Origin of the sequence: Microbacterium californiense (assembly GCF_047246625.1) — a bacterium.
In the GTDB taxonomy this organism is placed as follows: domain Bacteria; phylum Actinomycetota; class Actinomycetes; order Actinomycetales; family Microbacteriaceae; genus Microbacterium.
This window is the reverse complement of the sequence record NZ_JBFOKQ010000001.1, coordinates 1010729-1912081: the sequence shown is the minus strand read 5'-3', so window position 1 is coordinate 1912081 and position 901353 is coordinate 1010729. Positions and strand designations below refer to the sequence as shown.

At 70.1% G+C, this 901353-nt stretch carries 837 protein-coding genes, 10 tRNA genes and 3 pseudogenes (1 of these 850 running past the window's edge); 442 read left to right on the top strand and 408 right to left on the bottom strand.

What is annotated here, in order from left to right:
• Window positions 1–53 precede the first annotated feature (53 nt).
• Window positions 54–1565: an amino acid permease gene (locus AB3M82_RS09075; RefSeq protein ID WP_412957219.1), complete on the top strand. Its 1512-nt coding sequence runs from the start codon at window positions 54–56 to the stop codon at window positions 1563–1565.
• Window positions 1566–1663: 98 nt separating this feature from the next.
• Here the strand turns inward: AB3M82_RS09075 and AB3M82_RS09070 are convergent, their stop codons facing one another.
• Both AB3M82_RS09070 and coaBC read right to left on the bottom strand, forming a co-directional pair.
• Window positions 1664–3889 (bottom strand): ATP-dependent Clp protease ATP-binding subunit, encoded by a 2226-nt coding sequence (locus AB3M82_RS09070; protein WP_412957218.1) that lies wholly within the window; start codon window positions 3887–3889, stop codon window positions 1664–1666.
• A gap of 113 nt (window positions 3890–4002) precedes the next feature.
• Window positions 4003–5217: a bifunctional phosphopantothenoylcysteine decarboxylase/phosphopantothenate--cysteine ligase CoaBC gene (coaBC, locus tag AB3M82_RS09065; protein ID WP_412957217.1), complete on the bottom strand. Its 1215-nt coding sequence runs from the start codon at window positions 5215–5217 to the stop codon at window positions 4003–4005.
• Between the two features lie 190 nt (window positions 5218–5407).
• Between coaBC and AB3M82_RS09060 the strand changes: the two genes are divergently transcribed.
• Window positions 5408–6109: an NRDE family protein gene (locus AB3M82_RS09060; protein WP_412957215.1), complete on the top strand. Its 702-nt coding sequence runs from the start codon at window positions 5408–5410 to the stop codon at window positions 6107–6109.
• Window positions 6110–6128: 19 nt separating this feature from the next.
• Here the strand turns inward: AB3M82_RS09060 and AB3M82_RS09055 are convergent, their stop codons facing one another.
• On the bottom strand, window positions 6129–7106 hold the full coding sequence (locus AB3M82_RS09055) for a GlxA family transcriptional regulator (protein ID WP_412957214.1): 978 nt from the start codon (window positions 7104–7106) through the stop codon (window positions 6129–6131).
• A gap of 88 nt (window positions 7107–7194) precedes the next feature.
• Between AB3M82_RS09055 and AB3M82_RS09050 the strand changes: the two genes are divergently transcribed.
• Entirely contained in the window at window positions 7195–7356 is a 162-nt protein-coding gene (locus AB3M82_RS09050; protein WP_412957212.1) for a hypothetical protein, read from the top strand.
• 56 nt (window positions 7357–7412) lie between these two features.
• Complete coding sequence (locus AB3M82_RS09045) at window positions 7413–7994, top strand: hypothetical protein (RefSeq protein WP_412957211.1); 582 nt, start codon at window positions 7413–7415, stop codon at window positions 7992–7994.
• Between the two features lie 28 nt (window positions 7995–8022).
• On the opposite strand, the gene AB3M82_RS09040 is transcribed toward AB3M82_RS09045, so the two are convergent.
• Window positions 8023–9225: a glycosyltransferase gene (locus AB3M82_RS09040; protein ID WP_412958029.1), complete on the bottom strand. Its 1203-nt coding sequence runs from the start codon at window positions 9223–9225 to the stop codon at window positions 8023–8025.
• 5 nt (window positions 9226–9230) lie between these two features.
• The gene (locus AB3M82_RS09035) at window positions 9231–10445 is read right to left on the bottom strand and encodes a glycosyltransferase (protein ID WP_412957210.1); all 1215 of its coding nucleotides are present in this window, start codon (window positions 10443–10445) and stop codon (window positions 9231–9233) included.
• Between the two features lie 122 nt (window positions 10446–10567).
• Between AB3M82_RS09035 and AB3M82_RS09030 the strand changes: the two genes are divergently transcribed.
• Together AB3M82_RS09030 and AB3M82_RS09025 are read left to right on the top strand one after the other, a co-directional pair.
• Window positions 10568–11155: a hypothetical protein gene (locus AB3M82_RS09030; RefSeq protein WP_412957208.1), complete on the top strand. Its 588-nt coding sequence runs from the start codon at window positions 10568–10570 to the stop codon at window positions 11153–11155.
• Window positions 11156–11292: 137 nt separating this feature from the next.
• Window positions 11293–12591, top strand: a complete 1299-nt coding sequence (locus tag AB3M82_RS09025; RefSeq protein WP_412957207.1) for a glycoside hydrolase 5 family protein — start codon at window positions 11293–11295, stop codon at window positions 12589–12591.
• 194 nt (window positions 12592–12785) lie between these two features.
• On the opposite strand, the gene AB3M82_RS09020 is transcribed toward AB3M82_RS09025, so the two are convergent.
• The 10 genes from AB3M82_RS09020 to AB3M82_RS08975 form a co-directional block, all read right to left on the bottom strand.
• Window positions 12786–14147 (bottom strand): ABC transporter substrate-binding protein, encoded by a 1362-nt coding sequence (locus AB3M82_RS09020; protein WP_412957205.1) that lies wholly within the window; start codon window positions 14145–14147, stop codon window positions 12786–12788.
• 37 nt (window positions 14148–14184) lie between these two features.
• Window positions 14185–15150, bottom strand: coding sequence for a carbohydrate ABC transporter permease (locus AB3M82_RS09015; RefSeq protein WP_412957204.1), 966 nt, complete (start codon window positions 15148–15150; stop codon window positions 14185–14187).
• A complete protein-coding gene (locus AB3M82_RS09010) occupies window positions 15150–16133 on the bottom strand; it encodes a carbohydrate ABC transporter permease (RefSeq protein ID WP_412957203.1) in 984 nt (327 codons plus the stop codon). The genes AB3M82_RS09015 and AB3M82_RS09010 overlap by 1 nt, the downstream gene beginning before the upstream one ends.
• A 188-nt stretch (window positions 16134–16321) precedes the next feature.
• The gene (locus AB3M82_RS09005; protein ID WP_412957202.1) at window positions 16322–17953 is read right to left on the bottom strand and encodes a fucose isomerase; all 1632 of its coding nucleotides are present in this window, start codon (window positions 17951–17953) and stop codon (window positions 16322–16324) included.
• Entirely contained in the window at window positions 17950–19467 is a 1518-nt protein-coding gene (locus tag AB3M82_RS09000; RefSeq protein WP_412957200.1) for an FGGY-family carbohydrate kinase, read from the bottom strand. Before AB3M82_RS09000 ends, AB3M82_RS09005 begins: the two co-directional genes overlap by 4 nt.
• A gap of 188 nt (window positions 19468–19655) precedes the next feature.
• A complete protein-coding gene (locus tag AB3M82_RS08995) occupies window positions 19656–20639 on the bottom strand; it encodes a LacI family DNA-binding transcriptional regulator (protein ID WP_412957199.1) in 984 nt (327 codons plus the stop codon).
• Between the two features lie 169 nt (window positions 20640–20808).
• The gene (locus tag AB3M82_RS08990) at window positions 20809–21840 is read right to left on the bottom strand and encodes an ABC transporter permease (protein WP_412957197.1); all 1032 of its coding nucleotides are present in this window, start codon (window positions 21838–21840) and stop codon (window positions 20809–20811) included.
• Window positions 21837–23375 carry a sugar ABC transporter ATP-binding protein gene (locus tag AB3M82_RS08985; protein WP_412957195.1) on the bottom strand — a complete coding sequence of 513 codons (1539 nt, stop codon included), beginning with the start codon at window positions 23373–23375 and terminating at the stop codon, window positions 21837–21839. The genes AB3M82_RS08990 and AB3M82_RS08985 overlap by 4 nt, the downstream gene beginning before the upstream one ends.
• 28 nt (window positions 23376–23403) lie before the next feature.
• Window positions 23404–24405, bottom strand: coding sequence for a sugar ABC transporter substrate-binding protein (locus tag AB3M82_RS08980; protein ID WP_412957194.1), 1002 nt, complete (start codon window positions 24403–24405; stop codon window positions 23404–23406).
• A 43-nt stretch (window positions 24406–24448) separates the two neighbouring features.
• Window positions 24449–25306, bottom strand: coding sequence for an MBL fold metallo-hydrolase (locus AB3M82_RS08975; RefSeq protein ID WP_412957193.1), 858 nt, complete (start codon window positions 25304–25306; stop codon window positions 24449–24451).
• A gap of 198 nt (window positions 25307–25504) precedes the next feature.
• Here AB3M82_RS08975 and AB3M82_RS08970 point away from each other — a divergent pair, with 198 nt between their 5' ends.
• Window positions 25505–26695 (top strand): Fic family protein, encoded by a 1191-nt coding sequence (locus AB3M82_RS08970; RefSeq protein ID WP_412957191.1) that lies wholly within the window; start codon window positions 25505–25507, stop codon window positions 26693–26695.
• A 226-nt stretch (window positions 26696–26921) separates the two neighbouring features.
• On the opposite strand, the gene AB3M82_RS08965 is transcribed toward AB3M82_RS08970, so the two are convergent.
• The 4 genes from AB3M82_RS08965 to AB3M82_RS08950 all read right to left on the bottom strand — a co-directional run bounded on the left by AB3M82_RS08965 (window position 26922) and on the right by AB3M82_RS08950 (window position 30997).
• Entirely contained in the window at window positions 26922–27791 is an 870-nt protein-coding gene (locus AB3M82_RS08965) for a dihydrodipicolinate synthase family protein (RefSeq protein WP_412957190.1), read from the bottom strand.
• Window positions 27788–29443, bottom strand: coding sequence for a tripartite tricarboxylate transporter permease (locus tag AB3M82_RS08960; protein ID WP_412957189.1), 1656 nt, complete (start codon window positions 29441–29443; stop codon window positions 27788–27790). Before AB3M82_RS08960 ends, AB3M82_RS08965 begins: the two co-directional genes overlap by 4 nt.
• Window positions 29440–29967: a tripartite tricarboxylate transporter TctB family protein gene (locus AB3M82_RS08955; RefSeq protein WP_412957187.1), complete on the bottom strand. Its 528-nt coding sequence runs from the start codon at window positions 29965–29967 to the stop codon at window positions 29440–29442. Before AB3M82_RS08955 ends, AB3M82_RS08960 begins: the two co-directional genes overlap by 4 nt.
• A 61-nt stretch (window positions 29968–30028) precedes the next feature.
• Window positions 30029–30997 (bottom strand): tripartite tricarboxylate transporter substrate binding protein, encoded by a 969-nt coding sequence (locus AB3M82_RS08950; RefSeq protein WP_412957186.1) that lies wholly within the window; start codon window positions 30995–30997, stop codon window positions 30029–30031.
• A 159-nt stretch (window positions 30998–31156) separates the two neighbouring features.
• Between AB3M82_RS08950 and AB3M82_RS08945 the strand changes: the two genes are divergently transcribed.
• A complete protein-coding gene (locus tag AB3M82_RS08945; protein ID WP_412957184.1) occupies window positions 31157–32455 on the top strand; it encodes a cytochrome P450 in 1299 nt (432 codons plus the stop codon).
• A gap of 59 nt (window positions 32456–32514) precedes the next feature.
• Here AB3M82_RS08945 and AB3M82_RS08940 read toward each other — a convergent pair whose 3' ends face one another.
• The 5 genes from AB3M82_RS08940 to dnaK form a co-directional block, all read right to left on the bottom strand.
• On the bottom strand, window positions 32515–33180 hold the full coding sequence (locus tag AB3M82_RS08940; protein ID WP_412957183.1) for a GntR family transcriptional regulator: 666 nt from the start codon (window positions 33178–33180) through the stop codon (window positions 32515–32517).
• Window positions 33181–33265: 85 nt separating this feature from the next.
• Window positions 33266–33682, bottom strand: a complete 417-nt coding sequence (locus tag AB3M82_RS08935; protein WP_412957181.1) for a heat shock protein transcriptional repressor HspR — start codon at window positions 33680–33682, stop codon at window positions 33266–33268.
• A gap of 120 nt (window positions 33683–33802) precedes the next feature.
• A complete protein-coding gene (locus AB3M82_RS08930; RefSeq protein WP_412957180.1) occupies window positions 33803–34786 on the bottom strand; it encodes a DnaJ C-terminal domain-containing protein in 984 nt (327 codons plus the stop codon).
• 7 nt (window positions 34787–34793) lie between these two features.
• Window positions 34794–35474: a nucleotide exchange factor GrpE gene (locus AB3M82_RS08925; protein ID WP_412957178.1), complete on the bottom strand. Its 681-nt coding sequence runs from the start codon at window positions 35472–35474 to the stop codon at window positions 34794–34796.
• Between the two features lie 2 nt (window positions 35475–35476).
• The gene (gene dnaK / locus AB3M82_RS08920) at window positions 35477–37342 is read right to left on the bottom strand and encodes a molecular chaperone DnaK (RefSeq protein WP_412957177.1); all 1866 of its coding nucleotides are present in this window, start codon (window positions 37340–37342) and stop codon (window positions 35477–35479) included.
• Window positions 37343–37550: 208 nt separating this feature from the next.
• On the opposite strand from dnaK, the gene AB3M82_RS08915 reads away from it, so the two are divergent.
• Window positions 37551–38210 (top strand): hypothetical protein, encoded by a 660-nt coding sequence (locus AB3M82_RS08915; protein WP_412957175.1) that lies wholly within the window; start codon window positions 37551–37553, stop codon window positions 38208–38210.
• Between the two features lie 30 nt (window positions 38211–38240).
• On the opposite strand, the gene AB3M82_RS08910 is transcribed toward AB3M82_RS08915, so the two are convergent.
• The 5 genes from AB3M82_RS08910 to AB3M82_RS08890 all read right to left on the bottom strand — a co-directional run bounded on the left by AB3M82_RS08910 (window position 38241) and on the right by AB3M82_RS08890 (window position 44513).
• On the bottom strand, window positions 38241–38702 hold the full coding sequence (locus tag AB3M82_RS08910) for a DUF3817 domain-containing protein (protein WP_412957174.1): 462 nt from the start codon (window positions 38700–38702) through the stop codon (window positions 38241–38243).
• 206 nt (window positions 38703–38908) lie between these two features.
• Window positions 38909–39859, bottom strand: coding sequence for an agmatinase (speB, locus tag AB3M82_RS08905; protein WP_412957172.1), 951 nt, complete (start codon window positions 39857–39859; stop codon window positions 38909–38911).
• A 61-nt stretch (window positions 39860–39920) separates the two neighbouring features.
• On the bottom strand, window positions 39921–41513 hold the full coding sequence (locus tag AB3M82_RS08900; protein ID WP_412957170.1) for a thiamine pyrophosphate-binding protein: 1593 nt from the start codon (window positions 41511–41513) through the stop codon (window positions 39921–39923).
• A 10-nt stretch (window positions 41514–41523) separates the two neighbouring features.
• Window positions 41524–43194 carry an amidohydrolase gene (locus AB3M82_RS08895; RefSeq protein ID WP_412957168.1) on the bottom strand — a complete coding sequence of 557 codons (1671 nt, stop codon included), beginning with the start codon at window positions 43192–43194 and terminating at the stop codon, window positions 41524–41526.
• On the bottom strand, window positions 43191–44513 hold the full coding sequence (locus tag AB3M82_RS08890; RefSeq protein ID WP_412957166.1) for an MFS transporter: 1323 nt from the start codon (window positions 44511–44513) through the stop codon (window positions 43191–43193). Before AB3M82_RS08890 ends, AB3M82_RS08895 begins: the two co-directional genes overlap by 4 nt.
• A 217-nt stretch (window positions 44514–44730) precedes the next feature.
• On the opposite strand from AB3M82_RS08890, the gene AB3M82_RS08885 reads away from it, so the two are divergent.
• Together AB3M82_RS08885 and AB3M82_RS08880 are read left to right on the top strand one after the other, a co-directional pair.
• The gene (locus AB3M82_RS08885) at window positions 44731–45627 is read left to right on the top strand and encodes an Lrp/AsnC family transcriptional regulator (RefSeq protein ID WP_412957164.1); all 897 of its coding nucleotides are present in this window, start codon (window positions 44731–44733) and stop codon (window positions 45625–45627) included.
• Between the two features lie 150 nt (window positions 45628–45777).
• Window positions 45778–47184: an MFS transporter gene (locus tag AB3M82_RS08880; protein WP_412957162.1), complete on the top strand. Its 1407-nt coding sequence runs from the start codon at window positions 45778–45780 to the stop codon at window positions 47182–47184.
• Between the two features lie 149 nt (window positions 47185–47333).
• Here the strand turns inward: AB3M82_RS08880 and AB3M82_RS08875 are convergent, their stop codons facing one another.
• Entirely contained in the window at window positions 47334–47897 is a 564-nt protein-coding gene (locus AB3M82_RS08875) for a MarR family winged helix-turn-helix transcriptional regulator (protein WP_412957160.1), read from the bottom strand.
• 102 nt (window positions 47898–47999) lie between these two features.
• Between AB3M82_RS08875 and AB3M82_RS08870 the strand changes: the two genes are divergently transcribed.
• Window positions 48000–48692 (top strand): hypothetical protein, encoded by a 693-nt coding sequence (locus tag AB3M82_RS08870; RefSeq protein WP_412957158.1) that lies wholly within the window; start codon window positions 48000–48002, stop codon window positions 48690–48692.
• Window positions 48693–48765: 73 nt separating this feature from the next.
• Here AB3M82_RS08870 and AB3M82_RS08865 read toward each other — a convergent pair whose 3' ends face one another.
• Window positions 48766–49392 carry a hypothetical protein gene (locus tag AB3M82_RS08865; protein ID WP_412957156.1) on the bottom strand — a complete coding sequence of 209 codons (627 nt, stop codon included), beginning with the start codon at window positions 49390–49392 and terminating at the stop codon, window positions 48766–48768.
• Window position 49393: 1 nt separating this feature from the next.
• Complete coding sequence (gene dcd, locus AB3M82_RS08860; RefSeq protein WP_412957154.1) at window positions 49394–49999, bottom strand: dCTP deaminase; 606 nt, start codon at window positions 49997–49999, stop codon at window positions 49394–49396.
• A 153-nt stretch (window positions 50000–50152) separates the two neighbouring features.
• Here dcd and AB3M82_RS08855 point away from each other — a divergent pair, with 153 nt between their 5' ends.
• The 3 genes from AB3M82_RS08855 (at window position 50153) to AB3M82_RS08845 (ending at window position 51406) form a co-directional block, all read left to right on the top strand.
• Window positions 50153–50536 (top strand): hypothetical protein, encoded by a 384-nt coding sequence (locus AB3M82_RS08855; protein ID WP_412957151.1) that lies wholly within the window; start codon window positions 50153–50155, stop codon window positions 50534–50536.
• Window positions 50537–50789: 253 nt separating this feature from the next.
• Window positions 50790–51197, top strand: coding sequence for a hypothetical protein (locus AB3M82_RS08850; protein ID WP_412957149.1), 408 nt, complete (start codon window positions 50790–50792; stop codon window positions 51195–51197).
• Between the two features lie 135 nt (window positions 51198–51332).
• A tRNA-Gly gene (locus tag AB3M82_RS08845) sits at window positions 51333–51406 on the top strand.
• A 31-nt stretch (window positions 51407–51437) separates the two neighbouring features.
• Here the strand turns inward: AB3M82_RS08845 and AB3M82_RS08840 are convergent.
• On the bottom strand, window positions 51438–52958 hold the full coding sequence (locus AB3M82_RS08840) for an MFS transporter (RefSeq protein WP_412957147.1): 1521 nt from the start codon (window positions 52956–52958) through the stop codon (window positions 51438–51440).
• A 179-nt stretch (window positions 52959–53137) separates the two neighbouring features.
• Here AB3M82_RS08840 and AB3M82_RS08835 point away from each other — a divergent pair, with 179 nt between their 5' ends.
• Both AB3M82_RS08835 and AB3M82_RS08830 read left to right on the top strand, forming a co-directional pair.
• The gene (locus AB3M82_RS08835) at window positions 53138–54607 is read left to right on the top strand and encodes a S10 family peptidase (protein ID WP_412957144.1); all 1470 of its coding nucleotides are present in this window, start codon (window positions 53138–53140) and stop codon (window positions 54605–54607) included.
• Window positions 54604–55995, top strand: coding sequence for a S10 family serine carboxypeptidase-like protein (locus AB3M82_RS08830; RefSeq protein ID WP_412957142.1), 1392 nt, complete (start codon window positions 54604–54606; stop codon window positions 55993–55995). Before AB3M82_RS08835 ends, AB3M82_RS08830 begins: the two co-directional genes overlap by 4 nt.
• 25 nt (window positions 55996–56020) lie before the next feature.
• On the opposite strand, the gene AB3M82_RS08825 is transcribed toward AB3M82_RS08830, so the two are convergent.
• The 7 genes from AB3M82_RS08825 to AB3M82_RS08795 all read right to left on the bottom strand — a co-directional run bounded on the left by AB3M82_RS08825 (window position 56021) and on the right by AB3M82_RS08795 (window position 65747).
• Window positions 56021–57205, bottom strand: a complete 1185-nt coding sequence (locus tag AB3M82_RS08825; RefSeq protein WP_412957140.1) for a M20 metallopeptidase family protein — start codon at window positions 57203–57205, stop codon at window positions 56021–56023.
• Complete coding sequence (locus tag AB3M82_RS08820) at window positions 57202–58008, bottom strand: ABC transporter ATP-binding protein (RefSeq protein ID WP_412957139.1); 807 nt, start codon at window positions 58006–58008, stop codon at window positions 57202–57204. Before AB3M82_RS08820 ends, AB3M82_RS08825 begins: the two co-directional genes overlap by 4 nt.
• A complete protein-coding gene (locus tag AB3M82_RS08815) occupies window positions 58008–59945 on the bottom strand; it encodes a dipeptide/oligopeptide/nickel ABC transporter permease/ATP-binding protein (protein WP_412957137.1) in 1938 nt (645 codons plus the stop codon). The genes AB3M82_RS08820 and AB3M82_RS08815 overlap by 1 nt, the downstream gene beginning before the upstream one ends.
• Entirely contained in the window at window positions 59945–60958 is a 1014-nt protein-coding gene (locus AB3M82_RS08810; RefSeq protein ID WP_412957135.1) for an ABC transporter permease, read from the bottom strand. The genes AB3M82_RS08815 and AB3M82_RS08810 overlap by 1 nt, the downstream gene beginning before the upstream one ends.
• Window positions 60959–60965: 7 nt before the next feature.
• Entirely contained in the window at window positions 60966–62534 is a 1569-nt protein-coding gene (locus AB3M82_RS08805; RefSeq protein ID WP_412957134.1) for an ABC transporter substrate-binding protein, read from the bottom strand.
• A gap of 104 nt (window positions 62535–62638) precedes the next feature.
• Complete coding sequence (locus AB3M82_RS08800; RefSeq protein ID WP_412957131.1) at window positions 62639–64078, bottom strand: aldehyde dehydrogenase family protein; 1440 nt, start codon at window positions 64076–64078, stop codon at window positions 62639–62641.
• 1 nt (window position 64079) lies between these two features.
• Window positions 64080–65747 (bottom strand): thiamine pyrophosphate-dependent enzyme, encoded by a 1668-nt coding sequence (locus tag AB3M82_RS08795; protein ID WP_412957129.1) that lies wholly within the window; start codon window positions 65745–65747, stop codon window positions 64080–64082.
• A gap of 156 nt (window positions 65748–65903) precedes the next feature.
• On the opposite strand from AB3M82_RS08795, the gene AB3M82_RS08790 reads away from it, so the two are divergent.
• Window positions 65904–66632 carry a FadR/GntR family transcriptional regulator gene (locus AB3M82_RS08790; RefSeq protein ID WP_412957127.1) on the top strand — a complete coding sequence of 243 codons (729 nt, stop codon included), beginning with the start codon at window positions 65904–65906 and terminating at the stop codon, window positions 66630–66632.
• A 12-nt stretch (window positions 66633–66644) separates the two neighbouring features.
• Here the strand turns inward: AB3M82_RS08790 and AB3M82_RS08785 are convergent, their stop codons facing one another.
• From AB3M82_RS08785 to AB3M82_RS08765, 5 genes are read right to left on the bottom strand one after another with little or no spacing between them, the layout of a single operon-like run.
• Window positions 66645–67832, bottom strand: coding sequence for a M20 metallopeptidase family protein (locus AB3M82_RS08785; RefSeq protein ID WP_412957125.1), 1188 nt, complete (start codon window positions 67830–67832; stop codon window positions 66645–66647).
• A complete protein-coding gene (locus AB3M82_RS08780) occupies window positions 67829–69025 on the bottom strand; it encodes an amidohydrolase (RefSeq protein WP_412957124.1) in 1197 nt (398 codons plus the stop codon). Before AB3M82_RS08780 ends, AB3M82_RS08785 begins: the two co-directional genes overlap by 4 nt.
• Entirely contained in the window at window positions 69022–69537 is a 516-nt protein-coding gene (locus AB3M82_RS08775; RefSeq protein WP_412957123.1) for a hypothetical protein, read from the bottom strand. Before AB3M82_RS08775 ends, AB3M82_RS08780 begins: the two co-directional genes overlap by 4 nt.
• Window position 69538: 1 nt before the next feature.
• The gene (locus tag AB3M82_RS08770; RefSeq protein ID WP_412957122.1) at window positions 69539–70741 is read right to left on the bottom strand and encodes a Rieske 2Fe-2S domain-containing protein; all 1203 of its coding nucleotides are present in this window, start codon (window positions 70739–70741) and stop codon (window positions 69539–69541) included.
• Between the two features lie 22 nt (window positions 70742–70763).
• Window positions 70764–71732 (bottom strand): PDR/VanB family oxidoreductase, encoded by a 969-nt coding sequence (locus AB3M82_RS08765; RefSeq protein ID WP_412957121.1) that lies wholly within the window; start codon window positions 71730–71732, stop codon window positions 70764–70766.
• A 137-nt stretch (window positions 71733–71869) separates the two neighbouring features.
• Between AB3M82_RS08765 and hisC the strand changes: the two genes are divergently transcribed.
• Both hisC and AB3M82_RS08755 read left to right on the top strand, forming a co-directional pair.
• On the top strand, window positions 71870–72979 hold the full coding sequence (gene hisC, locus AB3M82_RS08760; RefSeq protein WP_412957120.1) for a histidinol-phosphate transaminase: 1110 nt from the start codon (window positions 71870–71872) through the stop codon (window positions 72977–72979).
• Between the two features lie 310 nt (window positions 72980–73289).
• A complete protein-coding gene (locus AB3M82_RS08755) occupies window positions 73290–74021 on the top strand; it encodes an alpha/beta fold hydrolase (protein WP_412957119.1) in 732 nt (243 codons plus the stop codon).
• Window positions 74022–74149: 128 nt separating this feature from the next.
• On the opposite strand, the gene AB3M82_RS08750 is transcribed toward AB3M82_RS08755, so the two are convergent.
• Window positions 74150–74983: a class I SAM-dependent methyltransferase gene (locus AB3M82_RS08750; RefSeq protein ID WP_412957118.1), complete on the bottom strand. Its 834-nt coding sequence runs from the start codon at window positions 74981–74983 to the stop codon at window positions 74150–74152.
• A gap of 92 nt (window positions 74984–75075) precedes the next feature.
• Here AB3M82_RS08750 and AB3M82_RS08745 point away from each other — a divergent pair, with 92 nt between their 5' ends.
• On the top strand, window positions 75076–75771 hold the full coding sequence (locus AB3M82_RS08745; RefSeq protein WP_412957117.1) for a winged helix-turn-helix transcriptional regulator: 696 nt from the start codon (window positions 75076–75078) through the stop codon (window positions 75769–75771).
• Here the strand turns inward: AB3M82_RS08745 and AB3M82_RS08740 are convergent.
• The 4 genes from AB3M82_RS08740 to AB3M82_RS08725 all read right to left on the bottom strand — a co-directional run bounded on the left by AB3M82_RS08740 (window position 75768) and on the right by AB3M82_RS08725 (window position 79351).
• The gene (locus AB3M82_RS08740; RefSeq protein WP_412957116.1) at window positions 75768–76568 is read right to left on the bottom strand and encodes a hypothetical protein; all 801 of its coding nucleotides are present in this window, start codon (window positions 76566–76568) and stop codon (window positions 75768–75770) included. The two genes, AB3M82_RS08745 and AB3M82_RS08740, sit on opposite strands and share 4 nt — an antisense overlap.
• 54 nt (window positions 76569–76622) lie before the next feature.
• Window positions 76623–77114, bottom strand: a complete 492-nt coding sequence (locus tag AB3M82_RS08735; protein WP_412957115.1) for a MarR family winged helix-turn-helix transcriptional regulator — start codon at window positions 77112–77114, stop codon at window positions 76623–76625.
• 64 nt (window positions 77115–77178) lie between these two features.
• Window positions 77179–77634, bottom strand: coding sequence for a MarR family winged helix-turn-helix transcriptional regulator (locus AB3M82_RS08730; RefSeq protein ID WP_412957114.1), 456 nt, complete (start codon window positions 77632–77634; stop codon window positions 77179–77181).
• A 1-nt stretch (window position 77635) separates the two neighbouring features.
• On the bottom strand, window positions 77636–79351 hold the full coding sequence (locus AB3M82_RS08725) for an MDR family MFS transporter (protein ID WP_412957113.1): 1716 nt from the start codon (window positions 79349–79351) through the stop codon (window positions 77636–77638).
• Between the two features lie 121 nt (window positions 79352–79472).
• On the opposite strand from AB3M82_RS08725, the gene AB3M82_RS08720 reads away from it, so the two are divergent.
• On the top strand, window positions 79473–79868 hold the full coding sequence (locus tag AB3M82_RS08720) for a hypothetical protein (protein ID WP_412957111.1): 396 nt from the start codon (window positions 79473–79475) through the stop codon (window positions 79866–79868).
• A 16-nt stretch (window positions 79869–79884) separates the two neighbouring features.
• Here AB3M82_RS08720 and AB3M82_RS08715 read toward each other — a convergent pair whose 3' ends face one another.
• Window positions 79885–80373, bottom strand: a complete 489-nt coding sequence (locus tag AB3M82_RS08715) for a pyridoxamine 5'-phosphate oxidase family protein (protein ID WP_412957110.1) — start codon at window positions 80371–80373, stop codon at window positions 79885–79887.
• A 244-nt stretch (window positions 80374–80617) separates the two neighbouring features.
• Between AB3M82_RS08715 and AB3M82_RS08710 the strand changes: the two genes are divergently transcribed.
• The 4 genes from AB3M82_RS08710 to AB3M82_RS08695 all read left to right on the top strand — a co-directional run bounded on the left by AB3M82_RS08710 (window position 80618) and on the right by AB3M82_RS08695 (window position 84422).
• The gene (locus AB3M82_RS08710; protein ID WP_412957108.1) at window positions 80618–81742 is read left to right on the top strand and encodes an AI-2E family transporter; all 1125 of its coding nucleotides are present in this window, start codon (window positions 80618–80620) and stop codon (window positions 81740–81742) included.
• A 117-nt stretch (window positions 81743–81859) separates the two neighbouring features.
• Window positions 81860–82918: a YihY/virulence factor BrkB family protein gene (locus AB3M82_RS08705; protein WP_412957106.1), complete on the top strand. Its 1059-nt coding sequence runs from the start codon at window positions 81860–81862 to the stop codon at window positions 82916–82918.
• Window positions 82919–82947: 29 nt separating this feature from the next.
• Entirely contained in the window at window positions 82948–83427 is a 480-nt protein-coding gene (locus AB3M82_RS08700) for a transporter substrate-binding domain-containing protein (RefSeq protein WP_412957105.1), read from the top strand.
• Window positions 83424–84422, top strand: a complete 999-nt coding sequence (locus AB3M82_RS08695; RefSeq protein WP_412957104.1) for a cation diffusion facilitator family transporter — start codon at window positions 83424–83426, stop codon at window positions 84420–84422. The genes AB3M82_RS08700 and AB3M82_RS08695 overlap by 4 nt, the downstream gene beginning before the upstream one ends.
• Window positions 84423–84541: 119 nt before the next feature.
• Here AB3M82_RS08695 and AB3M82_RS08690 read toward each other — a convergent pair whose 3' ends face one another.
• The 5 genes from AB3M82_RS08690 to AB3M82_RS08670 are packed head-to-tail and all read right to left on the bottom strand — an operon-like array spanning window position 84542 to window position 91335.
• The gene (locus tag AB3M82_RS08690) at window positions 84542–86143 is read right to left on the bottom strand and encodes a gamma-glutamyltransferase (protein ID WP_412957103.1); all 1602 of its coding nucleotides are present in this window, start codon (window positions 86141–86143) and stop codon (window positions 84542–84544) included.
• A 31-nt stretch (window positions 86144–86174) separates the two neighbouring features.
• Entirely contained in the window at window positions 86175–87875 is a 1701-nt protein-coding gene (locus AB3M82_RS08685) for a dipeptide ABC transporter ATP-binding protein (protein ID WP_412957102.1), read from the bottom strand.
• Entirely contained in the window at window positions 87872–88783 is a 912-nt protein-coding gene (locus AB3M82_RS08680; RefSeq protein WP_412957101.1) for an ABC transporter permease, read from the bottom strand. Before AB3M82_RS08680 ends, AB3M82_RS08685 begins: the two co-directional genes overlap by 4 nt.
• A 5-nt stretch (window positions 88784–88788) precedes the next feature.
• Entirely contained in the window at window positions 88789–89745 is a 957-nt protein-coding gene (locus AB3M82_RS08675) for an ABC transporter permease (protein ID WP_412957100.1), read from the bottom strand.
• 42 nt (window positions 89746–89787) lie between these two features.
• Window positions 89788–91335 carry an ABC transporter substrate-binding protein gene (locus AB3M82_RS08670; RefSeq protein WP_412957099.1) on the bottom strand — a complete coding sequence of 516 codons (1548 nt, stop codon included), beginning with the start codon at window positions 91333–91335 and terminating at the stop codon, window positions 89788–89790.
• Between the two features lie 388 nt (window positions 91336–91723).
• Here AB3M82_RS08670 and AB3M82_RS08665 point away from each other — a divergent pair, with 388 nt between their 5' ends.
• Window positions 91724–92797: a LacI family DNA-binding transcriptional regulator gene (locus tag AB3M82_RS08665; protein ID WP_412957098.1), complete on the top strand. Its 1074-nt coding sequence runs from the start codon at window positions 91724–91726 to the stop codon at window positions 92795–92797.
• Window positions 92798–92806: 9 nt separating this feature from the next.
• Here AB3M82_RS08665 and AB3M82_RS08660 read toward each other — a convergent pair whose 3' ends face one another.
• From AB3M82_RS08660 to AB3M82_RS08605, 12 genes are all read right to left on the bottom strand, one after another.
• Window positions 92807–94441, bottom strand: a complete 1635-nt coding sequence (locus tag AB3M82_RS08660) for a hydantoinase B/oxoprolinase family protein (RefSeq protein WP_412957097.1) — start codon at window positions 94439–94441, stop codon at window positions 92807–92809.
• Complete coding sequence (locus AB3M82_RS08655) at window positions 94438–96501, bottom strand: hydantoinase/oxoprolinase family protein (RefSeq protein ID WP_412957096.1); 2064 nt, start codon at window positions 96499–96501, stop codon at window positions 94438–94440. The genes AB3M82_RS08660 and AB3M82_RS08655 overlap by 4 nt, the downstream gene beginning before the upstream one ends.
• The gene (locus AB3M82_RS08650; RefSeq protein WP_412957095.1) at window positions 96498–97367 is read right to left on the bottom strand and encodes a PfkB family carbohydrate kinase; all 870 of its coding nucleotides are present in this window, start codon (window positions 97365–97367) and stop codon (window positions 96498–96500) included. Before AB3M82_RS08650 ends, AB3M82_RS08655 begins: the two co-directional genes overlap by 4 nt.
• A gap of 20 nt (window positions 97368–97387) precedes the next feature.
• Window positions 97388–98413 carry an SIS domain-containing protein gene (locus AB3M82_RS08645; RefSeq protein WP_412957094.1) on the bottom strand — a complete coding sequence of 342 codons (1026 nt, stop codon included), beginning with the start codon at window positions 98411–98413 and terminating at the stop codon, window positions 97388–97390.
• Between the two features lie 218 nt (window positions 98414–98631).
• Entirely contained in the window at window positions 98632–100161 is a 1530-nt protein-coding gene (locus AB3M82_RS08640) for an NCS1 family nucleobase:cation symporter-1 (RefSeq protein WP_412957092.1), read from the bottom strand.
• 95 nt (window positions 100162–100256) lie between these two features.
• Window positions 100257–101036 carry a FadR/GntR family transcriptional regulator gene (locus tag AB3M82_RS08635; protein WP_412957090.1) on the bottom strand — a complete coding sequence of 260 codons (780 nt, stop codon included), beginning with the start codon at window positions 101034–101036 and terminating at the stop codon, window positions 100257–100259.
• 42 nt (window positions 101037–101078) lie between these two features.
• A complete protein-coding gene (locus AB3M82_RS08630) occupies window positions 101079–102074 on the bottom strand; it encodes an ABC transporter substrate-binding protein (RefSeq protein ID WP_412957088.1) in 996 nt (331 codons plus the stop codon).
• A 44-nt stretch (window positions 102075–102118) separates the two neighbouring features.
• Window positions 102119–103144, bottom strand: coding sequence for an ABC transporter permease (locus AB3M82_RS08625; protein ID WP_412957085.1), 1026 nt, complete (start codon window positions 103142–103144; stop codon window positions 102119–102121).
• The gene (locus AB3M82_RS08620) at window positions 103141–103950 is read right to left on the bottom strand and encodes an ATP-binding cassette domain-containing protein (RefSeq protein WP_412957084.1); all 810 of its coding nucleotides are present in this window, start codon (window positions 103948–103950) and stop codon (window positions 103141–103143) included. Before AB3M82_RS08620 ends, AB3M82_RS08625 begins: the two co-directional genes overlap by 4 nt.
• Window positions 103947–104624 (bottom strand): isochorismatase family protein, encoded by a 678-nt coding sequence (locus AB3M82_RS08615; RefSeq protein ID WP_412957082.1) that lies wholly within the window; start codon window positions 104622–104624, stop codon window positions 103947–103949. Before AB3M82_RS08615 ends, AB3M82_RS08620 begins: the two co-directional genes overlap by 4 nt.
• A 188-nt stretch (window positions 104625–104812) precedes the next feature.
• Complete coding sequence (locus tag AB3M82_RS08610) at window positions 104813–105190, bottom strand: RidA family protein (RefSeq protein ID WP_101844460.1); 378 nt, start codon at window positions 105188–105190, stop codon at window positions 104813–104815.
• Between the two features lie 19 nt (window positions 105191–105209).
• Entirely contained in the window at window positions 105210–106586 is a 1377-nt protein-coding gene (locus tag AB3M82_RS08605; protein WP_412957080.1) for an amidohydrolase family protein, read from the bottom strand.
• Between the two features lie 95 nt (window positions 106587–106681).
• On the opposite strand from AB3M82_RS08605, the gene AB3M82_RS08600 reads away from it, so the two are divergent.
• Window positions 106682–107446 (top strand): SDR family NAD(P)-dependent oxidoreductase, encoded by a 765-nt coding sequence (locus AB3M82_RS08600; protein WP_412957077.1) that lies wholly within the window; start codon window positions 106682–106684, stop codon window positions 107444–107446.
• Here AB3M82_RS08600 and AB3M82_RS08595 read toward each other — a convergent pair.
• Window positions 107436–108269 carry an NAD-dependent epimerase/dehydratase family protein gene (locus AB3M82_RS08595; protein WP_412957074.1) on the bottom strand — a complete coding sequence of 278 codons (834 nt, stop codon included), beginning with the start codon at window positions 108267–108269 and terminating at the stop codon, window positions 107436–107438. The two genes, AB3M82_RS08600 and AB3M82_RS08595, sit on opposite strands and share 11 nt — an antisense overlap.
• On the bottom strand, window positions 108269–108934 hold the full coding sequence (locus AB3M82_RS08590; RefSeq protein ID WP_412957072.1) for an isochorismatase family protein: 666 nt from the start codon (window positions 108932–108934) through the stop codon (window positions 108269–108271). Before AB3M82_RS08590 ends, AB3M82_RS08595 begins: the two co-directional genes overlap by 1 nt.
• Before the next feature lie 100 nt (window positions 108935–109034).
• On the opposite strand from AB3M82_RS08590, the gene AB3M82_RS08585 reads away from it, so the two are divergent.
• A complete protein-coding gene (locus AB3M82_RS08585; protein ID WP_412957071.1) occupies window positions 109035–109847 on the top strand; it encodes an FCD domain-containing protein in 813 nt (270 codons plus the stop codon).
• 42 nt (window positions 109848–109889) lie between these two features.
• On the opposite strand, the gene AB3M82_RS08580 is transcribed toward AB3M82_RS08585, so the two are convergent.
• The 3 genes from AB3M82_RS08580 to AB3M82_RS08570 all read right to left on the bottom strand — a co-directional run bounded on the left by AB3M82_RS08580 (window position 109890) and on the right by AB3M82_RS08570 (window position 112992).
• Window positions 109890–111437, bottom strand: coding sequence for a glycosyltransferase (locus AB3M82_RS08580; RefSeq protein WP_412957069.1), 1548 nt, complete (start codon window positions 111435–111437; stop codon window positions 109890–109892).
• 120 nt (window positions 111438–111557) lie between these two features.
• Window positions 111558–112310, bottom strand: a complete 753-nt coding sequence (locus AB3M82_RS08575) for a sulfite exporter TauE/SafE family protein (RefSeq protein WP_412957068.1) — start codon at window positions 112308–112310, stop codon at window positions 111558–111560.
• A 7-nt stretch (window positions 112311–112317) separates the two neighbouring features.
• Window positions 112318–112992, bottom strand: a complete 675-nt coding sequence (locus tag AB3M82_RS08570) for a GntR family transcriptional regulator (RefSeq protein WP_412957065.1) — start codon at window positions 112990–112992, stop codon at window positions 112318–112320.
• 127 nt (window positions 112993–113119) lie between these two features.
• On the opposite strand from AB3M82_RS08570, the gene AB3M82_RS08565 reads away from it, so the two are divergent.
• The 3 genes from AB3M82_RS08565 to AB3M82_RS08555 are packed head-to-tail and all read left to right on the top strand — an operon-like array spanning window position 113120 to window position 115997.
• Entirely contained in the window at window positions 113120–114391 is a 1272-nt protein-coding gene (locus tag AB3M82_RS08565) for an MFS transporter (RefSeq protein WP_412957063.1), read from the top strand.
• Between the two features lie 16 nt (window positions 114392–114407).
• Window positions 114408–115103 (top strand): fumarylacetoacetate hydrolase family protein, encoded by a 696-nt coding sequence (locus tag AB3M82_RS08560; protein ID WP_412957061.1) that lies wholly within the window; start codon window positions 114408–114410, stop codon window positions 115101–115103.
• 12 nt (window positions 115104–115115) lie between these two features.
• Window positions 115116–115997, top strand: a complete 882-nt coding sequence (locus AB3M82_RS08555; protein WP_412957059.1) for a polysaccharide deacetylase family protein — start codon at window positions 115116–115118, stop codon at window positions 115995–115997.
• A 154-nt stretch (window positions 115998–116151) separates the two neighbouring features.
• On the opposite strand, the gene AB3M82_RS08550 is transcribed toward AB3M82_RS08555, so the two are convergent.
• The 4 genes from AB3M82_RS08550 to AB3M82_RS08535 all read right to left on the bottom strand — a co-directional run bounded on the left by AB3M82_RS08550 (window position 116152) and on the right by AB3M82_RS08535 (window position 121480).
• Window positions 116152–117750: an ATP-binding cassette domain-containing protein gene (locus AB3M82_RS08550; RefSeq protein WP_412957058.1), complete on the bottom strand. Its 1599-nt coding sequence runs from the start codon at window positions 117748–117750 to the stop codon at window positions 116152–116154.
• Window positions 117747–118619 carry an ABC transporter permease gene (locus AB3M82_RS08545; RefSeq protein WP_412957056.1) on the bottom strand — a complete coding sequence of 291 codons (873 nt, stop codon included), beginning with the start codon at window positions 118617–118619 and terminating at the stop codon, window positions 117747–117749. The genes AB3M82_RS08550 and AB3M82_RS08545 overlap by 4 nt, the downstream gene beginning before the upstream one ends.
• Window positions 118616–119698 (bottom strand): ABC transporter permease, encoded by a 1083-nt coding sequence (locus tag AB3M82_RS08540; protein WP_412957055.1) that lies wholly within the window; start codon window positions 119696–119698, stop codon window positions 118616–118618. Before AB3M82_RS08540 ends, AB3M82_RS08545 begins: the two co-directional genes overlap by 4 nt.
• A 150-nt stretch (window positions 119699–119848) precedes the next feature.
• Window positions 119849–121480 (bottom strand): ABC transporter substrate-binding protein, encoded by a 1632-nt coding sequence (locus tag AB3M82_RS08535; RefSeq protein ID WP_412957053.1) that lies wholly within the window; start codon window positions 121478–121480, stop codon window positions 119849–119851.
• Window positions 121481–121726: 246 nt separating this feature from the next.
• Between AB3M82_RS08535 and AB3M82_RS08530 the strand changes: the two genes are divergently transcribed.
• The 4 genes from AB3M82_RS08530 to AB3M82_RS08515 all read left to right on the top strand — a co-directional run bounded on the left by AB3M82_RS08530 (window position 121727) and on the right by AB3M82_RS08515 (window position 123409).
• Window positions 121727–122317, top strand: a complete 591-nt coding sequence (locus AB3M82_RS08530; RefSeq protein WP_412957052.1) for a dihydrofolate reductase family protein — start codon at window positions 121727–121729, stop codon at window positions 122315–122317.
• Between the two features lie 116 nt (window positions 122318–122433).
• The gene (locus tag AB3M82_RS08525) at window positions 122434–122736 is read left to right on the top strand and encodes a hypothetical protein (RefSeq protein WP_412957051.1); all 303 of its coding nucleotides are present in this window, start codon (window positions 122434–122436) and stop codon (window positions 122734–122736) included.
• A gap of 8 nt (window positions 122737–122744) precedes the next feature.
• Window positions 122745–123107, top strand: coding sequence for a hypothetical protein (locus tag AB3M82_RS08520; protein ID WP_412957050.1), 363 nt, complete (start codon window positions 122745–122747; stop codon window positions 123105–123107).
• Window positions 123104–123409: a hypothetical protein gene (locus AB3M82_RS08515; protein WP_412957049.1), complete on the top strand. Its 306-nt coding sequence runs from the start codon at window positions 123104–123106 to the stop codon at window positions 123407–123409. The genes AB3M82_RS08520 and AB3M82_RS08515 overlap by 4 nt, the downstream gene beginning before the upstream one ends.
• Window positions 123410–123523: 114 nt before the next feature.
• On the opposite strand, the gene AB3M82_RS08510 is transcribed toward AB3M82_RS08515, so the two are convergent.
• The 7 genes from AB3M82_RS08510 to AB3M82_RS08480 all read right to left on the bottom strand — a co-directional run bounded on the left by AB3M82_RS08510 (window position 123524) and on the right by AB3M82_RS08480 (window position 131815).
• The gene (locus AB3M82_RS08510) at window positions 123524–124426 is read right to left on the bottom strand and encodes an ROK family protein (RefSeq protein WP_412957048.1); all 903 of its coding nucleotides are present in this window, start codon (window positions 124424–124426) and stop codon (window positions 123524–123526) included.
• Window positions 124427–124517: 91 nt separating this feature from the next.
• On the bottom strand, window positions 124518–126008 hold the full coding sequence (locus AB3M82_RS08505) for a M81 family metallopeptidase (protein WP_412957047.1): 1491 nt from the start codon (window positions 126006–126008) through the stop codon (window positions 124518–124520).
• On the bottom strand, window positions 126005–126943 hold the full coding sequence (locus AB3M82_RS08500) for a carbohydrate ABC transporter permease (protein WP_412957045.1): 939 nt from the start codon (window positions 126941–126943) through the stop codon (window positions 126005–126007). The genes AB3M82_RS08505 and AB3M82_RS08500 overlap by 4 nt, the downstream gene beginning before the upstream one ends.
• A complete protein-coding gene (locus tag AB3M82_RS08495) occupies window positions 126933–127856 on the bottom strand; it encodes a carbohydrate ABC transporter permease (RefSeq protein ID WP_412957043.1) in 924 nt (307 codons plus the stop codon). The genes AB3M82_RS08500 and AB3M82_RS08495 overlap by 11 nt, the downstream gene beginning before the upstream one ends.
• Entirely contained in the window at window positions 127853–129130 is a 1278-nt protein-coding gene (locus AB3M82_RS08490) for an alpha-L-fucosidase (RefSeq protein ID WP_412957042.1), read from the bottom strand. The genes AB3M82_RS08495 and AB3M82_RS08490 overlap by 4 nt, the downstream gene beginning before the upstream one ends.
• Before the next feature lie 68 nt (window positions 129131–129198).
• Window positions 129199–130464 (bottom strand): ABC transporter substrate-binding protein, encoded by a 1266-nt coding sequence (locus AB3M82_RS08485; RefSeq protein ID WP_412957040.1) that lies wholly within the window; start codon window positions 130462–130464, stop codon window positions 129199–129201.
• A gap of 181 nt (window positions 130465–130645) precedes the next feature.
• Window positions 130646–131815 carry an ROK family protein gene (locus tag AB3M82_RS08480; protein ID WP_412957039.1) on the bottom strand — a complete coding sequence of 390 codons (1170 nt, stop codon included), beginning with the start codon at window positions 131813–131815 and terminating at the stop codon, window positions 130646–130648.
• A 185-nt stretch (window positions 131816–132000) separates the two neighbouring features.
• On the opposite strand from AB3M82_RS08480, the gene AB3M82_RS08475 reads away from it, so the two are divergent.
• The 5 genes from AB3M82_RS08475 to AB3M82_RS08455 all read left to right on the top strand — a co-directional run bounded on the left by AB3M82_RS08475 (window position 132001) and on the right by AB3M82_RS08455 (window position 135036).
• Complete coding sequence (locus AB3M82_RS08475; RefSeq protein ID WP_412957038.1) at window positions 132001–132534, top strand: DUF805 domain-containing protein; 534 nt, start codon at window positions 132001–132003, stop codon at window positions 132532–132534.
• Window positions 132535–132629: 95 nt separating this feature from the next.
• Window positions 132630–132998: a hypothetical protein gene (locus AB3M82_RS08470; RefSeq protein ID WP_412957037.1), complete on the top strand. Its 369-nt coding sequence runs from the start codon at window positions 132630–132632 to the stop codon at window positions 132996–132998.
• Between the two features lie 46 nt (window positions 132999–133044).
• A complete protein-coding gene (locus AB3M82_RS08465) occupies window positions 133045–133245 on the top strand; it encodes a hypothetical protein (protein ID WP_412957036.1) in 201 nt (66 codons plus the stop codon).
• Between the two features lie 135 nt (window positions 133246–133380).
• Complete coding sequence (locus tag AB3M82_RS08460; protein WP_412957035.1) at window positions 133381–134094, top strand: hypothetical protein; 714 nt, start codon at window positions 133381–133383, stop codon at window positions 134092–134094.
• Window positions 134095–134280: 186 nt separating this feature from the next.
• Entirely contained in the window at window positions 134281–135036 is a 756-nt protein-coding gene (locus AB3M82_RS08455; protein WP_412957033.1) for a GntR family transcriptional regulator, read from the top strand.
• A gap of 12 nt (window positions 135037–135048) precedes the next feature.
• Here AB3M82_RS08455 and AB3M82_RS08450 read toward each other — a convergent pair whose 3' ends face one another.
• The 3 genes from AB3M82_RS08450 to AB3M82_RS08440 all read right to left on the bottom strand — a co-directional run bounded on the left by AB3M82_RS08450 (window position 135049) and on the right by AB3M82_RS08440 (window position 138007).
• The gene (locus tag AB3M82_RS08450; protein ID WP_412957031.1) at window positions 135049–135672 is read right to left on the bottom strand and encodes a COG1361 family protein; all 624 of its coding nucleotides are present in this window, start codon (window positions 135670–135672) and stop codon (window positions 135049–135051) included.
• Window positions 135669–136463 carry a DUF7927 domain-containing protein gene (locus tag AB3M82_RS08445; RefSeq protein ID WP_412957029.1) on the bottom strand — a complete coding sequence of 265 codons (795 nt, stop codon included), beginning with the start codon at window positions 136461–136463 and terminating at the stop codon, window positions 135669–135671. The genes AB3M82_RS08450 and AB3M82_RS08445 overlap by 4 nt, the downstream gene beginning before the upstream one ends.
• Window positions 136464–136621: 158 nt before the next feature.
• Window positions 136622–138007, bottom strand: a complete 1386-nt coding sequence (locus AB3M82_RS08440; RefSeq protein ID WP_412957027.1) for a sigma-70 family RNA polymerase sigma factor — start codon at window positions 138005–138007, stop codon at window positions 136622–136624.
• A gap of 280 nt (window positions 138008–138287) precedes the next feature.
• Here AB3M82_RS08440 and AB3M82_RS08435 point away from each other — a divergent pair, with 280 nt between their 5' ends.
• Both AB3M82_RS08435 and AB3M82_RS08430 read left to right on the top strand, forming a co-directional pair.
• Complete coding sequence (locus AB3M82_RS08435; RefSeq protein WP_412957025.1) at window positions 138288–139655, top strand: APC family permease; 1368 nt, start codon at window positions 138288–138290, stop codon at window positions 139653–139655.
• Complete coding sequence (locus AB3M82_RS08430) at window positions 139642–139839, top strand: multidrug transporter (protein WP_412957024.1); 198 nt, start codon at window positions 139642–139644, stop codon at window positions 139837–139839. Before AB3M82_RS08435 ends, AB3M82_RS08430 begins: the two co-directional genes overlap by 14 nt.
• Window positions 139840–139845: 6 nt before the next feature.
• Here AB3M82_RS08430 and corA read toward each other — a convergent pair whose 3' ends face one another.
• Complete coding sequence (corA, locus tag AB3M82_RS08425; protein ID WP_412957023.1) at window positions 139846–140862, bottom strand: magnesium/cobalt transporter CorA; 1017 nt, start codon at window positions 140860–140862, stop codon at window positions 139846–139848.
• A 54-nt stretch (window positions 140863–140916) separates the two neighbouring features.
• Window positions 140917–142200 carry a serine hydrolase domain-containing protein gene (locus AB3M82_RS08420; RefSeq protein ID WP_412957021.1) on the bottom strand — a complete coding sequence of 428 codons (1284 nt, stop codon included), beginning with the start codon at window positions 142198–142200 and terminating at the stop codon, window positions 140917–140919.
• 98 nt (window positions 142201–142298) lie between these two features.
• On the opposite strand from AB3M82_RS08420, the gene AB3M82_RS08415 reads away from it, so the two are divergent.
• Entirely contained in the window at window positions 142299–142613 is a 315-nt protein-coding gene (locus AB3M82_RS08415) for a DUF2470 domain-containing protein (RefSeq protein ID WP_412957020.1), read from the top strand.
• A 77-nt stretch (window positions 142614–142690) separates the two neighbouring features.
• Complete coding sequence (locus tag AB3M82_RS08410) at window positions 142691–143338, top strand: biliverdin-producing heme oxygenase (protein ID WP_412957018.1); 648 nt, start codon at window positions 142691–142693, stop codon at window positions 143336–143338.
• A gap of 87 nt (window positions 143339–143425) precedes the next feature.
• Here the strand turns inward: AB3M82_RS08410 and AB3M82_RS08405 are convergent, their stop codons facing one another.
• Window positions 143426–144811 carry an ATP-dependent DNA helicase gene (locus AB3M82_RS08405; RefSeq protein WP_412957017.1) on the bottom strand — a complete coding sequence of 462 codons (1386 nt, stop codon included), beginning with the start codon at window positions 144809–144811 and terminating at the stop codon, window positions 143426–143428.
• A gap of 116 nt (window positions 144812–144927) precedes the next feature.
• Here AB3M82_RS08405 and AB3M82_RS08400 point away from each other — a divergent pair, with 116 nt between their 5' ends.
• Window positions 144928–145995, top strand: coding sequence for a hypothetical protein (locus tag AB3M82_RS08400; protein WP_412957016.1), 1068 nt, complete (start codon window positions 144928–144930; stop codon window positions 145993–145995).
• 1 nt (window position 145996) lies between these two features.
• On the opposite strand, the gene AB3M82_RS08395 is transcribed toward AB3M82_RS08400, so the two are convergent.
• From AB3M82_RS08395 to AB3M82_RS08310, 18 genes are all read right to left on the bottom strand, one after another.
• Window positions 145997–148021 carry a bifunctional copper resistance protein CopD/cytochrome c oxidase assembly protein gene (locus tag AB3M82_RS08395; protein WP_412957015.1) on the bottom strand — a complete coding sequence of 675 codons (2025 nt, stop codon included), beginning with the start codon at window positions 148019–148021 and terminating at the stop codon, window positions 145997–145999.
• Between the two features lie 101 nt (window positions 148022–148122).
• Window positions 148123–148410 carry an HU family DNA-binding protein gene (locus AB3M82_RS08390; RefSeq protein WP_412951830.1) on the bottom strand — a complete coding sequence of 96 codons (288 nt, stop codon included), beginning with the start codon at window positions 148408–148410 and terminating at the stop codon, window positions 148123–148125.
• Between the two features lie 328 nt (window positions 148411–148738).
• Window positions 148739–149560, bottom strand: coding sequence for a DUF559 domain-containing protein (locus tag AB3M82_RS08385; protein ID WP_412957013.1), 822 nt, complete (start codon window positions 149558–149560; stop codon window positions 148739–148741).
• 284 nt (window positions 149561–149844) lie between these two features.
• Complete coding sequence (gene rpsN / locus AB3M82_RS08380; protein WP_412957011.1) at window positions 149845–150150, bottom strand: 30S ribosomal protein S14; 306 nt, start codon at window positions 150148–150150, stop codon at window positions 149845–149847.
• A gap of 2 nt (window positions 150151–150152) precedes the next feature.
• Window positions 150153–150323 carry a 50S ribosomal protein L33 gene (rpmG, locus tag AB3M82_RS08375; protein ID WP_046014935.1) on the bottom strand — a complete coding sequence of 57 codons (171 nt, stop codon included), beginning with the start codon at window positions 150321–150323 and terminating at the stop codon, window positions 150153–150155.
• Complete coding sequence (gene rpmB, locus AB3M82_RS08370) at window positions 150323–150559, bottom strand: 50S ribosomal protein L28 (RefSeq protein ID WP_017203559.1); 237 nt, start codon at window positions 150557–150559, stop codon at window positions 150323–150325. The genes rpmG and rpmB overlap by 1 nt, the downstream gene beginning before the upstream one ends.
• Window positions 150560–150723: 164 nt before the next feature.
• Window positions 150724–151455: a DNA-3-methyladenine glycosylase gene (locus AB3M82_RS08365; protein WP_412957009.1), complete on the bottom strand. Its 732-nt coding sequence runs from the start codon at window positions 151453–151455 to the stop codon at window positions 150724–150726.
• Between the two features lies 1 nt (window position 151456).
• The gene (locus AB3M82_RS08360) at window positions 151457–152773 is read right to left on the bottom strand and encodes a hypothetical protein (protein WP_412957008.1); all 1317 of its coding nucleotides are present in this window, start codon (window positions 152771–152773) and stop codon (window positions 151457–151459) included.
• Between the two features lie 457 nt (window positions 152774–153230).
• Window positions 153231–154019, bottom strand: a complete 789-nt coding sequence (locus AB3M82_RS08355; protein ID WP_412957007.1) for a TIGR03943 family putative permease subunit — start codon at window positions 154017–154019, stop codon at window positions 153231–153233.
• Window positions 154012–155019 (bottom strand): permease, encoded by a 1008-nt coding sequence (locus tag AB3M82_RS08350; RefSeq protein ID WP_412958028.1) that lies wholly within the window; start codon window positions 155017–155019, stop codon window positions 154012–154014. Before AB3M82_RS08350 ends, AB3M82_RS08355 begins: the two co-directional genes overlap by 8 nt.
• 44 nt (window positions 155020–155063) lie before the next feature.
• Window positions 155064–155480 (bottom strand): Fur family transcriptional regulator, encoded by a 417-nt coding sequence (locus AB3M82_RS08345; protein WP_412957006.1) that lies wholly within the window; start codon window positions 155478–155480, stop codon window positions 155064–155066.
• Between the two features lie 66 nt (window positions 155481–155546).
• Window positions 155547–156407, bottom strand: a complete 861-nt coding sequence (locus AB3M82_RS08340; protein ID WP_412957003.1) for a metal ABC transporter permease — start codon at window positions 156405–156407, stop codon at window positions 155547–155549.
• Complete coding sequence (locus tag AB3M82_RS08335; RefSeq protein ID WP_412958027.1) at window positions 156404–157198, bottom strand: metal ABC transporter ATP-binding protein; 795 nt, start codon at window positions 157196–157198, stop codon at window positions 156404–156406. The genes AB3M82_RS08340 and AB3M82_RS08335 overlap by 4 nt, the downstream gene beginning before the upstream one ends.
• Window positions 157199–157308: 110 nt before the next feature.
• Window positions 157309–158319: a metal ABC transporter solute-binding protein, Zn/Mn family gene (locus tag AB3M82_RS08330; protein ID WP_412957001.1), complete on the bottom strand. Its 1011-nt coding sequence runs from the start codon at window positions 158317–158319 to the stop codon at window positions 157309–157311.
• 148 nt (window positions 158320–158467) lie between these two features.
• Window positions 158468–160159, bottom strand: a complete 1692-nt coding sequence (locus AB3M82_RS08325; protein WP_412956999.1) for a glycoside hydrolase family 13 protein — start codon at window positions 160157–160159, stop codon at window positions 158468–158470.
• Between the two features lie 110 nt (window positions 160160–160269).
• Window positions 160270–161148, bottom strand: coding sequence for a carbohydrate ABC transporter permease (locus tag AB3M82_RS08320; protein WP_412956997.1), 879 nt, complete (start codon window positions 161146–161148; stop codon window positions 160270–160272).
• Window positions 161148–162083, bottom strand: coding sequence for a carbohydrate ABC transporter permease (locus AB3M82_RS08315; protein WP_412956994.1), 936 nt, complete (start codon window positions 162081–162083; stop codon window positions 161148–161150). The genes AB3M82_RS08320 and AB3M82_RS08315 overlap by 1 nt, the downstream gene beginning before the upstream one ends.
• Window positions 162080–163405, bottom strand: a complete 1326-nt coding sequence (locus AB3M82_RS08310) for an ABC transporter substrate-binding protein (RefSeq protein ID WP_412956992.1) — start codon at window positions 163403–163405, stop codon at window positions 162080–162082. Before AB3M82_RS08310 ends, AB3M82_RS08315 begins: the two co-directional genes overlap by 4 nt.
• A 100-nt stretch (window positions 163406–163505) precedes the next feature.
• On the opposite strand from AB3M82_RS08310, the gene AB3M82_RS08305 reads away from it, so the two are divergent.
• A complete protein-coding gene (locus tag AB3M82_RS08305) occupies window positions 163506–164726 on the top strand; it encodes an ROK family protein (RefSeq protein ID WP_412956991.1) in 1221 nt (406 codons plus the stop codon).
• A gap of 284 nt (window positions 164727–165010) precedes the next feature.
• The gene (locus tag AB3M82_RS08300; RefSeq protein WP_412956989.1) at window positions 165011–165550 is read left to right on the top strand and encodes a 2'-5' RNA ligase family protein; all 540 of its coding nucleotides are present in this window, start codon (window positions 165011–165013) and stop codon (window positions 165548–165550) included.
• Between the two features lie 12 nt (window positions 165551–165562).
• Here AB3M82_RS08300 and AB3M82_RS08295 read toward each other — a convergent pair whose 3' ends face one another.
• From AB3M82_RS08295 to AB3M82_RS08280, 4 genes are read right to left on the bottom strand one after another with little or no spacing between them, the layout of a single operon-like run.
• Entirely contained in the window at window positions 165563–166915 is a 1353-nt protein-coding gene (locus AB3M82_RS08295) for a dihydrolipoamide acetyltransferase family protein (protein ID WP_412956987.1), read from the bottom strand.
• Between the two features lie 23 nt (window positions 166916–166938).
• Entirely contained in the window at window positions 166939–167904 is a 966-nt protein-coding gene (locus AB3M82_RS08290; RefSeq protein WP_412958026.1) for an alpha-ketoacid dehydrogenase subunit beta, read from the bottom strand.
• A gap of 11 nt (window positions 167905–167915) precedes the next feature.
• On the bottom strand, window positions 167916–169043 hold the full coding sequence (locus AB3M82_RS08285) for a thiamine pyrophosphate-dependent dehydrogenase E1 component subunit alpha (RefSeq protein WP_412956985.1): 1128 nt from the start codon (window positions 169041–169043) through the stop codon (window positions 167916–167918).
• 27 nt (window positions 169044–169070) lie between these two features.
• Window positions 169071–170153, bottom strand: a complete 1083-nt coding sequence (locus AB3M82_RS08280; protein ID WP_412956983.1) for a histidinol-phosphate transaminase — start codon at window positions 170151–170153, stop codon at window positions 169071–169073.
• 69 nt (window positions 170154–170222) lie between these two features.
• Between AB3M82_RS08280 and AB3M82_RS08275 the strand changes: the two genes are divergently transcribed.
• From AB3M82_RS08275 to AB3M82_RS08265, 3 genes are read left to right on the top strand one after another with little or no spacing between them, the layout of a single operon-like run.
• Window positions 170223–170429: a ribbon-helix-helix protein, CopG family gene (locus tag AB3M82_RS08275; protein ID WP_412956980.1), complete on the top strand. Its 207-nt coding sequence runs from the start codon at window positions 170223–170225 to the stop codon at window positions 170427–170429.
• On the top strand, window positions 170426–170791 hold the full coding sequence (locus AB3M82_RS08270; RefSeq protein ID WP_412956979.1) for a type II toxin-antitoxin system death-on-curing family toxin: 366 nt from the start codon (window positions 170426–170428) through the stop codon (window positions 170789–170791). The genes AB3M82_RS08275 and AB3M82_RS08270 overlap by 4 nt, the downstream gene beginning before the upstream one ends.
• Window positions 170792–170841: 50 nt before the next feature.
• Window positions 170842–171249 carry a phage holin family protein gene (locus tag AB3M82_RS08265; RefSeq protein ID WP_412956977.1) on the top strand — a complete coding sequence of 136 codons (408 nt, stop codon included), beginning with the start codon at window positions 170842–170844 and terminating at the stop codon, window positions 171247–171249.
• Window positions 171250–171259: 10 nt separating this feature from the next.
• Here AB3M82_RS08265 and AB3M82_RS08260 read toward each other — a convergent pair whose 3' ends face one another.
• A complete protein-coding gene (locus AB3M82_RS08260; RefSeq protein ID WP_412956974.1) occupies window positions 171260–172651 on the bottom strand; it encodes a hypothetical protein in 1392 nt (463 codons plus the stop codon).
• Window positions 172648–172911 (bottom strand): hypothetical protein, encoded by a 264-nt coding sequence (locus AB3M82_RS08255; protein ID WP_412956972.1) that lies wholly within the window; start codon window positions 172909–172911, stop codon window positions 172648–172650. The genes AB3M82_RS08260 and AB3M82_RS08255 overlap by 4 nt, the downstream gene beginning before the upstream one ends.
• Before the next feature lie 130 nt (window positions 172912–173041).
• Here AB3M82_RS08255 and AB3M82_RS08250 point away from each other — a divergent pair, with 130 nt between their 5' ends.
• Together AB3M82_RS08250 and purB are read left to right on the top strand one after the other, a co-directional pair.
• The gene (locus AB3M82_RS08250; RefSeq protein ID WP_489672249.1) at window positions 173042–173563 is read left to right on the top strand and encodes a low molecular weight protein-tyrosine-phosphatase; all 522 of its coding nucleotides are present in this window, start codon (window positions 173042–173044) and stop codon (window positions 173561–173563) included.
• Window positions 173564–173587: 24 nt separating this feature from the next.
• On the top strand, window positions 173588–174970 hold the full coding sequence (gene purB, locus AB3M82_RS08245) for an adenylosuccinate lyase (protein WP_412958024.1): 1383 nt from the start codon (window positions 173588–173590) through the stop codon (window positions 174968–174970).
• A gap of 88 nt (window positions 174971–175058) precedes the next feature.
• On the opposite strand, the gene AB3M82_RS08240 is transcribed toward purB, so the two are convergent.
• From AB3M82_RS08240 to AB3M82_RS08230, 3 genes are all read right to left on the bottom strand, one after another.
• The gene (locus AB3M82_RS08240; RefSeq protein ID WP_412958023.1) at window positions 175059–176423 is read right to left on the bottom strand and encodes an MFS transporter; all 1365 of its coding nucleotides are present in this window, start codon (window positions 176421–176423) and stop codon (window positions 175059–175061) included.
• A gap of 97 nt (window positions 176424–176520) precedes the next feature.
• Complete coding sequence (locus tag AB3M82_RS08235) at window positions 176521–176883, bottom strand: hypothetical protein (protein ID WP_412956970.1); 363 nt, start codon at window positions 176881–176883, stop codon at window positions 176521–176523.
• Window positions 176880–177512: an acyl-CoA synthetase gene (locus tag AB3M82_RS08230; RefSeq protein ID WP_412956968.1), complete on the bottom strand. Its 633-nt coding sequence runs from the start codon at window positions 177510–177512 to the stop codon at window positions 176880–176882. The genes AB3M82_RS08235 and AB3M82_RS08230 overlap by 4 nt, the downstream gene beginning before the upstream one ends.
• Window positions 177513–177876: 364 nt before the next feature.
• Here AB3M82_RS08230 and AB3M82_RS08225 point away from each other — a divergent pair, with 364 nt between their 5' ends.
• Window positions 177877–178707 carry a hypothetical protein gene (locus tag AB3M82_RS08225; RefSeq protein WP_412956966.1) on the top strand — a complete coding sequence of 277 codons (831 nt, stop codon included), beginning with the start codon at window positions 177877–177879 and terminating at the stop codon, window positions 178705–178707.
• A gap of 87 nt (window positions 178708–178794) precedes the next feature.
• Here the strand turns inward: AB3M82_RS08225 and AB3M82_RS08220 are convergent, their stop codons facing one another.
• Window positions 178795–179634 carry a sulfurtransferase gene (locus AB3M82_RS08220; protein ID WP_412956964.1) on the bottom strand — a complete coding sequence of 280 codons (840 nt, stop codon included), beginning with the start codon at window positions 179632–179634 and terminating at the stop codon, window positions 178795–178797.
• Window positions 179635–179757: 123 nt separating this feature from the next.
• On the opposite strand from AB3M82_RS08220, the gene AB3M82_RS08215 reads away from it, so the two are divergent.
• The 4 genes from AB3M82_RS08215 (at window position 179758) to AB3M82_RS08200 (ending at window position 182309) form a co-directional block, all read left to right on the top strand.
• The gene (locus AB3M82_RS08215; RefSeq protein ID WP_412956962.1) at window positions 179758–180645 is read left to right on the top strand and encodes a DMT family transporter; all 888 of its coding nucleotides are present in this window, start codon (window positions 179758–179760) and stop codon (window positions 180643–180645) included.
• A gap of 27 nt (window positions 180646–180672) precedes the next feature.
• Window positions 180673–181332, top strand: coding sequence for a GTP cyclohydrolase II (locus AB3M82_RS08210; protein WP_412956961.1), 660 nt, complete (start codon window positions 180673–180675; stop codon window positions 181330–181332).
• Window positions 181332–181811, top strand: coding sequence for a MarR family winged helix-turn-helix transcriptional regulator (locus AB3M82_RS08205; protein ID WP_412956959.1), 480 nt, complete (start codon window positions 181332–181334; stop codon window positions 181809–181811). The genes AB3M82_RS08210 and AB3M82_RS08205 overlap by 1 nt, the downstream gene beginning before the upstream one ends.
• A gap of 171 nt (window positions 181812–181982) precedes the next feature.
• Window positions 181983–182309: a helix-turn-helix domain-containing protein gene (locus AB3M82_RS08200; RefSeq protein WP_412956958.1), complete on the top strand. Its 327-nt coding sequence runs from the start codon at window positions 181983–181985 to the stop codon at window positions 182307–182309.
• Between the two features lie 29 nt (window positions 182310–182338).
• Here the strand turns inward: AB3M82_RS08200 and AB3M82_RS08195 are convergent, their stop codons facing one another.
• Together AB3M82_RS08195 and AB3M82_RS08190 are read right to left on the bottom strand one after the other, a co-directional pair.
• Window positions 182339–183004 carry a ClpP family protease gene (locus AB3M82_RS08195; RefSeq protein ID WP_412956956.1) on the bottom strand — a complete coding sequence of 222 codons (666 nt, stop codon included), beginning with the start codon at window positions 183002–183004 and terminating at the stop codon, window positions 182339–182341.
• The gene (locus AB3M82_RS08190; RefSeq protein ID WP_412956954.1) at window positions 183001–183615 is read right to left on the bottom strand and encodes a ClpP family protease; all 615 of its coding nucleotides are present in this window, start codon (window positions 183613–183615) and stop codon (window positions 183001–183003) included. The genes AB3M82_RS08195 and AB3M82_RS08190 overlap by 4 nt, the downstream gene beginning before the upstream one ends.
• 132 nt (window positions 183616–183747) lie before the next feature.
• Here AB3M82_RS08190 and AB3M82_RS08185 point away from each other — a divergent pair, with 132 nt between their 5' ends.
• Entirely contained in the window at window positions 183748–184215 is a 468-nt protein-coding gene (locus AB3M82_RS08185; RefSeq protein WP_412956953.1) for an acyl-CoA thioesterase, read from the top strand.
• Between the two features lie 38 nt (window positions 184216–184253).
• Here AB3M82_RS08185 and AB3M82_RS08180 read toward each other — a convergent pair whose 3' ends face one another.
• Window positions 184254–185501, bottom strand: a complete 1248-nt coding sequence (locus tag AB3M82_RS08180; protein ID WP_412956952.1) for a trans-sulfuration enzyme family protein — start codon at window positions 185499–185501, stop codon at window positions 184254–184256.
• A gap of 113 nt (window positions 185502–185614) precedes the next feature.
• Here AB3M82_RS08180 and AB3M82_RS08175 point away from each other — a divergent pair, with 113 nt between their 5' ends.
• A complete protein-coding gene (locus AB3M82_RS08175) occupies window positions 185615–186130 on the top strand; it encodes an Lrp/AsnC family transcriptional regulator (protein ID WP_412956950.1) in 516 nt (171 codons plus the stop codon).
• A 157-nt stretch (window positions 186131–186287) separates the two neighbouring features.
• On the opposite strand, the gene AB3M82_RS08170 is transcribed toward AB3M82_RS08175, so the two are convergent.
• Both AB3M82_RS08170 and AB3M82_RS08165 read right to left on the bottom strand, forming a co-directional pair.
• Window positions 186288–186689: a hypothetical protein gene (locus tag AB3M82_RS08170; RefSeq protein ID WP_412956949.1), complete on the bottom strand. Its 402-nt coding sequence runs from the start codon at window positions 186687–186689 to the stop codon at window positions 186288–186290.
• 135 nt (window positions 186690–186824) lie between these two features.
• Window positions 186825–188321 (bottom strand): MATE family efflux transporter, encoded by a 1497-nt coding sequence (locus AB3M82_RS08165; RefSeq protein ID WP_412956948.1) that lies wholly within the window; start codon window positions 188319–188321, stop codon window positions 186825–186827.
• A gap of 175 nt (window positions 188322–188496) precedes the next feature.
• Here AB3M82_RS08165 and AB3M82_RS08160 point away from each other — a divergent pair, with 175 nt between their 5' ends.
• Window positions 188497–189141, top strand: coding sequence for an IMPACT family protein (locus tag AB3M82_RS08160; protein WP_412956947.1), 645 nt, complete (start codon window positions 188497–188499; stop codon window positions 189139–189141).
• Between the two features lie 9 nt (window positions 189142–189150).
• On the opposite strand, the gene AB3M82_RS08155 is transcribed toward AB3M82_RS08160, so the two are convergent.
• Window positions 189151–190083, bottom strand: coding sequence for a DnaJ domain-containing protein (locus tag AB3M82_RS08155; protein WP_412956945.1), 933 nt, complete (start codon window positions 190081–190083; stop codon window positions 189151–189153).
• Window positions 190084–190207: 124 nt separating this feature from the next.
• Between AB3M82_RS08155 and AB3M82_RS08150 the strand changes: the two genes are divergently transcribed.
• The 8 genes from AB3M82_RS08150 (at window position 190208) to AB3M82_RS08115 (ending at window position 198284) form a co-directional block, all read left to right on the top strand.
• The gene (locus tag AB3M82_RS08150) at window positions 190208–191197 is read left to right on the top strand and encodes a LacI family DNA-binding transcriptional regulator (protein ID WP_412956944.1); all 990 of its coding nucleotides are present in this window, start codon (window positions 190208–190210) and stop codon (window positions 191195–191197) included.
• Window positions 191198–191246: 49 nt separating this feature from the next.
• Window positions 191247–192512 (top strand): extracellular solute-binding protein, encoded by a 1266-nt coding sequence (locus AB3M82_RS08145; RefSeq protein WP_412956941.1) that lies wholly within the window; start codon window positions 191247–191249, stop codon window positions 192510–192512.
• Window positions 192493–193413: a carbohydrate ABC transporter permease gene (locus AB3M82_RS08140; protein WP_412956940.1), complete on the top strand. Its 921-nt coding sequence runs from the start codon at window positions 192493–192495 to the stop codon at window positions 193411–193413. The genes AB3M82_RS08145 and AB3M82_RS08140 overlap by 20 nt, the downstream gene beginning before the upstream one ends.
• Window positions 193410–194252 (top strand): carbohydrate ABC transporter permease, encoded by an 843-nt coding sequence (locus AB3M82_RS08135; RefSeq protein WP_412956938.1) that lies wholly within the window; start codon window positions 193410–193412, stop codon window positions 194250–194252. Before AB3M82_RS08140 ends, AB3M82_RS08135 begins: the two co-directional genes overlap by 4 nt.
• A 32-nt stretch (window positions 194253–194284) precedes the next feature.
• Window positions 194285–195265 (top strand): glycoside hydrolase family 130 protein, encoded by a 981-nt coding sequence (locus tag AB3M82_RS08130; protein WP_412956936.1) that lies wholly within the window; start codon window positions 194285–194287, stop codon window positions 195263–195265.
• Between the two features lie 101 nt (window positions 195266–195366).
• A complete protein-coding gene (locus AB3M82_RS08125) occupies window positions 195367–195789 on the top strand; it encodes a Fur family transcriptional regulator (protein ID WP_412956935.1) in 423 nt (140 codons plus the stop codon).
• 72 nt (window positions 195790–195861) lie between these two features.
• Window positions 195862–197313, top strand: coding sequence for a catalase (locus tag AB3M82_RS08120; protein ID WP_412956933.1), 1452 nt, complete (start codon window positions 195862–195864; stop codon window positions 197311–197313).
• 161 nt (window positions 197314–197474) lie between these two features.
• Entirely contained in the window at window positions 197475–198284 is an 810-nt protein-coding gene (locus AB3M82_RS08115; RefSeq protein ID WP_412956931.1) for an alpha/beta fold hydrolase, read from the top strand.
• Window positions 198285–198408: 124 nt separating this feature from the next.
• On the opposite strand, the gene AB3M82_RS08110 is transcribed toward AB3M82_RS08115, so the two are convergent.
• From AB3M82_RS08110 to AB3M82_RS08060, 11 genes are all read right to left on the bottom strand, one after another.
• Window positions 198409–198654, bottom strand: coding sequence for a PLD nuclease N-terminal domain-containing protein (locus AB3M82_RS08110; protein ID WP_412956930.1), 246 nt, complete (start codon window positions 198652–198654; stop codon window positions 198409–198411).
• A gap of 113 nt (window positions 198655–198767) precedes the next feature.
• Window positions 198768–199319: a peptide-methionine (S)-S-oxide reductase MsrA gene (gene msrA / locus AB3M82_RS08105; RefSeq protein WP_412956929.1), complete on the bottom strand. Its 552-nt coding sequence runs from the start codon at window positions 199317–199319 to the stop codon at window positions 198768–198770.
• Complete coding sequence (msrB, locus tag AB3M82_RS08100) at window positions 199316–199792, bottom strand: peptide-methionine (R)-S-oxide reductase MsrB (protein WP_412956928.1); 477 nt, start codon at window positions 199790–199792, stop codon at window positions 199316–199318. The genes msrA and msrB overlap by 4 nt, the downstream gene beginning before the upstream one ends.
• 139 nt (window positions 199793–199931) lie before the next feature.
• Entirely contained in the window at window positions 199932–200852 is a 921-nt protein-coding gene (locus AB3M82_RS08095; RefSeq protein WP_412956927.1) for a DUF4862 family protein, read from the bottom strand.
• Window positions 200849–201535, bottom strand: coding sequence for an N-acetylmannosamine-6-phosphate 2-epimerase (locus AB3M82_RS08090; RefSeq protein ID WP_412956926.1), 687 nt, complete (start codon window positions 201533–201535; stop codon window positions 200849–200851). Before AB3M82_RS08090 ends, AB3M82_RS08095 begins: the two co-directional genes overlap by 4 nt.
• A complete protein-coding gene (locus AB3M82_RS08085; RefSeq protein ID WP_412956924.1) occupies window positions 201532–202470 on the bottom strand; it encodes an ROK family protein in 939 nt (312 codons plus the stop codon). Before AB3M82_RS08085 ends, AB3M82_RS08090 begins: the two co-directional genes overlap by 4 nt.
• Window positions 202470–203417 (bottom strand): dihydrodipicolinate synthase family protein, encoded by a 948-nt coding sequence (locus AB3M82_RS08080; RefSeq protein ID WP_412956922.1) that lies wholly within the window; start codon window positions 203415–203417, stop codon window positions 202470–202472. The genes AB3M82_RS08085 and AB3M82_RS08080 overlap by 1 nt, the downstream gene beginning before the upstream one ends.
• Window positions 203418–203436: 19 nt before the next feature.
• Entirely contained in the window at window positions 203437–204237 is an 801-nt protein-coding gene (locus AB3M82_RS08075; RefSeq protein WP_412956920.1) for an ABC transporter ATP-binding protein, read from the bottom strand.
• Window positions 204234–206282, bottom strand: a complete 2049-nt coding sequence (locus tag AB3M82_RS08070) for a dipeptide/oligopeptide/nickel ABC transporter permease/ATP-binding protein (protein WP_412956918.1) — start codon at window positions 206280–206282, stop codon at window positions 204234–204236. The genes AB3M82_RS08075 and AB3M82_RS08070 overlap by 4 nt, the downstream gene beginning before the upstream one ends.
• Window position 206283: 1 nt before the next feature.
• The gene (locus AB3M82_RS08065; protein ID WP_412956917.1) at window positions 206284–207240 is read right to left on the bottom strand and encodes an ABC transporter permease; all 957 of its coding nucleotides are present in this window, start codon (window positions 207238–207240) and stop codon (window positions 206284–206286) included.
• A gap of 69 nt (window positions 207241–207309) precedes the next feature.
• The gene (locus AB3M82_RS08060; protein ID WP_412956915.1) at window positions 207310–208908 is read right to left on the bottom strand and encodes an ABC transporter substrate-binding protein; all 1599 of its coding nucleotides are present in this window, start codon (window positions 208906–208908) and stop codon (window positions 207310–207312) included.
• 157 nt (window positions 208909–209065) lie between these two features.
• Here AB3M82_RS08060 and AB3M82_RS08055 point away from each other — a divergent pair, with 157 nt between their 5' ends.
• Both AB3M82_RS08055 and AB3M82_RS08050 read left to right on the top strand, forming a co-directional pair.
• Window positions 209066–209767, top strand: coding sequence for a FadR/GntR family transcriptional regulator (locus tag AB3M82_RS08055; protein WP_412956914.1), 702 nt, complete (start codon window positions 209066–209068; stop codon window positions 209765–209767).
• Between the two features lie 51 nt (window positions 209768–209818).
• Window positions 209819–210736, top strand: coding sequence for a DUF808 domain-containing protein (locus AB3M82_RS08050; protein WP_412956913.1), 918 nt, complete (start codon window positions 209819–209821; stop codon window positions 210734–210736).
• Between the two features lie 6 nt (window positions 210737–210742).
• On the opposite strand, the gene AB3M82_RS08045 is transcribed toward AB3M82_RS08050, so the two are convergent.
• Window positions 210743–211495 carry an SDR family oxidoreductase gene (locus AB3M82_RS08045; protein WP_412956912.1) on the bottom strand — a complete coding sequence of 251 codons (753 nt, stop codon included), beginning with the start codon at window positions 211493–211495 and terminating at the stop codon, window positions 210743–210745.
• 117 nt (window positions 211496–211612) lie between these two features.
• Between AB3M82_RS08045 and sigJ the strand changes: the two genes are divergently transcribed.
• The 3 genes from sigJ to pnuC all read left to right on the top strand — a co-directional run bounded on the left by sigJ (window position 211613) and on the right by pnuC (window position 213909).
• Window positions 211613–212539 carry an RNA polymerase sigma factor SigJ gene (gene sigJ, locus AB3M82_RS08040; RefSeq protein WP_412956910.1) on the top strand — a complete coding sequence of 309 codons (927 nt, stop codon included), beginning with the start codon at window positions 211613–211615 and terminating at the stop codon, window positions 212537–212539.
• 116 nt (window positions 212540–212655) lie between these two features.
• Window positions 212656–213174 carry a GNAT family N-acetyltransferase gene (locus AB3M82_RS08035; protein ID WP_412956909.1) on the top strand — a complete coding sequence of 173 codons (519 nt, stop codon included), beginning with the start codon at window positions 212656–212658 and terminating at the stop codon, window positions 213172–213174.
• 3 nt (window positions 213175–213177) lie between these two features.
• Window positions 213178–213909 carry a nicotinamide riboside transporter PnuC gene (pnuC, locus tag AB3M82_RS08030; RefSeq protein WP_412956908.1) on the top strand — a complete coding sequence of 244 codons (732 nt, stop codon included), beginning with the start codon at window positions 213178–213180 and terminating at the stop codon, window positions 213907–213909.
• A 24-nt stretch (window positions 213910–213933) separates the two neighbouring features.
• Here pnuC and AB3M82_RS08025 read toward each other — a convergent pair whose 3' ends face one another.
• From AB3M82_RS08025 to AB3M82_RS08005, 5 genes are all read right to left on the bottom strand, one after another.
• Entirely contained in the window at window positions 213934–215133 is a 1200-nt protein-coding gene (locus AB3M82_RS08025; RefSeq protein ID WP_412956906.1) for an MFS transporter, read from the bottom strand.
• Between the two features lie 30 nt (window positions 215134–215163).
• On the bottom strand, window positions 215164–215742 hold the full coding sequence (locus tag AB3M82_RS08020; protein ID WP_412956904.1) for a TetR/AcrR family transcriptional regulator: 579 nt from the start codon (window positions 215740–215742) through the stop codon (window positions 215164–215166).
• The gene (locus AB3M82_RS08015; RefSeq protein ID WP_412956903.1) at window positions 215732–216328 is read right to left on the bottom strand and encodes a sugar O-acetyltransferase; all 597 of its coding nucleotides are present in this window, start codon (window positions 216326–216328) and stop codon (window positions 215732–215734) included. The genes AB3M82_RS08020 and AB3M82_RS08015 overlap by 11 nt, the downstream gene beginning before the upstream one ends.
• A gap of 119 nt (window positions 216329–216447) precedes the next feature.
• Window positions 216448–216630: a hypothetical protein gene (locus tag AB3M82_RS08010; RefSeq protein ID WP_412956901.1), complete on the bottom strand. Its 183-nt coding sequence runs from the start codon at window positions 216628–216630 to the stop codon at window positions 216448–216450.
• 39 nt (window positions 216631–216669) lie between these two features.
• A complete protein-coding gene (locus AB3M82_RS08005) occupies window positions 216670–217026 on the bottom strand; it encodes a DUF4406 domain-containing protein (protein ID WP_412956900.1) in 357 nt (118 codons plus the stop codon).
• 55 nt (window positions 217027–217081) lie between these two features.
• On the opposite strand from AB3M82_RS08005, the gene AB3M82_RS08000 reads away from it, so the two are divergent.
• A complete protein-coding gene (locus AB3M82_RS08000; protein WP_412956898.1) occupies window positions 217082–217831 on the top strand; it encodes a DeoR/GlpR family DNA-binding transcription regulator in 750 nt (249 codons plus the stop codon).
• A 79-nt stretch (window positions 217832–217910) separates the two neighbouring features.
• Window positions 217911–218360 (top strand): carboxymuconolactone decarboxylase family protein, encoded by a 450-nt coding sequence (locus AB3M82_RS07995; protein WP_412956896.1) that lies wholly within the window; start codon window positions 217911–217913, stop codon window positions 218358–218360.
• A 112-nt stretch (window positions 218361–218472) separates the two neighbouring features.
• Here the strand turns inward: AB3M82_RS07995 and AB3M82_RS07990 are convergent, their stop codons facing one another.
• The 3 genes from AB3M82_RS07990 to AB3M82_RS07980 all read right to left on the bottom strand — a co-directional run bounded on the left by AB3M82_RS07990 (window position 218473) and on the right by AB3M82_RS07980 (window position 222094).
• On the bottom strand, window positions 218473–219963 hold the full coding sequence (locus tag AB3M82_RS07990; RefSeq protein ID WP_412956895.1) for a M20/M25/M40 family metallo-hydrolase: 1491 nt from the start codon (window positions 219961–219963) through the stop codon (window positions 218473–218475).
• Between the two features lie 87 nt (window positions 219964–220050).
• Window positions 220051–221223, bottom strand: a complete 1173-nt coding sequence (locus AB3M82_RS07985; RefSeq protein WP_412956894.1) for an exo-beta-N-acetylmuramidase NamZ family protein — start codon at window positions 221221–221223, stop codon at window positions 220051–220053.
• 4 nt (window positions 221224–221227) lie between these two features.
• Window positions 221228–222094 (bottom strand): MurR/RpiR family transcriptional regulator, encoded by an 867-nt coding sequence (locus tag AB3M82_RS07980; RefSeq protein ID WP_412956893.1) that lies wholly within the window; start codon window positions 222092–222094, stop codon window positions 221228–221230.
• Window positions 222095–222337: 243 nt separating this feature from the next.
• Here AB3M82_RS07980 and AB3M82_RS07975 point away from each other — a divergent pair, with 243 nt between their 5' ends.
• From AB3M82_RS07975 to AB3M82_RS07940, 8 genes are all read left to right on the top strand, one after another.
• Window positions 222338–223624, top strand: coding sequence for an ABC transporter substrate-binding protein (locus AB3M82_RS07975; protein ID WP_412956891.1), 1287 nt, complete (start codon window positions 222338–222340; stop codon window positions 223622–223624).
• Window positions 223625–223684: 60 nt separating this feature from the next.
• Window positions 223685–224647, top strand: coding sequence for a carbohydrate ABC transporter permease (locus AB3M82_RS07970; RefSeq protein ID WP_412956890.1), 963 nt, complete (start codon window positions 223685–223687; stop codon window positions 224645–224647).
• The gene (locus AB3M82_RS07965; protein WP_412956889.1) at window positions 224647–225567 is read left to right on the top strand and encodes a carbohydrate ABC transporter permease; all 921 of its coding nucleotides are present in this window, start codon (window positions 224647–224649) and stop codon (window positions 225565–225567) included. The genes AB3M82_RS07970 and AB3M82_RS07965 overlap by 1 nt, the downstream gene beginning before the upstream one ends.
• Window positions 225568–225574: 7 nt before the next feature.
• Window positions 225575–226552: a serine hydrolase domain-containing protein gene (locus AB3M82_RS07960; RefSeq protein ID WP_412956887.1), complete on the top strand. Its 978-nt coding sequence runs from the start codon at window positions 225575–225577 to the stop codon at window positions 226550–226552.
• A 132-nt stretch (window positions 226553–226684) separates the two neighbouring features.
• Window positions 226685–227362, top strand: a complete 678-nt coding sequence (locus AB3M82_RS07955; protein ID WP_412956885.1) for a response regulator transcription factor — start codon at window positions 226685–226687, stop codon at window positions 227360–227362.
• A complete protein-coding gene (locus tag AB3M82_RS07950; protein ID WP_412956883.1) occupies window positions 227355–228692 on the top strand; it encodes a sensor histidine kinase in 1338 nt (445 codons plus the stop codon). The genes AB3M82_RS07955 and AB3M82_RS07950 overlap by 8 nt, the downstream gene beginning before the upstream one ends.
• Before the next feature lie 174 nt (window positions 228693–228866).
• Window positions 228867–229670, top strand: a complete 804-nt coding sequence (locus AB3M82_RS07945; protein WP_412956882.1) for a hypothetical protein — start codon at window positions 228867–228869, stop codon at window positions 229668–229670.
• 85 nt (window positions 229671–229755) lie between these two features.
• On the top strand, window positions 229756–229983 hold the full coding sequence (locus tag AB3M82_RS07940; RefSeq protein WP_412956881.1) for an RNA-binding S4 domain-containing protein: 228 nt from the start codon (window positions 229756–229758) through the stop codon (window positions 229981–229983).
• 119 nt (window positions 229984–230102) lie between these two features.
• Here AB3M82_RS07940 and AB3M82_RS07935 read toward each other — a convergent pair whose 3' ends face one another.
• Complete coding sequence (locus AB3M82_RS07935) at window positions 230103–230657, bottom strand: dihydrofolate reductase family protein (protein ID WP_412956880.1); 555 nt, start codon at window positions 230655–230657, stop codon at window positions 230103–230105.
• Window positions 230658–230683: 26 nt separating this feature from the next.
• Here AB3M82_RS07935 and AB3M82_RS07930 point away from each other — a divergent pair, with 26 nt between their 5' ends.
• Window positions 230684–231289, top strand: a complete 606-nt coding sequence (locus tag AB3M82_RS07930) for a Fic family protein (protein WP_412956879.1) — start codon at window positions 230684–230686, stop codon at window positions 231287–231289.
• A gap of 31 nt (window positions 231290–231320) precedes the next feature.
• Here the strand turns inward: AB3M82_RS07930 and dnaB are convergent, their stop codons facing one another.
• A complete protein-coding gene (dnaB, locus tag AB3M82_RS07925; RefSeq protein WP_412956878.1) occupies window positions 231321–232694 on the bottom strand; it encodes a replicative DNA helicase in 1374 nt (457 codons plus the stop codon).
• A 540-nt stretch (window positions 232695–233234) separates the two neighbouring features.
• Between dnaB and AB3M82_RS07920 the strand changes: the two genes are divergently transcribed.
• Window positions 233235–234242, top strand: a complete 1008-nt coding sequence (locus AB3M82_RS07920; protein WP_412956875.1) for a hypothetical protein — start codon at window positions 233235–233237, stop codon at window positions 234240–234242.
• 106 nt (window positions 234243–234348) lie between these two features.
• Window positions 234349–236202 carry a chaplin family protein gene (locus AB3M82_RS07915; RefSeq protein WP_412956873.1) on the top strand — a complete coding sequence of 618 codons (1854 nt, stop codon included), beginning with the start codon at window positions 234349–234351 and terminating at the stop codon, window positions 236200–236202.
• A 209-nt stretch (window positions 236203–236411) separates the two neighbouring features.
• Here AB3M82_RS07915 and rplI read toward each other — a convergent pair whose 3' ends face one another.
• The 4 genes from rplI to rpsF are packed head-to-tail and all read right to left on the bottom strand — an operon-like array spanning window position 236412 to window position 238064.
• On the bottom strand, window positions 236412–236864 hold the full coding sequence (gene rplI / locus AB3M82_RS07910; protein ID WP_412956871.1) for a 50S ribosomal protein L9: 453 nt from the start codon (window positions 236862–236864) through the stop codon (window positions 236412–236414).
• An 11-nt stretch (window positions 236865–236875) separates the two neighbouring features.
• The gene (rpsR, locus tag AB3M82_RS07905) at window positions 236876–237130 is read right to left on the bottom strand and encodes a 30S ribosomal protein S18 (RefSeq protein WP_017203799.1); all 255 of its coding nucleotides are present in this window, start codon (window positions 237128–237130) and stop codon (window positions 236876–236878) included.
• A gap of 56 nt (window positions 237131–237186) precedes the next feature.
• The gene (locus tag AB3M82_RS07900) at window positions 237187–237690 is read right to left on the bottom strand and encodes a single-stranded DNA-binding protein (RefSeq protein ID WP_183151329.1); all 504 of its coding nucleotides are present in this window, start codon (window positions 237688–237690) and stop codon (window positions 237187–237189) included.
• A gap of 5 nt (window positions 237691–237695) precedes the next feature.
• Window positions 237696–238064: a 30S ribosomal protein S6 gene (gene rpsF, locus AB3M82_RS07895; RefSeq protein WP_412956869.1), complete on the bottom strand. Its 369-nt coding sequence runs from the start codon at window positions 238062–238064 to the stop codon at window positions 237696–237698.
• Window positions 238065–238331: 267 nt separating this feature from the next.
• On the opposite strand from rpsF, the gene AB3M82_RS07890 reads away from it, so the two are divergent.
• Window positions 238332–239096 carry a hypothetical protein gene (locus AB3M82_RS07890; RefSeq protein WP_412956867.1) on the top strand — a complete coding sequence of 255 codons (765 nt, stop codon included), beginning with the start codon at window positions 238332–238334 and terminating at the stop codon, window positions 239094–239096.
• A 93-nt stretch (window positions 239097–239189) separates the two neighbouring features.
• Here the strand turns inward: AB3M82_RS07890 and AB3M82_RS07885 are convergent, their stop codons facing one another.
• Genes AB3M82_RS07885 through AB3M82_RS07865 form a run of 5 tightly spaced genes read right to left on the bottom strand, consistent with a single transcriptional unit; the run spans window position 239190 to window position 244362 of the window.
• Window positions 239190–240023 carry an ABC transporter ATP-binding protein gene (locus tag AB3M82_RS07885; protein ID WP_412956866.1) on the bottom strand — a complete coding sequence of 278 codons (834 nt, stop codon included), beginning with the start codon at window positions 240021–240023 and terminating at the stop codon, window positions 239190–239192.
• The gene (locus AB3M82_RS07880; RefSeq protein WP_412956864.1) at window positions 240016–240804 is read right to left on the bottom strand and encodes an ABC transporter ATP-binding protein; all 789 of its coding nucleotides are present in this window, start codon (window positions 240802–240804) and stop codon (window positions 240016–240018) included. The genes AB3M82_RS07885 and AB3M82_RS07880 overlap by 8 nt, the downstream gene beginning before the upstream one ends.
• On the bottom strand, window positions 240801–241709 hold the full coding sequence (locus tag AB3M82_RS07875) for an ABC transporter permease (RefSeq protein ID WP_412956862.1): 909 nt from the start codon (window positions 241707–241709) through the stop codon (window positions 240801–240803). The genes AB3M82_RS07880 and AB3M82_RS07875 overlap by 4 nt, the downstream gene beginning before the upstream one ends.
• A complete protein-coding gene (locus AB3M82_RS07870; RefSeq protein WP_412956860.1) occupies window positions 241706–242767 on the bottom strand; it encodes an ABC transporter permease in 1062 nt (353 codons plus the stop codon). Before AB3M82_RS07870 ends, AB3M82_RS07875 begins: the two co-directional genes overlap by 4 nt.
• Before the next feature lie 11 nt (window positions 242768–242778).
• Entirely contained in the window at window positions 242779–244362 is a 1584-nt protein-coding gene (locus AB3M82_RS07865; RefSeq protein ID WP_412956858.1) for an ABC transporter substrate-binding protein, read from the bottom strand.
• A gap of 207 nt (window positions 244363–244569) precedes the next feature.
• Between AB3M82_RS07865 and AB3M82_RS07860 the strand changes: the two genes are divergently transcribed.
• Window positions 244570–245103 carry an Lrp/AsnC family transcriptional regulator gene (locus AB3M82_RS07860; protein WP_412956855.1) on the top strand — a complete coding sequence of 178 codons (534 nt, stop codon included), beginning with the start codon at window positions 244570–244572 and terminating at the stop codon, window positions 245101–245103.
• 3 nt (window positions 245104–245106) lie between these two features.
• Here the strand turns inward: AB3M82_RS07860 and AB3M82_RS07855 are convergent, their stop codons facing one another.
• Complete coding sequence (locus AB3M82_RS07855) at window positions 245107–245466, bottom strand: avidin-fold protein (RefSeq protein WP_412956853.1); 360 nt, start codon at window positions 245464–245466, stop codon at window positions 245107–245109.
• 110 nt (window positions 245467–245576) lie between these two features.
• Between AB3M82_RS07855 and AB3M82_RS07850 the strand changes: the two genes are divergently transcribed.
• On the top strand, window positions 245577–246674 hold the full coding sequence (locus tag AB3M82_RS07850) for a hypothetical protein (protein WP_412956852.1): 1098 nt from the start codon (window positions 245577–245579) through the stop codon (window positions 246672–246674).
• Window positions 246675–246918: 244 nt separating this feature from the next.
• On the opposite strand, the gene AB3M82_RS07845 is transcribed toward AB3M82_RS07850, so the two are convergent.
• Window positions 246919–248232 carry a glycosyltransferase gene (locus tag AB3M82_RS07845; protein ID WP_412956850.1) on the bottom strand — a complete coding sequence of 438 codons (1314 nt, stop codon included), beginning with the start codon at window positions 248230–248232 and terminating at the stop codon, window positions 246919–246921.
• Window positions 248233–248295: 63 nt separating this feature from the next.
• Between AB3M82_RS07845 and AB3M82_RS07840 the strand changes: the two genes are divergently transcribed.
• Complete coding sequence (locus AB3M82_RS07840; protein ID WP_412956849.1) at window positions 248296–248940, top strand: TetR/AcrR family transcriptional regulator; 645 nt, start codon at window positions 248296–248298, stop codon at window positions 248938–248940.
• Window positions 248941–249288: 348 nt separating this feature from the next.
• On the opposite strand, the gene AB3M82_RS07835 is transcribed toward AB3M82_RS07840, so the two are convergent.
• From AB3M82_RS07835 to AB3M82_RS07820, 4 genes are all read right to left on the bottom strand, one after another.
• Entirely contained in the window at window positions 249289–250614 is a 1326-nt protein-coding gene (locus AB3M82_RS07835) for a GAF domain-containing protein (RefSeq protein ID WP_412956847.1), read from the bottom strand.
• 83 nt (window positions 250615–250697) lie between these two features.
• The gene (locus AB3M82_RS07830; protein ID WP_412956846.1) at window positions 250698–252125 is read right to left on the bottom strand and encodes a CCA tRNA nucleotidyltransferase; all 1428 of its coding nucleotides are present in this window, start codon (window positions 252123–252125) and stop codon (window positions 250698–250700) included.
• A 220-nt stretch (window positions 252126–252345) separates the two neighbouring features.
• Window positions 252346–252639 carry a hypothetical protein gene (locus AB3M82_RS07825; RefSeq protein ID WP_412956844.1) on the bottom strand — a complete coding sequence of 98 codons (294 nt, stop codon included), beginning with the start codon at window positions 252637–252639 and terminating at the stop codon, window positions 252346–252348.
• Between the two features lie 9 nt (window positions 252640–252648).
• Entirely contained in the window at window positions 252649–253191 is a 543-nt protein-coding gene (locus tag AB3M82_RS07820) for a hypothetical protein (RefSeq protein WP_412956842.1), read from the bottom strand.
• A 196-nt stretch (window positions 253192–253387) separates the two neighbouring features.
• On the opposite strand from AB3M82_RS07820, the gene AB3M82_RS07815 reads away from it, so the two are divergent.
• Together AB3M82_RS07815 and AB3M82_RS07810 are read left to right on the top strand one after the other, a co-directional pair.
• The gene (locus AB3M82_RS07815; protein ID WP_412956841.1) at window positions 253388–255157 is read left to right on the top strand and encodes an alkaline phosphatase family protein; all 1770 of its coding nucleotides are present in this window, start codon (window positions 253388–253390) and stop codon (window positions 255155–255157) included.
• Between the two features lie 119 nt (window positions 255158–255276).
• A pseudogene (locus AB3M82_RS07810) lies at window positions 255277–255720 on the top strand (ASCH domain-containing protein); the annotation flags it as partial.
• Window positions 255721–255756: 36 nt separating this feature from the next.
• Here AB3M82_RS07810 and AB3M82_RS07805 read toward each other — a convergent pair.
• From AB3M82_RS07805 to AB3M82_RS07795, 3 genes are all read right to left on the bottom strand, one after another.
• On the bottom strand, window positions 255757–256815 hold the full coding sequence (locus tag AB3M82_RS07805) for an LLM class flavin-dependent oxidoreductase (RefSeq protein WP_412956838.1): 1059 nt from the start codon (window positions 256813–256815) through the stop codon (window positions 255757–255759).
• A 180-nt stretch (window positions 256816–256995) separates the two neighbouring features.
• A complete protein-coding gene (locus tag AB3M82_RS07800) occupies window positions 256996–257511 on the bottom strand; it encodes a DUF3592 domain-containing protein (RefSeq protein WP_412956836.1) in 516 nt (171 codons plus the stop codon).
• A 72-nt stretch (window positions 257512–257583) separates the two neighbouring features.
• The gene (locus tag AB3M82_RS07795; RefSeq protein WP_412956834.1) at window positions 257584–259089 is read right to left on the bottom strand and encodes a DUF7059 domain-containing protein; all 1506 of its coding nucleotides are present in this window, start codon (window positions 259087–259089) and stop codon (window positions 257584–257586) included.
• 99 nt (window positions 259090–259188) lie between these two features.
• Between AB3M82_RS07795 and AB3M82_RS07790 the strand changes: the two genes are divergently transcribed.
• The 4 genes from AB3M82_RS07790 (at window position 259189) to trxA (ending at window position 264459) form a co-directional block, all read left to right on the top strand.
• Entirely contained in the window at window positions 259189–261372 is a 2184-nt protein-coding gene (locus AB3M82_RS07790) for a DUF6049 family protein (RefSeq protein ID WP_412956833.1), read from the top strand.
• Entirely contained in the window at window positions 261365–262981 is a 1617-nt protein-coding gene (murJ, locus tag AB3M82_RS07785; RefSeq protein ID WP_412958022.1) for a murein biosynthesis integral membrane protein MurJ, read from the top strand. The genes AB3M82_RS07790 and murJ overlap by 8 nt, the downstream gene beginning before the upstream one ends.
• 113 nt (window positions 262982–263094) lie before the next feature.
• The gene (trxB, locus tag AB3M82_RS07780; protein WP_412956832.1) at window positions 263095–264069 is read left to right on the top strand and encodes a thioredoxin-disulfide reductase; all 975 of its coding nucleotides are present in this window, start codon (window positions 263095–263097) and stop codon (window positions 264067–264069) included.
• A 66-nt stretch (window positions 264070–264135) separates the two neighbouring features.
• Entirely contained in the window at window positions 264136–264459 is a 324-nt protein-coding gene (gene trxA / locus AB3M82_RS07775; RefSeq protein WP_412956831.1) for a thioredoxin, read from the top strand.
• A gap of 152 nt (window positions 264460–264611) precedes the next feature.
• On the opposite strand, the gene AB3M82_RS07770 is transcribed toward trxA, so the two are convergent.
• The 11 genes from AB3M82_RS07770 to rpmH form a co-directional block, all read right to left on the bottom strand.
• Complete coding sequence (locus AB3M82_RS07770; protein WP_412956829.1) at window positions 264612–265154, bottom strand: GrpB family protein; 543 nt, start codon at window positions 265152–265154, stop codon at window positions 264612–264614.
• A gap of 2 nt (window positions 265155–265156) precedes the next feature.
• A complete protein-coding gene (locus AB3M82_RS07765; protein WP_412956828.1) occupies window positions 265157–265492 on the bottom strand; it encodes a tryptophan synthase subunit alpha in 336 nt (111 codons plus the stop codon).
• Window positions 265493–265501: 9 nt separating this feature from the next.
• Window positions 265502–266950 (bottom strand): sugar porter family MFS transporter, encoded by a 1449-nt coding sequence (locus tag AB3M82_RS07760; RefSeq protein WP_412956827.1) that lies wholly within the window; start codon window positions 266948–266950, stop codon window positions 265502–265504.
• 148 nt (window positions 266951–267098) lie between these two features.
• Window positions 267099–268082 carry a ParB/RepB/Spo0J family partition protein gene (locus AB3M82_RS07755; protein WP_412956826.1) on the bottom strand — a complete coding sequence of 328 codons (984 nt, stop codon included), beginning with the start codon at window positions 268080–268082 and terminating at the stop codon, window positions 267099–267101.
• On the bottom strand, window positions 268082–268957 hold the full coding sequence (locus AB3M82_RS07750; RefSeq protein ID WP_412956825.1) for a ParA family protein: 876 nt from the start codon (window positions 268955–268957) through the stop codon (window positions 268082–268084). Before AB3M82_RS07750 ends, AB3M82_RS07755 begins: the two co-directional genes overlap by 1 nt.
• A gap of 2130 nt (window positions 268958–271087) precedes the next feature.
• Window positions 271088–271720, bottom strand: a complete 633-nt coding sequence (gene rsmG / locus AB3M82_RS07745) for a 16S rRNA (guanine(527)-N(7))-methyltransferase RsmG (RefSeq protein ID WP_412956824.1) — start codon at window positions 271718–271720, stop codon at window positions 271088–271090.
• Window positions 271721–271750: 30 nt separating this feature from the next.
• Window positions 271751–272242, bottom strand: coding sequence for a Jag family protein (locus AB3M82_RS07740; protein WP_412956823.1), 492 nt, complete (start codon window positions 272240–272242; stop codon window positions 271751–271753).
• Complete coding sequence (yidC, locus tag AB3M82_RS07735; protein WP_412956822.1) at window positions 272239–273309, bottom strand: membrane protein insertase YidC; 1071 nt, start codon at window positions 273307–273309, stop codon at window positions 272239–272241. Before yidC ends, AB3M82_RS07740 begins: the two co-directional genes overlap by 4 nt.
• Window positions 273310–273312: 3 nt before the next feature.
• Complete coding sequence (gene yidD, locus AB3M82_RS07730) at window positions 273313–273663, bottom strand: membrane protein insertion efficiency factor YidD (protein ID WP_412956820.1); 351 nt, start codon at window positions 273661–273663, stop codon at window positions 273313–273315.
• The gene (gene rnpA, locus AB3M82_RS07725; protein WP_412956819.1) at window positions 273660–274007 is read right to left on the bottom strand and encodes a ribonuclease P protein component; all 348 of its coding nucleotides are present in this window, start codon (window positions 274005–274007) and stop codon (window positions 273660–273662) included. Before rnpA ends, yidD begins: the two co-directional genes overlap by 4 nt.
• A 6-nt stretch (window positions 274008–274013) precedes the next feature.
• Window positions 274014–274151, bottom strand: a complete 138-nt coding sequence (rpmH, locus tag AB3M82_RS07720) for a 50S ribosomal protein L34 (RefSeq protein ID WP_005054680.1) — start codon at window positions 274149–274151, stop codon at window positions 274014–274016.
• Window positions 274152–274465: 314 nt separating this feature from the next.
• On the opposite strand from rpmH, the gene dnaA reads away from it, so the two are divergent.
• The 15 genes from dnaA to AB3M82_RS07645 all read left to right on the top strand — a co-directional run bounded on the left by dnaA (window position 274466) and on the right by AB3M82_RS07645 (window position 289611).
• Complete coding sequence (gene dnaA, locus AB3M82_RS07715; RefSeq protein ID WP_412956817.1) at window positions 274466–275857, top strand: chromosomal replication initiator protein DnaA; 1392 nt, start codon at window positions 274466–274468, stop codon at window positions 275855–275857.
• A 497-nt stretch (window positions 275858–276354) separates the two neighbouring features.
• The gene (gene dnaN, locus AB3M82_RS07710) at window positions 276355–277497 is read left to right on the top strand and encodes a DNA polymerase III subunit beta (RefSeq protein ID WP_412956815.1); all 1143 of its coding nucleotides are present in this window, start codon (window positions 276355–276357) and stop codon (window positions 277495–277497) included.
• Between the two features lie 156 nt (window positions 277498–277653).
• Entirely contained in the window at window positions 277654–278916 is a 1263-nt protein-coding gene (recF, locus tag AB3M82_RS07705; RefSeq protein ID WP_412956814.1) for a DNA replication/repair protein RecF, read from the top strand.
• Complete coding sequence (locus tag AB3M82_RS07700; protein WP_412956812.1) at window positions 278909–279418, top strand: DciA family protein; 510 nt, start codon at window positions 278909–278911, stop codon at window positions 279416–279418. The genes recF and AB3M82_RS07700 overlap by 8 nt, the downstream gene beginning before the upstream one ends.
• Window positions 279419–279536: 118 nt before the next feature.
• Window positions 279537–281624, top strand: a complete 2088-nt coding sequence (gene gyrB / locus AB3M82_RS07695) for a DNA topoisomerase (ATP-hydrolyzing) subunit B (RefSeq protein ID WP_412956810.1) — start codon at window positions 279537–279539, stop codon at window positions 281622–281624.
• Between the two features lie 59 nt (window positions 281625–281683).
• On the top strand, window positions 281684–284239 hold the full coding sequence (gyrA, locus tag AB3M82_RS07690) for a DNA gyrase subunit A (RefSeq protein WP_412956809.1): 2556 nt from the start codon (window positions 281684–281686) through the stop codon (window positions 284237–284239).
• Complete coding sequence (locus AB3M82_RS07685; RefSeq protein ID WP_412956807.1) at window positions 284236–284640, top strand: DUF3566 domain-containing protein; 405 nt, start codon at window positions 284236–284238, stop codon at window positions 284638–284640. The genes gyrA and AB3M82_RS07685 overlap by 4 nt, the downstream gene beginning before the upstream one ends.
• Before the next feature lie 177 nt (window positions 284641–284817).
• Window positions 284818–286086 carry a sensor histidine kinase gene (locus AB3M82_RS07680; RefSeq protein WP_412956806.1) on the top strand — a complete coding sequence of 423 codons (1269 nt, stop codon included), beginning with the start codon at window positions 284818–284820 and terminating at the stop codon, window positions 286084–286086.
• A complete protein-coding gene (locus tag AB3M82_RS07675; protein WP_412956803.1) occupies window positions 286074–286763 on the top strand; it encodes a LuxR C-terminal-related transcriptional regulator in 690 nt (229 codons plus the stop codon). Before AB3M82_RS07680 ends, AB3M82_RS07675 begins: the two co-directional genes overlap by 13 nt.
• Complete coding sequence (locus AB3M82_RS07670) at window positions 286760–287677, top strand: DUF4097 family beta strand repeat-containing protein (protein ID WP_412956801.1); 918 nt, start codon at window positions 286760–286762, stop codon at window positions 287675–287677. The genes AB3M82_RS07675 and AB3M82_RS07670 overlap by 4 nt, the downstream gene beginning before the upstream one ends.
• Window positions 287678–287762: 85 nt before the next feature.
• Window positions 287763–287836: transfer RNA gene (locus AB3M82_RS07665), tRNA-Ile, on the top strand.
• A gap of 26 nt (window positions 287837–287862) precedes the next feature.
• Window positions 287863–287935 (top strand) — tRNA-Ala (locus AB3M82_RS07660).
• Between the two features lie 238 nt (window positions 287936–288173).
• Window positions 288174–288644: an inner membrane protein YiaA gene (yiaA, locus tag AB3M82_RS07655; protein ID WP_412956800.1), complete on the top strand. Its 471-nt coding sequence runs from the start codon at window positions 288174–288176 to the stop codon at window positions 288642–288644.
• A gap of 112 nt (window positions 288645–288756) precedes the next feature.
• Window positions 288757–289092, top strand: a complete 336-nt coding sequence (locus AB3M82_RS07650; protein WP_412956799.1) for a sugar ABC transporter ATPase — start codon at window positions 288757–288759, stop codon at window positions 289090–289092.
• Between the two features lie 6 nt (window positions 289093–289098).
• The gene (locus AB3M82_RS07645; protein WP_412956797.1) at window positions 289099–289611 is read left to right on the top strand and encodes a metallophosphoesterase family protein; all 513 of its coding nucleotides are present in this window, start codon (window positions 289099–289101) and stop codon (window positions 289609–289611) included.
• Between the two features lie 3 nt (window positions 289612–289614).
• Here AB3M82_RS07645 and AB3M82_RS07640 read toward each other — a convergent pair whose 3' ends face one another.
• Both AB3M82_RS07640 and AB3M82_RS07635 read right to left on the bottom strand, forming a co-directional pair.
• Window positions 289615–290118, bottom strand: coding sequence for a DUF3253 domain-containing protein (locus AB3M82_RS07640; protein ID WP_412956796.1), 504 nt, complete (start codon window positions 290116–290118; stop codon window positions 289615–289617).
• Between the two features lie 162 nt (window positions 290119–290280).
• On the bottom strand, window positions 290281–291108 hold the full coding sequence (locus AB3M82_RS07635; protein ID WP_412956794.1) for a helix-turn-helix transcriptional regulator: 828 nt from the start codon (window positions 291106–291108) through the stop codon (window positions 290281–290283).
• A 76-nt stretch (window positions 291109–291184) separates the two neighbouring features.
• Between AB3M82_RS07635 and ilvD the strand changes: the two genes are divergently transcribed.
• Window positions 291185–293089 (top strand): dihydroxy-acid dehydratase, encoded by a 1905-nt coding sequence (gene ilvD, locus AB3M82_RS07630; protein WP_412956792.1) that lies wholly within the window; start codon window positions 291185–291187, stop codon window positions 293087–293089.
• A gap of 88 nt (window positions 293090–293177) precedes the next feature.
• Here the strand turns inward: ilvD and AB3M82_RS07625 are convergent, their stop codons facing one another.
• The 6 genes from AB3M82_RS07625 to AB3M82_RS07600 form a co-directional block, all read right to left on the bottom strand.
• Window positions 293178–293744, bottom strand: a complete 567-nt coding sequence (locus AB3M82_RS07625) for a hypothetical protein (protein ID WP_412956790.1) — start codon at window positions 293742–293744, stop codon at window positions 293178–293180.
• Between the two features lie 77 nt (window positions 293745–293821).
• Complete coding sequence (locus AB3M82_RS07620) at window positions 293822–294391, bottom strand: hypothetical protein (RefSeq protein ID WP_412956788.1); 570 nt, start codon at window positions 294389–294391, stop codon at window positions 293822–293824.
• A gap of 74 nt (window positions 294392–294465) precedes the next feature.
• The gene (locus tag AB3M82_RS07615) at window positions 294466–295470 is read right to left on the bottom strand and encodes an alpha/beta hydrolase (RefSeq protein ID WP_412958021.1); all 1005 of its coding nucleotides are present in this window, start codon (window positions 295468–295470) and stop codon (window positions 294466–294468) included.
• A gap of 5 nt (window positions 295471–295475) precedes the next feature.
• A complete protein-coding gene (locus tag AB3M82_RS07610; RefSeq protein WP_412956786.1) occupies window positions 295476–296459 on the bottom strand; it encodes a hypothetical protein in 984 nt (327 codons plus the stop codon).
• Window positions 296456–296827, bottom strand: a complete 372-nt coding sequence (locus tag AB3M82_RS07605; protein ID WP_412956785.1) for a DUF6507 family protein — start codon at window positions 296825–296827, stop codon at window positions 296456–296458. The genes AB3M82_RS07610 and AB3M82_RS07605 overlap by 4 nt, the downstream gene beginning before the upstream one ends.
• 92 nt (window positions 296828–296919) lie before the next feature.
• On the bottom strand, window positions 296920–297930 hold the full coding sequence (locus AB3M82_RS07600) for a LacI family DNA-binding transcriptional regulator (RefSeq protein ID WP_412956783.1): 1011 nt from the start codon (window positions 297928–297930) through the stop codon (window positions 296920–296922).
• 204 nt (window positions 297931–298134) lie between these two features.
• Here AB3M82_RS07600 and AB3M82_RS07595 point away from each other — a divergent pair, with 204 nt between their 5' ends.
• Window positions 298135–304155 carry a GH92 family glycosyl hydrolase gene (locus tag AB3M82_RS07595; protein ID WP_412956781.1) on the top strand — a complete coding sequence of 2007 codons (6021 nt, stop codon included), beginning with the start codon at window positions 298135–298137 and terminating at the stop codon, window positions 304153–304155.
• Between the two features lie 143 nt (window positions 304156–304298).
• On the opposite strand, the gene AB3M82_RS07590 is transcribed toward AB3M82_RS07595, so the two are convergent.
• From AB3M82_RS07590 to AB3M82_RS07580, 3 genes are all read right to left on the bottom strand, one after another.
• Window positions 304299–305417, bottom strand: coding sequence for a M24 family metallopeptidase (locus tag AB3M82_RS07590; protein WP_412956779.1), 1119 nt, complete (start codon window positions 305415–305417; stop codon window positions 304299–304301).
• A 26-nt stretch (window positions 305418–305443) separates the two neighbouring features.
• Window positions 305444–305896 (bottom strand): hypothetical protein, encoded by a 453-nt coding sequence (locus tag AB3M82_RS07585; protein WP_412956777.1) that lies wholly within the window; start codon window positions 305894–305896, stop codon window positions 305444–305446.
• A gap of 81 nt (window positions 305897–305977) precedes the next feature.
• On the bottom strand, window positions 305978–306472 hold the full coding sequence (locus AB3M82_RS07580; protein ID WP_412956776.1) for a GyrI-like domain-containing protein: 495 nt from the start codon (window positions 306470–306472) through the stop codon (window positions 305978–305980).
• Between the two features lie 67 nt (window positions 306473–306539).
• On the opposite strand from AB3M82_RS07580, the gene AB3M82_RS07575 reads away from it, so the two are divergent.
• On the top strand, window positions 306540–306962 hold the full coding sequence (locus AB3M82_RS07575) for an NUDIX hydrolase (RefSeq protein WP_412956775.1): 423 nt from the start codon (window positions 306540–306542) through the stop codon (window positions 306960–306962).
• A 9-nt stretch (window positions 306963–306971) separates the two neighbouring features.
• Here the strand turns inward: AB3M82_RS07575 and AB3M82_RS07570 are convergent, their stop codons facing one another.
• Complete coding sequence (locus AB3M82_RS07570) at window positions 306972–307400, bottom strand: aminoacyl-tRNA deacylase (protein WP_412958020.1); 429 nt, start codon at window positions 307398–307400, stop codon at window positions 306972–306974.
• 65 nt (window positions 307401–307465) lie between these two features.
• Complete coding sequence (locus AB3M82_RS07565) at window positions 307466–307960, bottom strand: DNA helicase (RefSeq protein ID WP_412956773.1); 495 nt, start codon at window positions 307958–307960, stop codon at window positions 307466–307468.
• Between the two features lie 146 nt (window positions 307961–308106).
• Here AB3M82_RS07565 and AB3M82_RS07560 point away from each other — a divergent pair, with 146 nt between their 5' ends.
• Both AB3M82_RS07560 and AB3M82_RS07555 read left to right on the top strand, forming a co-directional pair.
• Complete coding sequence (locus tag AB3M82_RS07560; RefSeq protein ID WP_412956771.1) at window positions 308107–308664, top strand: peptidylprolyl isomerase; 558 nt, start codon at window positions 308107–308109, stop codon at window positions 308662–308664.
• A 20-nt stretch (window positions 308665–308684) separates the two neighbouring features.
• Window positions 308685–309581, top strand: coding sequence for a rhomboid family intramembrane serine protease (locus AB3M82_RS07555; RefSeq protein WP_412956770.1), 897 nt, complete (start codon window positions 308685–308687; stop codon window positions 309579–309581).
• A gap of 173 nt (window positions 309582–309754) precedes the next feature.
• Here AB3M82_RS07555 and AB3M82_RS07550 read toward each other — a convergent pair whose 3' ends face one another.
• Window positions 309755–309994 carry a cell division protein CrgA gene (locus AB3M82_RS07550; RefSeq protein WP_412956769.1) on the bottom strand — a complete coding sequence of 80 codons (240 nt, stop codon included), beginning with the start codon at window positions 309992–309994 and terminating at the stop codon, window positions 309755–309757.
• A 101-nt stretch (window positions 309995–310095) separates the two neighbouring features.
• Between AB3M82_RS07550 and AB3M82_RS07545 the strand changes: the two genes are divergently transcribed.
• The 3 genes from AB3M82_RS07545 to AB3M82_RS07535 are packed head-to-tail and all read left to right on the top strand — an operon-like array spanning window position 310096 to window position 311691.
• Entirely contained in the window at window positions 310096–310890 is a 795-nt protein-coding gene (locus AB3M82_RS07545; RefSeq protein WP_412956767.1) for a class E sortase, read from the top strand.
• A gap of 19 nt (window positions 310891–310909) precedes the next feature.
• A complete protein-coding gene (locus AB3M82_RS07540; RefSeq protein WP_412956765.1) occupies window positions 310910–311065 on the top strand; it encodes a hypothetical protein in 156 nt (51 codons plus the stop codon).
• On the top strand, window positions 311062–311691 hold the full coding sequence (locus AB3M82_RS07535; RefSeq protein ID WP_412956763.1) for an anthranilate synthase component II: 630 nt from the start codon (window positions 311062–311064) through the stop codon (window positions 311689–311691). Before AB3M82_RS07540 ends, AB3M82_RS07535 begins: the two co-directional genes overlap by 4 nt.
• A gap of 27 nt (window positions 311692–311718) precedes the next feature.
• Here AB3M82_RS07535 and pknB read toward each other — a convergent pair whose 3' ends face one another.
• From pknB to AB3M82_RS07500, 7 genes are all read right to left on the bottom strand, one after another.
• Window positions 311719–313404, bottom strand: a complete 1686-nt coding sequence (pknB, locus tag AB3M82_RS07530; RefSeq protein WP_412956761.1) for a Stk1 family PASTA domain-containing Ser/Thr kinase — start codon at window positions 313402–313404, stop codon at window positions 311719–311721.
• A 57-nt stretch (window positions 313405–313461) separates the two neighbouring features.
• Window positions 313462–315195 (bottom strand): protein kinase domain-containing protein, encoded by a 1734-nt coding sequence (locus AB3M82_RS07525; RefSeq protein WP_412956759.1) that lies wholly within the window; start codon window positions 315193–315195, stop codon window positions 313462–313464.
• Window positions 315192–316646, bottom strand: a complete 1455-nt coding sequence (locus tag AB3M82_RS07520; protein WP_412956758.1) for a penicillin-binding transpeptidase domain-containing protein — start codon at window positions 316644–316646, stop codon at window positions 315192–315194. The genes AB3M82_RS07525 and AB3M82_RS07520 overlap by 4 nt, the downstream gene beginning before the upstream one ends.
• Complete coding sequence (locus AB3M82_RS07515; RefSeq protein ID WP_412956757.1) at window positions 316643–318028, bottom strand: FtsW/RodA/SpoVE family cell cycle protein; 1386 nt, start codon at window positions 318026–318028, stop codon at window positions 316643–316645. Before AB3M82_RS07515 ends, AB3M82_RS07520 begins: the two co-directional genes overlap by 4 nt.
• Complete coding sequence (locus AB3M82_RS07510) at window positions 318025–319320, bottom strand: PP2C family protein-serine/threonine phosphatase (RefSeq protein WP_412956756.1); 1296 nt, start codon at window positions 319318–319320, stop codon at window positions 318025–318027. Before AB3M82_RS07510 ends, AB3M82_RS07515 begins: the two co-directional genes overlap by 4 nt.
• A 7-nt stretch (window positions 319321–319327) precedes the next feature.
• Window positions 319328–319843, bottom strand: coding sequence for an FHA domain-containing protein FhaB/FipA (locus AB3M82_RS07505; RefSeq protein ID WP_412956755.1), 516 nt, complete (start codon window positions 319841–319843; stop codon window positions 319328–319330).
• A 76-nt stretch (window positions 319844–319919) separates the two neighbouring features.
• The gene (locus tag AB3M82_RS07500; RefSeq protein ID WP_412956753.1) at window positions 319920–320639 is read right to left on the bottom strand and encodes an FHA domain-containing protein; all 720 of its coding nucleotides are present in this window, start codon (window positions 320637–320639) and stop codon (window positions 319920–319922) included.
• A gap of 181 nt (window positions 320640–320820) precedes the next feature.
• On the opposite strand from AB3M82_RS07500, the gene AB3M82_RS07495 reads away from it, so the two are divergent.
• Window positions 320821–320903: transfer RNA gene (locus tag AB3M82_RS07495), tRNA-Leu, on the top strand.
• A 665-nt stretch (window positions 320904–321568) separates the two neighbouring features.
• Complete coding sequence (locus AB3M82_RS07490; protein WP_412956752.1) at window positions 321569–323140, top strand: GNAT family N-acetyltransferase; 1572 nt, start codon at window positions 321569–321571, stop codon at window positions 323138–323140.
• Window positions 323141–323191: 51 nt separating this feature from the next.
• On the opposite strand, the gene AB3M82_RS07485 is transcribed toward AB3M82_RS07490, so the two are convergent.
• The 4 genes from AB3M82_RS07485 to AB3M82_RS07470 form a co-directional block, all read right to left on the bottom strand.
• A complete protein-coding gene (locus AB3M82_RS07485; protein WP_412956751.1) occupies window positions 323192–324061 on the bottom strand; it encodes an alpha/beta fold hydrolase in 870 nt (289 codons plus the stop codon).
• Window positions 324062–324124: 63 nt separating this feature from the next.
• Window positions 324125–326503, bottom strand: a complete 2379-nt coding sequence (locus tag AB3M82_RS07480; RefSeq protein ID WP_412956750.1) for a glycoside hydrolase family 65 protein — start codon at window positions 326501–326503, stop codon at window positions 324125–324127.
• On the bottom strand, window positions 326503–327462 hold the full coding sequence (locus AB3M82_RS07475) for a TIGR03885 family FMN-dependent LLM class oxidoreductase (protein ID WP_412956747.1): 960 nt from the start codon (window positions 327460–327462) through the stop codon (window positions 326503–326505). The genes AB3M82_RS07480 and AB3M82_RS07475 overlap by 1 nt, the downstream gene beginning before the upstream one ends.
• 110 nt (window positions 327463–327572) lie before the next feature.
• The gene (locus tag AB3M82_RS07470; protein WP_412956746.1) at window positions 327573–328322 is read right to left on the bottom strand and encodes a hypothetical protein; all 750 of its coding nucleotides are present in this window, start codon (window positions 328320–328322) and stop codon (window positions 327573–327575) included.
• 188 nt (window positions 328323–328510) lie between these two features.
• Between AB3M82_RS07470 and AB3M82_RS07465 the strand changes: the two genes are divergently transcribed.
• The 5 genes from AB3M82_RS07465 to AB3M82_RS07445 all read left to right on the top strand — a co-directional run bounded on the left by AB3M82_RS07465 (window position 328511) and on the right by AB3M82_RS07445 (window position 334321).
• On the top strand, window positions 328511–329395 hold the full coding sequence (locus AB3M82_RS07465; RefSeq protein ID WP_412956744.1) for a LysR family transcriptional regulator: 885 nt from the start codon (window positions 328511–328513) through the stop codon (window positions 329393–329395).
• Window positions 329396–329563: 168 nt separating this feature from the next.
• Entirely contained in the window at window positions 329564–330856 is a 1293-nt protein-coding gene (locus AB3M82_RS07460; protein WP_412956742.1) for an MFS transporter, read from the top strand.
• Window positions 330853–332109: a M24 family metallopeptidase gene (locus AB3M82_RS07455; protein ID WP_412956741.1), complete on the top strand. Its 1257-nt coding sequence runs from the start codon at window positions 330853–330855 to the stop codon at window positions 332107–332109. Before AB3M82_RS07460 ends, AB3M82_RS07455 begins: the two co-directional genes overlap by 4 nt.
• 55 nt (window positions 332110–332164) lie before the next feature.
• Window positions 332165–333187: an ornithine cyclodeaminase gene (gene ocd, locus AB3M82_RS07450; RefSeq protein WP_412956739.1), complete on the top strand. Its 1023-nt coding sequence runs from the start codon at window positions 332165–332167 to the stop codon at window positions 333185–333187.
• A gap of 66 nt (window positions 333188–333253) precedes the next feature.
• Complete coding sequence (locus tag AB3M82_RS07445) at window positions 333254–334321, top strand: DNA glycosylase AlkZ-like family protein (RefSeq protein WP_412956737.1); 1068 nt, start codon at window positions 333254–333256, stop codon at window positions 334319–334321.
• Window positions 334322–334343: 22 nt separating this feature from the next.
• Here the strand turns inward: AB3M82_RS07445 and AB3M82_RS07440 are convergent, their stop codons facing one another.
• On the bottom strand, window positions 334344–334964 hold the full coding sequence (locus AB3M82_RS07440; RefSeq protein WP_412956735.1) for a cyclodeaminase/cyclohydrolase family protein: 621 nt from the start codon (window positions 334962–334964) through the stop codon (window positions 334344–334346).
• A gap of 100 nt (window positions 334965–335064) precedes the next feature.
• Between AB3M82_RS07440 and AB3M82_RS07435 the strand changes: the two genes are divergently transcribed.
• The 9 genes from AB3M82_RS07435 to AB3M82_RS07395 all read left to right on the top strand — a co-directional run bounded on the left by AB3M82_RS07435 (window position 335065) and on the right by AB3M82_RS07395 (window position 355059).
• Entirely contained in the window at window positions 335065–335367 is a 303-nt protein-coding gene (locus tag AB3M82_RS07435; protein WP_412956733.1) for a DUF7882 family protein, read from the top strand.
• An 86-nt stretch (window positions 335368–335453) separates the two neighbouring features.
• Window positions 335454–337259 carry a glycoside hydrolase family 15 protein gene (locus AB3M82_RS07430; protein ID WP_412956732.1) on the top strand — a complete coding sequence of 602 codons (1806 nt, stop codon included), beginning with the start codon at window positions 335454–335456 and terminating at the stop codon, window positions 337257–337259.
• A 64-nt stretch (window positions 337260–337323) separates the two neighbouring features.
• A complete protein-coding gene (locus tag AB3M82_RS07425) occupies window positions 337324–338220 on the top strand; it encodes an SDR family oxidoreductase (protein WP_412956731.1) in 897 nt (298 codons plus the stop codon).
• A 105-nt stretch (window positions 338221–338325) separates the two neighbouring features.
• Window positions 338326–339024: an aspartate/glutamate racemase family protein gene (locus AB3M82_RS07420; protein ID WP_412956730.1), complete on the top strand. Its 699-nt coding sequence runs from the start codon at window positions 338326–338328 to the stop codon at window positions 339022–339024.
• A 208-nt stretch (window positions 339025–339232) separates the two neighbouring features.
• Complete coding sequence (locus AB3M82_RS07415; protein WP_412956728.1) at window positions 339233–344806, top strand: fibronectin type III domain-containing protein; 5574 nt, start codon at window positions 339233–339235, stop codon at window positions 344804–344806.
• 105 nt (window positions 344807–344911) lie between these two features.
• Window positions 344912–345766 (top strand): cytochrome c oxidase assembly protein, encoded by an 855-nt coding sequence (locus AB3M82_RS07410; RefSeq protein WP_412956726.1) that lies wholly within the window; start codon window positions 344912–344914, stop codon window positions 345764–345766.
• A complete protein-coding gene (locus AB3M82_RS07405) occupies window positions 345763–346230 on the top strand; it encodes a DUF2243 domain-containing protein (RefSeq protein ID WP_412956725.1) in 468 nt (155 codons plus the stop codon). The genes AB3M82_RS07410 and AB3M82_RS07405 overlap by 4 nt, the downstream gene beginning before the upstream one ends.
• Before the next feature lie 240 nt (window positions 346231–346470).
• Window positions 346471–349917 carry an SdrD B-like domain-containing protein gene (locus tag AB3M82_RS07400; RefSeq protein ID WP_412956724.1) on the top strand — a complete coding sequence of 1149 codons (3447 nt, stop codon included), beginning with the start codon at window positions 346471–346473 and terminating at the stop codon, window positions 349915–349917.
• A gap of 96 nt (window positions 349918–350013) precedes the next feature.
• On the top strand, window positions 350014–355059 hold the full coding sequence (locus AB3M82_RS07395; protein ID WP_412956722.1) for a DUF7507 domain-containing protein: 5046 nt from the start codon (window positions 350014–350016) through the stop codon (window positions 355057–355059).
• A gap of 141 nt (window positions 355060–355200) precedes the next feature.
• Here the strand turns inward: AB3M82_RS07395 and aztD are convergent, their stop codons facing one another.
• Genes aztD through aztB form a run of 4 tightly spaced genes read right to left on the bottom strand, consistent with a single transcriptional unit; the run spans window position 355201 to window position 359468 of the window.
• Window positions 355201–356406, bottom strand: a complete 1206-nt coding sequence (aztD, locus tag AB3M82_RS07390; protein WP_412956721.1) for a zinc metallochaperone AztD — start codon at window positions 356404–356406, stop codon at window positions 355201–355203.
• A 28-nt stretch (window positions 356407–356434) separates the two neighbouring features.
• Window positions 356435–357358: a zinc ABC transporter substrate-binding protein AztC gene (aztC, locus tag AB3M82_RS07385; RefSeq protein WP_412956719.1), complete on the bottom strand. Its 924-nt coding sequence runs from the start codon at window positions 357356–357358 to the stop codon at window positions 356435–356437.
• The gene (locus AB3M82_RS07380) at window positions 357355–358590 is read right to left on the bottom strand and encodes an ABC transporter (protein WP_412956717.1); all 1236 of its coding nucleotides are present in this window, start codon (window positions 358588–358590) and stop codon (window positions 357355–357357) included. The genes aztC and AB3M82_RS07380 overlap by 4 nt, the downstream gene beginning before the upstream one ends.
• A gap of 20 nt (window positions 358591–358610) precedes the next feature.
• Complete coding sequence (aztB, locus tag AB3M82_RS07375; RefSeq protein WP_412956716.1) at window positions 358611–359468, bottom strand: zinc ABC transporter permease AztB; 858 nt, start codon at window positions 359466–359468, stop codon at window positions 358611–358613.
• A gap of 56 nt (window positions 359469–359524) precedes the next feature.
• On the opposite strand from aztB, the gene aztA reads away from it, so the two are divergent.
• Entirely contained in the window at window positions 359525–360184 is a 660-nt protein-coding gene (gene aztA, locus AB3M82_RS07370) for a zinc ABC transporter ATP-binding protein AztA (protein ID WP_412956715.1), read from the top strand.
• Window positions 360185–360224: 40 nt separating this feature from the next.
• Window positions 360225–361838 carry a LuxR C-terminal-related transcriptional regulator gene (locus AB3M82_RS07365; protein ID WP_412956713.1) on the top strand — a complete coding sequence of 538 codons (1614 nt, stop codon included), beginning with the start codon at window positions 360225–360227 and terminating at the stop codon, window positions 361836–361838.
• Here AB3M82_RS07365 and AB3M82_RS07360 read toward each other — a convergent pair.
• Together AB3M82_RS07360 and AB3M82_RS07355 are read right to left on the bottom strand one after the other, a co-directional pair.
• Complete coding sequence (locus AB3M82_RS07360) at window positions 361817–362401, bottom strand: hypothetical protein (protein WP_412956711.1); 585 nt, start codon at window positions 362399–362401, stop codon at window positions 361817–361819. The genes AB3M82_RS07365 and AB3M82_RS07360 overlap by 22 nt on opposite strands.
• 257 nt (window positions 362402–362658) lie before the next feature.
• Window positions 362659–363996, bottom strand: a complete 1338-nt coding sequence (locus tag AB3M82_RS07355) for a serine/threonine-protein kinase (RefSeq protein WP_412956709.1) — start codon at window positions 363994–363996, stop codon at window positions 362659–362661.
• Window positions 363997–364275: 279 nt separating this feature from the next.
• Between AB3M82_RS07355 and AB3M82_RS07350 the strand changes: the two genes are divergently transcribed.
• Both AB3M82_RS07350 and AB3M82_RS07345 read left to right on the top strand, forming a co-directional pair.
• Window positions 364276–364500, top strand: coding sequence for a hypothetical protein (locus AB3M82_RS07350; RefSeq protein WP_412956708.1), 225 nt, complete (start codon window positions 364276–364278; stop codon window positions 364498–364500).
• Window positions 364497–364772, top strand: a complete 276-nt coding sequence (locus AB3M82_RS07345; protein WP_412956707.1) for a hypothetical protein — start codon at window positions 364497–364499, stop codon at window positions 364770–364772. Before AB3M82_RS07350 ends, AB3M82_RS07345 begins: the two co-directional genes overlap by 4 nt.
• An 85-nt stretch (window positions 364773–364857) precedes the next feature.
• On the opposite strand, the gene AB3M82_RS07340 is transcribed toward AB3M82_RS07345, so the two are convergent.
• Window positions 364858–366039, bottom strand: coding sequence for an alcohol dehydrogenase catalytic domain-containing protein (locus AB3M82_RS07340; RefSeq protein WP_412956706.1), 1182 nt, complete (start codon window positions 366037–366039; stop codon window positions 364858–364860).
• A gap of 139 nt (window positions 366040–366178) precedes the next feature.
• Between AB3M82_RS07340 and AB3M82_RS07335 the strand changes: the two genes are divergently transcribed.
• Window positions 366179–367207, top strand: coding sequence for a zinc-binding alcohol dehydrogenase family protein (locus AB3M82_RS07335; RefSeq protein WP_412956704.1), 1029 nt, complete (start codon window positions 366179–366181; stop codon window positions 367205–367207).
• Window positions 367208–367281: 74 nt separating this feature from the next.
• On the opposite strand, the gene AB3M82_RS07330 is transcribed toward AB3M82_RS07335, so the two are convergent.
• Complete coding sequence (locus AB3M82_RS07330) at window positions 367282–367731, bottom strand: MarR family winged helix-turn-helix transcriptional regulator (protein WP_412956703.1); 450 nt, start codon at window positions 367729–367731, stop codon at window positions 367282–367284.
• Between the two features lie 113 nt (window positions 367732–367844).
• Here AB3M82_RS07330 and AB3M82_RS07325 point away from each other — a divergent pair, with 113 nt between their 5' ends.
• Entirely contained in the window at window positions 367845–369047 is a 1203-nt protein-coding gene (locus tag AB3M82_RS07325; protein ID WP_412956701.1) for an MFS transporter, read from the top strand.
• Between the two features lie 132 nt (window positions 369048–369179).
• On the opposite strand, the gene AB3M82_RS07320 is transcribed toward AB3M82_RS07325, so the two are convergent.
• A complete protein-coding gene (locus tag AB3M82_RS07320; RefSeq protein ID WP_412956700.1) occupies window positions 369180–369998 on the bottom strand; it encodes a shikimate 5-dehydrogenase in 819 nt (272 codons plus the stop codon).
• A 712-nt stretch (window positions 369999–370710) separates the two neighbouring features.
• Here AB3M82_RS07320 and AB3M82_RS07315 point away from each other — a divergent pair.
• The gene (locus AB3M82_RS07315; protein WP_017203899.1) at window positions 370711–370917 is read left to right on the top strand and encodes a cold-shock protein; all 207 of its coding nucleotides are present in this window, start codon (window positions 370711–370713) and stop codon (window positions 370915–370917) included.
• Between the two features lie 99 nt (window positions 370918–371016).
• Here AB3M82_RS07315 and AB3M82_RS07310 read toward each other — a convergent pair whose 3' ends face one another.
• From AB3M82_RS07310 to AB3M82_RS07300, 3 genes are all read right to left on the bottom strand, one after another.
• A complete protein-coding gene (locus AB3M82_RS07310) occupies window positions 371017–371682 on the bottom strand; it encodes an HAD hydrolase-like protein (protein WP_412956699.1) in 666 nt (221 codons plus the stop codon).
• A gap of 96 nt (window positions 371683–371778) precedes the next feature.
• A complete protein-coding gene (nucS, locus tag AB3M82_RS07305) occupies window positions 371779–372474 on the bottom strand; it encodes an endonuclease NucS (RefSeq protein ID WP_412956696.1) in 696 nt (231 codons plus the stop codon).
• Window positions 372475–372483: 9 nt separating this feature from the next.
• A complete protein-coding gene (locus AB3M82_RS07300; protein WP_412956694.1) occupies window positions 372484–373710 on the bottom strand; it encodes an MFS transporter in 1227 nt (408 codons plus the stop codon).
• 57 nt (window positions 373711–373767) lie between these two features.
• Here AB3M82_RS07300 and AB3M82_RS07295 point away from each other — a divergent pair, with 57 nt between their 5' ends.
• A complete protein-coding gene (locus AB3M82_RS07295) occupies window positions 373768–374832 on the top strand; it encodes a LacI family DNA-binding transcriptional regulator (RefSeq protein ID WP_412956692.1) in 1065 nt (354 codons plus the stop codon).
• A gap of 101 nt (window positions 374833–374933) precedes the next feature.
• On the opposite strand, the gene AB3M82_RS07290 is transcribed toward AB3M82_RS07295, so the two are convergent.
• Both AB3M82_RS07290 and AB3M82_RS07285 read right to left on the bottom strand, forming a co-directional pair.
• The gene (locus AB3M82_RS07290) at window positions 374934–375347 is read right to left on the bottom strand and encodes a hypothetical protein (RefSeq protein ID WP_412956691.1); all 414 of its coding nucleotides are present in this window, start codon (window positions 375345–375347) and stop codon (window positions 374934–374936) included.
• Window positions 375348–375496: 149 nt separating this feature from the next.
• Window positions 375497–376996, bottom strand: a complete 1500-nt coding sequence (locus tag AB3M82_RS07285) for a hypothetical protein (RefSeq protein WP_412956690.1) — start codon at window positions 376994–376996, stop codon at window positions 375497–375499.
• Window positions 376997–377301: 305 nt separating this feature from the next.
• Between AB3M82_RS07285 and AB3M82_RS07280 the strand changes: the two genes are divergently transcribed.
• The 6 genes and pseudogenes from AB3M82_RS07280 (at window position 377302) to mnhG (ending at window position 383764) form a co-directional block, all read left to right on the top strand.
• Entirely contained in the window at window positions 377302–380268 is a 2967-nt protein-coding gene (locus tag AB3M82_RS07280) for a Na+/H+ antiporter subunit A (protein WP_412956688.1), read from the top strand.
• Window positions 380268–380777 (top strand): annotated as a pseudogene (locus AB3M82_RS07275) (Na(+)/H(+) antiporter subunit C); the annotation flags it as partial. The gene AB3M82_RS07280 and the pseudogene AB3M82_RS07275, both read left to right, overlap by 1 nt.
• Window positions 380778–380986: 209 nt before the next feature.
• Window positions 380987–382540, top strand: a complete 1554-nt coding sequence (locus tag AB3M82_RS07270; RefSeq protein ID WP_412956685.1) for a Na+/H+ antiporter subunit D — start codon at window positions 380987–380989, stop codon at window positions 382538–382540.
• Entirely contained in the window at window positions 382537–383112 is a 576-nt protein-coding gene (locus tag AB3M82_RS07265; RefSeq protein WP_412956683.1) for a Na+/H+ antiporter subunit E, read from the top strand. The genes AB3M82_RS07270 and AB3M82_RS07265 overlap by 4 nt, the downstream gene beginning before the upstream one ends.
• Complete coding sequence (locus tag AB3M82_RS07260) at window positions 383109–383378, top strand: MrpF/PhaF family protein (protein ID WP_412956681.1); 270 nt, start codon at window positions 383109–383111, stop codon at window positions 383376–383378. Before AB3M82_RS07265 ends, AB3M82_RS07260 begins: the two co-directional genes overlap by 4 nt.
• A complete protein-coding gene (gene mnhG / locus AB3M82_RS07255; protein WP_412956680.1) occupies window positions 383375–383764 on the top strand; it encodes a monovalent cation/H(+) antiporter subunit G in 390 nt (129 codons plus the stop codon). The genes AB3M82_RS07260 and mnhG overlap by 4 nt, the downstream gene beginning before the upstream one ends.
• Window positions 383765–383886: 122 nt before the next feature.
• On the opposite strand, the gene AB3M82_RS07250 is transcribed toward mnhG, so the two are convergent.
• From AB3M82_RS07250 to argG, 6 genes are all read right to left on the bottom strand, one after another.
• On the bottom strand, window positions 383887–384648 hold the full coding sequence (locus AB3M82_RS07250; protein WP_412956679.1) for an alpha/beta fold hydrolase: 762 nt from the start codon (window positions 384646–384648) through the stop codon (window positions 383887–383889).
• A 92-nt stretch (window positions 384649–384740) separates the two neighbouring features.
• Window positions 384741–387386, bottom strand: coding sequence for a penicillin acylase family protein (locus tag AB3M82_RS07245; protein WP_412956678.1), 2646 nt, complete (start codon window positions 387384–387386; stop codon window positions 384741–384743).
• Window positions 387387–387548: 162 nt separating this feature from the next.
• Window positions 387549–389378 carry a YhgE/Pip family protein gene (locus AB3M82_RS07240; protein ID WP_412956677.1) on the bottom strand — a complete coding sequence of 610 codons (1830 nt, stop codon included), beginning with the start codon at window positions 389376–389378 and terminating at the stop codon, window positions 387549–387551.
• Entirely contained in the window at window positions 389375–390169 is a 795-nt protein-coding gene (locus tag AB3M82_RS07235) for a hypothetical protein (RefSeq protein WP_412956675.1), read from the bottom strand. Before AB3M82_RS07235 ends, AB3M82_RS07240 begins: the two co-directional genes overlap by 4 nt.
• On the bottom strand, window positions 390166–390792 hold the full coding sequence (locus AB3M82_RS07230) for a TetR/AcrR family transcriptional regulator (RefSeq protein WP_412956673.1): 627 nt from the start codon (window positions 390790–390792) through the stop codon (window positions 390166–390168). The genes AB3M82_RS07235 and AB3M82_RS07230 overlap by 4 nt, the downstream gene beginning before the upstream one ends.
• Before the next feature lie 142 nt (window positions 390793–390934).
• On the bottom strand, window positions 390935–392383 hold the full coding sequence (gene argG / locus AB3M82_RS07225; RefSeq protein WP_412956671.1) for an argininosuccinate synthase: 1449 nt from the start codon (window positions 392381–392383) through the stop codon (window positions 390935–390937).
• A gap of 136 nt (window positions 392384–392519) precedes the next feature.
• Between argG and AB3M82_RS07220 the strand changes: the two genes are divergently transcribed.
• Complete coding sequence (locus AB3M82_RS07220; protein WP_412956670.1) at window positions 392520–393227, top strand: ZIP family metal transporter; 708 nt, start codon at window positions 392520–392522, stop codon at window positions 393225–393227.
• Between the two features lie 3 nt (window positions 393228–393230).
• On the opposite strand, the gene AB3M82_RS07215 is transcribed toward AB3M82_RS07220, so the two are convergent.
• The 10 genes from AB3M82_RS07215 to AB3M82_RS07170 all read right to left on the bottom strand — a co-directional run bounded on the left by AB3M82_RS07215 (window position 393231) and on the right by AB3M82_RS07170 (window position 402389).
• Window positions 393231–393929, bottom strand: coding sequence for a phosphotransferase family protein (locus AB3M82_RS07215; RefSeq protein WP_412956669.1), 699 nt, complete (start codon window positions 393927–393929; stop codon window positions 393231–393233).
• Window positions 393930–393963: 34 nt separating this feature from the next.
• A complete protein-coding gene (locus AB3M82_RS07210; protein WP_412956668.1) occupies window positions 393964–395076 on the bottom strand; it encodes a hypothetical protein in 1113 nt (370 codons plus the stop codon).
• Window positions 395070–395861 carry a tetratricopeptide repeat protein gene (locus tag AB3M82_RS07205; RefSeq protein WP_412956667.1) on the bottom strand — a complete coding sequence of 264 codons (792 nt, stop codon included), beginning with the start codon at window positions 395859–395861 and terminating at the stop codon, window positions 395070–395072. The genes AB3M82_RS07210 and AB3M82_RS07205 overlap by 7 nt, the downstream gene beginning before the upstream one ends.
• Window positions 395858–396916, bottom strand: coding sequence for a vWA domain-containing protein (locus AB3M82_RS07200; protein WP_412956666.1), 1059 nt, complete (start codon window positions 396914–396916; stop codon window positions 395858–395860). Before AB3M82_RS07200 ends, AB3M82_RS07205 begins: the two co-directional genes overlap by 4 nt.
• Complete coding sequence (locus AB3M82_RS07195) at window positions 396913–397899, bottom strand: VWA domain-containing protein (protein WP_412956664.1); 987 nt, start codon at window positions 397897–397899, stop codon at window positions 396913–396915. The genes AB3M82_RS07200 and AB3M82_RS07195 overlap by 4 nt, the downstream gene beginning before the upstream one ends.
• Entirely contained in the window at window positions 397890–398378 is a 489-nt protein-coding gene (locus AB3M82_RS07190; protein WP_412956663.1) for a hypothetical protein, read from the bottom strand. The genes AB3M82_RS07195 and AB3M82_RS07190 overlap by 10 nt, the downstream gene beginning before the upstream one ends.
• Window positions 398365–399273 (bottom strand): DUF58 domain-containing protein, encoded by a 909-nt coding sequence (locus AB3M82_RS07185; protein WP_412956662.1) that lies wholly within the window; start codon window positions 399271–399273, stop codon window positions 398365–398367. Before AB3M82_RS07185 ends, AB3M82_RS07190 begins: the two co-directional genes overlap by 14 nt.
• Before the next feature lie 52 nt (window positions 399274–399325).
• Complete coding sequence (locus tag AB3M82_RS07180) at window positions 399326–400498, bottom strand: AAA family ATPase (RefSeq protein WP_412956661.1); 1173 nt, start codon at window positions 400496–400498, stop codon at window positions 399326–399328.
• A 123-nt stretch (window positions 400499–400621) separates the two neighbouring features.
• Complete coding sequence (locus tag AB3M82_RS07175) at window positions 400622–401350, bottom strand: Pr6Pr family membrane protein (protein WP_412956660.1); 729 nt, start codon at window positions 401348–401350, stop codon at window positions 400622–400624.
• A gap of 109 nt (window positions 401351–401459) precedes the next feature.
• Window positions 401460–402389 carry a DMT family transporter gene (locus AB3M82_RS07170; RefSeq protein WP_412956659.1) on the bottom strand — a complete coding sequence of 310 codons (930 nt, stop codon included), beginning with the start codon at window positions 402387–402389 and terminating at the stop codon, window positions 401460–401462.
• A 300-nt stretch (window positions 402390–402689) separates the two neighbouring features.
• On the opposite strand from AB3M82_RS07170, the gene AB3M82_RS07165 reads away from it, so the two are divergent.
• The 8 genes from AB3M82_RS07165 (at window position 402690) to AB3M82_RS07130 (ending at window position 410428) form a co-directional block, all read left to right on the top strand.
• The gene (locus tag AB3M82_RS07165) at window positions 402690–403976 is read left to right on the top strand and encodes an adenylosuccinate synthase (RefSeq protein ID WP_412956658.1); all 1287 of its coding nucleotides are present in this window, start codon (window positions 402690–402692) and stop codon (window positions 403974–403976) included.
• Between the two features lie 4 nt (window positions 403977–403980).
• Complete coding sequence (locus tag AB3M82_RS07160) at window positions 403981–405081, top strand: lactonase family protein (protein WP_412956656.1); 1101 nt, start codon at window positions 403981–403983, stop codon at window positions 405079–405081.
• Window positions 405082–405180: 99 nt separating this feature from the next.
• Window positions 405181–406614, top strand: a complete 1434-nt coding sequence (locus AB3M82_RS07155; RefSeq protein WP_412956655.1) for a dihydrolipoyl dehydrogenase family protein — start codon at window positions 405181–405183, stop codon at window positions 406612–406614.
• 192 nt (window positions 406615–406806) lie between these two features.
• Window positions 406807–407109: a DUF427 domain-containing protein gene (locus AB3M82_RS07150; protein ID WP_412956654.1), complete on the top strand. Its 303-nt coding sequence runs from the start codon at window positions 406807–406809 to the stop codon at window positions 407107–407109.
• A 53-nt stretch (window positions 407110–407162) separates the two neighbouring features.
• Window positions 407163–408029 (top strand): ABC transporter ATP-binding protein, encoded by an 867-nt coding sequence (locus tag AB3M82_RS07145; protein ID WP_412956653.1) that lies wholly within the window; start codon window positions 407163–407165, stop codon window positions 408027–408029.
• A gap of 1 nt (window position 408030) precedes the next feature.
• Window positions 408031–408714: an ABC transporter permease gene (locus AB3M82_RS07140; protein WP_412956651.1), complete on the top strand. Its 684-nt coding sequence runs from the start codon at window positions 408031–408033 to the stop codon at window positions 408712–408714.
• Window positions 408711–409445: an ABC transporter permease gene (locus AB3M82_RS07135; protein WP_412956650.1), complete on the top strand. Its 735-nt coding sequence runs from the start codon at window positions 408711–408713 to the stop codon at window positions 409443–409445. Before AB3M82_RS07140 ends, AB3M82_RS07135 begins: the two co-directional genes overlap by 4 nt.
• Before the next feature lie 59 nt (window positions 409446–409504).
• Complete coding sequence (locus AB3M82_RS07130; protein ID WP_412956649.1) at window positions 409505–410428, top strand: ABC transporter substrate-binding protein; 924 nt, start codon at window positions 409505–409507, stop codon at window positions 410426–410428.
• 82 nt (window positions 410429–410510) lie between these two features.
• On the opposite strand, the gene AB3M82_RS07125 is transcribed toward AB3M82_RS07130, so the two are convergent.
• Window positions 410511–411752 carry an AI-2E family transporter gene (locus AB3M82_RS07125; RefSeq protein ID WP_412956647.1) on the bottom strand — a complete coding sequence of 414 codons (1242 nt, stop codon included), beginning with the start codon at window positions 411750–411752 and terminating at the stop codon, window positions 410511–410513.
• A gap of 77 nt (window positions 411753–411829) precedes the next feature.
• Here AB3M82_RS07125 and AB3M82_RS07120 point away from each other — a divergent pair, with 77 nt between their 5' ends.
• A complete protein-coding gene (locus AB3M82_RS07120) occupies window positions 411830–412129 on the top strand; it encodes a chorismate mutase (RefSeq protein ID WP_412956645.1) in 300 nt (99 codons plus the stop codon).
• 363 nt (window positions 412130–412492) lie between these two features.
• Here the strand turns inward: AB3M82_RS07120 and AB3M82_RS07115 are convergent, their stop codons facing one another.
• From AB3M82_RS07115 to AB3M82_RS07100, 4 genes are all read right to left on the bottom strand, one after another.
• On the bottom strand, window positions 412493–414928 hold the full coding sequence (locus tag AB3M82_RS07115; protein ID WP_412956644.1) for a CHAT domain-containing protein: 2436 nt from the start codon (window positions 414926–414928) through the stop codon (window positions 412493–412495).
• A gap of 64 nt (window positions 414929–414992) precedes the next feature.
• Window positions 414993–416540, bottom strand: a complete 1548-nt coding sequence (locus tag AB3M82_RS07110) for a S8 family peptidase (protein ID WP_412956643.1) — start codon at window positions 416538–416540, stop codon at window positions 414993–414995.
• A gap of 47 nt (window positions 416541–416587) precedes the next feature.
• Window positions 416588–417043, bottom strand: a complete 456-nt coding sequence (locus AB3M82_RS07105) for a hypothetical protein (protein WP_412956642.1) — start codon at window positions 417041–417043, stop codon at window positions 416588–416590.
• Window positions 417040–417660 (bottom strand): RNA polymerase sigma factor, encoded by a 621-nt coding sequence (locus AB3M82_RS07100; RefSeq protein ID WP_412956639.1) that lies wholly within the window; start codon window positions 417658–417660, stop codon window positions 417040–417042. Before AB3M82_RS07100 ends, AB3M82_RS07105 begins: the two co-directional genes overlap by 4 nt.
• 119 nt (window positions 417661–417779) lie before the next feature.
• Here AB3M82_RS07100 and AB3M82_RS07095 point away from each other — a divergent pair, with 119 nt between their 5' ends.
• A complete protein-coding gene (locus AB3M82_RS07095) occupies window positions 417780–417998 on the top strand; it encodes an SCO4848 family membrane protein (RefSeq protein WP_412956636.1) in 219 nt (72 codons plus the stop codon).
• A gap of 136 nt (window positions 417999–418134) precedes the next feature.
• Here the strand turns inward: AB3M82_RS07095 and AB3M82_RS07090 are convergent, their stop codons facing one another.
• Entirely contained in the window at window positions 418135–419514 is a 1380-nt protein-coding gene (locus AB3M82_RS07090; protein ID WP_412956633.1) for an MFS transporter, read from the bottom strand.
• 74 nt (window positions 419515–419588) lie between these two features.
• Between AB3M82_RS07090 and AB3M82_RS07085 the strand changes: the two genes are divergently transcribed.
• Entirely contained in the window at window positions 419589–420170 is a 582-nt protein-coding gene (locus AB3M82_RS07085) for a helix-turn-helix domain-containing protein (protein ID WP_412956630.1), read from the top strand.
• A gap of 209 nt (window positions 420171–420379) precedes the next feature.
• Here the strand turns inward: AB3M82_RS07085 and AB3M82_RS07080 are convergent, their stop codons facing one another.
• From AB3M82_RS07080 to AB3M82_RS07065, 4 genes are all read right to left on the bottom strand, one after another.
• Entirely contained in the window at window positions 420380–421066 is a 687-nt protein-coding gene (locus AB3M82_RS07080) for a hypothetical protein (protein ID WP_412956628.1), read from the bottom strand.
• Window positions 421066–421968, bottom strand: a complete 903-nt coding sequence (locus AB3M82_RS07075; RefSeq protein ID WP_412956627.1) for an ABC transporter ATP-binding protein — start codon at window positions 421966–421968, stop codon at window positions 421066–421068. The genes AB3M82_RS07080 and AB3M82_RS07075 overlap by 1 nt, the downstream gene beginning before the upstream one ends.
• The gene (locus tag AB3M82_RS07070; RefSeq protein WP_412956626.1) at window positions 421965–422351 is read right to left on the bottom strand and encodes a GntR family transcriptional regulator; all 387 of its coding nucleotides are present in this window, start codon (window positions 422349–422351) and stop codon (window positions 421965–421967) included. The genes AB3M82_RS07075 and AB3M82_RS07070 overlap by 4 nt, the downstream gene beginning before the upstream one ends.
• Window positions 422352–422587: 236 nt before the next feature.
• Window positions 422588–423028 carry a hypothetical protein gene (locus AB3M82_RS07065; RefSeq protein WP_412956624.1) on the bottom strand — a complete coding sequence of 147 codons (441 nt, stop codon included), beginning with the start codon at window positions 423026–423028 and terminating at the stop codon, window positions 422588–422590.
• 169 nt (window positions 423029–423197) lie between these two features.
• Between AB3M82_RS07065 and AB3M82_RS07060 the strand changes: the two genes are divergently transcribed.
• Window positions 423198–424472, top strand: coding sequence for a type III PLP-dependent enzyme domain-containing protein (locus AB3M82_RS07060; RefSeq protein ID WP_412956623.1), 1275 nt, complete (start codon window positions 423198–423200; stop codon window positions 424470–424472).
• A gap of 6 nt (window positions 424473–424478) precedes the next feature.
• Here AB3M82_RS07060 and AB3M82_RS07055 read toward each other — a convergent pair whose 3' ends face one another.
• Both AB3M82_RS07055 and AB3M82_RS07050 read right to left on the bottom strand, forming a co-directional pair.
• Window positions 424479–425282, bottom strand: coding sequence for an ABC transporter permease subunit (locus tag AB3M82_RS07055; RefSeq protein ID WP_412956621.1), 804 nt, complete (start codon window positions 425280–425282; stop codon window positions 424479–424481).
• A complete protein-coding gene (locus tag AB3M82_RS07050) occupies window positions 425275–426264 on the bottom strand; it encodes an ABC transporter ATP-binding protein (protein ID WP_412956620.1) in 990 nt (329 codons plus the stop codon). The genes AB3M82_RS07055 and AB3M82_RS07050 overlap by 8 nt, the downstream gene beginning before the upstream one ends.
• A 145-nt stretch (window positions 426265–426409) precedes the next feature.
• Here AB3M82_RS07050 and AB3M82_RS07045 point away from each other — a divergent pair, with 145 nt between their 5' ends.
• The 5 genes from AB3M82_RS07045 to AB3M82_RS07025 all read left to right on the top strand — a co-directional run bounded on the left by AB3M82_RS07045 (window position 426410) and on the right by AB3M82_RS07025 (window position 432785).
• Complete coding sequence (locus AB3M82_RS07045) at window positions 426410–427579, top strand: class I SAM-dependent methyltransferase (protein WP_412956619.1); 1170 nt, start codon at window positions 426410–426412, stop codon at window positions 427577–427579.
• Window positions 427580–427986: 407 nt separating this feature from the next.
• On the top strand, window positions 427987–429303 hold the full coding sequence (locus AB3M82_RS07040; protein WP_412956618.1) for a quaternary amine ABC transporter ATP-binding protein: 1317 nt from the start codon (window positions 427987–427989) through the stop codon (window positions 429301–429303).
• Window positions 429303–430262 carry an ABC transporter permease gene (locus AB3M82_RS07035; protein WP_412956617.1) on the top strand — a complete coding sequence of 320 codons (960 nt, stop codon included), beginning with the start codon at window positions 429303–429305 and terminating at the stop codon, window positions 430260–430262. Before AB3M82_RS07040 ends, AB3M82_RS07035 begins: the two co-directional genes overlap by 1 nt.
• Window positions 430255–431178, top strand: coding sequence for a glycine betaine ABC transporter substrate-binding protein (locus AB3M82_RS07030; RefSeq protein ID WP_412956615.1), 924 nt, complete (start codon window positions 430255–430257; stop codon window positions 431176–431178). The genes AB3M82_RS07035 and AB3M82_RS07030 overlap by 8 nt, the downstream gene beginning before the upstream one ends.
• Window positions 431179–431324: 146 nt before the next feature.
• Window positions 431325–432785, top strand: coding sequence for a lipase maturation factor family protein (locus tag AB3M82_RS07025; RefSeq protein WP_412956613.1), 1461 nt, complete (start codon window positions 431325–431327; stop codon window positions 432783–432785).
• An 87-nt stretch (window positions 432786–432872) separates the two neighbouring features.
• On the opposite strand, the gene AB3M82_RS07020 is transcribed toward AB3M82_RS07025, so the two are convergent.
• Genes AB3M82_RS07020 through AB3M82_RS07005 form a run of 4 tightly spaced genes read right to left on the bottom strand, consistent with a single transcriptional unit; the run spans window position 432873 to window position 435121 of the window.
• On the bottom strand, window positions 432873–433640 hold the full coding sequence (locus AB3M82_RS07020; protein WP_412956611.1) for an ABC transporter permease: 768 nt from the start codon (window positions 433638–433640) through the stop codon (window positions 432873–432875).
• On the bottom strand, window positions 433637–434410 hold the full coding sequence (locus AB3M82_RS07015) for an ABC transporter ATP-binding protein (RefSeq protein WP_412956608.1): 774 nt from the start codon (window positions 434408–434410) through the stop codon (window positions 433637–433639). Before AB3M82_RS07015 ends, AB3M82_RS07020 begins: the two co-directional genes overlap by 4 nt.
• The gene (locus AB3M82_RS07010) at window positions 434407–434778 is read right to left on the bottom strand and encodes a DUF1048 domain-containing protein (protein WP_412956605.1); all 372 of its coding nucleotides are present in this window, start codon (window positions 434776–434778) and stop codon (window positions 434407–434409) included. The genes AB3M82_RS07015 and AB3M82_RS07010 overlap by 4 nt, the downstream gene beginning before the upstream one ends.
• A 1-nt stretch (window position 434779) precedes the next feature.
• Window positions 434780–435121, bottom strand: a complete 342-nt coding sequence (locus AB3M82_RS07005; protein ID WP_412956603.1) for a PadR family transcriptional regulator — start codon at window positions 435119–435121, stop codon at window positions 434780–434782.
• Between the two features lie 208 nt (window positions 435122–435329).
• Here AB3M82_RS07005 and AB3M82_RS07000 point away from each other — a divergent pair, with 208 nt between their 5' ends.
• Entirely contained in the window at window positions 435330–435785 is a 456-nt protein-coding gene (locus AB3M82_RS07000) for a cytochrome C5 (RefSeq protein WP_412956600.1), read from the top strand.
• Window positions 435786–436019: 234 nt separating this feature from the next.
• Window positions 436020–436310 carry a GIY-YIG nuclease family protein gene (locus tag AB3M82_RS06995; RefSeq protein WP_412956598.1) on the top strand — a complete coding sequence of 97 codons (291 nt, stop codon included), beginning with the start codon at window positions 436020–436022 and terminating at the stop codon, window positions 436308–436310.
• 104 nt (window positions 436311–436414) lie between these two features.
• On the opposite strand, the gene AB3M82_RS06990 is transcribed toward AB3M82_RS06995, so the two are convergent.
• Genes AB3M82_RS06990 through AB3M82_RS06975 form a run of 4 tightly spaced genes read right to left on the bottom strand, consistent with a single transcriptional unit; the run spans window position 436415 to window position 439742 of the window.
• Window positions 436415–437137: an SGNH/GDSL hydrolase family protein gene (locus AB3M82_RS06990; RefSeq protein WP_412956596.1), complete on the bottom strand. Its 723-nt coding sequence runs from the start codon at window positions 437135–437137 to the stop codon at window positions 436415–436417.
• Between the two features lie 21 nt (window positions 437138–437158).
• Window positions 437159–438001: an SDR family NAD(P)-dependent oxidoreductase gene (locus AB3M82_RS06985; protein ID WP_412956595.1), complete on the bottom strand. Its 843-nt coding sequence runs from the start codon at window positions 437999–438001 to the stop codon at window positions 437159–437161.
• A 26-nt stretch (window positions 438002–438027) separates the two neighbouring features.
• Window positions 438028–438876, bottom strand: a complete 849-nt coding sequence (locus AB3M82_RS06980; protein WP_412956594.1) for an SMP-30/gluconolactonase/LRE family protein — start codon at window positions 438874–438876, stop codon at window positions 438028–438030.
• A complete protein-coding gene (locus tag AB3M82_RS06975; protein WP_412956593.1) occupies window positions 438873–439742 on the bottom strand; it encodes a hypothetical protein in 870 nt (289 codons plus the stop codon). Before AB3M82_RS06975 ends, AB3M82_RS06980 begins: the two co-directional genes overlap by 4 nt.
• An 84-nt stretch (window positions 439743–439826) precedes the next feature.
• Here AB3M82_RS06975 and AB3M82_RS06970 point away from each other — a divergent pair, with 84 nt between their 5' ends.
• Window positions 439827–440411 (top strand): TetR/AcrR family transcriptional regulator, encoded by a 585-nt coding sequence (locus AB3M82_RS06970; protein ID WP_412956590.1) that lies wholly within the window; start codon window positions 439827–439829, stop codon window positions 440409–440411.
• Between the two features lie 10 nt (window positions 440412–440421).
• On the opposite strand, the gene AB3M82_RS06965 is transcribed toward AB3M82_RS06970, so the two are convergent.
• Together AB3M82_RS06965 and AB3M82_RS06960 are read right to left on the bottom strand one after the other, a co-directional pair.
• Window positions 440422–440781, bottom strand: coding sequence for a TraR/DksA family transcriptional regulator (locus AB3M82_RS06965; protein ID WP_412956588.1), 360 nt, complete (start codon window positions 440779–440781; stop codon window positions 440422–440424).
• 239 nt (window positions 440782–441020) lie between these two features.
• A complete protein-coding gene (locus AB3M82_RS06960; protein ID WP_412956586.1) occupies window positions 441021–443630 on the bottom strand; it encodes an MMPL family transporter in 2610 nt (869 codons plus the stop codon).
• A gap of 69 nt (window positions 443631–443699) precedes the next feature.
• On the opposite strand from AB3M82_RS06960, the gene AB3M82_RS06955 reads away from it, so the two are divergent.
• Window positions 443700–444281 (top strand): TetR/AcrR family transcriptional regulator, encoded by a 582-nt coding sequence (locus AB3M82_RS06955; RefSeq protein ID WP_412956583.1) that lies wholly within the window; start codon window positions 443700–443702, stop codon window positions 444279–444281.
• A 148-nt stretch (window positions 444282–444429) separates the two neighbouring features.
• Here the strand turns inward: AB3M82_RS06955 and AB3M82_RS06950 are convergent, their stop codons facing one another.
• From AB3M82_RS06950 to AB3M82_RS06940, 3 genes are all read right to left on the bottom strand, one after another.
• On the bottom strand, window positions 444430–444573 hold the full coding sequence (locus tag AB3M82_RS06950) for a hypothetical protein (protein WP_412956581.1): 144 nt from the start codon (window positions 444571–444573) through the stop codon (window positions 444430–444432).
• Window positions 444573–446900 carry a phosphoribosylformylglycinamidine synthase subunit PurL gene (gene purL / locus AB3M82_RS06945; RefSeq protein ID WP_412956580.1) on the bottom strand — a complete coding sequence of 776 codons (2328 nt, stop codon included), beginning with the start codon at window positions 446898–446900 and terminating at the stop codon, window positions 444573–444575. Before purL ends, AB3M82_RS06950 begins: the two co-directional genes overlap by 1 nt.
• A gap of 126 nt (window positions 446901–447026) precedes the next feature.
• Window positions 447027–447614: a biotin transporter BioY gene (locus tag AB3M82_RS06940; protein ID WP_412956578.1), complete on the bottom strand. Its 588-nt coding sequence runs from the start codon at window positions 447612–447614 to the stop codon at window positions 447027–447029.
• Window positions 447615–447669: 55 nt separating this feature from the next.
• Here AB3M82_RS06940 and AB3M82_RS06935 point away from each other — a divergent pair, with 55 nt between their 5' ends.
• Entirely contained in the window at window positions 447670–448263 is a 594-nt protein-coding gene (locus tag AB3M82_RS06935) for a TetR family transcriptional regulator (protein ID WP_412956577.1), read from the top strand.
• Window positions 448264–448458: 195 nt separating this feature from the next.
• Here the strand turns inward: AB3M82_RS06935 and AB3M82_RS06930 are convergent, their stop codons facing one another.
• A complete protein-coding gene (locus tag AB3M82_RS06930; RefSeq protein ID WP_412956576.1) occupies window positions 448459–450876 on the bottom strand; it encodes a M1 family metallopeptidase in 2418 nt (805 codons plus the stop codon).
• 283 nt (window positions 450877–451159) lie between these two features.
• Between AB3M82_RS06930 and AB3M82_RS06925 the strand changes: the two genes are divergently transcribed.
• Window positions 451160–451402 (top strand): hypothetical protein, encoded by a 243-nt coding sequence (locus AB3M82_RS06925; RefSeq protein WP_412956574.1) that lies wholly within the window; start codon window positions 451160–451162, stop codon window positions 451400–451402.
• Between the two features lie 25 nt (window positions 451403–451427).
• Here AB3M82_RS06925 and AB3M82_RS06920 read toward each other — a convergent pair whose 3' ends face one another.
• Window positions 451428–451805 (bottom strand): VOC family protein, encoded by a 378-nt coding sequence (locus AB3M82_RS06920; protein WP_412956573.1) that lies wholly within the window; start codon window positions 451803–451805, stop codon window positions 451428–451430.
• Window positions 451806–452087: 282 nt separating this feature from the next.
• On the bottom strand, window positions 452088–453080 hold the full coding sequence (locus AB3M82_RS06915) for an SDR family NAD(P)-dependent oxidoreductase (protein ID WP_412956571.1): 993 nt from the start codon (window positions 453078–453080) through the stop codon (window positions 452088–452090).
• A 94-nt stretch (window positions 453081–453174) separates the two neighbouring features.
• Between AB3M82_RS06915 and AB3M82_RS06910 the strand changes: the two genes are divergently transcribed.
• The 5 genes from AB3M82_RS06910 (at window position 453175) to AB3M82_RS06890 (ending at window position 455729) form a co-directional block, all read left to right on the top strand.
• Window positions 453175–453762, top strand: coding sequence for a TetR/AcrR family transcriptional regulator (locus tag AB3M82_RS06910; protein WP_412956569.1), 588 nt, complete (start codon window positions 453175–453177; stop codon window positions 453760–453762).
• A gap of 66 nt (window positions 453763–453828) precedes the next feature.
• Window positions 453829–454236: a VOC family protein gene (locus AB3M82_RS06905; RefSeq protein ID WP_412956568.1), complete on the top strand. Its 408-nt coding sequence runs from the start codon at window positions 453829–453831 to the stop codon at window positions 454234–454236.
• On the top strand, window positions 454233–454553 hold the full coding sequence (locus AB3M82_RS06900) for a winged helix-turn-helix transcriptional regulator (RefSeq protein ID WP_412956566.1): 321 nt from the start codon (window positions 454233–454235) through the stop codon (window positions 454551–454553). Before AB3M82_RS06905 ends, AB3M82_RS06900 begins: the two co-directional genes overlap by 4 nt.
• 124 nt (window positions 454554–454677) lie before the next feature.
• Window positions 454678–455127 carry a MarR family winged helix-turn-helix transcriptional regulator gene (locus AB3M82_RS06895; RefSeq protein ID WP_412956565.1) on the top strand — a complete coding sequence of 150 codons (450 nt, stop codon included), beginning with the start codon at window positions 454678–454680 and terminating at the stop codon, window positions 455125–455127.
• Window positions 455124–455729 carry a hypothetical protein gene (locus tag AB3M82_RS06890; protein ID WP_412956564.1) on the top strand — a complete coding sequence of 202 codons (606 nt, stop codon included), beginning with the start codon at window positions 455124–455126 and terminating at the stop codon, window positions 455727–455729. Before AB3M82_RS06895 ends, AB3M82_RS06890 begins: the two co-directional genes overlap by 4 nt.
• Window positions 455730–455734: 5 nt before the next feature.
• Here the strand turns inward: AB3M82_RS06890 and AB3M82_RS06885 are convergent, their stop codons facing one another.
• Entirely contained in the window at window positions 455735–456250 is a 516-nt protein-coding gene (locus AB3M82_RS06885; protein ID WP_412956562.1) for a DUF4188 domain-containing protein, read from the bottom strand.
• 82 nt (window positions 456251–456332) lie between these two features.
• Here AB3M82_RS06885 and AB3M82_RS06880 point away from each other — a divergent pair, with 82 nt between their 5' ends.
• Window positions 456333–456941 carry a MerR family transcriptional regulator gene (locus tag AB3M82_RS06880; protein WP_412956561.1) on the top strand — a complete coding sequence of 203 codons (609 nt, stop codon included), beginning with the start codon at window positions 456333–456335 and terminating at the stop codon, window positions 456939–456941.
• A 538-nt stretch (window positions 456942–457479) separates the two neighbouring features.
• Here the strand turns inward: AB3M82_RS06880 and AB3M82_RS06875 are convergent.
• Window positions 457480–458169, bottom strand: a complete 690-nt coding sequence (locus AB3M82_RS06875; protein WP_412956560.1) for a GmrSD restriction endonuclease domain-containing protein — start codon at window positions 458167–458169, stop codon at window positions 457480–457482.
• A 50-nt stretch (window positions 458170–458219) separates the two neighbouring features.
• Between AB3M82_RS06875 and AB3M82_RS06870 the strand changes: the two genes are divergently transcribed.
• The 12 genes from AB3M82_RS06870 (at window position 458220) to AB3M82_RS06815 (ending at window position 479693) form a co-directional block, all read left to right on the top strand.
• Window positions 458220–459389, top strand: a complete 1170-nt coding sequence (locus AB3M82_RS06870; protein WP_412956558.1) for a TRAFAC clade GTPase domain-containing protein — start codon at window positions 458220–458222, stop codon at window positions 459387–459389.
• Window positions 459386–459706: a hypothetical protein gene (locus AB3M82_RS06865; RefSeq protein WP_412956556.1), complete on the top strand. Its 321-nt coding sequence runs from the start codon at window positions 459386–459388 to the stop codon at window positions 459704–459706. Before AB3M82_RS06870 ends, AB3M82_RS06865 begins: the two co-directional genes overlap by 4 nt.
• Before the next feature lie 152 nt (window positions 459707–459858).
• Window positions 459859–462117 (top strand): 3'-5' exonuclease, encoded by a 2259-nt coding sequence (locus tag AB3M82_RS06860; RefSeq protein ID WP_412956554.1) that lies wholly within the window; start codon window positions 459859–459861, stop codon window positions 462115–462117.
• Window positions 462118–462166: 49 nt separating this feature from the next.
• Complete coding sequence (locus AB3M82_RS06855; protein WP_412956552.1) at window positions 462167–463273, top strand: DNA cytosine methyltransferase; 1107 nt, start codon at window positions 462167–462169, stop codon at window positions 463271–463273.
• Between the two features lie 55 nt (window positions 463274–463328).
• Window positions 463329–466532 carry a DISARM system SNF2-like helicase DrmD gene (gene drmD / locus AB3M82_RS06850; protein ID WP_412956550.1) on the top strand — a complete coding sequence of 1068 codons (3204 nt, stop codon included), beginning with the start codon at window positions 463329–463331 and terminating at the stop codon, window positions 466530–466532.
• Complete coding sequence (locus tag AB3M82_RS06845; protein ID WP_412956547.1) at window positions 466522–470535, top strand: Eco57I restriction-modification methylase domain-containing protein; 4014 nt, start codon at window positions 466522–466524, stop codon at window positions 470533–470535. The genes drmD and AB3M82_RS06845 overlap by 11 nt, the downstream gene beginning before the upstream one ends.
• The gene (gene drmA / locus AB3M82_RS06840; protein WP_412956545.1) at window positions 470535–474239 is read left to right on the top strand and encodes a DISARM system helicase DrmA; all 3705 of its coding nucleotides are present in this window, start codon (window positions 470535–470537) and stop codon (window positions 474237–474239) included. The genes AB3M82_RS06845 and drmA overlap by 1 nt, the downstream gene beginning before the upstream one ends.
• Entirely contained in the window at window positions 474236–476320 is a 2085-nt protein-coding gene (gene drmB / locus AB3M82_RS06835) for a DrmB family protein (protein ID WP_412956543.1), read from the top strand. The genes drmA and drmB overlap by 4 nt, the downstream gene beginning before the upstream one ends.
• Complete coding sequence (gene drmC / locus AB3M82_RS06830) at window positions 476320–477024, top strand: DISARM system phospholipase D-like protein DrmC (RefSeq protein ID WP_412956542.1); 705 nt, start codon at window positions 476320–476322, stop codon at window positions 477022–477024. The genes drmB and drmC overlap by 1 nt, the downstream gene beginning before the upstream one ends.
• A 7-nt stretch (window positions 477025–477031) precedes the next feature.
• Window positions 477032–477508 (top strand): very short patch repair endonuclease, encoded by a 477-nt coding sequence (locus tag AB3M82_RS06825; RefSeq protein ID WP_412956540.1) that lies wholly within the window; start codon window positions 477032–477034, stop codon window positions 477506–477508.
• A gap of 9 nt (window positions 477509–477517) precedes the next feature.
• Entirely contained in the window at window positions 477518–478405 is an 888-nt protein-coding gene (locus tag AB3M82_RS06820; RefSeq protein ID WP_412956538.1) for an HNH endonuclease, read from the top strand.
• Between the two features lie 172 nt (window positions 478406–478577).
• The gene (locus tag AB3M82_RS06815; RefSeq protein ID WP_412956536.1) at window positions 478578–479693 is read left to right on the top strand and encodes a hypothetical protein; all 1116 of its coding nucleotides are present in this window, start codon (window positions 478578–478580) and stop codon (window positions 479691–479693) included.
• A gap of 113 nt (window positions 479694–479806) precedes the next feature.
• Here the strand turns inward: AB3M82_RS06815 and AB3M82_RS06810 are convergent, their stop codons facing one another.
• Together AB3M82_RS06810 and AB3M82_RS06805 are read right to left on the bottom strand one after the other, a co-directional pair.
• Window positions 479807–480487, bottom strand: a complete 681-nt coding sequence (locus AB3M82_RS06810; RefSeq protein ID WP_412956534.1) for an SHOCT domain-containing protein — start codon at window positions 480485–480487, stop codon at window positions 479807–479809.
• A 46-nt stretch (window positions 480488–480533) separates the two neighbouring features.
• The gene (locus tag AB3M82_RS06805; protein WP_412956532.1) at window positions 480534–481160 is read right to left on the bottom strand and encodes an HNH endonuclease; all 627 of its coding nucleotides are present in this window, start codon (window positions 481158–481160) and stop codon (window positions 480534–480536) included.
• A gap of 206 nt (window positions 481161–481366) precedes the next feature.
• Between AB3M82_RS06805 and AB3M82_RS06800 the strand changes: the two genes are divergently transcribed.
• The 6 genes from AB3M82_RS06800 (at window position 481367) to AB3M82_RS06775 (ending at window position 485791) form a co-directional block, all read left to right on the top strand.
• Window positions 481367–482137, top strand: a complete 771-nt coding sequence (locus tag AB3M82_RS06800; protein ID WP_412956531.1) for a Rossmann-like and DUF2520 domain-containing protein — start codon at window positions 481367–481369, stop codon at window positions 482135–482137.
• Window positions 482134–482985, top strand: a complete 852-nt coding sequence (gene panC, locus AB3M82_RS06795; protein ID WP_412956529.1) for a pantoate--beta-alanine ligase — start codon at window positions 482134–482136, stop codon at window positions 482983–482985. Before AB3M82_RS06800 ends, panC begins: the two co-directional genes overlap by 4 nt.
• A complete protein-coding gene (gene panD / locus AB3M82_RS06790) occupies window positions 482985–483368 on the top strand; it encodes an aspartate 1-decarboxylase (RefSeq protein ID WP_412956528.1) in 384 nt (127 codons plus the stop codon). The genes panC and panD overlap by 1 nt, the downstream gene beginning before the upstream one ends.
• Window positions 483365–484246 carry a 3-methyl-2-oxobutanoate hydroxymethyltransferase gene (gene panB / locus AB3M82_RS06785; RefSeq protein WP_412956526.1) on the top strand — a complete coding sequence of 294 codons (882 nt, stop codon included), beginning with the start codon at window positions 483365–483367 and terminating at the stop codon, window positions 484244–484246. Before panD ends, panB begins: the two co-directional genes overlap by 4 nt.
• 163 nt (window positions 484247–484409) lie before the next feature.
• The gene (locus tag AB3M82_RS06780; protein WP_412956525.1) at window positions 484410–484934 is read left to right on the top strand and encodes a hypothetical protein; all 525 of its coding nucleotides are present in this window, start codon (window positions 484410–484412) and stop codon (window positions 484932–484934) included.
• 281 nt (window positions 484935–485215) lie between these two features.
• Window positions 485216–485791: a hypothetical protein gene (locus AB3M82_RS06775; RefSeq protein WP_412956523.1), complete on the top strand. Its 576-nt coding sequence runs from the start codon at window positions 485216–485218 to the stop codon at window positions 485789–485791.
• 278 nt (window positions 485792–486069) lie between these two features.
• On the opposite strand, the gene AB3M82_RS06770 is transcribed toward AB3M82_RS06775, so the two are convergent.
• The 8 genes from AB3M82_RS06770 to AB3M82_RS06735 all read right to left on the bottom strand — a co-directional run bounded on the left by AB3M82_RS06770 (window position 486070) and on the right by AB3M82_RS06735 (window position 493653).
• Window positions 486070–486978, bottom strand: a complete 909-nt coding sequence (locus AB3M82_RS06770) for a metallophosphoesterase (RefSeq protein WP_412956521.1) — start codon at window positions 486976–486978, stop codon at window positions 486070–486072.
• Window positions 486979–487045: 67 nt separating this feature from the next.
• Complete coding sequence (locus tag AB3M82_RS06765) at window positions 487046–488278, bottom strand: LacI family DNA-binding transcriptional regulator (RefSeq protein ID WP_412956518.1); 1233 nt, start codon at window positions 488276–488278, stop codon at window positions 487046–487048.
• Entirely contained in the window at window positions 488275–490131 is a 1857-nt protein-coding gene (locus AB3M82_RS06760) for an ABC transporter permease (RefSeq protein ID WP_412956516.1), read from the bottom strand. Before AB3M82_RS06760 ends, AB3M82_RS06765 begins: the two co-directional genes overlap by 4 nt.
• A 1-nt stretch (window position 490132) precedes the next feature.
• Complete coding sequence (locus tag AB3M82_RS06755; protein WP_412956514.1) at window positions 490133–491149, bottom strand: ABC transporter ATP-binding protein; 1017 nt, start codon at window positions 491147–491149, stop codon at window positions 490133–490135.
• Between the two features lie 45 nt (window positions 491150–491194).
• Window positions 491195–492274 (bottom strand): extracellular solute-binding protein, encoded by a 1080-nt coding sequence (locus AB3M82_RS06750; RefSeq protein WP_412956512.1) that lies wholly within the window; start codon window positions 492272–492274, stop codon window positions 491195–491197.
• 319 nt (window positions 492275–492593) lie between these two features.
• The gene (locus tag AB3M82_RS06745) at window positions 492594–492815 is read right to left on the bottom strand and encodes a helix-turn-helix domain-containing protein (RefSeq protein ID WP_412956511.1); all 222 of its coding nucleotides are present in this window, start codon (window positions 492813–492815) and stop codon (window positions 492594–492596) included.
• Window positions 492815–493303 carry a DUF2975 domain-containing protein gene (locus AB3M82_RS06740; RefSeq protein ID WP_412956509.1) on the bottom strand — a complete coding sequence of 163 codons (489 nt, stop codon included), beginning with the start codon at window positions 493301–493303 and terminating at the stop codon, window positions 492815–492817. Before AB3M82_RS06740 ends, AB3M82_RS06745 begins: the two co-directional genes overlap by 1 nt.
• 74 nt (window positions 493304–493377) lie before the next feature.
• Window positions 493378–493653, bottom strand: a complete 276-nt coding sequence (locus AB3M82_RS06735) for a glycine zipper domain-containing protein (protein ID WP_412956507.1) — start codon at window positions 493651–493653, stop codon at window positions 493378–493380.
• 168 nt (window positions 493654–493821) lie between these two features.
• On the opposite strand from AB3M82_RS06735, the gene AB3M82_RS06730 reads away from it, so the two are divergent.
• The 3 genes from AB3M82_RS06730 to AB3M82_RS06720 all read left to right on the top strand — a co-directional run bounded on the left by AB3M82_RS06730 (window position 493822) and on the right by AB3M82_RS06720 (window position 498387).
• Complete coding sequence (locus AB3M82_RS06730) at window positions 493822–494451, top strand: PadR family transcriptional regulator (RefSeq protein WP_412956505.1); 630 nt, start codon at window positions 493822–493824, stop codon at window positions 494449–494451.
• A gap of 75 nt (window positions 494452–494526) precedes the next feature.
• Complete coding sequence (locus tag AB3M82_RS06725) at window positions 494527–496227, top strand: ABC1 kinase family protein (protein WP_412956504.1); 1701 nt, start codon at window positions 494527–494529, stop codon at window positions 496225–496227.
• Between the two features lie 162 nt (window positions 496228–496389).
• Entirely contained in the window at window positions 496390–498387 is a 1998-nt protein-coding gene (locus AB3M82_RS06720) for a BCCT family transporter (protein WP_412956502.1), read from the top strand.
• A gap of 122 nt (window positions 498388–498509) precedes the next feature.
• Here the strand turns inward: AB3M82_RS06720 and AB3M82_RS06715 are convergent, their stop codons facing one another.
• On the bottom strand, window positions 498510–500078 hold the full coding sequence (locus AB3M82_RS06715; RefSeq protein WP_412956500.1) for an SDR family oxidoreductase: 1569 nt from the start codon (window positions 500076–500078) through the stop codon (window positions 498510–498512).
• A gap of 170 nt (window positions 500079–500248) precedes the next feature.
• Complete coding sequence (locus tag AB3M82_RS06710) at window positions 500249–505705, bottom strand: GH92 family glycosyl hydrolase (protein WP_412956499.1); 5457 nt, start codon at window positions 505703–505705, stop codon at window positions 500249–500251.
• A 256-nt stretch (window positions 505706–505961) separates the two neighbouring features.
• On the opposite strand from AB3M82_RS06710, the gene AB3M82_RS06705 reads away from it, so the two are divergent.
• On the top strand, window positions 505962–506225 hold the full coding sequence (locus AB3M82_RS06705; RefSeq protein WP_412956498.1) for a hypothetical protein: 264 nt from the start codon (window positions 505962–505964) through the stop codon (window positions 506223–506225).
• A gap of 50 nt (window positions 506226–506275) precedes the next feature.
• Complete coding sequence (locus AB3M82_RS06700; protein WP_412956497.1) at window positions 506276–506449, top strand: CsbD family protein; 174 nt, start codon at window positions 506276–506278, stop codon at window positions 506447–506449.
• Between the two features lie 59 nt (window positions 506450–506508).
• On the opposite strand, the gene AB3M82_RS06695 is transcribed toward AB3M82_RS06700, so the two are convergent.
• Both AB3M82_RS06695 and AB3M82_RS06690 read right to left on the bottom strand, forming a co-directional pair.
• Window positions 506509–507063 carry a MarR family winged helix-turn-helix transcriptional regulator gene (locus AB3M82_RS06695; protein ID WP_412956495.1) on the bottom strand — a complete coding sequence of 185 codons (555 nt, stop codon included), beginning with the start codon at window positions 507061–507063 and terminating at the stop codon, window positions 506509–506511.
• Window positions 507063–507302, bottom strand: coding sequence for a hypothetical protein (locus AB3M82_RS06690; protein ID WP_412956494.1), 240 nt, complete (start codon window positions 507300–507302; stop codon window positions 507063–507065). Before AB3M82_RS06690 ends, AB3M82_RS06695 begins: the two co-directional genes overlap by 1 nt.
• 136 nt (window positions 507303–507438) lie before the next feature.
• On the opposite strand from AB3M82_RS06690, the gene AB3M82_RS06685 reads away from it, so the two are divergent.
• Window positions 507439–507891 carry a MarR family winged helix-turn-helix transcriptional regulator gene (locus tag AB3M82_RS06685; RefSeq protein WP_412956492.1) on the top strand — a complete coding sequence of 151 codons (453 nt, stop codon included), beginning with the start codon at window positions 507439–507441 and terminating at the stop codon, window positions 507889–507891.
• Window positions 507892–507961: 70 nt separating this feature from the next.
• Window positions 507962–508345 carry a DUF7882 family protein gene (locus tag AB3M82_RS06680; protein WP_412956491.1) on the top strand — a complete coding sequence of 128 codons (384 nt, stop codon included), beginning with the start codon at window positions 507962–507964 and terminating at the stop codon, window positions 508343–508345.
• A gap of 137 nt (window positions 508346–508482) precedes the next feature.
• Here AB3M82_RS06680 and AB3M82_RS06675 read toward each other — a convergent pair whose 3' ends face one another.
• On the bottom strand, window positions 508483–509235 hold the full coding sequence (locus AB3M82_RS06675; protein ID WP_412956490.1) for an SDR family NAD(P)-dependent oxidoreductase: 753 nt from the start codon (window positions 509233–509235) through the stop codon (window positions 508483–508485).
• Between the two features lie 234 nt (window positions 509236–509469).
• On the opposite strand from AB3M82_RS06675, the gene AB3M82_RS06670 reads away from it, so the two are divergent.
• Complete coding sequence (locus tag AB3M82_RS06670; RefSeq protein WP_412956489.1) at window positions 509470–510114, top strand: DUF1345 domain-containing protein; 645 nt, start codon at window positions 509470–509472, stop codon at window positions 510112–510114.
• Here the strand turns inward: AB3M82_RS06670 and AB3M82_RS06665 are convergent.
• The 3 genes from AB3M82_RS06665 to AB3M82_RS06655 form a co-directional block, all read right to left on the bottom strand.
• Entirely contained in the window at window positions 510104–510613 is a 510-nt protein-coding gene (locus tag AB3M82_RS06665) for a hypothetical protein (RefSeq protein WP_412956487.1), read from the bottom strand. The genes AB3M82_RS06670 and AB3M82_RS06665 overlap by 11 nt on opposite strands.
• Before the next feature lie 118 nt (window positions 510614–510731).
• Window positions 510732–511958, bottom strand: coding sequence for an FAD-dependent oxidoreductase (locus tag AB3M82_RS06660; protein ID WP_412956486.1), 1227 nt, complete (start codon window positions 511956–511958; stop codon window positions 510732–510734).
• Window positions 511959–511980: 22 nt separating this feature from the next.
• On the bottom strand, window positions 511981–513477 hold the full coding sequence (locus tag AB3M82_RS06655; RefSeq protein ID WP_412956484.1) for an MFS transporter: 1497 nt from the start codon (window positions 513475–513477) through the stop codon (window positions 511981–511983).
• A 172-nt stretch (window positions 513478–513649) separates the two neighbouring features.
• On the opposite strand from AB3M82_RS06655, the gene AB3M82_RS06650 reads away from it, so the two are divergent.
• Genes AB3M82_RS06650 through AB3M82_RS06640 form a run of 3 tightly spaced genes read left to right on the top strand, consistent with a single transcriptional unit; the run spans window position 513650 to window position 515519 of the window.
• Complete coding sequence (locus tag AB3M82_RS06650) at window positions 513650–514336, top strand: hypothetical protein (RefSeq protein ID WP_412956482.1); 687 nt, start codon at window positions 513650–513652, stop codon at window positions 514334–514336.
• Window positions 514329–514889, top strand: coding sequence for a hypothetical protein (locus tag AB3M82_RS06645; RefSeq protein WP_412956481.1), 561 nt, complete (start codon window positions 514329–514331; stop codon window positions 514887–514889). The genes AB3M82_RS06650 and AB3M82_RS06645 overlap by 8 nt, the downstream gene beginning before the upstream one ends.
• 6 nt (window positions 514890–514895) lie before the next feature.
• Complete coding sequence (locus AB3M82_RS06640) at window positions 514896–515519, top strand: TetR/AcrR family transcriptional regulator (protein WP_412956478.1); 624 nt, start codon at window positions 514896–514898, stop codon at window positions 515517–515519.
• Between the two features lie 209 nt (window positions 515520–515728).
• Here AB3M82_RS06640 and AB3M82_RS06635 read toward each other — a convergent pair whose 3' ends face one another.
• Window positions 515729–517087, bottom strand: a complete 1359-nt coding sequence (locus AB3M82_RS06635; RefSeq protein WP_412956476.1) for a flavin monoamine oxidase family protein — start codon at window positions 517085–517087, stop codon at window positions 515729–515731.
• Between the two features lie 178 nt (window positions 517088–517265).
• Window positions 517266–517820, bottom strand: coding sequence for a TetR/AcrR family transcriptional regulator (locus AB3M82_RS06630; protein WP_412956474.1), 555 nt, complete (start codon window positions 517818–517820; stop codon window positions 517266–517268).
• Between the two features lie 273 nt (window positions 517821–518093).
• Between AB3M82_RS06630 and AB3M82_RS06625 the strand changes: the two genes are divergently transcribed.
• The 3 genes from AB3M82_RS06625 to AB3M82_RS06615 all read left to right on the top strand — a co-directional run bounded on the left by AB3M82_RS06625 (window position 518094) and on the right by AB3M82_RS06615 (window position 520949).
• On the top strand, window positions 518094–518501 hold the full coding sequence (locus tag AB3M82_RS06625) for an ArsR/SmtB family transcription factor (RefSeq protein ID WP_412956472.1): 408 nt from the start codon (window positions 518094–518096) through the stop codon (window positions 518499–518501).
• 2 nt (window positions 518502–518503) lie between these two features.
• On the top strand, window positions 518504–519481 hold the full coding sequence (locus AB3M82_RS06620; RefSeq protein ID WP_412956470.1) for an SRPBCC family protein: 978 nt from the start codon (window positions 518504–518506) through the stop codon (window positions 519479–519481).
• A gap of 112 nt (window positions 519482–519593) precedes the next feature.
• Window positions 519594–520949 (top strand): flavin monoamine oxidase family protein, encoded by a 1356-nt coding sequence (locus AB3M82_RS06615; protein WP_412956468.1) that lies wholly within the window; start codon window positions 519594–519596, stop codon window positions 520947–520949.
• On the opposite strand, the gene AB3M82_RS06610 is transcribed toward AB3M82_RS06615, so the two are convergent.
• From AB3M82_RS06610 to AB3M82_RS06600, 3 genes are all read right to left on the bottom strand, one after another.
• Window positions 520940–521629 (bottom strand): Pr6Pr family membrane protein, encoded by a 690-nt coding sequence (locus AB3M82_RS06610; protein ID WP_412956466.1) that lies wholly within the window; start codon window positions 521627–521629, stop codon window positions 520940–520942. The genes AB3M82_RS06615 and AB3M82_RS06610 overlap by 10 nt on opposite strands.
• Before the next feature lie 81 nt (window positions 521630–521710).
• Entirely contained in the window at window positions 521711–522457 is a 747-nt protein-coding gene (locus AB3M82_RS06605) for a ribonuclease H family protein (RefSeq protein ID WP_412956465.1), read from the bottom strand.
• A 205-nt stretch (window positions 522458–522662) separates the two neighbouring features.
• Window positions 522663–524285, bottom strand: a complete 1623-nt coding sequence (locus tag AB3M82_RS06600) for a beta-N-acetylhexosaminidase (protein WP_412956464.1) — start codon at window positions 524283–524285, stop codon at window positions 522663–522665.
• A gap of 173 nt (window positions 524286–524458) precedes the next feature.
• Here AB3M82_RS06600 and AB3M82_RS06595 point away from each other — a divergent pair, with 173 nt between their 5' ends.
• Genes AB3M82_RS06595 through AB3M82_RS06585 form a run of 3 tightly spaced genes read left to right on the top strand, consistent with a single transcriptional unit; the run spans window position 524459 to window position 527410 of the window.
• On the top strand, window positions 524459–525448 hold the full coding sequence (locus tag AB3M82_RS06595; RefSeq protein ID WP_412956462.1) for an acetylxylan esterase: 990 nt from the start codon (window positions 524459–524461) through the stop codon (window positions 525446–525448).
• Window positions 525445–526332, top strand: a complete 888-nt coding sequence (locus tag AB3M82_RS06590) for an acetylxylan esterase (protein ID WP_412956461.1) — start codon at window positions 525445–525447, stop codon at window positions 526330–526332. Before AB3M82_RS06595 ends, AB3M82_RS06590 begins: the two co-directional genes overlap by 4 nt.
• Window positions 526333–526336: 4 nt before the next feature.
• Window positions 526337–527410 (top strand): hypothetical protein, encoded by a 1074-nt coding sequence (locus AB3M82_RS06585; RefSeq protein ID WP_412956460.1) that lies wholly within the window; start codon window positions 526337–526339, stop codon window positions 527408–527410.
• Between the two features lie 6 nt (window positions 527411–527416).
• On the opposite strand, the gene AB3M82_RS06580 is transcribed toward AB3M82_RS06585, so the two are convergent.
• Window positions 527417–527812 (bottom strand): RidA family protein, encoded by a 396-nt coding sequence (locus AB3M82_RS06580; RefSeq protein ID WP_412956458.1) that lies wholly within the window; start codon window positions 527810–527812, stop codon window positions 527417–527419.
• 160 nt (window positions 527813–527972) lie between these two features.
• Between AB3M82_RS06580 and AB3M82_RS06575 the strand changes: the two genes are divergently transcribed.
• The 6 genes from AB3M82_RS06575 (at window position 527973) to AB3M82_RS06550 (ending at window position 535532) form a co-directional block, all read left to right on the top strand.
• A complete protein-coding gene (locus tag AB3M82_RS06575) occupies window positions 527973–529085 on the top strand; it encodes an ROK family transcriptional regulator (RefSeq protein WP_412956457.1) in 1113 nt (370 codons plus the stop codon).
• A gap of 360 nt (window positions 529086–529445) precedes the next feature.
• A complete protein-coding gene (locus AB3M82_RS06570) occupies window positions 529446–530723 on the top strand; it encodes an extracellular solute-binding protein (protein ID WP_412956455.1) in 1278 nt (425 codons plus the stop codon).
• Between the two features lie 58 nt (window positions 530724–530781).
• Entirely contained in the window at window positions 530782–531708 is a 927-nt protein-coding gene (locus AB3M82_RS06565; protein WP_412956453.1) for a carbohydrate ABC transporter permease, read from the top strand.
• Window positions 531705–532619 (top strand): carbohydrate ABC transporter permease, encoded by a 915-nt coding sequence (locus AB3M82_RS06560; protein WP_412956451.1) that lies wholly within the window; start codon window positions 531705–531707, stop codon window positions 532617–532619. Before AB3M82_RS06565 ends, AB3M82_RS06560 begins: the two co-directional genes overlap by 4 nt.
• On the top strand, window positions 532619–533593 hold the full coding sequence (locus AB3M82_RS06555; protein WP_412956449.1) for an ROK family protein: 975 nt from the start codon (window positions 532619–532621) through the stop codon (window positions 533591–533593). Before AB3M82_RS06560 ends, AB3M82_RS06555 begins: the two co-directional genes overlap by 1 nt.
• A gap of 103 nt (window positions 533594–533696) precedes the next feature.
• Entirely contained in the window at window positions 533697–535532 is a 1836-nt protein-coding gene (locus AB3M82_RS06550; RefSeq protein ID WP_412956447.1) for a family 20 glycosylhydrolase, read from the top strand.
• 75 nt (window positions 535533–535607) lie between these two features.
• On the opposite strand, the gene AB3M82_RS06545 is transcribed toward AB3M82_RS06550, so the two are convergent.
• Entirely contained in the window at window positions 535608–535865 is a 258-nt protein-coding gene (locus AB3M82_RS06545; RefSeq protein ID WP_412956446.1) for a hypothetical protein, read from the bottom strand.
• A 94-nt stretch (window positions 535866–535959) separates the two neighbouring features.
• Here AB3M82_RS06545 and AB3M82_RS06540 point away from each other — a divergent pair, with 94 nt between their 5' ends.
• Window positions 535960–537012: a mechanosensitive ion channel family protein gene (locus AB3M82_RS06540; RefSeq protein WP_412956444.1), complete on the top strand. Its 1053-nt coding sequence runs from the start codon at window positions 535960–535962 to the stop codon at window positions 537010–537012.
• A gap of 4 nt (window positions 537013–537016) precedes the next feature.
• Here the strand turns inward: AB3M82_RS06540 and AB3M82_RS06535 are convergent, their stop codons facing one another.
• The 3 genes from AB3M82_RS06535 to AB3M82_RS06525 all read right to left on the bottom strand — a co-directional run bounded on the left by AB3M82_RS06535 (window position 537017) and on the right by AB3M82_RS06525 (window position 538995).
• Complete coding sequence (locus AB3M82_RS06535) at window positions 537017–537334, bottom strand: hypothetical protein (protein WP_412956443.1); 318 nt, start codon at window positions 537332–537334, stop codon at window positions 537017–537019.
• Window positions 537309–538379: a M4 family metallopeptidase gene (locus AB3M82_RS06530; protein ID WP_412956441.1), complete on the bottom strand. Its 1071-nt coding sequence runs from the start codon at window positions 538377–538379 to the stop codon at window positions 537309–537311. The genes AB3M82_RS06535 and AB3M82_RS06530 overlap by 26 nt, the downstream gene beginning before the upstream one ends.
• A 142-nt stretch (window positions 538380–538521) precedes the next feature.
• The gene (locus AB3M82_RS06525; RefSeq protein WP_412956439.1) at window positions 538522–538995 is read right to left on the bottom strand and encodes a hypothetical protein; all 474 of its coding nucleotides are present in this window, start codon (window positions 538993–538995) and stop codon (window positions 538522–538524) included.
• Between the two features lie 98 nt (window positions 538996–539093).
• Here AB3M82_RS06525 and AB3M82_RS06520 point away from each other — a divergent pair, with 98 nt between their 5' ends.
• Entirely contained in the window at window positions 539094–540599 is a 1506-nt protein-coding gene (locus AB3M82_RS06520) for an SDR family NAD(P)-dependent oxidoreductase (protein WP_412956437.1), read from the top strand.
• 27 nt (window positions 540600–540626) lie between these two features.
• Here AB3M82_RS06520 and AB3M82_RS06515 read toward each other — a convergent pair whose 3' ends face one another.
• A complete protein-coding gene (locus AB3M82_RS06515; RefSeq protein ID WP_412956435.1) occupies window positions 540627–540965 on the bottom strand; it encodes a winged helix-turn-helix transcriptional regulator in 339 nt (112 codons plus the stop codon).
• Between the two features lie 79 nt (window positions 540966–541044).
• Between AB3M82_RS06515 and AB3M82_RS06510 the strand changes: the two genes are divergently transcribed.
• Complete coding sequence (locus tag AB3M82_RS06510) at window positions 541045–541698, top strand: FMN-dependent NADH-azoreductase (protein WP_412956434.1); 654 nt, start codon at window positions 541045–541047, stop codon at window positions 541696–541698.
• An 820-nt stretch (window positions 541699–542518) separates the two neighbouring features.
• Here the strand turns inward: AB3M82_RS06510 and AB3M82_RS06505 are convergent.
• The 5 genes from AB3M82_RS06505 to AB3M82_RS06485 are packed head-to-tail and all read right to left on the bottom strand — an operon-like array spanning window position 542519 to window position 547224.
• Window positions 542519–543694: an NAD(P)/FAD-dependent oxidoreductase gene (locus AB3M82_RS06505; protein WP_412956433.1), complete on the bottom strand. Its 1176-nt coding sequence runs from the start codon at window positions 543692–543694 to the stop codon at window positions 542519–542521.
• Window positions 543695–543704: 10 nt separating this feature from the next.
• A complete protein-coding gene (locus tag AB3M82_RS06500) occupies window positions 543705–544751 on the bottom strand; it encodes a Gfo/Idh/MocA family protein (protein WP_412956432.1) in 1047 nt (348 codons plus the stop codon).
• The gene (locus AB3M82_RS06495; protein WP_412956430.1) at window positions 544751–545521 is read right to left on the bottom strand and encodes an amino acid ABC transporter ATP-binding protein; all 771 of its coding nucleotides are present in this window, start codon (window positions 545519–545521) and stop codon (window positions 544751–544753) included. Before AB3M82_RS06495 ends, AB3M82_RS06500 begins: the two co-directional genes overlap by 1 nt.
• Entirely contained in the window at window positions 545518–546306 is a 789-nt protein-coding gene (locus tag AB3M82_RS06490; RefSeq protein ID WP_412956429.1) for an amino acid ABC transporter permease, read from the bottom strand. Before AB3M82_RS06490 ends, AB3M82_RS06495 begins: the two co-directional genes overlap by 4 nt.
• A gap of 57 nt (window positions 546307–546363) precedes the next feature.
• Entirely contained in the window at window positions 546364–547224 is an 861-nt protein-coding gene (locus AB3M82_RS06485; RefSeq protein WP_412956427.1) for an ABC transporter substrate-binding protein, read from the bottom strand.
• A gap of 166 nt (window positions 547225–547390) precedes the next feature.
• On the opposite strand from AB3M82_RS06485, the gene AB3M82_RS06480 reads away from it, so the two are divergent.
• On the top strand, window positions 547391–548488 hold the full coding sequence (locus AB3M82_RS06480) for a LacI family DNA-binding transcriptional regulator (protein ID WP_412956425.1): 1098 nt from the start codon (window positions 547391–547393) through the stop codon (window positions 548486–548488).
• 205 nt (window positions 548489–548693) lie between these two features.
• Here AB3M82_RS06480 and AB3M82_RS06475 read toward each other — a convergent pair whose 3' ends face one another.
• On the bottom strand, window positions 548694–549764 hold the full coding sequence (locus AB3M82_RS06475) for a sensor histidine kinase (RefSeq protein ID WP_412956422.1): 1071 nt from the start codon (window positions 549762–549764) through the stop codon (window positions 548694–548696).
• A 10-nt stretch (window positions 549765–549774) separates the two neighbouring features.
• Window positions 549775–550446: a response regulator transcription factor gene (locus AB3M82_RS06470; protein ID WP_412956420.1), complete on the bottom strand. Its 672-nt coding sequence runs from the start codon at window positions 550444–550446 to the stop codon at window positions 549775–549777.
• A gap of 87 nt (window positions 550447–550533) precedes the next feature.
• On the opposite strand from AB3M82_RS06470, the gene AB3M82_RS06465 reads away from it, so the two are divergent.
• Together AB3M82_RS06465 and AB3M82_RS06460 are read left to right on the top strand one after the other, a co-directional pair.
• Window positions 550534–551217 carry a M15 family metallopeptidase gene (locus AB3M82_RS06465; RefSeq protein ID WP_412956419.1) on the top strand — a complete coding sequence of 228 codons (684 nt, stop codon included), beginning with the start codon at window positions 550534–550536 and terminating at the stop codon, window positions 551215–551217.
• 38 nt (window positions 551218–551255) lie between these two features.
• Entirely contained in the window at window positions 551256–551645 is a 390-nt protein-coding gene (locus AB3M82_RS06460) for a VOC family protein (protein ID WP_412958019.1), read from the top strand.
• A 4-nt stretch (window positions 551646–551649) separates the two neighbouring features.
• Here the strand turns inward: AB3M82_RS06460 and AB3M82_RS06455 are convergent, their stop codons facing one another.
• Window positions 551650–554223, bottom strand: a complete 2574-nt coding sequence (locus tag AB3M82_RS06455) for a DEAD/DEAH box helicase (protein WP_412956417.1) — start codon at window positions 554221–554223, stop codon at window positions 551650–551652.
• A 43-nt stretch (window positions 554224–554266) separates the two neighbouring features.
• The gene (gene deoD / locus AB3M82_RS06450; RefSeq protein ID WP_412956416.1) at window positions 554267–554980 is read right to left on the bottom strand and encodes a purine-nucleoside phosphorylase; all 714 of its coding nucleotides are present in this window, start codon (window positions 554978–554980) and stop codon (window positions 554267–554269) included.
• A gap of 106 nt (window positions 554981–555086) precedes the next feature.
• On the opposite strand from deoD, the gene putP reads away from it, so the two are divergent.
• Entirely contained in the window at window positions 555087–556598 is a 1512-nt protein-coding gene (putP, locus tag AB3M82_RS06445) for a sodium/proline symporter PutP (protein WP_412956414.1), read from the top strand.
• A 102-nt stretch (window positions 556599–556700) separates the two neighbouring features.
• Here the strand turns inward: putP and AB3M82_RS06440 are convergent, their stop codons facing one another.
• Together AB3M82_RS06440 and AB3M82_RS06435 are read right to left on the bottom strand one after the other, a co-directional pair.
• A complete protein-coding gene (locus AB3M82_RS06440; RefSeq protein WP_412956412.1) occupies window positions 556701–557375 on the bottom strand; it encodes a DNA alkylation repair protein in 675 nt (224 codons plus the stop codon).
• 55 nt (window positions 557376–557430) lie between these two features.
• Complete coding sequence (locus tag AB3M82_RS06435; protein ID WP_412956410.1) at window positions 557431–558468, bottom strand: FUSC family protein; 1038 nt, start codon at window positions 558466–558468, stop codon at window positions 557431–557433.
• Window positions 558469–558531: 63 nt separating this feature from the next.
• Between AB3M82_RS06435 and AB3M82_RS06430 the strand changes: the two genes are divergently transcribed.
• The 10 genes from AB3M82_RS06430 (at window position 558532) to AB3M82_RS06385 (ending at window position 569195) form a co-directional block, all read left to right on the top strand.
• On the top strand, window positions 558532–559584 hold the full coding sequence (locus AB3M82_RS06430; RefSeq protein WP_412956409.1) for a DUF998 domain-containing protein: 1053 nt from the start codon (window positions 558532–558534) through the stop codon (window positions 559582–559584).
• A gap of 107 nt (window positions 559585–559691) precedes the next feature.
• The gene (locus AB3M82_RS06425; protein ID WP_412956407.1) at window positions 559692–560147 is read left to right on the top strand and encodes an SRPBCC family protein; all 456 of its coding nucleotides are present in this window, start codon (window positions 559692–559694) and stop codon (window positions 560145–560147) included.
• A gap of 160 nt (window positions 560148–560307) precedes the next feature.
• A complete protein-coding gene (locus AB3M82_RS06420; protein ID WP_412956406.1) occupies window positions 560308–560556 on the top strand; it encodes a hypothetical protein in 249 nt (82 codons plus the stop codon).
• 80 nt (window positions 560557–560636) lie between these two features.
• Entirely contained in the window at window positions 560637–563504 is a 2868-nt protein-coding gene (locus tag AB3M82_RS06415) for a helix-turn-helix transcriptional regulator (protein ID WP_412956403.1), read from the top strand.
• A gap of 386 nt (window positions 563505–563890) precedes the next feature.
• Window positions 563891–564094, top strand: coding sequence for a cold-shock protein (locus AB3M82_RS06410; RefSeq protein ID WP_412956401.1), 204 nt, complete (start codon window positions 563891–563893; stop codon window positions 564092–564094).
• Between the two features lie 187 nt (window positions 564095–564281).
• Complete coding sequence (locus AB3M82_RS06405) at window positions 564282–565307, top strand: iron-siderophore ABC transporter substrate-binding protein (RefSeq protein ID WP_412956399.1); 1026 nt, start codon at window positions 564282–564284, stop codon at window positions 565305–565307.
• 25 nt (window positions 565308–565332) lie between these two features.
• Entirely contained in the window at window positions 565333–566376 is a 1044-nt protein-coding gene (locus tag AB3M82_RS06400; protein WP_412956397.1) for a FecCD family ABC transporter permease, read from the top strand.
• The gene (locus tag AB3M82_RS06395) at window positions 566373–567455 is read left to right on the top strand and encodes a FecCD family ABC transporter permease (protein ID WP_412956395.1); all 1083 of its coding nucleotides are present in this window, start codon (window positions 566373–566375) and stop codon (window positions 567453–567455) included. Before AB3M82_RS06400 ends, AB3M82_RS06395 begins: the two co-directional genes overlap by 4 nt.
• Window positions 567452–568252: an ABC transporter ATP-binding protein gene (locus AB3M82_RS06390; RefSeq protein WP_412956393.1), complete on the top strand. Its 801-nt coding sequence runs from the start codon at window positions 567452–567454 to the stop codon at window positions 568250–568252. The genes AB3M82_RS06395 and AB3M82_RS06390 overlap by 4 nt, the downstream gene beginning before the upstream one ends.
• Window positions 568242–569195 carry a siderophore-interacting protein gene (locus AB3M82_RS06385; RefSeq protein ID WP_412956390.1) on the top strand — a complete coding sequence of 318 codons (954 nt, stop codon included), beginning with the start codon at window positions 568242–568244 and terminating at the stop codon, window positions 569193–569195. The genes AB3M82_RS06390 and AB3M82_RS06385 overlap by 11 nt, the downstream gene beginning before the upstream one ends.
• Before the next feature lie 97 nt (window positions 569196–569292).
• On the opposite strand, the gene AB3M82_RS06380 is transcribed toward AB3M82_RS06385, so the two are convergent.
• Window positions 569293–570135, bottom strand: a complete 843-nt coding sequence (locus tag AB3M82_RS06380) for an alpha/beta fold hydrolase (RefSeq protein WP_412956389.1) — start codon at window positions 570133–570135, stop codon at window positions 569293–569295.
• A gap of 95 nt (window positions 570136–570230) precedes the next feature.
• On the opposite strand from AB3M82_RS06380, the gene AB3M82_RS06375 reads away from it, so the two are divergent.
• Together AB3M82_RS06375 and AB3M82_RS06370 are read left to right on the top strand one after the other, a co-directional pair.
• Complete coding sequence (locus AB3M82_RS06375; RefSeq protein WP_412956388.1) at window positions 570231–570797, top strand: TetR/AcrR family transcriptional regulator; 567 nt, start codon at window positions 570231–570233, stop codon at window positions 570795–570797.
• Window positions 570798–570906: 109 nt separating this feature from the next.
• Window positions 570907–571728, top strand: a complete 822-nt coding sequence (locus AB3M82_RS06370; RefSeq protein WP_412956387.1) for a tryptophan-rich sensory protein — start codon at window positions 570907–570909, stop codon at window positions 571726–571728.
• Here the strand turns inward: AB3M82_RS06370 and AB3M82_RS06365 are convergent.
• From AB3M82_RS06365 to AB3M82_RS06335, 7 genes are all read right to left on the bottom strand, one after another.
• Window positions 571710–572381, bottom strand: coding sequence for a response regulator (locus AB3M82_RS06365; RefSeq protein ID WP_412956386.1), 672 nt, complete (start codon window positions 572379–572381; stop codon window positions 571710–571712). The two genes, AB3M82_RS06370 and AB3M82_RS06365, sit on opposite strands and share 19 nt — an antisense overlap.
• Complete coding sequence (locus AB3M82_RS06360; protein WP_412956384.1) at window positions 572378–574888, bottom strand: ATP-binding protein; 2511 nt, start codon at window positions 574886–574888, stop codon at window positions 572378–572380. The genes AB3M82_RS06365 and AB3M82_RS06360 overlap by 4 nt, the downstream gene beginning before the upstream one ends.
• A complete protein-coding gene (kdpC, locus tag AB3M82_RS06355) occupies window positions 574885–575487 on the bottom strand; it encodes a potassium-transporting ATPase subunit KdpC (protein ID WP_412956382.1) in 603 nt (200 codons plus the stop codon). The genes AB3M82_RS06360 and kdpC overlap by 4 nt, the downstream gene beginning before the upstream one ends.
• A gap of 110 nt (window positions 575488–575597) precedes the next feature.
• Window positions 575598–577703: a potassium-transporting ATPase subunit KdpB gene (kdpB, locus tag AB3M82_RS06350; RefSeq protein ID WP_412958018.1), complete on the bottom strand. Its 2106-nt coding sequence runs from the start codon at window positions 577701–577703 to the stop codon at window positions 575598–575600.
• Between the two features lie 124 nt (window positions 577704–577827).
• Window positions 577828–579507, bottom strand: coding sequence for a potassium-transporting ATPase subunit KdpA (kdpA, locus tag AB3M82_RS06345; RefSeq protein ID WP_412956380.1), 1680 nt, complete (start codon window positions 579505–579507; stop codon window positions 577828–577830).
• Window positions 579507–579596 carry a potassium-transporting ATPase subunit F gene (locus tag AB3M82_RS06340; protein WP_412956379.1) on the bottom strand — a complete coding sequence of 30 codons (90 nt, stop codon included), beginning with the start codon at window positions 579594–579596 and terminating at the stop codon, window positions 579507–579509. The genes kdpA and AB3M82_RS06340 overlap by 1 nt, the downstream gene beginning before the upstream one ends.
• 314 nt (window positions 579597–579910) lie before the next feature.
• Window positions 579911–582016: an APC family permease gene (locus AB3M82_RS06335; protein ID WP_412958017.1), complete on the bottom strand. Its 2106-nt coding sequence runs from the start codon at window positions 582014–582016 to the stop codon at window positions 579911–579913.
• Window positions 582017–582121: 105 nt separating this feature from the next.
• On the opposite strand from AB3M82_RS06335, the gene AB3M82_RS06330 reads away from it, so the two are divergent.
• On the top strand, window positions 582122–582820 hold the full coding sequence (locus AB3M82_RS06330) for a GTP pyrophosphokinase (RefSeq protein ID WP_412956378.1): 699 nt from the start codon (window positions 582122–582124) through the stop codon (window positions 582818–582820).
• Window positions 582821–582847: 27 nt separating this feature from the next.
• Here the strand turns inward: AB3M82_RS06330 and AB3M82_RS06325 are convergent, their stop codons facing one another.
• Entirely contained in the window at window positions 582848–584062 is a 1215-nt protein-coding gene (locus tag AB3M82_RS06325; protein WP_412956377.1) for an amidohydrolase, read from the bottom strand.
• A gap of 91 nt (window positions 584063–584153) precedes the next feature.
• Here AB3M82_RS06325 and AB3M82_RS06320 point away from each other — a divergent pair, with 91 nt between their 5' ends.
• The 3 genes from AB3M82_RS06320 to AB3M82_RS06310 all read left to right on the top strand — a co-directional run bounded on the left by AB3M82_RS06320 (window position 584154) and on the right by AB3M82_RS06310 (window position 588230).
• Window positions 584154–585650 (top strand): SulP family inorganic anion transporter, encoded by a 1497-nt coding sequence (locus AB3M82_RS06320; protein ID WP_412956376.1) that lies wholly within the window; start codon window positions 584154–584156, stop codon window positions 585648–585650.
• Window positions 585651–585822: 172 nt separating this feature from the next.
• Window positions 585823–586776, top strand: coding sequence for an ATP-grasp domain-containing protein (locus AB3M82_RS06315; RefSeq protein ID WP_412956374.1), 954 nt, complete (start codon window positions 585823–585825; stop codon window positions 586774–586776).
• An 86-nt stretch (window positions 586777–586862) separates the two neighbouring features.
• The gene (locus AB3M82_RS06310; protein ID WP_412956373.1) at window positions 586863–588230 is read left to right on the top strand and encodes an O-acetylhomoserine aminocarboxypropyltransferase/cysteine synthase family protein; all 1368 of its coding nucleotides are present in this window, start codon (window positions 586863–586865) and stop codon (window positions 588228–588230) included.
• A 108-nt stretch (window positions 588231–588338) separates the two neighbouring features.
• Here AB3M82_RS06310 and AB3M82_RS06305 read toward each other — a convergent pair whose 3' ends face one another.
• Complete coding sequence (locus tag AB3M82_RS06305) at window positions 588339–588797, bottom strand: acyl-CoA dehydrogenase family protein (RefSeq protein WP_412956372.1); 459 nt, start codon at window positions 588795–588797, stop codon at window positions 588339–588341.
• Between the two features lie 153 nt (window positions 588798–588950).
• Between AB3M82_RS06305 and AB3M82_RS06300 the strand changes: the two genes are divergently transcribed.
• Both AB3M82_RS06300 and AB3M82_RS06295 read left to right on the top strand, forming a co-directional pair.
• Window positions 588951–590990, top strand: coding sequence for an acyl-CoA dehydrogenase family protein (locus AB3M82_RS06300; protein WP_412956371.1), 2040 nt, complete (start codon window positions 588951–588953; stop codon window positions 590988–590990).
• Window positions 590987–592240: an NtaA/DmoA family FMN-dependent monooxygenase gene (locus AB3M82_RS06295; RefSeq protein ID WP_412956369.1), complete on the top strand. Its 1254-nt coding sequence runs from the start codon at window positions 590987–590989 to the stop codon at window positions 592238–592240. The genes AB3M82_RS06300 and AB3M82_RS06295 overlap by 4 nt, the downstream gene beginning before the upstream one ends.
• 67 nt (window positions 592241–592307) lie before the next feature.
• Here AB3M82_RS06295 and AB3M82_RS06290 read toward each other — a convergent pair whose 3' ends face one another.
• The 5 genes from AB3M82_RS06290 to soxR all read right to left on the bottom strand — a co-directional run bounded on the left by AB3M82_RS06290 (window position 592308) and on the right by soxR (window position 596678).
• Complete coding sequence (locus tag AB3M82_RS06290; RefSeq protein WP_412956368.1) at window positions 592308–593009, bottom strand: hypothetical protein; 702 nt, start codon at window positions 593007–593009, stop codon at window positions 592308–592310.
• A complete protein-coding gene (locus AB3M82_RS06285; protein ID WP_412956366.1) occupies window positions 593006–594274 on the bottom strand; it encodes an NtaA/DmoA family FMN-dependent monooxygenase in 1269 nt (422 codons plus the stop codon). Before AB3M82_RS06285 ends, AB3M82_RS06290 begins: the two co-directional genes overlap by 4 nt.
• Complete coding sequence (locus AB3M82_RS06280) at window positions 594271–595644, bottom strand: acyl-CoA dehydrogenase family protein (protein ID WP_412956364.1); 1374 nt, start codon at window positions 595642–595644, stop codon at window positions 594271–594273. The genes AB3M82_RS06285 and AB3M82_RS06280 overlap by 4 nt, the downstream gene beginning before the upstream one ends.
• Window positions 595645–595657: 13 nt before the next feature.
• Complete coding sequence (locus AB3M82_RS06275; RefSeq protein WP_412956362.1) at window positions 595658–596011, bottom strand: carboxymuconolactone decarboxylase family protein; 354 nt, start codon at window positions 596009–596011, stop codon at window positions 595658–595660.
• Window positions 596012–596168: 157 nt separating this feature from the next.
• Complete coding sequence (soxR, locus tag AB3M82_RS06270; RefSeq protein ID WP_412956360.1) at window positions 596169–596678, bottom strand: redox-sensitive transcriptional activator SoxR; 510 nt, start codon at window positions 596676–596678, stop codon at window positions 596169–596171.
• A 101-nt stretch (window positions 596679–596779) separates the two neighbouring features.
• Between soxR and fdxA the strand changes: the two genes are divergently transcribed.
• Window positions 596780–597106, top strand: a complete 327-nt coding sequence (gene fdxA, locus AB3M82_RS06265; RefSeq protein WP_412956359.1) for a ferredoxin — start codon at window positions 596780–596782, stop codon at window positions 597104–597106.
• Window positions 597103–597624: a flavin reductase family protein gene (locus AB3M82_RS06260; RefSeq protein ID WP_412956357.1), complete on the top strand. Its 522-nt coding sequence runs from the start codon at window positions 597103–597105 to the stop codon at window positions 597622–597624. The genes fdxA and AB3M82_RS06260 overlap by 4 nt, the downstream gene beginning before the upstream one ends.
• A gap of 112 nt (window positions 597625–597736) precedes the next feature.
• Here the strand turns inward: AB3M82_RS06260 and AB3M82_RS06255 are convergent, their stop codons facing one another.
• Both AB3M82_RS06255 and AB3M82_RS06250 read right to left on the bottom strand, forming a co-directional pair.
• The gene (locus AB3M82_RS06255) at window positions 597737–598735 is read right to left on the bottom strand and encodes a LacI family DNA-binding transcriptional regulator (RefSeq protein WP_412956355.1); all 999 of its coding nucleotides are present in this window, start codon (window positions 598733–598735) and stop codon (window positions 597737–597739) included.
• Between the two features lie 43 nt (window positions 598736–598778).
• On the bottom strand, window positions 598779–600440 hold the full coding sequence (locus AB3M82_RS06250) for a glycoside hydrolase family 13 protein (RefSeq protein WP_412956353.1): 1662 nt from the start codon (window positions 600438–600440) through the stop codon (window positions 598779–598781).
• An 88-nt stretch (window positions 600441–600528) separates the two neighbouring features.
• On the opposite strand from AB3M82_RS06250, the gene AB3M82_RS06245 reads away from it, so the two are divergent.
• A complete protein-coding gene (locus AB3M82_RS06245; protein WP_412956351.1) occupies window positions 600529–600960 on the top strand; it encodes a DUF1761 domain-containing protein in 432 nt (143 codons plus the stop codon).
• 167 nt (window positions 600961–601127) lie between these two features.
• Window positions 601128–602393, top strand: coding sequence for a hypothetical protein (locus AB3M82_RS06240; protein ID WP_412956349.1), 1266 nt, complete (start codon window positions 601128–601130; stop codon window positions 602391–602393).
• An 85-nt stretch (window positions 602394–602478) separates the two neighbouring features.
• On the opposite strand, the gene purQ is transcribed toward AB3M82_RS06240, so the two are convergent.
• The 3 genes from purQ to AB3M82_RS06225 form a co-directional block, all read right to left on the bottom strand.
• Window positions 602479–603186, bottom strand: coding sequence for a phosphoribosylformylglycinamidine synthase subunit PurQ (purQ, locus tag AB3M82_RS06235; protein WP_412956348.1), 708 nt, complete (start codon window positions 603184–603186; stop codon window positions 602479–602481).
• Window positions 603183–603431 carry a phosphoribosylformylglycinamidine synthase subunit PurS gene (purS, locus tag AB3M82_RS06230; protein ID WP_412956346.1) on the bottom strand — a complete coding sequence of 83 codons (249 nt, stop codon included), beginning with the start codon at window positions 603429–603431 and terminating at the stop codon, window positions 603183–603185. Before purS ends, purQ begins: the two co-directional genes overlap by 4 nt.
• 65 nt (window positions 603432–603496) lie before the next feature.
• Window positions 603497–604027, bottom strand: a complete 531-nt coding sequence (locus AB3M82_RS06225) for an adenine phosphoribosyltransferase (RefSeq protein WP_412956344.1) — start codon at window positions 604025–604027, stop codon at window positions 603497–603499.
• A gap of 229 nt (window positions 604028–604256) precedes the next feature.
• On the opposite strand from AB3M82_RS06225, the gene AB3M82_RS06220 reads away from it, so the two are divergent.
• The 6 genes from AB3M82_RS06220 (at window position 604257) to AB3M82_RS06195 (ending at window position 611056) form a co-directional block, all read left to right on the top strand.
• Window positions 604257–605564 (top strand): ABC transporter substrate-binding protein, encoded by a 1308-nt coding sequence (locus AB3M82_RS06220; RefSeq protein WP_412956343.1) that lies wholly within the window; start codon window positions 604257–604259, stop codon window positions 605562–605564.
• Between the two features lie 122 nt (window positions 605565–605686).
• Window positions 605687–606733 (top strand): carbohydrate ABC transporter permease, encoded by a 1047-nt coding sequence (locus AB3M82_RS06215; RefSeq protein ID WP_412956342.1) that lies wholly within the window; start codon window positions 605687–605689, stop codon window positions 606731–606733.
• The gene (locus AB3M82_RS06210) at window positions 606730–607620 is read left to right on the top strand and encodes a carbohydrate ABC transporter permease (RefSeq protein WP_412956341.1); all 891 of its coding nucleotides are present in this window, start codon (window positions 606730–606732) and stop codon (window positions 607618–607620) included. The genes AB3M82_RS06215 and AB3M82_RS06210 overlap by 4 nt, the downstream gene beginning before the upstream one ends.
• A 5-nt stretch (window positions 607621–607625) precedes the next feature.
• Window positions 607626–609056 carry a GH1 family beta-glucosidase gene (locus tag AB3M82_RS06205; protein WP_412956339.1) on the top strand — a complete coding sequence of 477 codons (1431 nt, stop codon included), beginning with the start codon at window positions 607626–607628 and terminating at the stop codon, window positions 609054–609056.
• A 55-nt stretch (window positions 609057–609111) separates the two neighbouring features.
• Window positions 609112–610107 carry a LacI family DNA-binding transcriptional regulator gene (locus AB3M82_RS06200; RefSeq protein ID WP_412956337.1) on the top strand — a complete coding sequence of 332 codons (996 nt, stop codon included), beginning with the start codon at window positions 609112–609114 and terminating at the stop codon, window positions 610105–610107.
• Window positions 610108–610384: 277 nt separating this feature from the next.
• Window positions 610385–611056, top strand: coding sequence for a TetR/AcrR family transcriptional regulator (locus AB3M82_RS06195; protein ID WP_412956335.1), 672 nt, complete (start codon window positions 610385–610387; stop codon window positions 611054–611056).
• 84 nt (window positions 611057–611140) lie between these two features.
• Here AB3M82_RS06195 and AB3M82_RS06190 read toward each other — a convergent pair whose 3' ends face one another.
• Together AB3M82_RS06190 and AB3M82_RS06185 are read right to left on the bottom strand one after the other, a co-directional pair.
• Complete coding sequence (locus AB3M82_RS06190; protein WP_412956334.1) at window positions 611141–612496, bottom strand: uracil-xanthine permease family protein; 1356 nt, start codon at window positions 612494–612496, stop codon at window positions 611141–611143.
• Window positions 612497–612774: 278 nt separating this feature from the next.
• Window positions 612775–613659, bottom strand: a complete 885-nt coding sequence (locus tag AB3M82_RS06185; protein WP_412956332.1) for a phosphoribosylaminoimidazolesuccinocarboxamide synthase — start codon at window positions 613657–613659, stop codon at window positions 612775–612777.
• Between the two features lie 88 nt (window positions 613660–613747).
• On the opposite strand from AB3M82_RS06185, the gene AB3M82_RS06180 reads away from it, so the two are divergent.
• The gene (locus AB3M82_RS06180) at window positions 613748–613963 is read left to right on the top strand and encodes a hypervirulence associated TUDOR domain-containing protein (RefSeq protein ID WP_412956331.1); all 216 of its coding nucleotides are present in this window, start codon (window positions 613748–613750) and stop codon (window positions 613961–613963) included.
• A 93-nt stretch (window positions 613964–614056) separates the two neighbouring features.
• On the opposite strand, the gene AB3M82_RS06175 is transcribed toward AB3M82_RS06180, so the two are convergent.
• A complete protein-coding gene (locus AB3M82_RS06175) occupies window positions 614057–614899 on the bottom strand; it encodes an Ltp family lipoprotein (protein WP_412956330.1) in 843 nt (280 codons plus the stop codon).
• A 223-nt stretch (window positions 614900–615122) separates the two neighbouring features.
• On the opposite strand from AB3M82_RS06175, the gene AB3M82_RS06170 reads away from it, so the two are divergent.
• From AB3M82_RS06170 to AB3M82_RS06140, 7 genes are all read left to right on the top strand, one after another.
• The gene (locus AB3M82_RS06170; RefSeq protein ID WP_412956329.1) at window positions 615123–616385 is read left to right on the top strand and encodes a sensor histidine kinase; all 1263 of its coding nucleotides are present in this window, start codon (window positions 615123–615125) and stop codon (window positions 616383–616385) included.
• A 22-nt stretch (window positions 616386–616407) separates the two neighbouring features.
• Window positions 616408–617091, top strand: coding sequence for a response regulator (locus AB3M82_RS06165; RefSeq protein ID WP_412956327.1), 684 nt, complete (start codon window positions 616408–616410; stop codon window positions 617089–617091).
• Window positions 617092–617188: 97 nt separating this feature from the next.
• Window positions 617189–617815, top strand: coding sequence for a PadR family transcriptional regulator (locus tag AB3M82_RS06160; protein WP_412958016.1), 627 nt, complete (start codon window positions 617189–617191; stop codon window positions 617813–617815).
• A complete protein-coding gene (locus AB3M82_RS06155; RefSeq protein ID WP_412956325.1) occupies window positions 617812–619329 on the top strand; it encodes a DHA2 family efflux MFS transporter permease subunit in 1518 nt (505 codons plus the stop codon). Before AB3M82_RS06160 ends, AB3M82_RS06155 begins: the two co-directional genes overlap by 4 nt.
• Before the next feature lie 200 nt (window positions 619330–619529).
• A complete protein-coding gene (locus AB3M82_RS06150; protein ID WP_412958015.1) occupies window positions 619530–621005 on the top strand; it encodes an amino acid ABC transporter substrate-binding protein/permease in 1476 nt (491 codons plus the stop codon).
• The gene (locus AB3M82_RS06145) at window positions 621002–621730 is read left to right on the top strand and encodes an amino acid ABC transporter ATP-binding protein (protein ID WP_412956323.1); all 729 of its coding nucleotides are present in this window, start codon (window positions 621002–621004) and stop codon (window positions 621728–621730) included. The genes AB3M82_RS06150 and AB3M82_RS06145 overlap by 4 nt, the downstream gene beginning before the upstream one ends.
• 86 nt (window positions 621731–621816) lie before the next feature.
• The gene (locus AB3M82_RS06140) at window positions 621817–622347 is read left to right on the top strand and encodes a GNAT family N-acetyltransferase (protein WP_412956321.1); all 531 of its coding nucleotides are present in this window, start codon (window positions 621817–621819) and stop codon (window positions 622345–622347) included.
• 112 nt (window positions 622348–622459) lie between these two features.
• On the opposite strand, the gene purD is transcribed toward AB3M82_RS06140, so the two are convergent.
• Both purD and AB3M82_RS06130 read right to left on the bottom strand, forming a co-directional pair.
• Complete coding sequence (gene purD / locus AB3M82_RS06135) at window positions 622460–623737, bottom strand: phosphoribosylamine--glycine ligase (RefSeq protein ID WP_412956320.1); 1278 nt, start codon at window positions 623735–623737, stop codon at window positions 622460–622462.
• A 186-nt stretch (window positions 623738–623923) separates the two neighbouring features.
• Window positions 623924–624607 (bottom strand): NUDIX hydrolase, encoded by a 684-nt coding sequence (locus AB3M82_RS06130; RefSeq protein WP_412956319.1) that lies wholly within the window; start codon window positions 624605–624607, stop codon window positions 623924–623926.
• 34 nt (window positions 624608–624641) lie between these two features.
• Here AB3M82_RS06130 and AB3M82_RS06125 point away from each other — a divergent pair, with 34 nt between their 5' ends.
• The gene (locus AB3M82_RS06125) at window positions 624642–625010 is read left to right on the top strand and encodes a sterol carrier family protein (protein WP_412956318.1); all 369 of its coding nucleotides are present in this window, start codon (window positions 624642–624644) and stop codon (window positions 625008–625010) included.
• Between the two features lie 35 nt (window positions 625011–625045).
• On the opposite strand, the gene AB3M82_RS06120 is transcribed toward AB3M82_RS06125, so the two are convergent.
• The 3 genes from AB3M82_RS06120 to AB3M82_RS06110 are packed head-to-tail and all read right to left on the bottom strand — an operon-like array spanning window position 625046 to window position 627989.
• Entirely contained in the window at window positions 625046–625819 is a 774-nt protein-coding gene (locus tag AB3M82_RS06120) for a heme ABC transporter ATP-binding protein (RefSeq protein ID WP_412956316.1), read from the bottom strand.
• Window positions 625816–626889, bottom strand: a complete 1074-nt coding sequence (locus AB3M82_RS06115) for a FecCD family ABC transporter permease (RefSeq protein ID WP_412956314.1) — start codon at window positions 626887–626889, stop codon at window positions 625816–625818. The genes AB3M82_RS06120 and AB3M82_RS06115 overlap by 4 nt, the downstream gene beginning before the upstream one ends.
• Window positions 626886–627989: a heme/hemin ABC transporter substrate-binding protein gene (locus tag AB3M82_RS06110; RefSeq protein WP_412956312.1), complete on the bottom strand. Its 1104-nt coding sequence runs from the start codon at window positions 627987–627989 to the stop codon at window positions 626886–626888. The genes AB3M82_RS06115 and AB3M82_RS06110 overlap by 4 nt, the downstream gene beginning before the upstream one ends.
• 159 nt (window positions 627990–628148) lie before the next feature.
• Between AB3M82_RS06110 and AB3M82_RS06105 the strand changes: the two genes are divergently transcribed.
• Together AB3M82_RS06105 and AB3M82_RS06100 are read left to right on the top strand one after the other, a co-directional pair.
• Window positions 628149–632012 carry an HtaA domain-containing protein gene (locus tag AB3M82_RS06105; RefSeq protein ID WP_412956310.1) on the top strand — a complete coding sequence of 1288 codons (3864 nt, stop codon included), beginning with the start codon at window positions 628149–628151 and terminating at the stop codon, window positions 632010–632012.
• Window positions 632013–632155: 143 nt separating this feature from the next.
• Window positions 632156–632470: a potassium transporter Trk gene (locus AB3M82_RS06100; protein WP_412956308.1), complete on the top strand. Its 315-nt coding sequence runs from the start codon at window positions 632156–632158 to the stop codon at window positions 632468–632470.
• 12 nt (window positions 632471–632482) lie between these two features.
• On the opposite strand, the gene AB3M82_RS06095 is transcribed toward AB3M82_RS06100, so the two are convergent.
• On the bottom strand, window positions 632483–633088 hold the full coding sequence (locus AB3M82_RS06095) for a zinc-binding alcohol dehydrogenase (protein ID WP_412956307.1): 606 nt from the start codon (window positions 633086–633088) through the stop codon (window positions 632483–632485).
• Between the two features lie 194 nt (window positions 633089–633282).
• Between AB3M82_RS06095 and AB3M82_RS06090 the strand changes: the two genes are divergently transcribed.
• From AB3M82_RS06090 to AB3M82_RS06075, 4 genes are all read left to right on the top strand, one after another.
• Window positions 633283–633516 carry a hypothetical protein gene (locus AB3M82_RS06090; protein ID WP_412956306.1) on the top strand — a complete coding sequence of 78 codons (234 nt, stop codon included), beginning with the start codon at window positions 633283–633285 and terminating at the stop codon, window positions 633514–633516.
• A gap of 79 nt (window positions 633517–633595) precedes the next feature.
• Window positions 633596–634711 (top strand): phosphoribosylformylglycinamidine cyclo-ligase, encoded by a 1116-nt coding sequence (gene purM / locus AB3M82_RS06085; RefSeq protein WP_412956305.1) that lies wholly within the window; start codon window positions 633596–633598, stop codon window positions 634709–634711.
• Between the two features lie 6 nt (window positions 634712–634717).
• The gene (gene purF / locus AB3M82_RS06080) at window positions 634718–636190 is read left to right on the top strand and encodes an amidophosphoribosyltransferase (protein WP_412956304.1); all 1473 of its coding nucleotides are present in this window, start codon (window positions 634718–634720) and stop codon (window positions 636188–636190) included.
• A 205-nt stretch (window positions 636191–636395) separates the two neighbouring features.
• Window positions 636396–637703, top strand: coding sequence for an MFS transporter (locus AB3M82_RS06075; protein WP_412956302.1), 1308 nt, complete (start codon window positions 636396–636398; stop codon window positions 637701–637703).
• 101 nt (window positions 637704–637804) lie between these two features.
• Here AB3M82_RS06075 and AB3M82_RS06070 read toward each other — a convergent pair whose 3' ends face one another.
• Window positions 637805–637990, bottom strand: a complete 186-nt coding sequence (locus AB3M82_RS06070; protein ID WP_412956299.1) for a DUF3073 domain-containing protein — start codon at window positions 637988–637990, stop codon at window positions 637805–637807.
• A 148-nt stretch (window positions 637991–638138) separates the two neighbouring features.
• Between AB3M82_RS06070 and AB3M82_RS06065 the strand changes: the two genes are divergently transcribed.
• A complete protein-coding gene (locus AB3M82_RS06065; protein ID WP_412956296.1) occupies window positions 638139–638690 on the top strand; it encodes a universal stress protein in 552 nt (183 codons plus the stop codon).
• A 117-nt stretch (window positions 638691–638807) separates the two neighbouring features.
• Here the strand turns inward: AB3M82_RS06065 and AB3M82_RS06060 are convergent, their stop codons facing one another.
• Window positions 638808–639428 carry a PadR family transcriptional regulator gene (locus tag AB3M82_RS06060; RefSeq protein WP_412956295.1) on the bottom strand — a complete coding sequence of 207 codons (621 nt, stop codon included), beginning with the start codon at window positions 639426–639428 and terminating at the stop codon, window positions 638808–638810.
• The gene (locus AB3M82_RS06055; RefSeq protein ID WP_412956294.1) at window positions 639425–640264 is read right to left on the bottom strand and encodes a DUF4097 family beta strand repeat-containing protein; all 840 of its coding nucleotides are present in this window, start codon (window positions 640262–640264) and stop codon (window positions 639425–639427) included. The genes AB3M82_RS06060 and AB3M82_RS06055 overlap by 4 nt, the downstream gene beginning before the upstream one ends.
• Window positions 640265–640430: 166 nt before the next feature.
• Here AB3M82_RS06055 and AB3M82_RS06050 point away from each other — a divergent pair, with 166 nt between their 5' ends.
• The 3 genes from AB3M82_RS06050 (at window position 640431) to AB3M82_RS06040 (ending at window position 642548) form a co-directional block, all read left to right on the top strand.
• Complete coding sequence (locus AB3M82_RS06050; RefSeq protein WP_412956292.1) at window positions 640431–641228, top strand: MerR family transcriptional regulator; 798 nt, start codon at window positions 640431–640433, stop codon at window positions 641226–641228.
• 134 nt (window positions 641229–641362) lie between these two features.
• Window positions 641363–641740 carry a hypothetical protein gene (locus AB3M82_RS06045; RefSeq protein WP_412956291.1) on the top strand — a complete coding sequence of 126 codons (378 nt, stop codon included), beginning with the start codon at window positions 641363–641365 and terminating at the stop codon, window positions 641738–641740.
• A 4-nt stretch (window positions 641741–641744) separates the two neighbouring features.
• The gene (locus tag AB3M82_RS06040) at window positions 641745–642548 is read left to right on the top strand and encodes a nitroreductase family protein (RefSeq protein ID WP_412956290.1); all 804 of its coding nucleotides are present in this window, start codon (window positions 641745–641747) and stop codon (window positions 642546–642548) included.
• A gap of 215 nt (window positions 642549–642763) precedes the next feature.
• Here AB3M82_RS06040 and AB3M82_RS06035 read toward each other — a convergent pair whose 3' ends face one another.
• On the bottom strand, window positions 642764–644290 hold the full coding sequence (locus AB3M82_RS06035) for an FAD-dependent oxidoreductase (RefSeq protein WP_412956288.1): 1527 nt from the start codon (window positions 644288–644290) through the stop codon (window positions 642764–642766).
• A gap of 85 nt (window positions 644291–644375) precedes the next feature.
• On the opposite strand from AB3M82_RS06035, the gene AB3M82_RS06030 reads away from it, so the two are divergent.
• The 4 genes from AB3M82_RS06030 (at window position 644376) to AB3M82_RS06015 (ending at window position 649057) form a co-directional block, all read left to right on the top strand.
• Window positions 644376–644753 carry a fluoride efflux transporter FluC gene (locus AB3M82_RS06030; RefSeq protein WP_412956287.1) on the top strand — a complete coding sequence of 126 codons (378 nt, stop codon included), beginning with the start codon at window positions 644376–644378 and terminating at the stop codon, window positions 644751–644753.
• Window positions 644750–645109, top strand: coding sequence for a fluoride efflux transporter FluC (locus tag AB3M82_RS06025; protein WP_412956286.1), 360 nt, complete (start codon window positions 644750–644752; stop codon window positions 645107–645109). The genes AB3M82_RS06030 and AB3M82_RS06025 overlap by 4 nt, the downstream gene beginning before the upstream one ends.
• A gap of 123 nt (window positions 645110–645232) precedes the next feature.
• Window positions 645233–645799 carry a TetR/AcrR family transcriptional regulator gene (locus AB3M82_RS06020; RefSeq protein ID WP_412956285.1) on the top strand — a complete coding sequence of 189 codons (567 nt, stop codon included), beginning with the start codon at window positions 645233–645235 and terminating at the stop codon, window positions 645797–645799.
• A gap of 21 nt (window positions 645800–645820) precedes the next feature.
• Window positions 645821–649057, top strand: a complete 3237-nt coding sequence (locus AB3M82_RS06015; protein ID WP_412956284.1) for an efflux RND transporter permease subunit — start codon at window positions 645821–645823, stop codon at window positions 649055–649057.
• Window positions 649058–649059: 2 nt separating this feature from the next.
• On the opposite strand, the gene AB3M82_RS06010 is transcribed toward AB3M82_RS06015, so the two are convergent.
• Complete coding sequence (locus tag AB3M82_RS06010) at window positions 649060–649956, bottom strand: aldose 1-epimerase family protein (RefSeq protein WP_412956282.1); 897 nt, start codon at window positions 649954–649956, stop codon at window positions 649060–649062.
• Between the two features lie 309 nt (window positions 649957–650265).
• On the opposite strand from AB3M82_RS06010, the gene AB3M82_RS06005 reads away from it, so the two are divergent.
• Window positions 650266–652455 (top strand): DEAD/DEAH box helicase, encoded by a 2190-nt coding sequence (locus AB3M82_RS06005; protein ID WP_412956280.1) that lies wholly within the window; start codon window positions 650266–650268, stop codon window positions 652453–652455.
• A gap of 86 nt (window positions 652456–652541) precedes the next feature.
• Here AB3M82_RS06005 and AB3M82_RS06000 read toward each other — a convergent pair whose 3' ends face one another.
• Both AB3M82_RS06000 and AB3M82_RS05995 read right to left on the bottom strand, forming a co-directional pair.
• Window positions 652542–653081 carry a YaeQ family protein gene (locus tag AB3M82_RS06000; protein ID WP_412958014.1) on the bottom strand — a complete coding sequence of 180 codons (540 nt, stop codon included), beginning with the start codon at window positions 653079–653081 and terminating at the stop codon, window positions 652542–652544.
• Between the two features lie 78 nt (window positions 653082–653159).
• A complete protein-coding gene (locus AB3M82_RS05995; protein ID WP_412956279.1) occupies window positions 653160–654272 on the bottom strand; it encodes an Rv2578c family radical SAM protein in 1113 nt (370 codons plus the stop codon).
• 75 nt (window positions 654273–654347) lie between these two features.
• Between AB3M82_RS05995 and AB3M82_RS05990 the strand changes: the two genes are divergently transcribed.
• The 10 genes from AB3M82_RS05990 to AB3M82_RS05945 all read left to right on the top strand — a co-directional run bounded on the left by AB3M82_RS05990 (window position 654348) and on the right by AB3M82_RS05945 (window position 664910).
• A complete protein-coding gene (locus AB3M82_RS05990) occupies window positions 654348–655280 on the top strand; it encodes a M15 family metallopeptidase (RefSeq protein ID WP_412956277.1) in 933 nt (310 codons plus the stop codon).
• A gap of 140 nt (window positions 655281–655420) precedes the next feature.
• Window positions 655421–656584: an acyl-CoA dehydrogenase family protein gene (locus tag AB3M82_RS05985; RefSeq protein WP_412956276.1), complete on the top strand. Its 1164-nt coding sequence runs from the start codon at window positions 655421–655423 to the stop codon at window positions 656582–656584.
• Between the two features lie 331 nt (window positions 656585–656915).
• Complete coding sequence (locus tag AB3M82_RS05980; RefSeq protein WP_412956275.1) at window positions 656916–657731, top strand: GntR family transcriptional regulator; 816 nt, start codon at window positions 656916–656918, stop codon at window positions 657729–657731.
• A 40-nt stretch (window positions 657732–657771) separates the two neighbouring features.
• A complete protein-coding gene (locus AB3M82_RS05975; protein WP_412956273.1) occupies window positions 657772–658791 on the top strand; it encodes an NAD(P)-dependent oxidoreductase in 1020 nt (339 codons plus the stop codon).
• Window positions 658779–660383: an FGGY family carbohydrate kinase gene (locus tag AB3M82_RS05970; protein ID WP_412956272.1), complete on the top strand. Its 1605-nt coding sequence runs from the start codon at window positions 658779–658781 to the stop codon at window positions 660381–660383. Before AB3M82_RS05975 ends, AB3M82_RS05970 begins: the two co-directional genes overlap by 13 nt.
• A 21-nt stretch (window positions 660384–660404) precedes the next feature.
• Window positions 660405–661295, top strand: coding sequence for a 3-hydroxy-5-phosphonooxypentane-2,4-dione thiolase (gene lsrF, locus AB3M82_RS05965; protein ID WP_412956271.1), 891 nt, complete (start codon window positions 660405–660407; stop codon window positions 661293–661295).
• Entirely contained in the window at window positions 661292–661666 is a 375-nt protein-coding gene (locus AB3M82_RS05960; protein WP_412956270.1) for a cupin domain-containing protein, read from the top strand. The genes lsrF and AB3M82_RS05960 overlap by 4 nt, the downstream gene beginning before the upstream one ends.
• A 43-nt stretch (window positions 661667–661709) precedes the next feature.
• A complete protein-coding gene (locus AB3M82_RS05955; protein ID WP_412956269.1) occupies window positions 661710–663035 on the top strand; it encodes an ABC transporter substrate-binding protein in 1326 nt (441 codons plus the stop codon).
• A gap of 32 nt (window positions 663036–663067) precedes the next feature.
• Window positions 663068–663973 (top strand): carbohydrate ABC transporter permease, encoded by a 906-nt coding sequence (locus AB3M82_RS05950; protein WP_412956267.1) that lies wholly within the window; start codon window positions 663068–663070, stop codon window positions 663971–663973.
• A gap of 1 nt (window position 663974) precedes the next feature.
• The gene (locus AB3M82_RS05945; RefSeq protein WP_412956266.1) at window positions 663975–664910 is read left to right on the top strand and encodes a carbohydrate ABC transporter permease; all 936 of its coding nucleotides are present in this window, start codon (window positions 663975–663977) and stop codon (window positions 664908–664910) included.
• A gap of 39 nt (window positions 664911–664949) precedes the next feature.
• Here AB3M82_RS05945 and AB3M82_RS05940 read toward each other — a convergent pair whose 3' ends face one another.
• The 5 genes from AB3M82_RS05940 to AB3M82_RS05920 all read right to left on the bottom strand — a co-directional run bounded on the left by AB3M82_RS05940 (window position 664950) and on the right by AB3M82_RS05920 (window position 669667).
• Window positions 664950–665561: an ECF transporter S component gene (locus tag AB3M82_RS05940; protein WP_412956265.1), complete on the bottom strand. Its 612-nt coding sequence runs from the start codon at window positions 665559–665561 to the stop codon at window positions 664950–664952.
• A complete protein-coding gene (locus tag AB3M82_RS05935) occupies window positions 665558–666433 on the bottom strand; it encodes a siderophore-interacting protein (protein WP_412956263.1) in 876 nt (291 codons plus the stop codon). Before AB3M82_RS05935 ends, AB3M82_RS05940 begins: the two co-directional genes overlap by 4 nt.
• A 25-nt stretch (window positions 666434–666458) precedes the next feature.
• Window positions 666459–667274 (bottom strand): energy-coupling factor transporter transmembrane component T family protein, encoded by an 816-nt coding sequence (locus tag AB3M82_RS05930; RefSeq protein ID WP_412956261.1) that lies wholly within the window; start codon window positions 667272–667274, stop codon window positions 666459–666461.
• Window positions 667271–668947 carry an ABC transporter ATP-binding protein gene (locus AB3M82_RS05925; RefSeq protein ID WP_412956259.1) on the bottom strand — a complete coding sequence of 559 codons (1677 nt, stop codon included), beginning with the start codon at window positions 668945–668947 and terminating at the stop codon, window positions 667271–667273. The genes AB3M82_RS05930 and AB3M82_RS05925 overlap by 4 nt, the downstream gene beginning before the upstream one ends.
• 174 nt (window positions 668948–669121) lie before the next feature.
• Window positions 669122–669667, bottom strand: a complete 546-nt coding sequence (locus AB3M82_RS05920) for an ECF transporter S component (RefSeq protein WP_412956258.1) — start codon at window positions 669665–669667, stop codon at window positions 669122–669124.
• 199 nt (window positions 669668–669866) lie between these two features.
• On the opposite strand from AB3M82_RS05920, the gene AB3M82_RS05915 reads away from it, so the two are divergent.
• The 6 genes from AB3M82_RS05915 to AB3M82_RS05890 all read left to right on the top strand — a co-directional run bounded on the left by AB3M82_RS05915 (window position 669867) and on the right by AB3M82_RS05890 (window position 676305).
• Window positions 669867–672149, top strand: a complete 2283-nt coding sequence (locus AB3M82_RS05915; protein WP_412956257.1) for a carbon starvation CstA family protein — start codon at window positions 669867–669869, stop codon at window positions 672147–672149.
• A gap of 11 nt (window positions 672150–672160) precedes the next feature.
• A complete protein-coding gene (locus tag AB3M82_RS05910) occupies window positions 672161–672397 on the top strand; it encodes a YbdD/YjiX family protein (RefSeq protein ID WP_412958013.1) in 237 nt (78 codons plus the stop codon).
• Between the two features lie 169 nt (window positions 672398–672566).
• Window positions 672567–673748, top strand: a complete 1182-nt coding sequence (locus tag AB3M82_RS05905; RefSeq protein ID WP_412956255.1) for a sensor histidine kinase — start codon at window positions 672567–672569, stop codon at window positions 673746–673748.
• A gap of 9 nt (window positions 673749–673757) precedes the next feature.
• The gene (locus tag AB3M82_RS05900) at window positions 673758–674480 is read left to right on the top strand and encodes a LytR/AlgR family response regulator transcription factor (protein WP_412956253.1); all 723 of its coding nucleotides are present in this window, start codon (window positions 673758–673760) and stop codon (window positions 674478–674480) included.
• Complete coding sequence (locus AB3M82_RS05895) at window positions 674477–674851, top strand: heavy metal transporter (protein WP_412956252.1); 375 nt, start codon at window positions 674477–674479, stop codon at window positions 674849–674851. The genes AB3M82_RS05900 and AB3M82_RS05895 overlap by 4 nt, the downstream gene beginning before the upstream one ends.
• On the top strand, window positions 674848–676305 hold the full coding sequence (locus AB3M82_RS05890; protein WP_412956251.1) for a sodium/solute symporter: 1458 nt from the start codon (window positions 674848–674850) through the stop codon (window positions 676303–676305). Before AB3M82_RS05895 ends, AB3M82_RS05890 begins: the two co-directional genes overlap by 4 nt.
• A 184-nt stretch (window positions 676306–676489) precedes the next feature.
• Here AB3M82_RS05890 and AB3M82_RS05885 read toward each other — a convergent pair whose 3' ends face one another.
• Together AB3M82_RS05885 and AB3M82_RS05880 are read right to left on the bottom strand one after the other, a co-directional pair.
• Complete coding sequence (locus tag AB3M82_RS05885; protein WP_412956248.1) at window positions 676490–677407, bottom strand: pirin family protein; 918 nt, start codon at window positions 677405–677407, stop codon at window positions 676490–676492.
• A complete protein-coding gene (locus AB3M82_RS05880; protein ID WP_412956246.1) occupies window positions 677407–677709 on the bottom strand; it encodes a GNAT family N-acetyltransferase in 303 nt (100 codons plus the stop codon). The genes AB3M82_RS05885 and AB3M82_RS05880 overlap by 1 nt, the downstream gene beginning before the upstream one ends.
• A 175-nt stretch (window positions 677710–677884) precedes the next feature.
• Between AB3M82_RS05880 and recQ the strand changes: the two genes are divergently transcribed.
• The 33 genes from recQ to AB3M82_RS05715 all read left to right on the top strand — a co-directional run bounded on the left by recQ (window position 677885) and on the right by AB3M82_RS05715 (window position 733137).
• Window positions 677885–679936: a DNA helicase RecQ gene (gene recQ, locus AB3M82_RS05875; protein WP_412956244.1), complete on the top strand. Its 2052-nt coding sequence runs from the start codon at window positions 677885–677887 to the stop codon at window positions 679934–679936.
• A gap of 311 nt (window positions 679937–680247) precedes the next feature.
• Window positions 680248–684537, top strand: a complete 4290-nt coding sequence (locus AB3M82_RS05870) for a choice-of-anchor G family protein (protein WP_412956243.1) — start codon at window positions 680248–680250, stop codon at window positions 684535–684537.
• A gap of 79 nt (window positions 684538–684616) precedes the next feature.
• On the top strand, window positions 684617–685420 hold the full coding sequence (locus AB3M82_RS05865; protein WP_412956241.1) for a DUF5819 family protein: 804 nt from the start codon (window positions 684617–684619) through the stop codon (window positions 685418–685420).
• The gene (locus tag AB3M82_RS05860; protein ID WP_412956239.1) at window positions 685417–686487 is read left to right on the top strand and encodes an HTTM domain-containing protein; all 1071 of its coding nucleotides are present in this window, start codon (window positions 685417–685419) and stop codon (window positions 686485–686487) included. Before AB3M82_RS05865 ends, AB3M82_RS05860 begins: the two co-directional genes overlap by 4 nt.
• Window positions 686488–686518: 31 nt before the next feature.
• Window positions 686519–688573, top strand: coding sequence for an acyl-CoA dehydrogenase family protein (locus tag AB3M82_RS05855; protein WP_412956237.1), 2055 nt, complete (start codon window positions 686519–686521; stop codon window positions 688571–688573).
• A 99-nt stretch (window positions 688574–688672) separates the two neighbouring features.
• Window positions 688673–689719 carry an NAD(P)-dependent alcohol dehydrogenase gene (locus AB3M82_RS05850; protein ID WP_412956235.1) on the top strand — a complete coding sequence of 349 codons (1047 nt, stop codon included), beginning with the start codon at window positions 688673–688675 and terminating at the stop codon, window positions 689717–689719.
• A gap of 135 nt (window positions 689720–689854) precedes the next feature.
• Complete coding sequence (locus tag AB3M82_RS05845) at window positions 689855–690424, top strand: DNA-3-methyladenine glycosylase I (RefSeq protein ID WP_412956233.1); 570 nt, start codon at window positions 689855–689857, stop codon at window positions 690422–690424.
• 100 nt (window positions 690425–690524) lie between these two features.
• The gene (locus AB3M82_RS05840; protein ID WP_412956232.1) at window positions 690525–691658 is read left to right on the top strand and encodes a serine/threonine-protein kinase; all 1134 of its coding nucleotides are present in this window, start codon (window positions 690525–690527) and stop codon (window positions 691656–691658) included.
• Entirely contained in the window at window positions 691658–697591 is a 5934-nt protein-coding gene (locus AB3M82_RS05835; RefSeq protein WP_412956230.1) for an Ig-like domain-containing protein, read from the top strand. The genes AB3M82_RS05840 and AB3M82_RS05835 overlap by 1 nt, the downstream gene beginning before the upstream one ends.
• 52 nt (window positions 697592–697643) lie before the next feature.
• Window positions 697644–698633: an AAA family ATPase gene (locus tag AB3M82_RS05830; protein WP_412956227.1), complete on the top strand. Its 990-nt coding sequence runs from the start codon at window positions 697644–697646 to the stop codon at window positions 698631–698633.
• On the top strand, window positions 698630–700000 hold the full coding sequence (locus AB3M82_RS05825; RefSeq protein WP_412956224.1) for a DUF58 domain-containing protein: 1371 nt from the start codon (window positions 698630–698632) through the stop codon (window positions 699998–700000). The genes AB3M82_RS05830 and AB3M82_RS05825 overlap by 4 nt, the downstream gene beginning before the upstream one ends.
• The gene (locus tag AB3M82_RS05820) at window positions 699997–702549 is read left to right on the top strand and encodes a transglutaminase TgpA family protein (RefSeq protein WP_412956223.1); all 2553 of its coding nucleotides are present in this window, start codon (window positions 699997–699999) and stop codon (window positions 702547–702549) included. The genes AB3M82_RS05825 and AB3M82_RS05820 overlap by 4 nt, the downstream gene beginning before the upstream one ends.
• Complete coding sequence (locus AB3M82_RS05815) at window positions 702546–704027, top strand: DUF5684 domain-containing protein (protein ID WP_412956221.1); 1482 nt, start codon at window positions 702546–702548, stop codon at window positions 704025–704027. Before AB3M82_RS05820 ends, AB3M82_RS05815 begins: the two co-directional genes overlap by 4 nt.
• Window positions 704024–704851, top strand: coding sequence for a PP2C family protein-serine/threonine phosphatase (locus AB3M82_RS05810; RefSeq protein ID WP_412956218.1), 828 nt, complete (start codon window positions 704024–704026; stop codon window positions 704849–704851). The genes AB3M82_RS05815 and AB3M82_RS05810 overlap by 4 nt, the downstream gene beginning before the upstream one ends.
• Complete coding sequence (locus AB3M82_RS05805; RefSeq protein WP_412956216.1) at window positions 704848–705747, top strand: hypothetical protein; 900 nt, start codon at window positions 704848–704850, stop codon at window positions 705745–705747. The genes AB3M82_RS05810 and AB3M82_RS05805 overlap by 4 nt, the downstream gene beginning before the upstream one ends.
• A gap of 173 nt (window positions 705748–705920) precedes the next feature.
• Window positions 705921–712007, top strand: coding sequence for an Ig-like domain-containing protein (locus tag AB3M82_RS05800; RefSeq protein WP_412956213.1), 6087 nt, complete (start codon window positions 705921–705923; stop codon window positions 712005–712007).
• 43 nt (window positions 712008–712050) lie between these two features.
• Window positions 712051–713022: an AAA family ATPase gene (locus tag AB3M82_RS05795; protein WP_412956211.1), complete on the top strand. Its 972-nt coding sequence runs from the start codon at window positions 712051–712053 to the stop codon at window positions 713020–713022.
• Window positions 713022–714284 carry a DUF58 domain-containing protein gene (locus tag AB3M82_RS05790; protein ID WP_412956209.1) on the top strand — a complete coding sequence of 421 codons (1263 nt, stop codon included), beginning with the start codon at window positions 713022–713024 and terminating at the stop codon, window positions 714282–714284. Before AB3M82_RS05795 ends, AB3M82_RS05790 begins: the two co-directional genes overlap by 1 nt.
• Window positions 714281–716683 (top strand): transglutaminase TgpA family protein, encoded by a 2403-nt coding sequence (locus tag AB3M82_RS05785; protein ID WP_412956206.1) that lies wholly within the window; start codon window positions 714281–714283, stop codon window positions 716681–716683. Before AB3M82_RS05790 ends, AB3M82_RS05785 begins: the two co-directional genes overlap by 4 nt.
• Entirely contained in the window at window positions 716680–717963 is a 1284-nt protein-coding gene (locus AB3M82_RS05780) for an RDD family protein (protein ID WP_412956204.1), read from the top strand. Before AB3M82_RS05785 ends, AB3M82_RS05780 begins: the two co-directional genes overlap by 4 nt.
• Window positions 717960–718775, top strand: a complete 816-nt coding sequence (locus AB3M82_RS05775; RefSeq protein ID WP_412956203.1) for a PP2C family protein-serine/threonine phosphatase — start codon at window positions 717960–717962, stop codon at window positions 718773–718775. Before AB3M82_RS05780 ends, AB3M82_RS05775 begins: the two co-directional genes overlap by 4 nt.
• Window positions 718775–720388 (top strand): FHA domain-containing protein, encoded by a 1614-nt coding sequence (locus AB3M82_RS05770; RefSeq protein WP_412956202.1) that lies wholly within the window; start codon window positions 718775–718777, stop codon window positions 720386–720388. The genes AB3M82_RS05775 and AB3M82_RS05770 overlap by 1 nt, the downstream gene beginning before the upstream one ends.
• The gene (locus tag AB3M82_RS05765; RefSeq protein ID WP_412956200.1) at window positions 720385–722016 is read left to right on the top strand and encodes a serine/threonine-protein kinase; all 1632 of its coding nucleotides are present in this window, start codon (window positions 720385–720387) and stop codon (window positions 722014–722016) included. Before AB3M82_RS05770 ends, AB3M82_RS05765 begins: the two co-directional genes overlap by 4 nt.
• The gene (locus AB3M82_RS05760) at window positions 722013–722738 is read left to right on the top strand and encodes a hypothetical protein (protein WP_412956199.1); all 726 of its coding nucleotides are present in this window, start codon (window positions 722013–722015) and stop codon (window positions 722736–722738) included. Before AB3M82_RS05765 ends, AB3M82_RS05760 begins: the two co-directional genes overlap by 4 nt.
• Complete coding sequence (locus AB3M82_RS05755; RefSeq protein WP_412956198.1) at window positions 722735–724102, top strand: RDD family protein; 1368 nt, start codon at window positions 722735–722737, stop codon at window positions 724100–724102. The genes AB3M82_RS05760 and AB3M82_RS05755 overlap by 4 nt, the downstream gene beginning before the upstream one ends.
• Window positions 724103–724166: 64 nt before the next feature.
• Window positions 724167–728678, top strand: coding sequence for a type VII secretion EssC family protein (locus AB3M82_RS05750; protein ID WP_412956196.1), 4512 nt, complete (start codon window positions 724167–724169; stop codon window positions 728676–728678).
• A gap of 119 nt (window positions 728679–728797) precedes the next feature.
• Entirely contained in the window at window positions 728798–729085 is a 288-nt protein-coding gene (locus AB3M82_RS05745) for a WXG100 family type VII secretion target (protein WP_028501988.1), read from the top strand.
• Between the two features lie 113 nt (window positions 729086–729198).
• Window positions 729199–729699, top strand: a complete 501-nt coding sequence (locus AB3M82_RS05740; RefSeq protein ID WP_412956195.1) for a hypothetical protein — start codon at window positions 729199–729201, stop codon at window positions 729697–729699.
• Window positions 729700–729806: 107 nt separating this feature from the next.
• The gene (locus tag AB3M82_RS05735) at window positions 729807–730136 is read left to right on the top strand and encodes a hypothetical protein (RefSeq protein WP_412956193.1); all 330 of its coding nucleotides are present in this window, start codon (window positions 729807–729809) and stop codon (window positions 730134–730136) included.
• Between the two features lie 11 nt (window positions 730137–730147).
• Window positions 730148–731464, top strand: coding sequence for a putative T7SS-secreted protein (locus tag AB3M82_RS05730; protein ID WP_412956191.1), 1317 nt, complete (start codon window positions 730148–730150; stop codon window positions 731462–731464).
• A 1-nt stretch (window position 731465) separates the two neighbouring features.
• Window positions 731466–732065, top strand: a complete 600-nt coding sequence (locus tag AB3M82_RS05725) for a hypothetical protein (RefSeq protein ID WP_412956190.1) — start codon at window positions 731466–731468, stop codon at window positions 732063–732065.
• Window positions 732066–732099: 34 nt separating this feature from the next.
• Window positions 732100–732783: a hypothetical protein gene (locus tag AB3M82_RS05720; protein WP_412956188.1), complete on the top strand. Its 684-nt coding sequence runs from the start codon at window positions 732100–732102 to the stop codon at window positions 732781–732783.
• A 66-nt stretch (window positions 732784–732849) separates the two neighbouring features.
• A complete protein-coding gene (locus AB3M82_RS05715; protein WP_028501988.1) occupies window positions 732850–733137 on the top strand; it encodes a WXG100 family type VII secretion target in 288 nt (95 codons plus the stop codon).
• 65 nt (window positions 733138–733202) lie between these two features.
• On the opposite strand, the gene AB3M82_RS05710 is transcribed toward AB3M82_RS05715, so the two are convergent.
• Window positions 733203–733673, bottom strand: coding sequence for a recombinase family protein (locus AB3M82_RS05710; protein ID WP_412956186.1), 471 nt, complete (start codon window positions 733671–733673; stop codon window positions 733203–733205).
• A gap of 61 nt (window positions 733674–733734) precedes the next feature.
• Complete coding sequence (locus AB3M82_RS05705) at window positions 733735–734745, bottom strand: helix-turn-helix transcriptional regulator (protein WP_412956184.1); 1011 nt, start codon at window positions 734743–734745, stop codon at window positions 733735–733737.
• A gap of 61 nt (window positions 734746–734806) precedes the next feature.
• On the opposite strand from AB3M82_RS05705, the gene AB3M82_RS05700 reads away from it, so the two are divergent.
• Together AB3M82_RS05700 and AB3M82_RS05695 are read left to right on the top strand one after the other, a co-directional pair.
• Complete coding sequence (locus AB3M82_RS05700; protein WP_412956182.1) at window positions 734807–735859, top strand: ATP-binding cassette domain-containing protein; 1053 nt, start codon at window positions 734807–734809, stop codon at window positions 735857–735859.
• Window positions 735856–736644, top strand: a complete 789-nt coding sequence (locus AB3M82_RS05695) for an ABC transporter permease (protein ID WP_412956181.1) — start codon at window positions 735856–735858, stop codon at window positions 736642–736644. The genes AB3M82_RS05700 and AB3M82_RS05695 overlap by 4 nt, the downstream gene beginning before the upstream one ends.
• Window positions 736645–736714: 70 nt before the next feature.
• Here the strand turns inward: AB3M82_RS05695 and AB3M82_RS05690 are convergent, their stop codons facing one another.
• Both AB3M82_RS05690 and AB3M82_RS05685 read right to left on the bottom strand, forming a co-directional pair.
• Window positions 736715–736939 carry a hypothetical protein gene (locus AB3M82_RS05690; RefSeq protein WP_412956180.1) on the bottom strand — a complete coding sequence of 75 codons (225 nt, stop codon included), beginning with the start codon at window positions 736937–736939 and terminating at the stop codon, window positions 736715–736717.
• A gap of 119 nt (window positions 736940–737058) precedes the next feature.
• Entirely contained in the window at window positions 737059–738048 is a 990-nt protein-coding gene (locus tag AB3M82_RS05685; RefSeq protein ID WP_412956179.1) for a malate dehydrogenase, read from the bottom strand.
• Window positions 738049–738091: 43 nt separating this feature from the next.
• Here AB3M82_RS05685 and ypfJ point away from each other — a divergent pair, with 43 nt between their 5' ends.
• The gene (gene ypfJ, locus AB3M82_RS05680; RefSeq protein WP_412956178.1) at window positions 738092–738982 is read left to right on the top strand and encodes a KPN_02809 family neutral zinc metallopeptidase; all 891 of its coding nucleotides are present in this window, start codon (window positions 738092–738094) and stop codon (window positions 738980–738982) included.
• Between the two features lie 70 nt (window positions 738983–739052).
• On the top strand, window positions 739053–740015 hold the full coding sequence (gene pip, locus AB3M82_RS05675; protein WP_412956177.1) for a prolyl aminopeptidase: 963 nt from the start codon (window positions 739053–739055) through the stop codon (window positions 740013–740015).
• 28 nt (window positions 740016–740043) lie between these two features.
• Here pip and AB3M82_RS05670 read toward each other — a convergent pair whose 3' ends face one another.
• From AB3M82_RS05670 to AB3M82_RS05660, 3 genes are all read right to left on the bottom strand, one after another.
• On the bottom strand, window positions 740044–741807 hold the full coding sequence (locus tag AB3M82_RS05670; RefSeq protein ID WP_412956176.1) for an aldehyde dehydrogenase family protein: 1764 nt from the start codon (window positions 741805–741807) through the stop codon (window positions 740044–740046).
• Window positions 741808–741876: 69 nt separating this feature from the next.
• Window positions 741877–743253, bottom strand: coding sequence for an MFS transporter (locus AB3M82_RS05665; RefSeq protein WP_412956175.1), 1377 nt, complete (start codon window positions 743251–743253; stop codon window positions 741877–741879).
• Window positions 743254–743365: 112 nt separating this feature from the next.
• Window positions 743366–743629, bottom strand: coding sequence for a glutaredoxin family protein (locus tag AB3M82_RS05660; protein WP_412956173.1), 264 nt, complete (start codon window positions 743627–743629; stop codon window positions 743366–743368).
• A gap of 79 nt (window positions 743630–743708) precedes the next feature.
• Here AB3M82_RS05660 and AB3M82_RS05655 point away from each other — a divergent pair, with 79 nt between their 5' ends.
• Window positions 743709–744101, top strand: coding sequence for an SIP domain-containing protein (locus AB3M82_RS05655; RefSeq protein WP_412956171.1), 393 nt, complete (start codon window positions 743709–743711; stop codon window positions 744099–744101).
• A 19-nt stretch (window positions 744102–744120) separates the two neighbouring features.
• Here AB3M82_RS05655 and AB3M82_RS05650 read toward each other — a convergent pair whose 3' ends face one another.
• Complete coding sequence (locus tag AB3M82_RS05650) at window positions 744121–744573, bottom strand: FAD synthase family protein (RefSeq protein WP_412956169.1); 453 nt, start codon at window positions 744571–744573, stop codon at window positions 744121–744123.
• Window positions 744574–744848: 275 nt separating this feature from the next.
• Here AB3M82_RS05650 and AB3M82_RS05645 point away from each other — a divergent pair, with 275 nt between their 5' ends.
• Window positions 744849–746021 (top strand): glycosyltransferase, encoded by a 1173-nt coding sequence (locus AB3M82_RS05645; RefSeq protein WP_412956168.1) that lies wholly within the window; start codon window positions 744849–744851, stop codon window positions 746019–746021.
• A 36-nt stretch (window positions 746022–746057) separates the two neighbouring features.
• Here the strand turns inward: AB3M82_RS05645 and AB3M82_RS05640 are convergent, their stop codons facing one another.
• Together AB3M82_RS05640 and pssD are read right to left on the bottom strand one after the other, a co-directional pair.
• The gene (locus tag AB3M82_RS05640) at window positions 746058–746639 is read right to left on the bottom strand and encodes a glycosyltransferase (protein WP_412956166.1); all 582 of its coding nucleotides are present in this window, start codon (window positions 746637–746639) and stop codon (window positions 746058–746060) included.
• Entirely contained in the window at window positions 746636–747115 is a 480-nt protein-coding gene (gene pssD, locus AB3M82_RS05635; protein WP_412956165.1) for a PssD/Cps14F family polysaccharide biosynthesis glycosyltransferase, read from the bottom strand. The genes AB3M82_RS05640 and pssD overlap by 4 nt, the downstream gene beginning before the upstream one ends.
• Before the next feature lie 283 nt (window positions 747116–747398).
• Between pssD and AB3M82_RS05630 the strand changes: the two genes are divergently transcribed.
• The 9 genes from AB3M82_RS05630 (at window position 747399) to AB3M82_RS05590 (ending at window position 760672) form a co-directional block, all read left to right on the top strand.
• Window positions 747399–748025 carry a CDP-alcohol phosphatidyltransferase family protein gene (locus AB3M82_RS05630; RefSeq protein WP_412956164.1) on the top strand — a complete coding sequence of 209 codons (627 nt, stop codon included), beginning with the start codon at window positions 747399–747401 and terminating at the stop codon, window positions 748023–748025.
• A complete protein-coding gene (locus AB3M82_RS05625; protein ID WP_412956162.1) occupies window positions 748022–748945 on the top strand; it encodes a glycosyltransferase family 2 protein in 924 nt (307 codons plus the stop codon). Before AB3M82_RS05630 ends, AB3M82_RS05625 begins: the two co-directional genes overlap by 4 nt.
• Window positions 748942–749538, top strand: coding sequence for a hypothetical protein (locus AB3M82_RS05620; RefSeq protein ID WP_412956160.1), 597 nt, complete (start codon window positions 748942–748944; stop codon window positions 749536–749538). Before AB3M82_RS05625 ends, AB3M82_RS05620 begins: the two co-directional genes overlap by 4 nt.
• Before the next feature lie 147 nt (window positions 749539–749685).
• A complete protein-coding gene (locus AB3M82_RS05615) occupies window positions 749686–753729 on the top strand; it encodes a fibrinogen-like YCDxxxxGGGW domain-containing protein (protein ID WP_412956158.1) in 4044 nt (1347 codons plus the stop codon).
• A complete protein-coding gene (locus AB3M82_RS05610) occupies window positions 753726–755024 on the top strand; it encodes an O-antigen ligase domain-containing protein (RefSeq protein WP_412956156.1) in 1299 nt (432 codons plus the stop codon). The genes AB3M82_RS05615 and AB3M82_RS05610 overlap by 4 nt, the downstream gene beginning before the upstream one ends.
• A complete protein-coding gene (locus tag AB3M82_RS05605) occupies window positions 755017–756504 on the top strand; it encodes a lipopolysaccharide biosynthesis protein (RefSeq protein ID WP_412956155.1) in 1488 nt (495 codons plus the stop codon). The genes AB3M82_RS05610 and AB3M82_RS05605 overlap by 8 nt, the downstream gene beginning before the upstream one ends.
• On the top strand, window positions 756497–757447 hold the full coding sequence (locus AB3M82_RS05600) for a beta-1,6-N-acetylglucosaminyltransferase (RefSeq protein WP_412956154.1): 951 nt from the start codon (window positions 756497–756499) through the stop codon (window positions 757445–757447). Before AB3M82_RS05605 ends, AB3M82_RS05600 begins: the two co-directional genes overlap by 8 nt.
• Before the next feature lie 45 nt (window positions 757448–757492).
• A complete protein-coding gene (locus tag AB3M82_RS05595; protein ID WP_412956153.1) occupies window positions 757493–758752 on the top strand; it encodes a YveK family protein in 1260 nt (419 codons plus the stop codon).
• A gap of 294 nt (window positions 758753–759046) precedes the next feature.
• On the top strand, window positions 759047–760672 hold the full coding sequence (locus AB3M82_RS05590) for a glycoside hydrolase family 26 protein (RefSeq protein ID WP_412956152.1): 1626 nt from the start codon (window positions 759047–759049) through the stop codon (window positions 760670–760672).
• Between the two features lie 59 nt (window positions 760673–760731).
• Here the strand turns inward: AB3M82_RS05590 and AB3M82_RS05585 are convergent, their stop codons facing one another.
• Window positions 760732–762255, bottom strand: coding sequence for a sugar transferase (locus AB3M82_RS05585; RefSeq protein ID WP_412956150.1), 1524 nt, complete (start codon window positions 762253–762255; stop codon window positions 760732–760734).
• Window positions 762256–762621: 366 nt separating this feature from the next.
• Here AB3M82_RS05585 and AB3M82_RS05580 point away from each other — a divergent pair, with 366 nt between their 5' ends.
• From AB3M82_RS05580 to AB3M82_RS05570, 3 genes are all read left to right on the top strand, one after another.
• Window positions 762622–763758 (top strand): low temperature requirement protein A, encoded by a 1137-nt coding sequence (locus AB3M82_RS05580; RefSeq protein ID WP_489672253.1) that lies wholly within the window; start codon window positions 762622–762624, stop codon window positions 763756–763758.
• A 151-nt stretch (window positions 763759–763909) separates the two neighbouring features.
• Window positions 763910–764188, top strand: coding sequence for a hypothetical protein (locus tag AB3M82_RS05575; protein WP_412956147.1), 279 nt, complete (start codon window positions 763910–763912; stop codon window positions 764186–764188).
• A 143-nt stretch (window positions 764189–764331) separates the two neighbouring features.
• Window positions 764332–765444, top strand: coding sequence for a fatty acid desaturase family protein (locus tag AB3M82_RS05570; RefSeq protein WP_412958012.1), 1113 nt, complete (start codon window positions 764332–764334; stop codon window positions 765442–765444).
• A gap of 70 nt (window positions 765445–765514) precedes the next feature.
• Here AB3M82_RS05570 and AB3M82_RS05565 read toward each other — a convergent pair whose 3' ends face one another.
• From AB3M82_RS05565 to AB3M82_RS05555, 3 genes are all read right to left on the bottom strand, one after another.
• Window positions 765515–766903 carry a coiled-coil domain-containing protein gene (locus AB3M82_RS05565; protein WP_412956146.1) on the bottom strand — a complete coding sequence of 463 codons (1389 nt, stop codon included), beginning with the start codon at window positions 766901–766903 and terminating at the stop codon, window positions 765515–765517.
• A gap of 164 nt (window positions 766904–767067) precedes the next feature.
• Window positions 767068–767592 carry a hypothetical protein gene (locus AB3M82_RS05560; RefSeq protein ID WP_412956144.1) on the bottom strand — a complete coding sequence of 175 codons (525 nt, stop codon included), beginning with the start codon at window positions 767590–767592 and terminating at the stop codon, window positions 767068–767070.
• 44 nt (window positions 767593–767636) lie between these two features.
• A complete protein-coding gene (locus AB3M82_RS05555; RefSeq protein WP_412956142.1) occupies window positions 767637–767942 on the bottom strand; it encodes a DUF7882 family protein in 306 nt (101 codons plus the stop codon).
• A 130-nt stretch (window positions 767943–768072) separates the two neighbouring features.
• Between AB3M82_RS05555 and AB3M82_RS05550 the strand changes: the two genes are divergently transcribed.
• From AB3M82_RS05550 to AB3M82_RS05540, 3 genes are all read left to right on the top strand, one after another.
• The gene (locus AB3M82_RS05550) at window positions 768073–768372 is read left to right on the top strand and encodes a hypothetical protein (RefSeq protein ID WP_412956140.1); all 300 of its coding nucleotides are present in this window, start codon (window positions 768073–768075) and stop codon (window positions 768370–768372) included.
• An 80-nt stretch (window positions 768373–768452) separates the two neighbouring features.
• A complete protein-coding gene (locus AB3M82_RS05545) occupies window positions 768453–769775 on the top strand; it encodes a peptidoglycan DD-metalloendopeptidase family protein (protein ID WP_412956137.1) in 1323 nt (440 codons plus the stop codon).
• An 86-nt stretch (window positions 769776–769861) separates the two neighbouring features.
• Complete coding sequence (locus AB3M82_RS05540) at window positions 769862–770149, top strand: helix-turn-helix domain-containing protein (protein WP_412956135.1); 288 nt, start codon at window positions 769862–769864, stop codon at window positions 770147–770149.
• A gap of 18 nt (window positions 770150–770167) precedes the next feature.
• On the opposite strand, the gene AB3M82_RS05535 is transcribed toward AB3M82_RS05540, so the two are convergent.
• Window positions 770168–770317 carry a hypothetical protein gene (locus AB3M82_RS05535; RefSeq protein WP_412956132.1) on the bottom strand — a complete coding sequence of 50 codons (150 nt, stop codon included), beginning with the start codon at window positions 770315–770317 and terminating at the stop codon, window positions 770168–770170.
• Between the two features lie 114 nt (window positions 770318–770431).
• Window positions 770432–770788 carry a hypothetical protein gene (locus AB3M82_RS05530; protein ID WP_412956130.1) on the bottom strand — a complete coding sequence of 119 codons (357 nt, stop codon included), beginning with the start codon at window positions 770786–770788 and terminating at the stop codon, window positions 770432–770434.
• Window positions 770789–770966: 178 nt separating this feature from the next.
• Between AB3M82_RS05530 and AB3M82_RS05525 the strand changes: the two genes are divergently transcribed.
• The 4 genes from AB3M82_RS05525 to AB3M82_RS05510 all read left to right on the top strand — a co-directional run bounded on the left by AB3M82_RS05525 (window position 770967) and on the right by AB3M82_RS05510 (window position 772731).
• Window positions 770967–771299, top strand: a complete 333-nt coding sequence (locus tag AB3M82_RS05525; RefSeq protein WP_412956128.1) for a DUF7882 family protein — start codon at window positions 770967–770969, stop codon at window positions 771297–771299.
• Window positions 771300–771604: 305 nt separating this feature from the next.
• Window positions 771605–771856, top strand: a complete 252-nt coding sequence (locus tag AB3M82_RS05520) for a hypothetical protein (RefSeq protein WP_412956127.1) — start codon at window positions 771605–771607, stop codon at window positions 771854–771856.
• Window positions 771853–772311, top strand: a complete 459-nt coding sequence (locus AB3M82_RS05515; RefSeq protein WP_412956126.1) for a BLUF domain-containing protein — start codon at window positions 771853–771855, stop codon at window positions 772309–772311. The genes AB3M82_RS05520 and AB3M82_RS05515 overlap by 4 nt, the downstream gene beginning before the upstream one ends.
• A gap of 81 nt (window positions 772312–772392) precedes the next feature.
• Window positions 772393–772731 (top strand): hypothetical protein, encoded by a 339-nt coding sequence (locus AB3M82_RS05510; protein WP_412956124.1) that lies wholly within the window; start codon window positions 772393–772395, stop codon window positions 772729–772731.
• A 102-nt stretch (window positions 772732–772833) separates the two neighbouring features.
• Here the strand turns inward: AB3M82_RS05510 and AB3M82_RS05505 are convergent.
• The 3 genes from AB3M82_RS05505 to AB3M82_RS05495 all read right to left on the bottom strand — a co-directional run bounded on the left by AB3M82_RS05505 (window position 772834) and on the right by AB3M82_RS05495 (window position 773151).
• Window positions 772834–772906: transfer RNA gene (locus AB3M82_RS05505), tRNA-Phe, on the bottom strand.
• Window positions 772907–772975: 69 nt separating this feature from the next.
• Window positions 772976–773049, bottom strand: a tRNA-Asp gene (locus AB3M82_RS05500).
• 29 nt (window positions 773050–773078) lie between these two features.
• A tRNA-Glu gene (locus tag AB3M82_RS05495) sits at window positions 773079–773151 on the bottom strand.
• Window positions 773152–773361: 210 nt separating this feature from the next.
• Here AB3M82_RS05495 and AB3M82_RS05490 point away from each other — a divergent pair.
• Window positions 773362–774720 (top strand): peptidoglycan DD-metalloendopeptidase family protein, encoded by a 1359-nt coding sequence (locus tag AB3M82_RS05490; RefSeq protein WP_412956123.1) that lies wholly within the window; start codon window positions 773362–773364, stop codon window positions 774718–774720.
• A gap of 73 nt (window positions 774721–774793) precedes the next feature.
• On the opposite strand, the gene ppa is transcribed toward AB3M82_RS05490, so the two are convergent.
• Both ppa and AB3M82_RS05480 read right to left on the bottom strand, forming a co-directional pair.
• Window positions 774794–775285, bottom strand: coding sequence for an inorganic diphosphatase (gene ppa / locus AB3M82_RS05485; protein WP_412956121.1), 492 nt, complete (start codon window positions 775283–775285; stop codon window positions 774794–774796).
• 83 nt (window positions 775286–775368) lie between these two features.
• Complete coding sequence (locus tag AB3M82_RS05480) at window positions 775369–776034, bottom strand: TMEM175 family protein (protein WP_412956120.1); 666 nt, start codon at window positions 776032–776034, stop codon at window positions 775369–775371.
• A 70-nt stretch (window positions 776035–776104) separates the two neighbouring features.
• Between AB3M82_RS05480 and tilS the strand changes: the two genes are divergently transcribed.
• The gene (tilS, locus tag AB3M82_RS05475) at window positions 776105–777094 is read left to right on the top strand and encodes a tRNA lysidine(34) synthetase TilS (RefSeq protein WP_412956118.1); all 990 of its coding nucleotides are present in this window, start codon (window positions 776105–776107) and stop codon (window positions 777092–777094) included.
• Between the two features lie 80 nt (window positions 777095–777174).
• Here the strand turns inward: tilS and AB3M82_RS05470 are convergent, their stop codons facing one another.
• Window positions 777175–777705 (bottom strand): DUF937 domain-containing protein, encoded by a 531-nt coding sequence (locus AB3M82_RS05470; protein ID WP_412956117.1) that lies wholly within the window; start codon window positions 777703–777705, stop codon window positions 777175–777177.
• Between the two features lie 99 nt (window positions 777706–777804).
• Between AB3M82_RS05470 and hpt the strand changes: the two genes are divergently transcribed.
• The 10 genes from hpt to AB3M82_RS05420 all read left to right on the top strand — a co-directional run bounded on the left by hpt (window position 777805) and on the right by AB3M82_RS05420 (window position 786468).
• Window positions 777805–778356, top strand: coding sequence for a hypoxanthine phosphoribosyltransferase (hpt, locus tag AB3M82_RS05465; RefSeq protein WP_412956115.1), 552 nt, complete (start codon window positions 777805–777807; stop codon window positions 778354–778356).
• Between the two features lie 96 nt (window positions 778357–778452).
• The gene (gene ftsH / locus AB3M82_RS05460) at window positions 778453–780453 is read left to right on the top strand and encodes an ATP-dependent zinc metalloprotease FtsH (protein WP_412956113.1); all 2001 of its coding nucleotides are present in this window, start codon (window positions 778453–778455) and stop codon (window positions 780451–780453) included.
• A 2-nt stretch (window positions 780454–780455) separates the two neighbouring features.
• Entirely contained in the window at window positions 780456–781067 is a 612-nt protein-coding gene (gene folE / locus AB3M82_RS05455) for a GTP cyclohydrolase I (RefSeq protein WP_412956111.1), read from the top strand.
• Complete coding sequence (gene folP, locus AB3M82_RS05450; protein WP_412956109.1) at window positions 781064–781876, top strand: dihydropteroate synthase; 813 nt, start codon at window positions 781064–781066, stop codon at window positions 781874–781876. The genes folE and folP overlap by 4 nt, the downstream gene beginning before the upstream one ends.
• A gap of 46 nt (window positions 781877–781922) precedes the next feature.
• On the top strand, window positions 781923–782318 hold the full coding sequence (gene folB / locus AB3M82_RS05445) for a dihydroneopterin aldolase (protein ID WP_412956108.1): 396 nt from the start codon (window positions 781923–781925) through the stop codon (window positions 782316–782318).
• Window positions 782315–782854, top strand: a complete 540-nt coding sequence (gene folK / locus AB3M82_RS05440; RefSeq protein WP_412956107.1) for a 2-amino-4-hydroxy-6-hydroxymethyldihydropteridine diphosphokinase — start codon at window positions 782315–782317, stop codon at window positions 782852–782854. The genes folB and folK overlap by 4 nt, the downstream gene beginning before the upstream one ends.
• Entirely contained in the window at window positions 782851–783333 is a 483-nt protein-coding gene (locus AB3M82_RS05435) for a DUF3180 family protein (protein WP_412956104.1), read from the top strand. Before folK ends, AB3M82_RS05435 begins: the two co-directional genes overlap by 4 nt.
• Window positions 783284–783865, top strand: a complete 582-nt coding sequence (locus tag AB3M82_RS05430; RefSeq protein ID WP_412956103.1) for a PH domain-containing protein — start codon at window positions 783284–783286, stop codon at window positions 783863–783865. Before AB3M82_RS05435 ends, AB3M82_RS05430 begins: the two co-directional genes overlap by 50 nt.
• Window positions 783862–785772 (top strand): PH domain-containing protein, encoded by a 1911-nt coding sequence (locus AB3M82_RS05425; RefSeq protein WP_412956101.1) that lies wholly within the window; start codon window positions 783862–783864, stop codon window positions 785770–785772. Before AB3M82_RS05430 ends, AB3M82_RS05425 begins: the two co-directional genes overlap by 4 nt.
• A 3-nt stretch (window positions 785773–785775) precedes the next feature.
• Window positions 785776–786468 carry a DUF2520 domain-containing protein gene (locus AB3M82_RS05420; protein ID WP_412956098.1) on the top strand — a complete coding sequence of 231 codons (693 nt, stop codon included), beginning with the start codon at window positions 785776–785778 and terminating at the stop codon, window positions 786466–786468.
• Window positions 786469–786490: 22 nt separating this feature from the next.
• Here AB3M82_RS05420 and AB3M82_RS05415 read toward each other — a convergent pair whose 3' ends face one another.
• Complete coding sequence (locus AB3M82_RS05415; RefSeq protein WP_412956096.1) at window positions 786491–788365, bottom strand: DUF2207 family protein; 1875 nt, start codon at window positions 788363–788365, stop codon at window positions 786491–786493.
• 79 nt (window positions 788366–788444) lie between these two features.
• Between AB3M82_RS05415 and lysS the strand changes: the two genes are divergently transcribed.
• Window positions 788445–789986: a lysine--tRNA ligase gene (gene lysS, locus AB3M82_RS05410; protein ID WP_412956095.1), complete on the top strand. Its 1542-nt coding sequence runs from the start codon at window positions 788445–788447 to the stop codon at window positions 789984–789986.
• Here lysS and AB3M82_RS05405 read toward each other — a convergent pair.
• Window positions 789979–791100: a DUF4192 family protein gene (locus AB3M82_RS05405; protein ID WP_412956094.1), complete on the bottom strand. Its 1122-nt coding sequence runs from the start codon at window positions 791098–791100 to the stop codon at window positions 789979–789981. The genes lysS and AB3M82_RS05405 overlap by 8 nt on opposite strands.
• Window positions 791101–791230: 130 nt before the next feature.
• Between AB3M82_RS05405 and AB3M82_RS05400 the strand changes: the two genes are divergently transcribed.
• From AB3M82_RS05400 to AB3M82_RS05390, 3 genes are all read left to right on the top strand, one after another.
• Entirely contained in the window at window positions 791231–791404 is a 174-nt protein-coding gene (locus tag AB3M82_RS05400) for a hypothetical protein (RefSeq protein WP_412956092.1), read from the top strand.
• A 99-nt stretch (window positions 791405–791503) separates the two neighbouring features.
• Window positions 791504–792964 carry a cardiolipin synthase gene (gene cls / locus AB3M82_RS05395; protein WP_412956090.1) on the top strand — a complete coding sequence of 487 codons (1461 nt, stop codon included), beginning with the start codon at window positions 791504–791506 and terminating at the stop codon, window positions 792962–792964.
• A 57-nt stretch (window positions 792965–793021) separates the two neighbouring features.
• The gene (locus AB3M82_RS05390) at window positions 793022–793756 is read left to right on the top strand and encodes a hypothetical protein (RefSeq protein ID WP_412956088.1); all 735 of its coding nucleotides are present in this window, start codon (window positions 793022–793024) and stop codon (window positions 793754–793756) included.
• Window positions 793757–793774: 18 nt separating this feature from the next.
• On the opposite strand, the gene AB3M82_RS05385 is transcribed toward AB3M82_RS05390, so the two are convergent.
• A complete protein-coding gene (locus AB3M82_RS05385; protein WP_412956085.1) occupies window positions 793775–794773 on the bottom strand; it encodes a diacylglycerol/lipid kinase family protein in 999 nt (332 codons plus the stop codon).
• A gap of 76 nt (window positions 794774–794849) precedes the next feature.
• On the opposite strand from AB3M82_RS05385, the gene serS reads away from it, so the two are divergent.
• The 28 genes and pseudogenes from serS to AB3M82_RS05245 all read left to right on the top strand — a co-directional run bounded on the left by serS (window position 794850) and on the right by AB3M82_RS05245 (window position 820525).
• On the top strand, window positions 794850–796154 hold the full coding sequence (gene serS, locus AB3M82_RS05380) for a serine--tRNA ligase (RefSeq protein WP_412956083.1): 1305 nt from the start codon (window positions 794850–794852) through the stop codon (window positions 796152–796154).
• Entirely contained in the window at window positions 796151–796972 is an 822-nt protein-coding gene (locus AB3M82_RS05375; protein WP_412956081.1) for an HAD family hydrolase, read from the top strand. The genes serS and AB3M82_RS05375 overlap by 4 nt, the downstream gene beginning before the upstream one ends.
• Before the next feature lie 42 nt (window positions 796973–797014).
• Window positions 797015–797099 (top strand) — tRNA-Ser (locus tag AB3M82_RS05370).
• A gap of 53 nt (window positions 797100–797152) precedes the next feature.
• Window positions 797153–798430 carry an LCP family protein gene (locus tag AB3M82_RS05365; protein ID WP_412956079.1) on the top strand — a complete coding sequence of 426 codons (1278 nt, stop codon included), beginning with the start codon at window positions 797153–797155 and terminating at the stop codon, window positions 798428–798430.
• An 83-nt stretch (window positions 798431–798513) separates the two neighbouring features.
• Window positions 798514–798602, top strand: a tRNA-Ser gene (locus tag AB3M82_RS05360).
• 132 nt (window positions 798603–798734) lie between these two features.
• Window positions 798735–799598 carry an AraC family transcriptional regulator gene (locus tag AB3M82_RS05355; RefSeq protein WP_412956077.1) on the top strand — a complete coding sequence of 288 codons (864 nt, stop codon included), beginning with the start codon at window positions 798735–798737 and terminating at the stop codon, window positions 799596–799598.
• A gap of 57 nt (window positions 799599–799655) precedes the next feature.
• Window positions 799656–800276, top strand: coding sequence for a GyrI-like domain-containing protein (locus AB3M82_RS05350; RefSeq protein WP_412956075.1), 621 nt, complete (start codon window positions 799656–799658; stop codon window positions 800274–800276).
• A 100-nt stretch (window positions 800277–800376) separates the two neighbouring features.
• Window positions 800377–800721, top strand: coding sequence for a DUF6507 family protein (locus AB3M82_RS05345; RefSeq protein WP_412956073.1), 345 nt, complete (start codon window positions 800377–800379; stop codon window positions 800719–800721).
• Between the two features lie 3 nt (window positions 800722–800724).
• A complete protein-coding gene (locus AB3M82_RS05340) occupies window positions 800725–802686 on the top strand; it encodes an alpha/beta hydrolase (protein WP_412956071.1) in 1962 nt (653 codons plus the stop codon).
• 137 nt (window positions 802687–802823) lie between these two features.
• The gene (locus AB3M82_RS05335; RefSeq protein WP_412956069.1) at window positions 802824–803333 is read left to right on the top strand and encodes a hypothetical protein; all 510 of its coding nucleotides are present in this window, start codon (window positions 802824–802826) and stop codon (window positions 803331–803333) included.
• A 316-nt stretch (window positions 803334–803649) separates the two neighbouring features.
• On the top strand, window positions 803650–803862 hold the full coding sequence (locus AB3M82_RS05330; RefSeq protein WP_412956067.1) for a hypothetical protein: 213 nt from the start codon (window positions 803650–803652) through the stop codon (window positions 803860–803862).
• Entirely contained in the window at window positions 803859–804599 is a 741-nt protein-coding gene (locus AB3M82_RS05325; protein ID WP_412956065.1) for a hypothetical protein, read from the top strand. Before AB3M82_RS05330 ends, AB3M82_RS05325 begins: the two co-directional genes overlap by 4 nt.
• A 181-nt stretch (window positions 804600–804780) precedes the next feature.
• Window positions 804781–805173, top strand: coding sequence for a hypothetical protein (locus tag AB3M82_RS05320; RefSeq protein ID WP_412956063.1), 393 nt, complete (start codon window positions 804781–804783; stop codon window positions 805171–805173).
• Between the two features lies 1 nt (window position 805174).
• Window positions 805175–805513: a hypothetical protein gene (locus tag AB3M82_RS05315; protein WP_412956061.1), complete on the top strand. Its 339-nt coding sequence runs from the start codon at window positions 805175–805177 to the stop codon at window positions 805511–805513.
• Window positions 805510–805809, top strand: coding sequence for a hypothetical protein (locus tag AB3M82_RS05310; protein WP_412956059.1), 300 nt, complete (start codon window positions 805510–805512; stop codon window positions 805807–805809). Before AB3M82_RS05315 ends, AB3M82_RS05310 begins: the two co-directional genes overlap by 4 nt.
• A 130-nt stretch (window positions 805810–805939) precedes the next feature.
• On the top strand, window positions 805940–806254 hold the full coding sequence (locus AB3M82_RS05305) for a hypothetical protein (RefSeq protein WP_412956057.1): 315 nt from the start codon (window positions 805940–805942) through the stop codon (window positions 806252–806254).
• Entirely contained in the window at window positions 806251–808461 is a 2211-nt protein-coding gene (gene glgX, locus AB3M82_RS05300) for a glycogen debranching protein GlgX (protein WP_412956055.1), read from the top strand. Before AB3M82_RS05305 ends, glgX begins: the two co-directional genes overlap by 4 nt.
• Window positions 808458–810806, top strand: a complete 2349-nt coding sequence (gene treY, locus AB3M82_RS05295; protein WP_412956053.1) for a malto-oligosyltrehalose synthase — start codon at window positions 808458–808460, stop codon at window positions 810804–810806. The genes glgX and treY overlap by 4 nt, the downstream gene beginning before the upstream one ends.
• A complete protein-coding gene (treZ, locus tag AB3M82_RS05290; protein ID WP_412956051.1) occupies window positions 810803–812566 on the top strand; it encodes a malto-oligosyltrehalose trehalohydrolase in 1764 nt (587 codons plus the stop codon). The genes treY and treZ overlap by 4 nt, the downstream gene beginning before the upstream one ends.
• A gap of 41 nt (window positions 812567–812607) precedes the next feature.
• The gene (locus AB3M82_RS05285) at window positions 812608–813915 is read left to right on the top strand and encodes a SufS family cysteine desulfurase (RefSeq protein ID WP_412956050.1); all 1308 of its coding nucleotides are present in this window, start codon (window positions 812608–812610) and stop codon (window positions 813913–813915) included.
• Entirely contained in the window at window positions 813912–814355 is a 444-nt protein-coding gene (gene sufU / locus AB3M82_RS05280; RefSeq protein ID WP_412956049.1) for a Fe-S cluster assembly sulfur transfer protein SufU, read from the top strand. The genes AB3M82_RS05285 and sufU overlap by 4 nt, the downstream gene beginning before the upstream one ends.
• 42 nt (window positions 814356–814397) lie before the next feature.
• Entirely contained in the window at window positions 814398–815333 is a 936-nt protein-coding gene (locus tag AB3M82_RS05275) for a GNAT family N-acetyltransferase (protein ID WP_412956047.1), read from the top strand.
• Window positions 815334–815384: 51 nt separating this feature from the next.
• A pseudogene (locus AB3M82_RS05270) lies at window positions 815385–816025 on the top strand (NADPH-dependent F420 reductase).
• Between the two features lie 154 nt (window positions 816026–816179).
• Window positions 816180–816788, top strand: coding sequence for a GntR family transcriptional regulator (locus AB3M82_RS05265; RefSeq protein ID WP_412956045.1), 609 nt, complete (start codon window positions 816180–816182; stop codon window positions 816786–816788).
• 97 nt (window positions 816789–816885) lie between these two features.
• Entirely contained in the window at window positions 816886–817095 is a 210-nt protein-coding gene (locus AB3M82_RS05260; protein ID WP_412956044.1) for a heavy-metal-associated domain-containing protein, read from the top strand.
• Window positions 817096–817150: 55 nt separating this feature from the next.
• Complete coding sequence (locus tag AB3M82_RS05255; RefSeq protein ID WP_412958011.1) at window positions 817151–819346, top strand: heavy metal translocating P-type ATPase; 2196 nt, start codon at window positions 817151–817153, stop codon at window positions 819344–819346.
• Window positions 819347–819440: 94 nt separating this feature from the next.
• On the top strand, window positions 819441–819665 hold the full coding sequence (locus AB3M82_RS05250; protein ID WP_412956042.1) for a hypothetical protein: 225 nt from the start codon (window positions 819441–819443) through the stop codon (window positions 819663–819665).
• Window positions 819662–820525: a hypothetical protein gene (locus AB3M82_RS05245; protein ID WP_412956041.1), complete on the top strand. Its 864-nt coding sequence runs from the start codon at window positions 819662–819664 to the stop codon at window positions 820523–820525. The genes AB3M82_RS05250 and AB3M82_RS05245 overlap by 4 nt, the downstream gene beginning before the upstream one ends.
• A 4-nt stretch (window positions 820526–820529) precedes the next feature.
• On the opposite strand, the gene AB3M82_RS05240 is transcribed toward AB3M82_RS05245, so the two are convergent.
• A complete protein-coding gene (locus AB3M82_RS05240) occupies window positions 820530–821369 on the bottom strand; it encodes an SDR family NAD(P)-dependent oxidoreductase (protein ID WP_412956040.1) in 840 nt (279 codons plus the stop codon).
• Between the two features lie 133 nt (window positions 821370–821502).
• On the opposite strand from AB3M82_RS05240, the gene AB3M82_RS05235 reads away from it, so the two are divergent.
• Together AB3M82_RS05235 and AB3M82_RS05230 are read left to right on the top strand one after the other, a co-directional pair.
• The gene (locus AB3M82_RS05235) at window positions 821503–822084 is read left to right on the top strand and encodes an asparagine synthase (protein ID WP_412956039.1); all 582 of its coding nucleotides are present in this window, start codon (window positions 821503–821505) and stop codon (window positions 822082–822084) included.
• A gap of 66 nt (window positions 822085–822150) precedes the next feature.
• Window positions 822151–822226, top strand: a tRNA-Arg gene (locus AB3M82_RS05230).
• Window positions 822227–822292: 66 nt separating this feature from the next.
• Here the strand turns inward: AB3M82_RS05230 and AB3M82_RS05225 are convergent.
• Window positions 822293–822607 carry a hypothetical protein gene (locus AB3M82_RS05225; protein WP_412956038.1) on the bottom strand — a complete coding sequence of 105 codons (315 nt, stop codon included), beginning with the start codon at window positions 822605–822607 and terminating at the stop codon, window positions 822293–822295.
• Between the two features lie 437 nt (window positions 822608–823044).
• Between AB3M82_RS05225 and AB3M82_RS05220 the strand changes: the two genes are divergently transcribed.
• The 5 genes from AB3M82_RS05220 to AB3M82_RS05200 all read left to right on the top strand — a co-directional run bounded on the left by AB3M82_RS05220 (window position 823045) and on the right by AB3M82_RS05200 (window position 827172).
• Window positions 823045–824241 carry an RHS repeat-associated core domain-containing protein gene (locus AB3M82_RS05220; protein WP_412956036.1) on the top strand — a complete coding sequence of 399 codons (1197 nt, stop codon included), beginning with the start codon at window positions 823045–823047 and terminating at the stop codon, window positions 824239–824241.
• A gap of 600 nt (window positions 824242–824841) precedes the next feature.
• Complete coding sequence (locus tag AB3M82_RS05215) at window positions 824842–825207, top strand: hypothetical protein (protein WP_412956034.1); 366 nt, start codon at window positions 824842–824844, stop codon at window positions 825205–825207.
• A 24-nt stretch (window positions 825208–825231) separates the two neighbouring features.
• Window positions 825232–825672: a hypothetical protein gene (locus AB3M82_RS05210; protein ID WP_412956033.1), complete on the top strand. Its 441-nt coding sequence runs from the start codon at window positions 825232–825234 to the stop codon at window positions 825670–825672.
• Window positions 825673–825752: 80 nt separating this feature from the next.
• Complete coding sequence (locus tag AB3M82_RS05205; protein ID WP_412956031.1) at window positions 825753–826022, top strand: hypothetical protein; 270 nt, start codon at window positions 825753–825755, stop codon at window positions 826020–826022.
• A gap of 451 nt (window positions 826023–826473) precedes the next feature.
• On the top strand, window positions 826474–827172 hold the full coding sequence (locus tag AB3M82_RS05200) for a hypothetical protein (RefSeq protein WP_412956029.1): 699 nt from the start codon (window positions 826474–826476) through the stop codon (window positions 827170–827172).
• On the opposite strand, the gene AB3M82_RS05195 is transcribed toward AB3M82_RS05200, so the two are convergent.
• Window positions 827169–828104 carry a LysR family transcriptional regulator gene (locus AB3M82_RS05195; protein WP_412956027.1) on the bottom strand — a complete coding sequence of 312 codons (936 nt, stop codon included), beginning with the start codon at window positions 828102–828104 and terminating at the stop codon, window positions 827169–827171. The genes AB3M82_RS05200 and AB3M82_RS05195 overlap by 4 nt on opposite strands.
• A gap of 77 nt (window positions 828105–828181) precedes the next feature.
• On the opposite strand from AB3M82_RS05195, the gene AB3M82_RS05190 reads away from it, so the two are divergent.
• Window positions 828182–829912 (top strand): L-aspartate oxidase, encoded by a 1731-nt coding sequence (locus AB3M82_RS05190; RefSeq protein ID WP_412956026.1) that lies wholly within the window; start codon window positions 828182–828184, stop codon window positions 829910–829912.
• A 107-nt stretch (window positions 829913–830019) separates the two neighbouring features.
• Here the strand turns inward: AB3M82_RS05190 and AB3M82_RS05185 are convergent, their stop codons facing one another.
• Window positions 830020–830367, bottom strand: coding sequence for a hypothetical protein (locus tag AB3M82_RS05185; RefSeq protein ID WP_412956024.1), 348 nt, complete (start codon window positions 830365–830367; stop codon window positions 830020–830022).
• A gap of 174 nt (window positions 830368–830541) precedes the next feature.
• Here AB3M82_RS05185 and AB3M82_RS05180 point away from each other — a divergent pair, with 174 nt between their 5' ends.
• The 3 genes from AB3M82_RS05180 to AB3M82_RS05170 all read left to right on the top strand — a co-directional run bounded on the left by AB3M82_RS05180 (window position 830542) and on the right by AB3M82_RS05170 (window position 833690).
• Window positions 830542–832044 carry an L-serine ammonia-lyase, iron-sulfur-dependent, subunit alpha gene (locus AB3M82_RS05180; protein ID WP_412956022.1) on the top strand — a complete coding sequence of 501 codons (1503 nt, stop codon included), beginning with the start codon at window positions 830542–830544 and terminating at the stop codon, window positions 832042–832044.
• A 120-nt stretch (window positions 832045–832164) separates the two neighbouring features.
• Window positions 832165–832959 (top strand): ABC transporter ATP-binding protein, encoded by a 795-nt coding sequence (locus tag AB3M82_RS05175; protein ID WP_412956021.1) that lies wholly within the window; start codon window positions 832165–832167, stop codon window positions 832957–832959.
• Window positions 832956–833690, top strand: coding sequence for an ABC transporter permease (locus AB3M82_RS05170; RefSeq protein ID WP_412956020.1), 735 nt, complete (start codon window positions 832956–832958; stop codon window positions 833688–833690). The genes AB3M82_RS05175 and AB3M82_RS05170 overlap by 4 nt, the downstream gene beginning before the upstream one ends.
• A gap of 48 nt (window positions 833691–833738) precedes the next feature.
• Here AB3M82_RS05170 and AB3M82_RS05165 read toward each other — a convergent pair whose 3' ends face one another.
• Both AB3M82_RS05165 and AB3M82_RS05160 read right to left on the bottom strand, forming a co-directional pair.
• Entirely contained in the window at window positions 833739–835355 is a 1617-nt protein-coding gene (locus AB3M82_RS05165) for an SPFH domain-containing protein (RefSeq protein WP_412956018.1), read from the bottom strand.
• 127 nt (window positions 835356–835482) lie between these two features.
• Window positions 835483–835917, bottom strand: coding sequence for a MarR family winged helix-turn-helix transcriptional regulator (locus AB3M82_RS05160; RefSeq protein WP_412956017.1), 435 nt, complete (start codon window positions 835915–835917; stop codon window positions 835483–835485).
• A 722-nt stretch (window positions 835918–836639) separates the two neighbouring features.
• Between AB3M82_RS05160 and AB3M82_RS05155 the strand changes: the two genes are divergently transcribed.
• The gene (locus AB3M82_RS05155) at window positions 836640–837002 is read left to right on the top strand and encodes a hypothetical protein (RefSeq protein ID WP_412956016.1); all 363 of its coding nucleotides are present in this window, start codon (window positions 836640–836642) and stop codon (window positions 837000–837002) included.
• A gap of 42 nt (window positions 837003–837044) precedes the next feature.
• Here AB3M82_RS05155 and AB3M82_RS05150 read toward each other — a convergent pair whose 3' ends face one another.
• Window positions 837045–837917, bottom strand: a complete 873-nt coding sequence (locus tag AB3M82_RS05150; RefSeq protein ID WP_412956015.1) for an HNH endonuclease — start codon at window positions 837915–837917, stop codon at window positions 837045–837047.
• A 336-nt stretch (window positions 837918–838253) separates the two neighbouring features.
• On the opposite strand from AB3M82_RS05150, the gene AB3M82_RS05145 reads away from it, so the two are divergent.
• From AB3M82_RS05145 to drt3b, 3 genes are all read left to right on the top strand, one after another.
• Window positions 838254–840692, top strand: coding sequence for a hypothetical protein (locus AB3M82_RS05145; RefSeq protein ID WP_412956014.1), 2439 nt, complete (start codon window positions 838254–838256; stop codon window positions 840690–840692).
• Between the two features lie 349 nt (window positions 840693–841041).
• Entirely contained in the window at window positions 841042–842385 is a 1344-nt protein-coding gene (gene drt3a / locus AB3M82_RS05140; RefSeq protein ID WP_412956012.1) for an antiviral reverse transcriptase Drt3a, read from the top strand.
• A gap of 34 nt (window positions 842386–842419) precedes the next feature.
• Window positions 842420–844426, top strand: a complete 2007-nt coding sequence (gene drt3b / locus AB3M82_RS05135) for an antiviral reverse transcriptase Drt3b (protein WP_412956011.1) — start codon at window positions 842420–842422, stop codon at window positions 844424–844426.
• Window positions 844427–844648: 222 nt separating this feature from the next.
• On the opposite strand, the gene AB3M82_RS05130 is transcribed toward drt3b, so the two are convergent.
• Window positions 844649–845023 carry a hypothetical protein gene (locus tag AB3M82_RS05130; RefSeq protein ID WP_412956010.1) on the bottom strand — a complete coding sequence of 125 codons (375 nt, stop codon included), beginning with the start codon at window positions 845021–845023 and terminating at the stop codon, window positions 844649–844651.
• A 413-nt stretch (window positions 845024–845436) separates the two neighbouring features.
• Here AB3M82_RS05130 and AB3M82_RS05125 point away from each other — a divergent pair, with 413 nt between their 5' ends.
• The 3 genes from AB3M82_RS05125 (at window position 845437) to AB3M82_RS05115 (ending at window position 847818) form a co-directional block, all read left to right on the top strand.
• Complete coding sequence (locus AB3M82_RS05125) at window positions 845437–846108, top strand: hypothetical protein (RefSeq protein ID WP_412956009.1); 672 nt, start codon at window positions 845437–845439, stop codon at window positions 846106–846108.
• 133 nt (window positions 846109–846241) lie between these two features.
• Window positions 846242–846853 (top strand): hypothetical protein, encoded by a 612-nt coding sequence (locus AB3M82_RS05120; protein ID WP_412956008.1) that lies wholly within the window; start codon window positions 846242–846244, stop codon window positions 846851–846853.
• A gap of 188 nt (window positions 846854–847041) precedes the next feature.
• Window positions 847042–847818: a DUF1883 domain-containing protein gene (locus AB3M82_RS05115; RefSeq protein ID WP_412956007.1), complete on the top strand. Its 777-nt coding sequence runs from the start codon at window positions 847042–847044 to the stop codon at window positions 847816–847818.
• 182 nt (window positions 847819–848000) lie between these two features.
• Here AB3M82_RS05115 and nhaA read toward each other — a convergent pair whose 3' ends face one another.
• Complete coding sequence (gene nhaA, locus AB3M82_RS05110) at window positions 848001–849290, bottom strand: Na+/H+ antiporter NhaA (RefSeq protein WP_412956006.1); 1290 nt, start codon at window positions 849288–849290, stop codon at window positions 848001–848003.
• Window positions 849291–849356: 66 nt separating this feature from the next.
• A complete protein-coding gene (locus AB3M82_RS05105; RefSeq protein ID WP_412956004.1) occupies window positions 849357–849530 on the bottom strand; it encodes a hypothetical protein in 174 nt (57 codons plus the stop codon).
• A gap of 137 nt (window positions 849531–849667) precedes the next feature.
• Between AB3M82_RS05105 and AB3M82_RS05100 the strand changes: the two genes are divergently transcribed.
• The 4 genes from AB3M82_RS05100 to AB3M82_RS05085 all read left to right on the top strand — a co-directional run bounded on the left by AB3M82_RS05100 (window position 849668) and on the right by AB3M82_RS05085 (window position 854689).
• Window positions 849668–851311, top strand: a complete 1644-nt coding sequence (locus AB3M82_RS05100) for a RecQ family ATP-dependent DNA helicase (protein ID WP_412956002.1) — start codon at window positions 849668–849670, stop codon at window positions 851309–851311.
• A gap of 104 nt (window positions 851312–851415) precedes the next feature.
• Window positions 851416–852099, top strand: a complete 684-nt coding sequence (locus tag AB3M82_RS05095) for a hypothetical protein (protein ID WP_412956000.1) — start codon at window positions 851416–851418, stop codon at window positions 852097–852099.
• Window positions 852100–852282: 183 nt separating this feature from the next.
• Window positions 852283–853305, top strand: a complete 1023-nt coding sequence (locus tag AB3M82_RS05090; RefSeq protein ID WP_412955998.1) for a TerC family protein — start codon at window positions 852283–852285, stop codon at window positions 853303–853305.
• Window positions 853306–853402: 97 nt separating this feature from the next.
• The gene (locus AB3M82_RS05085; RefSeq protein WP_412955996.1) at window positions 853403–854689 is read left to right on the top strand and encodes a hemolysin family protein; all 1287 of its coding nucleotides are present in this window, start codon (window positions 853403–853405) and stop codon (window positions 854687–854689) included.
• A 55-nt stretch (window positions 854690–854744) separates the two neighbouring features.
• Here the strand turns inward: AB3M82_RS05085 and AB3M82_RS05080 are convergent, their stop codons facing one another.
• The 5 genes from AB3M82_RS05080 to AB3M82_RS05060 all read right to left on the bottom strand — a co-directional run bounded on the left by AB3M82_RS05080 (window position 854745) and on the right by AB3M82_RS05060 (window position 859296).
• Window positions 854745–856172 carry a PepSY-associated TM helix domain-containing protein gene (locus tag AB3M82_RS05080; protein WP_412955995.1) on the bottom strand — a complete coding sequence of 476 codons (1428 nt, stop codon included), beginning with the start codon at window positions 856170–856172 and terminating at the stop codon, window positions 854745–854747.
• Window positions 856172–857416: a Dyp-type peroxidase gene (locus AB3M82_RS05075; RefSeq protein WP_412955994.1), complete on the bottom strand. Its 1245-nt coding sequence runs from the start codon at window positions 857414–857416 to the stop codon at window positions 856172–856174. The genes AB3M82_RS05080 and AB3M82_RS05075 overlap by 1 nt, the downstream gene beginning before the upstream one ends.
• A complete protein-coding gene (locus tag AB3M82_RS05070) occupies window positions 857416–857949 on the bottom strand; it encodes a copper chaperone PCu(A)C (protein ID WP_412955993.1) in 534 nt (177 codons plus the stop codon). Before AB3M82_RS05070 ends, AB3M82_RS05075 begins: the two co-directional genes overlap by 1 nt.
• 11 nt (window positions 857950–857960) lie before the next feature.
• Window positions 857961–858569, bottom strand: coding sequence for a copper resistance CopC family protein (locus AB3M82_RS05065; protein ID WP_412955992.1), 609 nt, complete (start codon window positions 858567–858569; stop codon window positions 857961–857963).
• A gap of 121 nt (window positions 858570–858690) precedes the next feature.
• On the bottom strand, window positions 858691–859296 hold the full coding sequence (locus AB3M82_RS05060; protein WP_412955991.1) for a hypothetical protein: 606 nt from the start codon (window positions 859294–859296) through the stop codon (window positions 858691–858693).
• Window positions 859297–859410: 114 nt separating this feature from the next.
• On the opposite strand from AB3M82_RS05060, the gene AB3M82_RS05055 reads away from it, so the two are divergent.
• A complete protein-coding gene (locus tag AB3M82_RS05055) occupies window positions 859411–859926 on the top strand; it encodes a DUF2231 domain-containing protein (RefSeq protein ID WP_412955990.1) in 516 nt (171 codons plus the stop codon).
• A 10-nt stretch (window positions 859927–859936) separates the two neighbouring features.
• Here the strand turns inward: AB3M82_RS05055 and AB3M82_RS05050 are convergent, their stop codons facing one another.
• Together AB3M82_RS05050 and AB3M82_RS05045 are read right to left on the bottom strand one after the other, a co-directional pair.
• Window positions 859937–860986 carry an SDR family oxidoreductase gene (locus tag AB3M82_RS05050; RefSeq protein WP_412955988.1) on the bottom strand — a complete coding sequence of 350 codons (1050 nt, stop codon included), beginning with the start codon at window positions 860984–860986 and terminating at the stop codon, window positions 859937–859939.
• Between the two features lie 4 nt (window positions 860987–860990).
• A complete protein-coding gene (locus AB3M82_RS05045) occupies window positions 860991–861872 on the bottom strand; it encodes a manganese catalase (protein WP_412955986.1) in 882 nt (293 codons plus the stop codon).
• A 147-nt stretch (window positions 861873–862019) separates the two neighbouring features.
• Between AB3M82_RS05045 and AB3M82_RS05040 the strand changes: the two genes are divergently transcribed.
• Window positions 862020–862463, top strand: a complete 444-nt coding sequence (locus AB3M82_RS05040) for an SRPBCC family protein (RefSeq protein ID WP_412955985.1) — start codon at window positions 862020–862022, stop codon at window positions 862461–862463.
• Between the two features lie 33 nt (window positions 862464–862496).
• On the opposite strand, the gene AB3M82_RS05035 is transcribed toward AB3M82_RS05040, so the two are convergent.
• Window positions 862497–863030 carry a small multidrug efflux protein gene (locus AB3M82_RS05035; protein WP_412955984.1) on the bottom strand — a complete coding sequence of 178 codons (534 nt, stop codon included), beginning with the start codon at window positions 863028–863030 and terminating at the stop codon, window positions 862497–862499.
• Between the two features lie 154 nt (window positions 863031–863184).
• On the opposite strand from AB3M82_RS05035, the gene AB3M82_RS05030 reads away from it, so the two are divergent.
• From AB3M82_RS05030 to AB3M82_RS05020, 3 genes are read left to right on the top strand one after another with little or no spacing between them, the layout of a single operon-like run.
• Window positions 863185–864357: a sensor histidine kinase gene (locus AB3M82_RS05030; RefSeq protein WP_412955983.1), complete on the top strand. Its 1173-nt coding sequence runs from the start codon at window positions 863185–863187 to the stop codon at window positions 864355–864357.
• Window positions 864354–864956 (top strand): response regulator, encoded by a 603-nt coding sequence (locus AB3M82_RS05025; RefSeq protein ID WP_412955982.1) that lies wholly within the window; start codon window positions 864354–864356, stop codon window positions 864954–864956. The genes AB3M82_RS05030 and AB3M82_RS05025 overlap by 4 nt, the downstream gene beginning before the upstream one ends.
• Window positions 864957–864972: 16 nt before the next feature.
• Window positions 864973–865380 (top strand): arsenate reductase ArsC, encoded by a 408-nt coding sequence (locus tag AB3M82_RS05020; protein WP_412955980.1) that lies wholly within the window; start codon window positions 864973–864975, stop codon window positions 865378–865380.
• Window positions 865381–865476: 96 nt separating this feature from the next.
• Here AB3M82_RS05020 and AB3M82_RS05015 read toward each other — a convergent pair whose 3' ends face one another.
• Window positions 865477–866127, bottom strand: coding sequence for a cation diffusion facilitator family transporter (locus AB3M82_RS05015; protein ID WP_412955978.1), 651 nt, complete (start codon window positions 866125–866127; stop codon window positions 865477–865479).
• Window positions 866127–866456, bottom strand: coding sequence for an ArsR/SmtB family transcription factor (locus tag AB3M82_RS05010; protein WP_412955977.1), 330 nt, complete (start codon window positions 866454–866456; stop codon window positions 866127–866129). The genes AB3M82_RS05015 and AB3M82_RS05010 overlap by 1 nt, the downstream gene beginning before the upstream one ends.
• A 193-nt stretch (window positions 866457–866649) precedes the next feature.
• Here AB3M82_RS05010 and thrC point away from each other — a divergent pair, with 193 nt between their 5' ends.
• Window positions 866650–868053, top strand: a complete 1404-nt coding sequence (gene thrC, locus AB3M82_RS05005; protein WP_412955976.1) for a threonine synthase — start codon at window positions 866650–866652, stop codon at window positions 868051–868053.
• A 12-nt stretch (window positions 868054–868065) separates the two neighbouring features.
• On the opposite strand, the gene AB3M82_RS05000 is transcribed toward thrC, so the two are convergent.
• From AB3M82_RS05000 to AB3M82_RS04980, 5 genes are all read right to left on the bottom strand, one after another.
• On the bottom strand, window positions 868066–868479 hold the full coding sequence (locus tag AB3M82_RS05000) for a VOC family protein (RefSeq protein ID WP_412955975.1): 414 nt from the start codon (window positions 868477–868479) through the stop codon (window positions 868066–868068).
• Window positions 868480–868578: 99 nt separating this feature from the next.
• Window positions 868579–868845 carry a glutaredoxin family protein gene (locus AB3M82_RS04995; protein ID WP_412955974.1) on the bottom strand — a complete coding sequence of 89 codons (267 nt, stop codon included), beginning with the start codon at window positions 868843–868845 and terminating at the stop codon, window positions 868579–868581.
• A 109-nt stretch (window positions 868846–868954) separates the two neighbouring features.
• On the bottom strand, window positions 868955–869353 hold the full coding sequence (locus AB3M82_RS04990) for a hypothetical protein (RefSeq protein ID WP_412955973.1): 399 nt from the start codon (window positions 869351–869353) through the stop codon (window positions 868955–868957).
• A gap of 2 nt (window positions 869354–869355) precedes the next feature.
• A complete protein-coding gene (locus AB3M82_RS04985) occupies window positions 869356–869589 on the bottom strand; it encodes a hypothetical protein (protein ID WP_412955972.1) in 234 nt (77 codons plus the stop codon).
• A gap of 122 nt (window positions 869590–869711) precedes the next feature.
• Window positions 869712–870722, bottom strand: coding sequence for an FUSC family protein (locus tag AB3M82_RS04980; protein ID WP_412955970.1), 1011 nt, complete (start codon window positions 870720–870722; stop codon window positions 869712–869714).
• Window positions 870723–870781: 59 nt separating this feature from the next.
• Between AB3M82_RS04980 and AB3M82_RS04975 the strand changes: the two genes are divergently transcribed.
• Both AB3M82_RS04975 and AB3M82_RS04970 read left to right on the top strand, forming a co-directional pair.
• Entirely contained in the window at window positions 870782–872122 is a 1341-nt protein-coding gene (locus AB3M82_RS04975) for a M20/M25/M40 family metallo-hydrolase (RefSeq protein WP_412955969.1), read from the top strand.
• A 49-nt stretch (window positions 872123–872171) separates the two neighbouring features.
• Window positions 872172–873635 carry an MFS transporter gene (locus tag AB3M82_RS04970; RefSeq protein WP_412955968.1) on the top strand — a complete coding sequence of 488 codons (1464 nt, stop codon included), beginning with the start codon at window positions 872172–872174 and terminating at the stop codon, window positions 873633–873635.
• A 23-nt stretch (window positions 873636–873658) separates the two neighbouring features.
• Here AB3M82_RS04970 and AB3M82_RS04965 read toward each other — a convergent pair whose 3' ends face one another.
• From AB3M82_RS04965 to AB3M82_RS04950, 4 genes are all read right to left on the bottom strand, one after another.
• Complete coding sequence (locus tag AB3M82_RS04965) at window positions 873659–873892, bottom strand: hypothetical protein (protein ID WP_412955966.1); 234 nt, start codon at window positions 873890–873892, stop codon at window positions 873659–873661.
• Between the two features lie 112 nt (window positions 873893–874004).
• The gene (locus AB3M82_RS04960; protein ID WP_412955964.1) at window positions 874005–875231 is read right to left on the bottom strand and encodes an RtcB family protein; all 1227 of its coding nucleotides are present in this window, start codon (window positions 875229–875231) and stop codon (window positions 874005–874007) included.
• An 18-nt stretch (window positions 875232–875249) separates the two neighbouring features.
• On the bottom strand, window positions 875250–875654 hold the full coding sequence (locus AB3M82_RS04955; RefSeq protein WP_412955963.1) for a VOC family protein: 405 nt from the start codon (window positions 875652–875654) through the stop codon (window positions 875250–875252).
• Window positions 875655–875686: 32 nt separating this feature from the next.
• A complete protein-coding gene (locus tag AB3M82_RS04950) occupies window positions 875687–876454 on the bottom strand; it encodes a siderophore-interacting protein (protein WP_412955961.1) in 768 nt (255 codons plus the stop codon).
• 100 nt (window positions 876455–876554) lie between these two features.
• Here AB3M82_RS04950 and AB3M82_RS04945 point away from each other — a divergent pair, with 100 nt between their 5' ends.
• Genes AB3M82_RS04945 through AB3M82_RS04930 form a run of 4 tightly spaced genes read left to right on the top strand, consistent with a single transcriptional unit; the run spans window position 876555 to window position 880368 of the window.
• Window positions 876555–877550 (top strand): siderophore ABC transporter substrate-binding protein, encoded by a 996-nt coding sequence (locus tag AB3M82_RS04945; protein WP_412955960.1) that lies wholly within the window; start codon window positions 876555–876557, stop codon window positions 877548–877550.
• Between the two features lie 52 nt (window positions 877551–877602).
• Window positions 877603–878586: an ABC transporter permease gene (locus AB3M82_RS04940; protein ID WP_412955958.1), complete on the top strand. Its 984-nt coding sequence runs from the start codon at window positions 877603–877605 to the stop codon at window positions 878584–878586.
• Window positions 878579–879616, top strand: a complete 1038-nt coding sequence (locus AB3M82_RS04935; RefSeq protein ID WP_412955956.1) for an iron chelate uptake ABC transporter family permease subunit — start codon at window positions 878579–878581, stop codon at window positions 879614–879616. The genes AB3M82_RS04940 and AB3M82_RS04935 overlap by 8 nt, the downstream gene beginning before the upstream one ends.
• Window positions 879613–880368 (top strand): iron ABC transporter ATP-binding protein, encoded by a 756-nt coding sequence (locus tag AB3M82_RS04930; protein ID WP_412955955.1) that lies wholly within the window; start codon window positions 879613–879615, stop codon window positions 880366–880368. The genes AB3M82_RS04935 and AB3M82_RS04930 overlap by 4 nt, the downstream gene beginning before the upstream one ends.
• A 6-nt stretch (window positions 880369–880374) precedes the next feature.
• Here AB3M82_RS04930 and AB3M82_RS04925 read toward each other — a convergent pair whose 3' ends face one another.
• From AB3M82_RS04925 to AB3M82_RS04915, 3 genes are read right to left on the bottom strand one after another with little or no spacing between them, the layout of a single operon-like run.
• Complete coding sequence (locus tag AB3M82_RS04925) at window positions 880375–880581, bottom strand: hypothetical protein (RefSeq protein ID WP_412955954.1); 207 nt, start codon at window positions 880579–880581, stop codon at window positions 880375–880377.
• A 22-nt stretch (window positions 880582–880603) separates the two neighbouring features.
• Window positions 880604–881563 carry a DNA-3-methyladenine glycosylase family protein gene (locus AB3M82_RS04920; protein ID WP_412955952.1) on the bottom strand — a complete coding sequence of 320 codons (960 nt, stop codon included), beginning with the start codon at window positions 881561–881563 and terminating at the stop codon, window positions 880604–880606.
• A gap of 45 nt (window positions 881564–881608) precedes the next feature.
• Window positions 881609–882310: a winged helix-turn-helix domain-containing protein gene (locus AB3M82_RS04915; protein WP_412955950.1), complete on the bottom strand. Its 702-nt coding sequence runs from the start codon at window positions 882308–882310 to the stop codon at window positions 881609–881611.
• Between the two features lie 325 nt (window positions 882311–882635).
• On the opposite strand from AB3M82_RS04915, the gene AB3M82_RS04910 reads away from it, so the two are divergent.
• The 3 genes from AB3M82_RS04910 (at window position 882636) to AB3M82_RS04900 (ending at window position 887358) form a co-directional block, all read left to right on the top strand.
• The gene (locus AB3M82_RS04910) at window positions 882636–882944 is read left to right on the top strand and encodes a GNAT family N-acetyltransferase (protein WP_412955948.1); all 309 of its coding nucleotides are present in this window, start codon (window positions 882636–882638) and stop codon (window positions 882942–882944) included.
• A gap of 145 nt (window positions 882945–883089) precedes the next feature.
• The gene (locus AB3M82_RS04905; protein ID WP_412955947.1) at window positions 883090–884259 is read left to right on the top strand and encodes an exonuclease SbcCD subunit D; all 1170 of its coding nucleotides are present in this window, start codon (window positions 883090–883092) and stop codon (window positions 884257–884259) included.
• Window positions 884260–887358 carry an AAA family ATPase gene (locus AB3M82_RS04900; RefSeq protein WP_412955945.1) on the top strand — a complete coding sequence of 1033 codons (3099 nt, stop codon included), beginning with the start codon at window positions 884260–884262 and terminating at the stop codon, window positions 887356–887358.
• 12 nt (window positions 887359–887370) lie between these two features.
• Here the strand turns inward: AB3M82_RS04900 and AB3M82_RS04895 are convergent, their stop codons facing one another.
• A complete protein-coding gene (locus AB3M82_RS04895; RefSeq protein ID WP_412955943.1) occupies window positions 887371–887928 on the bottom strand; it encodes a phosphorylase family protein in 558 nt (185 codons plus the stop codon).
• Between the two features lie 114 nt (window positions 887929–888042).
• On the opposite strand from AB3M82_RS04895, the gene nadE reads away from it, so the two are divergent.
• The 3 genes from nadE (at window position 888043) to AB3M82_RS04880 (ending at window position 893239) form a co-directional block, all read left to right on the top strand.
• Window positions 888043–888861 (top strand): NAD(+) synthase, encoded by an 819-nt coding sequence (nadE, locus tag AB3M82_RS04890; RefSeq protein WP_412955941.1) that lies wholly within the window; start codon window positions 888043–888045, stop codon window positions 888859–888861.
• A gap of 125 nt (window positions 888862–888986) precedes the next feature.
• Complete coding sequence (locus AB3M82_RS04885) at window positions 888987–892457, top strand: TM0106 family RecB-like putative nuclease (RefSeq protein ID WP_412955939.1); 3471 nt, start codon at window positions 888987–888989, stop codon at window positions 892455–892457.
• The gene (locus tag AB3M82_RS04880; protein WP_412955937.1) at window positions 892457–893239 is read left to right on the top strand and encodes a hypothetical protein; all 783 of its coding nucleotides are present in this window, start codon (window positions 892457–892459) and stop codon (window positions 893237–893239) included. Before AB3M82_RS04885 ends, AB3M82_RS04880 begins: the two co-directional genes overlap by 1 nt.
• A 53-nt stretch (window positions 893240–893292) precedes the next feature.
• Here AB3M82_RS04880 and upp read toward each other — a convergent pair whose 3' ends face one another.
• Entirely contained in the window at window positions 893293–893925 is a 633-nt protein-coding gene (upp, locus tag AB3M82_RS04875; protein WP_412955935.1) for a uracil phosphoribosyltransferase, read from the bottom strand.
• Between the two features lie 95 nt (window positions 893926–894020).
• On the opposite strand from upp, the gene AB3M82_RS04870 reads away from it, so the two are divergent.
• Complete coding sequence (locus tag AB3M82_RS04870) at window positions 894021–894476, top strand: nucleoside deaminase (RefSeq protein ID WP_412955933.1); 456 nt, start codon at window positions 894021–894023, stop codon at window positions 894474–894476.
• A gap of 25 nt (window positions 894477–894501) precedes the next feature.
• Here the strand turns inward: AB3M82_RS04870 and AB3M82_RS04865 are convergent, their stop codons facing one another.
• On the bottom strand, window positions 894502–895473 hold the full coding sequence (locus tag AB3M82_RS04865) for a cation diffusion facilitator family transporter (protein WP_412955931.1): 972 nt from the start codon (window positions 895471–895473) through the stop codon (window positions 894502–894504).
• Between the two features lie 60 nt (window positions 895474–895533).
• Here AB3M82_RS04865 and proC point away from each other — a divergent pair, with 60 nt between their 5' ends.
• The gene (proC, locus tag AB3M82_RS04860) at window positions 895534–896373 is read left to right on the top strand and encodes a pyrroline-5-carboxylate reductase (protein WP_412955929.1); all 840 of its coding nucleotides are present in this window, start codon (window positions 895534–895536) and stop codon (window positions 896371–896373) included.
• 126 nt (window positions 896374–896499) lie between these two features.
• On the opposite strand, the gene AB3M82_RS04855 is transcribed toward proC, so the two are convergent.
• Window positions 896500–897171 (bottom strand): potassium channel family protein, encoded by a 672-nt coding sequence (locus AB3M82_RS04855; protein ID WP_412955927.1) that lies wholly within the window; start codon window positions 897169–897171, stop codon window positions 896500–896502.
• Window positions 897164–898555, bottom strand: a complete 1392-nt coding sequence (locus tag AB3M82_RS04850) for a TrkH family potassium uptake protein (protein ID WP_412958010.1) — start codon at window positions 898553–898555, stop codon at window positions 897164–897166. The genes AB3M82_RS04855 and AB3M82_RS04850 overlap by 8 nt, the downstream gene beginning before the upstream one ends.
• Window positions 898556–898698: 143 nt before the next feature.
• On the opposite strand from AB3M82_RS04850, the gene AB3M82_RS04845 reads away from it, so the two are divergent.
• The gene (locus tag AB3M82_RS04845) at window positions 898699–899115 is read left to right on the top strand and encodes an ArsR/SmtB family transcription factor (RefSeq protein ID WP_412955925.1); all 417 of its coding nucleotides are present in this window, start codon (window positions 898699–898701) and stop codon (window positions 899113–899115) included.
• Between the two features lie 174 nt (window positions 899116–899289).
• Here the strand turns inward: AB3M82_RS04845 and AB3M82_RS04840 are convergent, their stop codons facing one another.
• Both AB3M82_RS04840 and AB3M82_RS04835 read right to left on the bottom strand, forming a co-directional pair.
• Window positions 899290–900117, bottom strand: coding sequence for an ABC transporter permease (locus AB3M82_RS04840; RefSeq protein ID WP_412955924.1), 828 nt, complete (start codon window positions 900115–900117; stop codon window positions 899290–899292).
• Complete coding sequence (locus AB3M82_RS04835) at window positions 900114–901010, bottom strand: ATP-binding cassette domain-containing protein (RefSeq protein WP_412955922.1); 897 nt, start codon at window positions 901008–901010, stop codon at window positions 900114–900116. Before AB3M82_RS04835 ends, AB3M82_RS04840 begins: the two co-directional genes overlap by 4 nt.
• Window positions 901011–901112: 102 nt before the next feature.
• Here AB3M82_RS04835 and AB3M82_RS04830 point away from each other — a divergent pair, with 102 nt between their 5' ends.
• A protein-coding gene (locus AB3M82_RS04830; protein ID WP_412955920.1) for a TetR/AcrR family transcriptional regulator crosses the window boundary here: on the top strand, window positions 901113–901353 show its 5' portion. It continues 692 nt past the right edge of the window; the window shows 241 of its 933 coding nt (coding positions 1–241); it begins with the start codon at window positions 901113–901115; the stop codon falls past the right edge of the window.

Below are 901353 nucleotides of genomic sequence, written 5' to 3'. Positions count from 1 at the left end.
CGTTTCGGTTTGTGAGGGGTGCGGCCGGACCCCCGCGATCTAAACTCGTCGGCATGGCCATTCAGCGCAGGGTGAAGTCCGTCGAGCAGTCGATGGCGGAGACGCACGACGAGAAGCGGTCGCTCAAACGCTCCCTCGGTGTCTGGGATCTCGCGGTCATGGGCGTCGCCGTCGCGGTCGGCGCCGGCATCTTCTCGGTCGGGGCCGAGGCATCCGCCCGCCATGCCGGGCCCGCCGTCATCATCTCGTTCCTCATCGCCGCCGTCGTGTGCGGTCTCGCGATCCTCTGCTACGCGGAGTTCGCCTCGTCGATCCCCGTCGCCGGGTCGGCCTACACCTTCACCTACTCGACGCTCGGCGAGTTCCTCGCCTGGATCATCGGGTGGGACCTCATCCTCGAGATGCTCATGGCCTCGGCCGTCATCGCGAAGTACTGGGGCGTCTACCTGGGCGACGCGGTGTCGCTGTTCGACCTCGAGATCCCGATGACGCTGCAGCTGGGGCCGCTCGCGTTCGACTGGGGCCCCGTCGTGATCGTCGCGATCTTCACGGTCCTGCTGGCCCTGGGCACGCGCCTGTCGAGCCGGGTGAACAGCGTGTTCACGGTCATCAAGGTCGCGATCGTGCTGTTCGTCATCGTGGTCGGCCTCTTCTTCGTCAACGGCGCCAACTACACGCCGTTCGTGCCGCCGGCGGAGCCGGGCGCCGCGTCGGAGAGCGCCTGGACCCAGTCGCTCTTCTCGTTCATGACCGGTGCCGACCCGTCGATCTACGGCGTCTTCGGCATCCTCAGCGGAGCCGCGCTCGTGTTCTTCGCCTTCATCGGCTTCGACGTCGTCGCCACGAGCGCCGAGGAGACGAAGGACCCGAAGCGCACCGTGCCCCGCGGCATCATGCTGGGCCTCGTCATCGTGACGGTGCTGTACGTGCTGGTCGCGATCGTCATCACCGGCATGGTCTCGTACACCGAGCTCGCCGAGCTGGAGGAGCCGTCGCTCTCGAGCGCCTTCGAGCTCGTCGGGGCGACGTGGGCGGCGCAGGTCATCGCGATCGGCAGCCTCGTCGGGCTCACGACGGTCGTCATGGTGCTGCTCATGGGCCTCGCGCGCGTCGTGTTCGCGATGAGCCGCGACGGGCTGCTCCCCCGCTCGCTGAGCGTCACGGACGCCAAGCGCGGCACGCCGATCCGCATCCAGCTCATCGTCGGCGTGGTGATCGCCCTGATCGCCGGCTTCACGAACGTGCAGGTGCTGGGCGACATGATCAACATCGGCACGCTGTCGGCGTTCGTGCTGGTCAGCATCGGCGTGCCCATCCTGCGCAAGACCCGTCCCGACCTGGAGCGGCCGTTCATGGTGCCGTTCTCGCCGTGGCTGCCGTGGATCTCGGCGCTCGCCTGCTTCTGGCTCATGCTGAACCTGAGCACCGAGACCTGGGTGCGGTTCGCGATCTGGCTCGCCGCCGGTCTCGTCATCTACTTCGCCTACTCGCGCCGGCACTCGCTCATCGGGCAGGGGCTCGAGAAGGATGCGCTCGGCGGGATCCGGGGAGAGCGGCTTCGGTAGGCCGGAGCACTGCGCGCCCTTCGTCTCGCTGTGCTCCTCGCTCAGGGACCGACGGGCGTCACCCCCCGGTCCCTGAGCACCGGATGCCGCGGACGACGTCAGTCGTCGAGCAGCTCGGCCTCGATCACGTCGTCCTCGTCGTCGGCATCCATCGCGCTCGGCCCGGTGGACGTGAGCGCGAGCCCGGAGCCGTCGGCCGCGACATCGACGCGCACCGTGTCGCCGTCGCGCACGCCGCCGGAGAGCAGCGCGGTCGCCAGCTTGTTCTGCACCTCGGTCTGGATGAGGCGCCGCAGCGGCCGCGCACCGAACACCGGGTCGTAGCCGCGCTCGGCGAGCCAGGCCCGCGCGTCCGGGGTGACGGCCAGCGTGAGCCGGCGGTCGCGGAGCCGGTCGTGCAGCTGGTCGACCGACAGCTCGACGATCTGCGCGAGGTCGTCCTGGCTGAGCGCCTGGAACATGACGATGTCGTCGAGCCGGTTCAGGAACTCCGGGCGGAACGCCTGGCGCACCAGGGTCATCACCTGCTCCCGCTTCTCGTCGGGCGAGAGCACGGGGTCGATGAGGATCGGCGAGCCGAGGTTCGACGTGAGGATCAGGATGACGTTCGAGAAGTCGACCGTCCGGCCCTGACCGTCGGTGAGGCGTCCGTCGTCGAGCACCTGCAGGAGGATGTCGAACACCTCGGGGTGGGCCTTCTCGACCTCGTCGAGCAGGATCACGCTGTACGGTCGCCGGCGCACGGCCTCGGTCAGCTGACCGCCCTGCTCGTACCCGACGTACCCGGGAGGGGCGCCGACGAGCCGCGACACCGAGTGCTTCTCGCCGTACTCCGACATGTCGATGCGCACCATGGCGTGCTCGTCGTCGAAGAGGAACTGCGCGAGCGCCTTCGCCAGCTCGGTCTTGCCGACACCGGTCGGACCGAGGAACAGGAACGATCCGGTCGGGCGACCGGGGTCGCTGATCCCCGCGCGCGAGCGGCGCACGGCATCCGACACGGCCTTCACCGCGTCCTTCTGGCCGATGAGCCGCTTGCCGAGCTCGGATTCGAGGTGCAGCAGCTTCTCGGTCTCGCCCTGCAGCAGACGGCCGACCGGGATGCCGGTCCAGGCCGCGATGACGGCGGCGATGTCCTCGTCGGTGACCTGCTCGTTGACCATGCGGCGCTGGTCGCCGGCACCCGAGCCGTCGGACTCCGAGCGCTCCGCCTCCATCAGCTGGCGCTCCAGCGCGGGGATCTCGGCGTAGAGCAGCCGAGACGCCTTCTCGAGGTTGCCCTCGCGCTGCGCGCGCTCGGCGTCGATGCGGGCCGCGTCGAGGCGGGTCTTCAGGTCGCCGACGCGGTTCAGCGAGGCGCGTTCGCGCTCCCACCGCTCCTGCAGCTCGCCGAGCTTCGCCTCCTCGGTCGCGAGGTCGGCGCGGAGCGCGGCGAGGCGCTCCTTCGACGCTGCGTCCTTCTCCTTCTTGAGGGCGAGCTCCTCGAGCTTCAGGCGGTCGACGTGCCGCCGCAGCTCGTCGATCTCGACCGGGGCCGAATCGATCTCCATGCGCAGCCGCGAGGCGGCCTCGTCGATCAGGTCGATGGCCTTGTCGGGCAGCTGCCGGGCGGGCAGATACCGGTTGGAGAGGGATGCCGCGGCGACGAGGGCGCCGTCGGAGATGGCGACCTTGTGGTGCGCCTCGTAGCGCTCCTTGAGGCCGCGGAGGATCGCGATGGTGTCTTCGACGGTGGGCTCGCCGACGTACACCTGCTGGAAGCGGCGTTCGAGCGCGGCATCCTTCTCGATGAACTCGCGGTACTCGTTGAGCGTGGTCGCACCGATCAGGTGCAGCTCGCCGCGGGCGAGCATCGGCTTGAGCATGTTGGAGGCCGCGACCGATCCCTCGCCGCCGCCCGCGCCCATGAGCACGTGCAGCTCGTCGATGAAGGTGATGATGCGCCCCTCGGACTCGGTGATCTCCGTGAGGACCTGCTTCAGACGTTCCTCGAACTGCCCGCGGTACATCGCCCCGGCGACGAGCGCGGAGATGTCGAGCGTGACCAGCTCCTTGTCCTTGAGCGACTCGGCGACGTCACCGGCGACGATGCGCTGCGCGAGGCCTTCGACGACGGCGGTCTTGCCGACGCCGGGCTCGCCGATCAGCACCGGGTTGTTCTTCGTGCGACGGGTGAGCACCTGGCTGACGCGGCGGATCTCGCTGTCGCGGCCGATCACGGGGTCGAGCTTGCCCTGACGGGCGCGGTCGGTCAGGTTGATGCCGAACTGCTCGAGGGCGGACTGCTGGTCTTCGTTCTGCGAACCGGTCTGTGGGGTCGTCATCTGTTCCTCCTGGGAGACTCCTTCTGGTCGGGGCCTGGTCGTGGTCACTCAAAGTTGAGCGGGCTTGACTCAAGTTTAGCAACAGCGTCGGGCTCTGACAACGCCTGCCCCCGTCAGCGGCTCGCGAGCACCGCATCCCACAGGGCGCGGGCGACCTGCCGCTTCGTGCCCGAGGCGGTGGCGATCACGGCCCCACCCCCGCCGATCACCTCGATCTCGTTGTCGGGCCGCTCGAAGCCGTGCTCGGCATCCGCCAGGTTCACCGCCAGCAGATCGACACCCTTGCGCTCGCGCTTGCCCCGCGCGCGCTCGCGCCGCTCCTCGGCATTCGTCAGCGTCTCGGCTGCGAACGCGACGATCGTCTGCCCGGCCGCCGCGCGCCCCTCCGCCCGCGCGGTCGCCAGCGCCGCCACGACGTCCTCGTTCTCGACGAGCTCGATCCGCCCGAGCCCGCCCTCCGCCTTGGTGAGCTTGTGGTCGGCCGCCTCGACCGGACGGTAGTCGGCGACCGCCGCCGCCATGATCACGACGTCGGCGTCGGCCGCGGCATCCTTCATCGCCGCCGAGAGCTCCCTGGCCGTGCCGACCGGCACCACGCGGACGGACGGTTGCTGCGCCGCAGCCAGCACCGCCGCATCGACGTGCGCGGCCACGAGCGTGACCGTGGCCCCGCGCGCGGCGGCCTCCGCGGCGAGCGCGACCCCCTGACGGCCGCTGGACCGATTGCCCAGGAAGCGGACCGGATCGATGGGCTCGCGCGTGCCGCCCGCCGAGATCGCCACCCGCAGACCATCGAGGTCGCCGGCCGAGAGCAGCGCCGTCGCGCGGACGAAGATCTCCTCGGGCTCGGCCATCCGCCCCGGTCCCGAATCGCCGCCCGCGAGCTCGCCCTCGGCGGGGCCGACCAGGTGCACGCCGCGACTCTGCAGCGTCGCGATGTTCGCCTGGGTCGCGGGATGCCGCCACATCTCGGTGTGCATCGCCGGCGCGATCAGCACCGGGGCCATCGTCGCGAGCAGCGTGGTGCCGAGCAGGTCGCCCGCCAGTCCCGCGGTCATGGCCGCGATGCTGTTCGCCGTCGCCGGGGCGACGATGACGAGGTCGGCGTTCTGGCCGAGGGCGACGTGCCGGACCTTTGCGACGTCCTCGTGCACGCTCGTCGTCACGGGGTGGCGGCTGATGGCCTCCCAGGTCGGCGTGCCGACGAAGCGCAGCGCATCCTCGGTGGGAACGACCGTCACCTCATGACCGGCCTTGGTGAGGAGGCGCACGAGGTGCACCGTCTTGTACGCGGCGATGCCGCCCGTGACTCCGACGACGATGTTCACGCCTCCGATTCTGCCCCAGCATCCCACCCGCCGGGGCGGTTCCCGCTCGGGCGTTCTGCCGGCGAGCCTGCCGACCCACGCGCCGAGGGGTCAAGACACGCCGCACGGCCCCCACCCCACCGGGCCTTTCATGACCCCTCGGCATCCTGGGCCGAGTCCAGGGCGCGCGGGCGGATCTAGACTCGGAAACGTGTGCACGGTCGTGATCGATGTCGAGGATGCCGGATCTGCGCGGCTCCTGGCCGTGCGCGACGAAGACCCCGATCGGGCCTGGGACGGCCTCGGTCCGTGGTGGCCGGAGCAGTATCCGGGAGTACTCGGCATCCGCGACCGCCGGGCGGGCGGCGCCTGGCTCGCGGTCGATCCGGAGAAGCGTCGCCTCGCGGTGCTGCTGAACCGGGCCGACCTGGGCGATCTGCCCGACTCGCGGGCGCAGACACGGGGCTCGCTCACCCTCGAGTCCGTGTCGGGCCGCTCCCCGGACGGACCGGTGCCGATGCACGGGTTCAACCTCCTCGAGGTCGGACCGGAGGGCGCGCGCGTGCTGTCGTGGGACGGCGACGCCCTGCGCGAGACGCCGATCCCCCGCGGCGTGCACATGATCGCGCACGACGATCTCGACGATCCGGCCACCCCGCGGATCGAGGCCTGGCTGGACCGCTTCCGCGCCCTCCGGGGAACGGATGCCGAGGGCGACTGGGCGTCGGAGTGGGTCGGGCTGCTGGGTGAGACCGCCGTGCTGCCCCCGGAGGACGACCGCGCGATCATCCGCGACAACCGCCCGCACGGCTACCCCACGCAGTCGCTGCTGTACGCCACGGCATCCGTCTCCCCGTCGGGCGTCGAGGTGCACGACCGCGCGCTTCCGTCGCCCGCGCGCTGGGGCGTCTGACCCCCGGAGCCGAACACCCTCAGGCGGCGGGAGCCGCGGACCCGGCCGGGGCGCACGAGAACCGGGAGCGGTACGCCGTGGGCGTCGTGCCGAGCACGCGAGCGAAGTTCTGCCGCAGCACGGCGGCAGAACCGAAGCCGCACTCGTCGGCGATGCGCTCGAGGGAGAGGTCGGTGCGCTCGAGGAGGCGCTGCGCGTGCAGGATGCGCTGTCGGGCGAGCCAGGCGGCGGGGGTCGCGCCGTACTCGGCCTTGAATCTGCGGGCGAAGGTGCGCGGCGACATGAGCGCGCGCGCCGCGAGCTGGTCGACGCCGAGGTCGTCGCGCAGGTGCTCGACGGCCCAGTCGGCGACCGCGGCGAGCGAGTCGCTGGGCACGACGGGGATCGGCCGGTCGATGAATTGCGCCTGGCCGCCGTCGCGCTGGGGCGGGACGACCATGCGTCGCGCGATGCGGTTCGTGAGCTCCGCGCCGATCTCCTGACGCAGCAGGTGCAGGCACGCGTCGATGCCGGCCGCGGTGCCGGCGCTGGTGATGATGCGCCCGTCCTGGACGAAGAGGACGTCGGGGTCGATGTCGACCTCGGGGTACATCGCCGCCATCTCGTCGGAGTACATCCAGTGGGTCGTCGCGCGGCGGCCGTCGAGCACCCCGGCGGCGCCGAGGATGAACGATCCGCTGCACACGCTCAGCACCCAGGCGCCCCGGGCCACGGCGTCGCGCGCCACGTCGATGAGAAGCGGGTCGATGCGGGACCAGTAGCCGCGCGGCACCGGGCAGAACACGACGAGGTCGGCCTCGTACGCGAACGCGAGGTCGTGATCGACGTTGAGGGAGAACCCCATCTTCGACATCACAACGCCGGGACGCGGCGCAACGACGCGGAAGTCGAAGTTCGGAACCCCGTCGTTCGACCGGTCGAGACCGAAGGCCTCGCAGGCCAGGCCGAACTCGAACGGAGCGAAGCCGTCCTGCACGATGCACGCGACCGTCTTCATGGGGACCTCCTCGGGTTGGCAGTAATCATACGATACAGGTCGAATCTGCCACTCGCGACCCGATCACTGCGAACGTAGCGTTTCTGCCATGATCATTCTCATCCTCCTCCTCGCCCTGGCCCTCTGGGGCCTCATCGCCACGATCGTCGAACTCCGCCGCGACGGGTACCGCCGCACTCCGACCGACTGGAGGCGCGTCGCCGAACGCGACCCCCTCACGGCCGCCGAGTCCGGCATCGCCTACCGCTGACGATCCGCGCCCGCGAGGCCACGCCCACGGCGTCCGGGACCACTACGCTCGGAGCCATGAGCGAGCCCCCGCAGCCTCCCGTTCCGCCGACCACCCCGCCCGAGCAGCCCGCGCCGCCGTCGCCGCACGCGGACCCGGCGCTGCCCGCCGCTCCGCAGCATCCGTCGAACGGCTCCTACCCGCCAGCCGCCGCCCCGTACCCCGCGAACGCCTCGTCTCCGCAGGCGGCACCGCAGGGCGCCTCGCATCCGGGCGCCGCCGCGTACGCCGCCCCCCAGCCGCCGTACGGGACGGCCCCGACCGCGTACGGCGCACCGGCCGACACCGCACCGTCGACCGCGAACCCCCTCGGGCGCCTGGCGTTCATCATCGCCCTCGCCAGCCTCGCCCTGCGCGTTCTGAGCACGGTGATCATGCCGTTCCTCGCGATCGGCAGCGGCTACACCCTCTATGGAGTCATGACGGCCGTGTTCAACCTGCTGGTGCTGGGCGCCGCCGCGGCCGCGCTGGTGCTGGGCTTCCTGGCGATCCGTCGTCGCGGTCCGCTCCTGCTCGCGGGCATCGCGATCGGCGTCGGCGGTTCGCAGGTCGTGCTGGTCGTCTTCGGCTGGCTCTCCTCGCTCTTCTTCTACCTCTGACCCGCGCCGACCGACAACCGGGCGGGGGTCAGCGGCGGACGAGCACGCGCTCGTAGACCTCGATCATGGCCGCGGTGCGCGAGGACTGGCGGAACGCCTCGGCGACCTCGGCCACCGGCGCGGGAGCGGTGCCGGCGAGGATGTCGGTTGCCGCGCGCCGCAGCGCCTCGGTGAGCGCCGCCACGCGACGCGGCTCGTCGGCGCCGGCATCCACCGCCCAGAGACCGCCCCGCAGCTCTGCCGCGATGTCGGGGTCGCTGATGACGGAGGGCGTGCCGAGCGTCGCGGCCTCGAAGGGGGTCATGCCCTGGGTCTCGAAGCCGATCGAGGTCTGCACGAGGGCATCGGCGGCGGCGATGCGCGCGAGCGTCTGCGGGTAGGTGAGGCGACCGGAGAAGCGGATGCCGTCGCGACCGGCGACCAGACGCTCGGCCGCGGCACGCTGCCCGCCCCCGCCGATGATCTCGAGCTCGGCGTCGATGTCGGCGGCGAGGAACGCCTCGAGGAACGGCAGCAGCCGCTTCTCGGGACTCATGCGCCCCAGCCACACGAACCGCGGGCGACCGGGTTCGCGCTCGGCGGGGGCCGCCGAGAGGGTCGCGTCGCGGACATCGTCGTCGATGCCGTTCCAGATGACGTCGACCGCGTCGAAGACCCCGTGCTGCTCGAGGCGGCGGGCGAAGTGGGTCGACGGCGCGGTGACGGCGGACGCCCCCGCGGCGAGACCGCGCAGGAAGGCCCAGCCGTCGCGCCCGGGCTCCGGGGTGCCGATCCCCCGCATCGCGAGCCGACGCCAGACGTTCAGTCCCGCGAGACCCAGGCGGTGCAGACGGGTGACGGCGGCGAGTCCGACGTCGACCCGGTTGTGCATCGTCTGGACGACGGGGATGCCGTGGCGCCGGGCGAAGCGATGCCCGATGAACGCCCCCCAGAAGTCGGCCTGCACGTGCACGAGGTCGACGGCGGGTCGACGCGTCATGGCGAGATCGAGGAAGCGGTCGGTGCGACGTCCCGGCCAGCTCATGGAGTACTCGCGGTCCACGGTGATCGGCGTGGACGGCAGGTCGACATGACCCGGATCGTGCGCTCGCTCGCGCCGTCCGTGCCGGCGAGGCGCAACGACCGTGACGGTGTGACCGGCCCGCTCGAGGAACTTCCGCTGCAGCCTCATCGAGACCTGCGCACCGCCGAGCGAGTCGAGGTGCTGATCGCCGAACAGGACGACGTGCATGGCCGTCACTCAGGCAGCGGTGCGTCGCGGTAGAGCGCCTCGAAGGTGTCGAGAGTGCGGTTGATGTCGTGGATCGCGACGCCGTCGAGCGAGGCCCGCTGCATCCGCTCGTACTCGGCCGGCTCCGCCGTCAGCACGTCGGCGAGGCGGGCGGCCAGGTCGTCGGCGTCGCCCGGTACGAACAGGTAGCCGTTCTCGCCGTGGTGCACGAGGTGCGGGAGGGCGACGGCATCCGCGGCGACGATCGGCAGCCCCGACGCCATGGCCTCCATCGTCGCGATCGACTGGAGTTCGGCGATCGACGCGATCACGAACAGGCTCGCCCGCGTGAGCAGCGCGCGCAGGTCTTCGTCGGCGATGCGGCCGTGGAACGTGACCCGGTCGGCGAGACCCAGCTGCGCGGCGAGGTTCTCGAGCTGCTTGCGCTGGTCGCCGCCGCCGACGATGTCGAAGGTGGTGTCGAGCGCCGGGTCGAGCTTGGTCATCGCGTGGAGGATGACGTCGACCTGCTTCTCGGCCGTGAGGCGGCCGACGAACACGATCCGGTTCTTCTCCCGCGGGCCGATCTCGGCCGTGTACTGGCTGCGGTCGATGCCGCAGCTCACGGGCACGACGCCGTGCACCGCGACGGTCCGCTCCAGGAAGTCGGCGGCACGACGGGTCGGCGTCGTGATCGCCCGGGTGAGGTCGAACGTGCGCTTCGCGTCGGCCCAGGCGAGCTTGAGCACGAGGTCGTCGATGAACTTCGGCATGGTGGTGTGGTCGAGGATGTTCTCGGCCATCACGTGGTTCGTCGCGATGACGGGGATGCCGCGCTGCTTCGCGATGCGCGCGAGACCGCGGCCGATCACGATGTGCGACTGGATGTGCACGACGTCGGGCTGCACCGCGTCGAGGACCTTGCGGGCGTAGTGCTTCGAACGCCAGGGCCACACGAACCGCAGCCAGTCGTGCGGCGCCCACCTCACCGAGGGCAGGCGGTGGAGCGTCATCGGCTCACCCTCGATGACCTCCGTGCGCGGGGCGGTGCGCCGGTAGGCCTGGTTGGGGGCGGAGACGTGCACGTCGTGACCCCGCTGCACGAGCCCGGCGGCGAGACGCTCGGCGAAGCGGGCGGCGCCGTTGATGTCGGGCGCGAACGTGTCGCAGCCGATCAGGATGCGCAGCGGTCGCTTCCCGGTGTCGGGTGCGCTCGTCGGGTCGGAGGAGGGAACAGACATGCTGCCTTACGGTTCGCGGCCAAAGGAGTGCCCCGGAGGGCGGAGGCAACTCTACCCGAGGGGCCTGCGCGCACGGCCGAGGCCCACCGCATCCTCTCGGCTCGACCCTCTACCGTGGAAGCATGCGACTGACAGCCGACGCCGACACCGCTCTCTGGATCCCGGTCACGGACTCCCTGGGCTGGAAGGGCCGACGCCACCGCAAGGCGGCGATCCGGATGCTGCTGGGCCAGGCGAACGCCGCGCTCGGCGCGACCGCGCGGCCGGGCTCGCGTCTGGGCGCGTGGGCGATGAGCCAGGCCGCGCCGATGCTCATGAAGCGCGCCGACGGCCGCGTGCTGGTGTGGACGTGGAAGGCGGAGCCCGAGCTCGTCGTCGCGATGGCCACCGTGCAGGAGCTCACGCGGGAGCTCCGCATCGCCCGCGCCTCGATGCCCATGGAGTACGACGACACGATGGCGTTCCCGACGCGGCTCGGCGCGGGCGAGAAGCTCGTCGTCGCGATGCCGTCGTCGCCGAGCGCACCGCCGTTCACGACCTACACGTGGGACACCGGCACGCACCTCATCACCCTCACGGCGATCGGCAACGACCGTGAGCGGTTCGGCACGCTGGAGGGAGCGCTGGACGATCTCGCGCGCAGCATCCGCATCGCCGACGACCTCACCGGCGGCGAATCCCCCGACGTGCTGCGGCTGCCGCCCGCCTGACGCCGGATCACGAGAGCCCGCGCGCGAACCGCCGCGAGGGGTCAAGACACGCCGCACGCCTCGCGCCTGGCACGGCGTGTCTTGACCCCTCGCGGGGTGGAGGTCGGCGAGGAGAACGCCGCGGCTAGGCTGGCGCGATGGACAACGACGCCCATGACTCCCCCGCTCCCCTGCGCTTCGGCGCGAACTACACCCCGCGCGCGCAGTGGATGCACGCGTGGCTGTCGCTCGACCTCGACGAGGTGCGCCGCGACATGGCCGCCCTCGCCGATCTCGGCCTCGACCACCTGCGCATCTTCCCGCTGTGGACGGTGCTGCAGCCGAACCGCACGCTGATCCGGCCGGAGGCGGTCGACGATGTCCGCGCGGTGGTGGACGTCGCGGCGGAGTTCGGTCTCGACGTGAGCGTCGACGTGATCCAGGGGCACCTGTCGAGCTTCGACTTCATCCCGTCGTGGCTGTTCACCTGGCACGACAAGAACATGTTCACGCACCCCGAGGCACTGAGCGGTCAGGCCGAGCTCGTCACCCGTCTGGGCGAGCGCCTGACGGATGCCGGCAACTTCCTCGGGTTCACGCTGGGCAACGAGACGAACCAGTTCTCGGCGCAGACGCATCCGTCTCCCTGGCCGGTGAGCGAGGCCGAGGCCGCGGGCTGGATCACCACGCTCCTCGACGCCGCGGCGGCCTCGGCCCCGGCGCAGCAGCACGTGCACAGCGAGTACGACGCCGCCTGGTACATGGACGGGCACGGTTTCACGCCGGCCCTCGCGGCGCGGCTCGGCGCCATGACGACCGTGCACTCGTGGATCTTCAACGGCACCGCCCAGCGCTACGGCGGGCGCTCCCCGGCATCCGATCGGCACGCCGAGTACATGATCGAGCTCGCCCGGGGATTCGCGACCGACCCGGACCGTGCGATCTGGCTGCAGGAGGTCGGCGCCCCGTCGAACTGCCTCGCCCCCGAGGAGACGCCGGACTTCCTCGAGGCGACGCTGCGATCGGTCGTCCGCACCGACCGCCTCTGGGGGGTGACCTGGTGGTGCTCGCACGACGTGAGCCGCGAGCTCGCCGACTTCCCCGAGCTGGAATACACGCTCGGCCTTGTCGATCAGTCCGGGACGCCCAAGCCCATCGGGCGCCGGTTCGCCGAGCTCATCCCGGAGCTGCGCGAGCGCCGACCGGCGCCGCCGCGCACGGTCGGCATCGTCGTGGAGGTCGACGAGGGCGATGTGCCGATCAGCCGCGGGGCGATGAGCCCGGGCGGCGCGATCTTCCAGGCCTGGGTGGACGCGTGCACCGCCGGAATCGACCCGGTGATCGTGACGTCGAAGGATGCCGACGACCCGGCTCTCCTCGCCCGACGCGGCATCACCGAGCTCGTGCGTCCCGCGGTGACACGCACCGACTACGCCTCGCAGAACACCGTCGTCTGAGCATCCCCTCCCGCGCCCCGCCCCGCGAACGGCCGCTCCCGTCGCACCGCCGGTCGGAAAGATCCGTCAGAGCGACCGGACGTGCGACGGGAGCGGGACGAGCCGGGGCGCTCCGGACGCCGCGGCCTGAACGCGACGCCCGGAGAACGACCCCGGCGGCCGCCCGGGAGGGGAGGCCGCCGGGGCGACGGGACTCAGCCGGCGGTGGCCTTCTCGTAGGCCCGCATGGCCGCCTGCTGCGCGTCGGCGAGCGCCTCTTCGGGGGTCTTGTCACCGAGCAGGGCGGCGGTGATGGCGTTGTTCAGCTCGTTCTGGATCTCCTGTCCGGCCGGCGAGGAGCCGAACGACTGGCCGTAGTCGACCACGTCGTAGTACGTCGCGATGACCTGGTCGAAGCCGGCGTTGCCGCTCTCGACCACGTACTCCTCGCGCAGACGCTGGTCGGCCTCGGGCGATCCGGTGAAGAGTCCGGTGTTGATGCCGCCGTCCTCCTTGCGGGTCTCGGCACGGGCGGCGCCCGCGGCATCCCAGGCCTCGTCCGAGGTGAGGTCGATCATCCAGGCGCAGGCGGCCGACGGGTTCTTCGCCCCGGCGGGGATCACGAAGGCGCTTCCCGAGGCGACCGAGAACGGCTCGCCGTCGGCGTCGCGGAAGGGCACCGCCTCGAGCTGCAGCTGGTCGACGTACGGCGAGAGCACGTTCGGATACCACTGGGCGTTCACCTGCGCGCCGACCTGCTTCGCGACGAACTGGTTGTTGTCGCCGAAGGTGTCGAACGCGTCGGAGAAGCTCTTGACCTGGGCGAACCCGCCCTGCGCGTCGGTGATCTGCTTCAGGAGCTCGACGCCCGCGATGTTGCTCGGGTCGTCGAGCGTCGGGGCACCGTCCTCGTCGTTGAGCTGCCCGCCCATGCCGAGGATCCACAGACCGCTCTGACCGGTCGCGACGGGGTCGAAGCCGAGGCGCGTGGGCACGCCGCCCGACTCCTGGTACATCTTCTCGATCGCGGCGAGCAGCACGTCGGGCTGCGACGTGTCGATCTCCTCGGCGGTCACGCCGGCCTCGTCGAGCACGGCCTTGTTCAGGATGATCGCCGGCGGCTGGTAGAACTGCGGAACGGCCCAGATCGCGTCCTCGTAGGTGATGTCGTCGACGACGGCCTCGTACCAGTGCTCGTCCGGGGTGACCTCGTGGGCGTCGAAGCACGCGTCGAGCGGCATGATGAGGTCCTGCGCGGCGTACGTGGTGACGTAGCGGCGGTCCATCTGCACCACGTCGGGCACGTCGCCCGACGCCAGACGCGTCGTGAACTTCTGCGCGTCGAAGGCGGTGGCGTCGAGGTCGATCTCGACCCCGTCGAGCTGCGCGGCGGCGTAGTCGAGGCGCGACGTGCCCACGTCGTCGGCGTTTTCGAAGCCCCACGCGGCGACGGTGCCCTCCGGCTCCGCCGTGAAGTCGGCGTCGGCGGCGGGCTCGTCGCCTCCCGACCCCATGCAGCCGGACAGGACGACGACGGATGCCGCGACCATCGCTGCGGCGGTGAGTGTTCTGCGCATGACTTGTGTTCCTCTCATCGACGGCGTCCCACGCCGTTCATCCCTTGCGACCCTGCGTCGCCACGCCCTCGATGAAGTACCGCTGCCCGAAGGCGAACAGGAGCAGCATCGGGAGGGTGACGAGAAGGGCCGCGACCATGACGTACTGGTAGTCGCCGTGCCCACCTGCGGTGGGGCTGTACTTGGTCATCGCGTACGCGATGCCGAGCGGCGCGGTGAAGTCCTCGGGGGATCCGGCGTTGAGGTAGATCAGCGCCGCCTGCAGGTTGTTCCAGCTCGCCTGGAACTCGAACAGGAACACGATCACGAACGACGGGATCGACAGCGGCATGGCGATGCGCCAGAACATCCCCCAGTAGCTCGCGCCGTCGAGGCGGGCGGCCTCGAAGAGGTCGCGCGGCAGCCCGAGGAAGAACTGCCGTTGCAGGAAGATGTAGAACGCCGACCCGAAGAGGTTCATGCCCCACAGCGGCACCCAGGTGCCCAGCATCCCCGTCTGCTTCCAGATCAGGTAGATCGGGATCATCGTGACCGCGCCGGGGAGCATCATGGTCGCGAGCACGAGCCCGAACAGGAGTCCGCGGCCGGGGAACCGGAAGTACGCGAAGCCGAAGGCGACCACCGAGCTCGAGATCGAGACCGCGGCGGCGGCGAGCAGCGCGATCGCGACGCTGTTCCACATCCAGCTCAGCAGCGGCAGCTCGTTCCACACCTCGACGTAGTTCTCGGGCGTGAAGGTGTGCGGGATCAGCGAGTTGTCGAAGACCTCGCCCCGGGGCTTGAGGCTCGCGGCGACCAGCCACACGAACGGGTACAGGAACAGGGCGGCGAAGGCGACCAGGAGGACCGTGCGCACGATGCGGCCGGGCAGGCTGCCGCGCATGGGCGAGCGCGGCGGGCGCTGACGGCGGCGGCCGGTCGGCGGGGCGACGATCGCGGCGGCGGTCTCGGACTCGCGCTCGGGCTCGGGCGCCTGCGGGAGGGCTCGGAAGGACGTCGACATCAGCGGTCCGCCTCGTAATACACGAACCGGTTGCCGAACTTCACCTGGATCGCGGTGATCGCCATGATGATGACGAAGAGCAGCCAGGCCATGGCCGCCGCGAATCCGAAGTCGAACTGCCGGAACGCCTGCTGGAAGAGATAGATGGCGTAGAACAGCGACGCCTCGGGCGAGGAGTTGCTCTGGTCGCGCCAGAAGAGCACGTACGCCTGGTCGAACACCTGGAACGCGGCGATCGACAGGACGATCACGTTGAAGAACATCGCGCCCGAGATCATCGGCAGCGTGATCGAGAAGAACCGGCGCAGGGGGCCTGCTCCGTCGAGCGAGGCCACCTCGTACAGCTCGGTGGGCACGTTCTTGAGCGCGGCGAGGAAGATCACCATGGTGCCCGCCACGGCCCACAGCGTCATCAGCACGATGCTGGGCTTGATCCAGACCGGGTCGACGAGCCACTGCGGACCCTGGATGCCGAAGAACCGGAGGAACTGGTTCACGGCGCCGTTGTTGCCGTTGAGCAGCAGGAAGAACATCGCCGCGGTGGCGACGGCGGGCGTCATCTTCGGCAGGTAGTACAGGGTGCGGAAGACGCCTGCGCCGCGGCGAACGCGGGCGAGGAGCATCGCGAGCACGAGGGCGACGATGATCTCCAGCGGCACCGCCATCACGGCGTAGAACAGCGTGTTGCCGAGCGAGGTGGCCACGCGGGGGTCCTCGAAGAGGTTCGCGTAGTTGGCGAGGCCGATCGGCTTCGCGCTGTTGGTGGCGAGGTTGTAGGAGCTGAACGAGATGATCAGGCTGTAGATCATGGCGCCCGCGGTGAAGATCGCGAATCCGACGATCCAGGGCGAGATGAACAGGTAGCCGGCGATGGCTTCGCGCCGGTTGTAGCTCACCTTGCCGCGCCGGGCGCGATCGAGCCGCTTCTCCGCATCCCGCTCGCGGCGGGATTCCCGCGCGCGCACAGAGTGACCCGTTGTCATGGGATGACTGTAGAAGCACTTCTCCCGCAGCGCCCAGGGGTTGCTTCTCCCGCGCACTTGTGATTCGGCTCCGAAGAATGTGAGTTCTGGCTCCGAACCAGGTGGGAACACCCTGGGTGCCCGGATGAGCGAGGCGCGGGCGCGAAGAAGGGGCGGATGCCGCAGCATCCGCCCCTTCTGTCCTGCCGTCAGATCGCGACGTCTCCGACGAGGTTCACCGCGATGCCCATGCCAGCGAGCATCGCGGCCTTGGCCACGAGCGCCCTGTCGGCGGTCTCGGCGTCGGGCGCGTAGACGAGCTGCGCGTGGTTGGCCTTGTGGCGCGCCATGAACTGGTCGCGCGAGATGCCGTGCAGCACGACGTGCGCGATCGGCCACTCCGGGTTCGTGGCGTCCTTGCGACGCTGGGTCTCCTCCTCCGGCAGCTCGATGACCGAGGCGCGGAAGACGTCGGCCTGCAGGATGCCGTCGGCGATGAAGACGCGCGAGAGCACGACCTCGCCGGGCTTCGAGACGCCGTTGATCGTGGCGCCGCCCGCGGGGAAGAACACGTGCCCCTGACGCCATCCCTCGGCGTTCTGCCATCCGCCCAGGTGCGAGGCCGGAACCGAGCCCGAGATCTCGTAGACCCACACGAACTGTCCGTCGTAGTCCTCGCCCCAGCGCACGTCATGAAGCGTGTTGTCGGGCACGAGGCCCATCGCGCGCCAGACGCGGTCGGTGACGAGCGCGTCGACCGCCACGCCCTCGTCGGCCTCGTTGAAGTGCGGGAACGCGCGGCCCTCGTGCAGCACGCGCGAGCCGTCGCGCGACGTGACCGGCGGGCGCTCGGTGGAGTTCAGGATGCCCTCGGCCAGGTCGGAGGCCGGCACCAGGTCCTTCAGACCCTGCTGGTACTGGATGCCGACCGCGTCGAGGCCGAAGTCGTCGGCGATGCGGAGCGCGGCGATGTACATCTTCAGCTGCCACTGCACCTGCTCGCGGGTGAGCTCGGTGGCGGCATCCTCGCCGTAGACGAAGGTCATGCCCGCGTCGGTCAGCCAGTCGTAGGCCGCGTTCGCCTCGTCCTCGGTGACGTTGAGCATCTCGGCGTACAGGGCCGATTGCGACAGGCGCTCCTTGTAGATGCCGGTCTGGTTCAGCAGCTCGTCGTCGAAGATGGCGTTGTACATGCCCATGCAGCCCTCGTCGAAGACGCCGATGATCGCCTTCTCGGCGAGCAGCTCGGCGGCGAGCGCCTCACCCAGCTGCTTCTCGGGGCTGTCGGGCAGCGGGGGCAGGGCGCGCACGTGCGAGGCGTCGTGCGTGATGGAGCCGGTCTCGGTCCACTCGCGGATGCCGTTGCGGAACCACTCGTCGGAGAAGTCGACCGACCAGATTGTCGCGTAGGGCTTGTTCATCTTCGTGAGGCCGGCGTTGAGGCCGAGCAGTCCGACGAGTCCGGGCCAGTCGCCCGCGAAGTTGGCGACCGTGAGGATCGGGCCCTCGTGCGTGCGCAGACCCGCGAGCACGTGGTGCGAGTACTGCCACACGGCCTCGGCCACGATGAGCGGCGCGTCGTTCGGGATGTTCTTGAAGACCTCGAGGCCCATGCGCTGGCTCGAGATGAAGCCGTGACCGGTCTCGGGGTCGACCTCGTTGGCGCGGACGACGGTCCAGCCGAGGTCGTTGAAGACGCCGGTGACGCCCGCTTCGAGCTCGACCTGGACGGGCCAGCCGGCGGTGTTCGCCGACTCGCGCAGGTCGCCCGAGGCGATCAGGTAGGCCGTCTGGGGCGCGGATGCCGGGCGGGACGCCGGGGTCGGCAGGGTGTAGCTCATGATTCCTCCGAAAGGGTGGTGGGGCGGGTGGCGCCGCGCTGGTCGGCGGCGAGTTCGTGGACGACGTCCGCCGTAGCCGAGTACAGGCGCACGTACCGGTCGAACAGCGTGTCGTACTGCGGGCGCAGGTCGGGGTTCGGGGTTATGGTCTGGGTCACCGGGTTCCAGTCGGTGATGAGCGGGGCCGCGCCCTCGCCGGCGATCGCGGTCGCGGCGAGGAACGCCGCGCCGTAGCTCGCGCCGATGGTCGTCGCCGGGACCTCCTGCACCAGGCCGGTCACATCCGACACGACCTGCAGCCACAGCTGCCCCTGGGTGCCGCCGCCGACCGCGACGATGCGGCGGATGTCGGCGCCCGCCTGACGCATCGTCGCGACGTTGTGCCGCACCCCGAGGGCCGTGGCTTCGAGGGCCGCGCGGTACAGGTCGCCCCGGGTGTGCTCCAGCGTGAGGCCGGCGATCACGCCGCGGGCATCGGGATCCTGGATCGGGGTGCGCTCCCCCGCGAAGTACGGCAGCACCAGCAGGCCGCGGGCGCCCGGGCCCGATGCCTCGGCCTCGGCGAGCAGCTGCGGGTAGTCGGCATCCGTGAGGTCCTTGAGCCAGGCCGTCAGCGCGCCCGACGTCGAGAGGCCGCCCGCGAGGTTGCGCGTGCCGGCGAAGGCGCCGGCCGTGGTCCACATCGACGGCGTGCGGAGCGTCTCCTCGCCGGTCGCGACGAGGAACATCGTGGTGCCGTACATCAGCATGAGGTCGCCGACCTCGTGCGCGCCGACGCTGACCGCCTCGGTCCACGCGTCGATCGTGCCGGTGATCACCGGAGTGCCCACGGGGATGCCGGTGAGCTCGGATGCCGCGGGGGTGACGTTCCCGGCGATGTCGCCCGCCCAGGCGAGGGCCGGCTGCTCGATCGGCGCGGCGTAGCGCTCCCAGAAGGGATCGTGCCAGCGCTCGCCCTCGATGTCGTACAGCGGCGAGACCTGGCTGGCCGACTGATGGTCGAGCACGTAGGCGCCGGTGAGCTTGCGGGCGAGCCAGGATGCGGGCATGAACAGGCGGCGGGCGCGCGCCCAGGCCCCGGGCTCCTCGTCGGCGACCCAGGCGATCTTCGGACCGCCCGCCTGCGAGGTGAGCACTGAGCCGCCGACCCGGGTGATCTCGTCGACGCCGAGCTCGGCCGTCAGCCGCTCGATCTGCGCCCCGGCGCGGGTGTCGACGCCGTAGAGGATCGCGGGGCGCACGGGCTGGTCGTCGTCGTCGGCGAGGAGCACGCACGGGCCCATGCCGCTCACGCCGACCGCGGCGACCTCGGCATCCGGCGTCGCGCCCAGCAGTTCGCGCGCGAGGGCGACGAACTCGTCCCACCAGATCGCGGCATCCATCTCCACCCAGCCCGTGCGTGGGCGCTGCACGTCGTGGGCGCGGGTGGCGGTGGCGAGGATCGTGCCGTCGTCCGAGACGAGCACGCCCTTGGTGCTCGACGTGCCGACGTCGACTCCGAGGGTGCAGCGCATGGTGTCCTCCTTGACGGTTCCGCCTTCGGAAAGGCTAACTGAAATCGATTTCAGACCGCAAGCGGCTGTGCGGGCCGCTGAGGTATCTCGCAGATCTGCACGATCTCGCATCCATTGCTCTGAGGCACTGCGAGATGGTGCAGATCTGCGAGGTCGCTGTGCTCCGCAGCGACGAGACGAAGGACGCCCTACCGACGGGCGCTCGCGTGCTGCACCTCGCCGCGCAGCACCACCGTGCGGGCGGGCTCGTCGGCGCCCGCGATGCGCTCGAGCAGCATGCGCGCGGCCGTGACCCCCATGTGCCGAGCAGGCAGACGCACCATCGTGACCGCGGTCGGCGAGAGCGTCGTGAACGGCAGCGAGCCGACCACCGAGACTCCGACCCGCGGCGGGGTGAGCCCGTGCTCCGTCAGCACCTGGATCGCGCCGACGCCGATGAGGTTGTTGCCCGCGACGACGGCATCCGGCGGTTCGGGCAGGGCCAGCAGCTCCTCCATCGCGGCGCGCGCCCCGTCGACCCGGAACGTCGCGAACCGCTGCAGCACGTCGACGTCCGTCTGGGTGCCGGCGTCTGCCAGGGCCGACCGCCAGCCCGCGGCCCGATCGGCGGCGGTGTCGATGTCCTCCGGGCCGCCGATGTACGCGATGCGCCGGTAGCCTGCGGCGATCAGCGACTCGGTCGCCGCGATTCCCGCCGCGCGGTTCGCCATCACGACCCCGTCGACGTCGTGACGCGTCGCCCGGTCGACCGCGACCACGGGACGCCCGGTCGACAGGATGCCGTCGAGGCTCGTCGCCTCGGACGCCGCAGCGATGATGACGCCCGCCATGTGCTCGGCGATGGCGATCTGCAGGTACGTCGCCTCTTTCGCGGTCTGCGAGTCGGAGTTGCACAGCACGACGGAGTAGCCCGCCTCGGACGCGACGTCCTCGACCCCGCGCGCCATCTCGGTGAAGTACGGGTTCTCGATGTCGGGGATCACGAGAGCGATGACCTCGGAGCTCTGCGTGCGCAGCGTGCGGGCGGTGCGGTTCGGGGTGAAGTTCAGCTCGGCGGCGGCCCGGCGCACGGCATCCGCCTTGGTCTGCGACACGCTGGTGCCGTTGAAGACCCGCGAGACGGTCGCCGGCGATACCCCCGCGCGCTGCGCCACATCGTAGATCGTCGTCATACCCGTCCCTGCTGCCCGACTGTCATCACTGTAGCCCGCGCCGCTCGCCGCTCCCGCGCTCCGCGCAACGCCGATCGGTGCGAAACGTCGGTCCCGCGGGGCGGATGACGAACGTTTCGCACCGATCGGCGCGGGCCTCAGACGACGGCGACAGCGGGTGGGATGGCGACTACCTTCGGGCGTATCTCCGCGCGATCGTCGACAGCGCCACGGCCAGCACCAGGATGCCGCCCTTGAAGATGTACTGCCAGAAGGTGGGCGTGCCCATCAGCGCCAGTCCGTTGAACCCGACGCTCACCACGAGCACGCCGATGAGCGTGCCGAGGATGTGGAACTCGCCGTCGCGGAGGGTCGCCGAGCCGAGGAAGACCGCGGCGAACGAGTCCATCAGGTATCCATCGGCCGCGCTGACGGTTCCGCTGCCCAGGATCGAGGCCAGCAGCACGCCGGTGAGGGCCGCGCAGACGCCGGCGATGACGAACGCGATGATCTTCGCCCTGTCGACACGGATGCCGGCGAGCCGCGCGGCCTTCGGGTTCGCCCCGACCGCCTGGATGCGCTGCCCGGTCGAGGTGCGGTTGAGCACCACCCAGAGCACGGCGACGACGATGAGCATGAACCAGATCGGATTCTGGATGCCGGCGAACCGCGCGAGCGTGATCCAGGTGAACTCCTCGGGGAGCTGGGTGATCGGCGACCCGGCGGTGTACCCGAATGCGAGGCCGGTGAGGATCGTCCCGACGCCGAGGGTCGCGACGACCGCGTTGACCCGCGCTTTCGTCACGAGCACCCCGTTGGCGGCGCCGATCCCTCCGCCGATCGCGACGGTCACGATGACCGCCAGGATGAGCGGCAGCCCCTGGTTCGCGATGAAGCCCGTGACCAGCACTCCGGCGAGGCTCGCCGCGTAGCCGACGCTGAGGTCGAACTCCCCCACCACGAGCACCATGGTGAGGCCGCACGCGATGATCGCGGTCAGCGCCGACTGGTTCACGATGCTCAGCAGGTTGTTCGGCGTGAAGAACGCGCCGTTGGGCACCGCGAACGCGAAGAACCCGATCATGAGGGCCATCGCGATGAGCGTGCCGTACTTCGACACGATGAGCAGCGCGGTGTTGCCCACCCGTCCGCGGGGCCGGATGGCATCCGAGCTCGCGGCGGCGATGCGTGCGCTCGGGTCCATGGTGGACGACGACTTCATTCCCGTTCCTCTCCGTCATGCCGCTCGAAGCTGAGCGACAGAATCCGGTCCTCGGTGATCTCCCGACCCCGGAGGGTTCCGGTGATGCGCCCCTCGGCCATCACGACCACGCGGTCGCACAGTGCGACCAGTTCTTCGTTGTCCGACGAGATCGCCAGCACGGCGGTTCCCGCCGCCGCGAGCTCGCGGATCACACGGTGCACTTCGGCCCGCGCGCCGACGTCGACGCCGCGCGAGGGCTCGTCGAGGATCAGCAGGCGCGGCGGCTCGACGAGCCAGCGGGCGATGGCCACCTTCTGCTGATTGCCGCCCGAGAGCGAGCCGACGGGGTCGCCGACATCGCGAGCCTTCACGGTGACCGCATCCGCCAGCGATCGCGCGCGCCGGCGTCCTTCGCGCAGGCGCAGCAGCGGCACCAGCCGCGAGCGCCGGAGCGTGTCGAGGGATGCCGCGTTGATGTTGAAGTCGATCGAGCGCTCGAGGAACAGCCCTTCGCTCCGACGCTCCTCCGGCACGAGTCCGACGCCGGCGCGCACGGCGTCGGCGGGTTCGCGGAACTCGACGGGTCGGCCGTCCAGCGAGATGACGCCCGCGGTGCGCTTGTGCGCGCCGTAGATGACGCCCGCCAGCTCCGTCCGCCCGGCTCCGACGAGGCCTCCGATGCCGAGGACTTCCCCGGCGTGCACGGTGAGCGAGACGCCGTGCACGCGCCTGCCGTCGCGGACGCCCTCCACCACGAGGACGGGGCCTCCGTGCGCAGCGGGCTCCCGTCCGCGAACAGCGATCTCCATCTCGCGTCCCACGATCGCCCGCACCAGCTCGGCCTTCTGCACCTTCTCGGCCACGCGCCGCTCGACGACCGCGCCGTCGCGGAAGACCGTGACGTCTTCGCACAGATCGCTCACCTCGTCGAGACGGTGGGAGACGAACACGACGGCCGTCCCCGATGCGGCGAGCTCGCGGATGATCGTGTGCAGGCGCCCTGCCTCCTCGGCGGAGAGCGACGCCGTCGGCTCGTCCATCGCGATCAGGCGGGCATCGCGCATCAGCGCACGTCCGATGAGCACCAGCCACTGGTCGGCGGGGCTGAGGTCGTCGACCGGCGTGTTGAGGCCGAAGTGCATGCCGAGCCGCTGTGCCACCGCCCGGGCACGGACCCGGGCGGGACGCCAGTCGATGATGCCGAGACGGGTCGGAGGCTTCTGACCGAGCATCATGTTCCGCAGCACGCTCCAGCCGGGGATCAGGCTCATCTCCTGGTGGATGAACGCCATGCCCAGGGCCGAGGCGTCGCTCGGCGTCTCGATGCGCTGCTCCTCGCCGTCGACGACGATCTCGCCGGTGTCGGGATGCTCGATACCCGCGAGGCACTTGATGAGCGTCGACTTGCCGGCGCCGTTGGCGCCGACGAGCCCGTGGACGACACCGCGGCGGATCTCGAACTCGACGTCGCGCAGGGCGTGCACGCCGCCGAAGGACTTGCTGATCCCGCGGACCTCGACCAGGACGCCCGAGACGTCGGGCGAGGCGCTCACCGCGTACTCCGAGGGGTGGCGGACCGCATCAGTCCAGCGCCTCGGGGTGCTCGGCGAGGAAGTCGTCGATCGTGTCGGCCGTCACGAGGATGCCGGGCACGTCGACCGTGCGGGAGGAGAAGTCGCCCGACTCGATGGCCGCGAGCGTCTCCTCGAACATCGTGCGTCCCTCGGCGCGGGCGTCCTCGAACACGGTCGCGGTCAGGTCGCCGTCCTGCACCGCCTTGATGGCCGTGCTGGATCCGTTGATGCCGTACGTGAGCACGTCGGTGCGGCCCTGCTGCTTGATCGACGAGATCGCGCCGAGAGTCGGATCCTCCCAGCATCCCCACACCGCCAGATTGCCGCTGCCCTCCGGGTTCGCGGCCAGCCAGGCGTTGGCATAGCGCGCACCGTCCTGCAGGAACCCGGGGATGTTCACCTCGTTCTTGGTGATCGTGACGTCCGGCGCCTGCTCGGCCATCATCTCGTCGAACAGCGCCTCCCGGTCGCGGCAGACCTGACCGGTGCGATAGGTCAGCGCGAGCACCTCGCCCTCCCCGTCGAGCGCGTCGATGAGCGCCTGTGTCGCGGGCTCGGCGAACGGGGCGCCGTCACCGGCCACCACGACGATCCCGTCGCCGGGGCCTCCGCCCCACGTCGCGACCGGAATCTCCGCCTGGGAGGCCGCGCTGAGCCCGGCTCCGAGGGACGTCGCCGGGAAGACGAGGTTGAACACCATGCCCGCGTCCTTGTTCACGAAGTTCTGGATGGCGGTGTTGGCCTGGTCAGCGTTGCCCGCGGCGTCGACGACCTCGACGGTCCAGCCGGCGGCCTCCGCCGCTTCGGTCGCGCCCTCGATCACGCGGGCGTTGTTGGCATCGGTGGCGCTGATGGTCACGATGCCCAGCAGCTTGCTGCCGCTGCCGCCGCCGCTGGACTGGGTGCTGCCCGCGTCGGGTGCCGCGCTCTCGGGAACGCTGCAGCCCGACAGTCCGACGACGGCGGCGCACACGACTGCTGCTGCGAGAACCACTCTGTTCTTCCACATGGGGTTGATCCTTCTTCTCGGGTGGTGATGGATGGTGCGGGGGTCAGCCGATGCGCGAGGCTTCGCCGGGAGCGAGGACGAGCTCGGCCACCGACAGCCGGTCGTCGTACAGCCGGGACGGATGCCGACGGAAGGTGTCGTACTCGTGCACGATGACGAGGCGGTCGGTGTCGCCGGCGGTACGAGCCATCTCGTCGATGATCTGCAGCCCGCGCCATCCGCTTCCTCCGCCGAAGCCGATATTCACGGGGACGCCGGAGCCGCCGATACCCTCGGCGTTCTCGTAGGAGTACAGCGCGTCCCCGGTGACGACCCAGTTGTCGTTGCCGTCCTCGACGACGACGTACTGCCCGCCCATGGTGTGGGTGTCGAGGGCGGTGCGGATGTGCAGGCCGGGGAAGAGGTTCTCGACCGGACCGTCGAGGAGCCGCAGTCGGCCCTCCTCCGCCATCTCCTCGAGCATGCTGACGTCTGCGGGATCCAGGGCGCCGATGATGGAGGCGTAGAGGTGCGCGTTGTCGAGAGCCCAGCGGGAGCTCTCCAGCTCGATGCGCTGCAGGTAGAACGTCGCGTTGGGGAAGTACCGCGCAGCGCCGGCGTGGTCGTAGTGCGCGTGGGTGAGGATGACCGTGTCGATCTCCTCCGGCGAGACGCCCACCTTCGCGAGCACGACCTCCGGCGGCTGGAAGTCCACGATGTCGTTCTCGTCGTTGTACGCGCGATTGGATCCGCGGTTGTCGTGTCCCACATCGATGAGGATCCGGTGCCCGTCGCCCTCGACGTACACGTACGAGTACGCGAACTTGCGCGTCGACCCGTCCCACGTCCCGTAGAAGATGCATCCGACCGGATGCTCCAGGCAGTGCGAGTACTCCAGCATCCACATGGAGTATGACGTCATCGTTCCCTCTCCTCTGCGGCCGACGATGGCCGCTGAGGCGACTGTAGGGACGCTGAGACACCAGGGTCAAAGCTGCGAACGCACGTTTGACGGGGTACCGAACGCAAGGGGGTCCGTAGGCTCGGAATGAGTCGCAGCCGATGCCACGCGGGGCTTTATTATCGTTTGTCCCCGGATCCAGGCCAGTAGTCTGAACGCATGACGGTGAGCGACGGAGCCTGGAAGGCGGTCTCCTACGAGGAGCGCCAGTGGCACCCCGCCGCCGACGTGCGGGACTCGTTCAGCCCCCATCTCGCGGCCCCCGGCCCCTACCGCGCATCGGTGCCGCCCCTCATCGCCGACCTGCCCGTCTCACTCGACCCGGAGACGCTGAGCCGCGCGCATGACGCGACGGCCGACCTCATCCGCCTCGACTCCGAACTCGGACGGGACGACAGCCCGCTCGGACCGCTGCTGCTGCGCGCCGAGTGCGCCGCGAGCTCCGCGATCGAACGCGTGACCGCCCCGGCGCTCGCGATCATGCTCGCCGATATCGAGGAGTCCCTCGAACCGCACGCGGTGCAGATCGTCGCCCATGTGAAGGCCGACGTGGCGGCTCTCGCCCGCGCCGGGTCGCTCGACGAGGATGCGATCGTGCACATCCAGCGCACCCTGATGGCGTCGAGCCGCCCCGACCGGCGCGGGCGATGGCGCAGCCAGCAGATCTGGATCGGCGGCGGCTCGCGCGGTCCGCAGCGCGCGTCTTTCGTGCCCCCGCACGAATCGCGGGTGCCGGCTCTCATGGCCGACCTGGTCGCGTTCATGAAACGCCGGGACCTGCCGCCCCTCCCCCAGATCGCCATCGCGCACGCGCAGTACGAGACCATCCACCCGTTCCTCGAGGTGAACGGACGCACGGGGCGCGCGGTGCTGCAGGCCATGCTGCGTCGCGCCGACATCACTCAGTCCGTGGTGCTGCCGATCTCCGCCGGCCTGCTGCAGGACACCGCCGGCTACTTCGACGCCCTGACGCGCTATCGCGCCGGCCACGTCACCGACATCGTCGAGATCATGTCACGGGCCGCGCACACCGCCGTCGCGACGTCGCGGGTGCTCATGGACGACATCCATGCGGTCCGCGACTCCTGGGCGCAGGAGGTCAGTGCCCGTCAGGGATCGGCGGCACGCCGGCTGCTCGAGCTCCTGTTGCGTCAGCCCGCGGTCACGTCTCGCCTCGCGGTCTCGTACCTGGGGGTCACCGCGCCCAACGCACTCCTCGCCATCGACCGGCTCGTGGACGACGGCATCCTGAGCCAGGTCGGCTCGGGGCGCCGCAACCGCACCTGGGCCGCGCACGATGTGCTGCACGCCCTCGATGCCCTCGCCGAGCGCGCACGACGCCAGCGGTAGCCGCCCCGAAGGCTGCTCGCGGACCTAGGCGGCACCCGGTCCGTCCCGACACGACGTCGGAGATCGGCCCCGACACGCCGACAGGAGCACGGATGCCGCGGCGTGCCGCCCCGCATCCCCGAAGTTATGCCGCCCCGCCCATCCGAAGTCCTGCCACTGCCCGGAGACGCCGGATGCCGCGGGGGCGCGCCCCGCGGCATCCGGCCCGTCGTGGTGACGGAGGGCGTCAGCGGTTCGCGGCCACCACCTGGGCCACGGCCTCGCGCTGCTCGGCGGTGGGCTCGGCGATCGCCATGCGGCAGTAGGCGTCGACCACGTTCAGCACCCGGTAGGCCTCCTTCATGCGGGCCATGTCGCCGCCGATGAGCGAGACGACGTCGTCGACCGCGGCCTGGGCGGCGGCGATCGCGTCGGCGTCGCCCGAGCGACCGGCGTCGGCCAGGGCACGGAAGGGCTTCGGCGTCACCGACGAGACGCCCGAGACCACGCCCTGCGCCCCGGCCTCGACCGCGGCGATGAGGTCGCGGTCGGCGCCCGTGTACAGATCGAAGTCGGCCGGCACGACGGCGCGGTAGGCGGAGATCTCGTCCAGCGACAGCTCGCTGAGCTTCGCGCCGACGATGTTCGGCAGCCCCGCGAGGCGCACGAGCAGCTCGGGCGACACCGTGTTGCCGCTGCGGGCCGGGTAGATGTAGACGTACAGGCGCCCGTCGCCGACGGCATCCGACACCGCCTGGTAATAGTCGAAGATCGCGTCTTCGGTCGACTTCAGGTAGTACGGGGTGAGGGCGGCGAACTCGGTGGCGCCGAGCTCCTTCGCGATGCCCACGAGGCGCACGGCCTCATAGGTGCTCGGCTGGCCCACGTGCACGATGACGCGCATCTTGTCGGCGAGCTCGTCGAGCGCCGCCGCCACCAGCTCGCGGAACTCGGCGACGTCGACCGCGGGGAACTCCCCCGTGGTGCCCAGGATGAACGCTCCCTCGTTGCCCGACGCACCCACGAACCGGAAGATCGCGCGCGATCCCTCCAGGTCGAGGCTGCCGTCACGGTGGAACGCAGTGGGGACGGCGGTCAGGATGTCGTAGCGGGTCACTTCTCGTTCTCCTTGCGGTTCTTGCGCGCCTTGCGGAGCGTACGGGGGGATGTGTCGACGTTGCGGACCGTCGACGTCAGCAGGTCGGGCGTCGCGGCGAGCTCGTCGTGCGCCTTCGCGATCTGCTCGCGGCTCTCGTCGTCGAGGATCGAGTCCTCCAGCGACGCCCTCTCGCCGCGCGGCTTGCGCGCCGCGCGGATCGCCGGCATCACGATCGACAGCACCGCGAGGGCGAGCAGGGCGATCGCGATGGGGCTGACGACCTCGAAGAACGGACGGGTCGGGAGGATCGCCAGCGTGCGGGCGAGGTTCTCCTCGGCGAGCGGACCCAGGAGGAGTCCGAGTACGACGGGACCGGCGGGCACCTGCATGCGCTTGAGCAGCACGCCGACCACACCGAAGACGAGCATCGTCACGACGGTCGACAGGCTGTTCGACGTCGCGTAGGTGCCGATGATGCAGAAGATGAGGATGCCGCTCCACAGGTACGGCTGCGGCACGTCGAGCAGCTTCACCATGCCCTTCATGCGGACGAGGCTGAGGACCAGCGACAGGATCGTGGCGATGAGCATGATGCCGACGATCGAGACGACGAGGTCGGGCCGGTTGGTGAAGAGCGTCGGGCCCGGCGTGATGCCCCAGATGATCATCGAGCCGATCATCACGGCCATGACGGAGTCGCCGGGGATGCCGAGGGCCATCGTCGTGGTGAGCGATCCGCCGAGCGTGGCGCTCGACGCCGTGTCGGAGGCCGCGACGCCCTCGATCGAGCCCTTGCCGAACATCTCGGGCTTCTTCGAGACCTTGCGCGCACGCTCCCAGCCGATGAGCCCGGCGATGTCGCCGCCCGCGGCCGGGATGAGACCGACGCCGAGGCCCACCGCCCCGCCGACGGCGGTCGCTCGACCCGACTGCTTCAGCTCCGCCCTGTTCGGCCACCAGCGGCCGAGGCTCGAGATCGGGCGCACATGCGACTTCCGGTGCGTGAGCAGCTGGTCGAACAGCTCGGCGATGCCGAAGAGGCCGATGATCACGGCGATGAAGTTCACGCCCTCGACGAGATCGAGCAGGCCGAAGGTGAAGCGCTGATCCGCGGTGGCGGCGTAGGTGCCGACACTGCCGAGCATGAGCCCGAAGAGTCCGGCGAGGATTCCCTTGAGCATCGACTTCGACGAGATGCCGATCATGATCGCGATGCCGAAGACGACGAGGGCGAACAGCTCGGGCGACTTGAAGTAGTCGCGGGCGAAGCTGGCGATCGGCACGGCGGCGACCGAGAACAGCACGAGCGAGGCCAGGATGCCGACGGCCGACACGATCGCCGAGATCGTGAGCGCGAGTCCGGCCCTGCCCTGCTTCGCCATCGGGTACCCGTCGAGGGTCGTGGCGATCGAGGCGGGTGTTCCCGGAGTGTTGATGAGGATGGACGGCACCCGGTCGCCGAAGTTCGCGGCGACGTAGATGGTGAGCAGCACCGCGAGGCCCTGCACGGGCTCGAGGGTCATCGTGAAACCGGCGGCGAGCGCGACGGCCATGGTCGCGGTGATGCCGGGGAAGGCTCCGACCATGAAGCCGAGCACGAGGCCGACGAGCATGTAGAGCAGGATCGAGACGTCGAGGAGCGAGTTCAGCCCCTCCATGAGCGCGTTCACAGGGGAATCCTCAGGAGCATCCCGAACACGACGTAGACGAACGCCGTGACGAGGGCGGAGTAGATGACGAGGCTCAGCCAGCGGCGGTGGCCGTAGAGCAGCATGAGGGCGGCCATCAGCAGGGCGCAGGCGACGGGGAAGACCTCGATGCGGTAGCCGAACAGGGTGACGGTGCCGAGCGACCAGACGGCGATGAAGACGCCGGTGATCGCGAGCGTGGCGATGACGCGGAGGTAGCCTCCGGGCTGGATGCGCTCGAGGTCTTCGCGGGTCGGGGCCGGCCGGGTGAGCGCGATGGCCAGGATCGCGATCGCGACGACGACGCCGGTGACGCCGATGACCATCGGCCAGAAGCGGGCGTCGATCTGCCCGGGGGCGGCTTCGCGCCGGAGCGGGATCTGCGTGGCGAGGAACAGGTAGCCGGCGGTGAACGCGAGGGCGACGACGCCGAACACGATCTCGAGGCGGCGCGAGGGGGCGGCGCCGTCGTAGGCGTCCTGCTCCGTGGTCTCGGGGGTGGACATGGTTCTCCTTCCCTGGCGGGAACGGCTGCGGGGCCGGGATGTCCCGGCCCCGCAGGTCCGATCAGCCCAGGAGGTCCTTGAAGAGGGCGAACTGGTCGTCGACGAAGGTGGTCCACTCGGCCGAGTCGCGGTACACGACCAGGTTCCCGGCATCCGCCTGGAACTTCTGGTAGCTGTCCGACTCGACGGCCTCCTTGACCGCGGCCTCGAGCGTCTCCTTGACGTCGTCCGGCAGGCCCTTCGGGGCGTAGATGCCGCCCCAGCCGCCGAACACGACGTCTTCGCCGATCGCCTCTTCGACCGTCTCGACGTCTTCGGCGTCGGGGTGGCGCTCGTCGTTCATGACGGCGAGGATGCGCACGGCCTCGCCCTGGGCGAGCGCTTCGCCGAGACCCGAGACGGCGGCGACGGTCTCACCGGATGCCGCAGCGGCGACGGCGGTCGCGCCGCCGTCGTAGGGCACGGGGGTGAACTCGGCGCCGGTCGCGTCGCCCAGTCCGACGGTCGCGGCCTCCCAGATGGAACCCGCGCCGGAGTTGGCGACCGTGACGGCGCCCGACTCGGCCTGGGTGACGAGGTCTTCGAGCGTCTCGATACCGCTGTTCGCACCGACCGTGATGACGCCCGGGGCGAGCATGATCTGGCCGAGGAGGTCGAAGTCCTCGGGGAGCACGTTCGCACCCTGGGTGGTGTTCAGCATCGCGATCTCCACGGGTGCGAAGCCGATGACGTAGCCGTCGGCGTCCTGCGAGCCGACGTACTCCATCGCGAGCGCACCGGCGGCGCCGGGCATGTTCTCGGGGATGACGCTGACGCCGAGGATCTTCTCGAGCTCGGTGGCGAGGGCACGCGACGACAGGTCGGATCCTCCGCCGGGGTTGGCCTGGATGATCAGGCGGATGTCCTTCTCGGGGAAGGCCGATGCGGCATCCTCGCCCTCCTCGACCTTGGTGCAGGCCGAGACGATGAGAGCGGTGGCTGTGAGGGCGGCGAGTGCGGCGGCCGCCCGGGTGATGCGCTTGCGGGGCATCTTTGCTCCTCTACGTGGGTCGACCGTGTTGTCGACATCGCGAGAATATCAGTGTTGACTGTTAACAGTCAACACTTCAGGGTCCGCATAGGCAGGCGATCGAGCCGCCGCAAGCCCCTGGCCGCATCCGCGCGCATGAGAGACGGTGGAGGCATGCTGATGCGATCGACCGTACCGAGCCCGTTGCACGATGACTCGATCGGCCTGCTCACCCGCGGGTACCGACTCGGCGAGCACCTCTGGCGCCGCACCGGGCCGGGCGCACGAGCCGTCGGAATGCGCCTCCTCGGTCGTCCCGCGCTTTTCGTCCGCGGGGCGGAGGGGGTCGCACTGTTCTACGACGGAGACCGCATCAAGCGGCACGGCGCCATGCCGGCGTTCGTGCAGGAGACCCTGTTCGGTCATGACTCCGTGCACAGCCTCGACGGCGGCCCGCACCGCCACCGCAAGGCCACCTTCATCGACGTGGCGTACGAGGACGAGCAGGTCGAGCGCCTGACGCCGCACCTCGAGCGGGAGTGGCAGGCCGAGCTCGACGCCTGGGTCTCGGGTGTCAGCACCCGCACCGCCTACGACGCCGCCGTGCTCGCCCTCGGACGCGCCGTCATGCGCTGGGCCGGCGTGCCCGGCACCGCGAAGGCGAAGAACCGGTGGTCCCGGCGGCTCGCGCAGATCGTCGACGGCTTCGGCGCCCCCTACTCCCCCGCGTTCCTCAGCGCGCAGGTGAACCGCTTCTGGTCCGACCGCCACGCTCAGGCCCTCATCGAGGCCGTGCGGCTCGGCGAGCTGCAGACCGTCGAGGGCACCGCGCTGCACGAGTGGGCCTGGCATCGCGACGAGGCCGGCGTGCTGCTGACCCCGCGCCTCGCCGGCGTCGAGCTGCAGAACGTGATGCGTCCGATGATCGCCGTGGCGCGGTTCGTGGCGTTCGCGGCGAAGCGGCTGCACGAGCATCCGGAGTGGCGGGCGCGCATCGCGACCGAGGCCGCCGAGCGGGGATCGCTCACGGGCGGACCGCTGGCGACGGCGTTCGCGCAGGAGATCCGCCGCACCTCGCCCTTCGTGCCGATGCTCCCCGCGTGGGCGACGCAGGACGTCGAGCTCGACGGCCAGCAGGTGAAGGCCGGCGACCGGGTGGTGCTCGACATCCTCGGAACCGACACGGACGCCGCATCGTGGGACCGCCCGGGCGACTTCCTGCCCGACCGGTTCGTCGGGGTCGACGACTACGAGGCGATCGAGGCGTTCGTGCCCCACGGGGGCGCCGATCCGCGCACGGGTCACCGCTGCCCGGGCGAGAAGCTCGCGATCGCCGGGCTCGCCGCGGCCGTCGCCGCCCTCAGCGATCGGCGCGTGACCGTGCTCGACGAGGGCCTCGACGTGAACCTCCGCCGGCTCCCGACGATGCCGACCTCCCGCGGCCGCGTGCGCGGCTGCCCCTTCCACCGCGCGCACTGACCCGCCCCGGCATCCGTTCCAGGGACGCGACCCCGTCGCGACCGGTCGGATGCCGCGGCTCAGGCGCGGCGGTCGGCTATCTCGCTCAGCATGCGGTCACGGGCGCCGTCGAGGTGCTCGTCGAGCACGGCCGCGGCGTCGGCGGGGTCGCCCTCGCGCATGACGCCCATCAGGCGCGCGTGGTCGGAGGCCGATTCGTGGAGGTCCTCGTCGTGATTGATCGTGACCTCGAGCAGCGCGGCGAAGGTGGGGAGGTACTGGCTCCACGCCCCCTCCAGCCGCGGGTGGTCGGCCAGCGCGTAGATCTGCGAGTGGAACTCGAGGTCGGCCGTGACGAAGGCCGCGTGGTCGCCGGCGTCGGCCGCGGCGTTCATGCGTTCGACGGCCGCAGCCATCGCCGCCCAGCGCGCGTCGTCGTCCACGCGCATGGCGCGCGAGAGGGCGAGCTGCTCGAGCGCGCCGCGCAGGCTGTAGAGCTGGTCGACGTCGTCGCGGGTGAGGCCGACGATGTAGACACCGCGCGGACGCTGCACCTCGATGAGGTTCTCGAAACTGAGCTGGGTGAGTGCATCGCGGATCGGTCCGCGGCTCACCTCGAACTCCTCGGCGAGAGCCTCCTCGGTGATGCGCGTGCCCGGCGCGAGGTCTCCGCGCACGATGCGCTGACGCAGCACGCGGGCCACCTGGGCTCCGAGGGATTCTCCGCGCTTGACGGTCTGTGTCACGGCGACCTCCTGTTAACAGTCAACAGGATACACACGCGGATGCTCTGCGCGTCGATGAGTGCGGGAGCGAATTGCGCGGGGCGGGTCAGGCGCGATCGTCGCGCGGGTTCCAGAGCACGAGCTCGGTCGACCGGCGGATGCGGCGACCCGAAGGAACCGGAATGACCCCGGCGGAGCCGGCGGCGAACACCCGGACGCCGGGGCGGCTCTCGCGTTCGGCTCGTAGCGCGTGCTCGAGCTCGGCGACGCGGCGCCGCAGCATCCGGTTCTCGTCCTCCAGGTCGAGGAGGCGGGCGATCGCCGGGAGGCTCATTCCCTCGGAGGAGAGCTGGGCGACCTCGCGCAGCTGCTCGATGTTGCGGTGCGAGTAGCGGCGCGAGCCGCCGCGCGTGCGTCCGGGCACCACGAGTCCGATGCGGTCGTACTGCCGCAGCGTCTGCGGGTGCATGCCGGCAAGTTCGGCGGCGACGGCGATCGCGAAGACCGGGGTGTCAGCATCCATGGCGCACCTCGCCGATTCCTGAGCGCCCTTCGTCTCGCTGCGCTCGCTCAGGAACCGGGATGAGACCGGCTCCTGAGCGCCCTTCGTCTCCCTGCGCTCGCTCAGGGAGCGGGGCGACGGTCATCGCCGGGCCTTCGCCATGAGGTCGGCGCGGGGGTTCTCGTTCGGCTCCAGCTCCTGGAACTTCTCGAGCGCCTCGCGCGCCGCGTCGTCGAGATGCGTGGGCACGGCCACCTGCAGCTCGGCGAGCAGATCGCCGGTGCCCTTCGCCGTGGCGACCCCGCGACCCTTGACCCGGAGCACCCGCCCGGAGGGGGTGCCCGGGGCGACGCGGAGCTTGACCACGTCGCCGCTCAGCGTCGGCACCTCGATCGTCGCGCCCAGCGTGGCCTCGGTGAAGGTCACGGGCACCACGACCCGCAGGTTCATGCCGTCGCGGGTGAAGACGGGGTGCGGGCGCACCGCGATCTGCACCACGATGTCGCCGCTCTCCCCGCCGTCCGGCGAGGGACGCCCCCGACCGCGCAGGCGGATCTTCTGCCCGTCGGCGACCCCGGCCGGGATCTTCACCTTGAACGGCTTGCCGTCGTCGCCCTGCAGGGTGATCGTCTCCCCCTGCACCGCGGTGGCGAAGTCGAGCGTCGTGCGGGCCGTGACGTCGGCGCCGCGCTGCGGTCCGCCGAAGCCCCGGAACCCGCCCGTCGACTGGCCGAAACGGCCGTTGCCGAAGCCGGCGCCCTGCCCCTGGTTGAACATCGCGAAGATGTCCTCGAAGTCCGCGGACTGCCCGCGGCCCCCCTGCCCGAAACGGCTGAAGACGTCTTCGAACCCGCCGGCGCCCGAGCCGCCCGCCGTGAAGCGGGCGCCCGAGCCCATGGCGCGGATCTCGTCGTACTCCTTGCGCTGCTCGGCGTCGGAGAGCACCGAGTAGGCCTCGCTGATCTCCTTGAAGCGCGCCTCTGCCGTGGCATCGCCGGCATTCGAGTCCGGGTGGTACTTCCGCGCGAGCTTGCGATACGCCTTCTTGAGGTCGGCGTCGCTGACGTCCTTCGCGACCCCGAGGGTCTTGTAGAAGTCCTTGTCGAACCAATCCTGGCTAGCCATCCATCACCTACTCTGCAGGGACGGCGACGACGACCTTCGCGGGACGCAGCTCGACCTCGCCGAGGCGGTAGCCCACCTCGACGACCTCGAGCACCGTGGTCTTGTCGACGCCGGGCGTCGGCTGCTGGAAGATCGCCTCGTGGCGCTGGGGGTCGAACTCCTCGCCCTTCTCGCCGTACGAGACGACGCCGAGCCGCTCCACGACCGCGCGCACCTTCTCGGCGATCACGGCGAACGGCGTGCCGTCGACGAGGTCGCCGTGCTGGCTGGCGCGGTCGAGGTCGTCGAGCACCGGGATGAGGCCCTTGACGGCTTCGCCCTTCGCCCGCTCGATCTCGACCTGGCGCTGCTCCTCGGTACGACGACGGTAGTTCGCGTACTCGGCCTGGAGGCGCTTGAGGTCGTTCAGCAGCGTCGACTCGAGGTCGGCGAGCACGGCGTCCTCCGCCGCGGCCTCACCGGTCTGGGCGGTGCCGAGGATGTCGTCCACCGTCAGCCCTTCGTCAGGCTCAGAGACCGAGTCGGCGGCGTCGACGGGCGACTCGTCCGATCCCTCGGCGGCGGCGGCCTCGCGGGAGTCCGGGTTCTGCGGCGCGGGGCCGGATGCCTGAGCATCCGACCCCTCACCGGCGACTCCGCCCGCTCCCTGAGTCTCGTCAGGCACGTTCTCGAAGTCCTTGTCAGCCATGATTACTTCTTGTCCTCCTCGTCATCGACGACCTCGGCGTCGATGACGTCCTCCTCGGACGAGCCGGCGTCACCCTGCGGGGCGTCGCCCTCGGGAGCGGCGCCGGATGCGGCATCCGCCTGCGACTGCGCGTAGATCGCCTCGCCCAGCTTCGTCTGCGACTCGTTGAGCTTGTCGAACGCGGTCTTGACCGCCTCGTCGTCCTCCCCGGCCAGAGCCGTCTTGAGGGCGTCGACGTCGGCCTGCACCGAGTCCTTGACGTCGGCGGGCAGCTTGTCCTCGTTGTCCTTGATCAGCTTGTCGATCGAGTAGGCGAGGGTCTCGGCCTGGTTGCGGACCTCGGCGGCCTCGCGGCGCTTCTTGTCCTCCGCCGCGTGCTCCTCCGCCTCGCGCACCATGCGCTCGATGTCGTCCTTCGACAGCGACGAGCCGCCGGTGATCGTCATCGACTGCTCCTTGCCCGTGCCCTTGTCCTTGGCGGACACGTGCACGATGCCGTTCGCGTCGATGTCGAACGTGACCTCGATCTGCGGGATGCCGCGGGGCGCCGGGGCGATGCCCGTGAGCTCGAACGTCCCCAGCGGCTTGTTGTCGCGGGTGAAGTCGCGCTCGCCCTGGAAGACCTGGATCGCGACGGACGGCTGGTTGTCGTCGGCCGTGGTGAAGGTCTCGCTGCGCTTGGTCGGGATGGCGGTGTTGCGCTCGATGAGCTTCGTCATCATGCCGCCCTTGGTCTCGATGCCGAGGCTCAGGGGGGTGACATCGATGAGAAGGACGTCCTTGCGCTCGCCCTTGAGGACACCGGCCTGCAGGGCGGCGCCGACGGCGACGACCTCGTCCGGGTTCACTCCCTTGTTGGCCTCCTTGCCGGTCTCGCGCTTGACGAGCTCGGCGACGGCGGGCATGCGGGTCGAGCCGCCGACCAGCACGATGTGGGCGATGTCGGCGACCTTGATGCCGGCTTCGCGGATGACGTCCTCGAAGGGCTTCTTGGTGCGGTCGAGCAGATCCTTCGTGAGGTCCTCGAACTTCGCGCGGGTGATGGTCTCGCTGAGCGAGACGGGGCCCGAGTCGGTGAGCGACAGGTACGGGAGGTTGATGGAGGTGCTGGTCGAGGACGACAGCTCCTTCTTCGCCTGCTCCGCGGCCTCCTTCAGACGCTGCAGGGCGATCTTGTCGCCCGAGACGTCGACGCCCGAGGTGTCCTTGAACTGCTTGATGAGGTAGTCGACGAGACGCTGGTCCCAGTCGTCGCCGCCGAGGCGGTTGTCACCGGCGGTCGCGCGCACCTGGATGGTCGAGAAGTCGTCGTCCTTGCCCACCTCGAGGAGGGAGACGTCGAAGGTTCCGCCACCGAGGTCGAAGACGAGGATGAGCTCGTCCTCCTTGCCCTTGTCGAGGCCGTAGGCCAGGGCCGCGGCCGTGGGCTCGTTGATGATGCGCAGGACGTTGAGGCCCGCGATCTCGCCGGCCTCCTTGGTGGCCTGGCGCTCGGCGTCGTTGAAGTACGCGGGCACGGTGATGACGGCATCCGTCACCGTGTCGCCGAGGTACGACTCGGCGTCGCGCTTGAGCTTCATGAGGATGCGCGCGGAGATCTCCTGCGGCGTCCACTTCTTGCCGTCGACGTCGAACGTCCAGTCGGTGCCGATGTGGCGCTTGACCGACGCGATGGTGCGGTCGACGTTGGTGACGGCCTGGCGCTTGGCGGTCTCGCCGACCAGCACCTCGCCGTCCTTGGTGAAGGCGACCACCGACGGGGTGGTGCGGAAGCCCTCGGCGTTGGCGATGACCTTCGGCTCGCCGCCCTCGAGGACGCTGACGACGGAGTTCGTCGTACCGAGGTCGATTCCTACAGCACGTGCCATGTTGTTCTCCCTTGTGTTGCGGACGTTGTTACGGTCTGAAAGCTGCGGCGCTCAGTAAACCTGAGTCGCGATGGCTCAAGTGTAACTCGCCCGCTTCCCGGAGTCAAACGAACTTGATATGAGTTGGCTCAACTTTGCACGAGGGATGCCGGTGGCTCGCCACGATCGTCCGGCCCGGCCGCCAACGTCGATGGATAGGCTGACCCGTATGCCCCTCGTCCGCGCCTCCCGCCTCGCCGCCGTCGCCCTTCTCACCGCGGCTCTGCTGCCGCTGAGCGGATGCCTGTACGCGCAGATCCCGGTCGAGACCCCCGCCGCCGACCGCCCGACCACCACCCCCGCGCCGAGCGACACCCCCGACGCCGTCGAGGAGCTGCCCGCCTCGCTCACCTTCGCCGACGGGCAGGACCTGCCCGTCACGGCCTACATCGAGTGGGGCGACGGACTGATCTCCGACGACGGCTGGGAGGTCGACGCTCCCGACGACGGCAACGGGAACTGGAGCTACATCACGCGCGACGGCACCTGCACCGCGCAGTTCTGGCAGGGAACGCTGGGCGACGTGGCCGTCGCGGGAGACGACAGCGCCACCTCCGACGCGATCATCGCGACCATCGTCGGCGCCACCCGCGAGGAGGTCGCGACGTACGGCACCGACGGGGAGCTCGGCTACCAGGCCGGCGGCGTCGGCGGAGTGGACGCCCGACAGGTATCGGGCGAGGACGGCGATCGCACGTGGATCATGACCGCCCGCGGCTTCAGCCGCCTCGGCGTCGGGCTCTACGTCATCGCCGACTGCACGGGTGCCGACGTCGAGGCGATCCTCGGCGAGATCACCGAGAAGAACGCGGTGGTCGTCACCCCCTAGGGCATCCGGGGTTGTGGAGGACGTCGGCCCTCACTTGCCTCCGGGCGGCCCCGCCAGCAGCAGGATGACGTAGAGGGCGACGATCGCCGCGACGAGCAGCACACCGAGCACCCACGGCCGCCGCAGGAACCAGCGCATCAGCCGGTCATACCCCCGGCGGTCCCGGGGATCGTCGGACGCCTCCAGCCGCCACTCGCCGCGGAGCCGGCCGGTGCGGTGCAGCCAGATCTCCGTCGGGATCGTCGCGTAGGGCACCACGGCGCTCGCCACCGCGAGCACGGCTACACCGGCATGCCAGCGCTGGTTGATCGCCACGAGCAGCGCGGTCGCGCCGTACGCCAGGAAGACGAACCCGTGGATGCCGCCGCCCACGGTCACGACCACGCCCGGGGCGCCGAGCGCACGGGCGACGATCGACCCGATCAGGAGCGTCCAGGTGATCGCCTCCGCGATCGCGAGGACTCGGAACAGGCGGTCGGGCACACGGAACACGGGACTCCTCGGGTGGGGTGTCCTTCCAGCGTATCCGCGCGCCCGCGCCGCTCGCGCCGGGGCGAGGGCCCACACATCGGGGGTCGACACGGCATGTGTCGGACGCTTCGGCCTGCGGCATCCGACAAGTGTCGACGCGTCCGCCGAACTCGACACCGGTCCCAGAGCGAGGAGCGCAGCGACGCCCTTCGTCTCGCTTCGCTCGCTCAGGAACCGCTGATGCGGGCGGCGAGCAGGGTCACGAGCTCGTACACGACGTGGCTCGCGGCGATGCCGGTCATCTGGGCGTGGTCGTAGGCGGGTGAGACCTCGACGACGTCGGCGCCGACGATGTCGCGGTCGCGCAGCGCGCGGAGGATGCGCAGGAGCTCCCGGCTGGTGAGCCCCCCGGCCTCCGGGGTGCCGGTGCCGGGGGCGTGCGCGGGGTCGAGCACGTCGATGTCGATCGAGACGTACAGCGGCCGGTCGCCGATGCGCTGCAGGATGCGCTCGATCGCGGCCTCCACGCCGTGCTCCTCGATGTACTCGCTCGAGACGATCGAGAAGCCGAGGCGGGCGTCGTCCTCCAGGTCCTGCTTCGAGTAGAGGGGGCCCCGGGTGCCGACGTGACAGCTCGCGGTGAGGTCGATCAGACCCTCCTCGCTCGCGCGGCGGAAGGGGGTGCCGTGCGTGATGGGGGCGCCGAAGTACGTGTCCCAGGTGTCGAGGTGGGCGTCGAAGTGCAGCACGGCGACGGGTCCGTGCTTGGCGGCGATCGCCCGCAGCAACGGAAGGGCGACCGTGTGGTCACCGCCGATCGTGACGATCTGCTGCACCTGCTCACCGAGCGCCGTGGCCGCGCGCTCGACCTCGGTCACGGCCGCGGTCAGGTCGAACGGGTTCACGGGGATGTCGCCGGCATCCACGACCTGCGCGGCGGCGAACGGCGAGACGTCCTGCGCGGGGTTGTACGGCCGCAGCAGGCGTGACGATTCGCGCACGTGCGAGGGGCCGAAGCGGGTGCCCGGCCGGTAGCTGACCCCGGAGTCGAACGGGATGCCGACGATCGCGATGTCCGCCCGGGGCACCTCGTCGATGCGCGGCAGGCGCGCGAAGGTCGCGATCCCGGAGTATCGGGGGTTCACGGAGGCGTCGACGGGTCCCACGTTGTCGGTCATGTGCGGTGTTCCTCTTCTTCTCGGTCCGAGCGGTGACACTCGGTCTGCGGGATGCGGCGGGTCAGGAGGGGATGTGCACGAGCTGCACTCCGCCCTCGGCGATCGCCTCGCGGATGCCGGACGCCACGGCATCCGCGCCGTCCACGCGCCGGGCGCCGGCGCCGAAGGCCCGTGCGAGCATCACCCAGTCGGGCTGCACGAGGTCGACCCCGATGGGCTGCATGCCCCGATCGACCTCGTTCTGGCGGATCTCGGCGTATCCGCCGTTGTCGACGCACACGATGGTGACGTCGAGGCGCTGCTCGATCGCCGTGGCGAGCTCGTTGACGCAGAACATGAGGGCTCCGTCGCCGATCACGGTGACGACGGGACGCTCGGTCTGCGCAACCCGGGCGCCGATGGCGGCGGGCAGTCCGTACCCGAGGGTCGCGTACGTCGGCGTGTACAGCAGGGAGTGCGGATGCCGCGCCCGCAGCACGTTCGCGAGCGCGAGGTACACGATCTGCGAGGAGTCCCCGGCGACGATCGCGTCGTCGGGCAGTCCCTCGGCGATCCGCTCGGCGAGCGCGACGGTCTCGGGGGCGGTGTCGCGGATCTCCTCCGCGACGGCCTCACGGACCGTGGTCAGATCGGGCGCCGGTCGCGCGTCGGCGGGCACCGCGCCGAGCAGCGCGTCCAGCGTCGCGGCCGCATCGCCCGCGAGCGCCACGTCGGCCGGGAGGTTCTTGTGCAGCTGCGCCGGCGAGATGTCGATCCGCACGACCGCTCCGCGGGCATCGAGGCGGGGCGCCCACAGTTCCGCCTCGCCGAGCTTGGAGCCGACGACGAGCAGCGCATCGGCGTCTTCGGCCACGGCCCTCGCCGCCGCCAGGCGCAGGTTCGAGCCGAGGGACAGCGGATGCCGCTCGTCGACGACGCCCTTGCCGTTCAGGGTCGTGAGCACCGGCGCGCCGAGGCGCTCGGCCAGCGCGGTGACCTCGGCCGCGGCATCCGTCGATCCGCCCCCGGCGACGATCACGGGGCGGCGCGCGGCGGTGAGCACGCGCGCCGCCTCGTCCACACCGGCCGGGTCTCCCGAGAGGGGGGCGAGCGCCGGCCGGGGACGCCGGTGCCCCTCGGGGACGCCGGCCGGAGCTTCGAGCACGTCGAGGGGGATCTCGATGTGAACGGGCCGCGGACGTCCGGTCCGGAAGAGGGCGAAGGCGTCGTGCACGGCGTCGACGGCCTCGGCGGCGCTGGAGACGCGGCGAGACCACTCGGCGATCGCGCCGACCATCGCGGTCGCGTCCTTCGTCTCGTGTAGGGTGCCGACGTCGGCGAACTCGGCGCCGCGGGGCACGCCGGGCGAGAGCACGAGCAGCGGCCGCGACTCGCAGAACGCCGTGCCGATCGCGCTCATGGCGTTCTGCAGCCCGGGTCCGGAGGTCGTGATGACGACGCCCGGCAGCCCGGTCTGCTGCGCCCAGCCGTCGGCGCCGTACCCCGAACCCTGCTCGTGACGGTTGGTCACGGCGCGGATGCCGAGGTCGGCGAGCGGCCGGTAGAGCTCGAGGTTGTGGGTGCCGGGGATGCCGAACACCGCGGTCACCCCGTAGGCGCGGATGGTCTCGAGCACCGCGCGCCCGGCGGTGTCGGCGTACTGCTCGTCGCTCATCGTCCGATCCTCACGCGGCCCGGTGGCGTCGTTCGCCGTCGACCCACGTCTCGCGCACGGCGATGGCCGAGATCTCCTCCGCCGGCACGGCGAGCGGATCGTCGGACAGCACCACGAAGTCGGCGTACTTGCCCTCCTCCAACGAGCCGAGGTCGGCCTCGCGCCCGAGCGAGACCGCGCCCTCGATGGTGTGCGCGCGGAGCGCGGCGAGCGCCGAGACGCGCAGGTCGTCGGGGCCGAGCCTGTGGCCGCGGCGGGTCACGCGGGTGACGGCGGTCTGGATCGCCTCGAGCGGGATCGGCTCGGCGACCGGGGCGTCCGATGAGATCGTGAACGGCACCCCGGCCCGTGCGAACTCGCCGAGCGGGTTGAAGCGCTCGCCCGGCGTGCCGATGGCCTCCTCCACGCCCTCGCCCCAGTTGAAGTAGTGCTGCGTCTGGTTCACGGGTCGGATGCCGGAGGCCGCCATCCGCGTGATCTGCTCGGGCGTGGGCAGGCCGCAGTGCTCGATGCGGTGCCGGGCGTCGGCATCCGGCCGGTCCGCGAGCGCGGCCTCGATCGCCGACACGACCATCTCGATCGCCGTCGGGGACTGCGCGTGCGTGGCCGTCTGCAGTCCGGCCGCGTGCGCCTTGCGGATCAGCTCGGCGTAGTCGGCGGGCTCGTGGTACAGCTGGCCCGTGCGACAGGGGTCGCCCACGTAGCCGTCGGGGAAGTACGCGGTCCAGCCGCCGAGCGTGCCGTCGGCGTAGAACTTGATGCCGGCGAAGCTCAGGTGCGCATTGCCGAACTGACCCACGAGTCCCATCTCGAGCGCCTCGTCGAGCAGGTGCGACAGCAGGTACATCGACACGCGCAGCTCGAGGCGTCCGGCCTCGGCCAGCCGCAGGTACATGTCGAACTCGCGGCGGGTGACCTGGCAGTCGCCGATCGAGGTGACGCCGCCGGCGAGGAACCGCCGGGTGGCAGCGTCCAGCTGCCGCAGGTGCTCCTCGGGCTCGTCGGCCAGGTGGAAGTTCGGTCCGTGGTGGCCGATCTTCACACCGTGCACGCCGGTGAGGATGTTGCAGGCGGCATCCGACAGCTCGCCCGTCAGCTCGCCGTCGGCATCGCGGAAGAACTCGCCGCCGTCGGGGTTCGGGGTGTCGCGGTCGACGCCGTTGATCCGCAGGGTGTGCGAGTTGACGACGCCGCCGTGGCCGGAGGCGTTCATCAGATACACCTCGCGGTCGTCGGCGACCTCGTCGAGCTCGAACCGGGTGGGGTGCCGCTTCTCGGCGAGGTTGCGCTGCTCGTACCCGTACCCGCGCACCGGCCGCCCCTCGGGGAGCCCGGCGGCGGCTTCGCGCAGCAGCGCGATGATCTCGGGGATGCTGCCCGCCTTCTCGGGACCGCAGTCGACCCAGGTCATCATCTGCCCGAACATCAGCGGGTGCGCGTGCGCGTCGACGAAGCCGGGCACGACGACCGCGTCGCCCAGGTCGACGGTCTCGGGCCGGAGGCCCACCCGCTCCGCCGCTGCCGCGCAGTCCTCGGCCGAGCCGAGGGCGACGATGCGGCCGCGATCGGTGAGCATCGCCGTGACGGTCGTGTCGTCGGCATCCGCGGTGTGGATGCGTCGGGCCATGACGAGGCGCGGGGCGGTCTGCGCGGAGCGGTCGAAGGGGGAGAGCTTTCTCATGGGAGCCTGTTCGCGGTGGTGTCGGTGCGGGCGGTGAAGGATGCAGTGACGGGCGCCTCGTCGGAGTGCTGCGGGGCGAGGCGGGTGCAGATGCCGGCGATGACGGCCATGCCGACGAACATCGCGATCACTGACCACACGCTGCCCGTCCAGGCGATGAGCTGGGTCGCGAACCAGGGCGAGAAGCCCGCCCAGATCGCGGCGCCGACACCGTACGAGAGGGCGATCGAGGTGTACCGCGCCTGCGGCCGGAACATCTGCGCGAGGATCGCGGCGATCGGGGCGTAGGTCGCGCTCATCGCGATGCGCACGAGCGAGGCGAAGAGGAAGATCAGCGGCTCGACGCGTCCGGGCATGAGCAGCAAGAACGGCGCGAACGTCAGCACGGAGGTGATGAGCCCGATGTACATGACGTTCTTGCGGCCCCACTTGTCGCCCAGCCAGGCGACGGGCAGCGTCACGAGGAACTCGATGAACGAGGCCAGCGTCATCGCGTCGAGGATCACCTGCTCGCTGATCGCGATCGGCTCGCCGGTCGCGTAGGCCGTGGCGAAGGTCGTCGCGAGGTAGTAGCCACCGGTGGAGATCGGGAGGATGCCGATGCCCAACAGGATCGGACGCCAGTTCACCCGCAGCGCGAAGGCGAGCGGCATGGACTGCTTGCGCCCCTCGATCTTCTTCTCGAAGACCGGCGACTCCTCGACGCGGTAGCGCACCCACAGGCCGACGGCGATCAGCACGATCGACAGCAGGAACGGGATGCGCCAGCCGCCGTCGATGATGAAGGTGTCACCGCCGCGCGACATGATCGCGAAGATGCCCGAGGCCAGCAGGGCGCCCGCCGGGTTGCCCAGCTGCGTGAACCCGCCGTAGAAGGTCTTGGACTTCTCGGGGGCGTGCTCGACGCTCATGAGCACGGCGCCGCCCCACTCGCCGCCGACCGCGAGGCCCTGGAGCGCGCGCAGGAGAATCAGGAGGATGGGGGCGACGATGCCGATGTTCTCGTAGGTGGGCAGGCAGCCCACCAGCACGGTGGCCACGCCCATGAGCAGCAGGGTGATCACGAGCGAGACGCGTCGTCCGAGCTTGTCGCCGATGTGCCCGAACAGGATGCCGCCGAGCGGACGCACGAGGAACGCGACCGCGAAGGTCGCGAAGGCGGACGCGGTCTCGGCCAGGGGGTCCTCGCTGGGGAAGAACAGCGGGCCGAACACGAGCGCCGCGGCGGTCGCGTAGACGTAGAAGTCGTACCACTCGATGGTGGTGCCGACGAAGGCGGCGATGCCGGCGCGCCGCGCTCTGCTGTGGGTGGAGGTCATGGCCCGCTCCTTTGCGGAAATGGTCGGATGCCGAGGATGCTACGACCGTTCAGAGGCGGGGATCAAGGCCAGAACTCCAGCCTGAACGCGCATTCACTGTCGATCTGCATTGTGTTGCGCGCAAAGCGCGCCTATCCCCGCGCCACAGTCGGCACTACGCTGGCGTTGTGTTCTCACCGCCGTGCGAACACCGGAAACTGACGGATCGGGGCGGATCGTGGACTTCGACGCCGAGCTCGTGCGTGCGCTGCAGGAGGACGGGCGTGCCAGCATCCGCTCGCTCGCGGCCCGGCTGGACCAGTCGCGCGCCGCGGTCGCCTCCCGGCTCAAGAGCTTGCTCGACGACCGCACCGTGCGCGTCGTGGCGGCCGTCGACCCGGTGTTCCTCGGGCAGCACGTGCTCGCGCACGTCTCGATCCGCACAGACGGCGCCGTCGAGGTCGTCGCCGAGCGTTTGCGCGACCTCGACGAGACCGTGCTCGTGTCGGCAGTCGGGGGCGCTCATGACCTCGTGACCGAGGTGCGGCTGGGGTCGATGGAGGAGCTGCATGCACTGCTCGCGCAGATCCGCGCGATCCGCGGCGTGCTCGACATCGACACGATCATCTACTCCACCGTGGTGAAGGGCTTCTTCGTCTCGGAGTACCACGGCGACGTCACCCTCGACGCGATCGACGAGGCGCTCATCGAGCAGCTGCAGGCCGACGGACGACAGAGCTTCCGCGCCCTCGGCGACGAGGTGCGCCTGTCGCCCTCGGCCGTGGCGACGCGGGTGCAGCGGCTGATCGACGGCGGCGTCATCAAGATCAGCGCGGTCGAGGCCCGCGGCCTCGCACACCGCCAGCTGTCGATGGGCGTCGGCATCAATCTGGGCGACGACGACGCCGCCGTCATCGAGGCGCTGCGCGTCGGCCGCGGAGTGGACTTCGCCGCGCGCACCCTCGGGCGCTTCGACGCGGTGGCCACGCTCGTCGAGCCGTCGGCCGGGGCGCTGTACGCCAGCCTCGAACGGCTGCGCGCCCTGCCCGGGGTGACCCGCATCGAATCGTGGCTGCACCTCGCGGTGCTCAAGGAGGACTACGCCCGCACCCTGCGCCCCCTGCGCACCGAGTGACCCCCTCCCCCGGTTCACCCCCACCCGGTTCCTGAGCGCCCTTCGTCTCGCTTCGCTCGCTCAGGAACCACGCAGCGGCGAGACGAAGGACGCCCCGACGAACGGCGCGCCGTCACCGACCGTTCACCGGCTGCGGCCAGACTTCGATCCATGAGCGAACCCGAACGTCGTCCTGCCGTGCCCGAGCCCGCAGCGACCGCGAACAGCGGCGCCGTCGCGGTCATCGGCCTGGATCTGCGGGGCGAGACGCCGGCGCCGAAGAAGCAGGTGTACTCGTGGGCGCTGTGGGACTGGGCGACCCAGCCGTTCAACACCGTCATCCTGACGTTCGTCTTCACGGCGCTGTACCTGGTGGGCGAGGGGTTCCTCCCCGCCGACGTCGCCGGCCTCCCCTCGACCGACCCGGCGCGCATCGCCGCCGACGCGGAACTCACCTCGGGGCTCGGCCTCGGATCGACGATCGCCGCCTTCGGCATCCTGCTGCTCGCGCCGGTGCTCGGCCAGCGGGCGGATGCCGCGGGACGCCAGAAGCTGTGGCTGGGGATCGGCACCGGCGCGCTCGTGCTCTGCATGCTCGGACTCTGGTTCCTCGAGCCGACGCCGAGCCTGTTCTGGCTGGGCGTGACGCTGATCTCGGCGGCGACGGTGTTCCAGGAGATCGCGGCCGTGAACTCGAACGCCATGCTGATCGGCATCGCGAACCCCAAGAACGTCGGCCGCATCTCGGGACTCGGCTGGGGCTTCGGCTACCTCGGCGGCATCATCGCGCTGGCGATCGTGGTCGCCCTCAACGCGGTCGAGTGGTTCGGGATGCCGACCGACAACGGCCTCGTCTACCGGCTGATCGCGGTCGGGTGCGCGGTGTGGGCGATCGTGTTCAGCATCCCCATCTTCCTCAACGTGCCGGAGCCGTCGCTGGGTCGCCCCGAGCGCAAGGTCGGGTTCTTCCGGTCGTACGTGCTGCTGGTGAAGGACGTCGTCGCCCTCTACCGCGACCCCGAGACCCGACCGACCTTCTGGTACCTGCTCTCCAGCGCCGTCTTCCGCGATGGGCTCGGCGGGGTCTTCGCCTTCGGCGCGATCATCGGCACCTCGGTGTTCGGCTTCGAGACGCAGGACATCATCGTCTTCGGCATCGCGGCCAACCTCATCGCGGGCGTCTCGACGATCGCCGCCGGACGCCTCGACGACCGCGTCGGTCCTAAGCGCATCATCCTCGCCTCGATCGGGTCGATGATCGTCGCCGGCATGGCTGTGTTCCTGCTGCGGGATGCCGGGGTCATGGTGTTCTGGATCGGAGGCCTGGTGCTCTGCGCCTTCGTCGGCCCGGCGCAGGCGGCGGCGCGGTCGTTCCTGGCGCGCGTGACGCCGGCCGGGCGCGAGGGCGAGATCTTCGGCCTCTACGCCACCACCGGTCGCGCGGCGAGCTGGATGGCCTCGGGCGCCTGGACCGTGCTGATCGCCCTGACGGCGCAGACCGCCTTCGGCATCCTGGGCATCATGATCGTGCTCCTCATCGGCTTCGTCCTGCTGCTGCCGGTGAAGTCCCCCCGCTGACCTCGCCCTTTCCCGGGCGCCCCAGAGAGGTGAGAAAACCCGGACCGACGGTCGTGCGGACGGCGTGTCACCCCGCGGCACTCCGTGGCGACGGCATCCGGTCTCCGTTTTCCGACAGCACCGACCGGCCGACGGGACGAGAGGCTTCCTCAGCGCTGCCAGTTGTCGGCGAGTTTGGTGAGCAGCCGGGCGAGCTCCGCCCGCTCCTCGTCGGTGAAGGCGGCGAGCGCGCCGCTGAGCAGCTGGCGCCGTTCGCCGCGGAACCCGCGGACGAGGGAGCGCCCCTCGTCGGTGAGCGCGATGCGCGTGCGCCGCGCGTCGTCGGGGTCGGCTTCGCGTCGCAGGTAGCCGTGGGCGACTCCCTGCTGCACGAGTCGTGAGGCGCGGGGCTGGTCGACCCCGATGGCGGCTCCGAGCTCGCTCACGCTGAGTGGGGCGGATGCCGCGGCGAGCGCTTCGAGCAGGCGCAGGCGCGCCGGTCCTCCGAGGCGTGCGGAGGGGTCCGCCATCCACGGCGGCATGCCGGGGTGTCCGTGCCGGTCGAACGGACCGCCGTGGGCGCCGTCGTGCCCGGCGCCGTGCGGACCGCCGTGCCAGCCGTGGGGGCCGCCGTGTCCGTGGCCGTGCGTCCCGCGCTCGCCGGAGCGCCGCCCGCGGAGCCGCGACAGCGCGAGAGCGATCATCTCGGCGGGGTCGTTCTGCTCAGCGCTCACATCCCCAGTTTACATGTGACTTGACATGTATCTGAGCGCATGTCAACATACATGTACATGCACTGTGACATACACGTGCTCCCTGACTACGAAGGAATACTCATGGACACCTCTGACAACACCACTTCCCGCCCCTTCGGCTACTGGCTGAAGGCCGTCGATCGCCTGATGGCCGCCGAGTTCGCCTCGGCGTTCGACGGCGACGTCAGCCGTCGCGACTGGCGTCTGCTCAACGTCGTCGACGGCACTGCGCCCGCCCGTCGCCCCCTCTCGCCGCACAAGCTCCACCGGCTCGTCGAGCGCGGGTGGGTCGCACCCGAGGGCGGCGGCTGGACGCTCACCGACGAGGGCCGCGCGGCGAAGGAGCGTCTCGGCGGCATCGCCGACGGCATCCGCACCCGCATCGCCGACGCCGTCTCCGACGACGACATGGCCACGACCCTCGCCTCCCTCGAGAAGATCGCCCGAACCTTGGGGTGGGACGAGGAGACGCCTCTCCCCCGCGGCCGACGCGGCTTCGGTCGGCACGGCCACGGCTTCGCCCGGCACGGTCACGGTTTCGCGCCGCACCACGATCACGACCGCCACGGCTTCGGTCCGCGGTTCCCGGGCCGTCCGGGATTCGGTCCGCACGCCGAGTGCCACCACCACGGGCACGGCGTCGACGGGCACGAGGAGCACGGCCACGGTCGTCACCACGGCGGCGGCCACGGGCCGCACCGCGTGGCCCGTATGGCACAGCACGCGTACGAGCGCGGCTTCGACGCCGGGTTCACGCGCGGCCGCGACGCCTGATCACACCGGCTTCATGAAGCGAAAGGACGGATGCTGCGGCATCCGTCCTTTCGTCGTCTCTCGGTGCTCCGACTCACGCCCCCGGATCGTCGAGCGTCGAGCCCCAGGGGGCGGCGCCGAAGATCGACCAGTCCAGCGTGGTGTTGGTCGCGAGGTAGATCCCCAGTGCGACCGCCCCCGCCAGCAGGATGAGGAGGAACGCGTAGATCGCGACGGTGAGGCCCCGGTACGAGCCCGACGAGGGCGTCTCGGGCGCCGCGAACGCGGGGTCCGGGTCGGGCGCGGGGCCGGTCTCGTCGGGTCCGGCCGTCGGCGCGGCGGACACTCCTGTCGACGCTGCACGTCGCGAGGTCGATCTCAGGGCGTCGGATGCCGGGGCGGCAGACCCCGTCACCGGTCCGTCGAACGAGGGAGGCGGGGGCACCACCGCATCACCCGTCGAGCCTTCGAACACGGGGGGCGGAGGGACGACGTCGTCGTCCTTCGGCGACGTCACGGGCGGGACGGATCCGGTCAGCGGGCCGTCGAAAGTCGGCGGCGGGGGCACGATGACGGCGGCCGGATCGTCGTCGAACGTCGGAGGCGGCGGGACCACGGCATCCGACGGCTGATCGTCGAGCGAGGGAGGCGGCGGGACGACGGCATCCTCCTCGCCGTCGCGGCTCTCCGGTGCGGACGGGGTGGTGCTGTCGTTGCTCATGTCAGCCTCCGAGGGCTCCGACATCGGTGACCCCGACGTCCGTACGGTGGAAGTTCTGGAACGAACGGGACGCCGTCGGCCCGCGCTGCCCCTGGTAGCGGTTGCCGTACGGGCCGGAGCCGTACGGGTTCTCGGCGGGCGAGGTCAGGCGGAAGAAGCAGAGCTGGCCGATCTTCATGCCCGGCCAGAGCTTGATCGGCAGCGTCGCGACGTTCGCGAGCTCGAGCGTCACGTGGCCCGTGAACCCCGGGTCGATGAAGCCCGCGGTGGAGTGCGTGATGAGGCCCAGGCGTCCGAGCGACGACTTGCCCTCGAGGCGGGCCGCGATGTCATCGGCCAGCGAGACCTGCTCGAACGTCGCACCGAGCGCGAACTCGCCCGGGTGCAGGATGAAGGGCTCGTCCGGCGCGACCTCGATGAGGCGCGTCAGCTCGGGCTGGTCGACCGACGGGTCGATGAACGGGTACTTGTGGTTGTCGAAGAGCCGGAAGTAGCGATCCAGGCGCACGTCGACGCTCGACGGCTGCACCATCGCCGGGTCATGCGGGGCGAGGCCGATACGGCCGGAAGCGAGTTCTACCTTGATGTCGCGATCGCTGAGAAGCACGGGAACAGCCTAGCCAGCCCGAAACGGGCGAAGGGAAATACCGGATGACCGCGACCGATTCGAGTATCTCCATCGTCTGGATAGACAGCGGGCTCAGCCCGAGCTCGCACCCCCCCGTTAATGATGACCGGAGAAGAAATGTCGATGATGACGATGAGCAACGAGAAGAAGACCAGGAAGAGCCGTGGAGCGGCGGTGCTGCTGGCGGGTCTGATGATCGCCGGCGGCGCGGTGGCCCTGCCGCAGGCGGCGAGCGCAGCCGAGACGTACAAGACCTGTGGCGGCGACGGGTACAGCTGTTCGACGACCGTCACGGCCAAGCAGACCACCATCAGCTTCAAGGTGGTCGACACGCGGCGGACGCCCAACGGGCAGAAGTACACGGTCAAGACCGGCAGCGGATCGACGATCTGCTCGGGCACCGTCACCGTCAACGGCGGCGGCAAGACGTGCTCGCTGTTCGGCTACAAGGGCAAGGTGACCGTCAGCGTGGCGAAGGGCTGGTCGACCGGCTCGCAGCTCAAGGTCTCGTACTGACCGCTCCCCCCGCGTCGGTCTGACGACCGAGGAACGCGCCTCCGGACCCCCTGCCGGAGGCGCGTTTCTCGTACGCGGGCGGTGTCGTCGAGTACCTGCAGGGCGGGGTTTCTCCGTATGCCGGAGGCCTCGAATGCCGGTGGCCGCGAGTGTGACGTCACAAAGCAGCCGCGCTCGACCGAATGGCTCCTCGGCGTCGTCTGACAGGCGGCGGACCGCACGGCCCGCCGTCTGACGAACGACAGGAGAAGAAATGACGCAATCCATGACGAGCGGAGCCGCTCGCGGCACGATGGCACGGCGGGGAGCCGCGCGGGGCCGATGGCAGGCGCTCGCGATCGCCGCGCTGATCGTCGCGGGCACCGTCGCCGTGCCCGCGGCGGCCGAGGCCTCCACCTCCCGCTCCTGCTGGAACAACAGCTGGCGCGGATCGTGCACCCTCTCGACGACCGTGAAGAACGAGGTCCGCTTCACGTACCGGGGGACGGGGCCGTGGGGCACCACCTTCCCCTACGCCGTGAAGACGACGAGCGGCCGCACCCTGTGCCAGGGGTACACGGCATCCGGCTCGACCCGGTACTGCTACGTCTCGTACTCGGGCCCCGTGACGATCTCGATCAGCATGGGCATGTTCAGCACGGGCTCGCTCACGAAGCACTGACCGACCGGCGCTCCGGCGGACTCGTCGCGCGGCCCGCGTGCCGCGCCTGTCCGTCGGAGCGCTTTGGCCATCCGAGGCGGGACGGGTAGGCTGGCGTCACCCTGTTCCGATCGGAGACGAGCGGATGCCGGGTGCGGGGCTGTAGTTCAATGGCAGAACTTCTGCTTCCCAAGCAGACAGCGCGGGTTCGATTCCCGTCAGCCCCTCCATACGGCGCTCGTCGTCACGGCGAGCGCCCCCTCACTCCCTCTTGCCCGGGTCTCCCTGCGCGCGGGCGGCCGCGACATCCGCCCCGGGCGTGACGCCCTTCTCCGCCTGCTCGACGAGCGACAGCGGATCGGCGATGTCCTCCAGCGACTTGCCCGCCGCGCTCACGCCGAACACCCCGCACACGACTCCGCCGAGGATCATGATCGCCGACCCGAGCACGTAGCCCCAGAAGAGCGGGCCGCGGTCGCCGGTCTCCGCGCTCTGCCCGATGAGCGAGCCGTAGAGCACAGGGGCGATCGCGCCGACGAGCTGACCGACCGAGAAGACGTACGAGATCACCTGGCTGCGCAGTTCGAGCGGGAAGATCTCGCTCACCGTCAGGTACGCCGCCGAGGCGCCGGCCGAGGCGAAGAAGAACGAGGCGCACCAGAACGCCGTGTGCGTGCCCGCGTTCAGCACGCCCGCGTTGAACAGGAAGGCGCTCACGAGCAGGATCGATCCCGCGAGCACGTAGGTGCCGAACAGCATCCGCCGCCGGCCCCACGTGTCGAAGAAGTGCCCGAGCACGAGCGCGCCGGCGAGGTTGCCGACCGCGAAGATGATGAAGTACTGCGACGCCGAGGCGGGCGGGGTGTCGTAGAAGTTCTCGAGCACCAGCGCGTAGGTGAAGAAGATCGCGTTGTAGAGGAACGACTGCGTCACCATCATCGTGATGCCCACCATCGTGCGGCGGGGGTAGGTGCGGAACAGCACCTTCGCGATGGTGAGGAAGGGCACGCGCCCGTACTCCTTGACCGTGATCGCCTTCGCCTCGTCGACCGGCGGGATGGTCTTCCCCTCCTGGCGGATGCGCTTCTCGATCCCGTCGACGTTGCGCTCGGCCTCGTCCTCGCGTCCGTGGGTCATCTGCCACCGCGGGCTCTCCGGGATGTGCCGGCGCAGCCAGATGATGAGGATGCCGAGCACCGGCCCGAGGAAGAAGCTCAGGCGCCAGCCGAGGTCCTCGGGGAGGATGTCGGTGTTCAGGAAGAACAGGTTCGCGACGGCGCCGAGGGCCGCGCCGCCCCAGTAGGTGCCGTTGATCGCGATGTCGACGCGGCCGCGGTACTTCGCGGGGATGATCTCGTCGATGGCGGAGTTGATGGCGGCGTACTCCCCGCCGATGCCGGCGCCGGCGACGAAGCGCCAGATATAGAAGAACCACGGCGCGAACGCGAGACCCGCCACGGCCGAGCCGATGAGGTAGACAGCGAGGGAGAGGATGAAGAGCTTCTTGCGGCCGAGGCGGTCGGTGAGACGGCCGAACACGAGGGCGCCGAACACCTGCCCGAGCAGGTAGCAGGTTCCGGCGAGGCCGACCTCGGCCGGACCCATCCCGAGGGTGGCGGCGTAGCCGTTCGCCGCGACGATCTGCACCTCGAGGCCGTCGAGGATCCAGGAGAACCCGAGCCCGACGACGATCATCCAGTGGAAACGCGACCACGGCAGCCGGTCCATCCGCGCGGGGACGAGGGACCGGACCTCTTTCACGGGGGTGTCGGATGCGGACACGAGGCCTCCTTCTCGCGGGCTCGTCATCGCCCGCCGCATCCGTCTTACTCCTGGGAATCGTTCGCCGCATCTGCTTGACCCGGGGATGGCGGCGGCCCTAGAGTCCGTCGTTCATGAGTGATCGGTTCCGGCGCTATTAAGGTATATTCATTGCATTCATTAGGCAGCGAAGGAGCACCGTGACCGAGCAGGAACCGCAGGGCGACACCGCCGATGCCGAGACCTTCACCTCACGACGTCACCGCATCACCGCGGGGGGCCGGACGTTCGACTACACCGCCGGAGCCGGCACGGTGATCGTCCGGGACGACGAGCACCAGCCGCTCGCGAGCGTGTTCTTCACCTCCTACGTCGCGGATCGCGAAGAGGGCTCCCCGCCGCGGCCGGTCACCTTCCTGTTCAACGGCGGACCGGGCTCCGCGAGTCTGTGGCTGAACATCGGCGGATTCGGCCCGCACCGCGCGCCGACGCGCACCCCGCGCGCGACCCCGCCGGCCCCGTACGAATCGGGCGACAACCCGCACACGCTCCTCACGGCATCCGACCTCGTCTTCATCGACGCCCCCGGCACCGGCTACTCCCGCCTGCTCGGCGACGCCACACCCGCGCAGCTCTGGGGCGTGGATCAGGACGTCGACGCCTTCGCGAAGGCGATCACGCGCTGGCTCACCCTCACCAACAGCTGGAACGCTCCTCGCTTCCTGTTCGGGGAGTCGTACGGCACGACACGCGCAGCCTCGCTCGTGCACCGGCTGCAGAACCAGGGTCTCGACTTCAACGGGGTCGTGCTGCTGTCGACGGTGCTCAACTGGGGCGAGAGCAACCTCGGCGGCCCGCGCGAGTACGTCAACCTGCTCCCCTCGTTCGCCGCCACCGCCTGGTACCACGGCCGGTCGCGCACCGGGCACGCCGAGCTCGAGCCGTTCCTCGCCGAGGCGCGGGAGTTCGCCCAGGGCCCCTTCGCCGAAGCGCTTCTGCGGGGCGACCTGCTCCCCGCCGCGACGGAGAACGTCGTCGCAGAGCGGATGAGCGCCCTCATCGGGCTCGATGCCGACTACCTGAAGAAGCACCACTTCCGGATCGGCATGGAGCAGTACCGCTACGCCCTGCTCGCCGACGAGGGCCGGGTGATCGGCCGGTTCGACACCCGCTTCACCGCCGAGCATCAGTACGTGGTCGGCAACGGCTCGCACGACCCCGCCACCGACGATGCGGCCACCGCCGGGGTGAACAGCGCGCATCTCTCCAGCTACCGCGCGCACCTGGTCGACGACATCGGGTACACGAGCGAGCTGCACTACCGCCACCTTCACAACATGCCCATCTCCCGAGCATGGGACTGGAAGCACAAAGCACCGGGGATCGACGCCCCGCAGCTCGTGCCGGACGTGTCGCTCGACCTGTCGGCCGCGGTGCGACGCAACCCGCACCTGAAGGTATTCGTGATGGGCGGCTATTACGACCTCGCGACGCCGTTCTTCGGCCCGGAGCTCGATGTGGCACAGCTGTACCTGGCGCCGTCGCTGCGGGAGAACATCCGCATGACCTTCTACGAGTCCGGCCACATGACGTTCGTGGACGAGGATGCCGTCGAGCGGATGAAGCGCGACCTCGACGACTTCTACCGCGACGCCACCGCACGTCGATGACGACTCGCGAGACCGTCGGCCGCATCGGCGGACTCGAGTACACGGCCCGTCTCGAGGAGCTTCCGCTCCGGCGCTCGGACGGCGCGGCTCAGGGCACGCTGTCGGCGTTCAGCTACACGGTCGACGCGCCGGACCGCCCCATCCTCTTCCTCACGAACGGCGGTCCGGGCGTCTCGTCGATCTATCTGCACCTCAGCGGAATCGGCCCCTGGCGCGCCCGCATCCCGCTCGATCCGGCCGGCCACGGCGCTCCGCCGTACGGCATCGAGGAGAGCCGATCGACTCTGCTCGACGTGGCCGACCTCGTCTTCCTCGACGCCCCGGGCACCGGCTTCGGTTCGGTCGTCGAGGATCGCGACCCGGGAGACTTCCGCTCGGTGGAGGCGGATGCCGATGCCATCGCCGCTGCGATCGGCGACTGGGTCGATCGTCACGGGCGTTGGGATGCGCGGAAGTTCTTCCTCGGCGAGAGCTACGGGACGATCCGCGCCGCCTTCCTCGCGACCTCGGCGCACCTCGCCGACACGGCGCCCCTCGACGGGCTCGTGCTGCTCGGGCAGGCCGTGAACATCCAGGAGACATTCGGCCGCCCGGGCAACATCGTGGGCGCTCTCGCGAACCTCCCCTACAAGGCGGCGACCGCCTGGTACCACGGCGCGGGCTCGCAGGAGCATCCGCGGGTCGAGGACGCGATCCGCGCCGCCCTCGACTTCGCGCGCGGCGACCTCGCTCTTGCGATGCTGCAGGGCGACGAGCTGGCGGAACCCGCACGCACCGCGGTGGCGCAGCGTCTGTCGAAAATGATCGGGCTGCCCGTCGAGAGCCTGGTCGCATCTCGGCTCTGGACCAGTCAGCAGGATTTCCGATCCGACCTGCTTCCCGGGCGTGTGCTGGGCGTCACCGACAGCCGGTACGCCGCACCCGCGGCCGACCGGCGGCTCGGCGAGCTGGAGTACGACCCCTCCGACGTGGCGCTCACGCCGCGGTACACCACCGCGCTCTCGCGGCTCCTCCAGGAGGTCTTCGCCGTCGCATCCGACCAGCCGTATCGTGTGACTGATCCGGATGCGGGCCGCGACTGGGAATGGGACGAGGCGGGCGTCGCGCTGTTCCCGACCTACGGTCAACCGTCCCCCTTCCGCACCTATCCCTACCCGGCGCGGCTCTCGCGATGGATGAAGCAGAATCCGCGCGGACGCCTGTTCATCGGCACCGGCGTGTACGACTCCCTCACGACCGTCGGCGCCGCCGACCACCTCCTGCGCCATTACGACCTGCCGCGCGAACGCACGGAGTCGCACTGGTACCGCGCCGGGCACATGATGTACAGCGACGCGGGTGTCGGGGAGACCCTCAACGACGACCTGCGCGCGTTCCTCGTGCGCTGACGTCCGCTTCGTCGCCGGGCGATGTTCAGCCCGCGAGCCTGCCCAGGGCGAAGCCGGCGAGCGCCGCCGCCTGGTCGGCGAGGACGGCGTCGTCGAAGACCACGGTCGGCGAGTGGTTGGGCGCCGCCGTGTCGAGGTCGACGTCCGTGGGCGTCGCGCGGAGGAACAGGAAGGCCCCCGGCACCTGCTCGAGCACGAAGGAGAAATCCTCCGAGCCCATCACGGGGTGCTCGGTCTCCCAGACGCGCTCCTCGCCGAACAGCTCGCGCAGGGTGCAGCGCACGTGCTCGACCGCGCCCGCGTCGTTCACCGTCGGCGCGCACAGCACCGTCACGTCGACCTCCGCCGTGCAGCCGTGGGCGACCGCGATCTCGCGAGCGATCGCCGGGATCTCGGTCTGCACCCGAGCACTCGTGTCGTGCGAGAGCACCCGCACCGAGGCCACGAGCGTCGCGGTGTCGGAGATGATGTTGCGGGCCGGTCCCCCCGCGTGCAGCTGTGTCACGCTGAGCACGACCGGATCGAAGACGTCGAAGCGCCGGGTCACGTAGGCCTGCAGCGCGGTGACGAGTTCCGCGGCGACCGGCACGGGGTCGCGGGTCAGATGCGGCGCCGAGGCGTGGCCGCCCGCTCCCCTGATCGTCACCTCGATCTCGATCGCCCCCGCCATGAGCGGGCCGGAACGCGTCGAGAACACACCGAACTCGCCGGGGACGACATGGATGCCGAACGCGGCCTCGGGCCGGGATCCGGTGACGTCGAGCAGCCCCTCCGCCAGCATCCTCGAGGCGCCGTCCCCCAGCTCCTCGCCCGGCTGGAACATGAGCAGCACGTCACCGTGCAGTTCCTGCCGGCGCGCGGAGAGCAGGTGCGCGGCGCCGACGAGGCCCGCGACGTGCAGGTCGTGACCGCACGCGTGCATCCGCTCCCCCGAGGCGGCGAAGTCGAGCCCCGTCTCCTCGCGGAGCGGGAGCGCATCCATGTCGGCGCGCAGCAGCACGGTCGGCCCGGGATGCTCCCCGCGCACGACGGCCGCGATCGAGCTCAGCCCCTCGCCGAGCACGGTCTCGAGGTTCAGAGGAGCCAGAGCGTCGAGGACCCTCTGCTGGGTGCGGGGAAGGTCGAGGCCGAGCTCCGGGTCGGCATGGATCTCGCGGCGTAGCGCGATGAGGTCCGGCAGGAGCGCCCGGGCGTCGTCGAGGAGGGTCATCGGGCTCCGATCGCCTGCAGCAGGTGGTCGGTGCCCGCATTCTGGATGCGCGGGATCGCCCCGACCAGGGCCTGCGTGTACGGATGCTGGGGGTTCGACACGACCTCGTCCGCCTCGCCCTGCTCGACGATGCGCCCCTTGCGCATCACGGCGGTGGTGTCGGCGAGGTAGCGCACCGCGGCGAGGTTGTGGGTGATGAACAGCACCGAGAGCTCGAGCTCCTGCTGCAGGTCGCGCACCAGGTTGAGCACCGCTCCCTGCACCGAGGCGTCGAGCGCCGAGGTGATCTCATCGGCGATGATGAGCCGCGGCTTCACCGCGAGGCAGCGGGCGATGGCGACCCGCTGGCGCATGCCGCCCGAGAGCTGCGAGGGGTACTGGTCGACCGTGCCGGGCTTGAGTCGCACGAGGTGCAGCAGCTCCTTGACGCCGTCCGCCCGCTGCCGCGCACCGCCCTCTCCGTGCAGGGCGAGCGCCTCGTCGAGGGTCGCGCCGATCGTCATGCGGGGGTTCAGCGACGAGTAGGGGTCCTGGAAGATCATCTGCACGTCGCGCGCCCGCGCCAGACGCTGTCGGCCCGTCGCGGGTCGCAGCTCCGTCCCGCCGAGGAGCAGGCGGCCGGAGGTCGCGGGCTGCAGGCCCGCGATCACCCGCGCGATCGTGGACTTGCCCGAGCCGGACTCCCCCACGAGCCCGACGATCCGCCCGTGCGGCACGGTGAGCGAGACGCCGTCGACGGCGTTGAAGGACGACTCCCCGTGCCCGAAGGTCACGACCAGGTCGTCGACGACGAGTTCGGCCATCAGCGCACCTCCTGCGCGGTCGGGGCACCGCTGAGCACGACCGGCTCCCCGAGGATCCCCTCGATGGGCACGCCGTCCTGCGGATGCCAGCAGGCGACGCGTCCGCCGTGACGGTGCTCCTCGGTGGGCGGGATCTCGGCGCGGCACCGCTCGGTCGCGAACGGGCATCGCGGCGCGAACGCGCAGCCGACGAGCGGGAGCGACAGGTCCGGGGGCTCGCCGGGGATCGTCGCCAAAGGCTGCGTGCGGTCGGTGTCGAGGTCGGGGAGGGACTCCGCCAGCGCCCGTGTGTACGGATGCGCGAGCTTCTCGGGTGTGGCGAGCAGCCGCACGTCGACGTCCTCCACGATGCGACCTGCGTACATCACGAGGATGCGCTGGCACAGCTCGGCGAGCACGGCGATGTCGTGCGAGACCACGATCGCCGCCGCCCCGGTCTCCTCGCACTCCTTCCGCAGGAGCGCGAGGACGCGCTGCTGGACCGTGACGTCGAGGGCTGTCGTGGGCTCGTCGGCGATGATGAGGCGCGGTCCGCCGATCTGCGACATCGCGATCAGCGCGCGCTGACGCATGCCCCCCGAGTACTCGTGCGGGAACTGGCGCGAGCGCCGCTCCGGCTCGTCTATCGCGACATCCCGCAGCGCATCCACGGCCTTGGCGTGCGCAGCCGCACGGCCGTCGCGCGCGTGGTACCGCGGGATCTCCGCGAGCTGCGTGCCGACCCGGAGCGCCGGGTTCAGCGCGGTCAGCGAGTCCTGGAAGACGACCCCGATCTTGGTGCCGAGCCGCTTCTTCACGACGGCAGGGGGCAGGTCGAGCATGTCGTCGCCGTCGAAGCGCAGCTGCTGCGCGGTGACGGCCGCTCCGGCCGCCGAGAGCTGCGCCACGGCCATGAGGGCGACGGACTTGCCGCTGCCGGACTCGCCGACCACGCCGATGATCTCGCCCGGTGCGACCGAGAAGCTGACGTCCTGCACGGGGCGCACCCAGCCGTTCGGGGAGGGGAACGACACCGAGAGCCCGTCCACGACCAGCAGCGCCCCGTCATCGGCCCGGCGCTCGCGGTCGTCGACCCGCGGCACGGGCCCGAGCCGGCGGCGCGACAGCACGCTGCCGCGGCCGTGGCTGCGCAGGTGGGCCGCCAGCGACTCGCCCAGCGTCCCGAACGCGACGCCCGCGAAGACGACGGCGACACCCGGTCCGACCACGGCGGTCGGGTTGGTGTAGACCTGGTCGAACGCCTCGCTCAGCATCCGTCCCCAGTCGTAGTCCGGCGGCTGCACGCCCACGCCCAGGAAGCTGAGGCTCGACAGGGCCAGCAGACCGCCGCCGATCGACAGGGTGACGTTGACGATGATCGGCTCGGCGATGTTCGGCAGCACGTAGCGCGTGAACTGGCGTCCTCGTGAGACGCCCATCATGCGCGCCGCCGCGAGGTACTCCGACCCGCCGACCCTCGAGGAGAGCGTCTGGGCGAGTCGCGCGAAGGACGGGACCATCGTGAGACCCAGCGCGATCACGGCGGAGTTCGAGCTCGGGCCGAGGAGGATCACCGTGAGCATCGCCACGAGCAGCACCGGGAAGGCGAGCCAGGTGCTGATGATCGAGCTGAACAGGCGCTGCACCCGCGGACCGAGCACCGACGGCAGCGCGCCGAGCAGCAGGCCGAAGACCAGGCCGATGAGCGTCGCCAGGAGGGCCATGCCGAGCGACAGACGGGCGGCGACGAGCGTGCGCAGCAGCAGATCGCGACCGAGCCCGTCGGTTCCGAGCGGGTGCGCGTCGGTCGGACCCTGCAGGAGCGCGGAGGTGTCGGTCTGCGCCGCCTGCGCGCCCCAGAGCTCGGGGCCGAGGAGCGCGAGGAGCACGAGCGCGAGCACCATCACGGCGCTGATGGCGCCCAGCGGGTTGCGCAGGAAGGCGAGGAACGAGCGCATCAGGTCGTCTCCAGGAGGGTCGTGCGCCGATCGAGGACCGACAGCACGATGTCGACCGCGAGGGTGATGACGAGGATGATCGCCGCGTACACCAGGGCGAGCCCCTGGACGATGCCGTAGTCCTTGGTGCCGATGGCCTCGACGAACGCGGAGCCGAGTCCCGGCCAGTTGAAGACCTTCTCCACGAGGACGCTCGACGCGACCATCGTCGAGAGCAGGGTGCCGCCGATCGTCAGCGTCGCGGTGAGCATGTTGGGCAGGGCGTGCCGGAAGTACACCCAGGAGGCCGGGATGCGCTTGGATCGCGCGGTGCGCACGTAGTCGTCCGACAGCGTGTTCAACGCCTCGACCCGGGCGATCCGCGACAGCGACGCCCAGGAGGCGACCGTCATGGCCAGCACCGGGAGGACGTAGGACGCGGGACCCGTGCGGCCGGCGACCGGGAACCAGTGCAGCGTCACGGCGAACACCACGACGAGCGCGACGCCGAGGAGGTACTCGGGAATCGCGGCGATGAGGCCGGTGATCCCCGTGAACGTCACCTCGACGCCGCGACGCCGATTGCCCTGCGTGAGGATCGCGATGCCGAGGCCGACCGGCACGGCCACGAGCAGCACGATGGCGAATGAGATCCCCGCGAGCTCCAGCGTCGCGGGCAGACGGTTCTGCACCAGCTCCGACACCGACCTCCCCGTGATCAGGGACGCGCCGAGATCTCCCTGGAACACACCGGTGAGGTAGTTCCAGAACTGCACGATCAGCGGATCGTTGAGCCCCAGCTGGTCCCGCCGCGCCTGGACCACGGCCTCGTCCGCCGTGGCGCCGAGGGCGGCCCGCACGGGGTCGCCGCCAGAGAGCCGGAGCACGAAGAACGCGACCGCGATGATCACGAACATCGCCACCAGCATGCGCACGGTGCGGCGGAGGAGGAATCTCAGCCAGGGGTTGCCGTGGCGGCGCTTCCGGAGGAAGACCGCCACGGTGTCCGTCCTGGCGGACGCGTGGTCCAGCATGCGGCTCCTAGCCTCGGAGGCTCGTCGGGATCAGCAGGCCGTTGGTGGTGACGTCGAACTCCACGCCCGCCCCGTACAGGGTGCTCGTGGACTCCGCGAACGGCATGACCTCGAGGTTACCGATGGCCGAGGCCTGCGCCGCCGTCCAGGCGTCGCAGCTCTCCTCGCCGGCCAGCTGCTGGGCCTGGGCGGTGAGGTCGAAGAACTCCTGGTTGGTGTTGTACGTCCAGTTGCCGCCGTCCGGGGGGAACGGGCCCGAGAGGATGCCGGCCCAGGTCGAGGGCAGCGTCGTCGAGATCGGGGCCCAGATGAGGTCCCAGTCCCCGCCCTGGAAGATCACGTCGGTGTAGGCCGACGAGGGGCTCGGCGTGACCTCGACGCCGATCTCGCCCAGCTGCTGCTGGATGAGCTCGATGCCGGCGACGACCGACTGCGCCTCGGTGGAGGGGTACACGAACGTGAGCGAGAGCTTCTCGCCGTCCTTCTCGCGGATGCCGTCGGCTCCGACCGTCCATCCGGCCTCGTCGAGCGACGCGCCCGCCTGGTCGGCGTCGAACGCGATGAGCGAGGTCGTCGCGTCCTCTCCCACGCACACCGCGGTGAAGGACGATACGAGCGTCGTCATCAGCTCGCCCCGACCGCCGGTCGATGCGGAGGCCACCTCGTCGCGATCGATGCCTCCCGCGATGCCCTCGCGGACGAGGAGGTCATGGGTCGGGCGCCCCTCGGCCTGGTTGAAGAACATCAGGCCGGGTCGCGCGGGGACGTCGATCGAGAACAGGTCGCCGCTCTCGAGGCGGTCGCGATCGGTGCCGCCGACCTCCGCCACGTTGACCTCCTGCGACAGGAGCATGTTCGCGCGCGTCGGCTCGGTGTCGACGACCTGCAGCTCGACGGTCTTCGGCAGACCCTCGGTCTCGCTCGTCACGTCACCGGGGCCCCAGGTGTAGTCGTCGCGCAGCGCGAGCGTGTAGCTCTGACCCGGCGAGGAGTCCTCGAGGGCGTAGAGCCCGGTGCCGACGGGTGCGGTGTCCAGGGATGCGGGGTCCTCGACTCCTGCGGCGCACACGACCGGCATCTGACCGATGTTGCTGAGCAGGAAGCTCTGCGGCTCGGCGCTCGTGAAGGTCACCGTGCGCGAGGCGTCGTCGGCCGCGACGGTGAGACCCTCGGCGGGGAAGTAGACGCCCGAATACGGCGACGCCGTCTCGGGGTCGGCGGCGTAGTCGAAGGAGGCCTTGACGTCGGACGCCGTCAGCTCGCTGTCGTCGGTACAGACGATGCCCTCCTTGAGCACGAACGACACCTCGGTCGTCGACTCGGTCCAGCTCTCGGCGAGCAGTCCCTCGGCGTCCTTGCCGTGGGCGAACGACATGAGCGTCTCGTACAGGTAGGCGGCGACCTCCTGTCCGGCCTGCGTGGCGTTGGTGATCGGATTGAGCGACCCGGGATCGGCGGCGATGGCGATCGTGGCGTCATCCACCGACTCTCCGGGGGACCCGTCCGCGCCGCCGGCGCAGCCGGTCAGAACGAGTGCCGTCACGCCGACGGCCGCGGCTACGATGCTGCGTCTCATGGGGGTGTCCTCTCTGACAGAACCCTCGGGCGGTTCCATCTAATTGAATGTTATGAATTGCTCTTTATGGGATCGTGTCGCCGGTGTTTCGAGATTGTTTCCGGTCACGAGAGGTCGTCGACGAGAGCGGCGGCGCCCATCACCGACTTGAGCTCGAGGAACTCCTCGAACCCGTGCACGCCGCACTCCCGGCCCACACCGGACTGCTTGTACCCGCCGAACGGCGCACCCACGTCGAGCCCGGCGCCGTTGATGCCGACCGTGCCCGTGCGCATGCGCAGCGCGATGCCGAGCGCGCGTCGAGGGTCGCTCGACCACACGCCGCCCGACAGCCCGTACACGCTGTCGTTCGCCAGGTCGACAGCCTCATCGACCGTGGCGTAGGGAGTGACCGTGAGCACCGGACCGAAGACCTCCTCGTGGAAGATCCGCATGTCGGGAGTCACGTCGGTGAAGATCGTGGGCTGCACATAGGCTCCGCCGACCGTCGGTTCGACGATATCGAGTCCTCCGGTCAGGACACGGGCGCCGTCCTCGATCGCGGCGGCGATGTGGGCGCGCACGCGGTCGCGCTGCAGGGCGGACGCCACCGGACCGGTCGCCGTGCCCTCGTCGCGCGGATCACCGGGCGCCCAGCCCGCGGCGACCTCGACGGCCGCACGCTGCCAGTCCTCCGCCATCGTTCGCGGCACGAGCACACGGGTCTGCGCGGCGCACGTCTGCCCGGCGTTGGCGAAGCACGACGCCAGCACGCCGCGCACCGACTCCTCGAGGGGCGCGTCGTCGAGCACGATCGCGGCGGACTTCCCGCCGAGTTCGAGGGCCACCTTCTTGATGGTGGCGGCCGCCGCCCGAGCGACCTGCTCGCCCACCTGGCGGGAGCCCGTGAACGTCACCATGTCGACGTCGGGATGCGCCACAAGCGGTGCCCCCACTCCGCCGCCGTCTCCGTGCACGATGTTCACCACGCCGCCGGGCAGGCCGACCTCGCGCAGGATGTCGCCGACGATCGCCGCGTTCAGGGGCGCGACCTCGCTGGGCTTGAGCACCACGGTGCATCCGGCCAGGATCGCCGCCCCGACTTTGAGCATGATCTGGTGCAGCGGGAAGTTCCAGGGCGTGATGGCCGCCACGACGCCGACGGGCTCCGCGACGACGAGGGAGTTCGACACCGCCTCGCGATCGACGTGCGCGCGCGCCGCGTCGACGAGACGGGCGAGGTCGGCGATCGCGACGCCGACCTGGGCGGCACGGGCGAAGGCGATCGGCGACCCCATCTCGGCGCTCAGCGTCTCCGCCAGCGTCTCGCGGTGACGCGCGAGACCCTCGGCGAGCGCCTCGACGTACGCGATCCGCTCGGCCATCGGCGTGGACGACCACGCCGGGAATGCGGCGACCGCGGCCGCGACGGCCCGATCGACGTCCACGGGGCCTCCGGCGGCGACCGCTCCGATCACCGACCCGTCGGCCGGGCTGACGACATCGATCGACGGCAGCCCCTCGGCATCCTCTCTGATGCCCGCGATGTCGTGCCCGGTGATCATGTCAGACCCCTGCCTGCCGCACGAGGTGCGCGTCGGGGGCGAGCGGCGCGGGTCGCGGGACGCCCTCGTGGATCAGATGCCAGGGCGACGGGAACTCGCCCACGGGCACGTCGATGAGGATCGGCTCGTTCGCCGGCACCGCATCGGCGAGGACGCCGGCGAGCTCCTGCGCATTCGACGCCCGGGCGGAGCGGATGCCGAAGGCGTCGGCGAGCTTTCCGTAGTCGGGGTTGGTCAGGTCGCTCGCGAAGTACCGTGCGCCGTAGCGGTTCTTCTGGATGCGTCGGACGTTGCCGTAGAAGCCGTCGTGGAAGACGATCGTGACGAGGCCGAGTCCGTAGCGCTTGGCGGTCGACAGCTCCTGAAGTGTCCAGGAGAATCCGCCGTCGCCGTTGACCGACACCACGGCGCGCGACGGGTCGGCCGCCTTGACGCCGAGGGCGGTGGCGAAGCCGTAGCCCAGCGTCCCCTGGTATCCGGGCCCGATGTACGTGCGGGGCTGATAAGCGGGATAGCACGCGCTCGCGGCGTAGCCCACCTGTGTGAACTCGCTGACGAAGACGCCGTCGTCGGGAAGCGCGCCGCGGATCGCGGACAGGTACTCGCGCTGCGGCGCGATGTCGGCGAACTGTTCGTCGAGCCAAGAGCGCACCCGGGCGAACTCGCTCTCGCGCGACTCGCGGCCCGGCGCACCCACCTCGGCGGCGAGCGCGGCGAGCGCGAGGCGCGCGTCGGCGTGGAGGGCCAGCGAGGCGGCGCGGGGACCTTCGAGGTCGGCCGCCTCGGCGTTGATCAGGATGACCTCGGCGCCGTTCGTGTCGACCTGCGTCCCGAAGGTGGAGACGAAGCGGGTGCCGACGGCGAGCACGAGGTCGGCGTCCTCGCGGAAGGCGCGCAGTGCGAGCGAGTCGAAGGCGAGACGGTGCCGGGCGTCGAGCGCACCGCGGCCGTTCTCGGTCATGAGCACCGGCGCCTCGAGCGCCTCGGCGAGTGCCTGCAGCGCGACCGACGCGTCGGAGGCGAGCACACCGCCTCCGACCACGATCATCGGGCGCCGTGCCCCGAGCAGGCGCGCGGCCGTCTCACGGATCTGCTGCTCGTCCGGCGCGAGCGGCGCGGCGGCGACCATCTCGGCTGCGGCGGCACGGGATGTGGCGGCGAGCACGTCCGGCGGAACCTCCAGGGCGACCGGCCGCGGGCGACCGCTGCGCAGCTGCGTGAAGGCCTCGCGCACGAGCCCCGGGATCTCGTCGGCGGAGCGCGCGGTGCCGGTCCACTTGGTCAGGCGCTGCAGGATGCCGGTCTGGTCGGGGATCTCGTGCAGGGCGCCGAGTCCGCGGCCGATGGCCCGCGAGTCGATCTGCCCGGCGATGAGGAGCATCGGGGAGTTCGCCGAGTACCCGGTGGCCACGCCGGAGAGGGCGTTGAGCACTCCGGGGCCGGGGACCACCATCGCGACGCCGACATCGCCCGTGCTGCGGGCATAGCCGTCGGCCATGTACGTCGTGGCCTGCTCGTTGCGGGCGCAGATGAAGTCGACCCTGTCGGAGCGGGCGTGGAGGGCGTCTGCGGCGGCATCGAGCTGCACGCCCGGAATGCCGAAGATCCGGGACACGCCCTGATTGAGCAGGGAGTCTGCGAGCAGATCGCCACCGGTGGGGTCGGTCATCTGTTTCCTCTCGTGAGCGACGTTGCTGATTGACTGTATTAGATACATTCAATTACTGCAAATAGGAGAATCGCCTTCGCGCTCCGTCCCGCCCGGAGCAGCGCTCCTTAGGATGTGAGACGTCTGCTTCCCGCTCCACCCGATCGAAGGACCTCCGTGGCCACCACACCCGATGAAGGGCGCACCTTCCACCGCGTCGCGCCTGCCCAGTCGGTCGCCGACCGCGTGGTCGCCGAGGTCGAGGCGATGATCAAGAACGAGGGCCTCACCGCGGGGCATCGCATCGGCACCCGGCAAGAGCTGTGCGAGCAGTTCGGGGTCGCCCCCGCCACCCTCGGCGAAGCGCTGCGGGTGCTCCGCGCCCGCGGCTCGGTGGACCTCCGGCCCGGACCCGGCGGCGGGATCTTCGTGGCCGACCAGTCCCCCCTCATCCGCCTCGCCCACAGCGTGCTGCGGCTGCGCCAGACCGGTGCCCCCGTGAACGATGTCATCAAGGTGCTCGACGCCCTCGACGAGGCTGTGATGCAGGACGCGGTGCGGCATCGCACCGACGCCGACGTCGCCGACCTCGAAACCGTGATGGCCGAGCTCGCCGACCACTGGCACGACCCCATCGAGGGACTCCACGGCAACTGGCGGCTGCACCGCCGCATCGCCGAGATCTCGCCCAACGCGGTGCTGCGGACCTTTTATCTGAACCTGGTCGACTACATCGAGGGCGAGACGGCCGGCGCCACGCACGAGGATGCGCTCGCCGTGCCCGGGTTCCGGCAGGACACCGACGAACGCCTCCACATCCACGAAGCCCTCATCGACGCCATCCGCTCGGGCGACGTCGAGCGGGGCCGCCGGGCGGTGCTGGACCACCGCACCCTCGGTCGCTGATCGCGCCCGGGGCTAGTCCTCGAGACCGACGTGCCGCAGCGCCAGGGCGGCGAGCGCCGCCGCCTGGTCGCCCAGCACCGCATCATCGAACTGCGCCCGCGGCGAGTGGTTCATGGGGATGTCGTCGGGGTCGACGTGCGGGGGCGTGGCGCACAGGAACAGGAACGTACCGGGCACCTCGCGCAGCACGAAGGAGAAGTCCTCGGAGGCCATCCAGGGCGCCTCGATCTCCTCGACGCGCCCGGCGCCGAAGAGATCGCGCAGGACCCGGGTGGCCGCCACGGTCTCGGCGGCCGAGTTCACGGTGACCGGGTACCCGATGATCACCTCGACGTCGGCGGTGCAGCCGTGGGCCGCGGCGATGCGCTCGATGAACAGCGGCAGCTCGGCCTGCGCCTGCGCGATCGATGCCTCCGACAGGGTGCGCAGCGTGGCCGAGAACCCCGCCTCGTCCGGGATGACGTTGACGATCTCGCCCGCGTACAGCTTCGTGACCGAGAGCACGATCGGATCGAACACGTCGACCCGGCGCGTGACCCACGCCTGCAGCGCGAGCACGAGCTCCGCCACCACGGGGACCGGATCGACGGCCTGCTGCGGCCGTGATCCGTGGCCGCCTTGCCCGCGCACCCGCACCCGCAGCACGTTGGCCCCTGCCATGATGCTGCCGGACTTCAGCTGGAAGGTGCCGCGCTCGCCCGGACCGACGTGGATGCCGTAAGCGGCCTCGACCCGGCGGCCGGCCGCGTCGAGCACCCCGTCGCGGATCATCAGGGGCGCACCTCCCCCGGCCTCCTCCCCCGGCTGGAACATGAACACGACGCTTCCGGCGATGCGCTCCCTGCGCGCCGAGAGCAGACGGGCGGCGCCGACGAGCGCGGCCACGTGCAGATCGTGCCCGCAGGCGTGCATGGCGCCGTTGGTCGACGCATACTCGAGGCCCGTCTCCTCCTCGATCGCGAGCGCGTCCATGTCCCCCCGCAGCAGGACCGAGGGCCCGTCGGCGGCGCCGCGCAGCACGGCGGTCACGGAACTCAGATCGGACCCGGTAGTGACCTCGAGTCCGAGACCCTCGAGCGCCTCCCGCACCGCGTCGCGCGTCTGCGGGAGGTCGAACCCCACCTCGGGGATGCGATGCAGCCGCCGTCGCAGTGCGACGAGGTCGGGCAGCAGCCGAACGGCCTCGTCGCGCAGCGTCATGCGGTCTCCTCGTGCCCGGCGCCGGTCGGGGCGGCGTAGACCGTCCGCCCCTCGATCAGGACCTCCCGCACGGTCGACGCGACGTCGAGCGGGTCCCCCGTCCACACAACCACATCCCCGTCGCGGCCGGGCTCGAGCGCGCCGACGCGGTCGTCGATGCCCGCGATCGACGCGGCAGCAGAGGTCATCGCGGCGATGGCGGTGTCCCGGGGCAGGCCGGCCCGCACGGCGACCGAGGCCTGCAGGGCGAGCAGCCCGATCGGGACGACCGGGTGATCGGTGGTCAGAGCGACGCGCACACCCGCCGCGGCCAGCCTCGCGAGGTTCGCCGGATCGGCCTCGCGCACCTCGACCTTCGACCGGCTCGAAAGGATCGGACCGTAGATGACCGGAACGTCGCGTTCGGCGAGCACGGCGGCCAGCTTGTGCGCCTCCGTGCCGTGGTTGAGGACGAGACGCAGATCGAACTCCTCCGCGATGCGCAGCGCGGTCGCGATGTCGTCGTGCCGGTGCGCGTGCTGCTCCCAGCTCAGGGTTCCGTCGAGCGCTGCCGCCAGCGCCTCCTTGCCGAGGTCGACCGCGAACGGCGCGCCCTCTTCACGGGCCCGGTCGCGCCGTTCTGCGTAGTCTCTCGCATCGAAGAGGGCCTGCCGGATGACGAGCGCGATGCCGAGGCGCGTGGACGGCAGCTGCTTGCGCTCCCCGTACGCCTGCTTCGGGTTCTCACCGAGAGCGGACTTCATGCCCAGCGACGGCACGATGACCTGCTCGTCGACCGAGCGTCCGCCCCCGGTCTTGATGGCCACGCTCTGCCCGCCGATCGGGTTGCCCGACCCCGGCTTGACGACGACCGACGTGATGCCGCCGGCGAGGGCATCGCGGAAGGCGAGGTCCTCGATGTTGATCGCGTCGATGGCCCGCACGCCCGCGGTGACGGGCGACGAGACCTCGCTGCCGTCGAAGCCCGCCGGGCCGTTGGCCTCCTCGTGGGCGCCGATGTGGCTGTGCGGGTCGATGAGACCCGGCAGCACCCAGCATCCGGCGGCGTCGATCACCCGCGCGCCCTCGGGGATGTCGACGTGCGCGCCGACAGCCTCGATCCGCCCCTCCGACACCAGCACGGCGCCCCCCTCGAACTCGTCGCCCAGGCCGGTCAGCACGCGGCCCCCCACGATCGCGACGGCATCGGTCATGCGTTCTCCTCTCCGGCGCGACGCTCCACGAGCTCGCGCATCCTCACCAACAGGTCCTCGACGTCGAGGCTCAGGATTCCCGCGGCGGGGTCGACGCGAACGACGATGCCGTCGTCGACCTCCGGTGGCTCGCCGCTCAGATCGACGAGCGGGTCGTCGACCCAGATCCACGGGAGGCCGTCGGCGTAGCGGCGGATGTGCGCGAGCTTGTCGAACTGCACCGGGAGGAACGGCCACGGCTCCTCGGGCAGGTCGAGCGGCTCGCGGAAGGCGGTGTGGGCATTGTGCCCCCACTCCGAGGCCCACACGATCTCGAAGTGCTGCGTCAGCTCATGCAGCCGTTGCGCCGCGGCATCCGGGATCGCCACGTCGCGCACCCAGCGCCCCCACGCCGACAGGTGATGCATGCTCACGGGCACCGCCGGCTCGCCCTCGATCACGACCACGTCGCTGATGCCGAGCACGAGCAGAGGGCGGTCGCCGCGCGGCGGGCGGGCGGTGTACGTGACCACGTCAGTCGTCCACCGCGTCGGCCAGCAGCGGCGCGTCGGGGGCTCCCTCGAAGTAGTTGCCGCCCTCGATCCGCACGAGCCGCTCCGCCTCGTCGAACGAGACGCCGACGGGGTCGCCGCCCGCGGCCACGGCGCGGTGCTGCTTGGCCATCATCCGGCGGATCATGGCCATGCCCTGGTCGGTGGTGGTGAGGTGGTCCTCGGAGTGCAGCGAGATGGGGCCCTGAGACTTCTGCGCCTCGTAGTCGCCGGGGAGCCGCTGGTGCTCGAGATCGGTGAGGTCCTTCCACGGCTTGCCCTCGTGGGTCGACCGCAGCTTGGCGAGGAACTCGGGGTCGCTGTCGCGGGCGACCGTGAAGATGCGGAAGCTCGTGTCGTCCATCGGCACGACCCAGCCGATCATGTTCGTCTGGCCGGAGGAGAGCTTGGGGCTGGCGACGACGCGCAGATTCGGGAAGATCACCTCGGTGACCCGGCGCAGCTGCCGGCCGTCCCCGAGCTCCCGCATCTGGATGCTGCGCACCCCCAGCGGGGTGTACTCGTAGCTGACCTCGGGGATGAGTGCCATCTCGGGAGTGAACTGGTTGCCGCTGAACCGCGCGTGGAGGATCGGCACGTGGAACGGGTCCATGACGTTCTCCCAGTGCTGCAGCCAGTTGAAGTCCAGCTCAACCGGTCCGCCTCCACCCACGCCCGCGTCGTTGACGATGAGCTGCTCGTTCTCGCCGAGCACCTCGAGCGTGTCGTAGCGCGGCAGGACCGGCTTCTTCTCCGGCGGTCCCATGTACGCCCAGAGGAGTCCGTACTGCTCCTCGACGGGGTACCAGGGCTGGCGCACCCGGTCGCGGTGCAGCCCGAGGTCGGGCTCGCACGGCTGCTCGAGGCAGTGCCCCTCCGTGTCGAACACCCAGCCGTGGTAGCAGCAGCGGATGCCGTCGTCTTCGACGCCGCCGTAGAAGAGGGACGCGCCGCGGTGGATGCAGCGGGGGTGCAGCAGTCCGGGCTTGCCCTTGCGGGTGCGGAAGAGCACGAGCTCCTCGCCGAGCACCCGCAGCGATATCGGGCGCGTCGTCGCGTCCTCGACCTTCGCGACGGGGTGCCAGTAGCGGCGCAGCACCTCGCCGTAGGGTGTGCCGGGGCCCACCTGCGCGAGCTCGTTCAGCGGCTGCCCGAGGCGCAGCCCGTACGCGGTTCCGGTGTCCATGTTCGCTCCGTTCGTACAGGTGTCAGATGTCGAGGACGAGCCGGTCGCCGAGGGAGCGGGAGACGCAGATCATCATGGTCTCGTTGCTCTCGCGCTCGTCGGGGGTGAGGATCGAGTCCCGATGCTCGGGGGCTCCGTCGATGACAGCGGTCTCGCAGGTGCCGCAGACGCCCTCCAGGCAGGAGCTGGGCACGCCGATGCCGGCGTTCTCGAGCATCTCGAGGATGCTGCAGCCGCGGTCGACCGTCACGACGAGGTCGGACCGTCGCGCGACGACCTCGAAGGTCTCGGCGCCCTGCGATTCGCCGAAGGTCCGCGCCTGGAACCGCTCCACGTGCAGGGCTCCGCGCGGCCAGTCGGCACTGAGATGCTCGAGCGCGTTCAGCATCCGCTCCGGACCGCAGGCGTAGACCGCGGTGCGCTCTCCGGGCGTGCCGACCCACCCCGCCAGATCGAGGCGATCGTCGACATCGCGGCGCACGAGCAGCGTCTCCCCTCCCGCCAGCTGCGGGGCGGAGGCGAACGCCATCCGCTCTCCGGCCGCGCCGAGGTAGGCGAGACGCCAGGGGATGCCGCGGCGGGTCGCGTCGGTCAGCATGGGCAGGATGGGCGTGATCCCGATGCCGCCGGCGAGGAACACGTACTCGTCGGCCGGCACGAGGCCGAAGTGGTTGACGGGTGGGGAGGCGGTGACGATCTCGCCGACGCGCAGGCTCTGGTGCACATAGCGGGAGCCGCCCCGGCTCGGGCTCTCGGCGAGCACCGCGATCCGGTAGGCGGACCGGTCCTCGGGGTCGGAGCAGAGGGAGTACTGGCGCTCCACGCCGTTCGAGAACCGGAGGTCGATATGGGCGCCGGGCTCCCACGCGGGCAGTTCGGCTCCGGTGGGGTCGTCGAGTTCGAGAGCCAGCACGCTCGCCGCCTCCCAGCGCATGGCGCGCACGCGCAGGGTGAGCCTCTGCTCGGGGGTTTCGACCGCCGTGTGGGGCACCGTCGCTCCGCTCCTTCCGTCGCCTCGATCTCAGGGATCCGAATTGACAACATTCGATATATTCATTTGCGATAGTATGAATCCCGCTCGCCGCTGTCAAACGGACCGCGTGCGGAGACGACGACGAGAGGCGAAGGATGACCGAGCTGCGACTGCGGAACGACCTGAGCGCGATCCCGGGCTACAAGCCGGGCAAAGCCGCACCACAGATCGAGACGGCGGCCCCCGTGCACAAGATCTCGTCGAACGAGAACCCGTATCCTCCGCTGCCGTCGGTGACAGCGTCCATCGCGGATCAGCTCACGCAGATCAACCGCTACCCGGAGACCGCCGCCACCGCCCTCACGGCGGTGCTGTGCGCCCGGTTCGGCGTGGCGCCGGTCAACGTCGTCCTCGGCAGCGGCTCGGTGGAGGTCGTGTCGCAGCTCATCCGCGCGACCGCCGGCGACGGCGACGAGGTGCTGTTCGCGTGGCGTTCCTTCGAGGCCTACCCGATGCTGACACGCGCCGCCGGGGCCGTTCCCGTTCCGGTGCCCCTGACGGAGGATCACCGCCACGACCTCGACGCGATGCTCGCCGCGATCACCGACCGCACGCGCCTGATCCTGGTCTGCAACCCGAACAACCCGACCGGCACCACGATCGGCGACGCCGAGCTCGACCGCTTCCTCTCGCGGGTGCCCGCGCATATCGTCGTGGTGATCGACGAGGCCTACGTGCAGTTCAACGACCGCGCGGACTCCCCGATCGGCATCGAGTACTTCCGCCGCTATCCGAACGTGGCCGTCGCACACACCTTCTCGAAGGCGTACGGCCTCGCAGGCATGCGCATCGGCTATGCGATCGCTCCGGAGCAGCTCGGTATCGCCCTGCGCAAGGTCGCCCTCCCGTTCGGGGTCACGAATCTCGCGCAGACCGCCGCCGTGGCCTCGCTGGCCGCCGAGGACGAACTCGCCGAACGCGTCGCCGCCCTCGTGGTCGAGCGCGAGCGCGTGGTGTCGGCCTTCCGCACCGCGGGCATCGAGCTTCCCGAGAGCAAGGGCAACTTCGTGTGGCTCCCCCTCGGAGAGAAGACGGTCGAGGTCGCGGAGCTGCTCGAGCGGAACGGCCTGCTCGTGCGCCCCTTCGCGGGAGAGGGCCTGCGCGCGACCGTCGCCGAGTCGGAGGCCAACGATCGCCTCATCGCCTCGGCTCCGGCGATCGCCGAGATCCTCGGCCGCGTCGACGCGGCTCTCCCCGTCGGCTGAGCGGGGCTGCTCCTGCTCGCCGGCGGCGGTCTGGCCGAGATGCGCCTGCGTCGCCGTGCCGAGGGCGAGGTCGAGGAGACGCGTCCGGAAGAGTTCGTCTGACGCCGAGCGACGGCCCCGCCACTCTTCACCGGGGTGGCGGGGGCCGAACCCTTGGCGCCCGTCGGCGACGGCGCTATGCTCGGTGAGCCGTGCAGCAGACCGAGGAGGTGGTACCCGTGAACGAATCGACGTGGGTGCTCCCCTCCGGAGCCACGGTCGGGCGCTAGGTCGTCCGGGAGCGCCGTCCGCGCTCCCGAAAGGCACGACCATGCGCACCATCTCCTCGCGCTCCCTCCTCTCCGGCGTCGTCGAGCGCCGCTTCACCGTCGACGGGGTGCCCGGCATCGCCTGGGCGCCGGCGACGGCATCCGATCTCCCGACCCCGCTCGTCCTCCTGGGCCATCCCGGCGGACTGGAGGGGATGTATCCGCGGCTCGTCGCTCGCGCCGAGTCCTGCGCCGCCCGTGGCTACGCGTCGGCGGCCATCGAGCTCCCCGGCGCCGGCGACCGGCCGCGCATCCCCGCCGTCGACCGGGCGCGCGACGATCTGCGGCGAGCGCTGTCCGAGGGCGTCCCGGTCACCGGCGACATCGTCGACCGGCTCGTCCTCCCCCTCGTCGAGCAGGCGGCCCCCGAGTGGCGCGCCACCCTCGACGCCCTCCTCCTCTCGGCATCCGATCCGGGCGCTCCCGTCGCATGGTCCGGGGGCGTGGCGGCGATCGCCATCCGGGTCGCGAGGACGGATCCGCGCATCCGCGCTCTCGGCCTCTTCGCCGGGAGCTATCTGCCTTCGCGCACCTTCGTCGAGGCGCGGGAGCTGACGATCCCGGCGCACATGCTGCTGCAGTGGGACGACGAGGGCAACGACCGTCAGGCGGCGCTGGACCTGTTCGACGCCCTCGGATCTCGCGAGAAACGCTGCAGGCCAACCTCGGCGGACACCGCGGCGTGCCCGTTCATGCGGGTGAGGACGCCGCGCGGTTCTTCGAGCGGCATCTGACGCGGTGAGGACCCTCCCCGCCCGGGGAGTCGGCGAAATCGCCGGAGGACCCGGCGCCGGGCGGAAGTCTCTCGCGACTTCGCCGCCCGACGCCGGGCCCTCCCCCGCACCCGCCCGGACGCGTGGACTCAGGCCACGCGTCCCGTCACGAGCAGGTACTCCCAGCCCATCGCACCGCCGTCGAGGTGCTTCTGTGCCAGCGCGATCATGGCCGCGTCGAGGGCGGCCCGCCGCTCCTCGTCATCGGCCACACCCCGGTAGGCGGCGGCGGTCGGGCCGTACAGGTCCCGGAAGAAGTCGCGGAACTCCTCGGGCGACGCGAACCGATCGACGGGCAGCGAGCGACGCTCCATCCGCAGGTCCGTCACGCGGTCGCCGAGCAGTTCGCGCACGTGCTCCTCCTCGCCCCACAGCGGCGGCGGCTGCACCCCCGGCGGCGGAGCGGGGACGAACCGCGTGAGGGTCGCGAACAACCGGCCGATGAAGCCCTCGGGCGTCCAGTTGATGAGCGCGATCCGTCCCCCGGGGCGCACGACCCGGGTCAGCTCCCGTGCCGCCGTGTCGTGATGCGGGGCGAACATGATGCCGACGCACGAGAGCGCGACGTCGAACGAGTCGTCCGGGTACGGCAGCGCCTCGGCATCCGCCTGCTCGAAGGCGAGCTCGACGCCCTGCGCCTCGGCCTCCTGCCGCCCGATCTCGAGCAGCTCCGGGGTGAGATCGCTGGCGACGACGAATGCTCCCGCCCTCGCCGCCGGGATCGCGGCGTTGCCCGTCCCTGCCGCCACGTCGAGCACGCGGTCGTCCGGCCCGACCTCGGCCGCCGCGACGAGTTCTCGTCCGAGCGCCGGGATCACCTCCCGAGCGATCGCCGAGTAGTCGCCGAGCGCCCAGACGGCCCGGTGTTTCGCCTTCAACGCGCGGTCGGCGTCGACCTCGGTGTCGGTAGCGATGGTGTCCATGAATGGCCTCCTTAGCCTTGTTGCCCCTCACGCTACGAAGGCCGCGCAGACCGCTCTAGTATCGGATCTGTACCGGGTCTATCGTGTGTCCCGTGGGCGCTCCGTACTACCAGTTCTGCCCCGTCGCCAAGGCGATGGAGCTGCTGGACGAGCGCTGGACGATGCTCCTCCTCCGGGAGATGCTCCTCGGCACCGAGCACTTCAACGACCTGCGTCGCGGGCTGCCCCGCATGTCGCCGTCGCTGCTGTCTCATCGGCTCGACCAGCTGCAGCGCGCGGGGCTCGTCGAGCGCCTCGTCGAGGGCGCCGACGTGCGGTACGTGCTCACCCCGGCGGGGGTCGAGCTGCGGCCCGTGGTCGAGCAGCTCTCGGCCTGGGGCGTCCGGTGGATCGGCGAGCTCGGCGACGCCGACCTCGACCCGAAGCTGCTGCTCTGGGACATGCACCGCAACATCGATCACTCGGTCGTGCCCGCGGGTCGCACGGTGATCGCACTGCAGTTCGCCGACGCCCGGCCCATGCAGCGACGCTGGTGGCTGGTCATCCGCGACGGCGACGCCGATGTGTGCGACGTCGACCCCGGGTACGACGTGTCGGTCGAGGTGCGGTGCTCCCTGCGCGCGATGACCCGCTTCTGGCGGGGTGACATCGAGTGGGCCGCCATGCTGCACGCGGGCGAGGCCACCACCATCGGGCCGAGCCACCTGCAGGTCGCCCTGCCGTCGTGGTTCACCCGGCCGGGATACTCCGGAGTGCCTCGGGCGTACGCAGTCGCGGCCGCGAGCTAGCGCGGCGGGGACGTGCGACCTTCCCACCACCGTCGCCGGCTCATGCCGATCTCGACCGTCTCCTCCCCCACCGCTTCATGGAGGACGAAGAGGGCTCGATCGGGCCCGCGTGTCAGACTGACATGCAGGAGAACCAGCGCCCCGACCGGGATCGCGACGATGACGCCGGCGAGCACGAACTGCACCTCGTCGGGGAACGGCAGCCAGGGGTACCCGCCTCCTCGGGCGATCAACCCGTAGGCGAACCCGAGCGCAGCGCCGACCGCGACGATCGCCGCCCATCCGATCACCGACTGGACGCGGGAAGAGAGGCGGTGGGGAGGGAGGTCGACGGCCGAACGGACCTCCGCGACGTGAGCGATGGGGTTGTCGAACGACAGCGAGGGGAAGGCGGACACCGCGAGCCGGAGATGGACGACCATCCCGCGTCTGAGCAGTCCGGGCGCGATCTGGATCGTCCCCTCGGGATGGATGCTCACGCTTTCGGGGCTGACCTTGATCCAGTGCCCACCCGGGAGCGTTCCGAGGATGCGGGTCCCCAGATGGATGACGAGCGGCCGCCCGCGGTCGAACTGATCCTCCGTGATGTCTCTTCTGCCCGCGTTCCAGAGGAACAGGTCCACCACCGGTGCGCCGCTGGGCTGATCGAGCCCGCGCTCGCGCATGTCCCCCCAGGGCAGGACATCGCACCACAGCTCGTAGTCGTCGTGTGTGTGGCGCATCCGGTCGACCAGCAACTGCGCCGCGACACCCAGCACCGCGCCGACAGCCGTCCACAGGATGCCGGTCCAATCCATGCCCGGAGTGTAGACCCGGGCGCACGCCGGCCGATAGGGCAGGCGCCCGAAGCCTCAGCCGCCGAGGTCCGCGAGCAGGTCGGCGAAGAGGTCGAGGTCGTCAGCGGACCAGCGGCTCAGCCGCTCGCCCAGGCGCGCCTCGTAGCGAGAGCGCGCGAGGGCGACCTTCTCCTGGGCGAGTTCGGTGGCGACGAGCACGCGCGCGCGGCGGTCGTCGGGGTCGCGGATGCTCTCGACCAGCCCGAGCTGCTCGAGCTGGCGCACCTGGCGACTGACGGCGGACTTGTCGGTCTGCAGCCGCTCGATGATCGCGCCGGCCGAGGTGGCCTTGCCGGTCGCGATGGAGGTGAGCACCTGGTAGCCGAGGGGCTGCAGATCGGGGTGCACGGTCATCGCCGCGTCGCGCCAGCTGATGCGGATCCGCGCGAACAGGCGTCCGAGCTCCTGCTCCACCCGCGTGATCGCCTGGTCGAGGTCGGGGTCGTCGACCCGGGAGAATGCCGCGGCGGGCGCACCGGAATCGGGGTCGTCGGGCGAGGCGGTCATGCCCGCCAGCATACGGCGAAGCCCCGCCGTCGCGCGGACGGCGGGGCTTCGTGAGGGGTGCTGGTCAGGCCTCCGACAGCAGGCGGAAGACCTTGGACGCCGCCTGGATCTCCTCCGCGGTCAGCTCCTCGATGACCGTCCGGAGCCGCGAGCCGTGCTGACGGCGCAGCTCGGCGAGAGCGGCACGTGCCTCGGGCGTCGCGCTCAGGGAGCGGAGCCGCCCGTCGCGCTCGTCGGGGTGCGACTCGAGCAGACCCGCGTCCTCCAGCATCCGCACCTGGCGGCTGATGACGGACTTGTCCATCTCGAACCGACCCGCCAGCTCGTGGGCGTTGACGGTGCCGGCCCGATCGATGAAGGTGAGCAGCTTGTAACCGGTGACCTGCAGCTCGGGGTGGATGCGCGCCGCCGATTCCTTCCACAGCGACCGCGTCCTCGCGAAGATGAGGTTCAGGTGGGCCTGGAGGTCGCCGAGGGCGTCTTCCATGTCCGCCGACAGAACCGCGTCGGGGGCGATCATCTCAGCGGCCCTGCTCCCGGTCCTCACGCTCGAGCACCGTCACGGAGCCGGTCGTCGGCGACGAGGTCTCGCCTCCGGCCACTCGGATGGTGCCGGTGGAGAGAGAGGCGCCGACCTCGGCCTCGGAGACCTCGATGACGGAGTCCTCGGCCTGCTCGCGCAGCTGCTCGGCGGCGTTCTTCGTCGACAGCGGCTTGTTCTTGATGAACGCGATGGCGATGATCGCGATCACGGCGAGCGGGATGGCGAGGATGAAGGCGTCGGCGATGCCGTGGCCGTACGCGCTCTCCACGATCGACCGGACGGTCTCGGGCAGCTCACCGACCTTCGGCACGTCGCCGGAGCCCAGGTGCTGCAGTGCGTCGACCTCTTCCGGGGTCGTCGGCGCGAAGCCCTTCAGGCCGTCCTTGACGTAGGTCGCGACGCTGCTCGACAGCAGCGAGCCCATGATGGTCACGCCGATGGTGCCGGCGATCGTGCGGAAGAAGTTGACGTTCGAGGATGCCGCACCGAGCTGCTTCGGGTCGGTGTCGTTCTGCACGATCAGGGTCAGGTTCTGCATGACCATGCCGAGGCCGGCGCCGAGGACGAACATGTAGACGGCGACCAGGGTGAAGGGCGTGTCGTAGCGGAGCGTGGCCATCAGGCTCACGCCGACGGTCGCGAGCGCGGAGCCCGTCAGCATCCAGCCCTTCCACTTGCCGAACCGGCTCACGAGCTGACCGATGATGATCGACGCGCCCATCTGCCCGATGATCATCGGGATCGTCATGAGGCCCGACTCGGTGGGCGTGGCGCCCCGGGCGAGCTGGAAGTACTGGGCCAGGAACACCGAGGTCGCGAACATCGAGACGCCGATCGCGATCGAGGCGATGACCGAGAGCGTGAAGGTGCGGTTGCGGAACAGCGACATCGGGACGATGGGTTCCTTGACGAAGAACTCGACCGCGATGAAGGCGGCGATGGCCACACCCGCGATCACGGCGAGGGCGATGCTCGTGCCGGAGTCCCAGTCGAACTGGTTGCCGCCCATCGAGACCCAGATCAGCAGCGTCGACACGCCGACCGCCAGCAGCACGATGCCGAAGTAGTCGATCGAGACCTTGGTGTCGCGCTGCGGCTTCGGCAGGTGCAGCGTGAACTGCAAGAGGACGAGGGCGACGAGGGCGAACGGGACGCCGACGAAGAAGTTCGACCGCCAGCCCCACACGTCGGTGAGGAGTCCGCCGAGCAGCGGGCCGCCGATGGTGCCGAGGGCCATGATGCCGCCGACGACGCCCATGTACTTGCCGCGCTCGCGGGGGGAGATGATGAGGGCCACGGCGATCATGACGAGCGACATGAGCCCGCCGACGCCGACGCCCTGGATCACGCGGACCGCGATGAGCATGTTGGTGTCGGTCGAGAAGCCGGCGATGACGGTGCCGGCCGTGAAGAGGATGAGCGAGATCTGCACGAGGATCTTGCGGTCGACGAGGTCGGCCAGCTTGCCCCAGATCGGGGTGGAGACGGCGGTGGCCAGCAGGCTCGCGGTGATGACCCAGGTGTACTGGGACTGCGTGCCGCCCAGGTCGGCGATGATGACCGGCATCGAGGTCGACACGACCGTGCCCGAAAGCACGGCGACGAACATGCCGACGACGAGGCCGGAGATCGCGGTGAAGACCTCGCGGGCCGAGCGCGTCGCCTCGGGTGCGGGGAGTGAAGTGTTGCTCACGGTGGAAGTGCTCCTGCGTTGAAAGTTGATGTAGATCAACCATACGTCATTAGTTGCGGAAGTGCAACTAATGACGAAAGTCAACAATTACACACGGTACGGCCACCGGTACCGTGGGCCTGTGCTCTTCGCCCTGCTGCTCACCGTGGCCCTCGCCGCCCTCGCCGTCTTCCAACTCGCCCTGGCCCTCGGGGCGCCGCTCGGCCGCTACGCCTGGGGTGGCGCTCATCGCACGCTGCCCGCACGCCTTCGCATCGGCAGCGCGATCTCGATCCTGCTCTACGCCGTGATCGCCCTGATCGCCTGGGACCGGGTCGGAGGCGTGGACCTCTTCGCCGAGACCTTCTCGGTCGTGGCGATGTGGGTGATCTTCGGATACTTCGCTCTCGGCATCCTGATGAATGCGATCTCGCGCAGCAAGCGCGAGCGATACACGATGGTGCCGGTGACGCTCGTGCTCGCGGCGCTCGCGCTACTGATCGCGCTGGGATACGGCGAGCTGGCCGTCGCCGCCTGACGCGCGGCGAACCGGATCAGTCCCTCGGCAGCTCGATCGTCTCGTTCTCGGCGTCGTACTGCTCGCCCGTGACCTTCGACTTCACGAAGCTGAACAGCGACGCCAGCCGGCCGCCCGGGCTGTCCCAGTACTCGGCGGACTCGGCCGAGAACTTCAGCAGCCCGACGTCGGGGTCGTCCGGTCCGTTCGGGAACCACGCCTCGACGGCCGGGTTCCACAGCTCCTCGACCTTCGCGCGGTCCTCGACCAGCTGCCCGCGCCCGGAGAGCGACACCCAGGAGTCGTTGGAGCTGAGCGACACTCCGGCGCGGTCGTCCGCGGCGAGGTCCGTGACGAAGGTCGCGCCCCGCGAGACGAGGAACCACAGGTCGCCGTCGAACTCGGCCTCCTGCACGGTGAGCGGATGCGAGACGATCCGTCCCTCCGCGTTCCGCGTCGTGAACATCGCGAAGCGGAAGTCCTTGATGAGTTCCGCCACCCGCTGGACGGGCGTCTTGTCTGCCATTGGTCTTCCCTTCCGGGCCACCCGCGCGAGCGGCATCCGAGTCCATCCTCGGTCGAGGATGCCGGCGCACCAAGGGCTTGCGGATGCCGTCGGCGCGGGTTACGCGCGCGGAGAAGAGAGGACGACCCCGCGCGGCAGCGGCCCTCACCCCCGGCGACCTCCGTTCCCCCGCCCGCGCACCCGGGGCGGTTGCTAGGTTTGCTGTCACGGCGCAGTCGACGCCGGCGATCCGAGGAGACACCTGATGGGACTGTTCCGTCGACCCGAGCTTCCGACCACCTTCGACCTGCGCCCGCCCGGACTCTGGTCCCGCGGGTTCGGCCTCGTCGCCACCCGCAGCGTGCAGACGCTTGCCGTGCTCGCCGTCGTGGCGGTCGGCGTGCTCGTCGTCACGCAGCTCTCGCTGGTGTTCATCCCCGTCACGATCGCGCTGGTGCTGGCCTGCGCCATCCACCCGGTCGTGAGCTTCCTGCGGCGTCGCGGCGTGCCGTCGATCCTCGCCACCTGGATCTCCCTCATCGCCATCATCGCCATCCTCGGCGCCGTCGTCTGGGTCATCGTGCTCACCGTGCGTTCGCAGTGGGACGACCTCGTCGAGTCTGCGACCGACGGCATCGTGCAGGTCACGGCCTGGCTCGACACCCTGCCGTTCGACCTCGACACCGTGAACCTCGACGACGTGTGGGCCAGCGTCAGCGGATTCCTGACCAGCGCGTCGTTCGGACGCGGTGCGCTCGCCGGCGTCTCGGCGACCGCGAGCTTCTTCACCGGACTCGTGCTGATGATCGTCGTGCTCTTCTTCTTCCTCAAGGACGGCCCGCGAATCTGGGAGTTCATGCTGCGCCCGTTCACGGGTGAGAGCTACGAGCGGGCCCGCCGCATCGGCGACAAGTCGGTCGAGGTGTTCGGCGGGTACATCCGCGGCACCGCGATCATCGCCGCGGCCGACGCCATCGGCATCGGCGTCGGGCTCGCGATCCTGCAGATCCCGCTCGCCATCCCGCTGGCGGTCATCGTGTTCCTCACCGCGTTCATCCCGCTCGTCGGAGCCACCGCGGCCGGCATCCTCGCCGCCCTCGTCGCACTGGTCACCCACGGACCCGTCGCCGCCCTGATCGTGGTCGGCATCGTGGTGCTGGTGAACCAGCTCGAGGGCAACTTCCTGCAGCCCGTGGTGATGGCACGGTCGCTCAAGCTGCACGCCCTCGTCATCCTGCTCGCCCTGACCGCCGGCACCATTCTCGGCGGCATCGTCGGAGCCGTGCTCGCCGTGCCGCTCGCGGCCGCCGCGTGGGGTGTCATCACGGTGTGGGACGGCCCGCACACCGCGGCCCGCCCGTTCCGCAAGAAGCGTCCGGAGACCGTCTGAACGCTCTCCCACACTCCTCTCGCCCGCGCAACCCCCGAGGACATCCCGCCACGATCTCGTATGACTGATGCAGTGCGAGAGGCACGAGGCTCTCGCCCGCGACGTCGAGGAGGAATCATGGCGAACAGCGACACCGGACGGAGCACGACGAAGGACGCTCCCTCCCCCGAGCGCAGCGACAAGCCCGACAGCCCGGCCGATCTGCAGAAGCGCTCCTGGAAGTACGTGCTCGTCAAGAGCATCCGCGAATTCTCGGCCGACCAGTGCCTCGACGGCGCCGCCGGCCTCACGTACTACGCGGTCCTGTCGATCTTCCCGGCCATGATCGCCGTGTTCTCGCTCCTCGGCGTGATCGGTCAGGGCGGAGCGGCGGCCGACGCCGTGCTCGGCATCATCGGCGACATCGCGCCCAAGGAGACGGCGGATGCCCTGCGCGGACCGATCGAGCAGATCTCCCAGGCCCCGGGCGCGGGATTCGCGCTCGTCTTCGGCATCCTGCTGGCGCTGTGGTCGGCCTCCGGCTACGTCGGCGCCTTCAGCCGCGTCATGAACCGCATCTATGAGATCGAGGAGGGGCGTCCGTTCTGGAAGCTCCGCCCCATGCAGCTGCTCGTGACGCTCATCACCGTCGTCTCGCTGACCATCGTGGCTCTCGTGCTTGTGCTCTCGGGCGACGTCGTGAAAGCCGTGGGCGGCGCGATCGGCGCGAGCGAGGGCGTGCAGATCGCCTGGAGCATCCTGAAGTGGCCGCTGCTGCTGTTCGTCGTGGTCTTCCTCCTCGCGATGCTGTACTACGCGACGCCCAATGCGAAGCAACCCAAGTTCCGCTGGATCAGCGTGGGCGCCATCGTGGCGATCGTGGTGCTGGCCATCGCCACGCTCGGCTTCGTCCTCTACGTCACGAACTTCTCGAACTACGAGCGGACCTACGGGTCGATGGCGGGCGTCATCGTGTTCCTCCTGTGGCTCTGGATCGCGAACCTCGCCCTGCTCTTCGGCGCCGAGTTCGACGCGGAGCTCGAGCGCGGACGCCAGCTGCAGGCCGGCATTCCCGCCGAGCGGGACATCCAGCTGCCCGCCCGCGACACCCGCCAGGCCGACAAGCGCGAGGAGAAGGAGCGCAAGGACATCGAAGAGGGTCGGCGCATCCGGATGGAGAACGACGACGACCGATGAACGGCGGATTCTTCGCTAGGGTCGGCGGGATGAGGAGTCGTCTGTCCATGGCCGCCCTGGTGGCGGTGCTCGCGCTGCTGCTGACCGGGTGCGGGGTGAGCGTGCCGGCCGACCCGCACGGCACGCTGGACCGCGCCGAGAACGGCACGCTGCGGGTGGGGGTGACCGAGAACGCGCCGTGGGTCGAGCTCGACGGCGGCCGCGCCGAGCCGACCGGCAGTGAGCCCGAGCTGATCTCGGCGTTCGCCGAGGAGCACGATGCGACGATCGACTGGACCGAGGGCAGCGAGGCCGTGCTGATGTCGGCCCTCGAGCGCGGCGAGCTCGACATCGTCATCGGCGGTTTCCTCGACGACACCCCGTGGATCGACAAGGCCGCCGCGACCCGGCCCTACACCGAGAGCGAAGGGCCGGACGGCCCCGAGAAGCACGTGGTGCTCGCACGGATGGGCGAGAACGCGCTCCTCGTCGCCCTCGAGGAGTTCCTCGACGAAGCGAGCCGGTCATGACGCCGCGGTTCGGGCGCACCGAGCTTCCCGAGCGGCAGGCGAACGCGCTGCGGCAGGCGAAGCGCATGGAGTGGTTCACCCTCGCCTTCCTCGCCGTCGCGATCACGCTCGTGTTCCTCGTCATGGGCAGCTCCCAGGCGATGAAGGCGGCGTGGATCGAGGACCTGCTGTCGCTCGCGCCGCCGATCGCCTTCCTGATCGCCGTGCGGGTGGTCAACCGCCCGCCGACCGCGAAGTACCCCTACGGCCACCACCGCTCCGTCGGCGTCGCGCACCTCGTCGCCGGCGTCGCCCTGTTCGCGATGGGCTCGTTCCTCATCATCGACTCCGGCAGCGGACTCCTCAGCGCCGAGCATCCGCCGATCGGCTCCATCGTGCTGTTCGGCCAGACCGTCTGGCTCGGCTGGCTCATGATGATCGTGATGGCGCTGACCATCCCGCTGCCGATCTACTTCGGCCGGGTGAAGATGCGGCTCGCGCGGGAGCTCCACGACAAGGTGCTGTACGCGGATGCCGACATGAACAAGGCCGACTGGATGACCGCGGTCGGGTCGATCGTCGGCGTCGCGGGCATCGGGCTCGGCCTCTGGTGGGCGGATGCCGCCGCCGCGCTGTTCATCGCCGCCAGCATCCTCTGGGACGGCGTCAAGAACATGCGCTCCGCGATCACCGACCTCATGGACACCCGCGCGACCACGTTCGACGACGACGAGCCGCACCCCGTGGCCAAGAAAGTCGACGCCCACCTGCGCTCCCTGCCCTGGGTCGCGGAGGCCGGCTCGCGCGTGCGCGACCAGGGCCACGTCTTCCACGTCGAGTCGTTCGTCGTGCCGAGGAAGGCGCGCGGACTCACCCTGGCCCAGCTCACCGAAGCCCGCGACGGATGCATCGACCTCGACTGGAAGATCCAGGACATCGTGATCGTGCCCATCGAGGAGCTCCCCGAGGAGGTCGGCGGCTCACCGCGCGAGCGTCAGTCCGAACGCAACCGCTGAGCCTGTGGGCCGGGCGACCGTCTCTGGCGTCCGTCGATCGGTGGGGAACGCTCGCCACGACGCCCGCATACGCGGCGTTTCGCACCGATCCCGGGGAGCTCCGTGACCGATGGACGGCGTCAGACGGCCACCGCGACGCCCATGCGACGCGGATCGCCGCAGGAGCGCATCTCGCCGGTCGTCGGATCGATCGTGATCCCGTCGAAGTTGCCGGTCATCGAGTTCCACGGGCCTATCTCCCGCGTCCAGAGCCGGTTCGCACCGGCCCATCTCCGCACGTCCCGCAGCACCGCTTCCGGGAAACCCGACTCGAGGGTCGTGCCGGGCACCCATCCCCGCGCCGGGTCATGAGGGCGTGCGCCGAATCGCGGCTCGGCCACGCTCTGCTCGATCGGCATGCCGAAGTCCATGAGGTTGACCAGGTTCTGCAGCACGCAGGCCACGAGCGACACCGACGGCGAACCCGAGGCGATCACTGGCGCTCCGTCCCGCAGCACCATGCTCGGTGCGAGGTAGATCGTCGCCCGCTCCCCCGGTTGCGGCATCACGCGTTGGAAGAACGAGCCGCCGCCCGCGAGCTGGAAGCCCTCCGCGAACAGACCGTTCACCCACGGCGAGGCCATGTGCGAGTGCGTCAACGTGGCGACGTTGTGATCGGCATCCACCACCGACAGGTGGATCGTGCCCGGCGTCGGCGGAGCGCCCGCGGAGGGAGCGGCGAGGGTGTCGAGCAGGTCGAAGCGCTGCTTCGCGTAGTCCTTCGAGAGCAGCACGTCCATGACACGGTGGTTCTCGCGGAAGCGTCGCTCCCGAGGCGGCGCGTAGTAGACGGCGTTGTGCACCGCGATCAGCGCCGACAGCGTCTCCGGTGAGGCGCTCGCCGGACCCAGCGAGGCGATGTCGAGGTTCTCCAGGATGTTGAACGCCTCGACCAGCTGCAGTCCGCCGTCGTCGGGCGGCGCCGAGCCGATGATCTCGAAGCCGCGGTACGTCCCGCGAACCGGATCCGCCCACTCAGGGGCGTAGGCGTCGAAGTCCTCGGGGGTGATGACGCCGCCGTCGGCGTCGCTCGCCGCGCAGAACGCGCGGGCGAAGTCCCCGCGGTAGTAGTGCATGCCCTCGTCGCGCAGCCGTTCGAGCGTCCGCGCCACCTGCTCCTGCACCAGCGCCTGGCCCGGTCCGATCAGGGAGCCGTCACGGAAGTACATCGCGCGCGACTGCGCATGGCGTCCCAGGTTCTGCCGGGCGTTGTACATCTCGCCGAAGAGATAGGGCGACACCGCGAACCCCTCGCGGGCGACATCGATGGCCGGAGCGAGGAGACGGCCGACCGACATCGTGCCGAACCGTTCCTGAGCCGCGACGAACGCCGGCCACCATCCCGGCACGGGCACTCCCCGCGCGCGGGTCAGGTCCGCGCCGCCGAAGTCGGGCAGCTCGGCCAGCGGAGCGTTCACGTTGCCCGACAGGTAGGCCGCCCGCCCGGTCGACGCCTCGCGGTAGACCAGCGAGATCCCCCCGGTCAGCGAGGTCATGTGCGGTTCGGTCACCAGCTGCGTCGCCGCCACCGCCAGGGCCGCGTCGAGAGCGTTGCCCCCGTCGCGCAGCACCGCAGCGCCCGCCTCCACGGCGATCGGCTCGGAGCTCACGACCATTCCGCGCGCGCCCGTGGCGACCTCCTTGGGTCCGTATCGGCCCGGCGTCGCGTACTCGCTCCTCACCCGGCGCTCCTCTCGTTCGACCGCGCTCCGCTCATCGGATGCTCTCCGCTTCCCGCCGCGAGCGCTGCAGCACCGGGTCCGGGACGGGGATGGCTCCCAGCAGCGTGCGCGTGTACTCGTTCTCCGGATCATGGATGACCTGATCCGTCGGGCCGTTCTCGACCACCTGACCGTCCTTCATCACCAGCACGCGATCCGAGATCGTCGACACGACGTAGAGATCGTGGCTGATGAAGATGCAGGCGAAGTCGTGCTCGCGCTGCAGGCGGGCGAGCAGCTCCAGCACGGTCACCTGCACCGTGACGTCGAGTGCAGAGGTCGGCTCGTCGGCGATCAGCACGTCCGGGCGGTGCGAGATCGCCCGCGCGATCGCGACGCGTTGCCGCTGTCCTCCCGAGAGCTCGTGTCGCCGGCGCTCGATCCACGCCGGGTCGAGGTCCACATCCGTCAGGAGCTCGCGCGCGCGGCGGCGGAGCTCTCGTGTGTCGCGTACTGCACCGCTCCGCCACAGCGGCTCGGTCACCACGCGCCAGAGCGGAAGGCTCGGGTCGAGCGACGAGGTCGGATCCTGGAAGACGACCCCGAGACGGGAGAGCGCACGGCGGCGCCGTCGTCCCTTCAGGCCGACGAGTTCGACGCCGGCGAGCTCCACGGAGCCACCGGTGACGGGGGCGAGTCCGAGGATCGCGCGTGCGATGGTCGACTTGCCCGAGCCGGACTCGCCCACGATGCCCAGCGTCTCGCCGCGTGCCACAGTGAGGTTCGCGGACTGGACCGCCGCCCGGCGGTTCTCCTCGGTCCGCGGCTTCCGGAGCCCGGAGCGCTTGTACTCGACCACGAGGTCGCGCACCCGGAGCGCGACCTCGTCCTCCGCCGCCTCACGTGAAGCCGCGGCCGCGTCCTCGGTTCCGGCATCCGCACCGCCGCCTTCGAGGAGAGCCGTCTCGGCCCCGTGCAGCGCACGCGCCGCTGCGAGCAGCGACCGCGTGTACTCGTGCTGAGGGTTGTCGAAGATCGAGTAGACGTCGCCGGTCTCGACGACCAAGCCGTTGCGCATGACGACAACGGAGTCGGCGATGTCGGCGACGACGCCCATGTCGTGCGTGACGAAGATCATCCCCATCCGCTCCCGGCGCACGAGGTCGCGGAACATCCCCAGCAGGTTGCGCTGCGTCGTGACGTCGAGGGCGGTGGTCGGCTCGTCGGCGATGAGGAGCTTGGGCTCCCAGGCGACGGCGCCGGCCGCCATGATGCGCTGACGCTGGCCGCCGGAGAGCTGGTGCGGGTACCGCTTGAGCAGATCGTCGTACCCTCCGAGGCCGACGAGTTCGAGCAGCTCCTGAGGCTCACGACGCCGGGCCGAACCCTTCGACTCGTGCGCGCCGATCGCCTCCTCGAGGAAGTCGCCCACCGTGTGCAGCGGATTGAGCGCCGTCATCGGCTCCTGGTAGACGCAGGCGATCTCGGCGCCGCGGAAGCGCCGCATGTCCGCCTCGGATGCCGTGACCAGCTCGGTCCCCTCGAAGAGGATCGAGCCCCGGCGCGACGCTCCGGGCGGCAGCAGGGAGGGGACGGCCATCGCCGTCATCGACTTGCCCGCTCCGGACTCGCCGACGATCGCCACCACCTCTCCGCGCGACACGGTGAAGGATGCACCGTGCACGATGGGCTTGTCGTCCACCGCGATCTCCAGGTCGGAGACGGTCAGAAGGACCTCGTCGCGTGCGTTCATGCGTTGACCCCCTGTCCGACGATGCTGGTGGGCCGCTGGGCGACGGATGCCCGCCCGGGACGGCGGCGGCGGGTGACGCCCCGCGGATCGAGCAGATCCCGCACCCAGTCCGCGACGTATCCGAGCGAGACGAGCAGCGCGACGAGCACGATGCTGGGGATCAGCAGCTGCCACGGACTCTGCATGAAGTACTGCTGACCGGTGGCGATCATAAGGCCGAGCGACGGACGCGGCGGCGTGATGCCCAGCCCGAGGAAGCTCAGTCCGGACTCGAGTCCGACGGCGAAAGCCAGCGTGAGGAAGCCCTGCGCGAGCACGAGGGGTCCGACGCCGCGGAGCAGGGGCCCGCGGATGATCTGCCACCGGGTACCGCCGAACAGCTCGGCCGACTCGACGTAGAGCGCCTGGCGGAGCGACAGCACCTCACCGTAGGTCAGGCGCGCGAAGCTCGGGAAGAAGGCGATGGCGCAGACGGCGACGACGGTCAGGTCGCCGGCGCCGTACAGCGACACGATGAGCATCGCGAACACGAGGTTCGGGAAGGCGAGGACGACGTCCACGACGCGCATGAGGAGGAGATCGGCGAGACCGCGGAAGTACGCGGCGAGGATGCCGATCAGAGTGCCGATCAGGGCGGCCAGGAGCGTACCCGAGGCGCACACGATGATCTCGGTGCGCAGGCCCACGACCAGGCGGGCGAACGTGTCGCGCCCGAGGTTGTCGGTGCCGAGCACGTGGCCGGGGGTGCCGACCGGCGCGAAGGCGTTCGCGACGTCCTGCGCGAGCGGGTTCACAGGGCTCAGGATCGGGTAGATGAAGATGAACAGGACGACGAGGATCATCACGCACGTCGTCACGAACAGGCCGGGAGTCGACCTGTTCCAGATGGTCCGGAACGCGTTCTTCATCGGGATCACGCCTCCACTCGGGGGTCGAGGAATCGGTAGAGGAGATCGACGAGCAGGTTCGTCAGGATGAACACCACGGCGAACACGATCACGATGCCCTGCACCAACGGGTAGTCGCGCCCGTTGATCGCGTTGAGGAGGGTTCCGCCGATCCCCGGCCAGTTGAAGACCTGCTCGATGAGCACGGTGGCGCCGAGAAGCCCGCCCAGCTGCAGGCCGGCGACCGTCACGACCGGGTTCATGGCGTTGCGGAAGACGTGGCGGCGGAAGACGCGTGCACCCGAGAGCCCCATGCCCCTCGCGGTGCGCACCCAGTCCTCGCGGCGGACCGACAGGATCGACGTGCGAGTCACGCGGCCCACGATCGCGAGGAAGCCGAACGACAGGGCGAGGCTGGGGAGGAACGCGTGGTAGAGGAACGGCCCGAATCCGTCTGCGGGATCCCGATAGCCGAGAGAGGGGAACCATCCGAGGCTCAGGCCGATCACCAGCGAGAGGAAGATGGCGATCACGAAGCCGGGGGTCGACACGGCGACGGAGATGAGGCCCGAGAGGACGCGATCGAGGATGCTGCCGGGGCGGTTGCCGGAGAGCACCCCGAAGGCGAGTCCGACGACGCCGCCGATCACGAGCGCCAGGAAGACGAGGATCACGGTGTTGCCGAGCGGCGAGGCGATGATCTCGGTCACGGGAGCGGAGTACTTGATGGAGTCTCCGAGGTCGCCGCGGACCAGGTCGCCGAGGTAGGTGACGTACTGCACGAGCAGCGGCCGGTCCAGGCCGAGCTCCTTCTCCAGAGCGGCGACGGCGGCGGGGTTGACGTCCCCGCCGCCGGCACCCCCCTGGAGGATGATCGAGGCCGGCCCGCCCGGGACGGCGTGCAGCGCCAGGAAGACGGCTGTCACGACGCCCCAGACGGTGACGACACCCAGTCCGAGTCGAAGCAGTATGTAGCGAATCATTGAGAACCCATTCGAGTCAGAGGGGCGCCGCCGCGGCGCGGCTCAGTCGGTGAGCCGCGCTCCGGCCAGGCTGTACATCGAGGAGTACACGATCGGTCCGCTGAGCATCTCGAACCCTTCGAGCTTGTCGGAGTACGCGTAGGCCGCGGCACCCTGACCCCAGGTCACGAAGGGGACGTCCTCGAGGTAGATCTCTCCGAGCTCGCGGTAGATCGCCTCGCGCTCCGGGCCGTCCGCCGTCTTCGCGCCTTCGTCGAGCAGGCCGGCGTACAGGTCCTGGTCGATGCCGAAGCTGCGGACGAACGTGGGACCCCCGATGAACGCGCCGGTCAGGGCGGACGGGTCGTTGATCGCCGCGGGAGGCCCGCCGATCATCAGGTCGTAGGAGCCGCTGTTGCCCTTGGCGATCTGGTTCGCGTAGTCACCGGTCTCGATCTCCACCGCGATGCCGATCTCCTCCAGGTCGCTCTTGATGACCTGCGCCCGTTCGCTGTACCCGAAGTACTGCGAGTTGGTGAGCAGCGTGAGGCTGAAGCCGCCGTCGGGGTAACCGCCCTCGGCGAGCAGCTCCTTGGCCTTGTCGACGTCCTGCGCGAAGTGCGAGGCCTGCTCCTCGTCGAAGTACTCGCTGTCCTCAGGGATCGGCAGACCGCCGTTGGAGGTGCCGTACCCGAGGGTGCCGACCTCGTTGATGGACTCGAGATCCAGCGCATAGGCGATGGCCTGGCGCACCTCGGGCACGGCCAGCGGCCCTTCGGTGAGGTTGAACTGCAGTGCCCCGTAGAGGCCGTGCGCGGTGTCGAGCGTGACCCCGCTCGCGTTCTCGAGCGTCGCGTAGTCGGCGGCGGGCACGTAGTCGATGAACTGCACCTGTCCGCTGACGAGGGCCTTCACACGCGTCTGCGCATCGGCCATGAAGGTCATCTCGATCTCGTCGAGCTCGACCTCGTCGGCGTCGTAGTAGGCCGGGTCGGCCTCGAGGGTGTAGGAGACGCCCTTCTTGTACTCGGTGACCATGAACGGGCCGGCGCCGATCGGCACACCGTCCGCGTCGACGGACTCCTCGGGGACGATCGCGTTCAGCGGGTTGGCGATGATCTTCGGCAGCGCGGTCTGCGGCTCGCCGAGGTTGAGCACGACGGTGGTCTGATCCGGGGTGTCGATGCTCGCGATGTTGGCGAACGACGTCTGGTCGGCCGCGCCGTTCTCCGGCACCGCGAGGTACTCGAACGTGCGCTTGACGTCCTCCGAGGTGAGCTCGTCACCGGTGGAGAAGGCCAGCCCCTCCCGCAGCGTGAAGGTGTAGGTGAGTCCGTCCTCGCTGACCTCGTAGTCCGAGGCGAGAGCGGGAACGACGTCTCCGTCGGGACCGTAGCTGAGCAGGCCGCGACGGACGAGGGTGATCAGCTGGCGGTTCGCCGAGCCCTGGTCAACGCCCGTCTTGAACCCGGGGGGCTCCGCGGAGAAGCCGATCGTGAGGGTCTGGTCCGCAGCGGCTCCGCCGCCGCCGCCGCCGCTGTTCGATCCGCTCGCGCATCCGGCGAGACCCAAGGTCACGGCCATGGTGGCCGCACCGGCGAGGGCGAGCATTCGGGCCCCGCGTCCGCGACCAGCGCGCGGGCTTCGGGTGTTGAGAGTTTCCATGCTGTGAATCCGTCTCTTGAGGGCCCCGCGGGGCGTGAGGAAGAGAGTGCGTGCTCGGCGGCGATGCCGACGTCCGGTCCGGGTTCGTGCGAGCAATCGGGCGCTCGCATCCATCGCCGGGTTCTGCGGTGAACCTCTCCTCTTGTCTTCATCGGTGGGGAGAAACTGCTGATCCAAGCCGCATTGGGAACGTTCCCTCTGGGCTTGCGTCCCACTCTTACGCAGGTTGGGAACGATGTCAATATGATGGGGGAAGATTTACCGCACGGTGATCTCCGGCGGTCGCGGGATGCAGTCGTCCGCTACGATGCCATCGACCTATGAGGGAGCACGCATGGCGCGAGCAGTGACGATCATCGACGTGGCCCGAGCGGCCGGTGTGTCGAAATCGGCAGCGGCCCGCGTTCTCGCTCAGAACGGCTCGGCCAGTGATGTGACGCGCAAGAAGGTGCTGGAGGCCGCCGACCGTCTCGGCTACCGCCCCAATCAGCTCGCGCGCGCGATGAAGTCCGGGGCGACCAACACGATCGGCATCGTGGTGCCGGACGTCGCGCTCCCGTTCTTCTCCGCGGTGCTGCGGGGGCTGACCGACACGGCGCGCGCCGCGGGATTCGAGGTGCTCGTCAGCAACACCGACAACGACGCCGACATCGAGGCGCGCTCCCTCGAGCTCCTCGCCGAGCAGCGGGTCGACGGCATCGTGATCGCCCCGGTGTTCCAGCCCGAGCCGACCGCGCTCCTCCGCCTCGCCGGCGAGGGCATGCCCATCGTGCTGCTCGACCGCCGCATGCCGGGGCTCGAAGACCTGCCCCTGGTCTCGGTCGATCATGTCGACGCCACGGAACGGGCGATCAACGCCCTCCTCGCGGACGGGCATCGGCGGATCGCCCTGGTGACCGAGGCGTCCCAGGTCGATTCGACGCTGCAGGGCTTCGCGCTGCGCCGCGGGGAGGATGCCGACGTCTCGATGCTCCGGCCGTCCGCGCAGCGTCTCGTCGGCTACCTGCGCGCGCTGACCCGTGCGGGCGTCGACATCGACGACGATCTGATCATCTCCACCGGCTACACCACGGGGGAATCGCAGAAGGCGGTCGAGGCCTTCCTCGCGGACGGTCCCGACGTCACGGCGATCCACGCGACCGACACCGTGCTCAGCTCCGGCACCTATCGGGGCATCCGCTCCCACGGTCTGTCGCTCCCCGACGACCTGTCCTTCATCGGATTCGACGACCAGGACTGGACGACCATGGTGCAGCCGGCCGTCAGCGTGATCGAGCAGCCGCGTCAGCGCCTGGGTGCCACCGCGACGACCACGCTGGTCGGAATCATCCGCGGCGGAACGACGGAACCGCGCCGCCAGATGCTCGCTGCCGAGCTCCTGGTGCGCGGTTCCGCCGCCCCCCTCTGACGCGACCGCTCAGTCCCGATACCGCCGGGCGGTCTCCTCCGACACCCGTCCGTCGCGGACGTCGGCCTCGAGGGCGTCGTCCGGACGGGCGGCAGGATCGCCGTAGCCTCCGGCGCCCGCCGTCTCGATCGACGCCCAATGCCCCGGCTGCAGGACGGTGTAGCCGTGGTCGATCGGCGTGGCGTCTTCGCTGAGCACGCACCGCGCCGATGCGCCCGGACCTCCGCCGAACACTCCCCACGGCTGCGACTTCTGACGGCTGGTGTCCAGCCAGAAGTGCACGTCCTCGGCCTCGGCGCGGATGCGGCGGCGGATCCCCATGCCGCCGCGGTGCTCCCCGGTCCCTCCCGAGTCCTCGATGAACTCGTACGCCTCGACCATCAGCGGGTACTCGGTCTCGAGGCTCTCGACGGGGAGGTTCGACGTGTTGGTCATGTGCACCTGCACGCCGTCGAGTCCGTCCTTGTTGTAGCGCGCCCCGCTGCCGCCGCCGATCGTCTCGAGGTACACGAAGTCGCCACCCCGCGCGGGGTCGTGCCCCGAGAAGTGCACACCGGTGTTGGCCCCGTTCGAGGCGCCCGTGATCCGCTCCGGCACGGCGGGAGCCAGGGCGCCCTGGATCAGATCGACGATGCGCTGGCAGGTCTCGCTGCGGCCGTTCACCGCTGCGGGGGCCGAGCAGTTGATGATCGACCCCTCCGGCGCCTCGATCGTGACCGGGCGGTACAGGCCCGCGTTGGGCGCGATGTCCGGGTCGATGAGCGTCTTGATCGTGTAGTAGACGGCCGCGTACAGACCGGTCCACACGACGTTGACGCTCGCGCGCACCTGCGGCGGGTTCCCGGCGAAGTCGAACAGCATCCGGTCGCCGGAGACGACGATGCGCACGCGCAGCGTCAGCTCGTCGTCCAGCTCCGGGCAGTCGAAGCGGTCCTCGAACGTGTACTCGCCGTCGGGGAACTCCGCGATCGCCGCGCGGGTGCGGCGCTCGGTGTAGTCCAGCAGCTCGGCGCCGATCGCACGGACGACGTCGGCCCCGTTGCGCTCGCAGAGCTCGCGGTACCGCGTGACGGCCACGCGGAGCGCGGCCTCCTGCGCGCGGAGGTCGGCGATCCGCTCCTCCGGGACTTGGCAGTTCAGCAGGATGAGCTGCAGCAGCTCCTCCTGCCGCACGCCCTCGCGCACCAGATGCACGGGAGGGATGCGGATCGCCTCCTGGAAGATGTGCGCGTGACCACGGTCGCCGAAGTCGGCGTGGTGCGCGAGCGTCGCCGCCCACGCTGCCAGCTCGTCATCGACGAAGATGGGCGTCGCGAGGACGATGTCCGGGAGGTGGGACCCTCCGCCCGTGTACGGATCGTTGCCGATGAACACGTCCCCCGGACGGATCTGGTCGAGCGGATACTGCGCGCGCAGCGCGGCGACGATGCCCATGAGCGAGCCCAGGTGCAGGGGCGATCCGCCCTCGTCCTGGGCGATCGCCCGGCCCTCCGCATCGAACAGGCTCGCCGTGCAGTCTCGGCGCTCCTTGATGTTCGGCGAGAACGCGGCCTTCACCAGCGTCTCGCTCATCTCCTCGACGATGGTCGAGAGGGCGGAGCCCACGACCTCGACGAGCACGGGATCCAACTCGATGGCGGTCACTTCTGCTCTCCGATCTCCACGATGAGGTTGCGGTAGGCGTCCACGCGGCACACGTCTCCCGGCAGCAGGACGGTCGTGGTGTCCATCTGCTCCACGATGGCCGGGCCGGCGACGACGTCACCGGGCGTGAGGCGGGCGCGGTCGAACACCGGGGTGTCGACGTAGCCCTCGGCGGGATCGAAGCACGTGCTCCGCGTCTCGACGATCGCGCCGGACGGATCGGACGAGCCGACCTCGTCACGGCGGAGGTCGACGTGGGCGGCCGAACCGGACGCCTCGAGACGGAAGGTCACCACCTCCACCGCTGCGTCCTCTGATCGGTAGCCGTACACGCGCTCATGGGCCTCGTGGAACAGCTCGATGACGGCATCCGCGCCGTCGTCGCCGAAGCGATGCCCCTCGGGAACATCGACGGCCAGCTCGAAGTTCTGACCGCGGTAGCGCAGGTCCATGCGGCGGCGGAGAGCACGGCCGTCCTCGTCGACCTCCTCCTCGACGAACCACTCGGTCGCCCGATCCTCGAGCTCGTCGAACACGGCATCCACCGCCGCTGCCGTGGTGTCGTCGACGCCCGTGATGAGCGTGCGCATGAAGTCGGTCTTCACATCGGTCATCAGCAGGCCGAGCGCCGACTGGGCGCCCGGGATCTCGGGCACCACCATGGTGCGCATGCCCAGCTCCCTGGCCAGGCGGGAGGCGTGCAGCGGACCGGCGCCGCCGAACGGGACCAGGGCGTACTCGCGGGGATCGTACCCGCGCTGCACGCTGACCACGCGGATCGCCCGCGCCATGTTGGCGGTGACGACGCGCAGGATGCCGAGGGCCGTCTCCTCCACGGAGAGACCGAGCGGCTCGGCGAGCCGCTGCACGGCAGCGACGGACGCCGAACGATCGATCTTCATCTGGCCGTTCAGCAGGTATTCCGGGTTGAGCATCCGCAGCACGACGTTCGCGTCGGTCACCGCTGCCTCGGTCCCGTTGCCGTAGCAGGCCGGCCCGGGGAAGGCGCCGGCGCTCTGCGGACCCACGCGCAGATGGCCCCCGCTGTCGATCCAGGCGATGGACCCGCCGCCGGCGCCGACCGTGTGGATGTCCAGCATGGGCGATCGCACCGGGCGGCCGTCCAGCTCCATGCCCGCGGTCACCTTGGGGCGGCCCTCCTGCACGAGGGAGATGTCGGACGACGTGCCGCCCATGTCGAAGGTGATGATGTCGTCGTAGCCCGCAGCGGAACAGATCTGCGCCGCACCGACCACGCCCGTGCTGGGCCCGGAGAGCACCAGCCGCACCGGCAGGGACTCGGCGGTCGAGAACGGGATCACGCCGCCGTTGCTCTGCGTGACGTGCGGGACCGCGGTCAGCCCCCGGTCGGCGAGCACCTGACGCAGCCGCGCGAGGTAGTTCGCCACGACCGGTCCGACGTAGGAGTTCGTGACGACGGTCGACAGGCGCTCGTACTCGCGGAACTCCGGCAGCACGTCGCAGGAGAGGGAGACGTACACCTCGGGCATCTCCTCGCGGATGATCTCGGCGATGCGCCGCTCGTGATCCGCGTTGAGGTAGCTGTAGAGGAGGCAGACCGCGATCGAGTCCACGCCTGCGGCCTTCAGCTCACGCACCGCCCGACGCACGTCGGCCTCGTCGAGCGGGGTCTCGACCGCGCCCGTGTGCCGCACGCGCTCGGTGACCTCCATGCGCAGATGCCGGGGCACCTGCGGGGTGGGCTTGTCCGCCTGCGGGTCGTACATGCTGGGGCGGCGACCGCGGCCGAGTTCGAGCAGGTCACGGAAGCCGCGCGTGGTGATCAGGCCGGTCCGTGCGCCGCGCCCGGTGAGGAGTGCGTTGGTTCCGACTGTCGTCCCGTGGGCGAAGTACCCCACCTCGTCGATCGAGCGTCCGCCGATCTGGTCGAGGATCTCCGTCACGCCCTGGACGATGGCCCGACCCGGGTCATCAGGGGTGCTCGAGACCTTGCGCACATGCACGCGCCCGGTCTCCTCGTCGAACGCGCAGACGTCGGTGAAGGTTCCACCCGTGTCCACTCCGATGCGCAGGGTCATGCCGTCACCGCTTCCTGGTCGTCGTTGCTCTCGTCGCTCGTCGCATGCTGGCGGCGCACCGCCTCGGCGTCGAACGGGATTCCATGCTCGAAGGCGCCGTTCACCTGGCAGACCTGAGCCGCCTGCGCGCTCGCCGCCACCAGCGTGGATCGGATGCTGCGACCGGTGCCGAGGCCCACGAGGACACCCGCGATGAACGCGTCTCCGGCGCCGAGCGTGTCGCGCACGTTCACCCGGTCGGCCTCCTGGTGGCGGATGCCCTCGGACGAGCCGAGCAGCGCCCCGGCGGCGCCCAGTGTCACGAGCGCGTGCTCGGCCCCGGCATCCAGCGCGCGGCCGACGAGGCCCCGGGCCTCCTGCTCGCTCAGGTGACCGCCCGAGAAGCTCGCCAGGTGCAGATGGCGCAGGTGCGGGAGAGCCGCCCCCTCGTCGAACCGGCTGCCGAAGTCGAACGACACCCGTGCGCGCTCCGCGATCTCCGGCACCCGGGCCAGCAGCGGCCCCGCGTAGCCGGTGTGCACCACGTCGTAGGCGGCCATGGCGTCGAGCTGCTCCGGCTCGAGGTCGAAGAGGGCCGTGGTGCGATCCGAACGGAGGAAGACGCGGTCGTTGCCGACGAGCTCGACATCTGCCGTGGCGTTCGGGCCGTGGACCACGCGGGTGAGCGAGGTGTCGACGTGCTCGGCCTCGAGCGCGCGGAGGACCTGGCGCCCCGCAGTGTCGTCTCCGAGGACGCCGAGGTAGCCCGCCCGGGCGCCGAGACGCGCAGCGAAGACCGCGACGTTCACGGCGTTGCCGCCGGGATACATCATGGCCTGATGCAGGTAACGGTCGACGACGTTGTCGCCGGCCCCGAGAACTCTCATCGGATGCTCTCCGCCCGCGCTCAGTAGGCGATCTTGTACATGTAGCGGCGCTGCGACGTGTCGTGTCCGCGGCGCGCGGCGACATGGTCGAGCACGCGGCGCTCCGCGCTCATCAGCGCGAGGACGCTCAGGTCCGCGCGCGACTCCGCCGGGACGCCCGGAAGGCTGAAGGTCGCGGTGTCGACGGCGGCGGAGTTGCGGGTCTGCTTCTCCGCGAACGCGATCACGCGCTCTCCCAGTCCACGGCTCGCGTCCTCGGCGACGAGGGTCACCACGGTCGTGTCCTCGAGCACCATCTCGAGCGGGCCGTGGAAGAAGTCGCCGGCGTTGATCGCGGCAGAGTTCATCCAGCTCATCTCCTGGAAGTAGCACCAGGCCATCATCTTCGCCATGCCGTAAGCCGGGCCCCCGCCGACGATGTAGCTCAGCGGCGCATCGGGTGCGGAGAGCAGGTCGGCGACGCGCTCGCCCGCCTCGGCGACCTCGTCCTTGACGGCGCGCAGCGCACCGGGGAGCGCGGGAAGCCCCGCCCGCAGTTGCGCGGCCTTCTCGGGTGCGCCGTAGGCATCGAGGAGAGCCGCGGCGATCTGCTCGTTGTGCACGAGCTTGGGTTCGGTGATCGAGATCGTGTCGGGGTAGTCGAGGTGCACATCGCCGATGCGAGAGAGTCCGTTCTCGCCCTGGCGGGAGATGCCCGCCACGAGCGCGCCCCGGCTCTTGGCGAACTCGGCCGCGGCGACGGTCTCGGGAGTGTTGCCCGAGTGCGAGGCGGCGACGACGAGCGCCTTCTCGTCCAGTCCGATCGGCGCACGCGAGGTGAGCTCCGCGCTCGTGATGCGCTGTGTCACGAGGCCGGGCGCGTAGCGGTCGAGCAGATCGAAGGCGGGGTAGGTGCCGAAGTGCGAGCCTCCGCAGCCGACCAGGTAGACCCTCTCGACGCCGCGCTCGACCGCCCGGTCGACCAGCGAACGAGCCTTGCCGTCCTGGTCGATGGCGTGCTGCACGCAGGCCTCGAAGTCGTCGGGAACCGGGATCAAGTCGCTCATCGCTACCGCTTTCTCATTCGTCGGATCGCCCTCGGGACGAAATGTGGAACGTTCCCACACAGGTACTCTTGCGCAGATTGGGAACGGTGTCAATAGACACGGAGCGGCCTTGTCCCGCGTCCGCGGGCGCGCTCGGCATCCCGGACGACGCAGAACGGCCCACCGGGCGCGAACGCCGGTGGGCCGTCTTGCGGAGCTGTGCCGCAGGTGGAGCCGTGTCACCTCACGGGGTCGGCGACCTCCGCCTCCTGCGCGACGTCGCCGTCGTCCTGGACAGCTGCCGGATCGACATCGGTGAATCGAGCGCGGGATCGCGTGGGGAGGGACCGATACGGGAGCATGAGCAGGCCGTAGACGAGACCGGCGGCCGCGATGCCCAGGAACCAGTTGAACGCGTAGAGGCCAGACAGCGCCGGAACGAACAGCCCGACGAGAGCGAGTCCTGCCCCCAACGCGAACGCGATGAGAGCGCGAGCGTTCCACCCGTTCCGGAAGGCGTAGACGCCGGACGGCGACTCGGTGAACAGCGAGGCAGTGTCGTAATCCCGTCGACGGACGAAGTAGTAGTCGACGAGCATGATCCCCGCGATCGGCCCCATGGTGGCGCCGATCGCGCCGAGGATCGTCTCGACGATGTCGAACTGTCCGTACCAGAGCCACGGGACGAAGGCGATCGCCGCCACGATCGCGATGATCCCGGACCGGGAGAACGTGAGCCATCGGGGAAAGAGGTTGGTGAGATCGAAGCCCACCGACACGCCGTTCGTGGCGACATTCACCGAGACTGTGGAGACCAGGATGCACAGGGCCGAGAAGATCCCGATCGCCGGGTTGTCGAACCGGGCCAGGATCTCGATCGGGTCCGAGATCACCTCTCCGTACGCCACCTTCGTGCCCACGGCGACCCAGAGCGCCATCAGCGAGAAGAAGAAGAACATCAACGGGAAGCCGATGCCCTGTCCGATCGACTGGTCGCGCTGCGACCGGGAGAACCGGGTCAGGTCGGAGATGTTGAGCACGAGCGTCGCCACCGTGCCGATCAGAGCGGTCATCGACAGGAAGAACGTTGGCCAGAAGTCCGGCCTGGCGATGGTGGTGGGCGAGTCGAACAGCGCCCCGAAGCTCCCCGCCGCGACAGCCGCCCAGATCACCAGCCCGATCGCGAGGACCATGATCGTCGGCCCCGCCCATGCCTCGAACCGCTTCACCGCGCCGATGCCGTGCGTGAGGACCCAGGCGTGCACCAGCCAGCAGATGACGAAGGCGATGAGGACGTCCACGCCCATTCCGAGGACGTTGGCCTGAGCGAGTTCGGCGTACCCGGGGATCGCGGACGACAGGATCAAGCCGATCGCCTTGCTTCCGATGTAGATGTGCACGGCGAACCAGAAGATCGCGACGAATGCGCGCAGGAAGACCGGGATCTGAGCGCCATGGCGACCGAACGCCGCGCGGATGAGAACCGGGAAGGAGAGGCCGTACTTCGCTCCGAGCACCGAGTTCGCGAGGATCGCGAGGAAGGCGAGCAGGTACGCGCTCACCACACACGCGAGTGCCTCCCAGAAGCTCATCCCGATGGCGATGAGGTTGGCTGCGACCTGCCAGGCGACGAGGTTGTGGACGATGCCCATCCAGATCGTCGAGTAGTTCCACCACGTCCAGGTGCGCTCGGAGCGGCGGAGGGGGCGGAGATCGGGGTTATCGAGCCCGAGGGCTTGGTGCGAGACGATGCCTGTCGACGTCGACATGGAGACTCCAATCGGGATAGAGCTTCATCAAATATGCGGAACGTGCGTCGGAATCAACGTACGGCGCGAAGGCGTCACCCCGCAACCCCGTGTCGTCAGATGCGCGGGGCGGGCTGGCTGCGCAGGAACAGTTCGATCGCGAGCGCAGTGCTGGCCGATGTCTCGGCGGACAGGTCTTCGCTCAGCCGGTCCAGGTGCTGAAGCATCGCCGCCTCCGCAGCATCCGGATCCCGTGCCTCAATGGCGTCGACGATCGCGTCGTGCTCATGAGGGCTCGCCTCGGTACGGCCGCGCCCTGCTGTCACGATGTCCAACACCTGCTCGAGCACGTCGAACCGGGGGTCGAACAGGACCATCGCCGACGCGCGGAGCATCCGGTTCGGGCAGGACCGGGCGAGCTGGCGGTGGAACTCCACGGCGGCGACCCGGCGGTCCCGTTCGGACTCGATCGAGTCCTCGTGCTGCACGAGGTACCGACGCAGCGCCATGACGTCGGACGGCTCGGCCGAGAGGGCCGCCGAACGCACGATCTCCCTCTCGAGGGCGCGGCGTGCGACCACCAGATCCCGGACGTCGTCCAACGTCTTGATCTCGAGCTGACTCAGATTGTCGTGCCAGCGCTGTTCCCTGGTCGCCTGGTCGGCAAGGGCGCGTCCCGCGGGCGAGAGCACCCGCCCGCGGCCTGCCTGCGAACGGGTCAGTCCCTGCTCGTCGAGCCGCCTGAGAAGGCGGTTCATCGTCGATTCCGAGACCCGCCCCCCGTCCGCGAGCCGACGGCTCAGCTCACGGGCACCGAGGGGCTCGGCTGCTGCTGCGATCAGCAGCAGCAGCTCGAGCTCGCGCGGTTCCAGCGACTGGCTGGCGGAGCGTGTCATCGGGACCCGCTCCTTTCTGACGACGACGCGGGACTCCTCGGTCTACGAGCAGCTATCCGGATACAGCAACTTGGCGATCTCCGGGTCGTCGACGTTGTCAGCCGTCACCAGAGCGTTGTCGACGATGTTATCGAACTGCTCGGGCTTCTCCTCCCCTCGGATCGACCGGACGAGCGCGATGAGGGCGTCGTATCCCTGGGTGTACGACCCCTGCGCGACGAGCGCGTCCAGCTGCCCGGCGCGCAGCGCATCCACGAGTGTCGGACCGGCGTCGTACGCGATCACGGAGACGTCTTCCGCGCCCGTTCCCTGCAGACCCGACACCGTGCCCGTCGCTCCGGCCTCCGATGTCGCGAAGATGCCAACGATGTCGGGGTTCGCCTCGAGGGAGCTCTGCACGATCGTCGCTGCCTTCGTCGGATCATCCTCGAAGTACTGCACCTCGAGGATCTCGAGTTCGGTGTCAGCGGCGCTGAGGGCGTCGATGAAGCCGTCCGCTCGTTCGTTCGTGATGGGCAGCCCAGGGCGGTTGTCCAGGACGAGCACCTTGCCCGCCCTGTCGCCCGCCACCTCGATCAGACGGTCGGCGGCCAGCTTCCCGCCCGCCTCGTTGTCCCCGTGGAACTGCGCCAGGGCGATCTCGGTGTCGAGCGTCGCATCGGTGGTCACGACCTGGATGCCGGCATTGACGGCGCTCTGCAGCGGTGCCTGCATGGCCACCGGATCGGCGGGGACGAAGATGATGCCGTCCGGTCCGCGATTGACCACTCCCTCGAGCACCGGGATCTGGTCGGCGGCGTTCATGCCTCGGGACGGGCCGTCGACACTGATCGTGATGTCGCCGCCCAGTTCGTCGGCGGCATCCTCGGCGCCGCACTGCATCGCCGTGTAGAACGGCAGCCCGTTGTACGTCGTGAGCAGCGAGACCGAGATCGGCCCGTCGACGGGCTCGGCCGCGTCGGGGGTGCCGCTCGAACATCCCGCGAGGACGAGCACGGCGACAGCCGTGGCGACGGACGTTGTGACGATTCGCTTCATGGTTCTCTCCTGTGGGTGTGGACTTCGGGTGGAAAGGATCTCGGTCATCGCGGCGCCTGCTTCGGACGACGGACGCGATCGATCCAGACGGCGAGGATGAGCACCACGCCGATGGCGATGCCCTGATAGAACGACGAGACGCCGATCATCACGAATCCCGCGAGCAGGAGGGTCGGGATGAAGGTGGCCACGGCGGCTCCGACCACGGAGGCGCGTCCGCCGAAGAGACTGGTTCCGCCGATGATGACAGCGGACAGCGCCTGGAGCATGGTCGTCTCGTGGCCCGAGAGCGCTGTCGTCCCGAACCTCGTGATGTCGAGGAAGCCCGCCAACCCGGCGAGCGCTCCGGAGAGGACGAAGACGACGATCGTCGTGCGTTCGACTCGGACGCCCGCTCGTCGCGCTCCCGGTTCCGAGGAGCCGATCGCGAGCGCGTGCCGGCCGACCGCGGTCTGCGACAGCACGACAGCAGCCACGATCGTGACGGCGACGGCGAGGAGGAGGGGAAGCGGTATGCCGAGCGCCGTCGCGATCCCGAAGTCGAGCTGCAGCGACTGCGGCAGACCTGCGACGTTCGAGCCGTTGGTGATCACCTGGGCGAGCCCGAGTCCCACCCCCATGGTGCCGAGAGTCACCACGAAGGAACTGATGCGCAGTCGTGTCACCAGGACGCCGTTGACCGCACCGACCACGGCACCGGCTGCGACTCCGAGGAGGGCGCCGACGACGGCCGCGATCGCGGGGTCGCCTCCACCCGCCGTGAGCGCCACGGTGGTCTTCGCCGACACGACGCTGGCGAGCACCAGCGTCGCCCCGACACTCAGATCGATGTGCCCGGCTCCGAGCACATATGCGAGACCGACGGCGAGGAGGATCAGCCCGGCGCTGTTCCGGCCGACGGATTGCAGGTTCGTGATGCTGAGGAAGTTGCCTCCCGTCGCGACGGCGAAGACGAGGACGAGCACGAGAACGGCTGCCGCGACGTAGGTCGTCGTGGAGCGGGCGACGCGGCCCAGGGCATCTCCGGGGCCGCCGGCGGTGTGCGGTCCGGTCATGGTCGGAGCGGTCATCGGTCGTCCTCTCGGCTGTCCGACGCGATCGTCGGAAGATCGGCGGTGTTCTGCTCGCCGAGCATGAGCGCGACGACGTTGCTCACGGTCAGTCCGCGCGGAGACACGTCGGCCACCACTTCCCCGAACCGAAGGACCACGATGCGGTCGGCGACCTCGATCACTCGGGGGAGGTCGTGGGAGATCAGGAGGACGCCGAGTCCTCGGCCGCTCGCGGCGGTGATCGTGTCCAGCACCATCTGCGACTGACGCGCCCCGAGAGCCGCGGTGGGTTCGTCGAGGATGACCAGCTTCCCGGCCCGGGCGATCGCGCGCGCGACGGCGACGACCTGGCGCTGCCCGCCCGAGAGCGACCCGACGGGAGCCCCTACATCTCCCAGCGTCGTGATCCCCAAGCCGTCGACCAGCGCACGCGCCTCGCTGCGCATGCGCCGGTGATCGATGAGTCCCAGCCTTCCGGCGAGCCCGGGGCGACGCAGCTCTGTGGAGAGGAAGATGTTCTCGGCGACCGACAGGTCCGGCGCCATCGCCAGATCCTGATAGACGGTCGCGATGCCGGCAGCCATCGAGGCGAGGATGCTCCCGAGCTCGAGGCTGCGTCCTTCGAGCAGCACCTCTCCCGCATCGGGCTCGACGGCGCCGGAGATGCAGGAGACGAAGGTGCTCTTGCCGGCGCCGTTGTCGCCCACGACGGCGACGACCTCCCCCCTGGCGACCGAGAGGCCGGCTCCGCGCACCGCCTTGACGTGCCCGAAGGACTTGCGGATGCCGCGCACCTCCAGGAGCGGCAGCACGGAGGTTGTCACGCGTCGGCCCTCGCGGGAAGGGCGCGGAGGGTGTCGAGCACATCCGCCACCGGTTCGACATCGCCGTAGCGCGCGTCGATGTCGAAGAGGTTCCCCTGATGCGCAGTCTGCGAACGATCTCCGACAGCCTCGGCCGGCACGATCACGTGGAAGCCGCGATTGAAGGCGCTCTCCGCCGTGGCACGGATGCAGCCGCTCGTGCTGCACCCGACGACGATCACCGTGTCGGCCTTGGCCGAGATCAGCATTCCGTCGACGTTGGTGCCGTAGAAGGCGGAAGCTCGGGGCTTGACGACGAGCGGTTCCTCAGGACGCCGGTCCATGCGGGGACGGAGCTCGACGTTGGTACTCCCGTGGAGCATGTGCACGCTGTGGGTCGTCTTGCGACGGATCACCTTGCCGATCTCCGAGAGACTCGGGTCCCAGGCCATGGTCGTGAAGATGATCGGCAGGCCAGCCCGGCGGGCGGCGCCGAGCAGCTCCACGATGTGGTCCTCGACTGCCGAGAGATCCGAGCCGAGCATCTCTTCGGGGGACGTCCAGGCCCCGGCCATGTCGATGACGAGGAGGGCGGGCCGCTCTCCCCAGCCGACTCGGCCGCGAAAGCCCGCCTTCTCGTAGAAATTCCGAAGCTCGGCGTTGTCGAGCGTGTGCGTGGTGTGGCTGATGGACACGTGGTCTCCTCGATCCGGGTACGTGCAGGAACACTGACACGAATGAGGATGGTGTGTCAATAGCGACAGACGCTCCTCAACACACCATTGATATGAGCGTTACACGGTCGAAACATCTGTCAGGCACGACAGTCCGCACGCATGAAGAACGCCCGCCCACACGGGGTGGGCGGGCGTTCGCAAGCCGATCACTTGACGGCGATCGCCTCGATCTCGACGAGCAGTCCCTCGCCGCCGAAGGCGACGCCGACCGTACTGCGGGCCGGGAACGGCTCCCCGAAGCGCGCGCGATAGACCGCGTCGAACTCGGGGAAGTCGGCCACGTCGGCGAGGAAGCACGTGGTCTTCACCACGTTCGACAGCGAGGTGCCGGCCGCGGCGAGCACCGCTTCCAGGTTGTCGACGGCGAGGTTCACCTGCTCGGCGAGCGTGCCGCCGAGTCTGCCGTCGGGCGTGGCGCCCACCTGACCGGCGGTGAACACCAGGTCTCCGAGGTCGATGGCCTGGGAGTAGGTGGCAGCGGGACTCGTCGCGTCCGGAGTGGAGATGGCGCTGATGCGGGTCATGATCTTCCTTTCTGAGTGGTCACTGGATGCGCTGGGGGACGAATCGCCCCGAGCCGCGCGGTGGAGTGGCGCCCGAGCCGCCGACGCGGCGGCCACGGCTGAGCGTGACGCGCGGGCGCCCCCGACCGCTGAGCCCGTCGTAGATGTCGTAATCGGTGCCGTTCGAGGTCGAGTCGGACGCGGCATCCCACGTCCATTCGCCGTCGGGATCCCACACGACGATGTCGGCGTCGGCGCCGATCGCGATCCGCCCCTTCGCGGTGAGGCCGAGCGCCGCGGCAGGGCGCGTGGAGTTGATGTCGACGAACTGTCGCAGGCTGAGCCTGCCCGACCGCACCCCGCGGTCCCAGAGCAGAGGCATGCGCGAGGCGATGCCCGGCGCACCCGGCTCCATGGCGGTGAAGTCCTCGAACCCTGCGGCCTTGTCCGCGACGGAGTACGCGCAGTGATCGGATGCCACGGCGTCCAGCCGCCCGTCGGCAACGGCGCGCCACATGCCCTCCCTGTCCGCCTCCGGCCGGATGGGAGGTGTGATCACGTACTTCCATCCGTCGGCGCCGGCATACACCGAGTCGTCGTACACGAGGTAGTGCGCACAGGTCTCGGCACGGACGTCCGTGCCGGCCGCTCGGGCCTCCTCGATCTGCCTCAGGGCATCGAGACCCGAGGCGTGATAGATGTACACCGGGCTTCCGAACTCCTCGGCGTAGCCCGTGATCTCGCGGATCGATGCGGCCTCCGTGTGCCCCGGTCGACTCGCCGGGAAGTCGCCGATACGGGTCCCGCGGAGCTTCCGAGTGGCGGCGAGCGCATCCTCGAGCAGCGCATGGTGCTCCGCGTGGAAGCCGGGCAGGCCGCCGGCCTCGCCCGCTACGCGGATGAAGCGCCGGATGTCGGCGCTCTCGAGACGGGAGCCGTAGGTCGTGTACACCTTGAACGACGCGAGACCGCGCTCGATCAGCGCGGGGATCTCTGCGATCGTGCTCTCGTTCAGCTCGGTCACCACGGGGTGGAGCGAGTAGTCGATGACCGCGCCCTCCGCCTGGCCGAGTCGGCGATCCGCGGCGGCGAGGAGTGATCCGGGGGCGCCAGGCACGAAGTCCACGAGCGTGGTGGTGCCCCAGGCGGCGGCGCGTCGGGTCGCGGACTCGAAGGTGTCCTGGGCCGTTCCCCCGTTGGCGAGGGGCCACTGGATGTGCGTGTGCGGGTCGATGCCGCCCGGGATCACGACGCATCCCGACGCGTCGATCACTTCGTCCGCGACGACGGAGCCCGGCTCGCCGATCGCCGCGATGACACCGTCTGCGATTCCGATGTCGAAGGCACCCTCGGTCGAGTCCGTGACGACCCGACCTCCTCGGATGACGACATCGACACCGTGGTTAGCTGTCCGCACCGCAACTCCTATTCGTCGAAAGCAAGAGACATGTGTCATTGATGATACATTCACGGCAGGACAAGCGGCCTCGGTGAGGTCGGGAGGAGGAGCTGATGTTCGAAAGCCTGCGCGATCGCGTCGTCATCGTCACGGGAGCCGGCAGCGGCCCCGGCATGGGCCGTGAGATCCCACTCGCCTTCGCACGAGCCGGATCCCACCTGATCCTCAACCACCTGATCGACTCCTCGCACGATATGCAGGGGTTCGCCGACGAGCTCCGCGCTCTCGGGGCCCAGGTCGACCTGGTGCACGGGGACATCGCCCGGGAGGAGACGTCCGCCGCGTTGGTCGACACGGCGCTGGCACGACACGGCCGAGTCGATGTGCTCGTCAACAATGCGGGCATCTCCACTCCCGCACCAGTGGTGGACATCTCTCTGGAGCAATGGCAGCGCATGCTCGACGTCAACCTCACCGGCGTGTTCCTGCCGACGCGCGCGGTGCTCCCGCACATGATCGCGGCAGGCGGAGGCCGCGTCATCTCGATCTCCTCACAGGTCGGACAGAAGGGGAGCGAGGAGCACGCGCACTATGCCGCAGCGAAGGCCGGAGTGATCGCGTTCTCCAAGTCGGTCGCACGCGAGGTCGGCCGGCACGGCATCACCGTGAACTGCGTCGCCCCCGGGCCGATCCAGACACGACTGATGGGCGAGGTCACGGACGACTGGCGTGCGGGCAAGCTCGCCGAACTCGTCATCCCCCGCTTCGGCACCCCGGAAGAGGTGGTGCCCTCGGTCCTGCTCCTCGCCAGCAGCCCGGGCGGAGATCTCTACACCGGGCAGACGCTGGGCCCGAACAGCGGCGATGTCATGCTGTGACAGACGACGCGGTGCGCGCGAGGCCCTCCGAGAGCGGCACCGCGAAGGCCATGCCCGTGTCGCGCAGCAGCGCCCTGCTGTCCAAGGGCTCGGTCCACCGCAACCGCGTCCCGAGCGTGTGCCGCGTCATGACGGTCTTCCCGAGGGCAGCAGCGACCGTTCGCGCGATCTCCTCATGCGGCACGAGCGCCTGGACGAAGGTGTACGTCTCGGAGAGCCGTTGGCGCGCCGCGGCCGTCACCAGACCGAGGATCAGGCGAGCGACGTCGTCGACGTGGACGAGCGGCTCGAGCACCTCCGGGTCGTATACCGCTTCACCGTCTCGCAGGATGGAACGAGCCAGTCGGTCGACGACGTGGTCGGTCGAGCGACCGGGCCCGTACACCGAGCCCAGACGTGCTGCGATCACGCGCACACCCCGAGCGCGGAACGCCCCTGCCGCGTCCTCCACGAATCGCTTGGTGGCCGCATAGACGGTGCGCGGCCCGGTCAGGGCCTGCTCGACTGCCGCGATGCTGGACGCCACGATCACGAGCGGCGGGCGATCGAGGGCAGCAGCCGCATCGAGGACCGTGATCGTCCCGACCGCGTTCACCGCCGTCACGCGGACCGGGTCGTCAGCGGCGACCATCGGCCCGGAGACACCGCCCAGGTGGATCACGACATCGGGACGAGCATCCTCGAGCAGACGACGCACAGCCGCTTCGTCTCGCAGGTCGAGCTCGGAGTCCACCGGTCGGATCTCGTGGCCACCGGCGCTCTCCAACTGACGGATGAGAGCCCGACCGACGAACCCTCGGGCGCCGGTGACCACGACCCGCATCAGTCGCGTTCCGCGAAGTGGGCGATCACGTCGTCGACGCCGACGACGTCTGCGTACCGCTGATCGATGTCGAACAGGTTCGCGACGTGTGCGGAGGCCGAGCGGTCGCCGACGGCCTCACGCGGAACCAGAGCGTGGAATCCCAGATCGACCGCGCTCTCGGCGGTCGAGCGAATGCAGCCGCTGGTCGAACAGCCGACGATGACGACGGTGTCGACTCCCTGGTCCACGAGCACGCTGACCAGATTGGTGTTGCGGAACGCACTCGCCCGCGGCTTCTCGATCAAGGCCTCGTCGGGGCGACGCTCCAGCTCCGGGATCACCTGTGCGCTGGCCTGCCCACGGATCATCTTCTCGGCGTGCGGGGTCTTCAATCGGCTGACCTTGGTGACGTCGGAGAAGCTCGGGTCGTAGGCCATGGTGGTGAAGATCACGGGCGCTTCGGCCGCGCGAGCCGCATCGAGCACTCGCTTGATCTCCGCGGTGACGCCACGGAGATCCGAGCCGATCATCGCCTCGGGTTCGGTCCACGTCCCGGCCATGTCGATCACGAGGACGGCCGCCTTGCGCCCCCAACCCACACGGCCTCCGAAGCCGGCAGCACGATAGAGCTCGATCAGCTCGTCGTTGTCCAGCGAGTGCACGACTTCTGTCTGGTCCGTCATCTTTCCTCCATCCATCATGTTCCTCATATCTGCGGAACGTATACCCAGTATGACGGATAATAGTATGGGCTCTCAACCGAAGGGCAGCGAGCAATCACCGATGAGCGCGATCGACACGGCCGGACTGTCCGAACTCCTCCCGGATGAGTTGACCTTGCTGATGTCGATCGGCGATCAAGAGCATCCGGTCGGCGCACGCATCGCGCTGCGGATGCTGGAGGAGAACGGCGTGCGCATCAGCGAGGCCAGCGTCTCTCGCATGCTCGCCAGACTCGACGCTCTCGGATTCACGCGCGCGGTCGGACGGAAGGGCCGCGTGCTCACGACCACCGGGCGCGAGGCTTTCGAGCTCCGTCGTCTTCAGGCTCGACGAGACGAGACCTTCGACCGCGCGCTCGAGCTCCGGTCGGTGTCGGAGCTGCTCGACTGGCTGAGGGCTCGTCGAGTGATCGAGGGAGAGGCGGCCTACCTGGCTGCTCTCCGCCGCGACGACGACCACATGTCCGCTCTCGCCAGCGAAGTCGTCGCGCACGAGGACGCTGCCCGGACCGGCGCCCTCGGGTACCGAACCGTCGGCATGCAGATGCACCTGCTCGTCGCACGGGCAGCCCAGAGTCCCATGTTCGAGGCGCTCATCGAGAGCATGACCGCGCCCGCGGTGGAGCGTGTCGAGGACGCCTTGGATCTCATCACGTCGAGCCGCGGGACCTTGGCCGATTCCGCCGCGGAGCATCGCCGCCTCTACGAAGCGATCCGCAACGGCGACGCCGACGCCGCTCGCGAGCGCATGCACGAGCACCTCGCCCGCCTGGAGCAGGAGGTCGAGCAGTACGCGCTGGCCTCCGATGGCGCAGGCCTGCTGACGGCCCTGTCGACGCTGCGCGTGCTGGGCCCCCGGTCCGCCGAACGCTGACCGTCTCTCGTCCACCCGGCATCCGCCGACCGGGACCCGGGCTCAGCGGCGGAGAAGCGCGCGCAGGCGACGGACCGTGCGGCCGGCGGCGTCGCGGAGACGACCGCCGGGCCACTCGCGGCGGAGCTCGACGACGCCGTCCTCCCCCGCGCGCAGCTCGATGCGCCGGCCGGCGAGGAAGGGCGAGCGCCCTGCCTCGGCGAGCACGGCCGCATCCGCCGTGAGCGGTGCGTCGAACGACCAGCCCGCGTGTCGCACGTGCACGCGCAGCTCCGCCCGTCGTGTCTCGTCGTCGGGGCCGAACGCCTTGAGGGGGTCGATCGACACCTTCACGGCGGCGAGGTCGCGTGCTCCTCGGCCGGCGAGGCGCCGCTCCTCGGCCGCGTCCCCGGCGCGGAGGTACAGCTCGACCCGGTCGTCGCGAAGATCGCGGCTCGCGTCGGTCAACGCCGGGGCGAGATCCTCCAACCAGGACGGCGGCCGCCAGGTGCGGATGCCGTCGGCATTCGCCGGAGTGAAGACGAGCGCCTCCTCGCCCTCGTGGACCAGGTGCACCCGCACGGTGAGCGCGAGGCCACCGCCGCGGGTCCATCGCGCCGACACGACGTCGGCACGGCACTCGACCTGCGTCTCGAACTGCGCCAGGCGGAGCAGGTCGTCTCGGCGGTCGGCGCGGAGCAGCGCGGAGCGCACGCGGTGCGGGAAGGCGAGCCCGGCGTCCACACCCGGGCCGAACCGGCGCTCGGCGAGCGGCTGCACGACGTCGAGGAACCGCTGGCGATACTCGTCCGGGTACCGGGACATCTGCTTCGCCGAGAGCCGCTTGAGGATCTTCCCGCGATACCAGTGGCGCAGAAGACGGTCGCGCAGTCGCCCCGGCTCGGTGTGCGCCTCGACGACGTCGAGCACCGTCTCGAGGTGCGGGAAGTAGGTCTCGGGGTCGATGCGCGACGAGCTCGCGCTGCCCGGGTGCTTGACCCACGCGTAGCAGGGCACGCTCGCGAGCACGGAGATCGTCTCGGCCGCGAAGTACGCCTGCATCACGAAGAGGTGGTCTTCCAGCCGCACGCGGCCGTCGGGGAAGCGGATGCCGTTCTCCCGCAGGAACGCCGTGCGGAACATCTTGTGCGGGGTGAGGAGCTCGAGGATCGGGTCCTTGCCGAGCGTGGCGCGGGGGAGGTCGCGGCGGAAGATCTGCTTCGGCAGGCTGCGGCCGACGCCGACCTCACGTCCGATGACGACATCCGAGGCGTGCGCGTCGGCGTAGTCGCACAGGCGCTCCAGCGCCTCGGGGAAGAGGTGGTCGTCCTGGTCGACGAACTGCAGGTAGGTGCCCGCGGCGTTGTCGATGCCGTGGTTGCGGGGCGTGCCGGGCCAGCCGGAGTGCGGCAGGTTCGCGACGCGCACGTAGGGGCGGTCGCGAGCGATGAGCGCGAGCTTCTCCTGCGTCTCGGCATCCGATCCGTCGTCGCACAGCAGCAGCTCGAACCTGTCCTGCGCGAGCGTCTGCCTGTCGAGAGACGCGATCAGCTCATCGATCGCCGTCCCCGGGTTGTACACCGGGACCACCACACTCACTCGCACTGACATCGACGACCTCCCTCCGTAGTGTGTGCGCCGGAGAGCGAGGCATCAACCCCCTTGCGGACGGACGATCGAACCTGCTCGCCACGCCGCTTCGGGCCGTTCCAGATGCGGAGCGGCCTCGCGTCAGAGTACACCGGCGGCTTGAAGCGCCAGGATCAGGCCCACCGCGATCCCGAAGACCACGACCGACATCCGGAACGCGCGCTCGGGGATCCGGCGTGACAACCACGCACCGAGCGGGGCCCCGGCGAGCGCTCCCGCGGCGACGCACAGCACGAATCCGGCGTGGAACGGCGAGGTGAGGAGGAAGAAGACCGCGGCGACGAGATTCACCACCGCCTGGAGCGCGTTCTTGAGCGCGTTCTGCACCACCAGCTCCCCGCCGAGGAGGACGCCGAGGATGCCGAGCAGCAGGATGCCCTGCGCGGCGCTGAAGTACCCGCCATAGATGCTCGCGGCGGCGACGGCGGCGACGAGGGCTGCCCATCGCGGCGACTCCGGCGAAGAGGCGCGGCGCCGGAGGAGCGGCTGCACGCCGACGAGCACCGCCGCTCCGATCACCAGCACCGGGACCGCGAACCGGAAGACGTCGGAGGGGAGGATGCGCAGCAGCGCCGCACCGATCACCCCGCCTGCGATCGCGACGGGCAGCAGCACGGCGAGGATCCGGCGGTGTGCGCGCAGCTCCTTCCGGAAGGCGACCGCACCCATGACGGAGCCGGGGGTCAGGCCGATGGTGTTCGTCACGTTCGCCACGACCGGCGGCAGCCCGGCGAGGAGCAGCGCCGGGTACGTGATGAGCGAGCCGGAGCCCACGGCGGTGTTCACGGCGCCGGCGCAGACTCCCGCGGCGACGACGAGGAGGATGTCGAGCACGGCGAGGTCAGCGGCCGTCGGGATGCTGGGAGGCGTAGACGCTCCCGGCGGCTTCGACGTGGGTGCGGGCGGCGCGGAACGCCGTCGCGCCGTCTCCGGCGATGATCGCATCGACGATCTCCCGGTGGTGGTCGTCGATCTCGCCGCGCCAGGCGCGATCCTCCCCGATGTTCTGCACGCTCGCGATCGAGATGAGGTCCCAGACCCGCGACAGCGCGTCGTTCACGAACTCGTTCCCGGACAGCTGGGCGATGTAGCGGTGCAGCTCCAGGTTCGCGGATGCCGTCATGGGGGCGTCGACTCCCTGCTCGACCCGCTCCCGCAGCGCCCGGAGACGGGAGACCTGTGCGGGGGACAGTTCGCCCTCCTGCATCCGCTTCGCCGCGAGCTCCGCCGCGAGCCCCTCGAGGGCCGCGCGGTAGCTGTAGAGGGCGATCATGTCCTGCCGGCTCGGGTTGCTGACCATCACGCCGCGCGACGTCATGGTGAGGAGCCCGTCGCTCTGCAGGCGGCGCAGCGCTTCGCGAAGCGGCGTGCGGCTCACTCCGAGCCGTGCACTGAGGTCGTTCTCGGGCAGACGAGCGCCGGGCTGGAAGTCGCCGGAGGTGAGCAGGTCTCGGAGGCGCGCGTAGCTCTCGTCCGCAGCACTGGCGGGGCGTGTGGTGCTGTCGAAGACGCTCATGGCGGCAACCTCTCGTCGCGGGGGCTTTCAGCGTAACGCGACTCCCGCCGATCTGCATACCTTGCATGCGTTGCATATTCTGTATACAGTGGCGGCAACCCGTCAGATGACAAAGGAGTTATCGCCCGTGAACGCCACCACCCCCGCCTCGACGCAGGAGCGGACGACCCGTCCGAACCACCGCACGTCGATGGCCATCGCGATGTTCGCGATCCTGCTGCTGTCGTACGTCATCAACGCGATGGACCGTCAGCTCTTCCCGCTCCTCGTCACCGACGTGCGCGAGGAGTACGGCTTCGGCCTCGCGGATGCCGGTCTCCTCTCGACCGTGTTCACCCTCGGCATGGGTCTGGCCGGCATCCCGACGGCGTTCCTCATGGCACGCCTCAGCCGCAAGCTCATCGTCATCATCGGCATCTTCGTCTTCTCGATCACGACGCTGATGACGGCCCTCTCCCACAGCTTCCTCGACATGTTCGTCTACCGCGCCCTGTCGGGCCTCGGCGAGGCGATGCAGCTCACCGCCCTGCTGGCCATCGCAGCGTCGTACTTCACCCGGCATCGAGCCGTCGCGATCGGGTCGGTCAACCTGTCGTTCGCCGTCGGCGCGGCGATCAGCCCCGTCGTCGGCGGCGCCCTCCTCGCCGCACACGACTGGCGCATGCCGCTCATCGTCTTCGGGCTGCTCGGCGCCGTCGCGATCGTCGCCGTCGCCATCTTCGTGCGCCGCTGGCTCACCGAGGCGTCCACCGAGGCCGCGGTCGAGGTCGACGCCCCCACCCCCACCACGACGACCACCGTCGCCGTCGGCGGTGCCGCCCTCCCCGCCACTCTCCGCAACCGCAACAGCGTGCTCCTGGTGCTCTCCACCATCGCCGGCGGACTGCTCATCTACGGCTACCTCGGCATGTACCCGACGTACCTCCAGGAAGGACTCGGCTTCGACGTGGGCGAGAAGGTCGGCGTCATGAGCATCTTCGGTCTCGGCGCCATCCTCTCCGTCGTCGGCGGCTACCTCGGCGACCGCTTCTCCGCCCGGCTCGTCCTGCCGGGGAGCTTCGTGATCGGCATCGCCCTCGCCGTGCTCCTGTTCACCGGTCCGGCATCCTTCGCGTTCCACGCCGTGTTCTCGTTCCTGTGGGGCGCAGTCATCAGCGGCACCACCTACGTGAACCTCGCCGGCTACCACGTCAAGGCCGTCGCCGCTCCGCTCGCCGGCAAGGCGTCGGGTCTGTTCATCGCGGCCCTGTACATCCCCGCCGCGTTCTCGGGCTACGTCATCGGCGCCGCCGCGACCCAGATGGGCTGGCAGCTCACGGGCATCATCGTCATCGGCGGCATCGCGGCCGTGGGCGCCGTCGCCTCCCTCCTCCTCGACCCGAAGCGGATGGCTCGCTGAGCCGGAAGGAACCATCATGACCACTCTCCCCCTGCCCCCTGCGCTCGCCCCCGAGACCCTCCCGGTCGTCGGCGAGGAGTCGCGGTTCCCCGTGCGCCGCATCTACTGCGTCGGTCGCAACTACGTGTCGCACATCCGCGAGATGGGCGAAGCCGACGAGCGCGACGATCCGTTCTTCTTCCAGAAGCCGCGCGATGCCGTGCGGGGACCGGGCAGCGAGATCCCCTACCCCGTCGCCACCGAGTCGTTCGAGTTCGAGGGCGAGCTGGTGCTCGCGATCGGCCGAGGCGGCTCAGACATCGCGGTCGCGGATGCCGCCCGGCACGTGTTCGGCATCGCCACCGGTCTCGACCTGACCCGCCGCGACCTCCAGTTCGAGGCCCGCGACCGCTCCTGGCCGTGGGAGATGGGTAAGGCCTTCGACGCCTCGGCCCCGGTGGGCGCCATCACCCGCGTCGACGACCTGTCGGTGACGGATGCCGGATCCCTCGAGGCCCGCGTGAACGGCGAGGTCCGCCAGACGAGCACCCTCGACCTGATGATCTGGTCGCCGGCCGAGATCGTCTCCCGCCTCTCCGCCCAGTACCGCCTCGAGCCGGGCGATCTGATCATGACCGGCACTCCCGCCGGGGTCGGAGAGCTGCACGTCGGCGACACCGTCACCGTCAGCGTGACCGGTGCCGCTGACCTCGAAGTCACCATCGTCGACTGACCGGAGAACACCATGGAGAAGATGCACCCGCACGAGCGGATCCCGTACACCCCCATCACGGAGCGCGCGCCGCTGCGTCTGCCCGGCGACGCACGCGTCGCGGTCTGGCTCATCGTGAACGTCGAGGAGTGGGCCGCCGACCAGCCCATGCCCCGCACCGTCCTCACCCCTCCGGCGGGAGGAGTGCCGACGCCGGATGTGCCGAACTGGGCCTGGCACGAGTACGGCAACCGGGTCGGATTCTGGCGCATCGCCGAGATAATCGACGACCTCGGCATCCCCGCCGTCCTCGCCATCAACGGCAAGGCGATCACGACCTACCCGCAGATCACCGACGCTGCCCTGGCGCGCGACTGGGAGTTCATCGGCCATGGGTTCACGCAGAAGAACATGCAGAAGGTCGATGACGAGCGCGAGGACATCCGGCTCACCACCGAGGCCATCGCGTCGACCACCGGCCGGCCCCCGCGCGGCTGGCTGGGCCCCGGCCTCACCGAGACGTGGGAGACGCCGGAGATCCTGCAGGACAACGGCTACGAGTACGTGTGCGACTGGGTGCTCGACGACCAGCCCGTATCGCTGAAGACGGCCGGCGGATCACTCACGAGCGTCCCGTACACGCAGGAGTGCAACGACGTGGCGATGATGCTCATCCAGCACCATGCCGCCGCGGAGTACCGCCAGCGCGCGATCGACCAGTTCGAGCAGATCCACCACGACGCCGAGGCGAGCGACTCGGCCCGCGTCATGGCGCTGGTCGTTCACCCGTACATCATGGGAGCGCCGCACCGCGCCCGCTACCTGCGCGAGGCGCTCGAGCACATCGATGCCCACCCCGGTGCCGTCTTCATGACCGGCAGCCAGATCCTCGACTGGTACAGCGAGCAGAGCTGAACCCGCACCCCGACACCCCCGGATCCGCCTCGCGCGGGCCCGGGGGTGTTCGGGGTCGGGGCGGTCGTCGTGGTGCTCGCCGCCGTCCTCACGCTGCGGATGCTGGTGAGCTGAGCCGCCCGGGACGCCCTTCGCAGACGGGCGAGCGGCGGGATCAGCGTGCGGGGAGCGACGGTACCGCGTCGATGAGCATCCGCGTGTACGCGTCGGAGGGGTCGCGGAGCACCCGAGACGTCGGACCCTGTTCGCGCACCACGCCGCCCTGCAGCACCACGACCTCGTCGCAGACCTTCTGGATCACCCCGAGGTCGTGCGAGATGAAGAGGTAGCCGACGCCGGTCTCGGCCTGCAGCCGCGCGATGAGTTCGAGGATCTGCTTCTGCACCGCCACGTCGAGCGCCGACACGGGCTCGTCGAGCACGACGACCGCCGGTTCCACGGCGAGCGCCCGGGCGATGCCGAGGCGCTGGCGCTGGCCACCCGAGAGCGACGCGGGGCGGCGGTCGACGAGGCCGGCGGCGAGGCCGACGCGTTCCAGCCAGCCGCGCACCCGGGCGGACCGCTCGCGGCGTGCGAGGGACGGATGCCGCAGCCCCACCGCCTCGTCGAGCAGCCGCCCGACCGTCCACCGCGGATCGAACGACACCCCCGGGTCCTGGTACACGAACTGCACGTCGCGGGGGTCGTCGCCCCCACGCCTGACCGTCCCGGCATCGGGCGTCTCGAAGCCCGCCAGGATGCGGGCGATCGTCGTCTTCCCCGACCCGGATTCGCCGACGACCCCGAGGGATCGGCCCCGGCGCACCGCGACCGAGACGCCCTTCAGCGCCTGGCGCTCCCCTCCCCCGGGAAGGCGGAACGTCTTGCTCACGTGCTCGGCGGCGAGCACGACGTCGGGGGCATCCCGGGTGACGCCCTTCGTCTCGTCGCTGCGCTCCTCGCTCAGGGGCCGGGAAACGTCCGCGTCGGCGTCCGGCGGGGCCTCGAAGCGGGGCGCGGCGTCGATGAGCGACCGGGTGTACGAATGCTCGGGCGACGACAGCACGTCGGCGGTGTCGCCCGACTCCACGACCGCACCGCCCTGGAGCACCACGACCCGGTCGGCGAGCTGCGACACCACGGCGAGATCGTGGCTGATGAGCAGCAGCGCGATGCCCTGCGCCTTCAGCTCGCCGAACAGCGCGAGGATCTGCTTCTGCACCGACACGTCCAGGGCGGTCGTGGGCTCGTCGGCGATGAGCACGGCCGGGTCCCCGGCGAGGGCGGTCGCGATCAGCGCGCGCTGGCGCTGTCCGCCGGAGAGCTGGGCGGGTCGCTCGTCGATGCGGGTCTCGGGGTCGGGCACATGGGTGCGGCGGAGCAGGTCGAGAGCCTGCTCGCGCGCGGCACGACCGCGCGGGCCGCCGGTCGCGCGGATCGCCTCGCGCACCTCGGCTCCGACGGTGCGGAGGGGGTCGAGCGACGACAGGGCGTCCTGAAGGATGTACCCGATGCGACGCCCGCGAACACGACGCCACCGCCGCTCGGAGAAGCGCCGGGCATCCTGTCCGTCGATCTCGAGCACCGCGGCATCCACCCGCGATCCGGCGCCGACGAGGCCGAGAAGGCTGCGAGCGCTCACCGACTTGCCCGAGCCCGACTCCCCCACGAGCGCGACGCACTCGCCCGGGCCGATCTCGAACCCCACGCCGTCGGCGGCGACGCGGCCGCCGAACGACACCCGGAGTCCCTCGACTCTGATCAGCGCGTTCATCCGCGTCCCTCCAGACGTGCCTGCAGCCGCCGGCCGAGAACGGTCGTGCTGATGACGAACAGGGTGATTGCGAGTCCGGGGAACACCGCGGCCCACCATCCGAGCGTGAGGAAGTTGCGCGCGTTCGAGAGCATCGACCCCCACTCCGGTATCGGCGGCGGACTCCCCAGGCCCAGGAACGACAGCGCCGCCCCGGCGAGCGTCGCGCCGCCGAGGCCGATCGTGGCGATGACGACGACCGGGCGCACGGCGTTCGGCAGCACGTGCCGCCCGAGCACCCGCGCGCGCGACAGTCCCATCCCGCGGGACGCCTCGATGTAGGCGGAGTTCCGCACGCGCAGGGTCTCGCCTCGCACCACCCGCACGTAGTACGGGATGCCGGCGATGCCGATCGCGATCGTGGCCGTCGCGAGTCCGCCGCCGAACAGGGCGAGGATGAGAATGGCGAGCACCAGCTCGGGGAACGCCGCTCCGATGTCGGTGAGCCGCAGGGTCACGGTCGAGACGACGCGGTTCGAGAGCCCGGCGACGAGTCCGAAGACGGTGCCGAACACGAGCGAGATCAGGACCGCGCCGAAGCCCAGCACGAGGGAGCTGCGTGCGCCGAACACGATGCGAGCGTAGACGTCGCGTCCGATCTCGTCGGTGCCGAGCGGATGCTGCGCCGACGGCGCCGCGAGGATCAACGACCGGTCGGCGGCGAGCGGGTCCTGCCCCGTGAGCAGCTGCGGCCAGACGGCGGCCAGCACGAACACGACGAGCACGAGGGCGCACAGCAGAGTGCCGAGATCGGCGGCCAGACGCACCCACCCGCGCCAGCGGACGTGCTGCCGGGCGGTCACGGCTTCGGCGACGACACCGGCGCTCATGCGGGGACCTCCTCGGTCTCGGACGCCGGGCGCGCAGGGTCGGCTCCAGGCGCGGTACCGGGCTCGGCGTCGACGACCGGCTCGGGCGCCGTGACGGCATCCGAGGTCGCGACGCCCGCGGCGAGCGGCTCGGTCGGCGCGCGGCCGGTCTCGCGCACCCGCGGATCGACCAGCGCGTACGAGAGGTCGACGATCGTGTTCACGAGGATGAAGACCGCCGTGGCGACGAGCACCACGCCGATCACCACCGGGATGTCCTGCGCCGCGACCGAGTCGACGAGCAGACGTCCGAGACCCGGGCGGCTGAAGAGCGTCTCGGTGATCGCGGCGCCGCCGAGCAGCGCGCCGAACGAGAAGCCGAGCATCGTCAAGTAGGGCACCGCCGCATGCCGGAGGGCGTGCCGCACCGTCACCGCGAGAGTGCTCAGGCCGCGCGCGCGAGCCGAGAGGATGAACGGCTGCTCGAGCGCGTCGTCGAGCGACTGTCGCAGCACCTGCAGCAGCAGCGCGGCCGTGGGCAGGGCGAGGGTCAGCGCGGGCAGCACGAGCGAGCGCAGGTCGCCGCTGTCGAGGATGGGCAGCGCCCGGAGCCACACCGCGAACACGAGCATGAGCACGAAGCCGAGCCAGAAGACCGGGGTCGACGCGAGCACGAGCTCCACCCCCGACGAGATCCAGCTCGGCAGACGGCGCCCGGCGGTGAGCACCCCGCCGACGAGCGAGATCACCACGGCGAGCAGGACCGCGGCGAGCGCGAGAGCCACGGTCGGACCCGCCTGGGCGAGCAGCAGCGGGGCGACGGGCTGCTCCTGCACGTACGACATGCCGAGGTCTCCGCGCACGAGTCGCCCGAGGTAGAGGAGGTACTGCACGATCAGCGGCTCGTCGAGGTGGTACTCCTGCCGCACGACCGCGAGCACCTCGGGGCTGATGTCGACCTGCTGCTGACCCGCTCCGAGGATCGCGAACGCCGGATCGACGGGCACGAGCCGCAGCGCGAAGAACGTCAGCGTCGCCGCACCGAGCAGCGTGATCAGGCTCACGCCCAGTCGGCGCAGCACTCTCCAGACGGCGCTCATGCTTCTCCTCCGGTGATGCGGGTTGGCCCTTCGTCTCGTCGCGACGCTCCTCGCTCAGGAACCGGGTGAGCTCCGGTTCCTGAGCGAGCGAACCGGATCTCCCGGTTCCTGAGCGAGCGGAGCGAGACGAAGGGCCGCCCCGAGAAAGGGTCAGTTCTTCCAGGCGTCGAACAGGTAGGGCTGCGGCCACGCGTAGTCCCACGCGACGCCGTGGACGTTCGGCTGCCAGGCCACCACGCGGGCCCGCGAGTACAGCGGGATCGACGGGGCGAGCGAGGGAAGCAGCTCCTGCGCCTGGCCGTAGAAGTCGGCGCGCGCCGCCGGATCGGCCGAGGCGCGGGCCTGGGCGAGGATGCCGTCGAGCTCGGGATCCGCGAGGAACGAGGCGTTCGAGCCGATGGTCGTGCCGTCCGAGACGTTGTCCCCGCCGTACAGGCGCCACAGCTGCATGCCGGTCGCCTCCGACTGGAACGACGGCATGATGCCGTACTCGCCGCTGTAGAGCCGCTGCGAGAAGTCCGCGGCCGGCACGGGCTGCAGCACGAGCTCGAAGCCGAGCTCCTTCGCGTCGATCTGCACCTGCTCCAGCGTGCGCTGGGCGAGCTGGTCGTTGTCGGCGTAGGGCACCGTGGTGCTCAGACGGGCACCGTCCTTCGTGCGGTAGCCGTCGGCATCCGTCCCGTTCCAGCCGGCCTCGTCGAGCAGGTCGGCGGCGGCACCCGCGTCGAACTCGATCGTGTTCTCGAGGTCCTTCTTGAAGTCGGGCGTCGTGGTGGCCAGGTACTCCTGCACCGGGTACGCGCCGAACGTCGCGCTCGCGACGATGGCCTCGCGGTCGATGCCGGTGAGCAGCGCCTGCCGCACCCGGACGTCGTCGAACGGCGTCGTGCGGGTGTTCAGGTGCAGCGAGAAGCCGACACCAGGCAGCAGGAACTCGTCGGACTCGTACCGGTCGTCGGCCTTCGCCTCTTCCGCGTACTCGGGGGCGATGTAGTCGACGATGTCGGCCTCGCCCGTGAGCAGCGCGTTGTACCGGGTCTGGTCCTCGGGGAGGAATCGGTACGTGATCGTGTCGAGGTACGCCGCGCCCTCGTGGGTCCCTTCGGGGCCCCAGTCGTAATCGTCGTTGCGCACGTAGCGGAGGCTCTGCCCCTTGACCCACTCGTCGAACACGAAGGGGCCGGTGCCCACGACGGTCGAGGCGAGCGATTCGGGGTCGTCCTGCAGCTGCGTCGGCGAGACGATGCCGAAGTAGGGCGCCGCGATCAGCGTGAGGAAGGTGGACTCCGGCTGCTCGAGCGTGATGCGCACCGTGTACTCGTCGAGCACCTCGGCGACCGGTCCGAGCTTCGCGACCGATCCGGTGGACTTGCTGGCGGGGTCGGCGACGTAGTCGAAGTTCGCCTTCACCGCCTCGGCGTCGAAGGGCGTGCCGTCGTGGAAGGTCACGTCGTCGCGGAGCGTGAACGTGTACACGCGGGCGTCGTCGGACACCTCCCACTCGGTCGCCAACCAGGTGCCGTAGGTGCCGTCGCCGTTGTCCCACACCAGCGAGTCGACGACCGGGCTCAGCACGTGCGCGCCGCCCGTCTGATCGACCAGCGGGTTGAGCTGGGGCGGTTCCGAGCGAGCCGCGACGACCAGGTCGCCGCCGGTGACGGGCTCGCCGTCGCCGTTCGTCTCGGCCGGAGTCGCCGTGGCGCACGCGGTCAGGGTCAGTGCGGTGACGACGGCGGCTGCGATGGCAGCGCCGAGGCGGCGGGGGTGTCTTGCGGATGCCACGGTCGGTCCTCTCGGTTGCTCGGGAGTTCCGAAAGTATCCAGGGCCGCGGATGCCGGGAAGGGCGGGCTACACGGGGCGACACCCGGCGTCAGATGGCGTCACACGGTCGTCTTCCGGCATCCCTTCCGCTACGCTCCCCCCACCCGCCGCACCCGGCTCGGACGCGGAGGGGATGTGCACGGGGCGGCCGGCAGACTACCGTGACTCGAGAACGGGCTGCCCTGGTCCGTAGGACGGATGCCGCCATGCACACGCTCATCGCCGTGGAGTTCGTCTCGCTCGACGGGATCATGCAGTCCCCCGGACGCCCCGACGAGGACACGTCCGGCGGCTTCACCAGGGGCGGCTGGGCTTCGACGCACATGGCCACCGACCCCGAGGCCGGCGCGGCGGCCATGGCCGGGGGCAACGCCACGGTCGGCATGGTCTTCGGCCACCACACGTACACGGACCTCGTCGAGCACTGGCTCACGACGCCCGATCCGAACCCCTTCACCGAGGTGCTCCGCAAGACGCCGAAGTTCGTCGCGAGCCGCCGGGCCGACACCGAGCTGCCCCATCCGAACTCGACGCTCCTGCACGGCGAGGCGGTCGAGGCCGTGGGCCGCCTGAAGCAGCAGGGCGAGGGAGAGCTGATCCTCCTGGGCAGCGCCGCGCTCCTGCACGCCCTCCAGCAGGCAGACCTGGTCGACGGCTACATCCTGACGATCCTCCCCGTCACGGTCGGCGGCGGGAAGCGGCTCTTCGCCGACGGCACCGCGCCCTCGGCCCTGACCCTGACCCGCTCGGTCGTGACGTCGCGCGGGGCCATCGTCGCGGAGTACCGCCGCGCCTGAGCATCCGCGCCGGATCTCGTGCGCGGCGCTCGTTCTCAGCCCGCTCCCAGTCGCGCCGCCTAACGTCGCCGACTCGCTGTCCATCCTGGGGAGGGTCGACGAGCGAAAGGCACGAAATGACATTCGCCCCGATCCTCTTCGCGGTGGCAACGGTGGCATGGGCACTGTTCCTGGGCATGCTCGTGGCCTCCTACCGGAGTGACAGGCCCGCGCGTCGACGCTGGGCCCTCGCGATCCTCGGACCGATCTGGCTGGTCTATGCGGCGGTGCAGCTGTGGCGGGAGCCCGTGATCGAGCCGCTGTGGCTGCAGTACTCGTTGCTCATCCTGCTTCCCGCACTGGTGGGCTTCGGTTTCGCGGTGGTCGCGGAGCACGTGCGCCGATCGGGGTCGGACCCGACGACGGACTCCGACGAGTGAGGGGCGACATGATCCTCATGGTCGGAATCGTCCGCATGCTCTCGACGCCCTCCCCCGAGGGAGACTCGATGACCGCCTCGGTCTTCGTCCTCGTCGCATCTGCGGTGATCGTCGCGACCGCCGCCCTGTGCCTCGGCATCACCACCCGCATCGCACGTCACCGCCGGATGCGCGGGGCGACCTTCACGCTGATCGCCTACCCCCTCGTCCTCGCCGTCTTCGGGCTTCGGAGCGCCGAGCATCCGCTGTTCGGGCCCCTCTGGCTGCAGTTCCTCGTCCTGATCGCCCTGCCCTTCGCCGTCGGCTACGGCGCCCACGCGATCACGACCAGACATCGAACCGGCGACACCGCGAAGGAGAGCGTCCGATGACCGAGCAGACCGCCACCCACATCAGCATCGCCGTCGCGATCGCCCTCGTGATCGTGTCCCTGGCCTACGGGCTGCAGCTCGGCCGCCTTCGCCGTCCCCCGCGCGAGAAGCAGCGTCGCAGTCGATCCCGCGGCCTCGGCACGATCGTGTTCTTCTCTGCCGCGATGCCCGGGGGGATCGTGTTCCTGTGGAACCGCCCACTCTTCGAGCCCCTCCTGCAGGTCCTGCTGCTCTGCATCGTCCCGGCTCTGATCGGCTTCGGCATCCACACTCTCCTCGCACCCCGTCGACCTCACGGATGACGGCGGAGCGACGCCCAGGCGCCTCCCAGTCCCGCCGCCTGACCCCCTCGTCACCGGTCACGGATCGGTGCGAAAGGTCGGCTGTCGGGAGTCCCTGACCGACGTTCACACGGATCAGGGACCGTCGAGCCCTCCCGAGCGGAGCACCGCACCCCAGGCACCCGCCCAGGCGCCGAGTCTCGCGGGGAGGATCGGCGGCACCGCGTGGAACGTGGCGCCCGCGGCGACCTTCGCCACGGTCGGTGCCACGATCCGCTCGTGCGCCTGGGCGACGCCGCCGCCGAGCACGATGACGCCCGGGTCGACGGTCGCGACGAGCCCGAGCAGCCCCTGAGCCAGCATGCCGGTGGCCTCGTCGAGCATCGCGGCGGCGCGACCGTCTCCGGCATCCGCCGCCTCGACGACCTCGCGCGCGCCGGAGGGTCCGCCGGTGCCGACGACCGCGTCCCACCGCATCCCGAGGTTGCGTCCGCCGATGAAGGTCTCGAGGCATCCGACGCCGCCGCAGCTGCAGCGCAGCACGCCGCCGGTCGCGACGTGTCCGATCTCGCCCGCCGCGCCGTGGGCACCCGCCCGGATGCCGCCGTCGATCAGGTGGGCTCCCGCGACCCCGGTGCCGAGGGTGACCACGAAGACGTCGCGATGCCCGTGGCCGGCGCCGAGGGTCGCCTCGGCGAGCGCGGCGGCCGAGCCGTCCTGCACGGCGACGCCGGGCCCGAGCGTCGGGAATGCCGCACGCACGTCGTCGGCGGGACGCGTCGCATCGAGCCAGGGCAGGTTCGTGCTGCGCACGACTGTGCCGGTCGCCTCGTCCAGCACGCCGGGCACCGTGATGCCGAAGGCCGCCACCGGGTCGGCGCCCACGAAGGAGCGCACCTCATCGACGATCGCGACCACGGATCCGGATGCCGTCGCGACGCTGTCCTGTCGGACGACCTCCCACTCCTCTCCGGCACGCCGGGCGAGCAGCAGCTTGGTGCGCGTCCCGCCGTAGTCGATGCCGAGCACCGCGGTCATCGGCGTCTCCTCGCCCGTGTGCGCGGACAGGCCCCAGGGCGCCCCGCGACCGCGGTGCCGGCATCCGACATCGCGTCGTCCATCCCCGCCATCAGAGCACTCGCGCGGTGAGGTCGGGGCGTTCGGGGAACGCGTCGAAGGGGAACATGGGGCGCGCGATCCGCTCGTGCCCGAGCCGCAGCAGGTCTTGATCGACCGGTCCGGGGGTGAGCGCGAGGGTCCAGCCCTGCGCGACGTCGTAGAGCGTCGGCTCGAGGTAGCCGATCTTCGTGACGACGATGTCGGCGAGCAGCGGGTCGAGGCCGATCGCGGTGAAGTCGGCGGTCGCGTGGTACGCCTTGCGGAACTCCGTGACGATCACGCGCAGCCCGCCGACCCGCACGACGGCGATGCGGCCGGCGTCCGGGTCGCCCTCGTGCAGGCTGTGCAGGATGCCGCGGATGCGCACGGGTCCGCTCACGCGCGAGTCCACCCGCGCACCGGCGGTCACGTCGACCGCGTCACCGAGAGACAGCGCGAACAGCTCGGCGATCGCCGTGGCGTCGAAGATCGAGGCCACGTAGGTCAGGGGCCCGTCGTCCGCCGTGAGCGTCGGCATCTCGAGCAGGCGGGCCAGCGTCCAGGTCACGTCACCCGTGCCCCCGGCGCCCGGGTTGTCGCCCGAATCGCTGATCAGGTACGGCTTCCCGCCCCCGGCATTCCGATGCGCCAGCGCGCGGTCGATCCCCTCGTCCAACGACCCGGGGGGCCCGACGAAATCGAACTCCTCCCGGGCGTCCCAGAGATCCGCGGCCAGGGTCTCCGCCGCACGCACGATCACGCCCTCGTCGTCGCCGCTGACCAGCACGGTCGCGTGGCAGCGGGGCTCGTCGGCCCACGCGTACCCGATCCAGATCGACGCGTCCGTCACCCCGGGCAGCGCCTCGTGCTCCGGGATCGCGCCGTACAGGCGACGGGCGGGCTCGACGCGGGTCGAGGTCTTCTCCCCGGGCAGCAGGATCGGCACCCGCACCCAGGCGCGACGCGGCCTGTCGTCACGGCCGACCCAGTCGACGAGGTTCCTGGCCGCGCGCTCGCGGGTGTCCCAGGCGTCCTCGTGCGGCGCCATGCGGTAGCACGTGAGCAGCTCCACGCCGAGCGCGAGCGTCTCCGACACGTTTCCGTGCAGGTCCATCGGTGAGGCGATGACGGGGTCCGGCCCGACGACCGAGCGGATGCCGGTGAGGAGGTCGCCCTCCGCGTCGTCCATGCCGACCACGCTCATCGCACCGTGGATGTCGAGGTAGATCCCGTCGAGCGGGCCGTCCGTCACGAGGTCGCGCAGACCCGACAGCATTCGCTCGCGGAAGTCGGCGTAGACCTCGGCGCGCACGCGACCGCCGGGGATCGAGCGGGCGTAGAACACGCCGATCCACTCCGCCGCGTCGCCGAGCGGCGTGCCGGCCGCGAGGAACGGGTAGCGGTCCACGACCTCGGCGCCGACCAGCGGGCTGAAGTCGCGGTAGTCCGCCCGGTGCGCCGCGTAGGCGCTCGACTCGATCGCCATCCCGAGGATCGCGATGCGGGGTCTCGCCGCGCTCATCGTCCGCCCATCCCCGAGGTCGCGATGCCCTTGACGAGATGCTTCTGCAGCACGATCACGAGGATCACCGTCGGGATCATCGAGATGATGGATGCCGCCATCTGCAGGTCCCAGCGGGTGCCGGTCTGCGTCGCGAAGCTCGCGAGGCCGATGGGCAGCGTGCCGAGCTCGGAGTAGTCGTTCACGGTGATCAGGGGCCACAGGTAGCTGTTCCAGTAGTTCATGAACGTGAACACCGCGAGCACCGCGAGCGCCGAGCCCGCGAGCGGCAGCACGACCTGCACGAAGGTTCGGATGGGGCCGGCGCCGTCGACGCGCGCGGCCTCTTCGAGCTCGAACGGGATGCCGCGGAAGAACTGCCGCATGAGGAACGTGCCGAAGGCCGTGAACGCCCACGGGAAGATCAGCGACTGGTAGGTGTCGACCCAGCCGAACCACTGCATGACCACGAACATCGGGATCACCAGCACCTCCTGGGGCACCATGAGCGTGCCGAGGAACAGCACGAACACGACGTCGCGCCCGGGCCAGCGCAGCCGGCCGAACGCGTACCCGGCGGTCGCCGAGACGACCAGCACGACGAGCACGCCCGCGATCGACACGAGGAACGAGTTCATGATGTACGTCGTGAAGGGGGCGTAGGAGAACACGTCGACGAAGTTCGACCAGTTCACCTCGCTGCCGATCAGTCGCGGCGGCGCGAGCAGCACCTCGTTCGAGGGCTTGAGCGCCGAGAAGAACGCGTAGACCAGCGGGGCCGCGAACAGGATCGCCGCGATGATGGCCGTGACGTACGCGACGGTCAGGCCCACGCGGTCGCGGGTGCCGGCGGCGGGGCGACGGGGGCGCCCCCGGCGTCCGTCCTTCGGACCCTTCGCGGCGACGGCCGGCGACAGGGCAGAGCGCGGATCGGCTCTCAGGGTCTCAGTGCTCATAGTGCACCCACTTCTTCTGCGCACGGAACTGCAGTGCCGTGATGCCGATGATGATGATGAACAGGAGCCAGGCGCCGGCGGCGGCGAGCCCGAGGTCCTGGAACTTGAAGCCGGTGTTGTAGATGAACATCACCAGCGGGATGGTGCTCGTGCCCGGACCGCCGCCGGTGAGCAGCTGGGGCTGGGCGAACACCTGCAGCGACGAGATGATCGTCATCACGGCGGCGAAGAAGATCGACGGCGAGATGAGCGGGATGACCACCTTCGTCATGAGGCGGAAGCCGCGCGCCCCGTCGATCTGCGCCGCCTCGAGGACGGATGCCGGGAGCTGCTCCAGCGCGGCCGTGAGCACGAGCATGTTGTAGCCGAGCCCCGACCAGACGCTCATGGTGACGACCGCGATCATCGCCCAGTTCTGATCGACGAGGAAGTTCGGCAGGGTGAGCCCGAACCACGTCGTCGACAGGCCGTTCAGGAGGCCGTCGGGCTGGAGGATGAGCTTCCAGACGAGGGCGTTCGCGACGATCGGCGTGACGACGGGGATGAAGAACAGCACCCGGAAGACGGCCCGGCCCTTGATGCGCGGGCCGAGCAGCAGGGCGAGCCCGAGCGCCAGGATGAGGTTGATCGGCACGTAGAGCAGCGTGAACACGACGGAGTTGCGCAGGGCCGGCCAGAAGTCCGGCGAGCTCGTGAGCAGCTCGACGTAGTTGCCGAGGCCGATGAACTCGCGGGTGCCGAAGATCGGCCAGTCGAACAGGCTCATCACGATCGCGAGGCCGACGGGCAGCACCGTGAAGATGCTGAGGCCGATCACCGCGGGCGAGATGAAGCCGAGCGCGTGCCAGCGCTCCATGTTGCGCAGCCGGTTCGACCGCCGGCGCGGGGCGATCGAGGATTCGGTGGTGATCATGATGCCTCGCTCAGGGTGAGCTCGATCACCGGCACGGCGACGGCGGGCCGCTGCACGGGCAGGGAGAGCGTGACGGTGCCGGGCTCGGGGCCGGCCGGGATCATGTTGAACGCCTCCTGCGAGGGCGGCACCTCGCGGAAAAGGATCTCGGATCCGTCGTTCAGCAGCCGGGCGAACGCGACGCGGCCGCCGAGACCGGGCAGGTGCAGCAGTCCGAACGGCCAGTCGAAGACGTGCACGTACAGACGGTCCCCGCGCCGGGTGTACACGACGCCCGACGGCGGCGTGAAGTCCGACGGTCCGGCACCGCGGATCGCGCCGTCGTGACGCCGCATCCACTCCCCCACCTCGCCGAAGATCTCGCGGTCGCGGGGAGCGATCTCGCCGCGCGCGGTCGGGCCCACGTTGAGCAGGAGGTTCCCGCCGAGGGCGACCGAGCCCGCCAGCATCCGCACCACCATGTCGGGCGACTTGAAGTCGAGGTTGTCGCGGTGGTATCCCCAGCTGCCGTTGACGGTCTGGCACGCCTCCCACGCGACGAGCTCGCCGTCGCGCTTCAGCGGCCGGACGGGCTGGTACTGCTCGGGAGTGACCAGGTCGGCGGGGATGCCGAGGCGGTCGTTCACGATCATGTCGGGCTGCAGCTCGCGGCACATGGCGAGGATCGCCTCGGCATCCCAGTCCGACGGTGCCTTGCCGGGGAGGCCGTTCTCCTCGGCGGGCTCGGTGAAGTCGAAGAAGAGGTAGTCGAGCGGTCCGTAGCCGGTGAGCAGCTCCCGCACCTGGGCGTGCAGGTACTCGCGGTAGCGGGCCATGTCGCGGTCGGCGTTGAGTCCGGCGACGTCGGCGTGGTTGCGCTGCGGGTGGTGGCGGTCGACCGTGTAGTCGGGGTGGTGCCAGTCCAGCAGCGAGAAGTAGATCCCGACCTTCAGGCCCTCGGCGCGGAGCGCGTCGACCCATTCGCGCACCAGGTCGCGCCCCGCGAGGGCGACGGCGTTGAAGTCGGTCGTCGCGGTGTCCCACAGGCAGAAGCCCTCGTGGTGCTTCGAGGTGAGCACGGCGTATCCGGCGCCGGACTCCTTCGCCGTGCGGGCGATCGCGCGGGCGTCGAACAGATCGGGATCGAAGCGCTCCGCGTAGCGCTCGTACACCGACGGATCGATCTCCTCGTAGTTCTGCACCCACTCGTGGCGGGCGGGGATGCTGTACAGCCCGTAATGCACGAACATCCCGAAACGGGCATCCGTGAACCAGGCCAGGCGGTCCTTGGTCATGACTCTCTCTCAGACTCGATCAGCGGGTGGGCGGACCGGTGATCCGGCCCGCCCACCCGCTCGAGGGATTACTTCGCGAAGCGCGACTGCAGGCTGGCGAGCGCGTCTTCCATGCTCGTCTGGCCGGTGTAGACGCTGACCAGCTCGGTGGGCATCGCGGTGGCGACCTGCGTCCACTCCTCGGTCACGCGCTGGGCGGTCGAGCCGTCGAATCCGGCCGTGAACGCGGCGGTCAGGTTGTCCTTCGTCTCCGCCGGCAGCGAGTCGAAGTAGAGGTCCTGGCTGTCGAGCTGCGCGGGGTAGCCGCCCTGCTCGGCGATGACCGCCTGCGCCTCGGGACCGGTGAGGGCGCCGAGCACCTTGAGCGCGGCCTCCTTGTCCTCGCAGGAGGCGGAGATGCCATAGCCCGAGCCGAGCGCGACGCCGTAGGGGCCGTCGTCGCCGGAGGGGATGCGGACCGCGCCGCCCGTGAAGGCGTTCTCCGGGTCGGTGTAGCGGGTGGCGTTCCAGGTGCCGTCGATGATCATCGCCGCCTGGCCGTTCTCGAACTGGGTCGGGTCCCAGGTCGTCTCGGATGCCGAGGGGACGGCGTTCGACACACCCAGGTCGGTGACCAGCTCGCCGTACCAGCTGGCCGCTTCGACGAAGTCGGGGTTGGTCAGGTCGAGCTCGCCGTCCTCGTTCACCGGCTGCAGGCCGGAGGCGGCCATCGGCAGCGAGAGCCACTGGAACTCGTCGATGGAGACCGCGAAGCCCTTCACGCCGGTCTTCTCGGTGATGGTCTTCGCCGCGGCCTCGAAGTCGTCGACCGTCCACTCGTTGGTGGGGAGCTCCACGCCCGCCTGCTCGAACAGGTCGGCGTTGTAGAAGAGGAACATCGTGGCGGTGTCGTACGGCAGGCCGTACAGGTTGCCGTCGGCCTCCATGACGCTGAGGGCGCCCGGGTTGTAGTCGTCGCGGGAGATGCCGGCGGTCTTCAGGTCGTCGTCGGTGAGCGGCGCGAAGGCGTCGGTGTAGCCGGTGAGGCGCTGCCCGTTGATCGCGGTGACGCAGGCGATGTCGCCCGATGCCATGTTCGCGTTGAGCTTGGTGAAGAAGTCCGCCCACGGAGCGGTCTGCAGCTCGATGGTGATGTCGTCGCCGACGACCTCCTGCGCGACCGCCATCTGCGCCTCGAGCTTCTCCTGCGACTCGGTGTCGCCGGCCCACATGTTCCACGTGATCGTGGTGGTGCCGTCGGCCGAGTCCGAGCCGCCACCGGCACCGCAGGCCGTCAGGCCGAGGGCACCGATCGCTACCATCGCGCCGAGCGCGACCGTCCTCTTCTTCTGCATGTCATCTCCCTGTTCGTCCGCGCCAGTGCGGCATCGGTTGAGTCGTGGTCATCCGGGTCGAAACATCCGATGTTCCGCCTGAGGGCGACACTAGCGTCTCGAGAGAGGAAAAGAACGACGCTGTAACGCGTTTGTTACATTGATCGCAGTTAGTTTGACATATAAGTTCAAGAATCGGAGATTAACGGAGTTCGCGGACGCGACGGTCGACGGCGGCGGGGTCCAGCAGCTCCGCGAGCATGAGAACGGCGGCACCCCGGGCCCCGCCCTCCCACCCGGCCGTCGACTCCACCAGCTCCAGTCCGCTCGTCGACATCGGCAGGCAGAGGTCGTAGACGCTCGACCGTACGCCCGCCACGAACGCCTCGGCGGCCGACAGCGCGCCGCCGATCACAACCCGGTCGGGGTTGAAGAACCCCACCAGGGTCGCCACCACCGCGCCCGTGCGCAGCCCCGCCTCGCGCAGCAGCCGCGCCGCCAGCGGGTGCGCATCGCGGGCGTACTCCGCCACGTCCGACACGTCCTCGACGGGCAGGCCGTCGGCTGCGAGCGCCGCGACGATCGCGCGGCCGCCGGCGACGGCATCCAGGCACCCGAAGCGCCCGCACGAGCACAGTGTCTTCGGGCCGTCGGCCACGGCCGTGTGGCTGACGTCGCCCGCGAGGCCTCGAGCCCCGCGATGCAGGCGGCCGTCGGCGATGATGCCCACCCCGATGCTCGACCCGGCCTTGACCACGATCATGTAGGGAGAGCGACGGCCACCGACCACGTACTCCCCCCAGGCCATTGCGTTCGCGTCGTTCTCGGCGATCACCGGGACCCCGCTGATGCCCCGGAGGATCGCCGCCGCATCGATGCCGTTCCACCCCGGCATGCGCGACGGCGAGATGACCCGACCGTCGGGCGAGCCGACCGGACCGGGGAGCGACAAGCCGATGCCCGCGAGCTCGCGTTCGGGGAACTCCGCGCCCATCGACAGGATCTCCTCGTGCATGCCGCGCAGCACGGCCTCCGGCGGCCGGGAGATGTCGGTGGCGATGCGCTTGCGGGCGAGGGGCTCACCGGCCGTGTCGCAGAGCACCAGCGTCGCGTGCCGAGCACCGAGATCGACCCCGGCGACATAGCGCTGAGCGTCAGCGACCGTGAGCGTGCGGGGCCGCCGTCCGCCTCGCGAGCGCCCCTCGCCCGATTCGGTGAGGTAGCCGTGGGTGATGAGCTCGTCGATGCGCAGGGTCACGGTGGAGGGCGCGAGGCCCGTGAGGCGCGAGATCTCGGCGCGCGAGGAGGCATAGCCGTCCCGCACGAGCGTCAGGATGCCGCCCGCGGACGTGAGGTTCGAGAAGTCGGTCATTTCGGGGTCTGCAGCCGTTCGTTCGAGTTTCAGTCGAAGTTAGCATCCGCCCCGACGGAAGCCGAGAGGGGGTTGACACGGAGCGACACCGCCCCGTGGCCGACCCGCAGGGTGGCGGATGCGGTACGGTCCTGACCGAGGGCCCGACCCGATGCCCCGCGCCCGCCGCTCTTCCGAGGAGACCCGTGCCCCCTGCATCCGCTCCGCTGTCCCAGCCCCTGCCCGGGGCCTCCCTGGCGCAGGCGATCTCGCGGTACGTGCGGAGCGCGACGACCTTCGTCGGCCGCGCCTCGAAGAGCGAGTACTGGTGGGTGATGCTCGTCCTGCTGCTCGTCGGGGCCGTCCCCGGCGCGATGCTCACCGTCGGTCTCGTGCGCGGCATCGCGCACCGGTTCGAGAGCTCGGAGCCGGTGCAGATCGGCGCCGAGGGCAGCCGTGAACAGATCGGCATCGCGGGTCCGGGCATCCTCGAGGAGCCCACCGCGGCGGTGCTGATCCCGCTCGGGCTGGTCCTCCTCGCCCTGCTCTGGCTCGTCACGCTCGTCCCGACCCTGGCGCTGTCGTGGCGCCGCCTCCACGACGGCGGTCTCGCGGGGCCGTGGTTCTTCCTGTCGCTCCTCCCCGGCGTCGGCGGGCTCTTCCTCATCGTGCTGATGCTCCAGCCGTCCAAGCCCGAGGGACGACGCTTCGACGCGGCGGCGCCGCCCGACGCGGCCTGACACGCGCCGCCACCGCGAGAATCCGACCGCTCACTCGTCTCTCTTACAGGGGCGTTCCGTCCCGCACGTTCAGACCGGGGGGAAGGGACGAACTCATGAGCGAACACGCGACTCTCGCGTCGTGGCAGGCGTTGACGGCTCCGTCATCCGCGGCGGAGGTCCGCTTCCACGTCCGCGCCGACGCAGCCGCCGTCGCGGACGCGGTCGAGCGGATCGTCGCCGGCGGCGACCATGGCGACCTGCAGATGGACGACGAGCGCCAGCGGATCCGTTTCCGCGCACGACGCACGATCTGGAACTGGGAGCGTGAGATCGGCGTCACCACGACACCCATGCGGCGCGGATGCGATGTGCACATCGCCCTCGACGTCGCGCCGAACCGGCCCTCGAGCCCGCACGACGCCGAGAAGAACGCCGCGGCGGTCGAGCAGCTGCGGCGGCAGATCGAAGCGATCCTCCGCTGATCCGACGCCGCACCGTCAGATTCCGGCATCGAGATCGTCAATAGTTATGGGTGCCGAGTCTCGGTCTCAGGCACCCACCCCGATCACCCTGATCGGGGGAAACCTGGCGGGTGGCATGGGGGTGTCGCCCGCCGCCGGTGGCCGGCATCCCTTGTCTGCGGGTGTCGGCCACCACCATGTCGCCGTGCAGACGCCGCGCCGCATCCGAGCGGATGCCGTGTGGCGACGACCGGCCTCGGGGATGTGAGGCCGGCCGTCAGACGTGTGCGGAGAACCCGCCACGTCACTAAGGAGACGTGCGATCGCCCGGATTCTGTCGCCGGCGCGGGCGGGGAGATCTCCCCATCGCCGCGCGCCCGGCGCTCCCGCTATCCTCAGGCGCATGACTCTGGCTACCGTGCAGCACCAACTGTCCACGCCCGACGGGTTCGCGAAGGCCGTCAGCGCGCGAAGCGCCACCTTCGGCATCGGCCTCACCAGCCTCCTGCTGGGTCTCGGCGGCATCGCGATGAACCTGTTCCAGCTCGGCTCCGCGAGCGACTGGAGCTGGCGGCTCATGTTCCGCTACTTCTTCGACGCCCAGGCGATCGAGTTCTCGGGCAGCCGCGCCGGCCGGGCGGAGGTCTGGCGGTTCCTGTACGTGTACGGGCCCCTGGTGCTCATCCCGCTCGGCATCATCCTGCTCGTCGTGCACGTCGCCACGCGGCGGTCGGCCGGCGCCGCCCTGTTCGCCGACTTCCAGGCGCGCGGCTGGGTGGGCAAGCAGCGCTACACCGGCCTCAAGGTCAAGAACGGCAACAACGACGTCGACACGGTCTTCATCTCGCACCCCTCGATCCCCGACGAGACCTTCGACTCGATCGCCCTGCAGTACCAGACCCAGATCTCGGCGCTCGACAAGAAGGCGCTCAAGGCCGCCGCTGCCGCCGCCGTGAAGGCCGGCGCGCTCAAGGGCACGAGCGCCGCCGCCCTCGCACCCGGCCTCCCTGCCGAGGTCACGGTGGCCCCGGTGCAGGGCAAGGGCGAGTTCGCCGTCGTGGTCCCGCCCGCTCCGGGCACGACGGGCAAGTACCGAGTGCTGCCCCTGAAGGGCTAGTTCTTCCTCTCCGTCGAGGAATTCGGCGAGCGGGCGTCAGATTCCGGACGCCCGCTCGTCTTTCTTTCTGAGGGATCAGTCGGTTTCCTCATCCGCGCGGCGATTCCAGGGGAGTCTCTCGCGTGAAGGGGGCGGAGTGTGGTGCGCCGCCCCCTTCTCTCCTCCCTCGAGCGAAGTGGTGTGTCGATGCCCGTGATGTTGGACGAAGCCCGTGCACGTTCTCTCGCCTCGGCCGGCTCCGCCCGAGGTCGCGACGAGCTCACGCCCGCCGACCCCCACCCCGGCGAGGCCGCGTCGACGCCCTTCGCGATCGGCAGCCCGTCCGGCGAGTCGCGCCGCGAGCGGCGGTTCCTCGGCGAAGACGTCTTCCTCGAGCTCGGCGCCGCGATCGCCTCGGGCGTCCTCCGCGACGGCGATGTGATCCGCGACCGCGAGCTCGCCGTCCGCATGGAGATCTCCCGCACACCGGTGCGCGAGGCCATCCTGCGCCTGCAGCAGCTGGGCCTGATCGAGATCTCCCCCTCGCGGCGCACACGTGTCGCCGAGCTCACGAACGGCGCCGCACGCGACGCCCGGCGCTGGGCCGGCTACTGCGGAGGCATCGCCGCCCGTGAGGCCGTCGACCGGCTCACTCCGGCGGATGCCGAGGCGGCGATCTCGCGCGTCCATGCGCTCCGCGCGGCGCTCGACGCCCCCGCGGCCGCGGCCACGGCCGCCCTCGACCTGCTGACGTTCCTCGCCGCGCGCGCCGACTGTGCGCCCCTGCACGCCGAGGTCACCGAAGGACAGTTCGCGCTGGTCCGCGCCCTCCGACGGATGCCCCTCGCGATCGAGGAGCGCGCGGCCTCCCGCGACGCGTGCCAGGCGCTCGTCGACGCGGTGATCGCCAGCGACGGCGACGCGGCCGAGGCAGCGATGCGCGCGATCTTCGGGGTCCGCTGAGACGCGAGCGCGTCACTCGTCAGGGCTGGTCCGGGAATCGCGCAGACCCCGGTCCGCCTGAAGGTCCGGCTCGTCGGATCGGTGCCGCCTTCGGAGAAAGACCGCCGCGGCGCCGGCTGCTCCGACCAGGAGCAGCGCGAACAGCCCACCGATGACGAGCAGTCGGGGTGCCGGCGCCACCGTGATCTGCGCATCATCGACGCCCTGGATCAGGTCGGCGGCGGCCGTGCGAATGATGGGCGACGCCGAGTCGCCGACGTAGACGCTGATGACCGCCGTCGCGCGCCGTTCCTCCGCAGGGATCTCTCCGACCTGCGCCGGCACCGAGAGCACGGTGAGTCCGGATGCGAGCGTGAGGTCGTCCCAGATCACGCCCTCCTCGTCGAGCGCCCCACCGCCGGCTGCCTCGGGCTCCACGTACGCGGGCGGCGACAGCACGACGCGGACGAGGACCGGCGCTCCGCGGTTCTCGATCTCCGCTGTGTACGTCAGCGCGTCGCCCGGGGCGACCCCTTTCGTCCCACTGCTGAGGCTGATCGAGAGGTCGGGGGTCGCGTCCTGGTTCGAGACGGACCACGTTCCCATCATTCCGATCATCGGCAGCACCAGGGCGACGAGGGCGACCCCGCGCCTCATTCTGCGACGCCTCGTCGAGCACGGCCACGGACGAGCAGGATGGTTAGACCAGCCGACACCGCCATCAGTGCGATCGCGAGGCCTCCGCCCACGATCCAGCCATCGAGCCCGGTGACCGCCAGCGGCGACACCGTGGGCTGCGGCGGCGGCGTCGTGGCCGCGGGAGTCGGAGGGATCACCAGATCCGTCATCACGGCGCAGACCTCCCCGCATGCCCCGCCGTCTCCGGCCACGACCGTGTTGTCGAGCTGTCGATCGCCCGCCGGCGGAGTTCCCACGGTCACGCTGTATGTGACCTCCACGGTGTCATCCACTTCGAGCGGCCCCTCCCACGAGAGCACCGGCTCGTCGTAGGTGGCGCCGCCGGTGGCGTCGTCGTTGTAGATCGCGTCGTCGAGCACGTCGGCGAGGTCGTCCGTGAAGCTGGCCGGGTTCTCGTCCGAGTAGGGCACGGCACCGATGTTGCGGACCGTGATCGTGTACGTCACCACCTGCCCCGGCGCGGTCATCGCGGTGTCGACGGCTTTGTCGACCGTGAAGGCGGCGATCGGCGTCTCCGTGACGCAGGCGTCTTCGACACAGCTTCCGGCATCGCCCGGGACGACGGCGTTGACCAGCTGCAGGTCGCCCGTCGGCGGAGCGTCGACGGTCACCGAGTAGGTGAGCGTGACGCTTCCCCCGACCGGGATGGCGAGCGACCACGACAGCACCGGCTCGGCGTAGACGGCGCCGTTGCTCGCATCGTCGTTGTAGGTCGCGTCGTCGAGCACCTCGGTGAGGTCGTCGGACACCGCGGCCGGAGCATCCGCCGTGAACGCCGCGGCTCCCGTGTTCGTGACTGGGGAGGGTCGAGTGGGGAGCAGAATGCCCCCACATAGAGATTGACGAGCGGCCTGTCCGAATCGGTCGCGGATTCGCGAAAAAACTCGCGCGCTCGTCGCCGGGTCTCTCAGCGGGAGATCGTGCCGGAGGACGTGCCCTTCAGCTGACTGCCGTGCTCGGCATCCCCGTCCACCACCAGCGTCCAGGGGATGTCGTCGCCGCCTGCCGCGTGCCGGACCTCGAAGACTCCGCCGCGGGGGGCGGCGGACGCCGTCGTGCACGAGACGGCATCGTCCTCGACGATGCAGCTCCACCCCGCGGGGGCCGTCACCGCGTCGACCGGTGTCGACAGCTCGATGCGCAGGGTGCGCACGGTCCACGACTCCCCCTGCAGCGAGAGGTCCACCAGGAACCGGCTGCGATCCGGAGCCGCCGACTCGGCGGAGACCACCAGCTGCCCGTCCGGCTTCGGCGCGAAGATCCAGGACTGGGTCAGGTAGGTGATCACCAGCACCGCGGTGAGTACGAGAGCGCTCCCCGCCGTCGCGAGCGTCGCCGCCGTGCGACCCCACCGCTCCCAGACGCCTCCTTCCGTCGCGGAGGACGGATCGGCCGGTGCCCCTGGGTCCTCCGTGAGGCTCCCCGAGCTCTCGCCGGTCGCCTCGCCGTCGTCGCCGCCGTCGAGTTCCGCGGCCTCCGCGCTCCCCGCGGGCCCGGTGAGTGCGAGCGCTCCGGCGAGCGGCACGGTGCCCAGCGTGGCGAGACCGGCGAACCGCGACCACGACCGCCGGCAGTGCGGGCAGGTGCGGTAGTGCTCGCTGGCGCGATGCGCCTTGGTCTCCTCGGGCGTGTCGCCGACCGCCTCGGGAAGCTGCTGGGCCGCCGCGATGCAGTCGGGACGGCCGTCCTCCTCCAGCAGGATCCGCAGCGTCGAGCGGCGGAGATTGCCGCGCGCTCGGCGCGACAGCGAGTAGATCGCGGCCGCCGGACGCGCGAGGTGCTCCTCGAGGTCGCGGGGCTTGCGGCCCTCCAGCACGGTGGCGATCAGCACGCGCTGCTGATCCTCCGGCAGCTCGGCGAGCGCCCGACGGACGATCGCGAGCTCGGACTCGATCTCGAGCTCGCGGATGCGGGGGTCGGCGTGCGAGACCGGCTCGTCCACGTGGTCGAGGGGGGCGACCTTCGATCGCGGGGAGCGGAAGTCGTCGCGGATGCGGTTGCGCATGGTCTGCGCGATGTAGGCCGGCACGTTCTCCGTCGGCCCGGTGCCCTCCGACCACTTCGCGAGCACGACGAGGAGCGCCTCTCCGAGCAGGTCGTCCGCATCGTGCGTGATGCCGGCGATGCGCTTCGCCGTCAGAGCGAGGGTGGGCAGCACCTGGGCGAAGTACGCTCCTGCGGCTGCCCTGTCGCCGCTCGCGGCGGCACGGACGAGCTCCTGCAGGGCTTCCCGCTGGGCGTCCGGAGGCTCGTCCAGCCCGCCCTGCGCGGGGGTGGAGAACGCGTTCGTCATCGGAGACCTCGTCGAGTCACGGCCGGGGGCGGCATGGCGAAGCCGCGCCGCTCGACCGGCCACGATACACCGATGGACCCGCTCGCGGGGGATAAACCTTCGTCTGAGGTCGATCTGTGAGCAGCGAGAGCAGGCGGAGTGGATGTCGCGACGTTCGGGCGTCACTCTATAGACGGACGGGGATGCGGAATCGGTCGCGGGCCGCCCGGTCCCTCGCCGGAACGTGCGCACGGTGTCAACCCCTCGCCCGGTGTCGGCGGGGCGCCCTACGGTGTCGGGTATGACGATCGACACCGAGGCGGGCGCCGAGAGCCCCACCCGCCTGCGCAAGGCCGTGACCGGACCCCTGCTGTTCGCCTTCATCCTCGGCGATGTGCTGGGCGCCGGCATCTACGCGCTCATGGGCGTGCTGTCCGAGAAGGTCGGCGGGATGCTGTGGGCCCCGCTGCTCCTCGCGCTGCTGCTCGCCCTCCTCACCGCGGGCTCCTACGCCGAGCTCGTCACCAAGTACCCGCGCGCCGGAGGCGCCGCCGTCTTCGCCGAGCGGGCCTTCCGCAGCCCGCTCGTCGCCTTCCTGGTCGGGTTCAGCATGCTGGCCGCCGGGGTGACCAGCGCCGCAGGGCTGTCGATCGCCTTCGCGGGCGACTACCTCAGCACCTTCATCGATCTGCCGACGATCCCCGTCGCCATCGTCTTCCTCGCGATCGTCGCCGCGCTGAACGCGCGCGGCATCCGCGAGTCCCTCGGCGCGAACCTCGTGATGACGGCCATCGAGCTCAGCGGGCTCGTCATCGTCATCGTCGTGGTGGCGGTGTTCCTCGGCGGCGGCGGGGGCGACGTCTCGCGCCTCGCCGAAGCCCCCGAGGGCTCCAATGTCGCCGTGGCCGTGCTGGCCGGCGCCGTGATCGCGTACTACTCCTTCGTCGGCTTCGAGACCTCGGCGAACATGATCGAAGAGGTCAAGAACCCGCGCCGCACCTACCCGCGCGCACTCTTCGCGTCGCTGCTGACGGCCGGCGTCGTCTACCTCCTCGTCGGCATGGCGAGCTCGATCGCGCTCCCGGCATCCGAGCTCCAGGAGTCGACCGGCCCGCTGCTCGCCGTGGTGGAGGCCACGGGCGTCAACATCCCGTCGTGGCTGTTCAGCCTGATCGCCCTGATCGCGGTCGCCAACGGCGCGCTGCTGACGATGATCATGGTCAGCCGCCTCACCTACGGCATGGCCGAGCAGAGACTGCTGCCGAGCGCGCTGGCCCGCGTCCTGCCCAAGCGCAAGACGCCGTGGGTCGCGATCCTCACCACGACCCTCGTCGCCATGGGGCTCACGCTCGTCGGCGACCTCGAGACCCTGGCGAACACCGTGGTCCTCCTGCTGCTGTTCGTGTTCCTCAGCGCGAACGTCTCCGTGCTCGTGCTGCGCCGCGACAAGGTGGAGCACGATCACTTCCGCGTCTGGACCGCCATCCCCGTGCTCGGCATCGCCTCGTGCATCCTGCTCCTCACCCAGCAGCCGCCGCTCGTCTGGCTGTTCGGCGGGATCCTGCTGGCCGCCGGCGCGGTGCTCTACGCCGTGACGCGCTGGAGCCGCCGCCGCTCCGAGAAGGACGCCACCGCTCACAACGAGAAGGAGAACCATGAGCACGCCTGACGACATGACCAGCGAAGAGAAGCGCCACGATCAGCTCACCGCCGCTCCGGACGCGACGGAGGCCGACGCGGCGCCTCGCATCGAGGTCGGCGAGCACGACGGCATCACGCGCATCGACATCGCACCCGACGCCGAGGTCCGCCCGGGCCCCGGACCGGGAATGCCGGAGGCCGACGGCGAGTAGCGGCGGCTAGAGCCAGCCCTTGCGCTTGAACACGGCGTACAGGCCGACCCCCATCACGATCATCAGGCCGATGGCCATCGGGTACCCGAACGCCCAGTGCAGTTCGGGCATGTGGTCGAAGTTCATGCCGTAGACCGTTCCGACGAGGGTGGGGGCGAAGAGGATCGCCGCCCAGCCGGAGATCTTCTTCACCTCGTCGTTCTGACGGATGCTCAGCTCCGTCATCCGCCGCATCTCGTCGTTCTGCCGTCGTGCGACGATCGTCGACTCGACGGTCAGCGCGTTGTCGAGCACGGCGCGGAACGTGGTGACCTTGTCGGCGATCCGGAGGGTGTGGTCCAGCACGTCCCGGAGATACCGCTGCAGCTCCTCGTCGACCCGGTACTTCTCCGAGCCGCGCAGGAGTCCCTCCAGCATCCCCGTCAGCGGCTGCGTGGCGCGCTGGAAGTCGATGACCTCGCGCCCGAGTTCGTAGATGCGCTGCGTCGCGTCGGCATCGTCCTCGAAGAGCTGGCTCTCGATCTCGTCGATGTCGTTCTCGAGGCCGGCGAGCACCGGCGAGTACTCGTCGACCACCTCGTCGAGGATCGCGTAGAGCACCGCCTCGGGCCCGTGCCTCAGCAGCGCCGGGTCGCCTTCGAGCCGTCGTCGCACCCGGCCGAGGTCGGGCGACTCCGCGTGACGGATGGTCACGACGAAGTCCGATCCGACGAGCACGTGCACCTCGCCGAACTCCACCTCCTCGGCCTCGTCGAGGTAGCGCGCGGGCCGCAGCACCATGAAGAGCACGTCGCCGTAGCGCTCCAGCTTCGAACGCTGGTGCCCGGAGAGCGCGTCCTCCACGACGAGGCTGTGGATGCCGAACTCCTCGGCGACCTCGCGGATCTCCAGCGCACTGGGGCGGTAGAGCCCGATCCATCCCATGCCGCCCCGCTCGCGCAGGGTCTCGAACGTCTCGCTCAGGCTCGCGGGGTTCTCGGTGCGCACCCCGTCGACGTAGATCGCGTTGTCGACGATCGCCATGGCGTCTCCTTCCGGGCAGCGGCGTTCACCGCCGCGAGATCGACCCTCCGCGGGTCACTCGACCGGAGGAGCCACGCAGGCGATCGCACTGTCGGCGATGCTCTGGTGGTACTGCTCCGCCGTGAACGGCAGACCAAACTCCGGAGCGGTCTGCCCGTCTGCGGCGGGCACCTTCGACGCGATCGCGGCGAGCTCCCAGGCCAGCGCCTGCGGGATGCCGGCGCCCTGGGTCGAGTTGTTGAGCACGACCGCGACCGTGAACCCGGTTGCCGGGTCGGCATAGGCGGCCGTGGCGTACCCGGGCGTCCACCCCTGCTGTCCGATCATCGAGCCCGCGAGATAGCCGCCGCCGGTGGCCTGGTACCAGGACGCGGCGCCGGCGTACGCCGGAAGGGGCGAGCCGAAGCGGTCCGGTGTCTCCTCCGTGCGGAGCGCCTGTGCGGCCTCGGCCTGCACGTACCGGCCGAGGTCGGCGATCGTGGAGACCACGCCCGAGTCGGTGAAGCCCGTGCTGGACGACATCGTCGTGATGTCGACCGGGGCGGCGCAGGCGAATCCGCCCTCGACCGCGTTGAGGTAGTGACCCTTCAGGACGGGTCCGTCCGACGGCGGTGCGGCCTCGGCGCCGGGAAGCGCGGTCTCGGCCAGACCGAGGGGCTGGGCGACGTACTCGTCGATCAGCTCGGATGCCGACATGCCGGAAGCGCGCTCGAGGGCGAGGCCGAGCAGCAGGTACCCCGCATCCGAATCGCGGAAGGTGGTGTGCGGGGCGCTGCGCTCCCGGGCCAGGCCGTAGCCGGCCAGCTCGAGCGGCGCCCACTGGCGTGCGGGGGTGTTGAACCACGACGCCCGGACGGTCTCCTCCGAGGAGCCGGTACCCGCGGTCCCGTTGCACAGGTCGAGGAGCGTGATGTCCTGCATGTCGGCGACCCCCGACACGTAGTCGGGCACGGGGTCGCCGAGCTCGAGCACGCCCTCGTCGGCCAGGGCGTAGAGAACGTCGCACGTCATCAGGCGCGTGATGTCGGCGATCCGGAACGACATGTCGGCCTCGACCGGTTCCTCGCCTCCGGGCTCCTGGGTGCCGACGCCGGTCACCCACTGCCCGCTCCACGGCACCCAGACGCCGACGATCGCGCCCGACGAACCGGAGGCGGCGATGGCGTTGTCCACGGCGGCCTGCATCGCGGCGATCGTGTCGTCGGGCAGAGCGCCGTCGACCTGCTCGGGCGGGGTGTAGGTGAAGGTCTCCTCGGCGGAGCAGCCGGTCAGGACGAGAGCGAGCGCGGCCGCGCCGGCCGCTGCGGCGCGCGCACGGCGCGACGAGAGAAGCTGCATGAAGGAAACCCCCGGGGATGTGTCTCCCGAGTCTAGAGCGCCGATCCTGAAAGACGACATCGGGGCGCGGCATCCGCCCCACGCCGTAGGGTGTGGACGTGCCCCACATCTTCGATGACTCCGTCACGGCCGCCGTCCTCCACCACATGAACGACGATCACACCGACGACAACCTGCTGATCGCCCGCGCTTTCTCCGAGCCCGGGGACAGCGAGATCACCGGCGCGGTCATGACGGGCTTCGACGGCGACGCCGGCACGTGGACGGTCAGCCGCGGCGAGGACGAGACGGTGCTCGTGGTTCCCTGGCCCAGCGGCTCCATCACGGAGCGCCCCGAGGTGCGCCGCGAGATCGTCGCCCTGTACGACGCCGCCTGCGAGCGACTCGGCGTCGAGCCGCGCCCGCACGCCTGAATCGGAGCCGCCCACGCGCGGTTCGCATCCGGAATCCGCGGTTCCCTTGAAGGTTAGGCTTCCCTTACACTGGGGCCATGCCCGAGATCCTCTCCTTCTCCGCCGCCCTGCGCGAGCGTTCGTCCGGATCGCACTCCCGCAGCGAGCACGCCGGCTTCATGTCCGACCTCCTGAAGGGAGAGGGCTCGCGCGAGGACTACATCTCGCTCGTCGCCCAGCACTACTTCATCTACGAAGCGCTCGAGAGCACGGGCGACCGCATGCGGCAGGACCCGGTGGCGTCCGTCTTCCTCAGCGACAAGCTCACCCGCCTCCCGGCGCTCGAGGCCGACCTCGCGTTCCTGATCGGCCCGGACTGGCGCGAGCGCATCACCCCGCTGCCGACCACGCAGCGCTACGTGGACCGCATCCGCCAGGTCGGCGCGACCTGGGCCGGCGGCTTCGTCGCCCACCACTACACGCGCTACCTCGGCGACCTCTCCGGCGGCATCTTCATCGGCCGCGTCATGGCCCGCCGCTTCGGGTTCGAGACGAACGGCATCGGGTTCTACCTCTTCGACGACATCGCCGACCCCTCCGCGTTCAAGGACGTGTACCGCGAGCAGCTCGACGCGGCCCCCTGGGACGCCGCCGAGCGCGAGCGCGTGATCGACGAGGTGCTGCTCGCCTACCGCTTCAACACCGAGCTGTTCGAAGACCTCGACCGCGCCCGCGTCGCCGCCTGACGCGGGGCTGCGCCCTTCATCTCGCTGCGCGGTTCCTGAGCGAGGAGCGCAGCGACGAGACGAAGGGCGCTCAGGAACCGGGAGGCCTCAGGTCTTCGGGAGCTGGGGGGTGGATGCCGCGAGCCAGGCGTCGCGCATGAAGCGGCGCACGTCCTCGTCGACGCGGATGTCGCTGGGGCGGAGGGGACGCGACAGGTACAGCCCGTCGAGCGAGGTCAGCCGACTGAGTGCGACGTAGGTCTGCCCCGGAGCGAACGCGCCCGAGCCGAGGTCGATCACGGCCCGGTCGTACGTCTTGCCCTGGGACTTGTGGATCGTCACGGCCCAGGCAAGCCGCAACGGGAACTGCGTGAACTCCGCGACGACGTCCCGCGTGAGCTTCTTGGTGTTCGGATCGTAGGCGTAGCGGAACCGCTCCCAGACGGCGGGTTCGACGTCGACCTCCTCGCCGTCGATGTCGACGCGCACGGCGCCGCCGAGGATGCGCGTCACGGTGCCGATGGTGCCGTTGACCCAGCGGGGCGGCTCCCCTGACATCGCGGTGTCGTTGCGCAGGAACATCACCTGCGCGCCCACCTTGAGCCGCAGCTCCGACTCGGCGGGGAGGGACGCCTCGCCGCGGCCGAAGTCGCCGCTCACCTCGGCCCGGGCGGTCTGCTCCTTGCCGGGCAGAGCGGCGAGGTGGCGGCTGTTGATGCCGTTCACGATGTCGTTGCGCGTCGCGAGGGTGATCATGGGCACCTCCCCCGGCTCGGGGTCCGGAGGCGTGCGAGCGCCCTGGGTGTTGAGGATGCCGGCGATCTCCGCCGTGACCCGGCCGTAGCGGACGGCGTTGAGCATCGCCTTGAACCCGTCGTCGGACTGCCGGTGGATCTGCACGAGCTCCCGCACGTGCAGCTCGGCGCGCGTGTCGACCTCGAACAACCCCTCCTGAGGCGATGAGCTCGATGCGCCCGTCCATACATGGGCGTCGAAGAACCAGAACGAGCGGTAATGGTCCTTCACGTACCGGGCCTCGTCGCCGCGCGGCGGGACCGGGGCGAGCTGGTACGGGTCGCCGAACATGACCACCTGCACGCCGCCGAACGGCTCGCCGCGGCGCCCTCGCGCCTGACGGAGCGACCGGTCGATGGCATCCATCAGGTCGGCGTTCACCATCGAGATCTCGTCGATCACCAGCGTCTCGATGGCGTTGAGGATGCGACGGGTGGCGTCGTTCTGGTCGATGTCGCCGTCGGCGATGAGCCCGATCGGGAGCCGGAACAGCGAGTGGATCGTCTGGCCCTCGACATTGAGCGCGGCGACCCCCGTCGGGGCGCAGATGGCGATCTGCTTCTTCGTGTTCCAGGCGAAGTACTGCAGGAGCGTCGACTTGCCCGTACCCGCCCGACCGGTGATGAAGACGTGCTCGCTCGTGTCCTCGATGAGGCGGAACAGCTCTTGCTGCTCCTCGGACAGGGCGGGAAGGGACACGGATCTCACAGAGGGAAGACGGACGGATGCGGGCGCCCCACCATGCTACGTCCCGGCATCCCGCGCGAGCCCGCGCCGCTCGGCGTCGTCCCAGGACGCCCTCCTAGAATTGCCGCATGAACGGGGCGGAGACGAAGGCGCGTCGGCGCTCGCGTCTCGGCGTCGACCTGGCACTGCTCGGCCTCGTCGGCGTGCTCCTCATCGCGGCCCTCGGCGCCGGCGGCGCCGTGCTCTACAAGGACTTCTACGGTCCATCGGCGTTCGTCACGCGGTACCTCGATCTGCTCTCCTCCGGACGGGCGGCGGACGCCCTGCGCGTCCCCGGTGTCGCCGTGGACCGCGAGACCCTGGAGACGGCGGGCATCGACCCGACGGCATCCGAAGCCCTCCTGCGCCGCGCGGCCCTCGGCCCGCTGACCGAGGTGCACGTCGACGCCGAGGAGTCCGCCGACGGCGTCACCGCCGTCACCGTGAGCTACGAGGCGGGCGGGCACCCCGGCCGCACGACGTTCTCGGTGACGCAGGACGGCTGGGAGGGCGTCACCCCGCGCTGGCGCTTCACGCAGAGCCCGCTCGCGGTGATCGAGCTGACGGTGCGGGGCGCCGACCGCTTCGCCGTGAACGGCTTCGAGGTCGATCGGCGCCAGGTGTCGGCGGCGGGCATCGACGCCGCACCGCTGGACCCGCTTCCCCTGCTCGTGTTCACCCCCGGGCTCTACTCCGTGACGGTCGACACCGCCATCTCGCACGCGAGCGGCCACGGCGTGCTCGCCGACACCCCTCTGGCGGTCACGCCGCTCGACGTGCAGGCCGAGCCGACCGACGAGTTCCTCGACGTGGTGCAGCAGCGCGTCGAGGAGTTCCTGACCACGTGCGCCACGCAGCAGGTGCTCCAGCCGACGGCCTGCCCCTTCGGGCTGCAGGTGCGCAACCGCATCGCGAACCTGCCGACGTGGTCGATCGTCTCGCACCCGGCCGTGACGCTCGAGCCGGACGGCGCGGACTGGCGCATCCGCCCGGCGGATGCCGTCGCTCACGTCGAGGTCGAGATCAAGTCGCTGTTCGACGGGTCGATCGAAGAGGTCTCAGAAGACGTGCCGTTCCAGGTCGACGGCACGATCACGATCCTCTCGGACGGCTCGGTGTCGATCCGGGTGGGCTCGCCGGACGACGCCGGCGAGTGAATCAGCGCTGCTCGGCGCGGAGCTTCTCGCGCTCGGCGCGCATGCGGTCGCGTTCGGCGAGGGCGGCCAGTCGGGCGTTGTAGTCCTCGAGCTCGGCGTCGCCGGTGCGGTCGGCGTGCCGATCACGGCGCTTCTGCAGCTTCGTGTCGCTGCGGCTCCACTGGATGGCGACGGTGATCGCGAGGATCAGCGTGGGGATCTCGCCGATCGACCAGGCCACGCCTCCCCCCGCGTACTGGTCTTCCATCGGCGTGGGGCCCCAGGTGCGGCCCATCGAGCCGAACCAGTCGGCCACCATCAGGCCCTCTTGCATCATGATCGCGACGCCGAAGAACGCGTGCATCGCCATCACGGCGATGAGGGTGATGAGGCGCCCCGGATACGGCAGACGGTACGGCACCGGATCGGCGCCGATCAGGCTCATCACGAACAGGTACCCCGAGATCAGGAAGTGCGCCACCATCCACTCGTGACCGAGGTGCTCGTACATCGACCAGCGCACGAGGTCGGTGAAGTAGAACGCCCACAGCGACACGATGAAGATCGCCGCCGCGACGAACGGGTGCGTGACGATCCGCGCGAACGGCGAGTGCACCGCCCACATGATCCACTCGCGTCCGCCGCGAGTGCCGTCGTCGCGCTTGTGGATGGCGCGGAGCGCCAGGGTGATCGGCGCTCCCGACACGAGCAGCAGCGGGATCGCCATCGACAGCATCATGTGCCCGAGCATGTGCACGCTGAAGAGGTACTCCTGGTACGCGTTGATCGGCCCGCCCGTGACCCACACCAGCAGCAGCATCCCGAGCACCCAGAAGATCGTGCGGTGGATCGGCCAGCGGTCTCCCCGGCGGTGCAGCCGCCACACGCCGGCGAGGTAGAAGAACAGCCCGAAGCCGGCGGCCACCAGCCACAGGATGTCGAGGTTCCAGGCGGTGAACCAGCGATCGATCGTGAACTCCGGCGGCAGGGCGGAGCGCGTCAGCACCTCGGCGGGCGTCTGCGCGAAGGCCGCCTCCTCCCCGGTTGGCGGCGGCGTGCGGGCGAGAGCGGCGGCCGCGCCCGACGCGAGACCCATCAGCGCGACCTCGCCGAGCACCAGCAGCCAGAACCAGCGCGCCGGGCGCTCTCCCCCGAGCTTCGGGATGAGCCGCGCCCGGTACCAGACGCCCAGCAGGCCCATCGCGCACAGCAGCACGACCTTCGCGAGCAGGATCGCGCCGTACGGCGTCCACAGCTGACTCCAGTCGCCGAGGGCCACGATCGAGCGCGTCACGCCCGAGACGGCGACCACGACGAACGCCGCGATCGCCAGAGACGAGTACCGGCTCACGAGGCGGCCGTCGCTCACGCCCGCGCGACCGCGCAGCAGCACCAGCAGGAGCAGGCCGCCGAGCCAGACCGCCGCGCCCACCGTGTGCAGGAAGATCGAGTTGACCGCGACCGTATGCCCCGAGAGCTCACCGGAGTGGCCCTGCGTCGCGAGCGGGAGGAAGGATGCCGCGGCGAGCACAGCGGTCAGGAGCGTGGGGGTCCAGCTGCGCCAGGCGAAGGCCAGCACCGTGATCACCGAGCCGAAGATGGTCGTGATGAGCCACGACAGCCCGAGTTCCGTCTCGAGGAGGTAGCGGCCGAGCTGCGCGCCGAACTCCCGCTCGATGCTCAGGCGGGGGTTGAACGCCGCCATGAAGGTGAGGAACGCCGTGAAGCCCGAGCAGACGGTGAAGACGGCCGCACCGATCGAGGCGATGTTGAGGGCGGTGTCGAACGGCTTCTCGCCGCTGCGGAGGGCGAACAGCGCGAGCACCAGCGAGCCGAGCATGGCGGCGGCGGCGAGGTTGGTGACGAGCTTGACGATCGGCGTCGCCCACATCACGAAGGGACCGGGATCCTGCAGCAGCAGCGGTGCGGCGCCGCCGCCGACGAGCAGCGACGCGACGACGCCCACGAGCGAGGCCGCCGCGAGGATCGCGACGCCGGCGAGGCGGTACGTCGCGCGCGGTCGGGTGGTCGCGGCGCGGGAGTTCACCCCTCAAGCCTAAGCCGCGGCATCCGCCCTGGCGCACGGCTGCGGGCCGGTGCGCAGAAGGCCGCCACCCCGAGGGGCGGCGGCCTTCGGCGGGAAGCGTCTTACTTGACGGCTGCCTTCAGCTTGGAGCCGGCGGTCACCTTGACGCGCTTGCCGGCCGGGATCTTGATCTCGGCGCCGGTCTGCGGGTTGCGGCCGGTGCGAGCGGCGGTGTCGACCTGCTCGAACGAGATCCAGCCCGGGATCGAGACCTTGCTGCCCTTGGCAACGGCGTCGGAGACCGTGGAGAACAGCGAGTCGAGGACACCCGAGACGGTGGCCTGGCTCTGACCCGTGGCGCTTGCGATGCTCGCGACGAGCTCGGTCTTCGTGATGGACTTGTCAGCCATGTCATCCTCCAGCGACGAGGATCCCGTCGCATCGTTGGTGGTGTCGGGGCGGATGCCCCTGGTCGAGTGACCGCCTCGAATGTACCAACGACCACCCGCATTTCCGCGTCATTTCGCGGGTTTTGGTCATTTACAGGGTGTGTCGGACGACTTTTTTCACTCCAGTCACAGGTTTCGGGCCCTGCGGCGCCTCTTCTCTGGAGTGCCGCGCGGGGTGCGCGCGGGTTCGAAAGAAAGGAGATCACCCGAAACGGAGGACGTTCTCTACGAAAGGCTCCTTCAATCCGGGGGTTCTCCTTCTCGCTTGCGGGATTCCGGATGGGTGCCATCACGCGAGGTGACGGCCCTGCGCCACGGCCTCCATCACCACGGCCTGCACCTCGGCCCAGCGCTCCATGATCTGCTCGTAACTGAAGCGCAGCACGTGATAGCCCCGGAGCATCAGCTGCGCGTCGTGCGCGATGTCCCTCGTGCGCTGAGGTCCGGTGTGGGTGGCGCCATCGATCTGGATCACGAGCCGCTCGCCGACCAGCACGTCGACCTGGCGATCGAGGAGCCAGACCTGCGGGAGCATCCGCACACCCATCCATCGCAGCCGGTGGATGAAGATCGTCTCCAGCCCCGAGTCGGCGAAAGGACGGGCGGTCTCGAGCACCTCCCGTGCTGCGGTCGGGAGGTCGAAGCCCCGAAGGCGGGCGCGGTCGACCAGTCGTCTGTTCATCGCCGACTCCCAGATCACCAGCGCCGTCTCATACGGTTGGCACCGCGCGGCCGTCACCAGCGCGTTCACGAGTCCGTCGACGACGGCGCCGGGCTCGCGCGGAACGATCGGCTTCGACCAGTGCACGACCACGCCCGGCGGCACGGAGACCCGTGCGGCGTTCGGCCGGGCGGCCACGTGCAGAGACTTCGTCGGGACCCATAGCCCCTGTCGCTCCGCCGCGGTGACGCAGGTCAGCACCACCCCGCGCGCGGCCGCCCCGACGAGCTGCCGGTCGGCACCCGGCAATGCGACCCAGCCGTTCCGGATCGTGACCAACGCGCCCGAGGATCGCGCTCTCCGAAGGGCGTGATCGCTGACTCCCGCTTCGCGAAGCGCGGCGACGCGTGCCACTCCGCCGAGACGTTCGAGTTCAGCGACGGCATCCATCCTCCGAGCCTGCGGGCGCTCGACGCATTCGCCGTCCCAGATCCTCACCAGTGTGGATCATTCGTCGCCGGAGGCCGATGTGGAGGGCGTGTCCTGTGTCACCGCGCATGAAGGAGAACAACGCAGACGAAGGAGCGGATGCCGACAATCCTCCTTCGTTGAGGGGGTTCTCCTTCACACGCCGCGCGCCCCACACGCCGCCCGCCCCTCCCGGACGCACCACGCGGACGCACGAAAAGGGGCGAGGATCCGAAGATCCTCGCCCCTTTCGACGTCGCTGGGACTTACCAGCTGGACTTGGTCACGCCGGGCAGCTCGCCACGGTGAGCCATGTCACGGAAGCGGACACGCGAGATGCCGAACTTCGTGAGGACACCGCGGGGACGGCCGTCGATGACGTCGCGCGAACGCACGCGAGCCGGCGACGCGTTGCGCGGCAGCTTCTGCAGGCCGACGCGAGCGGCCTCACGGGCCTCGTCGGTCGCGTTCGGGTCGACCAGGGTCTTCTTCAGCTCGGCGCGACGCTCGGCGTACCGCGCGACGATGACCTTGCGCTGCTCGTTGCGAGCGATCTTGCTCTTCTTCGCCATGATTAACGCTCCTCGCGGAATTCGACGTGCTTGCGAACCACCGGGTCGTACTTCTTCAGCACGAGACGGTCGGGGGTGTTACGACGGTTCTTCTTGGTCACGTAGGTGTAACCGGTGCCTGCCGTCGAACGCAGCTTGATGATGGGACGAACGTCCTGAGCCTTCTTGGCCATTAGAGCTTCACACCCTTCGCCTGGAGGTCCTTGACGACGTTCTCGATGCCGCGTACGTCGATCACCTTGATGCCCTTGGCGGACACGTTGAGCGTGATCTTACGACCCAGCGACGGGACGAAATAAGTCTTCTTCTGCACGTTCGGGTCGAAGCGGCGCTTCGTCCGGCGGTGCGAGTGCGAGACGTTGTGACCGAAGCCGGGAACAGCTCCGGTCACCTGGCACACTGCTGCCATGATGGTGACTCCTTCATTACCGTGAGGCCGGACGGCCCCACCCAAGATCCCTTGTCTGCACGCCGCCGCCCCCTCGAGGACGAACAGCACGCGAACTGCGCACAGGAGTGTGCACAGACAATCGCCAAGGCTATCACACCCCGGCCCGCGTCTCGAATCCGGAGTCAGCGCTCCGAGAGCAGCGCCGCCTCCTGCGCTCCCCGCCCCCAGCGGAACGGCGAGACCGTCGGGTCGCCCGCGATCCAGAACCGCCACGGGAAGGCGTCCGTGCCCGCCACTCCGGCGACGCCGACGCGTGGTCCGGTCGCGACCTCGACCGACCCGGTGGAGAGCCACAGCTCGGCCCGGGCCCCGTGCCAGACGTCCCCGGTGATCGCGTCGATGCCGTCGTGGAGCGGATGCCGCAGCCCGACGGCCTGTCCGAGCCGACCCGGACCGCGCACGAGGTCGCGCAGCGCCCGCGACGTCAGCGGACCGGCGACTCCTCGACGCCGTGCCGCGGCATCCGTCCCGCCGACGACCTCACCCGCGCGCAGCAGCACACCGCCGGCCTGCCCCTCGGGGCCGCAGACGACGTTCACGCAGGAGTGGATGCCGTGGCTGAGGTACACGTAGAGGTGCCCGGGCTCGCCCCACATCGTGGCGTTTCGGGCGGTGCGGCCCATGCGGGCGTGGGAACCCGGGTCGGCGAAGGGTCCGGTGCCCTGACCGTGGTACGCCTCGACCTCCGTCACCCGCACGCGCACCTCGGACTCCGCGCCGTCGGCATCGAGCACCCGCGTGCGCAGCTCGCCGCCGAGCAGCAGCGGGGCGACGTCGACCGGGAGACCGCGGAGCTCCTCGCGCGTCGCGCGGCGCAGGCCCGCGGCAGCAGTACCGGGAACGGAGGGGCTCACGTCAGAACCGCGGCGCCGTCGCGCACCACGAGGGATCGAAGCCGGTCAGGGCGACCATCTCCTCGCCGGTGCGGAGGTCGAGCAGGTGCGTCTCGGTCTTCTGCGGCAGCGGGAGCAGCATCTCGTCGTACGGGTTGTCGGTCATGTCGGGGGCGATCACGACCGCGGCGTACTGACCGCTGGGCGACGCGCACGCCTGCAGGATCGAGTCGGTGGAGTCGACCTCGACGAGCGGGCTCGCCGTGCCGTCCTCCTCCACCCGGATGATCGCCTGGCCGGTCGGGATCCCGGCCTCGTTGCGCTGCACGATGTGCCGCAGGGTTCCGCCGGGGTACGGGGTGATGGTCGTGGCGATGCCGTAGTCGGGATCGGATGCCGCGAGCGGCTGCTCGGACCCGTCGGCGAGGTTCAGCTCGACGACGGTGTTGTCGAGACGCTCGACGATCGCGGTGTAGGTGCCGCGGCTGATGCCTTGGATGTTCGCGGCCAGGCCGAGGGACTGCACCCCGGCGTCGCTCGAGCGGTCGACCAGTGCGAGACCGCCGTCGAAGTCGATGAACAGGACCGCGGCGCTGTCGGGAACGAACTGCCAGGAGAAGACGCTCGCCTCCTCGCCGCCGACCTCGATGATCTCCGGCTCGGACTCGCTGTCGTTCAGGGACTGCGTGACGAGCACGCTGGCGCGCCCCTCGGTGTCGCTGAGCTCGCGGTCGGAGTAGTTGTACCCGACCAGACCGCCGCGCTCGGAGACCTGGATCGAGCCGACGTACCCCTCTCCGGGGAGCGGCAGCTCGCGCGGGTCGGAGCCGTCGCGGTTCATGACGAGCAGACGGGAGCCGTCGTCCTCCTCCGTCGTGACGACCAGCTGGCTCGACGTCGCACGGAAGTCGTTGATCTTGTCGGCGGCGAACACGGGCACCGCCTGCTCACCGGTGAGGTCGGTCGAGAAGATCTTGTCGTCGCCGTCGGGGTCGCGGTTCAGCAGGAAGATCGTCGACGCGGGAGTGGTGAACGTCGTGGTCAGGTCGCTCGACGGCCCCCCCGAGACGCCGGTGACATCGGCGACCGTGACGGTGTAGCGGGTGGCGTCGTCGAGCGGGACGGTGAAGCGGATGCCGACGCCCCGCCCTGCCGCGTCGACCGTGAACGGCACGGCGGGTTCAACCGTGACCTGCGCGGGGTCGACGGTGCCGAGCGCCTGGTTCGCGGTGAGGATGACGCGGCTGCCGGAGGACTCGATGGCGTGCGCGGGGTCGACCTGCACCTCGGTCACCCGGGGCCCCTGCGTGAGGCTGACGACCCCGAAGGCGGCGCCCACGAGGACGAGGATGCCGAGGACCGCTCCGAGGGCGATCCCGAACCGTCGGGAGGGGGCTGCAGGACGCGGCGAGCGCGGCGCACGGACCCCGCGAGGAGGCTTCGGCGGTCTGGGCGTGCGGGGTTCCCGCGGCGGCTTCGGCGGGCGGCCCGGCCGGGGCTCGCGCTCCGGCTTCGGCTCGCGACGCGGCGCCGCGGTCTCGGCCCCCGGGAGCGCCTCGTACGAGGAGCGTCGGGCCGGCCCTTCGTCTCGCTGCGCTCGCTCAGGAACCGGGGTGTCCGAAGCGGCGTGCGATCCACCGGTCCCTGAGCGAGGAGCGACGAGACGAGACGAAGGGCGCTCCTCAGTCGGCCCTTCGTCTCGCTGCGCTCGCTCAGGAACCGGGGCGGCGGCGGCCTCGCGGGCGGCGCGAAGCTCGGCGCGGGTCCTCGGCGCGGGGGTCTCGGAGCGCTCGTCGTCAGTACTCATACGGATCCCCCGGCTCGTCGATCGCGACGACGTCGGTGGGCTCGATGCGCAGCGCGCCGTCGGCATCCGTCCGGACCGTGCCGGTGACCTCGATCCACTGACCGGTGCCGAACTCCTTCGCGTCGACGTTCACCGGCAGAGTCGCGGGCTGTGCGTCGATCACGCAGTGCGTGATGACCATGCGGGTGAGGTTGACCTCGCCCTCGTCCACGGCATCCGGGGTCACGAAGCCCTGCAGCGTGACGGACGCGCCGTCGTACGCCGCCGTGTTCGTGGCGGTCGCGAAGACGCTCGACCAGTCCCCCACCCCGAACGTGGAGGTGTCGGCGACGCCCAGCGTGATCTCGTCGGAGCCGGCGAAGAGCGCGGGCTGCTCGCCGACGCGCGACATGGCGAGCTCGACCGAGAGCGACGCGGGCGGCAGCACGAGCGCGGCGACGACGACTCCACTGGCGACGATCCCGCCGGTCACGGCGCCGACCGCGGCGAGCGAGCGTCGACGCGAGACCGGGGCGTCGGCATCCTCCGACGCCTCCGTGCCGTGGTCGTGGCCGTGGTCGGCCTCGCTGCCGAGCGGCAGGGTGCACGACCAGACCGCTCCGGCGAGGGTGACGACCGCCGCGGCGCACGCGAACCAGACCGACTCGGGACTGATGTACAGCGTGAGGCGGCCGGTGGCCCCGAGACCCAGGGTGACGACCGCGGCGAGGGTCGCGAGACCGATGCCGAGCCACCGGGTGCCGAGGGCGCGCAGGCGCGAAGGAGTCCGCTCAGACAAGGACGTTCACCCCGATCCCGATCACGAAGGCGGCCGCGACGACCACACCCACGATCCCGGCGAGGGTGCGGGCCGTGAAGGTCGTGCGCATGAGCGCGAGCATCTTGATGTCGACGAGCGGCCCCACCAGGAGGAATGCGACGAGCGCCCCCGACGAGAACGTCGAGGCGAACGACAGCGCGAAGAACGCGTCGACGTTCGAGCAGATCGCGACGGTCATGGCGAGGATCATCATCGCGACGATGGACAGCACCGGGTTGCCGCCGATCGCGAGCAGGAGGTCGCGCGGGATCAGCACCTGCACCGCCCCGGCGAGCGCCGAGCCGATGACGAGCGCCGGCATGACGGCCCGCAGCTCGACGAGGAACTGCGTGAGGCTGCGCTTCACCGGTGTGCCGTGCTCGTGCGTCACGCGGTCGCACGTGTCGATGAATCGCTGCGTGAGCATGGCGTCGGGCGAGGGGTGACGGCTGTAGATCCAGCCGATGAGGTTGGCGATGAGGTAGCCGCCGACCAGCCGCGCGACCAGGATGCCGCCGTCCCACCCGAACGCGGCATGGGTGGTGAGGATCACGATCGGGTTCACGATCGGAGCCGCGATGAGGAAGGTCATCGCCTCGGCCGGGGCGAGCCCGCGCATCATGAGTCCTCGGGCGAAGGGCACGTTGCCGCACTCGCAGACCGGGACGAGCATGCCCAGCAGCGACAGCACCGCCCGCCGGGCCCAGGCGCGCTTCGGGAGCCACCGGTGGATGACGTCGGCGGGAAGCCAGACCTGCACCACGATCGACAGCAGCACGCCGAGGATCACGAAGGGCAGCGACTCGATCAGCACGCTCAGCGAGAGGGTCAGCCCGTCTTGCGCCCGGGTGGGCAGCGAGGCGGGGAACAGCGCCGGGAGGAACAGGTCGATCAGGAACAGCGCCGCCACGATCGCCGCCCCGATGCCGAGGCCCACCCAGGCCGAACGGGGCGACGGGCCGGGGCGATGCGCGTGCATCGTCCGCGGAGCCCCGGGGCGGGTGCTCGAGCCCGTCGTGAGGCTCACGCCGTCGCGGCCCTCTCGGCGTCGCGCTTGTTCGTGCAGGAGGCGCACAGGCCGAAGATGTCGACGACGTGCGCCGCATCGGTGAAGCCGTGCAGGGCCGCGGTGCGGTGCGCCCACTGCTCGACGTCCTTCGCCTCGATCTCGACGGTCAGACCGCAGGATCGGCAGATCAGGTGGTGGTGGTGGCCCTGCGTGGTGCAGGCGCGGTAGAGCGCCTCGCCCTCGGGGCTCTGCAGCGAGTCGGCGTCTCCCGAGGCCGCGAGACCGGCGAGCGCCCGGTACACGGTGGCCAGGCCGATGCCCGTGTTGTCGTCGCGCAGGGAGGCGTGGAGGTTCTGCGCGCTGACGAAACCGCGCGCGTCGGCGAGCGCTTCGCGCACGCGTTCGCGCTGCCAGGTGTTCCGCTGAGCCATACCCACGATTCTAGGCGGCGGGGATCAGCACGGGCTGGGAGACATCGCGGCCTGATCCCGGTCGCCTCACGCGCGCACGCGCCTCACGCGCGCGCGGGACTTCTGCACGATCCAGCACACCACGTAGATCGTGAACGACAGGGTCGTGATGTACGGGCTGACCGGCAGGGTGCCGGCGAGCGCGAGCAGGATGCCGCCCACCGCCGACACGAAGCCGAAGAGCGCGGCGAGCAGCGGCACCGCGACGGGTCCCGCGGTCACCCGCATCGCGGCCGCAGCGGGGGTGACCAGCAGCGCCATCACGAGCAGCGCCCCGATGATGTGCACGCTCACCGCGACGATGAGCCCGAGCAGCACCATGAACAGCAGGCTGACCGCGCGGGTCGGCACGCCGCGCGCGGCGGCGGACTCGGGATCGAGCGAGTCGAAGCGGAGCGGATTCCACATCACGAGCAGCCCGATCAGCACCACCAGGCTGATGCCGATGAGCCAGCCGAGGTCGGGGCTCGACACCGACACGATCTGCCCGGTGAGCAGGCTGAACCGGTTCGCGCTGCGTCCGTCGTAGAGCGACAGGAACAGGATGCCGAGGCCGAGGCCGAACGGCATGAGGACTCCGACGATGGAGTTGCGGTCGCGGGCCTTGGCGCCGAGCACGCCGATGAGGATCGCCGCGACGAGCGCTCCGCCGAGGGAGCCGAAGACGACGCTCCCGCCGAAGAGCAGGGCGGCGGCGGCGCCGGCGAACGACAGCTCGCTCACCCCGTGGACGGCGAAGGCGAGGTCGCGCTGCATCACGAAGACGCCGATGAGACCGCCGACGACACCCAGCACCGCGCCCGCGACGATCGAGTTCGCGAGCAGCGCGACGAGCGCGCCGTAATCCTGGAACGAGAACACGTCGGCCCAGTCGACCAGCGGCCTCACGCGGCTCCTCCGTGCACGTGCTCGCCATGATCGTGGTGAGGCTCGGCATCCGGAACCCCGACGACGACCAGCCGGTCGCCCGCCCGCAGCACGAACACCGGCGTGCCGTAGAGCTCGGTGAGCACGCGCGTCTGCAGCACCTCGTCGGGGGTGCCGAGCAGGAACCTGCCGCCGGCGATGTAGAGGATGCGGTCGACCCGGCCGAGGATCGGGTTGATGTCGTGGGTCACGAACAGCACCGCGGCTTCGCGCTCGCGGCGCTGCCGGTCGATGATGTCGGTCACGGCGACCTGGTTGGCGAGGTCGAGGTTCGAGAGGGGCTCGTCGCACAGCAGCAGCGCGGGCTCGTCGGCGAGCGCCTGGCCCACGCGCAGCCGCTGCTGCTCGCCGCCCGAGAGCAGCCCGACGCGACGGTCGGCGAAGTGCGACGCGCCGACCGACTCGAGCAGGCGGTCGACGGCGGCCCGGTCGCCGCGGCGCGGGATCGGGAAGCCGAAGCGGCTCCCCTGCACCCCCAGCGCGACGAGGTCTCGGGCGCGCATGCTGGTGTCCGGCGCGAGAGAGCGCTGCTGCGGGATGTACCCGATGCGGGAGTTGCCGCGATGCACCGGCTCTCCCGCGACGCGGATGGTTCCCGAGGACAGCGGCTGCAGGCCCAGGATGCTGCGGAGCAGGGTGGTCTTGCCCGACCCCGAGGGTCCCAGCACGGCGATGAACTCGCCCGCGTGCACGGTCAGGTCCAGCCCGGACCACAGCTCGCGATCGCCCCGGTGGAGCGCGGCATCCGCGATCTCGAGGACGGCGAGCTTCTCGTCGGTCCCTGAGCGCCCTTCGTCGGTTCCTGAGCGCCCTTCGTCTCGCTTCGCTCGCTCAGGAACTGGGGGATCCGACGAAGGACGGCTCACGACCGGGTCGCGGCGGCGAGGCTCTGGATCGCGTCACTCATCCACTCAGAGTACGACGATCCGTCCTCAAGCAGTTCCGTGAAGGCCACGACGGGGATGCCGGCATCCGTGGCCGCATCCTCGACGCGCTGCGTCTCGGACCCGCCGGTCTGCGCGTTGGTGAGCACGGCGGTGACCTCGCCGCTCCCGATCACGTCGAGCGCCTCCAGCAGCACGGCGGGGGCGACGTCGGTGCCCTCCTCGACCGCCTCGGCGAAGCCCTCGGGCGTGACGTCGGTGAAGCCCGCAGCCTCGGCGAGGTAGCCGGGCAGCGGCTCGGTGATGAAGACGTTCACGCCGGTCGCCTCCGCCGCCAGCGTATCCAGCTCCGCCTCGAACCCTTCGAGGTCGGCGGTCAGCTCGGCCGCGTTGGCCGCGAAGTCGTCGGCGCCGGCGGGGTCGAGCTCCGTAAGCTCCTCGGTGATCGCCTCGACGACGTGGATCATCGTGTGCGGGTCGAACCAGACGTGCTCGTTGAAGCCCTCGATGTGGTCGTGACCGGCGTGGTCGTGCCCCTCCTCGCCCTCGGCGTGCTCGTGCGCGTGGTCGTCGCCCTCGGCGTGCTCGTGACCGGCCTCGTCGGAGTGACCCTCGTTGCCCGGGTAGTCGTGCGAGAACTCCACCGCCGTGACGACGTGCGGGTCCTGGGCGTCCTGCAGGAGCGTGTCGATGAAGGCGTCGTACCCGCCGCCGTTCTCGATCACGAGGTCGGCGTCCTGCACGGTGAGCCGGTCGCGGGCGGTCGCCTCGTAGGAGTGCGGGTCCTGCGAGGCCGACGTGATGATCGACTCGACGTCGACGCGGTCACCGCCGATCTGCGCCGCGATGTCGCCGTACACGTTGGTGCTCGCCACGACCGCGACGGTGCCGTCGGCGTCGCCCTCCCCCGCGGCGGGGCTGGACGAGCATCCGGCGAGCGCGACGGCGGCGACGGAGGCGAAGGCGAGGGCGACGACGGGCTTCTTCATGCTCCCACTCTAAACGCTAATGAGAACCATTATCAAACTGAGCGAATCGGAGGGCGGGCCTTCGTCTCGTCGCTGCGCTCCTCGCTCAGGAACCGGGTCTCCCGACACCGGTTCCTGAGCGAGCGAAGCGAGACGAAGGGCCCGGACCTCAGCTCAGCAGCGATGCGGGAGCGATCCAGACCGACGCCTCGCCCGGCAGCGCAGACCCCGCGAGCGGTGCACTCGAGAGCACCACGTCCGCGGCATCCGCCCCGAGATCGAAGGGCTCGGTGCCGAAGTTCGTCACCACCTGCCACCCGTTCGGGCGCACGAAGCGCAGCACGTCGGCACGCCCGGTCTCGACCCACTCCAGCGTCTCGCCCGTCTGCAGCGGATGCCGCAACCGCAGCGCCTCGCGGTAGAGCGACAGCGTCGAGGCGGGGTCGGCGGCCTCGGCATCCACCGCGTGATCGGCGAACCACGCCGGCTGCGGAAGATGCGCGGGAGCCGAACCGAACCCGAACGAGACCCCGTCGGCCGACCAGGGCAGCGGCACGCGGCATCCGTCGCGTCCGAGCCCGTCGAACTCGGCGCCGCGGAAGAACGCCGGATCCTGCCGCTGCTCGGGAGCGATCTCGGCCACCTCGTGCAGCCCCAGCTCCTCGCCCTGGTACAGGTAGGCGCTGCCGGGCAGTCCGAGCAGCAGCAGTGTCGCGGCCTTCGCGCGCCGCAGGCCCCGGTCGCGGTCGAGCATGTCGGCGGGGCCGCCGGCCGCCACCCACTCGGTGCCCTGCTTGACATCGCGCCCGCGGAGCGGCGCCAGACCGTACCGTGTCGCGTGCCGCGTCACATCGTGGTTCGACAGCACCCAGGTCGTCGACGACCCCGACAGCCGCGACTGAGCGAGGTTCTCGTCGATGATCGCCCGGAACTCCGGCGCATCGAAGTCGGCCTCGAGCAGATCGAAGTTGAACGCCTGCCCGAGCCCCTCGGCCGAGGCGTACCGCGCGCGACGCTCGGGCGTCGCCACCCAGGCCTCCGCGACCGCGGTGCGCGGCGGGTCGTACGAGTTGAAGACCTTGCGCCACTCGGCGTAGACCTCGTGCACGTCGTCGCGATCGGTGATCGGGTGCACGCCGGTCGTCGAGTCCATCGCCTCGAGCTCGGCGCGGGACGGCAGCGGCTCGGTGAGGTCCTTCGTGAGCATGTGCGCCACGTCGATGCGGAAGCCGTCGACGCCGCGGTCCGACCAGAAGCGGAGCGTCTTCAGGAAGTCCTCGCGCACGTCCGGGTGGTTCCAGTTGAAGTCGGGCTGCTCGGTGGCGAAGTGGTGGAAGTACCACTGGCCGTCCTCGACCCGCTGCCACGCCGGCCCGCCGAATACCGAGACCCAGTCGGTGGGCGGCTCCGAGCCGTCCGGACCCTTCCCGTCGCGGAAGATGTACCGCTCGCGCGCCTCCGAGCCGCGTCCGGCGGCCAGCGCCTCCTGGAACCACGCGTGCTGGTCCGACGAGTGGTTGGGGACGATGTCGACGATGACGTGGATGCCGCGGGCGTGCAGCGCCTCGACCATGGCGTCGAAGTCGTCGAGGGTGCCCAGCCGCGGATCGACGTTCCGGTAGTCGGCCACGTCGTAGCCGCCGTCGGCGAGCTCCGACGGGTAGAACGGGCTGAGCCAGACGGCGTCGATCCCGAGGTCGGCGAGGTAGTCCACGCGCGACAGGATGCCGGGGATGTCGCCGAGCCCGTCGCCGTTCGCGTCGGCGAAGCTGCGGGGGTAGATCTGGTACACGGCGGCCTGGCGCCACCATTCGGCCGTCTTGGCCTCGTCGCGGGACTCGGTGAGGGTCGCGTCGGTCATAGCGGGTGGTGCTCCTTCGGTGTTGCGGTGGTTCTCGTGGTGTCCTTCGTCTCGTGGCTGCGCTCCTCGCCCAGGAACCGGTTCCTGAACGAGCGACGAGACGAAGGGGTCTAGCCCTTGACGGCGCCCTGCGTGACGCCCTCCATGACCCAGCGCTGCGTGAACAGGTAGGCCACGATCGCCGGGGCCATGGCCATGAGGTACGACGCGAAGGCGACGTTGTAGTTGTTGCTGAACTGGTTCTGGAACAGGTTCTGCCGCACCGGCAGCGTCTGCATCGCCGGATCGGAGATGATCAGCGAGGGCATCATGAAGTCGTTCCAGGAGTACAGGAACGCGAAGATGCCGACCGTGGCGCTCATGGGCGCGAGCAGCGGGAAGATCAGCCGCCAGAACGTCTGCCACGTGCTGGCTCCGTCGATGCGGGCGCTCTCCTCCAGCTCGATGGGGATCGAGCGCAGGAACGCGGTGAACAGGAGCACGCTGAAGCTCAGCTGGAACATCGTCGCGAGGATGATGACGCCGAACGGGTTGTCGAGTCCGACGCGCCCCGTGAGCTGAATCTGCGGCAGGGCGACCACCGGGAACGGGATGAACATCGCCGCGAGCAGGTAGAAGAACGAGTACCGGAACAGCCGACGGTCCCAGTTGCGCACGATCGCATACGAGGCCCAGGAGGCCAGCACGATCGTCGCGATCACGGTGCCGGCGGTGACCAGCAGCGAGATCCCGGCTCCGACGGGGAACTTCGTGAGGTTCCAGGCCTGCACGAACCCGTCGATGCTGAACGGGGCCGGCAGCGAGAACGCGTTGCCGTCGACGGCCTGGCTCGTCGTCTTGAACGCCATCGAGATGGTGACGTACAGCGGCAGCAGCACCGTGACCGCGCACAGGATGAGGATGATCGTGCCCGACCAGTTGACGCGCTCCATCTTCTGGCGCGGCTTCCTGCCCCCGGCGGTCGTGGTGGTGATGGTCTGCGTCGACATCAGAGTGCGTTCCTTCCGCGCGTCAGCGAGAGCTGGAGGAGCGAGATGAGCACGGCGACGATGAAGAAGATGGTCGCATTCGCCATCTGGTAGGCGTAGTCGCCGCCGTTGAAGCCCGCGATGATCGTCATCGCGACGCTGCGGGTGGCGGTGCCCGGGCCGCCGTTGGTGAGGCCGACGATGATGTCGTAGGCGTTCAGGAATCCCTTGAATCCCAGGATGATGTTGATCACCACGTAGCCCATGACGAGCGGGATGGTGATGCGCGTGAGCTGCTGGCGCTTGCTGGCGCCGTCGATGCTCGCCGCCTCGTAGACCTCGCCCGGCACCGAGAGCAGGCCGGCGATGTAGATGAGCAGGGTGCCGGGCACGGCCTGCCACGCGGTGACGATCACGATCGCCACCCAGGCGAGGTCGGGGTTCGCGAGGAGGCTCGTCTGCAGCCAGGTGATGCCGGTGGCGGCGCCGGCGGCCGGGATCGAGTTCGAGAACAGGAAGTTGAAGACGTAGGCGATGATGATGCCCGAGATCACCATCGGGATCACGAAGATCGTGCGCAGGCCCGTCTTGAATCGGATGCGGGACGTGAGACCCACGGCCAGCAGGAACGCGATCACATTGACCACGATCACCGTGGCGATCGAGAAGCCGAACGTGAACAGGTAGCTCTGCAGGATCGACGGGTCGCTGAACATCGCGATGTAGTTCGTGAAGCCGTTGAAGCTCCACTCGCCGATGCCGATCGAGTCGGTGAAGCTGAAGAAGATGCCGATCACTCCCGGCACCGTGATCGCGAGCGTGAAGATCACGAGCGTCGGCAGCAGGAACAGGTAGTAGATCGGCTCCACCCTGCGGGAGGAGCTGCGGAGCTTGCGAGTCTTCCCCGTGAGGATCGTCGTGGTGCTCGTCAGCGGTCGGGTCGTCGTGGTGGTCATGGCGTGGACTCCTCTGTCGCGCCGGATGCCGAGGTCTGCGTCGACGGGATCGGGGCGCGGAAGGCGATCCGGGCCCAGTCGGCGTCCATGGTGCGCAGGATGGATGCCGGCGACGCGCCGAGCACCATGGCCTGCGCGTAGTTGAAGATCGGGAGGGTCTTCGGCACGAGCACCGACGGCCCCTGGTAGATCTGGCCGTTCTCGTAGTACTCGATCATCCCCTCGATGCGCGGGTCGTCGGGCGCCGGGGCGTCCTTCGTCGGCGTGAAGCCGAGCTGGGACTCGTTGTACGCCTCGATGTTCTCGGGGAGGAAGAGGTACTCGAGGAAGTCGCGTGCCGCCTCGTGGTGGTCCGACTCCTCGGGGATCATCGCCGCGAGGTCCATGTTGACCCGCACGCCGAGGTCGGCCGGGTCGTCGGTCATGGGCAGCGGGAAGGTGCCGAGGTCGAGGTCGGGATCGGTCTTCGCGATCTCGCTGAACGCCCACGGTCCCTGCAGGTACATCGCCGCCTCGCCCTTGGCGAAGGCGAGGTTGCCGTCACCGTAGGCGCGGCTCGCGGCATCCTCGTTCGTGTAGTTCTCCGCCAGCTGCATCATGCGGTCCATGGGCTCGGCGAAGTCCTTCTCGAACGACACCTCGGAGTCGGGTCCGACCTCGGCGCCCTCCTCGGCGAGCGCATCGAAGAACTCGATGACGTCGACCGACCCGCCGGCGGTGTAGTCGTACCAGCCCTGAGCGACGGTCCAGTCGTCCTTGAACGTGGCGTAGAACGGGGTGATGCCTGCGGCCTGCAGCTGGTCGCTCACCGCGAGCAGCTCGTCCCAGGTCTGCGGCACCTCCAGGCCCTGCTCCTCGAAGATCTGCTTGTTGTAGATCACCGAGGCGGCCATGACCGAGTAGGGCAGGGCACTGGTGCGGCCCTCGCAGGAGCCGTACTGCTCCATGAGCGGCTGGAGATCGTCGCGGATGCTGGCCGCCGCCTCCGTCTCGGAGAGGTCGGTGAGAGCGCATCGCTGCACGAACCGGGCGACCTCGTAGTTGTAGTTGCCGAGCATGATGTCGGGCGGGTTGCCGCGCACGAAGCTCGCCGACACGACGTCGACGCCCGAGGTGTCGATCTCGACCCGCACGTCGTCCTGCGACGCGTTGTAGTCGGCGACGAGCTCGGTCATGAACTCGATCGCCTCGCGCTTGCTGAACGTGAAGCGGATCGTCTCGGTGCCGTCGCCGGCCGCGCAGCTCGTGAGGGCGGCGCCCACCAGGGTGAGCCCGAGTCCCCCGGCGACCCACCGCACCACTCGTGTTCGTTTCTCAGACACCGTCGTCCTTCCCATCGGTAGATCCGCGCACTAAATCTAATGAGCGAATTTACTCCGTCGAAGGGTACTCTCTCACTGGACGACAGGAAGGTCAAGCGCGGTGGCAGATGTCTCAACGGGTCTCGGGACCGGACGTGCGAGCGTCGGCGCCGTGCTCGACTTCGCCTGGGCGGCTGGCGAGTTCACCGCGACCGAGGTCATGGCCGGGACCTCGCTCACCCGGTCCACCGCCATCGACGCGATCGACACGCTGCTCGACGCCGGCATCCTCCGCGAACTGCCCAACGCGCGCGCCGTCGGCGCCTACCGCTCCGGGCGTCCCGCCCGCCGGTTCACTCTGTCCGCCGATCTCGGTGTCGTCGTGGGCATCGACGCCGGAGCCACCCACCTGGCCGTCAGCGTGGCCGATCCGCTCGACCGCGTCCTCGTGCATCACCGCGTCGAGGTCGATCCGCTGCAGCCCGCCGAGGTCCGTCGCGCGACGATCATCGCGCAGCTCGAGACGACCCTCGCCGAGGCCGAGGTCCCCCGCGACCGCGTGCTCGCGCTCTGCGCCGGCGTCGCCGCCCCCGTCGACCGCAACGGCATCTCGCCCCCGCACCCCGACGGCTTCTGGGAGCGCACGAACCCCGGGCTCGCGGAGGCGCTGCGCGACTGGGCGCACATCGTCGAGGTCAAGAACGACGCCCAGCTCGCGGCGATCGCCGAGGGAGCGACCGGCGCAGCCGTCGGATGCCGGGACTACGTCGCCCTGCTCGCGAGCGAGCGGTTCGGCGGCGGCGTCGTCGTCGACGGGCACGTGCTGCACGGCGCCCACGGGGGCGTCGGCGAGGGCGTCGTCTTCGACCACATCACCGGCGTCGAGACCGCGGTCGGCCTCCCCTATTCGCTGCAGGACCAGGCGCGCGAGGCCGTGGCCGCCGGCGAGATCGCGCCGGACGGGCCCGTCGGCCTCCTGGTCGCGGAGGATCGCATCGACCCCAGGCTCGTGCTCACCCTGGCCGCCTCGGGAGACGGCGACGCGCTGCGGGTCGCAGAGCGGGTGGGCGCCGTCGTCGCCCGCATCGTCGGTGTGCTCGGCAGCATGTACGACCCCGCCCGCGTGATCGTGTGCGGCGCCGTCGCCGAGAGCATCGAGCCCGTGCTGGCCGCCGCCCGCCGCATCCTCCCCGCCGAGATGCACCTGCCCGCCCCGCAGATCCTCGCTTCCACGCTCGGCGCGGAGGTCGTCTCCGCCGGAGCGATCGCGACCGCCCGCCGCGCCGCCCGCGAGCGCGCCGTGCCGCTGCTCGCGGAGCGCCGTCTCAGCATGCGCGCCTGAGCCCCGGCATCCTCCCCGCATCGCGCGACCACGCACCCACCCACCCCACCCCCGCGAGGGGTCAAGACACGCCCTACGCGGATGCCGGTACGCGGCGTGTCTTGACCCCTCGGCCGGTCATGCGCCCGCCACCACCCACCCCACCCACCCCACCCCCCGCGAGAGGTCAAGACACGCCCTGCGCGGATGCCGGTACGCGGCGTGTCTTGACCCCTCGGCCTGCGGGGCGTCCGTCGTGCAGACGTCGGGGCCGGCGGGACGCGGTGTGACGGGATAATCGGTCCGTGCGAGAAGCCGAGCCGCAGCGACCCCCTTCGTCGATCGAGCTGCTCCTGGACCCCGCTGCGGAAGCCGCGGTCCGGGCGGAGTGGGACGCTCTCGCCGCGAACGGGATGTCGAGCCTCGCGAGGCACACGTCGGCGAGCAACCGCCCGCACGTCACGCTGGTCGTGCGCCCCGACCTCTCCCTGTTCGACGCAGACTCCCTCGTCGAGTACGCCTCGTTCCCGATCATCCTGGGTGCTCCGCTGCTGTTCGGCACGGGCGAGCGACGCGTGTTGGTCCGCAGCGTCGTGCCCACCGCGGAGCTGCTCCGCCTCCATGCCACGGCCCACGACGCCGCCGGCCCCGGCGAGGATGCCCCGCACACCGCTCCGGGCGAGTGGACCCCGCACGTCACCCTCGCCCGCCGACTACGGGTCGCGGATGTCGCAGCCGCACTCAATCTCGTCGGCGGCGACGTCCACGGTCACGTGACGAGCGTGCGACGCTGGGATCCCGTGACCGCGACCACCACCACCCTCACGGAGCTGCGGCGTCCGTAGCGGGAGGACGGGTCAGTCGACGAGCAGCGCAGGCTCCTCGAGCACGGATGCCACGTCCGCGATAAAGCGGCTCATGGCGTCGCCGTCGACGACGCGGTGGTCGAACGAGCCGGCCACCGTGGTCACCCAGCGCGGGCGCACCTCGCCGTCGACGACCCACGGCTTCTGGCTGATCGTGCCCATCGCGAGGATGCCGGCCTGGCCGGGGTTGATGATCGGGGTACCGGCATCCATCCCGAACACGCCGATGTTGGTGATCGTGAACGTGCCACCCTGCTGGTCGGCCGGCGTGGTCTTGCCCTCGCGGGCCGTGAGCGTCAGGCGGTTGAGCGCCCGGGCGAGGTCCTTCATGCCGAGGTCCTGCGCGTCCTTGATGTTCGGCACGAGCAGACCGCGCGGGGTGGCCGCGGCGATGCCGAGGTTCACGTAGTGCCGCACGGCAATCTCGGCGCCGTTCTCGGTCTCGATCCACGCGGCGTTGATCATCGGGGTGCGGCGAACCGCCCAGATCACGGCGCGGGCCACGATCAGCAGCGGGGACACCTTGATGTCGGCGTACTCGGGCGCGGCCTTGAGGCGCTTGACGAGCTCCATCGTGCGGGTCGCGTCGACGTCTTTCCACACGGTCACGTGCGGGGCCGAGTACGCGCTCTGCACCATCGCCGAAGAGGTCGCCTTGCGCACGCCCTTGACCGGGATCGACTCGGTGCGGTCGTCGTCGGAGGCGGATGCCGCGGACGGCGCCAGGCCGCGGGCCACGCCGACGGCTGCGGGCGCGGTCACCGGCAGGGTCTCCTCGCGCACGGCGCCCCAGTCCGGGGTCTCGATGTTGCGGAAGACGCTCGCCTGGGAGGCGTGCTTCATCACGTCGTCACGCGTGACCTCGCCGTCGGCCCCGCTCGGGGTGACGGCGGTGAGGTCGACGCCGAGGTCGCGGGCGAGCTTGCGGATCGGCGGCTTCGCGATCACGCCCACCGAGGAGCGCACGGGACGCTCGGCCGGGCGCTTGCGCCGCGAGGTCGCTCCCCCGCCCGTGCCGTAGCCGACGAGCACCGACCCTCCGCCCTCTTCCGGGGCGGGCGCCTCAGCTGTGACGATCTTGCCGGGACCGGCGTCATCGCGAGCATCCGACACGAACGTGATGATCGGGGTGCCGACCTCCACCGTCGCACCCTCGGCGACCAGCAGCTCGCCGACGATACCCGCATGCGGGGACGGCAGCTCGACCAGGGACTTCGCGGTCTCGATCTCGCAGATCACGTCGTTGATCGCGACGGCGTCGCCCGGGGCGACCTTCCAGGCGACGATCTCGGCCTCGGTCAGTCCCTCGCCGACATCCGGGAGGGTGAAGTTCTGCGTGCTCATCTGCGGTCCTCTCGGGACGACGGTCAGTAGGCCAGGGAACGGTCGACGGCCTCGAGGATGCGGTCGGCATCCGGGAGGAAGGCGCCCTCGAGCTTCGCGGGCGGGAACGGGGTGTCGAAGCCCGAGACGCGCAGCACCGGCGCCTCGAGCGCGTAGAAGGCGCGCTCCATGACGGTCGCGGCGACCTCGCTGCCGACGCTCGCGAAGCCCTGCGCCTCCTGGGCGTAGACCATGCGGCCGGTCTTGCGCACCGAGGCGAGGATGGGCTCGTAGTCGATCGGCGACAGCGAGCGCAGGTCGACGACCTCGCAGCTGGTGCCCTCCGACTCGGCGAGCGCCGCCGCCTGCAGCAGCGTCGTCACCATCGCGCCGTGGCCGACGAGCGTGACGTCCGACCCGGTGCGCACGACGCGCGAGGCGTGCAGCGGCAGCGCGGAGGCGTCGAGCTCGACCTCGCCCTTGGGCCAGTACCGGCTCTTGGGCTCCATGAAGATGACGGGGTCGTTCGAGGCGATGGCCTCCTGGATCATCCAGTACGCGTCGTTCGGCGTCGACGGCGACACCACCCGCAGACCCGGCGTGTGCGCGAAGTACGCCTCCGGGCTCTCCTGGTGGTGCTCGACCGCGCCGATGTGCCCGCCGTACGGGATGCGGATCACGATCGGCAGGCTCAGCGCGCCCTCGTGCCGGTTGGTGAGCTTCGCGAGCTGCGTGGTGATCTGGTCGAACGCGGGGAACACGAATCCGTCGAACTGGATCTCGACGACCGGGCGGAAGCCGGTCATCGCCAGGCCGATCGCGGTTCCCACGATCCCCGACTCGGCGAGCGGGGTGTCGAGCACCCGCCGGTCGCCGAAGTCGCGCTGCAGGTGCTCGGTCACGCGGAACACGCCGCCGAGCTTGCCGATGTCCTCGCCCATGAGCAGGACCTTCGGGTCGTCCTCCATCGCCTTGCGGAGGCCGGCGTTCAGAGCCCTGCTGAACGGCATCGTCTCGAGGGTCACTGCGCGCCTCCTTCGAACGACGCCTCGTAGCGGGCGAGCCACGCCTTCTGCTCGGCGATCAGAGGATGCGGTTCGCTGTAGACGTGGTCGAACATGCGGCTCACGGGCGGCGGGCCGAGCTCGACGGTGCGGGAACGGAGGTCCTCCGCGGCATCCGCGCCCTCGGCATCCACGTCGTCGAAGAAGGATGCCGACGCGCCGCGGTTCTCGAGGAAGGCGCGCATACGGGTGATCGGGTCACGCTGCGCCCACGACTCCTCCTCGTCGTTGCCGCGGTACTTCGTGGGGTCGTCGCTCGTCGTGTGCGCACCCAGCCGGTAGGTCACCGCCTCGATCGCGCGCGGGCCCTGACCGGCGCGTGCCTCATCGAGCGCGACGCGGGAGACGGCGTAGCTGGCGAGGACGTCGTTGCCGTCGACGCGGACGCTGGGGATGCCGTAGCCGGCGCTGCGCTGCACGAGCGGCACACGCGACTGCGTCGTGACCGGCACCGAGATGGCCCAGTGGTTGTTCTGCAGGAAGAAGACCGTCGGGGCCTGGTAGCTCGCGGCGAAGACCATGGCCTCGTGCACGTCGCCCTGGCTGGACGCTCCGTCGCCGTAGTAGACGATGACGGCCTCGTCGCGGTCGACGTCGCCGCTGCCCGAGCGGCCGTCGAAGGAGAGCCCCATCGCGTAGCCCGCCGCGTGGAGCGTCTGGGAGCCGAGCACGAGCGTGTAGAGACGGGTGTTCCCGTTCTTCGGGTCGGTCGGGTCCCACCCGCCGTGCGAGACGCCGCGCATGAGCTTGATGATGTCGAGCGGATCGACGCCGCGGATGCGCGTGACCACGTGCTCACGGTACGAGGGGAAGATCGTGTCCTGCGCGCGGGCCGCCCGCCCGGAGCCGACCTGGGCCGCCTCCTGGCCGCGGCTCGGCGGCCACAGGGCCAGCTGCCCCTGCCGCTGCAGGTTCGTGGCCTGGGCGTCGATGGCGCGGATGACGACCATGTCGCGGTAGAACTGCTCGAGTTCGGCGTCGCTGATCGTCTCGATCAGCGAGAGGTAGCGCTCAGCAGCGGGAGTGGGGGCGAATCGGCCGTCCGCTTCCAGGACGCGGACGATTTCGTTCTCTGGCGAGCTCACCGTTCCACGCTATCCGAGGTTCCCTCGTCAGGGATGGAGGGTCCGTACAACGGATTCCGAAACCTCTAGGACCTTGTCCACGGACTCATGCTCCCCGACGGATATGCGGATGCCGTCGCCGGAGAACGGACGGACCACGATGTCGCCGGCGACGAAGGCGGCGGCGATCTCGTCGGTGCGGTCGCCAGTGGGCAGCCAGACGAAGTTGCCCTGGGCGTCGGGCACGTCCCACCCCTGCGCGCGGAGTCCGTCGCGGAGCCGCGTGCGGCGTTCGACGATCTCCGCGACGCGCTCCAGCAGCTCGGTCTCGGCGTCGAGGCTGGCCATCGCGGCGTTCTCGGCGGCCGAGGTCACCGAGAGCGGGACGCCCGTGGTGCGGGCCGCGTCGAGGACCTTCTCGTGCCCGATGGCGTAGCCGACGCGGAGTCCGGCCAGGCCGTAGGCCTTGGAGAACGTGCGCAGCACCACGACGTTGGGGTGCCGCTCGAAGATGCGCTCGGCGAGACCGTCGACCGCGTCGGGAGCGCTGACGAACTCGGCGTACGCCTCGTCGAGGATGATCAGGATGTCGGACGGCACCCGCTCGACGAAGGCGGCGAACTCGTCGCTCGTGATGATCGGACCGGTGGGGTTGTTGGGGGTGCAGACGATGATGGCCCGGGTGCGATCGGTGACGGCATCCGCCATCGCGTCGAGGTCGTGACGCGCGTCGGAGGTGAGCGGAACCTGCACGCCCGTGGCGCCCGCGACCAGGGGAAGGCTCGGGTACGCCTCGAACGACCGCCAGGCGAAGACCACCTCGTCGGCGACCGAGGCCGTGGCGAGGATGAGCTGGTGCAGGATCGAGACGCTCCCGGCGGCGACGTGCACCTCGTCGGCGCTCACGCCGTAGCGCGCGCCGAGACGAGCGCGCAGCCGTGCCGCCGTCGCGTCGGGATAGCGGTTGATGGGAGTCGTGCCCTGCAGCGCCTCGACGACCGAGGGCAGGGGCTCGAACGGGTTCTCGTTGCTCGACAGCTTGAAGGCGTCGGGCCCCGCCTGCTTGCCCTGGCGGTACGGCGCGAGCGCGGCGATGGCGGGGCGGATGCGCGGGAGGATCGGGTCGGTCACGAGGTCGAGTCTACGAGCGCCGGTATTCCGTGTGGGGTCTTCCGGCGAGGCCGGTGGTATCATTTTGGTATGGCCATGACCGTGCGACTCCCCGAAGAGCTCGACTCTCAGTTCGCTGTGCTGGCCGCGCGGCGGCATACCTCGAAGCATGCCCTCATCATCGAAGCCGCCAGCCGCTTTCTTCGTGAGGAGATAACCGCTGAGGAGGCGGTGACAACCGCTCTGGGCGTCGCCGACCGCTACGCCGAGCTCTTGAAGAAGCTCGAAGACGCGTGACCCGCTTCATCGAGCTTCCGCATGCGATCGCAGTCCTCGATGCCCTCGGGCTGCACATCCGTGACGTGGGCCTGCTCTCGTCAGCACTAGCCCGTCCGGCGAGCTCCATGTTCGGGGTGGAGGCATACCCCCTGCTGGAGACGAAGGCCGCGGCCCTCCTCTCCTCCCTCAGCCAGAATCATCCCCTCTTCGATGGGAACAAGAGATTCTCTTGGGTCTTGACACTGACATTCCTCGAGATGAACGGCGTTGTCATCGACATGCCCACCGAGGCGGCCTTCGCGCTCATCCTCCGCACTGCGCAGAGCGATGCCGACCTGGCGGAGATCTCGGATGCACTGCGCGCCCACCGTCGGTCGTAGTGCCGCTCATCCCTGACAACGCGCGGCGGCCGTGTCAGACTGGGCGCATCATGCGCTTCATCATCAGAGTCGTCGTCAACGCCTTCTCCCTGTGGGTCGTCACGCTGATCCCCGTCTTGCAGGTGAGCGTCATCGCGTTCCCTCCCGGGGAGACCCTGCAGCTCGTGCTGACGCTGCTCGCGGTCGGCGCGATCTTCGCGCTGGTGAACACGATCATCGGCACGATCGTGAAGGTGCTCGCCTTCCCGCTGTACATCCTCACCTTCGGGCTCATCGGCTTCGTCATCAACGGCTTCCTGCTCTGGCTCACGGCCTGGTTCACGAGCGGCCTCGACTGGGGCCTGCGCGTCGAGCACTTCTGGTGGGGCGTCGTGGCCGCACTGGTGATCTCGATCATCAACGGCATCTTCGGATTCATCCTGCGCCCGCAGAGCAAGCGCTCCCGCCGCCGCGACTGAGGCGCGTCGCCTAGGCACGCGGCGCCGCAGAGTCGTCGCCCCTCGTCGGGGCGCTCGGCGCACCGCCGGCATCGGGTGCGTTCTTCACGGATGGCGTCTCGGGAGGGCAGTCGGCGGGCAGCGGATCGATCCGCTCGGCGTGATACTCGGTGGCCACGATCTCCTCAGCCGTGCCCAACTCGTCCCACAGATCGGCGAGCGCGTCGAGGCGGGGATCCCCGGAGGCCTCCACCTCCTCCGCCGTCTCGATGTACGACTCGAGCGTGTGCGTCTTCAGCCAGAGATCCTGGATGCCCGGGGCGGGGTCTCCGACGTCGGTGGCGGTGAAGCTGTCGGGAGAGCCGGTGCCGCCCGGGGATCCGCCCTGAGCCAGCGACGACACGATGTCATCGCTGTGCCGGAGCTGGACGAGCAGCTGGTCGTCGTCGAGCGTGGGCTCGACGGGACTGCCCGCGGTGATCTGCGCGCCGACCTCGAACGGGCTGTTCATGGCGAGTTCGGCCGCGATCATCCCCGCCTGCGAGTGGGCGACGATGTCGACCCGGTCGCCCGGCTTCGCGCCCGCCGCCTGGAGGGCGTTGACGGTGGCCTGGTGCGACGCCGACCGCTGCCCCATGTACATCTCGGCGTTCGACTTCATGTCCCACGGCTCCGCCCCGCCGTACAGCGCGGACTGCGTGCCCTTCACATAGGTCACGAACCGGCTGGTGCCGTCGGGCATCGCATAGCGCTCGACCCTCACCTGCGCGCCCTCGGACTTCGCGAAACGGCTCAGCGCCTCCGGAAGGGATCCCGGAGGTCCACTCGGCCTCGACGTGGCGACCTCGCGAACCGAGACGGGGTCGGCGACGCCGGTGAAGGGAGCTCCCGGCCTCACCACGCCGCGCCCGGAGAGCCGTCCGAGGACGACTCCCGTGAAAAACAGGTGCTCCCATGCACCGTTGCCGTCGAACTGGTCGTCGAGACCCTCGAACCGGCCGGAGTCCCACTCTTCCACGAGACCGTCGACGATCGTCTCGATCCGCTCATCCGAGGCCGCGATGCGGTCCGCGCGGCGGAGCAGCTCGGCCGCCGCGGCGCTGTCCTCGGTCGCGAGAGCGGTCGCCTGCGCCCGGAGCTCGACGACCTCGTAGGCGTCGGCCATGAGGAGGACGGCCGCCGCGGTGCTCTCGAGGTCTTCGCGCAGGCCCTCGACATGCATCACCGCCACGCCGAGGGTGGGGAGACTCGGCCAGTCCCGGCAGGCGGACGAGAAGGACAGCAGGGTGTGCGCCGTACTCGCCTTGCCCCAGGCGTCGGACAGCGAGTGGGCGACGCTCGCCACCTTCCTCCCCACGTCGCGGAGCACCTCGGTGTCGACCGAGATAGCCCCGCCGTAGCGGATCTCGAGGTCGTCGCTCATGCTGACGGCACCGCCCGCCAGGCGCTCTCGCACGAGCTGAGCTCGGACAGCGTCAGAGAGGTGCGGCTCCGATAGGCGCCGAGCACACCGAGCAGCGCGCGGAGGCCGTCGGACTGCCAGTCCGTCTGTTCGGGGAGCGGTGCGAGGACGGCGGAGGCGGTCACGGCGCAGTCGACCGCTGCGCCGATCGCGAGGCCCGCCTGCTGCCAGGCCCAATAGTCGTCGGAAGTCCAGTGATCGCTGGGGAAGGAGGAGTGCATGGATCGAGGATGGCGACGGCGGCCCCAAGTGCGCGGACGTGCCGGCACGAACGGTGCAACGTTCCCGCATTCGGGCGGAGGTGGAGGATCAGTGACCCCGGACTGTGCAGCGCCGCCCCGGAGCGGCACAATGGGATCTGTGACTGCCCCGGATCCCTTTCGTGTGATCTTCGTCTGCACGGGCAACATCTGCCGGTCACCCATGGCCGAGGTCGTATTCCGAGATCTCGCGGCGCACCAGGGACTCGGCCCCCGCATCGTCTCCCGCAGCGCCGGCACCGGCGACTGGCACCTCGGCGAACGCGCCGACCACCGCACGCTCGACGCCCTCGCCCGTCGCGGATACGACGGCGAACAGCACCGCGCACGGCAGTTCACGACGGCATCCTTCGCCGAGAACGACCTGGTTGTCGCGCTGGACCGCACCCACGAGCGCATCCTTCGCGAATGGGCCCGTGACGAGGACGAGGAGGGCAAGGTCACCCTCCTGCTCGGGTTCGACCCGGAGGCGTCGACGCACGACGTCCCCGACCCGTACTACGCCGGGCCCGAGATGTTCGATTCGGTGCTGGGTATGATCGAGAAGGCGACTCGGGGCCTGTTCCGCCAGCTCGAACCCGCCCTTCGCCTGCCCCGCACGTCCCGCATCTGACGGGGCCCGATCAGGAGGACTCCCCTGACTTTCCAGCCTTCGCTCCCGCCCCAGCCGCTGAGCCCGCTCGACGGCCGCTACCGCAGCGCCGTCACCGGGCTCGCCGACTTCCTCTCGGAGGCCGGGCTCAACCGCGCACGGGTCGAGGTCGAGGTCGAGTGGCTCATCGCCCTCACCGACCGCTCTCTCTTCGAGACGTCGCCGCTCAGCGACGCCGACAAGGACCGCCTTCGCGCGCTGTACCGCGACTTCGGACAGGACGAGATCGACTGGCTCGCCGAGAAGGAAGCCGTCACCCGCCACGACGTCAAGGCCATCGAGTACCTCGTGCGCGATCGCCTCTCGGCCCTCGGCCTCGACGCGATCGCGGAGCTCACGCACTTCGCCTGCACGAGCGAGGACATCAACTCCGTGTCGTACGCGCTCACGGTCAAGCGCGCGGTCGAGTCGGTCTGGCTGCCCGCGCTGGATGCCGTCATCGCGAAGCTCCGCGAGCTCGCCGTCGAGCACGCCGACGCCCCCATGCTGTCGCGCACCCACGGCCAGCCGGCGACGCCGTCGACCATGGGCAAGGAGATCGCCGTGTTCGCGTGGCGTCTGGAGCGCGTGCGCGGTCAGATCGCGGCATCCGACTACCTGGCGAAGTTCTCGGGCGCGACCGGCACCTGGTCCGCGCACCTCGCGGCCGACCCCGACGCCGACTGGCCGACCATCGCACGGGAGTACGTCGAGGGCCTGGGCCTCGGGTTCAACATCCTCACGACCCAGATCGAGTCGCACGACTGGCAGGTCGAGCTGTACGACCGGGTGCGTCACGCGGGCGGCATCCTGCACAATCTCGCCACCGACATCTGGACCTACATCTCGCTCGGCTACTTCGCGCAGATCCCGGTCGCGGGCGCGACGGGCTCGTCGACGATGCCGCACAAGATCAACCCGATCCGGTTCGAGAACGCCGAGGCGAACCTCGAGCTCTCGGGCGCACTGCTCGGCTCGCTCTCGCAGACCCTCGTGACCAGCCGCCTGCAGCGCGATCTCACCGACTCGACCACGCAGCGCAACATCGGCGTCGCGTTCGGGCACTCGCTGCTCGCCCTGGACAACCTGCGCCGCGGACTGACCGAGATCTCGCTCTCGCGCGACGTGCTCCTCACCGACCTCGACGGCAACTGGGAGGTGCTCGCCGAGGCGATCCAGACCGTCATCCGGGCCGAGGTCGTCGCCGGGCGCTCGAGCATCACCGACCCCTACGCACTGCTCAAGGAGCTCACGCGCGGGCACCGCGTCGGCGGCGCGGAGCTGGCCGAGTTCGTGCAGGGCCTGGAGATCGGCGATGCGGCCAAGCAGCGCCTGCTCGCGCTCACGCCCGCGAGCTACACGGGCATCGCGGAGCGCCTCGCCCGCTGATCCTCCGGATCACCCGGAACGCACCTCCACGCCGCGCGCGGGGGTGCGTTTCTGCGTGCGGCGCCGGTTCCCGACCGTCCGCGGCCCGTCAGTCCCGCGGTTCGCCGGAGTGCTCCTCGACGCGGTCCTTCGGCATGAAGACGGCGGCGACGAGCGTGAGGACGGCGGTGATCGCGGCGCCCACGAACACCCAGACCGAGGCGTCGATGATCGTGGCGGGGTCGTCGGGCCCGGCGCCCTGCGCGATCACCGCGTTCGAGATGGCGCCGAAGATCGCGACTCCGACCGCGCTCCCGGCGGAGCGGGCGAACGCGTTCATACCGGTGACGGCGCCTCGCTCGCCCCACCCGACCGAGGCCTGCGCCGCGATCAGGGTGGGGGCGGCGCTCCAGCCGAGCCCGAATCCGAGCACGAAAGCGATCGCCGCGATCGTGAACGGGCTGGGCCAGGGCGAGGCGATGGCGAGGGCGACGGCGGCCGCGGTCGTGATGCCCATGCCGATGAGGGCCGTGCGGCGGAACCCGATGCGCAGGTACAGCCGTCCGGCGTTGGCCGCGGCGATGGGCCAGCCGAGCGTCAGGGCGGCCACGGCGAGACCCGAGAGCAGCGGCGCGATGCCGATCGACCCCTCGAGGTATGCGGGGGCGAAGCTGGTGATGCCGGTCATGAGGGCGCCGATGCCCAGCGAGACGATCGTGGTCGTGAGGATCAGGCGGCGCGACGCGAGGCGCAGGTCGACGATCGGCTCGGCTGCCCGGCGCTCGACCGCGACGAAGGCCGCGAGCGCCAGCACTCCGAGCCCGAAACAGACCGCACTGGGCAGCGAGATCCAGTCCCAGGCGTTCCCGCCCTCCAGCATGCCGAGGATCAGACCGGTCAGGCCGACGGTGAGCAGCACGGCTCCGGCGTAGTCGATGCGGTGCCGCTGGGTCTGCTTCTCCTCGTGATACCGGCGCAGCAGCATCCACCCGGCGACGACGCACAGCGGGATGTTGACGAAGAAGATCCATCGCCAGGCGTCGAGCTGGGCGAACAGGCCGCCCAGCGCCGGTCCGACCACCGACGAGATCGCCCACACGCTCGCGATGTAGCCCTGCACCTTGGCGCGCTCGGCGACCGTGTAGATGTCGCCGACGATCGTCATCGACATCGGGGCGACGGCGCCCGCCCCGAGCCCCTGCACGACGCGGAACGCGATCAGGGCCGGCATGCTCCACGCCAGCCCGCACAGGATGGAGCCGAGCAGGAACAGGGCGATGCCGAGCAGGATGATGGGCTTGCGCCCCACCGTGTCGGCGAAGCGGGAGTATATCGGCACGCTCACGGCCTGGGCGAGCAGGTACACCGAGAACAGCCACGGGAACTGCTGATAGCTGCCGAGATCGCGGACGATGCTCGGCACGGCGGTCGCGAGGATCGTCGCGTCGATGGCGATGAGTCCCGTCGCGAGCATGAGCGCTCCGAGGACGGGACCGCGCTCCGAGCGGAGTCCGATGGCGGCACGGTCGATGGGGGTACTCACCACAGGGTCAAGCCGTCGGGCCCCGGGTCTATTCCACGCCGTCGGCCGGACCCTTGCGCTGCTCGCGCGGATCAGCGGCCTTCTCGGCCTCGGGGTCGTACAGCACCGGACGGTCGACGGTCTTCGTCACGTCGGCCGGGTCGACCGCGAGCATCAGCATCGCGAGCAGGAGGAGCGTCACGATGAAGACGCCGCCGCCCACGACCAGGCCCAGAGCCACCGGTGTCATGCCCTCGTAGGTGCCGTTCGCGATCGCCGTGTTGACCCGCAGCGTGAACGCCCCCGTCGAGACCAGGGTGACGACCGTCGCGAAGACCCCGCAGCCCAGCGCGATGGCCAGGAGGTGCAGGGGACGCAGGATGTCGCGCCGGCTCGGCTTCTGGTCGCTCATCGCACGTCTCCGCTCTCGATCGTCGCGGGCTCGTCGGCGACGGCATCCGCCTTCCTCGGGGTGAGCCCGGCGATGCCGAGGAACACCGCGACCAGGGCCGCGTAGCCGCCGAACATCCCCACGCCGAGGATGATGCCGGTGAGCTCGAACGTGCCGGCCTCGTCGATCGTGTACTGGTGGGTGAATCCCGCCGGGATCACCAGCAGCAGGATGCCGAGGAGGATGCCGAAGGCGCCGATCGTGATCGCATCCCGCGCCGTCGGATCGTTCGTACGGCGGGCACGGATGCCGGCGAGCAGCTCGACCGCTCCGGTCACGAGCGCCCACGACGACACGACGAGGAAGAACAGGTCGTTCGTGCGCCAGTCCGGGATACCAGTGACCATGCCCGCGGCGAAGCCGAGGAGGCCCAGCACCACGTACGGCCAGCGCGATGCCGCGGGGATCACCAGCCACACGGCGAGCAGCAGCACGAAGGCCGTCACGAAGACGAAGCCGCTGAAGACCGACAGTCCCACGGCAGCGGAGTGGTCGGACGAGAAAGTGATCATGACGGCGGCGGCCGCGGCGAACAGCGCGCGCAGCAGTTGCACGTGGCGCACGGTGAGAGCGCGGGCAGGGGCAGACATGACGATCCAGAGTCCTCCGGGGGTGTTCCCCCCAGTCTACGCGGGGGCACACGCGCCAGCCGACCGTGCTGTTCGCGGGGCCCGGCCGATCTCCCCAGATCGATCGCCGGGTCCCGCGATTAACGCAGCACGAGGTGCCCCTCGCTGCGCCGGTGTCTCGCCCAGGCCGGGCACCCTTCCTGCGTGAAGCACCGTTGCTCCGCCTCGGCATCCGATCCCCCGTGATGCCATCGTGCGGTCGTATGCTCACTGTAAAGGGCCGTGTTTCACATACCTGAGGGGGTCTGTGATGAGAAGAGACGGATCTCCGGAAGCGGGTCGCGAGTTCGCGGACGCCTTCCGAGACGCGGTCAATGCGCGGCGCGTGACGCTCTCCTGGGTGCAGGCCCGACTGCGTGCGCGCGGCAACCGGGTGTCGCTCGCGACGCTCAGCTACTGGCGCTCAGGCGCCCGTAGACCGGAGGGCGCCCAGTCGATCGCGGCGCTGGTCGACATCGAGGAACTCCTGGGTCTTCCGCCGGGGACGCTGACCGGACTCCTGGGCTCGTCGCACCGCACCGGCCCGCTCGGACCGAACCTCTTCCCGCTCGAACAGCACGTGATCGAGCGGTCCGTGCGCGACGCGTTCGCGGCGCTCGGAGCCGAGTACCCCGACACGTCCCGCGAGCTCACGACCCACTCGGTGACCGACGTCGACGCGCACGGCAACGTCTGCGGCACGCAGATCCGCAGCATCGTGCAGTCGACGATCGGGACGATCACCGCGATCCCGTTCCTCGAGCTGACGCCCGGCGTGCGCACTCCGCCCCCGACTTTCCGCGTCGACTCCGGCGGTCGCCGGGGCGCGCTCTACTCGCACCCGGACGGCGAGGTGCACGGGATGCTGTTCGAGCTCGACGCCCCACTCACCGCGCCGCAGACCGCCGTCGTCGAGTGGTCGGTGTCGTACCCGGAGGACTACCCGCCGACGCGGGAGACGGGCCACGCGGTCGCCCGGCAATGCCGCGAACTGCTCATCTGGACCCGCTTCCACCCCGACGCCGTGCCGGACTGGCTGGAGGAACGGGTCGACACGCCTCACGGCATGACCGCCGCACCGATCTCCCTGCGCGGCGGGACGTCGGTGCACCTGGTGCGCCGGGCGTTCGGCCCCGGGGCGCTGGTGCTGCGCTGGGGGTACGGCGACAGGGCGTGATCGCCGTACGTCTCCTCGCTCCGTGGTTCCTGAGCGAGCGCCCTTCGTCTCCTCGCTCCGCTCGTCGCTCAGGAACCGGGGGTGTGCTCAGGAACCGGGGGCGTCGCCGGTCGCCACGGGGCGGCCCGGGGTGTTCGACCACTGGCTCCAGGAGCCGGGGAAGACCTTCGCGGCGATCCCCACCTCGTCGAGCACGAGGGCCGTATGCGCCGCGGTCACCCCGGAGCCGCAGTACGCAGCCACCGGAGTCCCCTCCTGCACGCCGACGTCGGCCAAGGTCTCGCGGATCGTCGCGGGGTCGAGCAGCCGCCCCTCGGCGTCGAGGTGCAGCATGGTGGGCAGGTTCACGGCGCCCGGGATGTGACCGGCCGCGGGGTCGAGCGGTTCGGTCTCGCCGCGGTAGCGCTCCGGAGCGCGCACGTCGAGAAGCACGCCGGATGCCGGGAAGGCAGCCGCCTCATCGATCGACAGCGCGTCCGCCCCGATCTCCTGCAGCACGGCATCGCCCGGTTCGGGCGTGACGTCGTCGGTGTCGACCCGACGGCCGGTCGCGATCCATCCCGCGATCCCGCCGTCGAGCACGCGCGCATCGATCCCCGCCTGGCGCAGGAGCCACCACGCCCGGGCGGCGGCCAGGCCTCGGAAATCGTCGTAGGCGACGACGAGGTCGCCCTCATTCACCCCCCAGCGGCGCACGGCCGCCTGCAGAGTCTCGGTCGACGGAAGCGGGTGACGCCCGTCGGAGGGGGCGCCGTGGCTGGACAGCTCGGTGTCGAGCGGCACGTAGACGGCACCCGGCACGTGGCCCTGCCGGTACTCCGCGCGTCCGTCGGGCCGATCGAGGCGCCAGCGCACGTCGATCACCCGGACGGGAGCGCCCTGCTCCTGCAGATCGCCCAGTTCCTCCGCGCTCAAGAAGTTGCTCATGGTGCGAGGCTACCCAGTCGCAGACGGCATCCGATCCCCGCCGACACGGTTCGTCTCACGGCGTCGGATGCCGGCCGCGCGCCGCAGTAGGCTCGATGCGGCAGGCGACGAGAAAGGGCCGCGATGCCCACCCGTCTCCGCTGGATCCGCTTCAGCCGCCAGGAAGCCGCGCTGATCGCGATCACCGCCGTCTGGGGCAGCACCTTCCTGCTGGTGCACTGGGCGATGGAGCACTCCGGCCCCTGGTTCTTCGTGGGCCTGCGGTTCCTCATAGCCGGGCTGATCAGCGTGGTCGTGTTCCGGCGGGTGCTGCGCGGCATCCGCTGGCGCGACGTCGGCGCCGGTGCCGCGATCGGGGTGATGATCCACCTCGGCTACGGCTTGCAGACGGTCGGTCTGCAGACGATCGAGTCGAGCACCTCGGCCTTCATCACCGCGATGTACGTGCCGCTGGTGCCCCTCGCGCAGTGGGCCGTGTTCCGCAAGCGCCCGCCCGCGATGGCGTTCGTCGGGGCGGGACTGGCCTTCGTCGGCCTGCTCCTCATCGCCGGTCCGGACGCGTTCTCCCTCACCCTCGGCTCGGGAGAGATCGCCACCATGATCAGCACGCTGCCCATCGCCGCCGAGATCATCCTCATCAGCGTCTTCGCAGGGCGGATCGACCTGGGGCGCATCACGGTCGTGCAGCTGCTCACCGCCGGCATCCTCGGTCTGCTGACCATGCCGATCGTGGGCGAGGGCGTCCCCGAATTCTCGTGGATCTGGGTCGGCTGCGCGGTCGGCCTGGGCGTGGCCAGCTGCCTCATCCAGCTCACGATGAACTGGGCGCAGAAGTCGGTGTCTCCCACGCGCGCGACCATCATCTACGCCGGCGAGCCCGTGTGGGCGGGCATCGTCGGCCGCATCGCCGGCGAGCGTCTTCCCGTGCTTGCCCTCGTCGGCGGCGCCCTCGTGGTGCTCGGGACCCTCGCGAGCGAACTGAAGATCGTGCGCCGGTCGCGTCGGGAATAGACGTGCGCGAGCAGTGTTGCACCCCACATGATTGAAAGTTCAACGGTCGTCCCGGCGGCGACCGAGCGCACGCGAGTGCGAGTGCCCCTGCGCTTCGCCGACGGATACTCCACCACGGCCGACGTGGTCACCTTCGACGGACTCGTCGACGGACGCGAGCACCTGCTGCTGGGCCTCGGCGATTGGCAGGGCGCGCTCCTCCGCCAGGCGGCGGGTGGCGAAGCGCCGCTGGTGCGCCCGCACAGCGAATGCCTGACCGGCGACGTCTTCGGCTCGGAACGCTGCGACTGCGGTCCCCAGCTGCGCGAGGCCGTCGAGCGCATCGCCGAGGAGGGCGGCTTCCTCCTCTACCTGCGCCAGGAGGGCCGGGGCATCGGCCTCTACGCCAAGCTCGACGCGTACGCCCTCCAGGACGCGGGGCTCGACACCTACGAGGCCAACCTCGCCCTCGGCCACGGCGAGGACGAGCGCGACTACACGGTCGCGGCGCAGATGCTGGCCGCGGCGGGAGTGGACGGCATCCGCCTGCTCAGCAACAATCCCGACAAGGCGCGACAGCTCGAGGCCCTCGGCATCCGCGTCACCGCACACGTCCCCACCGCCGTGCACCTCTCCGAGGCCAACACCCGGTACCTCGAGGCGAAGCGCGACCACACCGCCCACACGCTCGACCTCTCGGCGGCGTGATGGCCGAGGCGGCGGGGGGACGGCATCCACGGCGTCTCGACGACGCCGAGATGGACGACTGGCTGCCCGTGATCCGCTTCGTGCAGCTGCTGCCGCAGGTGCTCGACCGGCGCCTGCGCGACGAGGTCGGCCTGAACCACGCCCGCTACGCCATCCTCATCATGCTCGCCGGGCAGGGCGGCGGGGCGGAGACCATGACCGAGCTCGCGCGCATCGCCGGACTCAGCCGCTCGCGCCTCAGCCATGCCCTTGACTCCCTCGAGGAGCGCGGCTGGGTGGAACGCACGGCCTGCGGCTCCGACAAGCGCACGCTCTCGGCGACACTGACCCCCGCCGGGCGAGAGGTGCTGCGCGAAGCCGCGCCCGTGCACGTCGCGCAGATCCGGGAGCTGGTGCTCGATCCGCTCAGCCCCGAGGAGCGAGTGCAGCTGTCGTCCATCCTCACGAAGCTGCTGCCGGGCGTCACCGACGCGCTGTAGCCCTGCCCCGGGGTTCGAGCCACCCCTCTTCCGTCGAGCCACCCTCTTCTGCGCTCGACGCAAAGGGGTGGCCCGGCGGGAAGGGGGTGGCTCGGCACCGGCGACGGACGAGGCGTTCTGCTCTGAGCAGAAACGATGGATGAGCGGCCGACCCGCGGCATACCGTGAGGCATGGCTGACATCGTCCCGTTCCCCCGCTCCGCGCCGGCGAACCACCCCGAGCCCCTGTGGCGGCATCTGCTCGGAGACCAGCTGCGCCGACGTCGGCACGACAGGTCCGAGACCCTCACCGAGACCGCCGAGAAGGCCGGCGTCTCCCCGCAGTACCTCTCCGAGGTCGAGCGCGGTCGCAAGGAGCCCTCGAGCGAGATGATCGCGGCCATCGCGGGCGCGCTCGACACGAACCTGCTCGAGCTCACCAGCGCCGTGGCCGGGGAGCTGCGCGGCACGGCGGCCCCGGCATCCGCCCGCGCCGCGGGGTTCGCCCTCGCGGCCTGAGCCCTTCGTCTCGTCGCTTCGCTCCTCGCTCAGGAACCGGAGGAGGGAACCGGAGGCGGGACTCGGGAACCGGAGGAGGGAACCGGAGGCGGGACTCGGGAACCCGGGATGCGCTCGCCCAGCACCGTGTCGATCAGGCCGTAGGCGAGGGCGCCGGATGCCGTGAACACGCGGTCGCGGTCGGTGTCGGCGCGCAGCTCACCGACGGTGCGGCCGCTGTGCCGGGCGAGGATGGCCTCCATGTCGGCCCGCACGCGCACGACCTCGTCGGCCGCGAGGATCAGGTCGGGGATCGCGCCCCGCGACTGCGCGGCGGGCTGATGCAGCACGATGCGCGCATGCGCCAGCGCCGCCCGCTCCCCCGGCGCTCCCGCGGCGACCAGCAGCGCGGCCGGTCCGATCGCCTGCCCGACGCAGGTCGTCGCGATGCGGGGCCGGATGTGCTGCATCGTGTCGTAGATCGCGAGGGCCGCCCCGGGATCGCCGCCCTCGCTGTGGATGTAGAACTGGATGCCGCTCTCGGGGCTGTCGGCGTCGAGGTGCAGCAGCTGCGCGATGAGCGCATTGGCGACGCCCGCGTCGATGCCGGTGCCCAGGTAGATCACGCGCTCGGCGAGCAGGTGCGAGTAGACGTCCATGACGCGTTCGCCGCGCGGATGCTGCGCGATGACGTTCGGGATCGTGTAGCTGCTCATGCGCCCGCCCCCAGTCCGACGCGCGCCCGGCGACGCGGCATCACGTCGGTCATCGACGACACGATCTCGTCGATGAACCCGTAGTCCCTGGCCTGCTCGGCCGTGTACCAGCGGTCGTGGAGCGAGTCCTCGAAGATGCGCTCGCGAGGCTGGCCCGTGTCGTCGGCGATGAGGCCCAGCACCGTGTCGCGCATGTGTCGGAGGTCGTCGGCCTGGGTCTCGATCTCGACCGCCGACCCGCCGATGCCGGCCGAGCCCTGGTGCATGAGGATGCGGGCGTGGGGTAGCGCGCGCCTCTTGCCCGGCGTTCCGGCCGACAGCAGGAACTGCCCGGCGCTGCAGGCGAGTCCGAGAGCGAGGGTGGAGACGTCGTTCGGGACCAGCCGCAGGAGGTCGCGGATCGCGAGCATCGACGGCACGGAGCCGCCGGGCGAGTGGATCCAGAGGGCGATGTCGGTGACGGGGTCTTCGGCCGACAACGTGAGCAGCTGCGTCATGAGCAGCGTGCCGTTGTCGTCGTCGAGCGCACCGTCGAGCACCAGCACGCGCTCGTGGAACAGCGCCCGGCGGGCCTCGGGACCGAACTGCCGGAGGGGGTTCTCTTCGTTCATGCCCCCAGCATCCGCCTCCGGCGACGGCCGCGTGCCATTCTCTGCCGGCAGCCGATCCGCTCTGGGCAGAGCAGACCCCGAGCGTGTCTACCCCGTAACACCCGCGACTCACGAGATGTCTACGCTCGACGCATGGCGACGCAGAAGGAACCGACCTGGTCGGAAGACGGCATCAACTTCCGCACGCGCAAGTGGGTGCGGCCGGAGGACCTCAACGCGAACGGCTCACTGTTCGGCGGGAGCCTGCTCAAGTGGATCGACGAGGAGGCCGCGATCTACGCGATCGTGCAGCTGGGCAACTACCGCGCGGTGACGAAGCACATCTCGGAGATCACCTTCGAAGCCTCGGCCGTGCAGGGCGATCTCATCGAGATCGGACTCACCGCCACGCACTTCGGCCGTACGTCTCTGACGATGCGCGCCGTCGCCCGCAACATGATCACGCGCAAGCGCATCCTGACGATCGACAAGATCGTGTTCGTGAGCCTCGACGAGGACGGTCACCCCACGCCGCACGGCTACACCGACATCACGTACAACCGTGACCGGATGCCGACCGAGCGGATCAGCACCGAGACCATCCGCCTGCCCAAGGTCTGAGCCGCAGCGACCCACCCCCTTACGCGCGAACCACCCCCTTACGCGCGAACCACCCCCTTGGACTCGTCGCGCAAGGGGGTGGGTCGGTCGGAAAGGGGTGGCTCGGCGGCGGTCTTGAGGGTCGCGAAGGCCGCAGCGAGGTCGGCGATGAGGTCGTCGGGGTGCTCGAGCCCGATCGACAGGCGCAGCACGTCGGCCGCCGGTCGCGCCTCCGCCGGCACCGGGCGGTGGGTGAGCGCGGCGGGATGCTGAATGAGCGAGTCGACCCCGCCGAGAGAGACCGCGTGCGTGAACAGCGAGGTGGCGGAGGCGACGGCGGATGCCGCGGCGTACCCTCCGCGCAGGCGCATCGAGATCATGGCGCCGGTGCCCCGCATCTGCCGGGCGACGATGCCGTGCGGATCGCCGTCGAGGCCGGGGTAGTACACCTCGGCGACCTCGGGCCGGTCGATCAGCCATTGCACGATGCGCATCGCGCTCTCCTGCTGCCGCTGCATCCGCACGGGCAGGGTCGTGAGCCCGCGGTGCAGGAGGTAGGCGCCGAGCGGATGCAGCAGGCCGCCCGTGACGGCGCGCACGCGGCGCAGCGCCTCGGCGGTCGCCTCTCCGCAGGCCACGACTCCGGCGATCACGTCGCCGTGCCCGCCCAGGTACTTCGTGGCGCTGTGCAGCGACATCGCGGCCCCGAGACCGAGGGGGTTCTGCAGCACCGGCGTCGCGAAGGTGTTGTCGACGACGACGGGCACCGCTCCCGCCTGACGGACCACCTCGGCGATGTCGGTGAGCTCGAGCGTCGGGTTGGCGGGCGTCTCGAGCACCACGAGTCCTGTGTCGGGGCGGATGCTCGCGGCCACGTCGTCCGGACCGCAGAAGGTCGTCTCGACTCCGAGCAGCCCGGATCCGAGCAGATGGTCGGTGCCGCCGTACAGCGGGCGCACCGCCACTACGTGGCTCATGCCCGCGGCATGCGTGTGCGCGAGGATCACGGCGGTCATCGCCGCCATGCCCGAGCCGAACGCGACCGAGGCTTCGGCGTGCTCCAGCTCGGCCAGCGCCTCCTCGAAGCGCGCGACGGTCGGGTTCCACAGCCGCGCGTAGACCATGCTGCCGTCGGCCGGCGGACGCCCGCCCGTGGCCATCGCCTCGTACGCGTCGCCGCCCCGCTCGACGTCCGGCAGCGGGTTCGTCGTCGAGAGGTCGATCGGGAGGGCGTGGACGCCGAGGTCGGCGAGGTCTCCCCGGCCGGTGTGGACGGCGACGGTGTCGGGATGCAGCGGCGCATTCATGCCTTCCACGTTGCCCGAATCGCAGCCCGAGCGCCCGCGATCGACAGCATCCGTCGTCGTGCGGAGCGAGATCGCTATTCTGAGCAACGAGGTACCGCCGGAAGGAGGCCACGTTGGCCAAACCGCAACCCGCCGCGCTCGACGAGACCGACCTCGAGCTGCTCGCCGTGCTCACCCGCGACGCCGAGCTGACGAACAAGGCCCTCGCCCGACGGCTGAACCTCGCCGAATCGACCTGTGCGCACCGCGTGCGTTCGCTGCGCGAGCGCGGGATCATCCGCGACACCCGCATCCGGGTCGACGAGGCGGCCCTCGGCTACCCGCTCCAGGCGATCATCAAGGTGCGCCTGGCGAATCACACGGGGCCGAAGGTGACCGCCCTGTTCGACGCGCTCGCGCGCATCCCGCGCGTGCTGCAGGTGTTCCACGTCGCCGGAGTCGACGACTTCCTCGTGCACGTCGCGGTGCAGGACGCGACGGCGCTCCGCGACATCGTGCTCGAGCACATCACCACGCACCCGATCGTGCGCGGCACCGAGACACAGCTCGTGTTCGAGCTGCGCGACGGCGCCGGTCTACTGGCCCGCTCCGCGCCTTCCGGTCGCAGGAACGGCTCTTCCCAGCCCTGAGAGCAGCCGTTCGTGCGACGGGAAGCGAAGCGCGCGGCGAAGCAGCCGTTCGCGCGACCGGAAGCGAAGCGCGCGTCGGAGCAGCCGTTCGTGCGACCGGAGACGAAGCGCGCGCGTCGGAGCAGCCGTTCGCGCAACGGGAGCGAACGCGACCGCGTCAGGAGACGACGGCGATCGTGCCCGTCGCGACCGACGGCGCCGCCGGGCGCACCGTTACGGATGCCGTGACCGGGGCGGTCGCGGTCGGCGCGGTCGGAACGCGCGCGGACCGTCGACCCCGGAGCGCGAGGACCGCCCGCATCAGCCCGCCGAACACGAGCATCGCGCCGAGCGCTCCGGCCGCGGCGAGCAGCGGCATCCACTCGTTCGCGAACGACGCGGTGAGGCTGAGGAGCGCGAACGGGATCCACACTCCGACCGCTCCCCCGCTCAGCCCGCCGGCTCCGCGCACGATCGCGACCCCCGCCACGATCGCGCACAGGATGGCGACGATCGCGCCCGCCCAGCCGATCGGAACCATCACTTCCGCCAGATCGCTGGCGATACCTGCTGTCGTCATGAAGACCCCCCGGTCTGCGGAACTTCCGCACTCTCTCGACAGTAGGAAATCGTACGCCGAACCCCATCCGTCTCACGCCTGATCGTCGTCATCCTCCGGGAGGATTCGCGCCGGAAGTCGGGACGCGCCCGCGGGTCAGCGACGGACGGATCGCCGCACGCCGCGGAGGGTCAGCCGCCGCCGGCGCGACGCGCGGGCGACCGGGATCGACTGGGTGATGACCGAGTCGACGACCATGGAGCCGTCGGTCGGACCCACGATCGCCATCGCCGAGGTCTCGGTCGCTTCGGCGGGCGCCACGGGGAGCTTCGCGAGCCCGCGATGGGCGCGGACGTATGCCGGGATGAGGAGCAGGATCGCGCCGACCCACGCCAGCGAGTTGCTCAGCGCGACGCCCGGGAACCCGATCCACGCGCCGAGCGCGATGGCCGCGACGACGCGCGCGACGAGCTCGATCACCCCGGTCACGGTCGGGATGAGGGTGTGGCCGAGTCCCTGCAGCGCGCCCCGGAGGACGAACAGGAGCCCCAGTGCCCAGTAGCCGGCGCCGTTGAGGATGAGCATCAGATGGGCGAGCCGGACGACCTCGTCGGAACCCTCGCCCACGAACACCCGGACCATGATCGAGCCGAAGGCGACGAGCAGGGCGCCCAGCACGACGGCCGAGCCGACGGCCATCCAGCAGGCCTGCACGACACCCCGGCGGATGCGGTCGGGGCGGCGGCCGCCGTGGTTCTGCGCCGTGTACATCGAGACGGCGAGACCGAGCGATGCGAGAAGCGCGACGGCGAGACTGTCGACGCGGGAGGCGGTGGTGTAGGCGGCGACCGCCTCCGCGCCCAGCGTGTTGAGCGCGACCTGCACCGTCAGGGTGCCGATCGCGATGATCGACGCCTGGAAGCCCATCGGCAGACCGAGGCGCAGGTGATCGGCGAGGTCGGCGCGGGTGATCCGCCAGTCCTCCCGGTGCAGGTGCAGCATCGGCAGGCGACGGCGCACGAATTCCACACACAGGATCACCGAGACCGCCTGGGCGATGACGGTCGCGAGCGCAGCACCGCCGACGCCCCAGTCCAGCGGTCCGACCAGGAGGATGACGAGGCCGACGTTCAGCGCGCACGAGATCGTGAGGAACACGAGCGGGGTGCGCGAGTCGCCGATGGCGCGGATGATCGCCGACAGGTAGTTGAAGAACATCGTCGCGCCGGCGCCCAGGAAGCTGATCTGGGTGAAGGTCGTCGCCTCGGCCATCAGCTCGGGCGGCGTCTGCAGCAGCGCGAGGATCGGTCCGGCGATGAGCGGCGCCACGACCGTGAGAACGACACTGGTCGCGCCGCTCAACGCCACTCCGGTCGCGACCGAGCGGCGCACTCCGGCATCGTCGCGCGCCCCGAACGCCTGCGCGATGGGGATCGCGAAACCGCTCGTCAGCCCCCAGGCGAAACCGAGCAGCAGGAACAGCAGGCTGCCGGTCGCGCCGACCGCGGCGAGGGACGTCACGCCGAGGTGCCGCCCGACGACGATCGCATCGGCGAACTGGTAGAGCTGCTGCACGATGTTGCCGAGCAGGAGAGGGACGGAGAAGGCCAGGATGACGCGCCAAGGACGGCCCGTCGTGAGGGAGGTGGGCATGGAGGGGAGCTCGCAGGGCTGGAGTTCGGATCGGGTCGGATGGGCACCGCGGAGTGCTGCCCGCCCAGTTTATCGAATCGTTTCGGCGACAGCATCCGAATCCTCTCGGGTCTTCCGTTCCCGTCATCGAGGCCGGCAGCATCCGCGCCCTCGGACGCGCGGATAGGGTGGGCGGATGAGCAGGTATCCGGCGACGATCGCGGAGGCCGTGGACCACGAGCTCGTCATCCGGAAGTCGCGGTTCCTCACCCACCTCGAGCCGGTCGGCTCCGTCGAGGAGGCGGAGGCGGTGATCGCCGGCATCCGCAAGACCGCGTGGGATGCCGCCCACAACTGCACCGCGATGGTGACGGGTCTGCGCGGCGAACAGGCCCGGTCGTCCGACGACGGCGAGCCCTCGGGAACCGCGGGGGTGCCCATGCTGGAGGTGCTGCGGCGACGCGAGCTGACCGACCTCGTCGCCGTCGTCACCCGGTACTTCGGCGGCGTGAAGCTCGGCGCCGGCGGGCTCGTGCGCGCCTACTCCACCGCCGTGTCCGAGGCGCTCGACCACGCTGCGCTCGTGCGTCGGATGGCCCTCACGCAGGTGCGGCTCGACGTCGACCACGCGGATGCCGGACGCTTCGACAATCTCCTGCGCGATTGGGCGGGACACCACGGCGCGACACTCGGATCACCCTCGTACGGAGCACTCGCCTCCCTCGAGGTGTGGGCGCCCGCCCCCGAGCTCGACGATCTGCGGCAGGCCGTCGCCTCGGCATCCGGCGGCGGTGTCATCCCGGTGGTGGGCGGCGAGCGCGTCGTCGACGTCCGCGCCTGACGGGAGGGATCAGCTGAGGCGGACGCCGTGCCGCAGACGGGTGCGCATGTCGAACAGCTCGTTGCCGCCGATCAGCCGCGACCCGGGCATGCCCGCGCGGAGCACGGTCGGCAGCGTGCTGCGCCGCACCACCAACACCGGCAGTCCGCGGATGGTGCCCAGCGGCGTCGCGGCCAGCGACAGGTCGTCGTCCGGGAGCACCACGATCGCGCCGCTGAAGCGCACCCCGGTCGCCCGCGCCACCGCCCGGATCTGCGCGAGCAGGGAGGTGACGGGAGCGCGGTGACCGAGAGTCGGTCCGGTGATCTCGCCACGCCGGAACCCGACGATCCCGCCGAAATCCGCCGACATGACCCCGAACAGGCCCGACGGGCCGAGCACGATGTGGTCCAGCCGGTCGACGGCATCCTCGTCTGCGTGCGCCTCGCCGCCGGCCGGGAGGCCGACACGGATGCCGTGCCACAGCGTGAAGCCCATGCCGAGGCCGGCCACGGCATCCGCGGTCGCCTCTTCGGCCAGAGCATCGGCGAGCAGCCGCCGGAGCGCCCGCGGCGCGGAGTGCACCAGGGCGGGTGCGTACGGATCGTCGACGTCGCGGCCCGCCCACTCCTGCAGCAGCGCGACGTAGCGCGCCCGCCGCCAGGCACCCGGAGCGCCGTACGAGGCGGGGCGCGGACGCGTGTCCTTCGCGGAGCGGGCAGGGGCTCGCCAGGCGTCGCCCCCGTCTCCCCCGCGGCGACGGTCGTACGACGAGCGGGCGTCCGGCGTGCCGACCAGCTCCCAGGCGTGCTGCACCCGGATGAACACCGCGGCATCGCCGCCCGTGTCGGGATGCGTCTCGCGCAGCCGCAGACGGTACGCGCGTCGCAGGGCCTCGTCGTCGATGTCGGCAGCGACCCCGAGGACCTCGTACGCCGAGGCCGAGAGCGGGCTGTCGAACATCCCTCCAGCGTAGCCGCGCCCCTCGCTCCGCTTCCTGAAGGCAGGCACCGGGACCCCGTTCCCGACACCGTTGACAGTGCTATCAAACCGGTTTACACTCGCTGCCATACCCCGAGGAGGCGGCATGGGTCGCACGACGATCGCCGACGTGGCGCGCGAGGCCGGCGTGACCAAGGCCACGGTCTCGCACGCCCTCAGCGGCAAGCGGCCCATCTCCGACGACACCCGCGCCAAGGTGCTCGCCGCGGCCGACCGCCTCGGATGGGTGCCCAGTCAGAGCGCGCGCGCCCTGGCCACCCGGCGGGCGAACGCCGTCGCCGTCGTCCTGGCCCGCGACCCCGAGGTCATCGCGAACGACTCGTTTTTCCCGGCCTTCATCGCCGGCGTCGAGTCGGTGCTCGCCGAGAGCGAGACGGCCCTGCTGCTGCAGGTCGTCCCCGACCGCGCCGCCGAGGAGCGCGCCTACCGGGCGCTCATGCACGGCCGCGCCGACGGCGCCCTGCTGCTCGACCTGCGTCACGACGACTGGCGCGTCCCCTTCCTCGACGAGCTCGGTCTGCCCACCGTGCTCGTCGGAGCGTACGAGCAGCCGTCGCCGTTCTCGTGCGTGCGGACCGACGACGCCGCCCCGGTGCACGAGATCATCGCCCACCTGCGCACCCGGGGTCACGAGCGCATCGCGCACGTCTCGGGCCCGCTCGACTACGTGCACTCCCGCGCTCGCGCCGACGCGTACATCGACGCGATGGGCGACGACGCGCTGCTGCGCGAGGGCGACTTCACGGCGGCGAGCGGGCGCGACCTCACCGCGCAGCTGCTCGACCTGCCCGAGCGCCCGACCGCGATCCTGTACTCGAACGACACCATGGCGATCGCCGGACTCTCGCTCGCCCGCGCTCGGGGACTCCGCATCCCGGAGGACCTCGCGATCTCGGGCTTCGACGACGACCACCTGTCGGCCCACCTCTCCCCCGCCCTGACGAGCGTCTCGTCGGACCCGGCCGCCCGGGGCCGCGCCGCCGCCCGCATCCTGCGCGACGTCTCGCTCGGCGCCGACCCGCGCACCGAGGTCGTCGACTGCAACGTCGTGCACTTCCGCGCGAGCACCGCCTGACCCGAGGACCCGCAAGAACCGCACCACCGATCGTGTCGAGGAGGACACCATGAAGAAGATCCGAGCCGCCGCTCTCATCGGCGCCGTCGCGCTCGTCGCCACCGGATGCTCGGCGGGCGGCGGAGGCGACTCCGGCTCGTCGGGCGGCACCGGCCCCGTCGACATCTGGCTCTCGAACAACGAGCAGGAGGTCGCCTGGGGCACCGCCGTCGTCGACGCGTGGAACGCCGAGCATCCCGACGAGAAGGTCACCGCGCAGGAGATCCCAGCCGGGTCCTCCTCGGAGGAGGCCATCACCGCCGCGATCACCGCCGGCACCGCTCCCTGCCTCGTCTACAACGTCGCTCCCGCGGCCGTCTCGGGCTGGGTGAAGCAGGGCGGCCTCGTCGATCTCTCCACCTTCGACGACGGCGCCGACTACATCACCGAGCGCGGCGGCGACGTCGAGTCGTACCAGACCGACGACACGTACTACCAGGTGCCGTGGAAGTCGAACCCCGTGATGGTCATGTACAACAAGGCGCTGTTCCAGGCCGCGGGTCTCGACCCCGAGAACCCGGGCATGAACACCTACGACTCCTTCCTCGAGGGGTCCCGGGCGATCGTCGACTCCGGGGTGCAGAGCGCGATCTGGCCGTCCCCGACGAGCGAGTTCTTCCAGCCGTGGTTCGACTTCTACCCGCTGTACCTGGCCGAGACCGACGGCACCATGCTCGTCGAAGACGGCAAGGCCACGTTCGACGACGACGCCGGTCGCACGGTGTCGGAGTTCTGGTCGACGATCTACACGGAGAAGCTCGCCCCGAACGAGGCCGCCACCGACGACGCGATGTCGTCGGGCAACACGGCGATGCAGCTCGCCGGGCCGTGGGCCATCCCCTCGTACGCCGAGACGGTCGACGTGGGCTTCATGCCCGTTCCCACCAGCGACGGCCGCGAGAACCCCACGACGTTCGCCGACTCGAAGAGCGTGTCGATGTTCACGTCATGCGAGAACCAGGCGACGGCGTGGGAGTTCCTGAAGTTCTCCACCAGCATGGACAACGACGGCCAGCTGCTCGAGCTCACCGGGCAGATGCCGATGCGCACGGCCCTCGCCGACACCTACGCCGACTACTTCACCGAGAACCCGGACTACCTCGCGTTCGCGGAGCAGGCGGAGGCCACGGCCGATGTTCCCAGCATCCCCAACTCCGTCGAGGCGTGGCAGGCGTTCCGCGACGAATACTCCTCGGCGGTCATCTTCGGCAAGGAGTCGGTCGACGACTTCCTGAGCACGGCGGCGACGAAGATCGATGAGCTCGTCGCCGAGTGACACCCTGACGGGGACCCGTCGGTTGCGCACCCGCTGGCTGGGTGCGCAACCGCTGGGCGGCCTGTTCGCGCTGCCGTACTTCGTGTTCGTGCTCGCGATCTTCGCCTACCCGCTGGGGTTCGCGATCTACATCGCGTTCCACGACTACTTCTTCACCGCGCCGGGCGCCGAGGTCGACCGGCCGTTCGTCGGGTTCGACAACTTCGTGACGGTCCTCACCGACCCGCGGGTGCTGGAGGCGTTCCGCAACACCCTGGTGTTCCTCGTCATCAACGTGCCGCTGACCGCGGTGCTCGCCCTGGTCCTCGCGGCGGCTCTGAACACCGGCATCCGCTGGGTGGCGGTCTACCGGGTCGCGTTCTACGTGCCGTACCTGACGGCGAGCGTCTCGCTCGTCGGCGTGTGGATGCTGCTGTTCTCCGGGAACGGACTCATCAACACGATCCTCGGACCGCTCGCCCCCGATCCGTCGTGGCTGGTGAACAGCGGTCTCGCGATGCCGATGATCGCCCTCTACGTCACGTGGAAGCAGCTCGGGTTCTACATCCTGCTGTACCTGGCCGCGCTCCAGAACGTGCCACGCGAACTGTATGAGTCGGCCGAGACCGACGGCGCCGGCGCCTTCGCCCGGTTCTGGAACGTCACGGTGCCCGGTGTGCGCAGCGCCACCACCCTCGTGCTCATCCTGTCGATCATCACCGGCGCCAACCTCTTCACCGAGCCCTACCTGCTCACGAACGGCGGCGGTCCCGACGGCGCCTCCACCACCCCGGTGCTGTTGATCTACCAACTGGGCATCCAGCAGCAGAACCCCGACACCGCGGCGGCCATCGGCATGATCCTCGTCATCCTGGTCGGGATGCTGTCGCTCGCCGCCAACCGAGCCACGAGGGAGCGATGATGCGCCGCCGACGTTCACTGCCCAGGATCCTGAGCCTCATCCTGCTCACGGTCGCCGCGATCGGGTTCGCGTTCCCGTTCTACTTCATGCTGGTCGGGGCGTTCCAGGAGAGCCCGACGAACTCGCCGAGCGAGCTGCTGCCGACGAGCGGGTGGACGGTCGACAACTTCGTCGCCATCGACTCCCGCATCGACCTGGCGGGATCGCTCCTGAACTCGCTGATCTTCACGCTGGGCGTGCTCCTCGGCACCGTGGTGTTCGGGCTCCTCGCCGGGTACGCGCTCGCCCGGCTCGACTTCCGCGGCCGGGGCGTCGTCTGGGTGCTGATGCTGCTCGTGCAGATGGTGCCGTTCCAGCTGCTCATGATCCCGCTCTACGTGCAGATCACGCGCAGCTACGGCCTCGGCGACTCGTACCTGGGCATGATCCTGCCGTTCCTCATCAACACGACGGCGGTGTTCATCTTCACCCAGTTCTTCCGGGCGCTTCCCGTCGAGATCTTCGAGGCCGCGCGCATCGACGGCGCGGGCGAGCTGCGCACGCTGTTCTCGGTCGCGGTGCCGCTGATCCGACCCGTGCTCGTCACCGTCGTGCTGGTCACGTTCATCGGCCCCTGGAACGAGTTCCTCTGGCCCTTCCTCATCACGAAGGACGCCTCGCTGCAGCCGCTCGCGGTGTCACTCGCGAACTACATCTCGAACGTCGCGCAGTCGACGGCGAACCCGAACGGCGCGATCCTCGCCGGCGCCACCGCGCTCGCGTTCCCGGTCGTGATCCTGTTCTGCATCTTCCAGCGCTTCTTCACCGCCACCGACCTCGGCGCCGCCGTCAAGGGCTAGGCGCCCGCCGTCGCTCATCAGAAAGGGCATCCATGTTCACCGGAGCATCCTTCCCCCTCGGTCCCTTCACGCCGTACGAGGGCAACCCGATCCTGCGTCCCCGCGGCGACAGCTGGGAGTCGGCGAACCTCTACAACCCCGCGGCGCTCGTCGACGGCGATGAGGTGGTGCTGCTGTACCGGGCCCACGCCGACGACATCGTGTCGCACATCGGCATGGCGCGGTCGCGGGACGGCGTGACCTTCACCCGCGAGGACGCGCCGATCCTCTCGCCGTCCGAGGACTACGAGCGCTTCGGCTGCGAGGATCCGCGCGTCGCGCTGATCGACGGCACGTACTACCTCACCTACACGGGATGGGACCGCCACAGCGCGCAGCTCTGTCTGGCGACCTCGACCGACCTGCGCACCTGGACGAAGCACGGCCCCCTCTTCGAGGACTTCGACACGTTCAAGACCCTCGATCCGCGCGGCTTCAACTGGTCGAAGGCGGGGGTGATCGTGCCGCAGCGCATGCAGGGGAAGTGGTGGATGTACTTCGGCGAGGGCGCGATCTACTGGGCCACGAGCGACGACCTGCTGCACTGGACCCCGGGCACCCCCGACACCGAGCCGATGTACTCCCCCACGCCGGGCACGTGGGACGAGGCGCTCGTCGAGATCGGCACCTCGCCGGTTCTCAGCGACAACGGCCTGCTCGTGATGCTGACCAACGGCGCGACACGCGTGGTGCACGACGACGGCTCGGTCGACGTCGACTACCGCTGCGGTCAGATCGCGATCAATCCGGACGAGCCCACCCGGGTGATCGCCCGGCTGCAGGAGCCGTGGCTGCGCCCCCAGACCTTCGAGGACCGGCACGGACTCGTCTCGAACGTGACGTTCGTCGAGGGGCTGGTGAAGTTCGAGGGCCGGTGGTTCGCGTACTACGGGCAGTCCGACACGACCCTCGCCGTCGCCATCCACGATCCGGCGGAGCCCTGGGGCCGCGCTCTGCGCGACGGCGACGCGTAGGCCCGGCGCGCGCGGCATCCGTCCTGCGCACGGTCGGGACGGATGCCGCGGCGACACGCCGTACTTTTGAATCACTCAAAATAACCGATAGGGTCGTGGACATGGACACAGACCTCGACTCGGCGCTGCATGACGCCGGGCTGCGTGCGACCGCGGGCCGCGTCGCCGTGCTCGAGGCCCTGGACTCCATGGCCCACACGGATGCGGAGCGGATCTTCCGCGCCGTCTCCGACGTGCTCCCGACGACATCGATCCAGTCGGTGCACAACATCCTCACGGACCTGACGACGGCCGGCCTCATCCGCCGCATCGAACCGGCAGGCTCCGCGGCGCTGTACGAACGGCGCATCGACGACAACCATCACCACATCGTCTGCACCGCCTGCGGGGCGGTCGGCGACGTGGACTGCGTGGTCGGCGAAGCGCCGTGCCTCACCCCGTCCTCGACGGGGGGATTCACCGTCCAGACCGCCGAAGTCACCTTCTGGGGCCTCTGCCCCAGTTGCCAGCACGCCGCGCAGTGACCTGACGCGCCCGCCCCGCCTCCGCCCGGAGAGAGGGCTGTCCATCGCGCCTGCGCACAGAAGGAGAGAACCATGACGAAACCCGCCACCACGACCCAGACCGGCACCCCGGTCGCGAGCGACGCGCACTCGCTCACCGTCGGAGCCGACGGCCCCACCGTCCTCCACGACCGCTACCTCGTCGAGAAGCTGGCCTCCTTCAACCGCGAGCGCGTGCCGGAGCGCAACCCGCACGCCAAGGGCGGCGGCGCCTTCGGCGAGTTCGTCGTCACCGAGGACGTCTCGGCCTACACCCGCGCGGCCGCCTTCCAGCCGGGCGCGGTGAGCGAGACGCTGCTGCGCTTCTCCTCCGTCGCCGGCGAGCAGGGCTCCCCCGACACCTGGCGCGACGTGCGCGGCTTCGCCCTGCGCTTCTACACGAGCGAGGGCAACCTCGACATCGTCGGCAACAACACCCCCACGTTCTTCCTGCGTGACGCGATGAAGTTCCCCGACTTCATCCACTCGCAGAAGCGCCTCGGCGACTCCGGACTGCGCGACTCCGACATGCAGTGGGACTTCTGGACCCTCTCGCCCGAGACCGCCCACCAGGTCACCTACCTCATGGGCGACCGCGGCCTGCCCCGCAGCTGGCGGCACATGAACGGCTACGGCTCGCACACCTACCAGTGGGTCAACGCCGCCGGCGAGCGCTTCTGGGTGCAGTACCACTTCCTCTCCCGTCAGGGCGTCGAGGCGATGAGCCCCGAAGAAGCCGAGAAGCTGGCCGGATCGGATGCCGACTACTACCGTCGCGACCTGTTCGACGCGATCACCCGCGGCGAGCACCCGGCGTGGGACGTCTACGTGCAGATCATGCCGTACGACGAGGCCAAGGAGTACCGCTTCAACCCGTTCGACCTCACCAAGACGTGGTCGAAGAAGGACTACCCGCGCATCAAGGTCGGCACGTTCACGCTGAACCGCAACCCGCAGAACTTCTTCGCCGAGATCGAGCAGGCGGCGTTCTCGCCCGGCAACCAGGTTCCCGGCACGGGCATCTCGCCCGACAAGATGCTCATGGCCCGCGTGTTCGCGTACTCCGACGCGCAGCGCTACCGCATCGGCGCGAACTACAACCAGCTGCCGGTGAACCAGCCGCACGCGGCCGAGACGCGCAACTACATGCACGAGGGCCAGATGCAGTACCGGTTCAACCCGGCCGAGCACCGGGTCTACACGCCGAACTCCTTCGGCGCGGCCGGTGGCCCCGAGGCCGACCCGCAGGCCGGCGTCGAGGCGAGCTGGGAGTCGGACGGCGAGCTCATGCGCTCCGCCGCCACCCTGCACCTCGACGACGACGACTTCGGTCAGGCGGGCACGCTGTACCGCGTCGTCTTCGACGACGACCAGCGCGCCCGGTTCATCGACGTGCTGACCGGCCAGGGCCGTTCGATCACGATCGACGCGATCCGCGAGCGCTTCTTCCAGTACTGGACGAACGTCGACGCGGCCCTCGGCGAGACGCTGCGCACCCGCGTCTGAGCGTCGTCGGCTGACGGCATCCGCTGAACCGGGGGCCGACACGACAGATGCAGGACCGTTTCAACGATTCGGTCCGACATCTGGCGTGTCGACCCCCGTTCTGTACTACCCGGGTTCCTGGGCGGACGAAGCGAGACGAACGGCCGTCCCGCAGGAGGAAGATGGATGCCGTGGCTGTTCCTCTCTCCGACATCACCCGCATGCCCGAACCGCAGCAGGTCTACGCGGCCGACGGCACGCGCCTCGCGACGTACACCTGGGGCGAGCCGGATGCGCCGGTCGTCGTGGCCGTGCACGGCTTCGCCTCGAGCGCCCGCGACAACTGGGTCCTGACCGGATGGGTGCGCGAGCTCACGAAGGCGGGGTACCGCGTGCTGGCGCTCGACCAGCGCGGCCACGGACTCAGCGAGAAGCCGCACCGGTCCGAGGACTACCGCATCCGCACGCTGGTGACCGACGTCGAGAGCGTGATGGACACGTACCTCGTCGACGACGCCTTCTACCTGGGCTACTCGCTCGGAGCCCGGGTCGGCTGGGAGGTCGTGCGCGACCTGCCGCACCGCATCGGCCGCGCCGTGCTCGGCGGGGTGCCCGACGGCATCCCTCTCGCGCGCCTCGATCTGGACCAGGTGCGGGCGTACCTCGCCGACGGCACACCCGTCGCCGACCCGACCACGCAGAACTACATCGCCCTCACGGAGCGGGTGCCGGGCAACGACCTGCGTGCGCTCGTCGCCCTCGCCGAGGGTCTGCGTTCATCCGGCGCGATCGACCCCGATCCGGAGGATGCTCCGACCCGGCCGATCCTGTTCGCGACCGGGTCGAAGGACGCCATCATCGAGGGCTCGCGCGCCCTGGCATCCGCCGCCCCCGACGCGCGCTTCTTCGAGATCTCCGACCGCAACCACTTCACCGCCCCGGGCTCGCGGGCGTTCAAGGAGGCCACGGTCGCGTTCTTCGCCGGGGCCTGACGCGCGGCGCATCGCTCCCTGAAGGAGAACACCGCGATCGCAGGAGCCTCTGCCGCGAAGGCGCCTTCCTTTCGCGTGATCTCCTTCCTTTCGCGTGACGGATGGCCCGTCTCGCTCCGCCCGCTCAGGAACCGGGAGCCGCCGGTTCCGCCGGGGTCTCCTCCCGCGGCGGGCGCAGCACGAACCAGGCCGTCGGCCCGATGACGGGAAGCAGCACGATGACGAGGAACCACATCAGGAAGCGGATGCCGGTGACCCGGCGATCGCGCAGGGCCGAGACGACGGCGATCACCGTGTATGCGCACGCGGCGACCCACACCGAGCTGAAGATCACGTCGTAGGCGGTCGGGATGAGGGGGTTCGGTGACATGTGCGTCGACTCCTCGTCGTCGGAGGGCTTGAAGTTCCCGGTCCCTGAGCGAGGAGCCAAGCGACGAGACGAAGGGCGCCGCGTGGGCCCGCCCTTCGTCTCGCTCCGCTCGCTCAGGAACCGACGGCGGCGTCCTCGCGCTTGGGCAGCACCCATCCGGCGCGCGGGAAGTGGCACGTGTATCCGTTGGGGTACTTGATCAGGTAATCCTGGTGCTCCGGCTCGGCCTCCCAGAACGGGCCGGCGGGCTCGATCGTGGTCACGGCCTTCGCCGGCCACAGCCCGGAGGCGTCGACGTCGGCGATGGTGTCGCGGGCGACCTGCTCCTGCTCGGGGGTGAGCGGGAAGATCGCCGAACGGTAGCTTGACCCGATGTCGTTGCCCTGACGGTTCAGGGTCGACGGGTCGTGGATCTGGAAGAAGAACGCCAGGATGTCGCGATACGTGGTCTTCGACGGATCGAAGACGATCTCGACCGCCTCGGCGTGACCCGGGTGGTTGCGGTACGTCGCGTGGTCGTTCTGACCGCCCGTGTACCCGACGCGGGTGTCGAGCACGCCGGGCTGGCGGCGGATCAGGTCTTCCATGCCCCAGAAGCAGCCGCCGGCGAGGACGGCGGTCTCGGTGCCGGGGGTGCGGGTGATGGTTCCGGTGTCGTCGGTCATGACTGCTCCTCGGAGTCGTGGGTGGTGGTGCCGTCGAAGAGGCCGCTGTAGCGACCGTACCCCTCCTGCTCGAGCTTGTCGGCGGGGATGAAGCGCAGAGCGGCGGAGTTCATGCAGTACCGCAGGCCTCCCGCATCGCGCGGGCCGTCGTCGAAGACGTGGCCGAGGTGGCTGTCGGCACCGGTGGAACGAGCCTCGGTGCGGGTCATGAACAGCGTGCGGTCGGTACGGGTCGTGACAGCATCCGCATCGATGGGCTTGGTGAAGCTCGGCCATCCCGTGCCGCTGTCGTACTTGTCGGTCGACGAGAAGAGGGGCTGGCCCGAGACGACGTCGACGTAGATGCCGTCGTCGTGGTTGTTCCAGTAGGCGTTGCGGAAGGGGGGCTCGGTGGCGTCCTCCTGCGTGACCTCGTACTGCAGGTGCGTGAGGTCGCTCACGGCCCCGGGCGTCTTGCGGAAGTCGTTCGACATGGTGTGTCTCCTTTGTCCGACGCGGCTGGCTGCGGCGTCATAGAGCACAACCGGCGAGGCCTCCGTTTTGGTCCCGCGGGGCTGGGAGCGGGCTGGGAGTTTTCGGTCCGGGAGCGTCGAGAAGGAGGTCGGTCGAGGGTCAGGCGGCGGCGCGCACCACGTCGAGGTTGCGGACCACCGTGCGCACGGCATCCTGCGCCGTGACGTCGTCCGGGCGACGCGCGACCTTGACTCCGAGCCACGGGACGTCTCCGGCCGCGGCGAGCGCCGCGTGCACGTGGGCGTCGTCGAGGAGCGACGCCGATGCGGGGTGCGTCGAGGCGATCGGCAGGTGGGCGTCGATCCACGCGTAGCCGTAGGGGCCGGCGACGGGAGCGGCACCCGAGAAGGCCAGTCCGCGGAGGAGACCGGATGCCGCGGCGGCGGCGATCTGGGCAGTGACGGCATCCGCGTCGCGCAGCTCGATGGCCGAGCGCCCCCAGTTGAGCCACAGTCCGATCGGCGCGCCGCTGTCACTGATCGCCTCGATCTCGGTCTCGAGCGGGAGGAAGCCCTTCTCGTGCGGCTGACCGGGCACGGCGGCATCGCAGTGCTCGATCACGAGCTGCGCTCCCCGCCAGTCCCACGAGGCGATCTCGTCGAGCGAGCGTCGCAGGCTCGATGCGTCGCCGGCGACCTGCGGAGCGGTGTGCAGCGTGACCACGGCGACAAAAGCGGCGGTCTCGTCGTCGATCCGCGCGGCGTCGGAGGCCACCCGGCGCAGGTCTGCGAGGGCGGCGGTGCGGCCCTCGGCGTCGGCCGACGCGATCCCGTACGCCGGGTTCTGCGACACGCGTCCCATGACGAAGGGGATCGGCGTGAGCGCGAGCGGCACGGCCGGCACGTGGGCGAGGAACCACGACTCGTCGTGCGGATGCACGCCGCCCATCCACGGCACCTCGAGCCCGGCAACACCGGGCAGGGCGCACAGGGCGGGCAGCAGCTCGGACTCGAGCACCGGATCCCACTGCGCGTGCGCGGGCGAGACCGGGTAGGCGCTGACGAGGAGGGGCGCGGTCATCGGCGGATTCCTTCGATCTCGGTCACGAACCAGGAGGTGATGCTCGCGGGGTGCGTGATCGCGGTCCCCACGCACACGGACGCGGCTCCCGCCGAGAGGGCGGCCGCCGCCTGGGCCGGGGTGTGGATGCGGCCCTCCGCCATGATGGGCAGCGCGCAGCGCTCGGCGATGAGCCGGATGAGCTCGAGATCCGGGCCGTCCGTGCGCGTCCTCTCGCCGGTGTAGCCCGACAGGGTCGTGCCGAGGATGTCGACGCCCGCCTGCTCGGCCGCGATCGCGTCGTCGACAGATCCGCAGTCGGCCATGATTAGCGCGTCGGTGCGCTCGCGCAGCCCGCGGACGGTCTCGGCGAGGGTCAGCCCGTCGGCGCGGGGTCGGCGCGTGCCGTCGATCGCGACCACGTCGGCCCCGGCATCCGCCACGGCGATCGCGTGCTCGAGGCTGGGCGTGATGAACACGTCGCCCTCGCCGTCCTTCCACAGCCCGATGACGGGGACCGGCAGGTCGGCGACGGCCCGGATGTCGGCGATGCCCTGCACGCGGATGCCGGCCGCCCCTCCGCGCAGGGCCGACGCGGCGACCTGCGCCATGGTGCGGGGGTCGCGCATGGGTTCGCCGGGGTACGCCTGGCACGACACGACGAGTCCGCCGCGCAGTCGGTCGATGACGTCGTCGGGTCTCACGGGTTCTTCCTCCAGGCGGATCCGGCGGCTCCCCGCAGCGGAGCGTCATCGCCGAGCGTACCGGCGAGCAGCGGGGTGTTCTGCAGCGCGTCGATGGCCTCGCGGGCATAGGCGTCGCGGAGCGGACGCCACCACGGCTCGCCGATGTTCGGCACGCCGCCGGTCAGCACCACGACCTCCGGGTCGATCAGCGTCGCGGCGCCCGCGATCGCCCGGCCGACCGCGGCGGCCGACTCCGACAGCGCACGCGACGCGATCGGGTCTCCGCCCGCGGCCGCGGCGGCCACGCCTCGGGCGTCGGGGACGGCCGGATCGCCGCCGAGCGACAGGAAGTGCCGGTGCATGCCGATCCCGGAGCCGAGCGCCTCGAGATGACCGAAGCGACCGCAGGGGCAGCGCAGGTGCTCGGCTCCCGGGATCGGGACGTGCGCGATCTCCCCTCCGACGTGGTGCGCCCCGCGGACCACGTCGCCGTCGAGGATCACACCCGACCCGACGCCCGTGCCCACGGCGACCACGAGCGCGCTCGACGCCGCGGCGGCCGCGCCGTGCCGGAACTCCCCCACCGCGTGCGCATCGACGTCGTTCTGCACCGCGACCACGGCGTCCTCGGGCAGGAGGTCGGCCAGTCCGCGGCGCACCAGCTCGGCGACGGGCGTGCCGGGCCAGTCGGCGAAGGTGTCGGTGGCCGACACGATCGTCCCCGAACCGGCATCCACGATGCCCGCGGTGCCGATGCCGACGCCGACGAGACTCTCGCCGTCTGCGGTGAGGACGCTGCGCGCGAGCGACACGACCGTGTCGATCACCGCCTGCGGGCCGGCGGATGCCGGGGTCGGCGCCGTGACGCGCCGCCGCAGCACGTCGTCCCGATCGGCGACGGCCACGGCGGTCTTGGTGCCGCCGATGTCGACGGCCAGCACGACCTCGGGCATCACGCGGAGGCGACGGGGAGCAGACCCAGCTCGTCGAGGATGCCGACGATGCGCTCGACGGCGACGGGGTCGAGGCTCTGCACGGTGTCGGCCATGCGTGGGTGGTCGATCAGCCCCCGGGCGTGCATGGCCGCCTTGAAGGCGCCGACGCCGGTGGCATCGCCCGACAGACCCTGCGGCTGGAAGACGATGTCGAACAGGCGGTTCACCCGCTCCTGCTCCGACCGCGCGGTCTCCCAGTCACCCAGGGTCGCAGCATCCCACAGGCGCACGTAGCCGGCGGCCTCGACGTTCGCGAGCCCCGGCACGACGCCGTCGGCCCCGGCCAGCGCCATCGCGTCGACGACGACCTCGTGCCCGGTGAGGAGCTGCAGCGGGTGACCCGCGGCCGCGTTCGCGGCGACGAGACGGCGGAACGAGACGTCGTCGCCCGACGAGTCCTTCACGCCCTGGATGACGCCTTCCCGACCCAGTCCGATCAGCAGGTCGACGCCCAGCTTCGAGTGCACCCGCACTGGGACGTCGTAAGCCCACAGCGGCACCTCGATCGCCGCGGCGATGGCGCGGAAGTGGTCGGCCACCTCCGCCGCGGAGTTCAGCGTGTACAGCGGCGCCGTCGTCACGACGGCCTGCGCCCCGGCGGCCACGAGGCGCCGGGCGACCTCGATGATGCGGGGGGCGGTGAGCTCGATCGCACCGGCGATGATCGGCACGCGACCCGCGGCGGCACGGGAGATCGTGCCGAGCACCTCGACCCGCTGGTCGTCGGTGAGGTAGGCGGTCTCGCCGGTGGAGCCGAGGGCGAACAGGCCCGAGACACCCTCCGCGATCAGACGATCGACGAGGCGCTCGAGCGAGGCGTGGTCGACCGTGCCGTCGAGCAGCAGCGGGGTGGCGACGGGCGGGACGACGCCGGAGAAGACGGGGGCGGGGGTGACGGTGGGCATGTGTGGGATTCCGGTCGTTTCAGGGGGTGGGGTCGAGCAGGGAGGGGGCGGCGCCCAGCAGGGTGCGCGTGTAGTCGTCGGTCGGCGCGTCGAACACGCGGGCCGCGTCGCCGTACTCGACGACCTTGCCCCGGTTCATGACCGCGATCTCGTCGGAGAGGTAGCGGACGGTCTGGATGTCGTGCGAGATGAACACCATCCCGAGTCCCAGCTGCTCCTTCAGGTCGGTCAGCAGGTTGAGGATCTGCGCGCGCACCGAGACGTCGAGCGCGCTGGTCGGCTCGTCGGCGACGATGACCTGCGGATCGAGCACGAGGGCCCGGGCGATGGCGACCCGCTGGCGTTGGCCGCCGGAGAGCTGGCTGGGCAGCGCGTCGAGCGCGGATGCCGGCAGGCCGACGAGCCCGATCAGATCACGCACCTTGCGGGCGCGGCTGTTCCGGTCGCCGAGGCGGTGCACCTGCAGCGGATCGAGCAGCGCATCGCGCACCGTCATCCGCGCGTTCAATGCTGTCGCCGGGTCCTGGAACACGACCGACAGGATGCGGCCGAGACGTCGGCGGACCGCCGGGGTGAAGGAGCGCACGGGCTCCCCATCGAAGACGACCAGTCCGCTCGTCGGCTTCTCGAGCCCGATCAGCACCTTGGCCGAGGTCGACTTGCCCGAGCCGGACTCACCGACGATCCCCAGCGTCTGTCCCCGCCGCACGCTCAGCGAGACGCCGGCGAGCGCGTCGACGTGCTGCGGACGGAACAGCGACGAGGCGCGGGTCTTGTAGCGGACGTGGACGTCTCTGAGTTCGATGACCGAGGTGCTCATCGTCCGGCTCCGATCGCGTCGACGGGCGCATCGTCGGGATGCGCGGAGTAGAAGTGCTCGGTGCCCTCGATCCGTCGCCGCACCGGGCGGACGCCGGCGAAGCGCGCGGGATCGGAGGACCGAGGGGCGAAGCGGTCCCCGGCCGGGAAGTCGCGCGGCGAGGGCACGATGCCCGGCACCTGGTGCAGGCGGTCCGTGCCGTCCTCGATCGACAGCACCGCGCCCAGGAGACCGCGCGTGTACTCGTGCACGGGCTGCGCGAGAACCTCCCGGGTGGTGCCCTGCTCGACCACCTGACCGGCGTACATGACGGTGATGCGGTGCGTCAGCTCGGCCACGAGGGCGAGGTCGTGCGACACGAACAGCATCGCGAACCCGAGCTCCCGCTGCAGGCGCAGCAGCAGCTCCACGACCTGGGCCTGCACGGTCACGTCGAGCGCGGTCGTCGGCTCGTCGGCGATCACGAGCCGCGGGTCGCGGGTGAGGGCCATGGCGATCAGCACCCGCTGACGCTGCCCGCCCGAGAGCTCGTGGGGGTACGAGGCGAGCGTGCGCTGGGGGTCGAGCCCGACCATCTCGAGCAGCTCCTCGGCCGTGCGGGTGCCGCCGCGCGAGGTCAGCTGCTTCATCTGCGAGCGGATGAGCATCGACGGGTTGAGCGAGCTCAGGGCGTCCTGGTAGATCATGGCGATGTCGTGCCCCCGCAGCGCGTTGCGCTCCTTGGGCGACATCGTCAGCAGATCCTCGCCGTCGAACAGGATGCGGCCGCGGATGTCGGCCTTCGGGTCGAGCAGGCCCATGATGGCGAGCGACGTAATGGACTTGCCGCACCCGGACTCGCCGACGAGCGACATGGTCTCGCCCGGGCGCACCGTGAAGCCGACATGGTCGATCACGTCGACGTCGCCGTGCCGCGGGAACGAGATGCACAGATCCTGCACCTCCAGCAGCGGCTCGGCGTCGGCCGTGTAGACCAGGCGGTCCGTGCGGCTCAGCTCCCGCTCGCGCAGGCGGTCCAGCCGCTCCTCCAGGGGCACCGCGGGCGCCGCGATGACGAGGGCGTCGGGCACGCCGCTGGGCACCGAGAGGTTCACCGCGGTGTCGACGGTGGCGATCACGTGCGTGTCGTCCACGGCCGCACTCTCGAGCTCCGAGGTGGACTCCTCGGTGTTCGCGGCATCCGCGGTGAGCTTCCGGGCCCGGGGCGAGACCATCGCGTCGGTCAGCCCCTCCGAGAGGATGTTCAGGCACAGCACCGTGATCATGATCAGGAGTCCGGGGAAGAACGTCGCCCACCACGCTCCGCTCATGAGCAGGTTGCGGCCCGCGGCGATCACGTTGCCCCAGGACGGCTCGGGGTCGGGGACGCCGGCCTGGAGGAACGACAGCGACGCCTCGAACACGATGGCGTCGGCGACGAGCACCGTCGCGAAGACCAGCACCGGCGCCATGGCGTTGCGCGCGACGTGCTTCACGATGATGCGGGGCGTTCCCGCGCCCATCACCCGCACCGCCGAGACGTAGTCCTCGCCGTACTGGTCGAGGATGTTCGCCCGCACGATCCGGGTGAGCTGCGGCACGTAGAGGAAGGCGATCGTGAGCACCAGGACCGGCAGGGACTTGCCGAACACCGCGACGAAGACTGCGGCGAGCGCGATGCCGGGGAACGACATCACGACGTCCATGATCCGCATCACGATCTCGGCCAGCCACTTCGGGGCGGTGGCGGCCACGGTGCCGATCACGCAGGCCGCCGCGAGGGCGACCAGCGTCGCGCCGAGGCCGATCACGAGGGAGTACCGGGCGCCGTAGACGAGCCGCGAGAAGATGTCGCGGCCCTGGCGGTCGGTGCCGAACCAGTGCTCCGGACCCGGGGGCTGCACCGGGGTGCCAGAGGCGAGCGGGTCGTACGGCGTCAGCAGCGGCGCGAAGATCGCGGCGAGCGCGACCACCGCGAGCACGACCAGGCACACGGCGGCGCCGAGGGAGAGCCGGCCGAAGCGCAGTCGGGGGAGGGAGAGTCGTTCCGTGAGTTTGCGTCGCATGTCACACCGCCCGGATTCGGGGATTGATGAGGACGTACAGGAGGTCGACGATGATGTTGATCACCACGAAGGCCACGGCGACGGCGAGCGTCACACCCTGCACGAGGTTCGGTTCGTTGTTGGTCACGCCGTTGAGGATGACGGTGCCCATGCCCGGGATGGCGAAGATGATCTCGATGACCACCGCGCCGCCCAGGAGGTAGCCGATCCGCAGCCCGAGCACGGTGACCGGGGTGATCAGGGCGTTGCGCATGACGTTGCGGCCGACGACGACGACGCGCGGGATGCCGGCGCCCAGGGCCGTGCGCACGTAGTCGCGATCGAGCTCCTCGACCATCGAGGTGCGGACGACGCGCGAGAGCTGGCCGATCACGGGCACGGCGAGCGCGAGGGCCGGGAGCGTCATGCGCGCCAGCCAGCCGGCCGGGTCTGTCCACGGGTCGGGCAGCGGACCGGATGCGGGGAGGATGTTCCACCCCAGGGTGAAGAGCTGGATGAGGAGGATGGCGAGCCAGAACGACGGCGTGGAGAGGGCCGCGACACCGAACACGCGGATGACCTGGTCGGGCCAGCGGTCGCGGTACACGGCGGCGAGCACGCCGATGAGGAAGGAGACCACGACCGCGATGACGAGACCGAGGAAGGTCAGCGCGAGCGTGACGGGGAACGCCCGCACGACCTCGTCGATCACGGGGAGACGCCGCGCGGAGTACGTGCCCAGGTCTCCCTGCAGCATCCCGAGGAGGAACCCGACGTAGCGGACGAGGAGCGGCAGGTTCAGCCCGTGGTCCTCGCGGTAGGCCTCGAGAGCCTCGGGCGACGCCGTCTCACCGAGCGCGGTGCGCGCGGGATCGACGGGGGAGAACGACATCACGAAGAACACGAGGAACGTGATGCCGAGGATCATCAGGGGCAGCTGCAGCAGCCGTCGGCCGATGAGGCGGAGCGTGTGGGACACGTGCCGATCCTTCCGGGTGGGTGGTGAGGTGGGGGCGCGCGGGGACGCGCCCCCACCCCGTCTTCGGGACTACTTCGCCGCGACGCCGACGTCGAGGAACGACAGACCCGTGGTCGGGACCGGCTGGAACCCGACGAGCTCCTGGCTGCTCCACGCCGTGGGCAGCTTGCGGTGCAGGAGCGGGTACAGGACGGCCTGGTCGGAGAGCAGGTCGAAGGCCTCGTTCCAGGTCTCCTGCTGCGCGTCGCCCTCCTGCTGGATGGCGGTGCCGAGCAGCTCGCGCAGCAGCGCGTAGTCCTCGGTGTCGGACCAGTTGGTGCGCGTGTTGGTCCACACGTTGTCGCCGTACCACCAGTTCATCAGCAGGTCGGGGTCGCTGCCGAATACCGAGGGGTCGCCGGGGGCGACGGCCACGGTGTAGTCGCCGGAGTCGACCTTCTCGTACATGGATGCCGACTGTCCGATGTCGAGGGTCGTCTTCACGCCCACGGCATCCAGCGATTCCTTCACCAGCGGCGCGATCTCCTTCACCCAGCCGGTGTCGGTCGTGAGGAGCGTGATGGCGAGGTCCTCGACCCCGGCCTCCTCGAGGAGGCTCTCGGCCTTCTCCGGGTCGTAGGTGTAGACCGTCGACGCCTCGTGGTAGTTCGGGTACGTCTCGGGCAGGAACGACGTCGCGGCGGTCGCGTTGCCGAGCAGCCCGGTCTCGATGATCTTGTCCATGTCGAGGGCGTAGAACAGCGCCTGCCGCACGCGGACGTCGTCGAAGGGCGCCACGTCGGTGTTGAACATCATGAACAGCAGGCCGAACGACTGCACGCTCTCGACGTCGGCCGACGAGGCGAGGGCATCGACGTCGATGTAGGGCACGTCTTCCATAGCCTGGATGGTGCCGGTGGACATCGCCGTGACGCGGGCCGAGGCGTCGGCCAGCAGGTTCCAGTTCATGCCGGCGGCCAGCGCCGGGCGCGGACCGTTGTAGTCGTCGTAGCGCTCGAACACGATCTTGTCCTCGGGGGTCGCCGAGACGAGCGCATACGGGCCGGAGCCGACGGGGTTCGCGCCGAAGGCCTCGGGGTCGGCCTCGACGACGGCCTTCGGCACGATCTTGACGATGCCCAGGCGGTCGTTGATGAGCGAGTACGGGTAGTCGGTCGTGATCCGGACGGTGTCGTCGTCGACGGCCGTGACGGTGTCGATGAAGTCGATGTACGTCGTGAAGAGCGATCCGCTGGCCGGGTCGAGCACCCGGCCGTAGCTGAAGACGACGTCGTCTGCGGTGACGGGGTCGCCGTTGTGGAAGGTGGCGTCCGCGCGGAGGTCGATCTCGTACGTGGTGTCGTCGACCTTGGTGGGCAGGTCGGCGGCGAGCGCCGCGTAGGGCTTCTTCGTGACCGGGTCGAGGTCGACGAGACCCTCGAACACGTGCCAGTTGGCGGCGACCGTGACCGCGCCGGACGCGATCATCGGGTCGAAGCTGCCGTTGAGCGAGTACGAGATGCCGGCCTCGATGATCGCGTCGGTATCGATCTCGGCGGCTGCCGCGCTCTCCTCGGGCTCGGCGGTCGAGCCTCCGCCGCAGCCGGCGAGCGCGACGGATGCGGCGACGGTGCCGGCGATCACCATCGCGAAGCGCCCCTTCCGGGCGCGAGTGACGTGTCGATTCATGTGTGCTCCAGGGTGGTGTGGGACATCTTGAGGACATCTGATGTCTGATGTACTCTAAACACAGGTTCGAGCAGATCACAAGAGTGAGATGATCGGAGCGTTTCGGTCCGGGACGAGAGGGAACCAGATGAAGTCCACCACGAGTAGAGCGTCGCGCATGCGTCGCTCGACCACGGCGGATCAGATCAAACAGCTCATCCTCGCCCGCGGACTCGTGCCGGGAGACCCGCTGCCCACCGAGAGCGAGCTCTGCGAGACGCTCGACGTGTCGCGCTCCTCGGTGCGCGAGGCCATCCGCACGCTCTCGACGCTCGACATCGTCGACGTGCGGCACGGGCACGGCACCTACGTCGGACCGATGTCGCTCGACCCCATGGTGGAGGCGCTCGTCTTCCGCGGAGTCCTCTCGCCCGAGGGTTCGCTGCAGTCGCTGCGGGAGGTCGTCGAGGTGCGCCTCGCCCTCGATCTGTCGATGGCCGAGCGGGTGGTCGCCGCCGCCGGCCTCGACGTCGGCGAGGAGCTCGACGAGCTCGTCGACGAGATGGTCGACAAGGCCGCCAGGGGCGAGCACTTCCTCGAAGCGGATCGCGCCTTCCACACGCGCCTGTTCGACACGATCGGCAACCGCCTCGTCGGCCAGCTCGTCGGCGCGTTCTGGGACGTCCACACCGCCGTCCTCCCCCAGCTCGACATCGACCAGCCGGAAGACATCCACCAGACCGCGAAGGCGCACGGCGACATGCTCGCCGCCGTGCGCGCCGGCGACGTCGACGCGTACCGGCGCGCGGTCGTCGAGCACTACAAGCCGCTGCAGCGCGTGCTCGCCAGCGCCGAGACCGCGCGCCCGGTGGCATCCTGACTCGATAGAGTTGCTCCCCGGTACACCCACACGATCCCGGGGGACGCACTTATGTCGGTTGGTCTGCTCGCCGTCGTCGACGACATCCTGAGCGCTGCGATGAAGGCCTCGGCCAAGGCGGCCGGCGTGGTGATCGACGACGCCGCCGTGACCCCGCAGTACGTGCAGGGCATCACGCCCGCGCGCGAGCTGCCGGTGGTCGCCAAGATCGCCCTGGGGTCGCTCGCGAACAAGTTCGTGATCATCATCCCGATCGCGCTCCTGCTCACCGCCTACGCCCCGTTCGTGCTGCCGTACCTGCTCATCCTCGGAGGGGCGTACCTCTGCTTCGAGGGCGCCGAGAAGGTGCTCGAGTGGTTCGGCGTGCAGCACGGCCACGCCGAGGAGGGCGCCCGCAACGAGAACAAGCTCGTGTGGGGCGCCGTGCGCACCGACCTGATCCTCTCGACCGAGATCATGCTCATCTCGCTGTCGAACCTCGAGGCGGGGCTCGACATCTGGACGACGCTCGCCGTGCTCGCCGTCATCGCCCTGATCATGACGGGCGTCGTCTACGGCGCCGTCGCGCTGCTGGTCAAGATCGACGACATCGGGCTCAAGATGGCGAAGAGCGCCGAGCGCCGCGTGCGCCACACGGGCACCCGCATCGTCCGGTCGATGCCGGCCGTGTTCCGGTTCATCAGCGTGCTGGGCACCGTCGCCATGCTGTGGGTCGGCGGGCACCTGCTGCTCGTCAACCTCGGCGAGGTGGGCGTGCACTTCGGCGCCGACATCCTGCACGGCATCGAGCACCTGCTCGAACCCGCCGGCGCCGTCATCGTCTGGATCGGCGACACCCTGTTCTCCGCGATCGCCGGTCTCGTCGCCGGTCTCGTGATCGTCGGCGTCGTCCTGCTCATCGCGAAGATCTTCGGCACGAAGCCGAGCTTCCACGAGGGCGAGGAATCCCCCGCCGACGTCCACGTCTGAGACGCGTCAGCGGCGCGCGTGGTCGGCGCTGTGCAGCCACTCGTCGAAGGCGATCTCTCCGCGGAGGGCCTCCGAACCGCCGCGCAGGGACCCCGAGGCGAGGCCCTTCCCGTACGCTCCGGGGAGCCGCACGTCGAGCACGGGGCGGCGGATGCCGTCGTAGGCGAGCTGCCGTCGCATCAGGTCGGCGAGCGTCTCGTCGCGCGGACCGACGAGGTCTCGCGCGCGCCCCGCGGCACCCGCCTCGGCGACCCGCACGAGATGAGCTCCCACCTCGCGCGCCGCGACCGGCCGCATGAGGGTGCGCGGAGCCAGGGCGAACGGCCCGCCGATCTGACCGAGGATCTGACCGGCGAACTCGTGGAACTGCGCGGCCCGGGCGATCGTGAACGGCACGGTGCCGGCCGCGACGGCCCGCTCCTGCGCCAGCTTGCCGGCGTAATACGAGGAGTCGATGCCGTCGATCCCGACGATCGACAGCGCCACATGGTGTCCGACACCGGTCTGCGCCTCGGCCGCGAGAAGATGTCCGGTCGCCGTCTCGAAGAACCGCCGCGCCTTCTTCGCCGACAGCGTCGTCGTGTTGGCGACGTCGATCACGGCATCCGCTCCGGCGAGCGCCGCGACGAGTCCGGCACCGGTGAGCACGTCGACGCCCTGCGACCGCGCGAGCACGACGACGTCATGCCCGGCGGCGCGAGCGGCCTCGACGGTGTGGCGGCCGACCGTTCCGGTGCCTCCTGCGACGGCGATCTTCATGGGGTTCCTCTCGTCCCGGGGTGCGTCTCTCGTCACCCTGTCACAGGTATGACGACGCGAGCGGCGCGGGTGTGAGGTCGGTAGTCTGCGAGAGAAGACCCGCGACGAGGAGCGACCGTGCACGATGACGCCGACGACGTGTCCGTCGAACGCCGCCGTCTGACGGCCCTGGCGTACCGGATGACGGGGACGCTCGCCGACGCGGAGGACGTCGTGCAGGAGACCTACGTGCGCTGGTACCGGATGACGGATGCCGAGCGCTCCGGTATCCGCAATCCCGGCGGGTGGCTGACCACGGTCGCGAGCCGCATCTCGCTCGACCTGCTGACCTCCGCGCCGCGTCGGCGGGAGCAGTACGTCGGGCAGTGGCTGCCGGAGCCGGTGCCGCTCGACCTCTTCGTCGACCACGGCCGGCCCGCCCCGACGACCGCCGTGCTCGACGACCCGTTCGAGCGCGTGGCTCTGGACGAGTCCGTCTCGACCGCGCTGCTCGTGGTGCTCGAGGCGATGACGCCCGCCGAACGGGTGGCGTTCGTGCTGCACGACATCTTCGACGTTCCCTTCGGCGAGATCGCGGAGATCATCGACCGGTCACCCGCTGCCGTGCGCCAGCTCGCGACCTCGGCCCGGAGGCACGTGCGCGAGCAGCGAGCCACGGTGGTGCCGCGCGCCGAGCACGACAGGGTGGTGCGGGCGTTCCAGCGCGCGAGCCGCACCGGTCTCGTCGAGGAGCTGCTGCGGGTGCTGGCGCCGGACGTCGAGTTGCGCAGCGACGGCGGCGGGGTGGTGCGTGCGGCGCTGAACACGGTGAGCGGCGCGGATCGGGTGGCCCGGTTCCTGCTCGGCATCGCCGGCAAGCGGCCCGACATGCGTCTCGAGGAGCTTGAGACGGGCGACGGCCTGGCGTTCCTGTTCCGGGAGCACGGCGACGTCGTCTCGGTCATGAACCTGGGCGTCCAGCACGACCGCGTCTCCCGGCTCTGGATCATGATGAACCCCGAGAAGCTCTCGCACTGGCGAGCCCCGCTCAGTACGGCGCCGTGAGCCCCTCGAACATCGGAAAGTGCTTCACGTTGCGGGTGAGGAGGCTCGCGTCCACTCCCCCGGCATCCTGCTAGCGTCGGCGGTGCGCCACCCGAGGCGCGGACGCAGGAGAACCAGTGCAGATCAGGGATGCCGGGATCGCCGACCTCGAGTCGATCACCGCGATTCACAACCACGCCGTGGTGCACACCACCGCGATCTGGAACGAGGACCCCGTCGACGTCGACGACCGGGCGGCCTGGCTCGGCGAGCGCTCATGCGACGGCTTCCCCGTGATCGTCGCGGTCGACGAGTCGGGCGTGCTCGGCTACGCCTCCTACGGACGATGGCGCCCGCACAGCGGCTTCCGCCAGACCGTCGAGCACTCCGTGTACGTGCGCGACGGCCAGCAGGGGCGCGGCATCGGCCGGGCGCTCATGACCGAGCTCATCGCGCGGGCGCGAGCGCACGGCATCCACGTCATGGTCGCCGCCGTCGAGAGCGGCAACGTGGCCTCGATCGTGCTGCACCAGCGGCTCGGCTTCGTCGAGGTGGGCCGTCTGCCCCAGGTCGGCGCCAAGTTCGGGCGCTGGCTCGACCTCTCGTTCCTGCAGCTGACCCTCGATGAGCGGCCCACCCCCGCTCCGGCATCCTGACCGATGGATCCTCTGCACTGGCTGGTCGAGGCCTTCACCTCGTCGTGGGTGCTCCCGGGTGGTCAGACGCTGCTCGTGCGGGAGGTCGTCGGCAACGCGTTCGGGCTCGCGAGCGCGCTCGGCGGACTGCGGCGACGCCTCTGGGCGTGGCCCGTGGGCATCGTCGGCAACCTGCTGCTGCTGACCGTGTTCCTCGGGTCGATCCTGAGCCCCGACCAGTCCCTGCCGCATCTGCTCGGGCAGGCCGGACGGCAGGTCATGTTCATCGCCGTCGCGATCTACGGCTGGGTGCGCTGGCGCCGCGCCGAGGGCGGGCGGGTGACACCGCGCTGGGCGCCGAACGGCGCGCGGATCGGCCTCATCCTCGTGATGATCGTCGGCACCGTGGCGCTCACTCCGGTGTTCCGGGCGCTCGGCTCGTGGGAGCCGGTCTGGGCGGACGCCTGGACGTTCGTCGGCTCGCTCCTCGCGACGTACGGCATGGCGAAGGGCTGGACGGAGTTCTGGCTCATCTGGATCGCGGTCGACGTGGTCGGCGTGCCGCTGCTGTTCAGCTCGGGGTACTACGCCACGGGCCTCATGTACGTGATCTACGGGCTGTTCACGGCCGCCGGCTTCGTCGTCTGGTGGCGGGCGCAGCGGACCCCCATGGATCCGCTGCCCGTCGCCCAGACCGCGATGATCCCGGTCGTGCGCGACGACGCCCCGACCGATCGGGATGACCGCGCGTCCTGAGGCGGGTCGACGCGGGCGCTCGCTTCAGCTCGGATCGCGCCGGCGCAGCACCCCCGCCAAGAAGAGAACGGCGACGCCGACCACCGGGATGATCAGGAGGCCGATGCGCAGCCCCGCGGCATCCGCCACCAGGCCGACGAGAGGCGGCGAGAGCAGGAAGCCGAGCCGCATGAGCCACGACACGAGCGTGAGCCCGGTGCCGTGCCGCAGCCCCGGCAGCCGGTCGGCCTCGCCCATCGCGGCGGCGACCAGCGGCGCGACGCCGAAGCCCGCGGCCGCGAAGCCGATGATCGTGCCGGGCACCGAGGGGAATGCCAGTGCGAGCCCCATGCCGATCAGCACGATCAGGCCGCCCACCCGCACGACGGTGCGCTGCCCGAACCGGTCGACCAGTCCGTCGCTGAGCAGACGTCCGACGAACTGGGCGCCGACGAGGGCGATGAATCCCGTCGCGGCGAGCGCCGCCGGGGCGCCCAGCGACGACAGGTAGAGGGTCGCCCAGGTGTTGCCGGCGTCTTCGACGATGGTTCCGGCGACCGCGATCATCACCAGCCCGATCAGTGTGCCGATGACTGCGGGACGCACGCCCGACGCCAGAGTCGAGCGCACCTCGTCGACGTCGGCCACCGCGTCGTCGTCGGCCACCTCGTCACGCCCCGGCAGGCAGAAACGCAGGGCGGTCAGCGAGGCGGCCGAGAAGAGCACGGCCGAGATGGTCAGGTGGATGCCGAGGGGCAGCCGCAGCGCGATCGCGCCCGCCGCCATCGCCCCTCCGACGACCGCGCCGATCGACCACACGGCGTGGAAGGAGTTGAGGATCGAGCGCCCGTAGCCCCGCTGCACCCGGAGAGCGTGGGCGTTCTGCCCCACGTCGGTGATGGCGTCCATCGCCCCGCCGATGAACAGCCCGAGGGCGAACAGCAGCACCGACGGCGCCAGTCCCGCGCCCAGCACGCCGAGTCCGGTGAGGATCGTGCCGAACACCGCGACCTTCGCCGAGCCGAAGCGGCGGATCAGTGCGGCGGCGGCGAGGCCGGCCACGATCGCGCCGACCGGGAACGACGCCACGGCCAGGCCGTACACCGTGTTGTCGAGACCCAGCTGGTCCTTGATCTCGGGGAACCGCGGGAGGATGTTCGCGAAGAGGGCGCCGTTCGTGAAGAACAGCGCGGCGACGGCGCCGCGCGCGCGTCGGTCGGCACGGGTGATCTGCAGAGTGGCCATGGGTGTGGCTTTCGGTGTCGGGCGCCGCGGTCAGCGGACGGGGGTCGCGGTGATGCGGTCCACGGCGAGCGCGACCTCGGCGGGATCCCGCCGCTCGGTGTCGAGCGCGCGGTGGATGGAGACGCCCTCGATCAGAGCGTCGAGCATGCGTGCCGTCTCGGGGTCGAAATGCCGCTCGAGTGCGTCGCGGCTGCGCCGCATCCAGGCGGTCGTGAGGGCGCGGTACGACGGCTCGCGCGCGGCCAGCGTGTAGAGCTCGTGCGAGAGCACGAGCTCTCGCGGGCTCCCGAAGACGTCTTCCAGGATGATCGCGACGACGGCGGCCCGGGCGGACTCGAGGTCGGATGCCGCGGCCATGCGCTTCTCGAACCGTTCGCTGACCGTGGTGCCGAAGCGCGTGAAGGCCTCGTGCAGAAGTTCGTCGATCCCGGAGAAGTAGTAGGTCATCGATCCGAGGGGCACGCCCGCCGCCTCGGCGATGCGGCGGTGCGAGGCGCCCGCGACGCCTGCCTCGGCGAGGACGTCGAGGCAGGCGTCGATGATGCGGTCCCGGCGCTCGGGGTCGTTCTGGCGACCTCGGCGCGTACCGGCGGCGGGTTCAGTCGGCATCGTCCCCTCCGATCGAGCGGAGGACGCGAGCAGGATTGCCGACCGCGACGACATCGGCCGGGATGTCGCGCGTGACGACCGATCCCGCGCCGATCACGCTGTTGTCGCCGATGGTGACTCCGGGGCACACGATCACTCCCCCGCCCAGCCACACGTTGTCGCCGATGGTGATGGGCTCGGCGGACTCGAGCTTGGCGCGGCGGGGCTCGGGGTCGATCGGATGCGTCGGCGTGAGCAGCTGCACGTGGGGCCCGATCTGGCAGTCGGCTCCGATCGTGATCGGGGCGACGTCGAGAGCGGTGAGGTTGAAGTTGACGAAGGTGCGGGGTCCGATCGTGATGTGGGCCCCGAAGTCGACGTGGAGCGGCGGGCGCACCACCACGCCCTCGCCGAGGTCGCCGATGAGATCGTGCAGCCACCCGTTCGCGGCGGGGTCGCCGGCCAGGGTCTGCCGACGGTACAGGTCGGCGAGGCGCGCGGCGCGGGCGGAGAGCGCCGCCAGCTCGGGATCGTCACCCACGTACGGGTCGCCCGCGAGCATCCGCTCCCGGTTCGTGCGCGTGTCTGCGGGGATCTCTTCGACCATGCGTCGATGGTAGCAGGAGATGCGTACGGTCGTACGCACTTAGCGTCGACCACACGACAGGACGAGGAGAGCCCCGCGTCGGGCGTGACGCGGGGCTCTCGGAGCAGGTGGGGCGGCCGTCAGTCCCGGGTCGACGAGGAGAACAGTCCCCGCAGGACCAGGAACACGACCACGGCGACGACGAGCACGATGGCCAGCTTCGCGATGAACCACAGGAGCGAGAACAGCGCGCTGACGATCCACCACGCGATCACGATGGCGACGATCACGCCGAGGACGGTCCAGATGGTGTTCTTGTTCATGCCTCCAGCCTAGAGACTCCGAGGGCGGAAACGAGGCGGTTAGGCTGCGGGGACCTCCTCGATCGAGAAGTACACGGGGATGCCGCGCTCGCGCGCGATCGCGACGTCGGTGTCTGCGCCGGCTGATGCTCCCGGCAGGCGCAGCACGGCGTCGCAGTGCTGGAGCAGTCGCCGGGCGGTCTCGTACATGACGTCGCCCTCCCCGGCATCCGATTCCGACAGGGTGCGCAGGATCGGCAGAGCGACCCATTCGCCGATCATGGGCACGTGGCCGAGGCGGTACAGCGGGCCCGACGCCTCTTCGAGACGCGCGAGGTTCTGGGCGATGCGGGCGGGGTCGCCGTCGGCACCGGAGCGGTAGGGACCGGCGATGAGGATGAGCAGTGGCCTTTTCATAGCGATGACTGTAGCGTTAACCGTGCAAAAACGTGCAACTTCGTGAAGGAACCGTATGCTGGGCGCACAGCGCAAGATCCATCTGCTCGATCTCCTGACCCGCGACGGCCGGGTGGTCGCGAAGACCGTCGCCGAGGATCTCGGCGTCTCGGAGGACTCGATCCGCCGCGACCTCCGCGAGCTCGCCGACGAGGGCCGACTCATCCGCGTCTACGGCGGCGCTCTCCCCGTGCCCGCCGCGGACCGTCCCGTGGCCGAGCGTCTCGATGTCGCCGGCGCCAGCAAGGAGCGCGTCGCCCGGGCCGCAGCCGCCGGCATCCGCCCGTCCTCGACGATCGTGCTGGACGCCGGGACCACCACGCTCGCCCTCGCACGTCTGCTGCCGAGCGGCACCGGACTCACCGTCATCACCCCGAGCCCCGCGGTGGCCGTCGCCGTGGCCGAGCACTCCGACGCCCGCGTCGTCATGATCGGCGGGGAGCTCTCCCGCCACTCCCTCGTCGCCGGCGGCTCGCTCGCCATGGAGGCGATCCGTCATCTGGCCGCCGACACGTTCTACCTCGGCGCGACCGGCATCCACCCCGAGCACGGCCTGACCACCGGCGAACTCGACGATGCCGTCACCAAGCGGGCCATCGCCGAGCGCTGCGCCGAGACCATCGTGCTCGCGAGCGAGGAGAAGGTGGGCGCCGTCTCGCGCTTCCCGGTGCTCGACCTCGGCACGGTGAACGGGATCGTCACCGATCCCCGCGACGAGAACCCCCTGATCGACGACCTGCGCCGGCGAATCGGCGGGCAGGGCTGAGACACCGACCTCACACCGCGGGCGCGTGCGTCGTCATCCTCTCGAGAGCGCAGATCGCGCTCCGCTCAGAGGAGACATCGTGTCGCACGTCAACATCGCCAAGGTCTACGCCGCCCCCTACCAGTCCATGCTCGAGCTCAGCGCCAAGGCCGAGGAGGCGGCGGCCGATGCCGGCCTGTCGCCCCTGCTCGTCGAACTGGTGAAGGTGCGGGCGTCGCAGCTGAACGGCTGCGCGTTCTGCCTGCGCATGCACGCGGCGGATGCCGTGAAGCACGGCGAGACCGCCGACCGCCTGGCCGTGGTCGCGGCCTGGTGGGAGTCGCAGTACTTCACCGCCGAGGAGCAGGCGGCGCTGCAGCTCGCCGAGCGGATCACCGTCATCAGCGACCACGGGCACCTGCCCGACCGCGGCATCGCGCCGGAGGACGCGCTCACCGAGAAGCAGATCGCGGCCGTGACGTGGCTGGTCGTCGTCATCAACAGCTGGAACCGCATCGCGATCAGCAGCCACTACCCCGTCGCCCCCTGAGCCCGTCCTTCGTCTCGCTTCGCTCGCTCAGGAACCGGGCTCCCGTCACCGGTTCCTGAGCGAGGAGCGCAGCGACGAGACGAAGGACGCCCCCTGAACCGGGTTCCCGCCGTCAGGCGACGGAGGCACTGTCCTCGGGCTCGGAGGAGACCACCTCGACCGGGGCGACGGCGGCTTCGCGGTGCGCGCGCAGCTCCGCGGGCATCGACCCCAGCTCCCGCCACAGGTGAGCGATCGAGGCCGCCCCCTGCAGCAGCATCCCGATGTCGATGCTCTCGTCGCTGGAGTGCCAGTGGTCCTCTGGCAACCCGGTGCCGAGGAAGTAGATCGGCACGCCCAGGGTCTTCGTCAGCAGATCGGCCGGACCCCCTCCCGCGTTGCCCATCCGACCCTGCACGGGAATGCCGTGCCCGAGGGTGAGGGCGCGCTCCAGGGCGTCCATCACGGGGCCGCCGGGTGAGACGTACGGCTCCTGCGCGATGTCCTCGTCGACTGTGAACGTGTACTGCGCCTCGCGCGGCATCGCCTGGGCGACGTAGGCGCGCAGCTGATCGGCGACGGTCGCGATCCTCTGCCCCGGAGCGGTGCGGATGCTGAGCGACGCCGTCGCCTCGCGCGGGATCACCGACCGCTGGAAGCCCGCCGGGTCGCCGGCGACGAGCGAGATCACCTCGATGGATGGCCGCGCCCACAGCCTCTCCTTGAGCGTGTAGCCGATCTCGCCGGCGATCTCGCGCGTCTCTGTGCGCTCGACCCAGGTCTGCGGATCGAAGGGCAGCGCGGCGAACTCGTGCGCCCGCTCCTGCGTGAGGGGTTCCACGTCGTCGTAGAAGCCGGGCACGGCCACACGTCCGTCGGCGTCGTGGAAGCCGGCGAGCACCTGCGACAAGGTGAGGGCGGGATTGACCGTCACGCCCGACGCGACGCCGCTGTGCAGGTCGCGCTCCGGGCCGAACACCGTGAGCGTCGCGGTCAGGGTGCCGCGCATGGAGGTGACGGGGGCCGGGGCATCCGCCTTCCACTGGATCGTGTCGGAGAAGACGACCACGTCGCAGGCGAAGCGCTCGGCCTGCTCCTGAAGCAGCGCGGCGAGGTTCGGGGAGCCGATCTCCTCCTCGCCCTCGATGAGCATCTTGACGTTGAGGTGCCCGCAGCGCTCGGAGCAGGTCTCGCGGTGCGCGCGCAGACCCCAGACGTGCGCGAGCACCTGGCCCTTGGCGTCGGACGCGCCCCGCCCGTACAGCCGGCCGTCGCGGATCACGGGGGTGAACGGCTCGGTCTCGCTCCACTCCTCGGGCTTCGCGTGTCGTACATCGTGGTGGCTGTAGACGAAGACGGTGGGCGCCTCGGGGTCGACGATCAGTTCGCCGTACACCGCGCACGACTCGCCGGTCTCGAAGATCGTGGTCTCCATGCCGGCGTCCCGCATCTCGCCGGCCAGCCAGTGCGCCGAGCGGACCACGTCGGCGCTCCGATCGGGATCGGCGGCGATTGAGGGGATCGTCACCCACGTCGACAGGCGCTCGAGGAGATCCCCGAGGTTCTCCTCCAGATAGTGTCCGATCGCGCCGGCAACCCTGCCGGAGTGGGAGATGTGGTCCATTCGATCACCCTGTCCGTGCCGATCTGCCGGTCACAGGGGCTTGACTCGGCGGGTGTCCGCCAGGTATCCCGCCCCGGCGGGAGCGACCTAGGAGTACAGGAGGTCGGCGGCGACGGCATCCGCCCAGTCCGGCACCGCGAAGCGCGCCGGGTCGTTCCATTCCCCGGCCGTGATCTGCGCGAAAGCGCCGCGCACGCCGAAGAGCTTCTCGATCGGAGTCCAGTCGGACTCCCCCGGCATGGGGATGAGTGAGCGCTCCTCGAGCGCCCCCGGGTGGATCTCCTCGATGAGGGAGAGCAGGCGCGCCCCCGCGTGCACCGGGCGGAGGGCGTCGGCATCGGTCACGTGCAGGATGACGCCCTCGCAGGCCTCGCCCGCGTGGTCGCGCACGAGGGGCGTGAAGCCGTACGGGACGGCGGCGAGGCCCGGGAGGTTCTCGTCGCGGATCGCCGCGGCATAGCGCTCGCCGTCGATGAAGGGTGCGGCGATCGCCCGGAACGGCACGGCCGTGCTGCGGCCCTCCGAGACGTTCACCCCTTCGGCGAGGCACGTTCCCGGGTAGAGCAGCGTCGTCGTCGGGCTGGGGAGGTTCGGGGACGGCGGCATCCAGGTGCGCTCCTGTCCGTCGATGCTCGCGTCGCGCGACCACCCCTGCACCTCGATGACGTCGAGGTCGACGTCGATGCCGCGCGTGCGCACCCAGTGGCGCGCGAGCTCGCCGATGGTGAGTCCGTGCCGGATCGGCATCGTCCATCGGCCGACGAGCGACTGTCCGCGCTCGTCGAGCATCGGCCCCTCCGCGCGATCGAGCCGTCCGCCGATGGGGTTCGGCCGGTCGAGCACCACGACGGCCACCCCGGCGTCGGCGCAGGCCTCGAGCAGGTGGCTCATCGTCCAGACATAGGTGTAGAAGCGCGCACCGACGTCGGGCAGGTCCACGAGCACCACGTCGAGGCCGGCGAGGTCGCTCGCCGACGGGCGCACATGGTCGCCGTAGAGGCTGCGCACCTCGACGCCGGTCACCGGATCGGTGAGGTCGCCCACGTGTTCGCCCTCCCGCGCGCGTCCGCTGAGTCCGTGCTCGGGGCCGAACAGCAGCGAGAACGTCCAGCCGGCCTCGTGCAGGGCCTGGCGGCCGCGGACGAGGTCCGAGGTGAGCGCGAGGTCGTTCGTCAGCATGCCGATGCGGCTGCCGGTGAGACGGGAGAGGAGGTCGGGGCGGATGTCGCGGCGGACGAGACGGTCGATTCCGAGGTGCATGGCTTCAGTCGATTCTGTGGTCGGTGACGGCGTTGAAGGTGCGCTGCAGGTTGTCGGCGATCGTGTCGTAGTCGGCCTGCGCGATGCGCGTGAAGAGGAAGTCGAGGATCGCGAGCTGGGCGATCCGGCTCGCCATGGCGCCGGAGCGGAAGGTCGACTCCGTCACCGCCGTCACGAGCACCAGCCGGCAGACGCGGGCAAGGGGCGAGCGCGGGTTGTTGGTGATCGCGATGGTCGTGGCCCCGGCCCGGTCGGCGACCTCGGCGGACTGCACGATCTCGAGCGTGCGCCCCGAATGCGAGATCGCGATGGCCACGTCGCGGGTATCGAGCAGGGCGGCGCCGGTGAGGGCGAGGTGCAGGTCGGTGCGGGCCTGGGCCACGAGCCCCGCGCGATGCAGCTTCTGCTCGAGGTCCTGCGCGGCGAGGCCGCTGGATGCGGCGCCGTAGATGTCGATGCGGCGAGCGCCCCGCACGGCCGCCACGCAGCGTTCGAGCTCGTCGATGTCGATCTGGCGGGCGGTGCGCTCGATGGCGGATGCCTCGGCGAAGGCGATCTTGCGCACGGTGGTGCCCGCGTCGTCGTGGCGGCTGACATCGCCCTCGGCGACCTGGAAGCGCTCACGGTCGGAGGCGCTGCGGTCGAGGTCGGTGGCGAGCGACAGCCGGAGGTCGGGGAACCCGGAGAATCCGAGGCTCTGGGTGAAGCGGGCGATGCTGGCGACGGAGGTGCCGCAGACGGCGGCGAGTTGCGTGATCGAGTTGTCGACCGCGCTCTGGGGGTCGGCCAGCACGTGCTCGGCGATCCGTCGCTCGGTGGGGGTGAGCGCCGTCAATCGCTGGTGAATGGCGGTCATCGCACTGGTGGGCACGCGAACAGGATGGCACGGATGGGGCGTTGAGTGAAAGGAATTTTCGAAAAGGGGTTGCGATTCTGTAATTCATTGCCCAAAGTGGGCGTGAGGCCTTCTCGCATCCGATCGACGCGTCACGGCCACCCGACAACGACGTCCCCGGGGAAGCGCAGCCGCGGTCCGACTCGCGCCCCACGACGTTCCGCACCACAGCAGAGATGCCACGGCCCGTCCACGGCTCTCACAACCGAGAGGAACCTCATGCGACACCGCACGACCCGACTTGCCTTCACCGCAGGTCTTCTCGCCACGGGTCTCGCCGTGGCAGGCTGCGCGCCCGCCGCCTCCAGCGGAGAGGACGACGCCGAGAACGTCACCCTCAAGATCTGGTCGTGGCAGGCCTCCTCCTCCCCCAAGTGGGAGGCCGTGTTCGACACCTACGAGGAGTCGCACCCCGGTGTGACCATCGAGTTCGAGGGCTACCAGCCCACCGAGTACAACCAGATCCTCGCCACCGGCCTCGAGGGCAGCGACGGACCCGACATCGCGATGCTCCGCGCCTACGGCGGCATCCAGCCGGCCATCCAGTCCGAGCAGCTGGTGCCGATCGACGACATCGTCGACGGGCTCGACCAGTTCGACCCGACCGTGCTCCGCGCCGCACAGGGCAAGGACGACGGCGCCACCTACGGCGTGCCCTTCGCCTACCAGACCATGCAGATGTTCTACAACAAGACGATGTTCGACGAGATGGGCCTCGAAGAGCCCACCGACTGGGACGAGTTCATCGACCTGCAGGAGACGCTCCTCGAAGAGGGCGTCACGCCCATGGCGCTCGGCGCCCGCGAGGACTGGGTGCTGCCGATGTTCCACGACATCGTCGGCTCGGCCAACTACGGCGGCAGCGAGTTCGAGGAGAAGGTGCTCGCGGGCGAGGTCGACTTCACCGACCCCGCCTACGTCTCCTCCCTGCAGATCGTCAAGGACATGCAGAAGTACCTCGACAAGAACGTCAACGCGATCGCGGTGGCGGATGCCGTCCTGCAGTTCACCTCGGGTCAGGCGGCTCAGTGGCCCGGCGGCTCGTTCGACCTGCCGACCTTCCAGAGCTCGGCACCCGACACCGAGTGGGGCGTCTACGAGGTGCCGCCGGCACCGGGCAGCGCCCTCGACCACGCCGTCACCCCGGGCTACGCCGACGGCAGCTTCGGCATCAACGCCGCGAGCGACAACCAGGACGCCGCCGCAGAGCTCCTCAACTGGATGACCACGAAGGAGTTCGGCCAGCTCGTCGCCGACGAGGTCGACCAGTTCTCGGCCCTGCCGGGCGTCGAGTACTCCGACCCGCTGATGCAGGAGATGAACGAGCAGTACAACGCCAACCCGGCGCCGTACCTGCTGCTCGTCGACTTCCGCTACGGCGACCCGACCGGGACCGCCGTGCTCGGCCCGGACATCCAGGCGATGTTCCTCGGCGACAAGACGCCGGAGCAGCTGGGTGCCGACCTGCAGTCCGGGGTCGCCACCTGGTTCACGCCCGCATCCTGACCGGACCGTGAAGGGGGGCGTCGATCCCGGCGCCCCCCTTCACGCAGCGAAAGACACACCATGGCATTCACCCTCCCCCTGCGACGGGAGAAGTCGCGGCGCACCCGCCCCCGCACGGGCATCGCGCTGACGACTCCGACCGCCACCCTGTTCGTCCTCCCGGCCGCGGTGCTGTTCGCCGTGCTGATCCTGTACCCGATGCTCGCCGCACTCAGCTACTCGTTCTTCGACTGGCAGGGCACCAAGCAGGGCGGGTTCGCGGGCGTCGCGAACTACATCACGCTCCTCACCAAGGAGCCCTACGCGTCGGAGCTGTGGAACGCGTTCGGGCACAACCTGCTGCTGTTCGCCGGTGCGCTCGTCTTCCAGAACTCGCTCGGCCTCGGCATCGCGACGCTGCTGCACCGCCGCAAGCGCACGAAGCGCTTCTTCCAGACGATCTTCGCCCTGCCGTACCTCGTCAGCCCCATGGTCATCGGCTACCTGTGGTCGCTGATGCTGTCGCCGCTGTTCGGTCCGGTCAACGCCATCCTCCGCGGCGCCGGACTCGAGAGCCTCGCCCTGCCGTGGCTCGGCGACCCGCAGCTCGCGATCTGGGTCATCGTGCTCGTCAGCGCCTGGCAGTGGATCGGCTTCCCGATCCTGCTCTACGGGGCAGCCCTCGGCGGCATCCCGGAGGAGATCGAGGAGGCGGCCTCGCTCGACGGGGCGACGGCCGGCAAGCGGTTCCGCTACATCACGCTTCCCATGCTCACCCCGACGATCGGCATCATCACCGTGCTGACGTTCATCGGCAGCATGGAGGCCATGGCCATCCCGTTCGCCCTCGCCGGCTCGAACGGCGCCCCCGCCGGGTCGACCGACGTGATGATGCTCCTCTTCTACCGCACCGCGTTCGAGTCGGGGAACCCGAACTCCATCGGCGTCTCGTCCGCACTCGCGACGGTCCTCTTCATCTTCATCATGGTGATCTCGGTCGTCATCACCTCGACCATGCGCCGAGCCGAACGAAAGCTGTTCTGATGAGCACCTCCACCCCGCTCCTCGATGAGCCCACGACCGAGGCGATCGTCTCGGGCAAGCGCGCCGTCACTCCGCGCCGCCGCAGCGGCCGCACCTCCGACGCCCCCTTCATCGGGCGCCTGTTCGCGAACGTCTTCCTCTGGGGCTACGCGATCGTCGCCATCGGCCCCCTGCTGCTCATGGTCAACAACTCCCTGCGCACGCAGCAGCAGATCGCGACCGAGCCGTTGGGACTCCCGCTCCAGCCCACGTTCACGAGCTTCCAGAACGCCTGGATCACGGCATCCTTCGACACCTACTTCATCAACTCGATCACCGTGACGGTCGGGTCGGTCATCGTGACCACCGTCGTGTCGGTGCTCGCCGCCTACGCGTTCGCCCGCGCGCGCGCCAAGTTCTTCCGCGGCATCGAGGCGGTGTTCCTGTCGGGGCTCATGCTGCCCGTGCACCTGGCGATCCTGCCGCTGTTCTACCTGCTGGACTCGCTGAAGATGACGAGCAACGTGTTCAGCCTGATCCTCGTCTACGGCGCCCTCGGCATCCCGTTCACGACCTTCGTGCTCACGGTGTTCTTCCGCGCGCTGCCGATCGAGCTCGAAGAGGCGGCGCGCATCGACGGCGCCGGACCCCTGCGCACGTTCCTCCGCATCCTCCTGCCGCTCGTGCGGCCGGCGCTCGCGACGGTGATCGTGTTCCGCTTCGTACCCGTGTGGAACGACTTCTTCTACCCGTTGATCCTGCTGCGCGACCGAGACTCGTACACGCTGCCCGTGGGTCTGACCCGCTTCTTCGGCGAGTACTCGACCGACTGGCCGCAGCTGTTCGCCGGTCTGACGATCGCGACGATCCCGCTGGTGGTGCTGTTCCTGCTCGCGACGAAGCAGATCATCAACGGCCTCACGTCCGGCATGAGCAAGTGAGCCGCGCATGGTGAACGGCGCTCCGGGATCGGCATGGGCCTCGCTGCGGCAGGGGTCGGGGACGGATGCCGCCGAGCTGATGATCCTCGGCACCCCGGCGGACGACGACGTCGAGCCGCTGTCGGCCGATCACCTCTTCGACCTCGCGTCGCTCACCAAGATCTTCACGACCGTGGTGGCGCTGCGACTCGTGGAGGACGGCGTGCTCGCCCTCGACGGCCCGGTGGCGGAGATCGCCCGCGTCGGGGTGGGCGAGGGATCCGAGCGCATCACTCTGCGGCATCTGCTCACGCACTCCTCCGGTCTTCCGGCCGAGGCGGGGGCGTGGCGGAGCGGCCTCGCGGGCGAGGAGCTGCGGGCCGCCGTGCTCCGCAGCCGCGTGCGCACCGCTCCGGGCGAGGCGCACCGCTACTCCGACGTCGGCTTCATCGCGGTGGGCGAGATCGTCGAGCGCGCGTCCGGCCGTCCGCTCGCGGAACTGGTCTCCGAGACAGCCCGGCTCCTCGGGGCCGCATCGCTCACCTGGCGCCCGGGGGCGGAGCAGGCCGTGGCGACGGAGGTCCAACCGCACCGCGGCCTCGTGCGCGGCGAGGTGCACGACGAGCTCGCGCATGCGCTCGGCCGTCCCGCCGGGCACGCCGGCCTCTTCGGCTCGGTGCACGACGTCGCAGCGCTCGTCCGGATGGTCCGCGACGGCGGCCGAGGCGAGATCGGCCCCGTGCTGTCGCCTGAGAGCGTCGCCCTGATGACGACCCCGACCGTGCGCGCCGACGGCTGGGATCAGGCCATCGGACTGCGAGTGCGCGACACCGCCTGGATGGGCGACCTGGATGCCGCCGGGCACACCGGCTTCACCGGCACCGCCTTCGCCGTCGTCCCCGCCACCGGCGCCTACGGCGTGCTGCTGACGAACCGCGTGCATCCCACCCGCGAAGACACCGACGTGTCCGGCATCCGCCGCGACTTCTTCACCCCCCTCGCCTGAGCCACCCGTCCCCCGGTGCTGCGGGATCGTGCCCCGCGGTTCCGTCCCCGCGGCGCCGAACGGGGGATGCGGGGGGGATGCCGAGGGCGCGGCTTCAGGTGTGATTCAGCAGAGGGACGACAGACTGGACGCATGCGGATCCTGGTGGTTGACGACGAGGTGCGCCTCGCCGACGGCATCCGCCGGGGGCTCGAGGCCGAGGGCTTCGCGGTCGACGTCGCCCACAACGGGGTCGACGGGCTGTGGCGGGCGCGCGAGACGCGCTACGACGCGATCGTGCTCGACCTCATGATGCCCGGCATGAGCGGATGGAAGGTCTGCGAGGCGCTGCGCGCCGAGGAGAACTGGACGCCGGTGCTCATGCTCACCGCGAAGGACGGCGAGTGGGACCAGGTCGAGGCCCTCGAGACCGGCGCCGACGACTACGTCACCAAGCCGTTCTCGTTCGCGATCCTCGTCGCGCGCCTCCGTGCGCTCGTGCGGCGCGGCGCCGTGGCCCGCCCCACCGTCCTCGAGGCCGGAGATCTGCGGCTCGATCCGGCCGCGCATCGCGTCTGGCGCGGCGACACCCCGGTGCCGCTGACCGCCCGGGAGTTCGCGGTGCTCGAGCACCTCATGCGCCATCGCGGCCAGGTGCTCTCGAAGCGCGCGCTCATCGAGGGGGTCTGGGACGACGACTTCGACGGCGACCCGAACATCGTCGAGGTGTATGTCGGGCACCTTCGCCGCAAGGTCGACAAGCCGTTCGACCGCGAGGCGATCGAGACGATCCGCGGCGCCGGATACCGGTTGGCGGCCGACGGTGGCTGAGCGGGCATGGCGGTCGGTGCGCGCGCGCACCACGCTCGGCGCGACGCTCGTCGTGGCGATCGCCCTCGCCATCGGCGCGCTGTCGTTTTACGGAGTGCTGAGCGCGAGCATCCACTCGGCGACCACGAGGGCTGCCGAGGCGCGTGTCGACGAGCTCGCCGACCGGATGATGCGTCCGGGCGCCGGCGGGCGCGGCGGCCTCGAACCCCTGGATGAGATCGTGCAGGTTCTCGGCCCCGACGGGTCGGTTCAGCTGGCCAGCGACGACGCCCGCGACGCCCTCGGCTCCACTCCCCTCCCGGTCGGCGACGACCCCCGGGTTGCGACGGTCGACGACGAGCCCCTGCTCATCGTGTCCGAGAGCATCGAGGGCGAACGGATGCTGGTGCTCGCCGTTCCGGTCGAGGATGACGCCGAGACCCTGTCGACCGTGGCGCTGCTTCTCGTCGTCGCCGTTCCGCTCCTGCTCGCCCTCGTCGCCGTCACGACCTGGCTCGTCACCGGTCGCGCGCTGCGGCCGGTCACCCGCATCCGCCGGGAGGTCGACGGCATCACCGCCGAGCACCTGCATCGACGGGTGGCGGTGCCGGACTCGGCCGACGAGATCGCCGCCCTGGCGACGACGATGAACAGAATGCTCGACCGGCTCGACGCCGCCGCGACCGCTCAGCGCCGGTTCGTCTCGGACGCCTCGCACGAGCTGCGGTCGCCGCTCGCGACGATCCGGCAGCACGCGGAGCTCGCCCACTCGCACCCGGCCACCACGAGCATCGGCGAGCTCGCCGAGGTCGTGTCCGAAGAAGGACTCCGGCTGCAGGGCATCGTCGAATCGCTGCTGCTGCTCGCACGACTCGACGAGGGCGCCGGCATCCGCCGTGAACCGGTCGACCTCGACGACGTCGCCCTCGGGGAGGTCCGGCGCCTGCGCGCTCTCGGACTCGACGTCGACGGCGCCGGCATCCACGCCGCACGGATCGATGGCGACCCCCGTCTTCTCGGGCAGCTGCTGCGGAACCTCGCCGACAACGCCGCCCGCCATGCTTCCGGTCGAGTGGCGATCGGCACCACGACCCAGAGCGACCTCGCATTCGTCACGGTCGAGGACGACGGTTCCGGCGTGCCGCCCGAGGAGCGCACGCGGGTGTTCGAACGGTTCGTGCGACTCGACGAGGCGCGGAGTCGGGATGCCGGGGGCAGCGGCCTCGGTCTGGCGATCGTGCAGGGCATCGCGGGCACCCTGGGCGGATCGGTCACCATCGACGACTCCCGCTGGGGCGGCGCCCGGTTCGTCGTCGCCCTCCCTCTCAACCCGGCGTCTCCCGGTTCCTGAGCGCCCTTCGTCTCGCTCCGCTCGCTCAGGACCCGGAGCGCAGCGACGAGACGAAGGGCCCTCGAGATGCCCGGTCCCTGAGCGAGGAGCGCAGCGACGAGACGAAGGGCGTTCCTGAAGGGGTCTTCAGGACGCTTCAGGCAGGCTTCAGCGGTCCCGCGCGAGCATCGAAGCATGGACGACAAGACCCCGAACCCCGACCAGACGCCCGCCGCTCCCGAGTCGACTCCCGACGCGCCGACGGTTCCCGTGACCCCGACGGATGCCACGGCATCCGCTCCCACGACCGACCAGTCCGCCGCTCCCGCCGCATCCGCCCCGCCCGTCGATGCCGCTCCGAAGCGCGGCCGCAAGCGCGGCCTGCTCATCGGCGGAGGGATCGCGGCCGCCGTGCTGCTGGCCGGTGGCGGCGTGGCCGTCGGAGCGGCGATCGCCGACGAGTTCGACGACGACGACGACCGACCCTCGATGTCCGACGGTCCCCGCCACGACGACCGCGGCGAGCGCGACGAGCGCGGCGAGGGCCAGCGACCCCCGGCGGGGGGCCGCGGTCCCGTGACCGGCATCGGCACCGATTCCGCCGACGAGCTGGTCGACATCGCCGCTGCCGCTCGCGAGGCGGCGGAGGGGGAGGTGACCTCGATCGACGCGAAGCGCGACGGCACGTGGGAGGTGCAGCTCGAGACCGCGACTGGTGACGAGTCCGAGGTGCGCGTCGACGCCGACCTCGAGGCGACGGTGGTCTCGACCGACGCGGCCGACGGCGACGACAGCGGTCCGACGCTCTCGCTCGACGAGGAGACGATCCGCTCACTGGTCGCGGCGGCGCTGGACGAGGCCGAGGGCATGATCACCGACCTCGACGTCGACGGCGACGACGTCAGCCCCTACGACGCCTCTGTGCTCACGAGCGACCGCCGCTCGGTCGACATCGAGTTCGACGCGCAGTTCGCCGTGGTCGGCACCGAGTCCGACTGACTCGCGTCCTTGCGGGCCGCCGATCCGTCCCCGGGATCGGCGGCCTCGTCGTCTCCGCTCCGGTCACGGGCGTTAGCATTCAGGGATGACGAACTCCGGCCCGATCGACGACGTCCCCATCGGCGGCGAGGTCATCCGCCTCGGTCAGTTCCTCAAGTTCGCGGGGCTGCTCGACTCGGGCGGCGACGCGAAAGAGGTCATCATCGACGGGTTCGTGCGCGTCAACGGCGAGGTCGATCGCCGACGCGGCCGTCAACTGCGCGACGGCGACCTCGTGACGTTCGAGGGGCGCACCGTCCGCGTCCGTCCCTGACCTCTCCCGCTCCGCCACGCTCGCGACGGAGAAAGCACGGAACGAAGGAGCCTTTCCGGCATCCCCTCCTTCGTTCGGAGTGTTCTCCTTCATTCGGGGCGCGAGCGGATGCCGAGCGCTCAGGCCGCCCGGTAGCGCAGGAACATCACCCCGGAGTCGAAACGACGGTCCTCGAGGAGTTCGAGGTCGACGCTGATGCCGTCCGGGAAGAAGCGCCGGCCCCCGCCGACCAGACCGGGTCCGATGAACAGCTGGTACTCATCGACGAGTCCCGCGCGGATCGCTTGCGCTGCGATCGTCGGACCGTCGATCGTGAGGTCGTGGGGAGACTCCTCCTTCCATCGCGCCACCGCGATCGGGTCGAACTCGCGCTCGATGCGGGTGCGCGCGCTCGACACCTCGCTCAGCGTCCGCGAGAACACGATCTTGTCGGCCGCCTGCCAGCCCCGCGCGTAGTCGATGCCGACCTGCTCCTGGTCCGGCTCGAGGTGAGCGGTCTCCCAATAGACCATCGTCTCGTACATGCGTCGGCCGTAGAGATAGGTCTTCACGGTCGAGAAGTGGTCGTCGATGAAGGTGTGCAGGTCGTCGTCGAGGCCCCAGTCGAAGCCGCCGTCCGGCCCGCTCACGTACCCGTCGAGCGAGGTGATCATGGAGTAGATGAGGCGCGCCATGGCCCGACCGTACTCCCGGCGTACCGGTGACGGAAGACCGCGACGATGTCCCGGCTCTGGTGCAGGCCGCGATCGGTCACGCGCAGTTCGCATCGATCCACGCCTTCACCGACGGCAACGGTCGCATCGGTCGCGCGCTCGTCTCGGCCGTGCTGCGACGCCGAGACGTCACCCGGAACGCAGTAGTCCCTCTCGCCAGCGGACTCCTCGCCCGCCGAGACGACTACTTCGCCGCCCTCGGCTCGTACCGACTGGGTGACCCCGAGCCGCTGGTGCTTCTGTTCGCGCGATCGGCGCGGGTGGCCGCCACGGCCTCGCGTGCGACGATCGCACGTCTGAACGCGATGCCGGCCGAGTGGCGTGCAGAGCTGAGGCCTCGTACCGGCTCGGTCGCAGCCCTCATCATCGACGCGTTCTACGATCACCCCGTGATGGCGGTGCACGAGATCAACGAGGCCGCCGGCGGCGCCAACACCAGCCAGACGTACCGGGTCATAGATCAGCTCACCAAGGCAGGCTTCATCGTAGAGATCACCGGTCGGAAGAAGGACCGTGTGTGGGCGGCATCCGAGGTGATGGCCGAACTCGACGACCTCGACCGCCGCATCCAAGACGCGATGCGCAGCGAGTAGGAAACGACCGCGCCTGACGCGCTTTCCGGACTCAGTTGAAGTCGCCGCCCGGCGCCATGTCGGCGAACCGCGAGTAGTGACCCTGGAACGCGACGGTGATCGTCGCGGTCGGACCGTTGCGGTGCTTGGCGACGATGAGGTCGGCCTCGCCCGGGCGCACGTCCTTGTCGTAGACGGAGTCGCGGTGGAGCAGGATCACCATGTCGGCATCCTGCTCGATCGAGCCGGACTCGCGCAGGTCGCTGATGGCGGGCTTCTTGTCTTGCCGCTGCTCGGGGCCACGGTTCAGCTGCGAGAGGGCGATGACCGGCACCTGCAGCTCCTTGGCGATGAGCTTGAGGCTTCGCGAGAACTCCGAGACTTCCTGCTGACGCGACTCGACGCGCTTGCCCGAGGTCATGAGCTGGAGGTAGTCGATGATGACCATGCGCAGACCGGCGCGCTGCTTGAGCCGCCGGCACTTGGCGCGGATCTCGACGAGCGTCATGTTGGGGCTGTCGTCGATGTACAGGGGCGCGTCGTTGATGCGGCCACGCGTCGCCGCGACGGTCGTCCAGTCGCGGGGGTCGAGCGTCCCCTTGCGCATGTTCTGCAGCGGGATGGCTCCCTCGGCGCTGAGCAGGCGCATCGCGATCTCGCTCTTGCCCATCTCGAGGGAGAAGAAGATCGAGGGGAAGTCGTGGCCGATGGAGGCCGCGCGGGCGAAGTCGAGCGCGAGCGTCGACTTTCCCATCGCCGGGCGGGCGGCGACGACGATCATCTGACCGCCGTGCAGGCCGTTCGTCAGCTCGTCGAGCTCGCGGAACCCGGTCGGGATGCCGGTCATCGATCCGTCGCGGCCGTTGGCTGCCTCGATCTCCTCGATCGCGGCATCGACCGCGTTGGTCAGGGGGACGTAGTCCTCCGCCGTCTCGGATCCGGTCACCGAGTAGATCTCGGCCTGCGCGTTGTTGACGATGTCGGTCGCGTCACCCTGGCCGTCGTACCCCAGCTGCACGATGCGGGTGCCTGCGTCGACGAGTCGGCGCAGGATCGCGCGCTCCGAGACGATGCCCGCGTAGTAGCCCGCGTTGGCCGCGGTGGGAACGATGGAGGTGAGGGTGTGCAGGTAGTCGGCGCCCCCGGCCCGGCTCAGCTCGCCGGTCTTGATCAGCTCGTCGGTCACGGCGACGACGTCGGTCGGCTCGCCGTGCGAGTACAGCGAGAGGATCGCCTCGTAGATGAGCTCGTGCTTGGGGATGTAGAAGTCGGCGCCCTTGAGCGTCTCGATGACATCGGCGACGGCATCCTTCGAGAGGAGCATGCCGCCGAGCGCGCTCTGCTCGGCGAGGAGGTCGTGCGGAGGGGTGCGCTCCGGAGTCCGCTGGCGCCCGAGGCGCTCGTCTGAGATGTCGGCGATCGACACGCTGCTCCTTTCGCTGCGACTCCGCCCTGGCTGTCGCCGTCGGGTGGGGGGACCGGGCTGTCGGAGAGGGATGCCGGTCGTATACACAGCGAATCAGCAGCCTCCGACATTGAGTCGCTCGACCACGGTACGAGCGGCCTTTTCCCCACGCAACACAGCCTGTGGATAACTGTGTGGAAAGCGTGCGGACAAGTCCGGAGTGTCTGTGCAGAACGGGTGTGGATAACCCGGTGGAGTACCGAAGAGTCCGACCAATTTATGTCCGTTGAACAGGGATTCGTCGTTTCCCCACCCTGTGGATGAGAAAGTGATTCAACCGCCCATTGAAGGTTTCCCCAACCGTGGACGAGATGTGAAGAACATGGGGAAAGTCAAGCGGGATCTCCGCCGGGCGCGTCTGCCCGGTCAGCCCGCAAGAAGTTCGTTTTCTGTCACCTCCGTGCGCGTGATCCGGTCTAGACAGTCCGATATACCGGGAGTATCGTCTCTGCATCGACGCACACGCGCCGGTGACGATGACTTTCGGGGAGGGAAGTCGACGTGAACGCTCGAGCAACCCGACGCGGCGCACCCGCCGCCGTCCTCTGGGGTGGCTTGGGCGCGCTCGCCTGGGCGGCGTTCACCGTCGTCGTCGGCGGCGGTTCGGCCCAGGCCGACGAGCATCGCGACACTCCGCTCCTCGACGGCGTCACGTCACTGATCAGCCAGACGGTCGACACTGTGGGCGACACGGTCGCCGCGGTCACCGCTCCGATCACCCCCGTCGTCACGGAGGTCGTCGAACCGGTGGTGACCCAGGTCGCCCAGCCCGTGCAGCAGGCGGCACCGGCCGTCGTGGAGACGGTGACCGAGACGGTCGCCGCGGTCCCCGTCGTCGGCCCCGCCACCGCCCCCGTCGTGACGGCTGTGGGCGAGACCGCGGAGGCGGTCGTCGAGCCCGTCGGAGAGCTGCTCCAGGCGGCTCCGGTGGGCCAGATCGTGCGGCCGATCAAGGATGCCGTGACGCGTGTTCCCGTGGTCGGCGACCTGCTCACCGACCTCGGCGCCGCCGACCTGATCGACGGGGTCGTCGGGATCGTCGACGACACCACCGGTCTCGTCGGCGGAGTCGTCGTCGACGAGACGGTGTCCCCGATCATCGATGTGCTCGCCCCGGCCGTCCCGGCGACGGAGGTCGGGGTTCCAGCCCTGCCCGCGGCGTCCGCTCCCGGCACCCCGACGAGCGCGCCGGCGCCCTCTCCGACGAGCACGCAGGACCGCTCTGCCCAGAGCCGCGTCGGCTTCGCAAGCCCGCAGTCCGCATTCGGCGCCGACGACGCGGCGGCCTCCTCGACCACCGAGGCGCCCGCATCTCCGACCGGAGCGCCCTTCGGCGGCCCGGTCGCCCCTTCTTCCTCCGCCGCATCCGGCGGGGCATCCCCTCTCGCCCACGCTCGCCTCGACGGCGTGGCCGTGACTCCGCTCCACGCGTGGGAGCGGGTCGCCGGAGCATCCGATGACGTCCTGCCGACGTCTCTGATCTCCGACACCGACGTCTCCCCCGACTGACGGGTCGTCCGGTCGTTCCCTCGGGAACGACAGATGCCGTGCTGCGCGCGCACCTCCATCGCGTGCACCCATCCAGACACCCAGTCCAGCCAAGGAGAAAGTCATCATGCGTACTTACCTCAAGCGGGCCCTGTGGGGCACGCTCCTCGCCGGAGGAGTCACCCTCCTCGGCGCCACTGCCGCCAACGCGGCCGAGACCACCGGAGACGACGGCCTGCTGTCGGGCTCGCAGGTGCAGTCCCCCATTTCCATCCCCGTGTCGATCGTCGACAACGCGATCTCGCTGCTCGGCGACGCGGCTTCCCAGCCCGCGGCCCCGGCACCCGCACCCGCCCCGGCCCCGGCCCCGGCCCCTGCCCCGGTCCCGGCTCCGGCTCCGGCACCCGTCACCTCGGGTGACTCGGGTACGGCGTCGGGCACCGAGGCCGTGGTCGAAGCCGTTCTGCCGGTCACGGTGAGCGGCAACGCGATCACGGTCCTCGGCGACTCGTCGAGCCAGACGGCGGCGGCGCCGAGCCAGCCCGCCGAGACGGCTCCCGCAGCGCCGGCGCCGTCCCTCACCACCAACGGCATCGACGGTCTGCTCTCCGGATCGCAGGCGCTGGTGGACGTCCAGATCCCGATCACGATCGCCGGCAACTCGCTTTCGCTCCTCGGCGACAGCGACGCGGTCGGTCAGGATGCCGCGGCACCCGCGTCCGCGGCCATGCCCGGCGCGTCGGCGGGCGAGGCCACCACGGGCGGATCCGACGGGATCGGCAGCGGCACGCAGGTCGTGGCGCCGATCACGGCTCCGGTCGACCTCTCGGGCAACGCGATCTCGCTGCTCGGTGACAGCTCTGTGGCCGGCACCACCGGCATGGGCGGCACCGGCTCGACCCCCGCAGCTCCGGCGGCGGGCGGCTCGACCGCCGGTGACGACGGCATCCTCGGCGGCACCCAGGTGCTCGCCCCGATCGCCGCACCGATCAGCGGCACGGGCAACGCGATCTCGCTGCTCGGAGACAGCTCTGTGGCCGGCACCACTGGCATGGGCGGCACCACGCCGGCCGCTCCCAGCACCGGCTCCACCACCAGCGGCGAGGACTCCACCCTCGGCGGCACCCAGATCGGCGCTCCGATCGCCGCACCCGTGACGGTCGGCGGCAACGCCATCTCCGTCCTCGGAGACAGCGACGCGACCGGCACCACCGGCACCGGCTCGACCCCTGCCGCTCCGGCTGCGGGCGGCTCGACCACCGGTGATGACGGCATCCTCGGCGGCACCCAGGTGATCGCCCCGATCGCCGCCCCCATCACCGCCGCGGGCAACGCCATCTCCGTCCTCGGAGACAGCACCTCCACCGGCACCACCGGCACGACCGGCACCACGCCGAGCGCACCCAGCACCGGCTCCACCACCACCGGCGAGGACTCCACCCTCGGCGGCACCCAGATCGGCGCCCCCATCGCCGCACCCGTGACCGTCGGCGGCAACGCCATCTCCGTCCTCGGAGACAGCACCTCCACCGGCACCACCGGCACGACCGGCACGACGCCGACCGGCCCGAGCACCGGCTCCACCACGAGCGGTGACGACGGCATCCTCGGCGGCACCCAGATCGCCCTGCCGATCGACCTGCCGATCACCATCGGCGGCAACGCCATCTCCGTCCTCGGAGACAGCGACACCACTCCGACGGCGACCGACCCCGGCACCGAGCCCGGAACGGACCCTGGCACCGACCCCCGCACCGAGCCCGGCACGGACCCCGGCACGGAGCCCGGCACCACGACCGACACCACCGCCGGCACGATGAGCGGCGGCACCGGTTGGGTGAGCGGCAACGGCTCGATGGCCGTCGGCGCTGCCGAGTCCCTCGCCGCCACCGGTGGCGAGTCGGTCCTCGGATTCGCCTCGCTGGCCGCGCTGATGCTGCTGCTCGGCACCGGCCTGCTGCGCCGTCGCGCGACGGCGTGATCGAACCCGGTGCGCGGCGCCCTGGAGGGAGGAGGCGTCGCGTACCGGGGTGCGGTCGTGGAATCTGAGGTATCCCCACACCCCACGACGCGCACCCACCCCAGGATGCCCCGCGTCCCCAGCGCGGGGCATCCGCCTGCCCGTTCCTCGGATACGCCGAACGCCCCCTGTCCCGAAGGGCAGGGGGCGTTCGGACGGAACGTCGCGCCTTACTTGGCGGCGACGACCTGAAGCGTGATGACAGCGGTCACGTCTTCGTGCAGACGGACCGTCGCCTCGTGCTCACCGGTCGCCTTGATGGGCGAGGTGATGTGCACCTTGCGCTTGTCGATCGAGCCGAGGCCCGCAGCGGCGACGGCGTCTGCGACGTGCTCGGTCTTGACCGAGCCGAACAGACGACCGGCGGCACCGGCCTTGACCGCGAGGCGCACCTTGGTGCCCTCGAGAGCGTTCTTCAGTGCCACAGCGTCGTCACGGTCGTGGATCGCGCGTGCCTGACGCGCGGCCTGGATCGATGCGACCTGCTTTTCGCCACCACGGGTCCACGCCGTAGCGAAGCCCTGGGGGATGAGGAAGTTCCGGGCGTACCCGTTCTTGACCTCGACCACGTCACCGGCGCTACCCAGCCCGGCGACCTCGTTCGTGAGAATCAGCTTTGCCATCTCGATACCCCTTAGCGGCCAGCGCCAGCGTAGGGCAGGAGCGCCATCTCGCGTGCGTTCTTGATCGCGGTGGCGATCAGACGCTGCTCCTGCACCGAGACACCGGTGATACGACGGGCACGGATCTTGCCGCGCTCCGAGACGAACTTGCGGAGGGTGGCGACATCCTTGTAGTCGATGACACCAACCCGGATCGACTTCGCGGGAGCGGCGTTCTTCGCGCCCTTCCGCGGCTTGCGGCGGTCGCCGCTCGACTTTCCAGCCATGGTTTTTCCTTAGTGATGAGCGGATGCCGGCACGGACGGCCGGATCCAGAAGTTGATCAGAACGGGGTGTCGTCGCCGAAGCTGCCCGGAGTGCTCCAGGCGTCGGCGCTGGTCGACGAGCCGGGCGTGGACCACGGCTCCTCCGACACCTGCTGCTGCGCGGGGCGAGACTGTCCTCCGCCGCCACCGCCGTTCGAGGCCGCACGGGTGACCTGCGCCGTCGCGTACCGGAGCGAGGGGCCGATCTCGTCGACCTCCAGCTCGATCGCGGTGCGCTGGTTGCCCTCGCGGTCCTGGTAGGAGCGCTGACGCAGACGGCCCTGCGCGATGACGCGCATGCCCTTGGTCAGCGAGCCCGCCACGTGCTCGGCGAACTCGCGCCACACGGATGCACGGAGGAACAGCGCTTCGCCGTCCTTCCACTCATTCGCGGCGCGGTCGAAGTTCCGAGGCGTCGATGCGATGGTGAAGTTCGCCACCGGCAGCCCGTTCTGCGTGTAGCGCAGCTCGGGGTCGGCCGTGAGGTTGCCCACCACGGTGATGACGGTTTCGCCTGCCATGGGACTCAGGCCTTCGCAGCCTTGGCGGCCTTGCGAGCGGCCTTCTCCTCGGAGCGCTTGGCCTCCGAAGCGACCATCGCCTGAGCCTCTTCGGCACGGAGGACCTTGGTGCGCATGATCTGCTCGTTCAGCTTCAGCTGACGGTCGAGCTCCTGCGTGGCCTCGCTGGTGGCGGTGAAGTTGACGACGGCGTAGATGCCTTCGTTCTTCTTCTGGATCTCGTAGGCGAGACGGCGCTTGCCCCAGATGTCGACCTTGTCGATCGAGCCGCCATCGTTCGTGATGACCTTGAGGAACTTGTCGAGCGTAGGGGCGACCTGGCGCTCGTCGACCTCGGGGGTCAAGATGACCATGAGTTCGTACTGGTGCGTCACTTACCCACCTCCTTCGGACTAGAACGGCTTCCGAGGATTTCCCGGAAGCAGGAGGGTGTGTGCACGTGCCTGCCAGAAGGCAGACAACCTCGACAGTCTAGCGGAGTTCCTGCCGTGCCGCGACCGCCGCTCATCGCCCGCCGGAACCGGACGCCCGCTCCTCCACAGGGGTGTCCCCATACGTGGCGCCAGCGCGTAGGATCTCCCCACCGACATGTCCGTCGCCGTCCGCATGCCCACTGCGATGGCCGCTCTTCGAGGAGTCCCGTGTCCGGTGCCCTGTCCCTCCCTGTCCGTGCGGCGACCGCTGTCGTCATCCTCGCCTCGCTGTTCGGCGTGACGGGGTGCGTGACTCTCGCCATCGATCGCGACGTCGCTGCGGAGGACGCACGATCCGCCTCCGACGCGGACCCAGCACCCGACGAACCCGACGGCTCCGACACTAACGCCGGCGATGAGGACCGAACCGAGGGCGGAACCGGTGATGATTCGGATGCCGGAGCGCCCGCCGACCTCCCGGGCCGCCTGTCGTTCGAGGCCGGCGCCAGCCTCCCGGACGGCCTCGAGGTCGCACTCGGGTCGAGCTTCTCGAGCGATCCGGAGTGGTCGCCGGAGAGCGACCCGAACGTCACCGTGTTCACGCACGCCCCGACCGAGTGCTGGGTGGGATTCACGAGCGCCGAGTACTCGGCGACCGCCGAGGAAGACCTGCTGGCGACCCGGAACTTCCTCGAAACGGAGCTCGGCTTCTTCATCGACCCCGCGTACGAGTCCTATCCGCTGTTCCCCTTCGACCCGTCCGGCGAGAAGGGCGGTGACCCGTGGGGAACCATGGAGTTCCTCACCTATGCGTGGGACGACGCCACCGTCCCCAGCTACGGCTACACGTCGGCGCGGGTGATCGCCGCCGCGCACAGGGTGATCGTGGTCGATGTCGCCTGCCCCACCGTCGACGCGCTCGACGCGGAGTTCGCCGAGCTGACCTCCCGGTTCAGCATCGGCCTGATCCCCGCCGGCCTGTCCGGCAGCTGAGCCCCCGTCCGCCCGTGCGCGGATCGGTGCGAAACGTTCGCTCGGAAGGGCGCACACCCACCGGTCCCTGAGCGAGCGGAGCGAGGCGAAGGGTCAGCGCAGGACCGGCGGGATCTCCGACCACACCTCGCGGTCCTCGGTAGACGGCGCGGCGGGGATGCGACCGGCGCCGTCGGGCTCGGGGATGGCCGCGAGCAGGGCCTGCGTGTACGGATGCCGGGGCGCAGCCCACAGCTCGGCGGTCGGACCCGACTCGAGCACGCGTCCCGAGTACATGACGAAGGTGCGGTCGGCGATGCGCCGCACCACGCCGAGGTCGTGCGAGATGAACAGCATCCCGGCCCCGGACTCCGCGACGAGGTCGCGCATGAGGCCGGCGACGCTGGTCTGGGTCGACGCGTCGAGAGCCGAGATGGGCTCGTCGGCCACGAGCAGCGAGGGCCGCGCGGCGAGCGCACGGGCGATCGCGAGGCGCTGCTTCTGCCCGCCCGAGAACTGGTGCGGGAAGCGCGAGGCGACCGAGGTCGGCAGCCCGACGCGCTCGAGCCACTCCTCGACGGTGGATCCGGCGGCACCGCGGGCTCGTGCGGTGGCGATGCCGTCGGAGATCTGGTCGCCCACCCGTCGGCGCGGGTTGAGCGAGGTAGACGGGTCCTGGAACACCATCTGGATGCCGGTGAGGGCGGTGGCCCGGCGGCGGATGCCGAGGGGTGCCACCGGCGCGCCGTCGAAGAGCACGGTGCCGTCCGCGATCTTCTCGATGCCGACGACGGCCCGCGCGAAGCTCGACTTGCCGCTCCCGGACTCGCCCACGAGCGCCACGGTCTCGCCGGCGGCGACGCTCATCGAGACGCCGCTCACGGCGACGACCGGCGGATGGCCGGGGTAGCGCACCACGATGTCCTGCGCGTCGAGCACCTCACTCATCAGCGTCCTCCTCGATGCGGGAACCGGGCAGTGCGGCGAGCAGCATCCGCGTGTACTCGTGCTGCGGATCGCGGAACAGCGTCTCGCGATCGGCATGCTCGACGATGACGCCGTCCTTCATGACGGCCACCTCGTCGGCGATGGCGCTCATCACCCCGAGGTCGTGCGTGACGAGCAGCACCGCGAGCCGGCGTTCGGTGGCGAGGTCGCAGAGCAGGCGGAGGATGCCGGCCTGCACGGTGACGTCGAGGGCGGTGGTCGGCTCGTCGGCCAGCAGCACGTCGGGGTCGCAGGCCAGTGCGCAGGCGATCGCGATGCGCTGACGCTGTCCGCCGGAGAACTGGTGCGGGTAGCGCTTCAGCGCCTCGATCGGGTTCGGCACCTGCACGGTCTCGAGCAGCTCGACGGCGCGAGCGCGGGCGGCCGCACCGCGGAGTCCGAGGTGCACGCGCATGTGGTCGGTGAGCTGGCGTCCGACCGGCAGCTGCGGGTGCAGCGACGCCGACGGGTCCTGGAACACCATCGCGATGCGCGCGCCGCGCACGCGGTTCAGTCCGCGGCGGTTCAGGCCGAGCAGCTCCTCCCCCGCGAGACGGATCGATCCGCCGGTCCGTGCCTGGCGGGGCAGCAGGCCGAGCACGGCGAGCGAGGTGAGCGTCTTGCCCGAGCCGGATTCGCCGGCCAGGCCGTGGATGCGCCCGGCCTCGAGCTCGAGCGAGACGCCGCGCACGAGCGGACGGCCGATGTCGATGGTGAGATCGCGGATGCTGAGCGCGCTCATGCGGCCACTCCCGCGGCATCCGACTTCTCGGCCTGCCTCTCGTGCGCGACCTCGGCGGTCGGGTCGAGGATGTCACGCATCGCGTCGCCGAGGAAGTTGAACGCCAGCACGACCGTGAGGATCGCCAGACCCGGGAACACCCCGAGCCACCAGGCGTCGAAGTTCTGCATGGCGGAGGAGATCATCGAACCCCACTCGGCCGTGGGCGGCTGCGCACCGAGACCGAGGAACGACAGTCCCGACAGGAGCAGGATGGCGGCGCCGATGTCGAGCGTCGCGAGCACCATCACGGGGCCGGCGATGTTCGGGAGGATGTCGACGAACAGCGTGCGCAGCGGCGAGTGGCCGAGCAGGCGTCCGGCGATGACGTAGTTCTGCCCGCGGAGGCCGAGCACGATGCTGCGGGTGACGCGGGAGTACTGCGGCCACGAGACCACGATCGCCGCGATCACCGCGTTGAAGAGCGACGGGCCGAGCGAGGCGGCGACCACCATCGCGAGGATCACGGTCGGGAACGCCATGAAGAGGTCGGTGATGCGCATGAGGGTCTCGTCGACCCAACCGCCGAAGTATCCGGCGAGCGCGCCGATCGTCGTGCCGATGATCATGGCGGCGACGACCAGCATGAGGGCGAGCGGCAGGCTGACGGTCGCCCCGGTCATCAGACGGGAGAAGATGTCGCGGCCGTTGCCGTCGGTGCCGAGGAGGGTCTCGACGCCGGGCTCCTGCAGGCGCGGGAAGATCTGGGCGTTGGGGCCGTACGGCACCCACCACTGAGCGGTGAACGCGACGATCACCCACGCTCCGGCGATCACCGTGCCGATGATGCCGAGGGGCGTGCGCCAGGCGCGCGGCCAGCGGAAGCGGAACCGCCAGGGTCCGGACGCGGCGTCGATGCGGCTCATGCGATCCTCACTCTCGGGTCGAGGACGCCGTAGAGCAGATCGACGACGAAGTTGATGAGGAGGTAGATCACTCCGACGACGAGGCCGACGCCCATGATGCCCGGCAGGTCGAGGTTCGCGGCGGAGTTGTAGGCGTAGGTGCCCAGGCCCGGCCAGGCGAAAACCGACTCGACGAGCACGGTGCCCGACAGCAGCGAGCCGAAGGCGACGCCCACGACGGTGAGGATCGGGAGGGAGGCGCCGCGCAGGACGTACCCGATGATGACGCGCATCGCCGGCAGGCCCTTGGCGCGGGCGGCGCGCACGTAGTCGCTGCCGAGCACCTCGAGCACCGAGGTGCGGATGAAGCGGGTCAGCAGACCGATCGTCACCAGCGACAGCACCATCACGGGCAGAGCGAGGTGGGCGAGCGCGTCGAGGAAGCCGACGCCGTCTCCGTTGAGGAGGTAGTCGACCGTGTAGAGGCCGGTGACCCGGGGAGGCGGAGTGATGGCGGGCGAGATGCGCCCGGACCCGGGGGCGATGCGCAGCTCGAGGAAGAAGACGTAGAAGCTGACGAGCGCCAGCCAGAAGGTCGGCACGCTCAGGCCGACCAGCGTGACGACGCGGATGACCTGGTCCGTGACGAGTCCACGACGGTAGGCGGCCAGCGTGCCGAGCACGAGGCTCACCGCCATGCTCAGGATGATGGCGCCGATCGCGATCTCGATCGTCGCGGGTACGGCGGTGGCCAGGTCGCTGGCGACCGGACGACCGGTCACCAGCGACGTGCCGAGGTCCCCGCGGAGCAGGTTCCCCATGTAGATGAAGTACTGCACGATCAACGGCTGATCGAGGCCGTGCTCCCGGATGAACGCCTCACGCGTCGCCGGGTTCTGCGAGGCGCCCTCACCGAGGGCGGCCGAGACCGGGTCTCCCGGCACCAGGTTGGTGAGCAGGAACGTGACGATCGTCACGCCCACCAGCAGGAGCAGGGAGGTGCCGGCCCGCCGCAGCAGGTATCCGATCAGAGGAGACCTGCGCCGCCGCGCCTGTCTCTGCACCGCCACCGTCGTCATGCGTCGTCCGTTCAGCCGGCCGGGGTGATCTCGGCGATGTCCATCTCCCAGACCGAGTTGTACACGGCGCCGGTGACGGAGTCGGCCGTCGCGATGTTGCGTCCGGGGACGATCAGCGGCACGAACGGTCCCTCGGCCTGCATGGCCTCGGCGAACTCGGTGAAGGCGGCGGTGCGCTCCTCGGCATCCGTGGCGCTGGCGGCGCTCGCGGCGAGGGCCGCGATCTCCGGGTTGGCCTCGGCGGCCCAGCCGGAGCGGAGGCCGACCTTGAGGCCCGGGCCGAAGGGGAGGAAGTTCGCCGAGTCGGCGTAGTCCGGACCCCAGAACCAGAGGCCGAAGCCCTCGGTGCCGTTGACGTAGGCGTCGAGCTCGGTCGCGAACGGCGCCGGGGCGAGTTCGACCGCGATGCCGGCATCCTCGAGCTGTGCCTGGATGCGCTCGGCGAGCGGGGTGAACTCGACGCCGCCGACCGGGTAGTCGTTCGGGAACTGCAGCTTCAGGGTCTGGCCCGTGTAGCCGGCCTCGGCCAGCGCGGCCTTCGCCATGTCGAGGTCCTGCGAGACGCCGCTGTCGAGCGACCCCTCGAATCCGGGCGGGATGACGCCCGTCGCCTGCACGGCGCCGGCACCGGCCAGCTCGAGCAGCGCGTCGTAGTCGAGCGCGTAGCGGACGGCTTCGGCGATCTTGACGTTCGCGAGGTCGCCGCCCGCCTCACCCTGGTTCAGGAGGAGGAAGATCGTCTGACCGGACGGAACGGACTCGACCGAGAGGCCGTCGCCGAGGCCGGCGACCTGGTCGCCGTTCAGGTCCATCGCGACCATGGAGTCGCCGCCCTTGAGGTTCGCGAGCTGCGTCGCACTCTCCGAGACGTTGCGGACCACGACGCGGCTGTACTCCGACTCCTCGTCGCCGTTGTACTCGTCGTTCTTCGTCAGCACGACCTGCGAGCTGAGGTCGAGGGTGTCGAGCACGAAGGGGCCGGATCCGGCCGACTCGCCGTCGAGGAACTTCTGCGCGGAGTCGGAGCCGTCGGTCGCGCCGCCGTTCTCCATCACGACGTCGGAGTTGACGATGCCGAGCGCGGGGTTCGCCAGGATCGCCGGCAGCTGGAGCAGCGGGGTCTCGGTGGTGAACGAGATGGTCTTCTCGTCGACCTCGGCGATGGTCACGCCGCTGAGCAGGAAGTTCGGCTTCGCGTCTTCCATGCCCTGGATGCGCTGGAGCGAGAAGACGACGTCCTTGGCCTCGACCGGCGATCCGTCGGAGAAGACGCGGTCGCCCTCGAGCGTGAACGTGAACTCGGTGGCGGTGTCGTTCTGCTCCCACGACGCGAGTCCGGGGACGGGCGTCGAGACGTCGGAGCCCTCGAAGTCGACGAGCGTCTCGTAGAGCGCCTTCGCGATCATGTTGCCGGTCGGGTCGTACGTGTGACCCGGGTCGGCGGTCTCGATCGAGAACGCGGTGTCGATGACCAGGGAGTCCGAGCCCGAGGACTGATCCCCGTTGTTGGCGGAGTTGCCCCCGGAGCAACCTGCGAGCGCGAGGAGCGCGACCGCTCCGACCGCGATGACCGACGTGCTTCGACGTGACGACATGGGAGCCTCCAAGGGCGAGGAGTACATTCGGGTGGTCGATCGCCACCGATGTGGACGACCGGGGATCAGATTCGCATCATATGCGACGATGTGTCCAGCAAGTGCGCGTCGCCCGGACACGCTCTGCCCGCAACCTCGGATGTGAGGAACAATATGTCCAGCAAGGATGCCGAACCCTCGAAGCATTCTGGACGAAGTGCCGCCCCGGTGGATGAAGTCGGATACAGAATCCTGGAAGTCCTCCGGGATAACGGTCGCATCTCGATCGCCGCCCTCGCCGACAAGGTGGGCATCTCGCGGGCCAGCGCCTACTCGCGCGTCGAGGCGCTGGTCAGCGACGGAGTCATCACGGGGTTCAGCGCCCGGGTGGATCAGGCCAAGGCCGGACTCTCCATCGGAGCGCTCGTGTTCGTCACCGTGCTGCCCCAGGCGTGGGCGTCGTTCCGCGAACGGGTGAGCGAGATGCCGGATGTGGAGTGGTGCGCGATCACGACGGGCGAGCACGACGCGATGCTGCTCATCCGCGCCGTTGACGTGAGCGGGGTGCACGAGTTCTCCACCGGCGTGATCGCCCAGCTGCCCGAGGTGCGCACCGTGGTCAGCGTCGTCGTGCTCGACGAGGTCATCCGCCGCCCGTACCTGCTGCCGTCGGATCTGCCCGAGCGCGACGCGGAGATCCCTCTCGGCATGACGCGGTGGACCCCGGCCTCACCCGGCCGCGACACGCTGCCCCCGCGCTGACACTCAGGACGCGGGGATCTCCTCGCACACGCTGAGCTGCGGCAGGTCGAACATCTCGTAGTGCTCGACGAGCCGGATGAGTCCGGCGTCGGTGATCTCGAGCTCGCTCTCCCCATTCCCGGTCACGACCGAGCCGTCCTTCGCGAGGACGTGCACGAACGACACCCAGATCGTGTCGCCGGTGCGTGTGCCGACGAACTTGCCGAAGGTCACGGTGTCGCCGGTGTACTCGCCCCAGATCGCGCCGTCGCGCTCGAAGTAGTCGAAGATGCTCGGCGCCTCGGGGTCGACCGCGGAGGTCGTGGACGAGATCATCCGGAAGCGGCGGCCGTCAAGGGAGGGGATTGTCGCAGTCGCAGTCACCTTCTGATTATGGAGGGTCGGATGCCGTCGCCCGGTACCGTGGGGCGCATGGAGTGGATCGCAGACCCGGCCCGACCGCAGTGCGAGCCCGTCTCCGCCGAGGTGAACCGGTGACCGCTTCTCCGCAGTCGTCGACCTTCGACGCGAGCGCGCTCACCGGGCCCGCCGACCCGCAGGCCGTGCGCGCGTTCGCCGCCGAGCTGCGTGCCCGACGATCGAGCGGCGTCTCGGTGGGGAACGTGGTCGGCATCGTCGTCCTGGTCGTCGTCGGGGTCGTGATGCTGGGCGTCTTCGGCTCGATCTTCGGCGACATCCTGCGGCGGGGCGGAGCATCCGCGCTTCCGGTCATGATCGCGGTACCGGTCGTCGTGGTGGCGGGCGGCTCGGCGATCGGCTTCTTCGTGTGGCGGGCGAACCGCATACGCCGGTACCGGCTGGGCGCGTTCGCCCAGGCGAACGGCATGGAGTACACCGACCGCATCGCCTCCCCGGGTCTGCCCGGCATGATCTTCGGTCTCGGCAACGGACGACTCTCGACCGACGTCGTGCGCGGCCGCCGCCCTCGCTTCGTCGAGTTCGGCAACTACCAGTACACGATCAAGCACGGCAAGAGCTCGACCACGTACCGCTGGGGCTACGTCGCCGTGCGTCTCGACGTGCCGCTCCCGAACATCGTGCTCGACGCGCTGGGGAACAACGGCTTCGGCTCGAATCTGCCGGCTTCGTTCCAGCGTGCGCAGCGCCTGTCGCTCGAAGGCGACTTCGACCGCCACTTCACGCTGTACTGCCCCGGCGGATACGAGCAGGATGCGCTCTATCTCTTCACGCCCGACATCATGGCCCGGTTCATCGACCACGCCGCGCAGCTCGATGTCGAGATCATCGACGACTGGATGTTCCTGTACACGAAGCGGCAAGTGTCGACCCTAGACCCCGCGACGTGGGCGTGGCTGTTCGGAGTGGTCGGCGCGCTCCTGACGAAGATCGACCAGTGGTCGCGCTGGCGCGACGATCGGCTGGCGGCCGGCGGGCCGGCAGGTGCGGATGCCGCATCCGGGCGACTGCCTTTCGCACCGCCCGCAGGGCTGGTCACGCCCCCGCCCGGCGTCGCTCCGCAGGGCCGTCGGCTGAAGCGCCGGGTCACGTGGCTGCCGTTCCTCGTGCTGGCGGTCGGCATGGCGCTGTGGTTCTGGAGCCGCCTGAACTGACGCCGCGCGGAGCCAGTGGGGGTGGGTGCCGTTCTGGGGACCGACGACCCACCCCATCCCCCCGGGATCAGAAAGAGAACGATGCTCCCTCCGCAGACGGCGTCTCGCCGTCGCGCCGCTCGTCAGCTGGGGACTGACGGGATGCGGCGCCTGCTCGGAGGGTATCCGGCACGACGTTGCACTCCCTTGCGCGCATGCAGGTGCATGCACTGCGGAATCTGCTCGGATCCGAGCAGAAGCCCTGTCACTCCCCCGGCACCGGGTCGGCGACCGGATGAGCGGCGACGAGGGAGCCGAGCACCCGATCGAGGGCGGTCCAGGCGTCGGCGGCGCGCATCTCCGCCCCGATGCGGCCCGCGCGCTCGCGGAAGCCGGTGTCGCCGAGCACCCGTGCCACGGCATCCCCCACCTGGGCGGGGCTGGGCGTGCTGGTCCGGAGGTTCACCCCGGCGCCGGACCATCCGATGCGGGCGGCGACCTCGACCTTGTCCTCGGTCTGCCCGGCGACGACGAGCGGCACCCCGTGGCTCAGCGCCTGCTGCACCCCGCCGTAGCCGCCGTTGGTGACGAGCACGTCGACCTCGGGCAGCAGGCGGTCGTAGGGCAGGTACTCGGCGACGCGGACGTTCGCCGGCAGCGGCGCGGGCAGCGCGTCGAGAGGGCGGCCGCCCGTCGAGACGACGACCAGGGCGTCGGATGCCGCGAGCGCCCGCACCGTCGGCATCACGAGCTGCCCGAGGTCGGTGTTGGCGATGGTGCCCTGCGTGACGTGCACCACCGTGCCCGCGCGCTCGACGTCGGACCACCACGCGGGAAGAGGTGCGTCGGAGGAGGGAGCCGGGAGCGGACCGGCGAAGCGCACGCTCGCGGGGAGGTCGGAGCGCGGGTATTCGAAGGCCGGCACGGTGAACTGCACATACGCATCGGCGCGTCCCGCCCAGTCCAGGATGAAGCCGCCGAGATCCCTCCCGGTCTCGCGACGCGACACCGCGTCGGCCTCGCGATGCACGCCCCCGAAGATCACGCGCTCGGCGACGAGACGCAGCGTCGCGTTGCGCGCCCGCCCGAGCGCGCCGGGTCGCGGAGTGATGCCGAGACCGAACGGCGCGACGTCGCGGCTGCGCACTCCGAGGGGGAAGATGCCGAGCACCAGCACCGGCGGGCGCTCGCGCTGCGGGAGCCGCTGCAGCAGGGCGGCGCCGACGAAGAGCGGCTCGGTGAGCACGGCGTCGATGCGGTGCTCGCCCAGAACGGTGCGGATGGCGGCGAGCTGGGCGGCACCGGGCCGGATGAACAGATTGCTCATGTCGAAGCGCAGGGCGGCGGGACCGGTCAGCCCCGCCCGCTCGGGGAAGGTCGCGTCGGCGTCGTCGAGGTCGACATCCGCCTCGGGCGGCAACGGGACGAAGCGGGCGCCGGTGGCGGCGATCCGATCGGCGTACCGAGGGCTCGACAGGAAGACGACCTCGTCGCCTCGAGCCATCAGATGACGTGCGATGTGCAGCAACGGCACGACGTGGCCGTGAGCCGGCGTGCAGGTGATGAGGTGACGGGCCATGGTCGGTTCTCCCCTAGAATCGGATGTACTCCCGAAGTATTCATCACACTGCAAGGAAAGTCAATGACTGAGACCGCCGCACGTCCGTATCGCTCCGAGCTGCGGGCGCGGCAGGCCCGGGAGACGCGGGAGCGGATCGTCACGGCATCCGCTCGTCTGTTCGCCGACAAGGGCTACCAGGCCACGACCATCGCCGCCATCGCCCGGGAGGCGGGCGTCTCGGCCGAGACGGTCAAGACGACCGCCTCGAAGGCCGAGCTGCTCATCGCGGCGTTCGAGGTGACGTTCGCGGGAGCGGAGTCGGCCGAATCCCTCACCGACACCGACGTCGCCCGCGGCGTCTTCGAGCTGCCCGACGAGGCCTTCCTCGACGCGGTGCTGCGTCAGATCACCGCCGCGAACGCCCGCGGTCACGCCCTGTGGACGGTGCTGCTGGGCGCGGCGCTGTCGGACGCCCTCGTCGACGAGGCGCTGCAGCGCATCCTCGAGCGTCGCCGCGCCGACTACAGGATGCTCGTCGCCGAACTGCAGCGACGCGGGATCGCCGACCCCGCCGACGCCGAGGCCGTCGCCGCCGCCCTCTCATTCCTGCTGTCGCCCGAGAGCCACCAGCAGCTCGTCGCCCAGTCCAGCTGGCCCGAGGAGCAGTACCTGAGCTGGCTGCGCGCCGCCGTCCTCACCCAGCTCTCCCCACCTCCCGGTCCCTGAGCGCCCTTCGTCACCCCCGGTTCCTGAGCGCCCTTCGTCTCGTCGCTACGCTCCTCGCTCAGGATCCGCGCAGCGAGACGAAGGGCCACCCCGGTTCCTGAGCGCCCTTCGTCACCCCCGGTTCCTGAGCGAGCGCAGCGAGACGAAGGGCCCGGCTCCTGAGCGCCCTTCGTCTCGTCGCTACGCTCCTCGCTCAGGATCCGCGCAGCGAGACGAAGGGCCAGGCTCCTGAGCGCCCTTCGTCACCCCCGGTTCCTGAGCGAGCGCAGCGAGACGAAGGGCCACCCCCGGTTCCTGAGCGCCCTTCGTCTCGTCGCTCCGCTCCTCGCAGCGAGACGAAGGGTCGCGCTACGCCTGCAGACGCTCGATGCGCGCCACGAGCCCGCCCCGCTTCGGCGAGCGCGGGGGCAGCATCTCGAGGGCCAGCTGCAGGATCTCGGCATCCTCCTGACCCTCGGGGATCTCGGCGTAGGCGAGGAGCACGTCCAGGCTCGCCTCCGCCAGCATCGCCTCGCGCAGCGCCGACCTCACGGTCTCGCGGAAATCCTCGACGCCGGGCGAGGTCGACTCGGGCAGCACCGGACCGCGGTACGCCGTGAGCGCCACCCGGTGCGCGCCGCGGTCGAGCAGCGACAGCACGTCCTGCGCATCGGTGTCGAGGGCGACGGGCAGTCGGTACGGACGGGACTCGGGCACCAGCGCCGGCATCCGCTTCTCGAGCACCCGGCGCAGCCGCACCATCTCGGGTCGCAGCGTGTCGGGCGAGACGCCCGGACCGTACACGAGCTCCGACAGCCGCTCGGCCGAGAGTCCCTGCCGATGCACGGCGAGCATGAGCAGGATCGCCGCGTGCCGGGCGCTGAGCTCGATCACGGAGTTCTCGTGGTCGGATGCCGTCTCGAGCCGCGCCCGGTCACGGCCGAGCACGCGCAGCGTCGCGCGCGCAGCGGTCTTCGTGCGCGGGGCGGCGGCGTGCACGCGCGGTGCGGTCTCGGCCCGGGCGCGCAGCCGCGCGATCAGCAGCTCGGACTCGACCGCCCGCGCCGTCGCGTCGACGAGCAGGCGGGCCTGCGGCGTCACGACCTCGGGGCCGCCGGTGATGTCGATGACGCCGAGCACGCGGCGAGACTCGGGGTCGCGCACGGGAGCCGCGGTGCACGACCAGGGGTGCACGAGGCGGTTGTAGTGCTCGGCGCCGCGGATCTGCACGGTGCGGGCAAGAGCGAGCGCGGTGCCCGGAGCGCTCGTGCCGACGGCGTGCTCGGCCCAGTCCGCTCCGACGACGAACCCCATGTCGTCGGTCCGGGTCTGCAGCTCGCGGTCGCCCTCGATCCAGAGCAGCCGGCCGGCCTGGTCACCGATCGCGATGAGCACCCCGGAGTCCTCCGCACTGCCGGGCAGCAGCAGACCGCGGATCGTGTCCATGACGGCGGCGAGCGGGTGCGTGCGGCGGTACGCCTCCAGCTCCTCGCGGGCGAGCGCGAGCTCCGGCGCGTTCTCGGGGGCGACGCCCCCGCGCCACGACCGCTCCCACGACTCCCGCACGAGCGGACGCACCTGCTGCAGACGCTCGTCGTCGAGGTTGCCGGCCAGCAGCTCCGCGTGCGCACGCTCGACGATCAGGCGGGAGGTCTCCGACAGAGCCTCGCGCGACACGTGCCACGGCGCAGCCACAGGTCTCCGTTCGTCGATGGGCGGAGCGTGGTCTCAGTGTACGAGCGTGCGCCCTCCCGGTCGACGCGACACCCACCGCCCGATCAGCCGCGCGCGGCCCACCAGTCGCGCAGGCGCTGCTCCGCGACCTCGACGCCGAGCAGCCCTTCGTCGAGGCGCAGATCCAGCAGGAACCGGTAGGCCTCTCCCACCTCACGCCCGGGACGGATGCCGAGCACCTCCTGGATGCGGTTGCCGTCGAGCTCGGGGCGGATCGCATCGAGCTCCTCCTGCTCGCGAAGCGCCGCGATGCGCGACTCGATGTCGTCGTACGCCGCCGAGAGGCGCCCGGCCTTGCGCTTGTTCCGCGTGGTGACGTCGGCGCGGGTGAGGATGTGCAGGCGTTCGAGCAGGTCTCCCGCGTCGCGCACGTAACGCCGCACCGCGGCATCCGTCCAGGCGCCCTCCGCGTAGCCGAAGAACCGCAGGTGCAGCTCGATCAGTGTGGCGACGGCATCCGTCGTGGCCGTGTCGAACCGCAGCGCCTGCAGCCGCTTGCGGGCCATGCGCGCGCCCACGATGTCGTGGTGGTGGAAGGTGACCGCTCCGCCGTCCTCCAGCTTGCGCGTGCGCGGCTTGCCGATGTCGTGCAGCAGAGCCGCGATGCGCAGCGGCACATCGGGCGCGTCACCCGGATGCCGGGCGTGCTCGAGCTCGATCGTCTGGCTCAGCACCGTGAGGGAGTGCTCGTAGACGTCCTTGTGATGGTGGTGCTCGTCGATCTCGAGCCGCAGCGCGCTGACCTCGGGCAGGAACTCGTCGATCAGTCCGGTCTCGACGAGCACGCGGATGCCGCGCACCGGGTCGTCGGTCTGGAGGAGGCGCACGAGCTCGGACTGGACCCGCTCGGGGCTGACGATCTTCAGGGTCTCGCGCAGGCGGGTGATCGCCTCGGCGGTCGCGTCTTCGACGTCGAAGCCGAGCTGCGCGCTGAAGCGGGCGGCCCGCAGCATGCGCAGGGGATCGTCGCCGAACGACACACCCGGGTCGACGGGGGTGCGCAGCACGCCGGCGAGGAGGTCTTCGACGCCGCCGGTCGGATCGACGAGCTTCACCGACGGTACCTGCAGCGCCATCGCGTTGACGGTGAAGTCGCGGCGCACGAGGTCGCCGTCGATCGTGTCGCCGAACTCGACGGTGGGCTTGCGCGTCGCACCGTCGTAGCTGTCGGCGCGGTAGGTCGTGATCTCGACCTGCTCCTTCTGCACCCGCGCCCCGATGGTGCCGAAGGCGCGGCCGATGTCCCACTGCGCGGTCGAGATCGGGGTGACGATGCGGAGGATGTCGTCCGGACGGGCGTTCGTCGTGAAGTCGAGGTCGTGGGTCGGCCGGCCCAGCAGCGCGTCGCGCACCGGACCGCCGACGACCGCGAGGTCGAAGCCCGCGGCGGCGAACGCCGTGCCCAGGGTGCGGACGACCGGATGCTCGGCGAGCGCGCCGAGCCGGGCGAGGCCTTCGGCCATGTTGAGCATGGGTTCCAGCGTACCGGGGTGGTGTCCTCGGCCTCCGTCGGGCGATGACGGGGGGATGCCGGCATCCGTCCTCGCGCCTCCGTCAGCACGACTTCGGAGATCGCCGTCCGACACGCCGCCGGAAGGCATCCGCTGCGGCGTGTCGCATCCGAACTCCGACGTTGTGCAGGACGGAACGGTGCGCGATGCGGACGACGGCGGATGCCGAAGGCCGGGGCGGCTAGAAGAGGGGGTTGTCGCCCCTGGCCCGGGCGCGTGCGGTCTGGCGTGCCTGCACGTGACGCACGAGCAACATGCTGAGCAGGAAGCCGCCGACGAGGGCGACGCCCAGGAGGAACCACACGCCGATGTCGGGATCGACGACCTCGAATCCGAACACGAGCACCGCCCCGAGAAGCAGCAGCGCGCCCTCGATCAGCGCGAACCGCACGAAGAGCCGCGTCTGTCGCCGTGCGTACTCCTGCTCGACGGCTCGTACCCGTGCATCGATCGACGACTCCCCCGCGTGGCTCATGCCTCTACGCTAGCGACGCGGCCGCGGCATCCGCAGCATCGCGGGCCACTCCGTCGAGATCGCTCGAACCGCTTTCTCCATGTCTCCGACACCTTCGGCTCGCAGGAGTGCCAGCTGTTCGCCATCGAGTCCCGCACAGGCGCGTCGGTACTCCCTCCACACCTCGTGCACCCGGTCGAGCACGGCACCGTCGCCCGCGTCGAGCCAGTCCAGGGCGTCGCGTCCGTGCTCCACCAGGTCGTGATCGAAGTCGTCCGGCGTATCGAGCCGGAACGGCACTCCGGTCGCCCGCGCCCACGCGAAGACCGCGAGTCCGAGAGGCCGGTGCCCTCGCGAGACCGTCTCGGACCCGGTCACCCGACCGATGGCAGGGGGTTCGGTGAACCCGCGCTCACTGTGGAACTCGACGATCCACTCACCGCGCCGGACCTCGAGGTGCCACACCGCCATCTGCACCGGGCCCCAGGACGTGATGACCGTGCCGCCGTCATCGAGAAGGAGGCGTGCGAACCGGGCGGCATCCGGCCGCTGCTCTCCCAAGTACTCGATCACACGGGGAACGTTCTCGGGGTCGGGCGGGGGGATGTGTCCGAGGGTATGCACGTCGCCTCCCGAGATCGACGATGCACGCCTGTCGCGCGCACCAGCGAGGAGCCTACCGCTCCGACCCCCGCCCCTGCGCGACCGGGCGCACACCCTCCGGCCTTCTGGCATTCCGCGGAGCGCGACGCGCGCATAGGATCGCCGCATGGCTGACGACAGCACCCCTCCCCCGGCATCCGATCCCGCACGGCAACCGTCTCGACGCGGATTCCTGAAGATGGGCGGGGCCGCGCTGGCGGGCGCGGTGATCGGCGGGGCGGGCGGCGCCGCGATCGGAGCATCCGTCGCCGGCAGCCGTCACGGCTTCGCCTCCGACCCCGACCCCTTCGCCGCCCTCACCCCGCGCAGCGAGCCCGGCTTCGACCACCTCGTGGTCGTGATGGGTGAGAACCGTTCGTTCGACAACCTGCTCGGATACCTCTACTCGCCCGACACGCTGCCGAAGGGCGAGAAGTTCGAGGGCCTGGCGTTCGGCACGCACAGCAACACGGCATCCGACGGCACCGTCGTCGACGCGCATGTCTACACCGGCGACACCGACCGCATCATGAGCCTTCCCGATCCCGACCCGGGCGAGGAGTACCCGCACGTCAACACCCAGATCTTCGGCACGGTCGATCCGAAGGGCAACGCCGACCTGTTCGTCGATCAGATGACCGCACCCTTCAACGCCCCGACGCACGGCGAGAAGGCGACGATGTCGGGGTTCCTCGAGGACTACATCATCAACTTCCGTCGCCTGCGCAAAGGCGCCGAGCCGAAGCCCGAGGAAGCCGCGCACATCATGGGCTCGTTCTCGCCCGAGATGCTCCCCGTGCTCTCGACGCTCGCATCGGAGTTCGCGGTGTTCGACCACTGGTACGCGGCCGTCCCGTCGCAGACCTTCTGCAACCGCTCCTTCTTCCACGCCTCGACCTCGCACGGATTCGTCACGAACCAGGCCGGCGGCGGCTACGACAAGTGGATCGACGCGCCCGCGGCGCCCACCGTGTTCAACCGCCTCGAAGACGAGAAGGTCAGCTGGAAGATCTACATCGACAAGCTCCAGCTCGTGTCGTTCACGGGGATGCTGCATGCCCCCGTGCTCGAGAAGTACTGGCGCACCGAGCACTTCGGCACGATGGAGGACTTCTACGCCGACGCGAAGAACGGCACTCTCCCGGCGTACGCGTTCATCGAGCCGCGCATGGTCTACGACCACAACGACTTCCACCCGCCCTTCGGCGCGCCGCGCGAGAGCGAGGTCGACGGCGAGCCCGTCTACGACAGTGCGATCTCGGACGTGCGCGCGGGCGACCGGCTGATCCACGACATCTACGAGGCCGTGCGCACGAGCGCCTCGCCGAAGGGGTCCAACGCCGTCAACACTCTCCTGCTCATCACGTTCGACGAGCACGGCGGCTGCTACGACCACGTCCCGCCGCCCGCCGCGACGAAGCCGACGAAAGACACGAAGGCCGGCGAGATGGGCTTCACGTTCGATCGGCTCGGATGCCGTGTGCCGGCCATCGCCGTCTCGGCGTACACGAAGCGCGGCACGATCATCCACGACGAGATGCACCACGGCTCCGTCACGGCCACCCTGTCGCGCCTCCACGGCTTGAAGCCGCTGAACGACCGCGACCAGTCGGCGAACACGCTCGACAACGTCGTGAACCTCGACCAGCCGCGGCATCCCGCCGACTGGCCCGTCACCACGCCCGCCTACACGCCCCCGAACCCCGAGCAGGCCGAGCCGAAGCCCGGTCACCCGGCGCAGCTGAAGCCGCTCACCCCGCCCGCGCGCGGACTGCTCGGGCTGCTGATCGCGAAGTACGGCAAAGCCGGCGAGCAGGAGCCGCAGACGTTCGCCGACGCCTACCGTCTGCTCCACGAGCACGGCGAGGAGCTCTTCGGTCCGGCCACGGGGTCCTGACCGCTCCGCCGGACCGAGCCACCCCTTTCCGTTCGAGCCACCCCTCTGCGCACAGCACACAAAGGGGTGGCTCGAACGCAGGGGGGTGGCTCGGCCGATGGGATGCCTAGGCTGGAGCGATGATCACCGCCGACCCCGCCGCGCTCGCCTCGTTCTGGGAGTCGGTGCGCACGCAGCATCCGCATCTGCCCGCCGACGTCCCGGGCGCCTGGGCGTTCGGCGCCACCCCCGCCCATGCCGACGACCTGCTGGCGCTCGTGCTCGCGGGGGTCAAGACCGGCACCGCGTCGTCGCTCTGGGACTACGAGACCACGGGCGACCCGGAGCCATACCTGGGCGAGCTCAGCATCATCCTGGACGGCTCGGGGCGGCCGCGCGCCGTGATCGAGACGACCGACCTGCGCACCGTGCCGTTCGACGAGGTGACCGCCGAGCACGCGCACTCCGAGGGCGAGGGCGACCGCACGCTCGAGTACTGGCGCGCGGCGCACGAGCGCTACTGGCGCGCGTACTCGGACAACCCGCGCGGCTTCGCCCCCGACATGCCGGTCATCTGCGAGCGGTTCCGGGTGCTGTTCCCCGCCCGAACCCCGCGCGCCTCAGGCGACGGGGTCGCCCTGAACCGGTCCCTCGGTGTTGGGCTTCCACCCCAGTGCGGGGGCGACGTGCTCGGCGAAGGCCTCGAGCACGTGGAGGTTGTAGTCCACGCCCAGCTGGTTCGGGATGGTGAGCATGAGGGTGTCGGCCGCCATGACCGCGGAGTCCTGCTTCAGCTGCTCGATGAGCACGTCGGGCTCGGCGGCGTAGGTCTTGCCGAACGTCGAGCGGAAGCCGTCGATGATGCCGATCTGGTCGCCGTTCTCCTCACTGCGCAGGCCGAAGTACGCCCGGTCCATGTCGGTGATCAGGGGGAAGACGCTGCGGCTCACCGAGACCCGGGGAGCACCGGTGTGCCCCGCGGCCTTGTACGCCGCGCGGTAGAGGTCGATCTGCTCGCGCTGCAGCTCGTGGAACGGCACGCCCGTGGCCTCGGTGAGCAGGGTCGAACTCATCATGTTGAGGCCCTGACGCCCGGTCTCCTCGGCGGTGGCCCGAGAGCCCGACCCCCACCAGATGTGGTCGCGCAGCGTGGGCGACTGCGGCTCGATCGCCAGGTAATGGCCGGCGCCGACCATGCGCGGGTCGCCGGGGGCGAGGGCTTCGCCGTCGATCGCGCGCAGGAAGATCTCGAACTTCTCTCGGGCGAGGACGCCGCCGCGCTCCGGGTCCTCCTCGTCGCGGAAGCCGAACGTCTCGTACCCCCGCAGCGCGGTCTCGGGTGACCCACGGCTCACGCCCAGGGCGATTCGCCCGTCGGCGATCAGGTCGAGGGCGGCGGCCTCCTCGGCGAACTGGAAGGGGTTCTCGTATCGCATGTCGATCACGCCCGTGCCGACCTCGATGCGCTGGGTGCGGGCTGCCATCGCCGAGAGCAGGGGCATCGGGGATGCCGCCTGGCGCGCCCAGTGGTGCACGCGCACGTACGCGCCATTGACGCCGAGCTCGTCGGCCCCCTCGGCGAGTTCGATGGTCTGCTTCAGCATGTCGCCGGCGGTGCGGGTCGCTGAACCGCGCACGTCGGCGTAGTGCCCGAACGAGAGGAATCCGAAGGCCTTCATGTTCTATTCGAACGCATGGATGCCGTGGGCTATTCCGCCGAACGAAGCGCGGATCACACTCGTCCGCGGGCACGGGTATCACCCTCAGCCGCCGCGGCGGGGGTTCGGGGGAGGGGCTGCCGCTCTGGCTCATGGCCACTGGGCTCTGGAGTGTCTGCGTCTTCCTGCTGTACCGCCTGATCAGAGGTCTGCGGCATCGCTTCTTGCGTCAGCGCGCAGAGCACCCTGCCTCATCCGTCGACGCTTCTCACGGGCGGGTCCGACGCCGAGCCCGATGAACAATAAGCCCCCCAGAGTGAGCAGAACGGGCTGCCCGTACAGCTCCGACCACGCCTGCGGGTCTCGCAGCGTCGAACGCTCGGGGTCGTGAGCGTCGTAGTAGACCGTGGTCCATGTATCGGCTTCCAAGTGACGACACCTGGACCGCACATCCGTTCTCGCCTGATAGGCCCGACCCTCGACCTCGAATCGGTAGTCGACGTAGCACGGAGAGCGCGCACCGGTCCGATCGTCGACCTCCGTCACCCGCGCACTTGTCGTGGATGACATCGCGCGGGCATCGGCAACGTTGAAAGCCAGGTACACCGCGGCGACGAGCAGCCACATCGCGCCGAAGATGATCGGCCCGAACGACGCCCAGCGACGCCGTTCGCCGTCTTTCGGGCGTCGGCGTTCACGCGCGCGTGCTGCGGTCATGGTGTGTTTCCTGGTCGGGGCGACCGGAAAACTATGACGCAGGCGATCTCAGATCGCAACCATATGCGACGCCTATTCCGCGGTCAGGAAGCCGTCGACGAGCAGCGCCCGGATCCGCGGCTCCAGCTCGGCCCAGAGCTCGGCGAGCGGCACGTCGAAGAGGTCGGCGAGCGCGGCGGCGATCTGCGCGACCGTGAGTTCGCCGTCGCAGGCGCCGACGAACGCGGCGAGCGCGGGGTCGACGTTGACGGTGCGCGCGAAGCCGCCGCCCTGGCGCAGCTCGATCACGCTGGGGTCCTCGTTGCCGGGCAGCAGGTGCCGGGCCTCGGTCACGTCGGCCGCGGTGTGCAGGATCGAGGGGATGCCGTCGGCCAGACGATCGTGCGCCGACAGGCCGTGGGCCAGGGCGTCGCCCACGCCGGAGACCTGCTGGCGGATGTGCTCCGTGCGGCGCAGCACCGGTGACCCGCCGCGGCGCAGCAGCACGTACCCGAAGCCGATCGAGGTCACGCCGCGCGCGGCGAAGTCGTCGAGCCACGCGCGCAGCAGCGGCGTGAACTCGGCATCGCGGGGCGTCGTCCCGCCGTCGCGGATCCAGAGCTCGGCGTAGGCGAGGGGCGACAGCTCCTCGCGCTGGATCACCCAGAGGTCCAGATCGCCCGGCACCCAGGCGTCGAGGCGCGCGAGGCCGGTCACGCCGTCACGCGACTCCCAGTTGCCCAGCAGTTGCGCGACGCCTCCGGGGCGCAGGTGCGCGGGAGCGGATCGCACGAACTGCTCGACGAGGGCGTCGCCGATGAGCCCACCGTCGCGGTACTCGTACTCGGGCACATCCTGGCTGCGAGGCGTGATCACGAACGGAGGGTTCGAGACGATCAGGTCGAAGGACTCCCCCGCGACCGGCTCGAACATGCTCCCCCGGCGGAACTCGATGTTGCCGATGCCGTTGAGGCGCGCGTTCATCTCGGCGAAGGCGAGCGCCCGGTCGGAGATGTCGGTGGCGACCACGCGTCCGGCGCGCCGCGACACCAGCAGTGCCTGGATGCCGCAGCCGGTGCCGAGGTCGAGGGCGCGCTCGACCTGCGTCGGCACGACGATCTCGGCGAGGGTGCGCGAGGCGCCGCCGACGCCGAGCACATGGTCGGGCGGCAGCGCCGTGCCGAGGGCCACCTCGTCCAGGTCGCTGGCGATCCACCATTCCCCGACGCCGTCGGCATCGACGAACGACTGGGGCCGGAGCAGGGCCGCCGGGGCGATCGTGGCGCCGCCCGCGACGGCGAGTCCGAGCTCGACGAGTCCGTCGACGCCGAGCCGCGGCAGCGCGGCCTCGAGCGCGGCCCGGGGCTGCGGCATCCCGAGCACGAAGAACCGCCCCAGCGTCGGGAGGATGCCGTCGTCGTCGGCGAGCGCGCGAAGGATCGGCTCGCGCATCCCTCGGGCGAGCGCATCGTCGGCCTCCGCTCCCCAGAGGCGCCGGAGCGGCTCCGAACGGAGGTCGGCGGCGTCGAGATCGGCGGCGAGCGCGGCGCAGCGCAGCGGATCGGGAACGGGGAGGGCGGTGGCGGACACGGCCGTCACTCTACGCGTCTTCAGGGTTCTCCTTCGTCGCGCCTCCTAGAATCGCAAGGTCAGTACTCACGAACCAGCCCGCTTCCCGGGCGTTCGAGGAAGACCTTCATGACCGCGACCACATCCGAGATCGGCTTCCGTGCGCGCGTGCGGCGTTTCACGCGCACCGCCGCGGTGCTTGGGGTCGCTGTCGGCGTCTGCGGCTTCGCGTCTCCGGCGCACGCGGCCGAAGAGGAGCTGACGGATGCTGCGACGCCGACGCTCTCGGTCTCGGTCGGCGTGCACGGCCGGGTCGCTCCGGGGGCTGCCGCGACGGCGACCATGTCGGTGCGCAACGACACCGACGAGGAGGTGCCGGGCGGACGCGTCGTCGTCGAGATCGGCAACACCCCTCTCACCGACTCCGCAGCGGTGTCGACCTGGGTGGCGGACGGCACCGCCCCGGGCGATTTCCAGCAGATCGGCGGAGACACCGCGGATGCCGTGGCGCCGGGAGACGCCGAGAGGATCAACGTCGAGGTGCCGGTCGAGGCGCTGGCCGCCCTCGCGCCGGGGGTCTATCCGGTGCGGGCGACGCTCGACGACTCCCCGGGCGACTCCTCGCGCGACGACTCCGACGACGAGGTGACCGCCGAATCGGTCCTCGTGATCACCGACACCGCACCCCAGGTGGGCGTGATCGTGCCCATCACGGCGACGCCCGCCGACCGCGTGCTGCTCACCTCGGAGGAGCTCTCGACCCTCACCTCCGCCGACGGCGCGCTGACCGCGCAGCTCGACGGCGTGACGGGCACGGCGGCCGTGCTGGCGATCGACCCGTCGATCCTCGCCGCCATCCGCGTGCTCGGCACGGCGGCGCCGCAGTCGGCGACCGAGTGGCTCGCCCGCCTCGACGAGCTGCCCAACGAGCGCTTCGCCCTGCAGTTCGGCGACGCCGACGTCACGGTGCAGTCCCAGGCGCAGCTGCCCGAGCTGCTGCAGCCCACGACCCTCACGCCGTTCATCGATCCGCGCAACCTGCCGTCCACACCGAGCACCCCGACTCCCACGCCGGCGGCAGCCGCCACCCCGACACCCGCGCCGACGCCGGAGCCCTCGCTTCCCGACGACGAGACCCTCACCCGGGTCGACCGTGCGATCGACGGCATCGTGTGGCCGCGGGGCGGCGTCCGGGGAGACGACCTCGCCGCGTTCTCGAGCTACCTGGGCGGCGAGGCGACGACGATCGTCTCGTCCACCGACATCGAAGAGGCCTCCCCCGCGCACGTCACGGCATCCGATCGCGACGTGCTCGTGGTCCAGGAGGCCGCCTCGCTGGCGATCTCCCGTGCCGCCGCCGAGGCCGACGAAGACGCCAGGACCGGCTGGCTCTCGACCGCGAGCGCGCATCTCTTCCTCGCCGCGCAGAGCACGCCCCAGGCGCCGTTGCTCGTCGGGCTCCTCCGCGACGAGACCCGCGACGCCTCGGCCCTGCGTGCGGCGATCGCCTCGGTCGACTCGATCGGCTTCGATCTCTCGTCGGTGCGGGCGTCGGCGCCGACGGCCGCGGCCCTGCGCGTGGTCGACCCGAACCCCGAGCGCGTCCAGGCCCTCGAGAGCATGCTCGTCGACGAGGGCACGCTCGCGAGCTTCGCCACGATCCTCGACGACCCGCAGGTGCTCCTCAGCAGGGAGCGCATCCGAGTGCTCCGCGAGATCGGCGTCGGAGCGACCGACGCGGCCTTCGCCGAGGGGGTGCTGACGCATAGGGAGAACACCCGCATGACGCTCGGCGCCGTCAGCATCCCGCCGTCCAGCACGATCCAGCTGCTCAGCGCGAACGCCGACCTGCCCTTCAGCATCCGCAACGACCTGCCGTGGCCGGTGACGCTGCGCCTCACGGTGGCGCCGACGGACCCGCGCCTCGAGGTCGAAGAGAGCACCGACGTGGTCGTGCAGGCCGCCACGACGGCCCGTGTGAAGGTGCCCGTCTCGGCACGCGTGGGCAGCGGCGAGCTCGATCTGCGTCTCAACATCTACAGCCCTTCCGGCGTGCTCATCGACGGACCTCAGACCGTCCCGGTCGCCGTGCGCGCCGAGTGGGAGACCATCGGCCTCGTGGTGTTCGGGTCGCTCGCGGTCCTGCTCATCGCGGGAGGCGTGGTGCGCACGGTCCTGCGCCGCCGCCGCAGCGCCGGCGAGAGCGGGCCGGAGGCCGACGAGCACGACGACGAGGCCGGCACGCCCGACCGAAAGCAGGATGCCGTGCACATCGACGCCGACGCCCCGACGACCCCGGATGCACGTGAATAGCCTCGGCCGCGCCAGCGCCATCATCGGCGCCGGCACCCTGGTGTCGCGCATCACCGGGCTGCTGCGCAGCATCGTGCTCGTCGGCGTGCTCGGGGCGGTGGGCTCCGAGGCCGCCGACGCCTTCACGTACGCGAACCAGCTGCCCAACAGCGTCTTCTCCCTGATCTCCGTCGGCATCCTGACCGCCGTCATCGTGCCGCAGATCGTCAAGGCGACGGCGGATGCCGACGGCGGCAACGCCTTCATCTCGAAGCTGTTCACGCTGGGCACCGTGGTGCTGGTCGTCGTCACAGCGATCGCGACGGCGGCCGCTCCCTGGCTCGTGCACCTCGTCGCCGGCAAGGCGACCCCCGACGTGCTGGCGCTGGCGACGGCCCTCGCCTACTGGTGCCTGCCGCAGATCCTGCTGTACGGCCTCTACGCGATGCTCGGCGAAGCGCTCAACGCGCGGAAGATCTTCGGTCCGTTCACCTGGGCGCCCGTGGTGAACAACATCGTCTCGATCGCCGGCTTCCTCCTGCTCGGCGCCCTCTTCGCGCCGGTGTCGACGGATGCCGTCGACTGGACGCCGCCCATGGTCACGGTCCTCGGGGCGACGGCGACGGCCGGCATCGCGCTGCAGGCCGTCGTGCTGCTCGTGTTCTGGCGCCGCACGGGCCTCGCCCTGAAGCCCGACTTCCGCTGGCGCGGGGTGGGCCTCGGCAACGTCGGACGCCTGGCCGGCTGGACCTTCCTGATGGCGTTCGCGAGTCTGGCGGCCGGGGTGCTCCAGGGCTTCATCGTCAGCGAGGCATCCGGCATCGGATCGTCCGCGACGGTGACCGCCAACGCCTGGCTCATCTTCATGCTGCCCTACTCGGTCATCGTGCTGTCGATCGGGACGCCCTACTTCACCCAGATCAGCGAGCACGCCGCCGCGGGGCGCGACGACGAGGTGCGCGGGGACATCGCGCGCAGCATCCGGACGCTCCTTTTCTTCATCGTGGCCGCCACCGCCGCCGTCGCCGCCGCGGCCATCCCGGCGTCGCGCGTCTTCACCCAGTCGGCGGACGACGCGCAGGCGGCCGCGCTCGTGCTCCTCGCCTATCTGTTCGGTCTGATCCCGCTGACGATCCTCTTCATCGTGCAGCGCACGTTCTACGCCTACGACGACACCCGCACGCCGTTCTGGTTCACGATCTTCCAGTGCGTGCTGATCGTGGGTACCGCGCTCGCTGCCCTGGGACTCCGTGAGGCGGGTGTCATCCCGCTGACCTCCCTCGCCGCGGCCGTCGCCCTCGGGCAGTCCCTCGCCAGCATCCTGCAGACGGTCGTCGCCACCTGGCTTCTGCACCGCAAGATCGGCGGCCTCCGGATCGCCTCCTGGCTGGCCGCGATCGGCAGGTTCGCCCTCGCCGGCGTACCGGCCGGCTCCGCCGGATGGGGCGCGTTCCTGCTGCTCGGAGGCGTCGAGGGGTGGACCGTGTCCGACAAGATCCAGGGCGCGCTCGGCACCGCGATCATCGGGCTCGTCGTCGTGGTCGTCTACCTCGGCATCCTCGCCCTGCTGCGGGCCCCCGAGCTGAAGACGGCCGGCGCCCTCGTCCGGCGGTTCCTGCCCGGTCGCTGAGCCGGGGCATCCGATCGGTGCGGCCCGGCTCTCGGGAATGTCCCGCGGCTACCATGGGTTGAACCCGTCGAACATCATTCGATGGCAGTGCAGTCTCTAGGACGGAAAGCATCATGCGTCAGGTCATCATCATCGGCTCCGGCCCCGCCGGATTCACCGCCGCCATCTACGCGGCGCGCGCAGACCTCAAGCCGCTCCTCATCGCGAGCTCGGTCGAGGTCGGCGGAGAGCTGATGAACACCACCGAGGTCGAGAACTACCCGGGCTTCCCCGAGGGCATCCAAGGTCCCGAGCTCATGGCGAAGCTGCAGGAGCAGGCCGAGAAGTTCGGCACCGAGGTCGTCTACGACGACGTCACGTCGCTCGACCTCGACGGGACGGTCAAGAAGGTCACGCTCGGCAGCGGGACCGTGCACGAGACCCGCACCCTGATCTACGCGACGGGATCCGCCTACCGCAAGCTCGGCATCGAGGGCGAAGAGCGCCTCTCCGGCTACGGCGTCTCGTGGTGCGCGACCTGCGACGGGTTCTTCTTCCGCGAGAAGACGATCGCGGTCGTCGGCGGCGGCGACTCTGCGATGGAGGAGGCCACGTTCCTCACCCGTTTCGCCGACAAGGTCTACGTGATCCACCGCAAGGACACCCTGCGCGCCTCGAAGATCATGCAGGAGCGCGCGTTCGCGAACGAGAAGATCGAGTTCATCTGGAACAGCGAGGTCGCCGAGATCATCGGCGAGAACGCCGTGTCCGGCGTGCAGCTGCGCTCCACGGTCGACGGCACGCTGCGCGACCTGCCGATCGAGGGCCTCTTCGTGGCGATCGGCAACGACCCGCGCACGCACCTCGTGCACGACAAGCTCGAGCTCACGTCGGAGGGCACCATCTGGGTCGACGGCCGCTCATCGGTCACCTCGGTCCCGGGTGTGTTCGCCGCCGGCGACGTCATCGACCCGACCTACCGTCAGGCCATCACCGCCGCCGGTTCCGGCACGGTCGCCGCCCTCGACGCGGAGCACTTCCTCGCCGACTTCGAGGACGCCTCGGTCGAGGTGCCCGCCGCCGAGGCCGCGGAGATCCTCACCGCCTGAGGACCGGGAACACTTTTCCCCGGTCCGCTGTTGTAACCGACGAACCTCGAACAAGGAGAAACTCTGATGAGTGCAAAGGCTACGAGCCAGGCGACCTGGGAGCAGGACGTTCTGCAGGCCGAAGGTCCCATCCTCGTGGACTTCTGGGCCGAGTGGTGCGGTCCGTGTCGCATGGTCGCTCCGGTGCTGGACGAGATCCAGGCCGACAACCCCGACAAGATCACCATCCTCAAGCTCAACGTGGACGAGAACCCGGAGCTGGCGATGAAGTACCAGATCACGTCGATCCCGGCGATGAAGGTGTTCCAGGGCGGTGAGGTCAAGACGACCATCATCGGCGCGAAGCCCAAGTTCGCCCTCGAGAAGGACCTCGCCGACTTCATCGGCTGAGTCCCCTCGCACAGGCAGTCGAGGCCGTCACCCCATCGGGGTGGCGGCCTCCGTGGTTCCTAGCCCGGTCCCTGAGCGAGCGCAGCGAGACGAAGGGCCCGTCACCCACCCGACCCCGGTCCCTGAGCGAGCGCAGCGAGACGAAGGGCCCGTCACCCCCGAGGCGTCTCCTTGTCCGAGACGTCCACCCGCTCCAGTCCGCGGGCGGCCCGTGCCCGGTCGACGAGCTCCTGGATGACCGGCGTCTTGGCCGCGTTGTAGGTGGATCTCCCGCGCGCGGCGGCGGCCACGGCGTCGCACTTCGCGTGGGCGTAGCGCGTCGCGTCTTCCGGATGCGCGAGCAACCAGTTCCGCAGCAGGCGCTGGTTCACGGCATCCCACTCCCCCGCCTCGAAGAAGTGCGCGATCCGCGTGCGCACGCCGTGCTCCTCGAACACCATCACCGGATGAGTGCGCACGGCGCTGCCCAGCCGCCATCCCCCGCGCTCGAGTGCCGCACGGTGCTGCTCGAAGTCCGCAGCATCCGCGATCCTCACCGCGACGTCGATGATCGGCTTCGCCCGCATCCCGGGGATGGCTGTCGAGCCGATGTGCTCGACCACCCAGTCGCTGTCGCCGTGCTCTCGGATCTCGGCGGCGATGCGCTCGAACTGCTGCGGCCACGACGGGTCGTAGGCGACGAGCATGCGGGGCATCGTCAGGAGGCGTCGGCGATCGTGGGGTCCCAGCGGCGGTGCCGCTGCTTCTCGTCGAGCAGACCCCAGACGGCCGGGGTGAGCTCGGGGTAGTCGAGCGCGATCTGACGCAGCACCCGGTAGTGACGCGCCTGGTTGGGTCGCACGCCGTCGTTCGCGGCGATGTTGTCGGCTCGGAGCAGATACACGACGAGCTCATCGACGCTCGGCAGCTCCTCCATGAACTCCCAGGGGTCCTCTCCCCCGAGCAGGCGCTCCTGAACGAGCACGGCGAGTTCGTCGGATGCCTCGGCGCGCAGCACTTCGAGGCTGGCGCGGCGCGGGACGGACTCGGTCATCCATCCAGCCTACGCGCGTGTTCGACGGGGTCGGCGCTCGACCTTCACATCTTCGCTCATCTCCTCGAGCTCCTTGCCCTTGGTCTCGGCGACCTTGAAGTAGACGAAGAAGAACGACAGGAGCGCGAAGAACGCGTAGAACCCGTAGGCGAACGGCAGACCGATGCTCGAGAACCACGGGAACGTGGTCGAGATGAAGAAGTTCGCGGCCCACTGCGCCGCCGCGGCGACGGCGAGGGCGCCGGCGCGGATGGAGTTGGGGAACATCTCCCCCAGCAGCACCCAGACCAGCGGGCCCCAGGTCGCTCCGAAGAACACGACGAAGGCGTTGGCGCAGATGAGCGCCACCGTCGACCAGGGCTCGGGAAGGGTGACCGCTCCGGAGGAGTCGAGGGATCCGAACGAGAACGCGAGGGCCATCAGCCCCAGCGAGAGCGTCATGCCGACCGAGCCCACGAGCAGCATGATGCGGCGACCGACCTTGTCGACCAGCAGGATCGCGACGATCGTCACCACGATGTTCGTCACCGACGTGATCACGGTGATGAGCAGCGCCTCGGACTCGCCGAAGCCGACGGACTGCCACAGCGTCGTCGAGTAGTAGAAGATCACGTTGATGCCCACGAACTGCTGGAAGACCGACAGCAGGATGCCGACCCAGACGATGGGCTTCAGGCCGAACCGGTGGCCGCGCAGGTCTCGCAGCGACTCGGAGCGCTCGGTGTTGAGGGTGCCGGTGATCTCGGTGATCTTCGCTTTGACGTCGACGGCGCCGGTCACCGTCTCCAGCACCTCCGACGCCTTGTCGATCTTGCCCTTCGCGACCAGGTACCGCGGTGATTCGGGCAGACGCAGCGCCAGGATGCCGTAGAGCACCGCCGGGATCGCCTCGGCGATGAACATCCACCGCCAGGCGTACAGACCCCAGAGGGACTCGGCCGCGCCGCCCGCCACCTCCGCGAGGAGCGCGTCCGACAGCAGCGCGACGAAGATGCCGGTGACGATCGCGAGCTGCTGCAGCGATCCGAGCCGGCCGCGCATCGCCGCCGGCGAGACCTCGGCGATGTAGGCGGGGGCGATGACGGATGCCGCGCCCACGCCGAGACCGCCCACGACGCGCCAGATGATGAGGTCGACGACGCTGAACGCGAGTCCCGATCCCACCGAGGAGACGAGGAAGAGGACTGCCGCCGTCACCATGATGGGGATGCGGCCGTACCGGTTCGCCAGAGGACCGGCGAACCACGCGCCGACCGCACATCCGATGAGCGCGGACGAGACGGCGAAGCCTTTGAGGCCCACCCCGAGGTCGAAACCGGAGACGTCGCCCGCGAGGGCGTCCACCGCGCCGTTGATGACGGCCGTGTCGAAGCCGAAGAGGAATCCCCCGAGTGCGGCCGCGATGCTGATCGCGATGACGCGACCCTTCAGCGAAGAACCTGCTGACCTCGTTGACATGATGCCTCCCGCTCGTCGTCCTGAGCGAGTCTAGGGCGGCGGGGCGGATCCGAGGGAGTGCTTGACAGAGCCCCTCTCGACGCGATTCGCGCCCGCCCTGTCACCTGTGCGGTGACGGGACGGGCGCGACGTCGATGAGCGCGGGGAGTCAGCGGCCGTAGGTCTCCTCGCCCAGCTCCTCAAGGATGCGGTTGAGGTCCTGGATCGAAGCGAAGTCGATGGTGACCTGGCCTTTCCGTGCACCAAGAGAGATCTTGACGCGAGTGTTCAGTCGATCACCGAGCTTGCCGGCGACCTCGTCGAGATAGGCGCGGCGCGCCCCGGGCGTGGGCTTCGACGACGTACCGGCCGCACCGGACACGGCCTTCGCCGCCTCCTCGGTGGCACGCACGGACAGGTCTTCGTTCACGACCTTGTCGGCGAGCCGCTGCATCTTCTCCGGGGTGTCGAGGCTCAGGATCGCGCGGGCGTGGCCGGCCGTCAGCACCCCAGCCGCGACGCGCTGCTGCACGGGCACGGGCAGCTTGAGGAGACGGATCGTGTTGCTGATCTGGGGACGCGAGCGTCCGATGCGCGTCGCGAGCTCTTCCTGCGTGATCCCGAAGTCCTCGAGCAGCTGCTGGTACGCGGACGCCTCTTCGAGCGGGTTCAGCTCCGAGCGGTGGAGGTTTTCGAGCAGGGCGTCGCGGAGGAGATCCTCGTCGGCCGTCTCGCGGACGATCGCGGGGATCGCGTCGAGTCCGGCCTCGCGCGCGGCACGGGTGCGCCGCTCCCCCATGATCAGCTCGTACTCGCCGTCCGAGTTGGTGCGGACCACCACGGGCTGCAGCACGCCGAACTCGCGCACGCTGTGCACCAGCTCCGCGAGGTCTTCGGGATCGAAGTGCGTGCGCGGCTGCCGCGGGTTCGCGACGATCTTCTGCGGGTCGACCTGAACGAGCCGGATTCCGGGAACCGCGGCCAGATCCTCCTCGGTGAGCTCCGCAGCGGCTTCGGCGATGGCCGTCTCCGTCGTCACCTCGGAGGGACGGATGCTCGCCCCGGGGAAGAAGACGTCGACCGGACGCTCCGTCTGATCCGCAGTCGGGATGAGAGCACCGATGCCTCGACCCAGTCCAGTGCGCTTCGCCATCATTTCTCCTTGCTCTGCGTCGCGGCACGCGACGCGATCTCCACCGCGGCCTCGCGATACGCGATGGCGCCAGCGGACTGTCCGTCATAAGCGATGACCGTCTGACCGAAGCTCGGAGCCTCCGAGACCCGGACGGAACGGGGGATCACGGTGTTCAGTACCTGATCCGGGAAGTGGCCGCGGACCTCTTCCGCGACCTGCTGCGCCAGGCGAGTGCGCCCGTCGTACATCGTCAGGAGGATCGTGGAGAGGTGCAACGCAGGATTGAGATGCTTCTGGATCATCTGAATGCTCCCGAGGAGCTGGCTCAGCCCCTCGAGCGCGTAGTACTCGCATTGGATGGGAATGAAGACCTCGGATGCCGCGGTGAACGCGTTGATCGTGAGAAGACCGAGCGAGGGCGGGCAGTCGATGATGACGAAGTCCAGCGGGTTCGTCTCGAGGTAGTCGAGAACAGCGCGACGCAGGCGGTGCTCGCGCGCGACCTGAGAGACGAGTTCGATCTCGGCGCCGGCGAGATGAATCGTGCTCGGCGCGCAGAGGAGATTGGGATTCTCGGGGCTGACCTGCACGACATCGACGAGGGGTGCTTCATCGATCAAGACGTCGTAGACGCTCGGGGTGTCACCGTTGTGCGGGACGCCGAGGGCTGTGGAGGCGTTGCCCTGCGGATCCAGGTCGATGACGAGAACCTTGGCGCCCAGCCCGGCGAGGGCCGAGGCGACGTTGACCGCCGTGGTGGTCTTACCGACTCCGCCCTTCTGATTCGAGACGGTGAGGATGCGAGTCTCGCCGGAGAACTCGACGGTCGCCGCCTCCAGCGCCCGTCGGCGGGCTGACAGGTCGGCGAGCTCCCTCGCGAGCGGGGTATCCATCCCGAACGATTCGTTCGAGGATGCCTTTTCGGACTGTTTCACGTGAAACATCCACTCCTTTCGGGGCCGCGTTCTACTCTAATCGCTGGTAGCGACGTTCCCTGCCGCGAGGCACCGGATGCGGGGAGAGATGGAAGCGCGCGCGGTTGTGGAGGGAGGGTCGGGCGTGCGGCCGCAGGACGTGTTTCACGTGAAACGCGCCCCTCCGAGAATCCGCAGCGTTTTAAGAGGAGAGCAGCCCACGGCCCGCGCGGTCCTGTCAACGTGGGGACAAGTGGCGCCGATCGGCTTCCGATGCCCAGCGTTTCACGTGAAACGTCGCGCCTTCTGCACGTGTACTCAATGACACAACGGAAGCGCGGGCCGTTGATCTAGCCCGCACCTGAAACGAGACAGCCACGACCTGAAGCGCTCTGTGGACCATCGCAGCCAGCGTGCGTCGTTGCGGCACCCGCACAGTCCAAGCGACCGACGCCTGACCCCTTCCAACGCGCAGCGTTTCACGTGAAACATCGTGCCGAGTTCCCTTTCCGCCATGGACAAGGCGAGCGGGAGCCATTGCCCCAGCCCGCATCTGAACGAGACCGCAAGTACGGAAGCGCTCTGCGGAACGTCCCAGCCAGCGTGCGTAGCTGCCTGAACTGTCGACACCACGCGACCGACACCTCTCCCCCTCCGTTTCGAGCCCACTATCCGGCGACTGCCCCGGGCGTAACGTCACCGATTCCCCCCGGTGTTCGGTGTCCAAGGTGAGAGGATGATAGCGGGTGGGCTCTGAGAACGGGAGCCGTCGTCCCGGACTGCCAGGCTGCCGACTCGCCTCAGCTCACCACCATCCACTAGCGTCCGGGCGCCCTCCCTTGGAAGCCCACCGTGCTGGGGAACATCGCTGGGCGATCCGCACACCGAGAGGAGACGCTTCACCCGCGAAGGCATCCCACAGACAAGAGGACTGCACTGACGGCGGTCAGACTGTCTGGTCCGGCCTACACACCGCCAATCCGGACACTCGTGGGGGTGCAGGCTGGTCGCCAGAACGTTTCACGTGAAACGAGGGCGACGCCGTCGTTGATCGCGATGGCACCGCACAGGAGGAGCAGTACCTCGCAAAGTACACCGCACTCGCGCTGTGGTCTGCACTTCATACGCGTCATCTGCGCGCAAGACTCGGGTCATGAGACACCAACACGCGGGCTTGTGACGGTCAACGAAGCCCGCCTGACTGATTGCGCTGGAGTGCCTAATCGGAGTCGAGGGCGGTCGATGTTGAGGTTCCCTTCTGCCACACCTCCCTTGAGGATTCCCAGAGTGCGAACCGATCGTCGCCCTTCCAGTTGCCGCGGCGAAAGTACCGGCCTAGGAGAGCTGCGCTGCAGCGTGAATCGACGGATCTCTTGGTATCCGAGCTACGGGTAACAGGCACTCTCAGCCGGTGGAGTGCACCTTTCTCGGCAACACCCTTCCCTAGGCCTCACCCGCGGACCCCACGCTTCAGAGATCGATCCGCACTCGTTGATTCGCTCCCGCTTAGACCATTCGTTTCACGTGAAACATCTGGAGCCATTCCGGGATAAGTCACCGCATCCGCTTTGCGGAGTGAGCCTCCGCACCCAACGGTCCAAGGAGGGATGCCGTCCTGGCGTCAGAGCCAGCGACCGCGGCGAAGCATCGTGCAACTGCAGACACATCGCGAAGTACTACTCAACGCCGCACTGCCCCGAGATAGTGAGACGTCGCCCCGATCGATACCGCACCGCTTGAAGCCAAGGATGTGCCTTGATCCGCATGGGCCGGTTCGTCAGAACTCCGGCGAAGCATGAGACCTAGGCATGCACACGCCGGGTGACCGCCGCCCGGAGCGAGGCTTCGAGACGGCAGATGCGAACGAAACCCGACTGCGTGCTCATCCCGCCGTCTCACGAGAAGGCCGTTTCACATGAAACATCGGAGGTAGCCCTCCCACCCAGCGGCCACGATGAGCATCAGGGGGATCGAAAGTACCACCCGGCATCCGCATCACAAACGGCCCACGGCACGCGCACTGCCCGAAATGACACTACCGACGTGTCGTGACGAAAGCCCGGTCCGGCCGACCCGCCCATCCACGGTGTTTCACGTGAAACACCGTGCTCAGCCGCGGACGACCGCCCGAACCACGCGGGTCGTCTCTGATAGAACACCCTCGCCCAGCATCTCGACTCGGACGTTGGAGAGCTTGTGCCTCTTGATCTGCTTCTGGGCCGCTTCGATCTCGTTGGCAGCGTTCATGCCCTTGAGCAGCGTGAGCTCCCCACCGTCGCGCAATAGTGGGGCGGTGAGCGGAATCAGCGTCCGCAGCGCGCTGACAGCTCGCGCCGTCACGACATCGAAGCTCTCCGGTCGGCGGACATCCTCCGCACGAGCGCGCAGGATCTCGACGTTATCCAAAGCAAGCGCCGCCACCTGCTCAGTCAGCCAGGTCACGCGGCGTTCCATGGGCTCGATCAACGTCCACCGCACGTCGGGCCGGGCGATCGCGAGCACGAGGCCCGGCAGTCCCGCCCCGGACCCGATATCAGCGACCGAACCGTAGAAGAGAGGCGCGGCGATCGCACTGTTCAGGATGTGGCGGGTCCACAGCCGGGGCAGTTCCAGGGGACCGATGAGCCCCCGCTCCTCCCCCTGGTCGGCCAACGCCCGTGTGAAGCTCCGTGCCACATCGATCCGGTCACCGAAGATCTCGGCCGCGACGGACGGCTCGGTCTCGAGAGTGTGTGCGCTCATCGCCCCACCGGCATCCGACTCTGGGGGCTGTCAGCGACGGCGCAGCACGGTGTGCCGGTCTGCACCTTCACCGTACGACTCGGAGACGAGACCCTGCTCCGCCGCGATGTCGTGAACGAGCTTGCGCTCGTAGCTCGACATGGACGGCAGCGAAGCCTGCGAGGCTCCCTCGTCCAGCTTGGTCGCTGCGGCGTTGACGAGCGTCTCCAGCTGCCGACGTCGGGCGTCACGAGAACCACCGATGTCGAGGATGAGGCGGGAGAAGGCTCCGGTCTTGTTCTGCACCGCGAGGCGCGTGAGCTCCTGCAGAGCCTGCACCGTCTCGGGCGCCGACAGCACGTCGAGGCCGTTGCTCTCCGCCTCGATCGACACGTAGGCACGACCCTGGCGTACGTCGAGGTTCAGGTCGCCGTCGATGTCGGCGATGTCGAGAAGCTCTTCCAGGTAGTCCGCGGCGACGTCGCCCTCGTTCTCGAGCTGGTCCTGCGTGGGCTCGGTCCGCTCCGTGACGCTCTCGCTCATGAGCCGCTCCCCTTCTTCTTCGCACGCTTCTTGCCCACGGGCTGCTGACGCTTCGGCGCCTCGGCCTTGGCCTTCTCGGCCTGCTCGAGCAGGCGCTGCTGTTCGGCCTCGTACACCGACATCGGAACGACCTTCCCCTTCGCGTCGATCGCCTTGCCCTTGCGAGCCAGACGCTCCTCGCGAGCCTTGGCGGCCTCGGAGCCCGGCGTGGGCATCTCGCGGATGACGAGGAACTGCTGGCCCATGGTCCAGAGGTTCGAGATGAACCAGTAGACGACGACGCCGAGCGGGAAGAAGACGCCAGAGAAGATGAAGCCCAGCGGCAGGATGTAGAGCATGATCTTCTGCATCTGGTACGCCTGGCCGGTCTTGGCCTCGGGCGACAGGTTCTTCGAGATGATCTGCAGCTGAGTGATGAACTGCGAGGCGATCATCAGCACCACCAGGGTGATCAGGATCACGATCGCGGTCGTGTTGCCCGCATCCACCGCGTTGCCGAGGGTCTCGTGCAGTGACGCGACACCGAAGAGCTTCGCGTCGTAGAACTGCTCCGTCAGCTCCGCATCCAGCAGGCCCACACCGCCGATCCCGGCCGCGTGGTGCTTCGTCACGTCGCTCAGCACGCTGAACAGCGAGAAGAAGATGGGCATCTGCACCAGCAGCGGGAGGCAGCTCGACATCGGCGTCGTGCCGTGCTTCTTATACAGGGCCATGGTCTCGCGGCTCATGGCCTCGCGACTCAGCTGATCGCGCTTGCCCTTGTACTTCTCCTGGACTTTGCGCAGTTCAGGAGCGATTTCCATCATCTTCCGCTGGCTCTTGATCTGCTTCACGAAGAGCGGGATCAGGGCGGCGCGCACGACGATGACCAGGCCGACGATCGACAGCACCCAGGTGAGACCGGAGTCCGCGGCCAGGCCGACGGCGGTGAGCAGCCAGTGCCAGGCGACGAGCACGAGCTCGACCAGCCACTTGAGGGGCCAGAGGATGGTTCCGATCAGATCGAAACCTCCAGAGGAGGGTGCCGGCGTCTGTGTGGCGCTGGCGAGCAGAAGGTCGAGACCCACCGGTCAGTCCTTTCGAGCGGGGACCACGAATCCGTGCGCGGTCAGATCGTGGCGGAAGTGTGCGTGCGGTGCGACGTCGTCGACGCCTCCGCGACTCCAGGGGTTGCAGCGGAGGATGCGCCATGCCGAGAGCAGCGTTCCCCGCACCGCGCCGTGCTGTTGCACCGCTCCTACAGCGTAAGCGGAACAGGAGGGGTAGTACGCGCAGACGTCTCCATACAGCGGCGAGATCACCTTGCGGTATCCGGCGAGGAAGCCCAGCACGAGATTCCGCGGGATGAGCGGGATGCTGCGGGCGAGATCGCGCACCTGCATCCGTGCCGTCCCGACCGACGTGGCCGGCAGCGCGCTCACGGCGCCACCGTGGGGGCGAGTCGGCCGAGGCAGCGCTCGACGTCCGCCCTCAGATCGTCGTAGCTCGCGACGGCAGACGCAGGAAGGGCACGGATGACGACATCCGTGCCCTCGGGAACACGCGGCAGCGCTGCGGCGCAGACGGCCTTGAGCCGTCGACGCACCGTGTTGCGGACCACCGCGCCCCCCACCTGCTTGCTGATGATGAAGCCGAACCGCGCGGGTCTGCTCTCACCCGTCGTCATCATGGAGGTGATGACGTGGGACCCGCCACAACGGGATCCGCGACGAACGACCAACCGGTAGTCGCTCCCGCGGGTCAGCCGATACGGGCGGGCGAGCACGACGGCTTACGCGGAGAGCTCGGTGCGGCCCTTCGCACGGCGAGCCGACAGGATCGAACGGCCGGCGCGGGTGCGCATGCGGGCGCGGAAGCCGTGCTTCTTGGCGCGACGACGGTTGTTGGGCTGGAAGGTGCGCTTGCTCATGGAATCACTCCGGGAATGGTGTCACCGGATTCACTGCGGCCGGAGACATTGGGGAACTGCCGAAAAAGGCATAAGTCAACCGACTAAGGGTACGTCGCGCTGGCGCACAGAGCAAATCTGCGCGCCCCGGTGGTGATCGCCGTCGCGTACCGCACAGCCATTATCCACAACCCCGGCGAATCCGCCAGGCGCAACACGCACGCGGATTTCCCAGGGCAGGTTGCCGTTCGCAGCCGCGGTGACTACCGTGGCATCCGAAGTTATCCACAGGGCGTCACCCACCGCCCGCCCCTCCCGAACCCGCTCGGAGCGTCATGTCCTCACCTGCCCAGCCCGACGTCCCGATCTGGACCACGGTGCAGGAGCTCCTCGTCGCGGACGACCGGGTCACTCCGCAGCTGCAGGGCTTCCTCAGCCTCGCGGTCCCGGCGGGCGTGATGGCGGCGACGCTCTACCTCGAGGTGCCCAACGACCTCACCGCGGCGCAGATCAACAAGCGTCTGCGGCTGCCCATCATGGAGGCCCTCGCCCACATCGGCGAGGAGGTCACGTCGTTCCGCGTCGTCGTGAACCACGAGCTCACCGAGCAGGCGACCGTGCCCCTCGCGGTCCCGGACTTCGGACGACAGGATGCTGCACGCGTCGAGTCGCCCATGGAGCAGCCCACGCCGCTGCGGCACGAGTCGCGGCTGAACCCGAAGTACACGTTCGACAACTTCGTCATCGGCCAGTCCAACCGGTTCGCGCACGCGGCAGCGGTCGCCGTGGCCGAGGCGCCGGCGAAGGCCTACAACCCTCTCTTCATCTACGGCGACTCGGGTCTGGGCAAGACGCACCTCCTCCACGCGATCGGCGACTACGCGCAGTCCCTCTATGCGGGGGTGAAGGTGCGCTACGTGTCGAGCGAGGAGTTCACGAACGACTTCATCAACTCGATCGCCAACAACCGCGGCGCCGCGTTCCAGGCGCGGTACCGCGAGGTCGACATCCTCCTCATCGACGACATCCAGTTCCTGCAGGGCCGCGCCGAGACGCAGGAGGCCTTCTTCCACACGTTCAACACGCTTCACGATCACAACAAGCAGGTCGTCATCACCAGCGATGTCGCACCGAAGCACCTGACGGGCTTCGAGGACCGCATGCGGAGCCGCTTCGAGTGGGGCCTCATCACCGACGTGCAGGCGCCCGACCTCGAGACCCGCATCGCCATCCTCCGCAAGAAGGCGCAGAGCGAAGCGCTCCACATCCCGGACGACGTGTTGGAGTACATCGCGACCGTGGTGTCGTCGAACATCCGTGAGCTGGAGGGCGCTCTCATCCGCGTCTCGGCGTTCGCGAGCCTCAACCGGTCGGCTCTCGACATCTCCCTGGCGCAGACGGTGCTCCGCGACATCGTCGACACGGCGGAGGACAACATCATCTCGCCGACCGACATCATCACGGCGACCGCGGCCTACTTCAAGCTCACCGTCGACGACCTGTACGGATCGAGCCGCTCCCAGCAGATCGCGACGGCGCGGCAGATCGCGATGTACCTGTGCCGCGAGCGCACCAGCCTCTCCCTCCCGAAGATCGGGCAGCTGTTCGGCAACCGCGACCACACGACGGTGATGTATGCGTACAAGAAGATCAGCGACCTCATGAAGGAGCGGCGCTCGATCTACAACCAGGTGACGGAGATCACCACGCAGCTCGGTCGGCGCTGATCGCCACGCGGACCTCGGAGGGCGCGGCATCCACCGGATGCTGTGCCCTCTCCCGTTCTTGACAGCAGTGCTCGGCATCCGATAAATGCCTCTATGCACATGTGGATAACTTGTGGATGGTTGTGAAACCGACCGCCTCCGATGTGGGTCGATGGCGACAACCTGTGGATAACCAGCGGGGACGACAGCAGTTGCCGATCGCTCTCCACCCGCGGATTCCTCAGGGATTCCACAAGTGACAGACGTGTAGTTCCCTACTCGCGTCTGCTTTCCACCGACTTATCCACAGTATCCACAGCTGTTAACACCGTTAAGGAGTTAACCCGGTTAAGGCGCGATCCGATCACCAGACGGTGGGGAGAGCGTGCGGCATCACACGAAAGGAATCGACGTAGGGATCGGCAGGTCTGTGGGGCTAGCATGGGAAGCCCTGCAGGGGGCCCACCCTGCGGCGACACCGACGACACCCGTCTCAGATCGACGACTAGGGAGCACCCGTGAGGTTTCAGGTCAACCGCGATGTCTTCAGCGAGGCTGTGTCCTTCGTCGTCAAGCTGCTCCCCCAGCGCAATCCCCAGCCGATCCTGGCCGGTGTGCTGATCGAGGCGCAGGGATCCGAGCTGACCCTCTCGGCGTTCGACTACGAGGCATCCGCGCGGACGACGACCGAGGCGGCCGTCGACACTCCCGGCACGATCCTCGTACACGGACGACTGCTCTCCGACATCGCGAGCCGGCTCCCGAACGCTCCGATCGAGATCGCCGTCGAGGACGACGGCGGCATCACCGTCTCCTGCGGATCGGCGCGCTTCACCCTCGCCGCCATGCCCGTCGAGGAATACCCGTCCATCCCCGAGGTCGCCGGATCCTCCGGCGTCGTCCCGGCCGACGAGTTCGGCACCGCGATCGCCCAGGTCGGCTTCGCGGCCTCCCGCGACGACGTCACCCCGGTGCTGACCGGTGTGCAGCTCGAGGTCTCGGGCCAGAACCTCAGCCTCGTCGCGACCGACCGCTACCGCGTGTCGCTCCGCGACGTCCCGTGGGACGGCGAGGCCTCGGAGCAGACCGCGCTGGTCCCGGCCCGCACGCTCGTGGAGGTCGGGAAGACGTTCGGGCACGCCGGCACGATCCAGGTCGCGTTCTCGGGCGCGGGCGACCGCGAGATCATCGCGTTCACCGCCGGCAACAAGACCGTGACGTCTCTGCTGATCAAGGGCAACTTCCCGCCCGTGCGCCGGCTGTTCCCCGAGCAGACCGACCACTACGCCGTGGTGAACACCGCCGACCTGATCGAGGCCGTGCGCCGCGTGGCGCTCGTGCTCGATCGCGCCGCTCCCCTGCGGTTCACGTTCTCGAGCGACAGCGTCACGATGGACGCCTCGGGCAGCGACCACGCCCGGGCATCCGAGTCGGTCGACGCGATCCTGTCCGGCGGTGACGAGGTCGTTCTCGGCCTCAACCCGCAGTACCTGATCGAGGCGCTCGGCGCGGTGAAGAGCGAGTTCGTGCGCGTGACCTTCACGTCGAGCGACAACGCGAACAAGCTCAGCCCGGTCCTGATCACGAGCCAGACGTCGGTCGACCAGGCCGGACTCGACTCGTTCAAGTACCTGCTCCAGCCGAACCTGCTGCTCCGCTGAGCCGACCGCGTCGCCCGCGTCGCTCGCATCAGGCGATCGCGCCGCATCAGGCGGCCCTTGCTCAGAGCGGCCTGATCCCAGCGGATCGCCTGATCCCGCGCGGCCGAGCGGCGGCCGAGGACGACCGATGTCACACCCCGAAGGTAGGGTGAAACCGTGATCGTGGAGCATCTGAGTCTCGTCGACTTCCGCAATTACGCGACCGCCGAACTCGCTCTGCACCGGGGTCCGAACGTCCTCGTCGGCCGCAACGGCCAGGGCAAGACCAATCTCGCCGAGGCGGTGGTCTTCCTCGCGACCCTCGGTTCGCACCGGGTGTCGTCGGATGCGCCGATGGTGCGCGACGGCCAGGAGTTCGCGATCATCCGCGCCCGGCTCTCGCACGGCGAACGTCGCGTGCTCGTCGAGGTGCAGCTCAACCGCCAGGGCTCGAACAAGGCGCGCATCAACGGCTCGCCCTCCAAGACCAACGAGCTTCCGCGGTACGCGCACGTGGTGCTCTTCGCCCCGGAAGACCTCCAGATCGTCCGCGGCGACCCGTCCGCCCGCCGTCGGTTCGTCGACCAGCTCCTGATCCAGCGCACTCCGCGCCTGGCCTCCGTGCTCGGCGATTACGACCGCGTGCTGAAGCAGCGCAACGCTCTGCTCAAGTCGGCTCGGGCGCGGGGCATCCGCGGCGAGGCGCTCAGCACCCTCGACGTGTGGGATGACAAGCTCGTCGCCCTCGGATCCGAGATCATCGTGGCGCGTCAGCGACTGGCGGGCGACCTGCAGCAGCCGGTCGCCGACGCCTACGCCGCCATCGCCGGCGCGGATCACCGGCCCGAGCTGGAGTGGGCGCTCTCGATCCGCGGGGGCGATCCCGAGGAAGACGCGCGTCCGACGGACGACGAGGCGGATGCTGCACCGTCGGCCGCGGGTGCACTCGCCCGCGAGCAGGTGGCGGAGCTGTTCCGCGCCTCGCTGTTCGCGAAGCGCTCGAACGAACTCGACCGAGGACTCACTCTGACCGGTCCGCACCGCGACGATCTGGTGCTCCGCGTGCGAGGACTCCCGGTGAAGGGCTATGCGTCGCACGGTGAATCGTGGTCCGTCGCGCTCGCGTTGCGTCTGGCGTCGGCCGAGCTGCTGCGCAGCGAGTCGCCCGCGGGCGACCCGGTGCTGATCCTCGACGACGTCTTCGCCGAACTCGACGCGGACCGGCGCCAGCGCCTCGCCTCTCTCACCGCCGGGTACGAGCAGGTGGTGGTCACGGCGGCGGTGGAGGAGGATATCCCCGAGGTGCTGCATGCCCATGTGGTGCGCATCAGCGCGGGAACGATCAGCGACGAGCGCGACCGGACGACCGACGAAGCCATCGACACCTCCACTGAAACCGCCGACACGTCCGATGCACGCGAAGGGAGCGACGATGAGTGACGTCACGACACCGGCATCCGACGCCCCCGATGCTCCCGAGACTGTCGCGACCTACCTGCGTCTGCGCGGTCTGAAGCCGAGCTCGAAGAACTGGAAGCGCAAGAAGCGCGTCGCGGTCGACGACGACAACGCGCCGTTCACGCCCGGTCGTGACCCGGGGTCGTTGGGAGCGGTGCTCGACCGTCTGAGCCGGGAGTCCGGTTGGCAGACGACGCTGGCGCGCGAAGACCTCGTGCGGCAGTGGGCCGACCTCGCGGGCGCCGACACGGCGAAGCACTCAGAACCCGTCTCCCTCGAGCGCGGTCTGCTGACCGTGAAGTGCGACTCGACGGCATGGGCGAAGAACCTCCAGTACATGCGCGGCACCATCCTGACCGAGATCGGCCGACGGTACCCGGACGCCGGTGTGGAGAACCTCCGCTTCATCGGACCGGACGTCCCCTCGTGGAAATGGGGTCCCAGAGTCGTCCCAGGACGGGGCCCGCGCGACACCTATGGGTAGGGCACCACGCAAGGGGTGTCAACGCCTCAGAGGGCCACACGCGGCCGTTGAGCGGCATTTCGGTTCGAAACCCGGCTAGAATGGGAGTTCGAGCTATCGATGTGGAGAATGTCCTCTGATGACGCCTGAATCCCCTGCTGACGAGACGGAATCGACCAACGGGGGAAACCCTGACCCCGTCGAGGGCACCCCGTCCGGACGCGGTTCGAACGCACCCGCGAAGCAGCCCGGCGAGTACGGCGCCGACTCCATCCAGATCCTCGAAGGCCTCGAGGCGGTGCGCAAGCGCCCCGGCATGTACATCGGGTCCACGGGGCCCCGCGGTCTGCACCACCTGGTGTACGAGATCGTCGACAACTCCGTCGACGAGGCGCTGGCGGGATACGCCGACACCATCCTGGTGACGCTGCTCGAAGACGGTGGCGTGCGCGTGGTCGACAACGGTCGCGGCATCCCCGTCGATCCGCACTCCTCCGACCCGTCGAAGTCGACCGTCGAGGTCGTGCTGACCATCCTGCACGCGGGCGGCAAGTTCGGCGGCGGCGCCTACGCCGTCTCGGGCGGTCTGCACGGCGTGGGCTCGTCGGTCGTGAACGCGCTGTCGACCCGGTTCGAGGTCGAGGTCAAGCAGAAGGGCTTCGTCTGGCGGCACAGCTTCGCCGACGGCGGTCAGCCGCAGCAGAAGCTCGAGAAGGGCGAGGCGACCGACGAGACCGGCACCGCGATCACCTTCTGGGCCGACGGCGAGATCTTCACCGAGACCACCGAGTACGACTACGACACGCTGCGCACGCGCTTCCAGCAGATGGCCTTCCTCAACAAGGGCCTGCGCATCGAGCTCCGCGACGAGCGTCCGTCCTCCGCCTACGAGATCGAGGAGGAGGGCGTCGCCATCACGAAGCAGCCCGGCGACGTCTTCTTCTACGAGCGCGGCCTGGTCGACTACGTCGAGTACCTGAACAAGGTGCGCCATGCCGAGGTCGTCACCGAGGAGATCATCGCGTTCGAGTCGGAGGACAAGGAGCGCAAGATCTCGCTCGAGGTCGCGATGCAGTGGACGACGTCGTACACCGAGAACGTCTTCACCTACGCGAACACGATCAACACGCACGAGGGCGGCACGCACGAGGAGGGGTTCCGCGCAGCGCTCACCACTCTGGTGAACCGGTACGCGCGGGCGAACAACATCCTCAAGGAGAAGGACGACAACCTCTCGGGCGACGACGTCCGCGAGGGTCTCACCGCCGTGATCTCGATCAAGCTCGGCGAGCCGCAGTTCGAGGGCCAGACGAAGACCAAGCTCGGCAACACCGAGGCGAAGGCGTTCGTGCAGAAGGTCGTCGGCGATCAGCTCGGCGACTGGTTCGAGCGCAACCCGAACCAGGCGAGGAACGTCATCCGCAAGGCGATCGACGCCGCGACGGCCCGCCTCGCGGCACGCAAGGCCCGCGAGACGGCTCGCCGCAAGAGCGTGTTCGAGTCGGCCGCGATGCCCGACAAGCTCAAGGACTGCACGAGCAAGGACCCGTCGATCAGCGAGATCTTCCTCGTCGAGGGAGACTCGGCCGGCGGCTCTGCGGTGCAGGGCCGCGACCCGCACACGCAGGCGATCCTGGCTCTGCGCGGCAAGATCCTCAACGTCGAGCGCGCGCGTATCGACAAGGCGCTGGGCAACAAGGAGGTCCAGGCGATGATCCAGGCCTTCGGCACGGGCATCGGCGAGGACTTCGACATCGAGAAGGCCAGGTACCACAAGATCGTCCTGATGGCGGATGCCGACGTCGACGGCCAGCACATCACGACGCTGCTGCTGACCCTGCTGTTCCGCTACATGCGCGGACTCATCGAGGCCGGTTTCGTCTACCTCGCGATGCCGCCGCTGTACCGGCTGAAGTGGTCGAACTCCGCCCACGAGTACGTCTACAGCGACGAGGAGCGCGACGCGCTGCTCCAGCACGGGCTCGACAACGGCAAGCGCATCCCGAAGGACGCGGGCATCCAGCGCTACAAGGGTCTGGGCGAGATGAACGCCAAGGAGCTGTGGGAGACCACGATGGACCACACCACGCGGACGCTGCGCCAGGTGACCATCGAGGATGCCGCGGCCGCCGACGAGATCTTCAGCGTGCTGATGGGTGAGGACGTCGAGTCGCGACGCACCTTCATCCAGCGCAACGCCAAGGACGTCCGCTTCCTCGACATCTAGACCCGCTTGGTTCCTGAGCCCGCCGAAGGGCAGATCAGGTGTGACAGAGAGATTGATTGATGACTGACGAAGTACGCCCCGAGCCGGAGCACGACCACGGCAAGATCGACCAGGTCGACCTGCAGTCGGAGATGCAGCGCAGCTACCTCGACTACGCCATGGCCGTCATCGTGGGGCGCGCGCTGCCCGACGTGCGCGATGGTCTGAAGCCGGTGCACCGCCGCGTGATCTACGGCATGTACGACGGCGGCTTCCGCCCCGACAAGTCGTTCTCCAAGTGCGCCCGTGTGGTGGGCGAGGTCATGGGCCAGTACCACCCGCACGGCGACTCGGCGATCTACGACGCCCTCGTTCGTCTGGTGCAGCCGTGGTCGCTGCGGTATCCGCTCGCCCTCGGCCAGGGGAACTTCGGCTCGCCCGGCAACATGGGCGCTGCGGCTCCCCGGTACACCGAGACGAAGATGGCTCCGCTGGCGCTCGAGATGGTGCGCGACATCGAAGAGGAGACCGTCGACTTCACCGACAACTACGATGGTCAGACGCAGGAGCCGACGGTACTGCCGGCCCGCTTCCCCAACCTCCTGGTCAACGGCTCGGTGGGCATCGCGGTCGGCATGGCCACGAACATCCCGCCGCACAACCTGCGCGAGGTCTCCGAGGCGGCGCTCTGGGCGCTCGACAACCCGGACGTCTCCCGCGAGGAGCTGCTCGACGGCCTGATCCAGCGCATCCCCGGTCCGGACTTCCCGACCGGCGCCCAGATCCTCGGATCCAAGGGCATCCACGAGGCGTACCGCACCGGCCGCGGCTCGATCACGATGCGCGCCGTCGTCAACGTCGAGGAGATCCAGGGTCGCACCTGCCTCGTCATCACCGAGCTCCCGTACCAGGTCAACCCCGACAACGTGGCGGTGAAGATCGGCGACCTCGCCCGTGACGGCAAGATCACCGGCATCGCCGACATCCGCGACGAGTCGTCGGACCGCACCGGTCAGCGTCTCGTCGTCGTCCTCAAGCGGGATGCCGTCGCGAAGGTCGTCCTCAACAACCTGTACAAGCACACGCAGCTGCAGGAGAACTTCGGCGCGAACATGCTCGCGATCGTCGACGGCGTGCCGCGCACCCTCGCGATCGACGGCTTCGTGACGAACTGGATCGCGCACCAGATCGACGTCATCGTCCGCCGCACCCAGTTCCGTCTGCGCAAGGCCGAGGAGCGGATGCACATCCTGCGCGGCTACCTCAAGGCGCTCGACGCGCTCGACGAGGTGATCGCGCTGATCCGCCGGTCCCCGACCGTCGACGACGCGCGCACCGGACTGAAGTCGCTGCTCGAGATCGACGACATCCAGGCCGACGCGATCCTCCAGATGCAGCTCCGTCGTCTGGCGGCGCTCGAGCGGCAGAAGATCATCGACGAGGCCGCCGAGCTCGAGGCGCAGATCGCCGACTTCCTCGCGATCCTCGCCGACGAGTCCCGGCAGAGGGCCATCATCCGTGAGGAGCTCACCGCCATCGTCGATCGCTTCGGCGACGAGCGGCGCACGCACATCCTCCACGGCTTCGACGGCGACGTCTCGATGGAAGATCTCATCGCCGAGGAGGAGATGGTCGTCACGGTCACCCGTGAGGGCTACATCAAGCGCACGCGCAGCGACAACTACCGGTCGCAGCACCGCGGCGGCAAGGGCATCAAGGGCGCCCAGCTGCGCGCGGACGACATCGTCGAGCATTTCTTCGTGACGACAACGCACCACTGGCTGCTGTTCTTCACCGACAAGGGACGCGTCTACCGGGCGAAGACGTACGAGGTGCCCGAGGCCGGCCGCGACGCGAAGGGCACGCACGTCGCGAACCTCCTCGCGCTGCAGCCGGACGAGAGCATCGCCCAGGTCCTCGACATCCGTGACTACGCCGTGGCCGAGTACCTCGTGCTCGCCACGCGCGACGGCCTCGTCAAGAAGACGCGTCTCGAGGCGTACGACACGAACCGTCAGGGCGGCGTGATCGCCATCCGTCTGAACGACGAGGACGAACTGGTCAGCGCGCTGCTCGTCGACGCGGAGGACGACATCCTCCTCATCAGCCGCCGCGGCATGTCGGTGCGCTTCCAGGCGACCGACGAGGCGCTTCGCCCGATGGGCCGCGCCACCGCCGGGGTCAAGGGAATGAAGTTCCGCGAGGGCGACAGCCTGCTCTCTGCATCCGTCGCCGCCCCGGGCAGATTCGTGTTCGTGGTGACCGATGGAGGGTACGCGAAGCGCACCGCGGTCGAGGAGTATCGCGTGCAGGGACGCGGCGGATACGGCATCAAGGTCGCGAAGCTCAATGACGATCGGGGCACCCTCGCCGGGGGTCTGATCGTCTCCGCGGACGATGAGGTCCTGGTGGTTCTGTCCAGCGGCAAGGTGGTACGCTCTGCCGTGGCCGAGGTGCCCGCCAAGGGCCGAGACACCATGGGAGTGGTGTTCGCACGGACGACAGAAGCCGACCGGATCCTCGCCATCGCTCGCAACGGCGAGCGGGGCCTCTCCGACGATGACGACTCGGCCGAGGCGGATGCCGCAGCAGGCGTCGCCGACACCACGACCCCCGAGGAAAGCACAGACGCATGAGCACAGTAGCCGACAAGCTGGCGAAGAAGTCGACGCGGAAGACCGGCGGCAAGCAGGTACGCCTGCGCCTGGTCTACGTCGACTTCTGGTCGGCCGTGAAGCTGTCGTTCCTCGGCGCCGTGGCGCTCGCGGTCGTCACCATGGTCTCGTTCTTCCTCATCTACCTGGTGCTGCAGGCGACGAGCGTCATGGGTACGGCCGACGAGTTCATCCGCAACCTCACCGACAACTCGTTCAAGCTCACCGAGATCGTCGGTCTGCCGCAGGTGATGGCGTTCGCGGCGGTCGTGGCGATCCTCAACCTGATCGTCTTCACGGTCCTCGGCGCGGTCGTCGCCGGCATCTACAACCTGGCGGTCAAGGTCACGGGCGGTCTGCTCGTCGGCTTCATGTCGAACTGACTTCTCTCGGAAAGGGGCGGATGCTGCGGCATCCGCCCCTTTCTCGTGTCTGCGCCCTTCGTCTCGCAGCGAGGAACGGAGCGACGAGACGAAGGGCGCCATAGGTAGGGAAACCCCGAACGCAGGTGTCCGGATGCCTCGGTGTCGGCTCGAACGGGGCCGCCGTACCGTGGAAGCATGACCTCACAGATTGCGACCCCGCCGCCGGCGACGGCCGTGAAGCCGCCGTACCGCCTCTTCCTCACGATCCTCCATCTGGCGGCCGTCGGCGCGCTCGGCGGATTCATCTTCGCCGCTCTCGGCGGGCTCCTCGGCACCGGCATCGGCCTCCTCTTCGCGGCGGGCATCGGGCTCGTCCTGCTGGTCGGCCTCGTGTACGCGCTCTTCGGCGTCGGGTGGTTCGAGATCGCCCGCGTCGGCGCTCTGTACCGCACCCCGATCGCCCCGCTGCACTGGCGTCGGCGTGATCGTCCCGGTTTCGGCGGCTGGCTCCGCTCCCTCGGCCGCCAGGCGATCGACGGCCGCATGTGGCGGGCGCTGGCGAACTTCGCCATCACCGCGATCCTCGGCGTCGTCGTGATCCGCCTGTTCACGGCCATCGTGTGGTCGGCGATCATCGCGTTCGCCCCGCTCACCGACGCCGAGGCGATCGTCGGACCGTTCGGCGGGGGCGGCATCCCCGTGGTGTGGGCGCCCCTGGTGGCGATCCTCGGCATCGCCGCGTCGGTGGCGGGCATGATCGGCCTGGCTCTGCTGCACCGCACGCTGTCACTGGCGATCGTGGTGCGCAGTCGCGAGACGGAGCTCACCGAGCAGGTGCGGGCCAGCAGCGCGCAGCGCGAGGGGGCGGTGCGAGCCGCCGATGTCGAGCGCACGCGCATCGAGCGCGATCTCCACGACGGCGTCCAGCCGCGACTGGTCTCGGTCGGCATGACGCTCGGCCTCGCGCAGCAGAAGATCGACGACGACCCGGCCTCGGCCAAGGAGCTCATCGCCGAGGCGCACACCTCGACCAAGGCGGCCATCACCGAGCTGCGTCAGCTCGCCCGCGGCATCCACGCCTCCGTGCTGGACGACCGGGGACTGGATGCCGCGCTCTCGGCGCTCGCCGGGCGCAGTCACATCCCCGTGAGCCTCGACGTCCGCATGGACGGGCGCTGCAGCAGGGAGGCCGAGGCGGCCGTGTACTTCTCGATCGCCGAATCGCTCACCAACGCGGCCAAGCACTCCCGCGCCAGCGAGGCTCGGGTCACCGTGCGGATCCGCGAGGGCAACACCCTGTGGGCGCGCGTCGAGGACAACGGCATGGGCGGCGCGCAGGTGCAGCCCGGTGGCGGCCTCGACGGCATCGCGAACCGCATCCTCGCCGCGGGCGGGACCTTCCGTCTCGACAGCCCGCACGGCGGACCGACCAGCCTGGAGGTGAACGTGCCATGCGCATCCTGATCTGCGAGGACTCCGTCCTGCTGCGCGAGGGGCTCGTGCGTCTGCTCGAGGACGCCGGCCACGAGGTGGTCGCGGCCCTCCCCGACACCACCGGACTCACCGAGACGGTCGCGAGCGTCGACCCCGAGCTGTGCATCCTGGATGTACGGCTCCCCCCGACCTTCACGGACGAGGGCATCCGAGCGGCGCTCGGGCTCCGTTCGACGCATCCGTCGCTCGCGATCCTCGTGCTCTCGCAGTACGTCGAGGAGCGCTACGCCTCCGACCTCATCGCCGCCCAGGGCGGGCCGCTGGGCTACCTGCTGAAGGACCGCGTGGCCGACGTCGCCGAGTTCCTCGGATCGGTGCAGCGGATCGCCGAGGGCGCCACGGTGCTGGACCCCGAGGTGGTGGCGCAGCTGCTCACCCGTCGCAACCGCGACGACCGGATGCTGCGGCTCACCGAGCGCGAACGCACCGTGCTCGCGCTCATCGCGGAGGGGAAGTCCAACCAGGCGATCGCCGGGCTGCTCTTCGTCTCGGAGGCGAGCGTCGAGAAGCACATCACCTCCATCTTCCAGAAGCTGGGCCTGGAGCAGGGCGAATCGGGCAACCGACGCGTGCTCGCGGCCCTCGCCCACATCGAGAACACCGGGGGACGGACTCCCTCGACCGGACCGACAGGAGTGGCACGATGACCACCGAGCAGAACGACTACCAGGGCGGCCACACCCCGCTCACTCCCCCGCCCGCCGCCGACTCCGCGGCGCCGGTGGGTCCCCCGAACCCGAGCGGTCCCACCGGGTCCGGTCGATCGGGCGGCCCGACCGCGATCGTGGTCGTGACCGCCGTCATCGGAGGCCTCGCGCTGCTGGGGGCGGGAGGCGGTGCGGCCGTCGCGGCGACGCACGACCTCCGTTCGAGTGCCACCGCGGACGAGACATACACGGCCGACGTCGAGGGCATCGACCGGCTCGAGCTCGATGCCGACGCCAGCAGCGTGCACGTCGAGTTCGGCGACGTCGACGAGGCGACCCTCGAGGTCACCAACGGTGGTCCGGCGTGGACGTTCGAGCGCGACGGCGATCAGCTCACGGTCCGCAGCCCGCAGACGCGGTGGGGCTGGTGGTTCGGCAACTGGTTCGGCGACGAGGAGATCGTGGTCCTCACCCTTCCCGACAGTCTCCGAGACGCTCAGATCGACGGCGACCTGACGCTCGATGCGGGCAGTCTCCACGTGGACGGCGACTTCGGTGCCCTCGATCTCGACGTGAGCGCCGGCGACCTCACCGTGGCCGGTTCGGCGTCGAGTCTCGACGTCGACATGAGCGCGGGACGCGCCGACATCCTGCTCGACGGTGTGGAGACGGCCGCGCTCAAGGTCTCGGCCGGCGACCTCCGCGTCGAGCTGACCGGCACGGCGCCGGACTCGACGACGATCGACGTCAGCGCCGGGTCGGTGGACCTCACGGTTCCCGACGTCGAGTACGCCCTCACGCAGAGCACGGATGCCGGATCGCTCGACGCCACGGTCGACCAGTCCTCCAGCGCCCGGCGGACGATCGACGTGTCGCTCTCGGCCGGGGGTGTGACGATCCGTCCCGAGCGCTGAACGGGATCGAGGGCGGGGCCTCCTCGAGGCTCCCGCCCTCGATTCGGTTTTTGCGAGGATCTCCGGTAAAGTCTTGGAGGTTGACGGGGCTATAGCTCAGGCGGTTAGAGCGCTTCACTGATAATGAAGAGGTCCCAGGTTCAAGTCCTGGTAGCCCCACTCTGAAACTCAAGAAATCCCCCTTCGGGGCCTTAGCTCAGTTGGTAGAGCGCCTGCTTTGCAAGCAGGATGTCAGGAGTTCGAATCTCCTAGGCTCCACACTGTGTTGAGACAGTTCACGAAAGCCTCGCTCCGGCGGGGCTTTCGTGTTTTCGGGTGACGGTCGACCTGCCCTCTCGTGGCTGGACTTTCCCCTGTTCCGGTCTCCTTTTCAAGTACATCGATATTCCAATGGTTTCTCCCCCCGACGGCGCGGTCGAAGTGCGAGACTGCAGGGCGTCGATCCCGCCGCGCCGCGGTCGTCGGCGCACCGCACACTCGTACGGAGGGGACTTCCATGGAACAGCAGAAGCAGCCGGCACCCGCCCGCCCGACGGCGGCATTCGTCGGCGCATCGTGGGTCGCGCTCGGGATCGGGGCGTCCCTGTTCTTCATCGGCCTCTACAACGCCGACATGACCCTGGCCGAGAAGGGCTTCTACTTCGCCGTCTTCCTGCTCGGCGTCTTCGCCGCCGTCTCGGTCCAGAAGGCGGTGCGCGACCGCGCCGAGGAGGTGCCCGTCACCGGGGTGTACCTGGGCGTCTCGTGGAGCATGCTCGTCGCCGCCCTCGCACTCATGACCGTGGGGCTGTGGAACGCCGACCTCCTCCTCTCCGAGAAGGGCTTCTACGGGATCGGCTTCGCGATGAGCCTGTTCGCCGTGGTCGCCGTGCAGAAGAACGTGCGCGACCTCGCGGCGGCGCGTGAGGGCGAGCCCTCCCCCGCCGGTCCGCGGCCGCCCCTCTTCCCGCCGCCCCCGGCGCCCTGACCGACAGCCGCTCGGCTAGTCGCGGCATCCGCCATCGTCAACCCCGTCTCGGGGATCCGATCCTCCCGGCAGAGTGGAAGACATCAGTTCCGACTCGACAGGAGGAGGCATCATGGATGCTCAGGACCGACCCACCCACATCGTCGAGGACCCCGATGCGGTCCAGCCCGTGAACGAGGGCGAGGCCACGTCGTACGCGGATCCGTCGGACGACCCGGCTCAGGCCGAGTGGGAGCGCACCGAAGCCCTGGACGCCGGGGAAGACGTGGACGCGGAGGGCGACACCGCCACCGGAGCCGACCCCGACGAGATCGACTCCGACGAGGATCAGATTCCGCGGCTCGACCAGCCCGAGAGCGAACTGCAGCCGGAGAGCCAGGACGAGGACCCCCTCATCGTGGATCTCGGCGAGGACGGCGAGGGCGACCTCGGACCCAACGACGCCTGAGCGCTCGTGGTCACGCGGCTGCTGCTGATCTCCGACACCCACCTCCCGACGCGGGCGAAGCGGATGCCGGACGACGTGTGGCGAGCCGTCGATGCGGCGGATGCCGTCGTGCACGCGGGTGACTGGGTGGATGTCGCCACCCTCGACGCCCTTCAGACGCGTGCGCGGCGGCTCATCGCCGTGTGGGGCAACAACGACGGACCGGAGCTGCGAGCCCGGCTTCCCGAGTTCGCGGTCGAGACGATCGACCAGCTCCGAGTCGGGGTGGTTCACGAGACGGGCGCAGCATCCGGCCGTGAGGCCCGCATGGATCAGACGTATGCGGACCAGGGGCTCGACCTGCTGGTGTTCGGACACAGCCACATCCCCTGGGACTCCCGCACACCTCGCGGCGTGCGCCTTCTCAACCCGGGGTCACCGACCGATCGACGGCGCCAGCCGGTCTGCACCATGATGACGGCGACGGTCGACGGCGACGGGCTCCGGGATGTCAGGCTCGTTCCGGTCTCCCGAGGCTGAACGTCAGAGGGCCGGACCCCGGATGATCCGCACCGGACCGCGCGCCTGATCGATCCGCACCGGCTGCCCTTTCTGTGTCACGACGATCTCGCCGCGGGCCGCCAGGGCGTGGGCGACGCGGCGCACGTCGTCCATGTGCGAGCGCCAGTCCTCGCCGCCCACCGTCCGCGCCACGTCGCTCGGGCAGATCGACGACTCCGCCCGCTTGCGCACGAGAGCGCGAGTCGCCGCAGCGATCCGCTCATCGAAGCCGCTGCCGGCGGCATCCTCCCACCACGGGTGGCCGCGCTCGCCGAGGGCGACCTTCGCGTCCTGCACCCGCGCCCGAGCATCCGCCTCGCTGCTCTTGACCGCACGCCGCGCAGCCATGAGCTCGTCGACCAGCTCCTGACGGAAGCTGTCGGGAATCGAGGGGTCGGTCGCACGCCAACGTCGCCCATCGATCACGAAGTGGTGACCGTCCGGGGTGCGCTCCGGCTCGGTGCGGTCCTGTGTGGTGGTGCCCATCACCCCACTGTGCGCGCAGCACCGGCTCGACGGGAAGGGTCTTGACGCGGGCGGGTCGGCACGTCGCGAGGGGTCAGGACACGCCGCATCCCCGCGCGCGTACAGGGCGTGTCTTGGCCCCTGGGCCCCGATCTCCCCGCCCCGATCGCCCGGGGCCGGGGGCTACCCGCGCCGGAAGAAGCGAGAGCGCGCCGCGGCATCCGCCGGGGTGTAGACGACGAGCTGGATGTCGGTCTGGTCCGAGGGACGGAGCTGGTGATGCTCGAACACGAGGCGACCGAGCGTCGGATGCCGGAACACGCGCTCGCGCGACTCGAACCCCCGCACGTCGTGACTCTCCCAGCGGTCGCGGAAGTCGTTGCTGGCCTCCATGAGCCGGCCGACCAGATCGCGGTAGCGCGGGTCGCCGAGGCGCGGTCCCGCCTCGGCGCGGAACTCGGCGAGGAAGCGGCGGCTCGTGTCGTCCCAGTCGTCGAGCAGGTCGCGCACGGCCGGATCGGTGAAGATCAGCCACAGCAGGTTGCGCTGCTCAGGGGGAGTCGTCGCGACGTTCGGGTAGAGGGCCTCGTAGGCCGCGTTCCATCCCGCGACTCCCCAGTCCGGAGCCAACGCGTAGGCGGGATGCTCCTCCAGTGCGTCGAGGAACCTCTGCACGTGCCCGGGCGCCGTCTCCACCGGAGAGCCCGATCCGGGGCGCGTCGGGGACAACCCCGCGAGCCGCAGGGCGTAGTCGTGCTCGGCGACCGTGAGGTGCAGCGCGGTGGCGACGGCATCAAGCACCTGACGCGACGGATTGATGTCGCGGCCCTGCTCGAGCCACGTGTACCAGGTGACGCTGACTCCCGAGAGGTACGAGATCTCCTCCCGGCGCAGACCGACGGTGCGTCCGCGACCGGCAGGCGGCAGGCCGAGAGCGCCGCGGTCGAGCTGCTCCCGGCGCGATCGCAGGAAGGCGCCCAGTTCCTTGCGCTGCTCCTCGTCGACGGCCATGGAACAAACCTAGTGCTCCCACTACTAGTGTCAGCGCCGTCTTCCGGCATCCGCTCGCACCCGGGAGGGTGGAACCATGCCCACCCCTCTCCGTTCCCGCACCGTCACGCATGGCCGCAACGCCGCCGGAGCCCGCGCGCTCTTCCGGGCCGCCGGCGTCAACGCCGCCGACTTCGGCAAGCCCATGATCGCCGTGGCCAACAGCTTCACCGAGTTCGTCCCCGGCCACACGCACCTGCAGCCGGTGGGCCGCATCGTCTCCGACGCGATCAGTGCGGCGGGCGGCATCCCGCGTGAGTTCAACACCATCGCGGTCGACGACGGCATCGCGATGGGTCACGGCGGCATGCTCTACTCGCTGCCCTCGCGCGACCTGATCGCCGACTCGGTCGAGTACATGGTCAACGCGCATCAGGCCGACGCGCTCGTCTGCATCTCGAACTGCGACAAGATCACGCCCGGCATGCTCATGGCCGCGCTGCGCCTGAACATCCCGACGGTCTTCGTCTCGGGCGGCCCCATGGAGTCGGGCCGCGCCACGCTGGTCGACGGCAGCGTCCGCACGCTCGACCTGGTCGACGCGATCTCCGAGGCCGCGAACGACACGGTGTCGGATGCCGACATCCAGCGCATCGAGGAGAACGCCTGCCCCACGTGCGGCTCGTGCTCGGGCATGTTCACCGCCAACTCCATGAACTGCCTCGTCGAGGCGTTGGGCCTCGCCCTTCCCGGCAACGGCTCGGTGCTGGCGACCCACACCGCGCGGCGCGCACTGTACGAGAAGGCCGGCGAGGTCGCCGTGCAGATCACCCGGCGTTTCTACGACGAGGACGACCGCTCGGTGCTGCCGCGGGGGGTCGCGAGCTTCTCGGCCTTCGAGAACGCCATGGCGCTCGACATCGCGATGGGCGGATCGACCAACACGATCCTGCACCTGCTCGCCGCGGCCCACGAGGCGGGCATCGACTTCGGGCTCGACGAGATCGATGCGATCTCCCGCCGCGTGCCCTGCCTCGCCAAGATCGCGCCGAACCCGGCCTACGGCCGCATGTACTACATGGAAGACGTGCACCGCGCTGGCGGCATCCCCGCCGTGCTCGGCGAGCTGCGCCGCGGCGGACTGCTGAAGCACGACGTCAGCACCATCCACTCGGCGTCTTTCGAGGCCTGGCTGGACGACTGGGACATCCGCGGCGGCACGGCCACCGACACCGCAAAGAATCTGTGGTTCGCGGCTCCCGGCGGAGTGCGCTCTTCGAGCGCGTTCTCGCAGTCGGAGCGGTGGACGACGCTGGACGAGGATGCCGAGAACGGCTGCATTCGCGACGTCGCGCACGCCTACTCGGTCGACGGCGGGCTCGCGGTGCTGCGCGGCAACCTCGCCGTCGACGGCGCCGTGGTGAAGACCGCCGGGGTCGACCCGTCGATCCTGGTCTTCTCGGGTCCGGCCGTGGTGTGCGAGTCGCAGGAGGAGGCGGTCGCGAAGATCCTAGGCAAGAAGGTGCAGCCGGGCGACGTGGTCGTCATCCGCTACGAGGGTCCCAAGGGCGGCCCCGGAATGCAGGAGATGCTGCACCCGACCTCGTTCCTCAAGGGCCGCGGGCTCGGCAAGGTGTGCGCCCTGATCACCGACGGTCGCTTCTCGGGCGGAACCTCCGGCCTGTCGATCGGGCACGTCTCGCCCGAGGCGGCATCCGGCGGGGTGATCGCGCTCGTCGAAGACGGTGACATCATCTCGATCGACATCCCCACCCGCGGCATGACGCTGGAGGTCAGCGAGGCCGAGCTGGCCGAGCGCCGTGCGCGGCTGCTGGATGCCGGAGGCTACCGTCCGGTGGATCGCCAGCGCCCCGTCTCGCTGGCGCTGCGAGCGTATGCGGCGATGGCGACCTCGGCCGACCGTGGCGCGGTGCGCGATGTCGAGGCCGTGGAGCGCGCGATGCGCGAGCAGGAGGTGCGGGCGGCTTCAGCGTTGGACTGAACGCGGGTGCGGCGGATCTCTCGGTGACGGAGATGCTTCAGGCGGGGTTCTCCGCCCAGAGGGAGTTCTCCGGCCATCCGAGGCGACGTCAGTCGGCGTCGTCCCAGAAGCGGCGCTTGCCGTCGGGGGTGTAGCCGAAGCTCGGCTTCGCGGTGGGATGCTCGGTGCTGGGAACGTCTTCGAGGACCTCTTCTTCCGTGCGCAGGCCTGGACGGCGCACGGTGTTGAGTCGCTCACGATCTCCCTGGATGCAAGTGGACTCGGCAGAGACGGTCGCGATGTCGTAGGTTCCGGGATCCGGGCTGAGGTCGATCACGACGCGGTCGACGAAGGCGTCGGACTTCTCGGCCTGGATGACGATGTTGTCGATATCCCCCGAGTAGCCCTGAGTGGTGATGTTCTCCCAGCCGTTTTCATCGAGCCACGTTGCGATGCGGTGCGCTGCGTCGCCAGCGGGTTCCCCCAGCTTCCAGTGAGGAACGGTGCGGCGCTTGAACGTGAAGTCGTAGCGCCCGTCCCCGCAATCCGACGGCGTCGCGCCATAGTCGTAGATCTTCCAGTCACCGTCGAAGACTTGCACCTGCACGTCCGCGAGGGCGGCCTTAAAAGCAAAATTCACGTCGCGCGCCTTCTCGAGGAGTTCCTGGTCGGTCATCTGCTCTCCGCATCCGGTCAGTCCGATCAATAGTGCCGTCGCGATTACCGCGACAGCGCTGCGTCGATTCGCCCTGTTCATTCGCCGTCCGTATCCCAGAAGCGGCGCTTGCCGTCGGGGGTGTAGCCGAAGCTCGGCTTCGCGGTGGGATGCTCGGTGCTGGGGACCCTCTCGAGATCTTCGGAATCCTCCGCCGCACCGGGTTCGAGTAACGCGTCGAGACGGTCCACATCGGTCGTGAAGCAGGCAGTTTCGGCTGTGATCGTGGCGATGTCGTATGTGTCGGGGTCCGGGCTGATGTCGATCATGAGTCGATCGACGTAGGCGTCGGGTTTCTCGGCTTGGATGACGATGTCAGCGATGTCGCCGGAGTATCCCTGAGTGGTGATGTTCTCCCACCCGTTCTCGTCGAGCCACGCTGCGATGCGATCGGCGGCATCACCGGTGGGCTCGTTCAACTTCCAATGAGGAAGCGTCGCGCGCTGGAACGCGAAGCTATATCCACTGTCTCCGCACATCTTCGGGGACCCGCCGTAGTAGGTGACCTTCCACTCGCCATCGAGCACCTGCATCTGCACCTCGGCGAGTGCGGCTTTGAACGTGAAGTTCACGTCACGCGCCTGTCCCAAAAGATCTCCATCGGTCATCGGTTCTCCGCATCCAGTCAGTCCGAAGACCAGCGCAGCCACGCTCGCCGCGACAGCGGTGGGTCGTCTCCGGGTCATTTGTCGTCCGCCTCACCGGCGAGAATCGCCTTGACGTGGTCGACGATGGCTTGCTTGTACGACTGCGAGACGGGGTCGAGGTAGCCGACGGCCTCTTCGTCCCAGTGGTAGATGGGCAGTGTGACGCCGGGAGCTACTTCGCGCTCTGTCTCCAAGAGATAGATGAGTTCTTCGCTCCGCTGCGAGTTGTGGCCTTCGGTCCGCTCTCCCCTCTCACCCTCGGGGCTGCGGTAGTCCTCGACCCATCCTCCGTTCGACGAGAAGATCTGCGGCCTGCCGCTGTCTTCTCCGGTCGGCGTCTCGACCCCCGCGCCGATGGTGCGCGGGTCGACCGGATGCTCGGAGGCGGGCAACCGCCCGATGGGGGCCACCCAGTCGTCGTCGGCGTGCGTCACATGGAGCGTGAGGTCACCCTCGCGGATCTGACGTTCGAGGGCAACCGCGGCATCCTGGGTAATCCCTGCCGATCCGAAGAACCAGGCGTCGTCGACGAGCCCGGGGTTATCGGCCATCATTTGGGCAGCCATGGTCGTGCCGAGCGAATGGAGGTCGAGATCGAGCTGTGCATCGGGATTCGTGGTCTGGAATCCGCGCTGCAGTTGTGCGAGCCGTTCGGCGCCGCCGTCGGGGCGCTCGATGTTGAGGACGTTGTTGATTCCGCCCGAGTCCCACTCGATGAAGAGCACGACGGCCGACGACGCCGTCGAGCCCTTGCGGGCGAGCTCGTCATTCAGGTCGTCGTGCATGCTGACAGCGCTCGCGGCCCAAGGTTCCAACGAGTTCAGATCGGTCTCGATCCCGTGCGACACGGTCGTGATCTGGTCTGCTCCATCGACATCTCCGAACCCGAGAGTCGCACGAGGTTTTTCCTCGGTCGTGTCCATGAACAAGCAGAGGAGGGAGACAGGGACGTCGGGATCGCGTTCTCGTTGCTCGTCGAGATAGTCCCGCACCCCTTCCAACTGCGCCCGCTGCTCCTCCGTCAACTCCCCGCTCAGCATCTGCGTCAACGATTCCCGGTTGAACTCGTCGCGTGCCTCTGCCGAGATTCCATGAGATTGCCCACCGCAGCCGGGGCGACGTCGTAGAGCTGTGCGAGCGGGCCGTCGCTCCACGTCCCCGACGCATCACGGTCCGACCTCTTCGTTAGGTCGTTCCACAGCTTCGCTGCCACCGCGACGTCAACGAAGCCCACGGCACCTGCGAAGTCCGGGTGGTCGGCGAGCCAGTCCTCCACCACTTCGGGGTCGGCCGACGATAGCCAGGAGATCGCGTTCGCCACCTTCGTAGAGAGTCGATCCCGTAGGCGGTCGGCGAACCCGACCTCGGTCGCGGGGCCCCCGGGATACGGGCGCACGCTGTCGCCCCATGACGCCTGCGACACCCGCACCTCCTCGCCCCAGGCTCCCGTCACCGTGTCGCCGCCGCTGATCTTTCCCAGGCTGCGCGCGAGGTCGGCCTCGGCGTCGTCGAGGTCGCGGATGAAGACGCGGATGTCGGCCTTCAGCTCTTCGACCGCCGCATCGGCGGCCCGCCAGGCATCCGTCGCATCCGTCTGCGCGGTGCCCATCCGCCTCGTGGTGTCGGAGGCGGGATCCGACTCGTAGGCCGACCAGTAGGCGGTGTTCGCCGACTCGAGACCGCTCTGCGCGGCATCCCATTGCGCGTTGACCGTGATGATGCGCGCCGCGAGCTGCTCCCGCGTTCTGCGCAGGGTGGGGAAGGTGTCGGTCGCTGCCTCGCTCAACGCGCTCTGCGCGGCGGTCATCGCTTCGGCGAACAGGCGCGTGGCAGCCGTGGCCGGAACGAGCATCATGTACGCCCCTTCGGCGCTGCTCACGACGAAGACGTCCTGCAGAGACGACCACCGTTCGTTGGCGAGAACCATGGTCTCGTGGAGCTTCGCGCCGGCGGAGGAGATGCGCGTGCCGAGATCGGTGAGCACGGCGGGGTCGATGACGTTCGGCAGCTCGGCCGTGATCGCGCTCATCCCGCCAGCGCCGGCATGTAGGCGTGCGACGGGGCGATGCCCCAGGGAGAACCGGTCTGCGCCTGCGCACTCACAGTCGCCGTCGCCATCTGGTCGTCGCCGGCGACGACGGCGAGGGTGGCCTCGCTCACCGCCTGGGAGCAGACGTTGATCGTGTGCATGATCTTGCCGGGCACCGAGCGGCGCTCGTTCATGAACGACTTCCACGCGCGCGACATGACCGTGCGATCGTCGATCGCGAGGGCGGTTGCGCCGTCGTCGGCCGCGGTGTCGACGTCGACCGCCGCCGTCCCGAAGTCCGCCCCAATGTCATCGAGCCCGGCGAGTACGCCGAGCACCCCGTCCGGGTCGACCCGATAGTCGCTCATCCCTGCCCCCGATCCTCGGTCGCCGCGCGGCGTCGATCGAGGATAGCAAAGATGACTCCATATGGGGACGTAAATGTCCCATAGAAGACAGGTCAACCCGCGGTCGTCGACCGCCGCTCGATCAGACGCATGGGAACGACGACGCTCTCCGGCTCGCGCGTGCGGTCACCCAGGCGGGAGAGTGCGAGACGGGCGGCGCAGCGTCCGAGTTCCTCGACGTCTCCCGTGACGACGCTGATCCCGAGCACACGGGCCCACTCGGGGTCGTCGAACCCGATGACGGCGGGCGAGGCGTCCGAGGCGGTGATCTCCTCCATGGCGCCGAGCAGGATGCGGTTGTTGCCGGCGACGATCGCGGTCGGCGCATCGTCGAGCGACAGGAGCTCACGCACGCACTCCCGCGAGGAGGCGACGTCGTGGGCGTCGGTGCGCAGCAGGTCGCGCCACGCGGCATCCGATCCATCGAGCGCGTCGCCCATGCCGGCGAGCCGCTGCCGGTAGGTGGGCAGCCAGGCATAGTCGCCGATGAACGCGATGCGGCGGTGGCCGCCCTCGAGGAGATGCCGGGCGACGAGCCGGCCGCCCTCGCGGTTGTCGAACACGACCGAGTCGGCCGCCAGGTTCTCGGCGGGCCGGTCGACGAAGACGACGGGGATGCCGCGGGCCTGCAGCTGCGCGTAGTCGCTGTGGTCGGTCATGGCCGACACGGTGATGACGGCCTTGGTCTGCCGGTCGGCCAGGTCGCGTGCGACGCGCGTCTCCTGCTCGGCGGACTCCCGGGAGTTCGCGACCGACAGGTGCATGCCGCGCGGGCGGATCTCGTCTTCGACCGCCTGGGCGAGCGCGGAGTAGAACGGGTTGGTGAAGTCGCCGGTGATGAGTCCGATGGAGTCGGCGAGGCGGCCGCTGGCGAGGAGGCTCGCGGCGGCGTTTCGCTGGTAGTCGAGAGCGGCGGCGGCGGCGAGCACGATCGACCGGGTCTGGTCGCTGACGTACGACTCGCCGCCGAGTGCGCGCGAGGCGGTCTTGAGGCTGACGCCGGCGCGCGCCGCGACCTGCGCGAGTGTGGGACGGGGGGTGGCCGCGCCTTCGTGTGATGTCATCGTGCTCCTGCAGCCTCGGATGGTCTGCTCATTATGACGGGTCATCCGATGCCGATCGCATCTTCCCCGGGCGGCATCCGCTGTGTTAGTGTCTCGATCTATGACAGCGATGTCATAAACGTCGCGCAGTCCGGTCCCGGAACCTGCGACAGGCGAACGACACACAGCCGTGGAGTTTGAGGAGCAACCATGACGGTTCCCCGCGTGAGGAACGTACGACCCGCAGGACGCATCTGGGCAGCGGCGGGCGCCGCGCTGACGGTGACCCTGACCATGCTGACGCCGCTCCCGGCCGCAGCTGCGGCAGGGAACACCTTCGCCTCGTCCTTCGAAGCGGCGGATGCTGCGCCTGCCCTCACGGCGATCGGACAGCCCGTCAACGTGACGGGTGACCGGTTCGCACCCGGCAGCATGCTCCCGGACGTGAAGAACGTGACGGCCTCGGCGCAGAACGCTCCGAACGAGGCGGCCGCCTTCGCCGCCGACGCCAACGCCTCCACGAAGTGGCTCGCGTTCGTGAACCAGGGCTGGCTGCAGTACGAGCTCAACGCAGCGCAGCCGCTGCAGCGGTACACGCTCACCTCGGGCAACGACGCCCAGGAGCGCGACCCCCGGAACTTCCGCGTGCTCGGATCCAACAACGGCACCGACTGGACGACGGTCGACGAGCGCACCGGCGAGTCGTTCACCGGTCGCGGCCAGACCCGCACCTACGAGCTCGCCACCCCGAGCGCCGCGTTCCTCTACTACCGCCTCGACGTGCTCGAGAACCGCACGCCGACGACCAACCTCATCCAGCTCGCCGACTTCGAGCCGATCACGGTCAGCGAGGAAGCCCCGGCCGCGGGCCCGCTGCGCCTGCAGATCGGCAACGGTCCCACGGCATCCGACACCGCCAAGACCGGCGTGGGCTTCACGGGAACCAAGGCGCTGCAGTACTCCGGCCGCCACCTCGGCGCGGGCGCGGCATCGTCGACCAGCACCCTCTACACGGGCGTCGACGTGACGGTCGAGGAGAACAGCCGGCTGTCGTACCTCGTCTTCCCGGTGCTCGACGGCGAGCAGACGTACGCCGCGACCTTCGTCGCCGTGGACCTCGCGTTCAGCGACGGAGACGCCGAGACCACGCTCCTGTCGACGAGCGACGCCGTCGATTCCTACGGCTATCGCGCCAACGCCGCCGATCAGGGCCGGGCAAACGTGCTCTGGCCGAACCAGTGGAACAAGGTGACGGTCGACCTCGGTCAGTTCGCGGGCCGGACGGTCACGGACATCCGCTTCACCTACGACCACCCGGTCGACGGCCTTGAGGGCATCGAGACTCCCACGGGCGCCACCGCCTTCACCGGCTGGCTCGACGACATCGAGATCGGCACGGCCGAGGAGCGCGACATCAGCGACGGCCTGGTGTCGTACGTCGACACCCGCCGCGGCACGAACTCCACCGGCGGCTTCTCGCGCGGCAACAACCTGCCCGCCACCGCGTGGCCGAACGGCTTCAACTTCATCACCCCGATGACCAACGCGACGGGCACCGGGACGATGTACGAGTACCAGCGGGCGAACAACGCCCAGAACCGTCCCGTGCTGAACGGCATCGGCTTCTCGCACCAGCCGAGCATCTGGATGGGCGACCGCAACCAGCTCGCCGTCATGCCGGCCGCCAACGGCAACCCCACGTCGAACCTCAACGACCGCAAGCTCACCTTCTCGCACGACAACGAGATCGCGCGGCCCGACGTCTACGACGTGACCTTCGACAACGGCATCCGCACCGAGGTCACCGCCACCGACCACGGCGCCATCTACCGGTTCACGTTCACCGGCGACACCAGCTCGATCCTCCTCGACCAGGTCTCCGGCTCCTCGAAGCTGACGATCACCGGCGACACGGTGAGCGGCTGGGTGGACGGCGGCTCCGGCTGGCCCGGACGCACGCGCATGTTCGTGTACGGCACCTTCGACCGCTCCCCCGCCTCGGCCGGCGCGACCGCGGTCGGCGACCGCAACGGAACCGCGCGTTTCGCCGCCTTCGACACGACGGGCGACGACGAGGTCGAACTGCGCATCTCCTCGTCGTTCATCTCGCAGGACCAGGCGAAGAAGAACCACGGCTTCGAGCTGGAGGGCGTCTCGTTCGACGCCGCGCAGACGGCCGCGAAGGATGCCTGGAACGAGCGTCTCGGCGTCGTGCGCGATGTCGAGGGCGCGACCGACCACCAGCTGGTCACGCTCTACTCGAGCCTGTACCGGCTGAACCTCTACCCCAACTCGCAGTTCGAGAACACGGGCACCGAGGAGGCGCCGGTCTACAAGTACGCCAGCCCCGTCTCGGCCACGACCGGCTCGGCCAGCGACACGCAGACCAACGCGAAGATCGTCGACGGCAAGGTCTACGTCAACAACGGCTTCTGGGACACCTACCGCACGGCCTGGCCGCTGTACTCGATGCTCTACCCGGAGATGACCGAGGAACTCGTCGACGGCTTCGTGCAACAGTATCGCGACGGCGGCTGGGTCGCCCGGTGGTCCTCCCCCGGATACGCCGACCTGATGACCGGCACGAGCTCGGATGTCGCGTTCGCCGAGGCCTACCTCGCCGGTGCCCTCAGCACCGAGACGGCACTCGAGGCGTACGACGCGGCCGTCAAGAACGCCACCGTCCTCCCGACCTCCAACGCGGTCGGCCGCAAGGGCCTCGGACAGTCGATCTTCCTCGGGTACACCGAGGCGACCACGCACGAGAGCGCGTCGTGGGGCCTCGAGGGCTACATCAACGACTTCGGCATCGCCGAGATGGCGAAGGCGCTCGCCGAAGACCCGAACACCCCGGCCGAGCGCGTCGCGCAGCTGCAGGAGGAGGCGACCTACTTCGAGGCCCGCGCCGAGCACTACGTCGAGATGTTCAACCCGGAGGCGGGCACCTTCACCTCCCGGAACGCCGACGGATCGTGGACCTCGGGCGCCGACTTCGACAAGAAGGCATGGGGAGGAGCGTTCACCGAGGCGAGCGCCTGGACCTTCGGGTTCCACGCTCCGCACGACGTCGACGGCCTGGCCGCCCTCTACGGCGGACGCGACGGTCTGCTCGACGTGATGCACCAGTTCCTCACCGAGCGAGAGAAGGCCGACTACTCCGGCATCCACGAGGCGCGCGAGGCACGAGACGTGCGGCTGGGCATGCTCGGCATGTCGAACCAGATCGCCCACCACATCCCGTACGTGCTGGCCGAGGCCGGCGACCCGTCGGGGGCGCAGGAGCTGATCCGCGACATCCAGGACCGCCTCTTCGTCGGCTCCGACATCGGCCAGGGCTACCCGGGCGATGAGGACAACGGCGAGTTCTCGGCCTGGTACGTCTTCTCGGCCCTCGGGTTCTACCCGCTCGAGGTCGGATCGGGCGACTACACGATCGGCACCCCGCTGTTCGACAGCGCGACGGTCTCGATCGGCGGCAAGGAGCTCCGCATCACCGCCAAGGGTGCGTCCCAGGGCAAGCACTACGTCGCCGGAGTGACCATCGACGGCGCGCAGATCGACGAGACCACGTTCGACGGCGACCTGCTCCGCGACGGCGGCACGCTCGACTTCACGATGAGCGACACGCCCTCCGGCTGGGGTGCCAAGGATCTCGACGAGGAGCTCGAGACGCCCACCACCCTGGTGGATGCGACGAAGGCCGGCCGCGGCATCCTCTCCGCCGTCGACGGCACGCCCGTCGGCGCCCTCGTGGACGACAACGGCAACTCCAAGGTGAACTTCACGGGAGACACGGCGGAGCTGGTGTGGACCTCGCAGTCCGGACCGGTCTCGATCGGCCAGTACACGATCACGAGCGCCAGCACCGCGAACGCCCCCAGCAGCTGGAAGCTGGAGGGATCGCTCGACGGCACCACCTGGACGGAGCTCGACAGCCGCGAGGGTGAGACCTTCCGTTGGGACACCCAGACCCGCCCCTTCACCGCGAAGGACGCCTCGGGGTACACCACCGTGAAGCTCACGGTCTCCACGACCGCCGCGACGCTGTCGCTGTCGGAGGTCGAACTGTTCGCGTCGGCCGCCGCCGCCGACGGACTCTCGATCACGGCGGGAGCGTCGCAGCGCATCGCCGTCGACGCGGAGTTCACCGGAACGCTCGCGACGATCGTCGGCACGGAGACGGATGCCGAGGGCTACACCGTCACCGTGGACTACGGCGACGGCACCGAGGTCGACGACGTGACGCTCGCCCGGGACGAGCTCGGCGGGTGGAAGGTCGCGGCACCGCACACCTTCACCGCTCCGGGCAGCTACTCGGCGCTCGTCACCGTGCGCGACTCGAGCGGCGCGACGGCGCAGGCCACCGCGACGGTCACCGCGTTCCGCGACGAGACGCTCGTCGGGGCGTTCAACAACCAGTGCATCGGCGACCTGAACGCGGTCGCGGCGAACTGCGACTCGCAGGGTCACGGCTACTTCCGCGACAAGCTGATCGCCGACGGCTTTGTGCAGGGTCAGACTCTCACGGTGCCCGGAACGACGCTGACCTACGACCTGCCGGCGGTGGCACCGGGCGCGCCCGACAACATCACCGGTGAAGGCCAGACCGTGAAGGTGTCGCTGGGCGCCGGCGCGACGCAGCTCGCGTTCATCGGCACCGCGACCGAGAGCAACCGCGACTCGCAGGCCACGCTGCACTTCACCGACGGCACCACGCAGACGGTGACGATCAGTCTCGGTGACTGGGTCGGCGCCTCGGGCACGCCCTACAAGGGCAACACCGTGCTGACGGTCTCCGAGGGCCGCCTCTCGGGCACCGGACCGGAGTCGAGTGTGAAGAACACCGCGATCTACGCCACGGCGCCGATCGCCCTCGCCCTCGATGCCGACGGCGCTCCGAAGGTGGTCGAGTCCCTCACCATGCCGAAGGAGCCGGGCACGCTCAACAACGGTCGCGTGCACATCTTCGCGATCGCCTCGGACGGCGACCGAGCCGCGGCCGCTCCGCTGGCGGTCACCGCGGGAGCGGTCGACGCCCAGGTCACCGGTGAGGAGTTCGACGCTGCGCTGGCGACGATCACCGGCGGCCAGGGCGAGGAGACGTCGGTCGTCGTGAACTGGGGCGACGGGTCTCCCGTCGTCACCGCCGAGGCGGTCGACGGCACGGTCTCCGGCACCCACACCTACGCTCGGGCCGGCACCTACACGGTGACCGTCACGGCAGACGATGGTGTGCGGTCGGCGGATGCGCAGCTGCAGATCGCCGTCGAGGACCCGGCGCCGGTCTACACCCCCGAGATCCAGGCGCCCGAGACCGCGAAGCCCGGCGACACGGTGACGGTCACCGGTACCGGCTTCGCCCCCGAGGAGAGCGTGTCGATCCGCATCGACGGCGAGCAGCCGGTGATCGTGGAGGCCGACGGGCTCGGCGCCATCGACGGCGACATCACGGTTCCCGCCGGAGCAGTGGACGGCGACTACCCGGTCATCGCGCTCGGCGACGTCTCGAAGGTCGAGGCCCGGGCGACGCTGCGGGTCGCCGGCGACGTGAACGCGCCGCGGAACACCGCGGTGGCGCTGGCCGCCGGCGCGGACGACCCGGTCGCCGGGGAGTCGACGCCGCTGATCGCGACGGTGAAGCCGGCGGGTGCGACCGGCACGGTCGAGATCGTCGAGGGCGATGCGGTCGTCGGATCGGCGACGGTCACGGGAGGCACGGCCACGGTGGACGTGACCATCGCGACCTCCGGCGCGCACACCTACATCGCGCGCTTCGTGCCCGCCGACGACGAGGCCTTCAAGCCCTCGCAGTCCGCCCCCCTCACGCTCGACGTCCGCAGCACCCCGGTGCTCCAGCCCGAGATCGTGGCCGCGCAGAAGAGCGTGGTGCAGGGCGGGACGGTCGAGCTCGCCGGTCGCGGCTTCGCCTCGGGCGAGACCGTGTCGGTCACGCTGTACTCCGAGCCGATCCACCTGACCGATGTGGTGGTCGACGCCTCCGGCGCCTTCCGCATCCAGGTGACCGTGCCCGCGAACGCCGAGGTCGGCGCGCACACGCTGATCGCAGTCGGCGCGGCGTCCGGGCTGAGCGCCGAGGTGGCCATCCAGGTCACGGCGTCCGGGGCGGTCGGCGACGGCCTCGCCGGCACGGGCGGTGCGGTCCCGGTCGCCCTGATCGCGGTGCTGCTTCTCCTCCTCGCCGCAGGCGGCGTGCTGGTGATGCGGCGCCGACGGACGGAGTCGTAGCCCCCGCACGCTCCTCCGCACAAGACGAGGCCGCCTTCTTCCCCAGAGGAGGCGGCCTCGTCGCGTGCGGATCCGGCACCCAGGAGTCAAGACACGCCGGATCCCGGCATCCTCCTGCGGCGTGTCTCGACCTCTCGGGCTGCTCAGCCGGCGGGAGTCAGCCCGTGCGGTGCCGTGTTGAGCCGCTCGCACCCGTCGGCCGTCAGCACGACGATGTCCTCGATCCGAGCGCCCCACTCCCCCGCGAAGTAGATGCCGGGCTCGATGCTGAACGCCATGCCCTCGCGGAGCACGAGGTCGTTGCCGGGTGCGATGTACGGCTCCTCGTGCACCGAGACGCCGATGCCGTGGCCGGTGCGGTGCAGGAACGCCTCGCCCAGCCCGGCAGCCGCGAGCACCCGGCGTGCGGCCGCATCCACTTCGGATGCCGTCGCCCCGGGGCGCGCGGCGTCGACGGCGGCCTGCTGCGCCTGCACCAGCACGGCGATGCGCTCGGCGGCCTCCGGCGACGAGGTGCCGACGACGTAGGTGCGGGTGCTGTCGGAGTTGTACCCGGAGGGCACCGCTCCCCCGATGTCCACCACGACGATCTCGCCGTCGCCGATGACCCGGTCGGAGACCTCGTGATGCGGGTCGGCGCCGTTCGGCCCGGAGCCGACGATCACGAACTCGACCGTCTCGTGCCCCTCGGCGACGATCGCCTCCGCGATGTCTGCCGCGACCTCGCGCTCCGTGCGTCCGGCGCGCAGCCACCCCGGTACGCGGCGGTGGACGGCGTCGATGGCCTCTCCGGCGCGGCGCAGCTCCGCGATCTCGGCGGAGTCCTTGATCATCCGACCCTCACGAAGCACCGGCGTCGCGAGCTCTACGCGCACGCCGAGGCGCTCGCCGATCGGCACGACGTGCAGAGCGGGCAGGGCATCCGACACCGCGACGCGCACGGCATCGCCCACCGCGGTCGCCACGAGCTCGTACGGGTCGTCGCCGTCGACCCAGTCGGCGACCGCGAGCCCGAGGGAGCCGACCGCGGTGGAGCGCACCTTCGCGAGCTCCATGCGCGGCACGACGACGGTCGGGCGGATGCCGGGGCCGAGCACGAGAGCGGTGAGACGCTCGATCGTGTCGCCGCGCACGCCGAGGAGGTACTGCAGGTCCGGGCCCGGGCCGACGACGACGGCATCCAATCCGGCGTCGGCGGCGAGGGCGGCGGCGCGCTCGAGGCGGGTGGAGTAGACGGACGCGGGGAAGAGGAGGCTGCTCACCCCCTCACGCTACTCCGCCCGGCGCCTCAGGCGACGGCGAGACGGATGCGCTCCGCCAGCAGCTTCCGGTTCGCCGCCGTCAGTTCCAGCAGGGCGTATGCCGTCGGCCACATGCTTCCGTCGTCGAGGTTCGCGATCGGCTCGAAGCCGAACGTGCCGTAGCGGACCTTGAACTTGCTCGCGGGCTGGAAGAAGCACAGCACCTTGCCGTCCTTGCCCCAGGCGGGCATCCCGTAATAGGTGCGAGGCATGAGTTCCGGCGCGACCTCGGACACCAGCTCGTGCAGCTGTTCGGAGAGCTTCTTGTCGCCGGCGTCCGGCAGCTTGGCGATCGCCTCCTTCAGGTCTGCCTCCCCCGCCGCGCGCAGCTCCTGCGGCGATTTCTTCGCCCGTGAGCGTCGGGCGCGGGCCTCCTTCGCGGCGGCCTGCATGGCCTCGCGTTCCTTAGCGGTGAAGTTCTTCTCGTTGTCGCTGGCCATGGGGAGTCCTCTCGTCTGGTGGGCGTGCTGTCAGCGTAGGTCGACGGTGGTCGGGCTGCTTCTCGATTCGTGATCGGTCGCTCACTCCGGGGCGAGGAGGAAGGCGAGCTCGATCGTCCACGCGGTCTTGCGGGGCTCGGAGCGGGAATCGGTGCGGAGCAGCTCGAAGCGTCCGGCCCATCGGCCCGTGGCGAGGTCGGCGTCGAAGCGGCGCCCCCTGTCGGGAATGTCGTGGAGCAGCAGACGGTTGGCCTGCAGTGAGCCGCCCCGGTAGGCGAGGATCCCGTATTCCCCACCCGGCATGCTTCCCCGATGCACGCGGTCGGACGCGGCATCCGCGCCGCTCACGACGCCGACCTCGATGTCCATGTCACGGGCCATGTCGACCGTGTGCAGGCGCAGGAAGCACGGTCCGTCCGGTTCGACCTCGTGCTCCTCGAGCCAGTCGGCGAGTTCGCGGAGTAGGGAATCCCGGACCCCGAGCATGCCCCGGAACGGCGTCACGACGCGGATGCCGAGGGTCGGCGCCCCGTCGCGCCGTTCGATCCGCGGACCGTCGAGGAGCTCGAACGCCATGCGCCCATGATCCCGCCGTCGCAGTCCCACGTCCAGCGTCCGACTCGCGGCCGGATAGTGTGAGGGCATGGACCTGCGCGTCGCGGCGTATGCGGTCGTCACCGACGACGACGATCGGCTGCTGCTCGCGCGCTGGATCGAGGGGCGCCGGGTCGCGTGGACCATGCCGGGCGGCGGACTCGAGCCGGGCGAGGCGCCGGAGGACGCCGTACGCCGGGAGCTCCGCGAAGAGACCGGCTATACGGTGAAGGTCGGCGAGCTGCTCGGCATCCACTCCCGGGTCATTCCCGCCAGCCGCCGCGTGCAGCAGGCGGATCAGCCCCTGCACACGCTGCGCATCGTCTACCGCGCGACCATCGCGGGTGGCCGGCTCCGCTACGAGACCGAAGGCTCGACGGACATGGCGGCGTGGTTCACGCGCTCGGCCGTCGCCGACCTGCAGCGGGTCAAGCTCGTCGACATCTCGCTCCGCATGGCGGGGCTGCTCTAGTCGAGGCGGTCAGTCCCGCGGCTTCTCCGGCTCGGAGATGTCGGCCACGGTCGCCCCGTACGCGGCGATCAGGTCGTCCGCCTCGACGAAGAGGCTGAAGCCGTGCGATCCGGCGCCCATGGCTATCCGCTTGCCCACGATCGTCTCATCGGCGTAGACCGGCCAGTCGTTCGTGCTGCCGATGGGCACGATGGTTCCGCGCTCGTATCCGGTGGCCGCGAGGGCCAGTTCGGGTTCGGGCAGGCGCAGCTTGTTCACGCCGACGAGGGCGCGCAGCTTGGGCCACGAGATGGAGCGTCCGCCCGGCACGAGGGCGAACAGGTAGGTGTCGTCCGACCGCTTCACGACGAGCGTCTTCACGATGTCGGACGGAGTGAGGCCGAGGAGCTCCGCAGCTTCGGCCAGGCTGCGCGCCTGCGGCCGCTCGCGGATCTCGATCTCGAGACCACGGGCGGCCGCGGCGTCCGTGACCCGCGCGTGCGGGTCGGTGGAAGGGTCTGCGCTCACGCGTCGGGAGCGGACAGCGGGTCGTCGGCGACCCACAGCTCGTCATCCGCGCGCAGGGCGGTCCAGGCGGCGTACAGCACACCGGCCGCAGCGGCGACACCGAGCAGCAGCGCGATGACCGAGCCGACGCCGGCGCTCTTCTTGGCCTTCTTCTTCGACTTCTTCGGCTCGAGGCCGTGACGCTTGGCGTTCGCGACGTCCCAGGCGGTGAGGGCGCTGCCCACCACGCCGCCGACGATCGGGACGACCTTCTCGTCGACCACGTGCTTGCCGGCCTTGACGACCGGGTTGACCACGGGCGCGACACGACGGTTGTAGGTGTCCTGCACGACCGGGACGACCTGCTCCCGGTTGAAGTTGCCGAGCTGGCGACCGGCTTCCCGGGCGACGCCGGCAGCGTGCCCGACGAGCTCCTGCTGGGCCTCCCAGAGCTGGTTCGCGTCCTTCTGCAGACGACGCAGTTGCTTCTTCCGCTTACGGCTGAGGCTCACGTTGCTCTCCTGTCCATGTGGAGTACGGGTTCCCCATCTTGCCAGACGAGCCTGGATGAGGGGAGGGAATCGCCGCCCCTTGACATCTGTCCCACAGGGCGGCAGAACCCGGGCGATCCCCGGGAAAGCTCTGCGAGAATGAATGCATGCCTCATGCTTCCCACGTCGCGACCCTGCACACCAACCACGGTGACATCGTCATCAACCTCTTCGGCGACCAGGCCCCGAAGACCGTGAAGAACTTCGTCGGCCTGGCCGACGGCACCCAGGAGTGGACGCACCCCGCCACCGGCAAGCCGGGCGAGGGACCCCTCTACAAGGACGTCATCTTCCACCGCATCATCCCCAACTTCATGATCCAGGGCGGCGACCCGCTCGGACAGGGCGTCGGCGGCCCCGGTTACAACTTCAACGACGAGATCAGCCCGGAGCTGGACTTCAACGAGCCCTACATCCTCGCGATGGCCAACGCCGGCCTCCGCCGCAACGCCATCACCGGTCAGCTCGAGGGCACCAACGGGTCGCAGTTCTTCATCACGACCGACCCGACCCCGTGGCTGCAGGGCAAGCACACGATCTTCGGCGAGGTCGCCGACGACGCCTCGAAGGCCGTCGTCGACGCCATCTCCGCCGTCCGCACCGGCGCCGGCGACAAGCCGGTCGAGCCGGTCGTGCTGCACTCGATCGACGTCGTCGCGGCCTGACGCGAGCGCGGCCGATCCGGATGACGACGCCTGAGTTCGCGACCAACCGCGACAACTTCTGCTACCGGCATCCGGATCGGCAGAGCTTCGTGCTCTGCCAGCGCTGCCTCCGCACCATCTGCCCCGAGTGCCAGACGCCGGCACCGGTCGGAGTGATCTGCCCGGAGTGCATGAAGGCGGAGCGCAAGAACCGCACGCCCGCCCAGAAGCGCGCGGAGCGCCGCTGGAGCGGCCGCGGCGGTGCGGCGACCCTCTCCCCCGTCCGCAGCGGGCGGCCGGTCGTCACCTACGTGCTCCTGGCCGTGACCTCGCTGATCGGCCTGCTGCAGCTCGTGCCCGGTCTCGGCGACACCCTCACGCAGCAGCTGCTCTTCGCGGGGGTCTACCTCTATCCCGATCTGTCCGGGATGCCGTTCGAGCCGTGGCGCCTGCTGACGGCGGTCTTCGCGCACGGCGGATTCATCCACCTCGCGCTCAACATGCTCGCTCTGTGGATGCTCGGACAGAGCCTCGAGCCGATGCTCGGGCGTGTGCGTTTCCTCGCGCTGTACCTCGTCAGCGGTCTGGGTGGCTCCGTCATGGTCGCGCTGCTCGACCCGACGCAGGCCACGGTCGGCGCCTCCGGTGCGATCTTCGGATTGATGGCCGCCCTGCTCATCATCGGCCGGCACATCGGAGCCAACGTCACCGGCATCCTCGTGATCCTCGGCATCAACTTCGCCTACGGCTTCTTCGTGTCGGGGATCGCGTGGCAGGCGCATCTCGGCGGTGCGATCGTGGGCGCGCTCGTCGCCCTCGTGCTCGTCAAGACCAAGCGCCGCGAGCAGCGCACATGGCAGATCGCGGCGCTGATCGGGCTGACGGTCGTTCTGCTGCTGCTCGTCGCGTTCGTGCCGCCGCTGATCCTCGGCGCCTGATCGGACTTCTCAACAGCACCGTTAACAGGTGTGAATAACACCGGTGTAATTCTCCCCACCCTGTGGATGGCGCTGTGGATAACTCCGTCTTTCGTCCCGCAGCGCTGTTCTTGCGCCGGGAACGGCGAAGGCCCCCCGCGGGTGCGAGGGGCCTTCGGAGGAAGAGGGGCGGGTCAGCGCCACTGGGTGGTCATCAGAAACCCGATGAGCGCGATGCCGAGTCCGATCCCGAGGTTCCAGTTGCCGAGCCCGGGGATCGGGAACTGCTGTCCTGAGATGTAGAACACGAGGATCCAGATGAGACCCAGCAGCATGAAGCCGATCATCACCGGCTTGAACCACACGGCGTTGGGGGCGGCCTCGCCTTCCGCGCGCTCGACAGCGGGTTCTTCGGTCTTCCGGTCTCGTGCCATTCCAGCATTGTACCGAAAGCGGCCATCCGCACGGAGAACGGATGCCGCATCCCGCGTCGCGGTCGGGACGACGCCACAGGGCGAGGGGATAGGATCTCGCCATGACTGCATCCGTCGTGCCTGGGGGGCGACGCCCGCGACGGTCCCGTCCTCGATCGCGCGCCACGTTCTCGAGCGTGCTCGGGGAGCTGTTGCTGACCGCCGGCGTGCTCGTGCTGCTGTTCGTGGCGTGGCAGATGTGGATCGGTGACGTCATCATCAACGCCCAGAAGAACGAGGAGGGCGCGGCGGTGGCGGCGTCCTGGGCCGCGGAGCCGGCTCCGGAACCTCCGCCGCTCGTCGAGGCCGAAGACGGCACGACCTCCTACGAGCCCGTGATCCCCGCCGTGCCCGCTGAGACCGAGCAGCTCGGCCTCATGCACATCCCGCGCTTCGGCACCGACTACATCAAGGGCATCTACGGCGGCACCTCGCGGGCGCGCACCCTCGACAAGCTCGGCATCGGCGTCTATAAGGACTCGAAGATGCCCGGCGAGGTCGGCAACTTCGCGATGGCCGGGCACCGCACGACCTGGGGGAAGCCGTTTAACCAGCTCGACAAGCTGCAGCTGAACGACGCGATCGTCGTCGAGACGCCCGACGGCTGGTTCACCTACCGCTTCCGCACGCTCGAGTACGTGAAGCCGACGCAGACCGACGTGCTCGCCGACGTGCCCCAGATGCCCGAGGTCGCGACGGGGGAGCGGTACATCACCCTCACGGCCTGCTCGCCCCTGTACTCCCTCGCCGAGCGGATCGTCGCCTACGGCGTCTTCGAGAGCTTCCAGCCCCGCGCCGAAGGACCGCCGTCGGCGCTGACCGATCCGCCGCCCCCGCCGGCCGCCCCATCCCTGTAGAGAGCGACGAGGAGAACCGATGTACGCCGCACTCTGGCGCCTGCTGCCCGGTCCGTGGTGGATCCGCGTGATCATCCTGCTCGTCGTGGTCGCCGCCGTGCTCTACGGGCTCTTCTGGTACGTGTTCCCGTGGGTGAGCCCGCTCATCACGCCGGGCGAGGTCGACCTCGAATGACCCGCGTGCTCGTCGTGGACAACCACGACAGCTTCGTGCACACGCTCGTCGGCTACCTGCACGAGCTCGGCGCCGAGACGGCGCTCGTGGAATCGGATGCCGTCGACGCGACCGCGCTGCACGCCCTGCTCCCCGGGTTCGACGCCGTGCTGCTCTCACCCGGACCCGGAACCCCGTCCGACGCGGGCGTGTCCGTCGAGGCGGTGCGGATGGCCGCCGAACGACGGATGCCGCTGCTCGGCGTCTGCCTCGGCCACCAGACCATCGGCCAGGCGTTCGGCGCACCGGTCACCGAGGCGCCCGAGCTGATGCATGGCATGGTCTCGGCGGTCGAGCACGACGGCTCGGCGCTGTTCCACGGCATCCGCTCGCCCTTCGCTGCCGGGAGGTACCACTCGCTGGCGATCGCCGAGGCGGACCTTCCGGCGCAGCTCGTCGTGACGGCGCGCACGGAGGCGGGCACGGTCATGGCCTTCGCGCATCGCGAGCTCCCGATCCTCGGGGTGCAGTTCCACCCCGAGAGCGTCCTCACCGAGGGCGGCTACCGACTGCTCGCGAACTGGCTCGCCCTGGTCGGAAACGCGGATGCCGTCGCCCGTTCGGAGCGGCTGCACCCACTCGCCTGACGGAGGGGGTGGAGCAGGCCGGTCTGCTCAGCCGGCGCCGGTGCAGTACCGGAGCTCCACGTTCGAGCCCACCGGAACATCGCCGGGCGCGACCGACATCGACGAGACGGTCGGAGGCTGGGTCGTCGGGCAGTCCGGGCTCTCGACGGTCGACGAGGTGAGCCCGAGGCTCTCGATCTCCTGCTGCGCGGCCTCGATGGTGAACCCGCCCAGGTCTCGCAGCGTGACCTTGCCGCTGGCGATGGTGACGTTGACGACCGTGCCGGGGGCGACCTCGGCGTCGGCCTTCTCGCTCGCGGTGATGACCGTGTTCGCCGCGAGGGCCGGGTCGTTCCGCTGGATGATGGTCCCGATCTCGAGACCGACGTCGGCCAGCGCCTGCCGGGCCGCGTCGAGGGACATGCCCTCGATCCCCGGCACCGTGACCATCTCCTGTCCCGTCGAGACGTAGACGGTGACGAGGTCGCCCTTGTCGACCGCGACGCCGGCCTGCGGGTCGGTGCGGATCACGTTGCCCTCGGCCACCTCGGCGCTCGGCTCGAGCACCAGCTTCGCGGTGAGGTCGAGCTCGGCGAGGTCCGCCTGGGCGCGATCCGAGGCGACGTTCACGAGGTCGGGCACGACCCGGGCGCTCGACGGGACCTCGGGCCCCCGCACCGTCACGACCCAGAAGAGGACGGAGGCGACGAGCACGGCGAGCAGGGCCACGCCGGCCCAGATCCAGGCGACGGGAGGACCCGACTGCGTGCGCGCCATCGTGGTGTCGGTGCTGAGCTGGCGCAGCGACCGCGCGGTCTCCTGCGCCTGGCGCGGGTTGGGACCGTACAGCTCGCTGGTCAGCGCGCCGATCTCCTTGCGGCTCGGCGCCGCTCCCGTGACCGCCGCGTCGAGCGCGGCGCGGAAGCTCGCGGCATCCGGATACCGCTGGTACGGATCCTTCGCCAGCGCCCGCAGGACGATCGCGTCGAGCGCACCCGGCACGGTCTCGTTGAGCTCGGTGGGAGGCACGGGCGTCTCGCTGACGTGCTGGTACGCGACCGCCACGGGCGACTCGCCCCGGAACGGCTGGCGGCCGGTCAGCAGCTCGTAGAGCACGACGCCGGTGGAGTAGAGGTCGGCACGGGCGTCGACCGGCTCGCCCTTCGCCTGCTCCGGCGAGAAGTACGCGGCCGTGCCGATGATCTGGGTGGTCTCGGCGACCGTCGACGAGGAGTCGGAGACGGCACGGGCGATGCCGAAGTCCATCACCTTCACCTTGCCGTCGGGCGTCACCATGACGTTGCCCGGCTTGATGTCGCGGTGCACGACCCCGGCGCGATGCGAGTAGTCGAGGGCTTCGAGGATGCCGTCGACGTAGCGCACCGCGTCGGTGAGCGGCACGGGGCCGTCGGCGATGATCGTCTTCAGCAGGGTGCCCTTGACGAGCTCCATCACGATGTAGGGCGGGTCGTCTGCCGCGCCGCTGGTCGACGAGTCGCCCGCGTCGAACACCCGCACGATCGAGGGGTGCGACATGCGCGACGCGGCCTGCGCCTCGAGGCGGAAGCGCGTGCGGAACGCCGTGTCGCGGGCGAGCTCGGGGTCGAGGATCTTGATCGCGATCTCACGACCGAGGGTCAGGTCGTAGCCGCGGTAGACCTTCGCCATCCCGCCGTGCCCGATGAGCTCGTCGACGCGGTATCTCCCCGCGAGCACGCGTGGCTCTGTGGACACGGATGACCCCCTGGTACGGCAGTTTCGTTGATGGAAGTAAAGGCTACCCTTACGCGGTCAGTCTTCCTGACCTTCGCCGCTCTCCGAGGCGGGGGTGATGGTCACGGAGAGCTGCGGGGAGGCGTCGGACGTTCGCTGGTCGCCGCCCGAGCACAGGCCCTGGTAGGTCGCGATGAGCTGCTGGCCCGCGGCATCCGCCACCTTGACCTGAGCGTTGCGCTGGGTGGCCGGGAAGTTGGGTCCGCCCGTCACGAACGTGCCGTTCGTCAGGTTGACCGTGTACCCGGAGAGCGTCGTGCCGCTCGGGCAGGTGAAGCCGCTGCCCCACGAGATCGAGACCGTGCCGTTGGCGGTGGGAGCGCCGGTGATCGTGGGTGCGTCGGTCGGGACGGGCAGCGCCGTGCGCGCACCGTAGACCGTGAGGGTGATCGGCTGCGTGACCTCCACGTTGCCGAACGGCTCGACCCGGTAAACCCGGTCGACCTCGCCGTCACTGGGCGCCGGGTCGCCGGTCACGCAGTTGATGTCGCTCGAGAAGCCGGCGTCGGTGAGCGTGCGCGTCGCCGTGGCGCAGTCCATGCCCACGAGGTTGAGCCCGGTGACGTCGACGCGCGTCGGCTCGGGTTCGGGCGTCGGCGTGTCGGAGGGCGTCTGGGTGGGCGTGCGCGACACCGACGGGGATCCCGACGGCTGCTCGCCGCCGGAGTTCTGGCTCATCAGTGCCCAGATGGTGCCGCCGAGCACGATGACGAGCAGCGCGATCAGGGCGATGAGCGGCCAGGTCCAGGCGCTGCGCTTCTTCTTCTTCGCGGCCGTCTCGTCCTCTGCGGGGTCGGTGGCCGGGACCTGCGCGGTGGTCGGGAGCACCCGGGTCGCGCCCGCGTCGTTCGACGCCGTGAGCAGGCGAGTCGCGTCGTCGTCGGCCACGCCGCCGTTCGCGATGGCGGGCACGGCGATCGCCGCGGAGTTCAGGTCGCCGCGGCGCAGGGCCTGCGCGGCACGGGCGACGGTCGCGGACGACGAGGGACGATCGGCCGGCTTCTTGGCGATCATCGCCATGACGAGGTTCTGCACCGGGATCGGGACGGTCGGCGGAAGGGGCGGCGGCTGCTCGTTGATCTGCGCCATCGCGATCGCGACCTGCGACTCGCCCGTGAAGGGGCGCTTGCCGGCCAGGCACTCGTACGCGACGATGCCGAGCGAGTAGGTGTCGGTGGCGGGCGACGCCGGGTGCCCCGACGCCTGCTCGGGCGAGAGGTACTGCACCGTCCCCATGACCTGACCGGTGGCGGTCAGCGGCACCTGGTCGGCGATGCGCGCGATGCCGAAGTCGGTGATCTTGACGCGGCCGTCGGGCGTGATCAGCAGGTTGCCGGGCTTGATGTCGCGGTGCACGAGGCCCGCGGCGTGCGCGGCCTGCAGGGCGGATGCCGTCTGCGCGACGATGTCGAGCGTCTTGTCGGCGCTCAGGGCCCCGTCGCGTTCGAGGATCGTCGAGAGGGCCTCGCCGGGCACGAGCTCCATGACGAGGTAGGCGCTGCCGTTCTCCTCGCCGTAGTCGAACACGCTCGCGATGCCCTCGTGGTTGACGAGCGCAGCGTGACGGGCCTCGGCGCGGAAGCGCTCGAGGAACCCGGGGTCACCCATGTACTCGTCCTTGAGGATCTTGATCGCGACGGTACGTCCGATGACGTGATCCGTCGCCTCCCACACCTCGCCCATGCCGCCGATCGCGATCCGCGACTGCAGCTCGTAGCGACCACCGAACGACACACCCTGCGTCGGCCTCATCTGCCCAGCACCGCCTCTATGACTTTCTTCGCGATCGGAGCGGCGATCGTGTCGCCGGATCCGGATTGTCCCTGCCCGCCACCGTCTTCGACGACGACCGCTACTGCCACCGCGGGGTCGTCCGCCGGCGCGAAGCCGGTGAACCACAACGTATGCGGCTTGTTCCCGTTCTCAGCGGTGCCGGTCTTCCCGGCCACGTCGATCCCGTCTATTCTTGCACCCTGCGCAGCGCCGTTTGAGACGCTCGCGACCATCGCGCGGGTGACGTCGTCGGCGGCATCCGCCTCGAGTGCACGGCCGAACTCGGTGTTCTCGAACGAGCGGATCACCGACAGGTCGTTGCCGATCACGGCATCCACCATGTGCGGGTTCATCACCACGCCGTCGTTGGCGATCCCGGCCGACACCATCGCGATCTGCAGCGGCGTCGCGGTGACCTGACCCTGCCCGAACCCGGTGAGAGCGGTCTGGGCGTCGTCGAGCGCGCGTGGGTAGCTGGATGCCGTGGACTCGAGCGGCGTCTGGAAGCTCTGGTTGAACCCGAACTTCTCGGCCATCTCGCGGATCGCGTCGTCGCCCAGCTCCACCGCGAGCTCGGCCATCGGGATGTTGCAGCTGAGGCGGATCGCCTCGGCGATCGTCACCGACTCGCCCTCGCCGCAGGTGCCGCCCCAGGCGTTCGAGACCCGGTTCGACGAGCCGGGCAGCGTGTACAGCGCCGGGTTCGGGAGGGTCGAGTCCGGCGTGTAGTCGCCGCTGGCGTACGCGGCCGCGGCGACGACGAGCTTGAACGTCGACCCCGGCGGGTTCAGGTCGCCCGCGATGGCCCGATTGGAGAGGGGCTTCTGCGAGTCGTCCTGCAGCTGGTCGTACGTGGCGTTCGCGGCATCCGCGTCGTGCGTCGCCAGGAGGTTCGTGTCGAAGCCGGGGGTCGAGACCAGGGCGAGGATGCGTCCGCTGCTGGGCTCGATCGCGACCACCGCGCCCTGCAGGTCGCCGAGCGCGTCGAACGCGGCCTTCTGCGCGGCCGCATCGAGCGACAGCTCCACGCTGAAGCCGCGCTGCGGCTGGCCCGAGAGGATGCGGTCGATCTCGGCGAAGAAGGCGTTCGCGCCCGTGCCCGAGAGGTCGGCGTTCATGGCCTGTTCGAGCCCGGTGCGCGAGTCGAGGGCGGGGTTGAAGTACCCGGTCACCGGCTCCCACATCGGCGCATCCGCATAGACGCGCTGGAAGCGGTAGGTGTCGTCGCTCGGCACCGACGTGGCGATCGCGGTGCCGTCGACGATGATCGACCCGCGCTGGATCCCGTAGCTGTCGAGGCGCGTGCGCTTGTTGTGGCTGTCCTGCGCCAGGCTGTCGGCGGCGACGACCTGCACCCAGCTGGTCGCGGCGAACAGAGCGATGAACATGAACAGCATCACGATGCTGAGGCGGCGGAGCTCCTTGGTCATCCGATCACCACCCTCGGCTGGCGGCGCACGCCGTCGGAGATGCGCAGCAGGATCGCCACGATCAGCCAGTTCGCGACCAGCGACGAGCCGCCGGCGGCGAGGAACGGCGTGGTGAGGCCGGTCAGCGGGATGAGCCGGGTCACGCCGCCGAACATGATGAACACCTGCAGGGCGATGGTGAACGACAGCCCGGTCGCGAGCAGCTTGCCGAAGTCGTCCTGCCCGGCGAGACCCACGCGGATGCCGCGGCTGACGAACACCATGTACAGGGCGAGGATGGCGAACAACCCGATCAAGCCGATCTCCTCGCCGAGGCTCGTGATGATGTAGTCGCTGTGCGCCAGGGGAGTGACCTGGGGGCGGCCCTGGCCCCAGCCCGTGCCCATGAGACCGCCGCGCGCGAGTCCGAAGAGCCCCTGCATGGGCTGGTACCCGGCAACGTCCGGGTCGACCTGCTCGGGGTCGAACAGGAACAGCCAGTTGATGAAGCGCCCGCGCACGTAGCTGAGGATCTGCGTGGCGACCGCGACGCCCGCCACGACGAGCCCGAGGCCGATCACCACCCAGCTGGTCTTGCCGGTGGCGACGTAGAGCATCGCGACGAACATGCCGAAGATGAGCGTTCCGGTGCCGAGGTCGCGCTGGATCACGATGATGCCGAGCGAGATCGCCCAGACGACGAGCACCGGGCCGAGCTCGCGCATGCGCGGCCACGTGATGCCGAGGAACCTCGTGCCGACGGAGGTCAGGCTCTCCCGGGTGCGAACGAGGTAGCCGGCGAAGAAGATCGCGAGGCAGATCTTCGCGAGCTCACCCGGCTGGAAGGCGAAGGCGCCGCCCAGCGACACCCACACGGCCGCGTTGGCGTCGGGGATGCGGAGGCCGGGCACGAACGGCAGCAGGAGCAGCAGGATGCCGGCGAGACCGAAGATGTAGGTGTAGCGGAAGAGCACCCGGTAGTTGCGGAGCAGGATGACGACCGCGATCGCGCCGGCGAGGGAGATGCCCGTCCAGGCCAGCTGCTTCGTCGAGTACGCGTCCCAGCCGGTGTTCTTGAAGGCGATGTCGATGCGGTAGATCATCGCGATGCCGAGACCGGTGAGCAGCGTCGCGATTGGGAGCACGAAGGGGTCGGCATCCGATGCCACGATCCGCAGCACGATGTGCAGCGCGAAGGCGAGCACGGCCAGGCCGCCGCCGATCGCCAGGATCATCGGGTCGATCAGCCCGAGCGCGCCCAGCTGCACCAGCGTGAGCGACGCGCCGCTGATCGCGCAGGCGAAGAGCAGCAGCCAGAACTCCCGGTTGCGCTGCGTCTGCGGCATCCGCAGGCGCTTGAGCGCCGTGATGACCGCGGTGTCGGTGGCGACGTCGGTGCTCATCCGTCACCTCCGTCCGGGGTCTCGGTCGGGGTCGGCGTCGGCAGGGGAGTGGGCAGCACGTTCGCGTCGGCACCCGCGCGCAGCCGCTCGACGATCGCCATCGCGTCGGAGAGCGAGCGGGCGCTGATCGTGCGCTCCACCGAGGCCCGCTGGTACTCGGGCAGGTTGGCGAGGAGGATCTCGGTGTCCTCCACCGGGGTGGAGAGCGTGATCGGGCCGATGTTCTGCTGCACGCCCTGGAAGATCACCACGCTGTCGTCGTCGGCGCCGATGAAGTAGCGCGTCTGCGTCCAGCTGTAGGCGGCGAAGGCGGCGAAGAAGAGCATCGCCAGTACGAGCAGCATCGCGGCGATCCATCCGATGCGGCGCCGCGTCGCGCGCCGGCGGTCTTCCTCGATGAGCTCTTCGAGGTACTCGGGAGCGGGCTCGAAGTGGCTCGGCTCGTTGGCCGCCTGGCGCACCGGGTGCAGCCAGTTGCTGCGCGGCGCACGAACCGGCGGCACGATGACGCCCGAGGGGTTCGACGCAGAACCGACGATGGTCGGGGTGCCCGACGAGAGGGGGTGAGCCCCGCCGACGTCGACGAGCACGATCGTGACGTTGTCGGGGGCGCCGCCGTCGAGCGCCTGCTTGAGCAGGTTGTCGGCCGTGCGTCCCGGAGCGAGGCCCAGCCGCATCGCCTTGAGGATGCGCGTCTCGTCGACCACTCCCGAGAGCCCGTCGGAGCACAGCAGCCACCGGTCGCCCGGCTGCGTCGGCATGACGAACATGTCGAGCTCGGGATCGGAGTCCATGTCGCTGAGCACGCGCATGAGCACGGAGCGCCGCGGGTGGTACCGGGCCTCCTCGGGCGTGATGCGGCCCGAGTCGACCAGGCGCTGCACGAACGTGTGGTCGGCGGTGATCTGCGTCAGCTCGTCGTCGCGGTACAGGTAGATGCGCGAGTCGCCGATGTGGCCGATGACGGCGTAGTCGTCGACCATGATGATCGCGCTGAGCGTCGTGCCGAGGCCGGCGAGCTCGGGGCGGTCCTTCGCGGCGCGGATGAGGTCTCCGGCGGCCGTGGTGGCCGCGGCCTGCAGCGAGGCCTGCGCATCGTCGGTCGTGGCGTACGCCTGGTCGAGCGGCTCGAGCCGCTGGATCGCGATGCTCGAGGCGACGTCGCCGCCCGCGTGTCCGCCCATGCCGTCGGCGACGACGAACAGGTTCGCCCCGGAGTATCCGGAGTCCTGGTTGTTGGAGCGGACCTTCCCGGTGTGGGAGATCGCGGCGCTCGAGCCCTCGAAGACCATGCCGGTGTCAGGCCCGCAGCTCGAAGGTCGTGGCGCCCACCTTGATGGGAGTTCCGAGCGAGAGGGAGACGGGGCGGTCCGACACGCGCTGGCCGGCGACGAAGGTGCCGTTCGTGGACCCGAGGTCCTGGATCGCCCAGGCGTCGCCGCGCAGCATCAGCCGCGCGTGGTGGCTCGACGTGTAGTCGTCACGGATCACGAGCGCCGATTCGCTGGAGCGCCCGATGGTCAGGGAATCGCCGCCCAACGGCAGTTCGAGCCCCGCCTTCGGGCCGGACGTGATGACGAGGCGCTTGGCGGTCGCGACGGTCGCCGGGCCGGTGGACGGCTTCGCGGATGCCGGCTTCGCCACGGGTGCGGCGGCGGGGGCGGATGCCGGGGCGCCCGCCGTGGCCTCGGCCGGCAGCTTGCGGGCGCGTACGCCGAAGAGGTCGGCGCGCAGCGAGTAGACCACGCCGAACACGAAGAACCACAGCACGATAAGGAACCCGATGCGCAGCAGGAGCAGGACCAGTTCACTCATGAGAGGCCCCCCGCCGATTCCTTGGTGCCGCGGTGCGGTTCCTGAGCGAGGAGCGGAGCTCCGAGACGAAGGGCGCTCATGAGAGGCCCCCGAACATGCGGGTGGACGCATCGCCGCCGGAGCGCGCGGGGGCGGCCTGCGGCACGATGCGGAAGACGAGGTCGGTGCGGCCGATGGTGATCGTCGTGTCGGAGGGGAGCGCCGCCTCGCGGAGCTTCTGCCCGTTGACCTTGGTGCCGTTGGTGGAGCCGAGGTCGCGCATCATGGCCCGCTCGCCGTCCCACAGGATCTCGGCGTGCTTGCGGCTCGATCCGGCGTCCGCGATCGTGATGTCGGCATCCGATCCGCGACCGATGACCGTGCGGGCGCGCGAGACGACGTGACGGCGGCCGTCGACGTCGACCACGGCCTGCCAGCTGACGCGGCCCTCGACCGTGCCCGAGCTGACGCGCACCGTGCCGGTCGCGACCTTGTCGTCGGGCTCGAGCGCGATCGAGAGCGGGCCGGCGAAGCTGTAGCCCTGCGCCTTCGCGTGCTTCGTCAGGAGGGCGTGCAGCTCGTCGGTGAGCGCACCGCCGAGTCCGCGCATGCGGTCGGCGTCATCGATGCTGAGGCGCACGACGTAGTTGTTCGGCGCGATGATGCGGTCGCGGCTCACGACCGCGGCCTTGGTATCGGCCTCACGGCGAAGCGCCGAAGCGATCTCCACGGGCTGGATGCCGCTGCGGAAGGTCTTCGCGAAGGCGCTGTTCACAGCGCGCTCGAGACCCTTCTCAAAGCTGTCAAGTAGTCCCACTGGGCTCCTCTGGCATGCCGACCGGTAGGGACATCGTAGCCAGGTGTGCTGGAAGTACGCCTCGCCGCGGGGTCGCGCCGCCGTGATTCTGCGGGTTCTGGGGTGCTGCGCGGCCGGTTTCTCGGAGGGTCGCAGCGCGTGATATCTTTGCGAAGTTGAGTTCTTCGGAACGAGACGACTCGCGCGAGTGGCGGAATGGTAGACGCGCTGGCTTCAGGTGCCAGTGTCCTTATGGACGTGGGGGTTCAAGTCCCCCCTCGCGCACAGCGAGTAAGAGAGTGGCCCGGTTCCTTCAGGATCCGGGCCTTTTTCTTCCTCCGGGAGAATGGGTCGTGCCTCGCGTGCCCTCTTCGAAAAGAGTGACCCGTGTCGCTGTTCACCGGCCTGAGTGCCTTCCCGCTCACTCCGCTCGATGTTGCCCTAGGGATACTGCCCTCATTCTCTGGCCGCCTCGAGGACTTTCTTGGGGGAATCTGATGAAGGTCGTTCAGGGTCTAGCTTGGTTGCTGGTGCTCGTGTCGCGGGGGTTGGCCAGATGGGTTCTCTTGCCTTTGGCTTTCTTGGCGTGGGTAAGCGTGCATCGTTGGGTTCAGCACGCCTCCTTGAAGCAGGCGGTGGCCTGGTACGACGCGAACCTCATATTGATGCTGGCTAACGGTCCGCTCAGGTTCGGATTCCGGGCGACTCCGCGGCCTCGACTTGTTCCCGTGTCGCGAATGAGCGAAGAGCGGGAGAAGACGATCAGCTGGACCGATCTCCTTCTCTAACCGACCGTCGTAAGCGTTCTGCAACGGGACTTCACGTGACGGCGCCAGTCCTTCGAGTCTGGGATGCGTCGGAGGATGCCGGGGTCGGATCACCGGTCTTGCAACCGCGGACGACCGGCTTGCCCCGCGCCGACGCCGCCACCCGCTGCTAGCCTCGCGAGCGTGATCGAGTTCCCCTTGCACACCGCTCGACTCGTGCTGAGTCCGCTCGGTCCGCGCGATCGTGACGCGTTCGTCGTCTACCGCCGGGACCCCGAGGTCGCGCGGTGGCAGTCGTGGAGCCCCGACTACAGCACCGAGCAGGCGGATGCGCTCTTGGCAGCGCAGCCGCACGCCGTCGTGTCCGGCAGCGGTGAGTGGCTGCAGGTCGGCATGAAGACACCGGACGGTCGCCTCGTCGGCGATGTCGCGGTTCATGCTCTCGCGGATCAACCCGACACCTTCGAGGTGGGCGTCACCCTGGCGCGCGAGTTCCACGGCCTCGGCTTCGCCAGGGAGGCGGTGGGAGCCGTCGTGGACGCCCTCTTCCAGAACGGCGCACATCGGGTGATCGCCCAGACGGACGCGCGCAATGCGGCCTCGGGACGCGTCTTCGCGGCGCTCGCCTTCCGTCATGAGGCTCGCCACGTCGATGCGGACTGGTTCAAGGGCGAGTGGACGACTCTGGACGTCTGGGCACGGTTGCGATCCGACGGCGGCACCGAGTCGGAGCATCCGACCTTCTCTGCGGCCGCGTCCACGGACGCCCCCGCGACACCCGTGATCCGCTCCGCCGACGCCACGGACATCGAAGCGCTGCGGGAGATCGAGCGTCGCGCGGGCCGAGCGTTCGCGGCGATCGGGATGGATGCCATCGCGGACGACGATCCTCCGAGCACGGATGATCTGGCGCCGTACGTCGAGGGGCGGCGCGCCTGGGTCGCCGTGGACGGCGAGGACGAGCCCGTCGCCTACGTCCTCGTCGACGTCGTCGAGGAGCACGCCCATATCGAACAGGTCACCGTCGACCCCGCCTCCGCGCGCCGGGGTCTCGGTGCGAAGCTGATCGACCGCGTGGAGCAGTGGGCTCGAGCCGAGGGTCTGCGAGGGCTGACGCTGACCACCTTCGAGCGGGTGCCGTGGAACGCGCCCTACTACTCCCGTCTGGGCTTCCGAGCACTCGCACCGACTGCTCTAACAGCGGGACTGCGCGCGGTGCGTGAGCGCGAGACGGAGCAGGGGCTCGATCGGTGGCCCCGCACGGCGATGGTCCGCTCGTTCTCCCCGACCGGAATCGTCATGCGTCCGTTCCTCGCGGAAGACGGCGCCCGGACCCTGGACATCTTCGAGCGCGCCATCGGAATCACGGCGCGCTCCCGTTACTCGGAAGCCCAGGTCTCGGCGTGGCTGCACGGCAGACCGGATGCGGCGCACTGGACCGCCGACCGGCTCGCCGCCGGCACCCGGGTCGCGGTGCTCGAGGGGACAGTCGTCGGCTTCACGGATCTGCGCGACGACGGGTACATCGATCGGCTGTTCGTCGACCCGGATAACGGCCGGCGGGGTGTGGGCGCGACGCTCCTCCGAGACGTGCGGGCCGTCGCGGCGAACCGAGGCATCGCCACGCTCTCCACCCACGCCAGCCTCGTCGCCCGGCCGGTCTTCGAGCGCGCCGGATTCCGGGTCTCCTCCGAAGAGGTCATCGAGAAAGAGGGCGAGGCCCTTCGACGCTTCTTCATGACCGCGGAGGTCTGATCGGTTCTCGCGTCCGCGGCGCCGAGCCGCCGTCGCGCGACCGTCGTCCCGTCATCGAGCCAGGAAGCGGTGCAGGGCGCACGTGAGTTCCTCGGGTGCTTCCTCGGCGATGTGGTGGCCGCTGTCGATCCCGTTTCCCACAACGTCATCGGCCCAGGATCGCCAGATGCGGAGCGGGTCGCCGTACAGGCGCTCGAGATCGTCGCGCAGCGACCACAGGATCAGCGTGGGCGCCTGCACGCGGCGCCCTGCGGCGCGATCGGCCTCCTCGTGGCGGCGGTCGAGGGTGAGTCCGGCGCGATAGTCCTCGAGCATCGCCCGCACGACGGAGGGGCGGTGCACCGCCTGCATGAGCTCGTGATGGTTCTCGGCTCCCATGATCGCCGGATCCGATTTCGGCCGATACCAGGCGACGGGATCGGCGGCGATGACGCGTTCGGGGATCTCCGGCTGGGCGAAGAAGAACCAGTGCCACCATGCGGTGGCGAATTCGGCGTCTGCGCGGTCGAGGTGCTCGCTCAGCGGAAGGCAGTCCATCAGCACGAGACGCCGGACGCGCTCGGGGACGTCGAGGGCCATCCGGAGAGCGACGTAGCTTCCCCGGTCATGCCCCACCAGGTCGAAGGTGTCATGGCCCAGATGGCGAGCGACCGCAAGCATGTCCTCGGCGACCGCGCGCTTGGAGTGGGCGGCGTGATCGGGGGTCGGCGCCGGACCGGTGGAGCGCCCGTAGCCGCGCAGATCCGGACAGATGACCGTGTGCCCGAGTGCGAGAAGTCGAGGAGCGACCCGGTGCCAGGTCGCTGACGTCCGCGGGTGTCCGTGGAGGAGCATCACGGGTCGTCTGCCGTCGCCCGCATGACGGACGAAGATGCGCGCATCGCCGGTGTCCACGTCGACCGTCTCGAAACCCTCGAACATCCTGTCCCCTTCCGCCGTGTGCCTTCCCGGTGATCCCCCGGACGGAACATCGTCACGCGCCGCTCACGACGAGGCTCCGTCCACCCGGAACGCCTCCGCCGCGGGGCGGGGCTCCCGTCCGCGCGGCTGCGTCGGCCGCGGTCCTGCGGGCGGTGCCGCGGGGATGGTGACCGTGCTCGGGTTCCCGGCTTCCAGCGTCACCGCGTCGTCGTAGTGCCACACGGTCACGGGCGAGCCGGAGCTCAGCTCGTACGTCGCCTCGGTCTGCGTCACGGCGAGGTGCAGCACGGAGCCGTGGATGCGGATGCCGAAGCGCAGACGGTCGATCCCGGACGGCAGGCGCGGACGGAACCGCAGACCCTCCTCGGTCTCGCGCATCCCGCCGAATCCCCCGGTGATCGCGGTCCAGACGCCCGCGAGCGAGGCGATGTGGAGTCCTTCCTCGGTGTCGCCCTGCACGTCGTCGAGGTCGAGCGTGGCTACCTCGGCGAGGTAGTCGAGGGCGAGGCCGAGGTGACCGGTCTCGGCGGCGATCACCGCCTGCACCGCGGCGGACAGCGAGGAGTCGCGCACGGTCAGCTCGTCGTAGTACGCGAAGGCGCGCGCCTTCTGCCCGGGTGTGAAGGCCTCGTGGGCGAAGTACAGCGCCAGCACCAGGTCGGCCTGCTTCAGCACCTGCTTGCGGTACAGGTCGAAGTAGGGGAAGTGGCTGTGCAGGGGGTACTGGTCTTCCCGGGTGGTGTCGAAGTCCCAGCGCGCGTAGTCGGTGTATCCGGCCGACTGCGCGTGGAGGCCGCGCCGTTCGTCGAAGGGGACGACGACGGCACGCGCGGTCCTCTCCCACCGCTCGATCTCGTCCTCGCCGACCCCGAGGTCGCGGGCGACGTCCGGATGCCGTCGCGCGGACGCGACCGCGGCCCGCAGGTTCCGCTGCGCCATGAGGTTCGTATAGACGTTGTCGTCGACGATCGCCGAGTACTCGTCCGGGCCGGTGACGCCGTCGAGATGGAATCCGCCCTCGGCATCCCACCGTCCGAGCGACACCCACAGCCGCGCCGTCTCGACGAGAATCTCGAGCCCCGCCTCGCGCTCGAAGGCCGTGTCTCCCGTGGCGCGCACGTAGTGCTGCACGGCGCCGGCGACGGCCGCGTTGATGTGGAAGGCCGCGGTGCTCGCGGGCCAGTATCCCGACGACTCGCGTCCGTCGATCGTCCGCCACGGGAACGTCGCCCCCTCGAGGTGCAGCGTCCGTGCGCGCTCGCGGGCCTGGGGGAGGGTCGCGTGCCGCCACCGGAGGGCCTGCTCGGCGGCATCCGGAGCGGTGGAGGTGAGCACGGGCAGCACGAACGCCTCGAAGTCCCAGAAGGTGTGCCCCTCGTAGCCCGAACCGGTGAGTCCCTTGCTCGGTACGGAGCGGAGTTCGGCGCGCGCCGACGCCTGGAAGATCTGGAACTGCGCGAAGCGCACGGCCTGCTGCAGGCGGGGGATGCCGTCGACCTCGACGTCGAAGCACTCCCAGAAGTCGTCGAGGCGCGCGCGCTGGGCGGCGGCGATGCCGTCCCAGCCCTCCCGCACGGCGTCGGCGACCGCCGCTTCGGCGCGATCCCGGAGGGTGGATGCCGCCGATGACCGCGCCCACTCGTGCCCCACGAACTTGACGACCTCCAGCGATTCCCCGGCGGGCAGCAGCACGCTGATGCGGGTGCGGGCGAGATCGTCCTTCGCCGCGGTCGTCACGCTGGGCCCCACGTCGGCCGTGGTCGAGACCAGGTGGTCCATGGAGATCGCGACGGTCAGATCGCTCTTCCGCGTGCGATGGAGGAGCGTGGCGGCGGTGCCCAGCACGTCGGCCTCGACCGAGTGCAGGGGCGCGCGCAGCAGCTCCTGCACGCGAGGGTCCTCGTGGGGGAGGGGCAGCGGCTCGTTCGCCAGCACCTCCGAGAGCACCGTCACGTGCACGGGCTCGTCGACCGCACGCACGATGTACCGCACGGCCGCGACGGGCCGATGCGTCAGTGACACGATGCGCGTGGACTCGATCTGCACGCTGCGCCCGGTCGGGGCCGTCCACTCCACGTGGCGCGTCACGGCGCCGGCGCGCAGGTCGAGACGTCGACGGTGCGCGTGCACGGTGCCGCGCTCGATCTCGAAGGGCTCATCGTCGACGAGCAGGCGGATCACCTGGCCGTTCGGCACGTTGATGACGCTCTGCCCCGTCTCGGGATAGCCGTAGCCGTCTTCGGCGTGAGGCATCGGATGCTCTTCGAACACGCCGTTCAGATAGCTGCCGGCCACTCCGCGCGGGTCGCCCTCGTCGAGGTTGCCGCGCCAGCCGATGTGTCCGTTCGACAACCCGAAGACGGACTCCTCCTGGGCGAGATGCGCGGCGTCGACCCGGCCGACCTCGACCGCCCACGGATCGATCTCGAACCTCGCCGCCATCACAGCGCCCGTCGCAGCGCGGGAAGGAGCTCGTTCTCGCAGCGCCGGAGGAACGTCGCCTGGTCCTTGCCCACGTGATGGATGTAGACGTGATCGAAGCCTTCGGCGAGGGCGGCGATGCGGTCGGCCATCGCGGAGGCGGATGCCGAGATGACGACGTCCTGGTGCAGGGCCTCGTCGGTCACCTCCGCCAGGCGCTCGTAGTCCTCGGGGTTCTCGAGCTCCCACATCAGCTCGGCCGGGACGCCGCAGTGCGCCCACTGGTCGCGGGCCACCGCCAGCGCCTCGTCGTCGGTGCGGCCCAGGCTCACATGCACCTGCAGACGGGCGGGACCTCGGCCGCCGGCATCCCGATACCGCGCGAGCACCTCGGCGGTCCCCTCCGGATCGGCGCCCACCGTGATCAGGCCGTCCGCCCAGTCGGCCACCCACGCGGCGGTCTCGGCGCTCACGGCCGCCCCGACGAGCGGCACCGGGGCCTCGGGACGACTCCACACCCGGGCGTCGTGGACGACGATCTCTCCGGAGACGTCGACGCGCTCGCCGGCCAGGAGACCGCGGATCGCGTCGGCCGACTCGCGCAGGCGCCGCTGCCGACGCGGCTTGTCGGGCCAGCCGTCGCCCGTCACGTGCTCGTTCAGCGCCTCGCCGCTGCCGAGCGCCGCCCAGAACCGGTCGGGGAACATCTGCGCCAGCGTGCCGATCGCCTGCGCGGCGATCACCGGGTGGTAGCGCTGGCCGGGAGCCGTGACGAGACCGAACGGCATCGTCGTCGAGGCGAGGGCGGCGCCGAGCCAGCTCCACGCGTGACCCGAATGGCCCTGCGCGCGCGTCCACGGCGCCAGGTGGTCCGAGCACATCGCCTCGTCGAACCCGACGGCTTCGGCCAGGCGCACCGCGGCGAGCAGTTCGCGAGGGGAGTGCTGTTCGTGCGACGCGTGAAAACCGATGGCGACCATGTGCTCCTCGCTTCCCTCGACGCCACCCTAGCCACGCGTCGCTCCAGGCGCTCCGGGGTTGCGTGCGTCGAGGGCGCTCGACTAAGGCACCAGACGCGACGGTCGGACCGTCACGGGAACATCTGCCGGAGCAGGGACCAGTCGCTCGCGCTCAGGGCCTGGTCGACGCGCGTCCGAGCATCCGGGTGCACGTCCGGACCGAGGCTCGCCCAGACCGACCGTGCCGCGGCCAGATCGCGCGCCGCGACCGCCTTCTTCATGGCGTCGATCGCGTCGTAGTACGGACCCGTGTGTTCTCCGGGCTGCACGTCGAACGGCATGTACGGGTCGACCCAGGGGAGGGAGGGGTCCGGTCGCAGGTACAGCACATCGCCCGGATGGATCATCCCGACCCGCACGTGGTTGTACAGGTCGACCGTGACGTAGTCGACGCAGAAGCGCTCGCCGATCGCGATGAGGCTGTCGCCCGGCGCCACCTCGTACGCGAGGATCGCGCCCGCATCGTCGGTGATCACGGCGCCCCGCGCCAAGTCGGACGGCCCCATCTCGACCAGGTCGCCGAGGAGCTTCGCGTGCGGCGCCTCGACATCGTGGCTCATGATGTTGATCCTCGCGGTGGTGGTGCAGTCGCCGGGGCCACCCGCCGGGATGAGGATGCCGTCGCCGAGGTCGACCAGGTCGTCGTCCGTCGCGGGCTCGGCGGACGGCGTGGGGGACGCGTCGGGAGTGGATGCCGCGGCGGGCGCGACGGCATCCGCCATCCACGACGCGGCCCCGAGTACCGCCGGCGCGGCGAGGACGATCAGTCCGGCCACCGCCGCTGCGGCGACGACGGTGGTGATCTTCGCGGTCCGATCCATCGACGCCAGCATGACAGGGGCGCGCCGCGCGCGCCAGGTCCGCTTCCGGTTCCTGAGCGAGCGGCCCTTCGTCTCGTCGCTGCGTGGTTCCTGAGCGAGCGGAGCGAGACGAAGGGCTCCTCGCTCAGGAACCGGGTTGGAGGGGTCAAGGACCGGGGTAACGTCCTTGGCAGACGCAGGGAGTGGCGATGTTCGATATGCGAGACCTGGAGTGCCTGTCGGTGCTCGCCGACGAGCTGCACTTCGGGCGCGCGGCCGAGCGCCTGTCGCTCGCGCAGCCGGCGCTGACGAAGCGCATCCAGAAGGCGGAGGTGATCCTCGGGGTCGAGCTCTTCGAGCGCAGCTCGGCCGGGGTGCGGCTGACGATGGAAGGCCGTGAGGTCGTGCTGCACGCGCGCGAGATGCTGGGCAACTGGCAGGCGATGCGCACCAAGGCGGCCGAGATGCGCACCGGGCACCGCGGCGACGTGCGCATCGGGGCGGTGGGCTCGGCGTTCTACGAGGCCCTGCCGATGCTGCTGTCCCGTGCCCGTCAGGAGCTCCCGGACGTCCGCCTCATCGTGGAGGAGATGGAGACGCCCGCCCTGGTCGAGGCGCTGCGGTTCGGTGAGATCCAGCTGGGGTTCGTGCGCCCTCCGGTCGGGTACGGCCTCGTCACCCAGACCGTGTGGGTGGAGCCGCTCGTGGCCGCGGTCCCGCAGGACGACGAGCTGGCGTCGCGGGAGGCCATCGACGTGCACGACCTCGCCGCGCGCGCGGTCATCTTCTTCCCCCGTGCGGCGGGCCCGGGCTACTGGGACCGGGTGTCGGCGCTGTTCGCCGATGCCGGAGTGGAGTTCGCGCCGCTGGTGACGGCCGGGCACGTGACGACGATCCTCGGGCAGATCGCGCTGGGCGCCGGAGTGAGCGTGGTGCCGGCATCCGCCACCCGCGTCGTCATCCCGGGTGTGGAGTACGTCCCGCTCTCCGGCGACAGCGCCCTGCCGCTCGCGATCGCGTGCCACCCGCCGGCGCTCACGGCGGCCGCCCGCCGCGTCATCGACACCATGCCCGCGACCCCGCTGCGGCGGTAGCCGGGGAACGATTCCGTTTCGGCGGGATTTCGGATGCCGTCGGCATCCGCGTCTTTCCGCGCGCCGGCCAGTGATCATTCCGCAGAGGAATCGTTTCGTGCCCAACGGATATTGGACGGTTATCGACGCGCAGCGCTACGTTGCCCTAAACCAACGAAAGGCACGCGCGTGACTACCCATCCCCCGCAGACCGCGCCCTCATCGCTGAGGCGCGTGGTGCTCTCGGCCTTCGCCGGCACGAGCATCGAGTGGTACGACTTCTTCCTCTTCGGATCGGCCGCCGCGCTGGTCTTCCCCCAGGTGTTCTTCCCCGAGTCCGAGCCCGGCGTCGGCCTCCTGCTGTCGTTCATGACCTACGGCGTGGCCTTCATCGTCCGCCCCTTCGGCGGCATCTTCTTCGGCTTCCTCGGTGACGTCATCGGCCGCAAGAACGTGCTCATCGCGACGCTGCTGCTGATGGGCGTCGGCACGTTCCTCATCGGCCTGGTGCCCAGCTTCGACGTCATCGGCATCTGGGCCACCGTGTTCCTCGTGCTGCTCCGCATCATCCAGGGCCTCGGTCTCGGCGGCGAGTGGGGCGGTGCGGCCACGCTGTCGGCCGAGCACGCCGACGGCGCCGGGCGCTCCTCCAGCCGCGGACTCCTCGCTTCCTGGATGCAACTGGGCGTGCCCGCCGGAAACCTGCTCGCGGTCGGCGCGATGTACGTCATGCAGGCCGTCATGCCCGAAGACGCGTTCCTCGCGTGGGGCTGGCGCGTGCCGTTCCTCGCGAGCGCCGTGCTCGTCGCGATCTGCTTCTGGATGCGCGCCGCCGTCGACGAGTCGCCCCTGTTCGACGCAGAGCAGCGCGAGGCGACGCCGCTGCGCACCATGCTGCGCTCGCACTGGCGCCAGGTGCTGATCACGATCGGGCTCCGCATCGCGAGCGACGTCTCGTACTACGTCTTCGCGGTGTTCGCGCTCTCCTACATCGCCAACACCCTCGAGCTGCCCGCCAGCATCGGCCTCACCGGCGTGATCGTCGGCTGCCTCCTGCAGTTCCTGGTCATCCCCTTCAGCGCCCACCTCTCCGACCGCATCGGACGCCGCCCGGTCTACATCATCGGCGCCGTCGCGGTCGGCGTGTGGTCGTTCATCGCCTGGCCCCTCATCGGCACGGGCGAGCCCGCGCTCGCCGTCGCGGCCATCGCGGTCGGCATCGCCGCCCAGGGCATCATGTACGGGCCGATGGCCGCGTTCATCACCGAGATGTTCGGCACCCGGGTGCGCGCGACCGGAGCGGGCTTCGGCTATCAGGTCGCCGGCATCCTCGGCGGTGCGCTCGCGCCGTTCGTGGCCCAGCTGCTCACCGAGTCGTTCCAGACGACCTTCGCCGTGAGCATCTACGTCGCCCTCACGGCGGTGATCGCGGTGATCGCCGCGGCGGTCGCCAAGGAGACCACGCGGAAGGAGCTCGCATGACCGCGTCGCTGCTCGAGGCGGACACCGCCCCGGCGATCGCCCAGATCCGCTCGCGCCTGCGGGAGAAGGGCCTTGCGGGTTACGTCGCCTTCACCCCTTCCAACCTGCTGTACGCCACGGGCTTCCGCAGCTACTTCGTGTCGGAATGGTGGCGCCTGCACGGCACCGTGCTGGCGTTCGTCCCGGCCGACGAGTCGCTCCCGGTCACCCTGATGGTGGGCGACTTCGAGGAGAAGACGGCCCGGGCCGCCGCTCCCGACGTCGAGATGCTCACCTACCGGCTGTGGGTCGACCTCTCCACGGCCGAGCAGATGGCCACGCCGGTCGAGGAGCGTCCGCTCCAGCGCCCGGAGCAGTGGGATGCCGCCGAGCTGGACCGCTGCGTCGCCCAGGCGCTGCGGACGCTCGGCATGGACCACGGGCGCGTCGGCACCGACTTGCCGCACCTCAACGTCGACACCTGGGACCGCCTGCAGCGCACCGCCCCCCGCGTCGAGTGGGAGGACTTCACCGACGACGTCTACGAGGTCCGGCTCATCAAGCAGGAGTGGGAGGTCGAGCGGCTGCGCACCGCGGTGCTGCTCTCGGAGCGCGGGATGGTCGGCGCCATGGAGCTCGCCCGCGAGGGCATGACGGCCGCCGACATCCGTGCCGCGTACCAGATCGCCGTCGCGACCGCCGCCCTGGGCGACCCGCAGTTCGCCGGCTACACGGAGAACTGGGTGCTGCCCACCGTCGGCAGCACCACCTCGGCGAGCTACGGGAGCGCGGCGAGCGGGCTGCGCGAGGGCGACCTCGTGAAGTTCGACTGCGGCGCGACGGTGCACGGCTACCGCAGCGACGGCGGCCGCACCTTCGCGTTCGGCGAGCCGCGGCCCGAGGCCCGGCGTCTCTACGACGTGCTCGCGAAGGGGCAGGAGCTGGCGCGGCAGGCGCTGCGGCCGGGTGCGCGGATCGGCGACGCGTTCCACGCCGCGATCGACCACGTGCACTCGCACGGCTACCCCACCTTCAATCGCGGTCACGTCGGCCACTCGATCGGCATCGACTCGTTCCACGAGGAGCCGCCGTTCATCGGACCGGACTGCGACGTGCTCGTGCGCCCGGGCATGGTGTTCGCGGTCGAGGTGCCCACCTACACCCCGGACGTGGGGGCGATCATGATCGAGGACCTCATCGTGATCCGCGAGGACGGTCCCGAGCTGCTGCACACCCTGCCCCACGACCTCGCGGTCACCCCGTTCCGGGCCTGACCTCGGCCCGCGGGCCGCGCACGAGCATTCGAAGAAGAAGGAGGATCGCGGAAGCATGCGATTCGTCAGCGTCGCGCACATGCGCGACTGGATCCGGGACACCGGCGTCGAGACCATCATCACCGACCTCGTCGACGACCTCGAGGACGACTTCCGGCGATGGGAGAGCTTCGAGCGGCAGCCGCGCATCGCGAGCCACTCGTCCATCGGCGTCATCGAGGTCATGCCGACCAGCGACGGAGTGAACTACGGGTTCAAGTACGTCAACGGCCACCCCTCCAACCCGGTGCGCGGCCTGCAGACGGTCACCGCCTTCGGCGTGCTCGCCGACGTGATGACCGGGTATCCGACGTTCATCTCGGAGATGACGCTGCTCACGGCCCTGCGCACCGCGGCGGTGTCGGGCCTCGCGACCCGCCACCTCGCCCGGGCCGACGCCACGGTGCACGGCATGATCGGAGCCGGGTCCCAGGCCGTGTTCCAGGCCATCGCGGTACGGAGCCAGCGCCCCGCGGCCCGCACGGTGCGGCTGTTCGACGTGGACGACGCGGCCTCGAAGACCACGGCCCGCCACCTGCGCAGCCTCGGGTTCGAGGTCACGGTCGAAGCGAGCGCGCGTCTCGCGGTGCGCGATGCCGACGTCATCACGACCTGCACCGCCGACAAGGCGAACGCGGTCGTGCTGGTCGAGGCCGACGTCCCCGCGGGCGCCCACATCAACGCGATCGGCGGGGACTGCCCCGGCAAGACCGAGCTCGACCTCGCGATCGTGCGCCACAATCGCGTCTTCGTCGAGCACGAACCGCAGACCCGCATCGAGGGCGAGATCCAGCTGCTGCCCGCCGACTTCCCCGTGACGGAGCTGTGGCAGGTGATTCGCGGCGAGGCGCCCGGACGGCTCGACACCGAGATCACCGTGTTCGACTCGGTCGGTTTCGCGATCGAGGACTTCACGGCCCTGCGGTACGTGCAGCGTGCGACCGCCGCCTCCCGCTACTCCGAGCCCATCGACCTCATCACCGAGCCGGAGGACCCGAAAGACCTCTACGGGATGGTCGGAGCGCCCGTGCTCGTGTGAGCACTGTGCCGTCGCCGCGTTCCGACAGGGGCTGCGCGGCGACGGCATCCGCTCTATCGTGAGGCGATGGACGGGACGTGGCGGCAGGCGCTGAACTGGCGGGGGCGACAGCACTTCTTGACCGGCCCTCCGGCGGCGGACGTGCCCACGGTGGTCGAACGTCTCATCGCGCTGCCCGCGTGGTCGGGCGACGTGCGCACGGCGCTGGGCCTCCGGCGGGAGCCCGGCTCCGATGACCTCGACACCGCGCTCGCCGAGCACCGCGTCATCGTCACCTACTCCTTCCGCGGCTCGACGCACGTGATGCACCCACGCACCGCCGGTGCCCACCTGGCCATCCGGGGGTCGGGCCGGCAGTGGGAGCTGGCGTCGTGGCGCACGCACTACCGGCTCGAGGCCGAGGACTGGCCGCGTCTGCGCGCGGTCGTGCGCGATGCGCTGAGCGGCGGGCCGAAGACGCGGCCCGAGCTGGCCGCCGCCGTCACCGCCGTGCGGGACTTCGCCCATCTCGAGCCCGCCTTCCTCGACAAGTCGCAGACGTTCCTCAAACCCTTCGCCTGGCAGGGCGACATGTGCTTCGGCCCGTCGCGCGACGGCGAGCTGACGTTCCAGCAGCTCGACGGCATCCCCGGGTGGGAGGGCGTGCCGCCGCTCGACGACGCCGGCCCGACCGCGGTGCGCGCCTACCTGCACGCCTACGGACCGACGACGACCGACCGCATCCGCTACTGGCTCGGCGAGGGTCTGAGCGCCGGCCGCAAGCGGCTCGACGGCTGGATCGAGCACGTGCGCGCGGAGACCGCCGACCTCCGTGTCGACGGCGAGGACGTGCTTCTCCTCGAGGCCGACGTCGACGACCTGCGGGCCGCTCCGGACGAGGACGGGGTGGTGCTGCTCCCCGGTCTCGACCCGTGGGTGATGGGCCCCGGTACCGCCGACGAGCACGTCGTGCCGCCGGCCCACCGGCAGGTCGTCACGCGCGGCGCGAACCTCGTCGTGGTGGGCGGCCGCGTCGCCGGCACCTGGAAGGCGACGAAGGATGCCGACGTCGAGGTGGAGTGGTTCGAGGCGGATGCCGGAGCGCCGGGCGCCGCGGTCGACGCCGCGCGGGAGCGGCTGCGCTCGGCGCGGTGAGGGAACGGGCGCGGTTCGCCCCTCAGCCGTCGAACCGCGCGGAGACCTGCTCGGCGATCTCCCGTGCCTCGGCCCGTGCCGCGGCGAGCCGCGCGGCGTCGTCGGCGAGGGCGGCGCAGGTCGAGGCGTCGGCCGCGTGCGAGCGCGCGATGCGCAGGTTCGCCCGGAGGTTGACCGCGGCGCCGAAGATCCCGGTCGCGAGCGCCTGAGCCGCGATGGCAAGGTCGGCGCCGAGGTTCGGGTTCGCGATCTCGGCCAGGAGGCGCAGGTCGGGCAGCAGCGCCACACCCACCTCGCCGAGGTCGACCGACGACTGCGCCGCCGCCACCGCACCGTCCCGCACCCGCGCCTCTCGCGCGGGGTCGTCGGAGGGCAGGGCGAGCGCCGCGCCGAATTCGGCCGAGCGGACGCCGTCGGCCTCGGCCGCCGCCAGCGCGTCGCGGCGGCCGGTCGCGAGGCGGGCCTCCGCCTCGACCGCCTGCGGGTCGTCGGTGTATCCGGCCGTCATGTGCAGGAGCCCGGCCGACAGCGCGAGAGCGACTCCGCTGGCTGCTCCGCCGCCGGGAGCGCCCTGCGGGCGCGCGAGCCGGGCCAGCCAATCGTCCAGGGGCAGTTCGGTGGGAACGGGCTCGATCTCCGGCATGTCGGCCACCCTATCGGCGGCGCGCGTGCGCCGATAAACCCAGTCGTGGGGTGAGCGCAACCCCCTCACCCCATCGATGCGCCGCGATCTACCGTGCAGTATGGGCAGATTGAGGTATGACAGCGCGTCAGACCAGATCCTCATAGATGACGTCGAGCTCGCGCACCTGAGGATCGTCATCGGCGAGAAGCTCCGCCGCGGCGAGAGCTTCATGATGTCGTGGCACACCGGCACGGAGGGATCCGACGCGGTGTTCTCGGCGTGGATCCATCCCGCAGTCCCCCTCCTGTTCGTCTTCGACTCGTCCGCTCCCGCCCCGATCGACTCGCTGCACATCGAAGAGCTGAACGAGCGCATCAACTCGAACGACGGCCTGGTGCTGCACACGATGGCGCGCCGCTGAGCGACCCGTCGTCCCCGCGTATACCTGCGGCACCCGCGGGATGCAAGGCGGTTCCGCGGTTTTCCGTCGTCGCACACCATGGGGTCATGCCGTCCGCTCCCTCCGATCGTCCGCTCGAGTCGTACGCCCCGATCGGCGACGGCCGGACGGTCGCGCTGATCGGCACGGACGGGCGCATCGACTGGCTCCCCCTCCCCGAGATCACGGATCTGCCGGTGTTCGCGCGTCTGCTCGACGACGAGACCGGGGGCTGCGTCGAGCTGCAGCCGACGGAGGAGTTCGAGGCCGAGCGACGCTACATCCCCGACACGAACGTGCTCGAGACGACCTTCACGACGGCCTCGGGAACCGTGCGCGTCACCGACGCGATGGTCTCGGGGGTCGCCGGGCGGATGCCGTGGGCCGAGCTCGCGCGCCGCATCGATGGCATCCGCGGCGAGGTGCCGATGCGCTGGCGCGTGCACCCCGGGTCGTCGCTGCAGACGGCGGCGCCGTGGATCGAGAACACCCAGCACGGACTGGTCTTCCGCAGCGGCGAGACGGCGCTCGTGGTGGTGGGGTTCGACCACGGTCCGCACGACCCCGACGGCGACGGACCCACCGGCCCCGCCGTCGAGGGCGCCTTCACGACCTCGTCGGGATCGCGGCACCTCATCGCGCTGGCCGCCACGCACGACGAGCCGCTGCACCTTCCCGATCCCCGCAACGTCGACCTCGGCATCGACCGCACGATCGACAACTGGCGGCACTGGTCGTCGGTCTTCTCGTACGACGGACCGTGGGCGGATCATGTGCAGCGCAACGCCCTCGCGCTGAAGCTGCTGATCTACAGCCCCTCCGGCGCGATCGCGGCCGCTGCGACGACCTCGCTGCCGGAGAACCCCGACGGCGGCAAGAACTGGGACTACCGGCACGCCTGGGTGCGCGACCTGGCGTACACGACGCACGCCCTCGTGCGCTTCGGGCTCCGCGAGGAGACCCACGCCGCGCTGTCGTGGCTGCTGCAGACGATCCGCCGGCACGGCCCCGAGCTCCACGTCATGTACGACCTGAACGGAGAGACGGTGCCCGAGCCTCGTCACTACGACGTGTCGGGGTGGCGCGGCATCGGCCCGGTCGTCACCGGCAACCCGGCCAGCGGCCAGTTGCAGCTCGGCGTCTACGGCGACCTCATGGCCATCAGCCGCACCTACGTCGACGCCGGCAACGTGCTCGACGTCCGCACGGCGCGGATGCTGGTGGGCATCGCCGACCGCACGTGCGACCTGTGGCGCAACCCCGACTCGGGCATGTGGGAGCTGCCGGAGCTGCGGCACTACACCTCGTCGAAAATGGGCTGCTGGAAGGCTCTGGACGACGCGGTGGCGCTCGCCGAGGCCGGCGCCATCCCGGGGAGCGCCGCGCGCTGGGCGGCCGAGCGCGACCGCATCCGCACGTGGATCGACGAGAACTGCTGGTCGGAGGAGCGCGGCGCCTACGTCTTCCACCCGGGAGCCGACGACCTCGACGTGTCGGTGCTGCTGCACGCGCCGACCGGCTTCGATCGGGGCGAGCGGATGTCGTCGACGATCGATGCGCTGACCGCGGAGCTCGGCGCAGGGCCCCTCCTGTACCGCTACAGCGGCGCTGCGGCCCAGGAGAAGACGTTCGTGGCGTGCGCATTCTGGCGGGTCGAGGCGCTCGCCTGCGTCGGACGCCACGAGGAGGCGCTCGCGCTGATGGACGAGCTCATCGGGCTGTCGAACGACGTCGGCATCTACGCCGAGATGATCGACGCCGACGACGGCTCGGCCTGGGGCAACACGCCGCAGGCGCTCAGCCATCTCGCGTTCCTCTCGACCGCCATGACCATCCGCGACGTCGTGCCCGCCGAACTGCTCGGCGACCGCTGACCCGCCATCCGGACCGACCGACCGACCTGAAAGACCGACAGGAAAACAAGGAGAAGGAGACACCATGTCCCGCGACCAGTACACCTTCGTCAACCCCGCCGAGCTCTACGCGGACCTCCAGCCCGAGAAGCAGCACATGCCCGAGCCCGGGCTCGACGCCGACCTCTCGCCCAAGGCCGACCTCGGCGAGGAGACCTACCGCGGCACCGGACGTCTGAAGGGCCGCAAGGCCCTCATCACGGGCGGCGACTCCGGCATCGGCGCAGCCACCGCGATCGCCTTCGCCCGCGAGGGCGCCGACGTCGCGATCTCGTACCTGCCCCAGGAGGAGGAGGACGCGCAGCGCATCGCCGGCATCCTGCGCGAGGCGGGCGCGAACGTCGCGACCCTGCCGGGCGACCTCCGCGACCCCGCCTATTGCCGTCAGCTCGTGGAGGACGCGGTGTCGGCGCTCGGCGGCCTCGACATCCTCGTGAACAACGGCGGCAAGCAGATCTTCCAGGAGACGCTGGAAGAGGTCACCGACGAGCAGTTCGACGACACCTTCAAGACCAACGTGTACGCGATGTTCTGGATCACGAAGGCCGCTCTGAAGCACCTCGTGCCCGGATCGACCATCATCAACACGACGTCGATCCAGGCGTACTCGCCGTCCGACATCCTCGTCGACTACGCCTCCACCAAGGCGACCATCAACGCCTTCACGAAGGGCCTCGCGCAGCAGCTCGCTCCGCAGGGCATCCGCGTGAACTCGGTCGCCCCGGGTCCGATCTGGACGCCGCTGCAGCCGAGCGACGGCCAGCCGCAGGAGAAGATCGACCAGTTCGGCGAGGACACGCCGCTCGGACGCATGGGCCAGCCGGCCGAGCTCGCCCCGGCCTACGTCTTCCTCGCGTCGCCCGAGTCGAGCTACGTCCTCGGCGAGACGCTCAACGTCAACGGCGGCATGCCCACGCCCTGACCCGAGCGCTTCGCCCGCGGGCCCGTCGAGCGAGACTCGGCGGGCCCGCAGTGCGTCCGGCGCGGGGCTGGGCTGAGATGTACGGTGGACACGGCAGGAGGCCCCATGAAGACCATCGGAATGCTCGGCGGTATGAGCTGGGAGTCGACCGCGCTGTACTACCGGCTCGCGAACGAGCGGGTGCGCGAGCGGCGCGGCGGATTCCATTCGGCTCCGCTCCTGCTCGACTCGGTCGATTTCGCCGAGATCGAAGAGCTGCAGCGCCGCGACGATTGGGCGGCGGCCGGCGAGCTGCTCGCCGAGCGCGCGCGACGGCTCGAATCGATCGGCGCCGAGCTGCTGCTGATCTGCACCAACACCATGCACCTCGTGATCGATCGGATCGAGGATGCCGTCGGCATCCCCGTGCTCCACATCGCCGATGCCGTCGGCGAGGCGATCACGGCGGACGGTCTCACGCGCGTCGGGCTGCTCGGCACCGCATTCACGATGGAGCAGCCGTTCTACCGCGACCGCATCGGCGCGCACGGGATCGACGTGCTCGTGCCGGACGAGGCCGAGCGCGCTGCGGTGCACCGCATCATCTACGACGAGCTGGTGCAGGGGATCGTGACCGACGCCTCGCGGAAGGTTCTGAGCGGCATCGTCGGGGGACTGGTCGACCGGGGCGCCCAGGGCATCGTGCTCGGATGCACCGAGATCGAGCTGCTGGTGACGGCGGCGGACAGCCCGGTGCCGGTCTTCCCCTCGGCCGCTCTGCACATCCACGCGGCGGTGGAGGCCGCGCTCGCCGCCGACGCCTGACTCCGGCTCGCTCAGGAGCCGGGGATGGAGCTGCGCTCGTCCGTAACCGGGGGAGCTGCGCTCGTCAGGTGGCGGGGACGGTGACCGAATGGTTATCTCATTCACGTGCATTGATATACCGGCGTGGCATAGAGTGGACGCGAGGTCTACATATCTTCGACGGGCGGGGTAGATCGGGGGAGCCCGTTCCGCTTCGAAGGAGACCCTCTTGGGGAACACACGCGTTCGCGCGCGTCGTCTGCGCGCGCTGTCCGTCCTGTCCATCACCGCCGTCCTCGGCGCCTCGCTCGTGGTGGGCCTGCAATCGGCCACCGCGGCACCCATCGACAACGAGGTGACCTTCGGCTACACCGCGGGCACCCAGTCGTGGACGGTCCCGGCCGGTGTCACCTCGGTCTCGGTCGAGATCCGGGGAGCAGCCGGAGGAAACGGCGGAGCGGACGCCACCGCGGCACCCGCGCCCGGCACGTACCGCGGGCTCGTCGCCGGCACGCTCGCCGTCGCTCCCGGGAACGTGCTGACGATCGGCGTCGGACAGGGAGGCGCGACCGGCCGGTCGGCGGTCGCCGGATCGACGGCTGCGGCAGCGGGCGGACTCAACCCCTTCGCCGGATACGACGGCGGCTCGGGCGGCCTCACCGGCACGAAGGGCACCTCGGGCCAGGGCGGCGCGGGTGGCGCGGCGACCGTCCTCCGCCTCGACGGCCGCGACGTCGTCGCCGCCGGAGGCGGCGGCAACGGCGGCTCCGGTCAGTTCGCCCCGACCCGGGGCCGCGGAGCCGACAGCACCTTCATCGCGCGCACAGACGCGGCGGGCACCGACGGACAGCGGGGTCTCAACGCCGGCGACGCCTGCAAGGCGGTCGGCTGCGCCAACGACGACGGCGGCGGCTCCGGCGGTGGAGGAGGCGGCGCGATCGGCGGTGCGCAGGGACGCATCGAGTTCGGCGCCGGCACCTCCAACGAGTGGTTCGGCTACGGCGGCTCGGTGGGCTCGAACTCCACGGCCGACATCGCGACCCTCACCTCGTCGTACGAGTACCTCGCCTCGAACAGCGGCAACGGCAGCATCGTCATCCGCTACCAGACCGGCACCGCCGCGGCTCCGAGCGCGCCCCAGGGCGTCGTCGGCGACGGGACCGTCGCTCTGTCGTGGAACGCGCCCACCCGCATCGGGCAGGGTCCGATCGAGCAGTACGAGGTGCAGTACAGCACCGACGGCGGTGCGAGCTGGACCACCCGGCGCACCGGTTCGACGGTCACGCAGACCACGGTCACCGACCTGGCGAACGGAACCGCCCACCTGTTCCGTGTGGCCGCCGTGACCCCGGCCGGCACGGGAGACCACTCCCCGGCCTCGGCGCCCCTGACCCCGCAGTCGCCGCCCTCGGCCCCGGCCATCACGGCCGCGGCTCCCCGCGACGCGGCGCTCGCCGTCTCCTTCACCGCCCCGACCCGCGGGGCCGCCCCGACCGGGTATCAGTACCGTGTGGACGGCGGGACGTGGGTGCCGGTCGCCTCGACCACCTCGCCCCTGACCGTCGCCGGCCTCACCAACGGCGCGAGCGCGCGGGTCGAGATCCGCGCCGTCAGCGCCCTGGGCGAGGGCGCGATCAGCGCACCCGTCGACGGCACCCCGCGTGCCGTCCCCGGCGCCCCGACCGTCGCCTCGGTGCGTCCCGACGGCACGACCGCGGCCGTGCACCTGGTGCCCGGCTTCGATGGCGGCTCCCCGATCACGGAGTACGAGTACCGTCTCGACGGCGGATCCTGGCAGCCGACCGGCAGCCCCTCCGAGAACCTCACGGTCGAGGGACTCTCCCCGGCGAGCCGCACCGCGATCGAGATCCGGGCGATCAATGCCGCGGGTCCCGGCGCGGCATCCGCTCCCGTGACCGTCGCCGTGCCCGCGCTCCCCGCCGCGCTCGAGGACGTGCGGGCGGAGGGCCGCGACCGCGCCCTCTCCATCTCGTACGGGATCCCGCAGGGCGCCGATGTGCGAGGCGTCGAGTACAGCCTCGACGAGGGGAAGACCTGGACGACTGCGGGGACGACCTCGCCCTTCCTGATCACCGACCTCGTGAACGGCACCGCGTACGACGTGCTCGTCCGCGCCGTCAACGCCGCAGGCCCGGGCGCGCCGACGACGGCCACCGCCACGCCGGCCACCGTGCCCTCCGCACCGGGGGTCGACGAGGTCGTCGACAACGGAGAGGGCGGCCTCGCGTTGACCTTCTCGGCCCCGGTCGACGACGGTGGCGCCCCGGTCACCGGGTACGAGTACACGACCGACGGCGGCAAGAGCTGGCGCACCCTCGCACGCTCGGCGGCGCCGACCGTCATCCGCACCGCTAGTGACGAGACCGCTCTCGACCAGGAGGTCGAGTACGTCATCGCCGTCCGCGCCATGAACCGCGTGGGCGCCGCACCGGCATCCGCCGCGCGCACCGAGAACGGTCCCGTCCCGGTGCCCCTTCCCAACGCTCCCGTCATCGACGCGGTCGCCTCGCATCCCGGGTCGCTCGAGGTGTCGTTCACGCCCGGCGACAACGGCGCCGTGCCCGTGGACCGCTACGAGTACACCACCGACGGCTCGACCTGGATCGGCACGGGCACGCTCTCGCCGCGCTTCACGATCCCCGGCCTCGTCGACGGCACGACGTATGCGGTGCGGGTGCGCGCCGTGAACGTCTCGGGCGACGGGGCGCCCTCCGCCTCGGCATCCGGCACCCCGCTGTCCGCTCCCGCGGCTCCCTCGCTCACCGACGTCACGCGCGCCGACGGCACCCTCACGGTTGCGCTGAGCTACGGCGCGAACGGCGGCTCGCCCGTCACCCGCGTGGAGTACACGCTCGACGGTGCGGCGACGTGGGTTCCGGCCGGGCTGCCCGGCGCCGCCCTCACCGTGTCGGGTCTGACGAACGGCACGGCCTACGGCATCCAGGCCCGCGTCATCACGGCGGTCGGCACCAGCCCCGCCTCGAACGTCCTTCTCGCAGCCCCGGCTGCCGCGCCGCCCGCGCCCGCGGTCGCGATCGTCCCGGGCGACACGACCCTCGCGGTCACCGCCGTGTTCGACGGCGACGGGGGATCGCCCCTCACCGGCGTCGAGTACACGATCGACGGCGGGGGCACCTGGGTCGACACCCGCAGCCTCTCGGGCGCCTTCCCGATCGTCGGGCTCGCCAACGGCACCCCCGTGACCGTGCAGGTGCGCGCGATCAACGCGATCGGCACGGGCCCGGCGGGCGTGCAGACGGCCACGCCGCGCACCACGCCGGACGCGCCGACAGCGGTGCGCGTGGTCGGCAACACCGCCTCGGCCGAGGTCTCCTGGACCGCCCCGGCGGTCGACGGCGGCTCGCCCGTCACCGGCTACCGGGCCACCGCGTACACGGATGCCGCGCCCACGACGCCCGCCGCGACGTGCACCAGCACCGGCTCGACGTCGTGCGTGATCACCGGGCTGCAGAACGGCACGGCGTACTCGGTCGCCGTCGCCGCGACCAACGCCGCCGGCACCGGTCCGCAGTCCCAGCCCCGGGTGAGCGTCACGCCGCTCGTGCGGCCCAGCGCACCGACGCTGACGACCGTGCAGGCGGGCGATCGGTCGCTGCGCGTCGCGTTCACCGCCGGCAGCACGGGTGGCCAGACCCTCACCGGCTACGAGTACACGCTCGACAGAGGGAAGACCTGGACGCCCGCGTCGAGCTCCACCACCCCGCTCGCCATCGACGGTCTCACCAACGGACAGCGGTACATCGTGCAGGCGCGCGCGATCACGATCGCCGGTCCGAGCCCGGCATCGAACCCGGTCTCCGGCAGCCCGTACGGGTACCCCGAGGTGCCTATGCAGATCGTGGTGACCCCGAAGGACCGGTCGGCCGTCGTCTCCTGGGCGCCCGCCGAGCTGAACGGCAACGCGCTGAAGACGTACACCGTGTCGCGCTACGACGCGGCGGCCGGCGGAACCCGCACGGACGTCTGCTCCACCACGGAGACCACGTGCACCATCACGGGGCTGGTCAACGGCACCACGTACTACGTCTCGATCCAGACCGAGGCGACGCAGGGCGCGACCGTGCTCTACTCCGAGCGGTCCGATCCGCGTGTCGCGGTCACCCCGGCTCCTGCCGGCACCCAGCCGACGTTCGGTCCTGTCACGTCCACCGCTGACGGATTCACGGTCCCCGTCACGAACTTCCACCCGGGTGTGACGTACTCCCTGGCGACCGCCGGCGGCACCGCGACGCTCAGTGCGACGGGCGTGCTCACCGTCACCGGTCTCGCCCCGCGCGCGAGCACCACCGTCGAGGTGACGGCGGCGCGCAGCGGATCCCTCGACGCGACCGCGTCGGTCTACGGCTCGGCGCTCGACGCGGCGGTGCCCCCTCGGGTCAGTGCGGCGAACCCGACCGCCGACGGATACGTCGTGCGCATCCTCGCACCCGAACCCGGCACGGCGTACTCGATCGACACGACGGCGCTGCCGCAGGGTGCCGTGGTCTCGGTCACCGGGTACACGCTTCTCGTGAGCGGCCTCGCGCCGGGGGCCACCGCATCGTTCGACGTCGTCGGCACCCGCCCCGACCGGGTTCCGGGACGGACGACGGTGACCGGCACGGCGCTGCTCGCCTCCGGCATCCCTCCGGAGTTCGGTGACCCGGTGCGGACCGCCGACGGGTTCTCGGTGAGGATCGCCGACTACGACGCGGATGCCGTCTACGACGCCGAACTCGTGCTGCCGGCGGGTGCGACGGTGACGCGTGTCGACAACCTGATCACGGTCACCGGCGCCTCACCCGGCGAGGCGCGGTCCGTGCTCGTCCGCGTGTCCCGGGTCGGGCACCTGGAGGCGTCGGCGACCGTCAGCGCCTCCGCGCTCGACACCGGAGTCGCCCCGAGCGTCGGTCCGGCCGAGAGCACCGCGACCGGCTTCACCATCCCGCTCGACAACTTCGATCCGGAGGCCGTGTACACGTTCGATCTCTCCGACCTGCCGTCTCAGGCTTCGGCGACGCTGGTCGACGGCGTGGTCGTCGTCACGGGCCTCGCGCCGGGGGCGTCCGCGAAGGTGGGCGTCACCGCGACGCGCGTCGGTCGAACCCCCTCGTCGACGACCGTCCGCGGCACGGCCTTGACGACGGGCATCCCGCCCGAGGTCGGCACCCCGGTGCGGACGGCCGACGGCTTCACCGTGCAGATCGCCGACTACGACCCGGCGGCCGAGTACCGGGTGGTCGCGCCGAAGGGCGTCACGGTCACACGCGCGGGCGGCACCCTCGTGGTCTCCGGGCTGGCCCCGGGCGAGACCGCGTCGCTGGACATCGCGGTGACCCGACCGGGGGCGACCGAGGTCGTCACCACCGCGGTCGGCACCGCGCAGGCTCGGGGCATCGCCCCGCGGCTCTCGGCGCCGACCGCGACGGCCGACGGCTTCGAGATGCGGATCCTCGGCTACGACCCCGCTCTCGAGTACACCGTGACCACCACGGCGGGCACCGTCATCCGCGACGGCGATCGCATCATCGTGCGCGGTCTCACCGCGAGCGACCGCGCCGCGGTCACCGTCACGGCTTCGAACGCCGACGTCGCGGCGGGAACCTCCGCCGTCGTCGGACAGGCGGCCGCCCCGGTGCCGGAGCCGGTCGCCGGTGCGGATGGTGCCGACGATCTCGCCGCGACAGGTGCGGACAGCATTCTGCCGCTCGGGCTCGCCGTCGCCCTTCTGCTCCTGACGGGCGGATGGGTACTGGCGATCCGGCGGCGTCGGGCGGTCTGAGCGCGTCGCCCGGGGTCTCCCTGACGCGGCAGCGACAAGTCAACCCTCTCCCGGGCTCGATGCGCACGACGTAACGTCGCCGCCCATCGAGTCCGGGAGGATGCCGTGCCGCCGATCGCGACGCACGTCCATGGCCACGGTCACGCCGTCACCGGCGTGAGCCTGGCGGATGCCGTGCTGGCGGCGCCGTTCGTGATCGCCGTCGTGCTCTACGCGTGCGCGGCACTCACGAAGAGCCGCGGCGGCCGACCGTGGCCCTGGCTGCGGATCGGCGCCTGGACGGCCGGCGTCGCGCTGGTGTGGCTGGGTGTGGTCGGCCCCCTCGCCGCCGCCGCGCATGGGGACGTCGTGGCGCACATGGGGGCGCACCTGCTGGTGGGCATGGTCGCCCCGCTGCTGCTCGTGCTCGCCGCACCGGTGACGCTCGCGCTGCGCTCGTTCAGCATCGAGCCCGCGCGCCGCGTGAGCGCGGTGCTGCGCAGTCCGGTCGGACGCCTCCTGACCCATCCGGTGTTCGCGGCGGTGCTCAACGTGGGCGGGCTCGCGGTCCTGTACCTCTCCCCGATGCTGCAGACGGTGCACGAGAACCCCCTCCTGCACGTGCTGGTGATGATGCACTTCCTCGTGGCAGGCTTCCTCTACACGGCCTCGCTGGTGGCCGTCGACCCGAACCCGCACCGCAGCGGGATCGCCCTGCGGGCCGTCGTGCTCGTTCTGTCGCTGGCCGCGCACTCGATCATCGCGAAGCTCCTGTACGCCCACCCGCCCGCGGGCCTTCCGGTCGACGAGGTGCAGGAGGGCGCCCAGCTCATGTTCTACGGCGGCGACCTCGTCGACCTGACGCTGCTCGTCCTGCTGGGGGCGGAGTGGTACCGCGTGACGGGCCGTCGCCTCGCGCGCTCGCGCGTCTCCTCCCCACGGCAGGCGGCGACGGTCGGCGCGACGGGGGTGCGGCCATGAGGCGGATGCTGCGCACGCGCGCCTTCCTCGCCGGCATCCTGCTCGGGGTGGCCGTCATGGCCGCGATCGACGAGATCGTCTTCCATCAGATCCTCGGCTGGCACCACTTCTACGACCGGTCGACGCCCGACATCGCACTGCTCTCGGACGGGCTCCTCCACGCGGGGGAGCTCTTCGTCGCGGTCGCCGGGGTCTTCCTGCTGCTGGACGCACGCCGCCGCGAGGGCTTCCGGGCGGGGGCCGTGGGGTGCGGGCTCCTGATCGGCGCCGGGGCGTTCCAGCTCTTCGACGGCCTGGTCGACCACAAGGTGCTGCAGGTGCACCAGATCCGCTACGGCGTCGAGCTGCTGCCGTACGACCTGGCGTGGAACGCGGCCGGAGCCGTGCTGCTGGTCGCGGGCATCGTGGCGACGGCAGCCGTGGGGCGCCGGGAGGACAACGCGCGCACGAGCTCCCGCGCCTGAGTAGAGGAACGCGCGGGGTGCGCGGGTCGTCCCGATGACATCACGCGAACGAACTTCACCCTCGCTTCACCCCTCATTCCGCGTCATGGATCGCCCTTTCCATGATCTTCTCGAATGAAGGGCACCATCGCCCTCTCCGATCACGCGGGCCCGAACCCGCCGTGATCGCCCCGGTGCCGCACCCCCGGTACCGACGCTGCGGCGCGCCGTTCGGCGCGCCCGTTGAGATCTGGAGCACTGATGTCGGAGAACATCGCGCGGCGATCGCGCGCGCGCACTTTCATGCACTGGCTGGCGGGCATCCTCGTCGCCCTGCTGGCGGTCGGCGGTCTGAGCACGCCCGCCCTCGCCGCGGGCGGGAGCGTCACCGTCTTCCCTGTCGGGTCGGGGAGCACCCACAACGGTATGCCGGTATTGAACGAGGGCGGGACCTACGCGTTCCAGCTCGGCTACGGCAGCATGGACGACGGCGCCGTGGTCGCCATCGGGCTGCCCGAGGGCATCACGATCCCCGAGGCGGCGCTGGTCGTCGCCCCCGGCAACACGGCGGTGAAGTCGCTCGCCATGAACGGCGCCGGACAGCTCGTCGTCACCTTCATGGATCCGTTCCCCGGCGACGTGAACCAGGGCGTGCTCGACCTCTCGTTCACGGTCGACCAGGTGCAGCAGTCCGAGGTGCGCGATCTGGTGTGGAACGTCGACGGCGTGCCCACCACGCAGCGCGTCATCGTGACCGAGCCCGGTGAGAGCCCGCAGTCGACGAACACCTCGTCGAACAAGTCGGTCGGCGGCGTCAGCATCCCCCACTCCGTCGAGGACGGCCGGGTCGTGATCCCCGCCGCGGCGCTCGACGTGACGATCCCCTACACGGTCACCGTCTCGAGCAAGACCGCCCGTGACATCACCTTCACCGACACGCTCGGCGATCACCTCGTCTTCGTCGAGGGCTCGCTCACCGGCAGCAAGGTCGTGCGCGACGCGAACGACCTCAACCCGGTCACGACTCCGGTCACGGGTCTGCCCGCGATCTCGGGCACGACCCTCACGCACGGCTTCCGCGCCGAAGCGAACTCCGTCTACACGTTCACGTACCGCGCCAAGATCGCGGATGCCGCGGCTCTGGAAGAGATCCGCGCCGCCCTGCAGACGGCCTACGACGCCGTCGACCGCGTCAACGGCGGCTCGTACTCCGTGTCGCTCACCAACCAGGTCGACGTCAACGGGCAGAAGCACAGCACGAGCACCGCGATCCGAGGGTCGGTCCAGGGGCAGGACCGCCCCGGCACCGCGGCCGCGTTCGGCAAGACCGTCGACCCCACCGCCGTGCAGCTCGACGAGCGCCTCTCCGCCGGGGCGACGCTCGACGAGCCGATCGCCGCGACCTACACGCTGCGCGCCGACCTCACCGTCTTCGCCGACTTCGCCGACGGGCCCTTCGCCCTCACCCGCAACGTCGTGATCCGCGACACGCTCCCGGCCGAGGCGTCGTGGAAGACCGGCGCCGGCTTCCTCACCCTCACCGACACGGCGGGCGAGACCGTCACCCTCACGGCGGCGACGGGCCTGACCGGCGACTACGAGAACGCCATCGCGGCCGACGAGTACCGCCACACCTACGTCGTCGACGGCAAGAACCTGTTCGTCAACCTGGGCAAGGACGTCACCGAGACCTACAGCCTGAAGGCGGCGGCGACCATCGCGGCTCTGCCGAAGAACGCGAGCGGTGAGACGCCGTACGCCACGCAGTACCGGGTGCAGAACGACGCGTACTTCGTCTACGCCGACGGTCGCTATGAGGGCAAGAACGCCGCCACCACCATCACGGTCCCGAAGGACACCAGCGGCGGAGTCGACGACCCGACCCGCTTCCAGAAGAGCACGCGCGGCGGCACCGTCACCGTGACGGCCGGCACGTCGACCACCGTCCCCTACACGTTCACGGTCGGGCAGAACGTCGGCGACGCCGCCACCTCGCGGATCATCGACGAGATCGACCACGAGATCTTCGACGTGAGCGAGGAGACGCTGCCGCAGATCAAGGCATCGATCACCGGCATGTACGACTACAACTTCCCGCTCGACGGCGACACGTTCGACGTGACGCTCGACGCCGCGGGAGACCTGGTGATCGCGCCGAACGACGCCTTCCCGAAGGACGCCGCGTGGGGAGCATCCGCCGAGGCCCCCTTCACGAAGAGCTGGACCATCACGGTCGGCCTGCGCACGCACGTGCTGCAGGGCAAGCAGACGATCGACGTCGACAACGCCGCCCGCTACGAGGGTGACGGCGAGGAGATCGTCTACACCTCGGTCTCCCGCACGACGGCGACCAGTTTCGGCAACGAGATGGAGGTCCGCAAGCGGGTCTATGACGCCGCGAACGACGCGTTCACCGGCAGCCTGCGGGTCGAGACGGACGCCGAGGGCGACCTCGCGCAGACCGACTTCATCTACCGTGTGGAGCTCACCCCGCACGGCACCTTCACCAACATGGTGGAGGACGTCGTCGACGTGCTGCCCGACGGTGTCGAGTTCCTCGGCTGGGTCGCACCCGGCAACCTGCAGTCGGGCACCACGACCGGCGGCACGAGCTACCAGATCCCCGGCTCGCAGATCACGGCGGAGTACGACGCGCCGACCGACACGGTGACGCTCGAGCGCGGACGCCTCGTCAGCGGCCAGACCGTCTCGCTGTACTTCAAGGTGCGCGTGACGGACTTCGAGCCGAACGTCGGCATCACCAACATGATCGGCTCGGCCGGCGCCACCATCACGCCGACCAACGACCTGCCGCTGAGCCTGCTCAAGCGCGACAGCACCGATGCCGCGAAGCTGATCACCGACCCGGCCGCCCGCTTCTCGGTGCTCGCCGACGACCAGCAGACGGCGGTGCTCAGCGACCTGCGCGTGGTCGACGGCAAGATCGTCACCGCCACCGGGGCCACCCCCACGGTGACGACCGCCGGCACCTACTGGCTGCGGGAGGACGTCGCGCCCACCGGCTACCAGAAGGCGACCGAGCTCAGCCGCATCACGGTCGACGCGACCGGAGGCACCGCTGATGTCGTGCTGTACAACACCCCGGGTGTGACGGTCGAGCCGGAGAAGACGTACGCCATCGGCGACGTGACCTGGATCGACGCCGACAAGGACGGCCGTCAGGACGACGACGAGCAGGTGCTGCCCGGCGTCACGGTGGAGCTGCTCCGCGACGGCGAGGTCATCGCCACGACGAAAACCGACGAGCGGGGGCGCTACCTGTTCGACGAGCTTCCGGCCGGCGAGTACCGCGTGAGGTTCACGTTGACGCCCGAGCAGCAGAAGACCTACGTCTTCACGCAGGCGGATGCCGGCGCCGATGACGCCGGGGATTCGGACGCCGACCCCGCGACGGGTCTGACGCAGACCATCGTGCTCGGCCCGGACAACGTGCGGCTGACCCGGGACTACGACTGGTTCGACGTGCGCGCCACCGAGGGCATCGACCCGACGTGGGACGCCGGCGTGATCGTGCGCTCCACGGCGCCGGCCCAGACAGGTGACCCGGCCCTGCCCGGCACCCCGGGCGTGAACGAGCTGGCGACGACCGGTGGCGGTCTGCCGCTCGGCCTGGCCGGACTCGCCGCGCTGCTCGTGCTCGGGGGAGGCGCCGTGGCTGTCGTCGCACGTCGCCGCCGCACCGTCTAGCGGCGCTCCGCAGGGTGAAGCGAGGGTGACTTTTCTCGTACACGAGTGATTCCTCCACGCCCGGACCCTAGGTTCGGGCGTGGAGGGGAATCCACAATGCCGAGAAACACCCGTCGTCCCGCGCGCCCGCAGTCCGGCCGCATCCGACCCCTGATCGCCGCCGTGCTCGGCGCGGTCCTCGCCGTGGGAGGGATCCTCGTCGCGCCGGTCGCGGCGACGGCGGCCCCCGGCGACCTCGTCGTGCAGGTCGAGTACCTCGACGGCATCACGAACGAGCCGATCACCGACCTGCAGGCCACGATCGCCGACCGCAACAACGGCGACGAGTGGTTCTACAAGCTGAACGTCTCGTACAGCTGCGGTCCGGTGCAGTGCGCCTCGGCCGTCGTGAGGATCGCACCCCAGATCCTCGACCCGTACTACGGCACTCAGCGCTTCTCGGCGTACGCGAGCACGTCCCTCCCCGGGAACGTGGTGTCGACGAGCGCCGCCGCGGGGCAGACCGTCCAGCTCGGCACGCTCGCCCCCGGAACCAGCGGCTCGTTCCAGATGACCTATCGTTTCCAGGGCCGCGGTGTCGGAGTGGACCCCGCCTCCTTCTTCCCCGAGGGGCAGGTCGTCCCGGCATCCGTCACGCTCTCGGCCACGGGTCTCGACCCCGTGACCGCGACCGATGAGATCACCTGGCACATCGCGACCCCGGATCCGCGCGTCTCCATCGCCTCGCCCGACCTGGCGCGCACCGAGAGCGACTACACCTACACGCTCTACATGTCGGCCAGCTGCCAGTGGGAGAGGAGCACCGCCGGCCACGGAGAGCCCACCTACGAGTGTGCTCGCGACTACACGGTGACCGACCACCTCGACGAGGATGCGATCTTCGTCTCGGCGAGCCCCGGTGCCGTGCACGATCCCGTGACCAACACGGTGACCTGGACGGCGTCCGGGCAGACGGCCGCTCCCGGCTGGGGACCGCTGAACTCGCTCGGTCAGCCCCGCACCGTGACGGTTCGCTACCCCGACTCGATCGTCGACGGCGAGAGCTGCGTGGTCGACATCACGAACCGTCTCGACGTCTCGATGACGTACCTCAGCGGCACGGCGAAGACCGCCACCGCCAACCGCACGCACCGCGTCAACGCCTGCGAGGCCTTCGCGAGCGCCGTCCTCGACGGCAAGAGCTCGACGCGCGATGCGGGCACGGCGACCGACGCTCTCGTGTGGGAGCGCCAGTCGGGCCACTACTGGTACGTGCGCCTCGCGAACCGCGCCAACGTCCCCGGTGTGGCGACCGTCGTCGACGACGAGCTGGACCAGGCCGGCCTTCCGGTCTACGCGGTCACGATCGTCGGGAGCCGCGGCTCGATCCAGTACACGCTCGACGACGGCACGACCGGTACGGCGACCGACGTCACCGGCTACAACGCCCCGACCGGGCGGTCCATCACGGCGGCGACCGTCGTGACCGCGCCGCTCAACGGCCCGAACCTCGAGGAGTCGAGCCAGACGGCTCGCACCGAGGCGCAGGTGCGTTACTACTACAGCGTCGCCGACGACGTGCCGAACGAGGGCTGGGTGCGCACCAACACCGCCTCGGCGACGATGAGCTACCCGAACACCGACCTCGCCGACCTCGACCTCGGCGACGCCTCGTACACGGTCACCGCGGTTCCGCGTCCGGTGTACTTCCGCCCGACGCTCGGCTACTCCGTCGCCGGAGGCGGCCAGCCGGTCATCGGCACGCCGGTGACCTACTCCCTGAACGCGTCGACGGCGGATGTCGAGCCGGGCACGCCGTTCGAGGGGCAGTACGTCTACGTCGCTCCGGTCGGCTGGGACATCATCCCGAACTCGGCGGCGATCGCCGGGGCGACCGACTTCTCGTTCGAGTACAAGACCGTGACCATCAGCGGTCAGCAGCGGCAGGCGGTGTACGCCGCTCGTCCGGCCGGCACCCTGTGGGGCGCGAACGAGACCTGGCCGACCATGACCGTGCAGGCCACTCCGACCTCGGCGGTCGCCGGGGGAAGCACGGGCAACGCCATCTTCTACATGGGCGACGCCGGGCACAACTACGGTCCGAACACCGCGATCTGGGGCAACAACGGCAATTTCCGCTTCGTGGACGCCCCCGACCTCGACGGCGACGGCGACGTCACCGAGAGCTACGCCTACGTCGGTGCGAACGTGACCGTCGGCGCCACGACCGCGCTGAACGTGCTGAAGGAGATCTGCTACCCCGACCCCACGCAGCCCGACGGCTGCGAGTGGCGCTCGAACCCCGACGTGCCCGTGCCCGTCTCGCCGACGACGACCGACATCACCTACCGCGTGACGATCACGAACAACGGCTCGACCGCGCAGACCGGGGTGGTTGCCTACGACGTGCTCCCGCACGTGGGGGACACCGGGCTCACGGCCACGACGGCGGGCGTGTCGCGCGGCTCCACGTTCGGTGAGAGCCTCACGAGCGCCCAGGCGGGCACCGGGGTGACGCTGACCTACTCCGACGCGACGAACCCGTGTCGTCCCGAGGTCTTCACGGGCGGTCCCACGGGATGCTCGAACACGTGGAACGCGGATGCCGACGGCGCGATGTCCATCCGTGCGGCGGTGAGCGGCACCCTCGGCGCGGGCCAGTCGCGCTCGTTCACCTACAACGCCGCCGTCGTGGGCGACCCGGTCAACGGCGACATCGCCTGCAACTCGGTCGCCATCGACAGTGCGACGACCTCGCCCACCGAGCCCCGCGCGGTCTGCGCGCGGATCGTGGAGGCCGACCTCGCCGCCTCGGCTCCGGCGCGTCTGCCGCTGCAGGTCGATCGCCCGGGCGTCGTGCCCTTCCTGATCGCCAACAACAGCGGTGCGACGGAGGCTCCGGCCGAGGTGACGCTCGAGGTCCCGGCCGAGCTGACGGTCGCGGCGCTCTCCTTCGACGGGTGGATCTGCACGTCGGAGGACGGCCCCGCGCCGATCTCCGGCGGGACGACTCTCACGTGTGAGCCCACGGCGGGCGTGGTGTCGCAGGCCGAGCCGCTGGCGCTGAACCTGCCGGTGATCCCGGTCGACGGCGCCGACGACATGTGCGTCGGTGCGACGGTCGACGCCGAGTACTACGACGGCGTGCCCGCGAACGATGCGACGCAGGCGTGCTTCCAGGTGATCGCCGGGGAGCCCGAGCTGACCCTGTCGAAGGACGACGGGCGCGAGGCGGTCGCGATCGGCGACGAGTACACCTACACGATCACCGTGGCCAACCGTCTCGTCGGCGAGTCCGTCGAGGGTGCCACCGTGACCGACCAGCTGCCCGCGCACCTGCAGTTCGTGTCGGCGACTGCGGGCGGTACCGTCACCGGTCAGTCCGAGACGGGCGCCGGTGGGACGGTGACGTGGTCGCTCGGGGCGCTGGCCCCCGCGGCGGAGCCCGACGAGGACGGTGTGCTCGGCGATGCGCCGGCGGACTCGGCCGCTCAGGTCGCGGTCACCGTGCGGGTGCTGCAGAGCGCCGAGTCCGTGAGCACCATCACGAACGCGGCGACCGTCTCCGCCGCCGACCCCGCTGACACGGACGTCTCGCTGACGGCATCCGACGACGACACGGATGACGTGGTCCGCACCGCCGCGCTCTCGCTGACGAAATCGGTCACCCCCGAGACGGTGATCGAGGCGGGCACGCAGCTCGCGTACTCCTTCCTCGTCGTGAACGAGGGCGATGTGACGCTGACCGATGTTCAGATCGACGAGCAGGAGTTCTCCGGAACGGGCATCTCCGCTCCGGTCGTCACCTGCCCGGCCGGTCCGCTGGCGCCCGATGCCGACCTCACCTGCACGGCTTCCTACACGGTCACGCAGGCCGACATCGCGGCCGGTGGCGTGACGAACTCGGCGGTCGCGGCGGCGAGTGCGCCGGAGGGCCTGGACGACCCGGAGTCGGAGGTCTCGACGGCTCGCGTCACGGTGACCCCGGTGCCGGGCATCAGCCTGGTGAAGTCGGCGGACGTCACCGATCTCGTGGTCGACGAAGAGGTGACCTACTCGTTCGTGGTGACGAACACCGGGAACGTCGCGCTGGAGGACGTCTCGATCACCGAGGGCCTGTTCACGGGCTCGGGCGAGCTCTCGGACGTGGTCTGCGCGGACGGTGCGGAGCTGCTAGCGATCGACGACCAGGTGACGTGCGAGGCGACCTACGTCATCACGCAGGCCGACGTCGACGCGGGTGAGCTGTCGAACACGGCTGTCGCGATCGGCCGCGGGCCGGGCGGGCTGATCACCTCGGCACCGTCGCGGGTCGACCTGCCGTTCGACCAGGCCCCGGGCCTGGCGCTCGTGAAGAGCGCGGACGTCGAGGGCATCGAGGAGGCCGGCCAGGAGGTCGAGTTCCGATTCCGGGTGACGAACACCGGGAACGTGACGGTCACCGACGTGGCCGTGACGGAGGATGACTTCACGGGCTCCGGCACCCTGTCCGACATCGCATGCGACGTCGAGCGGCTGCTCCCGGGCCAGCGCGTGGACTGCCGGGCGACGTACGAGGTCACGCAGGACGACGTGGATGCCGGTGGCATCGCGAACACGGCCTCCGCCTCGGCTCTGCCGCCGGGATCGCAGACCGCCGTGCCCGCCGCGCCGTCGTCGGTGACGCTGCCCTTCGTCGGCGCGACGTCGCTCGCGCTGCAGAAGACCGGGACCCCGGTCGATGTGGACGACGACGGTCTCACCACGGTGAAGGACCGCATCCGCTGGACCTTCGTCGTCACGAACGACGGTGCCGCGACCCTGACCGGCCTCGCCCTGTCGGACCCGATGGCGGGGGAGATCGAGTGCGCGGCGTCGGAGCTCGCTCCGGGTGAGACCGTGCGATGCGCGGCGACCTCGGAGTACCAGATCACGGCGGCGCAGGCCGCGGCCGGTGAGGTCGTGAACGTGGCCACGGCGTCCGCGCGGGGCGTGGGTGACGTCACGGCGGATGCCGAGGCTGGGGCCACGGTCGAGATCGTCCCCGTTCCCGTGGCGGCGGCGATGGACCCGCTCGCCGGGACCGGTGCCGACTCGCGCGCGGCCCTGACGGTCGCGGTGCTGGTACTGCTCGCCGGGGCGGGCCTGATGGTGGTGGCTCGCACGCGCAGCCGCCGCGCCTGACGCGCCTCGACGATGACACCCGTCGCACCGAGCCGGGGGGCCCGGTGCGACGGGGCATGCGCGGTACGTGCCACCGCCCCCTTCGTCTCGCGCCACCGGTTCCTGAGCGAGGAGCGAAGCGACGAGACGAAGGGCGGCGGGTCAGCCGGCGGCGGGCGCGATCTCGTTCGGCGTGACGCCGAGCTCGGCGCTGGCGAGCACCTCTCCGGTCGTCAGGTCGACGGCGTGGATGCTGTCGGACGCCGGCTCCGTGACGTAGGCGATGTCGCCCGCGACGACGATCGCCGGGTGCGGGTCCTGCCACTCGGCCGGACCCTCCCACGGGTCGATGACCGGGTAGGAGTCGGTGATCTCGCCGGTCTCGGGGTCGAGCACGTGGATGGCCCCGTCGGCGCTGAGGATGTAGGCGAGGTCGTCCGGGCCGCGCACGACGTCGCGGAAGGTGTACGCGACGCCCTCGGGCAGGTCGACGACCTCCAGGGTCTTCGCGGCGGTATCGATGAGCGTCACGGCGTGGAGCAGGTAGCCCTCGGCATCCGGGTCGTCCTTGTAGTCGCCGACGACGATCGGGCTGGTCTCGCTGACGTAGGCGTTGCCCATCCGGCCGTAGGGCTGGTCGGGCGCAGCGACCTTCGTGATCTCGCCGTCGGCGTAGATGAGAGCGCCGTCCTCGCAGCCGAACACCACGGCCTCGTCCTTCGCCGTGCCCTCGCCGTGCACGCCGGGGCACTCCGCCGAGGTGGCGATCTCGGTGCCGTCGGCGTCATGCACCGTGATGCCGGTGCGTCCGTCGGCGTTCCCGACGGTGGTGAGGAACGTGCCGTCCTCGAGCACGACCGAGACGCCGTGGTGCGCCTCGACGCCGGCGACGGTCTCGACCTCGGGCAGCGCGTCGGCGCCCGCGAGGTCGGCGGTGTCGAAGACGGTGGTGTCGCTCGTGCCGTCGGCGTAGAGGATCGTCTTGCCGTCGTGGCGCACGACGTGGCCGGGGGTGTCGGCCTCGAAGACCAGATCGGTCAGCGCGGGCTCGTCGGCGGTGCCGGCGGCCGTGTCGAGCACCTGGAAGCCCTCGCTCATCGTCACCATGACGTGACGACCGTCGCCGGCCGGGTTGAGGCGGGTGAACTCCTCGGTGTCGACGTCGCCGACCGTCTCGAGGGTCTCGCCGTCGAGCACGAGGATGCCGCCCTCGTAGGCCACGGCGACACGGGGTCCCGCCTCGGCGGCCGGCGACGCGGGTTCGCCCGCAGCCGGTTCCTGTTGCGTGGTCGAGCAGGCGGCGAGCGTCGCGACCGCGCCGATCGCGAGCACGCCGATGCCTGCTCGGCGCAGGGGAGAGATGCGCATGGATGCCTCTTTCTCTGGGGTGGAGGTCTCAGCGGGTGAGACCGGTGGTGATGCGCTCGGTGTTGACGCGCATCATGGTCAGGTAGTCGGGGGCGCCGCCGTCGGCGTCGGTGAGCGACTCGGTGTAGAGCTCGACGACGTCGACGTGCACGTCGGCCTCGCTCGCGAGCGCCTGCACGAGACGGTCGGGCGACGAGGACTCGGCGAAGATCGAGGGCACGCCCGTCGTCTCGACCGCGGTCACCAGGTCGGCGAGGTCGGAGGCCGAGGGAGCGGCGAGCGTCGTGCCGCCGGGGATCACCGCGCCGACGATGTCGAAGTCGAACCGGTCGGCGAGGTAGCCGAACACGTGGTGGTTGGTCACGAGCGCCCGCCGCGCGTCGGGGATGCTGCCGAAGGCCTCGGCCATGTCGTCGTCCAGCCGCTCCAGCTCGGAGCGGTAGGCGTCGACGCGGCGGTCGAGCTCCGCGCGATCGACGCCCTCCACCTCGGCGAGCACCGGCTCGAGCGCGTCGACGACGTCGAGCATGCGGCCCGGGTCGGTCCAGAAGTGCGGGTCGGGGGTGCCCGCGGCATCCCCTTCGCGATAGTCCAGCACGTCGATCGCGTCGCCGGCGACGAAGGCGGGGGTGTCGGCCGCGGAGGCCGCGTCGAGGTGCTGCTGCAGGCCCTCCTCGAGTCCGAGCCCGTTCGACACGAGCAGGTCCGCGCTCCGCAGCACCGCGGCCTCCTGTGCCGAGATCTCGAAGGAGTGCGGGTCGGCGTTCGGCTTCATGAGCGTCACGACACGGACCTGCCCTCCCACCAGCTCCCCGACGACGTCGCCGAGGATGTTCGTCGTGACGACCACGGTCGGCCGATCGTCGGATGCCGGGGCGCACGCCGCGAGGACGACCGAGGCGGATGCCGCGGCGAGCACGGCGGCGAGCAGGCGGAGGCGCTTCACGGTCATCGTCCCGTCTCCGCGACGAACGTCGGTTCGGCGGCGGTGTCGAAGGTCCGCGCGGTGCGAGCGCCGTCGGCGAAGTCGATCTCGAAGAGCTGCTTCTCGCGCGGGCCGCTGAGGTAGGCGCGCTGCTGGTCGGCGATGAGCACCGGGGCGGCTCCCTCGGCGAGCGACCGGGCGACCAGCGGCACCGTCTCGGCGAGGACCGATCCGTCGACGTCGCTCAGCACGAGCATCCGTCCGTCCGTCGTCAGCGCCAGCACGTGCCCGGCCTCGTCGTCGACCGCCGTCACCTGCACGAGCGGTGCGGGAGCGGGGAGCAGCGTCCAGGTGCGCGCGCGGGTGTCGAGCAGCCAGAAGCGCCCGGGGTCGGCGAGGGCGGCGACGGTGGGGCGGCCCTCGCGCTGGGCGAACGCGACGGCCGGCGGAGCATCCGTCCCCGCCGGGTAGGGGACGTGCTCGATCTGCAATTCGTCGTCGACGACCGAGGCCAGAAGGGCGCCGTCGGCGCACCCGATCACGGCGCCGACCCGGGTGGTGAGGGTGCCCGCGGCATCCGGGCAGGGCGCCTCGATGCCGGTCGGCTCGCCGTCCTGCGTGTAGGCGGTGACGGAGGTCGCGGCGCCGTCGGTCTCCTCCGTGACGAGGGCGTACGACCCCGCCGGCACGACCATGCCGGCGTGCGGCGCGACGTCCAGGCGGAACCGCTCGCTGATCTCGCCGCGGGACAGCGCCTCGGTGTCGAGCAGCACCGCCTCGCCGGAGCCCTCGAAGAACACGCCCGTACTGCCGGACGTCGACAGGTTCGTGGTGGCCACCACGGCCGGTCCCTCGCCCGCGACCACGCCGAGGAGGCGCGGATCGGCGCGGTAGTAGTGGAAGTGGTCGACGTGGTCCCACGTCCACACGCCGCTGTCGACGACCTCGACGCCGGCGTCGGTCTGGGCGAAGAGGTAGCGGCCGTCGGTCGACACGGCGCTCGGCGGGGCGACCCGCCCCAGGTCGGCGACGCTCTCGTCGAGCAGGTCGAGGTGCGAGACCGCGCCCCGGGCGTCGATGGTCGTGAGGCCCAGCTGCGGCTCGGCGACCTCGGCGGCACCGGCCACGGCGCCATGCCCGTCGCCGGAGGACGATGCGGCGGACGAGGGGGCGGCATCCGGAGCGGGGGCGCCGGAGCAGCTCGCCAGGCCGAGACCCAGGATGCCGAGGAGAGCGAGAGACGAGGAGCGGGAGTGCACAGGAGCCTTTCGGGAGCGGGTCAGACGAGGGAGCGGAGGCGGTGGCCGCGGACTGCGTCGAGGGCGGCCCGCAGCAGCCACGACAGGGCGGCGAGTCCGATGGCGCTCGCCGCGACGGAGGCACCGGCGGCGGTCGCGGCGTACCACGAGACCAGCAGGCCGATGAGGACGGCGAGGATGCCGAGGGTCGAGGCCAGGATCATGCGCGACGGGATGCGGCGGGTCCACGGCGACGCGGCGACGGCGGGCGCGAGGAGGAGGCCGACGACGAGCATCGAGCCGACGGCCTGGTAGGAGGCCACCACCGCGAGGGTCACGAGACCGACCAGCGCGGCCTGCGCCAGCCGCGGGCGGAGGCCGAGCGCCGACGCGATGCGCCGGTCGAGGGCGAGGGCGACGAACGGGCGGTGACACAGGGCGGCGACGGTCACGCCCAGCGCCGTCGCCCCGGCGAGCAGCATCAGATCGTCCGGGCCGATCGCGAGGATGTCGCCGAAGAGGATCGCCGTCGCGTCGGTCGCGAAGCTGCCCGAGTGAGACACGATGATCACGCCGACGGCGAGCATCGCGACGAACAGCAGCCCGATGCTGGTGTCGTACGACAGCTTTGCCCGCCGCTGCAGCGCTCCGATGCCGAAACTCATGGCGATCGCGCTCAGTGCGCCTCCCGCCAGCACGGGCAGCGAGAGCACCGTCGCGAGGGCGACGCCCGGCAGCATGCCGTGGGCCAGCGCCTCGCCGAGGAACGCCATGCCGCGGATGACCACCCACGTCCCCACGACCCCGCAGAGCACGGCCACGAGGCTGCCGCCGATCAGCGCCCGTGACAGGAAGTCGAGGGCGAAGGGCGCGAACAGCGCAGAGGGGGAGAAGGTCACGGGATGTGAGCGTAACTGTATTTGAGAATGATTATCAAATTCAGGAGAATGAAGCCATGCCCGTTCCTTCCCGACCGCTTCCGGTCGCCCGCCTCCGCCGCGCGCGCGTCTCGTTCGGCGGGCACGACGCCCTCGTCGACATCGACCTCGACGTGCACGGAGGACGGATCGCCGTGATCGTCGGATCCAACGGCGCCGGAAAGTCGACCCTGCTCGAGGCGCTCGCCGGCACGCGCGACCTCGACGCCGGATCGCGGGAGGCGGCGTCATCCCTCGCCGTCGTTCCGCAGACCGCCGCTGTCTCGTCTCGCCTGCCGGTCTGCGTGCGCGACGTCGTCGCGGTCGGCGCGTGGGGGCGACGGGGTGCCTGGCGCCGGCTCGACGCGGAGGCTCGCGGGGCGATCGGAGAGGCGATGCGCCGGATGGACGTCGACGACCTCGCCGCCGCCTCGTTCGCCGCGCTCTCGGGTGGACAGCGGCAGCGGACGCTGCTCGCCCAGGGTCTCGCGCGCGGCGCCGACCTGCTCCTCCTCGACGAACCGACGACGGGGCTCGACGCCGCGAGCGCCGAGCGCATCCGCGAGGTGATGAAGGCGGAAGCCGCGAAGGGCGTCGCGGTCGTGTGCGTCTCGCACGATCCGGCGGTGATCGCCGACGCCGACGAGGTGATCCGGCTCGCGGACGGACGACGCGTCGACCCGCGTCCGAAGGAGTAACCTGCACAGGGGGCTTCCGGATCGCTCCCCGCACCACGCCATGACGACTGAGCCCACCCACGCACAGACCGCACCTTCCGACGACGCGAGCACCGAGCCCGCTGCCGTGGAGCCGGTGATCGAAGAGGTCGCGGCCGACCTGCAGACCGCGCTCGACGACCGCGACTGGAGCCGCGCGGTGCGCCTCGTCGGCATGCACTGGTCGATGCTGCTCGACGAGCCCGGCGATCGCCTCGACCACGCGCTCCGGGCCATCCCCCTCAACGCGTTCGAGCAGGACGCCCGAGCGGCGGCGGTGCGCGACATCCGCCTGCACTCCTCCGCGGACGCGGTGGACCGGATGCTGGGGACGGCCTCCCTCCCCGACGCCGACGACCTCGCCAAGCTCGAGGCCATCGCCCGCTCGGACCGCGCACTGAGCCTGCTCAGCGTCGCCTCCTCCCGCATGATCGCGCTCCGCGTGCGCGGCCGGCTGTCCCGCGCCATCCGGCTCGCCGGTCTCGTGGAGCGCTTCAGCCGCATCGCCGTCGTCCACCAGCCGGCGCTCGTCGCGAGTCGCGTGCCCGCGGCACTGCTCCACGCGGGCATCACCCGCGGACTCGCCGACGACCTGTCCGGTGCGGTGCTCGCACTGCGCGACGCGTTCGAGCGAGCACCCGAATCCCGCGCGCCCTACGTGGAGCGGGATGCCGCCGGCAAGTCGGCGCTGTTCCTCGCGCTCGGCGGTGACGTCGCGCAGGCCGGCGTCTGGCTCGAGCGCCACGACCGCGCGCCGGAGGCCCAGGGCTGGTACCGGCCACGCATCGCGCTCACGGCCGACGTCGCGCGCGCCCTGATCGCCACGGAGGGCCTGCGCCGGGCGGATGCCGCAGCCGCCGTGAACCGCCTCGATCAGCCGGTCAACGCGGAGCAGGGCTGGGGCCCCGCGGTGTCGTACGCCCGCGCGCGCCACGCCCTCGCGTGGGGGGATCGGCTCGGCGCCGTGGAGGCGCTGCGCCTCGACCGTGAGCGATACGCGGACTGGCTCGGCGAGGACTCGACCCTCGGTCCGCTGCTCATGCAGGCGGAGGTCGACCTCCTCCTCTCCCTCGGCCAGACCCAGCAGGCGAAGCGGGCCGTCGACGGACAGGCCGAGCATCCGGCCGGGCACGTGGCCCGCGCCCGCATCGCGCTCCTGGAGGGCGACCTCGTGGGGGCCTCCCGCCGTTCGGCAGCCGCTCTCGGCCAGTCACTGACCACCCGAGGGCGCGTCGACGCCCTGGTGGTGCACGCGCTCGCGAGCGAGTGGCGCGGCACGGCCGACGCCGGTGTCGCGGCGCGCACCGATCTCGTCGCCGCCGTCCGCGACCGGGGGCTGCTGCTCGCGGCGCTCGCGGTGCCCGAAGAGAGCCGCGGCGGGCTCGACGACCTCCTGCCCGAGGCGCACGGCGCCCGCGACACGCTGCGGGCCGACCCCGACCGCATCCGCATCACCCCGCAGCAGCAGCTCGTGCTCGACGGCCTGGCGCAGGATCTCAGCATCCGCGAGATCGCGGCCGCGCAGCACCTGTCGATCAACACGGTCAAGTCGCACGCCCGCGCGCTGTACCGCCGACTCGAGGTCACGACCCGCGACGAGGTCGTGGCCCGTGCCTACGAGCTCGGTCTGCTCTGACCGCGGTCGCGCAGAGAACGTCCCACACCGGCTCGTGCGAGCGCGGCTGCGAGAAGGCGCGAGAGTCCCGCGGCGACCAGCTCGCCGGCGATCCGGCCCGCGAGGGTTCCGATCACGAGCAGGGGCGTGAGGTGCTCCGGCGAGAACACGCTCAGCGAGATCGCGAACAGCGCGGCCCCCGATACGACCGCGGCCGCGGCGTAGCGGAGCTCGACGCGACGTGACGATCCGTCGGCCCGCCACACCACGAGATCGATGAGCGCGCCGGCCAGCACGAGCGGCACGACGACGATCGCCCCCGCCGCGTTCGTCGCCGCCACGAAGACCGAGGCGATCGACGCGGTGACCAGCGCCGTGCCGGGCACGCCCGTGAGGCGGCGGGCGAGGAACGGGAGGATGCTGTGCACGCCGGCGACCAGGCCGTAGAGCGGCGGTGAGAGGGGGGCGAGCAGCGTCAGCAGCGGCACGGTCGCGAGGTGCGCGAGCAGGTGCACGGCCGCCAGGGCCGCGCAGATCAGGAGGACGCGGGTCGACCACCGGTCACGGATATGCGGGAATGCCACGTCTTCCGACAGTAGTGCGTCTCCCGCCGCGCCCGTTCCTAAGAAGATTCACCCGCGATTCACCCGCGATCGACCGTCATGAAACGCCCCCTATCTCGTCCTATATATGGCGCGGTTCTGCACACCGGGGGGTGATGCGGCGCCGCGCGAGCGCGACGACGGGCTTCGGATCCACTGGGGAGATCCGAAGCCCGCGTGCGTGAGGAGGTGGTGGCCGTCGTCCTGGGGAACGGCGCCGCCACCTCCTTCGGGGACACTCAGTGGGCGACCGTCTTTCCCGACGACTTCTCGTCCTTCGGCTTCGGGTCCTTCTTGCCGTTGCTGAAGCTCGGCGGACCCTGCTGCGAACTCGCCTCCTCGGAACGGCTCGTGCTCGGCCCGTTCTCGGCCTCGGGCGCGACGTCGGGCTCGACCGGCTGCGGCTGCGTACCGGTCGGGACCGTCGGGGTCGCGGCATCCACCGGTTCGGACGTCGGCTCGGACACTGGTGCGGCGGACGGCCGGACCAGTGTCGTCGCCCCCGCACGGGCGACATCGCTTCCTCCGGGCACCATCACCGACGCTCCGACGGCGAGGGTACCGGCGACGAGGGCGGCGCTCGCCGCCCACAGCGCGCGCCGAGCGCGCGGGCGTCGTGCCGGAGCGGATGCCGCGGGCACGACTTTCGTGGTCTCCGTCTCGGCGTCGCTGCCGCCGTTCGGCGCCGCCGAGGGTTCGAGCACGGCCGCGGGCGCGGCCACGTGCACCGCCCGCCGCGTACCCGCGGTCTTCTGCGGCAGATCCCGCACGGCATCCGCCACCTCGCGAGAGGACGGCCGTTCCCCGGGATCGAGGCGGGTCATCCGCTCGAGCAGTCGGCGCCACTCGGGAGCGACCGAGTCGGGGATCGACGGGGCGGCCTGCAGGCGGGCCACGGCGGAGGCGACCCCGCCCCCGTGGTACCCGTGCTCCCCGGTGAGCGCCTCCAGGAGCACGAGGCCGAGCGAGAAGACGTCCACGGCGGGCGTCGGGTCGGCGTCGCGCAGCTGCTCCGGCGCCATGTAGGCGAGGGTGCCCATCATGAGTCCGGGGGTGGTGACCCGCGGGCTGTCCATCGAGCAGGCGATCCCGAAATCGGCGAGCTTCGCGATCCATCGGCCGCCGTGCCGGGGTGGGGCGAGGAGCACGTTCGACGGCTTCACGTCGCGATGCACGATGCCGGTCGCATGCGCGGCGGCGAGGGCTTCGGCGAGATCGCGGGCGATCTGCGCGACCTCGTGAGGGGCCAGCGGTCCCGACGCCATGCGGGTGGCCAGGGTCGGGCCGTGCACGAACTCCATGACGAGGTACTGCGGACGGCCGGGATCCAGCTTCGCGTCGAAGAGCGTCACTAGCGAGGGGTGGCTGACCGACGCGAGCAGGGCCTTCTCGGTGTGCGCGCGATCCGCGGCATCCGCCACGGCATCCTCGTCGCGGATCATCTTCACCGCGACCGTGCGACCGAGATGGATGTCCTGCGCCCGGTAGACGGTGGCCATCCCGCCTTTGCCGACCGGCTCCTCCAGCAGGTATCGCCCGTCGAGGAGCGGCGCCGTCGGCGCGGAGGCCTCCACCATGTCGCTCCTCGCTGCCGTCTTCCCGATCTCGTGTCGACCTCGAACCTACGGTCGGCTCGGCGGCACGACATACCCCTTGACGCGGAGCCCGAAGGCTGATTCGACTGTGCGAGCGTTCCGTCGCGGATGCCGTATCCCCACGCGGTTCGACCGCCCGGCTCTTGCGCGGGGGTCCGCAGTGCGTCGACCTACGCCGGTCGCGCCGACCTGTCAACGGGTAGCCGTCCGGCGGCGATCGCGGCGACGCTGGAATCCTCACCACGACCAGAGGAGAGCACCATGTCGAACCCGGAGCAGTTGATCAATTCCGTCAGCTCGCAAGAGCCCGTCATCCTCCCGGAGCAGGAGGAGCTGGTCGACAACGACGACACCACACTCCCCGACGACGACGTCCGGCCCGAGGGCGCAAGCGACGAACCCCTCGACGCCGGCACCAACACCGACCCCGACCTGGGCGTCGCCGACTCGCCGGCGGAGGTCGAGGAGGAGGAGGGCGACGAATGAGCGGCTTCGAGAACCAGGGCATGAGCTCGCCGAACACGCAGATGCCCGGAGGCTCCGACGCCGAGGCCCGCATCCGGGAGCTGCTCGAGCAGCGCGAGCGTGACGGCGCCGGCGTGGACGAGGTTCCCGCCGGCGGCGGCGGCGCGGACTCCGGCTCGGCCGCCGCGGTCGGCGTCGACTCCGACACGGAGGAGCGCGCCTCGGAAGAGGTCGAGTCGTACAACTCCGAGCACAACGACGAGCCCGGCCTGGGCAACCGCGGTCGCGACTGACCCCGGTCCCCGGTCCCTGAGCGAGGAGCGCAGCGACGAGACGAAGGGCGTCCGCGTGAGGCGTCCTTCGTCTCGCTGCGCTCGCTCAGGAACCGGGGTGCAGGACGACCTTGATGCAGCCGTCCTCCTTCTTCTGGAACGTGCTGTACAGACCCGGCGCGTCCTCGAGCGGCGCGTGGTGCGTGGTCAGATCCATGACGCCGAGCGGGTCGCTGACGTCTTCGACGAGCGGCAGCAGCTGGTCGACCCACCGCTTGACGTTGCACTGGCCCATGCGCAGGTTCAGCTGCTTGTCGAACATGGTCTTCATCGGCAGGATGTCGGCGTCGCCCGCGTACACGCCGCTGAGCGAGACCGTTCCGCCGCGGCGCACGGTGTCGATGGAGGCGTAGACGGCGGCGAGCCGGTCGACGCCGGCCTTGTCCATCATCTGGCGCGCGAACGCGTCGGGGAGCAGGCCGACCGCCTTCTGCAGGAACGAGACGCCCGAGTTGCCGTGCGCTTCGAGGCCCACGGCATCCACCACTCCGTCCGCTCCGCGGCCCTCGGTGAGGTCGCGCAGCTCGTCGACCACCGAGTCGGTCAGGTCGAAGGTCTCGATGCCGTGGCGCTCGGCCATCGCGCGCCGCTCGGGCACGGGCTCGACGGCGAGCACGCGGTAGCCGCGGTGCCGTCCGATGCGGGCGGCGAACTGGCCGACGGGCCCCAGGCCCATGACGACCAGGGTGCCGCCCTCGGGCACCTGGGCGTACTCGACCCCCTGCCACGCGGTGGGCAGGATGTCGCTGAGGAAGAGGTAGCGCTCGTCGGGCAGATCCTGCGCGACCGGGATGTGGTTGTAGTCGGCCAGCGGCACCCGCAGGTACTCGGCCTGGCCGCCGGGCACCTGGCCGTAGAGCTTGGTGTACCCGAACAGCGAGGCGCCGCTGCCGTACTCGCGCACCTGCGTGGTCTCGCACTGAGACTGCAGGCCGTTGCGGCACATGAAGCAGTGCCCGCACGAGATGTTGAACGGGATCACGACGCGGTCACCGGGCTTGAGCGTGTTCACCCCCGAGCCGACCTCGACGACGACGCCCATCGGCTCGTGCCCGAGGATGTCGCCCCGGTCGAGGAACGGCCCGAGCAGTTCGTACAGATGCAGATCGGAGCCGCAGATCGCCGACGAGGTCACCCGGATGATGGCATCCGTCGGTTCCTGGATGACGGGATCCGGCACCTCCTCGACCGTCACGTCGCGGGTTCCCTGCCAGGTGAGTGCCTTCATCGTGTCCTCCGTCTCGGATGTGGTCGGGCTCCACGTTCGCCTGCCAGCCGGCATCCGCCCACCCGCTTGACACCGCCCCGGGGAGGATGCTTGCCTGCGTTCGCGCCGTCGACCCCGTGACGGTGGGTAGGGTCGTCGCATGACGGATCAGACACCCACCCGTACGTCCGAACCACCCGCCGAGATGCCCGCGATCGATGCGGTCGGCGGTCCGGCATCCGACCCCTCGTCGATGGTCGACGTCACACTGCCGACGCCCTCGCCGACGGGGCACGATCTGCTCGTCGAGGTCGACGCGGTCTCGGTGAATCCCGTCGATGTGAAGAACCGCGCTCGACCCCGGCCGTCGGACGAGCCGCGGGTGCTCGGTTTCGACGCGGTCGGCCGCGTGGTGGCCGTGGGCGAAGGCGCGCACCGGTTCGCCGTCGGCGACCGGGTGTTCTACGCGGGTCAGGTGAACCGGCCCGGGTCCGACGCGCGATTCCAGCTCGTGAACGAGAACATCGTCGGTCCGGCCCCGCGGACGCTGTCGGATGCTGAAGCCGCCGCCGTCCCGCTGACGGCGATCACGGCGTGGGAGGCGCTGTTCGACCGGCTCGGACTCGCCGCCGACAGCGAGGGCACGCTCCTCGTGATCGGTGCGGCCGGCGGGGTCGGCTCGCTCGTCATCCAGTTCGCGAAAGCCCTCACCCGGCTCACGGTCATCGCGGTGGCGTCGCGCCCGGAGTCGGCCGAGTGGGTCACCGACATGGGCGCCGACCACGTCGTGGGCCGCGACTTCACGGCCGACGTGCGGAGGATCGCCCCGCACGGCGTCGACTACGTCTTCACCTCGTTCACGCCGGGCAACATCGACGCGATCGCCGAGGTCATCCGCCCGCGCGGCGAGGTCGTGTCGATCGACGAGACCGGCGGCAGCATCGACGCCCTCAAGGCCAAGAGCGTCACGTGGCACTGGGAGCTGATGTTCACCCGGCCGATCCACGAGCCGGAGGACTCGTTCCAGCACGAGCTCCTCACCCGGGTCGCGGGGCTGCTCGACGAGGGCACGATCCGGTCGACCCTGACCACGCGGCTCAGCCCGCTCGACGCCGCGACCCTGCGCGAGGCGCATCGCCTGGTCGAGACCTCGCAGACCATCGGGAAGGTCGTCGTCACCCGCGACTGACGCCGTGCGACGGCGTGTCGTGCGCGATCTCCGAAGTTGTGCTGGCGCGAGACCGGGTCGGACCCGGGGCAGGCTCAGACCGCGGCGACCCTGCCCTGCAGGGCGTGCACCACCGGAGCGAGCTCGGGCTGGGCGACCGCGTCGGCGAGCGCGCGTTCGAGGGTCTCGTCGTGGATCGGATGCGCCTCGTCGTACAGGGCGCGTCCGGCGGCGGTGAGCTCGGTGTAGATGCCGCGTCGATCATCGGCGCACAGGATGCGCGTGAGCAGACCGCGGTCCTCGAGACGGGTGACCAGGCGGGTGGTGGCGCTGGGGCTCAGCGCGGTGGCGCGCGCCAGCTGCTGCATCCGCATGTGCCATCCGTCCTGCCGGCTCAGGGCGTCGAGCACCGTGTATTCGACGACGGACAGGCCGGCGGATGCCGCGAGGGCACGCTCGAGCTCGGCTTCGATGATGCCGTGCAGCGCGGCGAGAGTTCGCCATCCGCGCGCGCGAATCTCGACGGCGTCGTCCGAGATGCCCATGGTGACCTCCGAGATAGTTGCTTGCGCAAATTACTTGCGTGTGCAAACATTGCCTTCCGGACGCAATATCCCGCGTCTGCAACTACTTTAGCAGAGCACCTCGGAGCACACCCATGCCACTCGGACTTCTCGCCCTCGCCGTCGGCGCCTTCGGAATCGGACTCACCGAGTTCGTGATCATGGGCCTCCTGCCCGAGGTCGCCGCCGACTTCGCCGTGACGGAGGCGACCGCCGGCTGGCTCATCTCGGGCTACGCGCTCAGCGTGCTGGTCGGAGCGCTCGGCCTCACCGCGGCGACCGTGCGGCTGCCGCGCAAGGCCGTGCTGCTCGGCCTTCTCGTGCTGTTCATCGCGGGCAACGCCATCACCGCCGTGGCGCCCGACTACTCGGTCGCGATGATCGGCCGGATCGTCGCCGCCCTGTGCCACGGCGCGTTCTTCGGGATCGGCTCGGTCGTCGCCTCCGAGCTCGTGGCGCCCGACAAGAAGGCGCGCGCGATCTCGATCATGTTCACCGGCCTCACGGCCGCCAACGTCCTCGGAGTGCCGCTCGGCACGTTCATCGGCCAGCAGTTCGGCTGGCGCGCCACGTTCTGGGTGATCTCCGTCATCGGGGTCGTCGCCTTCGCGGGCATCGCGGCACTCGTCACCGCGCCGCGTACCGACGGCGCCGCCGTGAGCCTGCGGCGCGAGCTCGCCGCCTTCCGCTCCGGGCAGGTGTGGCTGTCGCTCGTCGTCACGGTGCTCGCCTTCGGGGGCATGTTCGGCGCGTTCACCTACATCGCCTACACGCTGACGGGCGTCGCGGGCTTCGCCGACGAGGCCGTGCCGTGGCTGCTCGTGCTGTTCGGCATCGGACTCGTGGTGGGCAACGCCGTGGGCGGACGCCTCGCCGACCGGTCGATCGACCGCACGCTGCTCTGCTTCATCGCGGCGCTCGCCGCGGTGCTCGTGGCGTTCGGCCTGCTGGCCGGGTCGCAGCCCGCCACCCTGGTGATCCTCGTGATCATGGGAGGCTTCGGCTTCGGGACGGTCCCGGCACTGCAGAGCCGCATCATGCGGTACGCCGGCGGCGCGCCGACCCTCGCCTCGGGGGCCAACATCGGCGCCTTCAACGTCGGCAACGCGCTCGGCGCCTGGGCCGGCGGCGTCGGCATCGCGGCGGGCTTCGGCTACACCGCGCCGATCTGGATCGGGGCCGCGATCACGGCATCCGCCCTGGTCGTCATGGCGTTCGCCGCCGCGGGCGCCCGCCGCACCGCCCTCGCCGCGCACCGCGACACCCCCACGGCGACCCTGGAGACCGTCTCGGCCTGATCCGGACGTCGAGCGCCCTTCGTCTCGTCGCTGCGCTCCTCGCTCAGGAACCGGTGTCGTCCGCACCCGCTCCTTCCGCACCCGCACCGCTCGCCCGGGAACCGGTGGCCGCGCGAGCGGGGCGACGCAGGGTCACTGCGCGCGCATGAACTCCTCGGCGGCGCGCACCTGCTCCTGCGTGGGACGGATGCCGGTGTACAGCACGAACTGCTCGAGCGCCTGCCGCGTCGCCACCTCGGCGCCGCTGATCACGGTCTTTCCGGCGGCGCGACCGGCTCGCACGAGCGGGGTCTCGGCGGGCAGCGCCACGACGTCGAACACGACGGATGCCGCGGCGATCGCGTCTTCCGCGAAGGAGAGCGTGTGCTCCTCGGGGCCGCCGGCCATGCCGAGGGGCGTGACGTTCACGAGGATGTCCGCCGTCGCGTCGCCCACCTCGCCGCGCCACCCGAAGCCGTAGAGCTCGGCGAGCGCCCGTCCGGCCTGCTCGTTTCGCGCGACGATGGTCACCGCCGTGAAGCCCGCGTCCCGGAAGGCCGCGGCGGTCGCCTTCGCCATCCCGCCGGATCCGCGCAGCAGGACGGATGCCGAGGCGTCGAGCGCGTTCTCCTCGATGAGCTGCGCGATCGCGGTGTAGTCGGTGTTGTACGCCGTGAGCACGCCGTCGTCGTTCACGATCGTGTTCACCGACTCGATCGCCGTCGCGGAGGGGTCCATACGGTCGACCAGCGCGATGACGTCTTCCTTGTAGGGCATGGAGATCGCGCAGCCCCGGATGCCGAGGCCCCGCACACCGGCGATGGCCTGGCCGAGGTCGGTCGGCGCGAACGCCTTGTAGATCCAGTTGAGATCGAGGGCCTCGTAGAGGAAGTTGTGGAAGCGCGTGCCGTTGTTGCTCGGTCGTGCGGACAGCGAGATGCACAGCGTCATGTCTTTGTTCAGCATGGTCACCGGACCAGGCTACCCAGACGCTCGGTCACCGCGGATTCGGGGGAGGCGGGGCGACGGATGGTGCCTCCGTGCTGTTCGCCCTGCCTCCGCCCGAAACCTGCGATCCGTGCGGATCCTTCCCTCCACCCGCGCACCTCCCGCCGCCGAAATCTCTCCGTGGCGGGAACGCGCTCCCTTCCCCTAGGGTGAAGATGCATGCACAAGGGGATCGATCGTCTCCGTCTTTCCCCAGAAGACGGACAGCCTTCCCCAGAGGCAAGACGATCCGTGCATGCGATTGGGCCCTCTCGAGTAGTTCAGTCCCCAATGGGCTACTCGAGGGGGCCGCTGTCTTCATCTTCGCACCTTTTTCGTGATTTGTCCCCCAAATGGGGGACAAAGAACAGAAAAAAGATATATGGTGGACCCTGACGCACCCTCCGGTCGTCTTCGGCCCTCATCGCTCCCCCCGCGGTGAGGGCCACACCATTTCCCGAGGAGGGTCCGTCCCGGCGGCTCCGCCGCTGTCTCGTCCGGCACGCCGGATGCCGGAGGCGCTCAGGCCGGCGGTCCCGCATCCGGCGTGCTGACCCGCACGTCGCCAATATGCCGGTCATGCAACATTTGGGTTACCTTCTGATCGGGGCTATTGCCCGCGGGCACTGCTCCACTAGCGTTAGCGATGTCGGTGCATCCCTGCGTCGGCTATTTTTTCCAGCAGAACAGGCAGTACATGAGCACCCAGGGCACGGTCAAGTGGTTCAACTCGGAGAAGGGCTTCGGCTTCATCTCCCCCGACGACGGAGGCGCTGACGTCTTCGCGCACTACTCCGCCATCCAGTCATCCGGCTACCGGTCTCTCGAAGAGAACCAGCGAGTCGAGTTCGACGTCGCGCAGGGTCCCAAGGGCCTGCAGGCAGAGAACATCCGCCCCGTCTGAGGGCGGCAGGAGTACGGACTCCCCGACCGGATCCGCCGCGCGCGGCATCCGGCGGGGAGTTCTGTGCTTTCCGGGCCCGGATCGGATGCCGGCACCCGGTCAGGGCAGCAGCAGTGCCCGCAGCTCGTCGACGGAGGCGACGCGGAACGCCGCGTCGTCGCCCTCGTGCGGTTCGCTGAAGCCCCAGCCGACGAAGACCACCGGCACGCCGTTGGCATTGCCGCCCTCGACGTCGTGATGACGGTCTCCGATCAGCACGGGGCGTGAGGTGTCGGCTCCCCGCGCAGCCAGGCGGCGCAGCGCCTCGGCGACGATGTCGGTCTTCGATGCGAGCGTCGCCTCGTCGGGCGTCGCGCCCACCGTGGTGAGGAAGGCCGGGCGCAAGCCGAAGTGATCGATGAGCGCGTCGACCTGCATCTCGGGCTTCGAGCTGGCGGTGGCCTGGGGGATGCCTGCCGCGTGGACGTCGTGGATGAGCGCGGTCACGCCGGGGTAGGTCGTGACGTCGGTGGTGTAGCCGTCGGCCTTGCCGAGGGTGCGGTAGAACGCCACGGCCTCGGTGGACTCCGCCGGGGTCATCCCCGCCTGGTCCTGGAACGACTGGAACATGGGTGGCCCGATCCAGTGCACGAGCTCCTCGCGCGTCGGCGCGTGGTGGCCGAAGTGGGTCAGCGCGACATCGAGCCGGCGGAGGATGCCGACGGAGGCGTCGACGATGGTGCCGTCGACATCCCACAGCACGCACGAATAGGGGGAAGAGGCCATGCCCTCCAGCCTATGGGCAGCGGGAGAGCGCGACGGCGCCGGTGCACAGACGTGCAGCACCGGCCCCCGGCACCCCTTCCCTCGGACGAGTGGGGGTCAGAACAGGCGGGGGATGCCCGACTCGATGCCCTTCATGTCGTCGTAGTCGAGCACGAGACAGCGGATGCCGCGGTCCTCGGCGAGCACGCGCGCCTGGGGCTTGATCTCCTGCGCCGCGAACACGCCCTGCACGGGCGAGAGGTGGGGGTCGCGGCCGAGGAGCTCGAGGTAGCGGGTCAGCTGCTCGACACCGTCGATGTCACCGCGGCGCTTGATCTCGACCGCGATGGCGGCGCCCTCGGCATCCCGCACCAAGAGGTCCACCGGACCGATCGCCGTCGGGTACTCCCGGCGCACGAGGGTCGCGCCCTCCGAGATGCGCTCGACCTGTTCGGCGAGGAGGCGCTGCAGGTCGGCCTCCACGCCGTCCTTCTGCAGGCCCGGATCGATGCCGAGGTCGTGCGAGGAGTCGTGGATCACCTCGTAGATCTGCACGCGCAGCGCGTCGCCCGTCTTCTTGTGCGTCACCCGCCACACCTCGACGACGCCCGCGGTGGCCTCCTCCTCGCCCGGTTCCTCGGTGGTGAGGGAACAGGGCGGGCTCATCCAGTTCAGCGGCTTGTAGCTGCCGCCGTCGGAGTGCACGAGCAGACTCCCGTCTCCCTTGTGCACGAGCAGACGCGTGGCGAGCGGGAGATGGGCGTTGAGCCGGCCGGTGTAGTCGACCGAGCAGCGGGCGATGACGAGACGCACCCGACGAGCCTACTTCGTCGCCGCGATCTTCTCGTCGTCGCGCAGGGGGCGTGCCGCCCCGGAGAACAGGCCGGATGCCACGACGAGGGCGACCAGGATGAACAGCGTGTTGAGCAGGCCGATGTGCTCGCTGATGAAGCCCAGCACCGGAGGGCCGCCGAGGAACGCGACGTAGCCGATGGTCGCGGCCGCGCTCACGCGGGCGGCCGCCTTGGCAGGGTCGTCGGCCGCGGCGGACATGCCGAGCGGGAAGCCGAGGGAGGCGCCGATACCCCAGAGCGCGGCGCCGACGAGCACGAGGGGGAACGTCGGGGCGAGGATGAACAGCAGCACGCCGCCGGCTGCCGAGACCGCGAGCACCCGCAGCACGGGCACGCGACCGAACCGGTCGACCAGCGGACCGCCGAACAGCCGCACCACCGTCATGCCCACGGAGAAGACCGCGAGGGCGACGGCGCCGGTGCCCGTCTCGAAGCCGTGGCCCTGCTCGGTGCCCAGGGCGATCCAGTCGTTCGCCCCGCCCTCGGCGAAGGCCATGCCGAGCATCACGACGCCCAGCAGATACGTGCGCGGCTCCCGCCAGGCCTCGAGCGCGATGTGCAGCCGCTCGCGCCAGTGCCGCTTCTCCTCGGGCTCGGGGTCGAGCGCCGCCTCGCGCACGGGCACCTGGGTGAAGCAGACGACGGCGAGGAGCGCGAGCAGCACGCCCATGATGCCGGCGTGCACGACGACGGTCAGGCCGAGCAGCGCGGCGAGGGCCCCGACCCCCGCGCCGATCACGGTGCCGAAGCTGAAGAAGGCGTGGAACACCGGGAGCACCGTGCGCCCCGTCTGCTGCTCGATCGCGGTCGCCTCGACGTTCATCATCACGTCGAGGCAGCCGTTGCCGAACCCGAAGAGCGCCATGCCGATCAGCACCACGGGAACCGAGGCCAGAACCGTCGAGCCGACGCCGACCAGCGCGATGCCCGTCGAGAACATGAGCATCGTCAGCAGCATCCCTCGTCGAGCGCCGGTGCGCGCCATGACGGCAGGGCTGATCGAGATGCCGATGATGGATGCGATGCCCATGCCGAGCAGGATCAGGCCGACCTGCGCGTTGTCCAGATCGAGGTCGGCTTTGATGCTGGGCACGCGGGACGCCCAGGTCGCGACCGAGAGGCCGCTGGCGAGGAAGATCGCGAAGATCGCGGCGCGCCAGCGCACGAACTGGGAGCGGGTGAGGGCGGACACCATGACGGCCAGCCTATCGAAACGATTCGAGCAGGCGGAAGCCGAAGCTATCCTCGGAGTATGACGAGTCAGGAGCCCGCCCGGCGCGCGACCATCGCCGACGTCGCGCGGGAAGCCGGCGTCGCGATCTCGACGGCCTCGGTGGTCTTCAGCGGCAAGGCGAAGGTCGCCGAGGCGACCCGCGAGCGCGTGCTCGCGGCGGCATCCGCCCTCGGCTACGCCGGACCCGACCCGCGCGCCGCCTCCCTCCGCCTGGGGCGCAGCGGCATCGTCGCGGTGGTCTTCGAGGGGCACCTGCGGCACGCCTTCCTCGACCCCGTGACCACCGCCATGATGGACGGTCTCGCCGACGGACTGGCCGAGCTCAGCGCCGGCATCCTGCTCATGCGCGACCGCGCCGGCGACGACGGCTCGACCCTCGCCCATGCCCCCGTCGACGCCTACGTGCTGATCGGCTGGTCCGGCCGCACCCGCGAATCGGTGCAGACCGTGCGCGGCCGCGGGCTGCCCGTGGTCGTGATCGAGGGCGACCCGGGCGACGCCACCATCCCGCGCATCGCGCTCGACAACACCGCCGCCTCGGCCGCCGTCGCCCAGCACGTGCACGACCTCGGCCACCGCGACGTGGCGCTGGTCACCCTCACCCTCGACGGCGAGCGACGTCGCGGACCCGTCACGGCCGAGCGCCTCGCGTCGGCGACGGTCGGGGTGACCGTCGACCGGCTGGAGGGCATGCGGCAGGTCTTTCCCGACGCCCCGGCGATCTCTGCGGCGGGAAGCTTCATCGACGAGGGCATCGCGGTCGGACGGATGCTGCTCGCCGACGCCGAGACCCGGCCCACGGCGATCCTCGCGCAGAGCGACCTGCTCGCAGTCGGCGTCATCCGCGCGGCAGAGGAGCTGGGGCTGCGGGTGCCCGAGGACGTCTCGGTCGCGGGCTTCGACGGCATCGCGATCGACGGCATCGGCGGACGCTCACTCACGACGAGCGTGCAGCCGGCGGTCGAGAAGGGGCGGGCCGCGGGCGAGCTGGTCGCCCGGATGCTCGCAGGCGAGGCTGGTGAGACCCAGAACCTGCACTGCCGGTTGCGCATCGGCACCACGACCGCTCCGCCGTCCCGCTGACGGCGCGCGGTGCGCGAAGCGAAGGAGATCTCGCGATCTGAAGGAGCATCCGTCCACTTCCCTCCTTCGTTTCGCGAGACCTCCTTCATCCGGGCCGCCCCTCAGCCGACCCAGGTCCGGCTGTAGGTGAGGTTCCACGTGCCGAAGCCGAGGCATCCGGAGTTCACGCGGAACGACCCTCCGTGGTGCAGCGTCACATAGACGTCGTGCCGGTACGGCGCGATGTAGTTGCACGTCACCGTCAGCTTGATCCGGGCGCCTGCCCGGGGGTTCGCCGGCCGGCAGCTCCCTACGATGGTGCCGTTGCTCAGGACCCCGGTGAGGTAGAGCGAGGAGCACGACGCATTGCTCCGCAGTCGGGCGAGCGCCGTGTCCGTGCGCGCGCCGATTGCTGCCGACGCTGTGGCGGAGGACGTCGAGGACGGGGACGCCGAAGCGGGCGCTGCTCCGAGGACGGACCCCGTGACGACGATCGCCGCGAGGAGGACTTTCTCGATGCTGTGTCGGATCTTCATGAACGCTCCTGGTGTGTGAAGGGCCGGGCGCGGTGACCCGGTCTGGCACACGTGGTCTAGCAGGCCGAGCGGGCCTCCGCGGGGTCCGAGGCGAAGAGCGCGGGAAACCCTTATGCGGCGGGTGGTGGAGATCCGACCGGCCTTCAGGTTCAGCTGTGCGCCGGGCCGAGGGGCAGCAGTGCGTCGCCGAAGTCCACGATGCGGTAGCGGCCGCAGTCGACGACGTCGTCCGGCACCGCTGCCACGGGAAGGTCCCACGGCACGGTCTGTGCGTCCTCGATGAGGAACGACACGGCGGCGGCATCGAAGTCGGTGCGGTTCACCAGCCAGGCGTACCCCTGCAGCCGGTGGTCCACCTGCACGAGCTGCGCAGGGTCGTCGAGGTGCAGCTTCGGCAGACGGACGGTCCAGAACTGACCGGCGCCGGTGCGGCCGGCGGTGTCGACCCAGTCGGTCACGCACGCCAGATCGGCATCGGGACGCTGGGCGGCCGCCGCCAGTCGAGGGATGCTGAAAGCCCCGCCCACGAGCACGGCGAGGCCGACGATCACGGCGAGCGATCGGCGGAACGACGGGGGAAGGGCCCAGGCGCGGGGAACGGCGAGGAGGGCCAGGACCGGCGCGAACGCGATCGGCTGGAGGTAGCGGGACGCGTGCGTGCCGAGCGCGATCGCCCCGATGACCACGAGCACGGGGACGAGCCAGGCGGCGGTCGCGACGAACCGCGACCCGGCCTCCGTCGCGCGAGAGGTCGACCATGCCGCGAGGCCGAGCAGGGCCAGCAGCACGAGGGCCGCCAGCACTCCGAGCGGAGTCGACAACCGCTCCGCGAGAAGGCCGCCGTACGTGGCCATCGACTCCCTCCACCGTTCCGGCTGCGCATAGCCGGCACCGGTGTTCGCGATCCATGCCGCGAACGGAATGCGGAGCAGGAGGCCGCCCGCCGACGCGAGGATGAGGATGCCGAGCAGCACGCCTGCGCGCTTCCGATGTTCGCTGCAGAAGGAGAAGATCGCGAGGAGCACGGAGAGCGGAACCGTCGCCCACGCCGCGTACAGCGGGTTGGAGAAGGCCGAGATCACGGCGATCACGGCGAGGGCCACGGCGAGGACCGTGGCCGACTTCGCGCGGTCCAGGGCCCGGCGCAGGACGCCGATCGTCATCACGACGCCGATGACGGTCGCGGAGTAGTAGGTCGTCATTAGCTGCAGCGACGCCGGCTCGAGCGCGTCACGCGACGCCGAGGACTCGGTCATCGCGAGCAGACCGACGACGCCGAGGGCGACCACCGACCAGGCGACCGGCGCGAAGCCCTCACTACGCCGCCCCGCGGTGAGCCGGAGGGCGCCGTAGAGCCCGAGCAGGTTGAGCACCGCGGTCAGGGCGAGCAGGCCGTCCGCCTCCAGCGGCACCAGGGCGTCGAGCGCCACGAAGACCGCCGTCTCGGGTACGAAGAGCACGGACGACATCGCCCAGTCGAGCGGCTCCCCCGACAGCACCGATCGCGAGAGAAGCGCGACGATCAGAGAGTCCCCGTCGCGGAACAGCAGCTCGGCGCGCGCCGACGATGCGACGGTCGCGGCGGTGAGCAGCGCGACGGCGGAGGCCAGCATCCACCCCGCCAGCTCCCGCACCCACACCCGCGTCACTCGCCTACTCTCCCACGGCGTCCGTCGTACCGTGCGTGCGCGCTCCGGTCCCTGACGAAGGGCGTCGTGGTGCCGGTGACGTCCTTCGTCTCGCTTCGCTCGCTCAGGAACCGGTGGAGGGGGGATCCGGTCCCTGACCGAGGAGCGGAGCGACGAGACGAAGGGCGTCGTAGAACCGGGGGCAGGGGCGTCGTGGAACCGGTGGAGGGGGAGCGGCCTAACGGTTCCCTAACGCCCGGTAGACTGGGAGGACACCCGCCCGCCTGTGCCGTCTCTCGGCCGACGAGCCCCGAGGAGCCGCGTATATGCTGACGCTCCTCGCCGTGTTCCTCCTCGGGTCTCTTCTGATGCCCGTTCTGGTGCGCTGGCTGGGATCGCAGGCATTCGTGATCGCCGCACTCATTCCCGCTGCGGCATTCGTCCACGCGCTCGTCATGACGCCGCAGGTGATCGAGGGCGACTCCCCGTTCGCCTCGGTCGAGTGGATCCCGCAACTGAACCTGTACCTGTCGATGCACATGGACGTGCTGGGCTGGATCATGACGTTGATCGTCACCGGCGTCGGCGCCCTCGTGCTGCTCTACTGCCGCTGGTACTTCCGCGACGACTCGGCCGGCATCGGCCAGTTCGCGGGCGTGCTCCTCGGTTTCGCGGGCGCGATGTACGGCCTGGTCCTCACCGACGATCTGGTGATGCTCGTCATGTTCTGGGAGGTGACGAGCATCCTCTCGTACCTCCTGATCGGTCATTACCGCCGCCGCGCGGCCAGCCGGCGTGCCGCCCTGCAGGCCCTGCTGGTGACGACCCTCGGCGGCCTGGTGATGTTCATCGGCGTCGTGCTCCTCGTGGTGTTCGCCGGCACCTCGAGCATCCGGGAGATCCTCGAGCTCGCGCCCACCGGGCCGATCGTGGATGCCGCGATCGTCATGCTCCTCGTCGGGGCGATCAGCAAGTCGGCGATCTTCCCCTTCCACTTCTGGCTCCCCGGAGCGATGGCCGCGCCCACCCCGGTGAGCGCGTATCTGCACGCGGCGGCCATGGTGAAGGCCGGCATCTACCTGATCGCCCGCTTCGCCCCGATCTTCGCGCTGAGCGCGCCGTGGCGGCCGATCGTCATCAGCCTCGGCATCCTCACCATGCTGATCGGCGGCATCCAGGCGCTGCGCGAGACAGACCTCAAACGCATCCTCGCGTTCGGTACGGTCAGCCAGCTCGGCTTCTTCTCTGTCGTCGTCGGCTACGGCACGCAGGCCGCGGCGCTGGGCGGCCTCGCGCTGGTGCTCGGCCATGCCCTCTTCAAGTCGGCGCTCTTCCTGATCGTCGGCGTGATCGACCGCCAGCTGTCGACCCGAGACATCGGCGAGCTCTCCGGCGTGGGTCGTCAGGCCCCGGTCATGGCTACCGCCGCGTTCATCTCCGTCGCCTCGATGGCCGGCATCGCGCCGACGCTCGGCTTCGTCGCGAAGGAGTCGACGCTCACCGCCTTGCTCGACGACGCGATCGGCGGATCTCCGTGGGGTCTGGTCGCCCTGATCGGGGTCGTGCTCGGTTCCATGCTCACGGCGGCATACGGCGTGCGCTTCCTCTGGGGAGCGTTCTGGACCAAGCGCGACGAGCGTGGAGATCGGATGCCGGACACGGCCTGGCCCGACCCGCCGGTCGGCTTCCTGTCAGCGCCGATCCTGCTCGCCGGAGCGACCCTCGCGCTCGGCATCGGTGCTCCGGCGCTCGACGTCGCGCTGCAGGGCTACGCGAAGACGGCGACGCCCGGCCTCGACGCTGAGGGGGTCGCGGTCGAAGGACCGGGGCACCTCGCCCTCTGGCACGGACTCGAGCCCGCCCTCGGCATCTCGATCCTCACGATCCTGCTGGGCATCGGCCTGTTCTGGCTCACCCGCGTCACCGGGTGGGATCGCAAGGCGCGACTGCTGCCGTTCACGGCATCCGACGCCTACTACCTCGTGGTGCGCGGTATCGACCGCCTCTCGGTCCTCAGCACGACGCTCACGCAGCGCGGCTCGCTGCCCGTCTACGTCGGCACGATCTTCGTCGTGTTCGTCGCGGCCGAGATCACGGCGCTCGTCGCGTCCGACATCGACCGCTTCCAGCTCTCCGCCTGGCATACCCCGGCACAGATCGTGGTGGCCCCGATCATGGCCGCCGCGGGGGTCTTCGCCGTCCAGGCGCAGAAGCGGTACACCGGGGTGGTGCTGGTCTCGGTCACGGGTCTCGGCATGGTGGTGCTCTTCGCGACGAGCGGCGCGCCCGACCTCGCGCTGACGCAGATCCTCGTCGAGACGGTGACTCTGGTCACCTTCGCCCTGGTGCTCCGGCGGCTGCCGTCGAAGCTGGGCGAGCACAACGCCTCGGTCGGGCGCATCCCGCGCGCGCTCCTCGCGATCGGCGCGGGACTCACGATGGCGCTCGTGGCGGTCGTCGCCACGCAGTCTCGGGTGGCGGAGCCGATCTCGACGGCCTTCACCCAGCTCGCCTACGAGATCGGGCACGGGAAGAACGTCGTCAACGTGGCCCTCGTCGACCTGCGCGGGTGGGACACCATGGGCGAGCTCTCGGTGCTCGTGCTCGCCGCCACCGGCGTCGCCTCGCTCGTGTTCGTCACGCACCGGGCCGACCTGCTGGCCGCCACCCGCAACCTGCCCAAGGCCAAGCGCCGTGCCGCCCGGCGTCGCCCCCTCGTGGAGACCACCGAGGGCGTGCGGTTCCAGACCTCCGAGAACGAGAACAGTCCGCGCGCCTGGCTGGTCGGCGGGCAGAAGATGAAGCCGGAGAACCGATCGCTGCTGCTCGAGGTGATCGTCCGCATCCTCTTCCACACCATCATCGTGGTGTCGATCTTCCTGCTCTTCTCGGGCCACAACCTTCCGGGCGGCGGCTTCGCCGGCGGTCTCGTCGCGGGCATGGCCCTGGTCATGCGCTACATCGCCGGCGGGCGGTGGGAGCTCGGCGCCGCCGCGCCGACGGATGCCGGTCGCCTCCTCGGCGCCGGGCTCATCCTGGCCGTGGGCTCTGCGGTGCTGCCGCTGTTCTTCGGACTCGCGCCCCTCACGAGCACCTTCTGGGAGTGGGAGATCCCCGGCTTCGGGCACATGGAGTTCGTCACCTCGACCATCTTCGACATCGGGGTCTACCTCGTCGTCATAGGGTTGGTCCTCGACGTCCTGCGCAGCCTCGGCGCCGAGGTCGACCGTCAGACCCAGGCCCTGCGCACCGGTCAGACCGGGACCCAGCGCGACGGGCGGGTGCGCATCTGATGGACGTGTCGCTCACCCTCATCGTCATCATGGCGGTCCTGTTCGCCTGCGGTGTGTACGCGATGCTCGAGCGCAGCCTCACGCGCGTGCTGATCGGCTTCCTGCTTCTCGGCAACGCCGTGAACCTGCTGCTGCTCATCGTCATGGGGGTGCCGGGGAGCGCCCCGTTCTACGGCACCGAGGGCGAGATGAGCGACCCGCTGCCGCAGGCCCTCACCCTGACCGCGATCGTCATCACGTTCGCCGTGTCCGCGTTCCTGCTCGCGCTCATCTACCGCTCCTGGCAGCTGGGTCAGGCCGACACCGTCGCCGACGACGAGGCCGATATCGCCCTGCGTCAGCGCACGGACGCCGACGAAGACCTCATGGACGACGAGAGCGATGTGGCCGACGACGAGGCCACGACCGACTTCGTCGGCGTGCAGACCGCGCCCATCACCGTGCTGCACATGCGCGACCACCCCGCGATCCACGACGACGCCCCCGTCGACCGGGCCGACCCCTATCCCCTCGACGATCAGGTCGACGAAGAGCAGTCCGTCGCGGAGGAGACCCCGACCGAGGGTGCTCCTGCCGCGGACGGCCTCTCCCAGGAAGCCTCGTCCAAGGACGGGCGCCGGGAGTCCGCCGACGATCCGGCATCCGCGGGTGAGGCCGCGCCCCCGCCGGAATCGACCGACGAGCCCAGACCCGACGACACCGACGAGGAGGACCGCCGATGAGCGTCCTGGTTCCCCTCCTCGTCGCCCTCCCGCTGCTCGGCGCCGCGATCGCGCTGATCTTCGGCCGCAACGCCCGCCTGCAGGTCGCCGTCACCGTCATCACCCTGGCCGCGGTGTCGGTCATCGCCGCCGTGCTGCTCGTCGTGGTCGACGCGGGCTCCCCGCTCGCCGTCTCGGTGGGCGGATGGCCGGTGCCGTTCGGCATCGTCCTGTACGTCGACCGCCTCGCGGCTCTTCTCGTGCTCGTGTCGAGCATCGTCCTCCTCGCCGTCCTCCTGTTCTCGATCGGACAGGGTGCGGCCGACGGCAGCGACGAGACCCCCATCTCGATCTTCAACCCCTCGTACCTGATCCTCGCGGCGGGCATCTTCAACGCCTTCATCGCGGGTGACCTGTTCAATCTCTACGTCGGCTTCGAGATCCTGCTCGTGGCGTCGTACGTGCTCATCACGCTGGGCAGCACCGAGTCGCGCATCCGCACCGGCGCCGTGTACATCGTCGTCTCGCTCGTGTCGTCGATCCTGTTCCTCGCCGCGATCGCCATGATCTATGGCGCGGTCGGCACGGTGAACATGGCTCAGATCGCCGAGCGGATGTCGGAGCTGCCGCAGGAGACCCAGCTCGTGCTGCACCTGATGCTCGTGGTGGCGTTCGGCATCAAGGCGGCCATCTTCCCGGTGTCGTTCTGGCTGCCGGACTCCTACCCGACCGCCCCGGCCCCGGTCACGGCGGTGTTCGCCGGACTCCTCACGAAGGTCGGCGTGTACGCGCTGATCCGCACCGAGACCCAGCTGTTCGCCTCGAACAGCATCGACACCCTGCTGCTGATCATCGCCCTCGCGACGATGGTGGTCGGCGTGCTCGGCGCCGTCGCGCAGGCCGAGCTCAAACGGATCCTGTCGTTCACGCTCGTCAGCCATGTCGGCTACATGATCTTCGGCCTGGCGATCGCCACCCCCGCCGCCATCGGCGCCACGGTGTACTACATCGTCCACCACATCGTCGTGCAGACGACCTTGTTCCTCGCGGTCGGTCTGATCGAGCGAAGAGCCGGCAGCACCTCCATCCTGCGGGTGAAGGGGCTGCTCAAGATCGCGCCGGTGATCGCCGTGCTGTACTTCATCCCCGCGATCAACCTCGGCGGGCTCCCGCCCTTTTCGGGGTTCATCGGCAAGTTCGCGCTGTTCGAGGCCGCGGCATCCGTCGGCACCCCGCTGATGCTGGTGCTGATCGCGGGCGGCATCGTCACCTCGCTGCTCACCCTCTACGCCCTCATGCGCGCCTGGAACCTCGCCTTCTGGCGCGAGGAGGAGGACTCGACCGAGACCGAGGGCCGCATCTCGCACCTGGGCAACGCCCCCGCAGCCGACGAGCAGCAGGAGCGCCGCCACATCCCCCGCATCATGACCATCGCGACCGCCGGCATGGTGGCCGTGACCGTCGCGCTCACCGTGTTCGCCGGACCGCTCTACGCCCTGTGCGACCGCATCGGCGAGGTGCTCCTGCAGCCGGTCGAGCTCGTGCAGCTGGAAGACGAGGTGGGCGGATGAGAGCCAAGACCCGTCGCTTCTGGCGCGACCTTCGCGTGCAGCTGCCGTTCCTCGGCTGGCTCGTCGTGCTCTGGATGCTGCTGTGGAACCAGTTCACGCTGCTCGCCTTCGTCTCGGGCCTCGTCGTCGCCGTGTTCGTGACGCGCGTCTTCCGCCTGCCGACCGTCGAGCTGTCCGGCCGGTTGAACCTCTGGTACGGAGCGCTGTTCGTGGTGCAGTTCCTGTTCGCGATGCTGCGCGGCGCGATCGCCGTCACCATCCAGGTGTTCGACTTCCGGCACCAGCCGGGCACGGCGATCATGGAGGTGCCGCTCCGCTACGCTGACGATCTCGTCATGACGCACGTCGCGGTGGTCTCGTCGCTCATACCCGGGTCGCTCGTCGTCGAGGCCGACCGCGACCGCCGCGTGCTCTACCTCCACGTCATCGGGGTGCACAGCATGGCCGACGTCGAGAAGCAGCGCGCCGGCGTGCTCCGGTGGGAGCGCAGAGTCGTGCGTGCGCTCGGCGACCCGGCGCAGTACCGTGCCCTCAAGGCCGATCTGCGCGCAGCGAAGGGCGGTGCCCGATGAGCATCCTGCTGACCGTCATCATGGTCGTGTTCGGGATCGCGGCGATCCTGACCGTGATCCGCATCTTCCGCGGCCCCTCGATCCTCGACCGCGCCGTCGCCTCCGACGTGCTGCTCACCGAGGTCATGTGCGTGCTCGGCGCCGAGATGGCGATCAACGGGCACACCCGCAACATCCCCGTCATGCTCATCATCGCCGCGGTCGGCGTGTTCGGGTCGATCTCGGTCGCCCGCTTCGTCGCCAGAAGGGACAACACCACACCATGAACGTGTTCGGTCTGATGGTCCCCGATGCCGTCATCGACGCCGCCGTCCTCGTGCTGATCCTCATCGGCGCGATCCTCTGCCTCTCGGCGGCGGTCGGCCTGCTGCACTTCCGCGACGTCCCCTCGCGCCTCCACGCCGCGACCAAGCCCCAGGTGCTCGGGCTGGTGGCGATCTGTCTCGCGATCGCCCTGGCGCAGCGCAGTGTCGGCGGCATCCTGGTCAGCCTGCTGCTCGTCGCGCCGATCGTGCTCATGCAGTTCGCGACCGCACCGCTCTCGGCCCACATCGTCGGACGCCAGGCCTATCGCAACGGCTCGATCGAGCAGCGGCACCTCGTCGTCGACGAACTGGCCGACGCGAAACAGACCCCGCCCGCCGCGGGTTAGCGCTGCCCGGTCCTCGCAAGATCAGGCCTTCTCGCGGTATCAGGCCGCGGGGTGCAGCATCGGCCTGATGCCGCGCGATCGCCTGAGCTGGGCCACCGGCACCCGGGGCCCCGGCGCCGGAGTCACAGGGCGTCGGCGAACCCCTGGATCAGCCGGGCGGCGGGCTCGGAGTCGCTGATGAGCGTGCCGTGGCCGTGGTCCGGGATGACCTCGAGCTGCGCACCGGGGATGGCGTCGATGATCTCGCGGCACCAGCTCATAGGCGCCAGCGGGTCGTCCTCGCCGCGAAGCACCAGCACGGGCGCGGAGATGCGCGTGAAGGCCTTCTCGGGCTCGTGCTCGATCGTCGCGCGCATCTTGCGGAACAGGTGCGGGCCTCCGCGGAGGTACTCCCGCGCGCCGCGCCAGATCACCAGCGGTCGTTCGCCGACCAGATCGCGCAGCAGGTACGTCGCCTGGGCGCCGATGTTGCGGGCGGCCTTGTTGACGGTGGGTCCGGCGAGGATGACGCCCGAGACGAGCAGCGCATGCCGCGCCGCGAGCTCCGCGCCGATCTGACTGCCCATCGAGTGGCCGATCACCACGACGGGTCCCGCGTCGACATGCCGCAGGTAGGCCGCGACGAGGTCGGCATGACGCTCCATCGTGAGGGTGCGCGTGGGCTCGGGCGCCTCGCCGAAGCCGGGCAGGTCGAGCGCGATGACGCGTCCGCGCAGGCGCTGGGCGACGTCGAGGTAGACGCTGCGGCCCATGCCGATCCCGTGCAGCAGCAGGAACGTCGGGTCTCCATCGCCGAAGGTCTCGGCGATGAGGGTGGCGCCCGCGTGCTCGAACTCCAACAGGGTGACCGGGGTGCCCTGCGGGGCGAGATAACTGGATGGCACCTGTCAACGCTAGTCGACGTCGCCTGGGTGCCTCGTGTCGCTCCCCGTCTCTGAGCGACGGGCGAAGCGACGAGACGACGGGCGCTCCGGGGCTACTCGCGCGGGCTCAGCACGAGGGTGTCGACCGTGGATCGTTTCACGGCGGCCGCGGAGAACGCCCACGGACGTTGGATGCCGGCGGCCCAGTCCTCCGTCTGGTCGACGTAGTGCTGGTGGAACGCGTGCCCGGAGGCACCCGTCAGGTGGATCCAGGTCGAGGCGTCGAAGTCGGAGAGGTCGACCACCATGCGCATCGACGGGACGGTCGTCGTGGCGAAGCCGTTGCCGATCTCCCAGCCCGTGGCGTTCACGGTGGAGGCACCTCCGCCGACCGGGAACGGGCCCCGGTTGAACAGGGCTTCGATCGGTGGGATGCCGGACGACCCGAAGGTGTCGCTCGTCAGCGTGATCGCGTGGAGGTCGCCCCAGTTCCATCGCGAGACGGTCGTGCCCTGCAGTCGGACGAGCTCGTCGTAGGCCTGCTCGGCCGACAGGGCCAGCATCTCCTCCCTGCTCGAGACGCCGATCCGCTCATTGGTCCACAGCGCAGCGGCCGGGTCGTCGAGCAGGGCGCCGACGACGGTGAACAGCCGGCTCTGGCTGTCGATGGGAAGCGGCTGCTCCCGATCGGCGAACACGTTCCGCACCAGGGTCGACCACAGCACGTTCGCGTAGGCGGCTGCTGCCGACGACGCCGAGTTCTGCGCATCCCAGGTGCGCAGCAGGTCGACGGCCTCCCGAGGGCCGGCGCCCGACACGTCGACGTCCTCCATGGCCGAGGCGAGCCGCTTGCCGATCCACATCTCGCCGTCCATCTGGATGTCGCGCATGTCGTCGGCGGTGAGGGGCGCGGTGGCCGCGCGTCGCTCGATCATGTGCGCGATGCGGGCGGCGCGGTAGCCGTAGTCCCAGTCGCGAGACAGGAAGTAGTCGTAGTCGTCGGTCACGATCGCGTTGTTCGCGGTGACGATGTACCCCGAGCCCGGGTTGTACGCGACGGGGAGCTCTTCGAACGGGATGAAACCGGTCCAGTCGTAGCTGCTGTCCCACCCCGGCTGCGGCATCCATCCGTCACCCGCGCCGCGGATGGGCAGGCGCCCGGGCGTCTGGTAGCCGATGTTGCCGTCGGTGTCGGCATAGATGAGGTTCTGCGCGGGCACGTCGAACAGCGCGGCGGCGGCCCGGAACTCGTCGAAGCTCTGTGCCGTGGACAACCCGAACACGGCCGTCGCCGCCGTTCCCGGGTCGAGGGCGGTCCAGCGGAGGCTCACCGCGTACTCGGCCTGCTCGCCCTCGGGCGCCGGCGTCGCCCCGGCGGCGAGTCCGGGCGCGGGGTCGTCGGCGATGGCGGTGAAGTCGTCGGTCAACCCGGAGATGATCGGTCCGTGCACAGTCGACCGGATCGTGAGCTCGATGTCGTCGCCGCCCGCGACCTCGATGGTCTCGGTGGATTCGGTGATCGGCTGCAGCACCCCGTCGCGCCAGTACTGGTCGCCCTGCACGCGCTCGATGTAGAGGTCGGTGACGTCGGTGGTGAGGTTGGTGAAGCCCCAGGCGATCTTCTGGTTGTGCCCGATCACGATGCCGGGGAGACCCGAGAACGAGAATCCGGCCAGGTCGAACGGGCAGTCCTCGTCGACGGTCGTGCACCGCAGCTGCACCTGGTACCAGACGGAGGGCAGGGAGGCTCCGAGGTGCGGGTCGTTGGCGAGCAGCGGCAGGCCCGTCTCGGTGAGGCTGCCGGAGACCACCCACGAGTTGGAGCCGATGCCCTCGCCCATGTCGCCGATGAGGATGCCGGCGGCCTCGATGACGCTCGACGCCTCCTCCCACTCGATCGACGTCGTCGCCTGCACGATCTCCGCGCCCGTGCCGTCGTCCGGTGCGGAGCGCGCGGATGCCGGCTCCGCGCCCGTTCCCGTCGGGAGGGCGCTGATCTTGGGCACGATGACGGGGTTGTCGTCGAAGGGGTAGGCCGGATAGAGCTCCTCGATCAGCGCAGTCGTGCCCGCGGCATCCGTTCCGCCGGCGGCGAGCTCCGACGCGAGCAGCGCGCGCTCGGTCTCGTCGTCGATGTTGCCGCGGAGGTCCCACGCCATCGCCTTCAGCCAGGCGACGGAGTCGGCGGGCTCCCACGGCTCGGGCGTGTAGTCGGGATTCTGCACGCCGAGCACGGCGTACTCGAGCGACAGCTCGGCCCCGGCATGGCTGTCGAGATAGGCGTTGACACCGTCGGCGTACGACTCGTAATACCCGCGGGTGGTGTCGTCCATCGCGGCGACCTCGGCCTCGGCGACCTTGCGCCAGCCGAGGGTGCGGAGGAAGGCGTCGGTGCCCGCCTGCGACTCCCCGAACATCTCGGCCACGCGGCCCGCGGTGACGTGCCGCCGGAAGTCCATCTCGAAGAAGCGGTCCTGAGCGTGCACGAAGCCCTCGGCGAAGAACAGGTCGTGCGACGAGCCGGCGCTGATCGTGGGGACGCCGCTCGCGTCGCGCTGCACGGTGACGGTTCCCTGCAGTCCGTCGAGTTCGAGGGATCCCTCGGTGTGCGGGAAGGAGCGCTGGATCGTCCAGGTCACGAAGAACGCGACGGCGACTGCGACCACCGCGATCCCGGCGACGACGAGGAACGCGATGCGTCCGATTCGGGCAGCCCGTGAAGGGCGCGCGGGCACGGTCGTCGTCACGTCGGTCGTCATGGTCGGGAGCTCTCTCAGGTCGCACCGATGGAACTCAGTACCGCCGAGCCCCAGAGCGCGTCTCAATTCGGGAAGACGCGCCCTCGCATCATACCTACGGGCGACCGGCCGGTGGGGGTCGATTCTGCGGCTGGGGATAACCCGCTCCTCGACCCCCGATCGTCACCCGATCAGGCTCGGCTGCAGGTCGCGCAGCGTGCGGCGATGGGTCATGCGGGTCACGCCGATCATCGCGAGCACCAGGGCGCCGACCAGCCACGCGGCCAGCACGAGCAGGTCGCCGCCGGCGCGTGCCAGATCGCCGCCGTACATCAGCTGCCGCATCGCGTCGACGACGTAGCCGAGGGGCAGCACGTGGTGGAGGGCGGCGAGCGGCGCCGGGAGGGTCTGCCACGGGAAGGTGCCGCCGGCGGTCACGAGCTGGAGCACCATCAGGACCAGCCCGAGGAACTGCCCGACCGATCCGAGCCACACGTTGAGGGCGAGGATGATCGCCGCGAACGTCGCCGACGCGAACATCATGACCCCGAGCGTGCCGAGCGGATGGTCGAATGTGAACCCGAGCGTCAGCGCCAGGATGCCCATCAGCCCCAGCATCTGCACGGCGCCGAGCGCCGCCGGTGTGAGCCAGCCCGCCACCGTGATCCGGATCGGGGAGTGCAGCGCGGTGACCGCTCGCCGGGAGATCGGCTTCACGATGAGGAACAGCGCGTAGATGCCGATCCAGGCCGAGAGCGCCGCGAAGAACGGGGCCAGTCCGGCGCCGTAGTCCTCGGCGGACGCGACCTTGTCGCTCGACACCCGCACCGGATCGGCGATCGTGTCGGCCTGCTGCGTGCGCAGGTCGGGGGTGGATGCCGGGATCCGATCGACCCCTGACGCCAGTCCGTCGCGCAGCTCGGCCGCGCCGGACGCGAGGGTGCCGAGGCCGTCGCGCAGCTGCGTCGCGCCGTCGTTCGCGGCCGACGCTCCCGCGGCCACCGTGTCGGCGCCCGAGGCGAGCGTCGCGGCCCCGGAGGCGACCGACGCGGCGCCGTCGGCGAGCTGATCGATCTTGCCGACATCCGCCTGAACGGTCGAGTTACCGTCCTGCAGGCGGGTCGCGAGCGGGTCGAGCGCCGCGAGCACCCGGTCGATCTCCTGCTGGTCGAGGCCCTGCTCCTGCAGCACGGCGGTGATGTCGGTGCGCACCTGCGGCAGCGCATCCGTCGCCTGCTGCACCACGGAGCCGGCGCGATCGGCGATGTCGGCGAGCTGCCGGTTCCCCGCGCTCACCTGCTGCGCACCGTCGGCGAGGGTCTGAGCCCCGGTCGCGAGCTGCGCGGTGCCGTCCGCGAGCTGAGCGGTGCCGTCGGCGAGCGTGGTGCTGCCGGATGCCGCGGAGTCCGCGCCGTCGGTCAGCCGCGTCGCGCCGTCCGTCGCGGTGACCAGGCTGTCGCGAATGTCGCTGAGGCCGGTGAGCAGGCGCTCGGCCGCTTCGCTGCCGACCATCTCGGCCACCGAGCTGCGGATCTTCTCCACCGCCTGCGTGCCCATGGACGAGGCCAGGTAGTTGTTCGCGTCGTTCGTCTCCAGGTCGATCCGGGCCTGGTGCGGATCGTCGCCGGACGCTGAGGTCAAGGCCGTCGAGAAGTCGGAGGGGATGGTCACGGTGAAGTCGACGGTGCCGTGGCGGAGAGCATCCGCCGCCTCGTCGGCCGTCATCCGCTGCCAGTCGAAGGCGTTGCCCTCGATCAGATTGTCGGCGACGTCCTCTCCGTAGTTCACGGTGTCGTCGGGAGAGGCGTCGGATGCCGCGGAGGGCGCGCCCTCGTCGTCGACCACGAGCGCCACCGGGACCTCGGGGAACTTCGCATACGGATCCTGATTCGCCCACAGGTACAGGCCGCCGTAGAGGATCGGCACGCACACCAGCGCGATCAGCGCGATCACGCCCATCCGGCTGGCGGTCAGCCGTCGCAGCTCCGCCGCGATCATGGCGGGCACCTTCACGATGCCGCTCCTTTCGTGTCATCCGGGTGGGGGGTGCGCGGGTGCGGGGCGCCCTTCGTTTCGTCGCTGCGCTCCTCGCTCGGGGACCGGGGTGCGTCGTCGGGTTGCCGGGAGCCCTTCGTCTCGTCGCTGCGCTCCTCGCTCAGGGACCGGGTCGCGTCGTCCGGGATGGGGCCCGAGGCGTTGACGGCGCCGAGCTCCTCGACGCGTTCGAGCGCGACCGCCGCCGATCCGCCGACGATCACGAGCAGTGCGAAGCCGCGCTCGGCGAATTCTCGGGTGATGCGCCACCATCCGTCGGGGCTGCCGCCGTGCCGGTCGGGCGAGACGAGCACGATCGCCTCGACGCCGTCGCGCAGCACCGCCAACTCGCACAGGATGCGCACACGCACCGCCGGGTCGATGTTGCCGATGGCGACCGAGGACAGCTCGAGGTATCCGAGTCGCGACAACCAGCGTCGCGCGTGCAGCGGGGTGGCGCCGAGGCCGGCGAACATGAGCTCTTCGCCGACGACGCCGGCGAGGGAGATGTCGGGATGCGGGTCGCTGACGTCGGGGGCGTCGACCAGGGCCACCTGCCGCCGGAGCCGCTTCGTGTCGGCGCTCCCGTCGATGGTGACGCGACCGGTGTCGGGGCGCATCCGGCCGCTCGCGATCAGTCCGAGCACGGTGGGGCGCTGCTCCGTCTCGGCCAGCGCGTACCGGACCTCTCCGGTGTGGAACTCGAGAGTGGTCGACGGGAGCGCCTGCCCGGCTCTGCCCTTGCTGACGTCGGAGAGGGCGATCCTCATGCCGACGCCTCGGAGGCGTCCGCGACGATGTCGGGATGCGCGGCCAGCAGGTCGTCGGCCTCGCGCCACGAGAGTCCGGCGATGCTCAGGACCGCCCGCACCGCGAGGTTCGCGGCGCCGCTGCTGGCGGCATCCGTCCGCGAGATGACGGTGCGCGCCATCTCCTCGATGAGGCGCGCGAGGGTGGGGGCGGCGAGGTCCGTGCGGAAGCTGCCGTCGTCCTGTCCTCGGCGGGCGAGTGCCGCGACGGACCGGCGCAGCGGGGCGAGCGCTTCGGCGGTGTGCTCGACGTGCGCCTCGTCGAGGGCGAGGGCCGCGGCCACCTGCACGTGGGCGGCTTCGCGCCAGAGGCGGGCGGCCAGCCGGGCGAGGGCGAGGCGCGCATCGGCATCGGTCACCGATTCGGCGATCGCGTTGAAGCGCTGCGCTCCGCTCGAGATGAGCTCGCGGATGAGGGCGTCGCGGTCGTCGAAGTGTCCGTAGAGGGTGCGGCGGGAGAGGCCCGCGCTGCGTGCGATCACGTCGACCGAGGCGTACGGGTCGGCGGACAGCGTGGCGCGGGCCGCATCGAGGATGCCGGCGCGGTTCTCGAGCGCGTCGCGGCGGGGTGCGCGGGTGGTCATGCTCCGAGTGTACGTATCGTGCACGCCGTTGTGCAAGATAACTCGGTGTACTCCCAGCATCCCGCGACAGGTGTGAGCGGGGAGGGAGACGCAGAAGGGGACGGATACCGCAGCATCCGCCCCCTCGTGAAATCGTGGCGGGTCAGTCGGTGCCGGAGTCGAAGGCCGCGCTCTCGGACGCGACCTCGTACGCCTCGGCCAGGTTCTCGTCGGGCTCGCTGGACACGGATCCCGCGACCGCCTCGGTGATCTCGGCGGACTCGCCCGCGGTGACGCGGCCGACGAGCTCTCCGGTCGCGCCGCCCACGAGGCCGAGGCCCGCGTACTGCTCGAGCCGGGCACGCGAGTCGGCGATGTCGAGGTTGCGCATCGTGAGCTGCCCGATGCGGTCGACCGGTCCGAAGGCGGCGTCGCCGACGCGCTCCATCGACAGCTTCTCGGGCCCGTACGACAGGTTGGGGGAGACGGTGTCGAGGATGGTCCAGTCGTCGCCGCGGCGCAGACGGATCGTGACCGAGCCCGTGATGGTCGAGCCGACCCAGCGCTGGATGGACTCGCGCAGCATGAGCGACTGCGGCTCGAGCCAGCGGCCCTCGTACATGAGGCGGCCGAGGCGACGGCCCTGCTCGTGGTAGGTCGCGAGGGTGTCTTCGTTCAGGATGCCGTTGACCAGGCGCTCGTAGGCGATGAACAGCAGCGCCATGGCCGGCGCCTCGTAGATGCCGCGCGACTTCGCCTCGATGATGCGGTTCTCGATCTGGTCGCTCATGCCCAGGCCGTGGCGTCCGCCGATGGCGTTCGCCTCCTGCACCAGGGCCACGGGGTCGGTGAACTCGACGCCGTTGATCGCGACCGGGCGGCCGGCCTCGAAGGTGACCGTGACGTCTTCGGACTCGATCGCGACCGACGGGTCCCAGAACTTGACGCCCATGATCGGGTCGACCGTCTCGAGCGAGACGTCGAGGTGCTCGAGCGTCTTGGCCTCGTGCGTGGCGCCCCAGATGTTGGCGTCGGTCGAATAGGCCTTCTCGGCCGAGTCGCGGTAGGGGAAGTCGTGGGCGACGAGCCAGTCGCTCATCTCTTTGCGGCCGCCGAGCTCGGTGACGAAGTCGGCGTCGAGCCACGGCTTGTAGATGCGCAGGCGGGGGTTGGCGAGGAGCCCGTAGCGGTAGAACCGCTCGATGTCGTTGCCCTTGTACGTCGAGCCGTCGCCCCAGATGTCGACGCCGTCTTCCTTCATCGCGCGCACCAGCAGCGTGCCGGTGACCGCGCGACCGAGCGGAGTCGTGTTGAAGTAGGTCTTGCCGCCGGAGCGGATGTGGAAGGCGCCGCACGCGAGGGCGACGAAGCCCTCTTCGACCAGCGCGGTCTTGCAGTCGATCAGGCGCGACGCCTCTGCTCCGTACTCGAGCGCCCGACCGGGGATCGACTCGATGTCGTCTTCGTCGTACTGGCCCAGGTCGCCCGTGTAGGTGAAAGGCACCGCGCCCTTGTCGCGCATCCACGCGACGGCGACGGAGGTGTCGAGTCCTCCGGAGAAGGCGATGCCGACGCGCTCGCCGACGGGCAGGGACTGGAGGACTTTGGACATGATTCCCAGTCTACGGCGGGCGGCGTGTCGCCCCCGAACGCGTGACGCCTTCCCGCAGGTCCTGGGAACGGATGCCGGGGCGCGCCGTCCGGTGGAGGACGAGTGCCGGTGTCAGAGTGGGCGGAGGAGGTGCGCGATGGGTCAGGCGGTGCTGTGGGGTGTCGTGGCGGCCTCGCCGCTCTTCGTCGGCGCTGTGCTCGCCCTCCTGCGGGCCTGGCCGCCGCGCTGGCTCGGCATCGTGCTCGGCTTCGGCGCCGGGGCGCTCATGGCCTCGATCGCCTTCGAGCTGTGGGAGGAGGGGTTGCATCGCGCGGGGACCCTGCCCCTCGTCATCGGCGTCGCCCTCGGGGCCCTCAGCTACTACGTCGCCGCCCGGATCCTCGACGCCCGGGCCGCGAAGAAGAAGGCGGGGGCGGGCGGAGGGCAGCTCGCCGTGGGATCGCTGCTCGACGGCATCCCCGAGCAGCTGGTGCTGGGGATCGGGCTCGCGTCGGGCGAGCCCGTGAGCGTCGCCCTCGTCGTCGCGATCCTCGTCTCGAACCTGCCCGAGTCGATCGGCTCCGCCGCCGACCTGCTCGACGGCGGCATGAAGAAGTCGCGCGTCCTGCTGCTGTGGGCCGGGGTCGCGGTGATCTGCGCCGCCGCGACCGTCGCGGGCTTCGGCCTCGCCAGCGTCACGGGCGACGTCTTCCGCTCGGCAGCGGGCGGCTTCGCGGCAGGGGCGCTGCTCGTGATGCTCGTCGACTCGATGATCCCCGAGGCCCAGTCCAAGGCGAAGGAGTCCACCGGGCTCGCGACCGTGCTCGGCTTCGCGCTCGCGGCGGGACTCGCGCTGTCGTCGTGACGCTCAGCCCGGCCAGGCGCGCAGGTCGGCGGTGAGCTCGGCGAGGTACTCCGGGGGTCCGGCCTCGGCGAACCAGAGCCACAGCTCGGCGGCGTGGATCGCCTCCCACGCGCGCACCTCGGCGGGATCCGCCCCGTACGCCTCGATCAGCGCGTCGGCCGAGCGCGGGTCCTTGCGGCCGGCGCCCCAAGCGGCCCGGGCGAGCTCGCGGATGGGGTCTCCCACGTGCGCAGCCTCCCAGTCGACGATGCCCGTGATGCGGCCGTCTGTGGCCAGGAGATTGCCGTCGGTCCAGTCGCCGTGGCAGAAGGCGACGCCCGACGACGGCGGGATCGACAGCGGGATCGGCGGCCCGCCGGCATCCCGGTACCGGGCGACGATCGCGCGGTCGTCCGGTGCGGCGGCGAGCCCGGCAGGAAGGGGCAGCGCGTGGACCCGACGGAGGAAGGATGCCGAGGCGCGCAGCGCCGACAGCCGCACCTCCGGATTCTGATCGTCCAGGCGCTCGCCGGGGAGTTCCGTCATCAGGACGACGCCCGGCTCCTCCTCGACGATCCGCGGCACGGGCAGCCCGGATCCGACGAGGGCGCGCAGGGCGCGGACCTCCGTGTCGTGCCGTGCGGCATCCGCCAGTCGCTTCTCGACCAGCCGCTGCTCGCCGCGCACGACGAGCCTGACCGCACCGACCGCTCCCTGACGCATCCCGCCATCCTCCCACCGAGCCGGCGGGCGCCGCTCAGAATCCGGGATACTCGGTGAGCTTCTGCTCGAACTCCTCGCGGTCGTCGTCGCTCAGCACGGCGCTCGCGAGCACCGCGAGCTGCAGCCCTGCGAGCGGTTCGCCGGTGCGGGCGTTCTGCGCCTCGCGCTCGGCGCGGAATCCGCCGTCCGGATCGTTCGACAGGTCGTAGATGTTGGCGTAGAAGCGGAGCGGGTCGGGGTAGTTCTCGGTGTACGACTCCCAGGTGTGCTGCCTCCGCGGGTCGTCGCTGCCGTACAGCTTGGCGATCATCGTGCGGTCGATGCCGGAGTTCGCAGGGTCGTTGAAGGCGTAGAGGTTCCACAGGCCGCGCTCGACGACCACCTCGTCGATCGCGGCGAGCACCTCGAGCTTGCGGTCGTAGCCCTCGATCGGCTCGTTGGTCGCCCACACGGTCGAGGTGTACTCGTAGAGCATCGACTCGCCGCCGTAGCCGTTCCGCTCGGGCCGGAGGTCTTCGTCGCCGACCTGGGTCCAGGTGTAGCCGAAGCGCTCGCTCAGGCGTTCGCGGATGTCGGCGAACAGCGCATCCGCCTCGTCGCGCACCTCCTCCAGCGACTGCTGGGCGAGCACGGTCTGCGGGTCGGTGCCCTTGATCCCGGGGTATGCCTCGGCGTGCCGCTGCTCGTCCGTCTTCACCCCGTCGTAGTTGCCCGATGCCGAGGTCTGCAGGGCGCTGAGGCCGCCGACGGTGGCGACGTTGAACAGCAAGGCGATCACGAGGGCGATGGCGCCCAGCATCCGTCCGCGCGCGGTGGAGATCGCGGCCACGATCACCGCGACGACGACGAGCTGGAGCGCCAGCATCGTGACGCCGTAGAGCACGTCGGTGCCGCCCGCGATGAGCGTGCCGAACAGGATGAGCGCGAAGAGCACGGTGCCGAGCAGTGCGATCCATCCGAGCGCGTTCGCCGGCTTCCGTGCGTCGTCGGGAGCGGATGCCGTCGCCATCGGCAGCGACGGCGACGAGGTCTGCACGGGCCCCTGCACCCGTCGGGCCCCGCGGTACCCGCCGGGCGGCGGGACGGGGGGCGCCCCCTCGGTGCCGGCGATGTACCGTGCCCGCTGGCGCTCGTGGTCCATCACCATGGCTTCTCCGTCCCCGAGCCGCCCGGATCGTCGCCGTCCTGCTGCTGGTCGCGCTCCTGCGTGCCCTGGTCGAGCTTGTCCTTCAGGTCTTCGAGCTTCTGGTCGTCGGGCTGCGGCTGTTGCTGCTCCTGCTGCTCGGCGTCGTCGGGCTGCTGCTCCTGCTTCTCCTGCTGCTGCTTCTGCTTGAGCCGATCCTCGGACTCGTCGAGCGTGTCGGACATGTCGCGGTTCGGATCGGACGACTGATCCTGCGCCTGGTCGCTGTCGCACTCCTCCGGCGTCTCGATGACGACCGTCAGCGCCTCGCCGTAGAGCTGCGCCGCCCCGGCCCCGTCTCCGGCTTCGCGGGCCGCATCGCCCATGCGTTCGATGACGAGCGCGAGGTTGATGCGCACGCCGCACACCTCGAGGCCGCGGGCGAGATCGAGCGCCTCCTCGAGGTCGGCACGCGCCTCGGGCAGCTGCTCGGCTCCGGCCCGCGCGGTTCCGACGTTGAACGGCGCCTTGTACGGCTCGAACCAGTTCAGGAACTCCTGCCCGTGAGCCGCCGCCTCCGATCCCGCGTAGTCGTCGACGACATATGCGCTGATCGCCTGGTGCGCGAACGCGTACATGCTGAGCAGCTTGCCGACGAACAGCAGGCCGACGAGGGTGACCGGCAGCAGCGCCAGCAGGAGCCAGCGGCGCACGCGGCGTCGTCTTCGGTTCGCGGCGAGGAGCTCCGCTGCGGCCTCGCGCGCGTCTGCGATCGGGGGCAGCGTCGTGCCCTGCGTCGTGCCGGTCATGCGGCGCCTCCATCGACGGGTGAGCGGAGGGTGCGCAGCCGGGCGATGAGCATCGCCGCGCGGGCCAGCTCGACGCCGAGCAGCGCGAGGATCACGAGCGCGGCGATCCAGTAGAGCTCGGTCGCGTTGCCGACCTCGCCGGACTCGGCGTAGTTCGTCGTGGTGGACGGCGCCTCGGGCAGCGCGGGTGCGGCGTCGGCGGACCGATGCACGTACGGGACGCCGAGCTGCCCGGCGAGCGCCTCGAGGTTCTGCTCGTCGATCACCGACAGCGCATCGTCGCCCTGGTACTCGATGTAGCCGGCATCCGCACCGTCGAGTCCGCCGCTGGTGATGCGCATCGGGCCGCCCTCGGCGGTGCCGTAGCCGAAGACGGCTCCGGCGTCGGTGTAGTCGCTGCTCGCCGCGAACGTTTCGGGCGGCGACGACACGGTCTGCTCGCCGTCGCCGAAGTAGAACACCATGCGCGAGCGGTCGGGCGACGACGCGGCGGCGCTCTCGAGCGTCTCGGCGAGCAGCGGGGCGGCGAGGCCGATCGAACTGCCGCGCGACTGGCTGGTCACCTCCGGTCGCAGCACGTCGAGCGACCCGATCAGCGCCGTGGTGTCGGTCGTCAACGGCATCCGCAGCTCGGCGGCCGCGTCGAAGGTGAGCAGCGCGAAGCGCGCCCCGGGATACTGCTGCACGAGGGCCCGCACATCGTCGCGCACGCCGTCGAGCCGCGGTTGCCCGTCGGCCCAGTCCTCCGCGACGATGCTGGCGGTCGTGTCGACGACCAGCACGATGTCGGTGTCGGTCGCGAGCGTTCGCGTCGCGCCCCCGGGGATGCCGGGACGCAGCAGCATCACGAAGCAGGCGACGATCAGCACCAGACGCATCGCCCAGAGCAGGCGGTGGTCGCGTGCCGTCCGGCGGGCGTCGGATCCGGCCGGCGAGGCGGCGCCCGTCGGGGCTGCCGGCTTCGGACCGCGCACCAGGATCCACACCACGAGTCCCGCGACCGGGACGAACAGGAGCAGCAGGAGGAAGACGTTCAGCACGGGCTGGAAGATCACAGTCTCACCCTCCACAGCAGCACCACGAACGACAGCAGCGCGATCGAGGTGACGACGATCCACAGGTTCGGGGTGTCGGTCCACACCACCTGCGCCTCACCGCGCAGCTCCGTCGCGTCCTGCTCCCGCACCTGCTCGACGATGTCGCCCACGGTCGTCGTCTCGCGGAGGCCGAAGGCCGCCCCGCCGGTGGCCTCGGCCGCGGCGGCGAGCTCCGCGCTCACATCGGCGTCCTTGCCCTCCACCGGGTTCAGCGCGAACACCCGCACGCCGTTCGAGGCCGCGTAGGCCGCCGCCTCCTCGAGCGTGACGATCGAGGCGCCGTTGACCTCGTTGTCGGTCGCGAAGATCACCGAGCGCGACCGCTCGTCGTCCGGGTGGTCGAAGCCCAGGGCGCAGGCCGCGAGGCCGTCGCCGATGAGCGAGGCGCCGTTGCCGTTGAGGGTGCCGACCCAGTGCTCCGGCACCTGCTCGACGAAGTCGAAGCTCTCGCGGATGCTCTCGAGGTGCGTCCGGATGAAGTCGTAGTCGTCGGTCAGCGGGAAGATCTGCACCGGGGAGCTGTTGAAGATGGTCAGCCCGATGCGCTCGCCCTCGAAGCCGTCGAGCAGCTCCTCGAACACGGTCAGCACCTCGACGTCGACCTCCGACATCGAGCCCGACACGTCGAGGCACAGCATGATGTCGCGGCTGGTGTCGACCGGCTGGATCGTCTGCGACGACATCGGCCGGGCGGCCACCACGCCCGCCGTGACCACGGTGAGCGCCCCCAGGAGCAGGATGCCGGAGAGCGCGAGGATCCGTCGCGACAGCGCCTCGCGGAACGCCGGCAGCGACCGGAGCCGCTCGGCGCGCGCGATGCGAGCACGGTCGCCGCCGGCCGCGTGACCGCGACGGCGCAGTCCGAGTACGAGCCCGACCACGAGCGCGACGAGGAGCACGCCCACCCCCACGAGGACCAGCCAGCCGTTCGCTAGTGCCATGACCGCACCACCGTTCGTGCCGCCTCGGCGCCCGCGACCGGGTCGATGGGCGGGCCCGGGCGGAAGATGCTCGGGTAGTAGTGGCGGCGGACCGCGTCGATCAGCGCCGGATGCACGCCGCGGGCGATGAGGTCGTCGAGCGACAGCACGGGCGCCTCCAGCCCGCTGTACTCGTTCACGAAGGTGCGCACCACGCGGCTCAGCTCGAGGTTCGCGTTGCGCGGCGACAGTCGGCGCTCGCGGTAGTCGGTCTCGATCTGCTGCACGCGGTCGAGGTACTCCATGCGCAGCTGGCTGAGGACGTCGCCCGTGTAGAGCGGCTGGGGCGCGGGGCCCGCGACCACGGCGACCCGGCGCGGACGCGTCAGCGCGATCACGAGCCAGACGGCGGCGACCAGCAGGGCGAGGATGCCGAAGGCGAGCAGCATCCATCCCCAGCCGTACTGCGCCGGCGGGTAGAGCTCGTCAGGCCCGGGCATGCGACCTCCCGTTCGAGCGGCTCAGCGCTCCGTGGAGGAGGCGGAGGAGCTGCGGGATGGCCGTCTCCTGGCCGTCGAGCACCGCCTGGCTGATCTCCAGGCGCTTCAGGGTCTCGGTGAGGTGGTCGGCGTCCGCCCGCGTCTGCGCCTGGAGCTGCTGCACGATGGCGAGGTCGCCCTGCACGAAGTCCGGCACGTCCCAGGCGCTGTCGACGTCGCTGCGGATGCGTCCCGTCGCGTGATCGAGCACCGGCTCTGCGTCGCGGAGCGTGAGCCACAGCACGTCGTGCTGCACGCGCAGGCGCCGCAGCATCCGCTCCGTCTCGCTCGTGATCGGAGCGTCGTCGGTGATGACCACCACGATCATGCGTCGGGAGATCGTGCGCGTGACGTAGCGGAGCAGGCCGTCGCGGTCGTTGGGTGCCGTGCTGCGGTCGGTGGCGGTGCTGACGGTGCGCAGCGCGTGCTCCAGCGCTCCCTCGCTGCGGCCCGGGGCGAGGCGCCGCGCGCCCGAGGCATCGCCGTACACGGTGGTGAAGTCGTCGCCGTGACGCAGCGTCAGCACGCCGAGCACGCCCGCCGCCAGGATCGCGAGATCCTTCATCGGCTGCTCATCGGCGGCCAGGGCGGTCATCGAGCGCCCGGTGTCGACGACGAACAGCACGGTGTGCATGCGCATCGCCCGCGACCGCTTCACGAGCGGGGTGCCCAGCCGCGCGGTGGCCCGCCAGTCGATGTCGCGCACCTGATCGCCGTACTCGTACTTGCGCAGGTCCTCGAAGTCGAGGCTCCGACCGCGCAGGAGCGACGCGTGCGCGCCGTCGAGCGCGTGCATCGACTTGCGCGACGAGTGGATGAAGAGCTTGCTCTTCACCTGCGTGATCAGACTGGGCATGGTCCCTCTACGATCCCGGAGCGGCCTTGACGATCCCTGAACCCGGCGAGGGTCAGGGGGTCGGCACCGCGGCGAAGATCTGGTCGATGATCTCCTCGCTCCGGATGCCCTCGGCATCGGCCTCGAACGTGAGCAGCACGCGGTGGCGCAGCACGAGGTGCCGGAGCTCGCGGATGTCTTCGGGCAGCACGTGCGAGCGCCCCTTGAGCAGGGCGAGTGCGCGGGAGGCCTGCAGGAAGGCGATGCTGGCACGGGGGCTCGCGCCGTACTTGATGAAGCGGGCCCGCTCGTCGCCGATGTACGGCGCCGGGTTCCGGGTCACGTACGAGATCGAGACGATGTAGTTGCGGATCGCCGGGTCGACGTAGATGCGGCTCGCGACGTCCTGCAGCATGTGCACGTCGTCGAGCGAGATCGCGCTCGACACGTGGCGGTCGGGGTCGAGCACGCCCGAGTCGATGCGGCCGAGGATCTCGAACTCCTCGGCGGGACTCGGGTACTCGACGATCTCCTTCAGCAGGAAGCGGTCCATCTGCGCCTCGGGCAGCTCGTAGGTGCCCTCCTGCTCGATGGGGTTCTGCGTCGCGATCACGAGGAACGGCTTCGGAAGGTGGTGGACCTCGCCGCCGATCGTCGTCTGGTGCTCCTGCATGGCCTCGAGCATCGCGCTCTGCGTCTTGGCGCTCGAGCGGTTGATCTCGTCGAGCAGCACGAAGTTCGCGTGCACCGGACCGAGGACCGTGCGGAAAGACCCCGTCGCGGCGTCGTAGATCTGGTTGCCCGTGATGTCGCTCGGCAGCAGGTCGGGGGTGCATTGGATGCGCTTGAACTGCGCCTTCACGGTGTCGGCGAGCGTGCTGGCCGCCGTCGTCTTGGCGAGCCCGGGGACGCTCTCGAGCAGGATGTGGCCGCCGGCGATCAGCGAGATCAGCAGGCTCATGCGCAGACGCTCCTGGCCGACCATCTTCGCGGAGTACGCCTCCGACACCACCCGCAGCACCTCACCGGCGCGCGCGAGTTCGGCGTCGGTCGGGGCGCCCTTCGCGGTCCCTTCCGCGGCAGGTGCGGCTGCCGACGTCGCCGGGGCAGCGGGGTGTGCGGGAGCGGGAGGCGGAGGCGGGGCCGACTCCTCGGACGCCTCGCGACGGAGCGCGGGAGCGGGCGGTGCGGGAGGGGGCGGCGGGGCCGTGCCGGTCGACGGGTCCGGCGCGTAGGGCTCGTTCATCAGCTGTCTCCTCGAGGATGCGGGAGACGCCGCGGTCCCCGCCCACCAGCGTAACCACAACCCTCCGACGTTCGGACCTGCGGGCATGGGGAGAACTGCCCTGCCCGCCCGCCGCCCGGGTGCTCAGGAGGCGAGGGCGGGCTCCGTCGACCTCTCGTCGTCGTCGGAGGCGCGGATGCCGCGGCGCCGGCCGATCGCGACCACCCCCGCCGCGACCCCGACGATGACGACGGCGATGCCGACGATGTAGACGGCGACGACGAGGTAGCTGCTGGGCGCGTGCGGGTCGAGGAAGGGGTACGGGTACCACCAGGCGTTGCCCGTGAGGGGTCCGGTGACGAAGTTGGCCCGGACCATCGTGTAGACCGCCCAGACGATGGGGAAGATCGCCGCGATGAGGGCGGCGCTCCAGCCGAGTGCTCGGCGCCGCGGCGCGAACAGCACGTCGGCGAGCATGGCGAGCGGGATGATCACGTGCAGGGTCTCGTTGGTCCACACCTCCGACAGGCCCTCGAGCGAGATCCCGCGCAGCAGCACGTTGTAGACGATGCCCGTGACGATCATGTACGTGCTCGCGCACACGAGGAGGACGGCGAGCCACCGCGGCTCCGGGGTGTCATTGCGCCGGGTTCGCAGCATCCAGACCGCGCCGGCGGTGAAGGCGACCACGGCGCCGATGTTCGACAGGATCGTGAAGAAGCTGAAGAAGTTCGCGACGACCGTCGGCAGATGCGCCCCCCACTCGGTGGAGGAGTCGAGCGCGTTGCCGACGGACTGGGTGAGCTGGCGGACGATCGCGGCCGTGCCGAGAGCTGCCGCGGCGATACGCAGAGAGGGCCACCAGCTGTTCATCGAGCCTCCCGGGGGCCAATGTACCGGGATGGCGCCCGCCGGATCAGGCGAACTGCTCGCATCAGGCCGATTCCCGCCGAAGCGGCCTGACGCGACGCGTGGGCCTGAGTCAGCCCTTCCGCCCCCATCGCAGCCGCGTGACGAGCACGCCCAGCAGACAGAGTGCGCCGCCGAGGAACATCAACGGCGTCGGCACCTCGCCGAGGATGGCCCACGACATCAGGATCGCGATCGCCGGCACGACGTAGGTCGTGGCCGAGGTCTGCCCGGCGGTGCTGCGCTGCAGTACGAACGCCCAGGTCGTGAAGGCGATGGCGGTCGGGAAGATGCCGAGGTACACCACCCAGAGCGTGGCGTCGAGCGGGGCCGTCTGCAGGGCCCCGATCAGGCTGCCCGTCCACGGGAGCAGCGCCACCGTTCCCGCGAGGGCTCCGAGCCACGTGAGGGTGGTCGGGTCCGACCCCGCGCTCAGCAGGTGCTTCTGCAGCAGGGTGCAGCCGGCGTACATGACCGCGGCCAGCAGCGCGAGCAGCAGACCCGTGATGTCCGGTCCCTGCCCTTCCGCCGCCTGCGAGTTCATGCCGATGAGCACGACCCCGAGGAAGGCGATCGGCGCTCCGATGATGAGGGGCTTCGGGAAGCCCTCGCGCAGGAACAGGCCGCTGAACACCACGACCATCAGCGGCGCGAGGTTCACGACCATCGCGGCGGTGCCGGCGTCGAGCGTGCGCTCGGCGGCGTTGAGCGCCAGGTTGTAGACGCAGAACCAGCCGACGCCCCAGACGGCGACCAGCCACCAGTGCCGGCGTGCGGGCAGACGGATGCCGTGGCGCACCGCGATGATCGCCAGCACGAGACTCCCGACCGCCATGCGCAGGAGCGCGAGCGCCCCGGGGTCGAAGTGCGGACCGGCGCCGCGGATGCCGATGAACGCCGAGGCCCACAGCACCACCGTGACCAGGGCGGCCACGAGCACCAGCGGACCTTGCCGCTGCTTCGTGCTCGGCAGTCCGCGGGAGAGGGGAGCGGTCTTCGACATCCTCCGATGGTGACAGGGCCCACCGACATCCGCGACGCCGGCGACGGACAGTCGTCGGAGGATTCCCGCCTCCCACGACGACTCCTTCGGCGGGGTTCGAGCGCCACCCTCGGAATGAAGGAGATCTCTCGGAACGAAGGAGCGGATGCGGCATCCGATCCTTCGCGTCGGGAGATCTCCTGCGATTGGTGAGGCGATGCCGCGGAAGAAGGGCGATGTCGCCCCCTTCGGTAGGATGGAGGCGCCCGTTCGGGCCAGCTCATCAGGCCGGTGGAATCCCGGCCAGCCAGGGGGTTACCCATGCCAGGAATCGTCATCGTCGGTGTGCAGTGGGGCGACGAAGGAAAGGGCAAGGCCACCGATCTGCTCGGTGAGCGCACCGACTGGGTGGTGAAGTTCAACGGCGGCAACAACGCCGGTCACACGGTCGTGGTCGGCAACGAGAAGTACGCGCTGCACCTGCTGCCCTCCGGCATCCTCTCCCCCGGCGTCACCCCGGTGATCGGCAACGGCGTGGTGATCGACCTCGAGGTGCTGTTCAGCGAGCTCGAGGCGCTCGGCGCCCGCGGCATCGACGTGTCGCGCCTCAAGGTCAGCGCCAACGCGCACATCATCACGCAGTACCACCGCACGCTCGACAAGGTCACCGAGCGCTTCCTCGGCAAGCGAAACATCGGCACCACCGGTCGCGGGATCGGACCGGCGTACGCCGACAAGATCAACCGCGTCGGCATCCGCGTGCAGGACCTCTTCGACGAGAACATCCTGCGGCAGAAGGTCGAGGGCGCCCTCGACCAGAAGAACCACCTGCTCGTGAAGGTCTTCAACCGTCGTGCGGTGACCGTCGACGAGATCGTGGACGAGCTGCTGTCGTACGCCGAGCGCCTGCGTCCGATGGTCGCCGACACCGGCTACCTGATCTCCGAGGCCCTCGAGCGGGGCGAGGTCGTCGTCTTCGAGGGCGGCCAGGCCACCATGCTCGACATCGACCACGGCACGTACCCGTTCGTCACCTCCTCGACCGCCACGGCGGCGGGTGCGGCGTCGGGCTCCGGCGTCGGCCCGGGCGCGCTCGACCGCATCGTCGGCATCGTCAAGGCCTACACGACCCGCGTCGGATCCGGTCCGTTCCCGACCGAGCTCTTCGACGAGCAGGGCGAATGGCTCCGGTCCCGGGGCTTCGAGTTCGGCACCACCACCGGCCGTCCGCGCCGGGTGGGCTGGTACGACGCCCCCATCACCCGCTACGCCACCCGCGTCAACGGCATCACAGACCTGGTGCTGACCAAGCTCGACATCCTCACCGGCCTCGAGCAGATCCCGGTGTGCGTGGCGTACGACGTCGACGGCGAGCGCTTCGACGAGGTGCCGGTCAACCAGACCGACTTCCACCACGCGACGCCGATCCTCGAGTACTTCCCGGGCTGGAGCGAAGACATCTCGACCGCGCGCACCTTCGACGATCTGCCGAAGAACGCGCGGGACTACGTGCTCGCCCTGGAGGCGATGAGCAATACGCGCATCTCCGTCATCGGCGTGGGTCCGGAGCGCGACCAGGTCGTCGTCCGCCACGACCTCCTCGACTGATCCCGTGACGCGGTTCTGGCTCGGCGGCTACGGCCCCGAGATGGGCGGGTCCGCCGAGGGGATCGGATTCCTCGCGGGCGACGACGGACGCGAGGCGACCACCCTCTCCTTCCGCGACCTGGCGGCTCCCGCGCCGTCGCCGTCGTGGCTGGCGCAGCATCCGTCGCTCGATGTCGTCTACGCCGCCCTCGAAGACGACGGCGCCGTGCAGGCGTTCGCACGATCCGGCGAGGCGACGCTCGCACCGCTCGGGGAACCGGTCCGGGCGGGCGAGGGCGTGTGCCATCTGGTGGTCTCACGCGACGGCTCGACGCTGATCGCGAGCTGCTACGGGGACGGGCGGGTGGTCCGCTTCGGACTCGCCGCCGACGGGCGCATCGTGCCGGCGAAGGCGGATGCCGCGGCGGCGCTGCGCGCGGCCCTGTTCGGCGACGACGACCCCGACGCCGTGAAGGACGAGCCCGGGGTCGGGGCCGCGGCCGTCGACCCCCACGCCGCCCCGGACCGCGCCTCCCACGCCCACTCGGCGGCGTTCCTCCCGGACGGACGCATCGTCACCTGCGACCTGGGTTTCGACCTCGTGCGGTTATGGCGCCCGACGGCCGCAGGACTCCGGCTCGATCACGAGGTGGTCCTGCCCCTCGGCGTCGGACCGCGTCACATGGTCGTGCACCCCAGCGGACACCTCCACGTCGTGACCGAGTACTCGTGCGAGGTGTTCACGCTCGCCTCGGGCCCGGACGGCACGTGGGGCGTCGTGGCGTCGACGCTCACGAGCCCCATCGCCGAGCTCGGCGTCGACTTCCCCGCCGAGCTCGCCCGCAGCCGCGACGGTCAGTTCCTGTACACGGCGCTGCGCGGCAGCAACACGATCGCGGCGCTGCGGGTGCACGGCGCGGGTGAGCGCGTCGAGTCCTTCGCGCTCGCCGACTCCGGTGTGGACTGGCCGCGCCACCACCTCGTGTTCGAGGGCAAGCTCGTCGTCGCCGGGCAGCGGTCGGACTCCTTCAGCCTGATCGACCTCGACGAGCGCACGGGCGCTCCGCTCGGCATCCGGCACCAGGCGCCCGCGGCGACGCCGACCCACATCCTGCCCGTGCGCTGAACGCGCTGCGGCGCCGCACCCGGGAAACGCGCCCGGGAACAACCGACCCGTGACACGGTGTTGCTGTTGAGCAAGACTGTTGGGCGGAGAGGCGCAGGCATGACGACGGAGAAGACGAACGAGTACGACCTGATCGTCCTGGGCGGTGGCCCGGTCGGCGAGAACGTCGCGGACCGCGCCGTGCAGGGCGGCCTCACCGCGATCATCGTGGAGAGCGAGCTGGTCGGCGGCGAATGCTCCTACTGGGCGTGCATGCCCTCGAAGGCGCTGCTCCGCTCGGCCCAGGCGCTGCGCGCGGCCCAGCACGTCGCCGGGGCGAAGGAGGCGGTGACGGGCGCCCTCGACGTGCGCGCGGTGTTCGCCCGGCGAGACTCGTTCACCAGCAACTGGTCCGACGACGGTCAGGTGCGCTGGCTCGAGTCGGCCCGCATCGATCTGGCCCGCGGCCACGGTCGCCTCACCGGCGAGCGGGAGGTGACGGTGACCGACGCCGACGGCGGCACGCGCGTGCTCCGCGCCCGGCACGCGGTGGCGATAAGCACGGGGTCGGATGCCGTCGTGCCGCCGATCCCCGGGCTCCGCGAGGCGTCGCCCTGGACGAGCCGCGAGGCCACCAGTGCGGAGGAGCTGCCGGAATCGCTGGCCGTGATCGGCGGCGGCGTGGTCGCGGTCGAGATGGCCACGGCGTACGCGGCCCTCGGCTCGACCGTCACCCTGGTCGCCCGCAGCGGACTGCTGGGCGGCATGGAGCCCTTCGCGGGCGAGCGGGTGGCGGCGGGGCTCCGCGAGCTGGGCGTCGACGTGCGCCTGAACACGGGCACCACCGCGGTGCGCCGCGGCGACGACGGCGTGATTCTGACGCTGGACGACGACTCCGAGGTCACGGCCGCGGAGGTGCTGGTCGCCACCGGGCGCTCGCCCCGCAGCGGCGACATCGGACTGGAGACCGCCGGACTCGAACCCGGCCGCTGGATCTCGGTCGACGACACGATGCGCGTGCCGGGATCGGACTGGCTCTACGCGGTCGGCGACGTGAACGGACGCGTGCTCCTCACTCACCAGGGCAAGTACCAGGCCCGCGCCGCGGGCGATGTGATCGCGGCTCGCGCCCAGGGCGGGCCGGTGGACGACGCCCCGTGGGGGCGCCACGTCGCGACGGCCGACCAGGCCGCCGTGCCGCAGGTGACGTTCTCGATCCCGGAGGTGGGCTCGGTCGGACTGACCGAGAAGGCCGCGAAGGATGCCGGGCACGAGGTCGCCGTCGTCGACTACGACCTCGGCTGGGTCGCCGGAGCGAGCCTCTACGAGGACGGCTTCGAGGGCCAGGCGCGCCTCGTGATCGACACGGCCCGCGACGTCGTCGTCGGCGCCACGTTCGTCGGCCCCGAGGTCGCGGAGCTGGTCCAGGCCGCGACGATCGCGATCGTCGGCGAAGTCCCCGTCGCTCGGCTGTGGCACGCCGTGCCGTCCTACCCGACCGTGAGCGAGATCTGGCTCCGGCTGCTCGAAGGCTACGGGAGGGCATCCGCGTGAGCGGCAGCTCCGGCACGGAGACTCTCCGCGACCGGCATCCCATCCGAACCGGCATCCGCTCCGAAGAGAGAGCGGAACCGCGGGCGGAGGCGTGCGCGCCCTGTTTCCCACAGTGACGGGGTTCGCCGCAAGCCATCCCACAATGTCGGACACCTCTTATACGCTCGAACCCACATCCGAGGAGGCAGGACCATGAAGGCTGTACTCGCAGGAACCGTCATCGCCGAGGCCGCAAAAGACGACCTCATCCGCATCGAGGGCAACTGGTACTTCCCGCCCGCATCGATCGCGCCCGGGGCGCTCGTCGAGAGCCCCACCCCCTACACCTGTCCGTGGAAGGGCGTGTGCCAGTACTACTCGGTGCAGGCGGGAGGCGACCTCCACAAAGACCTCGCCTGGTCGTACCCGAACCCGTATCCGTCCGCGTTCGACCGGGTCGGGGCGGACTTCTCGGGCTACGTGGCCTTCGCGCCGGGGGTGGAGGTCTCGGCCTGATCGGCCGACGGCATCCGACTCCGCACTGATCGATCGACCGACGGGAGACCCGCATGATCGAGTTCCGCCATGTCACGAAGCAGTTCCCCGACGGCACCGTCGCGGTGAACGACTTCAGTCTCGTGCTGCCGTCGCGCAAGACGACGGTGTTCGTCGGATCCTCCGGCTGCGGCAAGACCACGCTGCTGCGCATGATCAACCGCATGGTCGAGCCGACCTCGGGCGAGGTCGAGATCGACGGGGAGAGTGTGCTCGGCGGCGACCCCGTGCAGCTGCGGCGACGCATCGGGTACGTGATGCAGAACTCCGGGCTCATGCCGCACTTCACCGTCATCGACAACGTCGCGACGGTGCTGCGTCTGACCGGGGTGAAGAAGCCGCAGGCGCACGAGCGCGCCCGCACGCTGCTCGACACCGTGGGGCTCGACCGCTCCCTCGCCGACCGGTACCCCAGCCAGCTCTCGGGCGGGCAGCAGCAGCGCGTCGGAGTCGCCCGCGGACTCGCCGCCGACCCGAACATCCTGTTGATGGACGAGCCGTTCGGCGCGGTCGACCCGATCGTGCGCGCCGATCTGCAGCAGGAGACCCTCCGCCTTCAGCGCGAGCTCGACAAGACGGTGGTCTTCGTCACGCACGACATCGACGAGGCCTTCCTCCTGGGCGATCAGGTCGTGATCCTCGACAAGGGAGCGCGGATCGTGCAGGTCGGCAGCCCGAGCGAGATCATCGAGAATCCGGCCGACGACTTCGTCGCGGCGTTCATCGGAGCCGACCGCGGCCGACGCGCGCTGCATCTCAAGCAGACGGCGCGCGGCACGGTCGTGGTCGATTCCGAGGGGCGCACCCAGGGAGCGATCGTCGACTCCCCGGAGGGGTCAGAGGCGGATGCCGCGGCCACCCTCACCGGGAGGGCGGAGTGACGTGAGCTGGGTCGTCGACAACCTGGGGCTGATCTTCCAGCTCACCGGGATCCATCTGCAGCAGAGCATCGTGCCCATCGTGCTCGGCTTCCTCCTGTCGCTGCCCCTGGGCTGGGTGGCGTGGCGGTACCGCCTCGTGCGGGGTCCGATCATCGTCCTGACCGGGCTGCTGTACACGATCCCCTCGCTGGCTCTGCTGATCCTGCTCCCGGCGGCACTCGGCTACAGCGCGATCAGCCCGACGAACCTCGTGATCGCTTTGACGATCTACGCGGTCGCGATCCTCGTGCGCGCGGTCGCCGACGGCCTCGAGTCGGTCGACGACGATGTGCGCCAGGCGGCGACGGCCACCGGATTCGCGCCGTTCCGCCGGTTCTGGGCCGTCGAGTTCCCGCTCGCCGGCCCCGTGATCCTGGCCGGCCTCCGCGTCACGGCCGTCAGCACGATCTCGCTCGCGACCGTCGGCATCCTCATCGGAGTCACCAACCTCGGCTACCTGTTCACGAACGGCCTCGAGCGACGCATCATCCCCGAGGTGTTCGCGGGCGTGGTCGCTGTCGTGGTGATCGCCCTCGTGATCGATCTGATCCTGCTGCTCCTGGGGCGTGCACTCATGCCCTGGACGCGCGTCGCCGCGCGGGCCTCCGCCGAGCGCGCCATCGCCGTGAAGGCGCCCGCCGCATGAACCTGTTCGGCGAGGCGCTCGCCTGGATCACGGATCCCGCCCAGTGGACGGGAAACTACGCGCTGCCCAAGCTGCTGGGCGAGCACCTCTCGCTCACCGCGATCTCGGTGCTCATCGCGGCCGTCATCGCCCTTCCGCTCGGCTGGCTGATCGGGCACACCGGTCGTGGCCGCGAGGTGGCCGTCGCGGTTTCGGGAGCCGCGCGGGCGATCCCGTCGTTCGGTCTCATGGTGCTGCTCGTGCTCCTGCTCGGCGTGCTCCGCACTCCGCAGGCCGCGATCATCACGTTCGTCCTGCTCGCGATCCCGTCGCTGCTCGCGGGCGCCTACACCGGGCTCGAAGCCATCGACCGGCGCACCATCGACGCGGCGAAGGCCATGGGCATGACCGGGTGGCAGGTGTTCTGGAAGGTCGAGGTGCCCCTCGGCCTCCCGCTGCTGGTCGGGGGTCTGCGGTCCGCCATCCTGCAGGTCATCGCGACCGTCACGATCGCCGCCTACGTCAATCTCGGCGGCCTGGGCTGGCCCATCATCCAGGGCATCCCGTTGCGACGCTTCGACCAGGTGCTCGCGGGCGCGATCATCGTCGCCGCCCTCGCCCTGATCGTCGACCTCCTGCTCGCGGCCGCCCAGCACGCCGCGATGCCCCGCGGTCTCCGCACCCCCGGCCCGAGCCGTCGCCGCCGCGTCGCGAAGGTCACGGCGACCGCGCCGGCATCCGCCCCCGCCTGATCCGTCCCTTGAATCCACAGCACTCGCAGTTCCCTGAAGTCCCAGAGAAGAGGAAGTCCATGTTCACAGCACGAGGCAAGCGCTCGGTCTTCGCCGTCGGCCTGGTCGCCGCGGCGGCTCTCACCCTGTCGGCCTGCGGCAGCGGCAACCCGCTCGACGAGCCGTCCGACTCGAGCGAGGGTTCGGGGAGCGGCGACACGATCGTCGTCGGCTCGCAGGCGTACTACTCGAACGAGATCATCGCCGAGATCTACGCCCAGGCCCTCGAGAATGCCGGGTACGACGTCGAGAAGCAGCTCAACATCGGCCAGCGCGACGCGTACATGCCCGAGGTCGAGTCCGGCGACATCGACGTGTTCCCCGAGTACACCGGCAGCCTGCTGGAGTACCTCTCGGAGGACGAGGTCGACGTCACGAGCCCTGAAGACGTCTACGCCGCCCTGCAGGACGCCCTGCCCGACGGCCTCACCGCGCTCGACTACGCCGAGGCGTCCGACCAGGACACCTACACGGTGCTCCAGAGCTTCGCCGACGAGAACGGCCTGGTCACCATCGGCGACCTCGCGAAGGTCACCACGCCGGTCACGATCGGCGCGGCACCGGAGTTCGAGCAGCGTCCGTACAGCCCGTCCGCGGCCAAGGAGGTCTACGGCGTCGACCTCGGCTTCTCGGCCACGGGACCCAGCACGCTCGAGTCGCTTCTCGCGGGCGAGATCCAGGTGGCCGACATCTACACCGCAGACCCGGCCTTCGAGACCGAAGACATCGTGGCGCTCGAAGACCCCGAGAACCTGATCATCTCGTCGAACGTGGTGCCGATCGTGTCGAGCGACATCGCCGACGAGATCTCCGAGGTGCTCAACGCGGTCAACGCCAAGCTCACCGCTGAGGAGCTGGTGTCGCTGAACGTGAAGAGCACCGTCGACCAGCAGTCGTCGGCCGACATCGCCGCCGAGTGGCTGAAGGACCAGGGCCTGATCTGATCTCCTGAGCCCGTCGTTGGAGGTGCCCGGATCCCGAGGGGTCCGGGCACCTCTGTGCGTGCAGCGGGTGAGCGCGTCGGATCTAGACGCGGGCGTCCTGCCGCGGCACCCAGACCTGCTTGATGATGATGAGGACGGATGCCGCGACCGGCACCGCCACCAGCGCTCCGAGGAGTCCGAGCAGCGTGCCGCCGGCGAGGGCGCCGATCACGACCAGCGCGCCGGGGATCGAGATCGCCTTGTTCATGACGCGCGGCGTGATCAGGTACGCCTCGACCTGCATGTAGACGAGGTAGGCGATCGCGAAGATGAGCGCTCCGACCGGGTCGGTGAAGAGCGCGAGCACGGTCGCGATGATCCAGAAGAGCACCGATCCGACGAGCGGGATGAGCGTGATGCAGAAGGCGACCGTCGCCATGAGCGGCGGGAACGGCAGGCCGAGCACCACGAACAGCAGCAGCGCGAACAGCGCGTTGCAGAACGCCAGCACGACCATGCCCATGACGTAGCCGCCGACCGAGTCGGTGATCTGCTCCGAGATGTCTCCGATGCGGTCGCGCTCGCGAGCCGGCGCCAGGCGGAGCAGCGCCCGCTTCATGGTCGGGAGGGTCGCGACGAAGTACAGCGTGAGGACGAGCACGACGATCGCGCCCGAGACGCCCGTCGCGATCGAGGCTCCGACCTTCAGCGCGCCGCCGCCGATGCTGGCGATGTTGCCCGGGTCGGACAGGAAGGTCTGCACGTCGCCGATCAGCGTCTGGAACTGATCGCCGAACTGGTCGTCCAGAGTGGCGTAGATGTCGGTGCGCTGGAAGTCCGCGATCATCCCCGGGACCGACTGCACGAAGCCCGCGATCTGATCGACCACGATCGGCACCACCATCCAAAGGAGGAGGCCGACGACCACCACGAGTCCGAGGATCACCGACACGACCGAGAGCGAGCGCGACAGTCCCCGCCGCTCGAGGAAGCGCACCGCGGGATCGAGGCCGAGGGCGGCGAACAGCGCGAGGGCGATGTAGATGAGGACGGTCGACAGACTGCTGAGAGTCAACCCCAGCAGCACGGCCGCGAGTCCGCCCAGTGTGAGCAGGAAGCCGAAGATGAAGGGGCGGTCGATCCGCGTCCAGAACGACCGGCTCGGGGGCAGGGACTCGGCGACCGGCGTCCGTCGTGCCGGTGGCGCGGTGGGAGCAGGGTCACCCGTCGACACGGCATCCGATCCGCGCGGGACGGATGCCGGCTCCGGCGCGACGGAGGACCGCCCGGCAGCCTCTGCCGCGTCGTCGGAGGGCGCGGATGCCGGGGGCGTGTCGTCGCTCATGGAGGCCACCCTAGCGGGGCGACGCCCCTGCCGCCGCCGTCCCGCGATGGTCGCGGCACGACCCGTAGAGTATGGGGATGACCGCCCCCCAGGATCCGCAGGCCGAGCTGCTGCGCCTGCGCGCCAGCATCGACAACATCGACGCCGCGCTGATCTATCTGCTCGCCGAGCGCTTCCGCGCGACGCAGCAGGTCGGTCATCTCAAGGCGGAGCACAAGATGCCCGCCTCTGACCCCGGCCGCGAGGAGCAGCAGGTCGCGCGCCTGCGTGCCCTCGCCGAAGAGGCGCACCTCGACCCCGAGTTCGCCGAGAAGTGGTTCAACTTCGTCGTCGCCGAAGTGATCCGCCACCACACCGAGGCCGCCGAGTCGCGCTGACGCCGGCTCCCGACCCTTCGTCTCGCTGCGCTCGCTCAGGAACCGGTGGTGGGTGTCTCTCGGCTCCTGAGCGAGGAGCGAAGCGACGAGACGAAGGGCGCTGCGGAACCGGTGCGGGCGCGCGGAGGTGTGGGCCCGGCGTCCCCGTCACGCCGGACCCACGAGGATGCCGCAGCGGTGTGCCGCGGCATCCTCTGAGTAGTCGGTGTCCGTCGCTCCGCGCTCCCCAGCGCACGGTTTCCCCAGTCGACCGCGCCTCCCGCCCCCCGTCTGATGGAGCCCTTTCGCGTCGACACCTCCTGATGATCAGGAGCACCCCCCGCCGGCCCTGATACATCGGTGACGGGAGATCGCGGCAGCCGCTCAGAAACCCGATCCGTGGCACTGGAAGGGCGCCCGATGGCCCGTGGCGACGGTCGCTTCGGCCAGAGCGGGTGCCGGGGCCATGCCCGCCGCCAGATTCTGGTGCACGGCGGCGAGCAGCTCGCACGCGATGTCGTCCGGCACGGCGACGGGCGCGGCGATCACGCACCGGGTGCCCGCATGCAGCCAGACCCGCGTCATGCCGAGCGCCTCCTCACCCCACCGCACCGAGGAGCGGCCGAGCTCGCACGCCGAGAGGATCACGGTGGCAGGAGCGGGCGAGATGAGGTCGACGTCGTAGCCGAAGAGCGTGCCGTCGGCGAGCTCGAAGCCCGAGAAGATCGGGTTGTCGACCGCATGGCGTCCGTGCGCGGCGATGTGCAGCAGGTCCGACCGGCTGGCGAGCGCGGTGACCGCCGCGACGCTCGCCGTGGCACCCTCGTGCACGGCGGAGTCGACCCCGATCCGCTGCCAGGCCGTGCGAGCCGTGCGCACCTCCTCCGCGCCGCGGGGCACGCGCGGGCCGACGGCGAACCCGACCCGACGAGGCGGATCGGACCCCGGCGCCTCGTCTCCGGCCCACCGCGAGACGGAGGTCGCGAGGGTGAACGGCACACCGTGCACGCTCGGCAGCATCGCCCACGGCACACCGCCGAGCGCCCCCGGCACGGTGATGACGAACCGCCGCGCCCCCGAGGCGACCGGGCGCAGCAGCTGCTCGTCCAGCAGGCGCAGCCGCTCGTCGAGCGACCGTTCGATCAGCCCCGCCATCGCCCCGCCGCGGGTGAGCGCGGCGACGTCGAGGTCGGCGCGGAGTCCGTCCATCGCACGCTGCACGCGCCGCCAGGAGAGCGGGACGATCCGGGCATCGGATGCCGTCGCCACCACGCAGAGCAGATCCTCGCCCGTGAACACGTAGGCGAGCACGGCGGTGTCGGGGTCGAGCCGCGCGCGCACCGCGCCGAGATCCCACCGCTCCCGGGTGGTCCCGGCGGCGGTTCCCGACCACTGACGTTCGCGGATCCGGTCGCGGAGCACCCTCACGCGGGGGTCGAGCGTCCAGTCCCGGCCCGCGAGGTCGGCGCGCAGCATCCGCAGCTCCGCGAGGTCGGCGGCCTGCTGCTCCTCTCGCGGGGGCCGGACCGGGGCCACCCGCTGACTGAGGTGCCGCGCACGCTCGGACCACTCGAACAGCAGCGCGGGGTCGCCGGATCCCGCCGCCGCCGACAGGCCGGCGAAGATCAGGTCGCGACCGTGCATGGCGACCGAGGCCTGCAGGTCGAGGGCGCCGAACGACCGCTGCCACGCGGTCAGGAGGTCCAGCCCGACGGCGGCCGCGCGGAGAGAGGCGCGCGGTCGCCCCGCCGCCTGCGCCCGTGCGGCTTTCACCTCCTGCGCCCGCAACCGCAGCGGCGTGGGGGCGGAGGGGTCGAGCCGCGGCATCCGCCCCGAGCCGTCCCGCCGTGCGCTGAGACGCAGAGCAGCGGCCTCGCTGCGGAACCCGCCCTTGACGAGGGCGGTGGCGGTGTTCCCGATCTGGACGGATGCGGGGGCCGCCCCGGAGTGCAGCCGGGCCTCCAGGCGCAGTGCCTCGGCCCGGGCCGCCCACCCCGCGCTGCCGAGAGCGGTGAAGCGGCGCGCGGCGGCCCGGGCGACGCGCTCTGCCGCCGGAGGATCGTGGCGCAGGAGCGACCGTGCCAGGTGGAACTCCGCCTCGCCGCGCGCCTGCGGCATCCGCTGCGACCCGAACTGTCTCGCGACCCGGGCCAGCAAAGCCTCGGCCTCGGTCGTCAGTCCGGCATCGCGCAGCACCTCGGCCCGGTCGAGGTCGCTTATCGCGGCGGCGAGATCGCTCGTGGCCGCGAGGGTCGGCCGGGAGCGGGTCATGAGGGCGAGCGCCGTCACCAGGTCTCCGCCGAGCAGCGCCGCGTAGCCGAGGTTGTGCCGGGCCTCGGCCAGCGACTCCTCGTCGCCGGTCGCCTCGTACACGGCCACGGCCCGGTGGAGGTCGTCGGTGGATGCCGTGAGCTCGTGCCGCTGCATCCGCACCATCGAGCGGTTCATGAGGCAGTTCGCGAGCTCGGTCGTGTCTTCCCCGCGCGCACTCAGGCCGTCGATCGCGCGGGTCAGCATCGTCTCGGCCTCGCCCAGCATGCCGGCGTGCAGCAGCAGCGCGCCCAGCTGCCCGGCGAGCACCGCGGTCGTCTCGGTGCGGAGTCCGCGGCGGGCGAGCGCGTCGCGGCACAGAGCCTCCGCCGCTGCGGGCTGACCGATCTGCGCCAGAACGTAGGCGCGAGTGCCGTCGATGCGCGCCCGCAGCTCGGGGTCGTCGGTGCGACGCGTCGCCTCGTCGAGCGCGCGGCGCGCCGCCGCGAACCGTCGCGCGTTGGCCGCTTCGACGCCGCGCCGATGCAGCTCGCGGGCGGACAGAGGCACCACCCCAGCATGCCCGCTCGGGCGCAGACGGGGAAGGGGCGGTCACCCGGCGCGCGTCCCGGGGTCACGCCGGAGCCGGAAGGCCCTCCCGTACCGCCCGGACCGCCGTGGTCGCGGCATCCGCATCCGCGGTCTCCGAGACGGTGCCCAGCGCTGCGGCGATGCGTCCCGCCACGTACGGCGCCGCGAACGACGTGCCGCTCCACACCGCGAAGCCGCCCCGGTAGTCGTCGGGGTCGAGGGTCTCGCGGTGCAGGCCGTCGACGTCCGCCCGGGTCATGGCCTGCTGCCCGCCGACGAAGGCGGGGGAGCAGCTCACGACCGCCGCACCCGGTGCGTACACCTGCACCCACGGGCCGACGTTCGAGAAGAGGGCGATCGATCGGGCGGACGGGTTGAGCGCCCCGACCGAGACGTGGGGCGCCCAGGAGTCGGCGGGGAGGCCGTTGTCCGACCCCGGCCACGGCCACAGCGACGCCGGGAAGGACGGACGGTCGATCGCGTCGTTGCCCGCCGAGCACACCACCACGCATCCGAGCTCCCGCGCCTTCGCGAGCAGCCGGTACAGCGTGAGACTGTACTGACCGTCGGTCGGCGTCTCGTGGTAGTACCCCAGCGACAGGTTGAGCACGTCGATCGGATGCCCCGTCTTCGGGTCTTCGCGGTAGCGGCGCAGCAGCTCGACCACCTGCGCGACCGTCGTGAGCAGGCTGCTCTCATCGATCACGCCGAGGGCCCCGGCGACCCGGACCGAGAGGATGTCGGCATCCGGAGCCGTCTGCCGCACGATGCCCGCGATGAACGTGCCGTGCCCCGCCACGGCGTCGAGCTCACCGTCGAGCTGCCCGTACAGATCGGGGTAGCGCTCCGGATCGGCGTCGTCGGTCAGGCCGACCGGCACCCCGTCGAGCTCGATGTGCCGGGTGACGATGTCGTCGGGGAGCCAGTCGTGCACCCCGCAGCCGGTGTCGAGCACGGCGACGACCGCCCGGCGTCCGTGCTCGGGATCGGGTCCACGGGCCGGCGCCGGACCCAGCCAGGTGACCGGCTGGCGCGCGCCGCGCCCGGGCTCGAGGTAGTCGTCGCTGCCGCCGGACCCCGCACCGCGCACCGGGTTCGTGCGACTGAACGGGTTCGTGCGGCTGAAGGGATTCGTGCGCGTGAACGGATTGAGGCCCACCGGATCGATCGACAGCACGTGCTCGAGGCTCGTGCGCGGCATCGTCGACCGCGACATGCGCCGCGCCCGCTGCAGCACCCGCCACGCGTCGGGAGCCACGGGCGATTCGCCGCGACTCGGTTCGTCGGGGGTCGTCAGACGCGCCCGCAGGAACCCCGGGACGCCCGGCAGCAGTTCGCCGGACTCCCGGGCGCCGGCCTCGATCTCCAGCACCCAGCCGAACGAGTCCGCGGCGTCGCGCAGGGTGCGGATCTCCCGGTCGTACTCCTCGCCGTCCTCGGCATCCTGCGTGATCAGCAGACGCTCCGGCAGGTACGCGGTCGGGAACGCCCGAACGCCTGCGACCGGCTCCACGGTGGGATCGAGTGCGGTGCCCCGACGGATCGAGCCCTCCGCGCGGTCCTGCCAGGTCCATCCCCTCGGCTGCTCCATGCGTCATCCTCTCCTGCACAGCGTCACCCGGACGGCCCCGGGCGGGTTCACAACTCGAATCGCGGCGTCGACAGCGTGCGCGTCTCGCCGTCGGCGGCGGTCGTGAGGCGCACGGTCGTGAGTCCGGGCGGCACCTCGTCGAACGCGAACCGGCCGGTGTCGGCGGGGGTCGTGGTGCGCGACCGCTCGCCCTGCGTGAGCACGATCTCGGCGGCGGCGGTGTCGACCCAGCCGTCGACGCGGCGGCGACCGCTCTCGGTCGTCGTCACGTGCAGCAGGATGCTCGTGGTGCCGTCGCTGAACTGCAGGGTCAGCGTGTCGGTGTCGCCGCGCACCGCGCCGAGCCCGTCTTCGATGAGGGTGAGCAGGGCGTACTCCTGCGTGAGGCCCTCGGCGGCGACCGCTGCGATCATGCGCTCGGGCAGCCCCTCGGGCATCGGGTCGACGTCCCGCCACATCGCGCGCAGACCCGCGAAGACGGCCGCGTCGTCGGGCGCGGTCATGCGCGCCCTCCCGGGGCCGGCGTGGCCTCCAGCAGCGAGCGGAGCTTCGCCAGGCAGCGCTGCCGCGTCGGACCGATGCTGCCGACCGGCATCGAGAGGTCGGCCGCCAGCCGCGCGTAGTCCGGGCGGTCCTCGAAGGCGATCACCCGGAGCAGCCGCTGGCAGCGCGCCGCGAGCCGCTGCACCGCCAGCCACAGCCGCCGTCGTTCGTCGCCGATCTCCGCGCGCTCCTCGGCCGAGGCCTGCTCGGGGAGGAGCACATCGAGGTCGTCGGCATCCGTCGCCTCGACGCGTCGGTTCACCTTCGCGACCCGCCAGGCCTCGCGCCGCGCGGTCGTCGTCAGCCAGGCCGAGACGGCCCGGGAATCCGCGATCGATCCCTCCGCACGGACGAGCCGCAGCCAGGTCGTCTGCACGACGTCTTCCGCGAGGGTGCGATCGAGACCGTACGCCCGCACGACATGCCACAGGACGGGCGTCATCAGCCGGACGAGCCCGTCCATCGCCCGGCCGTCGCCCTCGCGCCACGCGTCGAAGAGATCCGCCGCATGCTGCCAGCGAGCCTTCCCATCGTCCGACGCAGGATCGTGGGCGGTGCCGGGTGCACCGTCGATCATGAAGAACATTGTGACCACACCTGCAAGGAGCACGGCAAGAGGTAATTGATACGTGACGTCTCGTTCCGAGAGGGCGCGGACGGGACGGATGCCGACGCCGCGGCCGATACGGTGGAGGGGTGACCCTCCTCGCTGTGATCCTCTTCCTCAACGCGGCGTTCAACGCCCTGGTCTGGCCGCAGTTCTTCCGGCGAATCGTGAAGGATCCGCGCGCCAAAGACGCCCAGGGCAAGGCCACGAGGTTCCTCACCGTGCACATCGTGCTGATCTCGCTCGCGCTGGTGCTGGCCCTGCTCTCGCTGCTCGCCGGCATCGCCGCGCTCGCCGGAGCCCTGTAGGGCCGCTGCGCCCTTCGTCTCGTCGCTGCGCTCCTCGCTCAGGTACCGGGTAGGTCGTCGCTGCCCGGTCCTTGCGCGCCCTTCGTCTCGTCGCTGCCGGGTCCCTGAGCGAGCGCAGCGAGACGAAGGGCGCTCGTCAGCGCTCGTACCGCGCCGCGTGCGCGGCCCACCGCGCCTCGACCGGCAGGGCGCGCAGCGCCCGGTTCCCCACGGCGAGCACCACGGCCACGGCGCACAGGGCCGCGCACACCAGCACGGTGTTCTGCCTGCCGATCCCGGTGAGTCCGAAGCCGGCGATGAGCGGCGCGAGCGGCATCGCCCCCATGCCGAGCACGGCGGCGGCGCCGTTGGCCCGGCCGAGGAGGCGGGTGGGCGTGGCGACCATGAAGTAGCCCATCATGCCGGCGTTCAGCGCAGGCAGCAGCAGCACCGAGACGCCGAGCACGAGGGCGATCGCCCAGGGTTCGGTGACTGCCGACAGCACGGTCGCGCCGACCGCCACGACCACCAGCCCCGCGATGGTGAGCACTCCCGTCCCCACCCGTGGCACGAGCAGAGGCGCGAGGACCGCTCCGAGGAGCATGACCGCGCCGATCCCCGCGCTCACGGTGCCGATCAGCAGCTCGGAGTGCCCGGCCTGCTGCAGCGCGTACACCGCGGTGGTGATCGCGGCGTTGAAGCCGAGGTTGACGATGGTGGTGATCAGCAGCACCCCGCCGAGGTCGGGGCGCGAGAACAGCCAGGCGAACCCTTCGCGGAGCTCGCGTCGTCCGCTGCGCTTCGTGCCCTCGACATCCGCTCCCGTCTCGGCACGCCGGGCATCCGCTGCCGGGAAATCCGGGTCGGCGGTCGCGTCGACGGCGGGTCGCGCCTCGACACGCCGCGCATCCGGCGATGGGTCCGGGTTTTCGCGCACCCCCGCCGCTCCCTCGCCCCGTGCGAGAAGGCCCGCCGTGCCCGCGGCGAGCAGGTGGCACAGGGTCATGACGAGCCCGACCAGCCACCCGCCGACGCCGAGGAGGAGGCCGCCGAGCGGTCCGCCCGCGAGGTGCAGTGCGGCGTCCCGCGCCTGATTCGCCGCCTGCGCCCGACCCATGGCGTCGTCGGGGACGATCTCCTTGATGGCGCTCTCACCCGCGACGTCGAAGAGGCCGCTGCGTGCCGCGAGCAGCACGTCGATCACCAGCAGGGTGGCGAAGGTCAGGGCGTCGAACACGGCGAGAAGGGTGAAGGCGCCGGCGAGGAGGATGCCGAGCAGTGAGCCGACGAGCATGAGCAGCACCCGGCGGTGACGATCGGCCAGGATGCCGCCGACGAGCGTCAGCAGCAGGCGTGTGACGAGACCGGCGCCGGCGATGATGCCCGCTTGTGCGGGGTCGTTCGTCACGATCAGGGCGAGCAGCGGGATGGCGAAGCCGAACAGCGCGGAGGCGAGGCCCTTGCTCGTGTCGCTCACGAGCCAGGTGAGGTAGCGCGCGTTGCGCCACAGGCGGTGCGGTGCGGTCGTCGTGGTCATGGCTCGATGGTAGATCCGCAAGATAAGTCGCGCAACTATAAGTGTGCAACTCCAGGTGCGGATATACTCGGAGCATGTCCGAGCAATCGAGCAGCAGCGGCGTGGAGTGGATGACCTCGGCGATGCTCAAGGCGTACGCGCATCCGCTCCGTCGGCGGATGCTGCACCTGTTCTCCCGCCACGACCACCTGCGCGCGGCCGACATCGCGGTCGAGCTCGGCGTTCCCGCGAACAGTGCGAGCTTCCACCTGCGCGCATTGGCGGATGCCGGACTCATCGTGGAGGCGCCGGAGCACGCTCGCGACCGTCGCGATCGCGTCTGGACCAGCCGGAAGGCACCGCTGAGCGTCGGCGGCCCCGAGAGTCCTGTCGTCGACGAGACCCTCGGCACCGCGGTGCTCGCCGGCATCGTCGAGGAGCATCAGGACGTCCTTCGCCGGGTGGCCGCCTGGGCGCCCGAGTACATGGCCGGACGCACGTCGGAGGTGCACGCGACGTTCACCCAGCGGACCGTGCGACTCACCGAGGCCGAGTTCGAAGCCGCGATGGAGAAGGTGCACGAGGTGCTCGCCGCCGCCGCAGACGGCCACGACCAGGACGACCCGACGGGCCGCTACTGGCAGATCGACCTCCTCGCCGCTGACGACACCATCTGAGTCCCCGCCCTACGCCCTTCGTCTCTCCGCGCGGGTGCCCTTGCCGTGTCGGCACGACTTCGGGAATCGCACACGACACGCCGGTGGACAGCATCCGTCCACCGGCGTGTCTCGCCGCAACTCCGACGTCGTGTCGCCCGGGGGAACCGAATCCCGGGGAACCGAACCCCTGGGGGAACCGAGCCCGGGTCCGAATCCGGAGCCGCGGGCTAGGGCTTCGCCCGGCGGAAGGCCAGGAACGAGACCAGGGTGAGCACCGCCACGCCGACGAGTCCCCAGAGGGCGAGGCCGAGGGCCCCGAGGTCCATGATCGCCGCGCCGACCTGCCCCCACAGGTCGAGGCGGGTGGCGAGGAACACCAGCCCGACGAGGACCAGCGCGAGCCCCACGCCCACGATCGTGAGCACGAGCGGACCCCAGCTCTTGTAGATCGTGGCGCCGGTGAAGCCGAGCACGAACAGGAGCAGCGCGAGCGTGAAGTACACGGTGAAGGCGCCGATCGCTCCGGCTTCCCACAGCCACGGCAGGTAGAAGACGTATCCGTTGACGCCGTAGCCGTCGGTGAGCACCTCGATCCCTGCGCCGAGCAGGAAGATCACGCCGAGGAACGCACTGCCGAGGACCGCGGTGATCATCGTCCCGGTGAAGAACTCGCGCCGGGTGATGCTCATCGCCTGCGAGAACGGGAAGGTGAGCGTCATGGCCGAGATGCCGACCGCGAAGAAGTACCAGAGCGGGGCCTGGCCGCCGCCGCCGTACTTCGGGGTGTCGACCGGGATCATCGCGTAGATGAGTACCGAGATGACGGTCGCGCTGCCGAGCACGATCAGCGGAACCCAAATGAACGTCTGCCGGTTGATGAGCTGCAGACGGATGACATTGAGCGTGCGTCGCATCAGCGTGCCCCTTCGGTCGTGGCGGAGACGGTCTCCGCCTTCTGCGTGAGACGGACGATGAGCTGCTGCAGCGAGACCGGCGCGAGATCGAGGCCGAGTTCGAGCACCTCGGCGCGTTCGGCCGGCGTCAGCGCGCCGAGGACCGTGACGGATGCCACGCGCCCCAGCGTCTCGCGGTGCAGCACCTCGCGGGCGCCGACCCAGGAGTCGACCGCAGCGGCGTCGCCGACGACGGTCACGGCGCGGTCGCGCACGGCATCCGTGTCGTCGTTGAGGAGGATCCGGCCGTTGTCGATCACGATCACCTTCTCGATGAGGTTCGAGACCTCGTCGATGAGGTGCGACGACAGGATGATCGTGCGCGGGTGCGCGGCGTAGTCCTCGAGCAGCCGGTCGTAGAAGATCTGCCGGGCGACGGCGTCGAGACCGAGATACGGCTCGTCGAAGAACGTGATCTCGGCGCGCGACGCGATGCCGATGATCACCCCGACCGCCGAGAGCTGACCCCGCGAGAGCTTCTTGATGGTCTGCTTCAGCGGCAGCTGGAACTCGGCGATCAGCTCGTCGGCGAGGGCCTGGTCCCAGTTCGGGAAGAACAGGCTCGCCGCCTTGAACGCGTGCCGCGGGTAGGCGTCGTCGGGGTACTTCTGGCTCTCGCGCACGAAGCAGATGCGGCTCAGCACGTGAGCGTTCTCGTAGGGGTGCTGGCCGAAGACGCGCACCGTGCCCGAGGTCTCGAAGTTCTGCGCGGTGAGGATCGACATCAGGGTCGTCTTGCCGGCGCCGTTGCGGCCGAGCAGGCCGTGGATCGCGCCGCCCTCGATGGTGAGCGAGACATCGTCGAGGGCCCGAGTGTCCTTGTAGCGCTTGGTGAGGTTCTGCACCTCGATGACGGCGGTCATGCGGGGTTCTTCCCTTCTGCGGTGAGCTGGGCCGCGCGCTCGGTGAGCAGCGCGGTGAGGTCGGTGGCATCGAGTCCGAGCGTGCGGGCCTCGAGGATGAGCGGATCGATGTAGCGGTCGGCGAACGCGGCACGGCGCTCGCCGCGGAGCACCTCGCGCGCGCCTTCGGCGACGAACATGCCGATTCCGCGGCGCTTGTAGATCACGCCCTTGTCGGTGAGCATCGCGACTCCCTTCGCCGCCGTGGCGGGATTGATGCGGTAGAACGCGGCCAGTTCGTTCGTCGAAGGCGCCTGTGTCTCTTCCGCGAGAGAGCCGTCGACGATCGAGTCCTCGATCTGCTCGGCGATCTGGAGGAAGAGCGGCTTGCCTTCTTCGATCACGAGTCCTCCGCTGGTCAGTGGGTTAGTTACATGAGTAGGTAACCCCATAACCAGAGTCGTGTCAAGACCTTTCCGCACACCTCCGGAGATCGGGGTGGGCGGGGCGGAGCGGTACGCGCGAAACGGAGAGCGGATGCTGTGGGCACGGCGTGTCGGCATCCCTCCGGCGGGTGACACGCCGGGGCGACCGCAGCAGGTCTCCGTTATCCGACGGACATCGTCAACGCGGTCACGCCCTATCGAAACCACTCCGACGAGACGTAGCTGATGCTCACGGTGAGGAGGTCGCCCGTCGGTGTCCCCCGTACAGAGACGGTGCGAGGGTCGAAGAAGTTCCCGGGAACGTCCAGCTGCGGGGTGACGCCCATCTGCTCAGCGAGTCGCGCCGGCGAGAGCCCTTCAGGGGGCCGGATCCTGAGCGTCGCCGAGCAGCCGCCGCTCCCGCAGCTCTCGCTCTCACTGAGGATCTCGGCGTTCGAGGGGAGCGGAACGACCGACGCCGGCGGGACGTCGCCCTCGACGGCCATCACGTTCAGCCAGAACACGCGTCCCGCGTACATCACCGCGAGCACCACGAGCACGATCACGACAGCCGTCCACACCGCGCGCCGCCGCCTGCCCGAGTCGTACTCCGCCTTCCACGCCGGCACCTGGTCGACCGGCCGCACCTTCGCCATGCCGTGAGCATAGTTGTTCCCCGTACGCCGGCCGGGTGCCCTGTCGCCGGCGCCCGCTGTGCTGCGTGCCGCGGGGCGTCGGATAGATTCGAACTGCCCTCGTCGTCGCCTCCCCCGAGCAGGCGCGCACGACGCGGACGCCACCGAACCCCCACCCGAAGGACACTCCATGGCACGGCTTCAGGACGGGTGGGGCGCCGAGCGTCTCACCGCACGCGACAAGGGACTCCCGGAGCGGGCTTTCGGGCTCACGGTCGATGAGTTCCTGGCGACCGAGCCCCGCCTGTCGGAGTTCTGGACGCCCCTCATCGCGCTCGACGACGAGGCCATGCGCACGAACGTGGCCGTGATGGCCGCCTGGACGGAGGCCCGCGGGCTGCAGCTCATGCCCCACGGCAAGACCACGATGGCCCCCGCGCTGTGGCAGCGTCAGCTCGACGCCGGATGCCCCGGCATCACGCTCGCGACCATGGGACAGGTGCGCACCGCCCGCACCTTCGGGCTCGACAGCGTCATGCTCGCGAACGCCGTCGTCGACGCGCGCTCGCTGCGGTGGCTCGCGGGCGAGCTCGCCGACCCGGGGTTCCGCTTCGTGAGCTGGGCCGACTCCCTCGACACGGTCGACCGCATGGAGCAGACGCTGCGTGAGGCGGGCGTGCCGCGCCGCGTCGACGTCTGCGTCGAGCTGGGGGCGCCCGGCGGCCGCACCGGAGCCCGCAGCATCGAGGCGGCGATCGAGATCGGGCGCCGGATCGCGGCATCCGACGTCCTCCGCCTGGCCGGCGTCGCCGGGTACGAGGGTGCGCTCGGCCACGACCGATCGGATGCCGCGCTCGGGGCCGTGCGGGCCTATCTCGCCGACCAGCTGATCGTGCACGAGACGTTCGGCGACCTCTACGACGAGGGCGACGTGTTCGTCACGGCCGGCGGCAGCGCCTACTTCGACCTCGTGGCGGAGGTCTACGCGCCCGCCATCGCCCGCGACTCCCGCACGCGGTTCACCCTGCGCTCGGGGGCGTACATCGTGCACGACGACGGCTTCTACCGCGGCATCTCGCCGCTCGACGCCACGTATCCCGGCGCGGAGGCCGGCGCAGTGCTGCGCTCGGCGATGCGCGGATACGCCCGCGTCGTCTCGCACCCCGAACCCGCGCTGGCCCTCCTCGACGGCGGGAAGCGGGACTTCCCGTTCGACGAGGGGCTTCCCGTGGTGCTCGGCTCAGCCGCGGACCTCGGAGACGCGCTCGCGCCCCTGGCCGCGGCATCCGTCTCGGCCATGAACGACCAGCACACGTTCCTGCGCGGGCCGGAGGTCGCCATCGGCGACGTGGTCGCGCTCGGCCTGTCGCACCCGTGCACGGCATTCGACAAGTGGCACTTCCTGCCCGTCGTCAAGTCGGCCGAGTCGGACCGCGTCGTCGAGCTCGTGCGCACCTTCTTCTGAGGCGCCTCAGGACGCGGCGATGTCGCGGCGCTGCAGCGCGAAGGCGGATGCCGCGGCGAACGCCACGCCGAGACCCCACACGAGTGCGAGACCACCGGCGTCCACGCCCTCGAGCAGCGGCGGTTGCCGGTACACCCAGGCGTAGGGCGAGAGGGCGTCGAGCCACTCGACGTCTTCGGACTGCTTCGCGACCGCCTGGAACACGTAGCCGAGCACCGCGATGCCCGCTCCCACTCCGGTCGCGACCGCCCGTCGTCCGCTCAGCGCTCCGGCGAGCAGCGCGGCCGCTGCGCTGAGGAACGTCAGTCCCACGAGCGCCGTGCTCGCGCCGATGATCCGCGGCGGGTCGATGCCCAGCTGCCCCGGCTCGTTCATCGCCCAGACGAGCAGCCCGGCGAAGAGGCCGAGCCAGGCCAGCCGCACGAGCACCGACAGCGCGGATTCGAGGGCGTACGGCATCCGCCCGATGCCGTGGGCGAGGTCGAGTTCGAGGCGCCCGGATTCAGCGGCCCCGGCGATCGCGGACGATCCCCACAGCACCGCGGCGATCGTCAGCAGCAGGAACCCCATCAGACCGTAGAACGTGCTCTGGGTATAGCCCGCGCCGGTCGCGATCTGGTCGTACCCGAGGGTCGTGACGAGCTGCTTCGGAAGGCTGTCGAGCAGTGCCTCGAGCTGCCCGTCGCCGCCGAGGCTCGGGTACAGCGGGAGGTAGAGCGAGAGCACGGCGGCGATGCCGACGCTCCAGCCGACGAGGCTGCGCCACGATTCGCGGATGCTGCGCCGGAACACCGGCAGCACGCTACCCACGGTCTCGCTCCCCGCGCTGCGCGCGCTGCCGTCGCGATCGCCGCGTCTCCCCGCCCCGTGAAGGCGCGGATGCCGCGCCATCCCCGTACAGGCGAAGCACCGACTCCTCGAGGTCGGGCTCCTCGACCGTGAGGTCCTGCACCTCGAAAGGCGACAGGGCCTTCACGAACGGGTCGATCGCGCCGTCGACGGTACCGGAGAGATGGAGGATGCCGTCGCCCGCACGCGTCTCGAGGCCGCTGAGCCCGGGCAGCCGGTCGAAACGGGTCGCGGTCGCCGCGGCATCCGTCGTCGCGATCACCGCCCGCACCCGCCGGACCGACCCGAGCCGGAGCGAGGCGACATCGCCCTCGGCGACGACACGGCCGGCGGCGAGCACCGCGACCTCGTCGGCGGTCTGCTGGATCTCGCTCAGCACGTGCGAGCTGAGCAGCACCGTCTGGCCGGCGTCGCGCGCTTCGCGCACCAGCTGCAGGAACTCGCGCTGCACGAGGGGGTCGAGTCCGCTCGTCGGCTCATCGAGGATCAGCAGTTCCGGACGGTGCATGAACGCCTGGATCAGCCCGAGCTTCTGCTTGTTGCCCTTCGAGAGGGTGCGCACGGGCCGGGTCAGATCGACGCCGAGCCGTTCGGCGAGCCCGTCCACCGCTCCCGGTGCGACCGGTCCGGAGACCTCCGCGTAGAACGCGAGCAGGCGGTGACCGGTCACGCGTCCCTCGAGCCGCAGTTCGCCGGGGACGTAGCCGATGCGGCGACGGAGAGCCGCGCCACCGGTGCGCGGATCCTCACCCAGCACGCGCGCCGTGCCCGAGGTGGGGCGGATGACGTCGACCAGCGTGCGCAGCGTCGTCGTCTTGCCGGCGCCGTTCGGCCCGATCAGACCGAAGATCGTTCCCGGGGTCACGTGCAGATCGAGGCTGTGCAGCGCGACGTGCCGTCCGTACGCCTTGTGCAGACGCGTGATGTCGATGGCCCCGCTCATGGCGAGCCTCCTCCCCGCTGCTCGGAACGCTAGAACCGGCCGCAGGAGGTGTCAAGAGCACCTCGCCGTTCCGTGAACCTCGGGCAGCGGGTGCGGGGGTCGGGTGTCGGGCGTCGCACACGACGCGTCCGCGTACGCTGAACGGATGCCGGAGTTCCCGTACAGCCGCCTGCGGCGCTGGCCCGACGTCGAGGCCGAGAACCTGCAGGCGCACGACGCGACCGACCTGCTCCTCGTCGCCCGGGCGCTCGCAGAGGCCGGCGAGCGCGGGCTCGACGGCACGCAGATCGCGGTGATCGGTGACGAGTACGGGGCGGTCACGCTCGCTCTGACGGATGCCGGACTCCGCGGCATCCGCGTGCATCAAGACCTCGCGACCGGCCGCCGCGCGCTCGCACGCAACGCCGCCGACCTCGGCCTCGACGGATTCGCGTCGCACGAGCTCGACGCGGCGCTGCTCGACGGCGCCCGTCTCGTGCTGCTGCAACTGCCCAAGGCGCTGGCGGAGCTCGAGGAGATCGCGGATGCCGTCGCCCGCTGGGCCGCGACCGACGTGGTGCTCGTGGCCGGTGGTCGGGTCAAGCACATGGTCCTCGCGCAGAACGAGGTGCTGGGCCGCAGCTTCTCGCGGGTGCAGGCGCAGCGGGCCGAGCGGAAGTCGCGGTTGATCGTGGCGTCGGAGCCCCGGCCCGTGTCGGAGACGCCGCCGTTCCCCGTGTCCGCGCAGCACGAGGGGCTCACCCTCGTCGCGCACGGCGGAGCCTTCGCCGGAGCGCGCCTCGACATCGGCACGCGCGTGCTCCTGGACGCCCTTCGTCTCGCTTCGCGGTTCCTGAGCGAGGAGCGCAGCGACGAGACGAAGGGCGTGCGGGAACCGGGGAAGGACGTGCTCGACCTCGGTTGCGGCACCGGGGCGCTCGCCGTGTCGTACGCCCTCGCCCATCCCGCGGCGCAGGTGATCGCGACCGACCGCTCGGCCGCGGCCGTCGCGTCTGCCCGCGCCACCGCCGCCGCGAACGGCGTGGCCGACCGGATCACCGTGACGCAGGACGACGCGGCCTCGGAGGTGGCGACGGCATCCGTCGACGTCGTGCTGCTCAACCCGCCGTTCCACCTCGGTACCAGCATCCATACCGGCGCGGCCACCCGGCTGTTCGAGGCCGCGGCCCGCGTGCTCCGGCCGGGCGGCGAGCTGTTCACGGTGTTCAACTCGTCGCTGGGATACCGCGCCGAGCTGACCCGGCTGGTCGGCACGACCGAGCAGCTGCACCGCACGCCGAAGTTCACGGTGACCCGCAGCATCCGCCGTCCGTGAGCCTCCCCGCGAGGGGTCGGAACACCCCGAATGCGGATGCCGACACTCGGCGTTTCCCGACCCCTCGCGTGCTCTCGACTCCCTGCGCTCGAATTCGCCAGGAGCCCGTGCAATCCCCCGGTCACGCGCGGATTCGCGCGGTGCCGCCGGCGCCAGGATTTGCCCCTGATCGGCCATTTCGTTACGTTGGTCTGTGGGCCTGACGGCCCGAAGACCAGTCCGCGACCGCGTCCTTCTTTCGATTAGCTGTGCTGCGAAGAGGCGTGGACGTACGGTCGATGCTCTATCGCGGCGGATCCGAAATCCGCTGTCCGTGCCGCCCACAGCAGACATGTCGAAACGGCCGGGAGCGTCACCCGGGCGTAACCGAAGCAGGCTCGCCACCCGAGGCGGGCCGCAGGGGAAACGTGTCCGAAACCGCACTTGAAGCGCGCCATCTGTTCAAGGTGTTCGGGAGGAATCCGAACGCCGCCGTCCGCCGATTGAAGTCCGGCGAGACCCGCTCCGCCGTCGCCGACGCAGGAACCGCTGCCGTCATCGACGCGAGCTTCACCGTGAACCGCGGTGAGATCTTCGTGATCATGGGGCTGTCCGGCTCCGGCAAGTCCACCATCATCCGCATGCTCAACGGTCTGCACCCGGCGACCGACGGCTCCGTCACGGTGGGCGGCGACGCCATCACCGGCATCCCGGCCTCGCGTCTGCGCGAGATCCGTCGCGAGCGGGTCTCGATGGTCTTCCAGCACTTCGCCCTGCTGCCGCACCGCACGGTCGCCGCGAACGTCGCCTATCCGCTCGAGCTCAAGGGCGTCGGCAAGGCCGAGCGCCTCGCGAAGGCTGCCGAGATCCTGTCGCTCGTGGGCCTCGAGGGCCAGGGCGAGAAGCTCCCGTCCGAGCTCTCGGGCGGCATGCAGCAGCGGGTGGGCATCGCTCGCGCGCTCGCCGCCGACACCGACATCCTGCTGATGGACGAGGCGTTCAGCGCCCTCGATCCGCTGATCCGCCGCGAGATGCAGGAGCAGCTGCTCGAACTGCAGCAGAAGTTCCACAAGACGATCGTGTTCATCACGCACGACCTGAACGAGGCCATGTTCCTCGGCGACCGCATCGCCGTCATGCGCGACGGACGCATCGTGCAGATCGGCACGCCCGAGGACATCCTGACCGACCCCGCCAACGACTACGTCGAGCAGTTCGTGCAGGACGTCGATCGCGCCCGCGTGCTCACCGCCGGGAACGTCATGGAGCGTCCGCGTCCGGTCGTCGCCGAGACGGCCGGTCCGCGCACGGCGCTGCGCCAGATGCGCGACGCCTACATGTCGGCCACCTACGTCGTCGGCCGCGACCGCCAGCTCGTGGGCATCGTGACCGACCGGGATGCCGTGAAGCTGGTGCGCAAGGGCACCGCCACGCTCCGCGACATCATCAAGCCGGTGCCGCAGAGCGTCAGCGAGGACGAGGTCCTCATGAACCTGTTCGTGCCGGCCGTCGAGTCGCCGCTGCCGCTGGCGGTGACGGATGCCGAGGGCCGCCTCGTCGGCGTCATCCCGCGTGTGACCCTCCTCGCCGCCCTGGGCCCCGGCCCCGGCGCGACCGGGGAGCTCACGCTCCCGCTGTTCCCGATGCCGCAGGCCGAGATCGACGCCGTGCTCGACGACGGGTGGACGGCCGAGCCGCCGGCATCCTCCGGCTCCGACAACCGGCTGGCGGGGGAGGTGCGCTGATGGACGGCTTCCGCATCCCCCTCGGATCCTGGGTCGCGAACGGCGTCGACTGGATCACCGCCAACCTCGGCGGCTTCCTCGACGCGGTCGCGTTCGTCGTGACGTTCCTCGTCGACGGCCTCACGTCACTCCTGCTGCTGCCCTACTTCTTCGTCGTGATCGCGGTCGCGGCGCTCATCGCCTGGGTCGTGCGCTCCTGGCAGCTGGCGATCGGCACGGTCGTGTCGTTCGCGCTGATCGTGGCGATGGGCCTCTGGGTGCCCGCGATGCAGACCCTCGCGCTCGTGCTCGTCGCCGCGGTGGTCGCGGTCGTGATCGCGGTGCCGCTGGGCATCTGGTCGGCGCGGAACAGCACCGTCCGAGCCGTGCTCAAGCCGGTGCTCGACTTCATGCAGACGATGCCCGCCTTCGTTTATCTGATCCCCGCGATCGTGTTCTTCAGCATCGGCGTCGTGCCGGGTCTGGTCGCCACGGTCATCTTCGCGCTGCCCCCGGGTGTGCGGCTGACCGAGCTCGGCATCCGCGGAGTCGACTCCGAGACCGTCGAGGCCGGACAGGCCTTCGGCGCCAAGCCCGGGCAGATCCTGCGCGGCATCCAGCTGCCCCTCGCGATGCCGACCATCCTCGCGGGCATCAACCAGGTCATCATGCTCGCACTGTCGATGGCCGTCATCGCCGGCATGGCCGGAGCCGACGGGCTCGGGAAGATGGTCGTCGAGGCCATCTCGACCGTGAACATCGCCAAGGGCGTGGAGGCCGGACTCGGCGTCGTGCTCATCGCGGTCTTCCTCGACCGGGTCACCGCGGCACTCGGCACGCTGGGCCGCAACCCGTCGTCGCTCGTGGGACTGCTGCGCCGGCGACGCGCACAGCGCCAGACCGAGGCGGTGGCGGCGGCATCCGTTCCCCGTGCCACGACCGAGACGACCGTCGTCGAGAAGGAGCTCCAGAATGCGTAAGCGCAGACTCATGTCCCTGGCCGCCCTCGGCGCCGTCGGCGCCCTGGCCCTCGCCGGCTGTGCGAGCGACGGGGCAGGCGGAACCACCGAGTTCGGCGGCGGCGGCTCGAGCAGCGGCGGAGGCGACAAGGGCACGATCACCCTCGGCTTCCTCCCGTCGTGGACCGACGGCCTCAGCACCGCGTACCTGCTACAGGACCAGCTCGAGAAGCTCGGCTACACCGTCGAGATGCAGACGCTCACCGAGGCGGGACCCCTGTACACGGGTCTCGCGCAGGGCGACGTCGACATCTTCCCGTCGGCGTGGCCCGAGGTCACCCACGCCGAGTACATGAAGACGTACGGCGACTCGATCGAAGACCTCGGCGCGTACTACGACAACGCCAAGCTCACGATCGCGGTGCCGGAGTACTCCGAGCTGACCTCGATCGAGGACCTCGTCGGCAAGGGCGCGGAGTTCGACGGGAAGATCTACGGCATCGAACCCGGCGCCGGCCTCACCGCCCAGACGCAGAAGGCGCTGCCCGCGTACGGCCTCGACGGCGAGTACGAGCTCATCACCTCGTCGACCGCCGCGATGCTCACCGAGCTGGGCGCGGCGACCGACAAGAACGAAGACATCGTCGTGACGCTGTGGCGTCCGTTCTGGGCCAACGCGGCCTTCCCCGTGAAGGACCTCGAAGACCCGAAGGGCGCGATGGGCGAGACCGAGGCCCTGCACTTCCTCGGCACGAAGGGCTTCGCCGAGGAGTTCCCGGATGCCGCGGAGCTCATCGAGCAGATCAAGCTCGACGACGACCAGTACGGGTCGCTCGAAGACCTCGTGGTCAACGAGTACGGCGAGGGGCGCGAGGCCGAGGCCGTGGACGCCTGGCTCGAAGAGCACGGCTCGGACTTCGACTGGGTCGTCGATTGACCTGAAAGCGCGGGCCCTTCGTCTCGTCGCTGCGCTTCGCTCAGGAACCGGTACATGGAGTCGGTCCCTGAGCGAGCGCAGCGAGACGAAGGGCGTCGCCGCGCAACCCCCTCCCCGGTCGAGGAGCACGGTCGTAGCCTGACCGCGTGGACGGGTTCGCGGCGGTCGACTTCGGGTTCGCCCGCGAGGTTCTGCAACGGGGCATCGCGGCGCTGTACCTCGTCGCGTTCGTCTCGACCCTCAACCAGTTCCGACCGCTGCTGGGAGAGCGCGGACTGCTCCCCGCCCCGGTGCTGCTGGACTGGGTGCGGGAGAAGAAGGCCCGACGGCGGATGCTGCATCCGACCCTGTTCCTCCGCCTGCGCTACACCGACGGCCGCCTGGTCGCCCTGTCGTGGACGGGCATCGTGCTGGCCGCGCTGCTCGTGGCCGGGGTTCCGCAGTGGGGGCCGCCGTGGGTGCCGATGCTCTGCTTCCTCGCGCTGTGGCTCGGCTACATGTCGGTCGTCAGCATCGGGCAGACGTTCTACTCGTTCGGCTGGGAGATGCTCCTGCTCGAGGCGGGGTTCCTCGCCGCGTTCCTCGGGTCGAACGACCAGCCGCCGCCGACGGTGGTGATCGTGCTGTTCTGGTGGCTGCTGTTCCGCCTGGAGTTCGGCGCCGGCATGATCAAGATCCGCGGCGGGCGCGAGTGGCGCGACCTCACCGCGCTGATGTACCACCACGAGACGCAGCCGATGCCCGGACCGCTGAGCCGGCAGGCGCATCTGCTGCCCGCGTGGATCCACCGGATCGAGGTGGTCGGCAACCACTTCGCGCAGCTGGTCGTGCCGTTCTTCCTGTTCGCGCCGCTGCTCTCGATCTGGGTGCCCGGTCCGGTGCCGCAGATCGTCGGCGCGGTGGCCGCGGCCATCATCATCGCGACGCAGGCGTGGCTCGTGCTCACGGGCAACTTCGCGTGGCTGAACTGGGCGGCGATCGTCATCGGCTTCTCGGCGATCGGGCTGCCCGGGTTCGGAGCGCCGTCGGCCGACGAGGCGCCGTGGCCCGGCATCCCCCTGTACTGGTTCGTCGTCACGGCGGCCGTGACGCTCCTGTATCTCGTGCTGAGCTGGCCGGCGCTCAACAACCTCTTCGCCCGGCGGCAGCTGATGAACGCGAGCTTCAACCGGTGGCAGCTCGCGAACGCCTACGGCGCCTTCGGCACGGTCACGAAGGAGCGCATCGAGATCGTCGTGGAGGGCTCGGTCGACGACGACGGACTGCTGTGGCGCGAATACGAGTTCAAGGGCAAGCCCGGCGACGTGCACCGGATCCCTCGGCAGTTCGCCCCGTACCACCTGCGCCTCGACTGGCTGATGTGGTTCCTGCCGCTCGGACGTTCGCTCGACGACTGGTTCACGGTGTTCCTCATCCGGCTGCTCGAGGCCGATGCCCCCACCCTCGCGCTCCTCCGGAACGATCCGTTCGACGGCGAGCGACCGCGGTGGGTGCGGGCGGTGTCGTACCGGTACCGTTTCGCGACCCGCGCCGAGCGCCGGGTCGACGGGGCACGGTGGATGCGGACCCGGCAGCGGGTGGTGCTCGGACCCATCGGGCTGCGGTGACGGGGGCGCCCTTCGTCTCGGTCGGCTGCGCCGGCCTCGCTCAGGAACCGGGAGTCGGTCCCTGAGCGAGCGCAGCGAGACGAAGGGTCAGCGCACCTTGCGCTTGTAGGCCAGCATCGCGAAGACGTAGGCGACGATGAGGATGCCGACGCACCAGGCGAGGGCGACCCAGATGTCCGACCCGACGGGCTCGCCGGCGAACAGCGCCTGGATCGTGTTGACGATCGAGGTCACGGGCTGGTTCTCGGCGAACCACTGCACCGGACCGGGCATCGTGTCGGTGGGCACGAACGCCGAGCTGATGAACGGCAGGAAGATCAGCGGGTACGAGAACGCGCTCGCCCCGTCGACCGTCTTGGCGTTGAGCCCGGCGATGATGGCCAGCCAGGTGAGGGCGAGGGTGGCCAGCAGCAGGATGCCGATCACGCCGAGCCAGGCGGCCAGGCTCGCCCCCGTGCGGAACCCCATCAGGAATCCGACGCCGAAGATGATCGCCAGCGTGATCCCGTTGGCGACCAGCGAGGTGAGCACGTGCGCCCACAGCACGCTCGACCGGGCGATCGGCATGGAGTGGAAGCGCTCGAAGATGCCGCTCTGCAGGTCGGTGAACAGCCGGAACGCCGTGTAGGCGATGCCCGAAGCGATCGCGATGAGCAGGATGCCGGGCAGTAGGTAGTTCACGTAGTTCTCCTGCCCGGTGCTCTGACGCAGGGCTCCGCCGAAGACGTACACGAACAGCAGCATGAGCGCGATCGGCGTGACCGCGGTCGTGATGATGGTGTCGGCGCTGCGGAAGATGTGCCGCATCGACCGGCCGGTGAGGGTCGCCGTGTCGGCGACGAAGTGCGTGCTCATGCTGCGTCCTCCTTCGGGGCGCTGGGGCCGACGAGGCGCAGGAAGATCTCCTCCAGCGTCGGCTGCTTCTCGATGTACTCGACCTTCGCCGGAGGCAGCAGCGCCTTCAGCTCGGCGAGGGTGCCGTTCGCGATGATGCGTCCTTCGTGGAGGATCGCGATGCGGTCGGCCAGGTGCTCGGCCTCGTCGAGGTACTGGGTGGTGAGCAGCACGGTGGTGCCCGTGTTGGCGAGCTCCTTCACCACCTGCCACACCTCGATCCGGGCCTCGGGGTCGAGACCGGTCGTGGGCTCGTCCAGGTAGATCACCGGAGGGCGTCCGACGAGGCTCATCGCGATGTCGAGCCGTCGCCGCATGCCGCCGGAGTAGGTGCCGGCGCGGCGTGCTCCGGCATCCGTCAGGCGGAACCGGGCCAGCAGGTCGTCGGCGATCGCGCCCGGGTCGGGAAGGTGTCGCAGCTTCGCGACGAGCACCAGGTTCTCGCGCCCGGTGAGGATCTCGTCGACGGCGGCGAACTGCCCCGTGAGGCTGATCGTCTCGCGCACCTTGAGCGGTTCGCTCGTGACGTCGAATCCGCCGACGCTCGCCGCACCGGCATCCGCCGTCAGCAGGGTCGACAGGATGCGGATCACCGTCGTCTTGCCGGCGCCGTTCGATCCGAGCAGAGCGAAGATGCTGCCCTTCTCGACCTCGAAGTCGACCCCGCGCAGGACGTGCAGGTCTTTGTAGGACTTCTCGATGCCCCGCACCGAGATGGCTGCGTCGGTCATGATTCCCGTTCCTTCCGCTTCGCTTCGTCGACGGCCTTGATCAGGCGCGCCCGCTCCTTGTCGACCCACTGCTTGCCGCCGTACGCCGCGGCGTAGGTCTCGGCGAACCCGACGGGGTCGTCGCCGACGATCGCGTCGATGGGGGTGCCGTCGATCGCGGCGCGCTCCCACAGGTCGGCGAGGTCGAGGAACAGCTGCACGAGCGTGTCGCCGTCGGTGATCCCGCCGTAGTACATCGTGTACCGGTGCTGGGCGTTCGCCACGGAGCGGTACGGTTCGGGCAGTGCCTCGATGCGCTTCCTCGCATCGCGGTACTGCTTCTTCTGCTCGAGCGATCCGGTGAGCGCTTCGATCCATTTCGCGGCCATGTCAGTTCTCCTCGTTCGTCGTTCGTGGGTTCAGTTCTTCGATGTGCTGGGCGAGGAAGTTCCAGGTCTTCCAGAACTCCGCCAGCTCGTGGGTGCCCTGCGCGTTGAGCGTGTACACCTTGCGGGGCGGGCCCTTCTCGCTCGGCACCTTCTCGACGTCGACGAGCTTCTTCTGCTCGATGCGCACGAGCAGCGCGTAGACGGTGCCCTCGGCGATGTCGGTGAAGCCGTGCTCGCGCAGGCGCGCGGTGATGTCGTAACCGTAGGCCGGCTGCTCGGCGAGGAGCGCCAGGACGATGCCCTCCAGCGTTCCTTTGAGCATCTCGGTCATCTGCTTGCCCATCCGATGCTCCTCTCGTTTCGTATCCGGTACTCAGTGTTGCTGGGTACCGGTACAAAGTAACACTAGGTAGCGGTACTTAGCAACACCGAATACCGAGTGTTCTCGACACGGACGGATGCCGGGCACGGGTGGGAGTACCAGAGTGACTTCGCGCGCGGACAGGCCGAGGGTCTTGGTGCGTCGCGGTGGGGAGAGGGAGGATGGAGGGATGACGACTGCATCGGAAGAACTGCTCGCCCGCGTGATCGAGAGCGGGCACCTCGATGAGCCGACCGCCGAGGACGGCATCGTCAGGGGACGCGCGCACCTCGAAGCCGCAGGAGCCGACGTGACCGTGAGCATCGACCCCGAGCTCGACGACGACGAGGCCGAGGTCGACGCCGAGGAGCTGATCGAGAACGTGGCTCGCGTGCTCGGCGTGACAGAGAAGCGCTGGCGGGCGATCGTCGGCGAAGCCGCCGACGACATCGAGGATGCCGTGGGCGACGCCGAGGTCGGGGAGCAGCGCGATCTGCGCGACGAGTTGGAGGCCACCTCGGTCGTCGTGTTCGCGGACGCCGCGGTCGTCTCGCTCATCGCGCCGCGCCAGTTCCCCGACTCCCGCATCGTGATCCAGCTCGACTCCGACCTCGAGGTCGACAACATCGAGGTCGTCGAGGACTGACCCCGCGTCCGCGACGGGTGCGGCGCGGATCCCCACGACCGGTTCCTGAGCGAGCGCCCTTCGTCTCGTCGCTGCATGGTTCCTGAGCGAGCGCAGCGAGACGAAGGGCTCCTCGCTCAGGAACCGGGTGGGTGCGGATCCCCGTCACCGTTTCCTGAGCGAGCGAAGCGAGACGAAGGACGCCCCTGTGGACAACTCGGCCCTGAGCGCCCGACGGACGACTACGGTCGCTCCATGCCGTTCGTCTACATCCTCCGTTGCGCCGACGGAAGCTTCTACACGGGAAGCACTCTCGACCTCGAACGACGCCTCGCGCAGCACGAGTTCGGGGAAGGCGGTGACTACACGTGGCGACGCCGGCCGGTGCAGCTCGTCTGGAGTTCGCACTTCGACCGGGTCGACGAGGCGTTCGCCTGGGAACGCCGCATCCACGGCTGGTCCCGAGCGAAGAAACTGCTGCTCATCGAGGAGCGCTACTCCGAGCTTCCGGGCTGGAGCAGACGCCAACGCCGAACGGACAGATGACTGGCCCTTCGTCTCGCTGCGCTCGCTCAGGAACCGTTCCTGGGGGTCCGCGCTCGCTCAGGAACCGGCCCTTCGTCGCGCTCCGTTCGCGCCGGGGACCGGGGTCAGGGGCGGATGCGGAGGGCCTCGACCTGACCTTCGAGGGAGGGGAGCGTGCGGGAGCGCTCGGGGGCGGGACGGATGCCGAGGGCGCGGGCGAGCTCCACGGCGAGGGCCGCATGCCCGGTGGCGTTCGGGTGGAACGGATCGCCCATCAGCCCCCACGGGATGCCGCCGGCGCCGAGCTCGGTGAACCGAGCCAGCTGATCGACGAGGATCACGTCCTCGGTCGCGGCGACCTCGCGCACGGCATCCGCGAACTCCGCCAGCCGCGCCCGCTCGGGGGCGTTGGCGGCGTCGATCGGCGGCGGCGTCTGCAGCACCGGCACGGCACCGAGCGCGCGCACGCGGGAGACGAAGTCGCGCAGCGAGGCGGCGTACTCCTCGGGCGAGACCACCGGGCCGTCGGTGGAGAGGTCGTTCGTGCCGATCATCAGCGTCACGATGTCGGGCCGCCACGACGCCACGCGTCGATCGAAGTCGCCGAGGATGTCGACGATGCGGTGACCGCTGATCGCGGAGTTGACGACGATGTCGCGGGTGCGCTGGAGCTCGCCGCGGATCAGTTCGTGCAGGTGCTCGGCGTAGCTCCGCCGGCCTTCCGTGAAGACGAGGCCGTGGGTGATCGAGTCGCCGGTGAGCACCCAGTTCAGGGGCTCCGGGGCGGCGAGGGCCTCGGCGATGCGCTGACGGTCGGATGCTGCGGCGGGGGATGCGGTGTCGGACACGACTTCGACCCTATCGGCGCTTCAGTGCACCGGAAGACCGACGAGGTCGGCGCTCCTGCGCCACAGCGACTCGGCGAGCTCGGCATCCTCCGCCTGCGGGTTCACCTTCGACGACAGCGTCCGCTCGTCGTAGTAGGCGCCCGAGAACCACGTTTCGTCGGGAGTCCCCTCGATGAACCAGCGCAGGATGCCGCCGCCTTCCTCGGTGCTCGTCAGCAGGAAGCGCCCGAGGAAGCTGCGGTAGACGAGGCGCATGACGCTGGACGAGTCCGAGGCGAAGTTGGTGCGCACGGTGCCGGGATGGAAGGCGACGGCGCTGAGCCCGTCGGCGTGGAACTTCGTATGCAGGCTCTTGGCGAAGAGGATGTTCGCGAGTTTCGCGTCACCGTACGCCTTGTTGGCGCTGAACCGGCGGCGGTTGTCGAGGTCGTCCACGTCGATGCGGCCGAACAGCCGGTGGCCGACGCTCGACGTGTTGATGACGGCCGCGCCGGCATGCAGGAGCTGCGGCAGGAGCAGGTTCGTGAGCAGGAACGGCGCGAGGTGGTTGACCTGGATCGTCTTCTCGAAGCCGTCGACGGTCGGCGTCCGGTCGCCGAAGATGCCCCCGGCATTGTTCGCCAGCACGTCGATGCCGTCGTCGCCCACGGCATCCGCGATCTGTGCCGCCAGCGCGCGAACGTCGTCGAGCCGCGCGAAGTCGGCGGTGAAGTACTCGGCCCCGGCATCCGCCGCGACGGCGCGCGTCTTCTCGGGCGAGCGTCCCACCAGGACCAGGCGGTGTCCTGACGAGGCGAGCTGGCGGGCGGCGGCCGCGCCGATCCCGTCGGAGGCTCCGGTGAGCACGATCGTCTTGCGGGTCATGGGTCTCCGTCTCGGGATGCGGCGGGTCAGCCGGCGAACACGGCGACCGGGATGCCGCGCACCCCGGGCTCGACCGCATACACCGATCCGGCGTCCGTGCCGTGATCGTCGGGCAGGCCCTGCGCCGAGGTCGTGATGAACAGCGTGCCGAGGTCGTCGCCACCGAAGGTGCAGGCGCTGACCTGCTCGACCGGCAGCTCGATGCGCTCGATCAGCGAGCCGTCGGGGGCGTAGCCCTGCACGGCGCTGCCTCCCCACAGCGCCACCCACACGCTGCCGTCGGCGGCGACCGTGAGGCCGTCGGGAGAGCCCTGGTCGTCCGGGACCTGCACGAGCACGCGTCGGCCGCGCAGCTCGCCGTCGACCACGTCGAAGACGAAGACGCGCTGCGTGTCGGTGTCGTTGAAGTACGCGCGGTGTCCGTCCGGCGCGAAAGCGATGCCGTTCGACACGGTCGTCTTCGACAGCACCGTGGAGATCTCGAGCGAGGCGTCGAGGCGCAGCAGCGCACCGGCATCCGGCTCGGACTCGTACCCCATCGACCCCGTCAGCAGGCGTCCGCGCGGGTCGCAGCATCCGTCGTTCATGCGCGCGCCGCGGTCGTCGAGCAGATGCGCCGCCGCGCGGAAGTCCCCGTCGACGTCGTCGGCCAGGTACAGGGTGCGGGCGCCGACCGCGACGATCCCGCCGTTCGCCCGCGGCCGTGCGAACGCCAGGTACTCGTCGTCGATGTGCTGGCGCGTGACGCCGTCGTCGCGGAGCGCGAGCAGGTCGCCGGCGTCTCCGTCGGTCCAGCGGAGTCCACCCCAGCCCGGCCACCACACGGGGGTCTCGGCATGATGCGCGACGGGGCCGGTGACGTTCTCCGGAGTCATGCGTCCTCCCGGGGCTGACTATGGGCGGCGCCGGTGGGCGGGTCGGCGAGCGGAAGGGGCTCGGGCTGCGGCTCGGCCGGGGCGTCGGGCGACCCGGGAGCAGCGGATGCCGCGGGCGCCCCTGACGACGCCGTGGATGCCGTCGACGACGGGAGTTCGCGTGCCACCTGGTTCTCGAGCACCTGCACGGCCTCGTCCGACAGCAGGATCAGGCCGTCGAGCTCTTCGCGCACGCGCTTGTAGGCGATGTTCCGCTCGGCCTGGGTCGCCGACTCGTCGATCGCGACCTTCAGGAGCTGCTGGGCGCGGTCGAGGCGCTTGCGCTCGGGCTCGGTGAAGGTCGAGTCGCGCAGGCGCCGCGCATCCTTCTCGGCGATCTCGAAGGCCACCGCGTAGGCGCCGACCGCATCGAGGTACTCGGAGATCTGCTGCTCCGTGACCTTCGCCTCGGCCGACGCGGGGCGCAGGGCATCCGCCGTCCGCTTCGCACGCAGGAAGGCAGCCGTCAGCGGCTGACGGCCGTCGCTCATCGCGGGGAAGGCGATCAGCTTGGCGACGTCGAGCTCGTAGTCGAGCCAGCGCGCGGTGATCTCGTCGTGCTCCGCGAACAGGCGCGTGAGCAGGTCGTTCGGAACCGCGGATGCTGCGGGCGCGACCGCCGCGCCGCGCCGCTTGCCCTGCTGCGTCAGCGCCCGCGCCTCGATCTCGGCCGCCTTGAGCTGCGCCTTGACCTTGAGCGTCTCGAGCCGGCGCTCGTGACGGCGCCGCGCCGAGCGCTCCCAGGCCTTGGCCATGCCGCCGGCTGCTCCCATGAGGGGGAACACCAGCCACCAATAGCTGCCCAGCCAGGTCAAGAGGGGTTCCATGATGTGCTCAGCCTACTTCTCGCGGAGTCGCAGCGAGACGGCAGTATCGGGCGCTCGGGCGGGTCGGATCCTAGACTGTCCGTCATGACGGGTCGGGGGAGATACGCCAAGGGAGTCGCGAAGCGGGAGGAGATCCTGCAGGTCGCGCTCGAGGTGGTGGCAGAGTTCGGCTATCGCAAGGCGTCGAATCGCGAGATCGCCGAGCGCGTGGGTCTCACGCAGCCCGGGCTCACGCACTACTTCGGCTCGCGCGAGGAGCTTTACATCGAGGTGCTCCGCGCCCGCGACCAGCGCGACCTCGGCGAGTACTACGCCCCCGATCCGACGTTCGAGGGCTTCCTGCAGATCGTGTCGCACAACGTCTCGGTGCCCGGTCTCGTGCGGCTCTACGTGGAGTTCTCGGCGGAGGCGACGATCCCCGGTCACCCCGCGCGGGAGTACTTCACCGAGCGCTACGACTGGCTGCGACAGCTGCTCACCGGCATGATCACCCGCGCCCAGGAGTCGGGCGACCTCGGGCCCACGCTCGTTCCGACGATCGCTGTCGACATCATCATCGCCACCGCCGACGGTCTGCAGGTGCAATGGCTGCTCGACCCGGGCGTCGACATGGTCGAGCGTCTCTCGCGGCTGTGGGACGGCATCCGCCTGGCGTCGCGCCGCCCCTGACGCGGCGCGCCTAGCGGCCGAGCTTCTCCGCGCAGGTCACGCAGTACTCCGCGAAGGGCCGCACCTCGAGGCGGGCGGGCGGGATCGGGTTGCCGCAGTGCAGACAGACGCCGTAGGTGCCGGCATCCATCCGGGCGAGGGCGTCGTCGACCTGCTGCAGTTCGGATGCCGCGGCCTCGGCCAGCCCCGTCAGCCTCGACCACTCCGACGAGAGGGTGACTCCCTCGGGGTCGTGCTCGTCGTCGTCGTTCGAGCCCTCGCGATCGTGCGTGAGCTCGTCCAGCACGCTCGCCGTCGCCCGGACCCGTTCCTCCGCCTGCCGTCGCATCGCCTCGAGCAGCGCCCGCAGCCGACCCTCGTCCTCCCCCATGCCGCCACCCTACCCGCGCGCACTCGGTCGCGTGACTCTCCGGCCGAGGGGTCGAGACACGCACTGTCGCGGTGCCCGGACGCGGCGTGTCTTGACCCCTCACGTGCCGAGACGATCCGGGGTGTGCGTGACTCTCCTGCCGAGGGGTCGAGACACGCCTTATCCCGGTGCCCGGCCGCGGCGTGTCTTGACCCCTCACGTGCCGAGACGATCCCGCAACCGGGGGTGAGGCGGGCGGGTCAGTGCTCGCGGCGCTTGCGCTCGGCCCGGGTCCGCGGCGGCCGCTCGGCGCGCGCCTGCTTCCGCTCGGCGCGGGTGCGGGGCGTGCGCTCGGGCGCGAAGTCCGGCGCGGCGTCGGTGTGCACGGCGGGGTGGTCGCGTTCGAGCGCGGCGCCCTCCATGTCGACGTTCGGCATGATGCGGTCGAGCCACCGCGGCAGCCACCACGCGGACCGGCCGAGCAGGTGCATGAGCGCCGGCATCAGCAGCATCCGCACGACGAACGCGTCGAGCAACACGCCGAACGCCAGACCGAATCCGATGGACCGGATGATCGTCGACTCCGAGAAGACGAAGCCGCCGAACACCGAGACCATGATGAGCGCGGCGGCGATGACGACCGAGCGTCCGGCGCGGAAGCCCTGGGCTACGGCATCCCGCGCCTTGGCGCCGTGCACGAACGCCTCGCGCATGCCGGAGGCGAGGAACAGCTGATAGTCCATCGCGAGGCCGAACAGGATGCCGACGAGGATCACGGGCAGGAAGCTGAGGATCGGTCCGGTGCTGTGGAGTCCGATCAGATCGGCGCCCCATCCGAACTGGAACACCGAGACGATGAGTCCGTAGGTTGCGAACAGCGACAGCACGAACCCGCCGGTCGCGATGATCGGCACCAGCAGCGAACGGAACACGACGATCATGATCAGCAGCGACAAGCCGACGACGACCACGAGGTACAGCGGCAGCACGCCGGCGAGAGCCTCGGAGATGTCGATGTTGATCGCGGCCTGACCCGCGACGCCGAGCGTGATGCCGCCGGCGATCTCGGGCATCGAGCGGAGGTCCTGCACGAGGCGCTCGGTCGAGGTGCTGTTGGGTCCTTCGGCGGGCAGCACCTGGAACGCGAGCAGCGTGTTGTCGTCGGATGCCGCGATCGGGGCGACCGCGACCACGTCGTCCTGCTCGGCGATGGCCTCGGCCACGGTGACCTGGGTGGCGAGGAGGTCGTCGTCGCTGACCGCGTCGTCGAGGGTGGCGGTCACCAGGAGCGGTCCGTTCGATCCCTCGCCGAACTGCTCGTCGACCGTCTGGAACGCGCGGTAGCTGGTGGAGTCGGAGGGCTCGCTCGAGCCGTCGGGCAGGCCGAGGCGCATCGACATGGCGGGGATGGCGATGATCAGCAGTGCGATGATGCTGACGAGCGTGGTGACGATTGCACGCAGGGTGGACATGCGCTTCACGGGCTTGCCCGCGGCGTGCGGCTGGCCGATGGTCGCCCGGGCCTTGCGGCCGAGCAGTCGGGTGCCGACCAGTCCGAGGATCGCCGGAGCGAGCGTGATCGCGACCAGCACGGCGACGGCCACGCACACGGCGCCGACGGTTCCCATGAGTCCGAGGAAGGGGACGCCGGTGACGTTCAGGGCGAGCAGCGCGACGATGACGGTCGTGCCCGCGAAGACGACGGCGGTGCCCGAGGTGCCGGTGGCGAGCCCGATCGACTCGTTCACGGGCGACCCGGCCAGCAGCTGCTTGCGGTGCCGGTTCACGATGAAGAGCGAGTAGTCGATGCCGACGGCGAGTCCGAGCATCACGCCGAGCACGGGCGTGACGGAGGCCATGTCGACGACGCCCGAGAAGGCGAGGGATGCCGTGACGCCGACGCCCACGCCGACGACGGCGGTGATGATCGGGAGGGCGGCGCCGATGAGCGAGCCGAGCATGACGATCAGCACGACCGCGGCGAACGCGAGACCGATCGCCTCACCGACGCCGAAGATCTCGGGCACGCCCTGGGCGATGTCGGTGCCGAAGTCGACCTCGACCCCGTCGATCCGCTCGTCCTGGAAGTGGGCGATCGCGGCCTGCTTGACCTCTTCGGAGAGCTCGAGGCGCGGGTCGGTGAAGGAGATGTTGACGATCGCCGTCGAGCCGTCCTCCGACACGACGCCGATGCCGTCCGACAGGTCGAGCAGACGCGCGCCCAGGTCGGCCTGCTCCTCGCCCTCCTCGAGCTCGGCGCGGGAGTCGTCGAGCGTCTTCTGCTGCGCGTCGAGTTCGGCGACCTGGGCGTCCAGCGCCTCCTGCTGGGCCTCGATCGCGGCGATCTGCGCCGCGGGAGCACCGGCGGCCTCGGCCTGCGCGCGGGCCGCGGCGAGCTGCTCGATGCCGGATTCGAGCTGCGTGCGGCCCTCGTCGAGCTGGGTCTGCCCGGCCTCCAGCTGCGTGCGCCCCTGCTCGAGCTGGGTGTTGCCGTCGGCGAGCTGCTGGGCCTGATCGGCCAGCTGCTGCTGGGTTTCGAAGGGGTCGACGACCGACGCGACGCCGTCGAGGTCTTCGGCGCTCGCGGCGAGCTCCGAGATCTGCTGCTTCTGCTCGTCGGTGAAGGGTTCGCCGTCCTCCGTCTGGTAGACGACCGTGCCGGTGCCTCCCGCGGTGTCGGGGAGCTTCTCGGCGAGCTCGTCGGTGACCTCACCCGACGCCGTGCCGGGGATGTCGAAGCTGTTGCTCAAGGTGCCGCCGAGCGTGAGGAACGCGCCGACGCCGATGCCGAGGATGACGATCCAGGAGATGATCACCGTCCACGCCTTGCGCGCAGCGAGGGAACCCAGACGGTAGAGCAACGAAGCCAATGCGATCTCCTTCAGACGAGTCAGAGCATACGGGACGTCTCGTCTAGAGTCTGTGGCTATCCTGAATGGATGGTGAACGAGCATCGGAGCGGACCCGTGCGCAGCACGGCCGCGCGCGAGGCGATCCTCGACGCCACCGCCCGCCTGTTCCACAACCAGGGATACGACCGGCTCACGATCGAGGGCATCGCGAAGGAAGCCGGCGTCGGCAAGCAGACCATCTACCGGTGGTGGCCCTCGCGCGGCGCGCTGATCGGCGAATGCCTCGCCGAGGGGCGGCTCATCCCGGTGGACTTCGTCGTTCCCGACACCGGAGACCTCGCCGCCGACGTCGAGACCTGGCTCCGGAGCGTGCTGTCGATCCTCGAGGCGCCCGAGGGCGGACTGCTGCTGCGGTCGCTCGTCGCCGCCGCGACCGAGGACGCCGGCGTCGGCGCCCACCTCGGCGAGAGCCTCGGCGTGGAGAAGTACCTGTCTTCGCGCCTCCGCGCCGGCATCGCAGCGGGCCAGCTGCCCGAGGACGCTCCGGTCGAACAGCTCGGCCGCGCCATCCTCGGCGCCATCATCGTCGAATCCCTCGGTCGCGGCGTCGGCGACACCGAGGGCATCGTCCGTCTCGCCCGCTTCCTCTTCTCCCGCCCCGGTTCCTGACCGCGCACCCGGTTCCTGAGCGCCCGGTTCCTGAGCGAGGAGCGCAGCGACGAGACGAAGGGCGCTCGCTCAGGAACCGGAGTGAAGCGACGAGACGAAGGGCGCTTGCTCAGGAACCGGGGTGGGGTCGCACGCTCGGGGCCGGGGATCAGCCGAAGATCAGCGTCAGCACGGTCGCCCCGCCGCCGCCGAGGATCAGCGCGACGATGACCGTCCACGACACGATGCGGATGCGGCGGTTGCGGCGCTCGCCGAGATCGCCGTAGTCCTCGCTGAGGCCGTCACCGCTCATCAGACGACCGGCTCGGTGACGGTGGGACCGAAGTACGAGGGGAGGGTGGCCTGCGACCGCTCGCGCAGCTCGGCCGCCGTGACGGTGAAGACGTCCTGCACCTCGAGCTGCGGTTCGCTGTCGGTCACGCCGATCCGCAGGACGGGGTAGCCGCGGCCCTCGCAGAGTCCGCGGAACTTCACGTCGTCCTCGCGGGGAACGGTGACGATGACGCGCCCGGTCGACTCGGAGAACAGGGCGGATGCCGCGTCCACGCCGTCGCGCTCCATGATCTCGGTCAGCCACACGCGGGCTCCGACGCCGAAGCGCATGACGCCCTCGGCGAGGGCCTGGGCGAGACCGCCCTCGGAGAGGTCGTGCGCCGACGAGATCAGCCACTCGTCGCGGGCGGCCGCGAGCAGCCCGGCGAGGCGCTTCTCACCCGCGAGGTCGACCTTCGGGGGCACGCCGCCGAGGTGCTGGTGCACGACGTCGGCCCAGGCCGAGCCCGAGAGCTCGGTCGAGGTCGTGCCGAGCAGGTAGATGTTCTGACCGATGTCCTGCCAGCCGGAGGGGATGCGGCGGGAGACGTCGTCGATGATGCCGAGCACGCCCACGAGCGGGGTGGGGTGGATCGGCACGTCGCCGGTCTGGTTGTAGAACGAGACGTTGCCGCCGGTGACCGGGGTGCCGAGTTCGAAGCATCCGTCGGCGAGACCGTCGACCGTCTGCCCGAACTGCCACATGACCTCCGGGTTCTCGGGAGAGCCGAAGTTGAGGCAGTCGGTGATCGCCGTGGGCACCGCGCCGGTGACGGCGACGTTGCGGTACGCCTCGGCCAGCGCGAGCTGCGCGCCCGCGTAGGGGTCGAGCTGGCAGTAGCGGCCGTTGGCGTCGGTCGCGATCGAGAAGCCGAGACCCGACTCCTCATCGACCCGGATCATGCCGGCGTCGTCGGGGAAGCTGAGGGCCGTGTTGCCGAGCACGTAGTAGTCGTACTGGTTGGTGATCCACGACGTGTCGGCCAGGTTCGGGGAGGCGACCAGCGACAGGAACTGCGCGCGCAGCGTCTCGGCGTCATCGCTGCGGGGCAGCAGCTCGGCGGCATCCGCCTGCAGTGCGTCGATCCACGTCGGGTACGCGACCGGACGGTCGTAGACCGGGCCGTCGACCGCGACGGTCGAGGGGTCGACGTCGACGATGCGCTCGCCCTGCCAGTCGATGACGAGGCGTCCGTCGCCGGTGACCTCGCCGAGCACGGAGGTCTCGACCTCCCACTTGTTCACGACCGCGAGGAACGCGTCGAGCTTCTCGGGCGCGACGATCGCCATCATGCGCTCCTGCGACTCCGACATGAGAATCTCCTCGGCCGTGAGCGAGGGGTCGCGCAGCAGGACGTTGTCGAGAGAGACGTGCATGCCGCTGTTGCCGTTGGCGGCGAGCTCGCTGGTGGCGCACGAGATGCCCGCGGCACCGAGATCCTGAATGGCCTCGACGAGCTCTTCGCGGTAGAGCTCCAGGCAGCACTCGATGAGCACCTTCTCGGCGAACGGGTCGCCGACCTGCACCGCGGGGCGCTTGGTCGGGCCGCCGTCGGCGAACGTGTCGGACGCCAGGATGCTGGCACCGCCGATGCCGTCTCCGCCGGTGCGAGCGCCGAACAGCACGACCTTGTTCCCGACGCCGGTCGCGTTCGCGAGCTTGAGGTCCTCGTGACGCAGCACGCCCACCGCGAGCGCGTTCACGAGCGGGTTCGCCTGGTAGACGGAGTCGAACACCGTCTCGCCGCCGATATTCGGCAGGCCCAGGCAGTTGCCGTAGAAGCTGATGCCGCTCGTCACGCCGTGCACGACGCGGGCGGTGTCGGGGTGGTCGATCGCGCCGAAGCGCAGGGCGTCCATGACCGCGACCGGGCGGGCTCCCATCGAGATGATGTCGCGCACGATGCCGCCGACACCCGTCGCCGCGCCCTGGAAGGGCTCGATGAACGACGGGTGGTTGTGGGACTCGGCCTTGAAGGTGACGGCCCAGCCCTCGCCGACGTCGATGACGCCCGCGTTCTGGCCCATGCCCACCATGAGGCGTTCCTTCATCTCGTCGGAGACCTTCTGGCCGAAGCGGCGCAGGTAGTTCTTGCTGCTCTTGTACGAGCAGTGCTCCGACCACATCACCGAGTACATCGCCAGCTCGCCCGAGGTGGGGCGGCGGCCGAGGATTTCGCGGATCTTCGCGTACTCGTCGTCCTTCAGGCCGAGCGCCGCATACGGCTGCTCCTTCTCGGGCGTCGCGATCGCGTTCGAGACGGAGTCGGGGACGTGCTTGCGGGCGGGTGCAGGGGCGGTGGTCACGCACACTCCAAAGGAAGGGGCCGGCGGGCGCTCTCAGTCTACCGGCGCGGCGTCGGCCGGTCGGCCCCGCCTCGCCTCTTCCTCACGCACCGCCGAAGACGGGGACGGGACGAGGGCGGAGGGGAGTCAGGGGCGCGTGCGGTCGACGAGGCGCCAGGTGCCGGGGAGCAGGGCCGACATCGCGACGATCTTCACGGCATCCCCGATCAGGAAGGGGACGACGCCCAGGCCGATCGCGGTCACGAGGTCGACGCCGAGGAACACCGCGAGCCACGGCACGCCGCAGGCATAGATCGCGAGGGATCCGAGCGCTGCGAGACCGAGCGTCGTCAGCACCGAGCGGTCGGCGCGATGCCGGGCGAGCGAGCCGACGATGAGCGCGGCGACGACGTACCCGATGATGTAGCCGAACGACGAGAACGCCCAGCCGGCGTTGCCGTGCGCGAACAGCGGCACACCCACGAGGCCGAGGGCGAGGTAGAGGAACGCGCTGGCACCGCCGCGGACCGGCCCGAGAGCGGCGCCGGTCAGCAGCACCGCGAACGTGGCGAGCGAGATCGGCACGGGCGTGAACGGCAGCGGAACAGTGAGGTAGCCGGCGACCGTGATGAACGCCGTGCCCGCGAGCGTGAGGGCGACATCGCGCACGCGCGCGCCCGGGACGAGGTCGGCGAGAACCGGGGCGGGATGCGACGAGATGGCGGATGCGGACATGGGAAGACTCCTCCTGAACACTGTTCACCTGAACACTGTTCGGTACAGTAGCAGGATGCGTGCAGCATCCGACGACCCGTCCGTCCCTCGACGCAGCAAGACCGACGTCGTCGATGCGGCGATGACCGTGCTCGCCGAGAACGGTCTGCCCGGACTGTCGATGCGGCGGATCGCCGACGTCCTCGACGTGCAGGTCAGCGCGCTGTACTGGCACTTCCCGAACAAGCAGGCGCTGCTCGCCGCGGTCAGCGCGCGCATCGTCGGGCAGGGGTCGGACGCCGGAGAGATCGCGGAGGCGGCGACGGCGCTGCGCGACCGGCTGCTCGCCCACCGCGACGGCGCCGAGGTCGTGTCGAGCTCGCTCGCGCTCGGGCTGCTCGACCTTCCCGCGCGGGCACGGCTCGTCGAGGGCGCGCTCGTCGCCGGACTCACGGATGCCGCGGCCCACGTCGCCGCCGACACCCTCGTGCATTACGTGATCGGGTTCACCTTCCACGAGCAGCAGCGGATGCACGCGGCCGTGGTCGGAGCGGCGAATGCGGCGGTCGACCTGTCGCCCGAGCGGATCTCGGATCCCGGCGACGACTTCGCCGCCGGCCTCGCCCTCATCGTCTCCGGCATCCGCGCCGCCGCCCGCACCGGTTCCTGAGCGCCCTTCGTCTCGCTCCGCTCGCTCAGGGACCGGGGTGTCGCGTGCCACCGGTTCCTGGACGCCCTTCGTCTCGCTCCGCTCGCTCAGGGACCGAACCGCGGCACCGGTTCCTGAGCGAGGAGCGCAGCGACGAGACGAAGGACGCCCGATCCGGCACGCCCTTCGTCTCGCTTCGCTCGCTCAGACCGGGGCCTACAGCTCCGCGAGGTGACGCCGGCGACGCGCGACGGCGAAGACGCCTCCCGCACCCAGCAGGACCAGCGCGAGGAGGGCCGCGAGGGCCGGGAACTCACTGCCCGTGTCGCTTAAAGTCCCCTCGGCGCCGGGGTCGGCGGCGGCTCCGCTGCTCGTGTCCGAGTCGCCGCCCGAGACGGCGGCGGCACGGACCGGACCGGTCGAGGCGCTCGTCACGGAGGCGTCGCGGTACCCCGCGAGCGATGCCGTGACGGTGACCGAGATGCGCGAGCCGACGGCGCCCGCCGGGATCACGAACTGGTTCGAGGTGTCGGCGGCGGCTGCGGCGAACAGCACCGGCTCGGTGCTGGCGCCCTGGATGGCGGACGGGTCCACGGGAACCCCGTCGATCGCCCACTCGTAGGCGAACGTCGTGCCCTCGGGCCAGCCGGCCGCGGAGGCGGTCAGGGTCTGACCCACGACGGGCTCCCCGGCGATGGTGGGGGCCGGCGTCGTCGGGAAGTCCTGCAGCACGTCGACGGCGACCGTGCAGGTCGCGCACGACGAGCCGAGGCTCCGCGACGCGGCGGTGGTCGTGATCGTCCCGCTCACGGCGTCGTCGTCGAGGGTCGCCGTGATGGTCAGCTGCGAGGTCGCGCCGACGGCGGTGGCCGGAACGTCCCACGTGACGATCGAGCCGTTCTCCGTCACGTTCGCGGCCGAGAACGTCACCGATCCGTTCGCCAGGACGCCGGTGAGGTCGAGGTCGACGTCCGTCGCAGCGAGCGGCACCCGTCCGGTGTTCGCCACGCTCACCGTGTAGGTGACGGTGTCGCCCGGGCTCACCGGCGCCGCGGCATCCGACGTCACGGTGATCGACGACTTGTCGGGCCAGGCGGGCTTGCCGGGCTCGAGGATCCAGTCCGACCAGAACGCGTCGAGGTCGCGACCCGAGAGCTGCGTGGCGAGCGCCTTGAGCTGGGCGCCCGTACGGCTCTGTCCGGCGTTGTCGATCTGCCACTTCTCGATCAGCTCGAAGAAGGCGGTGTCGCCGATCGCGACGCGGAGCGCGGCCCAGAACTGGGCGCTGCGCGTGTAGGTCTGATAGCCGTAGAGCGATGCGGGGGCGGTCTGCGCACCCGGGGGGATGGTCCAGCTGGGGCTCGTGGACACCCTGCTGTTCCACTGCTGGAAGTAGGTCTGCTCGGACGACGCGGCGGTGGTGCCGAAGCCTTCGGCGGAGTTGTAGTAGGTGGGGGCCCAGGTGGCCATGCCCTCGCCCATCCAGATGTCGGTCCACGTGGTCGGGGCGACGTTGTTGCCGTACCACTGGTGCACGAGCTCGTGGATGAGCGTGTCGCCGGTGACCGACCGGACCGAGGGGAAGAACGAGCGGTCCTGGGTCTCGAGCGCGTAGTTGATGTCCTCCGGCACGGTCTTCACGATCACGCCGGTGCTGTTGCCCGGGTACGGGCCGAACATCTTCTCGAGGTTCTGCGTGATCGGCTCCAGCTGCGCGATGCGGTTGCGTACGGTCGTCTTCTCGGACTCGGGCAGCCCGACGTCGATGAATGAGAGGGACGGGATCCGGCGTCCGTCGCTCAGGGTGACGACGCCGTCGACCGTCTCGTAGCGGCCGATGCCGATGACCACGAGCTCCGAGGCCATCTGCTTCTGCTGGCGCCAGGTCCACGTCGTGCGGTCGCCGCCGGCGTTCGGCGTCTTCGCGACGAGCTCGCCGTTGCTGGCGACCGCCCCGGGAGCCGAGACGCCGTTGACGTCGGCGAGAACGGTGGGAGCATCCACCGTGATCGTGTACGTCGCCTTGTCGGTCGGCGTGTTGTTGTGCGGGAACGCGGTCATCATGCCGATGGGCTGGCCCAGCAGCATCGCCCCGTCGTTCGTGCCGCTCCAGCCTTCCTGGCTGCCGTCGGCGTCGGTGTGGAACACCGGGGCGCCGCTGTAGGTCACGGTGACCGTGAAGTCGCCGACCACCGGCACGGACGGAGCGACGATGAGCTTGTACTTGATCGCCGCCGCATCGATGTCGCGCGTCCAGGCGGCCGGTTGTCCGTTGACGGACACGCTCTCGATCGTGAGGCCCTCGAAGTCGAGCGAGAACGAGCTGAGGGCGACGGGAGCGTGCGCGGTCATGGTGGTGGTCGCCCGCTGGAACTCGCCCGTGATGACATCGGTCGGGCCGGTGCCGGTCGATCCCGTCGGGCTCCACTCGATGTCGATGTCGTACTCGAGGGCGTCGTAGCCGCCGTTGCCGACGTTCGGGAACATGGCGTCGCCCGACGTCTGCGGACCGTCGATCGGGTCGTCGGCGGCGGATGCCGGGACGGCGGTGGCGAGCAGGGAGCCGGCGAGCAGCGCGGCGACCGTGGAGGTCGCGAGCAGTCGCCGACGCAGGGGGGAGGGGCGTCGGGTCATGGGTACTTTCGGGTAGCAGGAGCGGTGGCGACCGGTCACGTCGTCGTGGTGCTGGCGTGGGCTCGTGGCCGTGGTTGCGGAGGGATGCTCCGCAACCTAGGGAAGTCCTATGTCCGAAATATATCGGTGATGTGTCCGGGGTGTTGCCGCGCCGCGGTCGCATGTCGAGCGGGTGCCGGACGACGGATGCCGCGGCGCCGATAACCGTCCGCCGCGCAGCAGGCAAGGGGCTGTCTTCACGAGGCGGCCCGGCCTAGAAAGGAGGGCGAGCGAAGGAGACGACATGGGCGCTGGAGACATCGAGACGTTCGAACGCAACGGCATCTGGTTCAACCGCATCGAGGGCGAGACTGCGGTGATCGGGTCGGGCTACAACACGCAGGAAGATGCCGTCGTCGCCGGTCGCGGAGCCGCAGTCGCCCGTCAGGTCGCGCACACCGTCCGCGAGGAGGAGGGGCCGTCCGACGACGTCGGCCCCCACGACCGTCACCCCCGAGACAAGATCGGCGGTTCGGCCGCGGACTAGCCGCCCCGGCATCCGACGGTCGACGTCAGGCGCGGGACCAGCCCGACCAGTCCGGACGGTCGACCACGCAGAAGCGGTTGCCCTCGGGGTCTTCCATGATGATGTAATCCGCGTCGGCGGGGAGCTTGTCCCAGTGCACCTCCCGCGCTCCGAGCTCGGTGAGGCGTCGCACTTCGGCGGCCTGGTCCTCGGCGTAGATGTCGAGGTGGATGCGCGGAGGCAGCACACGCTCCGACCGGTGCGCGTCGAGCGCGATGCACGGGGTGTCGGCGTCGCGCGGCTTCAGCACGACCCAGTCGTCGACCGCCGGATCGCGTTCGACGTAGTCGAGCGCCGCCTTCCAGAAGCGGGCCTGTGCGGCGAGGTCGTTCACGCGGATCACGATCGACACGATCTTCAGCATGCGGTCATGCTGGCCCCGCGCGGCCGCAGGGGTCAAGACCCGCCGTGCCGGTGCCGCTCCCGCCGCCTGCGCCTGACGTGAAAGGTCAAGACACGCCTTGTCGGATGCTGTCGACGCGGCGTGTCTTGACCCCCCGGCCCGGTTCGGGCCCGCGAGAGGGTGTCAGAGCGGGGCATCCGCTCCCCGGCATCCGCTCCTGGAGCTCAAAAACGCACGTCCCCGGGGCTGGCAACGTGCGTTTCTGATCTTCCAGCGAAAGGGCAGCGGAAGGAATGGGGCGGGCTACTGCACGGACCACCCGCCGTCGGAGGCGAGGATCGCGCCGTTGATGTTCACGCCGTCGTCCGACAGCAGGAACGTGATCGACGCGGCGAGCTGCTCGGCGGTCGCGACAGTCGGGATCGCCTGCTGGAACGGGGCGAGGCGGGCCGATCCGCGCTCCGACATGTTCGGGGGCATCGGGATGCCGGTGGCCACCCCGCCCGGAGCGACGGAGTTCACGCGGATGCCCTTCGGCCCGTACATGAACGCCGCCGACTTGGTGACGCCGATGATGCCGTGCTTGCTGGCCGTGTAGGCGTTGCCCGAGGCGTTGCCGCGCAGACCCGCCTCGCTCGAGACGTTCAGGATCGAGCCGCGGCCGGCCTGCTCCATGATCGGCAGCACCGCGCGCATGAGCTTGAAGGGCGCGGTGAGGTTGATGGCGATGACGCGGTCCCACACGGCATCCGTCGTCTCGCCCGCGGGGGAGAAGTCGTCGTTGATGCCGGCGACGTTCGCGAGTCCGTCGATGCGGTCGCCCGCGGCCGCGATGACCGCGTCGATCGCCTCCTGCTTCGTGAGGTCTCCGGCGACCGTGACGATGTCGGCATCCGGGAGCTCGGTCTTGAGGGCGTCGAGCTTCTCGGCGGCGATGTCGCTCGCGATCACGCGGCCGCCCTCGCGGGCGATGCGCACCGCGGTGGCCTTGCCGATGCCGGAGGCGGCGCCCGTGACGATCACGGTCTTGCCGGCGAAGCGCGCGCCGCTCGCGACGTCGGCGGCGGCATCCTCGGCGGGGAGCTCGCCGCCGTTCGCCGCGCGCACGAGGTCGTCGACGACCGACTGCGGCATCGCGCCCTGGCTCATCACCACGAGCTGCTGCAGCGGCAGGCCCAGCACCGGGGTGAGGAGGGCGGGGTCGGCGCCGGTCTGCTCGAACAGGCCGCGGATGAGCGGTCCGCCGGTCGGGTCGTCGAGCCATTCGCCGATGGTGGAGTGGGCGGTCAGGGCCATGGTGGTCTCCTTCTCCTGTGTCGCGCGCCGACGATCGAGTTTCGCAACGGTGCGTCTACTTATCTTCCAGTGTACGCGCGAGTAGCCTCGAACGGTGCCCCGTCCGCGCAGTGAGAAAGCCCGCCAGTCCGTGTTGGACGCGATGCGCGCCGCCCTGTCGTCCGGCGGGTTCGACGCCGTCACGATCGAAGGACTCGCGGATGCCGCCGGCGTCTCGAAGCAGACGATCTACCGGTGGTGGCCGTCGAAGGCCGCGATCCTCGGCGAGGCCCTGCTCGAGGGGTCGGTGCCCGGCGCCGACGTCGTCGTGCCGTACACAGCAGAGCTCGCCGGCGACCTGCGGGCCTGGTTCTCGGCCATGTCGACCTCGCTCTCGGACGGCGAGGGCGTCGCGATCGCCCGCGCCCTGATCGTGGTGACCGCGACCGATCCGTCGCTCGGTGCTTCGTTAAACGAGCGGTTGGCGGCGCCGATCCGCGAATGGGTGGAGGGGCGCCTCGCGCTCGCCGTCTCGGCAGGGCAGGTCAGGGCGGATGCCGATGTGGGGGTGATTGCGGATCAGTTCGTCGCCATGGCGAGCTACGCCGCCCTGCTCGGCCGCCCGCTCTCGGACGAGCGCGTCGAGGCGACGGTCGACGTGCTGCTCCGGGGGATCGGACACCCCGGGATGCCCGGTTCCTGAGCGAGGAGCGCAGCGACGAGACGAAGGGTCTTGACCCACCACTTGCAAAATGCAAGTATGGCCCGCATGAGCCTCTTCATCACCTGCCCCGTCGCCGACGTCGAGCGCGCGACCGCCTTCTACACCGCCCTCGGATGGACCCTCAACGAGGACATGTCCGACCACAACGTGTCGTGCTTCGCGATCGCGCCCGAGCAGTACGTCATGCTCGGCAGTCGCGAGATGTACGCGAGCGTCGGCGGCACCGATGACCTGATCGGTGGCCCCGACACCCCGTCGAAGGTCACGGTCTCGTTCGACCTCGGCAGCCGCGAGGCGGTCGACGAACTCGTCGAGCGTGCCGGTGCCGCGGGTGGAAGGATCGGCGACACCGACGACTACCCGTTCATGTATCAGCGCCAGTTCGACGATCCGGACGGCTACCACTACTCCCCGTTCTGGATGAAGCCGGACTCCGCCGACCAGTCCGCGTGAGCGACCTCGCCACAGCCCTCGAGGTCGTGGGAGGGCGGTGGGCGCTGCTCATCGTGGAGCAGCTGCTCGAGGGACCCCAACGATACGGCGACCTGCAGCGCGAGCTCGGCGCGCCGACGAACATGCTCGCGACCCGCCTGCGCGAACTCGAGGCGGCCGGCGTGCTGACGCGGCTGCCGCTCAAACACAACACCCGGGCATACGCCTTGACCGAGCGGGGCTTCGCCCTCCGCGACGCGATCGAGGCGCTCTCCCGCTGGGCCGCCCCCGGGCCGCGAGCTTCGGTGCACGACGACACGGCCACCCACGGTTCCTGAGCGAGGAGCGCAGCGACGAGACGAAGGGCCCCACCCCTGCGCGCAGCATCCGCATCCCTAACCGAAGATCGCAACCCATCCCGAAACTTGTGAACCAACGACATAGTGAAGTACATTCACTACCATGACTAACCCCGAGTTCGAGACCGCCCTGCATCGGATGCTGCAGATCACGACACTCTTCAATCGCGATATGGAGCAGCACGCTGCCGCCGACGGTCTGACCGCGGCGCGCGTGCCGGTGGTCTGGCTCGTGTCGACGAACGGACCGCAGACGCAGCGTCAGCTGGCGGAGGCTCTGGGTGTCAGCGCGCGCAACATCACGGGGCTGGTGGACATCCTCGAGCGGGACGGGTTCGTCACGCGGGAGCCGCATCCGAGAGATCGCCGGGCGACCCTCGTCACGCCGACGCCGAAGGGCGCCGCGATCGCGGAGCGCATGGCGCGCGAGCAGGCGGAGTTCACGGAGTCGCTGTTCTCCGATTGGGAACCGGACGCGTTCAAGAGCTTCGCCCGGGGGCTCGACCGGATCGTGGACCGTTTGACCGACCTCTTCGAAGCAGGCGACCGATGAGCGTGCAGGCTCCGGAGAAGAAGTCGTGGGTGCGGGTCGCCACCGAGATGGAGGCCGGTGTCTGGAAGAGCATCCACGCGTGGGTGACACGCAAGCCGCGCGTCCCGGAGGGCGCCACCGCGTTCCCCTACGTCTCGGCGGTGTCGACCGTGCTCTGGGTGTTCATCATCCTGTCGGCTGTCGAGATCCCGATCTTCGACCTGATCTTCCACCCGTGGCCGTGGCTGAGGTTCCCGATCCTGGCGCTGGGGATCTGGGGGCTCACCTTCATGATCGGCTTCGGGCTCAGCATGGTCGTGAATCCGCATGCGGTCGGCCCCGACGGCATCCGCATCCGCAATGGAGCCAGCCTCGACATCCTGGTCCCGTGGTCTGCGGTGCGCGGCGTCACGATGCAGCAGCGCGGCTTGGAGAAGTCGAAGACGGTGAAGGTGCACGAGGGGGTCGTGAGCGTCGCCGTGGTGAGTGAGACGAACGTCGACGTGGAGTTCGAGCATCCGCTGACCGTCACGCTGCCGTCGGGCGATGTCGCGGCGACGGCCATCCGCTTCCGTGCCGACGACCCGGCCGCGCTGGTGCGCGCGGCGCGGGAGTATCTATAGCCGGTTCAGTGAGAGGTGGCGGAGCTCGGGATGCTGTCGGCCTTCGTCCGTCCGTCCGCGAACCGCGCGTGCGCTCGATCGTGGCGTCGCCCGACCTCGACGAGTTCCGTCGCCTTCGGCAGGCCCATGGGCTTGGTCGAGACGTAGATGCTCTCGGCGCGCTCGACGAGGAACGTCTCGTGCCAGATGCCGACGGCATCCGGAGCCTTGCGCGCCCGCTGGTTGAAGCGGGTCCAGGCGGGCCGGTGCTCCTGCGCGGGGTCCGACGCGTAAGCGTAGAGCTTGTCGATGGACGACCAGTACTGCACGATGTACGGTCCGCCAGCGCCGAGGAGCATGTCGAATCCGAGCAGGCCGGAGTCGGGGTCGGTGGCGAGTTCGCGGAGCATCTTCGGCATGTCGCTGAAGAGCGGTAGCCACAGGTCGGGGCGCCACCACCGGTTGATCTGCATGCCGATGTGGAAGACGACGAGTTCGCCGTCGTAGCGATGGGTCATGCGTCCTGCGACGACCTTGGACATGGTGCCTCCTGCTGTGCGGTGCCTCTTGGATAGTGCTGCTATCCATAATGGATAGCGCTACTATCGAAGTCAAGAGGTGGCCATGAAGATTTCCGAACTGTCAGCCCGCACCGGCGTGACCGTGCCGACGATCAAGTACTACCTGCGGGAGGGGCTGCTCCCCGAGGGCGAGCGGACGTCGCCCACCCAGGCCTCGTACGGCGAGGCGCACGAGCGGCGGCTGCGGGTGATCCGGGCGCTGCTCGACTCGGGAGTGAGCATCGCCGAGACGCGGCGGGTGGTCGCGGCGCTGGATGATCCGCCCGCGAACCCGAACGAGTTGCTCGGCACCGCGCATGCTGCGGTCACGCCCGCCGTCGAGGAGCCGCTCGATCTGTCAGCGGCGGAAGCGTTGGCTGTCGGGCTCGGCTGGAAGCCCGGGATGTGTGCGGAAGACGTGCTGCACGCGGTCGCGCGAGCGCTGCAGACGTTGGAGCGGGCCGGGTTCGCCGTGCCGGATGGGGTGATGCCGGTGTACCTCGAGAGCATTCGGAAGATCGCGGATGCCGAGATCGCCGGGGTACCGCAGGAGTCGATCGAAGCCGCGGTGGAGTACGTGGTGTTGGGGTCGGTGCTGGTCGAGCCGCTGCTGCTCGCGTTGCGGCGGGTGGCGCAGCAGGTGGCGTCGGGGGAGCGGTTCGGCGGAGCCTAGGTCGGCGGGGCGTCTCGGGGTCGGATGCTTCGACAGGCTCAGCAACCCATCAATTCGGGGTCGTCAACCCAGTAGTTCACGCTCAGCAGCCTGGTGCCTGTAACCGGGTCCCTGGGCCGCAACTGGGTCCCCGGAGCCTGTCGGATGGTCCACCACCCAAGCGCGACCCGCGTGGAGAAGCGACGCCTGCGGGGAGCATCCGCCCGTTTCTCCCTGAATTCGCACTTTCCTCTCTGGAAACAAGCGAACCTCGTCACCGAGACTCGCGCCGAATCCACTTTCGTTCACCCCCGCGCCGCCCACCGGCATCCGCGCCCCTAGGTTCAAGGGCGGCGCCCGGCGGAGAAGCTCGAAGGCGTGCAGGTATCCCACGCCACCGTTCCGTTCTACTCGTCGGATCGCGGGTCCGTCTGCTTCGCCGACGGGCGCCGCAACGCGAGCGGCCGCCACAACATGTTCATGACGAGTACGGGGCTTCGGCGACGCTCGCAGATCTGACGTCGTGGATTGGTCGATCTTGGGCTCGACTGCGAGCTGTCTAGTGGTCGAGCATCCGAAGCATGTCCGCGCGCAACTCGTGGAGCATGGGCCCGTTCTCGACGCGCCAGAAGTACCAGGCGTTCCCGCTTCCGCCACGGATTTCTCGCGCGGCGGCTGCGGGACTCTTGTACGTCTCGCCGTTGTACTGCATCCTCCCGCCGGCGAGCAGCGTGCCCCGCGCGTCAGGCCAGCGGTTATCGGTGCACACGAGGGCTGCGCCGACGTCAACGAGTCCGGCCGCGATCACGTCTACGTACGACGCAGTCGCTTTCGACAAACGTGAGAACCGATCAACGGTCTTTCCCTCGTGACCTACCGGCACGGGCCAGGTCGTGAGGAAGGACTCGGTGAGAATCTCGGTGCGCTGGTCGATCCGTTCCTCGTCCCAACCCTCTTCTGACGAGTCGACGATGGCGCGGTTCATGAGGAACACATCGTGGCGGTGCAGAGCAGCGCGCTTACCGTTCTCGCCGAGCCACGCTCCGTTCGATACCGACGCGTTGAGCGAGCCGGTGATGAGCGTCAGGTTACCGAGGCGATGAACGTGCTCGTCACGATCGGTTTCGGCGGCGGCACCGCCCACGGGCCAGTGGCTCCGCCATGACCGGGGGAGCAAGTGCTCCACCTGGTGCTTGTCGCGATGGTACCCGCAGACGTCAATAGACCGGGCGCTCGCCGAGGATGGCATCGCAGTAATGCGTGCCCTTTCGAAGTAATAGCGTGCCCTAGATTGGCCCCATGCCGAAAAGAGTCTTAGAGCAGCACATCGCAGTGTTTGGAGAAAGTGGAAGTGGCAAGAGCGTCCTGATCTCGTCGTTCTATGGTCTTATGCGTGAAGAGCAGACGCAGTCGAGAATCAACATCGACGTGGTCGCCGACGACGCCGGTCAAGGCGATCGGCTCATGCAGAACTACCTCGGAATGAGCCGGGACGGTCGGGTTCCCCCGAGCAATCGATTCTCGGCCACTCCCTACTCATTCACTGCTCGACTGCACCACCGTCCTGAGAAGACATCCGGCGACTACGACGGCATTCGTCTGGTCTGGCACGACTATCCTGGGGAATGGTTCCACGAGAGCCCGAGCGGAGCTGAAGAAGCGCGTCGACGGGCCGAGACGTTCGAAGCCCTTCTCAGCTCGGATGTTGCAATCGTATTGGTCGACGGGGCTGAGGTCGCGAGGAATGCCGGCGATGAAGCGGGCTACCTGAAGCTCCTCTTCACGAACATCCGCAATGGCCTTCTTCCCGTCGTCGAGGAGATCGTGGAATCGGGTAAGCCGCTGGCCAGGTTCCCCCGCATATGGATGTTCGCTCTGTCGAAGTCCGACCTATTGCCGGAAATTTCGGCGGCCGACTTTCGCGACCTCGTCGTGCTTCACGCGGCACATGAAGTCGACCAGCTCCGCAAGCTCCTCCGCAGCATTGTGCTCGGGGAGGAGGCGCTATCCGTCGGCGAAGACTTCCTGCTGCTTTCGTCTGCGAAGTTCTCGGCAGCTGCCATCGACGTGTCGGAGAAGGTCGGCGTCGATCTCATCATGCCGATCGCCAGCGTGCTTCCGTTGGAGCGTTTCGTGCGTTGGGCGGAGGGGCGCAATCTAAGGGGGAGGGTGGCTGAGACGCTGCTCGGCCAGGCCAGCGCTGTTGCCGGCGTCGTCGCCATTCTCGTCGGGTGGATCGGCAAGGCAGCGAAGATCCCGGGTCCTATCGGGGCTGTCGCCGCGCTCGTCTCAGCGGTGATTTCGAAAGACATGGTCGATAAGGCGGTGAAGCTCGTCGGCGACCAACTGCGGCAGGCCAACGCAGACGCGAAAGAGAAGGGCGACTACCTTCGCGCGGCCGTCACCCAGTTCGCCATCGATCTCGAAGTCAGTGAGAAGAGGGGCATGCTGCTGAGGAGCCGGCGGTGAAGCTGATCTGGGCGACCCGTGGGCGCACGTGGGGGTTTCGGTTTCTGATGGACGGGGGGCTCGGCGACCCGCTTCCCGAATACTCGAGAGTCTTCGAAGGGCTCGACCAGATGCCCGAGCTGTTGCATCACGTCGGGAATATGACCGCGCTGCGGTTCGAAGACCCGTTTCGTCGACAGGACCGGGCGGGCCGCATAATCCCTCATGACTTCGTCCTTTTTGATGGCGTTCCCGTCGTCGATTCGGTCTCAGCGGGCCGTGATCTCGTCTGGCCGATGGTGGAAGACCAGTACGAGCGCCTCTACGACGGCACTTAAGACGATCAACCGGTCAATCCGATGCCGTTACCCGAGGCGTCTGCTGGTGCTGACGCTCGGCACGGTGAGGTCGGTGATCTCGACTTGCTTCGAGAAAGTCATCGTGTCCGCCGGTGACACCGATAGCGTGTATTCGAACCTCGGAGAGCCCCATGCCAAACATCGTGATGACGAAGCTGAAGAATCAGCCGAAGGACAAGACGGTCCGCCTGAAGATCTTCGATTTCCTCGAGAAGCTTGCCGAGGATGACTCCACCTACGGTCTTCGCGTGAAGAAGATGAATCAGTCCGTGGACCCTCGCGCTCGCACCGCCAGGATCGACCAGAGCTGGCGCGCCGTACTCTACCTTCTTGAAGACCAGCACCAAGAGCGCACTTGGGTGTTCGCTGGCGCATGGGAACACGATATTGCGATCCAGCGCGCGCGCACCCTGAAGGTGAACCTCAACGAGGTGAACGGTGCTGTCGAGCTGATCGCCGAAACGATGCCGGACCGCCATCGCCCGTCGTATGTTCCGGCGGCATATAACCAGAACGAGGCGGCCTCGCCTCCGTACCTAAGTCGGTACAGTTACTCGCTCGCTGATCTCGTCGACCAACTCGGGTTCGCGCAGTCCGCGGCGGACCGGCTCCTCGAAGCGACGAGCGAGGATGAGATCCTCGCCCTTGCCGAGACCCTTGAGAATGCATGGGAGCAGGACGCGGCGATCAGCCTCGCGATGGGAGAGTCGATCGACGCCATCAAGGAAGGTCTCCGCCTCCAGGCTCCCGTGGTCGACAATGGGGCTAGCGAAGACGAGCGGATTCTCCGAGCCTTCGCAAGCGACGTGTCGAAGATGCAGTTCACTTTCGTCGACGACAATGAGGAACTGCGGAAGATCATCGAAGAGGGGGACTTCGCAGCCTGGCGCGTCTTCCTCCACCCGGAGCAGCACCGCTACGCCTCCGGCGACTACTCCGGCCCGTTCCGGCTCACCGGAGGCGCGGGCACAGGTAAGACTGTCGTGATCCTCCACAGGGTTCGCCGCCTCATGGCGCAGAATCCGACGGGCCGGGTCGTTCTCACGACCTACACGCGTGCGCTCGCCGGGAACCTGAAGCACGACCTTCTTGCTCTCGATCCCGGCATTCCTATCGCTTCCGCGCTCGGCGACCCTGGCGTTCTGATTCGCGGTGTCGACCAGCTCGGTGCTGCGGTCCGGCAGGCGGCGGGAAAGGCGTTCGGGCAGGCGGCGGGCATCACCCTCGGCGAGGTTCGCGAGGGCGCGACGTACGTCACCGGAAATCGGGAAGGGTGGGCTTCCGCTGTCGCCGATTCCCGCCCTGACCTTCCGGCGAGCATGATCACCGACTCGTTCTTGGAAGCCGAGTACCTCCACGTCATCTTGCCTGCACGCGTGACGTCGCGGGAGGAGTACAGCGAGATTCGACGTCCGGGTCGGGGCGTGGCACTGGATCGGAAGAAGCGCGATGAGGTGTGGTCGATCGTCGAGCGTTACCGGGAGAATACGCGGTCGAAGTCATCCGTGTCGTACGCCGAAGTTTCGGAGATCGGCGCCGCGTGGATCGATCTGCACGGCGAGGAAGCGGGGATCCTGGCGGACCATGTGCTCATCGACGAAGGGCAGGACCTTTCGCCGTCTCAATGGAAACTCCTGCGCGCGCTCGTGCGGCCGGGACGAAACGATATGTTCATCGCCGAGGACGCACATCAGCGAATCTACGGACACCCCGTCGTGCTCGCGCGTTGCGGAATTGCAATCGTGGGGCGCTCGCGTCGACTGACGCTCAACTACCGGACGACCGCCGAGAACCTCGCCTTCGCCGTCCGTTCGCTCGCTGACGGCGAATTCACCGACGCGGAAGGCGACCGGGCGCTCGCGGTCGGATATCGCTCGGCTCGGCGCGGCCCGATCCCGGTTATGCTCGGGTCGCGAGACGTGGAGGGTCAGCTGGCTCAGGTGTGCGACCTCGTTGAGACCTGGCTCGGTGATGAATCGGTCGACGTCGGCTCGGTGGCGGTGCTCGCTCGCACTAACGACCGGGCGCTTCGGGTCCGTGATGCGTTGGTCGCTCGGGGAATCCTCGCGAATCACGTGAAGAGCGCGAACGCCGCCAGCGACCGGGTGCTGACGCTCACTATGCACACAGCGAAGGGCATGGAGTTCAGCCGCGTCGTCCTCTTCGACATCAGCGACGGGGTCGTTCCGAGCCCGTGGATCGTCGATGACGTTTCCCCGGAAGAGCGCGATGAGGCCTTGCTCCACGAACGGTCCCTGCTGTATGTAGCAGCGAGTCGGGCACGTGATGCCCTCGCAGTGACCTGGAGCGGATCGCCGAGTGTCTTCCTCGGAGGCGGCGATGCCCAGGGGAAGAGCGCATCTGAGGAGACCGCCAATGCGAAGGACTGAGCACCCGCTTCACACAAGCCACCGTCCTGCGTTCCATTCCGGTTCCCGAGTGACGCGGATCGTCGATCTCTTCTCGGGATGTGGGGGTATCACCCTTGGATTGGCGCAGGCATGCCTGGCTGCCGATAGCGCCCTGGAGATTGCGCTCGCGGTCGACTTCGAGCCTCTCGCCACCTTGGTCTTCAAGGAGAACTTCCCGTTCGCGGGGCGCATCGAGACCGCTCCCGTCGAGACCTTCTTCGACGGGGACTTGGGCGAGGCTCCGACGTTCGTAGAGAAGCGGATCGCGGCGTCGGCCGCGACGGTCGACGTCCTCGTCGGAGGACCGCCCTGCCAGGGCCACAGCAATCTGAACAATCACACCCGACGCGTCGATGAGAAGAACGCGCTGTACCTGCGGATGGTTCGGGCGGCCGAGATCCTCCGACCGAGGCTGCTCCTCATCGAGAACGTGCCATCCGTCGTTCGAGACCGTCACAACGGAGCGGGGGTGGTTGAGCGGGCGGAGGAACATCTGGAGCAGATCGGCTACCGCGTCGAGCATCGTGTCGTTGCGCTCGCCACCTTGGGAGTGGCCCAATCCCGGCGCCGACACGTCATGCTGGCAACCCCGGGAGGGGAACCGGCTCCGTCGAGCATCTTCGAAGCGATTGAGGCCTCGACAATTTCGCGGGATCTTCGTTGGGCGATCGGCGACCTCGCCGAGCTGACTTCGTCCTCGATGCTCGACCGCGAACCGCAGGCAACGGCGAAGAACGTCGAGCGGATGCAGTTCCTCCTGGACCACGGGATCTACGACCTCCCGAATGCGCTTCGCCCGACCTGCCAGCAGGGCGCGCACTCCTACAAATCCATGTATGGCCGCCTGCGGTGGGACCAGCCGGCGCAGACCATCACCAGCGGCTTCGGCAGCATCGGTCAAGGTCGATATATGCACCCGGACCGCACGCGCGCTCTGACTGCGCACGAGGCAGCGCGAATTCAGGGCTTTCCCGACTACTTCGACTTCTCGCCTTGCCGCACGAGGGCTGCCCTGGCGACGATGATCGGCAATGCTGTCCCGCCTCAGCTTGGCGCCGCTGTGCTGACCGCGTTCCTAGAAATGTCCGTGCATTCCGACGCGGGCGCAGATATTGACGAGTCGCGATCGGCTTGACGTGTCGGAGGTATGCGACATACTGGAAGGCTTTGCTCTGGAAGGGGCGTAAGGGATGAATTCGTACGTGGTCGAGAGCGCGACGACCGGCACTACCGAGGTTCCCGAGATCGGCAGTCTGGTGAATGTGCGGGGTGCTCGTTGGTCGGTGACCGACGTGACCGCGCAATCGCTTCCGCGCAGCAGCGCCGATGATGGTCGTGCCGAGTTGCAGCACGCCGTGACGGTGCAGTCTGTCGAGGAGGATCATTACGGGCGGGAACTCACCGTGATCTGGGAGCTCGAGCCCGGTCGGAGCGTCATCCACGAACAAGGGCTGCCCACTAATCTGCGCCCTGACCGATTCGACGACCCCGCGACCTTTGCTGCATATGTCGACGCCCTGCGCTGGGGAGCACTCACCAGCGCAGATCCCAAGACGCTGCAGGCCCCCTTCCGGAGCAGTGCGACCGTCGAGGCGTACCAGCTCGAGCCGCTCCGTCGCGCCATCGACTCCCCGCGCGCCAACATGCTTCTCGCGGACGACGTGGGTCTCGGCAAGACGATCGAAGCCGGTCTCGTCATCCAGGAGTTGCTCCTGCGCCACCGCGCTCGCTCGGTGATCGTCGTCTGCCCCGCCGGTCTCGTCATCAAATGGCAGGAGGAGCTGCGCGACAAGTTCGGTCTGAACTTCGAGATCGTCAACTCGGAGACGATGAAGGCCTTCCGTCGTACGTTCGGCGTGCATGCGAATCCCTTCCGGGTCTATCCGCGTGTGATCGTCTCGATGTCATGGTTGCCATCGCCCCGGGCGGAGCGCCTGCTCGAAGAGGTGTATGCGAGCATCAAGGACGCTCGCACGGCCGATCGGCGGGCATTCGACGTGCTCGTCGTGGACGAAGCGCACCATGTCGCCCCCGCAACGCCGAGCCGCGCGAGCGCCGACAGGGCCCGATACGCGGTGGACAGTCAGCGCACGGTTGCGGTGCGGCGCCTCGCTGAGCTCTGTGAGCATCGGTTGTTCCTCAGCGCGACACCGCACAACGGGTACACCGAGTCTTTCACCGCCCTGCTGGAAATGATCGACCCCCAGCGGTTCGCCCGCGGCGCGGACCTCGACGAGAGCGCTTTGAAGCAGGTCGCGGTTCGCCGGCTGAAGCGCGATCTCCCGGACGAAGGTTTCCGTCTTCGCGAAGTTCGATCACTGCTGTTCGACCCCTCCGAGGCCGAGGCTGATGCCTACGAGAAGCTCATTGCTTTCACTCGCCGCCGAAACGCTGCCGTGCAACAGGAACGCGGCAAGCGAGCATCCGATCTCGCCACCGTGATCCTCAAGAAGCGGTTCTTCTCGTCGCCGATGGCCTTCGCGACGACGGCGGAGACATACCTCGCCGCGCGCGGTGACGACGACGTGCAACTTCCCGACTATGACGACATCCTCGGGGAGGAGGCGTCCGACGAGGAAGAAGGCCGCGCTGAGCAGCCGGAGCTCGAAGCACTCCGAACCGCGACGCGTGCCCAGGTTGCGCTCACCGAGGACGACATCTCGGACCTTCGAGATTTCATCGCGTGGGGGCGCGGCTACGATGGCCGTCCCGACTCGAAGCTCGAAGCACTCCTGCGGCTTATCGAAGGTGAGCTGATCATTCAAGGTTTCGGCTGGGGAGACGAGCGCATCGTCGTCTTCACCGAGTATGTGACCACGTTGGAATGGCTACGTGACGTGCTCGCGTCGCGCGGACTCGGCGGGGATAGGCTCGCAGTCATTGACGGCTCGACCGATGCCGAGACCCGCGAGGAGATCCGTTCCCGGTTCACCGCGCCGCCGAGCGATGAACCGGTTCGCATCCTGCTGGCGACGGATGCCGCTGGTGAGGGCATCGACTTGCAGACCTACTGCCACCGTCTGGTCAGCTTCGATATCCCGTTCAACCCGAATCGACTCGAGCAGCGGATCGGCCGAATCGATCGCTACGGACAGAAAGAGACTCCCCGTGTCTGGCATCCCCGTGCCGACAAGCTGAACACCTCCGACTACGCCAAAGACAATGAGCTTCTGGCCCGACTCGCGAGCAAGATCGCGAACTCCGAGCACGACGGGGTCTCGGCCAACGAGATCATCGCGCCCGATCTGCAGAGGGAGCTCGGCTTCGGGGAAGGTCCCGCACGCAAGGTCAGGACGGACGCCGGCGGAGAAGTGATCAATCGCGTTCTGCAGGCCGAGCACTCTCTCGGCATGAACCTGACCCGCCTGGCGGAGCGCCTCGATGGCTCACGCGACCGCCTGCACCTTCACGAAGACAACCTGCGTCGCGTATTCGAGCAGGGGCTCCGCATCTCCGGCCAGCCCGAGCTCGTCGAGGTCGGTGACCCGCTCGAGGAGGCACGATTGTTCAGCGTGCCGCCCGGGCTCTCGAAGACCTGGGTTCCCGCGCTTGCCGGTCTCACCACGAGACTCGCTCCGGACGTGCAGCGGCCGATCACGTTCGACGAGCAGCGTGCACGACACCGGACTGACGTCGTCTACGCGCACCTCGGCCACCCCCTGATCCAGCGAGCGGCGCGCGAGCTCAGAGGTCAGGTCTGGACGCGCACCGAGCATGTCCGCGGCGTGAGCGCTGTGGTCGTCGAAGGCTTGGATCAGTCGTTTGCGGCAGGGGTCGCGAGACTTGTGCTCGTGGGGGAAGGCGGCGCTCGCCTGCATGAAGAGGTCTTCCTCGCGGGTACTCGGCTTTCTCGCCGCCAAGAACTCGGTATGGAGAAGACGGAAAGGCTCCTGGCCTCCGCGCTGGATGGCACTCGTCTCACTCAACCGAGCGATCGTGTGCTAGAGAACCTGGCCGTCGACTGGAATCGCAAGGTAGATGTGGTCGATGGCCTCCGGAACCGGGTCAATGCTGCCATCCACCGCCGTGCGGAGCGGCTTCGGAGCGATGTCGAAGCGGATCTCGATGAACGGCGCAACGCTGACCTCGCGACGATCGATGGGATCTTCTCTCGGTTCCGCGGAACTCTGGAGAACACTCTGGCTGCCGCGGAGGAGGCACGCCGGTCCGGCGAAGAGATGCTCTTCCAGCTCCCGGAGGAGAAGCAGCAACGCGACCGCGATCTCACCCGCGTCCAATTGCGCCTCACGCACCTCGAGGATGAACGACAGGCGGAGCGAGAGGCTGTCGAACGCCGCTACCGCGATGTGAAAGCGCACACCTTCGTCGCTGCGTTGGTTTTCGCACTGACTCCCGAAGACGCCCGGAAGCTGGAGGTTGACGGTGCCCGTTGACGCGTGGGAATGGTTGTCCCTGATCGACCACGATGGTCCTTTCTTGTCGAGAGCGGCTCTGAAGTCGTTCTACCCGTCAGGGCTGCCCCGCCCCAGCGCCGATGAGGCCGGTGATGTGTTCGCCGATGAGTTCGTCCGGTGGTTCTCGAGCTGGTCAGCACCAGCGGAGGTCTACGGTGGGGCCCGTGATCGGTGGGTGACGGTCGTGCTGCGTCGCTTGCTCGACTGGTCCGATGATCTGCAGCTTGCTCCTGCGGCGCTCTCTGCGGAGTCTCCGAACAGCGCTGTCGTCGTGAAGCCGTGGGCGGTCCTGACTAGCGACAGCGGTCCACTAGCACTTGTGACCCTCGTCGACCGCACGAATGACTTGCGCGCAGCGGGAACGGACGGCTGGTCGGCGAACGCGATCGACCGTATGGCCGTGCTCTTGCGGGAGACCGGGATCACGATCGGCATCGTGACCGACGGACGCTGGTGGGGGTTGGTGTCCGCTGCAAAAGACGTGACTACGGCGAGCGGCGTATGGGACGCGCTGCTCTGGCGGGAGGAGCGCGCTAGTCGCGACGCATTCCTCGCGCTCGCCGGCTACGCGTCGATCGCGGGAGGTGCTCCGGAGAAGCGTCTTCCCCTGGTGTTCGCGAAGAGCGTCGCGAGCGCGGAGGAGATCACCGAAGCGCTCGGCGATCAGGTTAGACGCGCGGTCGAGCTCGTCCTTCAGTCCATGTCCGATACGCACTTGCGCGCCGTCTCCGAGGGGGAGTCGTCGCCCCTACCGGAGGATCCGAAGGCGGCCTACGAAGGAGCCGTAACGGTGCTCATGCGCATCGTCTTCCTCCTCTTCGCCGAAGAGCGTGGGCTGCTTCCTGAACACGACCTCTATCGTTCCTCTTACGCCATCGCAGGGCTCCGCCAGCTGCTACAGCAGGATGCGACCGCGACGTCGCTGGAAGCGCTCGACCACTCATGGGAGGCCTGGCACCGTCTGCTCGCCGCGAGCAATGCTGTCTTCGGCGGCGCCTCGTTCCAGGACATGAGGATGCCCGCATACGGTGGCTCTCTGTTCGACCCGTCGCGTTTTCCATGGTTGTATGCCACGGACTCCCAAGGTCGCCTGCGGGTACGGCTTACCGATCGGGCGATGCTCGCCGTTCTCCGCGCAGTGCAGACAATCGAGAACGGGGCGATGCAGTTGTCGTTCCGCGACCTGGATGTGGAGCAGATCGGCTACGTATACGAAGGTCTGCTCGGCTATTCCGCCGCATACGTTACCGATGTCACTATCGGACTGGCCGGCAAGAGCGGCTTCGAACCGGAGATCGCGCTCGCCGAGCTCGAGAAGATCAGGGATGAGGCTCCGACGCCGACGGACTTCGCGGAGCGTCTCATCGGACAACTCAAGAAGACGCAGGAGCAGTCGAAGCCCCGCACGGCGAACCAGATCGCGAAAGCCTATGGAGTCGACGACCCCGCAGCGGTCGCGGATGCCCGAACGCGACTTCGGTATGCGCTCCTCGGCGACGACGCGCTCGCAGCTCGGTTGGAACCCTTCCACGGGTTGATCCGAGCGGACCTGCGCGGGTTCCCGTACGTCGTTCCTGCAGGTGGCTTGGTGATGACGGAATCGCCGCAGCGCGCGAACACCGGCACCCACTACACGCCCCGTGCTCTCGCCGAGGAGGTCGTTCTGCACGCGTTGGAGCCGCTCGTCTACAGGCCGGGGCCGTTGGACACCGAGAACCGCACCGAATGGAAGCTCAGGTCTTCGTCGGAGATCCTGGATCTGAAGATCGCAGACATCGCAGCCGGGTCCGGGGCGTTCCTCGTTGCCGCGGCCCGCTATCTCGCCGACCGATTGATCGAGGCTCGCGCGAAAGAGGGTCTCGATGTGAGTCACGAGTCCGACCTGAAACGGTGGGCGGTGCGCGAGGTCGTCGCCCGATGCCTGTATGGTGCCGATATCAATGGCATGGCCGTTGAGATGTGCAAGCTTTCATTGTGGCTCATCTCGATGGATGCCGGGAAGCCGTTTTCCTTCGTTGACGACCGCGTTTTCCACGGCAACTCACTGCTCGGCGTCATCAGCGAAGAACAGCTCAAAGCGCAGCACATCCACCCCGAACGACGTTACGGACGCGAGCAACTGCTGTGGTTCGATGTAGATAAGGACCTAAATGGTGCCGCCAGAATTCGACGCGAGCTGGCCTCGGGGCAAGTAGACGACGCTGACCGTATGCGTTCTACCAAGGCGAAGCATGCGCTCCTCAACCAGGCGGACCAACTCACCGCGAAACTCCGCGATGTGGCCGACGGGATCGTTGCCGCCGGGCTCCTTGAGGGAGGTAAGCCTGGCAGGAGGCTCGACAACCGGTACGACGACCTTGCGGACGCGCTCCGCGCTGCCTACCCTGCCGAGGAAGAGTTTACTTTCGATCGCGCCGCACTCGACAAGATCATTAAGGCTGGTCTTACCCCCACCGTCTCCACCGGCGAAGCTCGCTGGAAACCCCTTCACTGGGTTCTTGAAGTACCCGACGTCATTCACGCTGGCAGCGGCTTCGACGCGATCATCGGCAATCCGCCATTCCTGGGCGGGCAGAAACTCACCAGCGCAATGGGCGTCAACATTCGCGATTGGCTGATTGCAGTCGTTGCCGGTGGTAGTAGGGGCAGCGCCGACCTTGTCGCGTACTTCCTTAGACGAGTCAGCGACCTTATCCGTCCGGGGGGCACATTTGGGCTGATCGCTACGAACTCAGTTGCGCAAGGCGCAACACGGGACGTTGGTCTTGCTGCTCTCGTTGATGGAGGAACCGAGATATACCGTTCGGTTCGCAGTTCACCATGGCCTTCACGCTCAGCCAATCTTGAGTTCGCTGCTGTGTGGGCTGCGAATAATCGCGTCGTTCATTCGCCAAGGATTGCCGATGGATCTACAACGTCACGGATTGGTTCTCTGCTTGAGCCAACTGGCCGCGTGATCGGCGAGCCCATCCGTCTCGCACAGAACATTGGCCGGACCTATCAGGGATCGATCGTTCTGGGGGCAGGATTCGTGCTCAGCCCCGAAGAAGCGGCGCGCATGATTGAAGCGGATGCTAGAAACGCCGAAGTTATTCAGCCGTATCTGAACGGCGAAGATCTCAACAGCCGTCCCAACAGGGATGCAGCCCGGTGGGTGATCAACTTCAAGACGATGTCTGAGGTCGAGGCTGCTTCTTACCCGGAGCCCTTCGCGCGAATCAGTGATCTCGTTCGCCCGGTAAGGCAGCGCCGCAACGAGGCCGGCGAGTTCGTGCTGCGAAAACCTCTTCCTGACAGGTGGTGGCAGTATGCGGAGAAGAGGCCCGCGCTCTACGCTGCCATCCAGTCCCTGGAGCGCGTCATAGTCATGGCTCAGGTGAGCGCGACTTTGGCACCTGCTTTCGTCACGCCCAGGCAGGTTCTGGACGCTAAGTTAGTGGTATTCCCATCAGCCGAAGCGTCGGACTTTGCGGTACTTTGCTCCACAGTTCATCGCTCTTTCGCGGTCCGGTACGGCACCACGATGCGAACGGATGCCACTTACACGCCGAAAACGGTCTATCTGCCGTTCCCGCGCCCAGCCTCGAACGACCGCCTAAGCGAGCTTGGCGAGCGCTTCAGTGCGTACCGTGATGAGGTCATGCTTGAACGCCAGATTGGACTAACCGCTCTGTACGCTGAGATCGCGTCTAGCTCGTCTGACGATGACTTGGTGAGGCTTCGTGACCTTCAGATTGACATCGACACCTCAGTCCTCGCTGCTCTCGGGTGGAGCGACCTTTCCCCGGAGCATGGGGTTTTCCAAGAGCGTGGAAGGATGCGGTTCATGATGGATCCAGCCACAACGTCTGAGGTCCTCGATCGACTCCTTGAGGAGAACCATCGGCGGGCGAAGCTCGAAACCGAAGCGGCTTCCGCGAAGAAGTCGAAACGGGACGATAATCTCGAAGAGTCACCTGCACCTGAGGGGGCGATGTTCTAGTGGCTGGTGATTCCGCGACGTCCTCTGCGCAAGTTCGCGAAGAACTCATCGATCTGATCGCTCGCGATCTGGTCGGACCGTGGGACGGCCCGGTCGAGACGATCGTGGGCACGCCCCGCGCCCGCTACCTGGCCGGCGCGCTCGCCCCGATCTCACTTCTCGATGGCCCTGCGCCAGCAACAGCGTCTTCCGACGATGCGAGCGGCGCAACGCTCGCCGAAGTTCGCGCTGACGACTCCCTCGCCATTGCCGATCTCAGCGGCGCGCGCGATGTCGACGGTGTGCCTTCCGACGAGGAGGAGATGATCTCCGAAGCCTCGCCGAGCGAACCCGACGAGGATCGAGGGCCGGAGTCGAAGATCATCGCCCCGTCGTCCATGGGCTTGCGGTTCCAGGTTCCGGCGAATACAGGCGTGCTTCGGTTCACAGCGCGCTGGGGCAAGTACCGAGCCCGGCGAGAGCAGGACGACACGGGCAAGATCCAGACATACTACGACCGCACCCCTTTCGAAGCAGACGCCGAGATCGACCTTTCGGTGATCGCGAACGCCGATTCGAAGCGTGCTGCGCTGGCTGACGACGTCGAGATCACAGTTGAGGTGTTTGACGTGGAGGGGCGTCGCGTCGTTGAAGCCGCCCTTCTCAATACGGCGGTCACCGGGCGCGAGCTGCCACCCAAGCTTTGGATGTTCCAGGCCGAGCTCGAGGTCGCCTCGCCGGATGGCGACGCGGTCTTCCTGCCCGCCCGCGATGCGATGGCATCCGACCGTGCCTCCCGAGACCCGGAAGTGCGCCGACTCGATCTCCTGTACCGCGATCGCCTCGAGTTCGCCGTCGGCCGGACGGCCTCGGTGAGTTGGAACCCATCGACGACCGACGCTCGGCGTGCGACGGTGGTGCGGACGACCTGGCTTCCGACTGCCGAAGTGCCTCAGACGCAGGCGCCGGCGGTCGCCGGCGTCGTCCTCAGCATGGGTGCCCTTATGAAGGCATCCCCTGCTGAGCTCGAAGCCGGCCTCCAGCCGCTCATCGACGAATACTCGATCTGGTTGGAGGAGTGCGAAAAGGAGAGCGCGGCGCTTCCGGAGTGGTTGCAGGAACAAGCGCGCATCGGACTGGGCGACGGTGCCGCAGCGCTCGATCGCTTGCGCGCCGGGATGAAGCTTCTCGTCTCCAATCGGCAGGCACAACGCGCATTCTGGTTCATGAACCGCACGATGCGCGATCAGCGCCTTCGCTCGCAAGTCGCCGCGCTCCGTATCGAGCGGAAGGAATTGTCGATCGCCGACGCCGTCGCCGAGGTCGACGCACGTGGCGAGCAGGCGGCCTCGTGGCGCGCATTCCAGCTCGCGTTCATCCTCATGCAACTGCCCTCGGTGGTCGACCCGACTCACGTCCGCCGCTCGACGGACTACGCACGCGCTGAACTGCTGTTCTTTCCGACGGGTGGGGGCAAGACCGAGGCCTACCTCGGCCTCGCCGCATTCACCTTCGGGATCCGTCGTCTGCAAGGGAAGGTCGAGACCCCCGAAGGGCTGCTGAACGGCGGCGATGGCGTGTCGGTGCTCATGCGGTACACGTTGCGTTTGCTCACGTCGCAGCAGTTTCTGCGCGCAACCACGCTGATGTGCGCCGCTGAAGTCGTGCGCCGCGAAGACCCCGCGACGTGGGGATCCGCACCCTTCACGATCGGCCTTTGGGTGGGTTCGAGCGTCAGCCCGAAGCGGTACTCGGAGGCGGCTGAGCAAGTGAAAGACGTGCGCGAGCGAGACGGAAGCTCCGCATACGGACTCACCGTGCTCCAGTTCGGTCACTGCCCGTGGTGCGGGACTGCGATCAACCCGAAGTCGAACGTCGAAGCCGATGACGTCGAGAAGCGCATCCGCGTATACTGCGGCGACCGCCGGGCGCGTTGCCCATTCGCGGCAGGCGGGGCCGCAGAAGTCGGATTGCCCGTGCTCACCGTCGATGACGAGATCTACCGGCATCCGCCGACGTTCCTCCTTGCGACGGTCGACAAGTTCGCTCGTCTGGCACGCGAAGGTGAAGCAGCGAGCCTATTCGGATACGTGGCCAGGCGTTGTCCGCGTCACGGATACAAGCACCTCGACACCGATGGCAGCGTCTGCGGCAATGACACGCACAACGCGAAGACCGCGAATGGGCGCACCTATCCCGCGACGAAGGTCGCGGCCGTCGATCGGCTGCGGCCGCCCGACCTGATCATCCAAGATGAGCTTCATCTGATCACCGGAGCTCTGGGAACCGCCGTCGGCCTTTTCGAGGGAGCGATCGACGTTCTCTCGAGTTGGGAACTCGGTGCGTCGGGAAGCTCGAAGTCGGTGCGGCCGCTCGTGATCGCATCGACAGCCACCGTCCGCAAGGCCGCCGAGCAGGTGCAGCGGTTATACGCCCGCGGCGTCGAAGTATTCCCGCCTCAGGTGTTGAGCGTGAGCGACACGTTCTTCTCCAAAGAGCTGCCGCTCGAGAACGCCCCCGGGCGGCGGTACCTCGGTGTCTGTCTCCACGGAGCTCGACTCACACTCGCCGAGATTCGCCTCAGCGAGATCCTCCTTCTCGCGGGGCAGAAGCTGCTCGACAAGCACGGCGCCGCGGCGGAGCCCTACGTGACGCTCGTGGACTATTTCTCCGCGACCCGAGAACTCGCGGGTATGCGGCGCTACCTCGAGGACGACGTGACCACGCGAGTCAGCAACCCGGACAAGTCGACGGGTTACCCGCGGCGGCGGACGCCGCTGAGGCTCGGCGAGCTGACCTCACGCATTTCCTCTTCCGAGATCGGCAGAACGCTCACCCACCTCGCTACGCCGTTCGATCCCGACACGGACACGACAACGGGCAAAGCGATCATTGCGGCGAAGCTCAAGGCAGGGGAGAAGCTGGACCCGCGCGACCCGCCTTACGACGTCGTGCTCGCCACGTCGATGCTCCAGGTGGGTGTCGACGTGCCACGCCTTGGATTGATGATGATCGTGGGGCAGCCGAAGAACACCGCCGAGTACATCCAGGCGTCGTCGCGCGTCGGTCGTGACGGCACGAAGCCCGGGCTGGTGGTGACTCTGGCGAATCGGGCCCGACCACGCGATATGGCGCACTATGAGCAGTTCGAGCACTATCACGAGACCTTCTACGCGAACGTCGAAGCACTTTCCGTGACGCCATTCTCCGAAGCGGCGCTCGAGCGTGGGCTGACCGGACTCATCATCTCGGCCGCGCGTGTGATCGAAGCTGCGGTGGTGCCGTCCGAATCTCTCTCGGCCGAAGCGAACACCGGGGCCGGACGGATCTCGATGCGCCGCGCGGCCATCGACCACCTGGTCGACAAGCTCGTCGCACGCGTCGACATCGCTGCCGACACCGATCCCGGGGCTGCATCGAGCATGAAGAGCAAGATCGTGCTGCGACTCGACAAGTGGACGGATCGCGCGACTGCCGTCTCGGGCGCGCTCACGTACGTGAAGAAGACACTTCCGAAGCAGGTGGTCGAGCCATTGCTGGTCAGTCCCGAGGACTCCATCGGAGAGGAGGGCGACCGGCTCTTCCAGGTCGCAAACTCGATGCGCGAAGTGCAGCCCGAGATCGACCTATTGGTTTCACCGTTCCCCGGAAAGCTTGCCGAGCCGGTCAGCGCGACGACGCCGAAGTGGACGTTCACCGCCAAGGCGAAGAAGGATGCCAAGTGACTGAAGAACACGCAACGGCTGAGCAACCGCCGGTCGATGCCGGACAGCCTGGGGTCGGCGTTCCGGGCGACGTCGCTGACCCATTCGCAGGCGCAGGGGAGCCGAAGAACCGCGCCCGCGTCGGTTCGATTCGGCCGAGCGCGATGCTCTACACCTCGGGGATCGGGTCCTCCGTCGACTTGCCGCAGATCGCCGTCATGCCACAAGGAATCGACTCCTGGGATAAGGCGTACGCGAGGATGGGCGGCGATCCTCCTATCGTGCTCGTCCCCCGATTGGTCGAGGCGGTTCGTCGCCAGCTCGGCCAGCAGGTCGGAGAGCTCCGTCAGCCGCCCTGGCTGCCGGATGAGCTCGGCGGTGACACGACGCCGATCGGGATCCCCACGCGAATCTTCCCTCAGTGGTTGCGCTGCACGGGGTGCGACCTGCTGTCTTCGGTGTCGGGCGGAAGCCCTTTCGAGTTCGAGAACACCCGGAAACACCGTCCGGACATGGCCCGATTCGTGCACAAGAACTGCCCCGGGCGTTTCGCCGGCGGTAAGCCGAAGGTTCGCGTAGCGGTGCCGGCCCGCTATCTGATCGCCTGCACGAACGGTCACCTCGATGAGTTCCCCTACGTCGAATGGGTGCACGGTGCCGACGGGCACCCCACCGCGTGCGTCGCCCAACCGAAGATGCGGATGCTCGAGTGGCGCTCGAACCTCGGACCACAGGTATCGATAAAGTGCACTGCATGCGGCTCGTCCCGCAACATCGCCGAGTTGACACGCGCAGGCGGCCAGGACTCGCTTCCGAACTGCCGAGGCCGGCACCCGCATCTGCCCTCGTACGCGTCCGCGGACGACCCGTGCCAAGGCGAAGTTCGGCTTATGCTGCTCGGAGCGGCGAACCAATGGTTCCCCGCCACCATCAGCGTGCTCGTGCTCCCCGCCCGCAAGACGCCGCAACCCGCCGACACGGTCACAGAGGTTCTCGGACTGCCACCCGCTCAGGTGGCGAAGCTCACCTCCTTGGCGGCGGTGGCTGGGTGGCGCATGTTCGCCTCCGAGAGCATTACCGGTCGATTCGCCGGGATTTCGGATGAGGATCTTTGGGCAGCGGTTCGGATCGCTCGAGGCGACCTCCCTCCACTCGAAAGCCCGCATGCAGAACCGGCCGGATACGATCCGAACCGCCTTCTTGCTCCCGAGTGGGAGACGTTGACCCATCCGAAGGACTTTCTCGCGGAGGACCGCCGCAACGGCTTCAAGGTGCACTCGGTTCCTGCCGCGAGCACCCTCGGACCTACAGTCAGCGAGGTCGTGGCAGTCGACCGCATCCGGAAGGCGAACGCGTTCATCGGCTTCACGCGGATCGACGCACTCGACCGGGTGGGCGATGACGCGACTCGCATCGCACCGATCGCTCTGTCAGGCAAACCCAAGTGGGTCCCGGCCACCGAGGACCGAGGCGAGGGAGTGTTCATCCGGTTCGATGAACAGATCGTCGATGCATGGGAGGCCAAGGTCTTGGACAGCGTCGTGTGGGCTGACCACCGCGCCGCGCATGTTCGAAACCTGGGCCGCCGCCAGAGCACCACTGCTGTCGGCGTAGATCCCGACGATCGAATGCCGCCTCCGCGGTACTGGGCCCTGCACACGCTGTCGCATCTGCTCATTCGCGAGATGGCGATGTCGAGCGGCTACGGCTCGGCGTCGCTATCGGAGAGAATCTACGCGTGGCGGGCCTCAGAAGGGCGAGACCCGGCTGCCGGCATCCTGATCACCACGACATCGCCGGACAGCGAGGGTACGCTCGGCGGCCTCGTGGACTTGGCGCGCACCGAACGGCTCGAGTCGGTACTGCACGAGGCGCTGCATCGCGCAGCCCGGTGTTCCTCCGATCCGATCTGCGCGCACCGCGTGCCGAAGAACCAGGAGGACTTCCTACATGGAGCCGCTTGTCACTTCTGCGCCTTCCTTTCAGAGACTTCCTGCGAGCGCGCCAACCGCTTCCTCGACCGGCGATTCATTCTCGATCTCCACGCCGGATCACTCGGCGTGGCACCGCTAATGGCGGGGATATCCGCGAGCCTCAGCTGATGGCTGGGCCGTTCGTCGATCTCGCGTCCATGCTCAAGCCTTCGACAGCGCTGAAACTCGCGTCGAGTCTGGATATCGACGGACGTCTCGACAAGGCTCTCGAAATCATCCCCCACGGTTCGCCTGCCAGCGAGCCGCTGAAGCGCGGGTACGAGACTCTCGGCGCTGCCACCCTCTCCCACGTCTTGCGCGGTCTAGCTGCCGCAGCTCAATCGAGCACGGTGGATATCCGAGCCGTCTGGAGCGGCCCCACGTTCGACGGAGACGGCGACCACACGACGTCAGCGCTCGCGCACCTCATCGATGGTGCGAGCGAAGACGTCTTCGCTTCGACATATTCGGCAACGCCAGATTCTGATTTCGTGAAGGCGTTGTGGAAGGCGATCGCGCGCGGTGTTCGCACCACGCTTCTCGTGGATTCCACCGTCAATCACGGCAAGACTGCGTCGATGCTTCGCGCCAAACTCACGGGAGCCCGATTCTGGACGTACCGGGCTCCCGATGGTCACTATGCTCTCCAGCATTCGAAAGTCCTGATCATCGACTCGCGTAGCGCATTCGTGACGAGTGCGAATCTTTCGACGGCGGGGGCGGAGTTCAATCTCGAGGCGGGAGTCGTGGTCAACGATGTCGAGTTCGCGTCCAGCATGAGACAGAGGTTCACCAAGCTCTGGGAGCACGGAGCGATCACCGATCTGAAGTGAGGTGCTGATGGCTGGCTCCTGGGCATCGTCTGAGGGCACGAGGAAGTCTATGGTCGCGAACAAGCGCCGCGACACTTCGGCGGAACTCGCGGTTCGTCGAGAACTGCACTCACGTGGGCTCCGCTACCGCGTCGACTTCGCGCCCGTTGCTGGTGTGAGGCGCCGAGCGGACGTCGCGTTCACGCGCGCGCGGATCGCGGTATTCATCGACGGATGTTTCTGGCATAGCTGTCCTGTTCACGGGACCTCGCCTAAGAAGAACTCGGCCTATTGGGGACCGAAGCTCGAATCCAACGTGGCACGGGACAGAGACACCGATCGACGGCTCGCGAGTGCCGGGTGGGAAGTGCTGCGATTTTGGGAGCACGAGAAGGCGACCGACGTCGCTGACAGCATTCAGCGCGCAGTCCAGCGCGCGAATTTGAGCAAGATGCAAATCCCTGCTCACGCCGCGTCTCAACGCACCGGGGGCGGCAGTCGATAGCCTCAGTTCATGCGTAGAACCCGCTTGGAACAAGATTCCATCCGTCAAGACATTTTCCGATGGCTGGACGACCGTCGGGACGGTGGCGCATATGAGTACAGTCGCGACGAGTTGGTTAATTACACGTTCAACGGCGAGCGGATCCCGCTCCTCGACACCGGACGGGGCATCCGCAATCCGTCGGATTTCGACTCGACGCTCACGATCATGACGAGTTCGAAGAAGACACGCTATTCCGACGGAATCAACTCGGATGGCTTGGTCAGATACTCATATCAGTCTCGCGATGGAGGGGACAACGTCAAGCTTCGTTCAGCCTTCGAACATGCCGATCCGCTAGTTTACTTCCTCGGTGTACGGCCGAGTCACTATGTCGCGTTCTACCCCGTCTACATCGTCCATGACGACCCGGTCGCACGCGTGGTCACCGTTGCTCTCGACGAGTCGCTCCGGTATTTCGATGATCCGCTGCACCTCAGGGAGTTCGAGAGGCGCTATGCGGAGCGCCTCGTTAGAACGCGGCTGCATCAGCCGATGTTTCGCGCCAGGGTGCTCCGGGCTTACGCCTCGGCGTGCGCGATCTGCAACCTCAAGCATGCCGAACTGCTCGACGCCGCGCACATCATTCCTGACGGGGAAGGCAGCGGCGTTGCCGAGGTGAGCAATGGCCTGGCGCTGTGCAAGCTCCATCACGCATCGTATGACCGGAACTTGCTGGGAATCACGCCGGACTACGAGGTGCGCATCAACCAGCGTCTCCTCGACGAGGTCGACGGTCCGATGCTTCGCCACGGCCTTCAAGACATGCATAAGCGGGCTCTAACGCTTCCGCGACGGCCTGCGGATCACCCATCGAAGAGCAAGCTAGCGGAGAGGTTCACCCTTTTCGCGGCGTGAAAGTGACTTCTCGCGCTCTCGGAGGGGAACGACTAGTCGGTTCACCTACGTGTGGCATGAGGGACCTACTATCTGCCGGTCAACCCGGGTTGATCGCCCGAAACTCTAACTTCCGGTAACGATCCAGAAACACCGGCATACCCGCTCTCAGCGTTCTGTCAGGATTGACCTCATGACTACACCGAACACTACTCCCGCGGGCTGGTACGACGACGGCTCCGGGCGTCAGCGTTGGTGGGACGGTCAGCAGTGGGGGAACTTCGCCGACGAGGTCAGCGCACCGGCTCCCACGACTGATGGGTCCGCCACCTCTGCCGACGCCTCCACTCCCTCGGACGCCCCTGTCGAGTCCGCTCCTGAGACCTCGGCGTTCACCGCCCCGAGCTACGAGCAGAACGCAGCCCCGGCTTACGCCGGTTCGGCACCCGCGCCTGCTCCTTACGCGGGCGGCGGCGCGCCGTCGTACCCGGGCTCCGGCGCTCCGGCCTATGTCGGCGCCCCCTACGGCTCCGAGCCGACCGCGAAGCCGAAGCTCAACCTCCTCGCGCTGGTTTCGGCCATCGTGGGTGCGATCGGCTTCATCTTCGCCTGCATCCCGGGCGCCCTGATCGTCGGCTGGATCCTGCTGCCGATCGCCTTCGTGCTCAGCATCGTCTCGCTGTTCCTCAAGGGCGACAAGAAGTGGCTCGGCTTCGTGGGCCTGGGTCTGTCGATCCTCGGCACGATCGTCGGCTTCATCGTCTTCTTCGCGGTCGTCGCGAACTCCTTCAACGAGGCCTTCGGCGACCGTGACGTCACGGTCACGCAGCCGTCCGAGTCGTCCAGCACGGACGAGTCCGACGAGCCCGCCGAGGAGGAGTCCACCGGCGGTGACGAGGGCAGCCGCGACAACCCGTTCCCGGTCGGATCCGAGATCAGCAGCGACGACTGGACCGTCGTCATCAACTCGGTCAACGCCGACGGCAACCCGGTCGTCGCCGAGGCGAACCAGTTCAACGAGCCGGCTCCCGCGGGCTCGCACTACGAGATCGTCAACTACACCGTCACCTACACGGGCGACGAGTCGGGCTACGCCGCTGAGGCGATGGTCGACGCAGTGACGTCCTCCGGCAACGTGATCAACAGCTACGACGCCTTCGTCAGCCTCACCGACAGCTTCGGCTTCGACGAGCTGTACAACGGCGGCACCGCCACGGGCTCGGTCGCATTCCTCGTCCCGGACGGCGACACCATCGTCCTCCGCGTGACCCCCGGCATCCTCGCCGACGAGGTCTTCGTCAAGCCGTAAGGCACGCAACGCACACAGAGGCCCTGACCGGCGGATGCTGTCAGGGCCTCTGTCGTGTTGCCGGGCGAGTGTGCCCCCCAGTGTGGTGAGCGCAAAGCCGAGCTGCGGGGAAATCAGAATCGAGCGAGGATATCTGCCTTCTTCGTCGCGAACTCTTCCTCGGTGAGGATGCCCGCATCGCGCAGGGATGCGAGCTGCTGAAGCTGGGCGCCCAAGTCGGGTGCTGCGCTGGGCGATACCGGCGCGGTCTGCTGCACGACGACTGGTGCGTTGCTCTTCTCTTCCTGCGCTCCCACAGCCGCGAGGATGGCCGTGCGGAACTGTACGGCCTCGTCTTTGCTCACCCGGAAGGCGACCGAGTTGATAGCTCCGCCCGAGGCGGTCTGAACCTCGACGGCGTAATACATGAGACCGTCTTTCCGGCTCGCGACGTTGGTCACGTGCTTGAGAAGAACCATGTCGTGCTCGTCCTTGCCGCCTTTGACTCCGGTGGCGAGGAGTGAAAGCCCGGCTGTCATCACACCCGCAGTGATCTTCCCGCCGGACACCCCGCGCGGGCGCTCCCACTCAAGCCTGTCGGGCCAGAGTTGCACCCTTGCGTTCTTGCCCTCGATGTGGCTCTCGAGTTCCATAATGGGCCGATTAGCGGAGCCAGAATCACGCGCCATGGAACGAGGGTCGGACTTCTCGTCGCGGCGAGAGGCGGCGAAGTCGCCCTTCGCTTTGTCCAGTCCAGCTTGCGCCTGACCGACCGCGTTGGCGGCAGCATCCTTTGCCTTATCGAACAACCCCATCAAGTCCTCCTCGTTGACTAGTTAAGGACGACGCTATCGGACGACGTCAACCTTGTCCGTCGTGAAACTCGCGCACCCGCCCGCGGATTTCGCGCGCCGTCTCCTCCGCTTCGCGCATGAGCGTCAAGAGGCGCGCGTGGTGCTCCCAGTGCGACTGCCACAGGTCTTCTCCGACCACGGCGGCGAAGTCGATCCGCGCGGGCGTACCCCACTGCTCGAAGCGGGTCAGACGCTCGGCGCGGTCGTCGATGTCGACCACGCCGCGTCGCTTCGGCGACCGGGGTGCCTCGCTGTACATCCAGGCGCGCCACGGCTTGTTGCCCTTGCTCTGGTTGCACTTGCCGCACGCCGGCACAAGGTTACGGATCTCGGAGATGTACCCCGTCGGACGCTGTCGGTCGACCAGCGGGCGAAGGTGATCCCACTCGGTGCTGGCGTCTCCGCAGTAGGCGCAGGTCACCTCGCCGAGCATGTCGAGGATGCCGAGAGCCTCGCGCACCTCGTCCTCGGTCGGCACGACGGCGGGGATGACGCCGTTCACGAAGGCGTTCGTGATGCTCGAGGAGCGCCCGGTGATCCGGACAGGCTTCGGCATGGCGAACAGACGGAGGTACGTCGTCGCGACGACGATGGCGGTGTCGTCGACTTGGCCCGGAGGCGGATCGCTCAGCATCCTTCGATTCTGGCGGAAGACGGCGTCCTCCCTTCACGATGCACGAGCACACCGGAGCACGATGCAGGCTGGCTGCGCCCCTAGCGGTGCGAATCGCACAACCGTACCGCTCCGAGTTCAACAAACTGCTCCCGGCATTGGACACACCCCCTCCTCCCGGCGGATACTCGACACACCCCGTGCCGCCGTCCCCGGCCGGACACCACATGTCTTCCACCCCTCCTCCCGCCGCCTCCGCGACGATCGCGGTCGTCGGCGCGGGCCGGCTCGGCCGGGTGCTGGCGCAGGCTCTCGAGGCCGCGGGCTACACGGTGCACGGACCGCTGCGCCGGAGGCAGGGGATCCCGGATGCCGACATCGTGCTGCTGTGCGTGCCCGACTCCGCGATCCCCGACGTCGCCGCGGATGCCCGCCCGCGCGCTCGGCTCGTCGGGCACGTCTCCGGCGCAACCCCGCTGACGCACGTGGACTTCAGCGTGCATCCGCTGCAGACCTTCACGGGGCGCGAGGGGCCGGAGGCGTTCCGGGGCATCGGCGTCGCGATCGACGGCCGTACCCGCACCGCCCGGAAGACCGCCGAGCGCCTCGCCCTGGCCCTCGGCGCGAAGCCCTTCATCGTCGACGACGCGCACCGCGCGAGCTATCACGCGGCCGCGTCCTTCGCATCGAACTTCGTGCTCACGGTGCTCGACGCGGCCGAACATCTCGGACGCGACGCCGGACTCGACCGCGCCCACCTCGCACCCCTCGTGCGACAGACCGTCGACAACTGGCTCGCGCACGGTGCCTCGAACGCCCTCACCGGACCCCTCACCCGCGGCGACGAGGCCACCGTCGAGAGGCAGCGTGCCGCGGCATCCGCCCTCGACCTCGCTCCGCTGTTCGACGCGCTCGCGACGGCCACCCGCGAGATCGCCGCCCGGAGCGCCGACGGCGATGCACCCGTGCACCTCACCCCCGCGAAAGACCCGGCATGAGAATCCTCCGCACCGTCTCCGAGGTCCGCGACGCGGTCCGAGCCGCCCGAGGAACAGGGGCGACGGTCGGACTCGTCCCGACGATGGGCGCATTCCACGACGGACACCTGTCGCTCATGCGCCGTGCGCGGGAGCAGCACGACCTCGTCGTCGTCTCGCTCTTCGTGAATCCGACGCAGTTCGCCGCGAACGAAGACCTCAGCACCTACCCGCGCGACGAGGCCCGCGACGCGGCGCTCGCCGAGGCGGAGGGCGTCGACATCCTCTTCGCCCCGGAGCCCGCCGAGATCTACCCGGACGGCTTCGCCACGAGCATCCACGTCGGCGGCATCACCGAGGTGCTCGACGGCGCCATCCGCGGAGCGCAGCACTTCGACGGTGTCGCGACCGTCGTGACCAAGCTGTTCGGCATCGTGCGCCCCGACGCCGCCTACTTCGGCCAGAAGGACGCCCAGCAGGTGCTCGTCGTGCGCCGCGTCGTGCGCGACCTCGACCTCGACGTGCGCATCGAGGCGTGCCCGATCGTCCGCGAGCCCGACGGCCTCGCGATGAGTTCGCGAAACGTGTACCTCGACCCCGAGTCCCGCGCCCGCGCGACGGCCCTGAGTCGCGCTCTCGCCGCCGCCGACGACGCGCACCAGGGAGGGGAACGGGAAGCCGACGGCATCCGCTCCGCCGCCCTCGCCGTGCTCGCCGATGCGGGTATCGAACCCGAGTACCTCGAACTCCGCGACGCCGAGACCCTGGCATCCGTCGGCCGAGTCGACCGCGACGCGCTGCTCCTCGTCGCCGCCCGCGTCGGCGCCGCCCGCCTGATCGACAACCACCTCCTGGAAGGCGACGCCTGATGCGACGCACCATGCTGAAGTCCAAGATCCATCGCGCCACGGTCACCGGCAGCGACCTCGCATACGTCGGCTCGATCACGATCGACCCCGATCTGCTCGAGGCCGCCGACATCCTGCCGCACGAGCAGGTGCATGTGGTCGACGTCGACAACGGCGAGCGGTTCGTCACCTACACGCTCGAGGGCGAGCGCGGCTCGCGAGTCATGCAGGTCAACGGGGCGGCGGCGCGACTGGTGCACCCGGGCGACACGATCATCGTGCTCTCGTACGCCGAGTACTCCACCGCCGATCTCGCCGACTACGCGCCAACCGTGGTCCACGTCGACCGCGCGAACGAGATCGTGCGGATCGACGACGCCGTCGGCGAGCTGGTCGCCCGATGAGCGCCCACCCCGCCCCTCGGCGTCGGGTGACCCTGCTCGACCTCGCCGAGAAGAAGCGGGCGGGCGAACCGCTCGTCATGGTCACCGCCTACGACCACCCCAGTGCGCGCATCGTGGAAGACGCGGGCGTCGACCTCGTGCTCGTCGGCGACTCGGCCGCGATGACCGTGCTCGGTTACGACAGCACCGTTCCTGTGACGATCGACGAGATGCTGATGCTGACGAAGGCCGTGCGGCGCGGGCTCTCGGCGCCGCTGCTCGTCGGCGATCTGCCGTTCGGCTCGTACGAGGCGTCCGACGAGCTCGCGCTCGCCACGGCCCAGCGGTTCGTGAAGGAGGCGGGCGTAGACCTCGTCAAGATCGAGCGCGGCGGCACCACGGTCGACCGCGCCCGGGCGCTCGTCGCCGCCGGCATGCCTGTCGTCGGACACGTCGGACTCACCCCGCAGAGCGCCGCCGCCCTCGGCGGGTACCGCGCGCAGGGCCGCAGCGCCGAGGCCGCGCTCGCCGTGATCGACGACGCCCTCGCCCTCGAACGTGCGGGATGCTCGCTGCTCGTCGTCGAAGCCGTGCCGTCCGAGGTCACCGCCGCCCTCATGCAGCAGATGCGAATCCCGGTGATCGGCATCGGAGCCGGAGCGGATGCCGACGGCCAGGTGCTCGTGTTCCACGACCTGCTCGGCGTGCACGACGGTCCGACCGCCCGGTTCGTGAAGCGCTACGCCGACGTCCGGGCTGTCGCGGTCGATGGGGTGAGCGCGTACGCCAAGGAGGTGCGGGCGCGGGCCTACCCCGGCCCCGAGCACGGATATCGGATGCCGGGCGGCGAGCCCGCCCGGCTCGCGGCACTCCTCGCCGCCCGCCACACCGGTTCCTGAGCGATTCGGCCACCGGTTCCTGAGCGAGCGAAGCGAGACGAAGGACGCCCATGCAGGGACTGCTTGTCGCCAGGCCACCGGTTCCTGAGCGAGCGTAGCGAGACGAAGGACGCCCTGTGGATAACGCAGACGGCGGCGGAGCGATACCGGCTACCTTGACGCGGTGACCTCGAAAAGACTCCGGCTGACTGCGCTCGCGCTGGTGATCCTGACCATGGCCAGCGGATGCACCACCACCCCGAAACCCGAACCGACACCCACGCCCGCCTTCGCGTCGGAGGAGGAGGCGTTCGAGGCAGCGGAGAAGACATATCGGGAGTACATCGACGCTGTGAACGCACGGATTGCGGGGGAGACGTCACCCGATCCCCAGGATTATCTGATCGGACTGGCGCTGGAGACAGACATCGACACGGAAAGATTCATGGCAGAGCAGGGATACCGCACAACGGGGGCAATGTCGATCGCCTCCTTCAGCGGGAGTGAAGTCCGGTTCCGTGCTCGTGACGCGACGATCACAGCCACGATCTGTTTAGATGCTTCGGAGATACAGCTGCTCGATTCGGCGGGCACCAACATCACCCCTGTTGATCGAGAAGACGTCGTCGCCCAACTTGTTGAATTCGTGGGGACCGGGCCTGAGCTCAAGGTCCTCGAGGAATCCGAGGGTCCGGCGGGCGAATGCTGAAGAGAGGAGCTCAGGGGGCCGCTTTGATCTGCTTGATCATCGTGCTCTCCTTACCGCCCGGAGTGGCGCTAGCGGCCCAAGGATGCTCGCCGGGAGGCAACGCGACCGGCGCCTGTTCATCGGTCAACAACGGCACGAGTGTCACGGTGGGTGGGCAGCGCTCGACCGTTCAGTCTCCCGCGTCCCCGAGTTCACCACGCAGATCTTCGAATCCTGGCCCGTCCACCGGACCGGACCCGCAGACGCTGTATGCCGAGCGTGTCGCCCGATACGAGTCCTGCATGGCTGACCGCAGCCGACCCCGCGGGTGCATCACGCCACCCGACCCGCCCGAGGCCGGACAACCCGCACCCCCGGCCGCGGCCCCCGGCGTCCCGGCGATCACGATCACCGATCTTGCGAGCTTCTCGCCCGATGCGGTCACCCCCACGGTCGACCCGTTCAATGTCGGCGTCGCCGGACTTCCCGCGAACTTCGTCGCGACGGCCACGACCCACACCCGCACCGGCACGCTCTTCGGCGCCCCCGTGACGGTCCGCTTCACCCCGGTGGCGTTCGACTTCCACCACGGCGACGGCACGACGACCACGACGCGCACCGGCGGCGCCACGTGGGAATCTCTCGGCGTCCCGCAGTTCACTCCGACCGACACCAGCCACGTCTACCGCGAACGCGGCACCTACGACACGTCCGTCACCGTCCACTACACGGCCGAGATCGACCTCGGTGCCGGCTTCACCCCGATCGACGGCGAACTCACCACTCCTGGACCCACCCAGCAGATCCGCATCTTCGAGGCCCGCACCGCCCTCGTCCAGCACACCTGCCTCGAAGATCCCCACGGCATCGGCTGCTGACCGCCCGAGCTGCACGCGTCATCGTTTCCCGGGCGACCACCCGGGCTGCTGGCGCGCGTCGCTTCCGTGCGGTGAGGAGTCAGAACACGCCGCAGGGAGTCGGGGGATGGGGCGTGTCTTGACCCCTCGCGTCGCGGGTCACGGCTGAGGGGTGGGCGCGCGTCGCTTCCGTGCGGTGAGGAGTCAGAACACGCCGCAGGAGAGTCGGGGGATGGGGCGTGTCTTGACCCCTCGCGTCGCGGGTCACGGAAGGGCGCGCGCCACTCCCCGGGGCGGGGTCAGTGGCGCCAGCCGATGCCGGTGCCGGCGATGCGGCGGCCGGCCTCGTCGGCGGCGACGGGCTCGCCCACGTCGGCCCCGCGCTCGAGCGAGACGACGGAGTGCACGACCGACTCGGCGTACACGTGCACGAGGTTGTAGCCCTGCGCGGCATCCTGTCCTCGCGTGGCTCCGACGGGCTGCGCGAGGTCCTGGCCGTACGCGCTCGACGAGGCGACGGCGACCGGGATCCCCGCGAACGTGCCGAACGAGGGGTGGTGCACGTGTCCCGAGAGGATGGAGCGCACATCCGATCCGCGCAGCACCTCAGCGAGCGCGGGCTGGTCGCGCAGCTCGACCGTCACGGCGAGGTCGAGCACGGTCGGCAGCGGCGGGTGGTGCATGAGCAGCAAGGTCCCGTCGGGTGCGGGCGACGCCAACTCGCTCGAGAGCCACGCGAGCTGCGCGGGGGTGACCTCGCCCCAGTGCGCCCCGGGAACGGTCGAGTCCACGACGATCACGCGCAGACCTCCGAACCACCGCACCTCGGTGATCGGGGCATCCGGCGCCTCGACGGCATCCGCCGTGCCCGCGACCGCAGGTCCGAGCCCGAGCTCCGCGCGCATGGCCCCGCGCTCGTCGTGGTTGCCCGCGGCCCACACGACCTCGCAGCCCAGCGACTCGGCCGCGGGCTCCACCAGGGCGCGCAGCCGCCGGTACGACGAGGCGTCGCCGCGGTCGGCCAGGTCGCCGGTCATGAGCAGCGCGTCGGGACGCAGCCCGCTCTCGACGAGCCGCGTCAGCGCGAGCGACAGGTTCGCGTCGGCATCCGTCCCGCTGCCGTAGAGCGGCGCGCGCTCGCCGGGCAGATGCGTGTCGGAGATGTGCACGAAGGTGTGCGACGGGCGGGGGTGTTCGGTGAGGATCATGTCTCTTCCTGGTCAGCGAACGGTCGGAACGGTCAACGGATCGCGCCCCGCGCAGGGCGGCGACGGATCAGACGGCGGCGGCGGTCGTCCCTTCGACGAGCGAACCCGAGAACGCGCGGCGCACGGGGCCGTCGACGTCGCCCGCCAGCAGCGACTGCATGGTCTCGACGGCGGCGGCGGCCACCGCCTCGACGGGGATGCGCACGGTGGTGAGACCGAGCAGGTCGGCGCCGGGAAGGATGCCGTCGCACCCGGTGACGCTGACGTCTCCGGGCACGCTCAGCCCCGCGTCGCGGAGGGCGCGCATGACGGCGAGCTGCCGGTAGTCCGAGGCGCACATCACCGCGGTGGCTCCGGCGCGCACGGCCTTGAGGGCCTCGTCGACGCCGTCGGACGGCGCGGCCCCGGCCGAGATCATGGTCACGGCGACGCCGGCCGCGACGAGCGTCTCGCGCATCGCGAGCGCCCGCAGGTGCTCGGGGTACGACGCCTCCGGGCTTCCGGCCAGCACGAGGACGGCGCGGTGCCCCAGCCCGGCCACGTGGCTGGCGAGCAGCCGACCGTGCGCGGGGTCGTCGTAGTGGGCGGTGTGGATGCGATCGGACTCCTCGACCCGACCGGCCCGGAGGATCGGCACCTGGTCGGCGAAGGGCTCGAGCTGGGCGGCGCTGATGCCTCCGGTGGCGACGATGAGCCCGGCGACGCGCATGCCGAGTAGGCGCTGCAGCGCGTGCACCTGCTTGGCACCCTGCTCGTCGGCGCCGATCGTGACGGTCACGAGATCGATGCCGCGGCGATGCGCCTCGTCCTGCAGCCGCGAGAACAGCAGACCGTAGGCGGGGTTGCTCGCGTCGCGCAGCATGAGGCCGACGGTGTCGGTGCGGCCCGCGGCGAGCTCGGCCGCCATCGTGTTGCGCACGTAGCCCAGGCGTTCCGCCTCCGAGAGGATGCGCTCCTGCGTCTCGGGAGCGAAGCGCCCCTCGCCCTTCAGGGCGCGGGTCGCCGTGGCGCGGGAGACGCCGGCCGCCGCTGCCACGTCACTGATCGTGACGCGCAACGCCGGAGTGACCGCGTCGCGCGGCGCACCCGCTCCGCCCGCACCCCCCGCGGCACTCTCGGATCGACCGGCGTCCGCACGGCGTGCACCCTCCTGCACCGTGCCCATCCGCCGCGAGCCCTCCCCCTCGGCATCCGTCCCGTTCGTGTCCGTCGTCGCGGCCGACGCGGGAACCCCCCGCGGCTCCTCCGACGACGGAGAGTCTCCCGAGGGCGGCGAGCCCCCGGCATCCGTCCTGCTCATGCCCGCTGCTTCCGAGACCTGCGGGGCGCACCGGCGCGCGATCCTCGTCCATACACGAGATACATGGTGACACCCATGATGATCATGAGGAGCACCGTGTAGACGAAGGTGATCGGCATCGCGTCGAGGTTGTTCTCGCCGCGCGTGCTCTCCTGGATCGCGACGCCCAGGGGCTTGTACAGCGGGTGGTAGAGGAAGATCGCCGCGTCGTAGTCGTCGAGCAGGCTGTTGAAGTTCAGCGCGGTGATGGCCGCCGCGGTCGGCAGCACGAGCGGGATGAGCACGCGGCGGAACGTCGTCAGCGACTTCGCGCCGAGGATGCGCGAGGCGTCTTCGAGGGAGTCGGGGACCGAGGCGAACCCGGCCTTGAGCAGCCGCAGCGTGAACGGGATCTTCACCGAGATGTAGGCGATCAGCAGCAGGATCGGCGTGCCGGTCAGCACGATGTTGCCGACGATCGCCTGCGGACGGTCGAACGCCATCACCAACGCGAGGGCGATGAGCACGATCGGCAGGATCCACGGGATGTGCAGCACGTACTCGATCGCCGAGGTGAGCAGGTTGCGGTGCTTCTGCAGCATCCGCGCCACGAACAGCAGCCCGCCGACCACGATGATCGACGCGAGCGCGCTGTAGACGACGCTCACGATGAACGGCCGCAGTGCCTCGGCGCTCGAGAACACGGTGACGTAGTTGTCGAGGGTGAAGCTGTCGAGGGTGATGGATCCGGCGAGGATGCTGCGGGCGTCGACGAACGAGAAGATCACGATCAGCACCACGGGGATCAGGTAGATCACCCACAGCGCGTACGCGATGACGTGCACGACGACGTTCGCGAACGGGTTGCGGATCTGCTGCTTCTGGATCGGCGTCGCCACTTTCGCGACCGAGAAGTACACGCCCGACTTCTCGGCGCGGTTCATGATCGCGAGCAGGATGATCGTGGCGATGCCGAGCACGATCGCGAGCAGGGCCGCGATGTCGCGCGTGATCGGGCTGCGCGACAGATCGATGATGAGCGGCGCGACGGTCTGGAAGTCGGGTCCGCCGAGCACGAGCGGAGCGGTGAGCGCGCCGAGTCCGATGAGGAACGTCAGCACCGTCACCGCGAACAGCATCGGCTTCATGACGGGCAGCACGATGCGCCGCAGGATCGTCCACGTCGACGCGCCCATGAGCTTCGCCGCCTCGATCGAGGCGTAGTCGACCTTGCCGAGCGACGACGACAGGAACAGCATGTGGTTCGTGGTGGTCGCGAAGGTCATCACGAACACGACGGCGAAGTACCCCGAGAACCAGTCCCGGTCGAGGTCGGGGGTGATGTTCACGAGGAGGTTCGTCACGAACCCGAACCGGCCGTAGATGAAGTTGTAGCCGGCGGCCAGCACGATGCCGCCGTAGATCAGCGTCGTCGCGTAGCCGAGCCACAGGATCTTCGCGCCGCGGATCTTGAAGTACTGCGTCACCAGCACGATGAACACGCCGACCACGTTCACCGTGATCGAGAGCGTCACCGCCAGCAGGAAGCTGTTGCCCAGCGTCTTCAGCGCGCGCTCGCTGCCGAGCAGCTTCTCGATCGCCCGCAGGCTGAACTGCCCGTCGGGGAAGAAGGTGATGCCGAGCAGGGCGGCGTTCGGCAGCACGAGAAACGCGGCGGCGAACCAGATCACGACGATGCCGGTCACCCAGGCGATCGGGGAGCGGAGCATCGCACGGATGCTGCCGCGCGCGCCTCGGCGCTTCGACGGGCCCTTCGCCTCGACGTCGGCCGTGGTGGCGAGGGCGCCGGGCACGTCGGTCATCGCTGCGGACGGCGGCGGGACGGGCTGCGCGGACTTCTGCGGATCCGACATGTCAGGCCGCCGGGTACTGCAGGACCCACCGCGGGTCGACGTCGACGCGCACGGCATCGCCCGGACTCCACTGATGGGCGGCCGCGCCGGCGGGAACGCTCACGCGCAGCGCGGCATCCTCCACCGCCACGGTGTAGACGCTGTGGCTGCCGTGATAGGTGCGGTCCACGATCGACCCCTCGAAGGATGCCGGGGCCGAGGTCGTGTCGCCGACGGGCGCGAGGTGCAGCTTCTCGGGCCGGACGTAGCTCTCGCTCGTCGCGTCCAGCGCGCCGCCGAGGCTCACCAGCTGGGCCGGCGTGAGGCGGTTGTTCTCGCCGATGAAGCGGCACACGAACGGGGTGGCGCTGCGGTCGTAGATCTCCTCGGGGGTGCCGACCTGCTGCAGCGTTCCGGCGTCGAGCACGGCGATCCGGTCGCTGAGGGTGAGGGCCTCCTCTTGGTCGTGCGTGACGTAGACGGTGGTCACGCCGACCTCGTGCTGGAGCTCCTTCAGCTGCTCGCGCAGCTGCACGCGGAGCTTCGCGTCGAGGTTCGACAGCGGCTCGTCGAGCAGCAGGATGCTCGGGGTGAGGGCGAGCGCGCGGGCGATGGCCACGCGCTGCTGCTGCCCGCCGGAGAGCTCGGCGACGTTCTTGTCGAGCTGCGAGGAGGCCAGTCCGGTGCGGTCGGCGACCTCGTTGACGCGACGGCGCTGGTCGGCCTTCGACACCTTCTGCACCGACAGGCCGAAAGCGATGTTGTCGCGCACGTTCATGCTGGGGAACAGAGCGTAGTTCTGGAAGACCATCCCGACGCCGCGCTTCTCGCTCGGCACCCGAGTCACGTCGCGGCCGTCGATGAGGATGCGTCCGCCGGTCGGCTCGACGAATCCCGCGAGGGCGCGGAGGGCGGTGGTCTTGCCGCATCCGGAGGGACCCAGGAGGGTGAAGAACTCACCCTCCTGGATCTCGAGGTTGAGGTGCGAGACCGCACGGTGCTCGCCGAAGGTGACCTCGACGTCGTCAAAACGGATCATGTCGTCTTACTCACTCCTCGTGCGATGCGTGCGGGCTCGCGGGGCTCAGCCGATGTACTCGAGCGTGACCTTCTCGACCCAGGCGCCGAGGTTCTCGCTCACGAAGCCGAAGTCGATGTCCTGCCGGGGCAGACCCTCGAGCAGCTCGACGACCTCGGGGTTGGCCTGCTCGATGGCGCCCTCGTTGACCGGCATCGAGTTGAACTCGGCCGCGAACTCGCCCTGCACCTCGGCGCTGCCGAACCAGTCGATGAACTCCTGCGCCTTCTCCTCGTTGCCCGTGCCGTTGATCTGCGCGATCTGCTCGGTGACGTAGGGGACGCCGTACTCGGGCACGATCATGCCGGTCGTCGTGCCGTACTCCTCGTCGCGGGCCGCGATGCCGCTCGAGGGGAGGACGCCGTAGTCGACCTCTTCGCGCGAGATGCGGGCGTACAGATCCGTGCCCTCGACCGCGGGCGAGCCGTTGGCGTAGTACGCCTCGACCTTCTCCCAGCCCTCGTCGCTGACGCCGAGGTCGCCGTCCTCGTCGAGGTAGCGGGTCAGGATGCTGGCGAGCACGAGCTGCGGTGTCGCCTGGCCCAGCGCGGGGTTGACCTCGTAGCGGCCGGCGTAGTCCTCGGTCCAGAGGTCTTCCTCGTCGGTCGGAGCATCCGTGATGCGGTTCTCGTCGTAGACCGTGACGATGGCCTGCTCGACGAGCGGCCAGAAGGCGCCGTCGGCCGGGTCGCCCGCGTCGGCCGGAACCTCGCCGCTCCAGCTCGGCTCGTACGCGGTGATGGCGTCTTCGGCCTTGAGCTGCTCGAAGAACATGTTGTTCAGGCCGAACACCACGTCGCCGACCGGGTTGTTCTTCTCCGCGATGATGCGATTGGTGAGGTCGGCGCCGCCCAGGCCCACGATCTCGATGTCGATGCCCGCCTCGGCGGCCTTCTCGGTGATCCACTCGCCGCGACCGTCGCTGTTCGAGTTCGTGTAGACGATGAGCGTGTCGCCCGACCCGCCCTCACCGTCGCCGGAGCCGCTGTCGGAGGAGCCGTCGCCGGCCGCGCATCCGCTGAGTGCGATCGCCGCTGCTGCCGTGATCCCGAGGAGAGACCAGCGCCTCTTCCGCATGTCGACCATGTTCGTCCCTTTCTCGCCTTCGAGCTGTGTCGGGTCGACTTTACCCGCAGTTTGTGTCGAAGGCACAAAGATTGTTTGTTTTCCTCGGCGCGGTCGCGCGTCCGCACTCAAGATAGGGAGGTTTCGTGAACGCCGGGTGAACCTCGGCGGGCGCCCCGGCATCCGTTCGCCCCTCTTCGTGGGCACCGCGACGGGAGGAGAACTCCCTAACTGAAGGAGAGTTCGCGGGAAAAGCTCCTCCGAACGCGGAGTTCTCCTTCGTTCCGGGTGAGGGTGTGGCGGATCAGGCGGGTGAGGGGACCAGGAGGGTGGTGGCGGATCAGGAGGGCGCCGACTGCTCGTGCACCCAGCGCAGGAGGTCGCCGGGCTGGCACTCGAGCGCCTCGCACAGGGCGTCGAGCGTGGTGAAGCGCACGGCCTTCGCGCGGCCGTTCTTCAGCACAGCGAGATTGGTCGGGGTGATGCCGATCCGCTCGGCGAGCTCGCCCACGCCCATCTTGCGGCGGGCCATCATGACGTCGATGTCGACGACGACGGGCATCAGATCACCTCGTCGTCGAGTTCGGACCGGAGTGCGGTCGCTTCGGCATCCCGGTCGATGGCCTGGCGCAGCAGCGCCTTCATGACCACCATAAGCAGCGCCATGCCGGCGAGGACCACACCCGCCCCGCCGATGAGGGCGACGAGCCCGGGGGCCGTGGAACCCGGGGCGAGCAGTGCCGCCAGTATGAAGGCGAGCGCCGACGCCGCCGCGATCGCGCCGATGATGACATCGACGTAGCGGAAGGATGCCGGGGAGAAGATCGACCCGCGCCGCACCTTCGTCAGCAGCATCCACACGCAGACGCCGAAGACCTGCAGCGTCGCGACGCCCAGCACCGCGATCGTGACGAGCGCGATGCGGCCCCAGAGCGCTTCGTCCTCGAGGTCGATCCAGACCAGGGGCACGATGACCGTCTGCACCACGAGCGATCCGGCCAGCGCGACCGCGATCACGGCCTGCAGCACGACGATGGTCGCCTTGTTCATGTCGCCTCCACGAATCGAGTAACGACGATAATCTATCGTTAATCGTTCGATCTGTCGAGCAGGCAAGGCTCGGCTCACGCGCGAGGAGGCGGCCCCTCGGATGGGGGAGTCGCGCCTCCGGCATCCGCGTCTCCTCCGGCATCCGGTCGCTCGTCGGCCTTGGGGCTGCTGCTCTGCGTGTCGAAGGCGATGCCGAGGGCGATGCCGATCGAGATGCCGAAACCCATGCCGAGGGCGAGGTTGTCGAACACGAGCAGGCCGAACACGGCGCCGAAGGCGATGCCCAGCGCGATGCCGATCGCCAGGCCGTTCTGGGACTTCTTCTCCGACTTCTCTTCGGGGTCCGTCATGCCTTCGACGGTACGGATGCCGCGGACGGCGCGCATCCCCCGCGCGGCGGACTCCGCATGACGGACCCCGCATGACGGACCCCGGCCCCGGCATTTCAGATTCCCACCTCATGTCTAGGTGAACGATATATCGTTGACTATCGTTCACCACCCCATCAGGAGGTCACCATGAACAGCAGCAGCTTCGGCTCGAACCCCTTCGGCGGCACCGGCTCCGGCGGATTCGGCAACGGATTCGGCAAGGACTTCGGCACCCTGTTCGGCGGTCCGAACGGCCCCGCCGGCGGCATCTTCGACGCCCTCGACCAGCTCCGCAAGTCGTTCGAGACGCGTCCGTCCGGCGGCTCGCGCATGGCCCGCGGCGACGTCCGCAGCGCCGTGCTCTCGCTCCTCGCCGAGCGCCCGATGCACGGCTACCAGATCATCAACGAGATCGCCGAGCGCAGCGGCGGCACGTGGAAGCCGAGCGCCGGGTCGGTCTACCCCACCCTGCAGCTGCTCGCCGACGAGGGCCTGATCGAGGCCGAGGAGCAGAACGGGCGCAAGACCTACTCGCTCACCGAGGCCGGTCGCGCCGTCGCCTCCGACGCCACCGAGACGCCCGCTCCCTGGGAGTCGAACACGGCCAAGGACACCCCGAAGGACGCCCGCTTCCACGCGCTCCCCAAGGCCGGCGTCGATCTCGCCGCCGCGGCCGCCCAGGTCGGTCGGAGCGGTTCGCCCGAGCAGGTGCAGGCCGCCATCGACATCCTCGACGACGCCCGCCGTAGGCTGTACTCCATCCTCGCCCAGGACTGATCCCGCGAGGACGACGCGCTGCGACCCACCCGTCCCGCGGGTGGGCGTTCCCGACGACGGCGAAGGAAGCACACGATGACGGATGCCCCGGGGCAGAGCGCCCACCGCGCCCGCTACCGCCGCATCGTCTCCTTCGCCGCCCGCGAGTTCGTCAAGATCTGGTGGTTCGAGCTCGTGCTGCCCCGCTTCGGCATGGGCGGCGTCGCGGACCGCACGCGTGCGGCGCGGATGCAGCGCTTCGCCCGGCGCTTCCACGCCCTCGCCGTCGACCTGGGCGGCCTGATGATCAAGGTCGGCCAGTTCATGTCGTCGCGCCTCGACGTGCTGCCGCCCGAGATCACGCAGGAGCTCGCGGGCCTGCAGGACGAGGTGCCCGCGGTCGCGTTCCCCGAGATCCGGGCGCTCGCCGAGGCCGAGCTCGGCATCCCCCTCAGCCGCGCGTTCGCGTGGATCGACGAGACGCCCCTGGCCGCGGCATCCCTCGGGCAGGCGCATCGCGCGAAGCTGTCGGAGCAGGATGCCGCCGACACGGGCCTCGACACCGTCGTCGTGAAGGTGCAGCGGCCGGGCATCGACGGCATCGTCGCGACCGACCTCGCCGCCCTGCGCCGCGTCGGCCGCTGGCTCACCCGGGTGCGCATCGTCGCCGACCGTGTCGACGCCCCCGCACTCGTCGAGGAGTTCGCCGCGACGAGCTTCGAGGAGATCGACTACGTGCACGAGGCGTCGAGCGCCGAGAGGTTCCGCGAGGCGTTCGCCGGAGACCCCCGGGTCGCCGCGCCCGAGGTCGTCTGGGAGCGATCGACCCGCCGGGTGCTCACCCTCTCGGACGTCACGGCGATCAAGGTCAACGACACAGTCGCCCTGCGCGCGGCCGGCATCGATCCCTCCCGGGTCGCCGACGTGTTCGCCGAGGTGATGTTCGACCAGGTGTTCACGCACGGGTTCGTGCACGCCGACCCGCATCCGGGCAACATGTTCGTCACGCCGCGGGCGGGGGCGGATGCCGGTGAGCCGGCGTGGCACCTCACCTTCATCGACTTCGGCATGATGGCGGAGGTTCCGCAGAACCTGCGCGACGGGCTGCGCACCCTGCTCATCGCCGTGACGGCGCGCGACAGCCGCGGGCTCGTCGCGGCGGCCCAGGAGATCGGCGTGCTGCTGCCGTCGGCCGACACGGGCGAGCTGGAGCGGGCCCTCACGACCCTGTTCGGCAGGTTCGGCGGCATGGGGTTCGCGGAGCTCGCGAAGGTCGATCCGCGCGAGTTCAAGGACTTCGCCGACGAGTTCGGCGACATGGTCCGGCGCCTGCCGCTGCAGCTGCCCGAGCACCTCCTGCTGCTGATCCGCGCGGTGTCGCTCACCTCGGGCATGTGCAGCGCGCTCGACCCGGAGTTCAACGTGTGGGATGCCGCCGAGCCGTACGCCCAGCGTCTGCTGCGCGACGAGAGCGGCAACCTCGTGCAGGACTTCGCCCAGCAGGCGATGGGGAACATGTCGACCACCTGGCGCCTGCCCGGCCGCATCGACGCCATCATCAGCCGGGTCGACGCGGGCACCGTGTCGTTCGACACCTCGCGCCTGGAGCGGCGTCTCGACCGGCTCGAGGGCATCGCCCGGCGCATCGCCTCGGGCGTGCTCTTCGCGGCGATGCTCGTCGGCGGCGCGCTGCTCGTCGACCCCGTGCCCGGCCTCGGCATCACCCTGCTCTGGGCCTCGGCGCTGCCGCTGCTGCACTCCCTCTTCGCCGGGTTCTTCCGGCGCGGCCCGCGCTAGCGCCCTTCGTCTCGTCGCTACGTGGTCCCTGAGCGAGCGAAGCGAGACGAAGGGTCCTGCCGCGACATCTGGCCTGTCGTCCCCCGCACCCGCGCACCCGGCACCCGCCCGGTGTCAACCCACCTCCGGGCGCCGACGAGCCGCGTGGGAGAATGGATCCCCATGGAGACCCCCGAGCAGAAGCCTCCCCGCACGACCGCCACGAACCTCGTCCCGAAGGCGACGGAGACGGGCCGAAAGCTCGTCCGAGACATCGCGGCCGTGCCTCCGCGCGGTCTCCACCCCGCCCTCATCCCGGGCGTCTCGGTCGAGGAGACCGGGCGCACCTACCGCACGGACGGCCTCGTGTTCGGCGTCGCGGTCGCGGCCACGCTCGCCTTCATCGCCTGGGGCGTCTTCGCGGGCGACAACCTCGCGGGCACCACCGCGACCGTGCTCGACTGGGTCGTCGAGTACTTCGGGTTCTTCTTCACGACGATCGCGACCGTGATCCTGGTCTTCATGCTGTTCGTGGGCTTCAGCAAATACGGACGCATCCCGCTCGGACGCGATGACGAGGAGCCCGAGTTCTCGATGTTCTCGTGGATCTCGATGCTGTTCGCCGCGGGCATGGGCATCGGCCTCGTCTTCTGGGGCGCGGCCGAGCCGCTGACGTTCTTCGAGACGCCGCCGCCCGGCACGGTCGAGGCGAACACGCTCGAGGCGATGCACACGGCGCAGGCGCAGGTGCTGTACCACTGGGGCCCGCAGGCGTGGGCGTTCTACGCGCTCGTGGGCGGGGCGATCGCGTACGGCGCGTTCCGCCGCGGCCGCACCCCGCTCATCTCCTCGATCTTCGCGCCGCTGCTCGGCGAGGACCGCACGACCGGACCCCTCGGCCGCACGATCGACATCTTCTCGATCATCGTGACGCTCTTCGGCACCGCCGCGTCGCTGGGTCTCGGCGCTCTGCAGATCGGGCACGGCGTCGAGATCGTCGCAGGCATCGGAGAGCTCGGCAACGGCGTCCTCATCGCGGCGATCGCCGTGCTCACCGCGTGCTTCATCGCATCTGCCGTGTCGGGCGTCTCGAAAGGCATCCGGGCGCTCTCGAACATCAACGCCGTCGCCGCGCTGATCCTCGCGTTCTTCGTCTTCTTCGTCGGACCGACGATGCTGATTCTCAACGTCATCCCGTCGGTCGCCGTGCAGTTCCTCGGCGACCTGCCTCAGATGATCGCCCGATCCGCGTCGCAGGGCGACGAGGCGCAGATGTTCCTGTCGAGCTGGACGATCTTCTACTGGGCGTGGTGGATCTCGTGGTCGCCCTTCGTCGGCATGTTCATCGCGAAGATCTCGCGCGGACGCTCGCTGCGTCAGTTCGTCTCGGTCGTCATCGTGGTGCCCGCGGTCATCTCGCTGGTGTGGTTCGCGATCTTCGGCACGACCGCGATCGATCAGCAGATGGGCGGCGCCGGTCTCACCGTCGATCCGCCCGAGGAGGTGCTGTTCGGGGTGCTCGAGAACCTGCCGTTCCCCCTGATCACCAGCATCCTGCTGATCCTCCTGATCTCGATCTTCTTCATCACCGGCGCCGACTCGGCGTCACTGGTGATGGGCACGCTGTCGCAGCAGGGTCGGCCCGAGCCGTCACGCTGGGTGTCGATCGTGTGGGGATCGCTCGTCGGCGTGATCGCCGCGGTGCTCCTGGTCAGCGGCGCGGAGGGGAGCGGTCTGCGCTCGCTGCAGAACGTCACGATCATCGCGGCGCTGCCCTTCGCAATCATCATGGCGTTCATGATGGTCGCGTTCGCGAAGGACCTGCGGCGCGATCCCCTCATCCTGCGCGACCGATATGCCCGAGCGGCGGTGCGCCACAGCGTCATGGCCGGCCTCGAGGAGTACGGCGACGACTTCGCCCTCGTGCCCGTCGAGTACGACCACTCGGAGGACGACCTCGCCTGGATCGACGAGGACACCGTCGACGACACCCTCGCCGAGGTCTACGAGAACGCCACCGAGGCGATCGACATCGTGCCGGTCGCCGACGTGGATGCCGCGGTCGACGCGGCGGTGACGGACGGCCCGGCGTCCGGCCCCGCGAAGGACGGCCCGGCGGCGGATGCGGTGCTCGCCGACGACGTCGTGGCGGATGCCGCGGAGCGGCCCCGCGAGGACTGACGCGGTGGGGCGTCCTTCGTCTCGTCGCTGCGCTCCTCGCTCAGGAACCGAGGAAGGTGCTCAGGAACCGAGGACAGACCGGTTCCTGAGCGAGCGCAGCGAGACGAAGGACGCACCCGCCCCTACGCGACCGGCGCCCCCTCGGCGGTGCGGGTGATGCGTGCGGCCATGCCCGCGAAGATCGCGCCGTGGAAGGGCAGCACCGCGAGCCAGTACAGCCGACCGCTGAGCCCGCGCGGGAAGAACACGGCCCGCTGCTCGTAGCGTGCACCGCCGCCGTCGGGCAGCGACCGCAGCTCGAGCCACGCCGAGCCGGGCACCTTCATCTCGGCGCGCAACCGCAGCAGACCGCCGCTCGCGGACGAGTCCTCGGTCTCGCGCCCCGGTTCCTCGACGGCCTCCACGCGCCAGAAGTCGATCGCGTCTCCCACCCGCGCAACGGTCTGGCTGCGGCGTCCGCGGCGCAGGCCGACGCCGCCGACGAGCCGGTCCATGAGGCCGCGCACCGCCCACAGGAACGGTGACGAGTACCACCCGTTCGTCCCACCGATCCCCTGGATCACGCGCCACAGCTCGTCGACGGATGCCGTGGTGTGCAGCGACCGCGCATCCGTGAAGACGGTGCGGCCGGCCCAGTCGGGGTCGCTCGGCAGCGGATCGCTGGGTGCCCCCGAGACCTCGGCATCCTGCCAGCTGGTCTCGACGGAGTCGGCGTCGACCCGGCCCAGCGCGAGCGCAACCGCTCGCCGGTACGGCGTGAGGCCGCCGGACGGCGGGGGGATCAGGTCGTCGATCGCGCGGTCCTTGACGACGCACTCGTTCTGCAGCGACGCGACGAGCGGGCGGGCGATCGACCGCGGCACCGGCGTCACGAGGTTCACCCAGTGCGACGCCAGGCCGGGGGTGAGCACGGGCAGAGCGGCGATGGCGCGCTGCGGCAGCCCGGCCTCGAGCGCGTAGCCGTTCATCATCTGGCCGTAGCGCAGCACGTCGGGGCCGCCGATGTCGACCGCCCGGTTCACGCTCGCGTCGAGCCGCGCGGCGCCGAGCAGGTAGTGGAGCACGTCGCGGATCGCGATCGGCTGGATGCGGTTGCGCACCCACTTCGGCGCCGGCATGTACGGCAGCACCTCGGTGAGGTGACGGATCATCTCGAACGACGCCGAGCCCGACCCGATCACGACCCCGGCCTGCAGCACGAGCGCCGGGACCCCCGACTCGAGGAACACCTCGCCGACCCGCACGCGCGAGCGCAGATGCGGAGACAGCGTCACGTCGTCGGGATGCAGTCCGCCGAGGTAGACGATCCGGCGGGCGCCGGCCTGCGACGCGGCATCCGCCACGGTCTGCGCCGCCCGCTCGTCGGCCTGCTCGAAGCCCTTGCCCGCCGTCATCGAGTGGATCAGGTAGTAGACGACGTCGACGTCGCGCATCGCCTCGGCGACGGCATCCGCATCGTCGGCCGAGCCCTCGACGATCTCGCAGTCCGCGCCCCACGGAAAGGATGCCGCGCGCGCCGCGTCCCGCGCGAGCACTCGCACCCGGTACCCGGCGTTGACGAGGCGCGGTGTCAGCCGCCCGCCGATGTAGCCCGTGGCGCCCAGCACCAGGGCCACGGGAGCGGAGCCGTCGTCGCGGGGGACCGCCCGCAGTTCCTCTTCGCGGCCGGTGGGCTGGGTGAGCTCCGTCATGCTCTCGAGGGTAGGACGGATGCCGGGATGCGGGGATCCCCTTGCGCTCGGGGCCTCCGCGGGCCCTTCGTCGGTTCCTGAGCGAGGAGCGGAGCGACGAGACGAAGGGCGTACTGACGCAAGAGGGGTCCGCAGGCGAACCTGCGGACCCCTCGAGACCTATGCCCGGATCACACCTCCGCGCGACGGCGGCGGATCACCAGACCCGCACCGGCGAGGAGGGTGAGGAGGCCGAGCATCCACAGCAGCGATGCCTCTCCCCCCGTGGTGGCGAGTTCGTCGTCCGCGGCATCCGTCCCCGAACCCGTGCCGGCGTCCGTGCCCGAACCGGAGTCCGAGCCGTCGCCCGTGCCCGGGTCGGTGGGGTCGGCGGCCGGGACGACCGTGACGGCGCTCTGCGCGACGGCGGTCGTGCCGAACGCATCGGTGACGGTGTAGACGAGCGTGTAGGCGCCCGCCGACGGTCCGACCATGCGGGCGGCGCCGGTCGACCGGACCAGCTCCACCCGGATCAGCGCCGTGATGTCGGCCCCGTTCGCGTCGGTGGCCGTGATGCCGGCCCGCTCGTCGAACTCCTGGCCCTCGACCACGGTGCGCGTGGGCGGCACGCCGCGGAACGTGGGCTCGACCGCGGTGACGGTGACCGTGCGCACGAACTCGGTCGCGTTGCCCGCCAGGTCGGTGACCCGGTAGGTGAGCGTGTACGAGCCGGGCGTGGTCACGTCGACCGTGCCCGTCACCGTGATCGACGAGGTCATGTCGCCGTCGACCTCGTCGGTCGCCGTGATGCCGGCCAGCGCGTCGAACGGCTGCCCCTGCGCCGCGTCGGACGCGGCGGGCAGACCCGAGAACTCCGGGCCCTTCCCGTCGTCGGCCGTGCGGGTCAGGGTGACCTCGTCGATGACCTTGCGGTCCATCGTCTGATAGGTCGTGAGCGTGATGGCCTCCGGGGTCACGTCGACGTCGGTGTACTGCGGCTGGTTCGACTGGTCCTTGACGGCCGCCTCGGGGGAGGACGCGTCGAGACCGTAGAACTTGCTGCCGCTCGAGGAGTTGCCGGTCACGTACAGCACCTGCCCCTCCTCGGCGGCGAGGGTCACGCCCGACTTCTCCTGCGCATCCAGGTCGCCGACCGGGGTGGTGCCGTCCATGAGGTAGCTGCGCGTGTAGATGTGGTCGTGCCCCGCGAGCACCAGGTCGACACCGAGCTCGCTGAACACCGGTGCGAGGGCTGCACGGCGCTCCTTCACGTCCTGCTCCACGGAGTGGAACGCGGCGGAGTACAGCGAGTGGTGCATGACCACGACGATCCAGTTCGCCTCGGCGCCCTGCTCCTCGACCACCTGGCGGAGGAAGGCCGCATGGTCCTCCTCGTTCGCGCTGCGCGCGTTGGTGTTGATGTTGAGGTAGAGCACGCCGTTGTAGGTGTACCAGTAGTCGCCGCCCGCGCGCCCGGCCGTGCTCTCGTACCCGTGGGTCTCGGAGCGGTTCGGGGTGAAGAAGTGCGAGTTGAACTGGTCGGACTGGTTGTCGTGGTTGCCGATCGTGGCCTGGAAGGGCAGCTGCTTCAGCAGCTCCGGGGCGATCAGCGAGCCGTACTCGTCTTCGGAACGGTGCGTCTCGATCTGGTCACCGCCGCTCACGATCATCGAGGCGTCCTTCTCGAACTGGTCGATCTGCCCGAGCGATGCGGCCCAGCGGTCGCGGTCGTTCTGCCAGCTTCCCGAGGCTCCGATCTGGGCGTCCGTCAGGTAGACGAAGCTGTACGACTCGTCGAACGTGCCGGTCCACAGCTCGTAGGAGCGCGACCACCCCATCTCGTCGTTGCCGACGCGGTAGAGGTACGAGGTCTCCTCCTGCAGGCCGTCGATGACCACCTGGTTCGAGAAGCGTCCGTCGCGGCTCGCGGCGGTGGTGGCGTCGATCTCCCGCGCCGCGGCGACGGGGAACTCGGCGCCGGTGCGGGCGGATGCCGGGGCGACCTGCACCTGCGCGTCGATCTCGCGGTCGGTGTAGAACGTCAGGTTCCGCTTCGTCTCGTCGGACCCGACGTGCAGGAGCACATCGGAGATCGCGGCGGGGGCGCCGGCGGCGGCGATCGTGAGCGAGGTCAGCTGCATGTACACGTCGGAGCTACCGGCGTTGGTGTTGTGCACCTGGACCGCGATCGTGTTCGTGCCCGCCCGCAGAGCGGGTGCCGGAACCGTGAAGTTGCCGGTGAGGGGCGCCGTTCCGTTGCCTCCCGCATAGACCATGTTGCCCGTGGCCGCATCGACGCGCTCGTCGGCGAAGCCGCCGACCTTCGTGCCGTTGACGTACACGCGAGCGGCGTCGTCGTAGGCGATCTCGCCGTTCAGCTGCGTGATCTGCGCGAGGTCCTCGGCCGTCAGGTCGAAGGTCGTGCGGAAGAAGAACGTCTCGACGTTCGTCGTGCCGTCGGCCTTGTACTGGCTGACCAGGGTGGTGGGCGTGAAGCCGCCGCCGAGGTCGGCGATCGCGCCGCTCTTGGCGCCGAAACCGCCGGTGCCGGTCTTCCACGACGAGTCGTCGTAGTCGGCGGCGGTCCAGTCGGTCTTCGCGGGCAGACCCGCGGCCGGGTCGGCCTCGGTGTCGTGGAACCGCCAGGCGGTCGTGGCGCTGAGCACCGACGTGCCGTCGATCTCGACGGGCTCGGGGGTGGTCGGAGCGGTCGGCTCCTGCGCCTGCGGACGCGTCGGCAGCGCCGGCTCACCCGGGTCCATCGTGTCGACCGGGCGCAGGGCGACGTCGAAGACGTGCATGATGCCCTTGCTCACGTCGTTCGGCAGGGTGACGCTGCGCACCGTCTTCTTCGCGTCGAGCGGCACGACCGCCGTCGCGAAGAGGTTCGGCTTGGCCGTGTCGGAGCCGCCGTTGAGCGTGTTGCGCTTGGTCAGCGGCACGAGCCGGATGTTGCCGGGCTCGGCGCCGGTGTTGGTCCAGTCGGTCAGACGCACATCGACGGTCTTGGTCGAGCCGTCGGTGTACGTGACCAGGGCGGTGCCGCGGGACGGCCCGTTGGTCGCGAGCCCGAGGAACGAGATGCCGGATGCCGCGACATCGCCGAATTCGAGCACCTGGCCGTTCGGGATCCAGTGGTCGACCTCGCCGGCCTTCGTGTCGGGCCAGGTGAACTCGATGCCGGTGTCGCCGAGCGGCAGCTTCGCGCCACCGGTCACGCCGGCCTTCGCGAGGTCCTCACGGGAGAGGCCGATGCCGCCGGCATCCAGTCCGCCCATGTTGACCGCGCCGTCGGAGGTGATGCCGACCGAGTTGCGGTTGTCGCTGCCCTCGCGGAACGACGGCGGCACGTCAGCCGCACCCGTGCCCCACGTGCCGGCGGTCGCGCCCATCGTGAAGTCGAGGTCGCCGCCGGTGCGGGCGAAGTCGGCCGGCAGCCACGAGGCGGTCTGCGGTACGTCGTTCACCGACAGGCCGGTCGTGTAGCGGCGGTCGTCGCCGGCGCCCGGGGCGTCGATCGTGATGGTGCGCTCGGAGCCGATCGAGGTGATCTCGATGTGCTCGAACATCGGAGCCGAGACCAGCAGGTCGGCCGTGCCCCAGATCGCGGGCATGAGGCCGATGTTGGCCCACACGTACCAGGCGCTGAACGATCCGAGGTCGTCGTTGCCGAACAGTCCGTCGGGGTCGGTCGTGAACAGCTGGTCCGCCGCGCGGTACAGCGTCTCGGTGGTCTTGTGCGGGGCCTGCAGCCAGTTGTAGACCCACGGGAGGCCGAAACTGGGCTGGTTGGCGATGTAGGCGCCGTCGCTGAACGCGCCGGCGTCGAGGTTCCGCAGGATGTGGTCGAGCTGCTCGGTCGCCTTGTCCTTGCCGCCGCGGAGTTCGATCAGGTCGGCCATGTTGTGCGACACGTTGAAGCCGTACTGGTAGCCGGTCGACTGCTCGAACTGCGCACCCTGCGTGGTGAGCGAGGTGTTCAGGAAGCCGTTGCGGTTGCGGGCGTCGATGTGACCGGTGGCCGTGTTGAAGATGTTCTTCCAGTTCTGCGAGCGGGTCGAGAACCGGTCGTACGCCGCGTCGTCGCCGAGGCGCTTCGCCAGCTGCGCGATCGCGAAGTCGTTCGTCGTGTACTCGATCGTGCGCGAGGTCGCCGCGCCGCCCTTGTCGCCGTCGACCCATCCGTGGATGCCGTACATCACGGCATCCGAGCGTCCGGTGTTCGTCATCGGCAGCGTCTGCGTCGCGAGCATGGTCTCGAGGGCCTTCGCACGGTCGTAGTCGGTCGAGCCGAAGTCATCGGTCGCCGCGACGATGTTCTGCAGCGAGTCGCCGCTCATCTTCGTCTGGATCTGGTTGTAGGTGGGCCAGCTGGTCCACTTGCCGGACTGGGTCACCATGTCGACGATCGACTGGTTGATGTCGCTGGCGCGCTCGGGGTAGAGCAGGGCGACGAGCTGCGACTGGCCGCGGTAGGTGTCCCACCCCGAGAAGTTCACGTAGAAGTCGCGACCCGGCTGCACCTGGTGGAGCTGCCCGTCGTACCCGGTGTAGGTGCCGTCGACGTCCTGGAAGGTGTTCGGGTGCAGCAGCGAGTGGTACAGGGAGGTGTAGAACGTGATGCGATCGCGGTCGGTGCCGCCGGTCGCGTCGATCGAGCCGAGCGCCTCCTCCCACACCGCGCGCGCCTGCGCCCGCGTCTGGTCGAAGTCGAGGGTCGCGGTCTCGGCGTCGGCGTTCGCCCGTGCACCGGCGACGGAGACGTAGCTCAGGCCGATCTTCGCGGTGACGTCGGCGCCGTCGGCGAAGGTCAGGTAGGCGCCGGCGCCGTGCTTGGTCGCCGCGGATGCCGTGGCGCCGCCCGCCTGCACGCCCGCCGGGGTCCAGACGCCGTACGACTCGACCGGCTGGTCGAAGGTCGCCGAGAAGTAGGCCGTGTACTGGGAGCCGCCGTTGCAGACGATGTTCGCCTTGACCGAGCCGGACAGCACGCCGGTCGTGGGGTCGAACGCGATGTCGGAGGCGTGCACCTGGTTGTTCGAGCCGCCGGCCTCGAAGAGCAGCGTGGAGCTCTCGGCGTTCTCGTCGAACGAGTAGCGGCTGACCGCGGTGCGGGTCGTGCTGGTGAGCTCGGCCTGGACGGACTCGAGGTCGACGGAGTAGTAGCCGGGCTCGGCCTCTTCGCCCTCGTGCGAGAAGTCGAGGAAGTAGTCGCCGATGGCGCTCGCCGGGTTCGACGGCAGGGCGCCGTCGCTCAGAGCCCCGGTGAAGGGGATCACCGGGAAATCGAAGCCGCCGAAGTTCGACCGGCAGCCGGTGCCCGAGAGGCGGGTCATGCCGAAGCCGCGGAGCTGGTCGGCGTTGTACTCGTAGCCGCCGTACTGCTGGCCGTTGCCCGTCTCGAAGGTGGTCGGGCTCGACTGCACCATGCCGAAGGGGAGGGTCGCGCCCGGGAACGTGTTGCCGTAGTGGTCGTTGCCGCGGCTGGTGTTCTGGTCGTTCATCTCGGTGCCGATGAACTGGTCGACCGCGTCGAACGGGGTGAGGGACGACACCTCTTCCGCGTAGGCGGCCGGGGTGACGAGCACCGACGAGGCGGTGAGGGCGGTGATGACGCCGGCGGCGAGTGCCGCGCGACGTCTTCTCATGTGTCGGCGAGGGGATGCCGAACGCATGGGGGGCATGCGAAACCTCCGTGTGGTGGGTGGGGAACGCTGCCCGAATCCTGACAACGCTGTCAGGAACAGTAGACACGTTCCGAGACGCGATGTCCAACAAAAGGTGAACATCCGGTGCCGATGCCCGTCGTTCCGCGGGCGCGACCTCCACGTGGGCGGCGAATCCCGCCCTCGGCTCGCGTTTCGCTAGTTTGACTAGTAATCTTCATGTGGAGGAGGTTCATCCATGACGTCACCCGCAGCCGGAGGAATCCGCCGCGCGAGAAGCGATCGGGCCTCCGGGCGAGCCGAGCACCGCGTGCTGCTCGCCTCCGGCGTCGACCTCTCGCCGCTCCCCGCACGCGCCGCCGTCGGGCGCGACTCCGGCATCGGCCGGGTCACCGCGCCGTCGCCCGCGCGTCGCGCCGCCGGCATCCTCGGCCTGATCCTGGCCCTCGCGATCGGCGCCTCCGTGCCGCTCGTCGCCGACATGATGGCGGTCGCCGGCTAGCGGCCCGCCCCCAGACCACGCTGTCCACCGATAAGAGAAAGGAGCCCACCATGGGACTCGACGACAAGATCAAGAACGCTGCACAGGACCTCGCCGGCAAGGCGAAGGAGGCCGCCGGCAAGGCGACCGACAACGAGCGCCTCGAGGCGGAGGGCAAGGCCGACCAGGCCAAGGCCGACGTCAAGAAGGCCGGCGAGAACGTCAAGGACGCCTTCAACAACTGAGGCTCCCGCAGAGCGAACGGGGAGGCGGTGCGATCACCGCCTCCCCGTTCCGCGTCCGGTCACTCTCCGGAGCTGTCGGCCTCGTGATCGCGGATGACGTCGCGCAGCTCCTGGTCGAGGTCGGACGCCTCTTCGATCGCGGAGGTCATGCCCGCGAGGAACCGGGTGATGATCGCGCGGTCCTTGTCGCTGAGCTCGTCGACCAGCGACAGCATCCGCCGGTGCATCGCGCCGAGGGTCTCGCGCACCTCTTCGTCGCTGCTGACGGTGGGAACGACGACGCCCGCGCGGCGGTCCGTCGGGTGCGCCTCGCGGCGGACGTGGCCGCCCTTCTCGAGCCGGTCGATCAGGGTGGTGGTGGATGCCGTGGAGATCTGGAGCGTCCGCGCGATGTCGATCGGACGGACGATGCGCCCGGCGCGCTGCTCGCGCAGCAGGAAGCGCAGGGCCATGAGGTCGGTCTCGTTCATGCCCATCGAGGCGCGCGTGCGGGCCCGCATGGCGGTCTCGGCCGCGCGGTACCGGCGCAGCATGTTGAGCACGTCGACGGTGCTGGCGCTGTCGCCGTCGGGGTACCAGTAACCCGACCGGGAGAACTCCTCGGGACGCTCCATCAAGCCACTTCCTCGTCGTCGCGCACGCTGCCGCGCTCGTTCTCCAGCATCTCGGCGGCGCCGGTCTCGACCTCGGCGGGGACGATCCGCAGCAGACCGCCGGTGATCGCCTCGTGCTCGGCCGCGACGATCTGTTCCAGTCGCCAGAGCGGCACCGCAGGGAAACGGTGGTGCAGGCGGTCGAGCATGTCGGAATACAGAATGTATCCCGCCTCGTCGAGGGTGAATCGCTCAGCCATGGCATCCTTTCGCGACGGCAGACCACTATCTTCGCATCCGGGCGCTTCATCGTTCGCATTTCACTTACCTAGGCAGCCTCGTAAGGTGCTCTTCTTGTAACATGGAGGGTCGAGGAGGTGGCGGAGCATGGCGACCATGAAGACGAAGACGAACGAGACCGGGGTATCGACCTCGGAGCTCGTGCGGTGCGTCGACGACCTCCGCCACGCCGAGTCGCAGCTGTCGCGGCGGCTGGCCGCGGTCCGCGCGCCGAACGACACCGACCGCACCGCTCTGCGTTTCATCGCCCGCGCCTCGGAGCACGCCCCGGTCACCCCCGGCGATCTGGCCGCTCACCTCGGGGTGAGCACGGCCGCGGTCACCAGCGTGGTCCGTCGCCTGCTCGAGCGGGGTCAGATCGAGGTGGCCGCGCACCCGGACGACGCCCGCTCGAAGGTGCTGCGCCCGTCGCCGCAGGACGGCATTGCGGTGATCGACGAGCTCTCCCGCCGGATCGAGGGCATCGCCGACGAGTTCACGCCCGAGCAGACGGCCGCAGTGACCCGCTTCCTGCGGCGGCTCACCGAGGAGATCTCGGACTTTCCGTAAACTTTGATTTCCGTTTAACTAGTTAAACTAGTAAAGTAAGTCCACAGCAACTCTGCGAGCGAGGAGCATCATGGGACACCTGAACTACGGAAACTCGGCTGCACGCATCGAGATGGACGACACCGTCCTCGGACACCTCCGGGCCGTGGCCGTCACCAAGCTGCGGCGCAAGGAATCCTTCGCGCTGACCATCCCGATGAAGGGTGGCGCGGTCGAGACCCTCTGGGTCCACGCGTCGATCCCCCTGCGATTCGTGATGGGGGAAGAGGTCAGCCTGCATCGGCCGCTGCTCACCGCGATGATGGAGGCGGCGAGCTCCGCGTCCGGACTCGACCTCACCGACAAGCGCATCGCCGAGGCCGCGCCCGGTCAGCCCGAGCAGCTCGACGCCCGGCGCCCCGTGGAGCAGTCCGAACCGCAGCGGGAGCGCCGCCTGCACGCGATGAGCGCCTGAGCAGCCGGTCTTTGATCGAGCGCAGCGCCCTTCGTCTCGTCGCTGCGCTCCTCGCTCAGGAACCGACGAAGGGCGCTCAGGAACCGGTGAAACAGACCGGTCCCTGAGCGAGCGGAGAGAGACGAAGGGCCTCGGCCTCAGAGGGCGGTGTAGCCGCCGTCGACCAGGTGGTAGCTGCCGGTGATGAAGCTCGCGGCGTCGCTCGCGAGGAAGGCGATGAGGTTCGCGACCTCGTCGGGCTGACCGAGGCGTCCGATCGGGTGCTTGCCGACGAGGAACTCCTTCGCCGCGGCATCCATCGTCGCCAGCAGGGGCGTGTCGATGAAGCCGGGGCCGACGGAGTTCACGCGCACGCCCTGCGCCGAGTACTCGAGCGCAGCGGACTTCGTCATGCCGACGACCGCGTGCTTCGCCGCGACGTAGGCGGGGGAGTTCGCGAAGCCGACGCTGCCGAGGATCGACGCCACGTTGACGACCGAGCCGCCGCCGTTCGCGAGGATGGAGGGCAGCTGGGCCTTCATGTTGCGGAAGACGGCGTTGAGGTTGATCGCGATGACCTTGTCCCACGCGTCGTCGTGGTACTCGGCGGTCGGCGCGGATGCTCCGCCGATGCCGGCGTTGTTGACGCCGATACGCAGCGGGGCCAGGGTGTTCGCGAGCTCGACGGACGAGGCGATCCAGGCCGGGTCGGTCGCATCGCCGACGGATGCCTCGGCGGTGCCGCCCGCGGAACGGATCTCCTCGATGACGGCCTGCGCGTTCTCGGCGTTCAGGTCGTTGACCACCACGGCCGCGCCGTTCTGGGCGAGGAGGAGGGCGACGGAGCGGCCGATCCCGCTGCCTGCCCCGGTCACGATCGCCGAGCGGTCCGAAACGTCGTACTGAGCCACGAGGGGGCTCCCATCCGGACGAGCGCGGTGCCGGGAGATCTTCTCGGACGGTTCGTCCTCTTTCCAGCGTACGCCCGTTCCACCGAGGTGGATTCACGTGCATGGAACTCCGGCGACGTCGATCCGATGTGCGCTGTCTCGTGGTGCTCTCGTGGTGGCCACCGGGTCGATGCTGGCGGCCTCCGGACGGTGGCGCCAGGTGGAGGATGTCGCGAGGGGTGCCAGACTGACTGCATGAACTCTCGCCGGGCTGCCCGAGTGCAGACGGGGCTGGCCTACGCCGCGGAGACCGCGATCATCCTCGCCAGCCTCGCGTACGTCATCACGGGTCAGCTCGCCGCACTCATCGCGTGGGAGGCCGTCGCGCTGATCTACCTGGTCATCGGCGGTGTGCTCGTGTGGCGGATGCCCGCTCGGCAGAGTCGAGCTGATCGCCGCGCCGCCGGCGAGAACCGGCGCTGGGCATGGGTGGTGCCGCTCCTCTCTAGCGTCACCGGAGCGTACTCGGCAGTCCTTGCGCTCATCGCCCGCAACGAGGCGCAGGTCGTCGCTGAGGTGTCGTCCTTCGCCGTCGCGGCGATCGTCGGGGTGGTGCTCTCGTGGCTGCTCCTGCAGGTCGGCTTCGCCAACATCTATCGCTTCACGGCACTGGAGTCGGAGGAGCAGCAGATGGCGTTCCCGGGAACCGTGTCACCTGCGCCGATCGACTTCCTGTACTTCGCCTTCACGATTGGCACGACGTTCGCGACGTCCGACGTGAATGTGCTCACATCGCGCGTCCGCCGCGTCGCGCTGGTGCACGGCGTGGTCGCGTTCTTCTACAACGCCCTGGTCATCGCGATCGCGATCCAGGTGCTGCAGTTCGTGCTCAGCCGCTGAACGAGGGATGCGCTGTGTTCGTCGCGGTGAGCATCAATGCCTTGTGCAGACCCATCCGTGCAAGCACGCTGCTCCGGATCGCGACTCCACTGCCGACCTCCACCGACCGCTGAGTGAAGTGTGCCACTCGCCTCGCGACGAGCGCCCGTTCTTCGGGTCGTGCGGCGATACCCACCGCGGGAAGCACGCGCTGGATCTGGCGGTGGGAGTGGAACGCCGCGCTGCGGATGATGCCCCGCGTCATCGTGAGAAGCGCGTTCTCAGATCGCTCGGACTCGTCCTCCAGCACGAAGATGAGAGCGTGCGGACGCCGCATGCGAAGCTGGCTGAGTATGGAGGACTCGATCTCCATCATGCGGGCGTTCATCCCGCGCTCGAGATCGCTCCTGACCAGCGACGCTCCGAAGACGAGGGTGTCCTGGCGTTGCATGGCGGAGGATCGATCGCGAAGATGAGCGATCCGGGCGAGGAGGTCGCGGGCGCTTCCCGTGATGTGCACGATGATCCTTCTCCTTCTGCCCGTCCGAGCCTTGTCTGTTACTCGTCGAAGCGCCCCGGCTGCCCTAGACGGGGCGCTTCGACCCGGCGCGATCTGTGCCCGATCGCGCCGATCCCGCCTAGCGGCGAGTCCTAGCGGCGTCGTCCCTCGCGTAGAGAGCGCGGGGTGCGCGGACCTGCCGTGCGCGCCCGATGCCCTGCGCCAGCTCGGACACACCGTGCAGGCGATCGCCGACGCCCTTCGCGGTGGCGAGCTCCATCAGACCCGCGGTGACCCGTTGCGCGGCCGACACGAATCGACGTGTCCGACGCTGGTACCGCTCAGCTGCACGGTCGAAGTCCTGCGGGGTTCGACGCAACTCCTGCGCGAGGATGCTTCCCCCCAGGAGGCCTCCGTGCGCGCCGAGGCCGGACAGTGGATCGATGCAGTGAGCGGCGTCGCCCACCAGGACGACCCTGCGCGAGTGCCATCTCGGCGCGCGCACCTGCGCGAACGAGGTGACGCGGGTCTGCTCCCGAGGTGCGTGGCGCAGGGCGTCGACGAAGTGAGCGAGATCGGAGCCCGATCCGGCGAGCAGGTCCGCGGCGAGCGGCTGCAGATCAGCCGCGTCGAAACGATGCCTCGCACCCATCTGCACGGCGGTGACGACCAGGGTCTCATCCTTATCGGGATACGGGAAAACGAGTGCGCCGAGTCGATTTCCGGTGAGCACGGCCGCGTCTGACGGGCCCTCCAGGTGACCGGGGACGTTGACCCAGAGACAGATGCGCCCGTTGGTGTGGATGGTGGATCTGGTCGACTCCATCGTCAGCCGGCGAACGGTCGAATTGAGCCCGTCCGCTCCGACGATGAAGTCGTAGTCGTCGCTGGAGCCGTTCGCGAAATGGGCGCGAACGCCGTCGAGTCGCTGCTCGATGCCGACCAGTTCTTTGCCGAACTCGGTCGGAACCGACTCTGCGAAGCGCGTCGAGAGGCGTCCGACGAGGTCGCCGCGTCGCGCCATCCTGTATCCGGTCATCTCGAACTCGGCCTTCTCCGATCCGTTGCGCCTCAGAGAGACGAGCGGATCCGGGGCGCTGAGTTCGAGTGCGATGTCCTGGACGCCGAGCTGCTCCATGATCTCGAGGGCGGTCGGATCCAGCAGGATCTGGTAGCCGCCCTCGTAGGGCGCCTGTGCCGCATCGATGATGGTCGCGTCGTAGCCGCTGCGAGCGAGCATGAAGGCGGTGGCACTTCCGGCGATGCCTGCTCCGACGACGAGGACCCGTTGACGGGCGCGCGCGAGTGGGCGGGAGGCCCGCTTCAGGGCGCGGGCGTTCTGAGCGGCGGCGGGGGACGTCGTCATGGGTTCTCCTGGTGGTGATTCATCAGTGGTGAGCGGATGCGGTGCGCTCGCGGTGCGACGGGATGACGAACCAGGCGATGACGGCAGCGGTGGCGAGAAGGGCGGCGGCGATGACGGAGGTCCACTGCATTCCGACCGTGAAGGCATGCTGCGCCTGCTCGAGGATCGCTGCGACCCCGGGCGCGGTCGCGTCGAGATGGGACGACGCTCCTGCCAGTGACTCCTTCACCGTCGCTGCGACATCGGGGTCCTCGATCTCACCGAGGTTCGCTCGGTAGAGAGCGGTCTGGATCGATCCGAGAACCGCGATACCGAGGGCCGCGCCCAGTTCATAAGCGGTCTCGGCGATGGAGGATGCGGCACCGGCGCGCTCCTTCGGCGCGGACCCGACGACGGCATCGGTCGTCAGCGTCATCGCAAGGCCCGCGCCGAAGCCCACCACCGCGAAGGCGACGATGATGCCCACCAGTCCGGGGGATCCCTCCGTGATCGCGAGGATCACGAGACCGATGGCGCCGAGCGCGAGACCCGTGGCGATGGCGCGGCCACGGCCGAGCCATCCGACCGCGAAGCCGGCGATGGCGATCACGATGATGGACGCGATCGTCGCCGAGAGCTCGACGAGGCCGGCCTCGAGTGGGCGGAGACCGCGCACGAGCTGAAGATACTGGGAGAAGAAGAAGAGCAGACCCACGAAACCGAAGATCGCGACGGTGTTGGCCACGACAGCTCCGGAGAACGCCGGCGAGCGGAAGAGCGAGACGTCGATGAGGGGGTTGGACACGCGACGCTGGCGACGGATGAACCACCAGATCGCGACGAGTCCGAGGACCACCGTCGCGGGAACCGTGAGATCGAATCCTTCGCCGACGACGTGCTTGATGGCGTAGACGATGCTCACGATCCCGACGAACGAGAGGATCGCAGAGAGCAGGTCGATTCGTCCGCCGTTGGGGTCGCGCGACTCGGGCAGCAGGAAGATGCCGCCGACGAGCACGAGGATCATGATCGGCACGTTGATGAGGAACACGCTGCCCCAGTGGAAGTGCTCCAGCAGTGCACCGCCGACGATCGGCCCGACCGCGGCGCCGGCGGTGGCGCCGGCGGCCCACACGGCGATCGCGCGGGTCCTGAGCTTGGGGTCGGAGAAGATGTTGCGCACGATGGCGAGAGTGGATGGCATGATCGTCGCCCCACTGATTCCCAGGACCGCGCGCGCGAGGATGAGCATCTCGGGCGTGGGCGACATCGCGGCGAGGACCGAGGACAGCCCGAAGCCGACGGCGCCGATCAGCAGGAGCTTCTTGCGGCCGATCCGGTCCGCGAGGTTGCCCATGGTCACGAGCAGACCCGCGAGGGCGAAGGAGTAGATGTCGCCGATCCAGAGCAGCTGGGTCGCCGTGGGGTCGAGGTCAGCCGACAGGGCCGGCACAGCAAGCGCCAGGACGGTGCCGTCGATCGCCAGCAGCAGCACGGCGAGCGTGAGAATACCGAGCGCAGCCCAAGAGCGGGCAGTCACGGGAGCAGTGGCCGCGGGGGCAAATGGAGAAGTCACATGCATACTCTACAGACCAACTGGTCGGAAGAAAAAGCTAATCGGCTTTTCACAGTCAACAGTCGGTTTGAGCGGCACTCGAAGGCATAACATCTCGGTAGTCGGCAGTACCGACCACATAGTCTTTAGGAGCATCATGGAGCTCGATCTCGACGGAACCACCGTCGTGCTGTTCGGCCCGGGCAACGAGGTCGATCGCGTGGTCCTGCGTTCGCTCGCATCCGAGGGATGCTCGACGTACGCCACACGCTTCGCGAACTCCGGCGGGGATCTCGCACAGCACAGCTCCTCCACCCGCCAGTGGGTCGCCATCGAGGATGAGATCGATGAGAGCGCGGTCCGAAGAGTGGCCTCCTTTCTCGGCGACCAGGGCCTCAGCCCTGATGCGGTGATCTTCCACGTGGACGTCATCGATGCGCTCACGGCCCGCGCCCCTCATCGTTGGTGGCGCAGCACGCGTGAGACCAAAGAGATACGACAGCGAGTGCGCAATGCCGTCACGGAGATGGTCCGTGCATCCGGATCGGCTGCTCTCCACGTGATCCTCCTCCACGGACTCGCGTCCGATGACGAAAGAACTGTCGCGCATCGCTGGCTCCAGCGCACGATGGCTTCGCTGATCCGGAGCTCTTCGGACTCGGTGCGGGTGAACGCTCTGCTGCTGTCGTCCGAGAGCGCGTCGCCCGCCGCCGGCGCTGTCGTCGCCCTCCTCAGCTCGCCCCTGGGGACGACGATCTCGGGGGCGATCATTCCGATCGATGGCGGAGGGCTCGCACGAGACCAAGCGTTCGCACTCGACTATGAGGAGGCTTTCGATGACTGATGTTCGCCTGCCGAAGGGAGCTGTTCGTGTCCTCGGAGGTGCGGCATCCCGACTGGCGATGCTCGCCGAACTCGCGCGCCTGCAGGGGCGGATCGTACATGCCGGAAATGCCGACGCGAGAGCACGCGAGGTACGAACGACCCTTGTCGTGATCGCCGAGCACTTCGACGCGGGCATGGACTGGGGTGAGTGGCATGAGCGCGCCAAGGCCACCCACGCGGCGTTCGAGAAGGAGCTCGCCTGGCTTGCGAGTCCTTCGACAGGACTCCTTCTCGCGTACACCGATGCGCGCAGCTCCCGCAGTCGGAAGGAGGTGCGGGCGGGGGTCCGCGACGTGATCGCCGGCTTCTCGCAGGTCGCTGCGACACGACCGGGGATCGAGTTCACCCTCAACGGGCTCGAGGTTCCGACCGAGACCGATCACCTGAGACTCTACGAACGGCTGCTGGAGTACCTCGCGCGGCGCTCGGCCCTCTCCAGCGGGATCGTCGCCTCGATAGAGGATCTCGAGGACCAATCCATCGCACGTGCACTGACCAACTACCTTGTATAAGGGCGAGTGGCGCTGGACGACCGTGCCCGAGTCCGATTGGAGATCGACATCATGACTGCATCCGAGGATGTGCGCGCGAGTCGCAATGCCGAGCGCACCAGAGGGATGATCCTGGACGCTGCGGTCGAGGCCCTCGCCACTCACGGAACCGGTGTCTCCTTGGCTGCCATCGCGCAGCGAGCGGGAGTCTCGAAAGGCGGTCTGCTCCATCACTTTCCCAGCAAGGATGCTCTGATCCTCGCGCTGGTGGAGGATTCGAACCGTAAATTCCGGGAGCACGTCACGGGGTTCTTGGATCTCGCGGAGAACGAGCCCGGGAAGATGCTGCGGGCCTACGTGCGTGCGCTCTGCTCCGGCGGGGAGGCGACGACGCATTACTTCACCACGGCGCCGGCGTGGGCGGGCATCTATCAGATCCCCGAGATCGTCGCGCTGTCGACCGCTGACGCTGCGTGGTGGGACACGCAGCTCGCTCTCGACGGGCTGTCGGCGGAGCGGATCATGGTCGTGCGGCACGCTGCCGAAGGCGTCGCTGCATCCGTTGCCTACGGTGAGAACGACGCCACCTACGCTGCACAAGCGGAGCGGCTGCTGCTCGGACTGACGAAGGGCGAGGCGCTACCCGATTAGTGCCCCGCCCCTCGTTTCGCGCGGCGCTACCCGATCAGCACCGCGCCCCTGGTGCCGCGCGGCATCAACGCGCGCGCGGTGCGTCGTCTGGAGAGAGATTCAAGACGACGCGGCTCCGCTTCCCCTGAGTGTGCCCGTGGTGCGATCGTGCACGACGGCGGTCATCTCGGCGGGAGTGCTTGCGGGCCGGATCTGATCCTGCCTCGAGTTCACCATCCGCGCGGCTCCAGGAGCTCGAGGACCTCGTTCGCGGCGCGGTGCCCGGACAGGATGGCGCCGTTCATGCTGCCCGAGGTCTCGTCGGCCGTCTCGCTCCCGGCCCAGTGCACGAGGCCGATGGGCTCTCGGAGGAAGCGACCGAACGTCGTCCATGCCTTCGGGGGAACGGCGGGGCTCGGCCCGCCGGGGGCGAACACGTCGTTGCCCCAGGCGAAGTCGGTGTAGTCGATCGCCTGCTGTGCCCGCTCGCCGTACAGGTGGACGATGTGCTTCATGACGCGGCGGCGTCGCTCGGCCTCGTCGTACGCGTCGAAGCCTCGTGCATCGCAGAACACCATGAGGATCCCGGGACCGTCTGCGCTCGGGCTGACATCGAAGGTCAGGAACACCGTCTCGTCGTCGGAGACGGATTCTCCCGACAGACCCTCGTCACGCCAGAACGGCCGGTCGAACGCGACGAATGCCTTGCTCAGAGCGCCGAGGCGCCACGTCCGGGCCAGTCCGCGATGCTGATCTGGCAGCGCCGGTGAGAACTCGATGTTGGCGCGGTGAGTCGGCGACGTCGTGACGATGACGTAGCGGGCCTCGAAACTCTGGTCGCGGGTCTCGACGGTGACGAGATCGTCGACCGTCGTGATGCGCTCGACAGGGGCGTCGAGGAAGACACGGTCGCCGAGGGTGTCGGCCAGTCGCTGGACGAGCGAGTGCGTCGTGCCGAGCACCCGGTCCTGCTGGTCGCCCCCTTCGACCTTCAGCATGAAGTCGATGCCGCCGAGGTTCTTCACGTAGCGCAGGGCGTGCAGAAGGGAGACGTCGCTGACGGGAGCTCCCCACTGCACGAGTGTGAACATGGTCATGAATTTGCGCGCGGTCTTCGTCGCGCGCTTCGCGGTCAGCCATTCGCCGACCGTCAGGGAGTCCCACTCGGCCGCGCGCGGATGCGACCAGGGCTCGGAGACCGGGAGCTGATCCACCATCTTCTGCAGGGAGCTCAGGATGCGCGCGATGTCGGCCATCCCGCCGGGCGACATCGCGGTCAGCCCTTCGACCTTGCGCTTGCCGTTGAAGGAGATGAGCCCCTTGCCCTGGTGGAACTGCGGCACCAGCTCGCGGCCGAAGCGGGTCATCAGATCATGAACGGCGCTGTGGTGCGGGGCAACCCAGGTGGCGCCGGCATCGACGGGGACTCCCGCGACCTCGGTGGTGAGGATTCGACCGCCGACGCGGTCTCGCCCTTCCAGGACGACGACGTGATGGCCTGCGCGAGAGAGTCGGTCGGCCGCGGAGAGGCCCGCCAGGCCGGCTCCGACGACGACGACGTCGACTGATCGAGGGGCAATTGCGTTCATGGTCGTCTCCCGAGGTGGTGAAGGCTGATGCACTTACTGTACTGACCAGTCAGTACAGTAAGTGTCATCGCCGCCATTTCCACAGCATTCACCCAGCAGACGCGACCTCGGCCAAGTCGCTCTAGCCCAGTCCACGTCGCCTCGTCGGAAGACGCCTCCTTCGACCAATCTGGCGACTTCACGGCCCTGGGGTGGCCAAGCGTTCGAGTTCTTCTCGCAGCGCTCGCAATTCTCCCTTCGATGGGGCAAGTCCCCAGCCCGCCGCGAGCCCTGCTCCGTCCACCGAGCTCGATATGACCGCCTGTGCTCCCACTCGCAAGCCATCGTTCGACAGCGCCGCCTTCCAGGCGGTGTTGTCCGCGGCCACTATCTCCTGCACGCCGGGCGCGACTGCCAGCGATGCGAGAAGGAACAGTCGCTCGCCCACCTCCTCGATACGATCGCCGTCGAGCGACGCGCCGATGAACGCTCGCGCGAGGCGTCCGGGGGTGTCCTCCTCCTCGAGGCGACTGTGGACGAGGGTGCGGAACTGGACGAGGACGTACTCCGCGAGTGCCTTCCACAATGCATTCTTCGAGCTGTAGTGGTAGATCACTGCGCCGCGTGTGAGGCCGGCCGCGACAGCCACGTCATCGAGCGTCGCCTTCGCGCCTTGCGAGATCACGACCGCTTTCGCGGCATCGAGTATGAGTCGCTTGGTGTCGTCGGGACCGCGGCCGGTCGTACGTCCCATGAATGTTGTCCTCTGGTCAGGGTTTCGGCGAATGTCGGGTCTTCCGACTCGGCACCTGCGTTCGTCCAGGCATCCTTGAACGCGAGGCGTCAACTGTACTGACGCGTCAGTCAAGATCCAAGATCCAGGATGTCAGAAGCGTGAAGAACCGAGGTCGAGATCGTCGCGTTCAACCCGGAAAGACGACGTCGTGAAGCGTCTACTCCGATCTATGGACGTAAATCACAGACAACCTCTTGACACACCCCTCTGCGGGTCTTAACGTACAACCAAATGGTTGCACAAAGAGAACTCAGCGAAGCGGAGGTCGACCGTGTGTTCCACGCACTGGCCACGTCGACCCGGCGCGACATCCTGCGCCGGACGATCGAGCACGAGCAGTCGGTCTCGACCCTCGCCTCCGAGTACGAGATGTCGTTCGCTGCGGTGCAGAAGCACGTCACCGTGCTCGAGGCCGCGAACCTCATCGTCAAGCGCGCCGAAGGACGCGAGCGGCTCGTCCGCGCGAATCCCGAGATGATCGCGCGCGCCCGGGCTCTGCTCGCCCGCTACGAAGAGCTGTGGCGATCGCGCATCGCCCGGCTCGACGATCTGCTCGCCGGCACCCCGGCGAGCCCGACGGCCGACGGCCGCCGCCCCGACAGCACCACGGATAACGCACGAACCGAAGAAGGAGATTGACCATGCCTGTCACCGATGTGAAGACGGATGCCGAGAACCTGACCATGACGGTCGTCGCCGATCTGGCGGCTCCCGTCGAACGGGTCTGGGACGTCTACAGCGACCCGCGCCAGCTCGAGCGCTTCTGGGGCCCTCCCGGGTGGCCCGCCACCTTCACCGCCTGGGACCACACGGTCGGCGGCAAGGCGAACTACACGATGCACGGCCCGCGCGGCGAGAAGGCGTCCGGCACCTGGGAGTTCCTCGAGATCGACGGCCCTCGCGCGTTCACGGTCATCGACTCGTTCGCCGATGAGGACGGCACGCCCGACCCGAACCTCCCGTCCATGCGCATGACGTTCACCTTCGAGCCGACGGCCGAGGGCACGCGCATGGTGACCACGAGCCACTTCGCGTCGGCCGAGGCGCTCGAGCAGGTCGTCGAGATGGGCGCCGTGGAGGGCACCCGGCAGGCGATGAGCCAGCTCGACGCGGTGCTGCAGGACCTCCGCGACTACGCGCAGGGCAAGGGCACGCAGGTCGAGCTGCTCGACGACACGCATGTGAGGATCACGCGTCTCGTCGAGGGCCCGCGCGACCTGGTCTGGCGTGCGCACAACGATGCCGAGCTGATGAAGCAGTGGCTGCTCGGACCCGACGGATGGGAGATGACCGAGTGCATCGTCGCGACCGAGGTCGGCCAGCCGTACCGCACCTCCTGGGCGCCGGTGGGTGACACCCCGGGCGAGGCGTTCGGCTTCGAGGGTGAGGCCCTGCTGATCGACGCCCCGAAGCGGTCGGTGCAGACCGAGCGGATGATCGGGATGCCGGTCCAGACGCTGAACGACCTCAACCTCTACGAGGAGGACGGCGCGACCCTCATCACGCTGTTCATCGAGTACCCCGACAAGGAGACGCGCGACATGATCCTCGCCACCGGCATGGCCGACGGCATGGAGACCTCGTATCAGCGCCTCGAGCGTGAGCTGCTCACCGTCTGAGAAGGCGTCGCAACACCTTGGAGGACGGATGCTCGAGCGCCGGGCATCCGTCCTTCCTCGGCGTTCCCGGCGCGAAGCCGGAGTGCGCAGGGCGGGATAAAGTTGGCGGACGATGAGGATCACGCGACGCACCCTGCTCCTCGGCGCCGGCGCCGGTGTCGTGTCGGTCCTCCTCGCGTCCTGCACCCCGGAACCCCAGCCCACGCCGACGCCCTCGCCGTCGCCCACCGGCCCGGAGCCCACGGAGGGCGTGCCGCGTCCGGCCGCCGGCCTGCGCAGCACCTGGACGACGGATCAGTACGCGTTCGGGGCCGTGAGCTTCACGCCGGTGGGCATCGGAGCCGACACCCGCTCGGCGCTCGCACGGCCGGTCGACGACCGGGTATTCTTCGCCGGCGAGGCCACCGATGAAGACGCTCCGGGCACGATGCGCGGAGCCGTCCGCTCGGGTCAGCGCGCCGCGGGAGAGGTCGCGAGCCAGGCGGGGGCCGGGGAACGCGTCGCCGTGATCGGCGCGGGGCTCGCCGGGGCGACGGTCGCCGCGATGCTCTCGCGCGAGGGTCTCGACGTGACCGTGCTCGAAGCCCGCAACCGCATCGGCGGACGGGTGGAGTCGCGCACCGACGGGTCGTGGCCGGTGCCGGTGCAGCTCGGAGCCTGGCTCTTCGGCGAGGAGGATGCCCAGCTGCTCGAGTCCCTCGGCGAGGCGGACGTCGGCGTCGTCGACCTCGCGGGCGAGCTGTGGCGCACGCCCGACGGCGACATCGACCGCGTCGACGAGCAGCCGCTGCGGGCCGCCGTTGCCGAGGCGCAGACCGCCGACGAGGACTCCTCGGTCGCCGACGCGCTGATCGCGGCGGGGGTCGACCCGGAGGATCCCGCGACCGCCGCGCTGCTGGCGCTGCTCGCGACCCGCACGGGCGTCGACGCGGACGCGCTCTCGAGCTGGTACGCCCCCGCGGTGCCGGCGGCGGATCCGCGCGCGGCTCGCGACAGCCTCGTGCCGTTCATCGAGCAGGCGTTCGGCGGCGTGACCGTCGGCCTGAACTCGCCCGTCACACGCATCGCCCACGACGACGCGGGGGTCAGCGTGCGCCTCGGCACCGGAGAGGCGCTGTCGTTCGACCGGGTCGTGGTCACCGTTCCGCTCGGGGTGCTGCAGAAGAGGCGCATCGACTTCTCGCCCGCCCTGCCCTTCGCCAATCGCGGAGCCATCGCCGCACTCGGGATGGGTGCCGTCGAGACGGTGTGGCTGCGGTGGGACGAGCCGTTCTGGGAGGCGGAGGAAGGCGTCTGGCACACGGAGGGCGGCGATGCGTTGATCCGCACCTGGATCAACCTGCGCCCCGCGACCGGCGAGAACGTGCTGGTGGGCATCGTCGGCGGGAGCAGCGCGCAGGAGTTCGCCGACCTCGACGAGGACGAGGCCATCGAGGCCGCGCTCGCGTCGCTCCGCGCCTACGTCTGAGCGCCGACCCGCTGTCTTCGGATCGGCGTGGACCGCTCGTGTCCCGCGAACGACCGGCGGGGCAGCGGCATCCTGCTGATGAGCACGAGCGCCGTCGCCACGACGACGAACGACGCGAGCGCGATCGCTGTGGAGGCCACGAACTCCGCCGGCCCGCTCACCTGCCGGAGGTCGAGGAAGTAGTACGGGTACCAGCCGATGAGCGGACCTCGGATCATCGTGAACACCCCGTACACCAGGGGATAGATGAGGGTCGCGGGGATCACCCGCCAGGGCACGGATCTGTGCCCGGGCGCGAGCGCCCACGCCGCGACGGTGCAGGCGGGCAGCCAGAAGTGCAGCACCTGATCCGACCAGGGGACGTCGATGCGGATGCCGCGGATGCCGGCCTGCCAGACGAGGATCGCGAACACGAGCCCCGCGGTGATCGTCCACGTGAGCACGAGCGCGAGGGTGACCGTGAGCCAGCGCGGGTCGCGTGGCCTCCGCAGGGCGATCACGCCACCGATACTCAGGAGTATCACGAAGGCGATGTTCGACTGGTTGGTGAGGTACGCGAAGAAGTTCTGACTCCCGATGGAGTGGGACGCGAGCCCCCACGCCATCCGATGGATCAGGGAGATGAGGCACAGAGCAGCCGCACTGAGCCGGAGCACGCCGAAGACCGTGCGGACTCTCACCGCTCGGCCGCCGACCATCCCATTCGCTGAGTCTACGGACGAGCGACGGGCCGCGACGAGAAGAGGTTGCCGCCGCGCGCGTCAGATGAGGCGGCGGAGGGCCTGCTCGAGGCTGACGCCCTGCGCTTCGGCCCGATCGCGCAGCCGCGCATGCTCGTCACCCGTGAGCGAGAGCCGCAGCTCGATCGGATCGGCCGCCGGAGCGTCGAGGCCGTCGAGCAGGTCGGAGGTCTCGGCCCACAGCGGGGCGTCGGGCGTGCGCGGGGGCGCGGTGGCACGAGGAGCGGATGCCGTGTCGGGCGCCGCCGACCGCGCCCCGGCCACGAGGGGCGCCGACGCCGCGACCGCGGCTCCGGCATCCGTCCCGCGCGTGAATCCGGGACCCCGCCGCGGCTCCTGCTTCTGCTGGTACGCCTTCGCCGCCGCGTTCGCGCGCTCGTCGGCCGCCTCGTTGAGCCGGTCGCCGGCGTGCCCCTTCACCCACGAGAACTCGACGTCGCGGCCGCGCATCGCCTCGTCGATGCCCTCGAGGAGGTCGCGGTTGAGCACCGCTCCGCCGTCGGACTTGCGCCATCCGCGGCGCTTCCACCCCGGCATCCACTTCGTCACCGAGTCGATCACATAGCGGCTGTCGCACCGGATGAGGAGCTTCTCGTCGGTGCCCGCCGTCGCGCGGAGCAGCTCGAGCACCGCCTGCAGCTCGCCCTGGTTGTTCGTGCCGTGCGGCGATCCGCCGGCCGCCCAGTTCGCGTCGTCGATGTACCAGGCCCACCCGTTCGGGCCGGGATTGCCCAGGGCGGAGCCGTCTGCGGCGGCGGTGATGGTCATCCCTCCACCGTAGTCGGGGCCACCCCCGCGCCCCGCCGGGGTCGCCCCTCCCGGGTGAGGGGTCACGACACGCCGTGTCGGATGCCGAGGGGGCGGCGTTTCGTGACCTCTCGCGTGTGGGCGGGGTGGTGTCTCCGGGGTGAGGGGTCACGACACGCCGTGTCGGATGCCGTGGGGGCGGCGTTTCGTGACCCCTCGCGTGGGGTCAGTCGACGGCCGCCTGCGGGCCGTCGTTCGACGAGAGCATCAGCTGGGGCGGGACCTCCGCAATCACGCCCGACCACGTGCCCGCCTGATCGGGGCGCGGCCCGGTGAGCGGGCGGTACTCGACGCCCTGCGCATCCCACCGGTCGAACATGCCCTCGACGCGGGCGACGAAGTCGTCGAACTCGGTCGGCTCGGCGCGCCAGGCGCGCTCGGCGAGGGCGAAGAGCCGGGGGAAGATCATGTACTCGGCTTTGCGGGTGGTGGGGATGAACTCCGTCCACAATTCACCCTGGATGCCGAGGATCCGATCGCTCTCGACGGCGCGCCAGTCGTAGGAGTACACCTCCGCGAGCTCGGTGAGGTAGATGTCGAACACCCGCGGTCCGAGCGGCTCGTCTGGCCGCGCCGACTGCTTGAAGTCGAAGTAGTAGTGCTGCTGCACCGCGATCACGACGTCGCGGCCGAGCGCGAGCGCCTCGTGCGCGTACTCCTCGTCGCGCCACGCCATGATGGTCGCGTTCTCGGGGAGCTCGCCGTTGAGAATCTCGTCCCACCCGACCATGCGCCGCCCGCGGCTCTGGAGGTGGTCTCCCAGCTCGCGGGTGAACCAGTGCTGCAGGGCGTCGGAGTCGGCCAGCCCCCGCTCGCGGATCAGGTCCTGCGTCGCAGGGTCGCGGTCCCACTGGTCGCGGGGGCTCTCGTCGCCGCCGATGTGGATGTACTCCGAGGGGAAGATCTCGATGATCTCGTCGAGGATCGTCTTCATCGCGTCGACCGTGGTCTGCGCCATGTTGAGCACGTCGAAGCTGCGCGCCCACCGCGTGAGCACCTCGGTCTGCGTGCCGGTCACACCCCACTCGGGGTACGACGCGACGGCGGCCAGCATGTGCCCGGGCATGTCGATCTCGGGGACCACGGTGATACCGCGCACGGCGGCGTAGGCGACGATCTCGCGCAGATCGGCCTTCGTGAAGTAGCCGCCGTGGGGCGTGCCGTCGTAGGTCTCGGAGAAGCGGTCGCCGACGAGCGTCTCGCGCCGGTACGCGCCGACCTCGGTGAGGCGGGGGAAGGCGTCGATCTCGACCCGCCACCCCTGGTCGTCGGTGAGGTGCAGGTGCAGCACGTTCATCTTGAGCTGCGCCAGCAGGTCGATGAGGCGGAGGGTCCAGGTCTTCCCGGGGAAGTGGCGCGCGACGTCGTACATGAATCCGCGCCAGGCGGCGACGGGCGCATCGGCGATCTCGCACGCCGGCACGCGGGCCTCGACGGACCCTGCGGAGCGGTAGGCGTCGGCGCCCAGGAGCTGCCGCAGGGTCTGCAGCGCGTAGAGGGCGCCGGTCGCTCCGGAGGCGGCGATCGACACGGTTCCGTCGGCCACGCGCAGCCGGTACGCGTCGCCGGAGAGGCCCGCGTCCTCGACGACCTCGATCAGCGCGGTGCCGTCTCCTCGCTCCGCGCGGAACGAGAAGGGCGCCCCAATCGCGGCGCTCAGGGGGCCGAGCACCGTGAGCAGGGAGGGCCACCAGGCGCGGGGCGCGACGACCGCGCCGCCGGCGGAGAGATCGGCTCCGCCGTCGGATGCCGTCAGGGCGAACTCGGCGGGAAGAGGAAGGAGCGTCATGCGGCGGGCCTTTCGAACTCGGTATAGATCGGATCTCTCGAGCAGATTGTGATTGCATCCGCGAATGGATTAGTACACTATCGGTACAAAACCGGAGAGCGCGAGGGCTGAGTCCGATCGAGACGGATCAGCGTGATCCCGTGCCCCTGCGAGACGCTGGAACGAGGAAGTCGATGACACGACACGAGGTTCTCCCGAATCCGAGCCGGGGACCGGTCGCGGTCGAAAGACCCGATGACTTCGACGAGTTCTGGCGCGACTCCCTCACCTACCTCGACCGCACGCCGGCCGCGGCGACCTACACCCGCGACGAGATCCTGTCGGGCGACGGCGTCGACGTCTACGACGTGCGGTACGACTCGGCGGGCGGCGTGCGGGTGGCGGCCTGGCTGACGGTGCCCGAGGGGGCCGAGCAGGTCGCCTCGCTCCCCGGCATCCTGCTCATCCCGGGGTACATCTCCGACCCGACGGTCGCCAAGTCCTGGTCGCTGCGGGGCTACGCGGTCATGAGCGTCGCTCCGCGCGGCAAGGTCCGCGCCCTCGATCACGTGAACCCGGGGTACCCCGGGTTGCTCGTCGACGGGGTCACCGACCCGTACTCGGCCACCTACCGGTCGTTCTACCTCGACGTCGTGCGCGGCCTCGACCTGCTGGAGCAGCTCGACGTGGTCGATGCCGCGCGCATCGGCGTGCACGGCTCGAGCCAGGGCGGCGGACTGGCCGTGATGCTCGGGGCGCTGCGTCCCGACAGCGTCGCCTGCCTCAGCGCGGGGGCGCCCTACCTCTGCGGCATCATGGACTCCGCTCGGCTCACCCTGACCTACCCGTACCAGGAGATCCGCGAGTACCTGTCGGTTCACCCGGAGCGCTTCGCCGCCGTGGATCGCACCTACGCGTACCTCGACGTGCTGAATCTCGCGGACCGCGTCGTCTGCCCGGCCCAGGTCTACATCGGCATGGGTGACGACGTGTGCCCGCCCGAGACCGCCTACGAGCTGGTGGACCGCATCCCGGGCGACGTCGAGTTCCTGACCTACGACGGGTGCGCGCACGGCGCGGGTCTGCCGTGGGTGAGTGCCGAGATCGACGCCTTCCTCGATGCGCACCTCCATCCTTCCGCCGTCGCCCAGCGGGAGCACGACCAGATCGGAAGCAACGCGTGAACGCCTACTGGACCGCTCTCGACGAAGAGCTCGCCGCCGTCCCGTCCGAGTGGTTGCTGCGCCAGGACCCGTACCGCACCACCGACGAGTGGGACTTCTTCTTCGTCGAGTTCCCGTCGATCGGGCACCGCGGCAGCGGGCGCTACCGCGTGGCGGGGTACCTCAGCGTGCCGCGTGCGGAGGGGCCGCTCCCGGCCGTCCTCGAGATCCCGCGTCACGGGAGCGTCAACCACACGCCGCACAGCAACGACCGGTCGCGGTACGTGATCCTCACGCTGATGCATCGCGGCCAGCGGCTCGCCGACCAGCCCTACCGCGCGGAGTACCCGGGACTCCTCATCGACGGCATCGACGATCCGGCGGAGTACGTCTACCGCGGCATCGTGGCCGACGCGCTCCGCGCCGCCGAGCTGCTGTTCGCGCACCCGAAGGTCGACCGCTCGCGGGTCGCCGCCGTCGGCGAGGACCTCGGGCTGCTCGTGGCCGCGCGGCGTCCGGGTTTCGCAGCCGTGCGCGTGGACGGGCTGCTGCTGACCTCGGCCTGGGAGCGCGCCGCGCGTACCCGCGGATACCCGATGGAATCGCTCAACGACCTGCGCCGCCATGCGCCGGAGGATGCCGTGGCGCGCGCGCAGCAGACCTCGGCGCTGTTCGATCCCGCGCAACACGCCGCCGGGATCGACGCCGCGGTGCTGGTGACCGATGCGGACCCGGCATCCGCCCCGGCCCTGCTCGAGGCGCTGGGCGACGCGGCCGAGCACTTCGTGCCGACCGGCCGGGACCGAGAGGACGACGACGCCCGCGACGCCTGGCTCGCCCAGCGGCTGGGCGTGCCGGCAGCGAGCCGCTTCGCCGCGACCGCCGTCGCGCTCCCCGGGGAGTAGCCTCATGATCGTCAACGCGGCGGCCACCCTCACGGCGCTCGGCGGATCGGTCATCCCCGAGCCGGTCATCGCGGCGATGGCCGAGGCGGCACGGTCGTACGTCGACCTCCCGGCCGCCTACATCGCGGCGGGAGAGGCCATCGCCGCGCGCACCCGAAACGAAGGCGCGGCGGTGACGGCGGGGGCGTCGTCGGCGATCACGCTCTCGGTCGCGTCGCTGCTCACGGGCCCCGAGCCGGAGAGCACGCAGATCTTCCCGCTGCGCGACGGTCACGCGCACGTGGTGATGCTGGCGCCGCAGCGCAACGACTACGACCTGGCGGTCCGCATCCTGGGAGTCGGCATCCGCGAGGCCGCCGACGACGCCGCGTCGCTCCGGGCCGCCCTCTCGGACGAGACCGTGTGCGTCCTGTGGTTCGCCGGCACCCAGTACCCCGCTCCGGGACTGGAGCTGAGCGAGGTGGTGGCGATCGCGGCGGAGAGATCGGTGCCGGTCATCGTGGATGCCGCGGCGCAGATCCCTCCGCTGTCGTCACTGTGGCGCTTCACGCACGAGTCCGGCGCCGCGGCGGCCATCTTCTCCGGCGGCAAGGGGCTGCGCGGGCCGCAGGACTCGGCGATCGTCGTGGGATCCCGGGCGATCACCACCGGCATCCAGCGTCACATGGCGCCGAACCACGGCATCGGACGCGGCATGAAGGTGACCAAGGAGTCGCTCGCCGGCATCCTCGCGGCGCTCGAGTACGCGTTCGCAGTCGACGAGGAGCAGCTGCTCGCGGGATACGAGACCGTGGTGCGCGGCTGGCTGCAGACCGCGCAGGATGCCGGACTGACGGCGCGCAGCGACTTTCCGAGCGAGGCCGGCCAGCCGCACAGCCGTGCGTTCATCGTCTTCGACTCGCCCGAGCGCGCAGCCGAGGTGAAGCAGCTGCTGTGGGAGCGCGAGCCCCAGGTGGCGGTGCTCGTCGTGGGATCCGCGATCGCCCTCAACCCGCAGCCCCTGCGTCCGGGGGAGGAGGCGCACGTCTCGGCCGCGCTCGTCGAGCTGGCGGCCGTGGAGCGCGCCGCCGCGGACTGACGGCGGTCAGCGCACGGCGGCGAGGGCGTCGATCTCGACGAGCATCGTCTCGACCGGGAGCCCGACGAAGACGGTGGTGCGGGCCGGGAGCACGTCGAGGCCGAGGCCGGCGAAGTACTCGGCGTAGACCTCGTTGAACGGGGCGAAGTCCTCGCGCTTCGTCAGGTACACGCGGACCATGATGACGTCGGCGAAGTCGGCGCCGCCGGCGGTGAGGATCGCGCGGACGTTGTCGAGCGTCCGGATCGTCTGGCCGCGGAGGTCGCCGGGGTGCAGATGCTCGCCGGTGGCCGGATCGGCCGGGCCCTGGCCGGAGACCTGCACGAGGGCTCCGTTGCGCACGCCCTGCGAGAAGACGGGGTACGGCGCCGGGGCGTGCGGGGTCGAGATCGAGGCGTTCATCGCGGGTCTCCGTTCACGTCGCACGGCGGATGCCGGGCCGGTATGTACGTGAAGTATACGAAATGCGGGACTCGCCTCGCGCTCCCGGCTGTGCCACCCTGGGAACACTCCACGGCCCTCTGCGCACGCCTCGTGCCGGCCCGAGCAGAAGCGAGCGCGTATGAACCCCCACGTCGGAGACGGCCAGGCCCTGCGCCCCTCGGGCGCCCGCGCGCACAACCGGCTGCTGGTGCTGCGCATGCTGCTGCGCGCGCCGGGGATCAGCCGGGCCGACGTGGCACGGATCACCGGTCTCTCGCGGATCACCGTCTCGCACGTGGTCACCGAGCTGATGGACGAGGGACTCCTCATCGAGATCGGCGCCCGGGAGTCGACGGGCCGGCGGGGCAAGCCCGCCACTCTTCTCAGGGCGAACCCGCGCGCGTATGCGGTCGTCGCGGCCGACCTCAGCCAGCTCGACAAGTTCCGCGCCGCCCTCGTCGGCTTCGACGGCGAGGTGCTGTCGACGGCGGAGGTCGACAGTCGCGACATGACGGGCGACGCGGCGATCGATGCCGTCATGAACCTCATCGCTCTGCAGCTGTCCCGTGCCGACGTGCCGGTGCGCGGCGTGGGCATCGGCACTCCCGGCGTCGTCGACGAAGAGGGCCGCGTGCTCGAGGCCTTCAACCTGCGCTGGAGGGACGTGCCCCTCGCGCAGCTGGTGAGCACGCGATTCGGGTTGCCGACCTACGTCGAGAACGACGCGAACTCGGCGATCTCGTCGGAGTTCCGATCGAGTGCGGATGCCGACGCCGTGCTCATCCGCCTCGGAACGGGCCTCGGCGGTGCGGTCATGCTGAACGGCGTCATCATCCGCGGCACGAATCACGCGAGCGGCGAGTTCGGCCGGGTGCGCCTCGCCGAGGGCAGCGACGAGACGGTGGAGTCGGCCGCGGCCACCGAGCTCGACCGGATCCTCGCCTCGACGGGCGAGGAGCGGATCGACGCCCATCGCGCACTCGGCACGGTGATCGGACGGGCCATCGCTCCGGCTGTGGGGATGCTCGACATCGCCGACGTCATCATCGCCGGGCCGGATCGGGTCGATCTCGGGCTCGTCATCGACGCGGTGGCCGAGACGACCGGGCGGATGCTGTCGGTGGGTCCGTACCGGCCCACCCTGCAGGTGCGTCGAGCGACCAGCGGCGATGACATCGTGATCAGCGGCGTCGCGGCGCAGGTGCTCGCCCAGCGTCTGGTCGAGTTCGAGCGCCTCGGCGAGAACGCTTGACACCGCCGTCCCCGCCGCGGGCTCCGACCGGGCCCACCAGGGAACCCGCGACGGCGCGGTGCCCCGCCGGCGCGCCCGGACGAGGGTGTCGCGTCGCGTCGGCATCCGCTCCGAATTTGTAATTTTTGCGCGCCCAATCCTGCGTTATTCAGAGACATCCGACGTATTTCCGGGCTTTTACACCATGGAATCAGGCGCGAAACGGGAACGAAACACGTTCTGCCCAACATTGGGCCAAGAAATAGTTTGTGTAGACCCCGTACGTAATTAATAATGAGACCGACGACATGATCCTCACGTCGGTTCAACGAAGATCCGTCGCCGCAGCTGGTCGCGGCGCATCATGAGAGGGAACTATCCATGAAGATGAAGAAGCATGCGGCGCTCGGCGCACTCGTGGTCGGCGCCCTGGCGCTGTCCGCCTGCAGCGGCGGCGCGGCCAGCTCCGGCTCCGACGGCGGCGAGTCCAGCCCCGACCTCACGGTCTGGTTCATGCGCGACGATGTGCCCGATGTCGCGCAGGAGTGGCTGAAGTCCGAGTGGGCGGACCGTCACGACGGCGCCGAGCTCACCATCGAGATCCAGGACTGGGACGGCATCGTCACCAAGCTCCAGACCACTCTCGCGAGCGAGACCCAGACGCCGGACGTCGTGGAGTTCGGCAACACCCAGGTGCGCACGTTCTCGACCGTCGGCGCCCTCTCCGACATCTCCGACCTGAAGGAGGAGATCGGCGGCGACAAGCTGATCCCCGCCCTGGTCGACGCCGGTTCGGTCGAGGAGGAGATGTACGCCGCTCCGTTCTTCGCCGGCGCGCGCGTCGTCTACTACCGCAAGAGCATGTTCGAGGCCGCCGGTCTCGAGATCCCCGAGTCGATCGAGGAGCTCAACGAGGCTGCCGTGACGCTCCGCGAGGCCAACTCCTCCATCCCGGACTTCGAGGGCATCTTCATCCCCGCGAAGGACCTCGGCAACGGTCTCGGCTGGCTGTTCAGCTACGAGAACCCGATCGCCGAGCTCGACGGCGAGGAGTGGAAGGGCACGCTCTCCAGCCCCGAGGGCATCGCGAGCCTCGAGGCTCTGCAGAAGGTCTACAGCGAGGGCATGTCGACGGCCGCCACGGCCACGGTCGACGAGACCCGCGCCCCCTTCGTGCCGTTCAACGAGGGACGCGCGGCGATGTTCTCCTCGCTGCCGAACGCGTGGGACAAGATCGACCCCGCCATCCAGGCCGACACCGGCGCCTTCGCGCTGCCGGGGCTCGAGTCGGGTGAGGTCGGCCACGCCCTCGCCGGCGGATCCAACATCGGCATCTCGGCGCTCTCGCCGAACCAGGAGCACGCCCGCGAGCTGCTCGCGATGATGTTCGAGCCGGAGTTCCAGGAGTACTTCGCCACCGAGGGCGGCTGGGTGCCCGGCAACACCGAGTACGCGAGCCCGCGTGAGGACAACCCCGCCGCCATCGAGCAGGTCGCCGCCGTCGAGAACGCCTGGATGACCCCCCTCACCCCGGGCTGGGGAATCATCGAGAGCAACGACACCATGCGCAACCTCTTCACGGAGCTCGCGCAGGGAGGCGACGTCAAGGCGCTCGCCGCGGAGTACGACGCGACCATCGCGTCTCTCCTCAACGATTGATCGCATCGGGGTGCCGGCGTCCGCGCCGGCACCCCGATCTACGAGAGAGCCATTCCGCATGTCGACAACCGTCTCCTCCCGGCGCCCGGCGATCCGCCGCCGCCAGCTGCTCCCGCTCTGGCTGGGCCTGCCGGCGATCGCGATCGTGCTGGTGACCCAGGGCTATCCGCTCGTCACGCAGTTCTTCATGTCGTTCCAGAAGTTCGGGCTCGCCCAGCAGTTCGGGCAGCCGGCGGAGTGGATCGCTCTCGACAACTACGTGCGCGTGCTGAGCGACCCGGTGTTCTGGGGCGTGATGATCCGCTCGATCGTCTTCTGCGCGATCGTCGCCACGCTCACCATGGTGCTCGGCGTCCTCGCCGCGCTGCTCATGACCAAGATCCCCACTCCGGCCCGCGTGCTGCTGCAGGTCGCGATGCTCCTCGCCTGGGCGATGCCGCACCTGTCGTCGCTCACCGTCTGGCAGTGGCTGTTCAACACCCGCAACGGCGTCGTCAACACGGTGCTGGTCGCGCTCGGGTTCGAGCAGTTCCACAACTACGCGTGGCTGCTCGAGCCGGGATCGTTCTTCGTCATCGCCGGCGCCGTGGTGATCTGGGGCTCCGTGCCCCTGGTGATGTTCATGGTCTACGCCTCGGTCACGCAGCTCGACGAGAGCGTGATGGAGGCCGCGCACCTCGACGGCGCCGGACCCTTCCGACGCTTCTTCTCGGTCACCATGCCGATGATCGCCCCCGTCCTCTTCCTCGTCGGGATGCTCCAGATCATCTGGGATCTCCGCGTCTTCACCCAGATCTCCGTCCTGCAGGATGCGGGCGGGGTCACCAGCGAGACCAACGTGCTGGGCACCTACATCTACGAGATCGGTCTCGGCCAGGGCAACTACGGCCAGGGATCCGCGGTCGCGATGATCATGCTGGTCCTCACGCTCGCGCTCACCGCCGGATACGTCCGCCAGCTTCTCAAGAATGCGACTCAGGCATGACTCTCACCTCCGCACCCCCCACGGAAGCCACCACCGTGGCGGTCGTCACCAACCGACGGCCGATCCGCGCACGTCGGTCTCCCCGGTCGCGTGCACAGCGCACCGTCTTCACGATCATCGCGGTGCTGTTCTCGCTGCTGTGGATCTTCCCGATCTACTGGATGATCAACTCCTCTCTGCAGACCGACGACGAGCTGTACGGCTCGGGCGTCACGCTCTTCCCGTCGTCGTTCTTCACGGGCAACTTCGGCCGCGTCCTCGGCGACCAGACGTTCTGGAGCGCGATGGGGATGTCGGCCACCGTGACGGTGCTGGCCGTCGGCATGTCGGTGGTCACCGCGATCCTCGCGGCCGCCGCGGTGAGCCGGTTCCGGTTCCGCAGCAAGGGCGCGATCATCGTCACGATCCTGGTGATCCAGATGATCCCCGCCGAGGCGATGTTCATCTCCCAGTACCGCATGATGGACAGCTGGGACCTCATCAACAGCGCACTCGGCCTCGCCCTGCTCTACGCCGGTCACAGCATCCCGATCACCATCTGGATGCTCAAGGGCTTCATCGACGGAATCCCGTACGAGCTCGAAGAGGCCGCGCAGGTCGACGGGCTCTCCCGCTTCGGGGCCTTCACGCGCGTGACCCTGCCCCTGCTCGCCCCGGGACTCGTCGCCTCGAGCATCTTCGCGTTCCTGTCTGCGTGGAACGAGTACACCCTCGCCCTCGTCATCATGAAGGACAACGCCGCCGCGACGCTGCCGCTGTGGCTGCGACGCTTCAACGTCAGCTACGAGGCCACCGACTGGGGCGGGATCATGGCCGGCTCCGCGCTGATCGCCATCCCGGTGATCATCGTCTTCCTCATCGTCCAGGGACGCATGGCCACCGGTCTCGTCGGCGGCGCGGTGAAGGGCTGATGGTGGCACTCGACACGGGGGCGACGCTCCTGGACCCGCCGGCCGATCCCCTGCCGGTCCCGGAGTACGCGATCGGTCTCGACGTCGGCGGCACCAAGGTGCGCGGTGTCGTGACCGACGCCGACGGGGAGATCCTCGCCGGCGCGCGCACGCGCACGCGCCCGACCGAGAGCGGCGTGCTCGACACGATCGAGGAGGTCGTGGCCTCGCTCCTCGACCAGACGGGCATCGACATCCGCCGCATCCGCGATGTCGGCATCGGCATCCCCGGGGTGGTCGACCCGGACACCGGCGTCGTCGCCCACGCGGTCAACCTCGGCATCGACCAGCCGTTCGACATCGTCGAGGCGGTGGGCGCCCGCCTGGGCCGCCCCGGTCGCGTGCACGTGGAGAACGACGTCAACGCCGCAGCCCTCGGGGTGGCGCACGCGCTCGGTCTGGGCGAGCGCTCGGCCGCCGTGATCTCGAGCGGAACAGGACTCGCCGCCGGCCTCGTCATCCACGGCCGCGTCTGGCGCGGAGCGCAGGGGGTCGCCGGCGAGATCGGGCACATTCCGATCGACCCCGAGGGCCCGGTCTGCAAGTGCGGCCAGCGCGGATGCCTCGAGCAGTACGCCTCGGGATCCGCCGTCACCCGCCCTCAGCTCGCCGACGGGTCGACCGTGTCGGTCAAGCAGATGTTCGCCCGTGCCGAGGAGGGCGACGCCGCGGCGCGCTCCGCCGTCGATCGTCTCGCGGGGGCCCTGGCGATCGGCATCCGCATGGTGATGCTGTCGCTCGACCCCGAGCGCGTGATCCTCATGGGCGGGGTGGCCAACGCCGGTCAGCCGCTTCTCGACGCCGTGCGCTCGGCTCTGCGCGACATGGCGGCCGTCTCGCCCTTCCTGGAATCCCTCCGGCTGGACGAGCGCGTGATGCTCGCGCCCGAGCTGGCGGATCTCCCGGCGCGCGGAGCGGCGCGCCTGCGCGCGTGAGCGGCGCGGCTGCGGCGGTCGACGAGTACCTCCGACGGCGGCAGGGACGCACACAAGATCAGAGGGTGCTCGCCCGCATCGGGCACCAGGGAAGAGGACGAAGATGATCGACCTGCTGGGATCGCTGTTCCCCCGACCGCGTGCCGCCACGGCCACCCCGGGAGCGGGCGCGGCCGTCGACGCGCCGCTCGAGGTCATCCTCGACGAGGGGCTACCCGCGGAGGGGTATCGCCTGCGGACCTCGGCCGACGGCATCCTCCTCGCCCATGCCGATCAGCGCGGTCTGCGCTACGGCCTGTCGACACTCGACCAGCTGCGCGCGCACCCCTCCTTCTCCGCGTACGTCGTCGAGATCGCGGACCACCCGGACTTCGCCGTGCGCGGCTACATGCTCGACGTCAGCCGCGATCGGGTGCCGACCCGCGCGACCCTCCTGCGCTACCTCGACCTGGCCGAGCGGGCCCGCCTCAACCACTTCGAGCTCTACATCGAGCACACGTTCGCCTATCGCGGCCACGATGTGGTCTGGCAGGACGCCTCGCCCTTCACGGTCGACGACCTGCGCTGGTTCGACGCGCAGTGCGTCGCCCGCGGCATCGACTTCGTCCCCTCGGTCAACTGCCTCGGCCACATGGAGCGCTGGCTGCGCCACGACGCCTACAGCCACCGCTCCGAGACGCCCGGCGGGTACGTCTGGGGCTTCGAGCACCGCGCGGCGGCCACCCTCCAGCCCACCCGCGAGAACGCCGACTTCGCCCTCGGGCTGCTGCGCGAGATCGCGGCGACCGCGAGCAGCGGCAAGATCAACATCGGCGCCGACGAGCCCTTCGAGCTCGGGCAGGGGGCGTCGGCGCAGCTCGTCGCCGAGCGGGGCAGCGGCGAGGTGTACTTCGAGTACGTGCGCTACCTGCTCGAGCAGCTCACCGCCGAGGGCTACCACGTCGAGTTCTGGGCCGACATCTTCGCCGAGCATCCCGAGCTGATGGGCCGCGTGCCCCAGAACGCCGTGCCCGTGGTCTGGCAGTACGACGGGCCGCAGCTCAGCTCGGCAGTGATCGACGGCGCCGACGACGAGCTGCGGGCGAAGTGGGAGGCGATCGCCTTCGACGTCGAGGCGACGCGTGCCGGGGCGCGCGGGCGCGCGACGGCGCTCGTGGAGTCCGGCGAGCCGTTCTGGCTCGCACCCGGGACGAGCACGTGGCAGTCCTTCGTCGGGCGCATCGACAACGCCGTCGACAACCTGATCGACGTGGCCCGGGCCGGCCTCGAGACCGGTGCCCGGGGGTACCTCAACACGCAGTGGGGCGACCACGGATCCCTGGAGCCGCCCACGGTCTCCTTCGCCCCCCTGCTGTTCGGCGGGGCAGTGTCGTGGTCCCTCGACGCGAACGCCGACCTCGACATGGCGGAGCTGAGCAACGACATCGCGTTCGGCGACGAGAGCGGACGCTTCGGCGAGGCGATCGTCGAGGCCGGACGCGCGGCGGACGCCCTGGCGTCGCCGCTGCTCAACGCGAGCCAGCTCTTCACCGTGCTCTGGCGCGCGGGTGAGATCCCGGCCGCGTCGTGGCCGGCGCCGGAGGGGATCGCCCGCGCCGAGGAGCACCTGCGGACCGCGCGGGCGCTGCTCGTCGGCGCCGCGCCCGCCGCCGCGGACGGACGCATCGCGATCGAGGAGCTCGAGCTGGCGATCGACCTCGCCCTGCTCGGCGCCGAGGTGCTGTCGCTCGGAAAGGACGGTCTGAACGCCCTCGAGCCGCGCGCCGCCGCACAGCTGCGGGATGCTCTCGACGAGCTGCTCGTGCGACAGCGGACGGCGTGGCTGCGCCGGGCGCGTCCGGGTGGACTGGACGACGCGGTCGCCAAGCTCGCACCGCTGCGCCGCCGTCTCGAGCGTCGGGCCGCGGAGGCGGGACGAGCGTCCTCCGACGTCGATTAAGTCGCTGAGGTATACGAAATGACGCGGCTTCTAACGTAGCGTTCGGGACGGACGGGCGGCCCTGGGAAGCGGGGGCTAGTCCGTCTCGAGCTCGGTGTCGGGTCCGGGGTCGCGCTCGGGCTCCGGCTCGGAATCTTCGACGGAGGAGGCGGCGGGCGGCGGTGGGGCGACGGGGAAGACGATCGAGCTGGTCGCCGCCCCGAATCCGAGCGTCAGCGGATCGACCGGAGCAGCGGTGTCGAGATCGGCGACGCCGTCACGCTCGCGGGGCTCGGAGGGGAGCCCGGCCCACTGCTTCTCTTCTTCTTCCGGCCGCTGTTGGAACAGTCCCATGCCGACATTCTCCCTCCACCGCGGGAGCCGCGGGCCGAGGGCATCCGCTCCGGCATCCAGGTCGCGGACAGGCGCGTCGTCCTACGGTGGAACGATGGCCGCTTTCACCTGGGACTCCTGGATCGGAACCGCCGCAGCCATCGGCATCGCGCTCGTCGTGGCGGCGAGCGTCGTCGCGCTGCTGGCGCTTGCCGTGGCTCTCGTGAGCCGCAAGGTCGGCGGGGTGCGGGAACTCGCCCGCCGGGCGCGCGCGTCGATGCTCGCGACGGTCGCCGTCGTCGCGATCTGGATCGCGTGCGCGGCGACGGAGCCGGCGCAGACGGACGGGTGGCCGGCGGTGTCGCGGCTGTTCCTCATCGCGACGATCCTCGTCGGGGCCTGGCTGCTCGGCGCGCTGGCGTCGTTCGGCTTCGAGGGACTCATGGCCCGCGAGGAGGCGGTGCGGGTCGGCCCGCACGCCCGTCGCCGGCGCACGCAGCTGCTGGTGATCCACCGGCTCGTGCTCGTGACCATCGCCGTCCTGGCCCTCGGAGCGGTGCTGTTCACGTTCCCCGAGATGCGGGCCGTCGGCACGAGCCTGCTGGCCTCGGCCGGCATCGTCAGCATCATCGCGGGTCTCGCGGCGCAGTCGATCCTGGGCAACCTCATCGCCGGCGTGCAGGTGGCATTCACCGATGCCATCCGGGTCGGCGACGTCGTCGTGGTCGAAGGCGAGTGGGGCACGATCGGCGAGATCAACCTGTCGTACGTGGTCGTGTACATCTGGGACGAGCGGCGTCTCGTGGTGCCGTGCAGCTACTTCACGACGACCCCGATCGAGACGTGGACGCGCCGGTCGGATGCCATCCTCGGCACCGTGTTCATGGATCTCGACTGGCATCTGCCGATGGACGAGGTCCGCGCGCAGTTCGAGCGCATCGTGCAGGCGTCGCCGTTCTGGGACGGACGGTCGTCCAGCGCGGCCGTCACCGATTCGCAGGGCGGATTCGTGACGGTGCGCTTCGTCATGTCGTCGAAGGACTCGTCGGACCAGTGGGATCTGCGGTGCGAGGTGCGCGAGAAGATGATGACCTGGCTGCAGCAGAACCACCCCGAGGCACTGCCGCGGACGCGGATCGCCGTCGAGCAGGCGTCGCTCCCGGTCTGAGGTCTCAGCTCGATGCCGCGCGGACGGCCTCGACGAGGTCGAGCCAGGGCCCGGAGAGGGCGCCGTCGGGGATCTCGCGCTCGCGCCGCTCCGAGGGGGTCCGCGCGCGGATCGTCCACTGGAAGCGGTCCGCCCCGGGACTGCTCTCGATCTCGGCATCCCAGGGGCACCGGTCGATGCGGTCGATCCAGTCGGCCGCCCCGTCGGCGCTCGCCTCGACCCGCCATCGTCGGGGGACCCCGGCGATGCCGCCCGACCGCACCACCGCGATGACGACGAGAGCCGAGGACTCCGGCTCAGTCTGCTGCGGGGACTCGCTCATCTGCATAGACTCCCACGGTCGTCCACGCGCGTCGAGCGGCATCGGCCGTCGCGGTGTCGATCGCGGCGGCGGCGGACAGCGTCGCGTCGGCGAACTCCACGAACGTCGCCTGGGCCGAGAGACCGCTCGTCAGTGCGCGGTACCAGACCGTGCCCGCCGTCTCCCAGGCGTTGCCGCCGAGGTCGAGCGCGAACACCGCGAAGGCGCGGTTGGGGATGCCGGAGTTGATATGCACCCCGCCGTTGTCTTCGGTCGTGCGCACGAAGTCGCTCATGTGGGCGGGCTGCGGGTCTTTGCCCAGCTCGTCGTCGTCGTACGCGGTGCCGGGCTCGATCATCGAGCGCAGCGCGCGGCCCTGCACGGCCTCGGTGAAGATCTCGGCCCCGATGAGCCACATCGCCTGATCGGCGGTCTGCCCCAGGGCGAACTGCTCGGTCAGTGCCCCCATGACGTCGGCCACCGACTCGTTCAGCGCACCGGGCTGACCCTGGTACTCGAGGTTCGCGGTGTGCTGCACGACGCCGTGCGCGAGCTCGTGGCCGATCACCGTGAGCGACCCGGTGAACCCGCGGAACACCTCGCCGTCGCCGTCGCCGAACACCATGCGCTGCCCGTCCCAGAACGCGTTGTCGTAGTCGACGCCGTAGTGCACCGTGGCATCGAGCGGGGCGCCGGCATCGTCGAGCGAGTTGCGGTGGAAGGCGGACAGCAGCATCTCGAACGTCGCGCCGAGCCCGTCGAAGGCCTCGTTGACCGCTGTGTCGTCGACCGGGCCGTCGTCTTCGGTGCGCACCACCGCGCCGGGGAGCTCCTGCGTGTTGCCGGCGTCGCTGATCGTGCGGTTCGGGGCATCCGACACCTCGGCGACCAGCGCGCCGTTCTCGTCGATCGACAGGTCGATGCGCGCCCGGAAGGGCGGGCGACCGGCCGTCAAGGTTTGACGCGCGGCCGCGGCCGCCTTGGGGAAGCGCCCGGACGCCGCGAGGCGCGCGAGCATGTACGACGGGACGACCCCGTGACGTCGTGCGGACTGTGGGCTGCTCATGCTCAGACCCTACGCCCGGCCACGGACGTCGGGCTCCGGCATCCGCAGATCGGCGGGAGTTCGCAGATCGGCAGGATCTCGCAGACGCGAGCCGGAAAAGGTGCGAAGTGCCGCAGAGCTGCGAGGTTCCGGGCGACCGGAGTCAGGAGGGCTCGATCCTCCGCACGGTCGTCCGGAGGATGCCGCCGTCGAGCGGCACCTCGTACCGCACCGGCATGCCGGGGTGCGCGGGAGAGAACCAGTACGTCTCCACCGGCGCGCCGGGGGCGTCGGCGATGTCGTAGCGCCGGCACTCCACCCGGCCCAGCGGGAGGTCGAGCGCCTCCGTCGAGACCGTGGTGTGGTCGGCGGGAAAGGCCGCGTGCTCCTGCAGCTCCCGCCAGGTCACGCGGCTCGAGACCACGTCGCCGGGGTTGTCGGCGAACCAGGCGTCGAGCGTGGCACCCTCGGCATCCGTCGTATGGAAGCGGTTGACACGCTCGTGCGTCGAGCCGTCCGGAGATTCCACGAACAGGGTGATGGTCTTCCCCGCCCCGGTCGCCGCGCAGATCTCGGCGGCCGTGAACGGCGTCGGAAGCAGCCCGTCGCCCAGGACGTGCGGATCATCGGTGACCATGAACACATTGTGCCCGGCGAGCGGTCCCGGGTCGAGGGCGTCCGCCACTCCTCGACCGCGGCGGTGAACGCCCAGCTCGCTCGCGTAAAATCGGCACAATGACCGACGCGACTCCCGACCTCGGCGCCGGTATCGATCCGGACGACCTCGCCACCACCCTGCGCGTGCTGGCCGAGCTGCACGAGATCGACAACGAGCATCCCGACTTCATCGCCGTGCGCCACGCGACCGCGGCGATGTTCAAGGCCGTCAAGCGCGTGCGCCGCAAGGAGATCCGCGACGCGATCGCCGAGGCCGACAAGGCCGTCGTCGCCCGCACCGCCACCGGGGCGCCCGACCGCATCGACGACGAGACCCGCGGCATCGACCTCGCCACGAGCGTCGACGCCCCCATCGCCGGCGAGCTGCTCAAGCCCCGCAACTGCTACATCTGCAAGCAGCCGTACACGATGGTCGACGCGTTCTACCACCAGCTCTGCCCGGACTGCGCGCGCTTCAGCCACGGCAAGCGCACCGCACGCACCGACCTCACCGGCAAGCGCGCGCTGCTCACCGGGGGCCGCGCGAAGATCGGCATGCACATCGCGCTGCGCCTGCTGCGCGACGGCGCCCACACCACCATCACCACCCGCTTCCCGCGTGACGCCGTGCGCCGCTTCTCGGCGCTGCCCGACGCGGGGGACTGGCTGCACCGCCTGAGGGTCGTCGGCATCGACCTGCGCGACCCGGCCCAGGTGATCGGCCTCGCCGACTCGGTCGCGGCGCAGGGACCCCTCGACATCCTGATCAACAACGCCGCGCAGACGGTGCGGCGCTCGCCCGGGGCGTACTCGCTGCTGGCGGATGCCGAGCTGCAGCCCCTCCCCGACGGACCGCTCCCCGAGATGGAGACCTTCGGCCACACCGCCGACCCGCACCCGCAGGCGCTGCAGGCGTCGGTCGACGCGCACCCGCTGCTCTCGGTCGCGGCCCTCGGCGGAACCGTCGCCGAGCAGGGCGGACAGGCGCTCACCGCCGAAGACCTCGCCCGTCTGGCCATGGCCCCCGGCTCGTCGTCGCTCGAGAAGCACGCCGACGGCACCGCGATCGATGCGGGCGGACTCGTGCCCGACGTGAACCGCGTCAACAGCTGGGTGCAGTCGGTCGACCAGGTCGACCCGCTCGAGATGCTCGAGGTGCAGCTGGCGAACACGACCGCGCCGTTCCTGCTGATCAGCCGCCTGCGCGCCTCGATGGCCGCGTCGAGCGCGCACCGCAAGTACGTGGTGAACGTCTCGGCCATGGAGGGTCAATTCTCCCGCCGGTACAAGGGGCCGGGGCATCCGCATACCAACATGGCGAAGGCCGCGCTCAACATGCTCACGCGCACCAGCGCCGGCGAGATGCTCGAGAAGGACGGCATCCTCATGACCGCCGTCGACACCGGCTGGATCACCGACGAGCGCCCGCACTACACGAAGGTGCGTCTCGCCGAGGAGGGGTTCCACGCCCCGCTCGACCTGGTCGACGGCGCCGCCCGGGTGTACGACCCCATCGTGCGCGGCGAGGCCGGCGAGGACATCCACGGCGTCTTCCTCAAGGACTACGAGCCCAGCCCCTGGTGACGCCGGATGCCGTGAGGGGCGTCTACCTCAGCGGGCGCGGACCTCGAGGTTCGCGGAGGCCCAGGTGCCGAGCTGGTCGAGGATCGGGAGCAGTCCCTCCCCGCTCGGGGTCAGCGCGTACGAGACGGTGACCGGCGGACCCGCGTCGACGGTGCGGGCGACGAGTCCGGCGTCGGAGAGCTCGCCGAGTCGATCCGACAGCACGGTGTCGCTGATGCCGGCGACGGCGCGGCGCAGGGCGACGAACGTCGACGGGCCGGCGCCGAGGGACGACACGATCATGCCGTTCCACCGTTTGCCGAGCACGCTGAAGGCCAGGGTCACGGCGGCGTCGCAGACGTGACGCTCCTCCTCGATCTCGGCCATTCGCCCATCCTACCCGTGCTACATTAATCAGCGTCGCTAAGAAAAAAGTAGCGACTACAAAAAAGCGAGAGGTAGGCCCATGTCCCTGTTCCGCCTGGATGCCAGCATCCTTCCCGCGTCGTCCGCCAGCCGCGCGCTCGCCGACCTCGTCGAAGCCGAGTGGACGGCGTCCCACCCGGACTCGAACGTCACGCGGCGCGACCTGGCCGCCGACCCGATCCCCGCGACGGCGTGGGCGGATGCCGTCACCGGCGGCTTCGTTGACGAGACCCAGCGCACCCCTGCCCAGAACGACGCGCGAGCCCTGGCGACGACGCTCGCCGACGAGCTGATCGGCGCGGACGCGCTCCTGTTCGCCGTGCCGCTGTACAACTACGGCGTCTCGCAGCACTTCAAGACGTCGTTCGACCTCGCCTACACCGATCCCCGCATCGACCCGACCGGCACCGCGCTGCGCGGCAAGCCGGCGACGCTCGTGACGGTGCTCGGCGGCAACTACGCCCCCGGTACCCCGAAGGAGGGCTGGGACCACTCGACCGGCTGGCTCCGCCGCGTGCTCGAGGACGTCTGGGGGCTCGACCTCCGCGTCGTCCAGCGTCCGTTCACGCTCGTCGGAGTGAACCCGGCCCTCGACGCGTTCGCCGACATGGCTCGCGAGCTCAAGGAGAACGCCGAGGCCGAGGCCCGCATCTACGGCCAGGAGATCGCCGCGCTCCGCGGCAACGTCGCCTGACGCCCGCGCTCCCCGCCACCCCGCACGGCATCCTCCCGCCGCACTTCCTGTCGCCGTACCCGTGACGGAACAACAGAACGTGCGAGTTCACTCCTGGAGCCAAATTTGGTCTCGGTTCTAGCGAATGGCCCACTATCAATTCATGATTTCGCCGGGGCGGCGACCTCCTTTCGTGAGCATCTCTCGTACGAATCAGGGGCTACCGCATAGGGTTCGTTTGGTCGACTTCGACTGATGCGGATTCGATGGCGCGAGACGCGGGTCCGAATTTGTTTGCATGCGGCGAGCCTGACGAAGGGCCCGACCCGCAAACGGTCGAGACGCTGGGTCACGCGTACTCCTATGACGCTCTCGGTCGGCTGACGCGTTCGGAAGCATCCGATGACTATGACACCGCGACGGGCACGCGGGTGCAGCCCGATCGGTGGCGCGGCCTGCTCGTGCGACCCCAGTCGCTGAGCCGATTCTCATACGTCGGGAACGACCGGCATCGTTCAGCGACCACCTCGGGTTCGTGCACGCAGCCGCCTTGATGATCGAACAGACGCGCAGAGCGGTGGGCCAGCGCGAATGAGGCGCCAGCCGCCGCCAATATGCGCGGCCCTTCGTCTCGCTGCGCTCGCTCAGGAACCGCGGGTCGCTGCGCTCGCTCAGGAACCGCGGGTCGCTGCGCTCGCTCAGGAGCCGGGGGTGGCTGCGCTCGCTCAGACGCCGGGGGTGGCTGCGCTCGCTCAGGGACCGGGGAACGAAACCGGGTGCAGGGAGGCGCCGAAGCGTTCCTCCCTGCACCCGGCAGGTCTCCGTAGACGCAGACCCCGGCTCAGGACTCCGCGACGGGGGACCAGGCGTCGGTGCCGACCGTCGCCGGCAGGTCCTGCTGACCGAAGCGCTCGATGCGGAACGCCTCGAGCACCGGGGCGGGCCGTCCGGTCAGCACCTCTTCGGCTGCGAGCTCGCCGAGGATCAGGCCGAGCGTCGCACCGGAGTGCGTGAACAGCGTGTAGAGACCCTCGATGCCGGGGACGGGACCGGCGACGGGCTCGCCGTCTCCGGGGATCGGCTTCCACCCGGCGCCGACGCGCGAGGCGGTGAGCGCCGGGGCTCCGGCGAGCACCTTCGACGCCTCGTCGAGCAGGCCCTGGACCGATTCGTCGGGCACGGTGATCGAGCCGTCGTCTCCGACGACGATGGACTCCTCGGCCCAGCCGGCGTCGAGCACGAGTCGGCGGTCCGGCGTGGGCCGCACCGCAACCCGCGGCGTGTTGAGCACGGTACGCACCTCGACGTCGACCGGGTCGGTGAACAGCACGAAGGCGGCGGGCGAGGCGTCGGGCACGATGACCCCGAGTTCCGCGAGCTGGGCCGGCACCGCGGGACCGGTCGCGAGCACGACGCGGTCGGCGGGGACGAGCGTGCCGTCGCCCAGGGCGACCCCGGCGACCGATCCGTCCTTCACCGAGACGCGCGCGTCGCCCGCATTCTCGATGACTGTCGCTCCGTCGGCACGGGCCTCGGCGACGAGCGCCGCGATCAGGTGGGGCATGTTCACCCAGCCTTCGCCGGGGTTGAAGATGGCGCCCTCCTCGGCGACGGCATCCGCGTTCACGTCGGGCGCGATGCGCGCGACGCCTGCCCGCTCCACCCAGACCGAGTCGTAGCCCACCGAGCGCTCGAAGTCGAACGTGGCACGGTAGCTCTCACCGGGCTTCGCCCACTTGAGCGCACCGTCGAAACGGAGGTACTCGCTGCTGTCGGGGCGGCTCGCCGCCCAGGTGCGGTAGCGGTCCAGTGCGATGAGGCGCAGGTAGTGGTAGGCCGAGGAGCGGTCGCCCGACGAGTTCAGCCAGGCGATCGAGCGGCCCGACGCCCCGTCGGCGAGCGAGCCCGCGGTCACGAGGGTGACGGCGGCGCCGGCGCGCGCCAGGTGCGCGGCCGTGGACACCCCGAGGATGCCGCCGCCGATGACGACGACCTGCTGGGATCCGGTTTCAGACATTCGTTCTTCCTTACTTGCTCATCGTTGTGGCAGAGGCGGCCGCCGCGTGGGCGTCGGCGATCAGGCGGAGTCCGGCGACGGCATCCGCCGGGTCGACCGGGGCGGGCGCGCCCTCGGTGATGGCGGCGGCGACGCCGGTGTAGAAGCGGCCGTAGTCGCCCTTCTCGGTGGGCACGGTCTCGATCTCGTCGCCGACGCCGACGGTGCCCCATCGGTCGGGAGGCGTCTCGCCGAATCCGGGGTCGCCGGGGCGTTCACCGGCGACGAGCGCCGGCTCCTGCCCGTCGAGCCCCCATGAGGTGTACGCCTTCTCGGAGCCCAGCGCGCGGAAGCGCGGGCCGGAGGTCGGGGAGACGGCGCTCATCCAGAGGTGCGAGCGCACCCCCGACTCGTGCTCGAGAGCCACGAACACGTCGTCGTCGGCCACGACGCCCTCCCGCAGCCGGTCGACCTCGGCGTACACGACGCGTGCGGGACCGAACAGCTGCAGGGCCTGGTCGATGAGGTGGGGACCGAGGTCGAACAGGATGCCGCCGGCATCCGCCACGGTCGCCTGCGCCTTCCACCCCTTCTTGATCTCGGGCTTCCACCACGTGAACCGCGACTCGAAGCGACGCACCTCGCCCAGCCGGCCCGACTCGACGAGCGCACGGAGAGTGAGGAAGTCGCCGTCCCAGCGCCGGTTCTGGAACACCGTGAGCATGCGGCCCTGTGTGCGGGCGAGCTCGATGAGCGCCTCGCCCTCCGCGGCGTCCGCCACGAACGGCTTGTCGACGACGACGTGCAGCCCGGCGCGGAGTGCCGTCTCGACGTGCGCGCGGTGGCTGCCGCTGGGCGACGCGACGACGACGAGGTCGAAGGCCCCGGCATCCGCCCAGAGCGCGTCGGCGTCGGGGAGGATGCGGGCCTGCGGGTGCTCCTGCTGAGCCTTCCCGGCACGATCAGGATCGCTCGTGACGATCGCATCGATGCGGAAGGCCGGGTCGGCGGCGAGGAACGGGGCGTGGAACAGGCGTCCCGCGGTGCCGAAGCCGAGGATCGCGGTGCGGATGACCATCACAGCACCTCGGAGAGGAACAGCCGCAGCCGATCGCTCTTCGGAGCGTCGAAGATCTCGTCCGGCGTGCCCGACTCGACGACCTTGCCCTCGTCCATGAAGACCACCTGGTCGGCGACCTTGCGGGCGAAGCCCATCTCGTGCGTGACGACGAGCATGGTCATGCCGCGCTGGGCGAGCTCGGCCATGAGGTTGAGCACGCCCTTCACCAGCTCTGGGTCGAGCGCACTCGTGGCCTCGTCGAACAGCATGACCTCGGGCTCCATGGCGAGGGCCCGGGCGATCGCGACGCGCTGCTGCTGCCCGCCGGAGAGGTCGCGCGGGCGGTGGTCGGCGCGCTCCGCGAGGCCCACCTCGGTAAGACGGGCGAGCGCGATCCGCTGCGCCTCCCCCTTCGACATCCGCTTGACGTTGCGCAGCGCGAGCGCCACGTTGTCGAGCGCGGTGTGGTCGGGGAAGAGGTTGAAGTGCTGGAAGACGAGTCCCACCCGGCGGCGGAGCACGTCGGGCTTCAGCCGCAGCGCGTCGTCGTCGGCGAGGGTCACGCGGCCCGCCTTCGGCTCGTGCAGGCGGTTCACGCCCCGCAGGAGGGTGGACTTGCCGGACCCGGACGGTCCGATGATGCACGTCGTGGTGCCGGGCTCGACGGTGATCGAGACGTCGCGGACCACGTCGACGTCGCCGTACGCCATCACGAGGTTCTCGATCTGCAGTCGGGAGCCCTCGTAGAAGCGTCCGTCGGTGACGGGGAGGGGCGAGGTGTAGGTCATGTGTTCTCTCCATGCACGAGGGCCGGGCTGAGCGACTGCTGCTGGACCTCTTCGAGGCCGCTCTTCGGCGGGGTCGCCTTGCGTCGTCCGGTGCGGAATCGGTTGTCGAAGTAGTTCACGAGATGCGTCAGCGGCACCGTGATCACGAGATAGAAGATTCCCGCGAGCACCAGCGGCGAGAGGTTGCCGGTGAGGACCGCGGCATCCTGTCCGACGCGGAACAGCTCGCGCTCGCTGACCAGCAGCCCGAGGAAGTACACCAGGCTGGAGTCCTTCACGATCGCGATGAACTGGTTGACGAGGGCCGGCAGCACGCGCCGGATGCCCTGCGGGACCACGACGAGGCGCATCGCGCTGCCGTAGGTCATGCCCAGGGCGCGGCAGGCCTCGAGCTGGCCGCGTTCGACGCTCTGGATGCCGGCACGGAAGATCTCGCCGATGTAGGCGCCGGCGATCAGGCTGAGGGCCAGGATGCCGAGGGGGTATGGCGAGGGGCCGAACAGCTGCTGGCTGGCGCGGGCGAAGCCCTGGCCGATGAGCAGGATGGTGAGGATCGCGGGGAGGCCGCGGAAGATGTCGGTGTAGACACGGGCGGGGATACGCAGCCAGGCGGTGCGCGAGACGCCCATGATCGCGAGGATCATGCCGATCACGATGCCGAGCACGGTCGAGGCGACCGAGATGATGAGGGTGTTGACGAGTCCTGTGCCGAGCAGCTGCGGGAGCACCTGCAGCATCGCGTCGAAGTCGAGGAACGTCCGGATGATGTTGTCGAGCCAGTCCATGGGATCTCCTTCGGGTGGGCGGGTGCGGAGGAGGATGCTCCGCACCCGCCGCGGCGATTACTCGCTGTCGCCGTCGCCCTGCTCGTCGCTGGGCAGGTACTGGTCGGGCATCGGGGAGCCCGGGAACCACTTCTCGTAGAGCTCCTTCCAGGTGCCGTCCTCCATCGCCTCGTGCAGGGCGTCGTTCAGGGCCTTCTTGAACTCGTCCTTGCCCTTCGCGATCGCGAAACCGGCGGGGGCGTCGAACGACGGGATGTCGATCGCGTTCTCGAGTCCGTACTGCTCGGCGTACTCCTTGGCCGCCTCGTAGTCGAGGAAGTGGGCGTCGACGGAGCCGCTGTTGACGGCCGAGATCGCGGCGTTGTTGTCGGGGAAGCGCACGAGCTCGGTGTCGGTGAAGTTCTTCACCGCGTAGGCCTCCTGCAGGGTGCCCTGCACGACGCCCAGGCGCTTGCCCGCGAGGCTGTCCTCGTCGGTGATGCCGCTGTCGGGGCTGGCCATGACGGTGAGGTAGCCGGCGAGGTAGCCGTCGGAGAAGTCGACCGTCTTCTCGCGCTCCTCGGTGATGCCGATCGCGGCGACGCCCACGTCGAACTGGCCGTTGGAGACCGCGGCGAGGAGGCCGGAGAAGTCCTGGCCGGTGAACACGACGTCGTCGATGCCGATGCGCTCGGCCACGTCGGTGAAGAGCTCGACGTCGAAGCCCGTGAACTCGCCGCTGCCGTCGGTGAACGTGTAGGGCTTGGCGTCGCCGAGGCTGGCGACGCGGATCTGGCCGGGCGTGATCAGGCCGTAGGGGTTGTCGTCGGCGTCGCTGCCGGACGAGGTGCTGCTGCCGCTCTGGCCGCAGGCGGTGAGGGCGAGAACCCCGGCGACTGCCGCGGCGACCGCGATGCGGCGGAAGGACTTTCTGGCCACGATGTGGCTCCTCTCGGTAAGGACTGCTGTGTCGATAGGCGTGAGCCTCGAGCGGATCTCGGGTAGATTGAGACCGGTCTCAATTGGGTGTTTCCAGGAGAGTACACGCGCCGCAGGACCTCGTCAATATGCTGGGGAGCCGCGGAAGAGAAGGAAGGTGCCGCCGGTGAGTGCGCAGAATGAGGGCCGTCGGGTCGCGACGGTGGCAGACGTCGCGCTGCGCGCCGGGGTGGCCAAGGCGACCGCCGCCCGAGCGCTCGGCGACTACGGCGCGGTCAGCGCGAAGGTGCGCCAGAAGGTGCGGGATGCCGCGGCAGAACTGGGCTATCGGCCCAACGAGGTGGCGCGCAGCATGAGCACCGGCCGGTCGAGCACGATCGGCATCATCGTCGGCGACATCGAGAACCCCGCCTTCGCCCAGGCCACGCGCGGCGCCGCGGATGTGGCCGAAGCCGCGGGCTACGACCTGATCCTCTCGAACTCCAGCGAGCAGCCCGACGCGGAGGAGACCGCCATCGAGGTGCAGCTGTCGAAGCGCGTCGACGGACTCCTCATCGCCCCGGCATCCTCCATCCGCGCCGCGAACTACACCGCGATCGTCGACGCCGGCCGCCCGGTCGTGTTCTTCGACCGGTTCGTGTACGACTTCGACGCCGAGGCCGTCGTCGCCGCGAACCGCGAGGGCGCCGGGATGCTGGCCCGCGCGCTGCTCGACGCCGGTCACCGGCGCATCGCCTACGTCTCGACGCTCGAAGACGACGCGCCCGTCACGCCGCGGGCCGTCTGGGATGACGGACTGCTCCGGTTCCGCCCGGGCCTGGCCTCGTCGGTGATCGACGACCGCGTCGGCGGCATCGGCACCGCGCTGCGGGAGGCGGGCATCGAGGATCCGCTCGCGTTCGTGCGCCTCGGCGCCAACGTCGACGGCATCGGCCGCATGGTCACCGACCTCATCACCGGCGAGCCCGCGGTCACCGCGATCATCGCGTCGGACAGCGTCATCGCCATCCAGGCGTTCCTCGCGATCCGCGAGCTCGGGCTGCGCATCCCCGACGACATCTCACTCGTCGCGTTCGACAACGCGCCGTGGACGTCGGTCACCGACCCCGGCATCACCGTCATCTCGCAGCCCGAACGCGAGCTCGGCGCGCTGGCCGCACGACTGCTCATCGAACGGATCGAGGGGGAGGGCGGCCCCGCCCGCCGCCACACCCTCCCGCAGCAGCTGATCGAGCGCGGCTCGGTCGGCCCGCCGCGGGCCTGAGCGCCCTTCGTCTCGCTCCGCTCGCTCAGGGACCGGGGGTCGTACCTCTGGTTCCTGGGCGGGCGCCCTTCGTCTCGCTGCGCTCGCTCAGGACCGGGGTGGGATGGTCGTGTCTCCCTGGTTCCTGAGCGATGAGCCCTTCGTCTCGCTGCGCTCGCTCAGGAACCACGCAGCGACGAGACGAAGGGCGCTCAGGGACCGGGGCTCAGGGGGTGGGGGAGGGATGCGGCAGCCACACCGTCGCGATCAGGCCGCCGTCCGCGCGGGGTGTGAGCACGAGCGCGCCGTCGTGGGCCTGGGTGATGCGCTCGGCGATCGCCAGCCCAAGCCCGGCGCCGACGTGATCGTCGCCACGTGTGCGCTCGGCGCCCCGCTGGAACGGCTCCACGAGGGTCGGGATCCGGCTCGCCGGCACCGGCTCGCCCGTGTTCTCGACCACGACCGCGAGCCCCGCGGGGAGGTCGTGCGTGCGCACCGCGACGCGGCCGTCCGACCGAAGGTTGTGCACGATCGCGTTGTGCACGAGGTTGGTGACGAGCTGCTGCAGCAGAGCCGCGGACCCGCGCGTCATCGCCGGTGAGCCGCCGACCTCGATGCGCACGCCGCGGCGGTCGGCGAGCGGCAGGAGGGTCTCGACCGCCTCCTCCGCGACGAGCGAGAGGTCGACGTCCTGCCGCGTGAAGGTCCGTCGATCGGCCCTGCTCAGCAGCAGGAGCGCCTCGGTCAGCTCTATCGCCCGAGCGTTCACCTCCGAGAGCCGTGCGATCACGGCCCCCGTGTCGGCATCGGGGTCGGTGCGCGCCACCTCCAGCAGCGTCTGCGAGATCGCGAGGGGTGTGCGCAGCTCGTGCGAGGCGTTCGCGGCGAACCGCTGCTGCTCGGCGAGATGCGCCTCCAGCTGCGCGAGCATGGCGTCGAACACGTCGGCGAGGTCGCGGAACTCGTCCCCCGGCCCCTCCAAGGCCACCCGATGCGACAGCGACCCCTGGGCGGCGAGTCGCGCGGCCTCGCCGATGCGGGCGAGAGGCGACAGCATCCGTCCGGCGAGCAGCCACCCGCCGACGAGACCGAGCACCAGCAGCACGACCAACACCTGCGACGCGACCGGCGCGAACGCCCGCAGCAGATCGGAGCGGTTCGGCACGAACACGTTCGCGTCGATGTTCTGATCCGGCACGTACCGCAGCAGGAAGAGCCCGACCACCGCGAGGATCACGGCGCCGGTCAGCGCCACCACCCCCGCGTAGCTCAGCGTCAGCGTGAGGCGCGCGCTCATCCCGCGCCGCCTAGGCATCGTCATCCGTCCCGATCCGGTAGCCGACGCCAGGCACCGTGAGGATCACCCACGGCTCGCCGAGCCGCTTGCGCAGCGACGACACCGTGATGCGCACCGCGTTCGTGAACGGATCGGCGTTCTCGTCCCAGGCGCGCTCCAGCAGCTGCTCGGCGCTGACCACACCCCCGGCGGCGTCGACGAGCACCTCCAGCACCGCGAACTGCTTGCGGGTGAGGGCGACGTAGCGGTCGTCGCGGAAGACCTCGCGGCGGAACGGATCGAGCCGGAGTCCGGCGAGCTCGAGCACGGGCGGCCGCGCCCGCTCCCTGCGCCGGTCGAGCGCGCGCAGGCGCAGCACGAGCTCGCGGAGCTCGAACGGCTTCGTGAGGTAGTCGTCGGCGCCCAGCTCGAAGCCGGACGCCTTGTCGTCGAGACGATCCGCGGCCGTCAGCATGATGATCGGGATGCCGGCGCCCGAGGCCACGATGGCGCGGGCGATGTCGTCGCCGGAGGGTCCGGGGATGTCGCGGTCCAGCACCGCGATGTCGTAGGCGTTGACGTCGAGGAGTTCCAGGGCGGTGTGCCCGTCACCGGCGATGTCGGCGGCGATGGCCTCGAGCCGGAGCCCGTCGCGGACGGCCTCGGCGAGGTAGGGCTCGTCCTCGACGATCAGCACACGCATGGCTGCGATCCTACGCATCGCGGCATATCGCGAGCGTATGCAGAACCCCATACGCTCCGGCAACCGCGCCACCGCTGCACTGGAGACATGAACCGCACCACCTCGCCCTTCCCGAGCCGCGCGCGACGCCTGGTCTGGACGCTCGCCGGCCTCACGGCTGCCGTGATCGCCGCCTTCGCCGTGCAGCAGTCGCTGGCTGCGGCATCCGTCCTCTCCGCCGGAGGCGCCGTCGACGCGCCGTCCGAGACCTCCGTGGGCACGACGGTCGACCACCCGGCGACGATTCCGCCGGGTGGATCCGTGATCGCCCCGAGCGAGGCCGACGGCGTCATCCGCGACGGCGATCAGCCGACGGTGTTCGACACCGACCGGGTGGCGGTCGGCAACCTCGAGCCGGCGCTGCTCGACGCCCTGCAGCGGGCGGCGCGGGATGCCGACGACGCCGGGGTGACCCTGCTCGTGAACAGCGGGTGGCGCTCGGCCGCGCTGCAGACGCATCTGCTGCAGGAGGCCGTCGTCGGCTACGGCTCCGCGGAGGAGGCCGAGCGCTGGGTCGCGACGCCCGAGACCTCGCTGCACGTCTCGGGCGAGGCGGTCGACCTCGGCCCCCTGCCGAGCCTCGACTGGCTCGCCCAGCACGGTGCGGCCTACGGGCTGTGCCAGATCTACGCGAACGAGCCGTGGCACTACGAGCTGCGCCCGGACGCCGCCGCCGAGGGCTGCCCCGAGATGTACGCCGACCCGACGGCGGATCCGCGGATGCAGCGATGACCCTCGACATTCGCCGTCGACAGGCGGATGCTGGTGGCATGGCGGCGTTCACAGCGGAAGACGCATTCAGCGGTTTCAGTGTCGATGACATCGACGCGGCGAAGCAGTTCTACGGCGAGACGCTCGGGCTCGACGTGCGCACCGACGCGATGGGGTTCCTCGACCTCCGCCTGCCTCATGGCGGGTCGATCCTCGTGTACGCGAAACCGAACCACGAGCCGGCGAGCTTCACGATCCTGAACTTTCCGGTCGCCGACATCGACGCGGCGGTCGACGAGCTCATCGCGCGGGGCGTGCAGACGAAGATCTACAGCGACGCGGAGTTCCCCTCCGACGACCGCGGCATCGTCCGCGGTGATGGTCAGGGGCCGGACATCGCGTGGTTCCGCGACCCCGCGGGCAACGTGCTCGCGGTGCTGCAGGCCTGAACGCCTAGAGCCGGTCGACGCCCGTCACGGTGACGACGGCGGCGCCCTCCTCGTCGGATGCCTCGAGGTCGACGGCGGCCGAGATGCCCCAGTCGTGGTCGCCGGCGGGATCGTCGAGGATCTGCCGCACCGTCCAGACGGTGTCGCCGGGGGTGAGCAGGAGCAGCGCGGCGCTCCGCGCATCCGCCCCGGTCAGGATCTCGTCGTGCTCGGCGTAGTACGCGTCGAGCGCGTCGTTCCACGCGTCGGCGCCGAAGGCCGGATCGAGCTCGGCGAGGGCATCCACGTCTTCCCGCGCGGCCAGCTGCACCCGCCGGAACATCTCGTTCCTCACCAGGATGCGGAAAGCGCGGACGTTGCTCGTGAGACGCTTCGGCGCCGGCGGCACGATCTCGTCGGGTGCATCCGCGTCAGCCGCGTGACCCGGTCCCTGAGCGAGGGAACCGAGACGAAGGGTCTCCCACTCGTCGAGGAGGCTGGAGTCGACCTGCCGCACCAGCTCGCCGAGCCATTCGATGAGGTCGCGCAGATCCTCGGTCTTGAGGTGCTCGGGAATGGTCTGCGAGGCCGCGCGGTACGCGTCGGAGAGGTAGCGGAGCACCACGCCCTCGGAGCGGGCGATCTTGTAGTAGGCGACGTATTCCCCGAACGACATGGCGCGCTCGTACATGTCGCGCACCACCGACTTCGGGTGCAGCTCGAAGTCGCGGATCCACGGCTGCGCCGCACTGAACGTCTCGAACGCCACGGTCAGGAGCTCATCCAGAGGCTTCGGGTAGGTGACCTGCTCGAGCAGCTCCATGCGCTCGTCGTACTCGATGCCCTCGGCCTTCATCGCGCCCACTGCCTCGCCCCGCGCGAGGAACTCCTGCTGGCTCAGCACCGCACGCGGGTCGTCGAGCGTCGACTCGATGATCGACACCATGTCGAGCGCGAACCCGGCGGCGTCGGGGTCGAGCAGGTCGAAGGCCGCGAGGGCGAACGGCGACAGGGGCTGGTTGAGCGCGAAGTTGGGCTGCAGGTCGACCGTGAGCCGTACGTCGTACTCCGATCCGGTTCCTGAGCGAGCGGAGCGAGACGAAGGGCGCTCAGCAACCGGGTCTGGTGGAACCCGCTCCACCACCCCGGATTCGAGCAGCGTCCGGTAGATGCCGAGAGCGCGGAGCGCGAGCCGGCGCTGGTTCTGACGCGGCTCGTGGTTGTCGTATACCAGAGAGCGCATATTGCCGAAGACGTCACCGCCGCGGGCGATCACGTTGAGCATCATGGCGCTCGTGATCTGCATGCGCGAGATCAGGGTCTCGGGCACCGCGTCGATGAGCTTGCGGAACGACGGCTCGCCCCACGACACGAACCCGTCCGGCGCCTTCTTGCGGATGATCTTGCGCTTCTTCTTCGGATCGTCGCCCGCCTTGCGGATCGCCGCGAGGTTCTCGGTCTCGTGCTCCGGCGCCTGCGCGACCACGGTCCCGGCGGTGTCGTAGCCCGCGCGGCCGGCACGCCCGGCGATCTGGTGGAACTCCCGCGCGTGGAGCTGCCGCATGCGCGTGCCGTCGAACTTCGTGAGAGCGGTCAGCAGCACGGTGCGGATCGGCACGTTGATCCCGACGCCCAGGGTGTCGGTGCCGCAGATCACGCGCAGCAGTCCGCGCTGGGCCAGCTGCTCGACGAGCCGCCGGTACTTCGGGAGCATGCCGGCGTGGTGCACGCCGATGCCCGCGCGCAGGAAGCGCGAGAGCGTCTTGCCGAACGCGGTCGTGAACCGGAACCCGCCGATGAGCTCGGCGATGGCGTCGCGCTGCTCCCGGGTGGCGACCTTCGTGCTCGAGAGTGCCTGCGCGCGCTCCATCGCCGCCGCCTGCGAGAAGTGCACGACGTAGATCGGCGCCTGACCGGTGTTCAGCAGGTCCTCGATCGTCTCGTGGATCGGGGTCTGCTCGTAGAAGAAGTGCAGCGGGACCGGGCGCTCGACGCCCGTGACCGTCGCGGTCTCCCGGCCGGTGCGGCGAGTGAGGTCGGCGGCGAGGTCGGTCACGTCGCCCAGCGTCGCCGACATCAGGATGAACTGCGCCTGCGGAAGCTCCAGCAGCGGCACCTGCCACGCCCATCCGCGGTCGGGATCGGCGTAGAAGTGGAACTCGTCCATCACGACCTGGCCGACCTCGGCATCCGGCCCCTGGCGCAGCGAGAGGTTCGCGAGGATCTCGGCCGTGCAGCAGATGATGGGGGCGTCCGCGTTCACCGAGGAGTCGCCCGTGACCATGCCGACGTTCTCGGGCCCGAAGATCTCGACCAGGGCGAAGAACTTCTCGCTCACCAGGGCCTTGATGGGGGCGGTGTAGTAGCTGCGGCGGCCGTCGAGGACCGCGGCGAAGTGCGCGCCGATCGCGACGAGCGATTTCCCGGTGCCGGTCGGGGTCGACAGGATCAGGTTGTTGCCCGAGACGATCTCGATGACCGCCTCGTCCTGCGCCGGGTACAGGGTCAGCCCGGTCGACTCGACCCACTCCACGAACGCCGTGTAGACGGCATCCGCATCGGATCCGTCGGGGGGAGCGGCGTCGAGGAGCGAAGGCATGGTGGTTCGATCATCCCACCCTCGCGCGGCCGCGACCTGCGGCTCAGACCGAGGTCGCGGCGCGCAGGGCGATGCGCACCATGTGGCCGAAGGTCTGCTCGCGCTCCTGCGCCGTCGTCTCCTCGCCCGTGACGATGTGGTCGCTGACGGTGCAGATCGCGAGCGCCCGGCGCCGGTGGTACGCGGCCAGCGTGTACAGGCCCGCGGCCTCCATCTCGACGCCCAGAATGCCGTGCGCCACGAAGGGCTCGGTCAGCTCCGGCCGCGTGCTGTAGAACTGGTCGCTCGAGAAGAGCTGGCCGACGTGCACCGTCGCGTCCAGCTCCTCGCTCTCGCTCGCCTCGACCGCCGCCCGGAGCAGCGCGAAGTCGGCGACGGGGGCGTAGTCGAGGCCGTGGAAGCGGACCCGGTTGATGCCCGAGTCGGTGCTCGCCCCGTTCGCGATGATGATGTCGCGCACCTTCACCTGCTCGGTGAGCGCGCCGCAGGACCCCACGCGCACGATGGTCTGCACGGCGTACGACTCGAACAGCTCGTTGGCGTAGATCGCCATCGACGGCTGGCCCATGCCCGACCCCTGCACCGAGATCCGGTGGCCCTGCCAGGTGCCCGTGAACCCCAGCATCCCGCGGGTCTGGCTGTAGAGCTCGGCGTCGTCGAGGAACGTCTCGGCGATCCACTTCGCCCGCAGCGGGTCGCCGGGGAACAGGACGACGGGGGCGATCTGGCCGGGCTCCGCGGCGATGTGGGTGCTCATCATGCCAATGTACCGAGGCTCTCGCGCGCGAGAAGTGGCGATCGGCCCCGCCGTTTGGCATCATCGGAGCGCGACTGCGGCAACGACGCCGCACGAAAGGAACACCATGTCCGATCAGATCTTCACGTTCGCCGCCCTCGCGCTCTACTTCGCCGCGATGCTCCTCATCGGCTGGCTCGCCTTCCGCCGCACGTCCGACCACGAGGACTACATGCTCGGCGGACGCAACCTTCCGCCGTGGGTCGCCGCGCTCAGCGCCGGAGCATCCGACATGTCGGGCTGGCTCGTGATGGGCCTGCCGGGAGCGATCTACGTGTCCGGTCTGATCGAAGCCTGGATTGCGATCGGACTCACGATCGGCGCCTACCTCAACTGGCTCCTCGTCGCTCCGCGTCTGCGCGCGTATACCGAGGTCTCCCGGAACTCGATCACGGTGCCGAGCTTCTTCGAGAACCGGCTGCGCGACTCGACGCGACTGCTGCGCATCCTGTCCGGCATCGTGATCCTCGTCTTCTTCACGCTGTACATCTCCTCGGGCATGGTCGCCGGCGGTGTGTTCTTCGAGAGCTCCTTCGACGGCGACTACCTCACCGGGATGCTGTTGGTCACCGGCGTGACCCTGGCCTACACCCTCTTCGGCGGATTCCTGGGAGCCTCGCTCACAGACGTCGTGCAGGGGCTGATGATGGTGATCGCCCTGGTCGTGATCCCGGTCGCCGCGGTCGTCGCGATCGGAGGCTTCGGAGAGACCGGCGAGCTCATCACCGAGGTGGCTCCCGACCACCTGTCCCTCCTGGGGGGAACCGCGTTGACCGGCGGCACAGTGCTGGCCATCGTCTCGGCGATGGCGTGGGGCCTCGGCTATTTCGGCCAGCCGCACATCATCGTCCGGTTCATGGCGCTGCGTTCGCCGCAGGAGGCGAAGAGCGCTCGCCGCATCGGCATCTCCTGGATGGTCGTGTCGCTCGCCGGCGCCGTCTTCTCGGGGCTCGTGGGGCTGGCCTTCGTCGCGAAGAACGGCATCGATCTCGCCAACCCCGAGACGGTCGTCCTGCTGATGTCGCAGACGCTGCTGCATCCCTTCGTCGCCGGACTGGTGCTGGCCGCCGTGCTCGCCGCGATCATGAGCACGATCTCCAGTCAGCTGATCGTCTGCTCGTCGGCGCTCGTCGAAGACCTCTACAAGGTGTTCCGCCGCACGCCGCCGTCGTCGCGGCGACTCGTGATGATGGGTCGCGGGGCGGTGCTGATCGTGGCGGTCGTCGCCGCCGTCCTCGCCATCGCACCGAACGACACCATCCTCGAACTCGTGTCGTTCGCCTGGGCGGGGTTCGGCGCCGCCTTCGGCCCGATCATCCTGCTCAGCCTGTTCTGGCGGCGACTCACCAACTGGGGCGCCCTCGCCGGGATGTTCGTCGGCGCGGCGACCGTCTTCCTCTGGAAGCCGCTGAACACCGGGATCTACGAGCTGCTGCCGGCGTTCGTGTTCGCGCTGGTCGCCGCGGTGGTGGTCAGCCTGTTCACCTACCGCCACAACGACGAGATCCAGAAGGAGTTCACCGACACCGGTGCGATGATCGCCGTGCCGCGACCGCGCACGGTCCCCGAGACCCCGTGACGTCGGCTCCGGTCGCGCGAACGGCGCTTCTCAGCGCGCAGAGCAGCCGTTCGTGCGACCGGAACGGCATCCGCGCGAGTAGTGCGCCGTCACCGAGCGACGTCAGGCGACGGCCTCGGCCCGGCGCACCATCTCGGTGATCCAGGTCGGGGCAAAAGGGGAGGTGCAGCCCGGCGCGGTGGGGTAGTCGGCGAGCACCTGCAGCCGCTCGCCGATGGCCAGCGCCCGGGGACGCAGGCGGGGGTGGTGGATGCCGATCTGCGCGAGCGTCTCGTTCATCGCCCACTGCGGGCGGGGCGCCGCGTCCTTCATCCTCGCCTCGATGAGGTCGAGCAGGTGGTCGAGGTCGAGCCCCTCGGGGTCCTTCACCACGCGGACGGAGGTGAGCGCCCACGCCGCGGCGTCGACCGTGGGGTCGGGGTCGCCGAACCAGCGCACGCGCATCTCCTCGGCCAGCGGCGACTTCTTGGCGACGTAGTTCACGAACCAGTCGTTGACCTTGGGCGGGCGCGTGTCGCGCAGCATGGCGTCGAGCTCGTCGGCCGAGAAGTCGCGCGGACGGCAGATCAGCAGGGCGAGGAGCCTCGGCGCGGTGTCGCCCGTCGCCCACAGCTCCCGCGCGAGCGGTTGGTCGGTCTTGATCTTCTTCGCGACCGCGCGGAGGCGGCTGAGGTTCATGCCGTGATCGTCGCCGCGCTTCTCGTTGGCGGCCCGCATCTTCGGGTCTTCCAGGGCGTCGAGCTCGGCGACCGCAGCGGCCAGGGTCATGTCGCTCATGCGCCCAGGGTAGCCCCGGCGATGGCGTCGTGCACGGATGGCCGACGCGCCGCAATCAGTCCTCGTCGAGCAGCCCGCCGCGGATGCGCCGGAGGTCTTCCATCAGCGATCCGATGAGGATCCAGTGCTGAGAGGACGGCGGGCGGACGACCAGCGGAGCAGTCAGCGCGGGGATCGCCGAGGTGAGGGCTTCGGGCTCGCTCGACAGCTCGGCGCTCTGCACCGCCAGGCGCACGTCGTGACCGGCGCGCCGCAGCTGCTCGGCGATCGCGATGACGGCCGGCTCCTCGCCGATCGAGTCGTCGTAGTGGTCGGCGTAGGCGCGGGTCATGCCGATCACCTGGGTCACGATCGGCGAGAGCCGTTCGCCGAGCGCCCGCATCTCCCGCAGCTCGTCGCGGTGGGTCGACCGGCGGGGGTTCAGCGTGAGCGACTCCTCGCCGGCGGCGATCGCCGCGTCCGCGGCATCCTTCATCGGACGCAGCAGGCGCGCCTCGAGCATGAGCTCCTGCATGCGCTCGGGCGTCTGCGGGTGAGGCAGAGCGTCGGCGAGACGGTCGAGGCTCGCGGCGAGCTCGGATCCGAGCAGGCCGAGCTGGCGGCGGGCGGGCTCGACGAGCACGGGCGGCACGATGAGCGCGTTCACGACGATGCCGATGGCGACGCCGATCAGCGTCTCGACGATGCGGGCGAACGCGTACTCCGGGCTCGACGACCCGAGGGCGAGCACGAGCATGGCCGAGATCGCGACCTGGTTGCCGGTGCCGGGAGACGCCCGGAACACCCAGGCCACCAGCATCGCCACGACGATCGCGAGCAGCACGATCCACCGGGGCGATCCGAGCAGCAGCCCCAGCCCGACGGCGATCACGACGCCCGCGATCACGCCGATGCTGCGTTCCAGCGCCTTCGACAGGGACTGGTTGATGCTCGGCTGCACCACGAGGAGCGCCGCGATCGCCGCGAACACCGGCAGCTGCGAGGGGAACGCCCATCCCGCGACCAGCCAGGCGGCGATCGTGGCCGCCGCGGACTTCACGACCTGCAGCAGCGGCGAGCGCGTGGCGACGCGGATCGCTGCAGGAATGCGCATGGGTCCACGGTAGTCCTCCGCGTCCGATCCCCGAGCGTCCGATCCCCGTGCTTCGATGGGGGCATGGAGAGGGAGCAGCGGCTGCGCGCCGAGACGGCGGCGGTCTGGGCGACGGCGATCTGCTTCGCGGTCGGCGCGGGCGTCGGCATCCTCCTCTTCCTGGGTGCCCCGCGACCCCTCACCGGGCCCGGCTCCGTCGCGCTCCCTGCGGCCGCCGTCGCGGGGGTCGTCGCCGCCGCGGCGTTCGTCACGAGCTCCCTCCGCTTCCGCCGGGGCGAGACGGCGCCCATGCCGCCGTGGCAGACGGCGGTGTCGCTCGTCTCGACCGGGGCGCTGACCGTCGCGTTCGCGTGCGTCACGGCCATGGGCGTGCTGCTCACCACCGAGGTGCTCGCGGTCGGGCTCCAGGGCATCGCGCTCGGTCCGCTCGGCGGGGGCATTCTCACCGGCGTCGCCGCGGCGCTCGGCGGACGGTTCGCGTTCGGCGCGGGCGTGGGCCTGCGCACGGCGGATCTCTCCGGCATCCTCTTCGGCTACCTCGTGATCGGCACGCTCTTCGCGATGGTGACGGCCGCCGACCCGCGGTGGTGGGAGCGCAACTTCTCGCAGCTCGGCGTCGGCGACGGCGCCTGGGCGTTCAACGGCACGCTCGTGGTCGCCGGTCTGCTGATCGCCACGGTCGGCTCGTACATCGGCCGCGACCTCCACCGGCTGCTCGGCGATCCGGCGCTCGGGCGCATCGCCGTCGTGGTGCTGCTGTGGGCGCTCACGGGGCTGGCGCTCGCCGCGGTCGGGCTGCTGCCGCTGCACCGGGCGTTCCTCGGGCACAACATCGCGGCGGGGGCCACCCTGCTGCTGCTGGTCGCCGCGGCGACGGTCACGACCGCCCTGGTGCCCGGTCGTCCGCGGGCGCTGCTGATCACCACCGTGGGTGTCGGCGCGCTGATCGTGGCGGCGGTGCTCGTGACGCTCTTCGGGGTGCTGACGATCACCGCCCTCGAAGCCGTCGTCGTCGGGTTGGGGCTGCTCTGGATGACGACGCTCGTGCGTGTGCTGGCGGTGCTCGCGCCGGACGAGTCGCGGCCCTCGGCCCGGGTCACGCTGCGGCGCGCCTGATCGTTCCGACCGGAGGATCCGTCGCAATGCGGATGCTGTCAACCCCTTCATGATGATCGCGATCATGAGGCTGAATGGAGGGACCGACCGAAAGTGAGGAGCATCCCATGGTGCAGATCATCGAGACCATCGACGTCGACGTCCCCGTCACCACCGCCTACAACCAGTGGACGCAGTTCGAGAGCTTCCCGAAGTTCCTCGACGAGGTCGAGTCCATCACCCAGATCGACGACACGCACACGCGCTGGAAGGTGAAGGTCGGCGGTGTCGAGCGCGAGTTCAACGCCGAGATCACCGAGCAGCACCCCGACGAGCGCGTGGCGTGGAACAGCATCGGCGGCGACACCGAGCACGCGGGCGTCGTCACCTTCCACAAGCTCACCGACACGACCACGCGCGTGAGCGTGCAGATCGACTGGGAGCCGGAGGGCATGGTCGAGAAGGTCGGCGCCTTCCTCGGCGCCGGCAAGCACGCCGTGAAGAAGGACCTCGAGAACTTCAAGGAGTTCATCGAGGGCCGTGGCGCCGAGACCGGCGCCTGGCGCGGAGACGTCGAGGCCTGACCTGCGCGGCCGATGGGCCGTCCTCTCGAGCCACCCCCCTGTGTGACGCAGGGGGGTGGCTCGCGTCTGAGGCGGGCTCGACCGGAAGATAGGGAATCCTCCGGATGTCCGTCCGGGGCCTCAGAGCGTTGTCTAGGGATCACGACAACGAGGAGAGGCCATGTACGAGAACCTTCACGCCAGCCAGGTCGTCACCGACTACGAGCGCCAGCAGCTCGACCGGGAGGTCGAGCGCCGACGCTTCCTGCGCGACCACGCCGATCAGATCGTCCCCCGGCCCGAGGCCGGGTGGCGGCGGATGCTGCGCCGCGCGCACCTGCTGGGACGAGGTGCGACGGCCGAGGTCCGCAGCGGCCGGGCGGTCCGTGGAGGCATCGCGACCGCGACCGGGCCCGCGTCCGCCCGGTGAACCCCGTCGTGGACCTGCACCCGTCGGACGGGTCAGCGACCCCCGTCGAGCGTGTCGGTGGTCAGTGGCACGATGAGAGCATGTCCTCGTTCGCGCCGAGCACCGCCATGGTCGGTCGCGACGCCGAGCTCGGTGTCGTGCCCCGCCTGTTCGACAGCGCGGTCGAGGGCGCGCCGGTGGGCGTGCTCCTCGACGGCGAGGCCGGGATCGGCAAGTCCCGGCTGCTGCGCGAGTTCGCCGCCGAGGTGGCTCCGCGCGCCGACGTGCACGTCGGCTGGTGCCTCGACCTGGGCCCCGCGCGCACGGCGTATGGTCCGCTGACCGCCATCCTCCGGTCGATCGTCGGTCATCTGGGCGCCGATCGGGTGCGCGAGACGGTGGGCATCGGGGTCGAGGCGCTCGCGATGCTGCTGCCCGAGCTCGCCGACGAGCCGGCCGACCGCACCCGCACGAGCCCCGACCGCCTGCGCGACGCGATCGCGACGCTCATCGAGACGGCGGCGGATGCCGGGCCGCAGGTGCTCGTGATCGAAGACCTGCACTGGGCCGACGAGTCGACCCTCTCCCTGCTCTCGTTCCTGCTGCGCACCCTCGCGCGCGGGCGCATCCTCCTGCTCCTGAGCTGCCGCAGCGACGATGTGCGTCGTGGAGACGCGGTGAGCAGGTTCATCGTCGAGTCGACGCGATCGCGCGTGCTCGAGCGCGTCACCCTCGCGCGCCTCGACGCCGACGCCGTGCGGGAGCTCGCCGAGCGGCTCACCGGGCGCCCGATCTCCGAGAGCGCGCTCGCCCGCATGCAGTCCCGCGCAGAGGGCGTGCCGTTCTTCGTGGAGGAGCTGGCCGACTGCTCGACCGGTCCGCTGCCCGACGGCCTCCGCGATGTGCTCCTCACCCGCTTCGACCGGCTCGGCGACGATGCGCGTCACGTCGTGCAGGTCGCCTCCGGGTCGGAGCGCCCGCTGCCGCATCCCCTCCTCGCAGATCTCGCCGACCTTCCGCAGCAGCGTCTCGACGAGGCGATCCGCGAGGCCGCCCGCAGCGGCATCCTGGTCGTCGAGGGCGACCTGTACCGGTTCCGCCACGCGCTGCTCCGCGAGGCCGTGCACGACGACCTGCTCCCCGGGGAGCGCTCGCGGCTGCACCGGGCGTACGCCGAGGCGCTCGATGCTCGCCGCGACGGGGCCGAGGTGGTCGACACGGCTGCGCTGGCCCACCACTGGCAGCTCGCGCAGGACGAGCGACGGGCCCTCATCGCAGCGGTCGACGCGATGCGCGATGCCAAGGCCCGCTTCGCCTTCGCGACCGCCGCGCGGTTCGGCGAGCTGGCCCTCGAGCTGTGGCCGCGCGTGGCCGACGCGTCCGAGGCGGCGGGCGTCGCCCACGTCGATCTGCTGCAGACCCTCGGCTCGGTGCTGCGCAACGCCGGAGACGGGGAGCGCGCGCTCTCGGTGGTGGGCGCCGCGCTCGACGAGATCGACCCGGCGACGGTCGCGCCGCGTCTGCACGCACGGCTGCTGCGCGACAAAGCGCAGTACCTCGCCAATCTGGGGCGCCCCGGCGCGATCCCCCTGACCGAGCAGGCGCTCGAGCTCGTCGCGACCCGGGTCGACGACGACGTGCTGCACGCCGCGGTGCTCAACCAGCTCGCGAGCCGGTACATGGTCGCCGGGCGACTGCACGACGCGCTGCGCGTCGCGGGCGAGGCGGAGCGGATCGCGGAGCGCGCCGGCGACCTCGACCAGCTCTCGATCGCGGCCAACGTGCAGGGCGTCTCGTTCGCCCACCTGGGCGACATCCGGCGCAGCGTCGTCGAGTTCGACCGCGCGCGCGACCTGGCCCGCAGCTCCAACGCCGAGCTGCGGTACCGCGTGAACTACTCCGATGCGCTGACGCTGCTCGGGCGCTACGACGAGGCGCTCCTGGTCGCCGAAGAGGGTCTGGCCCGCGCCCGGTCTCTCGGGGTGGCCCGCAGCTCGGGCTCGATCATGGTCCAGAACATGTCGGTCGCGCTGTTCGAACGGGGCGAGATCGAGCGCGTCGACGAGATGATGTCGCGCGACTACCGCCAAGGGACCCTGCGCGTCTTCCGCATGTACTCGAGCATGACCCGGGTGCGTGCGCTGGCCTGGCGCGGTCACCCCGCCGAGGCGGCCGAGATGCTGCGGGAGTGGCTGCCCGCCTTCCTCGAGACCGGTGAGACCGAGCGGCAGATCTGGTACGACCGCATCACCATGTCGGTGGCGATCGCCGAGAGTGCAGGCGATCTGCGCGGCGCTCTCGATGAGATCCTCGGCATGCTCGACGACGAGGGGCCCGTGCTGCTGCACCAGCGGCGACTGCTGCTGCAGGCCGCCGCGATCATCGCCGAGCTGCGAGCGCGCGGCGACGAGACCGGCAGCGCAGCGCGCCGGGTGACGGAGGCCTGGGCCGGTCAACCGCCGCAGCTCCGGGGCGACGCCTGGACGCCGATCCTCGAGGCCGTGCTCGATCCCGCCGCCGCGACGCTGCAGCGCGCCGTCGAGCTGTCCGATGGCGGGAACGTGCCGGTCACGTTCCGCATCGTCACGCGGCTCGAGTACGCGCGGCTGCTCGTCCGCGAAGGCTACCGTGCGGCCGCCGGCCCCGTGCTCGCCGAGGCGGCCGCCACGGCCCGCGCTCTGGGCCATGCCCAGCTCGAGGCCTCGGTCGACGGTTTCGCGGCGGCGGCCGGGGTGCGATCGACGCCGGCCCCGGCACCCGATCCCGAGGCGCTGACCGCGCGCGAACGTCAAGTGCTCGACCTGCTCGCCGACGGGCTCAGCAACCGTCAGATCGGCGAGCGGCTGTTCATCAGCGTGAAGACCGTGAGCGTGCACGTCTCGGCGGTTCTCCGCAAGCTCGGGGTGAGCACCCGCACCGAGGCCGCCGCGGCCGCGCGACGTCGGGGGCTCGTGCCCGTCGCGGGATGATCCGCAGCGACGGCGCGACATCGGCCGTCGCTCGGTCAGGCGCCCGTGGTACGGTGGCGATACGCCTCTCTCCGGAGGCGCATCTCATCTCCGGCCCGCGAACGCTGTCTGCGACGTGTGCGGCCCTCTATACGGATCCCCCTCTGTGCACCGATCGGTTCGGCACGGATCCCTTCGAAAAGAAAAACCTCCTCTTGTCCTACGCACTCGGCTGCGGCGCATCGGCGTCCGGTCCCGACGTCGCCCTCCGCGACGCCGATCCCGTCGAGCGCAGGAACCCCGCCGTCGCCTCCATCCGGAGTGCGTCTCCTCGTACCCGCCGGACCATCCGGCGCGGTGCACCGGCCGTGTAAAACAGCGGCCAGATCAACAGAAAGAAGAAGCACATGGCCACTGGCACTGTGAAATGGTTCAACTCCGAAAAGGGCTTCGGCTTCATCGCTCCCGATGACGGCTCGGACGACCTTTTCGCCCACTACTCCGCGATCACCGGCTCGGGCTTCAAGGAGCTCCGCGAGAACCAGAAGGTCGAGTTCGACGCCGAGCGCGGCCCGAAGGGCATGCAGGCCGCGAACATCCGCGCCCTCTGATCCTCGGATCGCTGAACCGGTCGGCCCTTCGGGGTCGGCCGGTTTTTCGTTGCCCCGGCGAGGGCTGCAGGCCGAGCGGATCAGGGGCCGGAATTGAGGTTCGCCTTACTTCGAGTTACATTAGGTCAGCCTTACCAAACCGGCGCGACTCTGCGCCACGCCCCTCCCACGACCGAAGGGATCTGCTGTGCGCACTTCTCGTCTCCTCGCCCTCGGCGCCGCTGCGGCGCTCGCCCTGAGCCTCACGGCCTGCGCGACCTCCGCCCCCGAGAGCGAGTCCGAAACGGGCGGCAATCCCGCCTCCGACGACGCGTTCCCCGTCACCATCGAGCACGTCTACGGCGAGACCACCATCACCGAGAAGCCCGAGCGCGTGGCGACGGTCGCCTGGGCCAACCACGAGGTGCCCCTCGCGTTCGGCATCGTCCCGGTCGGCATGGCCAAGGTCACCTGGGGCGACGACGACGACAACGGCATCCTCCCCTGGGTCGAGGACAAGCTCGAGGAGCTCGGCGGCGAAGAGCCCGTGCTCTTCGACGAGACCGACGGCATCGACTACGAGGCCGTCGCCGACACGAACCCCGACGTCATCCTGGCCGCCTACTCCGGTCTCTCGCAGGAGGAGTACGACACGCTCTCCAAGATCGCTCCGGTCGTCGCGTTCCCGGATGTGGCCTGGAGCACCCCGGTCGACCAGATGATCGAGATGAACTCGAAGGCACTCGGCCTCGAAGAGGAGGGCCAGGCCCTCATCGACGACCTTCACGCCGACGCCGAGTCCGCCCTCGAGGCGAACCCCGCCCTGAACGACAAGAAGGTGCTCTTCGCGTTCTTCGAGGAGGGCGACCTCAGCAAGATCGGTTACTACACCGCCGGTGACACCCGTCCGGGATACCTGCACGACATCGGCCTCCCGCTGCCCTCGATCGTCGAGGAGAACGCCGACAGCGAGCAGTTCTTCCTCGAGGTCAGCGCCGAGGAGGCCGCGAAGTTCGAGGACGTCGACGTGTTCGTCACCTACGGCGACGACTCCACGGTCGCGACGCTGCAGGCCGACCCGCTGCTGTCGAAGATCCCCGCGATCGCCGAGGGCCGCATCGTGATCCTCCCGAACGCGACGCCGATCGCGGCATCCGCGAACCCGTCGCCCCTGTCCATCCCGTGGGGTCTCGACGAGTACCTCTCCATGCTGGCGGAACCGCTGAGCAAGTAAGCCCGTCTCTCCGGAGCGACACCCTGTGACCTCAGCACCTCCCCTCGCGCCGGCCGCCGCAGATCTGCGACGGCCGGCGCTGGTGCGCACCTCCTGGCTGCTCATCGGGGTCGGCGTGCTGCTGGTGCTCTGCTTCCTCTCGGTGTCGTTCGGTGTGAAGGCGGTCGGCTTCGACGACATCGTGGCCGCGTTCTCCGGGCACAGCGACACGATCGAGCAGGCGGCCATCGTCAAGCGCATCCCGCGCACGGTGCTCGCCCTCCTCGTCGGCGCGGCTCTCGCCCTCTCGGGGGCGACCATGCAGGCCGTCACGCGCAACCCGGTCGCCGACCCCGGCATCCTCGGCGTCTCGAACGGGGCCTCGCTCGCCGTCGTCCTCGGCCTGGCCTTCCTGGGCCTGACCAACCCGCTCGGACAGATGGCCTTCGCGATCACCGGGGCCGCGGTCGCCGCGACCTTCGTCTACACGGTCGGCTCGCTGGGGCGCGGCGGGGCGACGCCGCTCAAGCTCGCACTCGCGGGGGCCGCCACCTCGGCCGCCTTCGCCTCCCTGATCAGCGCCATCATGCTGCCCCGCGTCGACCTGCTCCAGGTGTTCCAGTCGTGGCAGATCGGCGGGGTCGGGGGCGCGGAATGGTCGCGCATCGCGATCACCGCGCCCGTGCTCGCCGTCGGCGCGCTCATCTGCTTCCTGTGCTCGCGCGGGATGAACTCGCTCGCCCTCGGCGACGACATGGCGAAGGGGCTCGGAGAGCACGTATTCCGCACTCGGATGCTGTCGGCGCTCGGCGCCGTGATCCTCGCCGGGGCCGCCACTGCGATCGCCGGTCCGATCGGCTTCGTCGGCCTGATCGTCCCGCACGTCTGCCGCATGCTCATCGGCACCGACCACCGCTGGCTGCTGCCGTTCTCGGCGATGACCGGCGCCGCGCTGCTCGTTGCGAGCGACGTCATCGGCCGCGTGATCGCCCCGTCGTCCGCGGAGATCCAGGTCGGCATCATCACGGCGATCGTCGGGGCCCCGTTCTTCATCTGGATCGTTCGACGTCAGAAGGTGCGTGAGCTGTGAGCACGACCGAGCACACCGAGCACACGCTGCCGCGCGCCGACGAGTCGGCCGCACACCGCGTCGCGCGCATCGTCTCCGGACGCCGGTCGCGGCATCGCCGCCATGCGCTGGCCACCGTCGTCCTCGGGGTGCTCCTGCTCGTGCTCTTCGCGGTCGCCCTCATGGTCGGCAACACGTTCTACACGCCCGACGAGGTGATCCGCGTCATCCTCGGCGAGACCGTGCCCGGCGCCTCCTTCACGGTCGGCGACCTGCGTCTGCCGCGCGCCGTGCTCGCCGTCCTCACCGGACTCGCATTCGGCATGGCGGGCGTCTCGTTCCAGACGCTGCTGCGCAATCCCCTCGCCTCGCCCGACATCATCGGCATCTCGAGCGGTGCGGGCGCGGCCGCGGTGTTCGGCATCATCGTGCTGTCTCTGAACGGTCCGCTGGTGTCGGCCCTCGCCCTCGGCGGCGCTGTGGCCACCGCCCTCGTGATCTACCTACTGTCGATCAAGGGCGGGTTCGCCGGCACGCGCCTGATCCTGATCGGCATCGGGGTCGCGGCGATGCTGCAGAGCCTCATCTCGTACATGCTGTCGCGCGCGCCGAACTGGGACATCCAGGCGGCGATGCAGTGGCTCACCGGCAGCCTCAACAACGCCTCGTGGGAGCGGGTGCTGCCGATGGCGATCGCCGCGGCGGTGGTCGTCCCGCTCATGCTGTCGCAGGGGCGCGCTCTGGGGGCGCTGCAGCTCGGCGACGACTCCGCCTCGGGACTCGGCGTCAAGGTCGGTCCGACCCGGCTGCTGTTCATCCTCGGCGCCGTGACGCTGCTGGCCTTCGCCACGGCCGCCGCCGGACCGATCGCCTTCGTGTCGTTCATGGCCGGTCCGATCGCCGCCCGCATCACGGGGCCGGGCGCGAACCTGCTCCTGCCCAGCGCCTTCGTCGGGGCGGTGCTGGTGCTCGGCGGCGACCTGATCGCGCAGTTCGCGCTGGGCGCGCGCTACCCCGTCGGCGTCGTGACCGGCGTGCTCGGGGCGCCGTACCTGATCTACCTGCTCATCCGCACCAACCGCTCGGGAGGATCGCTGTGACCGTCTCGCACAGCCTGTCGGCCGAAGGAGTCACCCTCTCCTACGGCGACCGCACCATCATCGAGGGGCTCGACCTGACGATCGCGCCCGGGCGGATCACGACCATCGTCGGCGCGAACGGATGCGGCAAGTCGACGCTGCTCCGCGCGCTGGCGCGCCTGCTGTCGCCGAGCGAGGGGCGGATCGTGCTCGACGGCGCCTCCATCCACTCGCGGCCGACCAAGGAGGTCGCGCGCACCCTCGGGCTCCTGCCGCAGTCACCGGTCGCTCCCGAGGGCATCGCCGTGGCCGACCTCGTCGGCCGCGGACGGCATCCGCACCAGAAGGCGCTCGCCCGCTGGAGCACGCACGACTACGAGGTCGTGGCCGACGCCCTCGACGCCACGGGCATCACCGACCTCGCCGACCGCAGCGTCGACGAGCTCTCGGGCGGCCAGCGCCAGCGGGTGTGGATCGCGATGGCGCTCGCCCAGGAGACCGACATCCTGCTGCTCGACGAGCCGACCACGTTCCTCGACGTCGCGCACCAGGTCGAGGTGCTCGATCTGCTCACCGACCTCAGCGTCTCGCGCGGCACGACGATCGTCATGGTGCTGCACGACCTGAATCTCGCCGCCCGCTACGCCGACGAGCTCGTGGCGATGAAGGACGGCCGCGTGCACGCCGTCGGCACCCCCGACGAGGTCGTCACGGCACAGCTCGTCGAAGAGGTCTTCGGCCTCGCGAACCAGATCACCGTCGACCCGGTCTCCGGCAAGCCGATGGTCACCCCGATCGGAAGGCATCATGTCCGCTGAGAGCGCCACCACCGAGCGCCCGACGTACGTCCTCGCGCGCGCGGAGGTGCGCGCCGTCTCCCGGGTCTCGCCGAACTTCGTGCGCGTGACCTTCGGCGGACCCGAGCTCGCCGAGTTCGCGACGCCCGGCAACGTGTTCGATGCGCGGATCAAGCTCATCTTCCCCCCGGCATCCGGCATCCTCCCGCCGCTCGATCGCGACACGACCGACTGGTGGGGGTCGTACCTCGCCGTTCCCGAGGAGGAGCGAGGGTCGATGCGCACCTACTCGGTGCGCGACCTGCGCGTGACCCCGGAGGGCACGGAGGTCGACGTCGACTTCGTGCTGCACCTCGCGCCCGGACTCACCGGTCCGGCGTCCCGCTGGGCGAGCGCGGCCTCGGTCGGCCAGGAGCTCTTCGTCATCGGACCGCGGCGCGGGGTCATGGGACACGGCGGCGCGGAGTACCGGCCCGGCGATGCCCCGTCGGTCGTGCTGGCGGGCGACGAGACCGCCGCGCCCGCGATCGCCCGCATCCTCGAGGATGCGCCGCGCGACCTCCGCGGCATCGCCTTCATCGAGGTGCCGGAACCGGCCGACGTGCTGCCGATCGACGCTCCGGCCGGCGTCGAGGTGCGGTGGCTGCCGCGCGCGGCGGACGAGCTGCACGGCTACGAGCTGATCCCGGCGGTGCTCGCGCACCTCGGCGATGCCGATGCCACGGATGCGATCACCGTCACCGACATCGAGTCGGAGAACCTGCTCTGGGAGACCCCGGCGTACTCGGGGCTGGGCGAGGATCTCGCCGACAAGGACGCGCCGACCGACTGCTACTACTGGATCGCCGGGGAGAGCGGTGTGGTCACGACCCTCCGCCGCCACCTGGTGAAGGACCTCGGCGTCGACCGCTCGCAGGTCGCCTTCATGGGCTACTGGCGCCGCGGCGTCGCAATGCGCGGCTGAGCCGGTCTCGTCCCCGCGCGCCGCGGGATCGATATGTCACCTGTCGCGCCTGGGGAACGTGACATATCGATCCGGCAGCGGATGCCGCGGGCGGGGGTTACTTCGCGAGGAAGTCCTTCAGGGCGGCGTTGACCTCGTCGGCGTGGGTCCAGAGGAGACCGTGGGGAGCGCCCTCGACCTCGACGTACTCGGCGGCGGGAACCGCCTGGTGGAAGCGGCGGGCGGTCGCGTCGATCGGGAGGATGTTGTCCTTCGTGCCGTGCAGGATCAGCGTGGGCTTCGCGGCGGCGGCCACGGCCTCGACGTCGGCGCGGAAGTCCTCGATCCAGGCCGGGACGACGGAGTAGGCGGCGACGGGAGCGCTGCCGACGGCGACGTTCCAGCTGCCGGTGACGGCCTCCTGGCTGATGCGCGATCCGAGGTTCTCGTCGAGGTTGTAGAAGTCGTTGTAGAACTGCGTGAACCAGGCGAAGCGGTCGCCCTTCGCGGCGGCGGCGATGCCGTCGAAGACGTCCTGCGGAACGCCCTCGGGGTTGTCGTCGCGCTGCACGAGGAAGGGCTCGAGCGAGGCGAGGAAGGCGAGCTTCGCGACGCGCTCGTGACCGTAACGGCTGACGTAGCGGGCGAGCTCTCCGGTGCCCATCGAGAAGCCGACGAGCACCACGTCGCGCAGGTCGAGGGTCTCGAGCACGGTGTTCAGGTCGGCGGCGAACGTGTCGTAGTCGTACCCGGCGTTCACCTTGGACGACTGTCCGAAGCCGCGGCGGTCGTAGGTGATGACGCGGTAGCCCTGGGCGAGCAGCTCGCGCGTCTGGCGCTCCCAGCTGTGGCCGTCGAGCGGATAGCCGTGGATGAGGACGACGGGCCGACCCGAGCCCTGGTCCTCGTAGTACAGCTCGATCGGGGTGCTGTTCTCGTTCCCGACGGTGATGTAGCCCATGATCCTGTCCTTTCGGTCCCGGTGAGAACGATCGTTCTCGCTCGATAGGACCAAGATAGAGAACGGTCGTTCTCTTGTCAAGTAAACTTCTGGGTATGACCGAAGACGAGGCACGCGAGCGCATCCTCTCCGCCGCCGAGGAGCTCTACTACCGCAAGGGATTCGCCGCCGTCGGCATCGACGAGCTGCGCCAGGCCGCCGGCGTGTCGCTGCGTCGCCTGTACGGTCTCTTCCCCGCGAAGAACGACATCGTCGCCGCAGTGCTCGCCCGGCGGCACGCCGAGTGGGAGAACGCGCTGACGGGAGCGGTGTCGGATGCCGGGGCCGATCCGCGCACCCGGCTGCTCGCCGTGTACTCGTACCTCGAGGACTGGTTCTGCACCGAGGGCTTCCGCGGCTGCGCCTTCATCAACGCGTTCGGCGAGCTCGGCGGCACCCATCCCGAGGTGGCCGAGATCGTGCGCTCGCACAAGGCCTCGTTCCAGGAGTACATGGCCGACCTCGTCGCGCGCACGGGCGCCTCGCCGCTCCTCGCCGCCCAGCTGTCGATCCTCGCGGAGGGGGCGCAGAGCACGGCCGCGATCTCGGGCGATCCGCAGGTCGCCGTGCAGGCGCGGAGCGCCGCCGAGGTGCTGATCGACGCCGCGGTCGCGGGCGTCTGAGCCGCAGCGCCCGCATCCCACCGATCCTGTTTCGCTAGCTTGGCTAGAGGTTTTCCCGACGCGAGTCAAGGCGGTGCCCCGCAGCCGCGCCCCCGCGTACCGTGCGGGTATGGAGAGCGCGAAGAAGGACATCCTCCGTCAGAGCCTGATCATCGCCGCCGCGACGTTCATGCTGATCGCCGCCGCCGTGGGCGGCGGAGCGTTCGGCGGTGAGTCGGTGGACGAACTGCAGGAGGGCGCTCTGTCGGCGCAGGGCTCGTACCTCGCCCCCGCCGGCCCCGCGTTCTCGATCTGGTCGCTGATCTACCTCGGCCTCCTCGCCTACACGGTCTGGCAGGCGCTGCCGGCGCAGCGGGCGGACGCACGCCAGCGGGCTGTCGGTCCGTGGATCGCGGTCTCGATGGTGCTCAACGGGCTGTGGCTCGTCACCGCCCGGTACCTGACGCTGTGGCTGACGGTGCTGGTGATCGCGCTGCTGCTCGCGACCCTCGCCAGGGTGATCGTGCTGCTGGGGCGCTTCCCGGCGAAGAACCTCGCCGACCGCATCCTGACCGACGGCGCCAACGGGCTGCACTTCGGCTGGGTCACGATCGCGACGGTGGCGAACACGGCCGCCTGGCTCACGCAGATCGCACCCGCGAGCTGGGCGGAGGCGGCGGATACCGTCGCCGTCGCCGTACTCGTCGTCGTGCTGGTGATCGGGGCGGCGGCCGCGTGGCTCACCGGTCGGCTCGCCCCGGCGCTCGCGACCGCGTGGGGACTGGTGTGGCTCGCCGTCGGGCGCCTCACGGATGCCCCCGAGAGCGTGCCGACGGCGGTCGCGGCCCTCGTCGTCGCGGCGGGACTCGTGCTCGTGGGTGTCGTCGCGGTCGTGCGGCGGAGGCGTTCGGCGGCAGTCGGGGTCGCGTCGCGTCAGACGACCAGGCGGTAGCCCATGCCGGACTCCGTGAGCAGGTGCACGGGGCTGCTCGGCTCCTGCTCGAGCTTCTTGCGCAGTTGCGACATGTACAGACGCAGGTAGCCCGAGTCGGAGACCTGCGCGCTGCCCCAGATCTCCTTCAAGAGGTCCTGCCGGGTGACGAGTGCTCCGGGATGCCGCGACAGATGCTCCAGCATCCGCCACTCCGTCGGAGTCAGGTGCACGCGCGATCCGGCGCGCGTGACCGTCTTGGTCGCCAGGTCGACGACGACGTCGCCGAACGCGACGGTCGACTCGCCTCCGACCGGGACGGCCCGGCGCGACAGGGCGCGCAGGCGGGCGAGCAGCTCGTCGACCTGGAACGGCTTGGTCACGAAGTCGTCGGCTCCGGCGTCGAGCGCCTCGACCTTGTCGGCCGAGCCGGTGCGGCCCGAGACGACGATGATCGGCACGTTCGTCCAGCCCCGCAGCGCCTGGATCACCTCGATGCCGTCGAGGCGCGGCATGCCGAGGTCGAGCATGATGAGGTCGGGATGGGCCTGTGCGGCGGCGGCGATGGCGGCGGCCCCGTCGGCGGCGACCACGACCTCGTACCCGTGCGCGGCCAGGGTGATGCGCAGCGCCCGCACCATCTGCGGGTCGTCGTCGGCGATGAGGAGCTTCACTCCGTGCCCTCCGTGTCGGCGCCGGCGAGCGGCAGTGTGATGACCATCGTGAGGCCTCCGCCGGGGGTGTCCTCGGGTGTCAGGCTACCGCCCATGCCCTCCGCGAATCCGCGCGACAGGGCGAGGCCGAGGCCGAGCCCGGTGGTGTTGTCGGTGTCGCCGAACCGCTGGAACGGCTGGAAGATGCTGTCGCGACGCTCGGCGGGCACGCCCTCGCCGCGGTCGACGATGCGGATCTCGGCGCGCTCGCCGAGGGCGCTCGTCGAGACCAGCACCCGCGTGCCGGCCGGGGCGTGCCGGTGCGCGTTGGCGAGCACGTTCACGAGCACCCGCTGCAGGAGCACCGGGTCGGCGCGCAGCGCCGGCAGCGTCGGGTCGAGCGCGAGGTCGACGTCGGCCGGTCCCAGCCCGAGCTCGTCGACGGCGGCGAGGATCGGGCCGGTCGCCTCGACGCGGGTCGCCGACACCGCGAGCACTCCCGCCTGCACCCGGCTGACGTCGAGCAGATCCGTCACGAGCGTCGACAGCGTCGCGAGGCTCTCGTCGGCCGTGGCGAGCAGTTCGGCGCGGTCCTCGGCGGAGAGGTCGTGCGCCCCGCGCAGTCCGCCGATCGCGGCGACGGCCGAGGCGAGCGGACGCCGCAGATCGTGGCTGAGGGCCGAGAGCAGCGCGCTGCGCACCTGATCGGTCTCGGCCAGAGCAGCAGCCTCGGCGGCGGTGGCGCGCAGGTCGGTGTGCTCGAGTGCGGCGGCGAGCTGGGCGACGATCGCATCGAGGAGGCGCCGGGCCGGAGCATCCAGCGCGTCGCCGCTCAGTTCGAGCAGCGCGTGCGAAGCCCCGACGGGGATGCGCGTGGACCGCTCGTCCGCCAGGGGCTCGCCGTCGCTCGCGAGCACCCGTCCGTCGGCCGACAGCAGGCGGACCCCGCTGAGTCCGAACGCCTCGCGTGTGCGGCTCACGAGCGCGAGCACGGCGTTGTCGCCGCGCAGCACGTTGCCGGCGACGGCCGCCAGAAGCTCGGCCTCGGCGGTGGCCCGCCTGGCGGTGCGGGCGCGGCGTGCGGCCTGGTCGACGATGATGCTCACGAGGATCGCGATCACCACGTACAGGGCGAGCGCGAGCACGTGCAGCGGATGCGCGACGGTGATCGTGAAGAGCGGGGCGACGAACAGGAAGTCCAGGGTCACGCCCGACAGCACGGCCGCGAAGACGGCGGGACGGATGCCGCCGATCAGCGCCACGACGACCACGAGCAGCTGGTACGCGAGCACCTCGGACGTGATCGACTCGGGACTCCGGAACGTGAACATGATCCACGACAGCAGCGGTCCGAAGACGAGCGCGACCGCGAAGCCGAGCACCTGGCGCCGCCAGCCGAGCGCGCCGCCGGTGATGCGGGGAAGGGCGGCCCTGCCGCCTGCGGCTGCGTGGGTGACGATGTGCACGTCGATGTCGCCCGACCGGCGGATCACCTCGGCGCCGATGCCCGGCCCGGTGAGCGCGGCCATCAGACGGCTCCGACGGCTCACGCCGATGACGAGCTGCGTGGCGTCGGCGCCCTGCGCGAACTCCACGAGGGCACCGGGGATGTCGTCGCCGATGATCTGGTGGAAGGTTCCGCCGAGCGATTCGACCAGCGCCCGCTGTGTCGCGAGTGCTCCCGGGGTGGCGTCGCGCAGTCCGTCCTGCGTGGAGATGTGCACCGCGAGCAGTTCGCCGCCGGCCGAGCGTGCTGCGATCCGTGCGCCGCGGCGCAGCAGGGTCTCGCCCTCCGGTCCGCCGGTGAGGGCGACCACCACGCGCTCCCGGGCCTGCCAGGTGCCCTCGATGCCCTGCTCGGCCCGGTAGCTGCGCAGGGCGCTGTCGACCTCGTCGGCGAGCCACAGCAGCGCCAGCTCGCGGAGGGCGGTGAGGTTGCCGAGGCGGAAGTAGTTCGACAGCGCCGCGTCGATCCGCTCCGCGGGGTAGACGAGTCCGGCTGAGAGGCGGTCGCGCAGCGTCTGCGGGGCGAGGTCGACGACCTCGATCTCGTCGGCGGCGCGGACGACGGCATCCGGAATGGTCTCCTGCTGCGCGACGCCCGTGATCTTCTCGACGACGGCGTTGAGCGAGTCGATGTGCTGCACGTTGACGGTCGTCACGACGTCGATGCCGGCATCGAGCAGCGCCTCGACGTCCTGCCAGCGCTTCGGATGCCGCGAGCCGGGGACGTTCGTGTGGGCGAGCTCGTCGATCAGCGCGATGTCGGGGCGGCGGGCGAGCACGGCGTCGAGGTCCAGCTCCGTGAGCACCACGCCGCGGTGCTCGGAGGTGCGGCGGGGGACCTCGGGCAGTCCGATGGTCTGTGCGAGCGTCGCGGCGCGCCCGTGGGTCTCGACGACCGCGATCACGACGTCGCGTCCGTCGTCGAGCAGACGTCGCCCCTCGGCGAGCATCTCGAAGGTCTTGCCGACGCCGGGGGCCGCGCCCAGGAGAACGCGGAGCCGACCCCGCCGCTCTCGTGTCATTCGCCCTCCCCCGCGTCGAGCGCGAGATTCAGTTCGGCGGCGTTGATGCGCTCCTCGCCGAGGAATCCCAGATCCCGCACTTGAATCCTAGACTCCACGACCGCGCGCACCGCGTCTTCGGGCAGGCCGCGGGCGGCGGCCACGCGCGGCACCTGCAACAGCGCGTACGCGACGCTGATGTGCGGGTCGAGTCCCGATCCGGACGCCGTCACCGCATCGGCCGGCACGTCGGCGGGGTCGACGCCCTCGCGCTCCGCGATCGCGACTCTCCGCTCGGCGATCGCGGCGACCAGGTCGGGGTTCTCGGGCCCGAGGTTGCTGCCGCTCGAGGCCGCGCCGTCATAGCCCTCGCCGGCGGCGGACGGACGCGACTGGAAGTACTGCGGAAGGGCTTCGCCGTCGGCGTCCGTGAAGGACTGGCCGATCAGCGCGCTGCCCCGGTCGCCGGGCAGCTGTGAGCCGTTCGCCTGCCACGGAAGCGTCAGCTGGCCGATGCCGGTGACGAGGAGGGTGTAGCCGACGCCGAGGACGAGGGTGAGCACGAGCATCGTGCGGACGGCGACGCCCGCGGTGCGGACGGCGGTGCGGGTGGAGGACATGAAGTGCCTTTCGGGAGAGAGTGCCCGGTTCCTGAGCGAGCGGAACGAGACGAAGGACCCTTCGTCTCGTCGCTCCGCTCCTCGCTCAGGGACCGGAAGCCGATGCAGGACTAGAAGCCGGGGATGAGGCTCACGACGAGGTCGATGAGCTTGATGCCGAGGAACGGGGCGATCACGCCGCCGAGGCCGTAGACGAGCAGGTTCCGCTGGAGCACGCGCGAGGCGCTCGCCGGTCGGTACTTCACTCCGCGCAGCGCCAGCGGGATGAGGAACACGATGACGATCGCGTTGAAGACGATCGCGCTGGTGACGGCGGATGCCGGGGAGTGCAGCTGCATGACGTTGAGCACCGCCAACCCGGGGAAGACCCCCATGAACATCGCCGGGATGATCGCGAAGTACTTGGCGATGTCGTTCGCCAGCGAGAACGTGGTGAGCGCGCCGCGGGTGATGAGCAGCTGCTTGCCGATGCGCACGATGTCGATCAGCTTGGTCGGGTCGGAGTCGAGGTCGACCATGTTCCCCGCCTCCTTCGCCGCCGAGGTGCCGGTGTTCATCGCGACGCCGACGTCCGCCTGGGCCAGAGCCGGGGCGTCGTTCGTGCCGTCGCCGGTCATCGCGACGAGGCGTCCGCCCTCCTGCTCGCGGCGGATGAGGGCGAGCTTGTCCTCGGGGGTCGCCTCGGCGAGGAAGTCGTCGACGCCGGCCTCGGCGGCGATCGCCTTCGCCGTGAGCGGGTTGTCGCCCGTGATCATGACCGTGCGGATGCCCATGCTGCGCAACTCGTCGAACCGTTCGCGCAGGCCGTCCTTCACGATGTCCTTCAGGTGCACGACGCCGAGCATGCGGTCCCCGTGCTCCCCCGAGCGCGTCTGCGGTGCCTTGACCGCGACGACAAGGGGCGTCCCGCCGCTCGTGGCGACGGCATCCGTGAGGCTCTCGAGCGCGGCATCCGTCTGCGTGGATGCGGTGGCGAGCCACGCACGCACCGCGGAGCCTGCGCCCTTGCGGATCTGCGTGCCGTCGGCGAGGTCGAGTCCGCTCATGCGCGTCTCGGCGGTGAACGGCACGACCACGGCATCCTCCGGCTGCTCCACATGGATGCCGCGACGCGCCGCCAGCTCGACGATCGACGCGCCCTCGGGCGTGGGGTCGGCGAGCGACGAGAGCGCCGCGAGACGCAGCAGTTCGTCGTCGGCGACGCCCGGGAGCGGCAGCACCGCGTGGGCCCGGCGGTTGCCGTGGGTGATGGTGCCCGTCTTGTCGAGCAGGAGGGTCGTGACGTCGCCCGCCGCCTCGACCGCACGGCCCGACATCGCGAGCACGTTGCGCTGCACGAGACGGTCCATGCCGGCGATCCCGATGGCCGACAGCAGGGCGCCGATCGTGGTCGGCACGAGGCAGACGAGCAGCGCGATCAGCACCGGGATGCTGACCGGCGAGGCCGCATACGCGGCGATGGGGTTGAGGGCGAGCACCACGATCACGAACACGATCGACAGGCTCGCGAGCAGGATGTTCAGCGCGATCTCGTTGGGCGTGCGCTGACGGCTCGCACCTTCGACGAGAGCGATCATGCGGTCGACGAACGTCTCGCCCGGCTTCGACGTGATGCGCACGACGATCCGGTCGGACAGCACGCGCGTGCCGCCGGTGACCGCGCTGCGATCGCCGCCGGACTCGCGGATCACCGGGGCGCTCTCGCCCGTGATCGCCGACTCGTCGACGGTCGCGATGCCCGCGACGATGTCGCCGTCGCCGGGGATGAGCTCGCCCGCCTCCACGATGACGACGTCGTCGCGCTGCAGCTCGGCGGAGGAGACCTCGACGGTGTCGGCGCTGTGCGCCCCGGCATCCGCCGTGCCGTCGTATGCCACGACGCGCCGGGCCATCGTGCTCGTGCGGGTCTTGCGCAGGCTCGCGGCCTGCGCCTTGCCGCGGCCCTCGGCGACCGATTCGGCGACGTTCGCGAACAGCACCGTCAGCCACAGCCACACCGCGATGCCGGCGGTGAACGGTGCCGGGACGGGTGTGCCGCCGGACTCGCCCGGACCGCCCAGGAACGGCTCGGCGATCGCCAGCACCGTCGTGAACGCGGCGCCGACCCAGACGAGCAGCATCACGGGGTTGCGCACGAGGGCGGCGGGATTCAGCTTGCGGAACGCTCCGGGGAGGGCGGCGGCGAGCTGCGGCCACCCGAAGGTGCGGCCGGTCATGTCGTCGCTCCGCTCGGGTTCCTGAGCGCCCTTCGTCTCGTCGCTCCGCTCCTCGCTCAGGATCCGCGAAGCGAGACGAAGGGCGTCCTCGGAGGGGTCGGGGGTTTCGATGTGTGGGGTCATGTCAGACGAGTCCTTCGGCGAGCGGTCCCAGCGTGAGCACCGGGAAGTAGGTGAGCGCGGTGACGATGACCGTCACGGCGAGGAGCAGGCCGACGAACTGCGGCCGGTGGGTGGGGAGCGTGCCGGTGGTCTCGGGGACCCGCTCCTGCGCCGCGAACGATCCGGCCAGCGCCAGCACGAGCACGATCGGCAGGAAGCGTCCGAGCAGCATCGCGACACCGAGCGCGGTGTTGAACCAGGGGGTGTTCGCGGTGAGCCCGGCGAAGGCCGAGCCGTTGTTGTTCGCGGCCGACGTGAAGGCGTAGAGCACCTCGCTCATGCCGTGCACGCCCGGGTTCAGGATGCTCGTGGCCTCGACGTCCTCACGGATGCCGGGGATCGCGAAGCTCAGCGCCGTGCCGAGCAGCACGAGGGTCGGCGTCACCAGGATGTACAGGCTCGCGATCTTGATCTCTTTCGGGCCGATGCGCTTGCCGAGGTATTCGGGGGTGCGGCCGACGAGCAGCCCGCCGACGAACACGGCGAGGATGGCGAGCACGAGCATGCCGTACAGCCCCGAGCCGACGCCGCCCGGAGCGACCTCGCCGAGCATCATGTTGAGCATCGGCATCATGCCGCCGAGCGCCGTGTACGAGTCGTGCATCGAGTTGACCGCGCCGGTCGAGGTGAGGGTGCTGGCGCTTCCGAACAGCGTCGATCCGAGGACGCCGAAGCGCACCTCCTTGCCCTCCATCGCGGCTCCGGCGAGCTCGGGGGCGGTGCCGCGGCCGGCGAGTTCGAGCGCCGACAGCGCGACGGTCGAGACCACGAAGATCGTGCCCATGACCGCGGCGATCGCGTAGCCCTGGCGGTGGTCGCCGACCATGCGGCCGAACGTGCGGGGAAGCGCGAACGGGATCGCGAGGATGAGCAGGATCTGCAGCAGATTCGTCCACCCGGTCGGGTTCTCGAACGGATGCGCGGAGTTCGCGTTGAAGAACCCGCCCCCGTTCGTGCCGAGCAGCTTGATCGCCTCCTGCGACGCGACCGGCCCGCCGGAGATCGTCTGCGTGCCGCCGCTGACGGTGGTCACGTCGGTGAACCCGGCGAGGTTCTGGATGACGCCGCCCGCGATCAGGGCGATCGCGCTGATCACGGCGATCGGCAGCAGCAGACGCCCGAGGCCTCGGATCAGGTCGACCCAGAAGTTGCCGATGGTGGTCTCGCCGCGGCGGGAGATGCCGCGGATCAGCGCCACCGCGACCGCGAGGCCGACCGCCGCCGAGACGAAGTTCTGCACCGTCAGACCCGCGAGCTGCACGGTGTAACCCATCGTCTGCTCGGGCGAATAGGACTGCCAGTTCGTGTTGGCGACGAAGGATGCCGCGGTGTTGAACGCGAGCCCCTCGGGCACCGCGGGAAGGCCCAGTGACGCGGGCAGGAGCCCCTGGAGCCGCTGGAGTCCGTAGACGAGGAGGAGGCCGACGACCGAGAAGACGAGCACGCTGCGCGCGTACGCCCGCCACGTCTGCTCGGATGCCGGGTCGACCCCGATCACGCGGTAGACGCCGCGCTCGATGCGGGCGTCGCGCGGGCTGGTGAAGACGCGGGCGATGTAGTCGCCCAGGGGGCGGTACAGCAGCACGAGCGCGACGACGACGACGGCGCCCTGCAGCACGCCGAACCAGATCTCGGCGCCCATCACAGCCGCTCCGCCGCGACGAGGGCGACCACGAGGTAGACGATCGCGGCGACCGCGAGGGCGGCGGCGGCGATCTCGAAGACGATCACAGCCGCTCCACCCCCTTTGCAGCGAACGAGACGAGGGCGAACAGCGCGAGAGTCAGCGCGAGGTAGAGGATGTCGAGCACGTCCTCGATACAAGTCGTTCCCCGGCGCGGTTTCCCCGTTCCTGACGGTTCCCCTACGCCCTCGCGCCCGATGCATGCGCGTTGCTGACGGCATCCGACGCTTCCGGTCGCGTCGCTGCCCGCGTCGCTTCCGGTCGCGCGAGTGGCTCCTCTCAGGCGCGAGAACAACCGCTCGCGCGACGGGAAGCCCGCGTTGGCCGCGGGACGAGAACGCGTGGCGGGCGGATGCCGGGACTACGACTGCGGGGGACCGGCGGGGCGGTGGGCGCGGCGGCCCGTCACGACGACCGGGCGTCCGGCGCGCTCCTGTCCGGGGAGGGGACGGGAGCGACGGCCGTAGATGAGCTCCGACGAGTCGAGCAGCCACGGCACGAGCGTGATGGAGACGCCGTGCACGAGCATGAGCCGGTTCGCCAGGCGGCGGGCGCGGCGGTTGTGCAGGAACGACTCCCACCAGTGGCCCACGATGTACTGCGGCAGGTACACGGTCACCACCGACGAGCCGTGCTTCTCGCGGTACTGCTGGATGAACTGCGTGATCGGCTGCGCGAACGACCGGTACGGCGACTCGAGGATCACGAGCGGCACGGGCACGAGGTGGTCGGCCCAGTCCTTCTGCACCGTCGCCGCGGCATCCGCCGAGACGGCCACGTGCACGGCGAGCGTCTTGTCGTGCTTCGCCGCGATCGCGTAGTCGATGGCCTTCATGACGGGCTTCTGCAGGTGGTTGACGAGCACGATGGCGACGTCGCCGGACGCCCCGAAGTGCGTGGTGTCGTCGATCGCGATCTCGTGCTCCACGTCGCGGTAGTACCGCTTCACCCCCAGCATCAGGAAGGCGAGGATCGGGATCGCGAAGAACACCAGGTACGCGCCGTGCGTGAACTTGGTGATGGTCACGATCACGAGCACCAGCACGGTCAGGGTCGCGCCGGCGGAGTTGATCGCCAGGCCGACGCGGGCGGATCGGCGGTCGGATGCCGCGGCGCCGTCCTTCGCGGCGGCGCCCTGCCCGCGCAGCACCCGCCGCCAGTGCCGCACCATGCCGATCTGGCCGAGCGAGAACGAGACGAAGACGCCGATGATGTAGAGCTGGATGAGCGTCGTCAGCCGCGCCTGGAACACCACGAGCACCGCGATCGCGGCGATGCCGAGAAGGATCATGCCGTTCGAGAACACGAGCCGGTCGCCGCGGGTGTTGAGCGACTTGGGGGCGTAGCCGTCGCGGGCGAGCACGGCGCCGAGCAGCGGGAAGCCGTTGAACGCGGTGTTCGCGGCGAGCAGCAGCACGCACGCAGTCGCCGCCTGCACGATGAAGAACGGGATGCTGCCGCCGCCGAACGTCGCGGCGGCGATCTGCGCCATGAGGCTGGGCTGCGGGTTCGTGCAGTCGAAGCCGATGAGGTCGCAGGGGTTCTCGGCGTAGTGGACGCCGGTGATGAGGGCGAGCGCGGTGAGGCCGGAGAAGAGGCAGATCGCGATGGTGCCCATGAGCACGAGCGTCGACTGCGCGTTGCGCACCTTCGGTGCCCGGAAGGCCGGGACCCCGTTCGACACGGCCTCGACGCCGGTGAGGGCGGAGCATCCACTCGAGAAGGCGCGCAGGATCAGGAGGATGACGGCCGCCTGGCTCAGGCTCTCGGCCTGCACCGAGAAGTCGGCGCTCGACGCCACGGGCGCGTCGCCGAGGAACGTGCGCAGAAGACCGGTCACGATCATCACGCCGACCGACCCGATGAAGACGTACGTCGGGATCGCGAACACCAGCGACGCCTCGCGCACGCCGCGCAGGTTCACGATGATGATGAGCACCACGAAGCCCACCGCCAGCTCCACCCGGAACGGGTCGAGACCCGGCACCGCCGAGATGATGTTGTCGACGCCCGACGCGACCGACACCGCGACCGTGAGGATGTAGTCGACGAGCAGTGCCGCCGCGACCACCACGCCGGGGATCTCGCCCAGGTTCTTCGATGCCACCTCGTAGTCGCCGCCGCCCGAGGGGTAGGCCTTGATGAGCTGACGGTAGCTCAGCACGACCACGAGCAGCAGCACGACGACGGCGACCGCGACGAGCGGCGTGAAGGAGAGGAACGTGAGGCCGCCGATCAGCAGGATCATCACGAGCTCCTGCGGCGCGTAGGCCACGGAGCTGAGGGCGTCGGAGGCGAAGATCGGCAGCGCCATGCGCTTCGGCAGCAGCTGCTCGTCGACCTGGGCGCTCGTCAGCGGATCACCGATGAGGATGCGCTTGGCGGTCTGCGGGGCGTCCGCACTCACGCGGGTTTGTTCTGACACGTCGGGCGACACTACTCCGGGCGGACGGCATCCTGACGGCATCCTCACGGAATCCCTACGGGGCATCACCCCGCCCTCACGGAATCCTCACGCTCGGATGCCGGGATGCACAGCCGATTCCGATCACGGATCGATAACGTCGTCTGCATGAGCACGGTTCCCGTCGACGAACAGACGATCCTCGAGGCGAAGGAGCTGCGGGATCAGTTCCAGCGGTTCCTGCGGGAATACGAGTTCGGGATGCGCGAGGTCGAGACCAAGATCTCGATCCTCCGCGACGAGTTCACCCACCACCACGCGTACAACCCGATCGAGCACGTGAAGAGCCGGGTGAAGTCGCCTGACAGCATCGTCGAGAAGATCGCCCGCAAGGGGATCGAGGAGCCCGATTTCGACCGCATCCGCGCAGAGATCACCGACATCGCCGGCGTGCGCGTGACCTGCAGCTTCGTCGCCGACGTGTACCGGTTGTTCGATCTGCTCACCGCGCAGGACGACGTGACCGTCCGGGTCGTCAAGGACTACATCGCGAACCCCAAAGCGAACGGCTACAAGAGCCTGCACGCGATCATCGAGGTTCCGGTGTTCCTCTCGACCGGAGCGCTGCTCGTGCCCGTCGAGGTGCAGTTCCGCACCATCGCGATGGACTTCTGGGCGAGCCTGGAGCACAAGATCTACTACAAGTTCTCCAACCAGGTGCCGGCGCATCTCGTCGAGAGCCTGGCGGATGCCGCGGAGGCCGCTGCCGAGCTCGACACCCGCATGGAGCGGCTGCACCGTGAGGCGCACGGCGTGCCCCAGCGGCAGCTCGCCCCGCCGCCGCCCCCGCACATCGTGCAGGTGTAGCCGGCTGGGCGTCGGCGCGGAGCGGCCCTAGCCCAGGAACTCGCGCGCGGCGGCCGCCATCGCGGTGACGCCCACCTCGATCGTGGGGTGGATGACGGGGGCGAAGTACGGGGAGTGGTTGGTGGGGATGTCGCTGTCGAGCGTGCCGCCCTCGACCGCGGCGGCGAAGGCCGCGGGATCCACGCCGCCCCAGAACCAGAACACCAGCGGCACCCCGGTATCGCGGGCGAACCACGACACGTCCTCGCTGCCGGTGAACATGCCCGGGTCGACGACGGCGTCCTCGCCGAGGGCCGCGCGGATGGCCGCGCTGACGCGTGCCGTGGCATCCGCGTCGTTGATGGTCGGCGGCAGGGTGTGGACGGTGTGGAACTCCGGCTCGCGCACGGCGCCGGATGCCGCGGCCTCGGCCCGCACGATGCGCTCGACGCTCGCGAGCACGCGGTCGCGCATCTCGTCGTTGGGGTAGCGCAGGCTGAGCTCGAGCTTCGCCTCGGCGGGGATGATGTTGTTCTTGAGTCCGGCGTGGATCGATCCGACGGTCACCACGGCGACGTCGCGGGGGTCGACCTCGCGCGAGGCGATGGTCTGCAGGCGCATGACCGTGGCGGCGGCCATCACGATCGGATCGATCGTGGAGTGCGGGCGCGAGCCGTGTCCGCCGCGGCCGTGGAGGGTGACGGTGATGCCGTCGGATGCCGCCATCTGCGTTCCCGCGCGCACGCCGACGGTGCCGGCGGGAAGGGGCGTGACGTGCTGTCCGAGCACGATGTCGGGGCGCGGCACGAGGTCGAGCAGGCCGGCGTCGAGCATGGCGCGGGAGCCGGCGCCGTACTCCTCGGCGGGCTGGATCAGCACCACGACGGTGCCCGCCCAGTCGGCCCGGTCGGCGACGAGCCTCTCGACCGCGCCGATCATGGCGGTGACGTGCATGTCGTGGCCGCAGGCGTGCATGACGGGCACGGTGTTGCCGGCCGGATCGATCCCCGTCGCGGTGCTCGCATACGCGAGACCCGTGAGCTCCCCGACCGGGAGGGCGTCCATGTCGGCGCGGACCCAGACGACCGGACCGTCGCCGTTCTCGAGCACGCCGACGACCCCGGTCACCCCGACGCCCTCGTGCACCGCGAGTCCGAGGTCGCGCAGGTGGCCGGCGGCGATGCCGGCGGTGCGGGTCTCCTGGAAGGACAGCTCGGGATGCTGGTGCAGGTCGACGTACAGCGCTTCGAGATCGATCGTCATGGTCCCGAGCCTATCCGCCGTGCTCCGGCATTCCGGGGCGGGGCTACAGTTGATCTGCCTCGTTCGAGGCGTTCACCCCCCTGGAGCATCCGTGAGTCCTGTCGACGACCGCGCCCGCTATCGACCGAACCCCTCGGTCCTCACCGCGCTGAAGAGCCCGCGTCTGCTGACCCGCGAGGTCCTGGCCGGTCTCGTGGTCGGGCTCGCCCTGATCCCCGAGGCGATCTCGTTCTCGGTCATCGCCGGCGTCGACCCCGCCGTCGGCCTGTTCTCGTCGTTCATCATGGCGGTCGCGATCTCGTTCCTGGGCGGGCGTCCGGCGATGATCACCGCGGCGACCGGCGCCGTCGCGCTCGTCATCGCCCCCGTCGCGCCGACCTACGGCATGGACTACTTCATCGCCACGGTCATCCTCGCCGGGGTCTTCCAGGTGCTGATGGCGGTGCTGGGCGTCGCGAAGCTCATGCGCTTCATCCCGCGCAGCGTCATGACCGGGTTCGTCAACGCGCTCGCGATCTTCGTCTTCAGCGCTCAGGTTCCCCACCTGCTGGGCGTGCCGTGGCTGGTGTACCCGCTCGTCGCCCTCGGCATCCTCGTCGTCGTCTTCCTGCCGAGGATCACGAAGCTGATCCCCGCGCCCCTCGTCTCGGTCGTCATCGTGACGGCCGTCGTGCTGGTGTTCGCCATCCACGTGCCGACCGTCGGCGACCAGGGCGAGCTGCCCCGCAGCCTGCCCGAGCTCTTCGTCCCGAACGTGCCCCTGACGTGGGAGACCTTCACGATCATCGCGCCGTACGCGCTGGGCGTGGCCCTCGTCGGACTCATGGAGTCGCTGATGACCGCGAAGCTCGTCGACGAGATCACCGACACGCATTCGCGCAAGACCCGCGAGGCGTGGGCCCAGGGCGCGGCGAACATGCTCTCGGGCATCTTCGGAGGCATGGGCGGATGCGCGGTCATCGGCCAGACCATGATCAACGTGCGCTCCGGCGCGCGCACCCGCATCTCGACCTTCTTCGCCGGGGTGTTCCTGTTCCTGCTCGTGGTGGTGTTCGGCGACTTCGTGGCCACCATCCCGATGGCGGCGCTCGTCGCGGTGATGATCATGGTGTCGATCGGCGCGTTCGACTGGCACAGCATCCGCCCGTCCACCCTGCGGCGGATGCCGAAGAGCGAGACGTTCGTCATGGTCGTCACGGTCGTCGCCGTGGTGCTGACCCACAACCTGGCGGTCGGCGTCGTGGCGGGGGTCGTGACGGCATCCGTCCTGTTCGTGCGTCGGGTCGCGCACATGGTCGCCGTGGATCGGTCGGTCGACGGCGACACCGCGCGATATGTGGTCGACGGCGAGCTGTTCTTCGCATCGAGCAACGACCTGACGACGCTGTTCGAGTACGCGGCCGACCCGGCGCACGTCGTCATCGACCTCTCGCGGTCGCACGTGTGGGACGCCTCGACCGTCGCCGCCCTCGACGCGATCGAGACGAAGTACGCCGCGCACGGCAAGACCGTCGAGCTCGTGGGCCTGAACGACGCGAGCGGCACCTTCCACGGGCGCCTGACCGGTCGGCTCGGCGGCGAGGGGTAGAACGCTCGAGTCGCCGAGCCACCCCCCTGCGTGCGAGCCACCCCTGTGAATCCCGCGCGAAGAGGGGTGGCTCGAGGGCAAAGGGGTGGCTCGGCGAGGGGGCGGATGCCGTGCATTACGCTGCGTCACGCCCGACGGGCCCGCGGCTGCGGGGGTCGGTTAGCGTGACGGTATGAGTGCAGAGCCCCGCGTGTACGTCATCCATGAGAACGCCGAGTGGTTCCCGCCGTTCGCCGCCGCGTTCGCGGCCGAGGGCGTGCCCGCCGAGGAGTGGCTGCTGACCGAGGGGTCGATCGACCTCACCGCCGAGCCGCCGCAGGGCGTGTTCTGGTCGCGGCTCAGCGCCTCGGCCCACACCCGCGACCACGGCGACTCGAAGGAGTACGGCCGCGCCGTGCTGCGCTGGCTCGAGGCGGCCGGACGCACGGTCGTCAACGGCAGCCGCGTGCTCGAGCTCGAGGTGAGCAAGGCCGCGCAGCACGCGGAGCTCCAGCGCGCCGGCATCGACGTCGCCCGCACGGTGGCGGTCTTCGGCACCGCGGCGCTGAAGGACCGCGCCCGCGAGTTCACCGCGCCCTTCATCAGCAAGCACAACCAGGGCGGCAAGGGGCTCGGCGTGCGCCGCCACGACAGCCACGAGGAGTTCGACGCCTGGGTCGACGGACCCGACTTCGAGCCCTCGCCCGACGGCATCACCCTGCTGCAGGAGAACCTCTTCGCCGCCGCGCCGTTCGTGACGCGCGTGGAGTTCGCCGGCGGCGAGTTCGTCTACGCGGTGCGCGTCGACACCTCCGCGGGCAGCTTCGAGCTGTGCCCGGCCGAGGCATGCGCGCTTCCCGGTGCCGACGGCGTGGAGCCCGAGCCGCTGTTCCGCGTGCGGGAGGAGATCACGGCCGAGCATCCGCTCGTGCGGCAGTACCGCGCCTTCCTGGCGGACGCCGGCATCGCGATCGCCGGGATCGAGTTCATCGAGACGGTCGACGGCCGCCTCGTCACCTACGACGTGAACACCAACACGAACTACAACCCGGACGTCGAGGCGGATGCCGTCGTCTCGGGGCCCGGTTCGATCGCCCGCCACCTCGGCGGTCTGCTCGCGCGCGACGCGGCGCCGGTCCCGGCCTGACGACGGCGGTCGCGAGCCCGCCCGTCTGTGACCTCTCGTGACGCCCGAGCGCGCGCGAGCGGCGCGCAGTGTCTAGCGTCGTGGCCATGAGTCACGGCATCCCTCCCGCATCCGTCCCGCACGAGGTGCTCGAACCGGTGTACGACTGGACCGGTTTCGGGTTCGATACCCGCCAGGTGCACGCGGGGGAGTTCGAGGAACCGGCCTACGGGTCCCGCGTCGCCCCGATCTACCTGAGCGCGGCGTTCCGCTTCGACTCGTTCGAGGAGAGCACCCGGCGCTTCGGCGGGGAGGACGACGGTCAGATCTACTCGCGCAATCTCAACCCCACCAACGGTGTGGCCGAGCGGCGCATCGCCGCGCTCGAGGGTGGCGTGGGCGCGATCGTCGTGGCCTCGGGGCAGGCCGCGATCAGCGCGGCGATCCTCGCCATCACCGGGCAGGGCGAGCGGTTCGTGTCGACCGCGAGCATCTACAGCGGCACGCGCATCCTGTTCGGGCGCTCGTTCGCCCGCTTCGGCGTGGGCGTCGACTACGTGAACGACCCGACCGATGAGGCCGAGTGGGAAGCCGCGATCGGGCCCGACACCAAGGCGATCTTCACCGAGACCATCCCCAATCCGAAGAACGACGTGATCGACATCGCCGCGGTCGCCCGCATCGCGGAGCGCCACGGCCTCCCGCTCATCGTCGACAACACGATCGGAACGCCCTACCTCGTGCGGCCGCTGGAGCAGGGCGCGCACATCGTCGTGCACTCGGGAACCAAGTTCCTCACCGGCCACGGCGCCGCGATCTCGGGAATCATCGTCGACGGAGGCACCTTCGACTGGGCGGGCAGTCCGCGCGCGTACCCCGGCATCACCGAGCCGCCCGCGCCCGGCGCCCGCTCGGCCCTCGAGGCCTATGGCCCGCGCGCCTATGAGCAGTTCGTGCGCGGCGGCATCGTCAACGACCTGGGCCCGGCACTGTCGCCCCTCCACTCCTTCCTGCTGCAGCAGGGCATCGAGACCCTGTCGCTGCGGATGGAGCGGCACGTGTCGAACTCCCGCACGATCGCGGAGCACCTCGCGCAGCATCCCGCGGTCGAGCACGTCGACTACGCGGGGCTGCCGGGGCATCCGCAGCACGAGATCGCGCAGCGCACCCTGGGCGGTCGCAGCGGGTCGGTCTTCGCCGTGACCGTGCGCGGCGGGAGGGCGGGGGCGGAGGTCTTCATCGACAGCCTGCGCGTGTTCAGCCGCATGACGAACATCGGCGACGTCCGCTCGATGGTGCTGCACCCCGCCACCACCACGCATCTCTCGTTCACTCCCGAGCTGCGGGCGCAGCTGGGCATCGAGGACGGCCTCGTGCGGCTGTCGGTCGGCATCGAGACGGTCGACGACCTGCTCGCGGATCTCGACGGCGCGCTCGCCGCCGTGCTCGCGCACCTGGAGGCGGTTCCCGCCTGAGGTCGGGCTGCAGCATCTCGCAGAACTGCAGGTCGCCGCCGCATCCCGGCCCGATCCGTGCGAGATACTGCAGATCTGCGAGATCCGGCAGCGGCGGCAGACCCGGGGTCAGCGAGCCTCGAGGTCGTGCATGCGCTCCCAGAAGCGGTGCAGGCCGTGCTCGGTCAGGGTGCTCGAGGCGCCGAGGGTCTCGAACAGCGCCCGCACGGCCTCGCGCGACAGCGCGGTGAGCCCGGCGGCGATCAGCTCGGCATCGGCGACGGATGCCGAGCCCTCCGCCGCCCGCCGCACGAGCGAGTCCGCGGCCGCTGTGGCCACGGCCGACCGTGCCGCGGCCTCGGCGAGCACCCGGAGGAACTGGGGGTCGTCGGCGGCGCGCTCGGTGTTCCCGTACTGCTGACGACGCGTGCGCGCGGCGGTCTGCGCAGCACCGGTCTCGGTCACCTCGGCGATGAGCTCGGCGTGGTCGAGCACGAGTCGGAGCGCGCGGGCTCCGGCGCCCTCCGTCCAGGGCGCCCCGAGCGCCTCGGCACGGGAGCGGACGGACGGAGCGGTGTCGGCGGGCATGGTTCTCCTCGACGCGGGGGCGTGTGGGCGCGGGGCGGACGACCGGTCCGGCCGCGCGGCACGGGATTCCGACTGTAGCGAACGGCATCCGTCGCGGGCGTCATGCGCGTTAACAGGAGCGGCCCTCGGCGCGGCGCTGGATACGCTGAAGCCATGACCTCCCGTCCGTTCGGCTCCCTGGATTGGGCGCGGAGAACCCCCGGGGTCCCGGCGCTCCTCGACGAGATCCGCCAGGCGAGCATCGCCGATGCCCCCGAGCTCCCGCAGAGCTTCTTCACCCGCCTCGCGGCCGCCGGCTTCGGCCGCATCCGCGTGCCCGTCGCCGAGGGCGGCCTGGGCGGCGACGTGCTCGACCTGCTCGACGCCTTCGTCGCGATCGCGGCCGCCGATTCGAGCCTGGCGCAGGCCTGGCGCACCCACGTGCTCGCGACCGAGCGGCACGTGAAGTCCCCGGCCGGCCCGCTTCGCGACCGCTGGATCTCCCGTGTCGCGGCGGGCGCGATCATCGGCGGCGGATGGACCGAAGCCGACGGCTCCGGTCCGAGCGTCTTCACGACCCGCCTCTCGACCGAGACGGGCACGCCCCGCCTCACGGGCCGCAAGTTCTACTCCACGGGCAGCCGGTACGCCGACTGGCTGGAGTACAGCGCGGTCGACGACGCGGGTGAGCTCGTGATCGCGGCGCTGCCGGTGGATGCCGAGGGCGTCACGCTCCTCGACGACTGGACGGGATTCGGCCAGCGCGCCACCGCCAGCGGCACCACGGTGCTCGACGGTGCTCCGGTGGACCCCGACGACATCGCCCCCTGGGATACGCAGCACCTCGGCACCCCGGGGTGGCAGCAGATGATGCTGCTGGGCGTGCTCGTCGGCATCGGCGAGGGCACCCGCGCCGCGGCATCCGACCTCATCGACCTCGTCGACCGCGCGCATGGCGGCTCCCCGATCCTCGTGCTCGAGGGGTACGGGCGCATCAGCGCGCTCGTCGCCTCGGCTCGCGCCTCGCTCGGAGAGATCGGCCGGCTCAGCGAGATCGCGCACCAGGCGATCATCGCCCGAGACACAGATGCCGCCGCCCTCGCCGACGACGCCGTGAACGCGGTCTTCCAGGCGCAGGCCACGATCGTCGAGCAGGTCATCGAGGCCGCCGACCGGCTCATGACCCTACCCGCGCTGCTCGACGACGTCGCCGAGGCGCAGAGTCTGCGCAGCACCCTCCGCCTCGACCGCTTCTGGCGCAACGCGCAGACGCTCTCGACCCACAACCCCGTCTTGCACCGCCTCCGCGCGATCGCGGACCGCGAGATCTACGCGATCGACCGCATCGCGGAACCGGCCGAGCGCGAGCAAGCCGTGACGGCGGCCGTCGCCGACGGCGTCCGCCCGTTGACGGTGGTGCGCATCGACGCGGCGCTCGCCGGGGGCTTGACCGCCGACCCCCGCTCGCTCGACGCGGTGGCGGCGGCGTTCCGCGACCGTGAGCCGGCGCTGTTCCAGTTCGACGACCGGGAGGGTGCGTACTTCGACGCGGCGGCCGCGATCGCGACGCTGCTGCACCGTCTGCCGACCGCCTGGTTCGCGGTCGGCACGCGCGACCTCGCCGACACCGGGCACCCCTACAACCTGGCCCGCCGCATCGCCTCGCTCGAGCAGCTCTCCGGCGGACGCACCGCGTGGGTGCTCGACGACGGCGACGACGAGACCGAGGAGCAGCGCGACCGCATCCGCGTGGTGCAGCAGCTCCTGCGCAGCTGGCCGCAGGAGAGCATCGCGTCGGATGCCGGTGCCCCGCACTTCGCGCAGACCGAGCACATCCGGAGGATCAACGCCGACGGCGCCTTCCCGACGGCGGGTCCGCTCAACGTCCCGAGCAGTCCGCAGCACCTTCCGGTGGTCGTGTCGTCGCGCCGCTTCGACGACGTGCACCGCTACGTCGACCTGCTCGTGCGCGGCGACGTCTGGATGCTGCCGTACGCCGATGCGGCGGGACACCCGCTCGCCACGACGCACGGGGTCTCCGACATCGACGGTCTGCTGGAAGTCGCGGCATCCCTGCCCCTCGTCCCTGGCGGCGCGGAGGATGCCGGGGCCCGCACGCTCCGCGACCGCCTGCGCCTGCCCGCGCCCGCCCTGTACGAGCTCTCCGGAGCATCCGCCCGCTTCGAGCGCGGCAGCGAGACGGAGGCGTCATGAGCGACGACAACCGACTGCTCACGGTCAACATCAACGTGCTCGGCGTCGGCCAGCGGCCCGCCGCCTGGCGTGCACCCGACATCCGTCCGCACGCGATCGTCGACCTCGCGCACTGGCAGAACGTCGCCCGCATCGCCGAGCGCGGCCTGGTCGACGCGATCTTCCTCGCCGACCGGCCCGCGATCACCGATCCTCGCAGCCGCCCGGTGCAGTACCTCGACCCGAGCGTGCTCGTGCCGGCGATGGCGGCGGCGACCGAGCACCTGGGGTTCGTGGCGACGGCATCCACGACTCTCAACGAGCCGGTCGAGCTCGCCCGCCGCCTGTGGGCGCTGCACACCGTGACCCAGGGGCGCTTCGCGTGGAACGCCGTGACGAGCTGGGACGTCGAGGCCGTGCGCAACTTCGGGATCACCGAGGTGCCGGCCCGCGAGGTGCGGTACGCCCGGGCCGAGGAGTTGGTGACGGTCATCCAGCACCTGTGGGAGACGGCCGGCACGAGCGAGATCGTCCACCACGACGGCTCGTTCTCGGTGCACGCGGGGCTCGAGATGGAGGCTCTGGTGCCCGATCGACCGGCGATCGTACAGGCCGGAGGGTCGGAGCCGGGCTGGCGCTTGGCCGGACTCGTCGCCGACGGCGTCTACTCGGTCGATCATGACCCGGCATCCGCGGCGGAGCACCGGCAGAAGATCCGCTCCTACGCCGTCGAGGCGGGGCGCTCGGCCGACGACGTGCGGGTGTTCCCCGGGCTCGCGGTCGTGATCGGCAGCACGGAGCAGGAGGCGTGGGACCGCTTCGACCACTGGGAGCACCTCGCCCCCGCCACCTACAGCCTCAACGAGCTGTCGAAGGCGCTGGGTGCCGACTTCTCGGGGCTCGACCTCGACGCGCCCGTGCCCGAGCAGGTGCTGCGCGACGCGGAGGCGCAGGATGCCGGATGGTCGGCCGCCTACCGGCGGGTGCTGATCGAGCGCATCCGGTCGGAGCAGCCCACGATCCGCCGCCTGCTGCGGGACTTCGGCGGCTACGGGCAGCGGTTCCTCGCGGGCACACCGGAGCAGATCGCCGACACGATGGAGGAGTGGTTCCGGGCGGGCTCCGCCGACGGCTTCAACATCATGCTCGACCTGTTCCCCTCGGGCCTGGAGGACTTCGTCGACCAGGTCGTGCCCGAGCTGCAGCGCCGCGGCATCTTCCGCCGCGAGTACGGCCAGGGCGGGGTGCTGGAGCGCTTCCGGAGGCCGTGAGTCCTTCGGCTCGCGCACGCACCCGGTTCCTGAGCGAGCGCAGCGAGACGAAGGGCCGCCCCGAGGGTCAGACCTGGTCGAAGCGCCCCGACCCCGCGAACGCCGGCGCACCCACGGCGATGCTCGAAGACGCCCCGAGGCCGAAGGCCGCACGGGCGCCCCCGGCATCCGCACCGGCACCGCCCCCGTGCAGCGGCTCCGCGCCCCACACCGGCAGCGCCGACGCATCGAGCACCGCATCGACCCCGGGCGCGACCGACCCCGATGACGACAGCAGCACCGTCACCGGCTTGTCCGACACATCGACCGGCACGGTCAGCGGCCCGCCGATCGCCGGGAACGCGGGGTCGGAGATGCGCACGATCCGGGAGTCGTCGACGTACACCCCGGCCTCGGCGTCGCCGATCACGGCATCGAGCGGCCACGTCTCGAACAGCCGCGAGAGCAGGGCGAGCACGTCGGCCGACGTCCCCGCCACACCCACCCGCCGCGCGTGCAGGTTCGAGAGCGTCGCAATGGTCCGCGCCAGGTTGATCGGATGCTGTCGCGCACCGACGATCGGCAGCACCACGACGCGGCGGCTGATCGCCAGCAGCGCCCCGGCCGCCGCCGTGCGGTCAGGTCCCGGGCCGGAGAGGTCGCCGAGGAGCAGCACGTCGGCGGCGGCATCCAGCTCCGCGCCCAGGGCGTCGCGCGCGGCGCGGCCGGAACCCGCACGCACGGCGAGAGCGGCCAGAGTCGCGTCGTCGACGCGCAGCACCCCGGTCATCGGCGTGCTCCCCTCATCCAGGTGGTGAACGGCTCGTCGCCGGGCCCGGTCAGCAGTCCGCGCCGGCGCAGCACCGGCGTCACGTGCTCGGCGAACTCGCGCAGCCCCCACGGATTGGTGTCGAACAGCAGAGTGAAGCCGTCGGCGGCTCCGGCATCCACCCAGTCGGTCATGATGTCGACGAGCCGTTCGGGCGATCCGACGAAGAGCTGGTGCCCGAAGCCGGCGAAGTACCGCAGCAGCTCGCGCACCGTCAGGTCGCCGGCCGCACCGTAGGCGGCGATGGCCTTGCGGAAGCCGATCGGCGTGGCCGAGGGGTCGCCCGACAGGCGCCGGATCTCGCCCTCCGCCGAAGCGTCGAGGTCGAGACGTGCGGCGTCGATGCCGAACATCGCCGTGAACCGCTTCAGCACGTAGCCGTCCGGCCCGCGCTCGTGGATGGTCTGGAACCGGCGCTCCGCCTCCTCCTCGGTCGAGCCGACGACCAGGTGGATGCCGGGCAGCACGAGCGGCGCCGGGCGTCCGAGCTCGGCGGCGCGGCGGCGCAGGTCGGCGCGGTTCTCGGCCGCCGTCTCCTTCACCGTCTCGGCGGCGAAGACGGCTTCGGCGCTCGAGGCTGCCAGCTGACGCCCGCGCGGCGATCCTCCGGCCTGCACGATGAGCGGTGCCGCGTCGGGCAGCAGGGCGCGGAGGGCCGGGTCGACGCCCAGATCGATGCGGTGGATGCTGTCGGCGAAGTACTCGCCCTCGTGCACGTAGTCGGTGTCGTCGCGCACCGCGTCGAGGAAGGCCCCGAACGCGTCGACGAACTCCTCCGCGCGGGCGTAGCGCTCCTCGCGGCCGGGGTCGGCGTCGTATCCGAAGTCGGTGACCGCCGGCCCGGTGACGCCGGTGACGACGTTCCATCCGAAGCGCGAGCCGCTGAACGCGCTCACCGCCAGCAGGCGCCGGGCGAGCTCCACGGGGTCGTTCGTGCTCGACGAGACCGTCGAGATGATGCCGAGGTGCTCGGTCTCGGCGGCCACGGTCGACAGTGCGGCGATCGGCTCGAGGAGCCGGCTCGGGCGGATCGCGGGGTTCGAGGCCAGGCCGGGGGTGTCGGCGAGGAAGATCGCGTGCAGGCCGGCGTCCTCGGCCGTGCGGGCGGCGTCGCGCCAGAAGTCGGCGCCGAAGACGCGCAGCGGGTCCTCACCCGGGGCCCGCCAGGCGCCGGCATCCGTGCCGTAGTCGTACACGTTCGCGCCGAGCACCAGGGGACGGGTCATCGAGAGCTCTCCTTCCGGCCTGCGGTCGGGGCCGCGGATTCTCGCAGATCTGCACGATCTCGCAGGCGTGTCGCCTCCGGCATCCGAGATTCTGCAGAAGTCCGAGGTTCTGCCGGGACGGATGCCGAGGCGGGGGCGGCGAGGCGCCCGGTGCCGGCGTACCAGATGGCCGGCAGCTCCGCGCCGCGCAGCGCGCGCTCGCCCAGCGCACGCGCCTTGAGGTGGACGGGGTTGTGGTTGGTGAGCGTGCGGGCGTTGCGCCAGTGCCGGTCGAGGGCGAGGCGCGCGTCGACGAGCGATCCGCCGCCGAGGTCGAACACGCTCTGCGCCGCCTGCAGCACCAGGGCCGGCACGACGACCTGCGCGCGGGTCACGGCGACGTGGCCGTCGCCGGTCTGCTCGACCGCCGGGCGTGCGAGGTCGTCGCCGAGCACCGCGGCCGCGGCGCGCACCGAGGCCACGACGCTCTGGGCGAGGCCGTCGAGCGTGCCGATGCGCTCCTGCAGCTGCGGGTCGTCGGCCGGGATCTCCGTCGACGCGTGGCTGAAGTTCCGGGTGCGCGACCGCAGCCACGCGATCGCGTCGTCGCGCGTGCGCAGGACGATGCCGGCGAGGGTCGCGAGGTGCGTGAGCTGCAGCACCGCATCGAGGGCGCCGGGGCGGTCGGCGCTCGACCCCTCGCCCACCCGCACCCGCTGCGGGTCGACCGCGACGTCGGTGAACTCGACGGTGCCCGACGTGGTCAGGCGCTGTCCGACGCCGTCCCAGTCGTCGTGCAGCACGATGCCCGCGGCATCCGCCGGGACGACGACCACCAGATGCCGCCCGGTCTCGTCGGAGGCGAGCACCGAGATGCGGTCGGCGTAGCCCGTGCCGGTCGCGTAGGCCTTACGGCCGCTCAGGCGCAGGATGCCGTCGGCATCCGTCCGCAGCGTCGTCCCGACGACGCCGATCTCGCCGGACCCCTCGGTCGTGGCGCCGGCGAACAGGAGTCCGGCGGCGATGTCGGTGGTCGCGGCATCCGTCTCGCCCCGCCCGATCGCCCGCGCCGCCCGATCGCTCGTCGTGAAGTGGCTGCGCAGGCTCTGGGTGACGTTCGCATCGGCCCGCGCCAGGAGGATCTGCAGGTCGACCAGCTGGGGGTACGTGAGCCCCGCCCCGCCCGCGCTCACCGGGAGCCGCGCCGCCGTCAGGCCGAGCGCCGCGAGTTCGCGCACGTCGGCGCGCAGACCCCGGTCCGGGTTGCCGTCGTGGTCGCGCGCCGCAGCCGCGGCGGCGATCCGCGCGATCACCGCGTCGATCCGGGCGACCTCGCGCCCGGAGTATCCGACGTCGGCGACCGAGGCGACGGCGAGCAGGTCCTCCGGCATCCGTCCGCCCGCCTCAGTGCTGGTGCGCGTGCGCGGGCTCGGCGAGCTTGAACGCGAGCCGGCCGTGCGCGAAGCCGCCGCCCGCACGGATCGCGGTCGCGACCCACGCCGCCTCAGCGAGCTCGGCCTCGTCGGCACCCGCCGCGACGGCCTTCTGCGAATGCGCGTCGATGCAGTACACGCACTGGGTGGTGATGCCCACCGCGAGGGCGATGAGCTCGCGGTACTTCAGCGGGATGGCCCGCGACTCGTCGGGGGCGAACACCGCGCTGTCGAACGCCGCGAAGGCCGCGAGGATGTCGGGGGTGTGCTCCTTGTAGACCTTCGTGTAGGTCTTGTCGGCTTCGCTGTCGAAGTAGGCGCTCATGCTCTGCTCTCTGCGGGGTGCCCCCCGGCGCGGACGCGGCGGGCGCGTCGGCAGGCCGGTCGGAGGGCGGGTACACCGCGACGCTAGGGCGCTCGGGCGGCCCGACGCACGTCGGACTGCAACACGGGGTCATCCGGCCGAGGAGTCGACCCGCGCCTCAGCGCTCGGCATCCTCCTGCAGCCGCAGCGGTCCCGATCCGCGGCTGCTCAGCGCGTCGTCGGGGTTCAGCAGGCGGCACGCCTTCATCGACAGGCAGCCGCAGCCGATGCATCCGGTGAGCTCGCGTTCGAGGCGTTCGATGCCCTCGCGGCGCTTCTCGAGCTCGCGCTTCCACCGGCGGGAGGCGCGCTGCCAGTCGTCGTGGGTCGGGGTCTCGGTGAGGGGCACGTCGGCGAAGGCGGCCTGCACGTCGGAGAGCGGGATGCCGAGGCGTTTGGCCACGGTGATCAGCGAGACGCGGCGGAGCATGTGGCGCGGGTACCGGCGCTGGTTGCCGGGCGTGCGGGTCGAGGCGATGAGGCCGAGGCTCTCGTAGAAGTGGAGGGCGGATGCCGCGACCCCCGTGCGGCGCGTCATCTCGCCGATCGTGAGCGGTTCGTCGGCGGAGTGCGCGGCCTTCGCTGCGGCGTCGGCGGGCGTCCGTTCGGCGTGCGCCTCGGAGGTCATCGGCGTCCCCTTCCGGTCTCCACGGAGCCCCACCCCGCGGATTTGACCTAAAGTGTACTTGAGGTTTTAGCGTGGAACGCTGACCCGAAGGAAGCCCCCCGATGACCTATGTGATCGCCCTGCCGTGTGTCGATGTGAAGGACCGCGCCTGCATCGACGAGTGTCCCGTCGACTGCATCTACGAGGGGGAGCGGTCGCTGTACATCCACCCGGACGAGTGCGTGGACTGCGGGGCGTGCGAGCCGGTGTGCCCGGTCGAGGCGATCTACTACGAGGACGATCTGCCCGACGAGTGGCAGGACTACTACAAGGCGAACGTGGAGTTCTTCGACGAGATCGGCTCGCCCGGCGGGGCGGCCAAGGTCGGCGTGATCGCCCACGACCACCCCATCATCGCCGCGCTCCCGCCCCAGGGGGACGACGCATGAGCGCCGTGCCGTCGAGCCGGGCCGTGCCCACCCCCAGCGCCGTCGGCGAGGGGCTGAAGGCCGCGTTCCGCACGCATCCCGCCGGTGTCGCGATCATCACGGCCTCGACGCCGGACGGCCCCGTCGGCCTCACCGCGTCGAGCGTGGCATCCGTCGCCGTCGACCCCGCCGCCATCGTCTTCTCGGTCACCCGGGCGACGGGCAGCGCGGGGGGTTTGCTCTCGGCCGACACCTTCGTCGTGCATCTGATCGACGACGAGCACTCCGAGCTCGCCCAGCGGTTCGCGGTGAGCGGTTCGGAGCGCTTCACGCCCGAGCAGGGCTGGAGCACGCTGCCGACGGGTGAGCCCTACCTGCCCACGGCCCGGTTCGCCCTGCGCAGCCGCGCGCTCCAGGTCGTGCCCGTCGGCACCTCGAGCGTCGTCATCGCCGAGGTGCTCGAGGCGCTGCCCGGACCCCAGGGGCGCCCCATGGTCTACCTCGACCGCCAGTTCCACGCGCTCCCGCACCAGCCCTGACGCGGCATCCCGGCCGCCACGCGGCCGTGCGGTCGCACGAACGGTCGGTATCGACGCTGAGAGCAGCCCTTCGCGCGACGGGAACGACGACGCGGCGACGGAACGGGCAGCGTCAGACGCGGGCGGTCGAGCCGCGCACGGTGAGCTCGAAGGGCAGGGATGCCCCGGGCTCGTCGCCCTCGCCGAGCCGGGCCAGTGCCGCGGCCGCCGCCCGCTCGCCCTGCTGCAGCGGGTACTGGTCGACCGTCGTGAGACCGAAGACCGCGCCCAGCTCGTGGCCGTCGATGCCGATGACCGAGAGGTCCTCCGGCACGCGGAGGCCGAGATCGCGCGCCGCCAGGATGGTTCCGATCGCCATCTCGTCGGATGCCGCGAACACCGCCGTCGGACGCCTCCCCGCGGCCGCGAGCAGCGCGGTCGCGGCGCGATGCCCGCCCTCGATCGTGAAGTCCGCCGCCAGGAGGCGCGTCGGGTCGAGCGGCACCCCCGCAGCGACGAGCGCCTGCTCGAAGCCGTGGCGCCGGTTGGTCGGCACGTGGAAGTCGTCGTCGAACTCCGGACCCGCACCCAGGTAGACGATGTCGCGGTGGCCCAGCGCGAGCAGGTGCTCCGTGGCCAGGCGCGCGACCGCGAGCTCGTCGACCGACAGCGTGTCGAGGGTCGGATGGGGGCCGCCGATCGCGATGACCGGAAGGCCGAGCCCGAGCAGCTGCCGCGTCTCGTCCTCGTCGAGCTTGATCGACACGGCGATCACCGCATCCACGCCCTGACGGCGCAGGAAGGTGTCGAACACCTCGCGTCGCACGGCGCGGTCGGCGGTGATGTTGTAGAGGGTGATGTCGTACCCGACGCGCATGAGGGCGGCCGACACCCCCGACAGCACCGTGCTGAAGAACCAGCGGTCGAGGTACGGGACGATCACGCCGATGTTGCGCGTGCGTCCGGACGCCAGGCCCGAGGCGCGTGACGACACCACGTACCCGAGGGCCGAGGCCGCGTCGAGCACGCGCCGCCGCGTCGCCTCCGAGACCGTCCCGCGCCCGCTGAGGGTGCGCGAGACGGTCGCCGTCGAGACGCCCGCCGCACGGGCCACATCGTCGATGCTCGCCATGACCGCCCTGCTCTCCGGAACCCGCGCGGCGGGCTCCTCGTGGTCAGCCCTGCGTGTACCAGACGGTCGTGTCGACCGGCAGCTCGGTGCCCTCGAACGGCTGGCTGCGCAGCACGATCGTCGCGTCCTCGGGAAGGGGCAGGGGCGTCGAGCCCAGATTCGCGAGCACGTGCACGTCGCCGCGGCGGAAGGCCACGGCATCCCACCCCGCGTCCTCCCACACGAGCGATCCGCCGCCGAAGCCGTAGCGGCGGCGTGCCGCCAGCAGCTCCCTGTACAGAGCGAGCGTGGACGTGGGGTCCGTCGCCTCGACGTCGCGCGCGAAGGTCGCCCACTCCGACGGCTGGGGCAGCCACGACGCCCCGGTCTCGTTGAAGCCGAAGGCGGGGGCATCCGCCTCCCAGGGCAGCGGCACCCGGCATCCGTCGCGGCCGTAGCGCTCGCCGTTCGTGCGGAACCACGTCGGGTCCTGGCGGAACTCGTCGGGGATCTCCATCGCCTCGGGCAGACCGAGCTCCTCGCCCTGGTAGATGTAGGCCGAGCCGGGCAGCGCCAGCATGAGGCTCGTCGCGGCGCGAGCGCGGGCGAGACCCACCGCGGGATCGGGCTTGCCGGGGGTCTTCGGGCCGATGCCCTCGCCCTGCGGGTTGTCGATCGTGAGCGCCAGGCGGGTGGCGTGGCGTACCACGTCGTGGTTCGAGAGCACCCAGGTGCTCGGGGCGCCGACGCCACCGAACGCGTCAAGGGACTCGCGGATGACGCGGCGGAGGCGATCCGCGTCCCACGGCGTCATCAGGTACGGGAAGTTGAAGGTCTGGTGCATCTCGTCGGGGCGCACCCACAGCGCCGTCTTGTCGAGCGTCGGCAGCCAGGCCTCGCCGCACAGCGCCCGGTCGCCGTCGTACTCCGCGAGCAGCCGGTGCCAGTCGCGGTAGATCTCGTGCACGCCGTCCTGGCCCCAGTACGGGACGTCGGATTCGCCGCCGCCCATCGAATCGGCATCCGTCGGCGGCACGTAGTCGGGCAGGCCATCGGTCTTGATCATGCCGTGGGCCACGTCGACGCGGAAGCCGTCGACGCCGCGGTCGAGCCAGAAGCGCAGGATCGAGCGGAACTCCTCCTGCACCTCCTCGTTGCTCCAGTCGAAGTCGGGCTGGGTGGCGTCGAAGATGTGCAGGTACCACTGGCCGGGCGTGCCGTCGGCCTCGGTGACGCGCTGCCACATGCCGCCGCCGAACACCGACTCCCAGTTGTTGGGCGGCAGCTCGCCGTTCTCGCCCCGGCCGTCGCGGAAGATGTAGCGGGCGCGCTCGGGGCTGCCCGGCGCGGCCTTCAGGGCCTCCTGGAACCACACGTGCTGGTCGGACGAGTGGTTGGGCACGAGGTCGACGATGACGCGGATGCCGCGGTCATGAGCCGCCGCGAGCATGGTGTCGAAGTCGGCCAGGGTGCCGAAAAGCGGGTCGACGTCGCGGTAGTCGGCGACGTCGTAGCCCGCATCGCGCTGCGGGCTGGTCATGAACGGGCTGAGCCAGATCGCGTCGACGCCGAGGTCCTTCAGCGCGTCGAGGCGGCTGGTGACGCCGGGCAGGTCGCCGATGCCGTCGCCCGAGGCATCTGCGAAGGACCGGGGATAGATCTGATAGATGACGGCGGTGCGCCACCATTCGGAACCGGGGGCGGCGATCTGCTCGAGCTGCGACATCCCTCCAGCGTAGTGCAAGCGCTTACATACGACACTCGCGATCCGTTCGGGATAGTGTGACCGGCATCCATCCCGAGGAGGCTCACTCATGGTTCCCGAGATCAACTACTGGGCGGTGCTGCTGGCGACCCTGTCGAGCATGGTCGTCGGCTCGATCTGGTACACGCCGAAGGTGTTCGGCACCCGGTGGGCCAAGCTGGCGAACGTCGACATGGACCGCCCCGCCGCCACCGCGGTCTGGCCCATCGTCACGACGGTCATCGTCAGCTTCGTCACGGCGTGGGTGCTGGCCGGAGCCTCCGCCATCGCCTGGCACTTCTACGGCGGCTCGTGGTTCTGGGGAGCCGTGATCACCGCGGTGACGCTGTGGGCGGGGTTCACCGCCGCGCGCTTCATCACGCACGACGCCTTCGAGGGCCGCTCGACCCGGCTCACCACGATGAACATCGGGCACGAGCTCGTGACCGTGATCGTGATGGCCGCGATCATCGGGGTGTGGCCGCCCGCCGGCACGCTCTAGGGCAGGTGGACACCGACGCCGCGGCGCCTGGAAACCGTTGCTGATACACGAGCAGAAAAGGTAAGAAAACCCCTTCCCTCTCGTCGCTCGACCTGACAGGATCATCGCGTGACCTCAGGGTCGCCCGCGCGCACCACCGCCAGCGGTCTCCGACGAGAGGTCCCCCCATGTCTCGTTCTCCGCGCCGTGTCATCGGCTGGGCCGTGGCCGGCATGCTCGTCGCGACCGCGGTCTTCGCGGGCGCGGCATCCGCTGCTTCTGGTGACGTCACGCCCTCGGAGGATCCGATGACCGCTGCGAACACCCCCGACCCGACCGTCTCGGTCGCGCTCGCCTACGAGTTCCTCGACGCCCGCACCGACGAGTTCTGCGACGGCGACGGCAAGTGCCTGCCGCGCAGCTACCAGGGCGGGTTCTTCACCACGCCGAGCTGGGACTTCACGCCCTCGTTCGTCTACGACGACGCGCTGGTCGTGATCGCCTACACCGCGCGGGGACTGCCCGACGACATCCGCCGGGCTGAGACGATCGGCGAGACGCTGCTCTTCGTGCAGGCGAACGACCCCATCGGCGACGGACGCGTGCGCACCTCGTACGAGCCGCACGGCATCCGGCAGGGGCGCATGGAGATCACCGGTCCCGGCACCTTCACCGGCAACCAGGCCTGGGTGGGGATGGCGCTCGCGCGGCTGTTCGACGCCACGGGCGACGAGCGGTACCTCGACGGTGCGCTGCGCATCGCCGACTGGATCCAGACGAACACCGCCGACATGGTGCGGGCACCCTACGGCTACACCGGCGGGCAGACGGATGCCGGTGCCTCGCTGACCTGGAAGTCCACCGAGCACAACGCCGACATCGCCGGGTTCTTCGGGCAGCTCGCGCAGCTCACCGGCGACCCCGTGTGGACCGAGCGGTCGTCGGTCGCGGCGGGCTTCGTCGCGGCCATGCACAGCGCCGACGGGCACGTCGACACCGGCACGCTCCTCGACGGCAGCACGGTCAACACCCGGCCCATCCCGCTCGACGCCCAGACGTGGACCTCGCTCGCGACCGGTGATCCCCGCTACGACACGGCGCTGGACTGGACGCTCGCGCACCTCATCGGCACCGACGGCCCGTACACGGGCCCCGGCATCAGCGACGTCGACACGTCCAAGGTCTGGTTCGAGGGCAGCGGGCATCTCGCCCTCGCCCTGAAGCTGCGGGGCGCCGAGGGTGACGCCGATCGCGCGGAGACGCTGCTCGACAGCATCCGTCTCGGTCAGCGCGACGCCGTGAACGGCGATGGCAAGGGCATCGTGGCGGCGTCGACCGACGGCCTCGACTCCGGCTTCGGCGACCTCTACTACGCGAGCCTGCACACGGGCGCGACGGCCTGGTACCTGCTCGCCGCAGCGGGGGAGAACCCGTTCGTGCTTCCTGCCGACTGATCCCGCCGCGGATGCGGGTCCCGATCGACGGATGCCGGACGAATCCGCGTCATCCGTCCGTCATCCGTCGTGTTCGTCGAAGCCGTTACGCGGCGACGCGGGCGACCGCGGCGATCGCGCTCGTGAAGAAGGCGATGCCGTCGATGCCGGAGCGCATCGCGAGGGAGGTGTTCGGCCCGAAGCCGGCCTCGGTCGCGTGCTCGGGGTGGGGCATGAGGCCCACGACATTGCCCCGCTCGTTCGTGATGCCGGCGATGTCGCGCAGCGAGCCGTTGGGGTTGACGCCCGCGTAGCGGAACGCGACGAGACCCTCCCCCTCGATGCGGTCGAGCGTGTGCTCGTCGGCGATGTAGCCGCCGTCGGCGTTCTTGAGCGGGATGATGATCTCCTGCCCGGTGCGGAACTCGTTCGTCCACGCGGTGTCGGAGTTCTCCACCACGAGCCTCTGGTCGCGGCGCACGAAGTGCTGGTGTCCGTTGCGGATCAGTCCGCCCGGCAGCAGGTGCGACTCGACGAGCATCTGGAAGCCGTTGCAGATGCCGAGCACGGGTATGCCCTTGGCCGCGGCATCCTTCACTTCGGCCATGATCGGCGAGAGCGCGGCGATGGCGCCCGCGCGCAGGTAGTCGCCGTAGCTGAAGCCGCCAGGGAGCACGAGGGCGTCGACGCCCTCGAGGTCGTGCGAGCCGTGCCAGAGGGCGACGGGCTCGGCACCGGCGATGCGCACGGCGCGCTGCGCGTCGCGGTCGTCGAGCGAACCGGGGAAGGTGACGACGCCGATGCGGACGGTCACTCGACGACCTCGATCCCGACGACGTCCTCGATCACGGAGTTGGAGAGCACCTCGTCGGCGATGCGCGTCGCCTCGGCCAGGAGCTCGTCGGTGACCTGGCCGTCGACGGTGAGCTCGAAGCGCTTGCCGATGCGGACGTCGGAGAAGCCCTCGACGCCCAGGCGTGCGAACGCTCCGGAGACGGCCTTCCCCTGCGGGTCGAGCAGTTCGGACTTGGGCATGACGTCGACGACGATGGTGGGCATGAACGGCTCCGTGAGTCGCGGGCGGGAGGGCGCGTCCAGTCTATCGCGCCGGGCGGGTCGCCGACTCAGGCGTGGAAGACGGTGTGCAGGTCGCCGATGAGCTCACGACCCCCGAGGCCGTCGATCTCGAACAGCACCGAGATGCCGGCGACATGGCTGCCGAGTCGCTCGACGAGCTGGCGACCCGCCGCGAGGGTCCCGCCGGTGGCGAGCACGTCGTCGATGAGCAGCACGCGCGAGCCGACGGGCAGATCGTCGTGCATCTCGATGGTGGCGGTGCCGTACTCGAGGGCGTAGTCGACGGATGCCGCGGGGCGGGGGAGCTTGCCGGCCTTGCGGATCGGGATGAGGCCGGTGCCCGCGACGATGGCGGCGGCGCTGGCGAGGATGAAGCCCCGCGCCTCGATGCCGGCGATGACGTCGAACTGCCCGGCGAAGGGCTCGACGATCGCCTCGGTGGTCGCGCGGAGCGCCTCGGCGTCGGCCAGGAGCGGCGTGATGTCGCGGAAGACGATGCCGGGCTCGGGGTAGTCCGGAACGCTGCGGATCAGGGCTTCGGCGCGGAGGAGGGCGGGGGAGAGGGCGGCTTCGGGCACCGGGCAAGGCTACCTCCGGTTCGGGACTCCTCAGAATCCGGCCCCGAGCGTCCGACCGGAAGCGAGCCGTCTACCCGGCACGACGTCATGCTTGACACCCGTGGGAGCGCTCCCATACAGTGTCCGAAAGTTGTGGGAGCGCTCCCACAGAGGACGCCACGACTCTTGCACGATTCCGCACCACCATCCGACGCACCACCCCCTGCATCACCTCACAAAGGAGTGACCTGTGAACACACGTGCCCGCCACCGGATCCTGCTCACCGCAGCCGTGGCCTCCGTCTCCGCCCTCGCCCTGGCCGGCTGCTCGTCCGGCAACGGCGACTCCGGAGAGGCCGGCGACGAGGACATCACGCTGACCATCACCACCTTCGGCACCTTCGGGTACGACGACCTCTACGCCGAGTACGAGGAGGCGCACCCGAACATCACGATCGAGGCGACCAACATCGACACCGGCGGCAACGCCCGCACCGACGCGTTCACCAAGATCGCGGCCGGCTCGGGCCTGAGCGACATCGTCGCGATCGAGGAGGGCTGGCTCGGCGCCGTCATGGACGTCTCCGACACCTTCGTCGACCTCCGCGACTACGGCATCGAGGACCGCAAGGGCGACTGGGTCGACTGGAAGTACGGACAGGCGACGGATGCCGAGGGCCGGGTCATCGGCTACGGCACCGACATCGGTCCTTCGGGCATCTGCTACAACGGGGCGGCCTTCGAGGCGGCCGGCCTTCCGAGCGACCGCGAGTCGGTCGCCGAGCTGCTCGACGGCGACTGGGAGAACTACTTCGCGGTCGGCGCGGACTACACCGCCCAGACCGGCAAGGCGTGGTACGACCACTCCGGGTTCGTCTGGAACGCCATGGTCAACCAGCTCGAGGAGGGCTACTACACCTCCGACGGCGAGCTGAACGTCGAGGGCAACGCCGAGCTCCAGGAGCGCTTCGAGCGGCTGGGCGCCGCGACCGAGGGCGGCCAGTCCGCCGCGCAGACGGCCTGGGACTGGAACGGCGGCAAGTCGTTCGTCGACGGCACCTTCGCGACCTTCGTCTGCCCCGGCTGGATGCTGGGCGTCGTGCAGGGTCAGGTCGAGGCCGGCGGCGGCGACGCGTCGACCGGATGGGACTTCGCCGACGTGTTCCCCGGCGGCGCGGCGAACTGGGGCGGCGCGTTCCTGTCGATCCCGGAGTCCTCGCAGCACAAGGAGGCGGCGGCCGAGCTCGCCGACTGGCTGACGCAGCCCGAGCAGCAGGTGAAGCAGTCCGCCGCGGCCGGCAACTTCCCCTCCACCGTGAAGGCGCAGGAGACGCTGGCCACCGACGCCACGCCGAACGAGTTCTTCAACGACGCCCCGACCGGCTCGATCCTCGCCGAGCGCGCGAAGGGCGTGGTCGCGCAGTTCAAGGGCGCCGATGACTCGGTGATCCAGGAGAACGTGTTCGGTCCGGCGCTCAGCGCCCTCGACCGCGGAGAGACCGACACCCAGGGCGCCTGGGATCAGGCCCTGTCCCTCCTCAACGACCTGGTCGGCTGACCGGACTCTCCTTCCCGTCGCCCTTCGTCTCGTCCCTGTCGCTCCTCGCTCAGGAACCGGTCCGTCCGGTTCCTGAGCGAGCGGAGCGGGACGAAGGGCGACCCGCCGATCGAGGACACCCCATGACTCTCACCGCCCCGAAGGCGGAGCAGTGGGCGACGGCATCCGCCACCGCATCGGATGCCGCGCCGCACCGTTCCCGCCGCCATCGTCTCTCCCGGTTCGACCAGCGCGCCTCGCCGTACCTCTACATCTCCCCGTTCTTCCTGCTGTTCGGCCTCGTCGGGCTGTTCCCGCTGCTGTACACCGTCTACGTGGCGGTGCACGAGTGGGACCTGCTCAAGGGCGAGGGCGGATTCGTGGGCTTCGGCAACTTCGCCGCGATCCTCGGCGACGGCATGTTCTGGAACTCGATCGGCAACACCCTCAGCATCTTCCTGCTCTCCGCGATCCCGCAGCTGGCCGTCGCGCTGGCGATCGCGGCCCTCCTCGACCGGGGTCTGCGGGCGCCGACGTTCTGGCGCATGAGCGTGCTGATCCCCTTCGTGGTCACGCCCGTCGCGGTCGCGATCATCTTCTCGAGCATCTTCAACGAGGCCGACGGGCTGGCCAACAACCTCCTCAACCTGATCGGCATCGCCGACCAGCAGTGGAAGCACGACACCGTGCTGTCGCACATCGCGATCGCGATCATGGTGAACTTCCGCTGGACCGGCTACAACGCGCTGATCCTCCTGGCCGCGATGCAGTCCGTGCCGCGCGACCTGTACGAGTCGGCGGCCCTCGACGGTGCCGGCGCGGTGCGTCGCTTCTTCTCCATCACGATCCCGACCATCCGTCCGACGCTGATCTTCGTGATCATCACGTCGACCATCGGCGGACTCCAGATCTTCGCCGAGCCGCGCCTGTTCGACGTCTCCACCGCGGGAGGCATCGGCGGCAGCGAGCGGCAGTTCCAGACGACCGTGCTCTTCCTGTGGGAGCTCGCCTTCTTCCGGCGCGATCTGGGCGAAGCATCCGCCGTCGCCATCCTGCTGTTCCTGCTGATCGTGGGCATCGGCGTGATCAACTTCCTGATCTCGCGCCGCATCGCCACCGGGGACGCACCGAAGAACCGCGCCGCGCGCCGCCGTGTGCGCTCCGCCGCCGTCGAGGAGGACGCCCGATGACCGCCACGCAGGCCCTCAGTGTGCCCGAGAGGATCCGCCGCCGCCGCGGACCCGCGCTCGGAACGGCCGGCATCGGCAGTCGTCCCGGGTTCCTCACCTACGGGCTCCTGGCCGCATTCGTGCTCGGCAGCGCTTACCCGCTGTGGTGGTCGTTCGTCGTCGCGAGCGGCACGAACGCGACCCGGGGTGAGACGCTGCCGCTGATCCCGGGCGGCAATTTCCTCGCGAACGCGGCAAAGGTGTTCGATGCCATCCCGTTCTGGCTCGCGCTCGGCAACTCGTTCCTGATCTCGGGCATCATCACGATCTCGGTCGTGACGTTCTCGACCCTCGCCGGCTACGCGTTCGCGAAGCTCCGGTTCAAGGGCCGCGACGGCCTCATGGTGTTCGTCATCGCGACCATGGCCATCCCCACGCAGCTCGGCATCATCCCGCTGTTCATGCTCATGCGCGAGCTCGGCTGGACGGGCTCGATCGGCGCCGTGATCGTGCCGACGCTCGTGACCGCGTTCGGCGTGTTCTTCATGCGGCAGTACCTGGTCGACGTGATCCCCGACGAGCTGATCGAGGCGGCGAGGGTCGACGGCGCGAACCAGTTCCGCACCTTCGTCACCGTCGGCCTGCCGGCCGCCCGCCCGGCGATGGCGATCCTGGGGCTGTTCACGTTCATGACCGCGTGGACCGACTACCTCTGGCCGCTCATCGTCCTGTCCCCCCAGAATCCCACCCTCCAGACCGCGCTCAGCCAGCTGCAGTCCGGTTACTACATCGACTACTCGATCGTGCTCGCCGGTGCGGTGCTCGCGACCCTACCCCTGCTCGCGCTCTTCGTGCTCGCGGGCAAGCAGCTCGTCAGTGGCATCATGGCGGGCGCGGTGAAAGGATGACCCCTATGACCCGTGCTTTCCCCGAGAACTTCCTGTTCGGAGCCGCGACGGCGGCCTATCAGATCGAGGGGGCGGCTTTCGAAGACGGGCGCACCGCGTCGATCTGGGACGCGTTCGCCCGCGTCCCGGGCGCGGTGGTGGGCGGCGACAACGGCGACGTGGCGTGCGACCACTATCACCGGTACCCCGAGGACGTCGCGCTCATGACCGACCTCGGCCTGCAGACCTACCGTTTCTCCACCTCGTGGTCGCGCGTGCGCCCCGACGGCGGGGCGGTCAACCAGGCGGGCGTGGACTTCTACAGCCGACTGGTCGACGAGCTGCTCGGCGCCGACATCCTCCCGTGGCTGACGCTCTACCACTGGGACATGCCGCAGGCGCTGCAGGATGCCGGGGGCTGGACGAACCGCGACACGGTCGACCGCTTCCTCGAGTACGCGGGCACGATGCACGACGCGCTCGGCGACCGCGTGAACGTGTGGACGACCCTCAACGAGCCGTGGTGCTCGTCGTTCCTGTCGTACACCGGCGGCGAGCACGCTCCGGGGCACACGAGCGTCGAGGAGGGGCTGCTGGCCTCGCACCACCTGCTGCTCGCGCACGGACGCACGATCCGCGAGCTGCGCTCCCGCGACGCGTCGCTCAACCTCGGCATCACGCTCAACCACACGGTCGCCGACCCGGCCGACCCGACGAACCCGGCCGATGTCGACGCGGCGCGCCGCATCGACGGGCAGTTCAACCGCTGGTTCCTCGACCCCGTCTACCGCGGCTCCTACCCCGCCGACATCGTCGAGGACTTCCGCGCGGTCGACCCCGGCGCCGTCGCCGCCTTCGAAGCCGCGGTGCACGAGGGCGACCTCGAGACCATCGCGCAGCCCATCGACACGCAGGGCGTGAACTACTACCACGGCGACCTGCTCTCGGGCACGGCGCCCGCCCAGGCGGCGGTCGACTTCGTGCCGGAGACGGAGCGCAAGACCCGCAGCCCCTACCCCTCGCACGAGGGCATCCACAACGTCGAGCGCGGTCTCCCGCGCACCGCGCAGAACTGGGAGGTGCAGCCCGAGGGGCTGACCCGGCTGCTGCAGCGCATCTGGACCGAGTACGCCGAGCCGGCCGGCACCACCCTCTACGTCACCGAGAACGGCGCCGCGTACGACGACGTCGCCGTGGTCGAAGACGGCGAGACGCGCGTGCACGACGCCGAGCGCACCGAGTTCCTGCGCGCGCACCTCGACGCGGTGCTCGATGCGGCCGACGCGGGTGTCGATGTGCGGGGCTACTTCTACTGGTCGATGTTCGACAACTACGAGTGGGCCTGGGGCTACGACAAGCGCTTCGGCATCGTGCGCGTCGACTACGACACCCAGGAGCGGAGTCTGAAGGACTCCGCGCGGGAGTACGCTCGCATCATCGCCGCTCGCGCTCTCTGAGCCCGGGCGGCGAGGGCGGCCGGAGCACCCGGCCCCGTCGTCCGAAGGGAGTGCTGTGCTGTCACGAGCGACGATCGAGGAGGTCGCGTCGGAGGCCGGGGTGTCGCGGTCGACGGTGTCGCGCGTCGTCAACGGCTCCACGTCGGTGAGCCCGGAGGCGCTCGCCGCGGTACAGGATGCGATCGCCCGGTTGAACTACGTGCCCAACCGGGCGGCCCGCTCGCTCGCCTCCCGGCAGACGCACGCGATCGCGCTGATCGTGCCGGAGGACACGACCCGGTTCTTCGGCGACCCGTTCTTCGCCGCCATCGTCGCCGGCATCACGGGTGCTCTGCACGGCTCCGACTACCTGCTGAACCTGCTCATCGCGAGCGATGACCCCGGCAGCAAGATGACGGGCTTCGTGCGCAACGGAGGAGTCGACGGCGCCCTGCTGGTCTCGCACCACACGAGCGACGCCTTCATCGAGCGCATCGCGGATGCCGTGCCCGTCGTCTACGGCGGCCGGCCCGTGCGTCTGCGCGAGAGCGACTACGTGGTCGACGTCGACAACGTGCTCGGGGCCCGCGTGGCCACACGGCGCCTCGTCGACATCGGCCGCACCCGCATCGCCACGATCTCCGGCCCGATCACGATGGTGTCGTCGGTCGACCGCGTGCAGGGCTTCCGGGAAGCGCTGGCGGATGCCGGCCTCACGCCGTTCGCCGAGGAGGAGGGCGATTACAGCGAGGAGAGCGGCGCCGAGGCTGCGCGCCGCATCCTCGCCGCCGGACGCCCCGACGCGATCTTCGTCGCGAGCGACCTCATGGCGCGCGGTGCCCTCACGGCGCTCCGCGCCGCCGGCATCCGCGTTCCCGAGGACATCGCGCTGGTCGGCTTCGACGACTCCTCGGTCGCCCTCAGTTGCGACCCGCCGCTCACCACGATGCGGCAGCCGATGTACGCCCAGGGCGAGGCGATGGCGCAGGTGCTGCTCTCGCGGCTCGCCGGCGGCGACCCGCCCCGCACGACCATCCTGCCGACGGAGCTCGTGGTCCGCGGCTCCGCCTGACCCCCGCCCCAGACTCGCCTGATCCCTCCGAGACTCGCCTGACCCGACGTTGTGTCGGGCCGAGCCGGCGCCGACCGGGGAGGAGAGACACGGGTGCGGCCCTGTCGCCCCCTCCTGGACAGGGACGCACCCGTGCGTCGAGGTGCGGGCGAGGCGGCGTCGCGGCTGCGGCGGACCTCTCCGCAAGTCATGAATTGAACGTCTGTTCAGTGAGTAATCTATACGTCAGGGGGGGCTCAGGTCGAACGCGGCGGGCAGACGTGGAGGTGAGGGCGACGTGGTGCGCTCCGAGGATCAGAACCGTCTCGCGCGCGAGCGCAGTCGTGAGAGCATCCTGCTCGCGGCGATCGACGCCTTCGCCGAGCGCGGGGTCGCGGGCGCCAGCATCGCCGAGATCACGGCGCGCGCGGGGGTCTCGCAGGGGCTCGTGAACTACCACTTCGGCGGGAAGGCCCAGCTGATCGGCGCCGTGATCGACCGCTGGTTCGCGACGATGCTCAACCTCGCCGAGCCGGGTGACACGCCCGACGCGACGCTCGCGGCCATCATCGACGGCGCGCTGAGCGCCACCGTCTACGCGATGCCACTGCAGCGCGCCGTGCTCGGGATGCAGCAGCAGCCCGCGACGCACCGCCTGTTCGCCGAGTCCGAGGAGCGTCATGCCGACGCCACGACGGCCGGGGAGGATGCCGTGCGCGCGCTGTTCCGCGCGCGAGGCGCCGCTGATCCCGCCCTCGAGGAGATCATGCTGCGGAGCACCCTCGAAGGCGTGTTCATGAAGTATGCCGTCTACGGCGACACGTACCCCCTCGAGGACGCCCGGCGGTGGGTGCACCGGCTGTACGGCCTCCCCGAGCCGACCTCGCCGCTCGCCCCGGACGCGCCGCCGCGCGCCGCCGATCCGCGGCCTCGTGCCGGAGGCGCGCTCCGGGAGCCGTCCGAAACCTGAGACCTCCCGGGTGGTCAGGCCGGGCGGACGGCGAGGGCCTCGGATGCTCCCGCAGAAGCATCCGAGGCCCTCACTGCCTCCCGGTCAGGCCGGGTCGCCGCCCAGCGGGCCGACCGGCTCGAGCGGCTTGGGGTCGTCGGCGCCGGTGTTGCGCGCGCGGGCGATGAGGTTGCCCACGTGGTAGATCAGCAGTGCGGCGACGGTTCCGAGCACGATGCCGCCGAACGCGAAGTCGCCCAGCTGCATCGAGAACCCGGCGATGCCGATCACGAGCGACACGGCGGCGGTGTACTGGTTCACCGGGCGAGAGAAGTCGACGCGGCTGTCGACCCAGATCTTGATGCCGATGATGCCGATCAGGCCGTACAGGGCGGTGGTCGCGCCGCCCAGCACGCCGGCGGGGATCGAGTTGAAGACCTCGCCGACCTTCGGCGAGAAGGCGAGCAGGATCGCGAAGAGTCCCGCGACCCAGTACACGGCGGTCGAGTACACGCGGGTGGCGGCCATGACGCCGATGTTCTCGCCGTAGGTCGTGGTTCCCGATCCGCCGAAGCCACCGGCGATCGTCGTGGCGACGCCGTCGGCGATGAGCGCGCGGCCGGTCTGCCTGTTGATCGCGGGGTCCTCCGTCATCGTCGCGACACCGCGCACGTGACCGATGTTCTCGGCGACGAGCACGAGCACGACCGGCAGGAACATCGCGATCGTCGACCACGTGCCGGGCTCGACGAAGTCCGGCAGCTGGAAGTGCGGCAGGCCGATCCACGGGGCGTCGGCGATGAGCTCCGCGGGCGTCTTGCCGCCGCGCAGGGCGTTCGGCACGTCGAACGAGCCGTTGAACGCGGCGCAGACGAACCCGACCGCGACACCGAGGAAGATCGAGATGCGGCCGAGGAAGCCGCGGAACAGCACCGCGAACAGGATGATCGCGACGAGCGTGATGGTCGCGGTGACCGGGTCGAGGGCGAAGTTGTTCCACGCGGTGGGTGCGAGGTTGAAGCCGATCAGCGCCACGATCGCTCCGGCGACCACGGGCGGCATGAGCGCGTCGACCCAGCGCAGGCCGGCGAACTGCACCACGAGTCCGACGACGGCGAGCAGGATGCCGACGGCCACCACGCCCGCGAGCGCCGACCCCGTGCCGCCGGCTGCGACGGCCGCCGTGATCGGGGCGATGAACGCGAACGACGAGCCGAGGTAGCTGGGCAGCCGGTTCTTCGTGATCAGCAGGAAGATCAGCGTGCCGAGGCCGCTGAACAGCAGGGTGGTCGAGACGGGGAAGCCCGTCAGCGTCGGCACCAGGAACGTGGCGCCGAACATGGCGACGACGTGCTGGGCGCCGATCGCGATCGTGGCCGGCCAGCTCAGGCGTTCAGCGGGGGCGACGACGGCGCCGGGCTCGACGGTCCGGCCGTTTCCGTGGATCTTCCACAGGGGCATGCGGGCTCCTCAGGTTTCGGGGTGTGGGAGTGCTGGAGCAACACTACCGATTCCTGAGTGTTCGCTGAGCGTCCTCTCCGGTCCCTGAGCGTCCTCTCCGGTCCCTGAGCGAGCGAAGCGAGACGAAGGGCGCTCAGGAACCGTGGAGGCGAGACGACGGGCGTCGGCATCCATTCCGGAGGACGGATCGACAGATGTCGGGTGCTTTCGGGCATCCGATCCGACATCTGGCGTGTCGGCCCCCGAACTGTCGCGGCCCGCGGCGACGCGCAGAGGGGTCAGGCGCCGAGACGGTCGAGCAGCTCGCGGTAGCGGTCGGCCGTGCGCTCGACGATCTCGTCGGGGAGCACGGGCGGCTCGCCCTGCTTGTCCCAGTTCGCGGCGAGCCAGTCCCGCACGATCTGCTTGTCGAAGCTCGCCATGCGCTCGGTCGGGGTGGTGCCGGTGCGCCAGGCCTCGGCATCCCAGTAGCGGGAGGAGTCGCTGGTGAGCACCTCGTCGGCCAGGCGCAGGGTGCCGTCGGCATCCGTCCCGAACTCGAACTTCGTGTCGGCGAGGATCAGGCCCCGCTCCTCGGCGAGCGCTGCGGCACGCGCGTAGATCTCGAGAGACGTGTCGCGCAGCTCGGCCGCCCGCTCGGCTCCGACGAGCTCGACGGTCTGCGCGTAGGTGATGTTCTCGTCGTGCTCGCCCATCGGAGCCTTGTAGGCGGGGGTGAACAGCGGCTCGGGCAGGCGGTCGCCGTTCTGCAGACCCTCGGGCAGCGGGATGCCGCAGACGGTGCCGCTCTCCTGGTACTCGGCCCACCCGGAGCCGGTGAGGTATCCGCGCACGACGCACTCGACGGGCAGCATCTCGAGCGACTGCGCCAGCATCGCGCGGTCGGCGACGGCATCCGGGATCTCTCCGTCGGCGAGGTGGTTCGGCACGTCGAGTTGGGCGAACCACCAGCGGCTGAGGCGGGTCAGCAGGGCGCCCTTCTCGGGGATGCCGGGCGAGAGCACGAAGTCGAACGCGCTGACCCGGTCGCTCGCGACGACGAGGATGCGGGTGTCGGCGGGGTCCTCCGAGGCGTAGAGGTCGCGGACCTTGCCGGAGTAGAGGTGACGCCAGCCGGGGATGCTCTGTGCGGTGCCTTCTGCAGGTGTGCTCACCCGCCCCATTATCCCGGTCGGCCGGGCGCGTCGGTGTCAACCCCTGGCGCGCGCACCCGGCCATCGGCGACGCTCGAAGCCCAGGAGCGGAGGAATCATGACCAAGGATCTGTCGAAGGGCGACCGGGTGAGCTGGAGCACCTCGCAAGGGCGCACGCACGGGACCGTCGAGGAGAAGCGCACCGAGGACTTCCAGTTCGCGGGGCAGAAGTTCACCGCCTCGGAGGATGAGCCGGCGTACATCGTGAAGTCGGAGAAGAGCGGCGACAAGGCCGCTCACAAGGGATCGGCGCTGCGCAAGCTGCAGAGCTGACCGCATGCGTGCCGCACGGAGAGGATCCCGGCACCGTCTCCGGTACCGGGATCCCCGCCGACCGGAACGCCCCCCAGGCGCCGGCCGGGTCTCTCAGCCGCCGAGGTTCGCGATCGCGTAGTCCGCTTCCTCCGGCGTGAACTTCTCGCCGTACTCGCTGACCAGCTGGTCGCGGATCGCCGAGGGCGACATGGCCATCGACTCCTGATAGGTCTTCGCCTTGGCGAGGGCGTTGGCGTTCCAGTCGGCCTCGACGTTGTCGACGGCGTACTGGGCGGCTTCCGCCGAGAACTGCTCGCCGTACTGCGAGGTGAGCTGGTCGTAGATGCCGGCCTTGCTCATGTGCATGAAGTCGGAGTACGTCTTCGCCTTGGTCAGCGCCGACGTGTACTCCGCGGGCACGCTGGGCGTCTCGGGTTCGGCCGGTGCCTCCTCTACGGGCTCCTCGACGGGCTCCTCGGCGGGCTCGTCCGCGCTGTCGTCGGCCTCCGTCTCGGCCGGGGCGGTGACGGCGGGGGCGGATGCCGGGACCTCGGCGCTCTGCGAGGCGTTCACTCCGCCGCTGATCGCGCCGACCAGCACCAGCACTCCGGTCACGATCCACGCGATCTTCTGGTGCTGCGCGTGGCCGGCGAGGGCGAGGCCCTTCGCGTCGCGCGTCGAGTTCGTGAGCACGAGGATCAGGTCGATCAGCGCCCAGACACCGACACCGCCGAACGTCACGAGCTTGAGGATGCCGGTGCCTACTTTGCCGAGGTAGAACCGGTCGACGCCCAGCACGCCGAGCAGCAGGGCGAGGAGCCAGGTGACGAGGAAGGACTTCTCGCCGACGGGTGCGGCGGCTCCGGTCATGGGAGCGCCGGGCGCGGAGGGTCCGAGCGGTGCCGGGGCGAGCGGAGCGGGCGGAGGGGTCTGGCTGCTGTTGTCGAAGGTCATGTGGGGTTCCTTGTGTGAGGGTCGGAGTGCGGGCGGATGCCGGCGGCGACGATCAGGCGGATGCCGGTGATCCGGCGTCCCGTCGTGTCTGTCCGGTCAGCCTCCCAACCGGCGACCCCGGGGCGGATCGGTCGATCGTCCACAGTCGTCTCCGCCGTTCGGGGGAGGGAGGGCTCGCCGATCGGCGGGCGCGGTGTCGGTGGTCGGGCAATACGCTCGGGGTGTGGCCGAATCGAGCAACTCCGCGGGGCGCCGACGAGCGCGCACGGTGTCGTCCGTCGGCGTCTCGATCGCGCTGTTGGTCGTGGGCGCGGTGATCGACATCTGCGGCGTGGTGAACGTGCCCGGCGGCGCGGTGTTCCCGACCGTCGACGGGGCGACCGTGAAGGTCACGGGGCTCGGTACGCTGCTCGCGCTCCTGGCCATCGGCGCATGGGTGACGGTGCTGTGGCGACGGCGGTATCCGCTTATCGTCCTGATCGCGGGCACGGTCGTCGCGGCCATCGGGCTGTCGTACCTGCTCCTGCTCGTCGGGGCGGTCGCCTTCGTGCGGCGGCGACCGGAGCTGTCGGCGCGGGTGGGCGGGATCGTCGGGGCGGCGGTCGTGCTGTTCGCGATCCGCGAGGCCGTCGGTCCGTGGGGGGCGGCGCTTCCGTGGTTCCTCACGACGCGACCCTCGGCGCTGAGCGAGCCGGGATGGGTGATCGCGTCGTTCGTCGTCGCGGCGGTGTCGCTCGGGATCGCGATGGGTGCCGTCCTGATCTCGCGCACCCGCAACCGCGCGGAGCAGAGCGAGCAGCAGGCGGCCGCACTCGCACGACGCGCCGACGTGCTGGCCGAGCAGGCGGTGCGTCAAGCGGAGCGGGAGCGCATCGCCCGCGACATGCACGACGCCCTCGCCCATCGCCTCTCGGTGGTGTCTCTGCACGCCGGGGCGCTGGAGGCGGCCGCGAGCGCACAGGGCGACGCGGGTCAGGGCGCGACGGGTGACATGGCGCGCACCGTGCGGGAGCAGACGCACGCGGCGCTGCAGGACATGCGCGGTCTCATCGGCGAGCTGCGCAGTGCCCCGGATGCGGCGCCGGCGGCTCCGGCATCGATGCGGGCCTGCGGGGCGCTGGTCGCGGGACTCCGCGCGGCCGGGCACTCGATCACGTCGCTCATCGTCGTCGAGTCGCCGGAACGGGCCGGGGCGCTGTTCGACGGCGCCGTGTACCGCATCGTGCAGGAGGCCCTCACGAACGCGATCAAGCACGCCCCCGGCGCGACGGTCGACCTGATCGTGCAGGTCGCCCCGGGCGACGGCGCCCGCATCCGCGTGGTGAATCCCCTCAGCGGACGCATCACGCCCGCCGTCCCGGGGGGAGGCAACGGCGTGCTCGGCATCCGTGAGCGCGCGTCCGCGCTCGGGGGCCGGGTGTGGGTCGGTCCGCACCAGGGCTCGTTCATCGTCGACGTCTCGCTGCCGTGGCAGGAGCGCGGCTGACGTTCGTCGCTATGCTCGGGGCGTGACCACCCCCGACGTCGGCCCCGCGGTGCGCGTGCTGCTCGTCGACGACGAGCCCCTCATCCGCAGCGGGTTCCGCTTCATCCTCGGCCTCGACCCGTCGATCGAGATCGTCGGCGAGGCGTCGGACGGCGGTGCGGCGATCGAGCTGGTGCGCGCGCATCGTCCGGACGTGGTGCTCATGGACGTACGGATGCCGGGCATGGACGGTCCGGATGCGACGGCGGTGATCGTCGCTGAATCGACCTCGCGCGTCCTGGCGATGACGAGCCTCGATGCCGAGGGGCAGCTGCTGCGGATGCTGCTGGCCGGGGCCACCGGGTATCTGCTGAAGGACGAGTCGCCCGCGCGCATCACCGAGGCCGTGCATCGCACCGCCCTGGGAGAGAGCGTGTTCTCGGCGCACAGCGCCGCGCAGCTCGTGCGTCGCGCGGTCGAGAGCGAGCACGGTCAGGGACGTCAGGCCGCCGTCGAGCGGATCTCCGCCCTGACAGATCGCGAACGCGACGTCGCCGTCCGCGTCGCCTCGGGCGAGACCAACCACGAGATCGGTGCGGCCCTGCACATCTCCGCCGGCACGGTGAAGACGCATCTGGAGCAGGTGTTCGCCAAGCTCGCCGTGCGCAATCGCGTGCAGGTGGGTGTGATCCTCGAACGCGCCGGTCTGGGTCCCGCCGACGTCTGACGCCCCGCACGCGTCTGCCCCGGCATCCGACCTCGGCCGGCTTGCCCGGCGTCGTGTCCGGGCGTATAGTCCACATGGACTAATCGGAGTGGAGCAGATGATGAAGGACCCGGTCGACACGCTCACGCCCCTCGGCGTGATGGTGCTCGCGCTGCTGCGCGAGAGCGACATGCACCCCTACGAGATGGTGCGGCTGCTGCGCGCCCGGCACGACGATCGGCTGCTGTCCATCACCAACGGCACGCTCTATCACACGGTCGCGCGGCTTCAGAAGACCGGGCTGCTCGACGAGGTGGGCACCGACCGCGAGGGCAACCGGCCCGAGCGCACCACCTACACGCTGACGGATGCCGGACGCGACGCCGTCGTCGCGTGGGTGCGGCGCGAGCTCCCCCGGGTCGACCGCGAGACCGACTTCCGCATCGCGCTCGCCGAGTCGCACAACCTCGAGCGCGCCGACGTGGTGGCGCTCCTGCGCGAGCGTCGCGAGGCGCTCGTCGCCTCCCATGCGATGCACCGCGACGGACTCCGAAAGGCGCACGACAAGGGCGTCCCCGCGCAGGTGCTCGTCGAGGTCGAACGCCAGGAGGTGCTGCTCGACGCCGAGCTGCGCTGGCTCGACTCGCTCCTCACCCGACTCGACGGCGACGCGCTCCCCTGGGGACCGGACGCCTTCACCGACACAGACCGCTACCTCGCTCAGCGAAAGGCTGCACAGCAATGACCGAATCCCGCCAGGCCACGGATCCCCAGACCGGTCCGTTCGCGGCCGGACACGAACCGAAGAGCCCGTGGCCCGCCCTGTGGGCGCTCGTCATCGGGTTCTTCATGATCCTCGTCGACACGACGATCGTCTCCGTCGCGAACCCCGCGATCAAGGCGGCGCTCGACCCGAACACCAGCAACCTCGACAACGTCGTGTGGGTGACGAGCGCGTACCTGCTCACCTACGCCGTGCCGCTGCTCATCACCGGGCGCCTCGGCGACCGCTTCGGCCCGAAGAACATCTACCTGATCGGTCTTGCGATCTTCACCGCGGCATCCCTCTGGTGCGGGCTCTCGACGTCGCTCGAGGGACTGATCGCCGCCCGCGCCGTGCAGGGCCTGGGCGCGGCGTTCATGACGCCGCAGACCATGGCCGTCATCACCCGCACCTTCCCGCCCCAGCGCCGCGGCGCGGCCATGGGGCTATGGGGCGCGACCGCCGGCGTCGCGACACTCGTGGGCCCGCTGCTCGGCGGCGTGCTCGTCGACGGCCTCGGCTGGGAGTGGATCTTCTTCGTCAACCTGCCCGTCGGCGTGATCGCGTTCGTCGCCGCCTGGATCCTCGTGCCGCGTCTGAAGACCCACCCGCACCGCTTCGACATCCTGGGCGTCGTGCTCAGCGCGATCGCGATCTTCCTCGTCGTCTTCGGCCTGCAGGAGGGGGAGAAGTACGACTGGGGCACGATCTGGGGCCCGGTGTCGGTGTGGGGCATGATCATCGCCGGGGTCGTCGTGCTGGCGCTCTTCATCGTGCAGCAGTGGAAGACGAAGAGCGAAGCGCTCGTGCCGCTCGAGCTCTTCCGCGACCGCAACTTCTCGGGCGCCAACGTCGCGATCGCCGCCGTGGGCTTCACGGTGACGAGCATGTCGCTTCCGCTGATGTTCTTCCTGCAGACCGCGCGTGGGCTGACCCCGACGCAGGCCGCGCTGCTGATGATCCCGATGGCGGCGCTGTCGGGCGTGCTGGCCCCGGTCGCCGGCAAGATCCTCGACCGCACCGACCCGCGCCTCATCCTCGTGCCGGGCCTCATCGCCGTCTCGGGCGCGCTGTTCTGGTACTCGGCGCTGGTGAACATGGACACCCCGATCTGGATGTTCCTGTTCCCGTCGGCCCTCATGGGTCTCGGCAACGCCGGCATGTGGGGTCCGCTCGCGACGACCGCGACGCGCATGCTGCCGATGCGTCAGGCCGGTGCCGGCGCAGGCATCTACAACACGACCCGCACGATCGGATCCGTGGTCGGATCGGCCGCGATCGCGACGTTCATGCAGGCGCGCCTGGAGGCGAACCTGCCGGGCATGGACGACGCGAGCGGCTCGATCGGCGCGGGCGGCGGGGCGCTTCCGGATGCCGTCGCCGAGGGCTTCTCGTCGGGCATGTCGCAGGCGATCCTGCTGCCGGCCTGCGTGATCCTCGTGGCGCTCGTGGCCTCGCTGTTCCTGCGCGGTGCCCCCCGGCATCCCACCCCCTGACCCACCCCCTCGCGTCGTCGAACCACCCCTCTGCGTGCGAACCACCCCTTCGCGTGTCGCACGTAGAGGGGTGGTTCGCATCGAAGGGGGTGGTTCGGCGGATGCCGGACACCGACGCGACGGGACCACGCGCGAACGGCGACTACAGTTGACGGTCGGCGCGCACACCGCCGCCCCCGATCCGAGGAGCATCCGTCGTGATCCCACACCCTTCCCGCCTGCGTGAGCGCCTGCGCCGATTCGGTCGCACCACCGGCGCGGCCGCGCTGACCGTCTTCGTCGCCGGCGCGGCGCTGCTCGGCGTCCCGGCATCCGCGTCCGCCGCCGATGAGGGCGAGACGTTCGTCATCGGCACCGACACCACGTTCGCGCCGTTCGAGTTCACGAACTCCGACGGCGAGCTCGTCGGCATCGACATGGACCTGCTCCGCGCGATCGCGGAGGACCAGGGCTTCGAGGTCGAGATCCGTCAGCTCGGCTTCGACGCGGCCGTCCAGGCCCTGCAGTCGAACCAGGTGGATGCCGTCATGGCCGGCATGTCGATCACCGACGAGCGCGAGAAGACGTTCGACTTCAGCGACCCGTACTTCACCAGCGGCATCCAGCTGGGGGTGCTGGAGAGCAGCGACGTCGAGTCGCTCGACGACCTCGACGGCGAGACGGTCGCGGTCAAGACCGGCACGCAGGGGCAGACCTTCGCGGAGGAGAACCAGGACGAGTTCGGCTTCCGCATCACCCCCTACAACGACACGACCGACATGGTGGATGCCGTGAAGGCGGGCCAGGCAGTCGGCTACTTCGAGGACTTCCCCGTGCTGGCCTACGGCATCCAGCAGGGGTCCGGATTCCGTCTGGTCGGCGAGCCGGAACTCGGCGGCGAGTACGGCTTCGCGGTCAACAAGGGGCAGAACGGCGAGCTGCTCGAGATGTTCAACGCCGGCCTCGCCAACCTGCAGTCGAGCGGCGAGTACGACGAGATCGTCGACACGTACCTCGGCGACGACGCCGCCTCGGAGCAGCCCACCGACGTCGTCTCGGTCGCGGTGAAGTACTGGCCGCAGCTGATGCAGGGACTGTGGCTCACCATCCTGGCCACGCTGGTCGCCCTCGTGGCCGCCTTCGTCCTGGGCATCGTCTTCGGCTTCGGACGCCTGTCGAAGTTCCTGCCCTTCCGCTGGCTGGCGACCGCCTATGTCTTCGTCTTCCGCGGCACCCCGATCCTGGTGCAGGCGTTCTTCGTGTTCTTCGCGATCCCGCAGCTGTTCCCCGGCCTCACGTTCGACCCGTTCGTCGCCGGTGCCATCACGCTGTCGCTCAACACCGGTGCGTACATGACCGAGATCATCCGCGGCGGCATCCAGGCCGTCGATCCGGGCCAGAGCGAGGCCTCGCGCTCGCTCGGCCTCGGTCACGCGAAGACCATGCAGAAGGTCGTGCTGCCCCAGGCGTTCCGCATCATGATCCCCTCGTTCGTCAACCAGGGCATCATCACGCTGAAGGACACCTCGCTCATCAGCGTCATCGGCCTGGCGGAGCTCACGTTCCAGTCGCGCCAGATCATCGCCTCCACCTACCTGTCGGCGCAGGTGCTGACCATCGTCGCGCTGATCTACTTCGTCGTGATCACGCTGCTGACGCTGCTCGCGAACCGCCTGGAGAGGAACTTCAACGCATGAGCAAGATCGCCGTGCAGAACCTGCACAAGTCATTCGGACACAACGAGGTGCTCAAGGGCATCGACCTCACGGTCGAGGACGGCGAGGTCGTCGCGGTCATCGGGCCGTCGGGCTCGGGCAAGTCGACGCTGCTGCGCTGCCTCAACAAGCTCGAGGAGCCGACGTCGGGCCAGGTCGTCATCGACGGCGTCGACCTCACCGACAAGAGCGTCAAGCTCGACGAAGTGCGCCAGCGCATCGGCATGGTCTTCCAGCACTTCAACCTCTTCCCGCACATGACGGTGCTCGAGAACATCACGCTCGCCCCCATCGAGCTCGGCCGGCTGTCGAAGTCGAAGGCGCGGGAGCGCGCGCTCTCGCTGCTCGAACGCGTCGGGCTGTCCGAGAAGGCGGATGCCAAGCCCGCCTCGCTCTCCGGAGGCCAGAAGCAGCGCGTGGCCATCGCCCGCGCCCTCGCCATGGACCCCGAGATCATGCTGTTCGACGAGGCCACCAGCGCTCTCGACCCGGAGATGGTGGGCGAGGTGCTGCAGGTCATCCGCGACCTCGCCGAGGGCGGCATGACGATGGTGCTCGTGACCCACGAGATGGGCTTCGCGCGCGAGGTCTCCGACCGCACGGTCTTCATGGACGGCGGTGTCGTCGTCGAGGAGGCCGCTCCCGCCGAGCTGTTCGGCGCTCCGAAGAACGAGCGCCTGAAGGAGTTCCTCTCGAAGGTGCTGTAGCCCCGGCATCCGCCCGTCGTCCAGTGCCGCTGTCGCGTCGGATCTCCGAAGTTGTGTCGACGGCTCCGACCTGCTGGGCTGGGGCGATGACCGTGCAGCTCGTTCGTCCGACCACCGATCTCTTCGACTCCTGGGCCTCCGCCGTGGCCGAGTTCGGCGACGGGCACGTCGACGGTTCGGGGCTGACCGCGCCGGTGACCCCCGACCGCGCGACGCTCGACGCCCTGATCGAGACCGCCGAGCGCCTCGCCGACACGAGCCTCGCGCCTCCCGAGGATCGGGTGCACAACGACCTGTACTGGGTCGTCGACGGCGACGAGGTCGTGGGGTTCCTGTCGTTCCGGCACACGCTGAACGACTGGCTGCGTGAGGCCGGCGGGCACATCGGATACTCCGTGCGGGCGTCGCGGCGGCGCCAGGGCATCGCGTCGGCGGCGCTGCGGCTCGGGCTCGAGCGCGCTCGTCAGATCGGGCTCGACCGGGTGCTCGTCACCTGCGACGTCGACAACGAGGGGTCGTACCGCACGATCGAGGGCGCCGGGGGCGTGCTGCAGGACGTCAGCGACCAGTCGGCGCGCGGCCAGGGGATGCTGCGGCGCTACTGGATCGCGGTCTAGCCCGTCCACTTCGCCCCGACCCACCCCTTTGTGGGCCGACCCCCCTTTCCACACGGCACTCACGGGGGTGGTTCGCGCCGAAAGGGGGTGGCTCGGCGAGGAGAGTGCGGGACTACTCCGCGACGCGGGCGGCGATGTCGGAGCGGTAGTGCGAGCCCTCGAGGCCGATGCGGGCGATCGCGTCGTACGCGCGGTCGCGGGCGGTGCGGAAGTCGGATGCCGTCGCCACGACGTTGAGCACCCGGCCCCCGGTCGCGAGCAGGTCGCCGCCGGGAGCGTCCGGGCCGGCGGTCGCGGCATGCACGATCCGCACGCCCTCGACGTTCGCGGCATCCGCGAGATTCTCGATCGGACGCCCGGTCTGCGGCGCCTCGGGGTACCCCTCGCTCGCCAGCACGACGGTGATCGCGACGTCGTCGCGGAACTCGGGCTCTGGCTGGTCCTCGAGGGTGCCGGATGCCGCGGCGAACAGCAGCTCCGACAGCGGGGTGACCAGACGCGGCAGCACGACCTGGGTCTCCGGGTCGCCGAAGCGGGCGTTGAACTCGATGACGCGCACGCCGGCGGGGGTCAGGATCAGTCCGGCGTACAGCAGGCCGATGAACGGCGTGCCCTCGCTGTCGAGCTGCCGCACGACCGGGAGCGCCACGTCGCGCGTGACCTCTTCGACGAAGGCGCGCTCGCTGCCGAACTGCTCGGCGAGCCAGGGCAGGGGAGAGTACGCGCCCATGCCGCCCGTGTTGGGACCGGCGTCGCCGTCGAGGGCGCGCTTGAAGTCCTGCGCGGGGCTGAGCGCCCGCACGGTGTCGCCGTCGCTGAGGAAGAACAGCGAGACCTCGGGGCCCGACAGGAACTCCTCGACCAGCACCGGACCGTGGGGCAGGTACTGCTCCGCGTGAGCGAGCGCCTCGGCGCGGTCGGACGTCACGATCACGCCCTTGCCGGCGGCGAGACCGTCGGCCTTCACGACGTGCGGGGCGCCGAGGTCGTCGAAGGCCTCCTCGACCTCCGCCGCGGTGGCGGCGCGCACGGCGCGACCGGTGGGCACGCCCGCGGCATCCATCACCCGCTTGGCGAACGACTTGGAGCCCTCGAGCTGCGCCGCGGACCGACCCGGCCCGAAGACCGGGATGCCGCGCTCGCGCAGCGCATCGGCCACGCCGGCGACCAGGGGCGCCTCGGGGCCGATGACGACGAGGTCGACCGCGTGCTCGTTGGCGAACGCGGTGACCGCGCCGCCGTCGAGCATGTCGACTGCGACGGTGGTGGCGTCCTGCGCGATGCCCGCGTTGCCGGGCGAGACGAAGATCTCGTGCTCCGCCTGCTCTGCTCGCAGAGCGAGGATGATCGCGTGCTCACGGGCACCGGAACCGAGGACGAGGATCTTCACCCCCTCAGCCTACCGACGCCTGCTCGTCGCATTTCGGTGGCGTCCGGTTCGGCGCCCGGGGCTCCACGCAGCGACGCCCCCTTCGTCTCGCTTCCCGGTTCCTGAGCGAGGAGCGTAGCGACGCCCTTCGTCTCGCTTCGCTCGCTCAGGAACCGAGGAAGGGCGCTCAGGAACCGGGGAAGGGCGTCAGACGGTTCGCTCGTCGTCGACGTTCCAGGGGACGGTCCAGCCGGCGGCGTCGAAGAGGCCGCTCAGCACCATCGCCGTGAAACCCCAGACGATCGTGCCGTCGACGTCGAACGCCGGGGCGCGGAACGTGCGGGCGCCCACGCGCGGGTCGGTGTACTCGCGCACCGACGTGTACCGGGTCGCCGGGTCGAGAAGCTGCGCGACCGGCACCCGGAACACCTCGACGGTCTCGGCGTGGTCGACCGCCGCGACGCGTGAGGGCGTGCGCCACCAGCTCAGCACGGGCGTGACGCGGTGGTTGCTGGCGGCGAGCGGGATCACGGGCAAGGTCGCGAGCACATCGACGCCGGTCGGGTCGAGGCCGGTCTCCTCCTCGGCCTCGCGCAGGGCGGTGGCGACGGCATCCGCGTCTCCCGCCTCGACCCGTCCGCCGGGGAACGAGACCTGACCCGGGTGCGACGAGAGGGTCGGGGCCCGGCGCTGCAGGAGCACGTCGAGGTCGCGGGCGATGGGCGCATCGGGAACGGTGGCCGGCTGGCTGTCGAGCACGCCGAACAGGATGAGCACCGCGGCATCGTGCGCGGTGGCGGGGTCGACGAGCGGCGGGAAGGGGCCGCCCCAGGAGTGTCCGGCCGCAGCGGCGAGCAGCTCGGCGCGGGCGCCTTCGGGATGCATGCTCATGGATCGAGCCTACGCGCGGTCGTAGGGTGGGGAGATGGCCAGGAAGATCGACATCGTCGACGGGCGGACGGCACTCGACGTCGTGAAGCGAGCGGATGCCGCGGGCGAGAAGCCGCCCCGCACCGCCCTGGCCACGGCCGTGCGCTACCTGCTGCAGCTGCTCGACGAGAAGGCCCCGGGCAACAGCGTCGAGGTGCGGGTGCCGCCGTTCGGCGCGGTGCAGGTGATCCAGGGGCCGCGGCACACGCGCGGCACTCCGCCGAACGTCGTCGAGATGGACGCGGCGACCTGGATCGCGGTCGCCCTCGGTGACGAGCACTGGACGGATGCCGCGGCCTCCGGGCGCATCCAGGCCTCGGGTACGCGCGCCGACCTGCTCGGCGTCCTGCCGCTGCGCCCCTAGCCCCCCGGATCCCGCATGGGGGTGTGGTCCCGGCGTCAGCGCCGGGCGACCACGAGCGGCACGCCCGTGACCGGATGCGGGAACACGTCGACGGGCTGGCCGTAGACCTCCTCGATCCGCTCGGCCGTCAGCACCTCGGCGGGCGGTCCCGAGGCGACGACGCGTCCGTTCGACAGCAGCGTCGCGCGGTCGGCGTGGGCGAGGGCGGCGTTGAGGTCGTGCAGCACGATGGCGACCGCGACCCCCGCTGCGGCCTGGGCCCGGATGAGCCGCATGACGTCTTCGTGGTGCTTCAGGTCGAGGGCCGCGGTCGGCTCGTCGAGCAGCAGGATGCCGGTGCGCTGAGCGAGCACGCGGGCGAGGGCCACCCGTGCGCGCTCGCCGCCCGAGAGCGACGTCACGGCGCGCCCGCCGAGCGGCACCACCTCGGTCGATGCCATGGCCTCGGCGACCACGGCATCGTCGTCGTCGGCGGCCGCGGTGCGCGCCCAGGGGGCTCGTCCCATGCGCACGACCTGCTCCGCGGTGAACGGGAACGTGACGGTGTTCTCCTGTAGCAGCACGGCGCGCTGCTGGGCGAGGGTGCGCGAGCGGATGCCGGTGACCGGCGCCCCGTCGAGCTCGACCGTTCCCGCCTGCGGTACGACGTCGCCCGCGAGCACGCCGAACAGGGTCGACTTGCCGGCGCCGTTCGGACCGACCAGGGCATGGACCTCGCCGGCGCGGACGTCGATGGAGGCCTCGTCGAGGATCGCGCGCCCCTCGCCGACGCGCACCGTGAGACCGGTGCCGCGGAGCCGCACGGTCATGCCCAGCCCCCGGCCCGGCGCCGAGTCCGCACGAGCAGCCACAGGAAGAACGGGCCGCCGACGAGCGAGGTGATCATCCCGATCGGCAGGTCGGCGAGGGGCACCGCGGTGCGGGCGACGAGGTCGGCGAGGGCGATGAGGAGCGCTCCGCCGAGCGCCGAGGCGATGACGAGCGGCAGGTGCGCCGGACCGATGATCATGCGCATGAGGTGAGGGACGACGAGTCCGGCGAACCCGATGATCCCGGCGAAGGCGACGGCGGCGCACACCAGCAGCGCCACGGTCACGATCACCCCGACGCGCAGCAGTTCGACGTTGAGGCCCAGATGCCGGGCGGTGCGCTCCCCGAGGGCGAAGAGGTCGAGCTGGGGCGCCACGATCAGTCCGGCGACGATGCCGACGGCCACGAGCGGGGCGACGAGGGCGACGTTCGACCACAGGGCGCCGTTGAGCGACCCCAGCTGCCAGAACACGATCTGCTCGCGGGTCGAGGTCGTGCCGATGAAGGTGAGGAACGCCATGCCCGCCCCGGCGATCGCGTTGATCGCGATGCCGGTGAGGAGCAGGGTGACGACCTCGGTGCGACCGCCCGAGCGGCTGATGAAGTACACCGAGAACACCGCGACGAGTCCGCCGAGGAACGCGAAGGCCGGCGTCGTCCACATCCCGAACGACGCGAGTCCCAGGGTGATGCTGGCGGCGGCGCCGAGCGCGGCTCCCGACGAGACGCCGACGACGCCGGCATCCGCCAGCGGGTTGCCGAAGATCGCCTGCATGAGCACGCCCGACACCGCGAGCGCAGCGCCCACCAGCAGTCCGAGCACCAGTCGCGGCATCCGCAGGTTGTTGATCACGCCGTAGTCCGTCGCGTCGGCGGGCGCCCAGGCCGTGTCGATGCCGATGCCGTGCAGCAGCACGCCGAGGAGGTCGGTGGGGGAGAGGTCGTACTGGCCGCTCGTGATCGACGCGACGCAGGTGATCGCGAGGGCGATCAGGAGTCCGACGACGACGAGCGCGAAGCGCAGCCCCCGGCGCGTGGTCGGCGTCGGGGTGACGACCTCCGAGGTCATTTCGCGGGCTCGGGCGCGTACAGGGCGCGGGCGAGGGCGCTGATGACGTCGGCCGAGCGCGGGCCGAAGCTCAGGATCTCGCTGTCGGCCATGTCGATCACCCGGCGGTTGGCGCCGGCCGGCGTCTCGGCGACGGCGGGGATGCGCTCGATGAGCCCGTCGATCCCGCCGACCGACTCGAGGCCGTCGGTCATCATCACGAGCACGTCGGGCTTCGCGGCGACGAGCGCCTCGGCCGTCATGGGCTTCATGCCCTCCCAGCCGATCTCCTCCGCGACGTCGACGCCGCCCACCGCGTCGATGAGGGAGTCGGCGCCGGAGTCCTCGCCGAAGATGTAGTACACGTTGGCGCTGCCGCGCACGTAGAGGAACAGCATCCGCGCCCGGTCGCTTACGTCGGCGGGCACGACCTCGGCGATCTCCGTCAGCGCCTCGTCGAGCTGCGTGTCGAGCCGCTCGTTCAGCGCCTCGCCTCGCGAGGGTACGCCGAGGGCGGTGGCGATCTCGGTGACGAGCTCGTCGGTGGTGTCGAGTCGTCGGTCGCTCGAGATCACGACGACCGCGATGCCGGCGTCGCGCAGCTGCTGGCGCACCTCCTTGGGCCCGATGGTCGTGTCGGTGAGGATGACGGTGGGCGCGAGCTCGAGGATCGCCTCGGCGTTGAGGGTGTGCCCGGTCTTCGTCACGACCGGAAGGTCCTCGGTTCCGTCGAACTGCGTCGAGGCGTCGCGTCCGACGACCTGGTCGCCCAGTCCCAGGGCGAACACGGTCGACGCGATCGTGCCGGAGATGTCGATGGGGAGGATGCGGTCGACCGAGGCGATCGTCACCTCGCGGTCCTCGCTGTCGACGACCGTGACCGGCATCGCCGGGGAGGTGTCGTCCTCGACCGGCTCGATCGCATGGCTCGACAGGCAGGCCGTCGACGGGCCCTCGACGGTGCGGACGTCGTCGACGAGGTCGAGCGACGCCAGCGGGGCGGATGCCGAGGGGCAGTCGTCCGCGCCCGGCTGCGTGGCGGCGTCGGCGGTCGGCTGAGCGCACCCGGCCAGGCCTGCGGCGAGTGCGGCGGCGAGGAAGACGGCGAGAACACGACGCATAAGGCAAGCCTATCCTAAGACTTGACGCGATCCGAGGAAGACCCCTACGCTCGGACTCAGGTGGTTGCTTAGTGCAGCCTAACCTAATCCTTTCGCCCGATCGCATTGAGGCACCGCCGGCGTGCGTCCTCACGCACCCCCGGGGTCCGGAGAGAAACCGTGAACGCCACCGCCAGCACATCGCCTGCGAGTACCCGCCTGCGCGCGGGGATCGCCGCCCTCATCTCCCTCTTCCTGGTCGTCGCCGGGCTCACGGTCGCACAGCCCGCGCTCGCCGCCGGCGCGACCGTCACGCCGACCGTCACGTCGGCGACGACGACGGGCCTCACCGTGAAGGTCACGGCCTCCGGACTTCCGGCCACGGCCGATGGTGCGTATGCCGCGGTCATCGAGAAGGGGAAGGAGGGGAGCGTGACGCCGGGAGGCGGCTTCCTGGCGATGGAGTTCGTGCGCTCCCTCACGGACGGCGGATTCACGGTGGACCTCTCGCCGGCCGCCGCTGATCTGGCTCGCACCACGCAGTACGAGGTCCTCGTGTGGGAGAAGCACACGATCCCGGGTCCGCAGAACATCTACGGTCGCGCGGACATCGCGATCAGCGCCGCGCAGTGGGACGCCGTCTTCCCGCCGGAGCCCGAGACGCCCACGGAGCCCGAGACGCCGACCGAGCCGGAGACCCCGACCGAGCCGGAGACCCCGACCGAGCCGGAGACCCCGACCGAGCCCGAGACCCCGACCGAGCCCGAGACCCCGACCGAGCCGGAGACCCCGGTCCAGGCGTCGCTCTCGGTGTTCCTCGCCGATGGAGCGACCTCCGCCGAGGGCAAGCCGCTCAAGGCCGGCGACAAGGTCGTCGTGAAGGGCACCGGGTACGACCCGGAGGCCAACGTGGGCGGACGCGGTCAGCCCATCCCCAACACGCTTCCCCAGGGCACCTACGTGGTCTTCGGCAACTTCGCCTCGACGTGGAAGCCCTCCGAGGGCGCAGCGGGAACGGCGCGCGTCGTGGGCTCGCAGCTCTGGGCGCTGGCCGAGACCGTGCTGAACAAGGTCCCCGCGAACTTCCAGGGCGCGATCCGCAGCCAGTGGGTCCCGATCGCCGACGACGGCACGTTCACCGCCACCCTGACGCTCAAGGACACGGCATCCGCCCCCGGCTCCTACGGCGTCTACACCTACGCCGCCGGCGGCACCGTCAACGCCGACCAGGAGCGCAGCGTCGCCCTGACCTACTCCCCGGCGCCGAAGGTCGCGGTCACGCCCGCGGTCACCGCCAGCACGGGCGTCACCGCGAACGTCACCGGCACCGGCTTCGGCACGGCGACCGGCGTCTACGCCGCGATCATCGAGACGGGCACCGAGGGCGACGTCACCACAGGCGGCGGCTACGTGGCCATGCAGTACGTGCGCGGCGTCGCCAACGGCGCCTTCACCGTCGCCCTCGAGGCGCCGAAGGCCGAGCTCGACCGCACGAAGACGTACGAGGTGCTCGTCTGGCAGCAGCACACGATGCCGACCGCGGCCACCATCCTCGGACGCGCGCCCCTCACCCTCACAGCGACCGACTGGGATGCCGTGTTCGCACCGGCCAAGCCGGCGATCTCCGTGTTCCTCGCCGACGGCACGACTCCGGCAGCCGGCACGGCGCTCAAGGCCGGCGACACCGTCGTCGTGAAGGGCACGGGATACGACCCGACCGCGAACGTCGGCGGCCGAGGCGTCCCGATCCCCAAGGACCTCCCTCAGGGAACGTACGTCGTGTTCGGCAACTTCGCCGAGAACTGGAAGCCGTCGGCCGGTGCTGCCGGCACCGCGCGGTCGGTCGCCTCGCAGGTCTGGGCGCTCGCCGAGGACGTGCTCGACCAGGTCCCCGCCGCCTACCAGGACGCGATCCGCGCGCAGTGGGTCGACATCGCCGACGACGGCACCTTCCAGGCGACGCTCACCCTGAAGGATGCCGAGAAGACCCCCGGGTCGTACGGCGTCTTCACCTACGGGGCCGGCGGGGTCGTGAACGCCGACCAGGAGCAGAGCGTCGCGCTCAACTACGGCGAGAAGCCGTTCCTCTCCACCACGGTGGCAGCGGCGACCGCGGCCGAGGGCCTCACGGTCACGGCCTCGGCGTCGAAGCTCGGCGCCGTCCCCGGCGCCTACATCGCCCTGATCGAGAAGGGCACGGAGGCCGACGTCACGGCCGGCGACGGCTTCCTCGCCATGCAGTACGTGCGGCCGGTCACCGGCGGCGGGTTCACCGTCGACCTGACGGCGGAGGCGAAGGCGCTCGACCGCACGAAGGCATACGAGGTCATCGTGTGGCAGCAGCACACCATGCCGGGTGCGTCGACGATCTACGCGCGCAGCACGGTCGCGATCTCCGACGACCAGTGGAAGGCGCTGCTCGACGAGCAGGCGCCGCAGCCGCCGGAGACGCCGCAGCCCCCGGTCACGCCGACCGCTCCCGCCGCGACCGTCCCTGGCGGATCCCTGCGCTGGGGCGTGTCCTCCTCGTTCGTGCGGTACATCACCGGCGACATCGCGCACGGCGCGATCCAGGTCAGCGGCGGCACCACCCGAGCCGACGGCCAGTTCCAGTTCGGCCAGGCGACGGGGAGCACGTTCGATCCGTCCACCGGGCTCGGCACCGTCTCCTACGTCGGCGCGATCCGCTTCACAGGCCACGGCGGGGCGCTCGACGTCACCATCGCGAACCCGCAGATCCGCATCACCTCGGCCGGCGCGGCGACGCTCTTCGTCACCAGTGGCGGCGGCCAGGTGCCGTTCGCGACGCTCGACCTGTCGAGCGCGGCGAAGACGACCGCCAACGGCGCCGTCACCTTCTCGGGCGTCCCGGCCTCTCTCACCTCAGCGGGCCGCGACCAGGTGCTCGGAGGCTTCACCACGGTGCTCGACCCGGTGACGTTCACGGTCGGCTCGGCCGCAGCGGCGCCGACCGGCACGACCGGCACGGTCGCGGCGGCCATGGTGAAGAAGAAGACGACGATCCCGACCACCCCGCCGGCGACCACGGGCATCGAGATCGGCGACGACGACCTCGCGGCGCTGCAGTCCGGAAAGTCGGCCACCATCACGGCGTCCGGCTTCCAGCCCGGCGAGAAGGACATCCAGGTCGTCGTGTACTCGACGCCCGTCCTGCTCGGCACGGTCGACGCCGACGCCCGCGGTGTCGCGAGCTGGACCGGCACGCTGCCGGCCACCCTCGAGAACGGCGACCACACCCTCACCCTGCAGGGCTCGGTCAGCCGCGGACTCGCCTTCACCCTCGCCCGGGAGACGGTCGCGATCGGGCAGTGCACGATCGAGGGCGCGACGCTGCAGTGGGGCTTCAAGGAATCCTTCCGCACCTACATCGAGGGCATCGCGAAGGGCGGATGGACGCTCACGGACGTCGCCTACCAGTACCCCGACTTCGTGTGGGAGAACGGCTCCGGCTCGTTCGACGACGAGACGGGTGCCGGGCTGGCGACCTACGGCGGCAGCATCCAGTTCACCGGCCATGAGGGAGCGCTGGACACGACGCTCGGGAACTTCCGCATCGAGCTCGCAGGCGACACGGGGTACATCGTGGTCGACGTCACCGGGACGACCCAGACCGGCGAGGCCATCGACCAGAAGGACGTCCGCTTCGCGGAGTTCTCCCTCGGCGACACGGCCGCGGTCGACGGCATCCTCACCCTCGACGCGCTGCCCGCGACGCTGACCGACGCGGGGGCTGCGTCCTTCGGCACGTACGGGGCGGGCGAGGAGCTCGATCCGGTGAGCGCCGTCATTCCCGTCGGCGAGGAGTGCGGCACCGCCGCGCCGGTCGAGGAGGACGACGCGGAGGCCGTGACGACCACCGCGGTCAGCGCCGAGACCGAGGCCGCCGACGAGCAGGGCGTGCCCGTGTGGGTCTGGATCGTCGGCGGACTCGTCGTCGTGGCACTGGTCGGAACCGGCGGGGTGCTCATCGGGCGCCGCAGCCGCTCGACGGCCGAGTCGTCTGTCACGACGACCGAGGTCTGACCGCCCGGGGGCCAGCGGTTCCTGAGCGTCCTTCGTCTCGTCGCGTCGCTCCTCGCTCAGGAACCGGCCCGGGCCCCCGGTTCCTGAGCGAGCGGAGCGAGACGAAGGACCCCGCTCAGAGGGAACGGTGGGACAATGGAGACATGTCCTCCTCCGAGACCCCGCGTACCGTCGAAGCGACCGTGCGGCACGTGCCGCGCTACGGCGTGTTCATGGGGATCGGCGTGGTCCTCGGCATCATCGCCGCCGCCGTCCTCACCTTCACCGGCAGCTTCGAGGAGTCGCAGGCGCTCGACGTCGTCTACCCCCCGGGCCAGGTGTTCGGGTTCCTGCTGCTGTGGACGGTGCCGATCGGACTCGCCCTCGGCGGGGTCGTCGCTCTGATCCTCGAACGGGCGGGCCGCCGTCGCGACCGCGTGGTGCGCGTCGAGCGCGAGACCATCGTCGAGTCCGACTGACGCGAGCGCGTCTCAGGCGAGCTCCGCGATCACGGGGCGGATCGCCGAGTCGAACGCGACCACGTCGCGCCGCAGCCCGTCGGTGACCGCGACCGTGAGGTCGCCGATCCACCAGATGCCCCGCTGCGAGAACGGCAGCACCTGCACGTTGAGCTCGAACGAGTGCGCGCGGCGGCCGATGTCCCGCTCGAACTCCGCGATCGCGCTCGCGTAGGCGCGATACGCGTCGCCGCCCGTGTGGCTCTTCATCGACTTCACGTAGCGGTCGTGGGCCGCCCGCGCGTATGGGAGCACGGATGCCGCGTGCGGCACGATCGCGTCGGCGAGCTCGGCCGCGCCGGACGCGGGCAGCGCCACGAGCGTGTCGAAGCCCTCCACCAGCTCGAGGGGTACGCCCGACGTGTGCGCGCGGGGCTCGACCGTCATGTCCCAGAACAGGCGCCACTGCGACTCGAGCGCGGGGGTCGCGTCGGCCGCATCCGGAGCCCGCACCGGCAGGTCGCGCAGGCTCGGCAGTTCTTCGGGGGAGCGGATGCCGAGCGCCTGGCGCAACGCGAGCGCGACGAGCACCGGAACGCTCGCGTCTTCGCGGATGAGCCACTGCGGCTTGTCGGCCATGGCCCCATCGTAGGGCTGTGGCGGAACTCCCAGGCCTCCGATCTCGGCGGCCGGCGTCGATCGGTCGCGACACTCGAGCGGCCCGGGGACGCTAACTCCTGCCGCGCTCCTCGTCAACCCGCGCGACGCAGCGGGATTTGGCGAGTAGACCTGCAGGAAGCGGACGGTCCGCCGACCCCGTCGAGAGGAAGACCATGTCCCACAATCGCGAGAACGAGCCGCCGAGCACCGGCGCGACGCCCATCGACGACGGCGTCCGCGAGGCGCCCCACGGGATGAGCGGGATGGACACCGGGACCGCTCCGTGGGGTGTGAGCGGTGAGGGCGACGCCCGGCACGGGGACGCCGCGGATGCCGGAGGAGACACCACGCCGTCGGACGATGACGACGACGCTGCCGACGACGTGCGGGAGGACGGGCGGCGCTGAGCGTCGGGACCTCTGCGCGGCCGGACGGGCCGTCGGCTCGACGCGCTCCGACGCGCCCGGCGGACGGTAGGCTGGAGGGGTGGCTGCCTCCCCCACCGATCCCTATTCCGAAGCCGGCGTCGATACCGCTGCCGGCGACCTCGCCGTCGAACTGATGAAGGCATCCGTGCGCGCGACGCACGGGCCGGAAGTGCTCGGAGGCGTCGGCGGATTCGCCGGACTCTTCGACGCCAGTGCGCTGCGCGACTTCCGACGGCCGCTGCTCGCGACGAGCACCGACGGCGTCGGCACGAAGGTCGCGATCGCGCAGGCCATCGACAAGCACGACACGATCGGGCAGGACCTGGTCGGGATGGTCGTCGACGACATCGTCGTCGTGGGCGCCAAGCCGCTGTTCATGACCGACTACATCGCCTGCGGCAAGGTTGTCCCCGAGCGCATCGCCGACATCGTGCGCGGCATCGCCGCCGCGTGCGCGGCCACCGGCACGGCGCTGGTCGGCGGCGAGACGGCCGAGCACCCCGGGTTGCTCGGCCCGCGCGACTACGACATCGCCGGCGCGGCGACGGGCGCGGTCGAGGCCGATGCGATCCTGGGCGCGGAGCGCGTGACCGACGGCGACGCCGTGCTCGCGATCGCCTCGAGCGGCCTGCACTCCAACGGGTACTCCCTGGTCCGGCACATCATCACCGGCGCCGGCATCGCCTACGCCGACACGTCCGCCGACCTCGGCACCACCTGGGGCGAGGCGCTCCTCGAGCCGACGCGGCTCTACACGCTGCCGCTGCTGCGCCTCATCGACGCCATCCCGGGTGCGGTCCACGCGCTGAGCCACGTGACCGGCGGCGGCATTGCGGCCAACCTCGCGCGCGTGCTCCCGCAGGGCAGCTGGGCCGAGGTCGACCGCAGCACCTGGTCGCCGAGCCCCGTGTTCCGCGTGCTGAGCGACATCGCGGGGTCGTCGCTCGAATCGGCGGAGGGCACCTGGAACCTCGGCATCGGATTCCTCGCCGTCGTCTCCGACAGCGCGAAGGATGCCGCGATCGCGGCCCTCACGGCAGAAGGCATGCCCGCATGGCAGGTCGGGTCGGTGCGCTTCGGCGACCGCCCGGCGGGAGAGTTCGAACAGGGCGCCAAGGGCGTCGACGGCGGAGCGGTGCGCCTGGTGGGCGCGTACGCGGACGGAGCGAAGTAAAACCACATGTGCGGCATCGTCGGAATGGTCGGGACGGCCCCGGTCAATCAGGACATCTACGACGCTCTCCTCCTGCTGCAGCACCGCGGTCAGGACGCGACCGGCATCGCCACGGCGGAGTCGAACGGCGTCATGCACAACGCGAAGGCGCAGGGCATGGTGCGCGAGGCGTTCCGCACCCGCGACATGCGCGCTCTGCTGGGCAACGTCGGGCTCGGTCACGTCCGCTACGCCACCAAGGGCACGGCGTCCAGCGAGGAGGAGATGCAGCCGTTCTACGTGAACGCGCCGTACGGCATCATCCTCATCCACAACGGCAACCTCACGAACACGCGCGAGCTGACCGCCGACATGGCCCAGCGCGACCGCCGTCACCTGAACTCGTCGAGCGACACCGAGCTGCTGCTCAACGTCCTCGCCGGCGAGCTGCAGGCCACCACGTCGACCGTCGACCTCGACCCCGAGCGGGTCTTCGAGGCCGTGGCGCGCACCCACGAGCGCATCGAGGGCGCCTACGCCGTCATCGCCGTGATCGCGGGGTACGGCCTGCTCGCGTTCCGCGACCCGTTCGGCATCCGCCCGCTGATCCTGGGCCGCCGCCCCTCCACCGTCCCGGGCGCCGAGGGCAAGGACGAGTGGGTCGTGGCGAGCGAGTCGCTGGTGCTCGAGAACGGCGACTACGAGGTCGTGCGCGAGGTCGAGCCGGGCGAGGCCGTCTTCATCACCACCGAGGGCGAGCTGCACACCAAGCAGTGCGCCGCCGACGCCCAGCTGCTGCCCTGCGCCTTCGAGTACGTGTACCTCGCGCGTCCCGACTCGGTCATGAACGGCATCTCGGTCTACGAGTCGCGACTGCGGATGGGCGAGCGCCTCGCCGACACGATCGCGAAGCACGTGCCGATGGACAAGATCGACGTCGTCATGCCCATCCCCGACTCGGCCCGTCCGGCCGCCATGGAGGTCGCGCGCAAGCTCGGCATCGAGTACCGCGAGGGCTTCTACAAGAACCGCTACGTCGGCCGTACCTTCATCATGCCGGGGCAGGCGGTGCGCAAGAAGAGCGTGCGCCAGAAGCTCAACGCCATGTCGACCGAGTTCCAGGGCAAGAACGTGCTGCTGATCGACGACTCGATCGTGCGCGGCACGACGTCGAAGCAGATCATCCAGATGGCGCGGGATGCCGGGGCGACCTCGGTGACCTTCGCGTCGGCGGCGCCTCCGGTGCGGCATCCGCACGTCTACGGCATCAACATGCCCTCCCGTCAGGAGCTCATCGCGCACGGACGCACGATCCCGCAGATCGCGGAGGAGCTCGGCTGCGACCACCTGGTGTACCAGGAGGTCGACGACCTCAAGGCCGCGATCATCGAGGGCTCGGTCGTCGAAGACCTCGACATGAGCTGCTTCGACGGGCGTTACGTCACCGGAACCGTGACCGACGAGTACCTCGCCTGGGTCGAGGGCTCGCAGACGTCGTGACGGGCGAGGCCCGGCCCTTCGTCTCGCTCCTCTCGCTCAGGAACCGGGGGATCTCGCTCCGCTCGCTCAGGAACCGGGGGATCTCGCTCCGCGCGCTCAGGAACCGAGGGGTCTCGCTCCGCCGAGCGTGTTCCGTCCGGTTCCTGAGCGAGGAGCGCAGCGTCGAGACGAAGGACACCCGGCCCCGCCTGATCGGATGCTGCGCATGAATGCTCCCCGGCCGCTCTGGCAGGGGCGGGCTCTCGCACTGATCGGGATCGTGCTGGTCGCGTTCTCGCTGCGCTCGGCCGTCGCGTCGCTGTCGCCCGTGCTCGACCACATCACGCGCGACTTCGCGGTCTCGTCGGTCGTCGTCGGACTCATCGGGGCGGCCCCGCCGGTCTGCTTCGCGGTGTTCGGGCTGGCCACCCCGCTGATCGAGCGCCGCTTCGGCCTCGAGCGGGTCGCCATCGGGGCGCTCACCGTGATGTCTCTCGGCCTGCTCCTGCGCGGGCTCGCCAACGACTCGCTCACGCTGCTCGCCGCGACCGTCGTGGTCTTCGCGGGCGTGGGGGCCGGCAACGTGCTGCTGCCACCGCTGGTGAAGAAGTACTTCGCCGACCGCCTCGGCGTCATGATGACGCTGTACTCGACCATGATGGCGATCTCGACGTTCGTGCCTCCGCTCGTCGCGGTGCCGATCGCCGACTCGCTCGGCTGGCGCCTCTCGCTGGGCCTGTGGGGTGTCTTCGCCGTGCTCGCCCTGCTGCCGTGGATCACCCTGCTGCTGCGGGAACGGTCGCTCGCGCCGACGGCATCCGCCTCCGACACCCCTCCTCCCGACCCGACCGACGGGATCGACGATGTGACGGATGCCGTGGCGGTCGCCACCGGATCCATCGCGACCGCCCCCGCCGATCGGCGCGTGTTCGGGCGGCTCTGGCGGATGCCGCTGCCCTGGGCGCTCGCGGCCGTGTTCGGCACGTCGTCGACCATGGCCTACGTCGCGTTCGCCTGGCTGCCGGCCCTGCTGATCGACGTCGGGGACGTGACGCCCGCGACCGCCGGGTTCCTGCTGTCGCTGTTCGCGCTGGCGGGTCTGCCCTGCGGCATGGTGGTCCCCATCCTCATCGTGCGCTTCCAGGCCACGCGCCCCCTGTTCCTCGTCGCCGTCGCCGCGGGGATCGTCGGCCTGCTGGGCCTCCTGCTGGCGCCCACCGCGGCGCCCGCCCTCTGGGTCGTGGTCTACGGGCTGACCGCGATCCTGTTCCCGCTGAGCCTGGTGCTGCTCAGCATCCGCGCCCGCACGCCCGAGAGCGCGGTCGCGCTGAGCGGATTCGTGCAGAGCATCGGCTACGCGATCGCGGCGGTCTTCCCGCTGCTCGTCGGTCTGCTGCACGACACGACGGGCGGCTGGCAGGTGCCGCTCGTGGTCATCATCGGCGTGCTCGTCGTCTCGATCCCCGCCGGTCTCGTCGCGGGTCGGCGCCGCACGATCGAAGACGAATGGGAGGCACGGCACGGTCGCTGGTGAGCGCGAGGAGCCGCGCTGCGCACGGCGGCAACCGCGTCGCGTTCCCGGGTACGACGAAACCCCCGCGGGTCACGCGGGGGAGAAGTCGAACGGGAGGGCGGTCAGGCCTTCTCTAGTTCGTCCTCGTCTTCGTCGGCATACTCATCTGCCCACTTGTCGACGTAGGCGTCTTCGTCGTTCGGGTGCGCCAACTCGCGCTCGAGCGCGGAGTAGTTCACCGAAGGACTGTACGCCTTGAGTTCGCGGGCGATCTTTGTGTGCTTCGCCTTCTGACGGCCACGGCCCATGCGCGAGACCCCCTCACGAGTTAAGCTGCGGGCTACGCAGGCCCGAGGCATTCACGACACCGGTCCGAAGCCGGTAAGAGTAGCATTCAGAATAGCACGCGGGTAGAACCCTCTGGCTGACGCCAGGCTGGTGAAGGGAGCGATCCTCATGACCGACAGCACCTCCACTCCGTCCGACGAGGCCGCACAGAATGCGGCGCTGCAGAAGGCCGTGATCGTCGGCCTCCAGCCGAATCAGGGCCGGCACGTGCTCGACGAGGCCGTGCGGTTCGCACAACTCCTCCGTGTGCCGCTGGTCGTCGTCCACGTCGACGTGACGCGATTCGTCACCTACGAGGACCCGGACGGCTATGTGCACTCCGCGCCGATCGACATCAACTTCGACGCCGGCGCCGCCGAGTTCGAGGCGGTGCAGGAGGCGGCGGCGAAGGTGCTCGATCTCACCGACGTCACCTGGACGGCGCGGCAGCTCGTGGGTGATCCCGCTCTCGCGATCAAGCAGCTCGCGAACAAGCTCGACGCCCAGCTGATCGTGGTCGGCACGCGGAAGCGGGGCTTCGGCGAGTCCGTCCGAGAGTTCTTCACCGGGTCGGTGGCCGCCCGCCTCGCGCACCGTCAGCACCGCTCGGTGCTCGTCGTGCCGCAGGGCGAGCCCGTGCCCGACTCGCAGAAGGAGATCTGGCCCGAGTCGGCGGAGTAGCTCTGGCCCGGCGGCGGCTGCCGTTCCCGTCGCACGAAGGGTCGGTCTGAGTGCTCAGACCGACCGTTCGCGCGACCGGAGCGGCTGGGTGGGGCGGGGCGTGCGACGGGAGCCGGGTCAGGAGTCGGCGATCCCGACGGTGACCGCGCGAGCCGCGGCATCGAGGGCGTCCTCCAGCTGCGAGACGACGGATGCCGGAAGCACGCCGCCCTTCGCCACGTGCGTGCGCAGGTCGGTGCGGACCCGGGCACGGAACGCGTTGATCACGGCATCCGCCCGGTGCAGCTCCTCACGGCTGGAGACCCGGGCGTCACCGCTCGCGGCGCGGCTCTGGCTCCTCGCCGACGCCTGCTCCTCGTGTGCGGCGGCGGCGAGGTCGGCACGCAGGCTCTTCATCGCGTCCTGCACGCTCTGACGCACCTCGTTGGCGATCAGGCGCACCGAGTCGGCGAGACCCGACTCGATGCCGGCCAGGTCGTGCTCCCGCGCGGCGAGCTCGGCGCGTCCGGCGTCGGTGATCGCGTAGATGGTGGTGCGTCCGTCGACGGTCTTGGTGACGAGCCCCTCCTCTTCGAGCTTCGCGAGGCGCGGGTAGATGGTGCCGGCGCTGGGCGTGTAGGTGCCGCCGGTGCGGTCGGTGAGCGCCTGGATGATGCCGTACCCGTGCTGGGGCGCCTCGGAGAGGAGCGACAGGAGGTACAGGCGCAGATCGCCGTGGGAGAAAACCGCGGGGCTCATGCTTCCCACTCCGCGTCGTCGGCGATCGAGGCGGGCGTGCGGCGGAGCACCGTGACACCGCCCGAGACGGAGTTCACGCGCAGGTCGACGAAGCGCCCCGCGAGCTCGCCCTTGGTACCGGTGTAGTTGCTGGGGCCGGAGGAGCTGCGCTCCACGCCGTCGATGAGCAGGCGTCCGCTGAGCGAGCGGATCACGTAGTTGGCGGCGAGCGACTCGTCGAGTCGTACCGTCGTGCCGCCCGAGACGGAGTTGACCGTGATGGTGTTCACGTCGCCCGCGGCGTCGACCGTGGTCGAGCCCGAGACGATGTCGACCGTCGCCTTGCGCACCGCGCCGGTGACGGCCACGTCGCCCGAGACGCTGTTGGCGTTGAGCGATCCGGTGAGTCCGCGGATCTGCACGTCGCCCGACACCGAGTTCACGGTGAGGTCGCCGATCAGGGTGTCGACGATCAGGTCGCCGGAGACCGTGCTGAGGCGGGCATCGTTGCGGATGCCGGACACCAGGGCGCCGGCGCTCACGACGCCCAGGTTGAGGGAGATGGAGCGGGGGACGGCCACGCTCACCTCGGCGCGCGGGCCGCCGGAGCCGAAGTTGCGGAACACCTCGAGGAAGTTGTCCCATCCCAGCTGCGGGTGGTCGATCTCGACCTCGCCTCCGTGCGACTCGATGCGGAGGTCTTTCACGGTCACACCGTGCACCTCCACGCGGATGGTGGGTTCGTCGTGGGCGATGACGTCGACCTGCCCGCCGACGAGTCCGATCTTGAGGCGGGTCGCGTTCTCGATGTCGATCACGCGTTCCTCACCGGGGGCGATGAGCCACTTCTCGGTCATGTCTGTTCTCCTGAGTTCGAGGATCGAGATATATCGTGTTGACGCTATAGAACACGATATATCGCGACTCGTCAAGAGCTCTTCTCGAATCCGGGGGCAAAAGCAGGGTTGACCTTGACGTTGCGTCAACTTCTATCGTGGACGCAACGAGATCGAAGGAGGAGAGATGGACGATCGGGATTGGTCGATCCAGGAGGTCGCGCGGCTCGCCGGCACCACCAGCCGCACGCTGCGGCACTACGACGACATCGGGCTCCTCGCGCCCACCCGCGTCGCGCACAACGGCTACCGGCACTACGACGAGCACGCGCTCGTGCGCCTGCAGCGCATCCTGCTGCTGCGCGAACTCGGGCTCGGGCTGCCGCAGATCGCCGAGGTGCTCGCGGCGTCGTCCGGCTCCGGGCCGGCAGACGGGGAGGCCGTCGCGCTCGAGACCCACCTCGCGCTCCTGCGCGAGGAGCAGAACCGGCTGGCGCGGCAGATCGCGGCGGTCGAGTCCACCATCACGGCTTTGAGAGGAGGTGAAGAACTCATGGCAGAGAACATGTTCGACGGCTTCGACCACACGCAGTACAAGGACGAGGTCGAGGAGCGCTGGGGACGCCGCGCCTACGCCGACAGCGACCGCTGGTGGCGCGGGATGACGGATGCCGAGCGCTCCGAGTGGCAGCAGCGCGTGTCCGACCTCGGGCGCGACTGGATCGCCGCCGCCGAGAGCGGTGTCGACCCGGCATCCGATGCGGCGCAGGCGCTCGCCCGTCGCCACGTCGCGTGGCTCACGGGCGTCCCCGGCACGCCGGCATCCGCTCCGGACGGCGACGTGAAGGGGTACGTGCTCGGGCTCGGCGAGATGTACGTCGCCGACACGCGCTTCGGCGCGAACTACGCGACTTCGTCCGGCGGCACGCACGGCGCGCAGTTCGTCCGCGACGCGCTCCGCGTCTATGCAGAAGCGAACCTCTAGCGTCGCGTCCCGTCTAGCCCGACGCCGAACCACCCCTTTGTGTGCGAACCACCCCCGTGGATCCCGTACTCAAAGGGGTGTTTCGTGCGCAAGGGGGTGGCTCGGCGAGAGGGGGGTGGGCGTAAAGTCGGGACATGATGTGGGGGAGCAGGCGTCGGCGCACGAGTGCGGCGCCGCTCTTCGTCGCCGCGACCGTCGCCTACGGCGCGAATTGCGTGCTCGGCACGGCTGTCGCCACGAGACTCGTCGACACGCGGAACTTCCGCTGGCTCCACCACGCCCTCTACATCGCGACCTGCGCCACGACCGCGGCCGCGCTCAGCTCCGCGCTGTGGGGGCGTCCGCGACGGGTCAGTCGCCGTGCCGCTCTCGCGCTCCTGCCCGCCGCCGCGCCGCTCGCCGCGATCCCGTACCTGGGCAGCCGCAGCATCCGGCATCCGCTCGTCGCCCTGACAGCCGCCCCGTTCGTCATCGCGGGCCTCGTCCGCTCGCGCCGAACCGACCGAAAGTGACCGCATGGAGCTCCTCGACGCCATCCGCCGCCGCAAGACCACGAACGGCGGATTCCTCCTCGACCCCGTCACCGAGGAGCACCAGCGCATCCTGCTCGAAGCCGCCGGGCGTGCGCCATCGCAGCTGAACAGCCAGCCGTGGCGCTTCGTCGTGATCGAGAGCCGCGACACGATCGACGAGATCGCGCGCATCTCGGGCGAGAGCATGACCGAGGCGATGTCGAACGGCACGTTCTTCGAGCGGTACAAGCCGTACTTCCGCTTCAGCCAGGCCGAGATGGACGAGAAGCGCAGCGGGATGCTGTTCGACAAGCTGCCCGCCGCGCTGCGGCCCTTCACGAGCCAGGTGTTCACCAAGCGCGGGCAGAAGCTCATGAACACGTTCGGCGTGCCCAAGACCCTGGGCGACGAGAACCGCAAGCTCGTCGCCGGGTCGCCCCTGCTGCTGGGCGTCATGCTGGATCGCAGCGAGTACCGGCCGGGGCAGCTGTCGTCGTTCTACTCGGTGTTCAGCATGGGCGCCGCCATGGAGAACGTGTGGCTCACGACGGTCGAGCTCGGCATGGGCATCCAGTTCATCTCGTTCCCCATGGAGGTCCCGGGTCGCTGGGACGAGATCGTGCGCCTGCTGCACGTGCCCGACGACCTCGAGCTGATGGCCGTCTACCGGCTCGGCTACCTGCCGCCCGAGCAGCGGCGCCCCGCGATCGACTGGTCGAGCAGTCAGCGCAAGCTCGCCTCGCAGTACGTCTTCCGCGAGACGTGCGAGACGCCGCAGCAGGGGTGGGACGCCCCGCTCGGCGCCTGACGGGCCCCTCGCCCGGCACCGCGAGGAGTCAAGACACGCCGTGTCGCCAGCATCCGATGCGGCGTTTCTTGACCCCTCACGCCACGTTTCCGGGCGGCTCGCCCCTCGGACCGCGAGGAGTTAAGACACGCCCTGTCCGCGGCACCCGATGCGGCGTGTCTTGACCCCTCGCGCGGGGTTCTTGTCCCATCGCGGGGGGTACGTGACCCGGTCCGTCAGCGACGACCGGTGCGGGGGAGCTCCGTGAGGTCCTTCAGCGCGGGACCCTCGATGCGCGTGCCGTCGGGGGCGAAGCGCGACGCGTGCAGCGGGCAGTCCCACGTGCACTCCGCGTCGTTCCAGCTCAGGACGCCGCCGAGGTGCGTGCACACCGCGTCGACGGCACGCGTGACCCCGCCGACCGTCGAGACGCCGACCGGCAGCCCCGCGCGGTTGGCGACGATCCCCTCACCCTCGGCCGGACGCGGCACGGGAACGGAGCGCTTCTCGGCATCCGTCCACCCTCCGACCGCAGCCGCCGCGACCTTGCCGCTCTCGCTCGCGCCCCGCGCGATGTCGGCGGGGACGGTGAGTCGCGTGCCGATCGTGGTCATCCAGTCCGGACGCTCCTTCCGCGGAGTGCCGAGGATCTCGGCGGTGAGGCGCAGTGCGGCGGCGGGCGCATTCGAGAGGCCCCACTTGCCGTAGCCGGTCGCGAAGCGGATGCGGCCGAGACCGCGCGGCATCGCCCCGACGAACGGGATGAGGTTGTGGGACTCGTAGTCCTGCGCCGACCAGCGGTGCGTCTCCTCGGCGCCCGGGAAGTGCTGCCGCGTCCACTCCACGAGGTCGTCGATCGCCGCCTTCTCGCTGTCGGAACGGCCGACCGGGTGCCCGTTGCCGCCGACGATCAGCTGCGCCGCCTGTCCGGGGCCGTCGGCTTCGGACACCGGCCGGATCGACCGGGACGGACTGTCGACCGACAGGAACGTCTCGGTCGGCATCTCCCCCGGCACCCGGAACGAGACGCAGTACGACCGCATGCCGCGGGTCTTCGAGAAGTAGAGACCGCGGTCGAGGATCGCGCTGCCGGTCGCGAGCACGATCTGCTCGGCGAACACCGGTCCCGCCGCGGTCAGCACGCGGGGCTCGGGGAGCACGCGGACGCCGGTGGCGCGGATGCCGGTGTGCAGCGTCGCCCCCGAGGAGACGAGCTCGCGGGCCAGGGCCTCGGCGACCTGCACCGGGTCGATCATGACCTGGTCCTCCAGGGCGACGGCGGCGACGGCCGGGAACGGGGTGGACAGCTCGGCGGCGGTCAGCATCCGCGTCGGAAGCCCTGCCTCCTGCGCGGCGGCGTGCTGCGCCAGCACGGTCTCGATGCCGTCGGCGTCCTGCGCGTAGGAGTGGTCGGTGCGCCGTGTGTACGAGACGCCGGCGCCATCGGCGAACGCCGTCAGCCAGTCCCTCCCGTCTCGGTTCGAGTCGACGTAGGCGCGCACGAGGGAAGCGGGGTGGTGCGCGCGGATCTCGGCCAGGCGCTGCCCCTGCAGGAGCGACACCTTGCCCGTGTTCGCTCCGGTGGCGAGCTGCGCGATCTCGCCCGCTTCGAGCACGACCACGTCGAGGCCCGCCCGCGTGAGCATCACGGCGGTCGAGAGCCCGGTGATCCCGGCGCCGATGATGGCGACGTCGTACCGACCCTCGGGTTCGAAGGGGGAGCCGAGGGGCGCGGGCGGATCGGTCTTCCACAGTGGCTGCATAGCGACAGTCAACGCCGCGGCGGGCGCTCCGCCAACGCCTTGACATCCGCCCGGCGCCCTGGCACGGCGGGGTTAGAGTGGCGGCGTGACCCTCCGCCGCCTGCTCCTCGTGCTCGCGGGTGGGACGATCGGCACCGCAGCGCGCCTGGGACTCGGACTGGTGGTGCCCGAGCCGGGCGGCGTGCCGCTCGCCATCCTCATCGCCAACGTCGTCGGAGCGCTCCTGATCGGCGTGCTGGCCGCACGTCTGCCCGCATCGAGCGAGGTGCGGCTGCTCATCGGCACCGGGGTGCTCGGGGGCTTCACGACGTACAGCTCGTTCATGACGGGAACGCTGGAGCTCTGGACGGATGCGCCGCTCCTGGCATTCGCGTTCGCCGCGGGGTCGCTCGCGCTGGGTCTGACGGCCGCGGCCCTGGGGCTGCGTCTCGGACGGCCGCGCACGGGCGAGGTGTCCGCGTGAGCCCGCTGCTCTTCGTCGCCGCGGCGCTCTCGGGCGGTGCGGGTGCCGTGCTCCGGTACGTCGTCGATCGGGCGGTGGCCCGGGCCGCGGGCACGCGGTTCCCGTGGGGCATCGTGGTCGTGAACGTCTCGGGGTCGTTCGCGCTCGGTCTCGTGACCACGGCGCTCCCCGATGCCCTGGTGCTGATCGGCGCGGGTCTGCTCGGCGGATACACGACGTTCAGCACCGCGATGCTCGACTCCGTGACGCTGTGGAGGAACGGCGGGCGGCGGGCATCCGCCCTCCATGCGGTCGGGATGCTGCTGTTGGGACTCCTGGCCGCGGGGTTGGGCCTGGCGCTCGGCGCCGCTCTCTGACGCCCTTCGTCTCGTCGCTGCGCTCCTCGCTCAGGAACCCATCGTGCCGAGAACCCGGCTCCCAGCATCCTCCCATCGCGAAAATGTACAAATGTACATGTAGACACGTCCTGGGGAGATCCGATGAGCGAGATGCGACGCCGCCGCGATCCCGAGGCGCGCCGTCGGGAGATCATCCGGGCCGCCGCCGAGCTCATCGTCGAGAGCGGCGTCGATGCCCTCACGCACCGCAAGGTCGCCGCGCGGGCCGAGGTGCCGCTCGGTGCCACGACCCAGTACTTCGACACCCTCGACGACCTGCGCGACGCCGCCCTGCAGGAGCTCGTGCACGAGATTGAGCAGCGCGTCGAGGCCACGCGCATCGAGGTCGAGGCGGCGGGGGTCACACCCGAGGCGCTGGCCCGGCTGATCCACGCCAGCCTCGCCGATGCCCACGCGCTCGAGACCGACCGCGCCGTCGTGACCGCCGCCGTCCACGACCCGCGCGTCCGTGACCTCGCACGACGGTGGTCGGACGAAGTCGTCGGATTCATCGCCCCCGTTCACGGTCTGGATCGGGCCCGGGCAGCAGCCGTCTTCATCGACGGCATAGTCTGGCACGCGCAGATCAGCGACGAACCCCTCGACGAACGCCTCATCCGAGACGGTCTGACCGGGATCCTCACCCCCCGCACCGCAGCATCCGCATAGTCATCCAACCGAGGAACAGCCTTGTCGAAACTCGCCGTCCTGAGCCTGAAGAACCGCGCGCTCATCGCCCTCGTCACGATCGTCGCCGCGGTGTTCGGCGGTCTCGCGCTGACGAACCTCAAGCAGGAGCTGATCCCGTCGCTCGAGCTGCCGGCGCTCGTCGTCATGACCACCTACCCGGGAGCCTCGCCCGAGGTCGTCGAGAACGACGTCTCGACTCCGATCGAGGCCGCCATCCAGGGCGTGCCCGACCTCGAGTCGACGACGGCCACGAGCACGACCAACGCGTCGATCGTGCAGGCGATGTTCTCGTACGGCACCAACCTCGCCACCGCCGAGCAGAAGATCCAGCAGGCGATCAACCGCATCTCCTCCACCCTGCCCGAAGACCTCTCCCCGCAGGTGCTGGCGATCTCGATCAACGACCTGCCGGTGATCCAGGTCGCCGTCTCGGGCTTCGACGACGCCGACAACGCGCAGGCGGAGCTCGAGAACGTCGCGATCCCGGAGCTGGAGGACGTCGACGGCGTCAACGCCGCCGAGATCGTCGGCGGGGTCGGGCAGCGCATCACCATCACGCCCGACGTCGCCGCGCTCGCCGCCGCGGGACAGAGCACCCAGGCGATCGGTGACGCGCTCGAGCAGAACGGCACGCTGTTCCCCGGCGGGGACATCACCGAGAACGGCGAGACGCTGACCGTGCAGACCGGCGCGAAGATCGGCTCGGTCGACGAGATCGCCGCCCTGCCCCTCGTCGGCACGGCGCTCACGATCGGCGAGGTCGCGACCGTGGCGCAGGAGTCCGACCCCATCACCTCGATCTCCCGCGTCGACGGCGAGGACGCGATCTCGATCTCGATCACGAAGCTCCCCGCCGCCAACACGGTCGAGGTGTCGCAGGGCGTGATCGCCGCGCTCGATGAGATCGGCGAGGCGTTCCCCGACGCGACCTTCACGATCATCTTCGATCAGGCGCCGTTCATCGAGCAGTCCATCGAGACGCTTGCGACCGAGGGCCTGCTCGGGCTCGTCTTCGCGGTGCTCGTGATCCTGGTGTTCCTGCTGTCGATCCGGTCGACGCTCGTGACGGCCATCTCGATCCCGACATCCGTGCTCATCACGTTCATCGGGCTGCAGGCCTTCGGGTACTCGCTCAACATCCTGACGCTCGGCGCGCTGACCATCGCCATCGGACGCGTCGTCGACGACTCGATCGTCGTGATCGAGAACATCAAGAGGCACTACGTCGGGGATGCCGACAAGGGCGACGCGATCCGCCTCGCCGTGCGCGAGGTGGCGATGGCGGTCACGGCCTCGACGATCACGACGGTCGCCGTGTTCCTGCCGATCGTCTTCGTCGGCGACATGGTCGGGGAGCTCTTCCGGCCCTTCGCGGTGACGGTGACGATCGCGATGGTCGCCTCGCTGCTCGTGTCGCTCACGATCGTGCCGGTGCTCGCCTACTGGTTCCTGCGGCCGGGCAAGCCGCTGCGCGACGAGAACGGCACCGCCATCGACCCCGAGCACCCCGACGCCCCGCCCACGCGCCTGCAGCGCGGATACCGGCCGATCCTGGGCTGGACGCTCAAGCACTCGGGGATCACCGTGATCCTGGCGGTCGTGGTGCTCGGCGGCACGCTCGCGGCCGCACCGCTCATGAAGGTCAACTTCCTCGGCGACTCCGGCCAGAACACGATGACCGTCACGCAGGATCTCGGCCCCACGGCCAGCCTCGAGGCGAAGTCGGACGCCGCCCTGACGGTGGAGGACGCGCTCCTCGGCATCGACGGCATCGAGCACGTGCAGGCCTCCATCGGGTCGAGCGGCTCCTCGCTCCGCGACGCCTTCTCCGGGGGCTCCGCCGGGGTCACCTACTCGGTGCTGACCGACGAGAGCGTCGACCAGGAGAAGCTGCGCGCCGAGGTGCAGAGCGCGATCGACGACCTCAGCGACGTCGGCGACGTCTCGGTCGCGTCTTCGGCCGGATTCGGATCGAGCGACATCGAGGTGACCGTGTCGGCATCGAACGCCGACGACCTCGCCGAGGCGACCTCCGCGCTCGTCGAGGAGCTCGACGGCCGCGAGGGCGTGGGGCAGGTCACCGACAACCTCGCCGAGGCGCTGCCCTACATCGCCGTGGTCGTCGACCGCGAGAAGGCCGCGCAGGCGGGTCTCTCCGAGGTCGCCGTCGGTGCGATCGTGTCGAACACGATGCGGCCCCAGCAGCTCGGCACCGTCGAGATCGACGACACCGCCCTCACGGTGTACCTCGTGTCGCCCGAGCCGCCGACCTCGGTCGACGCCCTGCGCGCGCTCAGCATCCCGAGTGCCCGCGGCGTGGTGCCCCTCAGCGACATCGCGACCGTCGAGGAGCGCAACGGCCCCACGTCGATCACCACCGAGCAGGGCCGCCGCACGGCCACGGTCACCGTGCCCCCGGCATCCGACGACCTCGCCGTGGCGACGGCATCCGTCACCGCCGCGCTCGCCGCGGTCGACCTGCCCGCGGGCGCCTCGGCCGAGGTCGGCGGTGTCGCCTCGCAGCAGGCGGACTCCTTCTCGCAGCTCGGCCTGGCCATGCTCGCCGCCATCCTCATCGTCTACGTCGTCATGGTGGCCACCTTCAAGTCGCTGCGCCAGCCGCTGCTGCTGCTCGTGTCGGTGCCGTTCGCGGCGACCGGCGCCATCCTGCTGCAGGTCGTGACCGGCGTGCCGCTCGGCGTCGCATCGCTCATCGGCGTGCTGATGCTCATCGGCATCGTGGTCACGAACGCGATCGTGCTCGTCGACCTCGTGAACCAGTACCGCGAGAAGGGGCTCTCGACCGTCGAGGCGGTGAGGGCCGGAGGAGAGAAGCGTCTGCGCCCCATCCTCATGACGGCCCTGGCGACGATCTTCGCGCTCACCCCGATGGCGCTCGGCATCACGGGGCACGGCGGGTTCATCTCGCAGCCCCTCGCGATCGTCGTGATCGGCGGTCTGGTGTCGTCGACGATCCTCACGCTCATCGTGCTGCCGACGCTCTACAACCTCGTCGAGGGGGCCAAGGAGCGGCGTCAGGCGCGCAAGGGCGGCGGATCGGATGCCGCGCCGTACGGCGATGGTGCCCCCGAGGGACCGACGGCGCCGGGCGGCGATGCCGGACGGACGGGGGATCCGGTGGCGGTGGGCGCGTCGGACGGCTCACCGGGCTCCCCGGCATCCTCCCTGCCCCAGGCGCCCCGGCTCTCCCGGCGGGAGCTGCGCCACCGCGGCTGACCTCAGCCGAAGGCGATGCCCCAGGTGAGCGACCAGGTCTCACCGGGGGCGAGCCGGCGCACGCCGAGGCCGCTGTTGAACGCGTCGGCGGGCGCCGTCATCGGCTCGATCGCGACGACCAGGTCGTGATCCGGATAGTTGGTCGCGGTGTAGACCTGCGAGTAGTCGAAGCCCTCGCCCTGCCAGAGCGTGAGGCGCCGGCCGTCGGGGGCGGTGAGGAAGTGGCGCACGCGGCCGTCGTCGTCGCGCGACAGGTCGGCGAAGCCGGTGTCGAGCTGCACGTCGCCGACACGCACGCCCTCGCGCAGGGCCGCATCGACCGGACGCGTTCCGACCGGCAGCTGGCGGTCGTCGGTGTCGAACCGGGTCGCGGCGGGGACGCGCAGCACCAGATCGCTCGTGTCGACCCCGCCGATGAGAAGGTACGGGTGCGCGCCGAGCGCGACGGGAGCGGCAGTCGGGGTGCGGTTGGTCAGCGTGTGCCCGATCTCGATGCCGTCATCGGTGAGCGTGTACGTCACCCCCGTGTCGACCAGGTACGGGTAGCCGGTCTGGGGCACGATCGTCGCGCGCAGTGTGGCGACGGCATCCGTCTGCTCGATCTCGTACGACGCGAAGCGGAGCAGGCCGTGACTCGCGTTGCCGAACTTCGGCTCGCTCACCGACAGCTGGCGGGTCGTGCCTGCGTCGTCCCACTTGCCGTCGCGGATGCGGTTCGGCCAGGGCGCGAGCACGATGCCCGATGCTCCCGGGGTGGGGATGTCCTCGGCATACGGCGCGATGAGGTCGACGCCGCCGACCCGCAGGGAGCGCAGCGAGGCGCCGACCTGGGCGATCTGCGCCGTGACGCCGCCGCGGCGGAGGTGGACCTGCGTGCCGGTGGGGGAGAAGGAGCTCACGTCGCCATCGTAAGACCCCCCGCCCCCGCCCGCCCCGGCTCCCACCCCGCAGGGTGAGGGACGGGGGGAGGGAGGGGGAGGGTTCTCCCAGGTGCGACGCGTAGACTGGAACGGTCGGCTTCGGACAGCCGCGCGCTGCGCGGACGTTTTATCTGCATGAAGTGTGAGTCCAGGGCCGATGGTGAGCGTCCATCGACGCGCATGAACCATCACATGAATGGCCCCGGCCCGCGAGCGACCGGCACCCGTCTTCGAGGGTGCTCCGGCGTGCTGCCGTGCTGTTCTCGTGCGAGAACGAAAGACACAACCGTGCCCAAGAACAAGAAGCCCCAGGGCGGCCGCGCCGCCCGCAACTTCGAGCCGCGTTACGGCGCCAAGAAGACCTCCTTCCACGACCGGCACCACGGTGCGGGATCGCGCGATGCCGGCCGTGAAGACCGCGGCCGACAGGCGGATGCCGGTGACCGGCGCACCGCCGGTGGCTACGACCGTCGTCCCGGCAGCCGCAGCGCAGGACACCGCGGCTACCGCCCGGCCGAGGCCGAGACGGGTGCGCCGAAGCAGCGATGGGGCGCCGCCGAGCGCGCCGGCCGCGACGAGGCCCGCAGCATCCGCAACCGCGCCGGATCGGGCCGTCGCGAGGCGCCGCATCACCGGGACGAGCGACCGCGCTTCGATCGCGACGAGCGTCCGAACCGCGCGGGTGGGCGCCCTTCGTCTCGCTTCGCTCGCTCAGGAACCGCAGAAGGCCGCTCCGAGCGCCCGCGGTACGACGACCGCGGCGCCGAGCGCCCGCGGTACGACCGCGACGAGCGCCCGCGGTACAACGACCGTGGCGCCGAGCGTCCGCGCTTCGACCGCGACGAGCGTCCGAGCCGTGACGGTGGGCGCCCTTCGTCTCGCTTCGCTCGCTCAGGAACCGGGGAGGGACGCTCCGATCGCCCGCGGTACGGGGAAGGACGCTCCGAGCGCCCGCGGTACAACGACCGCGGCGCCGAGCGTCCCCGGTACGACGACCGCGCGGCATCCGACCGTTCGGAGCGCTCGTACGACGCCGACCGCGCCCGCCGCGCGTTCGACCGCGACCGCACGCAGCGGGCGTTCGACAGGGCTGCCGGCGAGCGTTCGCGGCCGTCGACCGGCGGTGCCTACCGCACCGAGCGTCCACGCCGCGACGAGCGTCCGCGTCGTGAGGAGCGCCCCGGCCGCAGCGACTGGAACGCCAAGCCCCAGGTGGCCTTCGAGCCGACCGACGATGTCGTGCACGAGCGTCTCGAGGCGAAGTCCGTCGCCGCGATCGAGGTCGACGGCGTGACCTTCGCAGACCTCGGCCTCGGCTCGAACATCGTCGAGACGCTGGCCAACATGGGGGCGGCGACACCGTTCCCGATCCAGGCGGCCAGCATCCCCGCCGTCCTGGGCGGGCGCGACGTGCTCGCGCGCGGCCGCACCGGATCGGGCAAGACCATCGCGTTCGGCGCCCCGCTCGTCGAGCGGGTGCTGCAGTCGCAGGCCGGCAAGCGCCGGGAGTTCGGGCGGTCGCCGCGCGCGATCATCCTCGCCCCGACCCGCGAGCTCGCCCTGCAGATCGACCGCACCATCCAGCCCATCGCCCGCAGCGTGGGTCTCTTCACCACGCAGATCTACGGCGGCGTGCCCCAGGGCCGTCAGGTGGGGGCTCTCAAGAAGGGCGTCGACATCGTCATCGGCACGCCGGGCCGCGTCGAGGATCTCATCAACCAGGGCAAGCTCGACCTCTCGGACTGCCGCATCGCGGTGCTCGACGAGGCCGACCACATGTGCGAGCTGGGCTTCGTGGAGCCGGTGCAGCGCATTCTGCGGCACACCGCGGAGGGCAGCCAGAAGCTGCTGTTCTCGGCGACGCTCGACCGCGAGGTCGCGGCTCTCGTCGATGAGTTCCTCGTCGATCCGGCCGTCTACGAGGTCGCCGGTGAGGACCAGGAGTCCAGCACGATCGAGCACCGCGTGCTCGTCATCGAGCACCGCGACAAGGCCGACATCCTCACGTCGCTCGTCGACCGCGAGGGCAAGACGCTGGTGTTCGCCCGCACCCGTGCGTACGCCGAGATGCTGGCGGAGCAGTTCGACGACGCCGGCATCCCCGCGGTCTCGCTGCACGGCGACCTCAACCAGGCCAAGCGCACGCGCAACCTCGAGCGGCTCACCTCGGGTCGCGTGAACGTGCTCGTCGCGACCGACGTCGCCGCCCGCGGCATCCATGTCGACGACATCGACCTGGTCGTGCAGGCCGACGCCCCCGACGAGTACAAGACGTACCTCCACCGGGCGGGCCGCACCGGCCGCGCGGGTCGCTCGGGACGCGTCGTCACGCTGATCACGCGGCAGCGCCAGCGCCGCATGACCGAGCTGCTCGACCGCGCCGAGATCGACGCGCCGTTCGAGAGCGCACGCCTCGACGACGACGTGATCGAGGAGATCGCCGGACGCGTGCCGACGGCCGAGGCACTCACCCGCTGAGTCCGCGCGCCTGAGGGGTCACGAAAGGCCGGGTCGGAACCATGCGACCCGGCCTTTTTCGACCCCTCGAGCGGTACGCGTGCGCTCTAGGCGAGCGCGTGCTCGTGGATCGCGCTGGTCACGGTGATGCCGTTCAGGTCGAGGTAGAGCATCTGCTCGGTCACGGTGACGGTGAGGGTGTTGCGGCGTTCGAGGTGCGGCACGAGCTGCTCGATGAACCCGGGGTCGAAGCTGAAGACCCGCAGGTCCTCGGAACGGTGGATGCGCTTGCCCTCCCACGGCAGCATCACCTTCGCCGGATCGCGATGCGTGTAGACGACGGTCCGTTCGGCGAGGCGGCTTCCGTAGTGCAGACGTTCCGCATCGGGGGCGCCGACCTCGATCCAGACCGTGATCGCTCCGGTGAGATCGCGGACGACCACGGCGGGCTCCTGGGTCTGCGAGATGCCGTCGCTGAAGGCGATGCCCTCGGTGTACTCGAGGTCGTAGGCAAGGATCCGCGTGAGCATGAAGGCGTCTGTCTCGGACGGATGCCGCGCGACCCGCAGCGAGAAGTCGTCGTAGACGCCGCGATCGGTGTCGGCGAGCTGCACGTCGAAGGTGTGGATGGTGGAGCCGGTCGCCATAGTCATCGAGCCTACGGGCCTGGGGCACCTGTCCCGAACGCCGGAGGGAGAGCGGATGCCGACGCCGCCCCTCGCACGTCAGAAGAGCATGGGCTGAGCCGGCGTAGTCGCGGCCGCGGGGCGGACGGCGCCCGTCGAACGGACCGTGGGCGCGAACGCGATGGACGACGTCGGCCTTCCCCTCTGGACGTGCCCCTCGCCCGACCGCGAACCGCGCTGGGGGTAGTCGTCCTCATGCCGACTGTCGAGGCCGTGCAGCCGGATGAGCGGGCGTGCGCGCTTCGCGAGCCACTGCCGGTACGGCTTGGGCGCTTCGACCGATGCGCCCGGGTAGAGGCCGCGGTACGACGACACGAGGTCCGGGCGATTCTCGTCCAGCCATCGGAAGAACCACGCCTTCACCCCCGGGCGCAGGTGCAGTGCTCCATAGATCACGCTGCGCGCCCCCGCCTCTCGGATCCTGGTCAGCGCCTGGTCGATGGCGTCGACCGAGTCGGTCATGTGAGGGAGGATCGGCATGAGGAAGACGGTCACGGGGAATCCGGCATCCGACAGCGCCTTCACCGTGTCGAGGCGCGCCTGCGTCGTGGGGGCGCCCGGCTCGATCGCCTTCTGCAGGTCGTCGTCGTACATCGCGATCGACATCTGCACGTCGACGGGCACGCGCTGCGCGGCGGTGACGAGCAGGGGGATGTCGCGGCGGATGAGCGTGCCCTTGGTGAGGATCGAGATCGGCGTTCCCGAGCGCGCCAGCGTCTCGATGATGCCGGGCATGAGCTTGTAGCGCCCCTCGGCCCGTTGATAGGGGTCGGTGTTCGTGCCGAGAGCGACGGTCTCGTGCTGCCAGCTGCCCTTGCGGAGCTCGCGCTCCAGCACCTCGACGACGTTCGTCTTGACGACGATCTGCGAGTCGAAGTCCGATCCCCCGTCGAGGTCGAGGTACTCGTGCGTGCCCCGGGCGAAGCAGTAGACGCAGGCATGCGAGCACCCGCGATAGGGATTGATCGTCCAGGCGAAGGGCATGCGCGAGGCGCCGGGCACGTGGTTGAGCGCCGACTTCGCCAGCACTTCATGGAACGTCATGCCGGCGAACTCGGGGGTCGTCACCGACCGCAGCATGCTCGACCGGTCTTCGAGACCGGGGAGTGCCGCGGCGTCCGTCGCGCCGACCGTTTGTCCGTGCCATCGCATACCGTTGATTCGAACATAAGGACGAAGCGGAGTCAAGCATGAGACGTAGATGCGTTCGAGTGCGACAATGGAAGGATGCACGACCTGCCGCACGCCCAGCATGCGGCCCCGCGCTCCCCGATCCGCGGACCGGCCCTGCCCATCGGAGTGGCGGTGACCGCGTTCGGCGTGCTGCTCTCGATCGCGACCGCGCCCGCGACGACGTCGTCCGAGTCCTCGGCGATGCCCGAGCCCGTGGCGGTGATGCAGGTGCCCAGTGTGGAGGTCGAGGCGACGACCGCCGCCGATCCGTGCGCCGAGGCGACGGTGCAGCAGGCGATCGCGGCGGGGGACGACGCCGCTACCATCGCGGCTTTCGGGGGCGGCGAGAGCTTCCGTGCGGCCGTGGTGGCGGGCAACGCCCCGTGCGTCTCGCTGAGCGACCCCGGCCGTGTGTGGGTGGTGGTCAACAAGGGGCGTCCGCTCGATCCGGCCGAGTTCGCCCCCGGCGGCCTGAGCGCGGTGCCGCTGCAGACGACCACCGCCTCGGGCGAGGTGCGGGCCGACGTCGCGGCGGCCGTCGGCCGCATGGCGGAGGCCGCCGAGGCCGCGGGGGTCGGGCGCATCGGCGCCAACAACGGCTACCGGTCGTACGGGCTGCAGGTCGCGACCTACGCCTCGCACGTCGAGGAGCAGGGGCAGATCGAGGCGGATGCCGGGTCGGCGCGTCCGGGTCACAGCGAGCACCAGACCGGACTCGCCATCGACGTGGTCGCGTGCGGAAGCGCCTGCGGGGGTCTCGACGGCTTCGGCGGGACGCCTCAGAGCGACTGGGTCGCGGCGCACGCGTGGGAGTTTGGCTTCGTCGTCCGCTACGAGCAGGTCGGGTCTGCGATCACCGGCTACGCACCCGAGCCCTGGCACCTCCGGTACATCGGAACGGACCTCGCCGCGGCCTATCACGCCGGCGGATTCCACACCCTCGAGGAGTTCTTCGGCCTCCCGCCCGCGCCCGATTACGCTCACTGAACGCCCGTCTGCGGCATCCCACAATCGCGGTACCCAGTACCACCCGGAGTGGGATGCATTCCCACAATCGCCTGTGCTCCCTCGCGCCCGCCGCCTAGAATCGCGGGAGCAACGACGCACAACACGTTCAGGAGGACGCGATGGAACGCGACATCTACGACGAGGATCACGAGGCCTTCCGCGACCTCGTCCGGGACTTCGCCAAGCGCTACATGACCAACGAGGCGATCGAGCGGTGGGACGCCGAGGGCGAGGTCGACCGCGCCACGATGCTCGCGGCGGGCGAGGCCGGGATCATCGGGCTCTCGGTCCCCGAGGAGTTCGGCGGCGCCGGGATGCTGCAGGACTACCGCTTCCGCGCGGTCGTGAACGAGGAGATCATCGCCGCCGGTGCGGGCTCGCTCGCCGGCGCCTTCGGCATCCAGGACGACCTGGCCATCCCCTACCTGGTGCACATGGGCACCCAGGAGCAGAAGGAGAAGTGGCTCCCGCGCATGGCGACCGGCGAGGTCGTCGGCGCGCTCGCGATGACCGAGCCCGGAGCGGGCAGTGACCTGCGCGGCATCAAGACCACGGCGAAGAAGGTCGACGGCGGCTACATCGTCAATGGCGCCAAGACCTTCATCTCGTCCGGCAAGACAGCCGACCTCGTCGTCACGTTCGTCAAGACGGGGGAGGGCAACCGTCCCGACGCCTTCAGCCTCGTGCTGCTCGAGAACGGCATGGAGGGCTTCGACCACGGCAAGAAGCTGAACAAGATGGGCTTCCACGGCCACGACACCGCAGAGCTGTCGTTCAGCGACGTCTTCGTCCCCGACGAGAACCTCATCGGCGGCAAGGAGGGCATGGGCTTCATCCAGCTGATGATGAACCTCCCCCTCGAGCGCCTCTCGATCGGCGTCGCGGGAGCCGCCGCCGCCCAGGCCGCCCTCGACTGGACCATCGCGTACACGAAGGATCGCGAAGCGTTCGGCGAGCGGATCATCGACTTCCAGAACACCCGCTTCAAGATCGCCGACATGGCCACGACGGTCGACGCGCTCTGGGCATACATCGACCGGGCCCTCCTCGCCTACAAGGACGGCCGGCTCTCCGCCGAGGAGGCGGCCAAGGTCAAGTTCTGGGCCACCGAGCGCGAGTGGGAGGTGCTCGACCTCGGCGTGCAGCTGCACGGAGGCTACGGGTACATCACGGAGTACCCGATCGCCCGCGCCTTCCTCGACGCTCGGGTGCACCGCATCTACGGCGGCACGAACGAGATCATGCGCGAGATCGTCGGTCGGCAGATCGCCGGCAAGCGCTGAGGTCACCTCGCACCCCGCGTGCGGGATCGACGAAGCACCCCTGGAGGCCTCTGGGGGTGCTTTTTCGATCCCTCAGCGAGTGACTTGTCCCTACGAGGGCGGCGGAGTGGGAGGGCGTGGAACCCGACAGCGGGTGCGCGGGAGAGAGGGGGCGTGAGGAAACAGCCGGTCAGAAGGGGATACGACGAGCGGATGCCGTGCGCGGGACATTTATGACGACTTGTCTCTTCATGGGATACATGTGCTGGCCCATGATCGATACATGTCCGGACAGGCGATGTCCGGCTCGGGGACGCAGAGGTCCCCGCACCCGCTCATCGAAGAGGCCGGAATGTCCCCGCTCACCCTGCAGCAGCTCGATCGTTCGTCGACCGCTCCGATCTGGTTCCAGATCATGCGCGCCGTCGAAGCCCAGATAGCCGAGGGCGTGTGGGCGCCGGGCGACCGCCTGCCGAGCGAGAGCGAGCTCCGCGCGCACTTCTCGGCCTCGCGCACCTCGGTGCGGGACGCGCTGTCCCGGTTGGAGAGCGCCGGCCTGATCTCGCGCCAGCAGGGCAAGGGCGCCTTCGTCGAGCGCACGCAGGGCCCCTCGGCGTGGACGCTGCCCTCCGCCCCGAGCCTGCTCGGCGAGTACAGCGAAGACGGCCGCAGCGCCCTCAGCTCCGAGATCCTCCGCGCCGGCATCGAGCCGCTGCCCTCGTGGGCCGCGGCGGTCGTCGGCCGGGACTCGCCCGACGGCATGGGCTTCGTGCTGGAGCGGGTGCGCGCGGTCGGGGCCCGCACGGCCGTGCACGTCATCAACTACCTCCCCACCCGGTTCGCCGGGGTGCTCCCCGACCTCCGCGACCCGCGGGCCAGCCTCTACGCCGCGATCACGCGGGTCACCGGGGTGCGCATCGCCCGGATGCACCGCACGATCGAGGCGGTCTCCGCCGATCGGATGCTGGCGGGCGTGCTCGAGGTCGAGCCGGGGCATCCGATCGTCGTCGTCGAAGCCGTCGCCTACGACCAGGGCGGCCAGCCCATCGACTTCTCCCGCGCGTCCGTGCGCACCGATCGTCTGCGCGTGAGCGTCGACACCGGGTTCGACGCGGCGGGCATCTCGAACGAGACGGCCTCCGGACGCTACCCCGCCGCCCTTCGCTGATCCTCCCGCCTGTCCCCTCGACCCTCCTGGAGTCCTGCACATGACCGACCACCGCATCCTCGTCATCGGCGACAGCTACATGACCGCCGACGTCTTCACCCGTGCCTTCGCCGCGCGGGGGATCGACGTCGACGCGGCGACGATGACCCTCGCGGAGCCGACGGGAGACACGTCGACGATCCGGGAGTTCGAAGGCGATCCCGCCGAGGTCGCGCGCCTCGGTGCGGGATACGACGTGATCGCGTTCCACGCCGCGCCGGTGACGGCCGAGGTGCTGGCGGCGCTGCCCGACCTGCGGCTGCTCGGCTGCGCTCGCGGCGGCCCCGTCAACGTCGATCTCGCGGCAGCCCGCGAGCGCGGCGTGCGGGTGACCACCACCCCGGGCAAGAACGCCGACGCGGTCGCCGACCTCACGATCGGGTTCCTCATCTCGCTCGTCCGCAACGTCCCGGCGTCGTTGCGCGACGTCGACGCCCGGGTGGCGGAAGGACGCCCGCTCGCGGAATCGACCTTCGAGGGCGCCCGCTGGTTCGGCCGGGAGGTCAAGGGCCTGCGGCTCGGCCTCATCGGCTACGGCAACGTCGCCCGGCTGGTCGCGGCCCGTGCTCGCGCGCTCGGTGCCACGATCACCGCCTACGACCCGTTCGTCGATCCGGCGTCCGTCACCGACGCGACGATCGTGTCGGACCTCGGGGAGCTGCTCGAGGGGAGCGACGTGGTCAGCGTCCACGCCCGTGCCACCGACGAGAACCGGCACATGATCGGCGCGGACGAGATCGCGCGGATGCCGGAGGGCGCGTTCCTCATCAACACCGCACGCGAGTCGCTGGTCGACGAGCAGGCGCTTCTCGACGCCCTCCGCTCGGGACATCTCGCCGGTGTCGCGCTCGACGTGAACGAGCCCGACGGTCCCTGGCGCGAGCTGGTGGCCGAGCCGAATCTCATCCTCACCCCGCACCTCGCGGGGGCGACGCACGAGACGCTCGCCCGTGGCGCCGACATGCTCGCGTCGGAGGTCGAGGCGTTCCTCACGGGAGGAGAGCTGCGATGGGAGCGCTGACCGACGTCTTCCTCGCCATCGACGCGGGCACCGGGTCGGCGCGTGCGCTGGCGTTCGACCTCGACGGACGCCTCGTGACGCAGGCGGCCCGCGAGTGGACCCACGTGGCCGTCCCCGGGCACCCCGGCGGCACCGTGTTCGACACGACGGGCGGATGGAGCGCCATCGCCGACGCCGTCTCGGAGGTGGTGTCCCGCCTGGGCGCGCGCCGCGTCGCCGCAGTCGCCGCGTCCAGCATGCGCGAGGGCTTCGTGCTCTCCGACGCCGACGGCGCCGAGATCTGGGCGTGCCCCAACACCGACGGCCGGGCGCGCGCCGAGGCCGCCGAGCTGGTGGCGGAGGGCGTCGCGGACGAGGTGTACCGCACGGCGGGCGATTGGGTGTCGATCACGGCTCCGGCCCGTCTGAGGTGGATCGCCCGTTACCATCCGGAGGTGCTCGCCCGCGCCCGGCACTTCGGGATGCTGAGCGACTGGGTGACCACGCGCCTGACCGGCGAGTTCGTCACCGAGCCGACCTGCGGATCGAGCTCTGCGCTCTTCGACCTGCGCGCGCGGGACTGGTCGGACGACCTGGCGGGCCTCGTGGGGATCGACCGGCGGATCCTCCCGCCCGTCGTGGCCTGCGGCGACGTCGTCGGCAGCGTGACGGCGGAGGCGTCGGCCGCCACCGGGCTGCCGGTCGGCACGCCCGTCGTCGCCGGGGGCGCCGACACCCAGCTGGCGCTGCACGGCATCGCGGCGCGGGAGGGTCTGCCGACGATCGTCGCCGGCACGTTCTGGCAGACGACCGCCGTCGTGGCGGAACCGCTCATCGACCCCGAGCGGCGGCTGCGCACGCTCTGCCACGTCGACCCGGGCACGTGGATGATCGAGGGCATCGGCTTCCTCTCCGGACTCGCCATGCGGTGGTTCCGCGACGCGATGTGCCCCGACGCCGCCGACCTCGGCCGCGCCTCGGGCACCTCCGCCTTCGCGGTGATGGAGCAGTGGGCCGCCGAGGTGCCGCCCGGCGCCAACGGCATCGTCGCCACGATGGCGAACGTCATGCAGGCGGACGCCTGGCACCACGCGGCACCCGCCTTCGTCGGCTTCGACATCAACGACGCGGCGGCATCCTCGCGCGGGGCGTTCGTCCGCGCGATCGAGGAGTCCGCGGCCATCGTCGCCCGCGCCCACCTCGACATCCTGTCGTCGCTCACCTCCGGCCGGGCGGTCGCGGAAGGGGCCGTCACGTTCACCGGCGGATCCAGCGCCGGGGCGCTCTGGCCGAGCATCATCGCCGGGGTCACGGGCCTGGACACGCACGTCACGCCCGCCCCCGAGGCGACGTCCTACGGCGCCGCCCGGCTCGCGGCATCCGGAGTCGGCGCCGCGCTGGCCCCGATGGCCGAGGCCGAGCGCGTCGAACGCGTCGACCCCCGCGAACACGAGCGGTATCGCGCCGTGACCGAGCGCTGGCACCGGGTGTACCGCGACGTCCTGTCGATCTCCGGTTCCGACCTCACCCCGCTCTTCACCCCTCCCGGGGCCGCCCGCGGCCCCCTCGACCCGATCCCCACCCGACTCTCGACCGTCGGCCACGCCGGCTGACGACCACCAGAAGGAGACACCATGGCAGACCTCGAGGGCAACGCCGCAGCCAAGAAGTTCCACGCCGAGACGCCCGGCGTCCGGTTCTCGCACAACATCCGCGGGGCCGCGAACCTCGACTGGGGCATGCAGAACCGGCTCTCGCGCATCCTCGACCCGGAGACGGGCCGCACGGTGATGCTCGCGTTCGACCACGGCTACTTCCAGGGCCCGACCTCCGGCCTCGAGCGCATCGACCTGAACATCGCACCGCTGGCCGAGCACGCCGACGCCCTGATGTGCACCCGCGGGGCGCTGCGGACCTCGGTGCCGCCGGCGACGCGTGCGGGCCTCGTCCTGCGCGCCTCGGGCGGACCGTCGATCCTCAAAGACCTCTCCGACGAGTACACGGCGATGGCGATGGAGGATGCCGTGCGCATCAACGCCGACGCGGTGGCGGTGCAGGTCTTCGTCGGAGGCGAGCACGAGAGCCGCAGCATCCGCAATCTCACCACGCTCGTCGACCAAGGCTACGACGCCGGCATCCCGGTGCTCGGCGTGACGGCCGTGGGCAAGGAGCTCGTGCGGGATGCCCGCTACCTCGGCCTCGCGACCCGCATCATCGCCGAGCTCGGCGCCCAGCTCGTGAAGACGTACTACTGCGAGGAGGGTTTCGAGGACGTCGTCGCCGGCTGCCCGGTGCCCGTCATCATGGCCGGGGGCAAGAAGCTCCCCGAGCTCGAGGCGCTGACGATGGCCTCGAACGCGGTGCGCGCCGGTGCCGCCGGAGTCGACATGGGCCGCAACATCTTCCAGAGCGCGGCCCCCGCGGCGATGATGCGCGCGGTCCGCGCCGTCGTGCAGGACGACGTCGACCCCGCGGAGGCGTACGACCTGTTCCGCGAGGCGAGCGACGAGCGGGTGCTCGCATGAGCGCCGACGTGCTGCGCACCGCGGACGCCGAGCTGCGGTTCGGCGACTGGGGACCCGGCTACCTCGCCCAGGGCGAGGACGCGGCGTTCGGCGTCGTGGTGCTCCGCCCCGGCGACGAGTTCGCCAACCACCTGCACGAGCACCACACCGAGTCGTTCGTGGTGATCGAGGGCAGCGCCGAGATCTGGCTCGACCGCGACACCCGCCGGGTCGTCACGGTGGGCGACGTGCTCCGCGCCGAGCCGCACGAGGAACACTTCGTGCGCAACCCCTTCGACGAGACCTTCCGCGCCGTCTTCGTGAAGACGCCGTGGGTCGACGGCGACAAGGTCGACCGTCCCTGGACGCCGGTCGACCGGCCCGCGTCGTGATCCTGCAACACCCCCACCCGAACAAGATCGAAAGGACAGCACCATGAGCAGGCAAAGACGCTCCTCATCCTCCGCACGTCTCACACGGCGCGCCCTGCCCGTCGTCGCCCTGGCCTCCATCGCGGGCCTCGTGCTCGCCGGTTGCGGCGGCGACTCGGGAGGCTCCTCCGGCGACGGCGGCGACAAGACCCTCAAGGTCCTCATCGCGGCCCCTCAGGAGGGCGCGGGCAAGATCCTCGAAGAGGACTTCGAAGCCGAGACCGGCGTCGAGGTCGAGGTCGAGGTCGTCCCCTACGACCAGATCCAGACGAAGGCGATCCTCGACGCGCAGTCGGGCACGAACAACTACGACGTCATCCAGTACTGGTACACGTCGGTCGGCGCGCTCGCCGACGCGGGAGCGCTCGCCGACATCACCGAGTGGGTCGACACCGACGAGGACATCGACTCGTCGGACTTCATCGAGGCGATCTTCGGCCCCTACTCGCAGTACGAGGGCGCGACCTACGGTCTGCCCATCGACGGCGACACCCACGTGCTCTTCTACAACAAGGCGATCTTCGAGCGGAACGGCGTCACGGTGCCGACCACGTGGGACGAGTACGTCGAGGTCTCCAAGAAGATCACGGACGCCGAGAAGGCGAACGGCGTCTACGGCAACGCGCTGCTCGGCTCGAAGAGCGCGTTCAACATCGGGTCGACGTTCTTCAACCGGCTCGCCACGATGTCGCCCGACCCGATCGACCCGCAGATGCCGCAGCTCGACACCGAGTACGCGGTCGCCGCCGCCCAGTCGATGCTGGACGCGGCGCCCTCGGCCCTGCCGAGCCCGCTCGAGATCGGCTTCGAGCAGGCCCTGCCGCAGTTCCTCTCGGGCTCGGTCGGAATGATCGAGTTCTGGACGGATCTCGGCGTCTTCGCGCAGGATCCGGAGCAGTCGAAGATCGTCGACGGCTGGGGGGTGGCGCCGCTGCCGGTGGGCCCGGAGGGCAAGGTCTCGGCCGCGCTCAACGCCGGATGGGCGATGGGCATCAGCCCGAACGCCAGCGATGAGGACCTCGCCAAGCAGTTCGTGGCCTTCGCCTCGTCGAAGGAGACCAATGAGAAACTCATCACCACGACCGGCTCGGGAGTCGACCCCACGCGCACGTCGACCCTCGAGAGCCAGGAGTACATCGACTTCGCGCCCGAGGTGTCGGCCGTCGCCGCCGAGGTGCTCCCGAACGCGCAGTCGTGGCCCACCTCGCCGCAGGCGCCGGAGATGATCCAGTCGCTGAGCGACAACCTCGCGCTGATGCTGCAGGGCAGCCTCACCGCCGAACAGGCGATGCAGCAGACCTGGGACACCTGGCAGTCCCTGGCCGACTGACACCGCGTCGAACCCACCCGAAAGGATCGCTCATGTCGCACCCCGTCGCCGTCCGACGCCGCGCCCGCCGCGGAGCGTGGACAGGGCGCGCCCTGCTCGCGCCGGCCGTCCTCGCGCTCGTGATCATCGCGATCTACCCGCTGGGCTACATCATCGCCGCCTCCTTCTCGGAGTCGTCGCTGGGGCGCCCGTTCTCGGACTGGGTCGGGTTCGACAACTTCGCGGCGCTGCTGGGGGACGGGGTCACCCTCCCGTCCCTCGGCAGGTCGCTAATGTTCGCCCTCCCGTCTGCGCTCATCGCGCTCGTCGCCGGGCTCGTGGTGGCCCTGTCGCTCGACGCCGCGGTCAAGGGCGGGCGCATCATCCGCGTGCTGCTCCTGCTTCCCCTGATGACCCCGCCCGTGATGGCGGGCGTCATCTGGAAGCTCATGCTCGCCCCGACCGGCGGCCTGCTCAACAACATCGGCCAGTCCTTCGCGCCGGGGTCCGAGCCGTTCCTGTTCCTCGGGTCGAGCCCGGCGGCCATGATCTCGGTCATCGTCGTGGACGCGTGGCAGTGGACGCCGTTCTGCGTCCTGCTCGTCTTCGCCGCGCTGCAGACGCTCCCCACCGAGGTGTACGAGGCGTCGCAGGTCGACGGCGCGGGGGTGTGGCAGACGTTCTGGCGCATCACGTTCCCCCTGGTGCTGCCGAGCCTCGTCACCGTCCTGCTGCTGAAGCTCGTCGTCTCGTTCAAGGTGTTCGACCTCGTGTTCATCATGACCAGCGGAGGGCCGGGCTTCGACACCACGGTCAGCAGCTTCGAGATCTACCGCACCGGACTCCAGACCTTCGACGTGGGGGCGGCGGCCGCGCAGACGATCGCCTTCCTCGTGCTGGTCACCATCGTCATCCTGCCGCTCAACGCCGTCCGGCAGCGCCTGCACAGGGAGAGCTGACATGTCGCTCGCATTCCGCACCTCCGACCGCGTCGACGACGACGCGACCGCCACCCTCGTCGTCCCCGATGCGCGCCGCCGCCGTCGGCGCAGCCGGACGTCGAGCATCTCGCGGCCCGGCCGCCCCGCCCTCGCGGTCACCGTCGTCAAGTGGGTCGTGATCGTCGTCGCGATCGCCCTGGCGCTGCTGCCGGTGCTCTACATGGTCGGCATGTCGTTCAAGAGCCCGGACGACATCCTGTCGACCCGCATCCTCCCGTCGCGGCTGGCGTTCGAGAACTGGACCGCCGCGTTCGAGAACTGGCCGATCCTCACGTATCTCCGCAACTCGCTGGGCGCGGCGCTGGTCGCCGTGCTCGTCGCCCTGCTCGTGTCGATCCCGGCGAACTACGCCATGGCCCGGCTGCGTGCCGGCGGCTCGCAGACGCTCGGGCTGATCGTCTCGGCCTACGTGGCGCCGCCGATCGTCGCGATCATCCCGCTCTTCGTGCTGGTGCGCACCGCGGGGCTGATGGACTCCGTCGTCGGACTCGGGATCGTCGAAGGGCTGCTGCTGACCCCGGTCGCGGTGTGGCTGCTCGACGGCTTCTTCCGGTCGATCCCCTTCGAGATCGACGAGGCGGCGCAGATCGACGGATGCGGTCCGCTGCGCACGCTCTGGTCGGTGATCCTGCCGCTGACCGCTCCCGGGATCGTCGCGGTGTCGATCATCGTGTTCATCCTCGCGTACAACGACTTCCTGATCCCCCTGCTGCTGACGCAGAGCCTCGACTCCCAGACGCTCCCGGTGGGCATCGCCCTCATGCAGGGCGGTCGCGAGGTCATGTTCGGGCAGATGGCCGCCGCCAGCCTGGCCGGTCTCATCCCGATCTACCTCCTCGCGCTCTTCCTGCAGAAGTGGCTCGTGGGCGGGCTGACCCAGGGCAGCGTGAAGTAGAGGCGACTGACGCGTCGTCGACGCCGGCGCGCGGGTCCGCTATCGCCGGCGGCCGACCCCGGCGCGGTGCAGACGATCGGCGAGGAGGATGCCGAGGGCCGTCGCTCCCACGCAGCTGACGATCGTCACCGCGAAGAAGAGCGCCTGATAGGCGATCCCGGTGCTGCCGAGGTCGAACCAGGCCCAGGCCGAGATCGGGTACACGATGCCCGCGGCGACCGCTCCGACGTAGTGCAACCAGGTGCCCCAGTACCGCCAGAGGACGAAGAGGAACGGCAGCTCCGTGAACGCCGCCCACCAGAGGTTCGTGAGCACGCTCGAGAACCCGTAGCCGGAGAACGGCACCATCACGAGACCGGCGATGAGCGCGACCAGGAGTCCCACGAGCGGGCGTCGGAGCAGCCGCAGGGCGATCACCGACGGCAACAGCCAGAGCCCGGCGAGCCCCATGCCGAGGAACGACGCCGGGCCGACGGTGAGCAGGGTCGAGAGCCAGTTCGCGGGTGCCAGTACGACCGCCCCCGCGACGCCCAGGGCAGCGCAGGTCAACAGCAGCGCGGTGGGGAACCGGAACCGATTCGGCGAGGGACCGCGGCGCGCGGCATCCTCCGACGCCGGGTAGGTCGCGCCGACGGCATCCGTCCCGGTCATCGCCGGGGCTCCGCCGCCGCCTCGCGGGCGGCCTTGGACGAGGGCGACGCGGCCCCGACCTTCCAGTAGCCGCAGAAGCTCACGGCGCCCTTGTCGACGCCGCGCTCGCCGACGAGCAGCTTGCGCACGCCCGAGGCGAGCGACTGCTCGCCCGCCGCGTACGCGTGGAACGGCGCCGGCGGCAGCTCCTGCTCGGCGACGCGCTCGAGAGCGAGGACTCCGGGCTGCGCGTCGTGCGGGCGCACGATCCATTCGACGGCGAGTCCTTCCGGGTGGGGGAACGCGAGGGCGTCGTCCGGCGACGGCACCTCGATGAGCGCCGTGCCGGTCGCGGATGCCGGGAGCGATGCGGCGATCGAGGCGATCGCGGGAAGCGCCGTCTCGTCACCCACGAGCAGCACGCGGTCGGTGCCGCGCTCGGGGTTGAACGTCAGCCCCTCGTCGATGAGGAGGACGTGCTCGCCGGGCTCGCAGATCTCGGCCCACCGGGATGCCGGTCCGGCCGTGCCGTCGGCCGCCGAGCCGTGCAGCACGAAGTCCACGTCGATCTCGGCGCCCCGCTCGACCGTGGCCGGCCGGTACGCGCGGACGCTGTAGTTGCGCATGACCGGACGCTCGCCGTCGGGGATCCGCAGGAACTTCAGGTAGCCGAACATCCGGTTCGCCTTCGCCGGCACGCGCTCGAGCCCGGCGTCGCCGCCGATCGGCAGGAACAGCCGGAACCACTGGTCGAACCCCATCGGACGGAACTTCGCGATGTCGCCGCCGCCCAGCGTCACGCGCATCCAGTGCTCCGACAATCGCTCGGTGCGCAGCACCGTCAGGTGCAGCAGTTCTGCGGATTCGGGCTTCACGAGCTTGCTGAACGCCATGCGATCGCCTTTCGGTGGGGACGGATCAGGAGAGCTGCCAGGGGAAGGACGCGACGAGGATGCCGGCGGATGCGGCGAGGCTGAGCACCACGAACACGGTGTCGCGCGTGCGGAACGGCACGAGGTGCCGCTCGGTGCGGGTGGAGTGGGCGCCGAAGGCGCGGGAGTCCATGGCGAGGGCGACGCGCTCGGCGTGGCGGATCGCCCCGGCCAGCAGCGGCACGATGTACCCCCAGCCGCGGGCGAGACGGGCGAAGGGCCCGCGGCCGCCGTGGTGCCCGCGCACACGGTGGGCGGCACGGATGACGGAGAGCTCGTGGCCGAAGCGCGGCACGAACCGGAACGCCGCGAGCGCGGTGTACCCGATGCGGTAGGGCACCCGCAGCTGCTGCACGCTCGCGCGCACGAGGTCGGGGCCGGTGGTGGTCAGCCCGCCGATCAGCGCCAGCGCGACGATCGCGCCGAGGCGGAGCGCGGTCGCGAGGCCGATCTCGAGCGCCCCGCCGTACAGCGTCCAGTCGCCGAGCCGCAGCACGGGCGCGGTGTCGTCGACGAGTGCCGCGTCGACCCAGACCGAGAAGCTGAGACCGATGACGGCCATCGCGACCGGCAGCGCCAGCAGGGCGATCACGAGTCGGAGGGTCGCCCGGGCCCCGACGAGGAGGAGCACGTACGCGAGCGCCAGGAACGCGGCCGGGGTTGCGAGATCGCGGACGAACACGAGGAACACCATGGCGGGCGCGAATCCGGCGACCTTCGCCAGCGGGTTCAGGGCGTACAGGAACTGCCGGCGCGAGGTGACGGTCATCTCGGCGTACGGATCGAACACCCCCGCGCTCATGCTTCGGGGCTCCGTCCGGCAGCCCGCCCGTGGGCGGCCAGCACCCGCTGCAGGGCGGGAAGGCGCAGTCCCGCGTCGGTGAAGACGCTCTCGTCGCGGAACAGCTCGGCCGTCGGGCCCGAGGCGTGCACCCTGCCCTCGGCGAGCACGACGGTGTGCGTCGAGTGGTCGGCGACGAGCTGCAGGTCGTGCGTCACGATCACGATCGTCGTGCCCTCGTCGCGCAGGGACTGCAGCAGGTCGAGCAGCTCGGCCGCGCGCGCCCGGTCCTGCCCGAAGGTCGGCTCGTCGAGGACGAGCACGCGGGGGCGCGTGATGAGCGCCGTGCCGACCGAGAGGCGGCGCTTCTCGCCTCCGGAGAGGAGGAACGGGTGCACTCCCGCCTTGTGCTCCAGCCCGAAGCGGGAGAGCATCGCCTCGACGCGCTCGGTGATCTCGGCATCCGCCGCACGGCGCAGGCGCAGCCCGTGCGCGAGCTCGTCGAAGACCGTGTGCGCGATGAACTGGTGCTCGGGATTCTGGAACACGAAGCCGACGCGGGCGGCGAGGTCGCGCGGCGCCGCGGCGCCGGGGTCGATGCCGTCGACGCTGACCTGTCCCCTCGGCGGGGGCACGACGCCCGCGAGCGCATGGATCAGGGTCGTCTTCCCGGCGCCGTTCGCGCCGACGATCGCCGTCAGGCTCCCGGCCTGCAGATCGAGGTCGATGCCGTGCAGGATCTCGGTGCGGCCCCGGCGCACGGTGAGCCCGCGAGCTCGGATGAGGTTCTCGCCTTCCGCCGCCGGCGCGGGGGCGGCGACCGCGGCGGACGGCGCGACCCCGGCGGGCAGCGCCGCGGCGAGCTCGGCGGGCGTGAGCGGGAGGGGCTCGACCGCGATGCCGTCGCCGCGCAGCCGCAGGGCGGTGAGGGTGGCCGCGGGCAACCAGACGCCCATCGCGACGAGGGCGTCGGCGTGCGCGCGGATGATCTCGGCCACGGGTCCGTCGAAGGCGATGCGGCCCTCCCGGTCGAGCACGATCGTGCGGGTGACGAAACCCATCGCGGCGTCGAGGTTGTGCTCGACGAGGAGGATGGCGCGGTCCCCGGCGGCCACGACGTCGGCGAGCGCCGCGTACACGTCGTCGATGCCGCGGGGGTCGAGGTTGGCGGTCGGCTCGTCGAGCACCATCAGCGGCGACCCCATCGCGAGGGCGCAGGCGATCGCGAGGCGCTGCCGCCCTCCGCCGGAGAGGCGGTCCGGGTTCTCGTCGCGGCGGTCCCACAGGCCGACGCGGCGCAGGGCGTCCTGGGTGCGGGCCTGGACCTCGGCGAGCGGGAGCAGGAGGTTCTCGGGTCCGAACGCGACCTCGTCGTAGACGGTGCCGGTGACGATCTGCGCATCCGGATCCTGGAACACCATCGCGACGCGCGTGCTCAGCGCCGCGGTCGACGTCACGGCGGTGTCGAGCCCGCCGGCCTCCACCGTGCCGGTCATGGTCGCCGGCAGCGCGTGGGGGATCAGTCCGTTGAGGGCGAGCGTCAGCGTCGACTTGCCCGACCCCGAGGGGCCGAGCAGCAGCACGACCTCACCCGGGTGGATGTCGAAGGTCGCCTCGCGCGGCGAGGGGTCTGCGGCATCCGCGTGGGTGAGGGAGACCTCGCGCACGCGGAGCAGAGGCGCGGATGGACGCACGGCGGAACCCCGGGTCGGAAACGACGGACAGCTCTAACTTAGCTGAGCCTTACCTTCTGCGCTGCCCGGGGGGATGCAGGTGAGGGGTCAAGACACGCCGCAAGGCCGGGTGCGGGTGCGGCGTGTCTTGACCCCTCGCGTGGCCGGCATCCGCATCCGGACGAGGGGACGGGGTCAGCGTCGAGCGACGCCCGCGCGGCTCAGGGCCGAGCCGACCGCGAGGCCGATCGCCGTCCAGACGACCGGGCCGAGCACCGAGACGGCGAGGTAGGCGATCTGCGCCCACAGCGGCAGCGTGCCGAGGTGGGCGGCGAAGAACACCGCCACCGCGACGACCACGCCGATCAGCGCGGCCGAGACGAAGAACCGCCATGCGCCCCAGGCCCGGTACCGGGTGAGCGCCGCGACGCCCTCCTGGATGGCGCCGAACAGCAGCGCCGTGCCGATGAACCGCAGCGCCCAGGCGGGGTTGAACGCGCTCGCGACGATCGCCGCGACGAGGTGCGTGACGAGCGCGACGAACGGGCGGCGCAGCACCTCCTGCGCGATGATCCCGGGCAGCACGTGCGAACCGAGCACGAGTCCGTAGAGGAAGAGGAGCGGACTGGCCAGCAGGATCGGGGTGACCCAGCCCGCGATGCCGCCGAGGAGGCCGGTCGCGACGCCGATGGCCGCGCAGATCAGCAGCACGCGGGTCGGCAGGGCAGGGGTTCGGGCCACGGCACCAGCCTAGTTGCGCGGGTGCGGGGCGGATGCCGGGGGCCGCCGTGCAAAACACCCCGCACGACCCCGGCCACCGGCATCCGCTCGTCGCACCGTCCGTGCCGCTCGTCGCACCACGCCCGGCGGCGCCCCACGGCCGGGGGAGCCGCTTCCTAGCGTGGATCCACGCAACGATGCGCACCCCGAGGAGATCCCCATGACCGCACCTTCGTCGCGCCGCCGCGGCGCCTCGCTCGTCGACGACGATCCCGTCATCGCGACCGACCCGAACCTCCCTCCCGTCGCCCTGAGCGAGGAGCACCACCGGCGCTCGAACCGCTGGACCCTGCCGAAGATCCTGATCTGGGTCGCGATCGCGCTGCTCGGCGCGGTCGCCTGGACCATGCTCGCGATCGTCCGGGGCGAGACCGTGAACGCGATCTGGTTCGTGTTCGCCGCGGTCTGCACGTACCTGATCGGGTACCGCTTCTACTCGAAGGTGATCGAGAAGTACATCACGCGCCCCGACGACCGTCGCGCGACTCCGGCCGAGGTCCGCCAGGACGGCAAGGACTACGTCCCCACCGACCGCCGCGTGCTCTACGGTCACCACTTCGCCGCCATCGCCGGCGCAGGACCGCTCGTCGGTCCGGTGCTCGCCGCGCAGATGGGATACCTGCCCGGCACCATCTGGATCATCGTCGGCGTCGTGCTCGCGGGCGCGGTGCAGGACTACACGGTGCTCTTCTTCTCGATGCGCCGCGGCGGCCGCACCATCGGCCAGATGGCGCGGCAGGAGCTCGGCAGGATCGGCGGCACGGCGGCCATCGTCGCCTCGCTGCTGATCATGCTCATCATCGTCGCGATCCTCGCGCTCGTCGTCGTGAACGCCCTGGGCGAGAGCCCCTGGGGCGTGTTCTCGGTCGCGATGACCATCCCGATCGCGCTCTTCATGGGCGTCTACCTGCGGTTCCTGCGGCCGGGCAAGGTCACCGAGGTCTCGATCATCGGCTTCGTTCTGCTCATGGCCGCGATCATCGGAGGCGGCTGGGTCGCCGGCACCGACTGGGGTCAGGCGATCTTCCACCTCGACCGCACCACGATCGCGTGGGGCATCATCATCTACGGCTTCATCGCCGCCGTGCTCCCGGTGTGGCTGCTGCTCGCGCCCCGCGACTACCTGTCGACCTTCATGAAGATCGGCGTGATCGTCATGCTCGCCGGCGCCATCATCCTCGTGCGCCCCGAGATCTCGGTCCCGGCGGTCAGCATCTTCGGCGAGAACGGGCTCGGGCCGGTGTTCGCCGGACCGCTCTTCCCCTTCCTGTTCGTGACGATCGCGTGTGGAGCGCTCTCCGGGTTCCATGCGCTCATCGCCTCGGGCACCACCCCCAAGCTCGTCGAGAAGGAGCGCCAGACGCGCTTCATCGGCTACGGCGGGATGCTGATGGAGTCGTTCGTCGCGATCATGGCGCTCGTCGCCGCGATCTCGATCGACCAGGGCATCTACTTCGCGATGAACGCGCCATCGGCTGTGACGCAGGGCACGGTCGAGGGCGCGGTCGCCTTCGTGAACTCGCTGGGCCTGACGGGGGTGAACATCACCCCCGAGATGCTCACGAGCACGGCGGCCGCGGTCGGCGAGGAGACGATCGTCTCGCGCACCGGCGGCGCCCCGACGCTCGCGCTGGGCCTGGCGCACATCATGCAGCAGGCCTTGGGCGGACAAGCGCTCATGGCGTTCTGGTACCACTTCGCGATCATGTTCGAGGCGCTGTTCATCCTCACCGCGGTGGATGCCGGCACCCGCGTCGCCCGCTTCATGCTGCAGGACTCGATCGGCGCCTGGTTCCCCAAGTTCCGCGACGTCTCGTGGCGTCCGGGCGTGTGGATCTGCACGGCGATCATGGTGGCCGGGTGGGGCGCGATCCTCATCCTCGGCGTGACCGACCCGCTGGGCGGCATCAACACCTTCTTCCCGCTGTTCGGCATCGCGAACCAGCTGCTTGCGGCCATCGCGCTCGCGGTCGTCCTCGCGATCGTCGCCAAGCGCGGCCGGAGCTACGTGAAGTGGCTGTGGATCATCGCCGTGCCGCTCGCCTTCACGGCGGTCGTCACGGTCACCGCCTCGATGTACAAGATCGTCTCGCCCGTCCCCTCGATCGGCTACTGGGCGAACCACTTCCGCTACCGCGAGGCGCTGGAGACCGGCGACACGTCGCTCGGCGAGCCCGTGGTGCTGGAGGCGGTCATCCGCAACACGGCCGTGCAGGGCACGCTGTCGATCATCTTCGTGACGCTCGCGCTCATCGTGATGATCGCGGCGGTGGTCGTCACGATCAAGGCCATCCGCAACGGCGGCGGCGAGAACACCGAGGACGAGCCGGTCGCCTCGCGGCGGTTCGCCCCGGCCGGGTTCCTGCCGAACGCCGACGAGCGCGCGCTCGAGAAGGAGTGGGAGCCGATCCTCTCCGACGAGCGCAAGGCCTCGACACACTGACGATGGTCATCATGCCGGATCGGACGGATGCCGCGACCACCCCGCTGCGCACTCTCGCGAGTGCCGTGGCGCGGGTGGGCCGCGGCATCCGCTGGTACATCACGAACCTCATGGGCGACAGCGCCTACGAGACCTACGTCGCCCATCACCGGCGCCACCATCCGGACGAGGAGCCGATGACCGAGCGCCAGTTCTGGCGTCAGCGGATGGACGACCAGGACCGCAACCCCGGCGCCCGCTGCTGCTGACCCCACCCCGGCTCCTGAGCCCGCCCCGGTTCCTGAGCGAGGAGCGCCCTTCGTCTCGCTTCGCTCGCTCAGGGACCGGGAAGGTCTCGCTTCGCTCGCTCAGGGACCGGGAAGGTCTCGCTTCGCTCGCTCAGGGACCGGGAAGAATGCACGACCGTAGGCTGAACCCATGACCGACGTCGTTCTCGCCGCGGTGCTGGGCGCGCTCGGCGGCATCGCACTGACGGTGCTGCTGCTGCTCGCGCGCCGGCTCGCCCGCGGCGCGACCGACCTCGGGAGCGAGGCCGAACGGGCCGCCCTCCAGGCGCTGCACCAGGCGAGCCTCGCGGCTCCGCATCTGCGGGCGGGGCTCGCAGCGCCCGACGTGGTGAAGGCCGCCCGGCATCTGCGGGTGCTCCTGGGCAGCGCGGCTGTGGCCGTGGTGAGCTCCGACGGCACGGTGTCTTTCGACGGCGCGACCGACGGGCTCGAATCGGCGGCGGTGCGCATCGCCGCGCAGGTCCGGTCGTCGGGCCGGCGCCAGGTCTTCCCCGCTCCCGGGCGGGCCGACGAGCTGGAGGCCGTCGGTGCGCCGATCGTGGTCGACGGCGAGGCCGTGGGAGCGGTCGTGGCGTTCGCCGCGCCGGTCCGGGCGGCGCTCGTGCGGGCCGCCGAGGAGGTCGCCGACTGGTGCGCGGCGCAGGTCGAGCTGGGCGGCCTCGACGCCTCCCGGGCACAGCTGGCGGAGGCCGAGCTGCGGTCCCTCCGTGCCCAGATCTCGCCGCACTTCATCTACAACGCCCTCACGGCGATCGCATCGTTCATCACGACGGACCCCGCGCGCGCACGGGAGCTCGTACTGGAGTTCGCGGACTTCACCCGCTACTCGTTCCGGCGGCAGGGCGAGTTCACGACCCTGGCCGAGGAGCTCGGCAGCATCCACTCCTATCTCGAGCTCGAGCGCGCGCGCTTCGGCGACCGTCTGCGCGTGACCCTGCGGATCGCCCCCGAGACGCTCTCCACCGTGATCCCGTTCCTGTCGGTCCAGCCCCTGGTCGAGAACGCGGTGCGCCACGGCCTCGAGCCGGGCGAGGGCGGCGGCGAGATCCGCATCGCCTCCCGCGACGACGGCACCCACGCCGAGATCACCGTCGAGGACGACGGCGTCGGGATGGACCCGGATGCTCTGCGCTCGCTGCTCACGGCGGGCGACGACGGCCGTCATGTCGGGCTGCGCAACGTCGACACCCGGCTGCGACAGGTCTACGGTCCCGGCGGTGGGCTGGTCGTCGAGACGAACAGCGGCGCGGGTACCCTGGTGCGCATGCGGGTGCCGAGATCGCAGCCGCTGAACGACCCGGACAACGACTGAGGTGTGACGATGATCGACGTCCTCGTCGCCGACGACGAGAAGCCGGCGCTCGATGAGCTGGTGCACCTGCTGCGGGGCGACGAGCGCATCGGCGAGATCCTCACGGCGCGGGCGGGCGCCGATGCGCTGCGCCTGCTGTCGGAGCGCGCCGTGCGCATCGCCTTCCTCGACATCCACATGCCGGGGCTGTCGGGCACGGAGGTCGCCCGCGCGTTCCTCGGGCTGGCCGAGCCGCCCGCGGTCGTGTTCGTCACGGCCGACGAGGCTCGCGCCGTCGAGGCGTTCGAGCTGCGCGCGGTCGACTACCTGCTCAAGCCGGTGCGCGCCGAACGTCTGCGGGGGGCGGTCGATCGTGCGCTCGAGCGGGTCGAAGCCCATCCGGACGGGGATGACGAGGTCGTGCCCGTGACGGTGGGGGCGACCGTGCGGTTCGTCCATCGCCGCGACGTGCGCTGGGTGCAGGCGCAGGGCGACTACTCCCGCCTGCACACGGGCGACGGCGTCGGCCACCTCGTGCGCATCCCGATCTCGGAGCTCGAGGCCCGGTGGGCGGATGCCGGGTTCCTCCGGGTGCACCGGTCGACGCTGGTCCGCGTCTCGGCGGTGACCGAGGCGCGGCTCTCCGGTGCGGAGGCGTCGGTGTCGGTGGGCCAGGTCTCGCTCCCGGTGAGCCGGAGGCTGATCCCGGCGGTGCGCGAGGCGCTGCTGGGCGGCGAGAGCGGCGCGCGATGACCGAGGCTCCGAAGCGGGTGCGCGTGACCGCCGACGCCCCGCCGCGGCGCTCGTCGGCCCCGACCCGCGGCATCGCCCTCCCGGGCGCACCGGTCGACGAGGCGGATGCCGTCTACGCCCGGGCCCTGCAGCGCAGCCAGCTCCGGCTCGCCCTCGGCACGGTGGCCGGGTTCGTGCTGGTGGTGCTCGCGCTGGCGCTGGTCATCGCCCTGATCCCGGAGGTCGACCGCATCGTGGTGTGGCAGGTGCCGCTGTCGTGGCTGCTGCAGGCGTTCGCGTTCTACCCGGTGATCGTCGTGTTCGCCGTGCTGTACGTGCGCACGGCGGCGCGCAACGAGCGGCGCTACCGCGCCCTCCAGGACCGCGAGTGAACGCGGTCCTGGACCTGGTGGGCGTGGCGTTCGTCGTCGTCGCCACGCTGCTGATCGGCGTCTACGGGTTGCGGATCTCGCGGACCACCGGCGACTTCTTCGTCGCCTCCCGCACCGTGCGCCCGGTGTGGAACGCCTCGGCCATCAGCGGGGAGTACCTCTCGGCGGGCACGTTCCTCGGGCTCTCCGGACTCGTGCTGCTCGACGGCGCGCGGGGGTTCTGGTTCCCCATCGGCTACGCCGCCGGGTATCTGCTGGTGCTGGCCTTCGTCGCGGCGCCGCTGCGGCGGAGCGGGGCGTACACGATCCCCGACTTCGTCGAGGCGCGCCTCGAGTCGACCGGCGCTCGCCGGGTGACCAGCCTCGCGGTGCTCATCATCGGCTGGCTGTACATCGTGCCGCAGCTGCACGGCGCGGGGATCACCCTCGTCGTGGTCGCCGGACTGCCGGAGTGGGTCGGGGCTGTCACGATCGCGGTGCTCGTGGCGGTCGCGGTGGCGGCGGGCGGGATGCGCGCGATCACCTACGTGCAGGCGTTCCAGTACTGGCTCAAGCTGACGGCGCTCCTGGTGCCGGTGGTGTGCATCGCGTTCGCGCTCAGCGGCGGCCCGCACGAAATCGACCCGGCGCGGGTGTTCCCGTCCGAGGCGGGACCGTCGGGGTTCGACGCGTACCAGACGGCCTCCCTGCTGCTGGCGCTGCTGCTCGGCACGATGGGGCTCCCGCACGTCCTCGTGCGGTTCTACACGAGCCCGACGGGCGTCTCGGCGCGCCGCACCACCGTGATCGTGATCGGGATGGTGAGCGTGTTCTACGCGGTCTCGAGCGCGATGGGTCTCCTCGCGCGCATCGCCGCCCCCGACCTCGCCGTGCCCGGGGTCGCCGACACCGTGGTGCTGCAGCTGCCCTCCCGCATCTTCCCCGGGATGTTCGGAGAGCTGCTGACGGCGCTGATCGTCGCCGGAGCCTTCGCCGCCTTCCTCGCCACCTCCGCCGGGCTCGTCGTCTCACTGGCCGGAGTGATCAGCCAGGATGTGTTCTCGGGCTCGGTCCGGTCGTTCCGGTTCTCGGCACTCCTGTGCGCGCTGGTGCCGCTCGCCGTGGCCCTGCTCACCGCTCCCGCGGGGCTCGTGTCGAGCGTGGGCGTCGTCTTCGTCGTCGCCGCGTCGACCCTCTCGCCCGCGGTGCTGCTGGGGGTCTGGTGGCGCGGGCTCACGGCGCGCGGGGCGGTGGCGGGCATGGTCACCGGCGGGGTCTCGTGGGGCCTCGCGCTTCTCGTGCACGCGGCCGTGGGCGGCATCGGGGCCGCAGCCCCCTACCTCGCCCAGCCGGCCGCGTGGACCATCCCGCTCGCGACCGGCGTCATGGTCGCCGTCTCGCTGCTCGACCCCCGCGGGCCCTCGTCCCGCGCCGACCGGTACCTCGCCCGGCTGCACACCCCCGAGCGGGTCTAAGAATCACCGGGGCGGTGCGCCGCGGCATCCGTCTCCTCTGGCGGTCGGAGAATCCAGACACTTCGGGCGAGCGTCGGCGTGTCGGCCGCAGACACGCCGGGCGGATGCCGCGGGGTCTGGGTTTTCCACCTTCGCCCGGCACGCATGTGCCAGCACCACCGGTGACCACCGCCCGAGCGACGCCTCAGAGCGTCCGGCTGCGAGGCACCAGCCGCACGGGCGGGAGGGGAGGTGCGGGGATGCGCACGTCGTGCCCCTCGACGACGCCGAACCGGTCGGATGCCGCCTCCCACTCGGCGCGCGCGTCGGCGATCTCCTCGTGGGACCGACCGGCGAAGTTCCACCACATGACGATGTCGTCCTCGAAGGGCTCACCGCCGAGCAGGAACAGCAGCGCGCCCTGCGTGCTCTCGACCTCGATCGTCTCGCGCGAGTCACCCAGGTAGAGGGTCTCGTTGAGGGAGAGCGGATGCTGCGCGACCCTCGCGTCGCCCTCGACGAGCATGAGCGCGTGCTCCCAGTCCGCGTGGACGGGGAGGTGCAGGCGGGTGCCGGCGGGCACGACGATCTCGGCGCCGACGATCGGGGTGTGCACGGTCGCCGGAGACCGCACGCCCGCGAACTCCCCGAGCACGACCGTGGCCGAGCCGTCGGCACCGTGCGCGGAGGGGAGGGCCAGGCCCGGAAGCTCGGTGTGCCGCTCGAATCCCGCGGCCCCGTGCCGCGCCGACTCGGGCAGCACCACCCAGAACTGCAGGGCGTCGAGGGGCACGGCTCCTTGCCCGACCGAGTACTCGGAGTGCGAGATGCCGTTGCCCGCGGTCATGAGATTGAGCTGGCCGCGGCGCAGCTCGGCGTCGCTGCCGAGCGAATCGCGGTGACGGATCTCGCCGATCAGCGGCCAGGTGACGGTCTGCAGGCCGATGTGCGGATGGGGCTCCACGCGCATGCGCGTGTCGGCGGGACCGAAGCGGTCGAGGAAGCACCAGGCGCCGATCGTGGGCAGGTTGCGGTGCGGCAGGGCCCGGAGGACGCTCATCCCCCGCACGCCGCCCAGCGGGACCTCGCGCGGCTCGAGGACGAGACGGCGCGGGCCGATCATCACTCGCCCGGCCGGTTCGGCCAGCGGATCTCCGCGCCCTCGATCTCGTGCGTCTCGAGGTACTTGGCCATGTAGGGGCACAGGGGGACGATCGCGTCGCCCGTCGCCGCGGCATCCGCCAGCGCCGCGCCGGCCAGCTTGCCCGCGAGGCCCTGGCCCTGGAACGCCGGGTCGACCTCGGTGTGCGTGAAGCGGATGGATCCGTGCCGCTGCTCGTAGGCAGCGAACCCCGCCACCACGTCTCCCGTGCGGAGCTCGTAGCGGGAGGCCTCGTCGTTGCGGGTGACGGTGATGTCGGACATCTCATGCTCCTTCGGGGTGGTGGTTCCAACCTACGCCGGTGCAGGCCGGCGCGAGGCCGTCGATCGACCTCGTGAGGGGTCGGGGTGAGCCGTTCCGCGTGACCCCGGCACGGCGTGTCCTGACCCCTGACGGGGGCGGGGTGAGCGTGTCGGTGGGGGTGGTTACGCTGGAGGGATGCCGCAGACTCCTCGTGACCCGTACGCGGATCTGCCGTACGCCGACGAGCCGTGGGGCGACGGGTGGGAGCCGACCGAGCCGCCCGAGCCGATGGACTGGGAGCCGCAGGGGGAGGGGTTCGAACCGCCGCTCGACTGGGGTCCCGGCCCCTCGACGCCGGTGTCGTCGGCGTCCGCCCCCGCGCCGAGGCGCGAGCCGGCCGTGCGCCGCGCCGCTCCGAGTCGCTACGCCAGCGCGCGCGAGGCTCTGCACACCGTCTTCGGGTACGACGAGTTCCGGGGCGATCAGGCCGACATCGTCGATCAGGTGATCGCCGGCGGGGATGCCGTCGTGCTCATGCCGACCGGCGGCGGGAAGAGCATCACCTACCAGGTGCCGGCGCTCGTGCGTGAGGGCACCGGCCTCGTCATCAGCCCGCTCATCGCGCTGATGCACGATCAGGTCGACGCGCTGCGCGCCAACGGGGTGAGGGCCGCGTACCTCAACTCCACGCAGTCACCCCAGGAGCGTGCCGACGTCGAACGGGCGTACGTCGGGGGCGAGCTCGACCTGATCTACGTCGCCCCCGAGCGCCTGTCGAACCGGCAGACCACGGCATTGCTGCAGCGGGGCACCCTCAGCGTCATCGCGATCGACGAGGCGCACTGCGTGTCGCAGTGGGGTCACGACTTCCGCCCCGACTACCTGGCGCTGGGCGACCTGGGGGAGCGCTTCCCCAGGGTGCCGCGCATGGCGCTCACGGCCACGGCCACCCGGGCGACGCACCAGGAGATCACCGAGCGGCTGCATCTCGACGGCGCGAAGCACTTCGTCGCGAGTTTCGACCGTCCGAACATCCAGTACCGGATCGTCCCGAAGGTCGACCCGCGCAAGCAGCTGGTCCAGTTCATCCGCTCGCAGCAATCCTCGTCGGGCTCAGAGACCGGCATCAGCGGCATCGTCTACGCCCTGAGCCGCAAGTCGGTCGAGCAGACCGCCAGCCATCTCGCGGCGCAGGGTCTCGACGCGCTCCCGTACCACGCGGGCCTCCCGGCCGAGGTGCGCGCGGCGAACCAGTCACGCTTCCTCCGGGAAGACGGGGTGGTGATGGTCGCGACCATCGCCTTCGGCATGGGCATCGACAAGCCCGACGTGCGGTTCGTCGCCCATATCGATCTGCCCAAGTCGGTCGAGGGGTACTACCAGGAGACCGGTCGTGCGGGCCGCGACGGCGAGCCCTCCGTGGCGTGGATGGCCTACGGCCTGGGCGACGTCGTGCAGCAGCGGCGGCTCATCGACCAGAGCCCCGGCGACCGCACGTTCAAGATGCGCATGGGGCAGCACCTCGACGCGATGCTCGCGCTGTGCGAGACGGTGGAGTGCCGGCGCCAGAACCTGCTCGGGTACTTCGGTCAGGAGTCGGCGCCGTGCGGCAACTGCGACACCTGCCTCGAAGAGACCGAGACGTTCGACGGCCTCGTCCCCGCGCAGAAGCTGCTGTCGACCATCGTGCGCCTGAAGCGCGAGCGCAATCAGGCCTTCGGCGCCGGACACCTCATCGACATCCTGCGGGGCGCGTCGACCGAGCGCATCCGCCAGCAGGGCCACGACAAGCTCGCCACCTACGGTATTGGCGGCGACCTCTCCGACCAGGACTGGCGCAGCGTCGTGCGGCAGCTGCTCGCCCGCGGCATCCTCACCGCCCAGGGTGAATACGGCACCCTCGCGCCCGGTGAGCAGGCCCCCGGCGTGCTGCGGGGAGAGATTCCGGTCCCGCTGCGCAATGACACGATCGGGCGTCCGACCGCCAGCCGCGCACGCAGGTCCACGACCGCGGATGCCGTCGACGCCGGAGACCGTCCGCTCTTCGAGGCCCTGCGCGCCTGGCGCGCCGAACAGGCCCGTGAGCAGGGAGTTCCGGCGTACATCGTGTTCGGCGACGCGACGCTCCGCGCGCTCGCCGCGAGCCGCCCGGCGTCTCCGGCGGATCTCGAGGGCATCACCGGGATCGGGGCCAAGAAGCGCGACGCCTACGGCGATTCGGTGCTCGCCGTCATCGCCGCGAACTGATGCCGTCCGAGGGCTGACGCGGCCCCGACGAGCCTCCTGACGACAGATCGTGTGACCGATCGCGCACAGCGCCGGACGGCTCCGCGTCGACCGGGTTTACTCGTCCCCACGGCATCCGACGACACCGAGATGACGTCTCGCGCACGATGCGTTCGCATACCGTTCTATTCCCTCAGAGAATCATCTGGCGGATATGGACATCTCCTCTCATCTCCCGTACAACTTCCCTACATGCGCTCTTTCGGCCCTGGTGCCGAAGCCTGGGGAGGGCCTGCTGACGACGACTTCGTTCGACATCAACGGGAGGGCAGATGCCATACACACAACGGGGAACTCTGCGAAAAGGCAGGGTCCTGGCCATCGCGGCCATCAGCGCGGTGGTCATCGGGGGCGTGGCGGCGCCGACAGCCGCCGTCGCCGCCCCGGGAGACGAATCGAGGTCGAGCGCGCGCTTCCTGACCGGGAGCCTGCTGCTCGGCGGGACGCCGCTCGACGACGTCGTCGCGCTCCAGGGGGTCGAGACGGCGAACGACGGGCTGCAGCCGGCGCCGGTGACCTCGAGCGGCTCGATCGATCTGACGGCGCTCAACGCCCTGACCCTCGCGGTTCCCGGCGGGCTCACGGTGCCGCTGTCGAACGTGCTTTCCCTCGGGGCGGTGAACCAGTTCTCGCAGTCGAACAGTGACGGCACGTCGCGCGCGGCCGTGGGAGCCGTCAGCGACGGCGGTGTCGTCGACACCACCGGTGCCGGGGCGTATCCGGGGAACGCCTCCCTGAATCTCGAAGGGCTCCTCGGGCCGACCGTGGCGGCCACGGTGGCCGACCTCGACGTCTCGCTCGGGGCGATCAGCTCCGAGATCGCCCTTTCCGGCGACGGCACCGTGACCCGCGACTACAACGTCGCGGGCGGCACGCTGAGCCTCCGGCTCCCGGCGATCGCGGTACTCCAGACCACGCTGACCGGCGCGGGGGGCGTCGCGGCGACCGTGGATGCCGCGGTGGGCACCCTCACGGGCCCGAACGGCCTGCTCGCGGGCGCTCTGGCCGGACTCAACGGCGCGCTGGCGCCGATCCTCGGCAACCCGGGACTGAACGTCACGATCACCACCCAGGTGAACCAGGCCCTGAACACCCTTCTCGACACCCCCGTCGGTGACGGCGTGGTGTCGGTGAACCTGCGCACCGGCGTGGTCTCCGTCGACCTCAACGCCCTCCTGGTCAACACCACCGGTCGAGGCCTGAACGACCTCGCGGTCGGCGAGGAGGTGCTGTCGGGTCCGGTGCTGACCAACCTGATCACGCGCGTGGGCAACGTGGTGAACACGGTTCCGCAGCTCGTCCAGACGGCCCTCACGGGCGCCCTCAACGCGGCCACCCTGAACATCACGGGAACGGTCTGCCTCGTGGGAACGGGGCCGGCCTGCACCACTCCCGGACTCGACGCCGGCACCGGTGTCATCGTCTCTGTCCCGAACCAGACCCTCGCGAACGTCGTGAACGGCACCGCCAGCGCGACGATCACGGTCAAGGTCCTGGGCGCGAACATCCCGGTCGGCCTGGGCACCCTGCTCGGCGCCCTCGCCACGCCGATCACGAACACGCTCCTCGGCCCGACCGGCGTCGTGAACACCGTGGTGCCGACGGTCACGACCGCGGTCGGCGGTGTCGTCACGGCGCTGTCCCCGGCGGTGGGGCTCCTCAACGGCGTCGTGTCGCTGCGCGGCAACGTGCAGCCCGACAACGGCCCGGTGTACAGCCAGGAGGCCTTCGTGCTCACGGTCGGCGACGTGCTCGGCGCCGGCGGCGTCGGCACGCTCGTGCTGGCCCGGGCGGAGGCCGGCCCCAACGCGCTCGGACCGACGCTCGAGGCGACGGGACCCGTGCGCCCGGGCGAGACGACCACCGTCACGTCCGGCGGCTGGCCGGCCGAGACGGAGGTCACGCTGCAGCTCGGGGGTCCCGACGGCGAGCCTCTCGGTGAGCCCGTCGAGGTCACGACGGATGCCGAGGGCGATCTGCCCGCCGGCACGACCCTGACCGTCCCGCCGACGGCCCCGGCCGGCGCCTACACGGTGACGGCATCCGACGGCGCGACCACGCTGGAGGCGCCGCTGGCCGTCGAGGCCTACGCGCCGACACTCGCGGCCACCGGACCGATCACGGTCGGCGACGACACCACGATCACGTCGTCCGGATGGCCCGCAGCGGCCGAGGTCACCCTCCAGCTGGTGGCTCCGTCCGGGACCGAGATCGGCGCTCCGGTCACGGTGACGACGACGGCGACGGGCGATATCCCGGCCGGCACCACGCTCACCGTGCCGGAAGACGCCCCGATCGGCGACTACGCGGTCGCCGCCGAGGACGAGTTCGGGAACACGGCCGCAACGGCCGTGACGGTGCTGGCGGTTCCAGGCACCCCCGCGGTCACGCCGTCCGGTCCCGTGCGTCCTGGTGAGGCCACGACCCTCGCGTCGGGCGGCTGGCCCGCCGCGACCGAGGTCACATTCCAGCTCACCGACGAGGACGGCACCGAGATCGGCACGCCGGTGACCGTCACGACCGACGAGTCCGGCACCATCCCCGCCGGTACCACGCTCACCGTGCCGTTCGCGGCAGAGCCGGGCGACTACCTGGTGGTCGCCGAGGACGAAGCCGGAGCGACCGCCGAGGGCGCGCTCGTGGTGGAGCCCTGGACGCCGACGGTGACGGCCGACGACCCGGTGCGTCCGGGTGAGACCGCCACGATCGAGTCCGACGGCTGGCCCGGCGAGACCGATGTCGTCTTCCAGCTCGTGGACGCCGACGGAGACCCGGTCGGCGAGCCTGTCACGGTGACGACGGATGCCGAGGGCAGCGTTCCCGCCGACACGGCCGTGACGGTTCCCGTCGACGCCGAGCCCGGCGAGTACACGGTGCTCGCGACCGGCATCGAGGGCGTCACGGCGGAGGACGACCTCGCGGTCGAGCCGTGGACGCCGACGGTGACGGCGACCGAGCCGGTGCGTCCCGGCGAGGCGACGACGATCACCTCGGGCGGGTGGCCGCCCGCCGCGGAGATCACGCTCCAGCTCACGGACGAGGACGGCGATCCCGTCGGCGAGCCGGTGACGGTGACGACGGATGCCGAGGGCGACGTGCCCGAAGGAACGGTCCTGACGGTTCCGGTGGACGCCGAGCCGGGCGACTTCACGGTGCTCGCGACGGGTCCGGCGGGCGTCACGGCGGAGGACGACCTCGTCGTCGACGCCTGGACGCCGACGCTCGAGGTGACCACCCCGGTCGCCGCCGGTGCGACCACCGCGATCGCCTCGACCGGATGGCCGGCCCTCACGTCGGTCGAGTTCCGGATCGAAGACGGCGACGGCGAGCTCGTCGGCACGCCCGTCACCGTGACGACGGATGCCGAGGGGGCGGTGCCCGCGGGCACCAGCCTGCTGGTTCCGGCCTCCGCCGCTCCGGGCGACTACACGGTCGTCGGAGAGGACGAGAACGGCAACGACGTCGACGCCCCGCTGGTGGTCGAGGCCGCCGGCACGGACACCGATCCGGGCACGGACGCCGGTACCGACACGACCGACGCGACGGACGCGGGCACCGACACCGATCCGGGTACGGACGCGGGCACCGACCCGGGGACGGACGCGGGCACCGACCCGGGGACGGATGCCGGAACGGACACGACCGACACGGGTACGGACACGACCGACACGGGTACGGACACCGATACGGGTACGGACACGACGGACGCGGGCACGGACACGACCGACGCGACGGACGCGGGTACGGACACCGATCCGGGTACGGACGCGGGCACGGACCCGGGGACGGATGCCGGAACGGACACGACGGACGCCGGGACCGACGCCGACACCGGCACGGATACGACGGACGCGACCGACGCGGGTACGGACACCGACACGGTGACCGACACGGGTACGGACACGACCGACGCCGGAACCGACACGACCGACACGGGTACGGACACCGACACGACAGACGCCACGGACGCCGGCACGGACACGACGGACGCCACGGACGCCGGCACGGACACGACGGACGCGACGGACACCGACACCGTGACGGACACCGACACGGTGACCGACACCGACACCGCGACCGACACCGACACGGCGACCGACGCCGGAACCGACAGCGGGACGGACACCGACACCGGTGCCGGGACGGACCCTGGAGCCGAGCCGACGGGCGGCATCGCGATCGCGATCCGCTACGAGGTCCGGCAGCAGGGGCAGGTGCAGACCGTCACGGGCGTCGGCTTCCAGCCGGGCGAGGTGGTGTCGGGAGTGGTGAACTCCGACCCGATCGACCTCGGCAGCCGGGTGGCGAACGCGGCCGGCGAGGTGACGTTCACCTTCACGGTCCCCGACGACTTCGAGGTCAGACCGCACACGGTGACGCTCACCGGTGCCGTGTCGGGCGCGGTGTCGATCCAGTTCCAGGTAGTCCCCGCGGGGCTGGCGACGACAGGTGGCGATCCGGGACCCTTCCTGGCCTGGGGCATGATGCTCCTCCTGGCCGGTTCGGTCCTGGCGGTCGCGTCGTCGCGACGGAGGCGGATGCCGGTGACGTCTCAGACGTGACGGCGACGCCCAGGCGGCGCCCGGGGTCCCCAGCCCCGGGCGCTGCCGCATCCCTCGTCGACTCGAGCGAAGGACTCCGATGACCCCCACCCCGAAGGCGCCGCCGATCCCCCGCGCCGCGAAGCTCGCGAGTGCAGCCGCGCTCGTTCTGGCCACCGTGCACATCGGACTCACGGCGGTGTACAACGTCCCCTCGACCGACGTGAAGTACGACGCTCTCCCCGGGCGGGCGGCCGATGCGTGGATCCGTCCGTACTTCATCCAGGACTACCGCATCTTCGCCCCCGATCCGGCCAGCGCCGACCGCAACCTGTGGGTCCGCGCCTGGGTCGAGACCCCCGCAGGCGACCGGGTGGAGACGAAGTGGGTCGACGTCACGGCGATCGAACTCGCGGAGCCGCACCGTCGTGTGCTGCGCAAGCAGCTCACGGTCATCGGCGCCGAGCACCTGATGACCGCGTACGGCAAGCTGACCCCCGCCCAGCGCGACGTCGTCGAGGGCAACTTCCACGACTCCGACGATCTGTCCGCCCTCAACGAGGCGATGCTCGCGGCCGACGACTCGAACCCGGGCGTCGTGCGGTCGTTCATCCGCGCGACCAACTACACGACCTCCTACGCGACCCAGGCCGCGACGGCGCTGTGGGGCGACGACGGAGAGATCCTCGCGGTGCAGACGCGTTCGGTGTACAGCCCGGTGATCCGGTGGGAGGACCGCTTCGATCCGGAGGCCGTGCGCCCCGACTCCTCCTATACGGCGCTCGGGTGGCGCCCGACGCTGGAGTGGTCGCAGCAGAACACCGAGGCGTTCTCCCGCACCTTCCTCGCCTGGGCCGAGAGGGCGGGCGTGAACGGTTCCCTCATGGAGGAGGACGCCAGATGATCGCGGTCACCCGCATCGGGGAGGCCCTGCTGCACTGGCTGCTGGATAAGCGGCACGCCACCTACGGCCTCGCCGTCATGCGCATCGGCTTCGCGAGCCTCACTCTCGCCAGCATCCTGCTCTACCTGCCCGACTACTCCTACACGTTCGGCGAGGGCTCGCGCTGGGGCGAGTCGCTGTACCGGCCGAACGCGGTGAAGGACTACGTCTGGCCGATCTCGATCCTGTTCTCCCGCAGCGACCCCGACTGGCTGACATACATCAAGCTGGCGCTCCTGGTGGCGGTGGCGGTCGCCTACCTGCTCGGCTGGCGCATGCGCATCGTCTCGCCGCTGTTCGCGGTGCTCTGGCTGGGCTACGCATCGACCAACCCGCTCATCCTCAACACGGGCCACTACCAGACGTTCCGCGTCATGCTCCTGTTCCTGCTGCTGGCCGACACCTCGCACCGATGGTCCCTCGACGCCCGTCGGCGCCGGCTGCGCGGCGTCGAGCACCCGCTGCGCGTGGGCGGGCGCGTGCTGCCGCGGTGGGTGCCGATCCTGTCGAACAACGTGGCCGTCGTGCTGATCGGCGCGCAGCTCTGCATCGTCTACATCACGAGCGCGCTGTGGAAGCTGCAGGGAACGATGTGGGTCGACGGGATCGCCGCGTACTATCCGCTGCGCCTGGAGCAGTTCATCCTCCTCCCGTGGCTGAACGAGATCGCCTGGCACGTCACCCCGGCGATCCTCGTGGCGTCGTGGCTCAGCGTCTACATGCAGCTGCTGTTCCCCTTCACCCTCCTGAACCGGTGGACCCGCATCGCCGGTCTGCTCGTCATCACCGGCATGCACGCCGGCATCGGCATCCTGATGTCCCTGCCGTTCTTCTCGCTCGTGATGATCTTCAGTGACATGATCTTCGTTCGGGACGTGACCTGGCAGCGCCTGCAGTCGGCGGTGGCCACGCGCTGGCGTCAGCGGGCCGCTGTCACCTCCCGACAACGGCGAGCCGCCACGTCCCGGCCCGCGGTTGGAGAGGATGAACAGTCGAGTTCGTCCGAGGTTGTCGGAGTCCTACCATGAGAGCATTCCACCCGCTCTGAGAGGAACACTCATGGTCGACGCCGCCGTCCGCCCCACGAAGACTCCGACCGCCGGGGCGTCCACGCCCCGCATCGACGTCACCCGGGTGAACGACCTCCTGATGGGGACCTGGGCCGACACGCGTCGGCAGGCCCGCGAGATGATCAAGGATCCCGCGTTCTGGCGGCAGGACGACCTGGGCATGGACGAGCACCGCGAGCGCGTGCTCAGCCAGCTGCACCTGCTGGTGGAGAACAAGGCCGTGCATCGGGCCTTCCCGAAGTCGCTCGGCGGCGAGGAGAACAACGGCGCCAACATCGCCGGGTTCGCCGAGCTCGTGCTCGCCGACCCCAGCCTGCAGATCAAGTCGGGCGTGCAGTGGGGCCTGTTCGGATCCGCCGTGCTGCAGCTCGGCACGAAGGAGCACCACGACAAGTGGCTGCCCGGCATCATGGACCTCTCGATCCCCGGCGCGTTCGCCATGACCGAGATCGGGCACGGGTCCGACGTCGCCGCCGTGGGCACGACCGCGACCTACGACCCAGAGACCGAGGAGTTCGTCATCCACACGCCGTTCCGCGGCGCGACGAAGGAGTACCTCGGCAACGCCGGCCTGCACGGCGTCGCGGCGACCGTGTTCGCCCAGCTCATCACCAACGGCGTGAACCACGGCGTCCACTGCTTCTACGTGCCGCTGCGGGGAGAGGACGGCGTCGACCTCCCGGGCATCGGCCGTGAGGACGACGGCCTCAAGGGCGGCCTCAACGGCATCGACAACGGCCGGCTGAGCTTCGACCACGTGCGCGTGCCGCGCACGAACCTGCTGAACAAGTACGGCGATGTCGCCGCCGACGGCACCTACTCCAGCGCGATCGACAGCCCCGGACGCCGCTTCTTCACCATGCTCGGAACCCTCGTGCAGGGCCGGGTGTCCCTCGACGGCGCGGCATCCTGGGCATCCGCCCTCGGCCTGCACATCGCGATCACGTATGCGACGCAGCGCCGGCAGTTCGACGGCGCCGACGGGCAGGAGGTCGTGCTCCTCGACTACGGCAAGCACCAGCGCCGCCTGCTGCCGCGACTGGCGACCACCTACGCCCAGATCTTCGCGCACGACGAGTTCCTGCAGAAGTTCGACGGGGTGTTCTCGGGCCGCATCGACACCCCGGAGGACCGCGAAGACCTCGAGACCCTCGCCGCGGCGCTCAAGCCGCTGTCGACCTGGCACGCGCTCGACACGCTCCAGGAGGCGCGTGAGGCCTGCGGCGGCGCGGGCTTCATGTTCGAGAACCGCCTGGTCGGGCTGCGTCAGGACCTCGACATCTACGTCACCTTCGAGGGCGACAACAACGTGCTCCTGCAGCTGGTCGGCAAGCGCCTGCTGAGCGACTACGCCACCCAGTTCACGGGCAAGGATGCCGCGGCGCTCGCGAAGTACGCCGTCGGGCAGAAGGCGGGCAAGGTCTTCCACGGCGCCGGGCTCCGCCAGTTCGGGCAGGCCGTCGTCGACCTCGGTCAGGTCGCACGCTCGGTCGAGAACGGCCTCCGCGAGGAGCAGCAGCACGAGCTGCTCGCCGACCGCGTGCAGCAGATGGTCGCCGACATCGCCGGACGCCTGCGACCCGGGATGAAGGACAAGGAGCTCCGCTCCCGCCTGTTCAACGAGAACCAGGCCGAGCTGATCGAAGCGGCACGGGCGCACGGAGAGCTGCTGCAGTGGGAGGCATTCACCGACGCGGTCCGCCGCATCGACGACGTCGAGACCCGCACCGTCATGACCTGGCTGCGCGACCTGTTCGGGCTGCAGCTGATCGAGAAGCACCTCGCCTGGCACCTCATCCACGGCCGCCTGTCGACGCAGCGCGCGGCCGCGGTGTCGCGGTACATCGACCGCCTCTGCACGCGCCTGCGGCCGCACGCGCTCGACCTCGTCGAGGCCTTCGGCTTCGAGCCCGAGCACGTGCGCGCGCCCCTCGCCTCCGGGGCCGAGCAGGCCCGTCAGGACGAGGCGCGGGAGTACTACGCCGCGCTGGCCGCCTCGGGCGAGGCGCCCGTGCTCGAGAAGACGCTCAAGAAGCGCCGCTGAGGCCGGGCTACCGGGCAGGGCGAATCCCGTCAACCCTGAGCGTTTCGCAGGGCGAGCGCGGGTAACGTCGCAGTCATCCCCTCGCACCAAGGAGCTCCGATGACCCTCGTCCACGCCTACGCCGCCCCCCGCGAAGCCGCGCCCCTCGAGAAGACCACGATCGAGCGGCGCGAGCTCGGCCCGCACGACGTGCTGATCGACATCGCCTTCGCCGGCATCTGCCACTCCGACATCCACACCGTCCGCGGCGACTGGGGCGGACAGCAGTACCCGCTCGCGCCGGGCCACGAGATCACCGGCACGGTCGCGGCGATCGGATCCGACGTCACGAAGCACGCGGTCGGCGACCGCGTCGGCGTCGGATGCCTCGTCAACTCGTGCGGCGAGTGCCGCAACTGTCAGCGGGGCGAGGAGCAGTACTGCTCGAACGGGGCCGTGGGCACCTACGGCGCCGTGGACCGCGACGGCACGATCACCCAGGGCGGCTACTCCGAGAAGGTCGTCGTCACCGAGGACTTCGTGCTGCGCATCCCCGACGCCCTCGCGCTCGACGTCGCCGCGCCGCTGCTGTGCGCCGGCATCACCACCTACTCGCCGCTGCGTCACTGGAACGTCGGCCCCGGCACGCGGGTCGCGGTCGTCGGTCTCGGCGGCCTGGGCCACATGGGCGTGCAGATCGCACACGCCCTGGGCGCCGAGGTCACCGTGCTCTCGCAGACGCTGAGCAAGAAGGACGACGGGCTGCGCCTCGGCGCCGACCACTACTACGCGACCAGCGATTCCGAGACCTTCCGCTCGCTGCGCGGCTCGTTCGACGTGATCCTCAACACCGTCAGCGCCGTGATCGACCTGCGGGCGTATCTGAGCCTGCTCGACGTGGGCGGCTCGATGGTCTGCGTCGGAGCCCCGGGGGAGCCGCTGGCGGTGAACGTCTCCTCGTTGATCGGCGGACGCCGGTCGCTCGCGGGCTCCAACATCGGCGGCATCCGCGAGACGCAGGAGATGCTCGACTTCTGCGCCGAGCACGGCATCGCCGCGCAGATCGAGGTGATCCCGGCATCCGCCATCAACGACGCCTACGAGCGCGTGCTCGCCTCGGACGTGCGATACCGCTTCGTGATCGACGCCGCCACCTTCGCCGACTGACCCGCGCACGCCCTTCGTTGGTTCCTGAGCGAGGAGCCCTTCGTCTCGCTTCGCTCGCTCAGGGACCGAGGAAGGGCGCTTCGCTCGCTCAGGAACCGGGGAAGGTGTGTCGGTGCCCCCCGCTACCGTGGGGGCATGACCTCGCTGATCACCGGCCCCGACGGACGCGCGCGCTGCGGATGGGCGGGTGACGACGAGGAGTACCGTCGCTATCACGACGAGGAGTGGGGCACCCCGCTGCACGGCGACCGCGCCCTCTTCGAGAAGATGTCGCTCGAGGGCTTCCAGGCGGGGCTGTCGTGGATCACGATCCTGCGCAAGCGCCCCCGCTTCCGCGAGGTGTTCGCGGGCTTCGTGCCCGAGGTCGTGGCCGACTTCGACGACGACGACGTCGAGCGGCTGATGGGTGACGCGGGCATCATCCGCAACCGCGCGAAGATCCTGGCGACGATCGGCAATGCGCAAATCGTCCGCGACATGCGCGACGGTGAGCTCGACGAGCTGATGTGGTCGTTCGCGCCGCCCGCATCCGGCGTCCGCCCGCGGTCGTTCGCCGACGTGCCCGCAGCGACGCCGGAGTCGACCGCGATGGGCAACGAGCTGCGCCGTCGCGGGTTCCGCTTCGTCGGGGCGACGACCATGTACGCGCTCATGCAGTCGACCGGGATGGTCGACGATCACGTGGAAGGATGCTGGCGCGGCTGAGCGCGCCCGCCGTCGCAGATATACTCGTGCGCGGGGGAGGACGACACGCCGAACGGCGTGCTCGGTGCGACCCCTTCGCTGACGTTCCGGAGGAGGGTGCGTGCCGAAGCGGATTGCGTCGACGCCTCCCGTCCTCGCCGGCTACAGCTATGTGCGACCACTCGGGTCGGGCGGCTTCGCCGACGTCTTCCTGTACGAGCAGGACATGCCGCGCCGTGTCGCGGCGGTGAAGGTGCTGCTGGCGGATGCCGTCAACTCCGAGGTGCTGCGCTCCTTCAACGTGGAGGCCGACATCTCGGCCCGGCTCAGCGCGCACCCGTCGATCGTCACGATCTATCAGGCCTCGATCTCGTCGGACGGCCGGCCGTACTTCGCGATGGAGTACTGCCCCGACACCATGAGCGCGCGGTACAAGAAGGCGCCGCTGCCCCTCGCGGAGGTGCTCGACGTGGGCGTGCGCATCGCGGGGGCGCTCGAGACCGTGCATCGCGCGGGCCTCCTGCACCGTGACATCAAGCCGTCGAACGTGCTGATCAACTCGCTCGGGGCGCCCGTGCTCGCCGACTTCGGCATCGCGGCAGCCGTGTTCGACGAGGGCGACTCCGACACGATCGCCATGTCGGTGCCGTGGAGCGCCCCGGAGGTGCTGCAGGAGCGGGTCACGGGGTCGGTCCCGAGCGAGATCTGGAGCTTCGGCGCGACGCTGTACACACTGCTCGCCGGCCGCAGTCCGTTCGAGCACGCCGATCGGGCCGAGAACTCTCGCGACCGCCTCACGCAGCGCATCGTGCGGGCCCGCTACACCCGGCTTCCCATCCCGGACATGCCCCCGGTGATCGACGAGATCCTGTCGACCGCGATGGAGCGCGATCCGGCGCGCCGGTTCCCGAGCATGGCGGCCTTCGCCGATCGGCTGCGCCACGCGCAGTACGAGCTCGGTCTGGTGCCCACCGCCTTCGAGGCCGCCTCGGCCGAGTGGGCGGCCGCCGCCCCGGTCAGCTTCTCGGATGCCGCGCCCCGCGGCCCCGTCATCACCACCGTGGCGCCGGACTCGCGACGGGCCACGCGCGCCGCGAAGCAGCAGGGCGCCGCGCGCGACCGCGACGATCTGCCCGCCCCCGCGCGCACGAGGACCCGCTCTCCCCTCGCCGCCGGAGTCATCGGCGCGGTCGTCGGCGCGGCCGTGATCGCCGGGGTCGGCGTGACCGCCCTGTTCCTCACCGGGATCCTCTGATGGCGATCGGCGACCGCGACCGCGCGACGGCGGCCCCCCGACCTCGGGGGCGTCTGATCGCCGCGGTGTCGGGGGTCGCCGCGCTGGCCGTCGTCGTCACCCTCGCCGTCACCGCCCAGGGGTACGAGTCGCAGGAGGTTCCGCGCCTGGAGTCGGCGGTCTGGGTGATGCGCGACAGCGGTCAGTACGCCCGCGTGAACACCGACCTCGCCGAGATCGACACGGTGCGCACCGTCGACGATCCCGAAGCGGTGTGGCAGAGCGGCTCGTCGGCGGTGCTCTACGCCCAGGGCAACCGGCAGCGCTGGGACGTCGACCCGGCGAGCCCGGCCGATCTTCTCTCCGAGGCGTCCGAGGACGGCGCCCCGCTCGCCTCGGAGCCGACCCCCGCCGGCACCCGCGAGATCGTCTCGGCGGGGCCGTACGTGGCGTACCGCACCGACACGGGGCAGGTCTCCGTCTCGACGCTCGAGGCGGGCGCGGGGACGGCGCTGGTCGATCCTTTCGCGGCCGCCGAGGTCGAGGAGGGCGAGGAGCCCCCCACCTATACGGCCGACGCGATCGGTCTGTCGCCGGAGGGCGTCCTCGCCCTGTACTCCGCCGAGGAGGCGGCCGTCCGTCGGTTCGACATCGACGAGCAGCGGTTCCTCGGCGACGGGGCATCCGTCTCCGACGCGCCCGAGGCGGGCGACGGTCTGGAGCTCACGGTCGTGGGGGACCGGTGGGCCCTGCTGCAGACCGGCTCCGGCGACCTGTGGATGTCGGGGCGCGACGAGCCTCTCGCGCTCGACGTCTCGGAGGGCGCGAAGCTGCAGTCGGGCGCCGCCGAGGGCGACGCGCTGGTCGTCGCCGATGCGGACGGCCTCGTGTCGGTGGATCTCGGATCGGGGGAGGTCGAGCGCATCGCCGAGGCCGCGGGCGTGCCCGCACGCCCGGTCGTCGTCGGCGGCGACACGTTCGCCGCCTGGCTCGACACCGGCGCCGGCACGCTGTGGGTCGACGGCGACACGACGTCGCTGCAGGTGCCCGACGAGGCGCTGGACTCCGCGACGATCGAGCCGGTCTTCCAGCAGAACGGAGATCGCGCGGTGCTGGGCGAGATCAGCACCGGGCTGCTCTGGACCGCGCCCGACGGCGTGCTGATCCCCCTCGAGCAGTGGGCGATCGAAGACGACACCGAGCAGCAGGAGGGCACGATCGTTGTCGAGGACGTGGCGGAGCAGCTCCCGCCCGTCGCGGTCGACGACGCGTTCGGCGTCCGCGCGGGCGAGCAGGTCCTGCTGCCCGTGCTGCTGAACGACCACGACCCGAACAAGAAGGACGTCCTGACGATCGATCCCGCGTCGGTGGCGTCGGGTCTCGCCGATCCCGCGTTCGGCGAGCTCTCCCTCGTCGCCAACGGCCAGGCCCTGGTGGTCGATGTCGCCGCGTCGTCCGGCCAGACGAGCTTCACCTACGCCGTCACCGACGGCGCCGCCGTCTCGCCGCCCGCGACCGTCACGCTGTCGGTCGCGGATGCCGGCACGAACTCCGCCCCGGTCTGGTGCGGCGTCGAGGCGTGCCAGCAGGACTGGCCGACGCCGCAGCTGCTGCCCGGCGGCAACACGATCGTCTCCGCACTGTCGGGCTGGGTCGACCCCGAGGGCGACCCGTTCGTGCTCGCCGACGCGTACGAGACCGACCCGGCGGCGCCGGTCATGGTGGTGCCGATGGCCGACGGCCGGGTCGCGATCCGCCACACCGATCCGAATGCGTCGGATGCCGTGATCCCGGTGACCGTGGTCGTCGAGGACGTGCACGGCGCGGTCGCCGAGAAGACCCTCGACGTGCAGGTGACCGGGAGTCCCGCGCTGACGGCATCCCCGGTGGCGCTGACCGCGCGCGTGGGCGAGCCGCAGTCGATCAGGATCGCCGACCACCTCGCGGGAGGTTCCGGCTCCTACCGCCTGGTCGACGCGGTGCAGACCGCGGCGACGGCGGACGGCCTGGAGGTCACTCCGAACCTCGCGTCCGGCGACGTCGAGCTGACCGTCGCCGAGCCGGGGCAGTACGTCGTGACCTACACCGCGCAGGATGCGTCGACCGGGGCCGAGCAGTCGGCCGTGATCCGCGTCACCGCGGTCGACGGCGCCTCGGCGCTCACGATGGCGCCGCTGACGGCGTTCGTGCGCGAGGGGGAGGACACGACGGTCGACGTGCTCCGGGCGGTGCAGAACACCAGCGGACGTGTGCTGATGCTGTCGGAGGCCGCGAGCTCGACGCCGCAGCTGAACGTGCGGGTCGTGAACAACGAGAGCATCCGCGTCAACGGCACGACCGAGAACGGTGCCCCGGGCGTGATCGGCAAGGCGACGGTGACCGTGGCCGACGGCTCCGGGGCCGCCGTGCAGGGGACGGTCACGGTGTTCCTGGCGCCGCCGTCGTCGGTCACCCGTCCGATCGTCTTCGCCGACGCCGTCACGGTGCGCGCCGGATCGCTCACCCGGATCGCCGTGACCGCGAACGACGTCGCGCCGCGCGGCGAACCCCTGGTCGTGCTCCCCGAGGTGACGGGGTCGGGCGAGGACGGCGAGCTCGTGTTCGCCGACGGCAACGCCCTGCGCTACCTCGCCCCGAGCACGCCGGGCACGTACCGCCTCACCTACTCGGTCTCGCTGGAGCGCAACCCCGCCCTGTCGGACGACGGCGCGGTCACGGTGACCGTGGTGCCGCCGGGCACGAACCGCGCCCCCACTCCCACGACGCTCACCGGACGGGTCCTCAGCGGGCAGACGGTCACGCTCGCCGTGCCGCCGACCGGCATGGACAGCGACGGCGATCGCGTCGTGCTCACCGGCATCGAGCAGCCGGGCAAGGGCGCGGGCACCGCGACGATCTCGGCCCGCGGCGACGCGATCGTCTACCGTGCTCCGGCCGGGGGCGTCGAGGGCGGGCAGGCGAGCTTCACCTACACGGTCCGCGATCCGCAGGGTGAGGAGGGGACGGGGCTGGTGCGCATCGGCGTGCTCGACGCCGACCTCGACGACGCGGCACCGGTGACCTTCAGCGACTACGTGCGGGTCGAGGCGGGATCGTCGACGCCCGTCGTGCTGGACCCGCGCTCGAACGACCTCGACCCGGCGCAGGGCGAGCTCGAGATCACCGAGCTGGTGCCGAATGCCCCGCCCGTGCCGGGCAACCCGCTGTACGAGCGGCTGAACGCCCTGATCGACCCCGACACGTCCCTCGACGACGGTCGCGTGGTGCTGCGCGCGGGCGACGTCGCGGGCACGAACTCGTACTTCTACACCGTGACGTCGTCGCGCACGGCGAGCACCGCGCAGGGACTCATCGTGGTGACCGTGACCGACGGCGCGGTCACCGACCAGCCCGTCGTCGCCGACACGGTGCTCACCGCGCGCGATCGCTCGGATCTCGCCGACCGCGGCGTCGACGTCGTGACCGACCGCGTCAGCTGGCCGTCGGGCGATCCGACCGGACTGAAGCTGAGCCTGTGGGGCGACCAGCCCGGGTACCGGGCGCAGGGCACCCGCATCGTCGGCGAAGCCCCGGAGGAGGGGGCGCTCGTCCCCTTCCAGCTCACCGGCACGGCCTCCGGCGGCCGGGACGTGGTCGCCTACGGCTTCCTGCACATCCCCGCCTTCGACGACATGCAGGTGCAGATCAAGCCGGGGGCGACGCCCGTGGTCGTCGACGAGGACGCGTCGGCGACGTTCACGGTCGCGGATTACCTCGACCTGCCGGGATCGGATGCCGTCGAGATCGCCTCGGGCGACTTCACCGCGCAGCGCGCCGCCGCGTCGTGCGTGCCCGAGGGGTCGTCGCGCGCGACCTACCGGGCGGGCCGCGAGGCACCCTGGTCCGACACCTGCCTCGTGCCCGTGCGGCTGCAGGGCCAGCAGCGCTGGTCGTACATCGACGTGCCCATCAGCATCCGCCCCGCCGAGCCGCAGCTGCTGCTCTCGTCGATCGCCCACACGATCGCGCCCGGCGCGACGCAGGAGTTCGATCTCTACGCGAACATGGCGAGCTGGGAGGGCGGTCGCGAGGGCGACACCGGAGCCCTCGAGTACCGCACCGCGTATGCGGGTTCGGCGTTCCTCATCACCCAGAACGGGTCGAAGCTGACGGTCGAGGCCCGGGCCGACGCCCGACCCGGCAACGCCGAGGCCGTGACGGTGACGGTTCCGCAGTACGGTCAGCCGTCGGCATCCGTCCGGCTGGTGGTCGGCGCGGCGCCGCCGGATGCTCCGCGCGGCGCGACCTTCACTAAGCAGTGCGTCGTCACGAGCGCGAGCTGCACGATCGACGTGGTCGATGTCGCCGGCGAGTACGACCCCTTCGCCGGCAAGCCCGGTTCGGGTCTGCGCCTGGTCTCCCTGGGCAGCGGCGCCCGCTGCGACGTGGCCTCGGTCTCGGCCTCCGGCGAGCGCGCCATCACGGCGACCTGGCCCGGCGGCGGCCAGGCGCCCGGCGGGCAGTGCGTGATCCCGTTCGTCGTGTCGGATGCCCAGGATCGCACCGGCTCGGGAACCCTCACCCTCGATCTGCAGGGCTACCCGCAGGCGCCCGCGAGCGTCACGACCGTCGGCTACTCGCGCACGACGGTCGTGCTGGAGGTGCCCCTGGGCGAGGCCGGACGCGCGCACCCCGCCGTCACGGGCGTCGCGATCCAGCAGGACGGCGCTCCGGCGAACGCCTCGTGCGCCCCGGCAGGCGGGGGGCTGCACCGCTGCACGGTCAACGGACTGGTCAACGGCGAGCGGCACACCTTCACGGCATCCGCGGTGAACGCCGTCGGCAGCTCCGCGCCCACGTCGCCCCACACGAGTTGGGCGTACGCGGCACCGACGGTGAGCAACGCCTCGGCGTCCCCGGTCTACCGCCCGGGGACGACGGACCGCGGGCGCGGCGTCGTGGCCCTCTCGATCGAGGCATCGGACGACGCCCGGTCGTTCCGCGTCGAGGAGACCGGCGCGATCATCGACCGCACCGGCGCGACGACGTCCGCCGAGATCGCCCTCGCGCCCGGAGCGCAGACCCTCACCCTCGTGCCGATCAGCCAGTTCCAGCCGCCGACGGGGAACATCGGAAACGAGGGCGGCGCGTTCCGCACCTCGGTGACGGCTGCGGGCACGGTCTACTTCGACCCGTGGTCCACGCAGGCAACGCCCGCCTCGAACACGGCCGTCAACGTCTCGGGCATCGCGCCGCAGGCCAACGGCAGCACGCAGAACATCGACGTCGTCTACGTCGCCTGGCGCTCGGGCAACGCGACGTGCCGTGCCGACGGCAACGGGCGCCTGGTGGTCTCGGGCGCCGAGGTGCAGTCGTCGTCGCCCTCGCTGCAGGGTCTCGCCGAGTACCGGCTCTACAACGTGAAGGCGTGCGCGTCGAACGGCTACGGCGTGGCCGAGTCGTCGACGGCCACCGTCTTCACCTTCACCTTCGTCGACGGCCCCGGCGGGAACACCACGTACAAGGTCGCGACCGCGCCGACGCAGAGCGGCGACCGCTACACGTACGGCCTCGAGTCCGCGCCGGCGATCCAGGTGGAGGACGGCTTCGTGCCGCAGTACGAGATGTACGGATCGTGGCGCGGGGACTTCTCGCTCAACGCCGACGCCTCGCCGGGATCGGTGCGGGCGCGCGCGTGCCACCCCACGCAGCCCAACTCCTGCTCCGACGCCGTGAACATCACGGCCACGACCGCTCCGACGATCGTGAACGCCCAGTTCGGCGCGTGCCTCCCCGCGAACGCCGCCGAGGTGGTGACCGTCTCGGCGGCCGCCCGGGGCTCGTACCGGGTGCTCCCGCCGGTGGAGGTCGCGAACGCCGATGGCACGGTCTCGTACGACGTGACCCTCGACTGGACCGGCACCTACAGCACCCTCACCGACATCACCCATCGCGTGGCGGCGAAATGCCCCTGATCCCCGCGACCTCGACCCCGTCCCCGTTCCTCTAGACGAAAACGGTTCCTCCATGCCCGCACCCTCCGCCGCCCCCACGACTTTCTCCGCCGAGCAGGCGTCCTGGTTCGCCGAGACCTTCTCGATCCTGTCCGGCAACGTCGAGCAGGTCGTGCTCGGCAAGCGTCACGTCATCGAGCTCGTGCTCGCCGCCGGCATCAGCGGGGGCCACGTCCTGCTCGAGGACTACCCCGGCACCGGCAAGACCGCGCTCGCCCGTGCCATCGCCCAGACGGTGTCGGGCACCAGCTCCCGCATCCAGTTCACCCCCGACCTGCTGCCGGGCGATGTGACGGGCATCACGGTGTACGACCAGAAGGAGGGCACCTTCGAGTTCCACGCCGGCCCGGTGTTCGCCAACATCGTGCTCGCCGACGAGATCAACCGCGCCAGCCCCAAGACGCAGTCCGCGCTGCTCGAGGTCATGGAGGAGGGCACCGTCACGGTCGACGGCGTGACCCGCCGGGTCCCCTCGCCGTTCCTCGTCATGGCGACGCAGAACCCGATCGAGCAGGGCGGCACGTACCGCCTGCCCGAGGCGCAGCTCGACCGCTTCATGGTGAAGACGTCGATCGGCTACCCCGATGACGCGGCGACGATGCGCATCCTGCAGGGAGCCGCGCAGCCGACCAGGGTGCTCGACGGCATCGTCAGCACCGACACGCTCCTGACGATGACCGAGATGGCGCGCGGCGTCTACGTGAACCCCCTGGTGTCGGACTACATCATGCGGATCGTCGATGCCACGCGCCGGGCGTCCGAGGTGCGGCTGGGGGCCAGCGTGCGCGGCGCGATCGCGTTGTCGCGCCTGGTGATGACCTGGGCCGCGAAGAACGGCCGCACCTTCGCCACGCCGGACGACGTGCGCGAGCTCGCCGTCGTCGCGCTCGCCCACCGTCTGGTGCTGGAGCCGGAGGCCGAGTTCGACGGCGTCACGGCGGTCGCGGTCGTCGGCCAGATCCTCCTCGACGTCGAGCCCCCGCGCGAGAACGGCACTGCGTGAGCTTCAGCACCGAATCGCGTCTGACGCGGACCTCGGCGGCCACGGGCACCTCGACCCGGACCTCGACGGTCACGCGCTACACCCGCACGCACCGCGGCCCCGTCCGCGATGCGGTGTTCGGTGTGCGCCGGGTGGCGCGCGTCGCCGGCCGGACGGCCCGGCGCGCGGCGGTCTGGGTGCGCGAGACCGTGACGCCGGCCGGGATGCTGGTGGCCGCGGCCCTCTTCGTCGGCGTGATCGCGGGCCTGCTGTTCGGCTGGGTCGAAGCGTGGGCGGTCGCCGCGATCGCGCTGGTGCTGCTGCTGGTGTGCGTGCCGTTCGTGCTGAGTGCGCACGACTACCGTCTGCACCTGGCCCTCGACCGCGACCGGGTCGTCGCGGGCACCGAGATCGCCGCGACCCTCGATGTGCGCAACCACGGCACGCGGCTCTCGCTGCCCGGCGTGGTCGACGTGCCGGTGGGGGAGGGTCTCGTCGAGGCGCACGTGCCCCTGCTGCGGCCATCGGCGCAGCATCAGGAGAAACTCACCATCGCCGCGCGGCGTCGGGGCGTCATCGATGTGGGTCCCATGACGATCGGGCGCGGCGATCCCCTCGGCATCCTCCGCCGGGAGATGCGGTGGCCCGAGGTGCAGCGCATCCACGTGCACCCCGTGACGGTGCGCCTGCCCAGCACGAGCGCGGGCCTCATCCGCGACCTCGACGGCACGCCGAGCACGAAGCTGATCGACGCCGATCTGTCGTTCCATGCCGTGCGCGAGTACGTGGTGGGCGATTCCCAGCGGCACGTGCACTGGAAGTCGACCGCCAAGACCGGGCAGATCATGGTGCGCCAGTACGAGGAGTCGCGTCACGCCCGCATCGCGATCATCCTCGATCTCGACGCCGAGTCGTACGAGAGCGACGACGAGTTCGAGAACACCGTCAGCGCCGCGGCATCCCTCGCCCTGCAGGGTGTGCTCGACGGCCGGGACGTGCTTTTCTCGGTCAGCAACGAGATCCCCGAGCACAGCCGCACCGAGGTGCTGTCGATCCGCACGCTGCCGACCGTGACCCCGAAGGCCCTGCTCGATGCGACCTGCACGCTCGACGCCGTCGACCGGGTGATGCGGCTCGAGGCGGTCGCGGCGCTGACCGCGCAGTCGTATCCCGACCTGTCGATCGGCTTCCTGCTGACCGGGTCGCGGATGCCGCTCGAGCGGCTGCGGCATGCGGCCGTCAAGCTGCCGGCCGCGGTCGACGCGGTGGCGGTGCGCAGCGAGCTCGGGGAGCAGCCCACGATGCGCACCGCGCGCGAGCTGTCGGTGATGACGCTCGGGGCGCTGGGCGATCTGCCGCAGATGCTCGCCCGGGGAGCGCTCCGATGAGCGCGGCGCGAACCCGTCGGCGCGCGACCGGCGGTCGGCGCGCGACGGTCTTCTCGGCCCTGACCTTCTGGGCTCTCGGGTTCGTGCTGGTGGGGGTGGCGCTGGCCACCGTCGCGGCGTGGCCCGTGTACGAGGCGCCGCGGGCTATCGTCGTCGGACTCGTCGGCGGCGTGCTCGGCATGTCCGTCGCCGTGCTCGCGCGCGTTCTGCGCTGGGGCGTGCTGATCGGCGCGCTCGCCGCGGTCGGGGTGTACCTCTTCGCGGCCGTGCCGGTGGCGATCCCCTCCGCGCTCGCCTCGGGACCGGCTCTCCTCGGCGGCCTGCGCGACGCCGTCCTGGGCGTGGTCCTCGGGTGGAAGCAGATGCTGACGCTCGCCCCGCCGCTGGGCGAGTACCAGGCGGTGCTGATCCCGTTCCTCGTCGTGATGCTGGCCGGCGGGTTCCTCGCCACCGTCCTCGCCCTGCAGCCCGGTCGTCGCGCGGCGCTCGCGGTGCCCGTGGTGATCGTCATGAGCGTGTTCGGCATCGCCTTCGGGCCGAGTGCCCCGAGCCGTGCGCTGATGCTGGGCGCCCTGGAGCTGCCCGCTCCGCGGGAGTGGCTGGTCGGCGTCGGCGTCTTCACCGCCGCGGTCGTGTGGCTGATCGGGCGCGCCCGCATCCAGCGTGCACAGGCGCTGCGCGTCGTCGCCGCGGCGAACGTGTCACGGCGCGCTGCGCCGGTCTGGCTCCGCATCCGTCGCCACGCGCTCGCGGGCGGGCTGGTCGTGGTGGCGCTCCTCGCCGGACTCGCGGTCGCCCCGGTCGCGGCCGGATGGACCGACCGCTCCGTCCTCCGCGACGGCGTCGAACCGATGGTGGTGGTGCAGCAGCAGTCGAGTCCGCTCGGCGCCTACCGCTCCTGGTTCGCGGGCGATCGCCTCGACGAGACGGTGCTGGAGGTGCAGGGCGACGCGGGGCCGATCGACCGCATCCGGCTCGTCACGCTCGACGAGTACGACGGCGACGACTTCCACGTCTCGGCCGACGACCGCTTCAGCCGGCTCCCGCGCTCGGCCCCGCCCACGGGCGGACGCGTCGAGCTCGACATCACGATCGGCGACGCCTACCGGGGAATCTGGGTGCCGGCCCCCGCCGGACTCGCGGAGGCCCCCGACTTCGGCGGCTCCCGGGCGGACGCCCTCGCCGACGGATTCCACATCGACGGCGACGGCGACACCGCGATCACGGTCGCAGAGACCCCGGGCGGGGGCAGCGGCCTGGTGCCGGGCGACCGGTACTCGGTGCTCGTCGACCCGGGTACGCAGGGCGACGGGCTCACCGGGCTGCAGGGCGGCGACTCGGCGCTCGACGCCGACGAGCATCCGATGCTGGTCGAATGGGCCGAGATGCAGGAGCAGCCCCGCACGGGAGCCGGCTTCGTGGAGCTCGTCGACCGGCTGCGGTCGCGCGGCTACCTCAGCCACGCGCTGCTCGACGACCCGGCCGCTGCCGGATGGATCGCGGCGCTGCAGGAGTCCGAGGGGTACGCGTTCGCGCCGAGCTACGCCGGGCACTCCGCGGCGCGCATCGAGGAGCTGTTCGGGGCGATGGTCGAGCAGGAGCGCCGGGCCGGTTCCGACGCCGCCCCCGAGCTGCTGGTGTCCGCCGTGGGCGACGACGAGCAGTTCGCCGCCGCGACCGCCCTGCTCGCCGAGCACTGGGGCTTCGAGTCCCGCGTCGTGCTCGGGGCGCGGCTCGACGGGGCCGAGGAGGTGCCCGGCATCCCCTCCTGCACCGAGGTGTGCACGGGGAAGAACATGACCGCGTGGGTGGAGGTGCGGGCCGCCGGCGGCGACTGGTCGCCGATCGACGTCACGCCGCAGTTCGCCATGCTGCCGAGCGCCATCACCGAGGGCGAGCAGCTGCCCGAGCATCCGACCGTGCCCGAGCAGCCGCGCTCGGAGGCGCTCGACCCGCCGCAGGCGCAGAGCGACTCGAACGACGACGCCCCTCCCCTCGAAGCCGCGGAGTCCGAGGTCTGGGCGATCGTGCTGCCGATCCTGCGCGCGGTGGGACTCAGCCTCCTCGCTCTGCTGCTGCTGGTGCTGCCGGTGCTGGTGCTGGTGTTCGCGAAGGCCCGCCGCGCCCGCGCACGCCGCAGCGCGGCCTCCGCCGAGGTGCGGATGGCCGGCGCCTGGGAGGAACTGGTCGACCTCTACGCCGACCACGACGTCGAAATGGCGACGACGGGCACCCGCGTGCAGCGCGCCCGGTCGACCGACCGCGGAGCGGCGATGCGTCTGGCGACCCTCGTCGATCAGGGCGTGTTCGCCGGACACCCTCCGACGGATGCCGAGGCGGAGGCCGCCTGGGCGATCGTCGACGCCGAGCGCACGCAGCTCGCTCACCACCGCACACGATGGCAACGGGTGCTCACCGCCCTCAGACCCGCCTCGTTCCTCGGCCGCGCCCGATCGTCGGGGAGCCGCGGCTTCCTCGGCGCGCGGCCCACGGTCGGTACGCTCGCAGTAGCCGGTCCGCCACACGACCGGGAGAAGGGGACCCCATGACACCGTCGGCAGAAGCAGGTCTGCTCGCGTCGCTCCTCATCACGATCGGCGTCACCCTCGTCGTCGGCCTCGCGATCTACGTCTGGTACGCCATCGCCCTGTCGCGACTGTTCCCCCGCATCGGCGGAGAGGGCTGGAAGGGCTGGGTGCCGATCCTCAACGAGGCGGAGATCCTGGCCCGCGGCGGCCAGCCCGCCTGGGCCGCCGTGCTGTTCCTCGTGCCCGTGGCGAACCTGTACGCGCTCTACCTCAAGGTGCGGGCGACGCATCGCATCAACGAGCAGTTCGCCCGGGGAGCGGGCTCGACCGTGCTCGCGATCCTCCTGCCGCCGGTCTGGGCCACGATCCTCGCCGCCGGGCCGGACCCGTACCCGGAAGGCGATCGCCTGGCCGCCCTGCAGCCCCCGGGCCCGCGGCGCACTCCGCAGCCCGCCTTCGCCTCGGAGACGGATGCCGACGACGACGTGTTCGCCGGATTCGCGCCGCAGCGGTCGGCCGCCGACCACGCCGCGGCGCGCCCGCAGACCGGGTTCATCCCGATCCCGCCGCGCGGCTCCGCCGAGCCGTCCGCCCCGACCGGGCTGCCGGAGTCGATGCCCGCCGAGTGGCAGGCCTTCGCCCCCGCCCCGTCGGCGGCGCCCGCCGCCCCGCCGTCCGCGGCGCCGCAGCCCGCGACGTCGCCCTTCACCGCCGCGCCCCCGGCTCCTCCGGCCACCCCGGCCGCGCCGTCGACTGCGGCGTCCCTCGCCGCTGCGCCTCCCGCTCCCGCTCCCGCGCCGACGCCGGTCCCGCCTGTCGCGGCGCCCGCGCCGCACGCCGACCACGGGGCCGTGCCGACGGCATCCGTCCCTCCGTCCGCCGGCCCCGTCACGCCGGCGCCGTTCGTCGATCCGCTGGCCGAGACCGTCCGCGCCGTGCCGCCGCGGACCGACCCCCCGACGCCCATCCTGCCCGCCACCGCCGCACCGACGACCGCCGCAGCCGCGACCCCGCCTCTCACCGTGCCGCCGGCCGCGGCAGCCGTGCCCGCACCCATGCCGCTCGATGCGCTGGAGTCGGAGCTGGCCGAGACCGTGATCTCTCCCCGCCGTCCGCCGGTCATCGACGACGACGACTTCGACGAGACCGTCGTCGTCGCGCGCAAACGCGGGGTACGTCGCTCCCTCGTGCTCGACGACGGCCGCACCTACGCGCTGTCCGGGGCGCGGGTCGTGATCGGACGCAACCCCGTGGGCGACCCGGGCGAGCAGCGCCTCGCGATCACCGACCTCACCCGCACCCTCTCGAAGACCCACGCCCGACTCGTCGTGACCGACGATGAGTGGCGTCTGACCGACCTGCACGCCACGAACGGCGTGGTCGTCGTCGCCGACGACGGCACCGAGACGCTGCTCGACCCCGGGGAGAGCGTCGTCGGCACGGGACGCTTCATCCTGGGCGAGGTGGGCATGTACGTCACGGTGGAGCGCGATTCGTGACCCTGTCGTCCGTCGTCCTGAACGTCGCGTCGCTGACCGACACCGGGCTCAAGCGCGCCGCCAACGAGGACTCGGTGCTCGCGGCCTCGCCCGTGTTCCTGGTGGCCGACGGGATGGGCGGACACGAGGCCGGCGATCGCGCGAGCGCCGCCGTGGTCGCCGCCTTCGAGCCGCTTCGGGGCGCCGAGGTCGGGGTCGCCGACGTCCGCGCCGCGCTCGACCGGGCCGCGGCCGTCGTCGAGGGCATCGCCGCCGAGCACCGTCAGGGCGCCGGCAGCACGGTCTCGGGTGTCGCCCTCGTCGAGCACGAGGGCCTGCCGCACTGGCTGGTGTTCAACGTGGGCGATTCGCGGGTGTACCGCCACCTGAACAACGAGCTCGTGCAGCTCACCGTCGACCACTCCCTCGGCCAGGAGCTCGTCGACGCCGGCGAGATGCGCGCCGAGGATCTGCCTGGCTTCGCCCAGCGCAACATCATCACGCGGGCGATCGGCGCCGCCGACAGCGCGGCCGACAGCTGGCTGCTGCCGGTGCTCGACGGCGAACGCCTGCTGCTGTGCTCCGACGGCCTCAGCGGCGAGGTCAGCGACGAGGCCATCCGCGCCACCCTGACCATGTGCGGGCGACCCGAGTCGGCGGCATCCGCCCTCGTGCGGCGTGCGCTGCAGGCCGGCGGGCGCGACAACGTCTCGGTCGTCGTGATCGACGTGGTCGCCGGAGGGCTGCGCCCCGGTCGCGACGACGACACCGCCGGCCGTCTCGCCGTGTCGGTCGGCACCGAGACGATGCTCGAGGGAACGACCATCCCGGTGCGGGCGCGATGACCGACGACCACTTCGACGAGACCGTCGTCGTCTCGCGGCGCGCGCGACGTCGGGCGGAGGAACAGGCGGATGCGGCGGCAGCAGCCTCCGTCGACGACGAGACGGTCGTGGTCGACCGTTCGCGCGCGGTGGGGCAGAGTCCCGTCGATGACTCGGCGTTCGAGGAGACGGTGGTGGTGGACCGCTCCCGTGCGGTGGGGGAGAGCGCTGTCGATGACTCGGCGTTCGAGGAGACGGTGGTGGTGGACCGTTCGCGCGCGGTGCCGGAGAGCCCCGTCGATGACTCGGCGTTCGAGGAGACGGTCGTGGTCGACCGGGCGCGAACGGTGGGGGAGAGCGCTGTCGATGACTCGGCGTTCGAGGAGACGGTGGTGGTGGACCGCTCCCGCGCGGCGGTGGACCCGCTCATGGACGAGGCGCCGGTGGTGGTCGACCGCTCCCGTGCGAAAGACGGGAGCGCGGCTCCGGCATCCGACGATCCTTCGGCGGACGAGCAGACCGTGGTCGTCGATCGATCCCGCCGCACCGACGATGCGGACGAGGCGACCGTGGTCGTGCGCCGCCCCCGTCGAGGGCTGCGTCGTCGGGCCCGGGTCGAGGACGACGCCCCGTTCGACACCGTGCCCCGGTCGAGTCTGCCGCCGCGACCGATCTCGTTCGAGCGCCCGTCCGCCGCGCCGCCGGCGATCTACAAGCCCCGTCCCGCACCTCTCGCCCCGTCGGCTCCGCCCGCGGTGAGCGGCGATCCGGCTCCCACCCGTGTGCAGGATCCGACGCTCGTCTCGGTGGCGAAGCAGGGAGTGCGTGCCAGTCGTGCCGCGCTGCTCGCGTTCGCGGGAGCATGCGCCGTCTCGATCGCCGGCCTGGTCGCGCTCGCCTTCCTCGTCTTCGGCTGACGCCGCCCGCCCCATACCCTCCGTCTCGACCCCCGCGCGCGGCGTCCGGGGTGGTGGGCACTTCTCCCCATCCGTGGGTATACCAGTACACGGTTAGGATGTCAGGGTGCGCCGTGCGGCTCGAGGCCGTCCGGCGATCTGATCTGACGATCGACCTGTGGGGGGAACGCGGGATGAAGGCGATGACGTGGATGCGCGCGCGGCCGAAGACGCTGGCATCCGCCGCCGGAGTGACGGTCGGCGTCATCGCGATCACCACCATGGCGTTCACCTACGAGGGCTTCCCGACCACGAAGGTCGACCTGAACGACGGCGGCGTCTGGATCACCAAGACCTCCAGCCTGCTCGTCGGCCACTTCAACCACGAGTCGACCGTCCTCGACGGCGGTCTGCGCACCACCGGCGAGAACTACGACATCCTGCAGGACGCGACGAACGTCCTCGTGGTCGACGAGAACGCAAGCACGCTCACCGCGGTCGACCCGGCGCGCGTCTCGCTCGGCGACTCGGCGGCCGTCCCCGGGGCCTCGAAGATCGCCCTCGGCGCCCGGACCACCGCGATCCTCGACCAGAACTCCGGGGAGCTGTGGGTCGTGCCGGTACAGGGCATCCCCGGCCTCGAGCTCAAGAGCAAGGATCCGGTCGCCGAGCTCGGCGAGAACGCCGACGTCACGGTCGCGAAGGACGGCACCGTCTTCGCGCTCTCGCCCGAACGCGGCGAGGTCGTCACGGTCCCGACCGACGCCGAGGGCGAGGCGCTGGACCCCACCACCGCGTCCGTGGGTGAGATCGACACCTCCGAGAAGCCCTCGATCACCGCGGTCGGCCGCACGCCCGTCGTTCTCGATGCGGGCGCGGGCGTGGTGACGACACCCGGCGGCTTCCGCACCGAGGTCTCCGGAGCGCGGGAGGCGGTGCTGCAGCACTCCTCGGCTGAGACGGATGCCGTCGCCCTCGCGACCCCGGACGCCCTGGTCAGCGTGCCCCTCGACGGCAGCGCCCCCACCGAGACCTCGGCAGGCGGCAACGGCACCGCCGCGGCGCCGGTCTGGCTGCGCGGCTGCACGTACGGGGCGTGGGCGGGATCGGCGACCTTCATCCGCGAATGCCCGGGGACCAAGAGCGACGTCAACGCGACCATCGACGGCGCAGAGGACTCGAAGAGCCTCGTGTTCCGCGTCAACCGCGACGTCATCATCCTGAACGACGCGGTCGGCGGCGCGGCCTGGATGGCCGACGAGAGCCTTCAGCGCGTCGACAACTGGAACGACCTCACCCCTCCCGAGGGCGAGACCGAGAACGAGGACGACTCCACCGAGGAGACGGTCGAGACCACGCTCCCCGAACGCAAGGAGGAGAACACCCCTCCCATCGCCGAGGACGACTCCTTCGGCGTGCGCCCCGGCGGCACGACCATGCTCCCCGTGCTCGACAACGACAACGACCCCGACGGCGATGTGCTCGTGGCGAGCCTCGCCGAGCAGCAGCCGGCGATCGGCACCATCCAGCAGGTGCAGAACGGCGGATCGCTGCAGATCGCGGTCGACGAGAAGGCCTCGGGATCGTCGTCATTCACCTACGAGGCCGACGACGGCCGCGGCGGCAAGGACACCGCGCTCGTCACGCTCACCGTGTTCGACGAGAGCGTGAACTCCGCCCCGGTGCCGAAGCGCAAGACGAGCCTCACGGTCGAGACCGGCGGCACCATCTCGTACAACATCCTTCCGGACTGGATCGACCCCGAGGGTGACGACGTGTACCTGAAGGAGGTCATCCCGGCGGCCGGCGACGAGGTCGACTTCAGCACCGACGGCCAGATCACCTACAAGGCGACGGCGAGCCTGCAGGGCCGCAAGGAGGTGCAGGTCACGGTCTCGGACGGCTACGGCGAGACGGCGTCGGGCACGATCTCGCTCGACGTGCGCCCGCAGGGCTCGACGCAGCCGAAGACGAACGCCGATCACGTCGTGACGCGGGTGGGCGAGCAGGTCACGGTCGCCCCGCTCGCCAACGACACCAGCTCCGGGCGGGAGCCGCTGCGCCTCGGGCGCGTCAACGAGGTCGCCGGGGCGACGGTGCTCCCCGACTTCCCCAACAAGACCTTCACCTTCACCTCCGAGACGCCGGGCACCTACTACGTGCTCTACCTGGCGACCGCGGGCCCCGAGAACGGCGAGGGAATCGTCCGCGTCGACGTCCTCGAGGCGACCGAGACCGACCTGCCCCCGGTCGCGGTCCGCGACGTGGCCCTGCTGCCGACCGGCGGCGACGTGCTCGTCGGCGTGCTCGCGAACGACGTCGACCCGTCCGGCGGCATCCTCGTCGTGCAGTCCGTCTCGATCGAGGACGACTCCGGCATCTCGGTGTCGGTCATCAACCACGAGACCCTCCGCATCACCGACCAGGGGTCTCTCACCGATCAGGCGCGCATCACGTACCGCATCTCGAACGGCGCCAAGTCGGCCGAGGGCGAGGTGGTCGTGATCCCCATCCCGGCGCCCGACGAGATCCTCCAGCCGGTGGCGAACGCCGACACCGCGATCGTGCGCGCGGGCGACGTCGTCACCATCCCGGTGCTCGACAACGACACCCACCCGAACGACGACGTGCTGCACGTCGCGCCGGAACTCGTCGAGTCGCCGGATCCGGAGGACGGCGAGGCGTTCGTCTCGCAGGACACCGTGCGCTTCAAGGCCGGGCCGGAAGCGAAGACCGTCTACCTGACCTACGACGCCGTCGACTCCCGTCAGCAGAAGGCCGCCGGCTACGTCACCATCCAGATCCTCCCGGTGGATGCCGAGACCAACGCCGCGCCCCGCCCGCAGGACCTCGTCTCGCGCGTGCTCGCCGGGTCGGAGTCGAACATCGCGGTGCCCCTCGACGGCATCGACGCCGACGGCGACTCGGTCGAGCTGATCGACATCGCATCCAGCCCCTCGAAGGGGCGCGTCACCGAGACGGGCCAGAACTACTTCACCTACGAGGCGTTCGACGACTCGGCCGGCGTCGACGTGTTCAAGTACCGGGTGCGCGACCGTCTCGGCAAGGAGGGCATCGCGACGATCCGCGTCGGCATCGCCCCCGCCGAGGAGATCAACCAGAAGCCGTACGCGGTCAAGGATGCCGTGGTGGTGCGTCCGGGGCGCGAGATCGCCGTGCCGGTGATGGAGAACGACTCCGACCCCGAGGGCGACAAGATCACCCTGGTGAAGGACGGGCTCGAGGTGCCGACCGACACCGGGATCACTGCGCGCGTCTCGGGCGACCGCGTGCTCGTGCAGGCGCCCGACCGCTCGCTCGAGACCTCGCTGCAGTACACGATCCGCGACGCCCGCGGCGCGACCGCGACGGCGGCGCTGCAGATCACGGTCGACGAGGACGTGCCGCTGCAGGCGCCCGTCGCCCGCGACGACCGCGTGCGCCCGACCGACCTCACCGAGGGCACGCTCGACGCCGACATCGAGATCCTCAAGAACGACGAGGACCCGGACGGGACCACCGACCGGCTCGAGGTGACGCTCGGCGAGGGCGCCACGCAGCTCGAGAACGGCAAGGTGCGGGTGACGGTGACGGAGGAGCTGCAGCTCATCCGCTACACGCTCACCGACCAGGACGGGCTCACGGCATCCGCCTTCATCTTCGTGCCCGCGGAGTCGGGCCTGCGTCCGATCCTGGACTCGACGAAGCCGGTCGAGGTCATGAGCGGGGAGACGAAGGAGCTCCCGCTGTCGAAGTACGTGACGATCGCCGGGGGCGGCACGGCCCGCATCACCGAGCACGCCAAGGTCTCGGCGGTGAACGCGAACGGCGACGACCTCGTCAAGGACGCGTCGACGCTGATCTACACCTCCGCCGACGGATACTTCGGCCAGGACGCGATCACGTTCGAGGTCACCGACGGCACCGGGCCGGACGATCCCGAGGGCCGCAAGGCGACCCTCAGCATCCCGATCAACGTGCTGCCGCCCGACAACCAGCAGCCCGAGTTCGTCGGCACCGAGGTCGTGGTGGCCCCCGGCGAGGACCCGACCGAGGTCGACCTCGCCGCGCTGACCACCGATCCCGACCCCGAGGACAAGGGGAAGCACAAGTACACCTACGTGACCGGCGCAGGGAAGGGCATCACGGCGACCGTGAACGGCAGCCGGCTCGAGGTCCAGGCGTCGTCCGACGTCGAGAAGGGCACGGTCGCGTCGCTCACCCTGCGCGTGACCGACGGCACCACGGAGCCCGTCGAGGGCACGGTGACCGTGAGGGTCGGGGCGTCCACGCGGCCGCTGCCGACGGCGAACACCGACACGATCGCCGAGGCCGACCAGGGCAAGAGCATCACCGTGCCGGTGCTGGCGAACGACTTCAACCCGTTCCCCGACAAGCCGCTGAAGCTGCTGACCGCCTCGACCGAGTCCGGTTCGGGCGGGGCGACGGTGAAGGGCGACGAGGTCGTCGTCACCCCCGCCGCGAACTTCGTCGGCACGATGGTCGTGCGCTACCGCATCCAGGACGCGACGAAGGACCCCGACCGCGAGGCGAACGGGCAGATCGTCGTGACGGTGCAGGGCGTGCCCGAGGCTCCCGGAGCCCCCACGGTCACGAGCGTGCAGGACCGCACGGTCGTCGTGTCGTACGGCGCCCCCTCGAACAACGGCGCGGAGATCACGAAGTACACGGTGCGCTCGGTGAGCGGCAACGCGTACAGCAAGGACTGCCAGTCCACGACCTGCACGCTCGACGGCCTCACCAACAACGTCGAGTACACCTTCCAGGTCACGGCCACCAACCGCGTCGGCGAGTCGAAGCCCTCGGGCACCTCGGCGGTCGCCCGCCCGGACGCGCGTCCCGACACGCCCAACCCGCCCACGCTGACGTTCGGCGACAAGTCGCTCAAGGTCGCGTGGGCCACCCCGACCACTCCGGGATCACCCGTCGAGAGCTACACGCTCGAGATCTCCCCGGCGCCGCCGTCGGGTGTGACCCAGAAACAGGCGACCGGCAACTCGATGACCTGGGAGGGGCTGGAGAACGGCTCGAACTACCAGGTGCGCGTGCAGGCCCACAACCGCGCGCCCGAGCCGTCGAGCTGGAGCAACTGGTCCGCCTCGGAGGTGCCCGCCGGTCCGCCGATGCCCGCCGCGGCTCCGACCGTCACGCAGCTCCAGGGTGTCGGCGACCAGGCGCAGATGCAGGTCAACTGGGCTCCCGGCAACGCGAACGGCGATCCCATCCGCTCCTTCCAGCTCGAGGTGTACAACGGGTCGCAGATCGTGCGCACCCTCACGCCCGGGGCGTCCGCGCGCTCGCAGGCGGTGACGGTGCCGACCTCCGAGACGCCGTACACGTACCGCGTCCGCGCCGAGAACAAGGCCGGCTGGGGTGAGTGGAGCCCGATGTCCGCTCCGAGGCGCGGCGTCAACAAGCCGGGTGCCCCGAGTCTCACGAGCGTGAGCGAGGGCGACCGCTCGCTCACGCTCGCCTACACGCAGGGCGCACGCAACGGCGCCAAGCCGGGCGAGATCCAGGTGCAGTACTCGCTCAACGGCGGCAGCAGCTGGGCGGCGATGCCAGGCAACAACGTCGTCAGCGGCCTGCAGAACGGCACGACCTACAACGTGCGGGTCCGGGCCGTCGCCACGGTCGACGGGCAGACCTATGCGAGCGACGCCTCCAACCAGGTCAACGGCAATCCGTACGGGCCCCTGGGGCAGCCGGGGCTCTCGGCGACCCAGAACCCGCGCAGCGTCACCTTCAACTGGAACGGCAACGCCTCGGCGAACGGCCGCAACATCACCCGGGTCGAGGTGAACATCGACGGACGCGGTTTCGAAGGAGTGGCCGCCAACGGCTCGCGCACGGTCGGCGACGGCTACAGCGAGCGGCACACGATCACGGTGCGGGTGACGGATGCCGCGGGGCAGACGATCACGCGATCCGCCGAGCAGACCTCGGGCGCCCAGCCGCCCCGGCAGGCGTGGGTGACCTCGAGCGGCGACGCGAACGGCCAACCGAACTGCAACGACGGCACGTGCTCGTACTTCTTCGTCCACGCGCGCAACTTCCCGGCGAACACGCCCGTGTACGTCCAGTGCGCCAGCAACGCCCCGGCGCCGTACGGCGGCACGTTCGGCGGACGCAACATGCGGACCGACGGCAACGGCAACATCGAGGAGCAGATCGGCTGCTACCTCGGCATGCGCCGCGGCACGATCCAGGCGTGGGTGGTCATCGACGGGACCGAGTACGAACGCAGGACCTGGCAGTGACCCACGCGAATCCAGCACGAGAAGAACAGGGAACAACACGCTCATGACCATGACTCCCGAGCAGGCCACCTGGTTCCAGGGGACCTTCCACCGTCTCGTCGAGAACGTCGACAAAGCGGTCCAGGGCAAGCGCGACGTCGTGAGCCTGGTGCTCTCGGCCATGCTGGCCGAGGGGCACGTGCTCCTCGAGGACGCGCCGGGCACCGGCAAGACCAGCCTCGCCAAGGCCCTCGCCGCGACGGTCCAGGGCACGAGCACCCGCATCCAGTTCACGCCCGACCTGCTGCCGTCCGACGTCACCGGCGTGACGATCTACGACCAGCAGCAGCATCGCTTCGAGTTCCACCGGGGTCCGATCTTCGCGTCGATCGTGCTCGCCGACGAGATCAACCGCGCCTCGCCGAAGACCCAGTCGGCGCTCCTCGAGGTCATGGAGGAGTCGCGCGTCACGGTCGACGGCGTGACGCACGAGACCGGCCGGCCGTTCCTGGTCATCGCCACGCAGAACCCCATCGAGCAGGCGGGCACCTACAAGCTGCCCGAGGCGCAGCTGGACCGCTTCCTCATCAAGACGTCGATCGGCTACCCCGACCTGGCGATCACGGAGAGCATCCTGGCGGGCGCCTCCGACCGCAACCCGTCGGCGGGTCTGAGCGCGATCATCACGACGAGCGCCGTCGCCGACATGGCCGACCTCGCCGCCTCGGTGCACGTCGAGCCCGCGGTGCTCCGCTACGTCGCGCAGCTCGCCGAGGCCACCCGGGAGGATGCGGCGATCCGCCTGGGCGTCTCGGTCCGCGGGGCGATCGCGATGATCCGCATCGCCAAGGTCTGGGCCGCCGCCCACGGCCGGCACTTCGTGCTGCCCGACGACGTCAAGGCGCTCGCGCGCCCGGTGTGGCAGCACCGTCTGCTGCTCGACGCCGAGGCGGAGTTCGCGGGCACGACCAGCGATGTCGTGATCGCCCGGGTGCTCGAAGCGGTCGCGGCACCGCAGGCGCGAACGGCGGCCTGATGACGACGGAGGCCCTGCCGGCGGCGTCGCCGACGACGGAGCGCGACGCCGGATGGCGTGACGTCGCTGCCGTCATCGGCGCGCGCGTGCTCGCGCGCCTCCGCCTCATCGCCGGTGCCGTCCGGCCGCTCGCCTGGGTCCTGATGGCCCTCGCGGTCGGTTTCTGGATCCTGGGCCAGGTCGCCGGATGGGCGGAGTTCACGATCGCGGCCACCGTGATCGCGATCACCGTGCTGCTCTGCGCGCTCTTCCTCATCGGCCGCACCGCTTACGACGTGTCGCTCGACCTCGCTCGCACGCGGGTCGTCGTGGGCGAGCGGGCGGTCGGCGCCTTGACGCTCGCGAACCGCGGCACCCGCGCCATCCTCCCCTCGCGCGTCGTGCTTCCGGTCGGTTCCGGTCGCGGCGAGTTCGGCATCCAGCGCCTCGCCCCGGGGGAGGAGGCCGAGGAGCTGTTCGCGATCCCCACGCAGAAGCGCGGCGTGGTGAAGGTCGGCCCGGTGAGCGTCGTCCGCGGCGATCCGCTCGGGCTGTTCGAGCGCGCGCGCCGACGCGACGACCCCGTCGACCTGTACGTGCATCCGCGCACGGTGCTCTTCGACGGACAGTCGCTCGGGTTCCTGCGCGACCTGGAGGGGATGCCGGCGACCGATCTGTCGCGCGACGACGTCTCGTTCCATGCGCTGCTCGAATACCAGCCCGGCGACGACCTGCGTCACGTGCACTGGCGATCGACCGCCCGCACCGGCACCATGATGGTCCGGCAGTACGAGGAGACCCGTCGGTCGCACTTCGTCATCGGGCTCTCACGCTCGGCCGGGGACTACGCCGTCCCCGACGACTTCGAGCTGGCCATCTCCGCCGCAGGGTCCATCGGTCTGCGGGCGCTGCGGGACTCGCAGCGCGTCGACGTCCGTGTGCAGGGGCGCGAGCTCCCCGCCGGCACGGGCAAGCAGCTCCTCGACTCGCTGTCGGCGATCGAGACCAGCAAGCCCCGCGAGGGCGGCATCGCCGAGCTGGCGGGGGTCGTGGCGGCCACCATGCCGCTCGCGAGCGTCGTGGTGCTGCTGTGCGGGTCGAAGGTGCGCCCCGACGACCTGCGTCTCGCCTGCTCGCGGCTGCCGTTCGGCGCGCGCGTGCTCGCGATCGTCACCGACGGGACGGTCACCGCCCCCGCGCTGCGGCGCATCGGCGAGGCCGACGTCCTCACGGTCGGCACGCTCGAGCAGGTCCCGCTCGCCCTCCAGCGGGTGCTCGCATGAGCGCCCCCGCCACCGCGGCCCCGGCGCTCCCGCTGCGGCGCTGGATCCTCGACCTCGGCGCGACCGCCGTGCTCGTCCTCGTCGCACTGGTGGGCTTCTGGCCGACCTTCGCGGGCCCGTCGTTCCTGCCGGCGGCCGTCGGCGGCCTGCTGCTCGGGCTCGGCGTCGCCGCAGTGTCGGCGTGGCGCCGATGGGGCATCCTGATCATCGCGGGGCTGACGATCGTGGCGTACTTCGTCTTCGGCGGCGCCCTGGCCCTCCCGCACACGGCGATCGCCGGGGTCATCCCGAGCCTGGAGACCCTGCAGAAGCTCGCCCTCGGTCCGGTCACGGCGTGGAAGCAGATGCTGACGACGGTGGCCCCGGTGGCGGCGGCCGACGATCACCTGCTCGTGCCGTTCCTGCTGGCGCTGGTGGCGAGCGTCACCACCGCCAGCCTGGCACTGCGCCTGCCGTCGGTCACCTGGGCGCTGATCCCGGCCGGCCTCGTGCTGATCCTGGTGATCGCGCTCGGCACACCCGAGCCCGCGTTCCCGCTCGTGCAGGGCCTCGTCTTCGCGATCGGCGCCATCGCGTGGCTGGCGCTGCGTCAGCTCTGGGCGCCGCAGAACTCGGCGATCTCGGTCAGCGAGATCGACCCCTCGCGCGCCGCGCAGATGCGGATGCGGCGGCTCCTCGCCGGCGCGGCCGTGCTCGCCGTGGCCGCCGGCGCCGGCGTCGCGGGCTCGGCCGTCGCGAGCCCCGGCGAGACCCGGCACGTCTTCCGCGACGTGATCATCCCGCCGTTCGACATCCGCGATTATCCGAGCCCGCTGCAGGCCTTCCGCAAGAACGTCCGCGACGACGCCGACAAGACGCTGTTCACGGTCCGCGGCCTGCCGAAGGGCGCGCGCATGCGCATCGCGGTCATGGACCAGTACGACGGCATGGTCTACAACGTCACCGACGGCGGACCCGAGTCGTCGAGCGCGTTCACCCCCCTGCGCTCGAACATGGCGCCGGATGCCGAGGGCATCCCGGTGACCCTCCAGGTCGAGATCGACGAATACGCGGGCGTGTGGGTGCCGGATGCCGGCGCCGTGTCGCAGATCTCCTTCACCGGCGACCGCGCCGAGGAGCTGCGCCGCGGCACGTTCTACAACCCCGACACGGGCACGGCGGTCGCGACGACCCGGCTCACGGGCGGCGACACGTACACGGTCGACACCGTGATGCCCGCGGAGATCGACGACGACCAGCTCGCCGAGGTCGACTTCGGCAAGGTCGCTCAGCCCAAGCAGAGCAACGTGCCCGAGGAGCTCACGACCCTCGCGGCCGAGACGGTCGCCGACGCGGAGTCGCCCATCGAGCAGGTGCGTGCGCTGGAGACCATGCTCTCCGACGGCGGGTTCTTCAGCCACGGCCTCCAGGGCGAGGTGCTGTCGCGGGCGGGCCACACGGCCGAGCGCATCTCGACGCTCGTGGGCGGCGACCAGATGATCGGCGACGACGAGCAGTACTCCGTCGCGATGGCGCTGCTGGCCCGGGAGGTCGGCATCCCCGCGCGCGTGGTCATGGGGTACTACCCCGAAGAGGAGGATGCCGGCGAGGCGGAGTTCGAGGCCACCGGCGACGACGTCCATGCCTGGGTCGAGGTGAACTTCGACGGCATCGGATGGCTGACCTTCAACCCCACGCCTCCTGAGGACCAGGTCCCGAACGACCAGAACACCAAGCCGCGCGTCGACCCGAAGCCGCAGGTGCTGCAGCCGCCGCCCCCGCCGCAGGAGCCGGTCGATCTGCCGCCCACGCTCCCCGACGATCGCAAGTCGGAGGACGAGGTGCTGAACATCCTCGGCATCCTCGGCCTGATCCTCGCCGTCGGCGGGGTCACCCTCGCCATCCTCGCGATCCTGGCGTCGCCGTTCATCGTGATCGGCGCGTGGAAGGCGGCGCGCCGTCGTTCCCGGCGCAACGCCGCCCGCACGTCCGACCGCATCAGCGGCGGGTGGGACGAGCTCACCGACCGCGCGGTCGACTACGGCGCCCGTCTGGCACCCGGCGGAACCCGGGTGGAGGAGGCGGCGATCGTGGCCGACTCGCTCGCCGTACCGCGTGCGACGGCACTCGCGGAGCGCGCCGACGCCGAGGTCTTCGGGCCGACCGAACCCCGCCCCGAAGACGTCGAGGCGTTCTGGGCCGAGGTCGACGAGATCGTCGGCGGGCTCGGCGCCGAGGCGGGCTTCTGGAAGCGCTGGAAGGCGCGCATCAGCCTGCGCTCGCTGCTCGGCGGCACCGCGGTGTCGCGCGGGCTCCAGGGCCTGAAAGAGGCGGCCGCCGCGCGCGTGCGCCGCGAACCTGGCACGATCGAGAACACGAACACCCCGACAGCCCCCACAGTCGAGAGCGAGACCCCATGACCATGCTCCCGTCCGGTCAGATCGCGCCGGTCTCCCGGCGCGCGGTCGCCTACCTCATCGACGCGCTCATCGCAGGCGGCCTCGCGATCGTCCTCGTGATCGCCCTCAGCGTCGCCGCCACGCTCTCGGGCAGCGTCGAGGCCATGCTGGCGACCCTCCTGATCGGCGGTCCGGTGGTCGGCGTCGTCGTGCTCGGCTGGTTCGTCGTGTACACCGTGATGCAGAGCCGCACCGGCTCGATCGGCATGAAGGCGCAAGGGCTGCGCCTGGTCTCGGAGACCGACGACGCCTCGCTCGGCTTCGGGCGGGCGCTGCTGCGCAACGTCATCTTCGGCCTCAGCGCCGCGATCGTCGTGGGCTACTTCACGCCGCTGTTCGACGGCTCGGGCCGGTTCCAGGGCTGGCACGACAAGGTCGCGAAGTCGCTCATGGTCGACGCCCGCGCCGACGGTGCATCCGCCGCGAACGCCACCGCGGCCGCGGCCGCCCCGGCCTCCCCGGGGGGACCGCTGGGCTCGGCCCAGCCGCCGGCGATCCCCGGCATCCCGCATCCGGGCTCTGCGCCGTACGCCGCCCCGCCCGTGCCGCCGCTGCCCACCGCGGGATCGTACGCCGCGCCCGCCCCGCAGCCCGCCGGCCCGGCGCCCGCGTACCCGGCACCCGCTCCGCAGCCGTACGCGCCGTCCGCCGCCGAGCCGCAGCACGCCCCGGAGCCCGCGGCCGTCTCGACGCCGGCCGTCGAGTCCGACGGCCTCATCGCCTTCGTCCCGGGGGTGACGCAGGACGCCCCGCCCGCGCGCGTCGCGCCGACGGCATCCGCACCGAGCCCGGCACCAGAAGCAGCGGCCCCGCCGACTCCGCCGGCCACGGTGCTCGCTCCCGCGCCCGCTCCCGCCGCGCCTGCCCCCGCGCCGACGCGCGAGGACGACCTGGAGGAGACCCGCATCAGCATCCCCGGGCACCGCATCGTCTTCACGTGGGACGACGGCACCCGCATCCCGGTGTCGCGGCGCACGATCTTCGGCCGCAACCCCGGGGCGGAGGACGGCGCGGTGCTGGTGCCCGTGCGCGACGAGACGCTGTCGCTGTCGAAGACGCACTTCGAGGCGGCGGCGGAGACCTCGGGCGGGTGGGTGCTGGACCGCCACTCGACCAACGGCATGACCATCGTCCGCGACGGTCAGCGCATCGCGTGCCCCCCGGGTCAGCGTGTGCCCGTGCGGCTCGGCGACGCGATCGAGATCGGCGATCGCATCGTCACGATCGGCGGGTACGCGTGAGGCCGGGACTCGTCGTCTCGCCGGGGTCGGCCACGCACCCCGGACTGCGCCGCGCCCTGAACGAGGACGCGCATCTCGCCACCGCGCCCGTGTTCGTCGTGGCCGACGGCATGGGCGGCCATGAGGCGGGGGAGCGCGCGAGCGCCGCCGTCGTCTCGGCGTTCGCCCGCTACATCGGGCGCACCGCGCTCGAGCTCGACGACGTGCGGCGGGCGCTCGCCCGGGCGCGCGACGAGGTCGAGGAGCTCTCGACCTCGGGCAACGGACGCGCGGGCACCACGCTCAGCGGCGTGGTCATCGCCTCGGTCGACGGCATGGGCTACTGGCTCGCGGTCAATATCGGGGACTCCCGCACCTACCGCCTCGCCGACGGACAGCTCGAGCAGATCACGGTCGACCACTCCGTGGTGCAGGAGCTCATCGAGTCGGGGGAGCTGTCGCCGGAGGAGGCCCTCACCGACCGCCGCCGCAACATCATCACGCGCGCGATCGGCGCGAGCAGCACCGGCGACGCCGACTACTGGATGTTCCCGGCGGAGTTCGGCGACCGCATGCTCGTGTGCTCCGACGGACTGACGTCGGAGGTGCCGGACGACCGGATCCGCACAGTGCTGCAGACGACGCCCGATCCGCAGAAGGCCGCCGACGTCCTCGTCGACGAGGCCGTGAGCGCGGGCGGTCGCGACAACGTCACGGTGATCGTGGTCGATGCCGTCTCGGTCGCGTCGCGGCCGGGCACGCTGCTCGAGACCGACGGCCACATCGACATGGACACGCGGCCCCGCGAGGCCGCAGCAGGAGGGGTTCGCTGATGCAGACCATCTACCGACCGGGACAGTGGAACCTGATCGTGATCCCCGGCGCGCTCGTCGCGCTGCCGCCCGACGCCCCGGCCGACGTGGTCGCGACCCTGTGGGAGCGGCTCCCGGCCGAGAAGACCCTCGCGACGGTCGTCGACGTGCTCACGACGCGGGCGGGCGGGTCGTTCACGGCTCTGCCGCCGTTCGCCGCCGCGGTCGCCGAGGGGGCCGATGTCCGCATCGCCCTGCGCGGCGGTGTCGCGGCCCGGGTGAGCACGGCGGCCGACGGCGCGCAGGAGCTCTCCGGCGCCGAGGTCACGACCTGGAGCGAGCGCTTCGTGGGCGGCGCCACGCGCATCGAGATCACCGTCGAGGCGACGGAGGGCGACGCGGCGCTGCCCGTGCAGAGCGGCATCGTGCGGGCCGCGGCGGTGAGCGCCGAGCTCGAGCTCTCCGACGCCGACCCCCTGGCGGCTGCGCTCGGACCGGTGCCGGTCGTCGAGCCGGCATCCGCGGACGTGTCGTCCGCCGTCCTCTCGGGCGGGCCGGTGCCGTCGCTCGCGCGTTTCGGGGGAGGGACGACGGATGCCGGGGCCGGCGGTGCCGGTGTCGGCGTCGTGCCGCCCGTGCTCGCCGTCGTGCCGACGCCCGGCGTGCCGGTCGGGAGCGCGGGCGTGCCGGGAGCGGATGCCGCGTCCTCATCGCCCGCCGAGCCTCCCGCCCTCGTGGCCCAGGACCCTGCGGCCGCGGCGGAAGCGGCGCAGGAGCCCGTCCCGGAGGGTGCCGGGAGCGCGGAGCCCGTCGCCGAGCAGCCTGTGGAGGAGGAGCCTGTCGCCGACGGAGCCGCCGCCGGAGAGGCTGCCGCCGACGATCCCGACGCAGCCGGAGTGCAGCCCGACGCGCCCGCGGCCGAGCTGGCCGCCGTCGATGCGGAGTCGCCGACCGAGCAGATCGCCGAGGTTCCCGAACCGGGCGACGACTCGACGCCTGCCGCGACCGATGTTCCGGCATCCACCGAGGCCCCGCAGGTCGTCGACGGCAACACGCTCTACCCCACCGAGGTGACGCTCGGCCCGGCCGACGACGACTTCGACCTGCTGTTCGGCGAGACGGTGCACTCGGTGTCGGGAGTGACCGCGCCGCCCCCCGCACCGCCCATCGGCGAGGGCGATCACGACGGCGCCACCATCTCGGCCGCCGAGCTGCGCGCCCTGCGCCAGCAGCCGTCGGCCGCCGACGAGACTCCGACCGCCGTGCTGCCGGTCTCCGAGGCGCCGACCCCCTCGGTCGGACGCCTGCGGGTCTCGACCGGGCAGGTGGTGACGCTCGACCGCACCGTGATCATCGGGCGTCGTCCGCGCTCCACCCGGGCCAGCGGCGCGAACCTGCCGCACCTCATCGCCGTCGAGAGCCCCCAGCAGGACATCTCCCGCAGCCACCTCGAGGTGCGCCCCGAGGGCGACACGGTCGTGGTGATCGATCTGCACACCACGAACGGCTCCACCCTGCTGCGCCCGGGCGCCGACCCCGTGCGTCTGCACCCCGGGGAGCAGACCCTCGTGCTCACGGGCGACGTCGTCGACCTGGGCGACGGCGTCACCGTCGCCTTCGAGGATCTCCCGTGAGCCGTCGCCCCTCGCCGCCGCCCGTGCTGCCCGGCTTCACCTTCGTGGAGCCGCTCGGCACCGGCGGCTTCGCCGACGTGTTCCTGTACGAGCAGGAGATGCCCCGGCGCCGCGTCGCCGTGAAGGTGCTGCTCGCCGACCGCATCTCGAGTGGCGCGGCGCAGGAGTTCACCGACGAGGCGAACGTCATGGCCATGCTGTCGACGCATCCGGCCATCGTCACGATCTACCAGGCGGGCGTCGCCGGCGACGGGCGCCCGTACCTGGTGATGGAGTACTGCCCCCGGCCCAACCTGCAGCTGCGCGCCCGCAAGGAGCCGTTCTCGGTCGCCGAGGCGCTGCGCGTCGGCGTCCAGGTGGCGGGCGCCGTCGAGACCGCGCACCGCGCAGGCGTGCTGCACCGCGACATCAAGCCGGCCAACATCCTGGTCACCGAGTACAACCGCCCGGCCCTCACCGACTTCGGCATCGCGTCGACGACCGGCGCCACCACCGAGGCCTCGGGCATGTCGATCCCGTGGTCGCCGCCCGAGTCATTCGCCGAGCCGCCGCAGAGCGGGGTCCGCACCGACGTGTGGGCGCTGGGCGCGACGCTCTTCACCCTGCTGGCCGGTCGCTCCCCGTTCGAGCGGCCGGGCGAGCGCAACTCGAGCGCCGACCTCATCGAGCGCATCGAGCGCGCGGCGCTGCCGCCGCTGGGCCGACCCGACTCGCCCGAGAGCCTCCAGCGCCTGCTCGAGCGGGCGATGGCGAAGAACCCGGACGACCGCTTCCCCAGCGCCGTGGCGTTCGCGCGCGCCCTGCAGAAGGTGCAGATCGAGCTGTCGCACTCGGTCACGCCGATCGACATCGTCGACGAGCATCCGTCGCCCGAGGAGCTGGAGGACGACGACGACGGCCTCACCCGGGTGCGCGAGATAGTCAGCATCGACCCCGACATGGCCGCGTTCACGCGCCCCTCGGCGACGACGCAGCCGCGCGGACCGGGCTTCGTGCCGCCCGAGGTGCCGCGCTTCGACTCGCCGGCGGCCGACTCGGCGCTCGACGAGACGCAGCTGCGTCCCTCCCGCACCCCCGCGCCGCCGCCGGCCTCCGACCCCGAGGACCGCACGATCCTGCGCGCGCCGCAGGTGGTGGCTCCGGATGTCGCGGCGCCGATCACGCCGTCGTTCACTCCGGCGCCGCCGGTCGCCCCCGCGCCGCAGCCGTCGTCGCCGCGCAGCCGTCGAGGGCTGTGGATCGGCCTCGCCGCACCCGGCGCGGTCGTCGTGGTCGGCGCGATCGTGGGTCTCAACGTGCTGGTCGCGGGGATCACCCCGGAACCCGACCCCCAGGCCTCGGAGGAGGCCGACCCGCAGGACGTGGTGCCCGACGTGGTGCCGAAGGTCGCGGAGCTCACGGGCACGCGCGACGGCGGTCAGGTGACCTTCACCTGGACGAACCCGTCGCCGCTCGAGGGGGACAGCTACCTCTGGTCGCAGATCGTCGTCTCGGGAGAGACCGACCAGCAGCAGACCGAGACCGAGACCGTGCAGATCCCCTCGACCGAGGGCATGGTCTGCATCGATGTGATGCTGCGGCGCGACGACGGCCGCGCGTCCGAACCTGTGCGGGGGTGCGTGGAATGAGCGGTACGACCGGAGTCACGGTCGAGTTCGCGGGGGAGTACTTCCCGGTGGAGAACGGGGGCCGGTTCATCGTGGGGCGCGAGGGAGACCTCGAGCTCGACGACAACCTGTTCCTGCACCGGCACTTCCTCGAGATCAGCGATGCGGACGGCCTGTGGTGGCTGTCGAACGTCGGCACGCGGCTGACCGCGACCGTGACCGACTCGGGCGGCGGCATCCAGGCCTGGCTCGCGCCGGGCGCACGCCTGCCGCTCGTGTTCGAGAAGACCACGGTGGTGTTCAGCGCGGGCCCCACGACCTACGAGCTGACCCTGCACGCGGCGGAGCCGGCCTTCCGCGCCACGCGGCGCGAGCACGACGACGGTGGAGCCTCGACCATCGGCGACGTGCCGCTGACGCTCAGTCAGAAGCTGCTCATCCTCGCCCTCGCCGAGCCGCAGCTGCGCCGCGACGGCACCGGCATGAGCGAGATCCCCACGTCCGCCAAGGCCGCGGAGCGTCTGGGCTGGACCGTCACGCGCTTCAACCGCAAGCTCGACAACGTGTGCGACAAGTTCGACCGCGTCGGCGTGCCGGGAATGCGCGGAGGACAGCGCAGCTTCGCCACGAACCGTCGCGCGCGACTCGTCGAGCACGTGATCGCGTCGCGCCTGGTCACGAAGGACGACCTGCCCCTGCTCGACACCGCGCACGCCGACGAGGTCGAAGGGGAGCAGGAGTGATCTGGGAGATCGACGACGGCGTGCCCGTCGTCGAAGGCCTCGACGCGCACGGACGACCCGACCCGGCCTATGCCGCGTCGCTCGGGCTGCGCGCCGCGCCCCGCGGCCGGCGGGTGCTGGCGTCCCTCGTCGAGCTCGCCGTCGCGGTGCTCCTCGCGCTGCCGGCCCTCATCGTCCTCACGCCCCTCCTCGTGGAGTCCATCGGCGGCTTCGACGCCGACGCGTTCTTCGCGCGCGACGACCTGCTGTGGATCATCATCGCCGTCGCCGTCTCGCAGGGCCTGACGACCGCCTTCGTCATCGTGCAGCTCGTGCTCCACGGCCGCAAGGGCGTCACGCTCGGCAAGGCCCTCTGCGGCATCCGCTCGATCAACGTGCGCACGCTCGAGCGCCCGGGGTTCTGGCGCGGAGCGGTCGTGCGGTACCTCGTCGGGTGCGCCTCGTTCCTCATCCCCCTCGTCGGTCCGCTGCTCGTCGTCGCCCTGTCGCCGCTGTTCGACATCGAGAAGCGCGGACGCGGGTGGCTGGATCTCGCGGCGGGCACCTGGTTCGTCGACGTGCGCCAGGGGCTCAATCCCTACGACCAGAAGCGCATGCGCATCGCGCGCAAGTCGGTCAAGACGCCCGAGCACGAGGAGAAGGCCCCGCTGCCCTCCCTCGCGACGCCGGTCGACCGCGACGCCCCCGCCGCATACGTGCCGAGCGCGCGACTCTCGGGCGGCGTCATCGGCGCGCACCGTCCGCCGACGGGCGCTCCGGTCGAGCGCGACGACCCAGCCCAGGGCGGTGCGCTCGTCTCGGCCGTGCCCGCGCCGCTCGCCACGGGTGCTCCGGTGCATGCGGCTCCCGTCCCTGCCCCGGCATCCGTCCCTGCCCCGGCACCGACGGCGGCTCCCGCGGCGACCACCGCGGCTCCGGCGCCCGTCGCGGCTCCGGCGCCCGTCGCAGCTCCGGCGCCCATCCCGGCTCCGGCGTCCGTCCCGGCTCCGGCGCCCGCGCCCGCTTCCGCCCCGGCGCCCCACCCCGCGGCCTCCGCCGTGCGCACCGTGCTCGTGCTCGACACCGGCGACCGGATCGAGGTGCGCGGCACGACGCTCATCGGCCGTTCCCCCAGCGCCGCCGCCGGCGAGGGCGAGGCGCAGCTCGTGCCGCTCGTCGACGACACCCGCTCGGTCTCGAAGACGCACATCGCCGTGATGCTCAGCCGTCGCGGCGTGTTCGCCGTCGACCGCGCCTCGACCAACGGCAGCGCCCTCATCCGCAACGGCGCCGAGACCCCGCTGGTCGCCGGCCACCCCGCCGAGCTGCAGATCGGCGACGTCGTGCGCTTCGGCGACCGCACGCTGCGCGTGGAATCGGCATGACCCCGCGGATGCCGGTGCACACCCCGACCGACGAGACGCGCGCCCTGCGCGGTGAGGACCGACGATGAGAGTCAAACTGACCCTGCGCCGCCCGACGGCCCCCCTGACCGACGTCGTGGTCATGGCGGACTCCACCGCGACCGTCGCCGACGTCGCGCGCCGGATCGCCTCGACCGATCCGCTGCGCAGCATCGCGGCCGCTCCCGCCGACGTGCTCACCCTGTCGGTCGCGCCGCCCACGAGCGACCAGCCGACCATGCTCAACCCCGATCTGCTGGTCGCCGATGCGCCGCTCGGCTCCGGCTTCCTCGCCGAGGTCGTGAACGTCGGCCCGAACCGGGCCTCGGTCGGCGGCGCGGGCGCGCGTCCGGCCGCCCTGCTCTCGGTCACCGGCGGACCGGCCGCGGGACAGGAGTTCCCGCTGCCCGTCGGGCACTTCCTGATCGGCCGCGACGCGGCCAACGACGTGACGATCGCGGACCCTCTGGTCTCCAAGCGCCACGCGCGCATCGAGGTGGCGCCCACGTTCGTCGAGCTGGTCGACCTGAACTCCGCCAACGGCATCCTCGTCGACGGGGGTCTGGTGCAGCGCCTGCGCGTGATCCCCGGCCAGCGGTTCACCCTCGGCGACAGCGAGTTCGTCGTGCACCTCGTCAGCGACTTCGACGGGTCGGCCGAGGGCGATCCCGTGCTCGAGCGCGGGGGCGCCCTGCTGTTCAACCGCAGCCCGCGGGTCGAGGAGCGGTTCAAGGGGGAGGAGCTCGACGAGCCCCGCTATCCCCGCGACCAGGTCAAGCGGCTGTTCCCCTGGCCGATGCTCGTCGCTCCGGTCCTGCTCGCCGTGACCATGTTCAGCATCACGCAGCGGCCGCTGTCGCTCATGATCGCGGCGGCGTCGCCGATGATGATGTTCGGCAACTACATCTCGCAGAAGACCAACGTCGGGCAGCGTCTGCGCAAGGAGGTGGAGTCCTTCGAGGAGCAGTTCGAGCGCCTCGAGGAGAAGCTGTACCACCTGCAGCCCCGGGAGCGCGAGGTCCGCCAGAACGAGGTCCCCGCCGTCGCGGTCGTCTTCGACGAGGCCATGCGGCTCGGACCGCTGCTGTGGACGCGGCGACCCGAGCACTGGAACTTCCTCGCACTGCGGCTGGGAACCTGCGCGGACCGCTCGCGGTCGCGGGTCAAGCGCACCGAGACCCCCGAGGCGCTGGTCGAGTACGTCGAGCGCGTCGACCGCCTCGAAGACCGGTACCGGATGATCGAGGACGTGCCGATCCTCGAGTCGCTCCAGAGCGTGGGGTCGATCGGCGTGGCCGGCCCGACCTCGCTCGCGAGCGACGCCCTGCGGGGCATCGCCGTGCAGCTGTTCGGCATGCACTCGCCGAACGAGCTCGTGACGGTCGCCCTGACCGAGCCCGGATGGGCGAACGAGCTGGACTGGCTCAAGTGGCTCCCGCACACCTCGAGCGAGCGGAACCCGTTCAAGGACGTCGCGCTCGCCGACTCCGCCTCCACCGGCACCGCTCTGCTTAACGGCCTCGAGGAGATCGTGCTGCGCCGCTCGCGCGAGGCGAAGTCGCAGCGCCCGCCGTACGGGGACGACTGGGACCCGATGCTGTACGGCACCGACGTCAAGCGCGCGGCGGAGGACGCGACCTTCCCCGGGCAGACCGCGATCGTCGTGATCGTCACCAACGACGCCCCCGTCGACCGCGCGCGTCTCACGCAGATCCTCGAGCGGGGCGCCGACGTCGGCGTGTACGGCCTCTTCGTCGCCCCCGTGGTCGCGGCGCTGCCGGCCGCCTGCCGCACCTTCGTCGACGTGAGCGCCGGACTCGGCGCGGCCACGGTCGGCACGGTCCGCAGCGGCGTCTCGTACCCGGACGTGCAGGTCGAGGGCGTCTCGCACGCCTACATGACGATGTTCGCCAAGCGGCTGGCGCCCGTCGTCGACTCCAGCACCGTGATCGAGGACTCCTCCGACATCCCCAACTCGGTCATGTTCCTCTCGCTCGTGGGCGCGGACCTCGCCTCGGACCCGACCGCGGTGATCGACCGCTGGCGGCAGAACAACACGATCCTCGACCGGTCGGGCACGCCGCAGCCCCGCCTGAAGAAGGCGGGCAACCTGCGCGCGATCATCGGCCAGTCGAAGACCGACGCCATGACGCTCGACCTGCGCACCCAGGGCCCGCACGCGCTCGTCGGCGGCACCACCGGCGCGGGCAAGAGCGAGTTCCTGCAGGCGTGGGTGCTCGGCATGGCGGCTGCGCACAGCCCCGACCGCGTGACGTTCCTGTTCGTCGACTACAAGGGCGGATCGGCCTTCGCCGACTGCGTCGAGCTGCCGCACTGCGTGGGCCTCGTCACCGACCTCAGCCCCCACCTCGTGCGGCGTGCGCTCACCAGCCTCCGCGCCGAGCTGCACCACCGGGAGCACCTGTTCAACCGCAAGAAGGCCAAGGACCTCCTCGAGCTCGAGAAGCGCCGCGACCCCGAGACGCCTCCGGCCCTCGTGCTCGTGATCGACGAGTTCGCGGCGCTCGCCGGCGAGGTGCCGGAGTTCGTCGACGGGGTGGTCGACATCGCGCAGCGCGGTCGCTCGCTCGGCATCCACCTGATCATGGCGACCCAGCGGCCGGCCGGCGTGATCAAGGACAACCTGCGCGCCAACACCAACCTGCGTGTCGCCCTGCGCATGGCCGACGAGTCCGACTCGAAGGACGTGGTGGACGACCCGATCGCGGCCTCCTTCCCGCCCTCGATCCCCGGCCGCGGCATCGCCAAGACCGGACCGGGCCGTCTCGTGCCCTTCCAGTCGGCGTACGCGGGCGGATGGTCGAGCGACGAGGAGCAGGCCGCCGAGGTCAAGATCGCCGAGCTGCGGTTCGGGTCGATCCAGACCTGGGAGGCCGATCAGGCGCCCGAGTCCGACTCGCACGACGAGGACCTCGGGCCCAACGACCAGAAGCGCCTCGTCGCCTCGCTCGTGAAGGCGTCGGCGCAGGCCGGGATCCCCGCGCCCCGCCGCCCGTGGCTCGACGACCTCGAGCGCGCGGTCGACATCCGCGACCTGCCGGTGCTGGGCGACGGGCAGATCCTGCTGGGCAAGATGGACGTGCCCGCGCGCCAGCTGCAGGAGCCCGCGTACTTCGTGCCCGACAAGGACGGCTCGCTGCTCGTCTACGGCACGAGCGGCTCGGGCAAGTCCACGGTGCTGCGCACGCTGGCCATCTCGGCCGGGTTCCATGCCGAGCACGCGAACGTCGAGGTCTACGGCCTGGACTTCGGCTCCGGCTCGCTCAAGAGCCTCGAGACCCTCCCGCACGTCGGCTCGATCATCGCGGGCGACGACGCCGAGCGCGTGCAGCGCGTCCTGCGCTCGCTCGCGCGGGTGCTGGACGACCGCGGCAAGCGCTTCAGCGCCGCCAACGCAGCCAGCCTCACCGAGTACCGGGAGATCACCGGGCAGCCCGAATCCCGTATCCTGCTGCTGATCGACGGGTTCCCGCAGTTCCGGGCCGAGTGGGAGTCGACGACGGCGCGGATGCCGTTCTACCAGACGTTCATGCGCATCCTCGGCGAGGGTCGTCCGCTCGGCGTGCACGTGATCGCGAGCGCGGACCGCTCGGGCTCGGTGCCCACCGCGGTGAGTGCGAACGTGTCACGGCGCGTGGTGCTGCGCCTGGCCGACGAGTCGGGCTACGCCATGCTCAACGCGCCCAAGGACGTGCTCGACGAGCGCTCGGCACCCGGTCGCGCGATCGTCGACGGCCTCGAGACGCAGATCGCGACGCTCGGCGGCACGCCCAACGTCGCCGAGCAGACGAAGCTGCTCGAGCAGCTCGCAACGCAGCTCCGGGCGGCGGGGGTGCGCGAGGTCGAGGAGATCGGCGCGCTGCCGACGCGGCTCGCGGTGCGCGACCTGCCCGAGCGTCTGGGGGAGTTCCCGGTGCTCGGCGTGGCGGAGGACACCCTGTCCGCGCGCGACTTCGATCCGGTCGGGACGTTCGTGGTCGCCGGTCCGCCGCAGTCGGGCAAGACCACCGCGCTCAAGGGTCTCGTCACGGCGATGCGGCGCTTCGATCCCGCCACCCGCCTGTTCCACTTCGGCGGGCGCCGGTCCCAGCTCAAGGACTACGCCGACTGGACGCGCAGCGCGGTCACGCCGGAAGACGCGAAGGAGCTCGCGAAGGAGCTCACCGAGCTCGCCGCCGACGACGCCCTGGGGATCCGCATCCTCGTCGTCGTCGAAGACGTCCCGCAGTTCGCGGACGGACCGGCGGAGCGGGAGATGAAGGCGCTGTTCCAGGCGATCAACCGCAGCGACCACCTGTTGATCGGCGACGCCGACGTCACGCAGGTGACGAGCGGCTTCGGGTTCATCGGCGACTTCAAGGCGGGCCGCAAGGGCATCATCCTCAAGCCCGACTCGTTCGACGGCGACGCTGTGTTCAAGGTGCCGTTCCCGAAGGTGAAGCGCACGGACTTCCCCGAGGGCCGCGGCATCTTCGTGCAGGCGGGCCGTCAGGTCACCGTGCAGCTGCCGCTGGTGGAGGCCGACCGACGGGCCTAGGCCGCGGGACGCGCGTCGATGGGGACTCCTCCCCATCGACGCGGTGGGGCGGCATCCGGAAGGATGAAGTCATCGGGCCGGAGGGGCCCGGTCCGAACGATTTTCGAAAGGTGTGGACGATGGCCGATTTCGGTGCGTCTTATGCAGAGATGGAGCAGGTGGCGTCGTCGCTGTCGCAGGCTCGTGATGACATTCAGGGTCAGTTGGACACGCTGAAGGGTCAGGTCGACACCCTTCTGGGCGAGGACTTCAAGACGCAGCACGCGTCGGGCAAGTTCGGTGAGGGGTACACGGAGCTGACCACGGGTCTGAAGACGGCGGTCGACGGCATCAACGACATGTCGGAGTCGCTGCTGGGCATGATGCGGGCGATCCAGGACCTGGATCAGCAGCTCGCCGGCAGCTGACACGCACACCGCAGACGAGAGGCGTCGACCGCACCGGTCGGCGCCTCTCGGCGTCTCTGCGCTCCGGCGCTCTCGCGGAGCAGACAGGAGCGCGGACGCTCTAGGCTGGGCGGGTGAGTGAGTCTCGTGCGACGCGCGCTTCGGCGCTGAACTGCGACTGTGGATACCTCGGCACGGGGGTGCTCCCCACCCGCCTGTGCTTCGACTGCGGCGATCGGGCGCTGGCGGCATGGGTCGCCGAGGAGAAGAGCCTGCTCGGCCGCGCACCCGGTTACGCGAACGACGTCGCCGAGATCGTGCGCGACACCGCCCAGCGGCAGGAGAAGGCGCTCAAGGCGCGGGCGAACGAGCCGTTCGCGGATGCCGCGTGGGAGCGGAGCAAGGCGGCCCGCCGGCTGACGAAGGTCCGCCGGGCACGCAAGGGGGAGCTCGACGCCGCGTCGCTCGACCGGTGGCGGGCGGCGGCCGACGTGGTCGCACGCGACCCCCGCGACCTCTTCCGCAAGGAGTCCCGACGGTTCGCGAAACGGGGGCCGGGCGCCGCCGCGCTCACCGCGCTGGGGGCCGACGCGATGGAGATCCTCCTCAAGACGACGCGCTCCCGGGGCCGCTGACCCGCGTGGGGAGTTCTCCCCATCGCGACGTGCTCCCGGAAGCCGCTATCGTCGGACGCGGAGAGAGGGAGGACGCCATGTCAGGCAGCGATGGGATGCTGCTCCCGATGAGCGATCTTCAGGAGATGGCTCGGCAGATTGCATCGATCATCTCGGAGTTCGAGTCGGCGAGCGCCCGACAGGGAGATGTGCAGGAAGCCGTGGGGCGCCCGGCGGGAGACAGCCGTCTGCGTGACCGCTGCCACGACTTCGAGGGCAGCTGGAACGACAGCCGCGACAAGCTCCTGAGCAAGCTCCAGAAGGTCAGCGAGCGGGTGCAGGGCACGATCGACGAGACGAACACCGCCGACCTGGATCTCGCGAGCCAGATGGAGCAGGCGTCCACGCCCGCACAGACCGGGCCCGGGGCGGGCCCCGGCCGACCCACGGTGAACTAGGAGAGGCGACGATGCAGACGACCAGAGGACGCACGGTCGAGGTCATCGCGGGCGACCCGGCGGGAATCGACGCGCGGGCGACGCAGATCTCGGACCTCGCGGAGGACATGCTCTCGGCGGCGACGGTGCTGCGCGGGATCGGCGACGGCAGCGTGCGCGGCAAGGGCTACGCGATGGACAAGATCCGCGAGGTCGTGGACGACTCGCACAAGGATCTCAAGGAGGCGGGTCAGCGCTACCAGCCCGCCGGCACGGTCCTCAGCCGCTATGCGAGCGCCCTGAGCACGGCCCAGCAGCAGATGACGACCATCGTGGCGGACTGCGAGGACTCGCTCGCCGCGCTCACCGAGGCGCAGGGGACGGCCTCCGAGGCGCAGAGCGACTTCAACGGCTTCAGCAACGCCCTGACGTGGAACCCGCCGACTCCCGAGAACGAAGAGGCGAGCACGCGCGAGAGCGATCGCCTCGAGCAGGCGGCGGCCAGTGCCGCCTCCGCCCTGTCGCAGGCCCGGGAGACGCACGACGCGAACCTCCGCCGCTACGACGGCGCGTACGAGACGTGGGAGAGCGCGTACGAGACGGCCGTCAACGACCTCGAGGACGCGAACAAGATCGGCGAGGACTCGACCTGGGAGAACGTCGCGGGCGTGCTCGCCGTGGTCGCGGAGGTGCTCAGCTGGGTCGGCCTCGGGCTCGCCGTGCTCGGGCTCATCATCGGCGGCCCGTTCATCGCGGCACTGGCGGTCATCGTGGCGGTGGCCTCTCTGCTGCTCACGGTCGCCCTGATGTTCGACGGTCGCAAGGGCATCGGCGACCTCCTGTGGTCGGTGGTCGGCATCCTGCCCATCGGCAAGCTCGGTCTGCTGTTCAAGAAGGGCGGGCAGCTGAAGTTCCTGGGCGAGATCGGCAAGGGCATCACCAAGCCGTTCCAGCAGGTGCGCGGGCTGCAGAACCTGCAGTTCGCGCCGCGCGCCGGATGGCGGGCGAACTGGCTGCCGAAGTTCGACGCCTTCGCCGGCCGGGTCTCGGGGGTCAAGATGACCGGGCCGTTCTCCCTGGCGGGGATGCTGGATCGCTTCGTCGGAGGAACCAACCGCTCCTTCACCATCGCGTTCACCAACGCGGTCGAGTCGGCGCCGAAGCAGGCCATGGGCACGCAGCTCTTCAGCCAGCTGCCCACCGCGCTGCAGAACGTCGTGGGCGGCGCGCCGACGGCGTTCGAGCAGGCGTTCAACGTCTACAAGTGGGTCGACCGCGGCGTCTCCGTCGCGAACGGTCGCCCCTCGGGGGCCCTGTCGCCCGCCGGTGCCGTGAACGGGCTGTTCTGACGTGGCCACGCCGACCTCCCCGATCACCTGGGACCTCGACTACGACGCTGCGCAGTTCATCCCGCTGCCCCCGGCGGCGGAGCTCGCCGATCGCCCCGAGACCGCACGGACCTGGATCGACGCCGTGCTCGGGCACTACGAGTCCGCCGCTGCGCTGACCGACGGCGACCGGCAGGGTCTGACCGTCACCGCCGAGGCGCTGCTGGCCATGGTGGAGCCCTTCGTCACCCGACTGTGGTTCGCGCCTCCCGGCGTCTACAGCGATGTGCTCGTGAGCATCGTCGTCACCGACCTCGCGGGCGAGACGGCGCGGGAGATCGTCGAGGGTGCGACCACCTCTCCGGGGGCCACCGCCGCCGACGGCATCGCGATCGAGACCGACGCGCACGGCTCCGGCATCCTGATCCGCCGCACGGATGGCGTGCAGCCCGAGGACGGCAGGGCGCTGCTGGTCGCGCAGTGGGACCTGCTGCTCGAGAACGGCGACGTGCTGATCGCCGTCAACGCGATGGGGACGACGCTGCCGGTGTTCGCCCGCCTGGAGGAGGAGCTCCTGCGCCTCGTCGAGGGCATCCGGCTCCCCGATCGGGTCGGCGCGTGAGGTCGGCGCGGTCGTCGTCTGTGAGGATGGGGTCATGAACGATCTCCGCGTCGAGCTGCAGTACGGCATCCCGCCCTTCCGCATGGCCCTCCCGCCGGGGTGGCGCCGGCGGGCGGCCTCCTCCGAGACCGAGAAGGCCGACCTCGCGCGCGCCTCGCAGCTGTTCCGGCAGGCGGGTCGGCCCGACCTCGAGGCACAGTATCGGGCGATGATGGCGCGCGTGCGTCAGGGCATGGCCCGCTCCAAGGTGTTCGCCCTGTATCGGCAGGAGGAGGTCGAGGCGGACGAGCTCCTGCCGATGTCCATCACGGCGTCGGCGGTCGAGGGCGAGGACGGAGCCAACCTCGACGGGTGGATCTCCGACGCGTTCCGCACCCGCGGCGCGGATTTCCTCGAAGACGCCAAGCACATCGTGCGCTGGGAGGGCGAGGCCGCCCGCGCGCCCCGCGGCGCCGACATCGACAAGATCCCCGGCCGCACGATCATGTACGCGCTGCCGGTGCCCGAGACCAATCGCACCCGCGCGCTCGTCTTCACCACGACGATCCTCACGCCCGACTCGGCGGCCATCTCGGACGACGCGATCCGGGGCATGACGGTGCTCAGCGACCTCATGATCTCGACCGTCGCCTGGGAGCAGGCGGTGGCCGAACCGGCGACGCCGGACGCCGGAGCCGGACCCGATGGGGAGTTGTCCCCATCGACAGACGCGCGCTGATTTCCGTAGTGTGGTTCTCATCGGGCCGGAGGGGTCCGGTCCAAACGATTTTCGGAGGTGTGGACGATGGCCGATTTCGGTGCGTCTTATGCAGAGATGGAGCAGGTGGCGTCGTCGCTGTCGCAGGCTCGTGATGACATTCAGGGTCAGTTGGACACGCTGAAGGGTCAGGTCGACACCCTTCTGGGCGAGGACTTCAAGACGCAGCACGCGTCGGGCAAGTTCGGTGAGGGGTACACGGAGCTGACCACGGGTCTGAAGACGGCGGTCGACGGCATCAACGACATGTCGGAGTCGCTGCTGGGCATGATGCGGGCGATCCAGGACCTGGACCAGCAGCTCGCCGGCAGCTGAGTCCTGCTTTCCCGAGGAGGGGTCGACGGTTCGCCGTCGGCCCCTCCTCCGTCGTAGGGCGCGCCTCAGCGGGCGAGATCGGCGAGATGGCGGGCCTCGTGGTTCAGCACCTTGACGATGATGCCGCGACGGCGGAGCTCCGAGACCGTCCGCGACTCCTCCTCGCTGTCGCGCCCGAGGGCGTGGCGGTTCGTCACCACGAGCACGTCACCGGACTGGAGCGTCGAGATCAGCCGCGCCAGCCGGTCGCCCCAGCTCTCGAGGATGTCGGGCGCGGGGTGCCGGAAGCCCTCGATCGGCACGCCGAACCGGGTCAGGTCGTCCCGCTGCTGCACGACCGGGGGCATCCCCTCCCGGGCGACGACCAACCCGACCAGGCGCGAGCCGTCGGGGCGGGCCAGCCAGAAGTCCCGGTTCTGCTGCAGCTCGGTGAAGCACTTCGGGCACTCCGCCGCGGCGTGCGGCAGGTGCAGCGGGCTCGTCAGAGCATCCTCCACCGACATCGCCCCGGTCGTCCGGTCCGTCGCATCGCTCATGGCGCACCTCCGCCCTCCATTCTGCCCTGTCCGGCGACCCGGCGCAGGGGCGGTCCGCGGCTCAGCCGACGCGGTCGTCGCGCACGGCCGCACGGGACGGGGCGGGCTCCGCATCCAGCGCGCGCAGCATCCGCTCGAGGGTCTCCCGGAGCTCGCCGCGCGAGGGCTCGGCGAGGTCGACGGTGTACTCGACGCCGGCCGGGATCCACGACAGGCCGTACATCGTCTCGCGGAAGTCGCCGCCCCCGACGGGCCACCGCGTGCGGCGGTCGTCCTCGGCGGTCGCCCCCTGGCCCCACTGCCCGAAGAACGCCCGCATCTCGTCGTAGGGCAGCTCCATGACCGCATCCGCCTCGACCGGCTGCCGCACCCAGGACCGCGCGACGCGGATGAACTCCTCGATCTCCTCCGCAGTCAGCGGGCGGCGGGCGAAGAGCACCCGCGTGTGCTCCACGGCCGAGAGGCGATCGACGCGGAACGTGCGCCAGTCGCTCTTGTCGAGATCCCAGCACAGCAGATACCAGTGCCGATCCGCGGGGGCGAGGGCGTGCGGCTCGACGCGGCGGTGAGTGACCTCGCCGGACGCGGCGGTGTACGTGAACCGCACGCGCTCGGCGTCGCGGCACGCCAGCGCCAGCTCGCCGAGCACCTCGCTCGACACCGCGGCCCCGGCGTTGATCCCCGCCGGCTGCACGGTGTCGGCCAGGGCGATCACGCGTCGGCGCAGGGGAGCGGGCAGCACCTGCTCGAGCTTCGCGAGCGCGGTGATGGTCGTCTCGGGCCCGCTCACGAGGCGCTGAGAGGCGGCCACCCGGAGTCCGATCGCCATGGCGACGGCCTCGTCATCGGTCAGAAGCAGGGGTGGCACCGCGCTCCCGGCTTCGAGACGATAGCCCCCGGCAGCGCCCGGCACCGACTCGATGCGGTACCCGAGGTCGCGTAGCCGCTCGATGTCCCGACGCACCGTCCGCTCCGTGACGCCGAGGCGCTGCGCGAGCTCGGTCCCCGGCCAATGCCGGTGCGTCTGCAGCAGATTGAGCAGGGAGAGTGCGCGGGTCGCCGTGTCGGACATGCCTCCAGTTTCCTCTTGATCGCGGACGGCAGGTGTCCGCATTGCCTTCTACCTTCGGAGCATGTCCAACGAACCGATCATCGAAGCGCAGGGACTCACGAAGCGCTTCACCGTCAAGAAGAAGACCGTCGAGGCCGTCACCGACCTCGCGTTCCAGGTGGCGCGGGGCGAGCTCGTCGCCTTCCTGGGACCCAACGGCGCGGGCAAGTCCACCAGCCTGCGCATGCTCACCTCCCTGATCCCGCCGACGTCCGGCACCGCGCGCGTGGTGGGCTTCGACATCCTCCAGCGGCCCGCCGAGGTGCGCGCCCGCATCGGATACGTCGGGCAGCTCACGAGCGGCAGCTTCGCGCAGCGCGCCCGTGACGAGCTGCTGAGCCAGGGCGCGTTCTACGGGATGCCGAAGGCCGCCGCCCGCGCGCGGGCCGACGAGCTGATCGCCTCGCTCGACCTCGGCGGTTTCGCCACACGGTCGGTGCAGCAGCTGAGCGGGGGCCAGAAGCGCCGTCTCGACATCGCCCTCGGTCTGATGCACGCCCCGCCGCTCCTGTTCCTCGACGAGCCGTCGACGGGGCTCGACCCGCAGAGCCGGGCGAACCTGTGGCAGCACATCCTCGACCTGCGGGAGCAGCACGGCACGACGATCTTCCTGACGACCCACTATCTCGAGGAGGCCGATCGCTACGCCGAGCGCGTCATGGTGATGGACAAGGGCCGCGTCATCGCCGACGACACCGCGGCGCGCCTGAAGTCGCACCTGGCGGGCGATCTGCTGACGCTCGGGTTCGGCACCGCCTCCGACGCGGAGCGCGCCGTCGCGGTGGTGCAGGGGCTGACCGACCGCGAGGTCCGACGCGACGGCGAGCACGACGTCGTCGTCACGGCGCCCGGGGGTGACGCGCTGCTGCCCACCGCCGTGCGCGCGCTCGCCGCCGCCGGCATCCAGGTGGAGCGCGCGACCGGCGTGCCGCCCACCCTCGACGACGTGTTCCTCGCGCTCACGGGGCGCACCCTCCGCGAGGCGGGCGAGGGTGAGCCGACGGACGAGGGGGAAGAGGCGGATGCGCCGGCCGACGCGTCCGGAACCGCACAGCCGACAGGAGCGAACCGATGACCACCATGACGAAGCCCGACACCGCGGTGCGCGCCAATCCCGCCCGCGACACCTGGAACGTGCTCACCCGCGAGCTGAAGCCGGTCGTGCGCGACCCCTTCTCGCTCATCTTCAGCCTGCTGCAGCCGCTGGTGTTCCTGGGGCTCTTCGCGCCGCTGCTGGTCGGGCAGTCCGGCCAGCCCGTCGCCGCGACCCTGCAGTGGTTCGTGCCCGGGGTGCTGGTGATGATCGTGCTCTTCGGCACCGGGGCGACCGGCTCGAACCTGCAGTACGAGATGATGACAGGCTCGCACGAGCGCACTCTCGTCGCGCCGCTGTCGCGGTCGTCGCTGCTCGTGGGGCGGGCGCTGAAGGAGATTGCCCCCATCGTCGTGCAGGCGCTCATCATCGTGCTGATCGCCTGGCCGTTCGGGCTGCGCATCGATGCGGTCGGACTCGCGGTGGGGCTGGCGATGCTCGCGGTGTTCGGGGTGGGCCTCGGCTCGCTCTCCTACACGCTCGCGCTGAAGACGAAGGACCGCGAGTGGCTCTTCTGGGGGGTGCAGCAGACGCTCATCTTCCCGCTGCTGATCCTGTCGGGGATGCTGCTCCCCCTCGACGAGGCGCCGGACTGGATGCAGGCGGTGGCCACGGTGAACCCGCTCAACTGGGTTGTGCAGGGCGAACGCGCGCTGCTGGCGGGAGACCTCGGCGACGTCACGGTGCTGTGGGGCTGGGTCGCCGCGCTCGTGGTCGCGGTGCTGGGCCTGGGGGCGGGCGTCCGCGCGATGCGCCGGAGCAGCTGAGCAGAGCGGCGACTCGGGTCACGCTGTCGCCGCCCGGGTCGATCCGGGCGGTTGGCAGCGTGCCCCGGGGCTAGAGCTGTTGGAACCGACGCTGCGGTCCTTCGAGCCGCGCGATCGTGATCTTGACGTCGACCAGCTCGCTCTCGACGCGGGTGAGCCTCGCGTCAACGGTGTCGAAGCGGGCGTCGATGCGCTTCATGTGATGAGCGAGAAGGGCCGCCACACCGCCGATCCCGCTCGCCATGAAGGTGAACAGCGTGATGATCATTCCGAGGGTGTCAGGAGACAAGGTCACCGGTCCATTCTGCTCCGTGGAGCGTCGAGCGTCCAGTAACCATATGTCGGCGTCATCGACTCGGGTGAGGACAGTGGAGAACTCGATTCCGCGCTCAGGTGTGGAGGAAGAGTGCGGCGTCAGAGCAGGCCGAGGGCCCGCACGGCGTCGCGCTCCTCGACCAGCTCCGCGACCGACGCGTCGATGCGGCGACGGGCGTCGGCGGTGATGTCGAGACCCTCCACGATGCGCCACTCCCCGTCGACCGACTCCACCGGGAACGACGAGATCAAGCCAGCGGGCACCCCGTACTCGCCGTGCGACACGACACCGGCCGACGTCCAGTCCGCCGTCCCCCGCACCCAGTCGCGCACGTGGTCGATGGTCGCGCTCGCGGCGGACGCCACCGACGACGATCCGCGCACCTCGATGATCTCGGCGCCGCGCTTCGCCACGCGGGGGATGAAGGTCTCGTCCAGCCAGGTGGGAATGTCGCCCACGATCGCCTCGAGGGCGTCGGCGACGGGCTGTCCGCCGACCGTCGCGTGCGACACGTCGGGGAACTGCGTCGCGGAGTGGTTGCCCCAGATCGGCACGCGCCGCACGGTGTCGACGGGCACGCCCAGCGTCTGGGCCAGCTGGGCTCGCGCCCGGTTCTCGTCGAGCCGGGTCAGTGCCGTGAAGCGCTCGGCGGGCACGCCGTCGGCGGACGCCGCGGCGATCAGCGCGTTCGTGTTCGCGGGGTTGCCGACGACCGTGACGCGCACGTCCGGCGACGCGTGCGCCGCGATCGCCGCGCCCTGGGGGCCGAAGATCCCCCCGTTGGCGGCGAGCAGGTCGCCGCGCTCCATGCCGGGTCCGCGAGGACGCGCCCCGACCAGCAGCGCGAGATCGCAGCCGTCGAATCCGACGGCCGCGTCGTCGGTGACCTCGACGTGCTCGAGAAGGCGGAAGGCCCCGTCCTCCAGCTCGAGCGCCGCGCCCTCGGCGGCGCCGAGCCCCTGCGGGATCTCCAGCAGCCGCAGCCGCACCTTCTCGTCCGGGCCCAGCAGATCCCCCGCCGCGATGCGGAAGAGCAGCGCGTACCCGATCTGTCCGCCCGCGCCCGTGATCGTGATCGTGGTGGTCATGTCCCGAGCCTACGACCGTTCGGGCGCGGAGTACCCTCGATCCATGACGTTCAACCCCGACGCCGACATCTCGAACAACCGCACGCGTCGCCGTGGCCGCAACGCCGCGATCGCCGGGGGCACGGGCGTCGGTGTGCTCGGCATCCTCGCCCTCCTCGCCGGTCCGCTGCTCGGGATCGACCTCTCCGGACTCCTGGGCGGCGGCGCGGCTCCCGGCGGAGGCGGCACGACCGGCTCGGTGATCGAGGACTGCAAGACGGGTCAGGACGCGAACGAAGACGTCGACTGCCGCATGGCGGGCGCCCAGGTCGCCCTCGACGCGTTCTGGGAGGACAACGTCCAGGGGTACGTGGCTCCCACGCTCACGGTGGTCGACGGCTCCACCCCGACGCAGTGCGGCACGGCCTCGAACGCGGTCGGCCCCTTCTACTGCCCGCCCGAGCAGGGGGTGTACGTCGACCCCACGTTCTTCGATCTCATGCAGCAGCAGTTCGGGGCATCCGCGGGCGACCTCGCCCAGCTCTACATCGTCGGCCACGAGTGGGGCCACCACATCCAGAACCTCATCGGGACCATGGACGAGTACCCGAACAACGGCACCGGTCCGGGAAGCAACGGCGTGCGCACAGAGCTGCAGGCCGACTGCTATGCGGGTGCCTGGATCGGACGCATGACGGAGCAGACGGATGCCGACGGCGACCCGTACCTGCAGAAGCCCACCGAGGCGCAGCTGACGGATGCCCTCAACGCCGCGTTCGTCGTCGGCGACGACCACATCCAGGAGCAGTCCGGGTTCCAGAACCCGGAGAGCTGGACGCACGGCTCCAGCGAGCAGCGCCAGTACTGGTTCGCGCAGGGCTATCAGGATGGTCTCGACGTCTGCGCGGGCGCCTTCACGCTTCCGGCGGAGCAGCTCGACCCGCCTGCCGCCTGAGCGGGCGCCCGTCCAGGGTCCGATACCGTGGAGGGGTACGGCCGCACCACGAGCAGGGGGATCGACGGCGATGAACCTGGATGCGCTCTATCCCGAGATCGAGCCCTACGACTCCGGTGAGCTCCTCGTGGGCGACGGCCACCGCGTGTACTGGGAGGTCAGCGGGAATCCGGACGGCAAGCCCGTGGTGTTCCTCCACGGCGGACCGGGCAGCGGCACCTCCCCCTGGCAGCGCCGGTTCTTCGACCCGGAGAAGTACCGCATCGTGCTTCTCGACCAGCGCGGCTGCGGCCGCAGCACGCCGCATGCGAGCGCGCCCGACGCCGACCTGCGCTTCGTGACCAGCGCTCACCTCGTCGCCGACCTGGAGCTGCTGCGCAGGAACCTCGGCATCGCGCGCTGGCAGGTGTTCGGCGGGTCGTGGGGGAGCGCCCTCGCCCTCGCTTACGCGCAGGCGCATCCCGATTCGGTCTCCGAGCTGGTGCTCCGCGGCGTCTTCACCCTGCGCCGGGTCGAGCTGGAGTGGTTCTACGAGGGCGGAGCGGCGGCCCTGTTCCCGGATCTCTGGGAGGCGTTCGTCGCCCCGATCCCCGTGCTCGAGCGTTCGCGCATGATCGAGGCGTACCACCGCCGCCTGTTCGATCCGGATCCTTCCGTCCACGAGCCCGCCGCGATCGCCTGGTCGACCTGGGAGGCCTCGACGGTGACGCTGCGTCCGGACGCCGCGCAGATCGCGGCGATGTCGGACCCGCGCACCGCCACGGCCTTCGCCCGCATCGAGAACCACTTCTTCGTGCACGGCGGGTGGTGGACCGAGGGGCAGCTGATCGCCGGGATCGACGCGATCCGGCACATCCCGACGGTGATCGTGCAGGGGCGGCACGACGTATGCACGCCGATGATGACGGCGTGGGACCTCCACCGCGCCTGGCCCGAGGCCGACTTCGTGGTGGTCGACGACGCCGGCCACTCGGCCGCGGAGCCCGGCATCCAGCGGGCGCTCCGCGCGGCGACCGACCGCTTCGCCGGCTGACGCGGCGGCCGGCTCGGGGCGGCGACGCTCAGGCGCGCAGCGCCGCGAGGAGGGTCTTGACGAGCCCGCCGACGCGCCCGTCGGCACGGAAGCGCGTCAGTCCCTCGCACACCTCGGCGCCCGTGCGCGCGGCCACGAACCAGGGCGGCGTCGGGAGGATCGTCAGGCGGCCGCCGCCGTTCGCGCCGGGGAGGGAGCGGGGGAACGGCCGGAACGGCCCCCGCACCACCGAGCGCTCCACCCGATCGAGGAGCAGCGCGTTGTGCACGACCCCGATGCCGCTGCCGACGTCGTCGATCGTGCCGCCGGGGAACGCGCCCCAGGTCAGCGTCGGGGTGATGAAACCGAACGCCGTCCAGGCGTTGATCGCGATCGACCCGTACCGCAGAGCCGCGATCGCCCGGTCGAAACCCGAGCCCAGCGCCTTCTGCGTGGCCGGGTCGATCAGCAGGTTGGCGCCGAGCGTCCCCTGGAGCCGGTCGTTCGCATACGCCACCGCGGCGTCGAGGAACCCCTGACCGGTGCCGGGCACGGTCACCACGCCGAGGACCGGAGCGAAGTACTCGGTCCGCTGCAGGGCGGACGGGTCGTCGTCGCCGTCGTGCTCGACGAGCAGCCGATCGCCGAGCACGAGCGCGTCGGGATAGTCGTCGGCGGCGCGCTGCAGGCGATCGGCCGAGCCGGGGTACCACGTGGGCCGCTCCGGAGCCTTGGCGTAGGCCCGGCGGAGCGCGGCGCGGAACGCGTCGGCCTGGTCCCAGTCGGAGGAGAGGATCACCACCTGACCCGCGATGCAGTTGTGCCCGCTGTTCTGCAGCCGCATGGTCGCCACGTGCTCGGCCTGATAGGCGATGTCGGCCTCCGTCCACCGCCCGGGCACGATGACGATCGGCGACACCCCGCCGAGTTCCGCGGTGATGGGCGTCGTCAGCACGGGCTCGTCGGGCCGGGCGTCCTTCGGCGCTCCCCAGACGATCGCGTCGAAGGTGGCCGCCGATCCGGTGATGTGCACGTGCGCGAGATCCGGGTGGCCGGTGAGGTAGGCGCCGACCCGCGGACCGCCGCGCACCACGCGGAGGAACCCGGGTTCGATGAGCGGGGCGAGCGCGCGCTTGTAGATCGGCACCAGCGGGTCCTGCGTCGGGTTCACCTTCAGCAGCGCCGTGCGGTTCGACGCGAGGAGTTCGTAGAGCACGTCGAGCACGGGGATGGACGTGACGTTCCCGGCGCCGAGCACGAGGCCGACCCCGCCCGACACGGTCGGCGTGCGCTGTCCGAGCCCGGCCGCGGCGCGCGCGGCTCCCGGGGTGACGCCAGGCTCGAGCCACACCTCGCCCGTGAAGCCCGCGAGCAGGAACCGATCGATGCCGGTCAGGGGGAAGGCGTGCACGCGGGTCCTGCCGCCCGGGGCGCGATCCACGGTGACTCCGTCGAGCGGGTTGGCGCCGCGCGCCAGGCGCGACAGCGTCGCGATGTACGCGTCGAGCGCGCCGAGCACGCTGTACGGTCCGGCCAGCCATTCCTCGCCCCGGAGCGGATGCCGAGCGTCCAGGCCCTTCGACGCGGCGGCCGTGTTCGCCCAGTCCTCGGCCGTCGCCGCCACGCTCGCCCGCACCCGCTGAAGCAGGGTGACCCGCTGCGCCAGGGTGAGCGCGGTCCAGAGCTGCGCCCCGGTGTGCAGTGCCGAGATGGCGGTGTCGAGGCGCTCGCGCTCGTCGTCTCCGAGCGCCGGAGCCGAGGAGCCGATCGGGCCGGCCGCGTTCGTCGCAGCGGTGTCGGGCAGAGAGGTCATCGCGTCTCCTTCGAACGGGATCCCAGCATATGCCGCGGCCTCGGCGCCGCGGGCGGCATCGTGCGGGGATCAGGCGTCGATGTCGTGGCGGCGCAGCCGGTACCGCGCGAGCGGGACGAGGCTCGCCAGCATGAGCGCGGCGGGGAGGATGCTGAAGCTGAGCACGATGCCCGTGATCGCGGCATCCGGCTGCACCGCTGTCTCGCCCGCGACGGCCGAGACGTAACCGGTGGCGGCGAGGGTGAGCGAGACGGCCGTGGCGCCGAGCGCGAACCCGACGGTCTCGCCCGCCGTCCACACGCCCGTGAACGTCCCCGCCTGCCCGACGCCGTGGTCGCGCTCGTGGTGCGAGATGACGTCGGGAAGCATCGCCATGGGCAGCGACTGGAGTCCCGCGTACGCGATGCCGGCGACCGCCACCGAGGCGTAGATCCACGGACCGGGTGACCAGACGGCCAGGGTGAGCGACGCCGCGGCGGCGGCGAACAGCACGCTCGCGGCCGCGAACGCCCGCTCCTTGCCGGTGCGTCGCGCGACGGCCGTCCACGCGGGCGTCGCGACCAGCGCGGGCCCGACGAGCGCCACGAACACGAATGTCACGGCGTCCTCGGAGCGCAGCACCCAGGTCGCGACGTACTGCGCTCCGGCGAGCATCGTCCCGGTGGCGAGGGCCTGCAGCACGAACGTCCCGAGCAGGGCACGGAAGGGCTGGCTGCGCCGCAGCGCACGGAACCCGGCCGCGTACTGCTCCGCGATCCCGGGCGCAGGCGCGGCGGGAGCCGGCTCGGCGGCGCGACGGGCGGCCGCGGCATCCGCCGTCCGAGATGCGATGAGCATGCCGACGCCGATCGCGACACCGGCCGCGATGCCCATGATCAGGTACCCGAGAACCGGGTCGTCACCGGCGTTGCGCAGGGCGGGGCCGCCCGCGCCGAACAGCAGGATGGATGCCGTCAGCACCACCACCCGCCATCCGAGCAGCCGCGTGCGCTCGTCGTAGCCGTCGGTCAGCTCGGCCGGGAGTGCCACGTACGGCACCTGGAACAGACTGAACGCGGTGGCCGTCGCGAGGAAGGCCAGCATCACGCAGACGGCTCCGGCGACCGGGCCCCACGACGGCGGCACGGCGAAGGTGAGCGCGAAGAACACCGGCAGGGTCAGCGCGCCGGTCACCATGAAGCCGCGCCGCGAGCCGGTGCGCGCCAGCTGACGGTCGGACGCCGCCCCGATGAGCGGATCGATCACCACGTCCCAGATCTTCGCCGCCGTGACGATGGCGCCGGCGGCGAGCGCGGCCACCCCGAGGTTGTCGGTGAGGAAGTAGGTCAGCACCAGCCCCGGCAGCGTCGCGTAGCCGCCCGTGCCCAGGGAGCCGAGCGCGTACAGCCAGAGGATGCGCGCCGACAGACGGACGGATGCTCGTTCGGGTCGAGCCTCGGTGCTCATCGCGCCAGTGTAGCGGCGGGCTTCCCGCGACGCGTGTCCCGGTCCCTGAGCGAGCGGAGCCGTGCCCCGGTCCCTGAGCGAGCGGAGCGAGACGAAGGGCGTCTCGGGGGACTCAGATGAGGGAGAGCTCGCGGAGCTTCTCCTCGACGTCCGCGTTGGACGGCTCGACGTGGTGCGAGGCGTCGGGGTAGAGGACGACGGGGATGTTCGTGCGGCCCGAGATCTCCTTCGCGACGTCCACCGCAGCCGGGTCCGCCACGAGGTCCACGTAGGTGTACTCGACGCCCAGAGCATCGAGCTGCTTCTTGGTGCGGATGCAGTCGCGGCACCAGTCGGCGCCGAACATCGTGATGGTCGAATCAGAGGTGGAAGTCATGCATCCAGCGTAATCGGGCGCGGATGGGCGAAGGCCGAAAGGCTTGTCGCTAAGGGTAGCCTTACCTATAGTGGAAGCCATGACGACCGCGAGCGAGCACCTGGACGATCCCGACTGGGAGACCATCGACGGTGCTCTGCTCATCGCCGGAGACGCGGCCGACGCCCGGATCATCGCGGAGATCGCCGCACGGCTCCCGTGGGACGCGCAGGGTGTGATCCTGCTCGAGGCGGCCGCCCGCATCCAGCTGCGGCACATCGACGTCCCCGAAGGCGTCTCCGTGCGCTGGCTCGTGCGCGGCGACGGCATCCGCGCGCATGCGAAGGGCGAGCGCCTCGCGGCCGCGGTCTATTCCTGGTGCGTCGAGTGGACGTGCTCCCAGCCGCCCGAGCAGTGGACGGTGTGGCTCGGACCCCACACCCCGCCGCACGTCGCGCGCATGGCGCGCAGCCTGCTCGGCGTCTCGGGCTGACGCGGCGACAACCTGCGGATCACCGCGAGGTGACGAGCGCCGTCCCGGCGTTCGCCGTGATCGCGTCGAGCGCTCGCCGCAGTGTCGAGCTCGACGTGTGCGCCGTGTAGGGGAAGTAGACCACCTCGACCCCGACCTCGGCGAACTCGCGTTCCAGCCGCAGGCCCTTCTCGGTGCCCCGCCAGTCGTCGCCCTTGAAGAAGTGGGTGAACCCCACCTCGCGCCAGGCGTCCATCTTCGCGGGCGTCGTCTCGACGTGGACGTCGTCGACGAACGAGATGTGCCGCACGATCTCCGCCCGCTCGGCCGTCGGGATGACGGGCTCGATGCCCTTCACCTCACGCAGCATCTCGTCGCTGACGACGCCGGCGACCAGGATGTCGCACTGCTGCTTGGCGTGGCGGAGAAGGTTCAGATGCCCGACGTGGAACAGGTCGAATGCTCCCGCGGCGTAGCCGATACGCGTCCCCATGATCTCCCCAGATCCGTCGTTCCCCAGAGGCGGATCCCCATCCGCCTGCGACTCCCACAGCCGCGCCGGTCAGTCTAGCCGCGCGACACGCCCGGCGCGACCCCTCCCGTTCCGGGCCGCCCGCGACGGTGGTCCGTCGCAGAACGCAGACGAGCCGTGCCGCGCACGGCGCGTCGCACCGGGACACGCCGTGGCGACGGCATCCGCTCTCCGTTTTCCCACCCCACAGCAACGCATGACACGATGGATGCCGCGACGCGGGCGGAGAGGACGACATGGGGACGACGGCCACGATCATCGTGCCGACCTTCAACGAGCGCGACAACGTCGCCGAGCTCGTCGCCCGGACCTCCGCCGCGCTCCGGGGCCACGACGTCGAGATCCTGTTCATCGACGACAGCACCGACGACACCGCGGAGGAGATCGCCCGCATCGCGGCCGACGCCCCGTTGCCCGTCCGCGTGCTGCACCGTGCCGAGAACGCAGGCGGACTGGGCGGAGCCGTGGTGCTCGGCCTGGCCGCGGCCGCGAACGACGTCTGCATCGTCATGGACGGCGACCTGCAGCATCCGCCCGAGCTGCTTCCCGCTCTGCTGGCGCGCTACGAGCAGGGCGATGCGGACGTGGTGGCGGCCTCCCGGTACATCGGCGGCGGCAACCGCAGCGGCCTCGGCACCGCTCTGCGCTTCGGCGTCTCGCGTGCGGCCACCTGGCTGACGCGGGCCATGTTCCCGCTGCGCCTGGCTCGCAGCACCGACCCGATGACGGGGTTCTTCCTCGTCGACCGACGCCGGCTCGACCTCGAGGCGCTCCGGCCGCAGGGGTTCAAGATCCTCCTGGAGATCCTCGCCCGCACCGATCTGCGCGCGGCCGAGGTGCCGATGGAGTTCGGCGAGCGCCGGCACGGCACCTCGAAGGCGAGCCTGCGCCAGGGCTGGACCTTCCTCGCGCACCTCGCCCGCCTGCGCTTCGGCAAGATGTCGCTGTTCGCGATGATCGGCCTGCTCGGAGCGGTGGCGAACCTGGCGATCATGTGGGTGCTCACCGCGGCGGGCGTGCCCTATGTCTGGGCCGCGATCATCGGCGCCGAGGTGACGATCGTCGGGAACTTCCTGCTGCAGGAGCGGTTCGTATTCGCCGACATGCGCACCGACGCGCGCGGACCGGCGGTGCGCTTCGCCGCCTCCTTCGCGTTCAACAACGTCGAGGCGGCGCTGCGGATCCCCGTCATGGCCCTGATGGTCGAGACCTGGCACATCTCCAGCGTGCTCGCGACCGGGCTCTCGCTCGTGGTCGCGTTCTTCGCCCGCTTCCTGTTCCACTCGCTCGTCGTGTACGCCCCCCGTCGACGGGGAGCGGGTCCCCGGACGGAGCTGCCGACCGACACCGCGGCGCAGCGCATCATCCGGGCGATCGACGAAGAGGCCATGCGGCCCGGGGAGCTCTAGGCGCCGTCGAGGCGGTGTCCGCCCCGGGGCCTCTCCTCAGCTCGCGGAGCCGTGCCCGCTGCCCGGCGCCGGGCGGCGGATCATGTCGGAGACGCGGCGCCAGGCGAGACGCCGCCGCGGCGCCGACACGATCTCGGCGACGAGCGCTGCCACGGCGGACGCGGCATCCGATCCGCTGGGATCCCCCGCGAAGCGGTTCGCGCCCGCGTCGGACGCAGCGCGGTCGAGTGCCGCACGCAGATCGGCCTCGGTCGTGACGATCGTGCACCGGCCGCGGGCGGCCATGAAGTCGCCGAACGCGAACTGATGGGCGTCGACGACCTCGCCCAGGGAGGGATCGCGCGGCACCACGATCGGGAGGATGCCGGCGCGGTTCGCGTCGGAGATCGTGCCGGGTCCCACCTGCGCGACCACGACGTCGGCCCGGGCGTAGTGGGCCTGCAGCTGCTCGCCCGTCATCATGGCGTGGTTCTCGCCCGTCGCGGAGGCGGGGGAGAACCCGTGCTGCACCACGAGCTCGACGTCCGGCTGCTCCGCGACCCACAGGTCGATCCAGTCGATCAGGCGCCCGAACGGGTGGTGGTCGGTGCCCACCGAGACGAACACGCGGAGGGTCACAGCGTCGCCCCGATCACGCGGGAGTCGGGGTACAGCGCCTGCTGCTCGGGCCACTGCACCGCGAAGGCGTCGACGGTCGGGTACACCAGGCGACCGGTCATCGTCCGGGTCGAGATGCGGTCGATGACCTCGATGTAGAGCGTTCGGATGCCCATCGCCCGGGCCGTCCAGAAAAACGGCACGGCGACGCCGGCGCCCGTCGAGACGACGATGTCCGGGCGCTGCTCGCGCAGCACCCGCCGGGCCAGGAAGGCGTTGCGGACCGCGTTGGGGATGTTCCTCGTGGTCGGCGAGTACGCCCAGGTCACCTGCTCGTTGGCGAGCGCGGCATGGGCGTGTGGATGGTCGAAACTCACCCAGGCGCGCTCCTGCGTGCTCCACCAGTCGCGCAGGGCGAGCAGCTGCGTGAGATGTCCGCCGGTGGAGGCCACGAACAGGATCTTCGAGTGCGCGGACTCGGCGGGATCGTTAGCCATGATGAGACACAGTATGCCGTGCGGCCGTCTCCGCGGGGGCGGACGGGCGGCGGAAAACTCCTCGGTGCATCCGCTCGAAGTTCTGGTAGGGTGCGAGGAGGTCGCCTTGAGGGAGGCGGCAGACGGAAGGTTGGGACTTCCGTCGACTGGGGATCTGGGGAGACGCGGTCTTATGACTGGGGTTGGACTTGGCGTTGATTCGCCGCTTTCTTTTCGCACGGCGCTCAAGCGCCTCGACACGGCACAGAAGCCGGGGGCGGGCGTACCGGCGTACACACGCTGGGTGAACCGCCGCGCCGCGCGGGTGTTCGCCGCCTTCTTCGGTCGCGTGCGGGCCACGCCGTCCGTGGTGTCGGTCATCAGCATCCTGGTGACGATGGCCGGGCTCGCCGCGTTCCTGCTGCTGCAGCCGGTCTCGGCCGCGCTCGCCGGCATCTCGGCCGCCGTCCTGCTGGCCGTCGGCTACGCGCTGGACTCCGCCGACGGGCAGCTCGCGCGCCTGCAGGGCACGTCGAGCCTTCAGGGCGAGTGGCTCGACCACACGCTCGACGCCATCCGCCTCCCCGCCGTGCATCTCACCGTCGCCGTCGGGTTCCTGATGGCGGACGCCCCGCTCCTCGCGGCCGCAGCGGCCGCCTTCTCGGTGCTCTCCTCCGCCGGCTTCCTGAGCCAGAACGTCGGCGGGCTGCTGCGCGACAACGCCCGGGTGGAGCGCACGCAGGTCCGACGGATGCAGTCGTGGATCCTGCTGCCCACCGACCCGGGCGTGCTGTGCTGGGTCTTCGCGCTGTGGGGCATCCTCCCCGCGTTCGTCGTGGCGTACCTGCTGCTCATGCTCGCGAACGTCGGGCACTTGATCCTCTCCTCCCGACGTCGGTGGCGTGAGCTCGCGGAAGGCAGTGCGCGATGAGCGCCGTCGAGCCGTCCGTGACCGCGGTCATCGCCACGCGCGGGCGCGGAGAGCTGCTCCGGCGCGCGGTGCGCTCCATCGCCGCGCAGGAGTATTCGGGTCCGATCGAGATCGTGATCGTCTACGACCAGTGCGACATCGATCTGCTCGAGGACCTCCTCCCCCTGCCGGGCGACGTCGTGCTGCGCACGATGGCCAACACCCGCACACCGGGCCTGGCCGGCGGGCGGAACACCGGCATCGGGGCGGCGGCGGGCGAGCTCCTCGCGTTCTGCGACGACGACGACGAATGGACGCCGACGAAGCTGCGCGAGCAGGTGGCCCTGTGGGCCCGATTTCCGGGAGCGGTCGGCGTCTCGGCCGGCATCGAGATCGTGACTCCGAGTGAGAGCATCGTCCGCATCCCGCCCGAGGTGACGACCAGGAGCGACTTCCTCGCCTCGCGGGTCGGCGAGATCCATCCGTCGTCCTTCCTCTTCCGCCGGGCCGATCTCCTCGAGCTGCCGAGCGGCGTCGACGAGAAGATCCCGCACTCGTACGGCGAGGATTACGACCTTCTCCTCCGGCTGTCCGAGCAGGGTCACATCGTGAGCGTCGAGCGTCCGCTGGTGATCGTCCACTGGGACCGCACCTCGTACTTCGCCGGCCGGTGGGAGCCGATGGCGCGCGGGCTGGGCTTCCTGCTCGAGAAGCACCAGGACCTCCTGCTCGACGACGCGAACGCCGCGCGGATGTGCGGTCAGGTCGCCTTCGCCTACGCCGCCGCGGGCGCGAAGGACTCCGCCCGGCAGTGGGCGCGTCGAGCGCGTCGGCGCCGCGCGACCGAGCCGCGAGTGGCGCTGACCTGGCTCGCGCTCTCCGGGCTGGTCTCGCCCGAACGCATCGTGGCGGCACTCAATCGACGGGGGCGGGGCATATGAACGCACGGGCGAAGTGGATCATCGCGGCCTCGGCCGCACTGGTGCTGGCGGGCGCGGCCTCGGTGGCCGTCGTCGCCACGAGCCAGTCCGGCGGCGGATCGTCGCAGACGCCGACCGCCGATCAGACGCCCGCACCGGTTCCGCCGGTGGTCGCGCCGACGACGGCGCCCGACGCGACGGCGGATGCCGTGGTGGGGGCCTCCGAGGATCTGATCTCGAGCGTGCTCTCGGTCACCAACACGGTGAACGTCGGCGACATCGACGCCGTGCTGGGCAGTCTGCAGTCGGTGGCCTCGCCGGCGTATCTGAGCGGCGTGGAGGCCGAGCGCATGGAGCTCGAGGACCAGGGCTGGACCCGCTCCGGGGAGGTCGTGATCGACGGCGTGGAGACGGTGAGCTACGACGCCGCCGCGACGCCCGCGCAGGCCACCGTCCGCGCCTGCCTCGACTCGTCCGGCGTGGTCATCCGCAATGCCGACGGGGATGTGGTTCCCGGAGGATCACCCCGAGCCTGGAACATCTTCGTCCTCGAACAGGTCGACGGCGCATGGATGATCATGCGTCAGACCTTCGCCGACGATCCCGCATGCTGAGCCGTCGGCTCATCCGCTTGCCCGAACGAACATACCCATACGGAACGCTTCTACAGCATCGCAACCGCACCGCACCCGAACGAAAGACCTCGCACCACCGTCCATATCTTGAGCAGTACCTTTCACAAGTGATTCTGGGGAGTCATCATGTCGCTGGGGAACACACAGCAGAAGCAATCGAGGCGAACACTCGTCTCACTCGCGGCCGCCGCCGCGTTGACCGTCGTGGGCGCTCTGCTCACGCCGGCGGCCGCGTCGGCCGCAGCGCCGGAAGCCGCCGCGGTCACGCCGTTGGCCGTGACGTCGCTCGGTCAGACGCAGGAGACGGCAGCCGCCTCCTGCTGGGAGATCAAGGAGACCGACCCGAGCTCGACCTCGGGCGTGTACTGGCTGAACACGCCGGCGCTCGGCGCGCCGCAGCAGTTCTACTGCGACCAGCAGACCGACGGCGGCGGCTGGGTGCTCATCGGCCGTGGCCGTGAGAACTGGCTGCAGGGGAACGTCGGCCGGCTCACGCCGCGTGACGTCTGGCAGAACCCGACCGGGCCCGCGGCGTTCTCTCCCGCCCAGCTCTCCACCGACGTGGTGACCGGGCTGCTCAACGGCGGCCGGGTCGACGCGCTGCAGGAGGGCGTACGGCTGCGTCGGGCGCAGAACGTCGCCGGCACGACGTGGCAGGAGGTGCGTTTCAAGTACCGCACCGCGCGCGACGAGTGGTCGTGGCAGTTCTCCGGGCTGCAGGGCGTCGCCTCGTACTCCTTCAACGGCGAGAACGGCACCGGCGGCACGACGGGCAGCTTCGGACGCGACAATACCTTCCGCCGCGTGGAGACCAACGTCGGCAGCGGCACACGCGGCTGGGAGCGGGGCTTCATGTACGGGTCGAGCGCGCGCGGCAACCCCGCCGCCGACTCGTACCTGTGGCAGGCGAACACCACCAACCCGTACCCGCGGGCCTTCACCCAGGTGTATCTGCGTCCCCGTCTGCTGAGCGCCGACGTGTTCGCGACGCCGATCCCCGACGCGGGTCTGCCGCAGAGCACTCTCGTGGACACGGCATCCAGCTACCCGCAGGCGAGCCCGTGGGGCGTCTCCGGTGTGGGCGCGAGCGGGTCGGGCGAACTCAACACCGAGGTGTCGGACTTCGTCGAGATCAACGGCGTCATGTACGTGGGCGGCAACTTCCGGTACGTGCAGCGCACCGCCTCCGGCAGCGGACAGGTGGAGCAGAGCTACCTCGCGGCGTTCAACGCCTCGACGGGGGAGTGGATCTCCACGTTCCGCCCGGTCCTGAACAACCAGGTCAAGTCGCTCGCGGCGCTGCCCGACGGCCGCCTGGCGATCGGCGGGGCCTTCACCTCCGTGAACGGCGTCGACGCACCCGCCTTCGCGGTCGTCAACCCCGCGACGGGCGCCGTCGACCCGGCCGTCACGACCAAGATGATCAACTACACCGGCGGCACAGCGCCCCTCATCCGCACCATGGACGTGCAGGACGGCTACCTCTATCTCGGAGGCCGCTTCACGCACGCCACCGGGAGCGGCGTGAACCGCGAGGTCTACATGCGCAACCTCGGCCGTCTGAACGTCTCGACGCTGGCGCCGGACTCCTGGAACCCGCTGCTCGACGGCACCGTCGTCTCGGTGGACGCGTCCGCCCGCGGGGACCGGGTGTACGCCGCCGGCTACTTCGGCCTCAGCAACTGGGAGACCGTCACCGAGCGAGGCGGAGCCTACCTGGTGGCCGACGGATCGGTGATCCCGTGGACGCCCCTGTTCTCCAACCGCACCAACGGCCGGACCGGCTACCAGCAGGCGGTCAAGGAGATCGGCGACCGGGTGTGGCTGGGAGGCTCGGAGCACTCGCTCTTCAGCTACACCCGCGACTCGATGGCCCTCGACACCACCAACATCACGCAGAGCGGTGGCGACTTCCAGGCGATCAACACGTGGAACGGCTACCTGGTCGCCGGGTGCCACTGCTCGGAGAACGTCTACCAGGGCGCCGTGACGTGGCCCACGCCGACGAACTTCTACCGGGTCGAGCACATCGACCAGGCCGGGTTCTGGAACGCCGCCGACGGCGAGTTCTCCGCCGACTTCAACCCGCAGATCACGATGCGCATGGGCTACGGCGTGTGGGCGATCGAGCAGGGCAGCGATGGAACGCTCTGGCTCGGCGGCGACATCACCCACGTGCGGCAGGCCGACGCGACCAACCGGTGGACGGGTGCCTTCGCCCGGTTCGCGCCTCGGGACTCGGCCCCGCCCGCCACGCCCACCGGGCTCAGCGCCGCTCGCGCCGCGGGCACGGACACGCTGACCTGGAACGCAGTCGACGGCGCCGGCTACGAGATCCTCCGGAACGATCGGACGATCGCCACGACCCAGCAGACGTCGTACTCGGTGCCCGCAGCCGGACCGGGCACGCGGTACTTCGTCCGCGCGATCGACCCGACCGGTAACCGCTCCGCGACGACGGGTGTGGTGACGCCGACGGAGATCGCCCAGCCCCTCAACGTCCTGCCCGCCGGATCGGAATGGTCGTACCGGTTCGCGTCGACGGCGCCCGCGGACGGCTGGCAGCAGCCGGGGGCCGACCTCTCCTCGTGGCAGAGCGGCCGGGCGCCGATCGGCTGGGGCCAGTCGAATCTCGGCACGACGCTGACCTTCGACGGCACGAGGCCGGTGACGTCGTACTACCAGCGGACGTTCTCGGTGCAGGATGCCGCGGGCGTGCAGTCGCTGACGCTCTCGACCCGTGCGGATGACGGCATCGTCGTCTCCGTCAACGGGACCGAGGTCGGACGGTCGAACATGCCGTCGGGCCCGATCGGGTTCACCACCTATGCGACGACCGCGGTGAGCGCGGCCAACGCGGTGTCGAACGTCGTCACCTTCACGGTGCCGGGGTCGCTCCTGCAGACGGGAACGAACACGATCACGGCCGAGGTGCACTCCAACTACCGCTCGACTCCGAGTCACAGCTTCGAGCTCTCGGGAGTGCTCACCCTGGGCACGCAGCCCGAGCCGGAGCCCGTCCCGGAGGACGTGGTCGCGGCCGGGTCGCCGTGGTCGTACTACTTCGGCACGGATGCTCCGGCGGCCGACTGGTCCGCCGACGCCTTCGACGCGTCGGGGTGGACCACCGGTGCGGCGCCCCTGGGCTGGGGGCAGTCGAACCTCGGCACCACGCTGACCGCCACCGGCACGAAGCCGATCACCTCGTACTTCCGCAAGGGGTTCGCGATCGACGACGTGGCGGCGCTGGAATCGCTCGTCATCACGACACGCGCCGATGACGGCATCCGCGTCCTGGTGAACGGGACGGAGGTCGGGCGCACGAATCTCCCGGCCGGAGCGGTCGGACACAGCACCTACGCCACGGCGGCGCCGAGTGCGGCGAACGCGCTCGCCAACCCGGTGGTGTACCAGGTGCCGCTCTCGCTACTGCGGAACGGGCAGAACACGGTGAGCGTCGAGGTGCACTCCAACTACCGATCGACGCCGAGCCACAGCTTCGAGCTCGTGGCGACCGCGACGCCGATCGGCAGCGGGGCGAAGCAGCGACTCGTCGCCGAGTCCACGGAGCCGGTCGCTCCGGAGGCCGCCCCGCCGACGACGCCGGAGCCTCCCGCCTCCGCGCCGCAGGAGAAGGCGCCGACTCCCGCTCCGACGCCGCTCCTGACGACGGAGACGACCTGGTCGTACTCCGGCCGGGTCGAGACGCCGGCGCAGGAGTGGACGCAGGCCGCGTTCGACGACTCGCGCTGGCTGACCGGAACCGGGCCCTTCTTCCTCGGAGGAGAGGTCCCGGCCGGGACGGACGGGACCGATGTGGGCGCCGGCGGGGAACCGACCGCGACCACGTACCTGCGGACCGATGTCGATGGGAAGGCGCTGGCACGGGGGACCTCCGTGTCGTTGACCCCCCATCTGCTCGGTGGCATGGTGGTCTACGTGAACGGGGTGGAGGTCGGACGGGTGAACATGCCCGACGGTCCTGTGGCGAGCGACACGCCGGCATTGCCGGCGCCCGACTCGAAGGAGCCGGTGACGCTCGACATCCCGATCTCGGCGTTCGGCGCCGGTGTCAACGTGATCGCCGTGGAGGTGCACGCGATCGACGTCGCGCAGCCGCGGATCAGCCTCGAGCTCGGCGGCGTCCTCGTGTCCGCCCCGGGGACGTGAGCACCGCCGCCACCGTCCGTACGCAGGTCTCATCTGTGCCCTCGGCCGCCGCGCCGGGGGCACAGGTGCTGCCCGCCTGGCCCTTGCTCGCCTGGCTGTACGGCTTCCCGGTGTACTGGGCGACGGGACTCAGCCTCTTCGTCCCGATCGTCTTCGGCTCGCTGATGGCGGCCTTCCTCCTGCTGCGCGGGCGGCTCCGGGCGACCCCGGGCGTGCTCGTGTGGGGGGCGTTCCTCGCCTGGGTGGTCGTCTGCGCGGTCTCGCTGACGGGCGTCATGCAGGCGATCGGCTTCTTCCAGCGCACGATCGATCTCTTCGCGGTCGGGATAGCCTTCCTCTACTACGTCAACGCCCGCGAGCGGATCACACCGGGTCGGGTCTTCGGCGGGCTGGCGGTGATCTGGTTGACCGTGGTGGTGCTCGGCACGCTCGCCGTGTTCTTCCCCGACGTCCGCATCGCGACGCCGCTCGCGCAGGTGCTGCCGGGCTCGCTCATGGGGAACGAACTCGTCCGAGAGCTCGTGTACCCCCGTCTCGCCGAGGTGCAGCAGCCCTGGGGTGCGGAGGAGCCGTTCGTACGTCCCGCCGCGCCGTTCCCGTACACCAACTCGTGGGGTATGGCATACGCCCTGCTGACCCCGGTGATGGCGCTCATCTGGACGCGTCTGCGTCGGCGGGGACTCCGCGTGCTCCTCGCCGCGGCTCTCCTCGGCTCGCTCTACCCGGCCGCGCAGACCAGCAACCGCGGGATGTTCATCGCCCTCGGCGTGTTCCTCGTCTTCATGTGCTTCCGCTTCTTCGCCGGAGGGATGGCGCGTGCCGGGTTCGCGATGCTCGGCTCGCTCGCGGCGGGGATCGCGATCCTGGCGGGCTTCGGCGTCTTCGCGGCGATCGCCGGTCGCCAGGAGTACAGCGACACCACGACGGGTCGCAGCACCATCTACCAGGCCACGATCGAGCGGGTGCTCGAGTCGCCCCTGGTGGGCTGGGCCACACCCGCGATGGACGCGTCCATCGGCATATCGCTGGGCACCCAGGGCTACGCGTGGACGCTCATGTTCTGTTACGGATTCGTGGGCCTCCTCCTGTTCCTGGTGTTCCTGATCCGCATCATCACCGTCAGCTGGAAGGTCCGCAGCGGCGCCGCCTACGTCATGCAGGGCCTCATCGTGACCGTCGGGGTCACGATCTGGTTCTACGGTCTCGCGGTCACCCAGTGCCTCATCCTCCTGCTGGCCGCGGCGATCCTCAGCCGTGCCAGCGCGGACGGCGAAAAGGTGTTCCCCCGTGTCTAGCGGCATGCGCCTGGGACGCGAGTCGTTCCTCACCTTCTCCGGCATCGTGGTGAACGCGGGCCTCGCCTTCGTCGTCACCTGGATGATCGGCCGAGGACTCGGCGCGTCGGCGACCGGGGAGTTCTTCCAGCTCACCTCCTGGTTCATGATCGCGACGAGCGTGGTGGGGCTCGGGGCGGACACGGGCCTGGTGCGCTCGCTCTCGCGGCAGCGCGCCCTCGGCGACGAGCGTCATCTGCGACCCACGCTCCGCGCCGCACTGCTGCCGGTGGTCGGCGTCGGAGCGGTCGTCTCCCTCGCGCTGCTCATCGCGGCCCCGGCGCTGGGGGCGTGGTGGGGGCTCGACGACGCCGGCGTCGACACGCTCCGCATCCTGGCGCTCGCCCTCGTGCCCGGCTCCCTGGTGGGTGTGCTGCTGGGCGGCTCGCGCGGGCTGGGCCGCATCGCCACCTACACGGTGATCCAGAACCTGTTCATCCCGATCGCGCGCCTCGCGACGGTGGCCGCCGTCGTGCTCTGGATCGGCTCCGCGTGGGCGGCGGTCTGGGCGTGGGTGCTGCCGCTGATCATCGCCGCGGCGCTCGCCGCGGTGGCCCTCATGCGCCAGGTGGCGGCCGCGGACCCCGCGCGGCAGACCGTGGATCGTGCCGAGGCCGGCGAGCAGCGACGGGCGTTCTGGGCCTTCTCGCTCCCGCGCGGAGGCGCCGTCGTGCTGGAGCGGGCCCTCGACTGGGCGGACGTGCTTCTCGTGATCGCCCTCCTCGGACCGGCGGCCGGCGGTGTCTACGGCGTCGTGACGCGGATCGTGCTGGCGGGTTCGATGCTCGAGTCCGCGATGAGGATCGTGCTCGGGCCGCGCCTGAGCGCCGCGGTCGCGCAGGGGAAGCACGAGGAGGCGCAGTCGCTGTTCCGGCGGGTCACGAGCCTGCTCATCGTGGCATCGTGGCCGTTCTACATCGCGATCGCGGTCTTCGCCGGCGACCTGCTCGGGCTGTTCGGCGAGCAGTTCCGCAGCGGGTCGACGGCGCTCGTCATCCTCGCCGTCGCCATGGGGCTGCGGAACACCGGCGGCGCGCTGCAGACCGTGCTGCTCATGGCCGGGCACAGCACGAGCCAGCTGAGGAACAAGGCGGTCCAGCTGGTCGTGCTGATCGTCATGACCCTCGTCCTGGTCCCGGTCTGGGGGATCAGCGGAGCCGCCGCCGCGTACGCGATCGGAGTGATCGTCGACACCGTCCTCGCGGGCGTCGGCGTCTACCGGTCGCTGGGCTTCCGCGCGGGCGTGAAGGAGGTCCTGCTCGCCGCCTCGCTCCCTGTCGTCGTCGTGCTCGGCGGGGCGCTGGTGGTCAGCTACGCCCTCGTGGACGCGTCGTCGTTCTGGCGGCTCGTGGGGTTGGCGGCGGTGCTCGCCGCCTATGGCTCGGTACTCCTCTATATGCTGAGGCGACGAGGCGGCTCGCTGGGGGGACGACGTGGCTGAGACGACGACACGCGCGGCCTTCGTCATCACGAGCCACGCCGACATCCCGCAGCTCCGCCGCCTGGTCGACCGGCTGCTCGAGGGCGCCCCGGACGTGCGGGTCTACATCAGCCACGACATCGCGGGGGAGCCCGGCGTCGAATCGCTCGAGGGCCCCCGCTGCACCGTGATCCGGGAGACCGGCGGCCGCGGCGACTTCACGCAGATCGAGCGCATCGTCTCGCTGTTCCGGCTCGTGGAGCGGGACGGCGGCGCCGACCACGTGACGGTGCTGTCGGGCATGGACTACCCGGCCCGCCCCCTCTCCGAGTTCCTCGCCGTGCTGCCGTCGAGCGGCGACGGCTTCCTCCACAACTTCCCGGCCCTCGATCCTGCGGGCAGCGACTGGTCCATGCACGAGGCGCGACAGCGCTACCGCTACCGGTGGTGGATCCTGTGGCCGCTCGACGCCGGGTCGCGGCGTCGGTGGCACTGGCTGCACGGGCTGAACTTCGTGCAGCCGCTGCTCCGGGTGAACATCGCGTACGGCACCTTCCGCATCGCCCTGCGCCGCCGGAAGCTGCCCGACGGGCTCACCGTCCACGGCGGATCCGCGTGGTTCACGATCTCTCGGCGGGCGGTGCGGCACGTGCTCGCGACCGTCGACTCACGCCCCGACATCGTGCACTGGGCCCGCACGAGCCTCGCCGTCGACGAGGTGTTCTTCCAGAGCATCCTGATGAGCGCGGACGAGTTCGACTTCGTCAACGACAACGCGCGCTACATCGACTTCGACAGCGAGGGGTTCGGCCATCCGAAGGTGCTGTCCTCGGACGATCGGGAGAGGATCGTCGGCTCGGGGGCGTACTTCGTGCGGAAGGTCGATCGCCTCCGGTCGGCGTCGCTCCTCGACCAGCTCGACGAGCGGGTGACGCGAGCGGATGAGGATGCCGCACAATCATGAGAAGGGGAGTCGGCGCCGGGTGCGCCGACGGGGGAGGGAAGACCGATGACATTCGCGCTGATACTGACGGTGCTGCGGCGCCGCTGGAAGACCATCGCCGTGTTCGCGCTGCTGGGAGCGCTGGCCGGCATCGCGCTGTGGGCGGTGACGCCGACCCGGTATTCGGCCACCACGAGCCTCGTCGTGTCGGCCGGTGTGTCGAACCCGTTCACCGGCACGAAGGAAGAGGTGAACATCCGGACGGAGCAGGAGATCCTCGGATCGCGGGAGGTCGCGGAGCGCGCCTCCGAGGCCCTCGGGGTGACGCTCGCTCCCGGATCGTTCCTGCTCTCGCAGGTCGACATCGCGGCCCCCTCCGGGTCGCAGGTGCTGCAGGTCACGGTGAGCGCGGGCTCGCCGAGCGAGGCGGCACGCGCCGCTGATGCGCTCAGCACGGCCTACCTCGCCTTCCGCCGTGAGGGCGCCGACACGGTGGTCAACGGGTACCTCGCGAAGATCGACGAGCAGCTGGCCGATCTGCAGGGACGGGAGCTCGATGCTGCGGCCACGAGCCTGCTCCAGACTCTGCAGCAGCAGCGGCTGAGCCTGCTGCTGACGACCTCCGAACCCGGACGCATCATCGGCGAGGCGGAGGAGCCGAGCAGTCCGGCCACCCCCGGCCTGACGGTATCCCTCGCCGGGGGGCTCGTCGGCGGGGTGGTCCTGGGGATCGCCGCCGCCCTGCTGCGCGAACGCCTCGACACCCGCGTCCGATCCGCCGATCGTCTGGCCCGTGTGACGGGTGAGGCGCCGATCGTCGCGGCGGACGACGAGGACCGCTTCTGGGCATCGCTGGCCGATCACGTCGCGGAGGCCGCCCCGGCGTCGGCCGATGGTCCGCGGGTGCTGCTCCGCGTCGCCACGCCCGCCGACACGTCGGAGATGGCCGCGCGGCTCGAGCGCGGGCTGGCCGCGGACTTCGACGCCGATGCCAGCGCGCAGGGCGTCGATCCGTGGGGCGAACCCGAGAGCACGGACTCCGAGGCCGTCGACGACGGTGCCCGCGCACCCGGCGCCGACGCCTCCGCGGACGGGTCACGGAATGCCGCGGGCGGCGTGCGTGTCGTCGACGCCTCGGCGGAGAAGTCCCTGCGCACCTTCGCGCGTCTGGCGACGAGGGCGGATGCCGTGGCGATCGTCGTGTCGATGGACGCTCGCCTGGCCGAGGTCGCGGAGATTTTCGAGAGTCTCCAGGGAATCGAGACGCCGGTTGTCGTGGGTCTCCTGCCGCACGTGCACGCGGCGGTTCTTCGGAAATCCTTCTGACCTGGGGTTTGGCGCGCTGATCGCGTTCGGGAGGACGCAGGGGACGGGTGAGTTGACCGTTATCATTCCGTGATGTAAGAGTTGCAGGATCGATATCCCTGTGATTGACTCGCCCGAGCGAACGCCCAGTGAGGCCCGGAGGGGGGCGCGGTGTTCGTGTCGGATCGCAGATCTTGCGTGACGACCAGTTCGTGTCATCAACACTGGAGACCCCTCTTGAAAGACCGCACACCTTCGTTCAGCGCGCTCCGAAAAGTCATCTATACATCGTCAGCGGTCATCGCTTCGGCCGTCATGCTCGGCACCGCCCTCACCGGCGCATCGTCGGCCTCGGCGGCGGTGCAGCCCGCCGCGGCCGCAGCGCAGGCTCCGACGGACTCCGCCTCCGTGACGCTCCTCCCCGCGGGGAGCGACTGGAGCTGGCACTACTCCGCCGATGCCTGGGACGCCGGGTGGCAGGCCGCCGAGTTCGACGACAGCGCCTGGCAGACGGGCGCCGCCCCGCTCGGCTGGGGGCCCGACGCCCGCACCGAGGCCACACCCGAAGGCAGCCCCGCGCGCAAGCCGCTGAGCATGCAGTTCCGCACCGACTTCACGGTGGCGGCGAACCAGCCGCTCTCCGACGTCGAGCTGCAGTTCCGCGCCGACGACGGCGTCGTGATCTACGTCAACGGCCAGGAGATCTCCCGGGTGAACCTGCCTTCGGGCACGCTCTCCGAGAAGACCTACGCCACGAAGGCGCCGAACGCGGCCACGGCCGCCCGGCTCCAGACGGTGACGATCCCCGCCTCCGCTCTGCACGCGGGCACGAACGTGATCGCGGCATCCACGCACCTGAACTGGCGCGCGACGCCCAGTGTCAGCTTCGACGCCGCGATCACCGCGACGACGGGCGAGGGCGCCGTTCCCGCTCCGGCTCCGGCCCCCGCTCCGGCCCCGGCCCCGGCACCCGCCCCGGCTCCCGCTCCGGCGCCTGCCCCGGCTCCCGCTCCGGCGCCTGCCCCGGCTCCCGGTGAGCAGTGCGGCGCGCAGGGCTACCTGGCTCCGGCGTGCGGTGCCCTCTGGGGTGCGTACACGATCAAGGGCGACACCCTGACGTCCGCGATCACCAGCCTCGAGGACCGCGTGGGCCGCCAGTTCGACATCACGCAGCGCTACCACGACTTCTCGAAGAGCACCCACCAGGGGCTCTTCCCGGACTCGCACGAGCAGACGCTCGGTCAGACGCGCACCCTGCTGTTCGCGTGGCAGGCTCGGGTCGCCAGCAGCAACACCGACATCCGGTGGGCGTCCATCGCCCGCGGCGAGTGGGACGAGTACATCGACTCCGCTGCCGACCGCGTGAAGGCGTTCGGAAAGCCGGTGATGATCGCGTTCGATCCCGAGTTCGACCGCTTCGACAAGGGCACCATGGCCGAGTACATCGCGGCCTACCAGCGCGTGCACGACCGGTTCGAGGCCAAGGGCGTCTCGAACGTGGCCTGGCTCTGGGTGTCGACCGGCTATCTCGGCGCCGGCAATGACGCGAAGATCGCCTCCGGGTACCCGGGCGACGAGTACGTGGACTGGGTCGGATTCGACCCGTACAACTTCTACACCTGCAACGGAAGCAACTGGCAGACCTTCGAGCAGGAGGTCAAGGGACCGCACGACTTCCTGGTGAAGAACGGCTGGGGCGACAAGCCGCAGATCCTCATGGAGTACGGCACCGAGTTCGACGAGGCCGATCCCGGCCGTTCCACGCAGTTCTACCGGGACATCCCGTCGGTGCTGAAGAAGTACCCGAACATCAAGGGACTCGTCCGCTTCGACGCCGGATCGGGCAACTCGTCCTGCGACATGCGCATCGACAACGGCGCCGGCATGGTCGACGCCTTCGCGAAGGCCGGTCTCGACCCGTGGGTGAACCCGCGCGGTTGAGTCCGACCCCCCTGAAAGGGCGTCGGACCCGCTCACGCAGCGGCCCGGCGCCCTTTCCGTCAGTACGCCCCCTGCGGCTGGATCATGACCTTCGCCGTGCGCCACATGATCTGCAGATCGTTGACGACCGACCAGTTCTCGACGTAGCGGAGGTCGAGGCGCACGCTCTCCTCCCACGACAGGTCGCTGCGCCCCGACACCTGCCAGAGGCCCGTGATGCCGGGCTTGATGTACAGGCGGCGGAACACGGTCCCGTCGTAGGCCGTGACCTCGCTGGGCAGCGGCGGACGCGGTCCGACCACGCTCATGTCGCCGATCAGGACGTTCCAGAACTGCGGCAGCTCGTCGAGCGAGAGTTTGCGCAGCACGCGGCCGACGCGGGTCACGCGCGGGTCGTCCTTCATCTTGAAAAGGAGTCCTGCGCCCTCGTTCTCGGCCTGGAGCGCGGCGAGCCTCTGCTCGGCATCGGTCGACATGGACCGCAGCTTCACCATCTGGAACCGCTGTCCGTCGCGACCGACGCGCTCCTGCCGGAAGAACACCGGTCCGGGGGAGTCGATCTTGATGAGCAGCGCCAGCAGCGGCAGGATCAGCCCGATCGGCACGAGGGCGACGGCCGACACGACGATGTCGAGGGCACGCTTGAGCACATGGCGCCCGCCCTCGTAGGTGGGGATCTGCACCTGGATCAGGGGCAGCCCCTCGACGGCCGCGAAGGAGATGCGCGGCCCGGCCACGTCGGTGAGGCGACTCGACAGCACGAGCTCGGCGGCGGTGCCCTCGAGCTTCCAGCTGAGGTGCTTCACGAAGTCCGGCTCGCCGTCGGGTCGACTGGCGACGATGATCGTGTCGGCGCCCAGCTCGGTGGCGACGGTGTCGACCGTGCGTCCGTTGCCGAGCACCGGGAAAAGGATGCCGTCGACCTCGACGTCGCGGGCGTTGCCGTCGAGCAGCGTGGCGCCGACGACCTGGTAGCCGGAGGTCCCGATCGGATGCAGGGTGCGGATGACGTACTCCACGTCGTCGCGGTTGCCGACGACGAGCGTGCGCGAGGCGAAACGGCCCCGGGCGCGCTGCTGCATGAGCCAGCGCCGTCCGATCCAGCGGCTGACCAGCAGCGCGAGGAGGCCGACGGGCAGCGTCACGAGCAGCGTGAGCTGCATCGACTCCCAGCCCAGCAGCACGGCGGCGATCGCGACGAGCCCGAACGCCAGACCGCTCGCATGCACGACGGCCCGGTACTCGGTGGCGCTGGCCTGGAAGAGAGCGGCGTCCCGCGTATGCAGGGCGCCGAGCAGGAGGAACCACAGCACGGCGAGCGGCGCGGCGTGGAGCACGTCGGTCAGCCCGATGCCGAGGATCAGCTGGATCGCCGCCGTCAGCGCAGCGGCGAGCAGGATGACAGCCGCATCCGTTGTCCGCAGTCGCATCCGATATCGCCGTTCCCACTGACGGCGGCGTTCCAGCGTTGCGGAGACGCGCGGTGTGACCACCGTGCGCGGCACCGGCTTGGCGGCTCGGGGAGCGGCGACCGGCGTGAAGCCCGTCTGAGCGATGCTCACGGCATCCTCGACGGAGGTCATGCCAGGGCCCCTTGAGCCAGTGATGTACGCAGATATCCCCAGTGCGCCATTTCATTCCCCAGATTCCCCAGTCCGCGAGCCCCACGCTCACGGTGTGTCTGCATTCCCGACCCCTCGGGTCTCGCCGACTTCTTCGTGATCCCACATCACGGTCGATGCATCTCCGCCCCAAACGGAGATGCGTGCAGCGAGCCTGCAGACTCGCTCAGCATAACCCAAGGTTCGCGGGATCGGAAGGTTCGTCTCGCGAATGGAGGAAACCGGTTCGTCGACGGCATCCGGCGCCGCCGACCGCAGCATCGCGCGGAGGTCTATCCTGACGCCGTGACCCTGCCTCCCCCCGCCCCGCGCTTCCGGCTCACCCGCATGACGCCCCGCGACGCGGGCGAGCCGCACCGCGTGGCCAGCACCCTCGAGCTCTTCTTCGACCTCGTGTTCGTGGTCGCCGTGAGCACCGCGTCGGCCCAGCTGCATCACGCGCTGAGCGCCGGTGACATCGGCCACGGCGTCGTGGCGTACGCCATGCTGTTCTTCGCGATCTGGTGGGCGTGGATGAATTTCTCCTGGTTCGCCACCGCGTTCGGCACCGACGACTGGCTGTACCGGGTCATGACCATCGTGCAGATGAGCGGCGTGCTGGTGCTCGCCGCCGGCATCCCGAACGCGTTCGAGCACGGCGACTTCCGCGTAGTCGTCGTGGGCTACGTCGTGATGCGCGTCGCGATGGTGTCGCAGTGGCTGCGGGCATCGCGCGCCGCGGGCCGGCTCCGCTCCGCCACCCGGCGCTATGCGTTCGGCATCGCGGCCGTGCAGATCCTGTGGGTGCTGTTCCTCCTCGTTCCGGAGGGACCGCCGCAGCTCGTCGCCTTCGTCGTCTGCGTGCTGCTGGAGCTCAGCATCCCGGTGTTCGCCGAGCACCGCGAGCAGACGCCGTGGCATCCGCACCACATCACCGAGCGCTACGGGCTCTTCACCCTCATCGTGCTGGGCGAGAGCCTGCTGGCCTCCTCCCGCGCCATCATCGAGGCGCTGCACGAGTCCGAGTCCTTCGCGCCGTTCGTCTCCATCTCGGTCCTCACCCTCGTGGTCACCGCGTCGCTGTGGTGGATCTACTTCTGGCCGGAGCACCACCGGGCGCTCGGCTCGCTGTCGCGCTCGCTGCGCTACGGGTACACCCACTACTTCGTCTTCGCCGCCGCCGCCGCCTTCTCGGCGGGCGTCGAGGTCGAGATCGACGTGCTCACCGGCCACAGCGATCTGTCGCCCCAGGCGGCCTCCTTCACGATCACGATCCCGATCGCGCTGTTCCTGCTGGGCGTGTGGCTGGTCGCACTGCGACGCAGCGCCGACCGGGTCGTGAACGTCGTCGTGCCGGTGGGCGCGGTGCTGGTGCTGCTCGACCCCATCCTGCCGGTGCCGGTCGCGCTCACGGCCCTGATCGTGGCGGGCATCGTGGTGGTCCTGGTGCTGCGCCCGCCCGTGGATCGAACTCTGCTAGACTGACTTCGCAACGTGTGCGTCTCGCCCCTCTCGGCCGACACGTCGCCACTGATCAGGGCCATTCCGGACCGCGCACATCGACGCGCGCGGCATCCGCCCTCGATCATCCATCGCGGAGCGCCGCAGCGCCCGCCGCAGAGCAATGAGTATCACCATGAGCAAGATCACCGTCCCCCCGTTCGACCCGTTGACCTGGAAGCAGGCCGACGTCGACGTCCATGTCGCCACCCGCGACGGAGAGTTCGCGGGCTTCGTCGAGTTCGACGGCGTCGCGCATCTCGTCCGCGACGCCCAGGGCGCCGAACTCGGATCCTTCTCCGATCTCGACGCCGCCCGGCGCGCCCTCGAGACCTCACACGAAAGCCACAGCAAAGCGCGAGGATCCGTTCTTCCCGCGGTTTTCCGGCGTCGTCCGCGGCGCGCACGCGCCTGAATCCGACGGCCCCTCCGGACCCACGTCCGTGAGGGGCTTTCGTATGCCCTCCGGCGCATACCTCCCGGGTTAGCCTGGGCACAGTGATCGGCAACCGCCGTTGGCTTCAGGGCCTCCGGGCTCCCGATCGGCAGGAGCGCACCATCTCCTTCACCCAGGTCGACACGACCACCTCGACCCTCGGCCGCGTCCGCCAGACGTACGCCGGCAATGCGGAATTCCCCCCGATGGCTGCGGCCTATCGCGACGTGCAGCAGGTGGTCCGGGAGACCGGACTCCTCCAGCGCACCCCCGTCTTCTACTCGCTCGTCGGCGCCGCACTGGTGCTCGCCTTCGGCGGATGCGTCACCGGATTCATCCTGCTCGGCGACAGCTGGTTCCAGCTGCTCATCGCCGGCGCCCTCGGCATCCTCTTCACCCAGGTCGCGTTCCTCGCCCACGAGGCCGCGCACCGCCAGATCCTGTCCTCCGGCCCGGCGAACTTCCGTCTCGCCCGCATCCTCGCGGGCATCGTGGGCATGAGCTACCACTGGTGGGACTCCAAGCACACGCGTCATCACGGCAACCCGAACCAGGTGGGGCGCGACCCCGACATAGAGGTCGACACGATCTCGTTCCTCGAGACGGATGCCGAGCGATCGCGTGGCCTCGTGCGCCTGATCACCCGCAAGCAGGGGTGGCTCTTCTTCCCGCTGCTCACGCTCGAGGGCCTGAACCTCCACTACATCGGCCTGAAGCACCTCGTGACGCGCAAGAACGTCAAGGGACGCTGGATCGAGCTGAGCCTCATCGCCGTGCGGTTCGCCGTCATCCTCGTGCCGGTGTTCCTGATGCTGCCGCTGGGCATGGCGTTCGCCTTCATGGGTGTGCAGCTCGCCGTCTTCGGCGTCTACATGGGAGCGTCGTTCGCCCCGAACCACAAGGGCATGCCGGTGATCGCGCCCGACGCCAAGCTCGACTTCTTCTCGAAGCAGGTGCGCACCTCGCGCAACATCACCGGCGGCTGGTGGGCCACCTGGCTCATGGGCGGTCTGAACCATCAGGTCGAGCACCACCTCTTCCCCAACATGTCGCGCCTGCACCTCTCGAAGGCACGGGGCATCGTTCGCGACTACTGCGCGGCCAACGGCGTCCCGTACACGGAGACGAGCCTGGCGCGCTCCTATGCGATCGTCATCGAGTACCTGAACCGGGTCGGACTCGCCGCGAGCGATCCCTTCGATTGCCCCGCAGCCTCGCAGTTCCGGCGGGCGTAAGCCCCCGGGGTCGTACGACGAAGGCGCGAGCGGATCGACCGCTCGCGCCTTCGTCGTCTCGGACGGTCGCTCAGCGACCGTTCTCGTCGTCGGTGTCGACGACCTCGATCGTGATCTTCTCGAACGGGCGCTCGTCGTCGGCGTCCTCGTCCTCCAGCACCTCGTCGCCGAGGAACTCCTCGATCGGGGCGCTGTCGTCGGCGTCGATGCTGATCCGCTCGAGCGTCGTCTCGGAGTCGGCTTCGGCGAAGATGCCGTCGGGGCGGATGAGCTCGCGCACCTCGGCCATGAAGCTCGTGAGCTGCTGCTGCTGCCAGCGCAGCTGGCGCGCGCGGTCCTCGGCGTCCCGCACGACCGTGTTCGTGTGCGACGTGACCGCGTCGACGATCTTCTGGGACTTCGCCCGGGCGCGCTCGAGGGTCTCGCGGGCCCGCACCTGCGCGTCGGCCTCGATCGCCTGCGCCTGCGAGCGCATCAGGCGCTCGTAGTCGTCGGCCTTGGCGGAGATGCGCTGAGCGTGCTCGAGCGAGGCGGCGACCTGCTCGTTGGCGTCGGTCGTGATGCGCTCGGCGTGGGCGACGGCCTGGTTGTGGAGCACCAGGAACTCCTGCTGTGCGTCGTCCTGACGGCGGGTGAGCGTCTCCTCGAACTCGAGCACCCGGGCGTTCATCTCGCGCACGTCGCGCTCGGCGTCGGCGCGCAGCTGCGCGGTCTCGCGCGTGACCAGGGAGCGCAGGGCGGCGGCGCCCTTCTCGGCCTCGGTGCGGATGGCCGTCGCCTCCTGCGTGGCCTGGTTCACCTTCTCGGTGGCGTGCGCGCCCTCGCGCTCGAGGCGCGCTTCGTGGGCGGTGTACTCGGTGTCGATCTTGAGGCGCACCTGGTCGGCGTCGCGCTCCGCCTGGGAGATGATGCGGGCGGCATCCGCCTCGGCCTCGGCCCGCTGGGCGGCGACCTCTTCGCGGGCGGCGGCCATCAGCCGGTCGGCCTGCACCGCGGCGTTCTGGATGAGGACGTTGGCCTGCTCCTCGGCGACCCGCAGGATCGCCTCGAACTGCTGCCGCGAGGGGGCCTCCTCGCCGTCCTCGGTCGGGGTGTCGACGAGCTCGGAGGTGAGGGTGGCGACCTGCTGCTCGGCGTCGGCGGCCTGCGCGCGCGCCGCCGTCAGCTCGCTCTCGACCGCCTCGCGCGCGGACTGCTCCTCGGCGCGGAGGGCGTCGATGGCGTCGGCGTGGCGCACCTCGGCGTCGGCGAGCTCGGACTTGAGCTGCTGCACCTCGTTGCGCAACGACGAAAGCGCGGAGTCGACCTCGGCCTTGTCGTAGCCGCGGAAGCCGATCGTGAAGGCTCCCGACTGCGGCGCCTGCGGCGCGTTGTCACGCGGAGCGGGTTCGATCAGCTGATCGAAGAAGTCGGGGGAGCGGTCCCCGCCGCGGTCGTCGTTTCCAGAGGATTCGCTCATGATGTCGTGCCTTTCTGGCGCTGGTCGCGAGGACCGGAGGGTGTCGGGAAGGGCCGGTGCCCCGAGGTCGACCTGGCACGGCGGTGCCGACGCACCCGTGGCACCGCCCAGCCTAGTTGGGTCGGCCGGGAGATGCGCCCCCGGTTTGCGGACGCCCGCGCGGGTCAGGCGTCGAGCGACCAGCGGGCGTTCTTGACGTCGAGCAGCGGCCCGCGGAGGTAGTCGAGCCGAGGCCCCTCCTCGACCGTCACGCCTCGCGCCGTCGCGGCGGCGGCGATGCGCCCGCGGAGGTCCTTCCAGAACGGAGCGGTCTGCGGGAACCCCATGTACTCGCGGAACGTCTCGACCTGCACGCGCACACCGGCCGAGCCGGGCACGAGGCGCACGATCGCGTCGTCGGCCTCGGTGAAGCGGATGCCGTAGCCGCCGTCCGCCCGGGGCGGGAAGTCCTTCGGCTTCTTCGCCGCGGCCTCCGCGACGATCTCCCGGGCGACGGCCTCGGGGGCGTGGATGACCACCGTCGTGCCGAACTCCCCGAGGACCTTGACGAGCTGGTTCGCCGCGAACTTCCGGCCGGCGTTCTCCCCTGCGGCAGACGCCTTGCGGTTGGCCCAGCCCTTGAGGAACGGCCCTCCGACGATCAGGAGGAGCACCAGGATGCCGAGGAGGATGTAGGTCAGGTTGTCCACGGCCACAGCGTAGCGGGGCTCCGGAGGGCGCGGACGGAAACACCTCAGGCGGGAGGCGAGATGTGCTCGAGCGACAGCTCGCCGCTCGCGTTGACGTGGTGCATGATGTCGGCGATGCGGTGGGCGTCGATGGCCGGCGGTTCCTCGGCATCGAAGCCGAACTGCAGGGGGATCGCGGGGTGGATCCAGGCGCTCATGCGCCGGTTCTCCCCGCCCTCGCGCGGCACCCAGCTCATCATGAAGCTCTCCTGGCGGCGCAGCTTCGTCCCGATCACGATCTTGAGGTGCGCGAGCGTCACGTCGTCGACCAGGATCGGGTCGGAGGTGCCGTCGTACTTCAGCCTGCCCATACTCTGAACGGTAGTCCCTCCGGGACGCTTCGTCTGCAACATCTCGAGGCCGAGCGCAATCCCCCTGACGGAGCGCCGCGCGAACGGCTATGGTCGCCGGGGTGGAGAAGGGGACGATATGTTCGACGAGATGAGTGAAAGACGCACCGGCACCGATCTTCAGACGATGGTCCGCACCCAGGTCGTGATCAACGACACCTCCTTCTTCCTGTCGCAGGGGCAGAGCATCGCCGAGATGAAGGAGATGGTGGTGGCCGCGATTCAGGCCGGCGGGCGCTTCGTCGACTTCACGGTCGTCGGGAACCGGCAGGTGAGCGTGCTCGTGACAGCCACCAGCCAGGTGGTCATCTCTGTCGAGACCGTGCAGTACGACCCCCGCGACACCGGCGACGAAGGCGAGCCCTACGGCGGCGCGTTCGACCTGCTCTGATCCTCGCGCTCACGCTGCTAGCGTGACCCCCGGAGGGACGCTGCGTCCGCTGGGGCCGAACGAGCACGAGAGAACTCGAGATGACGCGAACGCCACGGGTGCGCGCTGCGCGACTCGCTCTCCTCGCCGCGCTCGCGGTGGTCGTCGGCGCAGTCGCCCCCGCGGTGGGGATGCCCGAGCCGGCGTCCGCGGCATCCGACGGGCAGATGATCTACCCCGCCTCGGGCAACATCCAGTCCAAGGTCGGCGACGGATGCCGGAACAACTCTCGTGCCCACGACGGCATCGACATCTCCGGCCAGGGCGGGACGCCGATCCTCGCGGCCTACGACGGCGTGGTCAAGGTGCGGACCTCGAGCAGCGGATACGGCAACTACGTCGACATCGAGCATGCGGCCGGGTACGTCACCCGCTACGCGCACATGGCCAACCCCGGTGACGTGGCGCCGGGAACGCGCGTGTCCCGCGGCCAGCAGATCGGTGTGGTCGGCAAGACCGGCGCCACGACCGCCTACCACCTGCACTTCGAGGTCTGGCGCAACGGCAGCGTGTACGCGGCGATCAACAACGGCTTCACCTGTCTCGCGAACGTGACCCGCGGTGCGTCCATCCCGATGACCTTCCCCGGACTCGCCGTGCCCGTGAACAGCGCTGTCGCTTCGGCCGATTACGACCGCGACGGCAAAGCCGACCTGGTCGGCGTCGCCGGAGACAGCGACCTCCTCATCTTCAGCGGCAGCGGCACCGGTGCGATCGGAGCGGGCTCCATCGTGACCTCCGGCTGGGGGACGCGGAGGCACCTCACTCACGCGGACTTCGACGGCGACGGTCGCGCGGATCTGCTCGCCGCACGCCCAGACGGCGCGCTGGAGTTCTACTCGGGGAGCGACGACGGCGGCTTCGACGGGTTCAGCCTGGTGGGCAGCGGCTGGTACGGCCTTCTGCACGTCACGTCCTGCGCCGACTTCACGGGGGACGGACGGCAGGATGTCGTGGTGGTCACGCCGGGCGGAGACCTCCTCGTGCACGTCGGGAACGGCAGCGGCGGCTTCACGGGCGCCGCGCGCGCGGTGGACACCGGCTGGCAGGCGATGCGCCATGTCGTCGGAGGGGACTTCGACGGCGACGGCCGGGGCGATCTGATGAGTGTGGACGCCGCCGGCATCCTCGCGTTCCACCGGGGTACCGGTGCGGGGTTTGCGCCACGCCAGGCGGTCGGAACCGGGTGGGCGCCGTTCACGGCGCTGACCGGCGGGCTCGACTACGACGGCGACGGGCGCGCCGATCTGATCGCACGGTCACCCGAGGGTGATCTCTTCCTGTACCCGGGCACGGGCGTCGGGGCGTTCGGCTCCCGGACGCTGCTGGGGTCGGGGTTCGGCGGATATCTCCAGCTGGAATGAAGCACGCGCGACGAACCGATGTATTCGGAGCGAAATCATAGGATGACAAATCGCGAAATTCATGCGATTGGATTTATCCTGATGTAATGACAACCGACGAGGGCAGCGCTCCCATCTCCGAGCTGGACGCGGAGATCGGACGCCGCGTGCATCAGGCGCTGTGGGACCAGCGCATGACGCAGGCGGTCTTCGCGGCACAGGTCGGCATGAGCCAGAGCTCGGTCGCCAAGCGCCTGCGCGGCTATCACGGGTGGGGAGCCGCCCATCTCATCCGGGCCGCCGAAGCGCTGCACACCTCGGTGGCCTATCTCGTGGGCGAGACGGACGACTCCGCTCCGCTCCGGATCACCCCGGACGCGCCGATCGACGTCTGACGCCGACGCGGGCGGGGCTCAGCCTCCGGAGGGGTTCTCGACGGGCGTGCCGTCGTCCTCCGTCGTCTGCTCGGGCGGGGGTCCCGACTCCTCGGGTGCGCCGCCGGATGCCGTGTCGGCCTCCTCGTCGGCCCCGGGGGTCCCGTTCGGGTTCTGAGGGTCGCTCATGATGTTCTCCTCTCCACGGCCAAAGCTATGCGCCGGTGCCGAGGGACGAGAGGGGGTTGACCCGGGACGCACGGCTCGACAGACTGTCCCGCCGCCGGGTCGGCGCCGCTCGGATCAGCCTCGTGTCGCGTCGGCTTCCAGGTCCAGGTCGAGGTCCCACTCCTCGAGCGGCTCCTCCTCGACCGCCACGCTGCGGCTCTGCCCCTCGGGGAAGAGCGGGTGCGACCGCAGACGCTCGGCGTGCGCCGAGAAGTCCGGATCCTGCCCCTTCGAGTGCTGCGGTCCCACGAGCACGTCGTTGCCCACGCCGACGACGAGATCCGCGTGGTCCTCCTCGCCGTCGACGATGATCGGGATCTCCACGGCATCCGACTCGCCCTCGTTGGCGATCGCCGCGGCGAGGGTGACCAGCGCGTCCGCGACGTCATCCGTGGTGATCAACTGCTGACCGGCATAGGAGACGAGCTTCATGGCCTCAGCCTGTCATCCGAGGGTCGTCCTCAGACAGGGGTTGCGGAGGGACACGAGCACGGGCTATCGCGCCCGATGCGCGCGCCCGGGGAGAAGTGTGCGACGCTTAGCAGCGAACACTCGGCGATCGACCGATCGCGTCTCGTGACACGAGTGCCATGGGGAGTCGAGGTCGCACGTGGGCAGGTTCATCTACGAGGAGGACACGCGGGTCGACATCGACGACCGCGCGCTGCACCATCTCCAGCTCGTCATGACGTCCAAGCTCCGCCGCGGCGAGCCCTTCGCCTTCTCGTGGAAAGAGGATGCCCGCTCGGGCGGTGGACGCACCTCGGTCTGGGTGCACTCCGGCAGCTCGCTCGTGTTCGTCTTCTCCGGCAGCCGGCAGCCCTCGCTCAATCGCGCGTGGGTCGACGAGCTCTCCTCCGCCGCGAACTCGCCCTCGGGCCTGCGCCTCCTCCCCGAGCCCGCGCCGGTCCCGGCATCGGCGGACTCGGGCGTCCGCGCCTAGCATCCGCAGGGCCTTCAGGTCAACGGTCGGCGCTCGAAAGGCGCGAAATCGCGGTGGCCCATAGGCTGAATGCACAACGGGTCGACGCTGAGTCGGCTCCACGTCGGTCGAACCGGTCGGTGTCTCTCGAGCTCTCTCGGTCTCGGGCACCTCGCGGGGGACGGTGCGCTGCGCGGACCTTCTCGTCGACTTCGCCGGTCCTCCACGTTCGGGTCGTGGAGGACCGGATCGGCCGACGCTTCCGCGAGGAAGCCGCCAGTGCAAGGGGATGAGGAATGTCGGACACCGCTCATAGAGTGCAGAACGTGAACGCTCCCGAGCCACTTGTCTCCGACGTCCTCTGGGCCTGCGTCGAAGACGGCTTCCACGTCGGCAGCCGCGGAGGCGACTTCCTCGGCTACGTCGATCGTCAGGCCGACGGACACTACCTCGCATTTGATGCGCGGTCGCAGGTGATCGGAGCGTTCCTCGCCCTGAACGAGGCCACCGGTGCCGTCGTCGCCGCGTCGCCCGCCCGCCCCGAGGGCGGCGACGGTCACGAAGAGGCGATGCGGTGAGCTCGACGGTGGGGTCGGATCTGCTGTCGCTCGTCTACACGAGCACGGCCTCGCAGCCCTTCCGCGAGACCGCGCTCTCGCATCTGCTCGCCCAGTGCCGCGTCCTCAACGCGGCTCGGGAGGTGACGGGCATGCTCCTGTTCCGCGACGCGCGGTTCATCCAGGTGCTCGAGGGGCCTGCGGCCGCGGTGCGCGCGCTCGCCGAGACGATCCGCCGCGATCCGCGGCACCACGACATGCGTGTGCTCGTCGAGGAGCCCATCGCCGTCCGCCGGTTCGCCGACTGGACGATGGGCTATCGCACGCTGGCCGACGGAGCGAGCTCGGCGCCCGAGGGTTTCCGGGATTCCTTCGCCGACCTCGACGCGGGGGCCGAGCGCTCGACCGCGCTGCGTGCGCTCGCCGAGCTGACGCTCTGGTTCCGCGTTCGATCCGGACTCCCGAGCGCGGGCTGAGAGTCCTCCTCGGTCACCGCGGCTTTTCCCGGCCTGTCAAGGCCCTGCGCTGCGGTCGCCGCCCCGGGGGACAGTGCGCACATGAAACACGTGACGTACGGCGAGAAGGCCCACTTCCTGGACGACGCTGCCGCGACGGCCCTGCTCGAGTACGCGAGCGCTCTGGGCAATGCGAGCGCGAGCGACACCGTCACCGTGCAGGCCGTCGACCTGCACGGGAACCGAGTCGAGGCCACGTTCCTGCTCAACCCGAGCACGGAGCTGATGATGGAGAGCGCCTCGGGCCAGGTGGCCGAACTCGACAACTCGGCGGTCGTGGAGCACATGCGGGCCGCGATCGCTCGACTGACGGACCCGCCGGAGATCGAGCCGGAGAGCCGCAGACCGATCGGCGACGACGGCCACGTCGGGCTGGCCTAGCTCGCCCTTCGCCCGCTCTCGCGGAGCCCGCGGGCAAAGCAAAACCCCCGCCATGTAGAAGCTAGGCGAGGGTTTCTGGGGTGAGTGTAATGATCACCCTTGTGGCTCCGACCGGCATCGATCCGGTGACCTTTCGATTTTCAGTCGAACGCTCTACCAACTGAGCTACAGAGCCGCGCGACGGGCGAACCTGTCGCGTCCTAGACGAAGAGCCCTCTCCGAAGAAAGAGCTCGTCGCACGGAGCGACCCTGACGGGACTTGAACCCGCGACCTCCGCCGTGACAGGGCGGCACGCTAACCAACTGCGCTACAGGGCCATACTTGTTTTCAATTGTATCGGAAGGTGTGACCCCAACGGGATTCGAACCCGTGCTACCGCCGTGAAAGGGCGGCGTCCTAGGCCGCTAAACGATGGGGCCGAGTCAGTCCTGGGGGACTTCCTTGCCGACGCTCAAGCATAAGGGATAGTCGAAGCAAATCGCGAATCGAGGGCGAGTCACCGTCCGCTCGGGCGTGTTCCGCGGGACTATGGGCCTATCGGCATGCCGTTGTAAGGCTCTTCCATCCTCTGGTGCGGATGTGAAGGTTGTTGTTACTGTGGCATGTGTGAAACCGGCGGAAGGGGCCGTGTGAACGACAAGACCATGCTGGATGCTGCCGACGCGGCATCCGCGGAATGCGGCTGCGCACCCAGCGCCGCAGAGCGGGACGCGTTCTGGAAGGGCGGCGTCAGCCGTCGGGGCGCTCTCGGCCTGGGAGTCCTCGGCGTCGTCGCGCTGAGCGCCTTCGGCGTCACCTCCGGGGTCAACGCCGCCTATGCCTGGTCGTATCCCACCTGGGACGAGGTGCAGCGCGCGAAGCAGAACGAGGCCAGCAAGGCCGCCGAGGTCGCCCGCATCGAAGGGCTGATCCAGTCCCTGAACCAGCGGGTCGCCGAGACGGAGGCGGCGGCGAAGGTCGCCTCGGACGAGTTCTACGTCGCCCAGCAGGACTACTTCGCGGCGATCGCGGAGGCCGACACGCTCCAGGCCAAGGCCGACGAGCAGGCCGGCATCGCCGACGAATCCGCGCGCAAGGCCGGACAGGTCGCCGCGCAGCTGTACCGCAACGGCGGCGACAACACCTCGCTCGAGCTGTTCTTCGCCGGATCCGCCGCCAACGCGGACGAGCTCCTGTCGCGTCTGGGCACGATGGACAAGCTCCTCGAGTTCAACCAGTCCGTCTACGACGACGCCGTCGCCGCACGCGACTCCGCCCAGTCGCTGAGCGACCAGGCCGTCGTCGCCCGCAACGAGCGCGACCGTCTGCAGCAGGTCGCGGAGCAGAAGATGATCGCCGCGCAGGATGCCGCCGACGCCGCGCAGGCCGCGCTCGACGAGCAGACCGCGAACCTCGCCACGATGGAGGCGCAGCTCGCCGCTCTCAAGGATGCGACGACGCAGACCATCGCCGGGTACCAGGCGGGTGTCGCGGCGCGCGCCGAGGAGGAGCGCAAGCGCAAGGAGCGCGAGGCCGCGGAGGCAGCCGCGAACGCCGGCGGCAACAGCGGCGGCGGAGGCAACCCCGGCACCGGCGGTTGGGTGCGCCCGCACGGCGGCTATCGCAGCTCCGGCTACGGACCCCGATCCCAGCAGTGCAACTCGAACGGCTGCTCGTCGAGCTGGCACTACGGCATCGACCTGGCGAACGGCTGCGGTGCGGCGATCTACGCCGCTCAGTCGGGGACCGTCGACTACGCCGGAGCGAACGGTGGCTACGGCAACTACGTGCGCATCCAGCACGGCGGGGGCGTCGCGACCGGCTACGCGCACATCAAGCCCGGCGGTTTCGCCGTGCGCAACGGGCAGCACGTGAACTCCGGCCAGGTCATCGCGTACGCCGGCAATACCGGCGGCTCCTTCGGCTGCCACCTGCACTTCGAGGTCTACATCAACGGCCGATACACCAACCCCGCCGACTTCATGGCGGCGCGCGGCGTCTCGATCTGAGCATCCGCCCTCCACGCAGAAGACCCCCGGCCGCTGAGCGGATCCGGGAGTCTTCTGCGTCGGTCGCGCGGACTCAGTGGCCCTGCTCGCCGAAGCGCACGATGGCCTCGTCGAGGATGCGCTGCGCCTCGGCGGCGTCGCCCCACTCGTCGACCTTGACCCACTTGTTGGGCTCGAGGTCCTTGTAGTGCTCGAAGAAGTGCGCGATCTCCTTCTTCGTGTACTCGGGGACGTCGTCGATGTCCTGGATGTGCGCCCACCGGGGGTCCTTCGACAGCACCGCGACCAGCTTGTCGTCGCCGCCGGCCTCGTCGCTCATCTTCAGCACGGCGACCGGACGGACCTCGACGACGACGCCCGGGTAGATGGCGTGGTCGAGCAGCACGAGCACGTCGAGCGGGTCGCCGTCCTCGCCGAGGGTGTTGTCGAAGTAGCCGTAGTCGGCCGGGTAGCCGAAGGTCGTGTAGAGCACGCGGTCGAGGTGCACTCGTCCGGTCTCGTGGTCGACCTCGTACTTCACGCGGCTGCCGCGGGGGATCTCGATGACGGCGTCGTGTGCGCCCATGCGTGTGCTCCTCAGGGAAAGTTCGGTTGGATGCCGCGATCCAGCCTACTCGCGGCGCTCGTGCGCCCGTGGGGGCGGACCCGTCACACGAGGGGATCGGCCGACGACGGCGCGGGGGCCGCCGGACGGCGACGACGGGCGGCACGGTTCAGGGCGCGGGTCACGGGGCCGGCGAGGAGGAGCACGAAGAGGCCGGCGTAGCCGTTCGGCGCGGCGAGCACCGCGATGACCATCGCGACGGCGAAGAGCAGGATCGCCGCGAGGTCGCCGATCACGCCCGCGCGCAGCACGTCGTCGGATGCCCGGGTGAGCTGAGGATGCCGCGAGAGGTAGAGCCACCCGGCGAGCGTCGTCACCTGCGTCATGATCAGCGTGCCGATGTAGACCGCCGCCTGCAACGGGTCGGACTCCATCTGACCGAGCATGGCGGTGGGCACCGGCAGCCAGACGATCGTCGCCATCCAGGCCACGTTGATCCACAGCAGCGGCCCGGTCACCCTCTCGACGTCGCGGTACTGGCTGTGATGGCCCATCCAGAAGGTCGCGATGAGCAGGAAGCTCAGGGCGAAGCTGAGCAGCTGGCCGGAGTGCTCCCCGAAGAACTCCGCGGTGGTGAGCTTGCCGGACGCCGCTTCCGACACCGCGTCGGTCAGGGGCAGCACGAGGAGCGTCATCGCGATGGCGACGACGGCATCCACGAACGCGGTGAAGCGCTCGGTGCGGTACTGCTGCCTGCCGGGAGAGGGCACGGCGTCAGGATAGCCCCGCCGCCGGAGCGACCGCACTCCCGGATGCCGGCGGGTGGCCTACCGTGGAACCGTGCCGTCCCTTCCTCCCGTCATCGCCGAGATCCGTCTGGCCGTGCGCACCGCGCTCGCCGATCTGCCCGAGGGGTCGGCGATCGTCGTCGGTCTCTCCGGCGGCGCCGACTCCCTCGCGCTCGCCGCGGCCGTGGCTTTCGAGGCGCCGAAGCGCGGCCTCCGCGCGACGGCGGTCGTGGTCGACCACGGGCTGCAGGAGGGTTCGGACGAGGTCGCCCTCACGGCCGCGCGCTCCGCGGCCACCCTCGGACTCGACCCGCTCGTCGTCACGGTCGAGGTCGGCGACGAGGGGGGACCGGAGGCCGCCGCACGCGAGGCCCGTCAGCGCGTGCTGCGGGATGCCGCGGCCGACGTCTGGGCGACGACGGTGCTGCTCGGGCACACCCTCGACGACCAGGCGGAGACCGTCCTGCTCGGACTCGCGCGGGGCGCGGGGGCGAGCAGTCTGCAGGGGATGGCGCCGGTGCGCACCGACGACGAAGGCCTGCGGTGGATCCGCCCCCTCCTGGGTGTCCGCCGGGAGACGACCCGCGCCTTCTGCCGCGCCTCGGCCCTCGAGTTCTGGGACGACCCCCACAACCTCGACGAGCGGTTCTCGCGGGTGCGGGTGCGCGAACGGGTGCTGCCGACCCTCGAGGCCGAGCTCGGCCCGGGCATCGCCGAGGCCCTCGCCCGCACCGCCGAGCAGCTGCGGGAGGATGCCGAGGCCTTCGACGAGATGATCCACGAGACGATCGAGGACATCGTCGAGCACGCCGAGGCGGGCATCTCTGTCAGCGTTGCGGCCCTCGCAGCGAACCCGGCCGCGCTGCGCAACCGCATCATCCGGCTGGTGGTCGACAGCGAGTTCGGCGTCAGCCTGACGCGCACGCAGACGATCGAGGTCGCGCGCCTCGTCACCGACTGGGCGGGCCAGGGGCCGATCGACCTCCCCGGAGCCTCCGCCGCGCGCCACGGCGGTCGCCTCGTGTTCACCGCTCGCGCCTGACCCCCGCCGCGCTTCCCGTCGCGCGAACGGCTGCTCTCACCGCCGGGAAGGGCCGTTCGCGCGACGGGAGCGCCCGCGCGCTACTTCTTCCCGCCGAAGAGGCCGCCGAGCACGCTGCCGAGGTCGATGCCGCCCGGGCGGCCGCCCGTGCCGGACGAGCCGCCGAGGATGCCGCCGATGAGGTCGCCGATGCCTCCCTGCCCTCCGCCCGTGCCGCCGCTCCTGCCCTTGTTCGCGTCGGCGATGAGGTTCATGATGATCGGCGCGAGGATCGGCAGGAGCTTGCCGAAGTCGATGCCCGCCGTCTTGTCGGAGGTCGTGAGCTTCTCGGTGACCTTCTTCTCGTCGGGTCCGAGGATGTGCGTGACGATCTTGCCGCCGTCGGCCTGATCGATGTCGTCGACCGACATGCTCGTCTTCGGGCCCTGGTGCTTCTTCAGCGCCTTCTCGATGGCGGCCGAGCCGTCGGGGCTCGAGGCGTTCCTGGCCAGCCCGCTCAGGAGCACGGCGCCTCCCTGCTCGACCGCGCTCTTCGCGACGTCGGGAGCGACCCCGAGCCTCTTCGCGATGTCGCCGATCGGGACCTGCTTCAGGATGTCGTCGTAAGCCATGGAGATCCTTCCTTCCGGGGCGGTCGCCCATCTCACGGTCAGGGTAGTGCGGATGCCGTGGCGGACGGTGCCCCCTTGCGCATCGCCTAAAATCGATCCATGCGCGCCGCCGAGATTCAGGACGACCTTGCCGAGATCCTCGTCACCGAGGAGGAGATCCTCGCAAAGCTGAACGAGCTGGCCCAGCGGGTCGCCGCCGATTACGAGGGCAAGGATCTCGTGCTCGTGGGAGTCCTGAAGGGCGCGGTGATGGTCATGGCCGACTTCGCCCGGGCGCTGCCTTTCCACGCGCCGATGGACTGGATGGCCGTGTCGAGCTACGGCGCGAGCACCAAGTCGAGCGGCGTCGTGCAGATCCGCAAGGACCTCGACACCGACCTGCACGGCAAGCACGTGCTCATCGTCGAGGACATCATCGACTCCGGGCTGACGCTGAGCTGGCTGCTCGAGAACTTCGAGTCCCGCGGCGTCGAGTCGCTCGAGGTGCTGGCCCTGCTGCGCAAGCCCGAGGCGGCGAAGGTCGTCATCGACTGCAAGTACGTCGGCTTCGACATCCCCACCGACTTCGTGGTCGGCTACGGCCTCGACTACGACGAGCGCTACCGCAACCTGCGCGACGTCGCCGTGCTCGCGCCGCACGTCTACTCCTGACTTGCTCGCGTCCGCGAAACCGCCCATCGCGGGGCGGTACGCCGTGGGTGAACGCACAGCGGGTGCCTAGCACGCGCGCGATACGCTGATCCGATCATGGATGTGAAGAAGCTCAGCCGGAATCCCCTGATCTACGTACCGCTGATCGCCCTGTTGCTGATCGGCGGATTCCTGCTGATCTCCGGCCTCTCCGCGCCCAAGCAGATCACCACCCAGGAGGGGCTGAAGCTGCTCGGCGGCGACACGGTCTCCGAGGTCGTGACGACCGACGGCGATCAGCGCGTCGACATGACCCTCTCCAAGCCGTTCCAGGGCTCCGAGAAGGTGCAGTTCTACTATGTCGAGGCGCGCGCCGACGAGGTCGTCGCCGCCGTGAACGCGGCCGATCCGAAGGACGGCTTCAACGACGCGGTGCCGCGCGCGACCTGGTTCGACGGATTCCTCTCGCTCCTGCTCCCGCTCGTCCTGCTCGGCCTCCTGTTCTGGTGGCTCCTGTCGTCGATGCAGGGCGGCGGCGGCAAGGTCATGCAGTTCGGCAAGTCGAAGGCGAAGCTCGTCAGCAAGGAGACGCCGACGGTCACCTTCGCCGACGTCGCCGGCGCCGACGAGGCGATCGAGGAGCTGCACGAGATCAAGGAGTTCCTCCAGGACCCGGCGAAGTTCCAGGCCATCGGCGCCCGCATCCCGAAGGGCGTGCTGCTGTACGGCCCTCCCGGAACCGGCAAGACCCTGCTCGCCCGCGCGGTCGCCGGCGAGGCGGGCGCGCCCTTCTACTCGATCTCCGGATCGGACTTCGTCGAGATGTTCGTCGGCGTCGGAGCCTCCCGCGTGCGAGACCTGTTCAGCCAGGCCAAGGAGAACGCCCCCGCCATCATCTTCATCGACGAGATCGACGCGGTCGGCCGTCACCGCGGCGCCGGCATGGGCGGCGGCAACGACGAGCGCGAGCAGACGCTGAACCAGATGCTCGTCGAGATGGACGGCTTCGACCCGAACGCGAACGTCATCGTGATCGCGGCGACCAACCGTCCCGACATCCTCGACCCCGCGCTCCTGCGCCCCGGCCGGTTCGACCGGCAGATCGGCGTGGACGCCCCCGACCTCAAGGGCCGGCAGAAGATCCTCGAGGTGCACAGCAAGGGCAAGCCCCTGTCGCAGAGCGTCGATCTCGAGGTCGTGGCCCGCAAGACGCCGGGCTTCACCGGCGCCGACCTGGCGAACGTCCTGAACGAGGCCGCGCTGCTCACCGCGCGTTCGAACGCGCAGCTCATCGACAACCGCGCGCTCGACGAGGCCATCGACCGCGTGATCGCCGGCCCGCAGCGCCGCACCCGCGTCATGAAGGACCGCGAGCGGCTCATCACGGCGTACCACGAGGGCGGGCACGCGCTCGCGGCCGCCGCCATGAACTACACCGATCCCGTGACCAAGATCACTATCCTCCCGCGCGGCAAGGCTCTCGGCTACACGATGGTGCTGCCGATCGACGACAAGTACTCCGTCACCCGCAACGAGCTGCAGGACCAGCTCACCTACGCGATGGGCGGTCGCGTGGCCGAGGAGATCATCTTCCACGACCCCACGACCGGCGCCTCGAACGACATCGAGAAGGCCACGTCGATCGCTCGCAAGATGGTCATCGAGTACGGCATGACGACCGAGGTCGGGCCGGTGAAGCTGGGGTCCGAGGGCGGCGACATGTTCGTGGCGCGCGACATGGGCCGCGGCCGCGAGTACTCCGAGAAGGTCGCCGAGCGGGTCGACACCGAGGTGCGCGCGCTCATCGAGCAGGCGCACGACGAGGCCTACCAGGTCATCAGCGCGAACCGCGACATCCTCGACCGTCTGGCACTGGCGCTGCTCGAGGAGGAGACCCTCGACCACAACCAGATCGCCGAGATCTTCCGTGAGGTGCGCAAGCTGCCCGAGCGTCCGCTGTGGCTGTCGAGCGAGGACCGCCCGGTGTCGGACGTGCCGCCGATCGAGGTGCCCAAGAAGGTCGTCCCGGTCGCCGCAGCGACCGAGGCGCCCGCGCCCGCACCGCAGCCCCAGCAGGGGTCGGCGGGGGCCACGCGCCCGCGTCCCGCGACGGCGTGACGGTGAGCGTCGACAAGGCGCGGGTCGAGCGCCTCACGCGCGAGCTCCTGGAGGCGATCGGGGAGGACCCCGATCGTCCCGGCATCCGGCAGACCCCGGCGCGCATGGCCGACCTCTACGCGGAGTTCTTCTCGGGCGTGGGAGAGGATGCCGCGGCGCCGCTCGCGCGCACCATCAGCGTGACCCGCGGTCCGGCTCCCGACACCCTGCCGTCCGGCGCGGTGCTGCTGCGCGACATCCTGTTCCGCTCGGTGTGCGAGCACCATCTGCTGCCGTTCTCCGGGCGTGCGCACCTCGCGTACCTCCCCGGCGAGCAGGTCGTCGGGCTCGGTGCCCTGGTGCGCGTCGTCGAGATCCTCGCGGCCCGGCCGCAGGTGCAGGAACGGCTCGGAGAGCAGATCGCCGACACGATCGCCGAGAACCTCGATGCGCGGGGCGTGCTGGTGGTGCTCGACGCCAGTCACGGCTGCGTGACGATGCGCGGCGGGCGCCAGCCCGAGGCGTCGACGCTCACCATCGCCGCCCGGGGCGAGTACACCGATCCCGCAGCGCGCGCCGAACTCATCGCGCTGATCGGGGCATCGCCGGCGGCTCCGCCGCGGACCGTCTCGTGACCGATATCTGGGGCATCGTCAACGTCACCCCCGACTCCTTCAGCGACGGCGGACGTTACCTCGACGTCGACCGTGCCGTCGCGCACGGCTTGGCCCTGCGGGCGGCGGGCGCGGGGGTACTTGACGTGGGCGGCGAGTCGACGCGTCCCGGTGCGCAGCGCGTGGACGCCGCGACCGAGCAGGCCCGCGTGCTGCCGGTGATCGAACAGCTCGTCGCGGCGGGAGCCGCCGTGAGCGTCGACACGCTCAACGCCACGACCGCCGCCGCCGCCGTGGAGGCGGGAGCGCGCATCGTGAACGACGTGTCGGGCGGCCTCGCCGATCCCGACATGCGCGCCGCGGTCGCCGAGTCCGGTGCCGACTACGCCATCGGGCACTGGCGGGGTTCCTCCGCCGACATGTACGCCCAGGCGGAGTACCGCCGCATCGCCCGGGAGGTGGCCGGCGAGCTGCAGGAGCGGGTCGGCGAGGCCGCGGCAGCCGGCATCGCGCCGTCGCGCGTGATCCTCGACCCGGGCATCGGCTTCGCGAAGGCGGGCGCGCAGAACTGGGACATGCTGCGCGGTCTCGACGAGATCACGGGGCTCGGGCGACGGGTGCTGATCGGCACCTCGCGCAAGCGGTTCCTGGTCGACACCCTGCGGCAGGCGAATCCGGGCGAGGAGGACGTGTCGGAGGCGCGGCGCGACCTGGCGACCGCCGTCACGAGCGCGCTCGCGCTGCGGGCGGGGGTATGGGCGGTGCGGGTGCACGACGTCGCCGCGACCCGCGACGCCCTGGCCATCGCTCAGGCGTGGGACGGCCGCTGACCGCTCGCCGCTGTGCCGCGCGGAGCCGCCCGCGTACGCTGGGACGATGGACTTCCTGGATCAGATCGCGCTGACCGGCCTGACCGTCTTCGGCCGCCACGGCGTCTACGACCACGAGCGCGAGAACGGGCAGGACTTCACGGTCGACCTGCGCCTGCAGCTTGCGCTGGCGGATGCCGCGGCATCCGACGACGTCGTCGACACGGTGCACTACGGGGAGCTGGCCGAGAAGGTCGCCGCCGTGGTCGCGGGCGAGCCGGTGAACCTCCTCGAGACGCTCGCCTCGCGGATCGCGGAGGTGGTGCTCGCCGATGCGCGGGTGCACTACGTCTCGGTGACCGTGCACAAGCCGCACGCGCCGATCCCGCTGAACTTCGCCGACGTCTCCGTGACGGTGAACCGCGGGCGCCTGCCGGAGATCCTCGAGGAGGCCGTCGCGTGAGCCGCAATCTGACCCTGACTCCCGATGTCCCGTCGAATCGGACGGGGCGGGCTGAGGTCGTCGCGGTCGTGGCGTTCGGCGCGAACCTCGGAGACAGGGAGGCGAGCATCCGCACCGCCGCGGAGCGCATCGCGCGTCTGCCCCTCGTCAGCGACGTGAAGCTCTCGTCGCTGTTCGAGACGGTCGCCGTGCGGCTCGACGGACCGGCACCGGACGCGCCGGGGTACCTCAACGCCGTGGCGCTGGTGACCACCCGTCTCGCCCCCGAGATCCTGCTCGGCATGCTGCACGCGATCGAGGACGAGCACGGGCGCGTGCGGCAGGAGCGGTGGGGCGATCGGACCCTCGATCTCGACCTGGTCGCCTACGGCGACGAGACGTCCGACGACCCGCGCGTGCAGCTCCCGCACCCGCGGGCGGCGGAGCGCCTGTTCGTGCTGGAGCCGTGGCTCGAGCTCGACGCGGACGCCCGGCTGGTCGGATACGGCCGCATCGCCGACCTCGTGGCCGAGCTGCGCGCGCGAGGAGAAGGATGAGGCGCACGTCCGCCGGTCTGCTCGTCGCCCTCGCGGTCGTCGGCGCGGGCGTCGGCTTCCTCCTCGACCACGTCCTCACGATCAGCGGCCGCGCGACCTTCACGCCGTCGTTGCTGCTGCCCGTGCTGCTGCTGATGATCGCGGCGGCGGCGCTCGGGGTGGCATGGCCGGTACGGCGCAGCGTGCGCACCGGCATCCGCATCGATCCGTTCCGCGCGCTCCGCGCCGCGACCCTCGCGCGCGCATCGAGTCTGCTCGGGGCCCTTCTCGTGGGATTCGGCGCCGGACTGCTCGTTTTCCTCCTCACGCGGCCGATCGATCCCCCGGTAGGGTCGACTGTGGCGATGGTGGCTCTGATCGCGAGCGCAGCGGTGCTCGTGGCCGCGGCTCTCGTCGCGGAACAGTTCTGCACCCTGCCGAAGGATCCTGATGACCCAGAGCTCAGAGAACGCGCCCCTGAACCCGGCGGAGGGCACTGACCTCGCCGCGCTCGACCAGGGCGTCTACACGCAGCTGCGCACCGCCCGCCACGACGCCCGCCTCGAACTCGACGGCACCTGGCATCAGATCTCGCCGCGTTACGCCGTGTCGCAGCTGCTGCAGAACGGCATCGTCCTCGCGATCGTGGTAGTCGCGGCGCTGGTGCTCGGCTTCGGCCTCGAGCAGCACTGGGTGTGGATCCCGGCCGGCGTGATCATCGTGCTCACGGTCGCGACCATGGTGATCCTGCCGCGGCAGGCGCGGGCCATCGGCTACATGCTGCGGGCCGACGACATCGTCTTCCGCAAGGGGATCCTCTGGCAGCGGATGATCGCCGTGCCCTACGGGCGCATGCAGCTCGTCGACATCACGCAGGGCCCGGTGGACCGCGGCTTCGGCATCTCGCAGCTCAAGATGGTGACGGCCGCGGCGACCACGGGCGTGCAGATCCCTGGGCTCACCCAGGCCGCCGCCGAGGCGCTGCGCGACACCCTCATCGGCGTCGCCGAGACGCGTCGGACCGGCCTGTGAGCGAGCCGCAGCCGCCGGCGTCGCCGAACACCCAGGCCCCGCTGTCGCCCGCCGCCGATCCGGACAACTTCGCCGACGGCGAATGGCACCGGATGCATCCGCTGACGCCGCTGTTCAAGGGCGGCCTGGCGCTGATCATCATCGCGGGAATCGTGATCACGAACCTGCGCGACCGCCTGATCACCTGGTTCGTCAACCTGTTCACCCCGCAGGAGGCGCACTACGGCGAGTACTCCTCCGGCGACCCCGTCGACTGGGTGCTCGAGAACAACCTCATTCTCATCGCGCTGCTGTCGGTCCTCGCGCTCGTCGTCGTGCTGGTGCTGATCTTCTGGTTCGTCTGGCGCTTCCAGCAGTTCCGCATCACCGGCGACCACGTCGAGGTCCGCAAGGGCATCGTCTTCCGGTCGCACCGCCGCGCGCCCCTCGACCGGGTGCAGGGCGTGAACCTCACGCGGCCGTTCCCCGCCCGCATCATCGGCCTCGCGAAGCTCGAGGTCGTGGGCGCGGGGACCGACGCGAACGTCGAGCTGGAGTACCTCGCGACGCCGCGCGCCGAATCGGTGCGCGCCGACATCCTGCGCCTCGCGTCCGGGGCCCGCGCCGCGCGGACTGCGGCGACGACCGGCAGCGCGGGCATCGAGCACGAGGGCATCCCCGCCACGGCGCGCGCCCACCTCGTCGACTCGATGAACCACGGCGTGAACGGTCTGATCGCCGGGGTGGACATGGACGACGTCGCTCCCGAGAGCGTCGTCAAGATCCCGACCGGGCGGCTCATCGGCTCGCAGCTCATCGCCGGCGTGATGTGGTTCCTGTTCTTCGCGATCGTCTTCGGCGCGACGATGGGCGGAGTGATCCTCGGATCGGTCCTGGACGGAGACGGCGGGAGCGGTCTGCTCGGACTGGGAGTCGGCCTCGGCGTCGGCATCCCGATGATCATCGCCGTCGTCGGCATCACCTGGGCGCAGATCTCGAAGTCGCTGCGCTACTCGATCGCCCCCACGCCCGACGGCGTGCGGATCACCTACGGCCTCCTGACCACCGTGACCGAGACGCTGCCGCCCGGGCGCATCTTCGCGGTCGAGGTGTCGCAGTCGCTCCTGTGGCGCCCGTTCGGCTGGTGGCTGATCCGTATCAACCGGATGAGCGGCAAGAGCGCCGCGCAGCAGACGTCGAGCAGCGCGCAGCAGTTCAACATCGTGCTGCCGGTGGGCAAGCGCGAAGACGTGGAGCGCGTGCTCGGGCTCATCCTCCCCGACGTCCCTGCCGCCGACATCCCGCTCATCTGGGAGCACGGCATCCTGGGCCCGGTTCCCGGCGACCCGTACCGCACCATGCCCCGACGCGCCCGCTGGCGCCGGCCCTTCTCGTGGAAGCGGCACGGCTACGCCCTCACCGCGTACGGTCTGCTGCTGCGCCGGGGGACGGTCTGGCGGAAGCTGGCGGTCTTCCCCCTCGCGCGGCTGCAGGGGCTCTCGCTCTCGCAGGGACCGATCGACCGTCTGCAGAGGGTCAGCGGTGCTCAGGCGCACTCGGTGACGGGGCCGATCACGGGGGTGCTCTCCGGTCTGGAGCGCGAGGACGCCCTGGCCCTCCTCGACGAGGGAAGCCGGGCGGCTGCTGTCGCCGCCCTCGCCGATACGTCGCACCGCTGGAGCGCGCACGAGATGGACACGCTGTCGGGGGAGGGGCAGCAGCCGGCGTCGCCGACCACCCCGCCGCCGGCGGTCCCGCCCGTCACTCCGCCGTCGGTTTCTCCAGTCGCGCCGCCGCCTGTGGCTCCGCCGTCGGTTCCTCCGGTCGCGCCGCCGCCTGTGGCTCCGCCGTCGGTTCCTCCGGTCGCGCCGCCGCCTGTGGCTCCCGCGCCGCCGACCCCGCCCGTCCCTCCCACCACGGAGGTCTGAGGCGTGGTGCGCGATGGCCGGCTCGGGGTCGGGATCATCGGCGCCGGCCGCGTGGGGCCCGTGATCGGAGCCGCGCTGGGCGGCGCCGGGCACGCGGTGGTGGGGATCACCGGCGGATCCGACGACGAACGCGCATCGGCCGTGCTGCCCGACGTTCCCGTCCTCGACGCCCTGGAGGTGGTGCGGCGCGCGGAGCTCGTGGTGCTCGCCGTGCCGCACGACCAGCTCGCGTCGCTGGTCGCCGGCATCGCCGAGGTCGGCGGCTGGCAGATCGGGCAGCTCGTGCTGCACACCGACCCGGCCTTCGGGATCGAGGTGCTGCGTCCGGCGGCCGAACGCGGAGCCATCCCGCTCGCGGTGCATCCCGCCATCACGTTCACCGGCACGTCGATCGATCTGCGTCAGCTGCAGGCCGGATTCGCAGCGGTGACCGCGCCGGCCGCGGTGCTGCCGATCGCCCAGGCGCTCGCGGTCGAGATCGGGTGCGAGCCGGTGGTCGTCGCCGAGGCCGACCGCGCGGCCTATGCGGATGCGATCCAGACCGCGACGGAGTTCTCGCGGTCGATCATCGGTCAGGCGACGGGCCGCCTCCGCGAGATCGGGATAGAGAACCCGGGCGGATACCTCTCGGCGCTCGTGCAATCGACGGTCGAGCGCGCCCTGCGCGAAGCATCCGATCCACCTCCGCTGCTCTGAGGCCGCCGCGGCGTCGCGCCGCTCACCGCCCGCCGGAGAAGCCGCCGCCGCCTCCGCCGCCCGAGAATCCGCCGCCGCTCGATCCGCCGAAGCTCGACGAGCTGCCCGTGGACGGCGCCGTGTACGTCGAGGCGGAGTGCGAGGTCGCCGCGAAGGCCGCGAGCGATGAGCGCAGGTACGGCGATCCCGGGTCGCCGATCCAGGACGGCCCCCGCTGCTCGACGGCATAGGCGTCCTCGAGCACGCGCCCCCACTCGTCCTCCATGCCGAAGAGCATCGCGAAGGGGAGGAGGTGCTCGTAGACGACGACCACGTTCGCGCTGCCGTCCTGACGACGCTCGGCACCGGTGTACGACTGCAGCATGCGCAGGCGGTCGGCCTCGGCCACGCGGATGAACTCGCGCACGCCCTGCAGGTACTCGTACTGCACCGCTCCCTCAGGCGTGAGGACCGTGTGCCGGGCGAAGGCGTACAGGCTCGAGGCGAGGGTGAGGAACGCCGCGAACGCGACGATCACCAGAGCGGGGATCGCGCCGACCCGGCCGCTCGCGACGCCCCAGATGGCGAGCGCGAGACCGATCACGACGACGCCGATGGCGATCCACTGCAGGATCACCGCTCCCCGGGTGCGCTCGCGGAGGGTGAGGCCGCGTTCGGCGGCTTCCTCCGCGCCGCGCTTGACGAGCCCGCCCATGCGCGCGGCGAAGGCCTCGCTCGCGGTCGGGATGTCGGCGATGCCGTCGGCCCCGCTGTCGAGGAAGAGCGCATCCCGCGCCTCCACGTCGAGCGGGTCGGGGAGGCGCCCGCCGTCGAGGCGGCGGAGGCGGGGCTGCTCCTTCTCGCCGCCCTCCTCGATGCGCAGCGCGCCGTGCACTCCCAGGTGCACGATCTCGGCCGGCACCGGCGTCTTCGCCCCCGGGAGGAGCGCGGCGGCGAGCAGAGGCGGCATCGTCGCCGGGACGTCGTACTGCGCCACCACGATGCCCGTGGCCGTGCGGCGACGGCGGCGATGCGCGGCGACCAGGAACCAGCTCCCGATCGACAGTCCGGCCGCGCCGGCGCCGGCGAACATCGGCGCGACGTCGGTGGCGGCGTTCGGCTGCCGCGCCGAGGGCTGCACGGCGGTGCCGGGTTCCACGCCGATCGCGACGGTGACGCCGTGGCCAGCGGGAAGCTCTTCCGCACGCACGTGGAACGACGCGCCCTGATCGACCGCCGTCGGTCCCTCGAGAGTGCACCTCTCGGTCGATCCGGACGCCCCGGCGTAACAGCTGCTCGCCCCCGTCAGCGCGGCGGACAGCGTCTCGTCGAAGACGATCTCGGCCTCGAACCGTTCGATGGGCTGCGTGCTGTCGAGGGGCAGGAGGTCCCAGTAGAACTCGTCGACCCCGGTGTCGGCGGCCAGGATGACGTCGCGCATCTCGTACTCGATCACGTAGGTCTGCAGGCCCCGGACGAAGTCGTCGTCCCCCGTGAGGACGTACAGCACCCCGTCGTCCGTCTCGGTCTCGTACGGGACGTCGGCGCCCGCCCCGTCGGTGACCGAGAGCACCCGCGTGTCGAGGCCGGCGTTCTCGTAGGAGGTCGCGAGTCCCCGCACGATGCCGCGGTTCTGGTCGGCGTCGGGGAACCGCGCCACCAGTTCCTCGGTGACGTGGAGGGTCGCCCGGCCGTCGTCGTCGAGCCCGACCTCGAACCGCGCATTCCACGACGCATACGAGAAGTCGTCGACGTCCGCGAGGACGGATACCGGCAGGACGGATGCCGGCACGGCGGACGCCGCAGCGCGGGAGAGGGGCTCGGACGAGTCGGCGCTCGCGACGGCCGGAGTCGTCAGGAGGAGGCCGACCGCGGCGGCGAGGGTGGCGAGGGCGCGGAGAATCCGTGGAGCAGCCATGCTCCGAGGCTACCCAGCCGCCGCCTCGGAGCGGTGCGCGGCCTCGGTAAACTGGAAGGACTTTCCCAAGGAGCCCCGAATGACTGACGCGTCCGCCGCGCCCGAGCCGAACCCGACCGACCCCGCTTCCGGTGTCGGCGACGACGAGATCCACGAGCAGAAGGCCGTGCGTCTCGCGAAGCGCGAGCGTCTGATCGCGAAGCGGACGGATGCCGGTGGCGGCGCGTTCCCGGTCGGCGTCCCCGTCACCCACACGATCCCGGCGCTGCGTGCCGAGTACGGCGAGCTCGAGGCGGGTGCCGAGACCGGCGTCGTCGTCGGCGTCGCAGGCCGTGTGGTGTTCAGCCGCAACACCGGCAAGCTCTGCTTCGCCACTCTGCAGGCCGGAGACGGCTCGCGCATCCAGGCGATGATCTCGCTCGCGAACGTCGGCGAGGAGTCCCTCGCGGAGTGGAAGGAGTACGTCGACCTGGGCGACCACGTCTTCGTGCACGGCGAGGTCATCTCGAGCCGTCGCGGCGAGCTCTCGATCATGGCCGACGAGTGGGCGATCGCGGCGAAGGCCATCCTGCCGCTCCCGAACGCGTACGCGGAGCTCAGCGAGGAGGGGCGGGTCCGCAGCCGCTACCTCGACCTCATCGTCCGCGAGCAGGCCCGCACCACGGTGCGCGCACGTGCCGCCGTGAACGCGAGCCTGCGCGCGACCTTCTCGAGCCACGACTACCTCGAGGTCGAGACCCCCATGCTGCAGGTGCAGCACGGAGGGGCATCCGCTCGTCCCTTCATCACCCACTCCAACGCCTTCGACACCGAGCTGTACCTGCGCATCGCGCCGGAGCTCTACCTGAAGCGGGCGGTCGTCGGGGGCATTGAGCGCGTGTTCGAGATCAACCGCAACTTCCGCAACGAGGGCGCCGACTCCACGCACAGTCCCGAGTTCGCGATGCTCGAGGCGTACCAGGCGTACGGCGACTACGACCAGATGGCGCGCCTGACGCAGGAGCTCGTGCAGAACGCGGCGATCGCCGTCGCCGGCTCGACCACGGTGACGTGGGCCGACGGCACCGAGTACGACCTCGGCGGCGAGTGGGACCGCATCTCGATGTACGAGTCGCTGTCGCAGACGTCGGGTCGCACCGTCACGCCGCAGGACTCGGTGGAGGACCTCATCGCCTTCGCGGAGGCGGAGGGCGTCGACGTTCCGCCGCAGGCGACTCACGGCAAGCTCGTCGAAGAGCTGTGGGAGCACTTCGTGAAGGGCGGTCTCGTGCGCCCGACCTTCGTGATGGACTTCCCCGTCGACACCTCGCCCCTCGTCCGCGAGCACCGTTCGATCGCCGGCGTGGTGGAGAAGTGGGACCTGTACATCCGCGGCTTCGAACTCGCCACGGGGTACTCCGAGCTGGTCGACCCCGTGATCCAGCGCGAGCGCTTCGTCGAGCAGGCCAAGCTGGCCGCGCGCGGCGACGTCGAGGCCATGCCCATCGACGAGGAGTTCCTCCGCGCCCTCGAGCACGGCATGCCGCCGTCCGGCGGGATGGGCATGGGGATCGATCGTCTTCTCATGGCGATCACCGGACTCGGCATCCGTGAGACCATCCTCTTCCCGCTGGTCAAGTAGCGCTCTCCCCGCGGCGGAACGCCCACTCGGGGAGCATCGCCGAGTCGACCATGGTGCGCAGCAGCGCGGCCAGACCGTAGTCGGGGTCGATCCGGCGGGCGGCGTCGAGGTAGTGCCCGGCGTGGGAGGACTTCCCCAGCGCCCAGGACAGCCAGGCCGCTGCGGTGAGCGGTGCCGTCCGCGCACGGCGCGGCGCGCAGGCGGCGGCATGGCGGACGACATGGAGCGCGATGCTCAGACGATCCGCATCGGGCACCGGCCCCCGCCCGAGGAAGATGCTGCCCAGCTCTTCCGGGATGGGTCGCCCCTGGTGGGCGTAGGCGAGCTGCGCCGTCAGCGCCCGCGCGCCGGCCGCGTGGTCGGACGCCCATTGCAGCAGGGCGACATCGCGGAACACCGGTCGTTCGAGGCACCACAGCAGCGCGGCGGTCGCGAAGGAGGGCATGTCGCCGGGGCAGTCGAGCACCATCTCCAGGAAGCCGGGGATGTCGTCCAGCAGCACCATCGCCGCGGCGACCTGCGGTGTGCGGTCGGTGACGGAGCCGTCGCGGACGTCGCAGTCGGGCAGCGCCTCCAGGTCGCGGAGGATCCGCGCCACGCGCTCCTTCTCCGCGAGGTCGGCGCGCGGCAGGACGGCGCCGGCGTGCTGATCTCCCGCGACGTCGCCGATGCCCGGCACCGGCGGCGCGGCGGGCACCTCCGCGAGGGGATGCAGCGCCGGCTCCTCGTCGAGGTACCGGGCCCAGCCGTCCGGCAGGACGCAGAGCGCGTCGACGATGCGCAGCCCCGCCTCCTCCGCGCAGCCGAGGAGCTCCTCCACCGCCACCGTGAACGGAAGGACGAGGCCGTCGCGCGTCGCCTGGGCAGGCTCGTCGGTGTACACGACCGCGGCCACGGCATCCGTCTCGCCGACCCGCGACACGAGTCCGACCGCGGCATCGGCGTACTGGTCGAGGGGAACGCCGTCGCCGGGCAGGTCGAGGCGCATGGCTCCGTGGGTCCGCGAGCCGCGGAAGGGAAGGAGCACGATGCTGTCGCGCGGCGTGAAGCCGGCGAGCAGAGGGACGATGCTGAGGAACTGGGCGGAATCGGAGGCACGGAGCACGGTGTTCATCCGGCGAGTGTGACCGGATCCGGACCCGCGCGGGGGGGTCGATCGGGCGTTGCGGACGGATCGGCGCACGTTCGCTGTCGGGGGAGGAGCAGTCGGGCTCCGCCGGGGTCGCGTCGCGTACGATGGAGGGATGGAGAACTTCTGGCTCGCAGCGGCATGGTCGATCCTGCCGACCATCGGGGTGAGCGTCGTGTTCTTCATGGTGCTGCGCGGCATCCTCCGGTTCGACCGCACCGAGCGCAAGGTGCATGCCCAGATCGAGGCCGAGGAGCGCGCCGCCCGGGGCATGCCCCCGCGCTCCTGAGCGCTGTCTCACCCATCGGCTACTGTGTAGCCAAACCCACCGGGCACGGTGACGCGCGGCCCTGCCGCCGTGTGCGCGGCGAGCCAGGAAGAGAGCAGCATGACCGAGGGCGCCTGGGTGTGGTGGATCACGGCCTTCCTCGTGATCCTCGACATCACCATCCGCATCACCGCGGTCATCGTCATTCCGCGCAACCGACGTCCCACCGCGGCGATGGCCTGGCTGCTGGCGATCTTCTTCATCCCCTTCTTCGGCGTCTTCCTCTTCCTCCTGATCGGGAACCCCCGCCTCCCGCGCGCCCGCCGGCGCAAGCAGGAGCAGATCAACGAGTACATCGCCTCCACGAGCGAGCATCTGCACTTCGGCACACTGCGCCCGCACGCGCCGGACTGGTTCGGTCCCCTCGTCGAGATGAACCAGCGCCTCGGCGCACTCCCGCTGTCGGGTGACAACGGCGCCCACCTGATCTCGGACTACCAGCAGTCGCTCGACGCCATGGCCGATGCCATCCGGCAGGCGAAGGACTACGTGCACATCGAGTTCTACATCCTGCAGTCCGACGACTCGACCGACAACTTCTTCCGCGCTCTGGAAGACGTCGCGGCCCGCGGGGTGTCGGTGCGCGTCCTGCTGGACCACTGGGCGAACCGGTGGAAGCCGCGCTACCGCCAGACGATCCGCCGGCTGAACGCGATGGGCGCCGACTGGCACCTCATGCTGCCGGTCAAGCCGCTCCAGGGGCACATGCAGCGGCCGGACCTCCGCAATCACCGCAAGCTCGTTGTGGTCGACGGTTCCGTGGCCTTCCTCGGCTCGCAGAACGTGACCGACTCGACCTACAACCTGAGGAAGAACATCAAGCGGGGCCTGCACTGGGTCGACCTGATGGTGCGTCTCGACGGACCGGTCGTGCTCAGCGTCAACGCCATCTTCCTCAGCGACTGGTACAGCGAGACCGACCAGGTGCTCGAGGAGATCGACATCGCGCACGCCGACATCGGCACGGGCGACTTGGACTGCCAGGTCGTGCCGTCGGGCCCCGGATTCGAGGTCGAGAACAACCTCCGTCTCTTCCTGGGCCTGCTCTATGCGGCCAAGCGACAGATCATGATCGTCAGCCCCTACTTCGTGCCCGACGAGGCGCTCCTCCTGGCGGTGACGGCGGCGGTCGACCGCGGCGTGCAGGTCGAGCTCTTCGTGTCGGAGGAGGGCGACCAGGCCATGGTCTACCACGCGCAGCGGAGCTACTACGAGGCGCTGCTGCGCGCGGGCGTGCGCATCTGGATGTACCGCAAGCCCTACATCCTGCACACCAAGAGCCTCACGGTCGACGACGAGGTGGCCGTGATCGGGTCGAGCAACATGGACATGCGCTCGTTCGGCCTCAACCTCGAGGTGTCGATGCTGGTGCGCGGCCAGGAGTTCGTCGCCGAGATGCGTGAGGTCGAAGACACCTACCGATCGTTGAGCCGCGAGCTCACCCTCGAGGAGTGGATGCAGCAGCCGCTGCGCTCCACGGTCCTCGACAACCTCGCGCGGCTCACCTCGGCGTTGCAGTAGAGCACCGGGCTGTCAATCCCGCTTACACGCCGGAATCGCCGCGAGTAGCCTGAGCCCATGACATCCCCCAGGCCTCTCGTGACCGCGCTCTCCGTCCTCGCCGCCGCGCTCCTGTTCACCGGATGCACGGTCGGCCCCGGTCCCACCTCGCCGCAGGCGACCTCGAATCCCTCGAGCGGGCCGGGAGACGGGTCTGCGGATCTCGACGGCGACATGGAGGGTGCGCTCCTCGACGACGGACGGATGTTCGCGATCGTCACCTTCGGCTCGTCGACGTGCGTGCCGCAGGTCGACACCGTGACGGCCGACGGGCAGACGGTCGACGTGACGCTCGTCGACGTCGAAGGGGACCAGGCCTGCACCGCCGACATGGCTCCCCGCGCGACCGTCGGCGCCCTGCCGGAGGGGGTCGACCCCTCGCAAGACATCACGCTGCAGGTCGTGTACGGCGACTTCATCGACGACATCGACCTCACCGGCGGGTCGTTCGCCGGGGTTCCGGGTCAGCAGACCGAGTACCTGCCCTCGGCCGGATGGTACGACGACCGCGGCCTGGTGCTCCTCACCTGGGGGTCGTCGGGATGCCCGCCGGTCATCGAGTCCATCGAGGGCGAGGGCAGTGCCGGCACCGTCACCTTCGAGACCGACGACGAGAAGGTCTGCACGCTCGACATGGCCCCGCGCGCGACCGTGATCGACTTCGACGGCGAGGTCTCCGACGACGAGGAGTTCGTCCTCACCCTCGTCGGCGGCGGACTCGACGGCACCGTCACGGTTCCCGCCCAGAACTGATCCCGGCGCCCGTCCGCGTCACAGGACGTGGTCGGCGTGCCCCTCGGGGAGGGCGAGCAGCAGGGCCCCCGGGTCGACGCGGCACGTGATGCGCACGGCCTCGCCGAACTCGTCGCCGTCGAGCTCCACGGGGGTCGGCAGCGACGCGGCCGCCTCGGCAGCGCTGCCCTGGTAGTAGTGCACCGAGGCGTCTTTGCCGCGCCGTTCCAAGACGCGTCGACCGGCCGGGAACCTCCGGAGCACCGAGTTCTCCCACCAGATCCGCCGCCAGACGTTGAACCAGCCGAAGGCGCCCGAGGGCGTGATGACCGCGATGTCGAGGGTGCCGTCGGCGATGGACGCGTCGGGGATCAGCGCGATGCCCGCCGGAAGGGTGCCGCAGTTGGCGAAGAGGATGCTGTGGACCTTCGTCGAGTGCAGGCGTCCGTCGTCCACCTGGTACACCGAGCGGAAGGGGGAGGCGTTGGCGAGGGAGCGCGCCGCCCCGTCGACGTAGGCGATCCACCCGACGGAGCGCTTCAGGTTCGGGCGGGTGTTCGCGATCATGTCGGCGTCGAGGCCGATGCCCGCCAGCACCACGAACGCGTGCTCCGCGGCGGCGCCGTCGGCTCGCGTGATCCGGGCCCAGCCGATGTCGATCGGTCGACGGATGCCCGTCAGGGCGGCACGGATCATCTCCTCGGGGGAGGCCAGCGGCAGCAGCAGGTTCCGCGCGAGGAGATTCCCGGTGCCGCTGGGGACGATCGCGAGCGGCACACCGGTGTGGGCGATCGCCTCGGAGACGGCTCGGACGGTGCCGTCCCCGCCGGCCACGAGCACCACGTCGGCCCCGCGTGCCAGGGCCTGCGCGGTGGCCGCCTGCCCGGCATCCTCGATCGTCGTCGTGTAGAACGCCGGTTCCTGCCAGCCTTCGGCGGCGCACATCTCCTGCACCGTCGAGCGCAGACGCACCTCGTCGACCTTGATCGGGTTGTAGACGAGCGCCGCCCGGCGGGACGCGGAGGGGGGCATCGTCATGGCGATACTCTAACGGCGCGATCGTGGCCGGCGCCCCTCCGGTCGAGCGGCGACACGCGCCCCGTAGAATCGTGGAATGATCGACCTCGCTCTTCTCCGCGACCACCCCGAGATCGTCCGCCGCTCCCAGGCGGCCCGCGGCAACGACCAGATCACGGTCGACATCGCGCTCGAGGCGGATCGCTCGCGTCGCGCGGCGCTGGCCGCGTTCGAGGAGCTCCGCGCCGAGCAGAACGCCTTCGGCAAGCGGGTCGCGCAGGCGCCCAAGGACGAGAAGGCCGCGCTCGTCGCGCAGGCGAAGGACCTCTCCGAGCGGGTCAAGCAGGCGCAGCAGGCGTCGAACGAGGCCGCGGATGCCGCCGCCGCCGCGCTGGCGAAGATCGAGAACGTCGTCATCGACGGCGTCCCCGCCGGGGGCGAGGCGGACTTCGTCGAGCTCCGACGCGTCGGCGACCTGCCCGCGTTCGACTTCGAGCCGCGCGACCACCTCGAGCTCGGCGAGATGCTCGGGGCCATCGACATGGAGCGCGGCGCGAAGGTGTCGGGCGCCCGGTTCTACTTCCTCCGCGGGGTCGGCGCCCGGCTCGAGATCGCGCTCATGAACCTCGCACTCGACAAGGCGCTCCAGAACGGCTTCGTGCCGCTGATCACGCCGACGCTCGTGCGCCCCGACATCATGCAGGGCACCGGTTTCCTCGGCGAGCACGCCGATGAGGTATACCACCTCGACAAGGACGACGACCTCTACCTCGTCGGCACGAGCGAGGTCGCGCTCGCCGGCTACCACAAGGACGAGATCGTCGACCTCTCCGACGGAGCGCTCCGCTACGCCGGATGGTCCACGTGCTACCGCCGCGAGGCCGGCTCGTACGGCAAGGACACCCGGGGCATCATCCGCGTGCACCAGTTCAACAAGCTCGAGATGTTCGTCTACACGACGCCGGAGGATGCCGAGGCCGAGCACCTGCGCCTCGTCGCCCTGCAGGAGGAGATGCTGACCTCGCTCGGGCTCGCCTACCGCGTCATCGACGTCGCCGCCGGCGACCTGGGTTCGAGCGCGGCCCGCAAGTACGACATCGAGGCCTGGGTGCCGACGCAGAGCGCGTTCCGCGAGCTCACCTCGACGTCGAACTGCACCACGTTCCAGGCTCGTCGTCTCGACGTGCGCCATCGCCCGGCATCCGACTCCGAGGGCGGGGCGGCGTCGAAGACGCAGCACGTCGCGACGCTCAACGGCACGCTGGCCACCACGCGCTGGATCGTCGCGCTGCTCGAGACGCATCAGCAGGCCGACGGCTCGGTGCGGGTTCCCGAGGTGCTGCGGCCGTACCTGGGCGGACTCGCGCAGCTCACGCCCGAGAACACCAAGGCGCAGGCGTGACGGGCACCTGGTTCGTCGCGCTCGACGTCGACGGCACCATCCTGCTGCAGGACGAATCGCTGAGCCCCGGCGTGCCCGAGGCGGTGGCGCGGCTGCGCGATGCCGGTCACACGGTGACCATCGCCACGGGACGCAGCTGGATGGCGACGCGGCGCTGGGTGGAGGAGCTCGGCCTCGACGCCGAGTACGTCGTCTGCTCGAACGGCGCCGTCACGATGCGTCGCGTCGGGGAGGACTGGGAGCGGTGGAACGTCGAGACCTTCGACCCGCGGCCCGTGCTCTCCCTGCTGCAGGAGCGTCTGCCCGACGCCCGGTACATGGTCGAGCTGGCGTCGGGTCAGCGCCTGTTCACCGAGCAGCTCGACGACTGGACGCTCGACGGCGGCCGACGCGTGACGTTCGAGGAGCTCGGCGTCGAGCCCGTGTCTCGCGTGGTCGTCGTCTCGCCGGACCACGACGAGGAGGACTTCCACCGGCTGGTGTCGGATGCCGGACTCAACGAGGTGTCGTACGCGATCGGCTGGACCGCCTGGCTCGACATCGCCCCGCAGGGCGTCGACAAGGGCACCGCGCTGGAGCGCGTCCGATGCGAGCTGGGTCTCGACGGGGAGCGCATCCTCGTCGCCGGCGACGGACGCAACGACATCGGCATGTTCGGCTGGGCCCGCACCCTGGGCGGACGCGCGGTCGCGATGGGGCAGGCGCCGGCCGAGGTGCAGGACGCCGGGAGCGAGCTGACGGACGACGTGGTCGACGGCGGACTGGCGCGCGCGTTGAACACGCTTCCAGCACCTGCCCAGGTCAGCGCGGGAGAATAGAACTCGGCTAGACTCACGCCTTGTCGGCAGAACCTTCTGTCGGGAGGGTTGTCCGAGCGGCCGATGGAGCTGGTCTTGAAAACCAGTGGGCAGAGATGTCTCGTGGGTTCGAATCCCACACCCTCCGCTTCCTGACTGGTGTCCCCCACCTACATCGCCGGCAGAACCGAAAGGCCCCGAGTGACCGAGAACACCCGCCGTCGCGCCACCATCGCGCGGCACGGCCAGTTGCGCACGCCCGGGCCGCTCAGTCAGCTCCTGAAGTTCCTCGCCATCGGTCTCGCGGTGGTGATGGTGAGCGGCGTCAGCGTCGCGGCGTACGTGGTGTACGACCTCTCCAGCATGGTCTCGGCTGATGCCGTGGAACTCGAGGGGCAGACCGCGGAGGACCTGCCCCCCGACATCGGCGAGTACAAGGGCGGCTTCAACCTCGTGCTGACCGGCGTCGACACGTGCGAGGAGGAGTACGCCTCCCTGTTCGGCGACCGCTGCAGCGGCGGCGATTCCGAGGGTACCCTCAACGACGTGAACCTGCTGGTGCACGTCTCCGAGGAGCCGCGCCGCATCACGGTCGTCAGCTTCCCCCGCGACCTCATGATCCCGATCCCCGAGTGCACCGACGAGAACGGCAAGGTACATTCGGCGATGAGCAAGCAGCCGCTGAACGTCGCGTACGGCGACGGCGGGCTGAACTGCGTCGCGAAGACCATCTCGAACCTCACCGAGCAGGAGGTGCAGTTCGCGGCATCCGTCACCTTCGGCGGCGTGATCGAGATCACCAACGCCATCGGCGGCGTGGACGTGTGCCTCGCGAACCCGATCCGCGACCGGTACACCGGTCTCGACATGGCCGCCGGCACGCACACGGTGCAGGGGCTGCAGGCTCTGCAGTTCCTCCGCACCCGCCACGGCGTCGGCGACGGTAGCGACCTGGGCCGCATCGGCAACCAGCAGCAGTACATGTCGAGCCTGGTGCGCAAGCTCATCAGCGGCGAGACCCTCGGAAACGTCCCGCTCATGCTCAAGCTCGCGAACACCGGGCTGAGCAACGTCGAGGCGAGCACCTCGCTGGCGGACCCGATGAAGATCGTGCAGATCGCCCTGGCGGTCAAGTCCGTTCCGTTCGAGGACATCGTGTTCGTGCAGTACCCGACGAACAGCGACCCGGCGAACCCGAACAAGGTCGTGCCGAACTACAACGCCGCGGATCAGCTCTGGGCCGCGATCGCCGAGAACGCGCAGCTGCAGATCACGCACGAGAACACGAGCAACGACGGCGTCGTGGTGCAGGAACCGACGGCTCCGGCCGCACCGGCCGCCGAGGAGACCGCTCCGACCGAGGGCGCGGAGGCGACCCCCGCTCCGGAGGAGACGCCCAACACCGTGGTGGCGCTCCCGAACTCGATCAAGGGCAACTCGGCGGCGCAGCAGACCTGCTCGAACGGCAACGTCCGATAGCTCCGGCGGCGGCGTCGGTTCGAGAGTCGCGTCCAGACCCGTTATGATTGCTACGTGCATCCGTGCTTTCGGGTCGGATGCCTGGAGACGTCGCATAGTCCGGCCTAGTGCACCACCCTGCTAAGGTGGAGTCCCCTCACGGGGACCAGGGGTTCAAATCCCCTCGTCTCCGCACACAGGCCCCGGTGAGCATCACTCGCCGGGGCCTTCCGCGTCTCCGGCATCCGGAGGCGATCCGATCGGACGCGGAAGATCGGGTGCGGGCCCTCGCCTCGAAGCGACGATGGAGTCGAAGGAGGATCACATGATCGGTGCGCTCAACGCCCTGGTCGACCTGATCGAGCGACGGGTGGGAGACGAGATCGACGTCTCGTCTCTCGCGCGGGATCAGGGGACCACGGAATACCACCTGCGCCGCATGTTCGCGGCGCTCGCGGGCATGCCGGTGTCGGAGTACGTGCGTCGGCGGAGGATGACCCTCGCCGGCGCCGAGCTCGCGAGCGGTGCGTCGAGCCTGCTGGACGTCGCGGTACGGCACGGGTACGGGTCGGCCGAGGCGCTCGGTCGGGCCTTCCGCTCCGTTCACGGCATCAGCCCCGCAGACGCGCGCCGAGACGGTGGTCCTCTCCGTACACAACCCACGCTCCGGTTCCGCCTGAGCGTCGAAGGGAGCACTCCCATGCACGTCACCATCACCCATCGCCCTCGCCTCCTCCTCGCCGGCTACGCCGTGCAGGTGCCGCTCATCCATCAGGGAGTGAACCCGCACATCCAGCAGCACATCGCCGGCATCGCTCCCCAGGAGCACGCGCGACTCAAGGCGCTGTCGGATGCCGAGCCCACCGGCATCCTCGCCGTCACCGCCGACATCGAACCGGACGCCCCCGAGGGATCGCTCCTCACGTACCTGCACGGCGTCGCGCTCGCGGAGTCGACCGAGGTGCCGGCGGACCTCGACGTGCTGACCGTCGAGGAAGGCGACTGGGCGGTCTTCGCCGCGGAGGGACCCTTCCCTGACACCCTCCAGGACCTCTGGGCGACCACGGCGACGGAGTGGTTCCCGTCGAACCCCTGGCGTCTGCGACCAGGGCCGTCGATCGTTCGCTACCTGGACTTCACCGGCACGCACGCGCGGTGCGAGCTCTGGCTGCCGATCGAGGCGGCCTGACCGGAGGCTCTCGCGCGAGGTCGGGGGTGGCTGGCACACTGACAGCGGGAGGCGAGCATGGCGATCGATCTCAAGAAGACGCTCGACGCGTATCAGGCGAAGCGCGGGGAGTTCCGGCTGGTCGAGGTGCCGCCGACGCAGTACCTCATCATCGACGGATCCGGAGACCCGAACACCTCCCAGGAGTTCTCGGATGCCATGACGGCGCTGTTCCCGCTCGCCTATGGCCTGAAGTTCGCCAGCAAGCGCGAGCTCGGCATCGACACGGTGGTGATGCCGCTCGAAGGGCTCTGGCACGCGCCTGACATGGAGGCCTTCACGACACGTCGCGACACCTCGAGTTGGCTGTGGACGCTCATGATCATGGTTCCCGAGCACGTCACCCCGACGATGTTCGACGAGGCGAAGAGCGCTGCTGCGGCGAAGAAGGACGCCTCTCCGCATTTGCCGTCGGTGCGGTTCGAGACGCTCGACGAGGGATTGTGCGTGCAGACCCTGCACGTCGGGCCGTTCGACGACGAGGGGCCGGTGCTCGACGACCTGCACCATCGCTTCGTGCCCGAGAACGGTCTCGCGCCGACCGGTCGGCATCACGAGATCTACCTGAGCGACTTCCGGCGCGTGGATCCCGCGAAGCTGCGGACGATCCTGCGGCAGCCGGTGGTGCGGACGACCTGATCGACGACTATCGATCAAAACTTGCCCAAGAGGTGATTATCTGTCCCCATCTGAGGCCTTAGTGCCCTAGTCTGTCTTCGTCGAGCAACGGAGGTAGCGGGTGTCAGATTACGGATGGGCGGTCACTCCGGAGAACGTGGCAGCCGTTTTGACCGCCATCGATCTCGAGGGTGATGCCTTCGAGCAGGCGGTGAGGGATTCGAAGTCGTTGACCGAAGCCGAAGCGTCACTCGTGATGAGCGGACGGAGGGAGATGGCCGATGCGTGGCACTCCTTCATGTCTCAACGCGACCTGGTGCCCGGAAAGCTGATCGCGCTCATCGCGGCGTCGGCGCAAGGTGTCGTCGACGGGGCGATGATCATCGCGACGGGCGATGACCGGATGGCGTTGGACTGGCAGGCACAGCGGACCGACCTGTTCGGTCTGACGCCCGGGGTGTGGTGACTCATGCCGTTCGTCACGCACACGCTGCGCGCCTTGCCCTCGACCACCGCAATGACAGATCTCGGTGCACGAGCAGCGCAGGTCGGAGCGAATCTCCTTGCCGCGATGGAGAACGTGAACACGCAGTGGCTGTTGCTCGCGGACGCCTTCCGGTTCATTCCCGAGAACGGTGTCGGGGATGCGATGGGTACCCCGCTTCGTTCCGCCGAGGACTTCGCGGAGGTTCTGGCGAGCGCGAGCAAAGTCCTCGCCGACGCCGCAGTCAACACGTTCGAACCGATGAAGACCACGCGGGAGAATCTTCTCAGTCGAATCGAGAATCTGAACGGTCGTCACGCATCGTACACGCTCACGCTCGAGCAGGAACTCGCCGAATTCGTCGCCGACCCTGAGAACGACCCGTTCATCACGGCGCGAAATCACCCGGACACCCGTGCGTATGCCAATGCCAAGGTGAACCTCGCCCTTCTCGATCAGGAGGCGGAGATCCTGTCGCTCGACGTGGAGCAATTCAATCGCGATATCTCAGAGGCCGAAGCGGCCGTCGCCACACAGCTCGCGGCCTTGACCGGGGGCGACGAGGTGAAGCGCGTGGACGGGACGTTCGTCCATTCGGTGCAGAGTACCTGGGGACTGACGCCGCCTGGCGCATACGTCGGCCCGGGCTCGTCACCCGACGATGTCTCCTGCGCCGAGTACTTCGAGCAGCGATCCGTGACGGCCACCGAGGCGAGGATCGACTGGTTCACGACAGCCGACGAGGCGGCGGTTCAGGAGTGGTTCGCTGCGCACCTGGAGTTCTTCTCGCTGGTCGGATTCATCCCGCCACCGCAGGCGAAGGAACTGTTCGAACGTTTGCAGTCGAAGTCGACTCGAGATTCTTCCGGCGACTGGGCTACGGGGCCGCTCGCGACGCTGGCGGACGTTGCCCCCGCCGCGATCGGCAACCTGAACGGAATCGCGGCGGCGGATAGGGCCGAGTTCGGTCGCCGGGAACTCGAGAATCTGTTGAGCCGTGATGACCTGACAGACGATCAACGGAGCAAGCTGGAGCTGATCAAGAGAGAGCTCAGCAGAGGCGCCGAGATATTGTCCCTCTTCCTCGATAGAGCCGGCGACGTTCGGTGCTCGCTCTTCGTCGGCGACCCCGACACCGCCGACCAGATCGTCACCGTCACGCACGGGATCGCGACGGACATCGGGTCCATGCCGGAGTGGGCATCGATCATGAACAACGTCAAGGAGCTCTCGGACGGACAGCTGAGCGAACGGGAGATCTATCCGTCCACCGCCGTCATCCTCTTCATGGAGTGGGAATCCGGCGACCCGTTGACGGTGCAGGGCGCAGGTCTTCCTTCCTCCGGTGCGAGTCGTGAAGTGGCCCTCGTCGAGGGGCTGCGGACAGTGAATCCCGACGCCTGGCAGGAAGGATGGGCGCACTCGCTGGGCACGAGCTCGGTTGCGACCGCCCAGAGCTACTCGCCCGGGTTGTTCGACCACCTGACGCTCTTCGGATCCGCGGGGCTGACGACGGAAGCCGTCGAAGCGTTGGAAGGACAGATGAGCGACGGCACGACGAGTGTTTCGGTCACGACCTCTAAGGAGGACTTCGTCGCATTGCTGGGGCGCATCCCCGGGCTGTCGCAACATGCGGACGATCCCCTCTGGATCGAGGGCGTCAACGTCTTCCAATCCAACGGCGGCGTTGTCCCGGACTACATCGCTGAGGACGGCGGTGTGGTGAGAGGACTACCCACGGAAGGGCACAATGCCGGAGCATCCGAGGACATGCTGTACCGGATCTTCCGCTCTGAGGGATGGCGCTATACGCATCTCCCTGTCGTGGGCCCCGCACTTCCACTCTGGCTCCTGCCGTCGGAGAGTGTCGGGTATATGGATCCGCGCTCGCAGTCCTTTCTTCAGGCGATCGCTGACTTCGCTGAGCGAGCAGAGGAGCGCCAATGACTCGCCCAGTCCGCGCGGGCAGCCGTTCGTTTCGCTTTCTCTTGACTTCTATGGTTGTGGGTTCGATGATCTCGACGTCTGGATGTGCTCCTACGGGGCGCGAGCTTTATGAACGTGCGCGGGATGTAAGTGTCACGATGAGGCAGGAGGTCGCTGCGCTTCAACTCCATGTCTTCGACGGCGAGTGGGATTCCCAGCCGTACGGTGACATTCCGGATGCGTGCGGGGCGAACGGATTCCGGTTCTACGCGTATCGGGCAGTGCCGTTGGACGCCGACTGGCGGATGCCGCAGGCGAAGACGGAGGACAAGATTCGAGCGGTCGCCGACTGGCTGGTCGAGCACGGATGGTCTGATGTCATCGTGCGCACGTATGCGGGAGGGGTGACCTCTCAGTCGATCGAGGCGTCGAAGCCCAGCGCCCACATCGACAGCCTCCTCGTGATGATCAGTACGGGCGCTCGCAACGACCTGATGAGTTTGCGCATGACGAGTACGTGCGAGGCCGGCAGCTCATGGGATCTCGACGACTTGATCGCGCCCGACTCGGGCCCGGAATACGATGCCCCGCTCGTGGAGCATCCGGCAGCCGAGCCGAGATTCGGAACATCGCCGATGCCCACGCCCAGCCCCAGCCCGGAGCCATGACGCTCGGCAAGGACGCTGAGGAGCACCATCCGCCCGCGTTTGACGACCTCCTCATCAACGCCAGGGGACTCGGGAACGACGAGGAGCACGACCGACCCCGGGGCACTGAGTTACCCACATATATCCGCAACCCGTCCTCAAGGGACGACGGCCTCTGTAGAGTCGCCCCCGGATCCGAGGTCGAGGATGATGACAGACGGGTGGACGGTGGCGACAGAACAGGTGTCAGCGGTGCTGCGGGCGGTGGATCGGGTCGAAGAGCCCTTGGCTGGCGCCGTGACGACCGCGCGCTCTGGCCGATCGGCGCAGCGATCTCATGGCGAGCGGACGCGCGGTGATCGCCGAGGCATGGGACGACCTCATCGACATCCGCTCGCAGGTGCCCGGAAAGGTGATCGACGTCTTGACGTCCGCGGCCGGGGCCATCGTCGACGGCGTTCTGGTGATCGTCGCCGGAGACGAGTCGATGGCGGAGGAGTGGCGCGGCGGACATCCCGAGCTGTTCTCCGCAGCGGTGGTGAACGGGTGAGCGCCTTCGTCGCCCACACCCTCCGCGACGTCCCGTCATCCACCGGCATGGCCCAGCTCGGCGCCGATGCTCAGGCGTGGGGGCAGCACGTGTGGGACACCATGGACGCGGTCAACACCGAGCGGAAGATGTTCGAAGGCGCTCTCACGATCACGCCGCACGGAACGCCCGCCGGGGCGATGGAGGCTCCGCGGAAGGGATGGGCGCATTCGCTGGGCACGACCGCCATCGCGATGGCAGCGGAGCAGTCTCCGGGCGTCTTCGACCACCTGACGCTCTTCGGTTCGGCGGGTCTGACCCCGGAGGCGAATGCGGCGATGGAGAACGCGATCGAGGACGGCGACCTGACCGTCTCATCGATCGGAGCATTCTGGGACTGGATCGCGGTCTGGGGGCGCCCGGGGCTCGTGTCCACGCACGAGTTCAACCCGAGCGACAGCGACGGCGTCGACGTGTTCAGCTCGAACGGCGGTGTGGTCGAGGACTACATCACCGAGAGCGGGAAGCCGGTCGTCGGTCTCGAGACCGGCGGGCACAACGCGGGGGCATCGGACGACTTCTGGTATCGGATCCACCGCTCGCCCGGATGGTTCGACATGTACGGCTTGGGCACCGCGGGAATCCTGGAGCCGTTCCTGCAGATGCCGAAGGACAGTGTGGACTACCTCGATCCTCGCGGCGAGTCGTTCCTCCAGGCGATCGCGGACTTCGCCGAGCGGGTCGAGGCGAGGCAGTGAAGCACGGGAGGCATTTCAGGCGGCGTCGGATCACATCCGTTCTCGGCGCCATCCTCGTGACAGGAGTACTCATGACGAACACCGCCTGTGCCCCGAGTGGGAGACCGAGCGGTACGGGGACATCGCTGACACCTGCGGGGCGAGCGGCTTCAGCTTCTACTTCACCCGTTCGACGCCGTCGGTGGACGGCTGGCGGCTTCCGCAGGGATCAGCCGCGGCGGCGGCAGAGGATTTGATGGCCTGGTTGGCGGAGAACGGCTGGTCACGTATCCGCCGCTGGTCCTACTCCGAAGAGATCTCGCAGCTCTCCGTGGAGGCGGAGAAGCCGTCCGCCCACATCGACGATCTCCTGATCACGATCTCGCCGGGCAAGGTCATGGACTGGGTTCGTCTCAAGGTGCAGGGCACCTGTGAGCCAGGAGATGGGGACGAGCTGTACGAGCTGATGTATCCGGACGGGTTGGAGGATCGCGAGGAGCGACCACTGGAGCATCCGACGGCCGAACCGAAGTTCGGTCTCGCCGAGCAGACGCCGTCTTTGACGCCCAGCCCGACCCCGACTCCGGAGCCGTGACATGAGACAGCGTTCGGAAGCCCTGAGGGCGACGAAGGAGCAACGGTCTCACGCACGGACCGCGGCGTGGCTGTCCATCGGTGTGGCGGCGCTGATGTGGTTGGGCTTCCCGATGATCACCGTGTTCGCGGTCTACGGCAATTTGATCCCGATCTGGCAGTTCCTCCAGTACCTCGGACCGTTCGCCGTGGCCTGCGCCGTCGGCGCCGCGGTCGACAGCAAGACCAAATGGGGATCGCGATGGGACGTCGTCCTCGGCCGCATCGGGGCGTTCAGCATCGTCGCACTCGGCGTGGTGCTGATCTGGTACATGACTGAGCACCCCTGGGGGTGGTCATGAGCGAGTCACAGCCGGAGGTCCGATCCGGAGGAGGGGTGCTCCTGTTCGCGCGGCTCGTTGTCTTCACGCCGCTCGCAGTGATGGGATTGGCCGTCCTCGCACTCTTCATCCCGGTGTACGGCATAGTCGGGCTCGTCGTCCTGCGCTATCTGGTCTTCACCTGGTGGATAGGCGGGCTGCTCTCGCTCTTCGTGATCTTCCTCGCGCTCCGCGACAAGGGCACACCGATGGTCTACGGCGTCGGCATGGGCGAGGCGCTTGTGCTGGGACTGCTCTCCCTGCAGATGCTCGCCTGAACGCCGCGACGCCGCAGCGCTCGGAAGGTAACCGGCGATCATAACCTGCGAGGCGGCTGAAAGGCAACGGCGTTCTGCGAATTCGGTGCGGCTCTTACCGTGGGATCCTCAACCGAATCAGGAGCCCATCATGTCTGCGAATGCCCCCATCGTTCACGACGTCACACCCGCAGACGAAGGCCCCGCCACCGACGAGAGCATCGAGGTGCCCGCCGAGGCGACAGCAGCGGCGCCCGCCTACGAGCGCGTCGATCTCGACCGTTACGCCGTGCTCCACGAGGGCACGGTCGGGTACGTCGAGTCGGTTCCGCCGGTGTTCGTCTGCTACTCGGGCCACCCCTATGCCCAGGCCGAGGAGATTGCGCAGGTGCACGATTTCCACCAGGCGGTCGAGGTTGTCGTCGAGCACGCGGTGTCGGTCGGGCACCCTAAGCTCTCGGCATGAGCCTCGAGATCTGGCCGGGATCGGCCTACCCGCTGGGAGCGACCTTCGACGGTCAGGGGACCAACTTCGCGCTGTTCAGCGAGGGCGCAGAACGCGTCGAGCTGTGCCTCTTCGACGAGGAGGGGAACGAGGAGCGCGTGCGCCTCACCGAGGTCGACGCCTTCGTCTGGCACGGATACCTGCCTTCGGTGCAGCCGGGCCAGCTCTACGGCTACCGCGTGCACGGACCGTACGAGCCGACCGAGGGCAAGCGGTTCAACCCCCACAAGCTCCTGCTCGACCCGTACGCCAAGGCCGTCTCCGGGGATATCGAGTGGGGGCAGTCGGTGTTCGGGTACGACTTCGGCGACCCCGACTCCCGCAACGACGACGACTCCGCCGCCGCGATGACCAAGGGCGTCGTCGTGAACCCCTTCTTCGAGTGGGCCGGCGATCGTCCGCCCAAGACGCCGTACGCGCAGACCGTGATCTATGAGGCTCACGTGAAGGGCCTCACCATCCGCCACCCCGAGGTTCCCGAGGCGCTGCGAGGCACCTACGCGGGTATCGCGCACCCCGCGATCATCGATCATCTGGTGCGCCTCGGCGTGACGGCCATCGAGCTCATGCCGGTGCACCAGTTCGTCAACGACTCAGTGCTGCAGGACAAGGGCCTGGCGAACTACTGGGGCTACAACACCCTGGCGTTCTTCGCCCCGCACGATCGCTATGCATCCACCGGCGCGCCCGGGCAGCAGGTGCAGGAGTTCAAGGCGATGGTCCGCGCCCTGCACAACGCCGGTATCGAGGTCATCCTCGACGTGGTCTACAACCACACGGCCGAGGGCAACCACATGGGGCCGATGCTGTCGATGCGGGGCATCGACAACGAGGCGTACTACCGCCTCGAAGAGGACCGCCGCTACTACACCGACTACACCGGCACCGGCAACAGCCTCAACGCGGGCAGCCCGCACGCTCTCCAACTGATCATGGACTCGCTGCGGTACTGGGTCACCGAGATGCACGTCGACGGGTTCCGCTTCGACCTGGCGTCGACGCTCGCCCGCGAGTTCTACGACGTCGACCGCCTGGCGACCTTCTTCGAGCTCGTGCAGCAGGATCCGATCGTGTCGCAGGTGAAGCTGATCGCCGAGCCGTGGGACGTCGGACCCGGCGGCTACCAGGTGGGCAACTTCCCGCCGCAGTGGACCGAGTGGAACGGCAAGTACCGTGACACGGTCCGCGACTTCTGGCGCGGCGAGCCCCAGGCGCTCGGCGAGTTCGCCTCGCGGCTGACCGGTTCCGCCGACCTCTACGAGCACGACGGCCGTCGCCCGGTAGCGTCGATCAACTTCGTCACGGCGCACGACGGCTTCACCCTGCGCGACCTCGTCTCGTATAACGAGAAGCACAACGAGGCGAACGGCGAGGACAACAACGACGGCGAATCGCACAACCGCTCCGACAACATGGGAGTGGAGGGTCCCACCGACGATCCCGACATCAACCGGCGCCGCGCGCGTCAGCAGCGCAACTTCCTCGCGACGCTGCTGCTGTCGCAGGGCGTGCCCATGATCGCGCACGGCGATGAGCTCGGCCGCACGCAGGGCGGCAACAACAACGGCTACGCGCAGGACAACGAGATCACCTGGGTCGACTGGGACGCGGCCGACCTGCCCCTCGTGGAGTTCACGGCGGCCGTCGCGCGACTGCGGCGCGAGCATCCGGTCTTCCGTCGCAGCCGGTTCTTCAATGGACGCCCGGTGCGCGCCGCCGACGGCGAGCGGGTGCCGGATGTCGAGTGGCTGCGACCGGACGGCCGCAAGATGGAGCCGGAGGACTGGGACTCGGGCTTCGGTCTCTCGGTCGGGATGTTCCTGAACGGCCGGGGCATCCGCGAAAAGGATCTGCGCGGGCGGCCCATCGTCGACCAGAACTTCCTCGTGTACTTCAACAGCGGCGACGGTCGCGTCGACGGGGTGCTCCCCGACGAGCGGCACGGTCAGGGCTGGGAGGTCGTCGTCGACACCGCCGGCGAGAAGGCCGGCGAGAAGCCGTGGAATCCGGGAGCCGCGTTCGCCCTCGAGGCGAAGTCGCTGCTGGTGCTGCGAGAGCTGGACGAGGAGGAGGCGCCGACCGACGACTCCGTGGAGGCGTCGCTCCGCATTCAGACCGAGCACGCCGAGACCCCCGCTCCGGCACCGAAGGCGGAGGCCACGCCATGACCCGGCGGCCGTTGTCGACGTATCGGCTGCAGATTAGCCCCCGTTTCACCCTCGACGACGCCGCCGATGTGACGCGGTACCTGTCGGAGCTCGGCGCCAGCTGGGCCTACCTGTCTCCGCTGCTCGGGGCCACGCCCGGCTCCGACCACGGTTACGACGTGGTCGACCATTCCCGCATCGACGAAAGCCGCGGGGGAGCCGAAGGACTGTCGCGCTTCGCCGCAGCCGCGCGCGCGGAGGGCCTCGGCATCCTCGTCGACATCGTGCCCAACCACGTCGGCATCTCGGCACCACGGGCGAACCCGTGGTGGTGGGACGTCCTCCGGCTGGGCCGCAGTTCGCGGCACGCCGTGGCGTTCGACATCGACTGGCGGCGTGGGGGCGGTCGGGTCATGGTCCCGGTCCTCGGAGCGCAGCCGGACGAGGTGATCGCGCAGGGCGACATCGTGATCGACACGACGCCCGCGGACGACGCCCCCGACGGCACGCTCTCGTACTTCGAGCACGTGCTCCCGCTGGCTCCCGGCACGGGCGCGCTCGCCGACGACCTTCCCGCGCTCCTGGCCGCGCAGAACTACGAGCTGCGCTTCTGGGAAGATCAGAACACCGAACTCAACTACCGTCGCTTCTTCGCGGTCTCCGAGCTGGCCGGCATCCGCGTCGAACTGCCGGACGTCTTCGCGGAGTCGCACCGCGAGATCATCCGCTGGATCACCGAAGGACTCGCCGACGGCGTGCGCGTGGACCACCCCGATGGGCTGACCGACCCGGGCGGGTATCTCGAGCAGCTCTCAGACGCCACCGGTGCGGCGTACACGCTCGTCGAGAAGATCCTCGAGCCGGGCGAACCGCTGCCGTCGTGGTGGCGCACCGACGGAACCACCGGATACGATGCGCTGGCCGAGATCGACCGGCTCTTCGTGGATGCCGCGGGGGCGGACGAGCTCACGGAGCTCGATGCGCGCCTGCGCGCCGCGACCCAGTTGCCCGAAGCGCTCTCGTGGCACGATCTCATCCACACCACCAAGCTCCTGGTCGCCGGGCACATCCTGCAGTCCGAGGTCCGGCGACTGGTCCGCGCGCTGCCCTCGGGCATCGTCGGCGCCGAAGAGGCCCTGGCCGAGCTGCTGGCGGCGTTCCCGGTCTACCGGTCGTACCTTCCCGCCGGGCGGGCGCACCTCGATCACGCCCTCGCCGAGGCTCGGCGTCGGCGGCCCGACCTCGCCGAGGCCTTCGGCGAGCTGGAGCCCCTGCTCTCCGATCCGACGCTCGAGGTGGCGCAGCGCTTCCAGCAGACCAGCGGCGCCGTCATGGCCAAGGGCGTCGAAGACACCGCGTTCTACCGGTACACCCGCCTGGGCACCCTGACCGAGGTCGGAGCGGATCCGTCCCAGGCCGCGGTCACGGTCGACGAGTTCCACGAGGCGCAGAGCGCACGGCTCGCCGCCTGGCCGCACTCGATGACAACCCTATCGACGCACGACACGAAGCGCTCGGAAGACGTACGGGCACGGCTCTCCGTGCTCTCCGAGGTGCCGGAGCGCTGGTCGCAGGTGCTGGGCGAGCTCCGCGCCATCGCCTCGACCGGGCACGGTCCGCTCGACGCGATGCTGTGGCAGGCGGCGGTCGGCGCCTGGCCCATCCCGCGCAACCGATTCCTCGCGTACGCCGAGAAGGCGGCGCGCGAGGCGGCCGAGTCGACGGGGTGGCAGCGCCCCGACGCCGAGTTCGAGAAGGGGCTCGCCGCGATCGCGGACGCCCTGGAGGGCCCAGCCGCGCCGGTGATCTCCGCGTTCGTCGACGAGATCGTGCTCCACGGTCGTTCCAACTCGCTGTCGGCCAAGCTGCTGCAGCTCACGGGCCCCGGCGTCCCCGACGTCTACCAGGGCACGGAGCTGTGGGATCTGTCGCTTGTGGATCCCGACAATCGCCGGCTCGTGGACTTCGCCGCACGGGCACGGATGCTGAGCGAGCTCGACGACGAGGTAGCCCGGGGCGTGTTGCCGCCGGTCGACGACTCCGCGCGCGCGAAGCTGCTCGTGACCTCGCGGGCCCTGCGGCTTCGGCGCGACAACCCGGAGCTGTTCACGGTCTACCGGCCGGGGGTCGCCGAGGGTCCCGCCGCCGAGCACGTCGTCGCCGTGGACCGCGGTGGGGTGACGGCGGTCGCCACCCGACTGCCCGTCGCGCTCGAGCGCCGCGGAGGCTGGGGTGACACCGTGCTCATGCGCCCCGACGTGCCGGCGACCGACGTGCTGACCGGTCGGCGGATCGAGCCGGGGCCGGTGCGGCTCGCCGAACTTCTGGACACCTATCCGGTGGCGCTTCTGAGGGAGGCACGATGATCGAGGTGTGGGCGCCGAACGCCGACCGCATGAGGGTACGGCGACTGGATGCCGGGGGCACGACGCTCGACGAGCGCGAGCTCCGGCGATCCACCGCGGATGCCGAGGGCTGGTGGAGCACCGACCTGGAGCTCTCCGACGGCGACCGCTACGGGTTCCTCGTGGGCGACGGCGAGGACCTCCGCCCCGACCCCCGCTCGCGTCGTCAGCCGGAGGGCGTGCACGGGCCGTCCGCCGCGTTCGACCCGACCGCGTACAGCTGGAACGACGACTCGTGGACCGGCCGCCAGCTGGCCGGCGGAGTGATCTACGAGCTGCATGTGGGCACCTTCACGCCCGACGGCACGCTCGACGCTCTCATCGCGAAGCTCGACCACCTGGTCGACCTCGGCGTCACGCACATCGAGCTGCTCCCCGTGAACGACTTCAACGGACGCTGGAACTGGGGCTACGACGGGGTGCTCTGGTACGCCGTGCACGAGGGGTACGGCGGGCCGCGCGCCTATCAGCGCCTGGTGGATGCCGCGCATGCGCGCGGGCTCGCGGTGATCCAGGACGTGGTCTACAACCACCTCGGCCCGAGCGGTAACTACCTCCCCGAGTTCGGTCCGTACCTGCGCCAGGGCGACCGCAACACCTGGGGCGACTCGGTCAATCTCGACGAGACGGCGGTCCGCGAGTACATCCTCGAGAACGCGCTGATGTGGCTCCGCGACTACCACGTCGACGGTCTGCGGCTCGACGCGGTGCACGCCCTGCGCGACCAGCAGCCGAATCACATCCTGCGGGAGATGTCCCAGCGAGTCGACGCCCTCTCCGCGCAGCAGAATCGGCCGCTCACCCTGATCGCCGAGTCCGACATGAACGACCCGACACTGATCCTCCCTCGGGAAGCGGGCGGCTACGGGCTGACCGCGCAGTGGTCGGACGACTGGCATCACGCCGTCCACGTCGCGCTGACGGGCGAGACGACCGGGTACTACGAGGACTTCGCGGCGGCCGACGCCCTGACCAAGGTCTCCCAGGGAGGGTTCTTCCACGACGGGACGTTCTCGTCGTTCCGCGACCGTCCGCACGGCCGTCCCATCCCGGAGGACGTGCCCGCGTGGCGGCTCGTGACCTTCGCGCAGGACCACGACCAGATCGGAAACCGTGCCGTGGGAGACCGCCTCAGCGCGACGCTCTCGCCGGAACGCCTGGCCGTGGCTGCGGTGCTCACCCTCACCGCCCCGGGCACTCCGATGCTGTTCATGGGCGAGGAGTGGGGCGCCTCCACGCCGTGGCAGTTCTTCACCTCCCACCCCGAGCCGGAGTTGGGACGGGCGACGGCGGAGGGTCGCATCGCCGAGTTCGAGCGGATGGGGTGGGACCCGGACGTCGTTCCCGACCCGCAGGATCCCGAGACGTTCGAGCGCTCCCACCTGCGGTGGGCGGAGCTCGACGATCCGGCGCATGCGCGCCTTCAGGAGCTGTACCGCCGGCTGATCGCCCTGCGCCGGGAGCGCGCCGACCTCACCGACCCCGCGATGTCCCGCACACGTGTGACCGTCGCCGTCAGCGCTCAGCGCGCCGAGGGTGCTCCGGACGCGCGGGTGTACCGCATCGACCGCGGCGCGACGTCGGTGCTCGTGAACCTCTCGTCGGAGGAGGCCGAGTTCGAGGTGGGTGAGACCGCCGAGCTCCTCGTGGCCACGGTGGAGGTGCGGGTCGACTCCGGGCGGGCGGTGCTTCCCCCCGATTCGGCGGTGGTCGTCGGCTGAGGCCCGCCCCGCGGGATGCCTGCGGATGAGAAGCTAGAAGGATGAGCGATTCGACCGTCATCGACTCCGTCGTCCCGCTGAGCGAGGCCGAGGTGCGGCGCATCCGCGATGACTTCCCGATCCTGGCGACGGCGGTGAACGGACATCCGCTCGCGTACCTCGATTCGGGTGCCACATCGCAGCGCCCGCGGGCCGTCCTCGACGCCGAGCGCGCCTTCGCCACGACCCTCAACGCGGCCGTGCACCGCGGCGCCCACACGCTGGCGGCCGAGGCCACCGAGGTGTTCGAGGACGCACGCCGCTCGCTCGCTCGATTCGTGGGTGCCGATGAGGACGAGATCGTCTGGACGTCGAACGCGACCGAGGCGATCAACCTCGTCGCGTACTCGCTCTCCAACGCCTCGCTCGGGCGCGGCGGGGCGGCTGCCGCGCGCCTGCGTCTGGGCGAGGGCGACGAGATCGTGACGACCGAGATGGAGCACCACGCCAATCTCATCCCGTGGCAGGAGCTCGCGGCGCGCACCGGTGCGACCCTGCGCGTCGTCCCGCTCGACGACGAGGGCGCCCTGCGGCTCGACGAGGCCCTGCGGCTCATCGGCGACCGCACGCGCATCGTCGCGGTCACCCACGTCTCGAACGTCCTCGGGGTGGTGAATCCCGTCGAGCAGATCGTCGCCCGTGCCCGCGAGGTCGGTGCGCTGGTGCTGCTCGACGCCTGCCAGTCCGCCCCGCATCTGCCGCTCGACGTGCGCGCGCTCGACGTCGACTTCGCCGTGCTCTCGGGTCACAAGATGCTCGGACCTTCGGGCATCGGGGCGCTGTACGGTCGCCGCGACCTGCTCGAGATCATGCCGCCGTTCCTCACCGGCGGATCCATGATCACCACCGTCACGACGACGACCGCCGAGTACATGCCTCCGCCCCAGCGGTTCGAAGCCGGCACGCAGCGCGTGTCGCAGGCGGTCGCGCTGGCGGCCGCCGTCGACTATCTCACCGAGATCGGGATGCCGCGGATCGCGGCGCACGAGGCAGCGCTCGGCTCGCGCCTGCTCGACGGGCTGCGCGCCATCGACGGCGTCCGAGTGCTCGGAGGCGGGATCGCGCTGCCCCGTGTCGGCCTGGCGAGCTTCGACGTCGCCGGCATCCATTCGCACGACGTCGGCCAGTTCCTCGACGACCGCGGCATCGCGGTGCGGGTCGGGCACCATTGCGCCCAGCCGCTGCATCGGAGGCTCGGTGTCACCTCGTCGACCCGGGCGAGCACCTATCTCTACACGATCGAGGCCGAGGTGGATGCCGTGCTCGACGGCGTCGCGGCGGCCATCGACTTCTTCGGAGCACGCGCATGACGTCCGGCGACCTGCAGAACCTCTATCGGGAGCTCATCCTCGACCACTCGCGCACGCCGCACGGCTTCGGGCTGCGCGAGCCGATCGCCGCGCAGTCGCACCAGGTCAATCCGACGTGCGGCGACGAGGTGACCCTGCAGGTGCACCGTGCGGCGGACGGCACGGTCGAGGCGATCGCCTGGGAGGGGCACGGGTGCGCGATCTCGCAGGCGTCCGCCTCGCTGCTGGCCGAGCTGGCCGAAGGGCTGACGGTCGACGACCTCGAGACCCGCATCGCGTCGTTCCGCGAGGCGATGCGGTCGCGGGGCAAGATCGCACCCGATGAGGAGCTGCTCGGAGATGCTGCCGCTCTGGGCGGGGTCTCGCGCTATGTCGCCCGGGTCAAGTGCGCGATGCTCGCCTGGGTCGCGGCGGAGGACGCGCTGCACAAGTCGGTGTGATCCGCGCGGTCGCGGCGCGGAGGACGGGAGGATCGGATGGTCGTGCAACTGACGCCTCTGGCGCCGATGGACTACGAGCTGTGGCGTCATCGCACGCGTGAGCGCCTGATCGCCCTCCATCAGGATTCCGGGCTTCGTCCCGGGCACGATGCCGTGGAGCACGCCGACCAGTACTTCGACGAGCTGCTCCCCGACGGGATCGACACCGAGAACGCCCGGCTGCTCCGCATCGTCGACGATGCCGAGGGGGAGCTGGGGACGGTGTGGCTCGGGATCAGCCCGACGCGTCTCTTCATCGTCGACCTGACCCTGACGCGGGTGCCGTCCGAGGCGCAGAATGACGAGCTCTTCCGTGCCCTGCTCGAGATCGCCGACGAGGTGGGCGTCTCGAGCATGACCATGGCCGTGTTCTCGCAGGATGCCGAGGGGCACCGATTCGTCGCCGGGCGCGGGTTCGAGGTGGCGTCCGTGCAGATGCTGCTCGATCCGCTCCCCGAACGCCCGGTCGCGGAGCACGTGCGGGTGCAGCCCATGACACCGGAGCGGTTCGAACGGTTCGGCGCGTCGACGCAGGCGGCGTTCGCGCACGACCTCGTCCAGTCCGGTCGGTACGGGCACGAGGATGCGCGGGAGGAGTCGGCGCGGCAGTTCGCACGCGAGCTGCCGCAGGGGCTCGCCACTCCGGGCCAGGCGCTGTTCACGGCCACGGCGGACGGGGAGGAGGTGGGCATCCTGTGGATCGGGATGCGGGAGCGCGAGGGTCGCCCCCACGCCTTCGTCCTCGACGTGGAGGTGAGCCCGGACCACCGCCGGCGCGGCTTCGGACGGGAGCTGATGCACGCGGCCGAGCAGGAGGCGCGGGCACGCGGTGCGGACTCGATCGGCCTCCACGTCTTCGGTTTCAACACGGGCGCGGCGGCGATGTACGAGCAGCTGGGGTATCGGCGCGTCGAGGAGCTCTTCCTCTACGAACGGTGACGTGCACGCAGCGCGAGGGAATAGCCGTCGATCTCCCGCGTTGCCTCCCACATGACTACTCTCGGAATCATCGGTGCAGGGAACATCGGCTCGCAGGTCGCTCGCGCGGCCGTGACGGCCGGCTACGACGTCGTGATCGCGAACTCGCGCGGGCCGGAGACGCTCGCGGATCTGATCGACGAGCTCGGGCCCCGGGCGCGGGCGGCGACCGCCGCGGAGGCGGGTGCCGCCGGAGACGCCGTCGTGGTGACCGTTCCGCTCAAGGCGCTCGCGGACGTCCCGGTCGAGCCGCTGGCCGGCAAGGTGGTGCTCGACACGAACAACTACTACTTCGAGCGAGACGGCCGCATCGAGGCGCTGGACCGGGGCGAGACCACCACGTCGGAGATGGTGCAGCAGCACCTGCCGACCTCGCGCGTGGTGAAGGCCTTCAACCACATGGCGCCAAGGACATCACGACGGACGGCCTGCCCGCGCGCACGCCGAACCGCCGCGCGCTGGCCACGGCGGGCGACGACCCGGGCGCGGTCGCGTTCGTGACGGGGCTCTACGACCAGTTCGGCTTCGACACCGTGAACGTGGGGCCGCTGAGCGAGTCCTGGCGCGTGGAGCGCGACCGCCCGGCGTACGTCGTCCGGCAGAACGCCGAGGAGCTGGAGGCGAACCTGGCGCTCGCCGACCGGCGCCCCTGAGCTTCGTTCGCAGGAAGGGGACGGGTGCGGCATCCGTCCCCTTTCTGCTGCCCTGCGACGCCCCTGGGATACCAAACTTGGCGATTCGGCTAGCGAATGTAAGAATTCCGGAATGACGGGGGCGGGGGCGACCGGCGAGTTGGAGTCGGTCAGGGTGACGCGTATTCTGCGCGACGACATCGTGCTGGGTCGACGTCCTCCCGGTTCACGTCTGGTCGAGCGAGACATCGCCGCCGAGCTGAACGTCTCCCGGCTGCCGGTGCGGGAGGCCATCAAGTCGCTCGTCGCCGAGGGCGTCGTGGTGTCCCGCCCGCGCACCTGGGCGGTCGTCCGCGAGTTCACCCAGCAGGACATCCAGGACTTCGCCGAGGTGCGCGAGTCGATCGAGACGCTCATCTTCGTCTTCGCCGCCGAGCGTCACGACGAGCTGGGGCTGCGACGGCTGCGCGACGCCTACGAGCGCGAGGCGGATGCCGCGGCGCGCGGTGACGTCGAGATCGCGCGCGGCGCGGCCGCCGAGTTCCACGTGATCGCGGTCGAACTCGCCGACAACGAGATGCTCGGCGAGCTGATCAGCATCTTCCTCACGCGCCTGCGATGGCTCTTCGGTCAGCACGACGACCTGCCCGGCATGGCGGAGGAGCACCGCGTGATCTACGACGCCATGGCGGCGCGCGACACGGATGCCCTGCGGACGCTGATCCCGCAGCACCTCGCGAGCGGACGCCACGCCGCGGAACGTCATCTGCGCGCCGCCCGCTGACCGATCCGCCATCGCTGCGGAATACCTCGGACGGGCGTATGGTTGTCTTCTGTGATACCCCCTGGGGGTATGTGAAGCGACGAAGAGGAGAGCAGACATGACCAGTACCACCTACGCCGTCACCGGGATGACCTGCACCCACTGCGAGGCAGCGGTCCGCGAAGAGGTCTCCCAGATCGCCGGGGTCACCGGCATCGAGGTCAGCGCGTCCACCGGCCGCCTCGTCGTGGCCACCGACGCCCCGCTCGACGACGCCGCCGTGCTCGCGGCCGTCGACGAGGCGGGCTACAGCGCCGTCCGCGCCTGACCCGGAGCGCATCGTGAGCGACGCAGTGGAGACCTACGACCTCGAGATCGGCGGGATGACGTGCGCCTCGTGCGCCGCCCGCATCGAGAAGCGGCTCAATCGCCTCGACGGGGTGACCGCCGCCGTGAACTACGCGACCGAGAAGGCGCACGTCGAGGTCGCGGGAGACGTCGCGGTCGACGACCTCATCGCCGAGGTCGTCCGCACCGGATACTCCGCCGCGCGCCCGCGCGTCGACGAGGGGCGCGACGACGACCCCGACTACCGCAGCCTGCGACGGCGCCTCGCGGTGGCGACGGCGCTGGCGATCCCGGTGATCGTGGTGTCGATGGCCACACCGCTCCAGTTCCCCGGGTGGCAGTGGACGTCGCTGGTGCTCGCCACCCCGGTGGTCACCTGGGCGGCCTGGCCCTTCCACCGAGCGGCCTGGCTGAACGCCGCGCACCGCGCGGTCACGATGGACACGCTGATCTCGGTCGGCGTCTCGGCCGCGTACCTGTGGTCGCTGTACGCGCTGTTCTTCGGCACCGCGGGCATGTGGGGGATGACGCACCCGTTCCGCCTCACGATCGAGCGGGGCGACGGCCTCGGCAGCGTCTATCTCGAGGTCGCGGCGGGGGTGACGATGTTCCTCCTCCTCGGCCGGTTCCTCGAGCACCGGTCGAAGCGGCGAGCCGGAGCGGCGCTGCGCGCCCTCGGCGAACTGGGCGCGAAGGACGTCGCGATCCTGCGCGACGGCGTCGAGCAGCGGATGCCGTTGGACCGGCTCGCCGCCGGAGACGTCTTCGTCGTGCGTCCCGGCGAGAAGATCGCCACCGACGGCGTCGTGCGCGAGGGCTCCTCGGTCATCGACGCGGCCATGCTGACCGGCGAGTCCGCCCCGGTCGAGGTCGGCCCGGGCGACGCCGTCACCGGAGCGACCGTCAACGTCGGGGGACGCCTCGTCGTGGTCGCGACGCGCATCGGCGCCGACACCCAGCTCGCGCGCATGGCGCAGCTCGTCGAGCAGGCGCAGTCGGGCAAGGCCGACGCCCAGCGCCTCGCCGACCGGCTCTCGTCGGTCTTCGTGCCCATCGTCTTCGGCATCGCGTTCGTCACCCTCGTGGTCTGGCTGTTGATCGGCGGCGGGGCGGCGGGGGCGTTCACGGCGGCGGTGGCGGTGCTGATCATCGCCTGCCCGTGTGCGCTCGGGCTCGCGACGCCGATGGCCCTGCTCGTGGGCACCGGTCGCGGTGCGCAGCTCGGCGTGCTCATCAAGGGGCCGGAAGTGCTGGAGTCCACTCGCCGGGTCGACACGATCGTGCTCGACAAGACCGGCACCGTGACCACGGGCCGCATGACCCTCGTCGACGTCGTGACCGCCGAGGGGGAGGACCCCGACCGACTGCTGCGTGTGGCCGCCGGCGTGGAGGACGCCTCCGAGCATCCGATCGCGCAGGCCATCGTGCGTGCCGCGGTCGAGCGGTTCGATGACGTGCCGGAGGTCGCCGACTTCCGGAACCTCCAGGGCCGCGGGGTGTCGGGCGTCGTCGAGTCGCACGCCGTCGTCGCGGGGCGGCCCTCGCTGCTGACGGACTGGGCGCTGCACCTGCCCGACGACCTCGCCCGCGCCTTCGAGGCGGCCGAGGACGACGCCCGCACCGCCGTGGCGGTGGCGTGGGACGGCGCCGTGCGAGGCGTGCTCGTCGTGGCCGACCAGGTCAAGCCGACGAGCAGGGCGGCCATCGCGGCGGTGCGCGGGCTGGGGCTCGAGCCGGTGCTGCTGACCGGCGACAACGAGCGTGCCGCACGGCGCGTCGCCGAGCAGGTCGGCATCACCACCGTCCGCGCCGGCGTGCTCCCCGAGCAGAAGGTGGCCGAGGTCCGGGCCCTGCAGGAGCAGGGGCGGGTGGTCGCCATGGTGGGAGACGGCGTGAACGACGCCGCCGCGCTCGCGCAGTCCGACCTGGGCATCGCCATGGGGACGGGCACGGATGCCGCCATCGAGGCCTCCGATCTGACGCTGGTCCGCGGCGATCTCTGGGGCGCGGTCGACGCGATCCGGTTGTCGCGGCGCACGCTCGGGACCATCCGCGGCAACCTGTTCTGGGCGCTGGCGTACAACGTCGCCGCCATCCCGCTCGCGGCGCTCGGGCTGCTGAACCCTATGCTCGCGGGGGCCGCGATGGCGTTCTCGAGCGTGTTCGTGGTGCTCAACAGCCTGCGCCTGCGCCGGTTCCGCACCGCGGCTCCCGCTCCGGTTCCCGCCTGAAGCGCCTCCCATCCGCCCTCCCGCGGCGCTAGTCTGAGCGGATCGGGTGTGTTCGCGTTCACTGGGGAGCGGTATGCGAGGCGTTGCCGTCATCGTGGGAAGTCTGTTGCTGGTCGGGGGAGCGACGGTCGTTGTGCTCGTCGACCAGCAGCGACACCACGATCTCGCCGTGCTCCGCGCGGAGATCGAGCGTGTCGAGGAGCGCCGGGACGAGGCCGCAGACGACAACCTCCGCCTGGCCGAGCAGCTCACGACCCTGCGATCGCAGATCGCCGAGCAGGACCGGCAGCTCACCGACACCACGGGTTTCCTGCCGTGAGGCGTCGGCGCCTGCTCGCGGTCACGCTCGCGTCGGCGATCCTCGTGGCCGGGGCCCTCGTCGATCACGCGACGGCCCTGTCGACGGAGCGCGCGGAGACGGCATCCGAGCTCCTCGCCGCCACGGCCCGCGCGGATGCGGCGGTGGGACGATCGCTGCACTTGCAGGACGCCGTCGCGCGCGCCGAGAAGGAGGTGTCGGAGCGCGCGGCGGTGCTCGAGGTGCGGCCCGGGTTCCTCGTCGAGATCGAAGCGCTCGCCGCGGCGCTCGATCAGGCTGACGGCAAGGTCGACACGTCGTCGCATCTCGCGTCCGCCGTGTCGGCGCAGGACACCGTGCTCGCCGAGCGCCGGGATCCGGCTGTTGTCACAGCGGCGACCGCCACGGTGCAGGCTCTCACGACGCAGGTCGAGCAGCAGGTCACCGGGTGGCGTGCGGCGCAGGTGTCGCCGGCGTCGACGCCCGGCCCCGGCGGCGGGACCGAGGGCTTCGCGCGGGTGCGCGCCGCACTCGACCGTGTGGGCGGCGCGGGAGTGGGACTGTACGAGTCGTCGTCGTGCGCCGGAGGCAACGCCCCGGCCTGTGCCAACAGCGACGGCTACATCAAGTACCGTGCCGACATCGCAGGCTGGAGCGACGGTCGCCTGCACTGGGCCATGGCGCATGAGCTCGCCCACATCCACCAGTTCCGGGTGTGGGGCGCCCTGACCTCGTCGGCGGCCTACCAGTCCATGTTCGGCGGCGACCCGGAGTTCCTGGCCAACTGCATGGCGGTCGTGCGGGGGTTCCCCGGAGACGTCGGATGCTCGGCCGAACAGCAGGCGTGGGCGTCGGGCATCTGGGTGGGCGCCGTACGCTGAGGCGTCAGCGGGCCGGGGTCGTGGTGTCGATCGCCTCGCGCAGCGGCCCGCGCAGGACCCGCCAGTACCGCACCGGCGCGACGCGGGTGAGCAGATCGATCAGTCGCGCCTCGCGGCCGATCATCGTGCGGGCTCGGCGCCGGACGGTGGCGCGGACGATGCGGGCCGCGGCATCCTCGGGCTCCGTGTGGTACATCGCGGCCTGCGCGGCCGCGGCGCGGGTGGCTACGGCCGGATCGATGGCCTCGGCGTAGCGGCCGTGCAGGATGATGCCCGTCCGCACCCCCGCCGGGTACACCGCCCCGACCGACACCGACGAGCCCTCCAGCTCGTGGCGCAGCGCCTCGGAGAACCCGCGTACGGCGTACTTGCTCACCGAGTAGGGGATGCGTCCGGCCGGGGCGGCCAGCGCGTACACGCTCGCCAGGTGGGTGATGTGGGCGGCCGGCGCGGCGCGCAGCGCCGGGAGCAGCGCCTTCGTGATCGACACGGTTCCCCAGAGGTTCACGTCGGTGAGCCAGCGCATCTCCTCCATCGTGAGCTGGTCGAGGTTGCCGAGCATCGACGATCCGGCGCAGGTGATCAGCGCCGTGATCCGCGGGTGCGCGGCCGTGATCTCGGCGGCCGAGGCGAAGACGGCGGCGTCGTGGCGCAGGTCGACGACGTGCGTGGTGACCGTCGTCGCGGCGAGCTCGGCGGCGACCGTGCGCAGCGCCTCGGCGTTGTGGTCGACGAGGGCCAGGTGGGCGCCCTGCGCGGCGAGGAGCCGTGCGACGGCGGCGCCCATGCCGCTGGCGGCGCCCGTGATGACCGTGGTGCTCCCGGCAAGGGCGAGAGGTCTCATGCATGCTCCTCCGGGCGGCTTCGGGTGCACGCCCTGTGCGTCGTCGCAGGGTGGGGAAGAACCTGATTTCCCCCCCATTCTGGCCGAGGCTGACCGCGAGCGATACCGGTACCCTCGAAGGGAGGAGGTTCGGGTGGGACGGACAGCGGATGCCATCGCCGAGGGCGTCGCGATCGCGACCGCCGCGGCGCGCCTCGCCGTGAAGAACCACATCCTCGTCGGCACGATCGCCGAAGGCGGTGTGTTCGACATCGACAAGTACATCGCCGACACCCGCGAGGCCCTGCGGGCGATGGCCGAGGAGTCCGAGGCCGCCGCCGAGACGGTGACCGCGCTCCGCAAGCGTGCCCGCGGACGCCATTCCGATCCCCGCGGCACGCACGACTACCGCGACCGCGACGTGCGCAACCTGCGCCGCCGCGCCAAGCAGTCCAGCGGCGTCGCCGCGAAGCTGCGGGAGATGATGGACGATCCCGAGCAGCTGCGGGGGATCGTGGAGGAGGCGCGCGAGGCCGCGTGGTCCGACGTGCGCCACAACCTCGACCGCCGCCTTCGTGTGGAGGGCATGCGGCCCGATCAGGACCCGGACTACGACCGCATGCGCGAGGCCCGGATGCAGGCTCTCCGGCTCGTCGACCTGCAGGCGCTGTCGTCGGCGCAGCGTGCCCGCGCGAAGCGCGCGAAGAAGCAGAAGGAGCGCGCCGAGACCGCCTGACGGCCTCGTTTCGCTTTCGCGCCGACTCTGTTGTAGGCTTGACGTCGGCCCGCTGAGCGGGCAGGAGCGCCCCTAGCTCAATGGATAGAGCATCTGACTACGGATCAGAAGGTTGGGGGTTCGAGTCCCTCGGGGCGCACCAGATCTGAAACCCCCGTCGCGGAAGCGGCGGGGGTTTCGTCTTTCCCGGCCCGGGTGACGGGCACCGTCAGCATCCTCCTGCGGTGCAGGTGAACGCGTGGTGCATCACGAACACCCCGTTCGCGATCGTCGCGACGATGCCCAGCAGCGACACGACCAGGGCGGCCCGCGTCTCCCGGGAGGTCACGGAGCCGATCCGCACGATGCACAGCAGCACCGCCGCGATCGGCAGGGCGAACTGCAGCACACCCCAGACCGGGACGAGGAGCCCGGCCCCCGCGACGGCGATCGTGAAGGGCGACGACACCCACACGATCACCGCGATCGCGAGCATCGTCAGGGCGGTGTTCCAGGCCTGGTCGCGGTCTGCGTCGGCGGTCATGAGGGCTCGTCTTTCGTGCGGAGGCACGGGTGCTCGCGGGTGTGCGAGAAAGGCCTCCGCTACCGCCAAGACGAGTTCGCGAGCGTTTTCTGTCGCGAAAAAAAATGTTCGTCGGCGGCGCGGCGTGTCGCGATATATAGGTTGCGCGGCGGTACGGGACCCCACCACTCTGAGTGCCGAACGGCGCGCGTGCGCGCGCCCGAGAGCATCCGGGGGGATGACTGTGACCACAAGGTCTGTGCTTCGTGCTGCCATGCGCGGGGTCGTCGGGGTACTGACGCTGGTGTCGTTGACGATGGCACCGGCGATCTCGGCGTCTGCCGAGACGTCTTCCCGGTCGACGGCGATCGTGCTTGCGATGCCGGCGCCCGTGCCCGCTTCGGCCGACGGTCGCGACGCAGGCCGGCGCGCATGAAGACTCATGGGTGCTCGGCGATATGCGCAACGCCACCGCGACGGCGGATGCTGCAGGCCAGATCACCGACCTCGTCGACTATGCCGACTTCGGCGGTGCAGGGTTCGAGTCAACCGGGTGGGGTTCCCTGGTCGGCAACGACGGCCAACCCGGAGACCCCACCCTCGGCCTCGACCACTATTACGCTCGCGACTACGACACCGCGACCGGGTCCTGGATGCAGCCGGACCAGTGGCGCGGCCTGCTGGTGCGACCGCAGTCCCTGAACCGGTTTGCGTATGTGGAGAACGACCCGGCCTCGTTCAGCGACCACCTCGGATTCGCGAAGAAGAAAGCCGGGAAGAAGAGCAACTACGACCCCGCACGGGATGCCGCGATCGCGAAGGCGCAACAGAACCGGTATGTGTCGTCGCTGAACGCGAAAGCCGGGGCACTGCAAGCAGTGTCACAGGCGGTCGGGACACGCGATTCGACGACCAAGTCCGTGAAGGCCAAAGCCTCGAACCCGACTGATAAATCGGCCGATTACACAGCGACCAACCATCCGCCGTGCGTCTACTCGTATCAAACGTGTGAGCTCGGTGGCCCGGCAGCGGACAACGGAAACCTGTTCGGCTGGAGCGACGCGGAGTGGCGTAACGCCGGCTCGGTCAGCGCAGGAATACTGGTCGGGGTAGGTGTGGTGACCCTTGCGATCCTGGCGGGTGGATGCATCGTTGCCACGGCGGGTGGATGCACAGCGCTGATCGTTGGCGCGACTGTCATTGGTTCGGCCGCGGGAAATCTTACGACGTACACACTCGCAAATGACCCCGAAAATCGTACGCCTCTCGGCGCTCTGATGGCAACCGCCACCGGCGCCGCAGGCGGGGTGCTCGGTGTCTTTGCCTCAAGGGCAATTGCATTCGCCATAGGGACGAAAAGTGTTCCCCTTGTTGTCGCTTCACCGCCGCGGCCCACCGTACCGCCGGTTCCGCTCGGACGCGGAAGCACGGGCCGCACCGTGCCCACTAATCTTCGAGAAGACCTTGCTATGCGCGAAGTCATGTCAGCACCCGGGGGGCGTCACTTGGCGAACATCAAGCTCAACGACCCTCGCTGGCCTGGATCGGAAGGGTGGGTGAAGATGCAACAGATCGTGAACGGCGTAAACATTCACTACGTTCGAAACACCGCTACGGGCGCGGTCGACGATTTCAAGTTTGTGAGTAACGAATGAAGCTGCAATGCGTGGAGAACAGGCCGACGTCGCTTCCACCAAGCCAACAGAACCCTGCGGCGCGATTTGAGTCGACCTATGACCTCACGGTAGGCCGAGAATACCCCGTGGTAGCGATGATGCTGTCCAGATCCGTTCTCTATTTCCTTGTCGAAGATGATCAACGCACACCACTCATGGCTCCGTCTGGAATGTTTGCACAGAGCTGGTCCTCTTTACCTGACGATTGGGAATTTGATATCAAGCGTGAACCCATCGTTAGCGAGAGTCGGACCATTGATGAGGGTACCGTCGCACTCTGGGGATATTCGGAGTTCGTCCACGACACTGCCCACTATCAGGAGCTCACGGAATGGGCCCCGCAAGCCCTTGCGGTGTTCAATGACCAGGTTCGTCGGGCTTGATCGGCTGTGCGCAAAGCCACCGCGACCGCGAATGCTGTAGGTCAGTTCACCGACCCCGTCGACTAGGCCGACTTTGGCGGCGCCCGGGTTCGAGTCCACTGGATGAAAGACGTTGGGGTGGGTTGATATACACCGCGGGAGCGACGGCATCCACAATTCTTGCGCCACCATTCGTCGGAAACGGGGTCTCATTCGCATGTGGCTGGAGTCGGCCGGTGAAACCGCCGGAGTCGCCGCAGATTCGGCAGCGTTCGCCGAGCTCGTTCCGCTCATCCGCGACATCTGGATCGAGTCCGAACCGCGAAACGGGTGTGACCGCGCGTTGCGCGACGAGATCGTTGTTCGCTCGAGCATCCACAATCAGGTGTTCGCGTCGAACGATGCCGGTGAGCGGCAAGACATGCTGGTCACAGCGGTGCGGGACGCTGCCGCCTCGTCGACCGGCGACATGATCGAGATCGAACTGATCCCTCGTGCCGGCCGTGCAGGGCTGGTCGTCACGGGCAAGATGCTCGAAGACATTGCCGCATCGGGGCATGGGCTCCGACTGGTAGCGAGATGACACAGGGCGCACCGGAATGACGGTATGGGTGGCAATGCCGTCGACAGCGATCGGGCGGACGGCAACGCACTGAGGGCACTGCGCCGCTCGGTCTTCCTCACCGTCGTGACTGCGCTCGCTTACTTCGGTGCGACTCTGTTGATGCTTACGGTCTCGGTCGCCCTGTGGGAACCGTCCATCGCGACCGTGTGGGATCAGCCGCAAATTCTCGCCGTGTTCAACGTCACGCCTCGCCTCACCTGGATTCGCACAGTCGGCGGAGCCGCGATCGCCAATGGCGTTCTCCTCCCCTTCGGATACGCCGTGCTGGCACCGCTCTCCTTCGACTGTCTCCGTGGTGCGATCTGGTTGGGGGCGCTGGTCATCGGCAGCCTGGTGGTTCATCCGCTGGCTCTGCTGATCGAGCAGGCGACGGCCTCCCGCGCCGCAGGTCGGCGGCGACCAGCTCCGGGGAGGGTGTCGTGATGCCGATTCGAGATGATGCGCAGGGTGAGCCCCTTGCTACTGCGGGCCGGCCTGTCGGGCGCGCGGTGCCGGCTCTTGTCATGTTGCTCGTCTTCGTGCTCCACAGCATCGCTTTGTGGGTGCTCATCCCCTTCGGATTCGTCGCCTGGCTCCTCGTGCACGCCTGGGCCCAGAAGGTGTCACCGCGGCAAGCCGTCGCCTGGTACGACACCAACCTCATGGCGGCATGGGCGCACGGGCCTTTCCGCATGCTGGCCGACGCTGACAGTCGACCACCATTCGTCGGCATCTCGCAGATGGGTGCGGTGCCGGGGTCGAAGATCCCCCTCTTCGATGTCGGCTGGGAGTAGGCGAAGCGGATCTGCGGGAGCGTCATATTCGCGTCTGCGACTCGTCTTCTCTTGTGTGCGCATCGACTCGCGCCCTGACCGAGAGGGCGATCATCGTGAACTCGCCTTGCCCGCCCCCCCCGAATCCGTGAGGAGAACCAGATCTTGAGGATTCCGGTGAGCAGGGCGGGGGAGCCACGGTGAGGGCGTCGGATGCAACTCCCGAAGAGCGGTTCGTCGACAGCATCCGCCGTGCCGTCGACCGCGCCGGCGTCGACTGGGGTGAGCGGGTGGTCGAGGCGGCGACCACGGCTCTCCTGGAGGGTATCGACAGCCCAGCCTACGGATTCTCGCCGGTCAGCCGACCGACGAGCACGAGACGAACGAACAGCTCCTCAAGGCTGCGTTCGCCGAGTTGGGTCTGCCGTATCCACCCCGCCAGGCTCAGCGGTCATTCCGCATGATCCACGGGTTGCTCGCACGCGACAGCATCCGTTTCGAGATCGCCCCGTGCGCAGCGCGGTACGGCGGCCACGAGGTGCGAGTGTTCGTGAACGGTCGCGACATCATCTCCGAGCACGCGGCGGGCATGGATCCTCAGCGCACGCTCTGGCCGGCGAACTCCCTGACGGCGACGGCGACGCCTCGACTCGCGTGGGTCACTCGCGGACGGGGCGAACCCGACGACCTGTCGGTGTACGCGATGATCTCCCGTGAGGGCGACGTCGTCGTCTGGGACTGGGAGAAGCAGTGGGGCATCGGCGACGACGACTTCGGCTACGCGTTCCCCGCCGACGACTATGACCGCGAGGTGGCGCGGTTGGTCGCGGATCGGTCGTGGGAGACGCCGACGGATGCTGTCGCCCGCGGCGTCTTCGAGAGAGCGGATCACGATGCTCTCGCTCGGTGGGGCCTGCAGGTGCGCTGGGTCGACGCGGCACCGGTGCCGCCGCACGAGGTGACGGTCAGCCTCTGCTCGATCGACCGCTCGCACCCTCACTCCCCGTGGCTCGACCTCGGCTTTCCCGCGGACGACCGCGACCCCGAGTCGATCGTGCAGGAGATCATCGACGTGCTCCGCGCCGAGCCTCCGCGCTGGATGGCGCTGGCGTCGACCGGTCGGCCGCCGGTCCGGCGCCGCCGGTGGTTCTCGCGGCGCCGGAGCGACTAGTCCTCGACGAGGCTCGCGATCGCCGGATCGCGTCGCGCGACCTCGACCGCGGTCGAGACGATCACCCTGCGCATGGCCGATACGGCGACGGCGGGAGTGACGTCCGACCGGTGGGCGAGGCTCACGGTGCGGGTCATCATCGGATGCGAGAGGCGCATCGATCGCAGCCCGGGCTGGTCGAGCAGCACCATGGCCGGCACGACGGCGACGCCGAGGCCACGCTCGACGAAGCGCAGCACGGCGTCCATCTCGGCCCCGGCGAGCACCGGCACCGGATCGAGGCCGGCCGACCGGAACGCGGCATCCGTCGTCGCGCGCAGTTCGTACGTCTCGTCGAACGCGATGAGGGGCAGGGTGGCGAGGTGCTCGAGATCGATCGCCGATGCCGTCGAGAGCGGCGGCTGGGCGGCGGATGACACGACGACGAGCTCTTCGGTGAGCAACGGCATCCGGGTGAGGCTGACGCCCGCGGGCGGGGGACCGGCGGACTCGGTGATGAGCGCGATGTCGACGGCCCCGACGGCGAGCTGCTCGACCAGCGAGCGGGACCCGGCCTCGGCGAGCTGCAGTTCGACGTCAGGGTGAGCGAGATGGAAGGCGCTGAGCGCCTCGGCGACGAGGCTGATGCAGAGAGTCGGAGGAGCGCCGAGGCGCACGTGGCCGCGGCGCAGGCCGGCCAGTTCGGCCATCTCCTCGCGGATCGCGTCGGCCTCCGCCAGCATGCGCCGGGCCCGGGGGAGGAGCGTCTCTCCGGCCGCGGTTAGAGCGATGTGCCCGCGTGCCCGGTGGAACAGCTCGGCGCCCAGTTCGCGCTCCAGGGTCGAGATCTGACGGCTCAGCGACGGCTGCGCGAGGTGGAGGTGCTCGGAGGCGCGGGTGAAGTGGCCGAGGCGCGCGACCTCGACGAACCCGCGGAGCTGCTCGAGGTTCATGGCCATAGCTTACCAACATGGTTCGGAGAGGAAGTATGCATTGGAGTTATTGAAACGCCCGGATTAGCGTCGGACACATGAGCGCTCGCGAACGGCAGATCTCCACCACGGTCCTCGTCATCGGCACCGGCGGCTCCGGCCTGCGCGCCGCGATCGAGATCGCCGAGCACGGCATCGACGTCCTCGCCGTCGGCAAACGGCCCCGGCAGGACGCGCACACCTCCCTCGCCGCGGGTGGCATCAACGCAGCCCTCGGCACCATGGACGCGCAGGACTCCTGGCAGCAGCACGCCGCCGACACGATCAAAGAGAGCTACCTGCTCGCGCACCCTCACACGGTCGAGATCGTCACCCGGGGCGCGGAGCGCGGCATCCGCGACCTCGAACGCTGGGGCATGGACTTCGCTCGCGAAGACGACGGTCGCATCTCGCAGCGCTTCTTCGGCGCGCACACCTTCCGCCGCACGGCGTTCGCCGGGGACTACACGGGCCTTGAGATCCAGCGCACGCTCGTCGCCCGGGCCGAGCAGCTCGACGTGCCCATCCTCGACAACATCTACATCACCCGGCTCCTCGTGCGCGACAACGTGATCTTCGGCGCCTACGGCTTCGACCAGGGCGACGGCACGAGATACCTGATCCATGCGGATGCCGTCATCCTCGCCGCGGGCGGACACAACCGCATCTGGCGGCGCACCTCCTCGCGTCGCGACGAGAACACCGGCGACTCGTTCCGCCTCGCGGTCGACGCCGGAGCGCGGCTGCGCGACCCGGAACTCGTGCAGTTCCACCCCTCCGGCATCCTCGAACCCGAGAACGCCGCGGGCACGCTCATCTCCGAGGCGGCACGCGGAGAAGGCGGCATCCTGCGCAACGCCCTGGGCGAGCGGTTCATGGAGAGGTACGACCCGGAGCGGAGGGAGCTCTCGACTCGCGACCGCGTCGCGCTCGCCGCCTACACCGAGATCCAGGAAGGACGCGGCACCGAGAACGGCGGCGTCTGGCTCGACGTGTCGCACCTGCCGCGCGAGACGATCATGACCCGCCTGCCGCGCGTCTACCAGACGATGATGGAGCTGCAGATGCTCGACATCACCGCGCAGCCGATCGAGATCGCGCCCACCGCACACTACTCGATGGGCGGCGTCTGGGTCAGGCCCGAAGACCACCAGACCGATGTCGACGGGCTCTATGCGATCGGGGAGGCGTCGAGCGGACTCCACGGCGCCAACCGTCTGGGCGGCAACTCGCTCATCGAGCTGCTGGTCTACGGGCGCATCGTCGGTCAGGCCGCGATGGCGCACGCCGCCGGGCTCGACGCACAGCGCCGGTCGGCGGATGCCGTGGCTCAGGCCCGTGCCGAGATCGACGACCTGCTCGCGGCCGACGGGCGCGAGAACGTGCGGGCGCTCCAGCGCGCGATCCGCAATACGATGACCGAGCACGCGGGCGTCGTCCGCTCGGAGGAGGGGCTGCGCGCCGGCCTCGCCGAGCTCGATCTCATCGAGGGGCGCATGGAGGACGTCGGCATCCACCCCGACATCGCCGGGTTCCAGGACCTCGCGCACGCCTTCGACCTCCGGGCCTCGGCGCTCGCGGCCCGGGCGACGATGGAGGCCGCGCTCGAGCGGCGCGAGACCCGGGGCTGCCACAACCGCAGCGACTTCCCCGACACCGACCCGACTCTGCAGGTGAACCTGGTCTGGTCTCCGACCTCCGGCGTGACGCGCGAGGAGATCCCCGCCGTGCCCGAGGAGATCGCCGAGCTCATGCGCGACGTCGACACGGCCGGCAAGCTCGTCGAGTAGCGGAATCCGTCCCCGCGCGTCCTGGCGCACGCGGCGCGAGGGGTCACGACACGCCGCATGCCGTGCGTGGAACGCGGCGTGTCTTGACCCCTCAGCGCGGGCGGAGGTCAGTCGTCGGAGTCGGGTGACTCCGTCTCCACGACGCCGATGCCGACGGCTTCGTGGTCGGCGTCATCGTCGTCCGACCCCGCGGGAGCCTTGGGCTCCTCTCCCGGAGCCTTCTCGGTGCTCGGCTCCTCGAGTTCGTCGTCCTCGGGGACCTCTGCGCCGTCGGCCCCTTCGGGGGACTCGGCCTGCGGAGGCGTGCTCGCCTCGCCCACGGCCTGGTCGGGCTCGGGGTTCGCGTCCTGCGGGCCGCCCTGGTCGGGAGTCTGCGACGCGGGGGTCGGCGTGGGGGTCTGCGCTTCCGGCGACAGGTCCTCGGTCGCCTCAGGGTCGGGAGTGCTGTTCGTCATGGGAGTCCCCTTCCGGTGGTGTCCGACATGGATGCTGCGGCCAGCATGCCTCGTTGCGGGTCGTCCGCGAAGGGGGTTGACGCCGCGGGGCCATCGGTCGAGCACGCGCCGGTCATCCGAGCGCCGGTTAACGAGAGTGAACCGAAAGTCCCCGAGGCGGCGTAGCCTGGAAGAGTGACTGCGTACGTCTCGGCCTTCGACCTCTTCTCCATCGGAGTGGGGCCGTCGAGCTCGCACACGGTCGGACCCATGCGCGCGGCGCTGGACTTCGTCCGGCGCCTGGATGCCGACGGCGCCCTGGCCCGCGCCGAGCGCGTCGGGTGCGTCCTCTACGGGTCCCTCGGAGCGACCGGCATCGGGCATGGCACCCCGGATGCCGTCGTCGCGGGTCTTCGCGGACTCTCGCCCGAGAGCTGCGATCCCGCCGCCGTCCGGTCGGCCTGGACCGACTACCCGGCCGGGCAGCCGCTGCTCCTGAACGGATCGCACGGCGTGGCCTTCGCGAAGGACGATATCGTCTTCGCCCCGCGCACCCGCCTGCCCGGGCATCCGAACGCCCTCACCCTCAGCGCGCGCACGGCCGACGGCACCGTCGTCGCCGAACACACCTACTACTCGGTCGGCGGAGGGTTCATCCGGCGCGAGGGGGAGGAGGCGCCGCTCGCCACGGCCGGTTTCCCGTACGCGTACACCGACGCCGCCTCGCTCCTCGCCCTCTGCGATGAGCACGGACTGTCCATCGCCGAACTCGCGCGTCTCAACGAGACCGCGCTCCGCAGCGAGGAGGAGGTCGCCGCGGGCCTCGACGCGATCTGGGAGGCGATGGCGACCTGCGTCGACGCGGGGCTGCACGCCGACGGCATACTCCCCGGCATGCTCAAGGTGAAGCGGCGGGCCGGAGTGATCCGCGGGCAGCTGGAGGCGGCGGAGGCCGATGGGCACCGCGAGCTCCCCGGCGAATGGCTCGGTGCGTTCGCGCTCGCCGTGAACGAGGAGAACGCGGCGGGCGGACGGGTCGTCACCGCCCCGACGAACGGTGCCGCCGGCATCCTCCCCGCCGTCGCCATGTACTGGTGGCGGTTCCTCGCCGACTCCGGGCTCGGCGCGGGCAACGCCGTCACGCCGTACGGCGAGCTGGTCGGCAGCGCCCTGCTCGGCTTCGGACCGGATGCCGGTGCACTCGCGCTCTCCCTCGGCGCGGGCCTCGACGCGGAGCAGACGGCCGAGGCGAACCGTCGCCGCGGCATCCGCCGTTTCCTGCTGACCGCCACCGCGCTCGGCTCGCTGTTCAAGGCGAACGCATCGATCTCGGGCGCCGAGGGCGGCTGCCAGGCCGAGGTCGGGTCGGCCTGCGCCATGGCCGCCGGCGGGCTCACCGCGGTCATGGGCGGCACGAACCGGCAGATCGAGAACGCCGCCGAGATCGCGATGGAGCACCACCTCGGGCTCACGTGCGACCCGATCGGCGGGCTCGTGCAGATCCCCTGCATCGAGCGCAACGCGATCGCCGCGTCGACGGCGGTGACGGCGGCACGACTCGCGCTGCGCGGCGACGGCAGCCACTACGTCTCGCTCGACGCGGTCGTCGAGACCATGCGCCAGACCGGTCTCGACATGTCGACGAAGTACAAGGAGACGAGCGAGGGCGGTCTCGCGGTGAACGTCATCGAGTGCTGACCGCCCGCCGTCGCCGAGCCACCCCCTTCTGCACGAACCACCCCCGTGCGGACGGCACATCAGGGGGTGGCTCGTACGAATGGGGGCCGGTCGGCGGCGCGCGAGGAGCATAATCACCCCATGAGCGACGATGCCGTGGTCGAGATCTCGCAGCTCCGTGTGCGACGCGGGAAGGTCTCGGTCTTCGACGGGATCGACCTGATCGTGCCACGCGGGCAGATCACGGGCCTGCTGGGACCCTCGGGCTGCGGCAAGACGACGCTGATGCGGTCGATCGTCGGCGTGCAGCGCATCGACGCGGGCCGGGTGACGGTGCTCGGGGAGCCGGGCGGCTCGCCCCGACTGAGGCGCCGCGTCGCCTACGGCACGCAGGGGGCCGCCGTCTACGCCGACCTCACGGTGCGGCAGAACCTCGCGTACTTCGCCGCCCTGCTGCAGGCGCCCGCGGGCGACGCGGATCGTGTGCTCGAGGAGGTCGGGCTGACCGCGCAGTCGGGGCAGCTCGTCGAGTCGCTCAGCGGAGGTCAGCTCAACCGGGTGTCGCTCGGCATCGCCCTGCTCGGGTCGCCGGAGCTCGTGGTGCTCGATGAGCCCACGGTCGGCCTCGACCCGGAGCTGCGGGCCGAGCTGTGGACGCTGTTGCGCGCGCTCGCCGACCGCGGGGTCACGCTCGTCGTGTCGAGTCACGTCATGGACGAGGCGCTCCGCTGCGACCGGCTCCTCCTGATGCGCGACGGCCGCATCATCGCCGACACCACCCCGCAGGGCCTGCTCGACGAGACGGGCGCCACCGACCCCGACGCCGCGTTCCTCGCGCTGATCGAGCGGGATCGAGCGGATGCCGGCATCCACCGTTCGGATACCCGCCGGTCGCGACGCACGCGGCACGGGCATCACGAGGAGGCCGGATCATGAACGGCCGGCGCACCCTGGCGACGGCCGGCCGTGTGCTGAACCAGCTGCGCCACGACCCCCGGTCCATCGCGCTGATGCTCGTCGCGCCGAGCCTGCTCGTCGGGCTGTTCGCCTGGCTCTTCAGCGGACAGGAGGGTGTGTTCGATCAGTACGGCGGGGCGATCCTGGCGCTGTTCCCGTTCATCGTGATGTTCCTCATCACCTCGATCACGACCCTGCGCGAACGCCGGTCGGGAACGCTCGAACGGCTCATGACGTCGCCGCTCGGCAAAGCCGACTTCATCCTCGGGTACGCGCTCGCCTTCGGCATCATGGCGCTGCTGCAGGCGGTGGTCACGGTGTCGTTCGCCGTCGGGGTGTGCGGACTCGACGTCGACGGACCGCTCTGGCAGCTGGGACTCGTCGCCGTCGTCGACGCGCTGCTCGGCACCGCGCTCGGGCTGCTCGCGAGCGCCTTCGCGCAGACGGAGTTCCAGGCGGTGCAGTTCATGCCGCTGCTGGTGTTCCCGCAGATCATCCTCGGCGGGCTGTTCATGCCCCGGGATCAGATGCCCGATGTGCTGTACGCGATCTCCGACTGGCTGCCGCTGAGCCACGCGATCGATGCGATCGATGCGGTGGCTGCCGGCGACGAGGGGTGGGACGTCTTCGGTCCGCTGCTCATCGTGGTCGCGTTCGCGGTGGGGGCGCTGATCCTCGCCTCGCTGACACTGCGTCGCCGCACCCGATGACGACGGATGCCGCGACCGAGGTCGGCCGCGGCATCCGGGAGTGGTCGACTACTCCGCGTCGGCTGCGGGCGGCGGGGGAGTGGTCGGGTTCGGCACACGCGGTGCGGGCGGCGTGGCCGGCGCGGCCGCCGTGTTCTCGGCCATGCCGGCGCCGATGCCGCGGCCGACGGCCTGACCCTGGATGATGCCGGCCAGGTCGAGCCCGGTCGCCGAGTGCACGCTGTCGAAGACCGAGCGGAGCGCCTTCGCGCTGTCGGCGCCTACGACCTGCGAGGCGCCGTCGTCTCCCGAGCCCCCGATGATCGAGACGTTGCCGATCGCCGAGTAGCCCTTCGCGAACTCCGACATGACGGAGGGCAGCACCTCGAGCACGCGCTGCGACAGGAACGCCTCCTGGTTCGACGCGATGGCCTTGGCCTCGGCCTCCACCGCCGCGGCGCGCGCTTCACCCTCGGCGCGGATCGCGTCGGCCTCGGCGCTCGCGCGCAGGCGCCGCGCCTCGGACTCGGCCTCGGCCTGCGAACGCAGGGCGTCGGCCTCACCGGTCGCCCGGGCGACGGCCGCCGCAGCTTCACCGTCGGCGCGCGCCTTGTCGGCCTGGGCCTGCTGCTCGGCGATGCGCGTGCGGGCCTCTGCCTGCTTGACCTGCTCGATCGCGGCGGCCTCGGCGGCGCGCTCGCGCGTGTAGAGCTCGGCCTGGGCGCGGGTCTCGGCCTCATAGCGCTGCGCGTCGGCGACGCGCTTGACGTCGGCGTCGAGCTGCGCCTGCTTGTTCTCGGCCTGCTGCTGGAGCACGGCCTGCTCGGCCTGGGCGCGCGCGAGCTGCTCGGCCTGCTCGGCCTCGGCACGGGCGCGGCCGATGCCGGCGTTGGCGTTGGCGGTGTTGGTGTCGAGCGCGGTCTGCTCGATCAGGTTCGCCTCCTGGTTGGCGATGAACTTCTGGTTGATCGCGCGGTCGGCGTTGGTCTGAGAGATCTCGGCGGCCTGGCGCTTCGCCTGGATCTCGGGGGCGCCGAGGGACTGGATGTAGCCGACCTTGTCGGTGATGCCCTTGATCTGGAACGAGTCGAGGATGAGGCCCTGTTCGGCCAGCTCCTGCGAGACGTCGGCCGCGATCTGGTCGGAGAACTTCTTGCGCTCGCGCATGAGCTCGACGACCGAGAGCGTGGCGACGATGCCGCGGAGCGCACCCTCGAGCTGCTCGGTGGTGAACTGCTCGATGGCCTTGTCCTGCGAGGCGAAGCGCTCGGCGGCGCGGCGCACGTACACGGGGTCCGAGCCGATCTTCACGATCGCGACGCCGTCGACGTTGAGGGTGACGTTGTCGAGGGACTGCGCCTCGGCGTTGAGCGAGACCTGACGTGAGCGCAGGGAGATGATCTCGTGCCGCTGGGTGATCGGATTCACGAGCGACTTGCCGTTGACGATGACCGTGACGGGAGACTCCTCGATCTCCGGACGCGTCGACGTCGTGCCGTCGGGGCCGACGGTGGCGATGGTGCGCTGCACCTTCTGCTTGCGTCCTGAGATGACGAGGGCCTCGTCGGCGCGCGCGACCTTGATCCAGCTGCGGGCGAACAGCAGCAGGATCAGCAGCAGGACGAGTGCGACAGCGAGTCCGATGCCGACGATGACGAGGATGCCGACGATTCCGGCGATCTCCATGGATGACCTCCCTGGTTCCCCCCGAGGGGGCGGTCCGACGTCCCACGGCGTGCGGGACTCAGCACCACCCTGCCAGATCGAGCGCGCGGATGCCGTCGAACGGGGTGCCGTCAGAGGGCGGCGGGGGTCAGGAGGCGGGGCGTCGCAGCTTCTGCGTGAGCGACTGCAGGGTGCGGAGCTCGTCGTCGTCGAGGGCCGACATGCGCTGGGCGATCGATCGGCCGTGCACGGTGGCGACGGCGCGGAAGGCCCGGACTCCGGCGTCCGTCGCGCGGATGAGCGACCCGCGGCCGTCTTCGGGATCGGGGCACTTCTCGACGAGTCCGCGGGTGACCATGCGGTCGACGAGCCGCGAGACGCTGGGCTGACTGATCAGCATGTTTGCCGTGATGTCGCGCAGACGCGCGGTCATCTCGGGGGCGCGCGTGACCGTGAGGAGCACGTCGTACTCGGCCTGCCCGAGGTCGCTGCCCTCGAAGTCGGCGAGCATGTCGTGGAACACCTCGTGCTGCGCACGGAACAGGCTCTCCCATGCGGCGAGGGCGAGGTGGCGATCGGTCATCGTCACAGGATACCGGGCGACCGCAGACGCAGTCAGGGCCGGTCGGAGAGGCTCCCGACCGGCCCTTGTCCCTTGCACCAAGAGTGTCCTGCAATCACATCCGGTGAGTGCCACAGCAAACATTCACCGTGGGATCACTGTATAACGGCGAGGTAACGAAAGCAACGGTTTGATCACGGAATTTCGGAGGCTCGGGATCATCCCATTCATGATGGGAGCCGAAGCGGGAGACGGTCGACGTGGCACCCTCGGCGATATCCGCCGAGCGCTGCAGACTGGACGTTGCTGGAATTGAGCCCTCTTGACGGATCCAGTGTTCGCTGGGCGTGAACCCTCTTAGCCCATGCTCTAAGCGTCGAGCGCACCTTTGCCTCCTCGGGTCAGACTGTGCCGCGTAGGTCGGGCTTACGATCGCTCTATCGGTTCGCGTCTCACTCAGGAGGACTCGCATGCCGCACCTGGAGTAGCCGTTCACGCTAGCCGCCGCCGTCGAGCACCTGCTCACGCTCGTCGGCGTCGAAGACTGCGACCAAGAGATTCTCCATGCCCTTCGCTCGGAAGCGGTTCGCCTTTTGACTCGGATTCGATCGTCGTCACCGCCAATGTCTCCGGATGTGCGGGCTTACCTCATCAAGACAGGCGACTTCACTGCCGAGGAGATGGCGGAAGCGGAAGAGCGCGTCGCTCGCGGAGAACTGCGCGAGTAGGAGAACGTCACTCGCTTGGAGACCGTCGCCACGTCTTACCGGAAATCTGAAGCTGCGAGGCGTCTCGGGATTCAGCTTGACGAGCTGCGGCGCCGTGGGCGCGACGGCGAGGTGTACGGGTTCGAGGTGTGTGAGGTTACGGTGTACCCACGCTGGCAGTTCACCGACAAGACAAACGACCGGCTACTGCCACATCTCGCTCATGTCGTCGCGTCGTTGATCGAAGACTGGAATCCCGCGAGCCTCGAGGGATTCATGACCGTGCCGAAGGACGACTTGATTCATCGAGGCAAGCGGCAGTCACCCATCGAATGGTTGCTTCGCGGAGCCAGCCCTGGCCGCATCGTCAGGATCCTCGAACGAGAGCGGTGGCGTTGATCAGCACGGGCGCTGCTTCAGATCACTCTCTGCGAGTCGATATCAGACCACACGCCTTGTGAATCCAGTGATTGGGTCGAGCGGCCAATCTACGGCGAACACGCGATTGAAGCTGATCACCATCGCGGATTCCGGTTGTTCATCCGCGGCGGCCATCAGGACGATCTCCCCAGGGTTTGCTTCGTGTGCGGAGCGTGCGACTTTGATGGACCTTGCCACGTCGCCGAGCTCAGCTCTCTGGTTACGGGGCACGTCTCGGGCGGCGAGGAGCTCAGCTCGCAACGCATCAGCGCGGGGTGTCTGCGGAATTGCGCGCAGCGCAACGCAGCTGGCCAAATAGGTAGTCTTGACCGCTGCGATGTGCGAACGGGTTGTGTCGACAACCTCGTAGCTCATCTCGAACCCCTGTTCTCGTAAGATCTGAGAGACCGCCGGGTCGTGTTTCCCGTGTTGGAAGAGAACAAAACCACCGGATGCGTTCTCGCGTAGTAGGTACTCGCCAACGCTGCGGCCGCCGGGAACGGACTTGCCTGACAGTCGTACTTTCCCGATCGTGTTCTCATACCAATTGCGTAGGTGCGGCTCGTACTTGCTGCCGAACTCGTTGTTGCATGTTTCGCAGCTCATCGTGATCACGCTGCCGCCAACCGAGTGGGGAGGCACATGCTCCCGGCTTCGCGGCTCCGGCGCGAGGCAGATCGGGCAAACACCAAAGTCGACAAAATCGAACGCGACAGGGAGTGCCTGAAACTTCCGCTCTGTCCCCACTGGCCGAGGCATACGCACCTCGAGCGTCGACCCATCCTCTAGCCGAAGAACGGCTTCGCTGACCTCAGGGACACCCCGACCATTCGCGCGTCCGGTGACGCTTTCGATTACCCCGCGTACATGACGCTGGCCGAGCGATTCGTTCACGGGTCAGACTGTACTCGCAGCCTCCGACAGTTCTGAAACGTCCGAGGTGATGTCGCGCGCGATGACGAGGGCGTGCGAAGGCGCCGCTGAGGAAACCCGACAGATCTTGCGAGGAAGATCGACCCCAGATCTGCATCTCTCTGGTCACATAGTGATTGAGCACAAAAGTGCAGGTCGCTGCTGTCGCCGCTCACATACGCCGAGGGCCCGATGATCCGAATCTCAACGACGCACTCGCCCGCCCATGAACTGATCGGCATCGGGGCGCTCAGAGCGCCGAAGCGGACAGCAACTGCGAGGTGGCTGGCATGTCGGAGGCGTGTGGTTCGATGAGGCATGGCATCGAAGTCGAAGCGTTTGAAGGCGCGTGCGAAGAGGCGGCGGCATTTGCCTCACGGGGACGCCGCAGCGCCGTCGGATCCTTATGCGGATTTTGTGGTGCAGTCCTCGGATACGGTGCAGTCGCTGTTTGCTGAACTCAGTGCTGAGGGCGATTTCGCGGCGAACGTGAGTACCAGGTTCGCTGAACGTGTAAGTGAGCTTGCGGCAATGGGCTCGCGTTTCACGCCGGCGAGGTTGGCAGAAACCGCCAGGCTGGCGTACTTTCCCTTATCTCAGGCGGGGCAGGTTGTCGCGAGCCCGGACGGCGGCGCGTGGCAGGTCGAGTTGCTCGTGCTGTTGGCGATCGCGGGTCGCAGTACGGATGAAGTGGATGTTCCACCTGCTGAGCCGAATGAGATGAGCGGGGTGGTGCAGGACGCCTGGCCGATTCTGGAAGAGATCACGAACCTGGGCTGGTTCCGGACGCTGGTCGCCGCTGGCCCGGACGCACCACTGGGGTGGCTATCGCTCAGTGTGCAGGGGTCAGAGGTCGCGATGCGCAACTCCTCGTACGCAGACGTGTTGCAGGCGACGGCGGTCGAGCTGCTTGATAGCAACCGGGGGGTTCGCGTTGCGCTGGAGAAGGGGTTGGGGTTCAGTGCCGCTGAGGCGCTAAGTGTCTTAAATGCCTGTCATTCGATTCAGGCCCGCAAGCTAAACAAGCGGGGGCAGCAGTTCGCTAGATCCCTGTCAGAGCCTGCGGGCGCGCCCGGCGACGATGTCGCATCGATGACCAAGCAGGCTGTGACTGTGCTGATGTCGATGTTTGAACCGTCTGCGGATGACTGCACGGTCGGCATCGATGAGCTTTTCGCGGAGACGGGCCTCCCAATGGAGCGTGTCGAACGGGTGGTCGCCTTCTTCACTCTTGATGCGTCCGGGATGACGGCGTTGGAGGCCGCAGAGAAGTTCGTTCAGGGGGACAACCCGTGGCGGCGTCACCCGTTGCTTCCAGGCGATGCGGGTCGGGTGATGCTGCTACACGACGGACACACAGCACCGGCGTTGAGGGAGAGGCTTGAGGACTACCTGAAAACGCAGAAGGCCGAATGGGACGCGTATGCGAAGCACCGCGGAGAGGTCCTGGAGGAGCGGGTGCTTCGCGCGGTGAAGATGATTCTTCCGACGGCGACCTACCGGAACGGGTTCGAGTTCTTCGTCCCTGCAACGGAGGCGGAGAAGGCGACTCGTTCGGTTGATGCGTATACCAAGCGGGTGGAGTGCGATCATCTGGTTCTTATCGATGACGTGGCCTTCGTCATCGAGGACAAGGCGGTTGCGTTCAGTGCCCTGTCACGGGGAGGGAAGACATCGCGCCAGCTTGGTGATTTGCGGCGCATCATCACGAGCGCAGCGAATCAGGCGGGGCGCGTGCGTTCAGGGATCGTCGATGACGGCGGGCTACGCATCGAGGGAGAGGGATGGGTGGATCTCACTCATATTCGCGAGATCCACACGATTGCTGTCAGCCTTGACGACATCCCGGCCGTGTTCACGGCGACCGCGGATCTCCTTGAGGCCGGGCTCATCGATCTGGAGAACGTCCCCTGGACGGTCTCGCTGCACGATCTCGAGCTGATCGCGGAGCTGGTGGACCGGCCAGCAGAGTTCCTCCTTTATTTGCGGCGCAGGCGCGACCCGATGACGACGATGATGTTCATGGCGCCTGACGAACTCGACCTGTTTCTCTACTTCTACGAAACTGGATTGTGGGTGGCGCCCGACCCGGCCTTGGTCAAGGATGCGTTTCCATTCATGCCGGACCCCACCACGGGTGAGCTGCGTCGCTTCCGGCAGCAGGTACCGGCGTTCATCACGAGCCGGACGGATGCCCTCGATCAGTGGCATCTCACCCGCGATGCCAGCCCCCGTGCACCGAAGCCGTCGATGCCGACGACGAGCATCGTTGACCTTATCGACGAGCTGCACGACCGACAGAGCTTCGGTTGGCTAAGTGTCGGGGCGACACTGCTTTCCGGAAACGAGGCGGCGCAAGAGAAGTTCGCGCGGCATGCAAAGGACCTGCTCAATAATCCTGACCCGGAAGGTCGCGGACGTAGCCTGACCGTTCCGGTCACCGGAAGTGTCAACGTCGAGGAAGGCTGGGTGCTGGTATGGGCGGTCAAGCCCGCCGGAATCTCCTTGGCGGCTTGGGAGACGCACATCCGGAACTACATGAAGGCTAAGGGCCACCAACTGAACATCCCGCGGGTGGCCGCATTCGCCTATGACGAGGTGAGCCGCGAGTTGATCGCTCTTTACTACGAAGGGGAGACCGAGACGCTGAATCCGTCGGCGGCAGCGTCGCTTCAGCGGCTGCGCCCCGCGTCCGCTCTGCAATCGCTGCTTCCGCCGGCTGCGAAGAATCGAAACCGGTCGCCCCGCCCACGCTGAGTCGCGCGGCCAGGTCTGCTAACTGGTGCACAGCGCTTCGGGACATCCGATCGACGGGTGCGGCGTGAAGGCCTTGTTGAGCGCGCAAGGTGACGCAGCCCGATCGAACGACGCAACACTGCGGAGACGACCTCGACGGAGGAGATCTCATGGTGTCCCGTATCGCTGTGCTTGGCGACTGTCCAGTTCCAACAGCGCCCGGTAGGAACGAACCTGGGATCGAGTCAGTCGATGGTTTCATCGTTAAGGTGGTGCTCAGCCGTGCGGCGGTCTCGGCCCCGTCCGCTGTCGGCGCTGGTCGCGGACGCGCCAGCAAAGGGTCGATAGGCTCACGGGAGGAGGGTTGGGATTGGATCAGAGCTTCTCGCCGAAGAATTTGCGCAGGATCTGGGACTTGGAAGCGCGGCGTGGGCGCGACCGCCTCAATCTGTACCCTGACGTTCGCCGCGCCTACGATCTGGCGCGTGACTCGCGCCATCGTGCTCGGGCAGCGCGAAAGGGAACGGTGCCGTACATCGGGCCACCTGAGCTGGCTCCGGAATCCGTTGCCCGTGCAGACCGTCAGGCCGCCGAGGACTTGCTGGAAGCATCACTGGCTGCAACTAGCGAGATACTTACTGGAAGCGTCGAGTCCGGCGCGTTCGCGTGGGGTTTGGACCGCGGCCATTTGATTGGTGGGAAGCGTCAGACCTACTCGATCGCGGAGACCCCCGAGGCATTCTTCGCGGATAAGCACCTTCAACGCGTCGTCGGATCAACGCTACTGAGCCGCCCGCGAGGACGCCAATCGATCGTCGCGGGACTGATTCGAACGATCGATAACAACGTACCGAAGATCGTCGTTAGGGCTGATGTCAAGGACTTCTACGACAGCATCGATCATCGACGGCTCCGTTCTCACCTCGACACAACAGCGCTAAGTCCATCGTGCCGGCGGCTGATCGACAGGTTGCTATCCGAGATGGAGACCCTCACCGGGAACGCAAGGGGCCTCCCCGCAGGGGTGGGTCTGAGCGCGAAGCTAGCCGAGCTGTACATAGCTCAAGCTGATCGCGCTCTGCGGGACACTCGCGGCACACTTTATTTCGCGCGCTACGTTGACGACATCGTTTTGGTGCGCGCGGAGGAAAGTGAGGGCGCGGTGGCACCGGGCGCTGTGATTGCGGAGATCGAAACTGAGCTTCAGCGACTCGGTCTTGCTCTGAACCCGGCGAAGACCTTGCATCGGGAACTTGTCGACAACTCGCTCGGGAAAATCGAGTTCCTGGGTTATGAGATCGAGTATCGAGGCAGGGGTGGCCCGGTGGTGAGGCTCACCGATGATCGCTACAAGACCATCCGGACTCGCGTCGACAGGACCTTCTCCGCGTGGGATCGCGCCAATCCTGCCAACCACGGACGGCGAAGCCTCCTCCTCGACAGGCTTCGCTTTCTGACGGCGAACACTCGCCTTTCTCACAACAAGCGGAACGCGCTAGTTGGGATCTACTTCTCGAATCCGCACCTAACCGATCTGAAGTCTCTCGCCGGGTTGGACCGCTATCTTCAGCACCGAGCCTCGCAGTCTCCGTTGCCTCCCGGCCTCGATCGGAAGATCGCGGCCCTGTCTTTCACTGATGGATTCAGTCGGCGAACGATTCACCGATGGTCCATGCAGCGCATGACTCGACTGAAGGGGGCATGGCGTGCCTAAGCGTCGGCAATCTCTTCGGAAGCACCCTGCGCGGGTGGTGCTGAGCGACGTTCTGCCCTACGAACTCCCGCCGTCATTCAGCAACCGTGGCCTGTACGACTTTCTTCGTGATGCTGATGTGCGCCTCGGAACAGAAACAGTCCATGCGAAGCTGCTCGACGAGACATCAGAAGTGATCCTCGGAGTTATTCTCGGCAGGGCAGTCTCCTTCCCTGCGGGTAGCACTTCTAGAACGCGCACTGCTCTCAATCTCCCTGCGGACCAGGGGGCGGTCTCCACGATCCCTTTCCAGTACACGGTCCGTCATCGGAAGAATGACTACCGCACACTGACGGTGCCGCACCCTATGGCGCAGTTGGACATCGCGCACTTCTACGAGAGGTTCGAGGATCTCATCCTCTACCACACATCCAAAAGCCGGTTCTCCCTAAGGCGGCCGGCGCGAGTCGCGCCATACGTCGTCGTGCGGGACTCGCTCTTCGCCTATCAACGGCGAACACGCGACAGCATCGAACACGACGACCACGAGTACGAATGGCTGCGCTCGTACTTCACGTACCAGCGATACTCGAATGTCTACAAGTTCTATGACTCCTCCGAGTACCGATCCTGTGAGCGCCGGTTTGGATATCTCGTCAAGGTTGATGTTGCGAAGTGTTTCGACAGTATCTACACCCATTCGATTGCATGGGCGGCCCACGGTCACGATGTAGTGAAGGCCAATCTTGGCCCGCATCTCGATCGCACGTTCGGTGGCGCCTTCGACAAGCTCATGCAACGACTGAACCACAGTGAGACGAGCGGCATCACGATCGGTTCTGAAGTATCGCGGCTGTTCGCAGAGGTCATTCTTCAAGCGGTAGATCTCGAGCTTGCGGAGCAGCTTGACCGACTGGGAATGAAGTTCGGTGAGGACTACGAGGTACTGCGTTACGTTGATGACTACTTCATTTTCCTCGCGGACGAAAGTAGACGTCCGTTCGTGGTCGACGCGTTGTCTAGGAGCTTGCGCAAGTACAAACTGCATTTGAACGCCGCGAAGGAGGAGGGAGAGCTCACGCCGTGGCTGTCGCCACTGACTATCGCAAAGAAGCGAGCTCGCCAGCTCATACGGGAAGCGACCAAGCCGCGCGATCGAGACCGCGGTGGTGTCGCCGTGAGTCGCCCATACGTCGATGCGGGCGATCTGATCGTGGGGTACAAGGCGATTCTGCTGGACACCGGCGTCAGTCACTTCGAGTTAGCAAACTATGCCCTAGCGCGAGTCGAGCGCTCGTTCGAGAAGATCCTGCGCAGATCAGGAGAGGACCTAGGCAGTGTCGAGCTCTTTAGCCAACAACTGTCTAAGCACCATCGCGCGATCACCTCAAGTCTGCTCGCGTTGACGGACTTCGTGTTCTTCGTCTACTCCGGCGCTCCCCGAATGAGCCCTGCCGTCAAAGTGGCTCGAGTTTGTAGCACGTTGCTCCGATATGCACGTTCGGAGGGCGTGCCTGCTCATGATCGCGAGCGGGTCGAGATGCGCGTCCGCGACGAGCTGATGCAGCAACTTCGGCGGTCGAAGGGATCGATGAGCCCTGATGCGGTGACAGCGACACTCATCGACTGCGTCTCGGACTTGGGCGCGAACTACGCGATCCGAGAGGGTGAACTCGCAGATCTCTGCGGATTCACCAGATCAGGAGGCAAGCTCCGTGAGCCGTCGACGATGAATGTGTTGCTACTGTTCAGTCTCCTATTGCATATGAAACGCTCGAAGGCCTACCCGGAGCTACGCCAAGCGTGCGAAAGATGGATCCTCCAGATGCAGGAGCGGTCACTGATCGACGGGGAGCTCTCGCTGCTCAACCTGAATGTGCTCACCTGCCCGTTTGTTCCTCGATCCATCCGGGAGGAGATCTGCGCACGGTACGCTGTGACGGTTACTGCGGCGGCAACAGTGGATCGTCTAGTCGCGAAATCTCGACGATGGAACGTTGACTGGGAGTCCTTCGATCTTTACGCCGCGCTCGAGCGGAAGCGAATGCTCGAGGTATATTGACTGGGCGCCCAGGCTCGCCCGACTTGTTTCGAGCACACACACCAGCGCAGAGCGTGACGCCTGGAGAATCGCCGGAGGCGGCGGGCCGTCCTAGGGCGGCCCACCGCCTCGAACCCAGCTCAGAGCGGCCGGTGGGTAGTCCTATTCCGAGCCAGTGGCTTGGAGGTTCCTGCAGCCTGCGCACAGGACCGGGTTTTCAGCTCCTCTTATGATTCTAAAGCGCTAGCCTTCAAGCTTGGGCCTGATCACGTCGGGAGCCTCATCCAACCGGTCCAGCATCTTCTTCGGATCCTTTACGACCTCATCGTCGAGCCGGTTCGATGCGATGTCCTTGGAGTTCACAACGCGGGCTCGCGCGTGCATTTCGCCATTCTCGTCCTGCCATTGCACGTACTGCAGAGGCTCGGAATCGAAGGAGAAGGACTTCAGGTGCTTGGTCTTGTCCGCCAGGTTGGCGATAGACCCGGCGTGAGTCGCGGTGTTGTCAGCCTGGAACTTCTCAGTCGTCGCACCTTCAACCAGGCCGACGAGTTGTGTGGCCGCGACAGGAACCTTCCTCTTGTCGGCGACCGCCTTAGTCCACTGTTTGAACTTCACCCATACCGAACCTGGCTCCGCCCCAGTGATCTCGACCCGTCGTACGCCTAGACCTCGCATGAACTCGCGATACCGCGATCACGTTGAGGACTTCGGCAGTGTCCGATGACGCGATGTACATGCGCCCTTCCACGACGCGAAGAGTGTTCTCATGGGTCGGCGCGGGCACTTTCGCGCGTGCTGCGCCACCTGCATCTCGACGCCTCCGGAAGCTAAACCGATGCCCATTCACCTCTTGAGCCGCGGGGTTGACCTTGATCAGCTCTCCGTTGATCCGGACGTAGAACTGTCCACTGCGACGAATGAGCTTGACGCCCTCACTCGCTTCCTTGGCGATGCGCGCTCTGTGGTGGTCATCGGAGGTGTTGTCAGTCACAAGAGCACTGTATCGACATGGTCGCTAGATTGACTTCATGCCTCCCACCCCTTCGCCCGACCCGCTGCTGATCCAAGTAGTGGGTGGAGGCGACGGAGCGCCGTGGTGGGGCGTGCCGGTGATCGCTGGGGTCTTCCTGATCGTCGGCGGGTTCCTCTCGTACTTGTGGACGCGATCGAACGACAAGCGACGAGGCGACCGAGAGCGCAACGACGCCCTCACCGAGGAACTTGTGGAACTGACTGCCGAGTTCGTCGCGCTCGGTAGCAAGTTCAGCACGCTGGCTGAGAAAAGCCTAGTCACACCCTTGGATGAGTTCTTACCCGAGCTGGTCGATGAGAGCACGGAACTCATCGGGCAACACTCAGTCCTCTTCAACCGCGCTCGTCTAGTAATGCCTCAGAGCATCCAACTGGCTGTGCAGAAGTACTCAGCGGCATGTATCTCGCTGACGTTCCCACCCTTCGGGGAATCAAGCATGACTCCCCGAATGAACAATTACGTGCAGTCTGAACAAGAACTCGTCAACGCACTGCGGCGTCTACGCGGCCTGACGGATCTCGTAACGACTGGCGGCATCGATTCACAAGAGAAGCGCATCGCCTTCGCGGACCGCGTTACGGATCAGCTCATCAAAACGATGAACGACAACGGCATCGAGATTGTAGATGGCAAGAAGAAGCCGACGGAGCCTCCGACCGTCTCATGACACAAGAAGAGCGCCCCTCTCGGAGCGCTCCGGGGCGCTTCGCTGACGAGTCGCCCCACAGACCGGTATTCGCGTTCGGTTCCGATAAGTGACCCTCGCGACTAGCATCCTGAAAAGATCGCGGCCAGCCGTTGTGCAACTCATCAGCGAGATCGACCGGTTGTCTCCGGAGCGACTGGGCAGCGTCATTCCCGCATCACCAAGGCTGGCCCTTGAGATTGTTGACGACGGTATGGTGCGGTCGTTGCCGAGATGGCGAACCAAGTTGTTGGCCCACAGTCTGCAGGAGCATACGCCCCGGGACCTACTTTCGATCGCGCGAATCCTTCTGCGATATGCGGACCTCAGCGACGATCAGGCGGCGGAAGTAGCGGCCGACATTCAAAAGGCTCTGGATGGCGAGTCTGTTGCTTCTCGTGCTACAGTCCTTGCTCTGCAAGAGCATGTCCCTGACATTGCGGATGAGATGCAGCTCGGTCTGCGAGCGAAGACGCTCGCGCGCGTGTTAAGGACCCCTAACTCGAAACTGGACGTATCGCAGCGAGAACCGGACTGGGCGGCGTTCCAGGAGGAAGTTCTCACCGCCCCCGTTGACCCTGCTGTCGAAACCGTGGCTCGCGGCGCTGCGGAGGCGTTGTACAGCCTCCTCACGCGCGACCAGGATAATCGCGCAATGGAGCGATTGCCTGTAGGCCTGCGCTCGGTCGAATCGGCCGAAGTGCTCAAACCACACTTCGACACGTAACTGAAACTTCGAGCGTCTTCATCGAGTTGCGGGATCGCGTCCTGCCGACAGTGAATCGACAGCCCCTTGGCGACTCGCTCAGATGACGGGGTGAACCGGACTCGACTGCGGCACACGCAGCAGTGTCGGAGGTGTGAGGTTCAATGTTCTTGTGGCTCGGTGGTCGCGCCACAGGAACGGCTGACCAAATGAACTTCACAAAGTACGACTTAGGACGCCTCGATGAAGGGGCGACCGTAGTCGTCACGTTGAGCACGGGAGCCAATGTGCGGCTCATGGATAGCTCCAATTTCAATAGCTATCGGAGCGGTCGCCGCCACCAGTACCGCGGCGGGCTCGCGAACCGATCGCCTATGCGTATCGCGGTTCCGTCAACGGGGCACTGGTACCTTACGGTCGATCTCGCGGGGCTACGAGCAACACAAGTCCGCTCCAGCGTGGCGGTCGAGCCGCCAGCTCTCCCCGTGGCACGCGCATCCCAGTCACCCCTCATCGGCATCCGAAACGAGCCGCCGACTCATCTGACTCCTGACGACACAGGGCAGACGTGGGACGTCTTCATCTCGCATGCTGGAGAGGACAAGCAGGCCGTGGCACTCCCGCTTTACGACGCGCTCACGGCGCGAGGTCTGAAAGTGTGGCTAGACAAGGGCGAACTGCGCATCGGGGACAGCCTTCGTCGCAAGATCGACTACGGGCTCGCGCACTCGTCATTCGGAGTGGTCATCTTCTCGAAGTCGTTTTTTGCGAAGGGGTGGCCCCAGTATGAGCTCGACGGGATCGTCGGTTTGTCCGTGGCCGGGAAGCAGCGCATGCTGCCGATCTGGCACGAGATTTCCAAGGACGAAGTCGAGGCCAACTCTCCGTCTCTCGCTGACAAGATCGCTCGGACCACGGCGGTGAGTACGATCGCTGAGATCGCGGACGAGGTCGTCGCCGTAGTTCGCGATGCAGATGCCGCCTAAGCCAGTAGACGGCCGCGTCCAACGCGCTGGCTTCTCGTGCATCAGCGAGCGCGCCCTTGGCAGCGTGAATGCGACAGCCCTGCGAGACAGCTGAAGATTCTGACAACTTCAATGAGACTAGATCTCCGTTTTGCGGACTTCGGAATCCGCAGGATTGCAAGGGATCCCTGTCTCAGTTCCGGTCAACTTTCATGAGATCGGACAGATGCTCCGCGGCGGGCGCGCGCGTTGCGCCGCGCGAGCAGGGATCCGCCGAGCAGCGCCGCGACCAGGGAGCCGATCAGGACGCCGATCTTGACGTGCTCGTCCGCCACGGAGCTCGATCCGTAGGCGAGCTCGCCGACGAGGAGCGACACCGTGAAGCCGATTCCGGCCAGGAAGGCCATGCCGGTCAGATCGGGCCACCGCAGGGTCGGGTCGAGACGCAGAGTCGGGATGCGGCTGACGAGGTACGTGGTGGCGAGGATGCCGATGGGCTTGCCGGCCACGAGTCCGACGATGATCCCGATCGTGAGGGGATCGGAGAGGGCGGACGTGAGCCCGTCCATTCCGCCGATGGTGACCCCCGCGGCGAAGAACGCGAACACCGGCACGGCGAACAGCGTCGCGACCACACCCCATCGGTCGGCGAAGTGCGGGGCCAGCCCGTCGTAGACCGGCTCGCCGCTCGCGTCCTCACCGACGCGGACGCGAGCGGACCGCGTCGGTACGACGGGGACGACGAAGCCGAGCAGCACGCCGGCGACGGTGGCGTGGATGCCGGCGGCATGGATACAGACCCAGACGGCGATCGCCAGCGGCAGCAGAAGCCACCACGCGCGGACGCCCTTCTGCACGAGCAGCGCGAATCCGGCCAGGGGCAGCAGGGCGAGGGCGAGCCAGGGGAGACTGATCGCCTCGGTGTAGAACGTGGCGATGATCGTGATGGCGATGAGGTCGTCGATGATGGCCAGCGTCAGGAGGAAGACGCGGAGGGAGGCGGGAAGGAACCTTCCGACGACGGCGATCACGGCGACCGCGAAGGCGATGTCCGTCGCGGTCGGGATGGCCCAGCCGTGCAGTGCGTCGGCCCCGCTGCCGAGGTTGATGAGCACGAAGAGGACCGCCGGGACGATCACACCCCCGACTGCGGCGACGATCGGCAGGGCCGCCTGACGCGGATTGCGCAGTCGGCCGGTGACGAACTCCTCCTTCAGCTCGAGTCCCACCACGAAGAAGAAGATCGCCAACAGGCCGTCGGCGGCCCATGCCCCCACGCTGAGGTCGAGGTGGAGTTCCGGGATGCCGAAGGTGGCGTCACGCACGGTCTCGTACCAGCCCGCTGCGGGACTGTTCGCGAGGATCAGGGCCGCCAGCGTGGCGGCGAGGAGGAGAGAACCGCCGAGCACGTCGCTGCGGGCGTTGGATCGGATGCCGCGCCAGATCTCATGGGGAGCGCGGCGGACACGGGAACGAAGGGACGGAGTGGACACGAGAAGACCTCACGCGGTCGAAGGGATGGATGGCGCAGGAGACCAGCGCCCCGATCGAGGCGCGGTCTAGGCGCGTGGCGGGGGACAGCCCGCGATCTCGCCGTGCGACAGCGTGCCCCAGACACTGGTCCATCCGTTCGTGCCGGGGTGCAGCACGACTCGCATCCACCGCCGCATCGGCGTCGCGGAACGCAGCGCGAGCGGTGCGCGCAGCGAGCCGGCGGCCGAGCGGAGAGGCATACGACCAGCGTATCCGTCGCGGGGCCGGTTCGATCGCCGCGACGTATCGCGGACCGCTGGTCGGGTCAAGCCCGTCAGCGCATCCGGCGCGCGGGGTTTGACTGGAACCTCCACCCGCACGACCCGAAGGACACCCCGTGAGCACTGCCCCGACCCTCGCCGAGACCCGACGGACCGCGCGCGAGGCGTTCGGCTGGGACACGCTGCTCCCGGGGCAGGGCGAGGCGATCGCCTCGGTGGTCGGCGGGCGGGACACGCTCGTGGTGTTCCCGACCGGGGCGGGGAAGTCCGCGGTCTACCAGATCGCGGGTCTCGAGCTCGGCGGGGTGACGCTCGTCGTCTCGCCGCTCCTCGCGCTGCAGCGCGATCAGGTGCTCTCCATCGACGCCGCCCCCGACGCCCCGGCGGCGGTCGCGCTCAACTCCCGCTCCTCGGCGAAGGCCGAGCGAGCGGCGTGGGCGGCGATCGAGAGCGGCGATCCCGTCTACGTGTTCCTCGCGCCCGAGCAGTTCGCGCGCGCCGAGGTGATGGAGCGGCTGATCCGAGCGGATGTGCGGCTTCTGGTCGTGGACGAGGCGCATTGCGTCTCGGCCTGGGGCCACGACTTCCGCCCGGACTACGCGCGCATCGGCGACGCGGCATCCGCTCTCGGGCATCCGCCGATCCTCGCGCTGACCGCGACCGCGTCGTCGCCCGTGCGGGCCGACATCGTCGAGAAGCTCGGGATGCGCGACCCGCATCTCGAGATCCGCGGGATGGACCGTCCCGAGATCCACCTCGCCGTCACCCGCCACGAGAGCGACGGCGCCAAGCGCAAGGCGGTCGTCGAGGAGGTCGTCGCCGAGCCGGGTCCGACGCTCGTGTACGTCGCGACCCGCCGCGAGACCGAGACGTACGCCAACGAGCTCGCCGAGCGCGGGCGGCGCACGGCCGCGTACCACGGAGGGATGAGCGCGAAGGCCCGCGACGCCGTGCACGAGGACTGGCAGGAGGGGCGGCTCGACGTCGTGGTCGCGACCTCGGCCTTCGGCATGGGGATCGACAAGGCCGACGTCCGCCTCGTCACCCATGCCGACGTCACCGAGTCGCTCGACTCCTACGCGCAGGAGATCGGTCGTGCGGCGCGCGACGGCGAGCCCGCCCGCGCCGTGCTCCACTACCGCCCCGAGGACTTCTCGGTGCGGTCGTTCTTCGCCGGCGGGCACACGAAGCCCTCCGAGGTGTCGGCCGTGTGGGAAGCGCTGGGCCGCGAGGGCCGGATGCGGGCGAACGCCGTCGGTGCCGCCGCGGGCCTGAGCGCCCGGGTGACCTCCCGCGTGCTCGGGGCGATCGTGGCCGCCGGGGCCGCGACCTCCACCGCGAAGGGCTTCCAGGCCCTGGACGGCCGTCATCGGGACGAGGTGATCGAGGCCGTCCGAGCGCACGAGGACGCGCAGCAGCGCATCCGCGAATCCCGCATCGCCGTCATGCGCTCGTACGCCGAGGCCGTGCGGTGCCGCCGGATCGCGCTCCTCGAGTACTTCGGCGTCGATGCCCCCGAGGCGTGCGGCGCCTGCGACCGCTGCGATGCCCTCGGCCGCGACGAGGGCGACGCGGACGCCCCGGCATCCGCCCCGTCCGACGACGCGCTCCACCCCGACGATGCGGTGCAGCACGTGGAGTGGGGCGCCGGGACGGTCGTGAGCGTCGAGTCCGACCGCATGACGGTGTTCTTCGAGGACCAGGGGTACAAGGTCGTCGCGCGCGAAGCGCTCGAACGCGGGATCGTCGAGGTCGCCTGAGGCGGTGCGCGGAGCACCGCGCAGAGTTCCCAGCACCATACGCGCATGTGGGAGGCAGGACAACCACCTTCGTCGCGAAGGTGCACGCCTCTAGCTTCAGCCTCATGAACGAGATCAACCGCGAACCAGAGCCCCGTACGGTCCGTGGAGCGGGCACCCCCGCCTCTGAGACCGACACCCGCCCCGCACTGGTGCGGGAGACACCCGCGGCGGTCCGGGACGAACCCGCGACCCTCCGCGACGACGTGCACCGCCGTGAGAAGGCGGAGTTCGGCGGATTCAAGTTCGGCTCCGCGTTCTTCGGCTGGCTCACCGCGATGGGCACGACCGTGCTCCTCACGGCGCTCGTCGGGGCGATCGGCGCCGCGGTCGGCGCGAGCAACGACACCACACCGGAAGAGGTCGCGGATTCGGCCCTCGGCACGGTCGGCGTGCTCGCCGTGATCGTCATCGGGCTGGTGCTGCTCGTGTCATACTTCGCCGGCGGATACGTCGCCGGGCGCATGGCGCGATTCAGCGGAGCCAAGCAGGGCATCGCCGTCTGGATCTGGGCGGTCGCGGTCGCCGTCGTCGTCGCGATCGTCACGGCGATCGCCGGCTCGCAGTGGGACATCCTGGGCAGCCTGCAGGGCTTCCCGCGCATCCCGGTCACCCCCGAGACGGCGACGCTCACCGGCATCCTCACCGCCGTCGGCGCCGCGATCGTCACGCTCGTCGGCGCCATCCTGGGCGGACTCGCCGGCATGCGGTACCACCGCAAGGTCGATCGCGTCGGCCTCGGTCGCTGACCGCTCACGGCGGGCGGTCGAAGAGCACGGTCGGCATCCCGTAGACTGGAGTCACCAAGGGGAGTACTCCGACACGGTGGGTTCGTCATTACGGATGCGGTCGCATCCCGGTCCACCGGTTCCCGATCGGGAATGGGGAAGACTTTGGCGCTGCTTCTGCATACGCCGAGTCTGGAGTCTCCATTGGAAATCACCCCCCTCATCTGGGCCATCACGATCGCCGTCACGATCGGGTTCTTCGTCTACGAGTTCTTCGCGCACGTGCGCACGCCGCACGAGCCCACCATCGGGGAGTCGGCCCGGTGGTCGATCTTCTACATCAGCCTCGCGCTGCTGTTCGGCGTCGGCATCGGCGTCTTCTCGGGCTGGACGTTCGGGGGCGAGTACTTCGCCGGCTATCTGACCGAGAAGGCCCTGTCGATCGACAACCTCTTCGTGTTCCTCATCGTGATGACCGGGTTCGCGGTGCCGAAGAAGTACCAGCAGAAGGTGCTGATGATCGGCATCGTGATCGCGCTGATCCTGCGCGGCATCTTCATCGCCGTCGGCGCGACGCTGATCGAGAACTTCTCCTGGATCTTCTACATCTTCGGCGCGCTGCTGCTCTTCCTGGCCTATCGCCAGGCGTTCAGCAATCACGACAGCAACCCCGCCGACGGGAAGTTCATGACCTTCGTGCGCCGGCACCTGCCGGTGAGCAACGAGTACAACGGCGACAAGCTCACGGTGGTCAAGAACGGCAAGCGGTTCGTGACGCCGATGCTGCTCACGATCATCGCGATCGGGTTCGTCGACCTGGTCTTCGCCGTCGACTCGATCCCCGCCATCTACGGTCTGACCGACGAGGCCTATATCGTTTTCACCGCGAACGCCTTCGCCCTCATGGGCCTCCGGCAGCTGTACTTCCTCATCGGCGGACTGCTCGAGCGCCTGGTCTACCTCGCCCAGGGGCTTGCGGTGATCCTCGCGTTCATCGGCGTGAAGCTCGTCTTCCACGCCCTGCACGTCAACGAGCTGCCGTTCGTCAACGGCGGCGAGCCCGTGCTGTGGGCTCCCGAGATCCCGATCTGGTTCTCGCTGCTCTTCATCGCCGCGACCATCGCGGTCGCCACCGTCGCGAGCCTCGTCAAGACGCGTCGCGACCCGGCATCCGTCTCTTCCCCGACCGACACCACCCCCATCATCGACAAGAAGGAGCACTCTTGAGCGCGTCGCGCTGTTCTGACCCGTCATCGGATTCTGACAGTACGAGCGCCCGGGTCATCCCGGGCGCGCACCCCACGATGAGCGAGGTGGCCCGCTGATGGGCGACCTGCTCTGGAACATCGCCCTCGTCTTCGCGTTCGTGCTGATCGGCGGTGTCTTCGCCGCGACGGAGATGGCGCTCGTGACGCTGCGCGAGAGCCAGATCAACGCGATCGGGCAGCGGGGCCGGCGAGGCGCGAAGGTCGCGTCGCTCGCCCGCAACCCCAACACCTTCCTCTCGGCCGTGCAGATCGGCGTGACCGTGGCGGGGTTCGCCTCGGCGGCCTACGGCGCGACATCGATCGCCCCCTCGGTCGCTCCGCTGTTCGAGTCGTGGGGCATGGACCCCGGGATCTCGCTGACGATCGCGACCATCGTGCTCACCCTGGTGATCGCGTACCTCTCGCTGGTGCTGGGCGAGCTGGTGCCGAAACGGCTCGCGATCCAGCGCAATGCGCAGTTCGCCTACGCCGTCGCACCGGCTCTCAACGGGTTCGCGATCGTCATGCGGCCGGTGATCTGGCTGCTGTCGGTGTCGACCAACGCGCTCGTGCGCGTGCTCGGCGGTGATCCCGACAAGACCGGGGAAGAGCTCAGCGACGAGGAGGTGCGCGACATCGTGGCGTCCCACCAGGGGCTGCCCGACGACGAGCGACGCATCCTCGACGACGTCCTGTCGTTGCGCGGCCGCCAGGTCAGCGAGGTCATGCGCCCACGGCCCGAGGTCGTGGCGCTCGACCAGACCGCCACCGTCGCCGAGGCGATCGCCCAGGCGCGCGACCTCCCGTTCTCGCGCTACCCCGTATCGGACAAGTCGATCGACGACATCACGGGCTTCGTGCACGTGCGCGACCTCTTCGAAGCGGCGGCGGCGGATCCCGAGCGTCCCGTCGAGGGTCTGATCCGCGCCATCCCGTACATCCCGTCGACCGCGCGCGTGCTGCCGACGCTGACCCGCATGCGGGCCGACGGGCATCACATCGCGGTCGTGGTGGACGAGTACGGCGGGACCGACGGTCTCGTCACGCTCGAGGACCTGGTGGAGGAGGTCGTGGGCGAGATCTTCGACGAGTACGACACGGCCGAGATCGACGCGCCGGGCGGAGGGATCGACGGGCGCCTCAACCTGCAGGACTTCGAGGAGGCGACCGGCCTCGAGCTTCCGCGCGGATCGTCCGACACGATCGCCGGCTTCATCACCGAGCAGCTCGGTCGGCTGGCGGTCGTCGGCGACACCGTCGACGTCCCCGGCGCGACCATCCAGGTCGCCGAGCTCGACCGTCGTCGCATCGCCCGCGTGCGGGTGACCCCGCGCGCCGAGGCCGAGTCCGAAGCCGTGATCTGATCCCGCTGGACGAACCGCCCCGCCCGACGCGGTGGGGCGGTTCGCTGCGTCCGGGCTACTCTCGGGCGCGGTGCCGCGAGACCAGACCCACGACGACATCGACGACGAGGAAGCCCACGAGGGTCCAGCCGACGAGGGGCAGCCAGACGCCGATGAGCACCCCGGATGCCGCCACCGCGAGCAGGCCCCACCACGGCGCGTCGCGCAGCACCCCGCGCGGCGGAGGCGTGCCGCCGAACCGTCGCGGCGGCCGCGGGGGTCGCCGCTTCCACCACATCGCGTACCCCAGCACCACCATGGCGGCGATGGCCGCGGCGATGAGGAACAGCACGATCTGGTTCACGAGCCCGAACATGACCCCCATATGCAGGTCGATGCCCCACCGGGCGAGCTTGGCGGGCAGCGAGTAGTCGGCGAAGTCCACCCGGTCGACGAGGTGCAGGGTCGTCCCGTCGATCGCGACCGAGTCGACCTGGGTCGGGAAGGACGCCTTGATCTCGCGCACCGTCCAGGCCGCGCCGGGCGTGGCCGGGGGCGTGATCTCGACCAGGCCCGTGTCGACGTTGGCGCGCTGCGCGATCGCGAGCACCGCATCGAAGGTCGCCGGGTTCGCCGCCCCGGTCGGGGCCGATGAGGCACCGTGATGCCCGGCGTGCTCGTCGGCCGCGGCATCCGATCCGCCGTCGAGCGTCGTATCGAGCGCGGGCGTGGTCCAGTCGAGTGCCGTTCGGAGGTTCGAGACGTTCGTGCCTCCGTACTGCGACCACGTGATGCCCGTGGCCGAGAGGAACAGTGCCCCGAGCACCACCCAGATCCCGACCGAGGCGTGCCGTCCGAACACCCGTCGGTACCCGGTGTGCGCCGGATTCGGTCGGAGGAGGTCCTTCTTCGCGCGCGCCGTGCGGATGCGGGCGATCCAGAGCACCAGCCCGGCGAGCGCCACGATCCCGAGCCAGGATGCCGCGAGCTCGCTGTAAGTGCGGCCGAACTCGCCGAGGTGCAGGTTGCGATGCAGCTGGTCGATCCAGGTGCGCAGCGGCAGCGCGCCGCTGGTGCCGTACACGGTCAGATCGCCGCGGATCTCGCCGGTTCCCGGATCGATGAACACGGCGCGCGACTTGCTCGGCCCGAGTCCCTCCTGCGCGAAAAGGATGCGCGAGGTGTCGCCCGGCTCGGGGGCGGGGCGCACGGCCGAGAGCGTCGCCTCGCCGTCGATATGCTCCTCGGCGATCGCGATCTGGTCGGCGAGGGAGAGCTGCGAGTCCGACACCGGCGCATGTAGCTCGTGCGCGTACACGGCCTGCTCCAGCGTCGGGGTCAGCGCATACAGCGCACCGCTGATCGCCGCGACGAGGATGAACGGTCCCACCAGCAGACCGGCGTAGAAGTGGAGCCGCCGCAGGAGCTCGACGAACCAGCGAGGTCGACGCCGGGGGAAGCCGTTCACCGCCGTCTCCGGTGCGGGTGACGTGGTGGTCGACATCACGAGGCGGCTCCCGTCAGCAACGTCTCGCCGATGAACCCGCCCTCGGAGCACCCGGGCGGGATCGCGAACACCGCCGACCCGATCGGGGTCGTCCACTCGTTGAGCAGGTCGAGGTCGGAGAGGCGTTGCTGCATGGGCGTGAACTGACGGTCGACGTCGGCCTGGAACGAGACGAAGATCAGACCGGACTCCGAGACGCTCGCGCCGGTGGGCCGCTCGTCGTAGTTGTACGCCCGGCGGAAGATCTTCTCCCCGTCGTCGCCGCGCGTCCGCCGCATGTGGGCGAACTGCGGGATGACCGGGAAGCCCACGGCCGTCGTGGCCTCGAAGTCCGGCTCGTCGAACTCCTTCGTGCCGGTGAGCGGTGCCCCGTTCGCCAGGGTGCGCCCGACCGACGCCTCGCGTCCGCTGCGATCCAGCCGGTCCCACGTGTCGAGGTCCATGCGGATGCGCCGCACGACCATCCCGGTGCCGCCGGTAAGCCAGCCCTCATCCGACCACACGACCCGGTCGTATTCCGCGGTGCCCGGCTCCGGATTCGCGGTGCCGTCGACCTGGCCCAACAGGTTGCGCATGGTCGTGCCCGGGCGCTCGCTGCCGTAGGCGCGGCGGAACCCCTGCTGGCTCCAGCGGAGAATGGTGAAGCTCCTCGCGTCCTTCAGGAGCATGCGCGCGGCATGCGCGACCGTGAGCGGATCGTCCGCCGCGATCTGCAGGAGCAGGTCGCCGTCGGAGAACTCCGGCTGCAGCCGGTCGATCGAGAAGGCGGGCAGGGGCGCCAGCCACGACGGACCGGTGCCCGCTGCCCGTTCGACGAGGCGAGGCCCGAAGCCGAAGGTGACGGTGAGGCGGGCGGGGGCGAGAGCCAGCTCGGGCTCGGAATCCGCGAGCGCGGGCGTGCCCTGGGTGAGCCGGGCGGCGTCGTCGGTGAGGATGCGCAGGAGCCGGCTGATCCCCTCCCGATCCGTGCCGTCCAGCAGGTCGAGGGCCAGGAACAGCCCGTGCGCCTGCGCCGCGGTGTCGATGCCGGCCTGATGCGCCCCGAAGAACGGGACGGTCTCCTCGCCGTTCATGGGAGTGGAGGGGACGGTGTCGTGCCCGGCATCCCGCCGGTCGAGCGCGACGTCGACTCCGATCGCCGCAGCCGCGCCGAGCCCGGCGACAGCCCCTCCGAGGAGGAACTGCCGCCGGGTCGACCCGGAGGACCGGTCGGAGCGCGCGCCCTCAGCGCGCGAGGGCATCAGTGATCCATGCCTTCGTGCTCGTCGTCGCCCTCGTAGTTCTCGTTGGCGCCGGAGTAGTCCTTCACCGGTGCCGAGAACTCGTACGTCGAGTCGTCCGAGAACGTGAGCGTGACCGTGACCTCATCGCCCGCGGTGAGCGCGCCGGTCAGACCCATCAGCATGATGTGGTCGGCCCCGGGCTCGAGCAGCAGCGTGCCGTCGGCGGGGATGGAGAACCCTCCCTCGATCTCGCGCATGACCATCTCGCCCGCCTCGTTCTCGACGGTCTCGTGCAGCTCGATCGTGCCGGCCGCGTCCGTCTCGGCCGACACGATCGTGACGTCCTGGTCGCTGTCGTTGGAGAGCGTGCCGAAGGCGGCGGACATGTCTTCGTCGGTCGCCTTGACCCACGCGTCCGCGATCGTGACGGAGTCGCCGGCCGGTACCGTCTCGGCGGGAGCCGCCGTGGCGGCGCATCCGGTCAGGGCGAGGGCGCTCACCGCGAGCAGCGCGGCGAGACGGGGGAGGGACTTCAGGGTGGTGGTGTTCATGGACGTGCCTTTCACAGTTGATCCGCGGCATCGCCGGACGCGGCGGGAGCCGTCTTCGGACGGCGGAGGATTCGATACAGGACGAAGGCGACGACGGCGACCGCCGCGCCCGCGCCGCCGACGAGCAGCACACGCAGGCCGCCGTCGGTGTCGTCTGCGGTCTGATTCGAGGCCTCCGGCGCGTACGACGGAGCCCCGTCGTCGGTCGGAGCCTGCACGGCGGCGAGGGGCTCTCCGTCACCGATCGTGAAGGGGACGACGCCCGAGATCGGGTGCCCGTCCTCCGACACGACCTGCCAACGCACCTGGTAGCCCGCGTCGGGCATGCCCGGCTCGAGAGCCGCGGTGACGGTGTTGCCGGTCACCGCGACCTCGCCGGTCGCCCAGTCGCGGCCGTCGGCGTCGATCACGAGAACGACCGCGCCCTGGGTCGATTCGCCGAGCACCAGCAGTTCGCCGGAGTACGTCAGGACGACGCTCTCGGGTGCGGACGCCAGGCGTTCATCGGCCGCGGGTGTGCTGTGGACGAGGGAATCGTGGGCGGATGCCGGAACAGCCGTCGCGAGGACCGCGACGACCGCCACCGCCATCCCGACCGCGAATCTGCGGACAGGGGACATGGATGACAGACCTCTCGACGGGCGCCGTGGTCGGCGCCGCATGTGCGTTCGGATGCCCGGGACGGCGGATCGCCGGCGCGAGCAGGATCACCGTCGGGCTGACGAGCCCGGACGGCGTGGATCAGACCGCAGGGGAGAGGGGTGGGGCGCGACCGCGAAGGGGGGAGAGCAGGAGCGCGCTCCGCAGCTCGACCGCGTCGGCGACAAGCGCCCGGGTCGTGCGCGAGAGCGGACGGGGGGAGACCGTGACGGCGGCGACACGGCGCTGCAGCCAGCGCACGCTCTGCTGAGCGAGGTCGCGCAGGCCGAGCAGGAGGCGCTCGCCGCGGTGCAGGGCGGCGATCGTCACGACCGCGGCCAGGAGGTGCCCGAGCCACATGGTGCCGTCGGCGACGACGGACTCCGGCACCGGGCTGGACGCGGGAAGCACGAGAGGGGCGCCGTGCACGTGGGGGGCGGGTGCGCCCGAGGGCGTGATCGTGCCGAGCACGAACAGCAGGTGGAAGAGGAACTGGCTCACCGCGACCGACAGGCTCAGCCGGATCACCGACAGCCTCCGCCCGGCGAGGAGCACGCACAACATGAACGACAGCATCCAGGGCACGAGGATGCCGAGGGGGCCGGGCATCGGGCCACCCGCCGTGACGTGACCGGCCAGAGCGGCGAAGACCGCCACGGACGACGCCGCGAACCCGCGCAGGACGGCGGGCCTTCGGGTCGGATGCACGCCCCCATTCTGTCAGGTGCCCGGGGCTCCGGCGCCCGCCGCTCGGCCGACCCGGCTGCGGACCGGGCTGTCAAGTCCCTTCTGAGCCTCCACGCCCGGCCCTACGGTCGCAACATGACCACTGAACAGCGCATCGCGCGGGCCAAGCATCCTCGATCCCTCATCGCGGGGCCCTACGGGCACCCGTTCCACCCCGTGGCGATCACGATCCCGATCGGGGCCTGGACGGCGAGCCTGGTCTTCGACATCGTGGCTTTCGCCACCGACGAGTCCGCCTTCGCGATGGGCGCCGCCCTGCTGGTCGGCATCGGGCTCGTGGGGGCGGTGCTCGCGGCGACGCTCGGGTTCATGGACTTCACGCAGATCGCGCGCGGCACCGTCGCCCGCAAGACCGCGCTGGTGCACATGGCTCTCAACCTGACCGCGACCGCGCTGTTCGCCGTCAGCCTCCTCGTGCGGTGGACCGCCGGTGCCGACGAGCCGAACGTCGCCGCCTTCGTGATCAGCGTGGTCGCGTTCCTGATCACCGGCGCGTCGGGGTATCTCGGCGGCAAGCTCGCGTACCGGTGGGGCATCCGCGTCGCCGACGAGGGCACGCAGAGCGAGGGCTTCCAGCCGACCGGACGCTGAGCGCCCGGCGTCAGCGGTGCCGCCGCAGCAGCGCGGCCGTCGCGAACATCGACGCCGCCTGCAGCGAGCGCCGCGAACGCGGATGCGTCGCCAGCCAGGTGTACACGCTGACACGCCGGCCGGGGCGGGGGAGGCCGCCGTCGACCCCGTCGTCGCCGCGGGTGTTGCGCAGGTCCCCGCCGCCCGAGTGGTCGGGCTCGTCGGTGTGCATGATGCCGGGACCCAGGCGTCGCAGCACGGCGTCGACCGCGCCGGGCGCGATCCGCTGCAGGGCGACCAGCATCCGTCCGCCGCCGCCCGCATGGATGATCCGCACCGGATGGGTGGCGGCGAACTCCACCGCGTCGGCCACCACCGCGGAAGCGTAGTACGGCGGCGGGGCCTTCGGGACCCACGGCATGCGGTTGCGGGCGTGGCGGTAGATCGGGGTGTCGATCACGGCGGGCCGCACGGAGGTGATGCTGATGCGCGCGTGGTCGTCGCCCAGCTCCCGGCGGAGACCGTCGAGCGCGCCCTCCAGCGCGTGCTTGGATGCCGCGTACGCGCTGTGGAGGGGCAGCGCCACCGCGGCCTCGACCGAGGAGACGACGATGAGCGCCCCGCCGCCCGCTCGACGCAGAGCCGGAAGGGCCGCCTGGATGCCGTGGATCTGGCCGAGGACGTTGACCTCGAGGACGTCGCGGAACTCCTCCGGCCGTGTCGCCTCGAACGACGCGTACAAGAGCACGCCGGCGTTGCCCACCCACGTGTCGATGCGCCCGAACCACTCCTCGACCTGCGCCACAGCGGTGCGCATGGCGTCGGCATCCGTGACGTCCACGACGAGCGATCGTGCGGTGCCGCCTGCCTCCTCGATGCGCCGCAACGTCTCGGCGAGACCCACCTCGTCACGGGCGAGGGCGACCACGCGCGCGCCCCGGGCGGCCAGCCGCACCGCGACCTCGCGACCGATTCCGCGCGACGCCCCGGTGACGACGGCCACCTGCGCGTCGAGCGGGCGCAGCCGGCGCCGGTGACCCGGTCTGCCGGCTGCGCCCCCCTGCCTCGAGATCAGACTCACGCGGTCATTCCTTGTTGAACGCGTCCTGTGCGGCGCCGGCCACCTTCTCGACGACGTTCGGCAGCTCCGTCGTCCCGTAGAAGCGGGAGTCGGGGTGCGTGGGCGGCGGGTACGCCGCCGAGGTGGTGGGGCCGTCGTGGTAGGTGAACTCGCCCTTGCCGTCGGGGGTCGGACCGGATGCCCAGGAGCCCTCCGCGGCGGCCGCGCCGTCGCTGAAGTTCAGGTACTGATACGACACCTCGCGGTGCTCCTTGTTGAGCGGGAAGTTGCTCGGCGTGGGCAGCTCCTCGGCTCCCGACTCCTTGAGCTCCTCGACCGCGCGCAGCCACTGGTTCTGGTGCATCGTGTCGCGCGCCAGCAGGAAGGCGAGCATGTCCCGGATGCCGTGGTCGTCGGTCATGTGGTACAGCCGGGCCACCTGCACCCGGCCCTGCATCTCGGCGTTCGCGTTGGCCGTGAAGTCCGCCAGCAGGTTGCCGCTGGCGGTGATGTACGAGCCCTGCCACGGGTTGCCGTTGCTGTCGACGGGGCGTGCGCCGGCACCGGCCACGATCCCGTGCTGCACGTCCGTGCCGCCGATGACGGCGGCGACCGTCGGGTCGTCCTGCACGGCCTCCTCGGTGATTCCCAACGGCGACTTCTCGAGCAGCTGCGCGATCATCACCGCGAGCATCTCGACGTGCCCCATCTCCTCGGCCCCGATGCCGAAGACGAGGTCGCGGTACTTGCCGGGGATGTGCATGTTCCATGCCTGGAACTGGTACTGCATGGCGACGGAGATCTCCCCGTACTGACCGCCGAGCACCTCCTGTAGCTTCCGTGCGTACACGGCATCCGGCTTCTCCGGTGTCGCCTTGAACTGCAGTTCTTGCCGGTGGAAGTACATGTTTCCTACCTCTCTGATCTGCGGGTGGGTGGACACCCATCCAGCGCCGCCGAGGGAATGTTCGCCAGGGGGTTTCGTTTCGGCGGAGCGCCTGCGACAATCGCGCTTCGATCGGACTTCGCGGAAGCGACGGTGACAGGAGGCGGCATGGCCGAGAATCGACGACGGATGGCATGCGACCGCGAGTCGGTCTTCCGCGTGCTCGCGGACGGATGGCTCTACCCGGTCTGGGTGGTCGGGGCGTCGCGCATGCGGGAGGTCGACGAGAACTGGCCCGCCGCCGGGTCGAAGCTGCACCACTCCTTCGGCGTGTGGCCGGTGCTGATCGACGACTCGACCAGCGTGCTCGAGTGGGATCCGCCGCGGCGCGCGGTGCTGCAGGCCCGAGGCTGGCCGATCGGCGAGGCCCGGGTCACGATCGAGGCGGCCACCCGGGAGGACGGCTGCGAGGTGCGCATCATCGAGCATCCGGCGACCGGACCCGCGACCCTCATCCCGAGCTTCCTCATCGACCCGATGCTGAAGTGGCGCAACAGCGAGACGCTCCGCCGTCTGGCCTACGTGGCCGAGCGGCGGTGGGACGAGGCCTGACCCCGGTCCCGCCGCCGACGGCTCCCGCGCGGCTCAGCGGATGACGTAGACGGCGCCGCCGACGATCAGGGTCAGCAGGGTCGTCCAGCCGATGATGGCGACCGCCTGCCAGATCAGGATCCGCCCCTTGCCGATGCCCGAGGCCGCGAGCATGGTCGCGGTGAAGTGGGTCGGGAGCAGCAGGGGGCCGAGCAGGCTCACCCCGGGCACCCCGTACCGCTCGAAGGCGCGCTGGAACTTCTGCCGGCGGGCGGTGCGCCGATCGTCGACCGGAGCGTCCTCGACGACGACCGCGCCGTCGGCTCCGGCCAGCTGGCGGGCACGAGTGCGGTCGACGATGGCCTTGCGGGCACCGGAGCTGGCGAGCACGAGAACGGCGACGCAGGCGAAGTTGCCGACGATCCCCGCGATCGCCGCGACGACCGGGTGGATGCCGCCGATGATGCCGATCGCGGCCGCGCCCTCGCCTTCGATGAACGGGATGGCGCCCGCGAGGGCGACGATGAGCGGCTGGACGAGATCGGGCACCTGGGCGACGAGGTCCTGGAAGGTCTCGACGAGGTTCATGGGGGACTCCTGACGGTGACGGCGGCGGGCTCTCCGCTGCGATGACTCCAGTCCAGCCGGTGCCGAGCGCCCGCAGAAGTGCCGCCGTGTCACCGGCATCCGGGCGGTGCGCACGCCCGAGGGGTGACATCTGTCACGGCCGTAGGGTGGGGAGGTGACCGCTTCCGCAGACTCCGTCCCCGGCTCGCGCCAGCTCGCGCGCGGCGTCGTCGCCACCTGGTGGTACACGGCGAGCGGCGTGGTCTTCCTCGAGGCCATGCTCGTGCTGTTCTGGACGATCCTCGCCTTCGCGGTCCCCGGCACGATCACGCCCGGAGTCGTCGTCGCGGTCGGCGGCCTCCTCTGGTGCGCCTCGACGGTGCTTCTGCTGCGCGACTACCGCCATCGGCACGACGCCGCTCCGGGGGTGGCGTGGCGCAGCATCCTCGTGCCGCTCGCCGTCGCCGTGGCCTTCGGCGTCGCCGCCGGGACGCTGGTGGGCAGCTGGCAGCTCGGGGTCATGCCGATCGTCCAGTCGCTGGCCCTGCTGAACTGGCCCGCGGGCCTGCGCTACCGGGTCACCATCGCCGCCGTGCTGGTGATGATGGTGCTCGGGTTCATCGACGCGCAGGGCGCCGACGGCGGCATCTGGTGGGTGCCCATCCTGTACACCGCGCTGCTGCCGGTCATGACGGTGAGCACGCTGTGGTGGTGGGACGTGCTCATGACCCTCGATCGCGCCCGGGCCTCCGAGGCCCGGCTGGCCGCGACGCAGGAGCGCCTGCGCGTGGCGACCGACGTGCACGACCTGCAGGGGCACCATCTGCAGGTCATCGCGCTGCAGCTGGAACTCGCCGAGCGACTCATGCCGTCCGATGCCGACGCGGGCATGGAGCAGCTGCGGGCGGCCAGGGCGAGCGTCGACGATGCGCGGCAGGGCACGCGCGACCTCGCGACGAAGTTCCGGTCCGTGCCGCTGGGCGACGAGCTGGCGAACGCCCGCGACCTCCTCCGCGCAGCAGGCCTCGACGTGACCACCGACATCGCCCCCGACGCCGGCGCCGCACCGGCATCCGCCCTCGGTCCCGTCGTGCGCGAGACGACCACGAACGCGTTGCGCCACGGCGGCGGACACCACGCGCGGCTGTCGTTGCGACGCGAGCCCGGCGGGTGGAGGTACGAGATCGCGAACGACGTCTCACCGCAGGCGACGACGGATGCCGAGGGCTCCGGCCTCGAGGGCATGGCGCGCCGCGTGGGGGAGGCCGGCGGCTCGTTCGACGTACGCCGCGACGGGGGCGAGTTCGTCGTCACCGCGGTCGTGCCCGACGCGGAGGGGGCGCGGTGATCCGGGTGCTTCTCGCGGATGACGAGGGGATGATCCGCTCCGCGCTCGCCGCCCTGCTCCGCCTCGAGGACGACATCGACGTGGTCGCCGAATGCGCGGACGGCGAGCAGGCGGTGGCCGAGGCGCTGCGCGTGCTGCCCGATGTCTGCCTGCTCGACCTCGAGATGCCGGGACTCGACGGCGTGGAGGTCGCGGAGCGTCTGCAGCGCCGCATCGCCACCCGCTGCGTCGTCGTCACCCGTCACGCCCGGCCGGGAGTGCTGCGTCGGGCCCTCGCGTCCGGCGTCTCGGGTTTCCTGCCGAAGTCGCGCGGCGCCGACGAGGTGGCCGCGGTGATCCGCAAGGTGGCGGCGGGTGGACGGTACGTCGACCCCGAGGTCGCTGCCGACGCCCTCAGCGACGAGCGCTCCCCGCTCACGGATCGCGAGCTCGACGTGCTCCGGGCGGGCCGTCGCGGCGAGACCACGGGGCAGATCGCGCGCACCCTGTCCCTCGCCCCGGGAACGGTCCGCAACCACGTGTCCGCGATCCTCGGCAAGCTGTCGGTGGCGACCCGGCAGCAGGCCGTGCTGCTCGCGGAGGAGCGCGGCTGGATCTGACGCCTAGGCTGGAGTCGTGACCGCCCCCGCCGAGAAGCCCTCCGTCCTCTTCGTCTGCGTGCACAATGCCGGACGCTCGCAGATGGCCGCCGGGTTCCTGCGGGAGCTGGGCGGCGGGCGCATCGAGGTGCGGTCCGCAGGGTCGATGCCCGGAGACGCCATCAACCCCGTCGCCGTCGCGGCGATGGCCGAGGTCGGCATCGACATCGCCGGCGAGCAGCCGAAGGTGCTGACGACCGACGCCGTGCAGGCATCCGACGTCGTCATCACAATGGGGTGCGGCGACGCGTGCCCGTTCTTCCCCGGCAAGCGCTACGAGGACTGGACGCTCGACGATCCCGCCGGACAGGGGATCGAGGCCGTCCGTCCCATCCGCGATGAGATCCGGGCGCGCATCGAGGCGCTCGTCGCCGATCTGCTCTGACGACGCCCCCTCGGCCCGCGCGAGGGGCCAGGACACGCCGCATCCCCCCGGGTGCCTGCGGCGTGTCCTGACCTCTGACGATCCGAGTCCCTCGGCTCAGTCCCGGTGCTCGTCCTCGAGGATCATGCCGACCGAGGTCGCGCAGGCATCACCCTGCCACGCCTCCCAGCCCTCGCGCACGGCGAATGCCGCGATCACGAGGCCGGCGACGGCATCCGCCCACCACCACCCGAAGAGGCTGTTGAGGACGAGCCCGAGCAGGACGGCGGCCGACAGGTATGTGCAGATGAGCGTCTGCGTCGAGTCGGCGACCGCGGTCGCGGAGCCGATCTCGCGTCCGGCCCGGCGCTCCGCGAAAGACAGGAACGGCATCACGAGCACGCTGACGGCGGTCAGCACGATCCCGACGGTGCTGTGCGCGGGCCGCTCCGTCGAGAACAGGGCGAGGACGGACGTCGAGGCGACATAGGCCGCCAGCAGGAAGAAGGCGACCGCGATCACCCGAAGGGTCGGCTTCTCCCACCGCTCGGGATCGCGGCGGGTGAACTGCCACGCCACCGCCGCGGCCGACAGCACCTCGATCGTGGAGTCCAGACCGAAGCCGAGGAGCGCCGCGGACGAGGCGAGCGAGCCCGCCGTGATCGCGACGATCGCTTCGACCACGTTGTACGCGATGGTGATGCCGACGATCAGACGGATGCGGCGGTGGAGGGTGGCGCGACGGGCGGGCGCGAGGGTCGTCGCCATCAGCAGGTGCACCCCTCGCCGCCGCAGCAGTCGGGCTCGACCAGGAGCACGACGCGCAGGAGCTCGTCGAGGGCCGCCGCGAGGTGCGCATCCGTGAGGCGGTAGCGGCTGCGCCTGCCGTCGCGCACGCTCTCGACCAGGCCGCAGCCGCGCAGGCAGGCGAGGTGATTCGACATGGCCTGCCTCGACACGCCCAGGGCGTCGGCGAGGTCGGCCGGATGGGCGTCGGCCTCGCGAAGGGCGAGCAGGATGCCGGCGCGTGTCGTGTCGGAGAAGGCATGACCGAAGCGGGCCAGGGCGGCGGTATGGGTCAGGGTCGCGGTGCTCACTCCTTCACAATACAGAAAACGATGAACTCATGGGGTGGATGCCGGTGAGGGGTCGGGACACGCCGCATCCCACCGGGCGCATGCGGCGTGTCCTGGCTCCTCGCCGGCGTCGTGGCGGCATCCGTCATCCGTCATCGAGCCCCTCGCGGGCCTGCGACAATGGACGAGCCGAATCCCGAGCCGAGGAGTCCCCGTGCAGTTCATCTCCACCCGCGGCGGCATGCAGCCGCAGCCGTTCAGCGAGACGCTGTTGGAGGGTCTCGCGCCCGACGGAGGGCTCGCCGTTCCCGCGGAGATGCCCACGGTGGATGTCGAGACGCTCGAGCGCTGGCGCGCGCTGACCTACCCGCAGCTCGCGACCGAGGTGCTGGGTCTGTTCGCGACCGACATCCCCCGCGAGGACCTCGCACGCATGACCGAGGCGGCGTACGAGCCCTTCCCGGGCGACGTCGTGCCGCTGCGCTCGATCGGCGAGGGTCTCACGCTCGTCGGCCTCTCGGAGGGGCCGACCCTGGCGTTCAAGGACATGGCGATGCAGTTCCTCGGGCAGGTGCTCGAGTACGCGCTGGAGCGCCAGGGCGCTGTGCTCAACATCCTGGGCGCGACGTCCGGAGACACCGGCTCGGCGGCCGAGCACGCGCTGCGCGGCAAGGACCGCGTGGCGATCTTCATGCTCTCCCCGCAGGGCCGGATGAGCCCGTTCCAGCGCGCACAGATGTTCTCGCTCGATGACGAGAACGTCCACAACATCGCCGTCGACGGGGTGTTCGACGACTGCCAGAACCTCGTAAAGCACCTCGCCGGCGACCTCGAGTTCAAGCGCGCGCAGAACCTCGGCGCCGTGAACTCCATCAACCTCGCGCGCATCACCGCGCAGGTCGTCTACTACTTCTGGGCGTGGCTGCGGGCGACGGATGCCGACGGCCCCGTCGAGGTGTCGTTCACCGTACCCTCGGGGAACTTCGGCAACATCCTCTCCGGCTTCTTCGCGCGGCAGATGGGGCTGCCGATCCGCCGCCTCGTGCTGGCGGCGAACGAGAACAACGTGCTCGACGACTTCTTCCGCACCGGCGTCTACCGCCCGCGCAGCGCAGCCCAGACGCTGGCGACGTCGAGCCCCTCGATGGACATTTCGAAGGCGTCCAACCTCGAGCGTTTCATCTTCGAGCTCGTGGGGCGCGACCCGGAGCGGGTCGTCGGTGCCTGGCGCGACCTCGACGAGAACGGCTACTTCGACTTCGCCGCCGACCAGCCGCGGTTCGTGGAGGAGTTCGGCATCCTCAGCGGCACGTCGACGCACGCGGATCGCCTCGCGACGATCCGTTCGGTCTACGAGGCGACGGGCGACATCATCGATCCGCACACCGCGGACGGGGTCAAGGTGGCGCGTCAGCACCTCGAGGACGGCGTCCCGATGCTCGTGCTGGAGACCGCCAAGCCGCACAAGTTCGCCGAGACCATCGACGAGGCGATCGGCGTGCAGCTCGACTACTCGAAGGAGCTGCGCGACATGCTCGGCGCTCCGCAGCACGTCACCGAGATGGCCGACGACGAGCAGGCGCTCCGCGCCTTCATCGAGGCGAACGCGCTGCGCTGATCGCGCCCGGGGTCAGTCCTCGGGGTCGCCGTGGAGCATCCAGGCGATGCCGAACCGGTCGACGAGCATGCCGAACGTCCCGCCCCACGGCGGGGTGTCCAGCGGCATGACGATCGTGCCGCCCTCGACCAGGCGGTCCCACACCTCCTGGGTGCGCGCCTGGGTGTTGCCGCTCAGGGAGACCGAGATGCCCGCGGGCTTCTCGTAGGTCATGCCGGTGGGGGTGTCGGAAGCCATCAGCACGAGTCCGTCGGGCGTCGTGAGCTGGGAGTGCATCACGAGGTCCTGCTGATCGGGATCCTGGACCATGTCGGGGTACTCGCCGAACGTGCTGACGTCGAGATCGCCGCCGAGCACGTCGCGGTAGAAGTGCATCGCTTCGCGAGCTTCGGTGCGGAACGACAGGTACGGGTTGAGGTTCGCCATGACTGCTCCTGAGTGAGAATGTGCCGCGGGTGTTGAGGCACACACAGTGTGCCCGCGCGATCACCCCGCCGCAAGAGGCACAGCTGCGGGCGCGGCAGCTCAGGCGGGCAGCGCGCGCACGGCCGCGGTGAGCACCTGCGGGACGGTGGGCACGCCCTCGGCACGGAAGACCAGAGCGCCCTCGGCGTCGCGGATGAGGACGGTCGGGGTGGCTCGGATGTCGAGCACCTCGGCCGCATCCGGGTCGCGGGCGACGTCGATCTCGGTCACCGTGGCGTCGGGGAGGAACCGCGCGGCGTCATGGAGCACGGCACGGGTGCGGGCGCAGGCACCGCAGAACGACGAGGAGACGAGTGTCAACTCCATGTGCATCCCTCCCGGGGCATCGGCCGTTCCCTGACTCAGGGTGCAACCTCCGGCCGCCGTGCGATGTTCCCTGCATCGTCGCGCGCGGGCGCCGAGTGGAGGTCAGCGATCAGAAGGCCGTCCGCGGGACCAGACCGCGGTTCGTGCGGATGTGCTCGTAGTCCCACTGGATGTCGCGGGAAGCCGCCAGCCACTGGGCCAGGCGCTCGATGTCGATCTCGTCCGCCGAGGTGAGACGGACGTCTGCGGCCCGGAACGTGCCGGATGCCGAGAGCCCGGCCACCGGGAACGACTGGCCGCTCCAGAACATCAGGCGCATGGCGTCTTTCAGGCGGCTGTACCCGACGATCGGGTTGCCGTCGAGGAACCAGACCGGATGCGCGTGCCATACCTTGCCCATCGCTTCCGGCAGCCCTCGCTCGATCTCTCGAGCGAGGATCTCGGCGATCTCGCGATCCTCCGGGGCCAAGCCCGCGTGGTAGTCGTCGATCGACCGGTCGCGCGCCACGGTCACTCCCTGTCCAGACCGAAGGTGTGTTTCACGAGAGCCTGGACGTCGCGGTCGAGGCCGTCGATGCGCACGTCGACGGTCTCGAAGCGGGAGACCATCTCGGTGCGCAGGCTGCCGATCTCCGTTCGCACCACCCGGATGAAGAGCGTGGACACGAGCGTCATCATGCCGAACATGGCGGCTGTGAAGACCCCGATCATCGTCCAGATCTGCGGCTCGGTCAATGCGAACATCCCCTATTGTCGGGGTCGACGTCCATGCTGCCAAGGGCCGGATGTCTCCGCGTCCCTCCAACACAGCACATGTGGAGAACCGACGTTCGAGCACTCCGTGTGCAGAAAGAGTCCGCCGAGCATCAGGCCTCGCGTGCGGTCGCCCGCGGATGCAGCACGCCCGAGGCGGCGCCCAGCGCCGCGCCGACCAGCGTGTCGACGATCCGCTCGCCGACGACGTCGAGCGAGCCGATCGTCCCCGTCGCAGCCCCCGTCAGCAGCAGCACCAGAGGAGTGATGAAGACGAGCGCGAGCGCGTAGTGACGCACGACCACCATCTCGATCGCGAACTGCAGCGCCCCCAGCAGCAGAGCGAGCCATATCCCCGCGGGGTGAAGCAGCGCCAGCAGCAGGAAGAGGCCGGCGCCGACGACCGTGCCCAGCATGCGATGCAGCCCGCGCTGGAAGGCCGCACGGCGGACCGCGGCGACGCCGATCACCGCGACACCCGACCCCACGATCCAGTACGTGCGCTCCGGGTCGATCGCGAGGCCGAGCAGCACGCCGACCACTGCCACGAGCACCACGCGCAGCAGGAGCATGCGGGCATCCGCGTCGAGAGCCGGGCCGGGAAGGAGCTCGCGCAGCGGTCGGGCTGGCGTGTCGCGGTGCCGCCGCAGCACGAGCGGGCTCAGGGCGATGGCCAGGGAGAACGCGAGCCCGGACGCCAGGGCGGCGAGGTAGATGCCGGCTGCGATCGCGCCGTCGGCGACGACATGCGCGGAGAGGCCGTAGAGGAGCACGAAGAACAGCGGCCCCGGCGGGCCCAGGCGGAAGCCGAACGCGAGCGCGCCGCTGACGATCGCGACCACGACGACACCGATGCTCACACGCACCTGATCGCCGGCGAGCAGGACACCGGCCGCCGCCGAAGCCAGCAGCCCGAGCGCCGCGAACGGCAGCACCCGAGCACGCTCTGCGGCCGCGTAGGATCCGGCGTAGAGGATCGTGAACGCGCCGGACGCCGCGACGTAGCCCCACGCCGGGTGGCCTGCGAGCGTCATGACCGCGATCGGCACGGAGATGGCCAACGCGGCCTGGGTGGCGAGCGGCCACCGGGGCCCTCGGGACGGGGCGAAGGCGAACAGACTCACCCTCCCATTGTCCTCGCGGCGGGAAGTCGAACGGACGACCGGTGGCTACGATGGCGATCGTGACCCCTCCGACCGTGCGCCCCGGGATCGAGGACCGCCTCTCCCGCATGATCCGGCTGCCCACCGTCTCCGCCGAGATATCCGAACGGGGGCCGGCGCCGTTCGAGGACTTCGTGTCGCTGCTCGCCGAGCTGTACCCGCTCACGCACGAGCGGCTGCGGCTCGAGCGTCACACCGATCTCGGGCTGCTCTTCCACTGGGCGGGCCGCGGTCCTGCATCCGACGGTCCCGTGGTCCTCATGGCCCACTACGACGTCGTGCCGGTCGACGAGAGCGACGGCTGGACCCACCCGCCGTTCGACGGCGCGATCGCCGGCGGCCGCGTCTGGGGGCGCGGTGCGCTCGACGACAAGGGGCCGCTGATCGTCGTGATCGAGGCGGTCGAGAACCTGCTGGCGGACGGCTTCGAGCCCGCCAGAGACGTCTACCTCTCCTTCGGTGGGAACGAGGAGACCTACGGCCACGCAGCCCAGCGCATCGCCGCGGTGCTGCAGGAGCGCGGGATCGTGCCGTGGCTCGTGGTCGACGAGGGCGGCGCCGTGGTCGACGCGCCGCTGCCGTTCGTGCCGGGGCGCGCCGCGATGATCGGCGTGGGGGAGAAGGGTGTCATGACGGTCCGGCTCTCCGCCCGCGGCGACGGCGGGCACGCCTCCGCACCGCCGTCGCTCACGGCGGTGCGCCGCATCGCCCGGGCGGTCGACCGACTGGGACCGAGGACGTTCCGTCCGCGCGCCTCGACGGCGATCCTCCGGATGCTGTCGCGCCTGGCCGATCAGACCCCCGGCAGCGCGCGGCACCTGCTGCGTCTCCTCGGGTCGGCGCCGCTGCTGACCGCGCAGGTGTTCGCGGCCCTCGGCGGCGAGCCGGCCGCCCTCGTGCGCACGACCGTCGCCCCGACGATGCAGTCCGGCGGGACCGCCGCGAACGTGCTCCCGTCCCAGGCCTCCGCCACCGTGAACCTGCGCATCGCGCTCGGGGAGACGACCCAGCAGACGGTGCTGCGCGTGCGTCGGCGCATCCGGGATCCCCTCGTGCGGGTCGAGGTCGTCGAGGCCAGCGAGCCGTCACCCGAGTCCTCGACCGACAACGCCCAGTTCGCGCTGCTGGCCGAGGCCCTCGCCGTGTCGCACCCCGGGGTGCCGGCCGTCCCGTACGTGATGATGGCCGCTACCGACTCCCGCCACTTCCACCGGTTCGCGCCCGCGGTGTACCGGTTCGCTCCGCTGGACATGTCCAACGCGCAGCGCGCCTCGATCCACGGCGTCGACGAGAACGTGGAGATCGCCGCGCTGGAACGCGGAGAGCGGTTCCACCGGGCGCTGCTCGAGCGGCTAGGGTGATCCCAGGCGCCCCGCGATGGGTCCCGGGGCCGAGGAATCAGGAGTCGCGATGACGCGCACCCGAACGCTGGGGACATTGGCGACCGTCGTCGGCTTCCTCGCCTTCGTCGAGTTCACCAGCGGCGTGTTGCAGGGGTTCTACACCCCCATGCTCACCGACATCGCCCGGCACCTCGGCATCCACGACGCCGACGTGAACTGGCTCGAGGGTACGCAGCTGATGCTCTCCGCCCTGGTCGTCCCGGCGTTCGCCAAACTCGGCGACATGGTGGGCCACAAGCGGATGCTGTTGATCTCCACGGCCCTGACGGCGGCGGCCGCTCTGGTGCTGCCGTTCACCGACTCGTTCGGCGTCTTCCTCGCCGCGTGGACCCTCATGGGGTTCTATGTCGTGTGGCTCCCCCTCGAGATCGCGCTGATCTGGTCCCGGTCCCGCCGGATGGAGGGCCGCTCGACCATCACGGCCAAGGCCGCGGGTCTCCTGGTCGCCGCACTGGAGGGCGGTGCGATCATCGGGGCGCTCGCCGGCGGGCAGCTCGTCGATGTGCTTCCCCTCTCGGTCGTGCTCCTGGTCCCGGCCGTCCTCATCCTGGTCTGCTTCTTCGTGATCCTGTTCGGCGTGAAGGAGTCGCCCGACCCGGTGGGCGGCGTGTTCGACACAGTGGGACTCGTGCTGATCTCGCTCGCGCTCGTCTGCTTCACGGGTGGCCTCAGCCTGCTCCGTGTCGAGGGCGGCCTGACGAATCCGTGGTCGTGGGCGGTCGTGGTGCTCGGCCTCCTGCTCGTCATCCCGTTCGTCCTTTGGGAGCTCCGGCACGACGATCCCCTGATCGACGTGCGGATGTTCCGCTCGCCGGCCCTCGGCCCCGTCTTCCTCACCGCGGGGCTCTTCGGTGTCAGCGTGCTCGGTGCACAGGCACCGCTGTCGACGTTCGCGCGCACCGACCCCGCCGTGTACGGGTACGGGCTCGGGACGACGGGTTTCGCGACCTCGCTGATCATCGGCGTGTACCTGATCGCGATGATCGTCGGCGCTCTGTCGTTCCCCGCGGTGGCGCGACGCACCAGTCCGCGGTGGACGCTGCTGGCGGCGTCGGTGCTGGTGGGCGTGGGATTCCTGCTCTTCCTGCCCCTGCACGACACCTACGGGCAGGTGATCGCGAACATGGTCGTCGTCGGACTCGGATCGGGGGCGCTCGTCGCCGCCCTGCCCGCCGCTGCGGCCTCCGCCGCCCCCGCTACGCAGACCGGTGTCGCGACCGGACTCACGAACTCGGTCAAGACAGTCGGCGGGGCGATCGCCTCCTGCGTGTTCGGTATCGCCCTGCTGCAGGGCGTGGCGACGTCGGCCGGTTCGGCTGCCGAGGGGACGGCCGGATCGCTGGCCGGCTACGTCACGGTATGGATCGTCTGCGGCGTGACCGCTCTCGTCGCCGCGGTAGCCCTGGTGTTCGTGCCGAAGGCCGCGTTCACGGATCGTGTCGTCGCGGTCGAAGCCGCCCGGGTGGTGTAGCGCGTCTCGGCGGCCGGGGCGGATCAGTCGCGGTCGAGTCCGAAGGTGCGCTTGACGATGGCCTGCACGTCGCGATCGAGTCCGTCGATGCGCGAGGTGACCGCATCGAAGCGGGCGTTCATCTCGCTCCGGAGCCCGCCGATCTCGGCGCGCACGACGCGGATGAACAGGGTGGACACGACGGTCAGCATCCCGAACATCAACGCCGTGAAAGCGCCGATCATGGTCCAGATCTGCGCGTCGTTCATGAATCCCATCCCCACATGGTCGCATCGTTGCGTCGAGCCTGCCAGCGTTCGCCTCAATGCGTAGACGGAGGGAACGTGATCCGTGGACAACTCACGGAGCACGTCCGGGGTGGAGGAGAAGTCAGTCCCCCTTGACGTTCACGATCTGCCGCAGAGTGTGCCGGATCGTCACGAGGGTCGCGGCATCCGCCATCACGCGGTCGATCGGCTTGTACGCCTGCGGGATCTCATCGAGGAAGGCGTCTGTGTCGCGGTACTCGATGCCGACCATGGCCTCCCGCAGCTGCTCGCGGGTGAACGTCCGCCGCGCCGCCGATCGGGAGTACGACCGTCCGGCGCCGTGCGGGGAGGAGTTCAGCGACTCCGGGTCGCCGAGACCCTCCACGACGTACGAGGCGGTCCCCATCGAACCGGGGATCAGCCCTGGCCGACCGGCATCCGCCTGGATGGCGCCCTTCCGCGACACCCACACCCGCTCGCCGTCGTGCTCCTCCGACTCGGTGAAGTTGTGGTGGCAGTTGATCCGCTCCCGCTCTTCCACCGGCGACCCGACGAAGTCCGAGACCTGACGGATCACCCGGTCCATCATCTCCTCCCGGTTCAGCAGAGCGAAGTGCTGCGCCCACCGCAGCTCACGGATGTACCGGTCGAATTCCGGCGTGCCCTCGACGAGGTAGGCCAGGTCCGGATCGGGGAGATCGATCCACCATCCTCCGGCCTCTTCCGCCCACCGCTGCCCGCTCAGCGGAAGGTCGAGAACGGGGCGCTCCTTCGCCATCCGCTGCGCCACCGCGATGTGGTGACCGGCGATCCGGTTGCCCACGCCCCGTGAGCCCGAGTGCAGGAACAGCCACACTCGGTCGAGTTCGTCCACCGAGACCTCTATGAAGTGGTTGCCCGAGCCCAGCGAGCCGAGCTGGAGCCGCCAGTTCTTCGCGTACGACCCGGGGTCGAAACCGCTCTTCTCGGCGAGCCCCTCCAGCTCGGTGATGCGGGGCTCGGCGGTGGGGACGATCTTCTTGTTCTGATGACCTGCCGACGACGGCACCGCCCGCTCGATCTGCAGCCGCAGCGGTGCGAGGTCACGACCGGCGACGTCGGCCCTCGTGAACTGCGTGCGGACGGCGATCATGCCGCAGCCGATGTCGACGCCGACGGCGGCGGGGATGATCGCGCCGAGCGTCGGGATCACCGAGCCGACCGTCGCACCCTTCCCGAGGTGAGCATCGGGCATGAGCGCCAGGTGCGGGTGGATGAACGGCATGCGCGCCGTGGTGTGGGCCTGCTCGAGGGTCTTCTCGTCGAGCATCGAGGCCCACGACAGCAGGCGTGCGGAGAGCTTCTGCATGATCCGGCGCGATCGGTCTCACGCATCCGCCGGGGGATTGTGCATGAACTCGATCCGGATGCCGTCGGCGTCCTCCACGAACGAGGCGTAGTACCGGTCGGTGTAGCGCGGGTACTCCTTGGGGTCGCGCACGGCGCTCCATCCGGCGGCCAGCGCCACCTCGTGCAGCCGGTCGACCTCCGCTCGGGACCCCGTCGCGAAGGCCAGATGCTGCCAGCCGACGCGGCCGTGGCGGTGCGGGCCGGAGTCGTCCTCCCACGCCTTGTAGAGGATGATCTCGGTCTCCCCGTCCTGATTCCAGGAGAGGGAGTGGTCATCCTCGAAACCGCTCCGGTAGCCGAGCGCGGTCAACACCGGATGGAATTGCGCCCGGCCGCGTTCGAGGTCGTCCACCGAGATGCCGAGATGATCGAGGAGCGTCATGGGCCCCAGTCTGTCAGCGGCCCGGCGCCGTGTCAGTGGGGGGCGTGATATTCGGCTTCGCCGCGCTTCCAGTAGCCCTTCACGACGGCCTGCGCCGGCTCGACGGACCACCGCTCCAGCAGCGCCCGGCCGGCCCGGACCACCGACTGCTCGGCGGCGATGAACACGAACGGATCGTCGCCGACGACCTGCGCGGCGCCGAGCTGCTCCAGCGCGGCGATGAGAGCCGATCCGGCCGGCGCGCTACCGCGCAGGACCCACTCGACCTCGACGGGGGCGGCGATCTCCACCTCGTGGTCGGTGTCGACCGTCTCGATCAGGATGCGGGCCGGTGCGCCGGCGGGGATGACGGAGGCGAAGCGGCGGATCGCCGGGATGGCGGTCTCGTCGCCGGCCAGGAACCACGAGCCCGGTGTTCCGGTGAGCACCGCGGATCCGCGCGGGCCGCCGACCCCGATCGCGGAGCCGATCGCCGCCGTCGCTGCCCACGGCGCCGCCACGCCGCTGTCGCCGTGCACGGCGAACTCGACGTCGAGCCAGTCCTCGCCCCACGCGAGCGGCGTGTATTCGCGGCTCGGCGCCATGCGCAGCTCCTCGACCGAGTCGACCGGTCCGGCGGGGAAGAACAGGCGCATGTGGTCGTCGGCGCCCAGCGAGGAGAACCCCGCGAGGTCCGAGCCCGTCAGCCGCACGCGCACGTAGTCCGGCGTCAGCCACTCGCGGGAGGCGAGGGCGACGCTGCGGAACCGCAGCTCCAGGCCGCGGCGTTCGATCGTGAAACCGGATTTCGTGTCGCTCATAAAGTAAGGCTAACCTCATTCGCGACGGTTGCGGCTCGATCCGCCCGTCCGACCGGCGCCAGCTGATGGTGCGACCATCCCGCAGAACAGGAGTCTCTCCATGTCCGTGCCCAGAACCCTCACCGCCACGAGCGTCGCGCTCGTCGGCCTCCTCGCCCTCGCCGGCTGCGCGTCCGGCACCGAGGCCGAACCCCAGGAGACCTCCGCCGCGGCGGACTCCGTCACGATCGAGGACAACACCGGCACGCACGAGATCGCCACGCCTCCCGCATCCGTGGTCGCCCTCGACAACCGCACCTTCCAGACCCTGTCGGACTGGGGTGTCGAGCTGTCCGGCGGTGCCGTCGCGCTGATGCCCGAGACGGTCTCCTACGTCGATGACGACGCCATCGTCGACATCGGACTCCACAGTGAGCCGAACCTCGAGGCGATCGTCGCCGTCGAGCCCGACCTCATCATCAGCGGCCAGCGCTTCACGCAGCACAACGCCGCGATCGCCGACCTGGTGCCCGACGCGACCATCATCGACCTCGAGCCCCGGGAGGGCGAGGCGTTCGACGAGGAGCTCAAGCGCCAGACGACGGTGCTCGGCGAGGTCTTCGGCAAGCAGGACGAGGCGAAGGAGCTCGTGGACGACTTCGACGCCGCGATCGAGCGTGCCAGGGCCGCATACGACGACGCCGACACGGTGATGGCCGTCAACACGTCGGGCGGTGAGATCGGCTACCTCGCGCCGACGGTCGGTCGCTCGCTGGGCCCGATCTACGACATCCTCGGCCTCACGCCCGCCCTCGAGGTCGACGACGCGACCGACGACCACCAGGGCGACGAGATCTCGGTCGAGGCGATCGCCTCGTCGAACCCCGACTGGATCCTCGTGCTCGACCGCGACGCGGTGTTCGCCGCCGAGACGCCCGACTACGTGCAGGCCGCCGAGATCCTCGAGAACTCCGAGGCGCTCGCCGGTGTCACCGCGGTGCAGGAGGGGCAGCTCGTCTACATGCCCACCGACACCTACCTCAACGAGGGGATCCAGACGTACACGACGTTCTTCAACGACCTCGCCGACGCGCTCGAGAAGAGCGCGGGCGCGTAAGCCCTCCGTGGCGGTCCCCGGCACGCGCCGGAGACCGCCACGACCTGCCGCCATGAGTTCCCCCTCTTCCTCCCTCGCCCGCCGCAGGGCGCGACTGTTCGATCCGAAGCTGCTCGTCGGCGTGGTCGTCGTCGCCGTGCTGCTCGCGATCTCGCTCTTCACCGGCGTCTACGACATCGCCGGCGCCTCCGACGGCGCGCAGATGTTCCAGATCACGCGCGTGCCCCGCACGATCGCCCTGGTGCTCGCCGGTGCCGCCATGGCGATGGCGGGCCTCGTCATGCAGCTGCTCACCCGGAACCGCTTCGTCGAGCCGACCACCACCGGCACGACCGAATGGGCGGGACTCGGCCTGCTCGCCGTGATGGTGCTCGTGCCGCAGCCGCCGCTGGCGCTCCGGATGGCCGGGGCGGTGCTCGCGGCCTTCATCGGCACGATGGTGTTCTTCGCCTTCCTCCGCCGCGTGGCGCTGAGGTCGTCGCTCATCGTGCCCATCGTCGGCATCATGCTCGGCGCCGTGGTGGGGGCGATCACGACGTACTTCGCGCTCGTCACCGACTCCCTGCAGATCATCGGCGTCTGGTTCGCCGGAAGCTTCACGTCGGTGATGCGCGGTCAGTACGAGATGCTGTGGATCGTCGCGGTCATCGGGCTGATCGTGTTCCTCGTCGCCGATCGGCTGACCATCGCCGGCCTCGGGGAGGAGATCGCCACGAACGTCGGCGTGAACTACAACCGCATGATCCTCCTCGGCACGGCCCTGATCGCCGTGACCACCGGTGTGGTGACCGTGGTCGTCGGCAACCTCCCCTTCCTCGGACTGATCGTTCCGAACATCGTCTCGATGGTGCGCGGAGACGACCTCCGCAGCAACCTGCCGTGGGTGTGTCTGCTCGGCATCGCAATCGTCACGGTGTGCGACATCATCGGGCGGACGATCATCATGCCGTTCGAGGTGCCGGTCTCCCTCATCCTCGGCGTCGTGGGCGCCGTGGTGTTCATCGCCCTCCTCCTCCGGCAGCGTCGTCGTGGGTAGCGCCGTCGCCGCATCCGCGGGCACGACGTCGCGGTCGGCCGGGGCGTTCGCGTCGGCGCGTGCCCGACGGCGGTACGTCGTCGTGGTGGCGGTGCTCCTCGTGCTCGTTGCCGGATCAGGCTTCGGACTGCTGGCCTGGGGGAATCCCATGCCGGTCGGCTCGGCGGGCTTCTGGCGCATCGCCCAGCACCGCGCGACCTCGCTCACGGTCATCGCCCTCGTCGCGGTCGCCCAGGCCGTCGCGACGGTCAGCTTCCAGACCGTCACCCACAACCGCATCATCACGCCGTCGATCATGGGCTTCGAGTCGCTCTACCGGGTGGTTCAGACCACGACGGTGTACCTCTTCGGCATTGCGGGCCTCGTCGCCATCCAGGGCGTCGGGCAGTTCGCGCTGCAGGTGGCGATCATGGTGGCGCTCGCGCTCGCCCTCTATGGATGGCTCCTCTCCGGCCGCTACGGCAACCTGCAGATCATGCTTCTCGTCGGCATCGTGATCGGCGGCGGGCTCGGCGCGATCAGCACGTTCATGCAGCGGCTGCTCACTCCCAGCGAGTTCGACGTGCTGGCCGCGCGACTCTTCGGGAACGTGTCGAACGCCGACCCCGCGTACCTGCCGCTCGCGATCCCGCTCGTCGTCGCGGCATCCGCTCTGCTGTGGCTGCGCGCTCGCCGGCTGAACGTCATGGCGCTCGGCCCCGAGACGGCCCGCTCGCTCGGACTCGACCACCGGCGCGAGCTGTTCGTCGTGCTGTTCCTGGTCGCGGTGCTCATGGCCACGTCGACCGCGCTGGTCGGGCCGATGACGTTCCTCGGGTTTCTCGTGGCCACGCTCGCCTACCAGTTCGCCGACACCCACGATCACCGGCTGATCCTCCCGGTCGCCGTGCTCACCGCCTTCACGGTCCTCGCGGGCGCGTACTTCGTGATGAAGAACGTGTTCTACGCGCAGGGCATGGTGTCGATCCTCATCGAGGTCGTCGGCGGCACCGTCTTCCTCCTCGTCATCCTCAGAAAGGGGCGGCTGTGATCGCACTCCACGGCGTCCGCAGGGACTACAGCAGCGATGTCGCGATCGGTCCGGTCGACCTCGCGATCCCTACGGGCGGCATCACCGCTCTCATCGGCCCGAACGGCGCCGGCAAGTCGACGCTGCTCACGATGATCGGGCGGCTGAACGGGATGGATGCCGGTTCCATCGAGATCGCCGGGCTCGACGTCGCCTCAACGAAGTCGAAGGACCTCGCCAAGGTCGTGTCGATCCTCCGGCAGGAGAATCACTTCGTCACGCGGCTGACGGTGCGCCAGCTGGTCGGATTCGGCCGATTCCCGCATTCGCAGGGGCGGCTGACGGTCGCCGACGAGAAGGTCATCAGCCAGGCGATCGACTTCCTCGACCTCGGCGAGCTGGAGAGCCGCTACCTCGACGAGCTCTCCGGGGGGCAGAGGCAGCGCGCCTACGTCGCGATGGTCCTGGCTCAGGACACGGCCTTCGTGCTGCTGGACGAGCCGCTCAACAACCTCGACATGAGGCACGCGGTGCAGATGATGAAGCACCTCCGACGTGCGGCGGAGGAGCTCGGGCGCACCATCGTGATCGTGCTGCACGACATCAACTTCGCCGGGCACTACGCCGATCGCATCTGCGCGATGAAGGGCGGCGAGGTCGTCGAGTTCGGCACACCGGCGGAGATCATGACCGACGACGTGCTGTCCCGGGTCTTCGACACCCCCGTGCGTGTGATCGACGGCCCGTCCGGTCCCCTCGCCGTGTACTACTGACGGCGGTCAGAGCTCGATGCCGTGGTCTTCGTCGTTGACTCCGGCGTTGTCGCCGCGCCGCGACTCGTAGCCGAGGAACCACCCGATCCAGACGATCGCGGCGAGCACCACGCCGAGCCAGACGTTCTGGAAGACGAGGCCGATGACCACGCCCACGATGAGCAGCCCGGCCGTGACGAGCAGGCGGGGGCCGAGGCGTCGAGATCTGTTCATGAGCACAGCCTACGGTCGCGCGTCATCGCCGGCGGTGGTCCTCAGGGGCTAGACGCGGCCCCCGTCGCGGCTCGCGGACACCACTCGCGAAGATCAGCCGGATCACGCGCTGACGGTGCCCCGCCCACGGAGCCAGCAGCTCGAGCATCCCGTCGTCGTCCACGCGCGTGCCGGTCAGGGCGTAGCCGACCTGGTGGGAGAGATGGTAGTCACCGACGCTCACCGCGTCGGGATCGCCGAGCGCCCGGAGGCGGGTCTCGGCCGAGGTCCACGGCCCGATGCCGGGCAGGCTCGTGAGGATGCGGTCGCGGTCGGCTCCGTCGACGGCCGCCCGCAGCGCGCGCTCGATGCTCTCGCCGCGTTCGGCCGCCCGCACGATCGTCTTCGACTGCGGCGGCTCGACCCCCGCGCGATGCCAGGACCAAGAGGGGATTGACCGCCACGCGGATGCCGGTGGAGCCGCGAACATGGGGCGCGGTGTCGGCCCGGGCGCGCGCTCGCCGAAGCGCGAGACCAGTGCCCGCCAGGCGCCGAAGGCCTGCATCGAGGTGACCTTCTGCTCGAGGATCGCGCAGGCGAGCGCGTCGAACACCTCGTCGGTACGCGCGAGCCGGATGCCGGGATGGCGGCGGGCCGCGTCGGCGATGAGCGGATGCCCGGAGGGGTCGAACCCCTCGGAATCGTCCTGGGCGCCGCACAGCCTCGGGACCCGATCGAGCGCGTACTCGGCCCCCGGGCCCCACGCGGTCGCGTGCACCTCGTCGCCCGCGGCGCGGAGTGCCAGCGTCGCGAGGCCTGCCGGTGTGCGCAGAGCGCGCCAGATCACGGGGCCGTCGATCACGGTCGTCGGATCGGTGGCTCCGCGCCGGAGCATGCCGACCGTACGGAGCAGGTCGAGCGGATGGACCGGACGATAGACCGTCTGACGGGGTGCGGCGGCCGACGCGGGGGCTCCCGCTGCGGCATCCGCTGTCAAGGTCATGCGCCCCACCCTACGTGGCGGGTCTGACAGTCGCGCGGGCGGAGATCAGAAGCGGTCGGGCGACGGCGTCCCGTGGCCGTAGCGGATGACGACGTCGGCGTGGCGGTCGAAGCGGTATCCGATGCCGCGGACGGTCCGGACGATGTCCTCGTAGCGGCCGAGCTTGGCGCGCAGGCGGCGCACGTGCACGTCGATCGTGCGCTCGCCGGGAGTCTCGTCGTCCTGTGCCTGCCAGAGGGCCGAGACCAGTTCGGAGCGCTCGATCGTGCGGCCCTCGCGGAGCACGAGGTACTGCAGCAGCTCGAACTCCTTGTAGGTGAAGGCGGCCGACTCGCCGTCGATGAGCACGCGCTTGCGGGAGATGTCGACCGTCACGCCGCCTTCCTCGACCGCGGCGTCCTCCTCGAGGGCGGCCTTCGTGCGGGCGATCGCGCCGGGCTCCTGCAGAGCCAGGCGGACGACGTCGAGGTCGCGGCCGCCGGAGCCGTGGGGCGCGAGCGCGACGGTCGCGTGCGTCTCGGCGCCGGGGGCGAGTTCCGCCAGCGTCCGACGCAGGGCGTCGACCAGGAGCGGCAGACTCACACCCGCTTCCGCGGCTTTGATCTCGTCGAGGCCCACGTAGAGGGCGAAGCCGCGGGGAGAGCGGGCGGCGGGCAGGTCGGCCGCCGTGGCCTCGGCGGCGCTCGACGACGGAGCGGGGCGGACGGCGGTGGCGGTGGGACGCTCGAGAAGTGCGGTGTTCGACATGATGATGAAGTCCTCAGGACGTGAGCCGATGGGCTCGGATGCGTTGCATGAATGACCGGGCGAGCCGGAAAGCGAGCAAGGGTGGATGCTCGGGGACTCAGGCCTCGCAGATCGCGAAGGGTCGAGTCGGGCGGGGTGGCTGTTCGTTCAGCGACACATTCGGCAACACATGCCAACGCGACCGGGCATCATCATCCCGGCAGTCCCGTTCGCCTCCTGGGCGGACAAAGGGCGTGCGTTGGTGGTCATGGGGGGATTATGTCCGATCGTGTCGGTCTGTGTCAAAACGACCACCGCCCCCGATCCCGGGCGTAACGTGGAAGGGATGACGATCTCCTCGCTTGCCTCCGGCTTCATCCTCACCGACGAGAAAGACGCCTCGCGCTACACCCTCACGCGCGACGGACAGCTCGTCAGCGTCCTCGACTACCGCGACGACGGCCGCACGATCGCCCTCACGCGGGCGTTCACGATCCCGACTTTCCGCGGCCACGGCTACGCCGGCACGGTCGTGGAAGGCGCGGTGGCCGACATCGAGGCGCGGGGCGACCGCAAGATCGACGCCGTCTGCTGGTACGTCTCCGACTGGTTCTCCGCCCACCCCGAGAAGGCCTCCCTGCTGCGCTCTCGCTGACCGGCTGTTCCATGACGCCGTGTTACGGATCGGGAGCCGCGCCTGCCGCTCGACACGCCGCGGTGCGGGGGACCCCGCGGCCCATCTCGCGCGTTCGGCGGCACGCCTCGAACCGAATGTCGGTGGTCCTTCGTAGCGTGTGAGCATGCGCATCCTGCACACCTCCGACTGGCACATCGGCCGATCGTTCCATGGCAACTCGACCATGGACGCTCTGGCCGAGGTGCTCGGGGCGCTCACGCAGCAGGTTCGCGACCACCGGGTCGACGTCGTCGTTCTCGCCGGTGACGTCTTCGACTCGGCGACCCCCTCGGGCCCTGCCTACACGCTCCTCGGAGACGCGCTGGTCGCCCTCCACGAGACCGGCGCGTCCGTCATCGTCACCAGTGGCAACCACGACTCCGCGGCCCGGCTCGGGTTCCAGGCCCGACTGCTTCGCGACGGCATCCACGTCCTCACCGATCCCGCCGCGATCGGAACTCCGGTCACGGTGAGCGACGCCGCGGGGCCGGTGCACTTCTACGGCATCCCCTACCTCGAGCCGGCGATCGTCCGGCAGCACTGGCCCAAGGGCGACGCGGCGGGTCGCCCGCTCCGCACCCAGGCGCAGACGATGGAGCATGCCATGAGCCTCGTGCGGGCCGGCATGCGGGAGCACCCCGGCCGCTCGATCGCCATCGCCCATTGCTTCGCGGCGGGCGTCGACGCCACGATCGGTCTCGAGCGCGAGGTGCGCCAGGGCGGGCTCGACGTCGTCCCCCTCGACGTCTTCGACGGCCCCGACTACGTCGCTCTCGGGCACATCCACGGGCGCAACCAGGTGAGCTCGCGCGTCCGCTACGCCGGCGCCCCGCTGCACTACAGCTTCGGCGAGCAGCACAAGCCCCGGGGCTCCTGGCTGGTCGAGCTCGACGCAGACGGCCTCGGCACGGTCGAGTGGCTCGACCTGCCTGTGCCACGGCGCCTCGTCACGCTCACCGGCGCCCTCGACGAGATCCTCTCCGACGCGAACGTCGCCGCCCACGCGGACGCCTGGGTGTGCGCGGTCTACACCGACGCGCTCCCGCAGACCGAGCCGATGCGGCGGCTGCGCGAGAGGTTCCCCCACTGCGCGATGGTGCAGCACCAGCCCGCGGTCCCGGTCGAGAGCGGGGTCGGTTCGTACGCGAACCGGCTGCAGACGGCGCAGACCGACGGCGAGCGCATCGACGCCTTCCTGTCCCACGTGCGCGACGGCCAGGGGGCGACCGAGCGGGAGGGCGAGCTGATCCGCGAGGTGCTCGACGATGTCGTGCGTGCGGAGGCGCTCGTCTAGATGCGTCTCCACCGTCTCGAGGTCGAGGGGTTCGGCCCGTTCCGCTCCCGTCAGGTCGTGGACTTCGACGCCTTCGCCGACGACGGGATCTTCCTGATCGCCGGTCGTACGGGGGCCGGGAAGTCGAGCATCCTCGACGCGGTGTGCTTCGCGCTCTACGGCGGCGTTCCGCGCTACGACGGGGGGGAGAAGCGGCTGCGCAGCGACCACTGCGAACCCGACGATCCGTCGGAGGTGGTGGTGGAGTTCAGCACCCCGTCCGGCCGCTATCGCGTGCGTCGATCCCCGGAGTACCTCCGCCCGGCCAAGCGCGGCGGAGGCATGACGAAGCAGGCGTCTGCGGTGGGGCTCGAGGAGCTCACCGACGACGGGTGGGTCGGGCGCGCGGCTCGTGCCGTCGACGTCGCGCACGAGCTCGACGAGATCCTCCAGCTGAGCCGCGAGCAGTTCCTCCAGGTGATCCTGCTCGCACAGAACCGCTTCTCCGAGTTCCTCCTGGCCAACAGCCGCGATCGCCAGGCGCTCCTCCGGCGTCTCTTCGGCAGCGAGCGCTTCGACGACGTGCAGACCCGGTTCGACGAGCGGCGTCGCGCCTCCGAGCAGGCGATCGGACTTCGCGCGGCCGCAGTGACCGCGCGGCTCGACGAGGCGGAGAGACTCGTCGTCGACGAAGCGCTCGACGGCGTGACGGGTGCCGGCGAGGAGCAGCTCGTCACAGACGCGGGCGACCCCACGACCGCCGCGCTGTCGAGCGCCTGGTCCGATGCTCCGGTCGGGGGTGGGCGCGAGACGCCGGTCGGAGAGGGGCCATCCGCGCGGGCCGCGGCCGACCCCGAGACCCGGCTGGCCCTGCTCCGACGGGCGGAGGCTCGGGCGGCCTACCGTGCCGAGCGGCGAGCCGCCGAGCAGGAGGAGGCTGAGCTCCGTCTGGCCGAGGCCGATACTGCGCTGCTGTCCGCGCGGGAGCAGCGCGGCGCGCAGGTCGAGCGAGATCGGGCTCGGTCGGCGCTCGCCGACCTCGATGCCCAGCAGGACGAGATCGATGCGGCCCGCATCCTCCTCGACAGGGCGCGGGCCGCCGAAGCCCTGCGGGGTCCGATCGACGAACGGCGTCGCGCCTCGGCCGCCGTCGAGTCGGCCGAGAGCGTCGTCGCCGATGCCGTCGCCGCGTGGGACCAGGTCGCCGACGAAGGCGTCGAGACATCGATCGAGAGTCTGCAGGGCTGGGTGGCGGCACGGACCGCCGAGAGCGGCGCCTGGCAGCAGGCCGCGCAGCTCGAGGCGCTCGCGGCCGATCGAGCGGCCCGTCTCTCCGAGGACCGGGCCGCCGTCGAGCGCGCCGCCGCACGGGTCGCCGCGATCGAGAAGGAACAAGCCGAGTCGCCCGCGGCGCTCGCGGCCCTCCGAGAAGCCCGAGACGACGCGCGCCGCCTCGCAGATCGGGTGGACGACCTCACAGCCCGCCGAGACCGCGCGGCCGCGCGGTGCGACGCCGCCCGCGACGAGGAGCGCCTCCGACGCGCGAAGGCCGACGCCGATCGTGAACTCGCCACGGCCAGCACCGCCCTCGCCACGGCACAGGCCGAGCTCGCAGCCCTTCGCCAGCGGCGCCTGGACGGCTTCGCCGGCGAACTGGCTTCCACGCTGGTTCCCGGAGAGGCCTGCCCCGTCTGCGGAGCACACGAGCATCCGGTGCCCGCCGCGCACGTCGACCCCGTGTCCGCCGACGACGTCGACGACGCCGAGGCGCTGCGCGACGCCGCCGCCCGCCATGAGCGGGGGGTCGCCGAACGCGTCTCCGCCGTGCAGGCCGAGCTCGCGGTCGCGGTCGCCGCCGCGGACGGACGCACCCCGTCGATCGCCGATGCCGAATGCGAGGCCCTCGACGGCGAGCTCCGCGCCGCGGTCGAGGCGCGGGAGACCGCCGGCCGGCTCGACGGTGAGATCGCGGCGTTCGCCGATCGGGAGGCTGACCTGGCGGCCCAGCGGGCCGACGCCGCGCGCGAGTCGGCCGCCGCGCGGGAGTCGCTCGCCGCGCGGGAGCAGAGCGACCGGGAGGCCGGCGCGCAGATCGAACGGGCCCGAGGCGGGCACCCGTCGGTGGCGCAGCGGATCGAGGCGATGGAGGTCCGCATCGCGGCGGCGGCCGCCCTCGCCGGTGCGCTGCTCGATCGCGATCGTCGTCTCGTGGCCGTGCGGGAGGCGGAGGAGGCATGCCGACGCGCGCTCGAGGATTCCCCGTTCGAGGAGATCTCCGACGCCGAGCGGGCGCTGCTCCCCTCGCGCGAGCAGGGGGAGCTCGACGCGCGCATCACCCGGCACACGGTGCTCCGCGAGAAGGAGAAGGGGATCCTGCTGCCTCTCGAACTGCGTGCGCTCCCGGAGGAGCCGATCGCCGTCGCCCCGGTCGAGGAGCGGGCGGCGGCGGCGCGTTCGGCCTGGATGGCGGCGGTCGACGCGGCCGGCAAGGCGCGCACCGTCGTCGAGCGTCTCGGCGGACTGATCGCGTCCGCCGCCGAGGAGCACGCACGGTCCGCCGCCGACGTCGCCGAGCACGCCGTGCTGCAGAACCTCGCCGACACCCTCGCCGGCCGCGGGCCCAACACGCGTCGGATGACGCTGGAGACCTTCGTGCTCGCCGCCGAGCTCGAAGAGATCGTCGCGGCGGCCAATCGACGCCTCGACGACATGTCGTCCGGTCGATACCGCCTCCAGCACTCCGACGCGGTCGCGGCCCGGGGCGCCGCCTCCGGTCTCGGCATCGTGGTCTTCGACGCCTTCACGGGGCAGACGCGTCCGGCGCAGTCGCTCTCCGGCGGCGAGACGTTCCTCGGTTCGCTCGCCCTGGCGCTCGGGCTCGCCGAGGTCGTGACCGCCCGAGCCGGCGGCATCCGTCTCGACACGCTGTTCATCGACGAGGGGTTCGGCTCCCTCGACGGCGACACCCTGGAGGTCGCGATGCGGACGCTCGACGAGCTGCGGCAGGGCGGGCGAACGGTCGGAGTGATCAGCCATGTCGAGGCGATGCAGGATCAGATCCCCGCGCAGCTCCGCGTCTTCGCTACCGAGGAGGGACCGAGTCTCATCGAGACCCGGTGAGCGGCCTCCGGTTCAGACGCCGTACTCCTGGCGGATCACCTCGCGCAGCTGCTCGCTGCACCGGGCGATGGCGGCACGGAAGTCGACCAGCGCTCCGTCCTCCGCACGGTCCGAGATGGCACGGAAGGCGCGGATGGGCACGCCGAACTGCTGCGCCACCCAGATGTACGCGTAGGTCTCCATGTCGACCAGGCCGGCGCCGGACGGGCGGATGACCGCGGTGATCCCGGCATCCCCCACGAAGCTGTCGCCGGTCGCGATGAGCACGCCGTCGCGCCCCGTCGTCACCCGCGCCGGCAGCGACACGTGCTGTCCTGGAACGCCCTCGAGGTCGAACACGTCGTGCTGCAGAGCGCTGCCGATCTCGTGCACGGCGGCCGGGAGCTCCGGGTCGATGCCCCCCGCGGTGCCCACCACGACCACCTCGGTGTACTCGCGCTCCGTCAGCGCGCGGGTCAGCGCATAGGTCGCCTGCATCTTCCCCTCGCCGGTGACGAGACGGTCGAAGCCCTCGAGCTGTTCCGGGAAGGCGGCGAGTTCGGAGGCCATGGCCGCGACGAGGAGTTTCACGTTCCCATCTTCTCAGGCCGGGACCCCCCCGCCGCTCCCACGGATCGGCCCGTCTCCGGCCCCACGCCCCCAGGGCACGCGATACTGGGGGGAACCGAAGAGTTGGAGGATCCCGTGACCCTGCAGAAGCAGATCTCTGAAGCGCTCGGCGTTCAGGCCGAGATCGACCCCGGAGCCGAGGTGGAGCGCCGCGTGCAGTTCCTCGCCGACTACCTCCGGGCCAGCGGTGCCCGAGGGTTCGTCCTCGGCATCTCCGGCGGGCAGGACTCGACCCTCGCCGGGCGCCTGGCGCAGCTGGCGGCGGAGCGCGTGCGCGCCGAGGGAGGCGAAGCGCGGTTCCTCGCCGTGCGGCTGCCGTATCGGGTGCAGCACGACGCCGACGATGCGCAGGCCGCGCTCGAGTTCATCGGTCCGGATTCGTCGGTCGAGGTCAACATCCAGAACGGCGTCGACGGCGTCGAGGAGGACATCGAGTTCGCCGTCACGAGCGATATCAGCGACTTCAACCGCGGGAACATCAAGGCCCGTGTGCGGATGGTGACCCAGTACGCGCTCGCCGGGCACGAGGGCTCGCTCGTCATCGGGACCGATCACGCCGCCGAGGCGGTCACGGGCTTCTACACGAAGTTCGGCGACGGCGCGGCCGACGTGCTCCCGCTGTCCGGACTCACAAAGCGGCAGGGACGCGCGCTGCTGCGCTCCCTCGGTGCCCCGGACCGCCTGTCGAACAAGGTGCCCACGGCCGACCTGCTCGACGGCATCCCCGGCCGCGCGGACGAGGACGAGCTCGGCCTCACGTACGAGCAGATCGACGACTACCTCGAGGGGCATGAGGTCGATCCGGACGTCGCGGGCCGCATCGAGGCGAAGTACCTCGGCTCCCAGCACAAGCGCCACCTCCCCGTGGGTCCCGACGACACCTGGTGGCGCTGAACGCGTCGACGCTCCGGCGTCTGTGACCTGATCGCGCGATCCCCCCGGCGCCGGGGAGGGATCGCCGTCGCACGGCAGTGTCGGATGCCGCGGCTACTGTCGAATCACCGAGGAAATGGAGCATCGTGCGGATCGACACCCCGGCGCAACGCGTCATCTGGAGTGCCAGCGACCTGAAGGCCGCTGCGGAATGCGAGTTCGCGTGGTGCCGCGCGATCGATGCGAAGCTCGGACGCGTCCCGGCCGTCGAGGAGCCGGAAGACGCCACCCTCGCGCGGGCGGCGCTGCTGGGCGACGTGCACGAGCGCAACGTCCTCGCGCGGTACGTCGCCGACCTCGGCGAGGCGGCCGTGCACCGGATCGACAAGGTCTCCTCGGTCGATGCCGAGGCTCTCGCGGCGGCGGTCGCCGAGACCGAGCAGGCCCTGCGCTCGACGGCGGAGGTCGTCTTCCAGGCGGCGTTCGCCACGGAGGAGTTCGTCGGGTTCGCGGACTTCCTGCGCAAGGATCCCGACGGCCGCTGGCGCGTGCAGGACTCGAAGCTCGCTCGCAAGGCACGCGTGACCGCTTTGATGCAGTTGGCGGCATACGCCGATCAGCTGGATCGGCTGGGCGTCCCGCGTTCGGACGAGGTCGACCTGATCCTGGGCGACGGCTCGCTCAGCACCCACGCGGTCGACGATCTGCTGCCCCTGTTCCGGGTGCGTCGGGCGCGACTGCGCGCGCTGATCGCCGATCGGCGCATCGCGGACGGCGCCGAGGGGGAGCCGCTCGGATGGGGCGACGACCGGGGCGACCTGCAGATCGTCGCGTGCGGGCGGTGCGCGACCTGCGAGGAGCAGGTGCTCGCGCACCGGGACCTGCTGATGGTGGCCCGCATGCGGCCCGTCCAGCGGGCGCGCTTGCGTGCCGCCGGGATCGCGTCGATCGACGACCTCGCCGCGGCGTCGCACGCGCCCGACGGCATGAACGGCGACACCTTCGAGGCGCTCCGGGCGCAGGCCGCCCTCCAGCTCCGTGCCGATGCCGAGGGCGGCCCGACCTACGACGTCCACTTCGCGCCGGCCATCCACACCCTGCCGGTCCCGAGCCACGGGGATATCTTCTTCGACTTCGAGGGCGATCCCCTCTATACCGAGCCGGCGGCGGATGGCGAGGGGGAGTGGGGCATCGACTACCTCTTCGGGTGGGTCGACAACACGGATCAGTACACGGCCCTGTGGGCGCACACCTTCGACGAGGAGAGACGGGCCTTCGAGACCTTCCTCGACTTCGTCGCGCTGCGCCGGAAGACGCACCCTGGCATGCACATCTACCACTACGCGCCCTACGAGACCTCGCATCTGGTGGCGATGGCCGCGCGCTACGGGGTGCGCGAGGGCGAGGTCGACCGTCTGCTCCGCGAGGGCGTGTTCGTCGACCTGTACCCGCTCGTCCTGCGGACGGTCCGCGTCGGGTCGCGCTCCTACTCGATCAAGAAGCTCGAACCGCTCTACATGGGCGACGATGTGCGCACCAGCGACGTGCAGAAGGGCGATGACTCCATCGTCCAGTACGTCGCCGCGCGCGAGCTGGCGGCCGCGGGGGCGCGGGACGAGGCCGACGCCGTGCTCGCGGACCTCGCCGATTACAACCGCTACGACTGCGTGTCGACGCGGCGGCTGCGCAACTGGCTGATCGAGATCGCGCGGGAGAAGGGCGTGACGCCGGCTCCGCCCGACGCCGCCGACGACGTGGTGTACGAGCCCTCGCCGCGCTCCGTGGCCCTGCTCGCCGACGCCGAGTCCGAGCGGCAGGCCGGCGGCGACGGCCAGGTGCACCGTATCGCGGCAGCGGCGATCGACTACTTCCCCCGCGAGGCCAAGAGCTTCTGGGTCGCGCACTTCCAGCGCCTGCGCGAGCCGGTCACGATGTGGGAGGGCACCCGAGACGTGGTGCGCGTCGACAGCGGCGCCTCGCGGGTGGTCCGGGACTGGAGCGTCGGCGAGGGGCGCCGCGTGCTCTCGCGCGACGTCGAGATCCGCGGGGAGGTGTCTCCCGGCACCACGCTCGGGGCGGGTGCCCAGCCGTTCGCGCTGTACGAGGCGCCTGCTCCCTTCGACACCGAGACCCCGTCGCGCGCGGTGCACGTGCCGCATTCCGTGACGATCACCGGGGTGCTCGAAGACGGCTATCTCGTGACCGAGTCGGCGGTGCAGGGCCAGACCTGGGACGAGCTCCCGCTGGCGCTCACCCCGGCCGCGCCGCCGCGGGTGGTCTCGCTGCAGGGAGCGATCGACGAGTGGGCGGATGCCGTGCATGAGGCCGCTCCCGGGTTCCCTGAAGACGCCGCCACCGACATCATCCGGCGGATTCCCCCGCGCACCGTGTCCGGTAATCCCATCCCCTCGGGCGAGGACGACACCATCGACGCGATCGTGCGCGCCGTGCTCGACCTGGATCGGAGCTACCTCGCGGTCCAGGGGCCTCCGGGAACGGGGAAGACCTACACGGGATCGCAGGTGATCGCCCGACTGGTCAACGACCACGGCTTCCGCGTCGGCGTCGTGGCCCAGTCCCATGCGATCATCGAGACCCTCCTCGAGCGGATCGTCGCCGACGGTGTCTCTCCGGCCCGGGTCGCGAAGGCTCCGAAGGATCCGGACGCCGAACCCGGGTACACCGTGATCCCGAAGACGGGCATGGCGGCGTTCCTCGGCGAGCACGCGGGAGAAGGCGCGGTCGTGGGCGGCACCGCCTGGGACTTCAGCAACACGATGCGGGTGGACCGCGGCGGTCTCGACCTGCTGGTGATCGACGAGGCCGGCCAGTTCTCGCTGGCCTCCACGATCGCCGTGGCGGCGGGGGCCGAGCGCCTGCTCCTGCTGGGCGACCCCCAGCAGCTCCCCCAGGTGAGCCAGGGCGCGCATCCCGAGCCCGTCGACACGTCCGCCCTGGGATGGGTCATGGACGGAGACGCCGTGGTGCGGCCGGAGTACGGGTACTTCCTCGCGCGCTCCTGGCGGATGCACCCCTTCGTCGCGGCGCCGGTGTCGAAGCTGTCCTACGCCGGACGCCTGGCCTCGGCGCCGGGCACCGAGAAGCGGTCCGTCGAAGGCATCGACCCGGGACTCCACGTCGTGCCCCTCCGCCATCGGGGCAACGCCACGCAGTCGCCCGAGGAGGCGGCCGAGGTCGTCCGCCTCGTCGGGGATCTGGTCGGGCGCGCGTTCACGGACTGCGATGACGACGTCACCGTGCGCCCTCTCGAACCGACCGACATCATCGTCATCACCCCATACAACGCGCAGCGTCAGCTCGTGCATGATGCCCTCGCGACGGCCGGGTTCGCCGACGTCCCGGTGGGCACGGTCGACAACTTCCAGGGCAAGGAGGCGGTGGTCTCGATCACGACCCTCGCCGCGTCCAGCGGGCGCGATGCGCCGCGCGGGCCGGAGTTCCTGCTGCTGCAGAACCGGCTCAACGTCGCGATCTCGCGGGCGCAGTGCGTCGCCTACCTGATCCACTCCCCGGCACTCCTCGACGACCTTCCCCGCACGCCCGAGGGCGTGGCGCGGCTCAGCGCCTTCGCACGACTCGTCGGAGCGGCGGAGTGATGTCTGCGAGAGCCCACTCGACCGATGAGATCCTCCGCGCGGCCGCCGAGTGGACGTGGCTGCCGCGCGGCGCGGAGAGCCGAGACGACGAGCTGCTGCTCGTGCGGTACCCCGAGCGGTTCGGAGGCGGCGTGCGGGGGTCGCAGGTGCGGTCCGCGCTCGACGCAGCCGAGGTCGTGCAGCACGCGATCGCGCAGACCCGGGCCTGGGGGGAGTCGGTGCTGACATTCTGGAGCAACCCCTCCGACTCCCCGGATCTCGAGGCGGACCTGCAGCGCCGCGGTGCGGAGCACGTCGATACGGTCGCGGTGTTCGCCTGCCCCCTCGCGCAGGTGTCGACGGAGGTGCCGGATGCCGTCTCGACCGAGCGTGTCGAGACGTGGGAACAGGTCAGGGAGGTCGATCGCATCAACGTCTCCGTCTGGGGCCAGCAGCCGCTCGATACGCACGGCCTGGAGGAGGAGCTCGCCGAGGTGACCGCGTCGTCATCGACGAGGACCGGTGCTCGCGTGCTGGCGCGTCTGGAAGGATCGCCCGTGAGCACGGGCGGGTTCACGCTGGCGGACGGCTTCGCGCGGCTGTGGGGCGCCGCGACGCTCGAGACGCATCGGGGGCGCGGTGCCTACCGCGGGGTCCTCGCGGAACGCGTCCGCCTCAGCCGCGAGTGGGGTGCGGTCACGGTTCTGGTGAAGGGCCGAATCTCCACCTCGGCGCCCACCATCGCGCGCGCCGGGTTCGCACACTACGGCGACGAACGCGCCTACCGCCTCGTCGTCGACTGATCGACCGGCGGACTGACCGACCGACCGGCTGACGTCGGTCGCCGCCTGGTGCCTCAGACCGTGCCGTAGAGGCGGTCGCCGGCGTCGCCGAGGCCGGGGACGATGTACCCCTTCTCGTTCAGGCGCTCATCGAGGGCGCCGAGCACGAGGGTCACGTCCTTGTCGCCGGCCATGGCCTCGATCGCCGCGACGCCCTCCGGCGTGCCGAGGAGGCAGATGGCGGTGACGTCCTTGGCTCCGCGGTCGAACAGGAACTGGATCGCGGCGGCCAGCGAGCCACCGGTCGCGAGCATGGGGTCGATCGCGAAGCACTGGCGGTCGCTCAGGTCGTCGGGAAGCCGCTCGGCGTAGGTCGTCGGCTCGAAGGTGGTCTCGTCGCGGACCATCCCGAGGAAGCCGACCTCGGCCGTCGGGAGCAGTTTCACGAGGCCCTCGAGCATTCCGAGCCCGGCGCGCAGGATCGGCACGACGATGGGCCGAGGCTCGGAGATCTTGACGCCCGTCGTGGTCGTCACGGGAGTCGTGATCTCGATCGGCGAGACCTTGACGTTGCGGGTCGCCTCGTAGGCGAGCAGTGTCACGAGCTCCTCCGTGAGCTGGCGGAAGACCGGCGACGGGGTGCGCGCGTCGCGCAGCACCGAGAGCTTGTGGGTGACGAGGGGGTGGTCGGCGACGTGAACACGCATGGAATACAGGCTAATGCGCTCGCGGCTCCGGGACGACATCGTCCGCGCGGCACCGCCCCGGGGAGGGCCACGGGCCGCTGTCGTAGGCTCGACCCATGACCGCAGCCGACGCCTCCGCGATGACGCGTGCGCTCGAGCTCGCGCGGGAGGCGGCCGTCGCCTCCGAGATCCCGGTCGGCGCCGTGGTGCTCGATCCGAGCGGGCGCGTGGTGGCCGAGGGCCGGAACACGCGGGAGGAGACCCACGATCCGACCGGGCACGCCGAGATCGAGGCCCTGCGTCGGGCGGCCGCATCGGCCGGATCCTGGAACCTCGAGGGGCACACGCTCGTGGTGACGCTCGAGCCGTGCGTCATGTGCGCGGGCGCTATCCTGCAGGCGCGGATCTCCCGTGTGGTGTTCGGGGCGTGGGACGACAAGGCAGGCGCCGCGGGCTCGATGTACGACGTGCTGCGCGATCGTCGGCTGCCGTACCGTGCCGAGGTGGTCGGCGGGATCGAGGCGGATGCCGCGACGGCGCTGCTCCGCGACTTCTTCGCGCCGCGTCGGTGACGTCTCGGGCGGCGTGCGGGAGACCTCAGTCGGAGGACTTGAGGACGAAGGCGTCCGTCGGAGGCTCGGGGTCGATCGCCGGACGGTACACGTCGGGCTCGATGTAGATGATGCGCGCGGCGGGAACGACGGCGCGGATGCGCTCCTCGATGTCGTCGATGTCGTCGGCCGCCTCCCGCACCGACTTGTCGGCCGACAGGGCGATCTTCGCGGCGACGAGCAGTTCGTCCGGACCGAGGTAGAGGGTCTTGATGTGGATGAGCTTCTCGACCGCGTCGCCGCGGGTGATCGCGTCGACGATGCGGTCGAGGTCGGCGGTGCTTGCCCCTTCTCCCACGAGAAGGCTCTTCGTCTCGATGCCCAGCACGATCGCGATCAGCACGAGCAGCACGCCGATCATGAGAGTGCCGAGCGCGTCGAACACCGAGTTGCCGGTGATGACGGTGAGACCGACGCCGAGCAGGGCGAAGCTGAGGCCGGTCAGAGCCCCGGCATCCTCCAGCAGCACGACCGGCAGCTCGGGGGCCTTCGCGCGCCGGACGAACGAGACCCAGGACTGACCCTCCTCGCGCACGACGTTGCTCTCCTTGACGGCGGTGCGCAGGGAGAAGGACTCCAGCCCGATCGCGATCACCAGCACGAGGATCGGGAGCCACCACCATTGCTCGTCGAGCTCGTGGGGGTGGCGCAGCTTGTCGACGCCCTCGTAGATGGCGAACAGGCCACCGAGGGAGAACAGGATGATCGAGACCACGAAGGCCGACACGTACCGCTCGCGTCCGTAGCCGAAGGGGTGCGCGCGGTCGGCTTCGCGCCGGGACTTGCGTCCGCCGATCAGCAGGAGTATCTGGTTGCCGGAGTCGGCGATCGAGTGCACGGCCTCGGCGAGCATCGACGCCGAGCCGGAGAGGAGCCAGGCCACGAGCTTCGCCAGAGCGATGCCCATGTTCGCCAGGAACGCCGCGATGATCGCCTTGCCGCCGCCGGATGCACTCATGCGACGAGTCTAGATCCGCCGACCGGAGGAACCCAGGCATGCCCGCCGTAGGATGACGACATGGCTGACTCTCTCCCCGCCCTCGCGTTCCTCGGTGCCGGATCGATGGGAGGGGCGATCCTCCGTGGGGTCGTCGCCTCGGGCGTCCCGGTCGACGGCGGCATCGTCGCGACGAACCGCACCCGGGTGAGTGCGGCGGATCTCGCCGACCTGCGCGATGTGTCGAGCGTGGCCCTCGAGGACCGCCCCGATGGGAACGCCGAGGCCGTCGCCGCCGCGCGCATCGTGCTCGTCGGTGTGAAGCCGGCGATGGTGCCCGACCTGCTGCGCGAGATCGCGCCGCACCTCAGGGCCGACGCGATCGTGGTGAGCCTGGCGGCTGGCGTGACCCTGCAGACCTTCGCCGACGTCCTCGGCGCCGGGACCGCGGTCATCCGCTCCATGCCGAACACGCCGGCCACGGTCGGCAAGGCCGTCACCGGACTCGCCGCCGGAGGGGCGTCCACGGCGGAGGACATGGCCCTCGTGCGCCGCCTGTTCGAGACCGTGGGGGCGGTGATCGAGGTGCCCGAGTCGCAGATCGACGCACTGTCGACGATCTCCGGGTCCGGCCCCGCGTACGTCTTCCTGCTGATCGAGGAGTGGACGAAGGTCGGTCTCCGCCTGGGCTTCAGCGAGACCGACGCCCGGTTGATGGCCGAGCAGACCTTCATCGGCTCGACCGCACTCCTCGCGGCGTCCGGCGAGACCCCGGCGGAGATGCGCCGACGGGTCACGAGCCCCAAGGGAACGACGGAGCGCGCGATCGCGGTGCTGCAGCAGGCGGACCTCGAGCAGGTCTTCGCGGATGCCGCGGCGGCGGCGCTCGCGCGCGCCCGGGAGCTCGCCGCCGGAGCCTGACGCCGACACGGCCGTACCAGGCGGCACGGCGGGATCAGGCTGATGTGGGCGGCATCCGCCTGATGCGGCGCAATCGCCTGACCTGCCCGCAGGGGCCGGTCGGAGCACGGACGGGTGCCGAGGTGCTCAGCGATCCAGGGCGGCGAAGCGCTCGATGTCGCTGTTGGTGCCGGACACGATGATGAGGTCGTGATTCGTGACGATCGTGTTGGCCTCGGCGTAGCGAAAGGGCTTGCCGGGGCTCTTCACGCCGACGACCGTCACCTTGTACTTGGTGCGCACGCCCGACTCGTTGAGGCCGATGCCGCGGATGAACTTCGGCGGGTACATCTTCGCCAGCACGAAGTCGTCGTCGAAGCGGATGAAGTCCAGCATCCGTCCGCTGACCAGGTGCGCGACCCGCTCGCCCGCCTCGCGCTCGGGGTAGATGACGTGGTTGGCGCCGACGCGGGCGAGGATCTTGCCGTGCGACTGCGACACGGCCTTCGCCCAGATCTGCGGCACCTTCAGGTCGACGAGGTTGGCGGTGATGAGCACCGACGCCTCGATCGACGACCCCACCGCGACCACCGCGACCTGGAAGTCCTGCGCGCCGATCTGCCGGAGGGCGTCGATGTTGCGGGCGTCCGCCTGCACCGTGTGCGTGACGCGGTCGGACCACTTCTGCACCAGTTCGAGGTTGCCGTCGATGGCGAGCACCTCGCGGTCCAGGCGGTCGAGCTCGCCCGCACAGGCGGCGCCGAACCGGCCGAGGCCGATGACGAGGACGGGAGCGTCGCCCCGGAGGACTTCAACCAACGATCGGCCTTTCCACGGGCAGCGAGTAATACTGCGATCGCGATGTCGCGGCGACTGCCGCGGCGAGAGTCACTGTACCAATGCGCCCCATGAAGATGGTGGCCGCGAGCACGTACGAACCGGAGTCGGGCAGCTCGGCGGTGAGGCCCGACGACAGACCCACCGTGGCGAACGCGGAGATCACGTCGAACAGCACGTGGCTGATGTCGGCCTTCGTGATCTGGGCGATGATGATCGTCGACAGCGCGACGATGGTCGCCCCCCACGCCACGACGCTGAGGGCCACGCGCTGGACGTCGCTGGGGATGCGGCGTCCGAACACCTCGACGGACTGGCGTCCCTTGGCCTCCGACCACACGGCGATCGCCAGCACGGCGAGGGTCGTCACCTTGATGCCGCCGGCGGTGGATGCCGAGCCTCCTCCCACGAACATGAGCATGCTGGCGGCCACGAGCGAAGAGCCGTTGAGGTCGGCCATGTCGATGACATTGAATCCGCCCGAGCGGGTCATCGCCGACAGGAAGAACGCCTGGAAGGTGGTGTCGCCCGCATCCATCGATCCGAACGTCTTCGGGTTGTTGTACTCGAGGATGAGGAAGACGGCGGCTCCCAGCACGAACAGCAGGACGGTCGTGACCAGGGTGAGCTTGGAGTGCAGCGACCAGCGCTTGACGTGCCACACGTGTTTGGCGAGCGTGTAGATCACCGGGAAGCCGATGCTGCCGAGGAAGACGCCCGCCATGAGGAGGGTGAGCACGAGGTAGTCGTCGGCGAAGACCGCCACGCCGCCGTCGTTCGGGGGGAAGCCGGTGTTGGTGAAGGCCATGGCCGCGAAGTACGGCGCCTCCCACAGCGCGGCGATCGGATCGACCTTCGCCATCACGAGGGCGGGATAGAGGAGCACCGCGAGCGCGCCCTCGATGATGAGCGCGGAAAGCGCCACGGTGGTGAGCAGCTGACCGACCTCGCCCAGGCGCACGGTCTGGCTCTCGTTGACCACTCCTCCGTGGGCGCGGAGCGGGTTCGTGTCGCCGGCGGCCATGAGCTTGGCCCGGAGTCCGAGCCGCTTCGAGATCACCATGCCCATGAGCGAGGCCAGGGTGAGTACGCCGAGGCCGCCGATGTTCACGCCGACGAAGATGAGCACATGGCCGAAGGGCGACCAGTGGTTGGCCATGTCGACGGTCGCGAGGCCGGTGACGCAGATGGTCGACACGGCCGTGAACAGGGCGTCGCTGAGGGGGGTGATCGTGCCGTCCGCCGACGAGATCGGCAGCGAGAGCAGAGCGGTGAACACGAGGATGAGGAGCGCGAACACCACGATCGCGAACCGGGAGGGCGACGACGTGATGAGGTGACGGCCCTGAGCGGTGACGTTGCGCATACGCTGCCCCGGAGACGACGCCGAAACGATGCCCGACATCGCGTCTCCCTTCGAACCCCGTCACCGTCGACCGGCGATCGCCCGCCGCCTCTCGGCGAGCCCTCGTCATGGTACTCCGTGCCAGGGACGACTAACCTGATCTCATGACCGACATCTTCGACGTGATCGCGGACGGAACGAGGCGAGACATCCTCCAGCTCCTGTTGCGACGCACGACCGAAGGCGAGACGGGCACGAGCGTGAGCCAGATCGTCCTCGATCTGGGCATCAGCCAGCCCACGGTGTCGAAGCACCTCAAGGTGCTGCGGGATGCCGAGCTCGTGACGGTCCGCGAAGACGGTCAGCGCCGCTTCTACAGCCTGTCGGTCGCGCCGCTGGAGGCGGTGGACGACTGGCTCGTGCCGTTCCTCGTCGACGCGTTCGGTGATGACGCGCCTGACATCGACTATCCGCTCGCCCCGCTTCCCGACGGTGCGGCGCACGCGGCCGAGGTGGTCGGACGCGCGGCGGCCTCGGCGAAGCACGTGGTCGCGACGGCTCTCAAGCGCCTCGGCGCCTGACGGCGTCCGCACGAGGACGCGACTCGCCCCCGACGACCGGGGGCTGTCGTCAGGGGCGAGGCCGCGGGTCCCCACGCCCGCGTGCACCCGAGCGGCACCGCCCGTGGCATCCGCCCACCTTCGCAGGCCACCCTGGACGAACGCGGGTGAACGCCTATGTCCGCGCTGTGATCGTCAGCGCCTCCCCGCCCGACGGCGAAAGAGCCACGAGCCCCAGGCCGCGGCGACCGCGAGGATGACCAGGCACCACCCGACCGCCCACCAGGCCTCGCCGTGCAGCGTCGCGTCGTCGAGCAGGGCGCGGATCGTCTCGACGATCGGTGTGATCGGCTGGGCCGCGGCGACGGGCTGCAGCCACTCCGGCATGCTCGCCACCGGTACGAACGCGCTCGACAGGTAGGGGAGGAACAGCAGGATGAACCCGTAGCCGTTGGCGCCCTCCGGGCTTCCGGCGGCGAGGCCGATCGCGGCGAACAGGTAGGTGATGGCGAGGATGTACAGGGCGATCAGCGCGGCGAGGCCGATCCACTCCAGCGGGGTCGCGCTGGGCCGGAACCCCACGAGGATGCCCACCCCGATGACGACCGCTGTCGCGACGAGGTTGCGCAGCACGCTGGCGACCACGTGACCGGTGAGCACGGCGCCCGCGCGCAGGGGCATGGTGCGGAACCGGTCGATGATGCCCGTGCGCATGTCGTTCGCGACGTAGACGCCGGTGGAGGACGCCCCGAAGCCCGCGCAGGTCAGGATGATGCCCGGGACGACGTAGTCGACGTACGCGCCGCTCGGGTCGATCGCCCCGCCGAAGACCCAGGTGAACATGAGCATGAGCAGCACGGGCAGCAGGATCGCCATCAGCAGCGACTCTCCGTCGCGGAGCGAGTGACGCAGGCTGCGGACGACGAAGACCCGTTCGGCGGCGAGCCCGCGCAGGCGGGGCCGCAGCGCGGGGGAGGGGAGTGCGGATGCCGCGGGGCGCGGCGCCGCGTCGACGGTGTTCATGCGGAGGCCTCCAGAGGGCGGTCGGATGCGAGGACGGGAGCGGTGACGGCGAGGAAGACGTCGTCGAGCGTGGGGCGGCGCAGGCTGACCATGCCGGCGACCTGCTCCTGGTCGAGGAGGTCGAGAGCGCGGCGGATGCCGGAGACGGTGCCGTCGGTCGGGATCGTGCGGACCACCTCGCCGCGCTCGTCGTGCACGTCGACGGCGTCCCCGCCGATGCGCGCCTTGAGCTCCGACGGGGTGCCGAGGGCGGCGATCCGGCCGTCGTGCAGGACCGCGATCCGGTCGGCCAGCCGGTCGGCCTCCTCGAGGTACTGCGTGGTCAGGAAGACGGTGGTACCGGCATCCGCCACGGCCCGGATGAGGTCCCACAGCTCGCGTCGGCTGCGGGTGTCGAGGCCGGTGGTCGGCTCGTCGAGGAAGAGCACCTCGGGGGTGACGACGAAGCTGAGCGCCAGGTCGAGCCGGCGCCGCATCCCGCCCGAGAAGGTCCGAACGGGGCGGGTCGCGGCGTCGGCGAGGTCGAATCGCGCGATCAGCTCGGTCGCGCGTCGCCGTGCGGCGGGTGCACGGAGTCCGGCGAGACGGCCGAACATCTCGACGTTCTCCGTGGCGGTCAGCACGTCGTCGACGGCGGCGGACTGGCCGGTCAGGCTGAGGCGGCGCTGCACCTCCGCGCGCTCGGCGTGCACGTCGAAGCCGCTCACGGTGGCCGTGCCTCCGTCGGCCGGAAGGAGAGTGGTCAGGATGTTGATCGCCGTGGTCTTGCCGGCGCCGTTGGGGCCGAGGAGTGCGAACACCTCTCCCCGGGAGACCGACAGATCGAGCCCGTCGATCACCGTGTCGGCCCCGAACCGCTTGCGCAGTCCGCGAACCTCGATGGCTGTGGACATGGGAGCATCCTCTCTGTGTACGTGCGAAACTGTGTATGTCCGAAACTGATGCGTATGACGGTAACACACTGTTTAGGCAATAAACAGAAGTAGGGTGGAACCATGACCGAGGAAGATCCGCTCGAGCTGCCCCGCGGCATCGCGCTCGCGTGGGGCGTGGCCGCGACGCCGCAACGCGGACCCAAGCGCGAGATGAGCGTGGAGCGCATCGTCGACGCCGCGGTCGCGCTGGCGGACGCCGAGGGCATCGGAGCCGTGTCGATGGCCGCCGTCGCAGCCAGGCTCGGGTTCACGCCGATGTCGCTCTACCGTTACGTCAGCGCGAAGGACGACCTGCTCCTCC

What these genes read in the sequence shown, in the direction of transcription:
- AB3M82_RS06685 (WP_412956492.1), top strand. Translation starts at nt 507,439, where the DNA reads ATGAAGACGAAGACGAACGAGACCGGGGTATCGACCTCGGAGCTCGTG.
- pip (WP_412956177.1), top strand. Translation starts at nt 739,053, where the DNA reads ATGAACCTGGATGCGCTCTATCCCGAGATCGAGCCCTACGACTCCGGT.
- AB3M82_RS06825 (WP_412956540.1), top strand. Translation starts at nt 477,032, where the DNA reads ATGGCTGGCTCCTGGGCATCGTCTGAGGGCACGAGGAAGTCTATGGTC.
- AB3M82_RS06535 (WP_412956443.1), bottom strand. Translation starts at nt 537,334, where the DNA reads ATGAGCGAGTCCCCGCAGCAGACTGAGCCGGAGTCCTCGGCTCTCGTC.
- AB3M82_RS06075 (WP_412956302.1), top strand. Translation starts at nt 636,396, where the DNA reads ATGAATGCTCCCCGGCCGCTCTGGCAGGGGCGGGCTCTCGCACTGATC.
- AB3M82_RS05905 (WP_412956255.1), top strand. Translation starts at nt 672,567, where the DNA reads ATGACCGACGTCGTTCTCGCCGCGGTGCTGGGCGCGCTCGGCGGCATC.
- AB3M82_RS05685 (WP_412956179.1), bottom strand. Translation starts at nt 738,048, where the DNA reads ATGACCACCACGATCACGATCACGGGCGCGGGCGGACAGATCGGGTAC.
- AB3M82_RS05285 (WP_412956050.1), top strand. Translation starts at nt 812,608, where the DNA reads ATGAGCGATTCGACCGTCATCGACTCCGTCGTCCCGCTGAGCGAGGCC.
- AB3M82_RS06810 (WP_412956534.1), bottom strand. Translation starts at nt 480,487, where the DNA reads ATGGGGTTGTTCGATAAGGCAAAGGATGCTGCCGCCAACGCGGTCGGT.
- msrB (WP_412956928.1), bottom strand. Translation starts at nt 199,792, where the DNA reads ATGTCGAACGACTTCCGCAAGACGCCCGGGGCCGTGAGCGACCTCACG.
- treZ (WP_412956051.1), top strand. Translation starts at nt 810,803, where the DNA reads ATGATCGAGGTGTGGGCGCCGAACGCCGACCGCATGAGGGTACGGCGA.
- AB3M82_RS08945 (WP_412957184.1), top strand. Translation starts at nt 31,157, where the DNA reads ATGCGATCGACCGTACCGAGCCCGTTGCACGATGACTCGATCGGCCTG.
- AB3M82_RS06980 (WP_412956594.1), bottom strand. Translation starts at nt 438,876, where the DNA reads ATGACTCCGGAGAACGTCACCGGCCCCGTCGCGCATCATGCCGAGACC.
- AB3M82_RS05870 (WP_412956243.1), top strand. Translation starts at nt 680,248, where the DNA reads ATGCCATACACACAACGGGGAACTCTGCGAAAAGGCAGGGTCCTGGCC.
- AB3M82_RS08465 (WP_412957036.1), top strand. Translation starts at nt 133,045, where the DNA reads ATGGGTGCCGAGTCTCGGTCTCAGGCACCCACCCCGATCACCCTGATC.
- AB3M82_RS06050 (WP_412956292.1), top strand. Translation starts at nt 640,431, where the DNA reads ATGGACGATCGGGATTGGTCGATCCAGGAGGTCGCGCGGCTCGCCGGC.
- AB3M82_RS08350 (WP_412958028.1), bottom strand. Translation starts at nt 155,019, where the DNA reads ATGCACGCGCATCGCCCCGGCCCGTCGCCCCGTTCGGCCTGGGTGGGC.
- AB3M82_RS04945 (WP_412955960.1), top strand. Translation starts at nt 876,555, where the DNA reads ATGTCCGTGCCCAGAACCCTCACCGCCACGAGCGTCGCGCTCGTCGGC.
- AB3M82_RS09015 (WP_412957204.1), bottom strand. Translation starts at nt 15,150, where the DNA reads ATGTCGACGTCCTTCCGAGCCCTCCCGCAGGCGCCCGAGCCCGAGCGC.
- AB3M82_RS08435 (WP_412957025.1), top strand. Translation starts at nt 138,288, where the DNA reads ATGACGATCGACACCGAGGCGGGCGCCGAGAGCCCCACCCGCCTGCGC.
- AB3M82_RS06735 (WP_412956507.1), bottom strand. Translation starts at nt 493,653, where the DNA reads ATGACGGACCCCGAAGAGAAGTCGGAGAAGAAGTCCCAGAACGGCCTG.
- AB3M82_RS07620 (WP_412956788.1), bottom strand. Translation starts at nt 294,391, where the DNA reads ATGACCGATGGAGATCTTTTGGGACAGGCGCGTGACGTGAACTTCACG.
- AB3M82_RS05255 (WP_412958011.1), top strand. Translation starts at nt 817,151, where the DNA reads ATGACGTGCGCCTCGTGCGCCGCCCGCATCGAGAAGCGGCTCAATCGC.
- AB3M82_RS07290 (WP_412956691.1), bottom strand. Translation starts at nt 375,347, where the DNA reads ATGAAGATCCGACACAGCATCGAGAAAGTCCTCCTCGCGGCGATCGTC.
- AB3M82_RS07885 (WP_412956866.1), bottom strand. Translation starts at nt 240,023, where the DNA reads ATGAGTGAGGTGCTCGACGCGCAGGACATCGTGGTGCGCTACCCCGGC.
- AB3M82_RS06625 (WP_412956472.1), top strand. Translation starts at nt 518,094, where the DNA reads ATGGTTGCACAAAGAGAACTCAGCGAAGCGGAGGTCGACCGTGTGTTC.
- AB3M82_RS08655 (WP_412957096.1), bottom strand. Translation starts at nt 96,501, where the DNA reads ATGACCCTGCGCATCGGAGTGGACACGGGTGGAACCTTCACCGACGTC.
- rpsN (WP_412957011.1), bottom strand. Translation starts at nt 150,150, where the DNA reads ATGGCGAAGAAGAGCAAGATCGCTCGCAACGAGCAGCGCAAGGTCATC.
- AB3M82_RS07260 (WP_412956681.1), top strand. Translation starts at nt 383,109, where the DNA reads ATGAGCATCCTGCTGACCGTCATCATGGTCGTGTTCGGGATCGCGGCG.
- treY (WP_412956053.1), top strand. Translation starts at nt 808,458, where the DNA reads ATGACCCGGCGGCCGTTGTCGACGTATCGGCTGCAGATTAGCCCCCGT.
- AB3M82_RS04850 (WP_412958010.1), bottom strand. Translation starts at nt 898,555, where the DNA reads ATGCGCAACGTCACCGCTCAGGGCCGTCACCTCATCACGTCGTCGCCC.
- AB3M82_RS05125 (WP_412956009.1), top strand. Translation starts at nt 845,437, where the DNA reads ATGCCTCCCACCCCTTCGCCCGACCCGCTGCTGATCCAAGTAGTGGGT.
- aztC (WP_412956719.1), bottom strand. Translation starts at nt 357,358, where the DNA reads ATGACCGTGAAGCGCCTCCGCCTGCTCGCCGCCGTGCTCGCCGCGGCA.
- drmC (WP_412956542.1), top strand. Translation starts at nt 476,320, where the DNA reads ATGGCTGGGCCGTTCGTCGATCTCGCGTCCATGCTCAAGCCTTCGACA.
- AB3M82_RS07845 (WP_412956850.1), bottom strand. Translation starts at nt 248,232, where the DNA reads ATGGCCCGTCACCTCATCACCTGCACGCCGGCTCACGGCCACGTCGTG.
- AB3M82_RS07110 (WP_412956643.1), bottom strand. Translation starts at nt 416,540, where the DNA reads ATGGAGCAGCCGAGGGGATGGACCTGGCAGGACCGCGCGGAGGGCTCG.
- AB3M82_RS06700 (WP_412956497.1), top strand. Translation starts at nt 506,276, where the DNA reads ATGGGACTCGACGACAAGATCAAGAACGCTGCACAGGACCTCGCCGGC.
- AB3M82_RS07435 (WP_412956733.1), top strand. Translation starts at nt 335,065, where the DNA reads ATGGGCAGATTGAGGTATGACAGCGCGTCAGACCAGATCCTCATAGAT.
- AB3M82_RS06335 (WP_412958017.1), bottom strand. Translation starts at nt 582,016, where the DNA reads ATGCCGTCAGGATGCCGTCCGCCCGGAGTAGTGTCGCCCGACGTGTCA.
- cls (WP_412956090.1), top strand. Translation starts at nt 791,504, where the DNA reads ATGACCGAGGGCGCCTGGGTGTGGTGGATCACGGCCTTCCTCGTGATC.
- AB3M82_RS07510 (WP_412956756.1), bottom strand. Translation starts at nt 319,320, where the DNA reads ATGGTCTTCGAGGGCTCGAGCGCCGCGATCTCCCACACCGGGAAGGTC.
- AB3M82_RS06595 (WP_412956462.1), top strand. Translation starts at nt 524,459, where the DNA reads ATGACACGACACGAGGTTCTCCCGAATCCGAGCCGGGGACCGGTCGCG.
- AB3M82_RS05000 (WP_412955975.1), bottom strand. Translation starts at nt 868,479, where the DNA reads ATGGCGAACCTCAACCCGTACCTGTCGTTCCGCACCGAAGCTCGCGAA.
- AB3M82_RS08180 (WP_412956952.1), bottom strand. Translation starts at nt 185,501, where the DNA reads ATGAATGCGCCGCTGCATCCCGACACCGTCGCCGTCCACACCGGCCGG.
- AB3M82_RS08440 (WP_412957027.1), bottom strand. Translation starts at nt 138,007, where the DNA reads ATGACGAACGCGTTCTCCACCCCCGCGCAGGGCGGGCTGGACGAGCCT.
- AB3M82_RS08120 (WP_412956933.1), top strand. Translation starts at nt 195,862, where the DNA reads ATGACGAAACCCGCCACCACGACCCAGACCGGCACCCCGGTCGCGAGC.
- AB3M82_RS08640 (WP_412957092.1), bottom strand. Translation starts at nt 100,161, where the DNA reads ATGTCGACGTCGACAGGCATCGTCTCGCACCAAGCCCTCGGGCTCGAT.
- AB3M82_RS08220 (WP_412956964.1), bottom strand. Translation starts at nt 179,634, where the DNA reads ATGAGCAACTTCTTGAGCGCGGAGGAACTGGGCGATCTGCAGGAGCAG.
- AB3M82_RS06155 (WP_412956325.1), top strand. Translation starts at nt 617,812, where the DNA reads ATGACCGAATCCCGCCAGGCCACGGATCCCCAGACCGGTCCGTTCGCG.
- AB3M82_RS04865 (WP_412955931.1), bottom strand. Translation starts at nt 895,473, where the DNA reads ATGAGTGCATCCGGCGGCGGCAAGGCGATCATCGCGGCGTTCCTGGCG.
- AB3M82_RS06505 (WP_412956433.1), bottom strand. Translation starts at nt 543,694, where the DNA reads ATGTCTGAAACCGGATCCCAGCAGGTCGTCGTCATCGGCGGCGGCATC.
- AB3M82_RS07470 (WP_412956746.1), bottom strand. Translation starts at nt 328,322, where the DNA reads ATGGATCGGACCGCGAAGATCACCACCGTCGTCGCCGCAGCGGCGGTG.
- AB3M82_RS05085 (WP_412955996.1), top strand. Translation starts at nt 853,403, where the DNA reads ATGGGCGACCTGCTCTGGAACATCGCCCTCGTCTTCGCGTTCGTGCTG.
- AB3M82_RS06210 (WP_412956341.1), top strand. Translation starts at nt 606,730, where the DNA reads ATGACCGCCACGCAGGCCCTCAGTGTGCCCGAGAGGATCCGCCGCCGC.
- AB3M82_RS07365 (WP_412956713.1), top strand. Translation starts at nt 360,225, where the DNA reads ATGACGACTGAGCCCACCCACGCACAGACCGCACCTTCCGACGACGCG.
- AB3M82_RS05720 (WP_412956188.1), top strand. Translation starts at nt 732,100, where the DNA reads ATGAACGATCTCCGCGTCGAGCTGCAGTACGGCATCCCGCCCTTCCGC.
- AB3M82_RS08145 (WP_412956941.1), top strand. Translation starts at nt 191,247, where the DNA reads ATGAAGAAGATCCGAGCCGCCGCTCTCATCGGCGCCGTCGCGCTCGTC.
- speB (WP_412957172.1), bottom strand. Translation starts at nt 39,859, where the DNA reads ATGACCGACAACGTGGGACCCGTCGACGCCTCCGTGAACCCCCGATAC.
- kdpA (WP_412956380.1), bottom strand. Translation starts at nt 579,507, where the DNA reads ATGGGCGCCGAGATCTGGTTCGGCGTGCTGCAGGGCGCCGTCGTCGTC.
- AB3M82_RS06680 (WP_412956491.1), top strand. Translation starts at nt 507,962, where the DNA reads ATGGGACACCTGAACTACGGAAACTCGGCTGCACGCATCGAGATGGAC.
- AB3M82_RS04905 (WP_412955947.1), top strand. Translation starts at nt 883,090, where the DNA reads ATGCGCATCCTGCACACCTCCGACTGGCACATCGGCCGATCGTTCCAT.
- AB3M82_RS05590 (WP_412956152.1), top strand. Translation starts at nt 759,047, where the DNA reads ATGCTCGGCACCGCCCTCACCGGCGCATCGTCGGCCTCGGCGGCGGTG.
- AB3M82_RS08450 (WP_412957031.1), bottom strand. Translation starts at nt 135,672, where the DNA reads ATGAGGCGCGGGGTCGCCCTCGTCGCCCTGGTGCTGCCGATGATCGGA.
- AB3M82_RS06455 (WP_412956417.1), bottom strand. Translation starts at nt 554,223, where the DNA reads ATGCCTTCGCTCCTCGACGCCGCTCCCCCCGACGGATCCGATGCGGAT.
- AB3M82_RS07865 (WP_412956858.1), bottom strand. Translation starts at nt 244,362, where the DNA reads ATGTCGTCACGTCGAAGCACGTCGGTCATCGCGGTCGGAGCGGTCGCG.
- gyrA (WP_412956809.1), top strand. Translation starts at nt 281,684, where the DNA reads ATGACTGACGAAGTACGCCCCGAGCCGGAGCACGACCACGGCAAGATC.
- AB3M82_RS07560 (WP_412956771.1), top strand. Translation starts at nt 308,107, where the DNA reads ATGCCTCATGCTTCCCACGTCGCGACCCTGCACACCAACCACGGTGAC.
- AB3M82_RS07650 (WP_412956799.1), top strand. Translation starts at nt 288,757, where the DNA reads ATGGATGCTCAGGACCGACCCACCCACATCGTCGAGGACCCCGATGCG.
- AB3M82_RS07575 (WP_412956775.1), top strand. Translation starts at nt 306,540, where the DNA reads ATGGACCTGCGCGTCGCGGCGTATGCGGTCGTCACCGACGACGACGAT.
- AB3M82_RS06860 (WP_412956554.1), top strand. Translation starts at nt 459,859, where the DNA reads ATGCCAAACATCGTGATGACGAAGCTGAAGAATCAGCCGAAGGACAAG.
- AB3M82_RS07975 (WP_412956891.1), top strand. Translation starts at nt 222,338, where the DNA reads ATGCGACACCGCACGACCCGACTTGCCTTCACCGCAGGTCTTCTCGCC.
- AB3M82_RS07060 (WP_412956623.1), top strand. Translation starts at nt 423,198, where the DNA reads ATGGCACGGCTTCAGGACGGGTGGGGCGCCGAGCGTCTCACCGCACGC.
- AB3M82_RS07680 (WP_412956806.1), top strand. Translation starts at nt 284,818, where the DNA reads ATGACCTCACAGATTGCGACCCCGCCGCCGGCGACGGCCGTGAAGCCG.
- AB3M82_RS07030 (WP_412956615.1), top strand. Translation starts at nt 430,255, where the DNA reads ATGCGTAAGCGCAGACTCATGTCCCTGGCCGCCCTCGGCGCCGTCGGC.
- AB3M82_RS05210 (WP_412956033.1), top strand. Translation starts at nt 825,232, where the DNA reads ATGGGTGGCAATGCCGTCGACAGCGATCGGGCGGACGGCAACGCACTG.
- panB (WP_412956526.1), top strand. Translation starts at nt 483,365, where the DNA reads ATGAGCGCCCACCCCGCCCCTCGGCGTCGGGTGACCCTGCTCGACCTC.
- AB3M82_RS06275 (WP_412956362.1), bottom strand. Translation starts at nt 596,011, where the DNA reads ATGAGCGCCTACTTCGACAGCGAAGCCGACAAGACCTACACGAAGGTC.
- AB3M82_RS08075 (WP_412956920.1), bottom strand. Translation starts at nt 204,237, where the DNA reads ATGAGCACCTCGGTCATCGAACTCAGAGACGTCCACGTCCGCTACAAG.
- AB3M82_RS08085 (WP_412956924.1), bottom strand. Translation starts at nt 202,470, where the DNA reads ATGCCCGAGGTCGTGCTGGCCGTCGACATCGGCGGCACCAAGACCGCC.
- AB3M82_RS07080 (WP_412956628.1), bottom strand. Translation starts at nt 421,066, where the DNA reads ATGCGACGCACGCTCAATGTCATCCGTCTGCAGCTCATCAACCGGCAG.
- proC (WP_412955929.1), top strand. Translation starts at nt 895,534, where the DNA reads ATGGCTGACTCTCTCCCCGCCCTCGCGTTCCTCGGTGCCGGATCGATG.
- AB3M82_RS06965 (WP_412956588.1), bottom strand. Translation starts at nt 440,781, where the DNA reads ATGGGGGAGGACGAGGGTCGGCTGCGGGCGCTGCTCGAGGCGATGCGA.
- AB3M82_RS08210 (WP_412956961.1), top strand. Translation starts at nt 180,673, where the DNA reads ATGATTGAAAGTTCAACGGTCGTCCCGGCGGCGACCGAGCGCACGCGA.
- AB3M82_RS08480 (WP_412957039.1), bottom strand. Translation starts at nt 131,815, where the DNA reads ATGACCGACTTCTCGAACCTCACGTCCGCGGGCGGCATCCTGACGCTC.
- AB3M82_RS05730 (WP_412956191.1), top strand. Translation starts at nt 730,148, where the DNA reads ATGCAGACGACCAGAGGACGCACGGTCGAGGTCATCGCGGGCGACCCG.
- AB3M82_RS06615 (WP_412956468.1), top strand. Translation starts at nt 519,594, where the DNA reads ATGAGGATCACGCGACGCACCCTGCTCCTCGGCGCCGGCGCCGGTGTC.
- rpmB (WP_017203559.1), bottom strand. Translation starts at nt 150,559, where the DNA reads ATGGCAGCAGTGTGCCAGGTGACCGGAGCTGTTCCCGGCTTCGGTCAC.
- AB3M82_RS08865 (WP_412957156.1), bottom strand. Translation starts at nt 49,392, where the DNA reads ATGAGCAACGACAGCACCACCCCGTCCGCACCGGAGAGCCGCGACGGC.
- AB3M82_RS08205 (WP_412956959.1), top strand. Translation starts at nt 181,332, where the DNA reads ATGGCCGAGGCGGCGGGGGGACGGCATCCACGGCGTCTCGACGACGCC.
- AB3M82_RS06715 (WP_412956500.1), bottom strand. Translation starts at nt 500,078, where the DNA reads ATGACGGAGCTCACCCAGCCCACCGGCCGCGAAGAGGAACTGCGGGCG.
- AB3M82_RS04995 (WP_412955974.1), bottom strand. Translation starts at nt 868,845, where the DNA reads ATGGAGTTGACACTCGTCTCCTCGTCGTTCTGCGGTGCCTGCGCCCGC.
- AB3M82_RS08190 (WP_412956954.1), bottom strand. Translation starts at nt 183,615, where the DNA reads ATGAACGAAGAGAACCCCCTCCGGCAGTTCGGTCCCGAGGCCCGCCGG.
- AB3M82_RS07325 (WP_412956701.1), top strand. Translation starts at nt 367,845, where the DNA reads ATGCCACTCGGACTTCTCGCCCTCGCCGTCGGCGCCTTCGGAATCGGA.
- AB3M82_RS05075 (WP_412955994.1), bottom strand. Translation starts at nt 857,416, where the DNA reads ATGCCCTCGCGCGCTGAGGGCGCGCGCTCCGACCGGTCCTCCGGGTCG.
- AB3M82_RS05305 (WP_412956057.1), top strand. Translation starts at nt 805,940, where the DNA reads ATGTCTGCGAATGCCCCCATCGTTCACGACGTCACACCCGCAGACGAA.
- AB3M82_RS06530 (WP_412956441.1), bottom strand. Translation starts at nt 538,379, where the DNA reads ATGAGCAGCCCACAGTCCGCACGACGTCACGGGGTCGTCCCGTCGTAC.
- AB3M82_RS08400 (WP_412957016.1), top strand. Translation starts at nt 144,928, where the DNA reads ATGAACGGGGCGGAGACGAAGGCGCGTCGGCGCTCGCGTCTCGGCGTC.
- hisC (WP_412957120.1), top strand. Translation starts at nt 71,870, where the DNA reads ATGACCGAGCTGCGACTGCGGAACGACCTGAGCGCGATCCCGGGCTAC.
- AB3M82_RS05040 (WP_412955985.1), top strand. Translation starts at nt 862,020, where the DNA reads ATGGCCGAGAATCGACGACGGATGGCATGCGACCGCGAGTCGGTCTTC.
- AB3M82_RS07180 (WP_412956661.1), bottom strand. Translation starts at nt 400,498, where the DNA reads ATGAACGAGCCCTACGCGCCGGACCCGTCGACCGGCACGGCCCCGCCG.
- dnaK (WP_412957177.1), bottom strand. Translation starts at nt 37,342, where the DNA reads ATGGCACGTGCTGTAGGAATCGACCTCGGTACGACGAACTCCGTCGTC.
- AB3M82_RS08880 (WP_412957162.1), top strand. Translation starts at nt 45,778, where the DNA reads ATGAGCGAACCCGAACGTCGTCCTGCCGTGCCCGAGCCCGCAGCGACC.
- AB3M82_RS08685 (WP_412957102.1), bottom strand. Translation starts at nt 87,875, where the DNA reads ATGAACGCACGCGACGAGGTCCTTCTGACCGTCTCCGACCTGGAGATC.
- AB3M82_RS08785 (WP_412957125.1), bottom strand. Translation starts at nt 67,832, where the DNA reads ATGACGCTGCGCGACGAGGCCGTTCGGCTGCTGCCCGACCTCGTCGCA.
- AB3M82_RS06330 (WP_412956378.1), top strand. Translation starts at nt 582,122, where the DNA reads ATGAGCACGGTTCCCGTCGACGAACAGACGATCCTCGAGGCGAAGGAG.
- AB3M82_RS08715 (WP_412957110.1), bottom strand. Translation starts at nt 80,373, where the DNA reads ATGGCAGACAAGACGCCCGTCCAGCGGGTGGCGGAACTCATCAAGGAC.
- AB3M82_RS08255 (WP_412956972.1), bottom strand. Translation starts at nt 172,911, where the DNA reads ATGCACTCCTCCTTCCCCAGCGATCACTGGACTTCCGACGACTATTGG.
- ilvD (WP_412956792.1), top strand. Translation starts at nt 291,185, where the DNA reads ATGCCCACCCCTCTCCGTTCCCGCACCGTCACGCATGGCCGCAACGCC.
- AB3M82_RS06095 (WP_412956307.1), bottom strand. Translation starts at nt 633,088, where the DNA reads ATGGCCGACAAGCCGCAGTGGCTCATCCGCGAAGACGCGAGCGTTCCG.
- AB3M82_RS05385 (WP_412956085.1), bottom strand. Translation starts at nt 794,773, where the DNA reads ATGACGATGCCCCCCTCCGCGTCCCGCCGGGCGGCGCTCGTCTACAAC.
- corA (WP_412957023.1), bottom strand. Translation starts at nt 140,862, where the DNA reads ATGGCGATCGTCGACAACGCGATCTACGTCGACGGGGTGCGCACCGAG.
- AB3M82_RS07445 (WP_412956737.1), top strand. Translation starts at nt 333,254, where the DNA reads ATGGACGGGACGTGGCGGCAGGCGCTGAACTGGCGGGGGCGACAGCAC.
- AB3M82_RS08665 (WP_412957098.1), top strand. Translation starts at nt 91,724, where the DNA reads ATGGCGCGAGCAGTGACGATCATCGACGTGGCCCGAGCGGCCGGTGTG.
- AB3M82_RS07020 (WP_412956611.1), bottom strand. Translation starts at nt 433,640, where the DNA reads ATGAGCACGCACTTCGTCGCCGACACGGCGACCCTCACCGGCCGGTCG.
- AB3M82_RS09075 (WP_412957219.1), top strand. Translation starts at nt 54, where the DNA reads ATGGCCATTCAGCGCAGGGTGAAGTCCGTCGAGCAGTCGATGGCGGAG.
- AB3M82_RS09010 (WP_412957203.1), bottom strand. Translation starts at nt 16,133, where the DNA reads ATGACAACGGGTCACTCTGTGCGCGCGCGGGAATCCCGCCGCGAGCGG.
- AB3M82_RS08580 (WP_412957069.1), bottom strand. Translation starts at nt 111,437, where the DNA reads ATGTCAGTGCGAGTGAGTGTGGTGGTCCCGGTGTACAACCCGGGGACG.
- AB3M82_RS07550 (WP_412956769.1), bottom strand. Translation starts at nt 309,994, where the DNA reads ATGGCACGAGACCGGAAGACCGAAGAACCCGCTGTCGAGCGCGCGGAA.
- AB3M82_RS06975 (WP_412956593.1), bottom strand. Translation starts at nt 439,742, where the DNA reads ATGGAACCCCTCTTGACCTGGCTGGGCAGCTATTGGTGGCTGGTGTTC.
- AB3M82_RS08150 (WP_412956944.1), top strand. Translation starts at nt 190,208, where the DNA reads ATGGGTCGCACGACGATCGCCGACGTGGCGCGCGAGGCCGGCGTGACC.
- AB3M82_RS05845 (WP_412956233.1), top strand. Translation starts at nt 689,855, where the DNA reads ATGACCTCGCTGATCACCGGCCCCGACGGACGCGCGCGCTGCGGATGG.
- AB3M82_RS06215 (WP_412956342.1), top strand. Translation starts at nt 605,687, where the DNA reads ATGACTCTCACCGCCCCGAAGGCGGAGCAGTGGGCGACGGCATCCGCC.
- AB3M82_RS05955 (WP_412956269.1), top strand. Translation starts at nt 661,710, where the DNA reads ATGAGCAGGCAAAGACGCTCCTCATCCTCCGCACGTCTCACACGGCGC.
- AB3M82_RS05095 (WP_412956000.1), top strand. Translation starts at nt 851,416, where the DNA reads ATGAACGAGATCAACCGCGAACCAGAGCCCCGTACGGTCCGTGGAGCG.
- AB3M82_RS07805 (WP_412956838.1), bottom strand. Translation starts at nt 256,815, where the DNA reads ATGAAGGCCTTCGGATTCCTCTCGTTCGGGCACTACGCCGACGTGCGC.
- AB3M82_RS07150 (WP_412956654.1), top strand. Translation starts at nt 406,807, where the DNA reads ATGAAGGCTGTACTCGCAGGAACCGTCATCGCCGAGGCCGCAAAAGAC.
- AB3M82_RS07670 (WP_412956801.1), top strand. Translation starts at nt 286,760, where the DNA reads ATGACCACCGAGCAGAACGACTACCAGGGCGGCCACACCCCGCTCACT.
- AB3M82_RS08915 (WP_412957175.1), top strand. Translation starts at nt 37,551, where the DNA reads ATGCCCCTCGTCCGCGCCTCCCGCCTCGCCGCCGTCGCCCTTCTCACC.
- AB3M82_RS08140 (WP_412956940.1), top strand. Translation starts at nt 192,493, where the DNA reads ATGAGCTCGTCGCCGAGTGACACCCTGACGGGGACCCGTCGGTTGCGC.
- AB3M82_RS06475 (WP_412956422.1), bottom strand. Translation starts at nt 549,764, where the DNA reads ATGAGCGCGCGCCTCACGCTGACGCTGAGCTACGCGGGGGTGGTGGCG.
- AB3M82_RS07505 (WP_412956755.1), bottom strand. Translation starts at nt 319,843, where the DNA reads ATGAGTGAACTGGTCCTGCTCCTGCTGCGCATCGGGTTCCTTATCGTG.
- AB3M82_RS08595 (WP_412957074.1), bottom strand. Translation starts at nt 108,269, where the DNA reads ATGCGGGTCGTGGTCACCGGCGCCCGAGGGTTCGTCGGTCGGGCTCTC.
- AB3M82_RS05470 (WP_412956117.1), bottom strand. Translation starts at nt 777,705, where the DNA reads ATGGCTTACGACGACATCCTGAAGCAGGTCCCGATCGGCGACATCGCG.
- AB3M82_RS06510 (WP_412956434.1), top strand. Translation starts at nt 541,045, where the DNA reads ATGTCCCTGTTCCGCCTGGATGCCAGCATCCTTCCCGCGTCGTCCGCC.
- AB3M82_RS07280 (WP_412956688.1), top strand. Translation starts at nt 377,302, where the DNA reads ATGCTGACGCTCCTCGCCGTGTTCCTCCTCGGGTCTCTTCTGATGCCC.
- AB3M82_RS06935 (WP_412956577.1), top strand. Translation starts at nt 447,670, where the DNA reads ATGCGTGCAGCATCCGACGACCCGTCCGTCCCTCGACGCAGCAAGACC.
- AB3M82_RS07215 (WP_412956669.1), bottom strand. Translation starts at nt 393,929, where the DNA reads ATGCGTCAGGGAGCGGTCGGTGCGGTCAGGCTCGTCGTGCGCGGCGAG.
- AB3M82_RS06420 (WP_412956406.1), top strand. Translation starts at nt 560,308, where the DNA reads ATGTACGAGAACCTTCACGCCAGCCAGGTCGTCACCGACTACGAGCGC.
- AB3M82_RS05315 (WP_412956061.1), top strand. Translation starts at nt 805,175, where the DNA reads ATGAGACAGCGTTCGGAAGCCCTGAGGGCGACGAAGGAGCAACGGTCT.
- AB3M82_RS06540 (WP_412956444.1), top strand. Translation starts at nt 535,960, where the DNA reads ATGGCCGCTTTCACCTGGGACTCCTGGATCGGAACCGCCGCAGCCATC.
- ypfJ (WP_412956178.1), top strand. Translation starts at nt 738,092, where the DNA reads ATGACGTTCAACCCCGACGCCGACATCTCGAACAACCGCACGCGTCGC.
- AB3M82_RS06585 (WP_412956460.1), top strand. Translation starts at nt 526,337, where the DNA reads ATGATCGTCAACGCGGCGGCCACCCTCACGGCGCTCGGCGGATCGGTC.
- AB3M82_RS08645 (WP_412957094.1), bottom strand. Translation starts at nt 98,413, where the DNA reads ATGAGCGACTTGATCCCGGTTCCCGACGACTTCGAGGCCTGCGTGCAG.
- AB3M82_RS07985 (WP_412956894.1), bottom strand. Translation starts at nt 221,223, where the DNA reads ATGCACCTCGGAATCGACCGTCTCGTCCGCCGCGACATCCGCCCCGAC.
- AB3M82_RS09025 (WP_412957207.1), top strand. Translation starts at nt 11,293, where the DNA reads ATGGACAACGACGCCCATGACTCCCCCGCTCCCCTGCGCTTCGGCGCG.
- AB3M82_RS06690 (WP_412956494.1), bottom strand. Translation starts at nt 507,302, where the DNA reads ATGGCTGAGCGATTCACCCTCGACGAGGCGGGATACATTCTGTATTCC.
- AB3M82_RS05330 (WP_412956067.1), top strand. Translation starts at nt 803,650, where the DNA reads ATGGCGAGCGGACGCGCGGTGATCGCCGAGGCATGGGACGACCTCATC.
- AB3M82_RS05700 (WP_412956182.1), top strand. Translation starts at nt 734,807, where the DNA reads ATGTCCAACGAACCGATCATCGAAGCGCAGGGACTCACGAAGCGCTTC.
- AB3M82_RS05935 (WP_412956263.1), bottom strand. Translation starts at nt 666,433, where the DNA reads ATGGCGTTCAGCAAGCTCGTGAAGCCCGAATCCGCAGAACTGCTGCAC.
- aztD (WP_412956721.1), bottom strand. Translation starts at nt 356,406, where the DNA reads ATGCGCATCTCTCCCCTGCGCCGAGCAGGCATCGGCGTGCTCGCGATC.
- AB3M82_RS07395 (WP_412956722.1), top strand. Translation starts at nt 350,014, where the DNA reads ATGCCGAGAAACACCCGTCGTCCCGCGCGCCCGCAGTCCGGCCGCATC.
- AB3M82_RS06600 (WP_412956464.1), bottom strand. Translation starts at nt 524,285, where the DNA reads ATGACGCTCCTTCCTCTTCCCGCCGAGTTCGCCCTGACGGCATCCGAC.
- AB3M82_RS07045 (WP_412956619.1), top strand. Translation starts at nt 426,410, where the DNA reads ATGCCGGAGTTCCCGTACAGCCGCCTGCGGCGCTGGCCCGACGTCGAG.
- AB3M82_RS08095 (WP_412956927.1), bottom strand. Translation starts at nt 200,852, where the DNA reads ATGACCGCGCCCCTCCTCGTCAGCGCCTACCCGGTCTCGCCCGCGCAC.
- AB3M82_RS08625 (WP_412957085.1), bottom strand. Translation starts at nt 103,144, where the DNA reads ATGACCGCTCCGACCATGACCGGACCGCACACCGCCGGCGGCCCCGGA.
- AB3M82_RS07970 (WP_412956890.1), top strand. Translation starts at nt 223,685, where the DNA reads ATGGCATTCACCCTCCCCCTGCGACGGGAGAAGTCGCGGCGCACCCGC.
- AB3M82_RS07815 (WP_412956841.1), top strand. Translation starts at nt 253,388, where the DNA reads ATGGCTGACGACAGCACCCCTCCCCCGGCATCCGATCCCGCACGGCAA.
- AB3M82_RS07005 (WP_412956603.1), bottom strand. Translation starts at nt 435,121, where the DNA reads ATGGGCAAGCAGATGACCGAGATGCTCAAAGGAACGCTGGAGGGCATC.
- AB3M82_RS08730 (WP_412957114.1), bottom strand. Translation starts at nt 77,634, where the DNA reads ATGATCGCCCCCGACGCGGTTCTGTCGGCGGACATGGAAGACGCCCTC.
- AB3M82_RS04970 (WP_412955968.1), top strand. Translation starts at nt 872,172, where the DNA reads ATGACGCGCACCCGAACGCTGGGGACATTGGCGACCGTCGTCGGCTTC.
- AB3M82_RS08610 (WP_101844460.1), bottom strand. Translation starts at nt 105,190, where the DNA reads ATGACCCGCATCAGCGCCATCTCCACTCCGGACGCGACGAGTCCCGCT.
- AB3M82_RS05835 (WP_412956230.1), top strand. Translation starts at nt 691,658, where the DNA reads ATGGCGATCGGCGACCGCGACCGCGCGACGGCGGCCCCCCGACCTCGG.
- AB3M82_RS07125 (WP_412956647.1), bottom strand. Translation starts at nt 411,752, where the DNA reads ATGAGCGACGACACGCCCCCGGCATCCGCGCCCTCCGACGACGCGGCA.
- AB3M82_RS07295 (WP_412956692.1), top strand. Translation starts at nt 373,768, where the DNA reads ATGACGAGTCAGGAGCCCGCCCGGCGCGCGACCATCGCCGACGTCGCG.
- gyrB (WP_412956810.1), top strand. Translation starts at nt 279,537, where the DNA reads ATGACGCCTGAATCCCCTGCTGACGAGACGGAATCGACCAACGGGGGA.
- AB3M82_RS08705 (WP_412957106.1), top strand. Translation starts at nt 81,860, where the DNA reads ATGGCGAACAGCGACACCGGACGGAGCACGACGAAGGACGCTCCCTCC.
- AB3M82_RS06955 (WP_412956583.1), top strand. Translation starts at nt 443,700, where the DNA reads ATGGTGAACGAGCATCGGAGCGGACCCGTGCGCAGCACGGCCGCGCGC.
- AB3M82_RS04950 (WP_412955961.1), bottom strand. Translation starts at nt 876,454, where the DNA reads ATGAGCGACACGAAATCCGGTTTCACGATCGAACGCCGCGGCCTGGAG.
- AB3M82_RS05665 (WP_412956175.1), bottom strand. Translation starts at nt 743,253, where the DNA reads ATGAGCACCGAGGCTCGACCCGAACGAGCATCCGTCCGTCTGTCGGCG.
- AB3M82_RS06090 (WP_412956306.1), top strand. Translation starts at nt 633,283, where the DNA reads ATGTCCCACAATCGCGAGAACGAGCCGCCGAGCACCGGCGCGACGCCC.
- AB3M82_RS08330 (WP_412957001.1), bottom strand. Translation starts at nt 158,319, where the DNA reads ATGAAGAAGCCCGTCGTCGCCCTCGCCTTCGCCTCCGTCGCCGCCGTC.
- lysS (WP_412956095.1), top strand. Translation starts at nt 788,445, where the DNA reads ATGACTGACGCGTCCGCCGCGCCCGAGCCGAACCCGACCGACCCCGCT.
- AB3M82_RS07315 (WP_017203899.1), top strand. Translation starts at nt 370,711, where the DNA reads ATGAGCACCCAGGGCACGGTCAAGTGGTTCAACTCGGAGAAGGGCTTC.
- AB3M82_RS07145 (WP_412956653.1), top strand. Translation starts at nt 407,163, where the DNA reads ATGATCGAGTTCCGCCATGTCACGAAGCAGTTCCCCGACGGCACCGTC.
- AB3M82_RS06995 (WP_412956598.1), top strand. Translation starts at nt 436,020, where the DNA reads ATGCCGTTCGTCTACATCCTCCGTTGCGCCGACGGAAGCTTCTACACG.
- AB3M82_RS05055 (WP_412955990.1), top strand. Translation starts at nt 859,411, where the DNA reads ATGACCACTGAACAGCGCATCGCGCGGGCCAAGCATCCTCGATCCCTC.
- AB3M82_RS07740 (WP_412956823.1), bottom strand. Translation starts at nt 272,242, where the DNA reads ATGAGCGAGAGCGTCACGGAGCGGACCGAGCCCACGCAGGACCAGCTC.
- AB3M82_RS08545 (WP_412957056.1), bottom strand. Translation starts at nt 118,619, where the DNA reads ATGAGCGCCGGTGTCGTCGCCGAAGCCGTGACCGCCCGGCAGCACGTC.
- AB3M82_RS04955 (WP_412955963.1), bottom strand. Translation starts at nt 875,654, where the DNA reads ATGACGCTCCTCGATCATCTCGGCATCTCGGTGGACGACCTCGAACGC.
- AB3M82_RS05815 (WP_412956221.1), top strand. Translation starts at nt 702,546, where the DNA reads ATGACACCGTCGGCAGAAGCAGGTCTGCTCGCGTCGCTCCTCATCACG.
- drmD (WP_412956550.1), top strand. Translation starts at nt 463,329, where the DNA reads ATGAATTCGTACGTGGTCGAGAGCGCGACGACCGGCACTACCGAGGTT.
- AB3M82_RS04870 (WP_412955933.1), top strand. Translation starts at nt 894,021, where the DNA reads ATGACCGCAGCCGACGCCTCCGCGATGACGCGTGCGCTCGAGCTCGCG.
- AB3M82_RS06460 (WP_412958019.1), top strand. Translation starts at nt 551,256, where the DNA reads ATGGCGGCGTTCACAGCGGAAGACGCATTCAGCGGTTTCAGTGTCGAT.
- AB3M82_RS06305 (WP_412956372.1), bottom strand. Translation starts at nt 588,797, where the DNA reads ATGCCCGCCGACACCGCTCCGTCCGTCCGCTCCCGTGCCGAGGCGCTC.
- AB3M82_RS08135 (WP_412956938.1), top strand. Translation starts at nt 193,410, where the DNA reads ATGATGCGCCGCCGACGTTCACTGCCCAGGATCCTGAGCCTCATCCTG.
- AB3M82_RS06045 (WP_412956291.1), top strand. Translation starts at nt 641,363, where the DNA reads ATGATGTGGGGGAGCAGGCGTCGGCGCACGAGTGCGGCGCCGCTCTTC.
- AB3M82_RS08695 (WP_412957104.1), top strand. Translation starts at nt 83,424, where the DNA reads ATGACGCCGCGGTTCGGGCGCACCGAGCTTCCCGAGCGGCAGGCGAAC.
- AB3M82_RS07625 (WP_412956790.1), bottom strand. Translation starts at nt 293,744, where the DNA reads ATGACCGACCAGGAACTCCTCGAGAAGGCGCGCGACGTGAATTTTGCT.
- AB3M82_RS06875 (WP_412956560.1), bottom strand. Translation starts at nt 458,169, where the DNA reads ATGCCATCCTCGGCGAGCGCCCGGTCTATTGACGTCTGCGGGTACCAT.
- AB3M82_RS06125 (WP_412956318.1), top strand. Translation starts at nt 624,642, where the DNA reads ATGGCCAGGAAGATCGACATCGTCGACGGGCGGACGGCACTCGACGTC.
- AB3M82_RS07615 (WP_412958021.1), bottom strand. Translation starts at nt 295,470, where the DNA reads ATGCTGAGCGGGGAGTTGACGGAGGAGCAGCGGGCGCAGTTGGAAGGG.
- AB3M82_RS06890 (WP_412956564.1), top strand. Translation starts at nt 455,124, where the DNA reads ATGAGCGTGCAGGCTCCGGAGAAGAAGTCGTGGGTGCGGGTCGCCACC.
- AB3M82_RS04920 (WP_412955952.1), bottom strand. Translation starts at nt 881,563, where the DNA reads ATGACCTTGACAGCGGATGCCGCAGCGGGAGCCCCCGCGTCGGCCGCC.
- AB3M82_RS07335 (WP_412956704.1), top strand. Translation starts at nt 366,179, where the DNA reads ATGACGGATCAGACACCCACCCGTACGTCCGAACCACCCGCCGAGATG.
- AB3M82_RS09070 (WP_412957218.1), bottom strand. Translation starts at nt 3,889, where the DNA reads ATGACGACCCCACAGACCGGTTCGCAGAACGAAGACCAGCAGTCCGCC.
- AB3M82_RS05585 (WP_412956150.1), bottom strand. Translation starts at nt 762,255, where the DNA reads ATGACCTCCGTCGAGGATGCCGTGAGCATCGCTCAGACGGGCTTCACG.
- AB3M82_RS08930 (WP_412957180.1), bottom strand. Translation starts at nt 34,786, where the DNA reads ATGGCTAGCCAGGATTGGTTCGACAAGGACTTCTACAAGACCCTCGGG.
- AB3M82_RS06300 (WP_412956371.1), top strand. Translation starts at nt 588,951, where the DNA reads ATGACCTCCCGTCCGTTCGGCTCCCTGGATTGGGCGCGGAGAACCCCC.
- AB3M82_RS05415 (WP_412956096.1), bottom strand. Translation starts at nt 788,365, where the DNA reads ATGGCTGCTCCACGGATTCTCCGCGCCCTCGCCACCCTCGCCGCCGCG.
- AB3M82_RS05710 (WP_412956186.1), bottom strand. Translation starts at nt 733,673, where the DNA reads ATGAGCGATGCGACGGACCGGACGACCGGGGCGATGTCGGTGGAGGAT.
- AB3M82_RS09040 (WP_412958029.1), bottom strand. Translation starts at nt 9,225, where the DNA reads ATGCACGTCGTCCTGTTCGGCGATCAGCACCTCGACTCGCTCGGCGGT.
- AB3M82_RS07875 (WP_412956862.1), bottom strand. Translation starts at nt 241,709, where the DNA reads ATGAGCCGCATCGACGCCGCGTCCGGACCCTGGCGGTTCCGCTTCCGC.
- AB3M82_RS07330 (WP_412956703.1), bottom strand. Translation starts at nt 367,731, where the DNA reads ATGGGCATCTCGGACGACGCCGTCGAGATTCGCGCGCGCGGATGGCGA.
- AB3M82_RS05860 (WP_412956239.1), top strand. Translation starts at nt 685,417, where the DNA reads ATGATCGCGGTCACCCGCATCGGGGAGGCCCTGCTGCACTGGCTGCTG.
- AB3M82_RS08215 (WP_412956962.1), top strand. Translation starts at nt 179,758, where the DNA reads ATGCCCACCCGTCTCCGCTGGATCCGCTTCAGCCGCCAGGAAGCCGCG.
- AB3M82_RS05645 (WP_412956168.1), top strand. Translation starts at nt 744,849, where the DNA reads ATGGGGACGACGGCCACGATCATCGTGCCGACCTTCAACGAGCGCGAC.
- AB3M82_RS08675 (WP_412957100.1), bottom strand. Translation starts at nt 89,745, where the DNA reads ATGATTCGCTACATACTGCTTCGACTCGGACTGGGTGTCGTCACCGTC.
- AB3M82_RS08455 (WP_412957033.1), top strand. Translation starts at nt 134,281, where the DNA reads ATGCCCGTGATGTTGGACGAAGCCCGTGCACGTTCTCTCGCCTCGGCC.
- AB3M82_RS06870 (WP_412956558.1), top strand. Translation starts at nt 458,220, where the DNA reads ATGCCGAAAAGAGTCTTAGAGCAGCACATCGCAGTGTTTGGAGAAAGT.
- trxB (WP_412956832.1), top strand. Translation starts at nt 263,095, where the DNA reads ATGCGTCAGGTCATCATCATCGGCTCCGGCCCCGCCGGATTCACCGCC.
- AB3M82_RS08570 (WP_412957065.1), bottom strand. Translation starts at nt 112,992, where the DNA reads ATGAGCGTCTTCGACAGCACCACACGCCCCGCCAGTGCTGCGGACGAG.
- AB3M82_RS06435 (WP_412956410.1), bottom strand. Translation starts at nt 558,468, where the DNA reads ATGCGCATTCCTGCAGCGATCCGCGTCGCCACGCGCTCGCCGCTGCTG.
- AB3M82_RS05795 (WP_412956211.1), top strand. Translation starts at nt 712,051, where the DNA reads ATGACCATGACTCCCGAGCAGGCCACCTGGTTCCAGGGGACCTTCCAC.
- aztA (WP_412956715.1), top strand. Translation starts at nt 359,525, where the DNA reads ATGCCCGTTCCTTCCCGACCGCTTCCGGTCGCCCGCCTCCGCCGCGCG.
- AB3M82_RS06140 (WP_412956321.1), top strand. Translation starts at nt 621,817, where the DNA reads ATGACCGTGCAGCTCGTTCGTCCGACCACCGATCTCTTCGACTCCTGG.
- AB3M82_RS06885 (WP_412956562.1), bottom strand. Translation starts at nt 456,250, where the DNA reads ATGTCCAAGGTCGTCGCAGGACGCATGACCCATCGCTACGACGGCGAA.
- AB3M82_RS07940 (WP_412956881.1), top strand. Translation starts at nt 229,756, where the DNA reads ATGACGAACTCCGGCCCGATCGACGACGTCCCCATCGGCGGCGAGGTC.
- AB3M82_RS06325 (WP_412956377.1), bottom strand. Translation starts at nt 584,062, where the DNA reads ATGACGATCGATCTCGAAGCGCTGTACGTCGACCTGCACCAGCATCCC.
- AB3M82_RS08385 (WP_412957013.1), bottom strand. Translation starts at nt 149,560, where the DNA reads ATGGATGCCGTCGCTGAACTCGAACGTCTCGGCGGAGTGGCACGCGTC.
- AB3M82_RS08155 (WP_412956945.1), bottom strand. Translation starts at nt 190,083, where the DNA reads ATGTTCGACAGCCCGCTCTCGGCCTCGGCGTACGAGGTCCTCGGGGTC.
- soxR (WP_412956360.1), bottom strand. Translation starts at nt 596,678, where the DNA reads ATGACCTCCGAGGCGCACGCCGAACGGACGCCCGCCGACGCCGCAGCG.
- AB3M82_RS08325 (WP_412956999.1), bottom strand. Translation starts at nt 160,159, where the DNA reads ATGACCGACGCGACCCTCACCGAGTCCCGCGACGAGGCCAAGACGGCC.
- AB3M82_RS07085 (WP_412956630.1), top strand. Translation starts at nt 419,589, where the DNA reads ATGTCCGAGCAATCGAGCAGCAGCGGCGTGGAGTGGATGACCTCGGCG.
- AB3M82_RS07245 (WP_412956678.1), bottom strand. Translation starts at nt 387,386, where the DNA reads ATGACGACCGACGTGACGACGACCGTGCCCGCGCGCCCTTCACGGGCT.
- AB3M82_RS05355 (WP_412956077.1), top strand. Translation starts at nt 798,735, where the DNA reads ATGATCGGTGCGCTCAACGCCCTGGTCGACCTGATCGAGCGACGGGTG.
- AB3M82_RS06580 (WP_412956458.1), bottom strand. Translation starts at nt 527,812, where the DNA reads ATGAACGCCTCGATCTCGACCCCGCACGCCCCGGCGCCGTACCCCGTC.
- AB3M82_RS05930 (WP_412956261.1), bottom strand. Translation starts at nt 667,274, where the DNA reads ATGAGCGCGGGGGTGTTCGATCCGTACGCCGAGATGACCGTCACCTCG.
- kdpC (WP_412956382.1), bottom strand. Translation starts at nt 575,487, where the DNA reads ATGTCCTCCACCCGCACCGCCGTCCGCACCGCGGGCGTCGCCGTCCGC.
- AB3M82_RS08975 (WP_412957193.1), bottom strand. Translation starts at nt 25,306, where the DNA reads ATGACGTCATACTCCATGTGGATGCTGGAGTACTCGCACTGCCTGGAG.
- AB3M82_RS08275 (WP_412956980.1), top strand. Translation starts at nt 170,223, where the DNA reads ATGGCCATGACCGTGCGACTCCCCGAAGAGCTCGACTCTCAGTTCGCT.
- AB3M82_RS07515 (WP_412956757.1), bottom strand. Translation starts at nt 318,028, where the DNA reads ATGAGCACCGACGTCGCCACCGACACCGCGGTCATCACGGCGCTCAAG.
- AB3M82_RS09050 (WP_412957212.1), top strand. Translation starts at nt 7,195, where the DNA reads ATGATCATTCTCATCCTCCTCCTCGCCCTGGCCCTCTGGGGCCTCATC.
- AB3M82_RS05655 (WP_412956171.1), top strand. Translation starts at nt 743,709, where the DNA reads ATGACGACCGCGAGCGAGCACCTGGACGATCCCGACTGGGAGACCATC.
- AB3M82_RS09000 (WP_412957200.1), bottom strand. Translation starts at nt 19,467, where the DNA reads ATGCGCTGCACCCTCGGAGTCGACGTCGGCACGTCGAGCACCAAGGGC.
- AB3M82_RS08250 (WP_489672249.1), top strand. Translation starts at nt 173,042, where the DNA reads ATGGGATCTGTGACTGCCCCGGATCCCTTTCGTGTGATCTTCGTCTGC.
- AB3M82_RS07675 (WP_412956803.1), top strand. Translation starts at nt 286,074, where the DNA reads ATGCGCATCCTGATCTGCGAGGACTCCGTCCTGCTGCGCGAGGGGCTC.
- AB3M82_RS06115 (WP_412956314.1), bottom strand. Translation starts at nt 626,889, where the DNA reads ATGACCTCGGAGGTCGTCACCCCGACGCCGACCACGCGCCGGGGGCTG.
- AB3M82_RS07455 (WP_412956741.1), top strand. Translation starts at nt 330,853, where the DNA reads ATGACCGCGTCGCTGCTCGAGGCGGACACCGCCCCGGCGATCGCCCAG.
- AB3M82_RS05065 (WP_412955992.1), bottom strand. Translation starts at nt 858,569, where the DNA reads ATGTCCCCTGTCCGCAGATTCGCGGTCGGGATGGCGGTGGCGGTCGTC.
- AB3M82_RS05545 (WP_412956137.1), top strand. Translation starts at nt 768,453, where the DNA reads ATGACGCGAACGCCACGGGTGCGCGCTGCGCGACTCGCTCTCCTCGCC.
- AB3M82_RS07220 (WP_412956670.1), top strand. Translation starts at nt 392,520, where the DNA reads ATGGGTCAGGCGGTGCTGTGGGGTGTCGTGGCGGCCTCGCCGCTCTTC.
- AB3M82_RS08700 (WP_412957105.1), top strand. Translation starts at nt 82,948, where the DNA reads ATGAGGAGTCGTCTGTCCATGGCCGCCCTGGTGGCGGTGCTCGCGCTG.
- AB3M82_RS06545 (WP_412956446.1), bottom strand. Translation starts at nt 535,865, where the DNA reads ATGGGACTGTTCCAACAGCGGCCGGAAGAAGAAGAGAAGCAGTGGGCC.
- AB3M82_RS06550 (WP_412956447.1), top strand. Translation starts at nt 533,697, where the DNA reads ATGATCGACCTGCTGGGATCGCTGTTCCCCCGACCGCGTGCCGCCACG.
- AB3M82_RS05070 (WP_412955993.1), bottom strand. Translation starts at nt 857,949, where the DNA reads ATGAACACCACCACCCTGAAGTCCCTCCCCCGTCTCGCCGCGCTGCTC.
- AB3M82_RS07205 (WP_412956667.1), bottom strand. Translation starts at nt 395,861, where the DNA reads ATGACCGGCACGACGCAGGGCACGACGCTGCCCCCGATCGCAGACGCG.
- AB3M82_RS06670 (WP_412956489.1), top strand. Translation starts at nt 509,470, where the DNA reads ATGAACTCTCGCCGGGCTGCCCGAGTGCAGACGGGGCTGGCCTACGCC.
- AB3M82_RS09035 (WP_412957210.1), bottom strand. Translation starts at nt 10,445, where the DNA reads ATGTCTGTTCCCTCCTCCGACCCGACGAGCGCACCCGACACCGGGAAG.
- AB3M82_RS06620 (WP_412956470.1), top strand. Translation starts at nt 518,504, where the DNA reads ATGCCTGTCACCGATGTGAAGACGGATGCCGAGAACCTGACCATGACG.
- AB3M82_RS07195 (WP_412956664.1), bottom strand. Translation starts at nt 397,899, where the DNA reads ATGGCACTAGCGAACGGCTGGCTGGTCCTCGTGGGGGTGGGCGTGCTC.
- AB3M82_RS05995 (WP_412956279.1), bottom strand. Translation starts at nt 654,272, where the DNA reads ATGCGATGGCACGGACAAACGGTCGGCGCGACGGACGCCGCGGCACTC.
- purS (WP_412956346.1), bottom strand. Translation starts at nt 603,431, where the DNA reads ATGCCCACCATCGTCGTCGACGTCATGCCCAAGTCCGAACTGCTCGAC.
- AB3M82_RS07480 (WP_412956750.1), bottom strand. Translation starts at nt 326,503, where the DNA reads ATGGCGGCGAGGTTCGAGATCGATCCGTGGGCGGTCGAGGTCGGCCGG.
- AB3M82_RS07770 (WP_412956829.1), bottom strand. Translation starts at nt 265,154, where the DNA reads ATGCCCCGCATGCTCGTCGCCTACGACCCGTCGTGGCCGCAGCAGTTC.
- AB3M82_RS06740 (WP_412956509.1), bottom strand. Translation starts at nt 493,303, where the DNA reads ATGAACAAGGCGACCATCGTCGTGCTGCAGGCCGTGATCGCGGTCGCG.
- AB3M82_RS07915 (WP_412956873.1), top strand. Translation starts at nt 234,349, where the DNA reads ATGCGTACTTACCTCAAGCGGGCCCTGTGGGGCACGCTCCTCGCCGGA.
- AB3M82_RS08805 (WP_412957134.1), bottom strand. Translation starts at nt 62,534, where the DNA reads ATGAGACGCAGCATCGTAGCCGCGGCCGTCGGCGTGACGGCACTCGTT.
- AB3M82_RS05940 (WP_412956265.1), bottom strand. Translation starts at nt 665,561, where the DNA reads ATGACCGGGACGGATGCCGTCGGCGCGACCTACCCGGCGTCGGAGGAT.
- AB3M82_RS05915 (WP_412956257.1), top strand. Translation starts at nt 669,867, where the DNA reads ATGACCGCACCTTCGTCGCGCCGCCGCGGCGCCTCGCTCGTCGACGAC.
- AB3M82_RS07840 (WP_412956849.1), top strand. Translation starts at nt 248,296, where the DNA reads ATGACTGAGACCGCCGCACGTCCGTATCGCTCCGAGCTGCGGGCGCGG.
- AB3M82_RS06415 (WP_412956403.1), top strand. Translation starts at nt 560,637, where the DNA reads ATGTCCTCGTTCGCGCCGAGCACCGCCATGGTCGGTCGCGACGCCGAG.
- AB3M82_RS07700 (WP_412956812.1), top strand. Translation starts at nt 278,909, where the DNA reads ATGAGTGACGTCACGACACCGGCATCCGACGCCCCCGATGCTCCCGAG.
- AB3M82_RS05880 (WP_412956246.1), bottom strand. Translation starts at nt 677,709, where the DNA reads ATGTCCGACATCACCGTCACCCGCAACGACGAGGCCTCCCGCTACGAG.
- AB3M82_RS07090 (WP_412956633.1), bottom strand. Translation starts at nt 419,514, where the DNA reads ATGACCACGACGACCGCACCGCACCGCCTGTGGCGCAACGCGCGCTAC.
- AB3M82_RS05705 (WP_412956184.1), bottom strand. Translation starts at nt 734,745, where the DNA reads ATGTCCGACACGGCGACCCGCGCACTCTCCCTGCTCAATCTGCTGCAG.
- AB3M82_RS08045 (WP_412956912.1), bottom strand. Translation starts at nt 211,495, where the DNA reads ATGAAGATCGCCGTCGCAGGAGGCACCGGAACGGTCGGCCGCCACACC.
- dnaA (WP_412956817.1), top strand. Translation starts at nt 274,466, where the DNA reads ATGTCCTCACCTGCCCAGCCCGACGTCCCGATCTGGACCACGGTGCAG.
- AB3M82_RS05400 (WP_412956092.1), top strand. Translation starts at nt 791,231, where the DNA reads ATGGAGAACTTCTGGCTCGCAGCGGCATGGTCGATCCTGCCGACCATC.
- AB3M82_RS06970 (WP_412956590.1), top strand. Translation starts at nt 439,827, where the DNA reads ATGACGGGTCGGGGGAGATACGCCAAGGGAGTCGCGAAGCGGGAGGAG.
- AB3M82_RS08950 (WP_412957186.1), bottom strand. Translation starts at nt 30,997, where the DNA reads ATGCCCCGCAAGCGCATCACCCGGGCGGCCGCCGCACTCGCCGCCCTC.
- AB3M82_RS05950 (WP_412956267.1), top strand. Translation starts at nt 663,068, where the DNA reads ATGTCGCACCCCGTCGCCGTCCGACGCCGCGCCCGCCGCGGAGCGTGG.
- AB3M82_RS08410 (WP_412957018.1), top strand. Translation starts at nt 142,691, where the DNA reads ATGCCCGAGATCCTCTCCTTCTCCGCCGCCCTGCGCGAGCGTTCGTCC.
- AB3M82_RS08630 (WP_412957088.1), bottom strand. Translation starts at nt 102,074, where the DNA reads ATGAAGCGAATCGTCACAACGTCCGTCGCCACGGCTGTCGCCGTGCTC.
- AB3M82_RS08810 (WP_412957135.1), bottom strand. Translation starts at nt 60,958, where the DNA reads ATGCTGGACCACGCGTCCGCCAGGACGGACACCGTGGCGGTCTTCCTC.
- AB3M82_RS05790 (WP_412956209.1), top strand. Translation starts at nt 713,022, where the DNA reads ATGACGACGGAGGCCCTGCCGGCGGCGTCGCCGACGACGGAGCGCGAC.
- AB3M82_RS08590 (WP_412957072.1), bottom strand. Translation starts at nt 108,934, where the DNA reads ATGACGGACCAGACAGAAGTCGTGCACTCGCTGGACAACGACGAGCTG.
- AB3M82_RS06060 (WP_412956295.1), bottom strand. Translation starts at nt 639,428, where the DNA reads ATGAGCCCCGCGGTTTTCTCCCACGGCGATCTGCGCCTGTACCTCCTG.
- AB3M82_RS07765 (WP_412956828.1), bottom strand. Translation starts at nt 265,492, where the DNA reads ATGACCGAGTCCGTCCCGCGCCGCGCCAGCCTCGAAGTGCTGCGCGCC.
- AB3M82_RS08125 (WP_412956935.1), top strand. Translation starts at nt 195,367, where the DNA reads ATGGACACAGACCTCGACTCGGCGCTGCATGACGCCGGGCTGCGTGCG.
- AB3M82_RS04900 (WP_412955945.1), top strand. Translation starts at nt 884,260, where the DNA reads ATGCGTCTCCACCGTCTCGAGGTCGAGGGGTTCGGCCCGTTCCGCTCC.
- ftsH (WP_412956113.1), top strand. Translation starts at nt 778,453, where the DNA reads ATGGATGTGAAGAAGCTCAGCCGGAATCCCCTGATCTACGTACCGCTG.
- serS (WP_412956083.1), top strand. Translation starts at nt 794,850, where the DNA reads ATGATCGACCTCGCTCTTCTCCGCGACCACCCCGAGATCGTCCGCCGC.
- AB3M82_RS08160 (WP_412956947.1), top strand. Translation starts at nt 188,497, where the DNA reads ATGAGCAGGTATCCGGCGACGATCGCGGAGGCCGTGGACCACGAGCTC.
- AB3M82_RS04915 (WP_412955950.1), bottom strand. Translation starts at nt 882,310, where the DNA reads ATGTCGAACACCGCACTTCTCGAGCGTCCCACCGCCACCGCCGTCCGC.
- AB3M82_RS07310 (WP_412956699.1), bottom strand. Translation starts at nt 371,682, where the DNA reads ATGGCCTCTTCCCCCTATTCGTGCGTGCTGTGGGATGTCGACGGCACC.
- AB3M82_RS05170 (WP_412956020.1), top strand. Translation starts at nt 832,956, where the DNA reads ATGAACGGCCGGCGCACCCTGGCGACGGCCGGCCGTGTGCTGAACCAG.
- AB3M82_RS06905 (WP_412956568.1), top strand. Translation starts at nt 453,829, where the DNA reads ATGAGCCTCTTCATCACCTGCCCCGTCGCCGACGTCGAGCGCGCGACC.
- AB3M82_RS08320 (WP_412956997.1), bottom strand. Translation starts at nt 161,148, where the DNA reads ATGTCGACGCAGACCATCACCACCACGACCGCCGGGGGCAGGAAGCCG.
- AB3M82_RS07015 (WP_412956608.1), bottom strand. Translation starts at nt 434,410, where the DNA reads ATGACCGACGCAGCCATCTCGGTGCGGGGCATCGAGAAGTCCTACAAA.
- AB3M82_RS08980 (WP_412957194.1), bottom strand. Translation starts at nt 24,405, where the DNA reads ATGTGGAAGAACAGAGTGGTTCTCGCAGCAGCAGTCGTGTGCGCCGCC.
- AB3M82_RS05670 (WP_412956176.1), bottom strand. Translation starts at nt 741,807, where the DNA reads ATGACCTCTCTGCCCGACACCGCTGCGACGAACGCGGCCGGCCCGATC.
- AB3M82_RS05190 (WP_412956026.1), top strand. Translation starts at nt 828,182, where the DNA reads ATGAGCGCTCGCGAACGGCAGATCTCCACCACGGTCCTCGTCATCGGC.
- AB3M82_RS08795 (WP_412957129.1), bottom strand. Translation starts at nt 65,747, where the DNA reads ATGACCGACCCCACCGGTGGCGATCTGCTCGCAGACTCCCTGCTCAAT.
- AB3M82_RS05760 (WP_412956199.1), top strand. Translation starts at nt 722,013, where the DNA reads ATGAGCGGTACGACCGGAGTCACGGTCGAGTTCGCGGGGGAGTACTTC.
- AB3M82_RS06495 (WP_412956430.1), bottom strand. Translation starts at nt 545,521, where the DNA reads ATGACCTACACCTCGCCCCTCCCCGTCACCGACGGACGCTTCTACGAG.
- AB3M82_RS07540 (WP_412956765.1), top strand. Translation starts at nt 310,910, where the DNA reads ATGTACGCCGCACTCTGGCGCCTGCTGCCCGGTCCGTGGTGGATCCGC.
- AB3M82_RS08990 (WP_412957197.1), bottom strand. Translation starts at nt 21,840, where the DNA reads ATGAAGTCGTCGTCCACCATGGACCCGAGCGCACGCATCGCCGCCGCG.
- AB3M82_RS05555 (WP_412956142.1), bottom strand. Translation starts at nt 767,942, where the DNA reads ATGGGCAGGCTGAAGTACGACGGCACCTCCGACCCGATCCTGGTCGAC.
- AB3M82_RS06725 (WP_412956504.1), top strand. Translation starts at nt 494,527, where the DNA reads ATGACGGATGCCCCGGGGCAGAGCGCCCACCGCGCCCGCTACCGCCGC.
- AB3M82_RS05785 (WP_412956206.1), top strand. Translation starts at nt 714,281, where the DNA reads ATGAGCGCCCCCGCCACCGCGGCCCCGGCGCTCCCGCTGCGGCGCTGG.
- AB3M82_RS09020 (WP_412957205.1), bottom strand. Translation starts at nt 14,147, where the DNA reads ATGCGCAGAACACTCACCGCCGCAGCGATGGTCGCGGCATCCGTCGTC.
- AB3M82_RS07235 (WP_412956675.1), bottom strand. Translation starts at nt 390,169, where the DNA reads ATGAGGATCGCCCTCTCCGACGTCAGCAAGGGCAGAGCCGGGCAGGCG.
- purF (WP_412956304.1), top strand. Translation starts at nt 634,718, where the DNA reads ATGTGCGGCATCGTCGGAATGGTCGGGACGGCCCCGGTCAATCAGGAC.
- rpsR (WP_017203799.1), bottom strand. Translation starts at nt 237,130, where the DNA reads ATGGCTGGAAAGTCGAGCGGCGACCGCCGCAAGCCGCGGAAGGGCGCG.
- AB3M82_RS06760 (WP_412956516.1), bottom strand. Translation starts at nt 490,131, where the DNA reads ATGTCGGATCCGCAGAAGTCCGCGCAGCCCGTCCCGCCGCCGTCCGCA.
- AB3M82_RS07870 (WP_412956860.1), bottom strand. Translation starts at nt 242,767, where the DNA reads ATGACGACGGTGGCGGTGCAGAGACAGGCGCGGCGGCGCAGGTCTCCT.
- AB3M82_RS05015 (WP_412955978.1), bottom strand. Translation starts at nt 866,127, where the DNA reads ATGGCGACGACCCTCGCGCCCGCCCGTCGCGCCACCCTCCACCGCCGC.
- AB3M82_RS05205 (WP_412956031.1), top strand. Translation starts at nt 825,753, where the DNA reads ATGTTGCTCGTCTTCGTGCTCCACAGCATCGCTTTGTGGGTGCTCATC.
- AB3M82_RS08955 (WP_412957187.1), bottom strand. Translation starts at nt 29,967, where the DNA reads ATGTCCACCCCCGAGACCACGGAGCAGGACGCCTACGACGGCGCCGCC.
- AB3M82_RS06295 (WP_412956369.1), top strand. Translation starts at nt 590,987, where the DNA reads ATGAGCGACGACAACCGACTGCTCACGGTCAACATCAACGTGCTCGGC.
- AB3M82_RS07265 (WP_412956683.1), top strand. Translation starts at nt 382,537, where the DNA reads ATGAGAGCCAAGACCCGTCGCTTCTGGCGCGACCTTCGCGTGCAGCTG.
- AB3M82_RS07440 (WP_412956735.1), bottom strand. Translation starts at nt 334,964, where the DNA reads ATGCCGGAGATCGAGCCCGTTCCCACCGAACTGCCCCTGGACGATTGG.
- AB3M82_RS08130 (WP_412956936.1), top strand. Translation starts at nt 194,285, where the DNA reads ATGTTCACCGGAGCATCCTTCCCCCTCGGTCCCTTCACGCCGTACGAG.
- AB3M82_RS08055 (WP_412956914.1), top strand. Translation starts at nt 209,066, where the DNA reads ATGCGTCGCTCGACCACGGCGGATCAGATCAAACAGCTCATCCTCGCC.
- AB3M82_RS08170 (WP_412956949.1), bottom strand. Translation starts at nt 186,689, where the DNA reads ATGACGACAGCAGGTATCGCCAGCGATCTGGCGGAAGTGATGGTTCCG.
- pnuC (WP_412956908.1), top strand. Translation starts at nt 213,178, where the DNA reads ATGGATCCTCTGCACTGGCTGGTCGAGGCCTTCACCTCGTCGTGGGTG.
- AB3M82_RS06880 (WP_412956561.1), top strand. Translation starts at nt 456,333, where the DNA reads ATGAAGATTTCCGAACTGTCAGCCCGCACCGGCGTGACCGTGCCGACG.
- AB3M82_RS05390 (WP_412956088.1), top strand. Translation starts at nt 793,022, where the DNA reads ATGACATCCCCCAGGCCTCTCGTGACCGCGCTCTCCGTCCTCGCCGCC.
- AB3M82_RS06635 (WP_412956476.1), bottom strand. Translation starts at nt 517,087, where the DNA reads ATGAACGCAATTGCCCCTCGATCAGTCGACGTCGTCGTCGTCGGAGCC.
- AB3M82_RS08510 (WP_412957048.1), bottom strand. Translation starts at nt 124,426, where the DNA reads ATGACCGCGGTGCTCGGCATCGACTACGGCGGGACGCGCACCAAGCTG.
- AB3M82_RS07555 (WP_412956770.1), top strand. Translation starts at nt 308,685, where the DNA reads ATGACGACGCCTGAGTTCGCGACCAACCGCGACAACTTCTGCTACCGG.
- AB3M82_RS08015 (WP_412956903.1), bottom strand. Translation starts at nt 216,328, where the DNA reads ATGGTCGAAGAGATCCCCGCAGACACGCGCACGAACCGGGAGCGGATG.
- AB3M82_RS08780 (WP_412957124.1), bottom strand. Translation starts at nt 69,025, where the DNA reads ATGACCGATGCCGTCGCGATCGTGGGGGGCCGCGTGCTGACCGGCCTG.
- AB3M82_RS07425 (WP_412956731.1), top strand. Translation starts at nt 337,324, where the DNA reads ATGTCCCGCGACCAGTACACCTTCGTCAACCCCGCCGAGCTCTACGCG.
- AB3M82_RS05660 (WP_412956173.1), bottom strand. Translation starts at nt 743,629, where the DNA reads ATGACTTCCACCTCTGATTCGACCATCACGATGTTCGGCGCCGACTGG.
- AB3M82_RS06985 (WP_412956595.1), bottom strand. Translation starts at nt 438,001, where the DNA reads ATGACCCGCAAGACGATCGTGCTCACCGGAGCCTCCGACGGGATCGGC.
- AB3M82_RS05865 (WP_412956241.1), top strand. Translation starts at nt 684,617, where the DNA reads ATGACCCCCACCCCGAAGGCGCCGCCGATCCCCCGCGCCGCGAAGCTC.
- AB3M82_RS05735 (WP_412956193.1), top strand. Translation starts at nt 729,807, where the DNA reads ATGAGCGATCTTCAGGAGATGGCTCGGCAGATTGCATCGATCATCTCG.
- AB3M82_RS08500 (WP_412957045.1), bottom strand. Translation starts at nt 126,943, where the DNA reads ATGAGCACTGAGACCCTGAGAGCCGATCCGCGCTCTGCCCTGTCGCCG.
- AB3M82_RS05225 (WP_412956038.1), bottom strand. Translation starts at nt 822,607, where the DNA reads ATGACCGCCGACGCAGACCGCGACCAGGCCTGGAACACCGCCCTGACG.
- AB3M82_RS07185 (WP_412956662.1), bottom strand. Translation starts at nt 399,273, where the DNA reads ATGCCCAGTCTGATCACGCAGGTGAAGAGCAAGCTCTTCATCCACTCG.
- AB3M82_RS08025 (WP_412956906.1), bottom strand. Translation starts at nt 215,133, where the DNA reads ATGGCCACTCTGCAGATCACCCGTGCCGACCGACGCGCGCGCGGCGCC.
- AB3M82_RS07900 (WP_183151329.1), bottom strand. Translation starts at nt 237,690, where the DNA reads ATGGCAGGCGAAACCGTCATCACCGTGGTGGGCAACCTCACGGCCGAC.
- AB3M82_RS06285 (WP_412956366.1), bottom strand. Translation starts at nt 594,274, where the DNA reads ATGACCCGTCCCCTGGTGCTCGGCGCGAACGTGTACGACTACGGCACG.
- AB3M82_RS07135 (WP_412956650.1), top strand. Translation starts at nt 408,711, where the DNA reads ATGAACCTGTTCGGCGAGGCGCTCGCCTGGATCACGGATCCCGCCCAG.
- AB3M82_RS08825 (WP_412957140.1), bottom strand. Translation starts at nt 57,205, where the DNA reads ATGACCCTCCTCGACGACGCCCGGGCGCTCCTGCCGGACCTCATCGCG.
- AB3M82_RS07605 (WP_412956785.1), bottom strand. Translation starts at nt 296,827, where the DNA reads ATGAGCGACTATCGGGTCGACCCGGACGGGGTGCTCGGCGTACTCGCC.
- AB3M82_RS07175 (WP_412956660.1), bottom strand. Translation starts at nt 401,350, where the DNA reads ATGAACAGCTGGTGGCCCTCTCTGCGTATCGCCGCGGCAGCTCTCGGC.
- AB3M82_RS06465 (WP_412956419.1), top strand. Translation starts at nt 550,534, where the DNA reads ATGAACCGCACCACCTCGCCCTTCCCGAGCCGCGCGCGACGCCTGGTC.
- AB3M82_RS08345 (WP_412957006.1), bottom strand. Translation starts at nt 155,480, where the DNA reads ATGGCTCAGCGGAACACCTGGCAGCGCGAACGCGTGCGCGAAGCGCTC.
- AB3M82_RS06490 (WP_412956429.1), bottom strand. Translation starts at nt 546,306, where the DNA reads ATGGACTGGCTCGACAACATCATCCGGACGTTCCTCGACTTCGACGCG.
- AB3M82_RS05980 (WP_412956275.1), top strand. Translation starts at nt 656,916, where the DNA reads ATGTCCCCGCTCACCCTGCAGCAGCTCGATCGTTCGTCGACCGCTCCG.
- AB3M82_RS09045 (WP_412957211.1), top strand. Translation starts at nt 7,413, where the DNA reads ATGAGCGAGCCCCCGCAGCCTCCCGTTCCGCCGACCACCCCGCCCGAG.
- AB3M82_RS09005 (WP_412957202.1), bottom strand. Translation starts at nt 17,953, where the DNA reads ATGAGCTACACCCTGCCGACCCCGGCGTCCCGCCCGGCATCCGCGCCC.
- AB3M82_RS06120 (WP_412956316.1), bottom strand. Translation starts at nt 625,819, where the DNA reads ATGACCGTGCGGCTCCGCGGCACCGGTCTCACGGTGCGCGTCGGCGAG.
- AB3M82_RS04960 (WP_412955964.1), bottom strand. Translation starts at nt 875,231, where the DNA reads ATGCAGAAGCTCTCCGCACGCCTGCTGTCGTGGGCCTCGATGCTCGAC.
- AB3M82_RS05405 (WP_412956094.1), bottom strand. Translation starts at nt 791,100, where the DNA reads ATGAACACCGTGCTCCGTGCCTCCGATTCCGCCCAGTTCCTCAGCATC.
- AB3M82_RS08050 (WP_412956913.1), top strand. Translation starts at nt 209,819, where the DNA reads ATGTCGGTTGGTCTGCTCGCCGTCGTCGACGACATCCTGAGCGCTGCG.
- AB3M82_RS05575 (WP_412956147.1), top strand. Translation starts at nt 763,910, where the DNA reads ATGAGCAAGATCACCGTCCCCCCGTTCGACCCGTTGACCTGGAAGCAG.
- AB3M82_RS07580 (WP_412956776.1), bottom strand. Translation starts at nt 306,472, where the DNA reads ATGGCGTTCGAGCTCCTCGACGGTCCGCGGATCGAACGGCGCGACGGG.
- AB3M82_RS05695 (WP_412956181.1), top strand. Translation starts at nt 735,856, where the DNA reads ATGACCACCATGACGAAGCCCGACACCGCGGTGCGCGCCAATCCCGCC.
- AB3M82_RS06380 (WP_412956389.1), bottom strand. Translation starts at nt 570,135, where the DNA reads ATGGGCTACATCACCGTCGGGAACGAGAACAGCACCCCGATCGAGCTG.
- AB3M82_RS06660 (WP_412956486.1), bottom strand. Translation starts at nt 511,958, where the DNA reads ATGACGACGTCCCCCGCCGCCGCTCAGAACGCCCGCGCCCTGAAGCGG.
- panD (WP_412956528.1), top strand. Translation starts at nt 482,985, where the DNA reads ATGCGACGCACCATGCTGAAGTCCAAGATCCATCGCGCCACGGTCACC.
- AB3M82_RS07035 (WP_412956617.1), top strand. Translation starts at nt 429,303, where the DNA reads ATGGACGGCTTCCGCATCCCCCTCGGATCCTGGGTCGCGAACGGCGTC.
- rpmH (WP_005054680.1), bottom strand. Translation starts at nt 274,151, where the DNA reads ATGAGCAAGCGCACCTTCCAGCCCAACAACCGTCGTCGCGCCAAGAAG.
- AB3M82_RS05510 (WP_412956124.1), top strand. Translation starts at nt 772,393, where the DNA reads ATGAAACACGTGACGTACGGCGAGAAGGCCCACTTCCTGGACGACGCT.
- AB3M82_RS05540 (WP_412956135.1), top strand. Translation starts at nt 769,862, where the DNA reads ATGACAACCGACGAGGGCAGCGCTCCCATCTCCGAGCTGGACGCGGAG.
- AB3M82_RS07880 (WP_412956864.1), bottom strand. Translation starts at nt 240,804, where the DNA reads ATGAGCGCGCTCAGCATCCGCGATCTCACCATCGACATCGGCCGTCCG.
- AB3M82_RS05970 (WP_412956272.1), top strand. Translation starts at nt 658,779, where the DNA reads ATGGGAGCGCTGACCGACGTCTTCCTCGCCATCGACGCGGGCACCGGG.
- recQ (WP_412956244.1), top strand. Translation starts at nt 677,885, where the DNA reads ATGCCGCAGACTCCTCGTGACCCGTACGCGGATCTGCCGTACGCCGAC.
- AB3M82_RS06000 (WP_412958014.1), bottom strand. Translation starts at nt 653,081, where the DNA reads ATGGCGACCGGCTCCACCATCCACACCTTCGACGTGCAGCTCGCCGAC.
- AB3M82_RS09055 (WP_412957214.1), bottom strand. Translation starts at nt 7,106, where the DNA reads ATGAAGACGGTCGCGTGCATCGTGCAGGACGGCTTCGCTCCGTTCGAG.
- AB3M82_RS08525 (WP_412957051.1), top strand. Translation starts at nt 122,434, where the DNA reads ATGACATTCGCCCCGATCCTCTTCGCGGTGGCAACGGTGGCATGGGCA.
- AB3M82_RS07990 (WP_412956895.1), bottom strand. Translation starts at nt 219,963, where the DNA reads ATGGACCACATCTCCCACTCCGGCAGGGTTGCCGGCGCGATCGGACAC.
- AB3M82_RS08820 (WP_412957139.1), bottom strand. Translation starts at nt 58,008, where the DNA reads ATGGCCGAACTCGTCGTCGACGACCTGGTCGTGACCTTCGGGCACGGG.
- AB3M82_RS06425 (WP_412956407.1), top strand. Translation starts at nt 559,692, where the DNA reads ATGGTGCAGATCATCGAGACCATCGACGTCGACGTCCCCGTCACCACC.
- AB3M82_RS06110 (WP_412956312.1), bottom strand. Translation starts at nt 627,989, where the DNA reads ATGCGTCGTGTTCTCGCCGTCTTCCTCGCCGCCGCACTCGCCGCAGGC.
- rpmG (WP_046014935.1), bottom strand. Translation starts at nt 150,323, where the DNA reads ATGGCCAAGAAGGCTCAGGACGTTCGTCCCATCATCAAGCTGCGTTCG.
- AB3M82_RS05115 (WP_412956007.1), top strand. Translation starts at nt 847,042, where the DNA reads ATGAACTTCACAAAGTACGACTTAGGACGCCTCGATGAAGGGGCGACC.
- AB3M82_RS08005 (WP_412956900.1), bottom strand. Translation starts at nt 217,026, where the DNA reads ATGAAAAGGCCACTGCTCATCCTCATCGCCGGTCCCTACCGCTCCGGT.
- AB3M82_RS07010 (WP_412956605.1), bottom strand. Translation starts at nt 434,778, where the DNA reads ATGGCCGCGAAATGGATCGAAGCGCTCACCGGATCGCTCGAGCAGAAG.
- AB3M82_RS08830 (WP_412957142.1), top strand. Translation starts at nt 54,604, where the DNA reads ATGACGACTCGCGAGACCGTCGGCCGCATCGGCGGACTCGAGTACACG.
- AB3M82_RS07535 (WP_412956763.1), top strand. Translation starts at nt 311,062, where the DNA reads ATGACCCGCGTGCTCGTCGTGGACAACCACGACAGCTTCGTGCACACG.
- AB3M82_RS07065 (WP_412956624.1), bottom strand. Translation starts at nt 423,028, where the DNA reads ATGGCGAAGGTGCGGCCGGTCGACCAGGTGCCGGCGTGGAAGGCGGAG.
- upp (WP_412955935.1), bottom strand. Translation starts at nt 893,925, where the DNA reads ATGCGTGTTCACGTCGCCGACCACCCCCTCGTCACCCACAAGCTCTCG.
- AB3M82_RS08890 (WP_412957166.1), bottom strand. Translation starts at nt 44,513, where the DNA reads ATGACCTCCACCCACAGCAGAGCGCGGCGCGCCGGCATCGCCGCCTTC.
- AB3M82_RS08010 (WP_412956901.1), bottom strand. Translation starts at nt 216,630, where the DNA reads ATGAACAAGAACACCATCTGGACCGTCCTCGGCGTGATCGTCGCCATC.
- AB3M82_RS05165 (WP_412956018.1), bottom strand. Translation starts at nt 835,355, where the DNA reads ATGGAGATCGCCGGAATCGTCGGCATCCTCGTCATCGTCGGCATCGGA.
- AB3M82_RS05615 (WP_412956158.1), top strand. Translation starts at nt 749,686, where the DNA reads ATGTCGCTGGGGAACACACAGCAGAAGCAATCGAGGCGAACACTCGTC.
- deoD (WP_412956416.1), bottom strand. Translation starts at nt 554,980, where the DNA reads ATGAGCACCCACATCGCCGCGGAGCCCGGCCAGATCGCCCCCGTCGTC.
- AB3M82_RS06190 (WP_412956334.1), bottom strand. Translation starts at nt 612,496, where the DNA reads ATGCCCCTGTGGAAGATCCACGGAAACGGCCGGACCGTCGAGCCCGGC.
- AB3M82_RS06145 (WP_412956323.1), top strand. Translation starts at nt 621,002, where the DNA reads ATGAGCAAGATCGCCGTGCAGAACCTGCACAAGTCATTCGGACACAAC.
- AB3M82_RS06555 (WP_412956449.1), top strand. Translation starts at nt 532,619, where the DNA reads ATGGTGGCACTCGACACGGGGGCGACGCTCCTGGACCCGCCGGCCGAT.
- AB3M82_RS06940 (WP_412956578.1), bottom strand. Translation starts at nt 447,614, where the DNA reads ATGTCCGCATCCGCCATCTCGTCGCATCCCGCCCCGGTTCTCGCCGAC.
- AB3M82_RS08555 (WP_412957059.1), top strand. Translation starts at nt 115,116, where the DNA reads ATGGAGAAGATGCACCCGCACGAGCGGATCCCGTACACCCCCATCACG.
- AB3M82_RS08530 (WP_412957052.1), top strand. Translation starts at nt 121,727, where the DNA reads ATGCACACGCTCATCGCCGTGGAGTTCGTCTCGCTCGACGGGATCATG.
- kdpB (WP_412958018.1), bottom strand. Translation starts at nt 577,703, where the DNA reads ATGACCGGCCGCACCTTCGGGTGGCCGCAGCTCGCCGCCGCCCTCCCC.
- rsmG (WP_412956824.1), bottom strand. Translation starts at nt 271,720, where the DNA reads ATGAGCGCACACACTCTCGAGACCGAGCCGTCCGTCGCGGCCGAGATC.
- AB3M82_RS06250 (WP_412956353.1), bottom strand. Translation starts at nt 600,440, where the DNA reads ATGTCGCAGCTCGAGCAGATCGCCGCCCCCGGTTCCGAATGGTGGCGC.
- fdxA (WP_412956359.1), top strand. Translation starts at nt 596,780, where the DNA reads ATGACCTATGTGATCGCCCTGCCGTGTGTCGATGTGAAGGACCGCGCC.
- AB3M82_RS06280 (WP_412956364.1), bottom strand. Translation starts at nt 595,644, where the DNA reads ATGCCGGAGGACCTGCTCGCCGTCGCCTCGGTCGCCGACGTCGGATAC.
- AB3M82_RS08185 (WP_412956953.1), top strand. Translation starts at nt 183,748, where the DNA reads ATGGCGACGCAGAAGGAACCGACCTGGTCGGAAGACGGCATCAACTTC.
- AB3M82_RS08800 (WP_412957131.1), bottom strand. Translation starts at nt 64,078, where the DNA reads ATGATCACCGGGCACGACATCGCGGGCATCAGAGAGGATGCCGAGGGG.
- AB3M82_RS07945 (WP_412956882.1), top strand. Translation starts at nt 228,867, where the DNA reads ATGGACGACAAGACCCCGAACCCCGACCAGACGCCCGCCGCTCCCGAG.
- AB3M82_RS08265 (WP_412956977.1), top strand. Translation starts at nt 170,842, where the DNA reads ATGCGCTTCATCATCAGAGTCGTCGTCAACGCCTTCTCCCTGTGGGTC.
- AB3M82_RS05910 (WP_412958013.1), top strand. Translation starts at nt 672,161, where the DNA reads ATGCCGGATCGGACGGATGCCGCGACCACCCCGCTGCGCACTCTCGCG.
- AB3M82_RS08970 (WP_412957191.1), top strand. Translation starts at nt 25,505, where the DNA reads ATGACGGTGAGCGACGGAGCCTGGAAGGCGGTCTCCTACGAGGAGCGC.
- AB3M82_RS08390 (WP_412951830.1), bottom strand. Translation starts at nt 148,410, where the DNA reads ATGGCTGACAAGTCCATCACGAAGACCGAGCTCGTCGCGAGCATCGCA.
- msrA (WP_412956929.1), bottom strand. Translation starts at nt 199,319, where the DNA reads ATGACCGACGACACCGGAACCATCACCCGCACCCCCGGCACCGAGACC.
- AB3M82_RS08515 (WP_412957049.1), top strand. Translation starts at nt 123,104, where the DNA reads ATGACCGAGCAGACCGCCACCCACATCAGCATCGCCGTCGCGATCGCC.
- AB3M82_RS07430 (WP_412956732.1), top strand. Translation starts at nt 335,454, where the DNA reads ATGCCGTCCGCTCCCTCCGATCGTCCGCTCGAGTCGTACGCCCCGATC.
- AB3M82_RS07465 (WP_412956744.1), top strand. Translation starts at nt 328,511, where the DNA reads ATGTTCGATATGCGAGACCTGGAGTGCCTGTCGGTGCTCGCCGACGAG.
- AB3M82_RS07760 (WP_412956827.1), bottom strand. Translation starts at nt 266,950, where the DNA reads ATGTCAACGAGGTCAGCAGGTTCTTCGCTGAAGGGTCGCGTCATCGCG.
- AB3M82_RS05550 (WP_412956140.1), top strand. Translation starts at nt 768,073, where the DNA reads ATGAGTGAAAGACGCACCGGCACCGATCTTCAGACGATGGTCCGCACC.
- AB3M82_RS06360 (WP_412956384.1), bottom strand. Translation starts at nt 574,888, where the DNA reads ATGACACGAGAGCGGCGGGGTCGGCTCCGCGTTCTCCTGGGCGCGGCC.
- AB3M82_RS05715 (WP_028501988.1), top strand. Translation starts at nt 732,850, where the DNA reads ATGGCCGATTTCGGTGCGTCTTATGCAGAGATGGAGCAGGTGGCGTCG.
- AB3M82_RS05185 (WP_412956024.1), bottom strand. Translation starts at nt 830,367, where the DNA reads ATGACGAACAGCACTCCCGACCCTGAGGCGACCGAGGACCTGTCGCCG.
- AB3M82_RS08430 (WP_412957024.1), top strand. Translation starts at nt 139,642, where the DNA reads ATGAGCACGCCTGACGACATGACCAGCGAAGAGAAGCGCCACGATCAG.
- AB3M82_RS08900 (WP_412957170.1), bottom strand. Translation starts at nt 41,513, where the DNA reads ATGAGCGACGAGCAGTACGCCGACACCGCCGGGCGCGCGGTGCTCGAG.
- AB3M82_RS08290 (WP_412958026.1), bottom strand. Translation starts at nt 167,904, where the DNA reads ATGCCGTTCAGCAGGGCTCTGAACGCCGGCCTCCGCAAGGCGATGGAG.
- AB3M82_RS07190 (WP_412956663.1), bottom strand. Translation starts at nt 398,378, where the DNA reads ATGCCCGGGCCTGACGAGCTCTACCCGCCGGCGCAGTACGGCTGGGGA.
- AB3M82_RS06160 (WP_412958016.1), top strand. Translation starts at nt 617,189, where the DNA reads ATGATGAAGGACCCGGTCGACACGCTCACGCCCCTCGGCGTGATGGTG.
- AB3M82_RS06525 (WP_412956439.1), bottom strand. Translation starts at nt 538,995, where the DNA reads ATGGTCACCGATGATCCGCACGTCCTGGGCGACGGGCTGCTTCCGACG.
- AB3M82_RS07120 (WP_412956645.1), top strand. Translation starts at nt 411,830, where the DNA reads ATGACCGCCCCCCAGGATCCGCAGGCCGAGCTGCTGCGCCTGCGCGCC.
- AB3M82_RS06650 (WP_412956482.1), top strand. Translation starts at nt 513,650, where the DNA reads ATGGAGCTCGATCTCGACGGAACCACCGTCGTGCTGTTCGGCCCGGGC.
- AB3M82_RS06410 (WP_412956401.1), top strand. Translation starts at nt 563,891, where the DNA reads ATGGCCACTGGCACTGTGAAATGGTTCAACTCCGAAAAGGGCTTCGGC.
- AB3M82_RS07100 (WP_412956639.1), bottom strand. Translation starts at nt 417,660, where the DNA reads ATGATCGACGGTGCACCCGGCACCGCCCACGATCCTGCGTCGGACGAT.
- AB3M82_RS06430 (WP_412956409.1), top strand. Translation starts at nt 558,532, where the DNA reads ATGGAGAGGGAGCAGCGGCTGCGCGCCGAGACGGCGGCGGTCTGGGCG.
- AB3M82_RS07345 (WP_412956707.1), top strand. Translation starts at nt 364,497, where the DNA reads ATGAGCGGCTTCGAGAACCAGGGCATGAGCTCGCCGAACACGCAGATG.
- AB3M82_RS06440 (WP_412956412.1), bottom strand. Translation starts at nt 557,375, where the DNA reads ATGAGCGACATGACCCTGGCCGCTGCGGTCGCCGAGCTCGACGCCCTG.
- AB3M82_RS07400 (WP_412956724.1), top strand. Translation starts at nt 346,471, where the DNA reads ATGTCGGAGAACATCGCGCGGCGATCGCGCGCGCGCACTTTCATGCAC.
- AB3M82_RS05960 (WP_412956270.1), top strand. Translation starts at nt 661,292, where the DNA reads ATGAGCGCCGACGTGCTGCGCACCGCGGACGCCGAGCTGCGGTTCGGC.
- AB3M82_RS08560 (WP_412957061.1), top strand. Translation starts at nt 114,408, where the DNA reads ATGACCACTCTCCCCCTGCCCCCTGCGCTCGCCCCCGAGACCCTCCCG.
- AB3M82_RS07170 (WP_412956659.1), bottom strand. Translation starts at nt 402,389, where the DNA reads ATGTCGAAGACCGCTCCCCTCTCCCGCGGACTGCCGAGCACGAAGCAG.
- AB3M82_RS08110 (WP_412956930.1), bottom strand. Translation starts at nt 198,654, where the DNA reads ATGTCACCGAACCCCCTCATCCCGACCGCCTACGACGTGATCTTCAGC.
- AB3M82_RS06710 (WP_412956499.1), bottom strand. Translation starts at nt 505,705, where the DNA reads ATGAGAAGACGTCGCGCGGCACTCGCCGCCGGCGTCATCACCGCCCTC.
- AB3M82_RS05800 (WP_412956213.1), top strand. Translation starts at nt 705,921, where the DNA reads ATGAAGGCGATGACGTGGATGCGCGCGCGGCCGAAGACGCTGGCATCC.
- AB3M82_RS07210 (WP_412956668.1), bottom strand. Translation starts at nt 395,076, where the DNA reads ATGGTGATGGACCACGAGCGCCAGCGGGCACGGTACATCGCCGGCACC.
- AB3M82_RS06755 (WP_412956514.1), bottom strand. Translation starts at nt 491,149, where the DNA reads ATGATCCGTTTTGACGACGTCGAGGTCACCTTCGGCGAGCACCGTGCG.
- AB3M82_RS04985 (WP_412955972.1), bottom strand. Translation starts at nt 869,589, where the DNA reads ATGTTCGCATTGACCGAGCCGCAGATCTGGACGATGATCGGGGTCTTC.
- AB3M82_RS05595 (WP_412956153.1), top strand. Translation starts at nt 757,493, where the DNA reads ATGACATTCGCGCTGATACTGACGGTGCTGCGGCGCCGCTGGAAGACC.
- AB3M82_RS07230 (WP_412956673.1), bottom strand. Translation starts at nt 390,792, where the DNA reads ATGACCACCCGCGCACCCCGCCGCGACGCGCTCGAGAACCGCGCCGGC.
- AB3M82_RS06180 (WP_412956331.1), top strand. Translation starts at nt 613,748, where the DNA reads ATGACCAAGGATCTGTCGAAGGGCGACCGGGTGAGCTGGAGCACCTCG.
- AB3M82_RS07790 (WP_412956833.1), top strand. Translation starts at nt 259,189, where the DNA reads ATGACCGCGACCACATCCGAGATCGGCTTCCGTGCGCGCGTGCGGCGT.
- AB3M82_RS05895 (WP_412956252.1), top strand. Translation starts at nt 674,477, where the DNA reads ATGACCGAGGCTCCGAAGCGGGTGCGCGTGACCGCCGACGCCCCGCCG.
- AB3M82_RS06930 (WP_412956576.1), bottom strand. Translation starts at nt 450,876, where the DNA reads ATGACCCGACGCCCCTCCCCCCTGCGTCGGCGACTGCTCGCGACCTCC.
- AB3M82_RS07075 (WP_412956627.1), bottom strand. Translation starts at nt 421,968, where the DNA reads ATGACCGCCGTCATCGAGGTGCAGAACCTCACCAAGCGCTACAAGGAC.
- AB3M82_RS08635 (WP_412957090.1), bottom strand. Translation starts at nt 101,036, where the DNA reads ATGACACGCTCCGCCAGCCAGTCGCTGGAACCGCGCGAGCTCGAGCTG.
- AB3M82_RS06240 (WP_412956349.1), top strand. Translation starts at nt 601,128, where the DNA reads ATGTCTCGTTCTCCGCGCCGTGTCATCGGCTGGGCCGTGGCCGGCATG.
- AB3M82_RS05080 (WP_412955995.1), bottom strand. Translation starts at nt 856,172, where the DNA reads ATGTCGACCACCACGTCACCCGCACCGGAGACGGCGGTGAACGGCTTC.
- AB3M82_RS07610 (WP_412956786.1), bottom strand. Translation starts at nt 296,459, where the DNA reads ATGAGCGCGATCACGGCCGAGCTGCCGAACGTCATCGACCCCGCCGTG.
- AB3M82_RS08165 (WP_412956948.1), bottom strand. Translation starts at nt 188,321, where the DNA reads ATGCCCACCTCCCTCACGACGGGCCGTCCTTGGCGCGTCATCCTGGCC.
- AB3M82_RS05160 (WP_412956017.1), bottom strand. Translation starts at nt 835,917, where the DNA reads ATGACCGATCGCCACCTCGCCCTCGCCGCATGGGAGAGCCTGTTCCGT.
- AB3M82_RS06185 (WP_412956332.1), bottom strand. Translation starts at nt 613,659, where the DNA reads ATGGGGCGGGTGAGCACACCTGCAGAAGGCACCGCACAGAGCATCCCC.
- AB3M82_RS05900 (WP_412956253.1), top strand. Translation starts at nt 673,758, where the DNA reads ATGATCGACGTCCTCGTCGCCGACGACGAGAAGCCGGCGCTCGATGAG.
- AB3M82_RS05780 (WP_412956204.1), top strand. Translation starts at nt 716,680, where the DNA reads ATGACCATGCTCCCGTCCGGTCAGATCGCGCCGGTCTCCCGGCGCGCG.
- AB3M82_RS05045 (WP_412955986.1), bottom strand. Translation starts at nt 861,872, where the DNA reads ATGTACTTCCACCGGCAAGAACTGCAGTTCAAGGCGACACCGGAGAAG.
- AB3M82_RS07355 (WP_412956709.1), bottom strand. Translation starts at nt 363,996, where the DNA reads ATGGTGGAGGCCTCCGCGCCGACGGCGCCGCTCCTCGACGGGCGATAC.
- AB3M82_RS04910 (WP_412955948.1), top strand. Translation starts at nt 882,636, where the DNA reads ATGACGATCTCCTCGCTTGCCTCCGGCTTCATCCTCACCGACGAGAAA.
- pssD (WP_412956165.1), bottom strand. Translation starts at nt 747,115, where the DNA reads ATGGCTAACGATCCCGCCGAGTCCGCGCACTCGAAGATCCTGTTCGTG.
- AB3M82_RS05175 (WP_412956021.1), top strand. Translation starts at nt 832,165, where the DNA reads ATGAGCGACGATGCCGTGGTCGAGATCTCGCAGCTCCGTGTGCGACGC.
- AB3M82_RS06065 (WP_412956296.1), top strand. Translation starts at nt 638,139, where the DNA reads ATGACCGACAGCACCTCCACTCCGTCCGACGAGGCCGCACAGAATGCG.
- AB3M82_RS08485 (WP_412957040.1), bottom strand. Translation starts at nt 130,464, where the DNA reads ATGCAGAAGAAGAGGACGGTCGCGCTCGGCGCGATGGTAGCGATCGGT.
- sufU (WP_412956049.1), top strand. Translation starts at nt 813,912, where the DNA reads ATGACGTCCGGCGACCTGCAGAACCTCTATCGGGAGCTCATCCTCGAC.
- AB3M82_RS04845 (WP_412955925.1), top strand. Translation starts at nt 898,699, where the DNA reads ATGACCGACATCTTCGACGTGATCGCGGACGGAACGAGGCGAGACATC.
- AB3M82_RS06765 (WP_412956518.1), bottom strand. Translation starts at nt 488,278, where the DNA reads ATGAGCAGGACGGATGCCGGGGGCTCGCCGCCCTCGGGAGACTCTCCG.
- AB3M82_RS06175 (WP_412956330.1), bottom strand. Translation starts at nt 614,899, where the DNA reads ATGACCTTCGACAACAGCAGCCAGACCCCTCCGCCCGCTCCGCTCGCC.
- AB3M82_RS05985 (WP_412956276.1), top strand. Translation starts at nt 655,421, where the DNA reads ATGGAACGCGACATCTACGACGAGGATCACGAGGCCTTCCGCGACCTC.
- rplI (WP_412956871.1), bottom strand. Translation starts at nt 236,864, where the DNA reads ATGGCAAAGCTGATTCTCACGAACGAGGTCGCCGGGCTGGGTAGCGCC.
- AB3M82_RS08870 (WP_412957158.1), top strand. Translation starts at nt 48,000, where the DNA reads ATGGACACCTCTGACAACACCACTTCCCGCCCCTTCGGCTACTGGCTG.
- AB3M82_RS05805 (WP_412956216.1), top strand. Translation starts at nt 704,848, where the DNA reads ATGACCGACGACCACTTCGACGAGACCGTCGTCGTCTCGCGGCGCGCG.
- AB3M82_RS07755 (WP_412956826.1), bottom strand. Translation starts at nt 268,082, where the DNA reads ATGGCGAAGCGCACTGGACTGGGTCGAGGCATCGGTGCTCTCATCCCG.
- AB3M82_RS08295 (WP_412956987.1), bottom strand. Translation starts at nt 166,915, where the DNA reads ATGAGCACGCAGAACTTCACCCTCCCGGATGTCGGCGAGGGACTGACC.
- AB3M82_RS04940 (WP_412955958.1), top strand. Translation starts at nt 877,603, where the DNA reads ATGAGTTCCCCCTCTTCCTCCCTCGCCCGCCGCAGGGCGCGACTGTTC.
- AB3M82_RS06950 (WP_412956581.1), bottom strand. Translation starts at nt 444,573, where the DNA reads ATGAGCGGTGACGGCCTCAGCGAGGACTACGGCGATCTCGGCGAGCGC.
- AB3M82_RS07635 (WP_412956794.1), bottom strand. Translation starts at nt 291,108, where the DNA reads ATGGCCGTCGACGAGGAGCAGCGCAAGGAACTGGGCGCCTTCCTGCGA.
- AB3M82_RS08710 (WP_412957108.1), top strand. Translation starts at nt 80,618, where the DNA reads ATGGGACTGTTCCGTCGACCCGAGCTTCCGACCACCTTCGACCTGCGC.
- AB3M82_RS05830 (WP_412956227.1), top strand. Translation starts at nt 697,644, where the DNA reads ATGCCCGCACCCTCCGCCGCCCCCACGACTTTCTCCGCCGAGCAGGCG.
- AB3M82_RS06645 (WP_412956481.1), top strand. Translation starts at nt 514,329, where the DNA reads ATGACTGATGTTCGCCTGCCGAAGGGAGCTGTTCGTGTCCTCGGAGGT.
- AB3M82_RS06815 (WP_412956536.1), top strand. Translation starts at nt 478,578, where the DNA reads ATGACTACACCGAACACTACTCCCGCGGGCTGGTACGACGACGGCTCC.
- AB3M82_RS06100 (WP_412956308.1), top strand. Translation starts at nt 632,156, where the DNA reads ATGTCCTCCTCCGAGACCCCGCGTACCGTCGAAGCGACCGTGCGGCAC.
- AB3M82_RS07050 (WP_412956620.1), bottom strand. Translation starts at nt 426,264, where the DNA reads ATGAGCGGGGCCATCGACATCACGCGTCTGCACAAGGCGTACGGACGG.
- AB3M82_RS05530 (WP_412956130.1), bottom strand. Translation starts at nt 770,788, where the DNA reads ATGAAGCTCGTCTCCTATGCCGGTCAGCAGTTGATCACCACGGATGAC.
- AB3M82_RS05650 (WP_412956169.1), bottom strand. Translation starts at nt 744,573, where the DNA reads ATGGGGACGCGTATCGGCTACGCCGCGGGAGCATTCGACCTGTTCCAC.
- AB3M82_RS06310 (WP_412956373.1), top strand. Translation starts at nt 586,863, where the DNA reads ATGAGTCACGGCATCCCTCCCGCATCCGTCCCGCACGAGGTGCTCGAA.
- AB3M82_RS07640 (WP_412956796.1), bottom strand. Translation starts at nt 290,118, where the DNA reads ATGGGCACCACCACACAGGACCGCACCGAGCCGGAGCGCACCCCGGAC.
- AB3M82_RS08995 (WP_412957199.1), bottom strand. Translation starts at nt 20,639, where the DNA reads ATGACGACGATCTACGATGTGGCGCAGCGCGCGGGGGTATCGCCGGCG.
- AB3M82_RS04965 (WP_412955966.1), bottom strand. Translation starts at nt 873,892, where the DNA reads ATGGGATTCATGAACGACGCGCAGATCTGGACCATGATCGGCGCTTTC.
- AB3M82_RS07525 (WP_412956759.1), bottom strand. Translation starts at nt 315,195, where the DNA reads ATGAGGCCGACGCAGGGTGTGTCGTTCGGTGGTCGCTACGAGCTGCAG.
- AB3M82_RS06630 (WP_412956474.1), bottom strand. Translation starts at nt 517,820, where the DNA reads ATGGGACGTACGACCGGCCGCGGTCCCGACGACACCAAGCGACTCATA.
- AB3M82_RS06520 (WP_412956437.1), top strand. Translation starts at nt 539,094, where the DNA reads ATGACCGACGCGACTCCCGACCTCGGCGCCGGTATCGATCCGGACGAC.
- AB3M82_RS08770 (WP_412957122.1), bottom strand. Translation starts at nt 70,741, where the DNA reads ATGGACACCGGAACCGCGTACGGGCTGCGCCTCGGGCAGCCGCTGAAC.
- yiaA (WP_412956800.1), top strand. Translation starts at nt 288,174, where the DNA reads ATGGAACAGCAGAAGCAGCCGGCACCCGCCCGCCCGACGGCGGCATTC.
- AB3M82_RS05335 (WP_412956069.1), top strand. Translation starts at nt 802,824, where the DNA reads ATGAGGCAGGAGGTCGCTGCGCTTCAACTCCATGTCTTCGACGGCGAG.
- AB3M82_RS06040 (WP_412956290.1), top strand. Translation starts at nt 641,745, where the DNA reads ATGGAGCTCCTCGACGCCATCCGCCGCCGCAAGACCACGAACGGCGGA.
- AB3M82_RS08260 (WP_412956974.1), bottom strand. Translation starts at nt 172,651, where the DNA reads ATGAGCGACGACCTCGAGATCCGCTACGGCGGGGCTATCTCGGTCGAC.
- AB3M82_RS08200 (WP_412956958.1), top strand. Translation starts at nt 181,983, where the DNA reads ATGGCTGACATCGTCCCGTTCCCCCGCTCCGCGCCGGCGAACCACCCC.
- AB3M82_RS05240 (WP_412956040.1), bottom strand. Translation starts at nt 821,369, where the DNA reads ATGAGACCTCTCGCCCTTGCCGGGAGCACCACGGTCATCACGGGCGCC.
- AB3M82_RS08670 (WP_412957099.1), bottom strand. Translation starts at nt 91,335, where the DNA reads ATGCTCGCCCTCGCCGGTGCGGCCACCATGGCCGTGACCTTGGGTCTC.
- AB3M82_RS06575 (WP_412956457.1), top strand. Translation starts at nt 527,973, where the DNA reads ATGAACCCCCACGTCGGAGACGGCCAGGCCCTGCGCCCCTCGGGCGCC.
- AB3M82_RS07475 (WP_412956747.1), bottom strand. Translation starts at nt 327,462, where the DNA reads ATGGTCGCCATCGGTTTTCACGCGTCGCACGAACAGCACTCCCCTCGC.
- AB3M82_RS08195 (WP_412956956.1), bottom strand. Translation starts at nt 183,004, where the DNA reads ATGAGCAGCTACACGATCCCGAACGTCATCGCGCAGCATCCGCGCGGC.
- ppa (WP_412956121.1), bottom strand. Translation starts at nt 775,285, where the DNA reads ATGGGCGCACACGACGCCGTCATCGAGATCCCCCGCGGCAGCCGCGTG.
- AB3M82_RS06205 (WP_412956339.1), top strand. Translation starts at nt 607,626, where the DNA reads ATGACCCGTGCTTTCCCCGAGAACTTCCTGTTCGGAGCCGCGACGGCG.
- argG (WP_412956671.1), bottom strand. Translation starts at nt 392,383, where the DNA reads ATGTCCAAAGTCCTCCAGTCCCTGCCCGTCGGCGAGCGCGTCGGCATC.
- AB3M82_RS06705 (WP_412956498.1), top strand. Translation starts at nt 505,962, where the DNA reads ATGACGTCACCCGCAGCCGGAGGAATCCGCCGCGCGAGAAGCGATCGG.
- AB3M82_RS06915 (WP_412956571.1), bottom strand. Translation starts at nt 453,080, where the DNA reads ATGGCCCTGACCGCCCACTCCACCATCGGCGAATGGCTCGACGACCCG.
- AB3M82_RS05435 (WP_412956104.1), top strand. Translation starts at nt 782,851, where the DNA reads ATGAGGCGCACGTCCGCCGGTCTGCTCGTCGCCCTCGCGGTCGTCGGC.
- AB3M82_RS08505 (WP_412957047.1), bottom strand. Translation starts at nt 126,008, where the DNA reads ATGAGCGCGGCGAGACCCCGCATCGCGATCCTCGGGATGGCGATCGAG.
- AB3M82_RS08520 (WP_412957050.1), top strand. Translation starts at nt 122,745, where the DNA reads ATGATCCTCATGGTCGGAATCGTCCGCATGCTCTCGACGCCCTCCCCC.
- AB3M82_RS08735 (WP_412957115.1), bottom strand. Translation starts at nt 77,114, where the DNA reads ATGACCGCCTCGCCCGACGACCCCGATTCCGGTGCGCCCGCCGCGGCA.
- AB3M82_RS08540 (WP_412957055.1), bottom strand. Translation starts at nt 119,698, where the DNA reads ATGAGCGCCGTCTGGAGAGTGCTGCGCCGACTGGGCGTGAGCCTGATC.
- AB3M82_RS06695 (WP_412956495.1), bottom strand. Translation starts at nt 507,063, where the DNA reads ATGGAGCGTCCCGAGGAGTTCTCCCGGTCGGGTTACTGGTACCCCGAC.
- AB3M82_RS07750 (WP_412956825.1), bottom strand. Translation starts at nt 268,957, where the DNA reads ATGGATACCCCGCTCGCGAGGGAGCTCGCCGACCTGTCAGCCCGCCGA.
- AB3M82_RS07420 (WP_412956730.1), top strand. Translation starts at nt 338,326, where the DNA reads ATGAAGACCATCGGAATGCTCGGCGGTATGAGCTGGGAGTCGACCGCG.
- AB3M82_RS07350 (WP_412956708.1), top strand. Translation starts at nt 364,276, where the DNA reads ATGTCGAACCCGGAGCAGTTGATCAATTCCGTCAGCTCGCAAGAGCCC.
- AB3M82_RS07545 (WP_412956767.1), top strand. Translation starts at nt 310,096, where the DNA reads ATGACTGCATCCGTCGTGCCTGGGGGGCGACGCCCGCGACGGTCCCGT.
- AB3M82_RS06800 (WP_412956531.1), top strand. Translation starts at nt 481,367, where the DNA reads ATGTCTTCCACCCCTCCTCCCGCCGCCTCCGCGACGATCGCGGTCGTC.
- AB3M82_RS06385 (WP_412956390.1), top strand. Translation starts at nt 568,242, where the DNA reads ATGTCCGCTGAGAGCGCCACCACCGAGCGCCCGACGTACGTCCTCGCG.
- AB3M82_RS06375 (WP_412956388.1), top strand. Translation starts at nt 570,231, where the DNA reads ATGACCGAAGACGAGGCACGCGAGCGCATCCTCTCCGCCGCCGAGGAG.
- AB3M82_RS07685 (WP_412956807.1), top strand. Translation starts at nt 284,236, where the DNA reads ATGAGCACAGTAGCCGACAAGCTGGCGAAGAAGTCGACGCGGAAGACC.
- AB3M82_RS05855 (WP_412956237.1), top strand. Translation starts at nt 686,519, where the DNA reads ATGGTCGACGCCGCCGTCCGCCCCACGAAGACTCCGACCGCCGGGGCG.
- AB3M82_RS04835 (WP_412955922.1), bottom strand. Translation starts at nt 901,010, where the DNA reads ATGTCCACAGCCATCGAGGTTCGCGGACTGCGCAAGCGGTTCGGGGCC.
- AB3M82_RS08420 (WP_412957021.1), bottom strand. Translation starts at nt 142,200, where the DNA reads ATGCAGCTTCTCTCGTCGCGCCGTGCGCGCGCCGCAGCGGCCGGCGCG.
- panC (WP_412956529.1), top strand. Translation starts at nt 482,134, where the DNA reads ATGAGAATCCTCCGCACCGTCTCCGAGGTCCGCGACGCGGTCCGAGCC.
- AB3M82_RS08750 (WP_412957118.1), bottom strand. Translation starts at nt 74,983, where the DNA reads ATGGACACCATCGCTACCGACACCGAGGTCGACGCCGACCGCGCGTTG.
- AB3M82_RS06035 (WP_412956288.1), bottom strand. Translation starts at nt 644,290, where the DNA reads ATGCAGCCACTGTGGAAGACCGATCCGCCCGCGCCCCTCGGCTCCCCC.
- AB3M82_RS08490 (WP_412957042.1), bottom strand. Translation starts at nt 129,130, where the DNA reads ATGACCAAGGACCGCCTGGCCTGGTTCACGGATGCCCGTTTCGGGATG.
- AB3M82_RS06290 (WP_412956368.1), bottom strand. Translation starts at nt 593,009, where the DNA reads ATGACCGGGGTGCTGCGCGTCGACGACGCGACTCTGGCCGCTCTCGCC.
- AB3M82_RS06605 (WP_412956465.1), bottom strand. Translation starts at nt 522,457, where the DNA reads ATGACCATCACCGCCGCCGCAGACGGCTCCGCCCTGGGCAATCCCGGC.
- AB3M82_RS06925 (WP_412956574.1), top strand. Translation starts at nt 451,160, where the DNA reads ATGGGCGCTGGAGACATCGAGACGTTCGAACGCAACGGCATCTGGTTC.
- AB3M82_RS06730 (WP_412956505.1), top strand. Translation starts at nt 493,822, where the DNA reads ATGAACAGCAGCAGCTTCGGCTCGAACCCCTTCGGCGGCACCGGCTCC.
- AB3M82_RS05620 (WP_412956160.1), top strand. Translation starts at nt 748,942, where the DNA reads ATGAACGCACGGGCGAAGTGGATCATCGCGGCCTCGGCCGCACTGGTG.
- mnhG (WP_412956680.1), top strand. Translation starts at nt 383,375, where the DNA reads ATGAACGTGTTCGGTCTGATGGTCCCCGATGCCGTCATCGACGCCGCC.
- AB3M82_RS05220 (WP_412956036.1), top strand. Translation starts at nt 823,045, where the DNA reads ATGCGCAACGCCACCGCGACGGCGGATGCTGCAGGCCAGATCACCGAC.
- AB3M82_RS06070 (WP_412956299.1), bottom strand. Translation starts at nt 637,990, where the DNA reads ATGGGCCGTGGCCGTCAGAAGGCGAAGCACACAAAGATCGCCCGCGAA.
- AB3M82_RS07935 (WP_412956880.1), bottom strand. Translation starts at nt 230,657, where the DNA reads ATGGCGCGCCTCATCTACTCCATGATCACCTCGCTCGACGGGTACGTG.
- AB3M82_RS06565 (WP_412956453.1), top strand. Translation starts at nt 530,782, where the DNA reads ATGTCGACAACCGTCTCCTCCCGGCGCCCGGCGATCCGCCGCCGCCAG.
- AB3M82_RS07585 (WP_412956777.1), bottom strand. Translation starts at nt 305,896, where the DNA reads ATGGCCAGCGACAACGAGAAGAACTTCACCGCTAAGGAACGCGAGGCC.
- AB3M82_RS05945 (WP_412956266.1), top strand. Translation starts at nt 663,975, where the DNA reads ATGTCGCTCGCATTCCGCACCTCCGACCGCGTCGACGACGACGCGACC.
- putP (WP_412956414.1), top strand. Translation starts at nt 555,087, where the DNA reads ATGTCCGATCAGATCTTCACGTTCGCCGCCCTCGCGCTCTACTTCGCC.
- AB3M82_RS05535 (WP_412956132.1), bottom strand. Translation starts at nt 770,317, where the DNA reads ATGAGCGACCCTCAGAACCCGAACGGGACCCCCGGGGCCGACGAGGAG.
- AB3M82_RS07130 (WP_412956649.1), top strand. Translation starts at nt 409,505, where the DNA reads ATGTTCACAGCACGAGGCAAGCGCTCGGTCTTCGCCGTCGGCCTGGTC.
- AB3M82_RS08550 (WP_412957058.1), bottom strand. Translation starts at nt 117,750, where the DNA reads ATGAACGCGCTGATCAGAGTCGAGGGACTCCGGGTGTCGTTCGGCGGC.
- AB3M82_RS05745 (WP_028501988.1), top strand. Translation starts at nt 728,798, where the DNA reads ATGGCCGATTTCGGTGCGTCTTATGCAGAGATGGAGCAGGTGGCGTCG.
- AB3M82_RS08585 (WP_412957071.1), top strand. Translation starts at nt 109,035, where the DNA reads ATGAGCGCGATCGACACGGCCGGACTGTCCGAACTCCTCCCGGATGAG.
- AB3M82_RS08895 (WP_412957168.1), bottom strand. Translation starts at nt 43,194, where the DNA reads ATGAGAAAGCTCTCCCCCTTCGACCGCTCCGCGCAGACCGCCCCGCGC.
- AB3M82_RS08850 (WP_412957149.1), top strand. Translation starts at nt 50,790, where the DNA reads ATGACGCAATCCATGACGAGCGGAGCCGCTCGCGGCACGATGGCACGG.
- AB3M82_RS05340 (WP_412956071.1), top strand. Translation starts at nt 800,725, where the DNA reads ATGCCGTTCGTCACGCACACGCTGCGCGCCTTGCCCTCGACCACCGCA.
- AB3M82_RS06130 (WP_412956319.1), bottom strand. Translation starts at nt 624,607, where the DNA reads ATGAGCATGCATCCCGAAGGCGCCCGCGCCGAGCTGCTCGCCGCTGCG.
- AB3M82_RS08460 (WP_412957035.1), top strand. Translation starts at nt 133,381, where the DNA reads ATGACTCTGGCTACCGTGCAGCACCAACTGTCCACGCCCGACGGGTTC.
- AB3M82_RS08680 (WP_412957101.1), bottom strand. Translation starts at nt 88,783, where the DNA reads ATGAAGAACGCGTTCCGGACCATCTGGAACAGGTCGACTCCCGGCCTG.
- AB3M82_RS06720 (WP_412956502.1), top strand. Translation starts at nt 496,390, where the DNA reads ATGGAGACCCCCGAGCAGAAGCCTCCCCGCACGACCGCCACGAACCTC.
- AB3M82_RS06260 (WP_412956357.1), top strand. Translation starts at nt 597,103, where the DNA reads ATGAGCGCCGTGCCGTCGAGCCGGGCCGTGCCCACCCCCAGCGCCGTC.
- AB3M82_RS07485 (WP_412956751.1), bottom strand. Translation starts at nt 324,061, where the DNA reads ATGTTCGAGGGTTTCGAGACGGTCGACGTGGACACCGGCGATGCGCGC.
- AB3M82_RS06255 (WP_412956355.1), bottom strand. Translation starts at nt 598,735, where the DNA reads ATGGCGAGCATCGACGATGTGGCCCGTGCGGCGGGCGTCTCGACGGCG.
- AB3M82_RS08070 (WP_412956918.1), bottom strand. Translation starts at nt 206,282, where the DNA reads ATGCGACGCAAACTCACGGAACGACTCTCCCTCCCCCGACTGCGCTTC.
- ocd (WP_412956739.1), top strand. Translation starts at nt 332,165, where the DNA reads ATGCGATTCGTCAGCGTCGCGCACATGCGCGACTGGATCCGGGACACC.
- AB3M82_RS08020 (WP_412956904.1), bottom strand. Translation starts at nt 215,742, where the DNA reads ATGCCGACTGAACCCGCCGCCGGTACGCGCCGAGGTCGCCAGAACGAC.
- AB3M82_RS05990 (WP_412956277.1), top strand. Translation starts at nt 654,348, where the DNA reads ATGCACGACCTGCCGCACGCCCAGCATGCGGCCCCGCGCTCCCCGATC.
- AB3M82_RS06560 (WP_412956451.1), top strand. Translation starts at nt 531,705, where the DNA reads ATGACTCTCACCTCCGCACCCCCCACGGAAGCCACCACCGTGGCGGTC.
- AB3M82_RS05625 (WP_412956162.1), top strand. Translation starts at nt 748,022, where the DNA reads ATGAGCGCCGTCGAGCCGTCCGTGACCGCGGTCATCGCCACGCGCGGG.
- AB3M82_RS08235 (WP_412956970.1), bottom strand. Translation starts at nt 176,883, where the DNA reads ATGAGCGACCAGAAGCCGAGCCGGCGCGACATCCTGCGTCCCCTGCAC.
- AB3M82_RS05035 (WP_412955984.1), bottom strand. Translation starts at nt 863,030, where the DNA reads ATGAACCTCGTCGAGACCTTCCAGGACCTCGTCGCCCAGGTGCCCGAT.
- AB3M82_RS06470 (WP_412956420.1), bottom strand. Translation starts at nt 550,446, where the DNA reads ATGCGTGTGCTGATCGTCGAGGACGAGCCCTACCTCGCCGAGGCCGTC.
- AB3M82_RS08470 (WP_412957037.1), top strand. Translation starts at nt 132,630, where the DNA reads ATGAGCGAACACGCGACTCTCGCGTCGTGGCAGGCGTTGACGGCTCCG.
- AB3M82_RS06775 (WP_412956523.1), top strand. Translation starts at nt 485,216, where the DNA reads ATGGCTGACCGCAGCCGACCCCGCGGGTGCATCACGCCACCCGACCCG.
- glgX (WP_412956055.1), top strand. Translation starts at nt 806,251, where the DNA reads ATGAGCCTCGAGATCTGGCCGGGATCGGCCTACCCGCTGGGAGCGACC.
- AB3M82_RS07965 (WP_412956889.1), top strand. Translation starts at nt 224,647, where the DNA reads ATGAGCACCTCCACCCCGCTCCTCGATGAGCCCACGACCGAGGCGATC.
- AB3M82_RS04925 (WP_412955954.1), bottom strand. Translation starts at nt 880,581, where the DNA reads ATGAACAGATCTCGACGCCTCGGCCCCCGCCTGCTCGTCACGGCCGGG.
- AB3M82_RS05350 (WP_412956075.1), top strand. Translation starts at nt 799,656, where the DNA reads ATGGCGATCGATCTCAAGAAGACGCTCGACGCGTATCAGGCGAAGCGC.
- AB3M82_RS07405 (WP_412956725.1), top strand. Translation starts at nt 345,763, where the DNA reads ATGAGGCGGATGCTGCGCACGCGCGCCTTCCTCGCCGGCATCCTGCTC.
- AB3M82_RS07825 (WP_412956844.1), bottom strand. Translation starts at nt 252,639, where the DNA reads ATGAGCCACGCGGGGGAGTCGTCGATCGATGCACGGGTACGAGCCGTC.
- AB3M82_RS08080 (WP_412956922.1), bottom strand. Translation starts at nt 203,417, where the DNA reads ATGCCCACCGTCACCCCCGCCCCCGTCTTCTCCGGCGTCGTCCCGCCC.
- AB3M82_RS08650 (WP_412957095.1), bottom strand. Translation starts at nt 97,367, where the DNA reads ATGAGAGTTCTCGGGGCCGGCGACAACGTCGTCGACCGTTACCTGCAT.
- AB3M82_RS07000 (WP_412956600.1), top strand. Translation starts at nt 435,330, where the DNA reads ATGACGACTGCATCGGAAGAACTGCTCGCCCGCGTGATCGAGAGCGGG.
- AB3M82_RS08755 (WP_412957119.1), top strand. Translation starts at nt 73,290, where the DNA reads ATGCGCACCATCTCCTCGCGCTCCCTCCTCTCCGGCGTCGTCGAGCGC.
- AB3M82_RS05770 (WP_412956202.1), top strand. Translation starts at nt 718,775, where the DNA reads ATGCAGACCATCTACCGACCGGGACAGTGGAACCTGATCGTGATCCCC.
- AB3M82_RS08495 (WP_412957043.1), bottom strand. Translation starts at nt 127,856, where the DNA reads ATGATCACCACCGAATCCTCGATCGCCCCGCGCCGGCGGTCGAACCGG.
- AB3M82_RS08935 (WP_412957181.1), bottom strand. Translation starts at nt 33,682, where the DNA reads ATGGATGCTGACACCCCGGTCTTCGCGATCGCCGTCGCCGCCGAACTT.
- hpt (WP_412956115.1), top strand. Translation starts at nt 777,805, where the DNA reads ATGCGCGCCGCCGAGATTCAGGACGACCTTGCCGAGATCCTCGTCACC.
- AB3M82_RS07300 (WP_412956694.1), bottom strand. Translation starts at nt 373,710, where the DNA reads ATGGTGTCCGCCCTCACCCGCTCCCAGTTCGTGCGCTGGCGCGCCGCG.
- AB3M82_RS08060 (WP_412956915.1), bottom strand. Translation starts at nt 208,908, where the DNA reads ATGAATCGACACGTCACTCGCGCCCGGAAGGGGCGCTTCGCGATGGTG.
- AB3M82_RS06770 (WP_412956521.1), bottom strand. Translation starts at nt 486,978, where the DNA reads ATGATCCTCACCGAACACCCCCGCCCGTCGCACACCTTCGTGCACATC.
- AB3M82_RS05580 (WP_489672253.1), top strand. Translation starts at nt 762,622, where the DNA reads ATGACGCCCCGCGACGCGGGCGAGCCGCACCGCGTGGCCAGCACCCTC.
- AB3M82_RS08230 (WP_412956968.1), bottom strand. Translation starts at nt 177,512, where the DNA reads ATGTCTGCCCCTGCCCGCGCTCTCACCGTGCGCCACGTGCAACTGCTG.
- AB3M82_RS05850 (WP_412956235.1), top strand. Translation starts at nt 688,673, where the DNA reads ATGACCCTCGTCCACGCCTACGCCGCCCCCCGCGAAGCCGCGCCCCTC.
- AB3M82_RS07800 (WP_412956836.1), bottom strand. Translation starts at nt 257,511, where the DNA reads ATGACCGCAGCACGCGCGCGTGAACGCCGACGCCCGAAAGACGGCGAA.
- AB3M82_RS08925 (WP_412957178.1), bottom strand. Translation starts at nt 35,474, where the DNA reads ATGGCTGACAAGGACTTCGAGAACGTGCCTGACGAGACTCAGGGAGCG.
- AB3M82_RS06570 (WP_412956455.1), top strand. Translation starts at nt 529,446, where the DNA reads ATGAAGATGAAGAAGCATGCGGCGCTCGGCGCACTCGTGGTCGGCGCC.
- AB3M82_RS05750 (WP_412956196.1), top strand. Translation starts at nt 724,167, where the DNA reads ATGAGAGTCAAACTGACCCTGCGCCGCCCGACGGCCCCCCTGACCGAC.
- AB3M82_RS08000 (WP_412956898.1), top strand. Translation starts at nt 217,082, where the DNA reads ATGCTGGGCGCACAGCGCAAGATCCATCTGCTCGATCTCCTGACCCGC.
- AB3M82_RS06515 (WP_412956435.1), bottom strand. Translation starts at nt 540,965, where the DNA reads ATGGCCGAGATCGAGGAGGAGCGTCACGTCTGCGACGCCGCCGTGACC.
- AB3M82_RS06820 (WP_412956538.1), top strand. Translation starts at nt 477,518, where the DNA reads ATGCGTAGAACCCGCTTGGAACAAGATTCCATCCGTCAAGACATTTTC.
- AB3M82_RS07270 (WP_412956685.1), top strand. Translation starts at nt 380,987, where the DNA reads ATGAGCGTCCTGGTTCCCCTCCTCGTCGCCCTCCCGCTGCTCGGCGCC.
- AB3M82_RS06370 (WP_412956387.1), top strand. Translation starts at nt 570,907, where the DNA reads ATGGAGAGCGCGAAGAAGGACATCCTCCGTCAGAGCCTGATCATCGCC.
- AB3M82_RS06745 (WP_412956511.1), bottom strand. Translation starts at nt 492,815, where the DNA reads ATGCCCGTCGTCGTCGACATCGACGTCATGATGGCCCGCCGCAAGATG.
- AB3M82_RS06020 (WP_412956285.1), top strand. Translation starts at nt 645,233, where the DNA reads ATGAGCGAGATGCGACGCCGCCGCGATCCCGAGGCGCGCCGTCGGGAG.
- AB3M82_RS05430 (WP_412956103.1), top strand. Translation starts at nt 783,284, where the DNA reads ATGACCCAGAGCTCAGAGAACGCGCCCCTGAACCCGGCGGAGGGCACT.
- AB3M82_RS06750 (WP_412956512.1), bottom strand. Translation starts at nt 492,274, where the DNA reads ATGGTCGACATGCGGAAGAGGCGCTGGTCTCTCCTCGGGATCACGGCA.
- AB3M82_RS08315 (WP_412956994.1), bottom strand. Translation starts at nt 162,083, where the DNA reads ATGACCACCACGACGACCCGACCGCTGACGAGCACCACGACGATCCTC.
- AB3M82_RS05195 (WP_412956027.1), bottom strand. Translation starts at nt 828,104, where the DNA reads ATGAACCTCGAGCAGCTCCGCGGGTTCGTCGAGGTCGCGCGCCTCGGC.
- AB3M82_RS06245 (WP_412956351.1), top strand. Translation starts at nt 600,529, where the DNA reads ATGGTTCCCGAGATCAACTACTGGGCGGTGCTGCTGGCGACCCTGTCG.
- AB3M82_RS07600 (WP_412956783.1), bottom strand. Translation starts at nt 297,930, where the DNA reads ATGACATCACACGAAGGCGCGGCCACCCCCCGTCCCACACTCGCGCAG.
- AB3M82_RS06920 (WP_412956573.1), bottom strand. Translation starts at nt 451,805, where the DNA reads ATGCTGAAGATCGTGTCGATCGTGATCCGCGTGAACGACCTCGCCGCA.
- AB3M82_RS06055 (WP_412956294.1), bottom strand. Translation starts at nt 640,264, where the DNA reads ATGACCGAGAAGTGGCTCATCGCCCCCGGTGAGGAACGCGTGATCGAC.
- AB3M82_RS05310 (WP_412956059.1), top strand. Translation starts at nt 805,510, where the DNA reads ATGAGCGAGTCACAGCCGGAGGTCCGATCCGGAGGAGGGGTGCTCCTG.
- AB3M82_RS05145 (WP_412956014.1), top strand. Translation starts at nt 838,254, where the DNA reads ATGGCATCGAAGTCGAAGCGTTTGAAGGCGCGTGCGAAGAGGCGGCGG.
- AB3M82_RS07105 (WP_412956642.1), bottom strand. Translation starts at nt 417,043, where the DNA reads ATGACCGCGCCCGACGACGCGGCCGTCTTCGCGGGTCTGCGCGCGATG.
- AB3M82_RS08115 (WP_412956931.1), top strand. Translation starts at nt 197,475, where the DNA reads ATGGATGCCGTGGCTGTTCCTCTCTCCGACATCACCCGCATGCCCGAA.
- AB3M82_RS08600 (WP_412957077.1), top strand. Translation starts at nt 106,682, where the DNA reads ATGTTCGAAAGCCTGCGCGATCGCGTCGTCATCGTCACGGGAGCCGGC.
- AB3M82_RS07830 (WP_412956846.1), bottom strand. Translation starts at nt 252,125, where the DNA reads ATGCTCAACATGGCCGAAGGCCTCGCCCGGCTCGGCGCGCTCGCCGAG.
- AB3M82_RS08240 (WP_412958023.1), bottom strand. Translation starts at nt 176,423, where the DNA reads ATGCTCGCGACGGGACTCATCGCCATCGACGCGACGATCCTCGCGACC.
- AB3M82_RS05215 (WP_412956034.1), top strand. Translation starts at nt 824,842, where the DNA reads ATGTGGCTGGAGTCGGCCGGTGAAACCGCCGGAGTCGCCGCAGATTCG.
- AB3M82_RS06315 (WP_412956374.1), top strand. Translation starts at nt 585,823, where the DNA reads ATGAGTGCAGAGCCCCGCGTGTACGTCATCCATGAGAACGCCGAGTGG.
- AB3M82_RS04880 (WP_412955937.1), top strand. Translation starts at nt 892,457, where the DNA reads ATGTCTGCGAGAGCCCACTCGACCGATGAGATCCTCCGCGCGGCCGCC.
- AB3M82_RS08740 (WP_412957116.1), bottom strand. Translation starts at nt 76,568, where the DNA reads ATGGATTGGACCGGCATCCTGTGGACGGCTGTCGGCGCGGTGCTGGGT.
- folB (WP_412956108.1), top strand. Translation starts at nt 781,923, where the DNA reads ATGGACTTCCTGGATCAGATCGCGCTGACCGGCCTGACCGTCTTCGGC.
- AB3M82_RS06895 (WP_412956565.1), top strand. Translation starts at nt 454,678, where the DNA reads ATGACTAACCCCGAGTTCGAGACCGCCCTGCATCGGATGCTGCAGATC.
- AB3M82_RS05820 (WP_412956223.1), top strand. Translation starts at nt 699,997, where the DNA reads ATGAGCGCGGCGCGAACCCGTCGGCGCGCGACCGGCGGTCGGCGCGCG.
- AB3M82_RS08815 (WP_412957137.1), bottom strand. Translation starts at nt 59,945, where the DNA reads ATGCGCTCGTTCCTCGCCTTCCTGCGCAACCCGCTGGGCGCCATCAGC.
- AB3M82_RS07340 (WP_412956706.1), bottom strand. Translation starts at nt 366,039, where the DNA reads ATGAAGGCACTCACCTGGCAGGGAACCCGCGACGTGACGGTCGAGGAG.
- AB3M82_RS06500 (WP_412956432.1), bottom strand. Translation starts at nt 544,751, where the DNA reads ATGGTCATCCGCACCGCGATCCTCGGCTTCGGCACCGCGGGACGCCTG.
- AB3M82_RS05260 (WP_412956044.1), top strand. Translation starts at nt 816,886, where the DNA reads ATGACCAGTACCACCTACGCCGTCACCGGGATGACCTGCACCCACTGC.
- AB3M82_RS05885 (WP_412956248.1), bottom strand. Translation starts at nt 677,407, where the DNA reads ATGATCGGCCCGCGCCGTCTCGTCCTCGAGCCGCGCGAGGTCCCGCTG.
- AB3M82_RS05975 (WP_412956273.1), top strand. Translation starts at nt 657,772, where the DNA reads ATGACCGACCACCGCATCCTCGTCATCGGCGACAGCTACATGACCGCC.
- AB3M82_RS07155 (WP_412956655.1), top strand. Translation starts at nt 405,181, where the DNA reads ATGACGACGGAGAAGACGAACGAGTACGACCTGATCGTCCTGGGCGGT.
- AB3M82_RS07165 (WP_412956658.1), top strand. Translation starts at nt 402,690, where the DNA reads ATGCCAGGAATCGTCATCGTCGGTGTGCAGTGGGGCGACGAAGGAAAG.
- AB3M82_RS07960 (WP_412956887.1), top strand. Translation starts at nt 225,575, where the DNA reads ATGGTGAACGGCGCTCCGGGATCGGCATGGGCCTCGCTGCGGCAGGGG.
- AB3M82_RS08855 (WP_412957151.1), top strand. Translation starts at nt 50,153, where the DNA reads ATGAGCAACGAGAAGAAGACCAGGAAGAGCCGTGGAGCGGCGGTGCTG.
- AB3M82_RS09030 (WP_412957208.1), top strand. Translation starts at nt 10,568, where the DNA reads ATGCGACTGACAGCCGACGCCGACACCGCTCTCTGGATCCCGGTCACG.
- AB3M82_RS07520 (WP_412956758.1), bottom strand. Translation starts at nt 316,646, where the DNA reads ATGACCAAGGAGCTCCGCCGCCTCAGCATCGTGATGCTGTTCATGTTC.
- lsrF (WP_412956271.1), top strand. Translation starts at nt 660,405, where the DNA reads ATGGCAGACCTCGAGGGCAACGCCGCAGCCAAGAAGTTCCACGCCGAG.
- AB3M82_RS06805 (WP_412956532.1), bottom strand. Translation starts at nt 481,160, where the DNA reads ATGCTGAGCGATCCGCCTCCGGGCCAAGTCGACGACACCGCCATCGTC.
- AB3M82_RS04840 (WP_412955924.1), bottom strand. Translation starts at nt 900,117, where the DNA reads ATGAACACCGTCGACGCGGCGCCGCGCCCCGCGGCATCCGCACTCCCC.
- AB3M82_RS07955 (WP_412956885.1), top strand. Translation starts at nt 226,685, where the DNA reads ATGCGGATCCTGGTGGTTGACGACGAGGTGCGCCTCGCCGACGGCATC.
- AB3M82_RS05565 (WP_412956146.1), bottom strand. Translation starts at nt 766,903, where the DNA reads ATGAGCGAATCCTCTGGAAACGACGACCGCGGCGGGGACCGCTCCCCC.
- AB3M82_RS05105 (WP_412956004.1), bottom strand. Translation starts at nt 849,530, where the DNA reads ATGCCTCTCCGCTCGGCCGCCGGCTCGCTGCGCGCACCGCTCGCGCTG.
- trxA (WP_412956831.1), top strand. Translation starts at nt 264,136, where the DNA reads ATGAGTGCAAAGGCTACGAGCCAGGCGACCTGGGAGCAGGACGTTCTG.